This is a genomic window from Lysobacter luteus (assembly GCF_907164845.1).
Classification (GTDB): domain Bacteria; phylum Pseudomonadota; class Gammaproteobacteria; order Xanthomonadales; family Xanthomonadaceae; genus Novilysobacter; species Novilysobacter luteus.
This window is the reverse complement of sequence record NZ_OU015430.1, coordinates 1,121,866-2,028,096: the sequence shown is the minus strand read 5'-3', so window position 1 is coordinate 2,028,096 and position 906,231 is coordinate 1,121,866. Positions and strand designations below refer to the sequence as shown.

Below are 906,231 nucleotides of genomic sequence, written 5' to 3'. Positions count from 1 at the left end.
GTTGTAACCGCCACGCGTGCCGTTCGCCGCGCCGTGTGCCGCGCGCGCTGGACGGCGTGCGGCGCTGTGGGTCCCGCGTGTGCCGCCTGTGGTGCGACGTGTGCCGCACCACCCGCCGCGCGCGCAGGTGCAAGCGCGACCCTCGGCGGTGGAATGGCGGCGCGTGCGGCTCTGCGTTCGGTGCATGCCACTCCAGCCGCGACGCGTGCCGCTGGAACCGCCACGTGCGGCACCCAAAGCACCGACGGTGGCACTTGGGGCGCCGCGGGCGGCTCTTGAAGTGGCAGTGATGGCGCTTTATTCGCCACTCGCCGCGCCGTAACCCACACGGCCGGCGCCGACGTGCGGGCAGCAAAAAGGCCGCCCGGGGGCGGCCTTGCAGGGTGCGACGGGCATGGGCCTGCCGGTGGGGTGGCTCACGCCGGCTCGGGCACGTCCTCGGTGCTGCGCGTGCTGCGGGCAAAGCGGGTGCCCAGCTCCTTGCGCAGGCCCTCCAGTCCCTGGTTGCGGCCGGACACCTTCAGCAGCGCGTAGCCGTCCAGCGCGCAACGCATCACGTCGCTGCCCAGCGCGACCTCGGTGTCGTTGGCACGCTCGGCCAGCCGCTGCAGGCGCAGAACCAACGGGCGCAACCGGTCCAGCGCCGCCAGGTCGGCCTGCGCCTCGGCCAGCTTCAGGCTCGGCGGCACCACCTGCGGGTTCTGCGCCAGCACCGACAGCGTCTGCCGGCAGAAGGCCTCGGACTTGTCGCCCATGCGCGCCAGCTTGCGGCGCTGTTCGGTGGACATCGCCACCAGCCCGGACAACTGCGCCTCAAGGTCGGTCAGCGCTTGCAGGGACGCCGCCAGCTGCGCGTCGTCGAGAGTGAAGTCAATGATGTTCTGGGACACGGCAAGATCCTTATGCGTTCCATGTGTCGCCCCGGGACCGGCACGCCGCGCGTGCCTGCAAATCCGTGGGGCCGCTCCGGCGTGCGGCGGACGCCGCTGCGGGGGAGCGGGGCGAGTCTGCTGGGGTAGGGCGCGGGTGTCTGTAGGAAATTGCCGCGTAGGGAGGGCAGAGAAGGGCTCTTTGATGGTCGTGAGAACATTGCGCCGCTCACCTGCACATCCATCCATCGCGGACGACGTCGCCATATCTTGCGTGCCGGGATGTCGTGGCGCCTTCAGGTGGCAACGGCTGCTTTCGACCCAAAGCGGACCTCTCATCCCCAAACGCCATATGTGTGCACTCAGCGGGTTACAGAGATAAGAGGCCTACTCCAAGCCAGCCGAGACGAACACGAATAGTGCGAATCCCCCAACGAAGGACATGGCGGCGGCCTTCGAATCCGCGCCATGCTCATGGGCTTCCCCGAGGAGGTCTTCAATGGCGGCCAGCGACAAGAGCCCCCCAATGACCGCGAGCGCACCGAATTTCCATAGATCGTTCGCGTCCCTGAGCACCAGGTGCGCGAACGTAGCGGCCAGCAGTACCGGGATCGCGAACGACGCCATCATCAGCAATCGCTTGCCGCGTGGTACGTCATTCGCACGGAACGAGGCCGCGGCCGCGTAGCCTTCTGGCACGTCGGCCAGCACTTGGCCGGCTGCCAGCTTCAACGCGAGCGCGGTGGCGACAGCACCGCCGGAGCCGATCATAAGGCCATCGCTAAGTAGGTCGATCGCGACCGCCGCGTAGATCAGCCACATGCGCTTTCCGCCCCGTTTTGCCCCCGCCAGTCGCTGTGCGCCGGCTTCTATCGCCAGATACAGCACGCCGCCCATTACGAAAGCAGCGCCTATCACCCAACCTGACAGGACCGCGCTGGCTTTCGGCAGGAGTTCAGTGGCGACAATCGCCAGCATGATTCCGACGGCGGCATGTAATGCCGCGCTCAGGACGCGAGCTGAGGGTTTCCATACCTCCGCGAGTACGCCGCCTGCAAAGTTTCCGGCGGCGGGGAGCAGCGCCAACCCTAGGATCGGAAGAAGTCCATCCATCACGGCCACCGCATGCCTCTTGCGCGACAGAGGCAGAGAAGACTAGCCAGTCGGCGGTACAGCCAACGTGAGAATGACTAGAACTCTCCGGACGCGTCTACGGGCATCGATCCATCGCCGATCAGGTACGCCAATGCCCGACGACCATCACCAGTGCTCCAAGGAGAATCAAACCGCCACCGATCAGATCGATGCGGTTGAGTCGGCCGTCGTCGACGAGCACCAGCCAAACAAGTGCCGTCGCGAGGTAGATGCCGCCGTATGCGGCGTAAATCCTGCCGGAAGCCACCGGGTGCAACGTCAGTAGCCAGGCGAATGCCGCGAGGCTGATCGCCGCTGGAACGAGGAGCCAGGCGGTGCGGCCAGAGCAAGACCAGCCAACAGCCGACGATCTCCGCGAGTGCGGCGATGACGAAGAGGGCCGCGACCTTGAGTACGGGAATCATCTCCCGCCGCTCACGCGCAGTTCTGACCACGCGTTGCGTAGCACCCGCCACGACGACCGCAGGAACATCAGCAACAGCGCCCCGGCGATCACTAGATCGGGCCAGCCGGCCTCGAACAGCCACACGCCAGCCGCAGCAAGCAGGACCGCAAAGCCCTCGTACACGTCGTTTCGCGAGCACTCCCATGCCGAGGCCAGGTTCACATCGCCATGGCGGTACGGGGTCAGCAGCCACAGGCAGATGCCGTTGAAAGCCAGGTTGAGCAGGGCGGCGATGCCAATGGCTTCGAAGATCGGCACTTCCGGGTGCGCTAGACGCCAGCCGATCTGCACGGCGACGGCGACCGCGGCGCCGAAGATGAGCAGCCCCTTGATCAGCGCCACTTTGGCCTTGGCACGCATGCTGGCGCCGATTACGGCGAGGCTCAGCAGGTAGGTGAGCGCATCGCCAAGGTTGTCGAGGCTGCCGGACAGCAGCGACGAGGATCCACTGTAGATCGCCGCCGCCAACATCATCACGAACGTGGCGAGATTGATCGCCAGCACGATCATCAGCACGCGCCGCTGTCGCGCCTCCAGCGCACGGATGTCGACGGTGCCGCCGCAGCATGAATCACCCATTGGCCAGTTCTCCAGCGTTCTTCGGATCGGACCCAGTGTCGCGATGCAGCCAGCGATAGAGCGCGGGCAGCACTAGTAACGTGAGTAGCGTCGAGGACACGATCCCGCCGATCACCACGGTGGCCAGCGGCCGCTGTACCTCCGAACCGGTGCCGACGTTGAAAGCCATTGGAAGGAAGCCCAGCGACGCCACCAGTGCGGTCATGAGGACGGGGCGGAGGCGGCCCAGCGCGCCGTCGACGATGGCGTTTTCCAGCGGGTCGCCCTGTTCGCGCAGTTTGCGGATGAAGGCGATCATGACCAGACCGTTGAGCACGGCCACGCCCGACAGCGCGATGAAGCCCACGCCCGCGGTGATCGACAACGGTATCCCGCGCAGCGCCAGTGCGACCACGCCGCCGGTCAGCGCCAGCGGCACACCGCTGAATACGATCGCTGCATCCTTGGCCGAGCCGAAGGCCATGAACAGCAGGCCGAAGATGAGGACCAGCGTGAACGGCACCACCACGGCAAGCCGCCGGCTGGCCGAGATCAGTTGCTCGAACGTGCCGCCGTAGTCGATCCAGTAGCCCTCCGGGATGTCGACCTGCTGCTCGACGCGTTGCTGCAGCTCGGCAACGAAGCTTCCCAAGTCGCGATCGCGGACATTCGCGGTGACCACCACCCGCCGCTTTCCATTCTCGCGGTTGATCTGGTTTGGTCCGAGGATCTTCTCGATCGTCGCAACCTCGCGCAGCGGAATGGTCTGCGGGGCATCGTTCGACCAGGAGGGATCAAGGCTGGAGCGGTCGGCGTTGACGTTGCCCGCCAAGGGGATGGGCAAGTCATGGAGCGCCGCGGGATCGGTACGCATCTGCTCCGGCAACCGCACCACGATCTCGAAACGGCGGTCGCCCTCGAACAACTGGCTGGCGACCTGCCCGCCGACTGCCGTCGCCACGGTCTGCTGCACCACGCTCGGGTTCAGGCCGAAGCGGGCCAGCGCTTCGCGGTCGGGCACCACCGTCAGCAGTGGCAACCCCGTCGCCTGCTCGGTCTTGACGTCCGCTGCGCCCTCGACTTCCCGCGCCGCCGACTCGATTTGCTCGGCGACCTCGACCAGCGTGTCCAGATCATCGCCGAATACCTTGACCGCCACGTCCGCGCGCACCCCCGATATCAGCTCGTTGAAGCGCATCTCGATGGGCTGGGTGAACTCGTAGTTGTTGCCGGGGAGCATCGAAACAGCCTCTTGGATCTCGGCGATCAGCACCTCCTTGGGCTTTCGCGGGCCCGGCCACTCGTCGCGTGGCTTCATCATCAGCATGGTGTCGGCGACATTTGGGGGCATCGGGTCGGTGGCGACCTCGGCGGTGCCGATCTTGCTGAAGACGAGCTCGACTTCTGGGATCTGCATTACCCGTTCCTCCACGGCGGTCTGCATCTTCACTGACTGTTCGATGCCGGTGCCGGGGATGCGGATCGCGTGCATCGCGATATCGCCCTCGTCCAGGCTGGGAATGAACTCGCTTCCCAAGCGCGTCGCGAGCAGCCCCGACAGGACGACCAGCACGAAGGCTCCGCCGAGCACCCAGGTGCGGCGCCGCAGCGACCACGCGAGCAACGGCGCGTAGCGTCGCCTGGCCCACTGCATGACCCGGTTCTCCTTCTCCTCGACGCGGCCGCTCAGGAACACCGCGATCGAGGCGGGGACGAAGGTCAGCGACAGGATCATCGCGCCAGTCAATGCCAGCACGACGGTGATCGCCATCGGGTGGAACATCTTCCCCTCGATCCCGGTCAGCGCGAAGATCGGCAGGTATACCGCGGCGATGATGAACAGGCCGAAGAGGCTGGGCCGGATCACTTCGACCGTGGCGTCGGCAGTCAGGTCCGTGCGCTCTTCTTCGGTGAGGGTGCGGCCCAGCCGATGCTGCATTTCGCCGAAGCGGCGAAGGCAGTTCTCGATGATGATGACGGCGCCATCGACGATCAGGCCGAAATCCAGCGCACCCAGACTCATCAGGTTGCCCGAGACGCCGCCGCGGACCATGCCCGTGATAGTGAACAGCATCGCCAGCGGAATGACCGCTGCGGTGATGAGCGCGGCGCGGAAGTTCCCGAGCAGCAGGAACAGCACCACGATCACCAACAGTGCGCCCTCGATCAGGTTCTTCGAGATGGTCTCCATCGTGCGCTCGACCAGTTCGGTGCGGTCGTACACGGCTGTCGCTTCGACGCCTTCCGGCAGGCTTGCATTGGCGTCCTCCAGCTTGGCCGCCGCGGCTTGCGCAACTTCGCGGCTATTGGCGCCCACCAGCATCGCCACGGTGCCCAGTACGACCTCCTCGCCGTTCTGGGTCGCCGCGCCGGTGCGCAGCTCCGGACCTTCGCCCACTTGGGCCACGTCTCCGACCCGGATCGGCAATCCGTCGCGCCGGTCGAGCACGATGTTCCGGATCTCCTCGATTCCGCCGACCTGGCCGGGCACGCGCACCAGGTATTGCTGGCCGTTGCGCTCAATGTAGCCGGCACCCATGTTCTGGTTGTTGGCAGCCACCGCGTCGACGACGTCCTGCAAGGTGAAGCCGAGCGCAACCAACTTGGAAGGATCTGGCGTGATGTGGATCTGCCGTTCGAAGCCGCCCAGCGTGTTCACCTCGGTCACTCCGGGCGTGTTGCGCATCTGCGGCCGGATCACCCATTCCTGCAGGGTACGCAGGTCGGTGGCCGACCATGCCGTGCCGTCCTGTTTTCGCGCGCCGGGTGCCGCGTCGACCGTATACATGAAGATCTCGCCCAGGCCCGTCGAGATCGGGCCCATCTGCGGCTCCAGTCCTTCCGGAATCTGCGAGCGGATCTGCTGCAGGCGCTCGGCCACCTGCTGCCTGGCGAAGTACAGGTCGGTACCGTCCTCGAACACGACCGTGACCTGCGACAACCCATAGCGCGACAGCGAGCGGGTGTAGTCGAGCCGGGGCAGGCCCGCCAGCGCTGTCTCGATCGGATAGGTGACCCGCTGTTCCGACTCCAGTGGCGAGTAACCCGGTGCCTCGGTGTTGATCTGCACCTGGACGTTGGTGATGTCGGGCGTGGCGTCGATCGGGAGCCTCGTGAAGCTCCAGATGCCCACGCCGATCAGTCCCAGCGTCAGCACCAGCATCATCCAGCGGTGCCGGATTGAGAAGCGGACGATCCTTTCCAGCACGCCGGCCTCGCGGACAGCGGCGTCAGTGGTCATGCGACGCACCCTCCTTGCCGATGTCCGCCTTGATCAGGTAGCTCTCCTCGACCACGACTTCGTCGCCCTTGCTTAGTCCCGAAAGGACCTGCACCTGGCTGGCATCGCGCGCGCCCAACTCGACCGGCTGTGCGCGGTAGGTTTCGCCCTCACGCACGAACACGACGTCTTCGCCGTCCATGGTCTGCAGCGCCGACAGCGGCACCAGCAGTTCGACGGGCTGCTGCGCGACCGTGATCCGTGCCTTGACCGCCGTGCCCGGACGCCACTGCCCGTCGGCGTTGTCGATGGTGGCGCGGGCGACGGTGCTCTGGCTGGCCGTTGCCATGCCCGGGAGGACCCGTTCGAGCGTGGTGTGCATTGTCTTGCCGTCGCTCATCCGGGTGACCGCCACCGGCACGCCCGGCTGGATGTGTTGGGCGTCGGCGCCGAAGATGTGCAGGTCGACCCAGAGTTGCGACAGGTCGGCGATCTCGAACAGCGGCGTGCCTTCGCCGGCCGGGCCGCCTACCGAGGCGTTGCGCGCGGTGACGACCCCGGAGATGGGGGCGGCCACGCCGTAGGTGCTCAGGCTCAGGTTGCTCTCGATCGTCGCCAGCGTCTGGCCGGCGCGCACGTGATCGCCGACGTTGGCGCGGAGCGAACGGACCGGGCCGGGGAAGCGGGCGGTGACCTGGGCGACACGGCCTTCGACAGGAGTCAGCAGACCTTGCACCTCGTGTTCGTCGGCAATCACGCCGGGGCCGGCGGGCTGCGTCTCGATGCCGGACTTCTCCGCGATACCCGTGGGGATCACGGTGCTGGCGACCTCGCTCGCTTCCTCGTCGCCGTGCTCCTCGGCTTCCGCACCGTGGCCGGCGCCTTCATCCGCATGCGATCCAGCCGCAGGCTGGGTCGACTCTCCCCCGCAAGCCGCCAGGCTCAAGGCCAGCGCCAGCACGGTGATCAGGTGGGTGGACCTCATGGGGTGGCTCCTGGTTCTTCTTGCAGGGGCTTGCCGGCGACGAATGCCTGTCCGGTCAGCCGCTGGATCTCGATTAGGGCGCGTTGGGCTTCCAAAGCCGACTCCAGCTGCTGCCGCCGGGCGGCCGTGCCTTCCGCTTGCAAGCTGGCCCACTCCAGATGGCTGGCGGCACCCGCGCGGTAGGCTGTGGCTGCCGCGGCTTCGGCCTTGATCAGGCGCGGGAGTACGTCATCACCCAGCCGCTGCGCCTCCAGACGGGCGACTCGGAAGCGGCCATGCGCTTCGGCGAGCGTGGAGTAGAGCGATAGCCCTTTGGCCTCGCGTTCGATCTCCAGCGCGGCCAACTCCGCGCGCGCGACGCGGATGCCGGGCTGCGCACGCGCGTCTGCCCCCAATGGGATGGCGATGCTGCCGACGAGGCCGAAGTCATCGCCGTCTGCCATCCGCCGAACGCCGACCTGCCAGTCCAGGTCCGGAGTAGCCTCGCTGCGGGCGAGCTGCAGTCGAGCTTCTCGAATGCGCGCTTCGCCGACGAACTGCGCGAGTTCGGGGGTGCGCTGCAGCCAGTTGGCGAGTACCGCAAAATCTGCGATCTCCGGCAGTGCCAGCGGATCGCCCCCGGCAATTTCGAACGTCGGCTCCCGTTCACCCCAGAGTGCCGCAAGGTGCTGGCGCGCAGCGGCTCCCCGCTGCTCCGCACGGGCGAGATCCAGTTCGGCGCGGGCGAGCGCAGCTTGTGCCGTCAGCACGACCGATTCGGGCGACGCACCGGCTACGTGGCGTCGAAGTGCCGCCGCGACAGTGCTCTCGCGCTGCTCGATGCCCAGCCGTGCAATCGCACCTAGCCGCTGCGCCGCGACGACTGCCAGGTAGCGGCGGCCCACCTCGGCCAGGAGATCCAGCCGCTGGGCCTCCCGCCCCATGGCCAGCGCGTCGATGCGACTCTGCGCAAGCGTGCGGCGGGCATCGAGCTTGCCGCCACGCTCCAGCACGGAGGCGAGGCTCAGCGTGATCTCCGCCCCATCGAGGCCGCTGGCTGCACCGGTGCCGAGCACGTTCTCGACCTCGGCTCCAGCGACCAGCGCCGGGCGCAGGGACTCGCGGTCGAGCTCGGCTGCCAGCACCTCGTGGCGGGCACCGAACAGGCGCAGGTCGGGGTGGGTTTCGGCGACGCGCTGAAAGGCGTCATCCAAGGTCAGGGGGGCGGCGGCGTGCGTGGGAAAAGCCACTGCACACACGACGACGAACGCAGCCAATGCCGCTGATCGCAAACGCATGAGGGGTGCTCCGATTGGTCGAAATGACAGGTGTCGGCGTTACGCCGACGGGGCAGTCACACGAAGATCGGAGGCTTGAACCGGCTCGGCAGGTGCGCTGGGGGTGGCACTGGAGCCTTGGCAATCGCCAACCGGATGGGCGCCGAAATGGAGGCAATCGGTTCAAACACCGGCAAAAGGGCTGCGGCTGCACCGCAGCAGTGCGCAAAGTGCAGTAGCACGTGCAGCGTCTTTGCTCCGCCTTGGTCCTGCTCACCGGACGCGGCCAGCTCCGCGTCCAGTTCGTCGGCGTGCAAGTCGTGACCATGCGCGCCGGAGGGGTCGTGCGCGAGCTCGTGCATCTCGCCGACGGCTGCCATCACCGGTTGCAGCACTAGCCCCAACGCAAACAGCCCCAGCACGAGAACGCGCAAGAGTGGCAGACATCGACAGAGGCGCAAGCGAACCATGGCCAAGCAGGGTACCTGTGGGGCCTCGGGTTACACAATTCCACCGCGGCTCGGCTCAGGGCTCTTGTCACAGCTGTCCGCTTCTGGCCGGAAGCGGTCACTCGTTCTGGAGCGCCTCTCCTAGGTGCACCCGTGTCTCCTCATCCGTGCAGTACACATAACAACCCTTCATCCCCCGGGTCATCAACGTCCGGTAAGTGTTTCGGATGATCCGGTCCACGCGCTCCAGCGTGCCGTCCGGGTCGGCTTTCATCATCGTCTTGTAGCCGCGAATCGAGCGGTCCATCTTCGAACGGCCGGCCGGGTCGGTCCGTAGTTCGCCGTCACGGGCGATGAGGTCCGGGCCGATGATCACGCCGACGTAGTCCAGTTCCAGCCCCTGGCAGGTGTGGATGCAGCCGACCTCTTCGATGGAGTTGGGCGCGACGATCCACAGGCTGCCGTCGGTGCCGAGGTTCCACTGGCGCCGGTAGCCGTGTTCGGGGATGACGATGTCGTAGGCATCCGGGTTGCGCTTGCTCTTCCAGTCCCAGCAGTAGCCGGCGACCACGCGCGACTTGTTGTTGGTCTTGTTCTTCTCGGCGATCAGCCGGTGCAGTTCGGTGGGGCTGTCGACCACGCGGAAGTCGAAGTCGTCCGGGTCCAGCCGGGTGTTGGCGGTCTCGCGAATGCCCAGCGTGTGGTCCAGCCAGGCCAGATACCCGTCCGAGCCGTTGCAGCGGAACTGCGATGACAGCTCGATCTCGGTGACATCCGCGCCCAGCGCGTTGGCCCAGTGGCGCAGCTCGCCGGTGTGGCCGATGTCGCTGAGGGTCACCATCTGGTCGTCGTCGGTGAACAGCACGGTGCACTTCGCACTGTTGATCAGCTCCTTGACCTGGTTCTCGCCAAGGTTGCCGTACAGGCCGGAGAAGCGGTTGAGGCGGTGCGCCTCGTCCACCACCAGCACGTCGAAGCTGTTGGCCGGCGTATCGACAAACGCGCCGGAGCCGCCGAACAGGCTGGAAATCTCCACCCGCTTGAAGCTGCCGCCCAAGCGCTGCTTGTAGACCTCGCGCGGGGCGGCATTCTTGGAGACGTACTTGGTCAGCAAGCCGTGCCGGCTGAGTTCGACCAGCAGGTTGATCGCCACCACCGACTTGCCGGTGCCGGGACCGCCGCGGACGATCAGCACCTGCTTGCGCTCGGCGCTGGCACCCCGGGCCAGCGCGAGGGCGGTCTCATAGACGACCTTCTGGTCATCGACGAGCACGAACTCGCGGTTGCCCTTGAGCATCTTCACCAGGCTGTCGGCCAGCATCTTGGACGGCTTGATGCGGCCGTTCTCGATCTTGTAGAGCTGGTCGCCGTCGTCGCCCTTGCACAGGTGCTGGCGGATGAAGGCGCGCAGCCGCTCGCGCTCGGCTTCGCCCCGGAGGAACAGCGGGGCCTTGTCCAGGTACGGCTGGTAATGCGCGTGGTTGATGCCGCCGTCGTCGACGTGGTTGTGCAGGTACGCGCACGGGCGAAGCGCCACGCCGTCTTTGTAGACGGCCTCGTTGAACCCTTCGAGCAGCGCGGCGTACGACCACGCCTGGTAGGACGGGTGTGCGCCCTCGCGCTCGTGCGCGCCACCTCGGCGGGCGATGACAATGCCGTCCTTGTCGGTGCGGGTGGATGTCGACCACTGCTTGAGCTCGACGATGATCACGTGCGGCGTGCCGTCGCCGTTGCGACCCGACAACAGGAAGTCGATGCGCTTGGAGGTCTGCGGGATGCCGAACTCCACGCCCACGCCCGTGTCGGTGGGGATGGTGTCGTCGTCCAGCACCGTGGCCATGGCCTGCAGCGATTCTCGCCAGGCGCGGACTTCGGCCTCGGGCGCATAGCGGCCGGTCTTGTGCAGGTACTGCTTGGCGATGTCGTACTCGATGCCGCGGTTGCCGACGTCCTCTACGAACCTGGACTTGCTTGCCTGGTAGACGATCAACGGCGGCTCCCCCCGGACGCGTGGACTACAGCTTGGTGTACTTGTCGATGCGGCCGCGCGCGCGGTCCGCCGGGTACTTCTCCGCGTTGAGGCGCACCTTGCGCTGGGCGGCCTGCACGGGGTCGATGTCCAGCTTGTCGGCCAGCTGCAGCAGGTACAGCAGCACGTCGGCGATTTCCTCGCCCACGGCGGTGCGTTTGGCGTCGTCCAGCGTGCGGCTCTGCTCGTCCGTCAGCCACTGGAAGTGCTCCAGCAGCTCGGCCGCTTCCACCGACAATGCGGTCGCGAGGTTCTTGGGCGTGTGGAACTGCTCCCAGTCGCGCTCGCGGGCGAACTCCCGAAGGGTCTTCCGAAGGGCCTGGAGGGCGTCGCTCATGCGGTGGTGTGGTCTGGCGGCAGGCCGGGCCATCCTAAACCAGCCCGCTCGCGGACGCGGCACGATGCGGTCGTGGACGCGCTTGCTGCGGGTTCGGCGCAAGCACCGACAGCGTCTCCCGGCAGATCCCTCTGACTTGTCACTCGTGCGTGCCAGATGGGCCAGCTGTATCAAGCGCTGCGCAGCCGAGGGAGGGCACTGTGCAGCCAGTGCCGTGACTTTCACCGGTTAGTACCTACGCTGGACACCCTACTCATCGAGGACACCTCAATGGGCGACCAGCACGAACGAGACCCCAGCATCCCCGCCACGCCGGAACGCACCGGCAACCGTCAGGACCCGGTCCCCGGCGCACCGCCGGCCGAGCCCGCACAGAAGGCGGGCATGGACCGCGAGGTCGGCGATCTGGAAGACCCGAACGCGGTAGAGGATGACGGCGCGCTGCCGGGCCGGATGGGCGGTGGGCTGGCAGGCGGCTGATCGACCCGGCTGCTGACACCGACCCTCAGAGCACTACGAGGTCTGCCGCGTCTCGCAGCTCGATCACCGTCCGCTCAAAGGCCTTGTTGTCCTCGCCCGCGGTAAACGACGCGACGTGGAAGCGCTGCGCGGTTCCGGTCACGCGGATGCGCTTGCCCTGCAGGGTCCTGGTGTAGTCGGCGCCCAGGCGTGCGGCCAGCGCCTGGTGGGCGGCTTCCGACACATGCACGCTCAGTGCCTTGCCGTTCTCGTGGTCGGCCTCCGAGTGCAGCCGCGGCGCGGTCGCGTACAGCTCGACCGAGGCGACGGGCATTTCGAACGTGGCGGTCACGCCCTTGGGTCCCGCCGCCTGCGCCTGCGGCACCGCCTGCGCGGGGCTCAAGGCCGGGCCGGCGTCGGGCGCCGGGCGCGTGCAGGCCGCCGTGATCGCTTCGATCTGGCAGTACGGGTTGCGGTCGCGCTCGCCGGGGGCGCTGCTCGCGCAAAGGCGCTGCGCTTCGTTTCGCACGTCCGGCGGGTTCATCTGCAGGTACTGCTCGCAGTCGACGCGGGCCGGGTCGATCGGTGCGCCGGGCTGGTAGCCGTCGGGTATCGACAGCGCACCGTCCGCTTCGATGGTCGGCTGGGGCTGCGGTGGAGCCTCGGCGGCTGCGCAGCTTGCAAGCAGCAGGGTGGGCAACGCCAGGGCAAGCAGGTGGCGGGTCATGTCGTTCGTCCGGCAGGAGGGCACCCGGTCCCCGGGGTGGGCGCGGCTCCCCGCCGCGCGCGCCGAGTATGCGGGAGTCGTTAGCAGCCCGTCCCTGCGGCGCGGTCACTTGGCGCCGCGGACCTCCCGCGCGCCGAGTCCGTCCCGACCGTGCGGCGCATCCAGGTCGAACACCGGTCCGATCGACACGATCCCGTGCGGGTTGATGGTCGGGTGGCTGCGGAAGTAATGGTGGCGGATGTGGTCCATGTGCACCGTGTCGGCCACGCCGGGCATCTGGTAAATGTCGCGCAACAGGCCGGTGAGGTTGGGGTAGTCGGCGATGCGCTTGCGGTCGCACTTGAAGTGGGTGGTGTACACCGCATCGAACCGGAGCAGGGTGGTCCACAGGCGCAGGTCGGCCTCGGTGAGGGTGTTGCCGATCAGGTAGCGGTGTTCGCCCAGCCGCCGCTCAAGGGATTCAAGGGTGTCGAACAGGGCGGTGACGGCGTCGTCGTAGGCGTCCTGCGTGGTGGCGAAGCCGGCCTTGTACACGCCGTTGTTGACGTTGTCGTAGACGGTGGCGTTGATGGCGTCGATCTCGTCGCGCAAGTCGTCGGGGCAGTAGTTGCCCGGCCGTGCGCCCACGCCGTCGAAGGCGCGGTTGAACATGCGGATGATGTCGGCGGACTCGTTGCTGACGATGGTTTCGCGCTGGGTGTCCCACAAGGTGGGCACGGTGACGCGGCCGCTGTAGCGCGGGTCGGCCTTGAGGTAGAGCTTGTACAGCCTGTCGAACCCATGGAGGCGGTCGCCGGTGGCGCCGTCGAAGTCGCTGCGCAGCTCCCAGCCGTGCTCCAGCATCAGCGGGTGCACCACGGAAACGTCGATGTGCTCCTCCAGCCCCTTCCAGGCGCGCATCACCAGGGTGCGGTGTGCCCAGGGGCAGGCGTAGGACACATACAGGTGGTAGCGGCCGGGTTCGGCCTTGAAGCCGTCGCGGCCGTCGGGGCCCGCGCTGCCGTCGGCGGTCACCCAGTTGCGGAACTGCGCGGCGGAGCGCTCGAACCGCCCGCCGGTGCTGTCGGTGTCGTACCACTTGTCCTGCCAGTTGCCGTCTACCAGTAAGCCCATGCGCGGTGCCTGCTTGTATTCCCGGGATCCGGCCACGTTAGCCGTCGGACGAGGCTGAACGCTTCACGCCCTCGTCGCCTTGCCTGCACGGTGCCTGCGCTCGCCGCTGGCTAGCGTGTGCTGACCCCCTGCAAGCCCCCCATACCGGAGCCCCGATGCCGCACGCGTACGATTTCGATACCGCCTTTGCCCCGCGTCCCGCCGCACGCAAGGCGCCCTCACCGTCCGGCACGCTCGACTCCCGCTTCCGTGACTTCATCGCTTCCGACGACTTCCCCTGCGTCGGCTCCAAGCTGGCGCTGGCGCGCGGTGGCCTGCACACGCGCGAGTTCGCCCCGCTGGGGGACGTATCCAACGACGGCCCGCTGCTGGATGCGCTGGCCGGCTTTGTCGCAATGCTGGACGAGCGCGACGCGGATGACCGTTCGGTCGACTCGCTGGTGGCGCTGTTCCGCGGCCCTCGCTCAATGGACGAAGCGGCGTTCGAGCGCCAGCTGTGGAACCAGTTGCAGCGCCTGCACGAGCTGGACCTGGCCCGTGGCAACACGTGGGCGGCCGACGTGGAGCGCGACCCGGACAGCCCGCGCTTCAGCATGAGCCTGGCGGGGCATCCGTTCTTCGTCATCGGGCTGCACCCGGGCGCGTCGCGCATCGCGCGGCGGTTCGAGGCGCCGGTGCTGGTGTTCAACTCGCACCGCCAGTTCAACCGGCTGCGCGAGGACGGCCGCTTTGCCAAGATGCAGCAGGCCACGCGTGCACGGGATGTTGCCTTGCAGGGATCCATCAACCCCAACCTGTCGGACTACGGCCAGGCCAGCGAGGCGCGCCAGTACAGCGGCCGCGCGGTCGACGCCGGCTGGCGTTGCCCGTTCCGCGCCACGGGCCCGGAGGGCGCCGCATGAGCGGGCAGGTGATGCGCATCCCGCCGTGCTCGGCCAAGGCGGTGGAGCTGGCGCCGGGCGACGAGCTGGTGGTGATCGACCCGGAAGGTGAGCAGGTCAGCGACCTGGTGGCCTTCAACCGCGAGGACATGGCCGAGTACCTGTCGTCGGGGCGGTCCATCGACTACGCGTCGCGGTTGTTCCTGACCACCGGCGACGTGCTGTATTCCAACCGCAGCCGGCCGATGTTCACCCTGCTGGAGGACACCTGCGGCCGGCACGACTTCACCCTGACGCCGTGCTCGAAGGAGATGTTCGAGAAGCTCTACGGCGAGGAGCAGGGCCGCCCGGGCTGCGAGGGCAACCTGGCGATGGCGCTGGCGCCGTGGGGCATCACCCGCGACCGGGTGCCGATCGCGTTCAACATCTTCATGCACGTGGCGGTGGACGGCGACAGCGGTGAGATCCGCGTGCTGCCGCCGCTGAGCAAGCCCGGCGCGCACCTGCGCCTGCGGGCGGAAATGCCGCTGGTGGTGGCGATGACGTCCTGCTCGGCCGGGCAGTCCAACAACTTCCGATACAAGCCGATCGACTACCGGGTGGAGCGCGCCGGCGACGGGGTCTAGCCGGGCGCGGCGTTGCCGCGCGCCCTATCGCTGCGCCAGGGCCGGCCGCGGATCGGCCGGTTGCCCCTGCCCGGCGACGTGCCCCGGGGCGGGGCGCAGCGACTGGATCAGGTCGGCGATCGCCTCCACGTCGGCCGGCTTGGCGAAGTGGTGGCTGAAGCCGGCTTCGAGCGCGCGCCGGAGGTCCCGCGGCTGGTTCCATCCAGTCACGGCCGCCAGTACCGGCGGCGTGCCATCGCTGTCGGCCAACAGCCGACGGGCCACTTCGTAGCCGTCCATGCCAGGCATCCCGATGTCCAGCAACACCAGTTGTGGATGGAACGCGCGGGCCTCGACCAGTGCCTGCCGGCCATCGTGGGCGATGCGGGGGCGCAGCCCGAGCGACTCGACCAGCAGCCCCAGCGAGGCGGCGGCGTCCAGGTTGTCGTCCACCACCAGCACCCGCAGGTCGCCGCGCGCGTCCGCGGAGGCGCCGGTGCGCCGGGTGGGCGGCACGGCCTGCACCGGCTGGTCGCGTGCCAGTGGCAGGGTGACGGTGAACCGGGCACCGGTGCCCGGACCGTCGCTGTGGGCGTCCACGGTGCCGCCGTGCAATTCCACCAGGCTGCGGACCAGAGCCAGGCCGATCCCGAGTCCCTCGCGCGCGCCGTCGTAGCCCTGTTCGCCCTGGGTGAACAGCTCGAACACCCGCGGCAGGACGTCCTCGGTGATGCCCTGGCCGTCGTCGCTCACGGTGACGATGACCGCGTCGCCCCGCGCGCGTGCCGCCACCTCGACGTGGCCCCCGTTGCATCCGTACTTGGCGGCGTTGTTGAGCAGGTTGCCGAAGACCTGGGCAATGCGCACCGCATCGGCCTCGACGGGCAACGGGTGGTCCGGCAGGTCCAGTACCAGCCGGCAGCGGCCGGCCTCGATCTGCGGGCGGGCCAGCTCCGCCGCCGCCGCGAGCGCCTCACACAGGTCGATTGTCCCGGTGTGCAGGGTGATCATCCCGCGCGACAGTCGGGAGGCCTCCAGCAGGTCGTCCACCAGCCGCACCATATGGTGTACCTGGCGCGACATCATCTCCCGCAACTGGGTGCGCCGGGCCGGGTCGGAGTCGTCCATCGCCAGCAGGTGCAGGGCGTTGTTGATCGGTGCCAGCGGGTTGCGCAGTTCATGGGCCAGCATCGCCAGGAACTCGTCCTTGCGCTGCATGGCCTCGACCTCCGCCGCGCGGGCGCGTTCGGTCACTGCCAGGTGGCCACGGATCTCGTACTGGCGTCCACGTGCCCGCAGGGCGCTGCGCACCGCGCTCAACAGGGCGGCCGCACGCAGCGGGCGCTCCAGCAGGGTGACGTTGTGCAGCATGGCCACCGCGTCGCCCACCACGGTGGAATCGGGCGCGCCGCCGGTGAACATCAGTACCGGCAGGTCGGACCAGTTGGGCTGGTTCTCCACCGCCTGGGCCAGCTGGCCGAGCGCGCCCGGCGGGGTCATGGTCTCCTCGCACACCAGCACCGCCGCGCAGCCGCGCGACAGCTCGGCGATCAAGGCCGGCGCCGACGCGCAGGTGTGTGACTGGATGTTGTGGCGGTGGAGCAGGTCCCGGGTCAGTGCGTTGTCGCGCGCAGTGGCCAGCAGCAGCAGAACGCGCTGCTCGGTCCCCTCGCTGCCAGTGGTGCTCACGGCCGCTCCTGGCCGGTTCGTCTGTTACCGGGCCGGCCGGCTCCCACCGGGTGGGGCACCCCGGTGAGGACCCCGGCGAAGTCGCGCAGCGGCTCGCCGACGCGCACACCCTTGGCGGTCAAGGTGAGCTCGCGGATGGTGCGCTCGTGCGCGCCGGTGCGTTTCTTGAGAACCGACAACGCCTGGCGCACCTGGCCCTCGGCCTCGAAGTAACGCAGCAGGATGACGGTGTCGGCGAGGTAGCTGACATCGATATCGCTGCTCATCCGGCCGATCAGGCCCTTCTGGGCGTTGATCAGCAACGTCACCACGCCCATCTTCGCCAGGTAGGCGAGCAGCTCGTGCAGCTGGATGAGCACGAACTTCTCGCCGGACATGGCATTGAAGTAACCACTGAGGCTGTCGATCATCACCAGCCGCGCGCCGTGATTCTCTACCTCGTTGCGGATGCGCTGGATGAACTCGCCGGGGGAGATCTCGCCGGGGTCGACCGACTCGACCGATACCCGTCCCTCGTCGACCTGCTGCTGCAGGGGGAACCCCATACCGTGTGAACGGGTCATCAGGGTGCGCACGCTCTCGTCGAACAGGAACAGCGCGGAGCGCTCGCCGCGCTCGGCCGCGGCCATGACGAAATGGGTGGCGAGCGAGGACTTGCCAACGCCAGCCGCGCCCATCAGCAACACGCTGGTGCCGCGGTCCAGCCCGCCACCCAGCAGCGCATCGAGCTCGGCCAGGTTGGAGGTGATCTGCTCGACCTTGCCGGCGCGCTGGATGTGCGAGGCGACCAGCCGCGGGAACAGTTCCACCCCACCGGTCCGGATCTCGTAGTCGTGGTAGCCGCCAATGAAGGGGCGGCCACGCAGCTTGCCGATGCGCAGCCGGCGCCGGTCGCCACCGTAGTCGGGGCGCATCTGGCTCAGCATCACCGCGCCATGGACGATGGTGTGGACCGGTGCGCCCTGCTCGACCCCGTTGGCATCGTCCAGCAACAGCACGGTGGTATGGCGCCCGGCAAAGTACTGCTTGAGCGCCAGCACCTGGCGACGGAAGCGCAGCATGGTGCCGGCCATCAGGCGGATCTCGGCCAGCGAATCGAACACCACGCGGGTGGGCTGCAGGCGCTCTACTTCCTGCAGCATGCGGCCGGTGGTTTCGCCCAACTCCACCTCGGAGGGGTGGAACATCGTGTACTGCGATTCCGGGTCGAGCTGGTCGCCCATCGGCAGCAGCTCGTGGATGTGGATCCCGTCCAGCGACCAGCCGTGCGAGGCGGCCGTCTCGAGCAGCTCGTCGCGGGTCTCCGACAGCGTGACGTAGAGGACGGTCTCGCCCGCCTGCACGCCGGCCAGCAGGAACTGCAGGCCCATCGTGGTCTTGCCCGAGCCCGGTTCGCCCTCGAGCAGGTACAGGCGGTTGGGGGTGAACCCGCCGCCGAGGATGTGGTCGAGGCCCTTGATACCCGTGCTGACGGAAGGGGCGGCTTGCGGGGGTTGGCTCATTGCGGCGTGGATGGGGTGGACGGGCAGGTTGCTCGACGTTAACGGGGGCGCCGTCCGGGCACGGTGAAGGGTGCGGGCTCCCGGCCTTGCAGTGCAAAGATGCCGCGACGCCGTGGTTGCTATCCTGCCGGACCCCCACGATGCCTGTGTAATGGCCGCCGCCAACCTTCCTCCCGCCTCGACCATCTCTTTGCGCCGGCTGGCCCTGCTGCTGGCGGGGCTGGCGATGTTCGGCCCGTTCTCGATCGACACGATCTTCCCGGCGTTCCCCCAGCTGGGTGGGCAGCTGGGCGCCGACAAGCTGGCGCTGCAGCAGACCATCAGCGTGTACCTGATCGCCTACGCAGTGACGAGCGTGGTGCATGGGCCACTGTCGGACGCGTTCGGGCGGCGCCGCGTCATCATCGCCGGGCTGGCCGTGTTCACCCTGGCGTCGGTGGGCTGCGCGCTGTCGACCGATCTCACCACGCTGCTGGTGTTCCGCGCGCTGCAGGGACTGTCGGCCGGCGTCGGCCTGATCGTCGGACGCGCGGTCATCCGCGACGTACTCGATGGCGACGACGCGCAGCGGCTGATGAGCCAGGTGTCGATGATCTTCGGCATCGCACCGGCCATCGCGCCGATCATCGGCGGCTGGATCCTGGGGTGGAGCCGCTGGCCGGCGATCTTCTGGTTCCTGGTGGGTTTTTCGGTGCTGCTGCTGCTGGCGACCTGGCGGCTGCTGCCCGAGACGCACCCGCCGGAGGCGCGGCTTGAACTGCGCCCGCGGCGACTGGTGCGCGACTACGTCTCGATCCTGCTCAACACCCGGTTCCAGCGGCTGGCCGCGGCGGCGGCGTTCAACTTCGGCGCGCTGTTCCTGTACATCGCCTCGGCGCCCGCGTTCGTGCTCGACCTGCTGCGGATGGACGAGAGACAGTTCGGCTGGTTCTTCGTCCCGACCATCGGCGGCATGGTGCTCGGCGCCTGGGTCTCCGGACGCGCGGCGGGCCGGATCAGCGGCGCGCGGCTGGTCGGCATCGGCTTTGCGGTGTCGGCGGTGGCGGCGGTGTTCAACGTCGCCTACAACCTGTCGACCGACGTGCTGCAACTGCCCTGGGCGGTCGTGCCGATGACGCTCAATGCGTTCGGCATCGCGCTGGTGTTCCCGATACTGACCCTCGCGGTGCTGGACATGTACCCACGCCAGCGCGGCTCGGCGTCGTCGTTGCAGGCGTTCACCGCGCTGGTCAGCAATGCGTTGATCGCCGGTGTGGTGTCGCCGTGGCTCAGTGGCAACGGCCTGTGGCTGGCCGTGGCGGCCGGCCTGTTCACGGCGGCGGGCTGGGCCTTCTGGCGGTGGGAAGCGGTGGTGTCGGCCAACGGCAATGGACGTGGCCGCAGCGCGACGCCGCGGGTGCCTGATTCGCTCTAGTCAGCTGGCGATGCGGTGGTCGACCGGCGGGTCGGTGATCGGCGAGGTGGCCGCGATTCCGCATGCCAGGGCTTCGACGAAGCCCGCGCAGGCGCGGGTGTCACGGACGATACCGCCGCGGCCATCGCGCCCGCCGTCCTGCGGCGACGCGGCAATCCCCTGCAACAGCTCGGCGCCGGCGCCAACCAGGCCGATCGGCACGCCGTGCAGGTAGGCGCGGGCGGCGAACGCAATCGCCGCACCGTCGTCGCGCAATAGATGGAGGTCGCCGTCGGGCACCACCACGGCGTCGTAATCCAGCGGCGAGCACGCGTTGAAGGTGCGGTCCGGCATCAGGGTCGAACCGCGCGGGGTCTCGATCGCGCCGAGGGTCGGCGCGACCAGTTCGACGTGGGCACCGCGGCGGCGCATGCCCGTCAGCAACGCCTCGACCTGGCCGGCATCGACGCCAGGTGCGACGGCCATGGCCAGCGTCCGGCCGCGAAGGTCCGTCGCGCCGGGCGCCGCGGGGAGGGCCTGCGGCTGCGTGGTAACGGGGGGAGGTGAGGCGAGTTCAAGCGGTGTCGACATAGGGTGTGGGGGGCCGGGGGGCTGCGGTATTGGTACACGGCACCGCGTAATCCGGGCGTGACATTTTGCTGAAGCCGGTGTCGATCACGGCGGGATGACGGCGGGCGCGGCCTCATCGTGGGCCTGCGACCACCGGAGGCCCGCATGCACGAGGACTGGCACCGCAACGCCGTCATCTACCAGATCGACCCGTCGCTCTTCCGCGATTCCAACGGCGACGGGCGCGGCGACCTGCGGGGCGTCGCCGATCGGCTCGACCACCTGCGCGCGCTGGGTGCGAACTGCATCTGGCTGCTGCCCTTCTACAAGTCGCCGTTCCGCGACGCGGGCTACGACGTCAGCGACCACCTGTCGGTCGATCCGCGGTTCGGTGACATCGCCGATTTCATCCACCTGATGGAGCGCGCCGAAGAGCTGCAGTTGCGCGTGCTCATCGAACTGGTGGTCCAGCACACCTCGGTCGACCACCCGTGGTTCCAGCACGCGCGCAGCCACCGCGATTCGCCATACCGCGACTGGTTCCTGTGGTCGGACGAACCGGTCGAAGTGGAGGGGGTGGAGCCGATCTTCCCCGGCATCGAGGACAGCATCTGGACCTGGGACGAGCAGGCCGGGCAGTACTACCGCCACGTGTTCTATTCGCACCAGCCCGACCTCAACGTCGCCAACCCGGCGGTGCGCGCCGAGATCGCGCGGATCATGGCGTACTGGCTGCGGTTGGGGATCGCCGGGTTCCGGGTCGACGCCGTGCCGCACATGGTTGAGGTGGCGCGCGCCGCCGACCCGCGCAAGGACGGGCTGTGGATCCTCGACGACATGCGCGACGTGATCGCGCGCCGCAACCCCGACGCGGTGCTGATGGGCGAGACCGACGTGCCGGTGTCGAAGTACGACGAGTATTTCGGCAACGGCCAGCGGCTCAACCTGCTGCTGGACTTCTGGGTCAACAACCATCTGTTCCTGGCGCTGGCGCGGGGGGAGGGCGAGCCGCTGGCCCGCGCGTTGACCGAGCGCAAGCCGCCGCCGCCGCACAGCCGCTTCGGCGTGTGGTTGCGCAACCACGACGAGCTCGACCTGGAGCAGTTGTCGCCGCAGGAGCGCGAGGAGGTCATGGCCGCGTTTGCGCCAGACGAGGACATGCGCATCTACGGCCGCGGCATCCGTCGCCGGCTGGCGCCGATGCTCGGCGGCGACGATGCGCGGATCGCCATGGCGCATGCGCTGATGCTGTCGCTGCCGGGCGTGCCGATCCTGCGCTACGGCGAGGAGATCGGGATGGGTGATGACCTGTCACTGCCCGAACGCCGCTCGGTGCGCACCCCGATGCAGTGGAGCGACACCCGCAACGGTGGGTTCTCCAGCGCGGACGCCGGCGAATTGGTCGCCCCGCCGATCAGTGAAGGCGCATTCGGCTACCCGGCGCGCAACGTCGAGGCGGAAATGCCGCAACCGGACTCCCTGCTGGGGCGCACGATCGCGATGGTCGGCTGCCGGCTGGGCATCCGCGAGATGGGGTGCCCGTACCGGCTGGCGCGGTTCGAATGCCGGCCGGTGTTCGGTGTGCGCTACGACGACGAGGAGGGCGGCTCGGTGGTGGTCGCCCTGATCAACCTGGGTGGCGAGCCGGTGGAGTTCGCCCTGCGCGAGGACGACCTGCTGGAGCTGGTCGACGTGCTGCGCGACCGCGACTACCCGACGCCGGAAGGCAAACCGCCACGGATCGCGCTCGGCCCGTACGGCTACCGCTGGATGCGCCGCAAGCAACGCGAGTAGCGCGGGACGCGCCGCGCCCGGTTACCCCAGTCCGGGCAGCACCTTGTCGCCGAACACGTCGACGAAGCGCTCCTGCTGGCGGTTGACGTTGTGCAGGTAGAGCCCGTCGAACCCCATGGCGAGGTCCTCCTCCAGCCAGGCGCGATGCCGCACGGGGTCGGCGGAGATGCGCACCGCCGCACGCATCGCCGCCTCGTCCACATCACGGGCGGCGGCCTCGAACTCGGCCGGCGTGCGCAGCTCCTGGTTCTGGTCGCCTTCGAGCACGTTGGCGCGCCACTGCTCCATCGCGCCGGCCATCGCCTCCCCGTCGGAGGTGGCGAACGAGAGTTTCACCTGCAGGTGCAGCGGCTTGCCTGCGCCACCGCCTTCGCGGAATGCATCGACCACCGCCTGCATGCGTGACCGCTCCGTCGATACCGTGATCAGGCCGTCGGCCCAGGCGCCGGCCCAACGCGCGGTCTCCGGCGTCAGCGCGGCGGCGAACAGCGGCGGAGGAGAGGCAGGCAGGCTGTAGAGCCGCGCGTGTTCGACCGGCAGCGCACCGTGCCGGGTGACCGTCTCGCCCGACCAGAGCGCGCGGATGATTCCGACCGCCTCGTGCAGCCGCCGGTTGCGCTCGTCCTTGTCCGGCCAGGGCTCGCCGGTGATCGTCTCGTTGAGCGCTTCGCCACTGCCGACGGCCAGCCAGAACCGTCCCGGGTGCATGCACGCCAGCGTGGCCGCGGCCTGAGCGATCACCGCAGGGTGATAGCGGCCGGTCGGGCAGTTGACCACGCCGGTCTCCAGCCCGGTCGCCTGCATCGCGCTGCCCAGCCACGTCCACGCATGGCCGCTGTGGCCCTGGGCGCGGGTCCACGGGTGGAAATGGTCGGAGCACATCGCCGCGCCAAAACCGGCCTGCTTTGCGCGGATGACGAGGTCGAGCAGGGCGTCGGGTGGGAACTGCTCATGCGAGGCGTGGTAACCGATGCGGGGCATGGCGAACGATGACGGGTCGACGGGAGGGCATTGGGTAACACCGTCGCAATGACCCGTGCGTGATGCGCGCTGGCACCACGGGAAAGGCCGGCAAATTGCCGGCGGGCACCAAGAGAAAGGCCGGCAATCTGCCGGCCTTTCGATGCTGTCGCGTTGCGAACCCGCAGGGTCAGCCGCGCTCAGCCTCGCCGGCTGGCTTGGCTTCGGTCTTCGCCTTGTCCGCGTCGGTGTCGGTGTCGGCGTTGGCGTCGGCCTTCGGCTTGGCAGCGGCATCAGCGTCGGCAGCCGCGTCCGCCTTCGGCTTGGTGTTGGCATCAGCGGCCGGCGCGGCCGCCGGCTTCGCTGGCGATGCGTCGGCGCTGGCCTGCCAGCCGCAGGTCTGGCCTTCGTTCTGCTGCTTCAGCCAATCCTGCAACGGTGCGAAGTACTCCAGCACGGCGCTGGCGTCCATCTTGCCGCCGCCGGTGAGCTCCTCCAGCGTGGACTGCCACGGCTGGCTGGCGCCCTTGTCGAGCATCGCCTGCAGCTTGGCGCCGGCGGCCTTGTTGCCGTAGAAGCTGCACTCGTGCAGCGGCCCGGTGTAACCGGCGGCGTCGCACAGCGACTTGTAGAACTGGAACTGCAGCACGTGGGCCAGGAAGTAGCGCGTGTACGGGGTGTTGCCCGGCACGTGGTACTTGGCACCCGCATCGAAGAACTCCTCGCCGCGCGCTTCGACCGGGGCGACGCCCTGGTACTTGGCCTTCAGGTCCCACCACGCCGCGTTGTACTGGTCCGGGGCGATCGAGCCGTCGAACACGCCCCAGCGCCAGCGGTCGATCATCAGGCCGAACGGCAGGAACGACACCTTGGCCAGCGCCATGCGCATCTGCGCGTTGATCAGTGCCTGCTCGCTCTGCTGCTGGGCGTCCACCAGGCCGATCGACTCCAGGTACTTCGGCGTCATGGCCAGCACGATGGTGTCGCCGATCGCCTCGTGGAAGCCGTCATGCGCGCCGGCCTGGAACAGCGGCGGCTGCTTGTTGTAGGCCAGGTCGTAATACAGGTGGCCGAGCTCGTGGTAGATGGTGGTGAAGTCTTCCTCGTTGGGCTTGATGCACATCTTGGTGCGCACGTCGCCTTCCATGTTCATGTCCCACGCGCTGGCGTGGCAGACCACGTCGCGGTCGCGCGGCTTGATGAACTGGGTGTTCTCCCAGTAGCTCTCGGGCAGCTTCTGCAGGCCAAGCGAGGTGTAGAAGTCCTCGGCGCGCTTGGTCATCTGGCGGGCGGCGGCTTCCTGCGCCTCGTGCTCGATGTTGGCCAGGCTCGACGGGCTGCGGTCGCCGGTGTGCTGGGCCAGCTTCTGCGCATGGATCTGCTGGTAGCGGGACTCCAGCGCACTGGTGATGTCGAGCTTGCCGGCGTTCTCGTACGGGACGACGATGTCCCAGAGGTTGCCCCAGTCCTGCTGCCACATGTTGCCCAGCAGGTGCGCGGGCAGCATGCCACCGGCTACCTGCGCCTTGTCCTCGCCGTACTCGGCGGCCAGACGGGTGCGGGTGTAGCAGTGCAGGTCCTCGTACAGCGGCTTGACCTGGGTCCACAGGCGGTCGGTCTCGGCGGCGATCTCGACCGGGCTCATGTCGTAGCCCGAGCGCCACATCTCGCCGGCGTCGGCGAAGCCCATCTCGTCGGCGCCGAGGTTCACCAGCTCCACGAAGCGGGTGTAGTCGTCGCGCATCGGCTTGGAGATGGTGTGCCAGCCGCGCCAGGCTTCCAGCTGCTCGTCATAGTCGCGGCTGTTGCGCAGCACGTCTTCCAGTGCGCCCAGCTGGCGGCAATTGCGCGCCTCGCCTTCGCCTGTGCAGTATTCGCCGGCGCCGTACATGCCTTCCATGTCGGCGGCGATGCGGGTCAGCTCGGCCAGCTTGGCCGGGTCGGTCGGCGCGGGCATCGAGGTGCCCAGCTTGAGCAGCTGGATCGACCGCGCGGTCTGCGGCGACATTTCCTGGCCCTCGAACCGCTTGGCCTGCTCGATCCAGCTGTTGAGCTGCGACAGGTAGCGCTCGTTGGCCGCGGCGGCCAGCAGCTTGCTGTCATCGATGATGTAGGTGGACGACAGCCACTGCGCCGCGGTCATCTGCGGGTACATCGCCTTGAGCTCGGCGTTGACCCGGGCGATGAACTGGTCGGCGGTCTCGTCCTCCGGCGCGGTGGCGGCGGCGGGCGTGGCGCCGCGGTCGGTGCCCGGGGTGGGCGCCCGGTCGCAGGCGGCGAGGCCGACGACGGCCGCGGTGATGCTGAGCGCAAGCAAGGCGCGAACGGGTTTCATCGGGTCTCTCCCTCATGGCGGGCGCGTGTCGCGCCGAACCTCCGAAGGCTAGAGGGCGCCCGGTGAAGGCGCAAGCGAGGGCCGGAAGGGCACACCCGGCCTGCGCGACGCGGGTCAGGCGACCGCGGTTTCCATCGGCGGGGCAGGCAGCAGCGCGCAACGCCGCTGGGCGTCGGCCAGGCCCCGGGCCGCGAGCCAGACCCAGGCGGTGCCGGCGTCGTGCTCGAAATAGGCCTTGGCCGACCCGAGCCGGAACGTATAGCCCCACGCGTCCATGTCGGCGAGCACGCGTTCGCGGCCGACGGCCGGCAGTTCGTCGCCGAGCAGCGCCTGCAGCACGCAGACCGCGTCCTCCTCCTCGATCGAGTCGGTGGCGTCGGTGTGCACCGCGGTGCGGCGCTCCGGCGGCAGCACGATGAGGTGGCAGGCCTCGTGGAGCATCGAGTGCACCGGCGTGTCGTCGCGGGCGTACACATCGGTAGCGATGATGCCGGCCTCGCATTCGCCCCAGTAGCTGCCCGGGATCGGCGCGCCATCGGCCACCCGGACCAGCGCCAGGCCATAGCGGGCCAGCAACGCGGTCGGGGCGGCGAAGCCGATGTCGGCGAGGGTGAGCATCGAGCGACCGGGGCGCGTGCCGCGCCCCGGCGATTTCAGCCGTTGGCGACGGCGCGGGTGTCGCCCGCCTCGGGCAGGGCGACGGAGATATCCAGCACCTTGTTGTCGCCATCGCCCATCAGGTCGACCTTGACCGCCTCGGCATCGACGCTGACGTACTTGCGGATGACCTCGAGCAGCTCGCGCTGCAGCATCGGCAGGTAGTCGGGGCCGCCACGCGTCGCGCGCTCGTGCGCGACGATGATCCGCAGGCGGTCCTTGGCGACGGACGCGGTCTGCTTCTTGGCCAGCAGGAAGTCGAACATGCCCATGACCTAACCTCCGAACATCTTGCTGAAGAAGCCCTTCTTCTCGGGAAGGACAAACCGCATCGGGCGGGTGTCGCCGAGCAGGCGGGCAACGGCGTCGTCGTACGCCTGTGCGGCGTCGGAGTCGGCATCGAGGATCACCGGCTCGCCCTTGTTGGAGGCGTGCAGGACGTCACTGGACTCGGGGATCACGCCGATCGTCTTGAGGCCGAGGATTTCCTCGACGTCGCCGACGCTGAGCATCTCGCCCGATTCCACGCGCTTGGGGCTGTAGCGGGTCAGCAGCAGGTGCTCCTTCACGCGCTCGCCGTTCTCGGCGCGGCGGGTCTTGCTCGCCAGCAGGCCGAGGATGCGGTCGGAGTCGCGCACCGAGGAGACTTCCGGGTTGACCACCACGACGGCCTGGTCGGCGAAGTACATCGCCAGGAAGGCGCCCTTCTCGATGCCGGCCGGGGAGTCGGCCACGATGTAGTCGAAACCGTCGGCGGCCAGGTCCTCCAGGACCTTCTGCACGCCTTCCTTGGTCAGCGCGTCCTTGTCGCGCGTCTGCGACGCGGCAAGGACGTAGAGGTTCTCGAACCGCTTGTCCTTGATGAGCGACTGCTTGAGCGTGGACTCGCCGTTGACCACGTTGACGAAGTCGTACACCACGCGTCGCTCGCAACCCATGATCAGGTCGAGGTTGCGCAGGCCGACGTCGAAGTCGATGACGGCCACCTTGTGGCCACGGCGCGCGAGGCCACAGGCAAGGGAGGCACTGGTCGTGGTCTTGCCGACGCCGCCCTTGCCCGACGTGACTACGATGATTTCGGCCAAGTTCTGATCCTCCGGTGATTGGGGTGTTGCATATGGGGGTGTGACGGATCCCGCGTGACAGGATGCCCGTTTTGCCGCGTCAGGTGGCGTCCAGCGCGGCGATGTGCAGTTGGCCGTCCTCCAGCCAGACCTGCACCGCCTTGCCGCGCAGGTCCTTCGGGATTTCCTCGAGCACCTTGTAGTGGCCGGCGATGGCGACCAGCTCGGCATGGAACTCGCGGCAGAAGATGCGCGCCTGCTCGTTGCCCTGCGCGCCGGCAAGCGCGCGGCCGCGGAGCGGACCGTAGATGTGGACCGAACCGTCGGCGATGACTTCGGCGCCGGCGCCGACCGCGGTCAGGATGGTGAGGTCGCGGTTGTCGGCGTACAGCTGCTGGCCCGACCGCACGAGCGCGGCGTGGACCAGCCCGGGGCTGGCGCCGGTGGCGGCCACCTGGGCCGGTGGACGCGGCGCTTCGCGCGGCGGTGCGGAGGCGGTGCGCGGGACTGCGGCCCCGGCGGCGGGCGCGGGCTCCGGCGCGTCGCCGGCACGCTCGTACTGCGCGCGGAACTTGGCCAGCAACGGAAGCTCCAGCGCCTCGGCCAGGCGCTCGGTGTCGCTCGACCCGTATGCCAGCGCCACCGGCAGCACGCCGGCCTTGCGCAGGCCGTCGAGCAGGGCCCGCGCGGTGGCGACATCCGGGGTCTGGGAGAGGCCGCCAAAATCCACCACCACGGCGGCCCGGCGGAACAGGTTGGGCGCGCGCCGCACGCGGTCCGCCATCTCCGCCGCCAGGCGGTCGATGTCGAGGGTGCGGATGCGGAGGTTGGCGATGCCGACCTGGCCGATCTTCAGCTCGCCGGCCGGTTCGTAGTCCATCCCGACCGCGCTCATGGACCGCCGGTTCCGGTCGAGCGGGGGGCCGGCGGCGCCTCGAGGACGCTGCGCGTGGTGATCCAGGGCACGTCGGGGAGGTTGCCGCCGTAGGTGTCGCGCACCCAGGGATAGCTGCAGAGCTCCTTCATCAGCATCGCCGCGCGCATGCCGTTGCGTACCAGCACGCGCTGGCCGACCTCGCGGAAACCGAAGCTGCCGTGGAACAGCAGCACCGGGTCGGTCACGCCCTCCAGGAACACCTCGCAGGTCACGAGCGGGTAGCGCAGCTCGGCGTGGCTCTGCACGTCGGCATAGAACGCACGGCCGACACCGCCGCCGCGGCGGCGGCTGGCGACGACCACGCGGTCGATGTAGAAAAAACGGGGATACCGCTCGCGGAACCACTGGAAATTGCGGCTGTCATGGTCCGCATCGCTGCCGACGCCGATCAGGAACCCGGCCAGCGTCCCGTCGCGCTCGGCGACGCGGAAGTATTCGGCGGTCTCGTAGAAATGGCGCAACCGGGCCGAATCCAGGGGCAGGATCGCGGGGCCGGCGGCATTGTTCAGGGCAAGGACGGAATCCAGCTCGTGCTCACGCACGTCGCGGACGACGATCGACATTCCGGGCTCCAAGAGGTTCTGCGTGCACCGCGCGGCGGTCGCGCAGCGTCGCGATTATCGCACGGGGGGCGGGCGCGAGCGACTGCCGGGCCCGCGCGAGCAGGATGCGCGGACCCGCATTCAGGCATGACTTTCGGGGGCACCGGTGGGCGGGGAATGCCGATAGCATGCGGACATGCTGAGCCGCCTGAACCATAGCCGACTGCTGCGTTTCGCCGGTCTCTTCACGTGGGGCATGGTCGGCATGTGGCTGGTCCAGCTGTGGCTGGACCCGGGTGGGCTGGTGCTCGCCGCCGAGGGGCACGGGTCTTTCGACCTGCTGGTGGCGCGCTGGGTCGCGCTGTACCTGACGTTCGGCGGGGCCTACTGGTGGATCACCCGCGACCTGGGAAGCCAACGGCCGACGTTGCTGTCCCACGTCCTGCTGCTGGTGCTCACCCTGTGCGCGATCGGCGTGAGCTACCTGTCGAGCACCGGCCTGGGCAGCATCCTCCTGATGGTCGTCGCCGGGCTGCTGCCCTGGTTGCTGTCGCTGCGGGTGGGCATTGCCTGGTTGATTGGCGGCAACCTGGTGATCGCGCCGGTGTTCGTCACCATCGGCATGCCGCTGCTGATCGCGGTGGCCCAGTCGCTGGCCTACGTGGGGTTCTCGAGCCTGGTGTTCGTCACCGCGCTGGTGGCCAAGCAGCAGGCCCAGGCCCGCGAGGAGCAGCGCCGGCTCAATGCCGAACTGCGCGCGACGCGGTTGCTGCTGGCCGAGAGCGCACGCATCAACGAGCGCACGCGCATCTCCCGTGAGCTGCACGACCTGCTCGGCCACCACCTGACCGCGCTGAGCCTCAACCTGGAAGTCGCGGGGCACCTCGTTGACGGCCGCGCGCGCGACCACGTCGGCCAGGCCCACACGCTGGCCAAGCTGCTGCTCACCGATGTGCGCGAGGCGGTCAGCCAGTTACGCGAGGACGGCGCCATCGACCTGGCCGCGGCGTTGCAGCCGCTGGCCGAGAACGTGCCCGGCCTCGACATCCACATGGACATCGAGGCGCCGCTCACGCTCGACGACCCCGAGCGCGCCCACGTGCTGCTGCGCTGCACGCAGGAAATCATCACCAACGCGGTGCGCCACGCCGGCGCCCGCAACCTCTGGATCCGCGCACGCCGCGAGCAGTGCCGGATCGACATGACCGCGCGCGACGACGGGCGCGGCGCGGACGAACTCACCGCCGGCAACGGCCTGCGCGGCATGCGCGAGCGCCTGCAGCAGTACGGTGGCGAGCTGACGATCGAAACCCGGGCGCAGGCAGGCTTCCGCCTTCACCTGACGCTACCGGCCACGGCGGCCTCCGCCGCCAGCGAAGGAGTGGTTGCATGATCCGCGTACTGCTTGTCGATGATCAGACCCTGGTGCGCCAGGGCGTGCGTTCGCTGCTGTCGCTGGCCGACGGCATCGAAGTGGTGGCCGAGGCGGGCGATGGCCGGCAGGCGGTCGAAGTGATCCCCCAGGTGCGGCCCGACGTCGTCCTGATGGACATGCGGATGCCGGTGATGTCCGGACTGGAGGCGCTGCAGGCCCTGGCCCGCACCAACCAGCTGCCGCCCACGATCATCCTGACCACGTTCGACGACGACCAGCTGGTGCTGGCCGGGCTCAAGGCCGGCGCCAAGGGCTACCTGCTCAAGGACGTGTCGCTCGAGCAGCTGGTGGGGGCGATCCAGACCGTCGCCGCCGGCGGGTCGCTGGTCCAGCCGGCCATGACCCAGCGGCTGCTGTCGGGACTGGAGCACATGCGCAACGATTTCGTCAGCCTGGACCGCCCGGACCCGTTGACCGAGCGCGAGACCGAGATCCTGCGGCTGATGGCCGGCGGCTTTTCCAACAAGGAAATCGCCAACTCGCTCGGAGTGGCGGAGGGGACCATCAAGAACCACGTCTCCAACATCCTCTCCAAGCTGGGCGTACGCGACCGCACCCGGGCCGTGCTGAAGGCCTTCGAACTCCAGCTGGTCTGAGACGGGCCTTGACCGGAGAAGTCGCCCCCGGGCGGCTTTGCGGCTCCGGCCTTTTGTGATCGCGGGAGGCTGCGCTGGCCATATCTTCCTTGCTAGGATGATGGGTCTGCGCCCCGTCCCGTCCCGGGTCCGGCCCTGGAGAACCTGAATGACCCGTCTGATCGAGATCCTGATTTCACTGGCCATCGTGGCCGTGCTTTTCGTCGCTGTCGGCTTCCTGCTGCCGTCGAGCCGCCACATCGAGAACTCGGTTGAGACCAACCGCAAGCTCACGGTCGTATACGACACGATCAGCAGCTTCCGTCGTTTCGACGACTGGAACACGCTGGCGCTGCGCGACCCGGGCATGGACAAGAAGCTGATCGGGCCGGAAGAGGGCGTCGGTGCGCGCCTGGAGTTCGATTCGGACGTGAAGGAAGTGGGCGAGGGCAGCTGGGAGATCATCGAGGCCGTCCCGAACAAGAGCGTCACCTTCCGGATCAATGACGACAAGGTCGGCAAGAACAAGGTCACCAAGTTCATCCTGGAGCCGACCGGCCGCAACAACCGCAACGTCAAGATCACCCAGACCTACGACGTCGACTACGGCATGAACCTGCTCGGCCGCTACGCCGGCATGTACGTGGGCAGCAACTTCGGTGGCGACATGAAGGTCAGCCTGTCGCGCCTGAGCAACATGCTCGCCGCGGTGCCGAACTTCGACTACGCCGAGCTGAGCAAGGACGACCCGACCATGGCGCCGCAGATGGGCGAGCGCCCGGCGCAGACGCTGCTGGTGGTGGGTGCGGCGGTAGAGCGCAACAACGACGTCGTGCAGCGCACCATGCGCAACAACATGCAGTGGATCACCAAGGTGATGGACGCCAACGGCCTTGAGCCGGCCGGCCCGGTCCGCATCATCACCAACGAGTTCGGTTCCGAGAACTACGCGTTCGAAGTCGCCCAGCCGGTCCGCCTTGCGGGCAGTGGCAATGGCAATGACGACGCTGCCGAGACCGATGACGCGGCCGATGCCGAGGGCGCGGAAGAGGGCGCGGAAGAGGGCGACAACGCCCCGGCGGTGACCGGCAAGTCGATCCTCGCCTCGGCTACCGAGTACCCGTCCAACGGTCCGCTGAAGATCGAAGTACAGGGTCCGGTCGAAGTGGTCGAAGTCCCCGCCGGCCCGGTCGCGATGGTCCCCTTCAAGGGCCACATGGCCAACCTCTCGAACGTGCGCGATGCGCTGCGTGGCTGGGCGATGACCCGCGGCCACCAGACCGTCGAGCGCCCATACGAGGCGTGGGTGGACGGCATCAACAGCGGCTTCACCGAGAACGGCGAGTTCGTCGTCTACTGGGCGGTCAAGTAAACCTCCCTGCTACACGGTGATACCCGACGCGCCGCGGATTTCCGCGGCGCGTTTCGTTTTGGGGGCTGGTATCGTGCGGCCAATCCCGACGAGGCCCCAGGCATGACACCGAAACCGACCGGCGCACGCGCGTCCAGCCCCCGTTCGCTGCGGGTCCTTCCGGCGTCTGGCGCGGTCATGGCGGCCATCGCGGTGGCGCTGTCGGCCTATGTCGCGCACGTGGTTGACCCCGCCGCGCAGGCGCGGCTGCAGCCGGCCGCGCTGTTCGCGTTCGGCCACGGCATCGCGCTGGCCGCGCTCGGGCCCCTGGCGGTCCGGTGGTCGGCGCGGCTGGCGTTGATGGGGCTGCTGCTTGGCACCCTGTTGTTCTCGGGCAGCCTGGTCGCGGCCCACCTGTTCGACGCGCCGACGGTGTTCGCGCCGCTCGGCGGTGGCCTCATGATCTTCGCGTGGCTGGGCTGGGCGGCCGACCGGCTGGGCCACTGACGATGCGGCACGCCCGCGGGTTCGACACCGATGCCGCCCACGCGCATTTGACCCGCCGCGACCGCAAGCTCGCCCGCTGGATGCGCGAGCTGGGGCCGATCGCGCCGGATCCACGCTGGCGCAAGACGTTCGATCCGGTCGACGCGCTGGCACGGGCGATCCTGTTCCAGCAGCTCAGCGGCAAGGCCGCATCGACCATCGTGGGGCGCGTGGAGGCGGCGATCGGCAGCGAGCGCCTGCACTACGACACGCTCGGCCGGTGCGATGACGCGACCCTGCGCGGCTGCGGCGTGTCGGGCAACAAGTTGCTGGCGCTGCGGGACCTGTCCGCTCGCGAGGAGCGCGGCGAGATCCCGTCGCTGCGGCGGATGGCGACGATGGACAACGACGCGATCATCGACGCGCTGGTGCCGGTTCGCGGCATCGGCCGCTGGACGGTGGAGATGATGCTGATGTTCCGGCTGGGGCGGCCGGACGTGCTGCCGGTCGACGACCTGGGCATCCGCAAGGGCGCGCAGATGGTCGACCGCCTGGAGGCGATGCCGACGCCGAAACAGCTTGCCGAACGCGGCGAGCGATGGGGGCCGTACCGCAGCTATGCCAGCTTCTATCTGTGGCGGATCGCCGACAGTGCGGCGGGGGCCAAGGCGCCGACCAAGCGCTCGCAGGAGTGAGGCGGGGCCTCAGTCGGCCATTGCGTCGACCGGCGCCCAGTGCCAGTGCCAGGGTTCGTAGACGATGCCGTGCGGATTGTCGCGCGGGTAGCTCATCGTGAAGCCATAGCCGCTGGCATTGTTGGTCAGCCAGGCGAATGCGGGGGTTGATTCGAAGGTCTCCTCGGCCGGTGGCTCCCCCGGGGTGCCGACGTCGAGCGCGAAGCCGGAGTGGTGCTCGCTGTACCCGGGCGCGGCGTTCACCGCGAGGATGTCAGCGATCCCGAGCCCGCGCGCGCGCTTTCGCTCGAATATCCCCAGCTGGTAATCGTGGCTGCGATAGCCGGAGATCGCCTCCAGCACCACACCGTCGCGACCGGCCGCCGCCTGCAGGTGGCGCCAGGCGCGTGCAGCGTCGGTGTGCAGCCACAGTGGTCGGCGGAACCGGTCGAACCCCGCCAGCGCCAGCCATTCCGGTTCGGCGACAAGCGCCAGGCCGGTACGCTCACCGTAGCTGTCGTCCAGTCCAAGCGCTTCGAGCCGTTCGTGGAGGCGGTCCAGCGGCAGTTCGCCGACGCGCTCGATGCCCGGCCGGCGGTGGCCGGGGTGCCACTCGAGTGCGTCCAGCGCTGCGTCGATCCCCGGTTCGCGCGCCAGCCGCGGGACCAGTGGCAGCAACCCCTCGGGCAGGTCGGCCGCGAGGTAGCGGCCGTCGCGCTTGCGCCGCAGCACGTGGCGGGCGCGTGCCAGGGCACGGGCATCGTGGTTGCTGCGGGCGCGCAAGAGCCCGTGCGGCCAGAGCTCGATCTCGGCGGTGTTGACCAGGATGTCGGGTTGGCCACGCATGGGCGCAGGTTAGCGCCCGGGCTTCGGGGCGGCCAGTTCGCGCAGGCGGTCCAGCAGCGCCTGCGGACGCACCGGTTCCAGCAGCAGGTCGTACCCCAGCCGCGTCGGCAGCCACAGTGCGCGCCTTCCTCCAACCGTCGCGACCAGCGCCTTGTTGCCGTTCCGCAGGCGGAACCAGCCGCTCTTGAAGCCCGGCAGACCGGTGCCGTTGGTCTTGAGCGCGGGCCGCAGCTCGGTACGTTCGTCCAGGTCCGCCACCCGGGCCTGGTCGATGCGCAGGTCGCCCAGCGCGATGCGGCGCCGGTAGAAGGAAGTCGTGACTTCGAGCGCGCTCGCGTCGAGTGCGATGCGGTGGCGTCGCAGGCCCCAGTCCAGCGCGACCGCAAGGGCGACGCAGAACGCTGCGGCGCCCGGCAATGCCCACGCTGGCGTGCGGTCCACCGCTCCCGGGTCGGCGATGCCGAGGGTCGGCAGGATCACCAGCGACAGCAGCGGCAGCCCGAGCACCAGCGCGGCCAGCATCACGCGCGACTGGGTCGATACGGGGCGCAGCTGGATGGCGGGGTCGGTCGCGGGGCCCGCCGTCATTCGGTCGCGTCCGTTGACAGGATCCACTCGGCGACATCGTCGATCAGTCCGGCGTCGACGTGTCCCGGCTGGTCGTATTCGGCCAGCGTGCCCGCGCCCTGGCCGGCGATACCCAGATGGTTGAGCGCGGGGTAGTGCTTGAACGACGTGTCCGGTCGGTCGGCCAGCGCGCGGCGCCACCGCTGCCAGTCGGCATCGATGACCTGGAAGTCGCGGCCGCCCTGCAGCAGCAGGATCGGGATGTCGATGGCCAGGGCGTCGGCGACGGGGTCGATGGCATCGAGGCCGCGCCAGTACGCGACCGGCAGGCCCAACGGCGTGTCCCTGGCGTCCATCGGCGCGCCGCTGCGGATGCGCGCGATCGAGGCGTCCAGGCTGTCGAGGAATTGCTGTTCGGCGGGGACGATCTCCCCGTCGGCGGCAAACAGGTAGCGGTTCTGCTCGGGCAGCAGGTCCAGCAGCGGCCGCGCGGGGGCGGCGAGCATGACCAGCCCGGCGACGTCGCCCGATGCTTCGGCGATGCGCGGTGCCAGCATTCCGCCCTGGCTGTGGCCCAGTACGAACACCCGGTCGCGGTCGACGCCGTCGACCTCGCGGAGGGCGGCTACCGCGGCGACCGCATCGTCGGTGGTTTCGTCGTCGACGTCGTAGTCACCGCCGGCGAAATCCTGTGGACGTGCCTGGGTGCGCTTGTCATAGCGCAGCACCGCGATGCCGCGCGCGGCCAATGCGCGGGCAATGTCCAGGAACGGCCGGTTGGCACCGACCGTCTCGTTGCGGTCCTGCGGACCCGAGCCGTGCACCAGCACCACCCCCGGCACCGGCGTGCTCGCGTGCTTGGGCATCGCCAGGGTGCCGCTGAGCGCGCGGCCGGCGTCGCCGACGCTGAACCCGCGCTCCTCGAACGGGGCGTCCGGCGCTGGTGCCTCGGCTGGCGCGGGCGGGGCGGGCTTGATCATCAGCCCGGCGACGCGCCCGTCGCCATCGACCACCACCTGCGCAACCAGTTCGGCCTTCTGGTGGTGCAAGGGCACGAGGACGATCCGCATGTCCTCCTGCGCGACCACGCGCGGGGTCCCGCGCCCGGTGGCAGCGCCGGCCTGGCGCGGGAGCGACTCCCAGATTGCCCGCAGCTGCGCGGCCGGGACGGCCTCGGCCATCTGCGCGGTGAAGCCCGCCTCGACCGCCTCGTACTCGCCGGCATCGAGTCGGTCGAGCAGGGTGATTGCAATGGCGACGGGATCCACCTGCGCGGCGGCAGGGGCGGGAGGGGCGGCCTGCACGGGAGCGACCATCGCGGTCGATGCCAGCAACACCGAGCCCAACGCGGCGTGGAGCAGTCGACGGGGCATCTCAGAGCTCCTTCTTGAGCACCAGGCGGACGTGGTCGAACGGCGTCAGTTGCGCGGTCGAGACCAGTTCCCAGCCGAGCCTGCCGAGCCGGTCGAGCTCCTCGCGGATCCGCTCCGACATCGGCGGGCCCATCATGTTCGGGGTCAGTTCCACCACTTCGTAGGTCCATTGCTTGTTCATGGCGTGTCTTCCGGGTCTTCGTGACGGGGGGTGTGCGGCAATCGGCCGGCCTTGCGCAGCGCATCGCGCAGGACGTACTCGATCTGGGCATTGAGGCTGCGCAGCTCGTCGTCGGCCCAGCGCTGCGCCGCGGCGAGCACGTCGGCATTGATGCGCAGCGCGTAGCCCTTCTTTTCGGACATCTAGTACAGGCTGCCCGCGTTGACCACCGGCTGGGTGCCGCGGTCGGCGCACAGCACCACCAGCAGGTTGCTGACCATCGCCGCCTTGCGCTCTTCGTCGAGCCGCACGACGTCGTTCTTCTGCAGTTCCTCCAGCGCCATCTCGACCATGCCGACCGCACCGGCGACGATCCGCGTGCGCGCGGCGATGACCGCGTTGGCCTGCTGGCGCTGCAGCATCGCGTGGGCGATCTCGGGGGCGTAGGCCAGGTGGCTGATGCGCGCCTCGAGCACGTCGACGCCGGCCGTGTTCAGGCGCTCGTCCAGCTGCTGCTTCAGGTGCAAGGAGATCTCGTTGGGGTGGCTGCGCAGCGAGACCTGGCCGTCCTCGTGCTGGTCGTAGGGGTAGCTGGTGGCCATGCTGCGCAGCGCGGCCTCGGACTGGATGTGGACGAAGCTTTCGTAGTCGTCGACGTTGAAGACCGCCTCGGCGGAGTCGACCACCTTCCAGACGATCACCGCGGCGATCTCGATCGGGCTGCCCTCCAGCTCGTTGACCTTGAGCTTGCCGCTTTCGAAGTTGCGCACCCGCAACGAGACCTTGCGCTTGGTGAAGAACGGGTTGTTCCAGCGCAGGCCGTTGTCGTGGACCGTGCCGATGTACTTGCCGAACAGGCTGAGCACGGCGGACTGGTTGGGTTCGACCATGTACAGGCCGACCAGGCAGAAGATCGACAGCGCGCCGATGACGATGCCACCGATGATCGATGCGGGGTGCTGGCCACCCACGCCGGTGATGAGCAACCCGGCGGCCACAAGCATCGCGACGATCAGGCCCAGCAGCATCGGGATGCCGGGCAGGGAGCGGACGGGGTTCTCTTTCATGGCGCGGACTCTCGATGAGGTTGAGAGCAGTTGATATCAAATTGATATCACGCGCAAGTGCCGGTCAGGGGTCGATCCGGTAGAGCGGGGCGGGGATGAACTCGCCGGTGGCGTACAGGCTGCGCCCGTCCGGGGACCAGCCCAGCGCCTCGGCCTGTGGCAGCCAGGGCAGCTCGCTGGTACGCGGCGTGCCGGCGACGGCGTCGGCCCAGTTGCCGTTGGCGGGGCGCGGATACAGCAGCAGGTAGCGGTAGGTCATCACCGCCAGTGTGTTGCGGTCCGGCGATACCGCGGCGGCGGTGACCTGGCCGTCGAGCCGTGCGCGGCGGGGCGAGGCCGCCGCGCGCTCGGCGTCGGGCGTGGGGACGCCGGCGAGCGTGCCGATCCGCTGCGCGGTGAGCAGTTCCTTCGCGGGCGGGCGGAGCGGCAGCGAGAACAGTTCGGGCGGCTCGCGCTTCTTGGAGACCAGCAGCACCTCGCCGCGGACGGGGTCGACCGCCACCGCCTCGCAATCGCGCGGGCCGTCGGGCCAGCGGAACGCGATTGACCACGCCGGCTGCACGCGCGCGTTGCGCAGCACGGTCGGTTCCTCCACCACGTGCAGTTGCAGGGTGCGGCGCAGCCCGCCGTTGTCGCCGACATCGGCGATCAGCAGGTAGCGGGTGCCGTCGAGCTCGAATCCGGCGATGTCTTCCCAGTCGGTCTTGGTCACGCCTTCGACGCCGAACGTCGCCAGCCGGCTGCCGCGGGTGTCGACCGCGAACAGTCGTGGCGGGTTGTCGCCGTCGTCGTGCAGCCACAGTACGTCGTCGTGCAGGTGCGAGGCCGTAAGGCCGCTGACCTCGTTGAGTTGCATGTCGAGCATCACGCCCGTGAGTTCCCCGCCCGGAGCCTCGCGCGCCTGGCCCGTTGGCGCGGCCGCGCGATTGCCGTCGTCGCCGGCACCGCACCCGGCCAGGGCGATGGCGAACAGGACGGCGGCGAGGGCGCCCGCGCGAGGCGGCCAATAGGGACGGGAAGGCATCGGCGAAGGATCGCACGGTGCCGCGCACGGCCGGAAGCCGGCGGGTGCCTGTGCGCGCCACCGTTAGACTTGCGGCCAGCGCGCCGCAGCCGGCGCATCCTGTCCCGCCATCGCTACTGGAATCCGCATGGTCACACTCGGCACGCCCCTGTCCCCCCACGCGTTCCGCGTCCTGCTGCTCGGCTCGGGGGAACTGGGCAAGGAGGTCGCGATCGAGCTGCAGCGGTTCGGCGTTGAGGTGGTCGCCGCCGACCGCTACGCCGACGCGCCCGCCATGCAGGTCGCGCACCGCAGCCACGTGCTGGACATGCTCGATGGTGCCGCGGTGCGCGCGCTGGTCGATGCGGAGCGTCCGGACCTGATCGTCCCGGAGATCGAGGCGATCCATACCGCGACCCTGGTCGAACTGGAGCGCGAGTTCGCCGAAGTCGGCCGCGGCACGCGGGTCATCCCGACCGCGCGCGCCGCGCGGCTGACGATGGACCGCGAAGGCATCCGCCGGCTCGCGGCGGAGACGCTCGGGCTGCCCACCTCGCCGTACGACTTCGTCGACACGGCGGAGGACTACCGCGCGGCCATCGAGCGGATCGGGCTGCCGTGCGTGGTCAAACCAGTCATGTCGTCGTCGGGGAAGGGCCAGTCGCTGGTGCGGACCGCGGCGGATATCGACACGGCCTGGGCGTACGCGCAATCGGGTGGCCGGGCTGGCGCCGGCCGGGTCATCGTCGAGGGGTTCGTCGACTTCGACTACGAGATCACCCTGCTGACGGTGCGTCACGCCGGCGGCACCACCTTCTGCGAGCCGATTGGCCACACCCAGCGGGACGGCGACTACCGCGAGAGCTGGCAGCCGCAGCCGATGTCACCGCTCGCGCTGGAGCGCGCACAGGCGATCGCCCGCGCGGTGGCCGATGACCTGGGCGGTTGGGGCGTGTTCGGGATGGAGTTTTTTGTCCGTGGCGACGAAGTCTGGTTCAGCGAGGTGTCGCCACGTCCACATGACACCGGGCTGGTCACACTGGCCGGGCAGGACCTGAGCGAGTTCGCGCTGCACGCGCGGGCGATCCTGGGCCTGCCGATTCCGGTGATCCGCTCGCGCGGGCCGTCGGCATCGTGTGCGGTGCTGGCCGAAGGGCACGGGGTACCGGTGTTTTCCGGCGTCGACAGGGCGCTGGTGGAGCCCGACACCCAGCTGCGCCTGTTCGGCAAGCCGCGGGTCGAGGGCCAGCGCCGGGTCGCGGTGACCCTCGCGGTCGGCGACGATGTCACCGACGCGCGCGCGAAGGCCTGTCGGGCCGCCGCTGCGTTGCGTATCGAGTTGCGCTGAGCGCGCGACGCCACTCTGGAGTGCTGATGAACGACAAGAACGGTTACGCGGTCTTCTTTTTCCCGCAGGCGCTGGAAGCGCTGGGCGATGCGATCAAGCCTTACCTGCAGGAGGGGAAGGCGGGGGCGCACGTGGTGTGCCGCGAGATCGACACGGGCGGTGCGCTGGTCGAGATGACCCTGGACGGCCGCACGACGAAGGGCGAGGCGATCTCGCTGGAGCTGATGGTGCCGACCAACATGGTGCGGATGGTGGTTTCGGCGCGCAGCGACGAGGCGTTCGGGTTCGGGCCGCGGATCGCGGTGGAGACGGTGCAGTCGTTGGCGGGAGAGCCGGGGAACGGGGCGCAGGGGGAGGTGGAGCCTTCGGGGGATGCTTCTTCGGCTGGTGGTGCTGGGGGCAAGGGTGAAGGTGTGGTTGAAGGCGATTCTGGCGAAGCGAGCGCTGGCAAGAAGCCGTAGCGGGGAGATTTGGGGGGCGGGTACGCGGGGTCATCGCAAGTCGCTCCCCGATACTCGCTTGGTTGCGGTGACCCCGCGTACCCGCAGTGGGACGGCGCCGGCGCTTGCGGTGAGAGCAAAAACGGGGCGCGGTCTGCGGAATTGCACGGCGCCTGGCGCGTGGGCCGGACACCAAGCGAGTATCGGGGAGCGACTGGCCGGCCTACCCGCCAGGCGCCCTCCGCGTAGGCTCCACCCGTCTTCCCGGTCGCGTCAGGGCTGGAGGTCCAGCCAGACCAGGTGATGGTCGCTGGCGTCGATGATCGTGGCAGCGGGCGTGTCGCCGGCGGGCCAGAACACGCCGCCGTCGACCACCTTGAGGTTGTCTGATGGCAACACGTAGTCGAGGCGCAGGGTGCCGGACCTGGGGCCGAAGTCGCCGGTGTGGGCGGCGACGTCACCCCTGCGGTCGAAGCCGCGCTGCGCGGCGCGCTCGACGGCGCCCTGGCTGTGCGGGACGAATGCGGCATCGACGCGTGGGTGGTGCAGCAGTTGGGCGATTGCGCCCGGGACGCCGTCGCCGTCGAACGGGTCGGCGTTGTAGTCGCCGGCAATCACGAAGCGGGCGTCGCCGGGCAGGCCGCCGCAGCGCCCCTGGTCGTCGCACAACCACGGTGCCGGGCGCGGGGTGATGTACTCGGCCCACAGCCGGATCTCGTCGTGGTTGCGCAGGCCGTTGCGGTTCTCGGGACCGTCGAAGACGGGCGGGGTGGGATGGGCGGCCAACAGGTGGATGACGCCGGCGGGAGTGCGGACCGGCACGTCCCAGTGCGACTTCGACGACAGCCGCAGTTGAGCCCATACCGATGGCGGGTACCAGGTGTCCCCCGTCGCCGGGTCGCGCGGCTGCCGTGCATCGGGTAGCGCGCTCCAGCGGAAGTGCTGGAAGGTGCGGACCTGCGTGGCGTCGATGGGATGGCGCGACAGGACCAGCATGCCGTACTGGCCGGGATGCAGCCCGTAGCCCCACGCGTCGTTGCCGCGGGCGCGGTGCTCGCCGCCGACGTTGCCATCGCCGTCGAGATCCAAACCGCTCGGTACGCCGGTGTTGACCGGGGCGAGGTAGCGGTACGGGTAGTGGAGGGGATCGCCTCCACCGGGCTGGGCCACGTCGAGGTAGTCACGCTGGAACAGGTCGGCCGCGACGCCGCCGGCATCGTGGTCGAACTCGTTGAGCAGCACGATGTCCGGCCGCACCCGCTGCAGCACCGCCGCGATCTTGCGCGCGTCGGCGTCGCCGGCACGCAGGCGCTCAACCAGGCCGCCGGCAGCTTCGTCGTACAGCGAGGTGTTGTAGGTGGCGACCCGCAGTGGCGGGCGTGCGGCATTGGTCATGTGGTCCGGGTTTCCGTGGATCGCGACCCGGACGCAGCCGGCAAGCGCGACCGCCGCGAGCAGGCAGGCCAGTGCCCGCCATGGGCGCAAGGAATCGGGGGAGGTTTGCGCCATGCGGCCGGGGTGGTGCGTCATGCCGGGATTCCGTCGTCGAGGTCGCGCCATTGTCGGCCGTCGAATGTTTCAAGGGGATGGAACCGGCGCTTGTATTCCATCTTGCGGTGCCCGCCGATCCAGTAGCCCAGGTACAGGTGCTGCCGGCCTTCCCGACGGGCCCATTCCAGCTGCTGCAGGATCGCGAGCGTGCCCAGTCCGCGGGCCGCCATGTCGGGCTCGTAGAACGTGTAGACCGCCGACATCGCGTCGTCGGTGAGGTCGGTCACCGCGACCGCCAGCAACCGATGCGTGGCGCGTTCGCGCAATTCGAGGAAGCGACCCTCGCTCCAGCGTCCGATCAGGAACTGCTCGAACTCGCGCGCGCCGTGACCATCCATGCCGCCGCCCGGGTGGCGTGCGGCCAGGTAGCGCCGGTACAGCGAGAGTTGTTCGTCGGTGCGCTCGGCGGGTAGCACCCGGGTGTCGACATCGGCATTGCGCGCCAGACAGCGGCGCTGGCTGCGGTCGGGCCGGAACCGCTCCACCGGAATGCGCACCGCAACGCAGGCGCGGCACCCGTGGCAATGCGGGCGGTAGACGATGTCGCCGGAGCGCCGGAAGCCCCAGCCCAGTGCGAGCGGGTACCAGTGGGGCAGGCGCGGGTCGCGCGGGTCCAGCACCAGGTCGCGTGCCAGCCGGTCGGGCCAGTAACCGCATGGGTGCTCGCCGGTGTGGAACAGGCGGAGGTCGTCGGCGTCCTGGCGGGGGTCGGTGCCCATGGCGCGAGCATAGCGCCGCGTGGCTCGTCGCTGTCCACCCGCTGAACACACCGCGGCCCGCGTCAACTCGCACCCGCCCGGGGCGTTCCATGTCGCAACGACGCCCACCGCGTCGGCTTGGAGATCGTCGATGAACCGTTACACCTACCTGACTGCCGCCATCGCGGCCACCCTGGTGATGGGCGCCGCCATCGCCGCGCCGCAGGCCGACACCGTGCAGGCTGCCGATGCCGGCAAGCGCGGCCACCGCATGCTCCAGCTCGATGCAAACGGCGATGGTGCGATCGATCGCGCCGAGGCCGCCAAGATGCCGCGCCTGGCCGAACGCTTCGACACACTGGACCGCAACGGCGATGGTCGCCTCGAGGCCGGCGAGCACCCCCGCAAGCAGCATCGCCGCGCCGGGCACGGCGGTGGGCGCCGTGGCGGAATGGAGCACGGCGGCATGCAGCACGTGCTCAAGCTGGACACCGATGCCGACGGTCGCATCAGCAAGCTCGAGGTGGCTGATAGCCAGCGTTTCGCCGAGCGCTTCGACGGCATCGATACCAACCGCGACGGCTATCTCGTTCGCAGTGAGCTGATGGCTTCGGCCGAACGCATGCGTACCGAACGGGCAGCCATGCACCGTGCGCGCATGGACCAGCGCTTCAACGAAGCCGACAGTGATGGCGACGGCAAGCTCAGCCGGGCCGAGGTCGAGTCGAAGATGCCGCGCATGGCCGCGCATTTCGCCTTCATGGACGAGGACCGGGACGGCTTCCTGGTGCGTGCCGACCTGGCGCATCCGCGGCGCCGCTGAGAGCCGCTTGTCTGAAGCCACGACCCGCGCAGCACACGCTGCGCGGGTTTTTTCGTTTCAGTCGTCGCGCCGGGGCAGCCCGCAGCCGCGCGTGCGCGCCCACCAGGTGTTGATCGAGGCGGACAGGACCGCGGGCAGGGCGCTCCAGAAGAGCACCTCCACCCAGTCCACCGCACCGTCGCGCAGCCACTGCACGGCGGCCAGTATCAGCGCCACGATGACCAGAACCCGGCCGCAGCGACGGAACCAGTAAACGAGCAGCATCCGGCTCACAGGCGCCCCGACGAGACCAGCCCGACCAGCAGTCCACCCAGGCCGAACACCAGGCCGGTGACGGCGCCGATCCGGCAGGTCCACCGTTCGCGCCGCCGGCGGCGTGCCGCACCCAGCGGGTCCTGCATCGCCTCCAGCGCGTGCCGGCGGGCAAGTATGCGTGGCTGGACCACCATTGCCTGGTGGAAGACGACACCCATGAACACCGCGGTCGCGGCGACCGGCAGCAGCCAGCCGTCGTCGAGCCATGCGATCAACAGCAGCGACACGACGAAGGCCACCGAGGCCAGGCCCGAGATCACCGCGCTGCGGATCAGCGCGACGCGCTCGGCCTCATCGATCGAGCGCTTGAGCTGCGCGCGCAGCCCCAGGTAAATGCCTGCAAAGCCCGCGACCAGTGCCAGGCCGATGCTGCCGGCCGAACCCAACAGGATCTTGCCCAGGGTCTTGGCGCCGCCGGTCGCGACCGCGCTGCCCAACACCGCGGCGGTGGCCGCCGGCGGGCTCGCCACGGCCAGCGCGCCGGCCACCGTGGCGGTGAAGCCGAGTGAAGGCGCGGTGCTGCGTGCGAACTCGCCGAAGCGCGCCAGCAGGTCCGTACGCACGCTCTGGCGCGCACGCGACAACCGCTTGCGCACCGCGGCGTCGCTGAGCCCCAGCAACGACGCGACCTGCTGGGAACTCTGACCCTCGCGGTAATACAGCAGCAGGACCTCGCGGCTGTCGTCGGGCAGCGCCGAGATCAGCTCGGCGGCGACCGCCTCGCGTTCCTGGCCGGCGAGCTGGCCGAGCGGGTCGGGTTGCGGGTCGGCCGCCGCCTGGATCACCTCGTCGGCATCGGCGACCTCGCTTGGCAAGCGCTTGCGCGCGCGCAGGTGGTCGCGCGCCAGGTTGCGGGTGATCTGCCGCAGCCACGGCATGAAACTGGCCGGGTTCTGCAGCCGGCGCAGGTTCTGCCAGGCGCTGAGGAACGCTTCCTGTGCGATGTCCTCGCTGGCGGGCACGTCGCGCACGATCGCCAGTGCGATCGCGGTGATCGAGTTCTGGCAGGCTGCGACGATCCGGCCGTAGGCTTCGCGGTCGCCTTCGGCCGCAGCGACCAGGCATGCCTGGATCATCGGGTCGGGCAGCGCCCGGCCATCGGTGTCCGGAACGGCGTTCAACGTCGCCTCCGGCCGGCAGCGGCGGGGTTGGGAGTCGGCACGGTCATGGCCCGATGGTAAGCGCGGGCCGAGCGGAAGGTCGATGTGGTGTCCATGCCGGTCCAGACGACGCCGGCCGGAGGATGTGACAGGCGGCCGTCAGAACCCCACGCCGCGGCTGCGCACGTGGCGGACCACGTCGACCACCTGCCACGCACCATCTACGCGGGCGACCTCCAGGGTCTTGTAGCTGGCCCACATGCGGTGGTGGTAGGCGCTGTACTCGATCGTGCCGCGGTCGGCCGCGGACGGCCGGAACGCGCCGACGCGGGCGATCATCGCCTCGCTGCCCGAGCCGCGGTGGTAGCTGCCGCGCGCCTCGTCGGCTTCCTCGACACAGGCCGACGCCTGCACCAGCGTCAGCCCGTCGCGCTGCAGCGACTGGATCAATCGGATCGACGCATCCACGTTGTCGACCCCGAGGCAGGCGACCGGCGTGTCGACCTCGCCGAGTTCGCTTTCGAACACGGCCTGGGCCACCGGCAGCAGCGTCGCTGCGACCGAGCCATCGAACGGCGGGTTGGCCAGTTCCTGCACCGGCGCGGCACCCGGGGTGGGCAGGTCCATGCCGCGCATCATCGCCACGCCGGCGATGGCCACGGCGACCACGATCAGCCCGACCTTGAACCGGAACATCCGCTTCTGCGCCGTGCTCCTGCCCTCGGGTTCCTGCTGTGAGCGGAAGTGGAACGTGCTGGGCAGGTAGCTGCCTTCGTTGCGGGTGCTGTCGATCAGGCCCGCGTCGCGCAGCAGCTCACGGGCCTGCACCTGCTGGTCGGAGCGCACCACCCAGACCGCCGGAACCGGGGCCGAGCGGTCGCTGTAGCTGAAGGCGCCGCGCCGGTTGCCGCGGTAGGAGCGGCCGTCGGTGATGCGCACCTCGATGCCGGCCTCGCGCAGCAGGTCGGCCACGCCTTCGACGTTCTCGAGCCGCTGGCTGCTGAAGACCTTGCGCATGCCTATCCCCGTGCCGGGACGTGGCCCGCGGCGGCCGCGTCCTTGACCACGCGGATCAACCCTTCCTGGGACGTGCTGGCGACGAGGTGCCCCTCGCGGTCGTAGATCTGGCCACGCGCGAGCCCGCGCGAACCCTGCGCGCTGGGGCTGTCCATCGAGTACAGCAGCCATTCGTCGGCGCGGAACGGGCGGTGGAACCACATCGCGTGGTCGAGCGAAGCCATCTGCACGTTCGGCTGGTAGTAGCTGATGCCGTGCGGAAAGGTGGCGGTACCGAGCAGGTGGAAATCCGACGCGTAGGCGAGCAGCGCCTGGTGGAGCTCGGGAGCGTCTCCGACCCGCTCGCTGAGGCGGAACCAGAACTGCTGGTACGGCGGTCGCTTGGGCGGCTTGAGCTCGTCGCGCGGGTACACGTGACGGAATTCGAACGGTCCCTTCTTCGACAGCCAGCGCTGGATCTTGTCGGGCAGCGTCGCCATCACGTCGGCGGGTACCGCGTGGCCGGGCTCGATGTCCTCGGGCTGCGGCACCTCGGGCATCGACAGCTGGTGTTCGGCGCCGTCCTCGTCCTTCTGGAACGAGGCGGCGAGGAAGAAGATCGGGCCGCCGTGCTGGATCGCGGTGACCCGGCGCACCGAGAAACTGCCGCCGTCACGCGTCCGGTCGACCTGGTAGACGACCGGCGCGGCAATGTCGCCGGCCTTGAGGAAGTAGGCGTGCAGCGAGTGCGCGGTGCGCGCCTCGGCCAGCGTCGCCTGCGCGGCCGACAGCGCCTGTCCCAGCACCTGGCCCCCGAAAACGTACTTGGTACCGATGTCGCGGCTCTGGCCGCGGAACAGATTGACCTCGAGGCGCTCGAGCGAAAGCAGGTCGATCAACTCGGTAACGGGGGAGGTCATGCGCGGTCGCCGGGTGCAGGGGCCGCGATTATACCGGCCGTCAAGGCGTGGCCGGCCTCCCGGAGCGGCCCAGCAGCGCCGCGGTCCAACTACAGCGGGATGCGCTGGAGGTCGACCGCGGCCAGCACCTTCGACCACGGAAACAGCGGGCCCGGGTCGCGTTTGCGCGGCACCTGCCGCGCCGGATCGTCGGTGGCCGCGACCGTCGCGGTGTCGAGGTCCTCGTGGCCGGCCACCCGGCGCAATCCGGGCAGGTCGGCCTGCAACTGGCGCAGCAGGGCAACCAGTGCGTCGATCTGCACCTCGGGGTACGCCTCGTCCATCGCCTGGTGTCGCGAGTCGAGCCAGTGGGGGTAGCGGCCGGTGTTGACCAGCTCGATGCCGACCGAACGCGGGTTGTGGCCGCGGACGTGGTGGGCCATGCGGTCGACCGCCACCCAGCGGTGCACGCTGCCGTCGCGGTCGATATAGAAATGGCCGCAGTTGCCGGTGCCGCTGTCGGGGTAGAGCACGCGCTCGCCGTACCCGCGGGCGGTCGCCAGGTCGGGCAACTCGGTGCAATGGATCACCGCCAGTTCGACCTGCAGCGGGTCGCGCGGCTCCAGCCGGTCCTCGTAGGGCAGCGGATCGACGTGGATCTTCAGGCGGTCCGGGGCGGTCGACATGGCGCGGATGCTAGCATCGCGCGCATTCACGGCCGCGGCCGCCGCGCGCGCCTGCCGCGACCGGCCCGGCGCGTCCGGGCCACGCCCGCCCACACCTTTTCCCGAGCGCGACCCCCCATGCGCGGACACTGCATCCTTTCCCACGGTTTCGAGAGCGGCCCCGACGCGACCAAGGTCACCGCCCTGGCCGAGACCGCCGAGCGGCTCGGTTGGACCTGCGAACGCCCCGACTACACCGACCTGGACGCCATGCAGGACGCCGGCGACCTCGGTGACGTGGCCGGGCGGGTCCGCCGGTTGCATGGTCTGGCCAGCGCCGCGGCCGCGCGCGGTCCGCTGGTCCTGGCCGGCTCCAGCCTGGGCGCATGGATCTCGGGACACGTGTCGTTGCAGGTGCAGGTGGCAGGCCTGTTCCTCATGGCGCCGCCGGTGCGCATGGACGCCGCACACCCGCTGGATGCGGCGGCGGTGCCCACCTCGATCATCCACGGCTGGGACGACGACCTGTGCCGGCCCGACGACGTGCTCGCCTGGGCGGCCAGCCGCCGCGCGCGGCTGCTGATGGTCGACGACGGCCATCGCCTGTCCCGGCACGTGCAGGCCAGCGCCGACGCGTTCGGCCAACTGCTGGCGGCGCTCTGACATGAAATTCTTCGCAAGTTGCGGCAAGGGCCTGGAATACCTGCTCGCAGACGAGCTGCTCGCGCTGGGATGCAAACGCGCCACCGCCGCCATTGCCGGCGTCAATGTCGAAGGCGAGCTGGTGGACGCCCAGAAGGCGGTGCTCTGGTCACGCCTGGCCAGCCGCGTGCTGTGGCCGATCGCCGAGTTCGACTGCCCCGACGAGCACGCGCTGTATGCGGGCGTCGCTGCGCTGCCGTGGCCGGAGCACCTCGCCGACGGCGACACCATCGCGGTCGATGCGCACGTATCCGGCGACGGACTGACCCATGCCCGCTACGCCGCCCAGCGGGTCAAGGATGCGGTCGTTGACGTCATGCGCGACGCCACCGGCGCGCGCCCCGATGTCGACGTCGAACACCCGGACCTGCGCCTGAACCTGGTCGTCCGCAAGGGCCGCGCGATCGTCTCGATCGATCTCGGTGGCGGCCCGCTGCACCGCCGTGGCTGGCGCCAGCAACAGGGTGAGGCACCACTGAAGGAGAACCTCGCCGCCGCGGTGCTGCTGCGCGGGCGCTGGCCGCAGGTTTACGCGGACGGCGGTGCGCTGCTGGACCCGATGTGCGGCAGCGGCACGCTGCTGATCGAGGGTGCGTTGATGGCCGCCGACGTGGCGCCGGGGCTGTTGCGCCACGGCGGTTTCCCGCCAACCCGCTGGAAGGGATTCGACGAGGCGGCGTGGGCACGACTGCGCAGCGAAGCGCTGGCGCGCGAGGAGGCCGGCCGTTCGGCGCTGCGTCCAGCGTTCTTCGGCCGCGACAGTGATCCGCACGCCACCCGCGCGGCGCGCGACAACGAGGTCATGGCCGGGCTCGCCGGCCTGATCGACCTGCGCGTGGCCGGGGTCGATTCGCTTGCTCCGGATACCTTCGCCGACGGGGTGCCCGAACGCGGGCTGGCGGTCTGCAATCCGCCGTACGACATCCGGCTCGCTGCCGACCCCGCGCTGTATCGCGCGCTGGGCGACGGCCTTCGAAACGCGGTCCCCGGCTGGCGTGCGAGCCTGCTGTGTGGCGACGCCGAGCTGGCCCACGCCACCGGCCTGCGCGCCCAGAAGAAGTACCAGCTGTTCAACGGCGCGATCGAGTGCACGTTGATCGTGGTCGACCCGGTCGCACCCGCACGCCGCGAGGCGCCCGCCGGGGCGCAGGCACCGCTGGGCGAAGGCGCGCAGATGGTCGCCAACCGCCTGCGCCGGAACCTGCGCCGGCTCAAACCGTGGCGGCAGCGCGAGGACGTCGCCTGCTTCCGCGCCTACGACGCCGACCTGCCCGAGTACGCCGCGGCGATCGACGTCTACACCACGGACGAAGCCACCCCGCGCACCTTCCTGCACGTGCAGGAGTACGCCGCGCCGGCGGAAATCCCGGAGCCCGTGCAGCGCCGCCGTCTCAACGAATTGATGGCTGCCGCGCGGGAAGTCTTCCAGGTCCCGCGCGAGCATGTCGCACTGAAGACACGGACGCGCGGCAAAGGTGGGAGCAAGTACGGCCGGTTCGACCAGCGTGGCGAGTTCATCGTCGTGCGCGAGGGTGACGCACGGCTGCGGGTCAACCTGTTCGACTACCTGGACACCGGCCTGTTCCTCGACCACCGGCCGCTGCGCCTGCGCATTGCGGCAGAGGCCGAGGACACCCGCTTCCTCAACCTGTTCGGCTACACCGGCGCCGCCACCGTGCAGGCAGCGGTCGGCCGCGCCCGAGCCACCACTACCGTCGACCTCTCGGCGACCTACCTGCAGTGGTGCGCCGACAACCTCGCCGAAAACGGCATTGGTGGTGCCCGCCACAAGCTGGTACAGGCCGACGCAGTGTCCTGGCTCGAGGCCGACCGCGGTGAGTACGACCTGGTGTTCTGCGACCCCCCGACGTTCTCCAACTCCAAGCGCGCCGGCGACTTCGACGTGCAGGCCGAGCACGTGCGCCTGCTGAGGGCCGCGGTGGACCGGCTGTCGACCGACGGGGTGCTGTATTTCTCCAACAATTTCCGGCGGTTCAAGCTCGACGAAGCCGCCGTGGCCGAGTTCGCCCGGTTCGAGGAGATCAGCGCTGCCACCATCCCGCCCGATTTCGCCCGCCACGCCCGCATCCACCGGTGTTGGCGGCTGGCCAGGCGCTGAGGGCGGTTCAGGGGCGGTAGCGACTGGCGGCGGTTCCATCGTTCACACGGTGGAACACAGGCTTGCGCCCTTGCCGCTGGCGTTGCGCGAGACCCGCCACCATCCTGTGGGCAAGACCCTGCAGGAGCCGACCATGGCTACTTCGACCGACCGCTACGCCCGCGTGGACCGCACCGTCCACGGCACGCCCGCGTCCGACGGCGCCGGTGTGCGCCTGACCCGGGTGATCGGCACGCCGCAACTGCCGGACCTCGATCCGTTCCTGATGCTCGACGAGTTCGGCACCGACCGGCCGGAGGATTATCTCGCCGGCTTCCCCGACCATCCGCACCGTGGCTTCGAGACGGTGACCTACATGCTCGACGGCCGCATGCGGCACAAGGACAACCACGGCAACGAGGGCGTGCTGGTGCCTGGCAGCGTGCAATGGATGACGGCTGGCCGCGGGCTGGTCCATTCGGAGATGCCCGAGCAGGAGTCCGGCCGGATGCGTGGCTTCCAGCTGTGGGTCAACCTGCCGGCGCGCGACAAGATGGTCGAACCGCGTTACCAGGAGTTCGCACCGGAGCGGATCCCGCAGTTGCAGCCGTCGGCAGGTGTCACGGTGAAGGTCGTGGCCGGCGGGATCGGCGACGTGCGCGGACCGATCGTGCAGCCGGCGACCGAGCCGGTCTACCTGGACATTTCGCTGGCGGCCGGCACGGCCTGGGAATACGCCGTCCCCGACGGACACAATGCGTTCGCCTACGTGTTCGAGGGCGCGGTGTCGATCGGCGCGGGCGAGGACGCGCGCCTGCTGGAGGCGCCGCAACTGGCGGTGCTGGGAGGCGGTCCGCTCGTGCGTCTGCAGGCGCAGGCAACCGACAGCCGGGTGCTGCTGGTAGCGGGCCGGCCACTGCGCGAGCCGGTCGCGCGGCACGGTCCGTTCGTGATGAACACCCGGCAGGAACTGATGCAGGCGTTCGTGGATTACCAGGAGGGCCGGTTCTGACACCGGCCCCGTCAGCCTGCGGTCGTGCCGGTTACTGGCCGGCCGCGACTTGGCGGTCGGCGCCGAAACGCAGCCCGGAAGCCATGTCGAACGCCTGCTGCAGCGGCGCGCCCGGGGCGGCCTGCAACCAGACATGGGCGACCCGGCCGTCGTCGAGCTTCAGCAGCGTTTCGCGTGCCTCGATGTTCGGCTTGGTGGCCAGTTCGGCGCGGTACCAGTGGACTTCGCGGCCGTCGATCGCGCCGGCTTCCTGCCGGTTGGCGCGCTTGGGATCGAACGTCGCCTCGCGGCTGATGTAGAGGCCGAAGGCTTCGCTCCCATCCGCACGCAATGCGCGGCAGAAGTCGGCATCGCCGGTGGCCCGGTGCTCCCAGACCAGATCGGAGCCGGCAGGCAGTTGAGGACAGCCCGCCACGTCCTGCGCGTGCGCCGCACTGGCGGCCAGCAACAACAATGGCAGGCAAAGAGCCGTCTTGTTCATCGAATTCCCCCTGTACGCAGCCGTACACATGGCTGCGGCTCCGACCATAAAGCAGATCGGGGGCGTTGACAAACAGGTCCGAATGCGCTCCGGATGAATAGGGCAAAGTGGCTTAGCGGTCCGGATCGACCTGCACGGTCGCCGCGGGCGCCTCGCCGAACGCGAGTGAAAGCAGCTGCAGCCGCCAGCCGGCGACCACCGTCGACGCCGCCTCGGGTGTATTGAGCGTGACCGCGGCGGCGCTGCCGCCATCGGGGGTGTGCTCGAACGCCACGTCCGCATCGCCGGCACGGATGCATTGGACACCCGGCGGGCAGCGCGAATCGGCCGTCACCCCTACGTAGCGCAAGGTCGACCGGTCCGGCAGCACCACGCGCTCGCCGACCTGCATGACGATGGGTTGACCGGTCGGCGCGACGGAGGCGCCGCCGCTGGCGCAGGCCGGGAGTGTGGAGGCCATCAGGCAGGCCAGGAGCAGGTTGCGGGACATGGCGGCACCGTCGTCGGAAGGTCCGCCGACGCTAGCGCGAGGGCTGTGAATGCCATGACGGCGTCACCGCGGCAGCGGCGCCACCAGCAGGGTGACATCACCGTCGTCGTCGAAGTGCACGGTCATCCGGCGCCCGTATTCGGCCTCGGTCATCGACGCCACGTCGCATCCGCACAGGGCCGCGGCGATCGCCGGGGCGGTGTTGCTGTGGCCGACCACCAGCACCGTGCCGGAGTGGTGGGTGCGCCGGAGCGTCGCCGCGAGTGCGTCGGTCGGTTGCTTGGCGTCATAGGTGGTCACCGCCAGACCGTGCGCCGCTGCGGTGGGGGCGGCGGTCGAGCGGGTGCGCTGGAACGCGGTCGAGTACACCGCGACGACGTCGGTGCCGGCCAGGCTGTCGGCCAGTGCCCGCGCGCGTGCCTCGCCCTCGGCGGTCAGCGGCGGGTCCTCGGCATCGCCGGCGGCCTTTTCGGCGTGGCGGACCACCACGAAGGTGACCGCTGATCCGGCGTCCACGACGCGGGCGTTACTGGCGCAGCCGGCCAGGATCGCGAGCGTCGACAGGAGCAGGGCGAAGCGGAATCCGGTGTGCATGGGCGGTCCGTAGGTGCTTGCGTGCGATGAACCCTGCACGCATCCGGCGCGCGCGTCCAGCGCCGGAAGTCGCGCCCGCCGCGTCGCGTTAGCCCTTGCCGAGCACCGTCAACAGCCCGCGCGCCGCATTGAGCCGCTCCGGCGCACCGGGCAGGTCCAGCGTCAGGCGCAATCTGTCCGGACCGTCCATCCGGTAGAGGCGGGGCTGGCCCTGGATCAGGCGGATGATCGCCATCGGGTCGACGTTGGGCTTCTCGACGAACTGGATCCGCCCGCCGCTCTCGCCGATGTCGAGCTTGCGGATGCCCAGGGCCGTGGCCTGCAGCTTGAGGTCGGCGATCGCGAACAGGTATTTCGCCGGGTCGGGCAGCAGGCCGAAGCGGTCGATCATCTCGACCTGAAGTTCGCGCAGCTCGTCGGCGTCGCGCGCGCCCGCGATGCGCTTGTACAGCGTCAGGCGGGTGTGGACGTCGGGCAGGTAGTCCTCGGGGATCAGCGCCGGGACGTGCAACTCGACCTCGGCGCCGCGCGCTTCGGTGGCGTCCACGTCGGGCAGTTCGCCGCGCTTGATCGACCGGACCGCGCGCTCCAGCAACTCGGTGTAGAGGCTGAAGCCGACCTCGGCCATCTGCCCGCTCTGGTCCTCGCCCAGCAGCTCGCCGGCGCCGCGGATCTCCAGGTCGTGGGTGGCCAGGGTGAAGCCGGCGCCCAGTTCATCCATCGCCGCGATGGCATCGAGCCGTTTCTTCGCGTCGGCGGTGATCGAGCGGTGGTCGGGTACCACCAGGTAGGCGTAGGCGCGGTGGTGGCTGCGGCCCACGCGACCGCGCAACTGGTGCAGCTGCGCCAGTCCGAACCGGTCGGCGCGGTTGATGATGATGGTGTTGGCGTTGGGGATATCGATGCCCGACTCGATGATGGTGGTCGACAGCAGCACGTTGAAGCGCTGCTTGTGGAAGTCGAGCATCACCCGCTCCAGCTCGCGCTCGGGCATCTGGCCGTGGGCGACGCCGATGCGCGCCTCGGGCACCAGTTCCTGCAGTTCGCGGTGCATGCGGCCGATGCTCTCGACATCGTTGTGCAGGAAGTACACCTGGCCGCCGCGGGCGAGCTCGCGCTGGAACGCTTCGCGCAGCTGGCTGTCATCCCACGGCACGACGAAGGTCTGCACCGCCAGCCGGTGCGCGGGCGGGGTGGCGATGATGCTCAGGTCGCGCAGGCCGGCCATCGCCATGTTGAGCGTGCGTGGGATCGGCGTAGCGGTCAGGGTCAGCAGGTGGACATTGGCGCGCAAGGCCTTCAGCGCTTCCTTCTGGCGGACGCCGAAGCGCTGCTCCTCGTCGACGATCACGAGGCCGAGGTTCTTGAAACGCACGTCCTTCTGCAGCAGTCGGTGGGTGCCGACGATGACGTCGAGCGTGCCTTCGGCGGCCTTCTCCAGTTCGGCCTTGATCTCCTTGGCCGTCTTGAAGCGCGACAGCACCTCCACCTTGAGCGGCCAGTCGGCGAAGCGGTCGCGGAAATTGCGGTAGTGCTGCTCGGCCAGCAGCGTGGTCGGGACCAGCACGGCGACCTGCTTGCCGGCGATCGCGGTCGCGAACGCCGCACGCACCGCGACTTCGGTCTTGCCGAAGCCGACATCGCCGCACACCACCCGGTCCATCGGCTGGCTCGACTGCAGGTCGCGCAGCACGGCCTCGATCGCAGCGTGCTGGTCGGGGGTCTCCTCGAACGGGAACGCCGCCGCGAACGGCTCGTACATCGCGCGGTCGACCTCGATCGCCAGGCCGGCCCGGGCCTGGCGCTTGGCCTGGATCTCCAGCAGTTCTGCGGCGACGTCGCGGACCTTCTCCTGTGCCTTCTTCTTGGCGCGGGTCCACTGCTCGCCGCCGAGGCTGTGCAGCGGCGCCGTCTCCGGCGAGGCGCCGGAGTAGCGGTTGATCAGGTGCAACTGGCCGACCGGCACGTACAGCCGATCGCCCTTGGCGTACTCGATCTCGACGTACTCGTTCTTCTCGCCGCCGGCTTCGAGCGTGACCAGGCCGCGGTAGCGGCCGACGCCATGGTCCTCATGGACGATCGGCGCTCCTTCGGTCAGTTCGCCGAGGTCGCGGATGATCGCTTCGGGTTCGCGCCCGGCGCGCTTGCGGCGACGTGGCTGGCCCGCACGTTCGGGGAACAGCTGGCGCTCGGTGAGCACGGTGAGCTGCGGGACGTCGAGGGCGAAGCCGTCCTCCAGCGGTGCCACCGCGATGGACAGCATCTCCTTGGGCGCGCCGGAGCCTCCCAGTGCGCCCTCGAGGAAGGTACGGAAGTCCGGCAGCACCACGGGCTGGAGACCGGCGGACGCCAGGATCTCGAGCAGCGCCTCGCGGCGGCCAGGCGAGTCGGCCGCCACCAGTACCCGGCCGGGGTAGCTGCGCAGGAAGGACTTGAGTGCGTCGGCCGGGGCGTGGTCGCGCGCGACCAGCGGCAGCGACGGCGCGGGCTGGCTGCCCAGCGGCTCGGCGCGCTCGCGCTGCGGATGGCCCTCGCCGCAGACCTCGATCCGGGCCGCCTGGTTGAGCCGCTCGCGCAGCGCATCGGGCGACAGGTACAGCGCCTCCGGAGGCAGCAGCGGGCGCTCGACGTCGTGGCGGCGCTGCTCGTAGCGCTCGCCGGTGTGTTTCCAGAACTGCTCGGCCGCCTCCAGCGCGCCGTCGCCGATCACCGGCAAGGCGCTCGCATCGAAGTAATCGAACAGCAGGCTGGTGGGCTCGCGGCCCCGTTCGTCGTCGAAGAAAAGCGGCAGGTAGTACTCGATGCCGGCCGGGGCGATGCCCGCCTTGAGGTCCTGGTAGAGCGCGCTGCGGCGGGTGTCGAGGTCGAACCGGTCGCGCAGCGCATCCAGCGCACGCTTCAGCGAGGCCTCGTCGAGCGGGACCTCGCGGCCGGGCAGCAGGTGCACCGCCTCGATCCTGTCGAGCGAGCGCTGGCTCTCGGGGTCGAAGCCGCGGATGGTGTCGATCTCATCGTCCAGCAGTTCGACGCGGAACGGCTGGTCTGCGCCCATCGGGTAGACATCGAGCAGGCCACCGCGCACGGCGAAGTCGCCCGGGTCCAGCACCTGTGGGACGTGGCGGTAACCCGCCGATTCGAGCCGCCGCTTCTCGGCGTCGAGGTCCAGCCGTTCACCGACCCGGACGTCGAAACTGCCGCCGACGATGTGGCGCACCGGCGCCAGCCGCTGCAGCAGCGTCTGCACCGGCACGACCACGATGCCGCGCTTGAGGGTCGGTAGCCGGTGCAGCGCGGCCAGGCGCTGGCTGACGATTTCGGGGTGCGGGCTGAAGTGATCGTAGGGCAGCGTTTCCCAGTCCGGGAAATGCACTATCGGCAACCCACCGTCGGCCGGTGCGCCAGCCAGCAGCGAGTGCAGGTCCGACTCGAGCTGCTGGGCGGCATGGTTGTCGCGCGCGACGACCAGCAGCGGGCCGTCGTGGGCGGTGGCCGCTTCGACGAGGTGGTGGGCGAGCGCCGATGGCGAAGCCGGCGCACGCCACCAGGCGCGCTGCTGGCCGGCCCTGGGCAGCGGCGGGGACGGAAGTCGGGGGGGGCGGGGGGCTTGCATGAGGCCGCGATTTTAGCCGATGCCGGACCGCGGCCCGACCGGCGCGGGCACACCTGCCATCAGCGGTGTTGCGCCACCGCTACGCAGCCGACGGTTTGAGCTGCAGGACCAACCGGATCAACGCGTTCTCGTGCGACTCACGCTCGAACCCGAGCGACTCGGCCAGCGCCAGCATCGGGTGGTTGTGCTCGAAGACGTCGCCGTAGATCCGCTCCAGCTTCTTGCCCTTGGCCCACTTCACCAGCCGGGTCATCAGGTAGCGACCCAGGCCCATGTCGGCGATGTAGTGGCTGACCAGGATGGCGAACTCGCCAGCGCGGCCGTCGGGGTCGACCACGATCCGCGCCACCGCGCCCACCAGCGCCTCGCCCGGCGGCAACGGCTCGGCCGCGACCAGGGCGAACTCGTTCTTGGGGTTGATCCGGGTGAAGCGCTCGGCCGTCTCGGCCGGCAACTCGCGCATCGAACTGAGGAAGCGCTGTCGCACTTCCTCGGGTTGCAACAGGGCAAAACCTGCCCGCAACGGTCCGGCATCCTCGGGGCGGATCGGTCGGATCAGCACCTCGCGGCCGTTGGGCAGGCGTTGACGTTCGTGCCAAGGGGGGAGGCGTTCGCGCGTGGCCATGGGGCGATATTGGCATAGGCCCCCGTTGGCCCTTCTTCATTCCGTGCTCACGGCGAGGTAACGCGTTGCGGGATTCCAACCCACCCGGCCCACACGGAACCCGGTGCTAGACTCGCGCCGCCTTCAATCACGGAACGAGTCATGGCCGGCAACTCCACACGCGCGATCTATTACGCGCTTGGTGCCAACTTCGCGATCGCCGTGGCCAAGGGGGTGGCGGCGTTCTTCACCGGCTCGAGCGCGATGCTCGCCGAGACCGTCCACTCGCTGGCGGACTGCGGCAACCAGGGCCTGCTGCTGCTGGGCCTCAAGCAGGCCAAGGCGCCGCCCTCCCCGGAGTACCCGCTGGGGTACGGCAAGGCCATCTACTTCTGGTCGTTCCTGGTCGCGGTGATGCTCTTCACCGTGGGCGGCATGTTTTCGCTTTACGAGGGCATCCACAAGCTGCAGGCCGAGCATGTCGAGCCGGGCAGCAGCCTGTGGTGGGCGGTCGCTGTACTGAGCTTCGGCATCATCGTCGAAGGGATCTCGATGCGGACCTGCATCCAGGAGGTCAACAAGTCCCGCGGCGAGCGCAGCATGTGGCGCTGGTTCCGCGAGAGCCGGCAGGCCGAGCTGGTGGTGATCTTCGGCGAGGACCTGGCGGCGCTGCTGGGCCTGACGTTCGCCCTGGTCGCGGTGGTGGTGACCATGATCACCGGCGACCCGACCTGGGACGCGATCGGCACCATCGGCATCGGCGCGCTGCTGATCGTGGTGGCGGTGTTCGTCGCCATCGAGGTCAAGGCGATGCTGATCGGCCAGAGCGTCGACCCCGAACGGCAGGCCCAGATCAAGCAATTCCTCGACGGGCGCCCGGAGATCGCCGAGGTGTTCAACCTGATCACCCTCCAACTGGGCAACGAGGCGATGGTGTCGGTGAAAGCCAGGATGCGCGAGACCCGTGACATGGAGGCCGCGGTAGCCGAGATCAACGTCGTCGAGAAAGCGATGAAGCAGGCGTTCCCGGAAGTGCGCTGGAGTTTCTTCGAACCCGACGTGGTGCGCTGACCCGGCCGAAGCGCCCGTATAGGCGGCGCGTCAGGCTGCCGTGCCTCAGGCGGACGCGTTCAGGCCGGCCGCTTCAACCATTCGGTCCGCGACGCGGCGCCGGCCTCGCCGATCGCGCGCTGCAGCAATGGCAGCGCCGACTGCAGGGTCTGGTCCAGCTGCCACGGCGGATTGACCAGTAGCATGCCGCTGCCGTTCATGCGCAGGGGCGAGTCGTCGGGGTGGACCATCAGCTCGGCCAGCAGCACGCCTTTGGCCGGCAGCGTGGTCGCACGCCGGAAGAACGGCAGCAGCGAGCGGCGCCGCTTGATCGGATACCACACCACGTACGTGCCCTGCGGCCACCGGACCAGTGCGTCGCGCAGGGCACCGATGATCGTGTCGAATTCCTCCAGTTGCGCCTCGTACGGCGGGTCGATCAGGACCAGGCCGCGGGCGAACCGTGTCGTGCCGATGCGCGGCGGCAGCAGTGCCTTCATCGCCGCGTAGCCGTCGCGGGTGTGCGCGGCCACGCGCGGGTTGGCAGCGAAATTGGCCTCCAGCTGCGTGGCCTCCTCGGGCATCAGTTCGCACGCGGCGATGCGGTCCTGCTCCCGCAACGCGTGCCCGAGCAGCCAGGGTGAGCCCGGATAGCTGGCATTGCCGTGTTCGGCCCGGCAGGCACGCACCGCGGACAGGTAGCGGGCAATGGCCGGGTGCTTGGGCGCCTCCGCCATCAGCCGCCCGATGCCGCCCTCGGCCTCGCCGGTGCGCTGCGCAGAGGCACTGTCCAGTGCGTACAGGCCGCGGCCGGCATGGGTGTCCAGTGCGAACAGTGGCGTCGGCTTGGCGGTCAGCGCATCGCACAGCGCCAGCAGCGTGACGTGCTTGAGGACGTCGGCATGGTTGCCGGCATGGAAGGCGTGGCGGTAATTCATCGGCGCAAGGGTAGCCTGCGCGAGGCTTGTGCAGTGCGCCTGGGGGTGGGACGCTCGCTCCGCGGCCCTGGAACGGCCGCGCGGCGGTGCGGATCGCGTTGGAAACCGGGTGTCACCCGGGACACGACGCGCCCGGGTGCCGTCCAGCCACAGGGGGAAACGATGCCGCCGTCCATGACACCACTCACCGTTGCCGGCCGGGGACAGGACCACCCGGCCGCGCGCGCGCCCGAGGTCCGGCTGGCGGTCGGCTCGGTCATCGCCATCCATCGCGAGGCGATCGCGCGGTTGCGGCTGCAGGTGATGCGTGAGTGGCCGTGCCTGTTCGCGGGCGGACCAGACGAAGCTGCTGCCTTGCTCCACCCGTGCGTGGCCTCGTGGCGCAGCGTCGCGGTGCTGGCTTTTGATGGTGACGCGCTGGTCGGGGCCTCGACCGGATTGCCGCTGGCAGATGAGCACGAGTCGGTGCGGGCACCGTTCGAGGCGGCCGGCATGGACCCGGGGCGGATCTTCCTGTGCCGGGAGTCGATGCTCGCCGCGCCTTGGCGAGGCCGGGGCATCGGGCACCGGTTCTTCGACGAGCGCGAATCGCACGCGCGGGGCCTTTCCGGGTTCGACTACACCGCACTGCTGGCAGTCGACCGGCCCGACACCCACCCGCGGCGGCCACCGTTCGGTCGCGACAGCGTCGGGTTCTGGCGCAAGCGCGGCTACGCCCCGCATGAGTCGATCCGCGTCAGCATGCCGTGGCCCGAACCCGATGAGGGCGCGGTGATGCACACGCTGACCGCCTGGTTGCGGCCGCTCGAACGGACGCGCTGACTCCGGAACAGTCTCCGGTCGGCGCCGCATGCCGGCACGCGGCTATGCTCGGCACCGGACTCCCGCGCAACTCCGGACCCCGCATGCCCCGCATCCTCCTGGTCGAAGACGAGCCGGCGATCGCCGACACCGTGCTGTACGCGTTGCGCGCGGACGGTCTGGAGGCGGTCCACTGCCTGACCGGCGGCGAGGCGCTGCGGCTCGCCCGCGCGGAGCCGTTCGACCTGGCGGTGCTCGACGTGGGCCTGCCGGACATCGGCGGATTCGCGCTATGCCGCGAGTTGCGTCGCGACGGCACGCTGCCGGTGATCTTCCTGACCGCGCAGGGCGCCGAGGCCGACCGCATCCTCGGCCTCGAGATCGGGGCCGACGACTACGTCACCAAGCCGTTCTCGCCGCGCGAGCTGGCCACCCGCGTACGGGTGGTGCTGCGACGCGCCGGTAATGGCGCCGAAGCCGGCACGGGAACCTCCTGCGCGGGGTTCGAACATGATGCAGACGGGCGTCGCATCCGTTACCACGGCCGCCTGCTCGAGCTGACCCGCTATGAATACGGGGTGCTGGCCGCACTGCTGCGCCGCCCCGGCGCAGTGTTGTCGCGTGCGCAGCTCATGGACCGGGTCTGGGGCGATGCGCCCGACAGCGGTGACCGCACGGTCGACACCCACGTCAAGACGGTCCGGGCCAAGCTCCATGCCATTGCGCCCGATGCGGACCCGATCCGCACGCACCGCGGGCTGGGCTACTCGATCGATCCCGACGGCGGTGCCACTTGAAGATCGGCCTGCGCATATTCCTGGGCTATTTCCTGATCGTGGCCCTGGCCGCGCTGCTGCTGGCCCGGGTGTTCGTCGAGGAGGTCAAGCCGGGGGTGCGGCAGGCAATGGAGGACACCCTGGTCGACACCGCCAACCTGCTGGCCGAGCTGGCGACCGACGACTTCCTGGCAGGACGCATCGACGACGGCAGCTTCGCCCGTCGCGTGCGCGCGCTGGCCGGGCGCGACTTCGGCGCGGATATCTGGGGCTTCGACAAGCGAGGCAGCAGCTACCGCGTCTACGTCACCGACGCACGCGGCATCGTCGTGTTCGACAGCACCGGCGAGGCGCTGGGCGCAGACTACTCACGCTGGAACGATGTCTACCTGACCCTGCGCGGCGAGTACGGGGCGCGCTCGACCGCGGCAACACCCGAGGACCCGGACTCCACCGTCATGCATGTCGCCGCGCCGATCCGCAACGGGCAGGGCGCGATTGCCGGCGTGCTGACGGTGGCCAAGCCCAACCGCGCACTGCAGCCGTTCATCGATCGCAGCGAGGGCGTGATCCTTCGATGGGGCGCGGTGCTCATGGGTACCGCGTTGCTGGTCGGGCTGTTCGCGGCCTGGTGGCTGGCACGCCAGCTGGGTGGATTGCGCCGCTACGCGCACGCGGTAACCGCCGGTGAGCGGGCCAGCCCACCCCGGGCGGCCGGTGAGTTCGGCGAGCTCGGCGATGCGCTGGAAACGATGCGCGCGCGGTTGGAAGGCAAGCAGTACGTGGAGCAGTACGTCCACGCACTGACCCACGAGATGAAGGGACCGCTGGCCGCCATTCGTGGCAGCGCCGAACTGCTCGAAACCCCCTTGCCCGAGTCCGACCGGGCGCGGTTCGCCGGCAGCATCCTGGCCCAGAGTGAGCGGCTTGCGCAGATGATCGACAAGCTGCTCGCCCTTGCCGCGGTCGAGCACCGCCAGCGCATCGAACGTCCCGAAACCGTCGACCTGGTCGAGCTGGCCGGCGAGGTGGTGGAATCAAGTGCACCGCGGCTGGCACGGCGACGGGTGGAGCTCCGCCTGGATGCCGATGCGACGGCGCACGTATCCGGCGACCGGTTCCTGTTGCGGCAGGCGCTGGCCAACCTGGTCGACAACGCGCTGGATTTCGCGCCCGACCGCAGCGTGGTCGAACTCGTCGTACACCGCCGCGGGTCGGACGTGGGGGTCGAGGTGTGCGACGAAGGGCCGGGCGTACCCGACTATGCATTGCCCCGCGTGTTCGAGCGCTTCTACTCGTTGCCGCGGCCGATGGGGGGCAGCCGCAGCAGCGGGCTGGGCCTGTGCTTCGTGGCCGAGGTCGCCGCGCTGCATGGGGGTGCGTCAACGCTGGCGAACCGCGACGGCGGCGGCGCGGTTGCGCGCCTCGTGCTGCCGGCGGTGTAGCGCACCACTTCGCACCCGCTTCACCCGGGCGCCTTCGTCCCCGCACGCGCTGTCCCGATCCTGCCGGCATTGCCATGACGGAGGGTGGGAGATGCGACTTTGGATGAAGATGATCGTGGTGTTCGGGATGACGCTTGCGATCCTGGTGCCGCTGGCGATGGTCCGCGGCGTCGTGCACGAGCGGCAGCAGTACCGCCAGCAGGTGGTCCGCGATGTCGCTGCCAGCCACGGCGGCGCGCAGTCCTTCGCCGGGCCCGTTCTGGTGGTGCCATACCGGCAGGTGGTCCAAGTGGAGGAGGCCGACGCGCAGGACGTGGTGCGTACCGCGACGCGGGTGCGCGAGGACGCTTGGACGTTCTTCCCGACGACGCTGGCGGTCGACGGGGACCTCAAGCCGGACGTGCGGCGTCGCAACCTGCACCAGGTACGCGTGTACGAGTGGACCGGCAGCGCGAGGGCGCAGTTCGAGGTCGACATCCCGGCGGACCCGGGCCCGGCCGCGGCGCGCCATGTCGGCGAGCCCTACCTGAGTTACGCGATTGGCGATGTCCGCGGACTGGTCGGGGCGCCGGTGCTGCAGGTGGACGGACGCCGGCGCACGCTCGCTCCCGGGCAGGGCTACCGCGCGGGCGAGGGCGTCCACGTACGCCTGGACGCGCTCGCTCCCGGCCGTACGCATCGCCTGGAGACAAGCTTGGACTTCGTGCTTGCCGGCACCGAGCGGCTATCGTTGTTGCCGGTTGCCGACGAGAACACGATCACCCTGGCGTCCACGTGGTCGCACCCGAGCTTCATGGGCAGCTCGCCACGCCGCCGCGACATCGACGCCAGCGGCTTCCGGGCCGAGTGGAGCATTCCCGGCCTGGCCAGCAACGCCCGCGAGTACCTGCTGGATCCGGGCGACCATGACGGCGCTGCCTCGTCCGCGGCGATGCGCGATGCGGTGGGCATCGCGCTGGTGGACCCGGTCGATGCCTACGCCAAGACCGACCGCGCGACCAAGTACGGCGTGCTGTTCGTGCTGCTCACCTTTGTCGGGTTCTTCATCTTCGAGCTGGTCAAGCAGTTGCCGATCCACCCGATCCAGTACGGGCTGGTCGGTCTGGCGCTGGCGATCTTCTTCCTGCTGTTGTTGAGCCTTGGGGAGCACTTCGCATTCGGCTGGTCGTACCTGGCCGCCGCGGTGGCGTGCATCGGGCTGATCACCTTCTACCTGAGCGCGGTGTTGCGCAGCGTGGTGCGGGCGCTGGGATTCGCGGCGATGCTGTCGACGCTGTACGCCAGCCTGTACGGGTTGCTGGTGTCGGAGGACAACGCGCTGGTGCTCGGGGCCGGATTGCTGTTCGTGATCCTGGCGGCGCTGATGGCGGTGACCCGCAAGGTCGACTGGTACCAGCTGGGTGGAACGGTGCGGACGGCGCGCGCGTCCTGAAGCGGCTAGGCGATGGCTGGCACCGTCGGTGCCAGCCACAGCGACACCCCCGCCAGCGCGGTTCCGATCGCGCCGGCGGCCAGCACGTCGCTCGGATAGTGCAGCCCGAGGACGACCCGCGACGCCGCTACGCTCACCGTGAAGGGCGCCAGCAACCAGGCCAGGACCGGGTAGTGGGCCGCCGCGACGAGGCTGAAGGCCACCGCATGCAGCGTGTGGCCGGACGGGAAACTGAACTCGTCCAGCGGCGCGACCCAGGCCCGGATCCGACGGTCGGAGGCGAATGGCCGCGGTCGCCGGGTCCAGCGCTTGAGCAACTTGTAGAGCGCCAGCGCGATCGCGCCGGTCAAGGCCAGGTGGGCGGACGCGGCCAACCCGCGCCAGCCATCGAAGACGACCATCGCGGCCATCAGCACGTACCAGAACGCCCCGTCGCCGAGCCAACTGACCAGCGAGAAGTACGCCCGCGACGGATGCCGCGCGCAGATGCGGTTGGCGCGCAGGCACCAGCTCGATTCACCCAGCGCCAGCCGCTGGTGCCATGGACTGCGGTTCATCGTCGCGCCTCCTCGGCGAGGGCCTGCAACATCGCGTCGAAATCGGCCGCCAACCGACCCGGGTGCAGCGCGGCGGTGGCCGGTCGGACGGCGCAGGCGACCGCGCCGCGTGCCGCGTCATCGGTGGCCAGATGCAGGCTGGCGTCGATGAACGCCGCTTCGTCGCCCACCGGCACCACCGCGGTGGGGGCGGCGTCGCGCAGGTGCTCGCGCGCGGCCCCGTAGTCGTAGGCGACGATGGGCAGGCCACTGGCCATCGCTTCCAGTGTCACGTTGCCGAAGGTCTCGCTCAGGCTGGGGAACAGGAACAGGTCGGCGCTGGCGAAATGCCGGGCCAGCGCGTCGTCGCGTTGCACGCCACGGAACACGAAGTCGGGATTCGCGTCCGCCAGTGCGGCACGTGCCGGGCCGTCACCCACCCAGACAAAGCGCGCATCGGGGCGTTCCGACTGGAGGCGGCGGAAGGCACGCACGGCCAGATCGAGGTTTTTCTCCGCGGCGATCCGCCCGACATGGATCACCACAAGTCCGGGCCCGGCAATGCCCCACTCGCGGCGCAGGCCGTCGTCGCGATGGGCCGGGTTGAAGCGCGCGATATCGATGCCTCGCGGCAACCGGCGCACCTGGGCGAAACCGCGCGCGCCGAGTTCGTCGGCCAGTTCGCGCGTCGGCACCAGCGTGGCCTGCGTGCGGTTGTGGAACCGCCGCATCCAGGCGAGGGCGGCCGGTGCGAGCCAGCGCGCGCCGTAGTCGCGCATGTAGTGGTCGAACCGGGTGTGGAATCCGCTGGCGACGGGGATGCCAAGTCGGCGCGCGGCCGTCACCGCCGACCAGCCGAGCGGGCCTTCGGTGGCGACATAGACCGCATCGGGACGACGAGAGCGCCAACGGGCAAGCAGCCGCCGTCGGGCGGGCAGTCCGAACTGCAGGCCGGGGTAGCGTGGCAGCCCGGCGCCCCGCACCAGCATCGCGTCCGTACCGCCCGGGCGCTCATCGCGATGGTGCGGGCGGACCACGTCGACCTCGTGGCCGCGCCCGCGCAGGCCGGCCTCGAACGCCTGCACGGTCAAAGCCACACCGTTCACTTCGGGCGGGTAGGTCTCGGTGACGATCGCGTAGCGCATGCGCGTTCTCCGGTTCCGCGGAGGATGCGCGGGCCGGATGAAACCACCAAGGCAGCCGGATGACCGTCGGGTGACAGGTTGGGTGCGGCGGGGTCAGTCCGCCGCGACGCGCAGGCGCACGCCGAGTGCGGCCATGTCGGCCGGCTCGCCGTCGAGGTCGGCATTGAGCAGCGGCCGCGCCGCCAGCCAGCGCCGGTCCAACGTCAACGTCAACCGCTCGCCTTCGGCACGTGCTTCCAGCCGCGGGATCGGGTCGGCCTCGTGTGCGCGGTGCATCAGTACGGCCAGCCGCAGCAGCGCGGACAGGTGGCGGACGGACGGCAGCAGGCGGTCGGGCAGGGCGTCGAACGCGGACTTGGGGACCTTGCGGCGGTGGGTGCGCACCAGCGCGGCGAGGAACTGCTGCTGCTGGCGCGAGAAACCGGAAATGTCGGTGTGCTCGACCACGTAGGCGCCGTGCACCTGGTACTGGCTGTGGGCGATGGTGAGGCCGAGCTCGTGCAGGCGCGCGGCCCGCGACAGCATCAGGCGGTCATCGACGCTGAGTTGCCAACCCTCGGCAACGTCGTCGAACAACCGCAGTGCGGTGGCTTCCACGCGCGCGGCCTGGGCCTTGTCGATGCCGTAGCGCAGCATCAACGCGGCAACCGACGCGTCGCGCGGGTCATCCGCGCCGCCGCGGCCGAGCATGTCGTACAGCACGCCCTCGCGCATCGCCGCCTTGCTGACCATCATCCGCTGCAGGCCCAGCGCATCGAACGCCGCCTCGAGGATCAGCAGGCCGCCCGCGATCACCGGCCGGCGGTCGGCCGACAGGCCGGGGAGATCGATCGCATCGATGCGCCCGGCCGCCAGCAGGCGATCGCGCACCTGCGGCAATGCATCGGCGATCACCGCGCCCTTGGTGAGCTTCATCGCCGCGCAGACTTCGCCGATGGCCTTGTTGGTACCGGAAGAGCCGATCGCATCGTCCCAGCCCAGCGCCCGGTAGGCGGCGGCGAACTGCTGGAACTCGGCGGTCACCTCGGTCAGCGCCTCCTGCCAACGGCGCGGTGTGAGTTTGCCGTCGCCGAAGTACCGGCGCGTGGTGGCCACGCAGCCCAGCTGCAGGCTTTCGCGCTCGATGGCCTCGAACCCGCTGCCGATGATGCACTCGGTCGAGCCACCGCCGATGTCGATCACCAGGCGCAACTCGTCGGGCCGGGACGGCTGCGCGTGCGCCACGCCCAGGTAGACCAGGCGCGCCTCCTCACGGCCGGATACCACTTCGATGGCGTGTCCAAGCGCGCTTTCGGCGGGCATCAGGAACGACTGCGGCGAGGACAGCCGCCGCACCGTGTTGGTGGCGATCGCTCGGATCTGCTGTGGCGGGATGTCGCGGATGCGCTGGCCGAAGCGCGACAGGCATTCGAACGCGCGTGTGCGGACTTCGGCCGACAACCCGCCGCGACCGTCCAGTCCTTCGGCCAGGCGCACCTGCTCACGCAACCGGTCGACCACGCGCAACTGGCCGAGCAGGTACTGGGCCACCACCATGTGGAAGCTGTTGGAACCCAGGTCCACCGCGGCCAGCAGGTCGCCGTCGCGCAGCGACAGCGCCGAGGTCGGGAAGTCGTCGCCGGGCAATGGCGTACCGGTCATGCGCACAGTTTCGCCAGCAGGCACGCCTGCGCCGAGTGGGGCTCGGCGCCCTCTGCGCGCGCTGCCGGCAGGTACTGCCCGTCGGGCTGCAACAGCCAGGCGTTGAGGTTGTCGCCCAGGTAATTGTCGAGCGCTTCCTCGCGGATGCGCGCGGCCACCGCCGGGTCGAGGATCGGGAAGCAGGTCTCGACCCGCCTCAACAGGTTGCGCTCGAGCCAGTCGGCACTGGCGCAGAACAGTTCAGGCTCGCCGTCGTTGCCGAACCAGTAGACCCGGCTGTGCTCGAGGAAGCGGCCCACGATCGAACGCACGCGGATGTTCTCGCTCACGCCCGGCACGCCTGCCCGCAGGGTGCAGGCCCCACGCACGATGAGGTCGATCTGCACCCCGGCCTGCGACGCGCGGTAGAGCGCGCGGATCACGCGCTCTTCGTTGAGGGCGTTCATCTTGGCGACGATGCGCGCCGGACGGCCGTCCAGCGCGTGCGCGATCTCGCGCTCGATCCGCCGCAGCACGCCGCCATGCAGTGTGAACGGCGACTGCAGCAGGCACTTGAGCTGCAACTGCGGTGCCAGCCCGGAGAGCTGCTGGAAGATCAGGTGGACGTCGTTGCCGATGTCGGGGTGTGCGGTGATCAGCCCGAGGTCGGTGTACTGGCGGGCGGTGCCGGCGTGGTAGTTGCCGGTGCCCAGGTGCACGTAGCGGCGCAGCACCCGGCCTTCACGGCGGACGATCAGCAACATCTTGGCGTGGGTCTTGTAGCCGACCACGCCGTACACCACCTGCACCCCGGCCTCCTGCAGGCGGTCGGCGAAGCCCAGGTTGGCCTCCTCGTCGAAGCGCGCGCGCAGCTCCACCACCACCGTCACGTCCTTGCCCTTGCGCGCGGCCTGGACCAGCGCGTCGACGATCTGAGAGTCCTTGCCGGAGCGGTACAGGGTCTGCTTGATCGCGAGCACGCTCGGGTCGTCGGCGGCCTGGCGCAGCAGTTCGAGCACGGGGGTGAACGCGTCGAACGGGTGGTGGAGCAGTACGTCGCCGCGCGACACGGTCTCGAACATCGTGTCCATGCCGGCCAGCGGGCGGGGCTGGAACGGCGGGAACTTCAGGTCGGCGCGCTGGACCAGGTCGTACACCTGCACCGCGCGGTTGAGGTTGACAGGGCCGTTGATCCGGTAGACCGCGTTCTCGGTGAGGTCGAAGTTCTCGAGCAGGGTCCGGACGATCGGCTCGGGACAGTGGTCGGCGATCTCCAGCCGTACGGCGCGCAGGTAACCGCGCCCCACCAGCTCGTCACGCAGGGCGAGGGCGATGTTGTCGACCTCCTCCTCGTCCACCAGCAGCTCGGAATTGCGGGTGACCCGGAACTGGTACGCGCCCTTGACCTGCATGCCCGGGAACAGTTCATCGACGAAGGCCGACAGCACCGCCGACAGGAACACGAAGTCGGTCGGCCCCCCGCTGACCTCCTCGGGAACCTGGATGATGCGCGGCAAGGAGCGCGGCGCGCGCACGATGGCGAGGTTGCCGTCGCGACCGAAGGCATCACGACCGCTGACCACCACCACGATGTTGAGCGACTTGTTGAGGATCTTCGGGAACGGGTGCGCAGGGTCGAGGCCCAAGGGCGACAGCACCGGCATGATCTCATCGCGGAAGTAGCCGCGCAGCCATTCGGCCTGGCGCGGGTTCCAGTTGTCGCGCGCCAGCACCCGCACGCCCGCCTGGTTGAGCGCGGGCCTCAGCACCTTGTTCCAGCACTCGTACTGGGCGTCGACCAGCTCGGCGGCGCGGTCGTGGATGCGCGCGAGCACCGCCGACGGTGCCAGGCCGTCCGGCCCTGCCACCAGGCCCAGGTCCTGCGCGTGGCGCAGGGTGCCGGCGCGGATCTCGAAGAACTCGTCGAGGTTGGTGCAACTGATGCAGAGGTAGCGCAGCCGCTCGAGCAGCGGGACCTGCGGATCCTGCGCCTGGGCGAGCACGCGGAAGTTGAAGTCCAGCTGCGACAGCTCGCGGTTGGAGTACAGCGACGGGTCGCGCAGCGGGTCGGCGGCCGGTGCGTCGGTATACAGGCCAGCATCGAGCGGTGCGTGCCCGGTGGGGTCGAGTTCCCTGGAACGGTTCATCGTCCTGCTTCCCTCATGCGCGCGCTGCGGCCGGGTCGGCGCCGGGCGGGCTGGATGCCCCCGGTTCGTCCCGCCGACGCACGCGGTCGCGGCTGAAGTGACAGGCAAAGATACTGCCCCGGCCCACTTCGCTGGTGATTTCCAGCCGGGCCCGGTGCAACTGCAGCACGTGCTTGACGATCGCCAGCCCCAGGCCGGTCCCTCCGGACTCCCGCGAGCGGCTGGTGGAAACCCGGTAGAAGCGCTCGGTGATGCGGGGCAGGTGCGCGGCGGGGATGCCGTAGCCGGTGTCGCTCACTTCCAGCACCACGCCCTTCGGGTTGGCGGGGCCGTCGGCGCGGAACCGCACCGTGACCTCGCCACCGGCCGGTGTGTACCGGATCGCGTTTGCCACCAGGTTGGAGAACGCGCTGTGGAGCTCCTTGCCCGAGCCGACAAGGTCGACTCCTGCGCTGTCCTCGATCGTGATGCCGTGCTGGCCCTGGCTGAGCGCGAGCGCCTCGCGACGCAGCGTGCTCAACATCGGCGCCATCGCCACGGGTTCCTCCGCCGGCAGTCCGTCCTGGGACTCCAGCCGCGACAGGGTCAACAGGTCCTCGACCAGCTGTGCCATGCGCTGCGACTGGCGTTGCATCTCGGCCAGCATCGGCGTGAGCTCGGGGTACTGGCCATCGTCGATGAGGTCGAGGTAGCCGTGCACCACGGTCAGCGGGGTGCGCAACTCGTGGGACACGTTCGCGACGAAGTCGCGCCGCATCTGCTCCAGCCGCAGCAGGCGGCTGACGTCGCGCGCGACCAGGAGCCAGAGGTTTTCCGAGTACGGGATCAACCGCATGCTCAGGGTGACCGCAGGGTCCAGCGGGGACGGTGTCTCCAGCGGCTCCGCATTGCGCCCGCCAGCGAGCCAGTGGGCGAGTGGCAGCGGCTGCAGGCGCTGTACCAGCGGAACGCCGAGGTCCCCCGGGTAGCGCAGTCCCAGTAGCGGCCCGGACGCCTGGTTGAACCACTGGACCCGCTGGCTGTTGCGGTCGACCACGACGACCGCATCGGGCAGGGCGGCCGCCACGGCGCGGTAGGCACGCAGCATTTCCACCAGCCGCCGCTTGCGTCCGCGCATCTCGGCCTGGCTGCGGTGGAGCAGGCGGTCCAGCTCGTTCCACACGCCTTCGCCCGAAGGTGGCGGCAACCGGCGCCGGGCGGTCAGGCGTTGCAGCACGCGCCGCAGGCGCCAGTAGTGCCAGCCCAGCACGCCGAGCGCGGCCAGCGTGGCCACCGGCCACGGGTGCCCGACCGCCAGGCCCAGCAGCGCGGCGGCCGCCATGCACAGGGCCAGCAGGCCGAGGGTGCGAAGCCAGGCGGAGCGGGCATGGGGTGGCATGGCGGCAGTATCGGGGATCGAGGTCAGGCCGAGGCCGAGAACCGGTAGCCGGCGCCGCGCACGGTCTGGATCATGCCGTCCAGCAGGTGCGGCTCCAGTGTCTTGCGCAGGCGCCGGATGTGTACGTCGACCGTGCGTTCCTCGACGTACACGCTGCCGCCCCACACATGGTCCAGCAGTTGCGCGCGTGAGTAGACGCGCTCGGGGTGGGTCATGAAGAAGTGCAGCAGGCGGTACTCGGTCGGTCCGATCTGCACCGGCTCGTCGCCGCTGGCGCCGCGGGCGAACACCCGGTGTGCGGCGCCGTCGATGCGCAGTGCGCCCGACGCGATGCTGCCGTCCTCGTCGTCCTCGCGCGAGCGCCGCAGCACGGCGCGGATGCGCGCCAGCAGCTCGCGCGCGGAGAACGGCTTGACGACGTAGTCGTCAACGCCCGCCTCGAGCCCACCGACACGGTCGTTCTCCTCCCCGCGCGCGGTCAGCATGATGATCGGCACCTCGCGGGTGAGCGGTTCCTTGCGCCAGCGCCGGGCCAGTTCCAGGCCACTGGTGCCGGGCAGCATCCAGTCCAGCAGGATCAGGTCCGGCACGCGGTCGGCGATCGCCGCCTGGGCCTCGCGGGAATCGCCGGCGTGGACCGGCTCGTATTCGCCCTTGCGCAGGGCGAACGCCACCATGTCGCGGATCGCGGGTTCGTCTTCGACAATCAGGATGCGTTTGTGCACGGGTCACCGGGAGTGGTACGGAGCCATCTCGGAGCGGAGCGCGGCCGGGGTCCGAGGCCGCCCCAGTACACTACCGTTTTATGACACGGCGGTGACAGGCGCCGCGCAACCGTCACATGCGCGCAGCCCGACTCAGCGGCGGTCCAGCACCTTGTCGTGGATGCCCTGGCGGTGCAGCTCGAGCACCATCGGGGTGATCTGGGCGATCCGCGCCTCGATCCGCTGGCGGGCGTAATAGTCCACCTCCGGGCGTTTCTTCAGGGTGTTGAGCTGGACCAGTGCCTGCTCGGCGCGACCACTGAGCAGCGTCGCCTCGGCGTAGGCCTCGCCGGCGCGGATCGGTTCGCCGGCGATCTCGCTGGCACGGGCAAATGTCCGCTGGAACTCGGGGTCATCGGCCGAGCGCGCCATCAGCGGGCGCAACACCGCCTGGGCGCGTTTGCCGGCGTCGACCGTATTGCGCTCCGACAGCACCCGCGCGTACGTCAGCACGATGGCGCGGTTGCCCGGCGCACGCTGCAACAGTTCGGCAAAGCGGGCGTCGGCCGCTTTGCGGTCGCCACTGCGTGACTCGGCCTCTGCCAGGCCAAGCGCGACCCACAGATCGCCCGGCCGGCGCGCGAGCAACGGTGTCAGCCCGGCGACCGCTGCCCCGGGCTCGTTGGCGCGCAGCTGCGCGATGGCCAGGCCGTACTGCTGCGCTTCGGTCAGCGGACCGGTGGCGGCCATCTGCTGGTATTCGCGCACCGCGGCTGGTGGGGTGTCCGCGCTCAAGACGCGCAGGCGCTCGCGGGCCAGCTCGAACTGGCCGGTGCCGCCCGACTGCAGCGCATCGCCACCGATCACCAGGCCGCCGGGCAGCAGCGGGTTGTCGCTCGTACGCGGGCCGACGCTGAACCCGCCCGGCGACCTCGCCAGCTGCTCGGCGCGGGACTTGGCCTCGCTGATGCGCGTGGTGGTGACCGGGTGGGTCATCAGGTAGTCGGGGGTGTCGTAGGCGCCGGCGGCGTTGGCGCGCGAACGCGTCAGCATGGTGCCGAAGAAGTCCGCCATCGCATCGGTGTCGTAATGGCTGCGTGCGAGCGTCTGGATGCCGAGCCGATCGGCTTCGTGCTCGTTGGAGCGGGTGTAGTTGATCTGCCGCTGCTGGGCCAGGCCCATCGCCGAGACGATCGCGGCCTGCGCGGCGTCGTCGCTGGAGTTGCCGCCGGCGGACTGCGCCAGCACCACGGCGCCCAGCATCGCCAACAGGATCGGGACCTGGTCGCGCTGGGCGCGCTCGACCCCCCGCAGCACGTGCTCCTGGGTGACGTGGGCGATCTCGTGCGACATCACCGCCGCGACCTCGTCCTCGCGTTCGGCCGCCAGCACCAGGCCCGCGTTGACGCCGATGTAGCCGCCGAGGGTGGCAAAGGCGTTGATCTGGCGGTCGCCCATCATGAAAAAGGTGAAGGGCTGTCGCGGCAGGTCGCTGTTGGCGGCCAGGCGGGCACCGAGGCTGTCGAGCCAGCCGTCCACCAGCGGGTCTTCGAGCAGGTAGTCGTAGTGGCGCAGCTGCGCCAGCATCATCGCGCCGTACTGCTCCTGCTGGTGGGGCGTGAGCAGTTGCCCCGCCGACGAGCCGATGTCGGGCAGCGAGGACTCCTGGGCCGGTGCGCCCAGGCTGGCCAGGGCGAAGGTGACGGCGGCGGTGAGCGGGAGGATGCGACGCAACGGAATCTCCAGGGCGGGCGCCGGGTTCCCGCAGGATGCAGGGCGGCCGGGCCGCAGGCGTGAACATGCAGTTAATCGCGAGGGCGGCCGACGACCGTGGAAAAACCGGGCGGTCGACCCCACTTCAGTGCGAGCATTCGACCACAGCCCTTCCCACGAGTTCACAGGAGAGTCCCTTGAGCACGCCTTCGCCCTCCCCCCAGGTCACCATGTACACCACTGCGGTCTGCCCCTACTGCGTGGCGGCCAAGAACTTCCTCAAGAGCAAGGGGCGGGAGTGGACCGAGGTGCGGGTCGACCTGGACCCGGCCGAGCGCGAGAAGATGATGGCGCTGACCCGCCGGACCAGCGTGCCGCAGATCTTCGTCGGCGACACCCACGTCGGTGGTTACGACGACATGATCGCGCTGCACCGCGAAGGCAAGCTGGAGCCGCTGTTCGAGGGCGAAGCGTGAGCACCGGCCCGGCGGACCCGGCCGAGGCCGATCGCGTCGCCGAGTTCACCGCGTTCCGCAAGCGCATGAACGAGCGCATCCTGGCCGAGCCCAACCAGGTGGTGCGGCGGTTCTTCGCGCTCGATACCCAGACCTACCAGCCCGGCGCGCTCGACCTGAAGACCAAGGAGCTGCTCGGCCTGGTGGCGTCGCTGGTGCTGCGCTGCGACGACTGCATCAGCTACCACGTTGCCCAGTGCCGCGAGGCGGGAGTGAAGCGGGACGAGATGTTCGAAGCGTTCTCGGTCGGGCTGGTGGTGGGCGGATCGATCGTGATCCCGCACATGCGCCGCGCAGTCGACTTCCTCGATCGCCTCGAGCAGGGCGAAGCAGGTGCGCCTGGGGCCCATGAACACGGCTGAGCAGGCGGCAGACTGCGGGAGCGTCCCGCTTTTGGCATAATTCCGCGGTTCACACACGGCGCCGTACGGCCCGTCGCGGCGCCCCCCAGACGGAAAATCCCCCAAATGACGCAGACCATCACGGTCATCCGCGGCGACGGTATCGGCCCGGAAATCATGGACGCCACCCTGCACGTGCTCGACGCGATGCAGCTCGGCCTGCAGTACGAGTTCGCCGACGCCGGCCTGGTCGCGCTGGAGAAGTCCGGCGAGCTGTTGCCGGCGGCCACCATGGACTCGATCCGAAAGAACCGCGTGGCGCTCAAGAGCCCGCTGACCACGCCGGTCGGCGGCGGCTTCTCGTCGATCAACGTCGAGCTGCGCAAGCGCTTTGACCTGTACGCCAACGTGCGCCCGGCGACGTCGTTCCCGAACACCAAGTCGCGCTTCCCGTCCGGGGTCGACCTGATCACCGTGCGCGAGAACACCGAGGGTGCCTACAGCGCCGAAGGGCAGGCGGTGTCCGAGGACGGCGAAACCGCCACCTCGATCACCCGCACCACCCGCCGCGGCTCGGAGCGGATCGTCCGCTACGCGTTCGAGCTGGCCAGGAAGACCGGCCGCAAGAAGGTCACCGTCGTCCACAAGGCCAACATCCTCAAGTCGACTTCGGGGCTGTTCCTGAAAACCGCCCGTGAAGTGGCGGCCGAGTACCCCGAGATCAACTGCGAGGAAATGATCGTCGACAACTGCTGCATGCAGCTGGTCATGCGGCCCGAGCAGTTCGACGTGATCGTCACCACCAACCTGTTCGGCGACATCATTTCCGACCTGTGCGCCGGCCTGATCGGTGGCCTCGGCCTCACCCCGGGCGCCAACATCGGCACCGACGCGGCGATCTTCGAGGCCGTCCACGGCACCGCGCCGGACATCGCAGGGCAGGGCAAGGCCAATCCGTGCGCGCTGCTGCTGGGCGCCGCGCAGATGCTCGACCACCTCGGCATGGCCGACAAGGCCACCCGCCTGCGCCAGGCCATCGTGGCCACGCTGGAGGCCAAGGACAGCCTGACCGGCGACCTCGGCGGTTCAAGCGACACGATGTCGTTCGCCCGCGCGATCGCCAGCCGGGTCTGACCTCCGCCAGGTCGGTACCAGACGGGGCGCCTTCGGGCGCCCCGTCTGCTTTGGGGGCAGCGCGTCGGGGCGGGGCGAGGCATTGCCGCGAATGTCGCGACAGCGTTCCATCCATCGCGCTCGACAGCCGTCGGGGCAGCCGCCACACTCGCGCTCGTTTCCCTGCATCCGGATAGAGCGATGGATCACGCCGCTTCGCCGCCGCCGGCGCCACCGAGCGCGCTCGCGTTGACCCCCTTGCTGGTGTTCCTTGCGCTGTTCTTCGGCGCCGGGCTGTATTTCACTGCGCAGGGCGAGGCGATGGGGTTCTACCAGTTGCGCGCGCCGGTGGCGATCCTGCCCGCGCTCGCGCTCGGGGCATGGCTGGTCCGGCGCCGCGGGATCCGGCCGGTCGACACCTTGCTGGAAGGAATGGGCCATCCCAACGTGATGTTGATGGTGCTGGTGTTCCTGCTGGCCGGCGCCTTCGCAAACGTGTCACGGGCCATCGGCGCGGTCGATGCAGTGGTGGCGCTCGGGCTCGGCGCGATGCCGCCGGCGCTGATTCTGCCGGGGCTGTTCCTGGTGGCCGGCTTCGTGTCGCTGTCGATCGGCACATCAATGGGCACCATCGCGGCGGTCGTCCCGATCGCCACCGGGCTGGCCGACGCCGCCGGCCTGGACCGCGCACTGGTGCTGGGGGCGGTGGTCGGCGGCGCGATGTTTGGCGACAACCTGTCGATCATCTCGGACACGACCATCGCCGCCACCCGTAGCCAGGGCGCGCGGATGTCGGACAAGTTCCGCGAGAATTTCAGGATCGCGCTGCCCGCGGCGATCGCCACCGTCGCGCTGCTGGCCTGGTTCGGGGATGCGGCGCCGGTGGAGGCGCCAGGCGCCGCGTCGCCGTGGCTGGTGCTGCCCTACCTGGCGGTGCTGGCGCTCGCCCTGCTCGGGTTGGACGTGGTCCTCGTGCTGGCGATCGGGCTGGTACTGACCGGTGTGTTCGGCTACCTGATGGCCGGCGGCTACGACCTGGTCAGCTACGCCAACGACATCTACGACGGCTTCGAGAGCATGGTCGAGATCACGCTGCTGTCCCTGTTGATCGGCGGCCTGGCGGCGCTGATCAAGGCCGGGGGCGGGCTGGAGTGGCTGGCCGGCGTGATCGCGCGTTTCGCCCGCGGCCACACCGGTCGCCGGTCCGGCGAACTGAGCATCGCCGCGCTTGCCGCCGGCAGCGATGCGCTGACGGCCAACAACACGGTGGCCATCCTCGTCAGCGGCAGCCTCGCGCGCGACATCGCCACCCGGCACGGCATCGCGCCGCGTCGCGCCGCGAGCGTGCTCGACATCTACTCGTGCGTCGTCCAGGGCGTGCTGCCCTACGGCGCCCAGATCCTGCTGGCCGGTTCGCTGGCCGGGCTGTCGCCCCTGATGATCGCCGGCAAGGTCTGGTACTGCTGGCTGCTGGCGCTCGTGGCGATTGGTTTCATGCTGTGGCCGGGCAGGCCCCGCCACGTGTCCCGTTGACGGCAGGTCGGAACATGAAAAGGGCGCCCGGGAGGCGCCCTTTTCATTACATCCAGGTGGTGCGTGCGGTCAGTCGCGCAGCTTGGCCAGCAGCCGCAGGAACTCGATGTACAGCCACACCAGCGTGACCATCAGCCCGAACGCGCCGTACCACTCCATGTACTTCGGCGCGCCCTGTTCGGCGCCGGTCTCGATGAAGTCGAAGTCCAGCACCAGGTTGAGCGCGGCGATCACCACCACGAACAGGCTGAATCCGATACCGACCATCCCCGACTCGTGGATCATGGGGATCTGGATGCCGAAAAGGCCCAGCACGATGCTGGCCATGTAGACCAGGAAGATGCCGCCGGTGGCGGCGGCGACGCCCAGCTTGAAGTTCTCGGTCGCCTTGATCAGGCCCGTGCGGTAAACGAACAGCAGCGCGAACAGCGTGCCGAAGGTCAGCAGCACCGCCTGCATGACGATGCCTTCGTACATGTGGTTGAACATCGCCGAGATGGCACCGAGGAAGAAGCCCTCGACCAGCGCGTACAGCGGGGCGGTCACCGGCGACCATTCCTTCTTGAAGACCGTCACCAGCGCGAGCACCAGGCCGCCGATCATGCCGCCCCACAGGTAGGGGCCGGCGCCGACGATGCCGGCGGGGGTCGACACCTGGTACCAGGTGAAGGTGGCGGTCAGCACCGCCATCAGCAGCAGCATCCCGGTCTTGTTGACCGTGCCGGCGAGCGTCATCACGTTGTCGCCGCCGCGCACGATCGCGCCGCTGCCGAGGTCGAGGAAGGTGGAGTCCTTGAGAGCCGGGTTACCGCTGCGGATCATGTGTTGTCCCCTGTGTGTCTGGTTCGAGCCCGGTGCGGGCACTGCCCCGAGGATACAACGCGGGTTGCCTGCTGGATCATTGACAGTCTCGCCCCCGCCGCCCAAAATGACCGGCCTTTCGCGGCGCTGGCGCGCAACGGAAGCCCGGATCGGGGCATAGCGCAGTCTGGTAGCGCATCTGGTTTGGGACCAGAGGGTCGGGGGTTCGAATCCCTCTGCCCCGACCACTCGGGGCGCCGGCTAAGATGTGTGCAGGCGCCTGTAGCTCAACCGGATAGAGCACCGGCCTTCTAAGCCGGTGGTTGCAGGTTCGAGTCCTGCCGGGCGCGCCAGACTGCGATGCAAGTGTTGGGTTCTGTGGTGGATGTAGCTCAGTTGGTTAGAGCACCGGATTGTGATTCCGGGGGTCGCGGGTTCGAATCCCGTCTTCCACCCCACTCGCGGTTCACGCGGGTGTTGGCTTCAGGCAGGTCCTTCCTGCTACAATTTCAGCGCTAACGGGCCGTTAGCTCAGTTGGTAGAGCAGTTGACTCTTAATCAATAGGTCCAAGGTTCGAATCCTTGACGGCCCACCAAGACGGAAGCACCTGGTTCGCGCCAGGTGCTTTTTTCTTGCCCGCGGTGCGGGCGGCCGTGGCGTGCCCTTCGCGGACGCCCGTAGAATCGCCGCCACCGGCCCTGCCGGCGGGCGGCATCGCGAAAGTGGCGGAATTGGTAGACGCCCTGGATTTAGGTTCCAGTGCCGCAAGGCGTGGGGGTTCGAGTCCCCCCTTTCGCACCATCCCGGGCAACGGCCTGCGCGACCGGTGGCCCGCATGAGTGGTCGCGCGTGCTTGTCTTCCGTCGCAACGACCTTGTCCCAAGCCGGAGCAGGCGATCGGCAACTGGAAGCGGCGCCCGGAATCAGCCAAACTACGTCGTTCCGCCCATGGCCGGCCCAGTGTCCGCCCGGGCGACCGGTTCAACAAACAGCTTGCCGCGACGACCGTCGCGGTCGCAGGAGTGGATATGCCAGCCGTAGAAAAGTCCGCGTCGGTCGAGTCGCTCGGTAACCTCGAGCGCCGCATGACCTTCAGCCTCCCGGCAGACCGCCTGGAGAGCACCGTCGGTGGTCGCCTGCGCGAAATCGCACGCGGCGCCAAGATCAAGGGCTTCCGCCCCGGCAAGGTGCCCGCCAAGGTCATCGAGCAGCGTTTCGGCCAGCAGGTTCGCGCCGAGGTGCTGGACGGCCTGCTGCGCGAAAGCTTCGGCAACGCGGTGCGCGAGCAGTCGCTGCAGATCGCCGGCAACCCGCGGATCGAGCCCGCCGAAGGCGAAGAGCTGGCCTACGTCGCCACCTTCGAGGTCGTGCCGGACTTCGGCGACATCGACGTCGCCAAGCTCAACGTCGTGCGCCACACCTCCGAGGTGAAGGACGCCGACATCGACGCAATGATCGAGAACCTCCGCCTGCAGCGCCGCACCTGGAACCCGGTCGAGCGCGCCGCACAGGAAGGCGACGCGGTTGAGCTGGAGACCTTCTCCACCGTCGACGGCGAGCGCCTCCCGCCGGAAGGCGCCGAGCGCGGCGCCACCGTGGTCGGTTCGGCCGCGATGTTCCCGGCGATCGAAGCCGCCCTGGTCGGGATGAAGGCGGGCGAGGAGAAGACGGTCGAGGTCGAGTTCCCCGCGAGTTGGCGCGTACCGCAGTTCGCCGGCCGCAAGGTGGACGTGACCGTCAAGGCGACCAAGGTCTCCGAGCCGGTCCTGCCGGAAGTGGACGAGGGTTTCATCAAGAGCTTCGGCATCAAGAGCGGCGATGCGGAACAGTTCCGCAAGGACATCCGCAGCAACCTCGAGCGCGAGCTCAAGGGCGCGCTGATGACCCGCCTGCGCCGCGAGGTCGGCGAGCAGCTGATCGCCGAGTACGCCTCGGTCGAGATGCCGCCGCGCCTGGTCGAGAACGAGGCCCGCGACATGGCCCGCCAGGCCGCCGAGCAGGCGCGTCGCCAGGGCCGCAAGGTGGAGCTGCCCGACAACGCCCACGAGTCGTTCATGGATGCCGCGCGCAAGCGCGTGCTGGTCGGCCTGCTCGTGGGTGAGGTCGCGCGCCGCAACGAACTCAAGCTCGATCCCAAGCGCGTGTCCGAGACCCTCAACCTGATCGCCTCGACCTACGAGGAGCCGCAGCAGGTCATCGAGCTCTACCGCCAGGACCAGCAGCTGATGCAGGGTCTTCAGGGCCGGGTGATGGAAGAGCAGGTGATCGACTGGATCGCCGAGCGCGCCCAGCACACCGAGCAGCCGATGTCCTTCTCCGAGGCCATCCGCCAGTAGTTGGATGAACCGCCGCGCCCCGCGGGGCGCGGTTGACCCCGGCGGGGCTTGCATCGCCGCGCGGCCAGCCCCAGATTGACTAGCCGCACACACGTAACCGAAGGTCCCGCATCCGGATGGACACCCGAACCCAAGCCCTGAACCTGGTGCCGATGGTGGTCGAGCAGACCAGCCGCGGCGAGCGCGCGTATGACATCTACTCGCGCCTGCTGAAGGAGCGGGTGATCTTCCTGGTGGGTGGGGTCGACGACCACGTGGCCAACGTGATCGTCGCGCAGATGCTCTTCCTCGAGGCCGAAAACCCCGAGAAGGACATCAGCCTCTACATCAACTCCCCCGGCGGCGTGGTCACGGCCGGCATGGCGATCTACGACACCATGCAGTACATCAAGCCGGACGTGAGCACGATCTGCGTCGGCCAGGCCGCCTCGATGGGCGCGCTGCTGCTGGCGGCAGGTGCCAAGGGCAAGCGTTACGCGCTGCCGAACTCGCGCGTGATGATCCACCAGCCGCTCGGCGGCTTCCAGGGCCAGGCCAGCGACATCGAGATCCACGCCCGCGAGATCCTCGCGCTCAAGCAGAAGCTGAACGAGGTACTCTCCCACCACACCGGGCAGCCGCTGGAGACGATCGCGCGCGACACCGAGCGCGACAACTTCAAGAGCGCCGAGGCCGCCCGCGAGTACGGCCTGGTCGACCAGGTGCTCGAACGCCGCCCCGACGAGTCCATCCAGGCCGGTTGACGGCTATTTGCTCGACCCGAACACAATCGCACAAGTTATTGATTCCGTGACGCTTTCAGCGGTTCCGGCAGGCCCCCGGGGCTTGCCGGGATGCTGTGCTATTCTCGGGCCGCATCATCCGGTACCCGTGCGCGCAGGCCTTGCGCGACCGGCTCCGCACATGGAACTTCAGGCAAGCGCATGACCGACGATCGACAGGGCCGCAGTACCGGCGACAGCAACAAGATTCTGTACTGCTCGTTCTGCGGCAAGAGCCAGCACGAGGTGCGCAAGCTGATTGCGGGCCCCAGCGTGTTCATCTGTGACGAATGCGTCGAGCTGTGCAACGACATCATCCGCGAGGAACTCGAGGAGAAGGCGCAGTCGGCGCGCAGCCACCTGCCCAAGCCCAAGGAGATCCTCGAGGTCCTCGACCAGTACGTGATTGGCCAGGCGCGCGCCAAGCGCACGCTCGCGGTCGCCGTGTACAACCATTACAAGCGCATCGAGAGCCGCCAGAAGAACGACGACGTCGAGCTGGCCAAGTCAAACATCCTGCTGGTCGGCCCGACCGGTTCGGGCAAGACGCTGCTGGCCGAAACGCTGGCGCGCATGCTCAACGTGCCGTTCACGATGGCCGACGCGACGACGCTGACCGAAGCCGGCTATGTCGGCGAGGACGTCGAGAACATCATCCAGAAGCTGCTGCAGAAGTGCGACTACGACGTCGACAAGGCGCAGCAGGGCATCGTCTACATCGACGAGATCGACAAGATCTCGCGCAAGTCCGACAACCCGTCGATCACCCGCGACGTGTCGGGCGAGGGCGTCCAGCAGGCGCTGCTGAAGCTGATCGAGGGCACCGTCGCCAGCGTGCCGCCGCAGGGCGGTCGCAAGCATCCGCAGCAGGAGTTCCTGCAGGTCGACACGCGCAACATCCTGTTCATCGTGGGCGGCGCCTTCGCCGGTCTGGACAAGATCATCCAGCAGCGCAGCACCGAGGCCGGTGGCATCGGCTTTGGCGCCAAGGTCAAGAGCAGCGAGCGCAAGACCGAGGTCGGCAAGATCCTGGCCGAGGTCGAGCCCGAGGACCTGATCAAGTTCGGCCTGATTCCCGAGTTCGTCGGCCGCCTGCCGGTCGTCGCGACACTCGAGGAACTCGACGAGGAGGCCCTGATCACCATCCTGACCGAGCCGCGCAACGCGATCACCAAGCAGTTCCGCAAGCTGTTCGAGATGGAAGGCGTTGAGCTGGAGTTCCGTCCCGACGCCCTTGCGGCGATCGCCCGCAAGGCCCTCAAGCGCAAGACCGGCGCGCGTGGCCTGCGCACCATCGTGGAGTCGGTGCTGCTCGACACGATGTACGAGCTACCGTCGCAGGAGAACGTGAGCAAGGTGGTGGTCGACGAGTCGGTGATCGACCACAAGACCGATCCCTACCTGATCTACCAGACGCCGCCGGCGGCTCCGCAGAAGGCCGCTTCGGGCGACTGAACCGGGCCGCACCCGCCGTTGACCCGATCAGCCGTTTGCGCATCGCAAGCGGCTGATTTCATTTGGGTTTCCCGAACCGCCCGGATCGGCTCCCTGACGCCGCTTGCATCCCTCCGCGCGGGCCCCCATAACCGTTGCCAAGGCCCCGGCGATGCCGGCGCTTTCCCGTTTACTGCGCCGGACGCCCGTCCGGCGGCCTGACAGCCCGGAGCCCTCCATGACCGAATCCACCCGGACCGAATCCTCCCGCACGACCGGGCACGAACCTCTCGAGCTGCCGGTGTTGCCGCTGCGCGACGTCGTGGTGTTCCCGCACATGGTGATCCCGTTGTTCGTCGGGCGCGACAAGTCGATCCGCGCCCTCGACCTGGCGATGGAAGCCGACAAGCAGATCCTGCTGGTGGCGCAGAAGTCGGCCGAGACCGACGACCCGGTCGCCGGCGATCTCTACGAGGTGGGCACGCTGGCCCATGTCCTGCAACTGCTAAAGCTGCCCGACGGCACCATCAAGGTGCTGGTGGAAGGCGTGGCGCGCGCGCGTGTCGAAGACGTGGTTGAACACGAAGGCACGCTGTCCGGCAGCGCCCGCGTGATCGAGCCCGTGGCCGACCGCGAGGAGCGTGAACTCGACGCCATCGCACGCTCGCTGATGGGCCTGTTCGAGCAGTACGTGAAGACCAATCGCAAGCTCCCGCCGGAGCTGATGCAGACCCTTTCGGGCATCGACGAGCCGGGGCGCCTGGCAGACACCATCGCTGCCCACCTCGGGGTGCGTATCGGCGACAAGCAGAAGTTGCTCGAGACCCATGACGTCGGCGCCCGACTGGAGCAGCTGGTCGGCCTGGTCGACGGCGAGATCGACGTGCAGCAGCTCGAGAAGCGCATCCGCGGCCGGGTCAAGTCGCAGATGGAGAAGAGCCAGCGCGAGTACTACCTCAACGAGCAGATGAAGGCGATCCAGAAGGAGCTGGGCGAGATCGACGACGCGCCGAACGACATCGAGGAGCTGACCAGAAAGATCGCCGCGGCCGGCATGCCCAGGCCGGTCGAGGCCAAGGCGCGCAACGAGCTCAACAAGCTCAAGCAGATGTCGCCGATGTCGGCCGAGGCCGCGGTGGTGCGCAACTACCTGGACTGGCTGCTCGGCGTGCCGTGGAAGAAGCGCAGCAAGGTCCGCAAGGACCTGCGTGCCGCGCAGGAAGTGCTCGACGCCGACCACTTCGGCCTTGAGAAGGTGAAGGAGCGCATCCTCGAATACCTGGCCGTGCAGACCCGGGTCAAGACGATGAAGGCCCCGATCCTGTGCCTGGTCGGCCCTCCGGGCGTGGGCAAGACTTCGCTGGGCCAATCGATCGCCAAGGCGACCAACCGCAAGTTCATCCGGATGTCGCTCGGCGGCGTGCGTGACGAGGCCGAGATCCGTGGCCACCGCCGCACCTACGTCGGCTCGATGCCGGGGCGGATCGTGCAGAACCTCAACAAGGTCGGCACGAAGAACCCCCTGTTCGTGCTCGACGAGATCGACAAGATGTCGATGGACTTCCGCGGCGACCCGTCGTCCGCGCTGCTCGAGGTCCTGGATCCCGAGCAGAACCACAGCTTCAACGACCACTACCTGGAGGTCGACCTCGACCTGAGCGAGGTGATGTTCGTGGCCACCTCCAACTCGCTCAACATCCCCGGTCCGCTCCTGGACCGCATGGAGGTGATCCGCATCCCGGGTTACACCGAGGAGGAGAAGCTCAACATCGCCATGCGTTACCTGCTGCCAAAGCAGATCAAGGCCAACGGGCTCAAGCCGGACGAGGTCAAGATCAGCGAGGCGGCGGTACGCGACATCGTGCGCTACTACACGCGCGAGTCCGGCGTGCGCAACCTCGAGCGCGAGATCTCCAAGATCGCGCGCAAGGTGGTCAAGGAGATCGCACTGGCCGGGCCGCAGAAGAAGGCGAAGACGGTCAACGTCACCCCCAAGAACCTCGACAAGTACCTGGGCGTGCGCCGGTTCGACTTCGGCCGTGCCGAAGAGCAGAACGAGATCGGCCTGGTGACCGGACTGGCGTGGACGGAGGTCGGCGGCGACCTGCTGCAGATCGAATCGACGATGGTGCCGGGCAAGGGCCAGCTGTTGCTGACCGGCCAGCTGGGCGACGTCATGAAGGAGTCGGCGTCGGCGGCGCTGTCGGTGGTTCGGGCGCGGACCGAGCGCTTGGGCATCGACCTTGAGTTCCTGCAGAAGCAGGACATCCACGTCCACGTGCCCGAGGGCGCCACGCCGAAGGACGGCCCGAGCGCCGGCATCGCGATGGCGACTGCGCTGGTGTCGATGCTCACCGGCAACCCGGTGCGCGCGGAGGTGGCGATGACCGGCGAAATCACCCTGCGCGGGCGCGTGCTTCCGATCGGCGGCCTGAAGGAGAAGCTGCTGGCGGCGCTGCGTGGCGGCATCACCACGGTGATCATTCCCGAGGAGAACGAGAAGGACCTGGTCGACCTGCCGAAGAGCGTGACCCAGGGGTTGAAGATCGTCCCGGCCAAGTGGATCGACGAAGTCCTCGACGTGGCGCTGGAACGCCCTGTGACGCCCTCGCAGCCCTCGGGCGAGGGTGCGGTACCGGTCAGGGGCAAGGGCGAGCGGGTCGAGCAGGCCGGCGTCAAGCATTGATTGGCGGCAATTGCCAAAAATGCGTCCGATCCGCTGAAACCCGCGTCATTGCTAGCTTTCCGGCTTGCACCCCCTAAATGCCACTGGTATAACGCAGGCAACCGCATCGCAGCCGGGGGGGTTGGCTGGCGATGCGGCAAAGTCGGTCGGAGGTCCGCCGTGCGCGGGGGGCACTTCGATTCTCAGCACACCGCGGTCCGTATCCGCACAGGGAGTCCACACGAATGAACAAGGGTGATTTTGTTGCCGCCGTCGCCGACGCTGCAGAGCTGTCGAAGACCGATGCCGCCAATGCCGTCGACGCGATGGTCAGTGTCATCACCAAGGCGCTGAAGAAGGGCGACACGGTGACGCTGGTCGGCTTCGGCACCTTCCAGGTCCGCAAGCGTGCCGCCCGCCAGGGTCGCAACCCGAAGACCGGTGAGACGATCAAGATCAAGGCTTCCAAGAATCCTGCGTTCAAGGCTGGCAAAGCTCTTAAGGACGCTGTAAACTAAGCAGCTCACCCGCCGCCGCAATGCATCGCGGCGGTCCTGTGATCCAGGGTGCTTAGCTCAGTGGTAGAGCGTCTCCTTTACACGGAGAGGGTCGGGGGTTCGAAACCCTCAGCACCCACCAGCACCGGGTAATGCTTCAAAGTGCGGAGTGGTAGTTCAGTTGGTTAGAATGCTGGCCTGTCACGCCGGAGGTCGCGGGTTCGAGTCCCGTCCACTCCGCCAGTAACACCAGAAGCGCCGGATGATTCCGGCGCTTCTGCTTTTTATGAGAGCCGCGCTTTTGTGCGGCCGGTTGCAGCCGGTTCGGCAACCAGTGTTTTGCGACGTGGAGCGGTAGTTCAGTTGGTTAGAATGCTGGCCTGTCACGCCGGAGGTCGCGGGTTCGAGTCCCGTCCGCTCCGCCATTGTCGAGTTGTAGAAGGCGCCGGAAACGGCGCCTTTTTTTTTGGCCCGCCAGCCGACAGGGCAACCGCGCTAGACTGTGCGGCTTCCGACTTGCCCACTACGTCCCCATGCTGCAGAAACTCCGCGACAAGACCTCCGGCTGGATCGCCACGGTGATCCTCGGGCTGCTGATCATCCCGTTCGCCTTCTTCGGGCTCGAGCAGTACATGGTCCAGCGCAGCAACACCACGGTCGCCACCATCCAGGCGCCGCCGACGTGGTGGGCCGACGCGCCGTCCTTCTGGCCGGTGTCGGTGTTCTGGCGCCACGAGGAGATCAGCGTCGACGAATTCCGCCAGCGCTTCGAGCAGGTGCGGCAGCAACAGCGGGCCGAGCTGGGCGACGCCTTTGACGCGCGTGACTTCGAGAGCGCCGAAACAAAGCGCATGGTGCTGGAGACGTTGATCGACCAGCGCGTCCAGGCGATGGCGGCCGAACAGGCGGGCGTGGTGGTCAGCGATGCGATGGTACGCGACGCCATCCAGGCGATCCCGGCGTTCCAGGTCGATGGCCGCTTCGACCCATCCCGTTACCAGCTCGCGCTCGCCTCGCAGGTGCCGGCGCAGACGCCGGCGCAGTTTGACCAGCTTGTGCGCGAAGGTCTGCAGCAGAGCCTGGTCACGACCGCGATCGCCAACAGCAATTTCGTGACCGACGCTGAACTGGATCGCCTGATCCGCCTGATGGGCGAGCGGCGTGACGTGAGCCTTCTGGTCGCCCCGCCGGCCGCGGCTGACACCACCGACGTGTCCGATGCGGACGTGCAGGCGTGGTATGACGCCCACCTGGCCGACTACCGGGCACCGGAGCGGGTGGCAATCGAATACATCGAGCTCGACATGGCGGCGCTGCCGGCGCCGGCTGCGGCCGATGAAGTGGCACTGCGGGCGCGCTACCAGCAGGAGCAGGACAAGTTCGCTTCGCAGGAGCAGCGCCACGCCTCGCACATCCTGATCGAGGTGGCGGCCGACGCCGATGCCGAAGCCCAACAGGCCGCGGCGGCGGAAGCGGCCGAGGTCGCGGGCCTCGCGGCGGCCGAAGGCGCGGATTTCACTGCGCTGGCGGCCCGTTACAGCGACGACGCGGGCTCCAGTGCCGCTGGTGGCGACCTGGGCTGGATCAGCCGCGACATGATGCCGGGCCCCTTTGCCGAAGCGCTGTTCGCGCTGGAGCCGGGCTCGGTGAGCAAACCCGTCAAGACCGATTTCGGCTGGCACGTGATCAAGTTGCACGAGGTCAAGGCCGGTGCGCGTGAGTCCTTCGAAGAAGTGCGCGAGACGCTGGCGGCCGAGCAGGCCGAGGCCGACCGCGAACAGGCCTTCAACGACATCTCGTCGCAGGTCGTCGATGCCGTGCTTGCCAACCCGGGTGCGCTGGCACCGGCCGCGGAGATCGCGGGCGTGCAGGTGCAGAAGCTTGGTCCGTTCGCTCGCACGACGACCGAGGGCGTGGCGGCACACGCGGCAGTCCGCAACGCGGCATTCTCCGAAGTACTGGTGGAGGACGGCACGGTCAGCGACCCGATCGAGGTCGGCCCCGGCCGCAATGTCTGGATCCGCGTAACCGACCACCTGCCCGAAAGCGCCCGGCCGCTGGCGGAAGTGCGTGAGCAGGTGATCGCGGCCATCCGTGCCGACCGCTCGAGGCAGGCCGCCGAACAGCGCGCCGGTGCCCTGCTGGCCAAGCTGCATGCGGGTACCACGCTGGCAGCGCTGGCCGAGGCCGAGTCGCTGCCGGCGCCGCAGTCGGTCCCGGGCGTGCCACGTGGCGCCCCACTGGTCGACGCGTCGGTGTCGCAGGCGATCTTCGCCACGCGGGTGGACGGGACGGAAAAGCCGGCGCACGGGATGCAGGTGCTCGATGACGGCACCATCGTGCTTTTCGCGGTGGAGAAGGTCACCCCCGGCGACATCGCCGAAGTGCCGGCGGCGCAGCGGGAGATGCTGGCCCAGCAGGTCGCGCAGTTTGCCGGGGCGAACGACGTCCAGGCGCTGGTGTCGGCGTTGCGTGCCGGGATGGAGATCGAGGTGGTCGAAGAAAACCTCTGATCCGCGACTCAGAACAAAAAAAGCCCGGCTTCGCGCCGGGCTTTTTCGTGGAGCAGCGGGCCGCTCAGTCCTCGTCGCCGATGCCGGTCATGCCGAGGATGTTGTACCCCGAATCGACGTAGGTGACTTCGCCGGTGATGCCCGCGGCCAGGTCCGAACACAGGAACGCGGCGGTGTTGCCGACGTCCTCGATGGTGACGCTGCGGCGCAGCGGCGCGTACTGTTCGAAATGGCCGAGCATCTTGCGGAAGTTCGCGATACCGGCGGCCGACAGGGTCTTGATTGGGCCGGCGGAAATCGCGTTGACGCGGGTGCCCTCCGGGCCGAGGTTCAGCGCGAGGTAGCGCACCGTCGCCTCGAGGCTGGCCTTGGCCACGCCCATCACGTTGTAGTTCTGCAGCGCGCGCTCGGCGCCCAGGTAGCTCAGGGTCAGGATCGCGCCGTTGCGGTGGGCCATCAGCGGGCGTGCGGCCTTCGCCATCGCGGCGAGCGAGAACGCCGAGATCTCGTGGGCGGTGTTCCAGTTCTCCCGGGTAAGGCCGTCGAGAAACTCGCCCTCGATCGCCTCGCGCGGCGCGTAGGCGATCGCGTGGACCAGGATGTCGAACCCGTCCCAGCGTTGGCCGAGCTGCTCGAAGCAGGCGGTGATCTGGTCGTCGCTGGACACGTCGAGGGGCAGCACGATATCGCTGCCAAGCGCGGTGGCGGCCTTCTCGACACGCGGGCGCAGCTTGTCATTGAGGTAGGTGAATGCCAGCTCGGCACCCTGGCGGTGCATGGCCTCGGCGATGCCGCTGGCGATCGAGCGGTCGCTGGCGATGCCGGTGATGAGTGCGCGCTTGCCTTGCAGGAAACCCATGATTGCTCCTCGATGCTCGTGGCGGCCGGGCAGGGCCGGCAATCCGCTAGTTTAACCACCCGCTGCGGGCACGATGTGCCCGGTGGCACGCGCGGCGGCGTTCAGTCGTCGCCGGCGGCGCGGCCCGCCTGGACCTGGGTTGGGGATCCATTGACCGTGGATTCGGCCCCCTCCGCCCGGGCGATCGCCGGCTGCGTTTCCGCGTCCGGCGCTTCGTCGACCACGAGCGCGGCGTAGGCCGGGGTCGGAACGAGCAGGTGCACCGCGCCCCCGTCGTGACGGATCCGCCCGGCAACGAACGCCGGGTTGAGCCGGCGCAGTCGCCGCGGGTCACGACCGTTGGCGTCCGCCCAGACGTCGACGCGGGTCACGTCGGCGGCCACCGGGACGGCCTCCAGCCGTGGCACCGGACGATCCAGCGCCTGCATCCACTGCTCCTGGTCCTCGGCCTCTTCGAGCAGGCAGGCCAGCGCCTGCAGCTTCCGCACGTAGGCGTGGGTGATGCCCGCCACGCCGGGCAGCGCTTCGGGCTTGGCATCGCGCGCGACCTGGCCCGACTTCCGCAGCGCGCCGAGGATGCGGTACTCGCCGGCGTTGTATGCCATGGCTGCCAGGCGCCAGTCACCGGCGAACATGCCGTGCAGGGTCTTGAGGTAGCGGACCGCCGCGCGGGTCGAGTCCACCGGGGACAGCCGGCCGTCGTAGCCACCGCGGATCGGTACTTTGTGGTTGCGTGCGGTGAGCTTGATCATCTGCCACATGCCGGCCGGCCCGAGGGGGCTGCGGGCGTCGGGCTTGTAGCCGCTTTCAACGAACGGAATGAGCGCGTACTCGCTTGGCAGGCTGGCCTTCTCCAGCGCGTCCAGGACATAGCCGAACAGCGCCAGCGTGCCCTCGTCCGGCTGGGCGAGGCGGCCGGGTGCGGCGGCGAAGTGGGTGCGCCAGCGCTCGCTCACGCCAGCCGGGCAGGCCGGTGCCGACAGGCCGTCGCGGAACTGCCGGTAGATGTCATGGCCGGTGCGTGCCTCGGCTGCCGCCACCGGTCCGGCGATCGCGCCGGGGCCTGCGGCCGCGCTGGCCGCTGGCGTTGCCAGCATCCCCATCGACGCGCTGCACACCACCGCCAACGCGAACCTCCGCGTCCGGCCCCTCATGCGGCGAATCCGTCCTTCCAGCGCCGCAGGCCGGCGAACACCGCGGTCGCATCGGCCAGCGGCTGGCCAACGTGGCGCTCTACTGCAGCCACTACGGCCGGCTCGCCGCAACGCAGGAACGGATTGCACGCGCGCTCATCGGCGATCGTGCTGGGCAGGGTCGGGCGTGCCTGGTCGCGCATGGCCTGGGCCTTTTCGGTTCGGCGTCGGAGCGCCTGGTTGTCGGGGTCGACCACGCGCGCGAAGGCGGCGTTGGACAACGTGTACTCGTGGCCGCAACACACCCGCGTGGAAGCGGGCAGGGCGGCCAGGCGCGATAGTGAATCGTGCATCTGCGCCGCGCTACCCTCGAAAAGCCGCCCGCAACCAAGGCTGAACAGGGTGTCCCCGCAGAACAGCAAGCGCTCCGCCGGGCCGTCGTGGAAGAACGCGACATGGCTGGTGGTGTGACCCGGGACGGCGATCACGTCGAAATGGAGGCCTGCGGCGCGTACCGAGTCGCCATCAGCGACGCGTTGTGTCGCCACTTCGATCCGCTCGTCATCCGGGGCGAGCACGGCGATCGACGGCCAGCGCGCCCGGAGGCGCGCGGCGCCGCCGATGTGATCGTGGTGGTGGTGGGTGAGCAGGACGGCGTCGACGGCAAAGCCGCCCGCGTCAGCGGCGTGCAACACCGGTGCGGCATCGCCGGGGTCGACCACCAGTACGCCCGTGGCGCTTCTTACCAGCCAGATGTAGTTGTCGGACAGCGCGGGGAGTGCGTGCAGCTGCATCGGCGGCTCCTTGGGGGATGCGCCCGGTCTGGCGCAGAATGACCCGTCGCCATCCGGTGGCGAGGCTTCGCGACCATGCCCCTGACCGTGCCCGATCGTCAAACCGGGATCCACGCCGAGCCGCTCGACTGGTTCGGCGGGGTCGCGGGCCTGCGCCTGCTCGACGACGAAGCGCGTGCGGTGCAGCGCGTGATTGCCGCCTGCCCGGCGCTTCCGCGGCTTTGGCTGGGGGTGGGGGCCGCGTCGACCCCCCAGGTCGGCAACCGCGGACTGGCGTTGCGCCGTGGCGCGCAGTGGGATGGATCGATCCGCTGCGGCCTGCCGTTGCCGCTGGCCAGCGAGGCGTTTGGTGCGGTGTTGTTGCAGCACGTGCTCGACGATGCCGGCGCGCCCGATGTGCTGCTGGGTGAGTGCGCACGCATCCTCGCCCCCGGCGGAACGCTATGGCTTGCCGCGCTCAACCCGTGGACCCCGTATCGCCTGCGCTGGGCGCGCAGTGGCCTGCGTGCGCGCGACCCGGGTTACTGGCAGTCGGCGTTGCGGCGCTGCGGATTCCCCGGCGGCGCGGTGAGCCTGCAATGGATCGGGTCGCACTGGCGCGAGGGTTCCGGCGGCGCCGGCGTCGGCGCCACCGATCGGCTGCGGGCGAGCTTCGCGCTCACGGTCAACAAGCGCGAGCGTGCCGTCATCCCGCCGGCGCGCCTGCAGCATTTGCGTTGGCAGGCCGGTCGCATTGCCGCCGCGGCGGACGCGCACTGCGAGGCGGCTGCACCGATAATGCGCGCATGACGAATGCGAAGAAGCAGGTTGAGATCCACACCGATGGCGCGTGCCTGGGCAACCCGGGTCCCGGCGGATGGGCCGCGCTGCTGCGATGTGCGGGGCGCGAGCGCGAGCTGGTCGGCGGCGAGGTCGACACCACCAACAACCGGATGGAGCTGATGGCGGCCATTGCCGCACTCGAGGCGTTGACCGCGCCGTGCGAGGTCGTGCTGCACACCGATTCCCAGTACGTGCGGCAGGGCATCACCCTGTGGATGGCCAACTGGCTGCGGCGCGGGTGGAAGACCTCCGGCGGCGACGCGGTGAAGAACCGGGACCTGTGGGAGCGGCTGCATGCCGCCGCGCAGCCCCACGTGGTCGACTGGCGCTGGGTCAAGGGCCACTCGGGCAACCCCGACAACGAGCGCGTCGACGTGCTGGCCCGCGACGAGGCCATCAAGCTGCGCACCGCGGCGGCCGTGCATGCCCGCTGAGGGTCGGCGACCCCGGCCGGCTCGCTTACACTGACGCCCATGCGCCAGGTCATCCTCGATACCGAAACCACCGGACTGAGCTGGGAGCGCGGCAACCGCGTCGTCGAGATCGGTTGCGTGGAGTTCATCGAACGCCGGCCGACCGGGCGGACCTTCCACCGCTACCTCAATCCGGATCGCGAGTTCGAGCAGGGCGCGCAGGAAGTCACCGGGTTGACGCTGGAGTTCCTCGCCGACAAGCCGCGCTTTGCCGAGATCGTCGACGAGTTCCTCGAGTTCATCGATGGCGCCGAACTGGTGATCCACAACGCGGCATTCGACGTCGGCTTCCTCGACAACGAGTTGCGGATGGCCGGCGCCTCCTACGGCTGCCTGGGCGACCGTTGCCGGGTCGAGGACTCGCTGCTGCTCGCGCGCCAGCGGTTCCCCGGGCAGCGCAACTCGCTCGACGCGCTGTGCCGACGGCTCGGTGTCGACAACGCGCATCGCCAGTTGCATGGCGCGCTGCTCGATGCCCAACTGCTGGCCGAGGTGTACATCGGCCTGACCTCGGGCCAGGAAGAGATCGGCTTCGATGCGGCGGCGCCAGCGGTCGAGGCGGTTGCTGTACCGCGCTTCACCGCCGATACGTCCCGGCCGCGGCCGCGCATTGCGGTGGCGGCGGGCGAGCTGGCCGCGCATGAGGCCCGCCTGGCGACGCTGCGCAAGAAGGCCGGGCAGGCACTGTGGGACCGGTTCTCCGAACCGGTGGCGGCCGAGCCGCAGGAACCCGCACTGGCCGGCTGACCGGTTTGGCGCCGGTCAGTGCCGACGCACCAGCACGACGGTCACGTTGTCCGAACCCCCGCCATCGAGCGCGGCTGCGACCAGCCGGTCCACGCATTCCTGCGCGCTGCAGTCGTCCTGCTCCAGTACCTGCGCGATGCTGCGGTCGTCGACTTCCTCCGTCAGGCCGTCGCTGCACAGCAGCAACTGCATGCCGGGGCGAAGCTCGCCGGTCATGGTTTCGACATTGAGGTTGCGCGGGTCGGTGACCCCGAGCGCCTGGGTGACGACGTTGCGGTGCGGGTGGCTGCGGGCCTGCTCGTGGGTGATCGCACCATTGGCGATCAGCTCCTGCACGTAGCTGTGGTCCTGCGACAGTTGCGCCAGCTGGCCGTCGCGCCAGAGGTAGATGCGGCTGTCGCCGACCCAGGCGACCTCGAACCGGTTGCCGCTGATGCGTGCGGCGACCACGGTGGTGCCCATCGGCAGCGCGTCGTGGCGACGGCGCGAGGTGCGCATGATCTCTTCATCGGCGATCCGGATCGCCTGCGCCAGCGGGGTGCCGTCGCGCACCTCGCGGACGATGGATTCGCGGGCGATCGCACTGGCCACCTCGCCGTACTCGTGGCCCCCCATGCCGTCGGCCACCAGCCACAGGCCCAGCTCGCTGTCGCCGTAGTAACTGTCCTCGTTGAGCTGGCGGCGCAGGCCGACGTGCGTCAGGTGTCCGAATTCGATCATGTGTCGGTCATGCCTGTCGCGGTCGGCTCTTCAGATGGTTAACGGAATCATCGGGGCGGTCCGGCCTTGAGGCAAGGCGCACAAAAAAAGGGCTGCCGAGGCAGCCCTTGCGATCTGGCGGAGAGGGGGGGATTCGAACCCCCGGTACGCTATAAACGTACGCCTGATTTCGAATCAGGTACATTCAACCACTCTGCCACCTCTCCGGTTGCAGTCGAGCCGGAAATGATACGGGCGACCGCGCAACTCGGCAAGGTCCCCGGTGGCGCGGCCCCGGCGCGCGATAGACTGGGCGCTCCCTTTGGCAGAACGGCGGCGTCATGTCCGAAATCCTGGTCCCGGTGTCCTTTGGTGAACTGCTCGACAAGATCGCGATCCTGCAGATCAAGTCCGAGCGCATGAACGATCCCGCCAAGCTGGCCAACGTCCGCAACGAGCTCTCCGCGCTCGAGAAGACCTGGATGGCGCATCCGGCCGCCGGCACCGACATCGTCCGCCTGCGTGCGGAACTGAAGACGGTCAACGAGCGGCTGTGGGAGATCGAGGACGACATCCGCCTCAAGGAAAAGGCGCAGGCCTTCGACGAGGGCTTCGTCAAGCTCGCCCGCAGCGTCTACTTCGAGAACGACGAACGCGCGCGCATCAAGCGCGAGATCAACACCGCGCTGGGTTCGGCCTATGTCGAAGAGAAGTCCTACGAGGACTACAAGGGCGGCAGCGCCTCCTGAGTTCCGTTGGCGGTTCAGGCGGGGTGGTCGGCGCGATAGCGCTCGAACGCCGCGATCGCATCGTCCACGGTCACCAGCTCCATAACGCCGTCGTGCTCGATCTTGGTGCCCCATTTGAGCTCCGCCGCCGGCTTGCCCAGGTAGCGCCGTGCCGCTGCGTCGTAGCGGTCGACGCAGTAGCGACGGTCCGAGTACGGGCCGCTCCGCGCGGGGTTGCTGGCCGCATGCAACCCCAGCACTTTGCTGCCCATCGCATTGGCGATGTGCATCGGGCCGGAATCCGGGGTCATCACCAGGTCGGCGCGTTCCAGCAGCGCCGGCAGTTGCTTGAGCGTGTCCTTGCCGACCAGGTCCAGTACCGGTGCGGCCATCGCCGCGATGATCGCGTCGGCGGTATCGCGTTCCAGCTGGCTGCGGCCGCCACACAGCACCACCCGCCACCCGCGTGAGGCGGCGTGGTCGGCCACGGCGGCGTAGCGGTCGGCCAGCCAGTTGCGACGCACGTGGCTGGAGCAGGGGGAAATCATGAGCACCGGAACGCCGTCGGCAGGCCACTGGGCGGCGGCCCACTCACGCGCCTCCACCGGCACCGGCAGGTCCCAGCGCACCTGCTGCTGGCGAAGTCCCAGCGGCTCACAGAAGCTGCCGATCGCGTCCAGCACGTGGATGCCCGGCCGGTCCGGGATCCGGCGGTTCACGAACAGCCCGTGGCCATCCTTCGCGCGCGCGCGGTCGTAGCCGACCCGCACACGTGCCGGGATGAAAGCCGACAACAGGTTGGCCCGCGCGGCGACCTGCATCTGCAGCAGCACATCCGCGCGGCCGCCGCGCGCGCGCAACTGCCGGCGCAGCGCGCGCATGCCAGCCAGCCCCGACTTCTTGTCGTACTCGACGAACGCCACGCCTTCGAGTCCTTCCAGCAGGCGGTGCTCGCCCTTGCCAATCACCCATGTCAGCGCGACCTCTGGCCACGCCGCTCGAAGCGTCCGCACCAGGGGCACCACGTGGGTCACGTCGCCCAGCGCCGAAAGCCGCAGCAGGCAGATGGAAGCAGGTGCGGGCGGGATGTGAATTGGTATGCTCCGGGAGATGACGGGGTATGACGCCGCTGAAGGACTGACGCCGTTCCGGGACGACAGCGGGTTCGGCGCGATTCTGTTCGACCTCACAAGGGTGCGGCAAGTCGAGCCGGAGTGGTTCACGCCGGCCTGGTGGGAAGACCGGGCGCGTCCGGTCGAGAGCGGCGGGCGCGGCGGTGCGTGGTTCATCGACGCCGACTTCGGGCCTGCGGTACTGCGGCGCTACCTGCGCGGCGGCCTGGTCGCCCATATCAGCCGCGACCGCTACCTGTGGCGCGGCGCGGCGCGGACCCGCAGTTTTGCCGAGTTCCGCCTGACCCGGGCGGCGGCCGAGAAGGGCGTGCCGGTGCCGCGGCCGATCGCCGCCTATTACCGTCGCGAAGGTGCGCACTACCGGGCCGCGATCCTGATCGAGCGGCTGCCCAACGTGCGCACGCTGGCCGACCGCTCCGCGGTGGCCGGAGACGGGGCGCCGTGGGAAGAGGCGGGCCGGCTGGTGGCGCGTGCGCACCGGGCCGGGCTCGACCACGCCGACCTCAACGCGCATAACCTGATGTTCGATCCGACCGGCAAGGGCTGGGTGATCGATCTGGACCGGAGCCGGCTGCACATCCCGGCCACCGGCTGGCGCGAGCGCAACCTCGCCCGGCTGAAGCGCTCGTTGCTGAAGGTGCGCGGCGAGCGTCCGGCCGATGCCGTGGAGCGCGACTTCGCGCGCCTGCGCGGCGCCTACGACAGCACCTGGGCAAAGGGGTACTGAGATGGCCTGGTCGCTGCGCCTGCACGGGGTCGGCAACGCATCGGCGGTCGAACTGGGCTCGGCGATGGCCACGATCGAACGCGATGGTCGCCCATGGTTGACCATCGATTGCGGCGGCGAGGGCCTGACCGCCTGCATGGACGAGTACGGCGAGGCTCCGCGGGCGCTGTTCATCACCCACACCCACCTCGACCACGTCGCCGGGTTCGAGCGGCTGTTCGTCGAGAGCTATTTCAACGAGGCGCGGCGCGGCCGGGTGCGCGTGTACGTGCCGGCGCGGCTGGTACACCTGCTGCACCAGCGCGTGGGCGACTACCCCAACCCGCTGGCCGAGGGCGGCGCGAACTTCTGGGATGCGTTCCAGGTGATCCCGGTGGGCGATGCGTTCTGGCACGACGGCGTGCGGCTGGAGGTGTTCCCGACGAGGCACCACTGGCCCGACACCGCCTTCGGCCTGCGCCTGCACGGCAGCCTGGTCTGGACCGGCGACACCCGCCCGATCCCCGAGGTACTGGCGCGGTTCGCCGACGCCGGTGAACTGGTTGCCCACGACTGTGCGCTGCACGGGAACCCGTCGCACAGCGGGATCGAGGATCTGGAACGCGAGTACCCGCGCGCGCTGCTCGAGCGCTGCCTGCTGTACCACTACGCCAGCGCGGCGGAGGGCGAGGTACTGGCGGCGCGCGGCTACCGGGTCGGCCGGCCGGGGGAGCGGGTCGCGCTGCGCGACACGACGGCGATGCGGGCGGGGTAGGCGCTCTCGGCACGTCCGGCGTCGCGAATGGCGATGGCCCCGCCGGCTGACCTCGGCACCCGCGTCAGTCGATACCGTTGCTGCCTTCCGGCCCTGGCGGAGTTTTCGACCTAGCGTCGCGAGGGGCCGACGGGGCCACCATGGATGGTTGCGGTGAAGCTGCTGCGTCCGTGCAAACCTGAAACTGCGTGAACTGGCGGAGAGAGGGGGATTCGAACCCCCGAAGCGCGGTTTAGACGCTTACACACTTTCCAGGCGTGCTCCTTCAACCACTCGGACACCTCTCCGCACCTGGGCCACGCAGCCCCGAATGCGGCATCCGGCCGCCAACAGGGCCGCAAATTCTAGCTGTCGCGGGGGCTGTGGACAAGGGCGACGTGCCAGGCCGCAGGTGCCGCGCGATGGCCGTGGCACAATGCCGGGACCGGCTGCGCGGCGCGTCCGCGCCCGCAATCCCGCCCCCCGCCGCTCAACCAGGGATCCCGATGTCCTATCTCGTCCTCGCCCGCAAGTGGCGCCCCCGGCGCTTCTCCGAACTGGTCGGGCAGGAGCACGTGGTGCGCGCGCTGAGCAACGCGCTCGATACCGGCCGCGTCCACCATGCGTTCCTGTTCACCGGCACCCGCGGCGTCGGCAAGACCACCATCGCGCGCATCTTCGCCAAGTCGCTCAACTGCGAGCGTGGCACCTCGGCCGAACCCTGCGGCGAGTGCAATTCCTGCAAGGACATCGACGCCGGCCGCTTCCTCGACCTGCTCGAGATCGACGCGGCCTCCAACACCGGTGTCGACGACGTCCGCGAGGTGATCGACAACGCCCAGTACATGCCGTCGCGCGGGCGAATGAAGGTCTACCTCATCGACGAGGTCCACATGCTGTCCAAGCCGGCGTTCAACGCGCTGCTTAAGACGCTCGAGGAGCCGCCGGGGCACGTCAAGTTCCTGCTCGCCACCACCGATCCGCAGAAGCTGCCGGTGACCGTGCTGTCGCGTTGCCTGCAGTTCAACCTCAAGCGGCTCGACGAGGACCAGATCGGTGGCCAGATCACCCGCATCCTCGAGGCCGAAGGCATCGCGGTTGAGCCCGGGGCGGTGCGCCAGCTCAGCCGCGCCGCCGACGGGAGCCTGCGCGACGGCCTGTCGCTGCTCGACCAGGCCATTGCCTACACCGGCGGCCAGCTGACCGACGCGGCGGTGGCCACCATGCTCGGAACGGTGGACCGTACCCGCGTGGGCGCGCTTCTCAATGCACTCGCCGGCGGCGACGGCGAGGCCCTGATGGCCGAGGTGGCCGCGCTCGCCGAGTTCTCGCCCGACTGGTCCGGCGTGCTGGAGGCATTGACCGAGACGCTGCACCGGCTGCAGGTGCGCCAGCTGGTGCCGGCGGCGGCGATGGAGGCCGACGGCGTCGCATTGGATGCGCTGGCCGATGCGGTCCGGCCCGAACTGGTCCAGCTCTGGTACCAGATGGCGCTGCATGGCCGCCGCGACCTGCCGCTGGCACCGAGCCCGCGCGCCGGATTCGAGATGACCGTGCTGCGCATGCTGGCCTTCCGGCCATCGGGCGGGGAGGGCGTCCGCGCCGGTATCCCGTCTGCCCGGGTGCCGTCATCCGCGGCCACTACGCCAGACGCTGCATCGCCGACGGTCGCCACGACGCGTGCAGCGGTCGAAATGCCTGCACCGCGCAACGAACCGCCTGCCCCCGAGGTCATCCACGAGCGGGAAGCGGCGCCGGTTGCCGAAGCTTCCGACGAACCGCCGCCCGTCGCCGCACGTGCCGTCGACGAGGACCGCGCCGCCGACGGCATCGTCGACGAGGACGGCTGGATCGACTGGGTCGGCGGCAGCACGCTGCGCGGGCCGGCCCGGGTGCTGGCCGAACACGCGGGGTTTATCGGCAGCGAGGCCGGCGTGCTGCGCCTTAGCCTGTCCGCCGACGACGAGATGCTCAAGCTGCCGGTGCTGGTGGACGAGATCGCCGACGCACTCGCGCCGGTGTTCGGCAGCCGCCCGCAATTGCGCTTCGAAACCGCCGACAGCCCGGCCCAATCCCTCCGCCAGCGTACCGAGCGCGCGCGCGATGAACGCCAGGCAGCCGCCGAGGAAGCGTTCATGGGCGACCCCGAGGTCCAGCGCCTGATCAACGAGCACGGCGCGCGCCTGGTGCCGGATTCCATCCGCCCCTACGACGCCGCCTGACACCGCCCCATCCTTCAACAAGACGAGTACACGAACATGCGCGGAAACATCGCCCAACTCATGCAGCAAGCGCAGAAGATGCAGGAAAACATGCAGCGCGCGCAGGAAGAACTGGCCAGCATCGAGGTGACCGGCAACGCCGGCGGCGGCATGGTCAGCGTCACCCTGACCGGCCGCATGGAGTGCCGCAAGGTGCGCATCGACCCCAGCGTCATCACCGATGCGGAAATGACCGAGGACCTGGTTGCCGCCGCCATCAACGACGCCGTCAACAAGGTCAACGCGGCCTCCCAGGAAAAGATGGGCGCGGCCACCGCGGGCATGCAGCTGCCGCCCGGCATGAAGATGCCGTTCTGATCCTGCCGCCTCCGCATCGATGACGTCCCCCTTGCTCGAACAGCTGGTCGAGGCCTTCCGGGTCCTGCCCGGGGTTGGCCAGAAGTCGGCCCAGCGCATGGCCTACCACGTGCTCGAACGCGAGCGCGCCGGGGGTCGGCGGCTTGCCGATGCGCTCGCCGCGGCGGTCGAGAAGATCGGCCACTGCGTGCGCTGCCGCGACTTCAGCGAGGAGGAGGTCTGCGCCACCTGCGCCAGCGCTTCGCGCGACGTGCACCAGCTGTGCGTGGTCGAGACGCCGGCCGACCGGCTCGCGATCGAGCAGGCAACCGGCTATCGCGGCCTGTACTACGTGCTGCAGGGGCGGCTGAGCCCGCTGGACGGCATCGGCCCCGGTGAGCTTGGGCTGGACCGGCTCGGCGCGCGCCTGGCCGAGGGCGAGGTATCGGAGATGATCATCGCGACCAACCCCACGGTCGAAGGCGAGGCCACCGCCCACTACCTTGGCCAGCTGGCGCGCCAGCACGGCGTCCGCCCCAGCCGCCTGGCCCATGGCGTCCCGCTGGGCGGCGAGCTGGAGTACGTCGACCGCGGGACGCTGTCGCACGCGTTCGGCACCCGCAGCGAGATGACCTGAAACGACCCCGGAGCACACCCATGACCGACGACACCATCTTCGGCAAGATCATCCGGCGCGAGATCCCGGCCGACATCGTCCATGAGGACGAGCACCTGATCGCCTTTCGCGACATCGCGCCGCAGGCACCGGTGCACGTGCTGTTCGTGCCCAAGACGCCGGTCGCCACGCTCAACGACCTGCAATCGTCCCAGGCGGACATCATCGGGCGGCTCGCGCTGGCGGCTGCCAAGTACGCCAGGCAGCAGGGCTTCGCCGAGGATGGCTACCGGATCGTGATGAACTGCAACGAGCACGGCGGCCAGACCGTGTTCCAGATCCACATGCACCTGCTCGCCGGTGCCCCGCTGGGCAGGTTCGGCACGCCGCAGCGCGTCGCCGACGCCGGCTGACCGCTTTCGCGCCCGGTTAAGCCTCGCCGGGTTCTCCTGCTTGCCGCCCCCATTCCCCTCATACAGACTGCCGGCATGACCTTCCGCTTCGCGACACTCATCCTCGTGCTGGCCCTGTCGGCCTGCGGCTTCCACCTGCGTGGCGCAATGGCGCTGCCGTACAACCTCGATCCGGTGAAGGTGGTCTCGACCGACCGCTACAGCCCGCTCGCCCTGACCCTGGCCGAGGCGCTGACGCGTGCCGGTGCCACGCCGGCAACCGCCGACACGGAAAACCCGGCGGTCCTGGAACTGCTGGCCGAGCGCTGGGGCGATACCCCGGTCAGCGTCGACGAGCGCGGTCGCGCGCAGGAGTTCAGCCTGCGCTACGCAGTAGTGTTCGAGCTGCGCAATGGTGACGGCACGCTGCTGGTGCCGCGGCAGAACATCGAACTCTCGCGCGACTACATTTCGGTGCCGGAGGCCTCCATCGGCACCGAGGGCGAGCGCGACATCCTCGTGCGCGAAATGCGCCGGGAGATGGCCGCCTCGGTGTTGCGTCGTATCGACGCGGCCGCCTCCGAGGGCGGTGTGGTCGGCGCCGACAAGGTGTTCATCGAGTTGACCGAAGCGGCCGAGGCCGCGATGGAAGCCGCCAACGCGATGCCGTTGCCCGACGTGGAAACGGAGCCGGCGGCCGACGCCGCCGACGACAAGGCGCCCGCCCAGCCGGCGCCCGAGCCCGACCCCGCGAACTGAGATGGAGCTGAAGCCGGAACAGCTGGCCGCCCAGCTCGAAGCCGGCCCGCTGTTGCCGGCGTACCTGATCGCCGGCACCGAGGTCCTCCGCGTGCTGGAAGGCGCCGATGCGGTGCGTGCGGCCGCCCGCGCCCAGGGCATCGACGAGCGCGAAGTGCTCGAGTTCGATGGCCGGCAGAGCGAGGACGACTGGAACGCCCTGCACGCGAGCCTGGCCGCGCCGAGCCTGTTTGCGAGCCGCCGCCTGATCGAGGTGCGCATCCCCTCCGGCAAGCCGGCCAAGCCGGGCGCGCAGATGATCGTCGACTATTGCCAGGCGCCGCCGCCGGACGTGGTGCTGCTGGTCACGACGGGCGACTGGTCGAGGAAGCATTCCGGCAAGTGGAGCGACGCCATCGGCCGCATCGGCAAGGTCGCGGTGGGCTGGCCCGTCAAGCCGCACGAGCTGCCCGACTGGATCGGTCAGCGCCTGCGTTCGCGTGGCCTGCAGGCCGACCGCGACGCGATCCAGCGGCTGGCCGAGCGGGTGGACGGCAACCTGCTGGCTGCCGCACAGGAAGTCGACAAATTGGCCCTGCTGGCCGACGGCGGGCGCCTGGACGTGGCCCGGATGGACGCCCTGGTGGCTGATGCGGCGCGCTTCGACGTGTTCCGCGTGCTCGACGCGGCCATGAACGGCCAGGCCGCACAGGTGGCGCGCATGCTGGCGCGCCTGCGGTCCGAAGGCGAAGCCGTGCCGGCACTGCTCGGCATGGTGGTGATGGAACTGCAACGCACCGCGGCGCTGGCGCGGATCAAGGCGGCCGGCGGCAACCTGTCGACCGAGTTCAAGGCGCAGCGCATCTGGGACTCCAAGCAGCCGATGTACCAGCGCGCGCTGCAGCGCCACCCTGCGCCGCGCTGGGATGCGTTCGTGTCGCAGGCGGGGCGGGTCGACCGCATCGCCAAGGGACGTGGTGTCCGGGGCGAGGACCCGGCCGACGCATGGCTGGCGCTGGAGCGGCTGCTGCTGGCCGTGGCCGAACCCCGTGCGACCCGGATGCTCGCGCGTGCCTGAGGTCGCCGTCCCGGCGCCTGCGTTGACCGTGTTCTACGGCGGCACCTTCGACCCGGTCCATTGCGGCCATCTCGGCGTGGCCCGGCATGCGCGCGACCGGCTGGACGCGACGATCCGGCTGATGCCCGCCGCCGACCCGCCGCACCGGGCGCCTCCGGGCGCCGATGCGGTCCACCGGGCGCGGATGCTCGACCTCGCGGTTGCGGGTGAGCCGCGGCTCACGGTGGACCGGCGCGAGCTGCAGCGGGCGACGCCCTCGTACAGCATCGACACGCTGCACGAGGTCCGCCGCGAACTGGGACCCAAAGCCCCGGTCGCGCTACTGGTCGGCGCCGACAGCCTGCTGGGCCTGTCGGGCTGGAAAGACTGGCAGGCCCTGTTCGGCCTCGCCCATTTCATCGTCGCCGAGCGTCGTGGCGTCGATATCGGCCGTTCGGTGCTGCCCGGACCGCTTGCGGAATTCCTCGCCGATCGCTGGACGGACGCCGTCGCAGCCTTGCACCAGGTGCCGGCGGGTCGGGTGCTGCGACTGCGCCAGCCGCTCCAGGACGGCTCGGCCACCGAGATCCGGGCGCGGGTCGCCGCCGGGCAATCGCTGGACGGGCTGGTGCCCCCGGCGGTGGCCGCCTACATCGCCCGTCACCACCTGTATGCAGCCGGGAACGCATCCTCGGCACGGTTATAATCCGCCTCCACCCGTTCCCAGAGTCCGCACTTGACCACACCCGCCCAAGTCATCAAGACCCGCCTGCCGAGCCCCCCACCCGCCGTCGAGGACCTGCTGCAGGCCGTACGCGAAGCGGTGGCGGAGCTGAAGGCCAAGGACACGGTCGAGATCGACGTGCGAGGCAAGAGCAGCGTCACCGACTTCATGGTGGTCGCCTCCGGCACGTCGTCGCGCCACGTCAAGTCGATCGCCGACGAGGTGGTCAAGTTCGCCAAGCGCCTGGACGTGATGCCGCTGGGCGTGGAAGGCGAGCGCGAGGCCGAGTGGGTGCTGGTGGACCTGGGCGACGTCGTCGTCCACGTGATGTTGCCGCGGGTGCGCGAGTTCTATGCGCTCGAGCGCCTGTGGACGGTCGGCGACGAGCCGCCGGAAGGCATCGACGAGTACGGCGACGACCACAGCGACGAGCAGGCTGACGACGGCTACCTGCGCGACAACTGATTCGCGCGGAGCGTCATCGCCTGCATTGACGGCGCCTTCGGGCGCCGTCCTGCGTTTGGGCGTGCACCGGTCGCACCGTAGGATGCCCGGATGAAAGCGAAACTGATTGCGGTGGGCGAGCGCGCGCCACGCTGGGTGGCCGAGGGTTTCGAGGAGTACCGCAAGCGGTTGTCGCACTGGTTGCCGCTGGAGCTCGTCGAAGTCGAACCCGGCATCCGTGGCAAGAACCGCGACGTCGCCCGGGCGACCGCGGACGAGGGCGCGCGGGTGCTCGCCGCGTTGCCGAAGTCGCCGCTGGTGGTCACGCTCGATGGTCGAGGACGGCCGTGGAGCTCCGAGCAACTGGCGCAGCGGCTCGAGCACTGGCGCGGGCAGGGCCGGGACCTGGCGTTGCTGATCGGCGGGCCGGAAGGCCACGCCGACGACGTGCTGGCGCGGGCGGACGAATCCTGGTCGCTGGGCCCGCTGACGCTGCCGCACATGCTGGTCAGGCTGGTCGCCGCCGAGCAGCTGTACCGGGCGGCAGCCATGCTCGCCAACCATCCGTACCACCGCGCCTGACCTGGGAAGGGCGCCGCGAATTCGCGGCGCCCGGGCCCTCACCGCAGCGAGAACGTGATTGGCACGCGCCCGATCGCCTGCACCGGGCGGCCGTCGCGCACCGCCGGCTGGAACCGCCAGTGGGCGAGCACGTGCCGCAGCGCCGCGCGATCCAACTCCCGTTCGCCACTGCTGCCGACGATGCTCACCTCCAGCGGCGTGCCGTCGACGTCGACGAGGACCTCAAGCAGCACGGTGCCCTCGATACCCGCACGCAATGCACGGCGCGGGTAGGGCGGCGGCGGCGCGGCGGCGTAGCGAAGTGCTGCACCGGACATCACCGCGACAGAGGTTGCACTGGCCGGGACGGCCGGCGTTGCATCGGGCGTCGCGGGGAGGGCCGGCAGATCGCCCGTCACCGCGTCCACCACCGGCTGCGGGGACGGAACCTGGGTGACGTGCCGCGGAGTCGGCGTCGCCGCGGGCTGCGGCGTGACCCGCGGCTGTTCGACCGGTACCAGGATCGGTTCGATCCGCGGCTCGGGCACGGCCGGCAACCAGTCGACCTCGGTGCGGGTCACGTCCGGCCCCGGGGCGACGATACGCAGCGGCACCATCAACAGCATCAGCAGTACGACATTGATCGAGATCGCGCCCGCACCGGCCGCGATCCGGTTCCCGTCCAGCCCCGACAAATGGCCGCCGTGTCCACGCGAAAGGCCTGCATGCACCATGGTCCACCTCCTCTGTCTGCCGTTGTAGGTTGCAAACGTGCGGGCGCGGCGGGCGGGGTTACGGATCGTCGGGACGACCCGGGGTTACAGCTTCATGCACGCCGCGCCCACGTCTTGAACCTCCTCCGTACGCTTGCGTACAGCAAGAGACTGCCGAGGAACGGCCCGGCCCCGGCGACGGACGGCAGCGCGCGTTGTGCAAGCGCCCCGTGAGCAGGATCAAGTAAAAGCCCGCGGTTTCCCGCGGGCCTGCATGGATGAGGCGCTGTCTGCCGGACGGTCAGTCGTCGGCGGCGCCGGGGTGGGTCTCCGGTTCGCGGTCGAGTCCGCCGCGGTCGGGATTCTCCCGTTTCCGCGGGTGTGGCTGGCGGGCATCCTCCCGGTCACGCGGGTTGGGGTCGGCGTAACCCGCATTGCCTTCCGGCTCGGGCGACGCGGCGGGCGGGGTGGTCTTGTCGGGGCCGGCCATGATCAACGCCCCAGCTCGAACACGACGTCCAGGTTGACCGACAGGGTGCTTTCACCCGGTGCGATCGGTGTCCCGGCCTCGGCCTTGTCCATGCGCGCCATCGCCATCATCGGGACGGGCGGTCCAAAGCCGCCGTTGCCTTCGCTGATGCTGACGATGCGACGGACCTCCATGCCCAGCGTCTGCGCATACATCTGCGCGCGGGCACGTGCCTTCTCGATCGCGGCGCGGCGGGCCTCGTCGTAGGCGCCTTCCTTGTCGTCGACCTCGAAGCTGGGGCCGTTGATCTGGTTGGCGCCCACCGCGACCAGCGCATCCATGATCCCGCCCAGCTCACCGATCTTGCGGACCGTGATGTCGACGGTGTTGCGTGCCTCGTAACCGGTGATGGTCGGCGGCTGGTTGTCGGCATAGCGGTACTGCGGGTGCAGGTTGACCCCGCTGGTGCGGATGTCGCGCTCGGCGATGCCGGCCTTGCGGATCGCGTCGACCACGCGGGTCATCTGTGCGGCGTTGGCGCGCATCGCCGCGTTGGCGTCGGCAGCCTGGGTGACCACGCCGGTCGACAGGTGGGCGATGTCGGGCACGCGGGTGGTCTCGGCCTGGGCCGATACCGACAGCAGGGTCCCGTCGGTGCTGACGGCGGCAGGCAGGGTCTGGGCATGGGTCGGCATGGCGGCGGCTCCGAGTGCGAGGGCGGTGGCCAGGGCCAGCGCGCGCAGGCCGAGCGAAGGGATGGAGCGGGTCGTCGTTTGACGCATGGAAGCTTCCTTTGTGATCGCCGTGAGGGTCTGGCGAGGGGGGTGAACGAACCGTGAGTCCGGACGGGGTCGAGCGGCCCGGTTTCGGCTGGCGCTCAGTCAGTGCGGGTTATGCTTTCGACCGCCTGAACACGTGCACCCGGCGATACATGGGGGGTTGTCGCCGCTTCGCCTGCGCTGTTCCCCTCCTTCCCTGCGCGTCCAGCAACTGGTTTGCCGGCTACGCCTACCGGACCTCGCCCATCCCGATGCTCTACCTCGCTTCCAAATCGCCGCGACGCCGCGAACTGCTGGGCCGACTCGGCGTGGCGTTCGGGCTGATCGACCTGGACATTCCCGAGCAGCGCCGGGCCGGCGAACCCGCCGTCGATTACGTCGTGCGCGTCGCGGGCGAGAAGGCCCGGGCGGGGCTGGCCGAGGTGGTCGCCGACCCCGATGCGCTGGTGCTCGGTTCCGACACCGAAGTGATCCTCGACGACGAGGTCTTCGGCAAGCCGGCCGATGCCGACGATGCGCGCGCGATGCTGCGCCGGCTCGCTGGCCGGACCCACCAGGTGGTCTCGGCGGTATCGCTGCTGTCGCATTCGGGCGGGTCCCATGCCCTCGCGGTCTCGCACGTGACCTTTGCCGAACTCGACGATGCGGTGATCGATGCCTACGTCGCCGCTGGCGACGCGTTCGGCAAGGCCGGGGCCTACGCCATCCAGGGCGTGGCCGAAACCTTCGTCACCCGGCTGGACGGCAGCCATTCGGCCGTCATGGGCCTGCCGATGCGCGAGACCGCCGTCCTGCTGGCCGAAGCCGGCCTCGGACCGCTGGCGGTGCCGGCATGACCGAGGAGATCCTGGTCAACGTCACCCCGCGCGAAACCCGCGTCGCGGTGGTCGAGAACGGCATGCTGCAGGAGCTACACATCGAGCGTGGCTGGCGCCGCGGCGTGGTCGGCAACATCTACAAGGGCCGGGTGCAGCGGGTCATGCCCGGGATGCAGGCGGCGTTCGTCGACGTCGGCCTGGACCGCGCGGCATTCCTGCATGCGGCCGACATCGCGCGCCCGCCGCCGGTGGGCAACGCCGAGGGCGAGGAGGCGCCGCTGCCACCCACGCCGACGCCGCCGATCGCCGAGCTGCTGCGGGACGGGCAGGAGATCATCGTCCAGGTGGTCAAGGACCCGATCGGCAGCAAGGGCGCCCGCCTGACCACCCAGATCAGCATCCCTTCGCGTTACCTCGTGCTGCTGCCGCGGACGCGGGTGGTGGGCGTCTCGGCACGGATCGAGGACGAGGTCGAGCGCGCTCGGCTGAAGACCTTCGTCGCCGGCCTCGCCGCGGCGGACGAGCCGCACGGCTACATCGTCCGCACCAACGCCGAGTCCCAGCCCGAGGAAGCGCTGGCCGAGGACATCGCCTACCTGAGCCGTGCGTGGAAGCTCATCTCCGAGCGCTCCGGCAGCGCACATGTCGGCCAGTGCGTGTACGAGGACCTGACCCTGCCGCTGCGCGCGGTGCGCGACCTGATGCGGCGCGACGTCGAGAAGGTGCGGGTCGACTCGCGCGAGACCTGCGACCGGCTGCGGGTGTTCGCCGCGCAGTTCATGCCGGGACTTGCCGAGAAGATCGAGCATTACGCCGGCGCGCGCCCGATCTTCGACCTGTACGGCGTCGAGGACGAGATCGGCCGCGCGCTGGAGAAGCAGGTGCCGCTGAAGTCCGGCGGTTACCTGGTGATCGACCAGACCGAGGCGATGACCACGATCGATATCAACACCGGCTCCTTCCTGGGCCAGCGCAACCTCGAGGAAACCGTCTACCGGACCAACCTGGAGGCCGCGCAGTCGGTCGCGCGCCAGCTGCGGCTGCGCAACCTGGGCGGCATCATCATCATCGACTTCATCGACATGACCGATGCCGAGCACAAGCGGCAGGTACTGCGGCAGCTGGAGAAATCACTCGCCCGCGACCACGCCAAGACTACGGTCTACGACTTCTCGCCGCTGGGCCTGGTCGAGATGACCCGCAAGCGCACCACCGAGAGCCTGGAGCACCAGCTCAGTGAGCCGTGCCACGAGTGCGGCGGGCGCGGGATGCTCAAGACCCCCGAGACCGTGACCTACGAGATCTTCCGGGAGATCGTCCGGCAGGTGCGCCAGTTCGACGCCGCCCGCCTGCTGGTGATGGCCTCGCCGAAAGTCGTCGCGCGGATCACCGAGGAGGAGTCCGCGGCCGTGGCCGAGCTGGAGGAGTTCCTCGGCAAGTCGATCCGGTTCCAGGCCGACGACCAGTACGCGCAGGAGCAGTTCGATGTCGTACTGCTCTGAGCTGGACTGACCGATGACCTCGTTGCGCCGCCACCTGCGCATGGCCCGCCGTGGCCTGGGCTACACCGTCGCGATCGCGCTGGTGCTGGTGGCGCTGGTGCTCGGCGTGGCCAGCCAGGTGCTGCCGCTGGCCGAGCGCAACCCCGACCGCATCGCGCAGTGGCTGAGCCAGCGTGCCGGGCGGCCCCTGGCGTTCGACCGGGTCGAGACCGAGTGGACCCGCCGCGGCCCGCTGCTGCGCCTGGACAACCTGCGGGTTGGCGAGGGCGGGCAGGCGTTCACCGTCGGCGACGCCGAGATGCTGGTGTCGATCTACGCCGGTCTGCTGCCGGGCACACCGCTGTCCGAGCTGCGGGTCCGCGGCCTCGACCTCACCCTTGAGCGCACCCCGGACGGTCGATGGCACGCGCGTGGCCTTCCCGGCCAGCAGCAGTCGGGGGCCGACCCGTTCGACGCGCTGGAGCGGCTTGGCGAGTTGCAGGTGATCGACGCCCGCCTCGCGGTGGTTGCGCCGGCGCTGGGCATCGATACGCACCTGCCGCAGGTCGACCTGCGCCTGCGCGTGGACGGCCAGCGGTTGCGCGCCGGCGTACGCGCGTGGCCGGCCCGGGGCGGCTATGACAGCCAGCCGGTGGAAGGCGTGCTGGAGCTCGACCGTTCCAGCGGCGACGGCCGGGTCTATGCGGGTGCGCGACGGGTCGACCTGTCGCACTGGGCGCCGTTGCTGGACCTGATGGGCGTCGCGGCGGAGGCAGGCAACGGCCGCGCCGAGGCCTGGGCGCGGCTGGACGGCCTGCGCGTGGCGGAGGTGACCGCCCAGGGGGAGCTCGCCGCGGTTGTGCTGCGCGGCACGCCGCTCGGCCCCGGCGCACCCGCGCCCCGCATGCGCCTGCAGAAGGTGGACGCGTTGGCGCGGTGGCAACAGGTCGACGGCGGCTGGCGGGTCGACGCGCCCCGCCTGCAGCTCACGACCGACGACGGCGCCAGCCGGCTCGACGGCCTGCGGCTGGCCGGTGGCACGCAGTACGGCCTGAGCGCGGAACAGCTCGACATCGCCCCGTTGGCGGCGGTTGCCTCGCTCAGCGACCGCGTACCGGCCGGCCTGCGCCGCTGGATCCTGCAGGCGCGCCCGCAGGCGTCGCTGCGCGACGTCGCGGTTGCCGGCGAGCGTGGCGGCCCATTGCACGCGGTCGCGCGGATCAACGGATTCGGGTTCGCGCCGGTCGGCGACCGTCCCGGCATGCGGGGACTCGCCGGGCGGTTCGAGGGCGATGCCGACGGGTTCCGGTTCGTGCTCGACCCGGCATCGTCCTGGGTGTTCGACTGGCCGAGTGGCTTCGGCCGGGCCCATGCGGCAACGCTGGACGGCACGCTCACCGGCTGGCGCGACGGCGACGGCTGGCGGGTCGGCACCGACGCGCTGCGCATCGCCGGCGACGACTTCGGCGCGACCGCGCGCGGCAGCCTGTGGTGGCAGGGTGATGGCAGCCGCCCGTGGCTCGACCTGGCCGCGACCGTCGACGAGACCGCACTGCCGGTGGCCAAGCGCTTCTGGATCCGCCACCTGATGTCGGCCAACCTCGTCGACTGGCTCGACACCGCGCTGGTGGCCGGCACTGTGCAGGACGGCAAGGCGCTGGTGGCCGGCGACCTGGACGACTGGCCGTTCGAGGACAACGACGGCCGCTTCGAGGCCACCGCGCACATCGCCGACGCGACCGTGCGTTTCCAGCCGGACTGGCCGGCCGCCGAGCAGGTCGACCTGGACGCGGCGTTCATCGCCGACGGCTTCTCGCTCGAAGGCAACGGCGCGCTGGGCGGCATTGCGATCGGTGAGCTCGCCGCCGGCATCGACCACTACGACGGCGGGCGCCTGGCGGTCGACGCGCAGGGCCGGGCCGATGCGGTCGAACTGGTCCGCCTGCTGCGGGCCAGTCCGTTGCGCGAGCTGCACCCGGAGACGTTCGACAGCGTGCGTGCCAGCGGCCCGGCGGCGGTCGACTTCCACCTGCGGTTGCCGCTGGAGCGCGACGCGACACTGGCGATCAACGGCGACGTCGAACTCGCCAACGCGCGCCTGTCCGATCCGCGCTGGGACCTGTCGTTTGACCGGGTCAACGGCCGCGCCGAATTCACCCGCGCCGGTTTCCATGCCGAGAACCTGCAGGTGCGTCATGCGGGGCGCCCGGGCGTGCTGCGGCTACGCGCCGGCGACGGACACGTAAAGGCGCGTGGCAACCTGTTCGAGGCCGCGGTCGAGGCGGAGTTCGGCATCGACGAGCTGTTGGACCGTGCCGAGCCGCTGGCCTGGCTGGAGCCACACGTCGATGGCCGCTCGCGCTGGAACCTCGAAGTCGCCGTGCCCAAGGGCTCGACGGGCGACACCGCGCGCCTGCAACTGCGGTCCGACCTGGCCGGCACCACGCTCGCGTTGCCCGCCCCCCTGAGCAAGCCGTCCGCCGCGACACTGGCGACGACGGTCGAGATCCCCCTGCCGCTGGACGCGGGTGAGGTCCGTGTCAGCCTCGGGCAGCGGTTGGGCGTCCGCGCGCGCACCGTCGGCGACCGCACCGGCATCCGCATCGCCCTCGGCGGCAATCGCGTGGACCAGCCGCCGCCGGCGTCGGGACTGGTGGCCACCGGCCGTGCCGATACCCTGGATGCGATCGAATGGCTCGGACTGGTGCGGGGCGGCAGTGCGGGCCCCTCGTCGGGCCGGCCGGGCGATGGCAGCCTGCCGCTGCAACGCATCGACGTCACCGCCGCGCGCCTGCAACTGCTCGGCGGGGTGTTTCCCGACACGCGCCTGCTGGTGGTACCGGCCCCGGACGGGGCGATCGCGGCGCGGGCGGAAGGTGCGTCGCTTCAGGGCGAGTTGCTGCTGCCGGCGGGCGACGAAGCCGTCGCCGGAAAGTTCAGCCGGGTCCACTGGCGCAGCGCGCGGGCGGGGACGGGCGCTGCCACCGGCACCGGGGCCAGTGCGGACAGGCCTGCGGCGCGCGCCGCGGTGGCCACGACCGCCTCGCCGGCGCAAAACGGCAGTGCCGCGTCGGGCATCAACCCGGCCGACATCCCGCCGTTGCTGATCGAGGTCGACGACCTGCGCCTGGCCGATGCCCATCTCGGCAAGGCCAGCCTGCGGACCCGGCCGACCGGTGCGGGCATGCGCGTCGACCAGTTGCAGGCGCGCAACGGCAAGCAGCTGATCGAACTCAGCGGCAGCTGGCTGGGCCACGGCGGCAGCGAGCGGACCCACCTCACCGCGAAGGTCGACAGCGAGGACTTCGGGCGCCTGCTGACCGGCCTGGGCCACGGCGGACGGCTGGCCGGTGGCCACGGACAGGTACGGCTCGACGCGGGCTGGACCGGCAGCCCGGCCGAGTTCGACGTCGGCGTGCTGGACGGCGACCTGACCCTCGCCGCACGCGATGGCCGGCTGCTCGAGGTCGAGCCGGGCGCGGGCCGGGTGCTCGGCCTGCTGAGCATCGCCGAGCTGCCGCGTCGGCTGTCGCTGGATTTCCGCGATTTCTTCTCGAAAGGGTTCGCGTTCAACCACGTCGAGGGCCGCATCAGCTTCGACCGGGGCCGCGCGAGCAGCGACAACCTGCAGATCGACGGCCCGGCGGCGGAGATCAACATCCGTGGCGCGGCCAACCTGCGGGAAGAGACCTTCAACCAGACGATCGAGGTGCTGCCCAAGACCGGCAACCTGCTGACGGCGGTGGGCGCGATCGCTGGCGGTCCGGTCGGCGCGGCGATCGGCGCGGCCGCCAACGCGGTGCTGCAGAAGCCGCTTGGGCAGATCGGTGCCAAGACCTACAAGGTCACCGGCCCGTGGGAGGAACCCAAGGTGGAGGTGATCAGCCGCGAACAGGGGCGCCTGTCGGCCGCCAAGGCGGCTCCCGCCGGTTGAAGCCCCGGGCCGCGCCCGCATATCGTCGGGATACGCACCCACGCGATGCCACGCGGACTCCCCATGACGTTACCGCTGCAACTGGCCGAATCCCGGCTCCTGCTGCCTTCCGGCCTCGACGCCGGCGGCCTCGAACGCACCTTCGGCACCCTGCTCGGGCCGGGCATCGACTTCGGCGACCTGTATTTCCAGCACGCCCGGCGCGAGAGCTGGATGGTCGAGGACGGCATCGTCAAGGACGGCGCCCACTCGATCGAGCAGGGCGTCGGCGTACGCGCCATCAGCGGCGAGAAGACCGGTTTCGCCTATTCGGACGAGATCAATGCGGCCGCGCTCATCGAAGCGTCCAAGTCGGCCCGCGCGATCGCCCGTGACGGCTCGACCGTCACGACCCGTTCGCTGGTGCGCGGCAACGCGCTCGACCTCTATCCCAGCGATGACCCGATCGACTCGCTGCCCAACGAAGCCAAGGTCGAGGCGTTGCGCACGCTGGACCGCCTGCTGCGCGCGGCCGATCCGCGGGTCAAGCAGGTGATGGTCAGCCTGGCGGGCGGGGTCGATACCGTGCTCGTGGCGCGCAGCGACGGCGTGCTTGCCGCCGACGTGCGGCCGCTTGTGCGGCTCAACGTGCAGGTGATCGTCGAGCAGAACGGCCGCCGCGAGAGCGGTTACACCGGCGGCGGCGGGCGCTACAGCTACACCGAGCTGCTCGCCGACGGCAAACCCGAGGCCTGGGCGCGCGAGGCGTTGCGGCAGGCACTGGTCAACCTCGAAGCGGTCGACGCGCCGGCCGGCGTGATGCCGGTGGTGCTCGGCAGCGGCTGGCCCGGCGTGTTGCTGCACGAGGCGGTCGGCCACGGGCTGGAGGGCGACTTCAACCGCAAGGGCACGTCCACCTACGCCGGCCGCATGGGCCAGCGCGTGGCATCGCCGGGCGTGACCATCGTCGATGACGGCACCCTCCCGGGCCGCCGTGGCTCGCTCAACATCGACGACGAAGGCGAGCCGACCCAGTGCACGCCGCTGATCGAGGACGGCGTGCTCACGGGTTACATGCAGGACTCGCTCAACGCCCGCCTGATGGGCATGAAGCCGACCGGCAACGGTCGCCGCGAGTCGTTCGCGCACCTCGTGATGCCGCGCATGACCAACACCTACATGCTCGCCGGCCAGCACGATCCGGAGGAGATGATCCGCTCGGTCAAGAAGGGCCTGTACGCGGTCAACTTTGGTGGCGGCCAGGTCGACATCACGAGCGGCAAGTACGTGTTCTCGGCGACCGAGGCCTACCTGATCGAGGATGGCAAGGTGACCGCGCCGGTCAAGGGCGCGACCCTGATCGGCAACGGCCCGGAAACCATGCAGAAGGTGCGCATGATCGGCCACGACCTCGCGCTGGACGAGGGCGTCGGCGTCTGCGGCAAGGACGGCCAGAGCGTGCCGGTCGGCGTGGGCCAGCCCTCGCTGCTGATCGACGGCCTGACGGTGGGCGGCACCCAGGCGTGACGCCCTTGGCGTGCGCCCGCCAGGCCTGCCCGTCGACCGGACTAGTCGTCGGTATCCGGCACGTCCTCGTCGGGCATGTCATCCGACGTCGTGCCGGCGGTGGCGCCGGCCAGGATCAGCTCGCGCAGGTGGCGGAACAGTTCGCGGAACGCACGCGGCGGCTTGTTGCGCTTGCGCTCTTCCAGCGTGTTGCGCACCAGCTGGCGCAGGGCCTGCCGGTCCGCATCGGGGTACTGGCCGATCAGTTCGGCCAGCGCGGCGTCGCCCTCGGCCAGCAGGCGGTCGCGCCAGGCTTCGACCCGGTGCATGGCCGCCACCTCGCGCCGGGCGGCGTCGCCCTTTTCATCCAGCGCGTCGCGGATCGCGTCCAGTACCTCGTCATCCTCGCGGCGCATCTGCTTGGCCAGGAACGCCAGCTGCCGCTTGTGCGCGATGTGCGAGGTGATGCGGCGGGACTCGCGGATGTGCGGCAGCAGCGACTCCGGCACCGGCAGCTTCGCCAGCTGCGCATCGGTCAACGCAACCAGCTGCTGGCCCAGGTTCAGTATTTCCAGCGCATCGCGCCGCTGCTGGCTGCGGCTGTCGCCCAGGAACTCACCGGTTTCTTCGTCTCTGCCGCGCATCGTCGTGTCCGTTTATGGGCATCGCGCGCAACCGCGGCGCATGCCGTGCAAGAACTGAAAGGATAAGTCATTGAACGACATCGCCCCCGCCACCGCGCCCTTCCACGCCGACAGCGAGGCGCGCCTGGACGCGCTCGCAGTCCTCTCCCAGCGTCTGCTGGAGGCCGCCCGCGCCGCCGGCGCCGACCAGGCCGAGGTGTCGTGCTCGGAGGATGCCGGCCTCAACGTCAACGTCCGCATGGGCGAGGTCGAGACCGTCGAGTCCACCCGTGACCGCGGCATCGCCGTCACCGTGTACTTCGGCGGGCGCAAGGGCAGCGCCTCCACGGCCGACCTGCGCGAGGAAAGCCTGGCCGCAACAGTCGACCAGGCCTGCGCGATCGCCCGCCATACCGAACACGACCCTGCGGCCGGGCTGGCCGACGCGGGGTTGATGGCCACCGACCTGCGCGAGTTCGACAGCTGGCACCCATGGGCGGTCGAGGCCGACCAGGCGATCGACCTCGCGCTGGCCTGCGAACAGGCCGGGCGCGACTTCGACCCGCGGCTGGAGAACTCCGACGGCGCCTCGGTCGGCAGTGGCAGCAGCCTGTCGGTGTACGCCAACTCGCATGGCTTCGTCGGCCGCGAGCGCAGCACCCAACATAGCCTGGGGTGCGCGCTGATCGCCGGTCGCGGCGCCGACATGCAGCGCGACGGCTGGTACACCATCGCGCTGTCGGCCGACGAGCTGGAATCAGCCGCGACCGTGGGCCGAAAGGCGGCCGAACGCGCGGTGTCGCGCCTGTCGCCGCGCCAGGTGCCGACCGGCGAGTACCCGGTGCTGTTCTCGGCCGAGGTCGCACGATCGCTGATCGGCCACCTGCTGGGCGCGGTGTCCGGCGGCGCGCTGTACCGCCGCGCGAGCTTCCTGGTCGACTCGGTGGGGCAGGCGCTGTTCCCCGAGTGGTTCGCGATCGACGAGCGGCCCTTCCTGCCGCGCGGTTTCCGCTCGGCCTCGTTCGATGCCGAGGGCGTGGCCACGCGCGATTCCTCGCTGGTCGCGGGGGGCGTGCTGCAGCGCTACATCCTGGGCAGCTATTCCGCGCGCCGCCTCGGCCTGCAGACCACCGCCAATGCCGGCGGCGTGCACAACCTGCAGGTGGCGGCCAACGCCGGCGACCTGGACGCGATGCTGGCCGGCATGGGGCGCGGCCTGTTGGTGACCGAGCTGATGGGACAGGGCGTCAACACCATCACCGGCGACTATTCGCGCGGCGCGGCCGGGTTCTGGATCGAGGATGGCAAGCCGCAGTACGCGGTCGACGGCATCACCATCGCCGGCAACCTGCGTGCCATGTACCAGGCGATCGAGGCGGTCGGCAGCGACGTCGATCCGCGCTCGCACGTGCGCACCGGCTCGATCCTGGTCGGACGGATGACGGTCGCCGGCGAAGGCTGACCGTGACCGACGGCGGTTGACCGCTCACCCCTGCGGCGCGACAGTCGGGGTCCGGTCCTCCAGGGAGACAAGGCACGTGAACACCAGCGAGAACGACCCGTACGAAAGCGACCCGCGCGGCACGCCGCCGCCGTTCGACCCGCCTCCTGCCGATGAGTCCGTGGCGGCCAGCGGCATCTCGGCCGAGGAGCGCCAGTGGGCGATGTTCGCCCACCTGTCCGCGCTGGTCGGCGGCCTGCTGACCTCCGCCGCCGGCGGCTGGGGCACCTTTATTGGCCCGCTGGTCATCTGGCTGGTCAAGAAGGACACCATGCCGTTCGTCAACGACCAGGGTAAGGAAGCGCTCAACTTCAACATCACCGTCGCGATCATCTGCCTCGCGCTGGTGCTGCTGTCGATCGTCACGCTCGGCATCGGCCTGATCATCGCGATCCCGGCCTGGGTGATCGTCGGCATCGCGTGGCTGGTATTGACCATCCTCGCGGCGGTCAAGGCCAACGAAGGCGTTGCCTATCGCTATCCGCTGACGCTGCGGCTGATCAAGTAGACCTCGCAACCGTGGGTCGGCCGTCGAGGCGGCCGGCCCACGCACGCATCACCGATCCCGTTCCACCGCCAGCCGGCCGAGCGCACGCAGCCCGTCGGCACGGTCGCCGAAGGGCGCGAGCGCGGCGTCCATCGCCCGGGACAGCTCATCCAAGCGCTGGCGCGAAGCCGTCATCCCCAGCAGGGCGGGGAAGGTCGCCTTGTCCTGTGCCGCGTCCTTGCCGGCGGTCTTGCCGAGCGTGGCGCTGTCGCCCTCGACATCGAGGATGTCGTCGCGGACCTGGAAGGCCAGCCCCAGCGCGTCGGCGTAGCGGTCCAGCGCGTCGAGCGCATCGTCATCGGCATCGCCGCACAGCGCGCCCATGCGGACCGCTGCACGGATCAGCGCCCCGGTCTTGAGCGCGTGCAGTTGTTCCAGGTCGCCAACCGTCATCGCGTGGCCGTTGCCGGTGGCGTGCAGGTCGAGTGCCTGCCCCCCGCACATGCCGGCCGCGCCCGCCGCGCTGGCGAGCGTGCGCAGCAACTCCACCCGGATGGGGGGCGAGCCGGGTGCATCGGCGAGCACGGCGAAGGCCAGCGACTGCAGCGCATCGCCAGCCAGGATCGCGGTGGCCTCGTCGAAGGTGACGTGCACGGTCGGCTGGCCCCGCCGCAGGTCGTCGTCGTCCATCGCCGGCAGGTCGTCGTGCACCAGCGAATAGGCATGGATCAGCTCGATCGCGACCGCCGGTGCGTCCAGCAGCGCAGGGTCGGCGTTGAACAGCGCACCGCTGGCGTGGACCAGCAGGGGGCGCATGCGCTTGCCGCCCAACAGCACGGCGTGCCGCATCGCCGCGTGCAGGCGTTGCGGGGCACGATTGTCGGCGGGGAGGGCGCGGTCGAGGGCGGCGTCGGTGCGTACGCGCCACGCGGCCAGTTGCGGCTCAGGCATCGGCCGACGCGGGCGGGTCGAACGGTTGCCCGCTGGCCGGATCCTGCGGATCGCTCAGCAGGCGCACGCGCAGTTCGGCCTGCTCAAGCGCGGTCTGGCAGCGGCGGTACAGCCCGACCCCGCGTTCGTAGGCGGCGAGCGACTCTTCCAGGCTCATCTCGCCGTGCTCCATCTTCTCGACCAGTTGCTCGAGCGCGTCGAGCGAGGTCTCGAAATCGGCGACGGGCGAGGCTTCGGGTTCGGCTTTGCGTGGCATGCGGCAAGTGTGGAGGGCGACCGGGGGCGGGTCAACGCGGCCCAAGGGCAACGCGCACAACCGGATGCGGACGTGGATGGCCGGGTTCTACGCCGGGTGCCACGCAAGCGCGACATTGCGCTCCTGCAACCATGCCTGCATCCGCGCCGACAGCACGCGGTCTCCTGCCGCCAGCAGTTCGCCATTGGGGGTCGACAGCAGCGGCATCCGGGGCCGTTCCCATGGCGGCACGCCGCGATCCTGCAGGACGTGCTTGAGCAGATGTGAGTGCGCGCGGCCGGGCAAGGTGATGCGTTCGCCGCCGCGGCGGACGTGGACGATGACGGGTGGATCGAAGGCGGCCCGCTCCGCGCCAGCCGACGGCGCAAGCGGGCACAGCTGCAACGTCCCGCCGCCGTGCAGGGGTAGCGGCGCAAGGCCGTCCCAACGTGCCTGCCAGTCCGGCGGCAGGCCGGGCTGCAGTCGGGCGGCATGCAGCAGGTCGCGCCATGCGTGGACCGCGGCGCCCGCCCATGCGTAGCGGGGCGTGGCATCGCTGCGGGCGGGCAGCAGTTCGGATTCGATCCGCGCGACGCCGCCGGCGGGCAGCGGCGGCAGGCCGAGGCCGGCGATCCAGCGGCGGAGTACGCGCGCGCGCCTTTCGGGTGGGAGGCGCACCAGCGCGGCACGTGACAGCAGTGCCGGTTGTCCCGGCAGCCCGCACGCCTGTAGTGCGTCGGTGTCACCCGCGTCCAGCAGGACGGCTGCCTCCCCACACAGGTCGGCCGAGCGGGCCATCGCCGCCGCGGCGTGGGGCCAGCGTGACGCCAGCAGCGGCATCACCCGGTGGCGCAGGAAGTTGCGGTCGAACGCCTCGTCGGTGTTGGAGGGATCCTCGATCCAGTCCAGCCCGTGCGCAGTCGCGTAGGACAGCAGGGATGCGCGTGGCAGCTGCAGCAGCGGGCGCCAGAGATGGCCGCGCCCGAAGTCGCGCCACGCCGGCATCGCCGCCAGGCCATCGGGGCCCGAGGCCCGCAATGCACGCAGCAGGAAGGTTTCGGCCTGGTCGTCGCGATGATGGGCCAAGGCCAGGACTTCGCCCGCGACCAGCCCTTCGGCAAAGGCGGCCCGCCGCGCCCGCCGCGCCGCGCCCTCGATGCCGAGTCCGTCCTCGCGCGACACCGTCACGCGGGAGACCGTCAGCGGTACGCCGAGCGCCGCGCAGGCGGCCTCGCACCGGCCGACCCATGCATCGGCGTGCGCGTGCAGGCCGTGGTGGACATGCCACGCGCGCAGCCCGCGGACACGCACCTCCGGCTCCGATGCGAGCCGATGCAGCAGGACCGTCGAATCGAGCCCACCGCTCAATGCGACGCAGACCTGCGCGTCGGGAAGAGCGGGAAGGGGCAGGGCGGTGCCCATGGCGGCGCGCCCGGGGTGTCTGGCCCGCCTACGGGCGCCAGTTGCGGCGGCGGCCGGCCGGCGCGTCGTCGGGATCGCGATCGGCCGCGTCGTCGCGGTGGTTCGCCACCGGCGGCGCCAGCATGCAGCTGGCGGCCACCAAAAGGCAGGCCGCCGACAACCCGGCAAAGCCCATCGCAACCAGCACGTTGACCGACAGCGCGAACCAGATGCCGACCCCGAACAGCAGGCCGACGATCGCCCAGTACTTCGCAGCGCGGCGGCCGAACATCATGCCGCCTCGTACGCGCCGTAGCCGCGCAGGCGCTCGTAACGGCGCTGCAGCAGGTCGGCGGTGGAAAGGGCCTCGAGCGTGTCGAGCTCGTTCATCAGCACGGTCTTCAGTCGGGTCGCGATCTGCCGCGGATTGCGGTGGGCGCCGCCGGTCGGCTCGCGCACGACCTTGTCGACCAGCCCCAGGCCGTGCAGGCGCGTGGCGGTCAGGCCGAGCTGCTCGGCCGCGTCCTTGGCCTTGCCGGCGTCCTTCCAGAGGATCGAGGCGCAGCCTTCGGGTGAGATCACCGAGTACGTGCTGTATTGCAGCATCACCGTGCAGTCGCCGACGCCGATCGCCAGCGCGCCGCCGGAGCCACCCTCGCCGATGACGGTGCAGATGATCGGCACCTTCAGCTCGGCCATCTCCAGCAGGTTGCGCGCGATCGCCTCGGACTGGCCGCGCTCCTCCGCGCCGATACCGGGGTAGGCGCCGGGGGTATCGATGAAGGTCAGGATCGGCAGGTCGAAGCGCTCGGCAAGCTTCATGAGGCGCAGCGCCTTGCGGTAGCCCTCCGGGCGCGGCATGCCGAAGTTGCGGCGGATCTTGCTCTTGGTGTCGCGGCCCTTCTCGTGGCCGATGATCACCACGCTGCGGCCGTCGATACGGCCCAGCCCGCCGACGATGGCGGCATCGTCGCTGTAGGCGCGGTCGCCGGCCAGTTCCTGGAACTCGTCGCACATCACCCGGATGTAGTCGTTGGTGTGCGGCCGGGCCGGGTGGCGCGCCAGCTGCGACACCTGCCAGGGCGAGAGGTCGCGGAAGATCTGCGCGGTCCGCTTGCGCAGCTTGTCCCGCAGCGCGTGGACTTCGGCATCGGCGTCCACCGCCGAGCCGTGGCTGGCGTGGCGCAACTCCTGGATCTTGGCTTCCAGGTCGGCGATGGGCTGTTCGAAGTCGAGGTAGTTCGGGTTCATGCGGTGCTTGTCTCGGGCAGGCGGGCTGCCGGTCAATCGGGACAGTCTAGCCGACCGCCCCGGGCCGTACCGAGCCGTCCGGCCGGCGCGCGGTGCCGTCCGCCACACGCCGCCGCGACCGCCGCCGGTGCATGCTCGTGGCTTCGCACTTGGAGGATCGACCTTGCCCCGCCTGTTCCAGCCCCTGACCCAGCGCGACATCACCTTCCGCAACCGCATCGCCGTCTCGCCGATGTGCCAGTACTCGGCCCGTGACGGGCTGCCCGACGACTGGCACCTGGTCCATCTGGGCAGCCGCGCGGTCGGGGGCGCCGCGACGGTCATCGCCGAGGCCACGGCGGTGTCGCCGGAAGGCCGCATCTCGCCGGCCGACACGGGACTGTGGAACGAGTCTCAAACCAGCGCCTGGACGCGCATCAACCGCTTCATCGCCGAGCAGGGCGCAGTACCGGCGGTGCAACTGGCGCATGCCGGACGCAAGGCCAGCACCGATGCGCCATGGCGCGGCGGCGGCATGGTCGGGCCCGAACTCGGCGGCTGGACGCCAGTGGCGCCCTCGGCGGTCGCCTTCGATGAACGCTCCGCGGTGCCCGAGGCGCTGGACGCGGCCGGGATCGAACAGGTCATCGAGGACTTCGCGGCCGCCACCCGCCGCGCGCTCGACGCCGGCTTCCAGATGCTCGAGATCCACGCCGCCCACGGCTACCTGTTGCACGAGTTCCTGTCGCCGTTGTCCAACCTCCGCACCGACCGCTACGGCGGTGGCTTCGACCAGCGCATCCGGCTGCTGCTGGAGGTCGTCGATGCGGTCCGGTCGGACTGGCCCGAGCGGCTGCCCCTGTGGCTGCGCATCTCCGCCACCGACTGGGTCGAGGGCGGCTGGGACATCGAGCAGAGCATCGCCTTGGCCGATCGCGTGCGCGAGCGCGGCGTCGACCTCATCGACGTGTCCAGTGGTGGCAGCGTGCCGAACGCGAAGATCCCGCTGCAGCCCGGCTACCAGGTGCCGTTCGCTTGCCGGATCCGGCGTGAGGCGGGCATCGCCACCGGCGCGGTGGGCCTGCTGACCGAGCCGGCCCAGGTCGAGCGGATCGTTGCGGACCAGGAGGCCGACATGGTGCTGCTGGCGCGCGAGTTGCTGCGCGACCCGTACTTCCCGCGGCGCGCGGCGCAAGCCCTCGGGGCCGACATCACGCCGCCGCCGCAGTACGGGCGCGCCTGGTAGGCCTCAGCGACGCGCCGGGCCGTCCGGTTGCATCGACGCCGGACAGCCGCCGCCGGTGGCGATCGGGTGGACCGTCTCGAGCAGGGTGACCAGGGTCTTGCCGGGCTCCTCCCACGGGACCATGTGCGCGGACCGCTCGAACCAGACCCCGGCCTTGCACGGGGCTTCGACCGCATCGATCCAAGCCGCGGTCGGCGCCGACGGGGTGGTGTAGTCGTGCCGTCCCATCAGCATCACCACCGGGATCGGGAACGTATCCACGCCGCTGAAATCCACCGCGAGGAACTCCGGCAGCACGCGCCACAGGGTGAAACCGTTGCCGTCGTCGATCGCGCGGACATCAGCGGCGCTGTAGTCCGGCGACAGCCAGGGGCCGCGGTGGTAATACGGCGACTCCGCGCGGTAGGCGGTCATCCCGCCGTAATGCTGCGGCCACTTGCGCGCGACGATGATGCGCTCGCGCGTGATCGGCTGGTCGCCGGGGTACGGGGCGATCGCCTCCATCTCCGAGACCGCCTCGGCGTTGCCCTCCTCGCGTGCGCGACGCAGCCCATAGTCGAAACTCAACTGCTCGTTGAGGCGGGTGTTGATGACCTGGCCGATGCCGACATAGGCGTGGAACAGGTCGGGGCGCCGCAGCGCGGCCCGGGTCGCGACGATGGTGCCCCAGCTGTGCCCGACCAGCACGAGCCTGTCCTTGCCCAGCCGCTCGCGGACGTGGTCGGCGATCTCGATCGCGTCATCGACATAGCTATCGATACGGATGGTGTCGGCGAGCGCTTCGGGGTCGTTCTCGCGGTAGGTCTTGCCGGCGCCGCGCTGGTCGTAGTGCACGACCGTGAAGTACTCCTCCAGCGGGCGCTGGAACTGCCATGCGGTCGGCATCGCAGGCGAGGCCGGTCCGCCGTGGACGAAAAGCAGCACGGGATTGTCGCGGTCGTGCCCGCGGATGTTGATCCACTGGTCGATGCCGCCGATGCGCGTCTTGTAGGTTTCCTGCACGCCGCCAGGGGTGTCGATGCGGGTGAGGTCCTGCACCACCTGGCGCATCTTTCCGCACAGCTCGCCGCAGTCGGGCGAGTAAGCGGACGTGGCCGGCGGCGGCGCCGCAAGGGCGTTGGACAAGCACAGGCTCAGGGCGGCCATCGCCACGGTCGGAAAACAGGCTTTGCGCATGGGGCCTCCTTGGGCCATCCGCGTCACGGCGCCGCGGTTCGAGCCCACGATAACCAGCGAAGGGGGCACCACGCGGGTGCCGGAAGGCAGTGCAACCTTCCGGGTCGCCGATGCATCGGCATGGCGTCAGGCCGGGCCGGCAGTGGCCCGGTCGGAAGGGTGGTTGACTCCGTCCTCGCAGCTCACCCCGGCGATCTTCAGCGGATTGATCCCATCCAGGCAGCCGACGTTGTAGCCGTACTGCTCCGGGTTGGAGCGGCGCTGGTGGTGGGTGTAGATGCCGCATGTCCCGCAGAAGTAATGGCGGGCGGTGTGCGTGTTGAACTGGTACAGGCGCAAGCGATCCGCGCCGCGGACCACGTGCAGCCCTGCCAAGGGTACGGAGGCCACGACCGCGCCCTTGCGCCGGCAGATCGAGCAATCGCACCGGCGCGGATCGACGATCCCGTCGGGCAGGTCCAGCGCCAGTTCCACCTCGCCGCAGTGGCAGGTGGCCCGGTGTCGCGCCAACACCGCCACGCCGTCGACCTCAAGAATGCCCCGCTCACGATGTCCCATCCGTCGACTCCTGCTGGTGTGGGTTGCCGAATATACGACCAGCCTGTCGCGCTCGGTGGCTCTCGGTGGCGAATGCGCTTCTGCATCGCACGGGAGAACGCAACGCTTGCGTGGTGAGGCTCAGGTCACTGCCGACGCCTGGTCGTGCCGGCCGCGGCGGAAGCGCCGCGCGAACCAGTCGCCGACGTCATGCAGCACCGTGTAGGCGGCTGGCACCACGATCAGGCTGAGCAGGGTGGAAGTGATCAGCCCGCCGATCACCGCCCAGGCCATCGGGGCGCGGAAGCTGGAGTCGCCCGACAGGCCGAGCGCCAGCGGCATCATGCCCGCGCCCATCGCCAGCGTGGTCATGATCACCGGCCGCGCGCGCTTGCGGCAGGCGTCCACCAGCGCGTCGTGCTGCGACAGGCCGTGTTCGTCCTCGGCCATCACCGCGTAATCGACCAGCAGGATCGAATTCTTGGTCGCCACGCCGATCAGCATCAGCAGGCCGATCAGCGCCGGCAGCGACAGCATGTTCTGGGTGATCAGCAGCGCGCCGAACGCGCCGCCGGCCGACAGCGGCACCGCGGTCAGGATGGTCAGCGGCTGCACCGGATGGTTGAACAGCAACAGCAACACCATGTAGATGCAGACGATGCCGGCGGCCATCGCCAGCGCGAAGCCGGTGAACAGCTCGACGAACACTTCGGCATCGCCGGTGTTGAGGAAGTCCACGCCGGCCGGCAGGTTCTGCACGCTGGGCAGTTGCTGCACCTCCTGCATCACCTCGCCGAGTGGACGGCCACTGAGCTCGGCGGTCAGGGTGACGTTGCGCTGGCGCTTGTAACGCGAGATCACCGACGGCCCGCTGCCCGACTCGATGGTCGCCACGGCCGACAGCGGCACCGGGCCCTGGTTGCCGCGCACCTGCAACTGGCCGATCAGCGCCGGGTCGCGCAGGTCCTCGCGGGCAAAGCCGACCCGGATCGGCACTTGCCGGTCGGGCAGGTTGAGCTTGGCCATGCGCTGGGTGTAGTCGCCGGCGGTTGCCACGCGCGCGGCCTCGGCGATTGCCGACGTCGCCACGCCCAGGTCGGCCGCGCGTGCCGGCTGCGGCACGATCCGGATTTCCGGTCGCAGCAGCGAGGCCGAGGAGGAAATGCTGCCGAGCCCTTCCAGCTGGCGCAGGTCGCGCTCGACCGCTGCCGCAGCCGCATGCAGCGCCTCGGGGTCGTCGCCGGCCAGCACCAGTTGCATCAGGCCGCCGGGCTCGGCGCTGACGAAGCTCACGCGCGTGCCGGGCAGGTCGGCCAGGCGCTGGCGGACTTCCTGTTCGAGTTCCTGCTGGGTGCGGTCGCGGTCATCGGCCGGGCCCCAGTCGACCACGAGCGTGGCCGCGCGCGGACTGCCACTGCCGGTCTTGGATGGGTCGCCCAGGTCCAGCGCGGCGCCGACCATGGTGAACACGCTGTGCAATTCCGGCATCGATGCCAGCTCCGCGCGCGCCTGCTCGGCCACGGCGATGGTCTCCTCCAGTGGCGTGCCTGGCGGCAGTTCCACGCTGAGGTTGCTGCGGCCCTGGTCGGCGATCGGGATGAAGGTGGTCGGGATCAGCGGCACCATCGCCAGCGACAGCACGAACAGGCCGAACGCGATCCACAGCGTGCGGCCGCGGTGGCGCAGCGCGGCATCGACCCAGCCCAGGTAGCGCTTCATGAGCCGTGATTCGCCGGGGTCGTCGGCATGCGGCTTGAGCAGGTAGGCCGCCATCATCGGCGTCAGCAGGCGCGCGACCAGCAGCGAGAACATCACCGCCGTCGCCGCGGTCCAGCCGAACTCGCGGAAGAACTTGCCGGCGATGCCGGGCATGAAGGCCACCGGCACGAACACCGCCGCCAGCGTGGCGGAGGTGGCGATGACCGCGGTGCCGATCTCGTCGGCGGCCTCGCGGGCGGCTTCGCGCGGCGTCTTGCCCATGCCCAGGTGGCGGACGATGTTCTCGATCTCCACGATCGCGTCGTCCACCAGGATGCCGACCACCACCGACAGCGCCAGCAGCGTGATCATGTTGAGCGAGAAACCCAGCAGGTGGATCACCGCGAACGTCGGGATGATCGACAGGGGCAGGGCCACCGCGCTGACCCAGGTGGCACGCCAGTCGCGCAGGAACAGCCACACCACCACCAGCGCCAGCAGTGCGCCTTCCCACAGCATCGTCATCGACGAGTCGTAGGAGCGCTCGGTCTCGTCGACCATGTTGCTGACCAGCTGGAACTCCACCCCGGGGTTGCGCTCGACCAGTCCGGCCAGGGTCGCCTTGACCTCCTCGGCCACGTCCAGCTCGTCGGCCCCTCGGCTGCGGGAGACCGAGAAGGCCACCACGGGTTCCCCGTCCAGCAGCGCGGCCTGGGTCGGGTCGGCGGCCGCGTCGGTGATCGTCGCGATCGATGACAGCCGCACCGCGCGGCCGTCTGCCAGGCTGATGGTGTAGTTGCGCAGGTCCTGCACGTCCTCGACCGTGCCGACCGTGCGGATCGTCTGTTGTTCGCCGCCGATCTCCGTCCGGCCGCCGGGCCGCTCCACCTGGATCAGCGCCAGTTGCTGCGACACCTCGGCCGCGGTGGCGCCGAAGGCGAGCAGCTTCTGGGGGTCCAGGTCGACCCGGATCTGCCGCTCGATGCCGCCAATGCGTTGCACCTGGGCGACGCCGTCCACGCCATACAGGGCGCGGGCGACCTCCCGGTCGACGAACCACGACAGCTGGTCGGGCGCCATCGCCGGCGCCGACACGGCGTAGGTCAGCAGCGCGCCGCCGATCTCGACCTTGCTGACCAGCGGCTCCTGGATGTCCTGCGGCAGGTCGGTGCGCACGCGCGTCACCGCATCCTTGGTCTCGTCGAGCGCCTCGTCGATGTCCACCTCGAGCTCGAACTCGATCATCGTGGTGCTGACGCCCTCGGTGACCGTCGACACCACCCGCTTGATGTCGGGAATGGTGGCGACCGAGTCCTCGACCCGGCGGGTGACTTCGGTCTCCAGCTGCGACGGCGACGCGCCGGGCTGCAGCACGGTCACCGTGGTCATCGGGAACGCGATGTCGGGGAAGCGCGCCACCGGCAGCTGCATGAAGCCCCAGATGCCGGCCACGCACAGCACGAAGAACACCATCACCGCCGGCAGCGGGCGGCCGATGGCCCAGGACGAGAGGGTGCCGCCGCCGCTCATGGGGTGCTGGCCGTGTCGCCGTCCGCGGTGTCAGCGGCCGCCGGCGCTGGCGCTGGTTTCTCTTCGACCACCCGCACCGGGTCGCCGTCGGCGAGGAAGCCGGCGCCGCGTGTCACCACCTGCGCGCCCGGCTCCAGCCCGCCGCGCACCTCGACGAAGCCGTGGTCGGTCGCGCCGCGCTCGATCCGTGCCATGCGCGCGACGCCGTCCTCGACCACGAACACCGACGGGAAGCCATCGCGCAGAACCACCGCGCTGACCGGCACCACCGGCACCGTCGCCAGCCCCGTGCTGATCCGACCTTCCAGGTAGGTGCCCGGCTGCAGGCCGGCCGGCTCGGGCAGGTCCGCAAACACGGTGCCGGTGCGACTGGCCGCGTCGACGCCGGGCGATACCGCACGCACCGTGCCGACCACCGCGCCGCCATCGCGGTCGCGCAGTTCGACCCGGTCACCGGGGTTGACGTCGCCCAGGTCCTCGGCGGGAAGCTCGGCGCGCCATTCCAGCTCGCCATCCTTGATCAGCCGCAGCAACTCGCTGCCCGCCGCGACCACCTGGCCGGGCTGCACCAGCCGGGCGGAGATGATGCCGTCGGCGGGGGCGCGCAACGTCGCGAAATCGCGCCGCAGTTGTGAGGCGTCGCGCGCCGCGCGCGCGGTGCCGACACGAGCCTCGGCCTGGGTGCGCGCCGCCCGCAATTCGTCCAGCGCCGACGCGCTGATGTATTGCCCGCTGGCCAGTTGCTCGCCGCGCGCCAGGTTGGACCGCGCCAACGACGCCCCGGCCTCGGCCTCGCGCAGCGCCGCCTGCGCCTGCGCCAGGTCGGACTCCAGCGTGCGGGCGTCCAGCGTCAGCAGCACGTCGCCGCGGTCGACCTCCTCGCCTTCGTCGACGTTGACCGAGGTGACCCGCAGTCCGCTCAGTTCGACGCCCAGCTGCATCTCCTCGACCGGCGTGACCGGCCCCGACGCGGTGACGCCGCTGGCCAGCTCGCGTCGCACCACCGGCGCGGTGGTGACCGCCATGCCGGCGGTGGCGTTGGCGCCCGCGTCCTCCGCGTTGTCATCGCCTCCACAGCCGGCCAGCGCCAGGCAGAGGGAGGCCAGGGGCAGCCACATGCGAAACGACACGGACATCGGGAACTCCGGCGGCAGGGACGCGGCAGTGTACTCAGGGGTTCATTAATTCGCTTTCACCCCGACGACTGCTCCGCGGTGACCCTTTGCGAACTCAGCCGGGCAGGCCGTCGCGCTCCACCCGCACGTCCCCCGGCGGGATCGCCTGCTCCAGCCTGGCCAGCGTGGCGGATGTCTGGGCGCGGGAGTCGAGCGGGAACTTGCCGTCGTCGATGTCCCAGAAAAGAGTGTCGAACGCAGCCTGGGCCGAAGTGATTTCCGGGTGCACGGGCGGCACCCCTGGAGCGTTCTCGTGGGCGTGGCCGGGTGAAGAGACGACGACGGCGAAAAGCAGTGCACACAACGCCTGCCCGAGGCGGGGGCGCATCGGCGGGAACAGGCTTGCGGCGGCGGTGCGGGCGTCGATGGCCGGTTTAACGGCCGACCCGCCGGAACCCTTAACCATTCATAGCAGCTGCGGGTTCAACTGCCAGGTCGCGTAGTTGAGAAACCCCGCAAACGTCACCCAGGCCCAGTAGGGCAGCATCAGCGCACCGGCAAGCGGCCTGATGCGCCAGAACGCGATCACCGTCGCGCCGATCAGCAGCCACAACACCACCAGTTCGGCCAGCGCCGCGCCGCCCATGCGCCAGCTGAAGAACAGCCAGCTCCAGAGCGCGTTGGCGACCAGTTGCACCAGGTAGAGCGTCAGTGCCGTGCGTGCGGCGGCAAAGCTGCCGGCCCGGCGCCACACCAGCCATGCCGCGATGCCCATCAGCACATACAGCACCGTCCAGACCGGCCCGAACACGTCGCCGGGAGGCGCCCAGTCGGGGCGGACCAGTTGCTGGTAGAAGGAGCCGGCCCGGGTGGACGCGATGCTGCCGACGCCGGCCGCGACGAAGGTCACCAGCATCCAGACGGCGAAGCCCTTCAGGGCGTGGGACTTGTCGGTACGTGCCATGGGGGCGTTGTCCTCGCGAGTGGAAGGACAGGGTGTCGCGACCGCACGTAACGGGGTGTCATGGCCGTGGCGCGGGTCGCCCTTCGAGTCCGCGCCGGAGCGCGCCCAGCGTGGCCGGGTCGGTCACTGCCCGCACCCGGTCGATCGCCAGTGCCTCGGCGAGGTAGCGCGCGTTGGCGCCACCGACCCAGACCGGTACCCCTGGCGCCAATGCCGCCTCGAGCGCACGCAACCCTTCCAGTGCAGGGCGCGCCTGGCCGGGATCGACCGAGCTGATCGCCACCGCAGCCGCCCCGAGCCGGTTGGCCACGCGCGCCAGTTCTTCCGGTGGCAAGCCGGTGCCCAGGTACAACACCGGCATGCCCGCCTCATAACCGTGCAGCGCCGCGCCCAGCAGGCCCAGTTCGTGCGGCTCGCCCGGCAGGGTGGCGAACAGCACCCGCGGCTTGTTCTCGCGCGGGTGCTGGTTGAGGATCGACAGCAGACGCGCGCGCAACAGGCTGCTGACCAGACGCTCCTGGGCGATGGCCAGGCGGCCGTCGGCCCAGCGCACGCCCACCTCGCGTAGCAGTGGCGCGACGACCCGCGCCACCAGTACCGAGATTGGCAGGGTGGTGATCGCCACCGACAGGTCGCGATCGAACGTGTCCACCCGGTAGTCGGCGATCGCATCGAGCATGCGTGCGGGCAGCGACTCCAGGTCGCCGTAGCCCGTTTGTCGGCGCTCCTCGAGCAGGGCTTCGAGCGCATGGTCGTCCAGCGCGGCGAGGTCGCGGATCGGGTGGCCGCGGTCGGTCAGCCGGTGCAGGTGGCCCAGCCGTTCGACCATGGCGGCGTCGTAAAGCCGCCGTCCCTGCGCGTCGCGATGCGGGACCACGGCGGCGTGGCGCCGCTCCCACGCGCGAAGGGTCGCTGGCGTGAGCCCACTGAGTTCGGCGGCAGCCTTGACGGGGAACATGGTCGGCACTGTACAACAAACGTACATGCGAAAGTTGTACATCCAGATAACACGCCCCGGGCGAGACTGGCGCCGTTCCCACCAACCCGGTCCGCTCCCATGAACACCCGCAACCGCTCCATCGCTCCTTTCACCGTCCGCCTGCTGGCCACCGCGCTGGCCCTCGGACTCGCCGCGCCGGTCGCCCTGGCCGGCCACCACGAAGGCGACGCCGCCAAGCCGTCGCAGGCCAAGGCCGACATCGTCGACACGGCCGTTGCCGCCGGCCAGTTCAATACGCTCGCCGCGGCCCTGACCGCCGCCGGCCTGGTCGACACGCTCAAGGGCAAGGGCCCGTTCACCGTGTTCGCCCCGACCGACGAGGCGTTCGCCGCGCTGCCGGCCGGCACCGTCGAGGACCTGCTCAAGCCCGAGAACAAGGACAAGCTGGTCGCGATCCTGACCTACCACGTGGTGCCGGGCCGCTACCCCGCCAGTCGCGTTGGTGGGCTCGACGAGGCCACCACCGTCAACGGCGATACGGTCGACATCGTCGCCGCCAACGGTGCGGTGATGATCGACGGCGCCAACGTGGTGATGGCCGACGTCACCGCCACTAACGGCGTGATCCACGTGATCGACACGGTCCTCATGCCGGGCAGCTGACGCCCGACCCCCGCGCGCGGACCGGCCGACCCTCCGATACCCATCACGGCCGGTCCTCGCCGCGCAGCCCGCCGCGCTCCTCGGCGGGCTGCGCACCTTTCATTCGCCCCTTACCGCCTTTCAACGCACCCACAACCACACTCGCGGAGACATTCCATGAAAACCCTCAACATCGTGACGCTCGTGCTCGTCATCGTCGGCGGCATCAACTGGGGCCTGGTCGGCATCGCCCAGTTCGACCTGGTGGCCGCGATCTTCGGCGGCCAGGACGCCATGCTGGCGCGCCTGGTCTACGTGCTCGTGGGCCTGTCGGCGCTGTGGCAGATCCTGCCGCTGGTCAGCCCCGGCATGGCCGGCGAACCGCGCCCGGCACCGCGCCGGTAATCCCGGCCGGTACCCGAGCAACCCGAGGATCCGATGACCCCGGCCATCGTCTGGTTCCGCAACGACCTGCGCCTGCGCGACCACCCGGCGCTGCAGGCCGCGTTGAAAGCGGGGCTGGCACCGCTCCCGGTGTACATCCACGCCCCGCACGAGGAGGGCGACTGGGCACCGGGCGCAGCGTCGAACGCGTGGCGCCACCGCGCGCTGGTCGCGCTCGATGCCGACCTGCGCCGACGCGGGTCCCGCCTGCACGTGTTCGCCGGCGACAGCCTCGCGACGTTGCAGGCGGTGGCTGCCGCGACGGGTGCGACAGCGGTCTTCTGGCACCGCCGCCACGAGCCGGCGGTCGAGGAGCGCGACAGCCGCATCCGTCGCACGTTGCACCGCCAGGGCCTCCGTGCGGAGGCCCACAACGGCCACCTGCTGTTCGAGCCGTGGCAGCTGGCGACGCGGAATGGCGATCCGTTCCGTGTGTTCACGCCGTTCTGGAAGGCGGCACTGGCGGCGTGGAACCCGCCGCGCGTGCAGCCCGCGCCTACCGCGTTGCCGACATTCGGCGCCGTGCCCGGCGAGGTGCCGTTGGATGCGCTCGGCTTGCCGCCACGCCGGGGCTGGGACGCCCGCTTCTGGGACCCGCGGTTCCTGGATCGCTGGACGCCGGGGGAGCAGGGCGCTGTCGCGGCGCTCGGGCGTTTCACGCAGGAACGCGTCCACGGTTACGACAAGGGGCGGGACGTGCCCGCGCGTTCGCTGACCTCACGGTTGTCGCCGCACCTGCATTTCGGCGAGATCGCCCCGTGGCGGGTCATTGACGCACTGGTCGGCAACACCGCGCCGGAGCAGCGCGCCGCCTACGTGCGTGAACTGGGCTGGCGCGAGTTCGCCCACCACGTGTTGCACCACTTTCCGCATACCACCGACACCAACTTCAACCGGCGCTTCGACGACTTCGAATGGGCCGAGCCCGCACCGGCGACACTGGATGCGTGGCAGCAGGGCCGCACGGGTGTGCCGATCGTGGATGCGGGCATGCGAGAACTCTGGGCCACCGGCTGGATGCACAACCGCGTGCGCATGGTGGTCGCCAGCTACCTCACCAAGCACCTGCGCATCCACTGGCGGGACGGCGCGCGCTGGTTCTGGGACACCCTGGTCGATGCCGACCTGGCCAACAACACGCTCGGCTGGCAGTGGGTCGCCGGCACGGGTGTCGACGCCGCGCCGTACTTCCGCGTGTTCAACCCGGTGCTGCAGGCGCGCCGCTTCGACCCTGACGGCACGTATATCGCGCACTGGGTTCCCGAGTTGCGCGGGCTCCCCGCCGCGGCCCGCCACGCTCCGTGGGAGGCCGGCGCCGCCGACGAGGCGGCCAGGTCAGGCTATCCGCGACGCCCGCTGGTGGGCATGGCCGAGGGCCGGCGAGACGCGCTCGCCGCGCTGTCGCGGATGAAGGCCTGACGTGCCGCTTCGGCGCCCGCGGTTACTCCGCCGCCTCGGGTGCCGACAGGCTGTTGCTGTACATCCCCGACCGGTCGAAGCAGCAGGCCCGGCGCTGGCCGCCGGCGAGCTTGTCGCAGGCGACCTCGATGCGCCGCACGCGGGTCTCCTCGCGCTTGCCTGACGTGATCCAGTGGATCCAGTCGCGTCGCGCCACCGGGGTGATGTCATCCCATACCGCCTCGGCATCCGGCGCGGCGGAGAGCGCCTTGCGCAGGTCGGCAGGCACTTCGGGCTCGGGCTCGGTCTCGGCCGGGCGGATCTCCAGCGTGACCTGGTCACCGGGCTGGGCGCCGGCCTCGTCGCGCAATGCCCTGGGTACCTTGAGCCAGTGACTGCCCTGGCCATCGGGCTCCAGCGTGGCGGCGAACGCCTGTCCGTTGAGGGTGCCCTCCACGCTGGTCATCGAGCGCGTGGGCAGCTTGCCGCTGGCGGCCTTGGGCAGCACCAGGAACGACCACGTGCCGCCCTTCTCGGGCTTGGCCGGGCGTAGCAGCGTGGCCTTGAAACGGATGTTCGAAGGGGGCTTCGTCATGGCGTCCTTGGCTCGTGTCCGTTGTGGCGACAGCCTAGCGCGCCGGTCCCGTCGCGCAAGCGCGATCGAGCCGCCTTCCGGCGTGCGTTCCCGGGCACTGCAGAAGCGCAGGCCGATTTAACAAGTTCTTCACGTGTATGATCCCGGCGCCCCGGCATGTCGCCGCGGCCTTTTGTGAAAAGGAAACACAGCAGTGAAGAAGAATCTGATCGTGGCCGTCGGCCTGGTCCTGGCCGGTCTTTCGGCCCCGGTGTTTGCGCAGGGCAATGGCTTCATCCGTGGCGAAGTGGGCCGTAGCGACGTGGACTTCAGCGTCGACGGCGGCAGCGCCAGCGACGACGACACCAGCTGGGGCGTCCGCGGTGGCTACTGGTTCAACCCCAACTTCGCGGTCGAGGGTTTCTACACCCACGCCTACAAGACCTCGTTCAACGACGGCTTCGACAACTACACGCTGCGTCTGCACGGCGCGGGCGTGGGCGTGGTCGGCAAGAAGAACTTCGGCGGCGCCCATCAGGGCTTCTTCGTCGGCGGTCGCGTCGGCATCTCGCGCGGCGTTGCCACGTTCGACGTCGACGGCGACGTCGAGGAAGCCGAGGCGAGCTCCGCCAAGCCGTACTTCGGCGTCAATGCCGGTTACGACTTCAGTGAGCGCTTCGGCCTGAGCCTGAACTACGACCGCCTGCAGGCGGACGGCGACGGGCTGGAAGTGGACGTCGACCTGCTGACGCTGGGTGCCGAACTCCGCTTCTGAGCGGGTCGCAACCCGGCAGCACCAAAAAGGGCCGCCCCGATGGGTGGCCCTTTTTCTTTGGGCTGCTGGTGGCGCGTTGGGCGCTTCAGAACAGCGCTTCGCCCGGGATCTTCGCGGCCTGCCTGATCCAGTCCTTCATCTGCTTCCCGTCCAACCCCTCGTCCTCGGTGATGTGCACGTAGCGCACGTGTTCGTGCTTGGACTTCTCCGGCGGCTCGGGCTTGAGGGCGCTGCCGCGGTGGAAGGTGACCTTGATGTACTTCGTGAAGCAGTGGTAGCTGAGGAACCAGCCCTTGCCCTCCACACCGTAGAAGGGCGAGTTCCAGCGCACCGCCTTGCGCACCTTCGGCACGGTGCGCTCGATCAGCGCGTCGAGTTCGCGGCCGATGTCATGCTTCCAGCCGGGCATCGCGTCGATGTATGCCTGCACCGGCTCGTCGCCGTCACCCTTGGGGATCTGCGGGTTACCGCCGGACAGCAGTTTGGGCTTGTCGTCGGATGGCTTCGTCATCGCGGGGGTCCTCGGTCGACTTGGCGTCATGGTCCGCGGCGGGTGTTAGCGCGGCATGCAGGCGGGCGTCTCTCCGGGTGGCGTCATTGGCAATACCCCTGGACGTCTGACATCGCCGACGCCGAGCTGCCTCGCTGCCCGATCACGCTGAAGGTGCCGTCGGTCTCCAGCACCACCGCCTCGATGTCTTCAAGCGCCGTGCTGCCATGGGCGCGGACGGCGGCGCGCACTTCGCTTTCGGACACGCGCTCGGCGCGCAGCGCGTCGTGCCGCAACTGCCCCCTCAGCGACAGCAGCCGCGGCTCCGCCTTCACCCACCGCTGGAACACCCCGTAGCGGACCGACAACCGGGTGATGACCCATTGCAGCCCCACCAGCAGTGCGAACGCGACCACGCCCTGGGCCAGGCTGGTGTCCTTGGACAGCAACGCGGTGGCCAGGGTGGAGCCGAACGCCACCGTCACCACCAGGTCGAACGCGTTCCACTTGGACAGCGTGCGCTTGCCCGCCAGGCGCAACAGGGCCACCAGCGCCAGGTAGGCGAGGGTACCCACCACGACCGTGCGCACCAGCACCGTGCCGCTGTCGAAGAACATCGTGCCGTCCATACGCTCGCCATCTCCGGATAAGGGGTGTTGCCGCACCCTAGTCCAGCACGCCGCCCGGGGGCCAGCGACACCGTGGTGCGGAAGGCGCGAGCGGCCGGATTGCCCGAACCTTCAGCGACCTATCGCCCCCACCAGCCAGTGGCCAAGCCAAGCGAGCACAAGCAACCACACGACAACGATCACCCCAGCCGCCCATTTGCTGGTGGGGCGGTCCGCCGCGCGCCCGGCTTGCTGGCGCGCGGACGCCAACACGTCGTCCGGCAACAACCGGATGACCAGCGCCAGCCCCAGCGGGACGAGCACGATGTCATCGAGATAGCCGAGGACGGGAATGAAGTCCGGGATGAGGTCAATGGGACTCAGCGCATACGCGGCAACCAGCAGCGCCAACACGCGCGCCACTATCGGCGTTCGCGGGTCCCGCGCGGCGTAATACGCGACCAGCGTGAACTGCTTCAGTTCCCTGGCGCGCGCCTTAAGTGATCGGAGGAATTGCATGCTTACCCCAGCAGCCCGCGCGAACGCGTCACATGCAGGCGGGTGCCGAGATCGGCTTGTCGCAGGTCAGGAATACAACTGGCACGAGCGGCCGGACGAAGCAAGGTTGGGCGTTAGAAGGCTGACGTCCGCTGGACAATTGCTTTGCTGCCGTCTATGCCGACCCTAAAGGAATATTGCTGTGACGGTTCGACTCGCACCGGTGTTTCAACGAACTGCTCCAGCCCAAAATTTGGGTTGGACTTCACGCCGAGTAAGTATTCACCTGGTGCAAGAAAAAGCTCTAGTCGCTCCCCTGGACGAAAGCCAGCGATTTCCTCGCCATCAAGGAACAAGTGAATCGTTACGCCCACTCCAAACAACCCCGAGTCCCGTACGAAGGTAAGCCGGGAAGCTGTGGCGTGCTGCGGAGCCAAATAGCTGCTGCTAAAGACTCGCTCGCGCGGAACATCATTGGCCGAAGTCGGCGGGACCGCACGTGTTGCGCAGCCTACAGTCAGAAGAAGAACTGCGAACACGGTGAAAGATAGAGAAGGAGTCATAGGTTTCCTGAGATTTAGGAATAGTTGCTCTGTGCGGCCTGACCCCAGAGGCGAGTCGGCCCGAGTTCCAACTATTGGATTGAATTAGCTGCTTATCGGGCGTGACAAGTTGGTTCCTTCTGAAGCATATTGTTAGGGCGCAACCGGTCGGACACGAAACGTAACCGACATTGCGCCACCAACACCGAACCCGAGAAACTTTCCGTCCGCGTTGAAGCTGGCTGCCAGCTCAATTTCTGTGATCTCGTAACTGTCTCGGGTCGCTTCAACTAGCTCTTCGAGAACACCTGATATCCTTGCGCGTGCGCTCGCAATTCCCTTTTCGAGTTTGGATGCCGGCACAACACTGTCCGGTGGCTTGAGTAAGGTGCGCTCCGGAACGACCAGGCCGCTCGACACTCGCTTATGGCCCGGAGGGACAACCACGACCTTTGCGCGACTCATGCTCGCGGTCTTTCGGGGTGCCGACCTGCGGGGCGTTCCCTTAGAGGTGGCACTCTTTGCAGTAGCCTTCTTCGCCGCTGATTTGTCGACGCTTATTTTCAAACCCATTGAACTCCCCTCCGGGCCTAATACCTAGCCTCGCCCGTTGCGAAAGAGAACCGTGATCCCGAAAGTCCTATCTCAGAGAGGCTGTACATGACAAATCTCAGTGTTAATCCATAACGCTGCAAACCGTCGCGTTACCCCCAAGGCCGCCCAAGCGCCAGCTTCACCGCTTTGACCCCCGGTACCGCCTTCAACGTTCCCACCAGCTCCGCATCCACCCGCACCGAGCTGCTGCCATTCAAATCCAGCATTCCCGCGGCCCCCGCTTTGATCAGGTCAACGCGGATAGGCGTCTTGCCGGGACGGTGCTTTGCCAGCAGCGCATCCACCCGGTTCCACGTCCCCGGCACGCGCAGGTCCAGCCTTAGCGACAACCGCTTGGCGTGGGTCGCGCAGATCTGCTCGTAATCCCAGCAGCGCGCGGCCTTGAGGGCGAAGCCGCCGCTGAACGCGTCCTCGCGTAGGCCGCCCTGGATCACGAGCAGGCGGTCGCGGGTCAGCAGGGTGGCGTAGTCGCTGTAGGTTTCGGAGAAGAAGGCGACCTCCAACCGGCCGCGGCCGTCCTCGATCTGCACGAACATCTGGCTGTCGCCCTTCTTGCGCAGGCCGACGACCTGGCCGGCGACCACGGTTTCCAGCTCGGGGCGCCAGCCGCTGCGGGCGGACTCGGGGCGGTTCTCCCAGATCTTCTCGAGGTCGCCGAGGTCATGGCCGGTGAGGGCGTGCAGTTCGTCTCGATAGGGGTCGAACGGGTGGCCGCTGAGGTAGTGGCCCAGCGTCTCGCGCTCGCCGTTCAGCAGGTGGCCGAGCGGGTATTCGTCGGTCTCGGGCAGGTCGAGCTTCAGTGCCGGGACCGCGGTGTCGCCGCCGCCGAACAGTGACACCTGGCCGGCGGCGCGTTCGCGGGCGAGCTGGTCGGTCGCCTTGAGTACCTCGGGCAGCTGCAGCATCAGGCTGGCGCGGTTCTTCCCGAGCTTGTCGAGCGCACCTGCCATGATCAGCGCCTCGACGGTGCGGCGGTTGAGCTTGTTGCCGTCGACGCGCTTGCAGAAGTCGAGCAGGTCGTTGAACGGGCCCGCACGGCGCGCATCGACGATCGACTCGCACGCGCCGCGGCCGACGCCCTTCACCGCGCCGATGCCGTAGCGGATCACGCCGGGCGCCACGGCCTCGAACATGTAGGCCGACGCGTCGACGTCCGGCGGCAGCACCTCCAATCCCATCACCCGGCATTCGTCGAGGAAGCCGGTGACCTTGTCGGTGTTGTCCATGTCCGACGACAGCACCGCGGCCATGAACTCGGCCGGGTAGTGCACCTTCAGCCAGGCGGTCTGGTAGGCGACCAGCGCGTAGGCGGCCGAGTGCGACTTGTTGAAGCCGTACTCGGCGAACTTCTCCATCAGGTCGAAGATCGGGCTGGCGATGCGCGCCGGGATGCCGCGCTCCTCGCAGCCGGCCTCGAACTTGGCCCGCTCCTTGGCCATCTCCTCGGCTTTCTTCTTGCCCATCGCGCGGCGCAGCAGGTCGGCGCCGCCGAGCGAGTAGCCGGCCATCACCTGGGCGATCTGCATCACCTGTTCCTGGTACACGATGACGCCGTAGGTCGGCGACAGCACCGGTTCCAGCGATTCATGCGGATAGGTGACGGCCTCGCGGCCGTGCTTGCGGTCGACCCAGTCCTTGTCCATCCCCGAGCCGAGCGGGCCGGGGCGGAACAAGGCGGCCAGCGCGATGATGTCCTCGAAGGTGTCGGGCTGGGCACGCTTGAGCAGCTCGCGCATGCCGCGCGATTCGAACTGGAACACCGCGACGGTGTCGCCGCGTGCGAACAGCTCGTAGCTGGCGCGGTCGTCCAGCGGCAGCGCCGTGATGTCGAGCGGTGCTTCGCCGGCGGCGGCGCGCCGGACGTTGATGGCCTTCACCGCCCAGTCGATGATCGTCAGCGTGCGCAGGCCGAGGAAGTCGAACTTCACCAGGCCGACGGCTTCGACGTCGTCCTTGTCGAACTGGGTGACCGGGCTCTTGCCGCGGCCTTCTCCGTCGTGTTCGGCGAACAGCGGGCAGAAGTCGTGCAGCGGGCTGGGCGCGATGACCACGCCGCCGGCGTGCTTGCCGGCGTTGCGGGTGAGGTCCTCGAGCGAGCGGGCGAGGTCGAGCAGGTCGCGGACCTCGTCCTCGCGCTGGTAGCGCTCGATCAGGTCGGTCGAGGCCAGCATCGGGTTCTTGTGCGAGGCCTCCGATTCACCGAGCGCATCGTCGAGACTGATGCCCAGCGTGTTGGGGATCAGCTTGGCGATGCCGTCGACGAAGCCGTACGGGTGGCCGAGCACGCGGCCGGCGTCGCGCACCACGGCCTTCGCGGCCATGGTGCCGTAGGTGATGATCTGGCTGACCCGGTCGCGGCCGTACTTGCGGGCGACGTAGTCGATGACCTCGTCGCGCCGGTCCATGCAGAAGTCGATGTCGAAGTCGGGCATCGACACGCGTTCGGGGTTGAGGAAGCGCTCGAACAGCAGGTCGTACGGCAGCGGGTCCAGGTCGGTGATGCCCAGCGCCCACGCCACCAGCGAGCCGGCACCGGAACCACGGCCCGGCCCGACCGGGATGCCCTGTTCCTTGCCCCAGTTGATGAAGTCCGCAACGATCAGGAAGTAACCGGGGAACCCCATCTTGATGATGACGTCGAGCTCGGTTTCCAGGCGCTCCTCGTAGTCCTGGCGCGTCCGTCCCTCGGCCAGCGGCGCCTTCTCCAGCCGCTGGGCCAGCCCCTCGCGCGACTGGCTGCGCAGCCAGGACTCGATGGTGTGGTCGTCGGGCACCGGGAAGGCGGGCAGGTAATAGGTGCCCAGCTGCATCTCGACATTGCAGCGGGTGGCCAGTGCGACCGCGTTGTCGATCGCGTCGGGCACGTCGGCGAACAGCCGCGCCATTTCCTCGGACGAGCGCAGGTACTGCTCGGGGCTGTACTCCTTCGGCCGCTTCGGGTCGTCGAGCACGCGGCCGGTGGAGATGCACACGCGCGCCTCGTGCGCCTCGAAGCCGTCGGCATGCAGGAAGCGCGCGTCGTTGCTGGCGACCACCGGCAGGCCGCGCTTGCCCGACAGGTGCAGGGCGAGGTCGTTGAAGACCTGCTCACCCTCGCGGCCGGTGCGGGTCAGCTCAAGGTGCAGGCGGTCGCCGAACTCGCCCTGCCAGTCGGCGATCCAGGCTTCGGCCAGTTCCGGGCGGTGGCCCATGGCCAGCCGCCCCGCCAGGCTCTGTCGGCCGGCGAGGGCGAACAGGCCGGCATTGTCCTCGCGCAGCCATTCCGGGCGCATCGCCACGCCGTCCATGCGGTGGCCTTCCATCCACATGCGGCTGAGCAGGCGCGAGAGCGTGAGGTAGCCCTCGTGGTCCCGGCACAGCAGGGTCAGCCGCGACGGCGTCTCGTTGCCGTCGGCCAGCCCGATGTCGGCGCCCAGGATCGGCTTGATACCGGCACCCTCGGCCTTGCGGTAGAACTTGACCGCGGCGAACAGGTTGTTGAGGTCGGTCAGCGCGACGGCCGGCTGCTCGAGCTCCACGCAGCGCTTGACCAGCTCGCCGACCCGGATGGTGGAGTCGGCAAGGGAGAATTCGCTGTGGAGGTGAAGGTGTACGAAGGGCGATGCGGACATGCTGCCGTGGCGTACCGGCTAGGGCGACGGCCAGATTAGCAGGGCCGCGCGGGCGGGTCAGGGTTGACACCGCCCGTCCATGCCGGGGGGCTTGTAGGAGCGACGTAAGTCGCGACCGGGGAGCGGTGGTGGCCACGCCGGCTGGCGATCGCGACTTACGTCGCTCCTACAGGGGCCGGGTCAGGAGCGCGATGCTCAGCTCACGCGGAACCTGGCGCTGGGGTTGGCGGTGAGGTAGCTGCTGCGGCCGACGCGGTCGCAATGGGCGATCCATTCCAGTTCGGCGCGGCGGGCGTCCAGCCAGTGCTCGCGGGTGAAGCCGAAGTGGGTGCGGGCTTCGCCGCGCAGGGTGGCTTCGACGTGGCGCAGGCGGCAGTAGTCGAGGTAGTCGCGGACCTCGTCGGCGATGCTGGCCCAGGCCGCGTCCACCAGGATCGCGTCGTCCAGCCGACCGACCACCGGCAGCGCGTTGGGGATCAGCGCCATCGGGCCACGCAGGTAGTCGATTACCAGCGTGCCGACGGAGGCAACGGCCGCGTCGACGTCCCACTCGGGGTCGGCGCGCATGCGATCGATGGCGGCGGCGCGGCGCATGCGCTGGTGGATGCACGCGGGCGCGAAGCCCTGGGCCGGGTCGTCGATAAGCTCGCGGGCGGCGCTGGCGAGCTGGTCGCGGTCCAGCGGGGCGCGTTGCAGGTCGATCCGGGCAATCAGCTCGTTGAAGTGACGCAGCACGCCGGGGTCGAGCGCGTGGTGGCCGATGCGGTGGCGGCGACGGGCGCTGTCGCTGCGCCGGGAAAGCGCCTGCGGCAGGGGGGCGGGTTGGGCGAGGACGGCGTTCATGGCGGGAGTCTCGTGCGTGCCATCCGTGGCGGGGGAGGGGTATTGCCGGGACAGCGTTGCCCTGCGCCGCGGCGGGGGCCGCGACGGGTTTACGGGTGGAACCCTGCCCGGGTCAGACGACGCGGAAGCGCGGTTGCAGGTCGCCCGAGTGCGCGTAGTGGCTGGCGTTGACCCGGGCCTGGTGCTGCAGCAGCGCCAGTTCGGCGATGCGGTCGCGGACCCAGGCCGCACGTTGGCGGTCGCCGCTGCCGTCGGGGTGCTCGTCGTTGCGGTAGGCGCAGAAGTCGCGGTACTCCTCGGCTTCCGCGGCGAACGCGGGCCAGGCCAGTTCGATCAGCAACACGTCGTCGAGCAGGCCGAGCAGCGGCTGGTGGTCCTCGATCAGGTCGTCGTCCCGGTCGATGTAGGCCAGCAGCTTGAGCAGGCGCGCGCGGGTGGCGGGCTGCGGATCCCAGTCGAAGTCGTCGAGCATGTCGCGCAGCTCGTCGATCCGGCGCAGGCGGCGGTCCAGCACGTCGTGGGCCCGGGTCGGCGGCAGCGACAGGAGCCAGTCGGTCAGGTGTTGCAGCCGGTCGGGGTCGACACGCGGAGCGTCGGGATGGATCTCGTGCAGAAGGGCGTCGAAGCGGGCGATCGCATCGCTGTGCAACGACAGGTGGGGATGGGCCCGGGTGGGTTCCGGTGCCTCGTCGTGCCTGAAGTACGGCAGAGGGTCGGCAGTCGGTGTCGGGACTGACGTGCGCATGGCACACCTCGCTGTACCGGCCTCGGAGGACGGGCGGCGCGCCGGCCGGTGGGGGCGCGCGTCCGGGTGTTCTCAGGTGTTCGATGCACCCTGATCGTGCTCCGTTGCACCAGTGTTGTCGCTGTTTCGTAAGTGGGGGTGACGAACGGTATGCAACCCTGCAGGCCGCGCTGGCATTGGCTTTCGGCGTGTCCCGCGTACACCTCCGCGAACGCGCACTGAACACCGGACGGCCTCACGTCAGTGAATGCGGAACAGTGCCGACGGGGCAGGCAGATAGGCGCTGTCACGAACCCGGGCGCGGTGCGCGGTCAGCGCCGCTTCCGCCTGCCGCGCCTCGCGCCAGTCGCTACGGTCGAATGCGAACGCATGCGCGTCGCAACCACGCAGCGCGGCCTCGATGCGACGCAGCCGTCGGTAGTCGGCGTAGGCGGCCACCTCGTCGGACAACCGCGGCCAGGCGCTGTCGACCACGATGGCGTCGTCCAGGCGCCCGACCCGCGGAATCGCGTCGGGGATCAGGTCGTCGTTTCCGCGCACGTAGTCGATCACCGCGGCGCCGACCAGCAGGGCGTCGTTGGCGGCCTGCCAGTTCCGGTCGGCGATCATCGTGTCGACCACGGCCGCGCGCCGCATCCGCACGCCGATTGCCGCGGCGGCCAGGGTGGTGCTGCATCCGCACAATTCACGCGCGGCGGTGGCCAACTGGTCACAATCGATCGGGCCCTGTTCACGCCCGAGCCGCTCCAGCAGGACGTTGAAGCGGTCAAGCGCATAGGGACCCGGGTTGAAGCCTCCGATGCTGTGGCGTCGGGCCAGGCCGGGTTGCCGTGGCGCGCGGGCAGTGGTGGGCAGGACGGCTGGCAGGACGCTGGTGTGGGCAAGCATGGCGTTCATGGGACTCTCCGGACGGGCACCGGTGTGGTGCGGGGCCAGCGTCGCCCCGGGGCGGCGTTGCAGTCATGAGGTCGGTGCGAGCCTTTGAACACCTTTGTCGCAGGGATGGCGATGCAAACATGAGGTTTCTGCGATGGAACCGAGCGGGCTCCGGGGGGAGCGCCAGGCCGGCGGCGAGCGCTACCGTTTCGACGGGGTGCTGGTCGACGCGGTCGCGCACACCCTGAGCCGCGACGGGGCGTCGCTTCCGGTCGAGCCAAAGGCATTCGCGGTGCTGCTGGCATTGCTCCGCCACCGAGGCGAGCTGGTCCCCCGTGACGAACTGCTCGACCACGTCTGGGGCCACCGTCACGTCACTCCCGGGGTGCTGACCCGGGCCATCGCACAACTGCGGGCCGCGCTCGGCGATAACGCGCACGAGCCGCGTTACATCCAGACGGTCCACGCGCTGGGCTACCGGTTTGTGGGTGCGCTGGAGGCGGATGCAAAGGAAGAACCGGCGGAGACGGGTAGCGGCGCGTCGACGCGGTTGGACGAGCCGGCCAGCACGCCGCCGCCCCTCCCGGGTTCACCGATCGACCCGCCGATCGAAGCACCGCCCGTCCATGCAGCGCTCGCCAATGCGCCGCTCGTGGCCGGTCCTCCCGTCGCGCCCGCCGTGCGGCGCTGGCGCGTGCGCCACACCTGGATGGCGGCCGCCGCGGTGCTGGCGATCGCGTTGGCGACGAGCCTGTGGTGGAACCGGAACGCGGGGCCGGCACTGCCCGGCGACGCATCGGTGGCGGTGCTGCCCTTCGCCAGCCTCAGCGGTAACGACGAGGACCGCTATTTCGCCCAAGGCCTCGCGGTCGAGATGCACGACGCCTTGGCCGGGGTTCCCGGCGTAAAGGTGGCCGCCATCGACAGCGCCGATGCCGCCCGCCGTCGCCACCCGAGCCTGCAGGCGCTGGGGCGGTCAATTGGCGTAGCCACGGTGCTCGATGCCAGTGTGCGGCGCGACGGCGAGCGCGTGCGTATCAATGCCCGCCTGGTCGATACCCGCAGCGGTTTCACGCTGTGGAGCGACAGCTTCGACCGCGAGCCCGACGACGTCTTTGCGGTGCAGGGCGAGATTGCCGGCGAGGTGACGCGGGCGTTGCTCGGCGTGCTGCCGCGCGACGGCGAGGGCCTGCGCGAGCGGCTGGCGCCGACGCGGGAGCTGGGCGCGTATGAGGCCTACCTGCACGGCCAGCAGCGCCTGCGCGAGGCCCAGGACGACGCGGCGTTGCAGGACGCGCTGGGGTATTTCCGGCGCGCGCTGATGATCGACCGCGGGTTCTCGCGGGCCCGGGCCGGCGTGTGCCGGGTCGAGATCAAGCGGTTCGAGGCGACCCGCGACACCCCGGCATTCGAGCGCGCCCGCAGCGCCTGCGAGGCGGCGTCGAAGATGGCGCCGGGCCTGCGCGAGGTGAGCCTCGCGCTCGGCGAGATGCACCGCGTGCGCGGCGACAACGCACTGGCGATCGAGCACTACACCCGCGCGCTCGACGACCTGTCGCTTCGGCCGGCCGCCTGGGTCGGGCTGGCCGCCACCCACTCGGCGCAGGGCGAGGACGCCATGGCACGCGCTTACTACGCCCGCGCGCTGGAGATGCGGCCCGGCGATGCGGGCATCCACCGCGAGCTGGGCGTCCACCAGTATTCGACCGGTGACATCGACGGCGCGATCGCCTCGTTCACCAACGCCACTGGCCTGCTGCCCGATGACGCCACCCTGTGGGCATCGCTGGGTGGCCTGTACCTGGCCCGCGGCGATGCCGATCGCGCGGCCGAGGGATTCAACCGCTCACTCGCCATCGCCCCCAGCTACGGTGCGCTGAGCAACCTGGGCACGCTGCGCTACGGACAGGGGCTCTACGGCGAAGCGGCCATGCTGTACCAGCGGGCAGCGCGACTGGACCCGAGTGACTTCCGGATCTGGGGGAACATCGGCGATGCACTGGTTGCCGGCGACGCCCCTGACCGCGCCGCAGCGGCCGCCAAGGCCTACGCGCGCGCCGCGGGGATGGCGGCGGAGTACCTGGCGGTCAAGCCCGGCGACGCCCAGGCCGCCGCGCTGCTGGGCTGGTATCGGGCCAACCTGGGTCAGCGCGATCCGGCGCTGGCCGATGTCGCCCATGCCGAGGCGCTGGGCACCGAACAGGCCGAGGTGGCGTTGATCAACGCACAGACGCTGGCGTTGGTGGGCGACGTGGACGGCGCGCGCGGGCGGATGCAACTGGCGCGGGAGGCCGGCATTCCCGACGAACGCATCGAGTCGGCGCCGGTACTGCGGGCGCTGGGCACCGGAAAGGACGTTTCTCTGGACGACGGGCGCGGGGGCGCGTTGTAAACCGAAGGCCTGCCCGTCGCAGGCCAACGCAGGAGAGCGATATGCGTGTGCTGCCCGTGTTTGCCGTCGCCGCCTTGGTCGTGTTGCCGGGTTGCGAACTGATCCAGGAAACGCTGTCGGATACCGATGGCGTCAGTTGCGCCCATTCCGAGGGTGCCCGCGCGGTCTATATCGACATCGTGTCCTACGAGGCGGGACCCAAGGGCGACTGCACGGTGGATCCCGGCACGCGGATCACGTGGCGCGGGCCGCCCGGCGAGATGCGTTCGTTCGAGATCGCGTTCACCAGCGGCGCGAGCCCGGGCGGGCGGGGCACGCCGCGGGACTATCCGTCGCACGACACTGGAGGACGGCAGCGGGCCTCACTGGTCGCCAACGGCACGCCCGGCACCACGTATCCCTACGAGATCCGGGTCGACGGCCAGGCCATCGACCCGGCGATCATCATCCGCTGAGCAGGGCGGGTTCGCCGAACGCCTCGACCGCGACCGGAACTCCGGCCGCTTCGCCCAGCGCCGCGCGTACCGGCGCGAAGCTGCGCCGGTGGTGCGGGCAGGGGCCGTGCGTGGCCAGCGCAGCCAGGTGGGCCGGGGTCGAGTAGCCCTTGTGCTCGGCGAACCCGTACTGCGGGAACTGCTGGTGCAGGGCAACCATCGCCCGGTCCCGCGTCACCTTGGCGAGGATGGACGCGGCCATGATCGCGCGGTCGCGGGCGTCGCCGCCGATCCACGCCTCGGCCGGACACGGCAGGCCCCGGGGCAGGGCGTTGCCGTCGATGCGCGCCAGCTCGGCCGCGTGGCGCACGCCCTCCACCGCGAGGCGCATGCCGAGCATGGTGGCCTGATAGATGTTGATCCGGTCGATCTCCTCGACCTCCACCCGCACCACGTGCCAGGCGACCGCCTTGTCGATGATGCGGGCGTACAGCGCCTCTCGGCGATTGGCGCACAGCTGCTTGGAGTCGGCCAGCCCATTGACCGGCGTGCGGCCCGGGCCCAGCACGACCGCGGCAACCACCACCGGCCCGGCCAGTGGGCCGCGGCCGGCCTCGTCGACGCCGGCGATGCGCCGGGCGCCATGGGCGACCGCCAGCTCCAGGCCGAGCTGGTCAGCCGTGCCCATGCGCCGCTTCATCCGTTTCAGGCTGCGTCGCCGGTGCATCGGGCCCGGTTTCGAGCAGCTGGATGACCGCGTTCGCCGCCTGCACCGAGGCGTTCTGGCGCAGGGCCTGGTGCAGTGCGAGGAAGCGCGGCACCAGCCGGGCGACGGCGACCGGGTCGCGGAGCCAGCGCAGCACGGCCTCGGCGAGCCGGTCGGGCGTGCAGTCGTGCTGCATCAGTTCGGGCACCAGGGGCTCACCGGCGAGCACGTTGGGCAGCGCGTAGTGGTCGACCTTCAACATCCCCAGGCCCTTGACCATCCGGTAGGTCAGGCCGGCTACGCGGTACCCCACCACCATCGGCCGCTTGGCCAGCATGGCCTCCAGCGTGGCGGTACCCGAGGCGAGCAGGATCACGTCGCTGGCGATCATCAGCGTGCGCGCGTTTCCGTCGATTACGCGCAACGCCGGTTGCAGCGTGGCGGCGTCGGGGTGGTTGGCCAGCACGCGCTCGAACGCGTCGCGCGCGTGGCGGTTGGCCATCGGCGCCACCACCTGCAACGCCGGCTCGGCCGCCAGCACGCGCGCGGCGGCCGCGAGGAAGTCGCCGGCCAGCCGCTCGATCTCGCCGACCCGCGAACCCGGCAGCACCGCCAGCAGCGGGCGCGCGGGATCGAGGCGGAGTTCTTCGCGGGCAGCCGCACGGTCGGGCTCGAGCGGCATCGCATCCGCCAGCGGGTGGCCCACGAAACGCGCGTCGACGCCATGGCGCTGGTAGATCGGTGGCTCCATCGGGAACAGGCACAGCACCCGGTCCGCGCTGAGGCCGATCTTTTCCGCACGCTTCTCCCGCCAGGCCCAGACCGACGGGCTGACGTAGTGGACCGTGCGTGGCAGGCCGTTGGTGCCGCGGCGCTGCTTCAACCAGCGCTCGACGCCGAGGTTGAAGTCCGGTGCGTCGATGCCGATGAACACGTCGGGTTGCCAGTCCAGCAGGCGCTGGCGCAACTCGCGGCGCAGCAGCAGCAGGCGGGGCAGGTGCCGCAGGACTTCCGACAGGCCCATCACGGCCAGTTCGGAGGCGTCGAACCAGGTCTCGGTACCGGCGGCCCGCATCGCGTCGCCGCCAATGCCGACGAAGTGCGCGTTCGGCCAGCGGCGTCGCAGCTGCTCGACCAGCCCGGCGCCCAGCAGGTCGCCGGAGGCTTCGCCCGCGACCAGCGCGATGCGCATCGGGCGGGTCCGGACGGGTTCGTCGGGGAAGTCCACGGCGTCAGCGCAACAGCGGGCGCTCGCCAGCGTCGATGAAATCGAGCAGGGCGCGGATGTCCGGGCTTTCGCCCGCCATGTCGGCCAGCTTCACCCGGGCCTCGTCGAGCGAGCCACCCGCGACGTAGAGCGCGCGGTAGGCGCGCTTGATGGCGCTGATGCGGTCGGCGTCGAACCCGCGGCGCTTGAGGCCTTCGCTGTTGATCCCGCGCGGCCGGCCGTAGCCTTCCTGCGCGACCATTACGAACGGCGGCACGTCGCCGTTGACGAACGCGCCCATGCCGATGAAGGCGTGCGCGCCGATGCGGCAGAACTGGTGGATGCCGACGAAGCCGCTGAGGATCACGTGGTCCCCGATCTCGACGTGGCCGGCCAGCGTGGCGTTGTTGGAGAACACGCAATGGTTGCCGACAACGCAGTCATGGGCGACGTGGGTGTAGGCCAACAACCAGTTGTCGTCGCCGATGCGGGTGCAGCCACCGCCGGCACCGGTACCACGGTTGATCGTGACGAACTCGCGGATGGTGTTGCGGTCGCCGATGGCCAGTTCGACCCGCTCGCCGCCGTACTTCTTGTCCTGCGGGTCGCCGCCGAGCGCGGCGTGGCCGAGGATGCGGTTGTCGCGTCCGATGCGGGTCGGGCCGTGGATGCTGCAGTGCGGCCCCACCACCGTGCCGTCGCCGATCTCCACTTCGGTGCCGATGTAGCTGAAGGCACCCACGCGCACGCCGGTTCCCAGCCGGGCACCCGGCTCGACGACGGCGCTCGGATGGACGACGGCCTGGCTCATGCTTCGTTGACGACCTCGGCGCAGAGGATGTCGGCGCAGGCGACCTGTTCGCCGTCCACGCGCGCGATGCCCTGGTAGAGCGCCATGTTGCGGATGGTGCGCTTGAGGATCACCTCCAGCTCGAGCTTGTCGCCCGGCACCACCATCTTGCTGAACTTCGCGCCGTCCACCTTGACCAGGTAGAACAGCTTGCCGTCGCTTTCGCCGCCGGTGGACAGCTGGGTCAGCAGGCCGCCTGCCTGTGCCAGCGCCTCGATCACCAGCACGCCGGGCATCACCGGACGGCCCGGGAAGTGGCCGTTGAAGAAGTTCTCGTTCGCGGTGACGTTCTTGTAGGCCAACACGCGCTTGTTGGGTTCGAGCTCGACGACGCGGTCGACCAGCAGGAACGGGTAGCGGTGCGGCAGCAGCGCGTGGATGGTGGGGACGTCGATCGGCAGTTTCACTAGGTCGGTTTTCCTTGCTTGCGGGCCCGTCGGGACGGGCCGCCTTCCATTTCAGTCACCGCGCCCGCGCCACTGGCGGACGAGGCTGTCGAGCTGCTTGAAGCGCGCTGCGTTCTTGCGCCAGCTGCGATTGTCCATCAGGCCGGTCCCGGAAGAGTACTCGCCCGGTTCGCGGATCGAGCTGCTGACCAGGCTCATCGCGGTGATGACCACGCGGTCGCAGACCTCCAGGTGTCCGAGGATGCCGGCACCGCCGCCGATCAGGCAGTAGCGTCCGATGCGCGCGCTGCCGGCGACCGCGGTGCAGCCCGCCATCGCCGTGTGTGCGCCGATGCGGACGTTGTGGCCGATCTGGATCTGGTTGTCGAGGCGCACGTCCTCTTCGAGCACGGTGTCCTCGATCGCACCGCGGTCGATGCAGGTGTTGGCCCCGATCTCGCAGTCGTCGCCGATCACCACGCCGCCGTGCTGCGGCACCTTGAGCCAGCGCCCCGCGTCCATCGCCAGGCCGAAGCCGTCGGCGCCGAGCACCGCGCCGGGATGGATCCGCACGCGCTGGCCCAGCTGCACGCGGGTAACCAGGGTGACGCGGGCGATCAGTTCGCTGCCGGCACCAACCACGCAGTCATCGCCGATGACGCAACCCGGACCCAGGACCGCCCCGGCCTCGATCCGGCTGCGCGCGCCGATGCTGACGAAGGCGCCGACATGGGCATCGGCGGCCACGGTCGCGGTCGGGTCGATGTCGGCCGATGGGTGGATGCCCGCCGGGCGCACCGGTACCGGTTCGAACAACGCGGAGATCTTCGCGAAGGCCGCGTACGGATCGGCGGCGACCAGCGCGGTTCCGGTGTATCCGTCCGCGTCCGCCTCGCGCATGACCACGGCACCGGCGGCGGTCGATGCCAGCTGGCTGCGGTAGCGCGGATTGGCGAGGAAGGCGAGTTGCCCGGCGCCGGCGCCGGCGAGCGTGCCGACGCCTTCCAGCTGCACTCCACCGTCACCGCGCAGCCCGAGCGAGAAGCGTTGGGCCAGCTCGGTGGCGGTGAAGGTGGCGGCAGCGCGGGTCACGACGGCGTCCGGCGCCGTCAGAACGTGCCGCCGAAGGTGAACTGCAGGCGCTCCAGGTCGTCTCCCTCTTCCTTGCGGAAGGGGTAGGCATAGCTGATCGAGATCGGGCCCATCGGCGAGCGCCACATCAGCGCCACGCCGGTGGATGCACGCAGTTCACCGGCATCCCAGGTGTCGAAGTCGCGGTAGACGTTGCCGACGTCGACGAACGCCGACACGCGCGCCGCGGTGCTGTCGATCAGGGTCGGGAAGAACATCTCCAGCGAGCCGGTGGTCTTGAACGCGCCGCCGATCGGCTGCAGGTAGTTGCTGCCCGCAGCGGCCTCCTTCGGACCCAGCGTGTTGTCGGTGAAACCGCGCACCGAGCGCACGCCGCCGGCGTAGAAGTTTTCGAAGAACGGCAGGCCGTCGGCGGTGATCGTCTCGACGAAGTCCGGCGAATCGGTCAGGCACGGCTCGGTCGGGTCCGGGCCTGGCACGAACACCGGCGGGGTATCCGGATCGCCGTCGGTATCGACCACGCTGCCGCCGGTGAAGCAGACGTTGCGTACGAACTCGTCGCCGTAGCTGTCGCCGTAGCCCAGGTCGGTGCGCGTGTTGAGTACCAGGTGGCGCGACAGCGGCCAGAACTTGGAGAAGCTGTAGTTGAGCTTGTAGTACTCGACCGTCGAGCCCGGCAGGGTCGCCTCGAGCCAGACGCGCTGGTTGGTGCCGCGGGTCGGGGTGAGCGCGCTGTTGAGCGTGTTACGGCCCCAGCCGATCTCGCCGCGCCAGGCGTGGAACGTGCGCTGGCCGATGGCGTCGATGTAGTCCACCAGCGAGTCCGGCGTGCGGCCGCGGAAGGCGAAGATCTGGTTGCTGTCGATGCCCAGCAGCGCGGTGATGCTGTCGGTCTCGGTGATCGGCACGCCCAGTACCACCTGGCCAACGCCGCTGGTGGACGAGTACTGCGCGGTGTTGAAGTCGGAGTTGTCGAACTCGCTCCAGCGCAGGTTGTAGCCCAGCGAGACGCCGTTGTCGGTGAAGTAGGGGTTGAGGAACGAGAAGTCATAGCGCTGCAGGTACGCATTGCGCTGCGCCTGCACCGCGATGCGGTTGCCGCTGCCCAGGAAGTTGTTCTGCGACAGCTGGATCTGGGTGCTCAGGCCGGTCAGCGCGGAATAGCCCAGGCCGAACACGAAGCTGCCCGCGGCGACCTCGTTGACGGTGTAGACCACGTCCACCTGGTCGTGCGTGCCCGCCACCGGCTGGGTCTCGACGTCGACCGTGTCGAAATAGCCCAAGCCCTGCAGGCGGATCTTGGAGCGGTCGATCGCGGCCTGCGAGTACCAGCTGCCCTCGAACTGGCGCATCTCGCGGCGCAGCACCTCGTCGGCGGTGCGGCTGTTGCCCTTGAACACCACCCGGCGCACGTTGACGCGCGGGCCCGGCACCACCTGCATGTTGATGCCGACGGTCTTGTCCTCGCGGTTCACGTCGGGGATCGGGTTGACCTGTGCGAACGCGTAGCCGACGTTGCCGAGGGTGGCGGTGATCGCATCGGAGCTGATCTCGAGCAGGCGGCGCGAGAAAATCTGGTCGGGCTTGACCAGCACCATGTTCTCGATCTCCTCCTTCGGCAGGACCGTATCGCCGGTCACCGTCACGCTGGACACCTTGTACTGGTCACCTTCGGTCACGCCGGCGGTGATGAACATGTCCTGCTTGTCGGGGCTGATCGAGACCTGGGTGGAGTCGATGGCGAAGTCGACGTAGCCGCGATCGAGGTAGAAGTTGTTGAGCTTTTCCAGGTCGCCGGAGAGCTTCTCGCGCGAGTACTGGTCGTCGCGGCGGTACCAGCTCATCCAGTTGTGCTCGCCCGACTCCCAGGTGTCCAGGATCTCCTCGTCCTCGAACAGCTCGTTGCCGACCAGGTTGATGTGCTGGATGCGGGCGGCCTTGCCTTCCTTGACGGCGATTGCGACGTCCACGCGGTTGCGCGGCAGCGTCGTCACCGTGGGGGTGATCGCGACGTTGTACTTGCCGCGGTTGTTGTACTGGCGGGTCAGCTCCTGGGTCACGCGGTCCAGGCTCAGCCGGTCGAAGGTGTTGCCCTCCGTCAGGCCGATGTCGGCCAGGCCCTTCATCAGGTCCTCGGTCTTGATGTCCTTGTTGCCGCTCAGGGTCAGCTTGTTGATCGCCGGCCGCTCGGTCACGGTGACCACCAGGATGTTGCCCTGGTGCCCGATCCGCACGTCCTCGAAGAAACCGGTCTTGTAGAGCGCGCGGATCGCGTCGCCGACCTGGCCCTGGTCGACCGTGTCACCCCGCTCGATCGGCAGGTAGGTGAAGACGGTGCCGGCGGAAATGCGCTGCAGGCCGTCGACCCGGATGTCGCTCACCGTGAACGGGGCAACCGGGGCGGCCGTGGCCGTCTGTGCCAGCACAGGCAATGCCGGGGCGGTCGAGAGCGCCGAGGCGAGGGCGAGGGCAAGCAGGCGGCGATTGGTGGGTCGCGTCATCATCACGTCCGGTTGGGTTCTGCGGCGCCCGCGTGGTGCAGGTGCCGGGCAGAGGCGGGGCGGGTGGGTCTCAGGCGGGTGGGGCCCGGGTAAAAGGCACGTTCGACGGGCATGGCGTCAGCGCATCAGGTTGTTGACGATGTCGTTGTAGAACGCCAGGCCCATCAGCCCGACGATCAGCACCAGGCCCACGTACTGCCCGACAGCCATCGTCCGCTCGCTGACCGGGCTGCCCTTGACCAGCTCGATAAGGTAATACAGCAGGTGACCGCCGTCCAAGATCGGGATCGGCAGCAGGTTGAGGATGCCCAGGCTGAGCGACAGCATCGCCAGCAGCGACAGGTACCAGGCCGGGCCCTGGTCGGCGTAGGCATTGGCCGCCCGGGCGATCGTTATCGGGCCGGCGACGGTGTTCTCGACCTCGACCCGGCCGGTGAAGGCACGGCCGATCATGGAGACCAGTTCCCCGGCCTGGTGCACGGTTTCACGCAGGGCGGCCGGGATGGCGGCGACCGGCCCGTGGCGCAGCTCGGCGTCCATCTCGGGCATGTCGGGCCGCACCGAACTCACGCCGAGCGCCCAGTACGGTTCGCCGCCGTCCTCGGGGGTGATGCGGGTGGGCGTCAGCTCCAGTGCCAGCCGGTCGCCGTCGCGCTCGACCTCGACCATCGCCGGGCCGTCGCGATCGCCAAGTTGCTGGACCATCGGGCCGATGTCGTTCCACGACTGCACCGGCTGGCCGTCGATCGCGGTGATCCGGTCGCCTTCGGCCAGCACGCCCCATGCCGCGGTATCGGGGGCCACCCGGCCGATCACCGGCGGGACCAGCATGTGGCGCGGCGTCAGTCCGATCTCGGCGATCGCGCGGCGCTCGTCGAACCGGGCCGGCAGCGCGGACAGCGCCAGCATGCGCCGGGCGGGGGTGTCATTGGCGGTCAGGACCCGCAGCTCGACGTCGGCCCGGTCCAGCGCGGCGGGTAGGAGCGCAAGTTGCAGATCGCTCCAGGTGGGGGTCTCGCGCTGGCCCACGGCCAGCACGCGGTCGCCACGCTGAAGGCCGGCTTCGGCCGCGATGCCGTTGGCGTCACCCACCACCGGGGCATAGTCCGGACGGCCGATCACGAACATCGCCCACAGCAGCGCAATGCAGAGCAGCAGGTTGGCGATGGGGCCGGCGGCGACGATCGCGATCCGCTTCCACACCGACTTGCGGTTGAAGGCCTGGTCGAGCTGACCGTCGGGGACGTCGCCCTCGCGCTCGTCCAGCATCTTGACGTAACCACCCAGCGGGATCGCCGCGACCACGTACTCGGTGCCGTCGCGTCCCCGGCGTGACCACAGCGGTCGACCGAAGCCGACCGAGAACCGCAGTACCCGGACCCCGCAGCGCCGTGCCACCCAGTAGTGGCCGAACTCGTGGAAAGTCACCAGCACGCCGAGGCTGACGATCAGCCACCAGATCGATCCAAGCAACTCAGACATGCCGTGGGTCCTGGTGGGAGGAGAGGAGGGTCATGCGCTCGACCTGTCGTCGACCGCACGGCTGGCGTGGCGCCGCGCGGCGGCGTCGGCGTCGTGCAGGGCGTCGAGTGAGACCGCGGGAATGGCCGGAAGTGCCGCGAGGGTGTCCTCGACGATCGCAGGGATCGACAGGAAACCCACCCGGCGCTGAAGAAACGCTGAAACAGCAACTTCGTTGGCGGCGTTGAGGACCGCCGGCGCGGTGCCGCCGGCGGCCAGCGCGTCGAAGGCCAGCCTCAGGCACGGGAAGGCGTCCAGGTCCGGCGGTTCGAATTCCAACCGCCCGCCCTCGGCCAGCAGGTCCAGCCCGCTGACGCCCGAGGCGATGCGCTGCGGCCAAGCGAACCCGACCGCCAGCGCGGTGCGCATGTCCGGCAGGCCAAGCTGGGCCAGGGTCGAGCCGTCGACGAATTCCACCAGCGAGTGGACCAGGCTCTGCGGATGCACGAGGACCTGGATCCGGTCGCCGTCGACGTCGAACAGGTGGTGGGCCTCGATCACCTCGAGCCCCTTGTTCATGAGGGTGGCCGAGTCGACCGAAATCTTCGGGCCCATCGACCACTTCGGATGTGCCACGGCCTGCTCGACCGTCACGTCCCGCAGCGATGCCCGGCTGCGGCCGCGGAACGGCCCGCCCGAGGCGGTCAGGATGATCCGCGCCAGACCGTCGCGCGCGGGCGCATCGGGCAGGCACTGGAAGATCGCGTTGTGCTCGCTGTCGATCGGGACGATCGTTGCGCCGCCTTCGCGCGCGGCCGCCATCAGGAGTTCGCCGGCAAGCACCAGCGATTCCTTGTTGGCCAGCAGCAGGCGCTTGCCGGCGCGGGCCGCGGCCAGCGTCGACGGCAGGCCGGCGGCCCCGACGATGGCGGCGACCACGGTGTCGCAGGCGTCGCCGCCGACCAGTTCGACCAGCGCGGCATCGCCCGCGTGGGCAATGGTGGAAAGCCCGGCGCCCCGCAGCCGGTCGCGAAGGCGGCCAAGCATGGCCTCGTCGGCGATCACTGCGTGCTCGGGGCGGTGCTGGCGGCACAACTCCACGAGGGCGTCGACCTGGCGGCCGGCGGCGAGCACGGTGGCCCGCAACGCGGTGGGATGGCGCGCGATCACGTCCAGCGCCGAGGCGCCGATCGACCCCGTGGCGCCGAGGACGGCAACCCGTTTCATGCTCAGAAGCCCAGCAGCGCCTTGCCCAGCGCGAAGGCGGGCAACGCCGCGAGGACACCGTCGAGACGGTCGAGGATCCCGCCGTGGCCGGGGATCAGGTGTCCTGAGTCCTTAACACCGGCGTGGCGCTTGAGCAGGCTCTCGAACAGGTCGCCGACCACCGAGAACAGGCCCGCGGCCAGCGACACCAGCGCGACCGCCGGCAACTGGGCGACGCCGGCGCCGGCGATCAGGCTGAAGCCGATACCGGCCGCTACGGCGGCGAGCATGCCGCCGGCCAGGCCTTCGACGGTCTTGTTCGGGCTGATGCGCGGTGCCAGCTTGCGGCCCTTGAACAACTTGCCGCCGAACTTGCGGCCGGTGAAGTAGGCCCCCGTGTCGGCCGCCCAGACCACCGCAAGGGCGGTCAGCAGCCAGCGGTGGCCATTGGGCTCGCCGGCGTGGATCCACGCCAGTGCACACCAGGCCGGGATGATGCTGAGCGCACCGGCGGCCAGCTTGAACACGCGTGCGTAGGTCTCATGGTCGCTGGCGAACGTGTAGCGACCCAGCCAGGCGAGCGCCAGCAACCACCAGATCACGCCGACCACGGTCATCAGCTGGAACAGCACGAAGCTGAAGCCGGTTGTCGATCGCGAAGCCCACACCAGCGCCACCATCACCGCCAGGTGGGCGACCAGCAGCACGGTGCGGGCGAGGGTGTCCTCGATCTCGGCCAGGTCGAACCACTCCCACAGGCCCAGCAGGAACACCACCGCGACCAGCATCATCATCCAGTCGGTCGGCAGCAGCAGGATCGCGAGGATCGCGAGCGGGGCCATCACCAGTGCGGCGAGGGTACGGGTGCGGGTCATTCGGGAGTCTCGTCGGGAGCGGCCAACTGCGCGCCGGTCAGGCCGAAGCGGCGTTCGCGGCCGCTGTAGTCGTCGATCGCGCGTTGCAGTGTCGCCGCATCCAGCTCGGGCCACAACAGATCGGTGAACCACAGTTCGGTATAGGCCAGTTGCCACAGCAGGAAATTGCTGATCCGCTTCTCGCCACCGGTGCGGATGAACAGGTCGGGCGCGGGGAGGTCGGACAGCGTGATGCGCCCGCCCAGAACCTGCTCGTCGATCTCCTCCGGCCGCAGCTTGCCGTCGGCCACGTCCTGGGCGAGCAGGCGGGCGGCGCGGGCGATGTCCCAGCGCCCGCCGTAGCTGGCGGCGATCACCAGGTGCAGCTTCGCGTTGCCGGCTGTCTGCGCCTCGGCAGCGTCCATGCGGGCGACGATCGCGTCGCTGAAGCGCTCGCGTTCGCCGATGAAACGGACGCGCACGCCGCGGCGGTCGAGCTCGTCGACCTCGCGCTCGAGCGCGCCCATGAACAGCTTCATCAGCGCGCCGACCTCATCCTCCGGCCGCCCCCAGTTCTCGCTGGAAAACGCGAACAGGGTCAGGACCTCGATGCCCTTGGCCAGGCAGAAGTCGACGCAGACGTTGACCGCGCGGGCCCCGGCGCGGTGGCCGATCACACGCGGCCGACGCCGGCGCTGCGCCCACCGCCCGTTGCCATCCATGATGACGGCCAGGTGGCGCGGGATTCGCGCGGCGGAACCGGTTTCGGAAGACATGGCCTGGGCGGGCGAAAGTGTCGCCGCTGCCATCAGACGGCCATCAACTCCTGCTCCTTGGCCTTGACCACCTCGTCGACGTTCTTGATGCCGTCGTCGGTCAGCTTCTGGATTTCCGTCTCGCTGCGGGCGGCGTCGTCCTCGGAGATGAGCTTCTCCTTGAGCAGCTCCTTGACCTGGTGGTTCGCGTCGCGGCGGATGTTGCGGATCGCGACCTTGGCGTTCTCGCCTTCGCCGTGCACGTGTTTGGACAGCTCCTTGCGGCGCTCCTCGGTCAGGGCGGGCAGGTTGATCCGGATCACGGTGCCGGCGGTATTCGGGGTCAGGCCGAGGTCGGAGTTGATGATCGCCTTCTCCACCGCGGAGACCATCTGCTTCTCCCACGGGGTGATGGTGAGCGAGCGGGCGTCGGTGACGGCCACGCTGGCGACCTGGGTCAGCGGCATGTCCGACCCGTAGTAGTTGACCTTCAGGTGGTCGACCAGTGCGGTCGAAGCGCGGCCGGTGCGGACCTTGGTCAGGTCGTGGCGCAGCGACTCGACGCTCTTGTTCATGCGGGTCTGGGCGTCTTTCTTGATCTCGTCGAGCATTGCCGGCTCCGGTCTCGTGCGGTAATCGCGGGGAGTATAGCGGAGCCCCGCGCCGGACCCGTGCTAATGGCCGTGCGGCGCGCGGTCGTGGCGATCGTGCTCGCAGGCGGTGCCGTGCTCGATCTGCAGGGTCGGATGGTTGATGCCGAAGCGCTGGTCGAGCGCCAGGTTGACCCGATCGATGAAGGCATCGTGGTCGCGAGCGTCCGGGCGGACCAGGTGCGCGGTCATCGCGATCTCGCCGGCCCCCAGCGACCAGATATGCAGGTGGTGGACCGCCCTGACCCCGGGCTGCCCGGCCAGGAAACCGCGCACCGCCTCCTGGTCGATCGAGCGCGGCACGGCGTCCATGGCGGCGTTGAAGCTCTCGCGCAGCAAGCCGAACGCGCTGGCCGCGACCACCAGCCCGATCAGCAGTGCGATCATCGGATCCAGCCAGGCCCAACCCAACCACAGCATGCCGGTGCCCGCGAGTACCGCGGCAAGTGAGACCCCGGCGTCGGCCATCAGGTGGAGGAACGCGCCGCGACGATTGAGGTCGTGGTCATGTCCGTCGCGCACGAACCAGGCCGATCCCAGGTTGACCGCGATGCCAAGCAACGCCACCAGGATCACCGGCCACGCCGGGATTTCGGGCGGTGCGTTGAAGCGCCGGATCGCTTCCCATGCAAGGGCGCCCGAGAAGGCGACCAGCAACACCGCGTTGGCGAGGGGGGAGAGCAGGGTGGCGCGGCGCCAGCCGTAGGTGTGGCGATCGGTCGGCATCCGGCGGGCCAGCACCGCGGCGCCCCAGGCCAACCCGAGGCCCAGCACGTCGCCGAGGTTGTGCAGCGCGTCCGACAGCAATGCCAGCGAGTTGGTGGCAAAGCCGTACCCCGCTTCGATGACGGTGAACGCCAGGTTGATGAGGGTCACCGCGGCGAATGCGCGGGTGCCCTGATGGTGGTCGTGGGCGTGCATGGACGAGATGCTGTCACGCCGTGCGCGCGGACACTATTCCGTCGCCCGCAGGGATGCGGTTGCCCCAGCGCGCACTCTGCTCAGCTGCGTCCCTGCACCAGCGTGCCGATCTGCTCGCCGCGCAGGATGCGCAGCAGTTCGCCGGGCTGGCTCATGTCGAAGATGCGCAGCGGCAGGTCGCTGTCGCGGGCCAGGGCGAACGCGGCGGTGTCCATCACCTGCAGGTTGCGGGCGAGGACCTCGTCGTAGCTCAGCTGGTCGAAGCGCACGGCGTCGGGGTGCTTGTTCGGATCCTTGTCGTAGACGCCGTCGACCTTGGTCGCCTTGAGCAGCAGGTCGGCCCCGATCTCGATCGCGCGCAGTGCCGCGCCCGAATCTGTGGTGAAGAACGGGTTGCCGGTGCCGGCGGCGAAAATCACCAGCCGGCCCTTCTCCAGGTGGCGGATGGCGCGGCGCCGGATGTAGTCCTCGCACACGTCGTTGATCTTGATGGCGCTCATCACGCGCGCCTTGCCGCCGAGCTTCTCGAGCGCGTCCTGCATGGCCAGTGCGTTGATCACGGTGGCCAGCATGCCCATGTGGTCGCCGGTCACCCGGTCCATGCCACCGGCCGCAAGGCCGGCGCCGCGGAAGATGTTGCCGCCACCCACCACCAGGGCGATCTCCGCGCCGGCCGCCTGGGCCTCGATCACCTCGTTGGCGAGGCGGTTGATGACCTTGGGGTCGATGCCGTAGTCCTCGCTCCCCATCAGCGCCTCGCCGGACAGTTTCAGGAGAATGCGGCGATAGGCGAGCTGGGGCATGGGATCGTCTCGGAAGGGGGCGCGGGAATTGTAACGGCAGCGCCCCGCCCGGCAGCTGCAGACAACATCCCGATGCGTTTCACAAGTGCCACACATTACTAAATAGGCGCCGGCCACAGCTTTGCCAGTATGGCAAGTGGCTTTGTTCCGGCAAAAACGTGACGTAGGTCACATTTCTACATAAATGTTTCCTTAGCGCCTTGTTACGTCCCCGTGACCAAAGTCATAGTCGGCCGGCCCGAAAGGGTTTCCTTCCGACTGCGTTAGGGGAGTCACCAGTGTCAAAACCCACCTTCAACCGCGCTTTGCGTCGTAGTGCACTGACCGTCGCACTCGGTGTCTGTTTTGCTTCCGGGGTCGCGCATGCCCAGTCCAATGCCGCGGGCTCGATTTTCGGTTCCACCGGCGAGCCCGGAACCGTTGTCGTCATCCAGAACGTCGACACCGGCCTGACCCGCCAGATCACGGCGGACGCCAACGGCCGCTACAGTGCGACCGCGCTTCCCACCGGTGAGTACACCGTCTCCCTGCAGCGCGACGGCCAAGTGCTGGCCACCAAGGAAGACGTCCAGGTCACCCTGGGTGGTGGCCGCGAGGTGTCGTTCTCCGCAGGCGGTGCCGCGGACGGCTCGGCGACCGACCTTGACCGTATCGTCGTGACCGGCACGGCAGCGTCGTTCATCGACGTCTCCTCGACCGATACGCGCACCACGTTCACCGCACAGCAGCTCGAGAAGCTGCCGGTCGGTCGCAGCATCGAGTCGGTGGCGCTGCTCGCGCCGGGCGTTGTCCAGGCGGACTCCCGCTACCCGGGTACGGCGTCCTTCGGCGGCTCGGCCGCGTCCGAGAACGCGTTCTACATCAACGGTTACGCGGTCACCAACCCGCTCACCAACCTCGGCTCCACCAGCCTGCCGTTTGACGGCATCAGCCAGATGCAGGTCATCACCGGCGGCTACGGCGCCGAGTTCGGCCGTGCGACCGGCGGAGTGGTCAACATCGTGACCGAGCGCGGCGGCAACGAGTGGAAGTTCGGCGGCCTGATGACCTACCGGCCCGCCAGCCTGCGTGCCGACTACGAGAACATCCTCTATCCCGACAATGGGACTCCCAACGACGGCCTGATCTACCAGAAGCGTGAGGAGATCGAAGTCAACTCGTGGAGCTACGGCATGTACGCCAGTGGCCCGTTGATCAAGGACCGCCTGTTCATGTATGTCGGCGGCGAGATGGAGGAGCAGGACCAGTCCAGCGTGCTCGCCCGGCCGGGTGGTGCCACCAACGGCTATCGCGACTCCCACTACGAGATTCCGCGCTGGCTGGCCAAGATCGACTGGAACATCACCGACAACCACATCGTCGAGCTGACCGCCGTCTCCGACATCACCAAGCAGACGGTGGATTACTTCCCGTACACCTACACCCCGGGCACCGACGAGACCATCCGTGGCTACGAGAAGACCGGTGGCTACTTCTACGAGGACGGCGGCGAGCTGTACGTCGGCAAGTACACCGGTTACCTGACCGATTCGCTGACCCTGACGGCCATGTACGGCACGCAGAAACAGGATCACATCGCGGTTCCGTTCGGCTATGACCCCAGCGTCGTCTACGTGAGCGATTCGCGGTCGGTGGCCGATCCGGTCCAGCGCGGCACCTATGCGCAGCTCGCGTTCCCGGATGCCTTCGACGAGACCGAGGGCTTCCGCGTAGATCTGGAGTGGCAGGTCGGCAGCCATTCGCTGCGCGTCGGCTATGACCGCCAGGACTCGACCTCGCGCGCTGGCGAAGTGACCTCCGGCCCGGCCGGCTACCGCTGGATCTACAGCTCCTGCGGACCGGGTGCCGCCGGCGAGCCGATCCAGGGTGGCGGCGGCGCCGTGTGCCCGGGTGGCAGCGGCGACTACGTGTCGCAGTACCGGTACGCGAACGGTGGCACCTTCTCGGTCGACCAGTCGGCGTACTACCTGGAAGACCGCTGGCAGGTCACCGACAACTGGCTGCTGACGCTGGGCCTGCGCAACGAGGCGTTCGAGAACTTCAACGCCGACGGCGAGGTGTATGCCGAGCAGAAGGACCAGTGGGCGCCGCGCCTGGGCGCGAGCTGGGACGTCTTCGGGGACGCTTCGCTCAAGCTGTTTGCCAATGCCGGTCGCTACCACCTGGCCATGCCCAACAACGTGGCGCTGCGCGGCGCGGCAGGTTCGCTCTACACCAACGAGTACTTCGCCTTCACCGGCATCGACCCGGTCACCGGTGCGCCGATCGGCCTGACTCCGCTGGGTGATGGTCCGTACTCGTCGAACCGCGAGTATGGCCAGGCGCCGCACCCGGATTCGGTGACCGCCAAGGGCCTGGACTCGCACTACCAGGACGAGTTCGTGCTGGGCTTCGAGAAGCGCCTGACCGACCAGATCAACGTGGGTGCGCGTTACGTGCATCGCGATCTGAAGGCCGCCATCGATGACATGTGCGACTACCGTCCGGCCTACAACTGGGCGATCGCCCGCGGCATGTCCGAGGAAATGGCCGACCAGCTGGGCAACGAGCTGGCGTCCTGCCGCCTGTTCAACCCGGGCGAGGACAACACGTTCATGCTCGATGACGGCAGCGGCAACCTCGTCGAGGTGGCCCTCACCGCCGAAGAGCTGGGCTTCCCGAAGCTGAAGCGCATGTACCAGGGCATCGACTTCTTCGTCGAGCGTCCGTTCGACGGCACCTGGTACGGCCGCATCGACTACACCCTGTCGCGCAACTACGGCAACGCCGAAGGCCAGCTGAAGTCCGACGTCGGCCAGGGCGACGTGTCCCAGACGATGGACTGGGATCACCCGGAGCTGATGGAGTACGCCAACGGCTACCTGCCCAACGACCGGCGCCACTACATCAAGGGCTATGGCTTCTACCAGCTGACCCCGGAATGGCGTTTCTCGGCCACCGCGACCTTCCAGTCCGGCCGTCCGAAGAACTGCACCGGTTACTACCCGAACAACTCGCCGGAAGACGAGGAGTTCATCGAGTTCTACTCCTACGGTGGTCCGTACTACCACTTCTGCAACGGCGAGCCGGTGCCGCGTGGCACCAGCGGCCGGTTGCCGTGGACCAACAAGCTCGACCTCGGCGTCGCGTATGCCCCGAACTGGGCGGACAACGCGCTGGAGTTCTCGCTTGACGTGTTCAACGTGTTCGACGAGCAGGAAGCGCAGAGCATCGTCGAGTACGGCGAGCTGGGTGGCCCCGGCGTGCCGTACGCACACAGCAATCGGGTCCTGAGCTACTCGACCCCGCGCAGCGTGCGGTTTGCCCTGCGGTACGACTTCTAAGCGACAAAAATCCCGGCGCGGTCGTTTGCCGCGCCGGGTGTCTCTCTCTCATTCGGGCCGCCGCAAGGCGGCCCTGTTCTTTGTGCAGGACGCAAAAAAAAAGGCCGCGGGGGTTGCCCGCGGCCTCTTGATGCATGACGGGTGGCTTACGCCAGGCCGGCCTGCTTCATCACTTCCGACGCGAAGTCGTCGGTCTGCTTCTCGATGCCTTCGCCGACGGCGAGGCGGACGAAGCTGATGACCTCGGCGCCGCCGGCCTTCAGGGCCTGCTCAACGCTCTGGTTGGTGTCCAGCACGTACGGCTGGCCGGTCAGGCAGATCTCGTTGACCGTCTTGGCGACCTTGCCCGACACCATCTTCTCCAGGATCTCGGCCGGCTTGCCGGTGTCCTTGACCTGGGCGAGGGCGATTTCCTTCTCCTTCGCGACGAAATCGGTGGGGACGTGTGCCGGCGAGATGTACGGCGGGTTCATCGCCGCCACGTGCATCGCGATGCCGCGGGCCAGCTCGTCGCTCGCGCCCTTCAGCTCGACCAGCACGCCGATGCGGCCGCCGTGGACGTAGGCCGCCACGGTGTTGCTGCTGTCGATGCGGGCCATGCGGCGGACCTGCACGTTCTCGCCGACCTTGGCGATCAGGGCCGAGCGGGCCTCCTCGACGGTGTCGCCGGACGACAGCTTGGTGGACTTCAGTGCGTCGATGTCGGCGGCGCCCAGGGCGGCGTCGGCAGCGGCTTCGGTGAAGGCCAGGAAGTTGGTGTCCTTGGCGACGAAGTCGGTCTCGGAGTTGATCTCGACCAGCACGGCCTTGCCGTCGGCCTGCGCGGAGACGATGCGACCCTCGGCGGTGACGCGGCTGGCCTTCTTGTCAGCCTTGGCCAGGCCCTGCTTGCGCAGCCACTCGGCCGACGCTTCGACGTCGCCGTTGTTCTCGGTGAGCGCCTTCTTGCACTCCATCATGCCGGCGCCGGTGCGCTCGCGCAGTTCCTTGACCAGGGAAGCGGTGATCTCTGCCATGGGGGTTACCTCTGAATTCGGGGGTGTGTAGGAGCGGCTTCAGCCGCGACGGGATGCGAGCTGCCGTCCGTTACGGATCGCGGCTGAAGCCGCTCCTACAGGAAAGTGCGGCCGCGCAGCATGGCGCGGCCGCATGACATCGCGCTTACTCGGCGGCCGGTGCTTCAGCCGACTCACCCTCGGCGGGCTTGTCCTCGGCCTTGGCGGCTTCCTTCTTCGGGGCGGCCTTCTTGGCCGGGGCGCGGCGCGGCTTGTCGCCGGCTTCGCCTTCGGCGTTGAAGTCTTCCTCGCGGACGCTGGCCGCCTGCGGCGCGGCGGCCTTGCCTTCCAGCACGGCGTCGGCGGCGGCACGGGCGTACAGCTGGACGGCCCGGATGGCGTCGTCGTTACCCGGGATCGCGTAGTCGACCAGGGCCGGGTCGTAGTTGGTGTCGACCACCGCCACGACCGGGATCCCGAGCTTGCGGGCTTCCTTGATCGCGATGTCTTCGTGGCCGATGTCGATCACGAACAGCGCGTCGGGCAGGCGGTTCATCTCCTTGATGCCGCCCAGCGAGGCTTCCTTCTTGTCGCGCTCGCGACGCAGGCCCAGCACTTCGTGCTTGACCAGCTTCTCGAAGGTGCCGTCGGTCTCGGCCGCTTCCAGCTCCTTCAGGCGCGACACCGACTTCTTGACCGTGGCGAAGTTGGTCAGGGTGCCGCCGAGCCAACGCTGGTTCATGTACGGCATGCCGCAACGCTCGGCCTCTTCCTTGATCGCCTCGCGCGCGCTGCGCTTGGTGCCCAGGAACAGGATCATGCCGCGCTTCTGGGCGATGCCCGAGATGAAGTTCATCGCGTCGTTGAACAGCGGAACGGTCTTCTCGAGGTTGATGATGTGGATCTTGCCGCGGGCGCCGAAGATGTACGGGCCCATCTTCGGGTTCCAGTAACGGGTCTGGTGGCCGAAGTGGACGCCGGCTTCCAGCATCTGGCGCATGGTGATCTGGGGCATTGCTTGACACTCCGATATGGGAATCCGGCCGCCGGAAAGGTTGGGGCGGCTGCCCGGGCATGGGCCAGGGCAAAGGATTCCGGGGTTGAGCTTCCCCGCTGCTTCCGTGGCCGAATTCCAGATGGCGCTTGATGGGCTGACGCCCACGACTCCAACGGAACACCCCGGCACGGGGTTTCTACAGCGGGTGTGGATTCGCCGGTGACGCCCGGCGTGGGCGGAACGGAAGCACAAGGCTTGCGCAGCCGATCAAGGATACGCGCGCCCGCGTCGGGGCGCAAGAAGATGTCCGCTGACAACGCGATTGCGTGCCGTGGAACGGATATTGCCTTGAAGCGGCTGTCCAGGTTGGCGCGTCAAAAGGTCAGCGTCGCGATTCGAAAATTCTGGTCCGGTCCCGCTAACTGGGCTTCGCCAGGAACGTGAGCAGGCCTGGACCGACCATCTGTCATGGGACGCTGGCCCACCAGCACGTTGAAGGGCGTGTTCTTTGAACAGTCGGCATGTATCGCAGGAGTGGAGGCGTGGTCGGAGTAGCTTGCTGTACTGGCATTGCAACCCGTGACAATCGTGATGCCCACCTTGATCGAAGCGCCAATGGCGGCGCACGGGGTGGTCAGTGCCATGCCGAGCACGGCCAAGGCCGTCGCAACTCTGAAAATACGCATCAACTGCTCCGATGGCCCACTGATCAGGGTGGGAGGGATCAGTTGATCTGTCGGCCGGCCCAAGCAAAAATTGAGCCGCCGATAGCCGCGGGACCGCGTTTCTGTGGCGTTCGTTACAAATTGGTCCGGACCGTTGCTCGATTTCGCTGGCTTTTAGCGTGGCTGCGGCGCAGTGGTCGCACGGATCAGTACGTCAGGATGACCTTGACGGTATCGCTGTAGCGGCCAGCCTGGGTAAGGGGCTGGTCGTTGACCCGACCATGGACGGTCAGAGACTGTCGGCTGCCTTCGCTGATGCCAACGACGGTGTTGACGTCGAGGTCGTCGCCCCACGGGGTGGCACCATCGGGCTGGGTAAGTTGGTAGCTGAGGCAGGCCCCGTCGGTGTTGCACATGCGCCGAACGCCGGCGCTCGGGTACAGCCCTTCATCCAGCCCCACCTGCCAGGCGGTTCGGTTGGTGCAGGTGAGTCCAATGGTTGAACTACTGGCGAGATTGCCGGTACTCGTGCCCGACAACGGCATTCCGCCAGGCGTGAAGTTCATGTTGCTCGCGGTGACGACCGAGCAACTGCCTAGGACCGCGGCAGTCGCCTTGAATGGGAATGCGTCGGGCACGCCCGGCGCGCCACCACTCTGGCAGTCCACCGGGTCGCCAGATCCGAAAAGCGTGTCGTTGTAGCGATACATCAGGGTTGTATCGCCTGCCTGGAACTCGTTCGTATAAGTGCCTGCTGCTGCGCCGAGTCGCGAGGGAATGCGGCCATAAACCGTAACGTTGCCTGTAGCGGAACCAGTTCTCCGCAACCCCAGAAACCCCGATGCGGACAGAGGAACTTCAATCGCCACCCTCTTGTAGGTTCCTGGCGTGTTGCCCCAATCGTTCGAAGGCGCGCCCGGATCCTTTGAAACATTGAAATACAGCTTGTCCACCCCGTCATTCATGCTCCGTTGGGCCACTGTGCTTCCAGGAGACCTGCCTTCTCCGATGGCGAAGCACATTTGCAAGACCGCCGTGTCCGCGGCTGACGGGAAGGTGTCGGTCTCGCATTTATAAGTGATCGACGCCGTAGTCGTACTCGCATTGCCGAATGCCAGATTGGACATATCGGCCGTACACGTGGTCCCGGCCCGGGCCTCCAAGATACCGAACAGATATCCCGAGATTGCCAGCGAAACTACGACTAGGGTACGCAGCCAATTCATGGCAAAGCCTCCGGTATGCAGGTCAACGGACCGATTCGGGGAATCGGTTCCGGCGAGATGGGGTATTCGAAGCTGACCCGACAGACGCCTTCGGGCGTTGTGACCTGAAGGACGTTGTCGTCACCGAGCAGGTCCAGGTAGACCTCGCCGTCATACCCGACGAACGCGGCCGACGCTGGATTGTCGATGAGCGCGGCACTGCTCCCGACGGCGAGAGGGACGCCTCCAGCATCATGCAGGACCACGACCGCCGCACGCACGGGCTGTATCTCGAACTGGACTTCGGTGCCGGCCCGGTCACTTGGCACCGCGAACATTTCCACCTTGCCGAGCCTCATGTCTGCCGGGAGATCCATCGGATCGATTGCCAGCCGGTTCCGCTGCCAGGCGTTCAGTGGGGTCACGAGTAGCAGGCCGTTGTCGTTGCTGCTGCCGACCAACCGGTTCTCCAGTTTTACCGGAACGCCGGGAATGTCGCCGGTCGAGACGACCGCGAACGCATCGTTGACGCGGCGCGATGCAAATACATCGCCACTCATCAACACGAGCCCGCCGTTGGCGCCCGCGTACCCGTACCAGCTTTCGCCGCCGCCCGCGACGCCACCGCTGACTTGACCGTAATCCCCCAGCCAACCGGCTTCGGCCAGCCCCTGGTAGGCATCGGGATCCAGGTGGCTGGCCTGGAGTCGCCAGCTCAGCCCGCCATCCGTGGGAACCGATTGGCTGGCGTCGACATTTATGCTGTCGCGTCCGGCATTGCGCTGCAACGAGGTGTTGAGCATGCGACGTTCACCCAGGCTGACCGAGATCCCCAGATACAGGCTGCGATCCTCGCTGTCGTCCAGATTCTGGTTGACGCTCAGATTGAGCGCCGAGTTCCCGCCGAAACTCCGGTTCCAGTACGTGCTCGCGTACCGGCTCGCCTCGGCCCCGGGATATTGAAGTCGAAGATAGCTCGCGCCGATGTTGCCGACGGAAGGCGCGTTCCAGCCAACCAATGCACGTTCACTGATCCTTGCGGGCGCCTGCCCGTATCCGGAGGCGATGTCCCGGTAGTCACCGTGGGTGCGCTGGGTACTCAACGACAGGTTGAAACGGGGACTGTTCCAGCTGTAGGCGAGGGCGGTCTGCGAGCCAGTGTGTTGATCCCAGCGACTATCGGTGTACGACGCGCTGACCACGCCGAGTTGACCCATGGACCACACGGCTCCGGCCCCGACGTTGGCAAGGCCGTCGCCACCCTCGCCATGCGCCTCCACCGTCAGGTCGTCGCTGACGCCGTAGCGCCATTCGCCACTGCCAACGAGCGCGTCGCCATAGGAGAACGAGCGCAAGCCGTAGTCTTCGCGGACCAGGCCAGCGGTGACCGACCAGTCGGACAGTCCCCGGGCCAGGAGGCTCTGGGTTGCGTAGAACGGGAAATCAAGGGTCCGGACGGCGCCAAACGCGTCGGTGATGACCACCTGCGCGTTACCCGAGCCGTTGATGCCCGGTTGGGAGATCAGCTGAAAGGGGCCGACCGGAATTTCGCCGGAATACTGGCGGACTCCGTTGACGTAGAGCTCGAGTTGCGAGGGGACGGCCGCTTCGCCCAGGAACGCGGGCAGGGGCGTGGTCACGCGATAGGGCTGCAGCCCGAAGTCGCGACCGATACGAATGCCGCCGACCCGCACGGCACGGGTCCAGCTGAGATTGCCGGTTGTGACATCGCCGACGCGCAGGCTCAACATGGATTGCGGGAAGGCCAGGTCCCAGCTCGAATCCAGACGCACGCTGTCTCCGCTCCAGTCCGTCTCCGAAGTGCGAAACGCCCTCGTCACTGCGGTGGTACTGAAGACGCCGAGCTTGCCTCCAAACGCCCGCAGCTCCGCAAAAGCGGTGGCGTTGCTGGAGAGGTCACCGTGATTGACGTAGAGATCGTAGTTGAGCAGCAATCCGGGCGAATTGGTTGCCGGGACTACCTCGGTTCGATCGACTCCCACGATGGTGGTCTGCAGGTCAAGCTGCGACAGCGGCGCGGAGATCGACACCCGCTGCATCGAGGCGTCGTAGTGCACCTCCACGCCGCGCAGCTGATCCAGCGCGATCAGCTCTCCGGGCCCAGCATCGGCTACCTGGAAGTCAAGCCGGGAGAGCGTATCGGGGCTCGCGTACAGACGCCCGTTGCGTGAAACGAACGGCAACAAAAGGCCGGTCGCCTGCTGGTTCAGCTCGACGTCCAGGTACAGCGTGATGTCCGCCTGGCCGGGCGGGTCGGGTTCAAGCAGCGGTACCGCAGTGGTGACGGCAAGCACATTCGCGGGCAGCCAGAGGGCAGCCAACAGCAGCGGCTTAACCCGACGCAGGGTGGAGCTTGAGCGTCTGCTCGACAGCTTCGCCATTGATCCGTGCCTTGAAACTGCCGCCGGAGTAATCCCTGCCGGCTGATGGAAGCGACCAACGCATCGTCTGGCCGGGCAAGACATAGCCAACCAGCCCACTCATGAGTTCGTGGCGCGCGCCACTCCGGTCAACGTACGAGAGGTCGGCGATCTGGGCGTGCTGGAGCCCACGGTTGGTCACCACCAGCATCACCTGCTCGCCCGTACTTTCCAGGCGAGGCGCGAGGTCGTAGCCGATGGGCGCTTCGGTTACGGGCAGTACGAACACCGGAATCGAATATCGCAGCAGGAAGTTCAGCCCCGTCTGGTCGGAGGATTCCGCGCGCGGAACCTCGTCGACAATGATTCGATAGCTGGCTTCGGCACCCGTTGGCGGCGGGCCGGTGCGGATGACGCGTACCAGTTGCTGCGCACCACCTGCCAACTCGGTCAGCGGCGGACTTATGGCGAGATCGCTGGTTGGCTCGAGGATGTCCTCGCCGTTCTTCTGGGTCCAGCGAAACAAACGCACTTGCGCGCGTGTCGGGGTGTCGGCCGCAGTGTTGGTAAGCCACACGGCTTCACCGCGCTCGCTCGCAGCGAGTTCCACCAGCGTAGGTGCGACCTGGAGACTCGCGGCAAACGCAGGGATGCAGAAGCACGCCAGCGCCGCCAGTGTGATCCGGGCCCACGCCGTGGGAGGTCTCCGGCTCATCGCGTGGGAGAAGTCAGTCGCCATTTCAGTAGGTGATGGTTGCTGTGATGGTGTCACTGTAGCTGCCGGCGCCCGGGTCATCGATCGTGAGCCTTCCGAGCACCGGTATCGACTGCTCGGTGCCCCCGAACGAAGCGTTGTAGATGCACCCGCCACTCGCGTCGCCCCATTGCACGCCGCCTGCGGAGCTGCATGGTCGAGCACTGCTGTTTCCGCTGTAGAGCTGGTAGGCAATGGTGTCTCCCGAGCTCGCCTTCATCCGTCGATCAGAGATGCCACTGCCGTGCAGGCCATCGTCGAGGCTGATCTTGTAGGCGACCGGGACATTGCAGCGGACCTTCAAGTAGCCGGATGCCTCGAGTTGCTGCCCGGGTACGACGGCGCGGTTGCCAAACGCAATATCCTTGGTGCCGGTGAAGCTGCAACTTGCGGCTACATCGAGGTAGACATCGAAATCGGTCACGAGCGATTCCGCCCGTGCCTGGGGAGCCATCAAAGCGAAGCCAAGAAGCGCCGCGCAAACTACCGGCGTACTCAACTTCATGTCAGCAATGGTCCCGGGCTACCGGGACAAAGCGGCATGGGCGGCTTGACGCACGCCCATGCGCTCCCGGCCGTTACAGACATGAGGACGGCTCGATGCCATTTGGTTCAGAACGTCACGGTGGCGGTGACGGTGTCGGTGTAGTCACCGGCAACCTGGTCGCCGTCCAGCGTCGCGCGGGCATAAACGACATGCTTGGTTGCAGCGCCCTTGAACCCGGTGCCGGTCGCTTCCTTGTCATCCGCGGCGGTATTGCCCCAGACAGTGGAACGGCCGGCTTCCTGGTACAGCTGGTAGGGGATGGCGGCCGTGCCGCTCAGCATGCGCCGTGCTGACGTATCAGCGGCGCCACCGCCGTTGAGGCTCACCTGGTACGGGGTGTTCTTGGTGCACTTGACGCTGACGGAGCCCGTTGCATCGACCGAACCGGCCGAAGCGAGCTGCTCGCCAAACGCAACGTTTTCCGTGGCGGTGATATCGCAAGACTTCTTGATCTTCATGGTGACATCGAAGGTGGAGGTCTTGGTCTCGGCGTAGGCAGGCGCCATGGCGCCGCCGGCAATCAGGGCGGTGAGGACAGCGGTCTGGACAAGATTCATCGGTGAAGCTCCGGCGCATTGGGCGCAGTTCGGGAAAGGTCGCCAAGGACATACGCAAGCCGCGTGCCAACTTTTTGGTGTCAGAATGTTGGCTGGGCGTCAAGGCTGAAGTGTGACGTCGGCCATAAGAGACCATTTGCGTCATTTCCGGTCAAGGAGCGACGTCAAGGAGGCTGAATATCTGATTCAGTCCCATTTATTCTGTGACTGCAGGCGGCCTGGGGCGGGGCGGCGGCAGCTACTGATGATGGCCGGTCGGACAGTCTTGGGCCCAAATCGGGGATAATGGGCGGATGGCAATTACCCTCAAAACCCCCGAAGACATCGAAAAAATGCGCGTCGCGGGCCGTCTGGCCGCCGAGGTGCTACAGGTCGTCGCCCCGCACGTGAAGCCGGGCGTGACCACCCAAGAGCTCGACCGCATCTGTCACGACCACATCGTCAACGTCCAGGGGGCGACCCCGGCCAACGTGGGCTACAAGGGCTTCCCCAAGACCGTATGCACGTCGGTCAACAACGTCATCTGCCATGGCATCCCCAACGAGGCCAAGGTCTTGAAGGACGGCGATATCGTCAACATCGACGTCACCGTCATCAAGGACGGCTGGCACGGCGATACCAGCCGCATGTACATGGTCGGTACGCCGTCGGTGATGGCCAGGCGGCTGGTCGAGGTGACCCGTGAGGCGATGTTCCGCGGCATCCGCGCGGTGAAGCCGGGCGCCACGCTCGGTGACGTCGGCGCCGCGATCCAGGCCTACGCCGAGGCCGAGCGCTTCAGCGTGGTCCGCGAGTACTGCGGCCATGGCATCGGCAAGGTCTACCACGACGAACCGCAGGTGCTGCATTACGGCCGGCCCGGTCAGGGCGTGGTGCTGAAGCCGGGCATGACCTTCACCATCGAGCCGATGATCAACGAGGGCGCCCGCCACACCCGCGTCCTGCCGGACGGCTGGACGGTGGTGACCAAGGACCGCAAGTTGTCGGCGCAGTGGGAGCACACGGTCGCGGTGACCGACGACGGCGTCGAGATCCTCACCCGCCTGCCGGGTGACGACAACGACCTATGACCGGCGTCGTCCCGGCCGACCGCGGTACGGCGGGACCTGCCCAGCACCCGGGACAGGAGGACGCCGCCTGGGCCGCCCGGGCGCGTGAGGAGCTGGCGCAGGCCGACGCCGGCTTCGCCGCCCGCTTCGATGCCGATTCCGACATCGACCGCCTGCTGGCCGAACGCGCCGCGGCAGTCGATGCGCTGGTGCAGGCGGCCTGGCAGCGCTGCATCCCGGCGGAGGCCGAACTGGCGCTGTTCGCCGTGGGCGGATACGGGCGGGGTGAGCTCTACCCCCAATCCGACGTCGACCTGCTGGTGATGGCGGCGCCGGCCGCGTCGCAGGCGCATGCCGACGACCTGGCGCGGCTGTTCGCGGTCCTGTGGGACTCGGGGCTGCCGGTCGGCCACGCCGTACGCTCGCTCGGGCAATGCACCGAGGCGGCGGTGGACGACATCACCGTCCTGACCGCGCTGCTGGAGGCCCGCCCGCTGGCGGCCAACGAACACGAGCGGCGTGAGCTGCAGGCCGCGGTGTCGCCGCGCGTGGTCTGGCCGCCGCAGGCGTTCTTCGAGGCCAAGCGCGACGAACTGGTGGAGCGCCACGCCCGCTATGGCGATACCGCCGACAACCTCGAGCCGAACCTCAAGGAAGGCCCCGGTGGCCTTCGGGACGTGCAGACGCTGCACTGGATCGCCCTGCGCGTGATCGGCACGGCCGACATGGAGTCGCTGGTCGCATTCGGACAAATGGGTGCCGACGAGGTCGCGACCATCGAGCGGGAGCGACGCGCGCTGGCCCGGTTGCGCTATGGCCTGCACCTGGTCGCCGGCAAGCGCGAGGAGCGGTTGCGCTTCGATTACCAGAAACTGCTGGCCGCGCGACTGGGGTTCGAAGACTCCGGCGGCACGCTCGCAGTCGAGCAGATGATGCAGGGCTTCTACCGCAGCGCATCGCTGGTGCTGCGCATCGGCGAACGGTTGCTGCAGCGGTTCGAGGAGCAATTGCAGGGCGAGGCCGAACCCGAACCATTGGATGGGCTGTTCGAGCTGCGCCGCGGCTACCTGGCCGCGCGCGACGCCGACTGGCCACACGCGCCGTCCGAAGTGCTGGCGCTGTTCGAGACCTGGGCCTGTCGCGGGGAGACCCGTGGCCTGCATTCGCACACCGCCCGTGCACTGGCCGAGGCTCTGCCGGACTTTCCCGACTTCGCCAATGCCGACGACGAACTGCGCCGGCAGTTCCTCGGCCTGCTGCGCGGCGACCAGCCGGTCCGCAGCCTGACCCGGATGGCGCGCCTGGGCGTGCTGGGGCGCTGGATACCCGCGTTCCAGAAGGTCTCGGGCCGGATGCAGTTCGACCTTTTCCACGTCTACACGGTCGACCAGCACACGCTGGCCGTGCTGGGTTACATGCAGGCGTTCGCATCGGGCGAGCGCGACCCGCGCTTCGCGCTGGTGCACGAGGCCTGGCCACGCCTGCGCAAGCCCGAGCTGTTGTTGCTCGCCGGGCTGTTCCACGACATCGCCAAGGGGCGCGGCGGCGACCATTCCGAACTGGGTGCCGACGATGCCCGCGCGTTCTGCCTGGCCATGGGCCTGGGCGAGTCCGACGCGGCGTTGGTTGAATGGCTCGTGCGCAAGCACCTGCTGATGTCGATGACCGCGCAGAAACAGGACATCGCCGATCCCGACGTGATCCACCGCTTCGCCACCGCGGTGGCCGACCGCGAGCGGCTGGACCATCTCTACCTGCTGACCTGCGCCGACATCGCCGGCACCTCCCCCAAGCTGTGGAATGCGTGGAAGGACCGGCTGCTGGCCGACCTCTACAGCGCGACCAGGCTCGCATTGCGGCGTGGCCTGGAACATCCGCTTGCAGCCGAGGAGCGCAGCGCCGAGACGCGTGAGGCCGTCCGCGCGTTGCTGGTCGGGCAGGGCATGGCGGCCAGCGGGGTGGATGCGCTGTTTGCCCGGATGCCGGCCGTCGGGTTCCAGCGCGGTCGCGCTGACCAGCTGGCGTGGCAGGGCGAGGCATTGCGCGACGCCGCGCCGGGATCGACCGTGGTGCGGGTGCGCCAGGTGCCCGCCCATGCCGGTGCGCTCGAGGTGTTCGTGCATTCTCCCGACGCCGATGGTCTGTTCGCGGCGATCGTCGCCACGCTCGACCGGGCCGGGCTGGCGATCCAGCAGGCACGCGTGCTGGACGGGCCGGGCGACACCATCTTCGACACGTTCGAAGTGATCCCCGCCGACACGCGGCACGCCCCCGCCGCCGGTGATGTCGAAACGCGCCTTGCACGCGCGCTGGTGGGACCGTTGGAAGACATCCGCCCGGCCCGCCGCACCCTGCCGCGCCACCTGCGTCATTTCCGCATCGCTCCGCGCATCGCCTTCGACGAGGCCGACAACGGCCGCACCACCCTGAGCCTGGTCTGCACCGACCGCCCCGGGTTGCTGGCCGACGTCGCCCAGACACTGCGCAACCAGGGCATGCGCGTGCACGACGCACGCATCGCGACCTTCGGCGAGCGCGCCGAGGACGTGTTCCAGATCACCGCCACCACCAGCGACGGCCGCGACCGGCCGCTCGACCCCGCACGCCAGCAGGCGCTCAGCGACGCGTTGCTCGCCTGCCTCGAAGGAGATGCACCATGAGTCCCCCACGGAAGAGCGCCAAGACCCCCGCGAAAAAGGCGACCAGGAAGACCCCGGCACGCAAGGCGACCGCGCCCATGTCGCCGGCCGACGAGCTCCAGGTGGTGATCAACAGCGCCTTCGAGCGCCGCACGATGTTGACGCCCGAAGAGATGGAAGGATCGACCCGGCCGACGGTGGAGCGCGTCATCGAGGGCATCGAGAACGGCGAGTTCCGCGTCGCCGAGCCCGATGGCAACGGCGGCTGGACCGTCAACGAGTGGCTCAAGAAGGCGGTGCTGCTGTACTTCCGCACCCAGGACATGGAAGTGGTGGAATCCTACCCGGCGCCGTTCTGGGACAAGATCCCGGCCCGCTTCGCCGAGTTCGACGAACCCGCGTTCCGCCAGCTCGGCGCGCGCGTGGTGCCCGGCGCGATCGTCCGCCGCGGCGCCCACATCGGCAAGGACGTGGTGCTGATGCCGAGCTTCGTCAACATCGGCGCCCACGTCGGCGAGGGCACGATGGTCGACACCTGGGCCACGGTCGGCTCGTGCGCGCAGGTGGGCAAGCACTGCCACCTGTCCGGCGGTGCCGGCATCGGCGGCGTGCTCGAGCCGCTGCAGGCCACCCCGACGATCATCGAGGACCACTGCTTCATCGGCGCCCGGTCGGAGGTGGTCGAAGGCTTTGTCGTCGGACACCACAGCGTGATCGGCATGGGCGTGTTCCTCGGCCAGAGCACGCGCGTCTACAACCGCGCCACCGGCGAGGTCACCTACGGATCGGTGCCGCCGTACAGCGTGGTGGTGTCGGGCCAGCTGCCGGCCAAGGACGGTTCGCACTCGCTGTACTGCGCGGTGATCGTCAAGCAGGTCGATGCGAAGACCCGGTCCAAGACCAGCATCAACGACCTGTTGCGCGGCCTGGCCGACTGACATGGCCACCACGCTCTACGGATTGAAGAACTGCGACACCTGCCGCAAGGCCCGCAAGTGGCTGGACCGGTTCGGTGTCGAGCACCGCTTCGTGGATTACCGGGACGAGCCCCGCACGCCCGAAGAGCTGGTCGGATGGAAGGAGGCCCTGGGCGGCTGGGACGCCATGACCAACAAGTCCTCGACCACCTGGCGGCAATTGCCGGATCACCGCAAGGCGCCAGGCAGCGACGCGGAGTGGAAGCTGCTGCTGCGCGAGTACCCGCAACTGGCCCGCCGGCCGGTGGTCGTCACCGACGATGGTGCGGTGACCCAGGGCTTCAGCGACAACGCGTTCAAGAAGCGCTTCGGGGTTGGTTGAACCCGGGCGTCCGGCCGTCGCTCCGGCCGGTGACAGGTAATCTCCCCGCATGTCCGACGTTCTCGATCTCACCCGCGACCTCATCGCCCGCCCGTCGGTGACCCCCGACGACGCCGGCTGCCAGGCGCTCATCGCCGGGCGCCTCGGTGCCGCCGGCTTCCACTGCGAGCACCTGCGCTTTGGTGCGGTCGAAAACCTCTGGGCCACGCACGGCAGCCGTGTCGACGATGCGCCGACGCTGGTCCTGCTCGGCCACACCGACGTGGTGCCGACGGGTCCGCGCGAGGCATGGTCGAGCGATCCGTTCGTGCCGGAGATCCGCGACGGCGTGCTGTACGGCCGCGGCGCCGCCGACATGAAGGGCAGCGTGGCCGCGTTCGTGGTGGCTGCCGAGCGCTTCGTCGCCGCCCGCCCCGGGCATGCCGGCCGACTCGCGCTGCTGCTGACCTCCGACGAGGAGGGCGATGCAATCGACGGTGTGCGGCGGGTGGCCGACGTGTTCCGCCAACGCGGCGAGCGCATCGACTGGTGCATCACCGGCGAACCGTCCTCGACCGCGAAGCTCGGTGACCTGTTGCGGGTCGGCCGCCGCGGCAGCCTGACCGGGACGTTGACCGTGCACGGGGTGCAGGGCCACGTCGCCTATCCGGACCAGGCACGCAACCCGATCCACCTTGCGCTGCCGGCGCTTGCCGAGCTGGCGGCGCGGCGCTGGGACGATGGGTTCGAAACCTTCCCGCCGACCAGCCTGCAGATCAGCAACATCACCGCCGGCACCGGCGCCAGCAACGTGATTCCCGGCGAGCTGCAGGTGCTGTTCAACCTGCGCTACAACCCGCACTGGGACGCCGCCCGGCTGGAGGCCGAGTGCGAGGCGGTGCTGACACGGCACGACCTCGCGTTCGACCTGCACTGGCACCGCAGCGGCGAGCCATTCCACACCCCCGAAGGTGTGTTGCGGGAAGCCGCGCGGGACGTGCTGGCAGCATTCGCCGGGGCGCCGCCGGCCGAGAGCACCGGTGGCGGCACGTCCGACGCGCGCTTTATCGCGCCGTTGGGTGCGCAGTGCATCGAAGTCGGGCCGGTCAACGCGAGCATCCACCAGGTCGACGAACACGTGCGCGTCGCCGACCTGGAAGCCTTGCCGGACCTCTACCTCGCGCTTATCGAGCGGTTGCTGCCGGCCTGATTGTCCTCGGGCGGGTCCTGGGGAGCGACTGCCGGCAGCGGCACCGTGGTCCAGGCGATCGACGCGTCGCCGCCGCCGATGGGTACGCCGACCTCGTCGCGCGCGGCAACCACGACTTCAAGTCCCGTCGGCAGCCCGTGCGAGCGATCGAACGCATGGAAATGCTCCGCGTCCAGCGGAAGGTCGAACGTGAACACCGCGCCGTCCGCGCCGAGGCCCACGACCGAAATGCCGCGCCAGGGTTCGTCGCGCGCGTGCCAACGCGACTGCGCCAGCGGTTGCCCGTTGACCCGCAGGGATGTCAGGTCGACCGTGCCCGGCAGCATCAGTCCGCCGGTCGTCGCCCCGCGCGCTGACCGCAAGCGCACCTGCAGGCGCTGGCGGTCGCCGACCACGTCGCGCTGCTCGATCACGACCGCGGGCATGGCCAGCGCAGGCCCCCGGGGGCCCGGCACGCCGCGGCTTCCCCAGGGGTTCATCGGCTCGCGTTCGCGGGCGAAGCCCGCAGCGTCCAGGAACGCGCGCGGCAAGAGTGCGCCCGATTGCGCGAACAGCCGTGAACCGTCCGGTCCCGCCACCAGCACGAGGTTGGCCGGCCGCGGCACGTCGGCGTCAAATGCCGGCTGCGACACGGCGAGCAGCACGCACACGCCCGCACCGAGCCACCCCGCGGCGCTGGCGAGCGCGGCGCCACGCGGCAGGGCGAGCACTGCCGGCAACAGCGGCAACAACATGATCCCAACGACCGCAGGCACGGCGACCAGCCCTTCATGGCCGATGGCGTCGTAGGCGCCTTCGGCATAAGGCATCCACAGCAGCGCCGCGGGCAGCGCGGCCAAGCCGGCCCACAACAGCGGTCGCCGCGGCGCAAGGTGGCTCGCGATCACGCCGGCCAGGACGGGCACCAGCCCCACGTGCGCGCCGCCCGGCATCCACAGCACCGCCGCGGCAGCCACCAGCACCAGCGGGCTGAGCGCCCCCCACGCCAACGCCGCCACGCCCCATGTGCGCTGCACAAGCCAGCCCAGCGGCACCAGGATCCCGATGGCGAGCAGCATCATGCCGGCAACCATGGCGCCGCCCTGCGCGGTCCAGGTCGCCGGCACCGTGCCGAGCGCCTGCAGCAGCATGTGGCCCAGCACGCCCGCGACACCGAGTACCGCGATGCCGACGACCGCCAGCACCGCGGCCACGGGCAATGCCGCCGCGCGGACCGCGCCGGCGCGGACCAGCCGCGCGCCCAGGACCAGCCAGCCGAGCACCGCGATCGCCAGAAGCACCGGGTTCCACGATGCGGGCCAACCCGCCATCAGGCTGCCGGGAAGGCTGAAGAACACCGCGTCCGCATCGTCGGGCGCCGGTGGCTCGGCGGCGGAGAACGCGCGCGACAGTGACAGCGCATGCTCGCCGTGGTGCTGCAGCGAGCCGCGGTCGAGGTGGGCGATGTCGTCGAGCGGGGTGTGGTATCGCGCCGGGGCCCGCGCCCACGCGAAATTTGCACCCGCGAGCCCGTCGCGCTTGTACACGGTGAAGTCGGTGTCGTTGGGCAGGGTGCGGTAGATCTCGTACTCCAGCGACGAACCGGCCGGCGCCGACAGCGATGCGCGCAGCAGGCGCGCCAGCGCCGCGTTGCCGGCCTGCGTCTCGATCAGCAGGCTCGCGCCGGTGGTGCCGCGGGCCTCCAGGTTGACCACCCGCGCAATCCGGGCGAATTCCGGTTCCCGCGCGAATGCCTCCGCGCCGATGAGCCCAAGCTCCTCGCCATCGTTCAGCAGCAGCCAGACGTCGCGCGCTGGCGCAGGCCCCGCCAGCAGCGCACGGGCGGTTTCGATGATCGCGGCCACGCCAGCGCCATCGTCGGAAGCGCCCGGCCCGGCGGCGACCGAATCGTAATGCGCCGATAACAGCACCGCGTCGTCGGCCGAGACGCCCGGTACGCGGGCCACGATGTTGTCGACCGTCGCGCAGGTGAACCCGCCGCAAGCGAAGCGCCGCTGCACTTGTGGCTCCAGCCCGATCGCCCGCAACTCGGCGACGATGGCATCGCGCACGGCGGCATTGGCCGGGCTGGCGGTGGGGTGGGGGCGCTGGTCGCCAAGGACGCGCTCGAGCACCCCCATGGCGCGGGCGGACGAGAACGCATCCGCGGCGGCATCCGCGCCGACCGGCGACGGCGCGCGGTTCTGAGCGACGCCCAGCCATGCCGCGAGTACGAACGCCAGCACCAGGACGGCGGCGACCACGGGGCTGCCACTTGCCCCCAGGCCGGGATTGATTGAACGTGTCGGCATCGTCTTCCCCTGGCGGACCCGTTCCGGATCATACGGCCCGGTTGGCCGCTTCCCCCGCCGACCGGCGTTGACCGGGTTCAAAGGGGGGCGTATCCCTGCGCATCCATCGATCGGCCCGACACCATGCCGCTGTCCATCCACAACCCCGGCAATAACAACGCCAGCCTCCCGCAGGCCGGCGATTAGCGCGTAGCACCACGCTCATCGTTCTCCCAGGCCTGCACTGCTAAGTGCGGGCTTTTTTGTTGCCGCACGAAACAGCCGGTCGCCCACGACCTCCAACCATCGCAAAGGAAACTGCATATGTGTTCGATCCTCGGCATCTTCGGCCTCACTCCTGGCGACGACCTGCCCCGACTTCGCCGCGACGCGCTTGCGCTGTCGCGGCGACAGCGCCACCGCGGCCCCGATTGGAGCGGCGTCCACGCCGACCCGGGCGCCATCCTTGTCCACGAACGGCTGGCGATCGTCGATCCGGCCGGCGGTGCGCAGCCGATCGTGTCTGGCGATGGCAGGCATGTGCTCGCCGTCAATGGCGAGATCTACAACCACCGCGAACTGCAGGACGGGTTGTCCGCACCCCATGACTTCCAGACCGGCTCGGACTGCGAGGTCATCAATGCCCTGTACGCGCAGGACGACGACATCGGCGGCTGGCTGGGGCGGTTGAACGGCATCTTCGCCTTCGCCCTTTGGGACCGCGAGCGGGAGCGCCATCTGGTAGCGCGAGACCCGATCGGCGTGTGCCCGCTGTATTGGGGTCACGACGACCAGGGCCGGATGTGGGTGGCCTCGGAGATGAAGGCATTGGTTGGGGTCTGCAACGACGTCGCCCAATTCCCGCCCGGCCACTGGTACGACAGCGCCACCGGCCAGCTGCAGCGTTACTACCAGCGGCCCTGGCGGGACCACGATGCGACTCGAGGCGTGGCAGTCTCGCCGGTTGAGCTGCGCGAGGCGTTCGAGCGCGCGGTGCATCGCCAGATGATGAGCGACGTGCCTTACGGCGTGCTGCTGTCGGGCGGGCTGGACTCGTCGCTGGTCGCTGCCTGCGCGGCCCGCTTCGCCCGCCGGCGGATCGAGGAGGACGACCGTGCGGAGGCCTGGTGGCCGCGGCTGCACTCGTTCGCGATCGGCCTGCCGGGATCGCCCGACCTCGCCGCCGCCGAAGTGGCGGCCGAGGCACTCGGCACGGTCCACCACGGCTTCACCTACACGCTTGAGGAGGGCCTGGACGCGCTGCCGGAGGTCATCCGGCACGTCGAGACGTTCGACGTCACCACCATCCGTGCATCCACGCCGATGTACCTGCTCGCGCGGCGGATCAAGGCGATGGGCGTCAAGATGGTGCTGTCGGGGGAGGGCAGCGACGAGATCTTCGGCGGCTACCTGTACTTCCACAAGGCGCCGGGCGCGCGCGAGTTCCACGACGAGCTGGTGCGCAAGCTCGATGCGCTGCACGCCTACGATTGCCTGCGCGCCAACAAGTCGATGATGGCCTGGGGGGTCGAGGCGCGCGTGCCGTTCCTGGACATCGAGTTCCTCGACGTGGCGATGCGCATGGACGCGACCGCCAAGATGGTCGGCGTGCGGCCCGACGGCAGCGTGCGCATCGAAAAGGCGGTCCTGCGCGAGGCGTTCGAGGGTTACCTGCCCGACGCCATCCTGTGGCGCCAGAAGGAGCAGTTCAGCGATGGCGTCGGCTATGGCTGGATCGACGGACTCAAGGCCCATGCCGAAGCCCATGTCAGCGACCGCGAGTTCGTCGCCGCCGCCAGCCGCTTCCCGATCAACCCTCCGCAGAGCCGGGAGGCGTACTTCTACCGGCGGATCTTCGAGCAGCTGTTCCCCGGCGCGGCCTGTGCCGGGACGGTACCGGGCGGCAAGTCGATTGCGTGCTCGTCGCCGGCGGCGATCGCCTGGGATGCGGCGTTCGCCGAGGCCGCCGACCCGTCCGGACGCGCGGTGGCGGGCGTGCACCAGGCGGCGCTGGCCTAGGCCAGTTGGCTCAACCGCGTCGCTGCAGGCGGTAGGCGACGGTCTCGAGTGCTGTCAGCCCCTGCTCGATGAAGGCCGGCTGCTGGTCCAGGATGGCGCGGCGTTCCAGCACGTCCACCTGCCAGTCGTCGGCGAACAGGGCCCGCACTTCATCTTCCGGCACGGAGAAGGGCGGGGCCTGCATCTCGTCCGGCGGGTACTCCAGGGTGACCAGCAGGCCCTTGCAGCCGGTCGGCAGGCGTGCGTAAAGCTCGCGGGCGTATCGCGCGCGCATGTCCGGCGGCAGCGCGATGAGGGCGGCGCGGTCGTACACCGCGTCGCAGCCGGCGAGGGTTTCGTCGTCCTGCGCGAACACATCGCCGTGGATCATCTCGACCGGACCCGCGCGGTACACGCGCCCGGCGGGCGTGTCGTGGACCTCCGGCTCAAGCGCGTGCGCGGCGAAAAACTGCTCGACTGCCAGTTGCGACAGTTCCACCCCGAGCACGCGGTGGCCGCGGCCGGCCAGCCACGCCATGTCGAGCGACTTTCCCGCCAGCGGTACCAGCACGCGCGCACCGCTGGCGACGCCGAGACCGTCCCAGTGCGCGGCCAGCAACGGCGTGGGCTGGTCCTGGTGGAACCCGGTCCGGCCGTCCTTCCAGCGCTCGAGCCAGTAGTCGGGTTCCATCAGCTCACCCGGCCAGCGAGCGGTTGTCGATCACGAAGCGGTACTTCACGTCGCTGCGTTGCATGCGCTCGTAGGCCTCGTCGATCTGTTGCACCGGGATCATCTCGATCTCCGACACGATCCCGTGCGCCGCGCAGAAGTCGAGCATTTCCTGGGTCTCGGCGATGCCGCCGATCAGCGAGCCGGCGATCGACCGGCGACCGAACACCAGCTGGCCGACCGACGGGCTCGGATGCGGATGCTCCGGCACGCCGACCAGGCACAGCGTGCCGTCGCGCTTGAGCAACGCGGTTAACGCGTCGAGATCGTGGCTGGCCGCAACGGTGTCCAGGATGAAGTCGAAGGTGCCGGCATGCGCGCGGACTTCGCCGGCGTTGCGCGAGTTGACCACCTCGTGCGCGCCGAGGTCGTGGGCGTCCTGGCGCTTGCTTTCGGACGTGGTGAAGGCCACCACCTGCGCGCCCATCGCCCGCGCGAGCTTGATGCCCATGTGGCCGAGCCCGCCGATGCCGACGATGCCGACCTTCATCCCCGGCCCGACCTTCCAGTGGCGAAGCGGCGACCAGGTGGTGATGCCGGCGCACAGCAGCGGGGCGACGGCGGCCAGCTGGTCCTCGGGGTGGGTGACACGCAGCACGAAGCGCTCGCTGACGACGATCCGCTGTGAATAGCCGCCCAGCGTATGCCCCGGCGGGTCTTGGGTCCGGCCGTTGTAGGTGCCGATGAAGCCCTTCTCGCAGTACTGCTCCAGTCCATCGCCACAGGCGCTGCAGGACTGGCAACTGTCGACCATGCAGCCGACGCCGACGGTGTCGCCCACCTTGAAGCCGGTGACCGCGCTGCCGACCGCCGTGACCTGGCCGACGATCTCGTGGCCCGGCACGCAGGGATAGCGCGTGCCGCCCCATTCGGAGCGGACGGTGTGCAGGTCGGAATGGCAGACACCGCAGTAGGCGATGTCGATCTGTACATCGCCTGGCCCGGGCGTGCGGCGCTCGATGTCGATCGGTTGCAACGGCTGGTCGGCGGCGTGCGCGCCGTAGGCCCTGGTGGTCATGTCCGCGCTCCGGAAAGGGAAACGTCGATTCTGTCACCCCGGTCCTTCGGCTTCCGTCAACGCGGAACGGCGGCGGTCACTCGACCGCCAGGCCCTCGACCTTCTGCCATCCCCTGGGCAACAGCCCCCCGCGCGTCGCGCGAGCGCCGATGTAGCCGTCCAGGTCCTTCCACGACAGGGTCATCGTGCGGGCGCCGGAACGCACCTGCAGGCTGCCACCCTCGGGCACCACCGCGACCGCGACCACGCGCTCGGTGCCGAGCTTGGCCTTGGGGATGTCGATGAGCTTGTTGCCCTTGCCCTTGTCGAGTTCCGGCAACTCGGCCACCGGGAACGCCAGCAGGTGGCCGGCGCTGGTGGCGACCACGACGCGGTCGATCGCGACATCGGTCACCGGCGCGGGCTGCACGACCTTCGCGTTCGGCGTCAGCGACAGCATCGCCTTGCCGGCCTTGTTTCGGCTCGTGAGGTTCTCGAACCGGGTGACGAAGCCGTAGCCGTGGCTGGAGGCCAGGACGAAGCGGGTGTCGTTGTCGCCGCTGGCCACCGCCTGGAACGAGGCGCCAGGGGCCGGCGAGAAACGGCCGGTCAGCGGCTCGCCATTGCCGCGGGCCGACGGCAGGCTGTGGACGATGGTCGAGTAGCTGCGGCCGGTGGAATCGAGGAACGCCACCTGCTGGTTGCTGCGAGCACGCGCTGCCGCCAGCAGCTCGTCGCCCTCGCGGTAGTTGAGCGCGGCGGCGTCGATGTCGAAGCCCTTGGCCGCGCGCACCCAGCCCTTTTCGCTGACCACCACCGTCATCGGCTCGCTCGGGGCCAGGTCGGTTTCCGACAGGGCCTGGGCGGCGCCGCGGGCGACCAGCGGGGAGCGGCGCGCATCGCCGAATTTCTTCGCATCGGCCAGCAGCTCGTCCTTGATCAGCTTGCGCAGCTTGGCCTTGCTGCCGAGGGTCGCGATCAGCTTTTCGCGCTCGGTCGCCAGCTCGTCCTGCTCGCCGCGGATCTTCATTTCCTCCAGGCGCGCAAGCTGGCGCAGACGGGTCTCGAGGATGTAGTCGGTCTGCTCCTCGCTGAGTGCGAAACGCTCCATCAGCACCGGACGCGGCTCGTCCTCGGAACGGATGATCCGGATCACCTCGTCCAGGTTGAGGAAGGCGACCAGCAGGCCTTCCAGCAGGTGCAGGCGGCGCTCGACCTTCTCCAGCCGATGGGTCAGGCGACGGGTCACGGTGTCGGCGCGGAACTGCAGCCACTCGGTCAGGAAGGCCTTGAGGTTCTTGACCTGCGGGCGTCCGTCCAGGCCGATCACGTTGAAATTGACCCGGAAGCTGCGCTCCAGGTCCGTGGTCGCGAACAGGTGGCCCATCAGGGTGTCGATGTCGACCCGGTTGCTGCGCGGCACCAGCACGATGCGCGTCGGGTTGGCGTGGTCGGACTCGTCGCGGATGTCCTCCAGCCACGGCAGCTTCTTGGCCCGCATCTGGGTGGCGATCTGCTCGATCACTTTGCTGGGCGAGACCTGGTGGGGCAGGGCGGTCACCACGATGTTGGCGCCGTCCTTGTCGTACACCGCGCGGGCGCGAACGCTGCCGTGGCCGGTCTCGTACATCGACACCAGGTCGGCGCGCGGGGTGATGATCTCCGCCTCGGTCGGGTAGTCCGGCCCGAGCACGTGCTCGCACAGGTCGCGCGTGGTCGCGTCGGGGTCTTCCAGCAGGCGCACGCAGGCGCTGACCACCTCGTTGAGGTTGTGCGGCGGCACATCGGTCGCCATGCCGACGGCGATGCCGGTGGTGCCGTTGAGCATCAGGTGCGGCAGGCGCGCCGGCATCCACGAGGGCTCCTCGAGGGTGCCGTCGAAGTTCGGATCCCAGTCGACCGTGCCGTGGGCGAGCTCGCCCAGCAGGACCTCGGCGATCGGGGTCAGCTTGGATTCGGTGTAGCGCATCGCCGCGAACGACTTGGGGTCGTCGCTGGAGCCGAAGTTGCCCTGGCCCTCGATCAGCGGGTAGCGGTACGAGAACGGCTGGGCCATCAGCACCATCGCCTCGTAGCAGGCGCTGTCGCCATGCGGGTGGAACTTGCCGATCACGTCGCCGACGGTGCGGGCGGACTTCTTGGGCTTGCTGGCGGCGTTGAGGCCCAGCTCGCTCATCGAATAGATGATCCGGCGCTGGACCGGCTTCAGCCCGTCGCCCAGGAACGGCAGGGCGCGGTCCAGCACCACGTACATCGAGTAGTCGAGGTAGGCGCGCTCGGCGTACTCGCGCAGCGGGATCTGTTCGAAACCGTGGAAGGTCGGACGTACGGATTCAGTCATTCGGGCTGTGGTGTCCTGGGCGGCCGGGAATCAGCGGTGGAGCTCGCCGGCGGCCTCGGGCTGGTAGGCGATCGACAGCACCTTCAGGCGCACGGTGCGGCCACCCGGGACGGGCCACTCGATGGTGTCGTCGATCCGCAGGCCCAGCAGGGCGCTGCCGACGGGCGCCAGGATCGAGACCCGGTCCGCCTGGCCATTGACGTCGCGCGGATAGACCAGCGTCAGCTCGCGTTCCTGGCCCTCGTCGCTGCCGTCCAGTACGCGGAAACGCGCGGTGGAGTTCATGGTGATCACGTCGGACGGCATCTGGGCCGGCTCGAGGATCTGCGCACGGGCCAGTTCGGCCTCGAGCGCCGAGGTGTCCAGGTCGGCGGTGCCGGGTGCTTCGAGCAGCGCCTCGAGGCGCTCGCAGTCAAGGCGCGAAAGGAGAATGGAAGGGGCAGTCATGCGTGGGCTCCAAAGCGATGCGGGCGACGCAATATGCGCCGCCCGCGGCCGCTTGAGTCTACTCCAGAGCGTGCCCTTCGCCCATCCGCCGACCGCCGGGGGCGAACCGCCAGCCGGCGGCCGCCGTGGCCCGCACGCGACGACTGGAAGGGTGAAGGAAGTGTTGACATCCCCGCCGTCGCCACTCATCATGCGCGGCCCGCACAGCACCAACGTGCGGTTTGCCCAGGTGGCGGAATTGGTAGACGCACTAGCTTCAGGTGCTAGCGGGGGCAACTCCGTGGAGGTTCGAGTCCTCTCCTGGGCACCAAACACCGTCCGGTGACTACCGCGCCGGACACACGAAGAACCCCGCTCCGGCGGGGTTTTTTGTTGCCCGCAATGCACGTTCGCGCGGCACGGGGCGTTGACAGGCGGGGTGTACCATCGCGCCGATGAACAAGCCCCCCAGCAAGCGCGGCGCAGGCGCCCGCAAGTCATCCGGCAAGGCCGGCTCCCCCGATACCTCCGCCCCCGGCAAGCGTGGCGGCCCGCCCGGCGCCGGTCGCGGCAAACCCGGTGGCAAGCCGGCCGGCAAGAAGCCCGGCTGGCTCCCCGAGCCGCCGCCGCGCGGCACCCGCAAGCCACCGCTGGCCCCGCTGCACGGCGAACCCGTGCGCGGCAAGGATGGTCGCCCGGCGGATCCGTATGCCGACCGCGAGGCCGCCCGCTACGAGCAGCCCATCGCCAGCCGCGAGATGATCCTGCAACTGCTGTCGGCCGCCGACGGCCCGATGGAGGCCGAGGCACTGTCCGAGCGGCTGGGGCTGTCCGAGCCCGAGCGCTTCGATGCACTGTCGGCCCGCCTGCGCGCGATGGTCCGCGACGGCCAGCTGCTGCAGAACCGGCGCGGCGGTTTCGTCCCCGCCCAGCAGGTCGACCTGGTACCCGGCAGCGTCATCGCCAACCCGGACGGCTTCGGCTTCCTGCGGCCCGACGGTGTCGGCGGCGACGACCTGTTCCTGCCGCCGTACGAGATGCGCAAGGTCATGCACGGCGACCGCGTGCTGGCCAGCGTCACCGGTGTCGACCGTCGTGGCCGACGCGAAGGCGCGATCGTCGAGGTGCTCGAACGCCGGCTGAGCCGCCTGATCGGCCGTTACATCCTCGAGGACGGCGTCAGCTACGTGGAACCCGACGACCGCCGGATCCAGCGCAACGTGCTGATCCCGCCCGAGAGCCGCGGCGACGCCCAGGCCGGCCAGCTGGTGGTGTGCGAGTTGACCCGCGCTCCCGACGCCCGCCGCCCGCCGATGGGCCGCATCCTGACCGTCCTGGGCGAGCGCCTCACCGCCTCGCTGGCGGTGCAGGCGGCCATCCATGGCCACGACATCCCGCATGAGTTCCCGCAGCAGGTGCTCGACCAGGCTGCAGCGGTGCCGCTGGAGGTCCCCGAAGCGGAGGCCAGCGAGCGGGTCGACATCCGCGACCTGCCGCTGGTCACCATCGACGGCGAGGACGCCAAGGACTTCGACGACGCCGTCTGGTGCGAGCCCAACCGCGAGGGCTTCCGCTTGGTGGTCGCGATTGCCGACGTTTCCCATTACGTGCGTCCCGGCGAGCCACTGGACGACGAGGCGCAGAAGCGCGCGACCTCGGTGTACTTCCCCGGGTTCGTGGTTCCGATGCTGCCGGAGACGCTGTCCAACGGCATCTGCTCGCTCAAGCCCAAGGTGGACCGCTTGTGCTTTGTCTGCGACATGCAGATCGACCGCAAGGGCGAGGTAACCGCCTCGAAGTTCTACGAGGCGGTGATGCACTCGCACGCGCGCCTGACCTACACGCAGGTCTGGAACGCGGTCGGCGACGACGCCAGCGACGAGGACCGCGAGGACGCGCTGGGCCGGATCGGCGACCTGCTGCCGCAGGTGCAGCGCCTGCACCAGCTGTACCAGGTGCTGGCCAAGGCGCGCGCCAAGCGCGGCGCCATCGAGTTCGAGTCAAGCGAGGTCCGCTTCGTGCTCGGCGCCAAGGGCGAGGTCACCCAGGCCGGGATGATCGTGCGCAACGACGCGCACAAGCTGATCGAGGAATGCATGATCGCCGCCAACGTGGAGGCGGCGAAGTTCCTGATCGACGCCGAGGTGCCGGCGCCCTACCGCATCCACGACCGGCCGCCGGAGCAGAAATACGCCGACCTGCTGGAGTTCCTGAAGGAGTTCAAGCTGCGCATGCCGCCGTGGGCCAAGGTGCAGCCGCGCGACTTCACCAACCTGCTCAAGAGCATCCGCGAGCGGGCCGACTCGACCCTGATCGAATCGGTGTTGCTGCGCAGCCAGAGCCTGGCGGTCTACCAGCCCGAGAACGTCGGCCACTTCGGCCTGGCGCTGGAGGCCTACGCGCACTTCACTTCGCCGATCCGCCGTTACCCCGACCTGCTGGTGCACCGCGCGATCAAGCACGCGCTGAGCGGCAAGCGGCCGGAGAAGTTCAAGTACTCCCCGAGCGACATGGCCCAGCTTGCGCTGCAGTGCTCCGAGCGTGGCCGCCGCGCCGAGGAGGCCGAGCGCGAGGTCGACGAGCGCTACCGCGCCGCGTGGATGGAGCAGCACGTCGGTGGCGAGTTCGACGGCGTCATCAGTGGCGTCACCAGCTTCGGGTTGTTCATCGAGCTGGACCAGTCGAAGGTCAACGGGCTGGTCCACGTGACCCAGCTGCCGCACGACTTCTACCACTTCGACCCGATCCGCAAGACCCTTACCGGCGAGCGCCATGGCCGCGAATTCCGCCTGGGCGACCGGGTCAGCATCATCGTGATGAAGGCCAGCGTGGAGGAGCGGAAGATCGACTTCCGGCTGGTCGAGGAGCGCGGGGTCAAGCCGTTGCCCGAGCGCGGCCAGCCGGCCAAGCGGGTCAAGCAGAAGTACTAGGGGCCCGGTCGGGGAGCGGCGGTCGACGCCGCTCCCCTACAATGGCCGCCCCCCACGCGCCCAACTCCCCATGAGCCAGAAGCAATGGATCGCCGGCATCAATGCCGTCGCCGCCGCCGTCGAGCACGATGCCGACAACGTGCGCGAAGTGCTGATCGAGGCCGGCGCGAAAAACCCGCGACTGGTCGAAATCGAGTCGTCGGCACGACGGGTCGGGATCGACGTGCGCCGGGTCAACACCCAGGCAATCGACGGTGTGGTCGGCAACCTGCGCCACCAGGGCGTGGTGGCTCGTTACGCGGCAGCCCGGACCTGGAACGAGAACGAGCTCAAGGAACTGGTCGAGGCGGCGGAAGGTCGTGCGCTGCTGCTGTTGCTTGACGGCGTGCAGGACCCGCACAACCTCGGCGCCTGCCTGCGCAGCGCCGCCGCGGCCGGCGTGACCGCGGTGGTGATCCCCAAGGACAAGTCGGTGCAGGTCAACGCGACCGTGCGCAAGACGTCGGCCGGTGCCGCCGACAGCATCCCGGTGGTGCCGGTGACCAACCTGGCCCGGACAATGCGCGACCTGCAGCAGCTGGGGGTCTGGCTGTACGGCCTGGCCGGCGAGGCGGACGCGTCGCTGTACGCGCTCGACCTGCGCGGCAACGTCGGCCTTGTGCTTGGCGGCGAGGGCGATGGCCTGCGCCGGCTGACCCGCGAGAACTGCGACCAGCTGGTGCGCATCCCGATGCCGGGTACCGGGGTGGAAAGCCTCAACGTCTCGGTTGCCGCCGGCGTGACCCTGTTCGAAGCGGTGCGCCAGCGCCATTCCTGACCGAGGCACCGGCTTCACGCCCCGGGGGCGAAGATCCCGCGGCCGTGCTCCCGCGGCCATGCCGTGGTCCCGCCCATGAATGCCTTCGAACTTTCGGCTCCGCTGCCGGATTTCCTTGTCCGCGGCACGGTCATCTACTTTGCGGTCGTCATCGCTATCCGGCTGCTACCCAAGCGCGAGATCGGCGACCACTCACCGTCGGACATGCTTGCGCTGGTGATGATGGGTGCGCTGGTGGCCGACGGCATGTCGGTCGGGTCCGAGGAACCCATCGACTTCCTGCTGCTGGCGGTCGTGGTGCTCGCTTGGGACTGGGTCGTCAACGTGCTCGAGTTCCGCTTTCCCTTCATCAGGCGCCTGACTGCGGAGAAGCCGGTGGTGATCGTGCGCAACGGCCGGATGCTGCCGCGGGCGATGCGGCACGAACTCATCACCGAGGACGAGGTGCTCGCGTGCATCCGCAAGAACGGGCTGGAGAGGGTCGATGAGGTGGCGCTGGCGACGGTCGAGAAGACCGGCGAGATAAGCGTGGTGGCGATGGACCGCTGAAGTGGGCGCGGCTTGCGTAGCCGGTCAGCCGACGGCCGCGACGCCGCGTGGCCAGTTGTTGACGATCCGGCAGAACAGTTCGGCGGTGCGCTCGGTGTCGTACACGGCCGAGTGGGCCTCGTTCGGGTCCCAGTGGAACCCCGCCGCCTGTACGGCGCGGGCCAGCACGGTCTGCCCGTAGGCCACGCCCGCCAGCGTCACCGTGTCGAACACGCTGAAGGGATGGAACGGATTGCGCTTGTGGCCCACGCGCGCCACCGCGGCGTTGAGGAAGTTCAGGTCGAAGTGGGCGTTGTGCCCGACCAGGATCGCGCGCTGGCAACCGTGCCGCTTGCACGCCTCGCGCACCGGCGCGAACACGTGGTCGAGCGCGGGGCGCTCCTCCTTGGCGAGCCGGAACGGGTGGTCGAGCCGGATGCCGGTGATTTCCAGCGACTTGGGATCGATGTCCAGGCCGGGGGCCGGCACCACGTGCGCGTTGGTGGTCTTGCCGGGCACCAGCAGGCCGTCGTCGTCCAGCTCCAGTGGCAGCACCGCGATCTCGAGCAACGCGTGCCGGTTCCAGTCGAAGCCGCCGGTCTCCACGTCGACCACCACGGGCAGGTAGCCGCGGAAGCGGGTGGCCAGCGGGGATACGGCGGCGGCCGCGGGAGGCGAACCCGCGGGGGTGGTGGGGGTGGGGGAGCTCATCGCCGAAAGCCTAGCAGACCCGCGCGCCGGCCCTGCTACGCGTTCGGGTCGTCGTCCGGCGCCATGCGGATGCCGAGGATCACCCCCGCCTCGTGGAACTGCCGCAGCATCCGTTCGCCGTCGTCGAGGAACGTCTGGTCCGGCGCCACGTCGGCCTCTCCGGCGAGTGCGCGCAGCTGGCTCCGGCCATCCAGGTTCGGCTGCTGGTCGAGCCGTTGCAGCAGCCGGAACGCCAGCGGGCTCAGTTGCTGGAAGCCCACCTTGCCCTGCGCATCGCGCTGCAGGAGCAGGCAGGTCGCGGCGTCGGGCGGGTGGTCGGGCAGGTATCCGGGCCCGATGCGGTGCACCGGCCAGGCATAGGCGAGCGGCCACGCCAGCGGTGACACCAGCGGCGCGCCGTCGAGCAGATCGCCATCGGGATCGAAGGGGACGTCGTCGGCGCGGGATTCGCTGATCTGCAGGGCGAGTTCGACCCACTCGTAGTGGGCCAGTTCGACCAGCCACGGCGGGTCGCCGCGGCCGGCCCCGGCCCGGTGCTCGAGGTAGCGCAGGAATTCGCGCGCCAGCTCCGGGAACAGCGGGGTGCGCGAGGGATGTTCCCGGTAGAAGTCGCGTACGAGCCCAGTCCAGCGCTCCGGCTCGGGATCCGACCAGATGCGCCGGATGACCGGAAAGTTGCCGGCGAGCATCGATTCGATGTTGTTGAAGAACAGTTCGCGGTAGACCTTCAGGCGGTGCGGCTCGATGCCTTCGGGCGGGGGCGCATGGGTGGGGTCGCGGATGTAGTCGGCGAGTGCGCGCTGCGGATCGGTAGCGAGGCGGTCCACAGTGCCACTTCCGGCCGGGTCGCGATCAGGCGGCATGGCGTTGCCGCTGCGCGCGTGACAACTGCGCGCGCACGGTGTCGAGTTCGCCGAGCAGCTCGTCCAGCGGCGGCAGGTTGAAATCGCGCTCGAGCAGGGTCGGCCGCGGACCGAACACCCGGTACGCCTCGCCCAGCAACGCCCAGACCGGGTCGCTCACCGCGGCACCGTGGGTGTCGATCTTCAGGTCCGGTGCCTCGTCATGGTGCCCGGCGACGTGGAGGTAGGCGATGCGTTGGCCGGGCAGCGCACGTATGAACTCCCCCGCGTCGTAGCCGTGGTTGGTCGCGTTGACCACCACGTTGTTGATGTCGAGCAGCAGATCGCAGTCGGCCCGGTCCAGCACATCGAGGATGAAATCGATCTCCGGCATGCCACGCGGTGCCAGGGTCGCGTAGTAGGAGATGTTCTCGACCGCGATGCGACGCCCCAGCACGTCCTGCACCTGGCGGATGCGTGTCGCCACGTGGGCAATCGCCACGTCGGTGAACGGCAGTGGCATCAGGTCGTACAGCTGGCCCTGCATGTCGCTGCAGGCACTCAGGTGTTCGCTGTAGATCGGGCTGCGGAGCCGGTCGAGGAAGCGCCGTAGCTTGCCCAGGAAGGTCTCGTCGAGCGGACCCGGTCCACCGAGAGACAGCGACAAGCCGTGGCAGACGATCGGGTGGCGCGTGGCCAGCTCCTCGAAGCCGTCGCCAAGCGCGCCGCCGACTCCGATCCAGTTCTCCGGGGCGGCCTCGAGGAAGTCGAAGCTGCCGCCCGGCGCCGCCCGGAGCGGACCCAGCAGGGCCCGCCGCAGGCCGAGGCCGACGGCGTCGGCGGCGAGCCGTGCCGGACCGGTCATCCCGGGTATGCGTACGTGCCGCGGCTCACATGCCGCCGCACTTGCCCTCGCCGCACTTGCCTTCCATCCCGGCCTTTCCGCCCGTGTCGGCCGCCTGGGCCTTCGGATGGTGGGCGTCCATCTCGGCGGCGCTGATGAAGCCGTCGCCATCGGGGTCGTGCTCGCCAAAGCGGCTGCCGTCGCCGTCATGCGCGGCGGCGAACTCGGCCGGGGAGATGCGCGCGTCCTTGTCGGTGTCCATGCGCTCCATGCCACAGCGGCCTTCGTGCGGGTCCTTCTCGCTCGCGGCGGCGCCGTCGCTGGCGCCGAGCATGTAGCCCTGGGCCAGCGGCGTGGCGGCGAACGCGGCGCCGGCCAGGAGCAGGGTGCCGGCGATGCCGGCGGCGGCGAGTACGGGCTTGTTCGGCTTGCTGGACATCGGCTGTCTCCGTGGTGGCGGCCGGGGCCGCGGTGGAGGCCGATGCTAGCGCGGTTGCCGGTGCCGGTCGTTAACGGGCGCTACGGGGCGACGGTATTGCTGCCGTCGCGCTTCTCCCGCGGCGGCAGGTCGTCGTTGCCGCGCACGAGGAACCAGACGTTTTCGGCGATGTTGGTCGCGTGGTCGCCGATGCGCTCGATGTTCTTGGCCATGAACAGCAGGTGCGTGCAGCCGGTGATGCTGCGCGGGTCCTCGGCCATGTAGGTCAGCAGCTCGCGGAACAGCGCGGTGTAGGCGGTGTCGAGCTCGGCGTCGCGGGCGCGGATGGCCTGGGCGGCCTCGACGTCGTTGTCGCGGTAGGCCACCAGCACGTCGCGCAGCTGCTCGACGGCCAGCCGGCCGATCACCTGCAGGCCGCCCACCTGCGGCAGGGGTGGGGCGAGGTTGAGCGCGGTCGAGCGTTTGGCGACGTTGGCCGCGTAGTCGCCGATGCGCTCGATGTCTGAGGCGATCCGGATCGCCGCGAGGATCTCGCGCAGATCGCGGGCCATCGGCCCGCGCAACGCCAGCTTCATGACGTCCTGGCTGATCTCCTGTTCCAGCGCATCGATCGCCTCGTCGTTGGCGATGATGCGCGCGGCGGCCTTGTCGTCGCGGCGTGCGACCACGTCCAGCGCGGCCTCCAGCTGCGCGGCGGCCATCTCGCCCATGCGCAGGGTCTCGTCGAGCAGGCGGCGCTGCTCGTCGTCGTAGCTCTTGACGATGTGGTCGTGGGGCTGGGTGGTCATGGGGTTCTCCTTAGCCGAACCGGCCGGTGATGTAGTCCTCGGTCTGCTGCTTGTCCGGCGCCGAGAAGATCCGGTCGGTCGGGCCATGTTCGACCAGGTCGCCCAGGTACATGAAGGCGGTGAAGTCGGACACGCGCGCGGCCTGCTGCATGTTGTGGGTGACGATGGCGATGGTGTATTCGTTCTTGAGTTCGGCCACCAGCTGCTCGATGCGGCTGGTGGAGATCGGGTCCAGCGCCGAGGTCGGCTCGTCCAGCAGCAGCACGTCGGGGCGCAGCGCGACCGCGCGGGCGATGCACAGGCGCTGCTGCTGGCCACCCGACAGTCCCAGCGCACTCTGGCCCAGCTTGTCCTTCACCTCGTCCCACAGCGCGCCCTGGCGCAGCGCCAGCTCGACCCGGTCGGCCATCTCCGCCTTGCCCAGCTTCTCGTGGTGGCGGATGCCGTAGGCGACGTTCTCGAAGATCGTCATCGGGAACGGCACCGGCTTCTGGAACACCATGCCGACCTTGCTGCGCAGCCGGTTCATCGGGTACTTCGGGTCGAGGATGTTCTCCCCGTCCAACAGCACCTCGCCGCTGGCACGCAGCTTGGGGTACAGCGCGTAGATCCGGTTGAACACGCGCAGCAGGGTCGACTTGCCGCAACCGGACGGACCGATCAGCGCGGTGACCTGCTTTTCGGGGATCTCCAGGTTGATGCCCTTGAGTGCGTGGAACCGGTCGTAGTGGAAGTCGAGCCCACGCGCGGCGAGCTTGACCGGCGCCCGGGTGTCGATGGGGGAGGCGATGAGGTCGTTCATGGCGGGTGCCTGGAAGGTTGAGGGGTGCGGGGCCGCAGCCGGGCGGCGGGACGGGGCGGGCTCAGTCATGGCTCACCCGCTTGCGCGCGACGATGGCGCGTGCGACCAGGCTGATCAGCAGCACGAAGCCGGTCAGTACCAGCGCGCCGGCCCAGGCGATGTCCTGCCAGGACGTGTACGGGCTGCCGGCGAACTGGTACATCACCACCGGGACGCTTGCCATCGGGCCGGTCACGTCGGCGCTCCAGTACTGGTTGCCGAATGCGGTGAACAGCAGCGGCGCGGTCTCGCCGGAAATGCGGGCCAGTGCCAGCAGGATGCCGGTGACGATGCCGGGCATGGCCGAGCGGTACATGACCTGGACGATGACCTTCCATTGCGGCACGCCAAGCGACAGTGCCGCCTCGCGCATCTGCGAGGGCACCAGCCGCAGCATCTCGTCGGTGGTGCGCAGCACCACGGGCAGCACGATGAAGGCCAGCGACACCGCGCCGGCGACCGCCGAGAAGTTGCCGCCGGCCTGCATCACCAGCAGCGTGTAGACGAACAGGCCCAGCACGATCGACGGCGCCGACAGCAGGATGTCGTTGACGAAGCGCACGACGGTGCCGATGCGGCTGACGGCGCCGTACTCGGCCAGCCATGTGCCGGCGGCGATGCCCAGCGGCGTGCCGATGCCGATCGCCATCAGGCACATCACCGCGCTGCCGAAGAAGGCATTCCGCAGGCCGCCTTCGGCCATCGGCGGCGGCGTGTCCTGGGTGAACAGCGCCGCGTCGATTCCGCCGAGGCCCTTGGCGACCAGCGTCCACAGGATCCAGCCCAGGAACAGCAGGCCAAGGACGGCCGCCAGGCAGGCGAGCACCAGCGACACCGCGTTGGTGATGCGGCGCCGGCGGTACAGCGCGTTGGCGGTGCGCTGGCGGCGCGCGTCGGCGACGGCGGCGGGCGAGGTCATCGGTTGCCCTCCTTGCGCGACAGGTGGCCCAGCATCAGCCGGGCGATCGCCAGCACGATGAACGTCACGATGAAGAGCACGAAGCCCAGCAGCAGCAGCGCCGAACGGTAGGTCTCCGTCGCTTCGCCAAAGTCGTTGGCGATCAGTGCGGCGATGGTGGTGCCCGGCTCGAGCAGCGATGCGGTGAAGCGGGTCGAATTGCCGATCACGAACGCGACCGCCATGGTCTCGCCCAGCGCACGGCCGAGGCCGAGGAAGATGCCGCCGATCACCGCCGAGCGGGTGTAGGGCAGCACGATGTCCCAGCTCACTTCCCATCGGGTGGAGCCCAGCGCATAGGCCGACTCCTTGAGCCGGGTCGGCACCGTCAGGAACACCTCGCGCATCACCGACGAGATGAAGGGCACCACCATGATCGCCAGCACGATGCCGGCCGTGAGCATGCCGATGCCGATCGGTGGGCCCTGGAACAGCGGGCCGATTACCGGCAGCGTGCCCAGGTGCTCGTTGGCCCACGGCGTGACGTACCTGGTCATCACCGGCACCAGCACGAACAGGCCCCACATGCCGTAGATGATCGAAGGAATGCCCGCGAGCAGCTCGATCGCGGTGCCGACCGGGCCACGCAGCCAGCGCGGTGCAACCTCGGTCAGGAAGAAGGCGATGCCGAAGCTCACCGGGATTGCGATGACCATCGCGATGATCGCGGTGACCACGGTGCCGTAGATCGGCACCAGCGCGCCGTACCGGTTCTCGACCGGGTTCCAGTCGGCGCTGAAGAAGAAGTCGAGGCCCGAAGCCTCCAGCGCCTGGCGGCCACCCCAGAGCATCGACAGCGCCGCGCCGGTGAGCGCCAGCAGCACGAACACCACGGTGGCGACCAGCACGTACCGGAACATCCGGTCATTGCGGGCGTCCTTGTGGTCGCGCGAGGCGGGGAGGGCGATGGCATTCATGCGGATATCGGATTCCTTGGCCGGCAATACGCCCCCGGTGCACGTGGCATCCGGGGGCGGTCCGACGAGACGCGGTTACTGCGCGGTGGCGCCCTTGAACTCGGCGGCCCAGTACTGCTCGATCTGGCCGACCAGCTCCGGCGGCAGCGGCACGTAGTCGAGCGACGCAGCCTGCTGCTGGCCGTTTTCCAGCGCCCACTCGAAGAACGCACGCGCATCGGCGCTGCGCTTGGCGTCCTTGGGCTGCTCGTACATCAGGATGAAGTTGGTGGCGGTGATCGGCCACGCCTGCTCGCCCGGCGCGTTGGTGATGACCAGGTTGAAGTCCTGCACGCTGGTCCAGTCGGCGGTCGCGGCGGCGGCGGCGAATGCCTCGGCGCTTGGCGCGACGAAGTTGCCGGCCGCGTTCTGCAGCATCGCGTAGGCCATCTTGTTCTGCAGCGCGTAAGCCAGCTCGACATAGCCGATCGAGCCGTCGATCTGCTGCACGTAGGAGGCCACGCCCTCGTTGCCCTTGCCGCCCACGCCGTCGGGCCACTGCACCGACTTGCCTTCGCCGACCGCGTCCGCCCACGCCGGGCTGACCTTGGTCAGGTAGTTGGTGAAGTTGAAGGTGGTGCCCGAGCCGTCCGAACGCTGCACCAGGTTGATCTTGCCGGCGGGCAGCTCGACACCCGGGTTGACCGCGGCGATGGCCGGGTCGTTCCAGGTCTTGACCTTGCCCAGGTAGATGTCGGCCAGCAGCGGGCCGGTAAGCTTCAGCTCGCCGGCTTCGATGCCCTTGACGTTGACCACCGGCACCACGCCGCCGATGACCGACGGGAACTGCAGCAGGCCGGCCTCGGCCAGCTCCTCGCTCGACAGCGGCGCGTCGGACGAACCGAAGTCGACGGTGCCGGCCTTGATCTGGGCGATGCCGCCGCCCGAACCGATCGACTGGTAGTTGACCTTGTGGCCGGTGGCGGCGTTGTAGTCGGCGGACCACTTGGAGATCAGCGGGAAGATGAAGGTCGCGCCGGCACCGGTGATCTGCGCGGAGACCTGGTCGCCCGCCTCGGTGCTGGCCCCCGGGGCGGAACCGCCGGCATCGGCGGCGGGCGTGGAATCGTTGCCACCGCAAGCGGCGACGGCGAACGCGAGGGCAACGGACAGGGCGGCGGTGCGGAGGTTGAAGCCGGCCGGCGTGGTGTTCATTCGGAACTCCGTGACGAGGAATGCCGGCACCTGCCGGCGGGTGCGACCATGAAATGATGTTTCTGTTACGCCGATATGACAGTTCGCCCGGTTTTGTTACAGCCGGTGCGGGCCGTGTTCACCCGGCCGGTACCGGACGCGCAAACAAAAAGGGCGCGACCTTGGTCGCGCCCTGCCCAGGGGAGGGAGATTGAGAGAGAGACTGGAAGCTCCCGCTACCAGAAGAACTGGAGCCGTGTCTCGATGATGTCCGGGTCGTCGCTGAGGCCCTGGCGCTCGCTGTCGACCTGCACGTAGTTGAGCGCGAACTTGAAGTTCTTGCGCCAGTACCAGTTCACGCCCGCGGTCATCGCGTCCATCCGGCCGCCTTCAACGGTGCCGTCGTCCAGGTCGATGGTGTCGTAGCGCAGGCCCACCTGCCACATGCCGCGGGCCGGATCGGCCGGCTTGGCGGTGCCGGGGGTGCCGGACTTGTAGCCCCACGACTCGCCGGTCAGGTTGTAGACGGCGCTGAGGTAGCCGCCGGTGGCGGTGTAGTCAGCGTTGTCGTGCCTGCTGACGGAGGCATGCATGTACTCGCCCTGCAGTTTCAACGGGCCATGCGCCCAGAAACTCTCGACGCCGGTGGTGGCCACGCGGTCGGTGTCGAGCAGTGTGCCGGTATCGACCAGCCTCACGCCGGCCAGGTCGGCCTGCGGGCGGGTACGCAGCCGCAGGGTATCGGCGTCAGTGTCCTGGTCGACGTACGACAGGCCCAGGTGCAGGATGCTGGCGTCGTCGTGGATGGGGGCGAATGTCCCGCGCAGGCCGTAGCCCGCGCCGTGCGCACCGCCGCTGGTCAATTCGCGGCCGAAGCTGCTTGCAGTGATGCTCCAGTCGTCGGCCGAGTAGCCATAGGCGGCACCGAGCCGGCGCGACACGGCGAAGGTGTTGGTGGTCATCGCCTTGGAGATGAAGTCGTTGTTCTTGGTCGACGACAGCTCCTCCAGGCTGTTGGGCTGCTTGAACTGGCCGACCGTCAGGCCGTGGCCACCACCGAAGTCGTAGCCGACGTTGACGTCCAGCCACTTGTCGCCCTTGGCGTCGTAGCCCACCACCCAGTCCACGTTGCCGGGCCCCTTGCCCTTGAGTACCAGCTCGGCGCGGCGCAGTTCGTGGTCATGGTCGTTGCCATCGCCGGCATCGCCGTCGAGGTCGGCAAGGTCACTGTCGTACCAGCTGCTGTCGGCCTGGACCAGGCCTTCGAAACTGATTTCGGAACCACCGATGGTGTCGATCGGGACACCGGCATGGGCGAGTGGCGCGATGCTGGCCAGCATGAGCGCGGCCGCAAGACGGTTTGGTGTGATTTTCATGACGGTCTGGTGTCACAGCGGGGAAGTGGGCGCAGGTTAGGCGCCAAATCTTGCAGGAATGTGACATTCCTCCGCCGGCTCGTCGCGTTGCGCGGTGGCTCAGCTTGCCGGCGTGGTCGCCGGTACCGGCTCGCCCCGGGTCTTGTCCGGGTATCGGCAGATGTCGCGGATGGCGCAGTGCGGGCAGTCCGGCACGCGCGCCTTGCAGACGTAGCGGCCGTGCAGGATCAGCCAGTGGTGCGCGTCGTGCAGGTACTCGTCGGGGATCACCCGCACCAGCAGGTCCTCGACCTCCCGCACGTTGCGGCCCGGCGCGAGGCCGGTGCGGTTGGCGACGCGGAAGATGTGGGTGTCGACTGCCATCGTCGGCTCGCCGAACGCCGTGTTGAGCACCACGTTGGCGGTCTTGCGTCCGACGCCGGGCAGTGCCTCGAGCGAAGCGCGGTCGCGTGGCACTTCGCCCTCGTGGCGCTCGAGCAACTGTTCCGCCATCGCCACCACGTTGGTGGCCTTGGTATTGAACAGGCCGATCGTGGCGATGTAGGGCTTGAGCCGGTCGACGCCGAGCGCGGCGATCTGCGCCGGTGTGTTGGCGACCGGGAACAGCTTGCGGGTGGCCTTGTTGACGCCGACGTCGGTCGCCTGCGCCGACAAGGTCACCGCGACCAGCAGCTCGTAGGGCGAGGAGAACTCCAGCTCGGTGGTCGGGCTGGGGTTGAGCTGCTTCAGGCGGGCGAACATTTCCGTGATGGCGGCGCGGGTCAGCCTTGAACGGGCGGCGCGCTTCCTGATGGCGCGGCGGGGTCGGGACGTGGGCATGCGTGCTCAGGAGGTGCGCGTGCCAGCCGCCCTGGCGCGCGCGCGGGCGAGTGCGGCGGCGGCGGCGGCCGGCAGGGCCGGGCGGGCGGGTTCGGTGGCCGACGTATCGGGTGCGGCCGGGCGGGGGCGCGCTGCGCGCCGGGCATGGCGCTCCGCGGCCAGGCGTTGCAGCCGCGCCTCGCGCGCGCGGAAACGCTCGCGTGCCGCCAACGCGACCCGTCGCTCATCCCGCGCGCGGATCACCGACGCCTGGCAGCCGGGTTTGCAATCCGGGCACGGCTCGCAATCGAGCAGCCCGGCCTCGATCGCGTGGTCGACATCCTCGACCGCCAGTGCAGCCGCGACACGGTGCACGCCGGCACCGTCGCGCGACGTGCAGCCGCAGCGGCAGCCGTTGATGCCGTCCACCTCAGCGCCCGGCGAAAGCCGGCTTGCGACGTTCCAGGAACGCGCCGGTGCCTTCGCGCATGTCATCGGTCGAGAACATGAGCCCGAACTGCGCGGTCTCGTACTCCAGGCCCTCCTCGATCGCGCACTCGCCGCCGACGTTGACGCAGTCCAGCACGCCGCGCAGTGCCAGCGGCGCGGACTCGGCCAGCTGGTTGGCCAGCTTCATGGTTTCGGTTTCCAGATCGGCGGCCGGTACCACCCGGTTGACGATGCCCAGCTCGCGCGCCCGCGCCGCGTCCACCGGGGTGCCGACCAGGCACAGCTCCAGGGTGGCGGCCCGGCCGGCCAGGCGCAGCAGGCGCTGGGTGCCACCAAAACCGGGGATCAGCCCCAGGTTGACCTCGGGCTGGCCCAACTTGGCGCTGTCGGCGGCGATCCGCAGGTGGCATCCCATCGCAAGCTCCAGCCCGCCACCGAGCGCGAAACCGTTGATCATCGCGACCACCGGCTTGGGCATCTTCTCGATGCGGCGCATCAGCCGCTGCCCGCGCAGCGAGAAATCGCGGCCCTGGACCGGCGTGAGCGTGTTCATCTCGCTGATGTCCGCACCCGCGACGAAGGCCCGCGACCCCGACCCGGTCAGCACCACGCAACGCACGGCGTCATCGGCCGCGGCGGCGTCGAACGCCTGGTGGAGTGCATCGAGGGTGGCCGCGTTCAGCGCGTTCAGCTTGTCCGGGCGATCGACGGTGATGACGCGGACGGCGCCGCGGTCGGCAATGGCCACCGGTGTGGCGGCATGGGTGTCGGACATGCGGGAGCTCCCTCGGGGACTGGGCGGATTCTTGCTGGAACATGAAGGCGCGACGCATCGTGGAACTCGCGCGGCGCCGGGTTGTCTGAGCTGGACGTCAGTGGCAGTTAAGCCCCTGCGTCGCTATCCTAGCGCGTCCATCCGGGGCCGTTCGACCGGCTGGACCAACCCAATACGGGGCGGTGCCGCCGCTCGCGTCATCACCGGAGGTTCCACCGAATGAAGTTGCGTTTGATTGCGGTCGCCGTTGCGGCCCTGACCCTCACCGCGGGCCACGCCGTAGCGCAGGACACGTCGTCCGAGAAGGGCAAGCTGAGCTACGCGCTCGGTTATGACCTCGGCCGCAATGCCGGCGAAAGCGGCGAAGCGCTCGACGTGAACACCATCATCAAGGGCCTGCAGGACGGTTACGCCAAGAAGGACCCGTCCGTGCCCGTCGACCAGCTGCGCGTCGCGGTCGAGAACATGCAGAAGCGCCAGCAGGCCAAGGCCAAGGCGGCATGGGACAAGGCTTCGGCCGAGAACAAGACCCGCAGCGACGCGTTCATCGCGCAGAACAAGGCCAAGGCCGGCGTGAAGTCGCTGCCCAGCGGCGTGCAGTACCGCGTGATCGAGAACGGCAGCGGCGCCAAGCCGACCCAGGCCAGCACCGTCCAGCTCGAGGTCGCCGGTCCGTTCCCGTGGGGCCAGCGTGGCGAGAACGCCCAGGCCCGCGCCATGCCGCCGCTGAAGGTGAGCGAGGTCGAGATGCCCGCGATGCGCGAGGCGCTGCTGCAGATGCAGGCCGGCTCCAAGTGGGAGATCACCCTGGCTCCCGAGCAGGCCTATGGCGCCGACCCGCGCACCGGCGTCCCGCCGAACATGGCCGTGCAGTTCGAGGTCAAGCTGGTCAGCATCAAGTGACGTGACACCGCCGCCGGGCCTGCCCGGCGGCGTCCGCGGTACCCTTGCGCCGGCCTCTAGGCCGGCGCATCCGTTTCAGCGCCACGCATTTCCCGCGCCACGCAGTCGAGTCCCCGATGACGACCTTCCTGCCTGCCATGCTCACTCCCTGCACCGGCGTCTGCTGCCTCGACGCGCAGGGCCTGTGCGAGGGTTGCCACCGCACCGGCGACGAGATCGCGCGCTGGTCGCAGATGGGCGACGACGAGCGCTCGCGGATCATGGACGAGGTGCTGCCGGCCCGCGAGGCCACCCGCACGTGAACCCGGGCGGCATCGCCGACGCGCCGGGCGAGGTCACCCGCCTGCGGTCGGTGCTGCGGCCGTTGGACGATCCGGCCATCGGCGACGGCTGGAACCGGGAGGAGATCGGCGACCTGCTGCATCCGGCGGTCGAACTGGCCGACGCAGCCGTGCTGGTCGGCCTGGTCGCGCGCAGCGAAGGCACCGGCGTGGTGTTGACCCTGCGCACGGCCGACCTGCGCCACCACGGCGGGCAGGTCAGCTTTCCCGGAGGCCGGGTCGAACCCGACGACACGGACGCGGTCGCCGCGGCGCTTCGCGAGACCCGCGAGGAGATCGGCGTGCCGCCGGGTCGGATCCAGCCGGTCGGCCTGCTCGATCCGCTGTTGACGATCACCGGTTTCCGGGTGCTGCCGGTGGTCGCCGTGATCGACCCGGGCTACGTTGCCCGTCCGGACCCGCGCGAAGTGGCCGAGGTATTCGAGGTCCCGTTGGCGTTCCTGCTGGACCCGGCCAACCTCGAGCGCCGGGAGCTGGAGTACAAGGGCCGCATGCGGCACGTGCTCGAGTTCCGCTATCCCTCGCAACGCATCTGGGGCGCCACCGCCTCGATCCTGTGGAACCTGCGGCAACGACTGGAGGACGCACGATGAACGATTCCACCGCCCCTCGCTGGCAGGGTTTGGTCAACGTCGAACAACTGGCGTCGGCGCTCGGACGCGACGACCTCGTCGTGCTTGATGCACGCGTCTCGTTGGCCGACCGCAGCGCCGGCGAGGCGTGGTACCGGGACGGCCACATCCCCGGCGCGCGGTTTGCCGACCTCGACCGGGACCTTTCCGACCACGACCGCAAGGGCGGTCGACACCCGTGGCCCGGGGCGGACGCCTTCACCGCGCGCCTGGGGCACTGGGGCATCACGCCGTCGCACCAGGTCGTCGTCTACGACGCCGGTGACGGAGCGCTCGCGGCGGCGCGCGCGTGGTTCCTGCTGCGGGCGCTCGGGCATCGCGACGTGGCGGTGCTGGATGGCGGCTGGAAAGCATGGACCGCGCAAGGCGGCCCGGTCGACACCGGCATGCCTGCCGTTGCGCCGGCCGATTACACCGCGCGGTTCGACCGCTCGCGCCTGCTCGACGCCGAGGGCGTGCAGCAGCACCTGTCGGATGGCGGAATGCTGATCGATGCGCGTGCGTCGGAACGTTTCCGTGGCGAGGCCGAGCCGCTCGATCGTGTCGCCGGGCATGTCCCGGGTGCGGTCAATCGTCCGTACGCCGAGAACCTGGAGGACGGGCGGTTCAAGCCGGCCGGGGTACTGGCGCGGGAGTTCAGCGAGCTGCTGGATGGCCGGCCCGCGAACGAGGTGGCGGTGATGTGCGGTTCGGGCGTCACCGCCTGCCACCACCTGCTCGCGATGGAGCACGCCGGCCTGCCGGGAGCGAAGCTGTACACCGGCTCGTGGAGCGGCTGGCTCGAGGACCCCAACCGGCCGGTCGCGCGCTGAGGCCTATTTCCCCAGCTTCGCGACCAGCGCCTTCAACGCGGCCTGGGTGCCCTCGGCGTACCAGGCCTCGACAAAGCGGTCCAGCTCGATGTGCTCGGGTTCCAGCGCCTCGATCATGTCGGCCCGGGCAATGCGGCGGGTGTGCGACATCGCCTCGCGCGGCAGCGCCAGCAGGTGCTGCAACCACGCGATGGCGCGCGCGGTGACTTCCTCCGGCGGCGCGAGCTCGTCGACCAGCCCGATCCGCAAGGCGCGCTCGGCTTCGACCAGTTCCCCGGCCACCAGCAGGCGCTCGGCGCGCGCGGTGCCCACCACACGGCGCATCAGTCGCTGGATGCCCTCGGGGGCGACCAGCCCGACCTGGGTCTCGTTGAGGCCGATGCGGAAATCGCCGGCGGCCATCACCCGGTAATCGCAGCACAGTGCCAGCACGCAGCCGCCGGCCGGCGAATGGCCGGTGATCGCCGCGGCCACCGGCACCGGACAGGTCGCGATCGCGCGCGCGGCGGCGAAGAACGCCTGCCACGCGGCGGTCAGCGCGGCGCGGTCTTCGCCCAGTCCGACCAGGTACGGCACGTCCAGGCCCGCCGAGAACACCTTGGGCCCGCCGGACAGCACGATGCCTCGGGCCTCACCAATCACCGCCGCGTCGATCGCGGCGCGCAGGTCGCGGCACAGCGCCGGGTCGAGCGCATTGACCGGTGAGCGTGCCAGCCTCAGCTCGACGATCGCGCCGTGGGTGACGACCTCGACGCGACTCAAGGGGTCACCCCGTCCGGCCAGCGGTAGCGCACCGTATAGGTCAGGCGGGTCTCGCCACCGGCCGGGACCGCCACGGTGAACTCGGCATGGCGCGCGTCGCGGCGCTCGGCCGGCACGCTGCTGGACACCACTTCCCAGTCGCTCCAGCGCGGCAGCGGTTCGATCACGCTGATGGTGGCGTCGGTGTCCTTGGCGTTGGCCAGGGTAAGCGCGAACGACTCGGTGATCGTGCGGCCACCACGGTCGACGTTGAAGCCGGTGTTCTCGCGCCGGGCCGTGAGGTCGAACGCGGTGCCGACCTCGAACCGCAGCTCCGCGCCCGCGGGCGTGTGGCCCAGCGTGGACTCGCCCAGGAAATCGCTCCCCTGGAAGATGCGTGCCCGCCCGGCAGGCAGAGGCTGGCCCAGGTTGGCTTCCTTCGTGTTCTGGATCGACACCGCCGACTTGACCGGCAGGTCGCCGGTTTCACCGCGGAAGCCCGGGTCGATGAGCGGACGCGGCGGTTCCCAGTCCGGTCCGCCGGCATCGACCACGTAGGCGCGCTTGCACGCGACCGCGTCGACGCGGGCGAACAGCGGCACGCGCTCGGTCGAGCCGGCCCGCACCGCAGTGGTGCCCGGCACGTCGTAGGCGTGGTACTCGCCCGACGCGCGCCGGACCGCTATCTGCGGCGCCGGTGCGGCCGCCACGGCGTCCTCGGCATAGCCGCGGGCCATGTAGCGGCGCTCGGGCTGGACCCGGTTGGGCTCGCCTGCCACCAGCGTCAGGCTGGCGTCGGAGAAGGTCACGCCGGCACGGTTGGCCACCATCGCGGCGCCGTCGAGCGACAGCTGGCAGTTGTCGCCTGCGGCGATCGTGGCGAGGTACTCGGCCCGCCAGGCCAGGCCGCCCATCGGGTAGCTCAGCACGAAGTCGGCGTCGCCGCCGCCGCTGGCCCGAACGGTCCACTGCAGTTCGGCGCGCTGCGGCAGCAACCGGGTGCCGTCGACCACGCTGAAGCTGTTGTACTCGCGGATGACCTTGATGCGTCCGTCGCCCAGCGCAAGGGTCAGGCCATCGCCCGCGGCGACCAGCACGCCGGTGTCGGTCTGCTTGGCGCCGCCGGCGGTGTGCTCGACCGTGATGCGCTGGCCGAGCACCTGCGAGGTGACGTCGGCGCTGCCGGACAGCGGTGCGATGTAGCGTTGTGATTCGATACCGACGGCGGCCGACTGCGCGCGCAGCACGGCCGCTTCGGCGTCGATCGCCGGCGGCACGCCGGTGGCGGACACCGTGTTGAGGCCTTCCTTCAGCGAGTAGTGCAGTGGCCGCTCGACCAGCGCGTAGCCGGGCATCCCGGGTTGCGCCCGGTCGACGCCGGCCAGTGCCGCGTAGTCGCCGCTGTAGATCGTCAGCCGGGTGGTGCCGGCGGACTCGTCTTCGCTGCCGCGCGGCGGTTCGACCGGCGTTGCCGCGGGAACCTCCGGGCTGCCGGCGGGGGCGGGCGCGTCGGATGAGCAGGCGGCCAGCGCGCAGGCGACGGCAAGCAACGACAGCGAACGATGCATCGTGGACTCCGGTTTTCGGCGTGCCGGTATCATAGGCCGATGAACAGGATCGGTGCTCCGCTGGCATTCGCCAGCCTGCTGTTGGCCTCCGTTGCCTTGCCGGCCTGCGCACGCGAGTGCGCGCCGGTGGTGAGCGAGGGTTGGGTGCGCATGCCGCCGGTGGCGATGCCGATGCTGGCCGGGTTCGGCCGCATCACCAACACCTGCGATACCCCGGTGACCATTGTCGGGGCGCGCAGCGATGCGTTCGGCGAGGTGACGGTGCATGAGACGCGCATCATCGAGGGTGTCAGCCGGATGCGCCCGGTACCCACGCTGCGGGTTGATGCGAAAGGCGAGGCGGTGCTGCAGCCGGGTGGATTGCACCTGATGCTGATGCAGCCGAAGGCCACGTTGGCCCCGGGTGACCGGATACGGGTCGAGTTCGAGCTGGAAGGCGGCGGCGTGCTTGCCGGCGACTTCGAGGTGCGCGGCCCGGGCGGCTGAGGCCCAGGCCGTCCATCACCCGCCGCAGGCCTCGCGTACGGCGTCAGGCAGGGCGGCGGCCGAACCGCTGTCGCGGTCGATCCACACCATCACCACGTGGCCGTCGCAGAACAGCACGCCGCGATCGTTCGCGTCGACGATCCGGTGGCCGATCGTCAGGCTGGTGTTGCCCAGGCGTTCCACCGAGAGCTCGATCTCCACCTGCGCCGGCCACGCGATCGGGCGGCGGTAGTTGAGTTGCGCGGCCGCCACCACCGGTGCGACGTGGTCGTCCATGCCCATGCCCGGCACGGTCAGCATCCACTGCAGCCGGGCTTCCTCCAGGTAGCTGAGGTACTTGGAGTTGTTGACGTGGTTGAACGCGTCAAGGTCGCGCCAGCGGACCGCCATCGGGACCGTGATGAGGCCGGCCGACGTGGCGGCGCGGGGCGCCTTCGGTGACACAGGCTGGGAGCTGGTCGCGGTCGCATCGGCCTTGACCGTTCCGGCCGCCTCGACCAACGGCGACGTCGCCTCGGCCTTCGGGGTGACCGGCTTCTTGCGAGACGTCGTCTTGCGGCGCGTGGTCTTCCTGGCGGCCTTCTTCGCGGCGGGCTTGTCGGGGGTGTCGTCGCTCATCGGGCGGACTTCTTCCTGGTGGTCTTGCGAGCGGGCTTTGCCGGTGCCGTGTCGGCAACGGCCGGTTCGGCCGGGCGGTTGCGCTCCAGCAGCGGCGCGAGGAAACGGCCGGTGTAGGAGTGCTCAAGCGACGCCACGTGCTCGGGCGTGCCGGTGGCGAGGATGGTACCCCCACGATGGCCACCCTCGGGTCCCAGGTCGACGATCCAGTCGGCGGTCTTGATCACGTCCAGGTTGTGCTCGATCACCACCACGGTGTTGCCGTCGTCGCGCAGGCGGTGCAGGACGCTGAGCAGGTGCTCGATGTCGTGGAAGTGCAGGCCGGTGGTCGGCTCGTCGAGGATATACAGGGTGCGGCCGGTGTCACGCCGCGACAGCTCCTTCGACAGCTTGACGCGCTGGGCCTCGCCGCCCGACAGCGTGGTCGCCGACTGGCCCAGCTTGATGTAGCTCAGGCCGACGTCGACCAGGGTCTCCAGCTTGCGCGAGATCGACGGAATGTTCTCGAACAGCTCCAGCGCATCCTCGACGGTCATCTCGAGCACGTCGTTGATGTTGTAGCCCTTGTAGAGGATCTCCAGCGTCTCGCGGTTGTAGCGTTTGCCGCCGCAGACATCGCACGGCACGTATACGTCCGGCAGGAAGTGCATCTCGACCTTGATCAGGCCGTCGCCCTGGCAGGCCTCGCAGCGGCCACCACGCACGTTGAAACTGAATCGCCCGGCCGCGTAGCCACGCGCACGCGATTCCGGCACCTGCGCGAACAGCTCGCGCAGCGGGGTGAACAGGCCGGTGTAGGTGGCCGGGTTGGAACGCGGCGTGCGGCCGATCGGCGACTGGTCGATGTCGACGACCTTGTCGAACAGGTCGACGTTCTCCACCGACCGGAACGGTGCGATCGGGCGCGAGGCGCCGTTGAGCTCATTGGCGGTGATCGGGTAGAGCGTGTCGTTGATCAGGGTCGACTTGCCCGAACCGGACACGCCCGTGATGCAGGTGAACAGGCCGGCGGGGATGTCGAGGTCGACCGATTTGAGGTTGTGGCCGCTGGCGCCGCGCAGGTGCAGGGTCATATCCGGCTTGGGAGAGTGGCGCCTGGCCGGGACCTCGATGCGGCGCGCGCCGCTGAGGTACTGGCCGGTGAGAGAGCGCGGCGCGGCGAGCACGTCCTCGTAGCTGCCCTGCGCGATGACCTCGCCGCCATGCACGCCCGCGCCGGGACCGATGTCGACGATATGGTCGGCCAGCCGGATCGCGTCCTCGTCGTGCTCGACCACGATGACCGTGTTGCCCAAGTCACGCAGCCGCGTAAGGGTGCCGAGCAGGCGCTCGTTGTCGCGCTGGTGCAGGCCGATCGACGGCTCGTCGAGCACGTACATCACGCCGACCAGGCCGGCGCCGATCTGGCTCGCAAGCCGGATGCGCTGGGCCTCGCCGCCCGACAGCGAATCGGCCTTGCGCTCCAGCGTCAGGTAATCCAGGCCAACGTCGACCAGGAACCGCAGGCGGTCGCCGATCTCCTTGACGATCTTGACCGCCACCTCGCCACGCCAGCCCGGCAGTTCCAGGCTCTTGAAGAAGGTCAGTGCCTCGTCGATCGGCAGCACGACGATGTCGGTCATCGGCCGGTCGGCGACGAACACGTTGCGGGCCGCGCGGTTGAGCCGGGCGCCGCCGCATTCGGTGCAGGGGCGCTCGCTGATGTACTTGGACAACTCCTCGCGCACCGCAGAGGACTCGGTCTCGCGGTAACGGCGCTCCAGGTTCGGCACGATGCCCTCGAACCGGTGCTTGCGCTGGTGGCGGGTGCCACCGTCGCTGAGGTAGGAGAACGCGATCACCTGGTCGCCGCTGCCGAACAGCACCGCCTGGCGCACGTCGTCGGGCAACTGCTGCCACGGCGTGTCGACGTCGAAGCGGTAGTGCTTGGCCAGCGACTGGATCAGCTGGAAGTAGTAAGCGTTGCGCCGGTCCCAGCCGCGCACCGCGCCAGCCGACAGGCCCAGCTCGGGGTGGACCACCACGCGCGCGGGGTCGAAGAACTGCGCCACGCCCAGGCCGTCGCAGGTGGGGCAGGCACCGGCCGGCGCGTTGAAGGAGAACAGCCGCGGCTCAAGTTCCGGCAGCGCGTACTCGCAGACCGGGCAGCTGTATTTGGACGAGAACAGCAGCGGGGCCTGGGAGGCGTCATCGAGGGACACCACCTGGGCCATGCCGTCGCCGAGCTTGAGCGCGGTCTCGAACGACTCGGCCAGTCGCTGCTTCATGTCCTCGCGCGGGCGGAAGCGGTCGATCACCGCCTCGATCGTGTGCTTCTGGCGCAACGCCAGTGGCGGCACGGCGTCGATCTCGTGCAGCTCGCCATCGACCCGCACGCGTACGAAGCCCTGTGCGCGCAACTGCTCGAACACCTGCGCGTGCTCGCCCTTGCGGTCGCGGATCACCGGCGCCAGCAGCATCCAGCGCTGCTCGGAGGTCTCCGGGCTGGCCCCCAGCGCGACGACCTGGTCGACCATCTGGCTGACGGTCTGTGCTTCCAGCGGATAGCCGTGGTCGGGGCAGCGCGGGGTGCCTACGCGGGCGTACAGCAGGCGCAGGTAGTCGTAGATCTCGGTGATCGTGCCGACGGTGGAGCGCGGGTTGTGCGAGGTGGACTTCTGCTCGATCGAGATCGCCGGGCTCAGGCCTTCGATGTGGTCGACGTCGGGCTTCTCCATCACCGACAGGAACTGGCGCGCGTACGCCGACAGCGACTCGACGTAGCGGCGCTGGCCTTCGGCGTAGATGGTGTCGAACGCCAGCGAGGACTTGCCGGAGCCGGACAGGCCCGTGATCACGATCAGCTTGTCGCGCGGCAGGTCGAGATCGATGTTCTTGAGGTTGTGCGTCCGCGCACCGCGGATGCGGATGAATTCCATCGCCATCGAGGAGCCTGCAGGGGGAGGGTGGCCGTCGTCGGGCGACGGACAACAGATGAGCCTATCGGCAGGGATAAATGGGGGCAAATCCGGAAAACGGAACCGGCGCCCAGCCCGGGAATCACGAAAAGCGGCCCGCACGAGGCGGGCCGCGGGGTACGGGCAGGCGGGCAATTCTACGGCGACAGGCTGAACCGGGTTGGACCGGTTCCGGTGCCGCCGGCGGTGTCGATCAGCGCCGGGCTGATGCCGTTGAGGATCAATTGCACCTTGAGTGCTTCGGCACGCCGGCGGGCGAGGTTCTCGTCGCCGTCACCGCCGCCGGTGAGTAGCAGCCGGGTATCGCCGGCCGAGGCCTTGATCGCATCGGCGATCCGGCCAATGGCGTCGAGGCTGCCGGGGGCAATGCGCGCACTGCCGGGCTCGAAGGCGATCGTCACGGTATTGAGCGCGTCCACCAGCGCTGGACCGTCCGCGCCCGCCGGCAGCTGCGCCAATGCGGCAGGGGTGCTGCCGCCGTCAGTCGTGCCTTGCAACAGCCCGGTGTAGACGTGGTCGGGGAACAGGTCTTCCGCCAGCGCTAGCAGGCGCGCGCGTTCCTCGCGCGGGACCTGGCCGGAAAGCTCGATCGTGTCGCCGTCGAAGGTCACCGCCGCGCCCGGCGTCGTGAAGGCTTCGGCGAAGGCGGACAGCCCGTCCAGCCAGCCCGGCGGACGGACGGTGGCGTCGACATCGACCTGGCCTGTGGCGGCATCGCCGAAGGCGGCCGCCAGCGCATCGACGACCCGTTGCCGCGAGGCCTCGCTGTCGACGGCGCCGTCATAGCGGACGCGGCCGCCATTGTTGGCCAGTGACAGGCGGGCATCCGAACGGGCCTCGGGGGTGGCCTCGTCGGTGGTGGACCCGGGCGTGGCCGGCCCGGTGGCGGTGGATGGCGTTTCGCCGCTGCAGCCGGCGACGGTCAGGAGCAATCCCGTAACCGCCGCGATGCCCCAGGCTGCGGCCTGCCGGGTTGCTCGGCGTGGCAGCGTACATGGCGGATCGGAAACCGATCGCCGAAGCGGATCCGTGGAAGTGTCTGGCATGCGCACCTCTGCAAGAGGCGGCGGGCGATACCCGCCGCAAGGTTCATAAAGGGGCCCCGCGGACGGGGCCCCCGCATCGGTAATCAACGACCCTGGCTCAGCGCCCGCGTCCCGGACGCGTGCTCGCGGAGCTGTCGTAATCCACCGAGACCGGGTCGGCGCATTCGTCCGTCCCGTTGTTGCACAACGTGTAGGTCATCGTGCCGGTGCCGATCACCCGGAAGGTGTCGGTGGCCGACCCGCGGTTGCGCACGGTCTTGAGGATCGAGCCGTTGCGGTAGATGTCGATGAACCGCTTGCCCGACTCCCACGTCAGGTCGACGCGGTTGCGGCGGCCCTGCGGCGTGAGTTCCGCTGAGACCGCGTACGGCCACTGGTTGTCGACGAAGCTCGGGAACAGCGACACGTCGGCAGCGGCGCTGAAGCCCTTGATCGTGACGTACCAGGTGCCGCCCTGGGGGGTTGGGAAGAAGCAGGTCTCGTCGTTGCCGAAGCGGAACGGGCGGCAGTCGAACTGGCTGTCGGTCGGGTCCTGTCCGTAGCGGACGTACATGTCCGCATCCCCGGTGCCGCCGAACATCGCAAACAGCAGGTTCTGCGAACCGTTGGGGACGGTCAGCTCATAGCGGATGCTCTCGTCGGCGCCCACTTCGATGCCGGTCACGGTGACGCCGTTCTCCAGCTCGATGGCCGGCGGCGGCGGCGGCGGCGGCGGCGGTGCATCGGGCAGCGGTTCCAGCCCGGCGGCCACCGCAACGGCATGGCGTGCGTCGATCACACCCGAACCGCAGGGTTTGGCGTAGCTGCAGCCCTCCGGGAACCCGCCCGAAGCGTAGGCGGTGTTGACCAGGATCTCCTCGATCTCGGCCGGGGTCTTGACCCCACCCGCGTCCACCGCGGCCGCCTGCATCAGCGCGACCACGCCGGCCACGTGCGGCGCGGACATGGAGGTGCCCGCGTACCACGCATAGCCCTCGCCCTCCTGTCCCTGCAGGCCGAGGTTGAGGGTGGAGAGGATGTTGTCCTCCGCCGGCGCCACGCCCGAGCCACCCGGCGCGGCCACGTCGATCCTGTCGCCGAAGTTGGAGAAGCCGGCCAGGCTGCCGGTGGGGCCGACGGCCGACACCGCGATCACGTTGTCGCAGTTGGCCGGGGAGAAGTCGTCGACGTTGGACGAGGAGTTGCCCGCGGCGATCACCACCGTGGTGCCGCGACCCACCGCGGCATCGAACGCGGCCTGCTCGGCCACCGAGCAAGCGCCGCTTCCGCCCAGGCTGAGGTTGATCACCTCGGCCGGCGTCGCGTTGGCCGGCACGCCCGGCACGTCGCCACCCGATGCCCAGGTGACCGCGTCGATGATGTCGGACGTGTAGCCGCCGCACTTGCCGAGCACGCGCCCGGCCTGGACCTTCGCGCCGTGGGCCACGCCGGCCACGCCACCGCCGTTGTCGGTCACCGCCGCGACGGTGCCGGCCACGTGGGTGCCGTGCCAGCTGCTGTCCTCGGGAATGCCGAAGATGTTGCATTCGCCGCCATGCCAGTCGCCCGGATCGTTCGGGTCCGCGTCGCGGCCATCGCCATCGACGCTGACCTCGGTGTCGATGATGAAGTCGTAGCCCGGCAGGACGTTGGCGTCGAGGTCGCTATGCGGGGTGATGCCGGTGTCCAGGATGGCCACCACGATCCCCTCGCCGGTGCTCAGGTCCCACGCAGGCTCGGCGTTGATGCCGCCCGGGCCGTCCTGGTAGTGCCACTGGCTCGCGTACCCGGGGTCGTTGGGCACCAGCAGCGGCTGGTACAGCCGGTCGACCTCGACCGCGAGTACGTTGGGATCGTTCTGCAACGCGACCATCAGCCGCTTGGTGGCGGCGCGGTCGAGCTTGCGGTCGGTGCGGATCAGCGAGGCGCCGGTCGCCAGCGTGCGCAGCGGCTCGATGCCCACGCCGGTCTCGCGCGCCGCGTTGGCCAGGATGTTGTTGGCGGAAGCGGCCGACAGCGATCGCGCACCCTTGCGGTAGCTGATGATGAAGCGGTCGTTCGGCGCCTGGCTGGCGGCGTTCTGCGCCGCCGGCGATACACCGCCGCGAAGGACGAAGGAATCGAGCTTGCCGCCCGAATAGGCGACCGGGGCGATGACGATTGCGGTGGCGATCGCCAGCGCACTCCATTTCATGGAACCTGTTTTGCGGGTCATGGACTTATCCTTTCTTGCACACGGACTTCCTGAAATCCCGGCGTTCCCCCCGAGGCCGGGCATGGGTCGGCCGCCGGACGCTGTCCGGACGGTGCGACACGGGGACGCCGCGCGCGGCAAGGCGGGCGCGCGGCGAATGGATGCTTGTGCGGGAGTGGGGCGTCGCCCGGAGCCACGGCGTCGGTGGCGGAATCGTCGGGACCTGGATGCCTGCTCGTTCCATGAGTCTCCTGCCGGACCGGTCCCGTGGCCGACAGTGGCGCAACGGGGGACCGGCCACGCGTAGTGGCGAGCAACCCCCCTGTTGCTCTTGAACAGAACCTAAACGTACTCGCCGATGGGTGCAACCGTTACGGCGCCGTTCATCCGATTGGCGCGGCAGCAGGGGCCAGGACAGGGAGGGTCGACCTGCTGCCTCCGGCGCGGGCCCGGTGCGGTGCGTTGCCCCATGTCACTGAAAGGCCTACAATTCCGCTTCTGTCTGCCCTCGACGGCAGTCAGCGACCAAAATAACTACAGAGGAATCTGGTCATGTACGCAGTTGTTGTCACCGGCGGTAAGCAATACCGCGTGATGCAGGGCGAGACCCTGCGCGTCGAACTGCTCGAAGCCGAAGCCGGCAGCGAGATCAAGCTCGACAACATCCTGATGCTGGGCGACGGCGAGGGCGTGAAGCTCGGCGATGCGCTCAAGGGCGCCAGCGTCACCGCCAAGGTGGTCGGCCACGGCCGTGCGGACAAGATCCGCATCGTCAAGTTCCGCCGCCGCAAGCACCACCGCAAGCAGATGGGTCACCGTCAGCACTACACCGAAATCGAGATCACCGGCATCGCCGGTGGCGACAAGAAGTAAGGAGAAGCAGTCATGGCACACAAAAAGGGCGTAGGTTCCTCGCGCAACGGCCGCGACTCCAACCCGAAGTACCTCGGCGTCAAGATGTACGGTGGCCAGGCCATCGAGGCCGGCAACATCATCGTCCGTCAGCGCGGCACCCAGTTCCACCCGGGTTCGGGCGTCGGCCTGGGCCGCGACCACACGCTGTTCGCGCTGGTCGATGGCAAGGTCGAGTTCACGACCAAGGGTCCGAAGCGCCGCCGCACCGTCAACGTCGTCGCCGGGTAACCGCGACGCCTCACGGTCACGAGGGCCCCGCTTCGGCGGGGCTTTTCGTTTCCGCTCCCGCTGCATCCCCTGCACGCCCGATCGATACCATCACCCCATGAAACTCGTAGACGAAGCCGAAATCCAGGTCGGCGCAGGCAACGGCGGCAACGGCTGCGTCGGTTTCCGGCGCGAGAAGTTCATCCCGCTCGGCGGGCCCGACGGCGGCGATGGCGGTGATGGCGGCAGCGTGTGGCTGGTGGCCGACGAGAACCTCAACACCCTGGTCGACTTCCGCCACCAGCGCCAGTTCCGCGCCCAGCGCGGGCAGAACGGCATGGGCCGGCAGATGTACGGCAAGGCCGGCGAGGACCTGGTCATCACCGTCCCGGTCGGCACCGTGGTCACCAACGTTGGTACCGACGAGGTGATTGGCGACATGACCGCGCATGGCGACCGCCTGCTGGTGGCCAAGGGTGGCAAGGGCGGCCTCGGCAACATGCACTTCAAGAGCTCGACCAACCGCACTCCGCGCAAGGCCCTGCCGGGCCTGCCGGGCGAGGAGCGCGAGCTGCGGCTGGAGCTGAAGCTGCTGGCCGACGTCGGCCTGCTGGGCTTTCCCAATGCCGGCAAGAGCACCCTGATCCGCGCGGTCTCGGCGGCGACGCCGAAGGTCGCCGACTACCCGTTCACGACGCTTTATCCCAACCTGGGGGTGGTCAGCGTCGAGCAGTACCGCAGCTTCGTGATTGCCGACATCCCCGGCCTGATCGAAGGCGCTGCCGACGGCGCCGGCCTGGGGGCTCAGTTTCTGCGCCACCTTCAGCGCACCCGCCTGCTGCTTCACCTGGTCGACATCAATCCGATGGCCGGGGGCGTGGAAGGCGTGACGCCGGCCGAGCAGGTCCGCGCGATCGAGCGCGAGCTGGAGAAGCATGATCCGGAGTTGCTGGCCAAGCCGCGCTGGCTGGTGCTCAACAAGGCCGACCTGTTGCCCGAGGACGAGCGCCAGGCGTTTGCCCAGGCGATCGTCGACGAGCTGGGCTGGAAGGACCGCTGGTATCTGGTTTCGGCGATCGGCCGCGAGGGCACCTGGCCGATCATGCTCGACGTGATGGCGTTCTTCGACCGCCAGCGCGACGACGCCGCGATGGAGGCCCACGCCCGAGGCGACGCGGAGTAGGGTGCGGTCCCAAATAGGTGCGGTACGAAGGGCGCCCGCCGGGCGCCCGGTCGTGCAGGAACGTCCCGGGCACCGGTGAGCGCCCACGAAAAAGCCCGGCCGAAGCCGGGCTCTTTCATTGCACCACCGCGCCCTGGATCAGGCGGCGGCCTTGACGGCCTTGATGCGGGCGGTCAGGCGGCTCTTGTGGCGGGCGGCCTTGTTCTTGTGGATCAGGCCGCGCGAGCTGAAGCGGTCGAGGATCGGCTGGGCGACCTTGAAGGCGTTCTCGGCGCCGGCGGCGTCGTTCTCGCCCAGGGCCTTGAGCACCTTCTTCACGGCGGTGCGCAGCATCGAACGCTGGCTGGCGTTACGGGCATTGCGCACGACAGCCTGCTTGGCGCGCTTCTTGGCGGACTTGATGTTTGCCACGGCGTATTCCTGAAATATGTAGGTTGGAGCTGGAAAGATTTATGCTGGCGGACTTGGCTCGGTGCCCGCCCGGCGACGAATAGACAGGAAATTATGGGGGATTCAATGGCTTGCGTCAACAACCGGCCCCGCGGGAATTCAGCGTGACCCAAGCCCCCTCCAAGGCCCGCCAGGCGGGCATGCTGCGCTCGACCGTGGTGTTCAGCGCGATGACCTTCCTGTCGCGCATCGCCGGCTACCTGCGCGACTGGCTGCAGGCCTCGCTGTTCGGCGCCGGGCCGGCAGTCAGCGCTTTCGTCGTCGCCTATCGCATCCCCAACTACCTGCGGCGCATCTTCGCCGAGGGCTCGTTCTCCTCGGCGTTCGTACCCCTGCTGTCGGAACTCAAGCAGAAGGGGGACGACAAGGCGCTGCAGGACTTCCTCGACCACGTGGCGGGCGCGCTGCTAGCGATCGTGGTGGTCGTCAGCGGGCTGGGCATCCTGCTCGCGCCATGGGTGGCCCGGCTGTTCCTGGCCTTCGCGCCGGCCGGGACGGAGACGGTGCCGCTGGCCGCGGAGATGCTGCGGATCACCTTCCCGTACCTGACTTTCGTGTCGATGACCGCGCTGGCCGGCGCGGTGCTCAACAGCTTCCGGCAGTTCGGCCTGCCCGCGCTGACACCGGTGCTGCACAACCTCACGCTGATCGCCGCGATGCTGCTGCTTGCCGGTGCGCTCGATGTGCCCGAGAAGGCGCTGGCCTGGGGCGTACTCGCCGCCGGCGTGCTGCAGATGCTGGTGCTGTGGCCGGCGATGGGGCGGCTCGGGCTGCGCCCGAAATTCCGCTTCAACCTGCGCCATCCGGGCGTGCGGCGGGTGATGACACTGATGCTGCCGACCATCTTCTCCTCGTCGGTCTCGCAGGTGAACCTGCTGGTCGGCACCGTGTTCGCCTCGCTGCTGGTGCCGGCAGCGCAGTCCTGGCTGTACTACTCGGACCGGCTGGTGGAGCTGCCGCTGGGGTTGTTCGGCGTCGCGATCGGCACCGTGATCCTGCCCCAGCTTTCGCGCCTGCATGCCGATGCGGACACCGGCGGTTATTCCCGCTCGCTCGACTGGGGGTTGCGGATGGTGCTGCTGATCGGGCTGCCGGCCGCGCTGGGCCTGTGCCTGCTGGCCGAGCCGCTGACCGCCTCGCTGTTTCGCTACGGCCAGTTCACCGACCAGGACACGCGGATGGTGGGTTACGCGCTGGTGGCGATGAGTGTGGGGATTCCGGCGTTCATGCTCAGCAAGGTGCTGCTGCCGGCGTTCTACGCCCGCCAGGACACGCGGACCCCAATGCGCGCCGCGGTGATCACGGTGGTCGCCAACGTCGTGCTGACCGTCGCGCTGGTGACGCCGCTGTACTTCAACGATGTGCCGTACGCGCACGCTGGTATCGCCGGAGCGACCGCGTTGGCCGGCATCCTCAACGCCGCGCTGCTGTGGCGGTACCTGCGGCGCGACGGCATCTACCGGGCAGAGCGCGGCTGGTTGCGCTGGCTGCTGCGGATCGCGGCGGGACTGGTGGCGATGGCGGCAGTGGTGGTCGTGCTGCGCCAGTGGGTCGGTGACTGGACCGCCATGGCCGGGCTGATGCGCTGGGCGTGGCTGCTGGCGGTGGTGGCCGCCGGCGCGGCGGCCTACGGGATCGTGCTGGTCGTGCTGGGGCTGCGGCCACGCCATCTCCGGCATTGAGCGAGTTCGCGCCGGGGCCCGGCCAACCCGGCCAAACCCGCGTGCCGGCTATACTTCCGGCGATGAGCAGGCTGTTCCGAGACGTCGACGGCGGGCCCCGGTGCCCGCACGGCAGTGTGGTCTGCATCGGCGCCTTCGACGGCCTCCACCTGGGGCATCGGGCACTGGTGCGCCACGCTGTGGCGCGTGCACGCGCGCTGGACGTCCCCGCGGTCGCGCTGACGTTCGAACCACTCCCCCGTGAATTCTTCGCCGGTGGTCACCCGCCGCCGCGGCTCCTGTCGGCGCGCGCCAAGGTCGAGGGGCTGCTGGCGCTGGGCGCCGACCAGGTCGGCCTGCTGCGGTTCGATGCGCGGATGGCGTCGATGACGGCTGCGGATTTCGTCCGCACCGTGCTGGTCGACCACCTCGCCGTGCGCGAGGTCTGGGTCGGTCCCGGTTTCCGGTTCGGCAAGGGGCGGGCAGGGGATCTGGCGCTGCTGCGCTCGATCGGCAGTGGCCTGGCCGATAGCGGCGAGGGCTTTACCGCCCACGAGATCGAACCGGTGGTGCTTGATGGTGAGCGTGTATCCAGCACCCGCATCCGTGCCGCCCTGCGGGCCGGCGACTTCGCCGGTGCCGCGCGCATGCTCGGGCGGCCGTTTGCGATCGGTGGCCGCGTCGCCCGTGGCGCGCAGCTGGGCCGCTCGCTGGGTTACCCGACCGCCAACCTGCGTTTCAACGGCAAGGCGCCCCCACTGTCGGGCATCCATGCCACCCGCGTGCATGGATTGGGCGACACCCCGTGCGACGCCGTCTCCAGCCTCGGCACCCGGCCGACGGTCGACGGGGTGGAGCCGCTGCTTGAGACCCACCTGTTCGATTTCGATGCCGACCTGTACGGTCGCCGGATCGAAGTGGAATTCGTCGCCCATCTGCGCGACGAGGAAAAGTTCGATGACCTGCCGGCCCTGGTCGAGCAGATGGACCGCGACGCCGCCCGTGCCCGCGACATCCTTTCGCAATCCCCCACTCCGCAAGACCCCACAAGAGCCCCCGCGTGAGCGAGAAGAACAGCGACAACCCCTACAAGTCGACCCTGCACCTGCCGGCGACCGACTTCCCCATGCGCGGCGACCTGCCCAAGCGCGAGCCGGTGACGCTGGCGCGCTGGGAGGAGGAAGGCCTGTACGCGCAGATCCGCGGCAAGGTGAAGGATCGCGAGCGCAGTTTCGTCCTGCACGATGGCCCGCCGTATGCCAACGGCGCGATCCACATCGGCCACGCGGTCAACAAGGTGCTCAAGGACATCGTGGTCAAGTCGCGGCTGCTGGCCGGCTATGACGCGCCGTACGTGCCGGGCTGGGATTGCCACGGCCTGCCGATCGAGATCGCGATCGAGAAGAAGTACGGCAAGGTCGGCACCAAGCTCGACGCCGCCCAGTTCCGCCAGAAGTGCCGCGAGTACGCCACCGAGCAGATCGACCTGCAGCGCCGCGATTTCAAGCGCCTTGGCGTGCTGGGCGACTGGGACAACCCGTACCGCTCGATGGACTTCCGTTTCGAGGCGGACATGCTGCGCGCGCTGGCCAGGATCGTTGGCCGCGGACACCTGGTGCGCGGCGCCAAGCCGGTGCACTGGTGCTTCGACTGCGGCTCGGCGCTGGCCGAAGCCGAGATCGAGTACGCCGACAAGGTGTCGCCGGCGGTGGACGTGGCCTACCCGGTGAAGTCCACGCGCGACTTTGCCAGCGCGTTCGAGACGGTTGCGGGAGAGGGCGTGGAGATCGCGGTGCCGATCTGGACAACCACCCCGTGGACGCTGCCCGCCAGCGTCGCGATCAGCGTCGGCGCCGGGCTCGATTACGTGCTGGTCGAAGGCCCGGCGACGGCCGCCGGCGGGCGCCGCTGGCTGGTGCTGGCCGAGGCGCTGGCCGCGAAGTCGCTGGCGCGCTACGGCGTCGAGGACGTGGTCGTGCATGGCCGCGCGAAGGGTGTCGAACTCGAAAACCTCGTCGCCCGCCACCCGTTCTACCAGGACCGCGACATCCCGCTGCTGCTCGGTGAGCATGTGTCCGACGAGGACGGTACCGGCGCTGTGCACACTGCGCCCGGCCACGGCCAGGAGGACTTCGCGGTTGCCCGCAAGTACGGCCTCGTCGAGCGCTACACCGCCGCCCAGCTCAACCCGGTGGATGCCCGTGGCGTGTACCTCGCCGGCACGCCGGCGCTCGATGGCGCCGAGGTGGCCGGCCTGCACATCTGGAAGGCAAACGACGTGATCGTGCAGGCGCTGCGCGCCGACGGCACGCTGCTGGCGCTGGCGCAGCTCAACCACAGCTACCCGCACTGCTGGCGGCACAAGACCCCGGTGGCGTTCCGCGCCACCCCGCAGTGGTTCATCTCGATGGAGAAGGCCGACCTGCGCAACGATGCGCTCAAGGCCATCGGTGACGTGCAGTGGTTCCCCGACTGGGGCGAGGCGCGCATCGCCGGGATGGTCGAGGGACGGCCGGACTGGTGCATCAGCCGCCAGCGCACCTGGGGCGTGCCGATCGCCCTGTTCGTCCACAAGGTGACCCATGAACCGCACCCGCGCTCGGTGGAGCTGATGGGCGAGGTCGCAAGCCTGGTCGAGGCCGGCGGCATCGACGCCTGGTACGCGCTGGACCCGGCCCCGCTGCTGGGCGGCGAGGCGGCGGACTACGAAAAGGTCACCGACATCCTCGATGTCTGGTTCGACTCCGGCGTTACCCACGAGTGCGTGCTGGCGCAGCGCCCGGAAGATGGCCTGCGCAAGCCCGCCGACCTGTACCTGGAAGGCTCCGACCAGCACCGCGGCTGGTTCCAATCCTCGCTGCTGACCGGCGTCGCGATGGATGGCGTGGCTCCCTACCGTCAGGTGCTGACCCACGGGTTCACCGTCGATGCCGACGGCCGCAAGATGTCGAAGTCGCTCGGCAACGTCATCGCCCCGCAGAAGGTGGTCGATGCGATGGGCGCCGACGTGCTGCGACTGTGGATCGCCTCGGCCGACTACCGCAACGAGATGACCGTCTCCGACGAGATCCTCAAGCGCAGCGCCGACAACTACCGTCGCATCCGCAACACCGCGCGCTTCCTGCTGGGCAACCTGCATGGCTTCGACCCGGCCGTGCACCTGCTGCCCCTCGACGGCACGGGCGACGAGGCGATGGTCGCGCTGGACCACTGGATCGTGCACCGCGCCCACGGCTTGCAGGAGCGGATCACCGCCGCGTACGAGCGCTACGACTTCAGCGAGGTGGTGCAGATCCTCGCCAACTTCTGCAGCGTCGACCTGGGCTCGCTCTACCTGGATGTCACCAAGGACCGCCTGTACACGATGCAGGGCGACTCGCCCGGCCGGCGCTCCGCGCAGAGCGCGATGTACCGCATCGCCGAGGCGTTCGTGCGGTGGATCGCGCCGATCCTGAGCTTCACTGCCGAGGAGATGTGGGGCCACCTGCCGGCGGAAGACGGGCAGGGCACGCGGGAGGGCAACGTGTTGTTCACCACGTGGTACGACGGCTTGGCGCCGCTGCCGGATGCCGCCGACCTCACCGCGGAGGATTTCCGGCGCCTGCTCGCGCTGCGCGAACAGGTCAGTAAGGTGCTCGAGCCGATGCGTGCCGCCGGAACCATCGGCGCCGCACTCGAGGCGGAGATCGCGCTGCGCTGCGGCGTTTCCGACCAGAACTGGCTCGCGCCGATCGCCGAGGAGCTGCGGTTCCTGTTCATCAGTGGCGATGTCAGCGTGGTCGCCGACGAGGGCGCGCAGGACGTCCGGGTGGAGGCCAGTCGCACGGCCAAGCCCAAGTGCGGAAGATGCTGGCAGCACCGGGCCGACGTCGGCAGCGTTGCCGCGCACCCGACGATCTGCGGGCGCTGCGTCGACAATGTCGACGGTGAGGGTGAAACCAGGAGGTGGTTCTGATGAAGACCACCGCCCCCAAGCCCAACGCAATGGCGTGGCTGGCCGTCTCGGCCGTCGTCATCCTGCTCGACCAGCTGACCAAGTACTGGGTGCTCACCAGCCTGCCCGAGTACATCCCGATCCCGGTCATCGAGGGCTTCTGGAACTGGTACCGCACCTACAACACCGGCGCGGCCTTCAGCTTCCTCAGCGACGCCGGCGGCTGGCAGAAGTACTTCTTCGTGGTGCTGGCGGCCGCCATCTGCGGCTTGCTGGGCTACTGGCTGTCGCGCACGCCGCGCGGCGACTGGAAGACCGCGCTGCCGTACGCGCTGGTGATCGGCGGCGCCATCGGCAACGTCGTCGACCGGCTTATCCACGGCCACGTAGTGGACTTCATCCAGTGGTACGCCGGCGACTACTTCTGGCCGGCGTTCAACGTGGCCGACGCCGCCATCGTCGGCGGCGCCATCGGCATCGCCGCGTTCGGCCTGTTCAGCGGCCAGCGCAAGCCCGATGCGGCTCGGGAGTAAAATCGCCGGATGGACCTGATCCTCGCCAATCCCCGCGGCTTCTGCGCCGGCGTCGACCGTGCGATCGAGATCGTCAACCGTGCGCTGGAAACCCTCGGCGCACCAATCTACGTGCGCCACGAGGTGGTCCACAACAAGTTCGTGGTCGACGACCTCAAGCAGCGCGGCGCGATCTTCGTCGAGGAGCTCGACGAGGTGCCCGACGGCAACACCGTGATCTTCAGCGCCCACGGCGTGTCCCGCGCCGTGCGCGCCGAGGCCGACCGCCGCGGCCTGAAGGTGTTCGACGCGACCTGTCCGCTGGTGACCAAGGTCCACCTGGAGGTCGCGCGCCAGTGCCGCGCCGGCCGCGACATGGTCCTGATCGGCCACGAGGGCCACCCGGAGGTGGAGGGCACGATGGGCCAGTGGCAGCGCGAGGCGGGCACCGGCCAGATCTACCTGGTCGAGGACCTGGACGACGTCGCCACGCTGCAGGTCGAGCAGCCGGACAACGTTTCATTCACCACCCAGACCACGCTGTCGGTTGACGATACCCGCGGCATCATCGATGCCCTCAAGGCGCGCTTCCCTGCGATCCAGGGGCCGAAGAACGACGACATCTGCTACGCCACCCAGAACCGCCAGGACGCCGTGCGCGAGCTCAGCGCCCGCTGCGACCTCGTGCTCGTGGTCGGCTCGGTCAACAGCTCCAACTCCAACCGCCTGCGCGAACTGGCCGAGCGCCAGGGCGTGGAGGCCCACCTGATCGACGGCGCCGACGAGATCGATCCCGCCTGGGTGGCCGGACGCACCCGCATTGGTATCACCGCCGGCGCCTCGGCTCCCGAAGTGCTGGTCCAGGACGTGCTCGCCCGGCTGCGTGAACTCGGCGCCGGCTCGGTCTCCAACCTCGACGGAAAGCCCGAGAACATGGTGTTCGCGCTGCCCAAGGAACTGCGGATCCAGCTCGTCGCCGATTGACCCGCCTCCACGCGCCACCTAGAATCCCGCCTCTTGGCCGGAGTAGCTCAGTTGGTAGAGCACGTCATTCGTAATGATGGGGTCGTAGGTTCGATTCCTATCTCCGGCACCAAGCTTCAAGACCCGCTCCGGCGGGTCTTTTTTTTGGTGCGTCCGGCACATGGCACCTGAATCCCGCCGGCTGCGTTTACAGTGCTGGGATCAGCAGCCTGCACAGGGGACCGCATGCCGTCCATCGAGAACGCACGTATCGCCATCGTCGGCCTGGGGTACGTGGGGCTGCCGCTGGCCGTGGAGTTCGGCAAGCAGTTCGACACCGTGGGCTTCGATATCAACGAGGCCCGCATCCAGGAGCTGCGTGCGGGGCATGACGGCACGCTGGAGGTCACGCCCGCCGAACTGGCCGAAGCCGGTCGACTGGGCTTCACCAGCGAGTTGCGGGACCTTTCGGACTGCAACGTCTACATCGTCACGGTGCCCACGCCGATCGATACCGCCAAGCGGCCGGACCTGACGCCGCTCGTCCGGGCGAGCGAGGCGCTGGGGCAGGTCCTGTCCGCCGGGGACGTGGTGATCTACGAATCGACGGTCTACCCGGGGTGCACCGAGGAGGTCTGCGTGCCAATCCTGGAACGCGCCTCGGGCCTGAAGTTCAACGAAGACTTCTTCGCGGGCTACAGCCCGGAGCGCATCAATCCGGGTGACAGGGAACACCGCGTCACCAGCATCCTCAAGGTGACGTCCGGGTCCACGCCGGAGGTGGCCGAGTTCGTCGACCGCTTGTACGGCAGCATCATCACCGCGGGCACCCACAGGGCCAGCAGCATCAAGGTCGCCGAGGCCGCCAAGGTGATCGAGAACACCCAACGCGACCTCAACATCGCGCTGGTGAACGATCTGGCGATGCTGTTCAACAAGCTGGGGATCGACACGCTCGAAGTGCTTGAGGCGGCCGGGACCAAGTGGAACTTCCTGCCGTTCCGGCCAGGCCTGGTCGGCGGCCATTGCATCGGTGTCGACCCGTATTACCTGACCCACAAGGCACAGGAGATCGGCCACCACCCGGACGTGATCCTCGCCGGGCGCCGCACCAACGACGGCATGGGGGCCTACGTGGCCGGCGAGGTGATCCGGCTGATGGTGCGCAAGGGCATCAATCCGGTGGACGCCCGGGTGCTGGTGCTCGGCCTGGCGTTCAAGGAGAACTGCCCGGACCTGCGTAACACCCGGGTCGTCGATATCGTCGCCGCGCTGCACGGATACAGCGTAAGGGTCGACGTGTGCGACCCGTGGGTCGACGAGGTCCAGGCACAACACGAGTACGGACTGGCCCTGGTTGCGCCTGGGCAGGGCATGTACGACGCCGTGATCGTCGCGGTGGGGCACGACAAGTTCCGCCAGCTCGGGGCCGAAGGCATCCGTGCCTATGGCAAGCCGGTGTCCATCCTGTACGACGTCAAGTACCTGCTGCCGCGCGAAGCGGTAGACGGGCGGCTGTAGAGGACGGATATGACGGGCCGGTACGAGCAGGCGAAGACGGAAATACGCGCAGCGCCCAGGACCTGGCTGGTGACGGGGTGCGCGGGGTTCATCGGCTCCAACCTGCTCGAGGCACTGCTGCGGCTGGACCAGCGGGTCATCGGCCTGGACAACTTCGCCACGGGGTTCCGACACAACCTGGACGAAGTGCAGGGGACGGTCACGCCGGGGCAGTGGGCCCGGTTCGAGTTCATCGAAGGCGACATCTGCGACCTCGACACCTGCCGGCGTGCCTGTTCGACGGTCGACCACGTGTTGCACCAGGCGGCCTTGGGCTCGGTGCCCCGGTCGCTCGAGAATCCCATCGCCACCAATCGCGCGAACATCGATGGCTTCCTCAACATGCTGGTGGCCGCGCGCGACGCGCAGGTGCGCAGCTTCACCTACGCCGCCAGCAGTTCGACCTACGGCGATCACCCGGCGCTTCCGAAGGTCGAGGACCGGATCGGCAAGCCGCTGTCCCCGTACGCGGTGACCAAGTACGTCAACGAGCTGTACGCGGACGTGTTCGCGCGGTGTTACGGCTTCCCGACCATCGGATTGCGCTACTTCAACGTGTTCGGCAAGCGGCAGAACCCCGGTGGCGCCTACGCGGCGGTCATCCCCAAGTGGACGGCGGCGATGATCCGCGGCGAGGAGGTCTGCATCAACGGCGATGGCCAGACCAGCCGCGATTTCACCTTCGTCGAGAACGCGATCCAGGCGAACCTGCTTGCTGCGACGGCACCGGAGGCAGCGCGGCCCCGCGTCTACAACATGGCCGTAGGCGACCGGAACACGCTTGAGCAGCTGTTCGAGGCGATCCGTGGCGCGCTCGCGGGGTGCGGAGTGGCCTACGGGCGCGAGCCTGTGTACCGCGAGTTCCGGCCGGGCGACGTGCGGCACTCACTGGCCGACGTGAGCGCCGCGCGCGAACTGCTCGGCTACTGTCCGACCCACGACCTGGCCGCCGGGCTGGGGGCCGCAATGCCCTGGTACGTGCGCAACCTATCCTGACCGTCTCGCTCCGCGCGACGCCCTGCCGGTACATTGGCACCTGGTCCCCTCGCGCACGCCCCAATGTCCATCGCCGCCAAGCCACCCCGATCCGCCGCCAAGGCCAAGGTCGCCTACGTCTGCAACGAGTGCGGCGCCGACCACAACAAGTGGCAGGGCCAGTGCGCCGAGTGTGGCGAGTGGAACACGCTCAGTGAGTTCGTGATCGAGTCCGCCGCGGCGCAGAAGGCCGGCGCTGCGGGCGCCTCGCGACGCAGCGGCTGGGCCGGCAAGGTCGACCCGCCGAAGGTCACCGCGTTGAAGGATGTCGCCCACACCGAGCACGCCCGCGTGTCCACTGGAATCGGCGAGCTCGACCGGGTGCTCGGGGGCGGGCTGGTCAGTGGCGCCGTCGTGCTGGTCGGCGGCGATCCCGGCATCGGCAAGTCGACGCTGCTGTTGCAGGCGGTCGCCCGGATGGCGGGCACGCTGCCGGCGCTCTATGTGACCGGCGAGGAGTCGCTGTCGCAGGTGGCCGGGCGCGCGCAGCGGCTCGACCTGCCCTTGGATGGCATCAGCGCGCTGGCCGAGACCGGCGTGGAGCGCATCCTGGAGCAGGCGGTGGCGACCCGGCCGGGCCTGATCGTGGCCGACTCGGTGCAGACGCTGTGGACCGAATCACTGACGGCGGCTCCCGGTTCGGTCAGCCAGGTCCGCGAGAGCGCCGCGCGGCTGGTGCGCTACGCCAAGGAGACCGGCACCGCGGTGTTCCTGGTTGGCCACGTCACCAAGGAGGGCGGCATCGCCGGCCCGCGCGTGCTCGAGCACATGGTCGACGCGGTGCTGTACTTCGAAGGCGAGTCGGGCAGCCGCTTCCGGGTGCTGCGCGCATTCAAGAACCGCTTCGGTGCGGTCAACGAGCTGGGTGTGTTCGCGATGGGCGACAAGGGCCTGCGCGAGGTGCCCAACCCGTCGGCGATCTTCCTGTCGGGCAGCGCGAGCCCACAACCGGGCAGCTGCGTGATGGTCACGCGCGAAGGCACCCGGCCGCTGCTCGTCGAGGTGCAGGCGCTGGTGGACGCCTCGCCACTGAGCAACCCGCGCCGGGTCGCAGTCGGCATGGAAGGTAACCGGCTGGCGATGCTGCTGGCGGTACTGCATCGGCACGGCGGGGTGGGGGTGGGCGACCAGGACGTATTCGTCAACGTGGTCGGCGGCATCCGCGTGCAGGAGACCGCAGCCGACCTGCCGGTGCTGCTGGCGGTGTTGTCGAGCTTGCGTGACAGGCCGCTGGCCGAGCGCACGATCGCGTTCGGCGAAGTCGGCCTGTCCGGCGAAATACGCCCGGTGCCCAACGGCGAGGACCGCCTGAAGGAAGCGGCGACCCATGGTTTCAAGCGGGCGATCATCCCCAAGGCCAACGCGCCGAAGTCCCGCCGCATTGGCGAGATGGAGGTCGTTGCAGTGGAGCGGCTGTCCGATGCGCTGGAGGCGGCGGAGTAGCGGCTGGACCGAGTCACCCGTGCACCCCGCCACGGGCCGCCCCGCCGTAGGAGCGAAGTAAGTCGCGATGCCACTGGCCTGGCCCTTCGATGGACAGGTCGCGACTTACGTCGCTCCTACGTTCAAGCCACGCGGTCGCGCGGCTACACCCCGTAGCCCAGCACCAGCTCCAGCACGAACTTGCTGCCGAAGAACGCCAGCACCAGCAGCGCCATTGCCGCCAGGGTCCAGCGCGCCGCGACGCGACCGCGCCAGCCGTAGCGCCAGCGCCCGACCAGCAGGCATCCGAACACCAGCCACGACAGCACGCTGAGCACGGTCTTGTGGACGAGGTGCTGGGCGAACATGTCGGCGACGAACAACGCGCCGGTCAGCAAGGTGGCACTGAGCAGGATGAAGCCGGCGGCGATCGTCCGGAACAGCAGCGTCTCCAATGCCACCAGCGGGGGCAGGGCGCGCAGCCAGCCATGGAACTCGCGGCGGCGCAGCGCGCGCTCCTGCAGCCACAGCATCAACGCAAGCAGCGCGGCCACCGCGAGCGTCGCGTAGGCCAGCAGCGCCAGCCAGGCGTGCAGTTGCAGGCGCCAGTCCAGCGGCTCGGGCGGCACGTGGCCGTAGAGCTCGCAGGCCACCAGCGCCGCGGCCGCCAGCGGGAACACCACCACCCCCAGCGCGGCCATCCGCCCGCCGGCGCCGACCAGCGTGGTCAGCATCGCCATGCCCAGGCCGACCAGTGACAGCGCAGCAAAGAAATGCAGGTCGGCGCCGCCGATGGCGCGCCAGGCCAGCACGTGGGCGGCGCCGTGGAGCACCATCGCCACCAGTGCCGGCAACAGCCACGCGCGACCATGGCCATCCTCGCGCCGGACGTTGACCACCAGCAGCATGCTGGCGGCGAGGTAAAGCACGGCGGCGATGAGAACGATTGTCATCGCCCAAGTGTAGCCGGGCCGGTCGCCGATGACGCCGGTACGGCCCGTATAATTCGCGGTCCCCAACGTTCCGCGGCGTCCCTGTCCATGTTCGAATCCCTGACCCAGCGCCTGTCCGGCACCATCGAGCGGCTGCGCGGCCGCGGCCGGCTGACCGAGGAGAACATCCGCGAGTCGCTGCGCGAGGTCCGCATCGCGCTGCTGGAAGCCGACGTCGCGCTGCCGGTGGTGCAGGCGCTGATCGAGCGGATCAAGGTCCGTGCGGTCGGCCAGGAGGTGCTGAAGTCGCTGACCCCGGGTCAGGCACTGATCAAGGTCGTGCGCGACGAGATGACCACGGTCATGGGGTCGCAGGCCAACGACCTGAATCTCAACGTGCCGGCTCCGGCGGTCATCCTGATGGCCGGCCTGCAGGGCGCGGGCAAGACCACCACGGTCGGCAAGCTGGCCAAGCACCTCAAGGACAAGCGCAAGAAGAAGGTCATGGTGGTGTCGGCCGACGTCTACCGGCCGGCGGCGATCGCCCAGCTGGAGACGCTGGCCCAGCAGGTGGACGTGCTGTTCTTCCCGTCCACGGCCGACCAGAAGCCCGAGGCCATCGTCCGCGCCGCGATCGACGATGCGCGCAAGTCCTTCGTCGACGTGCTGATCGTCGATACCGCCGGCCGCCTCGCGATCGACGAGGCGATGATGGCGGAGATCAAGGCGCTGCACGCCGCGGTCAACCCGGCCGAGACCCTGTTCGTGGTCGACTCGATGACCGGCCAGGACGCGGCCAACACCGCCAAGGCGTTCGGGGAGGCGCTGCCGCTGACCGGTGTGGTCCTGACCAAGACCGACGGTGACGCCCGCGGCGGCGCGGCGCTGTCGGTGCGCTACGTGACTGGCAAGCCGATCAAGTTCATCGGCGTCAGCGAGAAGCCCGACGGCCTGGACGTGTTCCACCCCGACCGAGTCGCCAGCCGCATCCTCGACATGGGCGACGTGCTGAGCCTGGTCGAGCAGGTCGAGCAGCAGGTCGACAAGGACAAGGCGACCAGGCTGGCCGAGAAGGTCGCCAAGGGCAAGAAGTTCGACCTCAACGACATGAAGGACCAGCTCGAGCAGATGCAGAACATGGGCGGCATCAGCGGCCTGATGGACAAGCTGCCGGGCATGGGCCAGATCCCCGAGTCGGTGAAGGCGCAGGTGACCGGCAAGGAAGTCCCGCGCCTGGTGGCCATCATCAACTCGATGACCAAGAAGGAGCGCCGTAACCCGGCGTTGCTGAACGGATCCCGCCGCAAGCGGATCGCCGCCGGCGCCGGCGTTACACCGGCCGACGTAAACAAGCTGATGAAGCAGTACCAGCAGATGGAGAAAATGATGGGCAAGCTGGGCCGCGGCGGCATGAAGGGCATGATGCGCGGCATGCGCGGGATGATGGGCGGTCGCGGCGGCATGCCGTTCTAGGGCCGTACGGCGGCGCTTCCATCGAGGGCGGAACACCCTTTATACTTGCCGGCTTACCCCGTCATCCCGGCGGCTGGGCAACACAGGAAAGCAACCCCATGGTCAAGATCCGACTGACCCGCGGCGGCGCCAAGAAGCGTCCCTTCTACCACATCATCGTCACCGACAGCCGCAGCGCCCGCGACGGCCGCAACATCGAGCGCGTTGGTTTCTACAACCCGATTGCCACTGGTGGCGAGAAGCGCGTCGAGCTCGACCTCGAGCGCGTGAAGCACTGGCTGGGCAACGGCGCGCAGCTGACCGACAAGGTCGCCGTGCTGTACAAGGAAGCGGCCAAGACCGCTACCGCGGCCTGATCTGCCGGGCCGCCCACGCGGCGGCCCGCTTCCGGCAATGAACGATCAAGGGCGTCGCATCCTCCTCGGCAGGGTGGCCGGCGCGCTTGGCTTGCGTGGCGAGGTCAAGCTCGAGTCCTGGACCGAGCCCCGCCTGGAGATTTTCCGTTACCAGCCCTGGACCCTGCGCGACGCGCAGGGCCGCGAGCGGCTGGTCGAGGGCGTACGCGGGCACGAGCAAGGCAAGCACTTGGTGGCGCGCTTCCCCGACGTCGATGACCGCACTGCGGCCGAGGCCCTGCGGGGACTGGAGATCCACGTCCCGCGTGACGCGCTGCCCCCGCCCAAGCCGGGCGAGTTCTACTGGGTCGACCTGGAAGGGCTGCGCGTGGTCAACCTCGAAGGGGTCGACCTGGGGAACGTCTCCCACCTGTTCTCCACCGGTGCCAACGACGTGCTGGTCGCGCGCGACTCCGAGCGTGAGCGCATGATCCCGTTCGTGAGGCCGCAGTACGTGACCGACATCGACCTGGCAACGCGCACGATCACCGTCGACTGGGACCCGGACTTCTAGTTCGCGCCGCATGCGCATCGACGTCATCAGCCTGTTCCCCGACTTCATCGCCCAGTGTGCGGCGTTCGGGGTGACCGGGCGCGCGGTCGAGCGGGGGCTCCTGTCGCTGCATGCCTGGAACCCGCGTGACCACGCCGAGGGCAACTACCGCCGGGTGGACGACCGTCCGTTCGGCGGTGGCCCTGGCATGGTGATGTTGATCGATCCGTTGCGTGCCAGCCTGGCCGCGGCCCGTGCCGACGACCCGGCGCCGGCGCGGGTCATCTACTTGAGCCCGCAGGGCGCGCCGCTGACCCAAGCCAAGGCCCGCGAACTGGCCGGCCAGGAACGGCTCGTGCTGCTGTGCGGGCGCTACGAAGGAATCGATGAGCGTTTCATCGAGGCCGAGGTGGACGAGGAGCTGTCGATCGGCGACTACGTGCTGTCCGGCGGCGAGCTGGCCGCGGCGGTGGTGGTCGACGCCGTGGCGCGGCTGCAGGACGGCGCGCTCAACGATGCCGAGTCGGCGGTGCAGGACAGCTTCGAGGACGGCCTGCTGGACTGCCCGCACTACACCCGCCCGGTCGAGCACGCACTGGGCACGGTGCCGGCGGTGCTGATGTCGGGCAACCATGCCGAGATCGCCCGCTGGCGCCGGCAGCAGTCGCTGGTGCGGACGCTGCAGCGGCGGCCGGACCTGCTGGACGAGGCGGCGCTGTCGAAGGCCGACCGCAAGCTGCTGGACGCATGGCGGACCCGGCAAGCGGGCAAGGGTAGCTAACCCCTAGCCACACAAGGAAATTTGCCGCTATAATGCGCGGCTTAGCTGCATCCACGCCATGACGCGGGTCCACGTGCACTCGCGCAACAACTAATCCAACAGGCCGTCACCATGAACAAGCCCTCGCTCAACACGCTGCTGCAGGAATTCGAGACCGGACAGGTGCAGCGCCAGCTGCCCGCGTTCAGCCCCGGCGACACCGTCGTCGTCAACGTCAAGGTCAAGGAAGGCAACCGCGAGCGCGTCCAGGCCTACGAGGGCGTGGTCATCGCGACCAAGAACGCCGGCCTCAACTCCGCCTTCACCGTCCGCAAGATCTCGCACGGTTTCGGCGTCGAGCGCGTGTTCCAGACCCACAGCTCCACCATCGATTCGGTCGAAGTGAAGCGCCGTGGCAAGGTCCGCGCCGGCAAGCTGTACTACCTGCGTGGCCTGGAAGGCAAGAAGGCGCGCATCAAGGAAGACCTGGCCGCCTACGCCAAGGCGAAGGCCGAGGCCGCCGCAGCCGCGGAGTAATCCGCGTCGCGCGATGCGCAGCAACGGCCGCCTCCGGGCGGCCGTTTGCGTTTGGGGTGTTGGGGCGTGGGGCCAGCGGCCAGTGCATTGTCCCGGTTCATTCCGCTCCCACCCGGCTTTTCTACAATCGTTCAATGACATCGACCCCTTCGATCGAAGCCCCCGGCACGGTGCGCCTGGACCTGTGGCTTTGGGCGGCGCGGTTCTTCAAGACGCGCAGCCTGGCGCGCGACGCGATCGAGCACGGCAAGGTCGAGGTCGGTGGGCAGCGCCCGAAAGCGTCGCGTGCCGTGCGCGTCGGGGATGCCCTGCGGATCGGCCGCGGCGATGAGCTGTTCCACGTCACGGTGCTCGGGTTGAGCGATACCCGCGGGCCGGCGAAGGTGGCCCAGTCGCTCTACGAGGAGTCGGCCGAATCGCGCAGCGAGCGCGAACGCCTGCGTGCCTTGCGGGCAGCCGAGCGTGCGGGGTACCGCCCGCCGGAGACGCGGCCGGACAAACGCGCGCGGCGGCTCATCCGCGCCCTGGGCGATATCGACGCCCTGTAAGCGCTGCTTCGCCGACGACCCAACGCTAGAACGCCTTTGTCGCGTCCAGCCCGACCATCCAGTGCCGCCCTGGCGCCGGCTCAAAGTACCGCCCGCCGCCGGCGTTGACGATGACCGAGCCGACCACGTCGCGGTCGAACAGGTTGTTGACCCGGGCGAACCCGCGCCATTCCAGCCCCGCCGTGCGGAACCGCCGCTCGGCCGCCAGGTCGAAGCTGGCGTAGGCCGGCGCCGCTTCGCTGTTGGCGTCGTCGGCGAACACCCGGTCGACGAAGCGGCCCTGCAACATCACGTCGGTGTGCTCCACCGGGCGCCAGCGCAGTTCCGCCCAGGCCGTGTTGCGCGCCAGTCCGGGGATATGCCGGCCGGCTTCGATCACCACGTCGTCCTGGTTGCACGGTGGGCTGCCGCACACGACGAAGTCGTCGCGGTAGCGCGCATCCAGGAAGGTGTAGGCGGCGGCGAGGTGCCAACGCGGCGCAAGCGCGCCGTCGACCGCGAACTCCGCGCCGCGCCGGCGTGTCGTCCCCGCATTGTCGTAGACGCTGCGCCCACCCTCGTTGGCGGCGACCACCAGTTCGTCGGTGGTCCGGCTGTGGAACAGCGCGGCCGAGTATGCCCAGCCCCCATGGCGCGCCCGCACGCCGATTTCCTGGTTGCGGCTGCGCGCCGGCGCCAGCGTGTCGTTGAGTCCGCCCTGGCCGTCACTGCGGTACGCCAGCTCCGAGAAGGTCGGCGTCTCGAACCCGGCGCCCGCGTTGGCGTACAGGCTGAGCCACGGCGTTGCCCGGAAGAGCACGCCGGCCACTGGCGAGGTGCGCGCGTACTCCAGCGCACCGCTGTCATCGGGGTTGATGGCGGTGACGAAGCGGTCGTCCGACTCGAACTCGACCTCGCTGCGGCGCACGCCCACGTGCAGGCGCCAGCGCTCGGCCGGCGCCCATTCGGCCTGCAGGTACACGTCGTTGGCGGTCACCCGGTTGCGCTCGTCGCGGCGCAGCGCGCCGACAACGCCGACGTCGTTGCCGGTGAAGTTTTCGAAACCCAGCCGGTGCTCGTCCGACACTTCGTAGTCGAACCCGGCGGTCAGCGCGAACGGCCCACCGGCCAGCTCGGTGGACCAACGCCAGCGGCCGTCGATGCCGTGGTAGTCGCGGTCCAGGTCGATCGCGCCGCCGTTGTGCAGGGGGTTGTCGCGCTGCACCGCCACCGGCACGGACAGCATCTGCGTGGTGGCGCGGTTGCCGGCCCAGGCGGTGACTGCGATCTCGTGGCCGGCCGACAGCGTGTGTTCCACGCGGGCGCCGAACTGGTCCTGCCGGACCGTCTTGCGGGTATCGAACGTGAGCGCGCCGTCGCTCGCCGCGCGGCGGTTGTCCCGCACCTGCGCCGCGGTCAGCCCTTGCGGATCGTCGGCGGTGAGGTCGAGTCCGTTGAACAACAGGGTGTATCGCCCGCCGTCCCCGAATGTGCCGCGCAGCAGCGCCTGCCCACTGGTGCGGTGCGAGCCGCTGTGGTCGCGGTAGCCGTCGCTGTCGATGTCGATCAGGTCGAGCAGCAGATCGCCCTGCGTGCCGGACCGCCCATCTTCCGCGCCCCACGGGGTGTGGAACGAAAGCGACGATTTGCGCAGCCCGTTGGCACCGGCGACGAAACCGGCACCCAGCGTCGGTACCGGTGGTGCGTCGGCGGTGAACAGTTCGATGACCCCGCCGGATGCATTGCCGTACAGCGCCGAGAACGGACCGCGCAGGACCTCGATCCGGCCGGCGGACTCCAGCGGGAAGTGCGAGACCTGGCCCTGGCCGTCCGGCATCGTCGCCGGGATGCCGTCGGTGTACAGCCGCACCCCGCGCACGCCGAAGGCCGCGCGTGCGCCGTAGCCGCGGATCGAGACCTGCAGGTCCTGCGCCTGGTTCTGCCGGTCGCGCGCGACCACACCTGGAACCCGCTGCAGCGATTCCGACAGGTCGATCCTGGGCTGTGCGCGGTCGATCTCGTCCGCATCGACCAGGTCGATCGCGGCCGGCACCAGCAGAGCGTCGTCGGGCGAGCGCGTGGCCGTGACCACCACCGAGTCCAGCTCGGTCGCGTCAACCCGCGACTGCGCGGCGGCGGGACCCGGCAGGAAAGCGACGGCGGGGACGAGGGCGAACAGGTAGGCGCGCATGGTCTTCCTTGTGTGCTGTGTGGGGGCACCATAGGCAACGCGCGTCACCCGGCGGGTGAAAGTGCGCGAACCGCGGCGCGACACGATCCGACTACGCGTCCCCGCGTGTCACCCCAGCGACTTGAGCCGGTACAGCGCCTCCAGCGCCTGCCGCGGAGTGAGTTCGTCGGGGTCGAGCGCCGCCAGTGCTTCCAGCGCCGCGGACGATGGTGCGAACAACCCGATCTGCTGCGGCTGGTCGAGCGCGGCGGCCGCCATCGATGGCCTGGGCGCGTCGCGGCTCTGCTGCTCCAGCTCGGCGAGCCGGCCGCGCGCCTGGCTTACCACCGCGCGCGGCAGTCCGGCCAGCGCGGCCACCTGCAGTCCGAAGCTGCGGTCGGCCGGCCCGTCCTTGACCGCGTGCATGAAGACGAGCGCGTCGCCGTGCTCGACCGCGTCGAGGTGGACGTTGGCGATGCCCGACCCCGGCTCGGCAAGCGTCGTCAGTTCAAAATAGTGCGTCGCAAACAGGGTGTAGGCACGGTTTGCCTGGGCCAGGTGCCGAGCACATGCTTCGGCCAGCGCGAGGCCGTCGTAGGTCGAGGTGCCGCGGCCGATCTCGTCCATCAGCACCAGCGACTGCTCGGTCGCATGGTGGAGGATGTAGCTGGTCTCGCTCATCTCGACCATGAAGGTCGACTGCCCGCGGGCAAGGTCGTCGCCGGCGCCAATGCGGGTCAGGATGCGGTCGACCGGGCCGATCACCGCGCGGCTTGCCGGCACGAAGCTGCCGATGTGGGCAAGCAGCACGATCAGCGCGTTCTGGCGCATGTAGGTGCTCTTGCCACCCATGTTCGGGCCGGTGATCACCAGCATCCGGCGGTCTTCGTGCAGGACCAGGTCGTTGGGCTCGAACGGCTCGTCGCGCACCGCCTCGACCACCGGGTGGCGCCCGCGCTCGATATGGATGCCCGGGTCTTCGGCCAGCTCGGGGCGGCTCCAGTCGAGCTGCTCCGCGCGCTCGGCCAGGCAGGCCAGCACGTCCAGCTCGGCGAGCGCGGCGGCGCAATGCTTGAGCGGCTCCAGCCGTCCAGCCAGCGCATCGAGCAGTTGCTCGTACAGCAGCCGCTCGCGCGCAAGCGCCCGTTCGCGCGCCGACAGCACCTTGTCCTCGAACGCCTTGAGTTCCTCGGTGATGTAGCGCTCGGCGTTGGTCAGCGTCTGGCGGCGTGTGTAGTGCGTCGGTGCCTTGGCTGCGTGCGCCTTGCCGACTTCCAGGTAATAGCCGTGGACCCGGTTGTAGCCGACCTTGAGGGTCGGGATGCCACTGGCTTCGCGCTCGCGCGCTTCCAGATCGACCAGGAACTGGTCGGCGTGGGTCGACAGCCTGCGCAACTCATCGAGTTCGGGGTCGTGGCCGTCGGCGAACACGCCGCCGTCGCGCGCGAGCACCGGCGGCTGGTCGACGATCGCGCACTTCAACAGGTGGGCGTGCTCATCGTGCTCGCCGAGTTCCCCGGCAAGCGTGGCCAGCCGCGGGGAGTCCAGCGGCCCCAGCAGGGCACGGACGCCGGGGAGCAGGCCGAGGCCGTCGCGCAGTGTCGACAGGTCACGGGGCCGCGCGCTGCGCAGGGCGATGCGCGACAGGATCCGCTCCAGATCCCCCAAGGCGCGGAAGAGTTCGCGCAAGCCGTCGCCGGCGCGCGAGTCGATCAGTGTCTGCACCGCCTGGTGGCGGCGGCGCAGCACGTCCCGGTCGCGCAGCGGCCGGTGCAGCCAGCGCCGCAGCAGGCGCCCGCCCATCGGTGTCACGGTCGAGTCGAGCACGCCGAGCAGGGTGTGGCGGTTGTCGCCGTCGACGCGCGTGTCGAGCTCGAGATGGCGGCGGGTGGCCGCGTTCATCGCTATCGCGCCGTCGCCGGATTCGAGCGCGATCGAGGTCAGGTGCGGGAGGCGTTGCTTCTGGGTTTCCTCGACGTAGCCGAGCAGGGCCGCCGCGGCGGCGATGGCCAGCGGCCGGTCGTCGATGCCGAAGCCGCCCAGGTCGTGCAGGCCGAAGAACCGCAGCAACTGGCGGCGGCCACTGTCGGCGTCGAACAGCCAGGGCGCGCGCCGACGCACGCCGCTACGGCCGGCGACGAAGGCCGGCCAGCCGTCCTCGTCGGCGCACAGGGTCTCGGCCGGTTCCAACCGCGCCAGCTCGGCCTCGAGCGCGTCCTCGCTGGCAACCTCGTTGACCAGGAAACGTCCGCCGGCCAGGTCCGCCCAGGCGATGCCGTAGCCGTGCTTCGACCGCGCGACCGCCAGCAGCAGGGTGTCGCGCCGCTCACTCAGAAGTGCTTCGTCGGTCACCGTGCCCGGCGTGACGATCCTCACCACCTTGCGTTCGACCAGGCCCTTGCTCGCCGCTGGGTCGCCGATCTGCTCGCATATGGCCACCGACTCGCCCATCGCCACCAGCCGGGCCAGGTAGCCCTCGGCCGAGTGGTGCGGCACGCCCGCCATCGGGATCGGCTGCCCGGCCGAACTGCCCCGCTGGGTCAGGGTGATGTCCAGCAGCCGGGCCGCCTTGCGGGCGTCATCGAAGAACAGCTCGTAGAAATCGCCCATCCGGAAGAACAGCAGCACGTCCGGATGCTCCGCCTTGGCGGCGAAGAACTGCTTCATCAGCGGCGTGTGTTCGGCGGGGCGCGAGGCGGTCGCGGCGTCGGTATTGGGCACTGGGTTCTGCGGTCTGGTCGGGAGGCTGCCGGCCGGAACCGGCAGGGCGGCCAGTATGCCAGCCGGGTGCGCGCGACCGGCGCGGCGGTATAGTGCGCGCATGAGCAAAGACGCCTCCGACACCGACCTGCACGCACTCGCGGAACAGGTCGGCGCCGCCGCCCGCCGCCACCACCACCGCCTGGTCACGGCCGAGAGTTGCACGGGTGGGTGGATCGCCAAGACGCTGACCGATGTTGCCGGTGCCTCGGAGTGGTTCGAGTCCGGCATGGCCGCCTACAGCTACGAGGCCAAGCAGGCACTGCTTGGCGTGCAGCCGTTGACGCTGGAGACCTACGGCGCGGTCAGCCGCGAGACCGTCATCGAAATGGTGTCCGGCGCGCTGGTGCATTCCGGCGCCAGCCTGGCCGTGGCCGTGACCGGTATCGCCGGGCCGGACGGCGGCACTGAGGACAAGCCGGTCGGCACGGTCTGGATCGCGTGGAAGCGCCGCGGCGGCTACCCGACCGCCGTGGTGTTCCATTTCGATGGCGACCGTGAGGCGGTGCGCCGCCAGACCGTGGCCGCCGCTTTGCACGGGCTGCTCGAGCTCGCCGGCTGACCCGACCCGTTGGGGGTTGCGTCGGGGGAAACGTCGTTAGTAGTATTGCTACTAATGAACACCCTGACCGAAACCCAGCACGCCATCCTGGCCCTCATCGCCGAGCGCATTGCGGTCGACGGGATGCCGCCGTCGCAGACCGAGATCGCGCGCGGGATGGGATTCTCCAGCGTTCGCGCCGCCCAGTACCACCTCGAGGCGCTCGAGCAGGCCGGTGCGATCCGGCGCGTGCCAGGCAAGGCGCGCGGGATCCGGTTGCTGCAGCCGCCGGTTGCCGACGGGGGCGAGCAGGACTCGCCGGTGCCCACGGCAGACGACGCATTGCGCCTGCCGGTGCTCGGCAGGGTGGCGGCGGGGTCGCCGATCGGAGCCGATGCCGGGGTCGACGACTACGTGCTGCTCGACCGCAACCTGTTCTTCCCTTCGCCGGACTACCTGCTCAAGGTCAAGGGCGACTCGATGCGCGACGAAGGCATCTTCGACGGCGACCTAATCGGTGTGCACCGCACGCCCGAGGCCCGCTCGGGCCAGATCGTGGTGGCGCGGATCGACGACGAGATCACCGTCAAGCTGCTGAAGATCGGCAAGGACCGGATCCGCCTGATGCCGCGCAACCCCGACTACGAGCCGATCGAGGTGCTGCCCGACCAGGACTTCGCGATCGAAGGGCTCTACTGCGGCCTGGTCCGCCGGGGGCGGTGACGGTGCTGTCCGGGGTCCTGTCGGGGTGTTTCCCGACCCGCGAGGCCGACAGGTGCCGATCGTCCGCCTCATGCCCACGCACTAGATTCAATAGCGCCGGTGCAGTCGCAGTCCATGCGACCGGCGCCGCCTAACCTGCACACATCACCTGACGCCACCAAGGAATCCCACGATGGACGAGAACAAGAAGCGCGCACTGGCTGCCGCACTGGGCCAGATCGAGAAGCAGTTCGGCAAGGGCTCGGTCATGCGCATGGGCGACCGCGTGGTGGAGGCGGCCGAGGTCATCGGTACCGGCTCGCTGATGCTCGACATCGCGCTGGGCATCGGCGGCCTGCCGAAGGGCCGCGTGGTGGAGATCTACGGGCCGGAGTCCTCCGGCAAGACCACCCTGACCCTGCAGGCGATCGCGCAGTGCCAGAAGGCCGGCGGCACCGCGGCCTTCATCGACGCCGAGCACGCGCTCGACCCGATCTACGCCGCCAAGCTGGGTGTCAACGTCGACGACCTGCTGCTGAGCCAGCCCGACACCGGCGAACAGGCGCTGGAGATCGCCGACATGCTGGTGCGTTCGGCCGCGGTCGACATCGTGGTGATCGACTCGGTGGCGGCGCTGACGCCCCGCGCCGAGATCGAGGGCGAGATGGGCGACCAGCTGCCGGGCCTGCAGGCGCGACTGATGAGCCAGGCGTTGCGCAAGCTCACCGGCAATATCAAGCGCTCCAACACGCTGGTGGTGTTCATCAACCAGCTGCGCCACAAGATCGGCCAGATGATGCCGGGCCAGAGCCCGGAGACCACCACCGGTGGCAATGCACTGAAGTTCTACGCCTCCGTGCGCCTGGACATCCGCCGCATCGGTGCGATCAAGAAGGGCGACGAGATCATCGGCAACCAGACCAAGATCAAGGTCGTCAAGAACAAGATGGCGCCGCCGTTCAAGCAGGTCATCACCGAGATCCTGTACGGCCAGGGCATCTCCCGCGAGGGCGAGCTGATCGACATGGGCGTGGAGGCCAAGCTGGTGCAGAAGGCGGGCGCCTGGTACAGCATGGGCGAGGAGCGGATCGGCCAGGGCAAGGAGAACGCCCGGCAGTACCTCAAGGAGAACCCCGCGGTCGCCCAGCGGCTCGAGGCGGAACTGCGCGAGAAGTTCGTGCCCGCCGAGGCCCGCCCGGGTGAGGACGACGACCGCGATGAAGCCGATGCCTGAGTTCCGCTGACACCCGATGGCCGACGACCGTCCCGACGATGAGGGCCGCGACGGCGGCCTGTTCGGCAACGACCCGGTGGCGACGCCGGGTCGTCGCCGCAAGCGGCAACCGGCCAGCACCACCCAGCGGGCGCTCGGCCTGCTGGTGCGGCGCGAACATTCGCGCAAGGAGCTGACCCGCAAGCTGGTGACCCGCGGCCTGGACGCCGACGAGGTCAAGGCGGCGGTCGAGAAGCTGGCCGACGCGGGCTGGCAGGACGACACCCGTTTTGCCGAGGGCCTGGTCCGCAACCGGGCCAACAGCGGATACGGCCCGATCCACATCCGCGCCGAACTCGGCACCCATGGCCTCGACAGCGACGCGATCGCCGCGGCGATGGACAGCTTTGAAGGCGACTGGCTCGACAGCGCCCGCGACCTGGTGCGCCGCCGGTACGGCGACGGGGCCCCGGATGACTTGGCCCTCCGTCGCAAGGCCGCGGACCTGCTGATGCGCCGCGGATTTCCCGGCGACATCGTCCGATCCGCCACCCGTTTCGATCCCGACGACTGACCCCGGGCCGGGCCCCTCCAGCCGCCCGTCCGGCCGCCTCGCGGCATGCCCCACGCCGGGCCCCGCCGGCTCGGCATCGCAGCCTTCCCCCTGTTACGCTAAACGGCTCCCACGGTTGCCCGCGCAGCCCGTCGGCCCGGCTGCGGGTTGCCGACGTCGCGACAACCTGCCCAGCCCTTCCGATTCCGCGTGCCAGGCATGAAGACCACCAACGACATCCGTCGCGACTTCCTCGATTTCTTCCGCGAGCGCGGCCATACCATCGTGCCGTCCGCGCCGCTGGTGCCAGCCAACGATCCGACGTTGTTGTTCACCAACTCGGGCATGGTCCAGTTCAAGAACGTCTTCCTGGGCAGCGAGAAGCCCGGTTACGTGCGCGCGGCCGATGTCCAGCGCTGCCTGCGCGCCGGCGGCAAGCACAACGACCTCGACCAGGTCGGCTACACCGCGCGCCACCACACCTTCTTCGAGATGCTGGGCAATTGGTCGTTCGGCGACTACTTCAAGGAAGACGCGATCCGCTGGGCGTGGCAACTGCTGACCGAAGTCTGGAAGTTGCCGGCCGACCGCCTGACCGTCACCGTCTACCAGACCGACGACGAGGCCTATGCCATCTGGCGCGACCAGATTGGGGTGCCGGAGGCGCGCATCATCCGCATCGGCGACAACAAGGGTGCGCCGTTCGCCTCGGACAACTTCTGGCAGATGGCCGACACCGGTCCGTGTGGCCCGTGCACCGAGATCTTCTATGACCACGGCGAGCACCACTTCGGCGGCCCGCCCGGCTCGCCCGACGAGGACGGCGACCGCTTCATCGAGATCTGGAACCTGGTGTTCATGCAGTTCGACCGCCAGCCCGACGGCAGCCTCGCGCCGCTGCCGGCGCCGTGCGTCGACACCGGCATGGGCCTGGAGCGCCTGGCTGCGATCCTGCAGGGCAAGCACGGCAACTACGAGATCGACATCTTCCAGCACCTGATCGGGGCCGCCGCCGGCCTGACAGGCACCGACGACCTGGACAACAAATCGCTGCGGGTGATCGCCGACCACATCCGCGCCTGCAGCTTCCTCATCGTCGACGGCGTGCTGCCGTCCAACGAAGGCCGGGGTTACGTGCTGCGCCGGATCATCCGCCGGGCCCTACGCCATGGCTGGATGCTCGGCCAGAAGGGGCCGTTCTTCCATCGCATGCTCGGTCCGCTGATCGAGGCGATGGGTGATGCGTATCCCGAGCTGGCGGCCAACCGCGCCCTGATCGACCGCGCGCTGCTGGCCGAGGAGGAGCGTTTCGCCGAGACGCTCGACTCGGGCATGCGGATCTTCGACGAGGTCGTGGCGCGCTCGCAGGATGGCGTGATCCCCGGTGCCGACGCGTTCCGCCTGTATGACACCTACGGCTTCCCGGTGGACCTGACGGCGGACATCGCGCGCGAGCGCGGCCTGTCGATCGACATGGACGGCTTCGAAAAAGCGATGGCGCAGCAGCGTGAGACCGCCCGCGCCGCTGGCAAGTTCGGCGGCGGCACCACGCTGCCGGCCGAACTGGTCGCGCAGCTCCAGCCGACCGGGTTCATGGGCTACGACACGCTCACAGCGGGTGGCCTGGAAGTGGTTGCACTGCTCAAGGAAGGACGCCCGGTCGAAGCGATCGAAGCGGGCGACGAGGCGCTGGTCATCCTCGACCGCACCCCGTTCTACGCCGAGAGCGGCGGCCAGGTCGGCGACGCCGGGGAGCTGGACGGCGAAGGCATGCGGTTCGCCGTCGCCGATACGCTCAAGCTTGCCGGGCAGTTCCACGGCCATGTCGGGCGCCTTGCGACGGGCACCCTCAAGCGAGGCGACCACGTGCTGGGGTCGGTCGATGGCGCGCGCCGTGGCGCGATCGTGCTGAACCACTCGGCGACCCACCTGCTGCATGCTGCGCTGCGTTCGGTGCTGGGCGAGCACGTGGTCCAGAAGGGGTCGCTGGTGGCGCCCGAGCGCCTGCGCTTCGACTTCGCCCACTTCCAGCCCGTCAGCGCCGATGAACTTGCCGAGATCGAGCGCCGCGTCAATGCCGAAATCCGGGCCAACCACGAGGCCGAGATCCACCACATGGGCATGCAGGACGCGCTCGACTTCGGTGCGATGGCGCTGTTCGGCGAGAAGTATGGCGACGAGGTCCGCGTGTTGCGGATGGGCGGCGCCTCGACCGAGCTGTGTGGCGGCACGCACGTCGGTCGCACCGGTGACATCGGCCTGTTCAAGATCGTGTCCGAAGGCGGCGTCTCCGCCGGCGTGCGCCGGATCGAGGCGCTGAGCGGGCAGGGTGCACTCGACCACGTTGCGCGCGAGGAGGAGCGTCTGGCCGAGGCCGCGCGCCTGCTGGGCGGCAACCCGTCGGACCTGGGCGACAAGCTGCGCGTCCTGCTTGATCGCCAGAAGAAGCTCGAGCGCGAACTCGAAGCGCTCAAGGCCAAGGCGGCCTCGGGAGCGACTTCCGACCTGTCGGCCTCGGCGGTCGACGTCGGCGGTTTCAAGGTGCTGGCTGCCCGCGTCGAGGGGCTCGATGCCAAGGCCTTGCGCGACGCCCTCGACCGGCTCAAGCAGCAGCTCGGCGACGCCGTCGTGCTGCTGGCCGGCGCGAACGATGGCAAGGCCGCACTGGTCGCCGGCGTGAGTGGTTCCGCGTTGGGCCGGGTAAAGGCGGGCGAGCTGCTGGGCCACGTTGCCCGCCAGGTCAACGGCAAGGGTGGTGGCCGGCCCGACATGGCCCAGGGCGGTGGAGAAGACGGCCCGGCACTGGTCGCCGCGCTCTCGGCTGTGCCAAGTTGGGTGGCAAGCCAGGTGGGGTGAGGGCAGCGATCGCCCGCGCTTGTGGGGGTACCCGCGCACCCGGATAATCGATGTTTATCCAGCAGTTGGAACAGTCCCCGTATCATCGGGGCAACCGTCGACGCATGGAGCGTCGGCACAAGGAGAATTGGCAATGCTTATCCTGACGCGCCGCGTCGGTGAGACCCTGATGATCGGCGACTCGGTGACCGTCACCGTCCTCGGCGTCAAGGGCAACCAAGTACGTATCGGCATCACCGCCCCCAAAGACGTGGCGGTGCATCGCGAAGAGATCTACCAGCGCATCCAGCGGGGCGACGCCCCCGTCGATGGCGAAGAAAAAGACTCGGCCGACTGAAAAACGTTTGCCGTGTCCGGGGTGAGCCGTTATGCTCTCCGCCCGCACGCCGCATCGCGGACATGCTTTATCGCGGAGAGTTGCCCGAGTGGCTGAAGGGGCTCCCCTGCTAAGGGAGTATAGGGTTTATAGCTCTATCGAGGGTTCGAATCCCTCACTCTCCGCCAGTTCCATCGGCCGCCGAACAGGCGGCTTCGTGTTTCAGGAACTTCCTTCGTGGAGCCGGAACACACACCGGAAAATCGTTGACGGATCGCAGCACCCCCGTCATAATTTTCCGACTACGCGCCCGTAGCTCAGCTGGATAGAGCACCAGGCTACGAACTTGGGGGTCGGAGGTTCGAATCCTTCCGGGCGCGCCATACAAATGCGAAGGGTCAACGGGTCACTGCCCGTTGGCCCTTTTGCTTTGTGGGCGACGACGCAGGTGCGTCGCCGCCGGCGTTTCATTGTCGTTACATCGGCTGATTCGGCGCTTCCCGCCGACCTGATCGCCCGCGATCCCCCGTTGTCTGGAGCAGGCCGCCTGCGTGCGCGCCTTGCCGCATCCGGCGGCGCGACCACCAGGGGAACCCTCATGCACACGTGGACCGGCACGTTCGAGCACAACCAGGCCACTCCGCGGGTGCGTCCGTGAACATCCTGTCGGTCAGCCGGAAGAACCGGCTGGTGGTGATGCTGTGGCTGCTCGAGCTGGTGGTTATCGTTGCCGCGGTCACCGTGGCGGCGTGGCTGCGGTTCTTCGATGACCCCGAAGGCCTCGCGACCTTCAGCAGGGGCGCGCCGGCGCGACGCGTGCTGGTCGCGGCCATGGTCACGGTGGCGATGACCGCGTTCGGGTTGTACCAGGTGCACGTGCGGCACAGCCGGCAGGATTTCCTGCTCAGGCTGTTGCTGTCGTTCTCGCTCGGCGGCATCGGGTTGCTGGTGCTGTACTACCTGGTTCCGGTGACGTACATCGGGCGCGGTGTGCTGCTGCTGTCGCTGGTGCTGGCGTTCTGCGGCGTGGTTGCGACCCGCGCGGTCTGGCGGCAGGTGCACAACGCCGAAGCGATGAAGCGGCGCATCCTGGTGCTCGGGGCCGGCAACAACGCCAACCTGGTCAACCGACGGCTGAGGCGCCGGTCAGACCGCCGCTCGATGGTGGTGATCGGTTTCGTCCCGATACCCGGGCAAGCGGTCGAGGTGCCCGCGGACATGCTGGTGCCGATGGGTGACAGCCTGGTCGACCTGGCCCTGCGCCTCAACGTGTTCGAGATCGTGGTCGCGCCCGACGAGCGCCGCGGCGGCTTGCCGATGGACCAGATGCTGGCCTGCGCGCAGCGCGGCATCGCGATGACCGACCTGTCGACCTTCTTCGAGCGCGAGGCGGGCGTGGTCACCCTCAACATCGCCGATCCGTCCTGGCTTGTGTTCTCGCGCGGGTTCGAGACGTCGATGACACGACGCATGGGCAAGCGCTTCTTCGACCTCGCCGCCGCCGGCACGCTGCTGCTGCTGGCGTGGCCGGCGATGCTGCTGGTGGCGTTGTGCGTCCGGCTGGAATCCCCGGGGCCGGTGCTCTACCGGCAGGTGCGGGTGGGCGAGGGCGGCCGGAATTTCGAGCTGGTGAAGTTCCGCAGCATGCGGGTCGATGCGGAGGCCAACGGCGTCGCCCAGTGGGCCAGCAGCAATGACGACCGGGCGACACGGGTCGGGCGCTTCATCCGGACGGTGCGGCTGGACGAACTGCCGCAGTTGTTCAATGTGCTGAGCGGGGAGATGAGTTTCGTCGGACCCCGGCCGGAGCGCCCGCAGTTTGTCGAGCAGCTCAGCGAGGAGATCCGCTACTACGCGGTCCGCCATTGCGTGAAGCCGGGACTGACCGGCTGGGCACAGCTGCGCTACCCCTACGGTGCATCCGTGCGCGACGCCGAGGAGAAACTGAAGTTCGACCTGTTCTACGTGAAGAACCACGGCGCGGTGTTCGACCTGCTGATCCTGCTGCAGACCGTCGAGGTGGTGCTGTTCCGGCGGGGCGCTCGTTGAGTCCCGCGAACCGGACCCTACCGGGATCGCAGGGCGTGCGCGGCACGCCGGAGCGCGAAGGGCAGCAGTCCGAGTGCCTCGCGGCGCAGCACCGGGTCGCGGCTGGAACGCCAGGCCTGCGACGTCAGTGCCCACGCGTCGGCCCAGCGCGACTGCAGCAGCATGCCGCGTGCGATCCGCAGGTTGACCGCCGCCAGCGCACGCCGCCGGCCGGTCTCGTCGACCTGTCCGCGTGCGCGCTCGAGTGCGGCGGTCATCACCCCCAGGTAATCGTCGTAGGTGTGCGCCAGCGCCGAGAGGCCGTCGTCATGGCCGCGCATCGCGCGCACCATGACCTGGTCGACCACGCCGATGCGCCAGCGGCTGGCAATGCGCAGGTGGTATTCGATGTCCTCGGCGGTGCGCAGCGATTCGTCGAAGCCGCCGACGTCCTCGAACACCTCCCGCCGCATCACCACAGACGCCGGCACCAACGCCGGGTTGTGCAGGATCCAGCGCAGCACCCAGCCGTCCTCGGGGATCACGTCGCGCCGGCGGAACACGTCGATCGCGCGACCCTGTCGGTCGACCCGTGCAACGTCGCACAGGACCATGCCGGCCTCGGGGTGGGTCTCGAGCCAGGCGAGCTGCAGCGCGGTTTTCTCCGGGAGCCACTCATCGTCGCTGTCGAGCAAGGCGATGTACCGGCCCGTGGCGAGCCTCATGCCGTGGTTGCGCGCCGCCGACACGCCGGCGTTGGGCTGCCACACATGGCGCACCCGGTCGCCGAAGCGCGCCTGCAGCGCGGCACCGGTATCGTCGGTGGAGCCGTCGTCCACCACCAGGATCTCGTCGACGGCGCGTGTCTGCGCCAGCACCGAGTCGATCGCCCGGCATACCAGCTCGCGGCGGTTGAACGTCGGTATGACCACCGAAACCAGGGGTGACTCACTCATGCTCGCCGACCTCGCCAGGACATTGCTCCACGCCAGCGGCGCGCTGGGGCTGTACCACCGGTGGCGCAATGCGCGCACCCTGACCGTGGTGGGTTTCCACCGGGTGCTCGATCCGGCCGACCCCAGGTGGGCGTCGTGCGATCCCGACTACACCCTGCCGACGACGCTGCTCGCGCAATCGCTGGCGTTCTTCCGGCGCCACTACAACGTGGTGTCGCTGGCGCAGGTGGTGGACGCCAGTCGTGGCGTCGCCGCGCTGCCCCCGCGTGCGCTGCTGGTGACGTTCGACGATGGCTGGGCGGACAACGCCGAGTTCGCGCTGCCGGCCCTGCGGGAGGCTGGCGTGCCGGCAGCGATGTTCGTGGTGGCCGACGCGGTCGGTCGCCACCAGCCGTTCTTCCAGGAGCAACTCGTCTCGGCGTGGCGACGCGGCACCGTCACTGTCGCGGAACTCGCCCGGATGCTCGACGCGCACGGCGGCGGCGAGGGTGACCCGCCCGCGCGGGAGGAAAGCCTGCCGGCACTGCGTGCGGTGATCGCGCGAATGGAAGATCTGGAACCGGCCGCGCGTGCTTGCCTGCTGGCACCCCTTGCCGGGCGGCTCGACGACGGTCGCCGCCACATGGTGGACGTGGAAGAGTTGGAGCGCCTGCAGCAGGGTGGCGTCGCGCTGGGGTTGCATGGAAAGACCCACATCGCGCTGACCCGCGCGCCGGACCTGGAGGCCGAGCTGTCCGGCGCGCGTGACGCGCTGGCCGGTCATCTCGCGGCCGCGCGACCGCCGGCGCCAGCAATGTCGTTCCCCCACGGTGCACACGACGAGGCGGTGGTCGCGCGCGTGCGCGAAGCCGGCTACGCGCTCGCGTTCACCAGCGTGCCGGTGCTCAACCCCGCCCGCCCGACCGTCGGCTGGCTGCTGGGTCGCACCGGGTTCGAGGGAGGGACGGTAGTCGACGCCCGTGGCCGGTTCCGCCCCGAGCGGCTCGCGCTGTACCTGTTTCGCCGTCCCCACCAGCGCCTGGCCTGACGGTCGCGCGGGCGCGGGCCGGCTCATTCGTCTTCGTCGGCGGACGTCAGGAACAGCGCCGGGTCGCTCCCACCCGGGTCGGGCCAGCTCCAGCGCCCGAACACCGGCCGCCGGCTGCGCTCCACGAATCCACGCGAGCGCCAGCCCGCCAGGTGCGACTCGGGCGCGGCCAGTTCCACCGACACCGCCGCATGCCCGGCGGCACGTGCGGCGCGGATCAACGCATCGATGTAATGGCGCCCGACGCCTTCGGCAGCGTCGCGGGTCCAGAAGTCGCGTACATGCAGCATGCCGTCCGCGACCTGGGTCGCGAACCAGCCCGACAGCGTTCCATCAGGCGCGTCGAGCAGAAGGTGGCGGGTGCGCTGGAGCGGACACTGGTCGAACCGCCAGCGCACATGGTCGGCGTCGCGCACCGCGAGCAGTCCGTGGCCATGCGGCGCATCGCGCCAGAGTGCGTCCATGCGTGGATCGGCCTGGTCAACCCAGTGCGCCTGCAACCTTGGACCCCCCAGGCTACGCAACAGGTCCACCGCATGGGTCAGCAGGTCGACCACCGCGCCGGCGGGATAGGCCAGCCACGCCGGCATCTGACGGCGGAAATAGCCCGCGTGCCGCAGCGCCCGCGCGTGGCGCACGATCGTTGCCAGGTGGCGGTAGCCGATCCGCTTGAACACCGGTGCCGCGCGCGGGTTCGGGAAACCGTACAACAGGTCCAGTTCGCGCCTGCCGGCCTCGGCGAGTCCTTCCTGCAGGATCAGGGCCGGCCCTAGCGAGCGGTGTTCGGGCGTGACCGCCAGGTCCACCAGTACGCCGGCGCGTATTCCACGGCCACGCCACGACATCCGCCGACGGCCGGCCGAACAGGCCCCGACCAGGTCACCGGTCGGCTCATGCCGGAGCAGCCACAGCAGCGGCGCCCCGTTGCCGGGTCGAAGGTAGAACCAGTCGTACTTGGCGCGCATGGCAGCGGCGTCGCCCAGGTTGTCACGCCAGATCGCCAGTACCGTGTCGCGGTGGCGCAGCACGTCGCCCGCCTGCGCCGTGTACAGCGGCGCCTGCACGGCCACGTTCATGCCGGCACCGGGATGTCCGCCACCGCCATTGCCGCTGTCGCTTCGCCGACCAGTACCGGCGCGCGATGCAGGTAGCGGGTGGTGCGGCGCTTGTTGCGCAGGTCCTCGTAGATGGCGGCGGCCTGTGGTGCGGTAACGCCGAGCGCCTCGGCCAGGTCGGCGGCGGGGCGCCCGTTGTCGAGCGCCCACAGCGCAAGGTCCATCGGCCGGTAGGGCAGGCCGTAGTAGAACTCGTCCTGGCCCTGGCTGAGGCTGTAGGTGTCGGTGGTCGGCTGCGCCGCGCAGACCCGCTCGGGCAGCCCCAAGTGCCGCGCCATCGCGTAGACCTGGGTCTTGTACAGGTGAGCGATCGGCTTGACGTCGGCCGAGCCGTCGCCGTTCTTGACGAAGAAACCCTGGTCGTACTCGACCCGGTTGGGCGTGCCGACCACTGCGTAGTTGAGCCGGTCCGCATGGAAATATTCGAGCGTCTTGCGGATGCGCTGCTTGAAGTTGGTGGCCGCGACGATCGTGAGGTACTCCTGCAGGCCCAGGTCGCGCTCGTGGCGGTGGCCGTCGGGGGACTCGGCGATGAGCCGGAAGCGGTTGATCCGCCCTTCGGTACCGCCATCGATGACGATCTTCATCTTCCAGCCGTCGGCATACTCGGGCAGTGCCCGGCGCACGGCTTCGTCGCGAGCCCGGTAGCAGCCGATCGCGGCCAGCGTGGGCGCGATGTCGATCGTTTCGGTGCGCACGCCCAGGTGGGTCGCCAGCAGCCGTGCCCGCTCGGCGCTGTCGTCGTCGGAGTCGCGCTCGGGCAGGATCAGCGTGAACACCCGGTCGGGGCCGAGTGCGCGTACCGCCAGCGCGGCGCTCACGGAACTATCGATGCCGCCCGAGATCGCGACCACCAGGCCGCGGCGGTGCAGCTCGCGTGCGGTGATGTCGCGCAGCCGCGCGGCGATGCGGTCGGCCTCGGCCTCCAGGTCGATGTCCAGCACGGTCCAGTCCAGTCGGCTCATGGGGTTGCCTGTTGCTCGGTGAGTGAGGCGCGGCGGACCTTGCCCGACGCGGTTCGGGGGAGTGCGGTGACGAACTCGACGTGGCGCGGCACCTTGTACGGGGCCAGGCGCGCGCGGCAATGCGCCTTGACCCGCTCCACCCCGCGCTCGGGCAGCGTTGCGGTGACCACGTAGGCCTTGATGACCTGGCCGAGCAACGCGTCGTCCACGCCAACGACCGCCGCCTCGATCACGCCGTCGATTTCGGCGATCGCCTGTTCGATGTCGCCAGGGTGAACGCGGTGCGCGCCTGTCTTGATCATGTCGCTGCGGCGCCCGGCCAGGAACAGGAAGCCGTCGGCATCGAGGTAGCCGATGTCGCCGGTGCGGAGCCAGCCGTCGCGCAACACCGCAGCGGTCGCGTCCGGGTTGTTCCAGTAGCCCTGCATGACGTTGGGGCCGCTCACCTGCACCTCGCCATCCTGTCCGACGCCGGCCCCGGTGCCGTCCTCGCGGACGATGCGCACGCGCACGCCGTCGATCGGCACGCCGACCGAACCGGCCTTGCGGTCCAGCTGGGCGGGCGGTAACCAGGTGAGCCGCGAGGTCGCCTCGGTCTGGCCGTACATCACGAACAGATCGACCCCGGGCAGCGCAGCGCGCAGGCGGTTGGTGAGCGCGACCGGCATCGCACCGCCGGCCTGGGTCAGGTAACGCAGCGACGACAGGTCGTGGTCGTGCAGCGCACCCTTGTCCAGCAGCAGAGCGAAGGTGGACGGAACCCCCGAAAACCCGGTAACGCGCTCGCGGGCGATCGCGGCGGTGATCAGCGGCGGGAAGACCAGGTTGGGCGCCAGCACGACCCGCGCGCCGCTGGCCAAGTGGGTATGCAGTACCGACGCGCCGTACGCGTAATAGAACGGCAGCACGCTGAGCACGCTGTCGCCGGGGCCGAGTTGCAGGTAGGCGATGACGGACATTGCATTCGCCAGCAGGTTGCCGTGGCTGAGCATCACGCCCTTGGGCGCGCCCGTGGTGCCGGAGGTGTACAGGATCAGCGCGAGGACGTCGGGCGCAGGAGCTGCGACCGGCATATCGGAGAAGTCGGGTGCATCCGTGTCGATCGGACCGTCCGGATCCAGCGCAATCGCGAACGGCCGGTCCTCCAACTCGCACAGTGCCTGCGCCGTGTCGGCGTCGTCGCGTTCGTGCACCACGATCCGCGCGCCGCAGTGGGCGATCCACGGACCCAGGTCGCGCGCACGCGCCTGCACGTTGAGCGCCACCACCACGCCGCCCGCCAGCCAGGTGCCGTACCACGCCACCACAGCTTCGGTCCGGTTGGGCAGCACGATCGCCACGCGGTCGCCCGCGACCAGCCCGCGGACACGCAGCAGGGCGGCGAACGCCTGCGCCTGTGCCCAGAGCGCGGCATAACGGGTTCGCCGCTCGCCATCGACGATCGCCTCGCGGTCGGGCGTAGCCGCCGCGTGTTCCGCCACATGCGCGCCGAGCCAGTCCACGTCGCGGTCAGCCGGCGAGCTTGCGTGTGACGAAGCGGTTGACCGAGTCGATCGTGTCGAAGTTGGCCGGGACCATTTCGTCAGGCGACACCGCGATCTGGTAGCTCTCCTCAAGGAAAAGGATCAGCTCGTGGATACCGGTCGAATCGACGATGCCGCCGCGGATCAGCGAGTCCGCGTCGCCCAGTGCATCCTCGTCTTCGGAGAACAGGAAGTTCTGGAGTACGAACTGCTTGATCCTGCGTTGCTGTTCCATTTCGCGTCTTCCCCTGGCCGGTTGCCGGGCGTGCAGATGGCCGCACCGGTGATTGCTGTCGTGGTTAACGTCCGCGCCCGATGCCACCGGCCAGCGGCCGCTTGCCACGCGCCTCGCCGTTTACATCGCATGGTCCACGTCCTTGCGAACAACGCCATGCAACGACTGTCGATGCTTCCCCTGCTGCTGATCGCACTGGCCGGTTGCGGCCACGACGCACCCGCGGCGGCGGTTCCTCCACGGTTCGTCGCCGATCCCGTACCGGAGCCCTACCGGTCCGAGCAGGCGGACTTTGCCGTCACCACGCTGGTGACCGGGCTGGTGCATCCGTGGGGGCTGGCGTTCCTGCCCGATGGCGGGATGCTGGTGACCGAGCGACCCGGCCGCCTGCGGCTCATCGACAAGGGCGGCCAGATCTCGGGGCCTCTGGAGGGGGTGCCGCGGGTCTTCGTCGAAGGCCAGGGCGGACTGCTCGACGTGGCGCTGTCGCCGGACTTCCGCAACGACCGCCTGGTGTACCTGTCGTTTGCCGAGCCGAACCTGCGCGGCAACCTCGCGGGCACCGCGGTGGCACGCGGGCGGCTGGAGGAAGGCGCGCTGCGGGATGTGGAAGTGGTCTACCGGCAGGAGCCGAAGCTTTCGGCCGGTACCCACCTGGGGTCGCGGCTGGTGTTCGACGATGACGGCCACCTGTTTGTCACGCAGGGCGAACACCGCGTCGCGGCCTCCGCCGCGCAGGCGCTCGACAAGCTGCAGGGCAAGCTGGTGCGCATCCTGCCCGACGGCGGCATCCCGCCGGACAACCCGTTCGTGGGCAACGACGATGCCCGCGCGGAAATCTGGTCGTTCGGCCACCGCAACATGCAGGGTGCCGCACTGCATCCGCAGAGCCGGCAACTGTGGACCAGCGAGCACGGCCCGATGGGTGGCGACGAACTCAACATCCCGCAGGCCTCGCGCAACTACGGGTGGCCGCTGGTCACCCACGGCCGCGACTACGACGGCAAGCCGGTGCCCGGCTCGGTCGGTGAGGCCGCGCCGGGCATGGAGCCGCCGCACCACGTCTGGGCGGAGTCGCCCGGGCTGAGCGGAATGGCGTTCTACACCGGTGGCCGGTTCCCCGGGTGGGAGGGCGACCTGTTCATGGGCTCGCTGGCCCGCAGCGCACTGATCCGACTGGAGCTGGACGGCGACGCGGTGGTCGGCGAGGAGCGCCTGCTGGTGGACCGCGGACAGCGCATCCGCGATGTCCGAGAGGGGCCTGACGGCGCGCTTTACCTGCTGGTCGACGATGCAGTCGATGGCCAGTTGCTGCGGCTGGCACCGGTGGACGGGGTGGCCCCATCGGCGGCCGCCGCCGTCGCTAAGCCGCCGGCTCGGCAATGAGGTCGATGCTGGTGATGCACAGCTGCTCCGCCGGCACGTGGGCAAATCGCGGGTGCACGCGCACTTCCGCCAGTTCGCGCAGGCGCTGCGGGCGCGTCGTGGACGTGTCCAGCGTGATCCGGAACCCGCACTCGAGCGCCAGGTCGACGAACTCGTGCGCGCGCATCCGGTTCTGGTACAGGAAGGCGTTGTTCCAGAACCGCCAGGCGCGGTCGGAGTACTTCAGGTAGTTCAGCTGGCTGATGCGGCGGTCCACGTAGGCGTAGTGGTCGCCACAGTTGACCGAATGGAACATCAGGCCGCGAGCGCCCAGGATCCGGCGTGACTCGCGGTACATCGCGCGGATGACGTCGGGCGGCACGTGCTCGAGCACGCTGTTGGAGAACACCACGTCGACCTCGCCGTCGGCGAGCCCCGAACGGGTGGCGTCGGCGGGCGCGCAGTAACGGACGACCCCGCCGGTCGCTTCCTCCAGCCCGGCACCGGCATCGATCGCCGCGCGCAGGTCGACGTGCCGGGCGCGCACCTCCTCGCCATCGACGCCGGCGGCGGTCGCGATCGTGTCGATGAAGCCGCCCAGCTCGTGGACGCAGCGCCGGAGCAGTTCAGGCCGCAGGTGGCGGGTCAGGTCGAAGGTGGTGACCCGCGCGGCACCGGCGAGGTGGCACGCGAGCGGAAAGGTGGGATACCAGCCGGTGCCGATTTCGACCATGCGTGTACCGGCCAGCGGCATGCCCGCCGCGCGCAGGTGTCCGACCATGATGGTCCAGTCCTCGATCTTGGTCGCGAGCTCGCGGCTGAAGTCGGTCAGCCCGCCGAACCGGCACTGCAGCCGGTAGTGCAGTCCGGCGCCGGCCGGGTGCAGGCCCAGCACCTTCTGTACGAGTCCCTTGGTGCGCCAGTGCATCGAAGCGGCGCCGCGGTCAGGCGGCGTACCGCTGGCGACCGGCGGCCGCGCGGGCCTGGTCGTGCAGCAGCATCGTCGACAGCACGCCGACGAACGCCTGGTTGTCGGCAAAGCCGGTGGCGCGCCCGGCGCGGCATTTGTCGAACAGGCGTCCCACCGCGGCCGCGTCGAAGTAGCCCGCGGCACGCACGCGGTCGCCACCCATGAGGTCGGCGACGTAGTCGAGCGGTTCGCCGTCGTGGAAGAAGCTCTGGCAATCCGGCGCACGGTAGGGCTGCTTGGTGCGTTGGAGGATGCCGTCGGGCAGCAGGCCGGCGAGCGCGCGGCGGAGCAGGTACTTCTCGTTGAGTCCGCGGATCTTCCAGCTGGGTGGGAGCCGGTTGGCGAACTCCACCAGCCGGTGGTCCAGGTAGGGGAAACGCGCCTCGATCGAGTTGGCCATCGCGGCGCGGTCGCCCTGCGACGAGAGCAGGTAACCCGACAGCAGCGACTTGGCCTCGACATACTGGTCGCGCGCCAACGGGCTCCACGCCATCGTGCCCGCAGGCAGCGTGCGCTCGAAGTCCGCCAGCGGATCCCACCCGGCGATGGCGGCGCGCAACTCCGGCGCGAGCATCGCCAGTGCGCGGCCCGACGTGGCCCAACGTGGCGCGTGCGCGAACACCGGGCGCTCCAGGTGTTCCATGCCCTGGCCGAAGAACGACTGCGCGAAGGCGGGATTGCGCACCGGGGAGTTGGGCAGATAGCCGTACAGCCGCTGCAACAGCAGGGGCCGAAGCCGCGACCCGGGCTGGCGTGCCCAGAAACGCCGCACCTTGGCCTCCTTGAACAGGTCGTAGCCGCCAAACACCTCGTCGGCGCCTTCTCCGGTGAGTACGACCTTGAACCCGTGTTCGCGCACGCATCCGGCCAGCAGCATCATCGGCACGGGCGCGGTCCGCAGCACGGGCACCTCGGCATGGCGCACCAGTTGCGGGAATGCCTCGCCGATCTGCCGGCGGCTGCAGCGCAGGGTGGTGTGGTCGGTACCGAGGTGGGCGACCATGGCCTGCTGGTGCGCGCTCTCGTCAAACTCCGGGTCGTCGAACGCAACCGAGAACGTGCGGACCGGGGTGTCGGTGAAGCCGCGCACCAGCGCGACGATCCCCGACGAGTCCAGCCCGCCACTGAGGTAGGCGCCGACCGGCACGTCCGCTCGCAACTGCAGGCGCACCGCGTCCACCAGCAACGCGCGCAGCTCGGCGGTCGCCGATTCGATATCACCGTGGTAGCGCGCAGGGGTGGTGTCGGCGGCGTCGGGGAACGTCCAGTCCCAGTAGCGGGTCAGGGTTTCGCTGCCGTCGTGTTCGATCGCGAGAAGGCACCCGGGCGGCAGGCTCTGGATCCCGCGGTGGATCGTGCCCGGCTCCGGCGTCGACCAGTAGGTCAGCGCCTGCGCCAGCGCCAGTGGGTCGATCGCCGCGCACTCGGGCAGTACCGCCAGCAGCGCCTTGGTCTCGGACGCGAACCACAGACGCCCCTTGGCGCGGGCATGGAACAGCGGCCGGATGCCGGCACGGTCGCGTGCCAGCACGAGGCGACGCCGCGTCCGATCCCACAGCGCGATCGCGAACTGGCCGTTGAGGTGCTCGACGAACCGGTCGCCGTAGCGCTCGTACAGGTGGACGATCACCTCGGTGTCGGAGCGGGTCCGGAACGTGTGGCCGGCGGCCTCCAGCGAGGCACGCAGCTCGACGTGGTTGAAGATCTCGCCGTTGAACACGGTCCACACCGTGCCGGCGGGGTTGGACATCGGCTGGTCGCCGGTCTCCAGGTCGATGATCGAGAGCCGCGCATGCGCAAGACCCACGCCAGGGTCGCAATGGAACCCGAAGGCGTCCGGGCCGCGGTGGGCAAGGGTGTCGATCATGCGACCGAGCACGGGCCGCGCCAGCGCCGGCACCACGTCGGCACCGGTGAAGCCTGCTATTCCGCACACGTGATGGGCCCCGTCGATGCGCCGCGATCCGCGGCTTCCCCATCGGTTGACGCGCGAAGGCGCTGGACGCGGCCACGGACGGGGTCGCGGCCGCTCCCGGACGGGCGCCGCGTTGGTGGCAGAGGACTTCCTGCCAACAGACCACCCTCCCGGCACTTTGCACAAGGACAGCGAGTGATCATCGATTTTGCCCGGCCCACGACCCCGGCCGAGATGGACGTGGACCTGTGCATCGTGGGTGCGGGCCCCGCCGGGATCACGCTTGCGCGTTCGTTCGCGGGTAGCGCGATGACCGTCTGCCTGCTCGAGAGCGGCGGCCTGGACGGCGAACCCGATAGCCAGGCCCTGTGCCGCGGCGTGTCGACGGGGTTGGCGCTGGACCCGGCGGCTTGCCGGGTACGGACGTTCGGCGGCGCCGGCAATGCTTGGGGCGGTGGCTGCATCCCCCTCGATCCTGCCGACCTGACGCAGCGCGACTGGGTACCGCACAGTGGCTGGCCGTTGTCGTTCGATGCGCTGGCGCCGTACTACGAGCGTGCCCTGGACCATTGCGGCATCGGGCAGCACCGATTGGCACCGGGTACGTTCGCGACGCCGCCGGCGCGTACGCCACCGGGGTTCGATCCGGATCTGCTGGTCAACCGGACCTTCATCCTCAGCCCGGTGTTCTTCGGCGAGGTCGGCCGCGAGGCGCTCGGCCAGGCACCCAACATCACCGTGCTGCTGCACGCCAACGCGCTCGAACTGGAGACGGACGACACCGCGCGCACGGTCCGTGCCGCCAGGATCGGCACGCTGGATGGACGCCGCGGCCGGGTCCACGCGCGGACCTGGGTGCTGGCCTGCGGCGGTATCGAGAACGCGCGCCTGCTGTTGCTGTCCGACGCGGTGGCGCCACGAGGCCTCGGCAACGACCGCGACCTGGTCGGCCGGTACTTCATGGACCATCCCAGCGGATCGCTGGGCCGCATCGACGGCGGTGTCCCGGACCCGTTGTGCCGGCCCTACGACCGAAGCGGCGGCCAGGGCGCGACACCCGCCTTCCCGGAGTTGGGTGTATCGCCGGTCGCGGCGCGCCGGCACCGGATGCTGGCCGCACGGGTCCGGCCGCTTGCGGTCGAGGCAGAGGTGCCGCCCGGCTTGCATGCCCTGCGCCGTCTGCGTGCCGCGCTGCATGAGCCCTCGTGCGACGAGGCGCTGGAGGGCCAGATGAAGGCGCTTGCGACGGAATCCGGCGACATGCCGGCATCTCCCGGCATTGGCGGGCTTGCGCTCGGGGTGGCGGCGGGACTCGGCGACGTCGCGCGCGCGGTAGGGCGCCGACTCGCGGGGAAGCGCGTCGTCCCGACGGGGCACGTCGACGTCGTGGGGTTCTTCGAGCAGGCGCCCAACCGCGACAGCCGCATCACCCTGGATGACCGGGTCGATGCACTGGGGCAGCGCTGCGTCCGGGTCGACTGGCAGGTGACCCCGCTCGACTGGCACACCTGGCGCACGACCGCCACGCTGGCCGGCAACGCGCTTGCGCGAGCATGCGGGGGCCGGTTCCAGCGGGTGGACTGGCTGGAGCCCGATAGCAATGCGACGCCCCGGTTGCACGGCACCTCGCACCACATGGGCACCACCCGGATGTCGGACGACCCGTCGACCGGCGTGGTCGACACCGATGGCAAGGTGCACGGCGTCGACAACCTCTACGTTGCCGGCAGCTCGGTATTCCCAGCGGGCGGCTGGGCGTTCCCGACCTTTACGATCGTGGCGATGAGCCTGCGGCTGGCCGAACACCTGCAGCGCCGTCCGGACGCGCTGGCTCGCGCCGGTGCGGGGCACGCCGCGGCGACGATGCCAACGCCCGCTCACAGGCCTGCAGCGTCTCCCGTGCCACCTGATCCCATCCCCGCGAGAACCGCCGTGCCAGCGCCGGGTGGTCCCAGCAGCGCTCCAGCGCAGTGACCAGCCCGGCCGACAGGGCCGCACAGTCACGCACCGGCACCAGCACGCCGCAGTCGTCGTCGACCACCTCGGGGATGCCACCGACGTCGGTCGCCACCACCGGCGTGCCGCATGCGAGGGCCTCGACCAGCACGTTGGGGTGGCCTTCCGAGTAGCTCGGCAGCGTGAGTACGTCGGCGGCGGCCATCCAGGCCGCGACCGCGGTGGGCGGCTGGGCACCAACGCACTGCACCGGCAGCGCGGGCTCGGCCGAACAGGCCGCGTCCAGCTCGCCGCGCAGCGGGCCTTCGCCCACCAGCACCACCTGCAGTCGCGGGCGTTTAGGGGCAAGTGCACGGGTGGATTGGACCAGCTCGCGCAATCCCTTTTCAGCCACCAGCCGCCCGACGTAGACCACCAGCTCGGTGTCGTCGGCCACGCCCAGCGCGGCGCGGGTCGCGGCGCGCGGCGCCGGCTTGAACAGCGACGCGTCGCACCCGTTGGCAATCGCGTCGACCCGGGCCGGGTCGGCGCCGTAATCGCTCACGGCAAGGCGCCCCAGGTCGCGACTGACCACCAGCAACCGGTCGGCCCCGCCGACCACGGTGCGGGTCAGTCGACGGCTGACCGGGTCACGCACGCGAATGTCGGAACCGCGTGCCCCGGCGACCAGCGGCAGGCCCGCGCGGCGCGCGGAAAGCAGCGCGCCGTACGCATCCGGGTACAACCAGTACGCAAGCACGAGGTCAGGCGCAAAGCCGGCAACGACATCGTCCAGCACGCGACCACTCTGCCATCCGTTCAATGGCCGCGAGACAAGCGGCAGGGCGTTGTAGGGGAGGTAGCGCACGTCGCAACCGTCGACGTCGCCGCGTGCCCGTGGCGCGCGGAAGAGGTAGCTGCGCGGACGCGGCCATGCCGGATACACGGCAGTCGGACAGGCGACCTGCACCGTCGCCATGCGCGAGAGTTCACGGACCGTCTGCAGGATCGGGCGGCCGCGGTTGGGTTCGCCGGCAATCGGGAACTGTGATGTGACGATCAGGATGCGCACGGAAAGAAGGACCGGTCCGGAGGTGGCGTGGCGGCGGATGGGTGCGGTGCGGGCGACGCCGACGGGTGGCGCACGGCCGAAGACCGCGCGGCTGGGTGAGCTTGACGCGCTGCGCGGACTGGCGGCGCTGGCGGTTGTCGCCTTCCACTACACCACGTCCTACGCGCAGCAGGTCGGCCACCTGCAGCCGCTCGGGTTCGGGTTCACGCCCGGCAACTATGGCGTGCACCTGTTCTTCCTGATCAGCGGCTACGTGATCTTCATGACGCTGGAACACACCCGCGACGGGATGGATTTCGTCGTATCGCGGTTCTCGCGGCTATATCCGGCGTACTGGTTCTGCATCGCCGTCACGGCGGCGGTGGTCGCGGCGATCGGGCTGCCGGCCCAGCAGCTCGCGCCGGCCGAGCTGGCGCTGAACCTGACGATGGTCCAGCAGTTCCTCGGTGGGGAGCACCTGGACGGGTCCTACTGGACACTGCAGGTCGAGTTGTTCTTCTACGCGCAGATGCTGCTGTGGTTCATGCTCGGGCAACTGCGGCACATTCACTGGATCATCGCTGCGTGGCTGGTGCTCGCGGTGGCGCATGGCCTGGTGAGCGCCGACGGCCAGCACTTCTCGTACACCGTGCGGGAGCTGCTGATCCTGCGCCACATCCCGTTCTTCGCCCTGGGAATCGTGTTCTACCGCCTGCAGCAGCAGCGTTCCGGACGCGATCTGGACATCGCGATGATCGGCTTGTGCCTGGTCGCGATCGGGATCGCGAACGGGCCGGTTCTCCTGCTGGTGGCGCTGGTGTGCACGACGGTGTTCGCGCTGTTCGTCGCCGGTCGGCTGCGGTTCCTGTGCATCGGCCCGTTCGCCTGGCTCGGCGCGATCTCCTACCCCCTGTACCTGCTGCACCAGGCGATCGGCTTCGCGTTGATCCATCGGCTCGAGCAGCGTGGCGTACCGTCACTGGCAGCCGTGGGGCTGGCCGTGGTGGTCGCGCTTTCGCTGGCGACCGCGGTCAACCGCTGGGTCGAGCGTCCCGCGATGGAGGCGATCCGTCGGACCTGGCGCAGGCAACGCGAGCGGCTTGCGACCGCGTGACCGCGTGACCGCGCCGGCCCGTGTCAGTCCGCTCGGGGCGTCGCGGCGATGGCGCTGTTTTCGGCATCGGCCACTGTGCCTGGGCCGAACGTGCGGTCCAGCCCGGAGCGCACGCCGACCCGCGGTTGCCAGCCCAGCCGCTGCCGCGCCGCCGAGCCGTCAACGTTGGCCAGCGGCCGCAATGACCGCACCCGGTAGCGGGTCAGTGGTACCTCGCGGCGCAGCACGCGACCCAGCAGTTCGACCCCGGCGGCCAGGCCCATGAAGACGAAACCCGGCACCCGGACCGTCGGCTGCTCCTTGCCGAACCGCTGCCTGCAACGCGCAAGGTAGTCGGACTGCGTCACCGACGCCGGGTCCACCACGTTGATGACGGCCCCGGTCGCGTCCGGCGCCTCGCCGGCCAGCAACAGCGCGTCGACCACGTCATCGACGTACACCAGCGGCAGGGTGCAGGCGCCGTCGCCAACCGCTATCCAGCGCCCGGCCAGCGCGACCACGCCGTTGGGTGTTACCCGCTCGGCACCCGGGCCGAAGATCTGGCCGGGACGGAGCACCACCGCCGGCAGCCCGTCGCGCATTGCCTCGACCACCATCTGCTCAGCCTGCAGCTTGGTCCGCGTGTAGGCGCCCCGTAGCGCCGGCAACGGCTCGTGGCGGTAGGACTCGTCGACCTTTTCGTCGGCACTACGGCTGGCGTGGTCCAGCACGCCCATGGAGCTGACGTGGACCAGCCGCCGCGTGCCGTGGCGGCCGCAGGCGTCGATCACGTTGCGTGTCCCCCAGACGGTTCCGGCTTCGAAGTCGCGCGGGCTGCCGCGCATCGCCGCACCGACGTGGTAGACCGTCGTCACGCCTGCCACGGCGTGGTCGACGATACGCGGATCGCCCAGGTCGCCGACGACGACCTGCACCCCGGGGTCCTCGACGAACGCCGGTACCTTGCGCCTTACCAGCACCCGCACCCGCTGGTGGCGCGCACGCAGTGCCGCCACGAGCGCGCGGCCGAGGAAGCCGCCGGCGCCGGTCACCAGCGCGTCGACGGGTTCCAGCCGGCGCAGGCGCCCCTCGAGTTCACGCGCCCGCAGGCGGTCCGGTGCAACGCAGGCGGGTTCGAGCAGTCGCGCGATCCGCAGGGCGTCCGCGCCGCCGAACGGCGGTTCGGCATGGTCGAGCACCGCAAGCGCGAACTGCTCCACCCCGCGCTGGATGCCGGGTGAAGGCCGCAGCCGGCCAGTCGCGAACCGCAGCACGTTCCACGGAATCCGCACCAGGTCGGCGGATGCATGCAGCATCGCGTTGGCGACGATGCCGATGAACTTCGGTCCGGGGAACACGCGATGGACGCGGCAGGTCTGCAGGAAACGGTCGACCTCGACGCCGCCGTTGGTGCCGCGGATACACAGGCGGTTCTCCAATGGCCGGGCCGTCCACGACAGCGACAGGCGGCCTACACCGGTGCGCCCACGGGTGCGTGCCTGCCAGTGGTCGAACCCGAGGTTCGGGTCGTTACCGCTGGCGTGGTAGTCGACCTGCAGCGGCTCCAGCGGTCCGAGGAAGGCCTCGAGCGTATACAGACCGTGCACGCCGAGGTCGCGGAACGGGTAGGAGCCCTGGCTGACCATCCCCGGCAGAGGGCCGCCTGCGTAGGCGGGGTAGTCGGAGCTGCGCAGGATGTCGACCGAGACCACCTCGCCAACGCGTCCCGCGCCGACGATGTCGAGTGCCTGCTGCAGGACCGGGTCGAACAGGTCGGAATGGTTGACGCCCAGCAGCACACCCTTGCGGCGCGCGCTGTCGATCATGGTTTCGCAGTCGGCAACCGAATCGGCCATCGGCTTCTCGACCAGCACGTGGCAACCCATCGCGATCGCCTCCAGTGCCAGCGCCGCGTGCGACGCCGGCGGGGTCAGCACATGCACGACCTGCGGGGGCTCGGGCAGGTCGGCAAGCCGTGCGGCCGCAACGCCGCCGTAACGGTCTGCCAGCAGCCGGGCGGCGCCGAGGTCGGTGTCGCAGATGCCGACGATGTCGATGAAGTCCAGCCGGGACAGCGCCGCGAGGTGGTGGCCGGCGACGTAGCCGGCGCCGATGATCGCCACCCGGAGCCGGCGCGTGGTTGCTAGTGACATGGAGCCGTCCCCGAATCAGGCAGTGGCGTGCGGCGGGCGAGGGCCTGGCGCACGGTGTCGAGCACGGCGTCGACCCGCCGGTCCCAGGTCTGGTCGGCCACCGCGGCCATGCGGGCGGCGGCCGCGGCCGGCGAGTCGTCACGCAACGCGCGCTCCAGCCCGGCCAGGAAGTCCTCCCGCCCGTCGGCGATGTGCACCCAGCGCGCGAACTTCTCGATCTCGGCGTTACGCACGCTGACGACGGGCCTGCCGGTGGCCAGGTACTCGCGCAGCTTCAGCGGGTTGGCGTTGGCGACCTGGCGGTTCAACCGGTACGGGATGATGCAGGCGTCGAATGCCCGCGCCCAGTCCGGCAGCGCCGCGTACGGCACCGCGCCGGTCAGGTGGACGTTGGGCAGCGCACGCAGGGCGCCGACGTCGGTGGCGGCATGCCCGACCAGCAGGAAGCTCCAGTGCGGCCGGGAGCGCGCCAGCCACTCGATCAACTCGAAGTCGATCCATTCGTGCAGCGATCCGAAGTAGCCGATGACGGGGCCGCGGAGGTTCCGTGCGCCGTCGGCGACTGGTGTGGCCGGGTCATTGGCGCGCCCGAACAGCGACACGTCGACGCCGTGCGGCGAGAACACGGTGGCGGCGTTGAGCCTGCGCTTGTCGTCCAGCAGCGCCGGCGGCGCGACGAACAGCACGTCCGCGCGCCGGCTCAGGTCGAGATCGCAACGCGCGATGAGCGGCGCGTCGACCCCGGGATGGGCGGCGTAGTCGTCGATGCAGTAGTAGACGCAGAGCGATTCGCCCAGCCGTTGGGCCAGGAAACCGGGGTGCGGGACGACGAACCACGAGATGCAGTCGCCGATCCCGACGCGGCGCATCGCCCGTCGTACGGCCCATCGACCGAACACGCGATTGAAGCGGTCCACGCCCGGCAGCCGGCGGAACGGCAGTTGTGGAACCGTGCAGTGCCAAGGCCCCTGGGGGGTGCGTACCGGCGCGCGGAACGCCGCGGCGAGCTTGCGCAGCGCGCGACGGACATCGTGCCCGGACGCGCCGGGCGCCCGCATGCCGGGCGAGTCCACGTACAACAGCGGCATCCGCGTCGCCAGCCGCTCGGCGATGTGGTGGCTGCTGGTGCGGTTGGTGGCGTTCCAGTCGTTGCCGAAGTAGACGATGCCCAGCCCGTGCAGGCCCGCCGCGGGTGCGTCAGGCACCATCGTGGTCCGTCCACCATCCGACCAGCCACGACGTGGCACCGGCGTGGATCCAGTCCTTGTGCAGGCCCGGCACGCGCTCGAGTACGTCGCCCAGCCGGCCGACGGCGGGCGCGAAGAAGGTGACCAGGCCGTTGCGACCGAGCATCTGCATGCGTTCGATGGTCGCGGCCGGGTCGCGCAGGTAATAGAGCACCTCGCAGGCGGTCACCAGGTCGAACCGGTGGCGTTCGTCGCCCCACGGCTGGCTGAAGATGTCGGCCACGGCGAACCGTGCCTGGGTCACCCGTGCATGCGCGCGCTCTATCGCGTGGGCGCTGACGTCGACGCCGTAGACCTGGTCGCAGGCCCGTGCGAGGTAGCCGGTCTGGTGGCCTTCGCCGCAGCCCAGTTCCAGTACCGAGGCGGGACGGCCAAACGCCTGCCCGATGATGCGGTTGGTGGCCTCGAAGCGGGTGCGCTCCATCGCGGACGCCATGTTCCACGGGTCCGGCATGCGATAGGCGAGGTCGAGCCGGGCGTGGTTGTCGCTGCCTCCGACCCCGCGCAGCGCGTATTTCATCCACAGGCGCCGCTGTGCCTTGCCCAGGAGCTGCGTGGTTGCTGCAAGCATTGCCTTCCCCATCAAGAGTCGTTCCAGCAGTCCGGTGCCGGAGCCGGGTGCAGCGGCTTGCCCCCGATCGTCTTTGTTTCGTCCACCCGCAACGGCTGGGGTGGGGTGCTGTACCAGTCGGCCACCTTTCCGCAGCGGAATTCGATCCACGACGGCCCGTAGTGCCACCGGGAACCGTCGATGCCCGTCGGTGCACCCTGCAGCGCGCGCACGTCGGACGACGTCATGCCCAGCTCAAGCCGGGGACGCTCCAGCTCGGCGTGGTATAGCCACAACAGCGCCACCGTCACCACTGCCACCACCAGCGAATAACGCGCGCGGTCGGACGGCCCGGCCACGCGCGACGCGGCGTCGGCCGGTTGATGCGCTGGCACCGCAGGTGCGGTGGCGGCTTCGCGCCGGGAGCCGGGCAGGCGCCCGTGCAGGCGGTGGAAATCCGACGCCTGCGCGTAGGAGCGATTCAACCGCTGCAGCCGCACCAGGCCGTCGTCACCCCCGATGCGGTCGGGATGCAGGCTTCCGACCCGGCGCCGGTAGGCCAGACGGAACTGGGCGATGTCGCAGTCGGCATCGACGCCCAGCTCGGCGTACAGCGCGTTGAAGTCGGTGTCTGCCGCCATTTCGTCCTCGTTGGTGGATCCAACTGCAGCGCCGCAACCTGCCGGCCTCGATTCGCCCCGCCTTGCGTTACAGCAGAAGAGATCTGCCAAGCCCGGTATCAGGGCCGCAGGGGAACGATCACAGGAGCGGCCACCCCGATGACCACCCCGGAGCTAACGGCAACCGTGCCGGCGACCGGCTACGGCCGTCGCCAGTTGCTGGCGCGGCTGTGCCATGGAACCCAGCTGGTGTCGCCATTCGCCCGGCTGCGGACGTTGCTGCGCAACGACCTGCGCATCCTTGCCTACCACCGGGTGCTGGAGTCCGCCGAGCCGGACGGGTTCGATTTCGACGTGGACCTGATCAGCGCGTCGGCCGAGCGCTTCCGCGCGCAGATGGCTTTCCTGCGCCGCCATTTCCACCCGATGCGGTTCGACGAAGTGCTGGCGCGGATCGACAGCGGCCGTGCCCTGCCGCCGCGCGCGGTGCTGGTGAGTTTTGACGACGGCTACGACGACAACCATCGGGTCGCCTTCCCGATCCTGCAGGACCTGGGCATGTCGGCGATGTTCTTCGTATCCACCGGCCATGTCGAAACGGGCCTGCCATTTGCCTATGACTGGCTGGTGCACATGATCTGCGGGACCGGTGCCTCGGTATTCAGCGCTCCGGAACTGGGCATGCGTGCGTCGTTGCCCCCGGAGATGGAGGGGCGCCGCGCGGTCGCGCGGCAGGTGCTTGCGCGACTGAAGTCGCTTGACGACGCGGCCCAGGCGGCGCTGGTGGAGCGGCTCGAGACCGAGTGGAACCTGCCCCGCGCCAACGGCCACGCCGACTGCCGCGCCATGAGCTGGGACCAGCTGCGCGAGATGCACCGCGCCGGCATGGAGGTCGGTTCGCACGGCGTTACCCACCGGATGCTGGCAAAGCTGTCCCCGCGTGACCTGGAGCAGGAACTGCGCGGCTCCAAGCAGGCGCTGGACCGCGAGCTGGGCGCCAGCACGTGCGTGCTCGCCTATCCGGTCGGGGGCAGCGACGCGTTCAACGACCGGGTGGCACGCGCGGCGCGCGAGGCCGGCTACCGGATGGCATGCAGCTACATCTCGGGCACCAACCCGTCGGTGCACGAGTCGCGCTATGCGCTGCAACGGCTGCCGGTCGAACGCGAAATGGACAACGCCTGGTTCGAGTCGATGGTCTCGCTGCCGGAAGTGTTCAGTTTCCGATCGCATCAGCGCGTGTATTAGGGCCCGACGATGTTCCTGCTCATCCTGGCCTATCTGGTGCTGGTGCTGATCCGTCCACAGGACTATCCGGCATCGCTGGACTCGCCCGGACTGGCCTGGCAGCCGATCGTGCTGGTGCTGGCGGCGCTGGCCTGGCTGATGTCGCCGCGCAAGTCCTTCGCCGCCCCGCAGTACCTGCTGCTGCCGCTCTTCCTGTTGGTGCTGATGCTGTCGAAGGTGGTCAACGGCTGGACGGGCGGGGCGCTCGTGCAGCTGACCAAGTTCGCACCGGTGGTCCTTGCGTTCGTGCTGCTGGCCAACGCGGTCGATACCCGCGAGAGGGTGCGCGCGGTGATGGCGGTGTTCGCCGTGTGCGCCGGGGTGCTTGCGTTGCACGGCATCGAGCAGTCGATTACGGGCGTGGGCTGGACCGGCGTGACGCTGTCGCAACAGACCCGCATCCAGTACGTGGGGATCTTCAACGACCCCAACGACCTGGGCATGCTGTTCGTGACCTGCCTGCCGATGAGCCTGTACCTGAGCAGCCGCGGCGGCCTGATGGGCCTGCGCCGGCTGTTCTGGCTGCTGGTGGCCGGCGTGCTGCTGTACGGGATCTACCTGACCGACTCGCGCGGGACGATGCTTGCGCTGGTGGTGCTGCTGGGCGTGTGGGTATGGCAGCGGCGCGGCGTGGTCACCGCGGGTGCGCTCGGCGCCGGCGCGCTGGCGGTGCTGATCGCACTGCCGTCGCGCATGCAGGAGCTCGACGTGGCCGAAGCATCCGCGCAGGGCCGGGTGGAGTCCTGGTACGAAGGCATGCACATGTTCATCTCGCGGCCGCTGCTCGGCATCGGTGCCGACGGCTATTCGGACCTCTACAACCTCACCGCGCACAACTCGTTCGTGCTGGTCCTCGCCGAGACCGGGATCATCGGTTTCACGATCTGGCTGGCCTTCATCGGCTACTGCTTCCGGATGGTGCTGGCGGTGCTGCGGCAACAGGACGACGGGGTCGACGACGGGCTGCACGGCGCCGCCGTCGGACCCCAGGGGCAGCTGTTCGCCGGCGTGGTCGAGCCCGACGACGGCGCTGCGTTGCAGTGGCATGAGGACCGGGCGATCGCGATGACGCTGCTGCTGTCGCTGTCGGGGTTCTTCGCGGCGGCATTCTTCCTCAGCCGCAGCTACGTCGTGGTGCTGTACCTGCTGGCCGCCCTGGTGGTCGGCCACTACTGCGGCATGCAGGCGCGGTACCCGGCGCTGCCGCGGTTCCGGCTCGAGCACGACCTGCTGCGCTGGGCGCTGTGGTCGGTGTCCGGCGTCGTCGGCCTGTACCTGGTCGTCAAGGTGTTGCTGGGGATGGTATGAGCACGCGTTCGGCCACCTTGCGCAATACCGCGTTCTCCTCGATCGGCATGTACACCGAGTACCTGCTCGGCATGGTCACGTCGGTGGTCATCGCCCGGCACTTGGGGCCGGATGGATTCGGCGTATACGGGCTGCTGATCTGGCTGGTGGCAATGGGCGTGGCGACGGCCAACTCCGGTACCGCCAGTTCGGCGATCAAGTTCGTGGCCGAGCTGCGCGGGGCGGGGCAGGAGCAGGCCATTCCGTCGTTGCTGGCGTACCTGCGGCGCGCGCAACGGCTGTTCCTCGCGGCGGTACTGGTGGTCGGGACGGTCGTTTTCCTGTTGGCCGGCGATCACCTGGCCGGGGACATGGACCGTGCGCTGCTGCTGGGCTTCCTGCTGGTGGCGACCAGCCTGCGTGCGGCCTACATGTTCAATGTCGGCGTGGCCAAGGGGTTCGAGGACTTCCGCGGCACGGCGGTCGTCTCGCTGGTGTCGACGCCGCTGAACCTGTTGATGGTGGTGCTGGCCTGGCAGCTCGGGGCGCCGGTCGAGGGGCTGCTGCTGGTGTTCGTGGTGTCGGGGGTGGTGTTCCATGCGATGTCGCACTGGATGGTGGCGCGCCATGCGCCGGCCCGCGGCGATACTGGGTGGCCGCCGCCGCTCGCGCCGGCGATGCGCGCGCGCATCCGGCGCCACATGTGGCTGACGGCGATGATTGTCAGCGTGGGTTTCCTCGCCGCGAGCGAGGTCGAGGTGCTGTTCCTCAACCTCGATGGCGATCCCGAGGGCGCCGGGCGGTTCAAGGTGGCCTACCAGCTGGCGGTCGGCGCCGCGGCGCTGGTGCCCGGAGTGTTCGGAGCCCTGCTGCTGCCAATGATGGCCAACGCGCTGGGGCAGGGGCGCGAGGTCGCGGGCCGGCGCTTCGTCGCCAGCACCGGCTACCTGGTGCTGCTGGCGGCTCCGCTGGTGGCGTTCGGCGTAGTGTTCGGCGCGGCCGCGGTCCATGCGCTGTACGGTGATGCCTACCGCGAGGCGGCGCCGGTGTTCGCTGCGTGCCTGTTGGGCGTCTCTATTACCGCGGTGACCGGTGGGGGTTCGAGCCTGTTGATCAGTGCCGACCGGCAACAGAGTGTGCTTGCCGTGGTTGCCGGCTGCGGCGCCCTCAAGCTCGCGCTCGGTGCGCTGCTGGTGTTCTGGCTCGGCCTTGCTGGCGCGGCCATCGCCTATGTCGCGGTGGCGATTGCCAGCGCGACGGCAATGATGGCGCTGGCGATCCGGGTCAGCGGCGTGGTGCCGGACTGGGGCCGGCTGCTGCGCGCGGTCGCCGCGGCAGGGCTGGCGGCGGTGATCGTGCTGCCCTTGCGGGGACAACTGCTGCCGCTGGCCGAAGTCGCGGTCGGCGCCGCGGCCCTCGCCCTGGTCTATGCACCGCTGACCCTGCTGCTTGGCTGCTGGAGCAGGGCCGACATCGAATACCTGCAACAACTCCACCATCGGTTCACCGCCGGCCGGCCGTGGCTTGGCGCGCGGCTGCTGGAGTGGGCCTGCCAGCGCGCACCCCTCGGAGGCGGGCGATGAACCTCTACGAGCCGCTGTTCCGGCATCTGCTGTTTCCGGCCTACGAGTCCGGCCTGCGGCGCCGGCGCACGCTCGCCTACCTGCGCGAGTACGAAGCCAGCCAGTGGCTGTCGGCCGACGCGCTGGCGGCTTTGCAGTGGCACCGGCTCCAGCGCCTGGTCGAACACTGCTGGAACGAGGTGCCGTATTACCGCGAGCGCTGGCGCCAGGCGGGTCTGGCCGGTGCGGGCGATATCCGCGGGCCGGACGATTACGCCCGACTACCGGTCCTGACCAAGCAGGATGTCCGCGACAACCTCGAGCGGCTGGTGGCGCCTGCGTACCGTGGCCGGCTGCTGTACAAGGCGACCGGCGGTTCGACCGGCGAGCCGATGCGCTTCGGCTACACGCGTGAAAGCTACGAGCGCCGCATGGCGGGGATGCACCGCGGTTACGGCTGGAGCGGCGCGCGCCTGGGTCAACGGACGCTGTATCTGTGGGGGGCGTCGTTGAGTGCCAGCGGGCTGCCACGCATCAAGGACGAGCTCTACCACGCCGCGTTCAACCGCAAGGTGCTCAACGCCTTCCTGATGACCGAGGCGGCGATGCCGCGCTACGTGGACGCGATCGCGAAGTACCGCCCGCAGGTGGTCGTGTCGTACGTGGCACCGCTGGTCAACCTGGCCCGCTGGATGATCGCCCACGGGCGCACCGTCCCGCCGCCCGAGCGCATCCTGACGGCGGCGGAGGCCCTGTTGGCGCCGGACCGGGCCACCATCGAGCAGGCCTTCGGCTGTCCGGTCCACAACACCTACGGCTGCCGGGAAGTGATGCTCATCGCCGCCGAATGCACCCATCGCGACGGACTGCACATCAGTGCCGACCACCTGAAGGTCGAGTTCGGTGCGCCGCTGGATCCGGAACGTCCCGACGGACCGGCCGAGCTGCTCGTCACCGACCTGCACAACTACGGCATGCCGCTGCTGCGCTACGCCAATGGCGACCTCGGCACGCCAATGGCCGGCACCTGCGCATGCGGGCGCGGGCTACCGCGGCTGGCCAGCGTGGATGGCCGCAAGCTCGACACGTTGCGCACGCCCGATGGCCGGGTGGTGCCCGGCGAGTTCGTCGTCTATGCGCTGCTGGGCGTGGAGGGCATCCGACGGTACCAGGTGGTGCAGCGCCAGCTGGACACGCTCGAGGTGGTGCTGGTGCGCGGCGAGGGCTTTGGCGACGACACGGTTGCCGCGGTACGACGCGAGCTGGCCCGGGCGATGGGGACGGACGTGGCCTGCAACTTCAGCTACGTCGATTCGATCCCGCTCACCGCCAGTGGAAAACTGCGCGTGACCGTGTCGGAGCTGTCGTGAAGGCGCGCTCCGTTCGTCCCGCCAGCGTGGTCCATGTGGTCGAGAACCTCGAGCGTGGCGGGCTGGAGCGCGTGGTGATCGAACTGGTGCGCGCCCAACGCGCGCTGGGCATGCGCTGCCGGGTGGTTTGTCTGTTCGGCCGTGGTGCACTTGCCGACGAGCTGGCAGCCGACGGCGTCGACGTAAGCGCGTGCGGCAAGCGGCGCGGGCCCGACATGCGTGCGCTGCGGCGCCTGCGCGCGCAGCTCAGGCACGAACCGGGTGCCGTCCTCCATACCCACAACGCGGTGGCCCACTACTACGCGGTGCTGGCGGCGATCGGGCTGCCGCTGCGGCAGGTGGTGAACACCCGCCACGCGATGCCGACGACCGGCGGCAGTGGCCGGCGCGAATGGCTGTACCGCCAGGCGATGCGGCTGACCGATGTCTGCGTGGCGGTCTGCGAAGCCGCGCGGCGCCAGCTGCAGGCGCACGGCGTCAGGCCGCGCAAGGAGCTGGTGGCCATCCCCAATGGCATCCGGCTGGAGCGCTACCGCCCGGCATCGGACGCCTCGCGCCGCCAACTGGTCGAGGTGCTCGGGCTGCCGCGCGGAACCGTGCTGGTCGGCAGCGTGGGGCGTCTCAACCGGGTAAAGGACCAGGCATCGCTCATCCGCGCGTTCGGACGTGTCCACCAGGCAATGCCGGCGACCGCGCTGCTGCTGATCGGCGACGGACCCGAGCGCGAGGCGCTGGCCGAGGTTGCCCACGGCGAGGGTGTCTATCCCGCGGTGCACTTCATGGGCGACCGCGGCGACGTCGACGTACTGCTGCAGGGGCTGGACCTGTTCGTGATGTCGTCGGTGTCGGAGGGCTATTCGATCGCATTGCTGGAGGCCAGCGCGGCCGGCCTGCCCATCGTGGCGACTGATGTCGGTGGCAACGGCGAGATCGTGCGCAACGCGATCAGTGGACGACTGGTTCCGGCCTCCGATCCGGTTGCGCTGGCCGAGGCGATGCTGTCGATCCTCGACGACCGCGAGCTGGCCGGCCGCATGGGCAGCGCGGGGCGTGCCTGGGTGCTGGAGTGCGGCTCCTTCCGCAGCATGGCCGAGCGCTACGCGGCGGTGTACGCCGGCATGGTGTTCGCATGAACGCCACCGCCGTGGCCACCATGACGCCGCGCCCGCGGCGGCTCCACCTGCTGCGCTGGCTGCCGGGCGCCTGGGTCACCACCGCCGGGCCGGGCGGGCGCAAGGCGCTCTACCTGAGCTTCGACGACGGACCGCATCCGGAGCACACGCTGCCCTTGCTTGACCTGCTCACGCGCCACGGTGTCCATGCGACGTTCTTCCTGGTCGGCAACCAGGTCGAGCGGCACCCGCTGCTTGTCGAGCACATCGTCGCGGCCGGCCATACCCTGGGCAACCATTCCTACGACCATCCACGGTTCGAGCGGCTGTCGCTGCACCAGCAACTCGATCAGATCGATCGCACCGACGCGCTGCTCGAACGTTTCGATGGCCGCGTGCGGCATCCGTTCCGGCCTCCGCGCGGCGTGCTGCCATTGCCACTGCTGGCCCATTTCGTCCGCCACCGGCGCCCGATCGCGTACTGGTCCTACGACAGCCTCGACTACGGCCACCATCCGGCGCCGTGGTTGATCGAGGTCGCACGGCGGCATCCGCCACGGGGGCGCGACATCATCCTCATGCACGACGACAGCACGACGTCCCGGCAGATGCTGGCGACGCTGATACCCGAATGGATGGCCGAAGGATTCACCTTCGCGGCGATGGACGGCCATGGCTGAGCAGGTGGGGCGGGGGGCAGGCCGATGAGCGTGGCGGGTTGGCTGGCGCTGGTGGGACTGGTGCTCGTGCTGCTGGCGGGCATGCTGGTCTGGCAGCTACTGCGTGCGCGCAACATGCAGGTCTGGATCCTGGCCTACCTGCGGCGGCGGCCTCCGACGGTGACGGGGCGGCCGGTCCACGTCATGTTCTGCTTCGTCGACCACTTCGAGCCGATGTGGCACGGCGCCGATGCGGACGTGCAGCGTGCGCGGGTCGACCGCTGGTGCAGCGAGTACCGGGCGCTGGCCGCCCGCCACCGGGACGCCGACGGCCGGCCGCCGCAGCACACCTTCTTCTACCCGGAGGAGGAGTACGTGCCCGCGCACCTGGAAAAGCTGGCGTCGCTGTGTGCCGACGGGTTCGGCGAGATCGAGGTGCACCTGCACCACGACAACGACACCGAGGCCAACTTCCGCGAATGCATCACCCGCTTCAACCAGATACTGCACGAGCGTCATGGTGCGCTGCCGCGCGATCCCGGGACGGGACAGCTGCGCTTCGGCTTCATCCACGGCAACTGGAGCCTGGACAACTCGCGCTGCGACGGGCGCTGGTGCGGCATCAACAACGAGCTGGTGCTGCTGCGCGAGCTGGGGTGCTACGCCGACTTCACCCTGCCGTCGGCGCCGAGCGAAACCCAGACGAGCACGATCAACTCGATCTACTACGCCACCGACGACCCCGGGCGCCCGAAGTCGCACGACCGTGGGACGCCGGTGAAGGTGGGTGGCCGGCCCGAGGGCGACCTGATGCTGGTGCAAGGCCCGCTCGGGCTCAACTGGCGCGAGCGGCGGGCTGGGGTCGTGCCCCGCATCGAGAATGCAGACGTGCGTGCCAGTTGCCCGCCGACGCCGGCGCGCGTCGATGCGTGGGTGCGCACCGGCATCCACGTCGAGGGTCGGCCGGACTGGGTGTTCGTGAAGGTGCACACCCACGGCACCCAGGAGCACGACATGGACACCCTGCTTGGCGCACCGGTCGACGCGATGCACGACCACCTCGAGCGCCGCTACAACGACGGCAAGGACTACGTCCTGCACTACGTCACCGCGCGCGAGCTCTACAACATCGTCAAGGCGGCCGAGGCCGGGCTCGACGGCGACCCCGGGCAGTACCGCGACCGCGGCCTGCCGCCCCCGCGGTCGTCCTGGGCCGGGGGACGGGCGCAATGAACGGGCAGGGGACCACCACGGTCAGCGTGGTGATGCCTGTGTACAACGCCGCCACCACGCTCGCCCAGGCCATGCAGTCGGTGTTGGGACAGACCCACCGAGCGGTAGAGCTGGTGGTGGTCGACGACGGTTCGCGCGACGGCTCGGCGGCGGTGATCGACGCCTTCGCGGCGGCCGACCCGCGCGTGGTGACGGTGCGGCTTGCGGGTAATTCCGGCGTCGCCGCCGCGCGCAACGCCGGCATCGATGCCGCCACGGGCGACTGCATGGCCTTCCTCGACAGCGACGACTGGTGGCACCCGCGCAAGCTGGCCGTGCAATTGGCCTGGATGCGCGCCGGCGGCATGCCGATCAGCTACACCGCTTACCAGCGTGTCGATGAAGCGGGGGCGGAACTGTCGGTGGTCCAACCGCCGGCGACGGTGAACTATCGCGACATGCTCAGCAGCAACCGCATCGGCAACCTGACCGGAATGTATGACCGCCGCGTGGGCGACGGCCGGTTCCAGCGGGTGGGACACGAGGATTACGCGTTCTGGCTGGCGATGGTCCGGCGGGCCGGCGTGGCGGGCTGCGCACCGGATCCGGAGCCGCTGGCGTACTACCGCGTCAGGCGCGGCTCGCTGTCGGCCGACAAGCTGCGCGCCGCGCGCTGGCAATGGCACATCTACCGCGAAGTGGAATCACTCGGCTGGGCGGATGCGTGCCGCTGCTTCGTCCACTACGGCGTTAACGCGCTGGCCAAGCGCTGCTGACGGGTCAGTCCTCGCTCAACGCGACCACGTAACCGGTGTCGCTGCCGCTGACGTCCAGGCGCCAGCCACGGCGGAACTCCTGTGCGTCGACGCTGCTCCAGTCGTGCACCGCGAGCGTGGCGTTGGCCGGTTCCAGCACGCGCACGCGGAGGTTGCCGGCGACGGCCTGGTTGCCCTCGATGCGCGGCCGCTCGGGAACGTTGAGCTGGAACACCGCGCGCGTGCCCGGGTCCAGGTCGAAGCGGTCGCGCACCGTGAGGGTACGGTCGGCGAAGTCGAACCGGCGCTGCCAGCCACGCAGGGCGGGGTTGCCGGCATAGGCGGCAGTCAGGTCGGCGCTGGCCGAGAACGACCCATCCGGCCCCGGGGTCACCTCCAGGGTCGAACGGGTGGGCGTGCACTGGTGCACCACCACGTCCCCCGCCGGCGCATTGCACTGGCGCGCACTCGCATCGGCGCGCTCGAACCGCACCACGTTGTGGACCGTGGTGCCCTGCTGGATGCCGCTGTGGCTCCAGATGTTCTCGGTCACCGCCAGCCAGTCACCCGCGAACAGGGTGAACCCGCCCTGGTCCTGGTGGGCGTGGCTCTCCTCGTAGGGGCCGGCGACGATCGCCACCCACATGGCATCCTTTTCCCAGCCGGTGCGTGCGAACAGGTGCCCCGTCCCCTTGGCATGGTGGAGCAGCGACGCGGGTGGCTCGCCTTTCCCGCCGGCGGGCAGCAGGCCGTGTCGAAGGTTGAACCCCGACGACATCTCGGGCACCGAGATGTTCCCGAGCCACCAGGCGGCGGCGCTGCGGGCCTGCGGGTCGTCGGTCAGGGCACGGGCTTCCAGCACGACGCGCCGGTGGTAGTCGAACAGTTCGGGCACCGAGTTACGTGATTGGTCGCCGATCGGTGCAAAGTGGTCGCGGGTCGGCACCGTCGCGTGGATCCAGTAGTCGATGCTGTCGCGCGCATGGCTGCTGGCGCCGGCGAGGTCCTGACCGGTGGCATCCCGCCACAGCCGGTACCAGGGGAACAACCGCATGTGCGCGGCACCGTATCCGGTGCCCTCGCGGCTGCCGCCGCCATCGAGCTGGGCGAAGTATTGCTGCAGCGGCGGCACGCGGTCCTCGCGCAGCTCCTTCATCCAGTCGGCGTTGCCGCTGGCGAGCGCCCAGTACAGCGTCGCCTCCAGGAAGCTGTAGTAGTAGTTGTTGCCCGGGTTGTCGGTGGCCCAGCCGGTCCACGGCTGCGGCCGCATGCCCCAGTGCGCGCGCATGTGGTGCCACACGTTCCACACCGCCTGCTCGGCGTACGCCGACCAGCGCTGACGCTGCGCGGCCGTCACCATCGTGTTGCAGGTGTCGAGGGTGAGTGCGAGGTCGGAGATCATCGGGCCGACCTGCAGGTAGGAGTCGCCGGCGACTTCCGGGCGGTCGCCGCGCGCGATCGCGGCCTCGGCGTCGGCGACCTGCTTCTCCACCATCGATACCGCCAGCTCGCAGTAGCGGTCCTTGCCCGACAGCCGGTGCATCAGGGCGGCGTCGGCCGCGGCGAACGCGTAGCCGGGATTGCCGCGCACCGCGCTGTCGACGAATGCGGTGAAGCGGCGGTACTCGCCGGAGTTTCGATCGACGTAGTCAAGGTCGAGCGGAATGCCGCTGGCCATCGTGCCGGCTGCCGCGGGCGCCGGGGCCGGTACTGCATCGGGCGCCGGAGCGGCATCGGACGGGGCGGGCACGGCTTCGGCCTTGGGGACGGAGACGGGCGTCCCGGTTTCCGGGAAGCCACAGGCCGCGGCCAGCGAGACCAGGTACAGCACCGCGGCGGTGCGGCCGCGCCAGGCCAGCGCGCTGCGGCGAGGGGCGTGGCCCGGTCGGTGGCTTGCTCGATGGGACGCCATGGCAGTGCTCCTCAGCGGCGGTAGGTGATGCTCAGGTAGACCAGGCCCTGTTCCGCGTCGTCGCCCGGCACGTTGCTGAGCCGCTCGTGGCGCGCCCATTCGATGCGCCCGCTCAGGTGGCGGGACCAGTCGTGCTGGAGGTGGACGCCATAACGGCGGGTCTCGTGCTCCACCGTCAATTGCAGGTAATCGATCCGGTCGACGCTGGCGAACGCGCCGATGGTGGTACGCGGGCGCAATTGCCAGCCGATGGCGGCGGCGACGCCGTGGCCCTCCTGGTCGAACTCGTCGGCATCGACGTAGTCGAGCCGGTCCACGTAGGGCTCCACGCTGAAGCCCAGCCGCGTGCCGGTGAATGTGTAGCCCAGGGCGATGCGCCGCTCGCGGTACGGCGAAGCGTTGACCACCGCATCGCCGACCAGCAGCGGTCCCGGCGTGGTGGTCGCGTCCTCGCCGATGGCGACCAGCGCTTCGGTCGCGGCATCCGAGAACTGCTGCGACGCCGACAGCGACAGGCGATGCCGCTCACCCGGGGTCCAGTCCGCATTGGCCCGCAGCAGCGGCTCCGAGCGACTACCGGGGCCGTCACGGTAGGACAGCCGCGAATAGCCGCCATCGAACCCGAGCTCGAAGTTCGCCAGCGTCCGTGCATAGCGCGCGAACAGGTCGTAGCGCGTGTAGTCGCGCGCAATGACGTCGTCGTCGAAGTCCACCCGCTGGCCCTGCACGTTCAGTGAGAGCTGGCTGGTCGGCCCCAGTTCCTTGATGGTACGCACGGCCATGCCCAGCCGCTGCGAGTTGAACTCGTCGGTGATCTCGGCGTCGCTGTCGGTGTAGCGCAGTTCCGCACGCCCGCGCAGGCTCGAGCCAAGGTCGAAATGCAGGTTGGGCCCGAGCGACAGCACGTTGACCTGCTGGCGGTTGCCCGGTGCATTGACCGCCAGGGTGTCGACGGGCTGCACCGAGAGGTTGTCCTCGACGGTGAAGCTCAGCCGTTCGGGCAGCGCGAACCAGTTCAGGCGGCCCTGCGCGGTGCCGTCGAGGGTGTCGTCGTAGGCGTCGCCGAGGTAGTCGCGGTATTCCGCCCGTCCAGCCAGGCTGGCCTGGATGACCGCGGTGTCGTGGGTCAGGGCGAAATCCAGCCCGGCCCGGAGGATGTCCTCCTCGACCGGGTCGACCGGGGTCATCGCGACGTTGTCGTTGCGCTCCACGCCCAGGTCGGCCGAGTAATCCAGCCGGAGGGCCGCGGCCGTCCCCGGCAGCGTCGCCAGCGCGGCCGCGAGTGCGTGAACCGTGCCAAGCCTGTAACGGTTGCGTGCGCCGGATCGGCTCATGGGCTGTTGTTGAGCACAACGCCGGCAAGCTTTTCCGACGGGAAGCTCGCCATGGCCTTCTCGACCGCGGCGGTGCTCACCCGGCCGTACCCGGCGACCAGCACCACGAAGTCGGCCAGCTCGGACAGGATCCGGGCATCGGGCGAGCCCTGCACGGGCGGGCCGTCGAGGATCACGTAGCGGTCGTTGTACAGGCCGCGCAGGGAATCGGTCATCGCGCGCATCCGGAAGGAACTGAAGGCCTCGCCGGTGATCTCGCGGACGCGTCCGCCCGGGATCAGTCCCAGGCGCGGCACGCCGGTGGGGTAGACCACGTCGCCGACATCGAGCGACGGGTCGTCCAGGTAATCCATCAACCCGCCGCCGGTGGCCTCGACCTCGAGGGCGGTGTGTTGGGAAGGGTGCCGCGCGTTGCAGTCGATCAGCAGCGCCTTCTTGGATTCATCGAAGGCGAACGCGGCCGCGAGGTTGCGCGCCACGAAACTGCCGCCACAACCGGGGGCGACGGAGGCCACCAGCGTGACGAAACTGCGCTCGCCGCCCAGTTCCACCAGCCGCGTACGCAGTTCGCGGAAGGCGTCGGCTTGCACGCGCACCCAATCGTGCCGGTGGATGAGGCGGCGTTCTTCCAGCTTGCGCACCGGAAGCGGCTCCGGCTCGGCGTAGCGGCTGATCGCGTGGCCAGCCGGTACCGTGCCGAGCACGCCGGCCGAATCGGCGGTTACCGGCGCCAGGGGCGCGCGCTGTCGGGTCTGCTTGTTCATGGTTTTTGCTGTCATGCGTAGAGCTGCTTGTAGCCGTAGACCAGGCCATAGGCGACCACGACCGTCGCCACGATGGCGAAGCTCAGCGCCACGCGCGCCACGTCCTGGCGGCGCTCGGCGGGCGTGTGGTAGGTCGGGATAACCGCCAGCAGCGGCGCACCGATCCGGCGCGACAGGTGCGATGCCGAGCGGATGCGCGGGTCGAAGCGTGCGCGCAGGAACACCACGCCCAGCGGCAGCAGGATCGCCAGCATCAGGCCGCCGATCGCGAAGTGCATGAAGCGCAGGCCCGTGGGGCGCAGCGGCATGGTGGCCGGGTCCTGCACCCGCAGCGTGAGGCCACGTTCTTCCTGGTCGAGCTGCATCGACACGCGTGCGTTCTCGCGCCGGCGCAACAAGTCCTGGTAGAGGTCGCGGTTGACCTCGTAGTCGCGCGTCAGCTCGGCCAGTGCGCCCTCGGCGTTGACGATGCTGCGGCGGCGGCCCAGCTCCTCGCCGAGCATCGACTGCGAAACCCCCAGCCGGGCGTTGGTGGCGGCCATTTCACGCAGGGCCTCGTCGCGCTGCTGGCGCAGCTGCTGGTAGTGCGGGTTGAGCTGTGCGCTCTCGAATGGCGTGCCGCCCTGGGCTGCGGTGTCTGGGCGCGCGGCATCTTCCTGCATGGCGCGCTTGATGTCGGCGATCTGGTGCCGCAGGCGGACCACGTCCGGGTACTGCTCCGTGTAGTTGAGCAGCAGCAGGTCGACCTGGCTCTGCAGCTCCACCAACTGCGCGCCGTACAGGTTGGCACGCGTCTGCACCGCGGTGACGGCCGACTCGCGCGAGAGCTGCGAGGCCAGCGCGGCGGCGCGCGACCGGTGCTCCTGCAGCTCCATGCGGTTCTGGCTGACCTGGGTGCGCAGGGCCGAAACCCGGTTGTTGACCTCGGCGGTGCTGTCGGGCTGGGCGTCGGCATTACGCGACCGGTACGCCTGCAGGTTCTCCTCGGCTTCGATCAGCTTGCGGTGGTAGGCCTGCACCTGGCTGTCGATGAACTCGTAGGCCTCGCGGCTCTCGCGCTCCTTCGTCTCCAGGCTCTCGGCGATGAACAGCTCGGCCAGCCGCTCGGTTACCCGGAAGGTGCGCTCGGCGTCGGAGTCGCTGTAGACGATATGCACCAGGTCCTCGCGCGGGCTGGTGACCCGGGTGTTCTCCTGGATGCGCTCCATCCTCCGGTCGCGTTCGATCGGGGAGGGGTTGTCGGCCAGCCAGCCACCGGTGGCGAGGATGTCCTCCAGCACCTTGCGGCTGAAGATCACCTGGCGCGCCATGCCGGCGCGGTCGGTCACGCCGGTGGCGACCGCGCGTCCTTCCAGCAGCGGCTGGATGATGTCGCTCTCGCGCGCGAGGATCGTGGTCGAGGCGACGTAGTTGCGCGGCAACAGGAACAACCCGACGAGCAACGCCAGCAGGGCGACCGCTCCGAAGGTGGCCGCGATCGGCAGGGCGTGGCGCCGGCATTCGGCAAGCAGCACCGGCACCAGCTCGTCCGGCGGCAGGGCGTCCGATACCGCGACGGCCGTGCGTCGCGCCGGAAGGGCGATGGCGTTCATCAGAAGGTGCGCTCCGGAACCGTGATCACGTCACCCGGAGCGACCGGATAGTTTGTGGCGAGGTCGCCCCGTTCCAGGATCAGGTCGAGCCGCACGCCATGGGCTTGCGCGCCGTTGCTGGTCTTGCGGTGCAGGTTGGACCGCCCGGGCGCGGCGAACTCGGTGATGCCGCCGGCCTCCAGTACTGCGTCGAGCACGGTCATGCCCTGGCGGTACGGGATCGACACCGGTTGCTGGACGGCGCCGGTGACCCGCACCCGCGACAGGTACTCATGGCTGCGCAGGTCGGTCAGGATCACCGCCACCTGCGGGTCGCGCACATAGGCCGCCAGCTTGTCTTGGAGGTCGGCGGCCACGTCCTGCGGGGTCAGCCCAGCGGCGGCGACGTCGCCGACCAGCGGTACCGAGATCATGCCGTCGGGACGCACTGGCACGGTGATGCCCAACTCCGGGTTGCGCCACACCGACACCTGGACGATGTCGTCGACGCCGATGAGATAGGCGTCCACTGCGTTGGCGGATTGGGCCGGCGGCGCATCGGCAAGCGAGCCGCCGCCGCTCGCGCACGCGGCAAGCAGGGAGCACAACAGGAGGGACAGGAAGGAGGCGGCAGCTCGCAGGTTCATCGTGGCGTTTCCCCGGATTCGCAGACTTCAACGACTGATCCGAGCCAACCCGGCCACGAGTCCGGATGCGGACGGGTTGCGACCTGCTTGGTCCTGCGATGGTCGGGTTTGGCGTTGTACCGGTCATCGGGCGGGCCTGGAGGCAGCATGCATATCCTGGTGACGGGTGGAGCCGGCTACATCGGGGGGCACACCTGCGTGCAGCTGGTCGAGCGCGGCCACAAGGTCGTCGTCGCCGACAGCTTCGTCAACAGTTCGCCGGCCGTGCTGCCGCGGTTGCGCCGGCTTACCGGCGCGCCACTGGTGGCGCACCGGGTGGACCTGCGCGATGCCGATGCACTGTCGGCGCTGTTCGCAAAGCACCGGTTCGACGCGGTCATCCACTTCGCAGCGCTGAAGGCGGTCGGCGAGTCGTGCAGCCGTCCGCTGGAGTACTTCGACAACAACATCTGCGGCACGATCACCCTGCTGCGGGCGATGCAGGACGCCGGCGTGCAGCGGCTGGTGTTCAGCTCGTCCGCCACCGTGTACGGCAACCCGCGGCACGTGCCCGTGCGGGAGGATGCGGACCTGCAGGTCACCAATCCGTATGGCCGTACCAAGCTGGTGGTGGAGCAGTTGCTGGCCGATGTCTGCCAGTCCGGCAGCGGCCTGCAGGTGTGCAACCTGCGCTACTTCAACCCGGTCGGCGCGCACGCGTCGGGGCTCATCGGCGAGGACCCGGGTGGCATGCCCAACAACCTGATGCCCTTCGTTTGCCAGGTGGCGGTCGGTCGGCGCAAGCGCCTGCAGGTGTTCGGTGGTGACTACCCGACCGTGGATGGCACCGGCGTACGCGACTACATCCATGTCGTCGACCTGGCGCGGGCCCACGTCGACGCGATCGAGTACCTGCAGCGCGGCGATGCTGGCGCGACGGTCAACCTCGGCACCGGCCGCGGGGTGAGCGTGCTGGAACTGGTGCGCGCGTTCGAGCGCGCGTCGGGCCGGCAGGTCCCGTACGAGATCGTCGATCGCCGGCCCGGGGATGTCGCCGAGGTCTACGCCGATCCTGGCCTGGCCCGGCGGCTGCTGGGTTGGGAAAGCCGGCTGGGCATTGACGACATGTGCCGGGATGCCTGGCGCTGGCAGTCGATGAATCCACACGGCTATGCGCCGGCGCCGCGCGCGAATCCGTCCGACTGTGCACCGGTCGGGATCCCCGCGCCGAGCGCTGCCAAGGCAGCCGGGCGCACGTCCGTGGAGGGGCCGGTCCGCGTTCCCAGCGTCACGCCCTGAATCCCGCCATCAAAAACTGGTTGATCGGCGTACCGATGTGCATTAACGTGCTAACGCGTTAATACATTGGAGCGCGGGATGAAGCGTCGTTCGGACGGGGTTGGAGAGGTGCAGGAAGACGTGCTGGACACGCTGGCGTCGGTGATCGACTGCTTGCGCGGGCCCACGGAGGTCCGCGCGTTCCTCGAGGACCTGTGCACGCCGGCCGAACTCGAGTCGATGACTGACCGGTGGCGGGTCGTGCCGCTGCTGGCGCAGGGCATCCCGTACCGCGAGATCCACGAGCGCACCCATGTCAGCGTCACCACGATCGGCCGCGTCGCGCGGACGCTTGAGCGCGGCGCCGGCGGTTACGGCCAGGCACTCAAGCGCAGCCGCACGGTCGCGGCCAAGTAACGCACCACCCCCTTTTCGAACCAGGAATACCGGGATGACCCCTGTGCCCCCCGCGCGCGATCGCCTGCGCATCGCGATCCAGAAATCCGGCCGGCTGGCCGACCCCGCCCGCGCCTTGCTCGCTTCCTGCGGGTTGAGCTGGCGTGAGAGCCGCGACCGCCTGTTCTGCTACGGCGAGACGCTGCCGGTCGACCTGTTGCTGGTGCGCGACGACGACATCCCCGGCCTGATCGCCGATGGTGTCTGCGACCTGGGCGTGGTCGGCCGCAACGTGCTGGCCGAACAGGGCGCCGACCGGGCTGCGAACGACCGCCCCGCCGCGTTCCGCGAGTGGCGGTCGCTGGGCTTTGGCAGTTGCCGGCTGGCGCTGGCGGTGCCGGAGGGATGGGCCTGGCAGGGACCGGCGCAGCTGGCCGGCATGCGGATTGCCACGAGCTATCCGGCATTGCTATCGCGCTGGCTGGCCGAGCAGGGCGTGGCCGCCGAGGTGGTGTTGCTGTCGGGCTCGGTGGAGATCGCGCCGCGGCTGGGCCAGGCCGATGCGGTCTGCGACATCGTCTCCAGTGGCGCCACCCTGGCGGCCAACCAGCTCAAGCCGGTCGCGACGATGTTCGAGAGCGAGGCGGTGCTGGCGGGGCCCGTGGCCGAGCTCGACGCGGTGCGTGGCGAGCTGGCGGCACTGCTGTTGCGCCGCCTCGACGGGGTGCTGCGCATGCGGCACAGTAAGCTGCTGCTGTTCCAGGCACCGCGCGCGGTGCTGCCGTCGCTGTTGCCGCTGCTGCCCGATGCGGAGGCGCCGACGGTGATGCAGGTCGACGGCGCGGACGAGCTCGCGCTGCAGGCGCTGTGCCACGGCGCGGTCACCTGGCAGCGGCTGGAGGAACTCAAGCGGGCGGGTGCGCGTGGGCTGATGGTGCTGCCGGTCGAAGGGATGCTGGCATGAGCCGGATCGTGGACTGGAACGCGCTCGACGCGCAGGGACGGGACGAACTCCTGCAACGCCCGGCGCAGAAGACCGGCACCGATGTCGCCACGACCGTCGCAGCGCTGCTGGACCAGATCCGCACGGACGGCGATGAAGCGCTGCGGCAGATCGGCGCACGTCTCGATGGCGTAGCGCTCGACCACTTCGAGGTGTCCGGCGCCGAGTTCGAGGCCGCGGCTGCCGCACTCACACCGGCCCTGAAGGCCGCGATCATCGAGGCCGCGACCCGGATCGAGCGCTTCCACCGCGTCGGCGCGGGCGAAACACCGGCGGTGGAGACGGCGCCGGGAGTGGTCTGCCAACGCATCAAGCGGCCGATCGCCCGGGTCGGTCTGTACGTGCCGGCCGGCTCGGCGCCCTTGCCATCCACGGCGCTCATGCTCGCCGTTCCCGCCGGGCTGGCGGGCTGCCGCGAGGTGGTGCTGTGCACGCCGCCGCGTCGGGACGGCACGGCGGACCCGGCGGTCCTGTTCGCCGCCGCGCACTGCGGCGTGCGGCGGGTATTCAAGCTGGGCGGTGCGCAGGCCATCGCCGCCATGGCGTTCGGCCGCGGCGGCATGCCCGCCTGCGACAAGCTGTTCGGCCCGGGCAATGCCTACGTGACCGAGGCCAAGCGGCAGGTCGCACTGATGACTGGCGGCGCGGCGATCGACATGCCTGCCGGTCCGTCGGAGGTGCTGGTGATTGCCGATGGCGGCGCCAACCCGGCGTTCGTCGCGGCCGACCTGCTGTCTCAGGCCGAACACGGGCCGGACTCGCAGGTGCTGCTGCTCACCGACGACGACGGCCTGCTGGCGAGCGTGGAGACAGCGATCCAGCAGCAGCTCGCCGACCTGCCGCGGGCCAACATTGCCCGGCAAGCCCTCGCGAGCTCGCGGCTGGTACGGGTAGCGTCGATCGAACAGGCATTCGAGGTCAGTAACGCCTACGCGCCCGAGCACCTGATCCTGGCCTTGCGCGAGCCGCGTGGCTGGCTGCCGCGGGTGGCCGCGGCCGGTTCGGTCTTCCTCGGCGACTGGGCGCCCGAAGCACTGGGCGACTACTGCAGCGGCACCAACCACGTGCTGCCGACCGGTGGCGCCGCGCGCTGGTGCAGCGGGCTGTCGGTTGCGAGCTTCCAGACATCGATCACCGTGCAGGAGGTGTCCCCGCAAGGGCTACGCGCGATCGGGGGCTGCGCGATCGAGCTGGCAAGCGCCGAAGGGCTGGATGCGCACCGGCTGGCGGTCGTCCGGCGGCTGGAGGCCCTGGCGTGAACCCTTCACCGACGACACTCCTACGTCCGGACCTGCGTGGCTTTGCCGGCTATCGTTCGGCGCGCAGCAGCATGGCTGGCGGCGACACGTGGCTCAACGCCAACGAATCGGCGTGGCCCAACCCGGCCGATGACGACGCGCGGGTGCGTCGCTATCCCGATCCGCAACCCTCGGCGTTGCGCGCGCTCATGGCGACCCGCTACGGCTGCCGCCCCGAGCAGGTGCTGGTCGGCCGCGGCAGCGACGAGGGCATCGACCTGCTGGTCCGCGCGTTCTGCCGGCCCGGTGGGGATGCCGTGGTGGTCACCCCGCCCACCTTCGGCATGTACGAGGTCTGCGCCCGCCTGCACGGCGCTCGGGTTGTCGCCGTGCCGCTGGTGGACGGTGAGCGTGGCTTCGCCTGCGATTTCGATGAGGTCGGCAACGCGGCACTGGCTGCAGGTGCCCGACTGGTGTTCCTGTGCTCACCCGGCAATCCGGTCGGCAGCCGTCTGTCGCTCGCCGCGATCGAGTCGCTCGCCCTGCGGCTGAGGGGCCGGGCCCTGGTCGTGGTGGACGAGGCCTACATCGAGTACTCGGAGGGCGCCTCGGCGGTGTCGCTGATCGGTCGGCAACGCAACGTCGTTGTGCTGCGGACGCTCTCGAAGGCACATGCCCTGGCCGGTGCCCGGATCGGCTGCGTGGTCGCCGATGCGGAGCTGGTGGAGGTGCTGCAGCGCTGCCAGTCGCCGTATCCGGTGCCGGCACCCTGCGCGGAACTCGCCTGCCGGGCGCTCGATGACGCGGCCTGGTCGGACACGCTCGGCCACATAGCAATGACGGTCGCCGAGCGGACCCGGATGGGGCGCGCGATCTCGACCCTGCCACAGGTCCGGCGCGTCTATCCGTCATCGGCGAACTTCCTGCTGGTGCGCTTCGCCGATGCCGCCGCCGTGCTGGAGCGACTACTGGGCGCCGGGATCGTCGTGCGTGACATGCGCGGCTACCCGGGCCTCGGTGACGCCCTGCGGATCACGATCGGCACCCCGGACCAGAACGATCGCGTGATCGCCCAGCTTGCCGCGCTGGAGGCCGTCGCATGACCACCGCAGGCCCGATTCTCTTCATTGATCGCGACGGCACACTGATCGAGGAGCCGGAGGACTTCCAGATCGACCGCTACGAGAAGCTGCGCTTCGTCGCCGGCGTGATCCCGGCGCTCCTGCGCCTGCGGGACGCGGGGTACGCATTCGTCATGGTCACCAACCAGGATGGCCTCGGCACCGAGGCGTTCCCGCAGGCCGACTTCGATGGCCCGCATGCGCTGATGATGCAGGTGCTGGAAAGCCAGGGCATCGTCTTTCGCGACGTGCTGATCGATCGCAGCCTGCCGGCCGACAACGCGCCCACCCGCAAGCCGGGCATCGGCCTTGCGATGCCCTACCTGCGCGACCGTGGCATCGACTGGGCGCGCTCGGCGATGGTCGGCGACCGCGAAAGCGACAACGCGTTCGCGCGCAATATGGGTGTGCGTCCGTTCCAGTTGCGCACCGGACAGTTTGGCGGCGAGTGGGACTGGGCCGGTATCGCCCACGAGCTGGTCGATGCGCCGCGTCGCGCACGGGTCGAGCGCAGCACGCGCGAGACCACCATCCAGGTCACGGTCGACCTCGACCGGGCGGCGGACCCCGAGGTCTCGACGGGACTGGGGTTCTTCGACCACATGGTCGAGCAGCTCGGCAAGCACGGCGGTTTCGCGCTGGCGCTGCGCTGCACCGGCGACCTGCACGTGGACGAGCACCACACCGTCGAGGACAGCGCACTTGCGCTGGGCCAGGCCCTGCGCGAGGCGCTGGGGGACAAACGCGGGATCGGACGCTACGGCTTCACGCTGCCGATGGACGAGTCGCTGGCGACGGCGGCGCTGGACTTCTCCGGGCGTCCGTACTTCGTGTTCGAAGGCGAGTTCCGGCGCGAGCGGGTGGGCGACCTGCCGGTGGAACTGGTCCCGCACTTCTTCCGGTCACTGTGCGAGGGCGCCGGGATCAACCTGCACCTGCAGGTGCGTGGCGACAACGATCACCACCAGGTCGAGGCCTGCTTCAAGGCCGTCGCTCGCACGTTGCGCCAGGCCATCCGCCGCGAGGGCCACGAGCTGCCCAGCACGAAGGGGTTGCTGTGAACGACGTCGTCCTGATCGATGCCGGCGGCGCCAACCTGGGCTCGGTGCGCTACGCGTTCGAGCGCCTGGGTGCTCGCGTCTCCACCAGTGCCGACCCGGCGGTGATACGCGCCGCGTCGCGCGTCGTGCTGCCCGGTGTCGGTGCCGCGGCGGGGGGCATGGCACGCCTGCGCGAGCTGGGTCTCGTCGAAGTAGTCCGAGGACTCAGCCAGCCGTTGCTGGGCATCTGCCTCGGGATGCAACTGCTGTACGGCTCCTCCGAAGAAGGCGATGTCGAATGCCTCGGGTTGCTCCCGGGACGCGTGTCACGGCTCGTGCCGGTCGATGGCACGGACGGACGGCCGGCGGTGAGGGTGCCGCACATGGGCTGGAACAGCCTGCGACCTATCGGCCACAGCGCATTGCTGGACGGTATCGACGACGGCGCACAGGCGTACTTCGTGCACAGCTACGCCGCACCGATGGGGCCGGCGACACTGGCCACGGCCACCCACGGCGCGGATTTTCCCGCGGTGGTCGGCGACGGGCGGCGGTTCGGTGCGCAGTTCCATCCCGAGCGTTCGGCCACGGTGGGCGAGCGGCTGTTGCGAAACTTCCTTTCGGAGGCCATCGCATGAGTGCCGATGGCCGCGCACCGGGCGACGGTGCATTCGACCTGCTGCCCGCCATCGACGTGCGCGACGGCCGGACGGTACGGCTGCGCCAGGGCGACTACGCCCGCGAAACGCGTTACGACGATGCGCCGCTGGCGCTGGCCGCACGCTATGCGGATGCGGGCGCACGCTGGCTGCACCTGGTCGACCTGGACGCCGCGCGTGCCGGCGGATACACGCTTGCCACGCTGTTGGCGCGGATCGTTGGCGACACCCGGTTGCAGGTGCAGACGGGCGGGGGCGTGCGTTGCGAGGGAGATGTCGCCGCGCTGCTCGACGCCGGTGCGTCGCGCGTGGTCGTCGGCTCGCTTGCGGTGCGCGAGCCCGAACGCGTCGCCGGCTGGTTGCACCGGTTCGGGCCGGAGCGGATCACGATCGCCCTCGACGTACGGCAGGACCGGGCAGGGCGCTGGCAACTGCCGACCGCCGGCTGGACCGAGACCAGCGACTCGGCGCTTGCGCCGCTGCTGCGGCGTTACGCCGATGCCGGCCTGCGCCACCTGCTGTGCACCGACATTGCACGTGACGGGATGCTGGCGGGCCCCAACCTGGAGCTGTACGCCCAGCTACGGCAGGTCGCGCCGCAGGTCCGGCTGCAGGCATCCGGCGGCATCCGCGACGTCGCCGATATCGCCGCAGCGCGGGCGGCCGGTTGCGCCGCGGCGGTGCTGGGACGGGCACTGCTTGAAGGGTGGTTCACGCTGGACGAGGCGCTGGACGAGGCGCGGGCTGGCCTCGCGGCCGAGGCATCCACGGCGCAGGTGCCATGCTGAGCCGCCGCATCATTCCCTGCCTGGACGTGCGCGATGGCCGGGTCGTCAAGGGCGTTCGCTTCCGCGACCACGTCGATATGGGCGACATCATCGACCTGGCCTTGCGCTACCGCGACCAGGGCGCGGACGAGCTGGTGTTCTACGACATCACGGCCAGTCCGCAGGACCGCTGCGTGGACCGCGACTGGGTGGAGCGGGTGGCGCGGGTGCTGGACATCCCGTTCTGCGTGGCCGGAGGCATCCGCAGCGTCGCCGATGCCCGCACGGTGCTCCACGCCGGCGCCGACAAGGTGTCCATCAACACGCCCGCTTTGCAGCGGCCCGCGCTCGTGAGCGAACTGGCGGATGCGTTTGGCGTCCAGTGCGTGGTGGTTGGCATCGACAGCCTGCGCGACGCCGACGGGCAATGGCGGGTGCGCCGATTCACCGGCGACCCTGCGCGCACCGAGGCTCTGTCGCGCCGCACGCTCGACTGGATCATCGAAGTCCAGCAGCTGGGCGCGGGTGAAGTGGTGCTCAACTGCATGGGCCACGACGGGGTACGCGCCGGTTTCGATATCGAGCAGCTACAGGCGGCCAGGCGGGTATGCGGCGTGCCGCTGATCGCCTCGGGTGGCGCCGGGGAGGCAGCGCACTTCGAAGCGGTGTTCACCCGCGCCGACGTCGACGGCGCGCTGGCCGCCAGTGTTTTCCACTCTGGGGCGGTGCCGATCCCCCAGCTCAAGCAGACCCTGCGCGCGCGGGGCGTGGAGGTGCGCGATGCCTGACATCCCCTTCGATCGGGCCGGCTTGGCCTGGGACAAGCAGGGCGGCCTGCTGCCGGCCATCGTCCAGCACGCCGATACCCTGCAGGTGCTGATGCTGGGTTACATGGACAGGGCCGCACTCGCGGCAACGCTGGACACGGGTCGCGTCACGTTCTTCAGCCGCAGCCGCGGCCGCCTCTGGGTGAAGGGCGAGCGCTCCGGCCATCACCTGTTGCTTGAAGGGGTCGAGGCCGACTGCGATGCCGACACGCTGCTGGTGCAGGCCCGCCCGATGGGCCCGACCTGCCACCTGGACCGCCGCAGTTGCTTCCCGGCGGCGCCTTCGGATTTCCTCGCCGAACTGGACGCCGTGATCGACGACCGACACCGCACGCGGCCGGCCGACAGCTACACCACCCGGCTGTTCGGCGATGGTGTGCGGCGCATCGCGCAGAAGGTGGGCGAGGAGGGCGTCGAGACCGCCCTCGCGGCTGTCGCCCAGGACGACAGCGCGCTGCTGGGGGAGGCGGCCGACCTGCTGTTCCACCTGCAGGTCCTGCTGCGAGCACGCGAGTTGTCGCTGGCGGGCGCGGTCGGCGTGCTGCGGGACCGGCACGGGGACGCGCCGCCCCGTTGACCGGGGGGACGTACACGTTGCCTCCACCATCGTCGGATGAAGGTTTGGCCTCCCCCCCACGTTCGAGAGGTTGAGGCCATGGCCCGCGACATCCTGGCAACGCTGAAAAACGAGCACGACGCCCTCCGCGGGCTGTTCGCCGACCTGAAGGCCACCACCGACCGCGGGGTCAAGACCCGCACCGACCTGCTCGAGCGGATCGAGGCCGCATTGATCCCGCACGCCAAGTGGGAGGAGCAGGTGTTCTACCCGGCATTCAAGGAGCGCGCCGACCGTGATGGCCTGCAGACCCATGCCGAGGCATTGGCCGAGCACCACGCCGTCGAGCAGACCATCATCCCCGAGGTCCACGCGGCAGATCCGGGTACGCCCGAGTTCGCCGGTCGCACCAAGGTCTTTGGCGAACTGATCGACCACCACGCCAAGGAAGAGGAAAAGACCATGTTCAAGATGGCGCGCCAGCTCTTCACGGCTGAAGAGCGCGCCCAGCTCGATGAGGAATACGAGGCATGGAAGCAGTCCGATACGGCTGCGACCCTGGTGGCTGCCGAGAAGGCCAAGGCCGGCATCAAGGGCGTGGTGAAGGCCGTGAGGCACTGAACCATTTGCGCGATGGCGCTGGCGGGCGCCGGGTGGGTCAGTCCGCGAGCGCCACCGCCACCGCGGCGGGACGGTTCATCCACGCGAAGTGATCCGCGCGCGTGCCCAGTGCCTGGGCGTCGAGCTCAAGAGGGCTGACCGACGTACCGGGCATTTTCGTCAGCAGGAACCGAAGCGAAGACGCCGGTGCCAGCCAATCGTCGTCCATCACGAGCGCGCGCACCTCGTGTGTCATGGCGGCAAGCCCGGCTTCGAGATCCACGTCCAGCCCGGCAGCTGCATAGCGTCCCCCCAGCGCTGTGCGCGCCCAGTCGGCAATGACGCCCCGGGCCTCGTTGCCGCCAAAACCGATCCGCCGGCCGGGCAGGGCGCCGTAGCGTCGGGCAAGCCACGGCAGCAAGCGGTACGCGAGAGGCAGGCCGTAGCGCAGCGGCCGTGGAAACGCGCGCCACCACGGGGCGCCGCTGGCAACCAGCCACAGCGCCTGGGCCGATCCAGGCGACATTGCCAGCCGGCAGGCGGCCAGCTGGCCGCCGAGGCTGTGGCCGCCAATCGCGCGGCGGATACCGGGGTCCGGGAGCGCCTCCGCCATCGCGGCTTCGCTGGCAGCCAGGTCGAGTGCGAGCAGTTCGCGGTAGCCCCAGTCGGTGCCCCGGCCGGCACGCAGGCTGCTGCTGCCGTGGCCGCGCCACTCGTGGAGGAAGGTGGCCACGCCCCGGTGGGCCAGCGCCTCGGCCAACGGCAGGTAATGCCTTGCCGCGACCCCAAGCGCGGGGAGCCACAGCGCGGCGGCGCGTGGTCGCTGCGGGATCCTGGCGACCAGAACCGCGTCGTGGCCGTCGGCGCTGGAGAGGGGGAGTTCCAGTGCCTGCATCACGCCACCGGGGTACGGTCGGCGGCACCGAAGTGGTCGAGCACCACGACATGCCCCAACCCGGGCCGGTATCCGGAAAGCAGGGCACGGTGCACGTAGTCGGACGCCTTGTCGCAGGCGGCGCGCAGGTCGTCGCCCAGCGCCAGCCGCGCCGCCACCGCGGACGCGAGGGTGCAGCCGGTTCCATGCGCTTCGCCCGGCAGGCGGCGGTGGCGGATTTCGTGGATGGCGCCGCCCCCGGCCAGCAGGTCGACGATATCGCCGTTGCCCGGCAAGTGACCGCCCTTCAGCAGGACCGCCCGTGCGCCAAGGGCCAGCAGTGCGTGGCAGGCTTCGCGCATGGCGTCGAGGTCGGCGATCGGCCGCTCCAGCAGCAACTCGGCCTCGGGCAGGTTGGGGGTGATCAGCGTGGCCATCGGGAGCAGCCGCTCGCGCAGGGCGGACAGCGCGTCGGGTTCCAGCAGGCGCGCTCCGGACGTCGCGACCATCACCGGGTCGAGTACGACCGCGGCCGGTGCATGGGCTTCAAGCGCATCGGCGACGGCGTGGCTGACCTCGGCGCTGGCCAGCATGCCCAGCTTGACCGCCGTGATGCGGAAGTCGGCGAAGCAGGTGTCGATCTGGGCGCGGAGGAAGCCCGCGTCGGGCACGTGGACCGCGGTCACGCCGCGCGTGTGCTGGGCGGTCAGCGCGGCGATCGCACTGAGCCCGTGCACGCCGTGCGCGGCGAAGGTCTTGAGGTCGGCCTGGATGCCGGCACCGCCGCCGGAGTCGGAACCGGCAATGGTGAGGGCGGAAGGCGGGCGGGGATCGGAACTGTGCATCCGCGCATTGTCGCCGAACGTATCGGCCGCGTGCCGCTCCTACAAAGGTTCCGTGTCGCGAAGCATGGTGAACTGGCGGTAGAGGAAGTACCCCAGCCCAGTGCCGCCGGTAAGCGCCGCGGGCACGTAGAGCGCGGCGTAGCCGATGCCGCCATACAGCACGGCTCCCACGACGCCGCCCAGGAAGAAGAAACTGATCACCAGAGAGCACAGCGCGAGCCGCCGCCGCGCCAGTGGCAGCCCGCGCAGCGAGTGGCCGAGCATGATGCCCAGGTCGGTGAACATCCCACTGACATGCGAGGTGCGCACCAGCGCGCCGCTGTACGTGGTGGCCATCGCGTTCTGCAGGCCGCAGGCGGTGGCCGCGAGGATCGGCCCGGCCAGGTGTTGCTGGCGGAACAGCGGCACGGCCGCCAGCAGCATCAGCGACTCGATCGTCAGCACCACACCGTAGCGGCGCCCGAGCCGCAGCGTGCTGTCCTGCACGATCAGCCCGCTGAGCATCGAGCCGGCCACGAACGCGAGCAGCATCGCCCCCAGCCCCAACGCCATGCCGGCATCGCCGCCGACCAGCGCGGCCGCCAGCAGCGAGGTATTGCCGGTCAGGTGGGTGACCGCCTGCTGCTGGAAGCCGAGGAAGCCGACCACGTTGACGATGCCGGCCACGCTGGCAAGCGCGGCGGCACCGACCCAGACCCACGTGGCCAGCCGCTCGGCCATCGCCTACAGCACTTCCGAGGCGTAGTCGGCCAGGCGCGAGCGCTCGCCGCGGCGCAGGGTCACGTGGGCGCTGTGCGGCCAATCTTTGAAGCGGTCGACCGCGTAGGTCAGGCCGGAAGTCGTCTCGGTCAGGTACGGCGTGTCGATCTGCTCGACGTTGCCCAGGCAGATGATCTTCGTGCCCGGACCGGCACGCGTGATCAGCGTCTTCATCTGTTTCGGGGTGAGGTTCTGCGCCTCGTCGAGGATCAGCCAGCGGCTCAGGAACGTGCGCCCGCGCATGAAGTTGAGCGAGCGGATCTTGATGCGCGACGCCAGCAGGTCGTTGGTCGCCGCGCGGCCCCAGCTGCCGCCGTCCTGGTTGTGCGTCAGGACCTCGAGGTTGTCGGTCAGCGCGCCCATCCACGGCGTCATCTTCTCTTCCTCGGTGCCGGGCAGGAAGCCGATGTCCTCGCCGACGCTGACCGTGGCGCGGGTCATGATGATCTCGCGGTAGCGCTGCTGGTCCATCGTCTGCGCCAGGCCGGCGGCCAGCGCCAGCAGGGTCTTGCCGGTGCCGGCAGTGCCGAGGAGGGTGACGAAGTCGATCTCGGGGTCCATCAGTGCATTGAGCGCGAAGTTCTGCTCGCGGTTTCGCGCGGTGATGCCCCACACCGAGTGCTGGTTGTGGCGGTAGTCATCGACGATCTGCAGCGTCACCTTGTCCTCGGTGACGCGCGTCACCTTGAGCTCGGCCTCCTCCTCACCGGGCAGGTAGAGGAACTGGTTGGGGTACCAGCTTCCGTCGGTCGTTTCATCGCCGTCGACCCGCGAGATCTCGTAGTAGGTGCGGCCCCGGTCGGTCCAGGACTTCAGATCCTTGCCGTGGCGCTTCCAGAAGTCCTCCGGCAGCGCGGTGGCGCCGGTGTAGAGCAGGCTGAAGTCGTCGAGCGCGCGGTCGTTCTCGTAATCCTCCGACACGATGCCGGCGATCGCGGCCTTGATGCGCAGGTTGATGTCCTTGGAGACGAACACCACCGGCAGGTCCGGCTCGGCCTCCTTCAGCGCCAGGATCGCGCCGAGGATCGCGTTGTCGGGAACCACCGCGCCGAAACGCCGGCCGGCGTCGAAGTTGTCGGTCTGGAAGCGCAGGCAGCCGGCGCTCTGCGCGCCACGCAACTGCAGGCCCTGCGGACGGAGCAGCGGAATGCCCTCGATCACCCGGGCAGTGCCGGCCGCCTCCACCAGTTCGTTGAGGAACCGGCTGACCTGGCGCGCGTTGCGACTGGCCTCGGAAGTGCCCTTCTTGCCGTTGTCGAGTTCTTCGATGACCTGCATCGGCAGGTAGACATCGTGTTCCTCGAACTTGAACAACGCGGTCGGGTCGTGCATCAGCACGTTGGTGTCGAGCACGTAGATCCGCTTGCCTCTGGTCATCGCGAGCTCCGGTCGGGAAGGGGACAGCTGGGTAACGCTGGGGCACGGCAAAGCACCGCCACGGACCCGCAGGGCGGGGTGGCGGAGCGGCATGGAACGGGCGGGGTCACTGCGTGGCGACAGCCTTGAGTTCGTCGAGCACGGCCTGCGCGTGGCCGGGCACCTTGACCGGCTGCCAGACGCGGGCGATGCGCCCGGCGGGGTCGACCAGGTACGTGCTGCGCACGATGCCCATCACCTTGCGGCCGTACATGTTCTTTTCGCGGATCACGCCGAAGGCGTTGCACAGCGCCTCGTCGGCATCGCTGACGAGCTCGAAGGCGAAACCCTGCTTGTCGCGGAAGTTGCGGTGCGATTTCACCGAGTCCCGCGAGACGCCCAGCACGCTGGCGCCGACGGCCTCGAACTCGGGAAGGAGTGCGTTGAAATCCTGGCCCTCGGTGGTGCAGCCGGGCGTACTGTCCTTCGGGTAGAAGTACAACACCAGCCACCGGCCGGCGTAGTCGGCGAGGGTGACGCTGCGCTCGTCGGAGAGCGTCAGGGGAAGCTTGCCTGGGACCTTGTCGCCGGTTTCAAGCATTGCAGACTCCTCAGAACTTCATCGGATCCATGATGGCGTCGAGGTTGAGGTGATCGCAGAACTCGAGGAAATCGTCGCGCAGCGCGGCGATGTGCATGCTCGCCGGTACGCCGATGGTGACCTGGGCGGAGAACATGTCCGCGCCGGTCTGCATGGCGCGGTAGCGTGAGCAGTGCAGGCTCTCGATCGTGATCCCCTCGCGGTCGAAGAAGTCGGCCAGCTGGAACAGGATGCCGGGCTTGTCGGCCGCCACCACCTCGACGATGTAGGGCAGCAGGTTGGACTGCACCTGCTTGGCGCCGGTGCGGTACCAGATCAGCTTCAGGCCTTCCTCGCGCTCCAGCCGCGTCAGCATCGCCTCGAGCTTGGCGATCGCGTCCCACGAACCCACCGCCAGCGCGGTCACCGAAACATCCCGTCCAACCGTGGAAAGCCGTGCGTCGACCAGGTTGCAGCCGCTGTCGGCAATACGCCGCGACACCGACAACAGGGGCGATTCCGGATGCGTCGTATAGGCGTTGATCAGGAGGTGGTTTTCGTTCGGCGACGGCCGGGTGCTGGAATCGGTCAAGGCGGCGCCTGCAAGGAGGGACTGGCTGGAAGCCCGTGGGACGGGGCTTCCGGAAGACTGGACCGCGGGTCGCGAACAGCCCGTGAGCGGTCCTTGAGCTGCGGCCAGCATACTTGCCGGTGCTTTCAGGCCGCAAGTAACATCGGAGCCTCCGCGGTGTCGCTTGCCGCATCCCCCCGAATTGCTCGCGCACCCCGCGTCCAAAGGCACCGACTTGCGAATTTCAGGAAGCATCACCGCCCTGGCGACCCCCTTCGATGCCGACGGCGAGCTCGACCTCGACGCTTGGCGCCGGCTGCTCGACGCGCAGATCGATGGCGGCACCCAGGCGGTGGTGGTGGCCGGGTCCACCGGTGAGGCGGCCGCGCTGTTCGACGCCGAGTTCGACACCCTGCTGCGTTCGGCCGTCGAGTATGTCGCAGGCCGCGTGCCGGTGATCGCCGGCACCGGGCTGTCCAACACCGGCAAGACGATCGAGCAGGGGCGCCGCGCCGCCGCGCTGGGTGCCGACGCCGCGCTCGTGGTCACGCCACCCTACGTGCGCCCCACCCAGGCGGGCCTGGTGGCGCATTACCGTGCGGTCGCCGACGACGGCGCGCTGCCGGTGATCCTCTACAACGTGCCCGGACGCACCGGGTGCGACATGCTCCCCGACACCGTGGCCGAGCTGGCCGGTCACCCGCGCATCATCGGCATCAAGGAGGCGCGCAACGACGTCGCCCGGATGGAAGAACTCCTCGGTTTGCGCGACGAGGCCTTCGTGGTGCTGAGCGGCGACGATCCGACCGCCTGCCGGGCGATGCTGTCGGGCGCCGATGGCGTGGTGTCGGTGGCGTCCAACGTGTTGCCGCGTTCGTTCCGTCGCCTGTGCGAGCTTGCGCGTACCCGGAAGCGCGACGCCGCCGAGGGCTGGAACGACCGCATGCTCGAGATCAACGATTTCCTCGGGGTCGAGCCGAACCCGATCCCGGTCAAGGCGTTGCTGCAGTTGCAGGGGATCGGCCACGGCCTGCGCCTGCCGCTCCAGCCGCTGTCGGCCACCCATCGCGATACCGCAACGCGCATCGCCTTGGCCGTGCGCGAACTAGAAACCGCCTGCGACGCCGTCGCGGACTGACCGGAGAGTCCCCCATGCAATCGAACTCGAACCAACCGCGCCTTCTCGTGGGCAGCCTGCTGCTTGCCACCCTGGTCGCCACCTCGGGCTGCAGCTGGTTCAGCCGCAGTGACGACCTTTACGCCGCCGCCCCGGAAAACCGCCCGCTGGAAGTCCCGCCGGACCTGGACCTGCCCAATACCGGGGCAACGACCGCGCCGGCCGGCCCGGTCACCGCGTCCGGCACCGTCGCCGCGGCGGGCAATGCCGCACCCGTAGCCGGCGCTGCTGCCGGCTTCACGGCGAACGGCACGCGCGAGGAAGTGTTCGCGCAGGTCGATGCCGCGCTGGCCTCGATCGAAGGCCTGACCGTCGCCAGCCGTGCCCAGCTGCTTGGCGTGTTCGACGTCAACTACCAGGGCAGCAACCTGCTGGTCCGCGTCAGTGAAGCCGAATCCGGTGCCCAGGTGTCGGTGGTGGATCCGCGCGGCACGCCGGCGACCGGCGCGGTGCCGGGACAACTGCTTGCCCGGTTGCAGGCGGCACTGGCAGGCAACTGAGCCACGACGGCCGCAGCCTCCAACTCCGAACGACAGAACGGGCGCCTCGGCGCCCGTTCTCTTTGATGCGTCCCTTGCGGCAGGCCGGCGTGGGCGGCTCAGCGCTCCAGCAATTCGAGCTTGCCGGGCTTGCCTTCCCACTCCTTGGCGTCGGGCAGGCCGTCCTTGCGGGCGGTGATCACCGGCCAGTCCTTGGCAAGGTCGGCGTTGATCTGCACGAACACTTCCTGGCCCGCCGGCACGTCATCCTCGGGGTAGATCGCGTTGATCGGGCACTCCGGCTCGCAGAGGGTGCAGTCGATGCACTCGTCCGGATCGATCACCAGGAAGTTGGGACCCTCGTGGAAACAGTCGACCGGGCACACCTCGACACAGTCGGTGTACTTGCACTTGATGCAGTTCTCGGTGACGACGAAGGGCATGGTCGGGGGATTCCGGGGGATCGGCGTGGATCGGAAGGGGATTGTAGCCATTCGCTCCATGGCCACCAAAAGAAGAAAGCCCGCACATCGCTGTGCGGGCTTCCGGTGTTTGGCGCTCCCTACGAGATTCGAACTCGTGTTTTAGCCTTGAGAGGGCCACGTCCTAGGCCTCTAGACGAAGGGAGCAAATCCGCGCCGGACTCTCAACGTTGCGCGGCCTGCTAGTATAGAGGGCTATGTTTCGCCCGGCAACGGGTATCCTTGAAAAAATTCCAACGCGGCGACGCCCGCTCGATGCCTGACCAGAACCCATTGCCCAATCCCACGCTGCGGATCATTCCGCGTGACCAGCACAACGTCTCGCGCAAGGACATCAGCCCGAACGCGCTGCGCGTGCTCTACCGCCTGCGCGACGCCGGATTCGGCGGCTACCTGGTCGGCGGTGCGGTCCGGGACCTGCTGGTCGGCGGCCACCCCAAGGATTTCGACGTCGCCACCGACGCGACCCCCGAGGAAGTCCGGGCACTGTTCCGCAACTGCCGCCTGATCGGCCGCCGGTTCCGCCTGGCCCACGTGGTGTTCGGCCGCGAGATCATCGAGGTCGCGACCTTCCGCGCCAACGTCGATGACGGCAGTGGTGACCGCGAGACCCACGAAGGCGGGCGCCTGCTGCGCGACAACGTCTACGGGACGATCGAGGACGACGCCGTCCGCCGCGACTTCACCGCCAACGCGCTGTACTACGCGATCGAGGATTTTTCCGTCCGTGACTACACCGGCGGCTTCGAGGACGTGCAGAACCGCCTGATGCGCCTGATCGGCGATCCGGAAACCCGCTACCGCGAGGACCCGGTGCGGATGCTGCGCGCGGTCAGGCTGTCGGCCAAGCTCGGCTTCGAGATCGAGGCGGCGACGGCGGCCCCCATCCCGGTGCTCGCGCCGCTGCTGGCCGAATCCGCGCCGGCGCGGCTGTTCGAGGAATGCCTGAAGCTGTTCCTGTCCGGGCACGCGGTCCAGAGCTTCCTCGGGCTGGAGCGCCACGGCCTGCTGCCGGCACTGCTGCCGGAAACCGCGCAGGCGCTCAAGTCCAATCGCAGCGGTGCCTTGCGCAGGATGCTGCTGGAAGGCCTGGCGGGGACCGACCGGCGTGTGGCCAACGATGAACCGGTTTCGCCCGCGTTCCTGTTCGCGCTGCTGCTGTGGCCAGCGTACTGCCGTGCCCTGATGGCGCTGCAGTCGCAGGGCGTGCATGCGGTGGAGGCCCAGCGCCGTGCCGCCGACCGGGTCACGGTGCACCAGCTGGGCATGATCGCGCTGCCGCGCCGGTTCTCGGTGCCGATGCAGGAGATCTGGTTGCTGCAGTCGCGGTTCTCGCTGCGCCAGCGCAAGCGTGTCATGCGCATGCTGTCGCATCCGCGTTTCCGCGCGGCCTTCGACTTCCTCGGCCTGCGGCTGGTGGCGTCGAACGAGCACGCCGAGGACGTCGAGTTCTGGCGCGAGGCGCAGCAGCACCCCGACCACATCGAGGCGATGCAGAGTCGGGCGCGCGATGCCGAGTCCGATGACGACGACGGCGGGGAGGGCGGTGACCGCCCCCGCAAGCGTCGCCGTCGCCGCCGCACGCTGGTGGCGTCCGGCGAATGAGCTCGCCCGTGGTCGCGTACGTCGGCCTCGGCAGCAACCTCGGAGACAGCATCGGCCTGCTGGTCGGCGCGATCCGGGCGCTCGGCGGCTTGCCGGGGACGTCGGTGGCCGCGTGTTCGGGGTTCTACCGCACGCCGGCCTGGGGCATCACCGACCAGCCAGATTTCATCAACGCGGTGGCCGAGCTGCACACCGCGCTCGCACCGCACGCACTGCTGACCGGGATGCTCGGGATCGAGCGCCACGCGGGGCGTGAACGTGGTGCCGCTGCCGATCGCTGGGGGCCGCGGACCCTCGATCTCGACCTGCTGCTCTACGGTGATGCAACGATCGACGACCCGGGCCTGGACGTGCCGCATCCGCACCTGCATGAACGTGCATTCGCGCTGGTGCCACTGGCCGAGATCGCGCCGGATGCCGCCATTCCCGGGCGCGGGCCGGTGCGCGATGCCCTCGCCGCGATGGCGGCCGGGGACATCGAGGCGCTAACGTATGTCGCTCCGCCGCCTTCCGCGGCGCGCTGACGAGCCACCCCATGTACAGCTCGACTGAACGACCCGAGCGGCGCGCCGCGCCATGGACCGTGCCGAAGCTGCGCGACGCCAAGCGCGACGGGCGCAAGCTGGTGATGCTGACCGGTTATGACGCCGGCTTCGCGCGGGCTGCCGACGCGGCCGGCATCGACCTGCTGCTGATCGGCGACTCGCTCGGCATGGTGGTCCAGGGCCACGACAGCACGTTGCCGGTGACCATGGACCACATCGAGTACCACACCGCGTGCGTGGCCCGCGGGCTGTCGCAGGCACTGCCCGTGGCGGACATGCCGTTCCAGTCGGATGGGTCGTGCGCGCTCGCGCTGGACGCGGCGACGCGGTTCCTGCGCGCCGGGGCGGGGATGGTCAAGATCGAGGGCGCCGGCCACAAGCTGGAGGTGATCCGTCACCTGGTGGAGCGCGAGATCCCGGTCTGCGCACACCTCGGCCTGACCCCGCAGTCGGTGTTGCGCCTGGGCGGCTACAAGGTGCAGGGCCGCGACGATGCGGCCGCCCGTCGCCTCCGTGAGGATGCCGCCGCGGTTGCCGAAGCGGGCGCGGAACTGCTGGTGCTCGAGTGCGTGCCGACCGCGGTCGCCGAGTCGATCACGGCCGCGCTCGAGATCCCGACCATCGGCATTGGCGCCGGACCGCACTGCGACGGGCAGGTGCTGGTGCTGCACGACATGCTCGGGCTTTCCAGCGGCCATCGCCGGCCGAAGTTCGTCAAGGATTTCCTGGCCGAAGGCGGTTCAGTGGAAGGGGCGATGCGCGCCTACGCCGACGCGGTCCGCGACGGCCGGTTCCCGGACGACGCACATTCGTATGCCTGAAGACCGGAGCGATCCATGTTGGAGTCGGTGACCGACCTGGCGGTGCTGCGCGAGCAGGTCGCCGGCTGGAAGCGCGAGGGTCTGCGCGTTGGCTTCGTGCCCACGATGGGCAACCTCCATGCCGGCCACCACTCACTGGTGCGGCTTGCGCGCGAGCACGCGGACCGGGTCGTGGCCAGCGTTTTCGTCAATCCGACCCAGTTCGGGCCGAATGAGGATTTCGCCCGGTATCCGCGCACGCCCGACGCCGACCGCGACGGGCTCGCGGCCGCGGGGGCCGACCTGATGTGGCTGCCGTCGGTCGACACGATGTACCCGTACGGTGCCGCAGCGGCGGTGGAAGTGCGGGTGCCGGTGGTGACCGCGGTACTGGAAGGGGCGCACCGGCCCGGACATTTCGACGGGGTGGCGACGGTGGTGTCGCGTTTGTTCCACCAGGTGCAGCCCGACGTCGCCGTGTTCGGCCGCAAGGATTATCAGCAGCTTGCGGTCATCCGCCGGATGGTGCGCGACCTCGCGTTCCCGGTGGCGGTGCTGGCCGCGCCGACCCTCCGCGAGGCCGATGGACTGGCGATGAGTTCGCGCAATCAGTTCCTGTCGGCGCAGGAGCGTCCCGTAGCGGCGGGCATCCATCAGGTGCTGCAGGGCGTGCGCGCGGCGATCCAGTCCGGGCGGTCGCGCGGGGAGGTCGAGGAAGAGGCCCGCCGCCGGCTGCAGGCCTCCGGGTTCCAGGTGGATTACGTGGCGGTCCGCACGCCGGACCTGCTCGAGCCCGACGATGGCGTGGGTGGAGCACGGGTGGCGCTTGTGGCGGCCCGGCTGGGTACGACGCGGCTGATCGACAACCTCGAATTCGACGCCTGAACGCCGAAATCGCTGCATCCGGCATTCCACTCGCGTTTTGTTGCGTCGCGCCATGCGCTGGTAAACTTGCTCCCTGATCGCCCGCCGCCCGCGGACGGAGTTCCGGACATGCAACTGAACCTGCTGAAGGCCAAGATCCACCGCGCCACCGTCACCCACGCCGAGCTGCATTACGAAGGCTCGTGCGCCATCGACGGGCGCCTGCTCGACATTTCGGGCATCCGCGAATACGAGCAGGTGCACATCTACAACATCAACAGCGGCCACCGCTTCGTCACCTACGCCATCCGTGGCGAGGAAGGCAGCGGCATCATCTCCGTCAACGGCGCCGCGGCCCACTGCGCGCAGCCGGGCGACCTGGTCATCATCTGCGCCTACGCGGAGTTCGACGAGGTCGAGGCGGCCAGGTACAAGCCGACCCTGGTGTATGTCGACGGCGACAACAAGTTGACCCACACCAACCACTCGATACCGGCCCAGGCGGCCTGATCGGGGAGGCGTCAGGATGACGGCCTCCGCCCCGATCCAGCAGCTGCGCGCGCACGCCGCGCGCCTGTCTGCCACCCCCATCGATGCGCTGTGCGCCTCCGACCCGGCCCGCGCATCGGCGCTGGCGTTGCGGGTCGGTCCGCTATACGCCAACTTCGCCCGTCAGCGCTACGACGCCGCGGCATTGGCGGCGCTGTTCGCACTCGCCGACCAGGCCGACCTGCCGGGCCGGTTGCGGGCGTTGTTCGACGGCGAAATCGTCAACCGCACCGAAGACCGGCCGGCGCTGCACACCGCGTTGCGCGGCAAGCTGTCCAGCGGCCAGCGGGCCGCCGACGCGTCCGCTCTCGCGGCCGACGCCCGACTGCGGATGCGGCAGCTGGTCGACCGGATCCAGGCCGGCGGCGTCACCGACGTGGTCAGCGTCGGCATCGGCGGTTCGGACCTTGGCCCGCGGCTGGTGGTCGACGCACTTGCCACGCCCGGGGCCCCGGTGCGCGTCCACTTTCTTTCCAACGTTGACCCGGCAGCCGCACGGTCGGTGACGCAGGCGCTCGATCCGTCGCGCACCGCGGTCCTGCTGGTGTCCAAGAGCTTCGGTACCCAGGAAACCCTCCTCAACGGGCGGATCCTGCGCGAGTGGCTGGGCGACGACAGCCGCCTGTACGCCATCACGGCAAACCCTGCGCGCGCCGAAGCGGCGTTCGCGATCGGCCCCGACCGGATCCTGCCGATGTGGGACTGGGTCGGCGGACGTTATTCGATGTGGTCCGCAGTGGGCTTTCCGATCGCACTGGCGATCGGGATGGATGCGTTCGAGGCGTTGCTGGAGGGCGCGGCGGAGATGGACGCGCACGTGCTCCAGGCACCGCCGCGAGAAAACCTGGCCGCGTGGCATGCGCTGACCGCGGTGTGGAACCGCAATGCGCTCGGGCTTTCCACCCATGCCGTGCTGCCCTATGCCGAGCGCCTGCGGCTGCTGCCCAACTACCTGCAGCAGCTGGTCATGGAAAGCCTCGGCAAGTCGGTCCGCGTCGACGGGTCGGCGATCGACCTGTCGACCGTGCCGGTGTGGTGGGGCGGGGTGGGGACCGATACCCAGCACAGCTTCTTCCAGGCCCTGCACCAGGGCACCCAGCCGGTGTCGATGGACATGATCGGCGTGGTCCACCGCGATGCGGCGCACCCGGACAATGCCACCGCCCTGCTGGCCAACTTCCTGGCCCAGTCCGAGGCGCTTGCGAACGGCCAGGACAGCAGTGACCCCCACCGGGCCTACCCGGGCAACCGCCCGGGCACGGTGATGCTGCTCGATCGTCTGGATGCCCGGTCACTCGGCGCTCTGGTCGCGATGTACGAGCACAGCGTGTACCTGCAGGGCGTGCTGTGGGGTATCAATCCGTTCGACCAGTTCGGTGTCGAGCTGGGCAAGCAGGTGGCCGACCGGTTGATGCCCGCCCTGCGCGGCGAGGGCGAGGCGGACGACCCGGTCACGCGCGAGCTGGTCGCACAGTTGCGCCGCTGAGCAGGCGCGTTGCTCTACGCGGGGCGGTGCCGCGCGAGCGCCCATTCGACGTGTTCGCGCACCAGTCCGTCGTCGCAATCCCGACGCGACTCCAGCGCCGCAACCACTTCCGGCGTGGTCGGCGCGTTGCCCAGGGCGACGGCGATGTTGCGCAGCCAGCGCTGGTGGCCGCTGCGCCGGAGGGCCGACCCCTCGGTCCGTTGCAGGAACTCCTCCTCCGTCCAGGCGAACAACTCGGCCAGGCTGGCTTCGTCGAGGTTGTTGCGGGCGCGGAAATCGGGCTCGTCGGAGCGCTTGGCGAACTTGTTCCACGGGCACACGAGCTGGCAGTCGTCACAGCCGAAGATCCGGTTGCCGATCGGCTCGCGCAGCTCGAGCGGTATCGCGCCCTCGTGCTCGATCGTCAGGTACGAGATGCATCGCCGTGCATCCAGCCGGTAGGGCGCGGTGATCGCGCCGGTCGGGCAGACGTCGATGCAACGCGTGCATGTGCCGCAGTGCGGGGTGGCGGGCGTGTCGACCGGCAGCGGCAGGTCGACGTAGATCTCGCCGAGGAAGAACCACGACCCGCCGTTGCGGTCGATCAGGCACGTGTGCTTGCCGATCCAGCCCAGTCCTGCGTTGCGCGCCAGTGCACGCTCGAGCACGGGTGCGGAGTCGACGAACACGCGGTGGCCGAATGGACCCACCACCTCGGCGATGCGCTCGGCCAGGCGTTGCAGGCGCTGGCGCATCAGCTTGTGGTAATCACGGCCGAGCGCGTAGCGCGCGACGTAGGCACGCTCGCCGTCGGCCAGCGTCTCCCAGGCCTCCTGATCGTCGCGGCGGCCGTAGTCCAGCCCGACCGAGATCACCCGTAGCGTGCCGGGGATGAGCTCGGCGGGGCGCGAGCGCTTGTCGCCGTGCCGCGCCATCCAGTCCATCGAGCCGTACAACCCCTGCGCGAGCCAGTCGCGCAGGTGCCCTTCGTCCTCGTCGAGCACGATGTCGCTGATGCCACATCGCTGGAACCCGGCCTCGCGCGCGAGATCCCGGATCCGCTGCGCCAGCTGCGCGGGGTCGGCGCCGGTGGAGTTGTCGGGCAAGGTCGGAAGGGGAATGGTCACGGCGGGGGCAAGTATAGAATCGCGGCCATGACTGGCGCCCCGCACGAGCTGGAAGACCTGCGCGAAGACGACCTCGCGCGCTGGCTGCGGCCGCGCGCGCGCGACAGCCACAAGGGCGACCACGGCCGCGTGCTCTGCATCGGCGGCGACAGCGGTCACGGCGGCGCGATCATGCTGGCGGCCGAGGCGGCGCTGAGGTGCGGAGCCGGGCTGGTCGACGTCGCTACCCACGTGTTGCACGTGCCCGCGCTGCTGGCGCGACGGCCCGAAGTCATGGCCCAGGCGGTCGACGACGGCCGTGTGCCTGCCGCGCTGCTTGCGTCCGCTGATGTGATCCTGTGCGGCCCCGGGCTGGGGCAGGGCGACTGGGGCGCGGCGATGTTCGCCCAGGTGCTGGACGACGCCCGGCCCGACACACGGCTCGTGCTGGACGCGGATGCGCTGAACCTGCTTGCACGCCGACCCCGGGCGTTGCCGGCGGACAGCATACTGACGCCGCATCCCGGCGAAGCCGCTCGGCTGCTGGGCATTGAAGCCAGCGAGGTCCAGCGCGATCGCGCCGGCGCACTGCAGGGACTGTGCGCGCGCTACGCGGCCGTGGTCGTGCTCAAGGGCGCCGGCACGCTGGTCGGTGCAACCGGGCGCGGTGCGAGACGAATCAGCGCGGGCAACCCCGGAATGGCGGTCGGCGGAATGGGCGACGTGCTTGCTGGCACCATCGCCGGGTTGTGCGCGCAGGGGCTCGAGGCGGCCGACGCGGCGGCGTGTGGCGCGTTGCTCCACGCCTGCGCGGGGGACGCCGCGGCGGGCGAGGGTGGTGAGCGCGGGTTGCTGCCCGCCGACCTCATGCCCTGGTTACGGCGCTTGGCCAATCCGCAGGCGACCGCATGAAGTCCTTCTGGCTCGCCGACAGCGCGCACACCGACCGGCTCGGCGAGATGCTCGCCCGTTCGCGGCCGCCGCTTGCCGTCGTCCACCTCAAGGGCGACCTCGGGGCGGGCAAGTCCACCCTTGCGCGCGCGTTGCTGCGGGCGCTCGGCGTGCGCGGACCCATCCGCAGTCCCACTTACACATTGGTAGAGCGATACCCACTGGCCGACGGTCGGGAGGCGTGGCACCTGGACCTGTACCGCATCGGCGACCCCGGCGAACTCGAGTTCCTCGGGTTGGACCCCGACGAGGCCGCACTCTGGCTCATCGAGTGGCCCGAGCGCGGGGCAGGCAGCCTGCCGCCGGCGGACCTGGTCGTTGAAATGGCGGTCGAGGGGGGCGGTCGCCGCGTGGTGCTTTCCCCGGCGAGCCCGGTCGGGACCGGGTGGCTGGAGCAATTGGCCCGGGGGAACGCAGGGCTCGGGGCGGCATTTGCGGCCGACTCCTGAACGCGCCTGCAAGAAGGTACGGCAGGTGCCGGATTAATAAGGGAAAAAGTGCTTGCAATCCTGTGGATCCGGTGCTTGACTACCGGCCATGCGAGTGAAGGGCGCCACGTTCCAGAAATTCCTGCTCGGGCTTGCGCTGCTGTCAGCGTTGGCCTGGAACCTCGCGCATTCCAGCGAAATCAGCGACCTACACCTCGCTGCGGGTGCCACCGGGACCCGTGCCGAGATCGCGCTCGACCATCCCGCCGAGTTCAGCATCATCCGTCTGTCCGCTCCCGACCGGCTGGTCATCGACCTCCCGGGGTCGTCGCTGGCCAAGGGCCTGTCGATGCCGACCGGCGCAGGCGTGGTGAAATCGGTCCGTACCGGCCAGCCCGTGCCGGGTACCGCACGCATCGTGTTCGACCTCGCCCAGCCGATCACCGCGCTCAAGCCGCGGATCGAGCCCGGCGCCAACGGGTCGCGGCTGGTTGTGGAGTGGCCGGGCGACGGCGCGCCTGCAGTAGCCACCAAGGCGGCTGCCCTTCCGACCGTCGATGCCGCTTCGTCGGCGGCGGTGTCCGTGCCGGTCGCCAGCACGCCCACCGTCGACCAGTCCGCCGCTTCGGCGGCCGCGACCTCGCGCCTGATCTCCGAGCTCACCCGCAGTGAAGCCGCCGCGTCGTCGCGGGCGCCGACACCGGCAGGCCCGGCTGCTGCGCCTGCAAGTGACCCGATCGCCGCCGTCATCGCTGCGCACGCCGCCAGGGTGCCGACCACTGTTGCCACCGGCGTTCCCACGCGGGTGGCCACCGGCAAGCCGGCCACCCCGGTGTCGCCGCCCGCGGCCGATGCACCGATCAAGACGCTGCAGGGCGTCATGCAAGGGCGTGGCATGCGTCCGCTGGTCATCGCCATCGATCCCGGCCACGGTGGCCAGGACCCGGGTGCGCTCGGCCAGGGCGGCACGCGCGAGAAGGACGTCGTGCTTGCGATCAGCAAGGAACTCGCACGCCAGATCAACGCCACGCCGGGCTTGCGGGCCTACCTCACCCGCGATACCGATGTGTTCATCCCGTTGAACCGGCGCGCGGTGCTGGCGCGCCAGGCCAAGGCCGACATGTTCATCTCGATCCATGCTGACGCCGCGGAGAACCGCAGTGCCGACGGATCGTCGGTCTACGTCCTGTCGCTCAAGGGCGCGTCCTCGCAGCGTGCGCGCTGGCTGGCCAACAAGGAAAACGCGTCCGACCTGGTCGGCGGCGTACGGCTGGAACAGACCAGCAACACCCTGGCATCGGTGCTGCTCGACCTGACCCAGAGCGGCCACATGAAGGCCTCCGAGGAAGCTGCCGGTGAGATCCTCGACGGGCTGATGCGGGTCGGCAACATCCACAAGACCCACATCGAGCGCGCCAACTTCGCCGTGCTGCGCACCTCCGACATGCCGGCGATGCTGGTCGAGACCGCCTTCATCTCCAACCCCGAAGAAGAGCGTCGGCTCAAGGATCCCGGGTTCCAGCGCAAGGTCGCCAGCGCGGTGCTCGACGGGGTCAATGCATTCTTCACCCGGCAACCGCCACCGGGCACGATGTACGCCGCGCGCGCGGCCGCGCAGCAGGGCATGGGCGGCGCCGCCGGCGGCAGTCCGTAAGCGTCCGGAATACCCGTTGGTCCGGCCGCTGACACGCCTCCGGCGCGAGGCCTGACTTCGCTATGATGGTGGACCGCGCGCGCGCTTCGTTGCCCCGTCCTCCGTGCCGATCCGACCGCTTCCCGACACCCTGATCAACCAGATCGCCGCTGGCGAAGTCGTGGAACGCCCGGCGTCGGTGGTCAAGGAGCTGGTCGAGAACGCACTCGATGCCGGCGCACGCCGGGTCGACATCGACCTGGAGGAGGGCGGCGTCCGGCTGATCCGCATCCGCGACGATGGCGACGGCCTCCCGGCCGACGAGTTGCCGCTCGCGATCTCCCGCCACGCGACCAGCAAGATCGCCTCGCTCGACGACCTCGAGGGCGTGGCGACGCTCGGCTTCCGCGGCGAGGCGTTGCCCTCGATCGCGTCGGTCAGCCGCTTCTCGCTTTCATCGCGCCAGCGCGAGGCCGACCATGGCGCCGCGCTCGAGGTCGAAGGCGGACGCGTCGGTGCGGTGGTGCCCAAGGCGCATCCGCACGGCACCACGGTCGAGGTGCGCGACCTGTTCTTCAACGTGCCGGCGCGGCGCAAGTTCCTCCGCGCCGAGCGCACCGAGCTGGGCCACATCGAGGAATGGCTGCGACAGCTGGCGCTGGCACGGCCGGACGTGGAGCTCCGGGTATCCCACAACGGCAAGCCGTCACGACGCTGGAAAGGCGAGGGCGACCTGCTCTCCGACCTTCGCCTGCACGAGGCGCTGGGTGAGGAGTTCGTCCGCAACGCGTTGCATGTCGACCGCGAAGGCGCCGGACTGCGCCTGCACGGCTGGATCGCACAGCCCGCCTACAACCGGGCTAGCGCCGATCAGCAGTACCTGTATTGCAATGGCCGGTCGATCCGCGACCGCAGCATCGCCCACGCGGTCAGGCAGGCGTATGCGGACGTACTGTTCCACGGCCGGCAGCCGGCCTACGTGCTGTTCCTCGAACTGGATCCGCGCCGGGTCGACGTCAACGTGCACCCGGCCAAGCACGAGGTACGCTTCCGCGACTCGCGGCTGATCCACGACTTCGTGTACCGGACGCTGCAGGCGGCCCTGGCCGAGACGCGCGCCGGCACGGTTCCGCAGGCATCGCACGGCGAGGCGAACCCCGCGCAGCCGACCGGCGACCATTACCGCTGGGACGCACCGCAGGCACCCCTCGGGCTCCAGGTGGCCGAGGCCCGCGCCGGCTATGCGTCGCTGTACGGCTCTGCGCTCCCCGAATTTGCAGGCGGCGGATATGCAGGCGACGCGGCGCTGGCCGAGCGTCGTACGCTGCCGGCGGGCACGGAGCCGACCCTGCCTCCGCTGGGCTACGCGCTCGCGCAGTTGCATGGCATCTACATCCTCGCCGAGAGCGCAGAAGGGCTGGTGGTGGTCGACATGCACGCCGCGCACGAGCGGATCGGCTACGAGAAGCTCAAGGCCGCGCACGACGGCGAGGGCCTGCGCAGCCAGCCGCTGCTGGTGCCGGCGACGCTCGCGGTATCCGAACGCGAGGCCGACGTCGCCGAGCGCGAGGCGGCCACGCTCGAGTCGCTCGGGTTCGAAGTGACCCGCGCCGGCCCGCAGTCGCTGACGCTGCGCAGCGTTCCGGCGCTGCTCGCCCACGGAGATGTCGAAGCACTCTTGCGCGACGTCCTGGCCGACCTGCGCGAATACGGCGAGTCGCGCCGCATTGCCAGCGCCCGCGACGAGCTTCTGTCGACCATGGCCTGCCACGGTGCCGTCCGCGCCAATCGCCGGTTGACCCTTCCCGAGATGAACGCCCTGTTGCGCGAGATGGAAGCGACCGAGCGCTCCGGCCAGTGCAACCACGGCCGCCCGACCTGGGCGCGCTTCACCCTTCCCGAAATCGACCGCTGGTTCCTGCGAGGCCGCTGATGACGCCAATCCACGGGGCGCGCACGCGCCTGACCTTGCTGCTGGCCGGCGCGCTGGCCTGCACCGTGCTCGCAGCCTGCGGCGACGACCCTTCATCCGACACAGACGAGGCCCCCATGTCCGCCGACGCGATCGCGTTCAACACCGAACTCCAGGCCTGGCGCGACCAGCGCCGAGACGCGTTGTTGGCGCCCGATGGCTGGGCCAGCCTGATCGGGCTGCACTGGATCGAGCGGGGGCCTCACTACGTGGGCAGCGATGCCGACAACGGCATCCAGCTGGGCATGGGACCCGAGCACCTGGGGATGGTCGACCTGCGCGCCGACGGCATCCGCTTCGTGCCCGAGGACGGCTTGGCACTGACCGTCGACGGCGAGCCGCTGACCGGTGCGACCACGCTGCGTACTGACGAGGACGCCGGCGGACCCAGCGTCCTCGGATTCGACGAGGGCAAGGGGCAGGCGACCGTGATCCGCCGCGCCGGCCGCCACGCCTTGCGCGTGCGCCACGCCGACGCACCCACGCGCATCGGCTTCAGCGGCCTGGATTACTGGCCGGCCGAACGCGACTGGCGCATCGAGGCCACCTTCGTCCCGCATCCGGCGGGCCAGACCATCGAGGTCGCCAACATCATCGGCAGCACCGATCCGATGCCCAATCCCGGTGCGGTCGAGTTCGAGCGCGACGGCGCTACCTACCGGATCGAAGCGCTGGACGAGGGCGGTGACGAACTGTTCCTCGTGTTCGGCGACCGAACCAACGGGCATGGCAGCTACGGTGCGGGTCGGTTCCTGTACGTGCCCAGGCCCGACGCCCAGGGACGCCTGGTGGTGGATTTCAACCGCGCCTACAACCCGCCATGTGCTTTCACCATGTTCGCCACCTGTCCGCTGCCGCCGCTGGAGAACCGCCTGGACCTGGCCGTTACCGCGGGCGAAAAGGCCTACGGGCGCAAGGAGTAGCCGATGTCGCTGTTCAAGCTCGCACTGGTGGTCCTGCTGCTGGTATCCCATTCCGCGTCGGCGGCGACCGGGCGCGCGGCGGACCAGACGCCAACGTCGGAGGCGGAATCGGCTGCGCTATCGACGCCGGCCCATGTCCCGCCGGTTCCGCTGATGTGGAGAGTCTCCGACGGGGACAATGCCATCTACTTGCTTGGTTCGTTCCACTTGCTCAAGCAGGACGACTACCCGGTGTCGGCCGATATCGACCAGGCGTTTGCCGCGGCGTCGCGGGTGGTGTTCGAGGTCGCGCCGGAGCAACTGGACGCGCCGGATACCGGCGAGATGTTCCTCGCGGCGGCGGGCTATGACGACGGCCGCACGCTCCCGGACGTGCTGTCGCCCAAGCTGTACGAGAAGCTGCGCCGGCTGCTGGCGCGGCAGGGATCGGCGATAGCCCAGGTTGACGGTTACGAGCCGTGGTTCGTGAACCTGTCGCTGCTGCTCGGACTCGCCCAGTCGCTGGAGTTCCGCCCCGATCAGGGACTGGACCGCTACCTGATCGAGCGGGCCAAGGCCGCGGGCAAGCCGACCGGCGGGCTGGAGACGCTGAAGGACCAGCTCGACGCGCTCGACGCCACCCCGCTGCAGGAACAGACGGTCGGCCTGCGCGAGTTCCTCGACCGACCCCAGGAGATGCCGGGGCTGCTCGCCGAGTTGCACCAGGCCTGGCGCGACGGCGACGTGGAGGAGCTCGATGGCCTCACGCGGGTCGACATGCGCGAGAAGACCCCCGAGACCTACCGGCTGCTCAACGTGGAGCGCAACGACCGCTGGATTCCCGCCCTGCGGGCCATGCTCGATGGCGACGACGAGGACGTGATGGTCGTGGTGGGTGCGTTGCACCTGCTCGGCGACGACGGCGTGGTCGAGAAGCTGCAGGCTGCCGGCTACCAGGTGGAGCGCGTCTGCTCGGCGTGCGAAGTGGGCAGCGAGGTGGAGACCGACGCGTTGTAACGCCGGGTGCTAGGCCGCCGTCATCACGATGCAGTCGACCGGGCAGGCGGGCACGCACAGCTCGCACCCCGTGCATAGCGGTTCGACCACGGTATGCATGTGCTTGGCGCCGCCGATGATGGCGTCGACCGGGCAGACCTGGATGCACTTGGTGCAGCCGATGCAGTCGTCCTCGACCACCAGCGCGACCCGCGTCGGCTTGTACTCGCCGCGGCTGCGGTCGTAAGGGCGAGGAAGGTGGCCCAGCAGTCGGGCCAGCGCGTGGGCGCCGTGATCGCCACCGGGCGGGCAACGGTCGGTCCCGGCCTCGCCGGCGGCCATGGCTTCGGCGTAGGGCCGGCACCCGGCGTAGCCGCACTGGCCGCACTGGGTCTGCGGGAGCAGGCGGTCCAGGCGTTCGACAAGGGCCTGCATGACGTCGGTCCTTGAGGCCCGCCGCGCTCAGCGGACCGGCATGCCGGCCTGCGCGGCCGGGTCGGCGTCGAGCAGGGCCAGTACACCGGCGTCGAAGCCGGCCGACAGGATCATCCCCTCGCTCAGGCCGAAGCGCATCTTGCGCGGCGCCAGGTTGGCGATGAACACGACGTTGCGCCCCACCAGCTTTTCCGGTTCCGGATACGAGGCACGGATGCCGGAGAAGATCTGCCGCTGGCCGAGTTCGCCGGCGTCGAGCTGGAAGCGCAGCAACTTGTCCGAGCCCTCGACGAACTCGCACTCGAGCACCTTGCCGATGCGCAGGTCGAGCTTCGCGAAATCGTCAATGCCGATCGTCGGGGCCGCGTCGCCCTCGCTCTGGGCGGCAACCGGGGTCTGCGCGGCACCCCCGGTCGGCGCCGGGCGGCTGGACGCGGATTGCGCAACGCCCTGCGAGGCGTTGTCCGGACGCTGCTCTGCGTGCTGCGGCTTCATGGATTCCTTGCTGGCTTCGGTCATGGCTTCGATGAGTTTCGGGTCGATGCGGGTGAACAACGGGGTGTAGGCGGCGATGCGGTGCGCGGTCAGCGGCGCGGCGATGGCGCTCCAGTCGTCGACCGGCGCGGCGAGGAAGGCTTCGGCCTGTGCGGTCACGCGCGGCAGCACCGGCTTGAGCGCCGTGTTGAGCACGCGGAACAGATTCAGCCCCTGGGTGCAGACCGCCTGCAGCTCCGCGTCGGCGCCCTCCTGCTTGGCGATCACCCACGGCTTGTGTTCGTCGATGTAGCGGTTGGCCTCGTCGGCCAGCGCCATCGTCAGCCGCAGGGCGGTGGCAGCCTCGTTGCGGGCATAGGCCTCGGCGATCGGGCGCAGCTGCTCGACGAAGCGCGCGTACATCGCCGGGTCCGGCAATGCGGCCGCGAGCTGGCCGTCGAAACGCTTGCTGATGAAGCCGGCGCAGCGGCTGGCCAGGTTGACGAACTTCCCGACCAGGTCCGAGTTCACCCGCGCGATGAAGTCGCCGAGGTTGAGGTCGAGGTCGTCGACCCCTCCGGTGGTCTTGGTGGCGAAGTAGTAGCGCAACGCCTCCGGGTCCAGGCCGGCGTCAAGGTAGCTGCGCGCCATCACGAAGGTGCCGCGCGACTTCGACATCTTGGCGCCGTCGACGGTCAGGTAGCCGTTGACGTGCAGGCGTGTCGGCGCACGGAAACCCGCGCCGTGCAGTACCGCCGGCCAGAACAGGCCATGGAAGTTGACGATGTCCTTGCCGATGAAGTGGTGCAGCTCGGTCTGGCTGTCGCGGGTGAGGTAGCTGAAGAAATCCAGTCCCTCGCGTTCGCACAGCGCCTGGAAGCTGGACAGGTAGCCGATCGGGGCGTCGATCCACACGTACAGGTATTTGCCAGGGTGGCCGGGGATCTCGAAACCGAAGTAGGGCGCGTCGCGCGAGATGTCCCAGGCGCGCAGGCCGCCCTCGGCGTCGAGCCATTCGCGCAGCTTGGCTTTCACGCCGGGCGCGGCGACGTCGCCGGCCAGCCACTCGCGCAGGAAAGCGTCGAAATCGCCGACTTCGAAGAAGAAATGTTCGGACTCGCGCAGCTCCGGCGTCGCGCCGCTTATGACCGAGCGCGGCTGCTTGAGCTCGGTCGGCGCATACGTCGCGCCGCAGTGCTCGCAGTTGTCGCCGTACTGGTCCGGCGTACCGCAGTTGGGGCAGGTCCCCTTGACGAAGCGGTCGGGCAGGAACATGCCCTTCGCCGGGTCATAGAGCTGGGCGACCGAGCGGCGCTTGATATGGCCGTTGTTGTCGAGCTTCGCGTAGATCGCTTCCGTCAGTGCCCGGTTGCGCGGCGAGTTGGTCGAGTCGTAGTGGTCGAAGGCGACGCCGAAGTCGGCGAAGTCCCGCTCGTGGCTCGCCTGGATGACCGCGATGTACGCCTCCGGCGTCATCCCGGCCTTCTCGGCGGCGAGCATGATCGGGGTGCCATGGGTGTCGTCGGCGCAGACGAAGTACGCCGCGTGGCCCGACAGCCGCTGCGCGCGGGCGAAGATGTCGCCCTGGATGTAGCCGACCAGGTGGCCCAGGTGCAGCGGGCCGTTGGCGTAGGGCAGGGCGCAGGTGACGACGAGCTCGCGGGACATGGCGTGGGGGCGGCGGAGGAAGCCGTCGATTATCGCATGCGTCCACGGGCCATCCAGCGGCCAATGGAAGACGAGCCAAACAGGAACGGCCCGCCAGGGGCGGGCCGTCCGGGGTCACGCGAGAGCGGGACGCGCGGTTACTTGCGCACCCAGGTCTGGGTCTTGCCCAGCAGGGAGAAGCCCATGAAACCGCGGACTTCGAGCTTGGCGCCGCCTTCGACCGGGCGCATCTTCACCGAGTAGACCTTGCCGCTGGCGGGGTCGAGGATCTTGCCGCCTTCCCAGCTGTCGCCGTCCTGGCTGACGCCCCACAGGATGACCATGCCTTCGATCGGCTGGTCCTTGCGTTCGCCGGTGCACTTCTTGCAGACCGGGTTCTCGCCCTGCTCGGATTGCAGGACCTCGACCACGCGGCCGGCAAGGCTGCCGTTGCGGGTCTCGTAGATTTCCACGGTCGACTTGGGCTGGTTGGTCTTGTCGTCGATGGTGGTCCAGGTGCCGACAGGGGACTCCTGCGCGAACACGGAGAACGACAGCGCCAGCAGCGGCAACGCGAGCAGGGTGGACAGTTTGCGCATTGGGATCCCTCCAGAGGATTCGTGGGCGTTCGGCGTGCCGTTGATGGGCGGGCCGATCGCGCTCTTTATACCGCATCCGTACGGTGGCGCACCCGCCCGCGGCCCGGGCCGGTTCAGCGTCATGAAGCGGACCCTGCCTGCCGGCCCCGGCACCTCCTGACCCAGGTCAGGCCGGCGCCACGGGTGTCCTGCGACAATGACGCCAACCCAAGGAGGCCCCACGTGACCGACCCGCTGCAGACCCGAATCGAATCACTCCCGATCCCCGGCACCGCCATCGCCGTGCGCGACGTGGCAGGACGCGTACGCGTCGCCCGGGCCGACGGCGCCGCTGCGGTGTCCATCGAGCTGGGAGTGCCGGTGGCTGGCTTGGAGGGCGACCTGCGGGACGCGGTGGCGGCATTGGTGTCCGCGGAGGGATTGTCGCTGTCGCGGCTGGAGCTGACCCAGCGGATCACTGCCCACGCGGTCCAGCCCAGGCTCTCGCCGTTGCCGCGGGTGCGCAACATCATCGCGGTCGGGTCGGGCAAGGGCGGGGTCGGCAAGTCGACCACGGCCGTCAACCTCGCGCTGGCGCTCGCCGCCGACGGCGCGCGCGTCGGCGTGCTCGACGCGGACGTCTACGGCCCCAGCGTGCCCATGATGCTCGGCCTCAACGGGCGTCCCGACAGCCCGGACGGCAAGTCGATCGAACCCATGCGCGCCCACGGCGTGGAGGCGATGTCGATCGGCCTGTTGGTCGACCAGGACACGCCGATGATCTGGCGCGGGCCGATGGCCACCGGTGCGCTGACCCAGTTGCTCAACGATACCCGCTGGGGCGAGCTGGACTACCTGGTGGTCGACCTGCCGCCGGGTACCGGCGACATCCAGCTGACGCTGGCCCAGAAGATCCCGGTGGCGGGCGCGATCATCGTCACCACCCCGCAGGACGTCGCCACGCTGGATGCCCGGAAGGCGCTGAAGATGTTCGAGAAGGTCGAGGTGCCGGTGCTCGGGTTGCTGGAGAACATGGCGGTGCATGTCTGCAGCAATTGCGGGCATGCCGAGCACGTATTCGGCGAGGGTGGCGGACAACGCATGTCCGCGCAGTACGGCGTGCCATTGCTGGGCAGCCTGCCGCTGGAACTGTCGATCCGGGAGCACGGCGATGCCGGGACACCGGTCGTGGTGGGGCAGCCGGGTTCGCCGGCGGCGAAGGCCTATCGAACCGCGGCGCGGCAGGTGGCGGCGCACCTGGCCATGCGGCCACGGGTGACGCCGTCGATCTCGGCGTCGCTGCTCTAGCCGCCGCAAAAAGAAGAAGGGCGACGCAAGCGCCGCCCTTCATCCTTGTAGCCGTTACCCGATCAGAACTTGTACTGCACCTGCACGAAGCCGGTGCGGCCGTACCAGTCGTACTGGGTGGCGAACGCCGGAACGTTGCCGTAACGGGTATCCACGCCCGAGGAGATGCGCGGCGGATCCTTGTCCAGCAGGTTGCGGATACCGACGAGCACGCTCCAGTTCGGCTGCTCGTAGCGCACGGAAGCCGTGTGGTAGAACGCCTGCTCGGCCCAGATGTCACGCCACGAGTCCGGACGACCCTGGTAGGTGTAGTTCGGGGTCAGGTCGCGGTTCTTGGTCGCACCGATGTACTCGGTCCGCCAGTTGTAGGACCAGTCGCCACGCTTGAGCTGCGCGTCCAGGTTGCCCACCAGCTTCGGACGGCCGATGTAGCCGGCGAAGTTGGACGAGCTGAAGCCGCTTTCCTCGGCGGTGTCGAACAGCTGGCTGACGTCTTCCATGGTGTACGTCAACTGGGTCTCGAGGGCGAGCTCGCCGAACGAGAAATCGTTGTCGTAGTTCATGATCAGGTCGTAACCACGGACCTGCTGCCGGTTGATGTTGATGTACTGGTTGCGGACCGTCTCGATCTTGAATGCATCGGTCGGGTGGCTGCCGGGGTTGCGGTCGAACAGCTCGCAGAAGTTGTTCGGGAACACCGGTGCGCCGTAGCAGCCGCCCAGGATCGACGCGCTGCTGAGCTGGCCGATCTGGTCGAACACCTCGTAGTCGAAGTAATCGAACGCGACGCTGAGGTTGGTGAACGACGGCGTGAGCACGATGCCGGCGGTGAACGCGGTCGAGGACTCCGGGTTCAGCACGCCTGCACCGCCGCCGGAGACGACCAGTGCCGAAGACGCGGCACCGTTGAAGTCCGCAGGAATGCCTTCAGCCGCGCAGTTGGTGCGGATGTTCTCGTTGTTGCTCTCGCCCCACTGGATGCAGGGGTCGATGGACAACTGCGAGGCGAAGCCGGTCTGGTTGCCCAGGAACAGCTCGTACAGGCCCGGGGCGCGGAACGAGGTGCCCTTGGTGGCGCGCAGGCGGACGGCCGAGTTGATCTGCCAGTTCGCACCGAGCTTCCAGACGTTGTCGCTGCCGTCGAGCGAGTCGTACTCGAACACGCGAGCCGAGCCGTTGAGCGACAGCGATTCGAAGCCGGGCTTGCCGCTGATCAGCGGAAGTTCGATTTCGGCAAACGCCTCGCGGACGTTGTCGTCGCCCTTGGTGACCTGGGCAGAGGTGGAGCCCCAAAGGTCGCCGTTGCGCGACAGGTCGCTGGGCTGGTCGTCGATGCTGTAGTTGCGGTACTCGACGCCGAACGCACCGGCCACCGCGCCGGCCGGCAGGTCGAACAGCTCGCCGGTCACGATACCGTTGACGACGGACTGGTCGTACACGGTGCTGCCGGTGTGCCACTCGCCGACCTGCGCCACCAGCTCGTTCATCCGCTCGCCGCTCAGGAAGCCAGGCGAGTAGTAATCAAGCACCGGGGCGGTGTCGTCGAACTGCACGTCGCCCGAGCGGGATGCCACGATGCCCAGGTTGCTGTAGGTACCTTCAGACCGGGTGTAGCTGGCGTTGACTTCCCAGGCCCACGTGTCGGTCGACTGGAACAGGCCGTCGAAGCGCGTGCGGCCGTAGAAGTAGTCGACGTCCACGTTGGTGGCCGACACGAACGGCATGATCGGCTGCGCCAGGCCGGACGGCACCGGGCTCACGTAATCAGGCGAGTTGGCGTAGGTGTACGCGTCGGTGCCGTAGATCGGCGGGGTCGTCGCGCCGCCCACCAGCGGGAAGAACTGGCGGTAGCCGAAGTTCTCGGTGGTGCGGTTGTTGTACAGCCACTGGGTCTGCCAGTTGAAGGCGTCGAAGCCGAAATCGGTCGCCGCGTAGACGCTCTTGCGCTCCTGGCGGTCAACGATGTGCTGGTTGCCGTAGAAGTCGAAGTTGAGGACGTCCTCGTAGTACGCCTGGTCGGAGTTGGCGTAGTTGGGGTTGTTGCGCGGACGGTAGCCGGGGATCAGGCCGACCGTGGAGCCATCGGGCGACGGGATGTAGCGGTAGCCATAGCCAGCGTCGATGACAGTGTTCGCGTACAGGTTGTTGCAGCCGCCCAGCGCGGTGTCACCGATGACCGAGCGGTCCTCGCGGTCGATCCGCGGGCCGCCCTCGTGGGCGTACGCGAGATCCTGCGGGCAGCTGAAGAAGTCGCGGTCGCCGACCTTGAGGGCTTCCTGCAGGTACCACTCACCAGCCAGCACGATGCTGCCGTTGTCGAAGTCCCAGCCGGTCGCGCCGGAGACGGTGTACACCTCGCCGCCGCCGTCGAACGGGGTGCGGGTGCTGAAGGTGATTTCCGGACGATCCACGCTCTTGCGGGTGATCATGTTGACCACGCCGGCCACCGCGTCGGAGCCGTAGATCGACGAGGCGCCGTCCTTCACGATCTCGACGCGCTGCAGGATCGACGACGGGATCACGTTGAGGTCGAACGCACCGACCTGGCCGCGGGTACCGGCCGGGCCGGGGCGCTGGCCGTCGAGCAGGACCAGGGTGCGGTTTGCACCCAGGCCACGCAGCGAGAGGGTCTGCACGCCGGTGCCGCCTTCGACGACGAAGCCGCCGAACTGGTTGTTGATCTGGGTCGAACCTGCCGCGACGCTCGACTTCTGCAGGAACTCGCCCGGGTTGACCAGGCCCAGCGCGACGTTGGTGTCGGCCGTGATCACCTGGATCGGCGAGGTGGACTCGTACTCGAAGCGGCGCAGCAGCGAGCCGGTGACGGTGATGCGATCGAGTTCGACCGCGTCATCCGCCGGTGCCTGGGTGGCGACCTGCTCCTGTTCCTGCGCCTCGGGTGCGGTTTCAGCCGCGTCCTGGGCGAAGGCGGTGGTCGTATAGAGGCAGGCCAGGACGGCTGCGACGAGTGGCCCGCGCTTCAGACGCTGATTGCTTGGTGCATGACGCGACATATCTCTCCCCTTTGAAAGGAACCACAAATTGACGTTGTTGCTCGTGGTGTTTGCGACCCGCGGGCCGCCCACCTGTTGGCCCCCTCCGTGGGGTGACCCGTTCCCGTTACAGCCCGCCCGGCCCACATTCGGTGGCCAGGTAGTTCTCGATCAGCCCCAGCATCCGGGTGTGGTGCGCCGGGTACCAGGGCATCGAATGCGGCATGTCGGCGATCAGCTCGAAACGTGCAGGCACGTGCTTGCGGACGCCGTCGTAGAAGCCCTTCGCATGGAATGCCGGCGTCCGCACGTCGCGGTCGCCGACCATCAGCAGCACCGGGATGTCCGCCGACGCGGTGTTGCGCATCGGGTCCATGCCGGTGACGGTCTGGCCCTGGAGGATTCGCTGGAGGCGGTTGGAGCTCCACGTGGTGCCGAGACGCGCCAGGTCGGTCACCGGAGCACCGGAGATGGCGCACTGGTACGGGCCGTCCTTGCGGACCACCGCCGCGGCGGCAGCGAACCCGCCGTAGGAATAGCCGAAGATGGCCATGCGGTCGGGATCGGCGATGCCCTGGGCCACCAGCCATGCGGCGCCGTCGTCCTTGTCGTCCTGCATCGACTCGCCCCATTGGCTGTCGCCGGCGACCCACAGATCACGACCCAGGCCGGACGAACCCCGGTACTGCGGACGCAGCACCGCGTAGCCGCGCGAGGTCAGGAACGGCACCCAGCCGGACTGGTCCCAGCCGCCGTGGTCGCGCGCCCAGGGGCCGCCATGCGGATGGATGATCGCGGGCAGGGGGGCATCGCCGGTCTTCCAGCCCACCGGCAGGTCGAGGATGGCCGGGATCTCCCGCCCGTCACGCGCCTTGTAGGTCACCCACTTCTGCTCGCCGATCTGGCCCGGCTCGATCCACGGACGCTCGCTGCCGATGGCGACCACCTGCTTGCGGTCCACCAGCACGTGGTGGGACGGGGCATGGCGATGGCTGCTCGCGGTGAACAGCACCCGCGACAGGTCGTCGTTGTAGCCCCGGATCGCGATGCCCTGGCCCGGGAAGGCCTGGCGCAGGCCGTCGTGGACCGCCTTCATGGTCGGGTCGATGAAGACCTGCTGGGGCTCCACGCCGTCCACCACGAAGCCCAGCACGCGGTTGAAGTTGCTCGGCTGCATGCCGGTGATCAGGCCGGTGATGGAGAACTCGGGATGCGCGGCCAGCGGCTCGTCGTCGAACGTGCGCGTGGACGGGTCGTAGACACGGGCCTCCACGCGATCGGAGAACAGGTCGGTCAGGACGTAGAAATCGCCGGAGGCCTCGTCGATGCCGACGACGTCCACCGTGTGGCGCGCGGTCAGCTTGGTGGTGAGTTCCTTGTGCTCCACGAACTCACCGGTGTCGGCGTTGCGGATCAGGATCCGCTGCTCGTACTCGTTGGACGCGATCGGCTCGATCTGAGACCGGGTCAACAAGTCGCCGGTGCGCGGGTGGAACAGGCCGGGGCTGGTCAGCCCGGTCCCGCGGAACAGCAGCTCGGTGTCGCCAGTGCGCAGGTTGTAGCGGTAGTAGTTGGCCGAGAACGTCATCTCGTTCATCTGCGAAACGATGACGTTCTCGGGGTCCAGCGGCAGCGAGTGCACCAGCGACGACGTGCCGGCGATCTCGAGGCAGCGCTGGGTGCGCTCGCTGATGCCCAGCCGGCGGGTGTTGTTGGCAAACGCCTCGCTGAAGTCCTCGTGGGTCGTGTCGGTCAGGTAGGCCTTGGTTACGAAGGTCTTGGTCGCGCCCGACACGCTGCCCTCGCCACAGCCGCCCAGCTCGCCGGTCCATTCCTGCCGCCCCAGCACCAGCACCCGGTCCGCCTTGAGGGCGCTGGCGGCGATGAACTTCATCCGGTCACCGGACGGTGTGACGACCGGGCCGGCGTCCATGTTGTCCAGGTTCCAGGTGGCCAGCGCGGTTTCCTGGAACTCGCTGCCGGGCGAGGCGACGATGGCGACCAGGTTCTTGCCATCGGCACTCATCGACGGCGACTGGATGGCAGGCACCCGCGCGAAATCGTCGATGGCGATCGGCTCGCGGGCCTGGACGCCGGTGGCGAACAGGGCGATGCAGCAGCTGTAGAGGACGTTGCGGACGGTCGTCTCGGTCATGGTTCTTCCCTTGGAATTGACAGGAAGAACCGGCGCGCCTGGCTCCGTTTTCCCCTGTAACGGGAACTTAACAGAAGATGACCGGTGTGTGACAAGGGTCTCCCCTGTTCAGCGAACGGATAGACAAAGGGCGCCGCGGCCCGGTTGGCCTAGAATCCGCGTTTCCGCCTCAAACCAGGGATCGCATGAGCATCAAGTCCGACCGTTGGATCCGCCGCATGGCCGAGCAGCACGCGATGATCGAGCCGTACGAGCCGGGCCAGGTGAAGTTCGCCGACAAGGGCGGGGCGGAGCGGATCGTCAGCTACGGCACCTCGAGCTACGGCTACGACGTGCGGTGCTCGCGCGAGTTCAAGGTGTTCACCAACATCAACTCGACCATCGTCGATCCCAAGCACTTCGATCCCAAGAGCTTTGTCGACATCGAGGCGGACGAGTGCATCATCCCGCCCAATTCGTTCGCGCTGGCGCGCACGGTCGAGTACTTCCGCATTCCGCGCGACACCCTGGTGGTGTGCCTGGGCAAGAGCACCTACGCGCGCTGCGGGATCATCGTCAACGTGACGCCGCTGGAGCCCGAGTGGGAAGGCCACGTCACGCTGGAGTTCAGTAACACCACGCCGCTGCCGGCGCGCATCTACGCGAACGAGGGCGTTGCGCAGATGCTGTTCTTCCAGGCGGCGGCCGACGACGTCTGCGAGACCTCGTACAAGGACCGCGGTGGCAAGTACCAGGGCCAGCGCGGCGTGACCCTGCCGCGCACCTGAGGCTCAGCCGGGACCGGCGCTGGCCAGCGCGGCCTGCAGCCGGTCCACCTGGCGGATCAGTTCTTCAGCCGTATGACGCTTGGCGCTGGCGGTGCCCCAGACAGGGCGCGGCCAGGCGATGTCGTGCTCGAAGCGCGCGATCACGTGGATGTGCAACTGGGGGACCAGGTTCCCCAGCGCGGCAACGTTGAGTTTGTGCGGTCGGAACTCGGCCTTGAGGGCCCGACTGGCCAGGCTGATTTCCCGGCTGAGGACGGCCTGCTGGGCGACGTCGAGGTCGATCCACTCCGTCGCATCCTCTACCCGCGGCACCAGGATCAGCCAGGGATGGTTGGCGTCGTCCATCAGCCGCAGTTCGCTGAGTTCCAGTGCGGCGACCGGGTGGGTGTCCTCGGCCAGTTGCGGATGCAGGTGCCAGCCGGGCGCGGGTGGGTGACGTCGGCTCATGCGGCCTCCGGGGTGCGGGTGGTCAGCGCAGGGCGTCGACCAGGAAATCGGTGGTGCGCTGCCAGGCGAGTGCAGCGCTGGCGGGTTCGAAGTCGTCACGCGGGTCGCAATTGAAACCGTGCCCCGCGGGGTAGACGTGGATCGTCGCGCCCGGATGGTGCTCACGATGCAGCGCGACGTGTTCGGGCGAGATGATCGGGTCGCGCTCACCGAAGTGGAACAGCATCGGCGCGCGCAGGGGCTCGTCGAGGAACGGTACGCTGCGGCCGCCGTAGTAGCTGACCGCCGGCAGGCCCAGCCGAGTGTTGCCGAGCAGGGCGAGCGTGCCACCCCAGCAGAACCCCACGGCGGCCGTGCGCAGCCCCTCGGCCTGGACGGTGCGCGCGGCGGCGGCGACCAGGTCAACTGCGCGGTCGAAGCCCAGCTCCGCCGTTAGCGCGCGTCCGCGTGCCACCCCGGCAGCGTCGTAGTCGAGCTCCACGTCGCGGCTGACCGGGTCGAACAGCGCCGGTGCCACGGCCACGAAGCCGGCCGCGGCAAAGCGCCCGGCCACGCTGCGGATATGCGCGTTCAGGCCGAAGATTTCATGGATGACGATCACCGCGCCCCGCGACGGTCCGGTGGGATCGCAGCGCCAGCCGCCAATGGGGCCGTGCGTGGTTTCGATGTCGACGCGGTGGTCCATGGCGATTCCGTTCAGTTGGCAGGCGGCCTGCAGCCCGGAACAGTCTAGCGCGGGGGCTATAATCCGCGGCCCGCCTGCGCCGATCGCGTCCTGCCCCCGTGGCCGGGCGCGGCGCCGCATGCCGGTTCCGCTTCGCACCCACCGGTAACCCATGTCCGTTCCCCACGCCCCTACCAAGAACCCCAAAGTCGGCTTCGTCAGCCTTGGTTGCCCCAAGGCGCTCGTCGACTCCGAGCGCATCCTGACCCAGCTGCGGGTCGAGGGTTACGACCTGGTGCCGACGTACGACGATGCCGACGTGGTGGTGGTCAACACCTGCGGCTTCATCGACTCGGCGGTCGCCGAATCGCTCGACGCGATCGGCGAGGCGATGGCCGAGAATGGCAAGGTCATCGTCACCGGGTGCCTGGGCAAGCGGGAGGAGGTCATCCGCGAGGCGCATCCGGGCGTGCTGTCGATCAGCGGGCCGCAGGACTACGACAGCGTGCTGGGCGCGGTGCACAAAGCCCTGCCGCCGCGCCACGATCCGTTCATCAGCCTGGTCCCGGACACCGGCATCAAGCTGACGCCCAAGCACTACGCCTACCTGAAGATTTCCGAAGGCTGCAACCACCGCTGCAGCTTCTGCATCATCCCGTCGATGCGCGGCGACCTTGTCTCGCGCCCGGTCGACCAGGTCCTGCGCGAGGCCGAAAAGCTCGCGATGGGTGGGGTGAAGGAGCTGCTGGTGATCTCGCAGGACACGTCCGCCTATGGCGTCGACGTCCGCTATGCCGAGCGCGAGTGGCGCGGCCGGGCGTACCAGACACGGATGAAGGCGTTGTGCGAAGGGCTCGGCGAGCTCGGCCTGTGGACGCGCCTGCACTACGTGTATCCGTACCCGCACGTCGACGAGATCATCCCGCTGATGGCCGAGGGACGGATCCTTCCGTACCTGGACATTCCGTTCCAGCACGCCAGTCCGCGGGTACTGAAGCTGATGAAGCGCCCGGGCGCGGTCGACAAGACCCTGGAGCGGATCCGCCGGTGGCGCGATGTGTGCCCGGAGCTGACCATCCGCTCGACCTTCATCGTCGGCTTCCCGGGCGAGACCGACGCGGAGTTCGAGGAGCTGCTGGACTTCCTCGACGAGGCCCAGCTGGACCGGGTGGGCGCGTTCGCCTACTCGCCGGTGGAGGGTGCGAAGGCCAACGCGTTGCCCGACCCCGTGCCAGAGGCGCTCAAGCAGGAGCGCCTGGCGCGCTTCATGGAGCGGCAGGCGGGGATTTCCGAGGCCAAGCTCGAGGCCAAGGTCGGCAGCATCCAGCGCTGCATCGTCGACGCGGTCGACGGTGAGCTGGCGATCGCGCGTTCCATGGCCGATGCACCCGAGATCGACGGCCTGGTGCAGATCCAGAACGGCTACTTCGCCGGCCTCAAGCCGGGCGACTTCTGCGATGTCGAGATCATGGGCAGCGACGAGCACGACCTGTTCGGCGAGGTCGTGTTCGGGGACTGAGTGGCTGCGCAACCCTGATCGCCGCCGGAGGTTGTAGGAGCGGCTTCAGCCGCGATCTGCACGCGTTGCGCGACCGAATGGCCGATCGCGGCTAAAGCCGCTCCTACAGGTAGTCGACGGCGACGATCGCGAACCTACGCATACCGCCGGGCAGTTCCGCCTCGAACCCGTCGTCCAGCCGCTTCTTCAGCATCGCCCGCGCAAGCGGCGAGTCGATGCTGATCCAGCCGAGCCTGGCATCGGTCTCGTCGGGGCCGACGATCCGGTAGCGCCGGCATTCGCCGCTGACTTCATCCTCGACCTCGACGGTGGCGCCGAAGAACACCGCCGACGGGTCCGACGGCGACTCGTCGACCACGCGCAGCGCGGGCACCCGCTTGCTCAGGTAACGCACGCGCCGGTCGATCTCGCCCAGCTGCTTCTTGCGGTAGGTGTACTCGGCATTCTCCGAACGGTCGCCCTCGGCTGCCGCGGCCGCAAGCGCCTTGACCACCTCGGGGCGTTTGACCCGCCACAGCTCGTCCAGCTCCGCCTTCAGGCGCTCGTGCCCGGCGCGGGTGATCAGCGCGGTGCTTTTTTCTGCGGGGGGACGCCAGCGGCCCATGGTTGTTCCTGTGTGCGGGAGCATGTTGCGAACGGGGCTTATGCCCCAGCCGCCGGCCGTGTTCAAGCCGCACGTGCTTGCGCCGCACGCGCCTGATCGCCGAACCTTGCGTGCTGTCGACACGGACGCCGCCCATGCTGATCCTGCCCCTGCATCGCCCGATCACCCGCGCCAGCTTCCCTGTGGTCACGGCGCTGCTGATCATCGTCAACGTGCTGGTGTTCTTCGGCTGGCAGGCCGGCGACGAGGCGGCGGTGGACCGTGCGCGGACCCATTACGTCGACAGCGGGCTGGCACGGTTTGAACTGCCCGCCTACGAGCGGCACCTGCTGGCGACCAACCAGATAGATGCGCTCGACGAACTCCGGCAGCTGCCAGCCGGCGCGCGCGCCGATTACATATCCCAGGTCACCCTGACCGACGTTGCCTACCTGGACGCGCTGCATGCCGGCGCACTGTTCGACGGCGCGGCCGCGCTGGAAGCCTGGCGGCCCCTGCGTGCGGCCTATGACGCCGAACTGGAGAACGTCTTCACCCTCAGGCACATGCTGCGCAGTTCCGAGGTCGACCCTTGGCGGATGCTGGCGGCGGCGTTCCTGCATGGCGGGGTGATGCACCTGGTCGGCAACATGGTGTTCCTGCTGGCGCTGGGGGTGCTGGTGGAGGGCGCTCTGGGACCGTGGCGCCACTTGGGGCTGTACCTGCTCGGGGCGGTCGGCTCGAGCGCGGTGTCGTTGCTGTGGCGCTGGGGCGAGGCCGGGGGCGGGCTCGGCGCGTCCGGTGCGGTGGCGGCGCTGATGGGGGCCTTCTGTGTGGTCTGGGGCCGCCAGCCGGTGCGGTTCTTCTACTGGTTCGGGGTGGTGTTCGACTACGTGCGTGCACCCGCGATCCTGCTGCTGCCGGCGTGGCTCGGCTGGGAAGCATGGAACCTGATGTCCAACGCCGACAGCAACGTCGGCTTCGACGCGCACATCGGCGGGCTGGTCAGCGGCGCGCTGCTGGGCGGGCTGCTGGTGGGCCTGGGGCAGGTGCGCGAATCCTTCATTGCCGACGACGGTGGGCGCCAGGTCGACGATCGGTGGGAGCGTGCCCAAGCCTGCCTGGGACGCCTGCAGCTGGCCGAGGCCGACGCGCTGCTAAGCGAGCTGGCCGACGAACAACCGCAACGATTCGACATCAGGCTGATGCGCTACCGGGTGGCACGAAATGCCGGCCGCCACGCGACGATCGCCGAACGAGCCCGCGAACTGCTGCAGGCTGACGCACCGGACAGCGACGGAATCCACGCGCAACAGGGCGCGCTGGCCGACCTGGACGGTACCGACGATGCGTTGCCGCTGACCGAGCGCCTCGGGCTGGCGCGGCGCTGGCTGGCGGCGGGTGCGCTGGATGCAGTGGAGGCGGCGCTGGCACCACTCACTGGCGAAGCGGAAGGCGAGGAGGCCGACGCGCTGGTGGCCCAATTGTGGTTCCAGCTCGCACTCGCGCATCGCGAGTGCCATCAGGACGATGCGCATGCACGTACGTTGCGTCGACTGGCCGAGCGCTACCCGGCGCAGCCGCAGGCGGCGAAGGCCCGGTTCCTGCTCGGCGAACTCGAAGGCGCCGGCGCGGCGACGGCGCCGGCCGGCTAGCCCAACTGCGGCGCCGGACCGGGCGTCGTCTCAGGCGGTTTCGGGCACCTGCAACGCCTTCATCGCCGCCGCGATCTTCGACTGCAGCCCGGGGTCCTCGCAACGCTCCAAAGACTGCTGCAGCAGTGCACGGGCGTCATCGTCACGTCCGGAGCGCTCGACCAGCAGCAACGCGGCGTCCAGCCCCCAGCGCGATGCGTCGGGATGGCGCGGGTGCGCGCGCAGCATTGCAGCCAGCGTGTCGGCTGCCAGCTGTCCCTGGCCCGCCAGCCGGGCACGCTCGGCCAGTGCCTGGGCGTGTTCGACCTGGGCCGGCACGAAATCGGGGTTGGCATCCAGCGTCGTGCGCAGCAGGCCGAGGGCGCGCCGTTCCTCGCGCTCGAGCATCAGCAGGTTGAGGTACTCGCCCGCATGGCCGGTCAGCGCCGCGGCATCGCCGGACTGCCGCAGCAGGCGGTGGTAGAGCTCGTGAACCTCCAGGCTGACCGCCCGGCTGCGCGTCTCCGCCCGCAGCAGCTCCAGTGCGGCATCCGGGTGGCCATCGCGAACGTGCGCCTCGGCCTCGCCGAGCAGGTCCGCGTCGGGCGCGTGACGGCCGGGCAGGCCATCGCGCGCTGCCGGCTCGTAGCCCAGCGCCTCGTGGTACTGGTAGATGAGATAGCCCATGAGATGGAACGCGGCAAACAGGCCCCAGAACGACACCGCGGTGACAGCCAGGTCGGCGATGACCGGCGGCATCCAGCGAGCCAGCCAGACACTCGCCGTCAGCGCACTGGCCTGGATCACGAACAGCAGCCCGAACACCGCCAGGTATGGCCAGCCGATCCGTCCGACCAGGGCCAATGGCGTCGAGGGGTTGAGCGCGTGCGACAGGCTGCCGTCCATCGCCAGCGACATCACGCAACCCGGCTGCATGAAGGCGACCAGCGCCAGCACCGCCAACCCGATGATCGGGCCGCCGACCAGCAACGCGGCCAGGACCACCACGATGAAGACCAGTTGCATTGCGATCAGCCGTGCCACCACGCCGTCGCCGGTGCCCAGCACCACCTCCGGCGCTTCCAGCCGGCCGTCGGCGGTCGCGCGCAACACCTCGAAGGCGTACTTGTAGGCGCCGATCCACACCAGCAGGGCGACCACCCAACCCACCACCGGGATCATGCCGAGCAGGCTGGCCAGCGTGAGCGCGACCAGGCTCGCCAGCGCCGCACCGCGGAAGGGGTAGAGGGTGATGGCGCGGAGGCGCTGCCAGAACGGCTCCGGCGTGTCGCGGTGGATGGATGACATTGGATTCGCTCCCTGAACAAGGCGTTCATTCTGCGGGGGCGAAACGCCGCTTCACAATCCCCGGCCCGTCGCCAGGGACGGGCCGGGGTCGAGATCGATGCGGCAAACCACGCCGGACGGCCACCCGGGCCGCCCGGCGGAGGCGCGATCAGTTGGCCGGCTGGCGGTCCAAGCCGTAATCCAGGTTGCCCTCCGCCGGCGTGCCATCCAGCGACAGCTGGGTGATGCGGTCGTTGGAATCGATCGCGAACAGGCGGTCATCCTCGGACTTGCTGTTGGGGTCGAGCCGGATCTGGCCGTTGTCCGCCTCGACCGTCCAGGTGCCGTCCATCTGTGCCGGTGCGCCGGCTTCGTCCTGGTAGGTCTCGGTGATCGCGTAGGTGCCGTCAGGGTTCAGCACAAGGGTGGTGTCGATGCCGGGGCAACTGGCGCACGGAAGCGTGCCGCTGAACCGGCCGGCGAACGCCCGCATGTCGAAATCGCCCGCGCCGGACGCGGTGGCGTCGCCGGTCGGGATGATATCCGCAGCGGGTGGGGCCGCGGCGGCGGCGGCAGGCGCCGCGTCGACCGGCTCGGCCGGTTCCTGTTTGCAGGCGGCGACAGCCAGGACGGTGAGGCAGGCGAGGGCGAGCAATCGATGGGTCATGCGGGGACTCCTGTCGGTGAGGGGCGGGGGAAGGGTGAGGCTACCGTCATGTGCAACGGGGAGGGGCCGCGCTCAACGGCCCTTGCCGAAGATGCCGCCGAGCAGGCCCCGGAGAACCTGTCGGCCGATCTGGCTGCCGATGGTGCGGGCGGTCTGCTTGGCCATGGTCTCGACCATGCCCTGGCGCCGCTTGGTGCCGAACACCGCGTTGCGGACGGCCTGGCCCAGGCCGCCTTCGTCGGCATCGCTTTCCGCACCCTTGGCGGCTGGCGCATCGGCTTGGCCGGCGGCGACCTCGATCTTCCGGGCGAGCATCTCCTCGGCCGATTCGCGGTCGACCGTGGTGTCGTACTTGGCGCCGACCGGGCTGCCCGCGCGGACCGCGGCACGTTCGGCATCGGTGATCGCGCCCATTCGACAGCGCGGCGCGGCGATCAGGGTCTGCTCCACCGGCATCGGGACGCCCTTGGCCTGCAGGGTCGAGACCAGCGCCTCGCCAGTGCCGAGGCGGGCGATGGCGTCGGCGACGTCCAGCCCCGGGTTGGGGACGAAGGTTTCCGCCGCAGTGCGCACCGCCTTCTGGTCGCGCGGGGTAAAGGCGCGCAGCGCATGCTGCACGCGGTTGCCCAGCTGGCCGAGCATCTCATCGGGCACGTCGTCGGGGAACTGCGAGCAGAAGTACACGCCCACGCCCTTGGAGCGGATGATCCGGACCACCTGCTCGACCCGCTGCTGCAGTGCCTTGGGGGCGTCCTCGAACAGCAGGTGCGCTTCGTCGAACACGAACACCAGCTTCGGCTTGTCCAGGTCGCCCACCTCCGGCAACTGCTCGAACAGCTCCGACAGCAGCCACAGCAGGAACGACGAGTACAGCCGGGGCTTCAGCACCAGACTGTCGGCGGCTAGGATGTTGATGACGCCGCGCCCGTCGGTGGTGGTGCGCATCAGGTCGGCCAGCTCCAGCGCCGGCTCGCCGAAGAACATGTCGCCGCCGTCGGATTCCAGCCGCAGCAGCGCGCGCTGGATCGCACCGATCGACGGGGTGCTGACCAGGCCGTAGTCGGTCGAGACGCTCTTGCGCTCCTCCGCGACGAGGTTGAGCAGGGCGCGCAGGTCGTCCAGGTCCAGCAGCAGCAGGCCGCGGTCGTCGGCCAGGCGGAACACGATGTCGAGCACCCCCGACTGGGTGTCGTTGAGCTCCAGCATGCGCGACAGCAGGGTCGGGCCGATCTCGCTGACCGTCGCGCGCACCGGGTGGCCCAGCTTGCCGAACAGGTCCCAGAACACCACCGGGCTGCCCTCGTTGACGTAGCCGGCGATGCCGATTTCCTCGATCCGGGCCTTCAACTTGTCGTTGAGGGTGCCCGGCATGGCCAGCCCGGCGACGTCGCCCTTCACGTCCGCCATGAACACCGGCACGCCGATGCGCGAGAAACCTTCGGCAAGCGTCATCAGGGTGACGGTCTTGCCGGTGCCGGTCGCACCGGCGACCAGACCGTGGCGGTTGGCCAGGTTCGGCTGGAGGAATACCTGGCCGCCCGTATCGGGGAGTGCTTCGGGCGTGGTGACGGCCTTGCCGACGAGGATCGGCGGGGGGATGTTCGCCATGTCCGGTTCCTTGGGGTGGTCGGCCGATTCTAGGACCTAATCACCGCGGCGATTGACGGGGCCCCGCACGGTTACGTCGGCGCCGTCGCGCGATTGCCGTTACGCGACGGACAGGGCTAACCTGCAGGGCGTCGTCCCCCTGCAGTGCCATGCCCATGCCCGTCCGGTTGTTCCGACGCTCCGCGTCGCTGTTGCTCGTGTTGCTCGCCGCCGTATCGATGGACGCCAGCGCGCAATCGCGTCGTGACCGGGCCGCGACCGAGGCCCTGGAGCAGAGGATGCAGGCGGCCGAGGGACGCTACCGCGAGGCGATGGTCGCCATCGGCAACCACGACCCCGAAGGTCCCGCCCACGCCGACGCCGCGCTGGAGGACATGGAGGACGTGGTCGCGGCCTGCGTTGCGCAGCGGGGATGCTCGGTCACGACGATGCTGACGACCTACGAGCGCCTGCTCAAGCTCAACGCCGACGTCGAGGCCGGTGGTGGCCTGGAGAACGACGACGGGCCGGACACGGACTCCCACCACGCCGCGGCGGTCGCGCGTGACGTGCCCGAGGCGGCGCGCGCGGCGGCGTTGCTCGGTGGCGACGAGCACGACTTCGACCGGATGGTCCAGTTCAACCCGGCGGTGCAGGAAGGCATCCGCCGCTGGTTGACCGACATGCGCGACGACTTCCTCACCAGCCACCAGAACTACCAGTACCTGCGCCGCCAGATGTGGCCGCAGTACGAGCGCGCGGGGCTGCCGGAGGCGCTGCTGTTCGGGATCCTGGCCAAGGAGTCCAACGGCCGCGTCCACTCGACCTCGCGTGCCGGCGCGTCGGGGCCGATGCAGTTCATGTACGCCACCGGCCGGCGCTTCGGCCTGGGCGAGGACAGTACCGGTTTCGACACCCGCTACGACCCGTACGCAGCCTCGGCGGCCAGCGTGGCTTACCTCAACGAGCGGATGGGCGAGCTCAACCGCAACATCGAACTGGCGCTGGCGGCGTACAACGGTGGCGAGGGCCGCGCCCGCCGCGTGCACCGTGCCAATCCCGGCAAGAGCTTCTGGCACGCCGACGTGTACCACGAGTTCCCGCCGGAGACCCGCGACTACGTGCCGATGGTGATCGCCGCGGCGTGGCTGTTCCTGCACCCTCGCGAATACGGCCTTACGCTGCCCGAGTTCGATGTGCGACCGGCGAAGCTGCAACTGCAGCAGCCGGCGTCGATCTACCAGTTGACGATCTGCCTGGGCAACCGCGGCGTGCGCGACGGTTACATGCGGGCGCTGCGCAACCTCAACCCGCGCTACCGAGCGGACGACATGCTGCCGGCGGGCGCCGTGCTGGACGCGACGACCGAGATCGCCAGCCTGTACCGGCGGCACTGCCTGAACGGGTCGCGCGCGCAGCTGGCACGCGAGCTGGTGGCCAGCGACCCGGCCCGCGCGATCGTCCGGGGCGGTCCCGCTTCGGCGATGCCGGTGTCGGCCGTGGCAACCGTGCCCACCGAACCCGCGGCGCCGGCCACCTACCGCGTGCAGGGCGGCGAGACCCTCAGCTCCATCGCCCGCAAGTTCGAATGCCGGCCGGCCGAACTCGCCCATGCCAACGGCGTCAGGGGGCCGCGCTACACCATCCGCCCCGGCCAGGAGCTGGTGCTGCAGGGATGCAGCGGCGGCAACTGACGGTCAGATCCGGGTGGCCAGCCGCTGGCCGAGCTTGACCGCCGACTCGGCGCACAGGCCCGGTGCGAGCTCGGCGACCCCGGGCGGCAGCAGCACGATCACGGTGGAGCCGTAGTTGAACCGCGCCATTTCCTCGAACCGCTCCAGCGTGATGTCCTCGCCGCGGTAATCGCGGACGGTCACCCGGCTGCCGTAGGCCGGAATCTCCTCGCCGGACCACACCGTCTCGACGCCCGACACCAGCAAGGCACCGACCATCACCACCGCCATCGGGCCGAAGTCGGTATCGAAGTGGCAGACCAGCCGCTCGTTGCGCGCGAACAGGCGCGGCACGTGGCGCACCGCCGCCGGTCCGACGCTGAACAGCCGGCCGGGCACGTGCGCGGTCTCGCGCAGGGTGCCCGTCCAGGGCATGTGTACCCGGTGGTAATCCTTCGGCGACAGGTAGACGGTGGCGAACAGGCCTTCCTCGAACGGACGGGCGGCATCGGCATCGCCGAGGAGCTCGGCGGCGGTGAAAGACTGCCCCTTGGCCTGGAAGATCCGGCCGGCCTCGATCGCCCCGCACTGGCTGATGCGGCCGTCGGCCGGCATGGCCAGCGCGCGCGGGTCGGGATCGACCACGCGTACGCCCGGCCGGAGCGCGCGGGTGAAGAACGCATTGAAGGTGGGGTAGGCGGCCGGATCCGACTGTGACGCCTCCGACAGGTCGACCCCGAACCGGCGGGTCACGTTGTCGATCAGCCAGCGCCGCACGCGCGGGTGGTCCGAGTAGGCCAGCCGGCGCGCCAGCGAGGAGAGCAGGCGGTGAGGCAGCGCGTAGGTGAGTTTGGTGCTCAGGCTCATCGGGGGTTCCTGCGCGGCACCGGGTCAGGGCGCGGCGGCTTCGGTCAGCGCGGCGAGGTCGGCGGCGATGAGGTTGGGGTCGAACGGCGGCTGCACCAGGCCCGACATCCGGCCCTGCGGGTCGAGCAGCGCCATCGATGCGCTGTGGTCGACCGAGTACTGGTCGTCCGGCTCTCCGTCGGCCGGCGGCACCTTGGCGAACACCATGCTCAGCGAGGCGGCGAACTTCTCCAGCGCCGGCACATCGGCGGTGGCAGCCAGGGTGTCCTTGTGGAAGGCGTGGGCGTACTCGCCGATCCGACCGGGGCTGTCGCGCTCGGGATCGACCGAAACGAACAGCACGCGCGGGCGGATCGCTTCCGGGATCGACTCCCACTGCTTCTGCGCCTGCGACATCTGCGCCAGCGTCATCGGGCAGACGTCCGGGCAGTGGGTGAAACCCAGGAACACCAGCGTCCAGTGGCCGTGCAGCTCGCCCGGCACCAGCTGGGTGCCGTCGGACTGGCGCAGGCTGAACTCGGGCAACTCGCGCGCCGGCTGGAACAGCCGCACCGCCTGGGTCTGCGGCCAGCCCGGCACCGGCTGCGCGCCGAAGTACTTCTGCGATGCCAGCAGGCCGAGCCCGGCGGCGACCGCGGCGATCAGGATGACGAGGGTGGTGCGGTTGAACATGGCGGGCCTGCAGTCGACGCCCGGGCGCAGTACGCGTGCGGGCAATGCCGCCCATGATACCGAGCGCCGACCGCTATAATCGGCGGCCCTCCGCCTCCCTGGTGCGCACCAGCCTGACCGCCGGATGCGCCGACCCCGACCGCCATGGCCACTCAGCGCGCCGATTTTGCCGACACCACCTTCGAGCAGGTCTCGATCATCGACCTGATCCGATTCGGCGGCAGCCGTTTCGCCGAGGCCGGGCTTACCTTCGGCCACAGCTACGACAACGCGCTGGACGAAGCCACCCAGCTGGTGCTGCACGCGCTGTCGATGCCGCACGACCTTAGCCCGGTGTATGGCGCCTCGCGCGTCAGCCGTGAGGAGAAGACGCGCGTGCTGGCGCTGTTCGAGCGTCGTATCAACGAGCGCATCCCGGCGGCCTACCTGACCGGCGAGGCGTGGTTTGCCGGGCTGAGCTTCAAGTCCGACCCGCGCGCGCTGGTGCCGCGCTCGCCGATCGCCGAGCTGATCGAGAACGGGTTCGAGCCGTGGCTCGGCGGGCGCGAGGTATCACGCGCACTGGACCTGTGCACCGGGTCGGGTTGCATCGCGATCGCCACCGGCCACCACCACCCGGACTGGGAGGTGGTCGGCATCGACATCAGCGACGACGCACTGGCACTGGCGGCGGAGAACAAGGCGCGGCTGCACGCCAGCAACGTGTCGTTCCGCAAGTCGGACCTGTTCGACGGGTTGCAGGGCGAGGTGTTCGACCTGATCGTCACCAATCCCCCCTACGTCACCCATGACGAGACCGACGCGCTGCCCGCCGAGTACGCCCACGAGCCCGAGCTGGGCCTGCGCGCCGGCGACGACGGACTCGACCTGGCGCTGCGGATCATGCGCGACGCGCCGGCGCACCTGTCCGACGATGGCCTCCTGATCTGCGAGGTCGGCGAGGCCGAACACGCACTGGTCGCGCTGCTGCCGGAGCTGCCCTTGGCCTGGGTGGAGTTCAAGGTCGGCCAGATGGGCATCTTCGTGGTGGAGCGCGCCGACCTGGTCGAGCACCATGCGAGGATTGCCGAACTCGCCGCCAGCCGCGGCTGAGATCGCTCCGCAACGCCCTGCATCCCTAACGTCGGGAACCCTCCGTGGCCGGCAACACCTTCGGAAAACTGTTCGCGGTCACCACCTTTGGCGAAAGCCACGGGCCGGCGATCGGCTGCGTGGTCGACGGTTGCCCGCCGGGCTTGCCGCTGGCCGCCGAAGACTTCCGCCACGACCTGGAGCGCCGGGCCACCGGTCGCACCCGCCACACCTCGGCACGGCGCGAGGCTGACGAGGTGGAGATCCTGTCGGGTGTCTACGAGGGGCTGACCACCGGCACGCCGATCGCACTGCTGGTTCGCAACACCGACGCGCGCAGCCGGGACTACGATCGCATCGCCGCACAGTTCCGGCCCGGACATGCCGATTACACCTACTGGCAGAAGTACGGCATCCGCGACCCGCGGGGTGGCGGCCGGGCCTCTGCGCGCGAGACGACGATGCGGGTGGCCGCCGGCACCATCGCCAGGAAGTGGTTGGCCCAGCGCCATGGCGTGGCCGTGCGCGGCTGGCTGTCCCAGCTGGGCGACGTCGTGCCGGCGGGGTTCGACGAGGGTGTCGTCGAAGGTAACCCGTTCTTCTGGCCCCACGCGCCGCAGGTGCAGGAGCTGGAGGCGTACATGGACGCGTTGCGCAAGTCCGGCGACTCGGTCGGTGCACGCGTGGACGTGGTCGCCACCGGCCTGCCGCCGGGGTGGGGTGAGCCGGTGTACGGCAAGCTCGACGGCGAGCTCGCGGGGGCCTTGATGTCCATCAACGCGGTCAAGGGCGTCGAGATCGGCGACGGATTCGCCTCGGTGGCGCAGCGCGGCAGTGCACACCGCGATCCGATCGCGCCCGAGGGCTTTGCCTCCAACCACGCCGGCGGCGTTCTGGGCGGCATAAGCACCGGGCAGCCGCTGCGCTGCTCGGTCGCATTCAAGCCCACTTCCAGCCTGCGCCTGCCTGTCGACAGCGTCGACACCGATGGCCGGCCGGTCGAAGTGGTCACCACCGGCCGCCACGACCCCTGCGTCGGCATCCGCGCCGTGCCGATCTGCGAGGCCATGGTCGCGCTGGTGCTGATGGACCAGGCCCTGCGCCATCGCGCCCAGTGCGGTGACGTCGGCGATGTCGATCCGCGCATCCCGGCCCGAAAACCCTGATCCTGTGCAGCGGGCGTACGTCGCCCTTGCGCGGTTGCACCCGGCTGCCACGGTCGCGGATAAATCGCGGCGGCGTCGCCAGCCACCCCCTCGACCAGCCAGGAATAGAAATGAGAAGGACCGTGAACGTAGCCGTCGTCGGAGCCACCGGGGCCGTCGGCGAGACCATGCTGAAGATCCTCGCCGAGCGCGACTTCCCGATCGACCGACTGCACCTGCTGGCGAGCGAGCGTTCGGCCGGCGAAAAAGCCGAGTTCGGCGCCCGCAGGATTGTCGTCGAGGACCTGGCCACGTTCGATCCGGCCGGGATCGACATCGCGCTGTTCTCCGCCGGCGGAAGCGTCTCGAGGGAGTACGCGCCGAAGTTCGCGGCGGCCGGGGCGGTGGTGATCGACAACTCCTCGGCATTCCGGCAGGACGACGACGTGCCGCTGGTGGTCGCCGAGGTCAACCCGGATGCGGCGCGCGACCGTCCGCGCGGGATCATCGCCAATCCCAACTGCTCGACCATGCAGATGCTGGTGGCGCTGGCGCCGATCCATCGCGCGGTCGGCATCGAGCGCATCAACGTGGCGACCTACCAGTCGGTCTCCGGCACCGGGCGGCGCGCGTTGGAGGAGCTGGGTCGGCAGACCGCCGGCATGCTGAATTTCCAGGAGGCCCGTCCGGAGGTCTATCCGGTGCAGATCGCGTTCAACGTGATTCCGCATGGCGGCGACTTCTGCGACAACGGCTACACCACCGAGGAGATGAAGCTGGTCTGGGAGACGCGCAAGATCCTCGGCGACGACAGCATCGCGGTGAACGCCACCGTGGTGCGGGTGCCGGTGTTCTACGGCCACTCCGAGGCGGTCCACCTGGAAACGCGCGAGAAGCTGTCCGCCGCGGACGCCCGCGCCTTGCTGGCGGCCGCGCCCGGACTCGAGGTCGTCGACACGCCCGAGCCTGGCGGCTACCCCACGCCCGTCACCCACGCGTCGGGCAACGACCCGGTCTACGTCGGGCGGATCCGCGAGGACATCTCCCACCCGCGCGGGCTGGCGCTGTGGGTGGTGGCCGACAACATCCGCAAGGGCGCCGCCCTCAATGCCGTGCAACTGGCCGAACTGGTGCTCGCGGAACGCTGATGAATGTGTCGCAAGACATTGAAAAAGCGACGGGATCGCATTGCCGGGGCGCGCGCTGGTCGCTAGAGTCGCGCCAGGGGATGCAGCAGGAGCACCGGTGAACCGATTCGCGCAAACCGCCTTGGCACTGGCGCTGGCTCTGGCCAGCAGCTCGGCGGCCGCATTGGGGCTGGGCCAACTGGAACTGAAGTCGAAGCTCGGCGAGCCGCTGGTGGCCGAGATCCAGATCATTTCCAACGACCCGGGTGAGCTCGAGCGCCTGCGCGCCGGGCTCGCCTCGCCCGAGACCTTCGCCCGCATTGGCCTGCAGCCGCCCCAGGGCGTGGTGGCGAACCTTCAGTTTGTTTCTGCGCTCGACGCGCGCGGCCGGCCGGTCATCCGTGTCACCAGCAGCGAGCCCATCCAGCAGCCGTTGTTGACCTTCCTGGTCGAGGTGGACTGGGGGCAGGGCAGGCTGGTCCGCGAGTACTCGGCCCTGCTGGATACGCCGCGGACCGTGTCGGCGCCGCTGCAACCGCCGATCGAGGCGCCCGAAGTGGCGCCATCCAACACGATCGTGCGCGAACCGTCGCCTGCGCCGGAGCCGCTGCCGGACGAGGGAATGGCGGCCGAGCCGGGCGCCGCTCCGGCCGACGCGACGCCGATCCCGGTGGAAGCCCCGGATCCTTCCGCGATCCAGCCGACCGCGCCCAGCCCGGCGCCAGTAGCCGCGGCCCCGGTCGCCACACCGGTGGCACCGGCAGCGCGACCGACCCGCTACGGCGAGGTGCGCAGTGGCGAAACGCTGTCGCAGATCGCGCGCGACCTCGACCTGGGCGTGAACCTCGACCAGGCCATGATCGCGCTGCTCAACGCCAATCCGGACGCCTTCATCAACGGCAACGTCAACCTGCTCAAGCAGGGGGTGGTGCTGCGTGTTCCCGAGGCCGACGAGGTGCGTGCCACGTCGATGGCCCAGGCCATGGCCCAGGTCCGCGAGCAGACCCGTGCCTGGCGTGCCGCGCGCGCGCCGACCCCGCAGCCGGTGGTGGCCGACACCGCTGCCGGCGACGCCGCGCCCGCTGCGGAGGGCGTGGCGAACGCCGCCAGTCCGACCACAACCGCCGATGCACGGCTTGAAATTGTCCCGCCCGGCGCAAGTGACGCGTCGCAGGCGGGGACCCAGTCCGGCACCAGTGCCGGCGGCGAGGGCGACACGATGAGACAGGAACTGCAACAGACGCGCGAGACCCTGGCCGCGCGCGACGCCGAACTGACCGAGCTGCAAAGCCGCGTCGCCGAACTCGAGAAGCTGCAGTCCGACCAGCAGAAGCTGCTGGAGATGAAGGACAACGAGTTGAATGCCGTGCAGCAGCGCCTGGCCCAAGTCGGCGACGCCGAGCAGGCCGCGCGCGCATCGGGCCTGCCGTGGGTGCTGGGCGGGGCGGCGTTGCTGGTGCTCGCCCTGCTGGCGGGCTGGTGGATGCGGCGCCGTCCGGTCCGGACGCCGTCCTTCCGGCCGGTGGCGCCTGAACCTTCGCCGCTTGCGGCAGCTTTCGCCGAGCGGGCTTCGTCGCCGCAGCCGGTGGATGTGCCGACGGAAGCACCTGCGGTGGCCACTCCGCCGCCCCCGGCCCCTGCGGTCGCCGTCGCACCGTCGCCATTGCGCGAACCGCGCACCGTTTCGTCGCAGGATCCGTTGCCGTCGTCCGGCGTGCCGACGTGGCACGCCGCGTCATCGGCCAAGGGTCCGGGCGTGGCGCCCATATCCCCGGTAGACGGTGCCGTGGCCGATGACAACGTCGAGCCCGTGAATTCCGAGGCACCCGGACAGGAGCGGCTGGAACTGGCGCGCGCCTACCTTGACCTTGGCGACCGCGACAGCGCCCGGCAGTTGCTCGACGAGGTGGTAATCCACGGTGACCTGGCCGCGCGTCAGCAGGCCGCGCGGATGCTGCGCGAGTTCGACTGACGACGTGCCTGCCGAACCAGTACCGTCCAGGCCCCGACCGTCCGGGGCATCGCCGGCGCGGCGCCGTTTCGCGCTGGGCGTGGAATACGACGGCAGCGAATTCTCCGGCTGGCAGCGGCTCAACAAACCCGGTGAGCCCGAACGCCGCGGCGAACCCACGGTGCAGGCGGCGCTGGAGCAGGCGTTATCGTTCGTGGCCGGCGAGGGCGTCGAAGTCGTGTGCGCTGGCCGTACCGACGCCGGCGTGCATGCCTCGGCCCAGGTCGTGCATTTCGACGGCCCGGCCCAACGCGACGTGCGTGGCTGGGTGCTCGGCACGACCAGCCGGTTGCCGCCGTCGGTCTGCGTGCGCTGGTGCGTGCCGGTGGCCGATGACTTCCATGCACGGTTCTCCGCACGCGCCCGTCGCTACCGCTATTCGATCCTCAACCGCGCGGTCCGCCCCGCGTTGCAACGGCAATACCTGAGCTGGGAGCGTCGACCGCTTGATGCAGCGGCCATGCACCGCTCCGCCCAGGCACTGGTCGGCGAGCATGACTTCTCCGCGTTCCGCACCGTCCATTGCCAGGCGCCGCACGCCCGGCGCGACCTGCAGTTCATCGCGGTAGAGCGCCAGGGCGACGTGGTGACGGTGGAGGTGCAGGCCAATGCGTTCCTGCACCACATGGTCCGCAACATCGTCGGCAGCCTGCTGCCGGTGGGGCGCGGCGAGCAGCCCGAAGAATGGCTCGGCGACCTGCTCGCCGGGCGCGACCGTACCGTTGCCGGACCGACCGCACCGTCGGCCGGTCTGGTGTTCCTCGGGCCGCGCTACCCTGCACAATGGGGTCTCCCCGCCGAGGTCGAGCTGTGAACCGTATCCTGTTCCGTACCCGCATCAAGTTCTGCGGCTTCACCCGCCCGGGTGACGTCCGCCTGGCCTGCGAGCTGGGTGCCGATGCGATCGGATTCGTGTTCGCGCGCAACAGTCCGCGTCGCATCGAACCCGAGGAAGCGCGCGCCATGCGCCAGGCGCTCGCTCCCCTGGTCGATGCGGTCGCGCTGTTCATGGACAACCCGGTCGATGAAGTGCGCGAAGTCGTCCGCCAGATCCGCCCGAGCCTGCTGCAGTTCCATGGCGACGAGGACGACGCTTTCTGCCGTGGATTCGGCGTGCCGTACCTGAAGGCGATCCCGATGGGCGGCGAGCTCGCCCAGCAGCATCCCGCCGCGTTGCACACGCGCTATCCGGGCGCGGCCGGGTTCCTGTTCGACAGCCATTCCGCCGGGGGCGCGGGCGGCAGTGGCAAGACGTTCGACTGGGGAAGGATCCCGGCGGGCGTGCAGAAGCCCTACGTGCTCGCAGGCGGGCTGACCGCCGACAACGTCTTCGACGCGATCATCGCCACGCTCCCCTGGGCGGTCGACGTATCCACCAGCATCGAGAGCGCACCCGGCCTCAAGGATGGCGACAAGATGCGCCGGTTCGTCGAGGAAGTGCGCCGCGCCGACTGCCACGTACTCGACTGATCCTCCCCTGAAGGCCCGAGCGCGGCGCGATCGCCTGCGTTGCGGCGCCGTCCATCGGCCGCAAGGCCAGGAATTGCCCGACATGTCGCCCGACCCGATCGATTTCCACGCCTATCCCGACGCTGCCGGCCACTTCGGCCGGTTCGGCGGTCGCTTCGTCGCCGAGACCCTGATGGGGCCGCTGCAGGAACTGGCAGACGCCTACGATGCCGCCCGCGTGGACCCCGCCTTCGTCGGAGCATTCGAGCGCGACCTGGCGCACTACGTGGGCCGTCCCAGCCCGATCTACCACGCGCGTCGGCTCAGCGATGAAACCGGCGGCGCGCAGATCCTGCTCAAGCGCGAGGACCTGAACCACACGGGCGCGCACAAGATCAACAACACCATCGGCCAGGCACTGCTCGCCAGCCGCATGGGCAAGCCACGAATCATCGCCGAGACCGGCGCCGGCCAGCACGGCGTGGCATCGGCCACCGTGGCCGCAAGGCTGGGGCTCGAATGCGTGGTCTACATGGGCGCGACCGACATCGAGCGGCAGAAGGTCAACGTCCACCGCATGAAGCTGCTGGGGGCCACCGTGGTGCCGGTCAGCAGCGGTTCGGCGACGCTCAAGGACGCGCTGAACGAGGCGATGCGCGACTGGGTGACCAACGTCGCCGACACCTTCTACATCATCGGCACCGTCGCCGGCCCGGACCCGTACCCGCGCATGGTGCGTGACTTCAACGCCGTGGTCGGCCGCGAGGCGCGCGCGCAGATGCTCGCCGAGTACGGGCGCCTGCCCGACGCAGTCACCGCGTGCGTGGGTGGCGGCAGCAATGCCATCGGCATCTTCCACGCCTTCCTCAACGATGCCGGCGTGCGCATCGTCGGCGCCGAGGCGGCCGGCGAGGGCGTGGGCAGCGGACGCCACGCCGCGTCGCTGTCGGCCGGTCGTCCCGGTGTGCTGCACGGCAACCGCACCTACGTACTGTGCGACGACGACGGCCAGATCATCGAGACCCACTCGGTGTCGGCCGGGCTCGACTACCCCGGCGTCGGTCCCGAACATGCCTTCCTGAAGGACACGGGGCGCGCCGAGTATGTCGGCGTGACGGACGACGAGGCCCTCGCGGCCTTCCACCGGTTGACCCGGACCGAGGGCATCCTGCCGGCGCTGGAGTCCAGCCACGCCATCGCCCAGGCAATCAAGCTCGCCCGCGGCATGCCGCGCGACGCGCTGGTGCTGTGCAACCTCTCCGGTCGTGGCGACAAGGATGTCCACACCATCGCCGCCCGCGACGGGCTGGTGTTTTGACTTCAGTCCCCGCAAGGCAATCGGCATGACACGCATCGAATCCCGTTTCGCCGCACTCCGCGCGGCCGGCCGCAAGGCACTGGTTCCGTTCATGACCGCGGGCGATCCGTCGGCCACCGCCACCGTCCCGGTCATGCATGCGCTGGTGGAAGCCGGCGCTGACGTGATCGAGCTCGGCGTGCCGTTCTCCGACCCGATGGCGGACGGCCCGACGATCCAGCGTAGTTCCGAGCGCGCGCTGTCGCGCGGCGTCGGCATGGGCCAGGTGCTCGGGTACGTAAGCGAGTTCCGCAAGCAGGACCGGGAGACGCCGGTGGTCCTGATGGGTTACCTCAACCCGGTCGAGATCCGTGGACCGGAAGCGTTCGCGAGCGCCGCGTCGGAAGCCGGGGTCGACGGCGCGCTGCTGGTCGACCTGCCGCCGGAGGAGGCCGCCGAATTCCGCGCCGCGTTCGCTGCGCACGGTGTCGCGCTGATCCTGCTGGCCGCGCCGACCAGCTCCGACGCACGCATGGCCTCGCTGTGCGACCAGGCGTCGGGCTACCTGTACTACGTGAGCTATGCGGGCGTGACCGGCGCCGACCACCTCGATGCCGGTCACGCCGGCGGCCGCCTTGCAGTGTTGCGCGAGCGCTCGCCGGTACCGGTGGTCGCAGGGTTCGGCATCAAGGATGCCGCGAGCGCGGTCGACATGGCCGCGTCGGCCGACGGCGTAGTGGTGGGCAGCGCACTCGTGCAGGCGATGGCCGATGCCAGCGATGACCGCGACGCCGCCGCCCGCGCAGTTGCTTTCCTGTCCCCCCTGAGGGCAGCGCTGGACGCCGCGGCCTTGCCCGGCAAGCCCCTGCGCTAAACTGATCCGCTCGACCGCCGCGACCGCGGTCACCCGCATGGCCTGAACGGAAGAACACCCAACGCATGTCCTGGCTCAAGAAACTCATGCCGTCCGGCATCCGCACCGACAACGCGAGCGCCAAGCGCCGCAGCGTCCCGGAAGGCCTGTGGGAAAAATGCGACCGCTGCGGCGCGGTGCTCTACCGCCCCGAGCTCGAGGAGAACCTCGAGGTCTGCCCCAAGTGCAGCCACCATCGGCCGATCCGCGCCCGCGCACGCCTTGCGGCGCTGCTGGACCCGGGCAGCACCAGCGAGATCGGCGCCGCGCTGGGGCCGACCGACGTGCTCCGTTTCAAGGACCAGAAGAAGTATTCGGACCGCATCAAGGCTGCCCAGAAGTCCACCGGCGAGCGCGACGCGCTGATCGCCATGCAGGGCACGCTGAAGCAGCGCCCGTTGGTCGCATGCTCGTTCGACTTCGCGTACATGGGCGGGTCGATGGGCTCGGTCGTGGGTGAGCGCTTCGCCCGCGCCGCCGAGACTGCCCTCGAGCTGGGCTGCCCGATGGTGTGCTTCACCGCGACCGGTGGTGCACGCATGCAGGAGAGCCTGTTCTCGCTCATGCAGATGGCCAAGACGTCGGCCGCGCTGGGCCGCCTGCGCGCCGCCGGCCTGCCGTACATCGCGGTGCTGACCCACCCGACCACCGGTGGCGTGTCGGCGTCGCTGGCGATGCTGGGCGACATCAACATCGCCGAGCCCGAGGCGCTGATCGGCTTTGCCGGCCCGCGCGTGATCGAGCAGACCGTCCGCGAGACCCTGCCCGAAGGCTTCCAGCGCAGCGAGTTCCTGCTCGAGCACGGCGCGATCGACCAGATCTGCGACCGGCGCGAAATGCGCGACCGCCTGTCGCAGCTGCTCGCGTTGATGATGAAACAGCCGCAACCGGAAGACGACGCCGAGATCGCCGGCTGACACCAGGGAACACCGATGACACGCAAGTATTTTGGAACCGACGGCATCCGCGGCCGGGTCGGCGAAGGTCCGATCTCCGCCGATTTCGTGCTGCGCCTGGGCAATGCCTACGGCCATGCGCTGTCGCGCAACGCCTGGCGCAAGCCGGTGGTAATCATCGGCAAGGACACCCGGATCTCGAACTACATGTTCGAGGCCGCGCTCGAGGCCGGGCTGGTCGCGGCCGGCGTGGACGTGCAGCTGATGGGACCGATGCCGACGCCGGCGGTGGCCCACCTCACGCACTCGCTGCGGGCCGATGGTGGCATCGTCATCTCCGCCTCGCACAACCCGCATTTCGACAACGGCATCAAGTTCTTCTCGGCCGAAGGCGAGAAGCTCGACGACGCCACCGAGCTGGCGATCGAGGCCGCGCTGGAAGAGCCCTTCCGGACCGTGCCGTCCGAGCAGCTCGGCAAGGCGGTGCGCACCCGCGACGCGATTGGCCGTTATGTCGAGGCGTGCAAGAACTCGGTGCCCAAGGGCTTCGACCTCGGCGGCCTGAAGATCGCAATGGATTGCGCCAACGGCGCGACCTACCAGATCGGACCGCTGGTGCTGCGCGAGCTCGGCGCCCAGGTCGACGCGATCGGGGTGGATCCCAATGGCCTCAACATCAACGACAAGGTGGGCTCAACCCAACCGGAGACGCTGGCGGCGCGGGTGCGGGAAACCGGCGCCGATCTGGGCATCGCGTTCGATGGCGACGGCGACCGGGTGATGTTCGTCGACCGCAGTGGTGCGGTCTGCGATGGCGACGACCTGCTGTACGTGCTTGCGCGCGACTGGCAGGCGAGCGGCCGGTTGCAGGGCCCCGTCGTCGGTACGCTGATGACCAATTTCGGGCTGGAGCAGGCGTTCGCGCAGGCCGGTATCGGCTTCATCCGTGCCAAGGTCGGCGACCGCCATGTCCACCAGCAGCTGGTCGCCAACGGCGGCACGCTGGGCGGCGAGGCATCAGGCCACCTGCTGTGCCTGGACCGGGCCAGCACCGGCGACGGCATCGTCAGCGCATTGCAGGTGCTCGAGGTGCTCTCGCGCCGGGGTATCGGGCTGCGCGAGGCGCTGGCCGGGCTGGTCAAGGTGCCGCAGCGCACCGTGAACGTGCGGTTCGCCAATGGCGCGAGGCCGGCCGAAGCCGACTCCGTTCGCGCCGTACTGGCCGAAGTGCAGGCCGCGGTGCAGGGCAGGGGCCGCGCCTTCCTGCGCCCGTCGGGCACCGAGCCGGTGGTCCGGGTGACGGTCGAGGCAGACGACGGCGATCTTGTCCAAGCCCAGCTCGACCGGCTCGCCGACGCGGTGCGTGCCGCGGCCGGCTGACGACTGCAGCGTGCCGTACAGCTTCCCCGACCGATAATTCCCGTCCCTCTCAGTGGTAGTCCCCGCATGACCCCGTCCCGCATCCCGACCTTGGATATCCGCCGTTTCGAAGGCGATCGCGACGCCTTCGTCGCCGAACTGGGCGCGGCCTACCGAGAATGGGGCTTCGCCGGCATCCGCGGGCATGGGATTCCCGCCGGGCAGATCGACACCGCCTACGACGTGTTCCAGCGCTTCTTCGCGCTTCCCGACGAGGTCAAGCGCAAGTACCACGTGCCGGGCGGCGGCGGCGCCCGCGGCTACACCCCCTTCGGCGTGGAGACCGCCAAGGGCGCGACGCATTTCGACCTCAAGGAGTTCTGGCACGTCGGTCGCGAGATCCCGCGCGACTCGCGCTACGCCGACGTCATGCCGCCGAACCTGTGGCCGGAGGAGATCCCGGAGTTCCGCGAGGTCGCCTACGGGTTGTACACCGCGCTCGACCAGCTGGGTTCGCGGGTGCTGTCGGCGCTGGCGCTGCACATCGGCCTGCCGGCGGACTTCTTTACCGACAAGACCGACTGCGGCAACTCGATCCTGCGGCCGATCCACTACCCGCCGATCACCGCGCCTGAGATACCGAACGAACGCGCGGGCGCGCACGAGGACATCAACCTCATCACCCTGCTGGTGGGGGCCAGCGCAGAAGGGCTGGAAGTGCGCTCGCACGCGGGGGAATGGGTCCCGTTTACCGCGGACGCTGACACCATCGTGGTCAATATCGGCGACATGCTGCAGCGCCTGACCAACCACGTGTATCCCTCGACCACGCATCGGGTGGTCAACCCCCAGGGCGAGAAGGCGCGCCAGCCACGGTATTCAACGCCGTTCTTCCTGCATCCCAACCCCGACTTCGTGATCGACGTGCTGCCCTCGTGCGTCACCGCCGACAATCCGAGTCGCTACCCGGAGCCGATCACGGCGCAGGGTTACCTCGACGAGCGGCTGCGCGAGATCAAGCTGAAGTAGGCGCGCCTTTAACCGATCACCCCGGCCTCGACCAGCGCGGCGCGCCAGGCGGCGAGCTTGGCATCGGTGCGCTGCGACGCGTTGGCCGGACTGGTGGAGGGCAGCCGCCGCAACGTGAGATCGGCCACCGGTACTGCCGGCATCACGAACCTGCGAAAGCCCGCTTCGGCTTTTGCACCGTTGAACAGCAGCGTGTGGATGCCGGGCCGCTCGGCGAGGAAGCCGTCGAAATCGTTCGGCTTCGCGGTGTCGTCGCGGATGGCCGAATCCAGGCTGCCGTCCCGCTCGCAGCTTGCCAGCACGTCCCAGACCGCGATCCCGGCCTCGACCACGCGGCGGCAGCGCGCGGCATAGGGCAGGTCCGGTGCCATGCCCAGCAGTGTCGTCATGAAAGGCCAGAAGCGGTTCTGCGGGTGCGCGTAGTAGCGGCCCGCCTGTAACGAACGCACGCCCGGCATGCTGCCCAGGATCAGGACCCGCGCACCGGGTCCGACGATCGGCGGAAAACTGCACACCACCGGCCCCTGCGAGGGCCCTTCAGGCACGACCGCCCGGCCCGTTTGCAGGACGTCTGCGCTAGAATCGCGGCTTTCATCGTCTGGGTGCGTCATGGCTCGTCGCAGGATCGTCGCGGGAAACTGGAAGTTGCACGGGGACCGTCGGTTCGCCGGTGAGCTGCTCGATGCTGTCGCGGCCGTGGAAGCGCCGGGCGGCGTGGAGCGCATCATCCTGCCGCCGATGCCGTACCTGGGTGAACTCGTCCACGCATACGGCGCGCGTGGGATGGCGTTCGGTGCGCAGGATGTCAGCGCCAACGAGAAGGGCGCGTACACCGGTGAGGTCTCCGCGGCGATGCTGGTCGACGTCGGCGCCCGCTACGGACTGGTCGGTCATTCCGAGCGCCGCCAGTACCACGGCGAGACCAGCGAGATGGTGGCCGCCAAGTTCATTGCGGCCAAGGCGGCCGGGCTGACGCCGATCTTCTGCGTCGGCGAGACCCTCAGCCAGCGCGAGGACGACCAGACCTGGTGGCGGCTGGAGAAGCAGCTCGCACCGCTGCTGGCGCACGGCGTCGAAGTTTTCGACGGCGCCATCGTCGCCTACGAGCCGGTCTGGGCGATCGGCACCGGCAAGACCGCCAGCCCCGCGCAGGCGCAGGAAGTCCACGCCTTCATCCGTAGCGAAATCGCTGCGTACGATGCTAGAATCGCTGGCTCGCTGCCGATCCTGTACGGCGGCAGCGTGAAGGCCGACAACGCCGCGGAGCTGTTCGCACAGCCCGATGTTGATGGCGGCCTGGTTGGCGGCGCCTCGCTGGTGGCCGCCGACTTCAACGCCATCGCAGCCGCGGCGGCGCCCTGACCGGTTACGGGTTTCCCGTCACCGACCTATCCAAGAGTTTTTCGCGATGCTGTTGTTCCTCAACGTCATCTATGTGCTGGTCGCGATCGCCATGGTCGCGCTGATCCTGATGCAGCGCGGCGCGGGTGCGCAGGCTGGCTCGGGTTTCGGTGGCGGCGCCTCGGCGACCGTCTTCGGCGCGCGTGGCGCATCGAGCTTCCTGACCAAGGCCACCAAGTGGCTTGCCATCGTGTTCTTCGCCATCAGCCTGTTCATGGCCTGGCACGCGACCGATCGCAGCCAGGTCGGGGGGCAGGGGACCGATCTCGGCGTGATGTCGCAGGTGCCGGTGGCGCCGGCCGCTCCGCAGGGCGATGCCGCGGTTCCGACCGCACCGGCCGCGCAGGTCGCGCCGGCGGCGAGCGCGGAGGTCCCGGCCGCTCCTGCGGCTGATACCGCATCGCAAACGCCGGAATCGGCACCGTCCGATCCTGCTGGCGAGTAACGCGACGCGATACAATGTGTTTTAGACGCCCGGCAAGGAAGTCGGGGGTCCGGTCATGATGACCGTAACCGGCAGCTCAGCGATGGGCTGCCCGATCAGGAAGATGGCTGGATCATGTGCCCAGGTGGCGGAATTGGTAGACGCACTACCTTGAGGTGGTAGCGGCTTAGGTCGTGGGGGTTCGAGTCCCCCCTTGGGCACCACTCCAGCATTCACAAAAAGAACGGCATCCCCTGCCGACCGCGGCACGATCGATGCCGCCGAGCCAAGGCCGCGGCAACGCGGCGTAGCCGAGAGAACACAAGTGCTGGCCGAATACCTGCCGACCCTGCTGTTCCTGATCGTCGCCAGCGTCATCGGCGTCGCCCTGCTCGTGGTGGGCAACACCCTCGGGCCCAAGCGCCCCTCCCTGGAAAAGCTGTCGCCCTACGAATGCGGGTTCGAGGCGTTCGAGAGCGCGCGCATGCAGTTCGACGTGCGCTACTACCTCATCGCCATCCAGTTCATCATCTTCGACCTGGAAATCATCTTCATCGTGCCGTGGGCGACCGTGTTCCGTGATCTCGGGATGGTCGGCCTGATCGAGATGGGCATCTTCGCGAGCATGTTGCTGCTCGGATTCATCTACGTGTGGAAGAAGGGAGCGCTGGAATGGGAGTGAGCGAGACCCGGACTCTGGGCGATCGCGTCTCGGGCCTGATGCACAACCCGGTCCCGGAAGGGCGGCTCGACGACATCCTGCGTCCCGATGGCGACAACCCGCTGCTGCAGCAGGGCTTCGTCACCACCAACCTGGACACCCTGTGGAACTGGGCGCGGACCGGCTCGATGTGGCCGATGACGTTCGGCCTGGCGTGCTGTGCGGTCGAGATGATGCACGCGGGCGCTTCGCGCCTGGACCTGGATCGCTACGGCGTGGTCTTCCGCCCGTCGCCGCGCCAGTCCGATGTGATGATCGTCGCCGGTACCCTCGTCAACAAGATGGCCCCGGCGCTGCGCAAGGTCTACGACCAGATGCCCGATCCGAAGTGGGTGATCTCGATGGGCAGCTGCGCCAATGGCGGCGGCTATTACCACTATTCGTATTCCGTGGTGCGTGGCGTTGATCGGATCGTGCCGGTGGACGTGTACGTGCCCGGGTGCCCGCCGACGGCCGAAGCGCTGGTGTACGGCATCCTGCAGCTGCAGAAGAAGATCCGCCGCGGCACCAACTTCGGCGAGAACCGGCAGGGCATGCGCGGATGAGCAGCGAAGCCATGAATCCGACGGAGTTTGCGGACCGCCTGCGCGCGCGTTTCCCGGACGGCGTGGTCAGCGTCGTCCAGCCTCGGGGTGAGGTCACCCTGGACGTCGAACCCGCCGACTGGTTCGCCACGGCCACTGCGCTGCGCGACGAATCGGGCTTCGACACCCTGGTCGATGTCAGTGGCGTCGACTACCTCGGTTACGGCGCCGACGAGTGGGATACCGACGTGTCATCCGAAGGTTTCTCGCGTGGCGTCGAGGGCAAGGGGCCCGGGCGTTTCGTCTGGGGCGAGTCGCCCAATGGCGCCGCCGCGGTACCCGAGCGCCGCTTTGCCGCCGTCGCACACCTGCTGTCGGTCGAGCACAACCTGCGCGTGCGTCTTCGCACGTTCGCTGCCGACGACGACCTGCCGGTGGTGTCCTCGCTCACATCGATCTGGCCGGGTGCCGACTGGTTCGAGCGCGAGGCGTTCGACCTCTACGGCATCGTGTTCGAGGGCCATCCGGACCTGCGTCGCATCCTCACCGACTACGGTTTCGTCGGCCACCCGTTCCGCAAGGATTTCCCGCTGATCGGCAATGTCGAGGTGCGTTACGACGCCGAGAAGCAGCGCGTGATCTACGAGCCGGTTTCGATCGAGCCGCGCGTGCTCGTGCCGCGCGTGATCCGTGACGACGCGCGCTACGAAACCTCCGCGCGGGAGTCCGCACAGCGACGCGAGGTGAAGCCATGAGCACGCCAGTGAATGGCGCCGCGGCGCAGGTGCCGCCGCCGGCCAGCGAGATGCCGCTGGTGAACACCTCCGGCCTGCGTAGCGCCGAGATCCGCAACTACAGCCTGAACTTCGGCCCGCAACACCCGGCCGCGCACGGCGTGCTGCGACTGATCCTGGAGATGGACGGCGAGGTCGTGCAGCGTGCCGATCCGCACATCGGGCTGCTCCACCGGGGCACCGAGAAGCTGGCCGAGTCCAAGCCATTCAACCAGTCGATCGGTTATATGGACCGGCTCGACTACGTGTCGATGATGTGCAACGAGCACGCCTACGTGCGCGCGATCGAGACCCTGATGGGGATCGAGGCGCCCGAGCGTGCGCAGTACATCCGCACGATGTTCGACGAGATCACCCGGATCCTGAACCACCTGATGTGGGTGGGCTCCAACGGCCTCGACCTCGGCGCGATGGCGGTGTTCCTGTACGCCTTCCGCGAGCGCGAGGAACTGATGGACTGCTACGAGGCGGTCTCTGGCGCGCGTATGCACGCGACCTACTATCGTCCCGGCGGCGTCTACCGCGACCTGCCCGACCGCATGTCGAAGTACCGCGAGTCGCCGTGGCGCAAGGGCAAGGATCTCAAGCGCTTCAACGCCTGGCGCGAGGGTTCGCTGCTCGATTACCTCGATGCGTTCTGCGACGACTTCCCCAACCGGGTCGACGAGTACGAAACGCTGCTCACCGACAACCGCATCTGGAAGCAGCGCACCGTTGGCGTTGGCGTGATCAGTCCCGAGACCGCCAAGGCGTGGGGCATGTCCGGCCCGATGATCCGCGGCTCCGGCGTCGCCTGGGACCTGCGCAAGATGCAGCCGTACGCGAAGTACGCCGAGGTCGACTTCGACATTCCGGTCGGCACCAACGGCGACTGCTACGACCGCTACCTGGTGCGCGTGGCCGAAATGCGCGAATCGACCCGCATCATCAAGCAGTGCGTGAAGTGGCTGAAGGCCAACCCCGGCCCGGTGATGGTCGACAACTACAAGGTCGCGCCTCCCTCCCGCGAGGAGATGAAGGACGACATGGAAGCGTTGATCCACCACTTCAAGCTGTTCACCGAGGGCTACTGCGTCCCGGCCGGCGAGACCTACTGCGCGGTCGAGGCGCCAAAGGGCGAGTTCGGCTGCTACCTGATCTCGGACGGCGCCAACAAGCCGTTCCGGGTCAAGCTGCGCGCGCCCGGGTTCGCCCACCTGTCGTCGATGGACACGGTGGTCAAGGGACACATGCTGGCGGACGTGGTGGCGATGATCGGCACCTATGACGTCGTATTCGGCGAGATCGACCGCTGATCCCGCGGGACGACGGGCGATCGGCTGAGGACCTATTGAAGAAATGAAAGCGACCGGAAATTTCGAGGCTTGCCAGCACGTCGACCCGATGGTGGCGCTGTCGGACAAGACCCGCGCGCACATCGACCACTGGCTGACCAAGTTCCCGCCGGACCGCAAGCGTTCGGCGGTGCTGCAGGGGCTGCACGCCGCGCAGGAGCAGAACGGCGGCTGGCTGAGCGACGAGATCATCGCCGCGGTCGCCAAGTACCTGTCGATCCCGCCGGTGTGGGCGTACGAGGTCGCCAGCTTCTACTCGATGTTCGAGACCGAGCAGGTCGGCCGCAACAACGTTGCGTTCTGCACCAACATCAGCTGCTGGCTCAACGGTGGCGAGGCCCTGGTCGCGCACGCCGAGAAGAAGCTCGGCTGCCGGCTCGGCGAGTCCACTGCCGACGGACGCGTGTACCTCAAGCGCGAGGAAGAGTGCGTCGCCGCATGCTGCGGCGCGCCGGTCGTCGTCATCAACGGCCATTACCACGAGAAGCTCGACACCGCGAAGGTGGACGAGCTGCTGGACGGGCTGGAGTAGGGCATGGGGCACCACGATTACAGCAAGGGCTACGGCCCGGTCGGCCCGGCGCCGCAGGAGCACAACGTCGTCTACACGACGTTGCACTTCGACAAGCCGTGGTCGTATGACAACTACCTCAAGACCGGCGGCTACAGCGCGCTGCGGAAGATCATCGAAGAGAAGATGGACCGCGCGGCGATCATCGAGATGATCAAGCAGTCCGGCCTGCGCGGGCGTGGTGGTGCGGGCTTCCCGACCGGCCTGAAGTGGAGCTTCATGCCCAAGCACGACGGCGAGAAGTACATCCTGTGCAACTCGGACGAGTCCGAGCCGGGCACCGCCAAGGACCGCGACATCCTGCGCTACAACCCGCACGCCGTCCTCGAGGGCCTGGCGATCGCGTGCTATGCCACCAATACGAAGGTGGCCTACAACTACCTGCGCGGCGAGTTCCACCACGAGCCGTTCGAGCACCTGGAAGAGGCGACCCGCGAGGCCTACGCCAACGGCTGGCTGGGCAAGGACATCCTCGGCAGCGGCGTGGACATCGACATCCACAACGCGCTGGGTGCCGGGGCCTACATCTGTGGCGAGGAAACCGCGCTGATGGAGTCGCTGGAGGGCAAGAAGGGCCAGCCGCGTTTCAAGCCGCCGTTCCCGGCCAATTTCGGCCTGTACGGCAAGCCGACCACGATCAACAACACCGAGACCTACGCGTCCGTGCCGGCGATCATCCGCAACGGCGCCGAGTGGTTCCTCAACCTGGGCAAGCCCAACAACGGTGGCGCGAAGGTGTTTTCCGTGTCGGGCCACGTCGCCCGCCCCGGCAACTACGAGATACGCCTGGGCACGCCGTTCGCCGACCTGCTGGAGATGGCCGGCGGTATGCGCGAAGGCCGCCGGATCAAGGGCGTGATTCCCGGTGGCTCGTCGATGCCGGTGCTGCCGGGCGAGACCATGATGGGTCTTACGATGGACTATGACGCGCTGCAGAAGGCCGGCTCCGGCCTCGGCTCGGGCGCGGTCATCGTGATGGACGACACTACCTGCATGGTCCGCGCCTGCCAGCGCATTGCGCGGTTCTACTTCAAGGAAAGCTGCGGGCAGTGCACCCCGTGCCGCGAAGGCACCGGCTGGATGTACCGCATGGTGAGCCGCATCGCCAACATGGAAGCAACCCTGGACGACCTGGAGATGCTGCGCACCGCGGCCGGCCAGATCGAGGGCCACACCATCTGTGCGTTCGGCGAAGCCGCCGCCTGGCCGATGCAGGGCTTCCTGCGCCATTTCCGCCCCGAGTTCGAGTACGCGATCGTGAACAAGCGGTTCCTTGTCGATGACCAGGCCGCCGGCATCGTGGAGAAGGCCGCATGAGCGCGCAGCCGGAAAACCCCAACGTGCCTGCCGACCACGTCACCATCCACATCGATGGCGTCGAGATGTACGCGCCCAAGGGCTCGATGGTCATCCAGGCCGCCGACAAGGCCGGTATCCCGATCCCGCGGTTCTGCTACCACGACAAGCTGAGCATCGCGGCCAACTGCCGCATGTGCCTGGTCGAGGTCGAGAAGATGCCAAAGCCGGCGCCGGCTTGCGCCACGCCGGTCATGGACGGCATGAAGATCTCCACGCGCAGCGACAAGGCGCTGGGTTCGCAGCGCAACGTGATGGAGTTCCTGCTGATCAACCATCCGCTCGACTGCCCGGTCTGCGACCAGGGCGGCGAGTGCGAGCTGCAGGACCTGTCGCTGGGTTACGGCCGGTCGGTCAGCCGCTTCGTCGAGCGCAAGCGTTCGGTGCCGGACGAGGACATCGGTCCGCTGGTGGCGACCGAAATGACCCGCTGCATCCACTGCACCCGGTGCGTGCGTTTCACGGCCGAAGTCGCCGGCACTTACGAGCTCGGTGGCATGTACCGCGGCGAGAACCTGCAGATCGGCACGTATGACGGCAAGCCGCTGACCACCGAGCTGTCGGGCAACGTCATCGACGTGTGCCCGGTCGGTGCACTCACCAACAAGCCGTTCCAGTTCAAGGCGCGCGCGTGGGAGCTGCTGGCCCGCGAGTCGCTGGGCTACCACGATGCGCTGGGCAGCAACCTGTTCCTGCACGTGCGCCGGGGCCAGGTCCTGCGCACGGTTCCACGCGACAACGACGCGGTCAACGAGTGCTGGCTGTCGGACCGCGACCGTTACTCCCACCAGGGCCTGTACGCCGACGACCGTGCCACCGCGCCGATGGTCAAGGATGGCGGCGAGTGGCGTGAGGCATCTTGGGATGAAGCGCTCGCGCGCGCGGCGAAGATCCTCCGCGAGAACGGCGCCGACCGGCTCGGGATGCTGGTCCATCCGGCGACCTCTAACGAGGAGGGCGTATTGCTTGCCCGCCTCGCCGACGCGCTGGGCACGGGCAACATCGACCACCGCATTTCGCAGCACGACCTGTCCGACGCCGCCATCGCCGAAAACTTCGCGATGCCGGTCGCCGAAATCGAGAAGGCCGACCTGGTCGTGCTCGTCGGCGGCAACCTGCGCCACGAGCTGCCGCTGGTGAATGCCCGCGTGCGCAAGGCGTGGATGAACGGCGCCAAGGTGCACGTGGTCAATCCGGTCGATTTCGACCAGACCTTCGACCTCGCCGGCAAGCAGATCGTGGCGCCGTCCGCGATCGCCGGTGCGCTGGACGATGCCGCGCTGCGTGAGGCCGCGACGGCTGCGACGCGGGCGGTGGTCATCGTCGGCGCACTGGCCGAAAACGGTGTGCATGCCGCCACCATCCGCGCGGCGGCGGCCGACTTCGCGCGGGCCACGGGGGCGGCACTGTGCCGCATTCCGCAGGGTGCGAACGCGGTTGGCCTGGCGGACCACGGCGTGCTGCCAACCGGTCTCGACGCCGGTGGGATGCTTGCCGAGCCGCGCACCGCTTACGTGATCTACGGCATCGAGCCGGGCCTGGACTTCGCGGATACCGGCGGCGCAATGAAGGCGTTGGGCGGTGCCCAGGTCGTCGCGTTCAGCGCGTTCGCCTGCCAGTCCACCCGCGCCGTGGCCGACGTGATCCTGCCGATCGGCCTGCTGCCGGAGGTGGATGCGACCCTGACCAACCTCGACGGGCGCGAGCAGGTCGTGGTGGCGGGTGGCAAGCTCCCGGGCGAGGCGCGCGCCGGCTGGCGCGTGCTGCGTGCACTCGGCGGCCTGCTCCAGGCCGACGGCTTCGAGTTCACCGACCTGGTCGGCCTCCGTGCCAGCGTTGCCAAGCGCGATGTCACCGTCGCCGCCGGCCGCGCAGTGCAACCGGCGGGCGAGGGCATCGAACTGGCCTCTAGCATGGGCATCTACCGCAGCGACGCGGTCGTCCGTCGGGCGGCAGCGCTGCAGGCGCATCCGCTGAACCAGGCGCCGCGCGCGATGGTCAATCCCGCCGATCTCGACGGGCTGGGGCTTGCCGACGGCGCCACCGGGAAGTTCACCACCGCGCAGGGAACGGCGACGCTGCCGGTCTCGGCGAGCGACAAGGTCGCGCGCGGGACGGTGTGGGTCGAGAGCGGCCATGGCGCAACCGCGCCGCTTGCCGCCGGACGCGTGCAGGCGGGGAGGGCTTGAGCATGGTGTCGGGCATGATCGACGCGATCCACGACGGTTTCCTGTCCTTCGGCATGCTGGGCGAGGGCGCCTGGATCGTGCTGAAGATCCTGCTCATCGTGATGCCGGTGATCATCGCCGTCGCGTTCTACGTGCTGTGGGAGCGCAAGCTGATCGGCTGGATGCACTCCCGCCACGGGCCGATGTACGTCGGCATGGGCATCCTGCAGACCTTCGCGGATGTCTTCAAACTGCTGTTCAAGGAAGTCATCCAGCCCTCGAGCGCATCGCCGTTCCTGTACCGGCTTGCGCCGCTGATCGTGCTGGTGCCCTCGTTCGCGGCGTGGGCGGTGGTGCCGTTCGACGCCCAGCTGGTGCTGTCGAATGCCAATGCCGGGTTGCTGTACCTCTTGGCGATGACCTCGCTGGGCGTGTACGGGATCATCCTGGCCGGCTGGGCATCCAACTCGAAGTACGCCTTCCTCGGTGCGATGCGTGCCGCCGCGCAGATGGTGTCGTACGAAATCGCGATGGGCTTCGCCCTGGTCGGCGTGATGGTCGCGGCCGGCAGCCTCAACCTGAGCGAGATCGTGATGGCCCAGGCCGGCAATGGCGGCCTGTTCGAGTGGTTCTGGCTGCCGCTGCTGCCGCTGTTCGTCGTGTACTTCGTGTCCGGCGTCGCCGAGACCAACCGCGCGCCGTTCGACGTGGTCGAGGGCGAGTCGGAGATCGTCGCCGGCCACATGGTCGAGTACTCGGGCGCATCGTTCGCGCTGTTCTTCCTGGCCGAATACGCCAACATGATCCTGATCAGCTTCCTGGTCGCGATCTTCTTCCTGGGCGGCTGGCTCAGCCCGTTCCAGGGCTGGGGCATCCCGCTGCTGTCGGTCGACGGCTGGTGGTGGCTGTTCGCCAAGGTGGTGTTCTTCGCGAGCGCGTACGTCTGGTTCCGTGCGACGTTCCCGCGTTATCGCTACGACCAGATCATGCGGCTGGGCTGGAAGGTGTTCATCCCGCTGTCGATCGCCTGGATCGTCGTCGCCGCGTTGATGGCGTACTACGGCGTGTTCCTGCCGGGACAATGAGACTGAGATGAGCAACCGCGCGCCAAACCGAATCGTTTCGTACTTCAAGAGCCTGCTGCTCATCGAGCTGCTGCAGGGCATGGGTTTGACCCTCAAGTACCTGTTCAAGCCCAAGTACACGCTGATGTACCCGATGGAGAAGACGCCGCAGTCGCCGCGCTTCCGCGGCATCCATGCGCTGCGCCGCTATCCCAACGGCGAGGAGCGCTGCATCGCCTGCAAGCTGTGCGAGGCGGTGTGCCCGGCCCTGGCGATCACCATCGACTCGGAGAAGCGCGAGGACGGCAGCCGCCGCACCACGCGTTACGACATCGACCTGTTCAAGTGCATCTTCTGCGGCTTCTGCGAGGAGTCGTGCCCGGTGGATTCGATCGTCGAGACGCACATCCACGAATACCACTTCGACCAGCGCGGACAGAACATCGTCACCAAGCCGCAGTTGCTGGCGATCGGGGACCGGCTCGAGGCCGAGATCTCCGAACGCCGCGCCGCCGACGCGCCCTTCCGCTGAGTGCCCGCCATGGACCTCGCTTTCATCGCATTCCTCCTGTTCGCCCTGACGGCGGTTGCCGCGGCCATTGGCGTGATCAGCGTCCGCAACCCGGTCCACGCCGCGCTGTCGCTGGTGCTGACCTTCTTCTCCGTCGCCTGCGTGTGGCTGATCGCCGGGGCCGAGTTCCTCGGCGTGGCGCTCGTGCTGGTGTACGTCGGCGCGGTGATGGTGCTGTTGCTGTTCGTCGTGATGATGCTCGACATCGACGTCGCGCCGTTGCGCGAGGGCTTCGTGCGCTACCTGCCGGTCGGCCTGCTGGTCGCGGTGGTGATGCTCGTCGAGATGCTGGTGCTGATCGGGGTCAAGGTCCAGTTGGGCACGCCGCTGGCCGACGACCCGACGGCAGGCATCTCCAACACAAAGTGGCTGGCCGAGGCGCTGTTCACCCGCTTCCTGCTGCCGTTCGAGACCGCCGCGGTGATCCTGACCGTCGCCGTCATCGCCGCTGTGATGCTGACCCTGCGCCGTCGCGAGGGCGCCAAGCACCAGAACCCGGGTGACCAGGCGCGGGTGCGCGCCGGTGACCGCCTGCGCATGGTCAAGGTGGATGCCGTCCGCCCGCCGCCGCCGCAGCCGCCGCGTTCGCTCGATGGATCCGCGTCCGACGTGGAGGTGAAGCCGTGACCCTGTTTGACCTGACCCCGGGCCACTTCCTCATGCTCGGCGCCGCGCTGTTCTGCATCAGCGTTGCCGGCATCTTCATCAACCGCAAGAACGTCATCGTCCTGCTGATGTGCCTGGAGCTGTTGCTGCTCGCAGTCAACATCAACTTCGTGACGTTCTCGCGGCAGTTCGGCGACCCGGCCGGCCAGGTGTTCGTGTTCTTCATCCTGACCGTCGCCGCCGCCGAGGCTGCCATTGGCCTGGCGATCCTCGTCACGCTGTTCCGCAACCGGCGCACGATCAACGTCGCCGAAATCGACACGATGAAGGGCTGAGCCGGATGGAGTACGCCATTTCCAAGTCGGTGCTGCTGGCGATCGTGCTGGCGCCGCTGCTGGGTTCGATCCTCGCCGGCCTGTTCGGCCGCCGGATCGGTCGCGCGGGTTCGCACAGCGTCACGATCCTCGGCGTCGCCGCCAGTTGTGCGATGTCCGCCTACGTGCTGTGGCAGCTCGTGGGGCAGGGCGCGGCGCCGTTCAACGAGAACGTCTACACCTGGTTCCAGGTCGGTGGCGTCGAGGCGCACGTCGGCTTCATGGTCGACAAGCTCACCGCGATGATGATGGTGGTGGTGACCTTCGTGTCGCTGCTGGTGCACATCTACACCATCGGCTACATGCACGAAGATGACGGCTACCAGCGCTTCTTCAGCTACATCTCACTGTTCACCTTCTCGATGCTCATGCTGGTGATGAGCAACAACTTCCTGCAGCTGTTCTTCGGCTGGGAAGCGGTCGGCCTGGTGTCCTACCTGCTCATCGGCTTCTGGTACAAGAAGCCGACCGCAGTGTTCGCCAACCTCAAGGCGTTCCTGGTCAACCGCGTGGGCGATTTCGGCTTCCTGCTCGGTATCGCCGGCGTGCTGCTGATGTTCGGCTCCCTGGACTACGCCACCGTGTTCGCCAACGCACCGGCGATCGAGGGCATGACCATGTCGATCATCGCCGGTCAGGAATGGTCGGTCGCGACGGTCATCTGCATCTGTCTGTTCATCGGCGCGATGGGCAAGTCCGCGCAGGTGCCGCTGCACGTCTGGCTGCCCGACTCGATGGAAGGCCCGACCCCGATTTCCGCGCTGATCCACGCCGCGACGATGGTGACCGCCGGCATCTTCATGGTCGCGCGCATGTCGCCGCTGTTCGAGCTCAGCCAGACGGCGCTCAACTTCATCCTGTTCATTGGTGCCACCACGGCGTTCTGGACCGGCCTGATCGGCATTGTGCAGAACGACATCAAGCGCGTGGTCGCGTATTCGACGTTGTCGCAGCTGGGCTACATGACCGTCGCACTGGGCGTGTCGGCCTACAGCGCGGGCGTGTACCACCTGATGACGCACGCGTTCTTCAAGGCGCTGCTGTTCCTCGGTGCCGGCTCGGTCATCATCGCGATGCACCACGAGCAGGACATGCGCCGGATGGGCGGGCTGAAGAAGTACATGCCGATCACGTACTGGACGATGCTGCTGGGCACGCTCGCGCTGGTGGCCACGCCGTTGTTCAGCGGCTACTACTCCAAGGATGTGATCATCGAGGCCACACACCTGGCCGCCGCCAGCGACCGTGCCGGCTGGATCGGGCACTACGCCTACTGGGCGGTGCTGCTGGGTGCGTTCGTGACGGCGTTCTACAGCTTCCGCCTGCTGTTCATGACCTTCCACGGCAAGGAGCGCTTCCGCGACGCGCACGCCGACGGTCACGCCGCCCATGACGACGGCCACGGTCACCATGGTGTGCACGAACCGCACGAGTCGCCGTGGGTGGTCACCGTTCCCCTGGTGCTGCTGGCGATCCCGTCGGTGCTGATCGGCTTCTTCACCGCCGGCCCGATGCTGTTCGGGACTGACTGGAGTGGCCACGTCGAGCAACTGCCATTCTTCCTCGGCGCGATCGAGGTCAATCCCGTACGTGACGTGATGGCCACGCTGAAGGCCGAGCTCTGGCACGGCCCCGTCGAACTGGCGCTGCACGCGGTCAAGGCGCCGTCGTTCTGGCTGACGGTCGCCGGCTTCGTGCTCGCGCTGGTCATGTACTGGTGGAAGCCCGAGCTGGCCCCCCGCGCGCGCAACACGTTCGCCTGGCCGGTCCGCGTGCTGGAGAACAAGTACGGCTTCGACGCGCTGTGGATCGACGGTTTCGCCGGCGGCAGCCTGCGGCTCGGCAAGGCCTCGCGTGCGGTCGACACCCACGTGATCGACGGCATCGCGGTCAACGGTAGTGCGCAGGCTGTTGGCCTGGTCGCGCGGCTGGCCCGGCAGGTGCAGTCGGGTTTCCTCTACCACTACGCGTTCGCGATGATCCTCGGCCTGATCGTGCTGATGGCCGTGCTCATCTCGACTTTGAACTGACAAGGACCGCGACGTGACCCCTGTGCCTGCTACAAGCACGCTGCCCTTGCTGAGCCTGCTGATCTGGCTGCCGATCATCGGTGGCTTCCTTACCCTCGCGTTCGGCAACGGCCGCGCCAACCCCGCGCGGTGGTTCGCCACCGGCGTGGCGGCGCTGACCCTGTTGCTGACGGTGCCGCTGTTCACCGGGCTGGACCTGGCCACCCCTGCGATGCAGTTCGTGGAGAACCACGCCTGGATCCCGGCCTTCGACATCCGCTACCACCTGGGCGCTGACGGCATTTCGGTCGCGTTGATCGGACTCACCACGCTGACCTCGCTGCTGGTGCTGATCGGGGCCTGGAACGTCGACAAGCGGGTCAGCCAGTACTACGCGGCCTTCCTGATCCTCGAGGGCCTGATGGTCGGCGTCTTCGCCTCGCTGGACGCGATGCTGTTCTACGTGTTCTTCGAGTGCATGCTGATCCCGATGTTCATCATCATCGGCGTCTGGGGCGGCCCGCGCCGGGTGTACGCATCGATCAAGTTCTTCCTGTACACCTTCCTCGGCTCGTTGTTCATGCTGGTCGCGTTGATCTACCTCTTCATGAAGGGTGGCAGCTGGCAACTGGCCGACATGTACGCACTCCCGCTCACCGCCACTGAGCAGATGTGGATCTTCTTCGGGTTCCTGATCGCGTTCGCCGTGAAGGTACCGATGTTCCCGGTCCACACCTGGCTGCCCGACGCACACGTCGAGGCGCCCACCGCCGGTTCGGTCGTCCTGGCCGCGATCATGCTGAAGATCGGTGGCTACGGGTTCCTGCGCTTCATCCTGCCGATCGTTCCCGACGCCGGTGCCGAGTGGGCCTGGCTGGTGGTGGCCGCGAGCCTGGTGGCCATCGTCTACGTGGGCCTGGTCGCGCTGGCACAGGACGACATGAAGAAGCTGGTTGCGTATTCGTCCGTGTCGCACATGGGGTTCGTGACGCTGGGTGTGTTCATCGCGTTCGCGCTGGTGCGCGACCACGGCAACCTCGACGGCGCGCGGCTCGGCCTGCAGGGCGCGATGGTCCAGATGATCAGCCACGGCTTCATCTCGGGCGCGATGTTTACCTGCATCGGGGTGCTGTACGACCGCATGCATACGCGCCGGATCTCCGACTACGGCGGCGTCGCCACGCCGATGCGCTGGTTTGCGCTGTTCTACGTGCTGTTCGCGATGGCCAACTCCGGCCTGCCGGGCACGTCCGGCTTCGTCGGCGAGTTCATGGTGATCATGGCGAGCTTCCAGCAGCATCCGCTGGTTGCCTTCTTCGCGGCGCTGACGTTGATCATCGGCGCCGGTTACACGCTGTGGCTGGTCAAGCGCGTGTTGTGGGGCCCAGTGGCAAACGACAACGTCGCCAGCCTCAAGGACATCGACGGCCGCGAGTGGACCGTGCTCGGTGTGTTCGCCATCGGCACGCTGCTGGTGGGCGTGTGGCCCAAGCCGTTGACCGACCTGATGGAACCGTCGATCGCCAACCTCGCGATGCAGATCGCGGCCTCCAAGCTGTAAACCCGGACCCGGTTCGGCGCACCACGCCGACCCTTCAGAGATTTGCCCATGATTGCAGTACGTTCCGCTGCCGAGTTGATGCCACTGCTGCCCGAGCTGGTGCTGGTCTGTGGCGCCTTCGCGCTGCTGATGCTCGACCTGTTCCTGCCCGCGGGCCGACGGGTGGTCACGCACCTGTCGTCGATCGCGCTGCTGGTGGTGGTGGTCGCGCTGATTGCCAGCGGTGTCGGCGGACACGGCGACGTACTGGGCGGCATGTTCGTGCGCGATACCGCGGCCGACGTGCTGAAGATCTCCATCGCCGGTATCGGTGCGCTGGCGATGGTCTACCTCTGGCCGTACCTGCGCGAGCGTGGGCTGTACCAGGGCGAGGTGTCGGTGCTCATGCTGTTCGCCACGCTCGGCATGATGCTGCTGGTGTCAGCCGGCTCGCTGGTGATGGTTTACGTCGGCCTGGAGATGCTCGCGCTGTGCTCCTACGCGCTGGTCGCGCTGGACCGCGACAGCCCGTTGGCCTCCGAGGCGGGCATCAAGTACTTCGTGCTGGGCGCGCTGGCATCCGGCCTGCTGCTGTACGGCCTGTCGCTGGTCTACGGTTCGACGGGCACGCTGGACCTCACCGAGATTTCGGCCGCGGCCCAGGCTTCCGGCGCTTCGACCATGCTGGTGACCGGCGTTGCGTTCATGGTGGCCGGCATCGCGTTCAAATTCGGTGCCGCGCCGTTCCACATGTGGTTGCCCGACGTCTACCACGGCGCACCGACCCCGATTACGCTGTTCATCGGTTCGGCGCCGAAGCTGGCGACCTTCGGCATGACCTACCGACTGCTTGAAGTCGGCCTGGGTCCGCTGGACGACCACTGGCGCCTGATGCTGGCCGGGCTGGCCGTGCTTTCGCTCGCCTTCGGCAACCTCGGCGCGCTGGTGCAGACCAACTTCAAGCGCATGCTGGCGTACTCGACTATCTCCCACGTCGGCTTCCTGTTCCTGGGCTTTGCCGGGGGCGGGGTGGATGGCTTCGCCGCCGCGATGTTCTATGCGATCAGCTACGCCATCATGGCAGCGGCCGCGTTCGGCGCGATCGTGGTGATGTCCAGCCGCGGTTTCGAAGCCGATCGGATCGACGACTACAAGGGCCTCAACGCGCGCAGCCCGTGGCTGGCGGGCATGATCCTGATCACGATGGTGTCGCTGGCCGGCGTCCCGCCGTTCCTCGGCTTCTGGGCCAAGCTTGCGGTACTGCAGGCGGCGATCGAGGGCGACATGCTGTGGCTGGCGATCGTCGGCATCGTGTTCGCGGTGGTGGGCGCGTACTACTACCTGTACGTGGTCAAGGCCATGTACTTCGACGAGCCCCAAGGCACGATGCCGGCACCCAGCGGCAACCGGCCGATGCGCATCGTGTTCGGGGTCAATGCGGTGGCGCTGCTTGCACTGGGCCTGGCGTGGAGCCCGATCATGGCGTGGTGCCAGCGCGCCTTCGCCGGCTGAGGCGAAGGAAGTGCAGGCCGCAGGGAAATAATCCCTGTTAAGGCTTGCGGAGTTTCAAGTCCGTCGCTATCATGGACGGCCTGATGCGGGGTGGAGCAGTCTGGCAGCTCGTCGGGCTCATAACCCGAAGGTCGCAGGTTCAAATCCTGCCCCCGCTACCAGCTTCGGCTGATCAAGGAAGCCTCTTCGCGAGGCTTTCTTTTTTAGCCAACGGCTCGGGCTTGGCGACGCGTTCTGCTCACGCGTCGCACCGACATCCAGCGGTATGGACAAGGGGCCCTCGGGCCCTTTGTTGTTTCCGGCCCCCGGGCCGTGCTTCCGCCCCTCGGACCCGTCGTCGCTTCAGCGCGCAGTCCGCAGGACCTCCGCCAGTCGCAACCGCAGGAGTACCAGCGCGTGACGGACAAAGCGACCGAGATCTCCCGCCTGCTGGCCCCGACCGTCGAGTCGCTCGGGCTCGAGCTGCTGGGCATCGAGTACCTGCCCGCACCGGGCGGGGCGCTGGTGCGCCTGTACATCGACGTTCCCGCCGGCGAGGCGGGTGATGACGGGGAGCCGCGTGCGGTCGGCATCGAGGACTGCGAGGCGGTCAGCCGCGAGGTGTCGGCCCAGCTCGACGTCGAGGACCCGATCAGCGGAAACTACACCCTCGAGGTCTCTTCGCCCGGTCTGGACCGGCCGCTGTTCACGCGGGCCCATTTCGAGCGCTTCGCGGGGCAGACCGCCAAGGTCACGCTCAAGCTGCCGCAGGACGGACGCCGTCGCCTGACCGGCTCGATCGCCCGCATCGAGGGCGACCAGATCACTTTCCTGGTCGATGGCGCGGAGTTCACCACCGCCGTCGACAACATCGACAAGGCGCGTCTGGTCCCGGACTGGGCCGCGCTGGGGCTGGCCCCCACCAAGCCCGGTGGCAAGCGCCGCCAGGACACCACCCAATCCGACAAACCAACCAACAAGCCGGCGGCCGACAAGCCGACCCCGGCGGAGTGACGAGATGAGCAAGGAACTGTTGCTGGTCGTGGACGCAGTCGCCAACGAGAAGGGCGTCCCGCGCGAGGTGATCTTCGAGGCGATCGAGGCCGCGCTGGCGTCCGCCGCCAAGAAGCGCTACCACGACGAGGATGTGCTCGTGCGCGTCGCCATCGACCAGAAGGACGGCAGCTACGAGACCTTCCGCCGGATGGAGGTCGTGGCCGACGACGTGGTGATGGAATCGCCTGACCGCCAGGTGCGCCTGATGGACGCCGTCGACGAGGTCGAGGGCGTCGAGGTCGGCGACTTCATCGAAGAGCAGATCGAGAACCCGGACTTCGGGCGCATCGCCGCGCAGGCCGCCAAGCAGGTCATCGTGCAGCGTGTGCGCGAGGCCGAGCGTGCCCAGGTCGTCGACCAGTGGAAGGACCGCGTCGGCGAGCTGGTCACCGGCATCGTCAAGCGCGTGGAGCGCGGCAACATCTACGTCGACCTGGGCGGCAACGCCGAGGCGATCATCCCGAAGGACAAGGGCATCCCGCGCGACGTGCTGCGCGCCGGCGACCGCGTCCGCGGCTTCCTGTTCGACGTGCGCACCGAGCCCCGCGGGCCGCAGCTGTTCATCAGCCGCGCCGCGCCGGAATTCATGATGGAACTGTTCAAGCTCGAGGTGCCGGAAGTCGGCCAGGGGCTGGTTTCGATCAAGGCCTGCGCCCGCGACCCCGGTGACCGCGCCAAGATCGCGGTGCTGGCCCACGACAACCGTACCGATCCGATCGGCGCCTGCATCGGCATGCGCGGTTCGCGCGTGCAGGCGGTGACCAACGAGCTCAACGGCGAGCGCGTCGACATCGTGCTGTGGTCGGACAACCCCGCGCAGTTCGTGATCAACGCGATGGCGCCGGCCGAGGTGCAGTCGATCATCGTCGACGAAGAGAAGCACTCGATGGACCTCGCGGTCGCCGAGGACCGTCTCGCCCAGGCGATCGGCAAGGGCGGCCAGAACGTGCGCCTGGCCAGCCGCCTGTCGGGCTGGCAGCTCAACGTGATGACGCAGGACCAGGTCACCGCGAAGTCGGAGGCCGAGCAGGCCGCCGCCCGCGAGCTGTTCCAGGCCAAGCTGGAGGTCGACGAGGAGATCGCCGGCATCCTGGTGTCCGAGGGCTTCAGCACGGTAGAGGAAATCGCCTACGTGCCGGTCGGCGAGTTGCTGGCGGTCGAGGGCTTTGACGAGGACATCGTCGAAGAGCTGCGCGCCCGCGCCCGCGACGCGCTGCTCAACGAGGCGCTGGCGGCCGAGGAGGAGCTCGACGAGCACCAGCCGGCCGAGGACCTGCTTACGCTGGAAGGCATGGACGACGAGCTTGCCTTCGCGCTGGCGGCACGCGGGGTGGTCACCCGCGACGACCTGGCCGACCTCGCCACCGACGAGTTGACAGACATCGAGGGCGTCGACGAGGCCCGGGCCGCCGCGCTGATCATGGAAGCGCGCAAGCACTGGTTCGAGTAAGGACGCACGCGATGCCGACGATTTCGCCATGAACACGGGACTGCACCCATGAGGTAGCAGGGCTAGAATTGAACGATCACGCGCGGGGCAGGTCCCCGCGCCACAGGACACGGAAACCGAATGTCGCAGCAAACCACCATCCGCAAGCTGGCCACGCTGGTTAATACGCCGGTCGAGAAATTGCTGGAGCAGCTGGCCGAGGCCGGCATGCCCTTCAGCGATCCCGACCAGGCCGTCTCCAGCACCGAGAAGGTCAAGCTGCTCGGCTTCCTGCGTCGCACCCACGGCAAGGCCGACAAGTCGGCCGTCGAGGACGCAGCCCCCAAGAAGATCACCCTGAGCCGCAGCCGGAAGCAGGAGCTGACGGTCGGTGGCGGCAAGAGCCGCGCGACGGTCGATGTCCTGGTGCGCAAGAAGGTGACCGTTGTCCGTCCTGATGCCGACCAGCCCGCGCCGACCGACGAGCGGGCGGAGATCCTGCGCAAGCTGGAGGAATCCAAACAGCGCAACCTCGCCGAGCAGCAGGCGCTGGCCGAGGCCGACCGCCGCCGCGCGGAAGAAGCCGAGGCCGCGAAGCGGGCTGCCGAAGAGGCCGAGCGCCTCAAGGCCGAGGTGGCCGCGGCCGCCGAGGCTGGGACCGTCGCCGAGGAAGAGGGCGCCGCCAAGCCGGCCGCCACTCATGGCCACGGCCACCCGAAGCCGGCCCCGGCCCGTACCGACGACCGCACGGCGCGCCACAAGACCCGCGGTTCGCATGTAATGACCGCCGGCGTGGAGGACGACGACCGTACCAAGCGCTTCGCCGGCCAGATGCACCTGAGCGCCTCCGACCGTGCGCGCCGCACCAGCAGCACCCGTGGCCGCGCCAAGCCGCGCCGCCACGCCGACCAGGCACGCTCGGGCACCGGCTTCACCCGGCCGACCGCGCCGATCGTGCGCGACGTCGCCATCGGCGAGACCATCACCGTGGCCGACCTGGCGCAGAAGATGGCGCTCAAGGGCGGTGAGGTGGTCAAGGCCCTGTTCAAGATGGGCGTGATGGCCACCATCACCCAGAGCATCGACCATGACACCGCCGCGCTGGTGACCGAGGAGCTCGGCCACAACGTGGTGCGAGCCGATGCGTCCGACGTAGAGAACGAGCTGCTTGCCCACGTCGAGAGCGTCGAGGGCGACAAGGTCGCGCGTCCGCCGGTCGTTACCATCATGGGCCACGTCGACCACGGCAAGACCTCGCTGCTGGATTACATCCGCCGCACCAAGGTTGCCACGGGCGAGGCCGGTGGGATCACCCAGCACATCGGTGCGTACCACGTCGAAACCGGCAAGGGCGTCATCAGCTTCCTCGACACCCCGGGCCACGCGGCGTTCTCGTCGATGCGTGCCCGCGGCGCGAAGCTCACCGACATCGTGGTGCTGGTGGTCGCAGCCGATGACGGTGTCAAGCCGCAGACCATCGAGGCGGTGCAACACGCCAAGGCCGCCGGCGTGCCGCTGATCATCGCGGTCAACAAGATCGACAAGTCCGACGCCGACCCGCAGAAGGTCAAGAACGAATTGCTCGAGCACGAAGTCGTGGCCGAGGAGTTCGGTGGCGACACCCAGTTCGTCGAGCTGTCGGCCAAGACCGGCCAGAACGTCGACGGGCTGCTGGATGCCATCTCGCTGCAGGCCGAGGTCCTCGAGCTGCAGGCCGTGTCCGAGGGCCGCGCGAGCGGCGTGGTGATCGAATCAGCACTCGACAAGGGCCGCGGCCCGGTCGCGACCGTGCTGGTCCAGCAGGGCGAGCTCAAGAAGGGCGACTACCTCGTGTGCGGCGTGCAGTTTGGCCGCGTGCGTGCACTGTTCGACGAGACCGGTTCGCAGGTCGAGTCGGCCGGTCCGTCCATCCCGGTGCAGGTCCTGGGCCTGTCGGGCGTGCCCGACGCCGGCGACGATTTCGTCGTGGTCGAGGACGAGCGCCTGGCCAAGGACGTCGCCCAGCAGCGTGACGCCAAGCGCCGCGAGTCGCGCCTGGTTGCGCAGGGCGGCAACCGGATGGAGGACATCATGGCGCAGCTGGGCACCGGCGAAGGCCAGCTCAGCCTGCCGCTGATCATCAAGGCCGACGTGCAGGGTTCGGTGCAGGCGCTGAAGGAAGCGCTCACCGCGCTGTCGACCGAGGCGATCCGGATCAACGTCATCGGCTCGGGCGTGGGCGGCATCACCGAGTCCGACGCGCAGCTGGCGTCGACCTCCAAGGCCACCATCATCGGCTTCAACGTCCGTGCCGACGCGTCCGCGCGCAAGGTCATCGAGACCAACGGCGTCGACCTGCGCTACTTCTCGATCATCTATGACGTGATCGACCAGGTGAAGCAGGTGGCATCGGGCATCCTGGGCGTGGAAATCCGCGAGGACATCATCGGCACCGCCGAGGTCCGCGACGTGTTCCGCAGCTCCAAGTTCGGCGCGGTCGCCGGCTGCATGGTGGTCGAGGGCGTGGTCAAGCGGAACAAGCCGATCCGCGTCCTGCGCGACAACACCGTCATCTTCGAGGGCGAGCTGGAATCGCTGCGCCGCTTCAAGGAGAACGTCGACGAGGTCCGGGTCAACACCGAGTGTGGCATCGGCGTGAAGCAGTACAACGACGTCAAGCCGGGCGACCAGATCGAGTGCTTCGAGCGCGTCGAGGTCCAGCGCACGCTGTAATCGACATGCCCAAGACCTTCCATCGCACCGACCGCGTTTCCGCCCAGCTCCGCCGCGAGCTGGGCGCCCTCGTGCACGACGCCGTGCGCGAGCATGGCCTGCCCTCGATCAGCGTGTCCGATGTCGAGGTCACCCGTGACCTGGCCCACGCCAAGGTGTTCGTGGTGGCGCTGCAACCCGAACGCGCGGCCGAGGCGATGAAGGGCCTCAAGGGACTCGTGAAGCCCCTGCGTTACGAGCTTGGCAAGGCGGTCAAGCTCCGCCATGTGCCGGAGCTGCATTTCCACTACGACGATTCGTTCGATCGTGGCGAGCGCATCGAGAACCTGTTGCGCGAGAACCCGCCGGCGGACGTCGACGACGCCGAGTGAGCAGGCGTCCACGCACGGTCTTCCGCCCGCTGGATGGACTGCTGCTGCTCGACAAGCGCGCGGGCGTGAGTTCCAACCAGGCCCTGCAGCGGGTCCGCCACCTGTTCCGGGCCGCGAAGGGCGGCCATACCGGCAGCCTGGATCCGCTGGCCACCGGGTTGTTGCCGATCTGCTTCGGCGAGGCGACAAAGATTGCGGGGCTACTGCTCGGCGCGCGCAAGGCCTATCGGACCACCGCGGTGCTCGGCGTTACCACCGACACCGACGACGCCGACGGCCAGCCGCTGCGCGAACGGGAGGTGCCGACAGTCGACGACGCGGCGATCGAAGCCGCGCTGGCACCGCTGCGGGGTGCGATCGTGCAGCGCGCCCCGATTTATTCGGCCCTCAAGCAGGGCGGCGAGCCGCTATACGCCAAGGCGCGCCGGGGCGAGGCGATCGAAGCGCCGGAGCGCGAGGTGATGGTGCACGCGCTGGACCTGCTGGAGCGCCAGGGGCCGCGGCTCACGCTGGAGGTGGAGTGCGGCTCGGGCACCTACGTCCGAAGCCTTGTCCGCGACCTCGGCGAGTCGCTGGGGTGCGGCGCGCACGTGGAGGTACTGCGACGGCTCTGGGTCGACCCGTTCCGGGCCCCGCGGATGTACACCCTGGAGCAACTCCAAGGGATTGTCGAAACCGGTGGCGAGCCCGCACTGGATGACTGCCTGCTGCCAATCGAGGCCGGGCTGGCCGAGTTCCCGTCGGTCCAGCTGGACGCCCCGCAGGCCGTCCGGTTCGGGCGCGGCAACCCGGCGCAACCCGAGGCCGGGCCCGCCGGCCCGATCGAGCTGGTCGCGGTATATGAACGCGAAGGCCGCGTGCTCGGCCTCGGGCAACTGGACGCGGCCGGGATGGTGCATCCCCGGCGCCTGTTCACTTGGGCGACTCAGCTGCCCGGGAGCTGACGAACGGGTTGTTTCCAGCTTGTGACCCCGGTCGCGGCCAGCTACAATTCGCAGGCTTTTTCAAGCAAACCTGCAACATTCTTCCAGCAAGCGGCGGACCGGGCGGTGCGTCGGCGTCGGCATTTCCGGCGGCGACAGCGTTCTGCAGGTCGCGCATCACGAGGCAATACCAGATGTCCATCGACACCAGCAAGATCATTGAAGACAACAAGCGCGGCGACAACGACACCGGCTCCCCGGAAGTCCAGGTCGCCCTGCTCACCGCCCGCATCGAGCAGCTCCAGGGTCACTTCAAGGAGCACAAGCAGGACCACCACAGCCGTCGTGGCCTGCTGATGATGGTGAACCGCCGTCGCAGCCTGCTCGACTACCTGCACCGCAAGGATGCCGGGCGCTACAAGGCGCTGATCACCAAGCTCGGTCTGCGCCGCTGATCGAAGTACCCTCCGCGGCGCAGTGATGCGCCGCGGTTGTTTTCGGGGTCGGACGACGGATCGGTCGGACGTCCCCGGGGTCGCGAGCCGGCGACCGACCGGGCAGGGCATGGGCACTGCGCGGATCGCACAGAACCGATAGGAACCCAACGTGGCAAAAATTACCAAGACCTTCCAGTACGGCAAGCACCAGGTCACCCTGGAAACCGGCGAGATCGCCCGCCAGGCCGGCGGCGCCGTTATCGTCAAGGTTGAAGACACCGTGCTGCTGGTCAGCGCCGTCGCCAACAAGACCGCGCGCGAGGGCCAGGACTTCTTCCCCCTGACCGTCGACTACCAGGAGAAGTTCTACGCCGGCGGCCGCATCCCGGGTGGCTTCTTCAAGCGCGAGGGCCGCGCGACCGAGAAGGAGACGCTGATCTCGCGCCTGATCGATCGCCCGATCCGTCCGCTGTTCCCGGAAGGCTTCCGCAACGAAGTCCAGATCATCGCCACCGTGATGTCGATGAACCCGGAAATCGACGGCGACATCCCGGCGCTGCTGGGCGCGTCCGCCGCGCTCGCGCTTTCGGGCGCGCCGTTCGATGGCCCGATCGGCGCCGCGAAGGTCGGTTACAAGGACGGCCAGTACCTGCTCAACCCGAGCAAGAGCGAGCTTGAGGATTCCAAGCTCGAGCTGGTCGTCGCCGGTACCCAGGCCGCCGTCCTGATGGTCGAGTCCGAAGCCGACGTGCTGTCGGAAGACGTGATGCTCGGCGCGGTGATGTTCGGCCACAAGGAAATGCAGGTCGCGATCAACGCGATCAACGAGCTGGTCGCCGAAGCCGGCAAGCCGAAGTGGGACTGGGCGGCGCCCGCCCGCAGCGACGCCATCGTCGGCGCGCTCAAGGGTGCCATCGGCGACCGCCTGTCGGCCGCCTTCCAGATCCGCAACAAGGCCGAGCGTCGCGACGCCATCTCCGCGCTCAAGAAGGAAGTGCTGGCATCGCTGGCCGACCAGATCGAGTCCAACGAGTGGAACCCCGCCGAAGTCTCCAAGGAGTTCGGCGAGCTCGAGTACGAGACCATGCGTGGCGCCGTGCTCAGCACCAAGATCCGCATCGACGGCCGCAACCTCGACACCGTGCGCCCGATCGCCTCGAAGGTCAGCATCCTGCCGCGCGTGCACGGCTCGGCGCTGTTCACCCGCGGCGAGACCCAGGCGATCGTCGCCGTCACCCTTGGTACCGCGCGCGACGGCCAGATCATCGATGCCGTGTCGGGCGAGTACAAGGAGCACTTCCTGTTCCACTACAACTTCCCGCCCTATTCGGTCGGTGAAGCCGGCCGCATGATGGGTCCGAAGCGTCGCGAGATCGGCCACGGCCGCCTTGCCAAGCGCGGCGTGCTGGCCGTGATGCCGACGATGGAGGAGTTCCCGTACACCATCCGCGTCGTCTCGGAGATCACCGAGTCGAACGGTTCGTCGTCGATGGCCTCGGTCTGCGGCAGCTCGCTGGCGCTGATGGATGCCGGCGTGCCGATCAAGGCGCCGGTTGCCGGCATCGCGATGGGCCTGGTGAAGGAAGGCGACGATTTCGTCGTGCTGTCCGACATCCTGGGCGACGAGGACCACCTCGGCGACATGGACTTCAAGGTGGCCGGCACGAGCGAGGGCATCTCCGCCCTGCAGATGGACATCAAGATCCAGGGCATCACCGAGGAGATCATGAAAACCGCGCTGGCCCAGGCCAAGGCCGGTCGCCTGCACATCCTCGGCGAGATGGCCAACGCGCTGACCAACCCGCGTGACGAGCTGTCCGAGTTCGCGCCGCGCCTGATCACGATCAAGATCCACCCCGACAAGATCCGCGAAGTGATCGGCAAGGGCGGTTCGGTGATCCAGGCGATCACCAAGGAAACCGGCACCCAGATCGACATCCAGGACGACGGCACGATCACGATCGCCTCGGTCAACGCGATCGCCGGCCAGGCCGCCAAGGACCGCATCGAGCAGATCACCTCCGACGTCGAGCCGGGCCGCATCTACGAAGGCAAGGTCGCCAAGATCATGGACTTCGGTGCGTTCGTCACGATCTCCCCCGGGAAGGACGGCCTGGTGCACGTCTCGCAGATCTCCAACGATCGCGTCGAGAAGGTCAGCGACGTGCTCAAGGAAGGCGACGTGGTCAAGGTCAAGGTGCTGGAAGTCGACAAGCAGGGCCGTATCCGCCTGTCGATGAAGGCCATCGAGGAAGGCGAGGGCACCCCGGCCAGCTGAGCCGACGCCTTCTGCAGGACACACGGAAAAGCGGGCCTCGGCCCGCTTTTTCGTTTCCGGATGGCGCCGTCAGAGCAGGCGTCGCAGCAGGCGTGACTTGAAGCGCGTGTAGGGCGGGTAGGCGAAGCGAAGCGTGTCCAGCAGCGTGCCCTTGGAGAACACCGGCCGCAGCTGGCTGAAGGTATCGAACGAGTGGCGGCCGTGATAGCGGCCGATACCGCTGCCGCCGACGCCGCCAAATGGCAGCTCCGGCACCGCCAGGTGGGCGGCGCAGACATTGACGCCGATCGCCCCGGCGCGCACGCCGTTTTCAACCGCGTTGCGCACGTCATTGCGGCCGGTGAACACGTACGCCGCCAGTGGGGGCTCGCCCTGGCTGGCATGCCGGATCGCCGCGGCCACGTCGGGCACCCGGATCACCGGCAGGATCGGCCCGAAGATTTCCTCCTGCATCAGCACCCAGTCCGCCGGGGGATCGAGCACGACGGTGGGGGCGATGTAGCGCCGGTCCCGGTCATGCTGCCCGCCGATCGCCGGGTCGACGCCGTCGAGTGCCGCGGCCAGCCGGTCGAAATGGCGCGCGTCGACGATCCGCCCGTAATCCGGACTGGCAGCCGGGTCCGGCCCGAAGAATTCGAACAAGGCCTGGCGCAGGTGCCGTACCAGCTCGTCGGCGAGCGGTTCGACCACCAGCACGTGGTCCGGCGCCACGCAGGTCTGGCCGGCGTTGAGGAACTTGCCGTGGACGATGCGGCGGGCGATCGCGGTCAGGTCGCCATCGCTGACGATGGCGGGGGACTTGCCGCCCAGTTCCAGCGTCACCGGCGTCAGGTGGCGCGCGGCTGCGCTGGCGACGATCCGTGCGACGCGGGCGCCGCCGGTAAAGAAGACGTGGTCGAAGCGCTGCTCGAGCAGTGCCGAGGCGACCGCGGCGTCGCCCTCGACCACCGTGACCGCGTCGGGGTCGAGATATGCCGGGATCGCGGCGGCCAGTGCCCGCGACGTGGCCGGTGCCATCTCGCTGGGCTTGAGCAACACGCAATTGCCCGCAGCGAGCGCACCGCACAGCGGCGCCAGCAGTAACTGCAGCGGGTAGTTCCACGGCGCAATGACCAGCACCACCCCGAGCGGTTGCGGCTCGTTGCGTGCACGGGCCGGCTGCAATGCCAGTGGCACCGCCACCCGCGAGCCGCGACTCCAGCGGCGCAGGTGCCGCAGTGCGTGGTCGACCTCGCCGAGGGTGAACCCGATTTCGGTGACGAAGCTTTCCAGCGCCGGCTTGCCGAGATCCTCGTGCAGTGCCGCGGTGAACTCGGCTTCCCGTTCGACCAGCATCCGTCGCAACGCCTGCAGTTGCTGCCGGCGCCAGTGCAGCGGTCGAGTGCGGCCGCTGAGGAAGGTGTTCCGCAGCCGGTCGATCCGGTCGTTTGGTGGACGCGCACTCACGGGCGCGGCTGCCGGCCGGTGAAGTGGTCCATCGAGGAATAGACCTGGAACACCCGCCCGGCCAGCCAGTCCCAGGCCGGTTGCGGCAGCAGTCCGCGCAGCGCGCCGCTCAGCGCCACGGTCCACGGCAGCATCAGCCGCGGCTTGCCGCGCTTCATCGCCCGCCATGCCCGGTCGACCACGTCGGTCGGTTCCAGCAGCGGCGTCAGCAGCGGTGGGCGGGCGCCGTCGAACATGCCGGTCTTGATGTAGCTCGGGATCAGGGTTGTCACCCTGACGTGGCGGTGACCGGCGCGTACCAGCTCCAGCCTTACCGAATCGCTCCAGCCGATGACTGCCCACTTGGACGAGGTGTACACACTCATCATCGGCACCGACAGCATCCCCGAGGCCGATGCTACGTTGAGCAGCCGGGCCGGGCGCTTGGTGGCGATCATCGCCGGCAGGAATTCGCGGGCGACGTGCATCAACGCCAGCGTGTTGATGCGGATCACGAACTCGGTGTCGCGGACCGGATCGTGCTCCCAGAAGTGCTTGCTGCGGACCACCCCGGCGTTGTTGATGACGATGTCCGGGTCGCCGACTTCGGCGCGCACGCGGGCCGCGGCCGTAGCGATGTCGGCCAGCGAGGCGAGGTCGACGACGTGGGCGTGGACCTTCCCGCCGAGGCGGACCAGCTCGTCGCGGGTGGCCGCCAGGGTTTCGCCGTCGATGTCCCAGAGCACCACCGCGGCGGCGCCCTCGGCCACGGCGCGTTCGGCGTAGAGCCGGCCCATGCCCATGGCCGCCCCGGTGACCAGGACGATCCTGCCTTCGACTGTCTGCATGCGGTTCTCCCCTCGATGCGCCCGATTATGCATCGGCGCCGCACGGCCATGCGCCTGCGTATTGAGGCCTGCGTCAATGAAAGTCGCGGGAGCGGGCATCCAGGTCGCCCAGCAGCGAAGTCAGGTTCTCCAGTCGCCGGGCGACCAGGTGTTGCACGCCGTCACGGCTCTCCAGCCGACCGTCGACCGCGAGCAGGCGGGATTCCAGCAGCTCGCGCCGTTGCCGTTCGACGAGCGTGCGCCAAACCACGACGTTGGTCATACCGTCCTCGTCTTCCAGCGTCATGAAGACCACCCCGCTGGCGGTCTGCGGGCGCTGGCGAAGGGTCACCAACCCGGCGACGCGCACGTTGCGGCCGTGCGGCATGCGGGCCACTTCGCCCGAGCGGCGGCAGCGCCGGGCCGACAACGCCTTGCGGATCATTGATACCGGATGCTGCCCGAGGGTGGTGCCGACCATCGCGTAGTCGGCGCGCATGTCCTCGTCGGCGCTCGGCAGCGGCAGCACGATCCGGTCGTCGTCCGCCTTCGCCGGCGCCTGGGCGAACAGCGGCAATTGCGGTTCGACTCCGGTGATCGCCCAGCGGGCGCGGTGGCGATGGCCGGCCAGGCCGCGCAGGGCACCGGCGTCGGCGAGCAGGGATTGGATGCGGCGGTCGAGGCTGGCGCGGGCGCAAAGATCAGCGACATCAACGAAGGCCCGTTGCCGGCGAGCGGCCTCGATGCGTTGCGCGGCTTCGGGTTGGAAGCCGCGGATCATTCGCAAACCCAGACGGATCGCCGGTTGCCGTGCAGCAGGCGGTGGCGACGTCGGCGAGTCCTCTTCCAGGCTGCAGTCCCAGCCGCTGAAGCGCACGTCGACCGGCAGCGTGCGGATGTCGTGGCGGCGCGCGTCCTGCAGGATCTGGTCGGGCGAGTAGAAGCCCATCGGCCAGGAATTGATCAGCGCGCAGGCGAATGCCGCCGGCTCATGGCATTTCAGCCAGCTGCTGGCATAGGCGATCAGGGCGAAGCTGGCGGCATGCGACTCGGGGAAGCCGTAGTCACCGAAGCCCTTGATCTGTTCGAAGAGGCGCTGGGCGTATTCGAGCGTGTACCCGTTGCGCAGCATGCCGTTGGTCAGTTTCTCGCGATGCGGTTCCAGCCCGCCGCGGCGTTTCCAGGCCGCCATCGACCGGCGCAGCTGGTCGGCCTCGCCGCCGGAATAGTCGGCCGCGACGATCGCCAGTTGCATCACCTGTTCCTGGAACAGCGGCACGCCGAGGGTGCGCTCGAGCACGGCCTTGAGCTTCTCGGACGGGTAGTCGACCGGAGCCTGGCCGGTGCGGCGCAGCAGGTAGGGATTGACCATGTCGCCCTGGATCGGGCCGGGGCGGACGATCGCGACCTGGATGACCAGGTCGTAGAAGGTCTTCGGGCGCAGCCGCGGCAGCATCGCCATCTGCGCGCGCGACTCGATCTGGAACACGCCGATGGTGTCGGCACGGCTGATCATGTCGTAGGTGCGCCTGTCCTTCTTGGGGATGTCGCCCAGCTGCATGTCGCGCCGGCCCGATGCGCGCAGCAGGTCGAGGGTCTTGCGCACCGCGGTCAGCATGCCCAGCGCGAGGCAGTCGACCTTCATCAGGCCGATCTCGTCGAGGTCGTCCTTGTCCCACTGGATCACGGTGCGGTCGTCCATCGCCGCGTTTTCCACCGGCACCAGGGTGTGCAGCGGGTGCTCGGAGATCACGAAGCCACCGGGGTGCTGGGACAGGTGGCGCGGCATGCCGATCAGCTCGCCGGTCAACGCGACCACCTGTCGCAGCAGCGGCGAGTCGGGGTCGAAGCCGCGTTCGCGCAGGTGCTCGGCGATCGGCGCATTGCCGCCCCAGCGGTCCATCGTCGAGGCCAGCTCGGCGACCATGTCGGTGGGCAGGCCGAGTGCCCGGCCGACGTCGCGCACCGCGCCGCGGCCCCGGTACTGCGTCGCCACCGCGGTCAGCGCGGCGCGCTCGCGGCCGTAGCGGTTGAACACGTACTGCAGGACCTCCTCGCGGCGCTCGTGCTCGAAGTCGATGTCGATGTCCGGCGGCTCGTCACGCTCCTCGGAGATGAAACGCTCGAACAGCATGTTCATGCGTGCCGGGTCGATCTCGGTCACGCCCAGCGTGTAGCAGATCACCGAGTTGGCGGCCGAGCCGCGACCCTGGCAGAGGATGTGCTGCGAACGGGCGAAGCGGACGATGTCGTGCACGGTCAGGAAGTACGACTCGTAGCGCTTTCTGGCGACGAGCGCGAGTTCCTTCTCGATCAGTCCGCGGGCCTTGTCGTCCACGCCTTCGGGCCAGCGCCAGCGCGCGCCTTCCTCGACCAGGTGGCGCAGCCAGCTGCCGGCGTCGTGGCCGGGCGGGACCAGCTCGTGCGGGTACTGGTACTGCAGGTCCCGGCGCATGTCGAAACGGCAGCGACCGGCGATCCGCACGGTTTCGGCCAGCAGGTCGGCGCCGTAGATGGCCGCGAGCGCGCGTCGGCCGCGCAGGTGGCGCTCGCCGTTGGGGAACAACCGGTGGCCGGCCTCGGCGACGGTGACGTGGTGGCGGATCGCGGTCATCGTGTCCTGCAGCGCGCGGCGCCCGCGGACGTGCATGTGGACGTCGCCGGCCGCCACCAATGGCAGGTCGAGGCGGTCACCGGCATTGCGCAGCTGCGCCAGCCGGGCGTCGTCGTCGGGGCCACGATGCAGCTCCACCGCCAGCCACGTGCGGTCCGGGAAGGTGTCGCGGGTCCAGCCCGCGTGTCCCTCGTCGGGGGTCGCGCCCGGGACCCACAACGCCAGCAGGCCGTCGGTGGCCGCGAAGTCCTCGCGCAGCAACCGGTAATGGCCTTTCGATGCCCGGCGGCGCGCGCGGGTGATCAACTGGCACAGCGCGGTATATCCGGCCTTGTCCTCGACCAGCAGGACCAGTTTGGGACCGTCCTCGACCTGCACTTCGCTCCCGACGATCAGCCTGACCCCCGACCGCTTCGATGCCTCCAGCGCACGCACGATGCCGGCCAGCGAGCATTCGTCGGTGATCGCCAGCGCGGTGTAGCCCTGCTGCTTCGCGCGCTCGAACAGCTCCGGCGCGACCGAGGCACCGCGCTGGAAACTGAAGGCCGACAGGCAGTGCAGTTCGGCGTAGTCGGGCAGGTGACCCATGACCGTGCTCAACCGAACCAGCCGTGCAGCATGAAACCGTCGGCGCGACCGTCGGCGGCGGGATCGCCGGCCGCGCGGAACGCCCAGGCGTGCTGGCCCAGGCTGGTCTCGACCAGGTAGTAGTCGCGGCGCACGTCCGCCTCCCACCAGCCTGATTCGATCCGTTCGGGGCCGGCCAGGATGCGGACGTGGTGGTCGCGCAGCGGCGTCGGGTGCGGCAGCAACCAGCCGGGGCGCGGCAGCGGTGGTGCGGTGGTGTTGCGGGCGGGTTCGCTTTGCCAGGCCCGTTCCGGCCGGTGGTCGGCGCGCAGCGCCAGGCCATGCACCGCGTCGTCGCCCAGCCGGGCGCGCAGGCGTTCGCGCAGTTGCTCCCACGGCACTGCCTGCTGCGGGCGGGCATCGAACAGGTCGCGCCCGGCGGGGACGAAGGGGGGCAGCTCGCGCGCGAGCAACTGCACGCCGCGCACCGGCGCCGGCACCCGGGCCTGCTCCAGCCGGCCGCGGGCGAGCTCGAACAGCATCGCTGGATTGCGCTCGGGCGCGAGCAGGCCGATGGTGATTTCGCTGTCGGCGATGCGCTCGTGCTCCAGCACGACGATGAAGCGCTGCACGCCGCCGTCGCGACCGGCCAGGTAGGCGGCCAGGTCGGCGGTCAACCGGCGCAATGGGAACAGCAGCGCCTGGCTGGATTCGACGTCGTAGTTCAGTTCGATCCGCGATTCGAATGCGTCCGGCGGCTCGTAGCACTGCAACGGGGCCGGCAGGGTGCCGGTCAGCCGGTCCAGGTGCGCGAGCGCATCGGGCCCGACCCGCTTGCCGAGTGCCGCCCGCGGCAGGGCGAACACCTGCCGCAGCTTGCGCAGGCCCATCCGGCGCAGCGACGTGGCGGTGCCGGGTGCGAGCCCGCTGCGTTCCACCGGCAGCTGCCCGAGCGCGTTGTGCAGCGGTGCCTCGTCGGTGACCGCCAGGCCGTCATGGACGTTGGCCAATGCGCGTGCGGCATGCGGGTGCGGCGCGAGGGTGATGCGGTGGCGGAAGCCGAGTGCGTCGAGGTCGGCCCGCAGTTGCGCCTCGAACCGAGGCCACGGCCCGAACAGTTTGAAACTCGCCTCGACCTCCAGCAGCAGGGCCGACGGCATGGTGCGGCAGACCAGCGAGCTGTAGCGGTAGGCCCAGGCGGCGAGGAAGTCGTGCCAGCGGTCGACCTCCGCGGGGTCGTGCTCGATGGTGGCGAAATGGCCGCACAGCGCCTGGGCCGCGCCGAGCGACTGGCCGGCGCGCAGGCCGGCGGCCCGGGCTGCGGGGTTGACCGCGTGCAGTACGCGTCGCTGCGCCGGCCCGGTGACCAGCACCAGCGGGGCGTCGGGGTCGGGGTGGCGGCGCATGACGCCGTCGAGCGCCAGTTGCGGCAGGAGGATGCAGGCCCAAAGCATGGTTTTTCAGAACGGAATCGCCCGCGTCGGCGGGTTGCCACCGCGGCACTTGAGCACGCGCAACTGCGCAGGCTGGGCGTCGATCGCGATCCGGAGTGCGGCGGGGGACGGGTTGGCGGCCGCTTTCAACGGCCGCATCGCGAAGCCGAGGCATTGGCCTGTTTCGGCCGCCACCTGCAACCGGCGCAGGGTGCGGTCGTCGGCGCTGCGGGGCCAGCACAGCACGGCCGAGCAGGCGGCCGAACGCAGGCATTGCTCGGTCGCCCACAGGGCGTTGCGCGGGTCGGTACGGACCACCTGCAGGCGCTTGAGATCGATGCCGGCACGGGCCCAGCCCTGGGCGAACGGCAGGTAGGGCGGGTCGACCAGCGCGACCATGCCATCGGCCTGGGACAGCCGGGCCAGGGTCGGCCACAACAGGCGCAGCTCGCCGATGCCGTCGGCAGGCAGCAGCAGTTCGGTCAGTGCGTGCTCGGGCCAGCCGCCGTCGGGCAGAGCGTCGTCGAGCAGGGGGTGGCCGGTGGGCTGCCGGGAAGGCGCGCGGGGAGCCGGCTGGCCACGCCAGACCCGGCGCGACTCCAGCAGGCTGTCGAGGGCGACGACCGCGCCCATCAGGATGGCCTCACGAGACCGGCGAACAGGCCTTCGATGGCGAAGTCGGTGATGCGCGCATCGATCTCGATCGGCGCGTGGGCGGGATTGCGCGGCAGCAGGCGCAGGTGGTCGCGGCCGCTGTCGAGCCGTTTGACCGTCAACTCACCCTCCACGCGCGCCACCACGGTCTGGCCGCTGCGCGCCTGTGGCGTGCGGTGCACGCCGATCAGGTCGCCCGGCAGGATGCCGTCGAGCAGCATCGAGTCGCCTTCGACCTCCAGCAGGTAGTCGGGACGCAGGCGGAACAGCGAGCGGTCGAGGGCGATTTCGCGGCGGACTTCCGGGTCGGAACCGATCGGCGTGCCCGCGGCGACCCGGCCGAGCAGGGGGACCTGCAACAGGTCGGGCCACGGGTTGGCGAGTGCAGCGCTGCCGGGATACCCCGTCGCGGGATGCGCGGCCGGGTGGCGGCTGCCGCGCCCACGTCCCGTGCCGGGTGCGGTGAGCCGGATCCCGCGCGCCCGTCCGGCCGACAGCTCGATCAGCCCGGCCTGCGCCAAGGCCTCGAGGTGGTAGCGCGCCGAGCGGTTCTGGCGGAACCCGAACGCCCGCGCGATCTCCATCTGCGACGGCGGATAGCCGTGCCGGGCAATGTGCTCACGGAGGAACTCGAGCAGGCGGCGCTGGGTGTCGGTCAGGTGCATGGTACTAATTCTAGTAACAAATGAAGGTGCGAAAAGTGGGGCCCGGCAAGTCAGTGGGTTACGTCGGCAAGCTCACGTGGGATCGATGTCCGTTAAGCATCCACACCCCCGTCTCACCCGTTCGGACAGCCCGCGGAACGCGGTTGTAGGAGCGACGTAAGTCGCGACCTGTACATCGCCTGGAACCACCGAGTTCCTGGAGATCCGCTGGGCAAGGTGGCCGGGGCGATCCAGACCCTGGGCTGGAGCCGGCTCACGCCATCTCGAACAGGTCCGACTGCGCCCGCACGTCGTCCTGGTCGACGAACCCGCCCAGCCCGACGCCCACCAGCCGGTAGCGCGTCGCCGGCGGCAGGTCGATGCGCGCGCGCAGGTCGCAGGCGGTGTCGGCCAGCACGTCCAGCGTGTCCGGCCGCCGGGAGGGGGTCAGACTGCGGGTCAGGATGCGGAAGTCGGCGGTCTTGAGCTTGAGCACCACCGTCCGGGCCAGCCGCGGATGGGTCTGCTGGCGCTCGCGCTGGTAGCCGGCCCAGGTCTTGCCGGCGAGGCGGCGGATGTGCGGCTCCAGCTCGTCCAGGCGCAGGTCGTGCTCGAAGGTGTCCTCCGAGGAGATCTGCACGGTGGGGCGCTCGGGCCGGACCGGGTTGTCGTCGATCCCCAGCGACAGCTCGTGCAGGCGCCGCCCCCAGCGCCCGAACCGCTGCTCCAGCACGGCGACCGGTACGTCGCGCAGGTCGCCGACCGTGGTAATACCCAGTTCGGCCAGCTTGCCCTGCATGACCTTGCCGACCCCCGGGAGGCGGCCGACCGCCAGCGGTGTCAGGAACGCCTCCACCCGGTGCGGCTTGACCACGCACAGGCCGTCGGGCTTGTTCCAGTCCGAGGCGATCTTTGCGATGAACTTGTTCGGGGCGACGCCGGCCGACGCCGTCAGTGCGGTCTCCTCGAAGATGGCCGCGCGGATCGCCTCGGCGGTGGCCGTGGCCGACGGCAGCCCCGATGCGAGCCCGGTGACATCGAGGTAGGCCTCGTCCAGCGACAGCGGTTCGACCAGCGGCGTGTGCCGGGCGAAGATCTCGCGCACCTGCCGCGAAACCGCCTTGTAGCGCGTGAAGTCGGGCGGCACGAACACCGCCTGCGGGCACAGCCGCTCGGCGCGGATGGCCGGCATGGCCGATCGCACGCCGAACCGGCGCGCCTCGTAGCTGGCCGCGCAGACCACCGAGCGCGCGCCGCGCCATGCCACCACCACGGGACGGCCGCGCAATGCAGGGTCATCGCGCTGCTCGACCGACGCGTAGAACGCGTCCATGTCGACGTGGAGAATCCTGCGCGGCGGGGCCATGGCGCCATTGTCGCGCGCCGGGGGCGCGTGCGCTCCTACACATTTCACCCGTGGTTTGGCAGTCTGGCGGCTACGCCTTCATGGAGCGCCGCATGCAGCGTCGCCACTTCTCGATGTTCCGCGAGTTCCACCTGGCGGACTGGTTCACCCTCGCCAATGCCTTCTGCGGCACCGGCGCGATCTTCGCGGCGATGCGGTTCCTGCAGGAGGGCGGGGTGCGCGACCTGATGATCGGGATGGCGCTGATCCCGCTGGCCTTCATCTTCGATGCGGTCGACGGCCGGGTCGCGCGCTGGCGCAAGTCGGCCTCCACCCTCGGCCGCGAGCTGGACTCGCTGGCCGACGTGATCTCCTTCGGTGTCGCGCCGGCCGCGCTGGCCTATGCCTGCGGCCTGCAGGGCGGGTGGGACTGGGTGGTGCTGAGCTACTTCGTCGGCTGCGGCGTGAGCCGGCTGGCCCGTTACAACGTCACTGCCGAGCAGCTGTCGGGCGACGAGGGCAAGGTGAAGTATTTCGAGGGCACGCCGATCCCGACCAGCCTGGTGCTGGTGGTGGTGCTGTGGATCGCCGCGGCGCAGGGCGCGATCGGTACGGACCTGTGGCTGGGCATGGTCAAGCTGGGGCCGTGGCAGTTCCACCCGCTGGTGCTGATGTTCGCGATCTCCGGCTCGCTGATGGTCAGCAAGACGGTCCGCATTCCCAAGCCCTGAAACACCGCCCGATGCCGACGGCCTGACACACCTGCGTTGCTATGATCGCGGCCAACGCGGAGGACGCCATGGCCAATCAGGGTTTCGGGAACGCCGGTTTCGGCAGCGACCATTTCGGCAGCGATGATTTCGCGGCACTGTCGCGCCAGTACTGGAGCCGCTGGGGCGAGCTGCTGCGGGCGGCGGGGGGTGCCACGCCACAGGCGGCGACGGGATTCGGTACGGACAATCCGCTGGGCGCTGCCTGGGGCATGCCGGGTGCGGCATCCATGCCCGGCTGGAACGAGGCGGCTGCCTGGTGGTCGCAACTTGCCGGTGGCGCCAGCCCGACGGCCGACGAGGCGATGCGGCGGTTCGGCACGCAGGCGCAGGGCTGGTTCGCACAGATGCAGCAATTGGCGGCGCGCTTCGGTGGGCAGGACGCCAGTGCGCGCGATATCGCCGCGGCGTGGCAGCGGATGGTCGCCGGCCAGGGCGGCAACCCGTTCGCCGATGCGCTGCGCGGCATGCAGGGGCCGGGCCAGCAGGGGTTCGAGCAGTGGTACGCGCAGGTTTCGCCGTGGCTGGAGCAGCTTGCCGGCGAAGGTCGCTCTTGGCTCGGGCTGCCCGCATTCGGCTTCACCCGCGAGCACCAGCAACGCTGGCAGCAACTGGCACGGGCGCAGCTCGACTACCAGCAGCAGGCGCGTTCCTACCACGAGCTGATGGCCGAGGCGGGGCAGGAGGCGTTCCGCCGTTTCGAGGACAAGCTGGTCGAGCGCAGTGCGCCTGGCAAGCAACTCGGGTCCGTCCGTGCGCTGTTCGACCTGTGGATCGACGCCGCGGAGGAGGCCTACGCCGACGTCGCGCTGTCGCCGCGGTTCCGCGATGCCTATGGCGCGATGACCGATGCGCAGATGCGACTGCGCGCCGCGGTCCAGCGCGAGGTCGAACAACTCACCGATGCCCTTGGAATCCCGACCCGCACCGAGATCGATGCGGCGCATCGCAAGGTGGCGCAGCTTGAGCGCGAACTTCGGCGCATGCGCGAGCGGGCCGATTCGCCGGCCGCTCCGTCTGCCGCGCGAGCCTCGAGGAATCCGACCACCCGGTCCGACAGCAAGCCAGACGCCAAGGCGGCCCCGGTGAAGAAGGGCGGTAATCCAAAGGCCGCCGCATCGAAGCCCAAGACCTCGAAAGCCCCCGCATCGAAAACCGCAAAAACCGCCAAGACCGTCACCTCCACGGCCGCCCGGCGCGGCAAGGCACGCTGACCATGGACCGTTCCGATTCCCCCGTCATCGGTCCGCTGGACATCACCCCCGAAGCCCTGGCGCAGGAGGCGATGCGCCTCCAGGCCAAGCTTGGTGCAGGCCTGCAGACGCTGCGACAGGTGGGCGACACCAATTACGGCGCAACCCCGAAGGAAGAGGTCTGGCGCGATGGCAAGGTCGTGCTGTACCGCTTCCGCGGCGACGCGATCGAAGGCGGCCGCGCGCCGACCGCCAAGGTCCCTCTGCTGATCGCCTACGCTTTGGTCAACCGGCCGTACATGGTCGACCTGCAGGCCGACAAATCGATCGTGCGTGGCCTGCTCGAGCGCGGCGAGGACGTCTACGTGCTGGACTGGGGTTACCCCGACCGGTCCGACCGCTTCCTCGACCTGGAGGACTACATCCAGCGTTTCCTCGGTGGTGCGGTCGACCACCTGCGCGAGCGCCACCGCGTCGATGCGATCAACCTGCTCGGCATCTGCCAGGGCGGCGCGTTCTCGCTGTGCTACAGCGCGCTCAACGCGCGCAAGGTGCGCAACCTGGTGACGATGGTGACGCCGGTGGACTTCCACACCGACGACAACATGCTGGCCAACTGGGTGCGCGGGACCGACATCGACCTGATGGTCGACACGCTGGGCAACATCCCCGCCGACGTCATGAACTTCACCTACCTCACGCTCAAGCCCTGGCGGCTGTTCGTGCAGAAGTACGTGGGACTGGTGGACATCCTCGACGACCCCCGCGCGCTGGAGGACTTCCTGCGCATGGAGACGTGGATCTTCGACTCGCCCGACCAGGCCGGCGAGGCGTTCCGCCAGTTCGCCAGGCAGTTCTACCAGGCGAACGGTTTCGTCAACGGTGGTATCGAGATCGGCGGACGCCCCGTCGACCTGGCCCGCGTCGACATGCCGGTGCTCAATGTCTTCGCCGAGGCGGACCACCTGGTGCCGCCCTCGTCGTCGAAGGCGCTGGGCGGGCTGGTTGGCGGCAGCGACTACAGCGAACTGTCGTTCCGTGGCGGTCACATCGGCATCTACGTCTCCAGCCGTGCGCAACGCGAGGTGCCGCAGGCGATCCACGACTGGCTGGCGGTGCGTTCGCGCTGACCGGCGTCCGCCTTACGCAGCCATCACGACAACGCACTAGACTCGAGGCAACTCCGTCGTCCCGTCGAGCCCATGGAACACACCCACCGCCCCTTCGTCCGCTCCCGCAACGACCGCATGCTCGCGGGCGTCATGGGAGGCATCGCACGCCGGTTCGGCTGGAACTCGACCCTTCTGCGGGTCGTCTTCGTGATCGTGTCGATCGCCTCGGCCGCGTTCCCCGGCATCCTGGTCTACCTGATCATGTGGCTGCTGATGCCGGAAGAAGGCGAGGTCGCCTGACCCACCCGATGGCACGCCGGCGCGATTCGGCGTGGACCGCGCTGCTGCGACTGGCGGGCGCGGCATGGACGCTTCCCAACACCGTCGCCGGGCTGCTGCTCGGTTCGCTTGGTATTCCCTTCGGCGCGCACGCGCACTGGCGGCGCGACGACCTCGCACTGGTGTTCCATGACTGGCCGTGGGGCCCCGGCGGCGCCATCACGCTTGGCAACGTCATCGTGCATACCGGTGCCGACCTCGATGGCACCTGCCGCACCTACGCCCACCGCGCCGGCTGGTGCGAAGAGCCCGCCGTCCGCCTGGCCGACCACGAGCGCGCGCACGTCTTCCAGTACATGGTGCTTGGCCCGCTGTTCCTGCCGGTGTACCTGGCGTTCGGTGGCGTCAGTGCGCGCAACCGCTTCGAGCGCGCCGCCGACCGCTACGCATTGACCGGCCAGGGGTGGTGGCCGTGGCCTGCGCCGCCGCTGCGGCGGCCGGCATAGTGCGACCGGCTTCACGCTACCGGTCGGCTGTCCCATAATGCGGACCGGTCATGCGCGGGGAGGCGCACGGCCGGGCGCCGCACCGGCGCATCGCACTCAAGGGGAGGGGACATGCTCAAGTACGTGTTGCTCGCGGTGTTCGCGGGTCTGGGTTGGTTCGTGTTCGTCGATGGCAGCAAGCTCGACGAAGCGGATGTACGCGCCTATTACCTGGCCCAGCGCGACGCCACCCTGGCGCTGGATGCCGACACCCTCTGCGCGATGCTCTCGAAGGATGCGTCCGGCAGGATGACCACCTACGTGGGACCGCGTGAGCAGATCCAGCTGGTCTCGCGCGATTCCGCATGCCGCGACACGCAGGAAATGTTCCAGAAGATGAAGCCGCTGATGGAGCTGCTCGGCAACGAGGTTCCCTTCGGCTACACCTACGAGATCAACGCCATCAACCTGTCCGACGACCGGAAGTCGGCAAGGGTCGAGGTCCGCAGCGTGCTCGACATCCTCGGCATGCGCTTCGTGTCGCGCACGGTGGAGACGCTGGTTCGCGACCGTCGGGTAGTACTGGTCGAGCATGTGGAAGGCCGCGCCTGGGTCAGCGAAAGCCCGGGGATGTAAGCCCCCTGCACTGTCTGCCGCCGCGCCGGCAAACAAAAAGGCCTGCAACTGCAGGCCTTTTGTCTGGTGCCGAAGGTGGGACTCGAACCCACACGCTTTTAAGGGCGGCGGATTTTGAGTCCGCTGCGTCTACCGATTCCGCCACTTCGGCCGGGCGCGAAGTATAGCCGACAACTTTCGGGGCGCGGGGCCAAATGCGTCTGCGCTTTTCGCCGCTCGGCCGTCAGTGGGCCTCGTCGGTGGGCAGCGCCTTGTCGGCGCGGGTGAACCACTCGCCGTCCTGCGGGATGAACATCGAGCAGCCTTCCATGGCGGCCTTGTAGATGTGCACCGACACCGCGACCTCGTCGCCGCTGGTGTTGCGGATGGCGTGGTACTCGTGAGGCGGGATCAGGCTGCCGGCGCTGCCGGGCCCGGCCACCATGCCGCCGGCGGCACGGAAGCGGAAACGCTCGTCGTCGCGCTCGAGCAACTCGTACTGGGTGATCTCCAGTTCGCCGTCCCAGACACCCTCCACGCACCATAGGCCGCAGTGGTCGTGCACCGGCGTGCCCTGGCCCGGGCCCCACGTCATCGCTACGACGCTGTAGCCGTGCTCGGGGCTGCGGTAGATCTCGCGCCGCGCATAGTGGTCCTCGATCGGTTCGAATACGCACGGCGGCAGGCTGACGTCGCGGTCGCGGATCATCCGGCACAGGGTGTTGCGCAGCGCCGAGGTGATGGCGTGCTGGTCGCCGGCGGTGACGGCCGCGTCGAGCGCATGGACCAGCTTGTCGTGGCCGGGGAACGGGATGTCGGGCAGGGCTTGGGCGTTCATGCGTCCGATTCTACCCGGGCGCTAGAGGGTGTCGAGGAACCCACGCACGGCCGGGGCGAACCGGTCGAAATCGACCAGGAAGGCGTCGTGGCCCTGCGGCGACGGCAACGGCAGGAAGCTCGCATCGGCGCCGCCGGCCCGCAGCCCTTCGGCGATCTCGCGCTGCTGTTGCAGCGGGAACAGGATGTCGGTCTCAGCGCCGATGGCCAGCGCCTTCTCGATCCGGATCGCCGCCAGCCCGGCGCGGGTATCGGTCTCGGCGTCTCCGCAGCGCCCGGCGCAGTGGTCACCGAGGTCGAACCAGTCCATCGAGCGGCTGAGGTAGAGGTAGCAGTTGGGGTCGAAGCGGCGGACAAAGCGCCGGGCATGAGCCTCCAGGTAGCTCTCCACTTCGAACTCCAGTCCGAATGGCTCGTCGTCGGCGCGGTCGGAGTCCAGCCGGACGCGGCCGAACCGGCCGTCCCACTCGAGCGCCGAGCGGTAGGTGATGACGCCGAGCTTGCGCGCCATGCGCATCCCCGACTCGGGGTAGCTGGCGTCGTCGTAGCAGCCGTTGTTCCAGTTCGGGTCCAGCCGGATCGCCTCGCGCTGCAGCGAACGGATCGCGATCGAAAACGGCAGGGCCTTGGCGGCGCCGGAAATGTTGATGTGCGTGCGGGCGATGCCCGGGTGGCGGGCCAGCATCGCCAGCGACACCATCCCGCCCATCGAGTTGCCGACCAGGCAGGCCAACTGGTCGACGCCCAGCGTCCGCACCAGGTGGGCGGCCGCCTCGGCGCCGTCCTCGATCGACAGCTCGGGGAAGTCCAGGCGGTAGGGCTCGCCGGTGTCGGGATTGGCGGAGGCGGGGCCGGAGGACCCCTTGCAGCTCCCCAGCGCGTTGCTGCAGATGACGAACCAGCGGTCGGTGTCGATCGCCTTGCCGGGGCCGACCATGGCCTCCCACCAGCCCGGCTCGGGGTTGGCGTCGTTGGAGGCGGCGTGGGCGTCGGGCGAGAGCCCGGTGACGATCAGCAGGGCGTTGTCACGTGCGGGCGAGAGCGTGCCCCAGGTTTCGTAGGCGATCCGTGCGCGGTGGATCTCGCCGCCCCGTCGCATCGGGAACGGCGAGGGCAGGTCGATGAAGCGGGTACCGGGCGGGATGAATTCGGTCATGCGCCTATTCGACCACACGGTCGATCATCAACGCTGCCGAAACCTCCGCGCCGTTTTCCACCACTACGGGTGCCGATTCGAAGTCGCCCGCCCGCGGGGTGGCGTCGCCACTGGCGGACACGCGTGCAAGCAGTTCGACCTGTGGCAGGTCGGAGAGGCGGGCAGTCGGCATCAGGCTGTCTGCGTCGGTGAGGGTGACCGTCAGCGGGAAGCCGGTGGGTTGCAGCTTCTCCACCGCGACCGGCATCGGCGGGCCGCCGGGGCGTCGCGCGATCACGAACACGCTGGCGCCGTCGGGGTAGCGCATCGCCAGGGCCGGGTCGAGCGAGACGCTCGCGGTGATGTTGACGGGGGATGCCGCCGTTTCAGGGGTGGGCGGCAACGGCGCCATCCCGGCATCGGCGCGGGCCAGGTCGATCTGCTCTCGCAGGCTGGCTGCGGTGGTTGCGTCAACCTGGGCCAGCAGCGGCTCCCAGATCGCCACGGCCTCGGCGGCCGCACCGGCCTGGCGACGGGCGATGCCGAGGAACCAGCGGGCGCGCTGGTGCTGGGGCTCGATCTCAAGCGCGTGGCGTAGCATCGCCACCGCGGTTTCGTCGAACAGGCGGGACGGGTCGGCCTTGGCGCGGGCCTCGGCGGCCTCGGCCAGCAGGGCGGGTTCGTCCGGGGCGAGCAGCACCGCGCGGGCGTAGGCGTCACGCGACTCGGCGAATCGGCCTTCGGCCGCGTGAGCGCGCGCCAGCAAGCGCCATCCTTCGATCTGGTTGGGATCGCGTTCCAGTTCGGCGGTCAGTTGCACGATCGCCTCCGACAGTGATTCCGGCGCGCGTCGCTGGCTGGCGTCGAGCGCGCGCGGCGTGCCGACCAAGGCATACAGCAAGCCCGTGGTGACCAGCAGGCCGGCCAGCATGCCGGCACCGGCCAGCGGCCGGTCGCGCCAAACCGGGCGCAACACCAGCGCCAGGACCAGCAGGGCCAGCACCAGGCTGGCGATCACGAACACACTCATCACCACTCCTGGTCCTGGTCGCGCGCCTCGTCCGGAGCAGCGGCCGCACGCGGGTCCGCACGGCGGCGCACGATGCCCACCACCACCAGCCCGCCCGCCAGCAGCAGCACGGCGGGACCGAACCACAGCAGCCAGGTGGTCGGTTCGACACGCGGGCGGTACAGCACGAATTCGCCGTAGCGTGCGACCAGGTACTGCTTGATCTCGGCGTCGGTCATGTCCTTGCGCATCAGCACCAGCACCTCGTTTCGCAGGTCCTGGGCGATGGCGGCATTGGAATCGGCCAGCGACTGGTTCTGGCACTTCACGCAGCGCAGTTCTTCCGTCAGCGCGTGGAAGCGCTCGGCTTCGGCGCGGCTGGTGAACTCCGGCGGGGCGACGGTGGTCGCGGCCTGCGCGAGCGCGGCGGTCGGCAGCGCCCACGCCAGCGTGAGCAACACCAGCGTCAGCAGGGCGCGCACGCGGAGCATCAGCCGTCCACCTCGTGGAGCAGCGGGATCAGCTCGTCGCGGATGGTCTCGTCGCTGACCGGGCCCACGTGCTTCCAGCGGATCACGCCGGCCGCGTCGACCAGGAAGGTCTCCGGTGCGCCGTAGATGCCCCAGTCGATCGCCTTGTCGCCGGTGTAGTCGGTCAGCACCAGCCAGTACGGGTTGCCGAACTGCTCGAGCCAGCGCAGCGCGTCGGCGTGCTCGTCCTTGAGGTTGTAGCCGATCACACGGATTCGCTTGGTCTCGGCGAACCGGGTCAACACCGGGTGCTCGACCCGGCACTCCGGGCACCAGCTGCCCCAGACGTTGAGCAGGTAGGGCTCGCCAAGAAGCTCAGTGGACGACACCAGGCGGCCGGCCTCGTGCAGCACCGGCAACTCGAAGGCGGGCGCAGGCTTGCCGATCAACGGCGAGGGCAGTGCCTCGCGGTTGCCCTGGCGGCTGAGGATCACGCCGGCCAGCAGCAGCGCGGCCAGCAGGCCGAACACGACCAGTGGCAGCCAGCGGGCCTTGGATGTGTTGGTGGTCATTGCACGCTCCCTGCGGTGTTGGCGGTACCGGGGCGGGCGTCGACCCGGCGGAAACGGCGGTCGGCCGCGGTGACCAGCCCGCCCAGCGTCATCAGCAACGCGCCGACCCAGATCCAGCGCACGAACGGCTTGATGTGTACGCGGATGGCCCACGCATCGCCGCCGAGCGGTTCGCCCAGCGCGACGTACAGGTCGCGGGTCACGCTGCGCTCGATGGCGGCTTCGGTCATGACCTGGCCGCCGCTGACATAGGCGCGCTTTTCAGGATGCATGGTCGCCAACGGGGCGCCGTCGCGGAAGACCTGGACGGTGCCCAGGTCGGCCTCGTAGTTGGGGCCGACGCGATGCTCGACGCCCTCGAACCGGAACGCATGTCCGCCCAGCTCGACGGTCTGGCCCGGCTTCACCGCAAGCTCCTTCTGCAGGCTCAGGCCTTCCACCAGCAACGCGCCGGCCAGGAACACCGCGACGCCGAGGTGGGCCAGGGTCATCCCCCACATCTCGGCGGTCATCCGCCCGCTGGCCGACAGCCGCGACCACGCGAAGCGCAGCGTGCCCAGCCCGACCCACACGGCGCCGGTGACGCCCGCCGCCACCTTCCATGCACCCTGCGGCGCGAAGAAGAACGCGGCGACGCCGGCCGCCAGCGCGAGCCCGGCCCACGGCGCAAGCATCGCCAGTGGCCGCGATACCTGCTCGCGCTGCCAGCGCGTCACCGGGCCAAACGGCAGCAGCAGCACCAGTGGCGCCATCAGCAGGGTGAACAGCAGCGCGAAGTAGGGCGGACCCACCGAGATCTTGCCCAGCTCCAGCGCGTCGGCCAGCAGCGGGTACAGCGTGCCGAGTAGCACCATCGCGCAAGCGGTCGACAACAGCAGGTTGTTCCCCAGCAGCAGGGTCTCGCGCGAGCTGGCGGCGAAGTACTGGCGCGGGTCGGCCTTCCCATCGCTGTCGCCGGGCGCGCGCAGCGCGTAGAGCACCAGCGAACCGCCTATGACGATGCCGAGGAAGATCAGGATGAACAGCCCGCGGGTCGGGTCGGCCGCGAAGGCATGCACGCTGGTCAGCACGCCCGAGCGCACCAGGAACGTGCCCAGCAGCGACAGCGAGAACGTGGCGATGGCCAGCAGCAGGGTCCAGCCCCGGAAGGCGCCACGCTTCTCGGTGACCGCCTGCGAATGCAGCAGCGCCGCGCCGGCGAGCCACGGCATGAAGCTGGCGTTCTCGACCGGATCCCAGAACCACCAGCCGCCCCAGCCCAGCTCGTAGTACGCCCACCAGCTGCCCAGCGCGATGCCGGCGGTCAGGAACGCCCAGGCGACGTTGGTCCACGGCCGGGTCCAGCGTAGCCAGCGCGCGTCGACGTGGCCGTCCAGCAGTGCGGCGATCGCAAACGCGAAGGGGACGGCAAAGCCGACGTAGCCGAAGTACAGCATCGGCGGGTGGATGATCATCCCCGGGTCCTGCAGCAGCGGGTTGAGGTCGCGTCCCTCCGCGGCGGCCGGCAACAACCGGTCGAACGGGTTGCTGGTGAAGATCAGGAAGGCCAGGAAGCCAACACTGACGATGCCCATCACGCCAAGCACCCGCGCGATCACCTGGGCCGGCAGCGCCCGCGAGAAACGCGCCACCACCGCCGTCCACAACGCCAGCACCAACGCCCACAGCAGCAGCGAGCCCTCGTGTGAGCCCCAGACCGCGGTGTATCGGTAGACCATCGGCAGCAGCGAGTTGGAGTTCTCGGCCACGTAACGCACCGAGAAGTCCTGGCTGACGAACGCTTCGGTGAGAATGCCGAACGCCAGGGCCACCAGCACCAGCTGCGCATAGGCGGCCGGCCGCGCGGTGGCCATCCACGCGCCGATCCCGCGCTGGGCGCCGACCAGTGGTAGCGCGGCCTGCAGCATCGCCACCAGCAGTGCGAGGACCAGTGCGACCTGGCCGAATTCGGGCAGCATCAGTTGGCCGATCCGGCGGTGCCCGCGGCCGGCGCGTCGACGTCGTGCTTCTGGTGCGCCTGGCCCATCTTGTCGGCGACTTCCTTGGGCATGTAGGTCTCGTCGTGCTTGGCCAGCACTTCCTCGGCGACGAAGCGGTCGCCGTCCATGCGGCCGGTCGCGACCACGGCCTGGTTCTCGCGGAACAGGTCGGGGAGAATCCCGGTGTAGGTGACCGGCATCAGGGCGTCACCATCGCTGACGTCGAAGTGGGACTCCAGCGTGCCATCGACACGCCGCAGCGAGCCTTCGGCCACCATGCCGCCGAGGCGGAACCGGGCCTGGCCCGAGCGTACGTCGGCGCCGGCCTCGCCGCTGATCACCTCGTTGGGCGTGTACAGGTAGGCGACGTTGCGCTGCAGCGCCATTGCGACCAGGGTTGCGGCGATCGCGGCGGCCACCACGAGCGCGAGCACCCAGAGCAGGCGGCGGCGTCGGACAGGATTCATCGGGTCAACTCGTCGGTAACGGAGGGGGTGTGCGGCGCGGACGTCCGCGCGGCGGCCTGGCGTTGCGCCCGGCGGCGCGCCGCGCGGAGCTCGCGGCGGACCTGCAGCAGCGGCGATACCAGGTCCCACGCCAGCACCACGGCAAACACGGCGTAGGCGGCGACCACGTAGCCCAGGTAGCTCATCGCGAGCCCCCGGCCAGTGTCGCCACCCAGGCCTTGCCGGCTTCGCGGCGCAGGTTGTCGGCCCGCGAGCGGGCGAGCAGGGCGCCGACGAACCAGAGCTTGGTGCCAATCAGCATCCAGACCAGCGGCTGGATCATCGACGGGTCCATCGTCGACTCGCCGAATATGCGGATGGTCTGGCCCTGGTGCAGCGAGTTCCACCAGATCACCGAGTAGCGGATCACCGGCAGCAGGACGACACCGACGATCGCCAGCAACCCGGCGGCACGCGCGGCCGCGCGGCGGTCGTCGATGGCGTTGTACAGGCCGATCACGCCCAGGTAGAGGAACAGCAGGATCAGCTCGGTGGTCAGGCGCGGGTCCCAGTCCCACCAGGTGCCCCACATCGGCTTGCCCCAGATCGAACCGGTCACCAGCGTGATGAGGGTGAAACCCGCCCCTATCGGCGCGCAGGCCATGGCCAGGATCTCGCACAGCTTGATGCGCCAGACCAGCGCGATGGCCGCGTACAGCGCCATCAGACCGAACACCAGCATGCTCATCCAGGCGCTGGGCACGTGGATGTAGAGGATCCGGAAGCTGTCGCCCTGCTGGTAGTCGGCCGGCACCAGGAACAGCGCCCCGTAGGCGCCCCAGAGCATCACCAGCAGGCCCAGCCCGTAACCCCACGGCGCCCAGCGGGCGGCGAAGCGGTCGAAGTAGGGAGGCGAACCGAGTTTGTGGAACCAGCGGATCAGAGGATTCATCTGTTTTCAGTTCAGGGCGATGCGGATCGCGGCGGCGGCGGCCAGCGGCGCCAGCACCAGCGAAACCACCAGTCCGGCCCCCAGCAGCAGCAGCGCGCCGACCGGGTCCATTCCCTGGGCCGAAGCGGCCACGCTGCCAGCCCCGAACACCAGTACGGGGACGTACAAGGGCAGCGCAAGCAAGGCCAGAAGTATACCGGAGCGCCTCATCCCGACGGTCAGCGCGGCAACCACCGCACCCAGCAGGCTCAGCAGCGGCGTGCCCAGCGCGAGCGAGGCCATCAGCACCGGCAACTGGCCGCGCGGCAGGTGCATCAGCTCGGCCAGGAACGGGGTGGCCAGCAGCAACGGCAGGGCGGTCGTCGCCCAGTGCATGAACGTACGCACACCGACCAGCCATGCCAGCGGCACCGGCGCCAGCATCCACTGCTCCAGCGAACCGTCCTCGGCATCGCCGCGGAACAGAGTGTCCAGCGCCAGCAGGCCCGACAGCAGCACCGCGACCCAGAGCACGGCCGGGGCCACGTTGGCCAGCACCTTCGCCTCGCCACCCAGCGCGAGCGCGAACAGCACGATCACCAGCAGCGCGAACAGGGCCGGCTGCAGCGCATCGCCACGGCGGCGCCACAGCAGGCGCAGGTCCCGGCGCATCAGCGCCGAGGCGGTCCCGGGCAGGCCGGGCAGGGGGCTGGTCGCCTTCATGCGGCGCGCTCGGCGACGGGTCGGGTCATCGCCAGCAGCCGGGTGCGGACGGGCGGGGCGGCATAGGCACCATGGGTGGTCACCAGTGCCGCGCCGCCGGCGCGCAGGTGCGCCTGCACCATCCGGTTGACCAGTTCGATGCCTTCCAGGTCGAGGTTGGCGTAGGGCTCGTCCAGCAGCCACAACGGTGCCGGGGACAGCCACAGGCGGGCCAGTGACAGGCGCTTCTTCTGCCCGGCCGACAGTTGCCGCGCGAGCGCGTCCTCGTAGCCGGCCAGCCCGACAATCCCGAGCGCATGTTCCGGCAACTGGCCGCGGCGGCGCCCCTGCAGGCCGCACAGGAATTCGAGGTTCTCCAGCACGCTGAGGTCGGCCTTCAGCCCGGGCAGGTGGCCGAGGTAGGCGATCGCCCGCGCGCGCCGCGCCGGCCCTGCGGCACCGCCGTCGATGTCGATCTCGCCGGCATCGGCGCGCAGCAGCCCGGCCAGTACGCGCAGCAAGGTGGTCTTGCCGGCGCCGTTGTCGCCCTGCACCAGCAGTGCCTCGCCGGCATCGACGCTGAAGTCGAGCGGGCCGAACACGGGGTCGTCGTTGCGGGCGAAGCGCAGGCCGCGGGCCTCCAGCAGCGGCTGCGCGGGCGGGTCGGTCAGGGGCATGGGTTACGGCGCACGGTCGACGGCCGGCGGGCCGGCAGACCGGCGATTCTACCGCGCACGCCCACGCCGCACCGACCCGGTGTCACCCGGCGCATTGGGTCTCGGGGACCGTCTCGCCGGGCCAGTCGGTGTAGGGCGATTCGGATGCTGACGGGGAGGCCGGGTCGGGCCGCTGAATCAGCATCCGCAGGCGCACCGGTTCCCCGCGCGTCCAGCACAGCACGCCGGCCTGGCCGAACTCGCGGGCCAGGTGATCGGCCGCGTGGTCGTCGACGTCGGCCAGCAGCCAGCCCGGCTCGTGCCAGTGGCCGTCCGGACCCTGCGCCCAGGCCCGCAGCCGGGCAACGCCGTCGGCATCGAGTTGCGACACCAGCAATGCGTCGGCGGACTCGTTGATGGTGTCGGAGTGCGGTTCGGAGGCCGGGTTCCAGGCCGTGACGAACACGTAGCGCGAAGCGGGCCAGTAGGCCTCGAGGTCAGTGGCCGGCTCGCCGACGCGCAGCCGCACGGTGTCGCCGTCCAGGGTGACGCCGTAGTCGGCCGCGGCGTAGGCGGCCGCCAGCTCGGACGCGTTGACGACCCGGTAGATGCGCATGAACGGGAGTTTCGACCGCGCCCGGAGTGGTTGCAAGCGCGCCCACGGCCGCACACGCGCGGATTTCGTAGACTCCGGGTTCCCCCCGATGCACAAGACACGATGACGCCCGACCTGCGTACCAAACTGCCCCGCGTGGGCACCACGATCTTCGCCGTGATGTCGCAGCTGGCCGCCGAGCACGGTGCGGTCAACCTCGGCCAGGGGTTCCCCGATTTCGACGTTCCATCGCGACTGGTGGATGCGCTGGCGCGTGCGATGCGCGACGGGCACAACCAGTACGCGCCAATGACCGGCCTGCCGGTGCTGCGCGAGGCGATCGCCGACAAGACCGCGCGCTGTTACGGCTACCGTCCGGACCCGGCGGCGGAGATCACGGTCACCTCCGGCGCAAGCGAGGCGATCTTCGACGCCATCCACGCGGTGGTCCGTCCGGGCGACGAAGTCATCGTGCTCGACCCCTGCTACGACTGCTACGAGCCGGCGATCGACCTCGCCGGCGGTGTCGCCGTCCACGTGCCGCTGGACCCGCAGACCTTCGCGCCCGACTGGGAGCTCATCCGCCGGGCGGTGAGCCCGAAGACGCGGATGCTGATGACCAACACCCCGCACAACCCGTCGGGGGCGATGTTCGATGCCGGCGACATCCAGCAACTGGCCGACCTGCTGCGTGGCACCGACATCGTGCTGCTGTCGGATGAGGTCTACGAACACATCGTGTACGACGGCCGCCGGCACGAATCGGTGCTGCGCTACCCGGAACTGCGCGAGCGGGCGTTCGTCATCTCGAGCTTTGGCAAGACCTACCACTGCACCGGCTGGAAGGTGGGTTACTGCGTGGCGCCGCCTTCGCTGAGCGCCGAGTTCCGCAAGGTCCACCAGTACAACACCTTCTGCACGTTTACCCCGGCGCAGGCCGCGTTCGCGGAGATGATCGCCGACGAGCCGGAGCATTACGAAACGCTGGGCGCCTTCTACCAGCCCAAGCGCGACCGCTTCCGCGAACAGCTGCTGACCACCCGGCTGAAGCCGTTGCCGGTCCCGGGCGGTTACTTCCAGCTGGTCGACTATTCGGAGGTCAGCGACCTCGACGACGCTGCGTTCTGCCGCTGGCTGACGGTCGAGCACGGCGTGGTCGCGATCCCGCTTTCGCCCTTCTACGGCTCTCCGCCGGTGGGGCAGCGCCTGGCGCGGCTGTGCTTTGCAAAGAACGAGGCCACGCTGGATGCCGCGATCGAGCGGCTGGGGAGGCTGTGATGCCGATGACCAACCTGCGCATCTCGCTGGTCCAGGGCGCCACGGTGTGGCACGACCCGGCCGCCAACCGCGAGTACTACGGCGGCCTGCTGGCGCCGCTGCATGACACCACCGACCTGGTGCTGCTGCCGGAGACCTTCACCAGCGGCTTCTCCAACGAGGCGCTGGACACCGCCGAGACGATGGAAGGCCAGACTCTCGCGTGGATGCGTACGCAGGCGGCGAAGCTGGGCGCCGCCATCGCCGGCAGCGTGCATATCCGCGACGGCGACGGCGTGTACAACCGCCTGCTGTTCGTCACTCCCGATGGCGGTGTGTCGCACTATGACAAGCGCCACCTGTTCCGTTACGCCCACGAACACGAGCGCTACGCGGCCGGCCGTGACCGGCTGGTCGTGGAATGGAAGGGTTGGCGGATCTGTCCGCTGGTCTGCTACGACCTGCGGTTCCCGGTTTTCTCGCGCAACCGCTACGACGTCGAGCGGCCCGAGGCGCTGGACTACGACCTGGCGCTGTACGTCGCCAACTGGCCGGCGGCGCGCGACCACGCCTGGAAGACCCTGCTGCGCGCCCGAGCGATCGAGAACCTGTGCTATGTCGCCGGCCTGAACCGGGTGGGCGAGGACGGCAATGGGATCCGCTACAACGGTGACAGCGCGGTGATCGATTTCCTGGGCCATCCCGTCACCGAGTGTGCCGACATGGAAGTGGTCACCACCAGCACGTTGCTGGGTTCGGAGCTGGCGCGGCACCGGCAGAAGTTCCCGGCGATGCTGGACGGCGACCGGTTCGAGCTGGGCTGAGGCAGGCGCAGCTTCACGCCGCGTCGCCGGGGTGCGCGGTATCCCGGAAGTCCCGGTGCCGGAACGACGGCCGCAGGTCCGCCCATGCCCTTCAATCGCGTCTACATCGACAACGAACCCACCCGCGCCGAAGTCGACGCGATGCCCGGCCCGCTCGTGATCGAGTTCGGCACCGCCTGGTGCGGGCATTGCCAGGCCGCCGAACCGGCCCTGCGGGCGGCATTGGCCCGGCACCCCGCAGTGGACCACCTCAGGATCGAGGACGGCGCCGGCCGCGCGCTGGGGCGCTCGTTCAAGGTGAAGCTGTGGCCGACCTTCGTCTTCCTGGCCAAGGGCGGCGAGGTCGCGCGGCTGGTACGCCCGACCGAGCAGGAGCCGATCGACGACGCGCTGGCGCTGCTGGCGCCGGAGGACAACCCATGAACACCCACGGTGCACACGTCCGCCCGCACCACGTGGTCCTCGCCGCGTGCGTGCTGGTGCTTCCCTTGGTGTACGGCTGCCAACGCGACACCGACCGTCCGCCGATGCTCACCGAGGGCGCCGAAACGCCGTCCGCCACGGCCGACTCCGGCGCGCTGGTGACCCAGCGGACGATGACGTCCGACAGCCTGCAGGTCATGTCGGTGGGTGGCCCCGCGCCGTTCGTCGCCGACAGCGACCGGCGCGCGGTGTACATGCTCGAGGGCGACACCGACGGTAGCGGATGCTCCGATGACTGCCTGCGGCAGTGGGCGCCGGTGTATGCCCCCACCGGCGAGCCGGACCTGGGCGAGGGCCTCGCACCGGCCCTGCTCGACGTGGTGACCCGCGCCGATGGCACCCGCCAGATGAGCTACGGCGGCCACCCGCTGTACCACTACGGCGGCGATACCGCCCGTGGCGACGTGACCGGACACGATGTGCGCGACACCTGGGGACACTGGCGCCTGCTCACGCCGCAAGGCCAGCCGGTCGGCGAACCGGTGGGTGCGCTGCGCTCCGATGGTGCCGAACCACCGGTGTCTACGCCCGCGCCCGACGGCGACGGCTGATCCCGGGCGACCCTGGCCGATCGTTCAGACCAGGCCGGTCGCGTAGAACACGCCGATGATCACCATCACGGCGAGCGTCTTGATGATGGTGATGGCAAAGATGTCCTTGTAGGCCTGGCGATGGGTCAGGCCGGTCACCGCCAGCAGGGTGATGACCGCGCCGTTGTGGGGCAGGGTGTCCATGCCGCCCGATGCCATCGCCGCGACCCGGTGCAGCACTTCCATCGGGATGCCGGCCGCGTTGGCGTTCGCGATGAAGGTGTCGGCCATCGCCGCCAGCGCGATGCTCATGCCGCCTGACGCCGATCCGGTGATGCCGGCCAGCGCGGTGACGGTGACCGCCTCGTTGACCAGCGGGTTCGGGATCGCGCCCAGCGCGTTGGCGACCACCAGGAAGCCCGGCAGCGCCGCGATCACGGCACCGAACCCGTACTCGGACGCGGTGTTCATCGCCGCCAGCAACGCCCCGCCGATGGCGGTCTTCGTGCCTTCGGCAAAGGTGGTCATCACCGGCTTCCAGGCGAACGCGAGCACGGTCAGGATGCCGACCAGCAGTGCGCCCTCGACGGCCCAGATCGCGGTGACCGACGACACCTGCTGCACCACCGGTGCGGCGTTGCCGATCACCGCCGGGTCGAACGCGTGAGTGTCACCGTAGTAGCGGGGGATCCAGTCGGTGAACAGTTTGTTGCTCACGCCCACCAGCACCAGAGGCAGGATCGCGATGGCGGGGTGGGCCAGCTTTCCGCCTGCAAACGCGGCGGGTTCGTTGACCAGCGTCGATGCCTCGCCGTAGCCCTCGCCATTGCGGGCCGCGACCCGCCGGCGCCAGTCGAGGTAGGCCAGTCCGACGGCCAGGATGAAGATGCCGCCGATCGTGCCCAGCCACGGCGCTGCCCAGGTGTTGGTGCCGAAGAACGTGGTCGGGATGATGTTCTGGATCTGCGGCGTGCCGGGCAGCGCGTCCATCGTGAAAGTGAACGCTCCCAGCGCGATCGTGCCGGGGATCAGCCGCTTGGGAATGTCGCTCTGGCGGAACAGCTCGGCGGCGAACGGGTAGACCGCGAACACCACCACGAACAGCGACACGCCGCCGTAGGTCAGCAGGGCGCAGACGATGACGATCGACAGGATCGCGCGGCTGGCGCCGAACAGGCGGATCGTCGCGGCGACGATGGACTTGGAGAACCCCGACAGCTCGATCACCTTGCCGAAGATCGCGCCGAGCAGGAACACCGGGAAATAGTTCTTCAGGAACCCGACCATCTTGTCCATGAACAGGCCGGTGAACATCGGCGCGACCAGCGACGGGTCGGTCAGCAGGACCGCGCCCAGGGCGGCCACCGGGGCGAACAGGATGACGCTGTAGCCGCGGTACGCGACCAGCATCAGGAAGGCCAGCGCCGCCAGCACGATCAGGAATTCCATGGGACCCCTTGCCCACCTCAGTGGGGTCGAAGTCTCGGCGTGCGCGCCGGCCGCGGGCATTGTCCGAAGGTACAGCTGCGACCGCCGTCGCCGTGCCCCTAGTCTTGCCTGCAATGGCGGATCGTCCGCCGGTTTTCATACGTTCCCGGGGAGAGCTAGAGATGGGTCGCAATCGCTTGAGTCGCACCACCCTTGCCGTCGCCGTTGCCGGCGCACTGCTCGCACCGGCCGCATGGGCGCAGGACACCACCGTCCAGGCCCCGCCGGAAACGGCCACCCGGTCGGACGCGACCACGCTGGGCGCGGTGACGGTAACGGCGCGCAAGCGCGAGGAAACCATCCAGGACGTGCCCGTCGCGGTCACCGCGTTCACCGCCGAAGCGCTGGACCGTCTCGCGGTCGAGGACCTCGGCGGCCTCGATGCGCACGTGCCCAACCTCACCATCTACGCCGCGCGAGGGTCCAGCAGCACCATCACCGCTTACATCCGCGGCGTCGGCCAGTCCGACCCGCTGTGGGGCGTGGACCCGGGCGTGGGCATCTACATGGACGATGTCTACATCGCGCGTCCGCAGGGCGCCCTGCTGGACGTGTTCGACGTTCAGCGGGTGGAGGTACTGCGCGGTCCGCAGGGCACGCTGTACGGCAAGAACACCATCGGCGGTGCGATCAAGTACATCTCCAAGGGCCTGCCGCGCGAGATGGAGGGCTTTGCCGAAGTGACCGTGGGCAACCACGACCAGCTCGACGTCAAGGCGGCGGTCGGTGGGCCGCTGGCCGGCAACGACGCGCTGCGGGCGAGGATCGCGGTGGCAAGCCTCAACCGCGACGGCTTCGGCGAGAACGTCTACAACGACCAGCCGGTCAGCGACAAGGAAATCCTGGCGATGCGCGCCCAGCTCGGCGCCTACGTCAGCGACGACCTCGACATCCAGTTCGCGTTCGACTGGATGGACGACCAGTCCGGGGTGCGTGGCGCGAAGATGCTGGCGCCCAACCGCTTCGTCCCGGGCTTCGACCCGATGGACAGTCGCTACGACATCCGCAGCGGCATGCCCAACGTCAATGACACCACCATCGGTGGTGCATCGGCCACGGTGAACTGGCGCGCGAGCGACGACTGGGCGTTCAAGTACGTGCTCGCCAAGCGCGAGTCCGACACCGAGACCAACATCGACTTCGACACCCTGCCGGCGCGCATCGCCGACGTGAAGGCGTTCTACTCCGACGAGCAGGTCAGCCACGAGCTGCAGGCGAACTACGACGCCGGTGGCCGGGCGCGCGGCGTGATGGGCATCTACGCCTTCGACGGCGAGGCCGGCGGCCAGGTGCTCAACAACTTCTTCGACCTGCTGTTCGGCGACACCCAGGGCACGGTCTACACGGAGAGCGTGGCGCTGTACGCCGATTGGACGTTCGACCTGAGCAACCAGCTGTCGCTCAACGTCGGCGCGCGCTACACCGACGAGGACAAGAACGCGGTGGTGTTCAACCGCGGCTACACCGACGCGACCTACACGGTGCCGACCGCGGTGGTGGCCGACTTCGACAAGACCATCAACTTCAAGAACACCTCGCCCAAGGTCGCGCTCGACTACCAGGTGACGCCGGACATCATGGTCTACGGCACCGCATCGCGCGGCTTCAAGTCGGGCGGCTACAACATCCGCGCCCAGGCCACCGCGGTGCCGCGCTCTGCCGAGCCATTCGACGACGAGGTGGTCGACAGCTTCGAGGTCGGCAGCAAGATGGCCTTCCTCGACCAGACGCTGTTCCTCAACCTGTCGGCGTTCCACAACAAGTACGAGGACATCCAGCTGTCGGTGTTCACCGCCTACGACAGCAACGGCGACGGCACCGAGGATGCGTTCTTCGGCGACTTCACCAACGCCGGCTCCGGCACCGTCAACGGCCTCGAGGTGGAGTACCAGTGGCTGCCGAGCCGCAGCTGGCTGCTGTCGGGCAACCTGGCCTGGCTGGACGCGAAGTACGACGAGTTCCTGTACGCCGGTGCCAACATCGCCGACGAGCAGGAGTTCACCAACGCTCCCGAGTTCTCCGGTGCGATCAACCTGGAGCACCGCGCCGACCTCGCCGGTGGCGGCAGCCTGTCGAGCCGGCTCGGCTACAGCTACCAGACCGAGGTCGTGGCCACCACCGAGATCATCCGGACCGGGGCGCTGCCCATCACCGAGGATGCGTACGGGCTGGTCAACGCCGGCGTGACCTGGAAGGACGGCGGCGCGTGGACGGTGTCCCTGCAGGGCACCAACCTGGCCGACAAGGAGTACCGGACCACCGGCTACAACCTCAATACCGCGCTGGGTGTCATGACCGGTTTCTACGGGCCGCCGCGTCAGTATTCGCTGAGCGTGCGCTACGACTTTTGACCGGTGACCCCCGGTCGCGGCGGCGGTGGGCTTCGGCCCACCGCCGTCGTTCTATCCGGGGCCCGCGGGCTATCCTCGCCCCATGCTGAACCTCTCCGTCGTCGCGCTCGCGAGCCTTGCCTGGCTCGCGCTGATGTTTGGCGCGGCGCTGTTTGCCGAACGCCGGCCGGCGCTGTGGGCCCGGCACTGGCGGCACATCTACGCGCTGTCGCTGGCGGTGCACTGCACCTCGTGGACGTTCTACGGCACGGTCACCCAGGCCGCGCGCTACGGCTGGCCACTGCCGCCCACCTTCCTCGGCGCGATCCTGCTCTACGCGCTCGCGGTCGGCTTCATGGTCCGGCTGGTCAAGCTCGCTCGGGAGACCAATGCCACCTCGATCGCCGACCTGATCGCCACGCGCCTGGGCAAGGACGCGTGGCTGGCGGCGACCGTGACCCTGGTCGCCGCGCTCGGGCTGATCCCCTACATCGCGCTGCAGTTGAAGGCCGTGGCGATGAGCTTCGCGATGCTGACCAGCCGCGACGGCAGCGGCGGGGTGGCGCCGGCGTGGCAGGACAGTGCGCTCTACGTGGCGTTGGCGATGGCGGTGTTCGCGATGCTGTTCGGTACCCGCCGGGCGAGCGCGGCCGAGCATAACCGTGGGCTGGTGCTGGCGATGGCGGCCGAATCGGTGTTCAAGCTCGCGGCCATGCTGGCGATCGGCGCGTTCGTCTGGTTCGGCCTGGACGCCCTGCCCGAGGTGAGGGTACCGGCGGCCGGCGCCGCGGCGTCGACCGGCGGGTTCGTGCCGCTGGTGCTGCTGGGCGCGCTGGCGATGTTCATCCTGCCGCACCAGTTCCATGTCGGGGTGGTCGAGTGCCGCGACGAGCGTGACGTGCGTACCGCGCGCTGGCAGTTCCCGCTCTACCTGGTGCTCATCGCGTTGCCGGTGCTGCCGCTGGCCACCGCGGGCACGGCGTTGCTGGGCGATTCGGTGCCGTCGGACCTGTACGTGCTCGCGCTGCCGCTGTCGCAGGGGCAGCACGGGCTTGCGCTTTTCGCGTTCCTCGGCGGCCTGAGTGCCGCGACCGGCATGGTGGTGGTCAGCACGCTGACGCTGAGCCTGATGATCGGTAACCACTGGTTCGCGCCGGGCCTGCTGAGGGGGGCGTGGTCGCGCAACGACGGCAGCGACCTGCGCGGCAGCGTGCTGATGCTGCGGCGGGTGGGCATCGTCGTGATCATGCTGATGGCCTGGGCGTACAGCCGGCTGGTGGCGGGCAGCGAGGCGCTGGCCGACGTCGGCGCGGTGTCGTTCTCGGCGCTGGCCACGCTCGCGCCGGCGCTCGGTTTTGCCGTGTGGCGGCCGCAGACGCCGCCGCGTGCGGCCGTGGTGGGCGTGGTGGTCGGCTTTGCCGCCTGGGCGTGGGTCCTGCTGCTGCCGACGATGTCCGGGTTGCAGGGCGGGGAGGGTGCGTGGGTGCGGTCCGGGCCGTTCGGCCTTGCATGGCTGTCACCCGACGGCCTGTTCGGCCTCACCGGTTGGAGCCGCCTGGGCCGCGCGGTCGGTGCAAGTTTGTTCCTTGGCACGCTGGCGACGGTGCTGACCGCGATCTGGCGGCGCGATACGCCGCAACGCGCCCGGCGCGGACTGGATGGCAAGGCGCTGCGCGACGCCGGCCTCCGGTTCCTGCCGCGTGAGCGGCTGGCCGCGTTGCTGGATGGGGTGCCTGATTCGGGCGCCGCGCCGGCACGGGTGGAGGCCGAGGTGGAACGCGAGCTGGCCGCGGTCCTGGGCTCGGCGTCGGCGCGCGTGCTGCTCGATGCCGCCCGGCGCGAAGCGGGCGACCTCGACACCGTCGCCGCGATCGTCGGCGAGGCCTCGGCCGACCTGCGATTCAACCAGCGCGTGCTCGAGGCGGCGCTGCAGAACATGAGCCAGGGCATCAGCGTGGTCGACGCCGAGCTGCGGCTGGTGGCCTGGAACCGCCGGTACGCGGAGCTCTTCGCTTACCCGCCGGAGCTGCTGCAGGTTGGCCGGCCAATCGCCGACCTGTCGCGCTGGGCGCTGCAGCAACTGCCGCCGCGGGGTGACCTGGAGCGCGCGCTGGAGCGGCGCCTGGCGTTCATGCGTGCCGGCACCCCGCACCTGACCGAGCGGGTGATGCCGGACGGCAGCATCGTCGAGATCCGTGGTAATCCGATGCCGGGCGGCGGCTTCGTCGCGACCTTCACCGATGTCACCGCGTTCCGTCGCGCCCAGGCCGGGCTGCTGCAGGCCAACGAGACGCTGGAGCAACGGGTGGTCGCGCGCACCGCCGACCTGGAAGTCGCCAAGCGCCAGGCCGAGCGCGCCAACGACGCCAAGAGCCGGTTCCTCGCGGCGATCGGGCATGACCTGATGCAGCCACTGCACGCCGCGCAGCTGTTCACAGACGCGTTGGCCGCCCAGCTCTCGGCGTCGGCACAGCGCGAGGTGCTGGCGCAGATCGGCGGCGCGCTGGATTCGACCGGCGACCTGCTGACCGGCCTGCTCGACATGTCGCGGCTGGAGGCCGGCGGGCTGGTGCCCCAGCCACGCGATTTCCCGCTGGCCGAGGTGCTGGAGCCGCTGGCGTCGGAGTTCGGCGCGATTGCCGCGGCGCGTGGGCTGCGCTTCCGGTTCGCCGCCACCTCGGCGTGGGTGCACAGCGACCCGCAACTGCTGCGTCGTGTGCTGCAGAACTTCCTCGCCAACGCGGTGCGTTACACCGCCCGCGGCGGCGTGTTGCTGGGTGCGCGGCGCGATGGCGACAGCGTGCGCATCGAGGTGCACGACACCGGTCCGGGCATCGAGCCCGCACTGCAATTGGCGATGTTCGACGAGTTCCGCCGCGGCGACGATGCGCCGGGGCAGGGGCTTGGCCTGGGCCTGTCGATCGCCGACCGCATCGCACAGTTGCTGCACGCGCCGCTGTCGGTCCGCAGCGAGCCGGGCCGCGGCGCGTGCTTCGGGGTCACTGTCACCATGCTCCAGGCACCGCCGATGCCAGCCGCGGCCGCGGCCACGCGCGGTGTTGCCGGCTTGCGGGTGCTGGTGGTCGACAACGACCCCGATGCGCTGGCAGCGCTCTCGCGCGTACTGGCCGGGTGGGGCTGCGACGTCGCCGCCGCCGAAGGACGCGCCGGCGCCGCGGCGCGGCTGGCGGAGGCACCTGCCACGCTCTGGCTGTTCGACTACCACCTCGACGACGGTGATACCGGCATCGCCCTCGCAGCCGACCTCGCCGCCCGGCACGGCGCACAACCCACCCTGATCCTCAGCGCCGACGGCGGTCACGCCGTTCGTCACGCCGTACTCGAAGCCGGCCACGCACTGCTGGCCAAGCCACTGAAACCGCTGGCCCTGAAATCGGTGCTCGACCGCCTGCTCGCCGGGCGCGGCGTGCAGCCCGCACCGGCGGTGACCGGAACGTAGCCGCCGCAGCATCACCCCTGTAGGAGCGGCTTCAGCCGCGACCCACTGACACTTGGCTCCGATCCGCGATCAACGCAAACCCCCCATCGGGCGAACGGGCCAACCGCTCATCCGCAGATCCGATGCCGCTCCAGATCCAATCGCGACTTACGTCGCTCCTACATCCCTGCGGGCGGGGTGGCGGAGACATCCATCTGCCGCGCCGGATCGCTCAGCTCCAACTCGCGCAGCACCACGCCGGCTTGGGTGCGGTTGCGCACGCCCAGTCGCTCGAAGATGGCCGAGAGGTGGGCCTTGACCGTGCGTTCCTGCACGTCCAGCCGGTCGGCGATCTGCTTGTTCAACAGGCCCTGGGCGACCAGCGTCAGCACACGGAACTGCTGCGGTGACAGGCTCGCCAACCGTGCGGCCAGGTCGGCGTCGCCGCTGTCGCTGCGGGTACGCGACACCGCGGCGCGCAGGGCGGGCGGGAGCCATTGCTCGCAGGCCAGCACCGCACGGATCGCATCGCGGAGCTCGTCCAGGCCCGAGCTCTTGGGCAGGTAGCCGGCGGCGCCGTGGTCGAGCGCGCGGCGGACCACGCGCGGATCGTCGTTGGCCGACACCACCACCACCGCGACGCCCGGGTGCTGCGCGCGGATCGCGGCAAGCCCGGCCAGCCCATGGTTACCCGGCATGTGCAGGTCGAGCAGCACCAGGTCGATGTCGGTCCCCGACTCGAGGATCCCGAGCACCTCGTCGAGCGAGCCCGCCTCGCGGACCTGCAGCTCGTCCACCGCATCGACCGCCGCACCGCGCAGCGCGGCGCGGAAGAGCGGGTGGTCGTCGGCGATGAGCAGGCTCGGCATGGCGTCGGTGTCGTGCGGCGGCGATGCGCCGGCGGATCGGTCGCGCCAGCCTAGCAAGCGGTGCCGGCACGCGAGTGGTACGAAGGTACGATGGCGGCGCGACCGGCGCTTGTTAACGTCACCGCATGAACATGCCCAGACTCGTCCTGGCGGTCGCCGCCACCGCCGTCCTCGCCGGTTGCGCGAGTGCCCCGATGTCCAGCCGGTCGACCGCCATGGCCACGCAGTTCGATTCCGTCCGCGTCACCGAGCACCGCGGCAGCGACGACCTGCTGACCGCCGGCCTGGGGCTGTCCGGCCTCCGCGCGATGACGCCGCCGGCCTTTGCCGACCCTGCTGCACCGACGCCCGCCGAGCTCCGCCGGCGCGCGGTCTGGGCCAACTGGCGCGGCATCGCCGACCTTGCGCCCGGCGGCGGCTATGGCGAGGTGTACGGCAGCCTCGCCGTGGTGCCCGGGCAGGAATTCCACGCGTTCGCGCGGGTGCCGGGTGCACACCAGCCACACCGGATAGCGGTGCAGGTCCCGGACGCCTTCGACCAGGCCGCGCGCTGCATCGTGGTCGCGCCGGCGTCGGGGTCGCGCGGGGTGCTCGGCGCGATCGCGGTCGCGGCGCCGTGGGCGCTGCCGAAGGGCTGCGCCGTCGCCTACACCGACAAGGGTGCGGGCACCGACTATTTCGACCTCGATGCGGGCCTTGGCGTACGCGCGGATGGCACGGTCGGTGCACCGGCCGACGGCCTGGCCTTCGTGCCGGACCCGGCGTCGGGCCGTGGAGTCGCGGTCAAGCACGCCCACTCGCGCGACAACCCGGAGGCCGACTGGGGCGTGCACGTGAAACAGGCCGCCGAGTTCGCCCTGCAGGCGCTCGATCGTGCGTTCCCGCAGGCCGCGCCGTTCGCGTTCGACAACACCACAGTCATCGCGGTGGGCATCTCCAATGGCGGCGGCGCGGTGCTGCGGGCCGCCGAGGCCGACGGCGATGACTGGCTCGATGCGGTCGTCGCCGGCGCCCCCAACATCACCGTGGCCGGCGCGCGCCCGCTGTACGACTACACAACCGAGGCGGCGCTGCTGATGCCGTGTGCATTGCCGGTGCTGGGCATCCCGCCGATGCCGACCGCCGCCGCGCAGTGCGCCGCGCTGGCCGATGCCGGCCTGGTAAGCGGCGACACGCTCGAGGCGCGGCAACGCTCGGCCTACGACACCCTTCGCGCGAGCGGGTGGACCGACGCCGCGCTGCGCGCCGGCTCGATCAGCGTCGGGTTCGACCTGTGGCGCGCGGTCGCGGTGACGTATGCCTCCGCCTACGGCCGCTTTGGTGTCGCTGAGCATCCGTGCGGCCACACGTTCTCGGCGCTGACCGCCGAGGGCGCACCGCGCCCGGCCACCGGTGCCGAGCGCGCTGCCTGGTTTGCCGACGGCAGCGGGATCCCGCCCGGGGCGGGCGTCGGCATCGTGGCCCCGACGGGGGACCCGGATGCGCCATTGAAGGAACTCCAGTGCCTGCGCGGGATGTGGGACGGGCAGGGAGCCGACGCCGGCCGCGTTCGCACCGGCATCGAGGCACTAACCGCGCGGACACCGCGTGCGGGCCTGCCGGTGATCGTGGTGCACGGCCTGGACGACGGCCTGATCCCGACGGCCTTTACCAGTGCTCGGTACGTCGCCGCCGCCCAGGCCGCCGGCGCCGACGTGCGCCACTGGCAGGTGCGGAACGTCCAGCATTTCGATGCCTTCCTCGGCCTGCCGGCCTATGGCGCGCACTACCTGCCGTTGCTGCCGTACATCTACGAGGCGCTGGACCGCACCTGGGCGCATCTGCACGACGGCGCGCCGATGCCGGCGGACGCGGTGATCGCGACTACGCCGCGCGGCGCTGGCAACGCGCTCAAGGCGAGCGACCTGGCGATGCCCGAGTAGCGGGAACTGGCCCCTGTAGGAGCGGCTTCAGCCGCGATGCGAAGATCGACACGGGGATGAAACTACCGATCGCGGCTGAAGCCGCTCCTACAGACAAAAAAGGCGCCCCGCAGGGCGCCTTTTTCGTGGTTACAACCGGACCGCGCGGATCACGCCCCGCGCGGACCGCGGCCGCCACCCGGGCGCCCGCCGCCGCGCGGCCCACCGGGGCGCGGGCCAGCTGCACCGGGCTTGCCACCGGGCTTGCCGCCACCCGGTCGACCCGCACCGGGACGACCGCCAGGCTTGCCGGCCGGCCGCGCGCTGCGCGGCTTGTCGCCGTACGGGTTGAAACCACCCGGGTTGGCGTGGTCGGACGGGAACACCGGTGCGTTGCCCGGATGGCCATAGGGCTTGGGGCTGCGCTGGGACTGTCCTTGGCCGCCAGCACCGGCCGCGCCACGGCCCTGGAAGCCGCCGCCGCCCGGACGTCCCGCACCGCCGCCGCCCGGACGCCCGCCGGCACCCGGCCGCCCGGCCTTGTTGCCGTAAGGCTTCTTGGGGCCGCGGCCGTCGGCGTTGCGGTGGCCGCTCGGGCCGGTCTCCACGCCGTCGGGCACGTACCAGGTGCGGAACGCGGCGGGGTTGCCTTCAGGCAGGGCGCGCGCCCCCTTGTCCTTGCGCTGCTTGAACGGGCGCTGCGACTGCTTGGCCGCCGCCTCGCCGCTGACCGTCAGGCCACCGTGGCGCTTCGGGCCGCCGCGGCCACGGCCACGATCCTCGCGGACGTTGTCGAACCGGCGCAGTTCGCGACCTTCGTCGGCCGTCGTGACATGACCGCTGACATAGGCCGGGCCATGGCTGCGGCCCGACAGGTTGATCGTCGACTTGGCCGCCTTGCGCTGGCCGATCACCGGCTGCAGCGTCAGCGCGGACGGCGCACCGTCCTCCAGCCCGAGATCCTTGCGCAGCTTCTCGACGCGCTCGCCGGCCAGCTCCTGCGACTGCCCGCGCAACAGCTCGCGCGGCAGGGCGACCTCGCCGTAGCGGATGCGCTTCAGGCGGCTGACCTGGCAGCCCTGCGACTCCCACAGGCGACGTACTTCGCGGTTGCGGCCTTCCTTGACGACCACGCGGAACCAGTCGTGCGAATCGGTGCCGCCGATGCGCTCGATGTCGTCGAACTTCGCCGGGCCGTCGTCCAGTGCGACGCCGCGCTTGAGGCGGTCGGGGATGTTGTCGGGAACGCGATCCTGGCCTTCCGGCGCGCGCACGCGGCAGACGTATTCGCGCTCGACCTCGAAGGACGGGTGCATCAACGCGTTGGCGAGCTCGCCATCCGTGGTCAGCAGCAGCAGGCCGGTGGTGTTGATGTCGAGGCGGCCAATCGCGATCCAGCGCGCGCCCTTGAGCGCGGGCAGGGCTTCGAAGATGGTCGGCCGGCCTTCGGGGTCCTCGCGGGTGGTCACTTCGCCTTCCGGCTTGTTGTACATCAGCACGCGCGAGGGTTCGACCAGCGCGCTGGCGACGAACTGGCGTCCATCGAGCTCGACCTTGTCGCCGCTGCCGATGGACATGCCCACCTGGGCGACTTCGCCATTGACCTTGACTAGGCCGTCGGCGATGCGCTGCTCGAGCGCGCGGCGCGAGCCGAGCCCGGCCTGCGCGAGCACCTTGTGCAGCCGCTCTTCGAGTCGGGGGGCGGCGCTGGCGTCTCCGCTGCGCTTCAGGGACAGCTTGTTGCGGGTTTCTTCACTCATTTCTCTTGCTCCGACGAGGCCGGTACGGCGTCGTCATCCTGGGTTTGCGGTTCCGGCGCGACCGTCGGGGCGCGCTCGGAATCGGGTTCGGGTGCGGAATCGTCCGCTTCGGCCGCGCGGTCTTCCGGCGCGGCATCGGGGGTGGTGTGTTCGTCGGCCGGCGGGGGAGCGTCGTCCCCGTGGCCGATACCGCCGGCTGCGATCGGCTGGCCGTCGGCGGGTTCGCCCTTGGCCGGGCCAGTGTCCTTCTGGCCGTCGAACTGGAACTGCGGTTCGAGCTCGCCGATCTCCTTGAGCTCGGACAGCGGCGGCAGCTCGTCCAGCCGCTTCAGCCCGAAGTAGTCGAGGAAGCCCTTGGTGGTGCCGAACAGTGCGGGCTTGCCCGGCAAGTCGCGGTGGCCGACCACGCGGATCCACTCGCGCTCTTCCAGCGACTTGATGATGTTGCTGCTGACCGCCACGCCGCGGACCTGCTCGATCTCGCCACGGGTGATCGGCTGGCGGTAGGCGATCAGTGCGAGCGTCTCCAGCGTGGCCCGGGTGTAACGGGTCTGGCGTTCGGTCCACAGCCGCGCCACCCACGGGTGGACGTCGGACTTGACCTGGTACCGGAACCCCGATGCCAGTTCGACCAGTTCCACGCCGCGCTCGGCGCACGCCGCCTGCAGCGCCTCGATCGCCTGGGCGACGCTGCCGGCGGGCGCCGGCTGGTCTTCCGGAAACAGCGCATTGAGCTGCGCCAGCGTCAGCGGCTGGCTGGCCGCGAGCAGGGCGGCTTCGACGATTCGGGTGATCAGGCTTTGATCCATGTCTGTCTGTCGTTGTCTTCAGGCGTCGTCGTTGGCGGCTTCGTCGAACTCACTGCTGAGCTGGATCTCGGTCGGGTCGGTACCCAGCGCCAGCGATTTCACGTAGATCGGCGCCAGTGGGGCTTCCTGCACGATGTCGACCAATTGCTCCTTGGCCAGCGTCAGCAGGCCGAGGAAGGTCACCACCACGCCGAGCCGGCCCTCGCGCGCCTCGAACAGGCTCTCGAAGCGGTGGAACGCCCCGTCCTCCAGCCGCGTGAGCAGCTCCCCCATGCGCTGGCGGACGCTGAGGGCGTCGCGCTTGATCGCATGCTGGGTGTAGAGCTCGGCGCGCTTGAACACGTCATGCAGCGCCAGCAGCATCTCCCGCAGGTCGACTTCCGGCGGCAGCCGCACCGAAGCCCGGTCGGGCACGAACGCCTGCGCCGGGGCGGTGTCGCGGTCCTGCCGGGGCAGGGCATCGATGTCCTCGGCCGCCTTCTTGAAGCGCTCGTACTCCTGCAGCCGGCGGACCAGTTCGGCGCGCGGGTCGGCCTCGTCGCCTTCTTCGGTGGCCGCACGCGGCAGCAGCATGCGCGACTTGATCTCGGCCAGGATCGCGGCCATGACCAGGTATTCGGCGGCCAGCTCGAAGCGCATCTCGTGCATCGCCTGGATGTAATCGACGTACTGGCGGGTGATCTCCGCCACGGGGATGTCGAGGATCTCCAGGTTCTGCCGGCGGATCAGGTACAGCAGCAGGTCGAGCGGGCCTTCGAACGCGTCGAGGATGACCTCGAGCGCATCCGGCGGGATGTACAGGTCCTGCGGAATCTGCAGCACCGGTTGGCCGTGCACCATCGCCAGCGGCATTTCCTGCTGGCGGGCGCCCGTCGCCGCCGGGGCCGGGACGGGGTCGGGAGTGGCCGGGTTTTGTTCGTTCGCGCCGGGCGCGGGGTCGTTGGTCATGCGAGGCCGGCCCCCTCCGGGCCGTGGCACTGCGTTTGCCGTGGTGGGACCCGTCGGCCGAGCGGCGCTCGTCGGGTCCGCATTGTTGAAGCTGTCGTTGGGCAGTCGGTTGCCCGGTCTGGCAAATCGGCTGATCAGGCAGTAATGCCTGCCACCGGCCACACGCGCCAGTGGGGGACATGGCGGCAGGTGTCGGGGGCGTCTGGCAATGCGATGCGGTCGGCAGTGCCGTGTGGGCCACGGAGGCCGCGATGCCTGTGCGGGTCGCGACGGGTCTCTGCCTGAACCTTCGAATGAAACTAGGGTACGGGCTGCTTAAACCGCTGTCCAGCATGCCGCTGGCTACAATTCATCGGCCCGTCCGGGCTCGCAGACATCAGGGGTAGTGCATGTGGTACGTGATCGAGGGGTATGACGGTGAAGACGTGCTGGCAAAGCGCCAGGCGGCGCGGCCGGAGCATCTGGCGCGCTTGACCGCCCTGCGTGACCACGGCCGGCTGCTGCTGGCGGGGCCTTGCCCGGCGATCGACGCCGCCGACCCGGGGCCGGCGGGGTTCAGCGGCAGCCTCGTGGTGGCCGAGTTCGAGTCGCTGGAAGCCGCCCGCGCCTGGGCCGACGCCGACCCCTACGTTGCCGCCGGGGTGTACGTGCGGACCGATGTGCGTCCGTTCCGGCGGGTACTGCCGTGAGCGCTCCGGTGGGCCAGGCGACCACCGGACCGCTGCCGCGCGAGCAGCGCGTCGCGGCGATCCGCGCCGCGATCGAAGCGGCGCTGGGGCCGGTGTCGCTGGACGTGGTGGACGACAGCGCCCGCCACGCCGGCCATGCGGGTGCACGCGACGGCCGCGGGCATTTCAATGTCGACGTGGTCAGCGCGGCGTTTGACGGCCTGGGCCCGATCGCGCGGCACCGGGCGGTGTACGCCGCCGTGGGCGGCCTGATGGAAACCGACATCCACGCCCTCGCGATCCGGGCGCGGACCCCGGCCGAGGCGTCCGCGTAACGCCCGGCCCAACGGCCGGCGGGGCTGTCGAACGCTCGCTATACTCGCGGAAGCCCGTGCTCCGGCGTGCCCATGGTGCCTATTGGCATCAATGGCTTGGGGCATGTTCCACATCCTTTTCCGCACCAATAGACGCACCGCCACAGGGTGCGCCAGAGGCTTCCGCGACGCATGCGTCTGTCCACGATCAAGCTCTCCGGCTTCAAATCCTTCGTCGACCCCACCACGCTGCACCTGCCGACCAACATGACCGGCGTGGTCGGGCCGAACGGTTGTGGCAAGTCCAATATCATCGACGCGGTGCGCTGGGTGATGGGCGAGAGCTCGGCCAGCCGCCTGCGCGGCGACTCGCTGACCGACGTGATCTTTGCCGGCTCCTCGGCCCGCAAGCCGGTCTCGCAGGCGATGGTCGAGCTGGTGTTCGACAACTCCGACCACACGATCACCGGCGAGTACGCGTCGTTCAACGAGATCTCGGTCAAGCGGATCGTCAGCCGCGACGGCGCCAGCCAGTACTACCTCAACGGCGGCAAGTGCCGACGTCGCGACATCACCGACCTGTTCCTCGGTACCGGCCTGGGACCGCGCAGCTACTCGATCATCGAGCAGGGCATGATCAGCCAGATCATCGAGGCCCGGCCCGAGGACCTGCGGGTGTATCTGGAGGAGGCCGCGGGCATCTCCAAGTACAAGGAGCGCCGCAAGGAGACCGAGACACGCATCCGCCACACGCGCGAAAACCTCGATAGACTCAATGACTTGCGCGATGAAGTTGGCAAACAACTTGAACACCTGAAGCGACAGGCGCGCCAGGCCGAGCAGTACCAGGCCATCCAGGCCGAGCGCCGCGTCAAGGACGCCGAGTGGAAAGCCCTCGAGCACCGGGCGCTCGACCGCAAGCTGCAGGCCCAGCGCGAGAAACTCGCGCAGCAGGAGACCCGACTGCAGCAGCTGATCGCCGAACAGCGCGAGGCCGAGCGCGAGATCGAGACCGGCCGCGTGCGCCGCGAGGAGGCCGCCGAGGCGCTCAACCGCGCACAGGCGGAAAGCTATGAAGTCGGTGGCGCGCTCGCCCGCATCGAGCAGCAGATCCAGCACCAGCGCGAGATGTCGAGCCGCCTGCAGAAGGCGCGCGACGAGGCGCAGACCCAGCTGGCCGAGATCGCCGCGCACATCGGCAGCGACCAGTCGCGCCTGGACGTGCTGCGGGCCGCGATCGAGCAGGACGAGCCGCGCCGGGAGCAGCTCCAGGCCGAGGACGAAGCCCGCCAGGACGCCCTGCGCGAGGCCGAGACCGCGCTGTCGGGGTGGCAGCAGCGCTGGGACGAGCACAGCCGCGCCCAGTCCGAGGCCGCCCGGGCCGCCGACGTCGAGCGCACCCGCATCGAGCATCTCGACCGCCAGGCCCTCGACGCGGACCGTCGCCGCGAGGCGCTGTCGGCCGAGCGCACCGGGCTGGACCTGACCGCGTTGGCGGAGGCCTTTGAAGGCCTCACCGAGCAGCACGAAACCCAGAAGCTGTCGCTCGACAGCCTCACCGAGACCCTCGAAAGCCGGAAGGCCAGCGTGGGTGAGCTGCAGGAGCAGCAGCGTGGCGCGCAGTCCGAGCTGGCCGATGTCCGCAAGCAGGCGCAGGCCGCACGTGGCCGGTTGTCTTCGCTGGAGACCCTCCAGCACGCCGCGCTTGGCCAGGAGCAGGGCGCAGCGCTTGACTGGTTGAAGGCGCGCGGGCTGGACTCGGCCACGCGCGTCGGCGAGACCCTGACGGTGGAGCCGGGCTGGGAAAACGCCGTGGAGGCTGCGCTCGGCCAATTGATCGAAGGCGTGTTGGTGGACGCCCCGGAAGCGCTGGTCGACGCGCTCGGCGAACTCGGCGAAGGACGCATCGCGCTGGTCTCGGGCGAGCGTGACGACGCGGCCTATCCGCCGACCTCCCTCGCGGCGAAGGTGCAGGGTCCGGCCGCCGTCCGCCGCCTGCTGGCACGCCTGCACGCGGCCGAGGATCTGGCCGGTGCACGCGCGCTGCAGTCGACCCTCGGCGAGGGCGACTCCGTCATCACGCGCAGTGGCGAGCGCCTGGGCGCCGGCTGGGTCCGGGTGCTGCGTTCGGGCGCGGCCAAGCAGGGCGCCCTGCTGCGCGAGCGCGAGATCCAGTCGCTGCGCGGCGACATTGAAACCCTTCAGGCGCGCGAGCAGGAGCTGGAATCATCCCTGACCCAGCTGCGCGACCGCCTGCTCGCCGCCGAGCAGCAGCGCGAGGACGCCCAGCGCACGCTCTACATGGCGCACCGCAGCGTCTCCGAGCTGGCCGGCCAGTTGCAGAGCCAGCAGGGTCGGCTGGACTCCGCCCGCGGCCGGATCGAGAAGATCGACGCCGAACTGGCGCAACTGTCGGAATCGCTCGAAGCCGCCCGCGAACAGGGCCGCGAGGCCCGCAGCCGGCAGGAAGAAGCCGTCATCCGGATGTCCGAGCTTGAGGACACCCGCCAGGCGCTCGATGCCGAGCGCCGCCGGTTGACCGAGGCGCGCGACCAGGCCCGGTCCATGGCGCGCGAGTCGCGTGACACCGCCCACGCCCTGGCGCTCACGCTCGAATCGCAGCGCGCCCAGGTCGCTTCCCTGGCGCAGGCGCTCGACCGGATGGGCGGCCAGCGTGGCCAGCTCGATTCGCGCCTGGGCGACCTGGCCGCGCAGCTGGCCGACGGCGATGCCCCGGTGCTGGAGCTCGAGGAGCAGCGCCAGGTGGCGCTGGAGCAGCGCGTCCAGTCCGAACAGAAACTCACCGCCGCGCGCACCGCGCTCGACGGCATCGACAACGACCTGCGCCGTTTCGAGCAGACCCGCCAGCAGCGCGACGAGCAGGCCCTGCAGCAGCGCGAGGCGATCGGCCAGCGCCGCCTGGACCAGCAGGCGCTGGTGCTCAAGGCCGAAACCCTCAGCCAGGCACTGACCGAAGCCGGTTTCGTGCTCGAGGACGTGGCCAACACCCTGACCGACGAAATGGACGCCGAGTCCTGGGGCCGGGCCGTCGCCGAGTTCGACGCCAAGTTGCGCCGGCTGGAGCCGGTCAACCTTGCCGCCATCGCCGAACATGCCGAGGCGGCGCAGCGCAAGGAGTACCTGGACGCGCAGGACGTCGACCTGACCAGCGCGCTGGACACGCTGGAAGAGGCGATCCGCAAGATCGACCGCGAGACCCGCGGCCGCTTCAAGGACACCTTCGACCGGGTCAACTCGGGCGTGCAGCAGCTGTATCCGCGCCTGTTCGGCGGCGGCCACGCCTACCTGGAGCTGACCGGCGAGGACCTGCTCGACACCGGCGTCGCGATCATGGCGCGCCCGCCGGGCAAGCGCGTGTCCAACATCTCGCTGCTGTCGGGTGGCGAGAAGGCGATGACCGCAGTCGCGCTGGTGTTTGCGATCTTCCAACTGAACCCGGCGCCGTTCTGCCTGCTCGACGAGGTCGACGCGCCGCTCGACGAAGCCAACGTCGGCCGCCTGGCGGCGATGGTCAGCGAGATGAGCGAGCAGGTACAGTTCCTGTTCGTGACCCACAACAAAGCGACCATGGAAGTGGCGCAACAGTTGTCGGGCGTGACCATGCGCGAGCCGGGTGTCAGCCGCCTGGTGTCGGTCGACCTCGCCGAGGCGACCCGACTGGCCGGCGCGGCATGACCGGCGCAACGACTGAAGGAGTAGCCACGTGTCCGATGTGACCCTGCTGCGGATCGGCATCCTGATTGCAGGCCTGATCCTGATCGCCGCCATCGTGTTCTTCGGCCGCCCGCGAAAGCCGGGGCAGGGGCGGCGGGTGCCGCGCGAGGCCCGCGGTGAGGGCGGCCGGGTGGAGCCGACACTGGGCGAGCAGCTCGAGGGCGAGCTCGGCGCGGACGAGCGCCAGCCGGTCGACGCCACTACCCAGGCGGAGCTGGAACTGTTTGACCGCACGCTGGAGAACCCGGGCCCGGCGGCCGAACTCGGGCGTCGCGTCAGCGACGAGTTCGACAAGATCGTCACCATCTACCTGGCCGCGCGTGCCGGCGAGAAGCTGCACGGCCCCGACATCGTCGTCGCGGCCGAGAAGGCCGGCCTGGTCTATGGCCACATGGGCGTGTTCCACCGCCTGGTCGAACACCACCCCGAGCGCGGGCCGGTGTTCAGCGTTGCCAACATCATGAAGCCCGGCAGCTTCGACATGGCCGACATCCAGGCGCTCGAAACGCCGGCGATCGCCTTCTTCCTGACGTTGCCGGCGCCGCTTCCGGCACTGGATGCGTGGGAGAAGATGCTGCCGACCGCCGAGCGCATGGCCGAGCTGCTCAACGGCCTGGTGCTGGATGAACAGCGCAACTCGCTCGGCCGCCAGCGCATCGGCCAGATCCGCGAGGAGCTGCGCGCGTATGACCGCCAGCGCGAGGCCCCGCCGCTGACCAAGCCGTCGCGGTGGTGACGCCGGTGGGTCGCGACTGACGCCGCTCCCGCGTCCGGGCCCACCCTCTGCCAGCGTCGGACCCCACAAGCCGAGCGATCCGTGACCTCCAACCCCGCCGCCCGCATCACCGAGCTGCGCCGCCAGCTCGAAGACGCCAACTACCGCTACCACGTCCTCGACGACCCCACGATCCCGGATGTCGAGTACGACCGCCTGCTGCGCGAGCTCGACGCGCTCGAGGACGCCCATCCGGAGCTGCGTTCGCCGGATTCGCCGACCCAGCGCGTCGGCGCCACGCCGTCGGGCGCGTTCGCGCCGGTCCGCCACGCCATCCCGATGCTGTCGCTGGCCAATGCCTTCAGCGACGACGAGGTCGCCGACTTCGTCCGCCGGATCGAGCAGAAGCTGGGCGACGAGGCACTGGTGTTCTCGGCCGAGCCCAAGCTCGATGGCCTCGCCATCAGCCTGCGCTACGACGGCGGCCGCTTCGTCCGCGGCGCGACCCGCGGCGACGGCGCGACCGGCGAGGACGTGACTGCCAACCTGCGCACCGTGCGGGCGATTCCGCTGCAGTTGCGCGGAGACGGTTGGCCGCAGGTGCTCGAGGTCCGTGGCGAGGTCTACATGCCGCTGGTCGCGTTCCGCGCCTACAACGAGCAGGCGCTGGCCAATGGCGGCAAGGTGCTGGCGAACCCGCGCAACGGCGCGGCCGGCTCGTTGCGCCAGCTCGACCCGCGCGCCACCGCGCAACGCCCGCTCGCGTTCTACGCCTACGCGGTCGGCGCGGTGGAGGGTGGCACGTTGCCGGAGACCCACTCCGCGACCCTCCACCAGCTGCGCGAGTGGGGCCTGCCGGTCAGTGGCGAGAGCGTGGTCGTGCAGGGCCTCGACGGGCTGCTCGACTACTACCGGCGCATCGGTGCGCGGCGCGACACGCTCGCGTTCGACATCGACGGCGTCGTTTACAAACTTGACGACTATGCGTCCCAGGCCGAGATGGGGTTCGTCTCGCGCGCACCGCGCTGGGCGATCGCGCACAAGTTCCCGGCGCAGGAGCAGACCACCGTCGTCGAATCGATCGAGGTCAACGTCGGTCGCACCGGCGCCGTGACGCCGTGGGTCTTGATGCAGCCGGTCCACGTGGGCGGCGTCACGGTCACCCGCGCGACGCTCCACAACGCCGACCAGGTCGCACGCCTCGACGTACGCGTGGGCGACACGGTGGTCGTGCGCCGCGCTGGCGACGTCATTCCCGAGGTCGTGCGCGTACTGCCCGACCAGCGTCGGCCGGGCGCGCCCGAATGGGCCATGCCCGAAGCGTGCCCTGTCTGCGGCTCCGAGATCGTGCGCGAGGAGGGCGCGGTGGTGTGGCGATGCTCGGGCGAGCTGACCTGCGCGTCGCAGCGCAAGGAGGCCATCGGCCATTTCGCCTCGCGCCGGGCCATGGACATCGAGGGCTTGGGCGAGCGTTTCATCGCCGCCCTGTCGGACCTGGACTACGTGCAGTCAGTCGCCGACCTCTACCGGCTCACCCTCGACGACCTGCTGGAGATGAAGCAGCGTGCCGACGAGCGCGATGGCACCACTCCCGAGACGGTCAAGGCCGGCAAGGTCGCCACCCGCTGGGCGGAGAACCTGATCGAGGCGATCGACCGCAGCCGCCAGACCACGCTTGAGCGGTTCCTGTTCGCGCTGGGCATCCAGCACATCGGGGAGAGCACTGCCAAGGCCCTGTCCGCGTGGTTCGGCGACCTCGAACTGATCCGCCGGCTGCCGTGGCCCTTGTTCAAGCGCGTACCCGACATCGGTGGCGAGGTCGCACGCTCGATCGGCCACTTCCTTGACCAGCCCGGCAACCAGCAGGTCATCGACGACCTGTTGGCACGCGGCGTCACCATCACCGATGCCCATCCGCCGTCACCCAAGCTGCGCGAAACGCTCGGCCTGGCGACGCTGCTGGTGGACCTGGAGATCCCGAAGATCACCCCGCTGCGGGCGGAACAGCTCGCATCCGCGTTCCCCGACGCCGCACGGCTGCTCGGCGCACCCGAGCACAACCTGGTCACCGCAGGACTGCCCAACGACACCGCGGCGACGTTCGTGGCGTGGCGCGGGTTGCCAGCCAACGCACGGCTGCTGGCGGCCACGGGCGACGCAGTCGCGCGGCTCGACAATTTGTTGCCGGAAACCGCGGACGTGGTGGCCGGCCCCCTCGACGGGCAGACCGTCGTGCTCACCGGCACGCTGTCGGCCATGACCCGCGACGAGGCCAAGGACCGGCTGGAGGCGCTCGGGGCCAAGGCCGCCGGAAGCGTGTCGAAGAAGACCAGTTTCGTGGTGGCCGGCGAGGCGGCCGGGTCCAAACTCGCCAAGGCCGAGCAACTCGGCGTAGACGTGTGGGACGAGGCGCGGCTGCTGTCGTTCCTCGCCGAGCACGAGTGAGTGCGCGCCGCCCGCACGCCGGGTCCGATCTGGAAGGCGCGCGTGCCAGCTGACTGGGGCCCTTCCGCCAGCTTCGACGCGCTGCGCCTCCGAGCCGCGCTGAACGCCCGCATCCGCGACTTCTTCGCGGCACGCGGCGTGGTTGAGGTCGATACACCCGTGCTCTCGGCCGCCGGCAATACCGAGCCGAACATCGCGCCGTTTTCGCTGGACTTCAACGGCCGCACCGACGGCGGCCCGCGCACCCGCTGGCTGCGTACCTCCCCGGAATACCCGCTCAAGCGCCTGCTGGCCGCCGGGTTCGGCGACTGCTACGAGCTCGGCCGGGTGTTCCGCGATGGCGAAGCCGGTGGGCGCCACAATCCCGAATTCACGATGCTGGAGTGGTACCGGGTCGGTTGGGATCATCGGCGCCTGGTGATCGAGACGGCCGAGCTGGTCAACGCCGCGCTGGCACTGGTCGACCGCCGCGCGGTACTGGTCGAAACGACCTACCGGGACCTCTACCGCGACCGCCTGGGCATCGATCCGATGACGGCCGCGGACGATGAGTTGCGTGCAGCCCTTGGCGAGGTCCAGGTCGACCCCACCGGGCTGACCCGCGACGACTGGCTCGACCTGCTCATGACGCACCGGCTGCAGCCCGGGTTTGCCGACGACGCGATGATCGCTATCCACGACTGGCCCGCCAGCCAGTGCGCCCTGGCCAGGCTGCGGCGGGGCGATGACGGCATCGCCGTGGCCGAGCGGTTCGAGCTCTACCTCGGCGCGCTGGAGGTGGCCAACGGCTACCACGAGCTGGCCGATGCTGTGGAGCAGGGCCAGCGGTTCGAGCGCGATGCAGTGGTGCGCACGCGACGCGGCGATGTCGTGCCTCCGGTCGACGGGCGGTTGCTCGATGCCCTGCGGAGCGGCCTGCCGGACTGCGCCGGCGTCGCGCTGGGTGTCGACCGGTTGATGATGGCGATGCTGGGCACCGGCCGTATCGCCGACGTGGTGGCATTCGACTTCTTCCGCGCGTGAGGCGGCCGCCGTGCCCCGCTAGAATCGGCCCATGACCGACGCCGCCTTCGATTTCGACCGCTACGACCGCATTCGCCCGATCCGCTGGACCGGCGATGCGCTGGAACTGCTGGACCAGCGCAAGCTGCCCTTCGAGGTTGAGTACGTGCGCTGCGACAGCAGCGGATCGGTTGCCGAGGCCATCCGCGCGCTGACCGTGCGCGGTGCACCCGCCATCGGCATCGCCGCCGCGTGGGGCCTCGTGCTCGCCGCCGCCGATGTCCAGGCTGGCGATGGCGCGGAAGCGGCAGCGAAGTTGCAGCCCGCGATCGACCACCTCAATGCCGCGCGACCCACCGCGGTCAACCTCGCCTGGGCGCTCGCCCGCATGCGCCGGGTGCTGGCGGCGGCCGGCCCCGACTGGCGCGACGCGCTTGAAGCCGAGGCCCGCGCGATCGCCGACGAGGACCTGGCCGCCAACCGCCGCATGGGCGCACTCGGCGCGGCGCTGATCGAGCCCGGCAGCAACGTTCTGACCCACTGCAATACCGGTTCACTGGCCACGGCGGGCTTCGGCACCGCGCTCGGGGTGATCCGTGCCGGCGTCGCCCAGGGGCGTATCAACGAGGTGTTCGCCGGCGAGACCCGCCCGTGGTTGCAGGGCGCACGGCTCACGGTGTGGGAACTGCAGCAGGACGGCATCGCGCCGACGCTGATTGCCGACGCCGCGGCATCGCACCTGATGAAGTCAGGGCGGGTGCAATGGGTCGTGGTCGGTGCCGACCGCATCTGCGCCAACGGTGACGTCGCCAACAAGATCGGCACCTACCAGCTCGCGATCGCGGCGCGCCACCACGGCGTCAGATTCATGGTGGCCGCGCCTTCGTCCACCGTGGACATGGACACTCCCTCGGGCGATCTCATCCACATCGAGGAGCGCGACCCGGGCGAGCTGTTCGGCGTCGGCACGGTGCGCACCGCCGCGGCCGACATCGGCGCCTGGAACCCGGTGTTCGACGTGACTCCGCACACGCTGATCGACGCCATCGTGACCGAGCGCGGCGTAATCGAGAACCCCGACGAAGCCGCCATGCGCGAGGCATTCGCGAGCTGACGCGGCGACGTTTCGCGCGCGCGTCCGCGGAGTGACCGGAAAAACGCGCTAAGTCATTGTTTGGGCGTGGAAAACGCGGTGCCGGGAACCCCCGTTCCGTGCTATCATTTCACGTCTTTTTCATCTGCCCTGAATTGGGCCGCCAACGCAGCCGCCACGCGCTGCGCGGGCCGGTTCCGGGGGCAGCTTCGACCTTGCACAAGACGGAAACCCGATGGCCGAAACCGCCAAGGAAATCATCCCGGTAAACCTCGAAGACGAGATGCGCCGCAGCTACCTCGATTACGCCATGAGCGTGATCGTCGGCCGCGCGCTCCCGGACGTTCGTGACGGGCTCAAGCCGGTCCACCGCCGCGTGCTGTACGCGATGAACGAGCTCGGCGCGCACGCCAACAAGCCGTACTACAAGTCGGCGCGCATCGTCGGTGACGTGATCGGTAAGTACCACCCGCATGGCGACCAGTCGGTGTACGACACCCTGGTGCGCATGGCGCAGCCGTTCTCGCTGCGCTACCTGCTGGTGGACGGGCAGGGCAACTTCGGCTCGGTCGACGGCGACTCCGCGGCGGCGATGCGTTACACCGAGGCGCGCATGTCGCGCATCACCCACGAGCTGATGGCGGACATCGACAAGGAAACCGTCGACTTCCAGCCCAACTACGACGAGAAGGAGCTCGAGCCGTCGGTCATGCCGACGCGCGTGCCGAACCTGCTGGTCAACGGCTCGGCCGGCATCGCGGTCGGCATGGCGACCAACATTCCGCCGCACAACCTGTCGGAAGTGGTCGACGCCACCATCGCCCTGATCAACGATCCGGAGCTCGGCATCGACGGCCTGATGGAGTACATCCCGGGCCCCGACTTCCCGACCGCCGGCATCATCAACGGCACCTCCGGCATCGTCAGCGCCTACCACACCGGCCGCGGCCGCGTGCGCATGCGCGCCCGGGCGGACGTCGAAGTGGCCGACAACGGCCGCGAGTCGATCATCGTCACCGAGATCCCCTACCAGGTGAACAAGGCGCGGCTGATCGAGAAGATCGCCGAGCTGGTGAAGGAAAAGAAGATCGAGGGCATCAGCGAGCTGCGCGACGAGTCCGACAAGGACGGCATGCGCATCTACGTCGAGGTCAAGCGCGGCGAGTCGGCCGAGGTCGTGCTCAACAACCTCTACCAGCAGACCCAGATGGAGTCGGTGTTCGGCATCAACATGGTCGCGCTGGTGGACGGCCGGCCGCAGTTGCTGAACCTCAAGCAGGTGCTGCAGGCGTTCGTGCGCCACCGCCGCGAGGTGGTGACCCGCCGGACGATCTTCGAGCTGCGCAAGGCCCGCCAGCGTGCGCACATCCTCGAGGGCCTGACGGTCGCGCTCGCCAACATCGACGAGATGATCGAGCTGATCAAGACGTCCGCCAACCCCAACGAGGCGCGCGAGCGCATGCTTGCCAAGAGCTGGGAGCCGGGTCTGGTGGGCGCGCTGCTGGGCGCGGCCGGAGCGGAAGCCTCGCGGCCTGATGACCTGCCGCGCGGCGTCGGCCTCATCGACGGGCGCTACCAGCTCACCGAGAACCAGGCGCAGCAGATACTGGAGATGCGCCTGCACCGCCTGACCGGGTTGGAGCAGGAAAAGCTCACCGAGGAATACAAGCTGCTGCTCGACACGATCCGCGGCCTGATCGAGATCCTCGAGGATCCGAACGTGCTGCTGGACGTGATCCGCACCGAGCTGGAGAACGTCAAGGCCGAGTTCGGCGACGCGCGCCGCAGCGAGATCCGCGAGAGCGAGGAAGACCTCGACATCCTCGACCTGATCGCGCCGGAGGACGTCGTCGTGACCCTGTCGCACTCGGGTTACGCCAAGCGCCAGCCGGCCAGCAGCTACCGCGCGCAGAAGCGGGGCGGCCGCGGGCGCAACGCGGCGGCGACCAAGGACGAGGACTTCATTGACCGCCTGTGGCTGGTCAACACGCACGACACGCTGCTGACCTTCACCAGTGCCGGTCGCGTGTTCTGGCTGCCGGTGCACCAGTTGCCGGACGCCGGCCCGAACGCCCGTGGCCGGCCGATTATCAACTGGATCCCGCTGGAGGAAGGCGAGCAGGTGCAGGCCGTGCTGCCGGTGCGCGAGTACCGCGAGGACTGCTTCGTGTTCTTCGCCACCCGCAACGGCACCGTCAAGAAGACCCCGCTTCCGGAGTACGCCTACCGCCTGCAGCGCGGCAAGATCGCGATCAACCTCGACGAGGGCGATGCGCTGGTCAACGTCGAGCTGTCGGACGGCACCCGCGACATCATGCTGTTTGCCAGCAACGGTAAGGCGGTGCGCTTTGCCGGCGAACAGGTCCGGCCGATGGGCCGTACCGCTCGCGGCGTGCGCGGCATGAAGCTGGCCGACGGCGAGCACGTGGTCAGCCTGGTCGTGCTGGATGGCGACGGTGACATCCTCACCGCCAGCGAGCGTGGCTACGGCAAGCGCACGCCGGAAGCCGAGTACCCGCGCAAGGGGCGTGGCACCCAGGGCGTGCTGGCGATCAAGACCAGCGAGCGCAACGGCAAGCTGGTGGGCGCGATCCAGCTCACCGAGCACCATGACGTGCTGCTGATCTCCGATGGCGGCACGCTGGTGCGCACGCCGGCGTCGGCGATCTCCCAGGTCAGCCGCAATACCCAGGGCGTGACCCTGATGCGCCTGGCCAAGGACGAGCGGTTGCAGGCGATCGAACGCCTGGATGCATCGCTGGACGAGGACGCGGATGGCGACGACGTGGTGGTGTCGCAGGATGCGCCGGTGACCCTGCCGGATGCGCCCACCGCCTGACCGCAACCCGTGAAATGAAGAACGCCGCCTCATGGGCGGCGTTTCTTTTTGCGGCGGACTGTCCGGTCAGCCGATCTGTTCGAGCATGTGCTCGGCCGACGACACGCGGTATTCGCCCGGCGCCTCGACGCACAGGTGGCGGACGACGCCGTCCTCGGCGTACAGCGCGAACCGCTTGGCGCGGGTTCCCATGCCGTAGGAGCTGGCGTCCAGCTCCAGGCCCAGGGCCCGGGTGAACTCGGCGTTGCCGTCGGCCAGCATCATCATCCCGTCGGGAACGTCCTGGCTCTTGCCCCAGGCCTGCATCACGAACGGATCGTTGACCGACAGGCATGCGACCTCGATGCCCTTGTCACGGAAGCGCTGGAAGTGCTCGACGAAGCTGGGGAGGTGCTTTTCCGAGCAGGTCGGGGTGAACGCGCCCGGCACGGCGAAGATCACCACGTTGCTGTGGTCGAACAGCGCACTGGTATCTACCGTCTCGACACCGCCGCGGATGCGCTGCAGGGGGACTTCGGGAAGGTGGTCGCCAACCTTGATGGTCATGGGGTTCTCCTGAGGGGAAAGCGAAGTGTAGGCGCGATCAGATGATGCCGGTGGCAGTGCGCGATGCATCGCACCTTGCGTCGCGCCCGTCCATGCATACCCTGTGTCGACAGGGCATGTGCCTGACTGGCGCCCCGTGTGCGCCTGCCCACCACCGGAGCAACAGATGCAGTTCAAGGACTACTACGACATCCTCGGGCTGGAGCCCAGCGCGGGCGAGGCCGAGATCAAGACCGCCTATCGCCGGCTGGCGCGCAAGTTCCACCCCGACGTCAGCAAGGAGTCCGACGCCGAGGAGCGCTTCAAGGCCATCAACGAGGCCTACGAGGCGCTGCGCGACCCGCAGAAACGCGCTGCCTACGACCAGCTGCGTGCCCGCGGCTATCGTCCCGGCGACGACGTCCAGCCGCCTCCGGGTGGTTTTGGCGGCGCGCCCGGGGGTGTCGACTTCGAGGAGATCTTCGCCGGGGGTGGGGCCGGCGGAGGCTTCAGTGATTTCTTCGAGAGCCTGTTCGGCCGCGGGCGGGGTGGGCCCGGTGGGCCGCAGCCGGGCTTCGGTGGTGGCGCGCGGCCCCGCGCCGACACCCGCGCCAAGCTCGCGGTGCCGCTGGAAGCGGTGCATTCCGGCGACAGCGTGCGGATCGGCATCAACGGCCGGACCCTGGATGTGCGCGTCCCGAAGGGCATCCGCGAAGGGCAGGCGATCCGGCTGGGCGGGCAGGGTGGCAATGGTGGCGACCTGCTACTGGAGGTCGAGTACGCCGCGCACCCGCAGTTCGAGGTGGACGGCCGCAACATCATCCACGTGTTGCCGGTGGCACCGTGGGAGGCCGCGCTGGGTGCGACGATCAGCGTGCCGACGCTGGGCGGGGCGGTCGAACTGAAGATTCCCCCGCGTTCCGAGGCCGGGCGGAAGCTGCGCCTGCGAGGTCGCGGACTGCCGGGCAAACCCGCCGACGGCGACCAGATCGTCGAACTCGAGGTGCTGGCACCGACGCCGGGCAGCGACGAGCAGACGGCCGCCTACGAGACCCTGCGCGACGCTTTCGGCAGCGACTGGCGCCGCGCCTGAGGATCAGCCGGGCAGCAGCTGGCCGATGACTTCGGCCAGCTCGTCCTCGTTGAAGGGCTTGGTGATGTAGGCCTTCGCGCCCTGGCGCATGCCCCAGACCCGGTCGGTGTCCTGGTCCTTGGTGGTCACCAGCACCACCGGGATATGTCGCGTGGTCTCCTCGCGGCAGATCGACCGGGTGGCCTGGAAGCCGTTGAGGTTGGGCATCACCACGTCCATCAGGACCAGGTCCGGCAGCTCGCGCTTGGCGGCTTCGACGCCGGCGGCGCCATCCTCGGCCGTCACGGCCTCATGTCCCAGCTTCTCGACGATGCGGCGAATGCCCATCAGCTGCGACGGCGAGTCGTCGACGATCAGAATGCGCGCCATGTTGTTTCCCCGGTTGAACGGGGCGATTGTAGCGAGGCGCGGCGATGCCGCAAACGGCCGCGCCCCCAACGGCCTACATGCGCACCACCGTCCGGCCGAGCGAGCCGCCGCCCAACATGGTTGAAAAGACGCCCGGCAGTTCCTCCAGCGTGGCCTCGCGCGTGCAGATCCGGTCCAGGTGGCGCGGCTTCCAGTCGCTTGCCAGGTGCGCCCAGACCGCTTCGCGGATGTCACGCGCGGTACCCGCCGAGGCCACGCCGAGCAGCGAAACGCCACGGATGATGAAGGGCATCACGGTCGCATCCAGCGCCGGCGACGCGGCCAGGCCCGCACTGGCGACGTTGCCGTAGGGTGCGGTCTGCGCCAGCAGGCTCGACAGCATCGGCCCGCCGACGTTGTCCAGCCCGCCGCCGAACCGGGCCGACTCCATCGGCCGGCCGGTGGCGAGGGCGTCGCGGCCGAGCACTTCGGTGGCGCCGATCGACTTCAGATAGTCGTGCTGGGTCGCCTTGCCGCTGACCGCATGCACTTCGAAGCCGGCGCGGCTGAAGATGTCGACCGCGAGCGAGCCCACGCCGCCGCTGGCGCCGGTCACCGCGAGCGGACCCATCTCGGGTACCTGGCGGTTGTCGCGCATGCGGTACAGGGCGAGCGCCGCGGTGAAGCCCGCAGTGCCGATCACCATGCTCTCGCGCAGGTCGAGCCCGACCGGTAGCGGTATCGCCCAGCGTGCCTCCAGCCGGGCGTACTCGGCATAGCCACCATCGCGTGTCTCGCTCAGCCCGCAACCCGTGACGACGACCGGATCACCCTCGCGGAAGGCCGGGTCGGTCGAGGCCACCACGTGGCCGGCCACGTCGATGCCACCGACCAGCGGGAAACGCCGCAGGATCTTGCCCTCACCCGTGCCCGCCAGCGCGTCCTTGAAGTTGACCGACGACCAGGCGGTCTTGATCACGACCTCGCCCGGCGACAGGTCATCGAGCGAAACCTGCTCGATGCCGCTGCGATAGCCGTCAGGCCGGCTGGAGTCGTTGTGGATCCGGAAGGCGTTGAAGCGGGCGGGGGTGGACATGCGGCGCGGCACCGTTGCGGGGACGCTCCATTGTGCGACAAACCCGTCGCGCGGGCCTGCCGCGGACAGGTTGCGAGTCAGCGCAGGGCGCTGCGCCGCTTCTCGTCCAGCCACTTGTCGGCGCGGGCCGGCCGATACGCATTCATCCAGTCGAGCATCGCCGACAGGTCACGGCCGTGCCAGAGATCGCGGCGCTGGTCGGGATGCAGGAAGCGCTCGTCGACCATGCGGTCCATCATCGCCACGAGCGGCTCGAAGAAGCCGTCCACGTCGAGGAAGGCGCACGGCTTGTCGCCGATGCCGAGCTGGCGCCAGGTGAGCATCTCGAACATCTCGTCGAGCGTCCCGAAGCCGCCGGGCAGCGCGACGAAGCCGTCGGACAGGTCGAACATGCGCGCCTTGCGCTGGTGCATGTTGGCGACCACCTCGAGCCGGGTCAGCCCGGTGTGGGCCACTTCCCAGCCCATGAGCTGCTCGGGGATCACGCCGATGACCTCGCCGCCGGCGGCAAGCGCCGCGTCGGCCACGACGCCCATCAGCCCGACGTTACCGCCGCCGTAGACGACGGCCACGCCATCGGCCGCAAGGCGCGTGCCAAGTGCCGCGGCGTGCTCGGCGTAGACCGGGCGGGCGCCGTTGTTGGAACCGCAGTAGACGCAGATCGAACGCATGGGCGACTCAGGGAACGAAGCTGAGGAAGAGGTAGGCGGCGAACATCACGATGTGCACCAGGCCAAGCAGGATGTTGGTGCGTCCTGTGCGCAGCGATAGCGACGCGACGAACAGGGTCACCACCAGCAGCAGGGTGGACTTGTCGTCCAGGCCGAGCGCGAGCGGCCACCCCATCACCAGCGACAGGACCGCCACGGTCGGCACCGTGAGCCCGATGCTGGCTATGGCGGATCCGATGGCAAGGTTGAGGCTGGTCTGCAGGCGGTTGTGGATCGCCGCGCGCACCGCCGCCACGCCCTCGGGCAGCAGGACGATGCCGGCGATGAGGATGCCGAGCGTCGCCGCGGGCGCTCCCACGACGTCCAGCAGGTATTCAATCGACGGCGAGATGCCTTTCGCGCTCAGTACCACGGCCACCAGCGCCACCAGCAGCATGCCCAGGCTCGCCAGGGCCTCGCGGCTGGTGGGCGGCTCGGCGTGCTCGCGCGGGTTGTCCTCGCTCTCTTCGTCGTGCGGAAGGAAGTAGTCGCGGTGGCGAACCGTCTGGATGAAGGTGTAGCCGCCAAACAGCACGAGCGTCACCACCGCGATGAAGATCAGCTGGCTGGAGGTGAAGGCCGGTCCGGTCCGGCTGGTGGTGTAGTTGGGCAACACCAGGGTGAACATCACGATGACCGTCAGCGTCGCCAGGCCCGCCGTCACGCCCTTCACCCCGAAACCCTGTTCGTGGTGGCGGCGCCCGCCTGCCAGCAGGCTGAGGCCGATGATGCCGTTGAGGATGATCATGACCGCGGCGAATACGGTGTCGCGGGCGAGGGCGCTGGTAGCCTCGCCGCCGGAGAGCATCATCGAGACGATCAGCGCGACCTCGATGACCGTCACCGCCAGCGCGAGGACCAGCGTGCCGAACGGTTCGCCTACCCGGTGGGCGATGACCTCGGCGTGGTGGACGGACGCGATGACGCTGCCACCCAGGCCGATGACAAGCAGCGGCACGAGGCCGGGCGTCGCTGGCATCAGCCAGGACAGGACGAGCACGAGCACGCTCGCGAGCGGCATCGCCACTGTCCAGGCCGGGTTGTGATCTATTGCGCGTGTTGTCATCCAGGCTTCCGGTGCGCGCGTCGAGACACGACGCACCGGAGCGGCCGCAAACAACGCTGGTTTCAGGCGATCAGTTCGCCTTGTGGATGGCGCGCTTGCTGACGGCCATCGCTGCATCGTGGATCGCCTCCGACAGGGTCGGGTGGGCGTGGCAGATGCGGGCGAGGTCGTCCGACGAGCCATTGAACTCCATGGTCAGCACGCCTTCGTGGACCAGCTCGGACACGCCGACGCCCACCAGGTGCATGCCCAGCACGCGATCGGTTTCCTCGTGTGCGATCACCTTGACGAAGCCGGCCGGCTCGCCCATCGCCACCGCACGGCCGATCGCCGCGAACGGGAAGCTGCCGGTCTTGTACGGGGTACCTTCGTCCTTGAGCTGCTGCTCGGTCTTGCCGACCCAGGCGATCTCCGGCTCGGTGTAGACGACCCACGGGATGGTGTCGAGGTTGACGTGGCCCGGCAGGCCGGCGATCAGTTCGGCGACCGCGATGCCTTCCTCGAAGCCCTTGTGCGCCAGCATCGGGCCGCGCACGCAGTCACCCACCGCCCAGACGCCATCAACGCCGGTGTGGCAATGCTCGTCGACCTCGATGCGGCCGCGGTCGTCCAGCTTGACCCCGGTGCCCTCGGCCAGCAGGCCCTTGCTGGCGGCCTTGCGGCCTACCGCGACCAGCAGCTTGTCGACCACGATCGACTGCTCGCCCTTGTCGTCGGTGTAGGTCAGGTGCACTTCCTTCGACTTGCCCTTGCCTTTGACCTCGGCCTTGGAGACCTTGGCGCCGAGCTTGATTTCCAGGCCCTGCTTCTTGAACTCGCGCGCCGCGGTCTTGGCGACCTCGGCATCGGCCGCGGCGAGGAAGTCGGGCATCGCCTCGAGGATCGTCACCTCGGCGCCCAGCCGCTTCCACACGCTGCCCAGCTCCAGGCCGATCACGCCGGCGCCGATCACGCCCAGGCGCTTGGGCACCTCGGTGAAGTCCAGCGCGCCGACGTTGTCGACGATGGTGTCGCCGTCGAACTTCGCGAACGGCAGCTCGATCGAATCCGAACCGGCGGCGATGACGACGTTGGTGCCCTTGAGCTCGACTTCGCTGCCGTCGTGCTGCTTGACCTTGACCACGTTGCCCTTGTGCAGGGTGCCGAAGCCGTAAAACGCGCTGACCTTGTTCGCCTTGAACAGCATCGCGATGCCGCCGGTGAACTGCTTGACGATCTTGTCCTTGCGGCCAACCATCTGGCCGACGTCCATCTTGGCGTCCTTGAAGCTGATGCCGTGGTCGCCGAACAGGTGGCCCATGTTCCAGAACTGGCGCGAGGAGTCGAGCAGCGCCTTGGACGGGATGCAGCCCACGCGCAGGCAGGTGCCGCCGAGGGCCGGCTTGCCGTCCTTGCCGAGTGCGGCATCGATGCACGCGGTTTTCAGGCCCAGCTGCGCGGCGCGGATCGCCGCGTGGTAGCCGGCCGGGCCGGCACCGATCACGACGACGTCGAAGTTCTGCTGTTCGCTCATTTCAATGATCCTTGTGGCTCGTTGCGAAAAGCCCCGCGCGTGGCGGGGCTTGCGCGGGCAATTACATGCCCAGCAGCATGCGGTGCGGGTTTTCGAGCTGGTTCTTGATGTCGACCAAGAACAGCACAGCGTCCTTGCCGTCGATGATGCGGTGGTCGTAGCTGAGCGCGATGTACATCATCGGCGCGGCGATCACCTGGCCGTTCTCGACGATCGCGCGCTCCTTGATGGCATGCATGCCCAGGATGGCCGACTGCGGCGGGTTGATGATCGGGGTCGAGAACAGCGAGCCGAAGGTGCCACCGTTGGTGATCGTGAAGGTGCCGCCCTGCAGGTCCTCCAGCTTCAGGCCACCTTCGCGCGCGGCCTTGGCGTAGCCGTCGATGGCCTGCTCGACCTCGGCGAAGCCCATCGACTCGGCGTTGCGCAGGACCGGCGTGACCAGGCCCTTGTCGGTCGAGACGGCGATGGAGATGTCGGAATAGCCGTGGTAGACGATGTCGTTGCCGTCGACCGAGGCATTGACCAGCGGGTAGCGCTGCAGCGCGTTTGCGGCCGCCTTGACGAAGAAGCTCATGAAGCCGAGCTTGATGCCGTAGGCGTTCTTGAACGCCTCGCCCTGCGCCTTGCGCATGTCCATGACGGCCTTCATGTTGACCTCGTTGGAGGAGGTCAGCATCGCGGTCGAATTCTTGGACAGCATCAGGCGCTCGGCGATGCGGGCGCGCATCCGGGTCATCGGCACGCGCTCCTCGGCGCGGTTGCCGCTGGCCTTGCCCACGCCGGCATTCTTGGCGTAGTTCAGCAGGTCCTCCTTGGTGACCGCGCCGCGACGGCCGGTGCCTTCGACCTGCGACGGATCGATGCCTTCCTTCGCGGCGGTGAAGCGCGCTCCCGGAGGCAGGTCGTTGCCGGCGGCCGACTTCGACGCCGGCTTGGCGGCTTCGGCCTTGGCCTGGACCGGCTTGGCTTCGGCGGTGGCGGCCTCGTCGTTCTTCCGATCGGCCTTGGCGTCGGACTTCGCCTTGGAGTCGTCCTGCTTCGCGGCGGCGGCGCCCGCCTCGACGATGGCCAGCACCTGGTCGCTGGTCACGGTGGCGCCGGAGTCGAACTTGATCTCCTTGAGCACGCCGTCGACCGGCGAGGGCACCTCGAGCACGACCTTGTCGGTTTCGAGGTCGACCAGGTTCTCGTCCCGGCTGACCGCGTCGCCGGGCTTCTTGTGCCACGTGGCGATGGTGGCGTCGGAAACGGATTCGGGCAGGACCGGAACTTTGATCTCGGTGCTCATGGGGCTGACATCCTGGATGGCGTGTTAAGGGGAAGGCGAAGGGCGTTGTGGCCGGTCACTCGGGGCAGTTCTCGCCCTGGACCGGGTTGACCAGCGCGTCGGCGACCAGCTTGGTCTGTTCGGCGACGTGGTCGGCGAAGTGGCCGGCGGCCGGGGACGGCGAACGCAGCCGGCCGGCGTAGTGCAGCGACTGCTTCGGGCCGAGGCAGGCGGTCAGGTGGTGGCGGATCTGGTACCACGCCCCCTGGTTCTGCGGCTCTTCCTGGCACCAGACCACGTCGGCGGCCTTGCCGAAGCCGCCGAGCTCGGCCGCCAGTTCCTCGCGCGGGAACGGGTAGAGCTGCTCCACGCGCAGGACGGCGACGTCATCGGCACCGCGCTTTTCCATGTCCTCGAGCAGGTCGTAATAGACCTTGCCCGAACACAGCACCACGCGCTTGACCTTCTTGGCGTCGGCGCGGGCATCGGGAATCAGCTTCTGGAAGCTGCCGGTGGCGAGCTCGTCCATGCTGGACACCGCCAGCTTGTGGCGCAGCAGCGACTTGGGCGTCATCACCACCAGCGGCTTGCGGGTGGGCATGCGCATCTGCCGGCGGATCATGTGGTACGCCTGCGCCGGGGTGGTGGGCACGCAGACCATCATGTTGTCGAGCGCACACAGCTGCAGGAAGCGCTCGAGGCGCGCCGAACTGTGTTCCGGACCCTGGCCCTCGTAACCGTGCGGGAGGAACAGCGCCAGCCCGCACAGGCGGCCCCACTTGGCTTCGCCGGAGGACAGGAACTGGTCGATCACCACCTGTGCGCCGTTGGCGAAGTCGCCGAACTGGGCTTCCCAGATGTCGAGCGTCATCGGATCGGCGGTCGAATAGCCGTACTCGAACGCCATCACCGCCTCCTCGCTGAGCAGCGAGTCGATGATCGTCAGGTCGGTCGGGTTCTTGACCAGCTGGCGCAGCGGCAGGTGGTAATCGTCGGTTGCCTGGTCGTGCAGGATCGCGTGGCGGTGGAAGAAGGTGCCGCGGCCGCTGTCCTGGCCCACCAGGCGCAACTTGTAGCCTTCGCTGAGCAGCGTGGCGTACGCCAGGTTCTCGGCGAAGCCCCAGTCACCGGCCTGCTCGCCGGTGGCCATGCGGCGGCGGTCCTCGTAGATCTTGGCGACGCGGGCGTGCAGCTTGACCTCGTCGGGGATCGCATTGATCGCAGTCGCCAGGCCGTCCAGCGCCGCTCGGTCGAAGGTGGTGTCGACGGGGTCCGACAGCTTGCCGGTCAGGTACTTCGACCAGTCGATGGTGAACTCGTCATCGCGGCTGTCAGCCAGCTCGGTGGTGACGACGCCCTCGTCGAGCTTGTCGCGGTATGCGTCGGCCAGTGCCTTGACATCGTCGTCGCCCAGCGTGCCCTCGGCGACCAGGCGCTGCGCGTAGAGGTCGCGCGGCGTCTTGTGCTTGCGGATGACCTGGTACATCAGCGGTTGGGTCGCGGCCGGCTCGTCGGCCTCGTTGTGGCCGTGGCGGCGATAGCAGACCAGGTCGATGACCACGTCCTTGCCGAACTCGTTGCGGAAGTCCAGCGCCAGCTCGGCGCAGAAGACCACGGCCTCCGGATCGTCACCGTTCACGTGCAGCACGGGCGCGCCGACCATCTTGGCGACATCGGTGCAGTACAGCGTGGAACGGGCGTCCTGGCGCTCGCTGGTGGTGAAGCCGACCTGGTTGTTGATGACGATGTGTACGGTGCCGCCCACCGAGAAGCCGCGTGCCTGCGACATCTGCAGCAGCTCCATCACCACGCCCTGTCCGGCGAACGCGGCGTCGCCGTGCATCAGGATCGGCAGCACCTGGCCGCGCCCCTTCTCGCCGCGCCGTGTCTGGCGCGAACGCACCGAACCGGCGACCACCGGGTCGACGATCTCGAGGTGGGAGGGATTGAAGGCGAGGGCCAGGTGGACCGGGCCGCCGTCGGTGGCGATGTCGGCCGAGAAGCCCATGTGGTACTTCACGTCGCCGGTGTGGGCGACGTCGTGGTGGACGTGCTCGAACTTGCCCTCGAACTCGTCGAACAGCTGCCGCGGCGGCTTGCCGAGGGTGTTGACCAGCACGTTGAGGCGGCCGCGGTGGGCCATGCCGATGACCACGTCCTGGATGCCCTGCCGGCCGGCGCGCTGGATGGTGGTATCCATCAGCGGGATCAGTGCGTCGCCGCCTTCCAGCGAGAAACGCTTCTGGCCAACGTACTTGGTGCCGAGGTAGCGCTCCAGGCCTTCCGCCGCGGTCAGGCGCTCGAGGATGCGCTTCTTCTGATCCGCGCTGCGGCCGTAGTTGCCGCCGGCCTTTTCCAGGCGCTCGTAGATCCAGCGACGCTGGCCGGCGTCGGTGATGTGCATGAACTCCGCGCCGATCGAGCCGGTGTAGGTCGCCTTCAGCCGCGCCAGCAGGTCGCCCAGCTTCATGCGCTCATGGCCGGCAACGCCGCCAGTGCTGAACTCCGCACCCAGGTCGCCGCCGGACAGGCCGTGGAAGCCGAGGTCCAGGTCGGGCGCATCGGGCGCCTCGAGCAGGCCGAGCGGATCCAGGTTGGCACCCAGGTGACCGCGCGAACGGTAGGCGGTGATCAGCTTGCCGACCGCGCGTTCGCGGGCGTCGCCACCGCCGGTTCCCGCCGTCGCCTGTCCGCGCCTTGCGGCGCCGGCGATGGAATGGATCACCGCCGAATGGGGGACGTCACCGGACTCGCGACCCTTGAAGGTGTCGAAATATGCCTGCCATTTCGGACCCACGCTCTCGGGCGCGACCAGATACTGCTCATACAGGTCTTCGATGTAGGCCGCGTTCGCGCCGAGCTGCGAAGACTGGGAGAACTGCTTCAGGAGACTGTCCACAATGGCAACGGAATACTCGAGTGGGGAAGGCGGAATCGCCTGATTGCGTCGCTGGACCGCTGTTCAGGCGCTCAAGATCCGGAATTATAGCCCGCGGGCCAGCGTTTCCGGGTGGTAAAACCGGCCGGAACGGAGTGTTTCCGGAAACGTGCGCTCCGCGGTTCGGTCGGGTTCATCGACGCGCCGTAAGGGGCACGTTGAAATACTCAGATCTGCAAGGCGCGCAGTTCGGTGCAGGGTCGTGCCCGCTCCCAGACCGGGTCGAACGCATTGCGCAGCTGGCGGGCGCGGCCCCCGGCATCGAGGCGGGTCTCGCCTTCGAAGCGATGGCCCAGCGGGCGGAAATAGAACCCGCCGCGGTCATTGACCACGTAGGCGGACGGGTAGACCCGGTCGGTGGGTTCCTCGATCGCGCGGAACGCGAAGGCGGTGGGCAGGCGCTGGCCGAGGTTTACCAGCGGCGCGAGCTTGCGTCGCGGCTCGCCGGGGTCCTGCAACAGGATGCGGATCTCGGCTCCGCTCGTGGCCAGACGCCTCATCGCGGCCACCACCTCGGGAACGTCGAACAGGCCGGGGTCGAGGTCGCGACTGTAGAGGTCCAACTGGCGCCGAGCACCGGCGATCACGCCAAGCGCTGCCGCGACCGCCGCCTCGCGTGACCCGACCGGGTTGTCGGCGTCGACAAGGGTCCGCATCGACTGGTGCTCGATCCCGGCTTCGACGAACCGCTCGTCCACCGGCAGGAAGCCGTGCCGGGCGTAAAACCCCAGCGCGGTTACCTGGGCGTGCAGCGACAGCTCGCGCCAGCCCCGCTGTCGGGCCTGGTCGACCAGGGCCGACAGCAGTGCGTCGCCGACGCCGCGGCCGCGCCAGTCCGACAGCACGGCCATCCGGCCGATGGTGTGGTTCGGAGTCAGCCGGCCGGTGCCGACCGGGTTTCCGTCGGCGTCCACCGCGACGACGTGGTGGCAGAGCGGGTCCAGCTCGTCCCACTCCAGCGCCAGCGGCACGCCCTGTTCCTGCACGAACACGGTCTCGCGCACGTGGCGCAGCGCCGGCAGACCCGCTTCGTAGTCAACCGCCCGGACGGTGAAGGCAGGGGCGGTCATTGCGCGTCGTCGCCCAGGTCGAGCTGGTAGTGGCCTTCCTGCATCAACTCGATCACCCGGTCGCGGCCTGCTTCGGACAGGCTCGCATAGAGCCGCCCGTCCAACACCGCGTTGTCGGCTATGCGGGCGGCGTCGCGTGCCGGCAGCGGGTGCTCTACACCGTTGACGTAGAGTCGCGCGCCTCGCCGTGCCTTGCGCCAAGCCATGCGCGAGAACGGATGCCTGCGCAGGCTTGCGCCGTGCTGTAGGTCCCATTCGACCTCGATCCGCGACCGCGGGTCGTCGCCGGGCGCGACCTGTCCGCCGCTGCGGTAGACGGTGATGAAGCGTCCGAACCAGTCGCCAAGGCGGTCCGGGTCATTCATCCGCAGCAGGTTGAGTGCCTCGACCACGCGCTCCATTGCGGCAGCGTCGATCTCGCCCGGGCTCTTCGCCGGCGCAAGGTCGGCATCCCTGTAACGCAGCGCGTCGTCGGCCTCCGCCGCCAGCGTGTCGACGAAGTCACCGAGCAGCTCGGCGGCGGAGGGGGCGCGCATGCCCAGCGAGAACGTCAGGCAGGCGTCGACTGCTACGCCGTGGTGGGGCACGCCCGGGGGCAGGTACAACATGTCGCCGGGACCGAGCACCCACTCGTGCGTGGGCGAGAAGCGCTGCAGCAGGCGCAGGTCGACGTCGGGGCGGAAGTCCAGCGGCGGGGCCGGCTTGCCCAGCGCCACGCTGGCGTCGATCTGCCAGCGGCGCTGGCCCTGCGCCTGCAGCAGGAATACGTCGTACTGGTCCACATGGGCGCCGACCGAGCCGCCCGGCGCGGCGAAGGACACCATCACGTCGTCGATGCGCCAGCGCGGCAGGAACCCGAAGTGCTCGACCAGCGCGGCGATGTCGGCATCCCATTTGTCCACGTCCTGGACCAGCAGGGTCCAGTCGTGGTCGGGCATGTCCGGGAACATCTCTTCGGGGAACGGACCGTGGCGCAGCATCCAGCGGTCATCCGCGGCATCGTGCGCGACGATCCGCGACAACGCGACCTCCTCGCAGGCGAGGCCGGCCAGGTCCTCGGGCTGGATCGGCGACTCGAACCCGGGGAACGCATTGCGGATCAGCAGCGGCCGCTTCTGCCAGTAGTCACGCAGGAACTCCTCCGGCGGCATGCCCAGCGGGGGAAGGGCGGAGCCGTCGACCTCGAACGCCGGGCCGGCCGTGGGACGCGCCTTCGACGGCGCCCGTCGCGCGCGCGCGGCCATCTCAGGCCTCCCGGGCGAGCTGTTCGGCGCGGCCGGTGTAGCTGGCCGGGGTCATGTCGAGCAGGCGCTGCTTTGCGTCGCCGGGCAGGTCGAGGCCGCCGATGAACTCGCGCATCGAGGCCTCGTTGATGCCGTGGCCGCGGGTCAGTGCCTTGAGCTGTTCGTAGGGGTTGGGAAGGCCGTGGCGGCGCATGACCGTCTGCACGGCCTCGGCCAGCACTTCCCACGATGCGTCGAGGTCGGCCGCCAGGCGCTCGGGGTTGGTCGACAGCTTGCCCAGTCCGCGCATCAGCGCGTCGAAGCCGATCAGCGCATGGCCGAACGCAGTGCCCAGCGCCCGCAGCACGGTGGAATCGGTGAGGTCGCGCTGCCAGCGGCTGACCGGCAGCTTGGCGGCGAAATGCTCGAACAGCGCGTTTGCGATGCCGAAGTTGCCCTCGGCGTTCTCGAAGTCGATCGGGTTGACCTTGTGCGGCATCGTCGAGCTGCCGACTTCGCCCGCCTTCACGGCCTGCTTGAAGTACCCCAGCGAGATATAGCCCCAGATGTCACGGCACAGGTCGATGCAGACGGTGTCGATCCGGCGCTGTGCATCGCAGACCTCGGCGATGCCGTCGTGCGGCTCGATCTGGGTCGTGTACGGCTGCCAGTCCAGGCCCAGCGACCGGACGAAGCGTTCGGCGAACGCATGCCAGTCCAGGTCGGGGTAGGCCGCGAGATGGGCGTTGTAATTGCCGACCGCGCCGTTGATCTTGCCCGGCATCGGCGCGGCGGCCAGCGTCTCGCGCTGGCGGCGCAGGCGGGCGACCACGTTCGCCAGCTCCTTGCCGACGGTGGTGGGCGAGGCGGTCTGGCCGTGCGTGCGCGAGAGCATCGGCAGGGCGGCATGCTCGTGTGCCATCGCGCGCAGCGTGTCGATCAGCGCGTCCAGCTTCGGCAGCATCACCGACTCCCGCGCCTCCGCCAGCATCAGCGAATACGACAGGTTGTTGATGTCCTCGGACGTGCAGGCAAAGTGCACGAACTCCAGCGCCGGGCCTAGCTCGCCGGACAGCTCGCCTGCGTCGTCCTTGAGACGCTCCTTGATCAGGTACTCCACCGCCTTGACGTCGTGGTTGGTGGTGCGCTCGATCTCCTTGACCCGCGCCGCGTCCGCCACCGACAACCCGTCGGCCAGCGCGCGCAGGCGTGCGACGGCCGCATCCGAGAAGGGTTTGAGTTCGATGATCGCGGGTTCGGCCGCGAGCGCCAACAGCCACTCGATCTCGACCCGGACCCGCGCCCGGATCAGCCCGTACTCCGAGAAGACCGGGCGCAGTGCATCGACCTTTCCGGCATAGCGGCCGTCGAGCGGGGAAAGGGCGAGCAGCTGGGTTTCGACGTTGGCGGGCATGGGGGAGGCGGCACGTGTGGACAGTCGCGCATTCTAGCGCGGGGCGGCGACAGCAGCCCCGCGGCTGCTGCGCCTTTACATCCCGCGCGTATGCTCGGGACGACCCGAGGAGGACGACGATGGCAAGCCAGGATTACCGCATCGAGCACGACAGCATGGGCGAGTTGCAGGTGCCCGCCGAAGCGTTGTGGGGAGCGCAGACGCAGCGCGCGGTGGAAAACTTCCCGATCTCCGGCCAGCCGATGCCGCGTGGCTTCATCCGTGCGCTGGGACTGGTCAAGGCCGCGGCCGCCGAGGTCAACGGTGGGCTAGGGCTGCTCCCCGCGAACCGCGCGAAGGCCATCGGCAAGGCCGCGCGCGCGGTGGCGGCCGGCGACCATGACAGCCAGTTCCCGGTCGACGTTTTCCAGACCGGGTCGGGCACCTCCAGCAACATGAATGCCAACGAGGTCATCGCGACGCTCGCCTCGCGCGGCGTGCGGGGCAGGGCCGTGCACCCCAATGACGACGTCAACCTGGGCCAGAGCTCCAACGACGTGATCCCCACCGCGCTGCGCGTCGCCGCCCAGCTGGCCGTTACCGAAGACCTCCTGCCGGCGGTCCGCCACCTGCGCCGGACCATCGACCGCCGCGGTCGCGCGCTCGGCAAGGTCGCCAAGACCGGGCGCACCCACCTGATGGATGCCATGCCGTTGACCTTCGGCCAGGAGCTGGGCACCTGGTCGGCGCAGCTGGCTTCCGGACAGGCGCGCATCGAAGACGCGTTGAAGAGGCTGCGGCGCCTGCCGATCGGCGGGACCGCAATCGGAACCGGCATCAACGCCGACCCGCGATTCGGCACCGCGATGGCCCGGGCCTTGTCCCGGCTGGCCGGTACGCGCTTCGAGTCGGCCGACAACAAGTTCGAGGGCCTTGCCTCCCAGGACGACGCGGTCGAGCTGTCGGGCCAGCTCAACGCGCTGGCGGTGGCGCTGATGAAGATCGCCAACGATCTGCGCTGGATGAACTCGGGGCCGCTTGCAGGGCTGGGGGAGGTCGAACTGCCGGCGCTGCAGCCGGGCAGCTCGATCATGCCGGGCAAGGTCAACCCGGTGGTACCGGAAGCCGCGTGCATGGTCTGCGCGCAGGTGATCGGCCACCACGCCGCGATCACCGTGGCGGGGCAGAGCGGCAATTTCCAGCTCAACGTGATGCTGCCGCTGATCGCGGCCAACCTGCTCGACTCGATCCGCCTGTTGGCAAACGTCATGCGGCTGCTGGCTGACACCACCATCGACGGGCTGGTGGTGCGCCGCGACAAGGTCGCCGAGGCGCTGGACCGCAACCCGATCCTGGTGACCGCGCTGAACCCGGTGATCGGCTACGAGAAGGCGGCCGCAATCGCAAAACAGGCCTACCGCGAGGGCAGGCCCGTGCTTGAGGTGGCGGTGGAGGCGACGGGAATGTCGGCGAAGGAACTGCGCCGCCTGCTTGACCCCGCCGCGCTGACCCGCGGCGGGATCCAGGGCTGACCCCGGGTTACTGCGAAGCGGCTTCGGCGGCTGCAGCCGCGTCGAGCTCGGCCTCTTCGTCGTCCGCAACGGGAGCTCGCCCGGCGACCGCCGACTGGACGGCCTCGCGGATGCTGCCCCGGATGTCCTCACGGACACCGGCGTGTTGCAGCTTGTCGTTGCTTCCGTTGCGGCAGTCCTCGACGTCGCTCGCCTCCATCGTCGCGTAGGGGCGGAACTCCGGCAGCGAGGCGGCCAATTGGTCCTGCGTGCGCAGCATCGCCGGCAGCGAGTCACACAACTTCATCGCCTCGGCCTCGATCAGCGCCGCCTCGGCGTCGATCCGCTGCTCGAAGTCCTTGCCGCCGCCGGTGAAGACGTTCTTCAGCGCCTCGCCTGCCGCCTGCATGCCCAGGTCGGCACCCTTGACGCCGATCGTCATGCCGGCCTCGATCATGTCCACCACGTGGCCGCGGTAGTCCAGCAGGAGCGCCCGCTGTTCGTCGGTCACGGCTACCGTACGGCCATCGATCAGCAGGTCGCCGGCGGGGCTGATCTCGGCCTTGGGCAGCGGATTGCCGTCGGCGTCGCGCGGCGACTTGCGGGTGACGTTGGTGCCGCCGACATGGATGTCCATGTCGCCGCCGACGCCGATGTTGCCGGTGGCCATTTCCTCGCGGGCCTCCCGCAGGGCGTTCTCGACGGTCCGGCCGAGGGCGGTGCGGGGGGCGTCCGTGCCCTGCTGCTGGGCCTGCGCGGCCTGCGATGCGGTTGGTTCGTCGGCGCTGCAGGCGGCCATGAACGGTGCAATGGCCAGGCAGGTGAAGAGCGCGATGCGTGGAGTGGTGTTCATGGCATTCCCTTGGTGCATGAGGAGGTGGTGGGCCGGGCTCAGCCTTCGTCGCGCCAGCGGCGCAACCGGATCGCCGCGAAGATCATTGCCGCGCCGGCGATGGCGCCGATCCACAGGTCGGGCATCGACAGGCTTGCGATCTGGTGGGTGAACGACATGTCGCCCACCAGGTTCTCCAGCCCGCTGTTGGTCACCGACTCGGAGAAGTCGTCGCGGTAGACCTGGTCGATGGCCGGCACGGTGCCGAGCAGCGCGCGGCCCACGATGTTGGTCCAGAACCACGAGGCGTCCAGGTTGAACAGGTCCATCAGCTTGAACCAGCTGACCAGCACCCCGGCGACCACCGGCACCATCACCGCCCAGAGGAACGGCGCGCTGCGGGCCCACACCGAGCAAAGCAGCAGCCAGCCGACGGTCGGCAGTGCCCACAGGGCGTACACCGGGATCCAGGCCAGGTGCCCGGCGATGATGCCCATCGGGCTGGCGGGGCCCCAGATCAGCGTCCACGCGTTGCCGCCGTGCATCACGACCACCGCGCTGATCATCACCATGAAGGCGAACATGGTGAGGATGGCCACGCCCACGGCGATGGCCGGGGCGACCAGCACGGCGCTTGCGACCTTCGACAGCACCGTCTCGGTGTCCGACAGCGGTAGCGACTTCCAGAACAGCACGCTGCGGTCCTTGCGCTCGTCATACAGCGCGCCAAGGCTGTAGAAGAAGACCACGAAGGCCAGGACGATGAAGGGCCAGGACGATCCCAGCACCAGGCTGAGGTTGATGCCGTTGGCGAACTCCGCCATGTTCTGCGGGCTCATCTGCTGCGTGAGCTGGCCCAGGTCGAGCCCGCTGACGTTGATGCCGTCCAGTTCGAGATGGCCGGCGTCGGCGGCGCGCCGCGCTGCGACCAGGCCGACGATGATCGCCATCAGGGTCAGCACGAGCGAGATGCCGCCGGCAATCACCGGGGCCCAGAAGAAGCCGCCCTTGTGCTCCCAGAACTCGCGCTTGAGCAGCAGCTTGAACTTGTGGGTCGGGTGGGTCGTCGCGGCCGCGCGCGGTGCGGCGGGCAGGGTGTTGTCGAGGGCGTTCATGCGTATGTCCCCTTCATGGTGGCGACAAACAGATCGGCCAGGCCGGGCGTTCGGGTTTCACCCAGGCCGGACAGCTGGTCGCGCGGGATGTTGTCGAACAGCATCACGGTCTTGCCGAAGGGCAGGGTGCGCTCGTCGACCGGCTTGAGAGCGCGGGCGGCGTCGGCACTGTCGGCGTTGACCATCACCTCGGTGAAGCGCTCGCCGAGGGTGTCCATCTCGGTGTCGAGCACGATCTTGCCGTCGCGGATGAACATCACGTCGGTGAGGATGTGCTCGACCTCCTCCACCTGGTGGGTGGTGATGAGGATGGTCTTGTCCTCGTCGAAGTAGTCCTCCAGCAGGCGCTGGTAGAACTGCTTGCGGTAGAGGATGTCCAGCCCGAGCGTGGGTTCGTCGAGCACCAACAGGCGCGCGTCGATGGCCATCACCAGGGCCAGGTGCAGCTGCACGATCATGCCCTTGGACAGCTCGCGGACCTTCATCTGCGGCTTGAGCTGGGTGCCTTTGAGGAAGCGCTCGCAGCGGGCGCGGTCGAAGCGGGGGTGGACCCCGGCGACGAACTCGATCGCCTCGGAGACACGGATCCAGCGCGGCAGCACGGCGACGTCGGCGATGAAGCACACGTCGCGCATCAGCTCGTCGCGTTCGGTGCGCGGGTCGCGGCCGATCACGCTCATCTGGCCCTCGAACGGGATCAACCCGAGCATCGCCTTGAGGGCGGTGGTCTTGCCGGCGCCGTTGGGCCCGATCAGACCGATGATCCGGCCGGCCGGGATCTCGAACGAGGTGCCGTCCAGCGCGACCTTGTTCTTGTAGACCTTGCGCAGCTGGCTGGCGCGCACCACGGTGTCGGTTGCGGTGGTGGTCACGGCGTTCATCGGGCACCTCCCTGGGCCGGTGCGGCCTTGAGCAGCTCCTCGGTACTGAGTCCCAGGCGCAGGATGCGTTCCAGCACCAGCGGCCACTCCTCGGTGAGGAAGCGTTCGCGTTCGTTGACGAGCAGTTTCCTTGCGGCCTCTTCGGTCACGTACATGCCCAGACCCCTGCGTTTTTCGACGAGAGCCTCGTCCGCCAACTCCTGGTAGGCGCGCGAGACGGTGATTGGATTGAGCTGGTAGTCAGCAGCGACCTGCCGCACAGAGGGCAGGGCGTCGCCGGGCTTGAGCACGCCGTCGAGCATCATCGCGACGACACGCTCCTTCAGCTGGCGGTAGATGGGAGCGCCGTCGCTCCACTGGATAGCGGTCATGGGATCAACCCCGCGGGACAAATGAGAAGTACGGCATGACAAGCGTCTGCCGGCGGTTGCGCTTCGTCCCTGTGGAGCGCGTGGTGGAATCGGAATCAAGGCTTTCAGCCGCGGCGGCTTCGAAGGCCGTCGCCAGCGCGCCGGCCGCATTCAGCTCGGCGGAGATCGGATTGGCCGCCAGGCTGCCGGCGGCCGAGGCCGGCCCGGTCGGGACGGCGGCGACGAGACCCATCACCAGCAAGGCACCGCTGGCCGTCAGGGCAAACAAGGTGTTGTGGAGCTTGCGGTTCATGGCGACCTTCCTGATCGTTGGTAGACCGGTGTTGTAGGTGACTATAACACCAGATTACGGCAGGTCAAGCACCCGCACCCCAACTGAAGACATAGACGCGCCAGTGACGGGACGGCGGTTCATGTGCGCGCATTGCCGCCGCCGGCCTTGCTCGCGACAATGGCGCCCTTGCGCCCGCCTGGGCGATCCCCCGACAGGAGCAGTACCGGATGAATGTTTTCGCGCGCGGCCTGGCCGCGATGTTGACCGCCGTCATCGTGGTCGCCGGCGCGGCCGCCCCCACGGTCGCCAGCGCCCAGGCAGCGTCCGCGCTCGACACCGAGCGTGCGCGTGTCAGCTACATGGTCGGTCACGACGTGGCCCGTTCGATCGAGGCCGCGGGGCCGGACATCGACCTTGCCGCCTTCGAGAGCGCGATCCGCAACGCCTTCGCAGGTGGCGAGCCTTTGATCGCCGAGAGCGAAGTGCCGGCCGTGGGCGAGGCCCTGATGATGCGCATCGCCTCGCGTGCCGGTCGCGCACCGGCTAATGCCAAGGTGCCCGACGTGGATCGCAGGAAGGTGGGCCACCTGGTCGGCGCCGACGTCGGCCGCTCGCTGGTGCCGATCAAGGATGAGCTTGAGTTGCCCGTGCTGCTGCAGGGTGTCCGCGCCACGTTCGCCGGTACCGGCCTGCTGATGGACGAGGCCGCGATGAGCGCCACCCGCGCCGCATTCGGCGAGCGGGTGCGTGGCCAGATGCTGGAGCGTGCGCGTGCCGAGGGTGAAACCAACCGCGCCAAGGGCGCGGAGTTCCTTGCCGCCAACAAGCAGAACAAGGGTGTCTTCACCACGCCGTCGGGGCTGCAGTACTCGGTGCTGCGGCAGGGCTCCGGCCCGCGTCCCACGGCCAACAGCCGGGTGCGCGTGAACTACGAGGGTCGGCTGCTGGACGGCACCGTCTTCGACAGTTCCTACGCGCGCGGCGAAGCGACCGAGTTCGGGCTGGGCCAGGTCATCGCCGGCTGGACCGAAGGCGTGGCCATGATGCCCGTCGGTGCCAAGTACCGGTTCTGGATCCCCGGCGACCTGGCCTACGGGGCCAAGGGCGGCGGCGACGGCAAGATCGGCCCGAATGCGACCCTCGTGTTCGATGTCGAACTGCAGGCCATCGTCCAGTAACACCCGTTCCCGACCATCATGCGACGCGTCGACGAGCCGTTCATGATCGTCTCCGCAAAGTGACGGGCTGCGCCGCCGAGGCGGCGCGCCCCTTTCCAAGGAGTTCCCCGAATGACCCAGTTCCCCCGCGCCACTGCCGTGCTGGCCCTCGCCGTCGTCATGTCCCTCGGGCTGTCGGCCTGCAACCAGGGCGATGCCGACAAAGCCGCGGAGCCGGCCGGTGAAGAAGCCGCGGCGACCGACGGTGCCGTCAAGATCGACGGCCTGCCCACCGAGAAGGAGCAGGTCAGCTACATGATCGGCCGCGACGTGGCCCGTTCGCTGGAAGAGGTCAAGGACGAGCTGGACACGAAAGTACTGCTCGACGCGCTGGAATCGGGCCTGGCCGGCAAGGACTCGCTGATGACCGAGGAGCAGGTCAACCAGGTGCGCGAGGCGTTCGCGCAGCGGATCCAGGCCGAGCGCATCGCCGAGATGATGGCCGCCGCCAAGAAGAACAAGGAAGCCGGCGACGCGTTCTTGGCCGCCAACAAGGACAAGGACGGGGTGGAGACCACCGAATCCGGCCTGCAGTACCAGGTCATCACCCAGGGTGACGGCCCGCGGCCGACCGCCGACGACATGGTCCGCGTGCACTACAAGGGCACGCTGCTGGACGGCGAGACCTTCGACAGCTCCTACGAACGCAACGAGCCGGCTGTGTTTGCACTGCGGCAGGTGGTCCCGGGCTGGCAGGAGGGCATCGCGCTGATGCCGGTCGGCAGCAAGTACAGGTTCTGGATCCCGAGCGAGCTGGGTTATGGCGAGCAGGGCACGCCGGGTGGCCCGATCGGCCCGAACCAGGTGCTGGTGTTCGAGGTCGAGCTGCAGGACATCGTCAAGCAGCCGACCGAATAACCACCAAGCCCGGCCGGCACAGACCTGCCGGGCACTCCAGACGGGGCAATCAATGAGCAGTGACACCGAGCAGCGCCTCGTCGACCTTGAAATGCGGGTGGCCTTCCAGGAACACGCGCTCGGTGAGCTGAGCGATGCCCTGGCGGCCGCGCGCGACGAGGAAGCCCGCAACACGCTGTTGCTGCGGCGCGCGCTGGAGGAGCTCAGGCAACTGCGCACCTCCCTTGCGGCGGGGCCGCAGATGGCCGATCCGGCGCTCGAGCCACCCCCTCCCCATTATTGAGAGCCGGCAGCTCCACGGCGGCGACAGCATCAAATGACCGATTCCCTACGCAACCAGTTGCTCGGACTGGGCTTCAAGCCCGCGCCCGAGCCCCGCAAGAACGATTCGAACCGGCGCGGCGGCAAGCCGAACGAACGCCGGGACGGCGGCAAGCCGGGCTCGTCGGCCAAGCGCGCCGATCCGCCGCGCACAGGCGCCGGCAAGGGACCTGCTGGACACAAGCGTCGTGGCCCCGGTCCGGCCCGCTCGCGCGAGGAGATCGACCTTGCCAAGGCCTACGCGATCCGCGCCCAGCGCGAGAAGGACGAACGCATCGCCGCCGAGAAGGCCAGGCAGGAAGAAGCCCGCCTGCGGCGGGAAGCGCGTGCACGCCTGGCGGAACTGGTAAAGGACAAGTCGCTCAATGCCGCCGAAGCCGACATCGCCCGGCATTTCCCGTACGGCGGGAAGATCAAGCGCATCCATGTGACGGCAGACCAGCTCAAGGCACTCAACGCGGGCGAACTGGGCGTGCTGCAGATGGACGGCCGCTACCTGCTGGTGACCGCGGAACTGCTGGCGCAGGCGGCGGAGGTCTTCCCGCCTGCGATCGCGCTCAGGGTCGACCCGGATGCACCGGCCGCGGAGGACCCCTACGCGGATCCGAAGTACCAGGTACCCGACGACCTGGTCTGGTAGTCCCTGGACCGGCGCGGGCCTAGTCCGGGTCGTAGTCGAGGTTGGATGCCAGCCAGCGCTCCGCCTGCGCGAGTGACACGCCCTTGCGCCGCGCGTAGTCGGCCGCCTGTTCCTTGGACACCCGGCCGACCACGAAGTACTGGCTGCGCGGGTGGCTGAAGTAGTATCCCGACACCGCCGCGGCAGGGGTCATCGCGAAGTGGTCGGTAAGGCGGATGCCGACCTTCGCTTCGGCATCGAGCAGGCGGAAGATCGTCGCCTTCTCGCTGTGCTCCGGGCATGCGGGGTAGCCGGGAGCCGGGCGGATCCCGCGGTACTTTTCTTCGATCAGCGCCTCGGTGTCGAGTGTTTCGTCGGTCGCGTAACCCCAGAACTCCGTTCGCACGCGCTGGTGGATCCGTTCGGCCATGGTTTCGGCGAGCCGGTCGGCCAGCGCCTTGAGCAGGATCGCGTTGTAGTCGTCGTGGTCGGCCTCGAACCGCCGGACGTGCTCCTCGATCCCGATGCCGGCGGTGACCGCAAAGGCGCCGATCCAGTCTTGGCGACTGCTGTCGGCCGGGGCGATGAAGTCGGCCAGGCAGAAGTCCGGGCGCTCGGGTGGCTTGTCCGCCTGCTGGCGCAGGAAGTGCAGAGTTACCGGACAGCCGTCGACCTGGGCAACGACATCGTCTCCGTGGCTGTTGGCCGGCCACAGGCCGAACACCGCCCGTGCCGTGAGCCATTTGTCCTCGACGATGCGTTGCAGCATCGCCTTGGCATCGCGGAACAGCTCGCTCGCCTGCGGACCCACCACTTCGTCGGTGAGGATCGCCGGGTAGCGGCCGTGCAGCTCCCAGGCCTGGAAGAACGGGGTCCAGTCGATCAGGTCGACCAGCTCCGCCAGCGGGTAGTCGTCGAACACATGCAGCCCGGGCTTTGCCGGGGTCGGCGGCTCGTAGTCGTCCCAGCCACCCTCGAACCGCTGGCCACGGGCGTGCGCCAGCGACGCCAGGCGCTTGCCGCCATCGCGGTTGCGGTGGCGCTCGCGGATCTCGGCGTAGTCGGAAGCATTGGCCGCGACGAACGCGTCGCGCAGCTCGATGCTGATCAGCGACTGCGCCACGCCGACCGCGCGCGAGGCGTCCTTCACCCAGATGGTGGCGGACTTGTAGTGCGGGTCGATCTTCAGCGCGGTGTGCGCGCGCGAAGTCGTGGCGCCACCGATCAGCAGCGGCAGGGTGAAGCCCTGGCGCTGCATCTCGCGGGCGACGTGGCTCATCTCCTCCAGCGACGGCGTAATCAGGCCCGACAGGCCGATCAGGTCGGCGTTCTCCGCCTTGGCGGTGTCGAGGATCTTCTGCGCCGGTACCATCACCCCGAGGTCGATCACCTCGAAGTTGTTGCAGGCCAGCACCACGCCGACGATGTTCTTGCCGATGTCGTGGACATCGCCCTTGACCGTTGCCATCACGATCTTGCCGTTGGATTTGCCGGTGTCGCCGGTGCGCAGCTTTTCGGCCTCGATGTAGGGCAGCAGGTGGGCGACGGCCTTCTTCATGACGCGCGCCGACTTGACGACCTGCGGCAGGAACATCTTGCCGGCGCCGAACAGGTCGCCGACCACGTTCATGCCGTCCATCAGCGGGCCTTCGATCACGTCCAGCGGGCGCGACGCCCCGGCGCGGGCCTCCTCGGTGTCCTCGATGATGTACTGGTCGATCCCATGGACCAGCGAGTGGCTGATGCGAGCGCGTACCGGCTGCTGGCGCCAGGCCAGGTCCTCGACCTTCTTCTCGCCCTTCCTGCCGCGGTAGCGCTCGGCCAGCGCCAGCAGGGTCTCGGTCGCCTCGGGATTGCGGTTGAGCACCACGTCCTCGACCGCCTCGCGCAGTTCGGCGTCGAGGTCGTCGTAGAGGGGCAGGGCACCGGCATTGACGATGCCCATGTCCATGCCGGCGCGGATCGCGTGGTACAGGAACACCGTGTGGATCGCCTGGCGCACGGTCTCGTTGCCGCGGAACGAGAAGCTGACGTTGGACACGCCGCCGGACACGTGGCTCTGCGGGAACCGCCGCCGGATCTCCCGGGTCGCTTCGATGAAGGCCACGCCGTAGTCGTTGTGCTCGTCGATGCCGGTGGCGATCGCGAACACGTTGGGGTCGAAGATGATGTCCTCGGGCGGGAACCCGACCTGCGTGGTCAGCAGCTTGTACGCGCGCGTGCAGATCTCGACCTTGCGCTCGGCGGTGTCCGCCTGGCCTTCCTCGTCGAACGCCATGACCACCACCGCCGCACCATAGCGGCGGACCAGGCGTGCCTGGCGCAGGAATTCCGCCTCGCCCTCCTTCATCGAGATCGAGTTGACGATGCCCTTGCCCTGCAGGCACTTCAGCCCAGCCTCGATCACGCTCCACTTGGAGCTGTCCACCATCACCGGCACGCGCGCGATGTCGGGCTCGGCGGCGATCAGGTTGAGGTAGTCGACCATCGCCTTCTCGGAGTCGAGCAGGCCCTCGTCCATGTTGACGTCAAGCACCTGCGCGCCGTTCTCGACCTGTTGCCGCGCGACGGCGACCGCCTCATCGAACCGGCCGTCCTTGATCAGCTTGCGGAACTGCGCGCTGCCGGTGACGTTGGTGCGTTCGCCGACGTTGATGAAATTGCTTTCGGGCGTGATCTGCAGCGGCTCGAGGCCGCTGAGGCGGGTCTGGCGGGCGAGCACGGTGGTCATGCGACGGCTTCCTCCAGTTGCGGCGGTGCCCGCGGAGGCAACCCGGCGACGGCGTCGGCTATCGCGGCGATGTGAGCCGGCGTGGTCCCGCAACACCCCCCGACGAGGTTGAGCAGCCCGGCTTCGGCAAACTCGCGCAGCACCGTGGCCATGTCTTCGGGGGTCTCGTCGTAGCCGCCGAAGGCGTTCGGCAGGCCGGCATTGGGGTGGGTACTGACATGGGTGTCGGCGACGCGCGAGAGCACATCGACGTGTGCGCGCAGGTCCTTCGCGCCGAGTGCGCAGTTCAGGCCGATCGCGACCGGCCGTGCGTGGCGGAGCGAGTACCAGAAGGCCTCGGCGGTCTGGCCCGAGAGCGTACGTCCGGACGCGTCGGTGATGGTCCCCGACACCATCACCGGAAGTCGGGCGCCGCGCGCGTCGAAGACCTCGGCGATGGCGAACAACGCGGCCTTGGCGTTGAGGGTGTCGAACACGGTCTCGACCATCAGGATGTCGGCGCCCCCGTCGATCAGGCCATCGGCGGCTTCGCGGTAGGCCTCGCGGAGCTGGTCGAAGTCGATCGCGCGGAAGCCGGGCCGGTTGACGTCGGGGCTGAGCGAGGCGGTGCGGCTGGTCGGCCCGAGCACGCCGATGACGAAGCGGGGCTTGTCGGGCGTCTCGGCTTGAGCGGCATCGCAGGCCTCGCGTGCCAGCCGCGCGCCGGTCTCGTTGAGTTCGCGTGCCAGATGCTGCAGGCCGTAATCGGCCAGCGAGATGGTGGTCGAGTTGAACGTGTTGGTCTCGACCAGGTCGGCACCGGCGGCCAGGTAGCCGGCGTGGATCGCGCGGATGATGTCCGGTCGCGTCAGGCTGAGCAGGTCGTTGTTGCCACGCTGGTCGTGCGCGCAGCCGCAGCCGGGGCCGTGCGCATGGCCCTCGGGTGCATGCGCGGGGTCGAATCCTTCTGCGAAACGCTTGCCGCGGTAATCGGCTTCGGCCAGCTCGTGCTGCTGGATCATCGTGCCCATCGCGCCATCGATTACGAGGATGCGCTCGGCCAGGGCCTGAAGCAGGGCCTCGGCCCGCCGCGGGGCCAGCCAGGGCAGGGTGTCCACGGGGCCGGCGCTCACTGGGCGGCCCTCGCCGCGGTCTTGCGGGCGATGAGCGCGATGACCTCGAAGTGCGGCGGACGCCGCTCGCGGGTAACGGTCTCGCAACTGAGGATCTCGAACCCGCCGCGGGTGGCGAACTTCTGCAGTTGCTTCTCGCTGAAGCCCAGGTTGACGTGCCCGTACGACTCGACCACCGAGCGGTGCTCGTGGCGGGCCAGGCTGGTGAGCAGCAGCCGTCCACCCGGGCGCAGCACCCGCGCGGCTTCGGCCACCGCGCGGGCGGGCTCGCCGGCATAGGTCAGTGCGTGCATCAGCACCACCAGGTCGAAGTGGCCGTCCTCGAACGGCAGCGCGTGCATGTCGCCCTCGCGCACCTCGACGTTCTTGAGCTTGCGCAGCCGCTCGGAGGCGGCGAGCACGACCTTGGTGCTCGAATCAAGGCAGACGTAGCGGTGCGAGTGGGGCGCGAGCAGTTCGGCCAGCACGCCGTCGCCCGAAGCGATGTCGAGCACGTCGCCGGGCTCGAGCAGCGGCAGCGCCGAGCGCGCCATGGCCTCCCAGGTGCGGCCGGGGGAGTAGTGGCGCTCCATGTCGCCGGCGACCGAATCGGCCCAGTTCTGGTCGGCCGCGCGCATCGCCAGGACGCCGGGCACGCGCTCGGCGTCCTGACGCAGCAACGGGTCGTCGCTACCCTCGCGCAGGGTCTTCCAGAGTGAGTGCTGGGGGCCGTCGAGGGCGGCTTCGTCGAACCGGTAATACGCCGACACCCCTGAGCGGCGGTCCCTGACCAGCCCGGCGTCCTTGAGCCGCGCCAGGTGGGTGGATACACGCGGCTGCGCCAGCCGGGTGATGGCCGAGAGTTCGGCGACGGTCAGCTCCTCCCGCTCCAGCAGGGCCAGCAGCCGGACGCGGGTCGCGTCGGCGAACACCTTGAGGCGTGACGACCAGCCTTCGAGATCCATGCAAGCCTCCGGTGCGTTCATGCACCTATCGCGATACAGCGATAAGTCTGTCCGTCCGGCCCACCACGGTCAAGCGCGGCGGGTTCGGTAAACCGGTGCGCAGGGATACAATTGCCCGGCTGCAGCGACGACTTGCAGACCAACTTCCGCGATAACCGAGGTGCCGACGTGGATTTTCGCTTCACCGAAGAGCAGTTGATGATTCAGGACGTGGCGCGCCGCATCGCGCAGGAGAAGATCGCCCCGAGCGCCGAGCACCACGACCGGACCGGTGAGTTCCCGCTGGAGAACATCCGCACCCTCGGCGAGAACGGCCTGATGGGCATCGAGGTCCCGACCGAGTACGGCGGTGCCGGCATGGACCCGATCTCCTACGTGCTGGCGATGGTGGAGATCGCCGCCGCCGACGCCGCGCACTCCACCATCGTGTCGGTCAACAACTCGCTGTTCTGCAACGGCATCCTGAAGTTCGGTACCGAGGAGCAGAAGCAGCTCTACGTGCGGGCAATTGCCGAGGGCAAGGAAATCGGCGCGTTCGCGCTGACCGAGCCGCAGTCCGGTTCCGACGCCACAGCGATGCGCTGCAAGGCCGTGAAGCAGGACGACGGCAGCTTCGTGGTCAATGGCAAGAAGAGCTGGATCACCTCCGGCCCGGTGGCCAAGTACATCGTGCTGTTCGCGATGACCGACGCCGACAAGGGCGCGCGCGGCATCACCGCCTTCCTGATCGACACCACGCGTGACGGGTTCGGCCGCGGCAAGACCGAGCCCAAGCTCGGCATCCGCGCCTCTGCCACCTGCGAAATCGAGTTCAACGACTACGTGGTCAAGGCCGACGAGGTGCTCGGCCAGGAAGGCGAGGGCTTCAAGATCGCGATGAGCGTGCTCGACGCCGGCCGCATCGGCATCGCCAGCCAGGCCATCGGCATCGCACGCGCCGCTTACGAGGCCACGCTGGAATACGTGAAGGAGCGCAAGGCCTTCGGCCAGCCGATCGGCGCGTTCCAGATGACCCAGGCCAAGATCGCCGACATGAAGTGCAAGCTCGACGCCTCGCTGCTGCTTACGCTGCGCGCGGCGTGGCAGAAGGGGCAGTTCGAGAACGGCGGCGCGCGCTTCAGCAACGAGGCCGCGATCGCCAAGCTGACCGCCTCGGAAGCGGCGATGTGGATCACCCACCAGGCGCTGCAGATCCACGGCGGGATGGGCTATTCCAAGGAAATGCCGATCGAGCGCTACTTCCGCGACGCCAAGATCACCGAGATCTACGAGGGCACCAGCGAGATCCAGCGCCTGGTCATCGCCCGTAACGAGACCGGGCTGCGCTGAGATGCCCATCCCCGGTTGCCGCTTTGCCGCCGCCTGCCATGTGCAGCGCGGCTGCGATCGCCGCGATATCCCGATCGTCGCCCGCGGCGCGGGGGCCCATTCCGGGTGCCCGCGCGTGGCAGGCGTGACCCTGCCTATCCACTGAACCCTGTCGTGGCCTGCGTGAAAGCGTGGGCCTCTCTTTTGGACGATCCGTTCACATGAGCACCAAACCCAAAGCCCCCGCACGCGCAGCCAAGCCGGTTGCGAGCAAATCCCCCGCCCGCAGGAAGGCACCGGCAGCGTCCGGCGCGAGCACGACCCGGAGCGACGCGGTGTCGCTCAAGCCCATCATCGACGTGATCCGCAAGCGGCTGCCCAAGGCGCGGCACGCGGAGGGCGAGGCGTTCTCGCAGGCGTTCTACAAGCGCATGGGTGAGGACGAGCTGCCCAAGCACACGCCCGAAGGATGGGCCGCGCTGGCGAGCGACTTCCTCGACTTCGCCCGTACCCGCAAGCCGGGCACCGCGCGGGCGCGCCTGTTCAACCCGAGCCGCGCCACCCATGGTTGGGAGTCGCCGCACACGGTGCTGCAGATCGTCAACGACGACATGCCGTTCCTGGTCGACTCGGTGACCATGGCGCTGACCGAGCAGGACATCGGTGTGCATGTGCTGGGCCACCCGGTGGTGGCGATCAAGCGCGACAAGGCCGGCAAGCTTTTGTCGGTGGGCGAGGGCGAGCCCGAGTCGCTGATGCACCTGGAGATCGACCGCCTCGACGCGGAGACCATGTCGAAGGTGCAGAAGGCGGTGGAGGCGGTACTGGCCGACGTGCGGGCGATCGTGCGCGACTGGTCGGAGATGCGGGGGCGCATGCTGGAGGTGTCCGAGCACATCGCCGAGCGCCGCCTGCCGGTGACCGAGGCCGGCCGCCGCGAGGCGCAGGAGTTCCTGCGCTGGGCCGCGGATAACCACTTCACTTTCCTGGGCTACCGCCAGTACGAGGTCGTCAAGAAGGGAGGCGAGGAGGTGCTGTCGGCGGTCGAAGGGTCCGGCCTGGGCCTGCTCAGCGGCACCGACGAGCGCAAGCCGCGGCCGTTGTCTTCGCTGGCCGCGCACTACATGCCGCAATCGGGCGCGGTCGACGCGCTGATCCTGACCAAGACCAACGCGCGCGCCACCGTGCACCGCCCGGGCTACATGGACTACATCGGCGTGCTCACGTTCGACAAGGACGGCAAGCCGGTGCGCGAGGACCGCTTCCTCGGCCTGTACACCTCCAGCGCCTACAGCCGCCGCCCGTGGGACATCCCGCTGGTGCGCGAGCGCCACAACTACGTGATGGAGAAGTCCGGCCTGCCGGCCGACAGCCACAGCGGCAAGGCCCTGCGCCACATCCTGGAGACGCTGCCGCGCGACGAGCTGTTCCAGTCCACCGGAGACGAGCTGCTGCGCACCAGTACCGGCATCCTCGGCCTGCAGGAGCGTGTGCGCAGCAAGCTGTTCCTGCGCCGTGACCGCTACGGCCGGTTCTTCTCGGGGCTGGTCTACATCCCGCGCGACCGCTTCAACACGGACGTGCGCCTGCGCATCGAGGCGATGCTCAAGCGCGTGTTGCACGGCGAGCATGTCGACACCACCGTGGTCCTGGGCGAGTCGCCGCTCGCGCAGCTGCACCTGCTGGTGCGGCCGAAGTCGGGCGAGGCGATCCAGGTCGACAACGCCGCGATCGAGGCCGAGCTGGCCGAGATCGTGCGCAACTGGCGCGACGACCTGCGCGAGTTGCTGGTCGAGCGCCACGGCGAGCAGCAGGGCCTGGCGCTGGCCAACGGCTTCGGCCGCGCGTTGCCGGCCGGTTACATCGAGGACGTCACCGTCGCGATTGCGGCCGACGACGTCGAGCACCTGGCCGCCCTGACCGGCCCGGAAGACCTCCGGCTGAGCCTGTCGCGCGTGCGCCCCGGCGCCGGCGGCCTGCGCTTCAAGTTCTACCGGCAGAACGAGGACATCGCGCTGTCGGATGCGTTGCCGATGATGGAGAACATGGGCCTCCGGGTGGTCTCCGAGCATCCGTACCGGCTCTACGCCCACAGCAACCTGATGTACATCCAGGACTTCGAGGTCGAGACCAGCAACCCCGACGCCGACATCGCCGATGTCGACGAGGACTTCGAGAACGCCTTCGCCCGGATCTGGCACGGCGACGCCGAGAACGACGGCTTCAACCGGCTGATCCTCGGTGCCGGCCTGTCGTGGCGCCAGGTCGCCATGCTGCGGGCCTACAGCAAATACCTGCAGCAGGTGGGCGTGCCGTTCTCGCAGAGCTATGTCGAGGAAACCTTCAACCGCTATCCGGTGCTCGCGCGCCTGATGGTCGAGCTGTTCGAGGCGCGCTTCGACCCGACCACCGGCCGCGAGGGCAAGGCCGAGGTGAAGGCCGGCATGGAGCGCCTGCGCAGCCAGTTTGCGCGGCTGGTTGCCGGCGACGAGGTGCTGATGGGCGCACTGGAGCCGGTGATCGCCTCGCGCACCGGCAAGCGTGACGTGCAGATCGCGGCCACCCGCAACACCCTGATGAGCCTGCTCGACCGCGTGTCCAGCCTCGACGAGGACCGCATCCTGCGCAGCTTCATCGGCGTGATCGAAGCGACCCTGCGCACCAGCTACTACCAGCAAGGTGACGACGGTACGCACAAGGGCTACGTCAGCTACAAGTTCGACTCGGCCGAGGTGCCGGACCTGCCCAAGCCGCGTCCGTACCGCGAGATCTACGTCTACGGCCCGCGCGTGGAGGGCATCCACCTGCGTTTCGGCCCGGTCGCCCGTGGCGGCCTGCGCTGGTCGGACCGCCGCGAAGACTTCCGTACCGAGGTGCTGGGCCTGGTGAAGGCGCAGATGGTGAAGAACACCGTGATCGTGCCGGTCGGCTCGAAGGGCGGCTTCATCAGCAAGAAGCCGCCGGCCAGCGGTGACCGCGACGCGATCCAGGCCGAGGGCGTGGCGTGCTACCAGATGTTCATCAACGGCCTGCTGGACATCACCGACAACCTGGTGGACGGCAAGGTCGTCCATCCGGCCAACGTGGTCCGGCACGACCAGGACGACCCGTACCTGGTGGTGGCGGCCGACAAGGGCACGGCGAAGTTCTCCGACATCGCCAACGCGATTGCCCGCGAGCATGGTTACTGGCTCGACGACGCGTTCGCGTCGGGTGGCTCGGTCGGCTATGACCACAAGGGCATGGGCATCACCGCCAAGGGGGCGTGGGAGTCGGTCAAGCGCCACTTCCGTGCGCTTGGCCACGACACCCAGAAGCAGGACTTCACCGCGGTCGGCATCGGCGACATGTCCGGCGACGTGTTCGGCAACGGCATGTTGCTGAGCAAACACATCCGCCTGGTGGCCGCGTTCGACCACCGCCACATCTTCCTCGACCCCAACCCCGAAGCCGCACGCTCGTACAAGGAGCGCCTGCGGCTGTTCAAGCTGCCGCGCTCGAGCTGGGAGGACTACGACGCCTCGCTGATCAGCCAGGGTGGCGGCGTTTTCCCGCGCAGCGCCAAGTCGATCCGGATCAGCCCGCAGGTGCGCGAGGTGCTCGGTATCGACGACTCGGTCTCGGCGATGAGCCCGGCCGAACTCATGAGCGCGATCCTGAAGTCGCCGGTGGACCTGGTCTGGAATGGCGGCATCGGCACCTACGTCAAGGGCAGCACCGAAACCCACGCCGAGGTTGGTGACCGCGCCAACAACGCGCTGCGGGTAGACGGCCGCGACCTGCGCTGTCGGGTGGTGGGTGAGGGCGGCAACCTGGGCTTCACCCAGCTGGGCCGCATCGAGGCCGCCCACAATGGCGTGTTGCTGAATGCCGACTTCATCGACAACTCCGCCGGCGTGGACACCTCAGACCACGAGGTGAACATCAAGATCCTGCTCAACTCGCAGGTGCAGGCGGGCAAGCTGAAGCTGGCCGAGCGCAACAAGCTGCTGGCGGCGATGACCGACGAAGTCGAGCAGCTGGTGCTGATCGACAACTACCGCCAGAACCAGGCGATCAGCCTGATGGAGCGGATGTCGGTGCCGCGGCTGGGCTCCAAGCAGCATTTCATCCGCACGCTGGAGTCGCAGGGGCTGCTGGACCGCCAGATCGAGTACCTGCCGTCGGACGCCGAGATCGCCGAGCGCAAGGCGCGCGGGCAGGGCTTGACGCGGCCGGAGCTGGCGGTGCTGCTGTCCTACAGCAAGTTGGTGCTGTTCCAGCAGCTGGTCGACTCCGACGTGCCCGAGGATCCGTACCTGTCCAAGGAACTGGTGCGTTACTTCCCCGGTCCGCTGCAGGCCAAGTACGCGAAGGCGATGGAGAACCACCGCCTGAAGCGCGAGATCATCGCCACCGCGGTGACCAACTCGATGGTCAACCGCATGGGGGCCACTTTCACCCTGCGCATGCAGGAAGACACCGGCCGCAGCGCCGGCGAAGTGGCCGAGGCGTACACGATCGCGCGCGAGGCGATCGACGCACGCGGCCTGTGGGCGCAGATCGACGCCCTCGACGGCAAGGTGGCCGAGGCGGTGCAGATCGACGCGCTGCAGACGATCTGGCAGCTGATGCGCTCGATGTCGCGCTGGCTGCTGTCGCGTCCGGGTGCGATGCCGGAGATCACGGCCGCGATGGCGCGTTACGGCGATGGCCTGAAGGCGGTGCGCGAATCTCTGCCGCAGACCATGTCGGAGGTGCGGCGCGAGGTCTTTGCCGCAAGTCTGGAGGACTGGAAGTCCAAGGGCGTACCCGGCGCCCTCGCAGAGCAGCTCGCTGCCTTGCCGCTGCTGGAGTTCGGCTGCGACATCGTCGAGATCGCCCACGCCCGAAAGCTGTCGCCGGTGGACGTGGCCCGCGCCTACTTCGGGCTGGGTGCCGCACTGCAGCTGCCGTGGCTGTACGAGCAGATCGAGTCGCTGCCGGTCGACGGGCGCTGGCAGGCGCTGGCGCGTGGCGCCCTGCGCGACGAGCTGGGTGCCCAGCAGCGGGCGCTGGTCGGGCAGATCCTCGCCGGCGGCGGAAAGAAGTCGGCTGACGACCGGGTCGACGCCTGGCTGAAGCGCGACGACGCCACGCTGCGGTTCACCCAGGCGATGCTGGCCGAACTGCAGAACCAGAAGACGCTCGACTACCCGACGGTATCGGTGGTGGTGCGCCGGCTGGCGCAGGTGGCCAGCGCCGGCGCCTGACGTCCAAGCGGTCCACGGGCGCGGCGGCGATCATTCGCCGCCGCGCTTTTTTTTCGCCCGTCGCGCGGCCGCGTTATCCTGCTGCGACCGACACCGGAGCCGCCGATGACCGCGACGCCCCGCATCGCCTTCCTGGCAAGTACCGCCGACGACGCCCAGGCCGCCTGCGCCAAGCTGGTCGACCGGCACGGCGACGTGCCGCCCGAGGATGCCGAGGTACTGGTTGCCCTGGGTGGCGACGGCTTCATGCTGCAGACGCTGCACCGCCACGGCGGCCTCGGCAAGCCGGTGTATGGCATGAAGCTGGGGACCGTCGGGTTCCTGATGAACCACTTGGCGCTTGACGGCCTGCTCGAGCGAATCCATGCCGCCGAGCCCGCGGTCCTGCGCCCCTTGGAGATGCTGGCGGAAACCGAATCCGGTGCCAGCGTCGGCTCGCTCGCCTACAACGAGGTCTCGTTGCTGCGGCAGACGCGCCAGGCGGCGCACCTGTCGATCGCGCTCAACGGCCAGATCCGGTTGGACGAGCTGATCTGCGACGGCGTCCTGGTCGCTTCGCCCGCCGGCAGTACGGCGTACAACTTCTCTGCCCACGGGCCGATCCTGCCCCTGGGGGCCAACGTGATGGCACTGACCCCGATCGCTGCGTTCCGGCCCCGGCGCTGGCGCGGCGCCGTGCTGAAGGCCGACACCGAGGTCCGGTTCCGCGTGCTTGATCCGTACAAGCGGCCGGTCAGCGCAACCGCCGATTCGCACGAGGTTCGCGACGTGGTGGAAGTGACCATCCGCGAGTCGCACGACCGCACGGTGACGCTGCTGTTCGACCCCGAGCACAACCTCGAGGACCGGATCCTGGCGGAGCAGTTCACTAGCGGATAGCGGTCGGATGGAGCTTTCGCGGGTTTGCGACTGAAGAGCGCGTGGATGCGCGCGAGCGGCCTCCGGGCAGGCCGATCAGTCGCTCCCCGATACTCGCTTGGTGATCGGCCTGCCCGAAGGCCGCCTCCGACGTCCCCGCGATCTTGTAGGAGCGGCTTCAGCCGCGATCTGGATAGTTGGATGCTGCCGCCAATCCACGATCGCGGCTGAAGCCGCTCCTACAACCACCCCGAATGTTGAAGGCGCGGGGCGGGTAGCCCGCAAACCAAGCGAGTATCGGGGAGCGACTTTGCGGGCTACCCGGCCCGGGCCCCCGCGCACCCCATCCCCACCAACCCCCAAAACGCACCACACGCACACCGTTCTCATCCCACGAGACCGCGATCCTGCAGAATGGCTCCATGCCCGACGCACAAGCCGATCCGCTGATTGTCGCGATCTCTTCGCGCACCCTGTTCGACCTCGAGGACAGCCACACGCTGTTCGAGCGTGAGGGCCTCGATGCCTACGCCGCGTTCCAGCGCAGCCACGAGGACGACCTGCTTGAACCGGGCGTGGCCTTCCCGCTGGTGCGCAAACTGCTGGGCCTCAACGACGGGTCACCGCCTGATGCGCCGCGGGTCGAGGTGATCCTGATCTCGCGCAACTCGGCCGACACCGGGCTGCGCATCTTCAATTCCATCGCCCACCACGGCCTCTCGATCCGGCGTGCCGCGTTCAGTAATGGCGCTCCGCCTTTTCCTTACATCCGCCCGTTCGGTGCCGACCTGTTCCTGTCGACCCATGCAGAGGACGTGCGCAGCGCGCTGGCAGCGGGGGTCGCGGCGGCCACGCTGTTGCCGGCCAAGGCGCCGCAGCATCGGCATGACCAGTTGCGGATCGCGTTCGATGGTGACGCCGTCATTTTCGACGACGAGGGCGAGCGGGTATCGCGCGAGGGTGGGCTGGAGGCCTTTGCCGAGCACGAGCGCACGCGCGCAGGTGAGCCACTTTCCGGTGGGCCGTTCCGCGGGTTCCTGGACGCACTGCACCGGCTGCAGGCGGCATTCCCGATCGGCGAGGCGTCGCCGATCCGTACCGCGCTGGTCACTGCACGGTCGGTGCCTGCACACGAGCGGGTGATCCGGACGCTGCGCGAATGGGGCATCCGGCTGGACGAGGCGCTGTTCCTCGGTGGCCGGCCGAAAGGCCCGTTCCTGGACGCGTTCGGGGCCGACATCTTCTTCGACGACTCCGAGCACAACATCGAGTCGGCCCGTGGGCTGGTGACCGCCGGCCACGTCCCGCACGGCATCGCCAATCCGGTCCTGCCGGTGGGCAAGCCGACCGGCTGACGCCGGGGTGATCAGTCGACCGCGCTGATCGGCAGCCGGATGTCGGTGAGCTTCCACTGCAGGCCGTCGCGCGTCAGCACGAACGTGACCGGCTCGCCGTTACGGTCCTCGACGGTGGCGGTAAAGCGCGACGGGGAATCGAATCCGTAATCGGGTTCGCGCAACGGATCACCCGGCGACGCGTGCTCATAGGTGTTGCCGGTGACGCCACCGCCACTGGCGCGGTGCCACACCGCGCGCCCCTGCAGCAGCGCCCCGATCCCGGCTGGCGTGACCATGGTGTCGACCGCGCCACCCGCCAGTCCACTGGCGATACGCACCGCGACGACGCCGAACAGGCTCGCCTGGGCGTCGGGGCCGGCACGACGGACCACGTAGTCGTCGACCTGCGCCTTGAGGTTGGCACGCAACACCGGGAAGTCCACGTGGCGCGCCAGCGCGCCGGTGTCCTGGGCCTGCACGGCGTCGCGGATGCCGTTGTAGGCCAGGAACGGGCCGGCAACGACGTAGGCGAGCAGCAACGCGAGGGCGAGGACGGGGAGGGCGAGCCACTTCTTCATTCAGAACTCCAGGTCCAGCGACGCACACAGGTAGTCGACAAACGGGGCGAGCGTTTCGAGGTCGCTCCGCAGCGTTGCCAACAGGCGGGGACCGGTCATCGCGTCGTCGCCCAGCGGACGCAACGCGGCGAAGTTCTTGCGCCGCAGGTCGTCGGCAAACTCGAAATCGGACGGGAACCCCGCCGGCATGCGTACGAGCATCTCGCTGTCGTCGTGGCGGAACCGCCGGCGCAGACGGGTGCCGTGGGCCGCGGCTTTCCAGCCGGCCGGATTGTCCACGATGAAATGCCGGACCCGGCGCACGGTAGGCGTCTCCGGGTGCCACAGGCCGGCGCCGACGAAACATTCGCCCGGCTGCAGGTGGATGTAGAACGATGGCGCGGCGACCTGCCGGCGCCGCTCGTGGAAAACCCGCGCGCCCTGCCAGCCTTTGTACGGCGATTTGTCGTTGGCGAAGCGCGTGTCGCGCTGGATGCGGAACATCGACCCGCCCACTGTCCGCGGGTCGGACCGGTAGTGTGGGCTGATGCCGGCAATGATGGGTTGCAGGTCGGTCAGCAACTGCTGGAACGGTGCCCGGACATGGGCCTCGAAGTCGGTCTTGTGCGCGTGGAACCAAGTCCGGTTGTTGTTGCGCGCCAGCGCCCGCAGGAACCGGAACGACCTGTCGCTGAAGTACGTGGACATGGCGCCTATCCTAGCCGTGCATGCCTGACGTTGAACTGTCGTGGATCAAGCCAGGCTGCGCTCGATGTCGCCGCGCCACGCCTCGATCTCGCCCAGCAGGGCCAGGCTTGCGGGATTGCCGGCGTGGAGGGTCCGGAGTTCGGCCAGCTCGGCGTCGAACCGCGCAAAACCGTACTCGGCGCCGGCAGCGTCATCGCGCAGGCGCCTGCGGCGGTAGTCGTTCCACCGCGCACGCTCGGTGGGGGACAGGGTCTCCGGCCAGTTGCGGGCGCGGTACCGGAACAGCAGTTCGTGCAGGCGGGCGTCGCGGAACCCAAAGTTCGCCCCGCCCAGCGCTTCGGGCGCGGTCGCGCGTACCTGCGGGAGCAGGCGCTTGTCGGCGCCGTCGATGAAGCCGTCGTACAGGCTCCCGTCCGGATCGCCGGGGGTGTGTTCGCGATTGCGCGCGAACACCTGGCGGACCTTTTCGGCCAGGTCCGGGCCGGCGTCGCGGATCGTTGCGGCGCGGCTTTCGGCCAACGCCGCGTCGATGCCCAGCCTGGCGAAATCAGCCGGGCGCAGGTGGTTCCAGGCCGACAAAGCCGGGCTCCGGTTGAGGTGGATCTCCTTCAGGCCAATGCGCTCGACGCCCTCGGGCAGGTCTGTGCTGCGCACGTACAGCCGTGCGGCGATTGCTTCGGCATCCAACGCCAGCAACGGGCCGGGGTCCTGGCCCAGGTCGAACGCGACCACCCGATTGTCGATGTGCGGGTGGCGGGCAATCGGCACCATCGGCGCCGCGCACAGACGACTGGCCGGGAACCGCTGCGAGATGTGCAGCACCGGGGTCATCGCCACGGTGTCGAGCAGGCTCGCGGCGAACCGCTTGTCGCGCAGGCGCAGCGCGTAGTCCCATAGCCGCGGCTGGGCAGCCTTGAGCTTGCGCGCCAGGCCGATCAGGGCGCGCACATCCGACAGCGCCTCGTGGGCATCACCCTCGCGGACGCAGTTGGCCTCCGCCAGGTGCTCGAGCCGGAACGACGTCGCGCCGTCCTCGCGTGTGGGCCAGGCCAGACCTTCGGGGCGCAGGGCGTGCGCGAAGCGGAGCACATCCAGCAGGTCCCAGCGCGAGTTGCCGCCGCGCCATTCGCGCTCGTAGACGTCGAAGAAGTTGCGGAACAGCCCGTGCCGCACGAACTCGTCGTCGAACCGCAGCGAGTTGTAGCCGAGGCTGCAGGTCTCCGGCCGCGACATCTCCTCGCAGATCAGCGCGAACGCATGGGCCTCGGCCATGCCCTCGCTCAGGGCGTGTTGCGGCGTGATGCCGGTGATCAGGGTCGCGGTGGGCGAAGGCAGCAGGTCGTCGGCCGGGCGCACGAAGATGCTGATCGGCTCTTCGACCTGGTTGAGGTCGGTGTCGGTGCGGATTGCCGCGAACTGGGCGACCCGGCTGCCGCGCGGGTCGGCGCCGAAGGTCTCGAGGTCGTAGAACAGGAAGCTGGCGGGCATGGGCGGGTTCGGTTGGGCTACGGCAGGGCGTGCGCGGGCGTGCCCGGCATCATGCGGGCCGGTCGTCCCCGGGCAACGACGCCAGGCGCGCGCGCACGGCTGCGTCCACCGAATCCCAGTCCAGCGTATCCAGGCGCTGGTGGCCGCGGGTCAGCTCCACCAGCAGCTCGCGCTGGATGTTGCCGCGCTCCAGCGCCACCGCGTACGGAATGTGCCGGAACGTGACCATCGCGTAGCGGGGCACGAAGCGGTCGGGATGGCGCTCGGCCAGCAAACGTTCGAGTGCGCGCTGGATCAGGTAATCATCGTCGTCGACCCGGTCGCGCATCTCCAGGTAGTTCTCCAGCGCCATGTGCTGGATCGCGCGGGCGTTGGGCAGGCGCTCGGCCTGGAATGCGGCGAATGCGGTGGCGCGGTCAGCGGTCCGGTCCAGGTGTTCGGCCAGCGCGACGCAGTCCTCGAACGCGCAGTTCATGCCCTGGCCGTGGAACGGCACCATGGCATGCGCGGCGTCGCCGACCAGCACGGCGCGCCCGTCCAGGTGCCAACGATCCAGGTACAGCGTGCCGAGCACGCCCGTCGGGTTGCCGTCGAAGTCCTGCTCCAGCCGCGGGATCAGCGCCGAAGCGTCGGGGAACTCGCGGTCGAACAGCGCACGCGCGTCGGCGCCGGTGCGGATGGTGTCGAAGCCCGGCACGCCGGCCTCGGGGTCGGCCGCGTTGGGCAGGAACAGGGTGACGGTGAACGTCTGCTCGTCATTGGGCAGCGCGATGCACATGTAGCGGCCGCGGGGCCAGATGTGCAGTGCGTTGGGCTCGATCAGGAAGTCGCCGCCGGGCGATGGCGGAATCTCGAGTTCCTTGTAGGAGTGGTCGAGGAAGTCGCTGCGCTCGCGCAGGTCGGTCTCCGCCGCCATGGCCTGGCGCAGCGAGGAACCGGCACCGTCGGCACCAATCAGGGTGCGGAACGGGATCGCGCGCGACTGGCCGTCCCGGCCACCGTAATGGGCGATCCGGTTGTCGAAGTCGACGGACTGCAGGCCGAGGTCGAAGTGGAGCCTGGCGCCGGCGCGCTCGGCGATGTCGAGCAGGATCCGGTTGAGTTCGCCGCGGTGGACCGACCAGATCACTTCGCTGTCGTCGCGACCGTAGCGCTGCAGGTCGGTGCGGCCGTCGGCGAAGTGCACCATGCGTCCCCGCATCATCACCGCCTGCGCCATCACCGCTTCGTCGGCCCCGGCCTGGCGCAGCGCATTGCGGCCGCGCTCGGCGAGCGCGAGATTGATCGACCGGCCGCGCTCGAGGTCGCGCTTGCGCGGGTCGTCGCGCTTCTCGTAGACCTCGACGTCCCAGCCGCGGCGGGCGAGCAGGGTGGCGAGCACGGCACCGGCCAGGCCGGCGCCGATGATGGTGAGGTGCCTGTCGTTCGGTGGGTTCAACGGAGCGGACCTCTTCCCGGATCGGTGGTCATGGGGCTAGCGCCCGGCATCGCGCCAGGCTTCGACGGCATGGGCGAAGCGGAACACGTCCTCGAAGGTGTTGTACAGCGGTGCCGGCGAGATGCGGATCACGTCCGGCTCGCGCCAGTCGCCCAGCACGCCGTGCGCGGCGAGGTGGCCGAACAGTGCGCGGCCCTGCTCACGCCCGCCGCGCACGCGGATCGACAACTGGCAGCCGCGCTGTGCCGGGTCGCGCGGGGTCACCACCTCGAGGGTGTCGGCCAGGCGTTCGTCGATCAACTGCTGCAAATAGCCGGTCAGCCGCAGCGATTTCTGGCGCAGGGCAGGCATGCCAACCGCGTCGAACTGGTCAAGCGAGGCGCGCAGCGGCGCAAGGCCCAGGATCGGCGGGTTGCTCAGCTGCCAGCCATCGGCGCCCTCGGACGGGACGAAGTCGGGGCCCATGCGGAAACGACTGGCCGGCTCGTGGCCCCACCAGCCGGCGAACCGCTGCACGCCACTGTGCGCATGGCGCTCGTGGACGAAACAGCCGGCGACCGCCCCCGGCCCACTGTTGAGGTACTTGTAGTGGCACCAGACCGCGAAGTCGGCGCCGTCGTCATGCAACGACAACTCGATGTTGCCGGCCGCGTGGGCGAGGTCCAGGCCGCAGCGCGCGCCCTGGGCATGCGCGAGCCGGGTGACCTCGCGCAGGTCGAACGACTGGCCGGTGCGGTACTGGACGCCCGGCCACAGCACCAGCGCGAGCCGGTGGCCGTGCGTTTCGATGGCGGCTGTGATCGCCTCCATCGAGAACAGGCCACCGGGCAGGTCGGGCTCCAGTTCGATCAGGTCGGTGTCCGGGTCGAAACCGTGGAAGGCGATCTGCGAAGCCACCGCGTACCGGTCCGACGGGAACGCACCGGCCTCGATCAGGATCGCCGGCCGCTCGGCGGTCGGGCGGTAGAAGCTGACCATCATCAGGTGCAGGTTGGCGGTCAGCGAATTCATCGCGACCACTTCCAGCGGCTTCGCCCCGACCAGCCGGGCGAGTGGCTCGCGCATCAGCCCGTGGTAGCTCAGCCACTGCGAGTGCCCGCGGAAATGACCCTCCACCGCCTCCATCGACCACTTGTCCAGCACGTCTTCGACCTGGGCGCGGGTGCCGCGCGGCTGCAGCCCGAGCGAGTTGCCGACGAAATAGGCCTGGTCGGCGTCATCGTGCCGGGGCACGTGGAACTCGGCGCGGCGCGTGGGCAACGGGTCGGTCGCATCGAGCGAGCGGGCGTGGTCGAGCGAGTACGGATTGGTCACTTCGGATGGGGTCCTTTGTGGGGCAGGGTGTCAGGCGAAGCGGGACGTCGGCAGGCCAAGCCACTCCAGCGCGGTGCCGTGGAACAGCCGCGCTTGCTGGCCGGCATTCAGTTCCAGCGCATCGATGCCGGCGCCGGGCGCCTGCTCGCCCAGCGGGAACGGGTAGTCGGTGCCCAGCATCACCCGGTCCACGCCGCAGGTGTCGAGCAGGTAGCGCAGCGCGGCACGGTCGGCCACCCAGGAATCGAAGTAGAGCCGCTGCAGGTACTCGCGCGGGTTGCGCGGATTGTCGGTGGCGACCAGGTCCGGGCGCATGTTGAAGCCGTGCTCGATGCGGCCGATGGTGTACGGGAACGAGCCGCCGCCATGGGCCAGGCAGATCTTGAGCTTCGGCAGCCGCTCCAATACCCCGCCGAAGACCAGCGAGCAGGCCGCGCGCGATTGCTCGGCCGGCATCCCGACCAGCCACGGCAGCCAGTACTTGGGCATGGTGTCGGTGCCCATCATGTCCCACGGGTGGACCAGGATGGCCGCGCCGAGTTCGCTGGCGGCCTCGAAAAACCCGAACAGCTCCGGCGCGTCGAGGTTCCAGTTGCCACCGTCGGCCAGGCCGACGTGGCTGCCAATCTGCACGCCCTGCAGGCCCAGCTGGTCCATGCAGCGCTCCAGCTCCTGGGTCGCCAGCCGCGGTGACTGCAGCGGCACGGTGCCGATGCCGGCGTAATGCCGCGGGTGGTCGCGGCAGGTCTGCGCCATGTGGTCGTTGAGCGCCTGGTGCAGCTCCAGCGCGTGGTGCGGCCGAGCCCAGTAGCAGAACATCACCGGCACCGTACTCAGTACCTGGACCTGCACGCCGTAGCGGGCGTAGTCGTCGATGCGCTCCTGCGGGTCCCAGGTCTTGGACCAGATCTCGCGGAAGAACTTGCCGTCCTTGTAGATGCGGTGCCGGCCATCCTCGGTGTGGTGGATCACCGGGAAGCGGTTCTCGCCGTACTTGCGCGCCAGGTCGGGCCAGTCGCGTGGCAGGTAATGGGCGTGGGTATCGATCTTGAGCATCGTCACATCATGCCGGAGCGTCGGGTGGGCGGGCGAGCAGGGCGCTAGGTGATGTCGGCCTGCGAGTCGGCGTCCAGCTCGTAGCGCGACGGCCGTGGGTTCAGGGTGCCGCAGTGGGCGCAGGTGCGCAGGGCCTCGTCGCGGTAGAAGTTCTCGAACACCCGGAAGAAGTCCTGCTCGATGTCGACCAGGTGGAAGGTTTCCTCGTAGAGCTTGTGGTTGCAGTTGATGCAGAACCACATCAGCGCATCGTCCTCGTGCGCCAGGCGTTTGCGCTCGATCACGAGCCCGACCGACCCGGGCATCCGCTGCGGGCTGTGCGGCACCCGCGGCGGGAGGTAGAACATCTCGCCGGCGCGGATGCGCACGTCGCGCGGTTTGCCGTCCTCCTGGATGCGCAGGACCATCTCGCCTTCCAGCTGGTGGAAGAACTCCGGGCCTTCCTCCCAGTGGTAATCGGTCCGGGCGTTGGGGCCACCGACGATCATCACGATGTAGTCGTCGTCGACGATGCACTTGTTGCCGACCGGCGGCTTGAGCAGGTCACGGTGTTCCTCGATCCAGGCCTGCAGGTCAATCGGGGTGGGCAGCGGCATGGCGGTTCTCCGTCAGGCGGGCAGGGCGGCGACGCACTTGAGCTCGATGGCGATCGGCGTCGGCAGCGCGTCGATGCCCAGGGTGGTGCGGCACGGGGCGGCGTCGATGTCGGGGAAATACTGCGCCCACACCGCGTTGTAGCCGGCGAAGTCGCCCGCCATGTCGGTGAGGTAGACGGTGACGTCCACCAGGTCCTCCCAGCGCGCGCCGCTGGCCTCGAGCACTGCGCGCACGTTCGCGAACACGGCGTGGGCCTGGGCACCTATGTCGTGGGCGACCAGCCGGCCCTCGGCGTCATGCACGTTGCCGGCGATGGCGTTGGTGGCGGGGTCACGCGGGCCGATGCCGGACAGGAACAGCAGGTTGCCGACCCGCCGCGCGTGCGGATACGCGCCGACCGGCCGTGGCGCCGCGCTGGCGCGGATGCCGCCGGACATGTCAGCGGTCCTCCTTGTCCACGCGGATCCGGGCGAGGGCGTCGGCGTACTTCCCGGGCAACCGCTCGGACGCGTTAACGTCGATGCCCAGGTCGTGGACCCGGCCGTCGCGCAGGGTGTAGACCCAGCCGTGCACGGCCAGCGACTGCCCGCGCGTCCAGGCATCGCGCACGACGGTGGTGTGGCAGACGTTGACCACCTGCTCGAGCACGTTGAGCTCGCACAGGCGGTCGTGCCGCAGCTCGTCGTCGTTGAAGTTGCACAGCGCGTCGCTGTGCTGCTCGGCAACGTCGGCGACATGCCGGATCCAGTTGTCCGACAGCCCAAGGCGGCGCCCGTGCAGCGCTGCGTGCACGCCACCACAGCCGTAGTGGCCCACCACCAGGATGTGCTTGACCTTCAGCACGTCGACCGCGAACTGGATCACCGACAGGCAGTTGAGGTCGGTGTGCACGACGACGTTGGCGATGTTGCGGTGGACGAACACCTCACCGGGTGCGCGGTCGATGATCTGGTTGGCCGGCACGCGTGAATCGCTGCAGCCGATCCAGAGGTACTCGGGTGCCTGCTGGCGCGACAGCCGTTCGAAGAAGCCGGGATCCTCGGCGCTGACCCGGTCGGCCCATTCGCGGTTATGGCGAAGAAGTTCGGAAAGTGAAGGCATCGTGTCTCAGTCCAGTCGTAGGCCGACGTTCTTGGCGTCGGTGAAGAATCGCATCGCTTCGGCGCCGCCTTCGCGGCCCAGCCCCGATGTGCCGGTGCCGCCGAACGGCGTGCGCAGGTCGCGCTGCAGCCAGGTGTTGATCCAGACCATGCCGGCGCGCAGGTCGCGGGCCAGCCGGTGGGCGCGGTTGAGGTCGCGGGTCCAGACCGAGGCGGCCAGCCCGTAGTCGCCGGCATTGGCGAGCGCGAGCGCCTCGTCGTCATCGTCGAACGGCTGCAGCGTCACGACCGGCCCGAAGATCTCCTCGCGGTTGCTGGCACAGTCCGGCCCGAGCCCCTCGATGACGGTGGGAGCGACAAACCAGCCCGGCCGGTCGACCACGGTGCCGCCGCACAGCACGCGTCCGCCCTCGTCGCGTGCGCGCGCGATCGCGGAGACCACCTTGTCGAAATGCGCCTGCGAGACCAGTGGGCCGAGCTGCGTGTCCTCGTCGATCGGGTCGCCGATGCGCAGGGCGGTCGCGCGTTCGACCAGCGCCTCGCGGAACTCGACCTGGATGCGGCGTTCCACCAGCATCCGCGAGCCGCACAGGCAAATCTGCCCGGAGTTCTGGAATGCCGACCGCACGAGGGTGTCCAGATGATCGCGCCAGTCGCTGTCCGCGAATACCAGGGTCGGGTTCTTGCCGCCCAGCTCGAGCGAGACCTTCTTCAGCAGCGGCGCCGCCAGACCGGCGATGCGGCGTCCCACTGCGGTACTGCCGGTGAACGACACCGCCTTGACCGCAGGATGCAGTACCAGCGGTTCGCCGACCTCGGGCCCGAGGCCGTGGACGATGTTGAGCACGCCCGGCGGGAAGCCAATCCCGGCCGCGAGCTCCGCCAGCATCGTCGCCGTCACCGGGGTGATCTCCGACGGCTTGGCCACCACGGTGTTGCCGGCCGCAAGCGCCGGCGCGATCTTCCAGGTCAACAGGTAGAGCGGCAGGTTCCAGGGCGAGATGGTCGCCACCACGCCCAATGGCGGGCGCAGGGTGTAGTTGAGGCCGGCCTCCCCGTGGTGGGACTCGCTGGCGAACTGGGTCGCGGCATGTGCGAAAAAGCGCAGGTTGCTGATGGCACGCGGGATCTCGACTTCGCGCGCAAGCTTGATGGGCTTGCCGCCATCCCGCGATTCGGCCTGGGCGAACGCCTCCAGCCGCGACTCCAGCGCATCGGCCAGTTTTTCGAGCCAACGGGCGCGGGCGCTGTTTGGCAGGGCGGACCATGTCGGGAAAGCCGCACGTGCTGCCTCCACAGCCGCATCGACATCGGTGGCGTCGCCCTGGGCGACCTCGGCGAACGGCCGGGCGCTGGCCGGATCGAAAACCGGTTGCGAGCGGCCATTGGCCGTCTCGCGTGCTTTGCCGTCGATCCAGTGGGTCAGGCGCATCCGGGAAGCTTAGCGCGCACCCCGGCATCCGTCTTTTGCATGCGCTACCGCACGGACTTAAACCATCCGCCGCCCCGGCTCATCCGAGTGACTATGCTGACCGCCGTGATCGACCTCCCGAGCCAGAACGATGCGAAGCCCCGGACCATTGCCGGGCAGCGCGCCGATGATGCTGGCGCGGCCGATGACGACCGGCTGCTCGTCGCGGCTGCTGCGAAAGGCGGGGTCGCGGAGTTCGAGACGCTGTACCGGCGCCATGCCGGTCGCGTGCATGGCGTCATCGTGCGACTGGTCGGTGGCCGTGGCGCACGCGCCGACGACCTGACCCAGGAAGCGTTCGTGCGCGCGTGGCAGGCGTTGCCGGAGTTCCGGTACGAGGCGGCGTTCTCGACGTGGCTCCACCGGTTGGCGGTCAACACCGCGCTGATGGAGTTGCGCAGGCGCCGCTCGCGCCCGCAGGACGATGGCGACGATGACGCCTTCGAGCTGCTGGGTGCGACCGACTCGGCCGGCCACACTACCGCGCTGTCGATGGACTTGGAGCGCGCCGTGGCGAGCCTGCCCCCGCGAGCCAGGGCGGTGCTGGTGCTGTACGACGTGGAAGGCTGGAAACACGAAGAGATCGCGACCGAGCTGGGCATGGCGGTCGGCAGTTCCAAGGCACAGTTGCACCGCGCGCGCAGCCTGTTGCGCGAGCGGCTGGGAGCACATGCATGAACGATGACAACAACAACCTGCGCGACGACGCGACGGGCGACCCGCTGCGCTGGCAGTTGCGGGCGCTGCGCCGCGACCAGGCGCCCGACCGCGATCTGTGGCCCGGCATCGAAGCCGCATTGGTGCGCCCGCTGGCCGCGCCCCGTCGCAACCCTTCCGTCCTTCCGGTGGCACTGGCGGCAAGCCTGCTCGCGATGGTCGGGGTTGCCGGCTGGTGGCAGGCCGGCGAGCCGGTCTCCGTCCAGGTCGCCCGTCCGGACGACGCGGTGCCGGCCACGCTGGTCGAGCGCGAAGTTGCCGGCATGACGCGGCAGTACGACGCCGCGCTCATGGAACTCGGCACCGCCCGGGTCGCGCCAGACGGCGACCACGCCTACAGCGCCGCCCTGGACGAGCTGGACCGCAGCGCCGGTCTCATCCTCGACGCGCTTGCCCACGACCCCGACTCGCGACTGCTCCTGCAGCAGCTGCGCCGCACCTATACCCAGCGGCTTGCGCTCGCGCAGCGCGCCGCCCTCAGTTGACCGGAGCCCCGCCATGAATACTGTCCGCCGCCGAATCCTCGCCCCGTCCATCGCCTTCGCCCTGCTGGTGGCAGCAACCGCTGCCTGGGCTGATACGCCGATCGACGAGACCCGTGCGCTCGACCCCAACGGCCGGATCGAGATCGACAACCTCAAGGGCCGTATCGACGTCGAGGCCTGGGACCGAGCCGAGGTGCGGATTACCGGTTCGCTCGGCGAGGGCGTCGAGAAGCTCGAGATCGACGGCGACAACCGCAGCCTCAGCGTGCGGGTGAAATACCCGCGGCGCGGCGGGCTCGGTTTCCTGTCGGGCGACAACACCGGCCCGACCCGGCTGCACGTGATGGTGCCGCTGCGCGCCGACCTGGAGATCGACTCGGTGGCGGCGGACATCGACGTGGTGGGCGTCGCCCCGGCCGAGGTGTCCATCGACAGCGTCAGCGGCAACGTGGTGCTGGTCGGCGCGCCGCGCGAGTTGTCGGTCGAAACCGTCAGCGGCGACCTGCGGGTGACGTCCAACAGCCGTGATGTGGACATCGCCAGCGTCAGCGGCGACATCCGGCTGGGCGGACGGCTCGACGGCAAGGTGGACCTGGAGACGGTCTCCGGCGACGCCGTGATCGAGGTGCACGAGTCGCTGGTGCGATCGGTGTCGGCGACCTCGGTGTCGGGCGACCTCGAGTTGCGCGCGGCCCTCGCCGCCGGCGGTGAGATCTCGATGGAAAGCGTCAGCGGCGATGTCGACCTGCGCCTGCCGGCCAACCTGTCGGCGGAAGTACGCGGCGAAAGTTTCAGCGGCGACCTGGTCGCCCCGGACGCGCGTATCGAGCGGCCGCGCCACGGCCCCGGTGCCAGTTTCCGCCACCGCTACGGCAGTGGCGACGGCGAGATCTCGGTCGAGACCTTCTCCGGCGACGCCCGCCTGCGGCTGGACTGACCGCCGGCGCCTGCCGGCGCGCGCGGGCTAGAGCGAGCGTGTGCGGCCGCCGTCCACCGGAAGGTTGACGCCGGTGATATAGGCCGCGGCCGGGGAGCACAGGAAGGCGACCGCGTTGGCGGTCTCCTCCGGCCGGGCAAAGCGGCCCAGCGGGATGTCGGCGACCATCGAAGCAAAGACGTCCTCGCGGCTGCGTCCGGTGCGCTCCGCGCTGGTGGTGATGATCTGCTCGATTCGCGGCGTCTCGGTCGAGCCCGGCAGCACGTTGTTGACGGTGATGCCGCGCGGCGCCAGCTCGGTGGCCAGTGTCTTGGCCCAGCTGGCGACCGCCCAGCGGGTGGTGTTGGACACGCCCAGCCCGCGGATCGGTTCCTTCACCGAGGTCGAGATGACGTTGACGATGCGGCCGTAGCCGTCGCGCTCCATGCCCGGAACCACCGCCTCGGCGAGCACGTGGTTGGCCAGCAGGTGCTGGCGGTAGGCGGCCTCGAACGCGGCCGGGTCGGTGCCGCGGATGGTGCCCGGGGCGGGGCCACCGCTGTTGTTGACCAGGATGTGGACGGGCTTGCCGGCCACCAGGGCTTCGACCCGGGCACGCAATTCCTCGGTATGACTGGCGTCGGCCGCAATCCACCCGTGTGCCTGGGCGCGCTGGCGGGGGAGTGCGGCGACGACGTCGCGCAGGACCTCCTCGCGCCGTGCCAGGACGGTGACATCGGCACCCAGGCCGGCGAGTGCCTTCGCGGTGGCCAGTCCGATGCCCTGGCTGGCGCCGCAGACCAGCGCGTGCCGGCCGGTGAGGTTCAGGTCCATCGTCGGTCTCCTCGGTTCCCGGAAGCGCCGGGTCGGGTCAGTGGCGGACGGGCAGCTTGCGCAGCATCCGCGCGGGCAATTCCTCGTCGCTGCCGGCCGGGGGCTCGAGCTCCGACAGGGTGAATCCACGGGCGGCCGCGTCGTCCTCGTCCATGCCGTCGAAGGCGCTGAACTCGGCGTCCATCAGCGCGGCGCGCGCGCTGTCCTCGCTGTCGTAGGACAGGGTGGCGCCATCGCTGTCGAACACCTCGGCGGTGCCGGCCTCGCGTACCCGCAGGCGGGCCCAGACCACGGTCCGGCCGATCGTTGCCAACCACCATTCCTCGCGGGTCGCCCGCGGCATCTCGTCAGTCATGCGGCCACCAGTGAAAGCAGGTAGAGGGTCCCGGCCCCGACCAGGCCGATGATGATCGTGGAGAGGGCGATCCGCGCCGGCGTGGCGAGGCCGTCCAGGTTGCGGTCCCCGGCCGATCGATAGCCACCGCGCAGCAACCAGGCCCATGCCGACGGCCGCGCGAACGCGTTGGCGCCCAGCTCGGCCAGCAGCGTCGGGTGGCGGTCGCGCACATGGACCAGCATCAACGGCCAGAAGATCACGAACGCGGTGGCCCCGGCGATGGCCAGGGCGAGGAAGAGCAGGGCGAAGAACAGGATCACCGTCGCCGCCTGTCAGTAGTCGGCCGTGCCGGGCGCACGCGGGTAGGGGATCGCGTCGCGGATGTTCGACAGGCCGCAGACATAGACAACCAGCCGCTCGAAGCCCAGCCCGAAGCCCGAGTGCGGAACCGAGCCGTAACGGCGGAAGTCGCGATACCACTGGTAGTGGCCGGGGTCGAGGCCGAACTGCGCCATGCGCGCGTCGAGCACGTCCAGGCGCTCCTCGCGCTGCGAGCCGCCGATGATCTCGCCGATGCCCGGGGCCAGCACGTCCATCGCCGCGACCGTCCTGCCGTCGTCGTTGAGGCGCATGTAGAAGGCCTTGATGTGCTCGGGGTAGTTGCTGACCACCACCGGGCGACCCACGTGCTGCTCGGTCAACCAGCGCTCGTGCTCGGTCTGCAGGTCCAGGCCCCACTCTACCGGGAAGTCGAACTTCTGGCCGGAGGCCTGCAGCAGCTTGATCGCATCGGTGTAGTCGATCTGCTCGAACGGTGCGTTGATGAACGCCTCCAGCCGGGCGACCGCATCCTTCTGCACGCGCTCGGCGATGAACGCCATGTCGTCGGCGCGCTCGTCCAGCACCGCGCGGAACAGGTACTTGAGGAAGTCCTCGGCGACGCGCGCGTTCTCCTTCAGGTCGGCGAAGGCGATCTCCGGCTCCACCATCCAGAACTCGGCCAGGTGGCGGGTGGTGTTGGAATTCTCGGCGCGGAAGGTCGGGCCGAAGGTGTACACCTTGCTCAGCGCAAGGCAGTAGGCCTCGACGTTGAGCTGGCCGGACACGGTCAGGAAGGTCTCCTTGCCGAAGAAGTCACGGCTGAAGTCGACCTCGCCGCTGGCGTTGCGGGGCAGGTTGGCCAGGTCCAGGGTCGAGACCCGGAACATCTGTCCGGCACCCTCCGCGTCGGAGGTGGTCACGATCGGCGTGCTGATCCAGAAGTAGCCGTTCTCGTGGAAGAACCGGTGCACCGCCTTGGAGAGGCAGTCGCGGATGCGGGTGACCGCGCCGAACAGGTTGGTCCGCGGGCGCAGGTGGGCGACTTCGCGCAGGAACTCCAGCGAATGCGCCTTGGGCTGGATCGGGTAGGTCTCGGGGTCGTCGACCCAGCCGACCACCTCCACGCGGCTGGCCTGAATCTCGAAACCCTGGCCCTTGCCCTGCGAAGCGACCAGCTCGCCCGTGGCGATCACCGAGCAGCCGGCCGTGAGGTGCTTCACCTCCGACTCGTAGTTCGACAGCGTGGCCGGCGCGACCACCTGGATGGGTGCGAAGCAGGAGCCGTCGCTGACGTTGACGAAGCTCAGGCCGGCCTTGGAATCGCGCCGGGTGCGCACCCAGCCGCGGACGGTGACTTCGCCGCCTACCGGCAGCCGGCCTTCAAGGGCGTGTTGCACACTTGTCGTGGTCATGCAGTTTCTCGTTCCAGGGGGTCGCCGCCAGCCGGGCTTGAAACGCCGCGGCGCGGGCCGATATCAAGCGACGAAGTCTACCGGAGCGGTTCATCCCACGCCGCCGTTACCGCCGCCGCACCGCTATAATCGGCCCGGCCACACGCAGTTGCAGCACTACGGAGTATTCATGTCCATCAGCCTGACGCCCGCCGCCCTTGCCCGCGTGCAGCGCTACCTCGCCGAAACCCCCGACGCGATCGGCCTGAGGTTCGGCGTGAGCAAGACCGGTTGTTCCGGTTGGCAGCACACCGCCGACCTGGCCAGGGAAGAGCGGGCCGGCGACACCGTGTTCGAGCAGAACGGCGTGCGCATCTACGTCGATCCGATCAGTCTGGCGCAGGTCGACGGCACCCAGATCGATCTGGTCAAGCAGCGCCTGGGCGAGCAGTTCCTGTTCCGCAACCCCAACGCCAGTGCCGAATGCGGCTGCGGCGAAAGCTTCACGACCGACGCCGACGTCGCCTGAGCGGTTTGTAGAGGCGCTCGATCCGCGCGTCCCGCCACTGGTTGCGCGCCCCATAAGCTGCCATAATGCCCGGCTTCCTCCGGGTTTCCGGGGGGACCTTGCCCCACCTGCACGCGAATCCCGCCGGCAGGGGGGCTGTCCGGCCTAGGGGCCGATATCCACAAGGAAAACACCATGCGTCATTACGAAGTCGTGTTCCTGGTCCACCCGGACCAGAGCGAGCAGGTGCCGGCCATGATCGAGCGCTACAAGGGCTTGATCGAGGGCGGCGAGGGCAAGATCCACCGTCTCGAGGACTGGGGCCGCCGCCAGCTGGCGTACCCGATCGAGAACCTGGTCAAGGCCCACTACGTGCTGCTCAACATCGAGTGCAGCCAGGCCGTGCTGAACGAGCTGGTCGACGGTTTCCGCTTCAACGACGCGGTGCTGCGCCACCTGGTCATGAAGCGCGACGCCGCCGACACCGAGCAGTCGCTGATCATGAAGTTCAAGGACGAGAAGGGCGACAAGCCCGAGCGCGGCGAGCGTCGCCGCCGTGACGACGACAGCAACGAAGGCGAGGGCGGCAAGTCCGACGCCGGTTCGGAAGAGAAGTCCGACGACGCCAAGTCCGACGATTCCAACGAAGCCGCCTGATCACGCCCCCCAGGAGCACGCACATGTCCAAGTTCTTCCGCCGCCGCAAGTTCTGCAAGTTCACCGCCGAGGGTGTCAAGGAGATCGACTACAAGGATCTCAACACCCTGCGCCAGTACCTCACCGAGACCGGCAAGATCGTGCCGTCGCGCGTGACCGGTACCAAGTCGAAGTACCAGCGCCAGCTGGCAACGGCCGTCAAGCGCGCCCGTTTCCTCGCGCTGATCCCGTACACCGACAACCACAACGCCTGATCGACCTCCCGGTCATTCGGACAGCACTGTTGCGGGGCCACGCGCCTCGCTAACGAATACGGAGCACCACCATGCAACTGATCCTCCTGCAGAACGTGCAGAACCTCGGCAAGCTCGGCGACAAGGTCGACGTCAAGCCGGGTTACGGCCGCAACTTCCTGGTCCCGCAGGGCAAGGCCACGCCGGCGACCGAGGCCAACCTGGCCGAGTTCGAGACGCGCCGCGCCGAGTACGAAGCCAAGGCCAAGGCCATGCACGACGACGCCGAGGCCCGCCAGGCCAAGCTCGCCGACGTGTCGGTGACGATCCGTGCGAATGCCGCCGCGGAAGGCAAGCTCTACGGTTCGGTCTCGACCCGCGACATCGCCGAGGCGCTGACCAAGGCCGGCTACCCGGTCGAGAAGTCCGAAGTGATCATGGGTGAGGGCGCCATCCGCCGCACCGGCGAGTACGATGTCGTGATCCACCTGCACGCCGACATCGAAGCCACCGTCAAGGTGGTGGTCGAGGGCGAAGTGGCCTGATCGCCACCGCAAACGGATCCATCCGGGGGGCGCCGAAAGGCGCCCTTCGTTTTTTGGGCGCCGCGGCGCGTCGCATATCCTGCGACAGCACCGTGGGACAAGTGCCTCGGCCGACTGTCCACCCGATATCCACAGACTTATCCGTACCCGGCCGTCGCGTTCGGCCCTAGGATGCGCGCTCGGCCCGCGCTCCGGTCTGCGACGGCCTTTCCAGGAACGACAGCATCGACATGAGCGCACGACCCGGCTTCCGCGGCGAATTCCGCGACTCCCGCTTCGAGACCCGGGCCGAGCAACGCGTCGACCAGCTCCGCATCCCGCCGCAATCGGTCGAGGCCGAGCAGGCGGTGCTGGGCGGGTTGATGCTCGCGCCGGAAGCCTACGACACCGTCGCCGACAGCCTGGCCGAGCGCGACTTCTACCGCCGCGACCACCAGCTGATCTTCCGCGCGATCCGCGAGCTGGCGGAAAAGAACAAGCCCTTCGATGCGGTCACCCTCGGCGAGTGGTTCGAATCGATCGGCGAGGCCGAGCAGGTCGCCGGCGGCGCCTACCTGATCGAGTTGGCCAGCACCACGCCGTCGGCCGCCAACATCAAGGCGTATGCCGAGATCGTCCGCGACAAGGCGATCCTGCGGCAGCTGATCGAGGTCGGCACCAATATCGTCAATGACGGCTTCCAGCCCGATGGGCGGGAGAGCAGCGAGATCCTGTCGACCGCCGAGCAGCAGGTGTTTGCCATCGCCGAGGCCGGCGCCAAGGGGCGCACCGACTTCACCGCGATCAACACCGCGTTGTCGGAAGCCTTCGACGTACTGCAGACGCGTTACGCCAACGGCGGCAGCGTCACCGGCCTTCCGACCGGCTACACCGAGTTCGACGAGATGACGGCCGGCCTGCAGCCCACCGACCTGCTGATCCTCGCGGCGCGCCCGGCGATGGGCAAGACCACGCTGGCGCTGAACATCGCCGAGTACGCCGCGATCAAGAGCAAGAAGGCGGTCGCGGTGTTCTCGATGGAAATGTCGGCCAGCCAGCTCGCGCTGCGCCTGATCTCCTCCAACGGCCGCGTCAACGCCCAGCGCCTGCGCAGCGGCCAGCTGGAGGACGAGGACTGGAGCCGCGTGACCAGTGCGATCCGGATGCTCAAGGAAGCCAAGATCTTCATCGACGACACCCCCGGCCTGTCGCCGGACGCGCTGCGGGCCAAGGCCCGCCGGCTCAAGCGCGAGCATGACCTCGGCCTGGTGGTGATCGACTACCTGCAGCTGATGGCGGTGCCAGGCAATAACGAGAACCGCGCGACCGAGATCTCCGAGATCTCGCGCTCGCTCAAGCACCTGGCCAAGGAACTCAACGTGCCGGTGATCGCGCTGTCGCAGCTCAACCGCTCGCTGGAAACGCGCGCCGACAAGCGCCCGGTGATGGCGGACCTGCGCGAGTCCGGCGCAATCGAGCAGGACGCCGACGTGATCGTCTTCATCTACCGCGACGACTACTACAACAAGGAAAACTCGCCCGACAAGGGCCTGGCCGAAGTCATCATCGGCAAGCAACGTAACGGCCCGACCGGCTCGATCAAGCTGAAGTTCTTCGGCGAATACACGCGTTTCGACAATCTGTCGCACGATTCGGTCGGCAGTTTCGAGTAACCCCACCGCACCCGGCAACCGCATGGCCCGACCCACCACCGCCGTCATCGATACCGGCGCGTTGCGCCACAACCTGGCCCAGGTCCGCGGCCGGGCCCCCGGCAGCCGCGTGATGGCGGTGGTCAAGGCCGACGGCTACGGACACGGCCTGGAGCGCGTCGCCCGTTCGCTTGCCGGAGCCGACGCGTTCGGCGTGGCCGCGCTGTCGGACGCCGAGCGGTTGCGCGCAGCGGGCGTGTCGCAGCCGATCCTGCTGCTGTCGGGCTTCGACGAGCCGTCCGACATCGGCCGGATGCGTGCCCTGCACGTCGACTCGGCGATCCACCACGCCAGCCAGATCGAGATGCTCGAGCAGGCCGATCCGGGCGAGCTGATCGGCTGCTGGCTCAAGATCGATACCGGCATGCACCGCTTGGGCTTCGCGCCCGAGCACGCGCGCGAGGCCCACGCGCGGTTGTCTGCGATACCGGGCGTGGTCGGCGAGATTCGCCTGCTGAACCATTTCGCCAGTTCCGACGAGTTCGACGACAGTCCGTCGCATGGTCGCCAGACCCGCGAGCAGATGCGCATCTTCCACGACACCGTGGCGGGGCTGCCGGGCGAGCGCTCGCTGGCCAACTCGGCGGCGGTGCTCGGCTGGCCCGACGCCCACGCCGACTGGGTCCGTGCCGGCGGCGCACTGTACGGGATGTCGGTGGTGGAAGGGCGGACCGGAGCGGACTTCGGCCTGCAGCCGGCGATGACCTTCGCCACCCGGCTCATCGCGATCAACCACATCCGCAAGGGTGAGCGGGTCGGTTACTCGGCCACCTGGGAGTGTCCAGAGGACATGCCGATCGGGGTTGCGGCCATCGGTTACGGCGATGGCTATCCCCGCGCGGCACCGTCGGGGACGCCGATGCTCGTCAACGGGCGGCGCGCACCGCTGGTCGGCCGCGTCTCGATGGACCTGGTCACCATCGACCTGCGTGGCGTGCCCGAGGCGCGCGTGGGTGACCCGGTGACCCTGTGGGGCCCCGAGCTGCCGGTCGAGACGATCGCGCTGGCTGCGGGGACGATCGGCTACGAGCTGACGTGCTCGATCACGCGGCGCGTGCGGTTCGTGGAACGCTGAGCAGGCAATCCGGCTGCTTCCTGAACAGGCGGCTCCACCCGTCACCCGTCTCATACGCGGGCGTGTTTAGCTTTGTCCCGGTTAACGGCCACAGCCAAAAGGGACACTTATGAAGACTCCGATCCGATATTCGCTCGCCGCCGCGGTGATGACCGCCATGCTTGCCGGTTGCGCGACCTCCGGTGGCGGCTACTACGGCCAGCAGGACCCCTATGGCCAGGGGCCGGACCCGGCCAACGACCGCACCAAGCGCGGCGCCATCATCGGCGCGGCGGTCGGCGCGGTTGCCGGCCTGCTCAGTGGCGATGACGCCACCGAGCGCCGCCAGCGCGCGCTCGTCGGTGCCGGCGTCGGTGGCCTGGCCGGTGGTGCCATCGGCAACTACCAAGACCGCCAGGAGCGCGCCCTGCGCGAGCGCATGGCTGGTACGGGTGTAGACGTGGTGCGTCAGGGTGACAACATCACGCTGAACATGCCCGACAACATCACGTTCGGGTTCGACAGCTCGGCGCTGCAGTCGCAGTTCTACCCGGTGCTGGACGACGTGGCCGCCACGCTGCGCGAGTACAACCAGACTATTGTCGAGGTCGCCGGCCACACCGACAGCAAGGGCACCGACGCGTACAACCAGGAACTGTCGGTCCGTCGTGCCGATTCGGTGGGCAATTACCTGATGTCCAAGGGCCTGATGCGCGACCGGTTCATCATCACCGGCGCCGGCGAGAGCCGCCCGATCGCGAGCAACGACACCGAGGCCGGGCGCGCGCAGAATCGCCGCGTCGAGATCACCCTGGTGCCGATCCGCTCCTGATCGGTCGCAGGCTGCACATGACGGACGGGCTCCACGGAGCCCGTCTTTTTTTTGGCCCGTACCGGGCGGGTGGATCCGCGTTAACCACCGCCCTTGGCCGATCGCTTCAACAGACGATCGCACAGGTTCAGCAACATCAGTACCAGCAGGGTGAGAAGGGTGGCTGCGGCGGCAAGGACGTAATAGTGGAACCCCGCGGCGAGGCCGACCACGGCCACCATCAGCAACGACGCGGCCGTGGTGATGCCCGCGATGGTGTCGCCGCCGCGACGAGCGAAGATCGTGCCCGCGCCGATGAACGCGACACCGGCGATCACCGCTTCGACCATCCTGAGCGGGTCGATCCGCAACTGTCCCGACGTGTTGGCGAACAGTCCGTCATCGGCCAGCGCCAGCCGCCCGATGCCCACCAGCAACGCCGCGGCGCCCGCCACGAGCATATGGGTACGAAAGCCGGCGGGGCGATCCTTGAGCTCGCGCTCGAGCCCCACCAGCCCACCAAGCACCATGCCGATGGCGGTTGCCCACACGGCCTCGAGTTGCGTTGTCCATTCCATGTCGCGCAGTGTCGGCGGTCGCGCGTTTAGGAAGCGTCACCGTATACACGTCGTGAAAGGATGCTCACGCGCGATAGGCTAGTTTTGTACAAATTTCACACCTGTATCACTTGATTGCTCAGGGGGAGCTCAAGAGTGACGTCAAGCACCAAGCGCACCGCGCGATCCGCCAGCCCGAGCGGCACCATATCCACCGAACCCAAGGCAATGCCGTCGCGCGATGCCGCAGCCCAGCAGTTGCTGGAAGCCCTGTGCGCGATGCGCGATGGCGATTTCAGCGTCCAGCTGCCGGTCCACTGGGACGGCATCGAAGGCAAGCTCGCCGATTGCTTCAATGCGATCGTCACCAGCAACCGTCACCTGGCCAACGAACTTAACCGTGTGGGGCAGGTGGTCGGGCGCGAGGGCCAGACCCGCAAGCGCCTCAGCGTCACCAACCACGGCGGTGCCTGGCTCGGCATGCAGCAGTCGGTCAATGGCCTCATCGACGACCTGGTGCGCCCGATCGAGACGATGACCGAGGCCACCGCCGGCGTCGCCAAGGGTGACCTGACCCGCACCGTGCCGTTGGAAACCGACGGCCGTCCGCTGCAGGGCGAGTTCCTGCGGTCGGCGACGATCGTCAACCGCATGATCGAGCAGATGGGCGAATTCTCGGCCGAGGTGACCCGCGTCGCGCTCGAGGTCGGCACGGCGGGCCGCCTCGGTGGCCAGGCCAAGGTCAAGGGTGTGTCGGGCGTCTGGAAGGAACTGACCGATTCGGTCAACCAGATGGCGTCCAACCTCACCACGCAGGTGCGCAATATTTCGGAGGTGACCATCGCGGTGGCCGACGGCGACCTTTCGCGCAAGATCACGGCCGACGTACGCGGCGAGATGGCCCAGCTCAAGGAGGCCATCAACACGATGGTGGACCAGCTGCGAAGCTTCGCCTCCGAGGTGACCCGCGTGGCACGCGAGGTGGGCACCGAGGGCAAGCTCGGCGGCCAGGCGGTCGTGCCCGGCGTGGCGGGTACCTGGAAGGACCTCACCGACTCGGTGAACGCGATGGCGTCCAACCTGACCAGCCAGGTGCGCAACATCGCCGAGGTGACCACCGCGGTGGCCAAGGGCGACCTGTCCCGCAAGATCGCGGTGGATGCCCAGGGTGAGATCCTCGCGCTCAAGAACACCATCAACACGATGGTCGACCAGCTCAACGGATTCGCCGCCGAGGTGACGCGCGTGGCGCGCGAGGTCGGCACCGAAGGCAAGCTCGGCGGGCAGGCGCAGGTGCCCGACGTCGCGGGTACGTGGAAGGACCTGACCGACCACGTGAACTCGATGGCGTCCAACCTGACCAGCCAGGTGCGCAACATCGCCGAGGTGACCACCGCGGTGGCCAAGGGCGACCTGTCGCGCAAGATCACGGTGGACGTGCGTGGCGAGCTGCTCGAGCTCAAGAACACCCTCAACACGATGGTCGACCAGCTCAACAGCTTCGCGGCCGAGGTGACCCGCGTGGCGCGCGAGGTGGGCACCGAGGGCAAGCTGGGCGGACAGGCAACGGTGCCCGGCGTCGACGGAACCTGGGCCGACCTCACCGATTCGGTGAACGCGATGGCGTCCAACCTGACCAGCCAGGTACGCAACATCGCCGAGGTGACCACGGCGGTGGCGAGGGGCGACCTCTCGCGCAAGATCGGCGTGACCGCGCAGGGCGAGATCCTGCAGCTCAAGGACACCATCAACACGATGGTGGACCAGCTCAACAGCTTCGCCGCGGAGGTGACGCGCGTGGCGCGCGAAGTCGGCACCGAAGGCAAGCTCGGCGGCCAGGCGACCGTGCCCGGCGTGGCGGGTACCTGGGCCGACCTGACCGACAACGTCAACGCGATGGCGTCCAACCTGACCAGCCAGGTGCGCAACATCGCCGAGGTCACCACCGCGGTGGCGAAGGGCGACCTGTCGCGCAAGATCGGCGTCGACGTGAAGGGCGAGATGCTCGAGCTGAAGGACACCATCAACACGATGGTTGACCAGCTCAACAGCTTCGCGGCGGAGGTGACCCGCGTGGCGCGCGAGGTGGGCACCGAGGGCAAGCTCGGCGGGCAGGCGGCGGTGCCCGGCGTGGCCGGTACGTGGAAGGACCTGACCGACAACGTCAACTCGATGGCGTCCAACCTGACCAGCCAGGTGCGCAACATCGCCGAGGTCGCAACCGCGGTGGCCAAGGGCGACCTGTCGCGGAAGATCGGCGTCGACGCGCAGGGCGAGATCCTCCAGCTCAAGGACACCCTCAACACGATGGTGGACCAGCTCAACAGCTTCGCGGCCGAGGTGACCCGCGTGGCGCGCGAGGTGGGCACCGAGGGCAAGCTTGGTGGACAGGCGATCGTGCCCGGCGTGGCCGGTACCTGGGCCGACCTGACCGACAACGTCAACTCGATGGCGACCAACCTGACCACCCAGGTGCGCGGCATCGCCCAGGTGGTGACCGCGGTCGCGACCGGTGACCTGAGCAAGAAGCTGACGGTGGAGGCCAAGGGCGAGATCGCCGAGCTGGCCGACACGATCAACTCGATGACGGACACCCTGGCGATCTTCGCGGACCAGGTGACCACGGTGGCGCGCGAGGTCGGCGTGGAAGGCCGCCTCGGCGGGCAGGCCAAGGTGCCCGGCACCGCCGGCATCTGGGAGAACCTCACCGGCAACGTGAACCAGCTGGCGGCCAACCTGACCACCCAGGTACGCGCGATCGCCGAGGTCGCCACCGCGGTGACCCAGGGCGACCTGACGCGCGAGATCCAGGTGGACGTACGCGGCGAGCTGGCCGACCTCAAGGACAACATCAACGTCATGATCGGCACGCTGCGTGCGACCACCGAGAGCGGGCGCGAGCAGGACTGGCTGAAGACCAACATGGCGACCTTCAGCAGCATGATGCAGGGCCAGCGGGACCTCGCCACGCTCGGCGACATGCTGCTGTCCGAACTCGCGCCGCTCGTCGATGCGCACCAGGGCTTGATGTACGTGGTCGACGGTGACGAGCCGGGCGCCACCCCGTACCTGCGCCAGCTGGCGTCCTACGCCAGTGCGGGGTCGGCCGATGGTCGGCCGAGCCTGGAGTTCGGCGAAGGCCTGATCGGGCAGTGCGCCGCGAAGGCGCGGATGATCATGGTCGAGAACGTCGACCCGAGCTCGGTGCAGATCCGCTCGGGCCTGTTGGAACTGGTGCCGCGCAATGTGATCGTGCTGCCGGTGCTGTTCGAGGACCAGATCAAGGCGGTCATCGAGCTGGCCTCGCTGTCGGAGTTCACCGTCTCCCAGCGTGCGTTCCTGGACCAGCTCTCGCGCAGCATCGGCATCGTGCTCAACACCATCGAGTCGACGATGCGCACCGAGCGTCTGCTCGCGCAGTCCCAGCAGCTGGCCGGCGAGCTGCAGACGCAGCAACGCGAACTGCAGCAGACCAACGAGGACATCGCGCTCAAGGCGGCCTTGCTGGCCGAGCAGAAGAACGAGGTGGAGCGCAAGAACCAGCAGATCGAACAGGCCCGCCGCGCGCTCGAGGAGAAAGCGGCGGAACTGGCACTGACCTCGCGCTACAAGTCCGAGTTCCTGGCCAACATGTCGCACGAGTTGCGCACGCCGCTCAACTCGATCCTGATCCTTGGCCAGCAACTGTCGGAGAACGTCGACCAGAACCTGACGCCCCGCCAGGTGGAGTTCGCCAGCACGATCCACGGCGCCGGCACCGACCTGCTGCACCTGATCAGCGACATCCTCGACCTGTCCAAGATCGAGTCCGGCACGGTCACGGTCGACAACGAGGAGATCAGTTTCCGCCACCTGCGCGAGAACATGGAGCGCTCGTTCCGCCACGAGGCCGAGCGGCGCCAGCTGGAGTTCTCGGTCGACTTCTCGCCCGAGCTGGGTCGCGCACTCGACACCGACCCCAAGCGCCTGCAACAGATCCTCAAGAACCTGCTGTCGAACGCGTTCAAGTTCACCGCGCAGGGACGTGTCAGCCTCACCGCACGACCGGCGCAGGGTGGGTGGACGCAGGGCCATGCCGTCCTGGATGCGGCACCGACGGTGATCGCTTTCGAGGTTACCGACACCGGTATCGGGATTTCGCCGGACAAGCAGCGGATCGTGTTCGAGGCCTTCCAGCAGGCCGATGCGGGCACGTCGCGCCAGTACGGGGGCACTGGCCTCGGCCTGGCGATCAGCCGCGAGATCGCCGGCCTGCTGGGAGGCGAGTTGCGCTTGCACAGCACGGTGGGCGAGGGCAGCACTTTCACCCTGTATCTTCCGCTGTCCTACGCCGGTGCCGACAGTGCCCACGAGGCGCGTGCAGCGCGCGCGCACGAGCGTGCCGCACTGGTTGCCCCCGTCAGCGATGAAACCACGCAGGCGCCGCAGCAGCGACTCGAAGACGACCGCGACGTGCTGGTAGAGGGCGAGCCGACGCTGCTGCTGGTCGAGGACGATGTCCGCTACGCCGCCGTGCTGCGCGACATGGCGCGCTCCAAGGGCTTTCGGGTCCTTGTCGCGCACCGCGGCAGCGAAGCGCTGCGGCTGGTGCGGGACTACCGCCCGAGCGCGATCTCGCTCGATATCTTCCTGCCCGACATGCTCGGCTGGACGGTGCTGGCACGGCTGAAGCAGGACTCCGAGACCCGTCACATCCCGGTACAGATCGTCACCGTGGAGGAGGAGCGCCACCAGAGCATCGAGCGTGGTGCGTTCTCCTACCTGGCCAAGCCGGCCACCACCGAGACCATCGACGCCGCGTTGCAGCGGATCAAGGACTACACACTGCCGCGGGTCAAGCGCCTGCTGGTGGTGGAGGACGACGCCGCCGAGCGGATGAGCATCCAGGAGCTGATCCGTCACGACGACGTCTCCATCGACACCGTCGGCAGCGGCCAGGAAGCGCTGGACGCGCTCAAGCGCGACGGTTACGACTGCGTCGTGCTGGACTTGCGCCTGCCTGACATGACCGGTTTCGAGCTGCTGGACCTGCTGCAGGCGGAGCCGACGCTGCGCGACGTGCCGGTGGTGGTGTTCACCGGCAAGGACCTGAGCATCGACGAGGACCGCCGGCTGAAGAAGGCGGCCAAGAGCGTCGTCATCAAGGGGGTGGAGTCACCCGAACGCCTGCTCGACGAAACCGCGCTGTTCCTGCACCGGGTCATTGCCGACCTGCCGCCGGCCAAGCAGCGGATGGTGCAGAGCCTGCACGAGTCCGACGACGCGCTGCGCGACAAGCGCGTGCTGGTGGTGGACGACGACGTGCGCAACATCTTCGCGCTGTCGAGCGTGCTCGAACGGCACGGCATGGACGTCGTCACCGCCGGCACTGGCCAGGAGGCCATCCAGAAGGTGGCCGAGGACGATGAGATCGCGCTGGTGCTGATGGACATCATGATGCCGGGCATGGATGGCTACGAAACCATGCGTGCGATCCGCGAAGACCCCCGTTCGCGGGCCTTGCCGATCGTCGCGCTGACGGCCAAGGCGATGAAGGGCGACCGCGAGAAGTGCCTGGAGGCCGGTGCCTCCGACTACCTCGCCAAGCCCGTCGTCACCGACCAGTTGCTCGGAGTGCTGCGCCTGTGGCTGCATCGCTGACCTCCGTGCCGGGCCAGCAGAGCCCCGACGAGCCGGTGAAGATCCTGCTGGTCGACGACCAGCCGGGGCGGCTGTTGACCTACCGCGCGATCCTGGAGCCGCTGGGCGAAGAGCTGGTGGAAGCCAGCTCCGGCGTCGAGGCCCTGAAACGACTGATGGAGGACGAGTTCGCGCTCATCCTGCTCGACGTCAACATGCCCGACATGGACGGTTTCGAGACCGCCAGCCTGATCCACCAGCACCCGCGGTTCGAGAAGACACCGATCATCTTCGTTACCGCGGTCAACGTCACCGACATGGACCGCCTGCGCGGCTACAAGCTGGGCGCGGTCGATTACGTCATGGTGCCGGTGATCCCCGAGATCCTGCGCAGCAAGGTGGTGGTGCTGGCCGAGCTGCATCGGAAGCGGATGGAGCTGCAGGCGGCCAACGCCAAGCTCGCGGCGGCCAACCGCGCGTTGCAGGCCGAGCAGGAACGCGAGCTGGAGGTGCTGAACGAGTCGCTGCGCAACGCCAACGCGGCGCTGGGTGCGCAGAACGTGGAGCTACATGGCGAGGTCGCCGAGCGCACCCGTGTCGAGCAGTTGCTGCGCGAGGCCGACCGTCGCAAGGACGAGTTCCTGGCGACGCTCGCGCACGAGTTGCGCAACCCGCTCGCGCCGCTGCAGAACGCGCTCAGCATCCGTCGACTGTCCGACGCCCCGGGCGATCCCGCACTTCAACAGGTGATGGAGCGGCAACTGGGCCTGCTTGTCCGCCTGATCGACGACCTGCTCGATATCGCGCGCATCAGCCAGGCCAAACTGACCTTGCGCAAGCACGCGACATCGCTGCAGGAGATCATCGATTCGGCAATCGAGATCGCCCGTCCGTCCATCGAACACGGGCGCCACCAGTTGGTGCTGACCGTACCCGAAACGCCGGTTCCGCTGGTCGCCGACCAGGCGCGCATGTCCCAGGTGTTCGCCAACCTGCTCAACAACGCGGCCAAATATTCCGACGCCAATGGCCGCATCGAACTGGTAGCCCGGGCCGACCGGCCTGGTGGCCGGGTCGAGGTGCAGGTGCGCGACAGCGGCATCGGGCTCGCGCGCGAGCAGATGGACCGCATCTTCGAGATGTTCTCCCAGGTAGAAACCGCGGTGGACCGCGCCCACGGCGGGCTCGGCATTGGCCTGACCCTGGTCCGCCGGCTGGTCGAGATGCACGGGGGCGAGGTGTCTGCGGCGAGCGACGGGCTGGGCGCCGGCGCCTGCTTCACCGTCTCGCTGCCGATGCACCAACCCGAGCCCCAAGCCGAAGCCCCGGCGGCACCGGCATCGACCACGGAAGAAATGCACAAGCGCGTGCTGGTGGTCGATGACAACCGCGATGCCGCCGACACGCTGGCGATGATGATCGAGATGCTGGGGCACCAGGTGCGGCGGCTCTACGACCCCCATGCGGTAGTCGCCGAGATGGAATCGTTCCAACCCGACCTGGTGTTCCTTGATGTCGGTATGCCCGGGCTGAGTGGGTATGAGCTTGCGCCGCGCCTGCGGGCGATGCCGGGGTTCGAGGACCTGGAGATCGTGGCGGTGACCGGCTGGGGACAGCCGGAGGATCGCCGTCGGACCCGGGAGGCCGGCTTCGACGAACACCTGGTCAAGCCACCTTCGCTCGATGCCATCCGGCAGTTGTGCACGCAACCGGTGCGCGACACGACGCGCAGGGAGCAGGTCGATGGATGAGCGCAAACCGCATGCGGAGTCCGTCGTGCAGGAAGCCCCAGACCCGACGCCGCAGTTCCTCGGTCGGCTCGCCCACGATCTACGCGGCCCACTGTCGCCGCTGCAGACCGCGGCCTACCTGCTCAAGCGCGATGACCTGGACGAGGATCGCCGCGTCGAGTTGCTGGACATCATCGACCGTCAGACCCGGCGGCTGAGCAGCATGGTGCAGGAGGTATCCGACTGGGTCCGCGCGCGTGAGGCCCGGCTGGTCACCTACCGCGAGGTGGTCACCGTGCCGATGCTGCTGGACCTGGCGGCGGCCAACCTCGGCGCGGGAGTCGCACTGGAGGCGGTGCCGCAGCTGGACGAAGCCTGCGTCGAGGTGGACGTGCAGCGCATCCTGCAGTTGCTCGAGGCACTCGTGGAGTTCCTCGGCTCCCGCGCGCCGCAAGTGCGGGTCGAGGCCAACGCAGACCGCGGACGCGTGCGACTGCTGGTTGCAGCGCCCGGTAGCGGCTGGCAGGACCAGGACGAGCGCGACACCCTGTTCCAACAACCCCAGGCCGCGCCCTTCGACGAAGGGCTCGGAATGCGCTTGCTGGTTGCGCGTTCAATCGCGGAAGCGCATGGGGGGGAGCTCGCGGGCGTCGATGCGCCCGATGGCTCGGCCGCCGTGCGGCTCTATCTGCCGCTGGCCGACTGCGCCGCCCTGGAAAGCGTCTAGCAGTCGCGGCCGTTCGCAGTCAGTCCGGGGTCTTGGCCGGAATAAACGGTGACACCGGGTCGCTTGCGGGGAAGGTTTCCTCCAGCGCTTCGTCCTGGTTCTCGTTCTCGTGCCGCTTACGCTCTTCGGCGTCCTGCGGCTCGGCGGATGTCGTGTTTTCAGTGCGCGGCAAATTGGCGTTCATTGTGCGATCCCTCGGGCCCGGCGCCCTTTCGGTCACGATACGACCTGCCTGCTAAGGAGGCGTGAGCAACGCGTGGGCCGGGCTTTACGGTGCCGCCAGGCGTCGCGCATAGGCTGGTCCCAGGTGCGATGCGCCTTCCCCCCACCGGCATCGCCGGACAGAACCCGCAGGAGTACGCAATGGCTACCAGCAAGCACGACCAGGCCCAGTTGCACGAGTTGCTTTACCAGGCGTTGGAAACCGAGATCGGCGGCGCGCAGATCTACGAGATGGCGATCGAGTGCGCGGTCAACGACGACCTCCGCAAGGAATGGCAGGAGTACCTCGAAGAAACCCGCACGCACCGCAAGGTGCTGCTCAATGTCTTCAGCGAGCTCGGACTGGATCCGGAAGTGCGCACCCCGGGCCGCGAGGTCGTCGCCCACCTGGGGCAGTCCTACGTCGCGGCGATGCAGATGGCGATGAAGGCCGGCGACCCGGTGGCGGCCGAGCTGGTCGCGGGTGAGTGCGTGGTGCTGGCGGAGACCAAGGATCACCTCAACTGGGAGCTCATCGGGCACGTGTCCAAGAAGGCCACGGGCAAGGAAGGCTCGGTGCTGAAGCAGGCTTTCGAGGCTGTCGAACAGCAGGAGGACCACCACCTCTACCACACCACCGGCTGGACGCGGGAGCTGTGGATGGGTGCCCTTGGGTTGCCGGCCGTGCTCCCGCCGCCGGAGGAGGTCAAGAACGTCGAGACCAAGATCGGCGCGTCGCGGGCCGAACAGGCACGAGGCGAAATGCTCAAGCGCAGCCATTGACCGCCGAGGGCGCGAGCACGGCTCGCGCCCTTTCTTCCAGGCATGGCGCGAGCGGCTCCCGCCCTTTTCTTCCGGCCGGGCGTGGTTACGCCGCGACGCGTTTTTCGTGCATCCGGCGCCATGCCGCAGCGGCCGCGGGCTGGGCTTCGTTCCAGTCCAGCGGGCTGCAGCCCCGCGTGCGGTAGTAAGCCTCCGCCAGGTCCTCGCCGTGGTGCTCAAACAGCTCCACCTGCCCATGCAGGAACGCGTTGATGCCCAGTTTCAGTGCGGGCTCGTAGTCCTCGTACGACAGTCCTGGCCGGCAAAAAGGCGCGTTGGGGTAATGCGCGCGCCAGTAGTCGAGCTCGCCGTCAAAATCGACGTAGCTGGGCGTGGACGGTGATGCGGTTTCAGTCGACATGGAATTCCCTCCCTGAACTGCCCCCCTGCCTTCGCCATTCTCGGCCCAATCCGAGGCGAACTGCAAACCACGTCTCTGAATCTTTCATCGGGCGCGGTCAGGCGCGTGCATACCGGGCGGTGCGTACGTCGATCTTCATCGAATCCTTCATCAGGGCCAGCGCGCGCTCGGTGCGTTGCGGACTGATCGAGGCGACGCAGTCTCGGGGGACATGGACGGCGAATTCCCTCATGTGGGCGTCGGTGGCCGTGGTCAGCACGCAGCCGTCGGCGGCGACGCCGGTAATCACCAGGCGCTTGGCTCCGAGCTTGGCAAGCAGGATCGCCAGCGGCGTGTCGAAGAATCCCGAATGCTTGGGCTTGAGCACGAAGTAGTCGTCCGGTTCCGGCGGCAGGCATCGCGCCAGCTCCGCCCCCAGGCTGCCGTCGTGCTGGCAGATGGCGACCAGCGCGCTGAAGTCGACCTGCCAGTGCATGAAGTTGTCGTTGACGTACACCACGGGCACGCCTTCGCGCTTCAGTCGCTGCTTCAGCGTGGCGATCCGTGGGGCCGCCTCGGCGGCCTGGGGACGCATTGCCTTGCCCCCCTCGAAGTCGAGGGGGTTGATCATGTCCACGATCAGCAGGGCGGTGCCGCCGGTCTCCGCTTTGCGGCGTCTGGATGCCGTCGCCATGGGTCAGGGAGTCAGCACGACCTTGCGGCAGTCGTCCTGCTTCTCCTCGAACATTTCGTACCCCTGCGCCGCGTCGGCGAGCTTCATGCGGTGGGAGATGATGATCTCGGGCGCGAGCCGACCGTCCTCGATGAAACCCAGCAGTTCCGGCATGAACCGTTGCACGTGGGTCTGTCCCATCCGGAAGGTCAGCCCCTTGTCGAACGCGTCGCCGAACAGGAAGCCGTGGATGAAACCGGCATAGACGCCGGCGACGCTGACGATGCCGCCGCGCCGGGTGGCTGCGATGCACTGGCGGAGCGCCTTGCCGCTGCTGCCTTCGAGCTTGACAGCGGTCAGGACGGTCTCGGTCGTGCTGCCCTTGGCCTCGAACCCGACCGCCTCGATGCAGGCGTCGACGCCGCGGTAGCCCGTCTGTTCAACGATCAGCCCCGCCGGGTCGTCGCACTCGTCGAAGTTGATCGGTATGACACCGTAGGCCTTTGCGGCGAAGTCCAACCGGTAGGGATGGTGGTCGACCATGAAGATCCGCTCGGCGCCCAGCATCCGGCAACACGCCGCCGCCATCAGCCCGACCGGCCCGGCGCCGAAGATCGCCACGGTCGAACCTTCGCCGACCTCTGCATTGATCACCGCCTGGTAGCCGGTCGGCAGGATGTCGGACAGGAACAGCACCTGCTCGTCGCCCAGGCTGCCGGGCACGACCAGCGGCCCGACGTTTGCCTTGGGTACCCGCACGAACTCGGCCTGGCCGCCGGGGACGCCGCCATACAGGTGGCTGTACCCGAACAGCGCCGCCGGTGGGGTGAGCTCCTTGCGGTTGAGGATCGCGCCGCGACCGTCGTTGGTGGTCTCGCAGCAGGCGAACTGCTGCAGCTGGCAGAAGAAGCATTCCCCGCAGGAGATGGTGAAGGGAATCACGACGCGGTCGCCTTTGCGGCACCGGGTCACGGCGGGACCGGCCTCTTCGACCACGCCCATGAATTCATGGCCGAGGATATCGCCGTCGTGCACCATCGGGATCTTGCCGCGGTACAGGTGCAGGTCCGAGCCGCATATCGCGGTGGCGGTAACGCGCAACAGGATGTCGTCGGGTTCCAGGATGACGGGGTCGGGGACGGATTCGACACGCACGTCTCTTGCACCGTGGTAGGTCAGTGCCTGCATGGTAGGACTCCGGGGGGAGGGCGCTTCTGGATACCAAGCCGGGCGTAATCCGCGGGTGAGCCGGATGTGTACGCGTCGCATTTCACGCCGCGCTTTCCGCAAGATCGGGCGATCGGTTCGCCGCCCGGCGACGTCGCCCTGCGACCCGCGCTCAGGAGGCACCGAGCCGACAAACAGAAGAGCCCGCCTTGAGGGCGGGCTCTTCTGCTGTTGATGGTGGAGGTGGCGGGAATCGAACCCGCGTCCGAAGGCACTCCATCCCCGGCACTACATGCTTAGCTCGCCGTTGGATCTCGTCCCCTGACAGCACGGCGCGCAAAGCGCATCAGGGGACCAGCCTGCTATAGGTTAACCGGGTGCTGGCAGGCGGCCACTCCCGGCGATTCCGTGATGATGACCCTACGTCGCGAGCACGGACACAAGCGATTTCGGGGCTTAGGCCTTAAGCGGCCAGTGCGTAGTTGTCGTCGTTGGCAACTAGAGTTTTGCAGCTGGATTTACGAGGAAAGCTACCCCCTCGGCATGCGCCAAGCGATTTCGCGACCCCCGTCGAAGCCAGTGCACCCCCGGGGAACTACAAGTTCGCTGACCTGGCCAGTATAGGGCTGCCGGCGGCGTCCTCAAGGCCTGCGCAACACCACGCTACCGGCGGTTCAGCCGGGCCCGCGCCCTTGTATGCTTGAGGCGCCATGGACGACCACGCCGCCGACCCCGATAAGCCAAGCCTGCGCGAGCGCCTGCGGCCCCTGCGCGGCCACCTGTGGGCGCTGGTGGTGCTGCTGGCGTCGCTGGCGTCCGTGCTGGCGTTGTGGCAACTGGCCTACGACCGCGAGCTGCGCGCGGCAGACGCGCGTTTCGTTTCCAACACCCAGGAAGCGACCGAGCTGCTCAAACAGCGCATCATCAACTACGAGCTGGTGGCCGGCGGCGGCGCTGCGCTGTTCGCGTCGGTCGACCGTCCCACTCCGACGCAGTGGTACGGATTCGCCGACGGCATGGGGATCGGTTCGCGCTTTCCCGGCATGGTCGGGCTCGGCTTTGCCGGGTATGTCAGCGGCAACCGGTTGCAGGACCTCCAGAACGAGTGGCGCGAAACCGGCTGGGGCGTGCTGCGCGTCCGTCCCGAGGGTGAGCGCGACCACTACGGGCCGATCCTCTACCTGGAGCCCAGGAGCGCGGAGAATGTCCAGGCGATCGGCTTCGACATGTACTCCGAGCCGGCTCGGAAGGCGGCGATGGAAGCGGCACTGGAGAGCGGCAAGGCATCGCTGTCGGGGCCGGTGCACCTGATCCAGGACGGTGCCACTTCGCGCACCGGCCTGTTGCTGTACCTGCCGGTGTATCGGGACGGGGCGCGTCCGGAGTCCGTCGCTGAACGCCAGTCGGCAATGCTGGGCTGGGTGTATGTCCCGCTCCGGGTCGACGAGTTTGTCCGCGAGGCACTGGGCGAAAACCCGATGCGGTTCCGCATCACCGACGTCACGCACGGCCGGAGCCTGCTCTACGTTTCTGTCAGTGACGAGGTGCAGCAGCCGCCAGCGTTCCACCATTCGGAAGAGGTCTCCCATTACGGCAGGCGCTGGCTGCTGGAGTTCGAGTCGCCGCCGCTGGAGCAGGCCGTGCCGCGACTCCAGAACCTGCAGGCGACGCTGGCGCTGGGACTGTTCGCGTCGCTGCTGATGTACGCGATCGCCTGGATGCTTGCACAGACCGAGTCGCGCGCCCACAGGATCGCGCTGGGATTGACGGAGAACTACCGGCGTAGCGAGGAGCGGTTCCGCACCGCGATGGAGTACTCGGCAATCGGCAAGGTGTTGCTGGACAGCCACGGGTGCATTGTCCAGGCCAACCCGGCGTTTGCACGGATCGTCGGGCGCCCGCCGGAGACGCTGGTTGGCGAGCGCTTCCACGGATTGTTCGAGGACGCCGGCGACGCTGCGCACGAGTTCGGCACCGGCGGGGACCGGCGCGACAGCGTTCGACGCGAAACCCGCCGGCTCCATCGCGATGGCGGTGAGCCGCGCCAAGCCCAACTCACCTACGCACCCGTCCCGGGCAGCGTTGGCCAGGACGTGGTCGGCCTGGTGCAGGCCGAGGATGTCACCGAGCGTCTCCAGGCCGAGGCGCGGGTACACGCGCTCAACCGCACACTGGAACACCGCGTCGCCATGCGGACCCGCGAACTGAGCCAGGCCAACCAGGAGCTGGAAGCTTTCGCCTACAGCGTGTCGCACGACCTGCGCGCCCCGTTGCGCGCGATCGACGGCTTCAGCAAGGTGTTGGCCGAACGCTATGCCGCCACCCTCGACGAGGCTGGCCAGGGCTACCTGGAGCGCGTCCGGAAGGCCGCCAACCGCATGGGCGAGCTCATCGACGCGCTGTTGAAGATGTCCCGCGTGACGCGCAGTGCACTGCGCCACGAGCGGGTCGACCTCGGTCGTATGGCTGCCGAACTGGTGGACGACCTGCGAGCCGGCGATCCCGACCACCCGGTCGAAGTGGAGATCCACGGAGACCTGGTTGCCGAAGGCGACGCGTCGCTGCTGCGCAACCTGCTGGAGAACCTGCTAGGCAACGCATGGAAATTCACCCGCGGCACGGCGGACCCGCGGATCGAGTTCGGCCGTAATGCGGTGGAGTTCTTCATCCGTGACAACGGGGCCGGCTTCGACCAGGAGTACGTGGACAAGTTGTTCCGGCCGTTCCAGCGGCTGCATGACCAGAGCGAGTTCGCCGGTCACGGCATCGGCCTTGCGTCGGTCAAGCGGATTGTCGAGCGCCACGGCGGCAGCATCCGCGCAGAGGGTCGGCCGGGGCAGGGCGCCACGTTCTACTTCACCCTGCCCGGCGAGGTGCGCGAGCAGGGCTGAGTGCCTTCGCGGCGGTTCGCGGGTGGCGGCTCAGGCGTCCTTGTTGTGCCGGCGCATCACGCGCTGTTTCTCGCGCGCCCAGTCACGGTCCTTGTTGGCCTGGCGCTTGTCGTGGTCCTGCTTGCCCTTGGCCAGCGCGAGCTCGATCTTGATCCGGTTGCCCTTCCAGTACATCGAGGTGGGCACCACGGTATAGCCGTCGCGCTGCACGCGGCCGATCAGGTTGTCGATCTCGCGGCGGTGCAGCAGCAACTTGCGCGTCCGGCGTTCGTCGGCCACCACGTGGGTGGAGGCCGAGATCAGCGGGGTCATCTGCGCCCCGAACAGGAAGATCTCGCCGTCGCGCACCACCGCGTAGCTTTCGCCGATGTTGGCGCGCCCGGCACGGATCGATTTGACCTCCCACCCCTGAAGGGCGAGCCCCGCCTCGAAGCGTTCTTCAAGGTGGTAGTCGTGGCGTGCGCGCTTGTTGAGCGCAATGGTGCCGCCGTTTCCCTTATCCTTGCCCGTCTTGTTCTTGCTCTTGGCCATCGCGCCATTGTCCCTGATTGCGGGGTCGATACGCGAGGCGCGACCCACTGAAAAGCAGCCATCCGTGCCCAGCATCCGCCGTACCGCCCTCGTCGAACACTCCGCCGCGCGCATGTTTGCGCTGGTCAACGACGTGGCGGCCTACCCGCGACGGTTCGACTGGTGCGACGGCGCTAAGGTGCTGGAGTCCTCCGAAGGACGCATGGTTGCGCGGCTGGACCTCGGCCTGGGTGCACTGAGGACGTGGTTCACCACCGAGAACACCATGTCCGAGCCGCACCACATCGACCTAAGACTGGTCGACGGGCCGTTCCGCCGCCTGGCCGGGCGGTGGGAGTTCCACGCGCTGGACGAGTCCGCGTGCAAGGTCACCCTGACACTGGACTTCGAACCCAAGGTGCGGCTGCTCGGGCCGGCGATGGCGCTCGGGTTCCAGAGCCTGGCCGACCGCATGGTCGACGACTTCATCCGGGTCGCGGACCGCGGCGGCGAATGAAGGTCGCCCTGGTCCGGGCATGGCCGCGGCGGTTCGACTGGATCGAAGTCGAACTTCCCGACGGCGCCCGGGTGGCGGATGCACTGCAGGCGGCCGGGTGGGCGGGCACGTCCGGGCCGGTGGAATGCGCCGTGTTCGGCGTGGTCGCCGATGCGACCACCATGCTGCACGACGGTGACCGGGTGGAGCTGCTGCGCCCGCTGCTGGTCGACCCCAAGGAAGCCCGCCGGCGCCGCGCCGGCCAACGGGCCGGCTAAGGAAGCGCCTGGCCTGCTCGTGCAGGCAGGCTTTCCAGGATTACTTCTTGTCCTTGGCCAGGTTCGGGCCGAACTGCTTGCGTGCCGAGTTGGCCAGGTCCGAATCCTGCTCCGGGAAGTACTCGCCTTCCCAGCGCGCCAGCTGGTCGTTTTCGAACCAGAGCGTCAATGTCTTGATCCGAGTGTGCGCAAGGCGGTCGGTGCGCTGGGTGGAGGTGTAGTCCCAACGGTCGTGGTGGAACGGGTCCTGGATCGACGGCGTGCCGAGCATCCCGATCACCTGCTGCTTGCTCATGCCGGCCTGCAACTGCTCGACCTGGGACGATTCCAGCAGGTTGCCCTGGAAGATCGGCTGGCGGTAGACGATGCCGCAGCCCGAAGCGATCAGGGCGACGGAAAGGGCGAGCAGGAGCGTACGCATCGGGTGCTTGGGCATCGGTTCGAGCGGGAGGCGGACAGAAGCCCGATGATACACTGATGCTGATGCATTGCCGGCGCAGTCTCCCGGCTGTCGCGTTCATCCGGTATTACGGACGTGTCCGCAGGTGGCGGATGCGCGCCCCGGTGGACGACGAGACCACCCCCAAGGAGCCTTCATGGAATCGCAGGACCTTCGCAAGGCTGGCCTCAAGGTGACGCATCCCCGGATGCGGATCCTGCAGCTGCTCGAGCAGGCCAAGCCCCGTCACATGACGGCCGAGGACATCTACCGCCTGTTGCTGGACCAGGGCGAGGACATCGGGCTTGCGACCGTCTATCGGGTGCTCACGCAGTTCGAGGCGGCCGGCCTCGTGCTCAAGCACAACTTCGAGTCGGGGCAGTCGGTGTACGAGCTCGACCGTGGCCAGCACCACGACCACATGGTCGACATCGAGACCGGCAAGATCATCGAGTTCGAAAGCTCCGAGATCGAGGAACTCCAGGCGAGGATCGCCGCCGAGCACGGCTACCAGATCGAGGAGCACTCGCTGGTGCTGTACGTACGCAAGAAGCGCTGACGCAACCGGATCCGGCGCTGCCAGCTTCGGCTCAGCCGACGTCGCTCAACAACCGTTTCGCCGCGGCTCGCGCCTCTCGGGTCAACTCCACGCCGCCGAGCATGCGGGCGAGCTCTTCCTGTCGCTGTTTCGCGTCCAGCAGGCCCACCTGGCTCTGGGTCACGCCCTCGCTGGCTGCCTTGCTGACCCGGTAGTGCGCGTGTCCCTGCGCGGCGACCTGCGGCAGGTGGGTCACGCACAGCACCTGGCGGCTGGCGCCAAGCGCGCGCAACTTCTGTCCGACGATCTCGGCGACACCACCGCCGATGCCGGAGTCGACCTCGTCGAAGACCATCGTCGGCACGGTGTCGAGCCCAAGCGCGGCCACTTCGATCGCGAGCGAGATGCGCGACAGCTCGCCGCCCGACGCGACCTTGCGAAGCGCGCGTGCCGGTTGCCCGGGATTGGCCGCGACGAGGAACTCGACCCGCTCGCCCCCCTGCGGATCGGGTCGGTCGACTTCGACCGGCTCAACGGCAATGTCGAAACGTCCGCCGCCCATTCCCAGTTCGCCGATGAGCGCCGTGGTGGCGGCGGCGAGTGCCTGGGCGGCCGTGCGTCGCCGGTCGCCGAGCACGTCGGCGGCACTGCGCCAGGCCGACCGGGCGGCGGCGATCTCGCCATCCAGCGCGTCCAGGCGCTGGCCGGCGCCGCGCAGCTGTTCCAGCTCCAGCGCGATGCGCTCGCGCTGGCCAAACAACTCCTCCGGCGTTACGCGGTGCTTGCGCGCCAGTTCGTGCAGCCGGCCGAGGCGCTGCTCGATGCGGTCGAACTGGGAAGGATCGAGGTCCAGATCGGAGCGGATGCGGTCCAGCAAGCTCAGGGCCTCGTCGATCTGGATCGCGGCGGCGTCGAGCATGCCGTCGACCTCGTCCAGGCGCGGTTCGTGTTCGGCCACCCGCTGCAGTTCACTTCGGGCACGGCCGAGTTCGCGCGCCACGGCACCGTCGTCATCGCCACCGAGCCGCCCGAACACACTGTCGCAGGCGGCGATCAGGTCGGCAGCGTGGGCCTGGCGACGGTGGTCGGCCTGCAGCTCGGCAATCGACCCGGGCTCAAGGGTTTCGCGCTCCAGCTCGGCATGCTGGTGCTCGAGCCATTCGATCCGGTCCGACACGTCGCCCTGCTGGTTAAGCCGTTCGCGCTCGCCGAGCAGGGTGCTCCAGTGCGTGGCGGCCGCGGCCACGGCGGCGCGTTCGGCGTCTGTCCTTCCAAAGGCATCCAGCAGCGCCAGCTGGCTGCCACGGGCCATCAGCGCCTGGTGCTCGTGCTGCCCGTGGATCTCGACCAGCAGCGCGGCCAGTTCGGCCAGCTGCCCGATCGTGACCGGGCGCCCGTTGATCCAGGCGCGTGAACCGCCGTCGGCCCGCACCACGCGGCGGAGCAGGCAGGCCGTGCCATCAGCGTCGTCCAGTTCGGCGGCCTGCAGCCAGTCGCGAGCGGCGGGCACGTCGTCGAGCGCGAACCCACCGACGACTTCGGCACGCTCGGCCCCGTGCCGGACCACGCCGCTGTCGGCGCGCAGGCCGGACAGCAGGCCCAGCGCGTCGACCAGCAACGACTTGCCCGCGCCGGTTTCACCCGAGATCACGGTCAGGCCCGGCCCGAAGGTGAGTTCGGCTTCCTCGACAACGGCGAAATGCTTGAGGCTGAGATGGGTAAGCATGTGGCGGCGAGTTTAAGGCGGCGTGGGGTTGGAGGGCAGGGGGCGGACGCGGATGCAAGCACGGTCCGGTCTCACCGGATGAGCTGCGGCTTGCGCGAGCACGGCCGCCGCCTTATACCCGGGCCATGAGCCGCCGTCGCGATGCCACCCGCCCCGATTCCAGCCCCGACACGCACGCGCCGGACCCGCACACGCTCGACCCGCGCGCCCGCCATCTGCTTCGCACGCTGATCGCGCGCTACATCCGCAGTGGCGAGCCGGTCGGCTCGCAGACCCTGGCCCGGCACGCAGGGCTGGACGTAAGTGCAGCGACGATTCGCAACATCCTGTCCGACCTCGAGGAGGTCGGTCTCCTGAGTGCGCCGCATACCTCCGCCGGCCGGGTGCCGACCGCCCAGGGGTACCGGCTGTTCGTCGACTCGCTGCTGCAGGTGCGGCCGCTGCCCGACAGCGAGCTGGCGCGGCTGCGCGGCGAGCTGCCGTCGGGCACCGGGACCCAGGCATTGCTGGGCAGCGCGTCGGAGCTGCTGTCGGCGATGACCCGCTTCGTCGGCGTTGTCAGCGTGCCCAAGCGCGAGCAGTTCGCGTTCCGGCGCGTGGAGTTCGTGCAGGTCGACAGCCAGCGCGTGCTCGCGATCGTGGTGTTCGCCGACAACGAGGTGCAGAACCGGATCATCCAGACCAGGACAAGCTACGCCCCGGGCGAGCTGGAGCGGGTTGCCAACTACCTCAACCACCATTTCGCCGGGCGCCCGGTAAGCGAGATACGCACCATCCTGCTGCACGAGTTGCGTTCGGCCCGCAGCGAGATGGAATCGCTGCTGGCCCGCTCGATAGAACTGGCCGAGCACGTGCTTGCGCCTGACAGCGACGACATGGTGCTGGCGGGGCAGACCCGGTTGATGGGCCTGCAGGACCTGTCCGACCTGGACCGCCTTCGTGAACTGTTCGAAGCCTTCGCCCGCAAGCGCGAGATCCTCCAGTTGCTCGAGCGGACCGTCCACGCGCCCGGCGTGCGGATCTTCATCGGCGAGGAGACCGGCCTGGCGCCGCTGGAGGGCATGTCGCTGGTGACCGCCCCCTACGCCGCCGGTGGCCAGGTGCTGGGCGTGCTGGGCGTCATCGGTCCGACCCGGATGGCCTACGAGCGTGTGATACCCGTGGTGGAGGCCGCGGCGGACGCCCTTGGGGGCGCCTTCGCGCGTGACGTGGGACGGCCGGGCGACGCTTGAATTGCCGCCCGCCGGCCCCATTGCTCGGCTCTGTCAAGGAAATCGCGCCGCCGCGCGCCAGAACAGGGCCACGCATGACCACCGAACCGATGAAGGAAGCCGCCGAGCAGGCCGCCGCCGATAACGAGATCTCCCCCCTTGCCGCCGAGCTGGAGGCGTTACAGGCCGAACTGGCCCAGGTGCGCGAGGACACCCTGCGCGACCGCGCCGACCTGGAGAACCAGCGCAAGCGGCTCGAGCGCGAACGCGACACCGCCCGCAAGTTCGCCAACGAGCGCCTGCTGGCCGACCTGCTACCGGTCATCGACAGCCTGGAAGCGGGCCTGGGCGCGGCCGGCGGCGACAACGGACCGCTGCGCGAGGGGATGGAGCTGACGCTCCGGCAATTGCTGAAGGTCGGCGCCGACAACGGCCTGGTCGAGGTGAATCCGGTCGGCCAGCCGTTCAACCCCGACCACCACCAGGCGATGAGCATGGTGGACAGCGACGAGCACGCCGCCGGGCACGTGGTGCAGGTCTACCAGAAGGGCTGGCTGCTGAACGAACGCCTGCTGCGCCCGGCGCTGGTCGTGGTGAGCCGGACCGACTGAGCGGCCGCGCCGCCACGGATGCTTGAACCCGTGGCAGGCGACCCCAGATAGCGGACATTGGCGGCTGCGGGCCGCCCCAGAACACAACGAGATTCGAGAGGGAGCAACACCATGGGCAAGATCATCGGTATCGACCTGGGCACGACCAATTCCTGCGTGGCGATCATGGACGGCGGCAAGGCCAGGGTCATCGAGAACGCCGAAGGCGACCGCACCACCCCGTCCATCGTCGCCTACACCAAGGACGGCGAGGTGCTGGTGGGTGCGTCGGCCAAGCGGCAGGCCGTCACCAACCCCAAGAACACCTTCTACGCGGTCAAGCGCCTGATCGGACGCAAGTTCACCGACGCCGAAGTCCAGAAGGACCTCGACCTGGTGCCGTACTCGATCATCCAGCACGAGAACGGCGACGCGTGGGTGGCGACCGCCGACGGCCGGAAGATGGCGCCGCAGCAGATCTCGGCCGAGGTGCTGGCCAAGATGAAGAAGACCGCCGAGGCCTACCTGGGCGAGACCGTCACCGAGGCGGTCATCACCGTGCCGGCGTACTTCAACGACAGCCAGCGCCAGGCCACCAAGGACGCCGGCAAGATCGCGGGCCTGGAGGTCAAGCGCATCATCAACGAGCCGACCGCGGCCGCGCTTGCCTATGGCATGGACAAGAAGGGCGGTGACCGCAAGGTGGCCGTGTACGACCTCGGCGGCGGCACCTTCGACGTCTCGATCATCGAAATCGCCTCGGTCGACGGCGAGATGCAGGTCGAGGTGCTGGCCACCAACGGTGACACCTTCCTGGGTGGCGAGGACTTCGACAAGCGCGTCATCGACTACCTGGTCGAGGAATTCCAGAAGGACCAGGGCATCAACCTGCGCCAGGACCCGCTGGCCCTGCAGCGCCTGAAGGACGCGGCCGAGCGCGCGAAGATCGAGCTGTCGACCGCGCAGCAGACCGAGGTCAACCTGCCGTACGTGACCGCCGACGCGACCGGCCCCAAGCACCTCAACATCAAGCTGACCCGGGCCAAGCTCGAGTCGCTGGTCGAGGACCTGGTCAAGAAGACGATCGAGCCGTGCCGGACCGCGCTCAATGACGCCGGCGTGCGCGCCAGCGACATCAACGAGGTGATCCTGGTCGGTGGCCAGACCCGCATGCCCAAGGTGCAGCAGGCGGTGACCGAGTTCTTTGGCAAGGAGCCGCGCAAGGACGTCAATCCCGACGAGGCGGTGGCGATCGGTGCGGCGATCCAGGGCGGCGTGCTCGCCGGCGACGTCAAGGACGTGCTGCTGCTCGACGTGACTCCGCTGAGCCTGGGCATCGAGACCCTGGGCGGCGTGTTCACCAAGATCATCGAGAAGAACACCACGGTGCCGACCAAGGCTTCGCAGACCTTCTCGACGGCCGAGGACAACCAGTCCGCGGTCACCGTGCACGTGCTGCAGGGCGAGCGCGAGCAGGCCCGTTACAACAAGTCGCTGGCCCGCTTCGACCTGTCCGGCATCGAGCCGGCGCCGCGCGGCATGCCGCAGGTCGAGGTGTCGTTCGACATCGACGCCAACGGCATCGTCCACGTGACCGCCAAGGACAAGAAGACCGGCAAGGAACAGAAGGTCGAGATCAAGGCCGGCTCCGGCCTGTCGGAGGAGGAGATCCAGAAGATGGTCGCCGACGCGGAGGCCAACCGTGAGGAGGACCAGAAGTTCCAGGAGCTGGTGCAGGCCCGCAACCAGGCCGACGGCCTGATCCACATGGCCCGCACCACCATCAAGGAGCAGGGCGAGAAGCTGCCGGGCGAGGCCATTGGTGCCACCGAGGCGGCCATCTCCGAGCTGGAGACCGCAATGAAGGGCGACGACAAGGGCCAGATCGAGGCCAAGTCGAAGGCACTGGAAACCGCGGCGCAGGCCCTGTTCGCCGCCGCACAGGCCCAGCAGCCGGGTGCCGAGGCGGGCGCGGCCGACGCTGGCCAGGCCGCCGACGACGTGGTGGACGCCGAGTTCACCGAGGTCAAGGACGAAGGCAAGCAGTAAGTCGCCGAAACCATCCACCCGGCCGTGCGCGGGCGGGTGGCGATCCGGGCAGGGGTTCGGGACCGCGGAGCGATTCCGGGCCCCTGTCGTTTGAAGCAGACCGAGTCCCGGCCGTTGGTGGTGGGGCGGGGAACCCGTGACACATGAGCAAGCGTGACTACTACGAAGTACTGGGCGTGGCCCGCGACGTCTCCGGCGATGAGCTGAAGAAGGCGTACCGCCGCTGCGCGATGAAGCACCACCCGGACCGCAATCCGGGTGACGCCGCCGCCGAGGCCGCATTCAAGGAGTGCAAGGAGGCGTACGAAGTGCTGTCCGACGCCAACCGGCGCCGGATGTACGACCAGCACGGGCACGCCGCGTTCGAGCACGGCATGGGCGGTGGAGGTGCCGGCGCCGGTTACGCCGACATGGGCGACATCTTCGGCGACATCTTCGGGAACATCTTCGGCGGTGGCGGCGCCGGTGGTCGTGGCCCGCGCCGTGGCGCGGACGTCGGCTACGTGATGGAGCTCTCCCTCGAGGAAGCCGTGCGCGGCATCGAGAAGGAGATCGAGATCCCGACGCTGGACGAGTGCGACACCTGCAGTGGCAGCGGGTCGGCCGACGGCAAGCTGGAGAGCTGCACCACCTGTGGTGGTCGCGGCCAGGTGCGCTTCCAGCGCGGAATCTTCTCGATGCAGCAGGGCTGCCCGCATTGCGGCGGCCGCGGCCAGACCATCAGCAACCCCTGCGGCGACTGCCACGGGCAGGGGCGCGTGGAGGAAACCAAGACCCTGTCGGTGAAGATCCCCGCCGGCGTGGACAACGGCGACCGCATCCGCCTGGCGGGCGAGGGCGAGGCCGGCCCGGCGGGCTCGCCGCCGGGGGACCTGTACGTGGACGTACGCGTGCGCGAGCACGACATTTTCAAGCGCGATGGCGACGACCTGCATTGCGACGTGCCGATCCGGCTGGGCCAGGCGGCCCTGGGAGACACCATCCGCGTCCCGACGCTGGGTGGCGAGGTCGAGCTTCGCGTGCCCGCCGAGACCCAGACCGGCAAGCTGTTCCGCCTGCGCGACAAGGGCGTGCAGTCGGTCCGAAGCCGCCGCCCGGGCGACCTGTACTGCCGCGTGGTGGTCGAGACCCCGGTCAACCTCACGGCCGAGCAGCGCGAACTGCTCGAGAAGTTCGACGCCACCTTCGCGGGCGAAGACGCCCGCAAGCATTCCCCGCGCTCGTCGACCTTCATCGACGGGGTCAAGGGCTTCTGGGACCGGATGACGTTCTGAGTCCCGTGCACGTGCGCGCGCCACCGCTTGTCGGGGCGCGAACGCGCGGCTAGCCTGCCTGGATGAATACGCCCGTTCGCGTCCTCGTTCATGGTGCCTCCGGCCGCATGGGCCAGTCCCTGTCGCGGCTCGCGCCCGAGCGGCGCGACCTGCAGGTCGTCGCCGCAGTGTCTGGAAGCCGGCCCTCGCAGCGCGTGGTCGACGGCGTCCCCCAGTTCGCGGCGTCGGAACTGCACGGCGTCCCCAATTTCGACGTAGCGGTCGATTTCAGCCTGCCCGCCGGCTTCGACGCCCTGCTCGCGCTGTGCGTGGAGCGCGGTGCTGCACTCGTCTCAGGCACCACAGGGCTGGCTCCGGAACAGCAGTCCGCGATCGATGCGGGTGCCGAGCGCATCGCCGTGCTGTCTGCAGCCAATTTCAGCCTCGGGGTGGTCGTGCTGGGTGAGCTGGTCCGGCGCGCGGCAGCGGCGCTGGAGGGATGGGACTGCGACATCGTCGAGTCCCACCACGTGCACAAGAAGGATGCCCCGTCGGGTACCGCGCTTGCTCTCGGGGCCTCGGCCGGGCAGGGCGGGGCCGAGCCGCGCTATGCGGCGCTGCGGGCCGGCGACATCATCGGCGAGCACACCGTCCAGTTCACCGGGATGGGCGAGCGGGTGGAACTGGTCCATCGCGCCACCAACCGCGACATTTTCGCCCGTGGCGCGCTGCTGGCGGCCGTTCGGCTGGCGGACCGCCCCCCGGGGCGCTACAGCCTGCGCGACATCCTGCTCGCGGACCAGAACGCCACTGCCGGATGAACGGTGTGCTGGCATGAATGCCATTACATCGCTAGAATTCCCGTTCGCCTGAACTCCATTTCGGACCGGTCCCGCACCGCGTTCGTGCTTTGCTGCAACCTGCTTTCGGGTTGCGCTGCGCCACGGAGTCAGCATCCCCTGGCAGCCAAGGCGATCCCCGTGACCCATCCCGCAATCCTTGCCCTCGAAGACGGCACCATCTTCGAGGGCATTTCCGTCGGCGCGCCCGGCCTTTCCGTCGGCGAGGTGGTGTTCAACACCGCCATGACCGGTTACCAGGAAATCCTGACCGACCCGTCCTACGCCCGGCAGCTGGTCACGCTGACCTATCCCCACGTCGGCAACACCGGCATCACCGAGCTCGACAACGAGGCCGATGCGGTCTGGGCTGCCGGCCTGATCGTGCGCAACGTCCCGCGAAGGCCCAGCAACTGGCGCAGCCAGGTATCGCTACCCGAATGGCTGGCCCGCCGCGGCGTGGTCGCGATTGCCGACATCGATACCCGCAAGCTCACCCGCCTGCTGCGCGACACCGGCGCGCAGAACGGCGCGCTGATGGCCGGCGACGACGTCGACGCGGACCGCGCGATCGAGGCGGCCCGCAAGTTTGCCGGGCTGAAGGGCATGGACCTGGCCAAGGAAGTCTGCACCCGCGAGAACCGCGACTGGCGCGAAGGCCAGCTCGACCTCGACAGCGGCACCTTCGCCGCCAACGAGGGCCGCTACCACGTGGTCGCCTACGACTTCGGGATCAAGCAGAACATCCTGCGGATGCTGGCCGAGCGGGGCTGCAACGTCACCCTGGTGCCGGCGCAGACCACCGCCGCCGAGGTGCTGGCCCTCAAGCCCGACGGCGTGTTCCTGTCCAACGGGCCTGGCGACCCGGCGCCCTGCGACTACGCGATCGAGGCGATCCGTGAGTTCATCGACCGCAAGGTCCCGACCTATGGCATTTGTCTGGGGCATCAGCTGCTCGGGTTGGCGGTCGGTGCCAAGACGCTGAAGATGAAGTTCGGCCACCACGGCGCCAACCACCCGGTGCAGGACCTCGATACCGGCCGGGTGATGATCACCAGCCAGAACCACGGCTTCGCGGTCGACGAGGCCACGCTGCCGGCCAACGTCCGCGTGACCCATCGCTCGCTGTTCGACGGCTCCAACCAGGGCATCGCCCTGACCGATGCGCCGGCCTTCAGCTTCCAGGGGCACCCGGAAGCCAGTCCCGGCCCGCACGACGTGGCACCGCTGTTCGACCGGTTCGTCGAATCCATGAACAACAACCAGCACGCAGAGGTGCGTTGACATGCCCAAGCGCACCGACATCAAGACCGTCCTGATCATCGGCGCCGGCCCGATCGTCATCGGCCAGGCCTGCGAGTTCGACTATTCCGGCGCACAGGCCTGCAAGGCCCTGCGCGACGAGGGGTACCGGGTGGTGCTGGTCAACAGCAATCCGGCCACGATCATGACCGACCCGGAGATGGCCGACGCCGTCTACATCGAGCCGATCAACTGGCAGACGGTCGAGAAGATCATCGCCAAGGAAAAGCCCGACGCGCTGCTGCCCACCATGGGTGGCCAGACCGCGCTCAACTGCGCGCTCGACCTGGCTGACCACGGCGTGCTGGAGAAGTACGGCGTCGAGCTGATCGGTGCGTCGCGCGATGCGATCCGGATGGCCGAGGACCGAGAGCTGTTCCGCGTCGCGATGGCCGAGATTGGTCTGGAGTGCCCGAAGGCGGCCGTCGCCAGGACCTTCGAGCAGGCGATCGAGATCCAGGCCACGGTCGGCTACCCGACCATCATCCGCCCCAGTTTCACCCTGGGTGGCAGCGGCGGTGGCATCGCCTACAACAAGGAAGAGTTCGAGGAGATCGTCAAGCGTGGCCTCGAGCTTTCGCCGACCAGCGAGGTGCTGGTGGAGGAGTCGGTGCTCGGGTGGAAGGAGTTCGAGATGGAGGTGGTCCGGGACACCGCGGACAACTGCATCATCGTCTGCTCGATCGAGAACTTCGACGCGATGGGCGTGCACACCGGCGACTCGATCACCGTCGCCCCCGCGCAGACCCTGACCGACAAGGAGTACCAGCGCCTGCGCGACGCAAGCATCGCGGTGCTGCGCAAGATCGGTGTCGACACCGGCGGCTCCAACGTCCAGTTCGGCATCAACGCGCAGACGGGCCGCGTGGTCGTGATCGAGATGAATCCGCGCGTGTCGCGATCCTCGGCATTGGCCTCGAAGGCCACCGGCTTCCCGATCGCCAAGATCGCCGCCAAGCTGGCGGTCGGCTACACCCTCGACGAGCTGCGCAACGAGATCACCGGCGGGGCGACCCCGGCCTCGTTCGAGCCGGCGATCGACTATGTCGTCACCAAGATTCCCCGTTTTGCGTTCGAGAAATTCCCGGCCGCCGACTCCCGCCTGACCACCCAGATGAAGTCGGTGGGCGAGGTGATGGCGATGGGTCGCACGTTCCAGGAGTCGCTGCAGAAAGCCCTGCGCGGCCTGGAGACCGGCAAGGTCGGTCTCGATCCCACCGGGCTCGACCTGTCCAGCGAGGAAGGGCTGGTCAACCTGCGCCGCGAGGTCAAGGAGCCCGGCCCCGAGCGGATCTTCTACATCGGCGACGCGTTCCGCGCGGGGATGAGCGTGGAGGACGTGCATGCGCTGTCGTTCGTGGACCCGTGGTTCCTCGACCAGATCGTGGAAATCATCGCCGCCGAGGCGCAGATCGCCGAAGGCGGCCTGGCCGCGCTCGACGCACGGCGGATGCGCGCCCTCAAGCGCATGGGCTTCTCCGACGCCCGCATCGCGCAGCTGACCGGCACCGACGAAACTGCCGTGCGGACCCTGCGCCACGCCTTCGGTGTGCGCCCGGTCTACAAGCGGGTGGACTCCTGCGCAGCCGAGTTCGCCACAACCACCGCCTACATGTACTCGACCTACGAGGACGAGTGCGAGGCCAACCCGTCCGACCGCGACAAGATCATCGTGCTCGGTGGCGGTCCGAACCGGATCGGGCAGGGCATCGAGTTCGACTACTGCTGCGTGCATGCCGCCTTGGCGCTGCGCGAGGACGGGTTCGAGACCATCATGGTCAACTGCAACCCCGAGACCGTGTCGACCGACTACGACACTTCCGACCGCCTGTACTTCGAGCCCTTGACGCTCGAGGACGTGCTCGAGATCTGCGAGCTGGAGAAGCCCAAGGGCGTGATCGTCCAGTACGGCGGCCAGACTCCGCTCAAGCTCGCCCAGGCGCTGGAGGCTGCGGGCGTGCCGATCATCGGTACCAGCCCCGACAGCATCGACCTGGCCGAGGACCGCGAGCGCTTCCAGAAACTCGTCGAAGACCTGGGCCTGAAGCAGCCGCCCAACCGCATCGCCCGCAAGGCCGAGGAAGCCGTGGCGCTGGCCCGCGAGGTCGGCTACCCGCTGGTCGTGCGTCCCAGCTACGTGCTGGGCGGACGCGCGATGGAAGTGGTGCATTCGGATGCCGACCTGGAGCGCTACATCCGCGAGGCGGTGCGTGTGTCGGAGAAGTCGCCGGTGCTGCTGGACCGCTTCCTCGACAACGCAGTCGAGGTGGATGTGGACGTCATCGCCGACCGGGAGGGTAACGTGCTGATCGGTGGCGTGATGGAGCACATCGAGGAGGCCGGCGTCCACTCCGGTGACTCGTCGTGCTCGCTGCCGCCGTATTCGCTCAAGCCAGCCACCCAGGCGCGCCTGCGCGAGCAGGTGACCGCGCTGGCCAAGGCGCTCGACGTCGTCGGCCTGATGAACACCCAGTTCGCCGTCACCGTGAGCGACCAGCCCGATGGTGAGGACACCATCTACCTGCTGGAAGTGAACCCGCGGGCCTCGCGCACCGTGCCGTTCGTGTCCAAGGCGACCGGGATGCCACTGGCGAAGATCGCGGCGCGCTGCATGGCGGGCAAGACGCTGGCCGAGCAGGGGGCCACCCGCGAAGTGGTACCCGAGTACTACTCCGTGAAGGAGGCGATCTTCCCGTTCGCCAAGTTCCAGGGCGTCGATCCGATCCTCGGGCCGGAGATGCGGTCCACCGGCGAGGTCATGGGCGTGGGCCGCAGCTTCGGTGCGGCGATGGCGCGCGCGCAGGAAGCCGGTGGCATCAAGGCCGTGCCCGACAGCGGCAAGGTGTTCGTGTCGGTGCGCGATCCGGACAAGCAGCGCGTGCTTCCCGTGGCGCGCGACCTCGTCAAGCGGGGCTACGAGCTGGTCGCCACCCACGGCACCGCCGCGTTCCTGCGTGGCGAGGGCCTGGAGTGCCAGGCGGTCAACAAGGTGGCCGAGGGCCGTCCGCACATCGTCGACCTCATCAAGAACGGCGAGATCGCCTACATCATCAACACCACCGAGGGCCGGCAGGCGATATCGGACTCGTTCTCGATCCGGCGCGAGGCGTTGCAGCAGCGCGTGACCTACTCGACGACCGTGGCCGGCGCGCGTGCGCTGGTGCAGTCGCTGGAGTTCCGCGGCACCGGACCGGTCTGGTCGCTGCAGGAACTGCACGCCGAGATCGACGGGGCCGCCTGACGGCCCGGTTGCCAATCGCGCAGCGCCGGGCACAATTCCGGCATTACCTCGTCCCACCCTACATTCGGCCGGCCTCGTGCCGGCAGCAGGACCCGCCATGCAAGCACCCATCACCACCAAGGGCGCACAGCGCCTCCGCGCCGAGCTCGAGGAGCTCAAGTCGGTCAAGCGTCCGGCCGTGATCAATGCCATCGCAGAGGCGCGCGCGCACGGCGACCTCAAGGAGAACGCGGAGTACCACGCCGCGCGGGAGCAGCAGGGCTTCATCGAGGGCCGGATCAAGCAACTGGAAGCCGAGCTGTCCCATGCCCAGGTGATCGATGTGTCCGCGCTCAATGCCGGCACGCGCGTGGTGTTCGGTGCGACGGTGGAGCTGGCCGATGCCGATACGGACGAGGAAAAGACCTACCAGATCGTTGGCGACCTGGAGGCGGACATCAAGCAGGGCCTGATCGCGATCTCGTCGCCGGTCGCCCGCGCGCTCATCGGCAAGCACGAGGGCGACAGTGTCAGCATCGACGCGCCCGGCGGCACCCGCGAGTACGACATCGTCGCCGTCCGCTACGAAGGCTGACTAGTGGCGTCGGCCACGCTGCTGCTGCCGCCTGCCGCGCGTTTTGGCGGGCAGCGGGTGTCGCCCGACACCGCGCGATGGCTGGGGCGGGCGGACCGCATCGCTGCCGCCCCGGGTAGCGGTGCCCCGGGTGACGGGCTGACGCGGTACTTCGAGGTCCTGCCGCGGGGATGGCCCGCGGCAGCGGTAACCCGTCAACGTGATGCCGCGGCCGACGCCAATGGCCTCTGGATGCGGGCGGACCCGGTGTTCGTCCAGCCCGATATCAACGGCGCACGGCTGATGTCGCACGGCGATGCACTCGCGCTTGACCGGTCCGACGCGGAGGCGCTGCTGCCCGCGCTGCGCCCGCTGTTCGGCGATGCCGGGTTCGTGCTGGACGCGCCGCACCCGGCGCGCTGGTACCTGCGCGTGCCCGACGGGGCCAAGCTGCCGGTCACCGTGTCGCCCGAACAGGCACTGGGCGAGGACCTGTTCGAGCATCTTCCCGCCGGCGCGGAAGGGCGACGCTGGCGCTCGCTGCTGAGCGAGGCGCAGATCGTGCTGCACAACCATCCGCACAACGCCCGCCGCGCTGCAGCCGGCCTGGCGCCGGTGAACTCGCTGTGGTTCTGGGGTGCGGGCCGGCTGCCCGATCAAATCAGGACGACGCTGGATGCGGTACTGAGCGTCGACGACACGCTGGTGGCGTTCGGACAGGCGGCCGGCGCGTCGGCATCTTCACTGCCGGCGGTGTGGTCGGCCGGAGACGGCGACCGACTGGTGGATCTGCGCGGCAGCCGGGACCTGCGCGAGCTCGACCGCGACTGGCTCGCGCCGGCGTTGTCCAGCCTTGCGGCCGGGCAGCTCCGCAGCGTGTCGCTCGAATTCCCGGACAGGGGCGGCCTGTACGTGGCCCGACGGCACCGCTGGCGCTTCTGGCGTCGACCACTCCTCTCGTTCATTACGGCGCCCGCCGACGGAAGCGCGGAGTGAGCCTGCCGGCACCTGTGCTGCGACGCCGCCCGGCCACCTCGACCGGCCAATGGCCCGAACAAGTGCCCGAACTGCTGCGGCGTATCTATTGCGCCCGCGGCGCCGCCGGCATCGACCAGGCCCGGCCCCGCCTGGCGACGCTGCTGCCACCCCATACGATGAAGGGCATCGACGCGGCCACCGCACTGCTGGCCGAAGCAATCGCGTCCGACCGGCACATCCTCGTGGTCGGCGACTTCGACTGCGACGGGGCCACCGCCTGCGCGGTCGCGGTGCGGGGCCTGCGGATGTTGGGCGCACGCCGCGTCTCGCACGCGGTGCCAGACCGGGCGGTGCACGGCTACGGCCTGTCCCCGGCCCTGGTCGAGGACCTGGCGGGGCTGCAACCCGACCTGCTGGTGACGGTCGACCACGGCATTGCCTGCCATGCGGGCATCGCCGCCGCGAAAGGGCGCGGCTGGACCGTGCTGGTCACCGACCACCACCTGCCGGGCCAGACCCTTCCACCGGCCGACGTCATCGTCGACCCGAACCAGCCCGGCTGCGAGTTCCCCAGCAAGGTCATGGCTGGCGTGGGCGTGGTGTTCTACGTGCTGCTCGCACTGCGCCAGCGGTTGCGGGCCGCCGGTGCGGTCGAGGGCAACGGCCCCGACCTCGGCCGCCTGCTCGACCTGGTCGCGGTCGGGACCGTCGCCGACCTCGTGCCGCTGGATGCCAACAACCGTGCACTGGTGGCGGCCGGCCTGCGCCAGTTGCGGATGGGGCAGGGATGCGCAGGACTCCAGGCGTTGATCGAGGTCGCCCGGCGCGACCCGGCCACGCTGTCGGCCAGCGACATCGGTTTCGCGGTCGGTCCCCGGCTCAACGCCGCGGGGCGGCTGGAGGACATGGCGGTCGGCATCGAGTGCCTGCTGAGCGACGACGCCACGCAGGCGCGGGCCATCGCCGCCACGCTCGATGCGATCAATGGCGAGCGCCGCGCGGTGCAGCAGCAGATGACCGAACAGGCCGAGGCGGCGCTTGCGACCCTCGCGCTGGGCGCCCTCGGCCCCGCAGGCAGCCTGCCGCTGGCGCTGTGCCTGCACGATCCGGACTGGCATCCCGGCGTGGTCGGGCTGGTTGCGTCGAAGATGAAGGACCGACTTCACCGCCCGGTCATCGCCTTCGCGCCGGCCGAACCCGGCGGCGCGGTGCTGCGTGGCTCGGCCCGCTCGGTGCCCGGCTTCCACATCCGCGATGCGCTGGCGATGGTCGATGCCCGCCATCCCGGCCTGATCGAGCGCTTCGGTGGCCACGCGATGGCCGCCGGCCTCAGCCTGCCGGCGGAACGCCTTCCCGCGTTCGAAGAGGCATTCCTCGCCTGCGCGACCGAACGCCTTACCGATGACCTGCTGCGCGCCGAGATCCTCAGCGACGGCGAGCTGTCCGGAGACGAGTTCCGCCGTGACATTGCCGAATCGCTTCGTGATGGCGGGCCGTGGGGACAGGGGTTCCCCGAGCCGCAGTTCGACGGGGAGTTCGACGTGCTGGGCTGGCGCGTGGTCGGCCAGCGACACCTCAAATTGGAACTCGGCTACGCCGGTCGGCGCTTGAACGCCATCCATTTCGGCGGCTGGGACGAATGCGAGCCGTCGCCGCGCGTGCGTTTGGCGTTCCGGCTGGAGCCGGACGACTACCGCGGCGGTGATGCCGTCCAGCTGGTGGTGATCCACCGCGAGCCTGCCTGAAGCCGGTCCGCACCGATGCGACGGACCCGCGATGCGGCAGGCCCTGCCTGCTAGAATTGCCGGTCATTTTCCGCAGCAACCACGGACACGGAACCGACATGCTTGAACTCAATCCCGTCCGCCAGCGCATCGCCGACCTGACCGGTCGGCTGGATGCGCTCAGGGGGTATCTTTGACTTCGACCTCAAGGTCGAACGTCTTGAAGAAGTAGAGCGGGAGCTGGAAAGCCCCGATGTGTGGAACGACGCAGAGCGCGCGCAGGCGCTCGGTCGCGAGCGCGCCTCGCTCGAGAAAGTGGTGCGTGGCATTACCGGCCTGACCGAGGGACTGTCCGGCGCCAGCGAACTGCTGGAACTGGCCGAGATGGAGGACGACGAGTCCACCGCGCAGTCCGTGGTCGACGATGTCGAGGGTTTCGCGAAGGAGGTCGACAAGCTCGAGTTCCAGCGCATGTTCTCCGGCCAGATGGACGGCGCGCCCGCGTTCGTCGATATCCAGGCCGGCGCCGGCGGCACCGAGGCGCAGGACTGGGCCGAGATGCTGCTGCGCATGTACCTGCGCTGGTGCGAGTCGCGCGGCTGGAAAGCCGAGCTCATGGAGGTCTCCGGCGGCGACGTCGCTGGCATCAAGTCGGCGACCTTCCGGGTCGAGGGCGACTTTGCCTACGGCTGGCTGAAGACCGAGACCGGCGTGCACCGGCTGGTGCGCAAGTCGCCGTTCGATTCAGACAACCGGCGCCATACCAGCTTCACGTCGGTGTTCGTCTCGCCCGAGGTGGACGACAAGATCGACATCGAGATCAACCCCGCCGACCTCAAGACCGACGTGTACCGCTCGTCCGGCGCGGGTGGCCAGCACGTCAACAAGACCGAGTCGGCGGTGCGCATCACGCACGTCCCGTCCGGCATCGTGGTGGCGTGCCAGACCGAACGCAGCCAGCACGCCAACCGCGATCGCGCGATGAAGATGCTGGCCGCCAAGCTGTACGAGCTGGAGATCCAGAAGCGCAACGCCGAGCGTGACGCGGTCGAGGCGACCAAGTCCGACATCGGCTGGGGCAGCCAGATCCGCAACTACGTGCTGGACCAGAGCCGGATCAAGGACCTGCGCACCGGTATCGAGCGGTCCGACACCCAGAAGGTGCTCGACGGCGACCTCGACGAGTTCGTCGAAGCCAGCCTCAAGTCCGGCCTGGAAGTCGGTGCCAAACGCGCCGACGCGACCTGACCGCCACGCCGTTGCGGGAGCGACGCAAGTCGCGACCCGACGACATCACGATGCCCCCCGATCGCGACTGACGTCGCTCCTGCGAACGTCCATCGCCCTGACTGACACCGCCATGACCGACAACACGCCGCCGACCGCCGCAGACGACCAAGCCCAGGACGAGAACCGCCTGATCGCCGAGCGTCGCACCAAACTCAAGGCGTTGCGCGGGCAGGGCGTGGCGTTCCCCAACGACTTCCGCCGCGGCGACTATGCCGGCGACCTGCAGGCCGAGTACGCCGACGCCGAGCGGTGGACCGCCGAGGCACTGGAAGGCGCGGACCGCCAGGTCGCCCTCGCCGGACGCATCCTGCTCAAGCGGGTGATGGGCAAGGCCAGCTTCGTGCAGGTCCAGGACGAGTCCGGCCGCATCCAGTTGTTCCTGCAGGCCAACGCACTGGGCGATACCTACACCGCGTTCAAGGGCTGGGACGTCGGCGACATCGTCGGTGCCACCGGCACCCTGACCCGGACCCGCACCGGCGAGCTGTCGGTGAAGGTCGACCAGCTGCGCCTGCTGACCAAGTCGTTGCGCCCGCTGCCGGACAAGTTCCACGGCCTGGCGGACGTGGAGCAGCGTTACCGCCAGCGGTACGTCGACCTCATCGTCTCGCCGGAGGCGCGCGAGGTGTTCGTCAAGCGCAGCCGTATCATCCGCGCGATGCGCGAGTGGCTGGACACGCGCCGCTTCCTCGAGGTCGAAACGCCGATGATGCATTACATCCCCGGCGGCGCGACGGCCAAGCCGTTCACCACCCACCACAACGCGCTGGACCTGCAGCTGTACCTGCGGGTCGCGCCGGAGCTGTACCTCAAGCGGCTGGTCGTCGGCGGGCTGGAGCGGGTCTACGAGATCAACCGCAACTTCCGGAACGAGGGCGTGTCCACCCGGCACAATCCCGAGTTCACGATGCTCGAGCTGTACGAGGCCTACGCCACCTACAACGAGGTGATGGACCTGACCGAGGGCATGATCCGCGACATCGCGGTGTCGGTGATCGGAAGCACCGCGGTCGAGTGGGACGGCCAGTCGATCGACCTGGGCCCGCCCTTCCGCCGCTGGTCGATGACCGACGCGGTCCTCGAGCACAACCCCGGGATCGCCCGTGACGACCTGCGTGACCTGGACAGGATGCGCGCCCACTGCGAGCGCCTGAAGATCCCGGTCAAGCCCGGCTACGGCTGGGGCAAGCTGCTGCTGGAGATCTTCGAGAAGACAGTAGAGGACAACCTGGTGCAGCCGACGTTCATCACCGACCACCCGGTCGAGGTGAGCCCTTTGGCCCGTGCCAGCGACCACGACCCGGAACTCACCGACCGGTTCGAGCTCTTCATCGGCGGCAAGGAGCTGGCCAACGGGTTCTCCGAGCTCAATGACCCTGAAGACCAGGCCGCGCGCTTCCAGGCCCAGGTTGACGCGAAGGAGGGCGGCGACGACGAGGCCATGCACTTCGACGCGGACTACATCCGTGCCCTGGAGGTCGGCCTGCCGCCGACCGGCGGCCTAGGCGTGGGCATCGACCGGCTGGTGATGATGCTGACGGGGTCTGCCTCGATCCGCGACGTGTTGCTCTTTCCGTACATGCGTCCCGAGCACGGCGCGGGCTGAGGGCGGTATCCTCGGGCCATTGCGGGGAGGTAGTCCGGTGGGAAGGTCCTGATGAACGTCGTAATCGTTGATGACCAGACGTCCGCCCGGACGATGCTCAGGCACATCATCGAGGACATCGCCCCGCAGCTGGCGGTGCATGACTTCGGCGAGCCCGATTGCGCGCTCGACTGGTGCGAGGCCAACCAGCCCGACCTGCTGCTGCTGGACTACCGCATGCCGGGGATGGACGGGCTCGAGTTCGCACGCCGCTTCAGGCGGGTGCCGGTCAGGCGCGACATCCCGATCATCCTGGTGACCGTGGTCGGCGATGAGCCGGTCCGGCAGGCTGCGCTGGATGCGGGCGTCATCGACTTCCTGGTCAAGCCGGTGCGGCCGCGGGAGCTGCGGGCGCGTTGCCGCAACCTGCTGCAACTGCGGCAGCAGTCCGAGAACGTCAAACAACGGGCCCTGTCCCTTGAACAGCGGCTGCTGGCGAGCATGCACGAGGTGGAGCAGCGTGAGCGCGAGACCCTGTCGCGCCTCGCGCTTGCGATCGAATACCGCGATTCGGGCACCAGCGCATCGCTGGAACGCATGGCGCGCGTGGCCGGCCTCATCGCCGAGCGGGTCGGTCTGTTCGAGGACGAGGTACGGCTGGTCGAGATGGCCGCGCCGCTGCACGACATCGGCAAGATCGCGATCCCGGACTCGGTGCTGCTCAAGGCCGGTCCGCTGGACGACGACGAGGCCCGGATCATGCGCAGCCACCCGCGCATCGGCCACAAGCTGCTGGGCGGGAGCCACAACCGCTTCGTGCAGACCGCTTCGGTGATCGCGCTGCGCCACCACGAGCGGTTCGACGGCAGTGGCTACCCCGACGGGTTGCGTGGCGAGGACATCCCGATCGAGGCGCGTATCGTTGCAGTCGCGGACGTGCTCGACGCGCTCATCTCTCCGCGACCGTACAAGCCGGCGTGGAGCCTGGCGGACGCGCTGGCGTACCTGCAGGAGCAGTCCGGGCGCCTGTTCGACCCGGTGTGCGTGTCCGCCCTGGTCCAGTCGCGCGAGCGGCTGGAGGAGATCTGCAGGCAGTTTCCCGGGACAACCCCCCGCACCGGCATGGAGTAGCCGACATGAAGCACCCGGTTTCGCGACCGTTGCCCCGCCTGCTGGCCCGCCTGATGGCCCGCTTCTCACAGCGGCCGGACAGCGAACACGGCCAGGCCACGGTACGGATCCTGGTGCTCACCGTGGTGCTGGTGTACCTGTTGCTGCGCGGCGCCGGCGGGTCGCTCGACCCGAGCGCGTACACCGCCGTGCTCACGATGGTCGAGATGGGCTTCGTGGTGGGCATGGTCCTGCTGGGCTGGATCGCCTTCCTGCCGGGGAAGTCCCACGTTCGCCGCGCCATCGGCATGGCCGCCGACTACGGGCTGATGGCCGCCGCCATGATCCGCATGGGCGAACCGCTGGCCTGGGTGTACGTGATCATCATGTGGGTCACGGTCGGCAACGGCCTGCGGTTCGGCAACCGCTACCTGGCCGCGGCGATTACCGCGGCGTGCGTCGCGTTTGGCAGCGTACTGGTCGGCAGTGGCTACTGGCAGGCCAACCTGAGCCTGGGCATCGGACTGTGGCTGGGACTGGTCGCCATTCCCCTGTACCTCTCCGGATTGCTCCGGGCCCTGACCGCCGCCACCGAGGAGGCGCGCCGCGCCAACGAGGCGAAGAGCCGCTTCCTCGCCAACATGAGCCACGAGTTCCGCACCCCGCTGAACGGCCTGGCGGGCATGTCCGAGGTGCTGGCGACCACCCGGCTGGATGACGAGCAACGCGAGTGCCTGGCGACCATCCAGGCATCCACCCGAAGCCTGCTGTCACTGGTCGAGGACGTGCTCGACATCGCCGCGATCGAGGCCGGCAAGGTCAAGCTGGCGCGCGTGGAGTTCTCGCCCCGCGAGCTGGTCGACGGCATCGGCCTGATCCTCCAGCCGCAGGCGCGTGCCAAGCATCTGCACTACCAGGCCACGGTATCGTCCGGGGTGCCCGAGCTGGTGCGCGGCGATGCCGGCTACCTGCGCCAGGTGCTGATCAACCTGGCCGGGAACGCGGTCAAATTCACCGAGAGCGGCTCTGTCCATCTTGAGGTCGAGCCCGGCCCGGTGACCAACGGGAGGGCGATGCTGCGCTTCACCGTCACCGACACCGGAATCGGCATCCCGATGGCCGTGCGCCAGCGCCTGTTCGAGGCGTTCGAGCAGGCCGATGCCGGCCTCTCGCGCCGTCACGGCGGCACCGGCCTGGGCACCACCATCGCAAAGGGCCTGACCGAGGCAATGGGCGGCAACATCGGGTTCGAGAGTACCGAGCACCGCGGCAGCCGCTTCTGGGTCGAGTTGCCTTTCGACGTCGTCGAGGCCCGCGAACAGGGCGCGGTGGCAGCGCCCCCCATGGCGGACGCCGGGCGGAGCGCTGCACCGGTCGATCCGGAGCCTTCTGCGCAGGCGGAAAACGTCATTGCGTTTGCCGACCCGTTCCTCCGCCATCGTCTCCGGGTTCGCAGCCTCGGCATCCTGGTGGCGGACGACCATGCAGCCAATCGCATGGTGCTGCAGCGGTTGCTGCAGAAGGCCGGCCACCGTGTGGTGTGCGTCGAGGGGGGCGAGGAGGTGCTCGCCGCGCTGGAAACGACTGACTACGACGCGGTCGTGGTCGACCTGCACATGCCGGGGTTGAGCGGGCTCGACATGCTCCGGCAACTGCGGGTGATGGAGGCGGGCGGCGCCACCCGAACGCCAGTGCTCGTGCTCAGCGCCGACGTGACCCCGCAGTCCATCCAGGCCTGCGAACAGGCCGGTGCTCGCGCCTTCCTGGCCAAGCCGGTCTCTGCGACACGACTCCTCGACACGCTGGCCGAGGTGGCTTCCGGCGTGCGCGTGGGCACGGCCGCCGGCGCGCCGGAACCGCGCGCGCCGCGTGCCTCGTCGGATGGCGTTTTCGATCCGGGGGTCCTGGACGAGTTCCAGTCCCTCGGCCTGGGCATCGAGTTCGAGCGCAAGTTCGTGACGCAGTGCCTGCGCGACGCCGAAGCCTGCCTGACGGCCTTCGCGCGCGCCTCCGAGGGCGCGGACTGGACCATCGCGCGCGAGCAGGCGCATGCCCTCAAGGGCGTAGCGGGCAATCTGGGCCTGGTCGGTGCCGCGACCGCGGCGGGCGACGCCATGGCGATGGCCGACTGGCAACTGTCGCGAGACTGGCGACAGCAACTGGGCCTGCTGGGTGAGCACTTGGCACAAGGGCGCCGCGCACTTGAGTCCCGCCAGCAGGCCCGCACGCCTCGCGACGGCGAGCGGTCCCCCTGATCTTCCCTGTCCGGGCCGGTGTCCGAGCGCTCAGTGGGCGCCGGATCGCCGACTCTGGGCGCGCACGATCCGGTCCATCATCCGCAACGACTTGTCCCCGAGCGCGAGCGCGGCGTCGACCCACACCTCGGTGATCGCCATCAGCTCCTCGTGGCTCACCGGCTGCGCGATGGCACGCGCGGCATTCAACGCCAGATGCGCGTTGGGTGCGCGTTGTTGTTGGCGGATCAGGTCACGCACGGCCGCTTCGCCGCCACCCCTGGGCACAAGCACATCCACGACGCCAAGCCGGTAGAGCTCGTCGCTGCTGCGGATGTTGCCGTCGAGTATGAGCTTCTCGGCCAGTTGCGGCGGGACGCGTTTGCACAGGAACGAATAGGCGCCCATGCCCGGGAACAGCCCGAACAGCACCTCGGGCAGCCCCATATCGACGCCTTCCTCGGCGACGATCGTGTGGCAGGCCAGCGCCAGTTCCATGCCGCCGCCCAGGGCGTCGCCCTGCACCAGCGCGATGGTGCGTACATCGCCGCCAAGGCCGCCGTGCAGGTGGTGGACGCCGTCGATGCAGCGGCGCGCGTAGTCGAGCAGCAAGTCGCTCCGCTTGTCCCGGATGAGCGCGGCGAACAACGCCAGGTCGCCTCCCAGGTTGAAGGCCGGCGCGTCGGACGCAACCACGACGTGCCTGAGGCGCCCGGGTTGGCGTGCGCCGGGGGGCAGTGTGACCGCCGACAGGTAACCCCACATCTCGTCCATGAGCTCGGTGCGGAAGCAGGGCCGCACGCCACTCCCGGCGTCGGCGTGCATGTACAGCCAATGGGTATCGCCATGCAGGTCGGATTCGACCCGCAATGTGGAACGTGCGCCTCCGCGCGGGAGTTTCTCCGTCATGCTCATGTTGCGTCCTCGGCTGGTCGCCCGCATGCGAGGTGGGCTGCGGGGCGAGGTGATGGAGCCCACGGAAATCGATGCTACACCTGCATCGCGAAAACCATTGCCCCGCGTATGGAAATGGGAAAGGCCCCTCGAGAGGGGCCTTCCGGGGCGTTCGCGGGTGGGGCGGAGGCCCCGGCGGTCAGCCTGGCGTGGCTTCGTCGCGCAGCTCGCGACGCAGGATCTTGCCAACGTTGGTCTTGGGCAGCTCCGAGCGGAACTCGACGAAGTGGGGCCGCTTGTAGCCGGTCAGGTTGGCCCGCGCGTGCTGGAGGACCTGCTCGGCGGTGAGCGACTGGTCCTTCTTAACGATCACCACCTTGACCGCTTCGCCCGACTTCTCGTCAGGCACGCCCACCGCGGCCACCTCGAGCACCTCGGGCATCATCGCGATGACATCCTCGATCTCGTTCGGGTACACGTTGAAGCCCGACACCAGGATCATGTCCTTCTTGCGGTCGACGATGTAGAAGAAGCCCTGCTCGTCCATCCTTGCCATGTCGCCGGTGTGCAGCCAGCCGTCGGCATCGATCGCCTCGGCGGTCTCACCTGGACGCTGCCAGTAGCCCTTCATCACCTGCGGGCCCTTGATGCACAGCTCGCCCACCTCGCCGACCGGCAACAGGTTGCCGTCCTCGTCCTTGATGCAGGCGTCGGTCGAGGGAATCGGCAGGCCGATCGAACCGTTGTACTCGGCCAGGTCCATCGGGTTGATGCAGGCGGCCGGCGAGGTCTCCGTCAGGCCGTACGCCTCTACCAGCGTGCAGCCGGTCGCCTTCTTCCAGCGCTCGGCCACCGAACGTTGCACGGCCATGCCGCCACCCAGGGTCAGGTGCAGCGAGGAGAAGTCCACCTCATCGAAACCGGGGGTGTTCAACAGTCCGTTGAACAGCGTGTTGACGCCGGTGATGGCGGTGAACTTGACGCCCTTGAGCTCCTTCACGAAGCCCGGCATGTCGCGCGGGTTGGTGATCATGTGGTTGAGGCCACCGAACTTCATGAAGACCAGGCCGTTCGCCGTCAACGCGAAGATGTGGTACAGCGGCAGCGCGGTGATGATCACCTCGTGGCCCGGACGCACATTGGTGCCCACCCAGGCAGCGGCCTGCTGCATGTTGGCGACCAGGTTGCGATGGGTCAGCATCGCGCCCTTGGCCACGCCGGTGGTGCCACCGGTGTACTGCAGGAAGGCGATGTCGTCGCTGGTGACTTCCACCTTCGGCAGCGCGTGCCGGCTGCCGGCCTCGAGCGTGTCGCGGAAGCGCACCGCGCCGGGGATGGAATACGGCGGCACCATCTTCTTGATGTGCTTGAGCACGAAGTTGACGACCGCGCCCTTCGGGAAGCCCAGCATGTCGCCGAGCCCGGTGGTGATCACCTTCTTGACCGGCGTGTCGGCAAGCACCTGCTGCACGGTATGGGCGAAGTTGTCGAGCACGAGGATCACGCTGGTGCCGGAGTCGACCAGCTGGTGCTTGAGTTCGCGCGGGGTGTACATCGGGTTGGTGTTGACCACCGTCATGCCGGCACGCAGCACGCCGAAGGTGGCGATCGGATACTGCAGGCAGTTGGGCATCATGATCGCGACGCGATCGCCCTTCTTGAGGCCGAGCTCACCCAGCAGGTAGGCGGCGAAGCGGGCGCTGAGCTCGTCGATCTCGCCGTAGGTCAGGGTCTTGCCGAGGCTGGAGAACGCCGGACGGTCGCGGAAGTTGTCGATCGCACTTTCCAGTACCGCGACGACGGAGGCGAACTCGTCGACGTCGATCTGAGCAGGGACACCCGCCGGATACTGTTCAAGCCATGGACGTTCCGCGGTCATTGCATTCCCCCTGCTGTCTTTATTCTTGTTCCGGCTTGCAGGCGCACCGTCGATGCGTGCAAGTATGGTCCGGTCGATTGGAGCATAGCCCCCATGGGCTGGCAAGAACTTGGCGGGGCGTGGCGGAGGCGCCGCGGCGCGCGAAAGGAAGGGGATTGATGGCGAACAAACCACGGGCATGGCGGGTGCTGCTGACGGGGCTGCTGCTGGCCGGATGCGCAGGCGAACCCGGCGAAGCGGAACTGCGCGACGCGGTGGGCGGGTTGCGGACGGCGATCGAGCAACGCGACGCGTCGGCGGTGGAAGGCGCGCTGGCCGAGGACTTCATCGGCCCCGACGGGCTCGACCGTGACGGCGCTCGCCGCATGGCCGCGGTGATGTTCCTGCGGCATCGCGAAACCGGGGTCCGGCCCGGACCACTGGATGTCGCGATGAGCGACGGGTACGCCACCGTCGACTTCACCGCCGTGGTGACTGGCGGGGCGGGCCGCGCCTTGCCGGATGCGGCCAGCATCTACAACGTGAGCACGGCCTGGCGGGTCGAGGAAGGGGACTGGCGGCTGGTCAGCGCGGAGTGGACTCCCGGCCCCTGAGCAGTCACATCGGCTGGCGCGCGCCTGGGCGCGGTCCGGGAAACGGAAAACCGAAAACGGAAACAGGCGGCCTGGGCCGCCCGTTCCGGTGCCACATTCTGGCAATGCCGATCAGGCGGCTTTCTTCGCCGCCAGCTGGCGCAGCACGTAGTGCAGGATCCCGCCGTGGCGGAAGTACTCCACTTCCTTGGGCGTCAGCAGCATCACGTGGACCTCGAAGCGCTTTTCAGTGCCGTCGGCCTTGCGGGCCACGACCGTCGCACGCTTGGCCGCGCCGTCCTGCAGGCCGACCACGTCGATCGTCTCCGAGCCGTCCAGCCCGTGGGTCTGCGCATTCTCGCCGGCCAGGAACTGCAGCGGCAGCACGCCCATGCCCACCAGGTTGGAGCGATGGATGCGCTCGAAGCTCTCGGCCACGACCGCTTTGACGCCGAGCAGGTTGGTGCCCTTGGCCGCCCAGTCGCGCGACGAGCCGGTGCCGTATTCCTTGCCGGCGAACACCACCAGCGGGGTACCTTCGGCCTTGTACTTCATCGCCGCGTCGTAGATCGACATGCGCTCGCCGGCGCCGCCGTCCTTCGCGAAGTACAGCGTGTTGCCGCCTTCCTCGCCACCCATCATCAGGTTCTTGATGCGGATGTTGGCGAACGTGCCGCGGACCATCACGTCATCGTTGCCGCGACGGCTGCCGTAGCTGTTGAAATCGGCCGGCTGCACGCCACGCGACTGCAGGAAGCGGCCCGCCGGCGAATCCTTCTTGATGTTTCCGGCCGGGGAGATGTGGTCGGTGGTGATCGAGTCGCCGAACAGGCCCATCACGCGCGCACCGCGTACGTCCTCGATCGCACCGACCTCCATCGTCATGCCGTCGAAGTACGGCGGGTTCTTGATGTAGGTGGACGCCTCGTCCCACTCGAACGACTCGCCTTCCGGCGACTCGATCTGGTTCCAGCGGCTGTCGCCCTTGAACACGTCGGCGTAGTTCTGCGCGAACAGTTCGGGGCCAACGGTCGCGGCGATGGTGTCGCCGATCTCCTTGTTGGTCGGCCAGATGTCGCGCAGGTATACGTCGTTGCCGTCGCGGTCCTTGCCCAGCGGCTCGGTGGTCAGGTCGATGTCGACCGTGCCGGCGATGGCGTAGGCCACCACCAGCGGCGGCGAGGCGAGGTAGTTCATCTTCACTTCCGAGTGCACGCGGCCCTCGAAGTTGCGGTTGCCCGACAGCACCGAGGCGACCGCGAGATCATTCTCGGCAATGCCCTTGGACACCGCCTCGGGCAGCGGGCCGGAGTTGCCGATGCACGTGGTGCAGCCGTAGCCGACCACGTAGAAGCCGAGGGTCTCAAGGTCGGCCAGTACGCCGGCCTTCTGCAGGTAGTCGGTGACCACGCGCGAACCCGGGCCGAGCGATGGCTTGACCCACGGGGCCGACGTCAGGCCCTTGGCGGCGGCCTTGCGGGCCAGCAGGCCGGCGCCCAGCATCACCGCCGGGTTGGAGGTGTTGGTGCAGGACGTGATCGCGGCGATCACCACCGAGCCGTCGCGCAACTCGACATCCTGGTCCTTGATGTTGATGCGGGAGCAGACCGGCTTGGCCGCCAGGCGCTCGGCCTGCGGCTGGCCACCGCCTTCCTTCTCGAACCGCTGGATCTGGCGGTCGGTCGGCTCGGCGCGGTGGGCGACCAGCGGGCCCACGTTCTCGCGGAAGTTGGACTTCATGTCCGACAGGAGCACGCGGTCCTGCGGACGCTTGGGGCCGGCAAGCGAGGGCTTGACGTCGCCCATGTCCAGTTCGAGCGTGGCGGAGTAGGTCGCTTCCGGCGCGCCCGGTTCATGCCACATGCCCTGGGCCTTGGCGTAGGCCTCCACCAGCGCGATTTGCTCTTCGCTGCGGCCGGACAGGCGCAGGTAGCGCACCGCCTCCGAATCGACCGGGAAGATGCCGCAGGTTGCGCCGTACTCGGGCGCCATGTTGGCGATCGTCGCGCGGTCGGCCAGCGGCAGGTGCTGGAGGCCGTCACCGAAGAACTCCACGAACTTGCCGACCACGCCGTACTTGCGCAGCATCTGGGTGACCGTCAGTACCAGGTCGGTGGCGGTGGCGCCCTCGGGCAGCTTGCCGCTCAGCTTGAAGCCGACTACCTGCGGGATCAGCATCGACGACGGCTGGCCCAACATCGCGGCCTCGGCCTCGATGCCGCCCACGCCCCAGCCAAGCACGCCGATGCCGTTGATCATCGTGGTGTGGCTGTCAGTGCCGAACACGGTGTCCGGGAACGCCAGCAAAGTGCCGTCCACCTCGCGCTCCATCACCACGCGGGCGAGGTTTTCCAGGTTGACCTGGTGGACGATGCCGGTGTTGGGCGGCACCACCTTGAAGTTTTCCAGTGCCTTCTGGCCCCAGCGCAGGAAGCTGTAGCGCTCTGCGTTGCGCTCGAACTCGATCTTGCCGTTGAGGTCCAGCGCATCCGGACGGCCGAACACGTCGACCTGCACCGAGTGGTCGATCACCAGTTCGGACGGGATCAGCGGGTTGATCTGTCCGGCGTTGCCGCCCAGCCGGCTCACCGCGTCGCGCATCGCCGCCAGGTCGACCACGCAGGGCACGCCGGTGAAGTCCTGCAGCACCACGCGGGCCGGCATGAAGGCGATCTCGGTGTCGGGCTCGGCCTTCGCGTCCCACTGAGCGACCGCCTCGATGTGCTCCTTGCCGACCGTCATGCCGCCGTCCTCGTGGCGGAGCAGGTTCTCGAGCAGGATCTTCATCGAGTAGGGCAGCTTGCCCAGGTCGAAGCGCTTGCCCAAGGTCGGCAGGCTGAAATACGTGTAGGACTTGCCGTTGACGTCGAGTTGCGCGCGGGTGGCGAAGGAGTCGGCCATTTGGAGCTCCGTGGCTGGGGGCAGCGAGGGGAAGGACGCGGGAGGGCTGCGGGACACCGCGTTTGAACCCCGTAATTATGCCGGATTCAGTGTTTCCCTGCCGCAACGCAGCGTCCGCCGGCCGCTTCCTCGAGGCTCAGCGCAGTTGCGCTTCGACCGCCTCGAGCATGGCCTTGCGGCGCAGCAGGAAGTCCCACAGGCTGCCGCCCAGCTGGCGCCACAGCACCGCCGAACGCACCGCCGCAAGAAGCACGGCGCGGACCTCGGCGACCACCGAGGCCTGCCCCAGGTAGTGCGGGTTGCCCTGCACCAGCACGCGGGGGCGCAGGTGGCTCAGGGTGTCGGCGTACAGCGCGCCAAGCCCTGCGAGCACGTCGGGATGGGTGCTCCCGGACGCCTCGGCGGTGGCGGCCTGGGCGTTGATGCCCCGGACCACTTTGTCGGCAATCTCGTCGTCGCGCACGAACCGGCGCTCGAGTTGCATCACCGCCAGGGCAAGGCGGGGGAGCTGCTCGTCACGGGCGCGGTTGCCGAAGTAGTCGCGCAGCAGGGTCAGGCCCGGGCGCAGGTTGGCGCGGCTGCCATAGACGGCGGCCGGCGACTCGGCGTCGATCCGGAAGATCGAGTCGAGAGACGTCGCGAGCACGCTTTCGTTGGCCTGTCCGGTGTCGGCGATGCGCCGCACCTGTGCCAATGCCTGGACCAGCCCGGCCAGGGCGAGCACGCGGTCGGAAATCGGATCGGCGGAATCGGTCATGGCATCTGGCCCTTGAGGCGTTGTTCGAGTGGAGCGTCTGTGGCGGCGATCACGGCGCCGCCGAGGCATTCGTCGCCGTCGTAGAGCACCAGCGACTGGCCGGGTGTCACTGCACGTTGGGGCCGGTCGAAGCGGACTTCCAGCGTCCCGTCGTCGCCGACGGTGACCTCGCAGGGCTCGTCGGCCTGGCGGTACCGGGTCTGGGCGGTACAAGTGAAGCCCTCGCCCAAGACGCTTCCGGCGACCCAGTGGGCCACCTCCGTCCGCAGCCGCGTGGACTGGAGGTAGGGGCTGTCGCTGCCCTGGTCAACGTACAGCGTGTTGGTGGCGACGTCCTTGCCGACGACGTACCAAGGTGCGGCGGCAAATCCGCGAACCCCACCCAGGTGGAGCCCCTCGCGCTGCCCCAAGGTGAAATAGAACACGCCCGGATGCTCACCCACCTGCTGGCCGTCGGGCGTTCGCATCTCGCCCTGGCGCGCGGGCAGGTAGCGGCCGAGGAACTCGCGGAAATCGCGCTCTCCGATGAAGCAGATGCCGGTGGAGTCCTTCTTCTCCGCCGTCGGGAGCCCGGCCTCGCGGGCGATGCGTCGGACCTGCTCCTTTGGCAGCTCGCCGAGCGGAAATCGGGTGGCCGACAACTGTGCCTGTCCGAGCTGGTGCAGGAAGTAGCTCTGGTCCTTGCCGCGGTCGACCCCCCTCAGGAGCCGCCAGTGGCCGCGCTGGTGCGCCACGCGGGCGTAGTGCCCGGTTGCGATGGCCTCCGCGCCCAGTTCGCGGGCCGCGTCGAGGAAGTGCTTGAACTTGATCTCGCGGTTGCAGAGTACGTCCGGGTTGGGCGTACGGCCGGCGGCGTACTCGGCCAGGAAGTGTTCGAACACGCCGCTCCAGTACTCGCCGGAGAAGTCGCGGAAATGGATCGGGATGCCCAGGCGCCCGGCCACGGCGACCGCGTCGCGGCGGTCGTCCTCGGCGCGGCAGTCGCCGCTGCCGTCGTCGGCCCAGTTCTGCATGAACAGCCCGGCGACCGGTTCGCCGGCGTCGCGAAGCAGCAGTGCCGCGACCGACGAGTCGACACCACCCGACAGCCCGACGATGGTCCGCGCACCATTGCCGGTGCCGGTCCTTGCCGGCGTGCTCATGCCAGCTGCCGGGCGAGGTCGAGCGGGTAGCGGCGACCGCCGAGGTAATCGGCCACCGTGTCCCACACCAGCGGGCTGCGGTGGCGTGCCGAGGCATCCAGCAGGTCGGCCGGGCTCATCCACTGCGCCTGGATGATGCCGGTGTCCAGCGCCCGGTCGGGGTCATGGCTCACCGGCTCGGCCGAGAACGCGAAGCGCAGGTAGTGGCGCCCCGGCCGATCGACCTGGTCCGGAGACTTCCACTGGTAGGCGCCGATGAACGCCGTCAGCCGCACGTGCCAGCCGGTTTCCTCGAGCGTCTCGCGCAGGGCGGCGTCGTGCAGGCTCTCGTCGGGCTCCAGGTGGCCGGCGGGCTGGTTCAGGACCTGCCGGCCGCTGGCCATCTCCTCGACCATCAGCAACCGCCCGTCGCGCACGACTACGGTCGCCACGGTGACGTCGGGTTGCCAGAAGCGGCCTTCGCGATAGGTCACCTCAGAAGTCGTCCCCGCCGCCGGTGAGTTCGATTTCCATCTCGTCGGCGGCCTCGCTGGCGGCGGTCATCGCGTCGCGGATCTCCTCGTTGCTCGCATCGCCCGAGACCTTGACGACGAATACCGCGTACTCGCCCTGCTTGGTCCAGGCGCCGAGCTTGGTGTCGTTGCTGGCCTCGAGCAGGTGGTTGGCGACCAATGCCGGGAACGCGCCGTTCTCGGCGCGGTATGCCGGCGACCAGATTTCGCGGATCGTGTGGGCGCCGTACTCGTAGATGGGGGACCGGATGTACACGAGCTGGCTGCGGCCTTCGCCGGCCTCGAACACCATCATGTAGTCGCCGTCCTCGTCGATCTCGTAGCTCGTACCGAGCGCGTCGAGCTGGCTGGCGACGGCAGGGTCGGCTTCGGCAGCCGCGGCGCCGGCGGCGAGCGCGGTGGTGAGTAGCAGGATGACAGGCAGCATCTTCATTGGCGGATCCCCCGATTGAGGCGTTCATTCTGCCGATCCCACCGTGTCGCCGTCCATCGCTCCGGCGGCCGGGCGACCTATAATCCACCGATGCCAAGATCGCCCGAACACGACCACCACCACGGTGCCCTGGTCGAGACCAGCAAGCCCGAAGTCGCGCGCCCGCCGTTGTATTCCGTGCTGCTGCTCAACGACGACTACACCCCGATGGATTTCGTCGTCGAGGTGCTGATGCGGTTTTTCCCGATGACCGCCGAGAAGGCCACCCAGATCATGCTCCACGTGCACACGCGGGGCAGGGGCGTATGCGGGGTTTTCACGCGGGAAGTGGCCGAATCGAAGGTGGCACAGGTCAACGAGTTCTCGCGACTGAACCAGCATCCCTTGTTGTGCACGATGGAAAAAGCGTGACCGGGAGGCCTGCAGGCACCGCATCGTTCGTTGGATAAATGGAAGCGGAACCGGCCGCATCGTGACCCTTCCACCGCGCTGGGGTGACATGGAAAAGCATGCGGGCACCCCCATCTAGGACCGCAACAGCTTTCAGAGGCTTTCCAATGTTCAGCAAGGACCTGGAGTTCAGCATCGGCCAGTGCTACAAGCGCGCCCGCGAGGAGCGCCATGAGTACATGACCGTCGAGCATCTGCTGCTCGCGCTGCTCGACAACCCCTCGGCCGAGACCGTGCTCAAGGCCTGCAGCGCCGATTTCCCTCGCCTGCGTGGCGACCTCGAGCAGGCCATCGCCACGTCGGTATCGGTGCTGCCCGATGACATCGACCGCGACACCCAGCCGACCCTGGGCTTCCAGCGCGTGCTGCAGCGCGCGGTCTACCACGTGCAATCCTCCGGCAAGAAGGAGGTCACCGGCGCCAACGTGCTGGTGGCGATCTTCGGCGAAAAGGACTCCCACGCCGTCTATTACCTCAACCAGCAGGACATCGCCCGGTTGGACGTGGTGAATTTCCTGTCCCACGGCATCGCCAAGCAGGGCGAGGGCGAGGCGCACCCGGCCGAGTCCGACGCGCCGGCGGTGGATGGCGAGGAGGGCAAGGCCGACGCGCTGGAGGAGTTCGCGGTCAACCTGAACCAGCTGGCACGCGACGGGAAGATCGACCCGTTGGTCGGTCGCGCCGAAGAGGTCGAGCGGACCATCCAGGTGCTCTGCCGCCGCCGCAAGAACAACCCGCTCTACGTTGGCGAGGCCGGCGTGGGCAAGACCGCGATCGCCGAGGGCCTGGCCAAGCGCATCGTCGATGGCGAGGTGCCCGAGGTCCTGGAGGACGCGACCATCTACGCGCTCGACCTGGGCGCGCTGGTGGCCGGGACCAAGTACCGCGGCGACTTCGAGAAACGCCTCAAGGCGGTGCTCGCCCAGATGAAGAAGATCGAGGGCGCGGTGCTGTTCATCGACGAGATCCACACCATCATCGGCGCCGGCTCGGCGTCGGGTGGGACGATGGATGCCAGCAACCTGATCAAGCCCGCGCTGTCGTCCGGCGATCTGCGCTGCATCGGTTCGACCACGTTCCAGGAATACCGCGGCATCTTCGAGAAGGACCGGGCGCTGGCGCGGCGCTTCCAGAAGATCGACATCATCGAGCCGACCGTGGGCGAAGCGTTCGAGATCCTGCAGGGCCTGCGGCCCAAGTACGAGGCCCACCATGGCGTCACCTATGCCGACGACGCCTTGCAGGCGGCGGTGGACCTGTCGGTCAAGCACATCGGCGACCGGTTGCTGCCGGACAAGGCCATCGACGTGATCGACGAGGCCGGCGCGCGCCAGCGGCTGCTGCCGATGGACGTGCGCAAGGCCAACATCGACGTCGAGGAGATCGAGACGATCGTTGCCAAGATGGCGCGGATCCCGGCCAAGCAGGTTTCGGCGACCGACAAGGACGTGCTCCGCAACCTCGAGCGCAACCTCAAGATGGTGATCTTCGGGCAGGACCCGGCGATCGAGTCCCTGGCGTCGGCGATCAAGCTGTCCCGCTCGGGCCTGGGCAACCCCGACAAGCCGATCGGCAACTTCCTGTTTGCCGGTCCGACCGGTGTCGGCAAGACCGAGGTGACCCGCCAGCTCGCGCTGCAACTTGGCATCGAGCTGGTGCGATTCGACATGTCCGAATACATGGAGCCGCACTCGGTCAGCCGCCTCATCGGCGCGCCTCCGGGCTACGTTGGCTTCGACCAGGGCGGCCTGCTGACCGAGAAGATCGTCAAGACGCCGCATTGCGTGCTCTTGCTTGACGAGGTCGAGAAGGCCCACCCGGACATCTTCAACATCCTGCTGCAGGTGATGGACCGCGGCACCCTGACCGACACCAATGGGCGGGAGGCCAACTTCCGTAACGTGATCCTGGTGATGACCACCAACGCCGGCGCGGCCCAGGCGTCGCGCCGCTCGATCGGCTTCACCAAGCAGGACCACAGCACCGATGCGATGGAAGTGATCCGCAAGGGCTTCGCCCCCGAGTTCCGCAACCGACTGGACGCGGTGGTGCAGTTCCAGGCGCTCGGCTTCGAGCACATCCTGCGGGTGGTCGACAAGTTCCTGATCGAGCTCGAGGCCCAGTTGCACGAGAAGGACGTCGCCATGAGCGCCACGACGGAGGCGCGCGATTGGCTGGCCCAGCACGGCTTCGACCCGATGATGGGTGCGCGGCCGATGGCGCGGGTGATCCAGGACCGGATCAAGCGACCGCTGGCCGACGAGCTGCTGTTTGGCAAACTGGTCGGCGGTGGTCGCGTGACCATCGACGTCAAGGACGGCGAGCTGGTGGTCGACGCGCAGGCCGAACCCGAGCGGCTGCTGCCGGCCACCGTGTAGGCATGCACAAGCCGGGAACGAAGAAAGGCGGCCAATGGCCGCCTTTTCTTTCAGTAACTTACCGCGATTACTTCATGCGGTAGGTGATGCGTCCCTTGGTCAGATCGTACGGGGTCATTTCCACCTTGACCTTGTCGCCGGTGAGGATGCGGATGTAGTTCTTGCGCATCCTCCCCGAGATGTGGGCAATGATTTCGTGCCCGTTTTCGAGGCGCACACGGAACATGGTGTTCGGAAGTGTTTCCGCCACCGTGCCCTCGAATTCGATCACGTCGTCTTTTGCCATGTGTTTCCTGGTTGCTGCGGTCAGGCGGCGCGAAACGCGGCCGCGAAGCCGGGCATTCTGCCACGATGTGGCCGATCAGGCAAAAGCCGGGAACACAGGCATTCAGGCCAACGCCCGGGCGGGCAGCACGCCGAACCGGGTCCGCCAATCGAAAGACTCCTGCGTCGCGACCAGCGGTGCGATCGCCTGCAGGAACCGCTCACGTGGCCACGACTCCGCCCCCAGGGTGAGCAGGTGCGGATTCTCGACCTGGGCGTCGAGCAGCGGCCACTCCCACTCGGCCAGCCGGCGGCACAGGCCTGCCAACGCCACCTTGGATCCGCCGGACGCGGCGCTGAACATGCTCTCGCCAAAGAACATGCGCCCGATGGCCACCCCGTACAGCCCACCGACGAGCCTGTCGCCTTCACGCACCTCCACCGAGTGCGCGTGGCCAAGCTGGTGCAGCCGCAGGTAGGCCGCGCGCATCGCCGGCGTGATCCACGTGCCGGGTTGGCCGTCCCGGGGGATCGAGGCGCAGGCATCGATGACCCGTTCAAAGTCGGTGTCCGCTTGGACGGTCCAGCCCGACCGGCGCAACGTGCGCCGCATCCGGGTCGACAGGCGGACACCCTCGGTTCGGAACACGGTCCGGGGGTCGGGCGACCACCACAGCAGCGGCTGGCCGTCGGAATACCAGGGAAACACCCCGTGCGCGTAGGCGTTTAGCAGCCGCGTCACTGTCAGGTCACCGCCCATCGCCAGCAGCCCGTCGGGTTTGCGCAGCGCAGTACGCGGGTCCGGGAATGGCCCGTCCGGATCCGCGGGCAGCTCAGGCAGGCGGATCGGCATCGCTGCGCGCCCGGGTGGATGGGGTGGACTTGAACGGCGAACGCGACGCGAGGGTCTGCGAGTAGCGGCGAACCGCCTCGGCTTCGTCCGTGCACCAGGTGCGCAGGGCCTCCCGGAAGGCGGGGTGCGCGATCCAGTGGCGGCTGCGGACCGTGCGCGGCAGGAACCCCCGCGCCAGCTTGTGCTCGCCCTGCGCGCCGGGCTCGAATCGCGACAGCCCGTTGCGCAGGCAGTACTCGATGCCCTGGTAGTAGCAGGTCTCGAAGTGCAGGCCGGGGATCGTCTCGGTGGCGCCCCAGTAACGCCCGTACAGCGTGTCGCGACCGCGCAGGCAAAGCGCCCCGGCCACTGCCGCGCCGTTGGCCCGCTCGGCGATCACCAGTACCAGCGACCGGGGCATGGTCTCGGCCAGGTGGTCCAGGAATGCCAGCGTCAGCGCCGGGTGGTTGCCGTATTCGGCGAAGGTCTGCCGGTAGAAACGATGCATCGTCGCCAGGTCGGCCGGCGTCGCGTCACTACCGTCGACTACCCGGTACCCGATCCCGGCGCGGGCGACCTTCGCACGCTCCTGCCGGATGTTCTTGCGGTGCCGGTGGTCGAACGCGTCCAGGTAATCGGCGAAGTCACGCCAGCCCGCGTCGTTGTGCCACTGGTATTGCACGTCGACCCGGGGAAGCCAGTCTTCACCGAAGCCGCTGTCTTCGGCTGCCGTGTGGAAATTGACGTGCGCCGACGAAAGCCCCGCATCTGACGCCGTCGCAACCATGGCTGCCAGCAGTGCTTGGCGTTCGCCGCCGGTAGCGGCAAGCAGGCGCGGGCCGGTCACGGGCGAGTAGGGCACCGCGCACAGCTGCTTGGGGAAGTACTCCAGGCCGTGTTGCGCATACGCATGGGCCCAGGCGTGGTCGAACACGAATTCGCCGTGCGAGTTGTGCTTGAGGTAGCCCGGCGCGGCGGCCACCAGGGCGCCATCGCGCCACAGGGTCAGGTGGCGTGGCGTCCAGCCCCATTCGGGCCGCAGGCAGCCATGCGTCTCCAGCCCTGACAGGAAGGCGTGCGCGACGAACGGATTGGTGCCGTCGTGCAGTCCATCCCACGCCGTGGCAGCGATGGTGTCCAGTTGGTCGATCAGTCGGACGTCGGACATGCCTTCATCTTCGCCCGAAGCGCGCGGGGAGCAATCCGCGCGGCAGGGCGGTCACTCGCCCTGGTCGAGGAACTTCTCCGCGTCCAGCGCTGCCATGCAACCAAAGCCGGCCGAGGTGATGGCCTGGCGGTAGACCTGGTCGGCGACGTCGCCTGCGGCGAACACGCCCTCGACCGACGTCTGGGTCGCGTTGCCGGCAAGCCCGGAGGTGATCTGCAGGTAGCCGTTCTTCATCTCCAGCTGGCCCTCGAACAGCGATGTGTTCGGGGTATGGCCGATCGCGACGAAGAAGCCGTTGACCGGGATCTCCCGGGTGGCGTTGTCCCTGGTCGAGCGCAGCCGCATGCCGGTGACGCCGCTGTCGTCGCCGAGGACCTCGTCGACGGTGTGGTCCCAGACCAGCTCGATCTTGCCGGCCTGCGCCTTGGCGAACAGCTTGTCCTGCAGGATCTTCTCGGCGCGCAGGCTGTCGCGGCGGTGCACCAGGTAAACCTTGCGGGCGATGTTGGACAGGTACAGGGCCTCTTCGACCGCGGTGTTGCCGCCGCCGATCACCGCCACGTCCTGCTCCTTGTAGAAGAAGCCGTCGCAGGTCGCGCAGGCCGACACGCCCTTGCCCATGTACTTCTGCTCGGACTCGATCCCCAGGTACTTGGCGCTGGCGCCGGTGGCGATGACCAGCGCGTCACAGGTGTACTCGCCGTTGTCGCCGGTCAGCCGGAACGGGCGCCTGGACAGGTCGGCGCTGTGGATGTGGTCGAACACGACCTCGGTGTCGAACCGCTCGGCGTGGGCCTGCATCCGCGCCATCAGGTCGGGCCCCATCAGGCCATGGGCGTCGCCCGGCCAGTTGTCGACCTCGGTGGTGGTCATCAGCTGGCCGCCCATCTGCAGGCCGGTGATCACCAGCGGCTTGAGGTTGGCGCGGGCGGCGTAGACCGCCGAAGTCCAGCCGGCGGGGCCGGAGCCGAGGATGATCAGGCGGGCGTGCTTGCTTGGGGTCATGGGTATAATCGCGGCGATAGCGGGACGCGCCTTGGGGCGCGAAAACAAGGCCGCGGTGCACTGGCACTACCAGTGGCGACCGCGGCCGGCTCGAGCCATAGCTTGGCGGCGGCGTCCCGGCAAAACAAGGCAGCTTCCACGGACGCAGTGTTTCAGCGCCGTGGCATCGACGACGGACCGGGAACCCACACAACCTGGCCAGACGCCGCTCCGACGCGGCGTTTTTTTCTGGCATAGCGGAGAGCAGCGCAATGCGTATCGGTGTACCGAAGGAAACCAAGACCCTCGAAGGGCGCGTCGCGCTCGTACCGGCCGCCGCCGGCGACCTGGTCAAGCGTGGCCACGAGGTCTGGCTGGAGAAGGACGCCGGCATCAAGAGCGGCTTCAGCGATGACGAGTACGTCCGCCTGGGCGTGAACATCGCCGCCGACGCCGCTGAGCTCTACGGCAAGTCCGAGATGATCGTGAAGGTGAAGGAGCCGATCGCCGGCGACCTGCAGCACCTGCGCAAGGACCACCTGCTTTTCTGCTACCTGCACCTGGCGGCCGAGCCGGAGCTGACCCGCCGGCTGCTCGACATCGGCCTGACCGCCGTCGCCTTCGAGACCGTCGAGCTGCCCAACGGCGACCTGCCGCTGCTGGCCCCGATGTCGATCATCGCCGGCAAGATCGCCACCCAGGTCGGCACAACGCTGCTGCACCAGCCGCAGGGCGGCAAGGGCAAGCTGCTCGGCGGCCTGCCGTCGACCGAGCGCGGCAAGGTGGTGGTGTTCGGCGCCGGCAAGGCGGGTGGCGCCGCGGCGGCACTGGCCGCGGCCGGTGGCGCCAACGTCACGGTGTTCGAGATGCGGACCGATCGCATGGACGAGATGATGGCGCTGGGCCCCAACGTCACCGCGCTCTACCCGTACCACGACGTCGTGGCCCGCGAGGTCGCCTCGGCCGACCTGGTGGTCGGTGCCGTGCTGGTGACCGGTGCCAAGGCGCCGCGCGTGCTGACCCGCGAAATGCTGAAGGGCATGCAGGATGGCAGCGTGGTGGTGGACATCTCGATCGACCAGGGTGGTTGCTTCGAGACCTCGCGCCCGACCACCTGGAAGGAGCCGACCTACGTGGAGGAGGGCGTGACCCACTTCTGCGTGACCAACATGCCCGGCTCGGTGCCGCAGACCAGCTCGCAGGCCATCTGCGCGGCGATCCTGCCGTGGGTCAACCGGCTCGCGGCCGGTGGCGCCTGGCGTGACGACCCCGCGCTGGCGCGCGGCATCAACGTTGAAGGCGGCAAGTTGGTCCATCCGGCGCTGATGGACATGAAGCTGTAGAACGGTTGCGACCCGCCCCGCCTGGGACGGCGCCGGCGGGTCCGCTGTCGCGTTGGTCGTTTAATACGTATATTCAATGACTAACGTTATCTAGCTAAGGCAGAGCATTACGGTGGCGCAAGCCTCGACCGCAACCCGCAGGAAAAAGACCCCCGACCAGACCCGCGCCGAGCCCTCGACGCGCCGTCAGCGGCTGACCCGCGACATCGCGCTGATCCTCATCGCGCCGTTGCTGCTGTACCTGCTGGTGTGCCTGGTCACCTTTTCCCCGACCGACCCGAGCTGGTCGCAGTCCGGGAGCGTCACGGCGCCGCTGCACAACCGCGGCGGGCAGGTTGGCGCATGGCTGGCCGACATCCTGCTGTATCTGACCGGCTACGTGGCGTTCCTGCTGCCGGTGGTGCTGGGCCTGATTGCGTGGATCGCGCTGTTCCGGGCCGACGCCGACGTCGACGAGGATGCCGAGTTCGGGCCGGCCCTGCGGCTGGTGGGCATCGTCGGGTTCCTGGTGTCGGCCACCGGACTGCTGCAACTGCGGATCGGACCGGTGCTCGATTTCTCGGCGGGAGCGGGCGGCATCCTGGGCCAGCTGGTCGGGCGCTCGCTGTACAGCGGCTTCGGTCCGGTCGGCGGCAATCTGTTCCTGCTGGCGTTGCTGCTGGTGTCGGTGACGCTGGCCACCGGCATTTCCTGGTTCACCGTGATGGACCGGATCGGCCAGTGGGTGCTTGCCCTTGGCCCGGTGCTGTCGCGGCTGTTCCGGCGCGGCAGCCGCCAGGCGACCGAATGGCAGCAGACCCGCGCGATGCGCGAGGAGCGCGAGGAGGTCCGCAAGGTCGACACCGAGCTGCGGGCGAAGCGGGCGCCGGTCAAGATCGAGCCGCCGGCACCTGCAACGGTCGAGAAGAGCGACCGGGCCAAGCGCGAGCAGCAGATCCCGCTGTTCCACGTTGGTGACGGCACCGGCATCCCGCCGCTGGCGCTCCTCGACGACCCCAAACCGCAGCCCAAGGGCTACAGCCCCGAGACGCTGGAAACGCTGTCGCGCCAGATCGAGTTCAAGCTCAAGGACTTCCGCATCGACGCCAACGTGGTCGGTGCCTACCCCGGGCCGGTGATCACCCGTTTCGAGATCGAGCCGGCACCAGGCATCAAGGTCAGCCAGATCAGCTCGCTCGACAAGGATATCGCCCGCGGCCTGTCGGTGAAGTCGGTGCGCGTGGTCGACGTGATCCCCGGCAAGTCGGTCATCGGCCTGGAAACGCCGAACACCCAGCGCGAAATGATCTACCTGTCCGAACTCCTGCGGTCCAAGGAGTACGACAAGTCCCACAGCCCGCTGACGCTGGCGCTGGGCAAGGACATTTCCGGCCGCCCGACGGTAGCCGACCTGGCGCGCATGCCGCACCTGCTTGTGGCCGGCACCACCGGCTCGGGCAAGTCCGTGGCCGTCAACGCGATGGTCCTGAGCCTGCTCTACAAGGCCTCTGCGAAGGACCTGCGGATGCTGATGATCGACCCCAAGATGCTCGAGCTGAGCGTCTACGAGGGCATCCCGCACCTGCTTGCGCCGGTCGTGACCGACATGAAGGAGGCCGCCAACGGCCTGCGCTGGTGCGTGGCCGAGATGGAGCGCCGCTACAAGCTGATGTCGACCGTCGGCGTGCGCAACCTTGCCGGGTTCAACAAGAAGGTGCGCGACGCGATCGAGGCCGGCCAGCCGATGCTGGACCCGCTGTTCAAGCCCAACCCCGACATCGACGAGGCGCCGCCGCAGCTGGAGCCGCTGCCGCACATCGTCATCTTCATCGACGAATTCGCCGACATGATGATGATCGTCGGCAAGAAGGTGGAGGAGCTGATCGCGCGGCTGGCGCAGAAGGCGCGCGCGGCCGGCATCCACCTGATCCTCGCGACCCAGCGTCCCTCGGTCGACGTCATCACCGGCCTGATCAAGGCCAACATCCCGACCCGCATCGCGTTCCAGGTGTCGAGCAAGATCGATTCGCGGACCATCCTCGACCAGTCCGGCGCCGAGGCGCTGCTGGGCAACGGCGACATGCTGTACCTGCCGCCGGGCACGGCGATGCCCGAGCGCGTGCATGGCGCGTTCGTGTCGGACGAGGAAGTGCACCGGGTGGTCGAGCACCTCAAGCAGGTCGGCGGCAAGCCCGATTACATCGAGGGCGTGCTTGAGGACGTACAGACCATGGGCGACGGTGTGGTCGTCGGTGCCACCGGCCTGCCCGAGAGCGCCAGTGCCGGCGATGAGTCGGACCCGCTGTACGACGAGGCGGTGCGCGTGGTGACCGAGACCCGTCGCGCGTCGATCTCCGGCGTGCAGCGCCGGCTCAAGATCGGCTACAACCGGGCCGCCCGGCTGGTAGAGGCAATGGAGGCTGCCGGAGTCGTGTCGCCGGCCGAACACAACGGCGACCGCAGCGTGCTGGCCCCGCCGCCGCCACGCGACTAGGGGGCGACGGGCGCAGGTGAACGGACGTCTCCGGCATCGAACACCCGTTCAGCTTCGTCCCCACACACTGCGACCACGCTGATCGGAGACCGATTGAATGAAGCAGATGACCCGCTGGACCACCGGCCTGCTGTTGTGCGCCGTCACTGCCGGCAGTGCCTTTGCCGGTGCCCGCGACGACCTCGACACCTTCACCAAGGGCCTGAAGGGCCTGGATGGGCAGTTCGTGCAGCAGGTGTATACCTCGCAGGGCAAGCTCAAGGAGACCTCCAGCGGTGAAGTGCAACTGTCGGTCCCGCGCCTGTTCCGCTGGGAGTACACCAAGCCGTATCCGCAGTTGATCGTCGCGGACGGCAAGAAGGTGTGGATCTACGACCCGGATCTCGCCCAGGTGACCGTGCGCGAGCAGGGGATCGAAGAGCAGAGCAGCCCGCTTGCGGCGCTGTTCGAGCCTGCGCGGCTGGACGCCATGTTCCAGGTGGAGGAGAGCGGCGAAGCCAACGGCGTGTCCTGGCTCAAGCTGACCCCGCGGGACGGCCAGGAAGCCAGTTTCCGCAGCGCCCGGTTGGGCTTCGATGAAGCCGCCCTGGTGAAGATGGAGGTGGTGGACGCAATCGGCCAGCGCACGGAAATCCGGTTTACCGGTTGGCAGCGCAATCCCCGCTTTGCAGCGGATACCTTCAAGTACACCCCGGCCAAGGGCGTGGACGTGATCGGCGGCGGCTGAACAGCACGCGCGTGGCGTGGGAAACGGCGAGGGCTTCCTCGCCGTTTTCGTTTGCGGCGCGGCATCTCCAGTCGTGTGCGGGGTCATGAACATGATCCGTTCATTTTCAATGACTTGGGATCACGGCCCCTCGACGGTGCCGCGTCCACAGTGCGGTCCATGCGCCACGTCCCGGCGCCGCAGGAACCCGCAATGCACCGTCACCTTCTTCGCAAATCCGTCCTCGTCGCCATGATGGCGTCCGCTGGCGTGCTGACCTCGGTCGCCATCGCCCAGAAGCCTGCAACCGGCCCGAACTGGGTGCACGCGCAGGCGCGGGATACCGCCCCCGATTCGCGCATCGAGGGCGACCAGTCGATGGATGCCGCCGTGGCGGCAGCGGTGATCGGCGCAGTTGCGACGGAGTTTGGTGAGCGCAAGGTCGAGGTGCGTCTGGACGAGGTCGCGGTCATGCCCGCCAGCATCCGCGACCGCACCGTTACCGGTGAAGGCCGGCTCCGCATCGGCGGCGACGACGAATGGGTCGCGTTCCAGTTCGATGTTCTCTACGACACCGAGACGGCCACAGCCGGCGTGCCGGCCCTGCGTCTGGGCGACCCGGACCCGGCGTCGGACCCGGTCCCGCTCGATTCCCAGCTGGCTGCCGAACTGGACGCGCATGTCAATGCCGCGCTCGACGCGGAGTTCTCAAGCCAGGCGGTGGAGCTGGTGACCACCCGCGTGACTGCCGCGAGCGCCGGCGGCCGCTTCCTCCAGGTGGAAGCGATGGGTACGGCCGAATTCGCGGGGGAGGGCACCACCCCGGCGCAGGTCCGGGCACTGTATGACCGCAGCTCCGGTGACTGGGTGCGGCTGGATTACGAACTCGGGACCACGTCCAACTGGGCGGATGAGGCCGAGCCCGCGGTCGCAGCCCGCTGATCCCGCAACCGGGATCTGGCAGCCACGTGGGCTGATCATTCCGCGCATCCCGATGCCTTCGCCTTCGGGCGCGCCTTCGCTATCGTGTCGGTTCTCCTCCGGATGACCGACCCCGTGGCGCGTCGCAACACCCCCACCCCCGGTTCCGACCTGCTCGGCAGCGACCCCGCCAGCGACGCACTGCGTCCGCTGGCCGAGCGCATGCGCCCGCAGACGCTCGACGAGATGGTTGGCCAGCGGCGTTTGCTCGCCCCCGGCTCCGCCCTGCGGCGGGCGGTGGAAGCCGGCCGGGTGCACTCGATGATCCTGTGGGGGCCGCCGGGCTGCGGCAAGACCACCCTGGCGCTGTTGCTGGCCAAGTACGCCGACGCGGAATTCCGCGCCATCTCCGCGGTTCTGTCGGGGTTGCCGGACGTGCGCGTGGTGCTGGCCGAAGCCGCCGAGCGCTTCGCCAATGGCCGCCGGACGGTGCTGTTCGTCGACGAGGTGCACCGGTTCAACAAGGCCCAGCAGGATGCGTTCCTCCCGCACATCGAACGCGGGACGATCCTGTTCGTCGGCGCCACCACCGAGAACCCGTCGTTCGAGCTCAACTCCGCGCTGCTCTCGCGTTGCCGGGTGCACGTGATGGAGGCGGTGTCGGCGGACGACATCGCCGAGGCGTTGCGGCGGGCACTGGCCGATGAGGAGCGGGGCCTCGGCGGGCAGGGGCTCGACGTGTCCGGAGAGGCGCTGTTGCAGATCGCCGGTGCCGCCGACGGCGACGTCCGGCGTGGACTGACGTTGCTGGAGATCGCCGCCGAGCTGGCGCTGGGCGAGTCGGGCACCGTCACCGAAGCCACCCTCACGCAGGTGCTGGCCGACCGCACGCGTCGCTTCGACAAGGGCGGCGAGCAGTTCTACGACCAGATATCGGCACTGCACAAGTCGGTGCGCAGTTCCAACCCCGACGCGGCGTTGTACTGGCTCGCGCGCATGCTCGACGGTGGCTGCGATCCGGTCTACCTCGCCCGGCGGCTGACCCGGATGGCCACCGAGGACATCGGCCTGGCCGACCCGCGCGCACAGACGATGGCGATCGAAGCGTGGGACACCTACGAACGACTCGGCAGCCCCGAGGGCGAACTCGCCCTCGCGCAACTGGCGATCTACCTGGCCACCACGGCCAAGTCCAACGCCGCCTACGTCGCCTACAAGGCAGCGCGGCGCGACGTGGTCGAGCACGGCACCCAGGAGGTGCCGCTGCACCTGCGCAATGCGCCTACCAAGCTGATGAAACAGCTCGGCTACGCCAAGGGTTACCAGTACGACCACGAGGCCGAAGGCGGCATCGCGCTGGACCAGACCGGTTTTCCCGACGCGATGGGCGAGCGGACCTACTACCGGCCGGTCAACCGCGGGCTGGAGATCAAGCTGGGTGAAAAACTCGCTCGCCTGCGTGAAGCCCGCGAGAAGGCGCGCGGCGGGGCGTAGCGGCATCGCCAAGCGGTAGCTGGGCTGATACCTAGACAATCGTTGATAAATAGTCTTCAAGTCATTGATTTTTAAGACACCCGAAACACGCCTTAAACCGGAACGCCAATTAGCGTGTCGATTTGGAAACGTCGGCATGAACGGCCCCCGCCAGTCCTGCAGGCCTCACGGCTGCGGCCTGCCAACCAGCATCCGTAACGGGTGACGAGACACGTCAGGTTGCAGGATTGAATCGTTCCGGCACGCCACGACGCGTGCGCGACGCGTCCACATCCCCCTGACCCCGGCGGAAGCACCTGATCGCCAGCACTACCAACGCCTGGCCGCTGTTCTGCCGGCGCTGGCATCGCTCATGCGTATCCAACTGTGCGCCGCTGCGGAGGCACCCCCCTGCATCCGGCCGGCGCCTTTCGAAGGAGAACGACATGCGCATTCGTAAAACACTGGTGGCGTCAGCAGTCTTCCTGGCGCTTGGTTTCACCTCACCCGCCTGGGCCCAGTCAGCTGACGAAGCCGGTAATGGCGACCTCGACCAGGACATCGACGACAGCTACAACGACGAGAGCACCACGCTCGACCTCGCGCTGGACCTCGACGCCTCGCAGACCGACGATCACAGCGGCGACGACCGCAACAACGACGGCGAAGCCAACGCCGACGGCCTGGGCAACGCAGCGGCCAACAACCACAGCAACGCGACCGCAAACTGGGAAAGCTCGTTCAACACCAACATCGCGATCGCATCGACCGAGCTCAACGGGTCGGTCAGCGGCGTAGGCGTGGGCAACATCGGCAATGTCGCGGCCAACGCGGGCGATGCCGACGGTGGTGACGGCGGCGGTGGCGGCTGGGGCTTTGGCGGTGGCGGCGATGGTGGCGACGGTGATGGCGGCGATGGCGCCGACAGCGGCGATTCGATCGCGGCCAGCGTCCGGTTGGGCGGCGCGTCAGCCGACAGCGGCGACACGGACGCCGATGCGGATGCCGATTCCGACAGCGACGCCGCGTCCGGTTCGATCGCTGCGGCGATCGCGGCGGCCCTGGAGGACAACAACGGCGACGCTGATGCCGACGCCGATGCGACTTCCGACTCGGCTTCGGACTCGGGTGATGCCGATTCCTCGGCCACGGCAAGCGCCGATTCGGGCGACGCCGACGCCAGCGACTCCGGCTCGAGCGGCAACGCGGTGGCCACGACCGGCCGCGGCGGTGACGGCGGCGCAGGGAGGGGCGGCGACGGCAACGGCGGCAACGGCAACGGTGGCGACGGCGGCCGTGGCGGCGATGGCGGCTCGATCGCCAACGACGCCGGCAGCTTCGACATGTCCAACCACATGAACGGCTCGGCCAATGCGGCGGCCGGCATCATGGTGGTGGCGCAGAACAGTGGCGCGGCCTCGCTGATCCAGCAGGCGGTCACCGTGCAGGCCAACCTGACCGTCGGTCAGTAACGGCCCCAACGCCCGCGTCCCGTGATCCGGGGCGCGGGACCCACAGCTGCCAGCGGGCAGCCCGGCAGGCGGCAGCGGCGACGCTGCCGCCCTCGTGCATCGGCGCCCGCCCAGGAGTAAGCACATGCGCCCCAATCCTTTCCTGCGTCCCGGCCGGGGACTGGTGACCCTGGTCGCCGCCTCGTGCCTTGCGATGCCCGCACTGGCTACCCCCGGCGACCCTGGCGCGCCAGCGGCTGCATCTGCCCCCACCACGGTCGAGGGCCTTGGCATCGCGCTCGACGCCGGCGGCCTGGACGGCCTGCGCGGTGGCGACGGGGTGCAGCTCGACCTGGTCGAGAACACCGCGCGCACCAATGGCGAGGTCACCGACAACCACGCAGAGAACATCATCAGCGGCAACAACACGCTCTCCGGGGATGCCTTCTCCAATGCGAGCGGCATCAACACGGCGATCCAGAACAGTGGCTCCAACGTGCTGATCCAGAACGCGACCGTGGTCAACGTGCAGTTTGCGGACCCCGGCCTGTGAAGCGGCTTGCGGTACTCGCGGCTCCCGTGCTCCTGGCCATGGCCCTGCCGGGGCCGGCGGGGGCGTCGTCGCTGGGCGTGCGCACCCCGCATGGAGGCGCCTACACGCTCAAGGTCACCAGCCTCAAGGAAGCACGCTACGCGACGACGGTGCCGCAGCAGTACGACTTCAGTTGCGGCTCGGCGGCGACCGCAACCCTGCTGACCTACCAGTACGGCCACGCGGTGAGCGAGCAGGACGTGTTCGTGCAGATGTACCGCGATGGCGACCGCCGCAAGATCCGCGCGGAAGGGTTCTCGCTGCTGGACATGCGGCGTTATCTGGAGTCGCTGGGGTTTGCCGCCGACGGCTTCGAATTGCCGCTCGACGAACTGGAAGAAGAAGGCCTGCCCGCGATCGTGTTGCTCAACGACCGCGGCTACCGGCACTTCGTGGTGGTCAAGGGCGTGCGCGACGGCCGCGTGCTGCTGGGCGACCCGGCCCGCGGCACCCGGGCGATGTCGCGCGAGCGCTTCGAGGCGCTATGGGACAACGGCGTGTTGTTCGTGATCCACAACCGGCGCGAGCTGGCCGGATTCAACCAGCCCGTCGACTGGCGCACCGCGCCGCCAGCACCACTGCAGTCCGGCATCGGCCGGCGGGGTCTCGGCGACATCGTCATTCCCAAGTTCGGACCGGGAGACAGCTGATGGACGCATGCAGGCGCGCAGTCGCACTGCTGGCATTGGCCTTGGCCTGCGGAGGCGCAGGAGCGGGCGAGGGGAGCGGGGCCCTTGGGCCGGAGTGGGTGGCGGTAAGCGCGGAGCGCCTGGACCACATGCGGGGCGGCTTCCAGCTGCCATCCGGGCTTGTGCTGTCGTTCGGCATCGAGCGGCTGGTGTACGTGAACGGCACGCTGGTCGCACAAGCCAGCGTCCAGATCCCGGACGTCAGCGCGATGACCCCGGAGCAGGCGCAGGACCTTGCAGAAATGAAACAGGGGATGCTCGTCCAGATCGGGGGCGGCAACACGTTCGCTCCATCAGGCGCGGTAGACGGCGTGGTGATCCAGAACACCCTGGACGGGCAGGACATCCTCACGTTGACCACGCTCGACGTCGGCGTCGGGACGCTGGGGATGTTCCAGCACCTCAACGCAAACGCGGCGCTGCAGGACGCCCTGAACCGGGCGCCCGGCTCGCCCTGAGACCCCCGAAGCAAGGACAGGCCAACCGATGGACAACCACAAGGGGTGCACCACCATTGCCATGGTGGTGATCGCCAACTGCCTGTCGCTGGCGATTGCCGGCGAGGTACGGGCGCAGAGCGCGGGGTCGGACACGCGGCTGGACACGCTGCAGCAACAGGTCAACGCCCAGAGCGCGCGGCTGGACCAGTTGCGCGACCAACTGGCCGCGCAGGAACGCAACGTGTCCGAGCTGCAACGGGCACTCGACCTGGAGCGGCTGGCCAGCACCCGGGCGCGCGGCACAGGGGATGGAGCGGGGCAGGGTGTCGCCGCGAGCGATCCCGCCGCGTCCGCCACGGCGATGCTGGCCGCGGCCGTGGCTGCACAGGCGGCACCGGGTACACAGGACGACGCAACAGGCGAGGGCGTCGCCGTCGATCGCGCCGTGGCGCAGGGCGACCGGCCGCCCCCGCAACCTGTCGGCCGTGCGCCGGAGCAGGACCTGCGCCCGCCCGAGGTCGCCCAGATCTTCGACCAGCCGGGCGTGCTGACCCCGTCGGGTACGTTCGTGCTCGAGCCGTCGCTGCAGTTCGGCTACTCGTCCAGCAACCGCGTCGCACTGGTCGGCTACACCATCATCCCGGCCATCCTGATCGGCCTCATCGATGTCCGCCAAGTCAAGACCAGCACCGGCACCGCGGCGCTCACCGGGCGGATGGGCATCGGCAACCGCTTTGAGCTGGAAGCCAAGGTGCCGTACGTCTACAGCAGCAGCGACACCGTCAGCCGCGAGATCTTTACCGGCACGGCGGTCGAGAATGTCTTCACCTCCAGCGGCAAGGGCCTGGGCGACATCGAGGCCACCGCACGCATGCAACTCAACCGCGGTGGGCCCGACAAGGCGTTCTACGTCGGCTGGCTGCGCTACAAGAGCCGCACCGGACGGGATCCGTTCGAAGTGGTGACCGACTGCGTCACGCGCTGCGTCGCCAATGCCACCGGCACCGGGTTGCCGTTGGAGCTGCCGACCGGCAGCGGCTTCTCATCGCTGCAGCCGGGCGTGACCTGGCTGTTCCCGTCGGACCCCGTGGTGTTCTTCGGGAGCCTGAGCTACCTGCACAACTTCAAGCGCGACGGGGTCTCGCGCACCGTGCTGACCGGCGCGCCGCCGGAGTTCCCGCAGACCGCCACCGAGCCGATCGGCGAGGTCGAGGCGGGCGACATCTGGGGGTTCAACTTCGGAATGGGGCTGGCGCTCAACGAGAAGGCCTCGATCAGCATCGGCTACGACGCCAGCTTCATCGGCAAGACACAACAGAACGGTGCGGACGCCCCCGGCGCGGTGCGTATCACCCTTGGCACGTTGCTGCTCGGCGCTTCCTACCGGTTCAGCGACCGCCACACCCTCAACGTCGCGCTCGGCGTCGGCGTCACCCGCGACACGCCCGACATGACCTTGACCGCGCGGGTGCCGATTTCACTCTGAGGACTTTCGGGCAGCGCTACGGCGTGGGGGCGTATCCGCCGAAGCTGCCCGCCGCCCCCGGGAACACGACAGGGCTCTCCGCGCCATTGGTGCCGACCGCCGACACCCCGAAGAAGTAGTTGTCGATGACCACGTTCTCCAGGGTGTAGGTGTCCACGTTGCCGACGTAGCGGCTGTGGGTCCATTGCGGCTCGGTGGTGAGGCGCCAGTGGATGCGGTAGCCGGCCAGCCCTGGCGCCTGCGTCGCCGGTGGTCGGGTCCAGCGCAGCGTCGTGTCGGCGGTCACCGCGCCCTCGATGCCGACATCGGCCGGCGGCGGCGGTGCCCACGCCATCCCGGCAAGGCTGACGGCATTCAGGGCCGTCAGCTTGGCCGCATAGGCGAAGTCGACCCCGTCGAGGGTGTCGCCGTAGGTCACGCCGTCCTCGGTACGCAGGTCCTGGTGCTGGCGGTCGTAGTGCTCGTTGGTCTCCATCACGCGCACCGCCGGAGCGCCGACGTCGTTGAACGGCCGATGGTGGCCGCCGCGACCGAAGCGGTCGAGCCGGTAGACCATCATCACCTCGAGGTTGGGGACGTACCGGTCGGCCATGCGGTCGATGTACCGGGCGAGGTTGCGCGAAGGCGAATCGACTTCGCCGCCGGTGAACCGCCGGGCGCGGGCTTCCTCGGGCGTCTCGGTGACGCGGGTGCCTTCGGAGAACACCCGGGCGGTGGTGTTGTCGACCACGCCATTGATGCCGGCGATGTTGCCGATCATGTCGTTGTTGAGGACCGCCTCGATGCGCCAGCCCTTGGCCTTGGCGTGGTCGGCCAGGATCCTGCCGCCGAACAGGCCCTGTTCCTCGCCGGCCAGCGCGGCGTAGACGATCGTGCCGTTGAACCGATGCGTGGAAAGCACGCGTGCCGCCTCGAGCGTGCCGGCGATGCCGGACGCGTTGTCATTGGCGCCGGGCGAGTCGGAGGTGGAGTCCATGACGTCGGACACCCGCGAATCGATGTCTCCACTCATGATGACGACGCGGTCGGGGTCGGCCGAGCCACGCTGGATGGCGATCACGCTGACGACCTCGACCGGATCGGGGATGCGTGTTTCGCCGGACACGGTGTCGCTGACGGTGACGACCTCCAGGCAGCCACCGCAGTCTTTCGAGATGCGCTCGAACTCGGCTTTGATCCAGCGCCGCGCGGCCCCGATGCCGCGTGTGTCGGATGCGGTTTCCGACAGGGTGTGGCGGGTGCCGAAGCCGACCAGCGTGCGGATGTCGGCCTCGATGCGGGCCGGGGAGGGCGCAACCGCGATGTCGTGCAGCGCCGCGACGTCCGCGGGTGGCGTCGCCGCGCGGGCGGCAGCGAAAGACATGGCGAGGCAGCAAGCTGCCGCGATGGACGAGAGTCTCATGGCCATTCCAGTGGTATCCGGACCCCGAGCGTAGTGTCCTCAAGGCCACCGCGTAAACGTTGGCGATCCGCCCGAAGTCGATTTCCCGAGTGCCACGCGCGGCATTCACCGATGCCGGCGGGTCGGCCGATCGGCGAGGCTGTCGAGCCTCCACGGCAAAGGAATGCCATGAATCCCGTCGCACTCATTGCGTTGCCGCTGCTGTTGTTGGGGACGCCGGTCTTCGCGCAGTCCGTCCACAAGTGTGTCGACGACCGCGGAGGCGTCACGTACCAGTCGGGCGACTGCACTGACGGGCGGAGCGTCCGCTCATGGAACGCCGGTTCGCCTGCGGTACCGGATCTGGAAGCGCGCAAGGCCAGGGAACGCGCCAATTCCGCGTATCTGCGCAAACTTGCCAAGCGCCATCGTGGTGGCTCCGGGGGTGCCGGCGCCATCAGCGGACACCGCGATGCACGCAAATGCGAGGCAGCCAGGAACCGGCGATCCAGGGCAGAGGCAAGCACCAAGCGACTGACGCTCGCGCAACTTGAGAAGCTTGGTGATGACGTCTACGAGGCTTGCAAGTAGGTGTCCTGCTTCAAGCGAAGCCCGGGGGCGCCGGCAGCTATGATGCGCGTGGGCCGTGGCCCGTCGAGTGACAGGGATGATTGGGGATCGGTATGAGCATGCAGCTTTGGCTGGTCGTGACGCTGTTTCCGCTGGTTGGCGGCGCACTCCTGATCTACGCGGGGCACAAGCGGCCCGCGTGGCGGGCGCCGATCCGGTGGGCCGCGACCGGCATCATCATGTACGCGCTGTTCGTTGAGGTAGCCCGGTTGTTGGCCTGACGGGGGGCGACAGCTCGGACACGTCGCAGCGTGATCGCAGGTTGGACTCAGGCATCTGGGACTCCGGCATCTGTACTGCTTACATAATATGCATTATGCGAAATCGTAGAACAGGCGGTGCTGGATGCCGCGCCTCCTCTGATGACTGACTCCTTTGATTCGCCACGGGAAACGCGCGATCTCGCCCGTTTTTGCGTCAAGAGTCGCCTCGTTCTCGCGTAGACACCGGATTACACCCCCGAATTTTGCAGCCGCGACAAGAACACGCCGCTTAACCGTAGACATGATGCCTCCATACGGCGGTACTTTTCGATCGCGGATCGGCGGATAACACTGAGCGCCGCGCTCCGACACAAACGCCGATCGCAGAAGTTCCGACCATCTGAAGCTTGAGGCGACCTGTAATGCCCCGTAACCGGGTCCAACGTTTAAGGGGCAATTCTCGGTAGCCAGGTGGGCATCGCGCCGACCACGTCGGAACCTTGGGCGTTCGGCGCCGCTGGACGTGGCCCCAATGCCTCCCGCAGGCTGCGCGGAATTTTGTTGCACCTGTTCTAGCGCTAACAACGCATTCCCAGTCGAACGCCATCTGCCATGCGAGGTCCACCTTTTCCCGAAACGCTTCTGGGTTCTTTCGCTTGAGCTTCTGATTCGGCCCGAGGCTTGGCAGCAGCTCTTCACACTGTGCGTTGACGTCGGGTTTGTCATATCCCTCGTCGCTTGAGCAGCTAGATTCTGCGCCCTGCGGGTGGCCGCCGATTGCCGTTCGTCAGTGACACTTCTGTCACGGGCCGAATCGGCATCCTCGAGGAGTCCTTTGCCTGCTTGGCACAGCGATGCGGGCGGCCCGTGTACGTCATCCGTGGGCCCGCAAGATGATGGCAACGGATCGAAAACGGCTCTTCCTACCCCGATAAATCGATCTAATCCCTGCCCTGCCGATGTCCGCTCTCGGCCACAAGCGGTCCATTACCGCACTCGCGTTCGCCGGGCCGCTCTGGGTGTAGGCACGCTCTTTGTTTGGTCTCCAGCGTGCCCCAGAAGATCGAGCGTGGGGCAGCAGTCGCCTGCAGTGGCCTGGCTGCATTCGGAGATCAGCTCAAGAAGTTCGCCTTCGAGCTGTCGCAGTTCGGCTAGCCGCAAACGGACATCAGCAAGCTTGCGCTCGGTCAGTTGTCGGGTCTGCTCGCACGCGAGCCGGCCCTTGACCTCCAGCAGACCAGCAATTTCTTGGAGCGTGAAGCCCATCGCCTGCGCCCGACGGATGAACTGAAGCCGGGTCACCTCCGCTTGCCCGTACCGACGCACCCCGCCCGCCGGTCGCACCGGCTCAGGCAGCAAGCCCCGGCGCTGGTAGTAGCGGACGGTTTCCACATGCACATCTGCGCAGGCCGCCAGCCGGCTGATCGTGAATGAATTGGCCGTCACAGCTTGACTCCGTACTTAGGTACGGAGACTAGTATGCACCCATGAGTACAAACCCCACTAAGACGTCACTCCCCGCCATTGTTGGCGCGACCCTCGCGGCCGTCGGCGCGTCGGTCTGTTGTGTTGTGCCACTGGCGCTGGTGCTGATGGGCATCAGCGGGGCGTGGATTGCGAACCTGACCGCCCTGGATGCCTGGCGGCCATGGTTCAGTGCGGCCACGTTGCTATGCCTGGCGCTGGCGTTTTGGAATCTATACGGCCCGCCTTCACGCTGCCGCACCGACGGCGAATGCGTCGATCCGCGCGTGCTGCTACGCCGTCGGCGCTGGCTGTGGATCGCCGCGACCTTCATCGCGTTGTTGCTGCTGTTCCCCTACTACGTGACCTGGTTTCTCTAGGAGTAAGCAATGCGCAAGATATTGTTGATTGGCATGACGGCAACCCTGTGGCTGGGCTTGGCGACTGCGGCAACGCCGAAAAAAGTGGTGCTGGACGTCGAGAACATGACCTGCCCGGCTTGCAGCATCACGATTGAAAAGGCGCTCGACAAAGTGCCCGGCGTGACCGGCAAGCACGTCGACACACAGGCGGCAACCGTCACCGTGACCTTCGACCCGGAGCGCGTGACAGTCCCGGCCGTCGCGCGTGCGATCAGCGATGCCGGCTTCCCGGCCAAGGCGAGAGCGAACGGTGGCTGAGTTGACGCTGCAGAGCATCCTGACGTGCCCCGAATGCGGGCACCGGGCCGTTGAAACCATGCCGACGACAGCGTGTCAGTTCTTCTACGAGTGTTCGAACTGCGGCGCCATGCTGCGCCCGAAGAAAGGCGACTGCTGCGTGTTCTGCTCATACGGCACGGTGCCGTGCCCTCCGATCCAGCAGCAGAAGCCGTGTTGCGGGTAGCGCGCGGCTGATCGCTTTGGGTCGGAAGCTGCCGTTCCCTACCCCCGATAAACATCCCTAACCGCCCTGCTGCGGGGCGGTCGCTTTCACCGCAGAGCCGGCATTAGGCAGAACGCGCTCGGGAGAAGCGGTCGTCTTCAGACAAGGGGCCAGTTGAGCAAGCCAGACGCGCGCCTCGTCGAGATCGAGGTTGGAGCTCGCGTAAGTCTCACGCAGCAGCTTGGGCGAAAGCAGTTCATCCCATTTCTGTCTCGCCAAGTTGCCGGCGTTAGCCAGTAATTCATCGGTTGTTGGGGCGACGGCCCCACCCCTTTCTAGAGCATCCCGAGCGACTGGAGCAGCCGCGTCGAGATTTCCTGAAGCTGCTTCTCATCAACGACGCCATTACCCAGGAACAGGTCGCCAATGAGACGGCTTGGAGCCAGACCAAGACCACGCCCCACGCGTTCACATTTCAGCTGGTCTGGGGCGGGGCCGGGATGCTCGCGCGGGCCTTGGTCAACGCACACGAGCAGCCCAGCACTGCGTCGCCAGCTTCGACCTCAACTTACCACGTGTGACCCTGCTGCCCCCGCTCAACGCGCACTTGGCATAGCCGACTTGCAACAGGTGCGATAGGGCGTTCGGCGGTTTGCCGCCCAACGCTTCCTGGCTGCTGACCAGCAGCCGCCTACTCTAGCGACTGCACCCGTACGGCTCGGTCTACCGGGAGCCGATAACGGTCTCCGTGATCGGAGCTGCACGCCAAGACTCATCCCGCGTTGGGCTCCGCGTAGGGCGGCTCTGCGTGAACGTACACAGCGGTGACCTAAGTTACTGATTCCCCTAGTTAAAATGGAGCCAAGCGTCAGGAGGTCAATGGGACCATTTTCATGCGGGGCGCGCTGTACCCCGCCGCCGATGCTAAGTACCTGTCGCTTGCACGCCACTCACCTGGGCTTTACGGCCATCGGTATACTTGCGGCATGCCTGCCCGCTCCATGCTGTTGCAGCTGTTCTTGATTTTCGCCTTGTTGGTCGACGGCATGGGCGTGGCAGTGGCGTCAATGCACGCGAACCACTCCACGGCGGGCATTTCGGACACCCCGGCAGATTCTGCCTCGCAGTCGGCTGCAGAGTCCAAGAAGCCCTGCCATGGCCAGCCCACCGAAGGCTCGGCTCCCCTCGAGGGGCATGCTCATGGCGGAGGCTCTCCTGGAGGGGAAGAACAGCAGTCGCCTGACGACTGCTGCCAGACGGGTGAATGCCGCTGTGCTTGCATGCATCACTGCCAAGCCGCGGTGGTCGCGGTCGTTTTAAATGCCACGGTGCCCGAGCACACCGATAGCGTCCGGCCGATGTACTCGGCCCATGCGTCTCCTGCACTGCCTCACCTGATCCGACCTCCGATCGGCTAAGCGTCCTGCTGCGCCTTACTGGCGCGTTTCCGCCTGCCCATCTCCATGGCAGGCGAGGCATCCGCTCGCAATTCGCGCGAGCCCTCTGACGCTTTACGGAGCTTCCATGTCATCCGATTCTTTCGACCGGGTCGCCGGTGGGCTGCTTGCGCCGTCGCGCCGCCGCTTCGTGCAGGGCTTGGCCGCTGGCGGTGCCGTCGCCGCCTTGGGGTTCTGGCCCCGCTACAGCTGGGCGGTCAATGCCCAAGGCGTGCCCAACATCCTGTCGGGCACCGAGTTCGACCTGACCATCGGTGAGACGCCGATGAACTTCACCGGCGCAACGCGGACCGCGATCACGGTCAACGGTTCCGTTCCTGCGCCGCTGCTGCGCTGGCGCGAAGGCACCACGGTGAACCTGCGGGTCAGGAACGCGCTACCGCCCAACTCGATCCACGGCCATTCAACCTCGATCCATTGGCACGGAATTCTGCTGCCGGCCAACATGGACGGTGTGCCGGGGCTGAGCTTCGACGGCATCGATCGTGGCGAGACCTACCACTATCGCTTCAACGTCGTGCAGGGCGGCACCTACTGGTACCACAGCCACACTGCGTTCCAGGAGCAGGCCGGTCTGTATGGGCCGCTTGTGATCGAGCCCCTCGAGCCGGAGCCTTTCGCCTACGACCGCGACTACGTGGTCATGCTGACCGACTGGACTGATCTTGATCCGACCTACTTGTTCGCCCGGCTCAAGAAGATGTCCGATTTCGACAACTACGCCAAACAGACCGTTGGCGACTTCTTCGAAGACGTCCAGCAGCATGGGCTCACGGCCACACTCCAGAACCGGAAGATGTGGGGCGAGATGAGGATGACGCCGACCGACCTGTCGGACGTTAACGGCAACACCTACACCTACCTGATGAATGGAACCACTTCCCTAGGCAACTGGACCGGCCTGTTCCGGTCCGGCGAGAAGGTCCGCTTGCGCTTTATCAACGGATCGTCGATGACCCATTTCGACGTGCGTATCCCCGGGCTGAAGATGACGGTGGTTGCGGCCGATGGACAGTACGTGCATCCCGTCAGCGTCGACGAGTTCCGCATTGCCACCGCCGAGACCTTCGACGTGATCGTCGAACCCAGCGGGCAGGATGCCTTCACCATCTTTGCGCAGGATCTGGGCCGCACCGGCTATGTCAGTGGCACCTTGGCGGTGCGCGAAGGCCTGCGCGCGCCGGTGCCGTCGGTGGACCCCAAGCCGATCCTGACCATGGATGACATGGGGCACGGAATGATGGGCGGCATGGACCACGGAGCCACGGGCCACGACATGGCCGCGATGTCGTCAGCCGGCGCGATGGCCGGGACGCAGCACGCCGGCATGGACCACAGCCAGCACGGCACGTCGTCAATGAAGCCTGGCCCGATGGCGACGATGGACCACGGCGCAGCCGGCATGCAGCAGCACCCCGCCAGCGAGGAGGGTAATCCGCTGGTCGACATGCAGACCATGAACCCCGCGCCGAAGCTCGATGACCCCGGCATCGGCCTGCGTGACAACGGACGTCGGGTGCTGACCTACGCCGACCTGCGCAGCACTTTCCGCGACCCGGACGGCCGCGAGCCCGGTCGCACCGTCGAGTTGCACCTCACCGGCCACATGGAGCGTTTTGCGTGGTCGTTTGACGGCATGAAGTTCTCCGACGCCGAGCCGCTCCGGCTCAATTACGGCGAGCGCATGCGCATCGTCCTGGTCAACGACACGATGATGACCCATCCGATCCACCTGCACGGTATGTGGAGCGACCTGGAGGACGCCGACGGCAACTTCCAAGTGCGCAAGCACACCATCGACATGCCGCCGGGTACCAAGCGCAGCTACCGCGTGCGTGCCGACGCGCTCGGCCGCTGGGCCTACCACTGCCATCTGCTCTACCACATGGAAGCCGGCATGTTCCGGGAAGTTCAGGTGAAGGAGTGAATGCCATGAACCTGTCCACTCACGACCCACGCACTGCCCTCATGGCAGCGGCAGTTCTGCTGTCACTGGGCGCCGCGCCCGCCTGGGGCCAGGAAGTCGATCATTCCATGCACCACCCGGTCGAGCCCGCCGCGCCAGTGCAGGAGACGCCGGCGCCGCAGGATCCGCATGCCAGCCACCACATGCCGCCGCCTGCCAAGCCCGCGCAGCAGGAACCGTCGGTCGATCACTCGGTGCATGCGCCTGCCGAGTTGGCCTCTGCAACGGATGAACCGGCCGATCCCCATGCAGGACATCACATGCCAACGGCTGCTCCGCCGGCCGAACCGGTGGATCACGCCGCCATGGGCCACGGCACCGTTGTGGATGAGGACCTGCCCGCAACCGCGGCACCGCGCGACCCGATTCCGCCGGTCACACCCGGTGACCGCGCTGCTGCGTTCCCGGACGTCGGTGGCCACGCCGTCCACGACACGGCGATTCATTCGTACTGGCTGCTCGACCGGCTGGAGACCTGGGATGCCGACGACGAAGGCACAGGCGTGGGCTGGGAGGCGCTCGCCTGGATAGGCACCGACCTGAATCGCCTGTGGCTGCGCAGCGAAGGCGAGCGCGTGGGCGGCACCAATGAGTCCGCCGATGTCGAGGTCCTGTACGGCCGCGCGATCGCACGCTGGTGGGACCTCGTCGCGGGCGTCCGCCACGACTTTGGCGAGGGGCCATCGCCGACCTTCGCTGCCGTCGGCGTCATGGGCGTGGCGCCGTACAAGTTCGAGGTCGATGCCACGGCCTACTTGGGCGAGTCGGGCCAGACCGGGCTCGGGCTGGAAGCCGAGTACGAGACGCTGTTCACCAACCGGCTGATCGGCCAATGGCTGGTCGGAGCCGAAGCATGGGGCCAGGACGATCCGGAGCGCGGCATCGGCAGCGGCCTGAGCACGCTGGAAGCGGGCTTCCGCCTGCGTTACGAGTTCCACCGCCAGTTTGCGCCCTATATCGGTGTGGTGTGGGAACGCGCTTACGGCGGCACTGCTGACTACCGGCGCGAACAGTCCGACGACATAGAGGACACGCGCATTGTTGCCGGCATCCGCATCTGGTTCTAGGGGAGACCACCACCATGGCATTCGTAAAACGCAAAACTCTGATCGTGCTGGTCGGACTGTCGTTCATCGCCGTGCTGGCGATGGCGGGCTTCGTCTGGTCGGGGCTGTACAACATCGGCGCCGACGACCCGCACACGGGACCGGTCTACTCGGCACTCGAAACGCTGCGCGAACGCTCGATCAAGGTCCGGGCCAAGGAGCTGCAGGTGCCAAACCTGGAGGATCCGGCGCGGATCGTCCAGGGCTCGGGCAACTATGCCGCCATGTGCGCCGGCTGCCATCTGGCACCGGGGGTGCCGGATACCGAGTTGAGCCGGGGTTTGTACCCCGCCCCGCCGAACCTGACCCGGCACATGGTCGACGCCGCCGAAGCGTTCTGGGTCATCAAGCACGGCATCAAGGCATCGGGCATGCCGGCTTGGGGCGAGAGCATGGCCGACGAGTACATCTGGAACATGGCCGCGTTCCTCCAGGTGCTGCCGACGCTCGACGAAGCCGGGTACCAGGCCATAGTCGACAGCAGCGGCGGGCATTCGCACGGCGGCGGGGAGACCCAGCCACATCCTCATGGGGAAGGCGCCGCGGCGAACCATCATGACGATCCAGCGGCAGGCGCCGCAGCGGCTGATGGTTCCGGGGGCCATGTGCATCCACCAGGCACGCCGCCCCATGATGACGCGGCGGCCAAACCGCAGACCGGCATGGATGACCACCACGGCGATGGCGGCCAGGCGCCGCACGCACATCCGCCGGGCACGGCTGCCGATCACCACGAGCCCGAGGCGCAACCGCGGATGGTCGAGCACCGCCATGCCGACGGAACCGTCGAATCACACCCTGCACCGCAAACGAATCCGGCCGACGACGGCCACGACCACGAACACTGATCACGGAGCTATGAACATGAAATCTGTCGCAACCTTTCTGGTCCTGATCCTCGCCGCGGGCGGAATCAGCACCGTGTCCGCCCAGACCGCGCCCGATGCGGCTTCGCACGCGCACCACCCGGCAGCGGCGGACCAGCCGCAGATCGACGTGCCTGCCCAAGCCGGAGCGGCCGTGGCGGTCGCCGAACGGTTCAGCGATGCCCTGGCCAGCGGCGACCTGAAAACAGTGGAAGAGCTGCTCGCCCGGGACGTACTGATCCTGGAATCGGGCGGGGCCGAACGCAGCCGCGACGAGTACCTCGGCCACCACGCCATCAGTGACGCAAAGTTCCTGGAGGGAACCCACCGCCAGTTGCTGCGGCGCCGTGCACGCACTGCCGGCGACCTCGTCTGGATCGGCAGCGAGAGCGAACTACACGCCAAGAAGGACGGCAAACCCCTGGTGCTGCTCAGCGCCGAGACCATGGTGCTCCGGCAGACACCGGAGGGCTGGCGGATCGCCCACATCCATTGGTCGTCACGGACCAAGCGTTGAAAGCCGGAGGACCCATGAAAACGCGTCTATTTCTGCGTAATGCGGGGTTGGCGATTGCCTTCGCGACCCTGGGCGCCTGTGCCCAAGCGCCATCGGCGGCGCCATCGGCAGCTCCACCAGCGATCGAAGCGGCAGCCCAGCGGGCACCCGCTTCCGTGAACAACGCCATGGGCTTGCCGCTGATGATCGTGCACAAGAGCCCAAGTTGTGGCTGCTGCGGTTCATGGGTGGAGCACGTGCGGCAGGCCGGGTTCGCAGTCGAGGTGCGCGAAGCCGACAACCTGCAGCCCGTCAAAGAACGGTTGGGCGTTCCCTATGGCAAGGGCTCATGCCATACCGCGGAGATCGCCGGCTACATGATCGAAGGCCATGTGCCGGCCACAGACATCAAGCGGTTGCTGGAGGAGAAGCCGGACGCAATTGGCCTGGTGCTTCCCGGCATGCCGATGGGCTCCCCGGGAATGGAGATGCCCGACGGGCGCCAGGAGCCCTACACGGTTGAGATCGTCAATCGCGATGGTACGACCGAACCGTTCGCACAGCACTGACAGATCCGCGCAATAGGGGGCGGTGATGCGGGCACGCCGATTTTATGCCCGCTTGGAAGAAGGAGCATCACATGACTCACCATTCCGCTGCTGATCGGCCTCAGGCGATGAACGATTGCATTGACAACTGTGTCCAGTGCCATGCGATCTGCTTGGAGACCATCAACTACTGCCTAACCAAAGGAGGCGCACACGCGGCACCAGAACACATCAGCCTGATGGCCACCTGCGCCGACATTTGCGCGACCAGCGCCGACGCGATGTTGCGCGGCTCCAGCGTGCACAACGTCATCTGCGGCGCCTGTGCCGAGATCTGCCGCCAGTGCGCGGCGGACTGCGAGTCCATGGGTGACGACGCGCAGATGAAGCGCTGCGCCGACATCTGTCGACGGTGTGCCGAAAGCTGCGCTGCCATGGCGGCCGCTGCCTGACCCACCGCGGAGGGTCGGCCCGCAAGGGCGGGCCCTTCGCAAGGGTTGAGACCTGGCTCCGGGTTCAAGCCAAGCCATCGTTTTCGGCATGGCGCGCTCGCGACCGACCACACTCTTCCGTTGAACGAGGTCCTGCATGAACGCATCGACGCACTCCCATGGCCATGAGCAGCCGAACGCTGGCGATCACGGCGGTGCCGCAGAGCCGAAGCCGACGAACTTGGCCGTCGATCCTGTGTGCGGGATGCAGGTGGACCCGCAAACGACGCCGCACCACGCAACACACAACGGGTCGCAGTTCCACTTCTGTTCCGGCCGATGCCGCGAGAAGTTCACCGCTGATCCCGAACGCTACCTCACGCCGCAACAGGCTCCTCCGGTCGACGCGACCGCCACCTACACCTGCCCGATGCACCCGGAGATCAGGCAGCAAGGTCCCGGGAACTGCCCGATCTGCGGCATGGCGCTCGAGCCTGAAATGCCCAGCCTGGAGGACGAAGACAACCCCGAGCTCCGCGACTTCTCGCGACGCTTCTGGTGGACGTTGCCACTGACGCTGGCGACGCTGGTCCTGGCGATGTTTGGCCGCTACCTGCCGCGGCTGGACCTGTTCGGCCAGGAGGTCCTGCCGCTGCCCATGGGCACCCAGACGTGGGTCGAACTGGTCCTGAGCACTCCGGTCGTACTGTGGGCCGGATGGCCATTCTTCGTCCGTTGCGTCCAGTCCATCCGCAACCGCAGCCCGAACATGTTCACGCTCATCGGGATCGGCGTGGCGGCGGCATTCGGCTACAGCGTGGTGGCGACGGTCGCACCAGACCTGTTTCCCGCCTCGTTCCGGGAGCATGGACGCGTCGGCGTGTACTTCGAGGCCGCAGCCGTGATCGTGTCGCTGACGTTGCTCGGGCAGATCCTCGAGTTGCGCGCACGCTCCAAGACTTCCGCCGCAATCAAGGGGTTGCTCGGCCTTGCGCCGAAGGAGGCCCGACGACTCAACGACGATGGCTCCGAAGAGGACATCCCGCTGACCCACGTCCACGTCGGCGACCGCCTGCGCGTCCGCCCAGGCGAGAAGGTGCCGGTCGATGGCGAGGTGATCGAAGGACGCTCCAGCGTCGACGAATCGATGTTGACGGGCGAGCCGATCCCGGTCGAGAAGACGGTAGGCGCCAGCGTCATCGGTGCCACCCAGAACGGCACCGGCGCGCTGGTCATCCGTGCCGGCAAGGTCGGGTCGGATACGGTGCTGTCGCAGATCGTGCAACTGGTCGCGCAGGCGCAACGCTCGCGCGCGCCGATGCAACGCATGGCCGACAAGGTCGCCTTCTGGTTTGTCCTGGCCGTGCTGGCCGCGGCGGTGCTCACGTTCTTCGTCTGGGGCCTGTTTGGCCCGGCACCGGCGTGGACATTCGCAGTGCTCAACGCGGTCTCGGTGCTGATCATCGCCTGCCCGTGCGCTCTTGGGCTTGCGACACCGATGTCGATCATGGTCGCCACCGGGCGGGCGGCGCAGGCAGGCGTGCTGTTCCGCGATGCCGAAGCAATCGAGCAGATGCGCCAGATCGACACGTTGATCGTGGACAAGACCGGCACCCTGACCGAAGGCCGGCCTACCTTCAAGGAGGTGGTGGCTTTCGAGGGCTACCGGGACGAGCAAGTGCTGCAGCTCGCCGCGAGCCTCGACCAGGGCAGCGAGCATCCGCTGGCGGATGCGATTGTCGCCGAAGCGCGGCGTCGGGACCTGCGCCTCGATAACGTCGAGGGATTCGACTCCGTCACCGGCATGGGCGTGCGTGGCAGGGTCGCCGGCCAGGATCTCGTGCTGGGCAATACCGCGCTGATGCAGGAGATCGGTGCCGATGTCGAGCGCCACGTCGACGTCGCCGAACGGCTCCGTGGCGAGGGCGCGAGCGCCATGTTCCTGGCGGCGGACGGGCGGCTTGCCGGTGTCATTGCCGTGGCGGACCCCATCAAGCCGTCCACCGCTGCAGCGATCCGAGAACTGCAGGCGGCCGGCGTGCGAATCATCATGGCTACTGGCGATGGGCTCACCACCGCCCGCGCGGTGGCCGCGGAACTCGGCCTTGACGAGGTGCATGGAGAAGTGCGGCCGCAGGACAAGGCCGACCTCGTGCAGCGCCTCAAGAGCGAAGGACACCGGGTGGCGATGGCCGGAGACGGCATCAACGATGCGCCGGCGCTGGCCGCGGCCGACGTCGGTATTGCGATGGGCACCGGTACGGACGTCGCGATGTCCAGTGCCCAGGTGACCCTGGTCAAGGGCGATCTGCGAGGAATCATGCGCGCGCGGATGATCTCGGAATCGACCGTGTCCAACATGAAGCAGAACCTGACCTTCGCGTTTCTGTACAACGCGCTTGGCGTGCCGATCGCCGCTGGCGTGTTGTACCCGGTGTTCGGGCTGCTGCTGAGCCCGATGATCGCGGCGCTGGCGATGAGCCTGAGCTCGGTCTCGGTGGTCGGCAATGCGCTGCGGCTCTCCCGCTCGCCACTCCGGGGCGCCAGCGACTCCAACCCTCCCCGCGAAACAACACCCGCCACCTAGTACGACCACGTAGAAAGGAGAAACCGCCATGCCGAAGTACGCCAGGTTCGCGCTCATGATCGCCACCTCGACGGTGGTCATGTTCGGGTTGATGTACCTCAATACCTACCAACTCGATCACGTCTCTTTCAGCGAAACCCGCGTGTACATGGCTTTTGTCATGGGCGCCACCATGGGCGTGATCATGCTGCTCTTCATGCTGGGCATGTACCAGAACAGGAAGCTCAACACGGGAATCCTGCTCGGTTGCGCGTTGGTGTTTGCCGGGGCGTTGTGGCTGATGCGCAGTCAGGCAACCGTCCAGGACGTGTCGTATATGCGAGCGATGATTCCGCATCACTCCATTGCGATCATGACGAGCGAACGGGCCAACATTTCCGACCCACGGGTGCGTGAACTGGCCGATGAGATCATTGCCGCCCAACGCCGAGAGATCCGGGAGATGGAGGCGCTGATCGCGGATCTGGAACAGCGCAGCACCGAGTGAGTACGCCGGTTCGGCTCGATCAGTGTCAAGTACTGGCATGAATTCCAAGTATTTGCCGACGCTTTGGGCTAAATGACGGAGTAACATCCTGATCATGCATTTTCGCAGCCGCCACCGCTTACGGATCGCCCTCGCGGTCCTGCTGTGCCTCCTGTTCCAACAGGTGGCAATGGCGGCTTACGCGTGCACTCTTCCAACCACGCCTTTGTCTTTTTATGGCTCCGATGGTGGCGGCGCTGGCAATGAGCCTGAGTTCGGTATCGGTGGTGGCCAATGCACTTAGTCCTGCCAAGTCGCCGCCGGACCCGCCCTTGGGCTTGGCCAAGGATTGACTTTGATCAATTGCGTCTGTCCCGGTAAGAGGTAAGCTCACGTCATGGTCCGCATCCGCCATCGGAATTGGTTCCGGCGCACCGTCCTCCTCGCGATGGCGGCGCTGCTCTGGTCCCAGCTTGTGCTCGCGGGCCATGGCGACTGCCTGGATCTCCCAGGCACGCCGGCGGCGTTTGTCGCTGCTGCCACCGACACCCGGCACGACCATGGCCACGGCTGCGAGGCGGAGCTCCCCTCGGCGAGTAAGGCACTGTGCGACGCGCACTGCACCGAGGGTGACCTCTCGGCGGACAGTGGGCGCATCCCTTCGATTCCGCCGCTGCTGGCCGAAGCATGGCTCTCCTGGCTTGCGATCGCCGCGATTGCGGATGCTTCACCAAGTGTCACGGCCACATGGGTGGATTCACCGCCCAGGCCCGCCTGGCACCGACCTACCGCCCATCCAGCGGCGCTTCTGCTCATCTGATGCCCGGACGCTGACTGCTCCGCACGTCTGTGCGGCGCAGTCCTGTGCGTTCGCGCCGTGGCTGCGTCACGGCATGTGTTCCTGCCCTCGTCCGAGCGACTTCCGTCGCGTCGGCCAAAGGACACTGATATGGCATCCCTGTTCGACCGACTGCAGGCCAGGCGCCTGCGACCCCGCCCTCTGTTCCGCCGTCGACCACCACTCTGGCACCTGCCTGCCTGCGTGCTCGCCGGCGCCTTGTGGATGCTGGCGCTGCCCGTTACCGCAACCGAACCCGTCCCAGGGCACAGCCTCGAGTCGATCCGCGCCTGGGTCCTCGAACACAACCCCGAGCTGCGGGCACTGGACTTCGAGGCCCAGGCCGCCGAAGCACGGATTCTGCCGGCGGGCGCCCTGCCCGACCCGATGGCTTCCGTTGGATTCCGCGGCCTGGATCCGGACAAGCCCTGGCGCAGCGCCGGTGCCGACCGCGAAGTCGACTACGCGCTGCGCCAGCGCTTCCCGCTCTGGGGCAAGCGCGGCTTGGCGCGGACCGCGGCCACCCAGGACGCGGTCGCGGTCGGGCTAGACCGCATCACCACGGCGCGCGACCTGCTGTCCGATGCCGAGGCGGCCTACGCACGCTACTGGCATGCCGATCAGGCCGTGGCCGTGCTCGATCGCCGCATCGCCCTGCTCCGCCAAGTCGAAGAGATGGCCGGCGTGCGCTACGCCCTGGGCCGCGCGGCGCAGCAGGATGCCATCCGCGCCCAGGTCGAGCAGACCAGCCTGCAGCGCGAGCGGATCGAACGCCTCGCGGCCAAGCAGGAGGCGGCCGCCACCTTGAACGCGGTGCTGGGGCGCCGGTCCGATTCACCGCTGGCGACCCCCGATGAGGCGCCGCGCCTAGTCGTTCAAAGTGCCTCCCTGGCCGAAGCATTGGATGGCGCCGACGCGCACCCCGCGGTCCGCTCACAGCAGGCCCGCGCCGAAGCCGCGCGCACGAACGTGGTGTTGGAGCGTCGCAACCGGTTCCCGGACATCACCGTGGGCGTGGGTGCGATGCAGCTCGGCAACGGCATCGAAAGCACCGAGCTGATGCTGGAGGTCGAGATCCCGTTCCAGCAGCGTGCACGCCGCGAGCGCGAGCGCGAATCGCGCCTGCTCGAAGACGCGGCGCTGGCGCGCATGGACGCCACGCTGCGGGCCGTGGAGGAACGCGGCGCCTCCGCCTGGGCGCGGTGGACGAGCGCACGCGAACGCCGGCAACTGATCGAGAACACGCTGCTGCCGCAGGCCGACGCCACCTGGCAGTCCGCGCTGGCCAGCTACCAGGTCGGCGAAGTCGACTTCGGGACGCTGCTGGAAGCACTCAATCAATGGCAGGGCGCCGACCTCGCACGGGTCGATGCACTGCGTGACGAACTGTTGGGCGCCGCCGCCGTGCGCGCCATCGAAGGAGATATCCGATGACCCGTGTCCAGACCCTGTCGCTCGCCATCGCCATCGGCGTCGCACTCGCCGCTCTCACCGTCGGATGGGTGGCCGGCCGCGCCACGAACGATTCCACGACCGCAACCACGTCCGCCGAGGCGCCGGCCGCGGAACGCAAGGTGCTCTATTACCGCAATCCCATGGGCCTTCCGGACACCTCGCCAGTGCCCAAGAAGGACTCGATGGGTATGGACTACGTCCCGGTCTATGCCGACGATGCACCGCCGGCGGCACCGGGCACGGTGGTGCTGCCGCCGGACAAGGTGCAGGCGCTGGGCGTGCGCACCGAAGCGGTCAAGCGGGGGGCCCTGGCCGCCACCGTGCGCACCAGCGGCACGGTCGAGGTCGACGAGACCCGGCAGTACGCGATCGCGCCCCGCTTCGAAGGCTGGGTGGAGCGCCTGTACGCGAACCAAACGGGCATGCGCGTCCGCGCCGGGCAGCCGCTGCTGTCCGTCTACAGCCCGCAGCTGGCGACGGCGCAGCAGGAATACCGGCTCGCCGACGAGACCGCCCGCAGGCTGACCGGGTCCGATCCCGCGAGCGCGGCGTCGATGGTCCGCCTGCGCGATGCCGCCCGCACCCGCCTGCGCAACTGGGAAATCAGCGATTCGCAGCTGGGCAAGACCGGACTGGTCCTCACGGCGCCCGCGGACGCGGTCGTGATCGAGAAGCCGGTGGTCCAGGGCGCACGCTTCGAGCCCGGCGAAACCATCCTGCTGCTGGCCGACCTGTCGACGGTGTGGGTGATCGCCAAGGTGCCGGCGGCGCAGGCCGCGGACATCAGGGTCGGCCAGCCGGCCCGCTTTGAAACCGTGGCCCTGCCGGGCCAGGTGGCCGAGGGCGAAGTCACCTTCGTGCAGCCCGTCATCGATGCGATGACACGCACCGTGGACGTACGCATCGCGCTGCCCAATCCCGATGGCGACCTGCGGCCGGGACTCTACGGGACGGTGCTGCTCGAGGAGCCCGGGGCCGGCCCGGTCCTGAACGTGCCGCGCTCGGCGGTGCTCGACAGTGGCACACGCCAGGTGGTGCTGGTCGAGACCGGTCCCGGTCGCTTCGCACCGCGGGACGTCACGCTGGGGCGGCGCGGCGGCGATCGCATGGAGATTCTGGATGGGGTCACCGAAGGCGAGCAGGTCGTGGTCTCCGCCAACTTCCTGATCGACGCCGAAAGCAATCTGCAGTCCGCACTTCAGGGACTTGAAGGTCACGCAGGACATGGGGCGCCCTCGGGCACCAGCGAGGATCCGCAGCCCGAGTCCGGCGGTGGCGAAGCCGCTGATCCGCACGCGGGTCATTCGATGCCGGCCACCCCTGAGGAGGCTCCGCCCTCCGCCACCGGCCACGAGGGGCACTGACATGCTTGCCCGCCTCATCGAATGGTCGGTCCGCAACGTCTTCCTGGTCCTGGTGATGACACTGGCGATCGTCGCCGGCGGCATCTACGCACTGATGAACACGCCACTGGACGCACAGCCGGATCTGTCGGACGTGCAGGTGATCGTGTTCACCGAATACCCGGGACAGGCGCCCCAGGTGGTCGAGGACCAGGTCACCTACCCGCTGACCAGCGCTCTGCTCTCGGTTCCGAAATCGAAGGACGTCCGCGGTTTCTCGTTCTTCGGCGCCTCCTTCATCTACGTCATCTTCGAAGAAGGCACCGACCTGTACTGGGCGCGCTCACGCGTGCTGGAAAACCTCAACGTCGCGTCGAAGAACCTGCCGGCTGGCGTGGCACCGGCGCTGGGACCCGATGCCTCGGGCGTGGGCTGGGTCTACCAGTACGTCCTGAAAAGCGACCGCCACTCGCTGGACGAGTTGCGTGCCATGCAGGACTGGTACCTGCGCTACCAGCTCACCACCGCGCCCGGCGTGGCCGAGGTCGCCAGCGTCGGCGGCTTCGTGCGCCAGTACTCGATCACGGTGGATCCGGTCCGCCTGCGCGAGTTCGACATCCCGATCTCGCGGGTGTCCGAGGTGGTCGCCGCTAGCAACCGCGACGTTGGCGGCCGCGTGATCGAAATGGCCGAGACCGAATACATGGTGCGCGGCCGCGGCTACCTGCGCGGCATCGAGGACATCGAGAGCCTCGTGCTGCGCGCCGAAGGGGGCGCACCGGTGCTGATTGGCGACGTCGCCAGGGTCGAACTGGTGCCCGACGAGCGTCGCGGCATCGCCGACCTGGACGGCGAAGGCGATGTCGTGGCCGGGATCGTCATTGCGCGCTTCGGCGAGAACGCTCTGGCCGTGATCGGCGGGGTGAAGGACAAGATCGCGGAACTTGCACGCGGCCTGCCCGAGGGCGTCAGCGTCCAGACGGTCTACGACCGGTCCGACCTCATCGTGCGTGCGATCAAGACGCTGCGCACGACATTGCTCGAGGAGAGCCTCATCGTCGCGCTGGTCTGCCTGCTGTTCCTGTTCCATGCGCGCAGCGCACTGGTCGCGATCGTCATGCTGCCGGTCGGCGTGCTGGTCGCAGTGATCGCGATGCGTGCGCTCGGCATGAACTCCAACATCATGAGCCTGGGCGGCATCGCGATCTCGATCGGCGTAATGGTGGACGCGGCGATCGTGATGATCGAGAACGCACACAAGCACATCGAGCGCTCCGACGGCTCCCGCAGCCGAGCCCAGCTGATCATTGATGCCTGCCGCGAGGTCGGGCCGGCGTTGTTCTTCAGCCTGATGATCATCACCGTCTCGTTCCTTCCGGTGTTCGCCCTGGAGGCGCAGGAAGGCCGCCTGTTCAAGCCGCTGGCCTTCACCAAGACCTTCGCCATGGCCGGTGGTGCGCTGCTTTCAGTGACCTTGGTGCCGGTGCTCATGCTCCTGTTCGTGCGCGGCAAGATCATGCCCGAGCAGAAGAACCCGGTGAACCGGTTCCTGGTCGCGGCCTATCGGCCCGTGATCGACGTCGTGCTGCGGCACCGCATGGCCACGATCGCGATCGCGCTCGTTGCCCTGTTCGCCAGCTTGTGGCCGGCGTCACGCCTGGGCAGCGAGTTCATGCCCACGCTCAACGAGGGCACCCTCCTGTACATGCCCGCATCGCTCCCCGGCATGTCGGTGACGAAGGCCTCCGAACTGCTGCAGCAGCAGGACCGGATCATCAAGGGCTTCCCGGAGGTGGAGTCGGTGTTCGGCAAGGCGGGCCGTGCCCTGACGGCCACCGATCCCGCACCGCTGGAGATGTTCGAAACCGTCATCAACCTCAAGCCCGAGGACGAATGGCGCGACGGCATGACCACCGACAAGCTCATCGCCGAAATGGACGCGGCGCTGAAGTTCCCGGGCGTCGCCAACTCCTGGACGATGCCGATCAAGGCACGTACGGACATGCTGGCCACCGGCATCCGCACGCCCGTGGGCATCAAGCTCTTCGGCAACGACCTGGAGCAGCTGGACGCCCTCGCCACCGAGATCGAAGCGGTGGTGCGCGAAGTGCCGGGGACGACCAGCGCGTTCGCCGAACGTCTGACCGGCGCCTATTATCTCGACATCACGCCGGACCTGCCCAGCCTGGCGCAGTACGGCGTGACCCTGGGCGAGGTGCAGGACGTGGTCGCGGCCGCCTTGGGCGGCGAGATCGTGACCACCATCCTGCAGGGCCGCGAGCGCTTCAGTGCGATCGTGCGCTATCCGCGCGAGTTGCGAGACGACCCGCACCGGATCGGCAACCAGGTCCTGGTGCCCGTGCCCGGCGGCGCGCAGGTGCCCCTCGGCGAGTTGGCGCGAATCGAGGTCACGAAAGGGGCACCGAGCATCCGCACCGAAAACGCGATGCTGGCGGCCTACATCTACGTCGATACGCGTCAGAGCGATCTCGGCCGTTACGTGAAGGCCGCGCAGGATGCCGTCGCCGAGCAGGTGCAGTTCCCGCCCGGCTACTACGTGACCTGGAGCGGTCAGTACGAGTACATGCAGCGCGCCGCCGAGAAAATGCGCGTCGTCGTCCCGGTAACCCTGGCGCTGATCTTCCTGCTGCTGTACCTCAACTTCCGCCGCGTCACCGAGTCGCTGATCGTGATGCTGTCGGTGCCGTTCGCGCTGGTCGGCGGCGTGTGGCTGATGTGGATGCTCGACTACAACGTCAGCGTCGCGGTGATCGTGGGCTTCATCGCACTGGCCGGCGTTGCCGCGGAAACCGGCGTGGTCATGCTGATCTACCTCGACCACGCGCTCGAAGCGCGGGCCGTGCGGCGCCAGGCCGAAGGCCGCTCGCTGGATGCACGCGACCTCCGCGAGGCGATCGTCGAAGGTGCGGTCGACCGCGTGCGCCCCAAGATGATGACCGTGGTCGCGATCATGGCCGGCCTGCTGCCGATCATGTGGAGCAGCGGCACCGGCTCGGAGGTCATGCGCCGCATCGCCGCGCCGATGGTGGGCGGCATGGTCTCGTCCACGATGCTGACCCTGGTGGTGATTCCGGCGCTGTATTCGCTGATCAAGCAGCGGCAGTTGGCCAGGAAGCGGCCAATATCCGCTGCGCTGCCGGCGGACATGTCGTGATTCGGCCGACCTTCAGCGCGCCGGCCGCCTGGTTACGGATGGAGGTGTGTCAGTCGAGCTTGACCTGTGTGCGGGACACAGGTCTAGCCTGATCAGCATCTATCAGGGAGCGCGCCAATGACGGGCAAAGGCGAATCAGCGCCGCCGCTGATGACAGTACGCCAGCTGGCACAGCAGGGCGGCGTCACGGTGCATGTGGTGCGCAACTATCTGCGGCGGGGCCTGCTACAGGCGGCCACCCATACCGAGGGCGGCTACCAGCTGTTCTCAGCCTCGGAGCTCCAGCGCCTGCACTTCATTCGTACGGCGCAGCAGCTGGGCTTCACGCTGGCCGAAATCGAGGAAATCATCCGCCACAGCCTGCAGCGGCATAGTCCCTGCCCGCTTGTGCGGGACATCATCCGGCGCAGGCTCGACGACACCCGCCAACAACTGGACAGGCTGCTGGCCATGCACGAACGGATGGAGCGTGCCATCCACGCTTGGGCCGCGCTGCCGGACTCCATTCCGACGGGCGATCTATAGTAGAACTGAGTATGTACGCCCGTGGAAGCTGCTCAGCCTCTTCTGCGGAATCGCTTTGCTCTTGATCGGTGCACAGTACTCCGGATTGCCAGACTGGGACCTGCCCGTTAGTTTCATAATGGCGGGAGTCACCTATTTCACCGCACCATGCAGCCTTCGCGCCATCTTGGAACGGCGATGGAAGCAGTTCCCAGAGGCTCTGTTCTGGACTTGGTTCTCCGTGGATGGCACGTACACTATCTACTGGCATTTTGTTGATCCTGCCGCATTGATATTTCGCCCCGCGAACGCGATGGCCTCTCTAGCCCTGTACGGATCTTGCGCACTCGTATGGCTGCATCGCGGCACCTTGAGTCAGTTAGTCGAGCACGCCGCGTTGCTACGCCGTAGGGGTCGACAGTAGATCTGGTAGCGCCCTATCTCGCAGACGGCGGGCGGTCTGCCAAGGGTGATAAGGTAGCCATCAGCGCGTCGATCATATCCAACCGGGCAAGCCGCAGCAGAGTAAGAGCGAGTTTTATGATCTTGATCCAGGCGCGTTTTGGCTGCTCTCCAGCCCGACGCCCAAACCCGCAGGACGGGGCAACGCAACACACAGCATTAGACAAGCACAGAGGCAAGCTTTTTGTGTTGCGTCACTCGCCGACCCGCTAAGCAACACATAGCAGAAAACCTACTAAGCAACGCAATTTCGGACAGAACATCCTGCTGACGAACGCACTCCAGATTTTTAGCTACGCAACAACCTCTACAAGTACCAAGATTGCGAAATTGTAGAACTGGCGGTGCTGGATGCCACGCCTCCTCTGAGCTGGATACGACGAGGCCGCCAGACCCCTAATGGCTGGCGGTCTCCGCGTGCCTTCCATCGTCTCCATCCGAACTCTCGAGGCTCTGTGCAAACTCCGGGAAGGTCTCTTCCAGCGGCGCCTCATCCGGCAGGACGTAGAACACTCCACCCCGCTGGAACGTCGGGCTGACCACATCCTCGTAAAAGTCGGGCGAAACGTTGATGCAGCCGTGACTGATGCGGTTGTCGTCGGGCGTCGGTGATGCGAGGCGTTCCGGGCGACGCTCGGACGGCACACCCGTTGCGGTCGGATGGATGGAAACGGCGGAATCGTAGTCCACCCAGAGCACGCGTCCGGCGTCGAGCGACGGACCGAAGCCGCCTACGAAACGACCAGCCGGCGTAGTGCGATCCCGGCCCGGGATCTCGCGTAGCGCCAAGCCGGCGATGCCCGGGGCCGCATGGTCGCCAACCGCCGAACCGAAGAGCCCGGGGGCCGCACCGCGAAGCCGGCCGTCTCCGCCAAACACCAGGATCTGCGCGGCGGCCTTGTCGATGACGGCGAACGGATACCCCTGGCTGTCATTCGATGCGACCACCCATCCCGCGAGCTCGATGACGGTGGCGGACACGTCCTGGCCTTGCGGAAGTTGATCGACGGCGGCGACGGGTCGCGCGGGTGCATCTTCCGCGCTGGCCGCGCCAAAACTGGCGAATGCCAACGCGAGGGCCAATGCACCATTGACGGCGCGCGTCGCGGGATGAGTGCGTGTACGGATGGGACGTCCTCCGTTGAACTGGAACTGCGAAAAGATGCCAAGGACCTGGGAGGCGGTTGACCTGCAAGGGCAACCGACTCCGGTTCAGGCCGTCAGGCGCAAAACGTTTGGTGCGCTATCAACCGCGCGGAACGCGACGCGGCCCGGTCTCGAGCTGCTGGACGCGGCTCTCGATCTGGTCCAGACGCTGGTTGGCGCGCTGTGCGGACTGGTTGGCGGACTCGGCGCTCTGCGCGGCGCTCTGCACCCGCGTGTCGAGCTGGTCGAGGCGCGAGTTGATACCCGCGAACTCGTCGTCGTAGGTGGCACAGGCGCCAAGGCCCAGGGTGGCGATGATCGCCACGGTGAGCGTACGGGCGATCGCGAGGTTCGGTTTGGTCATGGGCATTTCAAATCCTCCTTCGTCATAGGTCTCCGGAATATAGCCGCCTTATGGACGGGCCCGTAAACCGCTTTCAGCTGACGTTGGAGTACGTGGATGATCTGTGAAAGTCGCCACGAAACCGGCGTGCATGTGGACGCTTTTGCCGGTCCGCGCAAGCCACCGCACTGTCCGGCCGAAGCCGCCAACAGCCCCCGATGCGGCGACCACCCATTCGTCACGCGCCCCGCGACTAATGACACGGGACCCGATTTCGGAGGTGGTGATGCGAGGGAAGAACCCGCTGCTGCATGGCGTATGGCTGTTGGCGCTGACCTCTCCCCCCGCCTTGGGGATCGACCCGGCGACCCTCGCCAACAATGGGAAGGCGCGGGAACCCGGACCAGGGCGAGAGCGCGGGCCGTACCCTCCCCCGCCTTAACCGGCCCGCCAGAACCGCGACCTGGCGTCCGCGCCTCAGTTGGAGAACTTCAGCATCGCCGTCGTTCCGCGATCGCCGCGGGATTGCAACTCCAGCCGCCACCCGAAGTGTTCGCACAGGCGCGCGATCAATTCCAGGCCAATGCCGGGTTCACCCGTGTCCCCCACCCCGCCGTCGTTGCGCGCCAGGAGACCGTAGACGGCGCTGATCTGCTCGGGACTCATCCCGTGGCCCGGGTCCCGGATGACGACGGTGGCGTCCTCGTGCAGCTCGATATCGATGCAGCCGCTGTCGCTGTGTTCGATCGCATTGCGCAGCAGGTTGCCGATGGCTGCGCGGGCGATCGCCGCCGGGGCCTGGACATCGCAGCGTGCCGGTGGTGCCAGGCGCAGTTGCAGGGATTTGCCTGCGGTCAGGTGCTGGTGGTCCTCGACGATCCGCGGCAGCAAGGCGTCCAGTGCCAGCGGTTCGCTGCTGCTGACCAGCCGCGCAGGATCCTTCGCCAGCGCCAGTAAGAGCACCATCAACTGTTCCATTTCCCGCGCACTGCGCTGGATCCGATGAAGCTGGTGCGCGGCGACCTGCGGTTCCCGCAGCCCCAGCTCTGCCGCCCCGTTGATCACAGCGACCGGCGTGCGCAATTCGTGGCTGGCGGTATTGATGAAGTCGCGCTCGCGCTCCACGAACCGGGCGTTGCGCCCGAGGTAGTCGTTGAACGCATCGGCGATCACCACCAGCTCCGTACCCGCACCTGGCTCCACCTTGATGCGGCCGGGCTGGTCGCCGGGGTCCATCGTGCCGATGTCGCGGGCCAGCCGGCTCAGCGGATGCAGTAGCCGGCCCACCCCGAACACCGCGGCCACACCGATGGCCAGCAACAGGGCGAACGACGCCAGGACGGTCAGCAGCTCGTAGCCGGTCTCTTCGGATTCGAAAGCCTCGATATCCATGGCCAGGGTGTAGCGGATGCCATCGATGTCGCGCACCAGCACCACGTGGTTGGTGCGGCCGATCAGCACGTCGTCGTGCAACCCGGCGCCAAGCCCGCGCAACGGGGGCGGCAGCTGGGCATCATCCGTCCCGCCATAAAGTGACAGCCCATCGGTACCGTCCCACTGGTAGCCGGGTATTTCGCGGCTGCGCTGTATGAAGTGATCAAGTTCTGCCGTCAGCAGGGATTTCCACGCGGCGCGCTCGACGTACTCGACAACCACGGTGCCCTGCGCAATCACCGCCACCGTCAGGGCCGTGGCAAAAGCCAGCAACCACAGGACAATGCGATAGCGGAGGCTGCGCGGCGGGCGGAGCATCACGGCCCTGCCGGGGTGGCGACGCGCGCAAGGCGGTAGCCGGTGCGCGGGACGGTCTGGATCAGCTTGACCGGGAACGGGCCATCCACCTCCCGGCGCAACTCGTAGACATGGGAGCGCAACATGTCGCCGTCCGGCGGTTCGTCGCCCCACAGGGTGCGCTCCAGCTGTTCGCGCGTCACCACCGCCGGGCTGGCCCGCATCAGTGCTTCCAGCAACTTCCGGCCGGCGGGAAACAGGTGAATGGCCTGCCCTGCGCGGGTCGCCTCCAGCGTGTCCAGGTCCAGGCGCAGGTCCTCGACCTCAAGGACACGGCGTCGAGCGCGGCCCTCGACCCGGGTCAGCAGCGCTTCCAGTCGAACCTCAAGCTCGGGGAGATCGAACGGCTTGGTGAGGTAGTCGTCCGCTCCTGCCCGGAACCCGGCGAGCTTGTCGGGCAATTCGTCGCGCGCGGTCAGCATCACCACCGGGATATCGCTGTGCCCCTCTTCGCGCAGTTTGCGCAGCACCTGGGGTCCGTCCATGCGCGGCAGCATCCAGTCGAGCACCACCGCATCGTAGGGCTGGGTAAGCGCCAGGTGGAGCCCGGTGATGCCGTCCGGTGCCGCGTCCAGCACATGGCCACGCGATTCGAAGTACGCGAACAGGTTGGCGACCAGGTCGCGGTTGTCTTCGATGACAAGCAGGCGCATGGCGATTCCGGGATCGGGTGTCGGGCGGCCACCACAGTGTGCGGCAACGTGTCGGAAATCCGTTAGTTGCCGGTTGGCTGCGGTCAAGCGGGTTGCCGACAGCCTTCCGACAAGGCGGACACGGAATCCCGACAGGGAGGCGACCGGCCTCCGACACCACCGGGGCGAGCATCCGTCCGGAGTCCACGGGTCCATGCACAAATGGCAGAGAGCATTGCATCGGCGCTCCCCCGGCGCTTCGCCACCCCGCCTTGGCGGGCTGTGGTTGCGTGGCGCCCCCTGGTGACCGTTGAAGCCCTGGTGATCCTGGCCAGCGGGTACTTCGTGCTCACCGCCAACCAGCCCTTCTGGCAGGCAGCGCTCGCGCATGCGGGCGACAACCGGGTGTCGGCCGTCGCCGTCTTCGTCGCGCTGATTGGGCTGCACGGGCTGCTGCTGGGTGCGCTGGTGGTCAATCGATGGGCACGCCCGACACTGGCCCTGCTGCTGGTCACCACCGCGTTCGCGACGTATTACATGCAGGCATATGGCGCCTATCTGGACGCCGACATGCTGCGCAACGTACTGCATACCGACCCCGCGGAAGCACGCGAACTCCTGACCCCGGGTCTGTTCCCGCACGTGCTGTTATATGCCGTATTGCCGGGTGTCGTGCTGTATCGGGTGCGGGTGCTGCGTCGCAGGCCGCTGCAGGCGGTACTGGTGCGGGGCGCGTTTCTCCTGGGCATGTGGGTGCTGGTCATGGCGGCCGGCGCGGTCTCGTTCAAGGAGGTCTCGTCCCTCCTCCGGAACCGGCACGAAGTCCGTTACCTGATCACGCCGGCCAACTACCTCTATGGCCTGGGGCGGCTCGCATTCTCGCAGCCACCCACGTCGAACAGGCCATTGCTGCCGATCGCCGTGGACGCGCGCGCGACCCGGCCGGCGACGGCGGGCAAACCTCGCCTGCTGGTCCTTGTCGTGGGCGAAACCGTGCGGGCGCAGAACTGGGGCCTCAATGGCTACCGCCGCCAGACCACGCCACGGCTTGCGGGCCTGGACATCATCAACTTCCGTGACATGCAGGCGTGCGGGAGCAGCACCGAGGCCTCGCTGCCTTGCATGTTCTCGCCATGGGGGCGGGCAAAGTACGACGAGGCGCGGATCCGTTCGCACCAGTCCTTGCTCCACGTGCTGCAAAGGCTCGGCGTGGAGGTGCTGTGGCGTGACAACCAGAGCGGCTGCAAAGGCGTCTGCGCCGGGTTGGCGTTCGAATCCACCGCTGCGGCCGGCGATCCCGTGCTGTGCGACCGGTTGCGCTGCCTCGACGAGGTCCTGCTCAAGGGCCTGCCCCCACGGGCCGAGAGCCGGGCACGGGACCGGGTGATCGTCCTGCACATGCTCGGAAACCATGGCCCGAGCTATTTCGACCGGTATCCCCCGGAGTTCGAGACGTTCGTGCCTACCTGCCGATCCGCCGAGCTGGGTCGTTGCTCGCGCGACCAGATCGTGAACGCCTACGACAACGCCGTGCTCTACACCGATCACGTCCTTGCGGGAGCGATCGAACGGCTCGACGCCGCGGAGGGTTACGACTCCGCGCTGATCTATCTCTCCGACCACGGGGAATCGCTGGGCGAGAAGGGGCTGTACCTGCACGGCATGCCGTACGCCATTGCGCCCCGGGAGCAATTGCGCGTCCCGATGCTGATGTGGTTCAAGCCCCGGCTCGCCGCCGCGATGGACCTTGACCTCCCCTGCCTGCAACGTCGCGCGGGGATGCCGGCGAGCCACGACAACCTGTTTTCAACCGTGCTGGGGCTGTTCGACATACGGACCGCCGCGATCACGCCTGGGCGGGACCTGCTGGCCGCCTGCCGCGGACCTGGGGATGGAGACGGCACGCCGGGTGTCCTGGCCGCACCGTGACATCAGTGTTGGGCGACGGGCAGAGCGGTCACCCCGGTGCCTGGTCCCGACAACTCTCCGACATCTCGCCCACGCAGATCCGACCCGCTCAAGCCAAGCATGGCGGCGTTGTCCACGCGTAGGCACGGGTCCACCGATGTTGTCGAGAGTGTTTTCGCCGGCAAAGCCGTTGCTCTGGTTCTTCGCCGCCGGTCTGGCGCTGCTGAGTGCATCGCGAATCGGGCTCGCGCTATGGAAGTTCGACCAGGTCGCACAGGTGGGCGGCTGGGCCGAAGTGCTGCTGCAAGGTGTGCGCGTCGACATCGCCACGCTGTGCATGCTGTTCGCCGCGCCGACCGTCGCCGTACTTGCGTGGCCTTCAAGCCGACGGGTACACCTTGCCGTATCCGCATGGTTGGCCCTTTGCATGGCATTGCTGCTGCAACTGGAGCTGGCCACCCCCGGCTTCATGGGCGAGTACGGCCTACGGCCGAACCGGCTGTTCCTGGAGTACCTGGTCTATCCGCGCGAGGTCGCCTCCACCCTGTGGCAAAGCCGGCCGGCCCAGGTGCTGCTTGCACCGGTGGTGCTGGCGGGGACGCTCGGGCTGGGTTGGGTGCGCGCACGCACGGCGTTCGTACCAACGCCCGCGGCGGCGCCGGCCTGGTTGCGCGCGTCGGTCGCGGTCCTGGCAGTGCTTGTGTGTGCAATGGGTGCACGCTCCACCCTGGGGCACCGCCCCCTCAACCCCGCGTTGGTGGCCTTCAGCGCCAACCCGGTGGTCAACCAGTTGCCGTTGAACTCGTTCTATTCGCTGGCCCACGCAACGCGCCAGTGGCTGCAGCAGGACGACACCGCGATGAAGCTTTATGGCGGCTTGCCCGACAGCGAGGTCATCGCCGCCGTGCGTGCCGACACCGGACTGCCGGCCAGCCATTTCACCGACGACACCCTCCCAACGCTGGCCGCCCGCGTGCCCAGCCACCCTGGCAAACCGAAGAACCTCGTCATCATCCTGGAGGAAAGCCTGGGCGCGCAGTTCATCGGCCATCTGGGCGGGCTGCCGCTTTCCCCTAACCTGGACCGCCTGAGCACGGATGCCTGGACGTTCACCCGCATGTACGCCACCGGGACCCGCAGCGTCCGCGGCATCGAGGCGGTGGTTGCCGGGTTCCCGCCGTCACCGGCCCAGGCCGTGGTCAAGCAGCCCGAGGCGCAGCACGGCTTCTACACGCTCGCGCAGACGTTGCGTGAGCACGGCTACGACACCACGTTCTACTACGGGGGCGAGGGACACTTCGACAACATGCGCGGGTTCTTCTTCGGCAATGGCTTTGGCCGTGTGGTCGAGCAGAAGGACTTTCGCGCGCCAGTGTTCACCGGTTCCTGGGGCGTCAGCGACGAAGATCTGTTCACCCGCGCCGACCAGGAGTTCCGGCGGCTGCATGCAGCTGGCACGCCGTTCTTCGGCCTGGTGTTCTCCTCCAGTAACCACGACCCGTTCGAGTTCCCTGATGGTCGCATCGAACTTTTCGAGCAGCCCAGGCAGACCCGGAACAACGCCGCAAAGTACGCCGACCATGCCGTGGGTGGGTTTTTCGAGCGCGCGATGGCGTCCGAGTACTGGGAGGACACGGTGTTCCTGGTGGTCGCCGATCACGACTCCCGCGTGTTCGGGCGTGATCTCGTGCCCGTCGACAACTTCCACGTGCCTGCACTGATCCTGGGTGGCGGGATAACCCCACGCCGGGACGAGCGGATCGCGAGCCAGGTGGACCTGGGGCCCACCCTGCTGTCGCTCATCGGCGTCGGCGATGCCACGCCCATGGCCGGCCGCGACCTCAGCGACCCGGGCATGCGTCGACCGGGCCGTGCGCTGATGCAGTACCACGGTAACTTCGCGTGGATGCAAGGCGACGACGTGGTGGTGCTCCAGCCCCAGAAGCCACCCGTGCAGTTTCGCTACGAAGCGGACTCCGGACGTCTGCTCCCGGCGCAGCTGGACCGTGACCTCGCCAGGACCGCACACGCGCACGCGCTGTGGGGGTCGATGGCCTACGAACGGCAGTGGTATCGCCTGCCCTCCCCCGACGGAGCCCAGGAATGAAGAACGCTGTCGCGTCGATGCGGCTGCGCGTGCGTCGTGATTGTGCCCACCGGAACGCGCATGATCGGGTGCAGTCTTCAACCCAGCCAAGTCGCGAGAGCCTACCGCCATGCCACACCTCCACCCGGAACGTCATATGGCTTCGCGCATCGGCTGGTTGCGCGCCGCGGTGCTCGGCGCCAACGACGGAGTCATCTCGACAGCGAGCCTGATGGTCGGCGTCGCCGCGGCGGGCGCTTCGCCGGCGGCGGTACTGACCGCCGGTGTCGCCGGGTTGGCAGCCGGCGCGATGTCGATGGCGGCGGGTGAATACGTCTCGGTGCAGTCCCAGGCCGACACTGAACGTGCAGACATCCTGCGGGAAACGCGCGAACTGGAAACACAACCGGAGGTCGAATCCGCCGAACTGGTAGCGATCTACCGCAAGCGCGGGCTTGAGCATGACCTGGCCACCCAGGTCGCCGCCCAGTTGATGGCGCACGACCCACTCGGCGCGCACGTGCGCGATGAGCTGGGCATCACCGAAACCCTCCGCGCGCGCCCCGTTCAGGCGGCCCTCGCCTCGGCTGCCGCGTTTGCCCTCGGGGCCGCACTGCCCATTGCGACATCACTCGCCGCCAGCGCGGACACTGTGGCGTGGATCATGTCGACGACCGTGGCTGCCTTGTTGGGGTTGGGTGCGCTGGCAGCCTATGCCGGCGGGGCCCCGAAGCTCAGGGGGGCGGTCCGTGTCGCGTTCTGGGGTGCGCTGGCGATGGCCCTGACTGCGGGAGTGGGACGCCTGTTCGGCGCAGCCGTTTGACCTTCCCGCCGTGGGAACCCGTAACCTGCTCCTTTCGTGCGGCCGTGCAACTCCGGCCCTGTCCGGATTCCGATGTCTCCACGCAAGCCCACCAGCCCCTGGTCCCCCCATCTCCACCGTGATGCCAGCGCGGTAGACGGCAGCCGCCGACGGTTCGTGACCGGCCTGGCCGCGGCCGGCATCGCCGGGGGCGCCGGATTGTGGCGACTGCCAGCGTTCGCCGCCGAAGCCGCGGCCACCGGCCCCGTGGAACTGCGTGGCACCGATTTCGACCTGTCGATCGGGCGTGCACCGGTCAACTTCACCGGCCGCACGCGCCCAGCGACCACCGTCAACGGTTCCCTGCCCGGGCCGCTGCTGCGCTGGCGCGAGGGCGACACGGTCACTTTGCGGGTCGCCAACCGGCTGCGCGACGAGCCGGCCTCGATCCACTGGCACGGCATCCTGTTGCCGGCGAACATGGACGGCGTGCCCGGCCTGAGCTTCGACGGCATCCACCCGGGCGAGACCTGGACCTACCGCTTCACGCTGCAGCAGTCGGGGACCTACTGGTACCACAGCCACTCGATGTACCAGGAGCAGGCCGGCCTGTACGGCGCCATCGTGGTGGACCCGCTGCGACCGCCGCCGTTCCATTACGACTGCGAGCACGTGGTGTTGCTGTCGGACTGGACGGACATGGACCCGGCCGCGCTGTTCGCGCGCATGAAGAAGATGTCCGAACACGACAACTTCTACCGGCGCACGGCGGGCGACTTCCTCGACGACGTCGGTCGCAACGGCCTGGAGGCCACGCTGGCCGACCGCGGAATGTGGGGGCGGATGCGGATGACCCCGACCGACATCTCCGACATCAACGCCCACACCTACACCTACCTGCTCAACGGCACCGCGCCCGCGGGCAACTGGACCGGGCTGTTCCGCCCGGGCGAGAAGGTGCTGCTGCGCTTCATCAACGCATCGGCGATGACCTACTTCGACATCCGCATCCCCGGACTGAAGATGACGGTGGTCGCCGCCGACGGCCAGTACGTGCACCCGGTCAGCGTCGACGAGTTCCGCATCGCCGTGGCCGAGACGTTCGACGTGCTGGTCGAGCCGACTGGCGCAGATGCGTTCGCCATCTTCGCGCAGGACATGGGCCGCACCGGCTATGCGCGCGGCACCCTCGCCGTCCGCCACGGGCTGGCCCCCGACGTCCCGCCGCTGGACCCGCGGCCGCTGTTGACGATGGACGACATGGGCCACGGCGGGATGGCGCATGCCGGCATGGACCACGGCCAGGCGGCGCAGATGAAGGGCATGGAAGGTGGCTGCGGCGCCCACATGGGGCATGCGATGCCGGCCATGGACCACGCCGCCGGTGGCATGCAGCAGCACCCGGCCAGCGAGGCCGGCAACCCGCTGGTCGACATGCAGACGATGTCGCCCGTCCCGCGCCTGGACGACCCCGGCATCGGCCTGCGCGACAACGGCCGCAAGGTGCTGGCGTACTCGGACCTGCGCAGCACGTTCGAAGACCCCGATGGGCGCGAGCCATCACGCACCGTCGAACTGCACCTGACCGGCCACATGGAGAAGTTCGCCTGGTCATTCGATGGTTTGAAGTTCGACGACGCCGAGCCGCTGCGGCTGAACTACGGCGAGCGCATGCGCATCGTGCTGGTCAACGACACGATGATGACCCACCCCATCCACCTGCACGGCATGTGGAGCGACCTGGAGGGCGAGGATGGCGGGTTCATGGTCCGCAAGCACACCGTCGACATGCCCCCGGGGACGAAACGCAGCTACCGGGTGCGCGCCGACGCCCTCGGCCGCTGGGCGTACCACTGCCACCTGCTGTACCACATGGAAGCCGGGATGATGCGCGAAGTGCGGGTGGTCGAATGACGCGCGCTGGCCTTCGCTTCCTGTCGTTGGTTGTCGCCGTGCTGGCAGGGGTTGCGTGCGCACCGTTGCTGGCGCAGGAGCATGAGCACCCACAGGAAGTAGCGCCGCCCCAGGAACCCGAGCCGGTTGTCGACCACTCGCAGATGGACCACTCGCAGATGGACCATTCGCAGCACACCACCGGAGAACCGCCGGCGGCCGCCCGGGCCACGGCCGCCTCCGCGCAACCGCGCACCCCGATCCCGGTGCTGACCGACGCCGACCGCGCGGCCGCGTTTCCCGAATTGCACCACCGGATGAGCCACGGCTCCGGCATCCACGGGTTCCTGCTCGTCGACCGGCTCGAAGCGTGGGACGGCGACGACGGCAACGGACAAGGCTGGGAGCTGCAGGGCTGGCTGGGAGGCGACATCAACCGGGTCTGGTTGCGCAGCGAGGGCGAGCGCGAAGCCGGTCGTACCCACGCCGCCGATGTCGAAGTGCTGTACGGACGCGCGGTCTCGGCCTGGTGGGACGTGGTCGCCGGCGTCCGCCAGCAGACCCGACCGGGTGACGCGCAGACCTGGGCCGCCATCGGCGTTCAGGGCCTGGCGCCCTACATGTTCGAGACCCAGGCGACGGCCTACCTGGGCGAGTCGGGCCAGGTCGAGGCGGTCGTCGAGGTCGAGTACGAGCTGCTGCTGACCAACCGGCTGATCCTGCAGCCCGTGGTGGAAGCAAGCTTCTTCGCGAAAGACGACGCTACGCGGGGCGTAGGCTCCGGGCTGGCGACGACCGAGGCCGGGCTGCGCCTGCGCTACGAGTTCACCCGCAGGTTCGCGCCCTACATCGGCCTGGTGCACGAACGTGCCCACGGCGGTACGGCCGATCTGCGCCACGGCGCCGGCGATCGCACGCGGGACACCCGCTGGGTCGTCGGCCTGCGCACCTGGTTCTAGCCGGCGCGCCGGCCAACCTGCAAGAATCCCGATCGAGACACAGACGAGAACGCCCGTGATGAAGCCCCTGCCTGCCCTTCTCTCCGCCGTCGCGCTCGCGGCCGCCCTGCCGGCCTGCGCCGGCAACAACCCGGCGCCAGCCAGCGCCGCGCAGGCGGACGTCCATGTTGCCGCTTCACCGGTTGCCGAGACCCTCCCGCGCCTGCTGGTGCACAAGAGTCCGAGCTGCGGCTGCTGCGTGCACTGGGTTGAGCACATGCGCGAGGCCGGCTTCCCGGTCGAGGTGCGCGATGTCGACGACGTGCATGCGGTGAAGGAGCGCGTCGGCGTGCCCACCGGCAAGGCGTCGTGCCATACAGCAGAGATCGCCGGCTACTTCATCGAGGGCCACGTGCCCGCCACGGACGTCAAGCGCCTGCTGGCCGAGTCGCCCGAGGCACGTGGGCTGACGGTGCCGGGCATGCCGGCCGGTTCGCCCGGCATGGAGATGCCGGACGGCCGCATCCAACCGTACGCGGTTGAGCTCGTGGCCACCGACGGCAGCAGCACCGAGTTTTCCCGCCACGGTGACTGACCCGTTGGGATTGCGGTCAGGCAACCGCGTCGCACTGCGCGACAATGGCGGCCTGACCTCCCGGGACCCACCATGTCGATCCGATCCAAAGCCAAGCGCGATGCCAGGCGCAAGCACCAGCGCGTGCCGCAGGGCATAGTGATGCCGCCCCGTCCCGGAGTGGAGGCACACGCCGACCTGCGCGATGCGCACGGCGAACTGCTGGGCGGCATTGCCCGACGCGAAGGCGAATGGGTGCTGGGGCTGGACGGCCGCATCGTCGGCGGCTCGGAAAGCCCGGCGACCCTGCTCGCGATGCTCCGGCGCGCGGCGGCGATCCAGGAAGAAGCCGGCCACACGGTGCGGCTCAAGTGCTCCGACGCCCTGCGTGACGCCGCCCACGAGGAAGCACGCACACAGGGACTGAGCTTCGAGGCCTTTGAACAGCACTTGGACCGCCGCCTGCGGGGCGTCCCAGCCGACGACGACGCGCCACCGGCCGTCGCGCACTGACCCTCAGGCGGCGGCTTCCTCGTCTTCCTCGATGAGGCGGCGACGCGCCAGGCTCGACAGCGCCGCCGACGTGGCGGCCTTGGCCTTTGATTCCTGCTCGATGCCATCGCTGCAGCGGCGCATGTCCGGGCACTGGTGCTGCATGTAGTCGGCGTCGAAGTTCAAGCGGTTGACCAGGAAATCCACGAACGCGCGCACCTTCGGTGACTGCATCCGCCCGCCCGGGAACACCGCGTTGAACTCCATGTCGGGCCCGGTCCAGCCGGCAAGCACCCGCTGCACCACGCCTTGCTCGACGTAGCGCTTCACGGTGAGGTCGCTGGCCAGCATCACCCCTTCGCCACACAGCAGCGCGCCCTTGAGTGCGCCGGGGTCGTTGGCCACCAGCACCGGGTCGACCCGGTACTCGACGGTCCGCTGGCCGTCGTTGAGCGGCCACGCATAGCCGCCGTTGCGGCGGAACTTCTGGAACGTCAGTGCCCTGTGTTGCTGCAGGTCGTCCGGGTGCGCCGGTTCTCCGTGCCGCTCCAGGTAGGCGGTGGACGCGTACACCTGGCTGCGGAACACCGCCAAGCGCCTGGCGACCAGGTTGGAATCGGGCAGGTTGCCGAGCCGCAACGCCACGTCGGTCTCGGTGTCGATCAGGTCGAGCGACTCGTTGGCCAGCACCATCTCGACCCGCACCTCCGGGTGCAGCGCATGGAACTCGCCGAGCAACGGCGCGATCCATGTGATGCCGACCGAGTACGGCGCGGTGAAGCGCAGCCAGCCACGCGGGCCGCCCTGCAACTGGCCGACCGCATTCTCCGCCTCGTCCAGTTCGTGGGCGATGCGCTTGCAGTGGTCGAAGTAGATGTTGCCTGCCTCGGTCAGGCCCAGCTTGCGAGTGGTGCGGTGCAGGAGCTGCGCGCCGAGGCGTGCCTCCAGGTCCTGCACCTTGCGGCTGACCGTGGTCTTGGGGAGGCGCAGTGCACGTGCTGCGCCGATGAAGCTGCCGTGCTCGACCACTTTCACGAAGATCAGGGTGTCGTTGAGATCGCGGGCCATCGTGAGCTCCTTCGCGCGAGCGTGTATTGGCCCGCAAGGGGGACAATTATTCCCCGATCTGCCGGCTAATCAAGGGCCGGCGAGGCGCCTAGGCTGCACTCCTGTCCCCAGCCCGCAGCCGGATCCGCCGATGTTCCTCACGCCCCGCCAAGCCCAGCTCGCCTTCGTGCCGGTGTTGTCGCTGGTCATGTCCGGCGTGATCAGCCTTGTGATGACGGCCTTGCACGCCAATGGCAGCAAGGCGTTCGTCGCCGCTTGGCTGTCGGGCTGGCTGCTCGCGTTCATCGTTGCGCTTCCGGTCGCACTGGTGGTGGTGCCGATGGTGCGGAACGTGCTCTCGCGCCTGACCCGACCGGTCGACATCCCGTCAGCGGGAGTAAAAATCCCTGTGACGGGACAATAAACCGCGGAGCCGGGTCGCAACCGCTTATCCCATTTCAAGCAAGGAATCGCTCATGTCCTCCCCCACCCGCTCGCCCGCCCATTCCGCCGTCCGATCCCTTCGCCCGGGCTTCCTGCCCGAGCTTTCCCTCGCCGTTGCCGCGCTGCTGGTGGTGGGCCTGTCCGGCTGCGGCAGCCAGGCCGCGCCCGGCAGCGCGATGCCGGCACCGCCGGTCAGCGTCGCCCGCGTGCTCGAACAACCCGTGCAGCAGTGGGACGAGTACACCGGCCGCATCGAAGCGGTTACCTCGGTCGAGCTGCGCCCGCGCGTCAGCGGCTATGTCGACCGCATCGCGTTCGAGGAGGGCGAGGAAGTCCGCAAGGGCGACCTGCTCTTCGTGATCGACCCGCGCCCCTACCAGGCCACGCTGGCACAGGCCGAAGCCAACCTGGAGCGCGCGCGCAGCGAGGCGCGGCTGGCACGCGCGCAGCACGAGCGCGCCCAGTCGCTGGTGGAGGCGCAGGCGATCTCGAGGGAGGAAGCCGAATCGCGCCGCGCCACTGCCGCACAGGGCGACGCCGCCGTCCGCGCGGCCGAGGCCGCCGTCGCGACTGCGCGGCTGGACCTGCAATTCACCCGGGTCACGTCGCCGATCGACGGCCGCGCCGGGCGTGCGCTCGTCACCGTCGGCAACCTCGCCCAGTCCGATGCGACCGTACTCACCACGGTGGTCTCGCTCGACCCCGTCCACGTCCATTTCGAAGGCGACGAGCAGACGTTCCTCGGCTACCGCGAGCTCGTGCGCAGCGGCGACCGCGCCGACTCCAGCAACCCGGTGCGGGTCGGCCTGGCCGGCGAGGAAGGCTATCCGCACGAGGGCGTCGTCGATTTCGTCGACAACCGGGTCGACCCGGCCACCGGCACCATCGAGCTGCGAGCGGTCCTGCCCAATCCGGACCGTGTCTTCACCCCGGGGTTGTTCGCCCGCGTCCAGCTGCTCGGACGGGAGCACGACAAGGCGTTGCTGGTCGACGACAAGGCGGTGCTGACGGACCAGGACCGCACCTACGTCTACGTGCTCGGCAAGGACAACGCCGCAGTGCGCAAGGACGTGGAATTGGGCGGCAAGGCCGGCGGGCTGCGCGTGGTCACCGCGGGCCTGGAGGCCGGCGACCGGGTGATCGTGCACGGCGTGCAGAAGGTGTTCCACCCGGGCATGCAGGTAGCGCCGCGGATGATCGCCATGGGTGCCCCACCCGCCAGCGACGCCGCCGGTCCGGCGGGGGCGAAGTAGCGGCCATGGACTTCTCACGGTTCTTCATCGACCGCCCGATCTTCGCGGCGGTGCTCTCCATCGTGATCTTCGCCGCCGGCCTGATCTCGATCCCGTTGCTGCCGATCGGCGAGTACCCGGAGGTGGTTCCGCCGTCGGTGGTGGTCCGCACGGTGTATCCCGGTGCGAACCCGAAGGTGATCGCGGAGACCGTCGCGACCCCACTGGAGGAAGCGATCAACGGCGTCGAGGACATGATGTACACCAAGTCCGTGGCGGGCTCGGACGGCGTGCTGCAGATGACGGTCACGTTCCGGCCCGGTACCGATGCCGACGAGGCCGCGGTGCGGGTGCAGAACCGCGTGAGCCAGGCGCTGTCGCGGCTGCCCGAGGACGTCCGGCGCCAGGGCGTCACCACCCAGAAGCAGTCGCCGACCTTCCTGATGGTGGTGCACCTGACATCACCGCAGGGCAAGTACGACACGCTGTACCTGCGCAACTACGCGCGCCTGCACGTCAAGGACCGGCTGTCGCGCATCACCGGCGTCGGCGACGCGCAGGTGTTCGGCGGCGGCGACTACGCGATGCGCGCCTGGCTCGACCCGGACCGCATCGCCTCGCGCGGTCTGACCGCCGGTGACGTGGTGCGGGCAATGCGCGAGCAGAACGTGCAGGTGTCGGCCGGCCAGCTCGGCGCGGAGCCGATGCCCGACAGCGACTTCCTCACGCTGATCAATGCGCGCGGCCGCCTGCGCACGCCGGCGGAGTTCGGCGACATCGTCCTCAAGCGCGGCGACGACGGCGAAACCGTCCGCCTGTCGGACGTTGCGCGGCTCGAACTCGGCGCGGGCGACTACACCCTGCGCTCCCAGCTGGACGGCAAGGACGCGGTGGGCATCGGCATTTTCCAGGCGCCGGGTGCCAATGCACTCGAGATACGCGACTCGGTGATCGCGACGATGGACGAGTTGTCCACGCGCTTCCCGGACGGCGTCGGGTACGAAGCCGTCTACGACACCACCATCTTCGTGCGCGACTCGATAAAGGCCGTGGTGACCACCCTGCTCGAGGCGGTGGTGCTGGTGGTGCTGGTGGTGATCCTGTTCCTGCAGACCTGGCGTGCGTCGATCATTCCGTTGATCGCGGTGCCGGTGTCGGTGGTCGGCACCTTCGCCGCGCTCCACCTGCTGGGCTTCTCGATCAACACCCTGAGCCTCTTCGGGTTGGTGCTGGCCATCGGCATCGTGGTCGACGACGCGATCGTCGTGGTCGAGAACGTGGAGCGCAACATCGAGGAAGGCCTGACCCCGCTCGCCGCCGCCCACCAGGCCATGCGCGAGGTCTCGGGGCCGATCATCGCCATCGCGCTGGTGCTGTGCGCGGTGTTCATACCGATGGCCTTCCTGTCGGGCGTCACCGGCGAGTTCTACAAGCAGTTCGCGGTGACCATCGCCATCTCGACCGTTATCTCGGCGATCAACTCGCTCACGCTGTCTCCCGCGTTGGCCGCCCGCCTGCTGAAGCCGCACGGCGCGCCCAAGGATCCGCCCTCGCGGCTGATCGAGCGGATGTTCGGCTGGCTGTTCCGTCCTTTCAACCGCTTCTTCAACACGAGCTCGGAGCGTTACCAGAAGGTGGTCTCGCGCAGCCTTGGCCGGCGCGGCGCGGTGTTCGTGGTGTACGCGGTGCTGCTGGTCGCCACGGGCGTGATGTTCAACGCGGTCCCGGCCGGCTTCATCCCCACCCAGGACAAGCTGTACCTGATCGCCGGGGTGAAGCTGCCCGAAGGGGCGTCGCTTGCGCGCACGGACGCCATGTTGGCCCGGGTGGCTGACATCGCGATGGAGACCGACGGCGTCGCCCACGCGATCGCCTTCCCCGGCCTCAACGCGCTGCAGTTCACCAACACGCCCAACACCGGCGTGGTGTTCCTGCCGCTCAAGCCATTTGACCAGCGCGACCTCAGCGCGGCCGGGATCAACGCCGAGATCAACCGGAAGATCGGCGGGCTGCAGGAAGGGTTCGCGTTCTCGATGATGCCGCCGCCGATCCTCGGGCTGGGCAACGGCAACGGCTACCAGATGTTCATCGAGGACCACGGCAACCTGGGCTACGGCGCCCTGCAGCAGGCGGTCAACGCCATGCAGGGCACGGTGGCCCAGACACCGGGCATGGGATTCCCGATCACCAGCTACCAGGCCAACGTCCCGCAGCTGGACGCCGAGGTGGACCGCGTCAAGGCCAAGGCGCAGGGCGTGCCGCTGATCGAGCTATTCGACACCCTGCAGACCTACCTCGGCTCGTCGTACGTCAACGACTTCAACGAGTTCGGGCGGACCTGGCAGGTGATCGCGCAGGCCGACGCGCCGTTCCGCGACAGCATCGAGGACATCGGCAAGCTGCGCACCCGCAACGTCGATGGCGAGATGGTGCCGATCGGCTCGATGGTGACCATGCACCGCACGTTCGGCCCCGACCCGGTGCTGCGCTACAACGGCTACCCCGCCGCCGACCTGGCCGGTGAAGCCGACCCGCGGGTGATGTCCTCCGCCCAGGCGATGGCCCGACTGCAGGCGATGGCCGACGAGGTACTGCCGGCCGGCATGGCGATCGAGTGGACCGACCTGAGCTACCAACAGGCGACCCAGGGCAACGCCGCGCTGGTGGTCTTCCCGCTGGCGATCCTGCTGGCGTTCCTGGTGCTCGCGGCGCTGTACGAAAGCTGGACCCTGCCGCTGGCGGTCATCCTGATCGTGCCGATGTGCATGCTTTCTGCGCTGACCGCGGTGTGGCTGACCGGTGGCGACAACAACGTCTTCGTGCAGGTCGGGCTGGTGGTGCTGATGGGCCTGGCATGCAAGAACGCGATCCTGATCGTGGAGTTCGCCCGCGAACTGGAAATCCAGGGCAGGGGCATCGTCGAGGCCGCGCTGGAGGCGTGCCGGTTGCGCCTGCGCCCCATCGTCATGACATCGATCGCGTTCATCGCCGGCACCGTGCCGCTGGTGCTCGCGTCCGGCGCGGGCGCGGAGGTCCGCTCCGCAACCGGCATCACCGTCTTCGCCGGCATGCTCGGCGTCACCGTCTTCGGTCTGTTCCTGACGCCCGTGTTCTACGTCGCCCTGCGCAAGCTGGTGTCGCGGCGTGCCGGGCGCCAAGCGCAGGCGGAACTCCAGGAGATCACCCATGCTTGAGTTGAACCCTGTCGCTGCGCGCCGGGTGCTTGTGGCATCCGTACTCACCGTCGCGCTGGCCGCGTGCATGGTCGGACCCGACCATGTGCGGCCATCGACACCGGTGGCCGCCCGGTTCGTCCATGAGCCCGCGGAACCGCTCACGCTGGCGCCGCAACCGCTGCCAGATGCGGACTTCTGGAACACCTTCGACGACCCGTCGCTGACCCATCTGGTCGACGAGGCACTGCTGGCCAACCACGACCTCCGCATCGCACTCACCCGCTTCGATCGTGCCAACGCGTTGTTGCGTGGTGCCGGCTTCGACCGCTTCCCGACGGTCACCGCCGGCGCCGAAGGTGCTGACGCGCGCGCCAGTGCGGACCAGGCCCCCGGGCTTGCACGCGGGGAACGCGATGGCGAGCGTTACTCCGCCGGTATCGAGATGGCCTGGGAGCTCGACCTGTTCGGCCGCGTCCGACGTGGGGTCGAATCGCAACGCGCCGAGGCCGCCGCCAGCGCCGCCGATCTGGCCGCATTGCAGGTTGCGATCGTCGCCGAGGTCGGGCGCAGCTACATCGAACTGCGCGGGCTGCAGGAGCGCCTGCGGGTCGCCCGCGGCAACGCTTCAAACCAGCGCGAGACGTTGCGCATCGTGCAGGCACGCCTGGATGCAGGCAGCGCGACGGGTTTCGATCGCGCACGTGCCAGCGCGCAACTCGAGGCGACGCTGGCGCGCGTTCCGGCACTGGAAGCCGAGGCCGCGGTGCTGATCCACCGGCTCGCGGTGCTGGCCGGGAAGACCCCGGGTGCATTGGCCGTCGACCTCGCCCGGCCAGCCGGCCTGCCCGCTCTGCCCACGCCGATCGATCCCGGCACGCCCGGCGAGCTGCTTCGCCGTCGCCCGGACATCGCCGCGGCCGAGCAGCGCCTGCACGCGGCGACCGCGCGGATCGGCGTCGCCACCGCCGACCTCTTTCCGCGCTTCACCCTCGGCGGACTCATCGGCAGCCAGGCGATCGACGCGGGCGACCTGTTCGAACGCGACAGCGAAACCCGGCTGGTCGCACTCGGGATCGACTGGTCGTTCCTCGACGTCGGCCGGGTGCGCGCGCGCATCGCGGCCGCCAATGCCGACGCCGCCGGCGAGCTGGCGCGCTACCAGAAGACCGTCGCACTGGCGCTGGAGGAATCCGAGAACGCGCTGGTCCGCTACCGCAATACGCGAATCGAGGACAGCCATCTGCAACAGGCCGCCGAGGACAGCACGCGCGCGGCGGGACTCGCCCGCCTGCGCTACGACGCCGGTGCCACCGGCTTGCTGGAAGTGCTGGACGCCGAACGGACCCGCCTGCAGGCGCAGGATGCCTTGGCCGACGTGCGCACCCGCGCGGCCATCGCCGCGATCGCGGTCTACAAGGCGATGGCGGGAGGTTGGCCCTCGCGGATTCCGGTGCGGGAGGATGTTGCCTCGACCCGGTGAGCCGGCGTGCCAGGGAAGGCCCCCGACGGAGCATGTGAAAGCCGTCGTGCAACACTCGTTCAAGCTGCCGGCACCAAGCAAGAAGGGCCGCCTTTCGGCGACCCTTCTGCTTGTATAAAGTGGCGTCCCCACGGGGATTCGAACCCCGGTCGCAACCGTGAAAGGGTTGTGTCCTAGGCCTCTAGACGATGGGGACGCAGTGGTTTTTCGCACCGTTGGTCGACTGCTTTCACTCAGTCGGGTAACGAAGAACCATTTGAAATGGTGGAGCCAGGCGGGATCGAACCGCCGACCTCCTGCATGCCATGCAGGCGCTCTCCCAGCTGAGCTATGGCCCCACGGGGCTGGAAAGTCGACAAGCTTAAGGACGCTTCCCGAAGTCGTCAAGCAATCTTTTTGATCCCGGTGCGGATTTTTCCAGCCGGTGCCAGAGTGGCCAATCCGTGGCCGCGCTCGGACAGGTACTGGAGCCATTTGCCGAGGAAAGTGTTCATCCGCAGGCGATGCCCGACGAGCTCGGCCGGCGGCGGATACATGCCGATGACGTCCTGCCACCGGCGGCCGATGTAGCAATGGGTGGCCTCCACCTGGTGGGCATCGTGGTACTGCCGCAGGTATGCCGACGGATCCGGCTGGCCGGTCACCGGGTCGTGCATGGCATAGGTCAGTCGCAGCTCGGTGGTGTAGCGGTGCTGTTCCAGCACCTCGACCCGCAGGTCCAGTCCGTCGCCGACACTGGAGACGAAACACCCCGGCTCCAGCCCGGCCGGCGCGAACATCGTCGCGAGCCGACCGTGGTTCTCGTTGTACAGGGCCATCAGCCAGCCGAGGCGGCTCAGGGTGGGGATCCGCACGGGGCGGCGGGCCAGCGAGTTCATGGCCCGATGCTACACGGCGCCTGCCCTGCCCGGCAGCGTTGACGGGCCGGGTGGCCGGACGTAGGTTCAGGGTTTGCCCGGCCGCATTTCCGGGCGCCGTCTCAGAACATCTCCCGCCGGATGCCGAGGGTCGACAGCACCTTGCTGGAAATCTCCTCGATCGACGTGTGGGTGGTGCTGAGGGTCGGAATGCGTTCGGCGCGGAACAGCGCCTCGGCCTGCGCAACCTCCCGCCTGCATGTCTCGAGCTGTGCGTAGCGCGAGTTTGGCCGGCGCTCCTGGCGGATCTGCTGCAGGCGGACCGGGTCGATCGTCAGGCCGAACAGCTTCTGCCGGTACGCCCGCAGGCGCGGCGGCAAGCGGTCGTGCTCCAGGTCCTCCTCGGTCAACGGGTAGTTGGCCGCGCGGATGCCATAGTGCAGCGCCAGGTACACGCAGGTGGGCGTCTTGCCAGCGCGCGACACCGCCACGAGGATCACGTCGGCGTCCTCGTAGTCGATCGCCTGTCCGTCGTCATGGGTCAGCGCGTAGTTCATCGCATTGATGCGGTGGTGATACGCCTCGAAGTCGACGATCGCGTGGGCGCGCCCGACATGCCGCTGGCGGCTCTCCTGCAGCTCGCGCTCCAAAGGCTCGATGAACGGGGCGAACACGTCGAGCATCAGCGCCCCGCTGTCGGCCAGGGTCTCGCCGACCTGGCTGTCCATGCAGGAGTTGATGACGATCGGGCGGACCTCGTGCGTCTCGCCCGCCGCGCGGATGCGGTTTGCGGCCTCGCGCGCGCGCTCGATGCTGTCGACGAAGGAAATGCGCTCGCTGACGAACTTGGTGTCGGTGAACTGGGTAAGCAACCCATGGCCGATCGTCTCGGCGGTGATGCCGGTTCCGTCGGATACGTAGAAGACCGGCCGTACCACTGCCATCGGATTACCTCGCCAATATCGTCGATCTACAGGAAAACCCCGCCGGATCAACCTTGTATGGGTCCGGCGCAGGAGCGATCATATCCGCTTGGCCGCGCCGGTCGGCGTGTCGGACCCCTCGGAGACCCCGCTTGAACGAGAACATCCTCTGGCTGCACGCGTTGCGCCTCAACGACCTGGCCCGTGTCGGCGGCAAGAATTCCTCGCTCGGCGAGATGATCGGCAACCTGGCCAATCTCGGTGTTTCCGTGCCGGGCGGTTATGCCACGACGGCGGAGGCGTTCAAGGACTTCATTGCCCACAACGACCTGCACCAGCGGATCTTCGACCGCCTGGCCTCGCTCGACGTCGAGGATGTCGGCGCGCTGACGCGTGCCGGTGGCGAGATCCGCGGCTGGGTGATCGACGCCCCGCTGCAGCCGGCGCTCGACAAGGACATCCGCGACGCCTACCGACAGCTGTGCGCGGAAAACGGCGGCGGCGACGTGGCCGTGGCCGTGCGCTCCTCGGCGACCGCCGAGGACCTGCCCGATGCGTCGTTCGCGGGCCAGCAGGAAACCTTCCTCAACGTGACCGGCGAGGACGACGTCGTCCTGAAGGTCAAGGAAGTCTTCGCCAGCCTCTACAACGACCGCGCGATCGCCTACCGCGTGCACCACGGCTTCAAGCACGAGGACGTGTTCCTGTCCGCCGGCGTGCAACTGATGGTGCGCTCGGATGTCGGTGCCTCGGGCGTGCTGTTCACCCTGGATACCGAGTCGGGTTTCCGCGACGTTGTGTTCATTACCTCCAGCTACGGGCTGGGCGAGATGGTCGTGCAGGGCGCGGTCAATCCCGACGAGTTCTATGTCTACAAGCCCACCCTGGCCCAGGGCAGGCCGGCGATCCTGCGCCGCTCGATAGGCGCCAAGCAGCTGCGGATGGTCTACTCCGACCAGCCCGGCGAGCGCGTGCGCACCGAGGACACGCCGGCCGAACTGTGCAACGCCTTCTCGATCTCCGACGAGGACGTGCACGAGCTGGCCCGGCAGGCACTCACCATCGAGAAGCACTACCAGCGTCCGATGGACATCGAGTGGGCCAAGGACGGCGTCAGCGGCAAGCTCTTCATCGTCCAGGCGCGCCCCGAGACGGTTAAGTCACGCGCCAAGGCGACCCAGATCGAGCGTTACCAGCTCGGCGAGCGTGGCCCGGTGGTCTGCGAGGGCCGCGCGATCGGCCAGAAGATCGGCAGCGGCGTCGCCCGGGTGGTGCGCTCGCTTGACGACATGGCGCGCGTGCAGCCCGGCGACGTGCTCGTCGCCGACATGACCGACCCGGACTGGGAGCCGGTGATGAAGCGCTCGGCCGCCATCGTCACCAACCGTGGTGGTCGCACCTGCCATGCCGCGATCATCGCGCGCGAGCTGGGCGTACCGGCCGTGGTCGGCACCGGCAACGCGCTGGATGCGATCCAGGACGGCCAGATGGTCACCATCAGCTGCGCCGAAGGCGACACCGGTTTCATCTACGACGGCGCCCTGCCCTTCGAGCGCCACACCGCCGACCTGGAGCACATGCCTCCGGCACCGCTCAAGGTGATGATGAACGTTGCCAACCCGGAGCGTGCGTTCGACTTCGCGATGCTGCCCAACGCCGGCGTCGGCCTGGCGCGGCTGGAGATGATCATCGCCAGCCACATCGGCGTGCACCCCAAGGCCCTGCTGGAGTACGACCAGCAGGACGCGGCGACGAAGAAGAAGATCGACGAGCGCATCGCCGGCTACGGCAACCCGGTGGATTTCTACGTCGACCGTCTTGCCGAAGGCATCGCGACCATCACCGCCTCGGTCGCGCCGAACCCGGTGATCGTGCGCCTGAGCGACTTCAAGTCCAACGAGTACGCCAACCTCATCGGCGGCAGCCGCTACGAGCCGCACGAGGAGAACCCGATGATCGGCTTCCGCGGCGCCAGCCGCTACGTCGATCCAAGCTTCGCCGAGGCGTTCGCACTGGAGTGCCGCGCGGTGCTCAAGGTCCGCCAGGAGATGGGCCTGACCAATTGCTGGGTGATGATCCCGTTCGTGCGCACCCTGGACGAAGGCCGCCGGGTGGTCGAGGTGCTGCGCGAGAACGGTCTCGAGCAGGGCAAGGACGGGCTGAAGATCATCATGATGTGCGAGGTCCCGTCCAACGCGCTGCTGGCCGAGGAGTTCCTGGAGATCTTCGACGGCTTCTCGATCGGCTCCAACGACCTGACCCAGCTGACCCTCGGCCTGGACCGCGATTCCAGCATCGTCGCCCACCTCTTCGACGAGCGCGACCCGGCGGTCAAGAAGCTCTTGGCGATGGCGATCCGGACCGCCCGCGAGAAGGGCAAGTACGTCGGCATCTGCGGCCAGGGCCCCAGCGACCACCCCGACCTCGCCGAGTGGCTGATGGACCAGGGCATCGAGTCGGTGTCGCTCAATCCCGACACCGTGGTGGACACCTGGCTGCGGCTGGCCAAGGCGAAGGCCGGTTGAGCATGACGGGCCGATAACGCCCGCAGCGGCACCATCGCGGCAAACACGAAGCCCCGCCCATGCGGGGCTTCGTACTTCCGGAACCCGATGGAGGCCACATGCCCGACCGCAGCCTGAGCTGGATCGACTACGCCCGCGCGGGCGAATGGAGCGAGGCGCTGATCGGCCTCGGCATCCGGTTCGCGCTCGCGCTGATGCTGTTCCTGGTCGGCCGCTACATCGTCGCGTGGCTGGTCAAGCTCATTGACCGCGCCCTCGCCCGCACCGAGCTGGACGCGACCGCCCTGCAGTTCCTGTGCAAGGTCTCGACGGTGGTGCTGACCATCGTGCTGGTGCTGGCCGCGTTGCAGGTGGTCGGCGTGCCGATGACATCGATGATCGCAGTGCTCGGTGCAGCCGGCCTGGCGATCGGCTTGGCGCTGAAGGACTCGCTGTCCAACATCGCCTCGGGCGTGATGCTGGTCGCGCTCAAGCCGTTCCGCGTCGGCGACGTGGTGAACATCAACGGCGAAGGTGGCACCGTCGAGTCGATCAGCATCTTCCAGACCCGCCTGCGCGGCGCCGACAACCAGACCATCGTGTTGCCCAACAGCCTGGTGACGTCGGATTCGATCATCAACTCGACACCCGACGTGCGCCGCCGGGTCGAGCTGGTGATCGGCATCGGCTATGACGACGACATCGACCAGGCCCGCGCGATCATCATGGACATCATCAACGCCGACAACCGCGTGCTGGCCGAACCGGCCGCCGACGTGGTGGTCTACGAGCTGGCCGAAAACAGCGTCAACCTCGGCGTCCGCTGCCACACCGCCAACGGCGACTGGTTCGCGGTGAAGGTGCACCTCAACGAGAGCATCAAGAAGGCCTTCGACGCGGCCGGGATCAGCTTCCCGTATCCGCAGCGCGACGTGCACGTGTACCGCCATGGCGCCGACACCGCCACGGCCATGGGCGATGGCGGCGCGGAGTCCCCGCGAAGCTGAGTCCCGCAGGACGGCCGGCGGTCAGAGTTCCGCCGGCTCCATCCCGCCGAGCCGGCCCATGAAGAAGCGGTAATGCCTCAGCTCGGCGATCGAGTCGTGCACGTCGCTGAGTGCGGTGTGCCTGGCCTCCTTGCCGACCCCGGCCAGCACCTCCGGCGCCCAGCGCCGGGCCAGTTCCTTGAGGGTGCTGACGTCGAGGTTGCGGTAATGGAAGTACTGCTCCAGCCGCGGCATCTCCCGGTGCAGGAAGCGGCGGTCTTGGCAGATCGAGTTGCCGCAGATCGGCGAGGCCTTGGCCGGCACCCACTGCGCCAGGAACGCCAGCGTCCGCTGCTCGGCTTCGGCCATCGACACGCCCTCTTCCAGCACCCGTGCCCACAGGCCGGACTTCCGGTGCTGGTTGCGGTTCCAGTCGTCCATCGCCTCCAGCCGCTGCAGCGGATGGCGGATGGCCAGCTCCGGGCCTTCGGCGAGCACTTCGAGGTTGGCGTCGGTCACGACGGTGGCGATCTCGAGGATCGAATCGTTGTCGGTATCGAGCCCGGTCATTTCCAGATCGATCCAGATCAGCCGCTGCTCGTTGCCTGTCCTTGTGCCCATCGCTCGCCGTCTCCCACGTGAAGCGGCATGATATCCCACGCCCTCCCGCCACAGCCGCGCCGCCGCACCCGTGATTCCGACCGACTCCCAGTACGCCGTCCTGACCGCGATGCTCGCGCCCGCCTTCTTCCTGACGGCGACCGGCTCGCTGCTGATCTCGGCGAGCAACCGCCTGGCGCGGGTGGTCGACCGGCTGCGCCAGCTGATGAAGGAAATGGAGCAGGCCACCGACGAGGCCGAACTGCAGTGGCTGGACCACCGCGTGACCCGCCAGCGCCGCCGCAGCGGGCTGATCCTGCGCGCGAACCAGATGCTCTACCTGTCGCTGAGCTTCTTCGTCGCCACCAGCCTGATGGTGGTGCTGGATGCGTTCCTGCCGTCGCCGGCCGGTCTGCTGCCGACGGCGTTCGCGATACTCGGGGTGCTGGGGCTGTTCGCATCCAGCCTGCTGCTGTCGCGCGAATCGACGATTGCGCTGGCGATCCTCAACGAGGAGATGGACCGCTCGCACACCCGCGCGCGGGTGCGCCGCACGTCCTGAGGCCGGTCAAAGCGGCGGCTTGCCGCGCTTGCGGCGGAAATAGTTGCCGAGCATCCGCCCCGCCTCGTCACCAAGCACACCGCCGCGCACCTCGACCCGGTGGTTGTGGCGCGGATCGGCCAGCAGGTCGAACACGCTGCCGGCGGCGCCGGTCTTCGGGTCGAACGCGCCAAACACCACCCGCGCGACGCGGGCGTGGACCATCGCCATCGCGCACATCGCGCACGGCTCCAGGGTGATGTAGAGCGTGGCGCCGAGCAGGCGATGGTTGCCGACATGGCGGCCGGCCTGGCGCATCGCGACGACTTCGGCGTGCGCGGTGGGATCGTGCTCGGTGATGTTGCGGTTCCAGCCTTCGCCGAGCACCTCGCCGTCGACCGACACCAGCACCGCGCCGACCGGGATCTCGTCGTCCTCCTGCTCGGCCTGGCGCGCCAGTTCCAGGGCGTGGCGCATCCAGTGCTCATCAATGGCGGTCGGTGGAATCGGCGGGTCCACAGGCATCACGGCGGTGGCGGGCCGGCAGGATAGCAACCCCGCGCTTACAATCGCCGTATGCCCGACAAGCCTGCCCCGCCCGCCGCACGCCACGCGTCCACCGTCGAAGAGTTCCGCGCCAACCTGGCGGCGATCCGCGGTCGCATCGGGGCGGCCTGCCAGCGCGCCGGCCGTGATCCCGCCACGGTGCGCCTGCTGCCGGTCAGCAAGACCGTCGACGAGGCCCGTATGCGGCTGGCATGGGAGGCGGGCTGCCGCGAATTCGGCGAGAACAAGGTGCAGGAAGCCGCGCACAAGGCCGAGGCGATGGCGGACCTGCCGGGCGTGCGGTGGTCGGTGATCGGCCACCTGCAGACCAACAAGGCGAAGCTGGTGGCCCGTTTTGCCGACGAGTTCCAGGCGCTCGACAGCGTGCGCGTGGCCGAGGCGCTGGACCGGCGGCTGCAGGCGGAAGGTCGCTCGCTGGACGTGCTGGTGCAGGTCAACAGTTCGGGCGAGGAAAGCAAGTTCGGGCTGGCACCGGCGGACGTGCCGGCGTTCGTGCGCGGGCTGCCGGCGTTCCGGTCGCTACGGGTGCGCGGGCTGATGACGCTTGCGTTGTTCTCGGCCGACGCCGACCGGGTGCGTCCATGCTTCGTCCGCATGCGCGACCTGCGCGAGCGCCTGCGCCAGGAGGCCCCGGCCGGGCTGTCGTTCGATGAGCTGTCGATGGGGATGTCTGGCGATTTCGAGCTGGCGATCGAGGAAGGCGCGACCGTGGTGCGCGTCGGCCAGGCGATCTTCGGCGCCCGCGCCCTGCCCGACAGCCACTACTGGCCCAGCGCCGGATAAGACGAGGGCCACGTTTCCGTGGCCCTGCGCGGTGTCCGGTTGGCGCGCGCAGGCACCTTTACTCCCACTCGATCGTCGCGGGCGGCTTCCCGCTGATGTCATAAACGACACGAGAAACTCCTCGCAACTCGTTGATAATCCGGTTTGAAACTTTGCCGAGGAACTCGTACGGCAGGTGCGCCCAGTGCGCGGTCATGAAGTCGATGGTTTCCACCGCGCGCAGCGCGATCACCCACTCGTAGGCGCGTGCATCGCCGACCACGCCGACCGATTTGACCGGCAGGAACACCGCGAATGCCTGGCTGGTCCTGTCGTACAGACCGGCCTTGCGCAACTCGTCGATGAAGATGTGGTCGGCCCTGCCGAGCAGCTCGGCGTACTCGCGCCGGACCTCGCCCAGGATTCGCACGCCCAGCCCCGGGCCCGGGAACGGATGGCGGTAGACCATCGTCTCCGGCAGGCCGAGCTCGACGCCCAGCCGGCGCACCTCGTCCTTGAACAGCTCGCGCAGCGGCTCGACCAGGCCGAGCTTCATGTGCTCGGGCAGGCCGCCGACGTTGTGGTGGCTCTTGATGACATGGGCCTTACCGGTCTTGCTGCCGGCCGACTCGATCACGTCCGGGTAGATCGTGCCCTGCGCGAGCCACCGGGCGTTCTTCAGCTTGCCCGACTCTTCCTCGAAGATCTCGACGAACAGGTTGCCGATGATCTTGCGCTTGGCCTCGGGGTCGCTGACGCCCTCGAGCGCCTTGAAGTAGCGGTCGGCGGCATCGACGCGGATCACCTTGACGCCCATGTGCTCGGCGAACATCGCCATCACCTGGTCGCCTTCCTGCCAGCGCAGCAGGCCGGTGTCGACGAACACGCAGGTCAGCTGCTCGCCGATCGCCTTGTGCAGCAGTGCCGCCACGACTGACGAATCGACGCCGCCAGACAGGCCGAGGATCACCTCGTCATCGCCGACCTGCTCGCGTACGCGGGCGATCTGGTCGTCGATGATGTGGGCGGCGGTCCACAGCGTCTGGCAACCGCAGATCTCGGTGACGAAGCGGCGCAGCAGGGTCTGGCCCTGAAGCGTGTGGGTGACCTCGGGGTGGAACTGCACGCCGTACCAGCGCTTGTCCTCGTCGGCCATCGCGGCGACCGGGATCCGGTCGGTCTTCGCGGTCACGATGAAACCAGGCGGCGCGGTGGCGACGTGGTCGCCGTGGCTCATCCAGACATTCAGGCGTGGCTCGCCGCCGTGGTCCGACAGTCCGCCGAGCAGCGCATCGTGAGCTACGAGGTCCACTTCGGCATGGCCGAACTCGCGCGCGTCGGCGGCTTCGGTGCTGCCGCCCAGTTGCGCGGCCAGCGTCTGCATCCCATAGCAGATGCCGAGGATCGGCAGGCCGGCGTCGAACACCTCCTGCGGCGCCCGCGGCGCACCCGCCACGGTGGTCGACTCCGGGCCGCCCGAGAGGATGATGCCCTTCGCGCCGTAACGGGCGATCTCCGCCGGGTCGTGGTCCCACGCCCAGATCTCGCAGTAGACGCCGATCTCGCGGATGCGGCGGGCGATCAGCTGCGTGTACTGCGCGCCGAAGTCGAGGATCAGGATCTTGTCGGAATGGATGTCGGTCATGGGTCAGCCGGCGCGGTAGTTCGGCGGTTCCTTGGTGATCTGCACGTCGTGCACGTGGCTCTCGCGCGTGCCGGCGTTGGTGACCCGGACAAACTGCGGCTGCTTGCGCATCTCGTCGATGGTTGCGCAACCGACGTAGCCCATCGTGGCGCGCAGTCCGCCGGTCAGTTGGTGGACCACGCCACGCAACGGGCCGCGGTACGGGACGCGGCCTTCGATGCCTTCCGGTACGAGCTTGTCGGCGTCGCTGGCGTCCTGGAAATAGCGGTCCTTGGAACCCTTCTCCATCGCCGCCAGGCTGCCCATGCCGCGGTAGTTCTTGTAGCTGCGGCCCTGGAACAGCTCGGTCTCGCCGGGCGACTCCTCGGTGCCGGCAAACAGGCCGCCGACCATCACCGTCGACGCACCGGCGGCCAGCGCCTTGCCGATGTCACCCGAGTAGCGGATTCCGCCGTCGGCGACCAGCGGGATACGGTCCTGCAGCGCCTCGGCGACCATGTCGATGGCGGTGATCTGGGGCACGCCCACGCCGGCAACGATGCGGGTGGTGCAGATCGAGCCTGGGCCGACGCCCACCTTCACCGCATCCGCGCCGTGGTCCATCAGGGCCAGTGCGGCATCGCCGGTGACGATGTTGCCGCCGATGACCTGCAGTTGCGGGAAGTTCTTCTTGACCCAGCGGACGCGCTCGAGCACGCCCTGCGAATGGCCGTGCGCGGTGTCAACCACCACCACGTCGACGCCGGCCGCGGCCAGCGCCTCGACCCGGGATTCGGTGTCGCCGCCGACGCCGACCGCGGCGCCGACCAGCAGGCGCTCGCTGCTGTCGTAGGCGGCGTTGGGGTTGTCGGACTTCTTCTGGATGTCCTTCACCGTGATCAGGCCGCGCAGTTCGAACGCGTCGTTGACCACCAGCACCTTCTCGATGCGGTGCTTGTGCAGCAGGCCGAGCACCTCGTCGTCGGCCGCGCCCTCCTTGACCGTGATCAGGCGTTCCTTGCGGGTCATGATGTTGCGGACGGGATCTTCCGGGCGCGTCTCGAAACGCATGTCGCGGCTGGTGACGATACCGACCAGCTGCCCGCCATCGACCACCGGCACGCCGGAGATATTGCGCTCGCGGGTCAGCTTGAGCACGTCGGCGATGCTCGTGTCGGGTCCGACGGTGAACGGCGACTTGATGACGCCGGCCTCGAACGTCTTGACCTGCGCCACCTGCGCGGCCTGCTGGGCCAGCGTCATGTTCTTGTGCAGGATGCTCAGGCCGCCAAGCTGCGCCATGGTGATGGCGAGGCGGGCTTCGCTCACGGTGTCCATGGCCGCCGACAGGATCGGCAGGCGGATGGTGAGGTCACGGGTGACGCGGGTGGAGAGCGAGACGTCCTTCGGAAGGACGGTCGAATGCGCGGGGACGAGCGATACGTCGTCGAAAGTCAGCGCTTCAGCCTGGATGCGCAACATGGGCGGGCCCGGGGAGGATGAAGCGCGTCATTCTACCGCGTTCGGAGCCCCCGCATGCGCGTGCCGGCCACCCGGAACCCAGCCAGTCAGGCGCCGGAGGCCTTGTCGGCCGCCTCCGCCGCTTCCAGCGTGTTCTGCATCAGGGTCGCGACCGTCATCGGCCCCACCCCACCCGGCACCGGGGTGATCCAGCTGGCCCGGCGCGAGGCCGCCTCGAACCCGACGTCACCGACCAGGCGGCCGTCGTCGAGCCGGTTGATGCCCACGTCGATCACCACCGCGCCGGGCTTGACCCACTCACCGGGGATCAGTTGCGGGCGCCCGACGGCGACCACGAGGATATCGGCGCCCCGCACGGCGGCCTCCAGCACGTCCGGCGGCGTGAACTTGTGGCAGGACGTGGTGGTGCAGCCGGCGATCAGCAACTCCAGGGCCATTGGCCGGCCGACGTGGTTGGAAACGCCCACCACGGTCGCGCTGGCGCCGCGCACCGGGCGATCGGTGTAGGCCAGCAGCGTCGTGATGCCGCGCGGCGTGCACGGACGCAGGCCGAACTGGCGCAGCGCCAGGTGGCCCACGTTCTCCGGGTGGAAGCCGTCGACATCCTTCGCAGGGCTGATCCGGTGGATGAGGGCCGTGGCGTCGCGACGGTCGGGCAAGGGCAGCTGGACCAGGATGCCGTGCACGTCGGGATCGGCGTTGAGCCGATCGATGAGTGCGAGGAGTTCGTCGTCGCCGGTGTCGGCGGGGAGGTCGAAGTCGATCGCGCGGATGCCGACCTTCTCGGCGGCACGGCGCTTGTTGCGTACGTACACCGACGAAGCCGGATCGCTGCCGACCAGCACAACCGCCAAGCCCGGCGGTTTGCGCCCGTCGGCGACGCGGGCGGCTACCCGTGCCTTGAGATTGTCGAGCAGGTCCTCGGCGATGCCCTTGCCATCCAGGATGCGGGCGGTGGCGGGCATGTCGGTCATGGAGGAGCGGGCCTGCGGTCAATGCGGCCTGCCATTATCGCTGATCGACCGGTGGAGATGTCCCGGCCGGGCAGCGAGGTACGCCGGAGCCGACGACGCACTGCACACAACACTGCACGGGGGCGGCCTGCCCCGGCCCGGGAAGCGCCTGCGCCGGTGCCGCCACCGGCCGCAGCGACGGGTCCAGCTTCAACAGCGCGGCCCAGTCCTGGCGGTTGAAGCTGCAGCCGGCCTCGTTTGCCGGCGAGCATGCCGGGGTCCCGCGCGGCAGCCCCCAGATGCGGCCGTCGCGGTTGAGCGGAAGGATCCGCGTCGTCACGCTGTGCAGCACGTTGCCGCCCACGAGTTGGAGCCGGCCGCCACCGGCGGCGACCACGATCTCGCAATGCATCGGCAGGGACGCCGTCGGATTGCCGGCGAGCCAGGATCGCAGGCCGGCATGCCCCATCGGCGATGCGCCGCGGACGTAGCACAGCATGTCGCCGGCCGTGGGGGAGGCGTTATCGGGGTCGACCAGCCGGTACGGTCCGGTGCCCGATTCCGTGTACGCATTGCGCACGTAGTCGACGTGGCGCGGAGACGGCTGGAACCCCGGCACGCCCGCGCGCACCATCACGAACGAAATGAACGCCGCCGACCACGGCTGGTCGATGACGAAGGCGCGGCAGTCCGGCGCCGGATAGGCCAGTGATCCCGCCCGCGCGCAGGTGCCCGCACCCGGGAAGGCATTCATTTCCCACAGCAGGCCGCTGCCACGCCAGTACTCGGCGACGCGTTTCCAGGCCGGGGTCGCACCATCCGCGAGCACACCGGCCTCGGCTTCCGTCATCGACATGCTCGCAAGGTGTCCCTGCGCGTTGATGAAAGGCTCGTACCAGAGCAGGCTCTCCTGGCAGGCCATTGTCGCGATGCGCTCGCCGAGGGTGTCGGCAGGGACGGGAGCAGCGCCCGTGCAGTTCGCGGACGCCCTGTCCGCGGGCACCAGCGACAGTGCCAAGCACGCCGCGGCCAGCCAGGCCCATCGCCATCCCGTTGTCGCCATCGATCACTCTCCGCCGTGCGTCTATCCCCGCATGGTCCGGGCGTCGCGTGAGCGGGAGGTGCAGCCGCACCTGTGCGCTGCGGTCAGCCCGCGCAGAACTGCTGGTAGTCGATGTACCCGGGGAACGGTACGCCTGGTGCACAGACGGTGCAGCCGGGATCGGCCTGCAGGCGGGTCTCGTGGAAGCGCATCGACAGCGCGTCGAACTGCAGCAGCCGCCCGGCCAGCGGCTCGCCGATGCCGAGGATGAGCTTCACGACCTCGGTTGCCTGCAGCATTCCGATGACCCCCGGGAGCACGCCCAGCACGCCGGCTTCGCTGCAGTTCGGTGCGGCCTCCGGCGGCGGGGGTTCGGGGAACAGGCAGCGATAGCACGGCGCCTGGCCGCGGTGGCGCCCCGCATCGAAAACGCTGACCTGGCCATTGAAACGATGAACCGCCCCGTACACCAATGGCTTGCCAAGCTTCACGCAGGCGTCGTTGAGCAGGTAACGCACCGGGAAATTGTCCGCGCCGTCGAGCACCACGTCCGCATCCGCGATCAGCCTTTCGACGTTCTCGGCGGTGATGCGCTCGCGCATGCCGATGACGCGGATGGTCGGATTGAGCGCTTCCAGCGACATGCGGGCCGACTCGACCTTGGGCACGCCGATCCGCGCGTCGGTGTGCAGGATCTGCCGCTGCAGGTTGCTGCGGTCGACCACGTCGTCGTCTGCCAGGCGCAGCGTGCCGACGCCGGCCGCGGCGAGGTAGTAGGCGGCCGGGGAACCCAGTCCGCCGGCGCCCACCACGGCGACCGTCGCCTGTTGCAGCCGTCGCTGACCGGCCTCGCCGACCTCGGGCAGGCGGAGGTGCCGCGAGTAGCGGTCGTTGAAGTCCAGGTCACCGTGGGCGACCACCAGTGGCAGGTCGTCGAGCCGCCACTGGCGCGTGCCACCTTCGACCGACGCGACGCGGCAATAGCCGGCCTGCGCCAGAGCCTCGGCCGCCTGGAGGGATCGCCCGCCCACCTCGCAGATGAGAACGATCTCGCGATCGGCGTCGGGCAACACCGCCCCGGGGGAGGCTTCCAGCTCGCCACGCGCCACGCCCAGCGCCCCTTCGGCCATGCCGAGTGCGCGTTCGTCCGGCTCGCGGACATCGATGAGCACGGCACCCCCGAGCTGGCGGCGACGGGCCTCGGCTGGGGTGATGGTGTCGACCGCCATGTGCTAACCGACTCCTACTTGCCCCGCTTGACGTGCCGGATCAGGCGGCGCTTCTTTGCGACCTGCTTGTCGGTCAGCACGTTCTTCTTGCCCTCGTACGGGTTGCTGCCTTCCTTGAAGATGAAGCGCACGGGCGTGCCGACCAGCTTGAAGCGCTTGCGGAAGAAGTTCTCGAGGTAGCGCTTGTAGGTTTCGCTCAGGGTGCGCAGGCGGTTGCCGTGGATCGCGAACGTCGGCGGGTTGCTGCCCACCGGATGCGCGAACCGCAGCTTGGCGACATGGCCACGCACCACCGGCGGTGGGTTGGCCTCGTAGGCGATCTCCACCGCGCGGGTGATCTCGCTGGTGCTGAATTCGCGCGTGGCCGACTCATGGGCCCGGTGGATGGCGTTGAACAGCTCGCGCAAGCCCGAACCGTGCTTGGCGCTGATGCGCACCGCCTCGGCCCAGTCCACGAAGGAAAGCTTGCGGGCCAGCAGCGCTTCGGCCTGCTGGCGCTGGTAGTCGCTCTGCCCGTCCCACTTGTTCACCGCGACCACGAGCGCGCGGCCGGCGTCGAGCGCGTAGCCCAGCACACTGGCATCCTGGTCGGTGACGCCCTCGCCCGCGTCGAGCATCACCACCGCGACCTGGCACTGCTCGATCGCCTGCAGGGTCTTGATGATGGAGAACTTCTCGACGGCCTCGTCGACACGCGACTTGCGGCGCAGGCCGGCAGTGTCGATCAGGCGATACAGGCGCCCGTCGCGCTCCATGTCGATGGCGACCGAGTCGCGGGTCGTGCCGGGCACGTCGGACGCGATCATCCGTTCCTCGCCGAGCAGGCGGTTCACCAGCGTGGACTTGCCCACGTTGGGGCGGCCGATGAAGGCGACCCGGATGCGCGACGGATCGGTGTCGAGCTCGCTGGTCGCGCCCTCCTCCGGCAGCCGGGCGACGATCTCGTCGATGAGGTCGTCGATGCCCTGTCGGTGCGCCGAAGAGGTCGCGACGACGTCGCGGATGCCGTAACGGGCAAACTCGTTGATCGCCGCCTCGGTGTCGATGCCGTCGGTCTTGTTGACAACCAGCACGGTTGGCCGCGCGGTCTTGCGCAACCAGGCCAGGATCTCGTCGTCCATCGCCGAGGCGCCCTCGCGCCCGTCCACGATGAACAGCACCAGGTCGGCCTCGGTCGCCGCCGCCCGCGCCTGGCGGGTGGTGGCGCCGACCAGGCCTTCGTCCTCGCCGGCGATGCCCCCGGTATCCACCAGTGCGAAGTGGCGCTGTCCCTCGGGCCGGCACACGCCGTAGTGGCGGTCGCGCGTCACCCCCGGCTGGTCGTGGACCAGCGCGTCGCGGGTACGCGTGAGCGCATTGAACAGGGTGGATTTGCCGACGTTGGGTCGACCAACGAGCGCGACGAGCGGAAGCATGGATTCAGCCGGTTGGGGGCGTAATGCGGAAGGCGATGCGGCAAACATACCGCGTCGACACGTGGAGTCGCCGGTCCCCGGAAACAGGGACGGCGGCCGGACGGACGGTGTCGTCCATTATCGGCCGCCGTCCCGGGTTTTCGCCAATCGGTTACTGGGCGACGCGGAAGGCGCTCAGTTCGCCGTCGACGTCCTGCACGACGAGGATGTCGCCATCCACCACCGGCACGCCGCGCAGGGCATCGCCGCCGGCGCGGGCACGGGCGACGAATGCGCCGGTCCCGAGGTCCATCCAGTGCAGGTAGCCGTCGTAGTCGCCGACGACCGCGTAGCCACCGTGGATCGCGGGTGCCGTCAGGTTGCGACGGGCCAGGGCCGCCTGGGTCCAGAGCGCGGTGCCGCCGCGCTTGTCCAATCCATGGACGCTGCCGTCGGCGGAGCTGACGACGACCACGCTGTCGGCGGCGGCGACCCGGCCGGGGCCACCCTGGTCGCTAAGCCACATCGGCTGGCCGGACGGGGCATCGATAGCCATCGTGCGGCCGTCGTAACTGGTCGCCAGCAGCGTGGTGTCGTCCAGGACCGGGGTACCGTCGACGTCGGCCATGCGGTCGAGCTCGGTGCGCCCCTCCTGCTGGCCCACCGCCTGCTCCCACAGCGGACGCCCGTCCGCGGCGGCCAGCGCGGCCACGCTGCCATCGTCGCTGCCAACGAAAACATAGCCCGGGCCGAGCACCGGTGCGTCGTTGCCACGGACCGACAGCGATGGCACGTCGCGGTTCCAGAACCAACGGCGTTCGCCGGTGGCCGCGTCAAACGCGGTCAGCCGACCGTCGTTGGAGCGGACGAACACCATCCCCAGCCCCACCGCGGGCTCTGCGATGATCTCGTTGCCGACCTTTGCCCGCCAGCGCTCCTCACCGGTGGCCGCGTCGAGGGCGATCACGTCGCCGTCGAGGCTGCCGACCGCGACCAGGCCCTCACCAACACCGGGACCGCCACTCAGGCGCAATTCGCTTTCGTAATGCCAGACGCGCTTGCCGGACTGCAGCTCGAACGCGTGCACGCCGCCTCCGACCGCAGCCGCGTAGACCCGACCGTCGGCGATGGCCGGATGCTGCCGCGCGCCCAGCGCGCCCTCGCCCTTGCCCGCGTCCACCGACCACAGCTCGCTGACGGATGCGGTTGGGGTGAATTCGGTCAGTGCGGCCGGCTTGGTGTTGTCCTTGTCCTTGCCGTCGAACCATCCCTTGACGGTGCTGCAGCCGGACACGGCGAGCACGCAGAGCGCCAGCGCGGAAACGCGCAGCACGGCCGCCGGCGCGCATGCGCCGGAAAGCGGAATCGATACTTGCTTCATCAGGACTTCGCCTCGGGGGTGGTGGGCGTACCGCCGACTTCCATCAGCTTGAGCTCGAGCAACTGGCGCTGCGGCGCGGCGACGTCGAGTGCCGCCAATGCCTGCGCGTAGTCCTCGCGCGCCTGTTCGGTTCGGCCCAGCGCCTGCTGCGCGTCGCCACGGACCTCCAGCGCGGACGGCGTGCTTGCATCGGCAAGCGATGCCAGCGCCGCATCGGCCTGGTCGGTCGCGATCAGCAACCGGGCCAGCCGCTGGTTGACGACGTCGGCCACGGCCGGGTTGCCCGGTTTGATCGCGCGTAGCGTCACGATGGCCTTGTCGATCTCACCGGCGTCGACCTGGGCGGCCGCCAGCTCCAGCGCGGAGAGGTTGGCGAACACGCCATCTTCCAGCGCCGCGACCTTGGCGGCGGCCTGCTCATCATTGGCTTCGATTGCGCTGACCGCAGCGTGATAGCTGTCGGCCGCGGCGAGGTCCTGCTGCAGGTCGTGCTGCTGCCACCACTTCCAGCCGCCAATGGCCGCCAGGCCCAGGACGATGCCGCCAATCAGGCCGGCGCCGTTGGTACGCAGCCACTCAAGGACGCGTTCGCTTTGTTCGTGTTCGTCGAGCAGGTCGTCTATTGCCATGCGGTAGCTGCTATCCCGCCCCGGCCGTGGGCCGGAGTCGATTGATTACGGACGAGCCCGCAGGGCGGGCCGGTGGGTCGGACCCGTCGGGTCAGTCGACGACCGGCGCGAGGGAACCGTCAGAGGATAGCGTAAAGCGGGCCACGTTCGCGCGGCTGAATGGCGCCAGGTCGACAGGCTCGCCTGCGCTGAGCACCTTCACCGCAGAGGTGTTGCCGAGGACGATGCGACCGACATCGCCCTTGTCGTAGGTGCGGCGATCGCCGGCATCCAGCAGACCCTTCTCCAGCGAGCTGCCGTCGGGCGCAAACACCTGCACCCAGCTTTCCCCCTCGAACGCGAGCGACAGTGCCGGCGCCGACTGGCGCTGGGCCGGCGCGCCGCGCATGGTGCCCATCGAGGCGATCAACGGCGTGCGCTGGGGGGGTGCAGCCGGCTCGGGCGGGGAGGCCTCGGACAGTGACGCCGGCACGTCCAGCGACTCGACCTGCGGGTCGTTGGAAAGGTGCGGATGGGTCGCCAGCCACACCGGCACGGCAATGACCGCGGTGATCGCGATGTACACCGCACGCCGGGTGCCCTGCTCCAGCAGGTGGCGGTACCGGGGGATGTGGCTGTGGCTGACCAGCTCGGGCGGTGCGACCGGGCCAACCTGGGCCTGGACGAGGTCGGCCTCCAGGTCGATGCGCATCAGGCGTGCATAGCTGCGCAGCTGGCCGCGGACGAACACCGGGGCGCCGATGACGGCCCAATCGTCGGATTCAAGTGCATCGATGACCCGCACGGGCATTTTCAGCCGGGCGGAAACCTGCTCGCGGGACATGCCCGCCTGCTCCCGTGCCTGCCGAAGGCGGGCACCACAGCTGTCGCCGCTTTCTGGCGTCGTCTGGTTCGACTGCATCATCGTTTCCCGTCATCCCCTGTTCCGGAGCCCGACGTCGCCGGGAACTCCGCCCGCAGCCGTTGAACGTATCGGTCGGCGGCCTCCTTGTCGCCGAGTTTCTGTTCGATTTGTGACGCAAGCAACAACGCGGCCGGATCCGCCGGTGCCGCCGCCAACCGACGCTGCGAGAACGCGCGCGCCTGGAAGGCCCGGCCGGCGCTGAACTCGTGGCGTGCCATCGCACCCAATGCCACCGGGTTCTCAGGATCGGACTGCAACGCGGACTCCAACAGCTCGACCCCCGCTTCGGTCTGCCCGGCATCGATCGCGCAGGCGCCGGCGTTGGCCATCGCAGTGGTCCGGCGCGGATAATTGGGGTCGGCCAACGCCCGCTGGAACCACTCGAGCGATTCGACCGGGCGGCCATTCGCGCACAGCCAGGTGCCGTAATTGTTGAACATGGCGCCCTGGTGTGGCGCCAGCTCCACGGCGCGGCGGTAATGATCCCCCGCGCTGGCGACCTCGCCCCGCCGGTCGGCGACGACCGCCCGTACGGTGTGTGCCGCCGCCGAGCCCGGGTCCTGCTTCAGCGCCTCGTCGGCAAACGCGCCCGCCTCGTCGATCCGACCGGCAGCAAACGCGGCCTGGGCCTGTTGCAACGCCTTGCGGGCACCGTCCTGGCGATTATCGGTGCGGATGTCCAGTTCCGGTGCCGTGCGATGGAAGTCGCCCCGCCCGAGGTCGGGCTTTACGAAGGTGAGGCGGTTGCAGCCTGAGGCAGCCAGCAGCATCAATACGCACAACCCCCACTCCACACGCCGTGCAGTGCCGCGCTCAAGCGGCCGCATCGTCGATCCCCCGCTCCGCGAGTGTCTTGCGGAACTCCGCCTGGCGACGGGTCCTGTCCATCACCTGGCCCTTGAGCTGCCCGCAGGCGGCATCGATGTCGTCACCGCGGGTCCGGCGGACGGTCGTCAGCACGCGCGCATCCTGCAGCAACTTCTGGAACGCGCGGATGTCGTCCTCCGGCGACCGCTCGAACTGCGTGCCGGGGAACGGGTTGAACGGAATCAGGTTGACCTTCGCGGCGTCCTTCATCTGGACCGCGTTGTCGAACTGCCGCATCAGCCGAGCGAGCTCGCGCGCATGCTGGGGCTGGTCGTTGACGCCCTTCATCAGGGTGTACTCGAAGGTGATCGAGGAGCGCGGCTTACGCTTGACGTAGCGCTGGCAGGCCGCCATCAGCTCGGCGATCGGGTATTTCTTGTTGAGCGGGATCAACTCGGTCCGCAGCGCATCGTTGGGCGCATGCAGCGACACCGCCAGCGAGACATCGCTGGCCTGGCCGAGCTGGTCGATCTGCGGGACCAGGCCGGAGGTCGACAGGGTCACCCGCTTGTTGGCAAGGCCGTAACCCAGGTCGTCGCGCATGATGCTCATCGCGCGCACGACGTTATCGAAATTCATGAGCGGCTCGCCCATGCCCATCATCACCACGTTGGTCAGCTTGCGCTGCTGGTGCGGCAGGTTGCCGAGCTGGCGGGCGGCAATCCAGACCTGGCCGATGACCTCGGCGGTGGTCAAATTGCGGTTGAAGCCCTGGGTGGCGGTGGAGCAGAAGGTGCAGTTGAGCGCGCAGCCCACCTGGCTGGACACGCACAGCGTGCCGCGGCCCTTGTCGGGGATGTAGACCGCCTCGATGGCGTTCTTCGGGTCCATGCCGATCAGCCACTTGATGGTGCCGTCGGTGGAAGGCTTCTCCAGCAGGACCATCGGCGCGCGGACTTCGGCGTGCTCGTGCAGCTTGGCGCGCAGCGCCTTGCCGAGGTCCGTCATCTGGTCGAAATCGGTGACGTAGCGATGGTGGATCCACTTCATCACCTGGTGCGCGCGGTAGCGCTTCTCGCCCAGGACGTTTTCGAAGAAGTCCTCGAGCGAGACGCGGTCGAGGTCGAAGATGTTGGTCTTCGACCCCGCCGCGGCATTGCCGGCCTTGTCTCCCGCAGGCGCTGCCGTGCCCCGCGTGGCCGCTTCGGGCGATGCGGTGGCGAGGACGATGTCGATGGCGTTGTCGCGGGTGGTCATGGCCTGGTGTTACGTGTTGATCAGCGAGCGTAGACGTCCGTCGCCGGGAAGAAGTACGCGATCTCGTTCGCGGCGTTCTCCAGGCTGTCCGAACCGTGCACGGCGTTGGCGTCGATGCTGTCGGCAAAGTCCGCGCGGATGGTGCCGGCGGCGGCGTCCTTCGGGTTGGTGGCACCCATCAGGTCGCGGTTCTTCAGCACCGCACCCTCGCCCTCCAGCACCTGGATCATCACCGGGCCGGAAATCATGAACTCGACCAGCGCACCGAAGAACGGACGCTCGCGGTGGACGGCGTAGAACCCTTCGGCCTCCGCCTTGGACAGGTGCTTCATCTTCGAGGCGACGACCTTCAGGCCGGCCTTCTCGAAGCGGGTGTAGATCTCGCCGATGACGTTCTTGGCGACGGCATCGGGCTTGATGATGGACAGGGTGCGCTCCAGCGCCATGGGGATGTCTCCGGTTGGCGGGTCGCGGCCGTCATAAGGTATCGGTACGCGCCCGAGGATAACAGAAAAACCCGCGTCAGGACGCGGGTTTAGCCGATATGGCTGCGGTAATGCTACCGGATTGGCGGTCGGGATTGCACGGATTTTCGCTTATCCGCCGGTCCCGGCAATTGACGGTTCACTTGCATCGGCCTAGCATCAAACAAGCGTTTGATTCATGACGAGCCCGCGACCCCGAGATGGCCACCACCACCCACTTCTCCACCAAGGACCGGATCCTCGGCGCCGCCGAGGAACTGTTCGCCCAGTTCGGGTTTGCCGGCACCTCGCTCCGCCAGGTCACCAGCCGCGCCGATGTCAACATCGCGGCGGTCAACTACCACTTCGGCAGCAAGGAAAACCTCGTCAACGAGGTGTTCCGCCGTCGCATGGACGACATGAGCCGGCAGCGGATCGACGCGCTGAAAGCCGCCATCACGCAGCATCCCGGCGAGCTGGAGCCGATCCTCGCGGCTTTTGTCGAGCCCGCCCTGGCGCTTGCGCAGGACCGCCACGGCGGCGGTGCGTTCGTGCGGGTTGTCGCCCGCGCTTACGCCGAGAAGAACGACACCCTGCGCAAGTTCCTGTCCGACCACTACGGGCATGTCCTGCGCGAGTTTGCCAAGGCGATTGCGGGCTGTGTCCCCGGCCTGAGCAAGGAAGAGCTGTACTGGCGGCTGGATTTCCTGGCCGGCGCGCTGACCTACGCGATGGCCGATTTCGGCCTCATCAAGCGGCCGGCCGGCGTCGGCGAGAAAGCCCACCGCGAACGCTGCGCGCGCGAGTTGATCCGGTTCGCGGCCGCCGGATTCAAGAGCTGAACCCCGTATTTCCATGGAGTTACAAGACATGTCTGACAAATTGCTTGTACGTCGCGCAGCGGTGCTTGGCGCGGGCGTCATGGGCGCGCAGATCGCCGCCCACCTGACCAATGCCGGGGTCGACACCGTGCTGTTCGACCTCCCGGCCAAGGAAGGTGATCCCAACGGCATCGCCAACAAGGCGATTGCGGGCCTGGCAAAGCTGAGCCCCGCGCCGCTGGCGGACAAGGCGCTCGCCCGGCGCATCACCGCGGCCAACTACGACACCGGCCTGGCGTTGCTGGAGGATTGCGACCTGGTGATCGAGGCGATCGCCGAGCGGATGGACTGGAAGCAGGACCTGTACCGCAAGATCGCCCCGCACGTGCCGGCCCACGCGGTGCTGGCCAGCAACACCTCCGGCCTGGGCATCAACAAGCTTGCCGAGGTACTGCCCGAGGAGATGCGCCACCGGTTCTGCGGCGTGCACTTCTTCAACCCGCCGCGCTACATGCACCTGGCCGAGCTGATCCCGGCGCGCAGCACAGACGCAGCCGTGCTGCGGGGGCTGGAGGCATTCCTGACCACGACGCTCGGCAAGGGCGTTGTGATCGCCAAGGACACACCGAACTTCATCGGAAACCGCATCGGCGTGTTCTCGATGCTGGCGGCGATGCACCACACCACGCAGTTCAAGCTCGGCTTCGACACCGTTGACGCGCTGACCGGCCCGGCGATCGGCCGGCCGAAGTCGGCAACCTATAGGACCGCCGACGTGGTCGGGCTGGACACCATGGTCCACGTCATCAAGACCATGGCCGACACCCTGCCGGAAGACCCGTGGCACAAGTATTTCAAGGCGCCCAAGTGGCTGTCTGGCCTGGTCGAGAAGGGCGCGCTCGGTGCGAAGACCGGTGCCGGCTTCTACACCAAGAAGGGCAAGGACATCCTGGTGTTGGATGTGCAGGCGCAGGACTACCGCGCGTCCGACAACAGCTTGGACCCCGAAGTCGCCGCGCTGCTGAAGGAGCGTGACCCGGCCGCGAAGTTCGCGGCCCTGCGGGCCAGCGCGCACCCGCAGGCGAAGTTCCTGTGGAGCTGCTTTCGCGACACCTTCCATTACAGCGCCTACCACCTCAAGGACATCGCCGAGACCGCGCGCGACGTCGACTTCGCGATGCGCTGGGGCTACGGCTGGTCCGTTGGTCCGTTCGAGAGCTGGCAGGCCGCGGGCTGGAAGCAGGTTGCCGAGTGGATCGCCGAGGACATCGTCGCCGGCGACGCGATGAGCAGCGCCTCCCTGCCCGATTGGGTGTTCGACGGCCGCGACGCGGTGCACACCAGCGACGGGAGCTACAGCCCCGGCCGCGACACCATGGTGCCGCGCTCGTCCAACCCGGTGTATGAGCGCCAGCGCTTCCCCGACGCGTTGCTCGGCGAGAAGGCGTCCCAGGGCCGCACCGTGTTCGAGAACGAAGGCGTGCGGATGTGGATCGACCAGGGTGCCGACGGTGCGTCCGACGACATCGCGGTGGTCAGCTTCAAGACCAAGATGCACACGGTCAACGACCACGTCCTCAATGGCTTGCAGGAAGCGGTGCGGATCGCCGAACGCGACTTCCGGGGGCTCGTGATCTGGCAGCCGAAGGAGCCGTTCTCGGCAGGGGCGGACCTGGCCGGCGCGCTGGGGCTGCTGCAGGCGGGCGACGTGGCGGGCTTCGACGCGATGGTCGCCAACTTCCAGCGCACCAGCCAGGCGATCAAGTACTCGCTGGTGCCGGTGGTGGCGGCGGTGCGCGGCCTGGCGCTCGGCGGCGGCTGCGAGTTCCAGATGCACTCGGCCCGCACCGTGCTGGGGCTGGAAAGCTACATCGGCCTGGTCGAGGCGGGCGTCGGCCTGCTGCCGGCCGGTGGCGGCCTGAAGGAGCTGGCCGTGCGTGCGTCCGACGCGGCGGGCCCCGACGGTGACGTGTTTGCCGGGCTCAAGACCGTGTTCGAAACCGTGGCGATGGCCAAGGTCGCGACCTCGGCGATGGAAGCCAAGTCGCTCCAGCTCGCGCGCAAGGACGACGTCGTCGTCTTCAATGCGTTCGAACTGCTGCACGTGGCCAAGGCGCAGGCCCGTGCGCTGGCCGAATCGGGATACCGCCCGCCCCTGCCCGCCCGCGCGATCCGGGTTGCCGGCGATGTCGGCATCGCGACGTTCAAGATGATGCTGGTGAACATGCTCGAGGGCCGCTTCATCTCCGCCCACGACTACGAGATCGCCACCCGGATCGCGACCGTGCTGTGCGGCGGCGAAGTCGACCGGCATTCGGTGGTTGATGAAGCCTGGCTGCTGCGACTGGAGCGCGAACATTTCGTGGCGCTGGCGCAGATGCCCAAGACCCAGGAACGCATCGCCCACATGCTCAAGACCGGCAAGCCGCTGCGCAACTGAGCGACGACGAGGACATACAGATGACCAAGCAAACCGCAAACAGGCAAGTCCAGGACGCCTACATCGTCGCCGCCACCCGTACACCGGTCGCCAAGGCACGTGGCGCGTTCCGCAACACCCGCCCCGACGACATGCTCGCCCACGTACTCAAGGCGGTGGTCGCGCAGGCGCCGGGGATCGACACCAGTCGCATCGAGGACGCCATCATCGGCTGCGCGATGCCTGAGGGCGAGCAGGGTATGAACGTCGCGCGCATCGGCGTCCTGCTCGCCGGGCTGCCCAACACCATCGCCGCGCAGACCATCAACCGGTTCTGCTCCTCGGGGCTGCAGGCGGTCGCGCTGGCGGCGGACCAGATCCGCCTGGGACAGGCCGACCTGGTACTGGCCGGCGGCACCGAGTCGATGACGATGGTTCCGATGATGGGCAACAAGGTCGCCCTGGCGCCCAGCGTGTTCGAGAAGGAAGAGAACGTGGCGATCGCCTACGGCATGGGCATCACCGCCGAGAAGGTCGCCGAGGAGTGGAAGATCAGCCGCGAGGACCAGGACGCGTTCGCGCTCGAGTCGCATCTGAAGGCACTGCGTGCAATCGAGGCCGGTGAGTTCCGCGACGAGATCTCGCCGCTGGAGGTGGTGTCCCACCTGCCCGACCTCGACGGCAACACGATCCGACTGCGCAGGACCCTGGTCGATACCGACGAGGGCCCGCGTGCCGGCTCGACGATCGAGGGGCTGGCGAAGCTGCGGCCGGTCTTCCGCAATGGCCAGTTCGGCGGCACCGTCACCGCCGGCAACAGCTCGCAGATGTCGGACGGCGCCGGCGCCGTGCTGGTGGCGTCCGAGCAGGCGATCAAGGACTACGGCCTCACTCCGCTCGCGCGCTTCGTCAGCTTCTCGGTGGCCGGCGTGCGCCCGGAAGTGATGGGCATCGGCCCGATCGCGGCGATTCCCAAGGCACTGCGTCAGGCCGGCCTCACCAAGGACCAGCTCGACTGGATCGAGCTCAACGAAGCATTCGCTGCGCAGGCCTTGGCCGTGATCCGTGACAGCGAGCTCGACCCCGCCAAGGTCAATCCGCTGGGCGGCGCGATCGCGCTCGGACACCCCCTCGGTGCCACCGGCGCAGTGCGTACGGCGACCATCGTGCATGGCATGCGCCGCCGCCAGCAGAAGTACGGGATGGTGACGATGTGCATCGGCACCGGCATGGGCGCCGCCGGCATCTTCGAGGCGCTCTGATCCCGGGCCGGTTCGGGAAAGCGGGCCACCCACCGTGCCCGCTTTCCGGCAAGTAACAGCCGGGGATTCGTGGCGGGTCAGTCCTCCCCGGCCGCCGCCCTGCCCCGGGATTCACGCCAGTCGCGCCATGCATCGAGCGACTGCGCCCACCAGTAGCTGAGCTGCGCGGCCGCCAGTCCGACGGGCTTTGCGGCCGTGACCAGCCCGAAGTCGGCAAGCCCGCGCCAGCGGGTATCACCTTCCGCGATTGCCGACGCCAGCAGTTCGCCGGCAAAGGTGGTGGGCGCCACGCCGTGGCCACCAAAGGCCTGTGCCAGCCACAAGCCCGGCTCGACCTGGCCGATCTGGGGCATCTGGTGGCGCGCGTAGCTCATCAGTCCGGACCAGGCCTGCTCGATGCGCACGTCGCCCAACTGCGGGAAGACACGGAGCATGTCCCGTCGCAGCAGGCGCTCGACCTCGTGCGGCGGCCGGTCCCGTACCGAGATGCGCCCGCCCCACAGCAGCCGTGAATCGGGCAACGGGCGGTAATAGTCGAATGCAAAGCGGGTGTCGTAGACCGCCGCCGGGGTCGACATCACCTCCTGCATACGCGGGCCAAGCGGCTCGGTGGCCATGACGTAGGTAGCGATCGGCATGACACCCGCATCGACCTCGCGGCGCAATCCGGCCAGGTAACCGCCGCACGCGAGAACAACCTCGTCGGAAAGTACTTCGCCGTCCGCGGTGCCGATCCGCCAGCCGGGCCCCACCCGCTCGAGCGAAACGGCCGGTGTGTGCTCGTGGATCGCGACGCCGCCAGCGCTCGCCACAGCGGCAAGCCCGGTGATGTACTTGAGCGGATTGAAGTGGAATGCCCGAGGCTCGAACAACGCGTCCCCGTATCGCGTGGTGTGCAACCGGTCGCGAAGTTCGCGGCGGTCGACCCACTCCCAGTCGACGCCGTAGACATCGGCAAGCATGCGCTGGCGGGCAAGCAGCACCGCCGGGTCGTCGAACCAGTTGGCCCACAGCACCCCGGCCTGCGTGTCATCGCACGTGATCCCGTACCGCCGGATCCGGTTGCGGATCGTCTCCACGGCCTCCACGGTGCCGGCGTACAGCTCGCGCGCACGCTGTTTGCCCGATGACTGGAGCAAACGCTCTTCGCCGAGGGAAAACCCGCCGAAGACAAACCCGCCATTGCGCCCTGACGCGCCGTGGCCCACCGCGTGGGCTTCGAGCAGGACCACATCCTGCATACCGCGCTCGACCAGTCCCAGGGCGGTGTTCAAACCCGCGAATCCGCCGCCGATGACGCAGACGCGTGCCTGCCTGCGACCACCCAGTTCCGCGTAGTGCCCGGCGCGAGCCAGCGTGGCCTGGTAGTAGGAGCTCGTCACACCACCAGTCAGCCGCCGGTGGCGCCGGTTGTCAACCACGCCCTACTCGAGCTCGGTGACACCCATCTCGCGCAGCGCGTCCTGCATCAACCCCTGCGCCGCGTCGCTGAGCTTTTCGTGATCGAGCGCGTAGCGGATGGTGGCCTCGATCAGGCCCAGGTGCGTACCGCAGTCGAATCGCGTGCCCTGGAACCGATAGGCATTAACCGGCTGCTCCTGCAGGAGCGCGGCGATTGCATCGGTGAGCTGGATCTCACCGCCGGCGCCGCGGCCGGTGGCTTCCAGCAGGTCGAAAATGCGCGGGTTCAACACGTAGCGCCCCACCACCGCCAAGGTGCTCGGCGCGTCGGCGGGATCGGGCTTCTCGACGATTGCGCGGATGCGACCCTGCCGGTTGGCGAAGTCGTCGGTGGCGACGATGCCGTAGCTGGCGGTCTTCTCGCGCGGAACGTCCTGCACCGCAATGACGCTGGCGCCGGTTGCCTCGGCAGCGTCGGCCATCTGCGCGAGGGCGCCGGCGCCGCGGTTCCAGATCAGGTCGTCAGGCAGGATCACCGCGAACGGTTCGTCCCCGACGACCGGCTTGGCACACAGCACCGCGTGCCCGAGCCCGAGTGCTTCCGTCTGGGTCACGAACACTGCGCGAACGCTGGCAGGAAGTACGTTACGGATCAACTCCAGCTGCTCGTGCTTGCCGGCGGCCTCGAGCTTCTGCTCGAGCTCGTAGGCCTTGTCGAAGTAGTCCGCGACCGCGTGCTTGTAGCGGTTGGTGACGAAGATGAGCGTGTCGCACCCCGCCTCGATGGCCTCGTCGACGGCGTACTGGATCAGCGGCCGGTCGATGATCGGCAGCATTTCCTTGGGAACGGTCTTGGTGGCGGGGAGAAAGCGGGTACCGAGGCCGGCCACTGGGAACACGGCCTTGCGAATGCGTACGGACATCAATACTTCCTGGCGGTGCGGGATGGAAATGCGACGACGGTGGCGCGGTCGACCGGCACGGTGGCGCGGTGCGAAATCGGCTGGAACTCGGGCACCAGCTCGCGCAGCACCGCCGACAGCGTCTCGCAGTCGTAGCGGTTGGACGCCTCGCGCAGCTGCTGCAATCCGGCATGCACGACATCGGCCCGGATCGCGCGTGGTTCAGCCTGCAGGATCTTCGGGTGCGCCGTCGCCCGGTAGCGCTCGTCGGCGTGGAACAGGGTCTCGTGCAGCTTCTCGCCGGGTCGCAGGCCGGTGTAGGCGATCGCGATGTCGCGGCCGGGCTGTTTGCCGGCGAGCCGGATCATCTGCTCGGCCAGCACGCGGATCGGGACCGCCTCGCCCATGTCCAGCGTATAGATGGCCTCGTGGCTGCCGATCGCCGACGCCTGCAGGATGAGCTGGCAGGCTTCCGGGATGGTCATGAAGTAGCGCGTGACCTCCGGATCGGTGACCGTGACCGGCCCGCCGCTGCGGATCTGCTCGCGGAACAGCGGGACCACGCTGCCGGCCGAATCGAGCACGTTGCCAAAGCGCACCGTGACGAAGCGCGTGCCCCGCTGGTCGGCGAGCGACTGGCAGCCCATCTCGGCCAGCCGCTTGGTGGCACCGAGGACGTTGCCGGGGTCGACGGCCTTGTCGGTGGAAATCAGCACGAACGTCCCGACGCCGGCGGCGCGGCAGGCGCGCGCGACGGTTTCGGTGGCAAGCACGTTGTTGCGCACCGCCTCGCGGACCTGGGTTTCCAGCAGCGGCACTTGCTTATAGGCGGCGGCATGGAACACGGCCTCGGGCTGTGCCAGCCCCAACGCGTGGTGGATCACCGCGGGGTCCCCGCAGTCACCCAGGACCGACACGTACTCGAGGTCCGGGAAGTCCCGCCGCAGCGTCGCTTCAGTGGTGATCAGGGACAGCTCGTCAAGCTCGACCAGGGTGATCCGTCGAGCGCCGTGGCGCGCGCACTGCCGGCACAATTCCGAACCGATCGAGCCGCCCGCCCCGGTCACCAGCACCGAACGCGCGCCCAACCAGGCACGGATGGCTTTCCAGTCCGGAAGGACCGGTTGGCGGCCCAGCAGGTCCTCGATGGCGACTTCCTTGAGCTGGCCCGGCAGCGAGCGCCCCTCGAGGACGTCGCGCAGTCGCGGAACCATCCGGAACGGCAGCCCGGAGCGCTCGCAGGCCACCACCACGCGCTGCATCGCATCGGCATCGGCCGATGGCATGGCGATCACCAGCAGGCCCGCGGCGGTTTCGCGCGCGATCTCGGCCACGTCCTCGACACGGCCGAGCACCGGCACGCCCTGGACTTTCGTGCCACGCAACTGCGAGGCGTCGTCCAAGAAGCCGACCGGCTGGTAACTGCCGAATCTCCTCAGGTCACGTACCAGTGCTTCACCGGAATGGCCCGCTCCGAGAATCAGGATGCGCACCGACGCCTGGTCGCCACGGTCGACGCGGCTGTCCTTCCAGGCGCGGTACAGCAGGCGCGGTGCACCCAGCAGGCCCATCAGCACCAGCGGATACAACACCAGTACGGTGCGCGAAACCAGGTCCAGCCGGTTGTACAGGAACAGCCCGAGCACGATCGCAAAAAGCCCGAGCGCGCATGCCTTGAAGATGTTCCACAGGTCGGGGACGCTCGCGAACCGCCAGAGCCCGCGGTAGAGGCCGACCTGCCAGAACACGAGTCCCTGTGCGACCAGCACCAGCGCGACCTCGGTCGACCAGAGCGGCATGTCCGGCGGGTCGGGCATGACGCTGAAACGCAGGCGATGCAGCCCCTCCCAGACCAGCCACACCATCGCCAGGTCGTGCACCACCACGGCCACCCGCGGTAACGCGCTCGACCAGCGATCGCCCCACTTGCTCATGCGTTGCCCTTGTTGTTGTTCGATGCCATTCCTGGCTCAAGCCGCTGGACGGCCCACCATGCAAACGCGGCCGCCAAGTACCACGCCGTGCCGACAGCCACCGCCACGTCCGCGCCGCGACTGGCGAGCACGGACGCCATCGCCAGTCCGAGCGCCGTCCATGCGACATAAATCGATGTGACGATTGTGTGACCAACCTGTCTCGCGCCAACCTGATAGGCGTGCTGCGTGTGCGCCGTCCACCAGCGCTCCCCGCGAAGCACACGGCGCAAGAGCGTGAGGCCCGCGTCGACCAGGAAGGCCGACAGGGGCAGCAACAGCAGCAGGCCGACCGGACCGCGTTGGGCCAAGGCCACCGCACCGATCGCCGCGACGGCGAAACCGAGTGCACCACTGCCCACGTCGCCCATGAAGATCCGCGCACGGGGGAAATTGAACGGCAGGAACCCGATGCATGCCGCGACCAGCGCCAGTGCGAGCCATGCCCATACGCCGCCCGCCACCCAAGCCAGCGCGATCCCGACGACCATCGCCTGCGACGCAGCGATCCCGTTGATGCCGTCCATGAAGTTCCAGATGTTGGTCAGCACCAGCACCGCGAGCACGGCCACCACGGACAGCCACGGCAGGCCGAATGTCAGCTGCATCGCCGCGCCGAACACCAGTCCGGCGAGCGCATGGACCAGCAACCGGAGCCACGGCGAAAGTGGCCGGTGGTCGTCGACCAGCCCGGCCACGGCGACCATCGTGATCCCGACGACGAACGCCGCCAGCAGCACGCGATGCTGGGGCTGACGAAATGCGAGCGCGCAGGCGGCGACCAGCAGGGCCAGCACCAGTGCGATGCCACCGCCCCGCGGCGTCGCCACCGAATGGCTGCGGCGCTCGCCGGGGTGGTCGAGCAGGTCGCGGCCGATGGCATACCGGCACGCCGCCCACGTGGCCATCGCCGCAATGGCGGCATGCAGGATCAACCAGCCCGTCATCCGGTCAGACCACCGCGTAGTTGAGGAGCGGCTTGACCGTCCCCCACTCCTTGCAGCTCGGGCATTGCCAATGGTGGCTGCGCGCACCGAAGCCGCAGCGGGTGCAGCGGTAGCTTGGATTGCGCACCAGCAGCTGGTCGGTGATGTGCTTGAGGTCGACCAGCGTCGCGGCCGGGTCCGCGCCGTCAGCAAGGCTGAGATCGATCAATGCCGCCTCGCCGCGGACCGAGGGGCGGTCCTTGAGCTGTTCGGCCAGGTAGGAGCGCGCGGCAGACACGCCTTCGCCAGTCTCGACCATGCGGGTCAGGGCGAGCACCGGGGCGATGCCGCGATAGTGCTCGCACATCTCGGCCAGGAACGCGCGGGCCCCCGGGATGTCCCCTACCCGGTCGTAACTGGCCAGCAGCGACGGCATCACTTCCGGCAGGTAATCCGGGTCGTGGCGCGCGACCCGCTCGAACGCTCGGATAGCGGCCTGGTGGTTGCCCGCATCCACCTCGATGCGTCCCTCCAGCATCCCCGCGCGCACGGAGTTGGCGTCGGCCTGGTAGGCACGGGCGACCGCGGCGCGCGCAGCGGCGTCGTCGCCCGCGGCGCGGTGGCGATCGGCCAGCTCGCACTCGAACTGCGCGATCAGCTTGCCCATCGGCTCGTCGGTGGCGGCTTCGTAGCGTTGCGCGTTCTCGATCGCCTTGTCCCAGTCGCGCTCGGACTGGTAGATGTTGATGAGGTGGCGCAGTGCCAGTGGCGCGCGCATATCGAGATTGACCAGATCGCTGAAGACTGTTTCGGCACGATCCAGCAGGCCCGAGCGCATGTAGTCCTCGCCCAGGGCAAGCAGTGCCTGGACCTTCTGCTGGTCGCTCAGGCCGGGGCGCTGGACCAGCGCCTGGTGCAGCCGGATCGCCCGGTCCACTTCGCCGCGGCGCCGGAACAGATGTCCCAGCGCGACCTGCGTCTCGAAGGTGTCCTTGTCGAGCTCGGCGATGTGCAGGAACAGCTCGATCGCCTTGTCGGGCTGCTCGTTCAAGAGATAGTTGAGGCCACGGAAATACGTGGTCGACAGCCGGCTGACCTGGGTGTCGCTGTGGCGCTCGCCACCTCGACGGCCGATCACCCAGCCACTGACGGCCGCCAGTGGCAACAACAGGAAGAACCAGAACCACTCGCTGATGAATGCCATGTCAGATCCCGGCACCTGGTGCCGTGGTCCCGGCGGCGGCGTCACGCTCGGCACGCGCGAGGCGGCGGCGCAGGGGCATCACGATGCTGGCGCTGATGGCCAGTCCGCCGAGGATGACACCCAGCAGCAACGCGACGATCAGTGCGACGCCGAGGTTGGTCGGCAGGTGCGTGAATCCCAGGTCGATCGAGACCAGCTGCCGGTTGAGCGCGCCTATCACCGCGCCCACTGCCAGGCAGGCAATCGCGATCAGCAAGCGGATAAGACGCATGGCGGAACTCCGGACAACTCCCTGTACGGGGGATAGCTTAGCCGACGTGCCGTCGGCGGCGATATCGAAATCGCCCCGGTCAGTCGTTCTCGTCCAGCGGAACGGCGTTGCTCACGCGCTCGCGCAGCTCCTTGCCGGGCTTGAAATGCGGCACGTGCTTGCCCGCCAGTGCGACCGATTCACCGGTCTTGGGATTGCGCCCCAGGCGGGGCGGACGGTAGTGCAGCGAGAAGCTGCCGAAACCGCGGATCTCGATGCGTTCACCGTTGGCCAGTGCGCCGCCCATCATCTCAAGCAGCGCCTTGACCGAAAGATCCACGTCCTCGGCCTTCAGGTGGGCCTGGCGCTGGGAAAGGATTTCGATCAGTTCGGACTTGGTCATGGGTGGAAAGGCACTCGACTGGAACGACTTCGGGCGGTGCGCCCACAACGCGGGTGTAGCGGATTACCACAAAGGAACGGCCCGGCCGGAGCCGGGCCGTTCCCTGTTACAGCGATGCGGCATGCATCACGCAGCGGGACCGATTACTCGGACTTGCTGTTGAGCTGCTCGCGCAGCAGGGCACCCAGCTTGGTGGTGCCACTGGCCGCCTCGGCCGAAGCGGCGGAGCGGTTGTAGTCGGCCACGGCCTCCTGCATTTCCGCCTCGTCCTTCGCCTTGATCGACAGCTGCATCGTGCGGCCCTTGCGGTCCATGCCGATGAAGCGGGCCTCGACGTCGTCACCGACCTTCAGGAACTTGGTGGCATCGTCCACGCGCTCCTTGGCGATGTCGCGGGCGGCAACGTAGCCCTCGATACCGTCGGCCAGCTCGATCGTGGCGCCCTTGGCGTCGACTTCCTTGACCTTGCCGTTGACGATCGAGCCCTTCGCGTTCGACGCCATGTACTGGCCGAACGGATCCTGCTCGAGCTGCTTGACGCCCAGCGAGATGCGCTCGCGCTCCGGATCGACCGCCAGCACGACGGCCTCGAGGGTGTCGCCCTTCTTGAAGTTGCGGACGATGTCCTCGCCGGTGGTGTTCCAGCTGATGTCGGACAGGTGGACCAGGCCGTCGATGCCACCGTCCAGGCCGATGAAGATGCCGAAGTCGGTGATCGACTTGATCTGGCCCTCGACCTTGTCGCCCTTCTTGTGCAGCACGGCGAAGGTCTCCCACGGATTGCTGGTGACCTGCTTCATGCCGAGCGAGATGCGCCGACGCTCCTCGTCCACGTCCAGCACCATGACCTGGACCTCGTCACCGACCTGCACGATCTTGGACGGGTTGACGTTCTTGTTGGTCCAGTCCATCTCGGAGACGTGCACCAGGCCCTCGACGCCCGGCTCGATCTCGACGAACGCACCGTAATCGGTGACGTTGGAGACCTTGCCGAACACGCGGGTGTCGGCCGGGTAGCGGCGCGCGATGTTGTCCCACGGATCCTCGCCCAGCTGCTTGAGGCCCAGGCTGACGCGGTTGCGCTCGCGGTCGTACTTGAGCACGCGGACGTCGAGCTCCTGGCCGACTTCCACCACCTCGGACGGATGGCGCACGCGCTTCCAGGCCATGTCGGTGATGTGCAGCAGGCCGTCGATGCCGCCCAAGTCCACGAACGCGCCGTAGTCGGTGAGGTTCTTGACCACGCCCTTCAGCACCGCGCCCTCGACCAGCTTCTCGAGCAGCTGCTCGCGCTCTTCCGAATGCTCGCTCTCGACCACCGCACGGCGGGAGACGACGATGTTGTTGCGCTTGCGGTCCAGCTTGATGAGCTTGAACTCGAGCTCCTTGCCCTCGAGGTAGGTCGAGTCGCGCACCGGGCGCACGTCGACCAGCGAACCGGGCAGGAAGCCGCGGACGTCCTTGATGTCGACGGTGAAACCACCCTTGACCTTGCCGCTGATGCGGCCGGTGATGGTCTCGTTCTTCTCGAGCGCTTCCTCGAGCTCGTCCCACACCATGGCGCGCTTGGCCTTCTCGCGCGACAGGACGGTCTCGCCGAAGCCGTTCTCGATGGCGTCGAGCGCGACCTTTACCTGGTCGCCCACGCCGACGTCGATCTCGCCGTCGTCGTTACGGAACTGTTCGATCGGCACGATGCCTTCGGACTTCAGGCCGGCGTTGATCACCACCACGTCGCCACGGACCTCGACGACGGTACCGGTGACGATGGCACCCGGCTTCAGCTTGGCCAGGAACGCCTGGCTCTGTTCGAACAGTTCGGCAAATGATTCGGTCATTGGAAAATGTTTCCGGTTGAACACACGGGCCGCACCGGTTGGCACTCGCTCCCCGGTGGGGCAGCGCAGGCAACACGTGGTCGACCCACCCGTTGATGTGGTGCGATGGAACTGCACCATGTGTCGGTTGGTTGATCCGCCGTGCTGCACCATTGCAGCGCGGCGGGACTGTTCTGCCGCGATCGGTCAGGCCCCCGACCCGACATCGCGTTCCGGCATCAATGCCAGCACGCGCTCGACCACCTCGTCGATGCCAAGACCGGTGGTATCGATGCGGACGGCGTCATCGGCCGGTCGCAAGGGAGCCACCGCGCGACTGGCATCGCGGGCGTCGCGGGCCAGAATCTCCCGCAGCAGACCAGCCAATGTAACGGAAACCCCCTTGTCATTCAACTGCTTATAGCGCCTTTCGGCCCGCTCCTCGGCGCTCGCCGTCAGGAACACCTTCCAGCCCGCGTCGGGGAAGATGACCGTGCCCATGTCGCGCCCGTCGGCCACCAGTCCGGGCGGTCGGCGGAACACCCGCTGGCGCTCCTTCAGGGCGGCCCGAACCTCGGGGATCGCGGCGATGGCCGAGGCGGCGGCGCCGGCGGTCTCGGTGCGCAGCTCGTCGGTCGCGTCCTGGCCGTTCACCAGGACCCGCAGCTCCTCGCCCTCGTCACGGAAGCCGATCTCGGTATCGAAGGTGCAGCGCACCAGCGCGGCCGGGTCGGCCAGGTCGATGTCACCCCACCCGGCGGCCACGCCGATCGCACGGTAGAGCGCGCCGGAGTCGAGGTAATGCCAGCCCAGGCGGCGGGCCACGAGGCGGCTGATGGTGCCCTTGCCGGAACCGGAAGGGCCGTCGATGGTCAGAACGGGGGTGTCGTTGGTCGTCATGCGGGCATTATGCGGTCTTGGCGCCGCCGCCCCGCTGGCCGCGGCTGGCGACGGGGGGAACAATCCCGAAGCGGCGGGTCGCAACCACTTGATCCGACAGGCAAAGACCCGCTATCATCGCGGGCTTGCTTAATTTCCCCGTTGCCGAGGTCTGTCATGAAGGTCCTGTCCTCCCTGAAGTCGGCGAAGAACCGTCACCGCGACTGCAAAGTCGTCCGCCGTCGTGGCAAGGTCTTCGTGATTTGCAAGTCGAACCCGCGTTTCAAGGCCCGCCAGCGCTGAGACGCGAACGGTGCCGGTTCCGCCGGCATCCGTCGATCGGTTCGATCGGCGTGTTCGACCAGAAAGCCGCCTCCGGGCGGCTTTTTTGTGGTGTGCAGCGTGGCCACCCGCCCCGGGTTCCGTGACAGTGGTTTGCTGTCCGGCACGGCATAGCCGCATACAATCGGCCCGCATGTGAACAGCCATGTGATCCGAACCATCACCCGATTACGACAGGGGACTCCAATGAAGACCAGCATCGCCGCACTTCCGCTGATCGCCCTGCTGGCGGTTGCCGGCACCGCTTCCGCCGAGACCCTGCTCATCGAGCGCGTGCAGCACGAACCCGCGGCGAGCCTGCCGCTGCGTGGCCAGAGCATGGCCCAGGTCGAGGCCCGCTTCGGCGCCCCGGCCGAACGCATGGATCCGCGCGGCGGGCAGAAGAGCCAGTGGCCGACGATCAACCGCTGGGCCTACCCGGAGTTCACCGTGTACTTCGAGAAGAACCGCGTGATCGACGTCGTCGCCAACAAGGCGACCACGGCCGAAATCGGCCCCAAGCCGCCCATCCTCTGACCAAGACGCCCGCATGACCGGATCTGCACCACGCTTTCCCGCCGAGTGGGAGCGCCAGTCGGCGATCCTGATCGCTTGGCCGCATGCCGAGACCGACTGGGCCGAGCGGCTGGGCGAGGTCGAGGAGACGTACATCGCCCTGGTCGTGGCGATCACCCGGTTCCAGCCGGTGCTGGTGTGCGTCGCCAATGACGACGTCGAGGCGTATGCGCGCGCGCGGCTCGCCTCGGCGCGGGTCGACATGGAACGGGTCCGGTTCATCGGGATCGATTACGACGACACCTGGCTGCGCGACTCGGGTCCGATCACGCTCCGCGACGGCGACGGGTTCCGCCTGCTCGATTTCCGCTTCACCGGCTGGGGCGGGAAGTTCGAGGCCACTCGCGACGACGAGCTGGTCGAAGGCCTGGTCGAGCGGGACACCTTCCGCGCCGACCGCCACGACAGCATCGACTTCGCCCTCGAAGGCGGCGCCATCGAAACCGATGGTGCCGGCACCCTGCTGACCACCTGGAAGTGCCTGCACGAACGCCACCCGCAGGCGTCCCGCGGCGAGCTCGACCGCCGGCTGTCGGGCTGGTTGCACCAGGACCGCGTGCTCTGGCTGGACCACGGCTACCTCGAGGGCGATGACACCGACGCCCATATCGACACCCTGGCCCGTTTCGCCGCTCCTGACGCGATCGTCTACCAGGGCTGCAACGACCCCGCCGACTCCCACTACGCCGAGCTCCGGGCGATGGCGGCCGAGCTGGCCGCGTTGCGCACGCGCGATGGCCAGCCCTACCGGTTGTTCGAACTGCCGTGGCCGGAGCCGGTGCTCGATGCAGGCAGGCGCCTGGCCGCAAGTTACGCCAACTTCCTCATCGTCAACGGAGCGGTGCTGATGCCGGCCTATGACGATCCGGCCGACAGCGTCGCGGCCGGCGTGCTGCAGCAGGCTTTTCCCGATCGCGAGATCGTGCAGGTGCCCTGCCGCCCGCTGATCTGGCAGAACGGCAGCCTGCACTGCATCACCATGCAGTTGCCCGAAGGCCTCGTCGCCAGTTGACCTTCCGGCCACGGCAGCCATGCGACCGTGGCCGTCGAGCCGCCCGACCCCGGCGGCCCAACCCGGACCCCCGCAATGAAGAAGCAGACCCTGCCCGTCGCCCTGATCCAGGAACGCAACCACGGTGATGCGGAAGCCAACCTGTCGGTGATCGAGCAACGCGTGGCCGAAGCCGCGCGCCGCGGCGCACGCCTGGTGCTGCTGCAGGAGCTGCACAACGGCGCGTACTTCTGCCAGCACGAGGATGTCTGCGAGTTCGACCTGGCCGAGCCGATTCCTGGCCCCAGCACCGAGCGTCTCGGCCGGCTCGCCCGCGAGCACGGCGTCGTGCTGGTCAGCTCGCTGTTCGAACGCCGCGCGGCCGGGCTGTACCACAACACTGCGGTGGTCTTCGAAACCGACGGCAGCGTCGCCGGCAAGTACCGCAAGATGCATATCCCGGACGATCCGGGCTTTTACGAGAAGTTCTACTTCACCCCGGGGGACATCGGTTTCGAGCCGATCGATACCTCGGTGGGGCGCCTGGGCGTGCTGGTCTGCTGGGACCAGTGGTATCCCGAAGGCGCGCGACTGATGGCGCTGGCCGGCGCGGAACTGCTGCTCTACCCGACCGCGATCGGCTGGGATCCCGACGACGACCAGGCCGAGAAGACCCGCCAGCGGGATGCGTGGATCCTCAGCCACCGCGGGCATGCGGTCGCCAATGGCTTGCCGGTGCTGTCCTGCAACCGCGTCGGGCACGAACCGTCGCCGATGAACGCTTCGGGGATCGACTTCTGGGGCAGCAGCCACGTGCTGGGACCGCAGGGCGAGTTCCTTGCCGAAGCGGGTGGCGACCCGGAAATCCTGATGGCCGAGGTCGACCTGCAGCGCAGCGAGCACGTGCGGCGTATCTGGCCGTTCCTGCGCGACCGCCGGATCGACGCCTACGGTGACCTGCTCAAGCGCTATCGGGACTGATCAGGAGCGCCGACGAACGGCAGGTAATAATCGAACGGGCGTGCTATTTTCCGCCCATGCCTGCACTGTCCGCCACCTCGAAGGGTGCCGCCACCCGCGACGCGATCCTCGACCACGCCTATGCGATCGCGTGTTCGGCGGGGCTTGAAGGCCTTTCGATCGGGGCCTTGGCCCATGCGGTCGGCATGTCGAAAAGCGGTGTGTTCGCGCACTTCGGTTCGCGCGAGGACTTGCAGCTGGCAGTGCTGGAAACCGCAGCGCAGCGCTTCGTCTCGCACGTGTTCCAGCCAGCCGTGCGTCGGCCGCGTGGTCTTGCACGGCTTCGCGCGGTCATCGAACAGTGGTTCGACTGGGTGCGTCACGAGGACGACGGCGGCTGCCTGTTCCTCGCGGCCGTCAGCGAGTACGACGACCGCCCGGGGCCGCAGCGCGACCTGCTGCTGCGGCAGGACCGGCAATGGCGCCAGGCGCTCGCCAAAGCGGTTTCCCTTGCAATCGAGGAAGGCGAGCTGCGTCCCGATATCGACGTCGAACAGCTGGTCTTCGAGATCTACGCACTGCCACTGCTGGTCCATCACGACGCCGGGTTGTACGGCTACGAGGCGGCACGTTCCCGCGGGATCCGTGCGTTCGAGCGGTTGATCGAGGCAGCTGCCCTCCCCTGACAGCCACAGAGACGTCCCCTAAAACAGGCCACCCCCATGATTAGCACGAACGTTCGCACTTATCTCAAGTGGAAAGCGCTTCGCCTCGGCTTCCGCGCGGGTGGAGTCCTGAGCCCAACCGCCACGGTCGAGCGTGCCGCCACTTTGTTCAGCACGCCCTATCCCGGTTCACGCGAGCGCGCGCTGTCCGCGGCGACCGGCGACGCGCGGCAGGATGTCGTGCGTGCCGGCGGTGCCTCGATCACCCGCTACCTCTGGGGTGACCCGGCCACCCAGCCTTACTTGTTGTTCTCGCACGGGTGGTCCAGCCACGGTGCACGGGTGCTCCCATGGGTCCCTGCGCTGCGTACCGCCGGCTTTGCCGTTGTCGGGTTCGACCAGGCCGCGCACGGGCGGAGCGACGGCGAAACGAGCAACCTCGAAGAGTTCACCGACCGGCTGCTCGAGGTGGGCCGCGTGACCGGGCCGGCGGCAGCGGTCATTGGCCACTCGCTCGGTGGCGCCGCGGCCGGCCTGGCGCTCGCCCGCGGGCTGCAGGCTGATCGCGCGGTGCTGCTGGCACCGGCCGCGGACCCGGTCGATGCGGGCCGGCGGTTCGCACGGCAGGTCGGCCTGGCGGAGCACCTGCGTCGCGGAATGTTCGAATTGTTCCAGGCGCGCCTGCCGATCCACTTCGAGGATCTGATGGCCGAGCGCAACGCACCGGCGATCAACCGCCCCGCCCTGATCGTGCATGACCTCGAGGACCGCGAGGTCCCGTGGTGCGAAGGCGAGCGCTGGGCGCGACACTGGCGCGGTGCCCGCCTGCTCGATACTCGTGGACTCGGCCACCACCGCATCCTTGGCGATCCCATGGTGCTTGACGCGATCCTGAGGTTCCTCGGTGGCGACGCCGTCGGCGACCGTCTGGTGTCGTCCCCCAACCTGCCCTACGGCGTTGCATGAACCGCTGCGCGGTCGGGTTTGCTGGGGCCTGATGCAGGCCCTAAGCTGGGCGGTTCGCGCACGCCCGTGCGTCAACGAGCCGAATGCCCCATGCCGCTGATCGACCCGACGACCCTGCCTTCCCGCCCTGCGCCGCGCATCGACATGGCGGGTCACGGCCGTGGCTGAGGGCATGCCGCCGGGCGTGCCGGAGGGACAACCCCATGCCATCGTCGAGCGCGACGGCGTGCGCTACACCCTGCTGGGCACCGCGCACGTCTCGCAGGCGAGCGTGGATGCCGTCCGAAGCGCGATCGCGGACGGCGGCTACGACGCCGTGGCGGTCGAGCTGGATGAACCGCGACTGCAGGCGCTCACGGAACCGGACGCACTGGCGAAGCTCGACCTCATCCAGGTGATCCGCACGGGGCGCACGGCGATGTTCGCCGCCAACCTGGCCCTGTCGGCCTACCAGCGCCGGCTCGCCGAGCAGCTCGGGATCGAACCCGGTGCCGAACTGAAGCTGGCGGCCCTGCAGGCCCGCGAACAGGGGCTGCCGGTGCACCTGATCGACCGTGAGGTCGGCTTGACCTTCAAGCGTGCGTCGGCCCGGCTGGGCTTCTGGGGCCGCGCCAAGCTCGGTGGTGGTCTGCTCGGGTCGCTGCTGGTCAGCGAGGACGTTGGCCACGACGAGATCGAGAAGCTCAAGCAGGGCGACATGCTGGAAGCGAGCTTCAACGAGTTCGCCAGCGAGAGCCCGGAAATCTACGAAACCGTGATCGCCGAGCGCGACCGGTACATGGCCGCCCGCCTGCGGGAAGTCGGCGAAACATCCGGCCCTGAGATACGCGAGGTGCTGGCCGTGGTCGGCGCAGGCCACCTCCAGGGAATGGCGCGCCACCTGCGCGAGGAACAGCGCCCGGCGGCCGGCATCCGCGAATCGCTCGAGGCGCTGCCGGAAAAGAGCGGCGTGCCCTGGTTCACGCTCGCACTGGCGACCTTCGTCATCGGCGGGTTTGCCTGGGGCTTCTGGCAGGGCGGCATCGACGTCGGGTCGGACCTGTTGCTGCAGTGGGTGCTGGCGACCGGCGTGCTCGGCGCGATCGGCTGCGCCATCGCCGGCGGCCACCCGTTGAGCATCATCGTCGCGTTCCTCGCCTCCCCCATCACCCCGCTCCACCCCGCCCTCGCTTCCGGCACCTTGAGCGCCCTGACCGAAGCGTGGCTGCGCAAGCCGACCTACGCCGACTTCATGGCGCTGCGTGGCGACGTACAGACGGTGCGCGGCTGGTGGCGCAACCGGGTGGCCCGGGTGCTGCTCAACTTCTTCCTGACCAGCCTGGGCACGGCGATCGGTGTGTGGACGGGCGGGCTCAGGATGCTCGGCACGCTGGTCTGACCGGCGGTATCGGGCTCGTCACCCTTCAGACGGGCTCGACGCGTCCGCGCCGGGCCCGTCCAAGGCGAAAGCCGCGCCCCGTCGTCAGGCCAGCTCGGCCCTGGAGCCCGCCGGGACCACGCCTCGGGCGCGACGTACCGTCCGCACCGTGGAGTTGCGAAGGTCGTCGAGGATCGCGTAGATCGTCGGCAGGAACAGCAGGCTCACTACCGTCGAGAAGGCCAAGCCGCCGGCCACCGCACGTGCCATCGGGTAGTAGGTGATCCCGCCCAGCACCTCGGTCGTGCTCAGGGCGATCGGCACCATCGCCAGGATCGCCGTGCCCATCGTCATCATGATCGGCCGCAGGCGTTCGCGGCTGCCTTCCACCAGCGCGTCGGTGCGCGACTTGCCCATCCGCCGCAGGTTGTTGATGTGCTCGATCATCACGATGCCGTTGTTCACCACCACGCCCATCAACACCAGGATGCCGATGAAGGCCATGACCGAGAACGCGGTGCCGGTGAGCCAGAACAGCCAGAACACGCCGAACACCGAGAACAGCACGCAGCTCATGATCGCTGACGGGAACAGCAGCGACTCGAACACCGCGGCCATCACCACGTAGATCATCACCAGCGCGATGATCAGGTTGAAGAACATCTGCGACTGGGCGTCGGAATCGCGCTGGAATGCACTGCCGTCAAAGCTGTAGCCATAGCCGGCGGGGAACGCGATGCCCTCCATCGTGCGTTCCATCACCTTGCGCGCTTCGGGGACCGTGGTCTCGCCGGCGAGGCCTGCCTGGATGGTCAGGGTGGTCTGGCGGTTGTCGCGGCGGATCTCGGTGGCGCCCGGGATCACGGCGACGTCGACCATCGCCATCAGCGGCACGGTTCGCCCATCGGGCGCGCGCACCGTGAAGCCGGCGATGTCTTCGACTCCGAAGCTCTCGGCATCTTCGAAACGCACCCACACCGGCACCTCGTTCTCGCCCTGGCGGAAGTCGCGCAGCTGCGCGCCGCGCAGCGCCAGCGCCACGAACTGCGACACGTCCTGTGCGCTGAAGCCGAACGCGGCCGCGCGGTCGCGGTCGACCCGCACGGTCAGCTCGCTGTTCTGGTCGCCACTGTCGACCCGCACGTCGCGCAAGGCCCCGGTATTACTGGCCAGGATCGGCACGATGTCGCGGGCCAGCTCGGCCAGCACCGACGTCGAGTCGCCGACAAGCTGCACCTGCACGCTGCCGCCCTCATCGCCACCGCCGCGCTCGCCGATGCCGATCTTGGCGCGGGCGGACTTGGGCAGCTCCTTGCCGATCGTCTCGACCAGGGCCTTCGAATCCTTGACCGATTCGTCGAACGTCACCTCGGTGCCCGCCCAGCCCTGCTCGCTGTACCACGAGTAGATCTGGGTGATGTGGAAGCGCTCGCGGTTGTCGTCGAGGAACGACTCGACCCGGCGCACTTCGTCGGAGATCTGCTCCTTCGTGTAGCTGCCGTTCCACTGGTAGAAGATGTTGGCCTCGCCGCTCTGCTCTCCGCCGCCGAACATGTCGAACTTGGTCTGCGTCATGGGCACGATGCTGACCGCGATGATCATGATGATGCCGAACACACTCCAGCCGCGGTGCTCAAGGGTCCAGCGCAGGAACCGGGCGTAACGCGTCTGCAATCGGTGGATCACGCCGCGCTCGTTGCGCACGGCCGGCGGCGTCTTCATCCGCGCCGACAGCATCGGGATCAGGCTTACCGCCACCAGCCAGGACGCCAGCAGCGACACCGAGATGGTGATCGCGATCTGCGACATGAAGATGCTGATGTCGTTGGTCTCGCCGAACAGGTTCGGCACGAAGACGATGCAGTGGCAAAGCGTTCCGGCCGAAAGCGCGATGGCGACGTTGCGGGTGCCGATGATAGAGGCGCGCATCGGTTGGCCCGGCAGCTTCTCACGCTCCTGGTAGATGCTCTCCACCACCACCACCGCGTTGTCGACCAACATGCCAACCGCCAGCAGCAGTCCCATCAGCGACAGCACGTTGAGGGTGACGCCGGCGAAGTACATGAAGCCCAGCGTCATCACGAAGCAGATCGGGATCGCCAGCGTCACCATGAGGGTCGACGGCCAGTGGCGCAGGAAGAAGAACAGCACCGCGATCGACAGCACCAGACCCACGCCACCAGCCTCGGCCAGTTCGAGCAGCGAGCTGGTCACGTCCTCGCCGAGGTTCTGGATCACCTTGACCTGGATACCGCTCAGGTCGGGGTGCTGGCGGATGCGCTCGATCTCGGCCAGTGCCGCCTTCGACACGTCCACCAGGTTGGCGTTGCGTTCCTTGAAGATCTCCAGACCGACCGCCGGCTGCCCATCCAGGCGACGGCCGTAGTCCATGCGTTGTGGCTTGAGCCGGATATTGGCGATGTCGCGCAGCCGAAGGCCACGATCGTTGATCACCAGGTCGCGTAGCTGATCCAGGTCGGTTAGCTCACCCACGGGCTGCACACGCAGCCGCTTCGAGCCGGCCTCGATCTGGCCAGCCGACAGCGAGAAGTTCACTGCACGCAGACGCGTGTTGAGCTCGTTGAGGTTGAGGCCGTGCGCGCCCAGGCGCTCCGGGTCGATCGCGATCTCGACCTCGTTGGGCGGTGCACCGGCGATGTCGACCTTGGCCACGCCGGCCACGCGCTCAAGCGGACGCTGGAACTCGCGTTCGATCAGCTCGTAGGCGCCGGTGAGGTCCTGCGTGCCCGCCAGGCGCACCTGCAGGATGGCTTCGTCGTCGGTCGAGAAGTTGCCGACGAAATAGCGCTGCAGGTCCTCCGGCAGCTCGTCGCGGATCGCGTCCAGCCGTTCGCGGGCCTCGGACGCCGCGATCTGCACGTCGGTGTCCCAGTCCGAATAGAACACGCCGACGAACGCGCCATCGGCGTTGGCACGGCCTTCCATCCGCTCCAGGCCGCTCATCGTCGAGAGCGCCTCCTCGGCCGGCCGCAGCACGGTGCGCTCGACCTCCTCGGGCGTCGACCCCGGGTACGGCAACTGCACGAACACCGCCGGAAACGACAGCGACGGCAGCGCCTCCAGGGGCAGGCGCACCGCCGCGATCAGGCCGATGACGAACATCGACACGAACAGCATGATCGTGGTGACCGGCCGTTTCAGGCTCAGCTCGGCGATGCTCATGCCGGCTGCTCCGCCTCGTCACCCGACAGCCGGCCGGACAGCCGTGCCGCACGCCGGCCACGCTCGCGGAAATGCTCGTCCGAGCGGCGGTCCAGCCGGTCGTACACCACCGGGATGACCACCAGCGTCAACAACGTCGACACCAGCAGGCCACCGATCACGGTGATCGCCATGGGCGAGCGCACCTCGGAGCCTTCGCCGAACGCGAGCGCCAGCGGCAGGAAGCCGAACAGCGTGCACAGCGTCGTCATGATGATCGGGCGCAGGCGTGAGCGAGCGCCCTCCACCAGCGCGTCGCGCTTGGCCGCGCCCGCTTCGCGCAGCTGGTTGACCTTGTCGATCAGGATGATCGCGTTCTTGGTGACCAGGCCGACCAGCAGGATCAGGCCGATGAACACCACGATCGACACCGTCGAGCCGGTCAGCAGCAGCGCCAGCACCGCGCCGACCATCGCGAGCGGAATGGTGAACAGGATCACGAACGGATGCAGCAGCGATTCGAACTGCGAGGCCATCACCAGATAGACCAGGAAGATCGCCAGGCCGAACGCAAACAGCAGCGAGTTCAGCGACTGCTCCAGCTCCTCGCCCTGGCCGCCGATGTTCATCCGCACGCCCGGACCGAGCGGGTTCTTCTCCACGATCGACCGCACCTCCTGCACCGCGCTGCCCAGGTCGATGTCGCGCAGGTTGGCGGACACGATCGCGACGCGGACCTGGTCGGCGCGGTGGATCTCGCTCGGACCGGTGGTCGCGACCACGTCGGCCACCGACGACAGCCGCACCGGCGCGCTGCCCGACGGGTTGACGATCAGGTTGCCGATGTCCTGTACCGAAGCGCGGTCGGTCTGCTGTGCACGCACCAGCACGTCGATCTTGCGATCGCGGAAGCTGTAGCGCGTGGCCACCTCGCCGCGCACCTTGGCGACCACCGCGTCGGCGATCTGCCGCGTGGTCAGCCCCAACGATGCCGCGCGCTCCTGGTCGAAGTGGATCTGGATCTCGGGGAACCCCTGCTCCACGGTCGAGCTGACGTCGGCGTAGTGCGGGTTGGCTCGCAGCAGCTCGGCCATGCGTCGACCGGCCTGCTCGATCTCGGCCAGGTCGTTGCCCTGTAGCTCGATTTCCAGCGGTGGTGAGAAGCTGAAGAGCTCCGGCCGGCTGAAGTCGACCTGCGTGCCCGGATGGGCCTGCATGGTCTCGCGCAGGCGCTCGGTGGTGGCCGCCTCCACTTCTTCGCTGCCGCCGTCGGCCATCACGATGCTGAGCTTGCCGATGTTCTCGCCGCTCTCGGTCGGACTGGCGTCCAGCCGGGTGCCGCTTCCGCTAACGCCGTACATCGCGTGGAGACCCGGCTCGTCCGCGTGCTTGCGCTGCAGCTCGCGCACCAGCGCGTCGGTCTCCGCCAGCGGGGTGCCCGGCGGCAGCTTGACGGTCATCTCGAAACGGTCCTGCGCCAGTTGCGGGATCAGGTCCGCCCCCAGCAAGGGCACCATCAGCAGGGTCAGCACGAAAGCCGCGGCGGCCGACCCCATCACCAGCACCGGCCGCGCCAAGGCGGCCGGCAACAGCTTCAGATACCCACGCTCGGCGCGGCCGTACGGCGCCATCGCGATGTCGCTCGCCTTGCGCATGACCGGGCCGACCACCGCCACCAGTACGCGCCAGGCGCGCACCACCAGCCAGGCCAGGCCGAAGAACCCACCACGCGCCCCCGCGCCGACGCCCCGCTCGGCCAGTGCGAGCGGCTTCTGCAGCTTCGAGGTCGGGCGCCACTGCGGGTGCGGCGGCTCTTCGGGGAACGCCATCGGCGGCCGCCCCTTGAGTGCGCTCAGCATCGGGATCAGCGTCATCGACACCACCAGCGAGATGCCGATGGCCAATGCCACGGTCAGCGCCTGGTCGCGGAACAGCTCGCCGGCGACACCCTCGACGAACACCAGCGGCAAAAACACCGCGATCGTGGTCAGCGTCGATGCAACGACCGCCATGCTGACCTCGCGGGTGCCTTCGATCGCTGCCTCGAGGATGCCGAGCCCCCGTTCCCTCGCCTTGGCGATGGACTCCAGCACGACGATCGAGTCGTCCACCACAAGTCCGGTCGCCAGCGCCAGGCCACCGAGCGACATGACGTTGAGGCTCAGGTCCAGCTGGCCCATGAAGAAGAACGTGGTGATGATCGAGACCGGCAGCGACAGGCTGATCACGAACGTGCTCCAGCCGTCGCGCAGGAACAGGAAGATGATCAGGATCGCCAGCACGCCGCCCACCATCGCGTCGAACTTCACGTCCGAGATGGCGTGCCGGATGAAGGTGGACTGGTCCTCGATGACGGTCAGCTCGATGTCCGGCGGGACCTGCTCGCGGATCCGCTCCAGGCGCTCGTGCAGGGCATCAGCGGTGGCAACGGTGTTGGCGTCGCCCTCCTTGTAGATCGCCAGTTCGACCGCTTCGCGCCCGTCCAGCCGGATGATCGCCTCGCGCTCCTTGTGACCCTGGCTGACCGTCGCCACGTCACGGAGCCGCACCGGCATGCCGCCGGCCACGGTCGAGCCGGCGCCCGAAGACGCACTCTGCACCGACGCAGCCGCCGCCATCGCATCGGCCGAACCGGTCGCCGCGGCCACGCGCGCCATCTGCAATGCCGCGTCCTGCGCGGCGCTGTCGCCACCGCTGCTGGTGGACACCAGCATGTTGCCGATCTCCTCCACGCTGGCGAACTGGTTGACCGTGCGGACCAGGTAGCGCTGCGAGCCCTCTTCCAGACGGCCGCCCGAGATGTTGATGTTCTCCTGCTGCAGGCGCTGGATGACGCGGTCGATGGGAAGGTTGAGCTGGGCCAGCTTCTGCTGGTCAATCAGCACCTGGACTTCGTCCTCCAGGCCACCGCCGACCTTGACCGCGGCGACGCCTTCGACGGGCTCGAGCTTCTTCTTCAGGTCGTCGTCGGCGTAACGGCGCAGCGCGGTCAGCTGTGACACCGCGTCCTCATCACCCTGCGCAGACAGCGCCAGTCGCACGACCGGTTCGGTCGACGGATTGAAACGCAACAGCACCGGAGGCTTGGCCTCGAGCGGCAGTTGCAATGCCTCCATCTTGTCGCGGACCTCCAAGCTGGCCTGGTCCATGTCGGTGCCCCAGGCGAACTCGAGCACCACGTCGCTCTGGCCGGTACGCGATACCGACTTCAGTTTGCGCAGTCCCTTGACCACGCCAACGGCCTCTTCGACCGGCTCGGAGATCAGCGTCTCGATCTCGGCGGGGGCGGCACCGGTGTACTCGGTGCGCACGGTCAGGGTGGGATAGCTCAGGTCCGGCAGCAGGTTGACCTTGAGGTTGCCCAGCGCGATCAGGCCGAACAGCAGGAAGGTGATCGTCACCATCGCCACGGTGACCCGGCGGCGGGTGGAGAACTCCACCAGGCTGAAGCTGCGCGAGGCGTGCGAGTCCTGGGACTCGTCCGGCCGCGGGGAAGGACGATTGATATCGCTCACGTGCGGATCCCGGGGTTACTGGTTGTTTGCGACGGGGGCGACGGCGCCGCCTTCGGACGCAGCGACCGCCTTGTCCCCGGGCTGCCCGATCACCGTGACGGCGCTGCCGTCGCGCAGGGCAGCCTTGCCGGCAACGACGACCTGCTCGCCGACCGCGAGGCCCTCGCGCACCTCGGCCCACTGGCCGTCCATGTAGCCCAGCGTCACCGGTACCCGCGCGGCCTTGCCATCGCGGACCGCGAATACCGCGGCATTGGTGCCGGCATCCAGCAGCGCCGCGCGCGGCACCACTGTCGCGTTGGCACGCTTGTCGTAATCGATGCCGATGCGACCGAACATGCCGGGCTGCAGCAGTCCGCCGCTGTCGAACTCGGCGATCACGCGGAAGGTGCCGCTGCCGGAGTCCACCACCGGCGAGATGCGGTCGATGGTGCCGGTGAAGGTCTTGCCGGGCAGCGCGTCGACCCGCAGGTCGACTGGAAGGCCGGCCTGCATCGTCGCCAGCTCGCGCTCGGGCACGTTGAGCACAGCCTCCAGGGTGGAGGTGTCGACGATACGGACGATGGGGGTGTTGATCTGCACGAAGTTGCCGGGCTTGGGCGTTACCGAGGCGACCACGCCGCTGATCGGCGCCTTCACCGCCGCGTAGGACAGCTCCAGGTTGGCAAGGCGGTTCGCCGCGCGCGCGTTTTCCAGGTCGTAGCGGATCTGGTCGTAGTCCGACGCGGCGATCAGCTGTTCCTTCGCCAGCGTCTGCGCGCGGGCGAACTGGTTCTGCAACTTGTTCATCTGCGCGGCCGTCTGCGCCGCCTGCAATTCGGCGCGTGATGCGTCCAGGCGAACCAGCGTCTGGCCGGCCCGCACCACGTCGCCCTCTTCGACCAGCACGCTCAATGCCACGCCCGACGTCTTGGCGACCACCTGCGCCTCGGCGGGCGCCTCCAACGGCGCGGTGCCGGAATAGCTGGCAGCAACCGGGCGCGTCTCGACCGCTGCGACTTCAACGGTCACCGCTTCGGGACCCTTCTTGCCGTCCTCGCCGGGGGCGGCGCCATCCGGCGAACCGCCCTTGCAGGCCGCCACCGAAAGCACGCAAGCCAGAGCGAGGACAACGGCGCGGACGTGGCCGCGGGACAAGGTGTGGTGGCGCATCGAAAGACCCCAGATGGAAGGTGGCGGACGTGGTCATGCCGGGCGTATGCCGGTGTTGTATGTAGGTATATCACCCACTCCTGAAAACACCATGCGCCAGAGGTCATGGTGAGCGACGACACCGCCCGGTCGCATCGTCCCCGAGGGGCAGGCTTCGTTGATCCGAGGTCGCGGGCTATACTCGGCGGATTGCGCGCAGGGGATGCGGATACGCTCCGCCGCGCAGCCGACTTCGATACCTTTGCCAGCTACCAGAGATTGCACGACATGATGCGACCGCTGACGATCGCCGCCTTGGCGCTTACCACTGCCTTCGCCACTCCGGTGCTGGCGCAGGACACCCCGGCCCCGGCCGCCGCACAGTCGGCCGACCCGACCGCCGGCGACCTCGAGAATGGCCGCATGTTGGCGTACACCTGCCAAGGCTGCCACGGCGTCGAGGGCTACAAGAACGCCTACCCGAACTATCACGTGCCCCGGATCGGTGGCCAGTCCTCCGTCTACCTGGTCAACGCGCTGACCGCGTACCAGCAGGGTTCGCGCGTGCATCCCACGATGCAGGCCCAGGCCGAGAGCTTCTCGGACCAGGACATCGCCGACATCGCCGCCTTCCTCTCCAGCCTGAGCCAGTGAGCAGACCGCCAATGACGATTCGCAACCTCGCCATCGCCCCTGCCCTCGCCGCTGCGCTGCTGCTCGCTGCCTGTTCCGGCTCGGGTGACCACGCCGAAGCCGAAGCCGGCGCCCCGCGTTCGTCCTCGGCCGGGCTGCCGGAAGGCAACATCGCCGCCGGCGAGCAACTCGCCAACACCAAGGGCGCGGCCACCGGCCAGTCCTGCATCGACTGCCACGGCGCCGATGGCAATGCGCCGATCGATCCGAGCTACCCGAAACTGGGTGGCCAGTACGCCGATTACCTCGGCCATGCCTTGTCGGGCTACCGCAACGGCACGCGTGACCATGCGCTGATGTCGGCGCAAGCCAAGTCGTTGACCGACCAGCAGATCGCCGACCTCTCAGCGTACTTCGCGTCGCGGAATGGCGACCTGGTTGACCTGACGCGGATGAACGACTGACCGGCGCCACCGGCACCGGTCACGAGAAAGCCCGCCATCGTGCGGGCTTTTTTTTGGTGGTTTGCAGGGCAGCCGCGTAGCGGAGTTGCCTCAGCCCCCGGCGGGCGACCGGCTGCCGTTGTCTTCCTGCAGCTCTGGCTTGAACGGAACGTCCGGCGGCGGACGTGCGGTCGCGGGCTGCTCGTTGAGGTTGGGGTCCTGGATCCCGCAACCGCCACCCACCACCAGCAGGACGGTCTGGCAGACGATGTGCTTGTTGGTTCCCGGTATCGGGATCCGGATCGTGCTGACGCTCTTGCGGACCCACTCCGCCAGCAAGGTTTCGTTGGGGCGCCAATACGGGTCGAACGTAGTCGGCTCGTAGTCGTTGGGCGCGCGTCGCAGCCAGGTGCCTGCGCGGTCGAGGTCGGCGATTTCTTCGGTGATGGTGCCTGGCGGTTGGCCGGGCGCCGCGGACCCCGGCGTCTCGGCCAGGCGGACGCTGCCGTCGCTGTTGTAAAGCCCAGGCGGTTGACCGAGTTGCGCGCCGGGTTGTTCGGTATCGGCCATGCCCCAATCGTCCGCGCGTTCCGGCGTCGGCCAGCCACCGGGTGCCGGCGCCTTTTCCGGCCCGGCCAACGTCGAAGGTGCCGGCGCGGGTCGCGCATCGCTGCCGGACTCGCGCTCAGGTGCCGCCGCCGCGGGCGGGCGGGCGGGCGCGTCGGCGCCAGCTTCCGGCCGCGACTGCACCGGGGAAGCTGAAGTGGCCGGCAGTTCCCGCGGCTGCACCGCAATAGCGCGCTCGCGCACGGGCGGAACGTCGGCCTGCACGCGAGGCGCTTCGGGAGCCTGCGGACGAATCACCGGCACCACGGGTTGAGGCGCAGGCGTTGGCGTTGGCGCAGGCACGTCACGGATCGCGACCTCCGGCGCCGGTGCCGACAACACCGGCTGCTCGATGGACGGCGTCGGCAGGCGTTGCGCGCTGGGCCGCGGCACGCGCGGAATGTCGACGACCTCCAGTTGCGGCATCGTGGCTTCAAGTTCGGGGATGGCGATGGCGGGCGCCGGAATCGGCGGTGACGGTGGGGGCAGAACGAATGCCTCGCTCGTATCCGGCACCGGTTCGCTTACCGTCAGCTCCTGTGGGGCGGGTGCCGGCTCGGCCAGCGCGACCTCCCGTTCAACCACCTCCGGCGCGGGCATCTCCAATGCCGGTTGCGACATGTCCACCGGGCGCAGGTCCACCACGGGCATGTCCGGCGCGACCTCGGGTTCCGCCGGGGCCGCGGCCGGCTCCGGGGCGATCGGCGTCGGCACGGCCGGCGCGGGCGACGGTTGCGCCGATGCAGCCGCCCCGTCCGGACGCGGTTCGGTCGGCAGCTCCGGCCCACCACCGACCTCTTCCGGCGTACCGGCGCCGACGTACTCGATCTGCACGACGAGCTCCTCGCCCTTTGGGGGCGCGGTGGCCTCGGACGTCAGGTCCAGGTACATCAACCACAACAACAGACCTGCGAGCACCAGGTGCCAGACCGCCGAAATACCGCCGGCGAGCCAGCGCACGCCGCGGTCTTCGGGTTCGGGGGGTTGCCACTGTTGACGCCAGAGCGCGCTGAACGCCTGCCAGCGGGTCAGTTCACCGGCCGGTCGGGGCGGCCCCGCCAAGGGGCGCTGCGCGAGCAGGTCCACCAGCGCCTGCGGCGGCGCGCCGGTCACCCGGCCGGGCCGTGCGTGCATGGCGTCGAACCATTGCTGCCACCCGGGCGGGAACTCGCCCGGAGGCCGGCGCCGGTGTGGCGCCAGCACCAGCAGGCGCCGCTGCAGCGCTTGGATCAGTGCGTCGGCTGAGATCATCAACGACGCGGGGCCGGGGTCAGGCCGCGCCGGTGCGGCTGATGTATGGGGCCGCGCCGGTGTCGTGGTCGGTCGCGTCACGCACGGCGGTCACTCCCGGAACCTTCTCCAGCAGGGTTTTCTCGATACCGTTCTTGAGGGTCATGTCGGCCATGCCGCACCCGTGGCATCCGCCACCGAAGCGCAGGACCACGACACCGTCGGCGGTCACTTCCTGCACCGAGACGCTGCCGCGGTGGGTTGCCAGCTGCGGGTTCACCACGTTCTCGATCACGTAGAGCACGCGCTCGACCAGCGACGCGGACGCGTCCGGGGCGACACCCTTGATCTTCGGCGCGCGGATCTGCAACTGGCCCGCGGTACCCAGGGTCTCGTAGTCGATCTCGGCACCGTCCAGGTAGCTCGTGCTCGCCGCCTCCAACCACAACGTGAAGCCGTCGCAGTCCACCGCCCACTCGTCGCCCTGCAGGTCGCCCGGCTCGGCGAACTCCAGGCGTACGTCCGCGCGCGGGGTACCGGCGTTGACGGCCGACAGCCGCACCCCCAGGCCGGGCAGCGCTTCGCGCTCGATGAGCTTGCGGAAATGGGTCTGGGCGGATTCGGAAATATGGATCATGCGGCTATTCTAGCGATCTGCGCGCGGGAGCACCGCGCCTGCCTGTCGTCCGACCGCCGTCGCTGCGTTTCGTTCAGCCGACCCCGCCCGAGGAACTGCCATGAACGACCTGATCCCACTCGCCCGCGCCCACTGCATCCCCCGCCGTGGCAGCGAGCACAAGCTCACCCAGGCACGCATCCGCGAACTGCTGCCGGACATTCCAGGCTGGGAGTTGGCCGAGGACGGGCACGCGCTGGTGAAGACCTTCCGGTTCGACGATTACTACCGGACGATGGCGTTCGTGAACGCCCTGGCCTTCGTTGCCCACCGCGAGGACCACCACCCTGACCTCAGCGTCCACTACGACCGGTGCGTGGTGCGGTACTCGACCCACGACGTCGGCGGTCTGAGCGAGAACGACTTCATCTGCGCGGCCAAGGCCGAGTCACTGACGGAGTAACGACATGCGCCCGATCACTTGCCACACCCGCAATCCCGCCCGACCCGTCCTGATCGGCGCCCTTTCGCTGGCGCTGCTCGTCGGCTGTGGCGAGGGCGGCCCGCCTGACACCAGCATGATGGTCGCGCCGACCCAGCCCGTCGCCCTCGACACCCCGCCCCCGGCCTACCCGCCGGAGCTGGCGTGCTTCGACCGCGGCGGAACGGTCGGGCTCCTCATGCAGATCGGCGTCGATGGCGCTCCGGCCGATATCCGTGTCGAGACCAGCAGCGGCCATCCGCAACTGGACCAGTCAGCGACCGAGGCGGTGGAATCCTGGAAGTTCCGGCCCGCCACCCGCAACGGCAACCCGGTCGCCACCGACCTCCGCGTGCCGGTGACCTTCAGCCCACCCGACGTGCGGCCTGACATGTGCTTCCAGTACGACGAGCAGCGCTGAGCGATCGACCGGACGGCTCAGGCCAGCCGGTCGAGCACGTCCATCAGCTCCGGCGCCAGCGGCGCGTTGAGCAGGTATGGCGCCTTACCGCCGTCGAGCGAGAACTCGAGCGTGGACGCGTGCAGGAACAGCCGCTTGAGCCCCGCCTGCTCGCGCAGTCGCTTGTTCACCGCGGGGTCGCCGTACTTGTCGTCGCCGGCGACGGCATGGCCGATGTGGCGGGCGTGCACGCGGATCTGGTGGGTGCGTCCGGTCTCGATGCGCACTTCGCTGTAGGAATGGCCGCCGCGCCGCTCCAGCACCCTGAAATGACTGAGTGACGCCTTGCCGGCCGGATTGACCTGGACGTGGCGCTCGCCACCCTGGCGCAGGCCGGCGTGCAGCGGGGCGTCGACGCTCATCACGCCGTCCGGCATGCGGCCGGTGAGCAGCGCCAGGTAACGCTTGGCGATGCCGCCCTCCTCCCGCATGAGCGACTGGATCTCGGTCAGCGCCGAACGCTTCTTGGCGATGATCAGCAATCCCGACGTGTCCCGGTCCAGGCGATGGACCAGCTCCAGCGTCTGGTTGGGGCGCAGGGCGCGCATTGTCTCGATCGCCCCGAAACTGATCCCGCTGCCGCCGTGGCTGGCGACGCCCGACGGCTTGTTGAGCGCCAGCAGCCGCGCGTCCTCGTAGACGATCGCCGCATCCAGCGCATCCATGAAGCCCCTTGGCGGCGCCGGCTTGTCTCCGGGCTCGGCGAGACGCAGCGGAGGAATACGCACCTCGTCCCCTCCTTCCAGCTTGCGCTCGGCCTTGGCGCGGCCACCGTTCACGCGCACCTGCCCGGAACGGACAAGCTTGTATATCAACGACCTCGGCGCGCCCTTGAGCAGGCCGAGCAGGAAGTTGTCGAGCCGTTGACCGGCACGATCATCGGGCACCCGTACGGTACGGGCACCGGGCCGGTCGTCACTGCCGGCAGGGTTGGCTGAATGGGGCATCCGCTCAGGGTTATCTGATACACTCGCGACGCGAGATAAGGTTTTGATTTCGCAGGGAGTTCCCCGTCCACCTGGTCAAGACCGGAGCGGAAACGGAGGACAGGGCCAAAAGCCCGACCTGCGGCTCCGTTCCGCGCCTGACCGCTGCCCCTTGCTTGTTCTCCAGCATGGGCAGCCATGTTAGCAGCGACGGCCCGGCGGAACCGGCCCTCGTCCGGCGGGTCAAACCGCCTGCGATGAACACGCCCCGCGCGACGCCAAGGCACCAGCCGACAGCGTCGCCGGCCCAGAACGACAGGAAAGAAGTACACAAGCGCTCCCGCGGCATGCCGTGGTGTTGCAGCGCTGGAAATTGTCAGGTCGCGCCGGCGCGCGCACGGGTCGCTCCCATGGCCCCTGCAGCAGTCGCGAGGGCGCAACCCGGTGTCCAGAAGCGAAACGCCATGGCGTTCCGCGCGGTAGAGCGCGCGAGGACGCAACAATGAAGCGCATGCTGATCAACGCGACGCAGGCAGAAGAACTGCGCGTAGCGATTGTCGACGGACAGAACCTGTACGACATCGACATCGAGCAACCGTCGAAGGAACAGAAGAAGTCCAACATCTACAAAGGCAAGATCACGCGACTCGAGCCCTCGCTCGAGGCCGCGTTCGTCGAATACGGCGCCGCCCGCCACGGCTTCCTTCCGCTCAAGGAAATCTCCCGCGACTACTACCAGGCCGGGGTCGACCCCAACAAGGCCGGCCTGAAGGAACTCCTGCGCGAAGGCCAGGAAGTGGTCGTACAGGTCGACAAGGAAGAGCGCGGCAACAAGGGCGCGGCCCTTACCACGTTCATCTCGCTGGCTGGCCGCTACATGGTGCTCATGCCCAACTCCCCGACTGCCGGTGGCGTGTCGCGGCGGATCGAGGGCGATGACCGCGCCGAGCTGAAGAAGGCGATGGACTCGCTGAATATCCCCGACGACATGGGCGTGATCATCCGCACGGCCGGCGTTGGCCGCGATGCCGAGGAACTCCAGTGGGACCTGGACTACCTGTTGCAGGTCTGGAAGTCGGTGGCCGAGGCGGCACTCAGCAAGCCGGCGCCGTTCCTGATCTACCAGGAGTCCCGCCTGATTATCCGCGCCCTGCGCGACTACATGCGTCCCGACGTCGGCGAGATCCTGGTCGACACCGAGGAGATGTACGCCGAGGCACGCGAGTTCGTCGAGCAGGTGATGCCGCACAACCTGCGCAAGCTCAAGCACTACACCGACGACGTCCCGCTGTTCAACCGATTCCAGATCGAATCGCAGATCGAGAACGCCTACGAGCGTGAAGTGCGCCTGCCCTCCGGGGGCGCCCTGGTAATCGACCAGACCGAAGCGCTCACCGCCGTCGACGTCAACTCCGCGCGCGCCACCAAGGGCAGCGACATCGAGGAGACCGCGTTCCACACCAATCTGGAGGCGGCCGAGGAGGTCGCTCGCCAGATGCGCCTGCGCGACCTGGGCGGGCTGGTGGTGATCGATTTCATCGACATGTCGTCCAACAAACACCAGCGCGAGGTCGAGAACCGCCTGCAGCACGCGCTGCGGCAGGACCGCGCGCGCGTGCAGGTCGGCCGGATCTCGCGTTTCGGCCTGCTGGAGATGAGCCGCCAGCGGCTGCGTCCAAGCCTGGGCGAATCGAGCCAGATCGTTTGCCCGCGCTGCGAGGGGCATGGCCGCATGCGTGGCGTCGAGTCGCTGTCGCTGTCCATCCTGCGCGTGGCCGAAGAGCACGCCATGAAGGACAACACCGGGCAGGTCCTGGTGCAGGCGCCGACCGAGATCGCGACCTACCTGCTCAATGAGAAGCGCCGCGCCCTCAGCGAGATCGAGAAGCGCCACGACGCCCCGATCGTGATCGTCGCCGACGAGCAACTGCACACCCCGCATTACGAAGTGACGCGCATCCGTGAGAACGAGATGGGCGAGGAAACGAGTCGGCCGAGCTACCACCGCGGCACGCCGCGCAAGCTGCCGACCCACGCGCTGACCAAGGCCCACCTCAACATCCCGGCCGCGCCGGCGGTGACCAACGTCAAGCCGGCCCAGCCGGCACCGCTGCGCGAGCCGCGCGAACCGGCCGCCGCCGTGGCCGCCCCGGTCGCCGCGGTCGTTGCACCGACCCACTCCATCGGGGTGGTCGAGCGGATCATGCGCTTCTTCCGTGGCCAGCCGGCTGGCGCGGAATCGTCGTCGAAGTCGAAATCCTCCGACCGGTCCCGGTCCCAGGATGGACGCGGCCGCGGCGACCGCACCGAGCGCGGCGACCGTAATGGCCAGCGCCGTGGCAAGGCGGGCCGTGATGGCCGCCGTGACGAAGCCTCGCGCGACAGCCAGCAGCGCCAGCCGCGCAATGGCGCTTCGCAGGAGCAGACCGCCAGCCGTGGCGCCAAGCAGGGTCGCCAGAAGCAACCGCGCGGCCAGGCCGACGAAAAGGCCCGCGGCAATGCTCCGGGCGCGGACGCCGCGGCCGAAGCACCGGCGACGCCCAAGCCCCCGCGCCAGCCGCGTGGCGAGAAGCAGCGCAAGGACGCCGAGGCCGTCGATCCGGCAATCGTGGCCGGCGCTACCGCTGCGGCCACCGTCGCCGCCGCGGCGTCGGAGCAGGACGACGTGAAGCAGAACCGCGCGGAAACCCCGGCAGCAGCCGACGTGGAATCCGCGGCCGCAGCGCCGGCCTCGCAGGATGCCTCGGCGTCCGCGGACCAGGGCGAAGCCGGTGCGGAAGGCAGCCGTCGCCGCCGTGGACGCCGTGGCGGTCGCCGTCGCCGCCGTGGTGGCAGCGAGAACGCCGCCACCGAGAACGCGTCCCCGACCGACGTGCTGGATGAAATCGACGCCGACGGCACCGATGCCGGCGACGCCGCAGCAGTCGCCAACCGTTCGCAGCCGGAGTTCGACTTCGACGACGACGCGTCGCCCGCCGAACCCGCCGCGCCGCGCCCCGCCAAGGCACGCAATCGCACGGCGAGCCCCGCCAACGTCGCGGCGACCGAGGTGGCACCGGCCGCGGCCGATGCTGGACAGGAGCCTGTCGCGCCGGTGGAAACCGCAGCGCCGGAACCCGAGTCCAACACCCCGGCGCCGGTTGCCCGGACCATTGCAGCGGAGACGGTGGACGCGGTCGAGCCGCCCTCGCCTGCCGTCGTGGCGGCCCAGGCGGCCAGCGGCCACGAGCCGGCCGGACCCGTCGACACCAGTGCAACCGGCGACGGTGGCAAGGTCGAGCCGACGGTGATCCAGGAAGCCGTGGTCGAGGAAACCGTGGTCAACGACAACATCGTCCCCGCCCCGGTAGCGGTCGACGAAACCGCCGTGGTCGACACGCAGGTATCCGAACCGGCCGCTGCCGTGATCGATCCCGCTACGCAGGTCAGCCAAAGCGGCGATGTCGAGCGTGGCGGCACCGCCGGCCAGGCCAACGGCAACGGCTCGGGAGCGCAGGTGCAGCCGCGCACCGCCGGGTTGTTCGACGACGAGTCGGCGCCGACCGCGCCGCAGGCGGCAGCGGATGGCCAGCGCGACGAAGACGGTGAGCAGGCACGCCAGCGCGACGCCTGAGTCCCATGGCAAGACGCAAAACGGGCCGCTTCGTGCGGCCCGTTTTCGTTTTGCGGATCCCGCCGGGACGAGTTGGATCTAGAGGCTGAGCGCGGGCTCCATCAATCCGTACTGCCCAAGCAACCGCGCCAGCGCCACGGTGTCGGTCACGCCGAGCTTCTGGAACAGACGCGTCTTGTGCGTGTTGACGGTTTTTGCGCTGAGGCTCAGGCGACGCGCGATGTCCTCCTGCCTGAGCCCCTGCACCAGCAGAAGCGAGACCTCGAGTTCGCGCGGGGACAGCAACTCGAACGGCGACGCGATGCCGTGGTCCAGCCCGGCGAGCGCCAGGTACTGCGCAACACCGCTGGCCAGGTAGCGCCGGCCGCGCGCGACATCGCGTACCGCGCGGACGAGCTCGACGGCGTCACCGCCCTTGCCGACGTATCCGGACGCGCCGGCCTCCAGCAGCCGCTTGGGCATCGGCCCGTCCTCGAGCACCGAAACGATGATCACCCTTGCGCCGGAGTTGCCCTTGACCACGCGCTCTGTAACCTCGAGCCCGCTCACGCCGGGCAGGTGCAGATCACACAGCACGATGTCAGGCTTTAACGCACGGATCAATGGGAGCGCGGCTTCGCCGGTCTCGGCGTCGCCCACCACCTCGATGTCGGTCTCACCCGACAGGATCATGCGCATGCCCGCACGGACCAGCGCATGGTCATCGACTAGAAAAACCCTGATCGTCATACCTCTTCCATGTAGTTGCCTCTCCTGCGGCGCAGGCTACCCACGCGCCGGAGGCCACGCAACCAACGGCACGCGCCCGCCGACGCCGTGATCGGGCACACTGCGCGATCATCCGGGAGCCCTCTCCATGACACCCAGCCTCCGTTCCGCACCGTTTTTCATCGCCGCGTCGCTGCTTGTGGCCTGCGCGCATCCCGCGCCGCAGCCTCCCGCCGCCAACGCCACGGTGGCCGCGCCCGTTCCGGCCAGCGCCGCCGCGCGGGACTGGCTCGAGGACGTCGACGCGATCGCCGCGGCCGCGGACAACGCCGGCCGGCGGGCGGAAATCGCGCAGCGGCTGGCCCTGCTGGACGTCGAGGTACGCACGGTGGCGTTCCAGAGCGACCACGGCCCGGGCGAAAACCTGCTGGCCGACATCGCAGGCAACGCGGACGCTCCACTGCTGTTGCTGGGCGCACATTCCGATCGCGTCGGCATGGGCACTGGCGCCACCGACAATGCGTCCGGCAGCGCCGTGGTGCTGGAACTCGCCGAGCGCTTCCAGGCCGAACCGCTCCAGCACCACCGGGTGGCGGTCGCGTTCTGGGACCAGGAGGAACTCGGGTTGCTGGGCGCCGACGCCTTCGTGCAGTCAGGCGGTCAGCAGCCGGCGCAGTACGTCAACTTCGACGTGTTCGGCTGGGGCGATACCGTCTGGATGATGGCGCCCGACCCCACCCACGCGCTCGTGGCTTCAACGCAGGCGACCGCCGCCGACGCGGGCCTCAAGTTGTCGGCCGGCACCCAGTACCCGCCGACCGACCACCGCGCGTTCCTGGACGCCCAGTGGCCGGCCGTGTCGTACTCGCTGGTGGGTGGCGACGAGATCGACGGCATCCTCGGCGCCTATGCCGGAAAACCGCCCGCGACCATGCCGAAGGTGATGCAGGTGCTGCACAGCGAACACGACACGATGTCGCAGATCGACCCGAATGCGGCGGTGCGCGGGATCGATGCCATCGAGTCCGCCCTGCGCCAGTGGGATGCCGCCGCCGGTGGTGTGGGCACAGCGGCGGGCAGCCACTGATGGCGATGCGCAACCCGTTGCAGGACCAGCTGCTGAAAGCCGGCCTGGTCAAGAAGAGCAAGGCCGCGCAGATCGTGCGGGAACAGACACGCCAGCGACATGGGAAGTCGGCTCCCCCCACCGAAACACCGGAAGTGGATGCGCGCCGGCTGCAGGCCGAGCGCGCCGAACGCGACCGTGCCCTCGCTGCCGAACGCAACGCCCGGGCACGGGTGGAAGAAGCCCGGGCGCAGGCCCGCCAGATCGTGGAAACCAACAGGCTCAATCGCGATGGCGAAATCGCCTACGCGTTCACCGACGAAGGCGTGATCAAGCGCCTGCTGGTCGATGCCTCGCAACGCGGCCAGTTGGCAAAGGGGGCACTGGTCATCGTGCGCCACGGCGAGGGCTACGAGCTGGTCCCGCGTGCCGCCGCCGACAAGGTCCTTGAGCGCGCCGCGGAGCTGGTCGTGCTCGACCACGCGAAGAACCCGCCGCCTGGGAACGAATGCGACGATGACGACTACTACAGCCGGTTCGAGGTCCCCGACGACCTGGTCTGGTAGCGCGGCCAGCGCGGAGCGGGCCATGGCGGAGAGAGTGGGATTCGAACCCACGGTGGGCGTAAACCCACGGCAGTTTTCAAGACTGCTGCCTTAAACCACTCGGCCATCTCTCCGTAAGGTCGGACCCTGGTACGGCGGGCGACATTCTCGCATGCGACGGGGGGCGCGGCTCAACGCATGAAGGCTTTCTGCTCGGCCTCGCTGCATGGTTTGCCGTTGATGTCGGCGCAACCCAGCCGGGCCGACTCGACCAGCCCCGGCACCTTCTCGGCCAGGTAATCGATGAACACCCGGACCGCCGGCAGCAACCCGCGGCGCGAGGCGAAGACCGCGTGGAAGATGCCCTGCGGCAGCCGCCATTCGGGCAGCACGACCTGCAGCTCACCCTTGCGGACGGCCTCGGCACACACCGTCTCGGGCAGCATCGTGATGCCCACGCCCTGCCGGGCCAGCGCCATCAGCATCGGGAAATCGAAACCGGCCACCCGCGGCTTGAGGTCGATCCGCTTGATCTCGCCGTCGGGGCCGTGCAGCTCCCAGCGCTGGCGGGACTCGTCCTCGCTCATCGACATGGTGATGTGTTCGGACAGCTCTTCCGGGTGCGTGGGGCGGCCCATCTTGCGCAGGTAGTCAGGGCTGGCCACCAGCAACTCCTGGATCTGGCCGAAGCTGCGCATCACCAGGCTGCCATCGTCGTCGAGCCGGGTGCGTACGCGCAGAGCGACGTCGATGCCTTCGTTGATAACGTCGACCCGCCGGTTGCTCACCTGCAGTTGCACGCGCACCTGCGGATACCGGGCGAGGAACTCGGGCAGCAACCTCGGCATCTGCTCCTGCGCGGTGCCGACCGGCACGCTGACCCGGATCAGCCCGCGCGGCTCGGCACTGAGACGGTCGACCACCTCGCGCGCAGCCTGCGCCTCGGCCAGCATCGTCTGCGCGTGGCGGTAGACGCTCTGGCCGACATCGGTGACCGCGAAACGGCGCGTGGAGCGCTGCAGCAGGCGGACGCCGAGTTCGTTCTCGAGCTGGGTGATGCGGCGGCTGAGCCGCGACTTTGGGATGCCCAGTGCGCGTTCCGCCGCAGCGAAACCCGAATGGTCGACCACCATCGCGAAGTAGTAGAGATCGTTGAGGTCGTGCACGGTTATCCCATACGCAGAACGTTGCGTGACATTAGATGCGGTTTATCCCGAAACTGCAACAACCTACTCTGGTTTCTGTCGGGCCACGAGCCCATTCGGACCGAGGAAACCATGAAGCTCCTGCATATCGATTCCAGCATCCTGGGCGACAACTCCACCAGCCGCACCCTCAGCGCCGCCATGGTGAAGCGCTGGCAGGACGCGACCCCGGGACTGGAGGTCAGCTACCGCGACCTGGCCGAGGCCCGCCTGCCCCACCTGAGCGGTGGCTCGCTGGCCGGCGCGGACGCGCAGGAGGCGGAGTTGGCCGCCGCCATGATGGAGGAATTCCTCGCGGCCGACGTCGTGGTGGTCGGGCTGCCGATGTACAACTTCAACATCCCGAGCCAGCTCAAGGCGTGGATCGACCGGATCTCCGTGGCCGGCAAGACCTTCAAGTACACGGAGGCCGGACCGGTCGGACTGGCAGGAGGCAAGACCGTCTTTGTCGCCGGGGCCTACGGCGGGTTCCATTCGGGTGATGCGCCGACCAACTTCATCGAGCCGTACCTGCGCTACGTGTTCGGCTTCTGGGGGATCACCGACGTGGAGTTCATCACCGCCGAAGGCCTGGCGGTCTCGCCCGAGCAACGCGAAGCCTCGATCAAGTCCGCGCGCGAGCGCATCGAGGGCCCGTGCGAGGCGCTGGCCGCCTGAGCTACGGCGACGCGCGGTGCGCCTCGTCTTGACCCGGAAAACAACAAGGGCCCATGCAGGGCCCTTGTTCTTGCAGCCTTGGTGCCGCGTGGCGGCTCAGCCGATCCGTTCAAGTCCACCCATGTATGGCTTGAGCACGTCGGGGATCGCGATGGAGCCGTCCGCATCCTGGTAGTTCTCCATCACCGCGATCAATGCGCGCCCGATGGCCACGCCCGAACCATTGAGCGTGTGCACCAGCTCCGGCTTGCCGGTAGCGGGGTTGCGCCAGCGCGCCTGCATGCGGCGGGCCTGGAACGCCTCGCAGTTGGAAACCGACGAGATCTCACGGTAGGTCTCCTGGCTCGGCAGCCAGACCTCCAGGTCGTAGGTCTTGGTGGCCGAGAACCCCATGTCGCCACTGCACAGCAGCATGCGGCGGTACGGCAGGCCGAGCCGCTCGAGCACCACCTCGGCGCAGCGGGTCATCCGCTCGTGCTCGTCGTATGACTCCCCGGGGCGGCTGACGCAGACCAGCTCCACCTTCTCGAACTGGTGCTGGCGGATCATGCCGCGGGTATCGCGCCCGTGGCTGCCGGCTTCGGCGCGGAAGCACATCGAGTCGGCGGTCATGCGCATCGGCAGCGCGGCATCCTCGACGATCTCCTCGCGGACGATGTTGGTCAGCGGCACCTCGGCGGTCGGGATGAGGTAGCGGCGGTTGTTGGCCGAGGCCGCGTCGCCGATCTCGGTGGCGAACAGGTCGTCCTCGAACTTCGGCAACTGGCCGGTGCCGCGCATGCTGTCGGCATTCACGAGCAGCGGCACGTTGGTCTCCTCGTAGCCATGCTCGCCGGTGTGCAGGTCGAGCATGAACTGCGCGAGGGCGCGGTGCAGCCGCGCCAGCGGCCCGCGCAGCACGGTGAAGCGCGCGCCGCTGAGTCTTGCGGCGGTGTCGCCATCGAGCCAGCCGTTGGGGGCGCCGAGCTCCACGTGGTCGCGGACCTGGAAGTCGAACGTCCGCGGCGTGCCCCAGCGGTGCTGTTCGACGTTGCCGGACTCGTCCGTGCCCGCCGGTACCGAGGCATGCGGCAGGTTCGGGATGCCCAGCGCGATGGCTTCGAGCTCGGCCTGGATCGCCTGCAGCCGGGCCTCGCTGGCTTTCAGCTCGTCGCCCAGCCCGGCCACCTCCGCCAGCAGCGGAGCGACCTCTTCACCCTTCGCCTTCGCCTGGCCGATCGCCTTGGACCGGCTGTTGCGCTGCGCCTGCAGCTCCTGCGTCCGGACCTGGATCTGCTTTCGCTCGGCCTCCAGCGCCTGCAGCGCCGCCGGATCCAGTGCGTAGCCACGGGTGGCACGGAGCCGTTCGGCGAGTTCGTCGGGTTGCTGGCGCAACAGGTTGGGGTCAAGCATGGGACCGCATCCGGGTGGTCGGGTGCGCGATTATCGCGTGGATTGACGTGGATGGGTGCCGTTGGCGCACCATTGAACACAGACATGCACAATGTCGACGACTGCCGCCGAGCCGCGCCCATGCCCGAATCCCCGACCAAGCCGTCGCGTTCCCGTTTCGACCTCGCCTCGTGGCGCCCTTCGCCGCGCGCCCTGTGGCTGGTGTTGGGCGCCTTCGTCATCGGCCTGGTGCTGTTTGCGCTGGTCTGGTCGGGCGACCGCGACGGCGACGATTTCTTCCGCGCCAACGGCACGCCGCCCACGGCCGCGCCGTCCGCCTACGAACCGTTGCCGGTGCCCCTGCCCGCGGGCAGTCGCGACGCAAGCGGGATGGATGCCGAGCGACAGCCGGCGGACGAGGACGAAGTGGCGCAGCAGGACGAGCCCCGGCTGGTCGAAGCGCCGGCGCCGGTCGCGGTCGAACCGCCGCCGCCCCCCCCACCCAGCCCGTTGACCCAGCCCCGGCCGATCCCCGGCGCCACCCCTGCCCCGCGGTATCCCGTGCGCGCACTGCGCCGTGGCGAAAGCGGAACGGTGATGGTCAGGGCGGAGATCGGGCCCGATGGCGTGCCGACCTCGGTGTCGGTCAGCCAGGGCAGCGGCTCGCGCCTGCTCGACCGCACCGCGGTGGACGCGGTGAAACGCTGGCGGTTCGAACCGGCGACCCTTGACGGCCGGCCGACCGTCGGCACGGTGGTAGTACCGATCGCGTTCGAACCCTCACGCTGAGGAGCCACGCGCGCCGGTCAGCCGGCGCGCAGTCCGAATCCGGCCTGGGTAGCCAGCGACACGAACCCCGGGAACGAGGTGGCGACGTTGGCGACATCGCGGATGCGCACCTCGCCCTCGGCGCGCTGGGCGGCGACGGCAAAGCTCATAGCCACCCGGTGGTCTCCGTGGGCGTCCACCTCGCCACCGCGCAGGCGCCCCCCTTGGATGACGACGCCGTCCGCGCGCTCGTCCGCCCGGATGCCAAGTGCTCGCAATCCAGCGGCCATGGTGCCGATCCGATCGGACTCCTTGACCCGCAACTCGGCCGCGCCGCGTACCACCGTGCGGCCTGAGGCGCATGCGGCGGCGACGAACAGCGCCGGGAACTCGTCGATCATGTCCGGCACCAGCGCTTCGGGCACTTCGATGCCCGTCAGTGGCGCGTGGCGCACCCGCAGATCCGCGACCGGCTCCCCGCCCTGCTCGCGACTGTCGGTCTCTTCGATATCGGCGCCCATCAACCGCAGCGCCTGCAACAGCCCGGTACGCCTCGGGCTGACCCCGACCGACCGCAGCACCAGGTCAGACCCCGGGATGATGCTGGCGGCGACCACGAAGAACGCAGCGGACGAGAAATCAGCCGGCACTTCCACCCGCGTCGCAACCAGGCGATGTCCACCCGGCACGCTCGCAAACCCGGGCTTGAAGTCGATCGGATAACCGAACGCGGCCAGCATCCGTTCGGTGTAATCCCGGGTCGGATGCGGCTCGCGCACGGTGGTCGTGCCACGTGCGCCCAGGCCGGCGAGCAGCACGGCCGACTTCACCTGTGCGCTCGCCACCGGCAGGTCGTAGGCGATGCCGGACAGCGATTGGCCGCCGTGGATCCGAAGCGGCGGCACCCCACCCGGCCCTGTATCGATGCGAGCCCCCATCGCCGCCAGCGGTTCTGTCACGCGCCGCATCGGCCGTTGCGACAGCGACGCATCCCCCACCAGCACGCTGTCGAACGCCTGTCCTGCGAGCAGGCCGGCCAGCAACCGCATGCCGGTGCCGGCATTGCCGCAATCCAGCTCGGCGTCGCTGCCGCGCAGTCCATCCAGCCCGACCCCGTGGATGCGCCGCACCTGCGGCGCCGGAGACTCGATGCGCACGCCCAGCTGGCCGAGCACGCGGGCCGTGGCGCACGTGTCCTCCCCTTCCAGGAAACCGTGGACTTCCGTGACCCCGTCGGCCAGCGCCCCGAGCATCAGTGCACGGTGCGACACCGACTTGTCCCCTGGCACCACGAGCGAACCGTGTAACGGACCGCCAAGCGCGGCGATCCAGTCCTGCCGCGTCGTCATCCGTGCCGCTGCCGGAACTCGTCCATGAACCCCACCAAGGCGCGCACGCCCGCCTCGGGCATGGCGTTGTAGATCGAGGCACGCATGCCGCCCAGTGCCCGGTGGCCCTTCAGCGAGATCAACCCGGCCTCCTTCGCCTCGGCGAGGAACGCCTTGTCCAGTCCATCGTCGTGGAGGAAGAACGGCACGTTCATCCGCGAGCGCACGGCCGGCGCGACCTCGTTGCGATAGAAACCGCCGGATCCGTCGATCGCCGCGTACAGGGCATCGGCCTTGCGCTGGTTGCGGCGGGCGAACTCCTCGACGCCGCCTTCGGCCAGCATCCACTTGAAAACAAGCCCGGCCAGGTACCAGTTGAAGGTCGGCGGGGTGTTGAGCATCGAGCCGCTCTGCGCGTGCCGGGCGTATTCGAAGATGGGCGCGCGCGGCTGGCCGCTACGCTCCAGCGGCTCCCGGCGCACGATCACCACGCTCACACCGACCGGCCCGAGGTTCTTCTGCGCGCCGGCGTAGATCATCGCGTAGCGCGACACGTCGACGGGTTCGGAGGCGATGCTCGAGCTGAAATCGGCGATCAGCGGGACGTCGCCCACGTCGGGTGTGTCGCGGAACTCCACCCCGTGGATGGTCTCGTTGGCGGTGACGTGCACGTACGCAGCGTCGTCGGACAGCCGCCAATCGGCCCGCGCGGGAATGTCCCGGAAACCGCCCGCCTCACCGTCGGCGGCGACGTTGGCGGACACATAAGGGTGCGCCTGCTTGATCGCGGTCTTGCCCCAGTGGCCCGTCACCACGTAGTCCGCGGCTTGCCCGGGGGCGGCGAAGTTGAGCGGGATCAGCGCCTGCTGGGTGGTCGCGCCGCCGGACAGGAACAGCACCGCGTAGTCGTCGGGTACGGACAGCAGCGTGCGCAGGTCGGCCTCGGCCTCGGATGCGACCTGCATGAACTCCGGTCCACGATGGCTCAGCTCGACGATCGAGGCACCGGCGCCGTGCCAGTCAAGGAGCTCGGCACCCGCCTGTTCCAGCACGGTTTCGGGCAGGGTCGCAGGGCCGGCACTGAAGTTGTAGGCGCGCGTCATCGCAGGAGCTCCATTGGGAAGGTCGGGACGGGAAGGCGGGGCGCGCTCAGCGCGCGCCGAACATCAACAGCAGCGTCAGTGCCGCGGCCAGCAGCACCGCGGCCAGCAACAGCCACGGCATGCGTCGTATCGAGGACGCGACCGGCGAAGGCGCGTCGTCTACCGTCTCCGTATCGTGCCCGTCCTCCGGGACGGCCGTGGCGTCCGCGATGCCCGGTGACAGCGGCGCCTCGATCACGAACCGGTGGCTGCCCACCACCAGTTGGTCGCCGGCTTGCAACAACCCCTCGCGCACCGCGTGGCCGTTGACCACCACGTTGGCGCCGCCCAGGTCACGCAGCACGATGCCGTCCTGGTGTGGCTCTAGCCGCGCATGGCGCTCGGCGATCGCAGGGCCGTCGATGCGGATGTCGCATTCGACATCGCGACCGATCTCGCGCGCGTGGTCGAGGCTGAAACAGCGTCCATGGGAAGGCCCGCCAACCCCGCGCAGCACCGCGCGCCGGTCGCTCTCGCGCACGTTCGGGATGCCCTTCGGCATCGGCCCCGGCGAGGTGCCCAGCAGGACCAGTTCGGCCCCTTCCAGGTGGATGGCATCGCCGGCGCGCAGCATTGCCATGCGCCGTACCGGCCGGCCGTTGACGTGCACCGCGCCGTCGGGCGCACGGGACTGCAGCCAGACCCCGCGGCGGTCGATGCAGAACTGCACCAGCGCGTCTTCGCGGTGCTCGACTCGGTCCAGGGCACCATCGTCGGCGCGGCCGAACGCGTGGACGCCATGGCCCAGGGCCAGGTCGTTGCGGTCGTGGTCGGGAAATCGCAGGCTGAGGGCATTCACGCCGCTAAAATCTAGCACGCTCCCCACACGTCGCCCATGGGCTGTGAACCCCTCGCGGCGCGCCGCACAATGGCACTCCACAGGAGGTTCCATGGCAAGCATCGACATCCAACATCCCCACACACTGGCCCCGCCGCGCGCGCGCCAGGCCGTCCAGGAAATCGCCGACAAGCTGGCCGACCGGTTCGGCGCCGAGTGCCGCTGGGACGGGGACATCCTCGACTTCACCCGAAGCGGCATCGATGGCCGCATCGCCCTGCTGCCGGGACAGGTGCATGTCACGGCGCAACTGGGGTTCCTGCTGGGCGCGATGAAGGGCCCGATCGAAGCGGAGATCCGCCGCGTACTGGACGAGCGGTTCTGAGGCGTTCCGGCCCGCACAGGGGCCGGCAGCCCGCGGGGTGCCAAACCGTGCCGCGCCTCACCCGGCGTGCGCAGACGCGGACGTATATTGCGCGGGTCTTTCGTTGCCCCCCAGGTGGATCGCAGGAATGCTGACAGTTCCATTCTTAGTAACTGCATTGGTGATCGCACTTGTCCTCGGCGCCGGCCTCAGTGCCTGGTTGTGGCGGGTGCAATGCCGGAAATGGGTGATGGAGGCCGGGCTGCGCACCCTGGCGGTGATGCGTTGGCGGGAGTTCTCGCGCTTCGTCATCGAGGCGCTGCAGGCGCAGGGGTTCGAGGCAAGCCGGCTGGAGCCGTCCGCCGACCGCGGCCAGAAGGCCGACCTGCTGCTCAACCGCGATGGCCAGACCTGGTTACTGACGTGCAAGCAGGGCGTCGACTACCGGGTCGGGCGTCCAATGGTCGAGGAGCTTGCCTCGGCGGTGCGGGCCAGCGGCGCGAGTGGCGGCATCCTCACCACGCTCGGCCGGATCGAGCCCGATGCCCGCCGCCACGCGGGGGCGATCGAGCTGCTGGACGGGCCGATGCTGTGGACGCTGATCGACCCCCTCCTGCCACCAAGCGTGCACACCGACCTCGTGGCGAGGGCGCACCGCCGCACGTTGCGGGCGATCGGGCTCGGCTGGGTCGCGGCACTGGCTGCCGGCGTCGCGCTGGCAATGCTGCTTGGCGGGTTGCGGAGCGCTGGCGGCGACCCGAAGCCGGCCCCGGTACCGCCGATGGTGGCCCCACCCGCTTCGCAAATGCCGTTGACCGGTCGTGGGGTTGAGCCGGCGGCGCCCGTGATCGCTGCACCGTCCACGGACACGCCGGCCGGCGCCACGGAACCGGCATCCGACGCGGAGCAGCGCGAACAGATCGAACGCGACATCGCCGCCCTGCCCGGCGTCGTCGATGCCGGCTGGGCCACCCGGTCGACCCTTGTGGTGCACCTGATGCCCGATGCCACCGATGACCAGATCGACGGCGTCTGCGAGGTGCTGGAGCGCAGCGAGTCGCTCGGCGCTTCCCGCGTGCAGTTGCAGCCCGCCCCCTCGAGCGGGCAACCGGTGCGGTTCATGCAGTGCCGGGTGTATTGACCGGCCCGAAAGGCTTGCCGGCGTCCGCGGCGCCCAGTAAACTGCGCGGCCCAGCAATACCGGGCGGTTAGCTCAGCGGTAGAGCATTGCCTTCACACGGCAAGGGTCGCAGGTTCGATCCCTGCACCGCCCACCAGTAGTATGGAGCCGGCCACGCGCCGGCTTTTTTTATGCCCGCGGCGACCGTCGACAAGGAGTTCGCATGCCCGCTGCCCGCCTGTATCACAACCCCCGCTGCTCCAAGTCCCGCGGCGCACTCGAGCTGCTGCGCGAACGCGGCATCGAGCCCGAGATCCGCGCCTACCTGGACACCTCGCCGGGCGAGGACGAGCTACGCCAGCTGGTCGCGATGCTGGACGTTTCGCCCCGTGCCCTGTTGCGCACCGGCGAGGCCGAGTACCGCGAACTCGGGCTGGACGACGCGTCGATCGCGGATGACCGGATCATCGCGGCCATGGCGGCTCACCCGCGGCTGATCGAGCGCCCGATCTTCGTCAACGGTGGGCGTGCGGTGATCGGTCGCCCTCCCGAGCGCGTGCTCGATCTGCTCGACTGAGACCGGTCAGAACGACTTGCTCTGGCGCATCTTGCGCGCGCGGTCGGGCGCACCGAACGAATCGCTGCGTGCGCTCGCCCAGAACGCCTTGAACACCGCGTGCTCGGGCAGGCCCGTCAACAGGGCCCCGGGTTCGAGGAACCGGTACAGCGCCGCCAGCGACCGGACCTCGGTCGGCGTAACCCGACGCATGATGTGCTCGGGCCCGAGTTCACGCGGATGCTCCAGCCCGGCCGCGCACACCAGGTCGCGCAATGCGCGCACGGTGTTGTGGTGGAAGTTATAGACGCGGCTGGACTTGTCCCCCACATCCAGGCCGCGCCAGCGTCGCGGATCCTGGGTCGCCACGCCGGTGGGGCAATGGTCGGTGTGGCACGCCTGGGCCTGGATGCAGCCGACCGCGAACATGAAACCCCGGCCCGCATTGCACCAGTCCGCGCCCATCGCCAGCGTGCGCGCGATGTCGAACGCGCTGGTGACCTTGCCGGCCGCCGCCATCCGAAGGTCGTCGCGCAACTCGAGCCCAACCAGGGTGTTGTGCACGAGCATCAGTGCCTCGTGCATGGGCAGGCCGACGTGGTCGATGAATTCCGCCGGCGCGGCGCCGGTGCCGCCCTCCGCGCCGTCGACCACGATGAAGTCCGGCAGGATGCCGGTTTCCTTCATCGCCTTGGCGATGCCGAACCATTCCCACGGATGCCCGATCGCCAGCTTGAAGCCGGTCGGCTTGCCGCCGGACAGTTCGCGAAGGCGGGCGACAAACTCGAGTAGGCCGATAGGGGTCGAGAAGGCGCTGTGCTGCGCCGGTGACACACACTCGACACCGGGCGGCACCCCACGCGTCAACGCGATTTCAGGGCTGACCTTGGGCGCGGGCAGCACGCCGCCGTGGCCGGGCTTGGCGCCCTGCGACAGTTTGACCTCGATCATCTTCACCTGCGGGTCGGTGGCGTTCTCGACGAACCGCTCGACGCTGAAACCGCCATCGTTGTCCCGGCAACCGAAGTAGCCCGAGCCGATTTCCCAGACCAGGTCGCCCCCGTGTTCGCGGTGATACGGCGAGATCGAGCCTTCGCCGGTGTCGTGATAGAAGCCGCCGGCCTTGGCGCCCTTGTTGAGGGCGCGGATGGCATTGGCCGACAGCGACCCGAAGCTCATCGCCGAGATGTTGAACACGCTCGCCGAGTACGGCTGTGCGCTCTTCTCCCCAACCAGCACGCGGAAATCCGGGTCGACATGCTCGCTCGGCACCATCGAGTGGTTGATCCACTCGTAGTCGGGGCCATAGACGTCCTGCAACGTGCCGAACGGGCGGGTATCGATAACCGACTTGGAGCGCTGGTAGACAAGTGCACGCTGCAGGCGCGAGAACGGCACCTCGGCGGTATCTGCCTGGATGAAGTACTGCCGCATCTCGGGGCCGATCGACTCCAGTCCGTAGCGGAAGTGTGCGAGCAGCGGGTAGTTGCGACGCAGCGTGCTGCGCTGTTGCAGCAGGTCCCAGGTCCCCAGTGCCGTCAGCGCGCCGGCGGCCAACAGGACCCACGTCCAGTCGCGGTCGAAGGCAAAGGTCATCACCGCCGACAGCAGGGTCAGTGCGATGGCGGCGGCGTAGAGGGCATAGCGCGACATGCAGGCTCCCATCAGTCGAAGCGCAAGGATAACCGGCGCGCCGGGCGACCGATGCCTTGCCGGCTAGCGGGTCCGGGGCTCCGCCGGCGCAGCCGGAACCGGACGCGTCACCTTCAACGCGCGCAGCAGGCCTTGGCTGGCGCGACCGTCGGGGGGACGGCCGAGACGCTGCTGCTCAAGCACGATCGCGGCGCGTGTGTTGCCGCCGACGATGCCGTCGATCTCGCCGATGTCGTGGCCACGATCCAGCAGCAATTGCTGCAGTTCGCGACGCTGGAGCCGCGACAGCCCCGGGTCGTCGGTGGGCCAGTCGCGAACGAGACCCGGGCGGCCGCGCAGTCGCTCCGACAGCAACGCGATCGCAAACGCATAGCTCTCGGCGGCGTTGTACGAGTAGATCGCGTCGAAGTTGCGGAACACCAGGAACGCGGGTCCGTCGCGGCCGGCAGGCATCACCAGCGCCGAGCGCCGGCCATCGGGCGCTATGGGACTGCCGTCCACCCGTGTGATGCCCTGCCCTACCCAATGCGACAGCGGCTGCCGCCGGGTACGTCCGTGGGCACCGCTGAAGCGGGCGGGCACAGCGACCTCGTAGCCCCACGGCTCACCAGTGCGCCATCCGGCCCGCTTGAGGTAATTGGCGGTCGAGGCAAGCGCGTCGGGGATGCTGTCCACCAGGTCCCGGCGACCGTCACCATCGAAATCAACTGCCAGCCGACGGTATGTCGACGGAATGAACTGGGTATGGCCGAAGGCGCCGGCCCACGACCCGACCAGCTTGTCGGCGGTGACATCACCATCGCGGATGATCCGCAGCGTGGCCAGCAACTCGCCCCGGAAGAAATCCTGCCGCCGTCCCATGCACGACAGCGTCGTCAGCGACTGAAGCAGCGGGCGCTTGCCGAATGTATCGCCGAAGTCGCTTTCAACTCCCCACACCGCAACCACGGTCGCCGGGTCGACGCCGTACGCCGCTTCCACCCTGGACAGCACATCCGCATGGCGTTGCAGCATCTGCCGACCGCCGGCGACACGCTCCTCGTCGACCAGGCCGGCGAGGTAGTCCCAGATCGGCGTCTTGAACTCGGGCTGCGAATCCAGCAGCCGCAGCACCGAGGTGTCCGGCACCACCGTGCGCACGTGCCGGTCGAACAGCGCGCTGCCGATGCCTTCGCGCGCCGCCCGCGCCTGCAGGCTGTCCACGCAGCGGCGGTAGGCGGCTTGGTCGTATGCGGGCGGAGGCGGCGTCGACGCCTGCGGCGCCGCGGACATGGCGAGGACGAGCAGGTTCGAAAACATGGACGAACCATATCGACCCCCGTCGTGATGGGACCGTGGTCAGCGCGGCAGTGTCACGTGACTGCGCGCACGAGCAGGTACCCGCCGACGCTGAGCCACAGGAAGAGCACACCGGCCAGCAACAGTGGCCGCGGGCCGAGCGCACGCAGCTTGGCAATGCGCGTCTCCACGCCCAGTGCCGCCATGGCGGTCGCGAGCAACAGCGTGTCCAACGTCAGCAGCGCCGCCCTCCACGGCCCGGGCAGCTGGATGACCGAGTTGAGGGCCACCACCGCCAGGAACCCCAATGCGAACCACGGGATCACCATGGCCCGCTCACCGCCCTCACGTGCCTCCTGCCAGCCGAGCACCAGCAACACGGGTACCAGCAGCAACACCCGGGTCAGCTTGACGATGACCGCGGCGTCGGCGGTCTCGGGGCTGACCGCGCTGCCGACCGCCACCACCTGCGCCACTTCATGCACGGTCGCTCCGGCATACAGCCCGAACGCAGCGGGATCGAGCCCGAGATGCGGGTACAGCATCGGGTACAGGAAGATGTTGAAGGTGCCGAATAACACAACCGTGGCGACCGCGATCGCCACCTTGCTGGGATCGGCGCGCAGCACGCGCTCGACGGCCAGCACCGCCGCCGCGCCACAGATAGCGCTGCCGGCGGCCGTCAGCATCGCCGTGTGCCGGTCCAGGCCAAACCAACGGCGCCCGGCCCAAGTGCCCAGCATGAGCGTGGACACGACCACCACCACGTCGACCAGCAGCCCGGCGGCGCCGATCGCCGCGATGTCCTGGAAACTCAGCCTGAGCCCGTACAGGACGACGCCCGCCCGCAACAGCTGCCGCTGCGACACGTGAAGACCTGGCGCCAGCCGTGCGGGCAGGTGCGCGCCCAGCAGATTGCCCACCAGCAGTCCCAGCACGATCGCGCAGGTGAGCGCGCTCAACTGCCAGCGCGCGAGCCACGGCAACTCCGCGAGCCACAGGCCGAGCAAGCCCAGCCCGACCGCGAGCGCGAGACCGGGAAGCAGGCGGAAGGTGGGACGGAGGATGCCTGGCAACGTGCCGGAGGGTGTGGTCATGGGTTGGACGGGCGGGACGTCATCGGGGACGCAATCGTGGCCCACCCTCGATATTCAGTACAGTTGATACTTCTTACCCGCCCCATCAGTCCGATTGATGAACAGCGTCAGCCCCCGGCAACTGGAAGTGTTCGTCGCCATTGCCGCCGGCGGCACCGTGCGTGGCGCGGCCGAGCAACTCCACCTGACCCAGCCGGCGGCCAGCATGGCCCTGGGCGAGCTGGAGCGGCTGCTGGGATACCGGGTGTTCGACCGTATCCAGCAGCGCCTGCACCTCAACGCGCATGGCCGCCGCCTGTTGCCGCGCGCCCGCGACATCCTCGAGCGGCTGCGCGAGTTCGGCCTGGGCGACGCCGGCGAGGACCTGTCCGGTGAACTGCGGCTGGGCGCCAGCAACACCATCGGCAACTACCTGGTCGGCGACCTGCTGGGCGGGTTCGTGGCCGCGCATCCACGCGTCAGCATCCGGCTGCACGTCGACAACAGCGCATCGATCCTCGCCGGGATGCTCGACTACAGCCTGGACCTGGGGTGCATCGAGGGGCCGGCGGCGCATCCGCAACTGGAACTCCTTCCGTGGCGAAGCGACACCTTGTGCGTGTGTGCACCGCCGAACCACCGGCTGGCCGGGCGCAAACGCCTGCGGCCGGACGACTTCGCAGGCGCACGCTGGATCCTGCGCGAGGCCGGCTCGGCCACGCGCAGCCAGGCCGAACGCGTCCTCGCGGCGCTCCCCGCCGGCGAGACCGTGCTCGAGCTCGACCAGAGCGAGGCGATCAAGCAGGCGGTGATCGCCGGCCTCGGCCTGGCACTGCTGCCGGCGATCGCGGTGGAGGAAGCGCGGCTCTCCGGGCGCATCGCCGTCTTGCCGACGCCGTTCCTGCCGCTGCAGCGCGAGCTGAGCCTGGTGCTTCACCGCCAGCGCCATCGCGGCGCGCTGCTGGGGGCGTTCCTCGCCAGCGTGGGCGCGGGGTAGCAGCGTGGTGCCCGGACCGGGAATCGAACCCGGATAGCCTTGCGGCTGACGGATTTTAAGTCCGTTGCGTCTACCAGTTCCGCCATCCGGGCCGATGGTCGCACAAAGAAAAAACCGCGCCGGAGCGCGGTTCGAAGATGGAGGCCGAGGTCGGAATTGAACCGGCGTACGCGGATTTGCAGTCCGCTGCATAACCACTCTGCCACCCGGCCGGATGACGCGCACCGCAAGCATACCGCTTGTGGTGCCGGCTGCACGGGGCAGCCTCTGGAAAAAACAAAACCCCGCGAACGGGGTTTGTTTCGAAAGCCCCTCCAGCGAACCGGAGGGCGAAATCTGGAGCGGGAAACGAGACTCGAACTCGCGACCCCGACCTTGGCAAGGTCGTGCTCTACCAACTGAGCTATTCCCGCTGAGGAGCCGCCATTTTAGGCATGACGGCAGAACTGTCAACTGTTTTTCACATCGTCCTTCAGCGAAGGCCAGGCTGCATGCAGGTATGCGAAACCCGACCACAGCGTCAGCAGCGCGGCCGCGGCCAGCAGCCACTCGCCGATCGCGAACACGGGCAACTGCAGCACCGGATCGCGGTACAGCAGGAACACCAGCGCGACCATCTGGACCACCGTCTTGACCTTGCCGATCGTGGCGACCTTGACCTTCGCCCGCTGGCCGAGCTCGGCCATCCACTCGCGCAGGGCCGACACCGCGATCTCGCGCCCGATGATCACCGCCGCCCACAACGCCATCCACACGGTGTGGTGGTGCTGCACGGTGATCACCAGTGCGGTGGCGACCATCAGCTTGTCCGCCACCGGATCCAGGAACGCGCCGAACGCCGAGTACTGGTCGTAGCGACGGGCGATCCAGCCGTCGAGCCAGTCCGTCAGCGAGGCGAACGCGAAGATCGCCGCGGCGGCGAAATTCGTCCACCGGTAATCCAGGTAATAGACCAGCACCAACACCGGGATCAGCACGATCCGCAGCAACGTGAGCATGGTCGGCACCGTCAACTTCATTCTTCACTCCGTGTCGCACCGGCCCCGGGGGCATTGCCAGCGCTTTCGAGTCCGTGCAGGGTCGCATAGATGCGTTCGGCCAGGGCAGCGTTCACGCCTTCCACGCGGGAGATCTCCTCGGCGCCGGCGGCCTTGAGCCCGCCGAGTCCGCCGAAGTGGCGCAACAGGTTGGCGCGGCGGCGCGGGCCGATGCCGGGGATGTCCTCCAACCGGCTGGTGTTGCGCGCCTTCTGGCGCCGACCGCGATGGCCGGTGATGGCGAACCGGTGCGCCTCGTCGCGGACCTGCTGCACCAGTTGCAATGCGGGCGAGCCGGCACCCGGGCGGACGCACCGCCCATCGGGCAGCAGCAGTTCCTCGTCGCCGGGGCGGCGGGCCGGCCCCTTGGCGACGCCGACCAGCGCCACGCCTTCGATGCCCAGCTCGTCCAGCACCGCCCTCGCCTGCGCGACCTGGCCGGCACCGCCGTCGATCAGCAGGATATCGGGCAGCACCGCGGCCGCCTTGTCCACCCGCTTGCGCCGGGTCGCGGCCGCCGGGTCATCCACGTCGACCGTGTCGGATGCCACCGCGCGACGGAACCGCCGGCTGATGGCCTGGTGCATCGCCGCGTAGTCGTCACCCGGCTCGATGCCGGCGATGTTGTAGCGGCGGTACTGGCCGCGGACCGGGCCTTCCGCGTCGAACACCACGCACGATGCGACGGTGGCCTCGCCCATGGTGTGGCTGATGTCGAAGCATTCGATCCGTTGTGGCAGCGCGGCCATGCCCAGCAGCTCGCGCAGGTCCTCGGCGCGTGCGAGCTGGGCGGCGTGGCTGGTGCGCTCGCTGGCCAGCGTGATCTGCGCGTTGCGGCGGGCCATGTCGAGGTAGCCGGCGCGGTCACCACGCACGCGGTGGCGGATCTCGACCTTGCGCTCGCCGGACGCCGACAGCGCCTGCTGGATCAGTTCGCGGTCCGGGATGTCGCGGTCGATGACGATCTCGCCGGGCGGAAGCTGCTCGCCGTAGTACTGCGAGACGAACGCCGCCAGCACCTCTTCGGCGTTCTCGCTGCCATTGGTCCTGGGGAAGAACGAGCGCGTGCCCAGGTTGCGGCCGTCGCGGAAGGCCAGCAGCACGACGCACGCCGCGGCGCCCTGCATCGACACGGCGAGGACGTCCAGGTCGGCCGCGCGGCCATCGACGTACTGGCGCGCCTGCAGCGTGCGGATCGACGACACCAGGTCACGCAGGCGGGCGGCCTCCTCGAAATCCAGGCGCTGGGCGGCGCCTTCCATCGCGCGGCCCAGCTCGTCGGTCAGCTCGTCGCTGCGCCCCTCGAGCAGCAGGGTGGCGCGGCGGACGCTCTCGGCATACTCGCGCGCCGACACCAGTCCCACGCAGGGCGCGCTGCAGCGGCCGATCTGGTGCTGCAGGCACGGCCGGGACCGGTTGCGGAACACGCTGTCCTCGCAACTGCGCAGCTTGAACAGCTTGTGCATCAGGTTGAGCGTGTCGCGGACCGCGCCGACGCTCGCATACGGACCGAAGTACCGGCCGGGTATCGAGCGCGGCCCGCGATGGACGGCGATTCGCGGCCAGGCCTCGTTGGTGAGCAGGACGTAGGGATAGCTCTTGTCGTCGCGCAGTAACACGTTGTAACGCGGCTTCAGCGACTTGATCAGCTCGTTCTCGAGGATCAGCGCCTCGGCTTCGGTGCGGGTGACCGTCACCTCCATCCGCACGGTCTGCGACAGCATCGCCATGATCCGCGCCGACTTCGGGGTCGCATTGAAGTAGCTGGAGACGCGGTTCTTCAGCGCGCTCGCCTTGCCGACGTACAGGACCTTGTCGTCGGCGCCGACCATCCGGTACACGCCGGGCGCGGTACTGAGGCCGCGCGAGAACGCCTTTCCGTCGAATGGCGCCGTCACGGTCACGTGCACCCCGCGGACAGGTGGCGGCGGTTCGGCGCGGGTGCGACAGCGTGGCGGGCAGGCATCGGCTCCATGGATGGGGTCGATTATCGCCCGTGCAATCGGCGCGCGTGTGGCGCCGTCCGGCCGTATTCATCCGCGGGCCGGGTGGCGTGCACCGGCGGTCGCTGCAATGATCGACGCATGCTACCTCCGGTCGCCGTATCGCCCCGCGCCGTCGCCCTCGCCCGCCGAAAACGCGTGGCGGTCGCGATGCTCGCGGCTGCGGCAGTGCTGTTCGTGGCGGCCACCTGGATGGAGGTGCGCCATCCGCACTGGGCGTTCGGCCTGCTGGTGGCGATGGCGGAGGCGGCGATGATCGGCGGGCTGGCCGACTGGTTCGCGGTGGTCGCGCTGTTCCGCCACCCGCTCGGCCAGCGCTGGATCCCGCACACGGCGATCATCCCGAACCGCAAGGATGCCCTCGGCCGGGCGCTGGCCGACTTCATCTGCAACCATTTCCTCGAGCCCGGCGAGGTGATGCGCAAGCTCGACGAGTTCGATCCCGCCTCGCGGCTGGCCGTCGCGCTGTCACGACCGGAAAACGCCGCACGCGTCGGCCGGCTGGTGGTCGACCTGTCACCGCACCTGCTCGCTTTGCTCGACAGCGAGCGGCTCCATGCCTTCCTCGAGCGGCTGACGCGCGAGCAACTGCGGCGGATGGACGTCGCCGCCCTGGCAGGCCAGGTGCTGGAGGTCATGACCCACCAGCGCCGGCACCAGGCCCTGTTGGACAGCGTATTGCGGGACATTGCCGGGGTGCTGACCGACCCCGGGACGCAGGAGACCGTGGCCGCGCGCATCGCGCCCCAGCTTTGGTCCGTCCTCAGGCTGACCGGGCTGGACGAGCCGGTTGCCCGGCGGTTGGCCGAACGCGTGGTGGCAGGCGTCGGCGACCTCGTCGACGAGATGGCATCCGAGCCCGACCACGAGCTGCGCCTGCGGTTCGACCACTACGCCGCCGACTTCGTCGCGCGACTGCGCAGCGACCCGGCGCTGCAGCGCAAGGTCGGCGAGATGCGCGACCGCCTGCTCGACGACCCGGCCCTGCCCCGCTACGTGCGCGGGCTGTGGGACGACGTGCTGGCGTGGTTGCGGCAGGACCTGCTGCGCGAGGACTCCGAGATCGCGGCCCGCGCCGGGCGGGTCGCGATGGTGCTGGGGGAGCGACTGTCGGCCGATACCTCCATGCGCGACTGGCTCAACGGCTGGCTGCGCGCCACGGTGGAGCCGATGGTCGACCGCTACCGCGGCAGCATCCGCGACTTCATCGTCGAGCGTGTCGGCCGCTGGGACACCCGCGAGCTGGTCGACGAACTCGAGCTGAGCGTCGGCAGCGACCTGCAGTACATCCGCTACAACGGCACCGCGATCGGGGCGCTGATCGGCGGCGTGCTGTTCGGGATCGTCCAGCTGATCGCCTGGCTGGGTCGCTGATCAGCCCGGCTGCGAGGCCATGAGCGCTTCGGCGCGGGCGAGGTCGTCGGGCGTGTCGACGCCGGGTGGAAACGGCGCGGGCGTGAGCGCCACCGCGATCCGGCACCCGGCCTCGAGCGCACGCAACTGTTCCAGCGATTCCACCTGCTCCAGCCGTCCCGGCGGCATTGCAGCAAAGCGTTGCAGGAACCCGGCGGTGTACCCGTAGATGCCGATGTGCCTCAGCCAGGCGTGGCCGGCGGGCAGTCGGCTGCGGTCCGCGGCGAAGGCATCGCGCGGCCAGGGCACCGGCGCACGGCTGAAATAGAGCGCATCGCCGCTGGCGGCCCGCACGAGCTTGACCGCGTTGGGGTCGAGCAAGGTGTCGACGTCCTCGACCGGCGCCGCCAGGGTGGCCATCTCGGCACCGCTGGAGCGCAACAACGCCGCGACCGCGCGGATCCCTTCGGCCGGCGCGAAAGGCTCGTCACCCTGCAGGTTGACCACGGCGGTACCAGTGTCCCAGCCGGCGATACGTGCACACTCGGCCAGCCGGTCGGTACCCGATGCATGCGCCGGCGAGGTCATCGCGACCTGCACGCCGCTGCCCTGGAGCGCCTCCGCGATGCGCGGGTCATCGGCGGCAACCCAGACCTCGCGCGCGCCGGCGGCCAGCGCACGGCGGGCGACATGCAGCACCAGTGGCTCGCCGGCAAGCAGACGCAGCGGCTTGCCGGGCAGCCGCGTGGCGTCGTGGCGGGCGGGGATGGCGACTACGAAGTCAATCGGACTCATGGCCGCGATTCTGGTCGAGCGCCTGCAACCGGTCCAGCAGCGACACCCAGAACCCTTCGGGCAGCTCGGCCTGCACCGGCACGCTGTGGAAGGCGTCGGTGGCGAACTCCGCGCACTTCACCGCGTCCTTCTCGGTCATCAGCACTGGCAGCGGACTGCCGAACTCGAAATCCGCGGCGCGGTAACGGTGATGGTCCGCGAACGCGTGCGGCACCACCGCGATCCCGAGCCCACGAAGCATCGTGAAGAAGCGGTCGGGGTTGCCGATCCCGGCCACGGCATGCACCCGGTGGCCGGCGAAGCTGTCCAGTGGCCGCGGCCGGCCCCCGCGCACCGGCACTGCGCGGTCGGCGAGCAAGCGCATGGGCCATTCGCCGAAGCCGGCCTCGCCGCCGTTGATCACGCGGAAGTCGCATTGGCTGCCGCGCTCGGGCAATTCGCGCAGGGGACCGGCCGGGAGCAGCTGGCCGTTGCCATAGCGGCGGCGGCCGTCGACCACCTCGATCTCGATGTCGCGCTGCAGTCGGTAATGCTGCAGGCCGTCGTCGCAGATGACGATGTCGCAACCCGCTTCGGCCAGCGCCTTGGCCGCGGCGGCACGATCGCGGTCGGCGCGCAGGCGTGCACCGGTGCGGCGGGCGATCAGGACCGGTTCGTCGCCTCCGATCGAGGGCGCCGTGTCGGCGTCCACCCACACGGCATCAGCGACGTCGGTGCGGCCGTAACCGCGGCTGGCCACGCCGGGGTTCCAGCCCTCGCTGCGCAGGCGCTCGACCAGTGCGATCGTCAGCGGCGTCTTGCCGGCGCCGCCCGCAGTGATGTTTCCGACCACGATGACCGGGACGCCCGGGTGGCTGCGTCCAAACCAGCCCTTGCGGTACAGCCAGCGGCGGGCGCTGGTGACGACCGCATACACCGAGGCCAGCAGGCGGGCGCCCAGCGGCACCGGGGCCTCGCCATACCAGTAGGCGGGCTGGTGTTCGCGCCGGTTCGAGGGACCGGTCGGACCGGGGTTCATTGGACCTCGCGGAACTGCATGCGGTGCAGGTGGGCGTACAGCCCGCCCCGCTCCAGCAGCTCGGTATGGGTGCCGCGCTCGACGATGCGGCCTTCATCGAGCACCAGCACCTGGTCGGCGTGCTCGATGGTCGACAGCCGGTGCGCGATGACCAGCGTGGTGCGGTCCGGCATCAGCCGCTCGAGCGCATCCTGGACCAGCCGCTCGGACTCGGTATCGAGCGCGGCGGTGGCCTCGTCGAGGATCAGGATCGGTGCGTCCTTGAGCATCGCCCGTGCGATCGCAAGACGCTGCCGCTGGCCGCCGGACAGCCGGCCGCCCTTGCTGCCGATGCCGGTCTCGACGCCATCGGGCAGGCGTTCGACGAACTCCATCGCATTGGCACCCCGGATCGCGCGCTCCAGCCCGTCTGGCGACGCCTGTTCCAGCTCGCCGTAGGCCACGTTGGCCGCCACGGTGCCGTCGAACAGCATCACCTGCTGCCCGACCAGCGCGATCTGCCGGCGCAGGTCGGCCAGCCGGTACTCGCGCAGCGGATGGCCATCGAGCAGGATCTGGCCCGATTCGATCTCGTAGAAGCGCGGGATCAGCTTGATCAGCGTTGACTTGCCGCTGCCCGAGCGGCCGACGATGGCGGTGACCGTGCCAGGCCGCGCGGAGAAGCTGATGTCCGTCAGTGCCTGGGTGGCCTGGCCGGCATAGCGGGCACTGACGTCGCGGAACTCGATCTCGCCGCGGGCGCGGTCGAGGGGCCGGGTGCCTTCGTCCTGCTCGTCACCGGCGTCCATCACGTCGAACAGGCGGTCGGCCGATGCCACGCCACGCTGCAACATGCCTTGCACGTTGGTGAGCTGTTTGAGCGACGGGATGATCGCCATCATCGAGATCATCAGGGTGACGAAGCCGCCGGCACTGAGCCGTCCGGCCATCGCCTCGCGACCGGCGAAGAACAGGAGCAAAGCGAGTCCGATGGACCCCATCAGCTGGACCATCGCCGAGGAGATGCTGCGGGTCGACTCGACCTTCAGGGTCAACTTGAGGTGGTGGTTGGCCTGGGCCGCATAGCGTTCCAGCTCGACCGCCTGCGCGCCGTACACCTTGACCTCCTGCTGGTTGCCGAGGGCCTGGTCGGCCGACTGCATCAGCGCCGCGCCGCTTTCCTGGATCTTGTGGCTGATGCGGCGATAGCGCTTGCCCACCTTGTCCATGATCCACGCCAGCGGCGGCGCCATGATCAGGATCGCGATGGTGACCTGCCAGCTGGTCCACAGCATCACGCCCAGCATCGCGATCACCTGCAGGGTCTGCTGCAGCATGACCTTCATCGCGTCGATCGCGGCTTGGGCGACCTGGTCGCTGTCCGACCCCAGCCGCACCAGCATCGACGGCACCGGCTCGGCGTCGAAGCGCAGCCCCGGCAGCCGCAGGTACTTGCCCAGCACCTGGACGCGCAGGTCGCGCGCTATGCCACGGCCGGACTTGGCCATGTGGATGTCGGTGATGTAGCCGGCCACGCCGCGCAGCAGGAACAAGGCGACGATCGCCATCGGCAGGACGAGGCTGAATTCGCTGTTGCGATCGATGAAGGTCTCGTCGACCACGGGCTCCATCAGCTTGGTGAACGCTGCGGCCGAGGCGGCCTCGAACAGCATGCCGATGCCCGCAATGACCAGCAGCGGACGGTACGGGCGGGCGAAACGGAGCAGCCGCCGATAGACCTGCCACGGGGTGGCGGCTTCGTTCACGGAACGGCTCCGCTGCCCTCGCCTGCCGGCGCGGTGGCGCTCATGACACGGTTGAATCCGAGCTGGCCCAGCGCGTCGTATACCGTCACCACGGCCTGGTACGGCGTGCGCGCGTCGGCACGCAGCATCACCGGGCGGTCGCGGTCGTTGCCGGCCACCTCGGCAATGGTCGCCTTCAGCGCGCCGCTGTCGGTGCGCAGGACCTCGCGGTCATCGACGAAGTAGCGCCCCTCGGCATTGACCAGTACCACCAGTGGCTGGGTGGCCTCGGTCTGTTCGCCGGTCGCCTTCGGCAACTCGAGCTTGATCACCGAGCGCGCGTCGAACGTGGTGGTGACGACGAAGAAGATGATCAGCACCAGGATGACGTCGATCATCGGGACCAGGTTGATCTCCGGCTCGTCGTCGGCGCGGTGGTCGCGGATACGCATCGCTCAGCTCGCGCTCACCGGCGGGTTGATGCCGTGGCCGCCCGCCGCGACTTCGGCCGACGCGGCCGCTGGCTGGAGGGTGTCGAGCAGGCGGATCGCCTCGTGCTCCATGTCGACGATGTACTCGGCGATGCGGCCGCGGAACCAGCGGTGCGCCATCAGCGCGGGAATGGCGACGATCATGCCGGTGGCGGTGCAGACGAGCGCCTTGCCGATGCCGCCGGCGAGCTCGTTGACGTCGCCCATGCCGCTTTCACCGATCACCAGGAACATCTGGATCATGCCGACCACGGTGCCGAACAGCCCCAGCAGCGGACCCGCGGCGGCGATGGTGCCGAGTGTGTTGAGGTAGCGCTCCATCCGGTGGACCAGGTGCCGGCCGACGTCCTCGATGCGTTCGCGGATCTGGTCGCGGGGGCGGTGGCGGACGTCGAGCGCGGCAGCCAGCAGTGCGCCCAGTGGCGACGTCGCGCGCAGCGAGTCGATATGCGCCGGGTCGAGCGTGCCACCCGCGGCCCAGGTCCGGACTTCCTGCCCCAGGTTGGGCGGCGCGACGGCGATGCGTCGGAGCGTCCAGGCCCGCTCGAGGATGATCGCCAACGCGAGCACGGTCAGTGCCAGGAGGGGAATCATCGGCCAACCGCCGGCCTTGACCAGTTCCAGCACGCACAACCTCCGGCCCGTGGCCGATCTATTCCGGCCGGTAGGATAGCCCAGCCGGCGCGGCTGCCGGGGCCTGCGCCGCCCGGCGCGCGGCATCCCACAGCCGCGGATGTGCGGCGCGTCGCGTTTCGACCCGTGGACCGCCCGGTACCAGCCGGACCGACAGCGCGCCGCCCTCGGCGGTCGTCAGCACGCTTGCGCCCGCGTCCTCCCAGCGGGACACCACGTCCGCCCGCGGGTGGCCGAAGCGGTTGCCGTGCCCGTTGGAGACGAACGCGTGGCGCGCGCCCGTGGCTGCGACGAACATCGGGTCGGAAGCGCTGCCGCTGCCGTGGTGCGCAACGAGCACCACCTCGGCGCGAATGGCGTCCGCGCGATCTTCGTCGGCCCGCCGCACCAGACCGCGCTCGATCACTTTGCCGATGTCGCCGGTCAGCAGCGCGCTGCCGTGCGGCGTGGAGACCCGCAGAACGCAGCTCGCCTCGTTTCCCAGGTACGGGAAATGCGGTGTCGGATGGAGGTATCTGAACGCCACGCCGTCCCACTCCCACCCGGTCCCGGCGACACACGGCTGCGTGCCCTCCACAGGTGCGCCGTCCGGCGCTTCCGCGAGACCGACGGGGATCGCCGCGACCACGGCGCCGAACCCGCCCGCATGGTCGCTGTCCCCGTGGCTGGCCACCGCGCGATCCAGCCGGCGCACGCCGGCCGCACGGAGCGCCGGCAACACCACGCGCGCGCCGGCATCGTAGCCGGGCGTGGCCGGGCCCATGTCGTACAGCAGCGCGTGGCCGGCGGTTCGGACGAGGATCGACATCCCCTGCCCGACGTCGAGCACCTGGAGCTCGGCCTCGCCGTGCGACGGCAGGTTGCGGTCCGGCCAGAGCAGCGGTAACCAGAGCATCAGTGCCAGCGGGCGTCCCGGCAGGCCACGGGGCAACAGCAGCCAGAACGCCCCCAGCATCGCCAGCGGCAACGCGAACCAGCGGGGTTCCGGCAACCACCACAGCGCCAATCCACTGTCCGAGAAGCGTTCGAACAGCGGCCAGCTGAGTTCGAAGCACCAGGCCGCGAGCCGCCACGCCCAGTCGCCCCAACCGGGTTGCAACGCGTCCAGCAACGTACCGAGCAGCGACAGCGGGACCACCACCAGGCTCCACCAGGGCACCGCCACCAGGTTGGCCGGCGGGCCGGCCAGCGACGCCTCGCCGAACAGCGCCACGCCCAGCGGGAGCAGTCCCACCGTGGCAACCCCCTGGGCCGACACCAGGTCGCGTACCGGGCGTCGCCCGGTATCGGGCAGGCACCACAGCAACCAGGCCACGCCGAAAAAGCTGAGCCAGAACCCTGCCCCGAGGATCGCCAGCGGGTCGAACAACAGGATGGCGATCGCGGCAAGGGCCAGCGCCTCGAACATGGATGTGGACCGACGGCTGGCGCGGACGCCGGCGACCACCGCGACCATCAGGACGGTGCGTACCGTGGGCAACGCAAAGCCGGAGACCGCCGCGTACCCCAGCGCACCCGCCAAGCCGGCCACCGCCATCGCGACCGGTCGAGGCCACCGCCGACCCAGTGCAGGCAGCAGCCACCAGACGGCCGACGCGAGCAGCGCCGCGAAGCCGGCGACCAGGCCCACGTGGAACCCGGAAATCGCGATCAGGTGGGTCAGTCCGTTGGCCCGGAGGACCAGCCAGTCGTCGTCGGACAAGCCGCGCGTGTCACCGAGCGCGAGCGCCCGCACGAACCGCGAGGCCGCAGACGGCACGGCGCCGGCGATGCGACCCGACATGCGCTCGCGCCAGGCATCCACGCCGCGTGCCGGTCCGACCAGCACGGCGCCGTACGGTTCGCGCACGTGGCCGCGGGCCGTAAGCCGATCGGCGAGTGCGTGCTTCTCGCTGTCGAACCGTCCCGGATTCCGCAGGCCGCGGGGCGCCCTCAAACGGACGGAGAACTCCCAGCGCTGGCCGGCATGCAGGCGGTCGCGACCGGTCGGGGTGCCGTCGAAGTCGTCGTACCAGGCCAGCTGCAGCAGTCGTCCCTGGAGCTCCGTCGGATGATCCGCCCCGCCGTCGACCCGGAACGAGAACGTCGTCCGCCGGTCCTGGTGCTCGGGCAACTGCACGACTCGCCCGGCGACCCGAACCTCGCGCTGTTCCCAGTCGGGTGGCAGCTGCACCGACAGCGCGTATGCCGCATGCAACCCGGCGAGCCCGAGTCCCACCAGTGCCGCGCCCAGCCATCGCACTCGACGCAGGCGCCACCAGGCAGCAAGTCCCAGCGACAACAGCACCACGAGCGTCCACGCAGGAGGCAATGCCGGCAGCCTCAGGCAACCAGCGACTCCGCAGAGCAACCCGATCGCCACCGCGATCCCGAACGGAGGTACGGCCGCTGTCGTGGGCCAGGTCTGGGCAATGCTTGTGGGTGCGGCGGGGTCACGCGGCATCCTTGCCGCTTCGTCCATGGTTTACATCCCTGTCTAGACTTCTTCCGGGGCCAGCTCGCGCAGCTTGCCCTCGTGCAGTTCGAGCACGCGGTCGAGCCGGCGTGCGAGCCGGCGGTCGTGGGTGACCAGCACCAGGCTGGTGTGCTGCTCGCGGTTCAACTCGAGCATCAAGTCAAACACCGTTGCAGCGGTCTTCTCGTCGAGGTTGCCGGTCGGCTCGTCGCCGAGTACGCAGGCCGGCTGGTTGACGAGGGCCCGCGCCACGGCCGCGCGCTGGCGCTCGCCACCCGAAAGCTCACCTGGCTTGTGGCCAAGGCGATGCCCGAGCCCGACGGACTCCAGCAGCCCGCGTGCGCGCGACTCCGCCTCGGCGACGCCGGTGCCGTTAAGCAGGACCGGCAGCATGACGTTCTCGATTGCGGTGAACTCGGGCAGCAGGTGGTGGAACTGGTAGACGAACCCCAGCGCCTTGTTGCGCAGCGCGCCACGGGCGGTGTCGGACAGGGCGCTCATCTTCTTACCCGCCACGAACACCTCGCCCGAGGTTGGCGTATCCAGTCCGCCGAGCAGGTGCAGCAACGTGCTCTTGCCGGCGCCCGATGCGCCGAGGATCGCGACCGTCTCGCCCTTGTGGACGTCGAGGTGGAGCCCGTCGAACACCGGCGTGCGCATCTTCCCCTCGGCGTACACCATACCCAGGCTGTCGCAGCTCAGTACCGTTTCCCGCCCATCCATCGGCTTACTCATAGCGCAGGGCCTCCGCCGGCGGGGTCCGTGCCGCGCGCCAGGCCGGGTAGATCGTCGCGACGAGCGCCATCGCCAGTGCCACCGCGGCGATCGCGACCACGTCGCTGCCCTTCAGTTCGGTCGGCAAGCCGGTGATGTAATAGACGTCCTCGGGCAACAGGGTCATGCCGAAGACCTTCTCGATCGCGAACAGGATCGATTCGAGGTTGAGCGTCAGCAGGATGCCGCCGACCACCCCCAGGACCGTACCGATCACGCCGATCAGGCTGCCTTGGACGACGAACACCGTCATCACCCCGCGCGGACTCAGGCCGAGCGTGCGCAGGATGGCGATGTCGGCCTGCTTGTCGGTAACCAGCATCACCTGCGATGACACCAGGTTGAAGGCGCCCATCGCGATGATCAGCGACAGCAGGATCGCCATCATCGTCTTCTCCATCCGCAGCGCCCGGAACATGTTGGCGTTGTCGGTGGTCCAGTCGCTGACCTGGTACGGCCCGTCCAGCTCGATGGCCAGGTCGCGGGCAACGTTCCAGGCCAGGTTCATGTCATGGAGTTTCAGGCGTACGCCGGTGACGCCCTCACCCATGCGGAGCACCCGCTGCAGATCCTCCATGTGGACGAAAGCCATGCTCCGGTCGTACTCGTTGTAGCCGACCTCGAACACGCCGCTGACGATGAAGCGCTTGAACTGCGGCAATGCGCCGATCGGCGAGCCGCGTGCATCGGCGAGCATCATCACCACGTCGTCGCCGATGCCCACGCCCAGCCACGCCGCGAGCTCTCGCCCGACGATGATGTTGAAGCCGCCGGGTTCGAGCGACTCCAGTTCGCCCTGCACCATCTTGTCGCCCAGCACGGAGACAGTCCGCTCATCGGCAGGAATGACGCCGCGCACGAACGCGGGCTGCTGCCGCGCGCCATTGAGCAGCGCCTCCTTCTCCACGTACGGTGCCGCCCCGGCGACGCGCTCGTCGGCCAGCGCCAGGTCGACCGCGCGCTGCCAGTCGGTAATCGGTTCGCCGTAGGCACTGACGGTGGCGTGGGCGGCCATCTGCAGCATGCGGTCACGGATCTCGCGCTGGAAGCCGGTCATCACCGCCAGAGTGGTGATCAGCGCCGCCACGCCCAGCGCGATGCCGAGGATGGAAGCAAGCGAGATGAAGGAGATAAAGCCATTGCGGCGCTTGGCGCGCAGGTAGCGCAGGCCGATGGCGACTGGGATGGGTTTGAACATAGCCCGGTATGGTGCCACCTAACACGCCACGCGCGGAGAGGTTTCGACCGGCATGGCCATCCGGAGTTCACGACGCCGGTCTGCGGGCAACGTGTCAGGCCACCAGACCAGGCGTTCGACGGCGCCTGTCGGGCTGGACCAGCGGGCAAAGGCCAGTGCGCCGCGCCACGCGATCCGCAGGCCATCCACCGGCACGCCGTCGATCATCGGCTCTCCATTGCCGTCGATGACCAGCGTCCGGGCCGGCCGCTTCGCCTCGCGCCACGCCAGCAATGACCCATACGTGGCAGCGGCCGCCGCAACCGGGCCTGCGAAGACGATGTCGAGGTCGGATGCGCCCAGTGACAGCGCGGCCAGCAGCCCGAGCGGGACGAGGCCCACGACCAGCCAGCGCGAGGGCTTCCACCGGAAGGTGGCGCCCACGTCATTCGGCGGGAGGTAGCGCCCGGATTCGGTGGACCAGTGCGGCAAGCTCGGCATCGGCGGGGGTGTCGTGACCCATGAACCAGTGCCAGAGCTTATCGTCCTCGCAATCCAGCAGCCGTAGGAAAACCCCGCGGCTGGCCGGCGGATCCTTCCACCACAGGCGGTCCAGGTAACGCCCGAACAACTGGTCCAGCTCGCGCATGCCACGGCGGGACTTCCAGCGGAGCCGTCGCAGCTCCGCCTTGTCCTCGTCGGTCATCGGGTGCTGCACGCTACTGCGCCGGTCAGGTCCGGCGCGCGAGCATCAACTTCTTGATCTCGCCAATCGCCTTGGCCGGGTTCAGGCCCTTCGGGCAGGTGCGCGCGCAGTTCATGATGGTGTGGCAACGGTACAGCTTGAACGGATCCTCGAGATCGTCCAGCCGCGCACCGGTGTCCTCGTCACGGCTGTCGACGATCCAGCGGTAGGCCTGCAGCAGGATGGCGGGACCGAGGTAGCGGTCGCCGTTCCACCAGTAGCTCGGGCACGAGGTCGAGCAGCACGCGCAGAGGATGCACTCGTACAGGCCGTCGAGCTTCTTGCGGTCCTCGGGGGACTGCAGGCGCTCCCGGTCGGACGGCGTCGCGCTCTGCGTGCGCAGCCACGGCTTGATCGAGGCGTACTGCGCGTAGAAATGGGTCAGGTCCGGGACGAGGTCCTTCACCACCTCCATGTGTGGCAGCGGGTAGATCGGCACTTCGGCCTTGCCGCAGTCATCGATCGCCTTCGTGCAGGCCAACGTGTTGGTGCCGTCGATGTTCATCGCGCAAGAACCGCAGATGCCCTCCCGGCAGGACCGGCGGAAGGTCAGCGTCGGATCGATCTCGTTCTTGATCTTGATCAGCGCGTCCAGGACCATCGGACCGCAGGCCGCCATGTCCACCTCGTAGGTGTCCACGCGAGGGTTCATGCCGTCGTCCGGGTTCCAGCGGTAGACCTTGAAGGTGCGCGGGTTCTTCGCACCGTCGGCCGGCCAGTGACGGCCCTGCTGGATCTGCGAGTTCTTCGGGAGAGCGAATTCGGCCATTTCGGTTTTCCTGCTGCCGGATCAGTACACGCGCTTCTTGGGCGGGATGACGTCGACGTCGCCGCTCAGCGTGTGCATGTGGACCGGGCGGTAATCGATCTTCGTCCCGCCGTCTTCGCCGACCCAGCACAGGGTGTGCTTGAGCCAGTTGACGTCGTCGCGCTCCGGGTAGTCCTCGCGGGCGTGGGCGCCGCGCGATTCGGTACGGTTGGCGGCGGACACGATCGTGCCCAGCGCCTGTCCGAGCAGGTTGGACAACTCGTAGGTCTCCACCAGGTCGGAGTTCCAGATCAGCGAGCGGTCGGAAACCTTGACGTCGGCGAACGACGCGTGGATCTCGCGGATCTTCGCCACGCCCTCGCCGAGCGTCTCGCCGGTGCGGAACACCGCCGCGTCGGCCTGCATGGTGCGCTGCATCTTGTCGCGGATGACCGCGGTCGGTGTCCCACCGTTGGCGTTGCGAAGCCGGTCGAGCCGTGACAGCGCTTCGTCGCAGGCGTCCCCGGCAAGCGTCGGGTGTGCGCCGTCCGGCGTGATCGTCTCGGCGCAGCGGTTGGCCACCGCGCGGCCGAACACGACCAGGTCGAGCAGCGAGTTCGAGCCGAGGCGGTTGGCGCCGTGCACTGAGACGCAAGCGGCCTCGCCAATCGCGTAGAGGCCGGGCACCACCGCGTCGGGGTTGCCGTCCCGCAACTGCACCACTTCACCGTGGTAATTGGTCGGGATGCCGCCCATGTTGTAGTGGACGGTCGGAATCACCGGGATCGGCTGCTTCTCGACGTCGACGTTGGCGAAGATGCGGGCCGACTCGGCGATGCCGGGCAGCTTCTCGTGGATGACCTCGGGACCCAGGTGGGTCAGGTCGAGCAGGATGTGGTCCTTGTGCTCGCCGACGCCGCGGCCCTCGCGGATCTCCATGGTCATCGAACGGCTGACCATGTCGCGCGGCGCGAGGTCCTTGACGCTCGGCGCGTAGCGCTCCATGAACCGCTCGCCGTTGGCGTTGCGCAGGATGCCGCCTTCGCCGCGCACGCCCTCGGTGATCAGGCAGCCGGCGCCGTAGATGCCGGTCGGGTGGAACTGCACGAACTCCATGTCCTGCAGTGCCAGGCCGGCGCGCAGCACCATGCCGCCGCCATCGCCGGTGCAGGTGTGGGCCGAGGTCGCGCTGAAGTACGCGCGTCCGTAGCCGCCGGTCGCCAGCACCGTGCCCTGGGCACGGAACAGGTGCAGCGTGCCGGTCTCGAGCTCGAGCGCAAGCACGCCGCGGCAGGCGCCGTCAGCGTCCATGATCAGGTCGAGTGCGAAGTACTCGACGAAGAACTGCGCGTCATGCGCCAGCGACTGCTGGTACAGGGTGTGCAGGATCGCGTGGCCGGTACGGTCGGCGGCCGCGCAGGTGCGCTGTGCCGGCGGACCTTCGCCGAACTTGGTGGTCATGCCACCGAACGGACGCTGGTAGATGCGGCCATCCTCGGTGCGCGAGAACGGCACGCCCTGGTGCTCGAGCTCGATGATCGCGGGGATGGCTTCGCGGCACATGTACTCGATCGCGTCCTGGTCGCCCAGCCAGTCCGAACCCTTGACGGTATCGAAGAAGTGGTAGCGCCAATCGTCCTCGCCCATGTTGCCGAGCGCCGCGGCCACGCCGCCCTGTGCGGCGACCGTATGCGACCGGGTCGGGAACACCTTCGTGATGCAGGCGGTCTTGAGGCCCTTCTGGGCCAGCCCGAACGTGGCCCGCAGCCCGGCGCCACCGGCACCGACCACGATCATGTCGAACTTGTGTTCCTGGATCTTGTATGCAGCAGGCATTGCGGATCAGCCCCCGAGCGCGATGCGGATGACGGCGAGCACGCTGGCAATGGCCGCGAGTACGCAGACGAAAATGACCGAGAGCTGCGACGTCGCCGCCAGCCACGGGGTGTGGACGTAGTCCTCGATGATCACCTGCAGGCCCAGCTTCGCGTGCCAGAAGGACGCGACCAGGAAGGCCACCAGCAGCGTCGCGTTCCACGGCCGTGCGACGGTGGCGCGGACGGTGGCGAAGTCGTCGCCGACCAGCGACAGCACCAGCCATGCGACATAGATCGTCAGGAAGACCAGCGCGATCGCGGTAATGCGCTGGATCGCGAAATGGTGCGTACCGTCCTTCGCCGAGCCCAGGCCCCGGGCGCGCTTGAGCGGGTGGCGCAGGTTCGGCGTGTGGCGGCCGGGATTCTGGATGCTCATGCGTTCCCCCACTGGGTCATGGCCAGCAGCCAGATGATCGCGGTGAGCACGAGGCTGCCGAAGATCGAGATCCAGCTGTTGCGCACGAAGCTGCTGATCTCGTACGCGTAGCCGGCGTCCTGTGCGAGGTGGCGGATGCCGTTGATCAGGTGGTAAGCGAGTGACCAGCTCCAGCCGAACATCACCAGGAAGCCGAGCGGCGAACGCACGCACTCGGCGAAGTCCGCCCACTGCACCGGACCCGCGGCCAGCGCGACCAGGCCCCAGGCGACCAGCAGGCTGCCCAGCACCAGCACGATGCCGGTGCCGCGGTGCAGGATCGAGGTGACCATCTGCACCTGCCAGCTGTAGACCTGCAGGTGCGGAGAGAGTGGCCGCGCCCGGGGGCGGTCGCTGACGCGTTGCTGGTTGGCCATGCGATGGCTGTCTCGGCTGGGCGGCTGTGCCGCGTGGCGGAAGTGGATCGGGAGACGCTTGCGGGTGACGATCAGAAATCGATGCAGCGACCGTTCTTTTCCCAGTCGCCGTAGCGGGTGGGCTCGGGGCCGTCGCGACCACCGTACTCCGTCGCGACCTCGTCCGGCTTGTTGTCCACTGCCTGAGAAGGCACGTCGGAGTCCGTCGGCAAAGCGGGTTCTGGAGTGGTTTGGCCTATCATCACAGCGCCCAAGCTTAAATCCCGACCCCATGCATGACAAGCTTCAGCCATTGCCTGGCGCGCTTTTTGCTATGCCGGACCTGCACGTGGTGGAGCTGGCCGGACGCGACGCGACAACCTTCGCGCAGGCCCAGTTCATCAACGATCTCAACGGCTTGCAGCCCGGCCACTGGCAGTGGAGCGGCTGGCTGACACCGAAGGGGCGCACGGTCGCGCTCTTTGCCGTGGCGAGCTGGTCGGATGACCGGATCTGGCTGTTGCTGCCCGACCTCGATCCGAGCGGGCTGGCCGAAGCGCTTCGCCGGTTCGTGTTCCGCAGCAAGGTGGCCGTGACCGTGCGCGACGACCTGGTTGTCGGCGGAGCCTTCGCGAAGCCGGAGCGGGCGGAACGGAACAGGTTTGTCGAGCACGACGGCGTGGCCGAGTTCGACCTCGGCACACCCGAGATGCCGCGCCTGCTGCGCGTGGGCTGCCCGGCACCCGCAGTGGACGATGCCGCCTTGCAACGTTGGCGGATGTTCGACCTCGAGCACGGCCTTCCCCGGTTGGGACCGGACCAGTCCGGCCAGTGGACACCGCAACAACTCTCGCTGGAACGGATTCGCGGTTTCAGCGTCAAGAAGGGCTGCTATCCGGGGCAGGAGATCGTCGCCCGCACGCACTTCCTCGGGAAGGCCAAGCGGGGGCTCGCACTGCTTGAATCAGACCGCGCCATCGCACCGGGCGCAGAAGTCACTGGCGATGCACGGGCGGTCGGCACCGTGGTGGCCAGTGCGGGACAGGACGGCCGCCACCTGTCACTGGCGGTGATGCCGCTGGACCGCGAGGCGACGCCGCTGTCGGTTGGAGACAGTCCGGTGGGCGAACGCCCGCTGCGCGAGGGCCTGGCCCGCTGATCGCTTCGGGCCGGCTTAACCGCCCTCACCCGCCGCGAGCCGGTCGGCGGCATCGACGATGTCCTGTTCACCCGGGATCACCAGGAACGCGGCCCCGGCCAGCGGCGTGTAGGTATCGGTACCCACCACGCGCTGTAACGGGCGCGCGGCGAACCCGCCTTCGGCGATCGCGGTGATCACACCCTCGCCGACGCCGGCGCTGTGCCGCCCTTCGTCGACCACGATGATCCGCTTCGCATTGCGTGCCTGCTGGACGATGTAGGCGTCGTTGAGCGGCACCAGCCAGCGCAGGTCGACCACTTTCGCCTTCCAGCCATGGCGCTGCTCGATCGTGCGCGCCGCGCGGAGACTCATCGGCACGCCGTTGCCGTAGGTGAGGATCACCAGGTCATCCCCGTCTCCGTCCGCGGGCAGGTACGCCCTACCCTCGCCCAGCGTCATCGCCTCGCCCGGTGCCGGGTACGTGGTCAACCAGCCGCCGTCGCCCGGTTCGTGCAGGTCCTTGGTCATGTACAGCGCGATCGGTTCCAGGAACACACTGACCCGACCGTCGACCTTGGACAGCGCGGTGAGCGTACGCAGCATGGTGACCGCGTCGTCGCCGCGCGACGGGCAGCCGACCACCAGGCCGGGGATGTCGCGCAGTGCGGTGATCGAATTGTCGTTGTGGAAGTGGCCGCCGAAGCCGCGCTGGTAACCCAGTCCGGCGATACGCACGACCATCGGGTTGCGGTACTGGTCGTTGCTGAAGAACTGAAGGCTCGCCGCCTCACCGCGGATCTGGTCGCAGGCGTTGTGGAAGTACGCGAGGTACTGGATCTCGGGGATCGGTAGCAGGCCAACATTGGCGAACCCCTGCGCCATGCCGAGGATCATCGTCTCGTCGAGCAGCGTGTTGAACACCCGCCGCGGGCCGAACGCCTTCTGCAGGCCCTTCGTGACGGTGTAGACGCCACCCTTCTGCGCCACGTCCTCGCCGAACAGCAACGCCTCGGGGTACTTGGCAAAGGTGTCGTGCAGCGCGTTGTTGATCTGGATCGCCAGGTGCCTGGGAGGCTGGTGCTCGGGGAGTTTCTCTTCGCTGCCGAACACCTGGAGGCGCCGCCCGGCAAAGTCAGCGCGCTCGGCCTCGGCACGGACGGCCGCCGGCGTATACGGCGCAAGCGGTGCGATCACCTCGTCGAGCCGGTCCAGCTTGGGCGTGCGGTCGGCGGCTTCAGCGGCGGCGAAGCAGCGCTTGCGGGTGGCTTCGTACAGCGCGAGCACCTCGTCCTTTGACATCAAGCCCGACTCGAGGGCGATCGACGCCGAACGCAGCAGCGGATCGCTGGCCTCGACGGCGCACAACTCCTCGATGGAGCGCCACTCGATCTCGAAGTCTGTCCCGGCGTGGCCCATGATCCGGGTCGTGCGCAGGTGCAGGAAGGTGGGGCGGCGGGTGCGGCGGCAGTGTTCGACCGCGCGCTGGACGTCGCCATAGCCGTTCGCCAGGTCCAACCCGTCGGCGTAGAAGTAATCCAGGTCCGGGCGCTGCGAGAAGTTGCGCGCGATCCAGCCGTTAGGAGTCTTCACCGAAATGCCGATGCCGTTGTCCTCGCAGACGAACAGCACCGGCGCGGGCAGCTTCTGGTATGCCGTCCACGCCGCGGCATTGAAGGCGGTCTGGGCGGTCGCATGGTTGCTCGAGGCGTCACCGAAGGAGCAGATCGCGATGCTGTCGTCGGGAATCGGCAGCGCATGGCCGATCCGACGCCCGGCCTCGATCGCGATCGCCGTGCCAAGGGCCTTCGGCAGGTGGGACGCGATGGTCGAAGTCTGCGGCAACACCCACAACGGCTTGCTGCCCCAGACCTTGTGCCGGCCACCACTGGCCGGGTCGTCCTTGCTGGCAGCGAACGACAGCGCAGAATCCATCGCCGGATCCATTCCGGGCAGCTTGCGGAACCGCTCGGCCATGAACCCGCCGCTGCGGTAATGCAGGAACGCCGGATCGGTGTGCCGGGTGGCGCGCGCGACCATCGCGTTGCCCTCGTGCCCGGACGAGCCGATCGTGTAGAAGACCTTGTTCTCCACACGCAGCACGCGCGCCATCAGGTCCAGGTGGCGGCTGACCAGCTGCGACTCGAACATCTCGCGGAAGCCCTGCGCATCCAGCGCACTGCCCTCGAGGATCGCCTCGCACGCGGCGGGCGCCGCGTCGACGCGACCGTCCCACCCGCGCACGAACTCACTGAAGTTGACGTCGCAGATCTCGGCGCGGTTGAGGCCACGCATGCGGGCGGGAATGGGCTGGGCGATGTTTGACATGGATGCGTGCTGTAGGAGCGGCTTCAGCCGCGAAGTGAATCGAACGCAGGGCGACGCCCCACGCGATGCAACGAGGCCGTGCTAAAGCGACCCGCGCCGGGCGCGCCACTCTTCACGGCTCTGTCCCCAGATATCCACCGGCGAATCCTGGTGCGGCGGTGGCAACCGGCCGGGACCGCGGTTGACCGAGCCGAGGCGGGCAGCGAGCGCCTGCGAGGCCGTGTTCGCGGGCGCGATCGAGTGGATCACCTCGGTCCAGCCGAGATGGTCGAACGACCAGTCGATCGCGGCTATCGCCGCTTCGCGCGCGTAACCCTTGCCCCACGCCGAGCGCAGGAACGACCAGCCCACCTCGGTCCCGGGCCAACCCTCCGGCTGCCACGGTCCGGCCCGGCCGATCCAGCGACCGCTGGCCTTGTCGACCACCGAGAACATCGCGAACCCCTGCATCGCCCAGGCGCCCGGCATCTGCAGGAACCTCCGCCACGCCGCCTCGCGCGGCATGTGGCCGCCGATGTGCCGCGCGGCCTCCTCGTCGGCCAGCAGCTCGGCCACGCCCTCGAAGTCCTCGAGGACCGGAGGACGCAGGATCAGGCGTTCGGTTTCAAGGGTGGGGCCAAGCGGGTTCGCAGCCATCACGGTGCTCCGTGGGTATCGGGCAGGATCAGAACGCGTTGATGCCGGTCAGCTCGCGGCCGACCACCAGCTGGTGCACCGTCTCGGTGCCCTCGTAGGTGATCACCGACTCGAGGTTGAGCGCGTGGCGGATCGCGGCGTGCTCGGTGGTGATGCCGGCACCGCCCAGCAGGTCGCGGCAGTCGCGGGCGATGTCGATCGCCATCCGGCAGTTGTTCCACTTGGCGAGCGAGACCTGCGTCGGCGCCATCTTGCCGGCATCCTTCAGGCGGCCCAGCTGCAGCGACAGCAGCTGCGCGGACGTGATCCGGCGCGCCATGTCGGCCAGCCGCAGCTGGGCGGCCTGGTTGGCGGCAAGCGGACGGTCGAACAGGATCCGCTCCTTGCTGTAGTTGAGCGCCTCGTCCAGGCACGCGATGGCCGCGCCGATCGGGCCCCACGTGATCCCGTAGCGCGCCTGGGTGAGGCAGCCGAGCGGACCCTTGAGGCCCTTCACGTTCGGCAGGCGGTTGGCCTCGGGCACGCGCACGTTGTCGAAGAAGAGCGACGAGGTGACCGAGGCGCGCAGCGACATCTTGTGCTTGATCTCCTGCGCAGCGAAGCCGGTTATGCCCTTCTCGACGACAAACCCCTGGATGCCGTCGTCGGTCTGCGCCCAGACGATCGCGATGTCGGCCAGGTTGCCGTTGGTGATCCACATCTTGGCGCCGTTGAGCACCCAGTCGTCGCCGTCCTTCCTGGCATGGGTCTTCATGTTGGCCGGGTCGGAGCCGCCGTGCGGCTCGGTAAGGCCGAAACAGCCGATCACCTTGCCGGCGGCCATGTCGGGCAGCCAGCGCATGCGCTGCTCGTCGGTGCCGTAAGCGAAAATCGGGTACATGCACAGCGAGGACTGCACGCTGACGAAGCTGCGGATGCCGCTGTCGCCGCGCTCGAGCTCCTGGCAGATCAGGCCGTAGCTGACCGAGTTGAGCCCCCCGCCGCCGTACTGCTCCGGCAGGGTCGAGCCGAGCAGGCCGAGTTCGGCGATCTCGGCGACCAGCTCCTTCGGGAACCGGCCCTGGTCGAATGCGTCGCCAATGATCGGCAGCACGCGCTCATCAGTGAACCGCGCCACCGTGTCCTGCACCGCCTGCTCCTCTTCGCTGAGCAGGGAACGGACGTCGTACAGGTCGTAGGGGTGCAGGGCCATGGTGCGCTCGGAGTCGGGAAAGCGGCCATTGTACGGGCCGCCCCGCGGCGAAGGCACGCGCCGGCGTGGTGCCGGCCCCAAACGAAGCGGGGCCGGATTGCTCCGGCCCCGCGGGGTACTGCACGGCAGGCCTGGATCAGCCCTTCGTGGTGGCGCTCGCAGCGGCAGCGGTCTGCACGACCACCTCGCCGTCGATGACCGGCAGGCGCTCGCCCGGCTCGTCGTCCATGCGCACGGTCTGCTCCTGGCCGTCGTAGCGGTAGGTCACGTCGTAACCGACCACCTGGTCCTCGGTACCGAGCGAAATGCGGTCCGCCGGCTTGCTGTTGCTGCGCATGGTGCCGGTGGTGCCGTCGGCGTTGCGATAGGTCACGTCGTAGCCGACCACGGTCGAGGACTCGGAGGTGTCGGTCACGGTGCGGCAGTTGGTCTCGACGCGCTCCACAACCCGGCCGCCCACATGGTTGCGGTCCACCCGGTTGCCGACGTAGCCGCCGGCCACGGCGCCAGCCGCGGTCGCGACCTTCTTGCCGTTGCCGCCGCCCACCTGGTTGCCGATCAGGCCACCGATCACCGCACCGGCGACGGTGCCGCCGACGTTACCATCGCGCTCGGGCAGCCGCTCCTGCACCACCACGTCCTCGCAGACTTGGCGCGGCGTGGAGGTGGTGCTGGTCGAACGGACCGGGTCGCTGCTGACCACGGTCGCGAATAGCTCGCGCTTCTCGGTCACCGGCTCGACTTCGACGACATCGGCGTATTCGATGCCCTGGATGCTGCCGTCGGTGGCGAAGTCGCCTTCGGCGCCGACGAACGCCGGGGCGTCCGGGTTGGCAAGCGCGGTGTCGGGCGCATCGCCCTGGAAGCTCTGGTAGGCCGCGACGGCGACGCCACCGACAAGCAGCGAAGCCAGGGCAACTGCGATCAGATTCTTGTTCATTGAGAGCCTCCTGCAAGGGTCGTTCGTGGACCCGTCGGTGTGGTGGGCGCATTGCACCACCGCACACCTGAACGGGTTGCCAATTCTTTAACAATTTCCTGTTCGCGCCATAAACAAATGCGCGTGCTAGCGTGATCGACGTTGCAATTACGTCGTTCCACATGGGAATCCCGCCATGCGCACCCTGCTGCTCGCCCCGCTGATGCGTTTCCTCGGCAAGTTGAGTTATCCGCGTCTGTTCATGGTGGCCGCGGCGCTGTTCGTCCTCGACATGCTGGTGCCGGACATGGTGCCGTTCGTCGACGAGCTGCTGCTCGGGCTCGGCACGCTGCTGCTGGCCAACTGGAAGAAGCGCAAGGAGCCGGGTTCGGCGAAAGCCGAGCGAGACGTGATCGACGGCGACGCGCGCCGGCGCTGAGTCGCGTTACTGCCTGCGGCACGCGGCGCCCATGCTGGTCGACACCCACTGCCACCTCGACACCCCCGGGTTCGATCCGGATCGCGCGCAGGTAGTCGCCCGCGCCCGGGCCGCTGGCGTGCTCCGCCAGGTGGTTCCGGCGATCGACGCTGCCGGCTGGCCGAAGCTCAGGAAGATCTGCGCGGACGATGCCGGGCTCCATCCGGCGTACGGCCTGCACCCGATGTTCCTGGCATCCCATCGCGAGGTCCACCTCTCCGAGCTGCGTCGTTGGCTTGAGCGGGAGCGCCCGGTGGCCGTCGGCGAATGCGGGCTGGACCATTTTGTCGAGGGACTCGACCACGACACGCAGTTGCAGTACTTCGACGCGCAACTGAGGCTGGCGCGTGATTTCGACCTCCCGGTGATCGTCCATGCACGGCGCGCGGTGGATGCCGTGTTGGCGGCGATCCGCCGGATTGGTGGGCTCCGGGGCGTGGTGCACAGCTTCTCGGGCAGCCGCCAGCAGGCCGAGCAGCTCGCCGACAACGGGTTCCTGCTCGGGCTCGGCGGGCCGGTCACCTACGAACGCGCGCGTCGGCTACGCAGCCTGGCGGCGGAGGTGCCGATCGAATGGCTGCTGCTGGAAACCGACGCGCCCGACCAGCCCGACGCGATGCACCGGGGCCAACGCAACGAGCCTTCCCGTCTGACCACCGTGCTCCAAACGATCGCCGCGTTGCGCGGGGTCGCACCGGAGATCGTGGCGTCAGCCACCACCGCAAACGCCGAACGGCTGTTCCGCCTGCCCGAAGCTCCAAAGCCCTGAGGCAACCCACAGGCGCGGCCCGGTCAGGCCGCCCTAGTCCTTCAGTAGCATCTGCAGCGCACGCCCTACCATTGCGAACGCGAAGGCGCCGGTGATGTGCGTGGCTGCGCCCAGTCCGCTACCGCAGTCGAGCTTGAGGGCCGCATCGCCATCGACGGCCGGACGGATGCCACACACGGTGCCGTCGGCCTGCGGATAGCGCACGTTTTCGAGCGAGTACACCGCGGGCACACCGAAGTAGCGCTTTGGGCTCTTGGGGAAATTGAACTCGCTGCGCAGCTTCTTGCGGATTAGTGCCAGCATCGCGTCGTGCTCGGTACGCGACAGGTCGCGTACGCGCACCATGGTCGGGTCGATACGGCCACCGGCCGAACCGCACACCACCAAGGGAAGCTTGCGGCGTCGGCACCAGGCGATCAGCTCTACCTTGCTGCGGAAGCTGTCGCAGGCGTCGAGCACCAGATCGAACCCGTCGTCGAGCAGCGCTTCGATGTTGGACGACACCAGGAAGACCGGCACGGCCACCACCTGCACGATCGGATTGATCGCGCGGCAGCGTTCGGCCATCGCCTCGACCTTGGCACGGCCGAACTGCCCCGTGTGCGCCGGCAACTGCCGGTTGCTGTTGGACACGCAGATGTCGTCGGCGTCGATCAGCGTCAGGTGCCCCACTCCGCTGCGCACGAGCGCTTCGACCACCCACGACCCCACGCCTCCCATGCCGACCACGGCCACGCGGCTGCCGGCCAGGCGCGCGAGGGTACCGGCGCCATAGAGGCGGTCGATACCGGAAAAGCGTTCCCGCAGTGCGGGGTCGAGCTCGGGTGCATCCATCGCGACATTGTAATGGGACGTCCCACCGGGACACGGCGCGTCGCGCCGCGACCTGCGTGCTATATATCCGTGCGCATTCAACCCCACGGAGCCCCGCCATGAGTGAACCACGGACCACCCGCCCCGACACCCACGGCAATGGCGCCAAGTACATCGCCCTGCTGCTGCTCGGCCTGGTGATCGGCGCGGTATGCACGGTCATGGCGATGCGCGCCATCCAGGCGCGGTCCGATCCGTTCCCCGGCGCGGTGATGCACGTGCAGGGCTGGCACCTGGGCAAGTTGCGGGACGCGGTGGAGCAGAACCGCTGCGCCACGACCGACAGCCTGCCGCACCTGCAGGCGCTGCGGGTGATGGCGAACGATATCGACCCGGCATTCCCCGACCTGCGCGACGACGAGCGGTTCACCAAGGCCTCCAGCCAGTTGCGCGGTGCGCTGGACACCGCGATGGCGTCGCCGCCGGGCGACTGCGTCGCCCTTGGCGAGACCGCTGGCGCGATCGGACAGGCCTGCAAGGCGTGCCACCAGGACTTCCGCGGCTGACGTAGCGGCACGCGATCGCCCGTCCGGAGGCTGAACGACTCCCGACGGGTTGATCACGTATTCACGACGGCGCGCCTAGCGTTGGCGCGTGGCGACACGCCACCGCCCCTCCATGCAGGAGATCCAAATGAATACGAAGAGTCTTCGTCTGCTCGGCGTGGCCGCGTCCGCCTCCCTGGCGCTTGCCGGTTGCGCCACCCCGGGCTACAGCAACTCCGGCTACGGCACCTCGTCGCCGGGCTATGGCACCACCGCCTCGTGCTACGACTGCGGCACCGTCACCCGGATCGAACAGGTCGGTGGCGGCAGCAACGTGCCCAATGCCACCGGTGCCGTCCTCGGCGGCCTGGTGGGCGCCGCCGCCGGGCGCGAGCTCGCCGATGACGAAAGCAAGGGTCGCCAGAACACCGCGACCGTTGCGGGCGCAGTGGCCGGCGCGGTCGCCGGCAACGCCATCCAGAACCGCGTCCAGGGTGACCGCTACAACGTGTATGTGCGCATGGATGACGGCCGTACCACCACCGTGACCCAGGACGACCTGGGCGGCATCCGCGTCGGCACCTACGTGCGCGTCTACAACGGACGGGCCTGGGTCCGCTGATCCACCTCGCACACCAGCGACCACCGAGCCCGGCGTAATGCCGGGCTCTTCGTATGCGTGGCATTGCCGGCTAGGCTGCGCACGAACCGCCCAAGGAAACCCGATGGACATGCAGACCCTGTACTACGTGATTGCCGCCGTGCTGATCCTGGTCGGCGTGGCCGGCACCGTGCTGCCCGCCCTGCCCGGCCTTCCGCTGGTATTCGGCGGCATGCTGCTGGCGGCCTGGGCCGGCGGTTTCGAACAGGTGGGTGTCGGGATGCTGGTGCTGCTGGGAGCGCTGACGCTGCTGTCCCTCGGGATCGACTTCCTGGCTACCGCGATGGGCGCCAAGCGGGTCGGCGCCAGCCGGCTGGCGGTGGTCGGCGCGGTCATAGGCACCTTCGCGGGGTTGTTCTTCGGTCCGATCGGCCTGATCGCCGGCCCCTTCGTCGGCGCGTTGGCGGGCGAGCTCATCCACGGGCGGGAGGTGGGCAAGGCGACCCGAGTCGGCGTAGGGACCTGGCTTGGGATCCTGGTCGGGACCGTGTTGAAGATCGGGCTGGCGTTCGCGATGCTCGGGCTGTTCGCGTTCGCCTGGTTCGTCTAAACGGGATGCGCCGGGACGGCCGACCGCGATTTCACGTCGCGCTGTTCACCTTCAGCCCAGAGTACGCCGTCTGAACGGGGGAAGCCCATGCCACGCTGGAGCCGCAAGCGCATGACCGCAATTATCGTGTTCACGGTCCTTGCGACCGCACTGCTGGTGGTACTGGCACTCAACTTCGCCACCCCCGAGAAGGAACTCGAACGCAAGATCGAGCATCACTACGCGATCTCCGACCCCCAGTTCCGCCGCGAGATGTCGGTGATGATGGGGCCGTCGGTGATGCCCGGGAACCGGATCACCGCGCTCGACAACGGCGTGGAGATCTTCCCCGCGATGCTCGAGGCGATCCGCGGCGCGCAGGTGTCGATCACTTTCGAGACCTACATCTACTGGTCCGGGGAGATCGGCGAGGAGTTCACCGCGGCGCTGGCCGAGCGCGCCCGCGCCGGCATCCCGGTCCACGTCACGATCGACTGGGTCGGCAGTATCAAGATGGATCAATCGCTGCTGGACCAGATGGAAGACGCCGGGGTCGAGGTCGAGCGTTACCGTCCGCTCCACTGGTACAACCTGAGTCGCATGAACAATCGCACCCACCGCAAGCTGCTGGTGGTGGACGGGCGGATCGGGTTCACCGGCGGCGTGGGCATAGCCGACCTGTGGACCGGCAAGGCGCAGGACCCCGAGCACTGGCGCGACATGCACTTCCGGATCGAAGGCCCGGCGGTGGCGCAGATCCAGGCCGCCTTCAACGACAACTGGATCAAGACCACCGGCGAGGTGCTCAACGGACCGAAGTACTTCCCGCCGCTGCAACCGGCGGGTGATGCCGACGCGCACCTGTTCATCGCTTCCCCGGCCGGCGGCAGCGAGAGCATGCACCTGATGTACCTGATGTCGATCGCCGCGGCCGAGCATTCCATCGACCTGGCCGCGTCGTACTTCGTGCCCGACGAGCTGATCATGGGTGCGTTGTTGGCCGCGCTGGAACGCGGGGTCCGCATCCGGATCCTGCTGCCGGGCGAGTACATCGATTCCAGCGCAGTCCGGGTGGCCTCCAAGGCCAGCTGGGGACCGCTGCTGCGCGCGGGGGCGGAGGTCTACGAATACCAGCCGACGATGCTGCACACCAAGCTGCTGATCATCGACCAGGAACTGGTCTCGGTCGGTTCGACCAACTTCGACATCCGCTCCTTCCGGTTGAACGACGAGGCCAGCCTCAACGTCTACGACCACGCATTCGCCGAGGAAATGACGCGCACGTTCGAGCAGGACCTCAAGCCGACCAAGCGCTATACGCTGGAGATGTGGCAGCAGCGCCCGTGGAAGGAGAAGCTCGCCGAGCGCGTGCTGCTGCCGATCAAGTCGCAACTGTAGGAGACCTGATGGGACCGTTGAAGATCGTAGCGGCGCTGGTGCTCTCCCTGGTGATGGCGGCGCTGCCGTTCGCCGCGGCCGCCGCACCGCCTGCGCCGGCCACCCCGGGCACGGTCGACGACGTGGTGGCCACGGTCGAGACATCCACCGAACTCGCGGCCAGCCAGTCGCTGGCACGGCGCCTGCAGCGCATCGATGGACTGGAAGGCGTGACCGTCACCGTCCGCGACGGCGTGGCCCGGCTCGATGGCCAGGTCATCGACGTCGAGGACCGCGTGCTGGCCGCACAGATCGCCAGCCAGCAGCCCGGTGTCGAGGCCGTCGAGAACCAGGTCGAACTGAGTACACGTCTTTCGGACCGCTTCGATGCCGCGGTGCGCCAGGTGACGGGCAAGCTGGTACGCCTGCTCGCGGCAACGCCACTGCTGGCGGTCGCGCTGGCCATCGTCGGCCTGGCCTGGTGGGTGGGCCGCTGGCTCGGTCGGCGTGCACGGGTGAACCGGCTCGGCGAGGACAACCCCTACCTGGACGGACTGGTGCGACGGCTGGTGCAGTGGATCGTGCTGCTCATCGGCGTACTGATCGCGCTCGACCTGCTGGGCGCGACCGCACTGGTCGGTGCCGTGCTGGGCTCGGCCGGCGTACTCGGGCTGGTGCTGGGCTTCGCGTTCAAGGACATCGCCGAGAACTACGTCGCCGGCGTGCTGCTGAGCCTGCGCCGGCCGTTCGCACCGGGCGAGCACCTGCGGATCGAAGGCTTCGAGGGCAAGGTAGCGGCGCTGACCTCGCGCGCGACCATCATGGTCACCATGGAGGGCAACCACCTCAGCCTGCCCAATGCGCTGGTGTTCAAGTCGGTGGTGCTCAACTTCACCCGCAACCCGAACCGCCGCTTCGATTTCGTGATCCCGATCGACACCGGCGAGTCGGTTGGCGACGCGGGCGAGCTCGGGCTGGCGCGCGTCGCCGCCATTCCGGGCGTGCTGGCGGACCCCGGGCCTTCGTGGCAGGTCCGCGGATACGAGGGTGTCGGCATCGACCTTCAGTTCTTCGGCTGGGTCGACCAGCGCAGCACCGACCTGGGCCGCGCGCGCAGCGAGGCGATTCGCCAGGTCAAATCGGCACTGGCCGAAGCGGGCATCGAAGGGCCGCGCTCGGTCCAGTTCGTCCACCAGTTGCCGGACACCGGCGCCGCACCGCGCGTGCCCTCCTCCGTCGAGAACGACCCGGCCGACTGCGACACTTCGGTCAACCGGGACATCGACGCCCAGCTTGCCGCCGAGCAGCGGGCGCTGTCCGGCGATAACCTCATCTGAAACCCCTCCGCGGAACCCTGGAATGAGCCCTGCGACCGACCGCCGCATCCCCCGCGCGCCTTTGCCCTGCAGCCGCCGTCCAGCGGTGGCGATCCTTGCAGCCGCATTGGCGCTCGCCGTGCCGCTGGCTGCCGCGCAGGACGGCACCACCGCGTTGCCCACGGCCGAAGCCTGCAGCCGGATCGAGATCGATGTCGAACGTCTGGCCTGCTACGACGCCGTCCACCGGCGGGCCAGCGACAGCCCGGCGACCGCCGATGCGGCGGCGATCCGCGCCAAGGAGACCAAGGCGACGATCGCCAAGTACGAGCGCCTGGAATCGGACGCCTTCCCCGAGCCCGACGACGAGCGGCGCGTCCCAAGCGACCTCTACAGCGCCGAGCCGGTGCTGGCGTCGCTCGAGGCGCGCATCGCCAACGCCGGCAAGGGCAGCCTGCTCGACAGCCGCTGGGAACTGGCGCGCGACTCCAAGCTGGGCATCTTCAACTTCCGCGCCTACAAGCCGGTGTACCTGCTTCCGGCGGTGTGGACGGACAACCCGAACGAACTGCCCACCAGTTCGACCCCGGACGCACCGCCGGTCTCCCAGTCGCTCAAGGACACCGAGGCGAAGTTCCAGCTGAGCTTCAAGACCAAGGCGGTAGAGAACCTGTTCGGCGACAACGGCGACATCTGGATGGGCTACACCCAGAGTTCGCGGTGGCAGGTCTACAACGGCGGCGAGGCGTCACGGCCCTTCCGCGAGTCCAACTACGAGCCCGAGGTGCTGCTGGTGTTCCGCACCGGCTACAGCATCGGCGGCTGGCGCGGGCGGATGGCCGCGATCGGCATCAACCACCAGTCCAACGGCCGGGCCGACCCGCTGTCGCGCAGCTGGAACCGGGTGATAGTCAACATCGGGCTGGACCGCGACGACTGGGCGCTGACGCTGCGCCCGTGGTGGCGTTTGTCGGACAGTGACGAGGACGAGAACCCGGGCATCGAGAACTACATCGGCCGCGGCGACGCCACCCTCGTCCACGTGCGTAACGGCCACGAGTTCGCACTGACCGCACGCCACTCGTTGCGCGGCGGCGACGACTCGCGCGGCGCGGTGCAGTTCGACTGGGGCTTCCCGCTGACACGCACCCTACGCGGCCACGTGCAGGTGTTCGACGGCTACGGAGAGAGCCTGATCGACTACGACCACCGTGCCACCCACATCGGGCTGGGCGTGTCGCTGCTGGAGTGGTTCTGACGCGGCAGGCGTCTCAATAGGTGTGACGTCGCTGCGCTAGGCTGCAGCCGTCTACCCGAAGGAGGAACCACGCCATGCAGGCACGACGCATCCTATCGCTCGACGGCGGCGGCATCCGCGGGCTGGTCAGCTGCATCTGGCTGGGCGGGGTCGAGGACGTGCTGGCCCAGGCCGGCAAGCCCGGGCTGCTGAAGAACTTCGACCTCGTTTCCGGCAGCTCGACCGGCGCGATCATCGCCTGCGGGCTCGGCGTGGGCCTTTCGCCCGACGCCATGGGCGAGCTCTACAAGGCGCGCCGCCACGAAATCTTCCCCGGCATGACCGGCCGGCTCTGGTCGCGCGCGACCCGGCTGTTTACCGCCGGCCCGTCGGCACCCCGGTACGACGGCAAGGGCTTGGAAAAGGTGCTGCGCGAGGTGTTCGGCAACACCACCTTCGGCCAGCTACCGGTGCCCACCGTCATCACCGCCTACGACACGCTGGCGCGCAAGCCGGTGGTTTTCAAGAGCTTCCATCCCGAGCACCGTGACCTGCCCGTGTGGGAGATCTGCCGCGCCTCGACCGCGGCGCCGACCTACTTCCCGGCGCACGGCATGACCATCGGCGGCCGCGCGTCGTCACTGATCGACGGCGGTATCGTCGCCAACAACCCGACCGCCTGCGCGATCGCCGAGGCGCTGCGGCACGACCGCCAGATCAGCCACTGCGGCAACCTCGTGGTGCTGTCGATCGGTACCGGCGAGCGCAACCGCCCGATCCCGCTGCAGTCCGCGCGCGAATGGGGCGCGCTGGAGTGGGCGGTGCCGATCATTGACGTGCTGTTCGACGGCAACGCCGACTCGGTTGATTACATCGCCCGGCAACTCGTGGGAGACGCCTACTGCCGGATGCAGGCCGAGCTGCTGGTCGGCCTGGACGACCTCGACGACACCAGCGCCACCAACATCGCCGCCCTGGAGACGCTGGCAACCGGCTACCTGGAGCAGGAGGCCACGCGCGGGAAGCTCAAGGCGCTGGTGGCGCGGCTGTAGGAACTCTCGCAGGAGCGACGCGCGACCCGCCCAACTCCGGGGCGATGTACAGATCGCGACTTACATCGCTCCTACCGCGAAGTGACGGGGTTGCACCTCAGGCCACCACCACCGGGATCTTTCCGATGCGGGCCTGCCACTCGCGCGGGCCGCTTTCATGCACCGATGCACCGGTGCTGTCGACCGCGACCGTCACTGGCATGTCCTGCACGGTGAACTCGTAGATGGCCTCCATGCCGAGGTCCTCGAACGCCACCACGCGCGCGGCCTTGATCGCCTTCGACACCAGGTACGCCGCGCCGCCAACCGCCATCAGGTAGGCCGACTGGTGCTCGCGGATCGCCTCGCGCGCGACCGGGCCGCGCTCGGCCTTGCCGACCATGCCCAGCAGGCCGGTCTGCGCCAGCACCTGGCCGGTGAACTTGTCCATGCGCGTCGCCGTGGTCGGGCCGGCCGGGCCGACGACCTCGTCACGGACCGGGTCGACCGGACCGACGTAATAGATGAAGCGCCCGCGCAGGTCGACCGGCAGTGGCTCCCCCGCGTCCAGCATCCCGACGATGCGCTTGTGCGCGGCGTCGCGACCGGTCAGCAGCTTGCCGTTGAGCAGCAGTACCTCGCCCGGCTTCCAGCTGGCAACGTCCTCGCGGGTCACCGCGTCCAGGTCCACCCGGCGCGCGTTCTGCGGGCTGTAGGTCAGCTCGGGCCAGTCCGCCAGCGAGGGCGGATCCAGCATCACCGGGCCACTGCCGTCGAGGGTGAAGTGCGCATGGCGCGTCGCCGCGCAGTTGGGGATGAGCGCCACCGGCAGGTTGGCCGCGTGGGTCGGGTAATCCTTGACCTTGATGTCGAGCACCGTGGTCAAGCCTCCCAGGCCCTGCGCACCGATGCCGAGCGCATTGACCTTGTCGTACAGCTCCAGCCGCAGCTCCTCGGCGCGGTTGGACGGCCCCCGCGCCTGCAGCTCGGTGATGTCGATCGGCTCCATGAGCGATTCCTTCGCCAGCAGCATCGCCTTCTCGGCGGTGCCGCCGATGCCGATGCCGAGCATGCCCGGCGGGCACCAGCCGGCGCCCATGGTCGGCACGGTCTTGAGCACCCAGTCGACGATCGAGTCGGACGGGTTGAGCATCGCGAACTTCGACTTGGCCTCCGAGCCACCGCCCTTCGCCGCGACGATCACATCAACCGTGTTGCCCGGCACCACCTTGACGTTGACCACGCCCGGCGTGTTGTCCTTCGTGTTGACGCGCTTGCCGGCCGGGTCGGCCAGGACCGACGCGCGCAGCTTGTTGTCGGGATGCGCGTAGGCGCGGCGCACACCCTCGTGGACCATGTCCTCGACGCTCATGGTCGCGTCGTCCCAGCGCACGTCCATCCCGATCTCGAGGAACACGGTGACGATGCCGGTGTCCTGGCAGATCGGCCGGTGCCCTTCGGCGCACATCCTGGAGTTGATCAGGATCTGCGCGATCGCGTCCTTCGCCGCCGGCGACTCCTCGCGCTCGTAAGCGGCGGCAAGGCTCTTGATGTAGTCCACCGGGTGGTAGTAGCTGATGTACTGCAGCGCATCGGCCACCGACTGGATCAGGTCGGCCTGGCGGATCGAGACCGGCTGGCGGGTGGACGGGAACGCGGCGGGACGGGCGGAAAGGTTCACGGCGGGCACTGGATGGCGGAAAACCCGCCCATTCTACCGGCGCCCCCCGGTCCGGGCATTGGAAGCCGTCATGCGCCGGAGGCCATCCGCTGGCAGCTGCCCGCGCAGCGGCGGCACATGTCGGCATGGCACGGTCAATGCCGCGCGCTTTCGTGTCCGGAGGTCGCCTGCTTGTGGCGCTCGACCTCCGACGCCGCGTCGCCCGCGCGGGCACCGACGATCATTTCGGTCAGCCACTTCACGAGCACGGCGTTGTAGTCGCTCTGGAAACTTTTCTCGGTCAGCGCGTGGTCGGCGCCGGTCAGCCTGCGTGCGGTCAGCGAACGGGGTTGCTGGAAGGCCGCGACGAAATTCTCGATGACCTGGTGCGGGATGACCTCGTCGTTGCCGGCCTCCACCACCAGCACGTCGCCGCGGAACCCGGCCGCAGCCGCCAGCGCCCGGTTGTCGCGCCAGTGGATGCGGCTGCGACGGTAGGCGTCCAGGTCGTTCTGCTCGTGCAATTTGCGCTTGGGCAGCTCCCAGCCCTCATCGGGGTACAACGCCGGGGACCGCAGCGCCAGCCAGCGCACGTCGCGGTGGGTCGTCAGGATCGACGCGAGGTAACCGCCGTAGCTGATGCCGACCACCGCGATCGCGCCCGGGTCCACGTTGGGTTCGGCCGCCAGCCAGTCGTAGGCCGCGCACAGGTCGGCCAGGTTCTCTTCGCGGTTGACCGTCTCCCATTGGCCTGCATTGCGCTCGTGGCCACGCAGGTCGAAGGTGAGGCACACCGCACCAAGGCCGGCAACCTCGCGCGCACGGCTGAGGTCGTGCTCCTGCTTGCCACCCCAGCCGTGGACAAACAGCACGCCCGGGAACTGCGTGGTGGGCGACAGCACGGTGCCCTCCAGCTTTTGGCGCGCGACCGGAATCTCGACGGTGTCCAAGCGGATGCTCATGCGGCGTGGCGCTCCGTGACCAGGCTGTACTTGCAGAGCATGCCGGCCTGCCCGTCATCACCGCGGTAATGCACGGTGGCACCCGTCGGCGGCGGCTGGTCGGCGTAACGCTCGCAGCATTGGACGCGCACCCGGTGCAACGCCGGATCACGGTTGAATGCATCCAGCGCGGCGATCTCGGCCGGACTGGCGCCGCCAATGCGCCACGACTGCTCGAGCACCCCGCACTGGTCCCCACCAGTGCGGTCAGTGCCGGAGGCGACGTCGTAGTTCCGCCGCGAAGCGAAAAATCCCGGATAGGCGCGGCTCACGGCGGCGTCGTAGCGCATCGCGTACTCGACCGCGAGCCGCTGGGCGGATGTCAGGTCGAGCTGGAGCAGTGCATCGAAGCCACCCCGTACCACGTCCAGGTCGGAACCGCCGTACACCTCGTTGCCACGGTGGTCGACGGTGTTCTGCTGGGTGCCGTGGTAGGCGATCTGCCAATTGCCGACGGTGACGCAGCCGATGCTGTAGGTCACTGGCGCGTCGAGGTTCAACTCAACCACGACGCCATGGCGGTGCACATCTCCCGGGTCCAGGGCGGCGATCGCGGCATCCAGTTCCGCAGTGTCAGCCGCGGTGCTCTGCCCGCTACCACCAATCCCGTTTGCCAGCTTCAACCGCACCGGGCCGCGGCCCAGTAGCCGCCGGCCGGCCTCGCGCACGTCGGCCGGCGTGAATGCAGAGAATCCAGGCAACACCGCATCACCCATGTGTTGCCACAGGGCGTGCGACCAGCCCTCCGGCACGCGTGCGTCAGGGCCGATGGCGGGATGGCTGATCGTCTTGGTTGTAAGAAACGGGTGCGGCACGACGCCACCGAACAGGTCGTGCTCGCCGTGGATACCCAGCGCTTCGGCCTCGGCAGCGCACAGGGTGTCGGCCGGGATGAAATAGCACGGACCCCCGGGCAACGGAGCGGTCGGGTCGTAGTCGCCACGAAACTCGTGGCCCAGCACTGCGGCCAGCCGTTGGGCAAGATCATGCCGGGTCGATGCCGTGTGGTCGCGCGCGCCGGCGCGACCCGCCGCGGGCAACAGGTAGACCGCGGTCTTTGCGCTCATCACCGAGCTCATAAGGAAACGCCCCGGCAACCAGCCGGGGCGTAGTGCTCCTGGGAGAAGAACATCGGGTTACTGCTGGTTGCGGTCCTGGCCCGGGCTCTGCTTGCCCTGCTGCTGGCCCTGCTGACCCTGCTGGTTGCCATCCTGGGCCTGGTTGGTGGTGCGCTGGCCCTGGTTTTGGCCCTGCGCCTGCTGGCCCTGGTTCTGGCCCTGGGTGCGATTCTGGTTCTGGCTCTGGTTGTCCTGGTTCTGACGGTCTTTCACGGTGTATCTCCTTTGGGGGGAGGGAGTTGCCGGCACGCCGGCGGGGTTGCAGGGCCAGATAAGCATCGGTGCGGTTACGCACTGGTGAGCTACACGACAGGAAATCATTGGCGTTCATGCGTTCATCAAGTTGACTGGGCAGAATCGATCCATGCCGTCTTCACCCGCTTCCACGCATTCCCCCACCGGACCGCAGGCAAAGCCGAGCCTGCGCGACCGCTTCAACGCGCTGCGCAACCTGCCGCCGTTCCTGCGCCAGATCTGGGCCACCAGCCCTGCCCTCACCATCGCCACGCTCGGGCTGCGGGTGGTGCGCGCGTTCCTGCCGATCGCCACGCTCTACATCGGCAAGCTGATCATCGACGAGGCGGTGCGGCTGGTCGGCGTCGGGGTCGATTTCGACACGCTGGAGGCGGCATGGCGCGCGGGCGTGCTCGACACCTTGCTGTGGCTGCTGGCGCTGGAGTTCGCCCTGGCGATCGTGTCGGACCTGCTGGGCCGGCTGGTGAGCTACGGCGACTCGCTGCTGTCGGAGCTGTTCACCAACGCGACCAGCATCCGGCTGATGCAGCATGCGGCGACGCTCGACCTTGAGGACTTCGAGGACCCGGACCTGCAGGACAAGCTGGACCGCGCGCGCCGGCAGACGATGGGCCGGATGAACCTGATGAGCCAGCTTTTCGGCCAAGTGCAGGATGCGATCACGGTGGTCAGCTTCGCGATCGGCCTGCTGGTCTACGCCCCTTGGCTGATCCTGCTGCTGGCGATCGCGCTGATCCCGGCCTTCGTCGGCGAGTCGCACTTCAACGCGCTGGGGTATTCGCTCAACTTTGCCTGGACACCCGAACGGCGCCAGCTGGAGTACGTGCGGCAGATGGGTGCCAGCGTCGAGACGGCCAAGGAGGTGAAGATCTTCAACCTCCACAAGTACCTGATCGAACGCTACCGGGTACTGGCCGACGGGTTCTTCCGCGCCAACCGTGCGCTGGCGCGGCGACGCGCGTTCTGGGGCACGCTGCTGGCGGCGCTCGGCACGCTGGGCTACTACATCGCGTACGCGTACATCGCCTGGCGCACGGTCAGCGGCGACTTCACGATCGGTGACCTGACCTTCCTGGCGTCGAGCTTCCGGCGCCTGCGCCAGTTACTGGAAGGACTGCTGGTCGGGTTCTCGCAGGTCGCCGGGCAGGCGCTCTACCTGGAGGACCTGTTCTCGTTCTTCGAGATCGAACCGGAGATCGTCTCCCCCGCGGACGCGCTGCCCGTACCAAAGCCGATCCGCCAGGGCTTCGTGTTCGAGAACGTCGGCTTCCGCTATCCCGACGCCGAGAAGTGGGCATTGCGCGGACTCGACTTCGAGCTGCGCGCGGGCGAGGTGCTGGCGCTCGTGGGCGAGAACGGCGCCGGCAAGACCACGCTGGTCAAGCTGCTGGCCCGCCTCTACGACCCTGACGAGGGCCGCATCCTGCTGGATGGCCGGGACCTGCGCGACTACGACCTCGACGACCTGCGCGCCAACATCGGCGTGATTTTCCAGGACTTCGTGCGCTACCACCTGACCGCCGGCGAGAACATCGGCGTCGGCCAGATCGATGCCATGGACAACGAGGTGCGCATCCGCGAGGCCGCACGCCGGGCCATGGCGGACGGCGTGATCGAAAGCTTGCCGATGGGTTATGACCAGCTGATCGGCCGCCGCTTCAAGACCGGCGTGGACCTGTCGGGCGGCCAGTGGCAGAAGATCGCGATCGCCCGCGCGTACATGCGCGACGCCCAGGTGATGATCCTTGATGAGCCGACCGCGGCCCTGGATGCGCGCAGCGAGTTCGAGGTGTTCCAGCGCTTCAAGGAGCTCTCCGACCAGCGCACCGCGGTGCTCATCAGCCACCGGTTCAGCAGCGTACGGATGGCCGACCGCATCCTGGTGCTGGCGGACGGCCGCCTGGAGGCCAGCGGCACCCACGCCGAGCTGATGGCCGCCGGCGGGCGCTATGCCGAGTTGTTCGAGCTGCAGGCGGCCGGGTACCGCTGAGCCTGCGGCCGTGGTGCGGCCGGCAAACGCATCATTGCCGCCGCGCTAACGATGCCGGGTCTAGCGTTGGAACTCCCCGTCAGCGGAGTTCCCCCCGATGAACCGAGGCAACCCGAGCGGCCCGCGCCGCGACCAGGATTTCGACCCGCGCCAGCGGCAATACCGCGACATGCCATCGGCGACCAACCGCCGCTGGGGTGCGCCGTCGGGCCAGAACGACTCGTTCGGTTACGAAGGCCAGGGCGGTTGGGGCGACTTCACCCACCAGTTCCCCAACGCCGACTTCAACCAGGGCGGCTACGGCGAGGACCAGGGCCGGCACGCGCAGAGCGGGCACGGACGCGGCGGGTCGGAGTATGCCAACACCAGCCGGCATTCGCGTGGCGTGAGCCACAGCGGGCGAGGCCCGCGCAACTACACCCGCCCCGACGCGAGCATCGTCGACGAGCTGATCGACCGCATGACCGAGCATGAGGCCCTGGATGCGACCGAGATCCTGCTGATCGTCGAGGATGGCGTGGTGACACTGACCGGCGAGGTGCCGGAGCGCCGCATGAAGCACCTGGCCGAGGACATCGCCGACGAGGTGCGCGGTGTGCGCGAGATCGAGAACCGCATCCGGGTCGACAACGGTTCGTCGTCGTTCGGGCCGCCCGGAGAAGGCGTGCGCAGCGGCGAGAACCAGGTCGGCAGCGCGTTTTCGAGTTCCGGCCGGATCAGTGATCCGTTGTCGGACGATGCGGTTCGGGTTGGGCGCGCGGGCACCGAATCGGAAGCGCCCGAACGACACGTCGCCAACACGCAGGCGGGTGACAAGGCGCGGAAGAAGTAGGTCCTGCCCTCAGCGCAGCAACAGCACCGGGATCTGGCAGTTGCGCAACATCTCGGTGGTGGTGCTGCCGACGATCAGGCGCCGGATGCGCGAGTGGCCGTAGGCCCCCATCACCAGCAGGTCCACGGCCTCGTCGCGCACGTAGGCGGCGATGGCGTCCTCGGGTTCGCCCGCGATCGCGCGGGCGGTCACGTCGAAACCGGCATCGGCCAATGTCCCGCGGGCCCAGTCCAGCCCGGCCGCGCTGGCGCCGGGGTCGCCCTTCCCCACCGTCACCACATGGACCTGCAGTCCACGAAACAGCGGGCTGGCAGTCACCATCTCAACGGCCTTGCGCGTGGTGGCGCTGCCGTCGAAGGCGATCAGCGCGCGCTTGACCGGCCGAAACTCGCGCGAAGCGACCAGCAGCGGCCGATGCACCGAGCGAACGATGCGCTCCACCTCGCTGCCCAGGTGGCCACGGGCAAAGTCGGCATGCTCGCCGCGCTTTCCGACCACGAACAGGCGCACGTCGTTTTCCAACTCCAGCAGGGTGTCGGACACCCCGCCGTGTCGCATCCGGACCACTGCATCGGCGCCGGCGCTGGCGGCGAACTGCTGGGCCTGCTGCAGCAGCAGGCGGCCACGCTCCCGTGACAACTTCGAACGCTCCTCGTCGAGCGCGCTGAGCTGCAACAACAGGGTCTCCTGCTCGCCCAGCGCCAAGTTGCCGCTGAGATCGACGGGCGCGGTCTGCTCCGTCGGGTCGATGACGTGGACAATCTCAAGCGGCGCGCCCAGCCGCGTCGCGGCCCAGGCAGCGTGTCGACAAATGCTCTCGGTGTAGGCGGAAGCGTCGATCGCCGCCAGAACGCGGCCGCCGGCGTGGATGTGCGGGGAACTGCCGGGAACTGCGCTCATCACGGACTCCTCAGTGGTTGCCGGCATCGCCCATGAGGCGTTCGGCACCGGGCTTGTCGTGCACGCCCAGTCGGCTGACCAGCGTCGCGCTGGCCTCGTTGAGACCAACGATCTCCACCTGCGCGCCTTCGCGGCGGAACTTCATGACCACCTTGTCGAGCGCACCTACCGCAGTCAAATCCCAGAAGTGCGCGCCGCTGACGTCGATCAGAACACGATCGACGGCTTCCCTGAAGTCGAAGCGGTTGATGAAATCCTGGCCGGAGGCGAAGAACACCTGCCCCGTCACGGTGTAGTGGCGTGCCCGTCCCGCGTCGGCCGACACCGAAGCGACATGCAGCACCTGCCCCACCTTGCGCGCGAAAAACAGCGCCGACAGCAGCACCCCGGTCAGCACGCCCTTGGCGAGGTCATGCGTCAGTACCGTCACCACGACGGTGCCAATCATCACGATGCTGGACGTGGGCGGGTGCTTGCGCAGGTCGCGGATGGACGACCAGCTGAAGGTGCCGATCGAGACCATGATCATCACCGCCACCAGCGCCGCCATCGGGATGCGCGCCACCCACGGCCCGGCAAACACCACCAGCACCAGCAGGAACACGCCGGCCACCAGCGTCGAGAGCCGGCCGCGCCCGCCGGACTTCACGTTGATCACCGACTGGCCGATCATCGCGCAGCCGGCCATGCCACCCAGCAGGCCCGACGCGATGTTGGCGATGCCCTGCCCCCGCGCTTCGCGGTTCTTGTCGCTGGGGGTGTCGGTCAGGTCGTCGACGATCTGCGCGGTCAGCATCGATTCCAGCAAGCCCACCACCGCCAGCGTGCCGGACACGGGCAGCACGATCAGCAGCGTTTCCAGCGTCAGCGGCACCTGGGGCAGCAGTAACATAGGCAGCGCGTCGGGCAGCTCGCCCATGTCGCCGACCGTCGGCACGCGGATGCCGGTGGTGAGCGCCAGCACGGTCAGCACCACGATCGCGACCAGCGGCGACGGCACCGCACGGGTGATGCGCGGGAACAGGTAGATGATCGCCAGCCCGCCGGCCACCATGGGGTACACCATCCACGGCACGCCGATCAGTTGCGGAAGCTGCGCCATGAAGATCAGGATCGCCAGCGCGTTGACGAAGCCGGTGATCACAGAGCGCGATACGAACCGCATCAGCGCCGGCAGCTTCAGCAGACCCGCGATGATCTGCAGCACTCCGGTGAACAGAGTCGCCACGAGCAGGTACTGCAGGCCGTGGTCGGCGACCAGGTCGACCATGACCAGCGCCATCGCCCCCGTCGCCGCGGAAATCATTGCCGGGCGGCCGCCGGTGAAGGCGATGACGACCGCGATGCAGAACGAGGCATACAGGCCGACCTTCGGGTCCACCCCGGCAATGATGGAGAACGCGATGGCCTCCGGTATCAGCGCCAAGGCCACCACCAGGCCGGACAGCACGTCGCCGCGTACGTTGCCGAGCCAGTCCTGGCGCAGCTGTGGGGCATCAATCAAAGAGCACTCCTGCGTCCGGGCTGTGGACGGCATAGGGCGGGCGCGACTGCGGCGCGGGGGGCGCAATTGTAGCGTCGCGCGTGCGCGGGCCGCGGCTGCTCGCCGGGTTCGGCTACCGGACGCGCGTGCCAAGCCCTTGTAGGAGCGGCGTGAGCCGCGATCTGAAATCGACCCGCCCACGCTACAGCCGATCGCGGCTCACGCCGCTCCTACAGGGGAGGCGCAACGCCGCTCAGAACAATGAGGCCTGCGGGGGCTCTGGCGCCGAGTAATCCAGTTCGCCATCGACGATGCGGGCGGCGGAGGTATACGGGTGCGGCTCGCTGCGACCAGGTGCGGTGAGGTGCATCACCTGCCAGCCGTCGGCCTTGAAGCGGTCGGCGATCAACCCGCGGTGGCACTGCCACCACAACGCTTCGGCGCACATGATCGCCACCCGCTCGCGTGCGGCCAGTTCCGCCAGTCGGCCGCAGGCGGCCTGCCACGGCGGGGTTTCCATGTAGTCGGCATAGCCGCGGAAACTCGCGTTGCGCCATGCGGTATTGCGGGTGTCGGGGTCGGCCTTGCGCCGCCCGCCCAGGTCGGGCATTGGCAGGTAGCGGAAACCGGCCTCCGGCAGTGTCCGCGCCATCGTCTCGCCGGAGAACTGCGGGTTGCGGCGGGAACCGGCGAAACGGCGCACGTCGACCAGCACCTGGATGCCCGCGTCGGACAGCATCGCCGTGAACACCGTCCACTCCCGGGTGGAGTGGCCGATCGTCCACAGCGTGCCAGTGCCGGCGGCGACATCGTCCATGGGCGGCATCGTGCCGCTGCAGACGTGAAGTGCACGCCGAAGCACTGCGGTGAAGTGGCGTTGACGCGCGGCGGGCTAGGCTCCGTGGGCCCCCGTGGAGACTGAAATGAGCCAACCCGTCAACGATGGAAACGCCCGCCACGCCGCCACCGGGACCGCCCCCGGGACCGCCGCCGGCACCGGTGCGGACGATGCCCGCGACACGCAGGGATTGCAGGACGGACCGCAGGCCCGGGAAGCGGGCGAGTACGTGCCGGAGGGCGGGCTCGCGCGGACGGCCAAGATCCTGCGGTTCCTGCTCAAGTACCGGAACGCGGGCGTTTTCAGCGGGCTGGACCTCGACGCGGCCACGGCCGAGCACGGCATCCCGCCCCAGACGGAAGGGCGCCCCGAGCAGTTTGTCAGCGACCTGGAGGCGCTTGGCCCCACGTTCGTCAAGATCGGCCAAGCGTTGTCGACGCGGCCCGACATGGTGCCGCCCGAGTACCTGGCAGCCCTCGAGCGGATGCAGGACGACGTCGCGCCCGTGGAGTTCCCGGTCATCCGCCAGGCGGTCGAGGACGCACTCGGTGTGCGACTGAACAAGGCCTACGCAACCTTCGACGAGACCCCGTTGGGCTGCGCCTCGCTGGCACAGGTGCATCGGGCGACCCTGCGGGACGGCCGCGAGGTCGCGGTGAAGGTGCAACGGCCGCATGCGGTCGAACAGATCCGCGCCGACCTCGACGCGCTGGCGTCGATCGCCGACCGGGTCGACCACTCCACCCGCCTCGGCCGCCGCATGCGCTTCGGCGACTGGGTCCACGAGTTCCGCAAGACCCTGCTGGCCGAACTCGATTACCGCACCGAGGCGGAAAACCTGGACCGCTTCGCCCGCCATTTCGAACCCTACCCCGAGCTGACGGTCCCGGCGCCGGTGTGGGACCTGACCCGCACCCGCGTGCTGACCATGGACCTGGTCACCGGCACCAAGGTCACCGACATCAGTGGCATGCGCCGCGCCGAGGAACCGCTGGAGAACCTGGCCGAGGCACTGATGCGCGGCTACCTAGACCAGACGTTCGTGTACGGCGAGATCCACGCCGATCCGCATCCGGGCAACCTGCTGGTCACGCCCGACGGCCGCCTGGCGATCTTCGACCTGGGGATGGTGGCGCACGTGCCCCCGCGCCAGCGCGACCACCTGCTCAAGCTGCTGTTCGCCGCGGTCGACGGGCGCGGTGAGGAGGTCGCCGGCGAAGCCATCTCGATGGGCACCCGGCTGGAGGACTTCGACGAAGAGCGCTACATGCGCGAGATCGGCCAGCTGGTCTCGCGTTACGCCGCGCACCAGTCCGGCGGCGGCGCGGCGCAGATGCATACGCTGTCGGAGGGGCGGCTGGTGCTGGACCTCACACGTATCGCCACCGCCTGCGGCCTGCGCACGCCGCCCGAACTCAGCCTGCTGGGCAAGACGCTGCTGAGCCTCGAGTCGGTCTGCCACGCGCTCGACCCCGAGATGGACGTCAAGCGCATCGTCGAGGACCACCTGGACCATGTCATGCGCGAGCGGCTGCGCAAGTCGCTTTCGCCGGCCAACCTCGCCGGGGAAATGATCGAACTGCACGGACTGCTGCGCGACGCGCCGCGAAAGTTGTCCGACGTGCTCTCCCTGCTCGCCGACAACCGCATGCAGGTGCGCATCAGCGGATTCGAGGACTCGCAGATCCTGGAGGCGTTGCAGAAGATCGCCAACCGGGTCGCGGCCGGCGTCGTGACTGCAGCGCTCATCCTTGCCTCGGCGTTGATGATGAAGGTTGACGCCGGGCCACAGCTGTTCGGCTATCCGGCGATCGCGCTCGTGCTGTTCCTGATCGGCGCCGCACTGGGCATCACGATCGTGTTCAGCGCGCTTTTCAGCGACCGGCGCGCGAAACCCCACGAGGAGCGCGCGCCGCGCTGACCGACCATGCACCGGACCCCGACCTCCCGCCGCTGGCCCGCCGCCATCCGCAACCAGCTGGAACACTGGGTGATCGACGCCGATGACCACCTGGACGTCGCGTGGCGCCGGCTCGATGCCCGGCTGGGACGCGGCCAACCCCGCCACCTCGCCGCCTACCGCGGCTACGCCGACGAACGCGGCGCCGAGCTGTTCGGCCGCGTACTCGCCGAGAAGCCGCTGGGCGGACCGGAGGACGACGACACCTGGTGGGACAACCTGCTCAACACCTACCGCCGTTTCGAGAGCGACGAGGTCCCGGGTGTGGGCCTGCGGGCGCACTTCCGCGGCGCATCGGTGGATGCGGTCAGCGACCACGAGGGCTACTACACCGCGGCGCTCCCACTCGAGCCCTCCTCCGGCGCGGCCCCCGCCACCGACGCGCTTTGGGAGAACGCGACGGTAACCCTCGCCGACGGCACCCTGGCCACCGCACAGCCGGTAATGCAGGTCCGTGCCGACGCCGGCTTCGGGATCATCTCCGACATCGACGACACCGTGCTGCAGAGCTCCATCACCGACTGGAAGACCGCGGCGCAACTGACGTTCCTGCACAACGCCCGCACCCGCAAACCGCTGGAAGGCGTAGCTCAGCTGTACCAGGCCCTGCAGGAAGGCGCCGATCGCAGCGGCCGGCACCCGGTGTTCTACGTGTCGTCCTCGCCGTGGAACCTGTACGACCTGCTCGAGGACTTCATGGACCTCAACGCGATCCCCTGCGGGCCGATCTTCCTGCGTGACCTGGGCACCGACACCGGCAAGTTCATCAAGACCGAAGGCCACGGCCACAAGCTCGAGCGCGCCCGCACCCTGATCCAGCGCTTCCCGACCCTGCGCTGGGTGCTACTGGGCGACTCCGGCCAGGCCGACGCCGAGCTGTACGCAGAAGCCGCGCGCGAGTTCGGCGACCGCATCGCGGCCATCTACATCCGCGATGTCGACCCGGGCGCCGAGTCCCCGCTCGACCTAAAGGTGGACAGCTTCATCGAGAAGGTCGCCGGTACTTCCGTACCGATGCTGCGCAGTCGCGACAGCCTGGCCATTGCCGACCATGCAGCCGGGCTCGGCCTGATCGACCGCGCGCGCATCCCCGCGATCACCGCCGAGGTGCAGCGTGACCGCGCCCGACCGACCCCGGGCGAGGCGGCGACGGACGAGGCGGCGACGCAGGTCAAGGAGCAGGTGGAAGCCTCGGTCGACGCAGCGACGGGTGCCGGCAAGCCCGGCGGGTGACGCTCGGCTAAAATGGCGGGCTCCCACGCCTTGCCCCTCCCAGAATGTCCTCTGCCTTCGGCACCGAAACCGTGCTCGACGTCCGTCACTGGACGGACGACTACTTCAGCTTCACCACCACCCGCGACGACGGCTTCCGGTTCGACAACGGCCAGTTCGTCATGATCGGGCTGCCGGTGGAGCAGGCCGATGGAAGCACGCGCCCGCTCTTGCGCGCGTACTCCATCGCCAGCGCCAACTGGGAGGAGCAGCTGGAGTTCTTCAGCATCAAGGTGCCCGATGGCCCGCTCACCTCCCGCCTGCAGCACATCAAGCCGGGCGACCCGGTACTGGTCGGCCGCAAGCCCACCGGCACCCTGCTGATCCACGACCTCCACCCGGGCCGCAATCTGTACCTGCTGGGCACGGGCACCGGCTTCGCGCCGTGGCTGTCGGTCATCAAGGACCCGGAAACCTACGAGCGCTTCGAGCGTGTGATCCTGTGCCAGGGCGTGCGCCACGCCCGCGACCTTGCCTATCGCGACTATGTAGAGAAGGAACTGCCGCACCACGAGTTCCTCGGCGAGGTGATCGGCGACAAGCTGCGCTACTTCCCCGCCGTCACCCGCGAGGCTTTCACTTACGAGGGCCGCGACCATCGTGGCCGCATGACCGACATGATGGCGACCGGCCAGATGATGCAGCACCTCGGCATCGAGGCACTGGACCCGGAACACGACCGCGCGATGATCTGCGGCAGCCCGCAGATGCTGGCCGACTTCCGCGCGTTGCTCGACGGCCGCGGCTTCAGCGCGGCGCCCCGGATTGGCACACCGGGGCAATACGTGTTCGAGCGGGCCTTCGTCGAGAAGTAGGCACGCGCCGCGCCGTCAGCTACTCCAGCGGCCGCTGCGCCGCATCACACCCCACTGGTGTTTGCGGCGGGTGAACCACTGCCACATGCCGCGGATGCGCCACAGCGTATTGAACTGGCGGTAGCCAAGGTTTTCCAGCACGGCGACGGCGAACAGCGACAGCATGTCGCGCTTGCGGCCGTAGACCTTGAATGACAGCGTCTCCAGCAGCAGCCCGTTGACCGACAGCAGGATGCCCATGCCGATGGCGACCATCAGGAACACCATCAGCGCCGCCGGCGACACCACCCCGGTGACGAAACCGCCGATCATGAAACCGTAACCGGCCAGTTCGACCAGCGGACCGAACCACTCGAACAACGCCATGAACGGCCACGCCAGGTAACCGGCGGCACCACCGCGGCCGCCCAGCACCAGCCCGACGTGCATCGACAGGCTTTCGGCCAGCCCGCGCTGCCAGCGGCTGCGTTGGCGGCCGAGCGTGCCGTAGTCCTCCGGCGCCTCGGTCCAGCAGATCGGATCGGGCAGGTAGCGGATACGGTACGGGATGCGGCGCTCACGGTGATAGCGGTGCAGGCGGACGACCAGCTCCATGTCCTCGCCAACCGTATCGGTGCGGTAGCCGCCGGCATCGACCACGCGCTGGCGGTCGAACAAACCGAATGCACCGGAGATGATCAGCACGGCGTTGAGCGGCGACCAGCCCAGTCGGCCGAACAGGAACGCGCGAAGGTACTCGACGATCTGGAAGCGCGCGATCAGCGTGTCCGGCAAGCCGGCGCGCAGCAGGAACCCGCCCACCACCTCGGAGCCGTTGGCGATGCGCACCGTGCCGCCGGCGGCGACCGTGCGCTCGTCCTCAAGGAACGGCTGCACGACCCGCAACAGGCTGTCACGTTGCAGGATCGAATCGGCATCCACCGCGCAGAACAGCCGGTGCCGTGCGGCGTTGATGCCAGCGTTGAGGGCATCGGCCTTGCCTCCGTTCTCCTTGTCGATCACTCGCAGGTTGGGATGGCGACGCGACCGGTAGACCCCGCGCACGGGTTTGTGCGCGACGGTGCGGCGCAACGGCTGCGGGTACGGGACCAGTTCGAACGTCTCGATCAGCACATCCAGCGTGCGGTCGCGCGAGCCGTCGTTGATCACCACCAGTTCGAAATCGGGGTATTGCAACTGCAGCATCGATCGCACCGAGGTGCAGATCGTCGCCTCCTCGTTGTAGCCCGGCACCAGCAACGAGATCGCCGGCTCGATGCCAAGGTACGGCGCTTCGTCGCCAAGGTCGGCGCGCAGCGCCATGTAGCGGCGCAGGCTGATCATCGAGGTCAGGTTGAGCAGCAGGTAGCCGCCGTTGAGGGCGATGAAATAGCCAATGAAGCCCAGTTGCAGCCACCAGAGCACCGCGTTGCTCATGCCGGACGCTCCGCCAGCGCGCGCACCAGCGCGTCGCGGCCGTATCGGTCGTCCAGCGCGCGCGCGAGCGACTCCAGCGACTGACGCGAGGTGCCGGGCAGCGCGACCAGCGCATCGGCGGCCTCCTGCCGGACCCACCAGCTGGGATCGGCCAGCAGCGGTTGCAGCAACCCGGCATCGTCCGACGAGAAGTGGCGGCGCATCGCCCGCAGCGCGGCCAGCCGCAGGTCAGGGTGCGGGTCGCTGAGCAAGGCCTGCAGGAGCGACCGGTCACGCGGGTCGCCCAGTTCGCCAAGCACCCGGGTTGCGGACGTTCGCTGGACGATCGGGCGCTCGTCACCCAGGTTATCGCGGGCCCACGGCGCCACGCGCGCGGGTTCGGCCCAATCGATGATCGCGAACAGCCGCGATGTCGCATCGGCGGCCTGCGGCAGCAGCGGCAACAGCGCCTGGGTGACCGCCTCGCGGCCGGCACGCCGGCAGACGGTGGCCAGGCGCAGGATGGCCCAGTCGCGGCGGGTCGCCGCGATCGGCAGGATCCGCTGCATCGCGCGTGCGGGGGCGGCGGCGACCAGCGCTTCGGCGGCGGCGAGCGACAGGAACGGGTTGGCGTGCTCCACCAGCGCCACGATCGTGTCCCAATGGGCCTCATCGGCGAGGGAGCGCAACGTCGCCAGGCCGACCAGTTGCCGACGCACGCCACGACCGCGTACCAGCTCGATGGCACAACGGTCGATCCCCAGTTGCACGGCAAACTGGTTGAGCCGGTTACGGGCGTCGCCGCGCAGTTGCCGCTGGGTGCGGTTCCACAGCATCAGGAACCAGAGTTCCTGGCTCCCGGTCGGCGCCGCCGGCACTTCGCCCGGCTGCCCGGAAAGGCTGGCGAGGGCCAATATGGGCCGCCACGTTGCGGTGAAGGCTTTACGTTCCCGCTGCCGCCGCACGGCGAGCTGTGACAGCACCAGCACCTGGACCATGATCAGCACGGTCACGAGCGCCAGGCCGCAGGCCAGGTAAAACGCGGCCCGCAGCACCGGATCCGCCGGGAGGTCGTACCAGGCCGACATCAGCGCGTCCCGCCGCGGCGGGACTCCCGGTCCCGGCCGCGCGCGGCATCAGAACGCATGGCGTACCCCAAGCATCCACCAGCGGCGGTCGTACAAGTCCGACTGTGCGACATGCCCGCCCCCCCATTCCAGCGCCCAGGCCGGCGTCCACCAGTGGCGTCCGCGCAGGCCGATCGAGTCGATCTCGGTTGCAACGACGTCTCCGGGCAGCAGTGCATCTTCCTCGCCGGTGTCGAGCCGCAATCCCACCCAGCTGTCGTCGCCGTAATACCGGTCCAGGGCGAGCGCATGGCCGGGCAGCGAGCTTCCGTCGACGCGGGTCAAGTTGAAGGTGTAGCCAAAACGCCAGTTGCCGCGGTACACCTCGGTGCCGACCGCGAGGCGGTCGACGGTAGTGTCGCGGTAGCGGGTCCGCCGCAGGCCCGCCGAACCGACCAGGGTCGCCTCGCCTACTCGGGCCATCGGTCGTTCGACCCGCACATCGGCGAACCATTCGGGCTGGAAATGCGGATGCGGGAACGCGCCCACCTCGCCCTGCACGCTCCAGCCGTCGCCCACGCTGAGCGCACCGCGCAGTTCGGCGCCGCCGTCGACCTGGCCGAAGCGTGCTTCGCGCACCAGCGAGGCACCGACGCTCCAGTTGCCCGGCTGGTTCCGCGCGTAGTCGAGCCGCTGGGCGTTCCACGCCTGCAGGCCGTTGTCGGGTGATTCGCCGCGATGCGAGATAGTGATCGACTCGCGCGGGGTCGACGCCTGCATCTCCGTTTGCGCCTGCGCGTGTGCCATCGGCGCAGCCAGCGCCAGCAGAACCCGCAACGCACCCGTGGTACGGCTGGCTCGTGCGGCACAGGTGCTCAAGCTGGCCTCCGCAACAACCGGCGGATCCGCGCCAGCACTTCTTCGGGTTGGAAAGGCTTGGTCACGTAGTCATCGGCGCCCAGTTCGAGCGCGCGAACGATGTCTGCCTCGCGCGCCTTGGCCGACAACATCAGCACCGGCACGGACTGCCAGCCCGGGGTAGCGCGGAGCCGTTCGACGAGCTCTATTCCGTCGTGGTACGGCAGCATGATGTCCATCAACACAATTTCCGGCACTTCGCCGGCCAACCACTCCAGTGCCACCCGGCCATCCGCCGCGTGGTCGACCTGGTAACCGTTGCGCTCCAGCAGGAACCGCAGGATGAAGGCGATGTCCTCCTCGTCCTCCACCATCAGTAAGCGCCGGGTCTGTTCCGTCATGCCGTTCCTCCGTTCCTGCCTTGCGGCCACTCCGTGAGGTACCTGCTCACCAGCATGGCCAGTTCCGCGGCACGGTGGCGTGACTTCACCAGATGCCGCAGCACGATGTCATTGTCGTGCGTCGGGGTATCGCGCGCCGAGAAGATGATCACGTAGGTCGGCGGCCGCGCGTTGGACAGTTCGGCCAACAGGTCCGATCCGTCGCCATCGGGCAGCCCCAGGTCGAGGATCACCAGGCTGTAATGGCGCCGCGTGAGTTGCGCGCGCGCTTCGGCCAGCGAGGCCGCCGGGTACAGGTGCAGACGGTCGCCCTGCAACAATTTTGCCAGCAACGCGCGCAGGTCGGGATCGTCCTCGACATGCAGCACGCTGGGGACCTGGCGATCGCGCCCCAGCACACTGCGAACCGCTTCGACCACGCGCTCGGGCTGCATCGGCTTGCGCAACCAGTCGACCACGCCCAGCGCACCGCCTTCGATATCGGCGGCATCGCCGCTGGCCGTCAGGCTGGCCACCACCACCGGAAGGTGGCGGAAGCCCTTGCGGTCGCGGAGGACGCGCAGGAAACCGAGCCCGCCCTCGCCTTCACCGCCGACGGCAAGCACCAGCGCGTCGATATGTTGCTCTTCCAGCACCCGCCAGGCGAGCGCCGCACTGTCGGCTACCACGCAGTCGTAGCCGTGCTGGCGCAGTTGGGCGACCAGACCCTGCGCGCAGTCTTCCCGACGCTCGAACACCAGCACCCGGGCGTTCGCGCCGGATTCGGTCGCCGCGTCGATGTCACCGGCCGGATCATCGTGCTCGCCATCCGCAGCGATGACCGGGAGCCGGACGTGGAACCGGGTGCCCGTGCCGTCGGCGGTGATGAAGCCGATCTGGCCGCCGAACCGCTCGACAAGCGAGCGGGTGATCGCCAGCCCGAGTCCGGTGCCACCCCGGCGGCGGGCGTCGGAAGAATCGGCCTGGGCGAACCGCTCGAACACGCGTTGGCGGAATGATTCGGGGATGCCGGCGCCGTCGTCGGACACCGAGACCTCAACGCTGTCCCCTTGTCGCTGCACGCCCACACGCACTTCGCCACCGGCCGGTGAGTGTTTGATGGCATTGGACAGCAGGTTGTCCATCACCTGCGCAAACCGGTCCGGGTCCGTCTGCACCGTCGCGTCATCGCCATCCATGCGCCGTACGGTGATCCCGTACTCGCGTGCATAAGGCCCGATCTGCTCGAGCGCCAGGTCCACCAGCGGGCCGAGCTGCATCTGTCCGAGTTGCAACTCGATCCGTCCTGCATCCAGCTTCTCGATGTCGAGGATGTCGTTGATCAGGCGGACCAGTCGCTCGCCGTTGCGCAGGGCGATATCCAGCAGCGGCCGCGCTTCACCGGGGATCGCACCCGCGGTTCCGTCGCTCAACATCGACAGCGCGCCACGTATCGCAGTCAGCGGGGTCCGCAACTCATGGCTGACGGTCGAAATGAACTCCGTCTTCATCTGGGCGATCTGGTGCCGAACCGACACATCGACCGCGACAGTCACTACCTGTTGCCTACGACCGTCCGCGGTCTCCAGCAGCCGCTTGATCAACTGGAACCAGCGGATCACCCCATCGGGCCCGGTCACCGGAACCTCGCCACGTCGCAGCTCCTTGCGCGACGCCAACATCGCCTCGTCTCCGTCGAGCAGCGGTGCAAGCGCCTCGTGTATGCCGAGTTCGGTCGGCGAGCGACCTTCGATCTCGGCCGGCGACCTGCCCACGAAATCGGCGAAGGCGATATTGCACAAATCGATCCGGCCGATGCTGTCGCAGACGAAGATCAGGTTCTCGTCACTGTCGACAACTTGGCGCAGGAAGGCCTGCTGTTTCGCCAACCGGGCCTCCCCGGCCTCGGCCCGTTGCGCCGCCTCGTGCCTGGCACGCAGGTTGCGGTTGATCAGCAGTAATGTACCGAGCGAAACCAGCAGGATGACCAGCGCCCCGCCCCAGGCCAACAGGCGTCCGCGCTCGACCTGGTGGCGCACGGCCGCCGACTCTTCGCGCAGGTGGCGGCGCTCTTCGGCTTCCAGCCGGCCCAGCATGTCGCGCAGTCGATCCATCGCCCGCTTGCCGACCCCCGCCCTGTCGCGGAAGGGTCCCGCGCGATCGCGGTTGGCGACGTTGAGGGCGGCCGAGCCGATTCGCGCACCGATGTGGCGGTCCAGCTGGGCCAGCCATGGGCTCCAGGCCGGTGAACGCGCAAGCAGGATCTCGCCCAACCTTGCCCGCTGGCGAAGCAGTTTCTCGCGGCCGGTGTCGTAGGGCGCCAGGTATTCGGGCTCGCCGGTCAGCACGTAACCTCGCATGCCGGTCTCGATGTCCTGGAGGGAGGACAGGACGCCTTGGCCCACCGTGATGAGCTCGAAGTGATCGATGATCTCGTCGTTGGTTTCAAGCAGGGCGTCCTGGGTGCGCTTGCCCTGCCACGCGATTGTCGCGATCAGCAGCAGCACCAGCACGAACCCCAGGTTGTGCAACGTCGTCGTGGAAAGGCGCTTCATGCGTCCGCGGCTCCGGCGTCAGGCCTGCAAGACTACCCGGTGCACCGCCACGTGGCGGTGATGGATGCGCATCGGGGACCTGCCCGTGCTTGTACTCCTCTGTCAACGGGTTCCCCGACCGCACCGGCATCGCCACAATCGGCGGCTCGCTTCACCGTTCCCCAGCAGGCAGAACCGCAATGCCCGAATCCGCACCGAAAGCCGCCTCCGCCCTCGCGGAGAAGATCGCCCGCACCATCGCCGCGGAGATCGGCGCCAGGCCCGAGCAGGCCCGCGCCGCGATCGGCCTGCTCGACGAGGGCGCGACGGTGCCGTTCATCGCGCGCTACCGCAAGGAAGTCACCGGCGGCTTGGATGACACCCAGTTGCGCGACCTGGAGTCCCGCCTGACCTACCTGCGCGAGCTGGAAGACCGCCGCGCTGCAGTGCTGGCGAGCGTCGACGAACAGGGCAAGCTGACCGACGAGCTGCGCGCCGACATCGAGGCCGCCGACAGCAAGGCGAGGCTGGAAGACCTGTACCTGCCGTACAAGGTCAAGCGCCGGACCAAGGCGCAGATCGCGCGCGAGGCCGGGCTCGAGCCGCTGGCCGATGGACTGCTGGCCGATCCCTCCCTGACGCCGGAAGAGTTCGCCGCCGGTTTCGTCGACTCCGACAACGGCGTGGCCGATGCCAAGGCGGCGCTGGAGGGCGCCCGCGCGATCCTGATGGAGCGCTGGGGCGAGGACGCTGCGCTGGTCGGCAAGCTGCGCGAATGGCTGCAGGACGTCGGCCGCATCCACGCCCGCGTCGTCGATGGCAAGGAGATCGAGGGCGCCAAGTACCGCGACTACTTCGACCACGCCGAACCGCTGGCGAAGATCCCGTCGCACCGCCTGCTGGCGCTGTTCCGGGCGCGCCGCGAGGACATCGTGGTACTCGACCTGGAGCCCGGCGTCGACGCAGAGGCCGGCCATGCGCAGGCGATGGGCCGCGTTGCCCACCATGCCGGCATTCGCGATGCCGGCCGCCCCGCCGACGCCTGGTTGCTCAACGCCTGCCGGCTGGCGTGGAAGGCCAAGTTGCACCTGCACCTGCTGCTGGACCTGTTCGGCCAGGCCCGCGAGAAGGCCGAAGCCGAGGCGATCGCGGTGTTCGGCGACAACCTCAAGGATTTGCTGCTGGCCGCGCCGGCGGGACCGAAGGCGGTACTCGGGCTCGACCCGGGCCTGCGCACCGGGGTCAAGGTCGCGGTGGTCGACAGGACCGGCAAGCTGGTCGCCACCGACACGATCTTCCCGCACCAGCCGCGCAACCAGTGGGACGGCTCCCTGCACGTGTTGCGCAAGCTGTGCGCGCAACACGCGGTCGAGCTGATCGCGATCGGCAACGGCACCGCCAGCCGCGAGACCGACAAACTTGCCGGCGACCTGATCAAGCTCGCCCCCGAATTGAAGATGCAGAAGATCGTGGTCAGCGAGGCCGGCGCGTCGGTGTACTCGGCGTCGGAGTTCGCGGCGAAGGAGTTCCCGGATCTCGACGTGTCGCTGCGCGGCGCGGTGTCGATCGCGCGGCGCCTGCAGGACCCGTTGGCCGAGCTGGTCAAGATCGAGCCCAAGGCGATCGGCGTCGGCCAGTACCAGCACGATGTCGACGGTCACCGGCTGGCGCGCGCGCTCGACGCCCGGGTCGAGGACTGCGTCAACGCGGTCGGGGTCGACGTCAACACCGCGTCCGCCGCCCTGCTGGCCCGGGTCTCCGGGCTGTCGTCGACGGTGGCCGGCAACATCGTGGTCTACCGCGACGCCAACGGCGCATTCACCAGCCGCAAACAACTGCTGAAGGTGCCGCGGCTGGGCGACAAGGCGTTCGAACAGTGCGCCGGCTTCCTGCGTATCGCCAACGGCGAGCAGCCGCTGGATGCCTCATCCGTTCATCCGGAGGCGTACCCGGTGGTCGAGCGCATCGTGAGCGACTGCGGCCGCGAGGTGCGCCAGTTGATCGGCGACGCCGGCTTCCTGCGCGGCATTCGCCCGGAGCAGTACACCGACGACAAGTTCGGCGTGCCGACGATCCGCGACATCCTCAAGGAACTTGAAAAGCCCGGCCGCGACCCGCGCCCCGAGTTCAAGGCCGCGCGCTTCGCCGATGGCGTCGAGGAACTGAAGGACCTGCAGGTCGGGATGATCCTCGAAGGCGTGGTCAGCAACGTCGCCGCGTTTGGCGCGTTCGTCGACATCGGCGTGCACCAGGATGGCCTGGTCCACATCTCGGCGCTGGCCGACCGTTACGTCAAGGACCCCCGCGAGGTGGTCAAGGCCGGTGACGTGGTCAAGGTGAAAGTGCTCGAGGTGGACATCCCGCGCAAGCGGATCGCCCTGACCTGCCGGCTGGACGACAGCGCACCCGCGCCGCGCGGCGACCGGGCGGACCGCGGAACCCCGCCGCCACGCGGCTCGCATGATGGTGGCCGTGGCAATGCGCGCCGCCCCGATGCCCGCGCCATGTCGGCGCCTCCGGCCAACAACGCGCTGGCGGCGGCCTTCGCCAAGGCGAAGGGCAACACCTGACGACAACGACGCGCGCCGCGCCCGGATGAACGGACGCGGCGCGCGACAGGTCAGCGGGTCATCAGTGCGTGGCGGGCTGCGAGACCTGCTGCACCACTTCACCGGTGGTGCGGTCATGCCCGGCTAGGGCGATGTCGGCCTGCGACACGATGCCGCACACGGCGCCGGCGTCATCCACCACCACTACCCGGCGGATCTGGTTCTGCTCCATCGCCTGCGCGCAGTCGGCCAGCGAGGCGTTCTGCTGGATCGTCGTCACCGGCGAACTCATGCAGTCGGAGGCGCACGCGGACGCGGTGTCGCGGCCCTCGGCAACCATCCGCACCGCGATGTCGCGGTCGGTCACCACGCCCACCGGTCGGCCCGATTCGCGGCTGTCGACGACCGGGATCTCGCCGCAATCGTTCTCCACCATCATCCGCGCGACCTCGCGCAACGGAGTGTCACCGGTGCAGCAGGCGGGGTTGGCGGTCATCACGCTATTCAGGCTCGTGTTCATGGAAACTCCAACGTTCGGGGGAGACCCGTACCCTGCCCCGCTGGCGGTTGCCGAGGCGTGAACCGCGGGCCGCGACTTGGCCGCATCTGGCGGGTTTCCCTGTCGCGACCGCCCGCCCGCGCGCCCATGGCTTTCGTCATGGTGGCCGAAAACGCCGTTGCGGTAGGCTTCGGGTTCCCTTCGACCAGGTTCCTGCCCGATGAAGCATCCCCTCGCCCTGGCGCTCGCCATCGCCCTGACCACCAGCGTCGCCGCGTGCGCCCAGTCCGACGCCAACCCACAAGCCGACACCGCCGCCGTGACCGCAGACGCCAGCAATCCGTTCTTCACCGAAAGCCAGCTGCCGCTGCATTACCCGCGGTTCGACCAGATCAAGGACAGCCACTTCGGTCCGGCGTTCGACCGCGGCATGGCCGAGCACCTGAAGGAAGTCGAGGCGATCGCCAACAACCCGGAACCGGCGACGTTCGAGAACACGATCCTCCCGCTCGAGGAGTCCGGCGACATCCTGTCGCGCACCGCTTCGGTGTTCTTCAGCCTGGTTGGCGCCGACACCAATGACGCGCGCAAGGCGCTGCAGGCCGAGTACGCGCCGAAGCTGTCGGCCCACAGCGACGCCGTCTCGCTGAATCCGAAGCTGTTCGAGCGCATCGAGGCGCTGTACGAGAAGCGCAACGAGCTGGGCCTCGACGCCCAGGGCGTCCGCCTGGTCGAGCGCTACCACACCGATTTCGTCCGCGCCGGTGCCAAGCTGTCCGACGCCGACAAGACCCGCCTGAAGGAGATCAACGGCGAGCTGGCCAAGCTGGGCACGACCTTCAGCCAGAACGTGCTGGCCGAGGTGAACGACTCGGCGATCGTGGTCGACAGCGTCGAGCAGCTGGCAGGCCTGTCCGACCAGGCCATCACCGCCGCCGCAGAGGCCGCCAAGGCCCGTGGACTGGATGGCAAGTACGTCATCGCGCTGCAGAACACCACCGGCCAGCCCCCCAACACCTACCTCGAAGACCGCGCCCTGCGCGAGCGCCTGCACAAGGCGTCCGTCGCCCGTGGCAGCCGCGCCAACAAGTGGGACAACACCGGCATCGTCTCGGACGTGGTGAAGCTGCGCATCGAGAAGGCCAAGATGCTCGGCTACCCGACCTACGCCGCCTACGTGCTGGCCGATGAAACCGCACAGACCCCCGAGGCGGTCAACGCGATGCTCGCCCAGCTCGCCCCGGCCGCGGTCGCCAACGCCAAGCGCGAGGCCGCCAAGCTCCAGGCGATGATCGACAAGGAGCAGGCCGCCAAGGGCGAGCCGAGCTTCAAGCTCGAGCCGTGGGACTGGGCCTACTACGCCGAAAAGGTCCGCCAGGCCGAGTACGACTTCGACGAGAACCAGCTCAAGCCGTACTTCGAGATGAAGAACGTGCTGGAGAACGGCGTGTTCTACGCCGCCAACCAGCTCTACGGCCTCAGCTTCAAGCAGCGCACCGACCTGCCCGTCTACCACGAGGACGTCACCGTCTACGACGTGTTCGACAAGGACGGCAGCCAGCAGGCGATCTTCATCTTCGATCCGTACCAGCGCGAGTCCAAGCGCGGCGGCGCCTGGATGAACTCCTATGTCGACCAGTCCGCACTGACCGGCAACCTGCCGGTGGTGGCCAACCACCTCAACATCCCGGAGCCGGCGGAAGGCAAGCCGACGCTGATGACCTGGGACGAGGTGACCACCATGTTCCACGAGTTCGGCCACGCGCTGCACGGCCTGTTCTCGGACGTGAAGTACCCGTACTTCTCGGGCACCAGCGTGCCGCGTGACTTCGTGGAGTTCCCGTCGCAGGTCAACGAGATGTGGGCCGACTGGCCGAGCGTGCTGGCCAACTACGCCAAGCACCACGAGACCGGCGAGCCGATGCCGCAGGCCCTGCTCGACAAGGTCCTGGCCAGCGCCCAGTTCAACCAGGGCTTCGCCACCACCGAGTACCTCGGCGCGGCGATGCTTGACCAGAGCTGGCACCAGCTGTCGCTGGACCAGGTGCCGGACGCGGCGGGCGTGATGGCTTTCGAGGCCAAGGCGCTGGCCGCCAATGGCACCGACTTCGCACCCGTACCGCCGCGCTACAAGACCCCGTACTTCAGCCACATCATGGGTGGCTACGCGGCCGGTTACTACGCCTACATCTGGTCGGAGGTGCTGGACGCCAACACCGTGGCGTGGATCAAGGACAACGGCGGCCTGACCCGCGAGAACGGCGACCACTTCCGCGCGGCGCTGCTGTCGCAGGGTGGCAGCAAGGACGCGCTGCAGCTGTTCCGCGACTTCACCGGCCACGAGCCGCGCATCGAGCCGTTGCTCGAGCGCCGCGGGCTGAATGCCCCGGCGGCCGACGACGCGGCGGTGCCGGACGCGCCGAAGGCCCCGGCGCCGGAAGCGCCCAAGCCGAGCAACTGATCGGCCTGGCGTGAACCAAAACCGCCCGGAGCGATCCGGGCGGTTTTTTCATGGGCGCGCACGACGCAGACATGGGCCCTCGGCCGGAGCCGGGTTCAGTCCGCCGCGAAGGCGATGGTCGTCATCAGGGCGTTTTCGGCCTGGCGGGAGTCCAGGCGGGTGTGTTGCACCACGATCGGCACGTCCGACTCGATCACGCTCGCATACGGCACGTCCGGCGGGATCGTTTCGGGGTCGCGGAGCTCGTTGAAGCGCAGGTGTCGGGTGCGGCGGGGTTCGACTGTCAGCTTGTACGGACCTGCCGGGTCGCGGCCCTCGAAATAGACCGAGATCCGGACGCTGGCCACACGGTCGCTCGCGTTGAGGATGCAGCAGGTCTCGTGGCTGGACATCTGCGGTTCGGGGCCGTTGCTCCAGCCGGGGATGTAGCCCTCGGCGATCGCCCAGCGCTGACGGCCGATGGCGCCGGAACCGGGTGTGTCGCTCATGGGGTCGTTCCCTCCGTCGGCGCCCCCGCGGTGCGGTCGGTGGCGGGCGCCGCCGAGAACAGGTCGCGGAACCGCGGCGCCACGTTCGGCAGCAGCACGTCCGAGGGGATCTCGACCGACCGCGTACCGTCCGAGTACGGGCCCGCCTGGTAAGGCGCAAAGACGAACCTCAGCCCCGTGACGCGACCGGCGTCGTCCACCAGCGGTTCGAACTCCGAGAAGTTTTCGGCCTTTGGCGCCGTGCCGGCCTCGATCATGCGGCTGGTGTTCCGGACCAGGTCGCTGCGCTCGGCCGGTGACATGGCATCGGCATCCGCCCGCTGGGACAGCGCCGTGTGGAGCTGCTCGCGGGCGTGCTCGGAGATGGCCTTCCACCCCGCGTCCGTCGGTACCAGCTCCTGCGCGGTCAGGCGCTGCTGCGCCTGCGGCAACCACACGAAACGCTCCATGAGGGGCATGCCGTGGGCGCCGCCGGTGTACATGCTGCCATCGGCGGCGTAGGCGGCCAGTTCGGGGGTGTCGACCAGCTCGGTGAATGTCAGCGACAGGTCGTACAGCGTGGCGCCCTCGCTGCCTTCGCCGGCGGGCTCACCCTGCTTGCGGGCCTCGACCGCCTCCATCAGATCGGCGCGTGCGGTTTCTGCGTAGGCCTTCAGTTCCGCCGCCAGGCGCGGATACTTGGTGGCCGACTGCGGGTAGGTGATCCCGATGATGTAGTCGGCAGTCGCCTCCGAAACATCCTCCAGCTCCACCGGTTCGACCGGTGCCGGTGTGGCTCCGTCCTGCCCGTCGGCGGGTACGGCGCTGCGCTCGCTGCCGGCGTTCGTGCCCGCGGCATCCGGCCCGGCGGCACGATCGCAGGCCACACCCGCAACCAGCACCATCGCGATGCATGCGCTCTTCAGATTCCACTGCTTCATCGGTCGGCCCCTGCTCATTGGGCGCGACCTTATCGCCGCCGGCGTGATGCCCGGATGCAGGCGGAAGGCTTACCAGTCGGTGCGCTGTGGCAACAGTCCGCGCAGTTCCGCGTCGGTCAGGTTGCGCCATTGGCCGACCTTGAGCCGGCCGAGCTTGACGTTGCCGATGCGCACCCGCACCAGCTGCTTGACCCGGTAACGGAAGTGGGCGGCCATCAGGCGGATCTGGCGGTTGAGCCCCTGCACCAGCACGATCCGGAACCCGAAGCGGCCCAGCTTGCCGGTCTTGCACGGCAGGGTGGTCTGTCCGTGCACCGGCACGCCCTTGGCCATCGCGCGCAGGAACTCGGGGGTGACCTCGTTGTTGACCGCGACCAGGTATTCCTTCTCGAGCTTGTTCTCGGCGCGCAGGATCTCGTTGACGATGTCGCCGTTGCTGGTCAGCAGGATCAGCCCCTCGGAATCCTTGTCGAGCCGCCCGATCGGGAAGATCCGTCGCTCGTGGCCGACGAAGTCGACGATGTTGTCCTTGACCCCGGATTCGGTGGTGCAGACCACACCGACCGGCTTGTTGAGCGCGATGTAGACGTGCTGCTTCTGACCCTTGGCGACGGTGCGGGTCCGCAACGGCTGGCCGTCGACCCGCACCTCGTCACCCTCGCCCACCTCCGAACCCACCCGGCCCCGGATGCCGTTGATGGTCACCCGGCCTTCGGCAATCAGGCGGTCGGCCTCGCGACGGGAGCAGAAGCCGGTTTCGCTGATGTGTTTGTTGAGGCGCATGCTGGGCCGGGTACTCGAGGGGCGCACAGGCTGGCACAAGCCCCGCCGGTTGGCGAGTACGGCCCCCGGGTGGGGGCCGCAGCTCAACCGAGCAGGTCGCCGTATTCGGGATGGCGGTCAACCCAGCCGGCAGCGTAGGAGCACGCCGGGCGGACGTGGAGGTCCTGCACCCGTGCATGCTCGAACGCAGCCCGCGTCAGCGCCCCGGCAATACCCCGGCCGCCGACCGGCTCGGGCACGTGGGTGTGGGTGATGACCATGCAGCTGCCCTCCATCCGGTACTCGAGGGCGGCCTCCACGCCGTCCACGTCGGCGGCGAAGCGGGAACGGTCTGGCTGGTGGCGTATCTCGAACTCGGTCATGACGTCTCCGGATGGCGTGGGCATGGCATCGACAATGGCCGGTCAGCGGTTGTCGCGTTTGCCCTGGTTGTGCCGGTCCTGTGTGCTGATGCTGCCCTGTATGCCCTGCAACCGGGCCTCGGCTGCATGCAGCTCTTCGGCGTGCTGGGCGGCGGAAGCGGACTGGTAGCCTTCAGGTGCATGGACTGGTGCGTGGTCGTCCAGCGCCTGCCACGGCTGCGTCGTGCGCGCCTGGCGCTGCTTGGCCTCGAGTAGTTCCCGGGTGTTGGCCAGTGCCTGCTCGGGCGTGATCGACGCACCCTTGCGACCGCGCGCGGTCGCGGCCCCGCTCTTGCGGGCGGCGGTCTTCCGGGGAGCGGCGCTCGCGGTTGCCGTCTTCTTCGATGACGTGTTCTTCGTTGCGCCCTTCCTTGCTGCAACCTTCTTCGGCGCGGTTTTTCCCGCTGCAACCTTCTTCGCCGGGGACTTCCTGGTGGAGGTGTTCCTGGGCGCAGTCTTCTTCGTCGCGACGTTTTTGGTCGCGGCCTTCTTTGTTGCCGCCTTCTTTGTTGCGGCCGCCTTCTTCGCGGCCTTCTTCGTTGCTGCCGTCTTCGCCGGGGACTTCCTGGCAGCGACCTTGCGGGCAGGCGCCTTGCTGGCCGTGGTCTTCCTGGCCGTGGTCTTCCTGGTCGCGGTCTTCTTCGCGGCAGTCTTCTTTACCGCCTTCTTTGCATTCGTCTTCTTCGCGGCCGTCTTGCTGGTGGTCGACTTCTTGCTGGCGGCCTTTTTCGCCGCGGTCGTGCTTGCGGTGGTGCCGGCCGTCTTCTTCGACGCCTTCTTCGCGGTCTTCTTCGCGGTCTTCTTGCTGGCCTTGCGGACTGGGGTCGTTGCCATGCGCTCCTCCATCGGACGGGTCGACTGGCGCGGGGTCGCAGGCGTCCGCGCCTCCCACCGCGACGGTGGGTCCTGTCTCACTATCACGCCCCACATGCAATCGGGGTGAGGGATCGCCGCACCCGCGGTCAGCCGAACGAGGGGTTGACCAGTCGCTCCAGGAACACGCCGCCGATGCGCGGTTCCATCAGCAGCATGAAAAGCACGCCGTAGATGGCACCCGACAAGTGGGCGTTGTGGTTGGTGTTGTCCCCGCCCTGCCGGTCCATCCAGATCGAGTAGCCGACGAAGAACACGCCGTACAGGATTGCCGGCACGGGCAGGAAGAACACGAAGATCAGCGACCACGGCTGGACCAGGATGAAGGCGAACAGCACCGCCGACACCGCGCCCGATGCCCCGAGGCTGCGGTACCGCGCATCGTGGCGGTGGCGCAGGTAGGTGGGCAGGATCGCGATCACGATCGCCGACAGGTAGAACAGCACGAAGCCGACCGGGCCGATCATCGCGCTGATGACCTGCTCGGCGAACCGGCCGAAGAAGAACAGCGTGATCATGTTGAACAGCAGGTGCTGCCAGTCGGCGTGGATGAAGCCATGGGTCAGCAGGCGATCGTACTGGCGCTGCCGGTCGATCGCCGGCGGCCACAGGATCAGCCGGTCCAGCAACCTGGGGTTCTTGAAGGCGAGCCAGGTGACCAGGACGGTCACGCCGATGAGTATCAGGGTCAGCATGCGGTGGATTCCTCGGTCGCGGCGCCTGGCCGTCCGGTGGTTGCTCGCAACTCGCCCCCCGGTTGAGGCCGTTGCATGAAGGCGCCAAGACTACCGGACGCCCGGCGGCGGCGCCGGTGCCCGGGGCGCGCAGTGCACGGGCGTTACCATCGACGCATTTCCCACGAGAGTTGCCCATGATCCGCTGCACGCATCCCGCCCCGCTCGCTGCCGCGCTGGCAGCCCTGCTTGCCGTTGCCACGCCCGCCCCGGCCCAGGACGCGCCGCTGACGACCGTGTCCGAGCGCAGCGGCTTCATCGAGACCGGCCGCTACGACGAAGTCCTCGCGTTGTGCGACGCCTTTGCCAGCCGCTATGCCGACGCGGTGCGCTGCGAGACCTTCGGCACCACGCCCGAGGGCCGCCCGATGAAGGTGCTGGTCGCTACCCGCAGCGGTGCGTTCACCCCGGAGGCGGCGCGCGAACAGGGCATCCCGGCCACCCTGATGCAAGGCGGGATCCACGCCGGCGAGATCGACGGCAAGGATGCCGGTTTCCTCGCGCTGCGCGAGCTGCTGGAGGGCACCGCGCCCGACGTGCCCGCCGATGCGTTGCGCCGCCAGGTGTTCCTGTTCGTGCCGGTGTTCAACGTCGACGGGCATGAGCGCTTCGGCGCGTGGAACCGCCCCAACCAGCGCGGTCCGAAGGAGATGGGCTGGCGCACCACCGCGCAGAACTACAACCTCAACCGCGGCTACGTGAAGGCCGACGCGCCGGAAATGCAGGCGATGCTCGCCCTGATCAACCGTTGGGACCCGCTGGCCTACGTGGACCTGCACGTCACCAACGGCGCCAAGTTCGAACATGACATCTCCATCCAGGTCGAACCGGTCAACAGCGGCGACAAGGCCTTGCGAGCGGCGGGCACCACGCTGCGCGACAACACCATCGACTACCTCGCCGGCCACGGCTCGCTGCCGCTGCCGTTCTATCCCTCGTTCGTGCAATACGACAACCCGGCCTCGGGCTTCGAGGACGGCGTGGCGACACCGCGCTTCTCGCACGGCTACATGCAGTTGCGTAACCGCCTCGGCATGCTGGTGGAGACGCACTCGTGGAAGGACTACCCGCACCGGGTGAAGTCGACCCGCGACGCCATCATGGCCGTGCTGGGGCAGGTGGCCGAGCACGGCGACGAGTGGCTCGCCCTCGCCCACGCCGCCGATGCGCGGGCAAGCAAGCTGGGTGGAGCGCCCGTAGCGCTGGCCTACCAGGCCACCGACGAATGCCGGCAGATCGACTTCCGCGGCTACGCCTACACGCGCACCCCGTCGGAGGTGTCGGGCGCGACCATGACCCGTTACGACGAGACCACCCCCGAGACCTGGACCGTGCCGCTGTGCGACCGGATCGAGCCGTCGCTGGTGGTGGAGGCGCCCGGCGCCGGTTACCTGGTGCCTGCCGCGCACGCATCCTGGGTGGCCGAGCGGCTGGACCGTCATGCCATCGAGTACCGCCGGCTGGAGCAGCCGATGTCTGGCGTGAAGGTCGAGGCGTTTCGCGCCGACTCGCGCGAATTCGCGGCGCAGTCGGTCGAGGGCCACCAGCGGCTGGAGCTGCAAGGTCGTTGGCGCGGCGAGACCGCCGACCTGGCTGCCGGTGCGCTTTTCGTGCCGATCGCGCAGCCGAAGGCGCAGTTGGCGATGGCGATCCTGGAGCCGCAGGCACCCGATTCGCTGGCCGCCTGGGGGGAGTTCAACAATGCATTCGAGCGCAAGGAGTACATGGAGGACTACGTCGCTGAAGAAGTCGCCCGCGAGATGCTGGCCGCCGACCCTCAGCTGAAGGCCGCCTTCGAAAAGCGCCTGCGCGAAGACGCGGCGTTTGCCGCGAGCCCGCGCGAGCGCCTGGACTTCTTCTACCGGCGCCATACGTCGTGGGACGCGCGCTTCAACCTGTATCCGGTCCTGCGCACCGAGCGGAAACCGCGCTGAACTTTTGCCGACGCGTCCCCACGACGCGTCGGCCCTCCAGAAGCTGTTGGACACAGGCCGCCCGGGAACGCGGGCGCGCCTGTTCATGTCCATTGACAAAAAAAGAATGATCGTTCATTCTTGCCAGCTTCCGGGGCGGCCTGACCGCCCCGTTCCCTTTGGTTTCCTCCACGAGCCCCACATGACCCCGACCCACCGCCTGACCGGTCGCACCCTGCTCCTGCCCCTGGCCCTGACGATCGCCCTCGCGGCGTGCAGTGGCGACCCGGCTCCCGCGCAACCACCGGCCGCACAGGTCACCGTGGTGACGCTGGCCGCTTCCCCGGTCACCCTGACCCGCGAACTTCCGGGCCGCACCGCCCCGTTCCTGGTCGCGGAAGTCAGGCCCCAGGTCAGTGGCATCGTCGAGCGCCAGCTCTTCAAGGAAGGCGGCCTGGTCAACGCCGGGCAACCGCTCTACCAGCTCGAGAACGCCGCCTACCAGGCCGACGCCAGCAGCGCCCAGGCCGCGCTGGCGCGTGCCGAGGCGAGCCTGAAGTCCGCCCAACTCACTGCTGCCCGCTCAGCCGAACTGGTGAAGATCGATGCGGTCAGCCGCCAGGACAACGAGAACGCGGTGGCCGCACTCCGCCAGGCCGAGGCGGACGTCGGCGTCGCCCGCGCAGCGCTGCAGGGACGTCGCGTGACCCTCGACTACGCACGGATCAACGCGCCCATCAGTGGTCGCATCGGCAAGTCCTCGGTCACCCGCGGCGCACTGGTGACCGCCAACCAGGCGACACCGCTGGCGACCATCCAGCAGACCGACCCCATGTACGTCGACCTGACCCAGTCCAGCAGCGAGCTGCTGGCCCTGCGCAGGAACCTGGCCGCGGGCACCGCCCAGCAGGCAGACCTGCCGGTGAAGATCCTGCTGGAAGACGGCAGCGAGTACGCCTATGACGGGCGGCTCGCCTTCTCCGAGGTCACGGTCGACCCGTCGACCGGCAGCTACCTGCTCCGCGTGCAGGTCCCCAATCCCGACCACCTGCTGTTGCCGGGCATGTACGTGCGCGCCGTGGTGGGCGCGGCGGTGCGCCAGGAAGGGCTGCTGGTCCCGCAGAAGGGCATCACCCGCGACGCCAAGGGCAACGCGACCGCAATGGTGGTGGGCGAAGACGGCGCGGTGGAGCCACGCGCGGTCACCGTCAGCCGCACCGTGGGTGACCAGTGGCTGGTCGAAGGCGGCCTGGTCGCGGGCGACCGGGTGATCGTCGAGGGGCTGCAGAAGATCCAGCCGGGCATGCCCGTGCAGGCCACCGAAGCCGGTGCGACGGACGCTTCCGCGGCAGATTCCGACCCGGCCGAAGCACCTGCCGCGCCCGACGCTGCCGATGCAGGCACCGACGCCGACGCGTCGAAGTAATAACGGACCCCCGACATGGCACGCTTCTTCATCGACCGACCGATCTTCGCGTGGGTCATCGCGATCATCATCATGCTCGCCGGCGCACTGGCGATCTTCACCCTGCCGATCTCGATGTACCCGACCATCGCGCCGCCCACGGTCGCGGTCAACGCGGTGTATCCCGGCGCTTCCGCCAAGGCGGTGCAGGACTCGGTGACGCAGATCATCGAGCAGAACATGAAGGGCCTGGACGGCCTGCTGTACTTCTCCTCGACCAGTGAAGGCAACGGGCGCGCCGCGATCACCCTGACCTTCGAGAACGGCACCGACCCCGACACCGCGCAGGTGCAGGTCCAGAACAAACTGCAGTCGGCCATGCCGCTGCTCCCGCAGGAAGTGCAGCGCCAGGGCGTCAACGTCAGCAAGTCGGCCAGCGGCTTCCTGCAGGTCATCGGCTTCGTGTCCGAGGACGGCAGCATGGCCAAGGACGACATCTCCGACTATGTCGGCGCGAACCTGGTGGACCCGCTGAGCCGCGTTCCCGGCGTCGGCAACCTGCAGGTATTCGGTGCCAAGTACGCGATGCGGATCTGGCTGGACCCAAACAAACTCGACACCTACCGCCTCACACCGGGCGACATCACCGCGGCGATCCAGGCCCAGAACGCGCAGGTCGCGGTCGGCGCGCTGGGCGCGGCGCCATCCATCGAAGGCCAGCAGATCAACGCCTCGATCACCGCGCAGTCGCGGTTGCAGACGCCGGAGCAGTTCCGCGACATCGTCGTGCGGGCCAACCCGGACGGCTCGGTGCTCAAGCTGGGCGACGTCGCCCGGGTGGAGATGGGCGCGGAGAACTACGAGTTCATCACCCGCTACAACGGCCAGCCGGCCACCGGCATCGCAGTCTCGTTGGCGACCGGCGCCAACGCGCTGGACACCGCCGCGGGCGTCAAGGCGACGCTGGATGAAATGTCGCCGTTCTTCCCGCCCGGCCTCAAGGCCGTGCTGCCGTTCGACACCACGCCGTTCGTGCAGGTCTCGATCAAGGGCGTGATCGTGACCCTGCTCGAGGCGATCGTGCTGGTGTTCCTGGTGATGTACCTGTTCCTGCAGAACTTCCGCGCGACCCTGATCCCGACGATCGCGGTGCCGGTGGTGCTGCTGGGCACGTTCGGCGTGCTCGCCGCGCTGGGCTTCTCGATCAACATGCTGACGATGTTCGCGATGGTGCTGGCGATCGGCCTGCTGGTCGACGACGCCATCGTTGTGGTCGAGAACGTCGAACGCATCATGAGCGAGGAAGGCCTGTCGCCACTGGAGGCCACCCGCAAGTCGATGGACCAGATCACCGGCGCCCTGGTCGGCATCGGCCTGGTGCTGTCGGCGGTGTTCGTGCCGATGGCGTTCATGACCGGCTCGACCGGCGTGATCTACCGGCAGTTCTCGGCGACGATCGTTTCGGCGATGGCGCTGTCGGTGCTCGTTGCGATCGTACTGACACCGGCGCTGTGCGCGACCATGCTCAAGCCGCTGAAGAAGGGCGAGCACCACGACAGTGGCAAGGGCCGGCTGGCGCGGTTCTTCCACTGGTTCAACCAGAAGTTCGACGACGGCAGCAGCAAGTACCGTCGTGGCGTGCGCGGCATGATCAGCCGGCCCAAGCGGTCGATGGCCATCTTCGGCGCGCTGGTGGTGGTGATGGGCGTGATGTTCTTCCGCCTGCCCAGCTCGTTCCTGCCCGACGAGGACCAGGGCGTGTTGTTCGCCCAGGTGCTGGCGCCGGTGGGCGCCACCCAGGAGCGCACGATGGAGTCGATCAAGAAGGTCGAGGACTACTTCCTGGAACAGGAACAGGACCTCGTCGAATCGGTGTTCAGCGTGCAGGGCTTCAGCTTCGGCGGCTCCGGCCAGAACAACGGCATGGCGTTCGTCAAGCTGCACGACTGGAGCGCGCGCGAGTCCGAGGAGCAAAGCGTCGGCGCGCTCGCCGGTCGCGCGATGGCCGGGCTGAGCCAGATCAAGGACGCGCTGGCGTTTGCGTTCGCGCCGCCGGCAATGCCGGAGCTGGGCACCGCGGCCGGCTTCACCTTCTACCTCACCGACAATGCCGGCCTCGGCCACGAGGCGCTGCTGGGCGCGCGCAACCAGTTCCTCGGCGCCGCGGCGCAGAACCCGATGCTGGCCAACGTGCGCCCGAACGGGCAGGAGGACACGCCGCAGTTCCAGCTCGACATCGACACCGAAAAGGCCAGCTCACTGGGACTGTCGATCGCGGCGATCAACTCGACCCTGACGGCGGCCTGGGGCGGCCAGTACATCGACGACTTCATCGACCGCGGCCGGGTCAAGCGGGTGATGCTGCAGGCCGACGCGCCGTTCCGCATGGTGCCGGAGGACTTCAACCTGTGGTCGGTGCGCAACAACCAGGGCCAGATGGTGCCGTTCACCGCGTTCGCCAGTTCGCACTGGGAGTACGGTCCGGTCCGGCTGGAGCGCTACAACGGCGTGCCGGCGATGCAGATCCAGGGTGAAAGCGCCGGCGGCGTGAGCTCCGGCGACGCGATGCTGGAGGTCGAGCGGATGGTGTCGGAGCTGCCAACCGGAATCGGCATCGAGTGGACCGGCTTGTCCTACCAGGAGCGCCAGGCCGGCGCACAGACGCCGCTGCTGTACACCCTGTCTCTGCTGATCGTGTTCCTCTGCCTGGCCGCGCTGTACGAGAGCTGGACGATCCCGACCGCGGTACTGATGGTGGCGCCGCTGGGCATCCTTGGCGCAGTGCTGGCCAACAGCCTGCGCGGCATGGAACGCGACGTGTACTTCCAGGTGGCGATGCTGACCACGGTCGGTCTTACCAGCAAGAACGCGATCATGATCATCGCCTTCGCCAAGGACTACATGGCCGAGGGCATGGAGCTGGTGCAGGCGACCATGCAGGCCGTGCGCGACCGCCTGCGGCCGATCCTGATGACGTCGCTGGCATTCGGCATGGGCGTGCTGCCACTGGCGATCGCGTCTGGCGCCGGCTCCGGTGCGCAGCGCGCGATCGGCACCGGCGTGCTCGGCGGCATGATCGCCGGTGCCCTGCTCGGCCTGTTCTTCATTCCACTGTTCTTCGTGGTCGTGCAGCGCCTGTTCGGCAGGCGCGAAGCGACCGCACCGGCGCTCGACGCGCCGGCGGGAGGTAAGACCCATGACTAAGACACTGATGACCCCGCTCGCACTGGCTGCAGTGCTGTTCGTGGCCGGTTGCGCCACCCTGCAGCCGCCCGTGCCCGAGGCGTCCCCGTCGATCCCGGTCGAGTGGCCGCTGCCGTCGACCACCCCGTCGAGCACGCCGACGCCCGACGACGGCGCACCGCTGGTGGCCGACATCGGCTGGCGCGACTTCTTCGCCGACCCGCGTTTGGACCAGCTGGTCGCGCAGGCGCTGGAGAACAACCGCGACCTGCGGGTGGCGATGCTCAACGTCGAGCGGGCCCGCGCCCAGTACCGCATCCGCCGTGCCGATCGGATGCCGTCGCTCGGCGGCGAGGTCAGCATGACCCGGGCCGGCGGCGACAACGTCGACATCAGCGAAAGCTACTCCGCCAGTGCGGGTATCGCGGGCTTCGAGCTGGACCTGTTCGGCCGTGTCCACAACCTGGGCCAGGCCGCACTGCAGCAGTACTTCGCGACCGAAGAGGCGCGGCGGAGCGCGCAGCTTGCGCTGATCGCCCAGGTGGCCAACACGTGGCTCGCACTGGCCGCGGATACCGAGTTGCTGGCGATCGCCCGGGACTCGCTGGCAAGCCACGAGGCCTCGTTCGAGCTGACCGGCCAGCGCCACGCGCTCGGCGCGGTGTCCGGACTCGACCTCAACCAGGCCCGTACCCTGGTGGAAGCGGCCCGCTCGGACGTTGCACGGTTCGAGGGCCAGGTGGCACAGGACCGCAACGCACTCGCGTTGCTGGTAGGCGGCCAGGTCGAGCCGTCGCTGTTGCCGGACGCGTTCGTCCCCGAGGTCAGCGGCATCACCGCCCTGCCCGCCGGGCTGCCGTCGGAGGTGCTGTTGCGCCGGCCCGACGTGCTGGCCGCGGAGCACCAGTTGCGGGCGGCAACGGCCAACATCGGCGCGGCGCGCGCGGCCTTCTTCCCGTCGATCACCCTGACCGGCAGCATCGGCAGCACCAGCGACCAGCTGTCGGGCCTGTTCGACGGCGGTTCGGGCATGTGGAGCTTCATCCCGCGGGTCAACATCCCGATCTTCCAAGGCGGAAGGCTGGCGGCGGCGCTGGGCGTCGCCAAGGCGGACCGCGACATCGCCCTGGCCGAGTACGAGAAGGCCATCCAGTCCGGATTCCGCGAGGTGGCGGACGCGCTGGCCCTGTCGGCCACGCTGGCACGGCAGCGCGAGGCGCAGGCAGCCCTGGCCGAGGCGGCCGGCCGCGCCCACGAGCTGTCGCAGGCACGCTACGACGCCGGACTGGACAGCTACCTGGTGTTGCTGGACGCTCAACGCACCCTCTACGCCGCCCGCCAGTCCCTCGTAGCGACGCAGCTGGCCGAACAGGCCAACCGCGTGACGCTCTACAAGGTCCTCGGCGGCGGCTGGTCCGAGACCGGGACATGACCGCCAAAGCCGACTCGAACAAGGCACAGGAGCGCGCCGAACTGCAACGTGGCCGCATCCTCGATGCCGCGCAGAAGTGCTTCATCGAGCACGGCTTCCACGCCGCCAGCATGGCCAGCATCGCCGATACCGCGGGCATGAGCGCGGGGCTGATCTACCGCTACTTCGAGAACAAGAGCGCGATCATCCTCGCCATCGTCGACCGCCAGTTGCAGCTGTTGCGCGAGGACATCCGGCTCAGCCGACGAATCGACCTCGCCGCCGAGATGACCAGCAACTACGGGCGCGCGTGCTCGGCCGATGCCAAGGGGATGAACGCCGCGCTGCTGCTGGAGATCTCTGCCGAAGCCACCCGCGACCCGCAGATCGCGGCGGCGCTGGACCGTTACGACGTCACCCTGCGCGCGGCCCTGGTGGACTGGCTGACCCGCGATCCCGAGGCCGGCGGTCATGGCCTACCCGCTGCCGTCTCGCCGGACCGCGCGCTGTTGCTGCAATGCCTGTTCGAGGGCCTCAAGTTGCGCGAGACCCGCGAGCCCCAGCTGGACCGGCAGCTGCTCGAGCGCGCCCTGCACTACATCGTGCCGCTGCTGGTAAAGGCCTGACGGAACAGGGCTTCAGCCCTAGCCTCGTCCAACACACCGGTGGCCGCGTCCTGTCCACCGACGGTTTCCGCGTTGTGCGCATTACGGGGAGGGAGCTGCCGGAGGTCACCATGCACACGCCAGAACGTCGCAACTCGGAGTCTGTCGATCCAGAGCGGATGCGCGAACGGCTCAATCCCCCGCAACAATCCCTGCTGCGCCTGCTCGAGTATTTCGGGTGGGAACTGCGCTTCGTCCGGGAGCCGCCGTCCCAGCCGCCGGTACCGGTGATCTTCGCCGGTGACGCATCCTGGGCCGTGATCAGCCCCGACGGCAAACTCGACGAAGGCCCCCACCTGCGCGTGCGCCATCCGGGGTTCGAGCGGCGTGCCGGGTCAGCGGTGGAACGTGGCTCCGGCAGCAGCCATCGGCCCGGGCCAACGTAGTCCTAACCCTCCAGTTCCGACCACCGTGCGTACGCCTTGTCCAGCTCGCCCTGGAGTTGCGCGAGTTCGCGGTTGTGCGCGGTGATCGCGGCGCTGTCGCGCTGGAAGAAGCCGGGGTCGTTCATCTCGGCGGTCTTGGCCGCCAGGCGCGTCTCGAGCGACTCGATCGTCGCCGGCAGCTGTTCGAGTTCGCGCTGTTCCTTGAAACTGCGCTTGCGGGCTGGCGTCGCTGCGGGTGGAGGCGCCGGCGTCGCGCCGGTCGCGCCCGGGTCGGCAGCCAGCCGGGTGGGCCGCCCGCTGTCCGGCGTCGCCGGTGGGCGCCGCTGGCGCAGCCAGTCGCTGTAGCCACCGACGTACTCGCCGACGCGACCCTCGCCTTCCATCACCAGGGTCGAGGTGACGACGTTGTCCAGGAAGTCGCGGTCATGGCTGACCAGCAACAAGGTGCCGGGGTAGTCCCCGAGCAGCTCTTCCAGCAGCTCCAGGGTCTCGACATCGAGGTCGTTGGTCGGTTCGTCCATCACCAGCAGGTTGGACGGCTGGGCGAACAGCTTGGCCAGCAGCAGCCGGTTGCGCTCGCCGCCCGACAGCCGGGTGATCGGCGCACGCGCGCGCTCGGGGGTGAACAGGAAGTCCTGCAGGTACCCGATCACGTGCTTCTGTTTGCCGCCGACCTCGACGAACTCGCGGCCCTCGGCGACGTTTTCGATCGCGTTCCAGTCCTCGCGCAGGGTTGCGCGGTACTGGTCGAAGTACGCCACCTGCAGGTTGCTGCCCAGCTTGACCTCGCCGGTGGTCGGCTGGAGGCCGCCCAGGAGGGTCTTGAGCAGCGTCGTCTTGCCGCTGCCGTTGGGCCCGATCAAACCGATGCGGTCGCCGCGGAAGACGGTGGTGGAGATGTCATCGAGCAGCACCCGGCCGCCGTAATCGAACGAAACATGCTTGGCCTCGATGACCTTCTTGCCGGAGTTCTCCGACTGGGCGAATTCCATCTTCACGTTGCCGGTGCGCTCGCGCCGCTGCGCCCGCTCGTCGCGCATCGCCTTGAGCCGCCGCACCCGGCCTTCGTCGCGGGTGCGGCGCGCCTTGATGCCCTGCCGGATCCAGACTTCCTCCTGCGCCAGCAATTTGTCGAAGCGCGCGTTCTCCTGCGCCTCGGCGTTCAGGCGCTCCTCGCGGCGACGCTCGTAGTTGGCCCAGTCGCCCGGCCAGCTGGTCAGCTGGCCGCGGTCGATCTCGACGATGCGGGTGGCCAGTGCGCGCAGGAAGCGGCGGTCATGGGTGACGAAGACCAGGGCGCCGGGCCACGACTTGAGGAAGCCCTCGAGCCAGTCGATCGACTCGATGTCCAGGTGGTTGGTCGGTTCGTCCAGCAGCAGCAGGTCCGGCGCCGATACCAGCGCGCGGGCCAGCAGCACGCGGCGCTTCATGCCGCCGGAGAGCCCGGAGAACTGCGCGTCGCCGTCAAGCCCGAGCTTGTCGAGCGTCTCGACCACGCGCTGGTCGGCGCTCCAGCCCTGCGCGGCGTCGATCTTGGCCTGCACGGCGGACATCGCGTCCGCGTCGAATTCCTCGGCGTGGCTGAGGTGGTGGAACTCGGCCAGCCACTTGCCCAGCTCGCCCATGCCGTCGGCGACGACGTCGAACACGTCACCCGCCGCACCGGCGGGCACCTCCTGTTCGAGGCGGGCGACGCGCGCCCCGCCCTCGCGCCGGATCTCGCCGTCGTCGGGGAGGATGTCCCCGGACAGGAGCTTGAGCAGGGTGGACTTGCCGGCGCCGTTGCGGCCGATGAGCGCGACGCGCTCACCGGGTTCGACCGCGAAATCGACGTTCTCGAGCAGGAGCGGGCCGCCGACGCTGTAGTCGACGCTGTTCAGGGTAATCAGGGGCATCCGGCCATTCTACGTGGCCGGACCCCGTACACGGACGTCAGTAGCGCGAGCGGGTGTCGACCTCGACCCAGATGCGCTCGGCGACCCAGTCGTTGCCGTAGGGCCGTGCCTGGATGCGGATCACGTCGCCCGGCTCCAGCGCCTCCGGGCGGATGCGCTGGCCGCGGTGCTCGACCAAGGTGCGGTTGTCGTAGCGGACCCGCTCGGCCCGGCCGCTGTAGCCACCCCGGGTGATCTCGATGACCTGCGCGCGCGCGTCCACCCAGCGCACCGAACCGCTGAGGTCGCCACCGTAGTAACCGCCGCCGTGGCTGTCGCGGACGTTGTGGACGACCTCGATGTTGCGCGCCCACAGCTCGCTGCCGGAACGCTGCGCTTCGACGCTGATGCGGTCGCCGCGCTCCAGCCCGGCGGGGTCGTGCAGCTGGCCCTGGTAGACCAGCCGGGTGTTGCGGTCGTAGCGCAGCGCAACCTGCGACACCCGGGCGCCATAGCCTTGGTCGGCGGTCAGCACGATCCGGCCGTAGCGCGGGTCGACGTCCTGGACGGTGCCGAGGATCCGCTCGCTGCCGTAGCCGTAACTGCCGCCCTGGCCATATCCGCCACCTTGGCCGTAGCCGCCACCGGGGGTGCCGTAACCGGTCATGCAACCCGCAAGGAGCATGGCCGCGGCGGAGAGTGACAGCCAGCGGAAGGCAGTGCGCCAACGCCGTGGAGAATCGGTCTGGATGGTCATGAGTTGGCTCCTGATCGCAGGGTTCCGAGCATCGTTGCGAGGAGGTGAACCGGGGGTTATCGGGGCGGGCGTGTGTTCAGGTGGGCGACCGTGTCGGTACCAGCAGGTACCAGCATCTGTAGGAGCGGCTTCAGCCGCGATCGAATGCTCCACAGCATTACGGACCACGATCGCGGCTGAAGCCGCTCCTACACACACAACCGGAGGTCACGAACTGCACGACAGCATCGAGCAGCCGGCTTTCGTGCGCGCCCAGTCCGGCCGGCGCGCGGCATAGGCTTCGCGCCCGGGCTGGTCGTCGTACGGCCGTCGCATCACGTCCAGCAGCTCCATCACCGCCTCGGGCTCGCCGGCCGTGGCGCGATCGATCGCCTGCTGGGCAAGGTAGTTCCGCAACACGTAACGCGGGTTGGCGAGCCGCATCCGCTCGCGGCGCTCGGCGGCCGACAGCGGGTCCTCGCGCAGGCGACCGGCGTAGCGCGCCAGCCATTCCTCGAACGCGGCGGCCGATGCGGCCCGCTTGTCGGGGTCGTAGAACGCCGATCCAAAGGCGTCGGTGAACGCGGCCGGTTGGCCGCCGGGATCCGCGTCGGGCGCGAAGTCGAGCAGTGCACGGAACACCAGGGTCATGTCGGCCTCGGCCAGGCGCATGAGGTCCTGCAACGCCTGCATCAGGTCGGTGTCGTCCTCGCGGCACTCCGCCAGCCCGAGCTTGCGCGCGGTGTTGTCGCGGTCGGCCGCGGTGTAGGCGTCGATGTAGCGCTGCAGCCCGGCCTGCAGCGGCTCCACGCCGTCGAACAGCGGCGACAGCGCGGCCGCGAGTCGGCCGAGGTTCCAGTACGCGACCGCCGGCTGTTGGCCGAAGCGATAGCGCCGGTGCTGGCGGTCGGTGGTGTTGGGGGTCCAGTCCGGGTCGTAGTTGTCGATCCAGCCGTAGGGGCCGTAATCGATCGTCAACCCGAGGATGGACATGTTGTCGGTGTTCATCACTCCGTGGACAAAGCCCACGCGCATCCAGTGGCCGACCATCACCGCCGTGCGCTCGCAGACCTCGCCGAACCACGCGGCCCGCAGCGCCTCGCGGTCGCCGTGGAGGTGCGGGAAGTCGCGGGGGATGCAGAAGTCGGCCAGCCGGCGCAGCAGGGCCAGGTCGCCACGCGCGGACGGCAGTTCGAAATTGCCGAAGCGCAGGAACGACGGCGCGACCCGGCACACGATCGCGCCAGGCTCCGGGGCCGGGTGCCCGTCGTAGAACATGTCGCGCACCACCGCCTCGCCGGTACCGACCAGGCTCAGCGCGCGCGTCGTCGGCACGCCGAGGTGGTGCATCGCCTCGCTGCAGAGGAACTCGCGCACCGAGGAGCGCAGCACCGCACGGCCGTCGGCGGTACGCGAGTACGGGGTCGGGCCGGCCCCTTTCAATTGAAGCTCCCAGCGCTCGCCCGTGGGAGTCACCGCCTCGCCCAGCGTGATCGCGCGGCCGTCTCCGAGCTGGCCCGCCCAGTGCCCGAACTGGTGGCCGCCGTAGTTGGCCGCGTAGGGCTGCATGCCCGGCAGCAGCTCGTTGCCGCCGAAGACCCGGGCAAAACGCGCGGATGCCACGTCGTCGGGCGTAATGCCCAACGCCTTCGCTATCTCGCCGGAGTGCGCGAGCAGTCGCGGCGCGGCCACCGGGGTTGGTTCCACCGCCGACCAGGCCTGCGCCACCTCGCGCACCCCGGGCCCGGCGCGCGGGTCGCCGGGCAGTTCGCGGATGAAGGCGTTGTCGAAGTCGAGGTCCAGCATCCGGCCATCGTAGGCCGCCAGAGGTCAACGCATTGGCGAGGCGCGTTCCGGTGTCGCCGGGGCGCGTCCACGCGTCGCACCACTCTGCCCCGCTAGACTATGCGCCCCCCGACCGGCCCCGCCGGCGCCAACGAGAGTAGCGATGAGCGCCGAAACGCCCGCCTCCCCCGAGACACCGTCGATCAAATTCACCGACCTGGCCCTGCCCGAAGCCCTGCTGAAGGCACTGTCCGACGTCGGCTACGAGTCGCCCTCCCCGATCCAGGCCGCGACCATCCCGCCGCTGCTGGCCGGTCGCGACGTCCTGGGCCAGGCCCAGACCGGCACCGGCAAGACCGCGGCGTTCGCGCTGCCGGCGCTGGCCAACATCGACCCGGCGCAGAAGACGCCCCAGGTGCTTGTGCTCGCACCGACGCGCGAACTGGCCATCCAGGTGGCCGAGGCGTTCCAGAAGTACGCCCATCACCTGCCCGGCTTCCACGTGCTGCCGATCTACGGTGGCCAGAGCTACTACCCCCAGTTGCAGGCGCTCAAGCGCGGCGTCCAGGTGGTGGTCGGCACCCCCGGCCGGGTGATCGACCACCTGGAGCGCGGCTCGCTGGACCTGTCCGAGCTGCGCTGCCTGGTGCTGGATGAGGCCGACGAGATGCTGCGGATGGGCTTCATCGACGACGTCGAGGCGGTGCTCAAGAAGACGCCGGAGACGCGCCAGGTCGCCCTGTTCTCGGCCACCATGCCGTCGCAGATCAAGCGCATCGCCCAGACCTACCTGAAGGATCCGGTCGAGGTCGCCATCAAGAACAAGACCAGCACCGCGGCGAATATCCGCCAGCGCTACTGGTCCGTCAGCGGCGTGCACAAGCTGGACGCACTGACGCGCATCCTGGAGGCGGAGCCATTCGACGCGATGATCGTGTTCGCGCGGACCAAGCTGGGCACCGAGGAGCTGGCCGACAAGCTGGCCGCGCGCGGCATTGCCGCCGCCGCGATCAATGGCGACGTGCAGCAGCAGCAGCGCGAGAAGACCATCCAGAACCTCAAGGACGGCCGGATCGACGTACTCGTGGCGACGGACGTCGCCGCGCGCGGCCTGGACGTGGAGCGCATCAGCCACGTCCTCAATTACGACATCCCGTACGACACCGAGAGCTACGTCCACCGCATCGGCCGGACCGGACGCGCGGGCCGCAAGGGTGAGGCGATCCTGTTCGTCACCCCGCGCGAGCGCGGCATGCTGCGCGCGATCGAGCGGGCCACCCGCCAGCCGATCGAGCCGATGGAGCTGCCGACGATCGAGACGGTCAACGAGCAGCGCGTGTCCAAGTTCCTCGGCCGCATCGGCGACGCGTTGCAGGGCGAGGACCTGTCACTGTTCCGCGACCTGGTCGAGCGCTACGAGCGCGAACAGAACGTGCCCGCGGTCGAGATCGCCGCCGCCCTCGCCAAGCTGGTACAGGGCGAGAACCCGCTGCTCCTCACCCCCCCGCCCCGCCCGGCCTTCCGTGAGCGCGAACCGGGCCCACGCGAGACCGGCCATCGCGGCCAGCCGCCGCGCCCGCCGCGGCAGCAGCGCCCCGAGCGCGATGCTCCACGTGATGTACGCCCGTCCGCGCCGCCGCGCAGCTTCGACGAGCGCAACGCGCCGCCGCGCCATGCCGAGCGCCAGTACACGCCACCGACGCCCCGCAATGCCGGCGAGTCGATGTTCGAGGACGACCGGCCCGCGTCGGCGCCGCCCCAGCGCACCGCGCGCGGTACGGACGACGTCGGGATGGAGACCTTCCGGATCGAAGTCGGCCATCGCCACGGCGTGCAGCCGGGCAACATCGTCGGCGCCATCGCCAACGAGGCCGACCTCGAAAGCCGCTACATCGGCCGCATCGACATCCGCGACGACTACAGCCTGGTCGACCTGCCGGAAGGCATGCCGCGCGAGCTGATGGAGCACCTCAAGCGGGTGTACGTGGCCGGGCAGGCGCTCAAGATCCAGCGTGCCGGCGCGGGCGACACGGAAGGCGGTCGCGCCCCCCGCCCGGCGGGACGACCCGGCGGTCCCCGACCCGGTGGCCCGCGCGGCCCCGGCGGACACGGGGCGGGCCCGCGCAAGCCCTTCAAGCCGCGCCCGCGCTGACCGCGCTCAGCGCCCTGCGGGTTTCGAAGCTCCGCGGCCGCCCGTCCAGCGGGTCGGCAAACGCCAGCCCGCTTGCGAGCAATTGCAGCGGGCGCGCGAAGTCATCCGGGGCCTGCGGGCACAGCGACGGGTAGTAGCGGTCACCCTCGATCGGCGCGCCCAGCGCCGCCATGTGCACCCGCAGCTGGTGCTTGCGGCCGGTCACCGGTTCCAGCGCGTAGCGCCACAACGGTCCTGCGCGATCGAGCACGTCGATGCGGCTCTCGCTGTTGTGCTCGCCGTCGACTTCGTGCATGCGGAAGAACGGCTCGCCACGTTCGACCCGGCTGCGTCGGACATGCGGAAAGGCGAGTTCGGGCAACGGTGGTGCAATCGCCTCGTAACGTTTGACGATCCGGCGCTCGCGGAACAGCGCCTGGTAGGCATCCCGCGTGGCCGGGTTGGCCGAGAACAGCACCAGCCCTGCCGTCCCCCGGTCGATCCGGTGCAGCGGCACTAGCCCGGGGTTGCCCAGGTGCTTGACCATGCGCGCCAGCAGCGTCTGCTCGACATACCCACCCGCCGGCACCACCGGCAGGAAGTGCGGCTTGTCGACCACCACCAGGTGCTCGTTAACGTGCAGGACCGCCGCCTCGAACGGGATCACCGGCTCCTGCTCCACCTCGCGGAAGTAGCGCACCTCGGCACCGACCACGTACGGCGAGTCGGCCGCCAGTGGCTGGCCCCGCACATCCTGCACGCGCCCGCGGCGGAAACGCGACTGCCATTGCTCGCGGCCGACCTGCGGGAAGCGCGAGCACAGCCCGTCCAGCAGCGTGGTCCACCGGCCGGGCGGCAACTGCAGGCGGCTGGGCGGCGGCGTGGCTGAAGTGCGGGTGAGCGGGGACGGCATGGGCGGCAAAGTACCGCACCAGGCGCCGGCGGGCGTGCTAGCCTCGCCGCTCGAAGGGGAGTAGCTCCCGATCGCCACGGCCGTCAATACGAGCACCCGCTCCGGTCCGGCGGCACCTTCCAGGGTGTGAGCAAGACCTTCGCGAACCCACGCCGGCAACCGCCGGCGTGTTTGCCCTTTCGCGAAGGAAAAAACCATGGAAGCACTGGCGAACCCGGAAATCTGGATCGCACTCGCGACGCTGACGGCGCTCGAACTCGTCCTCGGCATCGACAACATCATCTTCATCTCGATCCTCGCAGGCAGGCTGCCCGAAGCGCAGCGTGACCGCGCCCGCAAGCTCGGCATCCTCGGCGCCGCGGTCACACGCCTGGGCCTGCTGTTCATGATTGCGTGGATCATCGGGCTGACCGCGCCGCTGTTCTCGCTGTTCGGCCAGGCGTTCTCGTGGCGCGACCTGATCCTGATCGGTGGCGGCCTGTTCCTCATCGGCAAGGCGACCCACGAGATCCACCAGAAACTCGAAGGCGCCTCCGAGCAGGTCGCCCCCGGTGCGGCCACCAGCTTCATGGCGGTCATCGCCCAGATCATGGTGCTGGATATCGTGTTTTCGTTGGACTCGATCATCACCGCGGTCGGCATGGTCGACGAGCGCTGGGTGATGGTCACCGCCATCGTCGCCTCGATCGTCTTCATGCTCGCCTTCGCCCGGCCCATCAGCGAGTTCGTCGAGCGGCACCCCACGGTCAAGGTGCTGGCGCTGAGCTTCCTGATCATGATCGGGTTGGTGCTGATCGCCGACGGGTTCGGCCTGCATATCCCGAAGGGTTACGTGTACGCGGCGATGGCGTTCTCGGTGTTCGTGGAGATGATCAACCTGTGGATCCGCCGCCGCGAGCGGCAGGGCCCGCCGGTGAAGCTGCACGAGAAGTACGTCGAGGGCGCCGGGGCACCTCCGGGAGCCGATGCGGGGCGTTGACCCCGTCGCAGCACACTGCGTTTACGTAACCGCCCGCAAGCTCCGATGGATCCCCCACGGAGCATTGCGATGGCGTCGAATGACCAGAACGGGGGCGGCAGCGCCCCCAAGGGCCAGGCCGGTGAGCTGCACCAGCAGGCCGGCGACGGGCACCCGGTACTGACCACCAACCAGGGCGTGCCGGTTGCCGACAACCAGAACTCGCTACGCGCGCATGACCGCGGCCCGACGCTGCTCGAGGACTTCATCTCCCGCGAGAAGCTGACCCACTTCGACCACGAGCGCATCCCCGAGCGCGTGGTCCACGCCCGCGGTACCGGCGCGCATGGCTATTTCGAGCTGACCGAATCGCTTGCCCAATACACCACCGCCCGGCTTTTCACCGAGGTCGGCGAGCGCACCCCGGTGTTCTGCCGGCTGTCGACGGTGGTCGGCAACAAGGGTTCGATGGACACGCCGCGCGATGCACGCGGGTTCGCCACCAAGTTCTACACCAAGGACGGCAACTACGACCTGGTCGGCAACAACATGCCGGTGTTCTTCATCCAGGACGCGATCAAGTTCCCAGACCTGGTGCACGCGGTGAAGCCCGAGCCCGACCGCGGCTTCCCGCAGGCGAGCGGCGCCCATGACACGTTCTGGGACTTCATCTCGCTTATGCCCGAATCGATGCACATGATCATGTGGCTGATGAGCGACCGCGCGATCCCGCGCTCGCTGGCCATGATGGAAGGCTTCGGGATCCACAGCTTCCGCTTCCTCGATGCGGAAGGACGCGCCACGTTCGTCAAGTTCCACTGGAAGCCGCGGCTGGGCATGCAGTCGCTGGTGTGGGACGAAGCGGTGAAGATCGCCGGCGCCGACAACGACTTCAACCGTCGCGACCTGCATGACCGGATCAAGTCGGGCAAGGCACTGCCCACCTGGGACCTGGCGGTGCAACTGTTCACCGAGGAAGACGCGGCGCAGTTTCCGTTCGACCACCTCGATGCCACCAAGATCATCCCGGAGGAGCTGGTGCCGCTGAAGGTGGTGGGCCACATGGTGCTCGACCGCTGGGTGGACAACTTCTTCGCGGAGACCGAGCAGGTCGCGTTCTGCCCGGCCAACGTCGTACCGGGGATCGACTTCAGCGAGGACCCGCTGCTGCAGGGGCGGATCTTCTCCTATCTCGATACCCAGCTGATACGGCTCGGTGGGCCCAACTTTCAGCAGATCCCGGTCAATGCGCCCAAGTGCCCGTTCGCCAACCACCAGCAGGACGGCTTCATGCAGATGGGCCGGCCCAAGGGTCGGGTGATGTACGAGCCGGCATCGCTGGACGAGGACCCGAAGACCGCGCGGGCGACCGCGGGCGGGTTCCGCAGCGCCACCGTCCCCGCCAGCGGGCAGCGCACGCGCCTGCGGCCAGAGTCGTTCGCCGACCACTACAGCCAGGCGCGGCAGTTCTACCGCAGCCAACAGCCGCTGGAGCAGGCGCACCTGGCGGCCGCGCTGGTGTTCGAGCTGTCCAAAGTGGAGACCGTGCGCATCCGCGAAGCCATGGTGGGCCACCTTCGCCACATCGACGAGGACCTGGCCGCACGCGTCGCTGCGGGACTCGGGCTGCAGGGCATGCCCGAGCCACCCGACGCCGCACGGCCGGTGCAGGACCTGCCGCTGTCACCAGCGTTGAGCCTGATCGGCAATTCCGTGCCGACGCTCGAAGGCCGCTCCGTCGGGATCCTGTTCGACGAAGGTTCCGATGCCGCGGCTATCAAATCCCTCCGTGACGCCGCGATGGCGGCCGGTGCCATGGTCAAGCTGGTCGCACCTAAAGTCGGTGGCGCGACGCTGTCGGACGGCAAGCACCAGCCCGCGGATGGTCAGCTGGCCGGGACACCGTCGGTGGTATTCGATGCGGTCGCCGTGCTGCTCTCCGCCGACGCGGCGCACAAGTTGCGCAGCGAGGCGGCGGCCGTGCAGTTCGCCAAGGACGCGTTCGGGCACCTGAAGGCCATCGCGCACGACGCCGGTGGCAAGGCATTGCTGGACGAGGCTGGCGTGATGCCCGATGCCGGCGTGGTGATGGCCACCGACACCGCTGCCTTCATCGAGCAGGCCAAGACCCGGCAGTGGGACCGCGAGGTGAAGGTCAGGACGCTGCCGTAATCCGCCGGCGGCCGGTCGGGGGGATCAGTCAACGACCGGGGCGGGACGACCCACCGGCTAGAATGATCCCCTTTTCCGGATGGCCACCCGAATGGCGACCAAATCCACCGTGGTCAAGGCCGAGTTGCAGGTCAGCGACATGGACCGGCACTACTACGCCACCCACAACCTCACCCTCGCCCAGCACCCTTCGGAGACCGACGAGCGGCTGATGGTGCGGCTGCTGGCGTTCGCCCTGCATGCGGACGACCGGCTCGAGTTCGGCCGCGGCCTCAGCGACGAGGACGAGCCGGCACTGTGGAAGCGCGACTACACCGGGGAGATCGAGCTGTGGATCGACCTGGGCAATCCGGACGAAACCCGCATCAAGAAGGCCTGCGCGCGTGCCCGGCAGGTCGTGGTGGTGAACTACGGCGGGCGTGCCTCCGACCTCTGGTGGGACCGCATCGCCAATTCACTGACACGGCTGAAGAACCTCACCGTGATCGACATCCCGGGCGACGTCGTGGACGCGATGGCCGCGATCGGCGAACGCGGGATGCGGCTCAACGCGCTGGTCCAGGATGGCGAGCTGCAACTGATGGGCGAACGCGGCAACGTGTCGCTGCGCCCGGACGTGCGGATGGCTGCCACCGGCTGAGCCGGTCCGCGAGGTGGCCGTGACCGAACACTCCGACGTCATCGTCATCGGCGCCGGCGCCGCCGGGCTGATGTGCGCACTCACTGCCGGCCAGCGTGGTCGCCGCGTGCTCGTGGTCGAGCACGCCAACAAGGTCGGCAAGAAGATCCTGATGTCCGGCGGCGGGCGCTGCAATTTCACCAACACCGGCACCACGCCCGACAACTACCTGTCGGCGAACCCGCACTTCTGCAAGTCGGCGCTGGCGCGCTACACGCCGTGGGACTTCATCGCGATGGTGGAGCGCCACGGCATCGCGTACCACGAGAAGGAACTCGGGCAGCTGTTCTGCGATGTCTCGTCCAAGCTCATCGTCAAGATGCTCCTGGACGAATGCGCCGCCGCGGGTGTGCGCATCGAGACCCACTGCAGTGTCGAACGCGTCGTGCACGGCGACGACGGCGGCTACCGCCTGCACACCACCCGCGGCACGTTCACTGCCCCGGCCCTGGTGGTCGCCAGCGGCGGCCTGTCGATACCCAGCATGGGCGCCAGCGGTTTCGGCTACGAGCTGGCGCGGCAGTTCGGCCACGCGGTGCTGCCGACCCGCGCCGGACTGGTGCCGTTGACCCTCAGCGGCAAGCACCAGGAGCGGCTGGCCGACCTGAGCGGCGTCGCCTTCCCGGTCACCGCACGCTGCAACGGCCAAGCCTTCAGCAACTTCATGCTGGTCACGCACCGCGGCGTCAGTGGGCCGTCCATCCTGCAGATCTCGTCGTACTGGCAACCCGGTGACGACCTCCGGCTGGACCTGCTGCCTGGCGTCGACGCGCTGGACCGGCTGCAGGCACTGCAGCGCGAACGGCCCGCGGCCGAGTTGCGCACCGTGCTCGGCGAGCTGCTGCCCAAGCGCTTCGCCCAGCGGTTCGGTGAGGTCTGGCTGGCACACCTGCAGCCGAACCGGCCGATGCGCCAGTTCACCCTGCCGCAGCTGCGCGACGTCGCGTCGCTGCTCGGCGACTGGCCCCTGGTGGCGAGCGGCACCGAGGGCTATCGCACCGCCGAGGTCACCCTGGGGGGCGTGGACACCGACGGTGTTTCATCGAGCACGATGCAGTCGCGCCACGTGCCTGGCCTGTACTTCATCGGCGAAGTGCTGGACGTGACCGGCTGGCTGGGCGGCTACAACTTCCAGTGGGCCTGGGCATCGGGCCACGCGGCCGGGATGGCGGTCTAGCCCGTCGTCACGACAGGATCCGCTCGATCTCCTCCAACGGCGTGTTGGTCAGCGTCTTGGGGATCTCGGCACGCAGGCGATCCTGGACCTCCTTGTGCAACAACGGCCGCATCTCGCCGAGGGTCTTCTCGTCGGCCACCAGGACCAGGTCGCGGTACTGCTGCTTGAGCGCGCCGTCGTTGAGCCGAAGCGCAAGCTGCTTGGCGAACGTCGCCTTGTCGATGCGGAAGCCGTCGGAGCCGTCGGGCATCGAACCGGCCGGGCCGTCGTCGTTCATGTTCATCAGCTCCAGCAGGTCGTACTGGTGCAAAGAGAGCCGCTGCCCGTCCCCGCGGTTGCGGAACACACGGGCGCCTTCGCCGTCGGCGACGATGACCAGGGCTTCGTTGGGAATCTGCATGGGTGGCCTCCTTTTTCCCCACGCTAGTGCCGGCGCCGTTACGCATGCGTGTAACCACGCAACACCGTGATGCCCGGCCGCATAGGGGTTCCGTTAACCTCACGCTATCATCGTCCGGAACCCTTCCATGTCCCGTTGCCTTCCCCGCCTGCGCCGATCCCTGCTGATTGCGGCCGCCGCGCTGTCACTGGTGCTCTGCGCGTGCGCGCCTGAAGCGCCACCGGCGGGCGGGCGCGTCGCCGAGCTGCAACGCGTCGACGTCGTCACGGGTGACGGCGCCCTCGCAACGCCGGGAGACCAGGTCACCGTGCACTACACCGGCTGGCTCTACGACGAGGACGCACCGGAGCAGCGGGGCGACAAGTTCGACAGCTCGCTCGACCGTAGCGAGCCGTTCACGTTCCTGCTCGGCGCTGGGCGGGTGATCCGCGGCTGGGACGACGGTGTCGCCGGGATGCGCGTGGGCGGCCGCCGCGTACTGATGATCCCGCCGGAGTACGGCTACGGGCGCAAGGGCGCCGGTGGCGTGATCCCACCCGGCGCGTCTCTGGTGTTCGAGGTCGAGCTGCTCGACGTCGAGGCACGCTGACGGCCTCGGCTGTTGTAGGAGCGGCTTCAGCCGCGACCGGATAGTTACGCCATGCTCCAATCCGGTCGCGGCTGAAGCCGCTCCTACGCCGTCAGAACGGCCGGGGCCAGCCAAGCATTGGCGCCAGCAGCCAGTACAGGCCGAACAGCACGACGCCCCACATCACCAGCTTGAGCGCGAACCCGGCCACCTTGATGGCCAGCCACACGCCCAGCACGACCAGGGCGATGCCGAGCCAGCTCACGCGTCATCCCCGTTGGAGGCGGCGTCATCGTCCACCGGTTCCAACCGCAGGTGATGGAAGTCGAAGCTGAAGTCGGTCAGCGGTGAAATCGCCTCCATCCGCGCGGCGCGCACGTCGCCATCGGGGCCGAGGTCGAACGTCAGGAACGCGTCGGCGTTGAGCCAGCGCTCGTCCCAGCGCACCACGAACGTGTCGTGCTGCCAGTGCGACAGGGTGCCGACCAGCGCCGGGCTGCGGGTGAACCGGATCCGCAGTGCGTCGCCGTTGCGTGCCACCACGACGTCGCCGTACCAGGGGTCCCGGTAGGTCGCCGCGTAGCCGTCCAAGGCCAGCGATGGCGACGAATCGGCAACGCGCGCAGCCTGGTGCTTGCGCCAGTCCTCGTCGGCCTCCTCCTGCGCATTGCCACGTGCGGCCAGGTAGGCGGCGGTCCAATCGGTCGGCGCCTCGCCCAGCATCGCGTCCAGTGCACGCATCGTCACCGCGTTGAACGCGCCGCCGACCTCCGCACTGGTGAGCACGATGACCCCCAGCTCATGCCCGGGCACCAGCGTGATGCGCGAGTAGAAGCCCGGCCAGCCGCCGGTGTGCCAGACCAGCCGCTCGCCACGGTAGTCGGAGACATTCCAGCCCTGGGCGTAGCCGCGGAAGTTCGGTGCGGCCGCTGCAAGCTCTGGCACCGTGGATGGCTTGCCCAGCGGAATCGGCGTGAGCACGTTCCACATGTCGCGCTGCTGCGCCTCGTCGAAGAGCCGGCGCACATGCGCGCCCTCGCCTTCCACCACGCCCTGGTCGAGCTGCAGGCGCACCCAGCGGGTCAGGTCGTGCGCGCTCGAGTACAGCCCGCCCGCGCCCGACACGTTGCCCCACGCCATGCGCGGCGCGGCGACCAGCTTGGTGAAGTCGGCCTTGGAGTAACCGGTGGCGACGTTGTCACCGGGACGCAGGTGGTCGCTGTTGAAGCGGGTTTCGTCCATGCCGAGCGGGTCGAGGATTCGCTCGCGCAAGAACGCTTCGAAACGCTGTCCACTGGCGGCCTCGACCACCAGCTGGGCGACGCCGAAAAGGATGTTGTCGTAGGCGTACTGCTCGCGGAAACCGCCTTCGATCGGCACCTCGGCCAGTCGCCGGGCGACCTCCTCGGTGGTGTAGTCGGTGCCGGGCCAGTACAGCAGGTCGCCAGCGCCAAGCGCGAGCCCGCTGCGGTGGGCGAGCAGATCGCGGATGCGCATCTCGCGGGTGATGTACGGGTCGGACATGCGGAACCACGGCAGGTGGTCGATCACCCGGTCGTCCATCGCCAGCCGACCGTCACCGGCCAGGATCTGCAGTGCGGTGGCGGTGAATGCCTTGGTGTTCGAGGCGATCGCGAACATCGTGTGCGCATCCACCGGCTCGCGGCTAGCAAGGTCCTTCACGCCATAGCCGCGCTCGAGCACCACCTCGCCATCCTTGACGATGGCTACCGCGATGCCGGGCACGTCGAACTGCGTGCGGACGTTCTCGACGTAGGCATCGAAACCCTGCAACGGGTCGGCCACCGGGGCATCCGCGCGGACTTCGGCCGTCGGCAGGGTCTGCGCGGCCGCGACGCCGGCAAGCGAGAGGGACAGCAGCAGCGCGGCCAGGGTCGTCGGCAGGCGGATGGCGTTGGGCATTGGATGGCTCCCTAGGCGAAGCGCCGACATTACCGCAGCCCGTCCGTCGTACGCGCGTGCGATCCTTTGCCGCTGCCCGCCCGCACTGCCCCGCACCTCCGACACCATGCCCGAAACCCCTTCCCTGCTCCCCGGCATCGCCATCATCGGCGGCGGACCGGCCGGCCTCATGGCCGCCGAGGTCGCGCGCGCCGCCGGCGTCGAGGTCGACCTGTTCGAGGGAAAGGGCTCGGTCGGGCGCAAGTTCCTGATCGCCGGCAAGGGCGGGCTCAACCTCACCCATGCCGAACCGCGCCCTGTGTTCGACCAGCGCTACCGCGAGCGGAGCGCGGACGTGGCCGGCTGGCTGGACGACTTCGACGGCGATGCCCTGCGCGAATGGGCACGCGGCCTCGGGGTCGACACGTACGTGGGCAGCTCCGACCGGGTGTTCCCGATGGACCGCAAGGCGGCGCCCCTGCTGCGAGGCTGGGTGCGCCGCCTGCGCGAACAGGGCGTGCGGTTCCATGTGCACCATCGCTGGATCGGCTGGGAACCCGGCGAAGCAAGGGGCTCGTCGACGCCGGTGCCGCTGCGTTTCGACACGCCGGACGGTCTGGTCCAATTCAAGGCGCCGGCCACCGTCCTCGCGCTGGGCGGCGCCAGCTGGCCGCAGCTCGGCTCCGACGGGGCCTGGGCGCCGTTGCTTTCACGCCGCGACGTCGACGTCGCACCGCTGCAGCCCTCCAACTGCGGCTTCGACATCGACTGGAGCGAACATTTCGCCAGCCGTCATGCCGGCGCACCGGTGAAACCCGTGGTGGCGCACTGGTCGGACGGCACTGGTTGGCACGCGCTGCAGGGCGAATGCGTGGCCACCGCAACCGGCATCGAGGGCAGCCTGGTCTACGCGCTGTCGGCACCGCTGCGCGAGGCGATCGAGCGTGACGGGCAGACGACGCTGTGGCTGGATATCGCACCGGGCCGTGACCTCGCGCGGTTGCAACGCGACCTGGCCCGGCCCCGCGGTGGCCGCAGCGCGAGTGAGCACCTGCGTCGGCAGACCGGCCTCACCGGGGTAAAGGCCGCGCTGCTGCACGAGGTGCTGGGTCGCGGCGGGCTGGACGATCCGGCGCGCGTCGCCGGGACGATCAAGCGGCTGCCGCTGGTGCTACGGCGCCCGCGCCCGGTCGCGGAGGCGATCAGCAGCGCCGGCGGCGTCCGACTGGAAGCGATGGACGATGCCCTGATGTTGCGCGCCCTGCCTGGCGTGTTCGCCGCCGGCGAGATGCTGGACTGGGAGGCCCCGACCGGTGGATACCTGCTGACCGCGTGCTTTGCCAGTGGCCGGCGCGCGGGGCTTGGGGCGGTGGAATGGCTACGAGGGTACGGGGCGGACTGAACGCGCGACACCCCCCAACGGTAGGAGCGGCTTCAGCGGCGGTCCTGAAACCGGTACGCGCGCCAAGCATTCGATCGCGGCTGAAGCCGCTCCTACAGGACGCCTGGGTCAGCTGCCGGATGGCCCCGCCAGGTCGTCGAGGATCGGGCAGTCGGGACGATCGTCGCCGTGGCAGCGGTGCGCCAGCTCCAGCAGCGTGCGCTGCATCGCCTGCATTTCCTCGATCCGATGCCCCAGGTCGTCGGCGTGCGCCTGGGCCATGCGCTTGACCTCGGCGCTGGCGCGCTCGCGGTCATCCCACAGCCCCAGCAATACCTCGATCTGCTTCACCGAGAAGCCGAGCGTCCGGCTGCGCTTGATGAAGCGCAATCGGTGCAGGTCCTTGTCGGAGTAGATGCGGTAGCCGGCAAAAGTGCGGCTCGCCGGCGGGATCAGGCCGATCGCCTCGTAATGGCGGATCATCTTGGCGCTGACGCCGCTCAGTCGCGCGGCATCGCCGATGTTGTGCAGGCCATCGGCCAGTGCCTCGGCCAGTTCCGGTCGCGCGGGGTTGGCCATCAGTTCTCCTCCGATGCGCGGGGCGTCCAGCGGCGCAGCAGCAGGGTGTTGGCCACCACGCTGACGCTCGACAGCGCCATCGCCGCACCCGCCACCACCGGGTTGAGCAGCCCGGCCGCGGCCAGCGGCAGGCCGACGACGTTGTAGACGAACGCCCAGAACAGGTTCTGCCGGATCTTGCCACTGGTGCGGCGGGAGATGGCGATCGCGTCGGCCACCAGGCGCGGGTCCGGCCGCATCAGGGTGATCCCAGCCGCATGCATGGCGACGTCGCTGCCACTGCCCATCGCAATGCCGATATCGGCGGCCGACAGCGCGGGGGCATCGTTGATGCCGTCACCGACCATCGCCACCCGGCCGTGCGCTTTGAGCGCCTGTACCGCGTCGACCTTGTCGGCAGGAAGCACCTCGGCGCGCACGTCATCGATGCCGAGCGCGTCGGCCACCGCCTGCGCCGCGCCCCGGTTGTCGCCGGAGATCATCGCGGTGCGGATGCCGAGGCGGTGCAGGGTCGCGATGGCTGCCTTGGCCTCCGCCCGCGGGGCGTCGCGGAAGGCCAGCAAACCCAGCACCTGCACGCTGTCGCCGGTCCGCTCGGCCAGCCACGACACGCTGTGGCCACGGGCGGCCAAGGCGTCGCTCTCGGCCCGCAGCGCGGGTGCGGATGCAAGGGCGCCCTCCTGCTCCATCCAGCGCGTGCTACCGAGCAACAACTGGGTGCCCTCGACGTCGCCCACCACGCCGCGCCCCGCCACCGCGCGGGTGTCGCTCGACGACGGCAACGCCATGCCGGTGGCCGCCTCGCGGACCGCGGCGGCCAGCGGATGCTCGCTGCCGGCCTGCAGCGCCGCGGCCAACCTCAAAAGCGCCGCGTCGTCGCCGTCGACCGCGACGTACCGGGCCAGCGTCGGACGCCCCTCCGTCAGGGTCCCGGTCTTGTCGAACGCGACCACGTCGACCGCCCGAGCGGTCTCCAGCACCTCGGCGTCCTTGATCAGGATGCCGGCGCGCGCGGCCACGCCGGTGCCGGCCATGATCGCGGTCGGCGTGGCCAGACCCAGCGCGCAGGGGCAGGCAATCACCAGCACCGCTACCGCGTGCAGGATGGCGTCGTTCCAGTCACCGCCGATGAAGCCCCAGCCCAGCAGCGTCAGCAGCGCGATTGCGACCACCACCGGCACGAAGACCGCGCTCACCCGGTCGACCAGCCGCTGGATCGGCGCCTTCTTCGCCTGCGCGTCCTCGACCAGCCGGATGATCCGCGCAAGCGCCGTCTCGGCACCGACCGCGGTGGTGCGCAGCAGCAGCCGGCCCTCGGCGTTGAGCGCACCGCCGGTGACGGCATCCCCCGGCTCCTTGGCCACAGGCAACGACTCGCCGGTGATCAGTGATTCGTCGGCGTGGCTGCGGCCTTCCACCACCACCGCGTCTACCGGGAACCGCTCGCCGGGGCGCACGGCGACCTGGTCGCCCACCACCACTTCAGCCAGGGGCAGCTCCCGCTCGATGCCGTCGCGCACGACGCGGGCGGTGGCGGGGCGCAGTGCCTGCAATGCGCGGATCGCCTCGGTGGTCTGGCGCTTGGCCCGCGCCTCCAGCCATTTGCCCAGCAGCACCAGGGTGATGACAACAGCCGACGCCTCGAAGTACAGGTGTCCACTACCCGACAGCAAATGGAAGAGGCTCAGGCCGTACCCCGCGCTGGTGCCCAGGGCGACCAGCAGGTCCATGTTTCCGGTGCCGGCCTTCAGCGCCGACCAGCCACCGCGATAGAAGCGCGCGCCCAGCCAGAACTGCACGGGGGTGGCCAGTGCGAACTGCACCCAGCCGGGGAGCATCCAGTCCACGCCGAACGGCATGAGCAGCATCGGCAGCAGCAGCGGCGCCGACAGCGCGATCGCGATGAGCAGATGGCGAAGCTCGCGCGACTTCCGCGCGGTCGGCGACGCAACCGCACCGCCGGCAGCCGGGGCCCCGGTGTCCGAGGCGATGGGGGTAGCGGCATCAGCGGGCACCGTGGCGCGATAGCCCGCGCCGGTAACGGCGGCGACCAGGTCCGACTCGAGCCGGTCGCGACCGGTTGCGCGGACACTGGCCCGCTCGGTCGCGAGGTTGACGCTCGCTTCCCGAACCCCGGGCACCGCCGCCAGCGCTTTCTCCACGCGGCCGGCGCACGACGCACAGGTCATTCCCTCGATATCGAGCCGTACTTCGCGCTCGGGTGCGGCGGTCGGGGCGTTCATGGCGGACTCCTGGAAGGCTCAGGCCATGATGCTCCACCTTCCCATCATTGGAGGGTCAACCCGTGGCCATCGCCTCGTCGCCGTCGCCGTCGATCAGCGGCTCCAGCGCCGGGTCCAGCGCCACCCGGCCGTCGAACACGAAACAGCGGCCGTCGTAGCCGAACCCGCCGACCTGCTCGAAGTAGCCGAGGATCCCACCGTCAAGCTGCAACAGGTTGTCCATGCCATCGGCCTGCAGGTGCAGCGCGGCCTTTTCGCAGCGGATGCCACCGGTGCAGAAGCTGACCACGGTGGCGTCGGCCAGTTCGTCACGATGCGGGACCAGCGCCGCCGGCAGCTCGGTGAAGTTGTCGATCGGCAGGGTGAGCGCGCCCACAAAGCTGCCGTGGCCCACCTCCTCGCGGTTGCGGGTATCGAGCAGGACCAGCCGTCGTCCGTTGTCGTCGCAGCCCTGCCCGATCCAGCGCGCAAGGTCCGCCGGCGCCACGGTCGGCGCGCGTCCCTGCAGCGGCGAGGCATCGGCGCGGCGGAAGCTGATCAGCTCGGGCTTGACCTTGACCTTGAGCCGCTGGAACGGCTGGGCCCGACTGTAACTCTCCTTCACCACGAGGCCGGCAAACCGGGGCTCGGCCCGCAGCCAGTCCACCCAGGTGCGGACCGCTTCGCCAGCGCCGGCCAGGAACAGGTTGATGCCCTCCCCCGCCACCAGCACGGTGCCCAGCAGGCCCGCCGCGACGGCGCGCGCACGGGCTTCTTCGGCCAGCGCCTGCGGGTTGTCGACAGCGGTGAAATGGTAGGCGGCAACGTTGAGGATCATCGGCGGATTTTACCGGCGTGCGCCGCGGAAGGCCGCCTTCTCGCCGTGTGTATGCGACCGGCGCTAGCGTGGGTGCATACCCGTCACGCATACCGGAGGCCACGCCGCATGAAAGTCCTGCTCAACACCGACAACCACGTCCAGGGTGACGAAGCGCTCGCGCAGCACGTCGAACAGGTCGTCACCGACGCCCTCCAGCGCTTCGGGGACCAGGTGTCGCGGGTCGAGGTCCACTTGGCGGACACCAACGGTGGCAAGTCGGGCGACAACGACAAGCACTGCACGATGGAAGCGCGGCTGGAAGGCCGGCCACCGGCGACGGTAACCGCCGAGGCCCCCACCATGCGCGGCGCGATCGGCGGCGCGAGCAGGAAGCTGCAGCGGCTTCTGGAAAGCTCGCTGGGCAAACTCGCCGGCTATTGATCCGGCTGCGGACCGGGTCAGGTGCCGCCGCCCGGATCCTTCGGCAGCGGTACGCCCGGATTGCGCTCGCGCCACACGGCAAGCGCCTTTGCGTATCGCTCCAGCGCCTCGTCGTGCACGTCATAAATGCAACGGACGCAGCCCTCGCCGCAGCAATCGTTGGGGTCGGGCTCTTCCGGGCGACGGGGTGGCGGGTCGTGGCTTTGCGCGGCCTCCGGCGACGTGCCCTCCGGGAACGATGCGATCATCGCGGCAGCTGGGAACGGGCCCACGCGACGATCTGCCCGCTGCCCATCGCACCGGACTGGCGCCCCAGCTCCCGACCCCGGTGAAGCAGCACCATCGTCGGAATGCTGCGGATGCCAAAACGCGCACCCAGGCCGGGCTCGGCCTCGGTGTCGACCTTCGCCAGACGGATACCGGGCTCCAACGCCGCGGCGGCCGCCTCGAATTGCGGCGCCATTGTCCTGCACGGCCCGCACCAGGGCGCCCAGAAGTCCACCAGCACCGGCACCCCGCCGCGCACCGCATGACGGTCGAAGTCGGTGGCGGTGAGCGCGAGCGGCGCCCCGGTGAACAACACGCCGTGGCAACGACCGCAGGTCGGGGACTGCCCGAGACGCTCGGGGGGCACGCGGTTCATCGCTGCGCACTGGGGACATGGAACCAGCAAGGGATCGCTGCTCATCGGAATCTCCATGGGAATGCCGCCAGCGTGCCAGACATCGCCATCGTCAGTCCCTCGCAGGGTGGGCTACCCGGCACAACACGGGCCGCCACCGGCTACCGGCGACGGCCCGCACGCCCACATGGTGAAACGGGATCAGTTGGTCTCGACGTCGTCATCGACCTCGGTGCCGTCCGGAGCCAGCAGGTACCACTCGCCCCAGTCGTCGGTCACGTCATGTCCGCTGGCGACCTGGGCAGCCGTGTCGCGCGTGTAGTAGTACAGCGGATGGCCGTTGTAGGTCAGCTGGGTCGTGCCGTCGGCGCGCTCGACGGTACCGAGTAGCCCGGCCTTCAGGTCGCCATCCACCCCGGGCGTTGTGTCACCCGCGATGACCGGTGGCCACAGTTCCAGGCACGGACCGGTGCAGGTGCTGCCATCGGTGTCGCCCTCGAGGAAATAGATCGCGCGGCCGTCGTCGTCGGTCAGGTACGGTCCCGGCGCGCCGGTGGTGCTGACCATCAACGTGGTCGGGGCGACGATGGCGCCGGCGTCAGCCATGGTGCCAGGGTCGCTGTTGGGGTCCATGTCGCCGCCCAGGGCGGTCGAGTCATCGGGCATGGTGTCGGCCGGCATGGTGTCGTCCATCGTGTCCGGCATGGTTGTGTCGGGCGTGGTGGCGCCCAAGGTGTCATCGGTTTCGACGTTGTTGTCGCAGCCTGCCAGCCCGATGGCCAGCAGCGCGGCGGCAAGGGTGGACATCTGGTAGTTGCGCATGGGATGTCTCCGTGGGGGGCGGATGCCCGTTGTGCCCCTATCCATAAAGCGCGCCGGGTAAATAACAGGTCAGGTGGATGTACGCGGATCGTGATCTGGAAAGCGCGATAACTGCCCCGGGCCTTCGCAGGCCCGATCTGGCGGGCCTTCCATCGGATTCAGTGACTGCACCCCCAGCTGAACCCCGACCTCAGGAATCCCGCGGCTGGGCGACCGGCAGCCGCCAACCGTGGCGGATCGCCATGTAACGCAGGCCGAAACACAGTGCGGCGCCGACGGCTACCGCCGGCATTGCCGGCCAACCGAGCCAGTGCCCGGCCACGACGGTGGCGGCCCCGGCCATCGCGGCGACGGCGTACAGCTCGGCCTGGAAGATCACCGGCGTGCGCGCTACCAGCACATCGCGCGCGATGCCGCCACCAATGCCGGTGAGCATCCCGAGCAACGTGGCCGCAATGGGCCCCAGCCCGAAGTCGATCGCCTTGAGCGCGCCGCTGACCGCGAACAGCGCCAGCCCCATCGCGTCGAATACCTGCACCGGGTTGCGCAGCCGCTCGATGTCGGCGAACCAGCGGAACGTAAGCAGCCCCGCCAGGCACGCCACCACCAGGTAGCTCCAGTTGACCAGCGCCACGGGCGGGGTGGCGCCGATCAGCAGATCGCGCATGATGCCGCCGCTGGTGGCGGCCGCGAACGACAGCACAAGCACGCCGAACAGGTCGAGCCGGTTGCGCACGCCCACGGTCGCCCCGGAGATGGCGAAGACGAAGGTGCCCAGCAGGTCGAGGGCGATCAGCAGGGTGTCCAAGCGGCACGCCCGTGTGTGGAAGGCCCCACAGGATGCGATCGCGGCCCGGGCGCGGCAACTCCCGGGCCGCGATCGGTGCCGCGACGCGCGGCTACATCATCGCCAGCTCGTTGTTGGTCAGGGTGCGGTTGTACTGGTCGCGCAGACGCACCTTGCGCTCCAGGTCGGAGACGATGTGGCCGCTGAAGTCGACCCCGGTGAGCTCCTCGGCCATGTTGATCCCGCCCGGCGTGTCGACGTTGATCTCCATCATCTTGTCGCCAACGATGTCCAGCCCGGCCAGGTACATGCCGTCGCGCATCAGCTTGGGCGCGACGATCTCGGCAAGGCGCAGTGCGTCCTCGTCGGGCACTGCCATGTCGATCTTGCCGCCGGCGGTGATGTTGCTGCGCGCGTCGCCGCTGTCGTTGTAGCGACGGAAGCAGGCGTACTTGCCATCCACGCACAACGGCCGGCCATTGAGCGTCAGCAGGCGCAGGTCGCCGTCCACCGCCTTGGGCAGGTACTCCTGCACGATCGCATAGCCATCGCGGGTCACCGCCTCGATCATCTGGTTGAGGTTGGCGCCGCTGTCGGGGGTCACCACGAACACACTCTGCCCCCCCGACCCCTGCAGTGGCTTGATCACGCCGTAGCCGTCGTGGGACTGGATGAACGACTTGATCTCGTCGGCATCCAGGGTGATGCAGGTGACCGGCCTGACCTCCTCGGGGAAATGCTGGAAGTAGGTCTTGTTGGACGCGTCGGTCAGGTGGGTGGGGTCGTTGAGCACGATGACGTGCTTGAGCGCGGCCAGCTGGGCGAACAGCAGGCCGCTGTTGGGCGCCCACGGCCGCTCGACGACCTCCTCGGCCGGATCGCTGCGCAGCATCAGCACGTCCAGGTCCTCAACCGAGATCCGGTGGATCTCGGCGTCGGGGCCCTGCAGGTCAGCCAGCAGCGCGTCGTCGTCGGCATAGTGCGATTCGCGCGGCACGTGCGCACGGGCACGCACGGTGCCGTTGGCGTCGTAGATGAAATCGCCCAGTCCGATCAGGGCGACCTGATGCCCGCGGTTCACCGCGGTGCGCGCGAGGCGGATGGTGGTGTAGTTGTTCTTCTCGGTCGCAACGTCGTTGACGACGAAGCCGAGCTTGATCGGCGCGGAGGTGGCGGATGCGGCGTTCATGCGGTTTCCTTCGGTGCGGGCACACGTGCCACGTTGTGGGGTTCGCTGTGGAACAGGTGCTCCACCGGCGTGCGGCGGCAGCGTTCAAGCCGCACGGCGGCGTCGGCGGCGGTGCTGTAGCGCGGCAACAGGTCGGGCTCCACGACCCAGCCCTCCTCGATCAGCTGGTCGAGCACGACCCGGTGCGAGAGAGCGAACTTGCCGGTGAAAAGCGTCTCGAAGTCGCCCCCGTCGGCCAGGTACTCGACCAGGTCGCGCAGGCCGCTGAGGTACACCGCGTCCTTGGTGAGCCCGCCACCGCGCCGCGCCCGCACGGCCACGTCGAACGCATCCTCGGTCGGCAGCCCGTGGGTGTTGTGCAACAGGTCGAAGATGGCCGGTACGTCCTCGCCGTGGATGGCCATGTCGGTGGCGACCACCCGCGCGGCCAGTACGCGCAGGCGCTCGCCCGGCAGGTAGCCGGCCAGGTATTCGCCCAGCACGCCCAGGCCTTCCTGCAGCGGATCGTAGTGTGCGAGGCCCACGCGCAGCTGCTGCAACGCCTGGCGGCTCCCGTTGTGGCGGGTCACCAGGTGGGTACCGATCTCATGCTGGATCAGCGGCTGCACGCGCGCGCGCGGCAGGCGGATGTCGCCATCGATGAAGAACTTGCCGTGCGAGACCATCATCAACGAGTTCAGGTCGGCATCGACAACGACCTCCGCGAAGAAGTCCGGCGACTGTTCGCGGTACCACGCCAACTCGTCCTCGACCGCGGCGAGCACCTCGTCGATCCCGGCCTCGGCCTCCAGCGGGACACTCGGTCCGACGGTGTCGAGGATCCGCCGTGCCAGCTCCAGCAGCCGTGGCTCGACGCCGCCGAACAGGTCCAGGCTGGCGTTGATGAAGCCATCGGTATCGCGCAGCCGTACCAGCTCGATCTGCCGGTCGAGTTCGCGCTGCTTCTCCGATAGCAGGCCCGAGAGCAATGGCGACTCCACCTCCTCCACCGGCAGCGCCAGCAAGCGTTCGCGAACGGCGTGCAGGTCGAGGTCGGGGTCGATGTACTGGAACGGCGGCACCCGCGTGCGACCACTCGCCTCGAACTCCGCCCACAACGCATCGTTGTGGATCGGCGACAGCGCCAGCAACCAGTCGACCTCGCCGTCCATGCTGGCCAGGTGCGCGTCCACCTGGGCCGCCACCGGCGGCAGCGGGCGGGCGGTGCATTCGTCCGGCCGTGCGCTCACCGGCATGCGAGGAACTCGCCGCGGACGGCGTCCACCGCGTCCTGCAACCCCGCGCGGAACTGCTCCACCACGGCGATGTCGGCCTGCGCGGTCCACTCGTCCATGTAGATCTTCTTGTACTCCAGCGAGATCGCGCAGACGCGTTCGCCGTAGGTGGAGTACAGCCACTCCGGGAAATGGCCTCCGCCCTCGTAGCGGACGTTCTCGCGCACATCGGGTCGGCGACCCCCGACCTCGTGCCCGCGCAAGACTTCGGCGAAGCGGTCCGCCACCCGGCCCCAGCGGCGCGGGTCAAGGGTGGTGACGCCCAGGTCGATGTCGGGATTGCGATGCGGCTCGGCCGGCTCGGCGTCCGCGCCGTCGCGACGATGGTTGTAGCTGTGGATGTCCAGCAACAGCACGCAGCCCCAGCGCTCGATCATCTCGTCCATGAGCGAACCGACCATCGCGTAGAAGCGATCGTGGATGGCCAGGGACCGTTCCAGCTCGGCGTCCGGCAGCGGCCCCTTCCACACCTGCAAGCCCCAGGTGTCGGCGGGGTTGGTGGAAATGGCCTTGGCGCGCGGACGGTTGAGGTCGACCTCGAAGCGCGAGGTGCGCACCGTCAGGCGGACGTCGCCGACGACCGCGAGCATGCCGGTCAGCGGGTCCTCGTCGCGGCGGCGCTCTTCCTCGCTGAAGGCCAGGTACGGCAGCAGCGAGTCACGCATGGCGTGGCCATCGTGGATGGCCGTGGCCACCACGGGGCCGTCACCCAGCACCAGGTCCCAGTCGTCGGAAGGTTGTTCGAGGACGAGTTGTTCGTCGCGGGAGAAGAACTGCGGCGAGGATTCTTGGAGGCTCTGCATGGCGACGATGCTCCCATCGCCCGCATGGAGAGTCCGTGATTGGACTGCGGCGGGTCCGGAGGCGCCGAGCCGGGTCAGTCGCCACCGAGCAGGTCGAGCGGATCGCCCTTGGGCGCTTCCTGGCGGGCTTCGGGCAGCTTCTCGATGCGCCGCGCCTTGTAGCGGGCCACCGCTTCGCGCGCCAATTGTGTGCGCAGCTCGTCGGACACAAGGAACTCCGGGCCGAACACCTGCGTCATCAACGTACCGATGGCCTGCGCCGTAGCGAGTTGGTCGGCATCGGGCGGCTGCTCGGTCGCAAGCAACCGTTGCAGCGTGCGACGCGCCACTTCCAGCCCGCTCGCGATGGTGATCTCGTGCGCGGCCGCATCGGTCGGGTCACGCCGCAACACCTGCTCGGCCGCCGCGAGCGCATCGACGTGGCGGCCCTGGGACTCCCGGATGCGGGCCATCTCGAGCCACGGTTCCTTGCTTGCACGGTCGAGGGTGGCCGCGGTGCCCAGCGCAACGACCGCCGCATCGGCCTGGCCGGCCTCCAGGTGCGCACGGGCGATCGCCATCGACGCGCCAAAATCCGGGGCATCCTGGTCAGGGTTCAAAGTGGCGCAGCCGGCTACCGCCACGGCGAGCGAAGCAGCGAGCAACGCGCGACGCGCGCCTCCGGGTCCGACGATTGCGGTCAGGGTCATCAAACGGCTCCTTGCGCTGCGAGCGCGAAACGTAGACGGCGCAAGGTGCACGCGAAATAAACGGCGTACCCCCAGGCACCGGACCCCCAGTCAGGTGAACGGGGATTGTCGCGCAGATCAGCCACGCGCGCCGGATGCGCGGGGTTGCGGCGCGGCGGCGGGTTTCCTAGGCTGGGCGGGTTACATGCCATCCGCGCCGTGGGTTGACCGGCGTATTCCACCCCCCTTTTGTTACCAGTGAGGTTTCCCATGGAGATCGCCGATGGGCGCGTCGCCGCCATCCATTACACCCTGACCAACGACGCCGGCGAGGTCATCGACAAGTCCGCCGCCGACGCGCCGCTGAGCTACCTGCAGGGCGCGGGCAACATCATCCCGGGCCTGGAGCAGGCGCTTGCCGGGCGCAAGACCGGCGACAGCCTGACCGCCGACATCGCTCCCGAGCAGGGCTACGGCCCGCGCCACGACGGCCTGATCCAGGTCGTGCCGCGCAGCGCGTTCGAGGGTGTCGATTCGGTGCAGCCGGGCATGCAGTTCGAAGCGCGCACGGCCCAGGGCCCGCTGATGGTCACCGTGACCAAGGTCGACACCGAAGAGGTGACGGTCGACGGCAACCACCCGCTGGCCGGCCAGAACCTGCATTTCGACGTCCAGGTCGCCGACGTGCGCGAGGCGTCGGAAGCCGAGTTGAACCAGGGGCACGTCGACGCCGCCTGATCCGGGCGACGTTGCGATGCACTGGAAAGCCCGCGGCGACGCGGGCTTTTTGCTGCGTGGTGGTCAGACCACCTGTGCCATCACCGAGATGTAGTGGCAGACGCTGCCGGCCACCACGAACAGGTGCCACACCGCGTGCGAATAGCGCAGCGACGGCCGGTGGTAGAAGAATGTTCCCAGCGTGTAGCAGGCGCCACCGGCCAGCAGCCAGCCGAGTGTCCAGCCATCGAGCGCGTCCAGCAGCGGCTTGATCGCCACCAGCACCAGCCAGCCCATCGCGATGTACAGCAGGGTCGACAGCAGCCGGAACCGGCCGGTGTAGAACAGCTTGAACACCACGCCGGCGATCGCCAGCGCCCAGATCCCCGCGAACAGCCCCCAGCCCCAGGGCCCGCGCAGGCCGATCAGGGTGAACGGCGTGTAGGTGCCTGCTATCAGCAGGTAGATCGCGCAGTGGTCCAGCACCTTCAGCCGCGCCTTGGCGATCGGGTCCGACACCGAGTGGTACAGCGTCGACGCCAGGTAGAGCAGCAGCAGGCAGACGCCGAAGACGATCGCTCCGGCCAGCTGCCAGCCGTCGCCGAACACCGCCGCGAGCGTGATGAGCACCGCGCCGCCGGCCAGCGCCGCGACCGCCCCGAGGCCATGCGTCAGTGCATTGGCGAGTTCCTCGCCGACATCGTTCACGGTCACGGCTCCTTCGGTACGGGGGCGCATGGTGCAATCCTAACCCTGCCCGGGCGGCGAGGCGCCAGTCGCAGCGGACGGCGTGATGTTCATCGCAGGTTGCTCCCGCGCGCGGGTGCGTGTCCTAGACTGCGGTGACTGTCGTCGGCCCTTGCCGCGACGCCCGCCGAGAGGATCCGATGCGCGCCCGAATGCTCCCGCTCCTGCTGTTCTGCGTGGCGCTGTGCGCGTGCAATCAGACGCCGCCGGTCGAGGAACCGGTGATCATCGAGGCCACCAGTGGTGACGGCGAGACCAACTACGGCGCGGTCTCGGTCGACGAGCCGCCGGTCCCCGAGCCCCCTGCGGACCTGGCGACCACCACCGACTGGCCCGAGGCGATGCTGGAATCGGGCGAGGCGAGGATCAGCTGCGAAGTCGACTACGAAACTTCGGGTGACGGCGCGACCCTGTCCGACCTGGGTTTCGAGCCGATGTCGGAGACGATGGCGCCCTGCCAGGAGACTGGCGTCCTGCGGCTGAGCTACTCGGGCAAGGTCGCGACCGATTTCGTCACGCTGGTGGAGCGCGTCGGGGTGATGGCCGATCGGATGGGTCTTCGCAACCGCATCCTGGACATCGATTCGAGCGGCGGCCAGGTGGAAGCCGCGATCCGGGCCGGCGACCTTATCGCCGAGGCCGGCTGGACCATCTGGGTGCGCGAGGATGCGGTCTGCCACAGCTCGTGCGTGCTGGTGCTGGCCGGCGGCGACAACCGCCTGATCTCCGGCAAGGTCGGCGTGCACCGGATCATCCGCCTGCAGTCGGGCGCGACGTCGCGCGCGGAGCTCAGCCAGGAACTGCAGGAGGTCCACGCCAACATCGAGCAGTACCTGGCCCGCAACGGCGGCGCGGTGGCCCTCGCGGACATGATGATGACGGTGCCCAACCGCAGCCTTCGCCTGCTCACGACCCACGAGCTGGAGGAGTTCGGCATCGTCGGCATCAATGCTGCGCAGGACGACCTCGACCGCATCCGCCTCGCGCGCAAGTGCGGTGAGGACTTCGTGCGTCGCCGCGACAACTTCTTCCGCAGTTTCGACCGCAAGTGCGCGCGCCAGGACGAGAACCTGGACGCGATGAACACCTGCGGGCTGGAGCTGCGCGAGCGGTTCGGCTTCCCGGACGGCAAGTGCCGGTTGGACAGTCCATTCTCGGAGTTCGACCAGGCCATCCACGCCTCGACCTCGCAAGCCTCCGACGCCGACGCGGACAGCACGCCCGCCGGTTGAGCGGGCGTGCGGAGCCTGGCTACTCGTCCGCGGCAGTCGTCCCGGCTGCCTCGCCGGCTACGGGCTTGCCGTCAGCTCCCACCAGGTGCCATTGGCCGTACTTGTCGCGGACGTTCATGCCGTTGGTACGACCCGCACCCACGTCGCCCGCGTACCGGTAGAGCGGGTGGCCGTCGTAGGTGACCTGGACGGACCCGTCGCCGCGGTTGATGGTCCCCAGCATCGTCGCGTCGACTCCGTCGCCGGCGCTCGGCGCCACTTCGGCGGCGAGGGCCGGTGGCCAGGCTTCGATGCAGTGGTCGACGCAGCCGCTGCCGTCGGCATCGCCTTCCAGGAAGTACAGCGCGCTCCCGGCTCCGTTCACCAAGTACGGACTCGACGCCCCGGCGGTCGCGGCGGAGACCGTGTTGGCGTCGGGGCGGTCGACGCCGCTCTGCGTCGCCACCTGGCCGGTGCCTTCTACAGTCCCGCCGGCGGTGCTGTCCGGCCCGGTGCCGGGCGGCGTCGCGGGTCCACGCTCGTCGCCGGGGATGTCGTCAGCGGCGGCCTGCTGGACATCGTCGGCATCGACGTGGTCGGCCGCGTCCTGCGCGCACCCGGCGAGCATCGAAAGCACAAGCGCGATTCCCGCCACGCTGGCACGGCCGGCACGGAAACGGGTGTTCGGCGATGGGGTCGGTTTCACCGCTGCTCCTTTGGCCTTGAGGCCTTTGTCATGGATCAGACGATCAATAGGCGCTGCGGCGTTAAGCGAGGGTTCCCGGTTCGTGCAGTGGACGTGATGCCGCGTTTGACAGCGGGGTAACACCGGCCGGCGTAGTTTCGCGCTTGTCAGGAACGCGAAGCAAAGGGCTGAGGTCCGGCGCGAGCGTCCTGGCACGGAAGGCTCAGACGGCGCTCGTTCCTTGTCCGCCTCTGGGCCTTCTTCATGTCGGAACTTTCCACGTCCACGCTCTCACCCGGCGTCGACGCGGCTCCGGCAACTATCGACCCACCCTTACCAGGAGTCGCGACATGACCCGATTGATCAAGAAGAGCGCTGTACTGGCCGTTGCCCTGGCGTCGACGTTCGCGCTGGCGGCGTGCGACGTCGACCAGACGCAGGAAGGCGAGCTGCCGGACGTGGACGTGGAAGTCCAGGACCCGGGCCAGGTGCCCAAGTACGACGTCGACGCCCCGGACGTGGATGTCGGCACCAAGGACGTCACCGTGCCGGTGCCGGACGTCGACGTGGAGCCGGCGGACGAGGACGAGAACGACGACCCGAATACCTGATCCGGGCATTCGACGAAAAGGGGCAGCCTCGGCTGCCCTTTTTCTTGCGCGTCGCTCGCTGCCAGTACCCGGAAGCGGGGCCGGTTTTTTCAGCCGACCTGCACCGTGCCGCGCCCGGCCCGCTTGGCTTCGTACATCTGGACATCGGCGCGATCCAGCAACTGCGTCGCGGTCTCACCCCGGCGGTACTCGCACACACCGGCCGAGAACGACAACGATCCGGCATCCATGAAAGGCAGGTGCCCGACGCGCTCGAGCATCCTCCACACCGTTGCCTCGGCCTGGGGCCCCGCGGTATCGGGCATCAGCAGCAGGAACTCCTCGCCGCCCCAGCGGGCGAGCACGTCGTGTCCGCGCAGCCCACCCACCGCGGTCATCGCGAACGACCGCAGCACCGCGTCGCCCGCCGCATGACCGTGGGCATCGTTGATGCGTTTGAAGTGGTCCAGGTCGATCAGCGCGATGCTGAAGCGGTGTTCGTGGCGTGCCGAGCGCGCCAGCTCACGATCGAGCAGCTCCTGCATGTGGCGCCGGTTGGGCAGCCCGGTCAGCTCGTCGCGGGTCGCCAGCCGCTGCACTTCCGCCAACGCCTCGGTCAGGGCCCGACGCTCCGACCGCAGCTTGCGTCGCAGCGATGACAGCCGCACCGCCACCAGCGACGTGGCCGGCAGCAGCACCACCAGCATGCCCAGGTTGACCAGGTCGACGTGCATCCCCGGCGCGTCGAGCGACCAGTCCCCGCCGGGCGACGGCCCATGCCGCAGCGCGATCGAGAACGACAGCGAGACGATGGCGAATACGGTCAGCCAGAGGATCCGTCGCCAACCCAGTGAGAATGTGCCGAAAATCAGCACGAGCAACAGCGGGAACAAGGCCGCGGTGCGCACCGGCCCACCCAGCACGTAGCCCCAGCAGGCTGCGGTCACGCCCAGCACGATCTGCGGTGCAGTGAGCGCGGCATCGTGGAAGCGTGCGCTCCAGCCGCTGCGCAGCGCCACGTACAGCACGGCCAGCATGGTCCCGACGAACGTCGCCCACGGCAGCATCGATGCGTCCGGCGCCACCCACCCCATGCCCATCGCGAGACCGAAGACGGTCCCGCAACCGATGTAGACGGCCACCGTGATCAACCATTGGGTGGTCCGGATCCGGAGCCGTGGGTCGCCTCCCAGCACCCGGTCGCACAGCACCCGGTCGCACAGCACCCTGTCGCACAGCTTCCGGGCACGCTGCCGCCCGGGCCCCGCGATTCGGGCGCCCGGCGGTTCGGCAACACGGTTCTGTGAGTCCAAGGGACGCTCGCGGGAGTGGTCGTCCCTGTTAACGGCAGCCCTGGCGCGCACTTGAGGGGTAATTGTTGGCGATCGGACGGGCGGTGGAATCGGGGTCCCGGCGGCTTCACGCGGGCGCGCCGGACGCGTTGCTAGCGTCTTCGTGTCCGATTCAGGAGCGCTGCGCCATGACTCGTCGCCACTTTTCCCGGGAAACCCCGTTCCGGCTGCTGCTGGCCGTCCTGCTCACGTTGCTGCTGGCCGCCTGTGCCACCGGGCCGCGCGTCAGTACCGACGCCGACCCGACCGTGGACTTCTCCGCCTATCGCACGTACGCATTCTACGAGCCGATCGCGATGGAGCAGTCGGGCTACACCAGTTATCTCTCCGACCGCATCAAGCAGTCTGTCCGCCGCGAGATGGACGCACGCGGCTACCGCTTCGATCCGGCCGACCCCGACCTGCGGGTCAACTTCCAGGGCTATATCCGGGAAGAGCGCGACGTTTACAACGTGCCACGCAGCGACGTGCAGTACTTTTACAGCTATCGCGCCCGCAGCTATTTCGCCGTGCCCGTCTGGTATGACGAAACGCGCGTGCGCCAGTACACCGTCGGCACGCTCACGGTCGACCTGGTCGACGCCGAGCGCAACCACCTGGTCTGGACCGGCGACGCGATCGGCCGGGTGACCCAGCGCACCGCCCAGGAACGTGCCGCGTCGGCGGATCAGGCGGTCGCCGCGATCTTTGCCCGGTATCCGTTCGTGGCCGGTTCGGGCGCGGTGCTGCCGTAAGTCCTAGCCGTCTGCGCCGAGCAGCACCACGGCCGCGAGCAACACGAAACCCAGCACCGCGGCCAACGCGTGGACGATCACCAGCCACGCGGGCAGCAGCAGGTTGTTCCACTTGTAGCGCAGGCTCAGCACCGCGCCGCCGCCCGCCGCGACCAGGAACAGCAGCAGCGCCAGCTGGGCCATCGCGGGGACACCTTCGGCCAGTGCCGCGTAGGCCAGCAACGTGAGTCCGGCCGCGGCCAGCAGGCCGTGGAACATCGCCAGCCACGCGGGTGGATTGTGCTTGCCGGCAAACCGGATGCCCGCCATGGTCACGCCGCCCAGGGCGGCAACCAGGAACAACAGGACGGAAACCTGCAGCATCGACGCGACGTCCATAACGAAGTCCTCCGGAGGAACACTCCCCCGGCGGCGGATCCCCCGGGGTGCCCGGGGACGTTAGGTTGGCGCCGGTGAGCGCGACGTGTTCATCGCGCGTTCGGACTCGTCAACGCAGCTGGCTGTCCTTGCTGCCCCGCCGGTTGTAACCGGAGGCCCCCAGCTCCTCGCGGTCGTGCGCTTCCTGGCAAGCCAAGCACAGCCGCACCCCGGCAACGGCCTTACGCCTCGCCTCGGGGATAGTGGCGTCGCACTCCTCGCAGTGGGTCAGTCCGGGACCCTCGCGCAGTTGGCTGCGGGCCCGCTTGATCGCGTCCTTGACGGTCGCATCGATCTGGTCCTGTACCGCGCCGTCGCCTGCCCAGCCGGTCGCCATGGCATTCCTCCGTGTTTTCACGTGCATTGGGAGGATATCCCGGACGGCGTGAACACCGGCCCCGTTATCCTTGTCGGCCCCTTGCGCCCGGCGATACCCGATGACCGAACGACTGCCCCCGTGGATCCAGGAATGGCTGACCGTGGTCGTGCCGCTGGGACAGGTGTTGCTGATCCTGCTGGCCGCTTGGCTGCTGCGGGCGGTGACACGGCGCGTGGTCGACCGTCTCTGCACGCGACGCGGTTTCCCGCCCGAACTGGCCATCGCCGGTCGACGTGTCATCGGCTTCCTCATCTATGCAGCCGCGCTGCTGCTCGTGCTGGAGCGCCTGGGTGTCTCCGGTACCGTGCTGTGGACGGCGTTCACCGGGTTCGCGGCGGTTGGCGCGGTGGCGTTCTTCGCGGCGTGGAGCGTGCTGTCCAACATCTTCTGCACGGTACTCATCCTGACCACCCGGCCGTTCCGACTGTATGACCACATCGAGATCCTCGAGAACGGCGAAAAGCCCGGGCTGAAAGGTCGCGTCATCGACGTGAACCTGGTTTACACGACCCTGCAGGAGCATCGCGAGGACGGCTCCGACACCGTGCTGCGGGTGCCCAACAACCTCTTCTTCCAGCGCACTGTGCGTCGCTGGCGAACCGCACCGGCGCCGCCACAGACGTCGGCCGGCGAGCCCCACAGCGAGTTCGCGGGCTGACACACTCCCGTACGCGCCGCCATCGCCATCACATTTCCACGCGGCGTTTCGTCCCGCCCGCCCGGATTCAGCACCTCGCCGTCGCGTGCGCGTTAGTCTTTGCGCCGCAATCGGTGCCCCGCCCTCCTTTCGAACGAGACAACCCAGATGATCCGACCCGCCACTCTGCTCCTTGCCGCTATCGTCCTCGCCTCGGGCCCGGTGATGGCCTCCAGCTTTGGCGGTACCTCGGCCGGCGCATCCTCGGCGGGGTCGTCGGGCAGCTCGGGAAGCACCTCGGGCGACGACAAGGTGGTGCTGCAGGCACGCGACGACGCCGCGAGCTTTGTCGCCAGTGACGGGCGCATCCGCGGCGCGCAGCTGGAAGCGGCGCTGATGAGCCTGCGCGAGCGCCACGCCGACGCCCGCCTGGCCAGCGACATGGAGCTGGCACGGGCGATCCTGGCGTTCTGATCCGCACCTCAATGCGCTGGGCGCGCGCACTTGCGCTGGTGCCCTTGCTGGCTGCGGCCGGACTGGTCCATGCCGGTTCGGCCGCCCGCCCTGAAACCGGTCCCGCGGCTGGGTTTGAGCCCCGCATCGACCCGTCACTGAGCGCTGCAGAAGTCGCCGCTACACGCGACCTGCTTGCCGCTGCGACACGGCCCCTGCCCGATCGTTGGCTCGCCTCACTTGGAAAGGTAGAGGTGTACTGGAAGGACCTGCCCGAAGACGTTCACGGGCGGGCGACCGCCTCACGGATGCTGCTGGACCGGTCCCTGCTCGACGGCTGGATGGCACGCCCATCGGGCGCCGGCAGCAGCCACCCCGCCACGCGCGCCGCACTGGCCGCGGTGATCCACGAACTGGCCCACTTCCACGACCGCAGTTCGACTGGCGGGCTCTCGCGTGACCCGCGCCTGCTCGACCTCGCCGGCTGGCAGGTGAGTCCCGCCCGGCTCGGCCTGCGGCATCCGGACAATGCGTTCACCGACCGCAGCCCGGACCGCTACGAACTCCAAAGCCCGGTCGAGTACGTCGCGGTCAATCTCGAGCACTTCGTGCTGGACCCGCAGTACGGTTGCCGCCGCCCCGCCCTGCACCGGTATTTGGTGGCCCACTTCGGGGGCGGCCCGATGCCGGCAATGTGCCCGCCGGGCCTGGTGTTCCTGCAACCGGGGCGTGGCCAAGCCGACAGCACGCTGCAGCTGGACCCGCAGCGCGTGTACGCGGTCGATTACCTCCTGGCCGAAGGCAACGACCGCCTGATGAGCCGGTGGGGCCACAGCATGCTGCGGCTGGTGGTGTGCGCGCCCGGCCGAGCGCCTGGCCCGGATTGCCGCCTCGACCTCGACCACCACATGGTGCTGTCGTTCCGCGCCTTCGTCGACGACGTGCAGATCTCGAGCTGGCGCGGGCTTACCGGCTCCTACCCCTCGCGTCTGTTCATCCTGCCGCTGGCGCAGGTGGTCGACGAGTACACACGGATCGAGCTCCGCGGGTTGCAGTCCATCCCGCTGGACCTGGGCCCGGCGGAGATCACCGGCCTGGTCGAGCGTGCCGCGCAGCTGCACTGGAGCTACGACGGCGACTACTTCTTCGTCAGCAACAACTGCGCGGTCGAGACCTTCAAGCTGCTGCACGACGGCGTACCGCGGCTGGCAGGCGAACCGCTCGCGAGCATCACGCCGACCGCGCTGCTCCGCCGGCTGGTCGCGTCGGGCATCGCCGACACCACGGTGCTTGATGACCCGGCCGCAGCGCGCCGGAACGGCTACTACTTCGAGGCGGCCGACACCCGCTACCAGGCGATGTTCGAGGTCGCCCGCGGCGTGCTCGGGTTGCCGCAGTCGCGCGTGCAGGACTGGCTGGACTTGTCGCCCGAAGAACGGTCACCGTGGATCGCGAAGACGGACATGCGTGCCGCGGCGGCACTGTTGCTGCTTGAGAACGCCGCGCTGCGCCGGCACGAATTGCTTGCGCGCGACGAACTCAAGCGGCTGCTGTCCCGCAGCGGTGGTCGATGGGACGATAAGGCGGCACGCAGTCGCGACGCGCTCCGGCAAGTCTTGGACCTGGAAGGCCTGTTGAGCCGGCCGGCGCAGGTGCTGGCCCGGGCCGGGGTCGGTTCCGGCTACGGCCTGCCCCAGGCCCGCGAGCGCGAGGTCCTCGCGCGGCTCGGGCCCGGTCTGGCGACCTCGTGGCGGGAACGCAGCGAACAACTGCGCGCGGAGGCACGGAGCTGGCTGTCGCCCAGACGTCGTGCCGCCATCGCGGGCGCAGAGGCGAACATCGAGGAACTCGGCGACCGGCTGGGGCGGCTCCATCGCGAAGGCGATGGCTTCAGGTTCGACCGGTCGTAAAACGCACTAGCCGTTCGGCGTCTCGGACGGCGAGGACTGCGTCTGGGAGGGGTTGGCGGCCTCCTTGGCGGCCTGCTTCTTGGCCTGCTTTTCGTCCTGCTTCTTCTTCTTGGCGATCTCGCGCTGGCGCTTCTCGAACGAGTAATTGGGTTTTGCCATGGGCTCTTTATCTCGGTGGGGAGGCCCCCAGTCTAGACCGTGTGGGCCGGTTACCGGGTCCGGGGCCTAAAGCGCTTCCGAAACCACCGGGCTGGCGGGCGGGTTTCCGGCCGGGTTTCCGGCCGCCTTTCGGCGGCGCGCACGCTTGTTGCGGTACATCGCCGCATCAGCCGCCGCCAGCAGCGACGAGGCATCCGACCGCCCGTCATGCAGCACCCAGCCGACACTGCCACGGATGCGCAACTCCACTCCGTCGATGCTGCGCGGATGGCCCAGCGCGGCCACGACGCCCTGCGCGATCGCCGGCATGTCGGTGCTGCCGTGGCGCAGCGACTCCAGCAGCACCACGAACTCGTCGCCACCGAGCCGCGCGATGAGGTCACCGGCGCGCAGCCGGCCGCTGAGGGCCGCCGCGGTCTCGCGCAGCACCGCATCGCCCATGGCGTGGCCGTGGGTATCGTTGACGGCCTTGAAGTCGTCCAGGTCGAGGAACAGCAGCGCGAACTGTTCGGGCCGGTCGTGTCGGCGGCAGGCCGCGTCCAGCCGCTGAAGGAATTGCGTCCGGTTGGGCAGCCCTGTCAGCGCGTCGTACAGCGCGGCGTCCTGGTACTCGCGTGCCTGTGCGCGGGTCGCTTCCAGCGAGCTCTCCAGCCGGGCCAGCAGCCGCGCGTTGTCCTCCAGCGCGACCTGCCGGCCCAGTGCGCCGCCCAGCGCGTTGCCGATCAGCGCGACGGCCTGCGCATCGATGCCGTCGAACGCGCATGGCACGCTGGAGCACACCTCCAGCACGCCCAGCACCTGGTCGCCGAACCGCAGCGGCGTGGCAATCAACGATTCCAGCGAACACTGCGCGCGTGCCGGTCCCTCCATGCGCGGGTCGGTCAGGGCGAAATCGCTGTGCAACGCCTGGTGCGAAGCCAGGCATGCGCGCGCCAGGGTCTGGCCGTCGCCGAACGCGGCCCGGTCCACCCGGCGCATCTGGCCGCGCGCCGACGCGACCCGGAGCGCTCCGTCGCCTTCGGCCATCAACACAACGGCACCGGTGGCGCGGGTCAGTTCCATCACGGTCGCCGTGGCCTCGCCGAGGAACGACCGCGTGTCGCCCGGGTGCTCGGCGATGCGCACCAGGGCGTCGACCACGCTCCGCAGGCGGAGATACTCGCTCCGGCCATGCGCCTGGCTGCTCCACGAGACCATCCGCGGCTGGGGTTGCTGCCCGGGGGTTGCGACCATCGAAAACCGACCTGCCACTGCTTCCATCAAACCCCGATGGTCGGGCCGCGACGGTAAAGCGCCGGTGATTTGGCCGATGGAAAAGAGTGACGCGTGACACGACTCGGGGATCGAGTGCGCTGCCGGCAGGAAATCTCGATAGATGCACCCGCCGGACAGGCCGGTTTCGCCGCGGCCGGTCGCAGGCCGCTAGCCGCTGCAGCCCCCGCAGCAGATCGACGGCAGCTGGTGGATGTCGCCCGGCGCCAGCACCAGTCCGGCCCCGGACAGGACCCCTGCGAGTTCGCCGGCGTCGAGTGCCGCGGCCACGCGCAGGGTGCCGTCGGGGTCGATGTCGACCAGCGCGGCCGGGTCGATGTCGAAGATCGCGCCTTCGATTGCAGCCAGCGCAGTCTGGACGTTGCGGGCCGTCACATGGAATTCCATGGTCACCTCCTGACGAGCGGGCCTGCCGGCCCTGTGTGAATGCTCGCGCACGCAGCGCGGGACGGCCCTGACCCGGGTCAAGCGCGCCCGCATCGGGCCCTGCTGGCCCGCGCCCCCTACACTGGCGGACCACCCGCCCGCGACCACGCCATGCCCGACGCCGATTTGCCCGCCCCGACCCGCCTCGACAAGCGCGTCGCCGACCTGACCCGTTGCTCGCGCGCCGACGCCCAGCAGTACATCGCCGGCGGCTGGGTGTCGGTGGACGGCCGGGTGGTCGAGGATGCGCAGACGCCGGTCACCAACGAGGTGGTCGAGCTGGCCCCTGGCGCCCGGCTGGAAACGGCCGAGCCGGCCACGATGCTGCTGCACAAGCCGGCAGGCATGGAAACCGCCGCGACCCCGGCGCTGGTGACGCCGGCCACGCGCGCGGACGCGGACACATCGGGGCTGCGCACGCTGCAGCGGCACTTCCAGCACCTCACCCCGTTGATGCCGCTCGACGCCGAGGCCAGCGGGCTGCTGGTGCTGAGCCAGGACGGCCGCGTACGCCGGCGCCTGACCGAGGACTACTCCTCGATCGAACAGGAGTTCATCGTCGAAGTCGAAGGCGAACTGTCGCCGTGGGGGTTGCCACGCCTCGCGCACGGGCTGTCGTACGAGGGCCGGCGGCTGCCGCCCTGCAAGGTCAGCTGGCAGAACGAGATCCGCCTGCGGTTCGCGATCAAGGACGTGCGGCCGGGCCAGCTGCGGCACATGTGCAGCGAGGTCGGGCTCGGCGTCGTCGCGATCCGGCGCATCCGCATCGGCCGCGTCGCCATGGGCAAGATGCCGGTCGGCGAGTGGCGCCACCTGCCGGCCGGCGAGCGCTTCTAGCCGGCCTCAGTCGTCCTCGGCGGCGGCTTCGCGCCCCTGCTGGCGGATCAGTGCTTCCTCGCGCGCGTCGTTGATCGCCTCGCGCACGCTGTCCAGGTCGACCCGGCGCTCGTCATGCACGAACGTGCCGGTCAACACGCTGTCGGGCCGCAGGTCGCCGGTTTCGAACAGCGCCCACATCTCCTCGCCGTACCACGTGTCGAACAGCTCGGGGGCGAAGCGGCCCAGGTACGCGGTGAGGTTGTTGACGTCGCGCAGCAACATCGTGCGCGCCGCATTGTTGCCGGCGGCGCTCACCACCTGCGGGAAGTCGATCACCACCGGGCCTTCGGGACCGACCAGCACGTTGTACGGCGACAGGTCGCCGTGGATCAGTCCGCTGCACAACATCCGTACCACCTGCCGGACAAGCACGGCGTGGAAGTCGCGCGCCTGCTCCGCGGGCAGCTCCACCTCGCCCAGCCGCGGGGCCGCGAACCCCTCGGCGTCCGTCACCAGCTCCATCACCAGCACGCCGTTGAAGTAGCCGTGCGGCTCGGGCACGCGCACGCCGGCGTCGCGCAGCTGATACAGGGCGTCGACCTCGGCGTTCTTCCAGGCGGCCTCCTGCTGCTTGCGGCCGTAGCGGGTGGCCTTGCCGATCGCACGGGCCTCGCGGCTGCCGCGCACCTTGCGGCCCTCCTGGTACTGCACGCGCTGCTGGAAGCTGCGCTGCGCCATGTCCTTGTAGACCTTCGCGCACCGCACCTCGTTGCCGCTGCGCACCACGTAGACGGCGGCCTCCTTGCCACTCTTGAGCGGGCGCAATACCTCGTCGATCACGCCGTCGTCGATCAGCGCCTGCAGGCCGTTGGGGGTCTTCATGGAGTCCTTGCGTGGGGACCGGGGCACAGGCCGCCGGCTCGGGCCGCGTATCTTCGCAGGCCCGGCGCCGCCGCGCTCAGTCCACGCCGTGCCGCAGGCGCTCCCAGATGGCGGGGGTCGAAGCCGAACGCGGCTCGACCACGGCCAATGCGGGCAGCGCGCACGACGGATCCAGCCTCCCCTGCCGCGACAGCAGGGCCAGGCTGCCGGCCAGCCGCCCGAAGCGCAACGAGCGCCCCAGCGCGCTCATCGCGGCCGCGTCTTCCAGCGCCTGCTCGTCCAGCGCCTGGATGATCCGGCCCGACAGTTCCCACTTGCGCGCCAGCCGGCACGCGGTCGGCGCCGCCCGTTGGTCCAGCAGGCCCGCCGCGAGCGACGCGTTGGCCACCAGGCCGCGCTGGCGGGCGTACTGGTCGCGCACCACACGGGTGACGATGGTCGCGCCCAGCCCGTGCAACAGCCCCAGCAACTGCGCGGCGAATGCGTCGTCGCGCTCGACCAGCTTGGCGTGGTCGGCCGCGGCGGCCGCCGACAGCAGCGTGTGTTCCCAGGTGACCGGCGCGAAGCGGGCGAAGACACCGCCGCCGGCGCCCATCACCGGCTGCACCAGCACCGCCGCGATGATCTGGCGGATGCCGTCGGTGCCGACCAGCGCAACCGCCCGCTCGATGCTCTCGACCGGCTTGGACTGGACCCGGTACAGGGCGCTGTTGGCGTAACGCAGCAGGTTGCCGGCCAGCGCCGGGTCGCGCGCGATGATCGCCGCGATGGCCTTGCCCGACGCGTCGGGGTCGTTGACCTTGCGCATCAGTTGCGGCAGCAGGTTCGGCCGGCGGGGGGTGTAGTGCGGGCGGGCCTCGATGTGCTCCAGCACCTCGACCGTCCCTGCCACCACCTCGGCGTGGCCGGGGCGCATAACCACCGGCTTGCCACCCAGCGCCACCGCGTGGAACCGCCCCAGCAGGTCGCGCGCGAGCACTGCGGGGTCGGCCGCATCGACCGGAACGGCAGGGTCGGCCGCGTCCTCCACCGGCTCGGAATCGTCACCGTGAACGGGCGAAGCGGCCGTCGTCGCCCGGAGCACCGCCGGCGCGCGACGCAGGTGCCACCAGCCCGCCGCCACCGCAAGCAGCGCCAGCACGATGCCCGCGACCACGCCCATCTCCGATCCGCCCATGCCGCCCATCGCTTCCCCTTCGGCCGTCCTGTCCATCGATCCCCGGCCATGCAGGCACGTGGGCACGCCCCGATAACGGCCGCCGCGCTAGAACCTGAAGCGCCGCAGGAGACCTGCGCCCTCTCCCCCCAAACAAGCGAGGCACCCATGCCCACACCACAGGAACTCGAAGCCCGCCTCTGGAAAGCGCTCGACAAGGACCGCACCGTCATGCTCGGCGTCCACGAGGCCGATGGCCACATCCATCCCATGACGGCGCTGGTGGAGAACGAGCGCTCGCCGATCTGGTTCTTCACCTCGCGCGACACCGAACTCGCCCAGCAACTGGCGACGCCCCGCCCGGGCTTTGCCACCTTCGCCTCGAAGGACCACGAGCTGTTCGCGGTGATCAACGGCAACCTGCGCATCGACAACGACCGCGCGGTCATTGACCGCCTGTGGAACCCGTTCATCGCTGCATGGTTCGAAGGTGGCAAGGACGACCCGAAGGTCACTCTGCTGCGCTTCGATGCCGGCCCCGCGCAGCTCTGGGAAAACGAGAACAGCCTGCTGGCCGGGGTCAAGATGCTGCTGGGCGCCGACCCGAAAAAGGACTACCAGGACAAGGTGGCGGACGTCGACCTGCGCTGACGCCGGCGGGAACGAGCTCCACCGATCCGGCGGCACCTGACCCAGGTCAGGTGGCCGCCCCGGGGTGCCGCGTAGCATCCGGCCCAAAGACGGAGGCACGCATGCACGGCGAGTACAAGGTTCCCGGCGGCAAGCTGGTGGTGGTCGATCTCGACATCGACGCGGGCCGGTTGGCCAACGTCCAGGTCAGCGGCGACTTCTTCCTGCATCCCGATGCGGTGCTGGCGACCATCAACGCGGCACTGGAGGGGCTGCCGGCCGACGCGACCGAAGGCCGGCTGGCCACCGTCGTGCGGGACGCGCTGGCGCCGGGATCGACCTTGTACGGCATCACGCCGGAGGGAGTGGCGGTGGCCGTGCGCCGCGCACTCGAGGCGTGGCTGCCGGAGGCCGGGGCATGAGTGGCAGCAACTGGCGCGACCACGACTGGCAGCTGATCCACGCGCCGGCGCAACCTCCTGCCCTGCACATGGCACTGGACGACGTGCTGATGGACGAGGTCGGTCGCGGCCACCGCCCGCCCACCCTGCGCATCTGGGAATGGGCCGGCCCGGCGGTGGTGATCGGGCGCTTCCAGTCGCTGCGCAATGAGGTCGATGCCGACGCCGCCGAACGCCACGGCATCGAGGTGGTGCGGCGCATCAGTGGCGGCGGCGCGATGTTCATCGAGCCGGGCAACACCATCACCTACTCGATCGTCGCGCCAGACTCGCTGGTCGACGGCATGGGGTTCGAGCAGGCCTACGCATACATGGACGAGTGGGTGCTGGCCGCGCTGGCCGGCCTGGGCATAGACGCGTGGTACCAGCCGCTCAACGACATCACCTCCGCCGCCGGCAAGATCGCCGGGGCGGCACAGGCGCGGCGCGGCCGGACGGTCCTTCACCACGTGACGATGGCCTATGACATCGACGCGTCGAAGATGCTCGACGTGCTGCGCATCGGCCGCGAGAAGCTGTCCGACAAGGGCACCGCCAGTGCCGCCAAGCGCGTCGACCCGTTGCGCAGCCAGACCGGCCTGCCGCGCGAGGCGGTCATCGAAAAGATGCTCGAAACCTTCCGCGAGTGCCACGGCGGCACGGTCGACACGCTGAAGCCCGATGAGCTTCAGCGGGCCGAGGCGCTGGCCACGACCAAGTTCATGAGCCGGGAGTGGACGACGGTGGTTCCCTGAGCCCCTCGGGCTCGATCACCTCGCCGTCCTCCTTCGTAAAGGGCTCCGTCAGCGGCGGCAGGACCTGAAGCACCACTTCGGACGGCCGGCACAGCCGCGTGCCCAGTGGCGTTTCCACGAACGGCCGGTTGACCAGGATCGGCACCGCCATCATCGCGTCGATGAGTTGGTCGTCCGACAGATCCGGGTTGTCCAGGCCGAGCTCGGCGTACGGCGTGCCCTTCTTGCGCAACGCATCGCGGACCGAGAGCCCGGCCGCCGCGATCAGCCCGACCAGCCGTTCGCGCGACGGCGGGTCGCGCAGGTACTCGACCACCGTCGGCTCGATGCCGGCGTGGCGGATCAGCGCCAGCGTGTTGCGCGAGGTGCCGCAGTCGGGGTTGTGATGGATCGTCACCTTCATGGCCGGTCCTCAGCTGCAGGTCGATGTGGTGCCGCAACAGGCCTGACGCGCCGGTTGCACGGCAGGGGCCTCCACGGCGGTTGAAGGCGGTGCCGCTGCCGCACCCGAAGCGCTCGCCAGCGTCGCCGCCGCCAGGTCCCCCTTGCGCTCGCTGTAGCGGCTGGACAGGTAGTCGCTGTTGCCGCGCACCAGCAGGGTGAACTTGACCAGCTCCTCCATCACGTCCACCACGCGGTCGTAGTACGGCGACGGCTTCATCCGGCCGTTGTCGTCGAACTCCTGCCACGCCTTCGGCACCGACGACTGGTTGGGGATGGTGACCATGCGCATCCAGCGGCCCAGCTGGCGCAACGCATTGACCACGTTGAACGATTGCGACCCGCCGCAGACCTGCATCACCGCCAGCGTGCGGCCCTGGGTCGGGCGGACACCGGCCTGCTCCAGCGGCAGCCAGTCGATCTGGTTCTTGAACACCGCCGTCAACGTACCGTGGCGTTCCGGGCTGACCCACACCTGCCCCTCCGACCACTCCGACCACTCGCGCAGCTGCCGCACCTGTGGATGGTCGTCGAGGACGCTGTCCAGCAACGGCAGGCCGTGCGGGTGGAACACGCGGGTTTCGGCGCCGAACAGGCGCAGCAGTCGCTCGGCCTCCAGCGCGAGCTTGCGGCTGTAGGACTGCGGCCGCAGTGAGCCATACAGGATCAGGATGCGCGGCGGGTGGCCGGCCGCGTCCAGGCCCAGCTTTTCGCGGGCGGGTATGTCCACCGCCGCCGCAGCCAGGTTGCCGAGGTCCGAGATCGTCGTCATGGCGTTGCCTTGTTCGATTGTTCGAGTATTCTAGAAACATGGAATTGAACAATGCAACCACCGCCCTCGCCGCGCTCGGGCAACCCACGCGGCTTTCCGTGTTCCGCCTGCTGGTCGAAGCCGGTCCCGATGGGCACACCCCCGGCGAGATCGCCGAGGCGCTGGCACTGCCGAACGCGACGCTGTCGTTCCACCTCAAGGAGTTGGCCGCTGCCGGGCTGATCCAGGGCGAGGCCGAAGGTCGACACATCCACTACCGCGCCGACTTCGCGACGATGGCTGCGCTGGTCGAATTCCTGACGCGCAACTGCTGCGGCGGCGACCGCAACCGCTGCCTTCCGCCGGGAGAGGCCTGAGCCATGCTGCTGGCACTGCTGATCTTCATCGCCACCATCGTGCTGGTGGTCTGGCAACCGCGCGGCCTCGGCGTCGGCTGGAGCGCAACCCTGGGCGCCGCGCTCGCGCTGCTGACCGGCGTGGTCGGGCTGGCCGACATCCCGGTGGTCTGGGGCTTCGTCTGGAACGCCACCTTCACCTTCATCGCGGTCATCTTCATCAGCCTGCTGCTCGACGAGGCCGGCTTTTTCGAGTGGGCGGCGCTGCACGTGGCGCGCTGGGGCAAGGGCCGCGGGCGCCGGCTGTTCGTGCTGCTGGTGCTGCTGGGCGCGGCGGTGTCGGCCCTGTTCGCCAATGATGGCGCGGCGCTGATCCTCACCCCGATCGTGATCGCGATGCTGCTGGCGCTGCGCTTCAGCCCGGCCGCCACCCTCGCCTTCGTGATGGCGGCCGGCTTCATCGCAGACACCGCAAGCTTGCCGCTGGTGGTGTCCAACCTGGTCAACATCGTGTCGGCGGACTACTTCGGCATCGGATTCGCCGAGTACGCATCGGTGATGGTGCCGGTCAACCTGGTCTCGGTGGCCGCCACGCTGGGCATGCTGATGTGGTTCTTCCGCCGCGACATCCCGGCCGACTACGACATCGCCCTGCTCAGGCACCCGGACAGCGCGATCGTGGACCGCACCACGTTCATCGCCGGCTGGGGCGTGCTGGCGCTGCTGTTGGTGGGGTTCTTCGTGCTGGAGCGCATCGGCGTCCCGATCAGCGTGGTGGCCGGCGCCGGCGCGCTGGTGCTGCTGGCCGTGGCCGCGCATGGCCACCGCGTATCCACCCGCAAGGTGCTGCGCGAAGCGCCATGGCACGTGGTGGTGTTCTCGCTGGGCATGTACCTGGTGGTCTACGGCCTGCGCAACGCCGGCCTGACCGACCACCTGGCGCAGTTGCTGGACGTCTTCGCCGCGCACGGCGTATGGGGCGCGACGCTCGGCACCGGCTTGCTGACCGCGTTCCTGTCTTCGGTGATGAACAACATGCCGACGGTGCTGGTCGGCGCGCTGTCCATCGACGCCAGCCAGGCCGAGGGCGCCGTGCGCGAGGCGATGGTCTACGCCAACGTCATCGGCAGCGACCTGGGCCCGAAGTTCACCCCGATCGGCAGCCTGGCCACCCTGTTGTGGCTGCACGTACTGGCCCGCAAGAACATCCGGGTGACCTGGGGCTACTACTTCAAGGTCGGCGTGGTACTGACGCTGCCGGTGCTGCTGGTGACCCTGGCGGCGCTGGCGCTGCGACTGACGTTGGCCTGACCGCGCCGCACCCCCTATCGTCGGCGCGATGACCCCCGCAGCAACCACCGGCGCGCTCGAGATCTTCCGTGTGTTCCTGGGCCTGGGCAGCACCTCGTTCGGTGGTCCCGTGGCGCATCTGGGCTACCTGCGGGAGGCGTTCGTCACGCGCCGCGGCTGGCTCGACGAGCCGCAGTTCGCGCAGCTGTTGGCGATCTGCCAGTTCCTGCCGGGGCCGGCCAGCAGCCAGCTCGGGTTCGGGATCGGCCTGCTTCGTGGCGGCTGGGCCGGCGCGCTCGCCGCATTCGCCGGGTTCACCCTGCCGTCGGCGCTGCTGATGTTGGCCTTCGCCGTGGTGGCACCGCACGTGGCCGGCGGACCCGGCGCCGCCGTGCTGCATGGCCTGAAACTGGTCGCGGTGGCCGTGGTGGCGCACGGCCTGATCGGCATGTGGCGCGCACTGATGCCCGACGGGTCGCGCACGCTGCTGGCGCTGGCCGCTGCCGCGCTGCTCACGATCACCGGCAATGCCTGGTTCCAGCTCCCGGCCATCGCAGGCGGTGGCGTCGCCGGCCTGTGGCTGTGCCGCGGCCTCGCGCCATCCCAGCCCGTGGCGCTGCCCGTACCGCACGGCCGCGGGGCCGCGCTGGCGTGTCTGGCGCTGTTCGCCGCCGCACTCCTGGCAGCCATCGCGCTCGCCGTGCCTGGCACCGGTCCGACGAGCAGCCCGACCACGGCCGATCTCGCGTCCGCGTTCTACCGCGCCGGGGCGCTCGTGTTCGGTGGTGGCCACGTGGTCTTGCCGCTGTTGCAGCAGAGCGTGGTCGAACCCGGCTGGGTCAGCGAAGACGTGTTCCTGGCCGGCTACGGTGCCGCCCAGGCGGTCCCCGGCCCTATGTTCACCCTGTCGGCATTCCTGGGGGCCGAGGCATGGCCCGGCACGCCGATTGCCGGCGCGGCGGTTGCGCTGGCGGCGGTGTTCCTGCCGGGCTTCCTGCTGCTGCTCGCGGTCCTGCCGGCGTGGTCGCGGCTGGTGGCACATCCTCGGGCCACGCGCGTGGTCGCCGGCATCAACGCGGTGGTGGTCGGGCTGCTACTGGCGGCGCTGTACGACCCCGTGCTCACACAGGGCGTGCGCAGCATGGCCGACGCGCTGATCGCCGCGGTCGGTCTGGTCTTGCTAGCGGTGTTTGGCCGCTCCGCGTTGTGGGTGGTGGCCTGGTGCGTCGGTGCGACCGTCGTCCTGTCGCTGGTGGGCATCGGCTGAAGGACGTGGCGCGCTGGCTCGCCCCTACGCGGCGATGCCCCACTGGAACACCAGCCCGCACACCGCGCCCAATGCGGCCCCTGCCACCACCTCGCGGAGCGCGTGGCGGCGCAGCACCAGCCGCGACCACGCCACCACCACCGTGGCGACCAGCAGCGTCGCAAAGGCGGCCGCGTGCGGCCACGCGATGCACGCCGCGAACATCGCAAACGCGACATGCAGGGAGGCCTTGAGCCACCCGCGCAACAGGTGGCCGGCCAGCACGATCAAGCCGGACAGGCCGATCGCGGCGACGATGCCGCGGTGCGACCCCAGCACGGCGAGGATCGCCGCAATGCCCAACAACAGCCACGAGGCAAAGCGATTGAGCTGGGCGCGCTCGTGCCGCTCCGACGCATCGATATGCGTCCAGCGACCTGACCGCGTCTGCCAGGCGCTGTACCCCATCACCACCACCGCCGCGGCCAGTGTCAGGCCCAACGCCTGCCAGCGCAGGCGCGCGCCGCCCTCGGCCGCACCCGTCGCCACGACGGCGGCACCGACCATGACCACCGCCGGGTGGAAGATGATCGAGGCCAGGCGGGCCAGCCGTTGCGTACTCAACGGCGCAGGCGCGCGCCGAGCCGGCCCGCCAACCACGCCATCGGCAGGTAGGCGACGACCAGGTCGAGCACGATGAACCATGCCGGCGCCGGGATCATGAAGCTGGCCGCGATGCCCCCCAGCAGGAACACCACGCCGACCGCATAGGCGCACCGAACCTTGTGGCTTGCCGCCAGCAGCCAGGCGACGAGCGCCCCGGCAAAGGTGCCGACCGCGTGCGCGAGGAACGGCGTCGCGAAGTGGCGAGGCTCGAACAGGTGCAACGACGCGGCCAGGCTTTCGGCGCTCGTCACGTCCACGCCCGTCGGCGGCGGCACCAGAGACGGCCCGACGGAGACGATCGCCATGTTGACGAGGCTGCCGACCACGACGCCGGCGATCACGGCAAGCACGTTGCGCAACAGTCTTGGCACGGTGGTTCCCCTGGTGGCGTCGTCGATGACCGGACGAACATACGACGACGACCGGCGCCGGACCAGCGTTACCGGCCCGGGGCGGTTGGCTGCGTCTCAGCGCGTGCCTGCCACCACCTCGACCAACGACTCGGTACCGTCCAGCCGGCGCACCTTGAGCCGCAGCAGGTCGCCGGGGCCCAGGCTGTCCATCAGCGCCGAAAGCTTCTTCGCCTTCGCCCCCGCCACCGGCGTGCCGTTGGCCGACAGCAGCAGGTCACCGACGCGGAGCCCCGCCTTCTGTGCGGGCGAACCCTCGGCGATCCGGGCGATGGACGCGGCCTCGATGGTCGGGTTGAGCATGAACCCGCTGGTATCGAGCTCGACTGCAAAACCGAAACTGGCCTTGCCCGCCAGCGCGGGGCCGGGCAAGCCCAGCGCGAGGAGAACGGTCAACAACAACGTGCGTAGCGACATGGGATCCTTCCTTGTGTGGTTGACGCCCCCGCCGCGGCGCGACGGGGACCCGGAGTCGACCACGGCCCGCCGGCCGAGTTCCCTGCCACGCCCTCCTCAGCCGGCCTTGTTGCCGTCATCCCACACCATCGGCTCCCACAGCTCGACCTTGTTGCCATCCGGGTCCATGACCCAGGCGAACTTGCCGTTCTCGTGCGACTGCGTGCCATCGATCGCCTCGATGCCGGCGGCCTGCAGCTGTGCCAGCAAGGCGTCGAGATCGTCGACGCGGAAGGCCGACTCGCTCGGCGCGAACCAGGTGCTGTCGGCCGCGGCCAGCCGGGCAACCACCTGCAGGGTAGGCAAATCTCAGGCTGGCTGTCGGCCCCTGTGGTACGCCACCAGCGCATTGGCATGGCCATGCCCGATCCCGTGCTCGGCCTTGAGGTAGGCCACCTGCTCCATGTGCTTCCGGTCCCCCACGCCGTCGAGCACCGCGAACCAGTGCGACACCGGCTTGCCATAGCGCTGCTCGATGGACGGGAAGTAGGAAGCGGGTCCCTTCGGTTTTGCGTCAACGGCCATGTCGCTCTCCTGCAGTCGATGAGGTGTGGCCGGCACGCCCATGCGCTCGCCGGCCTTGTACAGGTGCGACGACCGGCGTCCCCAGGAATCGACAGACGACGACCGGCATGCACGGCGAGCATCCGCCCGCCGTGCATGCCATTGCCACTACATGATGCAGCCGGGGTAGAACTTCGACCGCCGCGAGGTCTCGCCCCAGCCCGGGTCGCCGCAGCCCCACATCCGCACGCCGATCACGTTGCCGGCGTCGTCGTAATAGACCACCGAACTCGACGGAATTGCACTGCTCCCCGCGCTGCTGGTCATCGCCACCGTGCCCAGGGCCAGGCAGCACGCCAGGGCGAACCACCGGGTGAATCGCGTCCGCTGTTTCATCGACCGTCTCCTTGGTTGGGCCGCCCGGCGACGAATGGCCGACGCGGACAGCACCTTGCGATCCCCCTGCGCGGCCGAGCGTCCGGTGCGTTCTATTACCGGTGGGTGGACACAGTGTTACGGCCCCGTTGGGACGCGACGCGCATCACGGATTACCGCCGTCCTGCTTCATGGATGTTGACCAGCCGTCCGAACAGATCCGCACGTGGAAGCACGTCAACCCGTCGGCGGCGCCGCCCCCACCACATGCTCCACAAACGCCGCCATTGCCTCGCGGAAGGCGTCGGTGTCGGTGGCGTCCTGGTGCCCGCGGCCGGGCACGACCAGCAGCCGCTTGCGGTCTTCGGCCAGCGGGGCGATGTCGAACAGCTCGCGGGTGAAGCGTGCGGGGGTGATGTCGTCATCGGCGCCGACGACGAACAGCGCCGGTTCGTCCAGCGCGGCGACGGCGCGGCTGTTACCCATGCGGGCCAGGCCTTCGTCGGGCAGCACGCGCCACACCAGCGCGCGCACCCACCAGCGCTGCTGGGAGCGCAGGTGGGCGGTCCAGTCCTCGGTGGTGGTTACCGAGCTTTCGAGGATGACGCCGTCGACCGGTCGTTCGGCGGCGACGTGCCCGGCCATGAAGCTGCCGAGCGAATGGCCGTGCAGCAGCAATGGCATCCCGGCAAACGCGGGGTCGGCGCGCACCTGCGCGTGCACCAGGCCGGCATCGGCCATCAGCGTTTCGACGGTCGGCGTGCCACTGCTGCCGCCGTAGCCGCGGTGGTCGACCAGCACGACGTTGACCGGAAGGTCGCGGTACACCGCGAGCGTACGCGGAGCGAACCGCGCGACGGTGTAACCGTTGCCCCCGAAGTACAGCACGGTGGCCACCGCGTCCTCGCGGACGAACCGCAGGGATTGCAGGCGGTTTCCATCCGGCGTGGTGATGGCGGCCGGTTCGATGCGGTAGCCGGGGAACTCCGCATGCAGCACCGACAGGTCGACCGGCGGCGCGCTCCGCGCGATCACGATGTTGGATTCGTTGATCCGGTACGTGCAGCCGGCCACCACGACGGCGGCCAGCACAGCGCAGGCAATGCGGGTGATGCGTTTCATCGGCGTCCCTGTGAATCGTCGCAACCAGGCGTGCGCCCGATTCTGGCACGCGCCGGAATCAGTGTTCGGGGTGCGGCGGTGGACCCTCGGGTTCGCGCAGGGGCGGCGGAGCAGTCGGGTCGACCGGGCGGTCCGGGATGGGGTCCACGGGGCGGTCAGGCATCGGATCGACCGGGCGGCTGGGGATGGGATCGGTCGGCTGGTCGGGGATCGGGTCACGGGCGGGATGCGGTGCCTGGCCGGGGACGTCGCGGGGGTCGTGGACCGGGGGGACGGACGGGGTCATCGGGGGCCTCCAGGTAGGTGCGCTGTGGTGGCGCGGTACGTCTGGATGGTGGCGTCGTGGGGGTTGGTGTGTGGTGAACCGGGGATCTGCGAAGGGCATCGTTCCCACCGGGCGTTGGGGCAGCGGTGTAGGAGCGATGTAGGAGCGACGTGAGTCGCGATGGGTTGGGTTACGGGGTTACGGGTTCTCGGTTTCGCGTGATCGGTGGTGTGCGTTGAGCGTGGCGCTTTTTTTGTCAGTGGGTCGCGACTTACGTCGCTCCTACGGGGGCGGGCGGTAAAAAAAGCCCCCGGGGGTGCCGGGGGCTTTTGGGGGGCGTTGCGGGTTACCAGATGCGGACGCGGTCTTCCGGGGCGATGTACAGGGGGTCCGCCTCGGTGACGTTGAAGGCTTCGTACCACGCGTCGATGTTGCGCAGGGGGGCGAAGGCGCGGATGTGGCCAGGCGAGTGCGTGCCGTTGACCAGCTGCTGGCGCAGGGCGTCGTCGCGCCACAGGGTGCGCCAGACCTGCGCCCAGCCCATGAACAGGCGCTGCTCGCCGCTGAAGCCGTCGATCACCGGCGCCGGCTTGCCGTCGAGCGAGCGGCGGTAGGCCTCCAGCGCGATGGTCAGGCCGCCCAGGTCGCCGATGTTCTCGCCCATCGCGACCTTGCCGTTGATGTGCATGTCGGGCAGCTGCGGGAACTCGTAGGCCTCGTACTGGGCGCCCAGCTTGGCCGCCTCGGCCTCGAACTGGGTGGCGTCCTCCGCGGTCCACCAGTCGCGCAGCAGGCCGCTGCCGTCGGACTTGCGGCCCTGGTCGTCGAAGCCGTGGATGATCTCGTGGCCGATCACGCCGCCGATGGCGCCGTAGTTCACCGCCGGGTCGGCGTCGGGGTCGAAGAACGGCGGCTGCAGGATCGCGGCCGGGAACACGATCTCGTTCTTGACCGAGCTGTAGTACGCGTTGACGGTCTGCGGGGTCATGCCCCACTCGGCCTCGTCCACCGGCTTGCCGATGCGGACGCGGTCGTAGTCCCACTCGAACGCGGAGGCGCGCTGGATGTTGCCGAACACGTCGCCGTTGGCGATCTGCAGCGCGGTGTAGTCGCGCCAGGTGTCCGGGTGGCCGATCTTCAGGCCGAAGTTGGCCAGCTTCTTCGCCGCCTCGGCCTTGGTGGCCGGGCTCATCCACTCCAGCTGCTCCAGCCGCGCGCCCATCGCTGCCTTCACGTTGGCGACCAGGTCGTCCATCTTCGCTTTCGCGTCAGCGGGGAAGTACAGCTGGACGTAGTCACGGCCGATCGCCTCGCCCATCGCGGACTCGGCATAGCCCACGGCGCGCTTCCAGCGCGGGCGCTGCTCCGGCGTGCCGGACAGGAGCTTGCTGCGGAAGTCGAACTCGGCATCGACGAACGCCTTCGACAGGTACGGCGAGGCGTTGTCGGTGGTGTGGAACGCCTGCCACGCCTTGAGGGTGTCCAGGTCGGTCTCGGCGAACACCTGGGCGATCTGCGGGAAGGCGCTGCCCTGGCGGATCACCGCGCGCTCGGCGTAGTCGACCCCGGCGGCCTTGAAGAACGTCGCCCACGGGAAGCCCGGCGCGGTGTGCTCGATGTGGGCGAGTTCGACCGGGTTGTAGGTCTTGTCGCGGTCGCGGCTTTCGGCACGGGTCCAGTGCGCGTTGGCGATCTTCGTCTCCATCGCCATGATCCGCTCGGCGTTGGCCTGCGGCGCGTCCCAGCCGGCCAGTTCGAGCATCTGCGCGACGTACTGCACGTAACGTTCGCGCTGCGGGGCGAACTTTTCGTCCAGGTACATCTGGCGGTCGCCCAGGCCCAGGCCGGACTGGCTCAGGTAGAGCGCGTAGGTGTCAGGGTTCTTCTGGTCATCGGACACGTAGGCGCCGAAGAACGTGCCGCCGAAGCTCTCGTTGCGACGGCCCATCAGCGCGGCGATCGCATCCTTGTCGGCGGCGGCGCGGATCGCGTCCAGGTGCGGCTGCAGCGGCGCGGCGCCGAGCTTCTCGATCGTCCCCTCGTCCATGAAGCCGTGGTACAGCGCGGCGATCTTGGCAGCGTCGCCGCCGGTGGCCGGGTCACCCAGCGCGTAGCCTTCCAGCAGCTTGCGCACGCGGGCCTCGGACAGGTCGCGCAGGACCAGGAACGAGCCGTAGCTGGAGCGGTCCGACGGGATCTCCGTCGTGCTCGCCCAGGTACCGCTCACGTAGTCGAAGAAGTCCGCGCCGGGGTCGACGCTGGTGTCCATGCCGGCGGTGTCGATGCCCCAGGTGCCGAAACGGTTGGCCGGGATGGCGTCGGTGCTGCCGCCACCGGCGTCGTGGGCGCCGTCGAACAGCGCGATCGTGTGGCAGGCATCGTCGACGCAGGTGTCGTGGGCGGCGGCCGGCGCGGACGCCAGGCCAAGGGCGACGACGGTCGCCAGGCTGAGCAGGGTCTTGTTCAAGGTGGATCCCCCGGGGAACGGTGTTGGTGGTTCGACCGTCCGTTTTACCCTGCTTCGGGTCCGGGGCGCAGTGTCCTAAGTTGGCCTTTGGGCAGGCATCGCCGGACGGTTCAGCTGTCCGGCGTTGTCCGGCCGCGCTTTGCGGCCCATGCCGCGCTCAGCGGCCAAGCCGCCCGAGGATGTCGTCCAGCGGGTTGCCGTCGCCATCGGCGTCCAGCAGGCCGGCGAGCGCGCCGAGGCCGCCGGCGGTCCCCGCCGCGCCTCCGCTGCCGCCCATCAGCCCGCCGAGCAACCCACCCAGGCCACCGCCCTGCTGCGCCCCGGCGGCGCCCGCGTTCTGGCGGGCCATGTAGCCCGCGGCGAGCATGGCCAGCATCGGCAGCATCTTCTTGAGCAACGAGGAATCCAGGCCGGTGCGGGCCGAGGCATCCTGCGCGACGGCGCGGCTGACGTCCTTGGAGCCGAAGATCTCGCCCAGGACGTTGTTGCCATGCCCCACCGGGGTCGGCTGCGGCGAGAGCACCTCCTCGAGCAGGCTGCCTCCACCGAGCTGGCCGAGCAGGCCGGCCAGTCCCGCGCCGCCACTGCCGCCCTGCGCCTGCTTGCGAAATCCCCCCATGATGGCCGGCAGCAGCGCGGACGCTCCGGTTGCGGCCTGCTGCTCGCTGATCCCCAGTTCGCGTGCCATCGAGGACAGGCCGCCGGTCTGGGCAATGATGTCGTTGATCTGCATGGTGGTGTCCGTGCCGTTGAGGGAGTCCGGACCTTAGCGCACCGCCCCGGCCGCCCGCGTGTGCAGGCGACCGGCGGTACGCGTTTGCGGGCGTACGATGGCAGGCCGGCCCTGCACCGCAGGCGCCTGCCGCTGCCCCCTGCCATCCACCTGCCGGAGCGATCCCATGAAGACCCTGATGCCCGCGCTGCTCGGCGCCGCCTGCGCCGTCGCCCTCGCCTTCCCCGCCCAGGCCGAACTCAAGGCCGGCGACGCCGCCCCGGAGTTCACCGCCGACGCCTATCTGGCGGGAGAAGGGTTCACGTTCGAACTCGCCGAGGCGCTGGAGCAAGGCCCGGTGGTCGTTTACTTCTTCCCCGCGGCCAACACGCCCGGCTGCAACCTGGAGGCGTCGCTGTTCTCGCGGGCGATCGAGGACTTCGCGGCGCACGGGGCCAGCGTGATCGGGGTGACAGCAGGCAACGTCGACCAGCTGGCGGCGTTCTCCAACGACACCAGCACGTGTGCCGGCAAGTTCCCGGTCGCGGCCGACCCGGGCGCGCGGATCGCCGGCGAGTACGAAGCCGTGCTCGACAGCAAGCCCGAATGGGCCAGCCGCACGTCCTATGCGATCGCGCCCGACGGCACGATCGTCGCGGCCTACACCGACATGAACCCCAGCCGCCATGTGCGGGAGATGCTGGCGGCGGTGGAAAAGCTGGACGACTAGGCGCGCTCCGTCGGGCGCACTGCCTAGCCCCGGAACGTCTGCAGGTGGACGCTGGTCTCGCTGCCGCTGATGCCGGGGATGCCGCGGATGCGCTCCAGCACCTTGGACAGCTCGGCCAGGTCGGCCACGCGCAGTTCGGCGACCAGGTCCCATCGACCGTTGGTGTCGTGCAGCTCGGCCACGCCGGGCTCGCCCAGCAGCGCACGGATCACCGAATGCTGGTTGCCCTTGACCGCGAGGCTGGTCCACGCGCGGATCTCGTCGGGCGCGGCATCGGGGCGCAGGCGCACGGTGTAGCCGGTGATCACCCCGTCGCGCTCAAGCCGCGCCATCCGGTTGGTGATGGTCCCGCGCGAGACGCCGAGGGACTGCGCCAGGCTGGCGACGGGTGCGCGGGCATCGTGGCGCAGCGCGGCGATCAGGCGGTGGTCGAGGTCGTCCATCTGCTCAATCCGTCAATGCAGGCTGCCACTCTGCCAGCTTTTTGGCGTATCCGCCGCAAAGTTGCCGTTTCGCGTTGACGCCGGGGCCCGGACAATGGATGCATCCCGGCGCCGAACGGCGTCGATGCATCGACAAGGAGCCCGACATGACCACCCTGCTGACCACCCACGACGTTGCCAGGATCGTTGCCACCCACGGCCTGCCGCAGATGTTCTCGCGCCTGGTGGACTACCTCGAGGCCGACTTCGCCCGCTGGAACGACTTCGACAAGACCGCGCGCACCGCCGCCCACTCCGACGTCGGCGTGATCGAGCTGATGCCGGTTGCCGACGACAGGGAGTACAGCTTCAAGTTCGTAAACGGCCACCCCAGCAACTACCGACACGGCCTGTCGACGGTGATGGCGTTCGGCGCGCTGGCCGACGTGGAAACCGGCATGCCGACCGTGCTCAGCGAGCTGACCATGACCACCGCCATCCGCACCGCGGCGACCTCGATCATGGCCGCGAAGAAGCTGGCCCGTAAGGGCGCCAAGGTCATGGCGCTGATCGGCAATGGCGCCCAGAGCGAGTTCCAGGCGCTGGCCTTCCACCACATGCTGGGCATCGAGGAAGTGCGCCTGTACGACGTCGACCCGGCCGCCACCGACAAGCTGGCCGCCAACCTCGCCGAGGCCGCGCCGAAGCTGCGCGTGGTGCGCGCCGCCGACACCCGCGAAGCCGTGCGCGGTGCCGACATCGTCACCACCGTCACCGCAGACAAGAAGAACGCCACCATCCTCAGCGCCGACATGATCGAGCCGGGCATGCACATCAATGCCGTGGGCGGCGACTGCCCGGGCAAGACCGAGCTTGACCCGGCCATTCTGACGGCGGCCAACACGAAGACTTACGTCGAGTTCGAGCCGCAGAGCCGGATCGAGGGCGAGCTGCAGCACATGAGCGCGGACTTCAAGGCGACCGAGTTCTGGCGCGTGATCGCCGGCGAGGCCGAGGGCCGCACCACCGCCGACGAAGTGACCCTGTTCGACTCGGTCGGCTTCGCGCTCGAGGACTACTCGGCGCTGCGGCTGGTGCGTGACCTGGCCCATGAGCTGAAGCTGGGCAGCAAGACCGACATAGTGCCGGTGATGGCCGACCCGAAGGACCTGTTCGGCCACCTGATGGGGACGAAGGCGCGCCAGAAGGCGGCGTAACGCTGCCGACATCGCGATGCGTGGCGCCCGCCTTGGGGGACTGCGGCGGGCGCTTTCGTTTTGGGGAACGGATCGCGGCTGAAGCCGCTCCTACAGGGGGCCGGGGTGTGTTGCGACGGGCGGCGGGACGGCGACCGGCTATGCCGTCGCCAGCAGTTCGGCATCCTTTTCCGCGGCGCGCTGGAACGCCGGACGCGCGGTGGTGCGTGCGATGTACGCCTCGATCAGCGGCGTCTTCGGGACCAGCCCGAACTGGGTGGTCCAGCGCAGCGCGGTGCCCCACAGCACGTCGGCGGCGCTGAAGCGCTCACCCAGCACCCACGGGCCCTTGGCGAGCTGCGCTTCGAGCGCGGCCAGCATCGAGTCGAAATCACGGTACGGCGACATCATCGGTTCGGCCGGCTCGTGCTTCTGCGAGCGGTCGACCACGGCCGGCTCGAAGCACGACGCGTAATAGACCATCCAGCGCAGGTACGTGCCGCGCGCCGGGTCGCCGATCGGCGGCGCGAGGCCCGCCTCGGGGAAGCGGTCGGCCAGGTGCAGGTAGACCGCGACCTGCTCGGTGACCACGGTGTCGCCGTCAACCAGCGTGGGCAGCTTGCCGAGCGGGTTGAGCGCGAGGAACTCGGGGCGACGCTGTTCGCCGGCCTGCAGGTCCACCAGCTCGATCCGGTGGTCGACCCCGAGTTCCTCGAGCATCACGCGCACGCCGGCCGAGCGCGAATGCGGGTGGTGGTAGAGCGTGAGTGTTGGCTTGCTGGACATGGGGATGCTCCTTGCGTGGGTGGAGGGGGACTGCGCAGGACGGAGGCTACCGGCCTTTGCGGTCATCTACTGCCCTCGATAACCTCGGCGTTTTCACGACCGGGCCACTCCGTGATTTCCACGTCCGCCCGACTGCTCCGCCTTGCCGCGCTGCTGCAGGCCCGTCGCCAATGGTCCGGCCCGGAGCTGGCCGAGCGCCTGGAGGTGGACGCGCGTACGTTGCGCCGCGACGTCGACCGCCTGCGCACCCTCGGCTACCCGGTGCAGGCATCGTCCGGCCGCGGCGGCGGCTACGCACTGGGTGCCGGTGCCAATCTGCCGCCGCTGATGTTCGACGACACCGAGGCGGTCACGCTCGCGGTGGCGCTGCGTGCGGCCACCGCCACCGTCGCCGGCATCGAAACCCCGGCGCGCGAGCTGCTCGCCAAGCTCGACCAGTGGCTGCCGGCGCGGCTGCGTCGGCGCGCGACCGCGCTGCACGACGTCACCCTGTCGCTGGACGTTGCCCAGCCATTGGCCGATGCCGGCGTGCTGGCCGCGATCGCTGCCGCCTGCCGCGATTCCCGCCGCGTGCGGTTCCGTTACCGCAGGCACGACGGCTGCGAGGGCGACCGCCACGTGGAGCCCGCGCGCCTGATCAGCTACGGGCGGCGCTGGTACCTGCTGGGCTGGGACACCGACCGCAGCGACTGGCGGACGTATCGCGCCGACCGCATCGAGGCGCTGGTCGATACGGGCGCCACGTTCGTGCCGCGCCAGGGTCTGGATTTCATCGAGCACATCCGGCGGGCGGTCGCCTGGTCGCCGTTCGAGCACCGCGTGACCGTGCGGCTGCTGGGGCGTGCCGACGAGCTCGCGGACGCAGTGCCCGCGTGGTGCGGCGTGCTGGTCGCCGAGAGCGACCGCAGCGCCCTGCTCCACGTGGGGGCCAGCACGCCGGATGCATTGCTGGCGACGCTGGCCATGCTCGGCCGGCCGTTCGAGGTGACCGAAGGCCACGACGAACTCGCGGCCATGCGGAAAGCGCACGCGCAGCTGGCCACCTCGCTCGGCGGAGCGGACACGCTTGGGCACGTCCGGCAAGCACGGACGAGCTGACGCGCAGCCGCATCCCGACGGGCGCATCATGGCCACGCCATGTTCGTGCTGATCCTTGCCTACCTCGGCGGCGTGCTGACCATCATCAGCCCCTGCATCCTGCCGGTGCTGCCGTTCGTGTTCGCCCGGGCCGACCGGCCGTTCGCCCGCGAGGGCCTGCCGCTGCTCGCCGGCATGGGCCTGACATTCGCGCTTGTGGCGACACTGGCCGCCGTCGGTGGCCAATGGGCGATCCAGCTCAACCAAGGCGGACGCTGGCTGGCCATGGCGGTGCTGGCATTGATGGGGTTGGCGTTGCTGTGGCCGCGCCTGGCCGATGTGCTGGCGCGGCCCTTTGTCGCGCTTGGTGGGCGGTGGTCGCGGCACGCGGACGGCGGGTCGCCCTGGTCGGCGTCCGGGCTCGGGGTGGCCACCGGACTGCTGTGGGCGCCCTGCGCGGGACCGATCCTCGGCCTGGTGCTGACGACCGCCGCGCTGCAGGGTGCCAGCGTCACCACCACCGTGCTGCTGCTCGCCTTCTCCGCCGGCGCGGCGACGTCGCTCGCGCTGGCGCTGATGCTCGGCGGCCGGTTCCTCGCGTCGATGAAGCGTGCCCTCGGAATTGGTGAATGGCTGCGCCGTGCGCTCGGCGTACTGGTGCTGGCGGGCGTGGCGGCCATCGCGCTCGGTCTCGACACGGGCCTGCTGACCCGGCTGTCGCTGGCCAGCACCGCGCGCATCGAGCAACGGCTGGTCGACGTGTTCGCCGATGATCCGGCGCCGCCCTCGCCGGTGCCGCAGCTCGGCGTGCCGTTGCCGGTGGAAGGCTGGATGCCCCCGCTCGATGGCGCCACCGGCTGGTTCAACAGCCCGCCGCTGACCCGTGCGGGGCTGCGCGGCCGGGTGGTGCTGGTCGACTTCTGGACGTACTCCTGCATCAACTGCCTGCGCGCCCTGCCCTATGTGAGCGACTGGGCTGCCAAGTACCGCGACCACGGGCTGGTGGTGCTGGGCGTGCACACGCCGGAGTTCGCGTTCGAGAAGACCCCTGGCAACGTTGCACGCGCGATCGAGTCGCTCGGCATCGGGCATCCGGTCGCGCTCGACAACGACTACGCGATCTGGCGCGCCTTCGACAACCGCTACTGGCCCGCGCACTACTTCGTGGATGCGCAGGGCCGCATCCGCTACCACCACTTTGGCGAAGGCGGATACGAGCGCAGCGAGGACGTGATCCGCCGGTTGCTGGCCGACGCCGGCGCGACCGGCCTGCCCGGCGGCTATGTCAGCGGCGACGGTCGTGACGCGGGCGCGCCGGCGTCGACCGATTACACGCGCACGCCGGAGACCTACCTGGGCCACGCGCGCGCCGAGCGCTTCGCCGGTGGCGAGCTTGTCCGCGGCGTGGCGACGGACTACTACGCTCCGGCGGCGCTGGCGCTGCACCAGTGGGCGTTGCAGGGACGCTGGACGGTGACGGCCGAGCACGCCCGGCTGGAGCGTCCGGGCGGCAGCGTCGTGATGCGGTTCCGCGGCCGTGACCTGCACCTGGTGATGGCACCCATCGCAGGCGACCGGCCGGTCCGGTTCCGGGTCACGCTCGATGGCGCCGCTCCCGGCGCCGACGCCGGCAGCGACGTCGATGCGCAGGGCCAGGGCACCTTGGACGCGGACCGGCTGTACCAGCTCATCCGCCTGCGCGACGGCAGTGACGAGCGCCGGTTCGAGATCACCTTCCCGGAAGGCGGTGCGCGGATCTACGCGTTCACGTCGGGCTGAGGGCCGGCCGTGCGCGCACGCGCTGCACGCCGTGACGCGCGACCGCCCAGCGTGATCACCGCCACGCCGGCGAGGATGACCACCATGCCCAGCATGTCCCACGGGCCGACGACTTCGCCGGCCAGCAACACGCCAAACAGCACCGCCACCGGCGGGTTCACGTAGGCATAGCTGGTCGCCACTGCCGGGCGCGCGTGCTTGAGCACGTAGAGGTACGCGCTGAACGCGAGGATCGAGCCGAACAAAGCGAGGTACACCAGCGCGAGCGTCGATTTCATGGTCGGCGACGCCGGCAGCGCCTCGCCGGTGCCGAACCCGACCAGCAGCAGCGCGACCGAGGCGCACAGCATCTGAGCGGCGGTGTTCATCGGCCCGGCCGGCATGTCCTGGCGCTTGCTCCAGACCGAGCCGAAGGCCCATGCCGCCGCCGCGGTCAGCAAAGCGATCGCGCCGATGCGCTCGCCCGACAGCCCGCTGCCGAGGTTGAGGACGATGACGCCGGCAAACCCGACCAGCAGCCCGACCGTCTCGCGGCGCGACGGCCAGTGGCCGTACAGCCCGCCGAAGGCGGCGGCGAACAGCGGCATGCTCGACACCGCGACCGCGGCGATGCCCGAGCTGACGCGTTCCTCGGCAAAACACACCAGGCCGTTGCCCATCCCGAGCAGCAGCAGGCCGGTGAAGGCGGCATTGCGCCATTGCAGCCGCGTCGGTGCCGCGTGGCCGCGCCAGCGCAGGAACCCGTACAGCAGCACACCGGCCGCCAGGAAGCGCACGCCGGCCAGCAGGAACGGCGGGTAGCTCTCAAGCGCGAAGCGGATACCGAGGTAGGTCGACCCCCACACCACGTAGAGCGTGAGCAGTGCCAGCGGAATCAGTACGCGCGGCTCCAGGTGGCCGGAAGCACCGGACGCCACCGCGGCCGCCGGCGTGGGGGAAATGCCATCGGACATGGGGGATGCCGCTCGGGGGACGGCGCCCATTATCAGGCCGCGCGGCTCCGCGCAGCAGTGCCGAAGGTAGCCCGCTGTATCCCACCGGCCCGCCGTTCAGCGGGCCATGCACGCCCGGTACCGCGCGTCGACGCGGGTGGCGAACCAGCCGGTGGTGAGCTCGCGCGTGATCTTCGGGCTGTCCAGCGTGATCCCGGGGATCATCTCCCGCGGCAGCGCCCTGCCCGCTCGCGCCTCGGCCAATGCGAACACCTGGCGGAACAGGGCCGACTCGTTGAAGTCGAGCCGGTCGCCGCGGCCGAGCGCCGCGCGTATCGACTGGTCATCCATCCCCAGCTCTCCGCCCAGGGCGCGCACCGCTCGCTCGGTCTCGCCCGGTCGATCAAGCGGCGCTCCCGGCGCGAGCAGGTCGCCATCCAGCGCCAGGGTGCGACCCGTCGCCACCGCCACCGCGTTCTGGAACGCCGCGTTGCGGCTGGCATACCACCCGGCGTTGAAGTCGGCAAAACGGTGCACCTTGCGGGTGTACGGCGTGGCGTACCCGAGCAGGTGCGCGATACCGAAATACAGCCCACCGCGGCGGCTGAAGACCTCGTCGCGGATGCTGCCGTCGTACCGGTAGGGGTAGTCGTCGGCGTGCTGCTCGGCGAACGGGATGGACACCTGCATCGGTCCGCCGGTCTGCACCGGGTTGTAGCCGTCGAACAGCCGCTCGCCCAGGGGCACGCGGCCGGTCAGGTCCTCGTAGAGCTGGCTGAGCTCGCGCTCGGTGCGCACGGTGCGCAGCCGCTCCTCGTAGCTGCGGCCATCGGTGGAACGCAGCTTCAGCGCCGCGGTGACCATGAAGCCGGGCACGTGCAGCGCCGCCGCGCGCCGCTCGATTTCCCCGCGCGCGACCGCCGGGAGGTTGGCCACCGGCGGGTCGGCCTTGTAGCCCGACTCCTGCTCGATCACCGCAAGCGTCGCGCAGACGTTCTCTTCGATCGGGTCGATGCCCTGCGCCGCGAATGCGGCCTGGATATCGGCCGCCCAGCCGGCGCGGTCGTCGATCCGGGCCGGCATCCGCCGGACGATGTCGGCACGTACCGCTTCAGGCGCCGGGCCCGGTGGCGTCGGCGCGGTGGCGCAACCGGCGAGCACCAGCAACGCGAACATGGCGGCGAGCAGTGCTCTGGAATGTCGGTTCATGGCGGGCTCGATGCGGTGACAGAAACGAAGGCGGGCCGAACTATGCCACCGCTGCTCAGAACACCGAGAGGCCGGTCAGCTGGGTGAAGCGGTGCAAGGCGTACTTGCCCAGCGCCGAGTTGCCCTTCTCGTCCAGGCCCGGGTACCAGACACACAGGCTCATGACGTGCGGCACGACCGCGACGATGCCGCCACCCACCCCGCTCTTGGCCGGCAGCCCGACGTAATAGGCGAAGTCGCCGGCGGCGTCGTAGGTGCCGGCGGTCATCATCAGCGAGTTGATCCGGGTCGACATCTGCGCGCTGACGACCTGCTGCCCCGACACCCCGCAGTACCCGCCACAGGCCAGGAACTGCATGCTGCGGGCCAGGTCCACGCAGTTCATCGACAGCGAGCACTGCAGGAAATAGAAGTCCAGCACGTCGTCGACGGCGTTGTGGATGTTGCCGTAGCTGCGGATGAAGTTGGCCGTGGCGATGTTGCGGTAGCCGCTCTCGCGCTCGGACTTGGCGACGACGTCGTCAGCGCCGATGTCGACGCGGCCGGCGCGGGCCCGGACGAAGTCGACCAACGCCTGCTCGGGCCGCTCGTGCGCCGACAGCAGCACGTCGGCCACCACCAGCGCGCCGGCATTCATGAAGGGATTGCGCGGGATGCCTTTCTCGTACTCCAGCTGGATCAGCGAGTTGAACGGGTCGCCGGAGGGCTCGCGGTCCACCCGCTCCCAGAGGTCGTCGCCGAGTGCATCGAGCGCCATCGTCACGGTGTGCACCTTGGAGATGCTCTGGATCGAGAATGCTTCGCGCGCGTCACCCACTTCATGCACGTCGCCGTCGCGGGTCACCAGCGCCATGCCGAAGCGGTCCAGCGGCACGTTGGCCAGCGCGTCGATGTAGTCCGCCGGCTTGCCCTCGCCGAAACGCTCACGGACCTCGTCGTTGATGGTGCCGAGGATGTCCGGCAGGTCGAGCCCGCTGATGTCGAACTGGTTCTGGATGGGCTCGCGCGCGGCGCCAGGGGTGGCTGGGGGCATGCTCGGCTCCGGTTTGGATGGCGCCCTACCTTACCGGCGCCGCCGTGGTCGCGGCGGCACGGCGGTGGGCTCAACGCCAGTTGGCGACGAGTTCGCCGCGGGCGCACGCGATCCAGCGCGGGTCGTCGGCGTCGATCCGCATCCCGCCGGTGAACACCGAGAACGCCGGCAGTACCGTCTGCCCCGCGTCGAGCCGGAACGCCGGGTAGCGTCCGGGCAGCCCGGGCAGGCCCACCACCGGATGCAGGTGGCCGCACAGTACGTGGGCGTCACCTGCAAACTGGGCAGCGAGCGGCAGGTGGCGGAACCGGAACGGACCGTCGCGCACGTCGGCCGGCAACAACTCCACACCGAGCGCGTCCGCATTCATCGCGCGGTCGTGGTTGCCGGCGACCACCGCGACGGTCACCCGGGAGTGCCGCTCAAGTAACGACCGCCATGCGCGTTCGACGTCGGCGTGGCGTGCGCCGTGCAGGAAGTCGCCCAGCACCCACAGCTCGGCGGCGCCGGTGTCGGCAAGCAACGCGTCCAGCCGGGAGAGGTCGAGCACGGTGCCGCCGCTGGGCACCGCGATGCCGGCCGCGCGCAGGATGTTGCCCTTGCCCAGGTGCAGGTCGGCGACCAGCAGCCGCCGGCGCGCGGGCCAGAACAGGGCGCGGTCGGCCAGTACGCGGACCGGTTCGCCGCCGAGGAGCAACTCAAGCGCCGCGGCCATGCCGTTGCTCCAGTTGCGCCGCGGCACGCGCCACCCGGGTGCGCCAGTCCTCGGTGCTGAGCTGGCCACGGATCGCCTCGGCCCACAGCGGGAACGCCAGCGGCGTCAGGCTGGGGGGCCGGTGCAGGGCGAGCACCCGCCGGCCGCAGCGCTCGAGCACCTCGCGCAGGCGCTGGACCTCGAGCTGCGCCTCCAGCACCTCGCGCTCGGCCTGGGCCAACAGCAAGTGACCGGGGTCGTGTTGGCGCAGCACGTCGAACAGCAGGCTGCTGGAGGCCTGAAGCTGCCGCAGCGAGCGCGGTGCCCGGCCGGGTAGCGACGGCGGCAGCAGCCCGGCCACGCGCGCGATCTCGCGGAACTGCCGGCGCGCAAGCTCGGCCAGGTTGAGGCTGTCGCGCAAATCGTCCATCAGCCCCTCGGGCGACAGCAACCGTTGCATCAGCGGCGGATCCAGCCAGGCCAACGCCTGGGCCGTGAGTACGAGGCCGTAATCGTTCACCGCCCACCCGAAGGTGTTGGGCGCTTCGCGGCCCCAGCGCAGGGCCAGCAGGGCGGCCAGCCCTTCGTGCACCGCACGGCCGGCGAACGGAAACACGAAGGTGTGCCAGCCCTGGCGCGTCTTGACCGCCTCCACCAGCAGCGTGGCCGGCGTGGGCAGTTCGCTCAGGCGCTCCTGCAGGTCGAGCAACGGCGACAGCGCGCGCATCTCGGGGCGGGTCACGGGCGCGGCCAGGATCGCCTCGACCTCGGCGCCCAACTCGCTCGACAGCGGCATGCGCCCGCCCTGCCAGCGCGGCACGCGGCCGTCGGCACGCTTGGCGATGCGCACGTATGCGGTCATGTCGCGCAACTGCACCAGCTCGAGCGTGCGACCGGCGAACTGGAACCGGTCGCGCGGCCGCAACCGTCCGATGAAGGCCTCCTCGACGGCGCCCAGGTAGCCGCCTTTCATGTAGCGCACCTGCACGCTGCCGTCGCTGGTGATGGTGCCGATCGACAGGCGGTGGCGGAACGCGACGCGGCGGTCGTGCACGCGGAAGCGGCCGTCGTCGTCGCGAACCACGCGGCGGTAGTCGGGGTAGCTCTCCAGCGCGCTGCCGCCGCGCACGATGAAGTCCAGCACCGCCGACCACGCGGCATCGGGCAACCCTGCAAATGCATGGGTGCCGCGGACCTCGGCCAACAGGTCGTCGGGGTCGAAGCCCCCGCCGAGTGCGAGGGTGACGCAGTGCTGCGCCAGCACGTCCAGCGACAGCCGTGGCGGCGGCCGCGATTCGATGCGCCCGTGCGCCAGCGCCTCGCGGGCGGCGGCGTACTCGGCCAGTTCCAGCGCGTGGGTCGGCACGCAGACCACGTGCCCCGCCTCACCCGGCCGGTGCCGGGCGCGACCGCCGCGCTGCAGCAGGCGGGCCATGCCCTTGGGGCTGCCGACCTGCAACACCTGGTCGACCGCCGGGAAATCCACGCCCAGGTCCAGGCTCGAGGTGGCGACCACGCAGCGCACGCTGCCGTCGCGCAAACCGGTCTCGGCCGCGGCCCGCAACGATGCGTCGAGCGAGCCGTGGTGCAGCGCCAGCGTGGCCGGATCGTCCAGCCAGACCGACTGCAATGCGCGATGCCAAAGTTCGGCCTGCGAGCGAGTGTTGGTGAACAACAGGCTGGAGCGCGCCCGCTGCAGCACCGCGGCGACGCGCTGCAGCTGCGACAGGCCCAGGTGCCCGGCCCATGGGAACCGCTCGCCCTCCTCCGGCAGCAGGGTCTCCAGGGTCATCCGCCGGCGCCGTGGCGCGGCGACGATGGCGGCATCCGGCGCATGCGGCAGCAGCACGTCGCGCGCCTCGGCCAGGTTGCCGAGCGTGGCCGACAGGCCCCACAGCGGCGCTGCCGGCACCAGCGCACGCAACCGGGCCAGGCACAGCTGCAGCAGCACGCCGCGCTTGTTGCCGAGCAGCTCGTGCCACTCGTCCACCACCACGCCACGCACACCGGCAAGCAACTGCGGCGCGTCCGGGTAGGACAGCATCAGCGCGAATGACTCGGGCGTGGTCACCAGCACGTCCGACAGTCCCTTGCGGGCGAGCCTTCGATCGCGCGCACTGGCGTCGCCGGTCCGCATCGCCACCGTCCACGGCACCCCCAGCGCGGCGATGGGCTCCTGCATCGCCCGCACGGTGTCGGTCGCGAGCGCGCGCAGCGGGGTGATCCACAGCAGTCGCAACCGCGGGCCCTGGGCCACGCCGCGTTTCCGGGTGGCGGCGGCGTCACCGAGTTTCAGCGCCTGCAGCAACGGGCCGCCGAGTGCCGCGAGCGTCTTGCCGCTGCCGGTCGGCGTGACCAGCAGCCCGGGCTCACCGGCCAAGTAGCGGCGCCAGGCCTCGCGCTGGAACGGCGCCGGCCGCCACCCGCGGGTGTCGAACCAGTCCAGCAGCGGCGCGTCAGCGGTCCGTCTGCGCGATCGCGGAGCCGGCGCGCCCGATGCGTCCGCTGCGTCCGAACCGGAGGCGCTCACCGCGCCAGCGCCCGCAGTGCGTCGACGCGGTCGGCCTCGGAGGCGGGCTTGTCGGTTCGCCAACGCAGGATCCGCGGGAAGCGCACCGCCACTCCCGACTTGTGCCGCTTCGAGGCATTCACGCCCTCGAAGCCGAGTTCGAACACATGCTCGGGCGCCACCGAGCGAACCGGCCCGAACCGCTCCACCGTGTTCGCGCGGATCCAGCGGTCGAGCTGCAGGATCTCCTTGTCGTCCAGCCCGGAGTACGCCTTGGCGACGGGCACCAGCACGTCGCCGTCCCACAGGGCGAAGGTGTAGTCGGTGTACAGCGTGCTGCGTCGCCCGGAGCCCGACTGCGCGTACACCAGCACCGCGTCGACCGTCAGCGGGTCGACCTTCCACTTCCACCAGTCACCGCGCTTGCGGCCGTGCCGGTACGGCGAGTGGCGGCGCTTGAGCATCAGGCCCTCGACGCCCCGGCCGCGGGCCTCCTCGCGCAGCGTGGCCGCCTGCGACCAGTCCGGCACCCGCACCTCGGGCGATAGCCGCAGGAGCGGATGCGCGGTGGCGTGCAGCAACGTGGCAAGCCGCTGGCGGCGGTCGACCAGGGGCACCTCGCGCAGGTCCTCGCCATTCAACTCGAGCAGGTCGTACGCCAGCACGCGTGCCGGCGCGCTCGCCAGGATCTTCGGCCCCGGCTTGAGCCGCTGGATGCGGGTCTGCAGGGCCGAGAACGGCATCGGTGCCTCGTCTTCGCCCTGCCAGGCCAGCAGCTCGCCGTCGATCACCGCGTCGTGCGGCAGTTCGGCCGCGGCGGCCTCGATCTCGGGGAAGCGGCCATCCATGCGCTCCTCCCCGCGTGACCACAGCGCGATGTCGGCGCCGCGACGGATCAGCTGGAGCCGGATGCCGTCCCATTTCCACTCGAGCAGCCAGTCGTCCACCCCGCCCAGCGCGTGCGGCTCCCCTTCCAGCGGCGACGCGAGGAAGAACGGATACGGCAACTCCGCGTCACCGGGCTGCGCATCGGGCGACAGCAGCGACCGCATGAACGCCTCGGACGGCGTCCACCGCCCCAGCATCCTTTGCGCAATGAGGGCCACGTCCAGCCCCGACAGCTCAGCCAGCGCCTTCTGCACCAGTCCGGCCGATACGCCCACCCGCAGCGCACCGGTCAGCAGCTTGTTGAAGGCCAACCGCTCGCGGAAGCACAGGCCGCGCCACGCCGACACCACCACCGCACGCCGCGCCTCCGGATCGGCATTGGCCACCGGCACCAGCCGTTGCTCGATCCACTCCGCCAGGCCGGCATCCTCGACCGGGACGGCCGGGTCGTCCAGCAACAGCGCCAGCGTCTCGGCAAGATCACCGACGGCGTGGTGGCTGGCTTCGACCAGCCAGTCGGGGTTGCCGGTCTCCTCGGCAATCCAGGCGCGCAGTTCGCCGGTCGATGCGATGCGTGCGCGGGCGCCGCCGACCTTGCCACCCGCTAGCAGCCACAGCGCCCAGGCGGCATCGCGCGGCGGCGCGTCGCGGAAGTAGTCGACCAGCGCGGCACGCTTGTCTCCGGTGCCGGTGCTGCGGTCCAGGCGCTCGTAAAGGGCGGCGAAGCGACGCATCAGTCGTCCTCGCCGTAATCGGTGCGGAATACGCCGGCATCCAAGCCGGAATCGCGCAGCACCCGCACCAGTGCGTCGGTATCACCGTGGGTGGCGATGACGCGCCGGGCGCCGGTCTCGTGGACGGTGCGCAGCAGCGCCGGCCAGTCGGCGTGGTCGGACACCACGAAGCCGCGGTCGAGGTTGCGCCGGCGGCGGTTGCCGCGGATGCGCATCCAGCCCGACGCGAAGCCCTGCTGTGCGCGTCGGAAGCGGCGGACCCACGCGCTGCCCGCGGCCGACGGCGGTGCGATGACCAGTTCGCCTGCGAAATCGGCGCCGCGGGCCTCGTCGGCGACCTTGCGGGTGTCCAGCATCGGGATGCCGGCATCGCGATACACCTGCACCCCGACGTCGATCGCGCCGTGCAGCCAGGCCGGCCGGTCGGTGTGGTGCATCAGCTCGGCGAGCACGCGCTGCGCCTTGCCCAGCGCGTAGCAGTACAGGATCGCCGCTTCGCCGTTGGCTTCGCACTCCTCGCGCCAAGCCACGATGTCGCGCGCAACGTCGGCCATGGGCGGCCAGCGGTAGACCGGGAGGCCGAACGTGGCCTCGGTGACGAACACGTCGCACGGCACCACCTCGAACGGCAGGCAGGTCGGGTCCGGGTCGCGCTTGAAATCGCCCGACAGCACCCAGGTTTCGCCGTCCACCTCGATGCGTACCTGGGTCGAGCCCAGCACATGGCCCGCGGGATGGAACGACACCGTGGCCGCGCCCACCTGGAACCGCTCGCCATGCGCGTGCACGCGGTAGTCCTGCGCGCCGAGCCGCCACTCCAGGATCGGCAGGCCGGCGTCGACCACGTGGTAGCAGCCCATGCCGCCACGCGCGTGGTCACCGTGCCCGTGGGTGATCACCGCCCGCGGCACGGGGCGCCAGGGATCGATGTGGAAATCGCCGGCCGGGCAGTACAGGCCCTGCGGCGTCACCACCACCACGTCGGTTGCCGTGCCCAGAAGTCCACCCGTCGCAAGCCATGCCTGCGACGACTAGAGCAGCGGCGCCGTTAGTGGCGCGTCTAGCGGGCGCCGCGGTCCAGCACGAAGTCGATCGCCGCCCGCACCGCCGCCACCTGTGCGTCGTTGCACTGCTGGGGCGTCGCGCGCGGGCTGTCGGGGTAGACCTCGGTCGTGGTGACGTACGGGGCGTTGGTGACGCCGGCGCACAGGCCCAGCGACTTGACCGGGTAATTGATGACGCCCGGCGCGACCATCGGCGAGCCGATGAGCTCGCCGCGCGCATCGGCCGGGGCGATATGGGTCACCTTTCCGACCGCCTCGATGATGGCGCGCTGGAACTCGGGCTGCGGGTTCTCGCTGTCGCCCACCAGGTAGAAGCCGTCGGGGATCTCGCCGGGCTCGTTGGGCTTGCCGTCGCGGGCCGCCAGCGCCGGGCGGAACTCGGACTCGTCGGTGTCGGTGGTTTCGTGCAGGTCGATATGCAGCAGCACGTCGCCGACCGGCTCCATCAGTGCCATCAGCGCGCGCGCCTCGGCTGCCGGGCTGTCGGCGACGAACGAGCGGTTGGGGTCGACCGCCTGCATGTTCCAGCGGTGGATCCGCTCGTATCCCCATGGGCTGACGCACGGGGCGACGATCAGGTTCACCCGGCCGGCGTAATCACCGGCGTCGCGCTCCAGAAACTGCAGCGCGCCGTGGACGCCACTGGTTTCGTAACCGTGGACGCCGCCGGTGACCAGCACCGTCGGCAGCCGGTCGTCCCACTCGCGGCTCTTGAGCGCTATCAGCGGGTAATGGTCGGCGCCGTAGTGCAGCTCGCCGTACTGGCGGACGTTGAACCGGTCGCGCAGGCGCTCCACCACGGCCAGCACGTCGTCGCGGTAGCTGCGCTTGACCTGCTGGCCGGTGCGCCAGGCGTCGCGCTCTGCGTCGCCCCAGGGCGTGCCGGGGGTGCCGATCGGATAGAAGGCGGGGATGTCGCTCATGGGTGGGGGTCCCGGTTGGATGCAGGGGCCGATGATGGCGCCCATGCGGGGATCCGCCAACCACGGCGCGCCGGGTTTACGGCGATGGCGAACGATCCCGGGCGTCGTCCAGCCTGCCTCCATCCAGCAGCCGCACCTCGCGCTGGGGGAACGGTACCGCGATGCCGTGCGCGCGGAAGGCCCGCCAGATGGCCAGGTTGATCTCCGAGCGCACGTTGTTGACACCCTGTTCCGGGGAGACCACCCAGACCCGCAGCTCGAGCTCGAAGCCGTTCTCGCCGAACGCCATGAGCCGCGCGGCCGGTGCCGGGTCCGCGAGCACCCGCTGGCGCCCGTCGGCGGCCTGCTCCATCAGCGCCATCGCCTGCTCGGGGTCGTCGCCGTAGCTGATACGCACCGGCAGCTTCAGCCGCACGCTCTCGCCGCCGTAGCTCCAGTTGACCACCGGGTTGATGATCAGGTTCTCGTTGGGCATCAGCGTGTCGACGCCGTCGCGGTCGCGGATCACCACGTAGCGCGCGCGCAACTCCTGCACCCAGCCGTAGCGGCTGCCGGACTGGTCCTCCACCGTCACCACGTCGCCGGGCTTGATCGAGCGGTCGGCCAGCAGGATGAAGCCGGAGATGAAGTTGCTGACGATGCGCTGCAGGCCCAGGCCGATGCCAAGCCCGAGGGTGCCGCCGATGACCGCCAGCGCGGACAGGTCAAGCCCGACCACCTGCAGCGCGACCACCACGCCCAGCGCCATCAACGCCAGTTTGATCACCTTGCTGATGCCGACCCGCGCACTCGGCGACAGGTGTGGGGAGTCCATCACCCTCCGCTCCGACATCCTCGACAGCCACGCGGCGAGCACCAGCACGAGCAGTGCGACCGCCAGCGCACGAATCGCCAGCAACGCCGATACCCGGGTGTCGCCGACCATGATCGCCGCGCTGTCCAGCGCGCGGACCACCAGCGGCAGCAGGCCCAGCAGGTACAGCGCCAGTCCAACCCAGACCACCGCCACGATCAGGTTCTCCGATGCGCGCAGCAGCGGCCCCGGCTTCAGCGCGTTGGACAGCAGGAACACGACCAGCCGCACCAGCCCCAGCGCAACCACCAGCCCCAGCGCCACCCGCAGAACCCCGGAGGGCAGGCCGAGCGCGCTAAACCCCGCCCACGCCACCAGCAGCAGCGCCGACGCCACTGCGGGAAACACCAGCGCGCAGCCGAACGAGATGCCGACCCGGCGCAGCTGCGAGTGCGGTTGTTCCGCCAGCTGGCCGCGCTGCCACGCACGGTACCGCCGCCCGACCAGCCACGCCGCGGCCACACAGGCCAGCAACGCCAGTGCCTGCCAGCCCAGCGATGCGGGGTCCAGCCCTGCCAGCCAGCCGGGCTTCGGGCGGATCAGTCCGGCGCCCATCGATCAGTTCCGTGCGGCACGGTCGGCCATGCGATTGCCCCGGGTCAGTTGCGGCCACGCTAGGCGTAGCGCGGTCCAGATCGGGTGAACCGCCGGACTGCGACCCGCACCGGCCGCGGGATCCGCCTCCCCGCAGGGGTCGTCCGGTCCACGGAAACACCGTGCGATAGTGCCGCCTTTTCATAGGGAGCAAGGCCATGCGGAAGACCCTCACCAAGCTCTGCCTGTCGCTCGGGCTGGCCCTTGCCGGCAGCGCGCAGGCTGCAGTCGACCTGTCCACCCTCGACGACGGCATGGCCGGCCCGCGGACGAAGGTGCTGGTACTGGGCAGCGTGCACCTGTCGGAGCTGCAGGAGGGCTTCGACCCCGCGACACTCGACCCGTTGCTGGACCGACTGGCGGCGTACAAGCCCGACATCATCACCATCGAGTCGATTCCCGGCGAAAGCTGCGACCTGATGGCGCGCCACCCCGCTGTCTACGACCCCGAAGGCATCGCACCGTATTGCAGGGTCCCCGACGCGGCACGCGCGGCCACCGGCTTGGACGTGCCTGCCGCGATTGCCGAGGTGAAGCGCACCCTGTCCGATTGGCCGGCCGAGCCACGCGACGACCAGCGCCGCCACCTCGCCGCACTGTTCCTCGCCGCCGGTGACAACGCCTCTGCGCTGACCCAGTGGCTGCAACTGCCTGAAACCGCACGCCATGCGGGGGACGGCCTGGACGAGGCGCTGGTCGCGCAACTGGAACGCGCCATGGGGCAGGACAGTGAGAGTTACCGGATCGCCGCGCGCCTGGCCGCCCGGCTCGGCCTGCAGCGCGTGTACCCGGCGGACGATCACACCGGCGACAGCTACGACATCCCCGGCAACGATATCCAGGCCTATGCCACCGCCATCCGGCAGGCCTGGGATGCCGACGCCGCACTGCAGGAACCGCTGCATCGCCGCAAGCAGGCGTTCATCGAGCGCGCCGACATGCTGGGGCTGTACCGCTACATCAACAGCCCGGACCACCTCGTCGACCAGATCAACAGCGATCTAGGCGCGGCCATGCGCCACGTCTCCCCGCAGCAGTACGGCCGGATGTACGTCGGCGGCTGGGAAACCCGAAACCTGCGGATGGTCGCCAACATCCGCGCGACGTTCATCACCCGTCCCGGCGCGCGCGTGCTGTCGATCGTCGGCGCCACCCACAAGCCGTGGTTCGACAGCCTGCTGGGGCAGATGCAGGGCGTGGAGATCGTTGACGCACAGGACGTGCTCTGGCCTGCTGCGGACTGAGCAACAGCGGACGCCGCGCCAACGAAGCTTTCACGCCGCATACGGGGGGCCGGGCCAATCATGTGGCCCACATTCGAAGAAGGAGGTTGCATCCGTGAACACCCGGCTTTCCCTGCTCGCCGCCGCCTGCGTCCTCGCCCTGGCGGCCTGTGGCAACGACACCACCCCCGCCGATAACGCGACCCCGGCCGCGACCCCGTCGGACACCGCACCTGCCGACACCACGCCAACCGACACAGCCGCCGGCACCCCGGCCACCACGCCGACAACGCCCGGAAGCGACGCCGGCACGTCGGCGACGCCGGCGGCGACCCCGGCCGGCAGCGACAAGCCGGCGGCAACGGTCGACAACTGCAGCACCGTCATCGAAGGCAACGACGCCATGCAGTTCAACGTCGGCTCGATCACCGTGCCGTCCTCGTGCAGCGAGTTCACCATCACCCTCAACCACACGGGCCAGATGCCGGTGGTGGCAATGGGTCACAACGTCGTGGTCAGCAAGGCGTCCGACCGCGAGGCGATCGCCGCCGCCGGCATGGGCGCGGGCGTGGATGGCGACTACGTGCCGGCTGACGACGCACGCGTGATCGCCCATACCGAACTGGTCGGCGGCGGCGGCACCACGTCCGTCACCTTCCCGGTCAGTGCGATCCAGGGCAGCGGCCCGTACGAGTTCTTCTGCAGCTTCCCGGGCCACTGGGCGGTGATGCGCGGCTCGATCCAGGTCGGATAAGGCCTGCCGCGCAACGTCCCGCCCCGGCGACAGGCCGCGGGCGGGATCTCGCACGCATGCCGGGCACGCGCCCGGCATTGCCCGAAATGACCTACGGAGCACCCCCATGCGCTCTTCCAGCATCCAACTCACCACGATTGCGTTGGGCGTCCTGCTGGCCGCCGGCTGCACCGCCCCCGACGATGACGCCGGCACCGCGGCCGCGCCGGATGTCGCGGAACCGGCCTCCGCCCCGGCGCCCAGTGGCACGACACCCGAACCGGCGCCGGCAGACACGGCCCCCGCCGCATCCGTACCGGCGCGCTTCCAGGGCGATTACGCCGCCGACGCTACCGCCTGCACGTCGCCAGGCCATGAGAGCGAACTGAGCATCGAGGCTTCGCGCATCGCCTTCCACGAGAGCAGCGGCGGCATCACCGCGGTCGACACCCGCGGCAATGACCTCGAGATCACCGCGCAGGTGACCGGCGAAGGCGAGACCCGCGACGTCACCTACAGCTTCAGCCTGTCCGAGGATGACCAGACCCTGACCGACACGGTCAACGGCATGGCGCGCCAGCGCTGCGACTGAACGCCCGGCGCCGCGCCCGTCGAAGCGGGGGCGCGGAACCTCAGCCGCAGTGGCCGCAGCAGGTGCTGCCGCCGCTGATGTGCACGTCCTGGTCCAGCGGGGTGGCCGCCCAGCCCAGGGTGGACAGCACGTGCTGGACCTGCGCGCCGGTGGCGACGGTCAGCACTTCCAGGCGGCCGCGGGCGGCGTCGAGCGCGATCCGGGCGTCCGGGTCGAGGGGGCGCAGCGCGGTAGCGAGCACGCCGGCGTCGGGATTGATGGCGGACACTTGGAACTGCATGTGTTTTCTCCGGTACACCGGTGGATCCGGTGCATGCATGGTGCTGGCGACCGCCGGGCACGCCCTTGACCCGGGTCAACCGCGGGGCAATCGGACGCCGCGATGGCGCAGTCAGGTTGCGCCTACCCCCGCCAGTTGGCGTGGCGCTCCCAGAACGCCACGCTGCGCGCGTAGGCTTCGCGGTCCAGCGGGACGCCGGAACCGCCCTCTTCCACCCCGAGCGCGTTGCGCATCATGGTGATCGGAGCCATCGGCGTTTCCACCGGTTCGGCGGTGTACATGCAACCCACCACGCCGAAGTCGGCATCGATCACGGTGCCTTCCTTCGCCAGCTGCGCGCGGTCGTACAGGATCACCACCAGGTAGTCGGCCACCGGCGGCTCCAGCCCTTCGAACCAGCGCACCAGTACCGGCAACTCGCCGGTACTGCGCGCCTCGTACGCCGAACGCAGCAGGTGCCGGTTGGCCTCGGTGATCGGCGCGGCCAGGCAGCGCGTCGATGTCCAGTTGCGATGGACGTGCAGCTTGCAGAAAGGCGCGTAGCCTTCGAGCACGTCGAGTGGCGGCACCTCGTTGAGATGCCGCTCGAACTGTTCGGGCGTGCAGTCCTGGATGGTGTTGCGCCGCTGCTCGCGGAACAGCCGTGAGCGGGCGAACTCGGTAAGCACGATCGACATGCGTGGTTCCCGTTGCGGAGGGCCGCCGATTATCGCCCGTGTGCGCGGGGCGGTCGGATCAACCCGCCAGCAGCGCGACGATCCGGTCCACGTCCGCCGGCTTGACCAGGTGGTGGTCGAATCCGGCGGCCTGCGAAGTAACGTGGTCGTGCGCTTGGCCGTAGCCGGTCAGCGCGATGAAACAGGCGCTCCCCGTGCCCGCGCGCCGACGCAGGTGGCCGACCAGCTCGTGGCCGGTCATGTCGGGCATGCCGATGTCGAGGATGAAGGCGTCCCAGTCGCTCCGCCGATCCGCCAGCACCAGTGCCTGCTGGCCATCGGTGGCCACGGTTACGTCATGCCCGAGGAGCTCCAGCACGGTCGCAAGGGTGTCCGCGGCGTCGCGGTTGTCGTCCACCACCATGATCGACTGCCGGCGCGTGGCGACGCGCGGCACAGGCGCGGCATCGTCGGGCAACCGTTCCACTGCCGCGCGCGGCAGCACGAACTCGAACGTACTCCCGCAACCCGGGCCCGGACTGACCGCCCCGACGGTGCCGCCGTGGCCGCGGACGATGCTGCGCACCAGCGCCAGGCCGATGCCGAGCCCGCCCTGCGAACGGTCGGGCGTGCGTGCGGCCTGGGTGAACAGGTCGAACGCGTGGTTCACCAGCGATGCGTCCATGCCCTGGCCGTTGTCGGCCACCTGCACCGCCACCGTATCCTCCGAGCCAACCACGGCCACGCGGATGCGACCGCCCGGCGAGGTGTACTTGGCGGCGTTGTTGAGCAGGTTCGACACCACCTGTACCAGCCGGTGACGGTCGCCGAGCACGATCGCCGGGCCACCTCCTGTCTCGACGGAGAGCCCGTGCCGCCGCGCCTGCAGCGCCGGGCCGGCCTGCTCTACCGCGGCATTGACCACGGCGCGCATGTCCACGGGCTCGCGGTCGAACACCACAAGCCCGCGGGTGACCCGCGAGACATCGAGCAGGTCATCGACCATCTCGGTCATGTGAGCGACCTGGCGCGAGATGATCCTCGCCGCCTCCTCCACCCGCGGCGCGTCATCGGGCACCAGCCGCAGCAGCTCCGCCGCGGTGCCGATCGGCGCCAGCGGATTGCGCAACTCGTGCGCGAGCATCGCCAGGAACTCGTCCTTGCGCCGGTCCGACTGTTCCAGCGTCTCGATCAGCTGGCGGCGCTCGGTCACGTCCAGCACGGTGCCGATCATCGACACCGGCCGCAGTGCGTCGCCCTCGCCTTCAAAGGCAACCTGCCCGCGGGTCATCGTCCAGACCACGCGCCCGTCGCGGTGCCGCAGGCGGAACTCCTCGGCCACCCGACCGTCGCTGCCGGGTGTAAACGCCGCCGCCAGTGCCGCGTCCACCCGCGGCCAGTCGTCGGGATGCACCCGTCGCCCGAGATCCTCGCGTGAGTAGTGACTGCGCTCGGGATTGGCACCCCAGATCTCCGCGGTGCGTCGGTCGAACCGGATCACGTCTTCGGCCAGGTTCCAGGTCCACGTGCCAAGTTGCGCCACCTCCAGCGCCAGCGCACCGCGCTGCTCCGATAGGCGCAAGTCGCGCTCCACCCGCTTGCGGTCAGTGATGTCGATCGATGCACCGATCAGGCCAACGAGTTTCCCGTCGTCGTCCAGCAGCGGTGCCTTGGTCGAGATCCAGGTTGCCGGGGTGCCGTCGGCGAGCTGGATTTCCTCCTCCACCTGTTCGGCGATACCCGTCTCCATGATCCGCCGGTCGTTGGCCATCACCTCCTCGGCCTGCGCCGGGTCGGCGAGCAGCTCGCGGTCGGTGCGGCCAATGAACCCTTCGGGCGGCACACCGAGCAGCGTGGACACCCCGCGGTTGCCCACCAGCAGGCGCCCCTGGAGGTCCTTGGCGTAGGCCACGCCGGGCACCGCCTCTGTGAAGGAGCGCAACAGCGCCAGGGCGTGGTCGCGCTCCTCCAGCGCCAACTGCACCCGTTCGGCCGATCGTGTCGCCGCCTCGTGCTCCTCGCGGCGATGGGTGACGTCGTGGAACAGCACCGCCATCCCCTGGTCGACGGGGAAGGCACGCACCTCGAACCAGACCTCGCGCCCGTCCTGGAAGACATGCGGGTAGTCCATCGACTCGGCGTGCCTGCGCGCCATCACCCGGCGGTACATCGCGCCAAGGGGAGCATCGAAGGTGCCGGGGTACAACGTCCATTGCACGCCGCCGATCAATGCTTCGCGGTCCATGCCCAGCAGGCGTTCGGTCTCGGTATTGACCTCGAGCAACCGGAAGTCGTGATCGAACAGGACGAACGCCTCTTCCATGTTCGCCAGCACCTGCCGGTGTCGTGCGTCGCGTTCGGCCAGACTGCGCTCGAGCTGGACCTGCCCGGTGATGTCGTTGCAGGCGCCGAACATGCCCGCCACCGCCCCGGTGTCGTCGCGCACCGGTGCGAAGAAGTAGGAGAACCAGGTCTCTTCGGGGAACCCCTTTCGCTCAAGCACCAGCCGCATGCGCGGCACCTGCACCGGCTCGCCTGCCGAGACCGACTCGACGATCGGCGCCAGCTCCGCACGGATCTCGGGCCAGACCTCGTCGAGGATGTCGCGGCCCAGCGCCCACGGGTGCTTGTCCGCGAGGATGGTCGCGTAATGGTCGTTGTAGAGGAAGGTCCTGCTGGGGCCCCAGACGATGTACATCGGCTGGTTGGACGCCAGCATCAGCGATACCAGCGTGCGCAATGCCGCCGGCCATGCGTCCACCGGGCCCAGCGGCGTGGGCGCCCAGTCGGTGGCGCGCAGGCGCTCACCCAGTTCACCCCCGCCGTCCAGGAAACGCAGCCCGGATTCGGTCATCGTTGGCGACTCTCCCGCAATGGCTTGAGCCGCCCGATCATACCGAAGGGCACTGGGCTAGAGGGTCGACGTCACGTCGCCGCCCTGCCCGCGCAGGAGCTCGGCCGCCTGCGCGCGCTGGTCCATCGAGTAGGCATGCACTACAACGGTGGTGTTGCCCTCGTCCATCGCATCGCGGGTGGCCTCGACCATGCGGTCGTGGTCCGGGCGCAAAGACACCAGTCCGCCGGCCCACAGGCCGGCCACGGCACTGAAGAACACGATTACCAGCGCCGCCGCCACCGGCGAGCTGACGATGAAGCGGATGCCCATGGCATGCAGCACCGCGAACAGCAGCAGACCGCCGACTACGCCGGCGATACCGAACCACAGGTGCGCACGCACGATCGTCCGCCAGATGCCCCGACTTTCCGGCTCCAGCTTGCGACCCGGGAGCGACCCCGTGCCCGGCGTGACCACCTGCACCTGCGCCGCCGCGAGCGACAGCGCCGAGGCGACCGCTTGGGCCGCACGGCGCGCGCTGGCCTCGTCGGGGAACACCGCGGCGACCTTGCTGTTGGACAGTTCGCCGGTGATGGGGGAGGTTTCCGACATGACCCGACTCCGATGGGGAATGCCGGAAGCCTCGCCTATGGCCGGTTGCGGGGTTGTGAGAGCGATCGGGCAGCCACGCGGAACAGTTGCGCCGACAGCAGCCAGGGCAGCACAAACAGCCCGATGAACAGTGCAAGCGCACCGTGCCCGGCAAACAGTGCATAGACGGCGATTGTTCCCTGCGCGAGCGCGGCCGTTGCCATCGCGACCGCCATGCCCCGTGGCCGGAACCACGCCAACACGGCACCGAGCAGCGCGACCAGTAGGACCCCGCCGAACAGCAGGTTGGCCGGGTTGTCCTCGTTGCCGATCATCCCGACCGCGAGGTTGACCCAGACCGTCACGAACGCGGTCACGATCGCCACCGCGACGGCCGCCCGGTAGGCGGTATTGCCGGAGATGCGCGTGGCAACCTCGTAACCGCCGCATGCTGCCGCCAGCAGGAGGCCCATGGTGATGAAATCCTCCGGGCCCCAGTCCACCTCGGTGGTGAACCGCATCGCCACGGCGGGCAGGGCCAGCAGCAAGGCCGCCCCGCCCCAGATCGCCATGCTCCAGCGGTTGCCCCGCACCGCGCCGTTGTCGCCGATACCCTGTGCCATTGCCGGTCTCCACGTTGGGTGTGATGCGGAGATTGCCCGCCCCGGATGAAGCTCCTAGGGCGCCCGTGTGAAGCGGGCGCGAAGCACGGCCCTACCGGGTCTGTTTCCCGCTCAGGGAGCCCACCGGGACTGACGGGCCGCGCACCGGTACCATGCGCTCCGCGGAAGCCGCCCGGCCCCGCCTCCCCATCCCGGAACCAGAACATGCGCAAGCTTCAACGCGCGGCCTTGCTTGCCGCCTGCCTCGCCGTGGCGCCCGCCGCCTCGGCCGGCGATTTCTTCCTCAACGGACAGCTTGGCCGCATCGAACTCGACAGCGGCATCGACGACGCCGACAGCGACCTGGTGCAGGCCAGCGTCGGCTACCGCTGGGGCATCGGCATGGCGCAGGTCGGCCTCGAGGGCGGCCTGGGCCGGATCGAGGAGCAGGATGCCGAGATCCGCAACCAGTACCCCGACGGCTACGTCGACCACGCGTACACCATGCAGTCGCGCTACGGCTTCGTCGGTGCCAACGCGCGCATCAAGCCGCCGCTGCTGCCGGTGTACTTCATCGGCCGCGCCGGCTACCTCGGGCTGGAGCGTGAGCTGGATGAAACCATCGTCGACTACCCGGTGGATACCGCTCCGGTGACCGACCGCCGGCAGTTCAAGGAGAACGACGGCGGTACGTACGTCGGCGTGGGCGTCGGCACCACCATCCTGCCGCTGCTGGACGTGGGGCTGATGGTCAACCAGTACCGCTACTCGCAGGTGCAGTACGACGCGGTGTCCGACGAGTACCGGCTGTCGCGCGACAAGCGCAACGCGCGCAGCGTGACCGTGACGGTGGAATACCGGTTCTGATTGCCCCAAGAACGGACACGAAAAAGCCGCCCCGATGGGCGGCTTTTTCGTTGTACAGGTCAGTGCGTCTTGCGGTCGCCGCGGTCGCCCTGGCCGGCCTTGGTTTCGTGCTTGGCCTCTTTGCGCACGTCCTGGCTCAGCGAGCGGCTGACATCGTCGCTCTCGCTGAACCGGCCCTCTTCGTCGCGCCGCACATAGCGCTTGTCGCCCTTGTTGGGTTCGATCAGTTCTCGCTTGCTGGAAGCCATGACGGTCTCCGTTGTCGGGTCCTACATGGATACCTCGACCGGCATGAAACCGGCGCGAATCCTGCCAGGGCGTACGCGTGCGCTTCATCATGAATGGGCTACACCGGCAGCTCCCCCCGCTGGAGCCCCCCATGACCCACCACGACCAACCCGCCACCGTCCCCGCCGTCGACCTGCAGCGCTACCTCGGCACCTGGTACGAGATCGCCCGCCTGCCGATGCGCCACGAACCACCGGACTACACCGACATCACCGCCACCTACTCGCTGCAGGACGACGGCAAGGTGCGGGTCGAGAACCGCGCGCGCGACGGCGACGGTGCCCCCCAGGAGTCGGTGGGCGAGGCAACCCCGGTGCCCGGCAGCAACAACAGCAAACTGGAAGTCAGCTTCCTGCCGGAAGGCCTGCGCTGGGTGCCGTTCACCAAGGGCGACTACTGGGTGCTGCGGATCGACCCCGACTACCGGATCGCCCTGGTCGGCAGCCCGGACCGCAAGTACCTCTGGCTGTTGGCACGCACCCCCCAGATCGACCCGTCCGAACGGATGGACTATCTCGCCACCGCACAGACGCTGGGCTACGAGCTGGACGAGCTGATCGATACGCCGCAGCGCGGGGCGCCAGCCTGACGGGGTCGGATACAACTGCCAAAGAGAAAGCGCGCCCTGAGGCGCGCTTTTTTTCACATCCGACCGACCCATGGGCCGGCGGGGTGCGTCTCAGAACCGGACTTCGGCGCCGAGCATCAACGTGTCGGCACGGTTGGCGTCGTAGTAGAACTCGCCGTCGTCCCAGTAGTAGTCGTTGAAGTAGACGTGGTTTGTGTACGTCAGGCTCAGGTTGAAGTTGCGCGTCAGGTCCGCGCCCAGGCCGACGCCCACGTAGCCGCCATCGACATCCATGTAGTAGTCGTCGTCAGCCGTCCAGTAACCGGCGCGGACAATGGCGAACACCGGGCTGTCGGGACCGAAGTTGAAGCGCGCGGTCGCACCGATGCTGACGTAGTCCACCTTGGCGTAGGTGTAGAGACTGTCCCGGGTTTCATCCAGCCGGCCGGCGGCCGCCTCGATTCCCACCAGCGTCACCGCGCCGGCCTGCCAGCGATAGCCCGCGTTGACCGCGAGCGCGGACTGGTCGACGTCGTCGAACACCCAGCCCTTGCCACCCTGCACGCCCAGGAAGAACCCGCCGCGGTCTTCGATCAGCCTGTCACGCGGTGGGGCCGCGTAGCCCTGCGCCTGCGCATCGGCCGGCTGCGGCTGCCAGGTGGCCTGGTCATCAGCCTGGGGAGCCGCGGGCGCCGCGGGATCGGTGACCCGCTTGGCCGGATCAGCCTCGGTGCCGGCCTGCGGCTGCCACACCTCGATCGGCGTGTCCTGGGCGTGTGCGGTGGATGCCAGCACGGCACCCGCGGTGACGGCGGCCATTGCCACCATCAGCCTGGTCTTCTTCATGTACTTCCCCTGTAGTGATCAATCGGACGCGTGACTACGCGCCGAGCCGGACTTCGCGCAAAGCGGCGAACCGACCGGCCGCATTATCCGTCAGCCACCCGAACGCGCGCGAGCGGCGCATACTCGCCTCGCCCGACTGCGCCGCAGCCGGCATACGCGTCAGGAGCAGCACATGAGCAAGGGTCTGGACAAGAAGAAGGAACAGAAGAAGAAACCGGCCAAGTCGATGAAGGAGAAGAAGGCAGAGAAGCGCGACAAGAAGACCACCAAGGCGTTCGCCCCGGTCTAGGACCCGCCGGCGCCCGCCCTTGTCTACCCGGGCTGGAACACCGGCCCCAGCATCCGGAACGTGCCGGCGTCCGCATCCATCTCCACCTGGCCGCCGTGCGGCACGATGAACTGCTCGCGTATGTGCCCGATCATGGCCCCGCGGTAGGCAGGGACGCCCAGCGGCCGGATGTGGTCGTCGAAGATCTGGTCCAGGGTGAGTGAACCGTACCCCTCGCCGGGGTCGCAGTCGGTGCAGTCGCCGAAGATGAAACCGGCGATCCGGTCCAGTGCCCCCATCAGCTTGAGGGTGGTGAGCATGCGGTCGACGCGGTACGGCGCCTCCTCCACGTCCTCCAGGAACAGGATCCGGCCGTCGAAGTCCGGCAGGTACGGCGAGCCGGCCAGGCCCACCAGCACCGACAGGTTGCCGCCGACCAGCTCGCCTCGCGCCTTGCCACCGGTGATGGTCAGCGTGCGGTTCTTGCGCGGCACCAGCTCGTCGCCGGCGTCGACCGGGTTCCGGTAGCGCATCAGCTCGCGTTCGAAGAACAGGCGCCGGAACTGGTCGACGTTGAAGGCATTCCAGCTCGCGGCGCCGATGGGCCCGTGGAACGTGACCAGCCCGGCGCGGGCGAGGATCGCGCAATGCAGCGCGGTGATGTCGGAGTACCCCAGCAGCACCTTCGGGTTGGCGCGGATGGCGTCGTAGTCCAGCAAGGGCAACAGCCGTGCCGCACCGGCCCCACCGCGCACGCAGACGATGCCGCGGACCTCGTCGTCGGCGAACATCGTGTTGAGGTCCCCCGCCCGCTCGGCGTCCGTACCGGCCAGGTGGCCACGCCGCGCCGCATAGTGCGCCCCCGTCTTGACCTTGAAACCCAGCGCCTGCAGCACCTCGGTCGCGAGCTGCAGGTTGAGCCGCTCGTCGGTGGCCGACGACGGACTGACCAGCGCGACCGTGTCGCCCGGGTTGAGCGGAACGGGCAGCAGCCGCCCGTTCCGCGGCGCCGCCGCGAGTGCGGCGCCTGCGTTGCCTACCAGTGGCAGGAGTCCCAATAGCGCCGCGCCCTGGATGAAGTCTCGCCTGTGCATGCCTTGCTCGCCGGTCGTGAACAGGGCCGAGGTTAACGCAACACAATGAGCGCTCGCCCCGCCATCGCCGACGACGCTCACGGGTTGCCGGTGGTCGGCGGAGGGGCGACCGGCTGCTACTCGACCGCCACGAAGGGTGGGTTCGTGCAGCGGCGACACCAGAAGTACAGTTCCGCATCATCGTCAAGGAGAATCGACCCGGTGCCGTACTGCCGGATGGTCCAGGTACCCGTCCTGCCATCCACCAGGGTGATGCGCCCACGAACCAGGCACGGTGACCATGGCAGCTCGTGCATGTATTGGCTCCGGCTCACCGGTTCGCTGTTCTCCAGTGCGCGCCTTGCCGCGTCCTCGTCCAGCAGGAAAGCCCGGCATGCGCCCGCATCCACATCGGGCGAGGCGGCGCCGTTCTCGGTGATGTTCAACTCTTCCGCGACCAGGACACGCTCCGCCTTCGCCCCCGTCGCTTGGCCACCCGGCGCCGACAGCACGCACGCCGAGACCAGCAAGCCGGTGACGGCCCAAAGCCCACTGCGCAGCATGCTCACCATGACGCGCTGGCCGCCTCCGTCGGAGTCTTGTAGGACACCTGGGGATGTCGATATACCTCTTTTGCAGCCACCTTCAGCGCGCGACGAAGCTCGCCGACGAGCCACCGCAGTGCAGCGTTCTGCTGGTCGGTCACCGCGACGTACAGAAACTCGTCGGCGCCACGAACCGTCCCGAAGTCGGGGTTGCGCGTGTACTCGCCAACCAGTTCGATACCGATACTGTCGCGGTTGGACGGGAAGCGGTCTGGGAATGCCTTTGCGTGCTCCATCCTGCTGCGCGTACGCAGCGACGTGCCCTGCAGACGCTTCAACTCGGCAGGCGCACAGGCGTGCCGCTCAAGACAGCGCGAGCGAAGCAGCCCGACGTGGTTGGCGCGCTTGTACAGCGACGCGGTCTGGTAAACCCGTCCGTCCTTTTCGATCAGGAAGTGGGCGCCGATCGCGCTGTCGCGGTAGCTGTTGAACGTGGACTGCGCGGTCGACCCCCCGGTCTGATGGACGACGATGCCGTTCACCATCGGCATGTCGCCGCGCTCCAGTGACGGGAACCGACGAGCTTCGACCCGCACGCTGCGAATCATCCCGTCCTTGTCGATACGAAACATGCATCCTCCTTGATGGCAAAAGCCGCGATCCTGCGGCGCGGCGAAGTCTGCCGCGCGCTCGGTGCGCTTGCAAACGGCGGGGTCGCGCACTGGTCGCGTCACCGTCTACTTCGACCCGGAAGCCCTACGGCCCGCACTGCCACCGCCCGACGAACTGCCGCCGGGCGCCGTCGGCGCGGTGATAGATGAGCGTGGCGGGACGCGCGGGCGACTCGCCGCCGCCAATGGCGGGGCCGGTCACCGCGATATCGACGGTCTTGCCGGCGCCGGTGAAGCGGGCGCCGTCGAGCATGGCGTCGAAGCCGCCCGGTGCAGCGACCGGTTCCACGTACGAGCCGACCTTCACCAACCCCCGCGCGGGATCCGCCGAGGCGACGTCGCCCATTGCCAGCAACAACGGTGCGTCGCCGGCAAGCGCGAAACTGCAGGCGAGCTCGCCGCCCAGCGCGGCCGCTTCGATGTCCGCCGCTCCGAGGGGTGCCAGGACAATCTGCGAGCCGTCGCCGCCGACGGTCGAGTCGCCAGCCGCCGCATCGGACGACGCAGTCGATGACGGTGCACTGTCTCGGTTAGTACCGGTGTCGCCGGCCGCGTCGGGCATCTCGGTCCCGGCGTCCGGGGCCTCGCCAGGGCGACCACCCTGCCCGGCGTCGCGGTCCGGCCCCGAGCAGGCCATCAACGCCAGCGAAATCGCCATCAAGAACAACACGCGGCGACGCAATCCGCGCGGGCAACGAGCTCCGAGGCGGGAACAGGTCACGATCAGCATTGGCAGCACCTGGAGGCGTGGGCTCGCAGGTTGTCACAGCCGGCTTGAGCTCCCGATGAGGAGCAGCCCAGCGAACTACTCGCCCAGTAGCCGCGCCACGTCCGCGTCCTTCTCGCGCCACAGGCCGTTCATCCACTGCTGGAAGCGCACACGGAACGCGCGGTCATTCTGGTAATCGCCGTGCAGCAGTTCCTGCGGGATGGCGCGCTGCCGCACGTGGACGTGGATCGCCGGCACGCGGTCGGCCAACAGGTCGATCATCGACGGACGGCCGCCGGGATAGGCGATGGTCACGTCGAGGATGGCGTGCAGGCCCTCCCCCATCGCATCCAGCACGAATGCCACCCCGCCCGACTTGGGCTTGAGCAGGTGCCGGTAAGGCGCTCCCTGGGCGGCATGCTTGGACGGGGTGAACCGGGTGCCCTCGACGAAGTTCATGATCGCCACCGGAATCTCGCGGAACTTCTCGCAGGCCCGGCGGGTGGCGGCGATATCGCGACCGGCCAGCTCGGGGCGGCGCGCGATCTGCTTGGGGGTGTGGCGACCCATGAACGGAAAGTCGAGCGCCCACCACGCCAGTCCCAGCAGGGGCACCCAGATCAGCTGCCGCTTGAGGAAGAACCGCATCAGCGGGATGCGCCGGTTGAACACCTTCTGCAACACCACGATGTCGACCCAGCTCTGGTGGTTGGCCAGCACCAGGTAGTGGCCGTCCGCCCGCAGCGCGACATCCTCCTGCAGGTGGATCGGCGTATGGAAGAAGCGGTCCCACAGCCAATTGTTCACGCCGATCCAGCTTTCAGCCACGCCGGTCAACAGCGGGTTGCTGGCCTTGCGCAGCCGCGCTGACGGCAGCAGCGCCTTGACCAGCGTCACCACCAGCAGCGGCACGACGTGCAGCACGGTGTTGGCGGCAAGCAGCAGGGAGACCAGGGTCACGCGCAATGGGGCCATGGGGATGCGGAAGGCTCTACGGGGTGGCCATTGTCCCGTAAACCGGCCGGCCGCATTTGTCCGATTCCGGGCGCCGTTCGTGGACAATTGCCTCATGCGAACCTTCGTACTCAGGGCGCGGGCCGCCCCCACCGACAGCGCCAGGCTGCTCGCGTCGGTCGGCCAGGAAGCCCACACCGAGATCCTTGCGCACACGCTGATGAACGCCATCTTCGTGGCCCAGTCGCACCGGCCGGACGTGGTGGTCTACCTCGTGCTTGAGAGCACGCAGGATTTCTCCCGCACCATCCGCTTCGACGCCAACGCCATGCACGACATCGGCGGCTTCAACGAACAGGCGTTGTTGGGCAAGGTCGCCAAGGCGCTGGACGCGTCCCGCGGGATGGGCAAGGAGGAGTCGCGGCCGGTGGAATCCGGCGTCGAGGTGCGCACCGTCAGCTTCGAGCGGCTGGTGCAACAGCTGGCCGCGGACCACCAGTTGTTCGTGATGGACCGCAAGGGCACGCCGATCGGGGAGCAGGTGTTCGACGGCAACCCCTGCTTCCTGCTGACCGACCACATCCCGATGCCGAAGAAGACCTTCCACAGCCTCGAGCGCCTCGGCGCCAGGAAGATCACGCTCGGCAGGACCATGCTGTTCGCCTCTCAGTGCGTGGTGTTGATCCACCACGCGCTCGATCAGGGTTAGGGTTGAGGGGCCACCACTGCCCGCCGGAACGCACCACGCATGTTCGCGATTGACCAGGTCCTCCTCCTCGCCGCCGTGCTGATCCTGCTGGGCGTGGTGTCCAGCAAGGCGTCCGCCCGGCTCGGGCTGCCGGTGCTGGTGCTGTTCCTGATCGTGGGCATGCTGGCCGGCGAGCGCGGCATCGGTGGCATTGTCTTCGACAACCCGGGGGCGGCGCATGCCCTGGGCACCCTGGCGCTGGCCGTGATCCTCTACGACGGCGGCCTGCAGACCCCGGTCGCGTCGATCCGGTCGGTGTGGAAGCCCGCCTCGGTGCTGGCGACGCTCGGCGTGCTGGTGACGGCGGTGGTCACCGGCCTGGCCGCGGCGAAGATCCTCGACTGGCCGCTGATGAACGGCCTGCTGATCGGCGCCATCGTCGGATCAACCGACGCAGCCGCGGTGTTCGCGCAGTTGCGCAACGCCAACATCCACATCCGCAAACGGCTGAAGGCGCTGCTGGAGGTGGAAAGCGCGTCCAACGACCCGATGGCGATCTTCCTGACCATCGGCCTCATCCAGGTCATCGCCAACGACGTGCCGCTGGGCCTGGCGCTGCTCAAGCTGTTCCTCATGCAGATGGGCATCGGCGCAGCCGTTGGGCTGGGCGTGGGCTGGGGCGCAGTGGGCCTGCTCAACCGCATCCGGCTGCAGGCATCGGGCATGTACCCGGTGCTGGTGACCGCCTGCGGCCTGCTCGCGTTCGGCCTGGCGGCCAACCTGGGCGGCAGCGGCTTCCTGGCGATCTTCATCGCCGGCACGGTGGTAGGCAACAGCCACTTCGCGTTCAAGCGCAGTGTCTTCCTGTTCCATGACGGCATGGCCTGGCTCGCCCAGATCACCATGTTCGTGGTGCTGGGCCTGCTGATCGACCCGATCGCGCTGCTGGACGTCTGGATCCAGGGGCTGCTGATCGCGCTGGTGCTGATGTTCGTCGCGCGCCCGCTGGCAGTGGTCCCGGTGATGCTGCTCTTCGGTTTCAGCAAGCGGGAAACCACCCTGGTGTCCTGGGTCGGCCTGCGCGGTTCGGTGCCCATCGTGCTGGCGATCTTCCCGTTGCTTTTCGAGCTCCCGGGTGCGCCGGTGATCTTCAACGTGGTGTTCTTCGTGGTGCTGATTTCCGCGATCCTGCAGGGCTCCACGCTGGCCACGGTCGCCCGCCGGCTCGGCCTGGCCGAGGCGCCGCCCGCCCAGCCCGCCGCAACGCTGGAGATCACCTCGCTGGGCAACGTCAACGCCGACATCGTCGAGTACACGCTGGGGCGGGACTCGCGCGCCGTTGGCCGGCGCCTGTCACGCATGGCGTTGCCCGAGGACACGGTCATCGCCATGATCACCCGCGGCGAAGAGGTGATGCCGCCGCGCGGCTCCACCGTCCTGCGCGCCAACGACCACCTGTTCGCAGTGTTGCGGCCGATAACCCGGCCGTTCGTCGACCGCACGTTCTCCCAGGCCGCCGACATCGGCGCCGCCGAGCCATTGCCGCGGGTCGAGCTGCGGCTCAAGGGTGGCACCACGGTGGAGGACATCCGCAACTCGTACGGCGTGCACCTGCCGGCCGCCGATGACGACACGCTGGAAAGCGTGATCCGCCAGAACCTGGAGACGGACCCTGCGATCGGCGCGAGCGTCATGCTCGACGGCACGCGGTTGCGCGTGTGCGGGATGCTGGGGACGCGGATCGCGACCGTCGGTATGTTGGCCGCCGAATCCGACCCCGACGAGGAACCCACGGAACGCTAGCCGCGCCACCGGCCGCGGGGACTGTCAGCCCGGTGCCTCCCCGTCCAGCACGCCGTGCCGCCGGTGCCACTCCTCCAGCGATTCCTCCGGGAACCCGTCGACGTGGACATCGTGCCGGCCATCTGGCACGTCGACCCACGCCGCCCTGGAGTCCAGCAGCATGTGGACACGCTCGCCCGGATGGGGCAACGGGCTGTCGATGGCCGATGCGTGCGGGTGCACCAGCTCCGGCCACTCGGGATCGAACAGCCATAACGCGCTGCCACACCCGGTGCAGAAGTGCCGCTGTCCGGAGCTGATCCGGCAACCGCCATTCCCGTCGGGGATGCGCGCGTGGTAGACGCCAAGGTGTCCGCGGCCCTCCACCTCGAGCGTGTCAGCGCGGGCACCCAGGTTGACCGCGCTGCCACCACCGCCCGCGGTCTTGCGGCAGATGGAGCAATAGCAGTGGAGGAACGGCACCGGCGCATACGCGTCGCAGCGGAAGCGCACCTTGCCGCAGTGGCAGGATCCCTCGAGTCGCATGGCCGTGGCCCCGGGCGGAGCTGCCGACGATAGCCGCGGCCGCGTGGACGCGACGTTGGCCGGGGCCGTTGTCGATCCGGGCGTCGCACGTCCGTCGATATGGTCAGGCCGGACATGCCGGCCGCACGCACATCCCGCCTGCCCAATGAGGACCTGCCCATGATTCCCAAGAACACGATCTGCCTGTGGTACGACGGCGACGCGCTGGAAGCCGCGACCTTCTATGCCGCGACCTTCCCCGACAGCCGCGTCGACGCCGTCCACCACGCCCCCGGGGACTATCCCGATGGCCAGCAGGGCGACGTGCTGGCGGTCGACTTCACGGTGATGGGCATCCCCTGCATGGGCCTCAACGGCGGCCCGGCGTTCAAGCACAGCGAGGCGTTCTCGTTCCAGGTGGCGACCGACGACCAGGAGGAAACCGACCGCTACTGGAATGCGATCGTCGGCAACGGCGGGCAGGAAAGCGAATGCGGCTGGTGCAAGGACAAGTGGGGGCTGTCGTGGCAGATCACCCCGCGCGCGCTCACCGACGCCTGGACCGACCCGGATCGTGCCGCGGCCAAGCGCGCGTTCGACGCGATGATGAAGATGCGCAAGATCGACGTCGCCGCCATCGAGGCGGCGCGTCGGGGCTGAGCGGAAGGCTTCAGCCGGCGGGCACCAGCCGGTGCGACGGGTCCTGGCAGACCACCAGCCCGCCCTCGGCGGTCGGCGCGCCGACTGCCTGCACCCGCATCCCCACGGCCAACGCCTCCACGTCGACCGGCCCGGCCTGGCAAAGGTTCCAACGCGCGGGCAGCTCGACCGGCACCGCGCCACGGCCGGCGACGTCCACCCGTACCACCGCGTTGCCGTCGTAGGCCCAGGGCTGGGTGTCGATGGAAGCGACGGTGCCCTCGATCGTCAGCGCACCGGCGTCCGGTGCGTCGGCGCCGGCCGGATCACCGGCCGGCGCCGTGGTGCAGCCCGCCAGTGCGAGTGCGCAGGCCATCGGGAAAAACAAGGAAGACATGTGGCGCATGGGCGGTCCTTGGTAGTGGGGGGTCGGTCAGTCGCCGAGTATGGTCGAGATCAGGCCGGTGGCCATCTGCACCAGCCAAGGGGTGTCGTCGCCCTCGAACGGCCGCGGGCTTACGTCACCCGCTCGCCGGCCGCAACGCGGACGGGCACCTGGTCGGCGGGGGCGGCCTCGATGATCACGCGCAGCCGGCCGGTCTCGCGCGACAGGCGCAGCCCGCGGTGTCGCACCAGGTAGTTCACCGCCACGGCGGCGGCGGCGATGCCGGACAGCGCTCCCACCGCCAGCGCCCAGCGCGCGCCAAAGCGGTCCACCACCCACCCCACCAGCGGCGCACCCAGGGGCGTGCCGCCCATGACCACCGCGATCCGCAGCGCCAGCACCCGGCCCCGCATCACCCGCTCGGTGGTGAGTTGCATCATCGAGGTACTGGCCGTCATGAAGGTCAGCGCGGCCAACCCGACGAAGAACAGCACCACCCCGAACAGCACCGGCCCTGGCATCGCCGCCGCCAGCGCCACGCTGACGCCGAACCCCGCCGCGGAGACAGCCATCAGCACCATCCCCGGCATCGGGCGACGGGCCGACAGCAGCGCACCGCTCATGGTGCCGGCCGCCATCGCCGAGGTCAGCAGGCCGTACTGGCTCGCGTCGCCGTCGAACACAGTGACCGACATGGTGGAAATGAAGATGGCGAAGTTGAACCCGAATGTGCCCATCAGCAGCAGCATCACCAGCACCGCGACCAGGTCCGGCCGTTGCCACACGTAGCGGAAGCCGGCCAGCAGGCTGCCACGCGTATGCGCCGGCAATGCCTCCGTATGCAGCTCGTGCAACCTCAGGAAGTACAGGGACACCAGCACCGCCGCGTAGGACCCCGCGTTGACCACGAACAGCCAGCCCTCGCCGATCGCCGCGATCAGCACGCCGGCCACCGCCGGGCCCAGCATGCGGGCAGCGTTGAACGACGCGGAGTTGAGCGCGACGGCGTTGGCCAGGTGCTCGTCGCTGACGAGGTCGGAGACGAATGCCTGTCGGGCCGGCGCGTCGAACGCGGTGACGCAGCCCAGCCCCAACGCGAAGCCGTACACGTGCCACAGTTGCACCACGCCGGCCAGCGTCAGCAGGCCCAGCCCCAGTGCCAGCAGCCCGGCAGCGGCCTGGGTGGCGAGCAGCAGCTTGCGGCGATCCCAGTGGTCGGCGGCGTATCCGGTCAGCGGCAACAACAGCAACGGCGGCCCGAACTGCAGCGCCATCACCGTGCCCACCGCCGTCGCGCTGTGGTCGGTCAGCACGGTCAGCACCAGCCAGTCTTGGCCAATGCGTTGCATCCAGGTGCCCACGTTGGAAACCAGCGCCCCGCCGGCCCAAAGCCGGTAGTTGTAGCTCCTGAGCGACTGGAACATCGTGCTCAAAGGGTTGTGTGCCTCGGCTTGCTCGGGACGCCGACAGTACCAAGCGGGTACGTGGACGATCCGTCAGGTGGGGCCAGCTTTCTGCGCCAGGGCCGCATACTGGCCGCCACGACGCCGCAGCCGCGGCCCGGCGCCCCGGTGCACCCCATGACCGACTCCGACAAGCCCCACTGCAGCGCCTGCGACGCTGTCTGCTGCCGCATGACGGTGGCACTGCAGCCGGGCGACCGCGTTGCCGAGCACCTCATCGACTACACCCCCGAGGGGCTGGAGGTCATGGCGCGCGACGAGTTCGGCTGGTGCGTGGCGGTCGACCCGGCCGGTGGCGGCTGCACGATCTACCACTCGCGACCGGAAGCGTGCCGCTTCTTCCGCATGGGCGGCGCGCACTGCATCGAGGCGCGCGCCGAGTACGCCGACCGCAACGCACGCGGGATCCCGCTACGGATGTACTGACCCCGCCGCACCGGACTTACTGCCCGGGCTGCTCGATCACTGCCTCGCGCCGTCCCCTGACGCGTTCGGTCAGCCCTTTGAGGAAGTTGCGCAGCAGCTGGTCGCCACAGGCGCGGAAGTTCTTGTGCCCCGGCTGGCGGAACAATGCGGACAGCTCTGGCTTTGACACGGGGAACCCGGCACCGGCGAACACCTGGTGCATGTCCACGTCCTTCAACTCGAAGGCGACCCGCAACTTCTTCAACACCACGTTGTTGCTGATCCGCTTTTCCACCGGACGCGCTGGCAACCGCTCGTCGCGGCCACGCAGGTGCACGACCAGGCCGTCCAGGAAGTGCGCCAGCACCGTGTCGCGGCAAGCCAGGTAGCCGGGGTCGTCCTCCTTGAGCAGGAAGGCGCGCACCTCATCGATATCGAGGGCGAAGTCCGGATCCGCCAAGTGCGCGATCTCGACAACCTTGCCGTCGGACAGGTCGAGCATGTAGCGGATGCTGCGCAGAACGTCGTTGTTGATCACGTGGTGCTACCCGTACTTCGCCTTGTGGCGGTCGAGCGTACCGGACACCCTTGCCAGTGCTCCCAGCACCTCGCGCGAGAAGCCGCCTTCGGGCAGGTGCCGCACGGCCGAGTGTGCGGCGCACACGATGCGCGTACCGGCCCAGCGGGCCGCCAGCGCCCGCGCCCAGGCGGCATACGCGTCGGCCGCGCCGGCGTCAGGCCTGAGTGCACGGGCCAACAGCGGATGCATGCGCAGCGAAGACTGCGGCAACAGCCCACGCAGGAACCCCGGCCCCGCCATCACGTTGAGCGTGTCATCCACGTGGACGATACCGGTGGCGCGGTGGCGGACGAGGACCGACGCCGTGTGCACGCGCTCATCCGGGCAGGTGAACTGCACGCCGTCCGGCACCGACAGGTCGAACAGATCCGCCAACGGATGGTCATCGCCCCACGTCTCCACCGGCGCCCCCACCCACGGCAACGCTGGCGCCCGCCGGCGATGGCGCGCGGTGCCGTACAACGCGGCCGACGGAAACAACCGTTGGGTCGACTCCACGTGCAACGTGTGGAACGGGTGGACATGCACCATCGCATCCACCCGCTCCCCGTTGCCGGTGAGCGCCATCACCGCTTCGCGTTGCGCGCCGTCAAGCGCGCAGCCATCCACCACCACGAAGCGGCCGCTGGCGCGCTGGACCAGCGACATCTGCGTACCGATGTCCAGCACGCCGCCCACGCGGTATACGCCACGGATGTTCCAGAAAGTGTCGACCAGCTTCTCCATCCGGCGAGGATAGCCGCCCACCGTGAAGGTGAATGGCATGCCCCCCCGCTGGTCACCCGGATAGGCGTAGTGTGGGCTGGCATTGCGGCGCCACGCCGTAACGGCACTCAGCGTCGACCCGGTCGTTCGCGTCCCTTCTGAGCCTCTTGGTCCCCGCCCGCGCGGGACTCCGGCTTCGGCCGACCGGATCCGGCAGTGCCGGATCTCCTGAAGGTGACCCATCCCATGGCACAGAACTCCGACAGCAACCGCGGCCCGCCGACCGGTTTGCCTACCGACCATCAGCCAGTGCGCGTACCGCGAGGCGAAACACGGGTCGTCGCGCCCTTTGGCTCGTCCTCCGACCGATCCCGGCGGAGCCCTCGCCTGGAAGACCTGCCGCCGGTGAAGCCCTTCAGGTCCACGCCCTGAGCGACCGGTAGCGGGCGCCGTGCCCGGGGTAGTACGTCCCGGGTTAGCCGGCCAGCGCGACGGCCAGGTACTTCGCCGTGGGACTTGCGCGGGACTTCGCTACGTCCGCGGGCCGGCCCTCGGCCACGATCCGCCCGCCCTGCTCGCCCGCACCGGGGCCCATGTCGATGACCCAGTCGGCCTGGGCCACCACGCGCATCTCGTGTTCGATCACCACCACCGTGTTGCCGGCTTCCACCAGCCGGTGCAACTGCTGCATCAGGCGGTCGACGTCGGCAGCGTGCAGGCCGGTGGTCGGCTCGTCCAGCACGTACAGGCTGCGGCCGCGCTGGCTGCGCTGCAGTTCGGTGGCCAGCTTGATGCGTTGCGCTTCGCCGCCCGACAGCTCGGTGGCGGGTTGACCCAGGCGCAGGTAACCCAGGCCGATCTCGCGCAGCAGCTGCAGCGGGCGCGCGATCGCGTCCTGCCCTTCGAAGAACGCCGCGGCCTGCTCCACCGTCATGCCCAGCACCTCGGCGATGTTGCGGTCGTTCCACCGCACCTGCAGCGTGGCCTCGTTGTAGCGCGCCCCGTGGCACACCGGGCACGGGGCGTGGACGCTGGGCATGAAGAGCAGCTCGACGCTGACCACGCCCTCGCCTTCGCAGGTGTCGCAGCGGCCCTTGGCGACGTTGAACGAGAACCGGCCGGCATCGAACCGGCGCCGGCGCGCATCCGGGGTGGCCGCGAACAGCTTGCGCACGTGGTCGAACAGGCCGGTATAGGTGGCCAGGTTGGAGCGCGGCGTGCGGCCGATCGGCTTCTGGTCGACCTGCACCAGCCGCTTCACGGCATCGACATCGCCGGACAGGTGCCCGTGCGTGCGCTCGATGGCGGTGGGCGCGTCGGGCGCGTCGTCGTCGCTGTCCTCGGGTTCGTGGCCCAGGTGCAGGCGGACCAGTTCGGCCAGCGCCTGCGCCACCAGGCTGGACTTGCCCGAGCCGGAGATGCCGGTGACGGCAGTCAGCACGCCCAGCGGGATGCGCGCGTCCAGCCCGTGCAGGTTGTGGCGGTGCAGCCCGCGCAGCTCCAGCCAGCCGGACGGCGTGCGCTGGAGGCTGGCCGGCGCCGGCGTGGTGCCGAACAGGTACTCGGCGGTGCGCGAATCCCCGACCTTGGCCAGCCCGGCCGGCGGTCCGCTGTAGAGCACCTCGCCGCCGCGCTCGCCCGCGTCCGGGCCGACATCGACCAGCCACTGCGCGCGACGCATCAGCTCCAGGTCGTGCTCGACCACGAACACCGAGTTGCCGGCGTCGCGCAGTTGTTCCAGTGCGTCATACAGCGCCTGGCTGTCGGCCGGGTGCAGGCCGGCGGACGGCTCGTCCAGCACGTAGACCACGCCGAACAGGTGCGATTGCAGTTGCGTGGCCAGCCGCAGCCGCTGCAGCTCGCCGGGCGACAGCGTCGGCGTACTGCGGTCCAGCGCCAGGTAGCCCAGTCCCAGTGCCTGCAACGTGCGCAACCGGGCGACGACACCCTCGGCCAGGCGCTGTGCGGCCAGCCGCTTCTCCTCCGACATCGCCGGGGTGCGCCGCACGTCCGGCGCGGCGGCGTGGGTAGCTTGTCCGGTCGCGGCGCGTTTGGTCCGGTCGCGGCGGGTCGCGGTGGCATTGGTGGTGTCGTCATTCGCGTGCGCCTGCAGCTCGCCGCGGGCGACGGGTTCAAGCAGCGCGACCACGCGGTCCAGCGGCATCCGCGACAGCTCGCCGATGTCGACGCCGGCAAACGTCACCGCCAACGCCTCGCGCTTGAGCCGCTTGCCGTCGCACTCCGGGCACAGCCGGCCTTCCATGAAGCGCGACACCCGCTTCTTCATCAGTGCGCTCTGGGTGTTGGCGAAGGTGTGCAGCACGTAGCGGCGCGCGCCGGTGTAGGTGCCCATGTAGCTGGGCTCGGTCTTGCGCTTGAGCGCGGCGCGCGTCTCGGCCGGGGTGAAGCCCGCGTACACCGGCACCGTCGGCGTCTCTTCGGTGAACAGGATCCAGTCGCGGTCCTTCTTCGGCAGGTCCTTCCAGGGCTTGTCCACGTCGTATCCGAGCGTGACCAGGATGTCGCGCAGGTTCTGCCCGTGCCACGCCGGCGGCCACGAGGCGATGGCCTTCTCGCGGATGGTCAGGGTCGGGTCGGGCACCATCAGCGCCTCGGTCACCTCGTACACGTGGCCCAACCCGTGGCAACGCGGGCATGCGCCCTGCGGCGTGTTGGGCGAGAAGTCCTCGGCGTACAGCATCGCCTGCCGGGCCGGGTAGACCCCCGCGCGGGAATACATCATCCGCACCAGGCTGGACAGCGTGGTCACGCTGCCGACGCTGGAGCGCGCATTGCTGGCGCCGCGCTGCTGCTGCAGGGCGATTGCCGGTGGCAGGCCCTCGATGGCATCGACGTCCGGGACGCCGGCCTGGTCGATCAGCCGCCGCGCGTACGGCGCCACCGACTCGAAATAGCGGCGCTGGGCTTCCGCGTAGATGGTGCCGAACGCCAGCGACGACTTGCCCGAGCCCGACACGCCGGAAAACACCACCAGCTGGTCGCGCGGCACGTCGAGGTCGACGTCCTTCAGGTTGTGCTCGCGGGCGCCGCGGACGCGGACGCAGCCGGTGTCGCGGGCAACCACGTGCGCCGGGCTGGCGGCGGAGCGGGCTCTGGCGCGCGGCATCCTTCAGTCGCGCAGCAGGCGCCGCGCTGCCTCCGCGGCCGACTTCAGCACACGGGCATACGCGGTGCGGGCGCGCGGGGCGTCGGCCGCCGCGCTCTCCAGTCCGTCCACGAGCGCCTGCATCAGCGCGGCGGCGTTGTACTGGTCGGCCAGTTCAGCCATCGAGCGCGACACCGCATCGCGCACGTGCCAGTCCACGTTGACGCCTTTTTCGGCGTCATTGGCGAGGTCGACGACCCGTAGCAGATGCGGGGTCACCAGACCGACGACAGTGGCTCTCATGGTTCGGACCTGCAATCGGGGGACGCGAAGGCTAACGCAGCCAGCGTCGGCAGGGGGCAAACCCGCATGCGCAGGGGTTCAGTCGCGCGGCTGGTGGCGGCCTTCAGCGAACTCCTCGACGATCTTCCTGCAGAACGCCGGCAGGTCGTCGGGCTTGCGGCTGGAGACGATGCCCTTGTCGATTACCACCTCCTCGTCCACCACCTCGGCGCCGGCGTTGCGCAGGTCGGTCCGCACGCTGGGCCAGGAGGTCATGCGGCGGCCGCGTACGGCGTCGGCCTCGATCATCACCCAGGGCCCGTGGCAGATCACGCCGATCGGCTTGCCGCTGCGGTAGAAGTCGCGCACGAACCCCACCGCCGCCTCGTCCATCCGCAGCGCGTCGGGATTGGCCACGCCGCCGGGCAGGATCAACGCGTCGAACTCCTCGACCTTCGCGTCCGCCACCCGGCCGTCGACCTTGAGCTTGTCGGCGGGCTTGTCGTGGTTCATGCCCTGGATCTCGCCGTCCTTGATCGACAGCAGGCGGGTGGTTGCACCGGCCTGCTCCACCGCTTTCCGGGGCTCGGTCAGCTCCACCTGCTCGACGCCATCGGTGGCGAGGATGGCAATGGTCTTGTTCTGAAGGGCACTGCTCATGGGTCCTCCTGCGAATCGGACGCGGCGACGTGCCGCAGCCCGCAGGATGCCCCCGGGTGGATGGGCGCGACGTGACCGCTCGCGGCCGCCTCGCCTGCCGTGCGCAGATCCCCGACCAGACCCCGGTAGGCGGCGTCCCGCGCCGCGGCGGGCTGCCGCAGCACCCAGGCCGGGTGCACGGTGGCCATCGCACGTACCCCGTTACCCACGGTGTGCCACACGCCGCGCTGACCGGTCAGGCTGAATCCCGCGCCGAACACCGCCGACGCCGCGGTGGCGCCGAGGCACACGATCAGCTCGGGGCGCACGGTGCCGATCTCGCGCTGCAGCCACTCGTGGCAGGCGCGGACGTGGCCGGCGTCCGGCCGCTGGTGCAGGCGGACCTTGCCGCGTTGCTGGAACCGGAAGTGCTTGACCGCATTCGTCATGTAGGCGGAGGAGCGGTCGATGCCGGCGTCAACCAGCGCGCGGTCCAGCAACGTGCCCGCGGGGCCGACGAACGGCCGGCCGGTCAGGTCCTCGGCATCGCCGGGCTGCTCGCCGATGATCATCAGCCGTGCGTCAGCCGGACCCTCGCCCCACACGGTCCGGGTCGCCGGCTCCCACAGCGGGCAGCGGCGGCAGTCGGCGGCCAGTGCCTGCGCCGCCGCGAGGCTGCCGTCGTCCGCGGGCCCCTCCTCGACGGGCCGCTGCGGGATGCGCCGACGAGGGGCCTGCGCCTCGCGCTCGGCCATGTCGCGCACCCGGGTGCCGGCGTCGCGCAGCAGCGACGGCAGCAGCGCGGCCTCGGGCAGGCCCTTCCAGTATTTCTGCGGCATCTCCTGCCGCATCATCGTCGGGTTGAGCCGGGCTGGATTGAAGATGTTGGCGTAGTAGGTCCGCCACAGGTCCTCCTGGGCGTCCTCGGCCGGCGCGTCGGCGCGCAGTCCGCCCGGCCCGAAGGCGAGCGCATCGCCATCCCAGCGCACGCTGCGGTACGGCGTGAGGATGGCCCAGCGCATGCCGGCAAACCGTTTGGCAAAGAAGGGAGCGATGCGGTCGACGATCCAGTGGTCCGGCTCGAACCACGCGAGGTAGGCATTGCCGCCGTCGCCACTCTCGCGGAACCGCACGAACGCCTTCATCTTGTGGCTGTCGCGCCGGACCGCGGCCGCCAGCGCGGTGGCCGCGACCACGTCCGGGTCGGTGGCGCGCTCCAGCAGGCGCCGCTCGCCGTGGGCCACGCGCCACAGCAGCCGGTACAGCAGCGCATGCCGTCCGGGATCGCGATGGCACACCACCGCCCCCGCCAGGTCCACCAGTGACGCGGGCACGTTGATGCGGCCCGCACCGGCGTCATCCGGCAGCGGCGAAGCCAGCGCCAGGCCCAACTGAGCGTCGCTGTCCCATTGCAGGTGTTCCGGCGGCACGCCGGCGGCGAGCGCCGCACGGGCGCGATCACGCCAGGCCTGCAGGCTCCAGCCGGGGTCGACGGTGGCCAGGTACATGCCGCGCCGTCAGCCGAACAGCCCGGCCTGCCGTGGCGGCGGCGCCAGCCTGGCGCGCAGGCGCACCGGGTCGTCCAACTGGCGGCGCGGGTGGTGGTCGAGCAGTTGCACGAACGGCAGTACCTTGGCCATCGGTGCTCGCAGCCGGGCCAGGTCGGCGACCCGCAGGCCGCCGGTGCGGCGCGACTGCACGATCCGGGCGACATTGCGTGTACCCAGCCCCGGCACCCGCAGCAGCATCTCGCGCGGGGCGTGGTTGATATCCACCGGGAACCGCTCCGGATGGCGCAGTGCCCACGCCAGCTTGGGGTCGATGTCCAGGTCCAGCATGCCGGCGCCCGCCGCGGTGGTGCCGTCCGCGGGGGCGATCTCGTCGACATCGAACCCGTAGAACCGCAGCAGCCAGTCGGCCTGGTACAGGCGGTGCTCGCGCGCCAGCGGCGGCGCCACCAGCGGCAACCGCGCGGAGGCATCCGGGATCGGACTGAACGCCGAGTAGTACACGCGCCGCAACTGGTAGTTGCCGTAGAGGTTGGCGCTGGACTGCAGCACGCTGCGGTCGTCCGCAGCGTCGGCGCCGATGATCATCTGCGTGCTCTGCCCGGCCGGCGCGAACCGCGGCGGCTTGGCCGAACCGCGCCGCACCGCCTTGCGCGCGGCCTTGCCGTCCTCGATCCGCCAGCGCACCTCGCCCATCGCACCGCGGATCTTCTGCAGGTTCTTTTCCGGCGCCAGCGCGTCCAGCCCGGCCTGGGTCGGCAGCTCGACGTTGATGCTGAGCCGGTCGGCGTAGCGCCCGGCCGCTGCCAGCAGCTCCGGCGCGGCGTCGGGGATGGTCTTGAGGTGGATGTAGCCCCCGAAGGCATGGTCCTCGCGCAGGCTGCGCGCCACTTCGACCAGCTGCTCCATGGTGTAGTCGCCGTTGCGGATGATGCCGCTGGAGAGGAACAGCCCCTCGATGTAGTTGCGCTTGTAGAAATCCAGCGTCAGCCGGACCACCTCGTCGGTGGTGAAGCGCGCGCGCCGCACGTTGCTGGACACGCGGTTGACGCAGTACACGCAGTCGAAGATGCAGAAGTTGGTCAGCAGGATCTTCAGCAGTGACACGCATCGCCCGTCCGGCGTGTACGAGTGGCAGATGCCCATGCCGCCGGTGCTGCCGATGCCGCCGGTCTTCGACGAGTCCCGCTTGGCCGCGCCGCTGGAGGCGCACGACGCGTCGTACTTGGCCGCGTCGGCCAGTACCGCGAGTTTTTCGGTGACGTTCATCGCGCGAGGGTCGCGGGCACCGGTCTCAGCAGGTGAGACACCGGGTGAACGGTTCAGGCGGAGCCGTTCCGGGCCACCGCCGGCTTGCGGCTATGGAAGGTGGAGCTCCGCAGTCATGTAATCCGCGGCCGTGCCAATCAGGCGGACGCGGTCGCCTTCGACCACGCAGCCGACCGTGCCGCCGCGCTGGGACAGTTGCCGCGCCGACAGCCGGTCGCGGCCCAACCGGTCCGCCCAGTACGGCGCCAGCTGGCAATGCGCCGAACCGGTCACCGGGTCCTCGTCGATGCCGAGCTTGGGATAGAAGCAGCGACTCACGAAGTCCCCGGCCCCGGCATCCCCCGGGCAGCCCGGCGCGGTGGCCACCACCCCGCGCAGGTCGAGCTGCTTGAGCCGGGCAAAGTCCGGTGCGAGCGCGCGGACCTCATCCGCCGACGCGTACACGGCAATGTAGTCAAACCCCGCGAGCACCGCCTCCGGCGCCCCCCCGAGCCCGGCCAACAGCGCCGCGGGCGGCTCGGTGACGGCCCGGGGCCGCGTGGCCGGGAAGTCCATGGCCAGGCCTGCTTCCGAGCGCGACACCGTCAGCTCTCCGCTGCGCGTCAGGAAGCGCAGCCGCGGCGCGTCGTACCCGAGGTGCGTATAGAGCACGTGCGCGCTGGCCAGGGTGGCGTGGCCGCACAGGTCCACCTCGTCCACCGGCGTGAACCAGCGCAGCTCGAACGCATCGCCGGCCGGGACGAAGAACGCAGTCTCCGAGAGGTTGTTCTCCTCGGCGATGGCTTGCAGCAGCGCATCGTCCGGCCATACCTGCAGCGGGCAGACGGCCGCGGGGTTGCCCTCGAACACACGCTCGGCGAAGGCATCGACCTGGAAGAGTTTGAGTTTCATGGTTCGGCACTTTATTTGGACCGAAGCAGCGTGCCCCGGTACTCGGCCTCGTCGATGGTCAGCCTGATGTCGCCGTAATCGTCTTCCACGATCACGACCTCGGTCGAACCCCCAACCGCCACGCTGAACTCGGAGCAGACGAACACCATGCCGTTCTCCAGCGGGATACGCCGGCCGGCCACGCACCCCGCGAACTCCCCAGCCACGCGTGTCTTCTCGACGATCGAGTAGCCCTCGTAGAACAGCTCGTGCAGGTCGGTGGCACCAGCCACCATCGGAACGGCCAGCAGTACGGTCAAAAGCATCGGTCGCATTGGATTCCCCTGCCCCCCCCGGCGGCGACCGAATTCTACAACTGGCGCGGGTCCCGGCATTGCCCGTAGTCTCCGCACTTCGCCGGCAGGAAGGCATGAGGCCTTCCCGACCTCCGGCGATCTCAGGGAGATGAGTAATGAGTACGTTCCGCCATTTGGCCGTTTTGGCCCTCGCCAGCGTCTGCGCCGCATGCGCCACCACCGGCAACACCAACAGCGCGGCGCCCGCCGCGCAGACCGCCGGCGACCAGGAAGTGCACGCCGAAGCGATCGTCGGCCAGCCGGCGCCCGGCAGCAAGTTCACCCAGCTCACCATCGGCATGGACACCCAGGCCGTGCAGCAGGTCATGGACCGCGTCCCCGACCGCCAGCACAGCTACGAATCCGGCAAGCGCTGGATCCCGTTCTACTTCGGCAATGACGCACGCCGCATGCAGGTGCTCTACAAGGGCGTGGGCTGCCTGGTCTTCGCCGACGGCAATGCCTGGGGCGCCGGCGGCGGCGAACTGATCCAGATCGAGCACGACGCCAGCGGCGCCTGCTACCAGCCGTAATGCACGGCCGCGGTGCGATAAGCCACGACCCGGATAGGCGAAACCGCATCGCGTCGAATGTGCCACGCGGCACTTCGCGTACAAAAAAGGCCTCGCAGTGCGGGGCCTTTTTTTGGCTTGCGGCACCGGCGTCAGTGGTCGCGCTGCTCCAGTGCCTGGCGTTGCTCCCGGGTCACCACCTCCGGCGCGCGCAACCATTGCCGGTCGATATCAAGAAACGGCGACCCGCGTTCGCTGCGCAGGCGTGCGCCGAGCACGCCGGCCAATATCCGCAACCCGCCCCACGCGAACGCCAGCGGCGTGGCGCGCACCGGCGCCGTGGCGGAACCGGTGTTGAGCACGCAGCGGCCGGCCGGGCCGAGGGCCGCATCCAGTTGCTGCGGCGTGCCGTCCAGACACGCCGTGACCAGCCCCAGGTAGGGAAGCCCGGTATTGCGCGAGGTGTTGCCCAGCGGCGTGCGGCAGCAGGCGGCGTACCAGCGCAGCGTGCCCTTGGGGCTGAGCGACATGCAGGCCACGTGCTCCAGGCCCGCCGTCAGCCGCACGGTTGCTGGCGCCGTGGGCACGACGTCGGTGCCGCCCGCCTCGTCCAGCACACCCGGCTGCCCGAGGAAGCGCGCATACGCCCGGCAATCCTTGCAGTAGCAGGTGGCGCGGGTATACGCGCGTCGGGGCTGCATCTCTCCGCGGACAGCGCCGCAGCGGCATTTCAATGGCAGGTCCATCCCCTCGCACCCCTCGGCCCGTTGGCGTCGGACAGCCTACTCCTCCGCGGCTCCCGGCTGGATCCACCGCTCGTTCTCGCGTAGCAACTTCCACATCCCGTCCTCGAATCCGGGCTCACCGCGCCGGGTGTGCCGCGCCAGCTCGACGCGCCCGGCGAAGAATGCCTCGAACCCGCCCGGCACCATGGTCATCACCACCCGCACCGGCCGGTCGTCCGCGCTGCCCTGCGAATGCACCACGCCGCGCGGGATGACCACGAACGCACCGGGCCCGTGGTCCACCGTCGCCCCCGCCATCGTCACCCGCAGCACGCCGTCGAGCACGTGGAAGCTCTCGTCCATGTGCTCGTGGCGATGCGGTGGCGCCAGGTAGCCGCCCTGCTCGGCCAGCTCGACCACGGCGAAGCGCCCGCCTGTCTGCTCACTGGTGGTCAGGAACCGCACGGTGCCGGCGTCGTAGGCCTGTGGTGCCGGCGGTGCGGGTGCGGGCTGCGCGGCCGGCTCGGCTTGGGCGGACTGCTGCGCCGTGCTGCCGGACGGACACAGGGTGAACGCCAGGCCCGCGACAAGGCCGACGAGGAGACGTTGCATGGCGTGACCCTCCGATGAGGCCGACGCGGCCTTCGGGAGCAAACGGTGGGAGGCGGTGAATGTGGACAGTCCCCACCCGCCAGCAGGAGAACGAGCAGCGCCGCCGAGGCTGTCTTCACCCGTAACATCACCGGCACGCGCGTGAACCGTTGTGGGGTTGCGCACGCTTTCCGCGGTGCAAGGGCACGACGGCCACCCGGTCCTGACCCGTTGCCAACCACAAGTACCACCAACCGCTCGAAAGGAGCCACCCATGCGCCAATGGATGTTCGCCGCCGCCCTTCCGCTCGCCCTCGCCTCGGCCACCGTGATCGCCGGTACACCGCTGCCTGATGCGCCGCACGTTGTCGTGCAGGGCGAAGGCGAGGTCAGCGTTGCGCCGGATGCCGCTGTCGTCACCATGGTGGTACGCCACCGCGCCGCCACTCCCGGCGAGGCCAAGCGCGTGGTGGACCGCGCCGTGAACGCGCTGCTGAAGGCGGCACCGGGCTTCGATGTCGCCGCCGACGACATCACCGCGTCGGACCTCGCACTGCGCGAGGAGATCGACTACGACGACAACGACCGGGCGCTTCCGCCGGCACACGTCGCCAGTCGCGAGGTGAAGGTCAGGATCGACGACCTCGACACCCTAAGCGCCTACATGGACGCGGCCTTGGCTGCCGGCTTCACCGGCATATCGGACGTGAGCTTCAAGTCCAGCCGGGAAGCCGACCTGCGCGAGGAAGCCCGCGCCCGCGCTGTCGCCCACGCCAAAGAGAGCGCCTCCGGACTGGCGACCGCATTCGGCGGCAACCTCGGGCCGGTGTACAGCATCAACAGCGTCAACTCCACGCAGGCACAGGGCTACGGCAACACGACGCTGGATCGCGTCCAGGTGACCGGCACGCGCATGGACAGTGGGCGCTACCTGCAACCGACTATCGACTTCACCGAGCGGGTTTCGGCGGTGTTCGAGATTTCGCGCTGAGCTGTTCGCCGCTTCGCAGGCAGTTGCACCTACATCTCTGGCGTCGACGCCTCGATCAACTTGATTGCTTCGTCCGCCTTCCGCGCCAGCGCGCGGCGCTCCGCTTCGGTGGGGACCGTCGGCGCCGCCCCGCTCGCACAGTGATCGATGTAGGTCCCAGACAGTGCATCGATGACTTCACGGCACTCGTCGCGGGTCGCCGCAACCGGCTTGGACGCGTCGGGTGTCGCAGCGATAGGCGCCGCCGTGATAGCCGGCGGCCGGGGAGTTGGCCTGGTGAGCTGCGACTGCAGCGAGGCGCGCATGTTGTTGAAGACGACCAGCACAACCGCAAGCAGCACCGCGCCCGCCAACAGTTTCAATCCCAGTGTCACCAGCGCGCCCTTCACCGCGCGCCCGGCCTCGCGGCGAACATGCCCCCCGACGCGGGCACCCACCGCGGACATCACCTGGTCCGACAGCCCGCTGCGCACCACCGTGCCGGCGAAACCCCGCAGAACGTCTTCCATCCGATCTGGCTGGGGCTCCGGCAGCGGGCCGAGCATCACTCGCAGCTCCTCACCATCGATCAGGCGCACGCGACCCAGTCGCGTAGCCGCCTGGCGCGCCGCAGTGGTGAACTCGCCGCTCGTCACGAGGATGGCGCTGGTTGCGTCCTCGTTGAGCATCAGGCCCAGCAGTTGGTGGACCTCGTTGTGCGGGACCTGCTTGGCGTTCCAATGCTTGCACTGGACGAGCACGTACTCGCCGGGCCGCCGCAGCCGTAGGTCGATGCCGCCGTCGAACCGGGTGTCCCCGCCACCGGTCCCGCAGTGGTCCACCTCATACCCCTGACCACGGAAGTACACCGCGAGCAGACTCTCGAACTGATCCCAACGCACGCGCGACAGCGCGTCGTCGCGACGGTTCCGAACATTCTTCAACCCGGACATTCCGCCCCCTCGGAACCCAGCCATGCGGGCAGAGTACTCCGCGGTTGCGCCGGCAACGAGGTCAGCGACCCCACCCCTGAACTCGCCGACCCCAGCCACGAGGCCAGCGGCCGCGCGGACGAGGTTCGGCACCTCAGCGATGAGGTCGACGACCCGGGACGCGGGGCCCGCGACCTCGTCTGCGAGGTTTGGAACCCCGCAGAACAGGGGTCAGAGTCGACTTTCTGACAGCGTGATTGGGCGAGCACCGATACGGTCGGCCCCGCGCCGCGCCCACCATGGCCGGACCTCCGCATCGCACCGACGCCATGCCACGCCTCCCCCGCATCGACCTGCCAGGCGTTCCCCAGCACGTGGTCCAACGCGGCAATGACCGCCGCCCGTGTTTCTTCCAGCCTATCGACCACGTGCGCTACCTGGACGAGCTGCGCGCCGCCGCCACCCGCGCCGGCTGCGCCATCCACGCGTACGTGCTGATGACCAACCACGTGCACCTGCTGGTGACACCGGGCGCCGGCGGCCAGGTCGGCGCGATGATGCAGGCACTGGGCCGCCGCTACGTGCGCTACGTCAACGACCGTTACGGCCGCACCGGCACCCTGTGGGAAGGCCGCTACAAGGCGTGCCCCGTGCAGAGCGACGCGCACCTGCTGCGCTGTTATCGCTACATCGAGCTCAACCCGGTCCGCGCCGCCGTGGCGGCCACACCCGGCGACCACCCGTGGTCCAGCTACGCGGCCAATGCCTTGGGGACACGTGATGTTCTAGTGACACCCCACCCGCAGTACCTGGCGCTTGGCGGCGACGAAGCCGCGCGCCTGTCGGCCTATCGCGCCTGGGTTGCCAAGGCGGTCACCCCAGAGGAGCTGGAGACCATCCGCAACCGGCTGCAGCGCCAGCAGGCGCTGGGTACGGATCGGTTTACAGCCATGATCGAGGAGCAACTGGGACGGTCCATCCGCCCCAGGCGTATCGGGCGGCCCCGCCGGCAAGCGGTACCCGCAGAGGCAGATTGAGAAAGTCGACTCTGACCCCTGTTCTATCGATCAGCTCGGCGTCGACGGCGCGGGCCTGCAGCGCATGCACGCAGTAGTCGGCCAGGCGGATGCCCATGCGGCCTGCGCGCGGTAGGAGCCGTATAAGACACGGACGCGTTCGGACATGTGGACCTCGGGAGTCGTGAGCGGGGGGCTACTGGTGCATCGACCCGGGACGACGGCTCGCCAACCCAGACAGGTAGAGACCGCTCGGACTTAGGCGTGGCTACAGCACTTCCAAGCTCGCAATCTTCACTACACCCCCGTTTTCACCAGATGTGAGGTCAGTTCTCAAGCCTCATCGCACGATTTCGAAGGGGGATGCGCACCTCGTTCTGATCGATCTCAAGCCAGCTCTCTTGAGCCGACCACTCCAACTTAGTCACCTTCTTCTCCAGCCCCCACCAAGTGCTCTCCGTAACCCGCACCTGGCCACCACCCAGAAACTCGAGATCGCTTGCACGCCACGTCAGGGTGATCGCGATCAGTCCTGCGGCGAGAAGAACGAGCATGACGGTGCCAATAAGTGTGTCGAAGAAGCTCGCGATCGCTCCTTTCTCGACCATCTGCGGATGCGGCTGAGGTGCTGCTTGTTCCCCGGGTGTGCTCACTACTTGATCCCCTGTTGAGTTGGAAAAGAACTTCTGAACTACTAATTTCTGAGGCTCTGCGCAGCTTGCCCTGTTTGCCGCTGAGCGCTTACAAGCGAACCTGAGCCCATTGTTGCCCGCTATTACGACGACTCGACCGGCGGCAAGCAATCCGCGAACTGCCTTTGGAGGTCCGGAAGCATAGGTGATTGAAGGCCATGCGCCATGCGAACCGCATTCGTAGCAAGGATCAGCATGCCGTTTGCATTGAGCAGCAGCGACCCAGCTTCATGCGCAGGGAACGCCACGAAGCTCTGAACAACCGGCCGAATCCCACCGTGTACATACGAGTGCATCGCCCGCCACGTCGCTTCCTTCAGGTGAAGGAGTGGTCGATAGATCTCCGCTGGATGATGGCGCTCGATAGCCGCCAACATAGCCAACACATCGGGGCCCTTTCGGGTTTCGGCATCAGAGTTGATCGCGCCATCTGTGGGCTTAAAGAAGCCCTCGATCCATGAGTCATCAGCGCCACGCAGCGTCCAGATGACCCTTAAAAGAGCCTCGTAGGTTGGCCGGACCAATGCTGTGGCCGATACGTCCAGTTCGCGCTGCACCAGTACCCACTGCGCGATCAAATGCTGCCTGACTATGTTCGCGAAACCCCGCACGGCCAGTTCGCGCAGACCTCGAGGCTCAGGCAGCTCATCCCACAGGACGTCTACCGCGCGATGCAGGGCATGCGTTCCAAACCTCACCCGCTCAAGTCGCTCTTGAGCACTCGCCACGTCGCTATTCAACTGCGACCTCCTTTGGGAATGAATCTTTCCAACCCCTGCCTCTTGCTCACCCACACAGAACGGCGGCGCCTTCCGCCCCTTCTGCAGCCGTGCGGCCTCCATCCACCAGGCCAGGTCGTCGGCGAAGCTCTCTTCTCGAGGAACGTTCCGGGCTCGTCGATGGGCTGCCCCTGCGCGTCCAGCGTCTTGCCGATGGGCCCGACGTTGACGGTGCTGGAGATCACCACCATTCCCATTTCCGACAGCGTGCCGTGCCAGGGGACGCTACCGCGCGCACCGGCCAGGCGCCCGGCCGAATAGCTCACGATGCCGGCGGGGCGCCAGAACCACTCCTCCAGGAAGTGGTCGGTGCGGTTCTTCAGGCCCGGCTGCATGCCCCAGTTGTACTCGCCGGTGACGAACACGAAGCCATCGGCACCGCGGATCTTGCCGGCCAGCGCCTCCATGGCCTCCGGCGCCTCGCCCGGCGAATACTCCTTGTACATGCGGTCCAGCATCGGGAGGTCCACCGCCTTGGCGTCGATCAGCTCGGCGACGACGCCGCCGGCCTGCAGTGCGCGCACGCAGTAGTCGGCCAGGCGGATGCCCATGCGGCCTGCGCGTAAGAGCCGTAGAAGACAAGGACGCGTTCGGACATGTGAACCTCGGCAATGGTGAGCGTGAGGGCTGCTGGCGCATCACTTCAGCAGGGCTGCTGGCAAACACAAGTGAGCCCCCTTTTCGCGCGGACAGACAGCGACGCCGGTCGAGGCAAGCTGAGGAGGTCGACTCTGACCCCTACTTGTGCCTGCGCTGACACTCTTTGGTGGGCCTATGCCGCTTGAAGGCTGACCCGTGCGGCTTGAAGCCTCAAGCATGAGCCCCGGAGCCTCAAGCGTGAGCCGTGGAGCCTGACTCCTGGGGCGTGGAGCGTCACGCCTGACGCTTTGAGGCTGCCGCGTGAAGCCCAGAGGCTGAAGCGACAGGGTTGAAGTCCCAAGTTTGAGTCCCCGAGACTCACAGGTGAGACATTTCCGCTCGTGCGTCCGGGTCCCAGCCTGATTGGAGAAGCGCAGAGGCTGACCCATGACGCTCGCGGCGTCGGCCGTGACTCTCGGAGCTTCTCACCTGCGGCTTGGGACCTCGGCAGCCTCTTCAACACTTAGTTCAACGCAACAGAGAAAGTCGACTCTGACCCCTGTTTTTCCTTGGGGCTTGGGACTTCGGCAGCGTCCTTCGCACGAAAATTCAACGAGGCGGGAAGAGTCGACTCCTTTTTCTTTGTAGCAACTAGAGCGCAGGAATCGCACCGATTGGACTACCGCCGAGGAGCATCCAAACACCGCGGAGCGCACGTGGATTCGCAATCAACCCAGTCAGCCAAACTGCTTCCCACCCATTTAAAGATCCATACATGAGATCCGCCCGATCCCGGAGGCTCGTCAAATGGGCCCTCAACTCGGGCACTGATGCTGGACTTGTTGTGAGTGAAAGATGCTTGAGGGGGCTTAGCAAAAGCAGCTCCCACTGCTTTGCCAACCAAACCTGCACCCCATTTGGAATCATAATGGAGCGCACGTGCGCCTCGACTCGGTCCCGATAGGCACCAAAACCACCGACGGTGACGACGTTAACGGTAGGACTGGCAAATGCCCCCTCGAAATTTGCCCTAACCAGCCTGCGTCGAAGAATCTTGTCAAAGTACGGGTGCAACGGCCGTACCCTTACGCCCCCGACCCAACACGCTGTTCGCCTACCGTTGCATTTACAAGCTGGAACTAGATTCGGGGAAAAGAAAGAGAACTCGGGGTGTGTATGCTTCTCTACGAAATGATCTACTTCGCCTCCGTTGCTAGGCTTTCCGCACATTGGGCAGACCTCTGGGCTCAGCCTGTTGCGAACCTCCTCAATAAATTCTAATCCCACAACTTCAGACGCATAGAGGCTTTTTAAGCGCTTCTTCTGCTCATCAGATGTCGCCATAGGTAGAAGCGAAACCGGACAGCCGCGAACCTTCAAATATTCCTTGTACGCAGCGGGCAACTTACCGCTCACGGAGTCGAAAATCGCTCTGTTAGCAACAGGGATCCTCTTGTTTCCCGCTATGGTCGTGATGACTGCAAGATCGTCGACTCTAAGTCGTCTGATATATCTCATGCGGGACCCGCCAGCTTGCTTAGTATGGCGACCCGAGCGCTAATCGACACATCTTCCAAATAGTTGTCGGCATTGCCCTGAGATCGAATTGCGTCTTCCACGTCCGCCAGCATCCGGGCAATCAACTCGTCCTCGAAAACGAAGAAGCTAACTGAGCCAATGTCTGCACCGAAAGTCTGCAGCCTGGGGCGAGCAGCACGGACAGCGCCTTCATGTCGAGATAGCACCAAGACGCAGTCCGTAGGCACCTCCCGGACGAGATATGCGGAATGGGTCGCCAAAACTGAAACCGACCCTGTAAGCCGAAGGACGGTGTTGAGAAGCGCTACCAACTGACTAATCAGCGCGGGGTGCAAATGCGTCTCGGGCTCGTCTATGAGAACTAGCGATCCATTCTCGGCGTGCGCACATACATTCAATATCAGCCACAGGAACTGCATATGGCCGCTACTCAGTCGATGGGCGCCACCCCCATGCACAATACGCCCCATCGCCAAGTCGTGTACGAATCTAAGTCGGCCTTGCTCGCTCTCTGACACATATAGATCTTCCAGCGCGCTGATTGCATATTCGCTGCCATCACGAATCTTGATTCTCAGCTGACCGTCGGCGAATGAACTTCTCAAGCCGTCGACGACGATTTGCAGGCGCGACCGCCGCGCGATGGACTCCTTCTCGTGGAGCAGGCGACTGATAAGCTCTGCGCTTCGATGAGCAAGGTCAGAATACATCCGAACCGGAAAGTACGGGATGGCGGGTTGCTCAGGCGAACTGACGTACTGACTTCCGTGGGTGCCAATCAGCAGCAGACGGGAAAATCGTGGGCGCCCAAAGGCTGGGTCCACAGCGTCTCCGTTGTAGCGCAACAAAGCGCGAGCTACACGCTTCAGACACTCAGTCTTGCCCAATCCGTTCTCACCCACCAAAACGTTGATCCGCCTGGGCACTGGACTATTGTGATTCCATCGAAATTGCATGGACGGCAAATACTGTGATGGAGCCAAATCGACGGCTTCGCTTGCCAAGTCGAGTTGCTCGCCCAGTCCCGAGAAGAGAGTCCTAAGGTTGTAGTAGGCGAAGTAAGACTCAGAATCGCGAAGCAAAACCTCCTGCATCGCAGGCACTCGGAGCGCCCGCCGCAACCACGCGGGCCGAGCACCCATATTGGCGAAAGGAGCGTCACGTAACGCGCGGAGCACAGTCCTGGCTTTAGCCGGCCCACACGTTTCTATGAGATCTCGATAGTTCTGAAGCTTGGGAAGCACGGTTACAAACTCTAGTGCTCTGACACTCGACTCACCACCTCTAATTAACTCCCGGAGAGCTTCGCTGAAACTCCGCTCAGGTTCGCCCAGCACAAGCGCCTTCAGCTTTTCGCTAAAACGAACCACGCCTGCTTCAACAAAATAGAATTCTACGAACGACCGCACGCCAAAGTCATTCCAGCGGTCGTCACTCGGAACAAGTACGAGTGCGTTAGTGAACTCGAAAACATTTGCCTCACTTTCGGCAATAAAAATCTTCATTCCTTGATCGTCCTCAGTAATAGCCGATATCAGATAGGCTACTCATGGCGCAATAACGCGGAACCAATCGCGCATGGCCTGACGGATGCGATCCATCTCCTCGTCGGATATCTCGGTCATATGGCAAATCGTATTCCTAAGATGACCGATGAGCCGGGCTTGCTGTACGAGTGCTTTATCTCGAATCAGCGATCCCACGCCGTCTTTCCAACAGTGGTCTGCGACTCGCAGCAGCTGCGCATACGTCATCAAGCGGGATCTATCGCGAGAACCGATAGCCATCCAGCTTTTAACCTCTTCGGTCTCCTCTAGACGTGCAACTTCGTCCTTCACGTCTGGCGGCAACTTGTCCCACCAATTCGCATTCGTGCCATCCTCGGACAGAACACCGACTAAGAAGTCGCGCAGGTAAGACTCGAATACAAAGAACAGCTTGTAGGCTTCCGCCGCGCGGTTGGCGCTTCGCACCTCCTGCGGCAAGATGGAGCTTAGATCTGTCGTTTCCGATATCAAAAGAGGCCGAGACGCGGCGACGTCATCGCTCTTTGCGATAGTTCGCTCAGCTGTCTGACCGAGCATCACGAACAGGGCAGCTGCTGCGTCGTGCCTCACTGGAATACCTTTCGCAAGGAGTTGAATATATTCAAATACGTCTCCTCGGTTCCATTGGCAGGGAGATGTATCTGCAAGTTATAGTGAAACTCGGTTCGGAGGCCGGCACCGGTCGCCCGTGGTCTGCGAATCTTGATTTCCGTCGTTTCTCCCTCTTCCTCCTCAAGATCGTCTCCCGCCTCGATGGATCCAGACGGCGATGAAACCTGCTGCGAACCCGATGTGTTGAAGTTCGCGTTTTTAGCTAGCGCGGAGAACGTGTATGCGATGCGCTTAGTCATCTCCTCATCGGTGCCGGCTACCTGTGAAATCAAGCCCCTAAGTTGCTCAGTACTTAGGCTGTTTGCGCCCTCATGTGCCGCAAACAAGGGTGCATACGCCTTTCGGATGGCATCCGCGATTGCGCCTCTGGCGGCTGCCGGGTTCTTTAGCAAACGATATTCTGGGGTAGGCCGTCCGGCGGCATCTATAAAACCCAGGGTTCGCATTAGCGGAATCAGTGGTCGGTCACCCGATGCCTTCAAGCCAAGTGTCTGCGCGAGAAAGGACTGGGTGAATGACTCAGGTACTTTTGCAGCAGCTATGCCCAGAAAAAGCTTTTCGACGTTCTTGTAGGACGGAAGATACGGAAGGGACGTCGCCATAACGAAAGTTCTCCTAGGTTAGATTCTACGTCCGGGCGCTGCGACTCGAGAAAATTGCAGAAATGAACTGAGCTTGTTGCAAGATGCCTTGTATGAACTCTTGACGCCCGACGCTACTCCAGCGCTGGGTTTAAGCCAACAAACCTAGCCTGACCCCGCTGAGGCTGCCATAGCTAAGCTCTGATGTCTCCTTTAGGTTCTGCAGCCGGAAAACGACAGAGCCCGCTTCCGCGGGCTCTGTCGACGCTTTGAATCATTGGCGCCTCGCGATGTATCGCGGCCAGCCGAATGCAACTTCATTCGTGGCAACGCATACGCAGGGTGAGCGGTCACATATTCCGTCGATACTCTCCACCCACGTCATACAACGCGTGGCTGATCTGCCCCAGGCTGTGGGTCTTCACCGCCTCCATCAGCGCGGCGAATACGTTCTGGCGGTCGCGGGCGGTTTTCTGGAGGTAGGCGAGGCCGGCGTCACGGTCGGAGGTCGCGGTCGCGACTGACGTCGCTCCTACGGGAGCCGGGGTCAGGGCGTTGCGCAGCTGCTGGTAGTTGCGGACGTTGTCGATCTGCTGGCCTTTCTCTTCCTCGGTCGAGCGGATCAGTTCGATCTCGGTGACGATGTCGCCGGCGTGCTCCTTCGGCAGGAAGGTGTTGACGCCGACCAGCGGCAGGCTACCGTCGTGCTTCTTGTGCTCGTAGTACAGGCTCTCTTCCTGGATCTTGCCGCGCTGGTACATGGTGTCCATGGCGCCGAGCACGCCGCCGCGCTCGCTGATGGCCTCGAACTCCTTGTAGACGGCTTCCTCGACGATGTCGGTGAGCTTGTCGACGATGAAGCTGCCCTGCCAGGGGTTCTCGCAGAAGTTCAGCCCCAGCTCCTTGTTGATGATCATCTGGATGGCCACGGCGCGGCGCACGGACTCTTCTGTCGGCGTGGTGATGGCTTCGTCGTAGGCGTTGGTGTGCAGGCTGTTGCAGTTGTCGAACAGGGCGTACAGGGCCTGCAGCGTGGTGCGGATGTCGTTGAACTGGATCTCCTGCGCGTGCAGGGAGCGGCCGCTGGTCTGGATGTGGTACTTCATCATCTGGCTGCGGGCACTGGCGCCGTAGCGCTCGCGCATAGCGCGGGCCCAGATGCGGCGGGCGACGCGGCCGATGACGGTGTACTCGGGGTCCATGCCGTTGCTGAAGAAGAACGACAGGTTGGGCGCGAAGTCGTCGATCTTCATGCCGCGCGCGAGGTAGTACTCGACGATGGTGAAGCCGTTGCTCAGGGTGAAGGCGAGCTGGCTGATCGGGTTCGCCCCGGCCTCGGCGATGTGGTAGCCGGAGATCGACACCGAGTAGAAGTTGCGCACGCCGTTGTCGACGAAGTACTGCTGGATGTCGCCCATCATCCGCAGGGCGAACTCGGTGCTGAAGATGCAGGTGTTCTGGGCCTGGTCTTCCTTGAGGATGTCGGCCTGCACGGTGCCGCGCACGGTTTTGAGCGTTTCGGCCTTGATGCGCGCGTAGGTGTCGGGGTCCAGCAGCTGGTCGCCGGTAACGCCCAGAAGGCCCAGGCCCAGGCCGTCGTGGCCCTGGGGCAGGCTGCCGCTGTATTGCGGGCGCTGGCGGCCTTCAAACAGCTTTTCGATCTTGTCGTGGGCGGCGTCCCAACGGGCCTGGTCGGCGCGCAGATACTTCTCCACCTGCTGGTCGATGGCGGTGTTCATGAACATCGCCAGGATCATCGGCGCGGGGCCGTTGATGGTCATCGACACCGAGGTAGTCGGCGCGCACAGGTCGAAGCCGGAGTACAGCTTCTTCATGTCGTCCAGCGTGGGGATGTTGACGCCCGAGTTGCCGATCTTGCCGTAGATGTCCGGGCGCGGCGCCGGGTCCTCGCCGTACAGGGTGACCGAGTCGAATGCGGTGGACAGGCGCGCGGCCGGCTGGCCGAGGCTGAGGTAGTGGAAGCGGCGGTTGGTGCGCTCCGGGGTGCCCTCGCCGGCGAACATGCGGATCGGGTCCTCGCCGGTGCGGCGGTACGGGTAGACGCCGCCGGTGTAGGGGTAGGCGCCGGGCAGGTTTTCCTTCTGCAGGAAGGTCAGCAGCTCGCCCCAGGACTTGTAGGTGGGCGCGGCGATCTTGGGGATCTGCTGGTGCGACAGGGACTCGCGGTAGTTCTCCACGCGGATGGTCTTGTCGCGGACCTGGTACTCGTTGACGTCGTCGGTGATGGACTTGAGGCGGGCCGGCCAGTCGCGCAGGAGCTTGAGGGCTTCGGAATCGAGGGATTGGACGGCGTCGTTGTAGCGCTGGCGGAGGGTGAGGAGGGTGCGGTCGGGGGCCGGAGCGGAATCCCTTTCCCTTGTAGGAGCGGCTTCAGCCGCGACCTGTACATCGTCCCCAACGTTCTGTGCGTTCGCGGCTGAAGCCGCTCCTACAGCGGACGGGGCGCGGGAGTCAGGCGACTTCGCCGGGCCTTGGAGGGCATCGGCCTGGTAGAGGTCGAGCTGCTTGGGCAGCTGCGGGTCCTCGAGGTCATGCAGGCTCTGCCAGTAGCTCTGCGCGCGGTCGGCGATTTCGGACTGGCTCTCGATGCGGTCGTTGATCGAGCGGCCCTGCTCGGCGATCTCGGCGAGGTAGCGGACGCGGTTGCCGGGGATCAGCACCGTCGCGCGCGGCTCCTTCAGCGAGGTGTCGATGTCGGGCCGGAAGTCGCAGCGGGAGCTCCCCGGAACGGAATCCCGCTTCGCCGTAGGAGCGACGTCAGTCGCGACCTGACCATTGTCCCGGGAGCTCTGCGAGGTCGCGACTGACGTCGCTCCTACATCGGCGCCATTAGCGGAGCCGCCGCCCACGCCGAGCTTCTCCCGCATCAACCGGCACAGGTTCGCGAACATCCAGCTGATGCCGGGGTCGTTGAACTGGCTGGCGATCGTCGGGTAGACCGGGACGTCCTCGTCCTTGGTCTGGAAGGCGACGCGGTTGCGCTTCCACTGCTTGCGGATGTCGCGCAGGGCATCCTCGGCGCCGCGCTTGTCGTACTTGTTGAGCACCACCAGTTCGGCGAAGTCGAGCATGTCGATCTTCTCCAGCTGGCTCGGGGCGCCGAAGTCGCTGGTCATGACGTACATCGGGAAGTCGACCAGGTCGACGATCTCCGAGTCGGACTGGCCAATACCCGCGGTCTCGACGATGACCAGGTCGTAGCCCAGCCCCTTGAGGAAGCCGATCGAGTCCTTCAGCACCGCGTTGGTGGCGGCGTGCTGGCGGCGGGTGGCCATCGAGCGCATGTAGACGCGGTTGCTGCGCAGCGAGTTCATGCGGATGCGGTCGCCCAGCAGCGCGCCACCGGTGCGGCGGCGGGTCGGGTCGACCGAGATCACCGCGATGCGCATCTCCGGGAAGTTCGCCAGGAAGCGGTTGAGCAGCTCGTCGGTCACGGACGACTTGCCGGCGCCGCCGGTGCCGGTGATGCCGATGACCGGGGTCTTGCCGCCGGCCAGTTGCCACTGCTTGCGCAGATGGGCCAACTGCTGCTCGTCGAAGTGGTCCTCCTCGATCGCGCTGAGCATGCGGCCGATGGCGATCTCGTCGGTGATCGACGGCTGGGTGTTGTCGGCCTCGCCCTCGATGCGGCCTTCGCCGGCGCGGCGGACGACGTCCTCGATCATCGCCACCAGCCCCATGTGCATGCCGTCGTTGGGGTGGTAGATGCGCTCGACGCCATAGGCCTGCAGTTCGCGGATCTCCTCGGGGGTGATGGTGCCGCCACCACCGGCGAAGATCTTGATGTGGCCGGCGCCGCGCTCCTTGAGCATGTCGACCATGTACTTGAGGTACTCGACGTGCCCGCCCTGGTAGGACGACAGCGCGATGCCGTCGGCGTCCTCCTGCAGGGCGGCGCGGACGACGTCCTCGACCGAGCGGTTGTGGCCCAGGTGGATGACTTCCGCGCCCTGCCCCTGGATCAGCCGCCGCATGATGTTGATGGCGGCGTCGTGGCCGTCGAACAGGCTGGCGGCGGTGACGAACCGCAGCGGCGTGCGGGCGGTGTCGGCGTCGGACTGGGGAAGCTGGCTGGCGGGGGTGCTCATGGCGCACTCGGCTACTGAAAACGGATCGGCCGATTGTAGCGCGGGGCCTTGGTGCGCCTTTTTCGTTCCACCAATGGAACGTCACGGCGCGGCCGCAGGTGCGGGATCGGTGCGTTGTCCTGATCCATGAGCCCGATGACCGCCCTCGCCCACCCCGACTCGCATGCGCCCGATGCGGTGCATGACGAAGACGGGGCCGCACGGCTGGCGCTGTACCGGCGCGCGGCACAGGGCGGCCATACCGGCGCACAGGTGGAATACGCGCGGATGCTGCTGTTCGGGCTCGGCGGCCCCGCGGCACCGCGCCTCGGGCTGGGCTGGCTGCTGCGCGCGGAAGGTGCCGGCAACACAATCGCCGGCTACTGGCTGGCCTGGCTGGCACTGGGCAGCGTGCTGCTGCCGCGCGATGGCCGCATCAACCAACGCATGCTGGCGGCGGTGCACCACGGCTACCCGCCGGCCCTGCGCGCTGCGGCGGTCCACCTGGGCCGCAAAGCCGACGCCGGCGACCAGGGCCTGTGCCTGCAATTGCTGGAGCGCGCCGCCGATGCCGGCGACGCGGTGTCCGCGCTGCTGCTGGTGGAGCGGCTGCAACGGGGCGAAGGCTGCGAGGCGCGGCCGATGGCCGCGGCGGGCTGGCGTGCACGGTTGATGAATCACGGCATCGACCCGTTACCGCCAATCGTCGCGCCACCGGTCGCGCCCCGGCCACCGCGCGGGCCGGGATCGCCGGCGACGCTCGCGTTCGAGGAAGCCCTGGTGCCGGCAAAGATTGCCTGGCTGTCGGAGACCGCGCGGGTCGGCGTCATCAGGGGGTTGCTGACGTCCGACGAATGCCGGCTGCTGGTGGCGCACGCGATGCTGTCCCAACGCGACGATGGCCGCGACGCCGGATGCGTCCCGGTCGATGCCGCGCAGGAGGACTTCGCCTTGCGGGTGCTGCAGCTGCGGCTGGCCCGCGCGGCCCGCTGCGAGCTGGCCCACGCCGAGCCGCTTCGGATCGGGCGGCGCGGCATCGGGGCCGACCAGCGCCCGTGCAGCGACCACTTGCCGCCGGACCGGCTCGCCGCCGACCACGCTGCGTCAGGCAACCGCCACCGCACCCTCACCGTCTGCCTCGCGCAGGCCAGCGACGGCGGCGGCATCGCTTTTCCGCAGGCGGGGCTGGAGGTGCAACCCACCACCGGCGCCGCGCTGGTTTTCGACGACCTGCACCCCGATGGCAGCCACAATGACGCCGCACTGCACGCCGGCCGGGCCGTAGCGGGCGGCGAGCAATGGCTCGCGACGGCGTGGCTCCGCGAAGGCCGCTACCGCCCGTTCTGAGACCGCTGTCGCATGCGGCCGACGGCCCCGGCATACGCAGCCGTACGCTCCGATTGCTTTAGACTACGGCCGCTGCAGACGGGCCACGCCCGTGGCTGCGCAGGCGAATCCCAAAAGATTCAACTACCTACCAAGAATAGTTGGCGCAAAGCGTTAACAACGCGTGCGCGCCACGCGGAGCACCCGATGATTTTTGAGACCCTGGACACCTTCGGCCATGAGCAGGTCGTGTTCTGCCACAACAAGGACGCGGGCCTGAAGGCCATCATCGCGATCCACAACACCGTGCTGGGTCCGGCCCTGGGCGGTACGCGCATGTGGCCGTACAAGACCGAGCAGGACGCTCTGAACGACGTGCTCCGCCTCAGCCGCGGCATGACCTACAAGAACGCGGTGGCCGGCCTGGACATCGGCGGCGGCAAGGCCGTGATCATCGGTGACCCGGCGACCGACAAGTCCGAGGCGCTGTTCCGCGCGTTCGGCCAGTTCGTGCAGTCGCTGGGCGGCCGCTACATCACCGCCGAGGACGTCGGCATCGACGTCAACGACATGGAGCTGGTCTACCGCGAGACCGAGTTCGTCACCGGCGTGCACCAGGTCCACGGCGGTTCGGGCGACCCGTCGCCGTTCACCGCCTACGGCGCGCTGCAGGGCCTGATGGCCTCGCTCAACAAGCGCTTCGGCGACGAGGAAGTCGGCAAGTACACCTACGCCGTGCAGGGCCTCGGCCACGTCGGCATGGAGTACGTGAAGCTGCTCAAGGAGCGCGGCGCGAAGATCTTCGTCACCGACATCAACAAGGGCCTGGTCGACAAGGCCGTGTCCGAGTACGGCGCCGAGGCCGTGGGCCTGGACGAGATCTACGACGTCGACGCCGACGTGTACTCGCCGTGCGCGCTGGGTGGCACCATCAACGAAGAAACCCTGCCCCGCCTGAAGGCCAAGGTCATCTGCGGTGCGGCCAACAACCAGCTGGCCAACAACGCCATCGGTGACGAAGTGGCCAAGCGCGGCATCCTGTACGCCCCGGACTACGCCGTGAACGCCGGCGGCGTGATGAACGTCGCACTGGAGATGACCGGCTACAACCGCGAGCGTGCGATGCGCCAGATGCGCACGATCTACCACAACCTGACCCGCATCTTCGAAATCGCCGAGCGCGACGGCATCCCGACCTACCGGGCCGCCGACCGCATGGCCGAGGAGCGCATCGAGGTGATGGGCAAGCTGAAGCTGCCGCTGGGCCGTTCGACCCCGCGCTTCCAGGGCCGCATCCGCGGCGGTGCGTAAGCACGGCTGAAGCGTTACCGACGACGGGGCCCAGTGCCCCGTCGTCGTTTCCGGAACACGTACCGCGTCCTGCACACGTCGTGTGGCGCGCACCGGCCGCCCGGATGGCGGCCCACTACCAGACCAGCAGGAGCCCCCATGCGCCCGTTTCCCCTTGGTGACGAACTCGACGCCTTGCGCGAGGCCGTTCGCCGCTTCGCCGAAGCCGAGATCGCCCCGCGCGCCGCCGCCATCGACGAGGCCAACGCCTTCCCGCAGGAGCTGTGGCCCAAGCTGGGCGAGATGGGCCTGCTCGGGCTGACGGTGCCCGGCGAGTACGGCGGCAGTGACATGGGCTACCTGGCCCACCTGGTCGCGATGGAGGAGATCTCGCGTGCGTCCGGCTCGGTCGGCCTGAGCTACGGCGCCCACTCCAACCTGTGCGTCAACAACCTCTACGCCAACGGCACCGAGGCGCAGCGCGCGAAGTACCTGCCCAGGCTCTGCAGCGGCGAGTGGAAGGGCGCGCTGGCGATGAGCGAGCCGGGCGCGGGTTCGGACGTGGTCGGCTCGATGTCCTGCCGGGCCGAGCTGCGCGGCGACGTGTGGGTCGCCAACGGCAACAAGATGTGGATCACCAACGGTCCCGAGGCCGACGTGCTGATCGTCTACATGCGCACCGCCGGCAAGGACGCGGGCAGCAAGTGCATGACCGCCTTCATCGTCGAGAAGGGCATGAAGGGGTTCAGCACCGCCCAGAAGCTCGACAAGCTCGGCATGCGCGGCTCGAACACCTGCGAGCTGGTGTTCGAGGACTGCGAGATCCCGGCCGACAACGTGCTCGGCGAGGTCAACGGCGGCGTCAAGGTACTGATGTCCGGGCTCAACACCGAGCGGCTGGTGCTGACCGGCGGCCCGATCGGCCTGATGCAGGCCGCGCTCGACATCACCCTGCCCTACGTGCGCGAGCGCCGGCAGTTCGACGCGGCGATTGGCACGTTCGGGATTATGCAGGCCAAGATCGCCGACATGTACACCGCGCTGCAGTCGTCGCGGGCGTTCGCCTACCAGGTGGCGCGCGACTACGACGCCGGACACAAGAGCCGCGTGGACGCCGCATCGTGCCTGCTGCACGCCTCGGAAGCCGCGGTGCAGGTGGCGCTGGAAGCGATCCAGAGCCTGGGCGGTAACGGTTACATCAACGAATACCCGACCGGCCGCATCCTGCGCGACGCCAAGCTCTACGCGATCGGCGCCGGCACCAACGAGATCCGCCGCATGCTCATCGGCCGCGAGCTTTTCGACGGCAAGAGCTGATTGGCTGCATGCTCCTGTAGGAGCGGCGTAAGCCGCGATCGGGAACGATCGGCCTGCGCCACGTCACGATCGCGACTCACGTCGCTCCTACAACGGACGCATAAAAAAAACGCCGCGGAGAATCGCGGCGTTTTTCGTTGCATCTTACGCCCGGCCTCAGAACCCGACGGTCCAGTTGGCGAAGGCGCCCGTGTAGCTGCGCCCCCCCACGTGGCGGGTATCGATGTCGAAGCCAAAGCGACCGGCATCCGGCAATGCAAGCCCGAGGCCAAGCCCGAACACGGTCGCGTCGTCCTCCAAACCACTGCCGGCAATCGGCGACCACACGTCGAGCCCGGTAAACCGCGCATCGATCGCGCTGCCCGACTGCGACAGCGTGTGCTGCCACTCCAGCCGGCCCTGCATCGACAGGCGCGCGGCGCCGAGCCACCAGCCCCGCTCGAACCGCGCACCGGCCAGCGCCTGGGTCGCGTCCAGCGTGGAACCGGCGGAACTCAGGCCGAAGCCGGCCGCGCCCTGCTCGCTGAAGCCATCGCGCTCCAGCCGGATCGCCTGGGTGCCCAGGTACGGGGTCAACGTCGCGCCGCCGAACTGGAACCGGTGGCCCGCCTGCACGCCCAACGTCGTGTAGCGGTTGTCGTAGTCGGTGCCTACGCCGTAGTGCCGCGACCCGAGCAGGATGTCGCGCTGCAGGCGGCGGTCGATGCTGCCCAGCGCCATCCGGCCGAGCACGTAGTTGCCGCCGTCCTCCCAGGCCGCATAGAACTGGCCTTCGATCTGGCGGTTGCGCTCGCGGTCGCCACGCAGCGTGTGCGCGCCCTGGCCGTCGCTCTGGCCGAACGCGGCACCGACCATCAGGTTCGGCCCGAACCAGCGGTCATGGCCGATCATCCAGCCGTTGCTGTCGAGCCGGGTGTGCGACCACATCGAACGCTCGCCATCGAGGCGCTGCGCCCAGCCACCGGCCACGCCCGTGCGCTCCAGCGTGTCCAGGCGCGACTCCAGCGCGTGCCGTCCGCCCTCGATCGCCATCATCGCGAACGCGGTGTCGGCCGCATGCAACTCGCCCGACAGGCTGGCCAGCGACTGCTCGGCCCCGGCAACGGTCGCGGTGCGCTGCAGTGCCGACGCACCCTCGATGAAGCCGCCCACCATCGGGTCGCCCGACAACCGCACGGCGCTGCCGTCAATCAGTCGGAAGGCGTTCTCCACCCGCAGCGCGCTGCCGACCGCCGCCGCGCTCAGGCCGAATGCCTGTGCCGTCGCATTGACGTCCAGCCGCTGGATCTCAAGCGACACCGCGTTGGCGGTGTAGGCCAGGTCGGCCTCGAGGAACACGCCCTCGCCCGCCAGCAGGTTGTCGAACTGGCCGGTAATGCCGCCGGCCGCGGTCAGGAAGGTCTCGCTCGACGAGTACACGTAGCCCTCGGTGACGCCGGCCACCAGCGCGTCGCCGTCGATCTGCGCGCTGCCGGCCACCTGCATTCGCGAGCCAACGTCGAACGCGAAGACGCCGCCAGCGCCCTGTCGGAAGTCGCCGCCCACGGTGTGGGTGAGCCCTTCCGAGTCGCCGCCGTACATGAAGACCACGCCGTCATTGGACAGGTTGCCCAGGACGCTGCTGCCCTCGAGCGCCAGCCCGCCATCGGCCCCGACCACCGCGTTGCCCGGCAGGTGCGAGAGCGCGCTGAGGATGCCGGACTCCACCCGGGTGTCGCCGGAATAGCTGTTGTTGCCGGTCAGCACCAGCTCGCCGCTGCCGCGCTTGGTGATACCGCCGGCGCCGCTGATGTCGTTGTCCCAGAACGAGGCGCCGCCGTTGAAGTTGGCGACTACCTGGCCCCAGTCCAGCCGCCCCGGACCCTGCACCGCTGCACCCACGTTGAGCAGGCCATGGCCGAAGATGTCGTCGACGCCGGCGGCACCGATGTCGGTGGCCGTGCCCAGCAGCGTCTGCCGGACGAGGTCGTTGTTGAAGTACGGGAACGCCTCCCACACCAGCGCCGCGGCACCGGAGACCAGCGGCCCCGAGAACGAGGTGCCCTGCCAGTTCCAGTAGCTGGGATCGTCGGGCGCGTCGTCGGTGCCGGTGGTCACCACGTTGCCGGGCGCGACCATGCAGTAGTCCTTGGCGACGCCGCAGGCATTGGAATAGATCGCCAGTTCGTCGGGCGCATCCGCGTTGACCGCCGCCACGGCGATCCAGCCGCGCTCCAGGTCGGCCGCGGGCGTCGAGCCGTTCGGGCCAAGCTGGCTCGGCAACGCAGCCATGCTGGACGGGTCATCGAAGCCCGAGTTGCCGGTGGAAAACACCACCAGGCCGTCGTGGTCGCGGATGAAGGGCCGGTATTCCTCGGCAATCGGCGCCGTCGCGTTGGGGTTGGTCCAGTAGAGGCCGCCCCACGAGTTGTTCATGATCCGCATGCCCTGCGCGACCAGGTCCTGGTGGACCTGCAGCAGCCCGAGCGCGCCATCGACCTCGTTGCCCTCGCCGGACCCGTCATCGACCGGCGGGGTGTCGGAGATGATGCGCGCCGAGAGGATCTCCGCGCCCGGCGCGATGCCGCCCGGCCATTCACCGAACGCCGTGCCGGCCATGACCTGCGCCACCGCCGTGCCGTGCCCGACCACGTCGTCGACCGACAGGTTGTTGCGGTTCGGATCGAGGTAGGTCTCGTTGTAGACCACGCGCGGCGAGAGCGCGGGATGGTTGCGGTTGACGCCACTGTCGATCACGCCGATGCGCACACCCTCACCGGTGAAACCGGCCGCGTGCGCCGCCTGCGTGTTGGTCACGGTCAGGTGCTTGGAGAACGCGGGGTTCGGGTCGTACACCACCGGGTCGGCCGGCGGCGCCGCCGGAGGCGGGTCAGGTCGCACGACCGTGTCGCTACCGCCGCCACCACCACAGCCCGCCAACACGACCAGGCCGATACTTCCCAAAGCCACGCGGCAGGCGTGGGCGAGTGCGTTGCGATGCAAATCCATTTTTCCCCCGGAGGTCGACAACGGCCACGCGCATCGAACGGACTGCACGCATGATCGGCCAGTCGTCCGAGTATCGGACGGGTTCGCGACACGCACAATCGCCGCCCCATTCAAACTGCTGAAGCGTTGTGCGGGTTTGCGGCACTGCAGCACGCCGCCGCATAATCGGCCGATGCGGCAGCGGCAACGGGTTGATCCAACGGCCGCGCCGCCGGTCCCATCCACTGGAGTCCCCCATGAGCGACGTCGTCATCGTCGGTGCCAAGCGCACCGCCATCGGTTCCTTCCTCGGCCAGTTCACCGGCGTGCCCACACCGCAACTCGGCGTTGCCGCCATCACTGGCGCGCTCGAGCAGGCCGGCATCGCGCCCGACCAGGTCCAGGAGGTCATCATGGGTTGCGTGCTGCCCGCCGGCCTCGGCCAGGCACCGGCGCGCCAGGCCGCGCTGGGTGCCGGCCTGCCCGACTCGGCCGCGTGCACCACCATCAACAAGGTCTGCGGCTCGGGTATGAAGGCCGTGATGCTGGGCCACGACATGATCAAGGCCGGTTCAGCCAGCGTGGTTGTCGCCGGCGGCATGGAGTCGATGACCAACGCCCCGCACCTGCTCAACAACTCGCGCACCGGCATCCGCTACGGCAGCACCGAGATGCTCGACCACATGGCACACGACGGCCTGACCAATCCGTATGACGGCAAGGCGATGGGCGTGTTCGGCGACACCACCTGCAACACCTACGGGTTCGATCGCGAGGCGCTGGACGCGTTCGCGGCCGAAAGCGTCAACCGCGCCAAGAAGGCGCAGGCCGACGGTGCGTTCAAGGACGAGATCGTTCCGGTGACCGTCAAGACGCGCAAGGGCGAAGTCGTCGTCGACACCGACGAGGAGCCGGGCAAGATCGATACCGGCAAGATCCCCGGCCTGCGCGCCGCGTTCGGCAAGGACGGCGTGTTGACCGCAGCGTCGTCGTCGAAGATCTCCGACGGCGCTGCCGCCACGGTGCTGATGTCGGCCGACGAAGCCGCATCGCGCGGGCTGAAGCCGCTGGCGCGGATCGTTGCGCACGCGGGCCACGCGCAGGCGCCGGAGTGGTTCACCACCGCGCCCGTCAAGGCGATTTCCAACGTGCTCGAAAAGGCCGGCTGGAAGATCGAGGACGTCGACCTGTTCGAGATCAACGAAGCCTTCGCGTGCGTGGCGATGGCGCCGATCAAGGACCTCGGCATTCCGCACGAAAAGATCAACGTGCACGGCGGCGCGGTGGCGCTCGGTCATCCGATCGGCGCAAGCGGCGCGCGTTTGATTGTCACGCTGCTCAATGCATTGCGCGCGCGTGGCGGTAAGCGTGGTGTCGCATCGCTCTGCATCGGTGGCGGCGAAGCCACCGCGATTGCCGTCGAGCTGCTCTGAACCGCCAGCAGGGCGCGAAGGGGGGGCTTTTATCACGCCCTGTTCATGTTGGATGACCGGCCGTCGGAAAGACCCCTGAACCAGTTAACGAGGCATTAACTTAAAAACACAACGTGCCGCTTGACAGGCGTCGCGGCGTTGTCATCATGTTATCGGCGCGCAATTGCGCGTTGCCCACATTTTTATACGACGAGGAACGAACCATGACTTTCAACAAGGCGCTGCTTGCCCTGGCTATGGGCTTTGCCCTGGTTGCCTGCTCGAACCAGCAGCAGGCTGAAGACTCCGCCGCCGAAGCCGCCGAGGCTGCTGGCGAGGCTTCCGAAGCCGCTGCCAACGCCGCTGCTGCTGGCGACGCCATGGCTGCCGACGCTGCCCAGGCTGCTGCCGACACCGCCGCCGCCGCTGCTGACGCCGCTGCGACCTCGGCCGACGCCGCTGCCGGTGCGACCGACATGACCGACGCCGACGACGCTGCCGACGCTGCCGAGAATGCAGCCGACGCCGCCGAGCAGGCCCAGGACGCGGCCGAAGAGGCTGCTGCCGGTGCCGATGCCGAGACCAACAACGACGGCCTCTAATTCTGGCCCGAGTTATTGATCCAAAAGACCGCCGGGTTTTCCCGGCGGTTTTTTTGTACCCGTCTGCCGGGGCCGGCCCGGCGCCTTCACATTCCTTTACACGGCCCGCCTCGATAGTGCCGCCGCCGGCAGGACCGGCGCTCTATCGAAGTCAACTGCCGACACACAGGAGTCAGCAAATGAACAACAAGCTTTTGACCCTCCTCGCCGCGGGTGCGTTCGCGCTTACCGCCTGCAACTCGCCGACCGCCAACCAGGAAGCCAACGAGGCGGCCGCCGAGGCCGAAGTCGCCGGTGACCAGGCGGCCGTTGCCGCCGAGTCCGCGGGTGATGCGGCTGCCGCCAGCGCCGAGGCTGCCGCTGCCGGTGCCGCTGCTGCTGCCGGTACGGTCGCCGCCGCCGCCGACGCCGCTGTCGACCCGCTGCAGGAAGCCTATGAAGAAGGCAAGGCCAACGCCGCCGGTGCGATCGGCGACGCTGCTGCCAACGTCTCCGCCGAGATGGAGCAGGAGCAGGTGGAAGCCGAGGCCGAGGCCAACGCCGAAGTGCAGGACTGACGTCCCGCGCTCTGCCTGACCAGGACGGGTCCGCTACGGCGGGCCCGTTTTTGTTTGGCGCACGCAGGCGCTCCGGTCGCCGGACCTACCGCCGCCGCGTCGCGGTTATCCTGTGCCGTCTCCATCGCCGCGCAGAACCGCATGCCCGTACTGAGCTCCGCCCTCGACCCCCGCTCGCAGGATTTCCGCGACAACGCCGCCTGGCATCGCGCACTGGTCGATGAGCTCGATGCCCGGCTTGCACGCGCGGCGGCCGGCGGCGGCGACAAGGCCCGCGACAAACACACTGCGCGCGGCAAGCTGCTGGCGCGCGACCGCATCACCGCCCTGCTCGACCCCGGCTCGCCGTTCCTCGAGATCGCGCCGCTGGCCGCCGAAGGGATGTACGCCGACGCCGCGCCGGCGGCAGGCATGGTCTGCGGCATCGGCCGGGTGATGGGCCAGGAGGTGGTAGTCGTGGCCAACGACGCTACGGTCAAGGGCGGCACCTACTTCCCGATGACGGTCAAGAAGCACCTGCGCGCGCAGGAAGTCGCGCGCGAGAACAACCTGCCGTGCATCTACCTGGTCGACTCCGGCGGCGCCTTCCTGCCGCTGCAGGACGAGGTCTTCCCCGACAAGGAGCACTTCGGCCGGATCTTTTACAACCAGGCCCGCATGAGCGCCGAGAACATCCCGCAGGTGGCCGTGGTGATGGGTTCGTGCACCGCCGGCGGTGCCTACGTGCCGGCCATGTGCGACGAGTCGGTGATCGTGAAGGAACAGGGCACGATCTTCCTCGGTGGGCCGCCACTGGTGAAGGCCGCCACCGGCGAGGTGGTCGATGCCGAGACGCTCGGCGGCGCCGACGTGCATACCAGCATCTCCGGTGTGGCCGACCACTTCGCCGAGGACGACCGCCATGCGCTGCAGATTGCGCGCGACATCGTCGGCACGTTCAACCGGAACAAGGTGCTGCCAGTCGCCACGCGCCCGGTACGCGACCCGCTGTTCGCCGCCGAGGAGCTCTACGGCATCGTGCCGAAGGATGCCCGCCGCCCGTTCGACATCCGCGAGGTGATCGCCCGCGTGGTCGACGGCAGCGAGTTCCAGGAGTTTAAGGCGCGCTACGGCAAGACCCTGGTGACCGGCTTCGCGCACCTGCACGGCTACCCGGTCGGCGTCATCGCCAACAACGGCATCCTGTTCGCCGAGAGCGCGCTCAAGGGCGCGCACTTCATCGAGCTGTGCAACCAGCGCGGCATCCCGCTGGTGTTCCTGCAGAACATCACCGGCTTCATGGTCGGCAAGAAGTACGAGCAGGCCGGCATCGCCAAGGACGGGGCCAAGATGGTGACCGCGGTGGCGTGCTCGCACGTACCGAAGTTCACGGTGGTGATCGGCGGCAGCTTCGGCGCCGGCAACTACGCGATGTGCGGCCGGGCCTATGGCGCGCGGTTCCTGTGGATGTGGCCGAACGCGCGCATCAGCGTGATGGGCGGCGAGCAGGCGGCCTCCGTGCTGGCCACGGTCAAGCGGGACGGTATCGAGGCCCGCGGCGGCGACTGGTCGATGGATGAGGAAGAGACCTTCAAGGCCCCCATCCGCCAACAGTACGAAGACCAGGGCAACCCCTACTACGCCACCGCGCGGCTGTGGGACGACGGCATCATCGACCCGGCCGACACGCGCCGCGTGCTCGGCCTGGGGTTGTCGGCCAGCCTCAACGCGCCCATCGAGGACCGGACCCGCTTTGGCGTGTTCCGCATGTAGTAGCTGCGGACGTGACGGTGCGCACCGATGAACGGGGAATTCCTGACCGCTTCCTGAAGGGGTGCCGGGTGACGTGAAGTGTCACATGATGACGCCGTGAAGCAGGTGCTAAGTTCGGAGGTCCCGCCCACCAAGCACGGACCCTGCCGATGGCCATCTGGAAAGACTCAACCCCCGCCAAGAACCCTGCCCCCACGCCGGCCGCGCCGGCCGAGAGCCCGAAGGCCGCCAGCTTCGAGCCGACGCCGATCCGCGACATCACCTCGCCGGCGCCTGCCCCGGCCACTCCTGCCGCGAGCCCGGCGCGCAACGAGGCGCCGTTGAAGGAATCCCTGATCGCCGCTGAACTGACCATCGAGGGCAAGATCGAAGGCACCGGCCACGTCCGCATCGCCGGCAAGTTCAACGGCGACGTCAACGTGCAGGGCAACCTGACCATCGAGCCCGGCGCGCGGCTGTCGGGCGGCGTGCGCGCCCACAAGGTCATCGTGGCCGGCGAGCTGGAAGGCAACATCGAATCCGCGCAGAAGGTCGAGCTGCTCGAGTCCGGCGCCCTCACCGGTGACGTCAAGGCCGGCGCGCTGACGGTCGCCACCGGCGCGCGGATGCGCGGCCAGGTCGACTTCGGCTGGGGCGACAAGGCCACCGGCGGCTCCAGCGGCAAGGGCGGCAACGGCAAGTCCGACAAGGCCGCTTCCGACAACGACGCATGAGCGCCCCGCGCCCCGGGACCGCGGGCGCGACGCGCACCTGCCCGCACTGCAAGACCACCATCCTCGAGAGCGCCAGCGTGTGTCCGCAATGCCGCGGGCACCTGCGCTTCGACGCGGAAGTGGCGGAGGCGGCGACGTTTTCGCCGCTGCAGGTCGAGGGCACCATCCCGGCGCCCGCCCAGGGCGCCTGCGAGTACTCGATGGTGCTGTCGATCCGCGACGGGCGCGGCCGGGAGGTCAACCGCCAGGTCGTCGGGGTCGGCGCGATCCACCCCGGCGAGGAGCGCACCTTCAGCCTGCGGGTGGAAGCCAGCGAGGTGAAAGGGTCGGCCGCGAAGCGCAGCCGCCATTGACCGGCGTGGCGCCGGAGGGCGCCGCGCCCGTGCAGCGACCGACGATCAGTTCGACTCGTGCGCCGGTGTCACCGCGACCGCCGACGCGGCCCGGCGGTTGAGCCAGAAACCGGCGGCCAGGGTCGCCAGGACCAGCAACTGCGTGCCCACGCCCTCCAGCGTCGGATACACACCCAGCAGGTCGACCCGCGGGAACGAGATCAGGCTCATCGGCAACCAGCCGGCTTCCTGCAGGGCGGCGATGCCCTTGCCGGCCAGCATCACCGCGAGAACCGCGATGAGCACCGAGCTGATGGCGAAGAACCGGGCGATCGGCAGCTTGCGCGAGTAGCGCAGCATCGCCCACGCCACGACACCCAGCACCACCACGGCGACGGCCGCGCCGGCCAGGATCGCGGACGGGTTGCCCTGCGTCCACAGCGCCGCATAGAACAGCACGGTCTCGAACACCTCGCGGTAAACGACCACGAACGAGAGCAGGAACAGGAACCACGCCGACCGCCGCGAGAGCGCGTGCGAGAGCTTGTCGCGGATGTAGCGCTGCCATGCGCCAGCCTGGCTCTTGCCGTGCATCCAGATGCCGACGAACAGCAGCACCACCGCTGCGAACAGCGCGGCGAAGCCTTCGGTCAGCTCGCGACTGGCACCACTGATGCTGACCAGGTAGGTCGCCGCGCCCCAGGTCAGGACGCCTGCCAGCAACGCGCCGACCCAGCCTGCATGCACGTACGGCATCACCTCGGTGCGGTTGGCCTTGCGCAGGAAAGCGATCATCGCGATCACCAGCAGCAGTGCTTCCAGCCCTTCGCGCAACAGGATGGTGAAAGCACCGATGAAGGAGGAGACCGCGGTGGCCTGGTCAGGCGACAGCGTGGCCTCGGCGTCGTCGAACAGGCCATTGACCACCCCGACCTGCGCCTGCACCTCCTCCACGTCCGCCGAGCTGGCGATGCGCGAGCGCAACTCGCCCATCGCGGTTTCGATGCGCGCCATCAATGCAGGGTCGCGCGATGCGAGAAGCGGTTCGACGGGCTCGAATCCGTCCAGGTAGGCCGACAGCATCAGGTCGCGTGCGCCGCCCCGGTCGCCGGCCGCGTAGGCTGCCAGGCCTTCGGCCAGGCGTTGGCGCGACAGGGTCAGGGAGCCTTCGGGCCGAGCTTCGACCGCCTCGGGCGTGCGCCGCAGGTAGGCCATCAGCGCCGCGGCCCGATCCTCGCCGACCTCTTCCGCAAGCGCGGCCGGGGTCAGTTGGGTAAGCGCGGCGAGGTCCGGCACGAGCAGGCGCAGGGAATCGTCGCCTTCCCACAAGCGGCGGCCCTCGTCCACCAGCGCTTCGGGGTAGGCGTACTGGCCGATGTGGAAGGAGAGCGCCCAGCGGTCGTCGACGGGCAGATGCGCGTAGCTGCCCATGCTGGTGCCTTCTAGTCCCTGCTCGATCACCTGGTACAGCGCGAAGATGCTGCGCTCGCGGGCGCGCTCGCGATCGGTGAACGCGATTGGTGCCGGATCCAGCGCGACCCCGGCGGGGCCGTCGCCCGCACCGGTGGTTCCGTGGCAACTGGCGCACTGCTGCTGGTACAGGCCCGACGCCGCCGCAAGGTCGGGCGTCGAGGACGGTGCGACGGGCATCGGGTACGCCTGCAGCAACTGTCCGGCCAGCCCGCGCGCCAGCCCGGCCACTGCGGACGGGTCGGCCTTGGCGTCGATCGCGGCTTGCAGCGCGGCGGCGCCGTCGATGAGTTCCGCCGTCTCGGAGGTCGCGGGCAACGCTGCCATGCGCTCGTTCACCGAGTCGGCGAACTCGACCATCTCGGCATACTCGCCCTCGCTCACGACTTCGCCGTCCTGCACCGCCACCGCGTAATCGACCGCGATGTAGTCGAGCAGGCGCCAGACGGTCTGCGCGCCGGTGGTGGCATTCGCCGACATCGCGAACATCAGCAGCAGGGAAGCAACCAGGCAACGAAGGGTCAGGGTCATGGAAACGGCGGGCCGGTGGTGATCCCGCCATCCTACGTTAAATGAGAATTGATCGCATTGACCCATGTCGGCCCCGGCGTGTCCCGGCGCGGCGCCCGGGCACGACGGCTATCATCCCCACTCCCGCCAAGGACGCATACAGATGAGCCACCCCCTGCTGCACCTGCGCGATGGACCGGTCGCACACCTGCGGCTGAACCGCCCGGACGTCCACAACGCGTTCGACGCGATGCTGATCGCCGCCCTGACCGGCGCGCTGGAGGCGGTCGGTTCCGACCCCACGGTCCGGGTGGTGATTATTGAAGGCGAAGGCGCGTCGTTCTCCGCCGGCGCCGACCTCAACTGGATGCGTGGCATGGCCAGCGCCAGCGAGGACGAGAACCGCGAGGACTCGCTCGCGCTGGCGCGGCTCATGCGCACCCTCAACGAGCTGCCCAAGCCGACCATCGCCCGCGTGCACGGCGCGGCGTTCGGTGGCGGCGTGGGCCTGGTGGCCTGCTGCGACATCGCCATCGGTGCGTTCGGAGCCAAGTTCGGCCTGACCGAGAGCAAGCTCGGCCTGCTTCCGGCGGTGATTTCGCCGTATGTCATCGAGGCGATCGGCGCACGCCAGGCGCGCCGCTGGTTTGCCAGCGCGGAAATTTTCGACGCCGCCCAGGCCCACCGGATGGGCCTGCTGCATGAAGCGGTCGATGCCGAAGACCTCGACGCGACCCTGCAACGCCAGGTCGAACTGCTGCTGAAGGCCGGCCCGGTCGCATCGGCGCAGGCCAAGGCGCTGGTGCGCCAGGTCTCGGCCCACACCGACGGGGCCCGGCACGATGCCGACAACGCGGCACTGATCGCGCGCCTGCGTGTGTCGAAGGAAGGCCAGGAAGGCCTGGGCGCCTTCCTCGACAAGCGCAGACCGGGCTGGTGCGAGTGAACCGCACGCCCTCCCCCCGTACGCAATCCGGCAACCCTCGCATGTTCAACAAGATCCTCATCGCCAACCGCGGCGAAATCGCGTGCCGCGTCATCCGCACCTGTCGTGCGCTGGGCATCCGCACCGTCGCGGTGTACTCGGAAGCCGACGCCGACGCCCAGCACGTGCGCCAGGCCGACGAGGCGTACTGCATTGGCGGCCCGCGGCCAGCCGACAGTTACCTGCGTGGTGACGCGATCATCGAGGTCGCACGCAAGGCCGGTGCGGAGGCCATCCACCCGGGCTACGGGTTCCTGTCGGAGAACGCCGACTTCGCCGACGCGTCCGAGTCGGCCGGCATCGTGTTCATCGGCCCGAAGGCCGCATCGATGCGCCGCATGGGCAGCAAGGCCGGCGCGAAGGAGCTGATGCAGACGGCCGGCGTGCCGGTGGTGCCGGGCTACACCGGCGAGAACCAGGACCCGGCCCACCTGCAGGCCGAGGCGGACCGCATCGGTTACCCGCTGATGATCAAGGCCGCGCACGGCGGCGGCGGCAAGGGCATGCGCATCGTGCGCGAGGCCGGCGAGTTCGCCGACAACCTGCAGTCGTGCCAGCGCGAAGCCGGCAATGCGTTCGGCCGCGACCGGGTGTTGCTGGAGCGCTACATCGAACAGCCGCGCCACATCGAGATCCAGGTGTTCGGCGACGCGCACGGCAATGTCATCCACCTCAACGAGCGTGAATGCTCGGCGCAGCGCCGCTACCAGAAGGTGCTGGAAGAGTCGCCGTCGCCGTTCCTCACGCCCGCGCTGCGGCAGGCGATGGGCGATGCCGCGGTGCTGGCCGCGCGTGCGATCGACTACGCCAATGCCGGCACCGTCGAGTTCATCGTCGACCCGGCGGGCAACTTCTACTTCATGGAGATCAACACCCGCCTGCAGGTCGAGCACCCGGTGACGGAGTGCGTGACCGGCCTGGACCTGGTGGCGTGGCAGTTGCAGGTCGCCGCTGGCGAGCCGTTGCCGCTCGCGCAGGACGACATCGCCCAGTCCGGCCACGCGATCGAAGTGCGGCTGTACGCCGAGGACCCCGAGGCGGGCTTCCTGCCGGGCTCGGGCACGCTGGAGCGCCTGCGCCTGCCGGCACCGTCGGCGCACGTGCGCATCGATTCGGGCGTGGTCGAGGGCGACACGGTCACCATCTTCTACGACCCGATGATCGCCAAGCTCATCGTCCACGATGCCGACCGCCCCCGTGCGCTCGCCCGCCTGCGCGAGGCGCTGTCGCAGTGCGCGATCAGCGGTCCGAAATCCAACATCGGTTTCCTCGAGCGGCTGGTGCGGCACCCGGCCGTGGTCAACGGCACGATCGATACCGGATATCTCGATCGCCACCTCGACGAGTTCATGCCCGCGCACGAGGTCAACCGCGACCTGCTGCTCGGCGCCACGGCCGCGCGGTTGCTGGCGCAGGAACAGGGCAGCCGCGACGGCGCGGCCGCGTCGAACGATCCCGGGTCGCCGTGGGCGGTCGCCGATGGCTGGCGGCTGGGCCATGCCGGCCAGCGTGCGCTGGCCTTCCTGCACGGCGAGGAGCGGCTGGAGCTTCACGCGCACGGCAGCGGCGGCGAGTACCAGGTGGAATACGACGGCGCGACGCACACGGTGGCTGGCGCCCGGTTCGACGGCGCGCTGCTGGGCCTGCGCCTCGACGGTCGCGCACGGCGGTTCCGGGTGTTCGACCACGGGCGCGAGCTGCTGGTGCACGATGGCGAGCGCCGCCTGCGGCTGCAGCCGGTGGCGATGTACCGGCATGAGGCCGGCACCGCGGGTGCAGGCGCCGACAACGTGGTCGCGCCGATGCCGGGTCGCGTGGTGGTGGTGAAGGCCAGCGCCGGCGACACGGTCGAAGCCGGCCAGGAGGTCATGGTGATCGAGGCGATGAAGATGGAGCTGAGCCTGAAGGCGCCCCGTGCGGGCACGGTGGCCGCGATCCACGCGCAGGCCGGCGACTTTGTCGAGGCCGATACCGTGCTGGTCGCCCTGGCCGAGGCTGGAGCGGACACGTGAGCACCGCCCTGCCCCGCCATGTGCGCATCGTCGAGGTCGGCCCGCGCGACGGGTTGCAGAACGAGAAGGCGATGGTCTCCACCGCCGACAAGATCGAACTGATCGACCGGCTCTCGGCCACCGGCCTGCAGAGCATCGAGGCGACCAGCTTCGTCAGCCCCAGGTGGGTGCCGCAGCTGGCCGATGCCACCGAGGTGTTCACCGGGATCACCCGTCGCCCGGGCGTCCATTACCCGGTGCTGGTGCCCAACGAGAAAGGATACGAGCGCGCACGCGAGGCCGGCGTCGAGGAGATTGCGGTATTCACCGCCGCCTCGGAGGCCTTCAACCAGCGCAACATCAATGCCTCGATCGACGAATCGCTGCAGCGGTTCGCGCCGGTGCTGGAGCGCGCACGCGGCGACGGGGTCCGGGTGCGTGGCTACGTCTCGACCGTGCTGGGCTGTCCCTACCAGGGGGAGGTGCCGCTGGCCGATGTCGTCCGCGTCGCACGTCAACTCCACGGAATGGGCTGCTACGAAATATCGCTGGGCGACACGATAGGCGTGGGCACGCCCGGCAAGGCGCGCGCGATGTTGCAGGCCGTGGCGGGCGAAGTGCCGCTCAATGCTTTGGCGGTGCACTTCCACGACACCTACGGACAGGCACTGGCCAACCTCCTCGCTTGCCTGGAGGTGGGCGTCTCGGTGGTCGACGCCTCCGTCGCCGGCACCGGCGGGTGCCCGTATGCCACCGGCGCCAGTGGCAACGTCGCCACCGAGGACGTCGTCTACATGCTGCACGGGCTCGGCATCGAGACCGGGGTGGACCTGGCACGGCTGGCGGACACGGGGCGCTGGTTGGCCGGGCGGCTCGGCCGCGAGACGGGCAGCCGGGTCGGACGGGCGCTCGCGGTGTCATGAGCCTCACGCCGCCAGCGACCGGGATGCCACCACACTCCGAAGGAGTGGACGTGGCGGCCACGCTGGCGGCGCTGGACGCAGGATGCAACGACCCCGCCCTGCCGGCGGAGACCCGTGCACTGCTGCAACAGGCACGCGACGCCGTGCTGGCGGCACGGGAAGAAGCCGCAGCGGCCCGGCTGCGCTACCACGCCCTGTTCGACGCCGTTCCCGACCCGGTCAGCATCCTCGACGCGGACGGAATCGTGCTCGATCTCAATCGCGCCGGGCTGGCGGCCTACCGGCGCGCACGCGAGGAGATCGTCGGCCGCCCGATCCACGTGCTCAACCCCGACCTGGCGCACGACCACCTGGGACCGGTCTGGGAGACGCTCAACCGCGGCGGCACCTACGTGATCGAAGTGTCCAACATGCGCGCCGATGGCAGCCGCTTCCCGGTCGAGGTGCATTCGGCCGGGTTCGAGCACGACGGCCGCAACTGCATCGTCGCCGTGGCCCGCGACCTCAGTGGCCGCCGTGACGCCGAGTTGCGCTACCGCGAGCTGATGGAAACCATCGACACCGGCATCCTGGTGCGAGACGCAGAAGGCCTGATCACCCATGCCAACGCCGCGGCAATGCGGTTGTTCGGCATCGCCCCGGGCCAGCGCGCCGACATCGCGATGGCACACGACCAGTGGTACGTGGTCGACGAGAGCGGACGCGAACTTCCGCGCGACGAGTGGCCCGCTGCCCGCGCCCTGCGTCATGGCCGGCCGGTGGGCAGCGTGCTGCTCGGCTACTACCATCGCCGACGCCGGACCTTGACCTGGTTCTCCGTCACGGCGGTGCCGCAGTTCGGACCGGGCAGTGATCGCGTGCAGCAGGTGCTATCGCTGTTCTCCGATGTCACCGCGCTAAAGCGCGACAGCACCCTGTTCGACCGGGCCCAGGCGATGGCCCACATCGGTGGCTGGGAATGGGATACCGGCCGCGACCGGCTCTACCTCACCACCGAATCGCGTCGGATCATCGGCCGCGACCCGGCGCCCCGCACCATCGACGACCTGCTCGACTGCCTGGTCGACACCGACCGCGCGCAGCTGCGACAGGCGCTCGACGTCGCGATGGATACCGGCCACACGCTCGACCTTGAACTGCAGGGCATGCGTCCCGACGGCGAGCCGTTCTGGGTGCGCGCTATCGGCGAGGCCGAGGCCGGCGGGCCGCTCAGCAAGCGGCTGACGGGGACGCTGCAGGACATTACCGACCGCAAGCGCGCCGAGGAGCACCTGCGGGTGCGCGCGCGCACCGATCCGCTCACCGGCCTGCTCAACCGCGACGCCGTCCGCAGCGAGATCGACGCGCGCCTGGCCAACCCGGCGTGCGAGCGCCTGGCCGTGCTGTACATCGATCTGGACCGTTTCAAGATCGTCAACGACGTACTGGGCCACGCCGCCGGCGACCGGCTGCTCGCTTCGGCTGCCCGCCGCATCCGGCGCGCGGTCGGTGGCGAGGGGCTGATCGCCCGCTTCGGCGGCGACGAATTCCTGGTGACCTGCGCGCTGGATGACGACCCGGACCGCGCGGCACGACTGGCGCGCGCGATCCTGGAGATCTTCGGCGACAGCTTCAGCCTCGACGGCGAAGAGTTCGCCATCACCGCGAGCATCGGCATCGCGCAGGCGCCGGCCGACGGAACCACGTCGCAACAGCTGATCCAGGATGCGGACGTGGCGATGTACGACAGCAAGCGCCGCGGTCGCAATGGCTGGCAGGCGTTCACGGCGGAGCTGGCCGAACAACAGCAGGAGCGACTGCAACTGGAGACCCAGTTGCGCCGGGCGGTCGGCAACGACGAGTTCCACCTCGTCTACCAGCCACAGGTCGAGCTGGCCACGGGTCGGCTGGTGGCGGTGGAGTCGCTGATCCGCTGGACCAATCCGGCGCTCGGGCAGATGCAGCCCAGCCGGTTCATCGACCACGCCGAGACCACCGGCGACATCGTCGGCATCGGCGGGTGGGTGCTCAAGCAGGCCTGCCGCCAGCTGCGCGACTGGCGCAGTGCGGGACTGGCGATCGAGCGCATCGCGGTCAATGTCTCGTACCGGCAGTTCCTCGGGGAGGACCTGGCCGGCAACGTGCGCGCGGCGCTGGAGGAAACCGGCCTGCCCGGCCACGCACTCGAGCTGGAATTCACCGAGCGGGTGCTGATCGAAGACGAGCCCGAAACACTGCGCACCTTCGCCGCCCTGCGCGAGCTTGGGGTGATGCTGACCATCGATGATTTCGGCGAGGGCTACAGCGCGCTCAACTACCTGCGCCGGCTGCCCATCCACGGCCTGAAGCTGAGCCAGTTGTTCGTCCAGGGCGTGCCGGACAACGCCTCCGACGTGGCCGTGTGCGAGGCGGTCACCGGCATCGCCCGCAGCCTGAAGCTTGGGCTGGTGGCGGAAGGCGTGGAAAGCCACGCGCAGCGCGAGTTCCTGCTGGGCCTGGGGGTCGCGATCGGCCAGGGTTTCCTGTTTGCCCCCGGGCTGGCCCCGGCGGAAGTGCAGGCGCGCTACCTGCCTTAGAATCGCCGTCTCATTCTGTTCCGCGAGACTCCCATGCAGCTTTCCGATACCCGCGCCATCGTCACCGGCGGTGTTTCCGGCCTTGGCCTGGCCGTCGCCCGCCACCTGGTCAAGCACGGCGGCAAGGTCGCCCTGTTCGACGTCAACGAGGACAAGGGTGGGGCAGCGGTCGCCGAACTGGGCGAGGCGAACGCACGGTTCTTCCGGACCGACGTGTCCGACGAGGCGGGCGTCGTTGCCAACGTCGCGGCGGCGAAGGATTTCCTCGGCGGCCTCAATGTCGCGGTCAACTGCGCCGGCATCCTCGGCGCTGGCCGCGTGCTCGGTCGCGAGGCACCGATGCCGCTGTCGCAGTTCCAGTCCACGGTGATGGTCAACCTGGTTGGCAGCTTCAACGTCGCCAAGGCCGCCGCCGACGTGATGCAGCACAACGAGGCCGGCACCGACGGCGAGCGCGGCGTGATCGTCAACACCGCTTCGGTCGCCGCCTACGAGGGCCAGATCGGCCAGGCCGCGTATTCGGCGTCCAAGGGCGGCGTGGTCGGCATGACCCTGCCGATGGCGCGCGAACTGGCGCGGTTCGGCATCCGGGTGATGACGATCGCCCCGGGCGTGTTCTGGACCCCAATGGTCGACGGCATGCCCGAGAGCGTGCAGCAGTCGCTGGCCGCCACCATCCCGTTCCCGTCGCGGCTGGGACAGCCGGAGGAGTTCGCCGACCTGGTCGCCTACATCCTCGGCAACACCTATCTCAACGGCGAAACGATCCGCCTCGACGGCGCGACCCGCCTGGCGCCGAAGTAAGGGCGCCCTGCCATCCCTGTAGGAGCGACGTGAGTCGCGAGCCGCCGAACGCCCTGGGCCGCGTACCGGTCGCGACTTACGTCGCTCCTACAAGACATCCCCTGCAACAGATGCTCCTCCCGGAGCCCGAACTCCCATCCGGAACCCGCATGAAAGCCTACGACGTCAAGAAAGGTAACGTGGTCGAACACAACAACACCGTGTACCAGGTGCGCGACATCGAGCGCAGCTCGCCGCAGGGGCGTGGCGGCAACGTCAAGTTCCGTTTCACCATGTATTCGGTGCCGGGCGGCAACAAGCTCGACCTCAGCCTCGGCGGCGACGACGAGCTCAAGGAAGTCGAGCTGAGCCGCCGGCAGGCGACGTTCTCCTACAAGGACGGCGACGCTTTCGTGTTCCTAGACGACGAGGACTACACCCCGTACACGCTTGACGCGGACGTGGTCGGCGACGACGCCGGTTACATCGTCGACGAGCTGTCGGGCTGCTACGTGCAGATCATCGACGACCAGCCGGTCGCACTGCAGTTGCCGCAGACCGTGGCGATCGAAGTCGTCGAGACCCCGCCGGAGCTCAAGGGCGGCACGGCCACCAAGCGCCCGAAGCCGGCCAAGCTGTCGACCGGCCTGGAGATCATGGTCCCCGAGTACATCGCCAACGGCGAGCGCGTGCTGGTCAACACCACCAGTGGCGAGTTCTCCGGCCGCGCGGACTGAGGCGGCTCAGGCGGTGCGCGCAAGCCACTTTCGCGCCATCCGCCGCAACGATTCATCCGCAGCCGGGTCTGCCTCGATCGCGGCGATGTCGCGCCAGGCCAGGTCGAGCGATTCGTGGCCGACAACAAACGCTTCGCTCCCCGTCGCCCGCACTACGTAGCGCGCGTCGTAATGCCAGTGGCCCGGCACGTCACCGCGTGACGGGATCCAGTGGCGGTCCAGGTCGAACAGGCCGCCCTCCACCACCAGGTCCGTCAGCCCCGACTCTTCTTCGGCCTCGCGTAGCGCGACGTCGGCCAGGTCGGTATCGCCATCGGCGTGGCCCCCCAGCTGCAGCCACCGGCCAAGCTTCCGGTGGTGGGTCAGTAACACCCGGCGTCCTTCGCGATCGACCAGCCAGCTCGACGCGGTGAAGTGGCCCTCGAGCCGCTCGCGCACGAACGCGTGCGTGTCGTTCGGACTCTCATCCAACAGGCCGGTGAACTGCGCCGCGACCTCGCTCTCGTCGGGCCAGGACCGCAGGTAGTCGGCCAGGGCCGAGCGGATGGGTACGTGGAGGTGGTTGTCGCTGTCACGCATACGTGCCGGTACGTTTGGAGGCGCCTTCGGCAAGCGCCCGGGTCGCTGATTATCCAGTGGTTCGCGCGCCCCGTGGACCGTGCCGAAGGTGGCTTGCCGCTCGTTTCTTGGCTGGGGTAAGGTGGCCCGCCACCTCGCCGCGCGTCCGCGCTGGCGGACCATCGACGCGGACGCCGCAGCGCGGCTGTCACCTGGGGATCCGGATGTTCAAGAATGTTCTAGCGACCAAGCCGATCGAGCCGGCAGGCCACGTCGACGCCGGTGAACCGTTCGAAGGCAGCTTGGAGGGCGAAGCCGACCTCAAGCGCACCCTCACCGGGACCCAGCTGATCCTGCTGGGCGTGGGCGCGGTGATCGGCGCGGGCATCTTCGTGCTGACCGGCCAGGCCGCCGCCGAGCACGCCGGCCCGGCGATCATGCTCAGCTTCGTCATCGCCGGCATCGCCTGTGCATTCGCGGGCCTGTGCTACGCCGAGTTCGCCGCGATGCTGCCGGTGTCGGGCAGTGCCTATTCGTATTCGTACGCCACCCTGGGCGAAGGCGTCGCCTGGTTCATCGGCTGGTGCCTGGTGCTGGAGTACCTGTTCGCTTCATCGACGGTCGCGGTGGGCTGGTCGGGTTACCTCAATGCCTTCCTTACCAACTTCGACCTAGCACTACCCGCGGCGCTGGCCAGCGCGCCGTTCGCGGTGGAGGGCGGTGACTTCGTCCGCACCGGCACGCTCATCAACCTCCCGGCGGTGCTGATCATCGCGTTCGTCACCGGCGTGGGCTACGTGGGCATCACCCAGTCGGCGTTCGTCAACGGCATCATCGTTGCGATCAAGGTGACCGTGATCCTGCTGTTCATCGCGTTCGGCGCGCAGTACGTCGATCCGGGCAACTGGGAACCCTTCATCCCCGCCAACGAGGGTCCCGGCCGCTTCGGCGTGGACGGCGTGATGCGCGCGGCGGCGATCGTGTTCTTCGCCTACATCGGCTTCGACGCGGTCTCCACCGCGGCGGGCGAGGCCAAGAACCCGCAGAAGGACATGCCGGTCGGCATCCTCGGCTCGCTGGTGGTCTGCACCCTGCTCTACATCGTGGTCTGCGCGGTACTGACCGGCATGATGGATTACCGCCTGCTGGGCACGCCCGAACCGGTGTCGACGGCGCTCAACAACTACCCGTCGCTGGGCTGGCTGCAGACGCTGGTGGAGATCGCGGCGATCGCCGGTCTGTCCTCGGTGATCCTGGTCATGCTGATGGCGCAGCCGCGCATCTTCTACAGCATGTCGCGCGACGGCCTGCTGCCCCGCCTGTTCGGCAAGGTCCACCCGAAGTTCCACACGCCGTACATCGGCACGGTCATCGTCGGCGTCATCGCGGCGGTGCTGGCGGGGTTCCTGCCCATCGGGCTGCTGGGCGAGATGGTGTCCATGGGCACCCTGCTGGCGTTCGCCACCGTCTGCGCCGGGGTGCTGATCCTGCGCCGGACCCGCCCCGACCTGCCCCGCCCGTTCAAGGTGCCGTTCGCGATCCTGATCTGCCCACTCGGGGTGGTGTCGTGCCTGTACCTGTTCTCGCAACCGTTTGCCGAACACTGGCGGCTGCTGCTGGGCTGGATCGCAATCGGACTGCTGATCTACGTCTTCTACGGATACCGCCACAGCAAGCTCCGGCGCCGGGCCTGATCCGATGACCGATCTGCAGGCGCGGGAGCCGTCGCTGTTCCAGTCCTTGGTGCCGTTGGTGTTGCTGGCCACCCTGTTGGGCACGGCGGTCTACCTGTTCGGCGACAACGCGTCCTACGGCGCCAACCAGGTGGCACTGATGCTGGCCGCGGGCGTGGCCGCGATCATCGGTATCCGCAACGGCCTGCGCTGGGACGACATCCTGGAAGGCATGGTCGGCGGCATCTCGCTTGCCGTCGGTCCGATCTTCATCCTGCTGGCGGTCGGCGCCCTGATCGGTACCTGGATCCTCAGCGGGACCGTGCCCACCCTGATCGTGTACGGGCTCGCCCTGCTCGACCCGTCGTTCTTCTACCCGGCCGCGTGCCTGATCTGCGCGGTCGTCGGCCTGGTCATCGGCAGTTCGTGGACGGTGGCGGGAACGCTCGGCGTGGCCCTGATCGGCGTCGCCCAGGGGCTGGACATGTCACCGGCGATCACGGCTGGCGCGGTGATCTCCGGCGGGTACTTCGGTGACAAGATCTCCCCGTTGTCGGACACCACCAACATCGCCCCGGCCGCGGCCGGCAGCGAGCTGTTCGCGCATATCCGCCACATGCTGTGGACCACCGTGCCGAGCATCGTCATCGCGCTGGTGCTCTTCACCCTGATCGGGCTGGGCCAATCGCGCGAAGTCGCGCCCGACCAGGTCTTCGGCGACCTGCCGACGCTGCTGGGCACGCAGTTCGATCTCGGCATCCACCTGCTGATACCGCTGCTCGTGGTCTTCGTGCTGGCCATCCGCGGCTTCCCCGCCTACCCGACGATCCTGGTTGGCGCGTTGCTGGGCGCGGTGTTCGCGGTGGTGTTCCAGCCCGACGTGGTGGTCGCGCTCGCCGGCAACGAGGCGCTGTCGCGCCCCATGGCACTGCTGGCCGGTGCATGGAAGGCTTTGTTCGACGGTTACGCTGCCAGCACGGGCAATGCCGCGGTGGACGACCTGCTCACCCGGGGCGGCATGACCAGCATGCTCAACACGATCTGGCTGATCATCTGCGCGATGGGATTCGGCGCGGTGATGGAGCGCGTCGGCCTGCTGGAGCGGATGATCCGCAGTGTGCTCAAGGCGGCGCGGTCGACCGGTTCGCTGATCATCGCCACCCTGGGCACCGCGATCGGCGCCAACATCGTGGCCGCCGACCAGTACATGTCGATCGTGCTGACCGGCCGGCTGTTCCAGCCCGAGTACGCCCGCCGCGGCCTGGCCCCGGTCAACCTGTCGCGCGCGCTCGAGGACGCCGGCACCATCACCTCGCCGCTGGTGCCCTGGAACACGTGCGGCGCCTACATGGCGGCCACCCTCGGGGTCGCCACGCTCGACTACCTGCCCTACGCGTTCTTCAACCTCGCCGGACCGCTGGTCGCCGCGATCTCCGCCTACGCGGGATTCAAGATCCTGCGCCTGAAGGCCGACCCCACCACGACCCCACAGGCCTGAGTCCGCACGGGCCGGCCTGACAACGGAGTTCAACCATGGAAAAGACCCCGATCCACGGCATGTGGTCGTCACGCCTGGCCTTCATCCTGGCCGCGACCGGTTCGGCGGTCGGCCTGGGCAACATCTGGCGCTTCCCCTATCTCGCCTCCGACAACGGCGGCGGCGCGTTCGTGCTGGTGTACCTGGGCTGCATCTTCTTCGTCGGCCTGCCGGTCCTGATCGCCGAGATCCTGATCGGCCGCCACGGGCGCCGGAGTCCCATCACCGCACTGGCACAGATCACCCGCGAAACCGGCGCCCCAAGGGCCTGGGCCGGTATCGGCTGGATCGGCATCGTGGCCGGCGTGCTGATCCTCAGCTTCTACAGCGTGGTCGGCGGCTGGACCCTGCGCTACGCCTGGCTGTACCTGTCGCAGCTGTTTGGCGGCCCGGCCATCCTCGACCCGGCCGCGTCGTTCGGCGCGATGCTGGCCGACCCGGCGGCGCTCGCGCTCTGGCATGCGCTGTTCATGGCGGTGACCGTGGGCGTGGTGGCGCTGGGCGTGGAGAAGGGCCTGGAGCGGGCGGTCCGGTTCCTGATGCCGGCGCTGTTCCTCACGCTGCTGTTGCTGGTTGGCTATGGCGCGACCACCGGCCACCTCGGGCAGGCGGCGTCCTTCCTGTTCCGGCCGGACTGGAGCAAGGTGGATTCAGGCGTGCTGGTGGCCGCGATGGGCCAGGCATTCTTTACGCTGAGCCTGGGCATGTGCGCGATGATGACCTACGGCGCATACCTGCCCGCCAAGGTCTCGATCCCGCGCACCGTCGCCATCGTGGCGGTGTGCGATACCACCGTCGCGCTGCTGGCCGGCCTGGCGATCTTCCCGATCGTGATCTCCTTCGGCATCAGTCCCGAAGGCGGCGGTCCGGGCCTGATCTTCACCTCGCTTCCGCTGGCCTTCGAGGCGATGCCCGGCGGCATCGTCTACGGGCTCGCCTTCTTCGCGCTGCTTTTCGTGGCGGCGTGGACCTCGTCGATCTCGCTGCTCGAGCCGGCGACCGCCTATATGGTCGAGCGCGGCCGCAGCCGCAGGTCGGCGGCGCTGATGATGGCCGGGCTGTGCTGGGCGCTCGGGCTGGTGACGGTTTTCTCGTTCAACATCTGGTCGCACGTGCGCATGCTCGACCGTGACCTGATGGGCCTGATCGAGCTGGTCGCCAACGACATCATGTTGCCGTTGGGTGGCCTGCTCATCGCGTTGTTCGCCGGCTGGGTGCTGAAGGACAGCATCCTGCGCGAGCAGCTCGCAGGCATGCCCGCCTGGGGATTCACGGTCTGGCGCTGGCTGCTGCGCGTGCTGTGCCCCCTTCTGGTGCTGGCGGTATTGCTGAACGCGCTGCTCTGACATCCTGCCCGGCGCGCCCAAGCGCGTCGGGCGGCAGGCACCGCGGACCGGGCGGGTTTCGATAAACTCGCGCCATGGACACCCTCCCCTACGATCGCCAGCGGTTGAAACACTGCGCGGGCGAGATCATCCGCAATGTCCGCGAGCTGGCGTCCGCCGGCTGGACACCGGCGACCAGCAGCAACTTCTCGATGCGCCTCGACGATCGCCACGCGGCGATCACGGTGTCCGGCCGCGACAAGGGCCGGCTGGTCGAGGACGACATCATGGTGGTGGACATGGACGGCGCGCCGGTCGCGACCGAACACCGTCCGTCCGCCGAGACCCTGCTGCACACCCAGCTCTACGCGCGCTTCGGCGAGGTCGGCTGCGTGCTTCACACCCACTCGCTCAACCAGACGGTCGCCTCGCGGCTGTATGCGGGCGCGGGCCATGTGCACCTGGAGGGGTACGAACTGCTCAAGGCGTTCACCGGCAATAGCACCCACGAGACCGCGGTCGCGCTGCCCGTGCTGCCCAACAGCCAGGACATGCAGACCCTGGCCGCCCAGGTCGACGCGCTGCTGGACCAGCAGGCCATGTGGGGCTACCTGATCGACGGCCACGGCCTGTACGCGTGGGGCCGCGACATGGCCGAGGCACGCCGGCACCTGGACGCGTTCGAATTCCTGCTGGCCTGCGAACTTGAACTGAGGAAGCTGCACCGATGAGCCGCCTGCGCATCTTTGCCGAGGACCAGCCCGCCACGCCGTTGCTGGCGACTGGCGACCACGAACGCATCGCCGCTGAGCTGGCTCCGATCGGGGTCGGTTTCGAGCAATGGGAAGCCGCGGCGCCGGTCGCGCCGGGTGACAGCCCCGAGACGATCCTCGCCGCCTACCGCGCCGACATCGACCGGCTGGTCGCCGAGCGCGGTTTCAAGAGCGTGGACGTCGTCAGCATCGCGCCTGACAACCCCAAGCGCGAAGAGATGCGGGCCAAGTTCCTGGACGAGCATTTCCACAAGGAAGACGAGGTCCGCTTCTTCGTCGCCGGTTCCGGCCTGTTCACCCTGCACGTGGGCGACCGGGTGTACGAACTGCTGTGCGAGGCGGGCGACCTGGTGTCGGTGCCCGACGCCACGACCCACTGGTTCGACATGGGCCCGGAGCCGAGCTTCGTCGCCATCCGCTTCTTCACCGAACCCGACGGCTGGGTCGGCCATTTCACCGGCAGCGACATCGCCACGCGCTTCCCGCGCCTGGAACCGGACGGCAACTGATGGCCCGGGCGATCCTGACCGATATCGAGGGCACCACCAGCGGCATTTCCTTCGTCAAGGACGTGCTGTTTCCGTATGCCCGCCGCGCGTTGCCGGGCTTTGTCCGCGCGCACGGATCCGAACCCGGCGTCCGCAAGTGGCTCGACGCGGTGGCCGCCGAGAACGGCGGGGTGTGCCGCGACGAGATGGTGGTCGAGGTGCTGCAGGGCTGGATCGACCAGGACCGCAAGCACACCGCGCTGAAGGCGTTGCAGGGCATGATCTGGGCGGCGGGCTACCGCGACGCCGACTTCACCGCGCACATCTACCCCGACGCGGCGGACGGGCTGGTCCGTTGGCACGCGGCAGGGCTGCCGCTCTACGTGTATTCGTCCGGCAGCGTGCCGGCGCAACGGCTGTTCTTCGGCCACAGCGACGCAGGCGACCTGACGCGGCTGTTCTCGGGGTGGTTCGACACCGAGGTCGGCGGCAAGCGCGAAGCCGACAGCTACCGCCGCATCGCCGAGGCCATCGAACTGCCCGCCAGCGAGATTCTGTTCCTGTCCGACGTCGTCGAGGAGCTCGATGCGGCGCGCGAAGCCGGGATGGACACCGTGCTGGTGGATCGCCGCGAGGACTACCCCGAGGCACGCACCGGTGAGGCCACGGGCGGCCATCTCCGGGTGGAAACGTTCGACCGGATCGACCCGCAGGCCTGATCCCGTCGGTCCTGTCCGCGGCCCGCTACGGCGTCGCGTGCTGCAACCGGTAGGTCGTCGACGCCCGCTGTTCACCCTGCCAGCGGTCGAACGCCCTGACCTCGACCCGGTGTTCGCCGGCGGGGAGGTCGGTCGGTAGTGCGCCACGCCACAGATGGGTACTCGGGATCGCTTCGGGTGAACGGTCGTAGCCGCGCAGCTCGGTAGCGGCGTCATCGCGTGCGTTCTCGGCCAGCAGCCGAGGGTCCGGGCGGTCGACCTTCCGCATCGGCCGCCACTCGCCACCGTCGACACGGAATTCCACGCGGGTGTCGTCCAGCCCCATGTACACGTTGGCGTACACCCCCCACGCCGGGTAGGCGCCCTGGCGCAGCACGCGAGGTGCATGCAGGCCGATCCCCGGAGTGTCGGCCGGGTCCGTGCCCGTGCCGCCCAGCCGCGCGGGGTGCCACGCCAGCCGGTAATCGCCGCCTGCGTCGACACGCAGGGTCGCATAGCCGTTGGGCGTGCCGTCGGCCATCGTCGCGGTGGGGAGACCGGCCGCGTCCTTGACGCCCGACCAGAATGCGCCACAGGCCGCACCCAGGTTGTACTCGTGAAGCGCGGTTGCGCCGTGCCAGCCGCTGGCGGCGTCGTGGTGCACGTGCCGCTGCACGTGGCCATGGCCACTGAGCAGGAGCACATGTGGAAATGCCCCCAGCAGTGCGAACAGGCGTTCGCGGTCGGCTTGGCGGAAGGTCTCGCGATCCGGTGCCGGGTCCGTGTCGAAGAACGGAATGTGCGCCGCGACGACCAGCAGCCGGTCTTTCGGCACCGTCGGCAGGTAGGCCTCCAGGAAAGCGAACTGCCCGTCGCGCAGGCCACCGACGTAGCCCGGTGCCGCGCCCGGCTGGTACACCACGTCGTCCACCACCACGAAGGTCGCACCCGGCTCCTCCCAGGCGAAGGTGTCGGGCCCGAAGTGGCGGCGGAAGGTCAGCAGCGATTGCTCATCGCCGGGCGCGTCGAAATCCAGGTCGTGGTTGCCTGCCGCGTGCAACCACGGCACGCCAAGCGACGCGGTCGCACGGTTGAGCGCGGGGTACAGGGCCAGGTCGTCGTTGACCACGTCACCCAGGGTCAGGCCGAGCTGCGCATTGTCATGCCCGCTGCCACGCACCGAGGCAACGATGTCACGCGCGTAGTAATCGACATCCACCAGCGAAGCGGTCTGCGGATCGGCAAACAGCACGACGTCAAGCGGCCCGGCGGTGCGTTCGACCGGCAGCAGCCCCAGGTCGAACCGGGTATCGCCCTGCGCGGCAATGCCGCCGTATTCGAGCGGTGGCGAGCCGTCGGGGAGGTAATGGATCCAGAAGGCCGGCAGCCCTCCAGCACCGGTGGGAAACGCGTAGGCACCCGGCTTGATCGCAAACACGGTGTCGCCCGGTCGGGCCGCGATTGCGTAGCGGCCATCCACGCCGGATCGCACCAGCACGCGTCCGTTCGACAGGCCGACGCCCGCGATGCCGGCTTCGTCCGGGTCCCGCTGGCCGTTGCGGTTGGCGTCGGCGTACACCTCGCCGGTGATCAACGCGTCCTGCGCGGCGCGCGCATCGGGCGACGCGGCCAGGGCGAGGAACAACGCGGTGGCTGGCAGGCGCATCGACACGGGATGCCTGGTACCGCCGCTACGCCGTGCGCGCGGCGGCGAGGACGATGCCGTCGCTCACCAGCTGCACCGCCGCGGCCACTTCGCCATCCAGCGCGCGGTCGCGTTGCAGGAACGGGATGCGCTCGCGGATGGCGGCATGCGCGGCGGCCACGGCGCTGCCCGGGCGGAACTCGTCCGACGCAGACAACTCCGCGCGCAGTGCCTCGACCTCCGCCAGGAACCCGCCGTGATGCGCCTGCTCGGTGCGCGGTTCACCGGAGATCTTTTCCGCCAGCGCGGCCGCATCGCCGCGCTTCGCCAGGGCGCGGGCGGCGTTGATCATGTCGCGCCGAAGGTCCAGCGCCTGCGCCGCCGTATACAGCTCGAGCCCGAGGACCTTGCCGAGATCGTCCGCCATGGAGAGCACGTGGCGCGCCTCGTTGGCGCCCATCGACACGTGGTCCTCGGCGTTGGCGCTGGTCGGGATCGAGTACACCGAAGCCGGGTGCGCACGGCTGGCCAGGTCGTTGACGATCGCCGCCGCCGTGTACTGCACGATCATGAAGCCCGACTCGGTCGCGTCCTCGTTGCCGATCAGGAAGCCCGGGAGGCCGTCGTTGGTGGCCGGGTCGACCAGCTTGTTGAGGCGGCGCTCGGAGATGCTTGCCAGCACCGGGATCGCCGCCTTGACGTAGCTCATCGCCAGCGCCAATGGCATGCCGTGGAAATGGCCGGCCGAGATCACCTGTTGCTCGACGTGCTCGCGGTCCGCATCGGGGAACACAATCGGGTTGTCGGTCAGCGCGTTGAGCTCGATCTCGAGCACGCGCGCGGCCTGCGCCACCGCGTCGCGCACCGCGCCATGCACCTGCGGGATGCAGCGCAGCGAGTAGCTGTCCTGCGGCTGGTGCTTCTTGCCGCCGCGGAACGGGCGGAAACGCGTGTAGAACTTCTCGCGGCCGTGGCGCTGGTTGAGCGGTACCCAGTCCCAGCCGATGTCGAAACGCAGCGCACGCGCTTCGTCGTCGTCCCACGCGTCCGGCGTCCACGGCCGGAACCGTGGCACCAGGTGGTACGGGATGTCGGCCAGGGTCGACCCCTCGAGCAGTCGGCGCAGGTGCGCGGCCACCTCGACCTGCCCGGGATGCGGACGCAGCGCGTGCACCTCCTCGGCGAAAGCGCCGAGCCGACCGGCGAAGGCATCGATGGTCATCGCCGCGGCCAGGTCGGCGGTGTCGAGCAGGTCCTCCAGCTTCGACAGCGCCAGCACGCCGCAGGCCAGCATCTGCGCGGTGCCGTTGTTGAGCGCCAGGCCTTCCTTGTAGGACAGCGTGACCGGTCGCAGGCCTGCACGCGCAAGCGCCTCGGCACCCGGCAGCCGGTCGCCGCGGTAGAAGGCCTCGCCGCCGCCCAGCAGCACGATCGCCAGATGGGAAAGCGGCGCAAGGTCACCCGACGCACCGACCGACCCCAGTTGCGGCACCACCGGCACGATGCCGGCATTGAGCATCGCCGCCAGCGCCTGCAGGGTTTCCACGCGAATGCCGGAATGCCCGCGCATCAGCGTATTGATGCGGATGCACAGCATCGCCCGCACCACCTCCGGCGCGAACGGCTCGCCGACGCAGACCGCGTGGGTGACGATCAGGTTGCGCTGGAGCTCCTCGTGCAGCGACTCGTGCGGGTTGACCGCATCCGCGCCCGCCCCGCTGCGCACGCGGTGCGCGCCCAGCAGGCGGTCGGCGTTGCTGCCGAAGCCGGTCGACACGCCGTAGATCGGCTCCTCGCGGCGGACCTGCTCGGCCAGGAACTCGGCCGCACGCGCGACAGCGGGCAGTTGTTCGGTGGCCAGCTCGACCTGCGCCCCGTGGGCGACGGCGACCAGCCCCGCGCGGGTGAGCGAGCGTCCGTCCAGCCGCACCGGCTTCATGCCCGCGCCTCCATGTCCGGCTGCGCCAGCTCGACCCGCAATGCCTGCGCCAGCTCGGCGCGCGCGACCTCGAACTGGTCCGCGCGTCGCAGGTCCTTGACCGTGACCGTGCCCTTGCCGATCTCGTCGGCGCCCAGCACCGTCACGAAGCGGATGCCGGCCTTGTCGGCGTACTTGAACTGCCGGGCCAGCTTGGAAGGCTCCATCACCACCTCGGTATTGAGCCCCGCGTCGCGCAACTCGCGCGCAAGCGACAGGCAATGCGGAAGCGACTCGGCGTCCATCTGCGTCACCAGCACCTGCACGCTGCTGTCGGCGGTCTTCACCAGGCCGGCCTCGCGCAGCTGCCAGAACAGTCGGGTCAGGCCGATCGAAATGCCGACGCCGGGGAGCTTCGACTTGGTGTAGTGGCTGGCCAGGTTCTCGTAGCGCCCACCCGAACAGATCGAGCCGATCTGCGGGTAGTCGTCGAGCGTCGTCTCGTAGACGGTGCCGGTGTAGTAGTCCAGGCCGCGGGCGATCGAGAAGTTGAGCGCGTAGTCCGACTCCGGCACGCCCAGCGCGCGCACCAGTTCAAGCACCTCGCGCAGCTCGGCCACACCTTCCTGCAGGGCCCCGTTGCTCGGGTCGAGCGCGTCCAGCCGGGCCAGCGCGTCGGCATGGGAGGTCGAGCGGATGCCGACGAACGCGAGGATCGCCGCGACCGACTCCGGCGACAGCCCGAAGCCGTCGCCGGTCAGCGTTTCGCGCACGTAGTCGGCGCCGCGCTTGTCGAGTTTGTCGACCTCGCGAAGCACGCGCGCCTGCAGGTCCGGGTCGACGACGCCCTGTGCTTCGAAGAACCCGCGCATCAACTTCCGGTTGTTGAGCTGGATGGTGAAGCGGCCGATCGCCAGCTCGGAAAACACCGCGTGGATGACCGCCGGGATCTCCGCGTCGAAGCGGGTGCTCAGTGAGTCCTTGCCGACCACGTCGATGTCGCACTGGTAGAACTCGCGGAACCGCCCGCGCTGCGCGCGCTCGCCGCGGTACACCCGCTGCATCTGGTAGCGGCGGAACGGGAACGCCAGGTCGTGCTCGTGCTCGGCGACGTAACGCGCCAGCGGCACGGTGAGGTCGAAGCGCAGTGCCAGTTCCGGCAGGCCGTCGCCCTCGCCCTGCGCGGCCTTGCCCAGCGCGCCGGTCGACTGGACGAAGTACACCTGGCGCTCGGTCTCGCCACCGGACTTGGTCAGCAACACCTCCGACAGCTCCATCACCGGCGTCTCGACGGGCAGGAACCCGAAGCGCTCGTAGTTGCGGCGGATGGTGTCGAGCATGCGCTGGAAGGCGATCTGGTCGCGTGGCAGCAGCTCCATCACCCCGGGCGGGGTGCGCGGCTTGATCGGCGCGTGGGACAAGGCGGGCTCCAGTGACGGCGGTGTCGCAAGGGAATCGCGACAGTTTAGCGGCCCGGCCGGCGCACCGGCGCCTGGCTGACGATTGTGCTTGCCTAGACCGGCGCCACTGTCTAAAATGCGCGGCTCTGCAGTCGGGGTGTAGCTCAGCCTGGTAGAGCGCTACGTTCGGGACGTAGAAGTCGCAGGTTCAAATCCTGTCTCCCCGACCAATCCGCAGAACGCAAGAAAGCCGGCCCAGCGCCGGCTTTTTTCGTTTCCGGGTTCCTCCCAGGCCACCCGCCCCTGCCCCTGTCCGTTGGAGAGCGACCACCGGCCGGCCAATCGCGCCCCCGGATTTCTTTTCTCTCCCGTCCTGTTTGTGACGCAACTCACGTATTGTGTGGCAACCGGTCGCGGTTAGCCGCGCCGGTTTACAGGGGGAAACACCAGATGATCCACGCGAGCCCGGCGCGGCTTTGCGTCGCCATGGCCTTGTGCCTGTGCGGCGTGTCGCCCGCAACGGCCAGGGGCGACGCCCTCGAGCAAGCGACGCAGGCGCGTGCGCGCGGCGAGTGGCTGGCGGCGCTTGCCATCTACGAGCGCCTGCAGGCCGATTCCCCCGACGATGCCGAGCTGTACCGCCTGCGCACCCTCACCTTGGCGGACGTGGGCAGCGCCAGCCGCGCGTGGGCGTTGCTGCAGGCGCGCCCGGGCCTCTTCACCGCCGACGAAGCGGCCCGGATGGAGGCCGACCACGTGGCGCGCCTGGCCGTTTGGGGCGGCGCCCGCCCGCTCGACGAACCGCGGCGGCTGGAGGACATGCGACGCGCCGAAGCCGCGGCGCTGGCCGTGCAGGCTGCCGACACCCCCCGCCACGCGTTCGACCGCCTGGTGATCCTCAACGGCCTGGAGCAGCACGCGCAGGCTGCCGACCTCTACCGCAGGTTGCGAGCGGAAGGGATCACGGTGCCGGCGTACGCGCTTGCCGCGGCCGGTGATTCGCTGCTGGCGGCCCGCCATCCCGAGGAAGCCGTCGAGGCGCTGGAAGGCGCAGCGGAAGCCCTCCACGACGACGTCGACACCCAGGTCGTGCTGGCCTACGCGTACCTGGAGTCCGGCCGGCACGCCGATGCAACCCGGCATCTCGCGCGGATCGTGCGCGCCGAGCCGGCGTGGCAGCGCGAACCCGGCGCGCGCACCGCGGACGCCAACTGGAACCGCTATTCGGCCGAGACCAACCTTGCGATGGTCCTTGCGTACTCCGGACACCCGGGCCGGGCCGAGGCGATGCTGGCGCCGATGGCCGCGATGGCGCCGGCAAGTTCCGACCTCAACGCCAAGCTGGGCGCCGTGGTCCTGCAACGTGGCCGCCCGGAAGAGGCGCTGCAGCGGTTCGACGTCGCCCATACGCAGGATCCGCGCAACCTGGACGCCCGGATCGGCCGCGTCGATGCGCTGGCCGAACTGGGCCGGATGCGCCGCGCACGCCGGGCCCACGACGCGTTGATGCAGGCCTGGCCGGACAACGTCCACGCGCGCCGGCTGCACGAACAGTGGCGCCACCGCACCGGCTGGCAGGTCGAGGCATCGCTCCACGGGGGCCGCGGCGACGCTGATGGTCCCGCGACCGCATCGCCGCTGGGCAGCCGCGACGGCGGGCACGCGCTTGCCGTCCGATCGCCGCTGCTGGGCGATCGCTGGCGGCTTGGCGCCTTCCGCTCGGAGCAGTGGGCCGAGTTCGCCGACGCCACGCCGCGCGTGCGCGACCTGCGCCACGGCATTGGCTTGCATTTCCGCCATGACCGTCTGGAATGGGAGGTCCAGGCCGCACGCAGCGACGATCGCCGCACCGGTCCACTTGCCAACGATGCGACCGCGTACCGGGCCGCCGCCGGCTGGCGCTTCAACGACCAGTGGCGTGCCCGCGCGGAAGCCGGCCACAACGACGCTGATGCATCGCTGCAGGCGCGGGCCGCCGGCATCCTCGCCGACACCGCCGCCCTTGGCCTGCAATGGACGCGCGACGAGCGTGCCGGCCTTGGCGGCGAATTCCGCCAATGGCGCTACGACGACGGCAACCGGCGCGAGTCGCTGTCGGTGGACGGCTACAACGCGGTGCTGGCGATGCCGCGGCTGCGGTTCGAGCTGCGCGGCCAGGTCCACGTTGGCCGCGGCAGCCGTGACGACGCGCCGTACTTCAACCCGACCCGCGACGCCGGCTGGACGCTCGGTGCCGACCTGCGCACCACCCACTGGCAGCGCTACGACCACGCCTTCTCGCAACAGTTCGGGGTCGCGCTGGGGCAGTCCTGGCAGGACGGTTTCAGCGCTCAGTGGGTGCCTTCGCTGGGCTATCGCCACGCCTGGTCGCTGGGGTACGGGCGCTCGCTCGACTACGGCGTCAACTGGTCGCGGCCGGTCTACGACGGCCAGCGCGAGCGCCACCTTTCCTTTGATGTCCAACTCCACTGGGGCCAATGACATGACGTCCCGCATGTCCCGCGTCCTCCTCGCCCCGGCACTCGCCCTGCTCTCGCTGCTCGGCGCTCCGCCGGCCGACGCCTCGCTGCTGGTGCTGAGCTACCACGACATACGCGACGACGTCGCGCGCCAGGGCGACGTGGATCCGCACGCGGTCAGCACCCAGAACTTCGCCGCCCACCTCGACTGGCTGCACGGCAACGGCTACACCGCGGTCGACCTGGACGATGTGGAGGCCGCCTCGCGCGGTGTGCGCCCACTGCCCGAGCGCGCAGTGCTGCTCACCTTCGACGACGGCCTGCGCAGCGTGTACACACACGCCTTCCCGCTGCTGCGCGCCTACCGCTTCCCGGCCGTGATCGCGCCGGTCACGGGGTGGGTGGACCTGCCGGCCGACAGTCACGTCGACTACGCGGGGCCCGCCTCGCATGACCGCGACGACTTCGTGACCTGGGCGCACCTGCGCGAGATGCAGGCCAGCGGGCTGGTGGAGGTCGCCTCGCACACCGACGCGATGCACTACGGCGCCTTGGCCAACCCGCAGGGCAACGTGATCCCGGCGGCGGTGACGCGCATCTACGACCCCGCCGCAGACGCCTACGAGACCGCGGCGCAATACCTTGCCCGCGTGCGCGCCGACCTCACCGCCAGCGCGGCCGCGATCGAGCGCGAGCTCGGCCAGCCGCCTCGCGCGATCGTCTGGCCCTACGCGGCCTACAGCCAGCGCACCAACGCGATTGCCGACGGGCTCGGCATGCGCTTCTCGTTCGACCTGGAAGGCACCCGGCAGGAGCGGCTCGCCGGCGCCGACCTGCACGGCCTCTCCCGGCTGCTGGTGACCGGCAACCCCGACGTGGTCGAACTGGTCGCGGAGCTGCGCGACGACGCCGACGCGGTGGAGCCGATGCGCGCCGTGCAGGTCGACCTGGACTACCTGTACGACCCCGACCCGGCGCAGGTCGAGCGCAACCTCGATGCGCTGGTCGAGCGCATGCACCGGATCAAGCCGAGCCATGTGTTCCTGCAGGCGTTCGCCGACCCGGACGGCGACGGCGCCGCCGACGCGCTGTACTTCCCCAACCGCCACCTGCCGGTGCGTGCCGACCTCTTCAGCCGCGTCGCCTGGCAGTTGTCCACGCGTGCCCGGGTGCGCGTGCACGCCTGGATGCCGGTGCTCGCATTCAGGCCGGCCGTTGCGCTCGCGCGAGCGCTGCCCGATCCGGAGCCGGGCGAGGTGTTCCGCCTCGACCCGACCGACCCGGAAGCGCGCGCGCTCATCACCGACCTCTACGAGGACCTGGCGATTGCCGCGCCCGTCGCAGGCCTGCATTTCCACGACGACGCACTGCTGCGCGAACGCGAGCTTCCATCGCTGTTCCCCGGCAACCCCGCCGCGCGCACCGCCTACCTGATCGAGTTCACCCACGAGCTGCACCGCGCCGCCGAGCGCTGGCGTCCCAGGCTGGCGACCTCGCGCAACCTGTTCGCGCGGCCGGTGCTGGAGCCCGCCAGCGAGGCGTGGTTCGCCCAGGGCCTGCCGGCCTTCCTGCAGGCCTACGACTACACCGTGGTGATGGCCATGCCGTGGATGGAGCACAGCGACGCCCCCGCCGCGTGGCTGGACCGCCTGGCCGACGCCGTCGCCGCCGTCCCCGGCGCGTTCGGGCGGACCGTGTTCCAGCTGCAGACAGTGGACTGGCGTGGCGGCGATGGCGCCGGCCGGATCCCCAACAGCGACCTGCCGGCGACCAGCCGCAGGCTGCAGGCCGCGGGCGTGCGGCACCTCGCCTACTACCCCGACGACTTCGTCGCCGACCACCCCGCGCTGGACGACGCGCGCGAGGCCATCTCCGCACGCCGTTTCCCGTACCCGGAGCTGTGACCATGGGCATCGACAAGCTGCTCGCCTTCGCCTTCTGGTACCCCGTACTGATGTCGTTCCTGTGGCTGGCCGGGGGCGTGTACTACTACCTGCGCCGCGAGCGCGGCAAGCCGCGACGCGACCAGCCACCGGCATTCGCCGACGCGCCACTGGTGTCGATCCTGGTGCCCTGCCACAACGAAGCCGACAACATCGAGGAGACGATCGCCGCGCTGCTGGCGCAGCGCTACCCGCGCTTCGAGATCGTCGCGATCAACGACGGCAGCCAGGACGACACCGGCGCCCTGCTCGATGCCCTGGCCGCGCGCCATCCGCAGGTCCGGGCGATCCACCTGGACCGCAACCTGGGCAAGGCCAATGCGCTGCGCATGGGCACCCTGGCCGCGCGCGCCGAGTACCTGGTGTGCATCGACGGCGACGCACTGCTCGACGAGTACGCCTGCCACTGGCTGGTCTGGCACCTGTGCAGCGGCCCGCGGGTCGGCGCGGTCACCGGCAACCCGCGCATCCGCAACCGCTCCACCCTGCTGGGCAAGCTCCAGGTTGGCGAGTTCTCCTCGATCATCGGGATGATCAAGCGCGCCCAGCGCGGCTATGGCCGGTTGTTCACGATCTCGGGCGTGGTATCGGCCTTCCGCAAGACCGCGCTGCACCACGTCGGCTACTGGGCCGACGACATGGTGACCGAGGACATCGACATCAGCTGGCGCCTGCAGATGGAGCACTGGGACATCCGCTACGAGCCCAATGCGCTGGCCTGGATCCTGATGCCCGAGACGCTGCGCGGCCTGTGGCGCCAGCGCCTGCGCTGGGCACGCGGCGGTGCCGAGGTGCTGCTGCGGCATGGGGCGGGGCTCTTCACCTGGCGCCGGCGACGGATGTGGGGCGTGCTTGCCGAGTACCTGCTCAGCGTGCTGTGGGCGATGACGATGCTGTGGATCATCGTCACGTGGGTGGTGGGCATGTTCACCCCGATGCCGCCGCACTGGGAGCTGGGGGGATTGATGCCGGGCTGGCACGGCGTGGTGCTGGCACTGGTCTGCCTGCTGCAATTCGCCGTCAGCCTGCTGATCGACCGCCGCTACGAGCCGCGGATCGGCCGCTACTACTACTGGATGATCTGGTACCCCGCCGCGTACTGGCTGCTGAGCCTGATGACGACGCTGGCGGCGGTTCCCCTGACCCTCTTCAAGCGTCGCGGGCAACTCGCGGTGTGGACCAGTCCCGACCGTGGCTACCGATAAGGCACTCACCATGAGCCGACAGACGACACCCGGGCCAGCCATCATCCACGCGCCAAGCGCGCAGGCGCCCGGCAGCCGCACGCTCTACGGCCTCGCGACGCTGGTGGTGTGGGCGGTGTATGCGTGGCTGTGGCTGCCGCTGGCGACCCTGCTGCTGTGGGTGCTCGGCGTGCGGCTGGGCTTCATGGAGCTGTACCTGGCACAGCAGAAGATCGACCCGATGCTGCTGGTCTGGCTGCCGGCGCTGTTGCTGGCCTGCGCTTGCGTGCTGATCGGCTGGGCCGAGTACAACCGCTGGCGGTTTGCGGGCCGCGACCGCCGCAACGGGCGCGGCGACGTGACCCGCGACGAGGTGGCCACGGCGATGCATGCGCCCCCCGAGCTGGCCGCGGCGTTGGCAGCGGCGGGCAGCGCGGTGCTGGTGATGGGGACGGACGGTCGCCCGCTGGCGATGCGCCCGGGGCCGGCCGACCGACCCGATGGGATGCGGGCCGGTGACACCGCACCGGGCGAACCGTTGGCGGTGGCCGACGCCGAAGCGCTGCCGGCCTGACCCGCTGATTCCTGTCCGCCGTGCTGTCGCAGCCGCCTACGCGGCCTGCGACTGCTTCGGCACGTCGGCGTGTCGCGCCTGGCCGTCGCCACGCACCACGTAGCGCTCGATGGTCAGCGACTCCAGCCCCATCGGGCCGTAGGCGTGCAGGCGGGTGGTCGAGATGCCGATCTCGGCGCCCAGCCCCAACTCCCCACCGTCGTTGAAGCGCGACGACGCGTTGACCACCACTGCCGAGCTGCGGATCTCGCGCACGAATCGATCGATCGCCGCCGGGTCGGTGCTGCAGATGACTTCGGTGTGGTCGGACGTGTGCCGCTGGATGTGGCCGATGGCCTCGTCGATCGAGTCGACAACCCGCACTGCAAGGATCGGCGCCAGGAACTCGGCGGCATAGTCGTCCTCGCTCGCGGGGGCGGCTGCGGGGAACAGCGCGCGGGTGCGGTCGCAGCCGCGGATCTCGGCGCCGCGCGCCTGCAGTTCCGACAGCGCCTCGGGCAGCCAGCCTTCCGCGATGTCGGCATGCACCAGCATCGTCTCAAGCGAGTTGCACACGCCGGGCCGCGACAGCTTGCCGTCGATTGCCAGCCGCAGCGCGAGCGCGGGGTCGGCCGCGCGGTCGACATAAAGGTGGCAGACGCCCTTGTAGTGCTTGATCACCGGCACCCGCGCGTTCTCGGCGACGAAGCGGATCAGGCGCTCGCCGCCCCTCGGAATCGCCAGGTCGACCAGGTCGGTCAGCTGGAGCAGCTCGAGCACGTGTTCGCGCGCGGTGTCCTCCACCAGCGCGACGGCCTCAGCCGGCAGGCCGTGGTCGGCCAGTGCGCGGTGCAGGCAGCGGGCGATGGCGATGTTGCTGTCGCGCGCCTCCGAACCGCCGCGCAGGAGCACCGCGTTTCCTGCGCGCAGGCACAGCGCCGCGGCATCGGCGGTCACGTTCGGGCGGGCCTCGTAGATCATCGCGATCAGGCCCAGCGGGATCCGCACCTTCTCGACCACCAGCCCATTGGGCCGGGTCTCGCGACGGGTGACCTGGCCGACGGGGTCGGGCAGCGCGGCCACTTCGCGGATCGCGGCGACGATGCCGTCGATCCGGCCGTCGTCGAGCTTCAACCGGTCGAGCATGGCGCCGGTGGTGCCGTTGTCGTGGACGCGCGCCATGTCGCTCTCGTTGGCCTTGAGGATGCCGGCGCGGCCGGCGTCGACCGCGTCGGCCATGGCCGACAGCAGCCCGGCGCGCCCGGCGTCGTCAAGACTGGCGATGGCAAGCGACGCGGCGCGCGCGCGCTCGGCGAGTGAGCGGACGTAGCCGCTGTGCTGGTGGGTCATCAGAGTGTCTCCGTGAACAGTTCGGGGGTGGCGGCGGCGGCGGCGGGCGTCAGCAGGACGAGGTCGTCGCGACGGATTACCGATTCGCCGTTGTGGAAGCCGAGCACCGATTCGATGTCGCGGCTGTGGCAGCCGGCGATGCGTTCCAGGTGGGCCGAGTCGTACTGGACCAGGCCGCGGGCCAGGCGCCGGTGACCGCGCGCGGGCAGCACGTCGACCATCGCGTCGCGGCAGAAGTCGCCCTCGACCGAGACGATGCCGCCGGGCAGCAGCGAGGCGCCCTGCCCCGACAACGCCTCGGCGGCGCCTTCGTCGACGCGGATCGCGCCGCCGCTCGGCGGGGTATGCCGGAGCCAAAGTTTGCGCGCGACCAGCCGGTCGCCGTGCGCGGGGATGAAGGTGCCGCGCAGGCGGTCCTCGCCAAGTGCGGCGATGGTGTCGGCGTCGTGGCCACAGAACAGCGCGGTGTCGATGCCGGCCGCCGCGGTCTTGGTGGCAGCCTCGAGCTTCGTGTACATGCCACCGGTACCGAGCGAACCCGCGCCGCCCTGCGCCATCAGCATGACCTCCGGCGTGATCTCCTCGATCCGGGGCACCGGGCGCGCGTCCGGATCCTGCACCGGGTGGCCGGTGTACAGGCCGGCGGTGTCGGTGGCGATCAGCAGCACGTCGGCTTCGACCAGGGTCGCGACCACCGCGGCCAGGTTGTCGTTGTCGCCGAGCTTGAGCTCGTCGATGGCGACGGTGTCGTTCTCGTTGACGATGGGCAGCGCGCCGATCCGCAGCAACTCGCGCAACGTCGCACGGGCGTTGAGGTAGCGACGGCGGTTGCGCAGGTCATCGTGGCTCAGGAGCACCTGCGCGACCGGCTGCTCCACCAGCCCCTGCCAGAGCGCCAGCATCGGGGTCTGCCCGACCGCGGCGAGCGCCTGCCGCTGCGCAAGCCCGACGCCGTTGCTCGCTATCACCCCGCGGCCGGCGGCCACCGCGCCGGAAGACACCAGCAGCACCTCGCGGCCCTGGTCGCGGAACCGCGCGATCAGGTTGGCCAGCGCGGCGGCATTGCGCTTGCCCAGCCCGCCCTTGCCGTCGGTGAGCAGGCTGCTGCCAACCTTGAGCACTGCGCGCTGCCAGCGCGGCATCGCCTGCTCGGGAAAAGTCGTGTGGGCGGTGGTGGCGGTCTTGGGTACGGCAGTCATCGCGAACGTGGTTCTCCTGTGGGTGCGGAACGCGCATGTGCGTGACATGGCGAGGGATCAGGAGAACAGCCGACCGGCAATGGGCGAAGTGGGTACGATCCTGGTGCCCGGCGATGCGGATGTGGATTGCCCCGGAGGTTGCGGACTGCAGGCACGAAGGCCATGGCGCCGCGGCGGCGTACGTGCGGATCGGAAGCGATCGGCGGGCCTGCAGGTCAGGCCCCGGCGACGTACATACGGGACAACGGCGTTACGTGCACCAACGCCGGAAGCTGTACTCGAAAGCGTGAAAGCCTAGCATTTTCAAGGCTCCCAGGCCAACCCGGGGTTCAGGCGAGGGTTGGTTGAAGGAGGTCGCGCGCGCTTCTTTCGCGCATGTCGGCGGACCCGGGAGCGCTGCTTTGATCCTCAGGCAAGCCCGTCCAGTCGACCGCGGAGGATCTCCAGCCGCAGGTCCCCCGCGGCCCCCGGAGACACGCGTGCCGCGAGGCTCGCAGCCGGGTCGCCGGCCGTCCACCGCGCCGGATCGGCGGCCTGCCGATAGGCGTCGCGGAATGGCAACCCGTCGCGCGCGAGGTCGACGGCAAGGTCGGTCGCGTACATCGACGGATCGAGCGCGGCGCGCATCGCGTCGGTGTTCCACTCCAGGTTGCGCAACAGGTCCGGAAGCAGCGACAGCGCGCCCAGCCCGCGTCCGAACGCGTGGAAGATCGCGCCCTTGGAGAACTGCAGGTCGCGGTGGTAACCCGACGGCAGCGACAGCAGGTGTTCGATCTCCGCCCTGCCCGCAGCGACGCTGGCATAGCTGGCGCGCATCAGCTCGATCACGTCGGGGTTGCGCTTGTTCGGCATGATCGAGCTGCCGGTGGTGTACTGGGCCGGCAACGCGACGAAGCCGAACTCGGCGCTGGTGAACAGGCTGAGGTCCCACGCCAGCCGGCGGAGGTCGAGCACGGCGCTGGCCAGGGCCTCGGTCGCGGCCAGCTCGAACTTGCCGCGCGACAGCTGTGCGTACGTCGCGGCCACCTGCATGCGCCCGAACCCGAGCGCGGCGGTGGTGTGGTCGCGGTCCAGCGGCAGGTTGACGCCATAGCCGGCCGCGCTGCCGAGCGGGTTGGCGTCCACCCACGCCAGGGTGTCGCGCGCGCGGGTCGCGTTGTCGATGAATCCTTCGGCCCACGCCGCCCACCACATGCCGAGCGACGAGGCCACGGCGCGCTGCAGGTGCGTGTAGCCGGGCAACGGCACGTCGCGCTCGGCCGCGGCGCGCTCAAGTGCGACACCGGCCACCTCGCGGCAGAGTGCGTGCAGCGTGGCCAACCGATCCTTCAGCCAGAGGCGCGTTGCGACCAGCACCTGGTCGTTTCGGCTGCGCCCGGTGTGGATGCGCCGCCCGGTGTCGCCAAGTCGCTCCACCAGGCGCGCCTCGATCGCCGAGTGGCCGTCCTCGTAACGCGCGTCGAGCACGAAGTCGCCGGCATCGAAATCGGCGGCCAATGCGCCCAGTTCACGCTGGATCGCCTCGAGTTCGTCCGCCGACAGGATGCCGATGCGCTGCAGGCCTTCGGCGTGCGCGGCGCTTGCCTGGATGTCGAACGCGAAGAACTCGCGGTCCAGGATGACGTCGTCACCGGCACAGAACTGCTGGATGCGCTCGTCGACGCGGACGCCGGGCTTTTGCCAGAGCAGGTCGGTCATGTTGGTCTCGGGTGGTGGTCGGGGAACGTGGGGGCGAAGGTGGGGATAACCCGGTGCCTCGCATGGTGGTTGGGCTGCGTGGTCGCGACTTACGTCGCTCCTACAGGGGGTCGTGCTTGTGTAGGAGCGACGTAAGTCGCGATGGAAGTCGGGCAACGGTGCACCCGATCGCGGCTGAAGCCGCTCCTACAGAGTGCTCGGAGGGTCAATGCGGGATGCCGGTGAGCTCGGGCAGGCCGAAGGCGAGGTTGAGGTTCTGCAGCGCCTGGGTCGCAGCGCCCTTGAGCAGGTTGTCCTCGGTGGCGACCACGACGAGCCGCCGTCCATCGTCCGACAGCGTGAAACCACCGATCTCGACGTGGTGGCGGCCGGCGATCGCGCTGACCCACGGCGCTTCGTCCTGCACCTGCACCAGCGGCTCGCCGGAATAGCGGCCCCGGTAGCGGGCAAGCACTTCCTCGCGCGTGAACGAACGCGCCAGGTGCAGGTTGGCGGTGATGGTGATCCCGCGGAAATGGGGTGCCACGTGCGGCATGAACTCCACCGGGTGGCCAAGTCGGCTGGACACCTCGCGCTCGTGCACGTGCCCGGTGAGTGCATACGGCATCAGGTTGTCGCGCAGCTTGGCGGGATCATTGCGGTCGGACGGGGTGGTGCCGGCGCCCGAATGCCCGGACACGCCGAAGCACTGCACCGGGCCTTCAACCGCATCCAGCATCGGAGTGACCGCCAGTTGCATCGCCGTGGCGTAACAGCCGGGGTTGCTGATCCGCCGCTGGCCGACGTAGCCGTCGCGCGCCAGCTCCGGCAGGCCGTAATACCAGCGCGGGTCGAAGCGGTAGTCGGCCGACAGGTCGATCAGCAGCGCATCCGAACCGGCGAGGTCGAATGCCTCCACGCAACGCGCCGCCTTGCCGTTGGGCAGCGCCAGCACCACGGCGTGCGCTCCCAGTCCGGGCAACTCGTCGTAACCGGGCGAGCTGTAATGCAGGTCGCCGGCGTAGCCGGGGTTGTGCGCGGCGACCGGCTGGCCGTCGAGCGCACGCGAGGATACGAAGGCCAGCTCGAACCCGGGATGGGCGGCGACCAGCCGGATGAGCTCGGCGCCCACATGGCCGCGCGCGCCAACGATGCCGATGGCAACCGGGGTGGTGGTCATTGCCCGACCTCCACCGCGTGGCGCGCCAGCAGATCGTCGAGGTTGCGACGCACGGCGGGCCACTCGCTGTCGATGATCGAATACGTGACGGTGTCGCGCAGGCTGCCGTCGGCATGGCGCTGGTGGTTGCGGATCACGCCGTCGCGCTTGGCGCCGAGGCGCTCGATCGCATTGCGCGAGGCGCGGTTGAACCAGCTGGTCTGGAAGCCCACCGCCACGCAGCCAAGGGTGTCGAAGGCATGTGCCAGCAAGAACCGCTTGACCTCGGTGTTGACGCCGGTGCGCTGCACCCGCCGTGCATACCAGGTGTATCCGATCTGCACCCTCGGGGTCGCCGGGTCGAGGTCGTACAGTCGCGTGGCGCCGGCCACTTCACCGTCCGCATCCCGCACGACGAACGCGAGCGCCCTGCCCTGCGCCTGCATCCGCAGGGCGGAATCGACGTACGCCTCGACCTGGTCCGGTGGCGGCACGCTGGTGTACCAGCAGCCCGCCAGTACCTCGTCGGTCGCCGCACGCAGGCCGTCAACGTGGGCCACCGCCAGCGGTTCAAGCCTGGCGTTTCGACCGGCGAGTACCGGTGCCTGGGTCCAGTCACTCATGCCTCAACCGCCGCGTCTCCGCGCAAAGGGCCCAGCAAAGTTGGCACGCGCTCGCGGCAGTGCGCCACGCAACCGGCCAGCTTCTCGAACTCGGTGATCCCGTACCAGAACACGTTCCATGCCTCCTGCCTGATATGTCCGTCCGACTCCGCGTAGTAGAACGCGTTGACCGGGTTGCCGTGCCGCGAGCGCCAGAACACCCGTGGGTTCTGCTCGCGCATTACCTGCCAGACCGCGCGGCCAAGACCCTCGCCCTGGGCGTCGTCGAGCACCGCGAACTTGTCCAGGTAGGTCTCGCCGCCGGCCTCGTCACCGCCATCGACCAGCACCACCGCGGCACGGTAGTTCTCGCTGACGTAGGCGCGGCGCAGCCGAGTGCGCTCGAAGTAGTCCGGCGCCAGCCGGCGCCCGAAGGCGGACTCGATCAACGTGCGCAGCCGGGGCAGGTCCAGCTCGTCCCATGACCCTGCCTGCAGCACACGCTCACCCTTGCGTACCAGCGTGCCCGAACCCTTGTGGGTGAAGAGCTCCTTGGCCAACTCGGCGGGCCGCGTGATCGACACCGAGGACGAAAGCGGCAACCGGTCCAGCAACTGCTTGATCTGCTCGATCTTGACCCGCATGCCGCCATGCACCCACGGCTGCGCCAGCAGGTCGGCGTACTCGGTCGACAGGTTGATCGAATCGATCACCTGGCACGCTTCGTCGAGCAGGCCACCGGTGCCGGTCAGGAACACGATCTTGTACGGCTGCAGCACCTGCACCAGCTCGTTGGCGGCGAAGTCGGCGTTGATGTTGAGGATCTGCCCGCCGGTGGTTTCGCCCAGGCTGGCGATGACCGGGATGGAACCGGCCTGCAGGCTGGCCTGGATCGGGGCAAGGTCGACCCGGCGGACTTCGCCGACCAGGCCGTAGGTGTCGTGATCCAGGTAATCGGCCTCGAACACGCCCGAGACGATCGACGTCGCGCGCGCCTCGTTGCGCTGCAGCGCCTCCACCAGCCGCAGGTTCTGCGCGTGGAACACCCGGCGCACGATGGCCAGCGCCTCCGGCGAGGTCACCCGCAGGCCCTCGACGGTGCGCTTCTCGATGCCCGCGGCCGCGAGTTCCGCGTCCAGTTGCGGGCCGGCACCGTGGATCACGATGGGCGTCAGGCCGACGTCCTGCAGGAACGCCAGCGACGAGGTCAGCGCGTCGAGGTCGTCGCGCAGTACCGCGCCGCCGACCTTGACGACCGCGAAGCGCGCCGCGTCGAGCTGCGAGAAGCGCTTGAGGTACTGGCTGATCTCCTTGGCGCTGGCCATGCTGGAAAGCAGCCGGACGATGGTCTGGCGCGTCTGGATGTCGTGGACGGTGGGCGGGATGGTCATGGGGGATTGCGTCGTATCTGCACTGGTAGGAGCGACGTGAGTCGCGAACGCGGATGGAGGTCGTGCTTTCAGGGGGTCGCGACTTACGTCGCTCCTACGTCAAGGCCGGCGCCAAGGATCCGGACCACCGAGTCGCCATAACGCTGCAACTGCTCCAGCGACACCCACTCGTCGGCCGTATGGGCCTGGGCGATGTCGCCGGGGCCATAGACCATCGCCGTCATGCCGGCCGCCGAGAACAGCGACGCCTCGGTCCAGAAGTCGACCGCGTTGCCGATCGGCAGGCCCAGCGCCTCCGCCAGGTCGCGCGCCTGCAGGCGGTGTTCCTCGGCGGCGGCGACGTCGCCGGCCGGCAGCGGCGGGCCGCGGAAGGTCTCTTCGTAGCGCGTCACCGGTCCCGGCTCGACCAGCGTGCCGAACCGGGCGTGCAGCGCATCGATGGACATCGACGGCAGCGGCCGGAACCCGAACCGGACCTCGGCCGCCGGCGCGATCATGTTGGCCTTGATCCCGCCTTCGACCCGGCCGATGTTGAAGCGCAGTCCGGTCAATCCGCCAAAGCGCTGGTGCGACTCGGCCTCGACCAGGTCCAGCGCACGGCTGCCCCAGCGCATCGCGTGGTGCAACGCGCTGGCGTGCATCGCGTCGGCGCCGGACGCGTGCCCGGCTTGCCCCCGGAAATGCATCAGCACCGAGCTGATGCCGCGGTGGGCCAGCACCGCCTCGCAGCGGGTCGGCTCGGCCACGATCGCTTCGCTGAAGCCATGGTGGGCCGACAGGAAGCCGGCGATGCAGCGGGCATCGTTGGCCTCCTCGTCGGTGCTGAAGAGGAAGGCGGCATCCCCGGTGCTGCGTGCCGCCGCAGCCAGCAACCCGGCCGCCGCCCCCTTGATGTCGCAGGCGCCAAGCCCGATCGCGCGGTCCGCGGTGACCCGCAACACATGCGGGTCACCGCTCCAGGCCGGCGACGACGGCACCGTGTCCAGGTGCACGTTGAACAGCCGGCGCGGGTTGCCGCGCACCGCCAGCATCGATACCGCGCCATCGCCGTGGTCGGTGACGTCGATCCGGAAGCCGGGCAGCTGCGCGCGCAGGTAGTCGAACATCCCGCCGGTGCCGATCCGACGCGGCGGGTTGCGGGTGTCGAAGGAAACCAGCGCTTCGAGGTGTTGGAGGATGTCGTGGAGCATGGCAATCCTGAAGATAAATCCGGGCACTTGTAGGAGCGACGTGAGTCGCGACCGTTACATCGTTGCGGCGTCCAGCGGGTCGCGACTCATGCCGCTCCTACAGCTCCGCCGGCGTTGTCGCGGTCCGGGCTACGACCGGTTGACCTCCGCCCACAGGGTGCTGCTCATCCCGAACAGCTTGATGAAGCCCTCGGCCTCGGCCACGCCCCAGTCGGCGGCCTGCGCGTAGGTCGCGCCCTTGGCATTGAGGATGTGCGGCGACTCGACCGCGACCGCGTTGACCACGCCGCCGTGCGTCTCAAGCACCACCTCGCCGTTGACGGTCGACTGGCTGGATGCGAGGAACGCCTCCAGGTCGGTTTTCAGGGGGTCGTGGAAGAAGCCCTCGTAGACCAGCTCCACCCACTTGCGCGCGACGTCCGGCTTGAAGCGGTTCTGCTGCTTGCTCAGCACCGCCTCTTCCAGCGCGCGGTGCGCGACCAGCAGCGCGGCCAGGCCCGGGGCCTCGAAGATGATCCGTCCCTTCAGGCCGATCGTGGTGTCGCCGGTGTACAGCCCACGGCCGACGCCGTACCGGGCGAACAACGCGTTGAGCTTCGCCAGCAACTCATGGCCGGCCACCTTCGCGCCATCCAGCGTCACCGCCTCACCGTTCTCGAAACCGATCCGCACCTGCAACGGCTGGGCGGGCCACTCGGCGCGCGGCTTGCACCAGCCCACGGCGCCCTCTCCGGGCGCCTGCCAGCGATCGATTTCGCCGCCGGACATGGTCAGCCCGAGCAGGTTCTCGTTGATCGTGTAGGCCTTCTGCTTGGCGCGCACGCCGAAGCCGCGCTCCTCCAGGTAGGCCTGCTCGTAGGCGCGTACCTCGGTGTGCTCCTTCTGGATCTCGCGGATGGGCGCCACGATCTCGTAGTCGCCCAGCGCCTTGACCGCCAGGTCGAAGCGGACCTGGTCGTTGCCCATGCCGGTGCAGCCGTGGGCAATCGCGCGGGTTCCAAGCTCGCCCGCGCGCTTCAACGCGGCCTCGACGATCAGATAGCGGTCCGACACCAGCAACGGGTACTGGCCCTGGTAGCCCTCGCCTGCCCACACGAACGGCTTGACGAAGCCCGACCAGATCGCCGGGCCGCCGTCGACGGTGACGTGGCTGGCCACACCCAGCTCGGCGGCGCGCTGCTCGATGAAGGCGCGTTCCTCGGCGTCGACGCCGCCGGTGTCGGCGAACACGGTATGCACGGCCCAGCCGCGCTCCTGCAGGTAGGGCACGCAGAAGCTGGTGTCGAGGCCGCCGGAAAAGGCGAGGACGATGTCTTTGCTCATGGTCTGGATTCTTGGAAGTGTGTATGTCGGGCGGAAGGGTCAGTGGCCGGCGAGCGTGGCCATGATGGCCTTCTGCACGTGCAGCCGGTTCCCGGCCTCGTTGATGGCGATGCAGCGCGGCGAGTCCATCACCGCGTCGGTGGCCTTGATGTTCCGCCGCAGTGGCAGGCAGTGGCTGAAGACGCCGTCGTTCGTCAGTGCCATCTTCCGCTCGTCGACGATGAAGTGCCGGTACTGGTCGCGGATGGGCTTCTCCGGCGCCCAGTTGCCGAAGTACGGCAACGCGCCCCAGCTCTTGGCGTACACCACGTCGGCGCCGGCGTAGGCGCTGTCGATGTCGTGGGTCACCGCCAGCGAGCCACCGCTCTCGGCGACGTTGGTGCGGGCCCAGTCCATGTAGCGCTCGTCGAGCACGTACTCCGGGGTCGGGCACAGCAGGGTCACGTCCATGCCCATGCGGGTGGCGATGGTCAGCGCGGAATTGGCGACCGCGGTGTTGAGCGGCTTGGGGTGGTAGGTCCAGGTCAGCACGAACTTCCTGCCGCGCAGGTCGCTGGTGCCGAAGTGCTCCTGCAGCGCCAGCACGTGGGCGAGCTCCTGGCAGGGGTGGGTGATCGTCTCCATGTTGATCACCGGCACCGGCGAGTACTTCGCGAACGCCTTGAGCACCCGGTCCTCGCGGTCGACCGACCAGTCGACGAACTTGGGGAACGCGCGCACGCCGATCAGGTCGGCGTAGCGGCCCAGGACCTGCGCCACCTCGGCGACGTGCTCCTCTGCGTCCCCGTCCATGACGGTCCCGAGGTCGAATTCGATCGGCCACGCGTCCTTGCCCGGCTGCAGCACCACCGCGTGCCCGCCCAGCTGGAATGCGCCAAGTTCGAAGCTGGTGCGGGTGCGCATCGAGGGGTTGAAGAACACCAGCGCGATCGCTCTGCCGCGCAACTGGTCGCCCAGCTTGTCGCGCTTGAACGCGGCCGCCTGCGCCAGCAGCGCGTCGAGGTCGGGGCGCGACCAGTCCTGGGTGTTGAGGAAGTGCCGGGGGGTCGGAGTCATCGCGGGGGGTCCGTCGGGAAAGAGGGGACGCCGGGCGGAAAAACAAAAAGCCCAGCGCGGAGGCTGGGCTTTCGTGTGTCACGCCACGATGACGTGCGTGCGAGCGGCTACCCGGCCTGGTGGAAAGGCAGGCGTCGGCGCGCGCGCGAGGTCATGCCCGCCGCCATCCAGGCGGAAGTCACGATGTCGGCGTCGGCGCGGAAGTGGGTCATCGGGCGCGAATGCTCTCACGCGGCCCGGCCGTCGGCAACCGGTACGTCGCGCGGTACGCCGCGCTGCGGCTGCAAAAGGCGGTTCACAGGCTGCGGGACCCGGACACGACGGGGGTGACCCCGATGCGGATGCGCAGGCGGTTGCCCGGATCGTCGGGCAGGCGCGACCGGTACTTCGCGCCCTTGTAGACGTAGTCGACGTCGTACGCGATCGGCCGGCGGAACTCGCGTTCGACCGGTACCGCGCGGCAATCCGGATCGGGCTGCTCGTCGCTCTGCCGGCCGAGCGCGTCCTTGACCGCTCCCACCACGCGCGACAGCCGCGACTGGTCGTTGTCGGGCGCGGGCGACTGGTCGCACTGCTCCTCCACGCCGGTGGTGGTGAGCGTCTGGTAGACCGGCGTCACCCGCAGCACCTGCGCGTAGGCGAACCGCACGTTCTCGCTCTGGATCACCGTTTCCTGGGACCACGCCGGCGCCGCCACCATCAAGGCGAGCAACAGCGGCAGGGTCAGGGGGAGACGCTTCATCGGACGGTGGGTCTCTGCAGCGGGCGAAGGCCGGTCAGCCGGGTTCATGAATTGTATTCGTCCGCCCCGCCGCACGCATGAACCCCTGCTGTCATCGGGCGCCCGGCGGCGGATGCCGGGACGCCGGTAGAATGTCGCAAACCCTCGCGCCGCCCCCATGAGCCTCCATCTCCACAACAGCCTGACCCGCCGGGCCGAACCGTTCGTGCCCGCCGACCCGTCCCGCCCGACGATGTACCTGTGCGGACCAACGGTCTACAACTACGTCCACATCGGCAACGCCCGGGGGCCGGTGGTGTTCGGCGTGCTCGCCGACCTGCTGCGGCGCCGCTACGGCACGCTCGCCTACGCCCGCAACATCACCGACGTGGACGACAAGATCAACGCCGCCGCCCAGCAGCAGGGCGTGCCGATCTCCGCGATCACCGGCCGGTTCGCCGCCGCCTACCGCGAGGACATGGCGGCGCTGGGCGTCGCGCCGCCGGACCTCGAGCCCGAAGCCACCGGTCACATCGTCGAGATCATCGCCATGATCGAGCGGCTGCTCGCTTCCGGCCATGCCTACGCGGCCGAGGGGCACGTGCTTTTCGCGGTCGCCAGCTTCGATGGCTACGGCAAGCTTTCGCGGCGCGACCCCGAGGACATGCTGGCCGGCGCGCGGGTGGAAGTGGCGCCCTACAAGCGCGACCCGGGCGATTTCGTGTTGTGGAAGCCGTCGACCGACGACCTGCCCGGCTGGGACTCGCCCTGGGGCCGCGGGCGTCCTGGCTGGCACATCGAGTGCTCGGCGATGGCCGCCGCCCATCTGGGCGAAACGATCGATATCCACGCCGGCGGCGTCGACCTGCAGTTCCCGCACCACGAGAACGAAATCGCACAGAGCGAGTGCGCCCATGGCGGCCGCCCGTTCGCGCGCTGGTGGCTGCACAACGGCATGCTCAACTTTGGCGGCGCCAAGATGAGCAAGTCGCTTGGCAACATCGAGAAAGTGCACGACCTGGTACGCGCGCACCCGCCAGAGGCGCTGCGCTACGCGCTCCTGTCGGCGCACTACCGCCAGCCACTGGACTGGTCGGACGCGCTGATCGAGCAAAGCGTGCGGACGCTCGACCGGCTCTACGGCACCCTGCGCGATGTCGACGCACTGCTGCCCGCCGGGATCGTCGCGACTGCGGCTATCCCACTCGCCGTCGAGGCCGCGCTGGACGACGACCTCAACACGCCGGCCGCGCTGGCCGAGTTGGCCGCGATAGCCACCACCGCCCGGACGCTACGCGGTGCGATCGCCAGTGGCGAGGTCAGCGGTGACGGCCCCGCCACTGCGCTGGCCACGCTGGCTTCCAGCTTGCGGGCCGGCGGCCGTGCACTCGGCTTGCTCCAGCAATCACCCGGCGCGTGGTTCAGCCGGGGCGCCGGCACCGGCGACGACGACCGCATCCAGGCGCTCGTCGACGAGCGCGCCGCCGCCAAGCAGGCCCGTGACTTCGCCCGCGCCGACGCGATCCGCCAGCAACTCGCCGATGAAGGCGTCCTGCTGGAGGACACCCCGGCCGGCGTCCGCTGGCGCCGCGCCTGACCCCTACCACCCGGACCCGATGTGACCACCTCCAGCCCCTTCCCCATCGAAACCACCGCAGCCGAAGCCCAGGCCGCGATACGCGACGAATTCGCCTTCTTCGGCGACTGGTCCGAGCGCTACCAGTACCTGATCGACCTGGGCCGCAAGCTCCCGGAGTTCCCCGAGGAGTGGAAGACGGAGGAGCACCGGCTGCACGGCTGCCAGTCGATGGTGTGGATCGTGCCGCAGGGCGACGCGGACCGCCTCGACTTCCACGCGATCAGCGATTCGGCCATTGTCTCGGGCCTGGTCTACCTCGCGCTGCGGGTGTACTCCGGCCGCAGCGCCGCCGAGATCGCCGCCACCGATGCCGACTACATCGCCGACATCGGCCTGGCGCGCCACCTGTCGCCGACCCGCAGCAACGGCCTGGCCGCCCTGCTCGGGTTCATCCGCGAACGGGCACAGGCCTCGCTGGCCAACCCGGCCGGCTGAGCGGTGGAGCCCGGCGCCGCGTCACCGTTGCGCAACCCCGGTTTCCTGGGGTTGCTCGGGTACCGGCTGCTGGCGCTGTTGGCCAACCAGATCCTGACGGTCACCGTCGGCTGGCAGGTCTACCAGCGCACGGGCGACGCGCTCTCGCTCGGCCTGATCGGACTCTCGGAAGTCATCCCGTACGTCGGCTTCGCGCTGTTTGCCGGCTATGCGGTGGACCACCTGCCACGACGCAAGGTCGGCATGTTCGCCTGCTTCGGGCTCGGCACCACCACCCTGCTGCTGGCCGGCATTGCCCACGGCATCCTCCCGGCCGGATTCGGCGGCCCCGGCGACGGCGGCGGCAACAACGCGATGATCTACGCCGCGGTCGCGCTCAACGGCGTGGTCCGGGCGTTCTTCACACCGGTGTACATGTCGTTGTTCGCGCGCGTGTTGCGGCGCGACCAGTACGCCCGCGGCGCTGGCGTGGGCAGCGCGGTAATGCAGTCGGGCCTGGTACTGGGGCCGGCGCTGGGCGGCCTGCTGATCGCGCTGGTCGGCGTGGCGGCGACCTACCTGGTCGCGACCGGGTTCGCGGCATTGGCGGCGGTGGCGGTGGTCCGCCTTCAGGTCAGCGAACCGCCGCTGCCGACCACGCGCGAGCCGGTGTTCGCGAGCATCGGCGAGGGGTTGCGCTTCGTGCGCCACAACCAGGTGGTCTTCGGCGCGCTGGCGCTGGACATGTTCTCGGTGCTGTTCGGCGGTGCGGTGGCGCTGCTGCCGGCGTTTGTCGAGGACGTGTTCCGGGCCGGGCCGGAGGCGCTCGGGGTGTTGCGGGCAGCGCCCGCCGCGGGCGCGGTCGGGATGGGCCTGTGGCTGTCGAGGTACCCGCCCCAGCGGCACGCCGGTTATCTGTTGCTCGGCTCGGTCGCGGCGTTTGGCGTGTGCATCATCGGCTTTGCGCTGTCACAGGTGCTGTGGGTCTCGATGGCGCTGCTGGCACTGTCGGGTGCGTTCGACAGCGTATCGATGGTGATCCGCTCGACCATCGTGCAACTGGCGACCCCGGACGAAATGCGCGGGCGCGTCGCGTCGATCAACGGCATCTTCATCGGCTCGTCCAACGAGCTCGGCGCGTTCGAGTCAGGCCTCGCCGCGAGGCTGCTCGGGTTGGTTCCCTCGGTGGTCTTCGGCGGTTCGATGACGCTGGTGGTGGTCGCCGCCACCGCGAAGCTGGCCCCGCGCCTGCGCCGACTCGACGTGCGCGACCTCGACTGAAACGGCTCCATGTCTGGAAGGACCGGGAACGAAAAAGCCCCGCACAGGCGGGGCTTTTCGATGAACCGGTGGGACGGCGGTATCAGTCGCCCATCTGCTTCTGCAGGTGCTCCCAGCGCTCCTGCGCATCAATGGTGCGCTCGGCGGTCAGGCGCGCCTCGAGGCGGTCCAGGCCGATCTCTTCGCCGGTATCGACGCAGAAGCCGTAATCACCCGAGTCGACACGCTTGAGCGTGCTGTCGATCTTGCTGATCAGCTTGCGGTAGCGGTCGCGGGTCCGCAGTTCCAGCGAGTTCTCGGTCTCGCGGGTGGCGCGCTCGGCCTCGTCGCCAACGTCACGAACCTCTTCCTTCAGGTTCTCGATCGTCTGCTTGGATTCCTCGACCAGGTCCGCACGCCACTTCATCAGCCGCTGGCGGAAGTACTCCAGCTGCAGCGGGCTCATGTATTCCTCGTCCGCACTCGGCCGATAACCATCGGGCACGATCACGCGACCATCTTTTTCTGTCTTGTAAGGCACGACTTTCACTTTACCTCGGGGTGCTGGCGGCTGCGGCTTGGCCGCGACCGCGACGGCGACCTTGCCGACCGGACGCCTGGCCGGAGCCGGAGCAGGCGGCGGAGTCGGCTTCGACGCAGCCGGCGCCTTGGCCGCCTTGGTGGGGGATTTCTTGGCAGGCGCCGACTTGGGCGCCAGGGCCGGGACGCTGGCGGGACTCGCGGGCTTCCTGGTCGCAGCAGCCTTGCCTGCGGCCGGAGTCTTCGCGACCTTTGCCGGCGCCTTGGCAACGGATTTGTTTGCCGCAGATTTCGCCGGCGCCTTCACGACGGCCGCCTTCTTCGCGGCCGGTGCCTTGCCGGACATCTGCTTGACGGGCGCCTTGGCCTTGGTCGCCTTCGACGGGGTCGCCTTCCTGGCGGGCACGGACTTGTTCGGTACCGGCTTCTTCGTTGCCACCTTGCTGGCGGCAGCGGCCTTCTTCACCGGGGCCTTCTTGACCGGCACCTTTTTGACCGGGGCCTTCTTCGGAGCAGCCTTCTTGGCGGCCGGCTTCTTGACAGCGGCCTTCTTCGCCGCCGGCGCCTTCTTGGCCACGGGCTTCTTCGCCGCCGGCTTCTTCGCCGCCTGGCTGGCCGGAGCGGCCTTCCTGGCGGGCGTCTTGCCGGTGGATTTGACGGCTTTCTTCGCGGATTTTTTCAGTGCCACGATCGGCTTGTCCTTTATCTTCCCTTGTGACGGGAAAGCGCGCTGTTATACCCTGCCCCGACACCCTCGGCAACCTCGCACCGGAAGCGCCGAGCGTCCCGCCAGGTGGTTTTCGCGACATTCCGTCCGCGTGCACCCGGGCACGACTCCCGTTGGGCCATCATGGGCCGCACGACCGCACCCCGGATCCGACTCCCCGGACGATGATCGACCGCCTGCTCATCACGCTGCTGCGCGGCTACAAGCGCTGGATCAGTCCGTTGCTCGGGCCGCGTTGCCGGTTCCACCCTACCTGCTCCGAGTACGCAATGCAGGCGGTCGCTCGATTCGGCGCGGTCAAGGGCAGTTGGCTTGCGCTGCGGCGCATCCTGCGCTGCCATCCGCTGCATCCCGGCGGCCATGACCCGGTGCCGCCACCCCGGTGACCTGCACCGCCCACCCCTTCCCACTGCAAGGACTCCAGATGACCGCCAACGCGACCCTCATCGTCAACGCCCGACTGGTCAATGAAGGCCGCGAGTACGACGGCGACCTGCGCATCGCCGACGGCCGCATCGCCGAGATCGGCACCGGCCTGCAGGCCCGCGCCGGCGAGACCGTCGTCGACGCAGCGGGCCGCCGCCTGCTGCCGGGCATGATCGACGACCAGGTGCACTTCCGCGAACCAGGCATGGAGTACAAAGCCGACATGGCGGTCGAGTCCGGCGCCGCGGTGGCCGGCGGCCTGACCAGCTTCATGGACATGCCCAACACCAGCCCGCCCACGCTCGACGCCGGGGCGCTGGAGGACAAGTACCGCCGCGCGGCCGGCCGGGTCCGCGGCAACTACGGCTTCTACATGGGCACCAGCACGACCAACCTGGAGCACATCCAGCGGCTCGACCCGCTGACCGCCCCGGGCGTCAAGGTGTTCATGGGCGCGTCGACCGGCAACATGCTGGTCGATGATCCCGAGGTGCTTGATGCAGTGTTCCGCGATGTGCCCACGCCAATCATCACGCACTGCGAAGACACCCCGATGATCGAGGCCGCCACCGCGCGCTACAAGGCGCAGTACGGCGACGACATCCCGGCCGCGTGCCACCCCGACATCCGCTCGCGCGAGGCCTGCATGAAGTCGACGCAGCTGGCGATCTCGCTGGCGCGCCGGCACGGCACCCGCCTGCACGTGCTGCACATCTCGACCGCCGACGAGCTGGCGTTGTTCGAAGCCGGCCCGCTGGTCCGCGCCGACGGCAGCCGCAAGCAGATCACCGCCGAAACCTGCATCCACTTCCTACGCTTCGACCGCAGCGACTATGCCGAGCTCGGCCACCTGATCAAGTGCAACCCGGCGATAAAGGACGCGTCCGATCGCGAGGCGCTGATACGCGCGGTGGCCGGTGACGTGATCGACGTGCTGGCGACCGACCACGCGCCGCACCTGCTGGAGGAAAAGCAGAACCCCTACACCCGGGCGCCGAGCGGCCTGCCGCTGGTCCAGTACGCGCTTAACGCCGCGCTGGAGCTGGTGCACGAAGGCCACCTGACCACGGCGCAGGTGGTGCAGAAGTTCGCCCACGCCCCCGCGCAGCTGTTCGACGTCAAGCAGCGCGGCTTCCTGCGCGAGGGCTACGCCGCCGACCTGGTGCTGATCGACGACACCCCGCTGACCGTGCGTCGCCAGGACGTGCTGTCCAAGTGCGGCTGGTCGCCGTTCGAGGGCCGCACGTTCCATTCGCGGATCGCTTCGACCTGGGTCAACGGCGCGCTGGCCTGGGACGGCACCCGACTGGTCGGCGCGCCGAACGGGCAGCGGCTGGAGTTCGACCGTTGAGGGCGGTGATCCTCGCGGCGGCGGCCGGCGTGCTTGCGGCCTGCGCGGGCTCAGTGACCACCGCGGCGAGCGCCGGGCCCGCACCGCAGGAGGCGCAGGTGGCGACACCGGCAACGCCGGTCGTGGACGACGCCCGGGTGGTGTTCCCGGCGTCCGTGCAGCAGGGTGCGCTGGTGATCGGCAAGGTCCCCGCGGCCAGCCGGGTCCGCCATGCCGGGCGCGACCTGCGCGTGACCGGCTACGGCAGCGTCGCCTTCGGCGTGGCGCGCGACCAGTCGGGGCCGGTGCACGTGGAGGTAACCAGCCGTGACGGACGGGCGCGCACCATTGAAATCGAGGTCACTCCACGCGACTGGCCGATCGAACGCGTCAACGGTGTTCCCGGCAAGACCGTGAAGCCACCACCGGCGATCGCCGCACGCATCGCACGCGAGCAGGCGGCGGTCAGCGCCGCGCGCACCCGCGACGATGCCCGCACCGGGTTCGCCCAGCATTTCGTCCGCCCGGTCGAGGGTCGCATCAGCGGCCGCTTCGGCAATCAGCGCATCTACAACGGCACCCCCGGCGCGGCCCACTCGGGCATGGACATCGCCGCGCCGAACGGCACCCCGGTGAAGGCGCCGGCCTCGGGCGTGGTCACCTTTGCCGATGACCTGTACCTCACGGGCGGGACGATCCTGCTCGACCATGGCCACGGGGTGAGCTCCAACTTCCTGCATCTGTCGCGCATGGACGTCCGCGTGGGCGACGTGGTTGAACAGGGCCAGGTCATCGGCGCCGTCGGTGCCACCGGGCGCGCTACAGGGCCGCACCTGCACTGGGGCATGAACTGGTTCGACGTGCGCGTCGATCCACTGCTGGTGCTCGAACGACAGTAGCGATCAGGTCTGGCCGGAAGTCGCGACGAACCGCGGGTGGCTGCCGGTGATACGCGGGTCGTGGCCGGTCACCCGGTCCCGGCCCGCGGTCTTGCTGGCGTACAGGGCCGAATCCGCACGCTCGATCAGGTGCTCGACCGATTCGCCTGCAGCGAGCTCGGCCACGCCCAGGCTCAGGCTCGCCTCGAAAAGCCGGTCATCGATCGACAGCGGGCGGCAGTTCACTGCCGAGCGCAGGTTCTCGGCGACACCGAGGGCCTCGTTGAGCCGGGTGTCGGGCAACATCACCACCATTTCGTCGCCACCCCAGCGCCCCATCAGGTCGTAGGTCCGCAGGCGGTTGCGGGTCCGCAACGCGATGAACTTCAGGAAGTTGTC

828 protein-coding genes, 26 tRNA genes, 2 other RNA genes and 6 pseudogenes (1 of these 862 only partly in view) are annotated in these 906,231 nt (G+C 68.9%); 415 read left to right on the top strand and 447 right to left on the bottom strand.

Annotated features, from left to right (window positions below):
* Positions 1-416: 416 nt before the first annotated feature.
* From KOD61_RS09505 to KOD61_RS09460, 10 genes and pseudogenes are all read right to left on the bottom strand, one after another.
* Positions 417-890 carry a hypothetical protein gene (locus KOD61_RS09505; RefSeq protein WP_215218453.1) on the bottom strand — a complete coding sequence of 158 codons (474 nt, stop codon included), beginning with the start codon at positions 888-890 and terminating at the stop codon, positions 417-419.
* A gap of 366 nt (positions 891-1,256) precedes the next feature.
* The gene (locus KOD61_RS09500; RefSeq protein ID WP_251370565.1) at positions 1,257-1,955 is read right to left on the bottom strand and encodes a ZIP family metal transporter; all 699 of its coding nucleotides are present in this window, start codon (positions 1,953-1,955) and stop codon (positions 1,257-1,259) included.
* A 148-nt stretch (positions 1,956-2,103) separates the two neighbouring features.
* Positions 2,104-2,428, bottom strand: a pseudogene (locus KOD61_RS09495) (YnfA family protein).
* Positions 2,425-3,048 (bottom strand): cation transporter, encoded by a 624-nt coding sequence (locus KOD61_RS09490; RefSeq protein WP_215218451.1) that lies wholly within the window; start codon positions 3,046-3,048, stop codon positions 2,425-2,427. The pseudogene KOD61_RS09495 and the gene KOD61_RS09490 overlap by 4 nt, the downstream one beginning before the upstream one ends.
* Entirely contained in the window at positions 3,041-6,235 is a 3,195-nt protein-coding gene (locus tag KOD61_RS09485; protein ID WP_215220361.1) for an efflux RND transporter permease subunit, read from the bottom strand. The genes KOD61_RS09490 and KOD61_RS09485 overlap by 8 nt, the downstream gene beginning before the upstream one ends.
* A 22-nt stretch (positions 6,236-6,257) precedes the next feature.
* Positions 6,258-7,232, bottom strand: coding sequence for an efflux RND transporter periplasmic adaptor subunit (locus tag KOD61_RS09480; RefSeq protein WP_215218450.1), 975 nt, complete (start codon positions 7,230-7,232; stop codon positions 6,258-6,260).
* The gene (locus KOD61_RS09475; protein WP_215218449.1) at positions 7,229-8,509 is read right to left on the bottom strand and encodes a TolC family protein; all 1,281 of its coding nucleotides are present in this window, start codon (positions 8,507-8,509) and stop codon (positions 7,229-7,231) included. Before KOD61_RS09475 ends, KOD61_RS09480 begins: the two co-directional genes overlap by 4 nt.
* A gap of 56 nt (positions 8,510-8,565) precedes the next feature.
* Positions 8,566-8,964: a hypothetical protein gene (locus KOD61_RS09470; protein WP_215218448.1), complete on the bottom strand. Its 399-nt coding sequence runs from the start codon at positions 8,962-8,964 to the stop codon at positions 8,566-8,568.
* A 91-nt stretch (positions 8,965-9,055) separates the two neighbouring features.
* Positions 9,056-10,927 carry a DUF2075 domain-containing protein gene (locus tag KOD61_RS09465; RefSeq protein ID WP_215218447.1) on the bottom strand — a complete coding sequence of 624 codons (1,872 nt, stop codon included), beginning with the start codon at positions 10,925-10,927 and terminating at the stop codon, positions 9,056-9,058.
* Between the two features lie 25 nt (positions 10,928-10,952).
* On the bottom strand, positions 10,953-11,303 hold the full coding sequence (locus KOD61_RS09460; RefSeq protein WP_215218446.1) for a nucleotide pyrophosphohydrolase: 351 nt from the start codon (positions 11,301-11,303) through the stop codon (positions 10,953-10,955).
* 270 nt (positions 11,304-11,573) lie between these two features.
* Here KOD61_RS09460 and KOD61_RS09455 point away from each other — a divergent pair, with 270 nt between their 5' ends.
* Entirely contained in the window at positions 11,574-11,783 is a 210-nt protein-coding gene (locus KOD61_RS09455) for a hypothetical protein (RefSeq protein WP_215218445.1), read from the top strand.
* A gap of 25 nt (positions 11,784-11,808) precedes the next feature.
* Here KOD61_RS09455 and KOD61_RS09450 read toward each other — a convergent pair whose 3' ends face one another.
* Together KOD61_RS09450 and KOD61_RS09445 are read right to left on the bottom strand one after the other, a co-directional pair.
* Positions 11,809-12,489 carry a hypothetical protein gene (locus KOD61_RS09450; protein WP_215218444.1) on the bottom strand — a complete coding sequence of 227 codons (681 nt, stop codon included), beginning with the start codon at positions 12,487-12,489 and terminating at the stop codon, positions 11,809-11,811.
* A gap of 105 nt (positions 12,490-12,594) precedes the next feature.
* Positions 12,595-13,602 (bottom strand): glutathione S-transferase family protein, encoded by a 1,008-nt coding sequence (locus KOD61_RS09445; protein WP_215218443.1) that lies wholly within the window; start codon positions 13,600-13,602, stop codon positions 12,595-12,597.
* A 155-nt stretch (positions 13,603-13,757) separates the two neighbouring features.
* Between KOD61_RS09445 and gntA the strand changes: the two genes are divergently transcribed.
* Both gntA and KOD61_RS09435 read left to right on the top strand, forming a co-directional pair.
* The gene (gene gntA / locus KOD61_RS09440; protein WP_215218442.1) at positions 13,758-14,504 is read left to right on the top strand and encodes a guanitoxin biosynthesis heme-dependent pre-guanitoxin N-hydroxylase GntA; all 747 of its coding nucleotides are present in this window, start codon (positions 13,758-13,760) and stop codon (positions 14,502-14,504) included.
* On the top strand, positions 14,501-15,109 hold the full coding sequence (locus tag KOD61_RS09435) for a DUF1989 domain-containing protein (protein ID WP_215218441.1): 609 nt from the start codon (positions 14,501-14,503) through the stop codon (positions 15,107-15,109). Before gntA ends, KOD61_RS09435 begins: the two co-directional genes overlap by 4 nt.
* Positions 15,110-15,133: 24 nt before the next feature.
* Here KOD61_RS09435 and KOD61_RS09430 read toward each other — a convergent pair whose 3' ends face one another.
* Positions 15,134-16,777: an ATP-binding protein gene (locus KOD61_RS09430; protein ID WP_215218440.1), complete on the bottom strand. Its 1,644-nt coding sequence runs from the start codon at positions 16,775-16,777 to the stop codon at positions 15,134-15,136.
* Positions 16,774-18,279 carry an ATPase domain-containing protein gene (locus KOD61_RS09425; protein WP_215218439.1) on the bottom strand — a complete coding sequence of 502 codons (1,506 nt, stop codon included), beginning with the start codon at positions 18,277-18,279 and terminating at the stop codon, positions 16,774-16,776. Before KOD61_RS09425 ends, KOD61_RS09430 begins: the two co-directional genes overlap by 4 nt.
* 151 nt (positions 18,280-18,430) lie before the next feature.
* Here KOD61_RS09425 and KOD61_RS09420 point away from each other — a divergent pair, with 151 nt between their 5' ends.
* Complete coding sequence (locus KOD61_RS09420) at positions 18,431-19,693, top strand: multidrug effflux MFS transporter (protein ID WP_215218438.1); 1,263 nt, start codon at positions 18,431-18,433, stop codon at positions 19,691-19,693.
* Here KOD61_RS09420 and KOD61_RS09415 read toward each other — a convergent pair whose 3' ends face one another.
* A complete protein-coding gene (locus tag KOD61_RS09415) occupies positions 19,694-20,158 on the bottom strand; it encodes a DJ-1/PfpI family protein (RefSeq protein ID WP_215218437.1) in 465 nt (154 codons plus the stop codon).
* 249 nt (positions 20,159-20,407) lie between these two features.
* On the opposite strand from KOD61_RS09415, the gene KOD61_RS09410 reads away from it, so the two are divergent.
* Complete coding sequence (locus tag KOD61_RS09410; RefSeq protein ID WP_215218436.1) at positions 20,408-22,036, top strand: alpha-amylase family protein; 1,629 nt, start codon at positions 20,408-20,410, stop codon at positions 22,034-22,036.
* Between the two features lie 21 nt (positions 22,037-22,057).
* On the opposite strand, the gene KOD61_RS09405 is transcribed toward KOD61_RS09410, so the two are convergent.
* From KOD61_RS09405 to KOD61_RS09375, 7 genes are all read right to left on the bottom strand, one after another.
* On the bottom strand, positions 22,058-23,017 hold the full coding sequence (locus tag KOD61_RS09405; protein WP_215218435.1) for a TIGR03885 family FMN-dependent LLM class oxidoreductase: 960 nt from the start codon (positions 23,015-23,017) through the stop codon (positions 22,058-22,060).
* A 169-nt stretch (positions 23,018-23,186) separates the two neighbouring features.
* On the bottom strand, positions 23,187-25,331 hold the full coding sequence (locus tag KOD61_RS09400; RefSeq protein WP_215218434.1) for a M2 family metallopeptidase: 2,145 nt from the start codon (positions 25,329-25,331) through the stop codon (positions 23,187-23,189).
* A gap of 114 nt (positions 25,332-25,445) precedes the next feature.
* Positions 25,446-25,949: a hypothetical protein gene (locus KOD61_RS09395; protein WP_215218433.1), complete on the bottom strand. Its 504-nt coding sequence runs from the start codon at positions 25,947-25,949 to the stop codon at positions 25,446-25,448.
* Positions 25,950-25,984: 35 nt separating this feature from the next.
* The gene (gene minE, locus KOD61_RS09390) at positions 25,985-26,260 is read right to left on the bottom strand and encodes a cell division topological specificity factor MinE (protein WP_215218432.1); all 276 of its coding nucleotides are present in this window, start codon (positions 26,258-26,260) and stop codon (positions 25,985-25,987) included.
* A 3-nt stretch (positions 26,261-26,263) separates the two neighbouring features.
* Positions 26,264-27,073, bottom strand: a complete 810-nt coding sequence (minD, locus tag KOD61_RS09385; protein WP_215218431.1) for a septum site-determining protein MinD — start codon at positions 27,071-27,073, stop codon at positions 26,264-26,266.
* A 79-nt stretch (positions 27,074-27,152) separates the two neighbouring features.
* On the bottom strand, positions 27,153-27,947 hold the full coding sequence (gene minC / locus KOD61_RS09380; RefSeq protein ID WP_215218430.1) for a septum site-determining protein MinC: 795 nt from the start codon (positions 27,945-27,947) through the stop codon (positions 27,153-27,155).
* A complete protein-coding gene (locus KOD61_RS09375; RefSeq protein WP_215218429.1) occupies positions 27,944-28,552 on the bottom strand; it encodes a GNAT family N-acetyltransferase in 609 nt (202 codons plus the stop codon). The genes minC and KOD61_RS09375 overlap by 4 nt, the downstream gene beginning before the upstream one ends.
* A 175-nt stretch (positions 28,553-28,727) precedes the next feature.
* On the opposite strand from KOD61_RS09375, the gene KOD61_RS09370 reads away from it, so the two are divergent.
* From KOD61_RS09370 to KOD61_RS09350, 5 genes are all read left to right on the top strand, one after another.
* The gene (locus KOD61_RS09370) at positions 28,728-29,924 is read left to right on the top strand and encodes a sensor histidine kinase (RefSeq protein WP_215218428.1); all 1,197 of its coding nucleotides are present in this window, start codon (positions 28,728-28,730) and stop codon (positions 29,922-29,924) included.
* On the top strand, positions 29,921-30,562 hold the full coding sequence (locus tag KOD61_RS09365) for a response regulator (RefSeq protein WP_215218427.1): 642 nt from the start codon (positions 29,921-29,923) through the stop codon (positions 30,560-30,562). The genes KOD61_RS09370 and KOD61_RS09365 overlap by 4 nt, the downstream gene beginning before the upstream one ends.
* Positions 30,563-30,710: 148 nt before the next feature.
* Entirely contained in the window at positions 30,711-31,913 is a 1,203-nt protein-coding gene (locus tag KOD61_RS09360; RefSeq protein WP_215218426.1) for a polyketide cyclase, read from the top strand.
* A gap of 102 nt (positions 31,914-32,015) precedes the next feature.
* Positions 32,016-32,399 (top strand): DUF423 domain-containing protein, encoded by a 384-nt coding sequence (locus tag KOD61_RS09355; RefSeq protein WP_215218425.1) that lies wholly within the window; start codon positions 32,016-32,018, stop codon positions 32,397-32,399.
* 2 nt (positions 32,400-32,401) lie between these two features.
* A complete protein-coding gene (locus KOD61_RS09350) occupies positions 32,402-33,073 on the top strand; it encodes a DNA-3-methyladenine glycosylase family protein (protein ID WP_215218424.1) in 672 nt (223 codons plus the stop codon).
* A 9-nt stretch (positions 33,074-33,082) separates the two neighbouring features.
* Here KOD61_RS09350 and KOD61_RS09345 read toward each other — a convergent pair whose 3' ends face one another.
* The 7 genes from KOD61_RS09345 to KOD61_RS09315 form a co-directional block, all read right to left on the bottom strand.
* Positions 33,083-33,898, bottom strand: a complete 816-nt coding sequence (locus tag KOD61_RS09345; RefSeq protein WP_215218423.1) for a M15 family metallopeptidase — start codon at positions 33,896-33,898, stop codon at positions 33,083-33,085.
* 9 nt (positions 33,899-33,907) lie between these two features.
* On the bottom strand, positions 33,908-34,486 hold the full coding sequence (locus KOD61_RS09340; RefSeq protein WP_215218422.1) for a PH domain-containing protein: 579 nt from the start codon (positions 34,484-34,486) through the stop codon (positions 33,908-33,910).
* Positions 34,483-35,838, bottom strand: coding sequence for an alpha/beta hydrolase (locus KOD61_RS09335; RefSeq protein WP_251370564.1), 1,356 nt, complete (start codon positions 35,836-35,838; stop codon positions 34,483-34,485). The genes KOD61_RS09340 and KOD61_RS09335 overlap by 4 nt, the downstream gene beginning before the upstream one ends.
* Before the next feature lies 1 nt (position 35,839).
* Complete coding sequence (locus tag KOD61_RS09330; RefSeq protein ID WP_215218421.1) at positions 35,840-36,019, bottom strand: DUF4177 domain-containing protein; 180 nt, start codon at positions 36,017-36,019, stop codon at positions 35,840-35,842.
* On the bottom strand, positions 36,016-36,201 hold the full coding sequence (locus KOD61_RS09325; RefSeq protein WP_215218420.1) for an Arc family DNA binding domain-containing protein: 186 nt from the start codon (positions 36,199-36,201) through the stop codon (positions 36,016-36,018). The genes KOD61_RS09330 and KOD61_RS09325 overlap by 4 nt, the downstream gene beginning before the upstream one ends.
* Positions 36,202-37,065, bottom strand: coding sequence for an SPFH domain-containing protein (locus KOD61_RS09320; protein WP_215218419.1), 864 nt, complete (start codon positions 37,063-37,065; stop codon positions 36,202-36,204).
* Positions 37,066-37,129: 64 nt separating this feature from the next.
* A complete protein-coding gene (locus tag KOD61_RS09315) occupies positions 37,130-38,089 on the bottom strand; it encodes an SdiA-regulated/phytase-like domain-containing protein (RefSeq protein WP_215218418.1) in 960 nt (319 codons plus the stop codon).
* 127 nt (positions 38,090-38,216) lie between these two features.
* Between KOD61_RS09315 and purT the strand changes: the two genes are divergently transcribed.
* Positions 38,217-39,416, top strand: coding sequence for a formate-dependent phosphoribosylglycinamide formyltransferase (gene purT, locus KOD61_RS09310; protein ID WP_215218417.1), 1,200 nt, complete (start codon positions 38,217-38,219; stop codon positions 39,414-39,416).
* Between the two features lie 26 nt (positions 39,417-39,442).
* Positions 39,443-39,877 (top strand): hypothetical protein, encoded by a 435-nt coding sequence (locus KOD61_RS09305; RefSeq protein WP_215218416.1) that lies wholly within the window; start codon positions 39,443-39,445, stop codon positions 39,875-39,877.
* Between the two features lie 252 nt (positions 39,878-40,129).
* Here KOD61_RS09305 and KOD61_RS09300 read toward each other — a convergent pair whose 3' ends face one another.
* Both KOD61_RS09300 and KOD61_RS09295 read right to left on the bottom strand, forming a co-directional pair.
* Complete coding sequence (locus KOD61_RS09300) at positions 40,130-41,365, bottom strand: endonuclease/exonuclease/phosphatase family protein (protein ID WP_407074589.1); 1,236 nt, start codon at positions 41,363-41,365, stop codon at positions 40,130-40,132.
* Between the two features lie 17 nt (positions 41,366-41,382).
* Entirely contained in the window at positions 41,383-42,126 is a 744-nt protein-coding gene (locus KOD61_RS09295) for an arginyltransferase (RefSeq protein ID WP_215218415.1), read from the bottom strand.
* A gap of 130 nt (positions 42,127-42,256) precedes the next feature.
* On the opposite strand from KOD61_RS09295, the gene KOD61_RS09290 reads away from it, so the two are divergent.
* Entirely contained in the window at positions 42,257-42,928 is a 672-nt protein-coding gene (locus KOD61_RS09290; RefSeq protein ID WP_215218414.1) for an EF-hand domain-containing protein, read from the top strand.
* 57 nt (positions 42,929-42,985) lie between these two features.
* On the opposite strand, the gene KOD61_RS09285 is transcribed toward KOD61_RS09290, so the two are convergent.
* From KOD61_RS09285 to KOD61_RS09265, 5 genes are all read right to left on the bottom strand, one after another.
* Complete coding sequence (locus KOD61_RS09285; protein WP_215218413.1) at positions 42,986-43,192, bottom strand: hypothetical protein; 207 nt, start codon at positions 43,190-43,192, stop codon at positions 42,986-42,988.
* 5 nt (positions 43,193-43,197) lie between these two features.
* Entirely contained in the window at positions 43,198-44,319 is a 1,122-nt protein-coding gene (locus KOD61_RS09280) for an RNA polymerase sigma factor (RefSeq protein ID WP_215220358.1), read from the bottom strand.
* Positions 44,320-44,502: 183 nt separating this feature from the next.
* The gene (locus tag KOD61_RS09275) at positions 44,503-45,360 is read right to left on the bottom strand and encodes a hypothetical protein (RefSeq protein ID WP_215218412.1); all 858 of its coding nucleotides are present in this window, start codon (positions 45,358-45,360) and stop codon (positions 44,503-44,505) included.
* A 2-nt stretch (positions 45,361-45,362) separates the two neighbouring features.
* Positions 45,363-46,259 carry an acyl-CoA thioesterase II gene (gene tesB / locus KOD61_RS09270; protein ID WP_215218411.1) on the bottom strand — a complete coding sequence of 299 codons (897 nt, stop codon included), beginning with the start codon at positions 46,257-46,259 and terminating at the stop codon, positions 45,363-45,365.
* Between the two features lie 89 nt (positions 46,260-46,348).
* Positions 46,349-46,924: an N-acetylmuramoyl-L-alanine amidase gene (locus KOD61_RS09265; RefSeq protein WP_215218410.1), complete on the bottom strand. Its 576-nt coding sequence runs from the start codon at positions 46,922-46,924 to the stop codon at positions 46,349-46,351.
* Positions 46,925-47,041: 117 nt separating this feature from the next.
* On the opposite strand from KOD61_RS09265, the gene KOD61_RS09260 reads away from it, so the two are divergent.
* The 3 genes from KOD61_RS09260 to KOD61_RS09250 all read left to right on the top strand — a co-directional run bounded on the left by KOD61_RS09260 (position 47,042) and on the right by KOD61_RS09250 (position 50,715).
* Complete coding sequence (locus KOD61_RS09260; RefSeq protein ID WP_215218409.1) at positions 47,042-47,566, top strand: alpha/beta family hydrolase; 525 nt, start codon at positions 47,042-47,044, stop codon at positions 47,564-47,566.
* 1 nt (position 47,567) lies between these two features.
* Entirely contained in the window at positions 47,568-49,724 is a 2,157-nt protein-coding gene (rlmKL, locus tag KOD61_RS09255; RefSeq protein WP_215218408.1) for a bifunctional 23S rRNA (guanine(2069)-N(7))-methyltransferase RlmK/23S rRNA (guanine(2445)-N(2))-methyltransferase RlmL, read from the top strand.
* A 133-nt stretch (positions 49,725-49,857) separates the two neighbouring features.
* Entirely contained in the window at positions 49,858-50,715 is an 858-nt protein-coding gene (locus KOD61_RS09250; protein WP_215220357.1) for a pirin family protein, read from the top strand.
* A gap of 31 nt (positions 50,716-50,746) precedes the next feature.
* Here the strand turns inward: KOD61_RS09250 and KOD61_RS09245 are convergent, their stop codons facing one another.
* The 5 genes from KOD61_RS09245 to KOD61_RS09225 form a co-directional block, all read right to left on the bottom strand.
* Positions 50,747-51,196, bottom strand: a complete 450-nt coding sequence (locus tag KOD61_RS09245) for a hypothetical protein (protein ID WP_215218407.1) — start codon at positions 51,194-51,196, stop codon at positions 50,747-50,749.
* Between the two features lie 112 nt (positions 51,197-51,308).
* Positions 51,309-51,686 carry a hypothetical protein gene (locus KOD61_RS09240; RefSeq protein WP_215218406.1) on the bottom strand — a complete coding sequence of 126 codons (378 nt, stop codon included), beginning with the start codon at positions 51,684-51,686 and terminating at the stop codon, positions 51,309-51,311.
* A gap of 63 nt (positions 51,687-51,749) precedes the next feature.
* A complete protein-coding gene (locus KOD61_RS09235; RefSeq protein ID WP_215218405.1) occupies positions 51,750-52,280 on the bottom strand; it encodes a phosphoglycerate mutase family protein in 531 nt (176 codons plus the stop codon).
* A gap of 88 nt (positions 52,281-52,368) precedes the next feature.
* A complete protein-coding gene (gene mfd / locus KOD61_RS09230) occupies positions 52,369-55,890 on the bottom strand; it encodes a transcription-repair coupling factor (RefSeq protein ID WP_215218404.1) in 3,522 nt (1,173 codons plus the stop codon).
* 79 nt (positions 55,891-55,969) lie between these two features.
* On the bottom strand, positions 55,970-56,515 hold the full coding sequence (locus KOD61_RS09225; RefSeq protein ID WP_215218403.1) for a GNAT family N-acetyltransferase: 546 nt from the start codon (positions 56,513-56,515) through the stop codon (positions 55,970-55,972).
* A gap of 141 nt (positions 56,516-56,656) precedes the next feature.
* On the opposite strand from KOD61_RS09225, the gene KOD61_RS09220 reads away from it, so the two are divergent.
* Positions 56,657-57,565, top strand: a complete 909-nt coding sequence (locus KOD61_RS09220) for a cation diffusion facilitator family transporter (protein WP_215218402.1) — start codon at positions 56,657-56,659, stop codon at positions 57,563-57,565.
* 59 nt (positions 57,566-57,624) lie between these two features.
* Here KOD61_RS09220 and KOD61_RS09215 read toward each other — a convergent pair whose 3' ends face one another.
* Positions 57,625-58,482, bottom strand: coding sequence for a 23S rRNA (adenine(2030)-N(6))-methyltransferase RlmJ (locus KOD61_RS09215; protein ID WP_215218401.1), 858 nt, complete (start codon positions 58,480-58,482; stop codon positions 57,625-57,627).
* A 174-nt stretch (positions 58,483-58,656) separates the two neighbouring features.
* On the opposite strand from KOD61_RS09215, the gene KOD61_RS09210 reads away from it, so the two are divergent.
* From KOD61_RS09210 to creD, 4 genes are all read left to right on the top strand, one after another.
* The gene (locus tag KOD61_RS09210) at positions 58,657-59,304 is read left to right on the top strand and encodes a GNAT family N-acetyltransferase (RefSeq protein ID WP_215218400.1); all 648 of its coding nucleotides are present in this window, start codon (positions 58,657-58,659) and stop codon (positions 59,302-59,304) included.
* Between the two features lie 83 nt (positions 59,305-59,387).
* The gene (creB, locus tag KOD61_RS09205; RefSeq protein WP_215218399.1) at positions 59,388-60,080 is read left to right on the top strand and encodes a two-component system response regulator CreB; all 693 of its coding nucleotides are present in this window, start codon (positions 59,388-59,390) and stop codon (positions 60,078-60,080) included.
* Entirely contained in the window at positions 60,077-61,504 is a 1,428-nt protein-coding gene (creC, locus tag KOD61_RS09200; RefSeq protein ID WP_215218398.1) for a two-component system sensor histidine kinase CreC, read from the top strand. The genes creB and creC overlap by 4 nt, the downstream gene beginning before the upstream one ends.
* A 91-nt stretch (positions 61,505-61,595) precedes the next feature.
* Positions 61,596-62,936 carry a cell envelope integrity protein CreD gene (creD, locus tag KOD61_RS09195; RefSeq protein ID WP_215218397.1) on the top strand — a complete coding sequence of 447 codons (1,341 nt, stop codon included), beginning with the start codon at positions 61,596-61,598 and terminating at the stop codon, positions 62,934-62,936.
* A gap of 5 nt (positions 62,937-62,941) precedes the next feature.
* Here the strand turns inward: creD and KOD61_RS09190 are convergent, their stop codons facing one another.
* The 7 genes from KOD61_RS09190 to KOD61_RS09160 all read right to left on the bottom strand — a co-directional run bounded on the left by KOD61_RS09190 (position 62,942) and on the right by KOD61_RS09160 (position 72,206).
* The gene (locus KOD61_RS09190) at positions 62,942-63,493 is read right to left on the bottom strand and encodes a phosphatase PAP2 family protein (protein WP_215218396.1); all 552 of its coding nucleotides are present in this window, start codon (positions 63,491-63,493) and stop codon (positions 62,942-62,944) included.
* Positions 63,490-64,617 carry a glycosyltransferase family 4 protein gene (locus KOD61_RS09185; protein WP_215218395.1) on the bottom strand — a complete coding sequence of 376 codons (1,128 nt, stop codon included), beginning with the start codon at positions 64,615-64,617 and terminating at the stop codon, positions 63,490-63,492. The genes KOD61_RS09190 and KOD61_RS09185 overlap by 4 nt, the downstream gene beginning before the upstream one ends.
* A 93-nt stretch (positions 64,618-64,710) precedes the next feature.
* On the bottom strand, positions 64,711-66,258 hold the full coding sequence (gene ppx, locus KOD61_RS09180) for an exopolyphosphatase (RefSeq protein ID WP_215218394.1): 1,548 nt from the start codon (positions 66,256-66,258) through the stop codon (positions 64,711-64,713).
* Positions 66,255-68,384 carry a polyphosphate kinase 1 gene (gene ppk1, locus KOD61_RS09175; RefSeq protein ID WP_215218393.1) on the bottom strand — a complete coding sequence of 710 codons (2,130 nt, stop codon included), beginning with the start codon at positions 68,382-68,384 and terminating at the stop codon, positions 66,255-66,257. Before ppk1 ends, ppx begins: the two co-directional genes overlap by 4 nt.
* A 13-nt stretch (positions 68,385-68,397) precedes the next feature.
* The gene (phoR, locus tag KOD61_RS09170; RefSeq protein WP_215218392.1) at positions 68,398-69,762 is read right to left on the bottom strand and encodes a phosphate regulon sensor histidine kinase PhoR; all 1,365 of its coding nucleotides are present in this window, start codon (positions 69,760-69,762) and stop codon (positions 68,398-68,400) included.
* Between the two features lie 23 nt (positions 69,763-69,785).
* Positions 69,786-70,487, bottom strand: coding sequence for a phosphate regulon transcriptional regulator PhoB (gene phoB, locus KOD61_RS09165; protein ID WP_215218391.1), 702 nt, complete (start codon positions 70,485-70,487; stop codon positions 69,786-69,788).
* Between the two features lie 132 nt (positions 70,488-70,619).
* Positions 70,620-72,206 carry a M48 family metalloprotease gene (locus KOD61_RS09160; protein ID WP_407074588.1) on the bottom strand — a complete coding sequence of 529 codons (1,587 nt, stop codon included), beginning with the start codon at positions 72,204-72,206 and terminating at the stop codon, positions 70,620-70,622.
* Positions 72,207-72,409: 203 nt separating this feature from the next.
* Here KOD61_RS09160 and grxC point away from each other — a divergent pair, with 203 nt between their 5' ends.
* The 4 genes from grxC (at position 72,410) to KOD61_RS09140 (ending at position 75,681) form a co-directional block, all read left to right on the top strand.
* Positions 72,410-72,655 (top strand): glutaredoxin 3, encoded by a 246-nt coding sequence (grxC, locus tag KOD61_RS09155; protein ID WP_215220355.1) that lies wholly within the window; start codon positions 72,410-72,412, stop codon positions 72,653-72,655.
* Between the two features lie 65 nt (positions 72,656-72,720).
* A complete protein-coding gene (locus KOD61_RS09150; RefSeq protein WP_215220354.1) occupies positions 72,721-73,056 on the top strand; it encodes a carboxymuconolactone decarboxylase family protein in 336 nt (111 codons plus the stop codon).
* A gap of 105 nt (positions 73,057-73,161) precedes the next feature.
* Positions 73,162-74,169 (top strand): isocitrate dehydrogenase, encoded by a 1,008-nt coding sequence (locus KOD61_RS09145; protein ID WP_215218390.1) that lies wholly within the window; start codon positions 73,162-73,164, stop codon positions 74,167-74,169.
* A 180-nt stretch (positions 74,170-74,349) separates the two neighbouring features.
* A complete protein-coding gene (locus KOD61_RS09140; RefSeq protein ID WP_215218389.1) occupies positions 74,350-75,681 on the top strand; it encodes a Na+/H+ antiporter NhaC family protein in 1,332 nt (443 codons plus the stop codon).
* Between the two features lie 69 nt (positions 75,682-75,750).
* Here the strand turns inward: KOD61_RS09140 and KOD61_RS09135 are convergent, their stop codons facing one another.
* Positions 75,751-76,503 carry a Bax inhibitor-1/YccA family protein gene (locus KOD61_RS09135; protein WP_215218388.1) on the bottom strand — a complete coding sequence of 251 codons (753 nt, stop codon included), beginning with the start codon at positions 76,501-76,503 and terminating at the stop codon, positions 75,751-75,753.
* A gap of 150 nt (positions 76,504-76,653) precedes the next feature.
* Here KOD61_RS09135 and KOD61_RS09130 point away from each other — a divergent pair.
* From KOD61_RS09130 to KOD61_RS09065, 14 genes are all read left to right on the top strand, one after another.
* Positions 76,654-76,730, top strand: a tRNA-Pro gene (locus tag KOD61_RS09130).
* A gap of 28 nt (positions 76,731-76,758) precedes the next feature.
* Positions 76,759-76,835: transfer RNA gene (locus tag KOD61_RS09125), tRNA-Arg, on the top strand.
* A gap of 28 nt (positions 76,836-76,863) precedes the next feature.
* Positions 76,864-76,940: transfer RNA gene (locus KOD61_RS09120), tRNA-His, on the top strand.
* A gap of 62 nt (positions 76,941-77,002) precedes the next feature.
* Positions 77,003-77,078, top strand: a tRNA-Lys gene (locus KOD61_RS09115).
* Between the two features lie 121 nt (positions 77,079-77,199).
* A tRNA-Leu gene (locus tag KOD61_RS09110) sits at positions 77,200-77,284 on the top strand.
* Between the two features lie 227 nt (positions 77,285-77,511).
* Positions 77,512-78,819, top strand: coding sequence for a trigger factor (gene tig, locus KOD61_RS09105; protein WP_215218387.1), 1,308 nt, complete (start codon positions 77,512-77,514; stop codon positions 78,817-78,819).
* Positions 78,820-78,935: 116 nt separating this feature from the next.
* A complete protein-coding gene (gene clpP, locus KOD61_RS09100) occupies positions 78,936-79,562 on the top strand; it encodes an ATP-dependent Clp endopeptidase proteolytic subunit ClpP (RefSeq protein WP_215218386.1) in 627 nt (208 codons plus the stop codon).
* Positions 79,563-79,742: 180 nt separating this feature from the next.
* Positions 79,743-81,035 carry an ATP-dependent Clp protease ATP-binding subunit ClpX gene (clpX, locus tag KOD61_RS09095; protein WP_215218385.1) on the top strand — a complete coding sequence of 431 codons (1,293 nt, stop codon included), beginning with the start codon at positions 79,743-79,745 and terminating at the stop codon, positions 81,033-81,035.
* A 217-nt stretch (positions 81,036-81,252) separates the two neighbouring features.
* On the top strand, positions 81,253-83,700 hold the full coding sequence (gene lon, locus KOD61_RS09090) for an endopeptidase La (protein ID WP_215218384.1): 2,448 nt from the start codon (positions 81,253-81,255) through the stop codon (positions 83,698-83,700).
* Between the two features lie 224 nt (positions 83,701-83,924).
* On the top strand, positions 83,925-84,197 hold the full coding sequence (locus KOD61_RS09085; protein WP_215218383.1) for an HU family DNA-binding protein: 273 nt from the start codon (positions 83,925-83,927) through the stop codon (positions 84,195-84,197).
* Positions 84,198-84,243: 46 nt separating this feature from the next.
* Positions 84,244-84,318: transfer RNA gene (locus tag KOD61_RS09080), tRNA-Val, on the top strand.
* Positions 84,319-84,342: 24 nt separating this feature from the next.
* A tRNA-Asp gene (locus KOD61_RS09075) sits at positions 84,343-84,419 on the top strand.
* A gap of 105 nt (positions 84,420-84,524) precedes the next feature.
* Positions 84,525-84,601, top strand: a tRNA-Asp gene (locus KOD61_RS09070).
* A 108-nt stretch (positions 84,602-84,709) separates the two neighbouring features.
* Complete coding sequence (locus KOD61_RS09065) at positions 84,710-86,689, top strand: SurA N-terminal domain-containing protein (protein WP_215218382.1); 1,980 nt, start codon at positions 84,710-84,712, stop codon at positions 86,687-86,689.
* 64 nt (positions 86,690-86,753) lie between these two features.
* Here KOD61_RS09065 and KOD61_RS09060 read toward each other — a convergent pair whose 3' ends face one another.
* The 3 genes from KOD61_RS09060 to gloB all read right to left on the bottom strand — a co-directional run bounded on the left by KOD61_RS09060 (position 86,754) and on the right by gloB (position 89,475).
* A complete protein-coding gene (locus KOD61_RS09060) occupies positions 86,754-87,548 on the bottom strand; it encodes an enoyl-ACP reductase FabI (protein WP_215218381.1) in 795 nt (264 codons plus the stop codon).
* A gap of 101 nt (positions 87,549-87,649) precedes the next feature.
* The gene (locus tag KOD61_RS09055; RefSeq protein ID WP_215218380.1) at positions 87,650-88,702 is read right to left on the bottom strand and encodes a lytic transglycosylase domain-containing protein; all 1,053 of its coding nucleotides are present in this window, start codon (positions 88,700-88,702) and stop codon (positions 87,650-87,652) included.
* Positions 88,699-89,475 carry a hydroxyacylglutathione hydrolase gene (gloB, locus tag KOD61_RS09050; protein WP_215218379.1) on the bottom strand — a complete coding sequence of 259 codons (777 nt, stop codon included), beginning with the start codon at positions 89,473-89,475 and terminating at the stop codon, positions 88,699-88,701. Before gloB ends, KOD61_RS09055 begins: the two co-directional genes overlap by 4 nt.
* A gap of 75 nt (positions 89,476-89,550) precedes the next feature.
* Here gloB and KOD61_RS09045 point away from each other — a divergent pair, with 75 nt between their 5' ends.
* From KOD61_RS09045 to dnaQ, 3 genes are read left to right on the top strand one after another with little or no spacing between them, the layout of a single operon-like run.
* Positions 89,551-90,264: a methyltransferase domain-containing protein gene (locus KOD61_RS09045; RefSeq protein WP_215218378.1), complete on the top strand. Its 714-nt coding sequence runs from the start codon at positions 89,551-89,553 to the stop codon at positions 90,262-90,264.
* Positions 90,261-90,731, top strand: coding sequence for a ribonuclease HI (gene rnhA / locus KOD61_RS09040; RefSeq protein ID WP_215218377.1), 471 nt, complete (start codon positions 90,261-90,263; stop codon positions 90,729-90,731). Before KOD61_RS09045 ends, rnhA begins: the two co-directional genes overlap by 4 nt.
* 39 nt (positions 90,732-90,770) lie before the next feature.
* Positions 90,771-91,517 carry a DNA polymerase III subunit epsilon gene (gene dnaQ, locus KOD61_RS09035; RefSeq protein ID WP_215218376.1) on the top strand — a complete coding sequence of 249 codons (747 nt, stop codon included), beginning with the start codon at positions 90,771-90,773 and terminating at the stop codon, positions 91,515-91,517.
* Between the two features lie 15 nt (positions 91,518-91,532).
* Here dnaQ and KOD61_RS09030 read toward each other — a convergent pair whose 3' ends face one another.
* Both KOD61_RS09030 and KOD61_RS09025 read right to left on the bottom strand, forming a co-directional pair.
* Positions 91,533-92,237, bottom strand: coding sequence for a Stp1/IreP family PP2C-type Ser/Thr phosphatase (locus KOD61_RS09030; RefSeq protein WP_215218375.1), 705 nt, complete (start codon positions 92,235-92,237; stop codon positions 91,533-91,535).
* Between the two features lie 115 nt (positions 92,238-92,352).
* A tRNA-Ser gene (locus KOD61_RS09025) sits at positions 92,353-92,443 on the bottom strand.
* Between the two features lie 114 nt (positions 92,444-92,557).
* On the opposite strand from KOD61_RS09025, the gene KOD61_RS09020 reads away from it, so the two are divergent.
* Complete coding sequence (locus KOD61_RS09020) at positions 92,558-92,965, top strand: DUF6165 family protein (RefSeq protein WP_215218374.1); 408 nt, start codon at positions 92,558-92,560, stop codon at positions 92,963-92,965.
* Between the two features lie 14 nt (positions 92,966-92,979).
* Here the strand turns inward: KOD61_RS09020 and KOD61_RS09015 are convergent, their stop codons facing one another.
* Positions 92,980-94,032: a glycosyltransferase family 9 protein gene (locus KOD61_RS09015; protein ID WP_215220353.1), complete on the bottom strand. Its 1,053-nt coding sequence runs from the start codon at positions 94,030-94,032 to the stop codon at positions 92,980-92,982.
* A gap of 22 nt (positions 94,033-94,054) precedes the next feature.
* Between KOD61_RS09015 and KOD61_RS09010 the strand changes: the two genes are divergently transcribed.
* Entirely contained in the window at positions 94,055-94,804 is a 750-nt protein-coding gene (locus tag KOD61_RS09010) for a 3-deoxy-D-manno-octulosonic acid kinase (protein WP_215218373.1), read from the top strand.
* A gap of 1 nt (position 94,805) precedes the next feature.
* Entirely contained in the window at positions 94,806-95,558 is a 753-nt protein-coding gene (locus KOD61_RS09005; RefSeq protein ID WP_215218372.1) for an MBL fold metallo-hydrolase, read from the top strand.
* A 36-nt stretch (positions 95,559-95,594) separates the two neighbouring features.
* On the opposite strand, the gene ffs is transcribed toward KOD61_RS09005, so the two are convergent.
* Positions 95,595-95,691, bottom strand: an RNA gene (gene ffs / locus KOD61_RS09000) — signal recognition particle sRNA small type.
* A 61-nt stretch (positions 95,692-95,752) separates the two neighbouring features.
* A tRNA-Ser gene (locus KOD61_RS08995) sits at positions 95,753-95,845 on the bottom strand.
* Positions 95,846-96,043: 198 nt separating this feature from the next.
* Here KOD61_RS08995 and dnaX point away from each other — a divergent pair.
* The 9 genes from dnaX to rlmH all read left to right on the top strand — a co-directional run bounded on the left by dnaX (position 96,044) and on the right by rlmH (position 102,648).
* The gene (dnaX, locus tag KOD61_RS08990) at positions 96,044-97,759 is read left to right on the top strand and encodes a DNA polymerase III subunit gamma/tau (protein ID WP_215218371.1); all 1,716 of its coding nucleotides are present in this window, start codon (positions 96,044-96,046) and stop codon (positions 97,757-97,759) included.
* A 36-nt stretch (positions 97,760-97,795) separates the two neighbouring features.
* Positions 97,796-98,116 carry a YbaB/EbfC family nucleoid-associated protein gene (locus tag KOD61_RS08985; protein WP_215218370.1) on the top strand — a complete coding sequence of 107 codons (321 nt, stop codon included), beginning with the start codon at positions 97,796-97,798 and terminating at the stop codon, positions 98,114-98,116.
* Positions 98,117-98,135: 19 nt separating this feature from the next.
* Positions 98,136-98,732, top strand: coding sequence for a recombination mediator RecR (recR, locus tag KOD61_RS08980; protein WP_215218369.1), 597 nt, complete (start codon positions 98,136-98,138; stop codon positions 98,730-98,732).
* A 20-nt stretch (positions 98,733-98,752) separates the two neighbouring features.
* Positions 98,753-99,124: a histidine triad nucleotide-binding protein gene (locus KOD61_RS08975; RefSeq protein WP_215218368.1), complete on the top strand. Its 372-nt coding sequence runs from the start codon at positions 98,753-98,755 to the stop codon at positions 99,122-99,124.
* A 75-nt stretch (positions 99,125-99,199) separates the two neighbouring features.
* Positions 99,200-99,862, top strand: coding sequence for an LPS-assembly lipoprotein LptE (locus KOD61_RS08970; RefSeq protein ID WP_215218367.1), 663 nt, complete (start codon positions 99,200-99,202; stop codon positions 99,860-99,862).
* Position 99,863: 1 nt separating this feature from the next.
* Positions 99,864-100,919, top strand: coding sequence for a DNA polymerase III subunit delta (gene holA / locus KOD61_RS08965; RefSeq protein ID WP_215218366.1), 1,056 nt, complete (start codon positions 99,864-99,866; stop codon positions 100,917-100,919).
* Positions 100,912-101,604: a nicotinate-nucleotide adenylyltransferase gene (nadD, locus tag KOD61_RS08960; RefSeq protein WP_215218365.1), complete on the top strand. Its 693-nt coding sequence runs from the start codon at positions 100,912-100,914 to the stop codon at positions 101,602-101,604. The genes holA and nadD overlap by 8 nt, the downstream gene beginning before the upstream one ends.
* A 30-nt stretch (positions 101,605-101,634) precedes the next feature.
* Positions 101,635-102,087 (top strand): ribosome silencing factor, encoded by a 453-nt coding sequence (gene rsfS, locus KOD61_RS08955; protein WP_215218364.1) that lies wholly within the window; start codon positions 101,635-101,637, stop codon positions 102,085-102,087.
* Between the two features lie 90 nt (positions 102,088-102,177).
* Positions 102,178-102,648: a 23S rRNA (pseudouridine(1915)-N(3))-methyltransferase RlmH gene (gene rlmH / locus KOD61_RS08950; protein ID WP_215218363.1), complete on the top strand. Its 471-nt coding sequence runs from the start codon at positions 102,178-102,180 to the stop codon at positions 102,646-102,648.
* Positions 102,649-102,686: 38 nt separating this feature from the next.
* Here the strand turns inward: rlmH and KOD61_RS08945 are convergent, their stop codons facing one another.
* From KOD61_RS08945 to KOD61_RS08935, 3 genes are all read right to left on the bottom strand, one after another.
* A complete protein-coding gene (locus KOD61_RS08945) occupies positions 102,687-103,361 on the bottom strand; it encodes an energy transducer TonB (protein ID WP_215218362.1) in 675 nt (224 codons plus the stop codon).
* Between the two features lie 280 nt (positions 103,362-103,641).
* Entirely contained in the window at positions 103,642-103,830 is a 189-nt protein-coding gene (locus tag KOD61_RS08940; protein ID WP_215218361.1) for a hypothetical protein, read from the bottom strand.
* Between the two features lie 2 nt (positions 103,831-103,832).
* Complete coding sequence (locus KOD61_RS08935) at positions 103,833-104,591, bottom strand: SIMPL domain-containing protein (protein WP_215218360.1); 759 nt, start codon at positions 104,589-104,591, stop codon at positions 103,833-103,835.
* Between the two features lie 248 nt (positions 104,592-104,839).
* Between KOD61_RS08935 and KOD61_RS08930 the strand changes: the two genes are divergently transcribed.
* From KOD61_RS08930 to tldD, 4 genes are all read left to right on the top strand, one after another.
* Complete coding sequence (locus tag KOD61_RS08930) at positions 104,840-105,424, top strand: Maf family protein (RefSeq protein ID WP_311195415.1); 585 nt, start codon at positions 104,840-104,842, stop codon at positions 105,422-105,424.
* Positions 105,421-106,908 carry a ribonuclease G gene (rng, locus tag KOD61_RS08925; protein WP_215218359.1) on the top strand — a complete coding sequence of 496 codons (1,488 nt, stop codon included), beginning with the start codon at positions 105,421-105,423 and terminating at the stop codon, positions 106,906-106,908. The genes KOD61_RS08930 and rng overlap by 4 nt, the downstream gene beginning before the upstream one ends.
* A 13-nt stretch (positions 106,909-106,921) precedes the next feature.
* Complete coding sequence (locus KOD61_RS08920) at positions 106,922-110,821, top strand: YhdP family protein (protein WP_215218358.1); 3,900 nt, start codon at positions 106,922-106,924, stop codon at positions 110,819-110,821.
* 63 nt (positions 110,822-110,884) lie between these two features.
* A complete protein-coding gene (tldD, locus tag KOD61_RS08915) occupies positions 110,885-112,327 on the top strand; it encodes a metalloprotease TldD (protein ID WP_215218357.1) in 1,443 nt (480 codons plus the stop codon).
* A gap of 41 nt (positions 112,328-112,368) precedes the next feature.
* Here the strand turns inward: tldD and yjgA are convergent, their stop codons facing one another.
* Positions 112,369-112,950: a ribosome biogenesis factor YjgA gene (gene yjgA / locus KOD61_RS08910; protein ID WP_215218356.1), complete on the bottom strand. Its 582-nt coding sequence runs from the start codon at positions 112,948-112,950 to the stop codon at positions 112,369-112,371.
* A 70-nt stretch (positions 112,951-113,020) separates the two neighbouring features.
* On the opposite strand from yjgA, the gene pmbA reads away from it, so the two are divergent.
* Together pmbA and KOD61_RS08900 are read left to right on the top strand one after the other, a co-directional pair.
* Positions 113,021-114,391: a metalloprotease PmbA gene (gene pmbA / locus KOD61_RS08905; protein ID WP_407074538.1), complete on the top strand. Its 1,371-nt coding sequence runs from the start codon at positions 113,021-113,023 to the stop codon at positions 114,389-114,391.
* Between the two features lie 202 nt (positions 114,392-114,593).
* Positions 114,594-114,938: a DUF4870 domain-containing protein gene (locus tag KOD61_RS08900; protein WP_215220350.1), complete on the top strand. Its 345-nt coding sequence runs from the start codon at positions 114,594-114,596 to the stop codon at positions 114,936-114,938.
* Between the two features lie 48 nt (positions 114,939-114,986).
* On the opposite strand, the gene KOD61_RS08895 is transcribed toward KOD61_RS08900, so the two are convergent.
* The 5 genes from KOD61_RS08895 to KOD61_RS08875 all read right to left on the bottom strand — a co-directional run bounded on the left by KOD61_RS08895 (position 114,987) and on the right by KOD61_RS08875 (position 118,755).
* On the bottom strand, positions 114,987-115,868 hold the full coding sequence (locus tag KOD61_RS08895; RefSeq protein WP_215218355.1) for a polyprenyl synthetase family protein: 882 nt from the start codon (positions 115,866-115,868) through the stop codon (positions 114,987-114,989).
* Positions 115,861-116,124: an exodeoxyribonuclease VII small subunit gene (locus KOD61_RS08890; protein ID WP_215218354.1), complete on the bottom strand. Its 264-nt coding sequence runs from the start codon at positions 116,122-116,124 to the stop codon at positions 115,861-115,863. Before KOD61_RS08890 ends, KOD61_RS08895 begins: the two co-directional genes overlap by 8 nt.
* 87 nt (positions 116,125-116,211) lie before the next feature.
* A complete protein-coding gene (tilS, locus tag KOD61_RS08885; protein WP_215218353.1) occupies positions 116,212-117,525 on the bottom strand; it encodes a tRNA lysidine(34) synthetase TilS in 1,314 nt (437 codons plus the stop codon).
* A gap of 28 nt (positions 117,526-117,553) precedes the next feature.
* Positions 117,554-117,799, bottom strand: a complete 246-nt coding sequence (locus KOD61_RS08880) for a hypothetical protein (RefSeq protein ID WP_215218352.1) — start codon at positions 117,797-117,799, stop codon at positions 117,554-117,556.
* Positions 117,796-118,755: an acetyl-CoA carboxylase carboxyltransferase subunit alpha gene (locus KOD61_RS08875; RefSeq protein WP_215218351.1), complete on the bottom strand. Its 960-nt coding sequence runs from the start codon at positions 118,753-118,755 to the stop codon at positions 117,796-117,798. The genes KOD61_RS08880 and KOD61_RS08875 overlap by 4 nt, the downstream gene beginning before the upstream one ends.
* Before the next feature lie 163 nt (positions 118,756-118,918).
* Between KOD61_RS08875 and KOD61_RS08870 the strand changes: the two genes are divergently transcribed.
* Positions 118,919-119,980 carry an NADH:flavin oxidoreductase/NADH oxidase gene (locus tag KOD61_RS08870; RefSeq protein ID WP_251370560.1) on the top strand — a complete coding sequence of 354 codons (1,062 nt, stop codon included), beginning with the start codon at positions 118,919-118,921 and terminating at the stop codon, positions 119,978-119,980.
* A 3-nt stretch (positions 119,981-119,983) separates the two neighbouring features.
* Here KOD61_RS08870 and KOD61_RS08865 read toward each other — a convergent pair whose 3' ends face one another.
* The 7 genes from KOD61_RS08865 to KOD61_RS08835 form a co-directional block, all read right to left on the bottom strand.
* Positions 119,984-121,156, bottom strand: a complete 1,173-nt coding sequence (locus KOD61_RS08865) for an alpha/beta hydrolase (protein WP_251370559.1) — start codon at positions 121,154-121,156, stop codon at positions 119,984-119,986.
* A 126-nt stretch (positions 121,157-121,282) separates the two neighbouring features.
* Complete coding sequence (locus KOD61_RS08860) at positions 121,283-121,714, bottom strand: GFA family protein (RefSeq protein WP_215218349.1); 432 nt, start codon at positions 121,712-121,714, stop codon at positions 121,283-121,285.
* A gap of 120 nt (positions 121,715-121,834) precedes the next feature.
* Entirely contained in the window at positions 121,835-124,921 is a 3,087-nt protein-coding gene (locus tag KOD61_RS08855; RefSeq protein ID WP_215218348.1) for an efflux RND transporter permease subunit, read from the bottom strand.
* Positions 124,918-126,057, bottom strand: a complete 1,140-nt coding sequence (locus KOD61_RS08850) for an efflux RND transporter periplasmic adaptor subunit (protein WP_215218347.1) — start codon at positions 126,055-126,057, stop codon at positions 124,918-124,920. Before KOD61_RS08850 ends, KOD61_RS08855 begins: the two co-directional genes overlap by 4 nt.
* Positions 126,058-126,151: 94 nt before the next feature.
* Entirely contained in the window at positions 126,152-126,502 is a 351-nt protein-coding gene (locus KOD61_RS08845) for a hypothetical protein (protein ID WP_215218346.1), read from the bottom strand.
* Positions 126,503-127,000, bottom strand: a complete 498-nt coding sequence (locus KOD61_RS08840) for a TspO/MBR family protein (RefSeq protein WP_215218345.1) — start codon at positions 126,998-127,000, stop codon at positions 126,503-126,505.
* A gap of 58 nt (positions 127,001-127,058) precedes the next feature.
* The gene (locus tag KOD61_RS08835; protein WP_215218344.1) at positions 127,059-127,958 is read right to left on the bottom strand and encodes a MerR family transcriptional regulator; all 900 of its coding nucleotides are present in this window, start codon (positions 127,956-127,958) and stop codon (positions 127,059-127,061) included.
* A gap of 99 nt (positions 127,959-128,057) precedes the next feature.
* On the opposite strand from KOD61_RS08835, the gene KOD61_RS08830 reads away from it, so the two are divergent.
* The 3 genes from KOD61_RS08830 (at position 128,058) to KOD61_RS08820 (ending at position 130,445) form a co-directional block, all read left to right on the top strand.
* Positions 128,058-128,603 (top strand): fasciclin domain-containing protein, encoded by a 546-nt coding sequence (locus tag KOD61_RS08830; protein WP_215218343.1) that lies wholly within the window; start codon positions 128,058-128,060, stop codon positions 128,601-128,603.
* A 156-nt stretch (positions 128,604-128,759) separates the two neighbouring features.
* A complete protein-coding gene (locus KOD61_RS08825) occupies positions 128,760-128,987 on the top strand; it encodes a DUF378 domain-containing protein (RefSeq protein WP_215218342.1) in 228 nt (75 codons plus the stop codon).
* A 33-nt stretch (positions 128,988-129,020) separates the two neighbouring features.
* Positions 129,021-130,445 (top strand): cryptochrome/photolyase family protein, encoded by a 1,425-nt coding sequence (locus tag KOD61_RS08820; protein ID WP_215218341.1) that lies wholly within the window; start codon positions 129,021-129,023, stop codon positions 130,443-130,445.
* 22 nt (positions 130,446-130,467) lie between these two features.
* Here the strand turns inward: KOD61_RS08820 and KOD61_RS08815 are convergent, their stop codons facing one another.
* Positions 130,468-131,019, bottom strand: a complete 552-nt coding sequence (locus KOD61_RS08815; RefSeq protein ID WP_215218340.1) for a YdeI/OmpD-associated family protein — start codon at positions 131,017-131,019, stop codon at positions 130,468-130,470.
* 193 nt (positions 131,020-131,212) lie between these two features.
* On the opposite strand from KOD61_RS08815, the gene KOD61_RS08810 reads away from it, so the two are divergent.
* Positions 131,213-131,773: an outer membrane beta-barrel protein gene (locus KOD61_RS08810; protein WP_215218339.1), complete on the top strand. Its 561-nt coding sequence runs from the start codon at positions 131,213-131,215 to the stop codon at positions 131,771-131,773.
* Positions 131,774-131,858: 85 nt separating this feature from the next.
* On the opposite strand, the gene KOD61_RS08805 is transcribed toward KOD61_RS08810, so the two are convergent.
* The 7 genes from KOD61_RS08805 to KOD61_RS08775 all read right to left on the bottom strand — a co-directional run bounded on the left by KOD61_RS08805 (position 131,859) and on the right by KOD61_RS08775 (position 140,622).
* Positions 131,859-132,284: a DUF1801 domain-containing protein gene (locus KOD61_RS08805; RefSeq protein WP_215218338.1), complete on the bottom strand. Its 426-nt coding sequence runs from the start codon at positions 132,282-132,284 to the stop codon at positions 131,859-131,861.
* 83 nt (positions 132,285-132,367) lie between these two features.
* Positions 132,368-132,892 (bottom strand): DUF421 domain-containing protein, encoded by a 525-nt coding sequence (locus KOD61_RS08800; RefSeq protein WP_215218337.1) that lies wholly within the window; start codon positions 132,890-132,892, stop codon positions 132,368-132,370.
* A 111-nt stretch (positions 132,893-133,003) separates the two neighbouring features.
* Complete coding sequence (locus KOD61_RS08795; RefSeq protein ID WP_215218336.1) at positions 133,004-133,390, bottom strand: YkvA family protein; 387 nt, start codon at positions 133,388-133,390, stop codon at positions 133,004-133,006.
* A gap of 1,225 nt (positions 133,391-134,615) precedes the next feature.
* Positions 134,616-138,137, bottom strand: a complete 3,522-nt coding sequence (gene dnaE / locus KOD61_RS08790) for a DNA polymerase III subunit alpha (protein ID WP_215218335.1) — start codon at positions 138,135-138,137, stop codon at positions 134,616-134,618.
* A 195-nt stretch (positions 138,138-138,332) separates the two neighbouring features.
* Positions 138,333-138,980, bottom strand: coding sequence for a YkvA family protein (locus KOD61_RS08785; protein WP_215218334.1), 648 nt, complete (start codon positions 138,978-138,980; stop codon positions 138,333-138,335).
* Between the two features lie 112 nt (positions 138,981-139,092).
* Positions 139,093-139,725: a hypothetical protein gene (locus tag KOD61_RS08780; protein WP_215218333.1), complete on the bottom strand. Its 633-nt coding sequence runs from the start codon at positions 139,723-139,725 to the stop codon at positions 139,093-139,095.
* A 240-nt stretch (positions 139,726-139,965) separates the two neighbouring features.
* Entirely contained in the window at positions 139,966-140,622 is a 657-nt protein-coding gene (locus KOD61_RS08775) for a YkvA family protein (protein ID WP_215218332.1), read from the bottom strand.
* Positions 140,623-140,755: 133 nt separating this feature from the next.
* Between KOD61_RS08775 and KOD61_RS08770 the strand changes: the two genes are divergently transcribed.
* Together KOD61_RS08770 and KOD61_RS08765 are read left to right on the top strand one after the other, a co-directional pair.
* Positions 140,756-142,993 carry a winged helix-turn-helix domain-containing protein gene (locus tag KOD61_RS08770; RefSeq protein ID WP_215218331.1) on the top strand — a complete coding sequence of 746 codons (2,238 nt, stop codon included), beginning with the start codon at positions 140,756-140,758 and terminating at the stop codon, positions 142,991-142,993.
* A gap of 41 nt (positions 142,994-143,034) precedes the next feature.
* Positions 143,035-143,448 (top strand): hypothetical protein, encoded by a 414-nt coding sequence (locus KOD61_RS08765; RefSeq protein ID WP_215218330.1) that lies wholly within the window; start codon positions 143,035-143,037, stop codon positions 143,446-143,448.
* Here the strand turns inward: KOD61_RS08765 and rnhB are convergent.
* The 13 genes from rnhB to pyrH all read right to left on the bottom strand — a co-directional run bounded on the left by rnhB (position 143,438) and on the right by pyrH (position 156,819).
* Positions 143,438-144,115 (bottom strand): ribonuclease HII, encoded by a 678-nt coding sequence (rnhB, locus tag KOD61_RS08760; RefSeq protein ID WP_251370558.1) that lies wholly within the window; start codon positions 144,113-144,115, stop codon positions 143,438-143,440. The genes KOD61_RS08765 and rnhB overlap by 11 nt on opposite strands.
* Positions 144,102-145,325, bottom strand: coding sequence for a lipid-A-disaccharide synthase (gene lpxB, locus KOD61_RS08755; protein WP_215218328.1), 1,224 nt, complete (start codon positions 145,323-145,325; stop codon positions 144,102-144,104). The genes rnhB and lpxB overlap by 14 nt, the downstream gene beginning before the upstream one ends.
* Positions 145,326-145,365: 40 nt before the next feature.
* A complete protein-coding gene (gene lpxA / locus KOD61_RS08750; RefSeq protein WP_215218327.1) occupies positions 145,366-146,151 on the bottom strand; it encodes an acyl-ACP--UDP-N-acetylglucosamine O-acyltransferase in 786 nt (261 codons plus the stop codon).
* Positions 146,148-146,597 carry a 3-hydroxyacyl-ACP dehydratase FabZ gene (fabZ, locus tag KOD61_RS08745; protein ID WP_215218326.1) on the bottom strand — a complete coding sequence of 150 codons (450 nt, stop codon included), beginning with the start codon at positions 146,595-146,597 and terminating at the stop codon, positions 146,148-146,150. Before fabZ ends, lpxA begins: the two co-directional genes overlap by 4 nt.
* A 51-nt stretch (positions 146,598-146,648) precedes the next feature.
* The gene (gene lpxD / locus KOD61_RS08740) at positions 146,649-147,668 is read right to left on the bottom strand and encodes a UDP-3-O-(3-hydroxymyristoyl)glucosamine N-acyltransferase (protein WP_215218325.1); all 1,020 of its coding nucleotides are present in this window, start codon (positions 147,666-147,668) and stop codon (positions 146,649-146,651) included.
* A gap of 17 nt (positions 147,669-147,685) precedes the next feature.
* Complete coding sequence (gene bamA, locus KOD61_RS08735) at positions 147,686-150,169, bottom strand: outer membrane protein assembly factor BamA (protein ID WP_215218324.1); 2,484 nt, start codon at positions 150,167-150,169, stop codon at positions 147,686-147,688.
* A 117-nt stretch (positions 150,170-150,286) separates the two neighbouring features.
* Positions 150,287-151,651, bottom strand: coding sequence for an RIP metalloprotease RseP (rseP, locus tag KOD61_RS08730; protein ID WP_215218323.1), 1,365 nt, complete (start codon positions 151,649-151,651; stop codon positions 150,287-150,289).
* A 30-nt stretch (positions 151,652-151,681) separates the two neighbouring features.
* Positions 151,682-152,857, bottom strand: a complete 1,176-nt coding sequence (locus KOD61_RS08725; protein ID WP_215218322.1) for a 1-deoxy-D-xylulose-5-phosphate reductoisomerase — start codon at positions 152,855-152,857, stop codon at positions 151,682-151,684.
* Between the two features lie 2 nt (positions 152,858-152,859).
* On the bottom strand, positions 152,860-153,711 hold the full coding sequence (locus KOD61_RS08720; RefSeq protein ID WP_215218321.1) for a phosphatidate cytidylyltransferase: 852 nt from the start codon (positions 153,709-153,711) through the stop codon (positions 152,860-152,862).
* Positions 153,708-154,466: a polyprenyl diphosphate synthase gene (gene uppS / locus KOD61_RS08715; protein ID WP_251370557.1), complete on the bottom strand. Its 759-nt coding sequence runs from the start codon at positions 154,464-154,466 to the stop codon at positions 153,708-153,710. The genes KOD61_RS08720 and uppS overlap by 4 nt, the downstream gene beginning before the upstream one ends.
* A 32-nt stretch (positions 154,467-154,498) precedes the next feature.
* A complete protein-coding gene (gene frr / locus KOD61_RS08710) occupies positions 154,499-155,056 on the bottom strand; it encodes a ribosome recycling factor (protein ID WP_215218319.1) in 558 nt (185 codons plus the stop codon).
* 63 nt (positions 155,057-155,119) lie between these two features.
* Positions 155,120-156,016 (bottom strand): cation diffusion facilitator family transporter, encoded by an 897-nt coding sequence (locus KOD61_RS08705; RefSeq protein ID WP_215218318.1) that lies wholly within the window; start codon positions 156,014-156,016, stop codon positions 155,120-155,122.
* A gap of 80 nt (positions 156,017-156,096) precedes the next feature.
* Positions 156,097-156,819 (bottom strand): UMP kinase, encoded by a 723-nt coding sequence (gene pyrH, locus KOD61_RS08700; RefSeq protein ID WP_215218317.1) that lies wholly within the window; start codon positions 156,817-156,819, stop codon positions 156,097-156,099.
* 278 nt (positions 156,820-157,097) lie between these two features.
* Here pyrH and KOD61_RS08695 point away from each other — a divergent pair, with 278 nt between their 5' ends.
* Entirely contained in the window at positions 157,098-160,142 is a 3,045-nt protein-coding gene (locus tag KOD61_RS08695) for a TonB-dependent receptor (RefSeq protein ID WP_215218316.1), read from the top strand.
* A gap of 146 nt (positions 160,143-160,288) precedes the next feature.
* Here the strand turns inward: KOD61_RS08695 and tsf are convergent, their stop codons facing one another.
* From tsf to KOD61_RS08660, 8 genes are all read right to left on the bottom strand, one after another.
* The gene (gene tsf, locus KOD61_RS08690; protein WP_215218315.1) at positions 160,289-161,158 is read right to left on the bottom strand and encodes a translation elongation factor Ts; all 870 of its coding nucleotides are present in this window, start codon (positions 161,156-161,158) and stop codon (positions 160,289-160,291) included.
* Between the two features lie 145 nt (positions 161,159-161,303).
* Positions 161,304-162,152: a 30S ribosomal protein S2 gene (rpsB, locus tag KOD61_RS08685; protein WP_215218314.1), complete on the bottom strand. Its 849-nt coding sequence runs from the start codon at positions 162,150-162,152 to the stop codon at positions 161,304-161,306.
* Positions 162,153-162,508: 356 nt separating this feature from the next.
* Positions 162,509-162,820: a hypothetical protein gene (locus KOD61_RS08680; RefSeq protein WP_215218313.1), complete on the bottom strand. Its 312-nt coding sequence runs from the start codon at positions 162,818-162,820 to the stop codon at positions 162,509-162,511.
* A gap of 185 nt (positions 162,821-163,005) precedes the next feature.
* Positions 163,006-163,926, bottom strand: coding sequence for a Csu type fimbrial protein (locus tag KOD61_RS08675; RefSeq protein ID WP_251370709.1), 921 nt, complete (start codon positions 163,924-163,926; stop codon positions 163,006-163,008).
* A gap of 95 nt (positions 163,927-164,021) precedes the next feature.
* Complete coding sequence (locus tag KOD61_RS08670; protein WP_251370556.1) at positions 164,022-166,406, bottom strand: fimbria/pilus outer membrane usher protein; 2,385 nt, start codon at positions 166,404-166,406, stop codon at positions 164,022-164,024.
* The gene (locus KOD61_RS13010) at positions 166,357-167,124 is read right to left on the bottom strand and encodes a fimbrial biogenesis chaperone (RefSeq protein ID WP_251370555.1); all 768 of its coding nucleotides are present in this window, start codon (positions 167,122-167,124) and stop codon (positions 166,357-166,359) included. Before KOD61_RS13010 ends, KOD61_RS08670 begins: the two co-directional genes overlap by 50 nt.
* A gap of 1 nt (position 167,125) precedes the next feature.
* Positions 167,126-167,563, bottom strand: coding sequence for a Csu type fimbrial protein (locus tag KOD61_RS08665; protein ID WP_215218311.1), 438 nt, complete (start codon positions 167,561-167,563; stop codon positions 167,126-167,128).
* A 188-nt stretch (positions 167,564-167,751) separates the two neighbouring features.
* A complete protein-coding gene (locus KOD61_RS08660) occupies positions 167,752-168,243 on the bottom strand; it encodes a Csu type fimbrial protein (protein WP_215218310.1) in 492 nt (163 codons plus the stop codon).
* Positions 168,244-168,536: 293 nt separating this feature from the next.
* Here KOD61_RS08660 and map point away from each other — a divergent pair, with 293 nt between their 5' ends.
* From map to dapE, 5 genes are read left to right on the top strand one after another with little or no spacing between them, the layout of a single operon-like run.
* A complete protein-coding gene (map, locus tag KOD61_RS08655) occupies positions 168,537-169,313 on the top strand; it encodes a type I methionyl aminopeptidase (protein ID WP_215218309.1) in 777 nt (258 codons plus the stop codon).
* A complete protein-coding gene (gene glnD / locus KOD61_RS08650; RefSeq protein ID WP_215218308.1) occupies positions 169,310-171,952 on the top strand; it encodes a [protein-PII] uridylyltransferase in 2,643 nt (880 codons plus the stop codon). The genes map and glnD overlap by 4 nt, the downstream gene beginning before the upstream one ends.
* Positions 171,949-172,869 carry a 2,3,4,5-tetrahydropyridine-2,6-dicarboxylate N-succinyltransferase gene (gene dapD, locus KOD61_RS08645; RefSeq protein WP_215218307.1) on the top strand — a complete coding sequence of 307 codons (921 nt, stop codon included), beginning with the start codon at positions 171,949-171,951 and terminating at the stop codon, positions 172,867-172,869. Before glnD ends, dapD begins: the two co-directional genes overlap by 4 nt.
* 1 nt (position 172,870) lies before the next feature.
* The gene (locus tag KOD61_RS08640; protein WP_215218306.1) at positions 172,871-173,230 is read left to right on the top strand and encodes a Spx/MgsR family RNA polymerase-binding regulatory protein; all 360 of its coding nucleotides are present in this window, start codon (positions 172,871-172,873) and stop codon (positions 173,228-173,230) included.
* A gap of 49 nt (positions 173,231-173,279) precedes the next feature.
* The gene (gene dapE / locus KOD61_RS08635; RefSeq protein ID WP_215218305.1) at positions 173,280-174,419 is read left to right on the top strand and encodes a succinyl-diaminopimelate desuccinylase; all 1,140 of its coding nucleotides are present in this window, start codon (positions 173,280-173,282) and stop codon (positions 174,417-174,419) included.
* Here the strand turns inward: dapE and KOD61_RS08630 are convergent.
* Positions 174,383-176,710, bottom strand: a complete 2,328-nt coding sequence (locus KOD61_RS08630) for a M28 family peptidase (protein ID WP_215218304.1) — start codon at positions 176,708-176,710, stop codon at positions 174,383-174,385. The genes dapE and KOD61_RS08630 overlap by 37 nt on opposite strands.
* 303 nt (positions 176,711-177,013) lie before the next feature.
* Here KOD61_RS08630 and asnB (KOD61_RS08625) point away from each other — a divergent pair, with 303 nt between their 5' ends.
* Entirely contained in the window at positions 177,014-178,708 is a 1,695-nt protein-coding gene (asnB, locus tag KOD61_RS08625; RefSeq protein WP_215218303.1) for an asparagine synthase B, read from the top strand.
* Between the two features lie 10 nt (positions 178,709-178,718).
* Here asnB (KOD61_RS08625) and KOD61_RS08620 read toward each other — a convergent pair whose 3' ends face one another.
* The 4 genes from KOD61_RS08620 to rnk form a co-directional block, all read right to left on the bottom strand.
* Complete coding sequence (locus KOD61_RS08620; protein ID WP_215218302.1) at positions 178,719-179,378, bottom strand: thiopurine S-methyltransferase; 660 nt, start codon at positions 179,376-179,378, stop codon at positions 178,719-178,721.
* Positions 179,379-179,382: 4 nt separating this feature from the next.
* Positions 179,383-180,435 (bottom strand): NAD(P)-dependent alcohol dehydrogenase, encoded by a 1,053-nt coding sequence (locus KOD61_RS08615; protein WP_215218301.1) that lies wholly within the window; start codon positions 180,433-180,435, stop codon positions 179,383-179,385.
* Positions 180,436-180,511: 76 nt separating this feature from the next.
* Positions 180,512-182,755: a DNA topoisomerase IV subunit A gene (gene parC / locus KOD61_RS08610; RefSeq protein WP_215218300.1), complete on the bottom strand. Its 2,244-nt coding sequence runs from the start codon at positions 182,753-182,755 to the stop codon at positions 180,512-180,514.
* 30 nt (positions 182,756-182,785) lie between these two features.
* Positions 182,786-183,202: a nucleoside diphosphate kinase regulator gene (rnk, locus tag KOD61_RS08605; RefSeq protein ID WP_215218299.1), complete on the bottom strand. Its 417-nt coding sequence runs from the start codon at positions 183,200-183,202 to the stop codon at positions 182,786-182,788.
* Positions 183,203-183,425: 223 nt separating this feature from the next.
* Between rnk and KOD61_RS08600 the strand changes: the two genes are divergently transcribed.
* From KOD61_RS08600 to KOD61_RS08585, 4 genes are all read left to right on the top strand, one after another.
* Positions 183,426-183,512: transfer RNA gene (locus KOD61_RS08600), tRNA-Leu, on the top strand.
* Between the two features lie 124 nt (positions 183,513-183,636).
* Entirely contained in the window at positions 183,637-186,111 is a 2,475-nt protein-coding gene (gene rnr / locus KOD61_RS08595) for a ribonuclease R (protein ID WP_215218298.1), read from the top strand.
* A gap of 70 nt (positions 186,112-186,181) precedes the next feature.
* On the top strand, positions 186,182-186,928 hold the full coding sequence (gene rlmB, locus KOD61_RS08590; RefSeq protein ID WP_215218297.1) for a 23S rRNA (guanosine(2251)-2'-O)-methyltransferase RlmB: 747 nt from the start codon (positions 186,182-186,184) through the stop codon (positions 186,926-186,928).
* Between the two features lie 75 nt (positions 186,929-187,003).
* Positions 187,004-187,477 (top strand): DUF421 domain-containing protein, encoded by a 474-nt coding sequence (locus KOD61_RS08585; protein WP_215218296.1) that lies wholly within the window; start codon positions 187,004-187,006, stop codon positions 187,475-187,477.
* A 24-nt stretch (positions 187,478-187,501) separates the two neighbouring features.
* Here KOD61_RS08585 and rnt read toward each other — a convergent pair whose 3' ends face one another.
* The 13 genes from rnt to KOD61_RS08520 form a co-directional block, all read right to left on the bottom strand.
* Complete coding sequence (gene rnt / locus KOD61_RS08580; protein WP_215218295.1) at positions 187,502-188,167, bottom strand: ribonuclease T; 666 nt, start codon at positions 188,165-188,167, stop codon at positions 187,502-187,504.
* Between the two features lie 35 nt (positions 188,168-188,202).
* Positions 188,203-188,994 (bottom strand): HvfC family RiPP maturation protein, encoded by a 792-nt coding sequence (locus tag KOD61_RS08575; RefSeq protein ID WP_215218294.1) that lies wholly within the window; start codon positions 188,992-188,994, stop codon positions 188,203-188,205.
* A 25-nt stretch (positions 188,995-189,019) separates the two neighbouring features.
* The gene (locus KOD61_RS08570) at positions 189,020-189,874 is read right to left on the bottom strand and encodes an HvfB family MNIO-type RiPP peptide maturase (protein WP_215218293.1); all 855 of its coding nucleotides are present in this window, start codon (positions 189,872-189,874) and stop codon (positions 189,020-189,022) included.
* A 25-nt stretch (positions 189,875-189,899) separates the two neighbouring features.
* Complete coding sequence (locus KOD61_RS08565; RefSeq protein WP_215218292.1) at positions 189,900-190,292, bottom strand: HvfA family oxazolone/thioamide-modified RiPP metallophore; 393 nt, start codon at positions 190,290-190,292, stop codon at positions 189,900-189,902.
* An 80-nt stretch (positions 190,293-190,372) separates the two neighbouring features.
* A complete protein-coding gene (phoU, locus tag KOD61_RS08560) occupies positions 190,373-191,080 on the bottom strand; it encodes a phosphate signaling complex protein PhoU (protein WP_215218291.1) in 708 nt (235 codons plus the stop codon).
* 10 nt (positions 191,081-191,090) lie between these two features.
* Positions 191,091-191,882, bottom strand: a complete 792-nt coding sequence (gene pstB, locus KOD61_RS08555; RefSeq protein WP_215218290.1) for a phosphate ABC transporter ATP-binding protein PstB — start codon at positions 191,880-191,882, stop codon at positions 191,091-191,093.
* Between the two features lie 61 nt (positions 191,883-191,943).
* Positions 191,944-192,840: a phosphate ABC transporter permease PstA gene (gene pstA, locus KOD61_RS08550; RefSeq protein WP_215218289.1), complete on the bottom strand. Its 897-nt coding sequence runs from the start codon at positions 192,838-192,840 to the stop codon at positions 191,944-191,946.
* Positions 192,837-193,796 (bottom strand): phosphate ABC transporter permease subunit PstC, encoded by a 960-nt coding sequence (pstC, locus tag KOD61_RS08545; RefSeq protein ID WP_215218288.1) that lies wholly within the window; start codon positions 193,794-193,796, stop codon positions 192,837-192,839. The genes pstA and pstC overlap by 4 nt, the downstream gene beginning before the upstream one ends.
* Positions 193,797-193,871: 75 nt before the next feature.
* Positions 193,872-194,990: a phosphate ABC transporter substrate-binding protein PstS gene (gene pstS / locus KOD61_RS08540; RefSeq protein WP_215218287.1), complete on the bottom strand. Its 1,119-nt coding sequence runs from the start codon at positions 194,988-194,990 to the stop codon at positions 193,872-193,874.
* 215 nt (positions 194,991-195,205) lie between these two features.
* Complete coding sequence (locus tag KOD61_RS08535) at positions 195,206-196,345, bottom strand: OprO/OprP family phosphate-selective porin (protein ID WP_215218286.1); 1,140 nt, start codon at positions 196,343-196,345, stop codon at positions 195,206-195,208.
* 99 nt (positions 196,346-196,444) lie between these two features.
* A complete protein-coding gene (gene nth / locus KOD61_RS08530; RefSeq protein WP_215218285.1) occupies positions 196,445-197,164 on the bottom strand; it encodes an endonuclease III in 720 nt (239 codons plus the stop codon).
* Between the two features lie 6 nt (positions 197,165-197,170).
* The gene (locus KOD61_RS13090) at positions 197,171-197,572 is read right to left on the bottom strand and encodes a hypothetical protein (RefSeq protein WP_311195414.1); all 402 of its coding nucleotides are present in this window, start codon (positions 197,570-197,572) and stop codon (positions 197,171-197,173) included.
* Between the two features lies 1 nt (position 197,573).
* Positions 197,574-198,368, bottom strand: coding sequence for an enoyl-CoA hydratase/isomerase family protein (locus tag KOD61_RS08520; RefSeq protein ID WP_215218284.1), 795 nt, complete (start codon positions 198,366-198,368; stop codon positions 197,574-197,576).
* Positions 198,369-198,587: 219 nt separating this feature from the next.
* Between KOD61_RS08520 and KOD61_RS08515 the strand changes: the two genes are divergently transcribed.
* The 3 genes and pseudogenes from KOD61_RS08515 to KOD61_RS08505 all read left to right on the top strand — a co-directional run bounded on the left by KOD61_RS08515 (position 198,588) and on the right by KOD61_RS08505 (position 201,056).
* Positions 198,588-199,271 carry an FKBP-type peptidyl-prolyl cis-trans isomerase N-terminal domain-containing protein gene (locus KOD61_RS08515; protein WP_215218283.1) on the top strand — a complete coding sequence of 228 codons (684 nt, stop codon included), beginning with the start codon at positions 198,588-198,590 and terminating at the stop codon, positions 199,269-199,271.
* A 116-nt stretch (positions 199,272-199,387) separates the two neighbouring features.
* Positions 199,388-200,205 (top strand): annotated as a pseudogene (locus KOD61_RS08510) (CoA pyrophosphatase).
* On the top strand, positions 200,202-201,056 hold the full coding sequence (locus KOD61_RS08505) for a sulfurtransferase (RefSeq protein ID WP_215218282.1): 855 nt from the start codon (positions 200,202-200,204) through the stop codon (positions 201,054-201,056). The pseudogene KOD61_RS08510 and the gene KOD61_RS08505 overlap by 4 nt, the downstream one beginning before the upstream one ends.
* Positions 201,057-201,059: 3 nt before the next feature.
* Here KOD61_RS08505 and KOD61_RS08500 read toward each other — a convergent pair whose 3' ends face one another.
* Positions 201,060-201,818, bottom strand: coding sequence for an enoyl-CoA hydratase/isomerase family protein (locus KOD61_RS08500; RefSeq protein ID WP_215218281.1), 759 nt, complete (start codon positions 201,816-201,818; stop codon positions 201,060-201,062).
* Positions 201,815-203,365 carry a DUF4139 domain-containing protein gene (locus KOD61_RS08495; protein ID WP_215218280.1) on the bottom strand — a complete coding sequence of 517 codons (1,551 nt, stop codon included), beginning with the start codon at positions 203,363-203,365 and terminating at the stop codon, positions 201,815-201,817. Before KOD61_RS08495 ends, KOD61_RS08500 begins: the two co-directional genes overlap by 4 nt.
* Before the next feature lie 39 nt (positions 203,366-203,404).
* On the opposite strand from KOD61_RS08495, the gene KOD61_RS08490 reads away from it, so the two are divergent.
* The gene (locus KOD61_RS08490; protein ID WP_215218279.1) at positions 203,405-203,851 is read left to right on the top strand and encodes a copper chaperone PCu(A)C; all 447 of its coding nucleotides are present in this window, start codon (positions 203,405-203,407) and stop codon (positions 203,849-203,851) included.
* A gap of 15 nt (positions 203,852-203,866) precedes the next feature.
* Here KOD61_RS08490 and KOD61_RS08485 read toward each other — a convergent pair whose 3' ends face one another.
* The 4 genes from KOD61_RS08485 to KOD61_RS08470 form a co-directional block, all read right to left on the bottom strand.
* Positions 203,867-204,469 carry an acyl-CoA thioesterase gene (locus tag KOD61_RS08485; protein WP_456307126.1) on the bottom strand — a complete coding sequence of 201 codons (603 nt, stop codon included), beginning with the start codon at positions 204,467-204,469 and terminating at the stop codon, positions 203,867-203,869.
* Entirely contained in the window at positions 204,466-207,393 is a 2,928-nt protein-coding gene (gene uvrA, locus KOD61_RS08480) for an excinuclease ABC subunit UvrA (RefSeq protein WP_215218278.1), read from the bottom strand. The genes KOD61_RS08485 and uvrA overlap by 4 nt, the downstream gene beginning before the upstream one ends.
* Before the next feature lie 170 nt (positions 207,394-207,563).
* Positions 207,564-208,358, bottom strand: a complete 795-nt coding sequence (locus tag KOD61_RS08475; protein WP_215218277.1) for an OmpA family protein — start codon at positions 208,356-208,358, stop codon at positions 207,564-207,566.
* Positions 208,359-208,569: 211 nt separating this feature from the next.
* Positions 208,570-210,666 carry a S8 family peptidase gene (locus KOD61_RS08470; RefSeq protein ID WP_215218276.1) on the bottom strand — a complete coding sequence of 699 codons (2,097 nt, stop codon included), beginning with the start codon at positions 210,664-210,666 and terminating at the stop codon, positions 208,570-208,572.
* A gap of 531 nt (positions 210,667-211,197) precedes the next feature.
* On the opposite strand from KOD61_RS08470, the gene rplU reads away from it, so the two are divergent.
* The 3 genes from rplU to cgtA all read left to right on the top strand — a co-directional run bounded on the left by rplU (position 211,198) and on the right by cgtA (position 212,950).
* On the top strand, positions 211,198-211,518 hold the full coding sequence (rplU, locus tag KOD61_RS08465; RefSeq protein ID WP_215218275.1) for a 50S ribosomal protein L21: 321 nt from the start codon (positions 211,198-211,200) through the stop codon (positions 211,516-211,518).
* A gap of 12 nt (positions 211,519-211,530) precedes the next feature.
* Positions 211,531-211,788: a 50S ribosomal protein L27 gene (rpmA, locus tag KOD61_RS08460; RefSeq protein ID WP_215218274.1), complete on the top strand. Its 258-nt coding sequence runs from the start codon at positions 211,531-211,533 to the stop codon at positions 211,786-211,788.
* Between the two features lie 97 nt (positions 211,789-211,885).
* Positions 211,886-212,950 (top strand): Obg family GTPase CgtA, encoded by a 1,065-nt coding sequence (cgtA, locus tag KOD61_RS08455; protein ID WP_215218273.1) that lies wholly within the window; start codon positions 211,886-211,888, stop codon positions 212,948-212,950.
* A 138-nt stretch (positions 212,951-213,088) separates the two neighbouring features.
* Here the strand turns inward: cgtA and rpsT are convergent, their stop codons facing one another.
* Positions 213,089-213,361, bottom strand: coding sequence for a 30S ribosomal protein S20 (gene rpsT / locus KOD61_RS08450; protein WP_215218272.1), 273 nt, complete (start codon positions 213,359-213,361; stop codon positions 213,089-213,091).
* A 143-nt stretch (positions 213,362-213,504) separates the two neighbouring features.
* On the opposite strand from rpsT, the gene murJ reads away from it, so the two are divergent.
* From murJ to radA, 9 genes are all read left to right on the top strand, one after another.
* Complete coding sequence (gene murJ / locus KOD61_RS08445; RefSeq protein WP_251370554.1) at positions 213,505-215,082, top strand: murein biosynthesis integral membrane protein MurJ; 1,578 nt, start codon at positions 213,505-213,507, stop codon at positions 215,080-215,082.
* Between the two features lie 62 nt (positions 215,083-215,144).
* Entirely contained in the window at positions 215,145-216,125 is a 981-nt protein-coding gene (locus KOD61_RS08440) for a bifunctional riboflavin kinase/FAD synthetase (RefSeq protein WP_215218271.1), read from the top strand.
* A 62-nt stretch (positions 216,126-216,187) separates the two neighbouring features.
* Positions 216,188-219,016 (top strand): isoleucine--tRNA ligase, encoded by a 2,829-nt coding sequence (gene ileS, locus KOD61_RS08435; protein ID WP_215220344.1) that lies wholly within the window; start codon positions 216,188-216,190, stop codon positions 219,014-219,016.
* On the top strand, positions 219,016-219,528 hold the full coding sequence (gene lspA, locus KOD61_RS08430) for a signal peptidase II (RefSeq protein ID WP_215218270.1): 513 nt from the start codon (positions 219,016-219,018) through the stop codon (positions 219,526-219,528). The genes ileS and lspA overlap by 1 nt, the downstream gene beginning before the upstream one ends.
* A gap of 9 nt (positions 219,529-219,537) precedes the next feature.
* Complete coding sequence (gene ispH, locus KOD61_RS08425) at positions 219,538-220,491, top strand: 4-hydroxy-3-methylbut-2-enyl diphosphate reductase (protein WP_215218269.1); 954 nt, start codon at positions 219,538-219,540, stop codon at positions 220,489-220,491.
* Positions 220,492-220,527: 36 nt separating this feature from the next.
* Positions 220,528-220,603: transfer RNA gene (locus tag KOD61_RS08420), tRNA-Thr, on the top strand.
* 113 nt (positions 220,604-220,716) lie between these two features.
* Positions 220,717-221,991, top strand: coding sequence for a Vi polysaccharide biosynthesis UDP-N-acetylglucosamine C-6 dehydrogenase TviB (gene tviB / locus KOD61_RS08415; RefSeq protein ID WP_215218268.1), 1,275 nt, complete (start codon positions 220,717-220,719; stop codon positions 221,989-221,991).
* A 9-nt stretch (positions 221,992-222,000) separates the two neighbouring features.
* The gene (locus KOD61_RS08410) at positions 222,001-223,026 is read left to right on the top strand and encodes an SDR family oxidoreductase (RefSeq protein ID WP_215218267.1); all 1,026 of its coding nucleotides are present in this window, start codon (positions 222,001-222,003) and stop codon (positions 223,024-223,026) included.
* 63 nt (positions 223,027-223,089) lie between these two features.
* Positions 223,090-224,508, top strand: coding sequence for a DNA repair protein RadA (gene radA / locus KOD61_RS08405; RefSeq protein ID WP_215218266.1), 1,419 nt, complete (start codon positions 223,090-223,092; stop codon positions 224,506-224,508).
* 143 nt (positions 224,509-224,651) lie between these two features.
* On the opposite strand, the gene KOD61_RS08400 is transcribed toward radA, so the two are convergent.
* On the bottom strand, positions 224,652-225,440 hold the full coding sequence (locus KOD61_RS08400) for a cytochrome C assembly family protein (RefSeq protein WP_215218265.1): 789 nt from the start codon (positions 225,438-225,440) through the stop codon (positions 224,652-224,654).
* A gap of 87 nt (positions 225,441-225,527) precedes the next feature.
* On the opposite strand from KOD61_RS08400, the gene ffh reads away from it, so the two are divergent.
* The 6 genes from ffh to KOD61_RS08370 all read left to right on the top strand — a co-directional run bounded on the left by ffh (position 225,528) and on the right by KOD61_RS08370 (position 229,625).
* Entirely contained in the window at positions 225,528-226,892 is a 1,365-nt protein-coding gene (ffh, locus tag KOD61_RS08395) for a signal recognition particle protein (RefSeq protein WP_215218264.1), read from the top strand.
* A gap of 98 nt (positions 226,893-226,990) precedes the next feature.
* A complete protein-coding gene (gene rpsP, locus KOD61_RS08390; protein ID WP_215218263.1) occupies positions 226,991-227,248 on the top strand; it encodes a 30S ribosomal protein S16 in 258 nt (85 codons plus the stop codon).
* A 37-nt stretch (positions 227,249-227,285) separates the two neighbouring features.
* A complete protein-coding gene (gene rimM / locus KOD61_RS08385; protein WP_215218262.1) occupies positions 227,286-227,801 on the top strand; it encodes a ribosome maturation factor RimM in 516 nt (171 codons plus the stop codon).
* Between the two features lie 10 nt (positions 227,802-227,811).
* Positions 227,812-228,561, top strand: a complete 750-nt coding sequence (gene trmD, locus KOD61_RS08380; protein WP_215218261.1) for a tRNA (guanosine(37)-N1)-methyltransferase TrmD — start codon at positions 227,812-227,814, stop codon at positions 228,559-228,561.
* Positions 228,562-228,672: 111 nt separating this feature from the next.
* Complete coding sequence (rplS, locus tag KOD61_RS08375) at positions 228,673-229,077, top strand: 50S ribosomal protein L19 (RefSeq protein WP_215218260.1); 405 nt, start codon at positions 228,673-228,675, stop codon at positions 229,075-229,077.
* Positions 229,078-229,211: 134 nt separating this feature from the next.
* Entirely contained in the window at positions 229,212-229,625 is a 414-nt protein-coding gene (locus tag KOD61_RS08370; protein WP_215218259.1) for an RNA-binding S4 domain-containing protein, read from the top strand.
* Positions 229,626-229,650: 25 nt separating this feature from the next.
* Here the strand turns inward: KOD61_RS08370 and KOD61_RS08365 are convergent, their stop codons facing one another.
* Both KOD61_RS08365 and mutS read right to left on the bottom strand, forming a co-directional pair.
* A complete protein-coding gene (locus tag KOD61_RS08365) occupies positions 229,651-231,795 on the bottom strand; it encodes a TonB-dependent receptor family protein (RefSeq protein ID WP_215218258.1) in 2,145 nt (714 codons plus the stop codon).
* Positions 231,796-231,903: 108 nt separating this feature from the next.
* On the bottom strand, positions 231,904-234,441 hold the full coding sequence (gene mutS / locus KOD61_RS08360) for a DNA mismatch repair protein MutS (RefSeq protein ID WP_251370707.1): 2,538 nt from the start codon (positions 234,439-234,441) through the stop codon (positions 231,904-231,906).
* Positions 234,442-234,595: 154 nt separating this feature from the next.
* Between mutS and KOD61_RS08355 the strand changes: the two genes are divergently transcribed.
* From KOD61_RS08355 to KOD61_RS08315, 9 genes are all read left to right on the top strand, one after another.
* Positions 234,596-235,096, top strand: a complete 501-nt coding sequence (locus KOD61_RS08355; RefSeq protein ID WP_215218256.1) for a CinA family protein — start codon at positions 234,596-234,598, stop codon at positions 235,094-235,096.
* Between the two features lie 54 nt (positions 235,097-235,150).
* The gene (gene lexA / locus KOD61_RS08350) at positions 235,151-235,798 is read left to right on the top strand and encodes a transcriptional repressor LexA (protein WP_215218255.1); all 648 of its coding nucleotides are present in this window, start codon (positions 235,151-235,153) and stop codon (positions 235,796-235,798) included.
* A 172-nt stretch (positions 235,799-235,970) separates the two neighbouring features.
* Entirely contained in the window at positions 235,971-237,011 is a 1,041-nt protein-coding gene (gene recA, locus KOD61_RS08345; protein ID WP_215218254.1) for a recombinase RecA, read from the top strand.
* A gap of 16 nt (positions 237,012-237,027) precedes the next feature.
* Positions 237,028-237,564 (top strand): recombination regulator RecX, encoded by a 537-nt coding sequence (gene recX / locus KOD61_RS08340; protein WP_215218253.1) that lies wholly within the window; start codon positions 237,028-237,030, stop codon positions 237,562-237,564.
* Between the two features lie 198 nt (positions 237,565-237,762).
* Positions 237,763-240,399 carry an alanine--tRNA ligase gene (gene alaS / locus KOD61_RS08335; protein WP_215218252.1) on the top strand — a complete coding sequence of 879 codons (2,637 nt, stop codon included), beginning with the start codon at positions 237,763-237,765 and terminating at the stop codon, positions 240,397-240,399.
* 133 nt (positions 240,400-240,532) lie between these two features.
* Positions 240,533-240,736, top strand: coding sequence for a carbon storage regulator CsrA (csrA, locus tag KOD61_RS08330; protein ID WP_215218251.1), 204 nt, complete (start codon positions 240,533-240,535; stop codon positions 240,734-240,736).
* A 74-nt stretch (positions 240,737-240,810) separates the two neighbouring features.
* Positions 240,811-240,903, top strand: a tRNA-Ser gene (locus KOD61_RS08325).
* Between the two features lie 118 nt (positions 240,904-241,021).
* A tRNA-Arg gene (locus tag KOD61_RS08320) sits at positions 241,022-241,098 on the top strand.
* Positions 241,099-241,369: 271 nt separating this feature from the next.
* Complete coding sequence (locus tag KOD61_RS08315) at positions 241,370-242,764, top strand: TIGR03013 family XrtA/PEP-CTERM system glycosyltransferase (RefSeq protein WP_251370553.1); 1,395 nt, start codon at positions 241,370-241,372, stop codon at positions 242,762-242,764.
* A 17-nt stretch (positions 242,765-242,781) separates the two neighbouring features.
* Here KOD61_RS08315 and KOD61_RS08310 read toward each other — a convergent pair whose 3' ends face one another.
* A complete protein-coding gene (locus KOD61_RS08310; RefSeq protein WP_215218250.1) occupies positions 242,782-243,699 on the bottom strand; it encodes a glycosyltransferase family 2 protein in 918 nt (305 codons plus the stop codon).
* Between KOD61_RS08310 and KOD61_RS08305 the strand changes: the two genes are divergently transcribed.
* Complete coding sequence (locus KOD61_RS08305; protein ID WP_215218249.1) at positions 243,668-244,726, top strand: polysaccharide deacetylase family protein; 1,059 nt, start codon at positions 243,668-243,670, stop codon at positions 244,724-244,726. The genes KOD61_RS08310 and KOD61_RS08305 overlap by 32 nt on opposite strands.
* A 23-nt stretch (positions 244,727-244,749) precedes the next feature.
* On the opposite strand, the gene KOD61_RS08300 is transcribed toward KOD61_RS08305, so the two are convergent.
* Genes KOD61_RS08300 through KOD61_RS08285 form a run of 4 tightly spaced genes read right to left on the bottom strand, consistent with a single transcriptional unit; the run spans position 244,750 to position 248,564 of the window.
* Entirely contained in the window at positions 244,750-245,802 is a 1,053-nt protein-coding gene (locus tag KOD61_RS08300) for a GNAT family N-acetyltransferase (RefSeq protein WP_215218248.1), read from the bottom strand.
* On the bottom strand, positions 245,799-246,806 hold the full coding sequence (gene nadE / locus KOD61_RS08295) for an NAD(+) synthase (RefSeq protein ID WP_215218247.1): 1,008 nt from the start codon (positions 246,804-246,806) through the stop codon (positions 245,799-245,801). The genes KOD61_RS08300 and nadE overlap by 4 nt, the downstream gene beginning before the upstream one ends.
* Positions 246,803-248,308: a class I adenylate-forming enzyme family protein gene (locus KOD61_RS08290; protein WP_215218246.1), complete on the bottom strand. Its 1,506-nt coding sequence runs from the start codon at positions 248,306-248,308 to the stop codon at positions 246,803-246,805. The genes nadE and KOD61_RS08290 overlap by 4 nt, the downstream gene beginning before the upstream one ends.
* 7 nt (positions 248,309-248,315) lie before the next feature.
* Positions 248,316-248,564: an acyl carrier protein gene (locus KOD61_RS08285; RefSeq protein ID WP_215218245.1), complete on the bottom strand. Its 249-nt coding sequence runs from the start codon at positions 248,562-248,564 to the stop codon at positions 248,316-248,318.
* A 156-nt stretch (positions 248,565-248,720) separates the two neighbouring features.
* On the opposite strand from KOD61_RS08285, the gene KOD61_RS08280 reads away from it, so the two are divergent.
* A complete protein-coding gene (locus KOD61_RS08280; protein WP_215218244.1) occupies positions 248,721-249,950 on the top strand; it encodes a PQQ-dependent sugar dehydrogenase in 1,230 nt (409 codons plus the stop codon).
* Here KOD61_RS08280 and KOD61_RS08275 read toward each other — a convergent pair.
* Both KOD61_RS08275 and asnB (KOD61_RS08270) read right to left on the bottom strand, forming a co-directional pair.
* Positions 249,928-250,857 carry a class I SAM-dependent methyltransferase gene (locus tag KOD61_RS08275; RefSeq protein WP_215218243.1) on the bottom strand — a complete coding sequence of 310 codons (930 nt, stop codon included), beginning with the start codon at positions 250,855-250,857 and terminating at the stop codon, positions 249,928-249,930. The two genes, KOD61_RS08280 and KOD61_RS08275, sit on opposite strands and share 23 nt — an antisense overlap.
* Positions 250,858-250,873: 16 nt before the next feature.
* Positions 250,874-252,835, bottom strand: coding sequence for an asparagine synthase (glutamine-hydrolyzing) (gene asnB, locus KOD61_RS08270; RefSeq protein WP_251370552.1), 1,962 nt, complete (start codon positions 252,833-252,835; stop codon positions 250,874-250,876).
* A 174-nt stretch (positions 252,836-253,009) separates the two neighbouring features.
* Between asnB (KOD61_RS08270) and KOD61_RS13005 the strand changes: the two genes are divergently transcribed.
* A complete protein-coding gene (locus KOD61_RS13005; protein ID WP_251370551.1) occupies positions 253,010-254,788 on the top strand; it encodes a GMC oxidoreductase in 1,779 nt (592 codons plus the stop codon).
* 46 nt (positions 254,789-254,834) lie between these two features.
* Here the strand turns inward: KOD61_RS13005 and KOD61_RS08265 are convergent.
* Positions 254,835-255,728, bottom strand: a pseudogene (locus tag KOD61_RS08265) (glycosyltransferase); the annotation flags it as partial.
* An 85-nt stretch (positions 255,729-255,813) separates the two neighbouring features.
* On the opposite strand from KOD61_RS08265, the gene KOD61_RS08260 reads away from it, so the two are divergent.
* On the top strand, positions 255,814-256,914 hold the full coding sequence (locus tag KOD61_RS08260) for an acyltransferase family protein (RefSeq protein ID WP_215218241.1): 1,101 nt from the start codon (positions 255,814-255,816) through the stop codon (positions 256,912-256,914).
* Between the two features lie 23 nt (positions 256,915-256,937).
* Here KOD61_RS08260 and KOD61_RS08255 read toward each other — a convergent pair whose 3' ends face one another.
* From KOD61_RS08255 to KOD61_RS08240, 4 genes are read right to left on the bottom strand one after another with little or no spacing between them, the layout of a single operon-like run.
* On the bottom strand, positions 256,938-259,046 hold the full coding sequence (locus tag KOD61_RS08255) for an NAD-dependent epimerase/dehydratase family protein (protein WP_215218240.1): 2,109 nt from the start codon (positions 259,044-259,046) through the stop codon (positions 256,938-256,940).
* A complete protein-coding gene (locus KOD61_RS08250) occupies positions 259,037-260,251 on the bottom strand; it encodes a glycosyltransferase (protein ID WP_215218239.1) in 1,215 nt (404 codons plus the stop codon). The genes KOD61_RS08255 and KOD61_RS08250 overlap by 10 nt, the downstream gene beginning before the upstream one ends.
* Positions 260,244-260,864, bottom strand: a complete 621-nt coding sequence (locus KOD61_RS08245; RefSeq protein WP_215218238.1) for a class I SAM-dependent methyltransferase — start codon at positions 260,862-260,864, stop codon at positions 260,244-260,246. Before KOD61_RS08245 ends, KOD61_RS08250 begins: the two co-directional genes overlap by 8 nt.
* A gap of 11 nt (positions 260,865-260,875) precedes the next feature.
* On the bottom strand, positions 260,876-261,484 hold the full coding sequence (locus KOD61_RS08240; protein WP_215218237.1) for a J domain-containing protein: 609 nt from the start codon (positions 261,482-261,484) through the stop codon (positions 260,876-260,878).
* A gap of 138 nt (positions 261,485-261,622) precedes the next feature.
* Here KOD61_RS08240 and KOD61_RS08235 point away from each other — a divergent pair, with 138 nt between their 5' ends.
* Genes KOD61_RS08235 through KOD61_RS08200 form a run of 8 tightly spaced genes read left to right on the top strand, consistent with a single transcriptional unit; the run spans position 261,623 to position 270,728 of the window.
* Entirely contained in the window at positions 261,623-262,711 is a 1,089-nt protein-coding gene (locus KOD61_RS08235) for a polysaccharide deacetylase family protein (protein ID WP_215218236.1), read from the top strand.
* Between the two features lie 9 nt (positions 262,712-262,720).
* A complete protein-coding gene (locus tag KOD61_RS08230) occupies positions 262,721-264,058 on the top strand; it encodes an O-antigen ligase family protein (protein ID WP_215218235.1) in 1,338 nt (445 codons plus the stop codon).
* On the top strand, positions 264,055-265,620 hold the full coding sequence (locus KOD61_RS08225) for an oligosaccharide flippase family protein (RefSeq protein WP_215218234.1): 1,566 nt from the start codon (positions 264,055-264,057) through the stop codon (positions 265,618-265,620). Before KOD61_RS08230 ends, KOD61_RS08225 begins: the two co-directional genes overlap by 4 nt.
* Positions 265,617-266,969, top strand: coding sequence for a phenylacetate--CoA ligase family protein (locus KOD61_RS08220; protein ID WP_215218233.1), 1,353 nt, complete (start codon positions 265,617-265,619; stop codon positions 266,967-266,969). The genes KOD61_RS08225 and KOD61_RS08220 overlap by 4 nt, the downstream gene beginning before the upstream one ends.
* Positions 266,966-268,102, top strand: a complete 1,137-nt coding sequence (locus KOD61_RS08215; protein WP_251370550.1) for a glycosyltransferase — start codon at positions 266,966-266,968, stop codon at positions 268,100-268,102. The genes KOD61_RS08220 and KOD61_RS08215 overlap by 4 nt, the downstream gene beginning before the upstream one ends.
* On the top strand, positions 268,099-268,761 hold the full coding sequence (locus tag KOD61_RS08210) for a polysaccharide deacetylase family protein (RefSeq protein ID WP_251370549.1): 663 nt from the start codon (positions 268,099-268,101) through the stop codon (positions 268,759-268,761). Before KOD61_RS08215 ends, KOD61_RS08210 begins: the two co-directional genes overlap by 4 nt.
* Before the next feature lie 24 nt (positions 268,762-268,785).
* Complete coding sequence (locus KOD61_RS08205; RefSeq protein ID WP_215218232.1) at positions 268,786-269,973, top strand: hypothetical protein; 1,188 nt, start codon at positions 268,786-268,788, stop codon at positions 269,971-269,973.
* On the top strand, positions 269,970-270,728 hold the full coding sequence (locus KOD61_RS08200; protein ID WP_215218231.1) for a glycosyltransferase family 2 protein: 759 nt from the start codon (positions 269,970-269,972) through the stop codon (positions 270,726-270,728). Before KOD61_RS08205 ends, KOD61_RS08200 begins: the two co-directional genes overlap by 4 nt.
* Positions 270,729-270,732: 4 nt before the next feature.
* On the opposite strand, the gene KOD61_RS08195 is transcribed toward KOD61_RS08200, so the two are convergent.
* The 5 genes from KOD61_RS08195 to KOD61_RS08175 are packed head-to-tail and all read right to left on the bottom strand — an operon-like array spanning position 270,733 to position 276,935.
* Positions 270,733-272,619: a hypothetical protein gene (locus KOD61_RS08195; protein WP_215218230.1), complete on the bottom strand. Its 1,887-nt coding sequence runs from the start codon at positions 272,617-272,619 to the stop codon at positions 270,733-270,735.
* An 11-nt stretch (positions 272,620-272,630) separates the two neighbouring features.
* Positions 272,631-273,953: a porin family protein gene (locus KOD61_RS08190; protein ID WP_215218229.1), complete on the bottom strand. Its 1,323-nt coding sequence runs from the start codon at positions 273,951-273,953 to the stop codon at positions 272,631-272,633.
* Positions 273,950-274,717 carry a CpsD/CapB family tyrosine-protein kinase gene (locus tag KOD61_RS08185; protein ID WP_215218228.1) on the bottom strand — a complete coding sequence of 256 codons (768 nt, stop codon included), beginning with the start codon at positions 274,715-274,717 and terminating at the stop codon, positions 273,950-273,952. Before KOD61_RS08185 ends, KOD61_RS08190 begins: the two co-directional genes overlap by 4 nt.
* An 11-nt stretch (positions 274,718-274,728) precedes the next feature.
* Positions 274,729-276,309, bottom strand: a complete 1,581-nt coding sequence (locus KOD61_RS08180; protein ID WP_215218227.1) for an XrtA system polysaccharide chain length determinant — start codon at positions 276,307-276,309, stop codon at positions 274,729-274,731.
* The gene (locus KOD61_RS08175; protein ID WP_215218226.1) at positions 276,309-276,935 is read right to left on the bottom strand and encodes an XrtA/PEP-CTERM system exopolysaccharide export protein; all 627 of its coding nucleotides are present in this window, start codon (positions 276,933-276,935) and stop codon (positions 276,309-276,311) included. The genes KOD61_RS08180 and KOD61_RS08175 overlap by 1 nt, the downstream gene beginning before the upstream one ends.
* A 147-nt stretch (positions 276,936-277,082) precedes the next feature.
* Here KOD61_RS08175 and galE point away from each other — a divergent pair, with 147 nt between their 5' ends.
* The 11 genes from galE (at position 277,083) to KOD61_RS08120 (ending at position 286,420) form a co-directional block, all read left to right on the top strand.
* A complete protein-coding gene (gene galE / locus KOD61_RS08170) occupies positions 277,083-278,213 on the top strand; it encodes a UDP-glucose 4-epimerase GalE (RefSeq protein ID WP_215218225.1) in 1,131 nt (376 codons plus the stop codon).
* 78 nt (positions 278,214-278,291) lie between these two features.
* The gene (locus KOD61_RS08165) at positions 278,292-278,609 is read left to right on the top strand and encodes a YerC/YecD family TrpR-related protein (protein ID WP_215218224.1); all 318 of its coding nucleotides are present in this window, start codon (positions 278,292-278,294) and stop codon (positions 278,607-278,609) included.
* A 34-nt stretch (positions 278,610-278,643) separates the two neighbouring features.
* Positions 278,644-279,552: an ATP phosphoribosyltransferase gene (gene hisG, locus KOD61_RS08160; protein ID WP_215218223.1), complete on the top strand. Its 909-nt coding sequence runs from the start codon at positions 278,644-278,646 to the stop codon at positions 279,550-279,552.
* On the top strand, positions 279,549-280,850 hold the full coding sequence (hisD, locus tag KOD61_RS08155; protein WP_215218222.1) for a histidinol dehydrogenase: 1,302 nt from the start codon (positions 279,549-279,551) through the stop codon (positions 280,848-280,850). The genes hisG and hisD overlap by 4 nt, the downstream gene beginning before the upstream one ends.
* A complete protein-coding gene (gene hisC / locus KOD61_RS08150) occupies positions 280,847-281,932 on the top strand; it encodes a histidinol-phosphate transaminase (RefSeq protein WP_215218221.1) in 1,086 nt (361 codons plus the stop codon). The genes hisD and hisC overlap by 4 nt, the downstream gene beginning before the upstream one ends.
* Positions 281,929-283,011: a bifunctional histidinol-phosphatase/imidazoleglycerol-phosphate dehydratase HisB gene (gene hisB, locus KOD61_RS08145; RefSeq protein ID WP_215218220.1), complete on the top strand. Its 1,083-nt coding sequence runs from the start codon at positions 281,929-281,931 to the stop codon at positions 283,009-283,011. Before hisC ends, hisB begins: the two co-directional genes overlap by 4 nt.
* The gene (gene hisH, locus KOD61_RS08140) at positions 283,008-283,628 is read left to right on the top strand and encodes an imidazole glycerol phosphate synthase subunit HisH (protein WP_215218219.1); all 621 of its coding nucleotides are present in this window, start codon (positions 283,008-283,010) and stop codon (positions 283,626-283,628) included. Before hisB ends, hisH begins: the two co-directional genes overlap by 4 nt.
* Positions 283,625-284,437, top strand: coding sequence for a 1-(5-phosphoribosyl)-5-[(5-phosphoribosylamino)methylideneamino]imidazole-4-carboxamide isomerase (gene hisA / locus KOD61_RS08135; protein ID WP_215218218.1), 813 nt, complete (start codon positions 283,625-283,627; stop codon positions 284,435-284,437). Before hisH ends, hisA begins: the two co-directional genes overlap by 4 nt.
* Positions 284,431-285,204, top strand: a complete 774-nt coding sequence (gene hisF / locus KOD61_RS08130; protein ID WP_215218217.1) for an imidazole glycerol phosphate synthase subunit HisF — start codon at positions 284,431-284,433, stop codon at positions 285,202-285,204. The genes hisA and hisF overlap by 7 nt, the downstream gene beginning before the upstream one ends.
* The gene (hisIE, locus tag KOD61_RS08125; RefSeq protein ID WP_215218216.1) at positions 285,197-285,820 is read left to right on the top strand and encodes a bifunctional phosphoribosyl-AMP cyclohydrolase/phosphoribosyl-ATP diphosphatase HisIE; all 624 of its coding nucleotides are present in this window, start codon (positions 285,197-285,199) and stop codon (positions 285,818-285,820) included. Before hisF ends, hisIE begins: the two co-directional genes overlap by 8 nt.
* Positions 285,821-285,898: 78 nt before the next feature.
* Entirely contained in the window at positions 285,899-286,420 is a 522-nt protein-coding gene (locus KOD61_RS08120; protein ID WP_215218215.1) for a hemerythrin domain-containing protein, read from the top strand.
* A 37-nt stretch (positions 286,421-286,457) separates the two neighbouring features.
* On the opposite strand, the gene KOD61_RS08115 is transcribed toward KOD61_RS08120, so the two are convergent.
* From KOD61_RS08115 to KOD61_RS08090, 6 genes are all read right to left on the bottom strand, one after another.
* The gene (locus KOD61_RS08115; protein ID WP_215218214.1) at positions 286,458-287,294 is read right to left on the bottom strand and encodes an alpha/beta hydrolase family protein; all 837 of its coding nucleotides are present in this window, start codon (positions 287,292-287,294) and stop codon (positions 286,458-286,460) included.
* The gene (gene thiD, locus KOD61_RS08110) at positions 287,294-288,118 is read right to left on the bottom strand and encodes a bifunctional hydroxymethylpyrimidine kinase/phosphomethylpyrimidine kinase (RefSeq protein ID WP_215218213.1); all 825 of its coding nucleotides are present in this window, start codon (positions 288,116-288,118) and stop codon (positions 287,294-287,296) included. Before thiD ends, KOD61_RS08115 begins: the two co-directional genes overlap by 1 nt.
* Before the next feature lie 39 nt (positions 288,119-288,157).
* Positions 288,158-288,838 (bottom strand): YoaK family protein, encoded by a 681-nt coding sequence (locus KOD61_RS08105; RefSeq protein ID WP_215218212.1) that lies wholly within the window; start codon positions 288,836-288,838, stop codon positions 288,158-288,160.
* Positions 288,839-288,841: 3 nt separating this feature from the next.
* Positions 288,842-290,254, bottom strand: a complete 1,413-nt coding sequence (locus tag KOD61_RS08100; protein WP_215218211.1) for a PhoH family protein — start codon at positions 290,252-290,254, stop codon at positions 288,842-288,844.
* Between the two features lie 106 nt (positions 290,255-290,360).
* Complete coding sequence (locus KOD61_RS08095; RefSeq protein WP_215218210.1) at positions 290,361-290,834, bottom strand: peroxiredoxin; 474 nt, start codon at positions 290,832-290,834, stop codon at positions 290,361-290,363.
* 10 nt (positions 290,835-290,844) lie between these two features.
* A complete protein-coding gene (locus KOD61_RS08090; protein ID WP_215220340.1) occupies positions 290,845-291,516 on the bottom strand; it encodes a glycine cleavage system protein R in 672 nt (223 codons plus the stop codon).
* Positions 291,517-291,619: 103 nt separating this feature from the next.
* On the opposite strand from KOD61_RS08090, the gene dapA reads away from it, so the two are divergent.
* Positions 291,620-292,522 carry a 4-hydroxy-tetrahydrodipicolinate synthase gene (dapA, locus tag KOD61_RS08085; protein WP_215218209.1) on the top strand — a complete coding sequence of 301 codons (903 nt, stop codon included), beginning with the start codon at positions 291,620-291,622 and terminating at the stop codon, positions 292,520-292,522.
* Positions 292,523-292,536: 14 nt separating this feature from the next.
* A complete protein-coding gene (locus KOD61_RS08080) occupies positions 292,537-293,061 on the top strand; it encodes a hypothetical protein (protein ID WP_215218208.1) in 525 nt (174 codons plus the stop codon).
* Positions 293,062-293,159: 98 nt separating this feature from the next.
* Here KOD61_RS08080 and fdxA read toward each other — a convergent pair whose 3' ends face one another.
* Positions 293,160-293,483, bottom strand: a complete 324-nt coding sequence (fdxA, locus tag KOD61_RS08075) for a ferredoxin FdxA (RefSeq protein WP_215218207.1) — start codon at positions 293,481-293,483, stop codon at positions 293,160-293,162.
* Positions 293,484-293,593: 110 nt separating this feature from the next.
* A tRNA-Glu gene (locus KOD61_RS08070) sits at positions 293,594-293,669 on the bottom strand.
* Positions 293,670-293,777: 108 nt separating this feature from the next.
* Here KOD61_RS08070 and pcnB point away from each other — a divergent pair.
* The 6 genes from pcnB to pgi all read left to right on the top strand — a co-directional run bounded on the left by pcnB (position 293,778) and on the right by pgi (position 299,371).
* A complete protein-coding gene (gene pcnB, locus KOD61_RS08065; RefSeq protein ID WP_215218206.1) occupies positions 293,778-295,127 on the top strand; it encodes a polynucleotide adenylyltransferase PcnB in 1,350 nt (449 codons plus the stop codon).
* Entirely contained in the window at positions 295,124-295,651 is a 528-nt protein-coding gene (gene folK / locus KOD61_RS08060; protein ID WP_215218205.1) for a 2-amino-4-hydroxy-6-hydroxymethyldihydropteridine diphosphokinase, read from the top strand. Before pcnB ends, folK begins: the two co-directional genes overlap by 4 nt.
* An 11-nt stretch (positions 295,652-295,662) precedes the next feature.
* Positions 295,663-296,493 carry a 3-methyl-2-oxobutanoate hydroxymethyltransferase gene (panB, locus tag KOD61_RS08055; protein WP_215218204.1) on the top strand — a complete coding sequence of 277 codons (831 nt, stop codon included), beginning with the start codon at positions 295,663-295,665 and terminating at the stop codon, positions 296,491-296,493.
* Between the two features lie 15 nt (positions 296,494-296,508).
* Complete coding sequence (gene panC / locus KOD61_RS08050; protein WP_215218203.1) at positions 296,509-297,357, top strand: pantoate--beta-alanine ligase; 849 nt, start codon at positions 296,509-296,511, stop codon at positions 297,355-297,357.
* A 108-nt stretch (positions 297,358-297,465) separates the two neighbouring features.
* A complete protein-coding gene (panD, locus tag KOD61_RS08045; protein ID WP_215218202.1) occupies positions 297,466-297,846 on the top strand; it encodes an aspartate 1-decarboxylase in 381 nt (126 codons plus the stop codon).
* A 16-nt stretch (positions 297,847-297,862) separates the two neighbouring features.
* The gene (pgi, locus tag KOD61_RS08040) at positions 297,863-299,371 is read left to right on the top strand and encodes a glucose-6-phosphate isomerase (protein WP_215218201.1); all 1,509 of its coding nucleotides are present in this window, start codon (positions 297,863-297,865) and stop codon (positions 299,369-299,371) included.
* Positions 299,372-299,385: 14 nt separating this feature from the next.
* Here pgi and queG read toward each other — a convergent pair whose 3' ends face one another.
* Positions 299,386-300,456, bottom strand: coding sequence for a tRNA epoxyqueuosine(34) reductase QueG (gene queG, locus KOD61_RS08035; RefSeq protein ID WP_215220339.1), 1,071 nt, complete (start codon positions 300,454-300,456; stop codon positions 299,386-299,388).
* Between the two features lie 93 nt (positions 300,457-300,549).
* Here queG and KOD61_RS08030 point away from each other — a divergent pair.
* The 6 genes and pseudogenes from KOD61_RS08030 to KOD61_RS08005 form a co-directional block, all read left to right on the top strand.
* A pseudogene (locus KOD61_RS08030) lies at positions 300,550-301,368 on the top strand (NAD(P)H-hydrate dehydratase); the annotation flags it as partial.
* The gene (gene tsaE, locus KOD61_RS08025; RefSeq protein WP_215218199.1) at positions 301,365-301,856 is read left to right on the top strand and encodes a tRNA (adenosine(37)-N6)-threonylcarbamoyltransferase complex ATPase subunit type 1 TsaE; all 492 of its coding nucleotides are present in this window, start codon (positions 301,365-301,367) and stop codon (positions 301,854-301,856) included. The pseudogene KOD61_RS08030 and the gene tsaE, both read left to right, overlap by 4 nt.
* Before the next feature lie 88 nt (positions 301,857-301,944).
* On the top strand, positions 301,945-303,489 hold the full coding sequence (locus KOD61_RS08020) for an N-acetylmuramoyl-L-alanine amidase (RefSeq protein ID WP_215218198.1): 1,545 nt from the start codon (positions 301,945-301,947) through the stop codon (positions 303,487-303,489).
* 103 nt (positions 303,490-303,592) lie between these two features.
* Positions 303,593-305,401 (top strand): DNA mismatch repair endonuclease MutL, encoded by a 1,809-nt coding sequence (mutL, locus tag KOD61_RS08015; RefSeq protein WP_215218197.1) that lies wholly within the window; start codon positions 303,593-303,595, stop codon positions 305,399-305,401.
* Complete coding sequence (locus KOD61_RS08010; protein WP_215218196.1) at positions 305,401-306,363, top strand: DUF1684 domain-containing protein; 963 nt, start codon at positions 305,401-305,403, stop codon at positions 306,361-306,363. The genes mutL and KOD61_RS08010 overlap by 1 nt, the downstream gene beginning before the upstream one ends.
* A 3-nt stretch (positions 306,364-306,366) precedes the next feature.
* Positions 306,367-307,359 (top strand): TraB/GumN family protein, encoded by a 993-nt coding sequence (locus KOD61_RS08005; RefSeq protein ID WP_215218195.1) that lies wholly within the window; start codon positions 306,367-306,369, stop codon positions 307,357-307,359.
* Between the two features lie 9 nt (positions 307,360-307,368).
* Here the strand turns inward: KOD61_RS08005 and rnfB are convergent, their stop codons facing one another.
* The 3 genes from rnfB to KOD61_RS07990 all read right to left on the bottom strand — a co-directional run bounded on the left by rnfB (position 307,369) and on the right by KOD61_RS07990 (position 310,493).
* Entirely contained in the window at positions 307,369-307,773 is a 405-nt protein-coding gene (gene rnfB, locus KOD61_RS08000; RefSeq protein ID WP_215218194.1) for an Rnf electron transport complex subunit RnfB, read from the bottom strand.
* Between the two features lie 27 nt (positions 307,774-307,800).
* Positions 307,801-309,915, bottom strand: coding sequence for a methionine--tRNA ligase (gene metG / locus KOD61_RS07995; RefSeq protein ID WP_215218193.1), 2,115 nt, complete (start codon positions 309,913-309,915; stop codon positions 307,801-307,803).
* Between the two features lie 137 nt (positions 309,916-310,052).
* The gene (locus tag KOD61_RS07990) at positions 310,053-310,493 is read right to left on the bottom strand and encodes a DUF2147 domain-containing protein (RefSeq protein ID WP_215218192.1); all 441 of its coding nucleotides are present in this window, start codon (positions 310,491-310,493) and stop codon (positions 310,053-310,055) included.
* Positions 310,494-310,928: 435 nt separating this feature from the next.
* Here KOD61_RS07990 and apbC point away from each other — a divergent pair, with 435 nt between their 5' ends.
* Positions 310,929-311,780 carry an iron-sulfur cluster carrier protein ApbC gene (gene apbC / locus KOD61_RS07985; RefSeq protein ID WP_251370706.1) on the top strand — a complete coding sequence of 284 codons (852 nt, stop codon included), beginning with the start codon at positions 310,929-310,931 and terminating at the stop codon, positions 311,778-311,780.
* A 62-nt stretch (positions 311,781-311,842) separates the two neighbouring features.
* Here apbC and KOD61_RS07980 read toward each other — a convergent pair whose 3' ends face one another.
* Positions 311,843-314,794 (bottom strand): TonB-dependent receptor plug domain-containing protein, encoded by a 2,952-nt coding sequence (locus tag KOD61_RS07980; RefSeq protein WP_215218191.1) that lies wholly within the window; start codon positions 314,792-314,794, stop codon positions 311,843-311,845.
* Positions 314,795-314,900: 106 nt separating this feature from the next.
* A complete protein-coding gene (locus tag KOD61_RS07975) occupies positions 314,901-316,928 on the bottom strand; it encodes an alpha/beta hydrolase family protein (RefSeq protein ID WP_215218190.1) in 2,028 nt (675 codons plus the stop codon).
* Between the two features lie 185 nt (positions 316,929-317,113).
* Here KOD61_RS07975 and dcd point away from each other — a divergent pair, with 185 nt between their 5' ends.
* Entirely contained in the window at positions 317,114-317,695 is a 582-nt protein-coding gene (gene dcd, locus KOD61_RS07970; RefSeq protein WP_215218189.1) for a dCTP deaminase, read from the top strand.
* A 3-nt stretch (positions 317,696-317,698) separates the two neighbouring features.
* Here dcd and KOD61_RS07965 read toward each other — a convergent pair whose 3' ends face one another.
* Positions 317,699-318,142, bottom strand: a complete 444-nt coding sequence (locus tag KOD61_RS07965) for an HIT domain-containing protein (protein WP_215218188.1) — start codon at positions 318,140-318,142, stop codon at positions 317,699-317,701.
* A gap of 22 nt (positions 318,143-318,164) precedes the next feature.
* A complete protein-coding gene (locus tag KOD61_RS07960) occupies positions 318,165-318,827 on the bottom strand; it encodes a dienelactone hydrolase family protein (RefSeq protein ID WP_215218187.1) in 663 nt (220 codons plus the stop codon).
* A gap of 151 nt (positions 318,828-318,978) precedes the next feature.
* Here KOD61_RS07960 and rimO point away from each other — a divergent pair, with 151 nt between their 5' ends.
* Positions 318,979-320,325: a 30S ribosomal protein S12 methylthiotransferase RimO gene (gene rimO, locus KOD61_RS07955; RefSeq protein ID WP_215218186.1), complete on the top strand. Its 1,347-nt coding sequence runs from the start codon at positions 318,979-318,981 to the stop codon at positions 320,323-320,325.
* Positions 320,326-320,428: 103 nt separating this feature from the next.
* Here rimO and greB read toward each other — a convergent pair whose 3' ends face one another.
* A complete protein-coding gene (gene greB / locus KOD61_RS07950; protein WP_215218185.1) occupies positions 320,429-320,929 on the bottom strand; it encodes a transcription elongation factor GreB in 501 nt (166 codons plus the stop codon).
* 134 nt (positions 320,930-321,063) lie between these two features.
* On the opposite strand from greB, the gene KOD61_RS07945 reads away from it, so the two are divergent.
* The gene (locus tag KOD61_RS07945; protein WP_215218184.1) at positions 321,064-322,563 is read left to right on the top strand and encodes a rhomboid family intramembrane serine protease; all 1,500 of its coding nucleotides are present in this window, start codon (positions 321,064-321,066) and stop codon (positions 322,561-322,563) included.
* Positions 322,564-322,593: 30 nt separating this feature from the next.
* On the opposite strand, the gene KOD61_RS07940 is transcribed toward KOD61_RS07945, so the two are convergent.
* The 3 genes from KOD61_RS07940 to KOD61_RS07930 form a co-directional block, all read right to left on the bottom strand.
* Positions 322,594-323,850, bottom strand: a complete 1,257-nt coding sequence (locus KOD61_RS07940) for a DUF4013 domain-containing protein (protein WP_215218183.1) — start codon at positions 323,848-323,850, stop codon at positions 322,594-322,596.
* A 148-nt stretch (positions 323,851-323,998) separates the two neighbouring features.
* The gene (locus KOD61_RS07935) at positions 323,999-324,496 is read right to left on the bottom strand and encodes a copper resistance protein NlpE (protein ID WP_215218182.1); all 498 of its coding nucleotides are present in this window, start codon (positions 324,494-324,496) and stop codon (positions 323,999-324,001) included.
* Between the two features lie 72 nt (positions 324,497-324,568).
* Positions 324,569-326,104, bottom strand: a complete 1,536-nt coding sequence (locus tag KOD61_RS07930) for a helicase HerA-like domain-containing protein (protein WP_215218181.1) — start codon at positions 326,102-326,104, stop codon at positions 324,569-324,571.
* Between the two features lie 149 nt (positions 326,105-326,253).
* Between KOD61_RS07930 and KOD61_RS07925 the strand changes: the two genes are divergently transcribed.
* Positions 326,254-327,777 carry a transglycosylase SLT domain-containing protein gene (locus KOD61_RS07925; protein ID WP_215218180.1) on the top strand — a complete coding sequence of 508 codons (1,524 nt, stop codon included), beginning with the start codon at positions 326,254-326,256 and terminating at the stop codon, positions 327,775-327,777.
* A 3-nt stretch (positions 327,778-327,780) separates the two neighbouring features.
* Here KOD61_RS07925 and asd read toward each other — a convergent pair whose 3' ends face one another.
* Both asd and KOD61_RS07915 read right to left on the bottom strand, forming a co-directional pair.
* Positions 327,781-328,623 (bottom strand): archaetidylserine decarboxylase, encoded by an 843-nt coding sequence (gene asd, locus KOD61_RS07920; protein ID WP_215218179.1) that lies wholly within the window; start codon positions 328,621-328,623, stop codon positions 327,781-327,783.
* Positions 328,624-328,647: 24 nt separating this feature from the next.
* Positions 328,648-329,295 (bottom strand): SCO family protein, encoded by a 648-nt coding sequence (locus tag KOD61_RS07915; protein ID WP_215218178.1) that lies wholly within the window; start codon positions 329,293-329,295, stop codon positions 328,648-328,650.
* 144 nt (positions 329,296-329,439) lie between these two features.
* Here KOD61_RS07915 and prmB point away from each other — a divergent pair, with 144 nt between their 5' ends.
* The 11 genes from prmB to KOD61_RS07860 all read left to right on the top strand — a co-directional run bounded on the left by prmB (position 329,440) and on the right by KOD61_RS07860 (position 341,592).
* On the top strand, positions 329,440-330,387 hold the full coding sequence (gene prmB / locus KOD61_RS07910) for a 50S ribosomal protein L3 N(5)-glutamine methyltransferase (RefSeq protein WP_215218177.1): 948 nt from the start codon (positions 329,440-329,442) through the stop codon (positions 330,385-330,387).
* 44 nt (positions 330,388-330,431) lie between these two features.
* Positions 330,432-331,532: a chorismate synthase gene (aroC, locus tag KOD61_RS07905; RefSeq protein ID WP_215218176.1), complete on the top strand. Its 1,101-nt coding sequence runs from the start codon at positions 330,432-330,434 to the stop codon at positions 331,530-331,532.
* 110 nt (positions 331,533-331,642) lie between these two features.
* On the top strand, positions 331,643-332,659 hold the full coding sequence (locus tag KOD61_RS07900) for an aspartate-semialdehyde dehydrogenase (RefSeq protein WP_215218175.1): 1,017 nt from the start codon (positions 331,643-331,645) through the stop codon (positions 332,657-332,659).
* Between the two features lie 97 nt (positions 332,660-332,756).
* Positions 332,757-334,610: a type IV pilus assembly protein FimV gene (locus KOD61_RS07895; RefSeq protein WP_251370548.1), complete on the top strand. Its 1,854-nt coding sequence runs from the start codon at positions 332,757-332,759 to the stop codon at positions 334,608-334,610.
* Between the two features lie 4 nt (positions 334,611-334,614).
* Complete coding sequence (gene truA, locus KOD61_RS07890; RefSeq protein WP_215218174.1) at positions 334,615-335,463, top strand: tRNA pseudouridine(38-40) synthase TruA; 849 nt, start codon at positions 334,615-334,617, stop codon at positions 335,461-335,463.
* The gene (locus KOD61_RS07885) at positions 335,460-336,119 is read left to right on the top strand and encodes a phosphoribosylanthranilate isomerase (RefSeq protein WP_215218173.1); all 660 of its coding nucleotides are present in this window, start codon (positions 335,460-335,462) and stop codon (positions 336,117-336,119) included. The genes truA and KOD61_RS07885 overlap by 4 nt, the downstream gene beginning before the upstream one ends.
* A gap of 82 nt (positions 336,120-336,201) precedes the next feature.
* Positions 336,202-337,416, top strand: a complete 1,215-nt coding sequence (trpB, locus tag KOD61_RS07880; protein ID WP_215218172.1) for a tryptophan synthase subunit beta — start codon at positions 336,202-336,204, stop codon at positions 337,414-337,416.
* A gap of 25 nt (positions 337,417-337,441) precedes the next feature.
* Positions 337,442-338,269 (top strand): tryptophan synthase subunit alpha, encoded by an 828-nt coding sequence (gene trpA / locus KOD61_RS07875; RefSeq protein ID WP_215218171.1) that lies wholly within the window; start codon positions 337,442-337,444, stop codon positions 338,267-338,269.
* 65 nt (positions 338,270-338,334) lie between these two features.
* Positions 338,335-339,225: an acetyl-CoA carboxylase, carboxyltransferase subunit beta gene (gene accD / locus KOD61_RS07870; protein WP_215218170.1), complete on the top strand. Its 891-nt coding sequence runs from the start codon at positions 338,335-338,337 to the stop codon at positions 339,223-339,225.
* 15 nt (positions 339,226-339,240) lie between these two features.
* A complete protein-coding gene (glmM, locus tag KOD61_RS07865) occupies positions 339,241-340,584 on the top strand; it encodes a phosphoglucosamine mutase (RefSeq protein ID WP_215218169.1) in 1,344 nt (447 codons plus the stop codon).
* A gap of 66 nt (positions 340,585-340,650) precedes the next feature.
* The gene (locus tag KOD61_RS07860) at positions 340,651-341,592 is read left to right on the top strand and encodes an isopenicillin N synthase family dioxygenase (protein WP_215218168.1); all 942 of its coding nucleotides are present in this window, start codon (positions 340,651-340,653) and stop codon (positions 341,590-341,592) included.
* Positions 341,593-341,600: 8 nt separating this feature from the next.
* Here KOD61_RS07860 and KOD61_RS07855 read toward each other — a convergent pair whose 3' ends face one another.
* Positions 341,601-342,203, bottom strand: coding sequence for a DNA-deoxyinosine glycosylase (locus KOD61_RS07855; protein ID WP_215218167.1), 603 nt, complete (start codon positions 342,201-342,203; stop codon positions 341,601-341,603).
* On the opposite strand from KOD61_RS07855, the gene tpiA reads away from it, so the two are divergent.
* The 26 genes and pseudogenes from tpiA (at position 342,202) to pnp (ending at position 367,746) form a co-directional block, all read left to right on the top strand.
* Positions 342,202-342,954, top strand: a complete 753-nt coding sequence (tpiA, locus tag KOD61_RS07850) for a triose-phosphate isomerase (protein WP_215218166.1) — start codon at positions 342,202-342,204, stop codon at positions 342,952-342,954. The two genes, KOD61_RS07855 and tpiA, sit on opposite strands and share 2 nt — an antisense overlap.
* 46 nt (positions 342,955-343,000) lie before the next feature.
* Positions 343,001-343,438, top strand: a complete 438-nt coding sequence (gene secG, locus KOD61_RS07845; RefSeq protein ID WP_215218165.1) for a preprotein translocase subunit SecG — start codon at positions 343,001-343,003, stop codon at positions 343,436-343,438.
* A gap of 118 nt (positions 343,439-343,556) precedes the next feature.
* Positions 343,557-343,641, top strand: a tRNA-Leu gene (locus tag KOD61_RS07840).
* Positions 343,642-343,742: 101 nt separating this feature from the next.
* Positions 343,743-344,099, top strand: a complete 357-nt coding sequence (locus KOD61_RS07835; protein ID WP_215218164.1) for an NADH-quinone oxidoreductase subunit A — start codon at positions 343,743-343,745, stop codon at positions 344,097-344,099.
* Positions 344,100-344,137: 38 nt separating this feature from the next.
* Positions 344,138-344,683, top strand: a complete 546-nt coding sequence (locus KOD61_RS07830; RefSeq protein WP_407074586.1) for a NuoB/complex I 20 kDa subunit family protein — start codon at positions 344,138-344,140, stop codon at positions 344,681-344,683.
* Positions 344,680-345,417, top strand: coding sequence for an NADH-quinone oxidoreductase subunit C (locus KOD61_RS07825; RefSeq protein ID WP_215218162.1), 738 nt, complete (start codon positions 344,680-344,682; stop codon positions 345,415-345,417). Before KOD61_RS07830 ends, KOD61_RS07825 begins: the two co-directional genes overlap by 4 nt.
* Before the next feature lie 50 nt (positions 345,418-345,467).
* On the top strand, positions 345,468-346,751 hold the full coding sequence (locus tag KOD61_RS07820; RefSeq protein WP_215220336.1) for an NADH-quinone oxidoreductase subunit D: 1,284 nt from the start codon (positions 345,468-345,470) through the stop codon (positions 346,749-346,751).
* A 43-nt stretch (positions 346,752-346,794) separates the two neighbouring features.
* Positions 346,795-347,322, top strand: coding sequence for an NADH-quinone oxidoreductase subunit NuoE (gene nuoE / locus KOD61_RS07815; protein WP_215218161.1), 528 nt, complete (start codon positions 346,795-346,797; stop codon positions 347,320-347,322).
* Between the two features lie 3 nt (positions 347,323-347,325).
* Positions 347,326-348,678: an NADH-quinone oxidoreductase subunit NuoF gene (nuoF, locus tag KOD61_RS07810; RefSeq protein ID WP_215218160.1), complete on the top strand. Its 1,353-nt coding sequence runs from the start codon at positions 347,326-347,328 to the stop codon at positions 348,676-348,678.
* Positions 348,675-350,906: an NADH-quinone oxidoreductase subunit NuoG gene (gene nuoG, locus KOD61_RS07805; protein ID WP_215218159.1), complete on the top strand. Its 2,232-nt coding sequence runs from the start codon at positions 348,675-348,677 to the stop codon at positions 350,904-350,906. The genes nuoF and nuoG overlap by 4 nt, the downstream gene beginning before the upstream one ends.
* A gap of 14 nt (positions 350,907-350,920) precedes the next feature.
* Complete coding sequence (gene nuoH, locus KOD61_RS07800; protein ID WP_407074585.1) at positions 350,921-351,970, top strand: NADH-quinone oxidoreductase subunit NuoH; 1,050 nt, start codon at positions 350,921-350,923, stop codon at positions 351,968-351,970.
* A 7-nt stretch (positions 351,971-351,977) separates the two neighbouring features.
* The gene (gene nuoI / locus KOD61_RS07795; protein ID WP_215218158.1) at positions 351,978-352,481 is read left to right on the top strand and encodes an NADH-quinone oxidoreductase subunit NuoI; all 504 of its coding nucleotides are present in this window, start codon (positions 351,978-351,980) and stop codon (positions 352,479-352,481) included.
* A gap of 9 nt (positions 352,482-352,490) precedes the next feature.
* Positions 352,491-353,147 carry an NADH-quinone oxidoreductase subunit J gene (locus tag KOD61_RS07790; RefSeq protein WP_215218157.1) on the top strand — a complete coding sequence of 219 codons (657 nt, stop codon included), beginning with the start codon at positions 352,491-352,493 and terminating at the stop codon, positions 353,145-353,147.
* Between the two features lie 32 nt (positions 353,148-353,179).
* On the top strand, positions 353,180-353,461 hold the full coding sequence (gene nuoK / locus KOD61_RS07785) for an NADH-quinone oxidoreductase subunit NuoK (RefSeq protein WP_215220334.1): 282 nt from the start codon (positions 353,180-353,182) through the stop codon (positions 353,459-353,461).
* Positions 353,462-353,466: 5 nt separating this feature from the next.
* Positions 353,467-355,530, top strand: coding sequence for an NADH-quinone oxidoreductase subunit L (gene nuoL, locus KOD61_RS07780; RefSeq protein ID WP_215218156.1), 2,064 nt, complete (start codon positions 353,467-353,469; stop codon positions 355,528-355,530).
* 22 nt (positions 355,531-355,552) lie between these two features.
* Complete coding sequence (locus tag KOD61_RS07775; RefSeq protein ID WP_456307130.1) at positions 355,553-357,070, top strand: NADH-quinone oxidoreductase subunit M; 1,518 nt, start codon at positions 355,553-355,555, stop codon at positions 357,068-357,070.
* A 48-nt stretch (positions 357,071-357,118) separates the two neighbouring features.
* The gene (gene nuoN, locus KOD61_RS07770) at positions 357,119-358,561 is read left to right on the top strand and encodes an NADH-quinone oxidoreductase subunit NuoN (protein WP_215218155.1); all 1,443 of its coding nucleotides are present in this window, start codon (positions 357,119-357,121) and stop codon (positions 358,559-358,561) included.
* Positions 358,562-358,645: 84 nt separating this feature from the next.
* Positions 358,646-358,722: transfer RNA gene (locus tag KOD61_RS07765), tRNA-Met, on the top strand.
* A 235-nt stretch (positions 358,723-358,957) separates the two neighbouring features.
* Positions 358,958-359,554 carry a ribosome maturation factor RimP gene (gene rimP, locus KOD61_RS07760; protein ID WP_215218154.1) on the top strand — a complete coding sequence of 199 codons (597 nt, stop codon included), beginning with the start codon at positions 358,958-358,960 and terminating at the stop codon, positions 359,552-359,554.
* A gap of 4 nt (positions 359,555-359,558) precedes the next feature.
* Positions 359,559-361,046 (top strand): transcription termination factor NusA, encoded by a 1,488-nt coding sequence (gene nusA, locus KOD61_RS07755; RefSeq protein ID WP_215218153.1) that lies wholly within the window; start codon positions 359,559-359,561, stop codon positions 361,044-361,046.
* Positions 361,047-361,166: 120 nt separating this feature from the next.
* Positions 361,167-361,670, top strand: a pseudogene (locus tag KOD61_RS13115) (translation initiation factor IF-2); the annotation flags it as partial.
* A gap of 75 nt (positions 361,671-361,745) precedes the next feature.
* A pseudogene (gene infB, locus KOD61_RS07750) lies at positions 361,746-363,737 on the top strand (translation initiation factor IF-2); the annotation flags it as partial.
* Positions 363,738-363,742: 5 nt separating this feature from the next.
* The gene (gene rbfA, locus KOD61_RS07745; protein WP_215218151.1) at positions 363,743-364,108 is read left to right on the top strand and encodes a 30S ribosome-binding factor RbfA; all 366 of its coding nucleotides are present in this window, start codon (positions 363,743-363,745) and stop codon (positions 364,106-364,108) included.
* Entirely contained in the window at positions 364,105-365,052 is a 948-nt protein-coding gene (gene truB, locus KOD61_RS07740; RefSeq protein ID WP_215218150.1) for a tRNA pseudouridine(55) synthase TruB, read from the top strand. The genes rbfA and truB overlap by 4 nt, the downstream gene beginning before the upstream one ends.
* A 173-nt stretch (positions 365,053-365,225) precedes the next feature.
* Positions 365,226-365,486, top strand: a complete 261-nt coding sequence (gene rpsO / locus KOD61_RS07735; protein ID WP_215218149.1) for a 30S ribosomal protein S15 — start codon at positions 365,226-365,228, stop codon at positions 365,484-365,486.
* A gap of 151 nt (positions 365,487-365,637) precedes the next feature.
* Entirely contained in the window at positions 365,638-367,746 is a 2,109-nt protein-coding gene (pnp, locus tag KOD61_RS07730; protein WP_215218148.1) for a polyribonucleotide nucleotidyltransferase, read from the top strand.
* A 69-nt stretch (positions 367,747-367,815) separates the two neighbouring features.
* Here the strand turns inward: pnp and KOD61_RS07725 are convergent, their stop codons facing one another.
* From KOD61_RS07725 to dinB, 7 genes are all read right to left on the bottom strand, one after another.
* Positions 367,816-369,192: an aldehyde dehydrogenase family protein gene (locus KOD61_RS07725; protein ID WP_215218147.1), complete on the bottom strand. Its 1,377-nt coding sequence runs from the start codon at positions 369,190-369,192 to the stop codon at positions 367,816-367,818.
* Positions 369,189-370,019, bottom strand: a complete 831-nt coding sequence (locus tag KOD61_RS07720; protein ID WP_215218146.1) for an SDR family NAD(P)-dependent oxidoreductase — start codon at positions 370,017-370,019, stop codon at positions 369,189-369,191. The genes KOD61_RS07725 and KOD61_RS07720 overlap by 4 nt, the downstream gene beginning before the upstream one ends.
* Before the next feature lie 73 nt (positions 370,020-370,092).
* Complete coding sequence (locus tag KOD61_RS07715; RefSeq protein WP_215218145.1) at positions 370,093-373,200, bottom strand: error-prone DNA polymerase; 3,108 nt, start codon at positions 373,198-373,200, stop codon at positions 370,093-370,095.
* 8 nt (positions 373,201-373,208) lie between these two features.
* Entirely contained in the window at positions 373,209-374,633 is a 1,425-nt protein-coding gene (locus KOD61_RS07710; RefSeq protein WP_215218144.1) for a Y-family DNA polymerase, read from the bottom strand.
* Positions 374,634-374,639: 6 nt separating this feature from the next.
* Positions 374,640-375,245: a translesion DNA synthesis-associated protein ImuA gene (gene imuA / locus KOD61_RS07705; protein WP_215218143.1), complete on the bottom strand. Its 606-nt coding sequence runs from the start codon at positions 375,243-375,245 to the stop codon at positions 374,640-374,642.
* Positions 375,245-375,931 carry a transcriptional repressor LexA gene (lexA, locus tag KOD61_RS07700; RefSeq protein WP_215218142.1) on the bottom strand — a complete coding sequence of 229 codons (687 nt, stop codon included), beginning with the start codon at positions 375,929-375,931 and terminating at the stop codon, positions 375,245-375,247. The genes imuA and lexA (KOD61_RS07700) overlap by 1 nt, the downstream gene beginning before the upstream one ends.
* Before the next feature lie 253 nt (positions 375,932-376,184).
* A complete protein-coding gene (gene dinB, locus KOD61_RS07695) occupies positions 376,185-377,276 on the bottom strand; it encodes a DNA polymerase IV (protein ID WP_215218141.1) in 1,092 nt (363 codons plus the stop codon).
* A gap of 80 nt (positions 377,277-377,356) precedes the next feature.
* Here dinB and KOD61_RS07690 point away from each other — a divergent pair, with 80 nt between their 5' ends.
* From KOD61_RS07690 to KOD61_RS07665, 6 genes are all read left to right on the top strand, one after another.
* Positions 377,357-377,986, top strand: coding sequence for a CDP-alcohol phosphatidyltransferase family protein (locus KOD61_RS07690; RefSeq protein ID WP_215220332.1), 630 nt, complete (start codon positions 377,357-377,359; stop codon positions 377,984-377,986).
* A 68-nt stretch (positions 377,987-378,054) separates the two neighbouring features.
* A complete protein-coding gene (phaE, locus tag KOD61_RS07685; protein WP_215218140.1) occupies positions 378,055-379,239 on the top strand; it encodes a class III poly(R)-hydroxyalkanoic acid synthase subunit PhaE in 1,185 nt (394 codons plus the stop codon).
* Positions 379,240-379,241: 2 nt separating this feature from the next.
* Positions 379,242-380,348, top strand: a complete 1,107-nt coding sequence (locus KOD61_RS07680; protein ID WP_215218139.1) for a class III poly(R)-hydroxyalkanoic acid synthase subunit PhaC — start codon at positions 379,242-379,244, stop codon at positions 380,346-380,348.
* Positions 380,349-380,420: 72 nt separating this feature from the next.
* Entirely contained in the window at positions 380,421-380,630 is a 210-nt protein-coding gene (locus tag KOD61_RS07675) for a PspC domain-containing protein (protein WP_215218138.1), read from the top strand.
* Positions 380,631-380,638: 8 nt separating this feature from the next.
* Entirely contained in the window at positions 380,639-381,115 is a 477-nt protein-coding gene (locus tag KOD61_RS07670) for a hypothetical protein (RefSeq protein WP_215218137.1), read from the top strand.
* A 111-nt stretch (positions 381,116-381,226) separates the two neighbouring features.
* The gene (locus KOD61_RS07665) at positions 381,227-381,730 is read left to right on the top strand and encodes a hypothetical protein (RefSeq protein ID WP_215218136.1); all 504 of its coding nucleotides are present in this window, start codon (positions 381,227-381,229) and stop codon (positions 381,728-381,730) included.
* A gap of 64 nt (positions 381,731-381,794) precedes the next feature.
* On the opposite strand, the gene KOD61_RS07660 is transcribed toward KOD61_RS07665, so the two are convergent.
* From KOD61_RS07660 to KOD61_RS07600, 13 genes are all read right to left on the bottom strand, one after another.
* Positions 381,795-381,881, bottom strand: a tRNA-Leu gene (locus KOD61_RS07660).
* Positions 381,882-381,953: 72 nt separating this feature from the next.
* Positions 381,954-382,547: a cysteine dioxygenase family protein gene (locus KOD61_RS07655; RefSeq protein WP_215218135.1), complete on the bottom strand. Its 594-nt coding sequence runs from the start codon at positions 382,545-382,547 to the stop codon at positions 381,954-381,956.
* Positions 382,548-382,568: 21 nt separating this feature from the next.
* Entirely contained in the window at positions 382,569-383,702 is a 1,134-nt protein-coding gene (gene metX / locus KOD61_RS07650) for a homoserine O-acetyltransferase MetX (protein WP_215218134.1), read from the bottom strand.
* A 4-nt stretch (positions 383,703-383,706) separates the two neighbouring features.
* A complete protein-coding gene (locus tag KOD61_RS07645; RefSeq protein ID WP_407074537.1) occupies positions 383,707-384,711 on the bottom strand; it encodes a tetratricopeptide repeat protein in 1,005 nt (334 codons plus the stop codon).
* On the bottom strand, positions 384,711-385,181 hold the full coding sequence (locus KOD61_RS07640) for a cytochrome c-type biogenesis protein (RefSeq protein WP_215218132.1): 471 nt from the start codon (positions 385,179-385,181) through the stop codon (positions 384,711-384,713). The genes KOD61_RS07645 and KOD61_RS07640 overlap by 1 nt, the downstream gene beginning before the upstream one ends.
* Positions 385,181-385,732: a DsbE family thiol:disulfide interchange protein gene (locus tag KOD61_RS07635; protein WP_215218131.1), complete on the bottom strand. Its 552-nt coding sequence runs from the start codon at positions 385,730-385,732 to the stop codon at positions 385,181-385,183. Before KOD61_RS07635 ends, KOD61_RS07640 begins: the two co-directional genes overlap by 1 nt.
* Positions 385,729-387,690: a heme lyase CcmF/NrfE family subunit gene (locus KOD61_RS07630; RefSeq protein WP_215218130.1), complete on the bottom strand. Its 1,962-nt coding sequence runs from the start codon at positions 387,688-387,690 to the stop codon at positions 385,729-385,731. Before KOD61_RS07630 ends, KOD61_RS07635 begins: the two co-directional genes overlap by 4 nt.
* Entirely contained in the window at positions 387,690-388,178 is a 489-nt protein-coding gene (gene ccmE, locus KOD61_RS07625; RefSeq protein WP_215218129.1) for a cytochrome c maturation protein CcmE, read from the bottom strand. The genes KOD61_RS07630 and ccmE overlap by 1 nt, the downstream gene beginning before the upstream one ends.
* On the bottom strand, positions 388,175-388,363 hold the full coding sequence (gene ccmD / locus KOD61_RS07620) for a heme exporter protein CcmD (protein ID WP_215218128.1): 189 nt from the start codon (positions 388,361-388,363) through the stop codon (positions 388,175-388,177). Before ccmD ends, ccmE begins: the two co-directional genes overlap by 4 nt.
* Positions 388,360-389,109, bottom strand: coding sequence for a heme ABC transporter permease CcmC (gene ccmC, locus KOD61_RS07615; protein WP_215218127.1), 750 nt, complete (start codon positions 389,107-389,109; stop codon positions 388,360-388,362). Before ccmC ends, ccmD begins: the two co-directional genes overlap by 4 nt.
* 6 nt (positions 389,110-389,115) lie before the next feature.
* Complete coding sequence (gene ccmB, locus KOD61_RS07610) at positions 389,116-389,811, bottom strand: heme exporter protein CcmB (RefSeq protein ID WP_215218126.1); 696 nt, start codon at positions 389,809-389,811, stop codon at positions 389,116-389,118.
* Positions 389,808-390,467, bottom strand: coding sequence for a heme ABC exporter ATP-binding protein CcmA (ccmA, locus tag KOD61_RS07605; RefSeq protein WP_215218125.1), 660 nt, complete (start codon positions 390,465-390,467; stop codon positions 389,808-389,810). Before ccmA ends, ccmB begins: the two co-directional genes overlap by 4 nt.
* Positions 390,468-390,549: 82 nt before the next feature.
* Positions 390,550-391,062, bottom strand: coding sequence for a DUF3293 domain-containing protein (locus KOD61_RS07600; protein ID WP_215218124.1), 513 nt, complete (start codon positions 391,060-391,062; stop codon positions 390,550-390,552).
* 102 nt (positions 391,063-391,164) lie between these two features.
* Between KOD61_RS07600 and KOD61_RS07595 the strand changes: the two genes are divergently transcribed.
* The 4 genes from KOD61_RS07595 to KOD61_RS07580 all read left to right on the top strand — a co-directional run bounded on the left by KOD61_RS07595 (position 391,165) and on the right by KOD61_RS07580 (position 394,156).
* On the top strand, positions 391,165-392,319 hold the full coding sequence (locus tag KOD61_RS07595) for a pyridoxal phosphate-dependent aminotransferase (protein ID WP_215218123.1): 1,155 nt from the start codon (positions 391,165-391,167) through the stop codon (positions 392,317-392,319).
* A 5-nt stretch (positions 392,320-392,324) separates the two neighbouring features.
* Complete coding sequence (locus KOD61_RS07590; RefSeq protein WP_215220331.1) at positions 392,325-393,122, top strand: amidohydrolase; 798 nt, start codon at positions 392,325-392,327, stop codon at positions 393,120-393,122.
* Between the two features lie 84 nt (positions 393,123-393,206).
* On the top strand, positions 393,207-393,545 hold the full coding sequence (locus KOD61_RS07585; protein ID WP_215218122.1) for a thioredoxin family protein: 339 nt from the start codon (positions 393,207-393,209) through the stop codon (positions 393,543-393,545).
* Complete coding sequence (locus KOD61_RS07580) at positions 393,542-394,156, top strand: hypothetical protein (protein ID WP_215218121.1); 615 nt, start codon at positions 393,542-393,544, stop codon at positions 394,154-394,156. Before KOD61_RS07585 ends, KOD61_RS07580 begins: the two co-directional genes overlap by 4 nt.
* A gap of 24 nt (positions 394,157-394,180) precedes the next feature.
* Here KOD61_RS07580 and KOD61_RS07575 read toward each other — a convergent pair whose 3' ends face one another.
* Positions 394,181-395,584 carry a GntP family permease gene (locus tag KOD61_RS07575; RefSeq protein WP_215218120.1) on the bottom strand — a complete coding sequence of 468 codons (1,404 nt, stop codon included), beginning with the start codon at positions 395,582-395,584 and terminating at the stop codon, positions 394,181-394,183.
* 161 nt (positions 395,585-395,745) lie between these two features.
* Here KOD61_RS07575 and KOD61_RS07570 point away from each other — a divergent pair, with 161 nt between their 5' ends.
* The gene (locus KOD61_RS07570) at positions 395,746-397,974 is read left to right on the top strand and encodes a TonB-dependent receptor (protein WP_215218119.1); all 2,229 of its coding nucleotides are present in this window, start codon (positions 395,746-395,748) and stop codon (positions 397,972-397,974) included.
* 82 nt (positions 397,975-398,056) lie between these two features.
* Entirely contained in the window at positions 398,057-401,413 is a 3,357-nt protein-coding gene (locus KOD61_RS07565; protein ID WP_215218118.1) for a hybrid sensor histidine kinase/response regulator, read from the top strand.
* Positions 401,414-401,571: 158 nt separating this feature from the next.
* On the opposite strand, the gene KOD61_RS07560 is transcribed toward KOD61_RS07565, so the two are convergent.
* A complete protein-coding gene (locus KOD61_RS07560) occupies positions 401,572-402,261 on the bottom strand; it encodes a response regulator transcription factor (protein WP_215218117.1) in 690 nt (229 codons plus the stop codon).
* A gap of 131 nt (positions 402,262-402,392) precedes the next feature.
* On the opposite strand from KOD61_RS07560, the gene KOD61_RS07555 reads away from it, so the two are divergent.
* Entirely contained in the window at positions 402,393-404,183 is a 1,791-nt protein-coding gene (locus tag KOD61_RS07555) for a D-(-)-3-hydroxybutyrate oligomer hydrolase (protein WP_251370547.1), read from the top strand.
* A 149-nt stretch (positions 404,184-404,332) separates the two neighbouring features.
* On the opposite strand, the gene KOD61_RS07550 is transcribed toward KOD61_RS07555, so the two are convergent.
* From KOD61_RS07550 to KOD61_RS07540, 3 genes are read right to left on the bottom strand one after another with little or no spacing between them, the layout of a single operon-like run.
* On the bottom strand, positions 404,333-405,922 hold the full coding sequence (locus KOD61_RS07550; protein WP_215218116.1) for a pseudouridine synthase: 1,590 nt from the start codon (positions 405,920-405,922) through the stop codon (positions 404,333-404,335).
* Entirely contained in the window at positions 405,919-406,731 is an 813-nt protein-coding gene (scpB, locus tag KOD61_RS07545) for an SMC-Scp complex subunit ScpB (protein WP_215218115.1), read from the bottom strand. Before scpB ends, KOD61_RS07550 begins: the two co-directional genes overlap by 4 nt.
* Before the next feature lie 18 nt (positions 406,732-406,749).
* Positions 406,750-407,679, bottom strand: a complete 930-nt coding sequence (locus tag KOD61_RS07540; protein WP_215218114.1) for a segregation and condensation protein A — start codon at positions 407,677-407,679, stop codon at positions 406,750-406,752.
* Between the two features lie 389 nt (positions 407,680-408,068).
* Between KOD61_RS07540 and KOD61_RS07535 the strand changes: the two genes are divergently transcribed.
* The 8 genes from KOD61_RS07535 (at position 408,069) to gyrA (ending at position 420,490) form a co-directional block, all read left to right on the top strand.
* Positions 408,069-408,368 (top strand): YciI family protein, encoded by a 300-nt coding sequence (locus KOD61_RS07535; protein ID WP_215218113.1) that lies wholly within the window; start codon positions 408,069-408,071, stop codon positions 408,366-408,368.
* Positions 408,369-408,400: 32 nt separating this feature from the next.
* The gene (locus tag KOD61_RS07530; protein WP_215220329.1) at positions 408,401-408,682 is read left to right on the top strand and encodes a BolA family protein; all 282 of its coding nucleotides are present in this window, start codon (positions 408,401-408,403) and stop codon (positions 408,680-408,682) included.
* A gap of 171 nt (positions 408,683-408,853) precedes the next feature.
* Positions 408,854-412,357, top strand: coding sequence for a chromosome segregation protein SMC (smc, locus tag KOD61_RS07525; protein ID WP_215218112.1), 3,504 nt, complete (start codon positions 408,854-408,856; stop codon positions 412,355-412,357).
* A gap of 28 nt (positions 412,358-412,385) precedes the next feature.
* The gene (gene zipA / locus KOD61_RS07520) at positions 412,386-413,132 is read left to right on the top strand and encodes a cell division protein ZipA (RefSeq protein WP_215218111.1); all 747 of its coding nucleotides are present in this window, start codon (positions 412,386-412,388) and stop codon (positions 413,130-413,132) included.
* Between the two features lie 81 nt (positions 413,133-413,213).
* On the top strand, positions 413,214-415,556 hold the full coding sequence (gene ligA / locus KOD61_RS07515) for an NAD-dependent DNA ligase LigA (RefSeq protein WP_215218110.1): 2,343 nt from the start codon (positions 413,214-413,216) through the stop codon (positions 415,554-415,556).
* Positions 415,557-415,598: 42 nt separating this feature from the next.
* Complete coding sequence (gene epmA, locus KOD61_RS07510; RefSeq protein WP_215218109.1) at positions 415,599-416,579, top strand: EF-P lysine aminoacylase EpmA; 981 nt, start codon at positions 415,599-415,601, stop codon at positions 416,577-416,579.
* 31 nt (positions 416,580-416,610) lie between these two features.
* On the top strand, positions 416,611-417,672 hold the full coding sequence (mtnA, locus tag KOD61_RS07505) for an S-methyl-5-thioribose-1-phosphate isomerase (RefSeq protein ID WP_215218108.1): 1,062 nt from the start codon (positions 416,611-416,613) through the stop codon (positions 417,670-417,672).
* A gap of 214 nt (positions 417,673-417,886) precedes the next feature.
* Positions 417,887-420,490 (top strand): DNA gyrase subunit A, encoded by a 2,604-nt coding sequence (gene gyrA, locus KOD61_RS07500; RefSeq protein ID WP_215218107.1) that lies wholly within the window; start codon positions 417,887-417,889, stop codon positions 420,488-420,490.
* 66 nt (positions 420,491-420,556) lie between these two features.
* Here gyrA and KOD61_RS07495 read toward each other — a convergent pair whose 3' ends face one another.
* Entirely contained in the window at positions 420,557-421,036 is a 480-nt protein-coding gene (locus KOD61_RS07495) for a peroxiredoxin (RefSeq protein ID WP_215218106.1), read from the bottom strand.
* A gap of 166 nt (positions 421,037-421,202) precedes the next feature.
* Between KOD61_RS07495 and KOD61_RS07490 the strand changes: the two genes are divergently transcribed.
* Positions 421,203-422,108, top strand: a complete 906-nt coding sequence (locus tag KOD61_RS07490; protein WP_215218105.1) for a DnaJ C-terminal domain-containing protein — start codon at positions 421,203-421,205, stop codon at positions 422,106-422,108.
* A gap of 3 nt (positions 422,109-422,111) precedes the next feature.
* Here the strand turns inward: KOD61_RS07490 and KOD61_RS07485 are convergent, their stop codons facing one another.
* From KOD61_RS07485 to purB, 10 genes are all read right to left on the bottom strand, one after another.
* Positions 422,112-422,477 (bottom strand): response regulator, encoded by a 366-nt coding sequence (locus tag KOD61_RS07485; protein ID WP_215218104.1) that lies wholly within the window; start codon positions 422,475-422,477, stop codon positions 422,112-422,114.
* 73 nt (positions 422,478-422,550) lie between these two features.
* A complete protein-coding gene (locus KOD61_RS07480; protein WP_215218103.1) occupies positions 422,551-423,552 on the bottom strand; it encodes a YhdH/YhfP family quinone oxidoreductase in 1,002 nt (333 codons plus the stop codon).
* Between the two features lie 77 nt (positions 423,553-423,629).
* Entirely contained in the window at positions 423,630-424,223 is a 594-nt protein-coding gene (locus tag KOD61_RS07475) for an LOG family protein (RefSeq protein ID WP_215218102.1), read from the bottom strand.
* Positions 424,224-424,230: 7 nt separating this feature from the next.
* Complete coding sequence (locus tag KOD61_RS07470; protein ID WP_251370546.1) at positions 424,231-425,328, bottom strand: calcium:proton antiporter; 1,098 nt, start codon at positions 425,326-425,328, stop codon at positions 424,231-424,233.
* Between the two features lie 70 nt (positions 425,329-425,398).
* On the bottom strand, positions 425,399-426,841 hold the full coding sequence (lpdA, locus tag KOD61_RS07465; protein ID WP_215218101.1) for a dihydrolipoyl dehydrogenase: 1,443 nt from the start codon (positions 426,839-426,841) through the stop codon (positions 425,399-425,401).
* Between the two features lie 61 nt (positions 426,842-426,902).
* Entirely contained in the window at positions 426,903-428,132 is a 1,230-nt protein-coding gene (gene sucB / locus KOD61_RS07460) for a dihydrolipoyllysine-residue succinyltransferase (RefSeq protein WP_215218100.1), read from the bottom strand.
* Between the two features lie 55 nt (positions 428,133-428,187).
* Positions 428,188-431,010 carry a 2-oxoglutarate dehydrogenase E1 component gene (locus KOD61_RS07455; RefSeq protein ID WP_215218099.1) on the bottom strand — a complete coding sequence of 941 codons (2,823 nt, stop codon included), beginning with the start codon at positions 431,008-431,010 and terminating at the stop codon, positions 428,188-428,190.
* A gap of 206 nt (positions 431,011-431,216) precedes the next feature.
* Positions 431,217-432,119 (bottom strand): GNAT family N-acetyltransferase, encoded by a 903-nt coding sequence (locus KOD61_RS07450; protein WP_215218098.1) that lies wholly within the window; start codon positions 432,117-432,119, stop codon positions 431,217-431,219.
* The gene (locus KOD61_RS07445; protein WP_215218097.1) at positions 432,116-433,363 is read right to left on the bottom strand and encodes a cupin domain-containing protein; all 1,248 of its coding nucleotides are present in this window, start codon (positions 433,361-433,363) and stop codon (positions 432,116-432,118) included. Before KOD61_RS07445 ends, KOD61_RS07450 begins: the two co-directional genes overlap by 4 nt.
* Before the next feature lies 1 nt (position 433,364).
* On the bottom strand, positions 433,365-434,756 hold the full coding sequence (purB, locus tag KOD61_RS07440) for an adenylosuccinate lyase (protein WP_215218096.1): 1,392 nt from the start codon (positions 434,754-434,756) through the stop codon (positions 433,365-433,367).
* A 119-nt stretch (positions 434,757-434,875) separates the two neighbouring features.
* On the opposite strand from purB, the gene KOD61_RS07435 reads away from it, so the two are divergent.
* Entirely contained in the window at positions 434,876-436,267 is a 1,392-nt protein-coding gene (locus KOD61_RS07435) for a class II fumarate hydratase (RefSeq protein WP_215218095.1), read from the top strand.
* Between the two features lie 7 nt (positions 436,268-436,274).
* Here KOD61_RS07435 and KOD61_RS07430 read toward each other — a convergent pair whose 3' ends face one another.
* Genes KOD61_RS07430 through KOD61_RS07410 form a run of 5 tightly spaced genes read right to left on the bottom strand, consistent with a single transcriptional unit; the run spans position 436,275 to position 439,737 of the window.
* The gene (locus KOD61_RS07430; protein WP_215218094.1) at positions 436,275-437,099 is read right to left on the bottom strand and encodes a YggN family protein; all 825 of its coding nucleotides are present in this window, start codon (positions 437,097-437,099) and stop codon (positions 436,275-436,277) included.
* Positions 437,100-437,137: 38 nt separating this feature from the next.
* Positions 437,138-438,193, bottom strand: coding sequence for a hypothetical protein (locus KOD61_RS07425; RefSeq protein ID WP_215218093.1), 1,056 nt, complete (start codon positions 438,191-438,193; stop codon positions 437,138-437,140).
* Entirely contained in the window at positions 438,190-439,074 is an 885-nt protein-coding gene (locus KOD61_RS07420) for an ABC transporter ATP-binding protein (protein ID WP_407074536.1), read from the bottom strand. Before KOD61_RS07420 ends, KOD61_RS07425 begins: the two co-directional genes overlap by 4 nt.
* Entirely contained in the window at positions 439,071-439,445 is a 375-nt protein-coding gene (locus tag KOD61_RS07415; protein ID WP_215218092.1) for a GntR family transcriptional regulator, read from the bottom strand. The genes KOD61_RS07420 and KOD61_RS07415 overlap by 4 nt, the downstream gene beginning before the upstream one ends.
* 4 nt (positions 439,446-439,449) lie before the next feature.
* Positions 439,450-439,737 carry a hypothetical protein gene (locus KOD61_RS07410; protein WP_215218091.1) on the bottom strand — a complete coding sequence of 96 codons (288 nt, stop codon included), beginning with the start codon at positions 439,735-439,737 and terminating at the stop codon, positions 439,450-439,452.
* Between the two features lie 209 nt (positions 439,738-439,946).
* Here KOD61_RS07410 and KOD61_RS07405 point away from each other — a divergent pair, with 209 nt between their 5' ends.
* The 4 genes from KOD61_RS07405 (at position 439,947) to KOD61_RS07390 (ending at position 442,755) form a co-directional block, all read left to right on the top strand.
* Entirely contained in the window at positions 439,947-440,897 is a 951-nt protein-coding gene (locus KOD61_RS07405; RefSeq protein WP_215218090.1) for an FKBP-type peptidyl-prolyl cis-trans isomerase, read from the top strand.
* Between the two features lie 111 nt (positions 440,898-441,008).
* Positions 441,009-441,794, top strand: a complete 786-nt coding sequence (locus KOD61_RS07400) for an FKBP-type peptidyl-prolyl cis-trans isomerase (protein ID WP_215218089.1) — start codon at positions 441,009-441,011, stop codon at positions 441,792-441,794.
* A gap of 52 nt (positions 441,795-441,846) precedes the next feature.
* Positions 441,847-442,077, top strand: a complete 231-nt coding sequence (locus tag KOD61_RS07395) for a SlyX family protein (protein ID WP_215218088.1) — start codon at positions 441,847-441,849, stop codon at positions 442,075-442,077.
* 33 nt (positions 442,078-442,110) lie between these two features.
* The gene (locus KOD61_RS07390; protein ID WP_215218087.1) at positions 442,111-442,755 is read left to right on the top strand and encodes a DUF2058 domain-containing protein; all 645 of its coding nucleotides are present in this window, start codon (positions 442,111-442,113) and stop codon (positions 442,753-442,755) included.
* Positions 442,756-442,774: 19 nt separating this feature from the next.
* Here KOD61_RS07390 and metH read toward each other — a convergent pair whose 3' ends face one another.
* From metH to KOD61_RS07375, 3 genes are read right to left on the bottom strand one after another with little or no spacing between them, the layout of a single operon-like run.
* Positions 442,775-445,465: a methionine synthase gene (metH, locus tag KOD61_RS07385; RefSeq protein ID WP_215218086.1), complete on the bottom strand. Its 2,691-nt coding sequence runs from the start codon at positions 445,463-445,465 to the stop codon at positions 442,775-442,777.
* Positions 445,462-446,577 carry a homocysteine S-methyltransferase family protein gene (locus KOD61_RS07380; protein ID WP_251370545.1) on the bottom strand — a complete coding sequence of 372 codons (1,116 nt, stop codon included), beginning with the start codon at positions 446,575-446,577 and terminating at the stop codon, positions 445,462-445,464. Before KOD61_RS07380 ends, metH begins: the two co-directional genes overlap by 4 nt.
* Positions 446,574-447,521, bottom strand: coding sequence for an ArsR/SmtB family transcription factor (locus KOD61_RS07375; protein WP_215218085.1), 948 nt, complete (start codon positions 447,519-447,521; stop codon positions 446,574-446,576). The genes KOD61_RS07380 and KOD61_RS07375 overlap by 4 nt, the downstream gene beginning before the upstream one ends.
* Positions 447,522-447,653: 132 nt before the next feature.
* Here KOD61_RS07375 and KOD61_RS07370 point away from each other — a divergent pair, with 132 nt between their 5' ends.
* The 4 genes from KOD61_RS07370 to KOD61_RS07355 all read left to right on the top strand — a co-directional run bounded on the left by KOD61_RS07370 (position 447,654) and on the right by KOD61_RS07355 (position 456,273).
* Positions 447,654-448,850: an acyl-CoA dehydrogenase family protein gene (locus KOD61_RS07370; protein WP_311195413.1), complete on the top strand. Its 1,197-nt coding sequence runs from the start codon at positions 447,654-447,656 to the stop codon at positions 448,848-448,850.
* Between the two features lie 200 nt (positions 448,851-449,050).
* Positions 449,051-454,060 carry an NAD-glutamate dehydrogenase gene (locus KOD61_RS07365; protein ID WP_215218083.1) on the top strand — a complete coding sequence of 1,670 codons (5,010 nt, stop codon included), beginning with the start codon at positions 449,051-449,053 and terminating at the stop codon, positions 454,058-454,060.
* Between the two features lie 105 nt (positions 454,061-454,165).
* Positions 454,166-454,939 (top strand): NAD kinase, encoded by a 774-nt coding sequence (locus KOD61_RS07360; RefSeq protein ID WP_215218082.1) that lies wholly within the window; start codon positions 454,166-454,168, stop codon positions 454,937-454,939.
* A 401-nt stretch (positions 454,940-455,340) separates the two neighbouring features.
* Positions 455,341-456,273, top strand: coding sequence for a 5'-nucleotidase (locus KOD61_RS07355; protein ID WP_215218081.1), 933 nt, complete (start codon positions 455,341-455,343; stop codon positions 456,271-456,273).
* An 11-nt stretch (positions 456,274-456,284) separates the two neighbouring features.
* Here KOD61_RS07355 and KOD61_RS07350 read toward each other — a convergent pair whose 3' ends face one another.
* The 10 genes from KOD61_RS07350 to KOD61_RS07305 are packed head-to-tail and all read right to left on the bottom strand — an operon-like array spanning position 456,285 to position 465,945.
* Positions 456,285-456,833, bottom strand: coding sequence for a DUF2939 domain-containing protein (locus KOD61_RS07350; protein ID WP_215218080.1), 549 nt, complete (start codon positions 456,831-456,833; stop codon positions 456,285-456,287).
* Positions 456,834-457,520, bottom strand: coding sequence for a DUF2461 domain-containing protein (locus tag KOD61_RS07345; protein WP_215218079.1), 687 nt, complete (start codon positions 457,518-457,520; stop codon positions 456,834-456,836).
* Positions 457,521-457,565: 45 nt separating this feature from the next.
* Positions 457,566-459,008, bottom strand: a complete 1,443-nt coding sequence (gene sbcB, locus KOD61_RS07340) for an exodeoxyribonuclease I (protein WP_215218078.1) — start codon at positions 459,006-459,008, stop codon at positions 457,566-457,568.
* A gap of 49 nt (positions 459,009-459,057) precedes the next feature.
* A complete protein-coding gene (locus KOD61_RS07335) occupies positions 459,058-460,446 on the bottom strand; it encodes an FAD-dependent oxidoreductase (protein ID WP_215218077.1) in 1,389 nt (462 codons plus the stop codon).
* Positions 460,447-460,482: 36 nt separating this feature from the next.
* Complete coding sequence (kynU, locus tag KOD61_RS07330; RefSeq protein WP_215218076.1) at positions 460,483-461,760, bottom strand: kynureninase; 1,278 nt, start codon at positions 461,758-461,760, stop codon at positions 460,483-460,485.
* 30 nt (positions 461,761-461,790) lie between these two features.
* Positions 461,791-462,816 carry an amidohydrolase family protein gene (locus tag KOD61_RS07325; protein ID WP_215218075.1) on the bottom strand — a complete coding sequence of 342 codons (1,026 nt, stop codon included), beginning with the start codon at positions 462,814-462,816 and terminating at the stop codon, positions 461,791-461,793.
* 44 nt (positions 462,817-462,860) lie between these two features.
* On the bottom strand, positions 462,861-463,412 hold the full coding sequence (locus KOD61_RS07320) for a 3-hydroxyanthranilate 3,4-dioxygenase (RefSeq protein WP_215218074.1): 552 nt from the start codon (positions 463,410-463,412) through the stop codon (positions 462,861-462,863).
* A 12-nt stretch (positions 463,413-463,424) separates the two neighbouring features.
* Entirely contained in the window at positions 463,425-463,850 is a 426-nt protein-coding gene (locus KOD61_RS07315; protein WP_215218073.1) for a RidA family protein, read from the bottom strand.
* Position 463,851: 1 nt separating this feature from the next.
* Positions 463,852-464,514 carry a carbonate dehydratase gene (can, locus tag KOD61_RS07310; RefSeq protein WP_215218072.1) on the bottom strand — a complete coding sequence of 221 codons (663 nt, stop codon included), beginning with the start codon at positions 464,512-464,514 and terminating at the stop codon, positions 463,852-463,854.
* Positions 464,515-464,520: 6 nt separating this feature from the next.
* Complete coding sequence (locus tag KOD61_RS07305; RefSeq protein WP_215218071.1) at positions 464,521-465,945, bottom strand: aldehyde dehydrogenase; 1,425 nt, start codon at positions 465,943-465,945, stop codon at positions 464,521-464,523.
* Between the two features lie 93 nt (positions 465,946-466,038).
* Between KOD61_RS07305 and KOD61_RS07300 the strand changes: the two genes are divergently transcribed.
* The 3 genes from KOD61_RS07300 to KOD61_RS07290 are packed head-to-tail and all read left to right on the top strand — an operon-like array spanning position 466,039 to position 468,123.
* Positions 466,039-466,662 carry an RNA polymerase sigma factor gene (locus tag KOD61_RS07300; protein ID WP_215220325.1) on the top strand — a complete coding sequence of 208 codons (624 nt, stop codon included), beginning with the start codon at positions 466,039-466,041 and terminating at the stop codon, positions 466,660-466,662.
* Positions 466,659-467,186 (top strand): hypothetical protein, encoded by a 528-nt coding sequence (locus KOD61_RS07295; protein WP_215218070.1) that lies wholly within the window; start codon positions 466,659-466,661, stop codon positions 467,184-467,186. The genes KOD61_RS07300 and KOD61_RS07295 overlap by 4 nt, the downstream gene beginning before the upstream one ends.
* 13 nt (positions 467,187-467,199) lie before the next feature.
* Positions 467,200-468,123 (top strand): DUF4097 family beta strand repeat-containing protein, encoded by a 924-nt coding sequence (locus tag KOD61_RS07290; protein ID WP_215218069.1) that lies wholly within the window; start codon positions 467,200-467,202, stop codon positions 468,121-468,123.
* A 27-nt stretch (positions 468,124-468,150) separates the two neighbouring features.
* Here KOD61_RS07290 and KOD61_RS07285 read toward each other — a convergent pair whose 3' ends face one another.
* From KOD61_RS07285 to asnS, 4 genes are read right to left on the bottom strand one after another with little or no spacing between them, the layout of a single operon-like run.
* Positions 468,151-468,936: an SDR family oxidoreductase gene (locus tag KOD61_RS07285; RefSeq protein ID WP_215218068.1), complete on the bottom strand. Its 786-nt coding sequence runs from the start codon at positions 468,934-468,936 to the stop codon at positions 468,151-468,153.
* Between the two features lie 37 nt (positions 468,937-468,973).
* Positions 468,974-469,291, bottom strand: coding sequence for a hypothetical protein (locus tag KOD61_RS07280; protein WP_215218067.1), 318 nt, complete (start codon positions 469,289-469,291; stop codon positions 468,974-468,976).
* Positions 469,288-469,593, bottom strand: coding sequence for a hypothetical protein (locus KOD61_RS07275; RefSeq protein ID WP_215218066.1), 306 nt, complete (start codon positions 469,591-469,593; stop codon positions 469,288-469,290). Before KOD61_RS07275 ends, KOD61_RS07280 begins: the two co-directional genes overlap by 4 nt.
* A 12-nt stretch (positions 469,594-469,605) precedes the next feature.
* Complete coding sequence (asnS, locus tag KOD61_RS07270) at positions 469,606-471,006, bottom strand: asparagine--tRNA ligase (RefSeq protein ID WP_215218065.1); 1,401 nt, start codon at positions 471,004-471,006, stop codon at positions 469,606-469,608.
* Between the two features lie 169 nt (positions 471,007-471,175).
* Here asnS and KOD61_RS07265 point away from each other — a divergent pair, with 169 nt between their 5' ends.
* The 7 genes from KOD61_RS07265 (at position 471,176) to KOD61_RS07235 (ending at position 476,505) form a co-directional block, all read left to right on the top strand.
* Positions 471,176-471,514 carry a HesB/IscA family protein gene (locus KOD61_RS07265; RefSeq protein WP_215218064.1) on the top strand — a complete coding sequence of 113 codons (339 nt, stop codon included), beginning with the start codon at positions 471,176-471,178 and terminating at the stop codon, positions 471,512-471,514.
* 174 nt (positions 471,515-471,688) lie between these two features.
* The gene (gene rpsF / locus KOD61_RS07260) at positions 471,689-472,150 is read left to right on the top strand and encodes a 30S ribosomal protein S6 (protein ID WP_215218063.1); all 462 of its coding nucleotides are present in this window, start codon (positions 471,689-471,691) and stop codon (positions 472,148-472,150) included.
* 23 nt (positions 472,151-472,173) lie between these two features.
* Positions 472,174-472,404 (top strand): 30S ribosomal protein S18, encoded by a 231-nt coding sequence (gene rpsR, locus KOD61_RS07255; protein WP_031372470.1) that lies wholly within the window; start codon positions 472,174-472,176, stop codon positions 472,402-472,404.
* 71 nt (positions 472,405-472,475) lie between these two features.
* A complete protein-coding gene (rplI, locus tag KOD61_RS07250) occupies positions 472,476-472,928 on the top strand; it encodes a 50S ribosomal protein L9 (protein WP_215218062.1) in 453 nt (150 codons plus the stop codon).
* 230 nt (positions 472,929-473,158) lie between these two features.
* Positions 473,159-474,580: a replicative DNA helicase gene (locus KOD61_RS07245; protein ID WP_215218061.1), complete on the top strand. Its 1,422-nt coding sequence runs from the start codon at positions 473,159-473,161 to the stop codon at positions 474,578-474,580.
* A 22-nt stretch (positions 474,581-474,602) separates the two neighbouring features.
* Positions 474,603-475,694 carry an alanine racemase gene (alr, locus tag KOD61_RS07240; RefSeq protein ID WP_215218060.1) on the top strand — a complete coding sequence of 364 codons (1,092 nt, stop codon included), beginning with the start codon at positions 474,603-474,605 and terminating at the stop codon, positions 475,692-475,694.
* Positions 475,695-475,803: 109 nt separating this feature from the next.
* Positions 475,804-476,505, top strand: a complete 702-nt coding sequence (locus tag KOD61_RS07235; protein ID WP_215218059.1) for an OmpA family protein — start codon at positions 475,804-475,806, stop codon at positions 476,503-476,505.
* Between the two features lie 80 nt (positions 476,506-476,585).
* Here the strand turns inward: KOD61_RS07235 and KOD61_RS07230 are convergent, their stop codons facing one another.
* The gene (locus KOD61_RS07230) at positions 476,586-477,062 is read right to left on the bottom strand and encodes an MgtC/SapB family protein (RefSeq protein ID WP_215218058.1); all 477 of its coding nucleotides are present in this window, start codon (positions 477,060-477,062) and stop codon (positions 476,586-476,588) included.
* Between the two features lie 207 nt (positions 477,063-477,269).
* Between KOD61_RS07230 and KOD61_RS07225 the strand changes: the two genes are divergently transcribed.
* The 3 genes from KOD61_RS07225 to KOD61_RS07215 are packed head-to-tail and all read left to right on the top strand — an operon-like array spanning position 477,270 to position 485,117.
* Positions 477,270-482,681, top strand: coding sequence for a HAMP domain-containing protein (locus tag KOD61_RS07225; protein WP_215218057.1), 5,412 nt, complete (start codon positions 477,270-477,272; stop codon positions 482,679-482,681).
* Positions 482,666-484,411 (top strand): response regulator, encoded by a 1,746-nt coding sequence (locus tag KOD61_RS07220; protein WP_215218056.1) that lies wholly within the window; start codon positions 482,666-482,668, stop codon positions 484,409-484,411. Before KOD61_RS07225 ends, KOD61_RS07220 begins: the two co-directional genes overlap by 16 nt.
* Positions 484,404-485,117 carry a sensor histidine kinase gene (locus KOD61_RS07215; protein WP_215218055.1) on the top strand — a complete coding sequence of 238 codons (714 nt, stop codon included), beginning with the start codon at positions 484,404-484,406 and terminating at the stop codon, positions 485,115-485,117. The genes KOD61_RS07220 and KOD61_RS07215 overlap by 8 nt, the downstream gene beginning before the upstream one ends.
* Before the next feature lie 19 nt (positions 485,118-485,136).
* On the opposite strand, the gene KOD61_RS07210 is transcribed toward KOD61_RS07215, so the two are convergent.
* Positions 485,137-485,301 (bottom strand): hypothetical protein, encoded by a 165-nt coding sequence (locus tag KOD61_RS07210; protein ID WP_215218054.1) that lies wholly within the window; start codon positions 485,299-485,301, stop codon positions 485,137-485,139.
* Between the two features lie 179 nt (positions 485,302-485,480).
* On the opposite strand from KOD61_RS07210, the gene KOD61_RS07205 reads away from it, so the two are divergent.
* Positions 485,481-486,101 carry a ferritin-like domain-containing protein gene (locus KOD61_RS07205; RefSeq protein WP_215218053.1) on the top strand — a complete coding sequence of 207 codons (621 nt, stop codon included), beginning with the start codon at positions 485,481-485,483 and terminating at the stop codon, positions 486,099-486,101.
* Positions 486,102-486,186: 85 nt separating this feature from the next.
* On the opposite strand, the gene KOD61_RS07200 is transcribed toward KOD61_RS07205, so the two are convergent.
* The 4 genes from KOD61_RS07200 to ssrA all read right to left on the bottom strand — a co-directional run bounded on the left by KOD61_RS07200 (position 486,187) and on the right by ssrA (position 488,909).
* On the bottom strand, positions 486,187-486,501 hold the full coding sequence (locus tag KOD61_RS07200; protein WP_215218052.1) for a hypothetical protein: 315 nt from the start codon (positions 486,499-486,501) through the stop codon (positions 486,187-486,189).
* A 97-nt stretch (positions 486,502-486,598) separates the two neighbouring features.
* Positions 486,599-487,111 (bottom strand): cysteine hydrolase family protein, encoded by a 513-nt coding sequence (locus tag KOD61_RS07195; protein ID WP_251370544.1) that lies wholly within the window; start codon positions 487,109-487,111, stop codon positions 486,599-486,601.
* 66 nt (positions 487,112-487,177) lie between these two features.
* A complete protein-coding gene (locus KOD61_RS07190; RefSeq protein ID WP_215218050.1) occupies positions 487,178-488,341 on the bottom strand; it encodes a zinc-dependent alcohol dehydrogenase in 1,164 nt (387 codons plus the stop codon).
* 214 nt (positions 488,342-488,555) lie between these two features.
* Positions 488,556-488,909, bottom strand: a transfer-messenger RNA (tmRNA) gene (gene ssrA / locus KOD61_RS07185).
* 121 nt (positions 488,910-489,030) lie between these two features.
* Here ssrA and KOD61_RS07180 point away from each other — a divergent pair.
* Positions 489,031-491,211, top strand: a complete 2,181-nt coding sequence (locus tag KOD61_RS07180) for a CHASE domain-containing protein (protein WP_215218049.1) — start codon at positions 489,031-489,033, stop codon at positions 491,209-491,211.
* A gap of 30 nt (positions 491,212-491,241) precedes the next feature.
* Here the strand turns inward: KOD61_RS07180 and smpB are convergent, their stop codons facing one another.
* On the bottom strand, positions 491,242-491,742 hold the full coding sequence (gene smpB / locus KOD61_RS07175) for an SsrA-binding protein SmpB (protein ID WP_215218048.1): 501 nt from the start codon (positions 491,740-491,742) through the stop codon (positions 491,242-491,244).
* Positions 491,743-491,806: 64 nt separating this feature from the next.
* On the opposite strand from smpB, the gene KOD61_RS07170 reads away from it, so the two are divergent.
* Positions 491,807-492,238: a type II toxin-antitoxin system RatA family toxin gene (locus tag KOD61_RS07170; RefSeq protein ID WP_215218047.1), complete on the top strand. Its 432-nt coding sequence runs from the start codon at positions 491,807-491,809 to the stop codon at positions 492,236-492,238.
* Positions 492,235-492,495: an RnfH family protein gene (locus tag KOD61_RS07165; protein WP_215218046.1), complete on the top strand. Its 261-nt coding sequence runs from the start codon at positions 492,235-492,237 to the stop codon at positions 492,493-492,495. Before KOD61_RS07170 ends, KOD61_RS07165 begins: the two co-directional genes overlap by 4 nt.
* 40 nt (positions 492,496-492,535) lie before the next feature.
* On the opposite strand, the gene KOD61_RS07160 is transcribed toward KOD61_RS07165, so the two are convergent.
* Positions 492,536-492,916, bottom strand: a complete 381-nt coding sequence (locus tag KOD61_RS07160; protein WP_215218045.1) for an outer membrane protein assembly factor BamE — start codon at positions 492,914-492,916, stop codon at positions 492,536-492,538.
* Between the two features lie 175 nt (positions 492,917-493,091).
* Between KOD61_RS07160 and fur the strand changes: the two genes are divergently transcribed.
* On the top strand, positions 493,092-493,493 hold the full coding sequence (fur, locus tag KOD61_RS07155) for a ferric iron uptake transcriptional regulator (RefSeq protein ID WP_215218044.1): 402 nt from the start codon (positions 493,092-493,094) through the stop codon (positions 493,491-493,493).
* Positions 493,494-493,524: 31 nt separating this feature from the next.
* On the opposite strand, the gene recN is transcribed toward fur, so the two are convergent.
* A complete protein-coding gene (gene recN / locus KOD61_RS07150) occupies positions 493,525-495,198 on the bottom strand; it encodes a DNA repair protein RecN (RefSeq protein ID WP_215218043.1) in 1,674 nt (557 codons plus the stop codon).
* A gap of 125 nt (positions 495,199-495,323) precedes the next feature.
* On the opposite strand from recN, the gene hrcA reads away from it, so the two are divergent.
* The 14 genes from hrcA to KOD61_RS07080 all read left to right on the top strand — a co-directional run bounded on the left by hrcA (position 495,324) and on the right by KOD61_RS07080 (position 515,178).
* The gene (gene hrcA, locus KOD61_RS07145) at positions 495,324-496,430 is read left to right on the top strand and encodes a heat-inducible transcriptional repressor HrcA (protein WP_215218042.1); all 1,107 of its coding nucleotides are present in this window, start codon (positions 495,324-495,326) and stop codon (positions 496,428-496,430) included.
* A gap of 74 nt (positions 496,431-496,504) precedes the next feature.
* Complete coding sequence (gene grpE / locus KOD61_RS07140; RefSeq protein WP_215218041.1) at positions 496,505-497,020, top strand: nucleotide exchange factor GrpE; 516 nt, start codon at positions 496,505-496,507, stop codon at positions 497,018-497,020.
* Between the two features lie 111 nt (positions 497,021-497,131).
* Positions 497,132-499,048, top strand: a complete 1,917-nt coding sequence (gene dnaK / locus KOD61_RS07135) for a molecular chaperone DnaK (RefSeq protein WP_215218040.1) — start codon at positions 497,132-497,134, stop codon at positions 499,046-499,048.
* A 143-nt stretch (positions 499,049-499,191) separates the two neighbouring features.
* Positions 499,192-500,322: a molecular chaperone DnaJ gene (dnaJ, locus tag KOD61_RS07130; RefSeq protein WP_215218039.1), complete on the top strand. Its 1,131-nt coding sequence runs from the start codon at positions 499,192-499,194 to the stop codon at positions 500,320-500,322.
* A 62-nt stretch (positions 500,323-500,384) separates the two neighbouring features.
* Positions 500,385-501,122: a 4-hydroxy-tetrahydrodipicolinate reductase gene (gene dapB, locus KOD61_RS07125; protein ID WP_215218038.1), complete on the top strand. Its 738-nt coding sequence runs from the start codon at positions 500,385-500,387 to the stop codon at positions 501,120-501,122.
* A gap of 159 nt (positions 501,123-501,281) precedes the next feature.
* Positions 501,282-502,424, top strand: a complete 1,143-nt coding sequence (carA, locus tag KOD61_RS07120) for a glutamine-hydrolyzing carbamoyl-phosphate synthase small subunit (protein ID WP_215218037.1) — start codon at positions 501,282-501,284, stop codon at positions 502,422-502,424.
* Position 502,425: 1 nt separating this feature from the next.
* Positions 502,426-505,683, top strand: coding sequence for a carbamoyl-phosphate synthase large subunit (carB, locus tag KOD61_RS07115; RefSeq protein WP_215218036.1), 3,258 nt, complete (start codon positions 502,426-502,428; stop codon positions 505,681-505,683).
* A 97-nt stretch (positions 505,684-505,780) separates the two neighbouring features.
* On the top strand, positions 505,781-506,257 hold the full coding sequence (gene greA / locus KOD61_RS07110) for a transcription elongation factor GreA (RefSeq protein ID WP_215218035.1): 477 nt from the start codon (positions 505,781-505,783) through the stop codon (positions 506,255-506,257).
* A 3-nt stretch (positions 506,258-506,260) separates the two neighbouring features.
* On the top strand, positions 506,261-507,232 hold the full coding sequence (locus KOD61_RS07105; RefSeq protein WP_215218034.1) for a phosphoglycerate mutase: 972 nt from the start codon (positions 506,261-506,263) through the stop codon (positions 507,230-507,232).
* Positions 507,229-508,959 carry a single-stranded-DNA-specific exonuclease RecJ gene (recJ, locus tag KOD61_RS07100; RefSeq protein WP_215218033.1) on the top strand — a complete coding sequence of 577 codons (1,731 nt, stop codon included), beginning with the start codon at positions 507,229-507,231 and terminating at the stop codon, positions 508,957-508,959. Before KOD61_RS07105 ends, recJ begins: the two co-directional genes overlap by 4 nt.
* 98 nt (positions 508,960-509,057) lie before the next feature.
* Positions 509,058-510,186, top strand: a protein-coding gene (gene prfB, locus KOD61_RS07095) for a peptide chain release factor 2 (RefSeq protein WP_215218032.1) whose coding sequence is annotated in 2 segments (ribosomal slippage) — positions 509,058-509,132 and positions 509,134-510,186 — 1,128 coding nt in all. Because the reading frame shifts where the segments join, the coding sequence is not laid out codon by codon here.
* Positions 510,187-510,298: 112 nt separating this feature from the next.
* Complete coding sequence (lysS, locus tag KOD61_RS07090) at positions 510,299-511,834, top strand: lysine--tRNA ligase (RefSeq protein ID WP_215218031.1); 1,536 nt, start codon at positions 510,299-510,301, stop codon at positions 511,832-511,834.
* Between the two features lie 51 nt (positions 511,835-511,885).
* Positions 511,886-512,944, top strand: a complete 1,059-nt coding sequence (locus KOD61_RS07085) for a response regulator (protein WP_215218030.1) — start codon at positions 511,886-511,888, stop codon at positions 512,942-512,944.
* 5 nt (positions 512,945-512,949) lie between these two features.
* The gene (locus KOD61_RS07080; RefSeq protein ID WP_215218029.1) at positions 512,950-515,178 is read left to right on the top strand and encodes an ATP-binding protein; all 2,229 of its coding nucleotides are present in this window, start codon (positions 512,950-512,952) and stop codon (positions 515,176-515,178) included.
* A 30-nt stretch (positions 515,179-515,208) separates the two neighbouring features.
* Here KOD61_RS07080 and KOD61_RS07075 read toward each other — a convergent pair whose 3' ends face one another.
* Positions 515,209-516,072: a crotonase/enoyl-CoA hydratase family protein gene (locus tag KOD61_RS07075; RefSeq protein WP_215218028.1), complete on the bottom strand. Its 864-nt coding sequence runs from the start codon at positions 516,070-516,072 to the stop codon at positions 515,209-515,211.
* A gap of 178 nt (positions 516,073-516,250) precedes the next feature.
* Positions 516,251-517,930 (bottom strand): long-chain fatty acid--CoA ligase, encoded by a 1,680-nt coding sequence (locus KOD61_RS07070; RefSeq protein ID WP_215218027.1) that lies wholly within the window; start codon positions 517,928-517,930, stop codon positions 516,251-516,253.
* A gap of 158 nt (positions 517,931-518,088) precedes the next feature.
* Here KOD61_RS07070 and KOD61_RS07065 point away from each other — a divergent pair, with 158 nt between their 5' ends.
* On the top strand, positions 518,089-518,523 hold the full coding sequence (locus KOD61_RS07065; protein WP_215218026.1) for a nuclear transport factor 2 family protein: 435 nt from the start codon (positions 518,089-518,091) through the stop codon (positions 518,521-518,523).
* Positions 518,524-518,634: 111 nt separating this feature from the next.
* Here the strand turns inward: KOD61_RS07065 and acnA are convergent, their stop codons facing one another.
* The 5 genes from acnA to KOD61_RS07040 all read right to left on the bottom strand — a co-directional run bounded on the left by acnA (position 518,635) and on the right by KOD61_RS07040 (position 524,247).
* Entirely contained in the window at positions 518,635-521,403 is a 2,769-nt protein-coding gene (acnA, locus tag KOD61_RS07060) for an aconitate hydratase AcnA (RefSeq protein WP_215218025.1), read from the bottom strand.
* Between the two features lie 136 nt (positions 521,404-521,539).
* Entirely contained in the window at positions 521,540-522,160 is a 621-nt protein-coding gene (gene hflD, locus KOD61_RS07055; RefSeq protein WP_215218024.1) for a high frequency lysogenization protein HflD, read from the bottom strand.
* Complete coding sequence (gene mnmA / locus KOD61_RS07050) at positions 522,157-523,302, bottom strand: tRNA 2-thiouridine(34) synthase MnmA (RefSeq protein ID WP_215218023.1); 1,146 nt, start codon at positions 523,300-523,302, stop codon at positions 522,157-522,159. The genes hflD and mnmA overlap by 4 nt, the downstream gene beginning before the upstream one ends.
* On the bottom strand, positions 523,299-523,775 hold the full coding sequence (locus KOD61_RS07045; RefSeq protein WP_215218022.1) for an NUDIX hydrolase: 477 nt from the start codon (positions 523,773-523,775) through the stop codon (positions 523,299-523,301). The genes mnmA and KOD61_RS07045 overlap by 4 nt, the downstream gene beginning before the upstream one ends.
* A 1-nt stretch (position 523,776) precedes the next feature.
* Positions 523,777-524,247 carry a hypothetical protein gene (locus tag KOD61_RS07040; protein ID WP_215218021.1) on the bottom strand — a complete coding sequence of 157 codons (471 nt, stop codon included), beginning with the start codon at positions 524,245-524,247 and terminating at the stop codon, positions 523,777-523,779.
* Positions 524,248-524,337: 90 nt separating this feature from the next.
* On the opposite strand from KOD61_RS07040, the gene clpS reads away from it, so the two are divergent.
* Together clpS and clpA are read left to right on the top strand one after the other, a co-directional pair.
* Positions 524,338-524,658: an ATP-dependent Clp protease adapter ClpS gene (clpS, locus tag KOD61_RS07035; protein WP_215218020.1), complete on the top strand. Its 321-nt coding sequence runs from the start codon at positions 524,338-524,340 to the stop codon at positions 524,656-524,658.
* 146 nt (positions 524,659-524,804) lie between these two features.
* Complete coding sequence (gene clpA / locus KOD61_RS07030) at positions 524,805-527,075, top strand: ATP-dependent Clp protease ATP-binding subunit ClpA (RefSeq protein ID WP_215218019.1); 2,271 nt, start codon at positions 524,805-524,807, stop codon at positions 527,073-527,075.
* Between the two features lie 67 nt (positions 527,076-527,142).
* On the opposite strand, the gene infA is transcribed toward clpA, so the two are convergent.
* From infA to trxB, 4 genes are all read right to left on the bottom strand, one after another.
* Entirely contained in the window at positions 527,143-527,361 is a 219-nt protein-coding gene (infA, locus tag KOD61_RS07025; protein WP_031372296.1) for a translation initiation factor IF-1, read from the bottom strand.
* 102 nt (positions 527,362-527,463) lie between these two features.
* The gene (gene aat, locus KOD61_RS07020) at positions 527,464-528,192 is read right to left on the bottom strand and encodes a leucyl/phenylalanyl-tRNA--protein transferase (RefSeq protein ID WP_215218018.1); all 729 of its coding nucleotides are present in this window, start codon (positions 528,190-528,192) and stop codon (positions 527,464-527,466) included.
* Positions 528,173-529,339 (bottom strand): GNAT family N-acetyltransferase, encoded by a 1,167-nt coding sequence (locus KOD61_RS07015; protein WP_215218017.1) that lies wholly within the window; start codon positions 529,337-529,339, stop codon positions 528,173-528,175. Before KOD61_RS07015 ends, aat begins: the two co-directional genes overlap by 20 nt.
* 51 nt (positions 529,340-529,390) lie before the next feature.
* On the bottom strand, positions 529,391-530,344 hold the full coding sequence (trxB, locus tag KOD61_RS07010) for a thioredoxin-disulfide reductase (protein ID WP_215218016.1): 954 nt from the start codon (positions 530,342-530,344) through the stop codon (positions 529,391-529,393).
* A 251-nt stretch (positions 530,345-530,595) separates the two neighbouring features.
* Here trxB and ald point away from each other — a divergent pair, with 251 nt between their 5' ends.
* The 10 genes from ald (at position 530,596) to KOD61_RS06960 (ending at position 541,897) form a co-directional block, all read left to right on the top strand.
* On the top strand, positions 530,596-531,666 hold the full coding sequence (ald, locus tag KOD61_RS07005) for an alanine dehydrogenase (RefSeq protein ID WP_215218015.1): 1,071 nt from the start codon (positions 530,596-530,598) through the stop codon (positions 531,664-531,666).
* Between the two features lie 112 nt (positions 531,667-531,778).
* Entirely contained in the window at positions 531,779-534,139 is a 2,361-nt protein-coding gene (locus KOD61_RS07000) for a DNA translocase FtsK (RefSeq protein WP_251370543.1), read from the top strand.
* A gap of 97 nt (positions 534,140-534,236) precedes the next feature.
* Positions 534,237-534,866, top strand: a complete 630-nt coding sequence (gene lolA / locus KOD61_RS06995) for an outer membrane lipoprotein chaperone LolA (RefSeq protein ID WP_215218014.1) — start codon at positions 534,237-534,239, stop codon at positions 534,864-534,866.
* Positions 534,867-535,058: 192 nt separating this feature from the next.
* Positions 535,059-535,787: a hypothetical protein gene (locus KOD61_RS06990; RefSeq protein ID WP_215218013.1), complete on the top strand. Its 729-nt coding sequence runs from the start codon at positions 535,059-535,061 to the stop codon at positions 535,785-535,787.
* A gap of 102 nt (positions 535,788-535,889) precedes the next feature.
* Positions 535,890-537,260, top strand: coding sequence for a replication-associated recombination protein A (locus KOD61_RS06985; RefSeq protein WP_215218012.1), 1,371 nt, complete (start codon positions 535,890-535,892; stop codon positions 537,258-537,260).
* Positions 537,261-537,685: 425 nt separating this feature from the next.
* Complete coding sequence (locus KOD61_RS06980) at positions 537,686-538,711, top strand: hypothetical protein (protein WP_215218011.1); 1,026 nt, start codon at positions 537,686-537,688, stop codon at positions 538,709-538,711.
* A gap of 124 nt (positions 538,712-538,835) precedes the next feature.
* On the top strand, positions 538,836-539,243 hold the full coding sequence (locus tag KOD61_RS06975; RefSeq protein WP_215218010.1) for a hypothetical protein: 408 nt from the start codon (positions 538,836-538,838) through the stop codon (positions 539,241-539,243).
* Between the two features lie 38 nt (positions 539,244-539,281).
* A complete protein-coding gene (locus KOD61_RS06970; protein WP_215218009.1) occupies positions 539,282-539,932 on the top strand; it encodes a C39 family peptidase in 651 nt (216 codons plus the stop codon).
* A gap of 98 nt (positions 539,933-540,030) precedes the next feature.
* The gene (locus KOD61_RS06965) at positions 540,031-540,429 is read left to right on the top strand and encodes a hypothetical protein (protein WP_215218008.1); all 399 of its coding nucleotides are present in this window, start codon (positions 540,031-540,033) and stop codon (positions 540,427-540,429) included.
* Between the two features lie 28 nt (positions 540,430-540,457).
* Positions 540,458-541,897: an autotransporter outer membrane beta-barrel domain-containing protein gene (locus KOD61_RS06960; RefSeq protein ID WP_215218007.1), complete on the top strand. Its 1,440-nt coding sequence runs from the start codon at positions 540,458-540,460 to the stop codon at positions 541,895-541,897.
* Positions 541,898-541,913: 16 nt separating this feature from the next.
* Here the strand turns inward: KOD61_RS06960 and KOD61_RS06955 are convergent, their stop codons facing one another.
* Positions 541,914-543,260 (bottom strand): M28 family metallopeptidase, encoded by a 1,347-nt coding sequence (locus KOD61_RS06955; RefSeq protein ID WP_251370542.1) that lies wholly within the window; start codon positions 543,258-543,260, stop codon positions 541,914-541,916.
* Positions 543,261-543,467: 207 nt separating this feature from the next.
* On the opposite strand from KOD61_RS06955, the gene KOD61_RS06950 reads away from it, so the two are divergent.
* Together KOD61_RS06950 and KOD61_RS06945 are read left to right on the top strand one after the other, a co-directional pair.
* A complete protein-coding gene (locus KOD61_RS06950) occupies positions 543,468-543,869 on the top strand; it encodes a DUF4124 domain-containing protein (RefSeq protein WP_215218005.1) in 402 nt (133 codons plus the stop codon).
* Positions 543,870-543,967: 98 nt separating this feature from the next.
* Positions 543,968-544,129 (top strand): hypothetical protein, encoded by a 162-nt coding sequence (locus KOD61_RS06945; RefSeq protein ID WP_215218004.1) that lies wholly within the window; start codon positions 543,968-543,970, stop codon positions 544,127-544,129.
* Positions 544,130-545,098: 969 nt separating this feature from the next.
* Here KOD61_RS06945 and KOD61_RS06940 read toward each other — a convergent pair.
* Positions 545,099-545,557, bottom strand: a complete 459-nt coding sequence (locus KOD61_RS06940; RefSeq protein ID WP_215218003.1) for a MerR family transcriptional regulator — start codon at positions 545,555-545,557, stop codon at positions 545,099-545,101.
* Positions 545,558-545,598: 41 nt separating this feature from the next.
* Between KOD61_RS06940 and KOD61_RS06935 the strand changes: the two genes are divergently transcribed.
* The 12 genes from KOD61_RS06935 (at position 545,599) to KOD61_RS06885 (ending at position 556,383) form a co-directional block, all read left to right on the top strand.
* Positions 545,599-545,955, top strand: coding sequence for a mercuric transporter MerT family protein (locus KOD61_RS06935; protein WP_215218002.1), 357 nt, complete (start codon positions 545,599-545,601; stop codon positions 545,953-545,955).
* Between the two features lie 9 nt (positions 545,956-545,964).
* Positions 545,965-546,255 carry a heavy-metal-associated domain-containing protein gene (locus KOD61_RS06930; RefSeq protein WP_251370541.1) on the top strand — a complete coding sequence of 97 codons (291 nt, stop codon included), beginning with the start codon at positions 545,965-545,967 and terminating at the stop codon, positions 546,253-546,255.
* Positions 546,215-546,460 carry a GDCCVxC domain-containing (seleno)protein gene (locus KOD61_RS13000; RefSeq protein WP_407074535.1) on the top strand — a complete coding sequence of 82 codons (246 nt, stop codon included), beginning with the start codon at positions 546,215-546,217 and terminating at the stop codon, positions 546,458-546,460. The genes KOD61_RS06930 and KOD61_RS13000 overlap by 41 nt, the downstream gene beginning before the upstream one ends.
* 872 nt (positions 546,461-547,332) lie before the next feature.
* Positions 547,333-547,857, top strand: a complete 525-nt coding sequence (locus KOD61_RS13110; protein WP_407074534.1) for a CopL family metal-binding regulatory protein — start codon at positions 547,333-547,335, stop codon at positions 547,855-547,857.
* A gap of 106 nt (positions 547,858-547,963) precedes the next feature.
* Positions 547,964-549,823 carry a copper resistance system multicopper oxidase gene (locus KOD61_RS06920; RefSeq protein WP_215218000.1) on the top strand — a complete coding sequence of 620 codons (1,860 nt, stop codon included), beginning with the start codon at positions 547,964-547,966 and terminating at the stop codon, positions 549,821-549,823.
* Positions 549,824-549,828: 5 nt separating this feature from the next.
* A complete protein-coding gene (locus tag KOD61_RS06915; RefSeq protein WP_215217999.1) occupies positions 549,829-550,929 on the top strand; it encodes a copper resistance protein B in 1,101 nt (366 codons plus the stop codon).
* Between the two features lie 44 nt (positions 550,930-550,973).
* Complete coding sequence (locus KOD61_RS06910) at positions 550,974-551,816, top strand: c-type cytochrome (protein ID WP_251370539.1); 843 nt, start codon at positions 550,974-550,976, stop codon at positions 551,814-551,816.
* 16 nt (positions 551,817-551,832) lie between these two features.
* Positions 551,833-552,351 carry a nuclear transport factor 2 family protein gene (locus tag KOD61_RS06905; RefSeq protein WP_233740733.1) on the top strand — a complete coding sequence of 173 codons (519 nt, stop codon included), beginning with the start codon at positions 551,833-551,835 and terminating at the stop codon, positions 552,349-552,351.
* 14 nt (positions 552,352-552,365) lie between these two features.
* Positions 552,366-552,899 (top strand): DUF411 domain-containing protein, encoded by a 534-nt coding sequence (locus tag KOD61_RS06900; protein WP_215217996.1) that lies wholly within the window; start codon positions 552,366-552,368, stop codon positions 552,897-552,899.
* A 71-nt stretch (positions 552,900-552,970) separates the two neighbouring features.
* Positions 552,971-553,330: a four-helix bundle copper-binding protein gene (locus tag KOD61_RS06895; RefSeq protein WP_215217995.1), complete on the top strand. Its 360-nt coding sequence runs from the start codon at positions 552,971-552,973 to the stop codon at positions 553,328-553,330.
* Between the two features lie 244 nt (positions 553,331-553,574).
* Positions 553,575-555,896, top strand: coding sequence for a heavy metal translocating P-type ATPase (locus KOD61_RS06890; RefSeq protein ID WP_251370701.1), 2,322 nt, complete (start codon positions 553,575-553,577; stop codon positions 555,894-555,896).
* A 28-nt stretch (positions 555,897-555,924) separates the two neighbouring features.
* A complete protein-coding gene (locus tag KOD61_RS06885; RefSeq protein ID WP_215217993.1) occupies positions 555,925-556,383 on the top strand; it encodes a DUF305 domain-containing protein in 459 nt (152 codons plus the stop codon).
* A gap of 118 nt (positions 556,384-556,501) precedes the next feature.
* Here the strand turns inward: KOD61_RS06885 and KOD61_RS06880 are convergent, their stop codons facing one another.
* Entirely contained in the window at positions 556,502-556,930 is a 429-nt protein-coding gene (locus KOD61_RS06880) for a hypothetical protein (protein ID WP_215217992.1), read from the bottom strand.
* A gap of 381 nt (positions 556,931-557,311) precedes the next feature.
* On the opposite strand from KOD61_RS06880, the gene KOD61_RS06875 reads away from it, so the two are divergent.
* From KOD61_RS06875 to KOD61_RS06860, 4 genes are all read left to right on the top strand, one after another.
* On the top strand, positions 557,312-558,634 hold the full coding sequence (locus KOD61_RS06875) for a TolC family protein (RefSeq protein WP_233740730.1): 1,323 nt from the start codon (positions 557,312-557,314) through the stop codon (positions 558,632-558,634).
* Positions 558,631-560,019 carry an efflux RND transporter periplasmic adaptor subunit gene (locus tag KOD61_RS06870; RefSeq protein ID WP_215217991.1) on the top strand — a complete coding sequence of 463 codons (1,389 nt, stop codon included), beginning with the start codon at positions 558,631-558,633 and terminating at the stop codon, positions 560,017-560,019. Before KOD61_RS06875 ends, KOD61_RS06870 begins: the two co-directional genes overlap by 4 nt.
* Before the next feature lies 1 nt (position 560,020).
* Complete coding sequence (locus KOD61_RS06865) at positions 560,021-563,173, top strand: efflux RND transporter permease subunit (protein ID WP_215217990.1); 3,153 nt, start codon at positions 560,021-560,023, stop codon at positions 563,171-563,173.
* A 117-nt stretch (positions 563,174-563,290) separates the two neighbouring features.
* Positions 563,291-563,698: a MerR family transcriptional regulator gene (locus KOD61_RS06860; protein ID WP_215217989.1), complete on the top strand. Its 408-nt coding sequence runs from the start codon at positions 563,291-563,293 to the stop codon at positions 563,696-563,698.
* An 837-nt stretch (positions 563,699-564,535) separates the two neighbouring features.
* On the opposite strand, the gene KOD61_RS06855 is transcribed toward KOD61_RS06860, so the two are convergent.
* The 4 genes from KOD61_RS06855 to KOD61_RS06840 form a co-directional block, all read right to left on the bottom strand.
* A complete protein-coding gene (locus KOD61_RS06855) occupies positions 564,536-565,222 on the bottom strand; it encodes a L,D-transpeptidase (RefSeq protein WP_251370538.1) in 687 nt (228 codons plus the stop codon).
* A 163-nt stretch (positions 565,223-565,385) separates the two neighbouring features.
* Positions 565,386-565,655, bottom strand: a complete 270-nt coding sequence (locus KOD61_RS06850; RefSeq protein ID WP_215217988.1) for a hypothetical protein — start codon at positions 565,653-565,655, stop codon at positions 565,386-565,388.
* Positions 565,656-566,105: 450 nt separating this feature from the next.
* Complete coding sequence (locus KOD61_RS06845) at positions 566,106-567,380, bottom strand: sensor histidine kinase (RefSeq protein WP_215217987.1); 1,275 nt, start codon at positions 567,378-567,380, stop codon at positions 566,106-566,108.
* Entirely contained in the window at positions 567,380-568,072 is a 693-nt protein-coding gene (locus KOD61_RS06840; protein WP_215217986.1) for a response regulator transcription factor, read from the bottom strand. Before KOD61_RS06840 ends, KOD61_RS06845 begins: the two co-directional genes overlap by 1 nt.
* Before the next feature lie 201 nt (positions 568,073-568,273).
* Here KOD61_RS06840 and KOD61_RS06835 point away from each other — a divergent pair, with 201 nt between their 5' ends.
* From KOD61_RS06835 to KOD61_RS06805, 7 genes are all read left to right on the top strand, one after another.
* Complete coding sequence (locus KOD61_RS06835; RefSeq protein WP_215217985.1) at positions 568,274-569,980, top strand: phosphoethanolamine transferase; 1,707 nt, start codon at positions 568,274-568,276, stop codon at positions 569,978-569,980.
* 136 nt (positions 569,981-570,116) lie between these two features.
* Complete coding sequence (locus KOD61_RS06830) at positions 570,117-572,066, top strand: LTA synthase family protein (protein WP_215217984.1); 1,950 nt, start codon at positions 570,117-570,119, stop codon at positions 572,064-572,066.
* 109 nt (positions 572,067-572,175) lie between these two features.
* Entirely contained in the window at positions 572,176-572,868 is a 693-nt protein-coding gene (locus tag KOD61_RS06825) for a VIT1/CCC1 transporter family protein (protein ID WP_215217983.1), read from the top strand.
* Between the two features lie 72 nt (positions 572,869-572,940).
* Positions 572,941-574,761 (top strand): copper resistance system multicopper oxidase, encoded by a 1,821-nt coding sequence (locus KOD61_RS06820; protein WP_215217982.1) that lies wholly within the window; start codon positions 572,941-572,943, stop codon positions 574,759-574,761.
* Positions 574,758-575,699, top strand: a complete 942-nt coding sequence (locus tag KOD61_RS06815) for a copper resistance protein B (RefSeq protein ID WP_215217981.1) — start codon at positions 574,758-574,760, stop codon at positions 575,697-575,699. Before KOD61_RS06820 ends, KOD61_RS06815 begins: the two co-directional genes overlap by 4 nt.
* Before the next feature lie 58 nt (positions 575,700-575,757).
* Entirely contained in the window at positions 575,758-576,273 is a 516-nt protein-coding gene (locus tag KOD61_RS06810; RefSeq protein ID WP_215217980.1) for a DUF411 domain-containing protein, read from the top strand.
* 72 nt (positions 576,274-576,345) lie between these two features.
* Complete coding sequence (locus KOD61_RS06805) at positions 576,346-576,765, top strand: hypothetical protein (protein ID WP_215217979.1); 420 nt, start codon at positions 576,346-576,348, stop codon at positions 576,763-576,765.
* Between the two features lie 3 nt (positions 576,766-576,768).
* On the opposite strand, the gene KOD61_RS06800 is transcribed toward KOD61_RS06805, so the two are convergent.
* Positions 576,769-577,812 carry a LysR family transcriptional regulator gene (locus KOD61_RS06800; protein WP_215217978.1) on the bottom strand — a complete coding sequence of 348 codons (1,044 nt, stop codon included), beginning with the start codon at positions 577,810-577,812 and terminating at the stop codon, positions 576,769-576,771.
* 130 nt (positions 577,813-577,942) lie between these two features.
* Between KOD61_RS06800 and KOD61_RS06795 the strand changes: the two genes are divergently transcribed.
* From KOD61_RS06795 to KOD61_RS06780, 4 genes are read left to right on the top strand one after another with little or no spacing between them, the layout of a single operon-like run.
* Positions 577,943-578,215, top strand: a complete 273-nt coding sequence (locus tag KOD61_RS06795) for a DUF2798 domain-containing protein (protein WP_215217977.1) — start codon at positions 577,943-577,945, stop codon at positions 578,213-578,215.
* 52 nt (positions 578,216-578,267) lie between these two features.
* Entirely contained in the window at positions 578,268-579,488 is a 1,221-nt protein-coding gene (locus KOD61_RS06790) for an efflux RND transporter periplasmic adaptor subunit (protein WP_215217976.1), read from the top strand.
* A 5-nt stretch (positions 579,489-579,493) separates the two neighbouring features.
* Positions 579,494-582,661 (top strand): efflux RND transporter permease subunit, encoded by a 3,168-nt coding sequence (locus tag KOD61_RS06785; RefSeq protein WP_215217975.1) that lies wholly within the window; start codon positions 579,494-579,496, stop codon positions 582,659-582,661.
* Positions 582,654-584,123, top strand: coding sequence for an efflux transporter outer membrane subunit (locus KOD61_RS06780; protein ID WP_215217974.1), 1,470 nt, complete (start codon positions 582,654-582,656; stop codon positions 584,121-584,123). Before KOD61_RS06785 ends, KOD61_RS06780 begins: the two co-directional genes overlap by 8 nt.
* Positions 584,124-584,243: 120 nt before the next feature.
* Here KOD61_RS06780 and KOD61_RS06775 read toward each other — a convergent pair.
* The 4 genes from KOD61_RS06775 to ppsR form a co-directional block, all read right to left on the bottom strand.
* Positions 584,244-584,319: transfer RNA gene (locus KOD61_RS06775), tRNA-Glu, on the bottom strand.
* A 66-nt stretch (positions 584,320-584,385) separates the two neighbouring features.
* Positions 584,386-584,461: transfer RNA gene (locus tag KOD61_RS06770), tRNA-Ala, on the bottom strand.
* Between the two features lie 45 nt (positions 584,462-584,506).
* On the bottom strand, positions 584,507-585,001 hold the full coding sequence (locus KOD61_RS06765) for a DUF1249 domain-containing protein (RefSeq protein ID WP_215217973.1): 495 nt from the start codon (positions 584,999-585,001) through the stop codon (positions 584,507-584,509).
* A gap of 101 nt (positions 585,002-585,102) precedes the next feature.
* On the bottom strand, positions 585,103-585,924 hold the full coding sequence (ppsR, locus tag KOD61_RS06760) for a posphoenolpyruvate synthetase regulatory kinase/phosphorylase PpsR (protein WP_215217972.1): 822 nt from the start codon (positions 585,922-585,924) through the stop codon (positions 585,103-585,105).
* Between the two features lie 131 nt (positions 585,925-586,055).
* Here ppsR and ppsA point away from each other — a divergent pair, with 131 nt between their 5' ends.
* Both ppsA and KOD61_RS06750 read left to right on the top strand, forming a co-directional pair.
* A complete protein-coding gene (gene ppsA, locus KOD61_RS06755) occupies positions 586,056-588,428 on the top strand; it encodes a phosphoenolpyruvate synthase (RefSeq protein ID WP_215217971.1) in 2,373 nt (790 codons plus the stop codon).
* 98 nt (positions 588,429-588,526) lie between these two features.
* Entirely contained in the window at positions 588,527-589,414 is an 888-nt protein-coding gene (locus KOD61_RS06750; RefSeq protein WP_215217970.1) for a mechanosensitive ion channel family protein, read from the top strand.
* A gap of 21 nt (positions 589,415-589,435) precedes the next feature.
* Here the strand turns inward: KOD61_RS06750 and orn are convergent, their stop codons facing one another.
* Complete coding sequence (gene orn, locus KOD61_RS06745; RefSeq protein ID WP_215217969.1) at positions 589,436-590,014, bottom strand: oligoribonuclease; 579 nt, start codon at positions 590,012-590,014, stop codon at positions 589,436-589,438.
* Between the two features lie 70 nt (positions 590,015-590,084).
* Here orn and KOD61_RS06740 point away from each other — a divergent pair, with 70 nt between their 5' ends.
* A complete protein-coding gene (locus KOD61_RS06740; protein WP_251370537.1) occupies positions 590,085-590,555 on the top strand; it encodes a DUF2721 domain-containing protein in 471 nt (156 codons plus the stop codon).
* Positions 590,556-590,561: 6 nt separating this feature from the next.
* On the opposite strand, the gene tadA is transcribed toward KOD61_RS06740, so the two are convergent.
* The gene (gene tadA, locus KOD61_RS06735) at positions 590,562-591,059 is read right to left on the bottom strand and encodes a tRNA adenosine(34) deaminase TadA (protein ID WP_215220319.1); all 498 of its coding nucleotides are present in this window, start codon (positions 591,057-591,059) and stop codon (positions 590,562-590,564) included.
* A gap of 51 nt (positions 591,060-591,110) precedes the next feature.
* Here tadA and KOD61_RS06730 point away from each other — a divergent pair, with 51 nt between their 5' ends.
* Complete coding sequence (locus KOD61_RS06730; RefSeq protein ID WP_215217968.1) at positions 591,111-591,884, top strand: YggS family pyridoxal phosphate-dependent enzyme; 774 nt, start codon at positions 591,111-591,113, stop codon at positions 591,882-591,884.
* 58 nt (positions 591,885-591,942) lie between these two features.
* On the opposite strand, the gene guaA is transcribed toward KOD61_RS06730, so the two are convergent.
* The 12 genes from guaA to ndk all read right to left on the bottom strand — a co-directional run bounded on the left by guaA (position 591,943) and on the right by ndk (position 605,011).
* Positions 591,943-593,508 carry a glutamine-hydrolyzing GMP synthase gene (gene guaA, locus KOD61_RS06725; RefSeq protein ID WP_215217967.1) on the bottom strand — a complete coding sequence of 522 codons (1,566 nt, stop codon included), beginning with the start codon at positions 593,506-593,508 and terminating at the stop codon, positions 591,943-591,945.
* A 3-nt stretch (positions 593,509-593,511) separates the two neighbouring features.
* Positions 593,512-594,969 carry an IMP dehydrogenase gene (guaB, locus tag KOD61_RS06720; RefSeq protein WP_215217966.1) on the bottom strand — a complete coding sequence of 486 codons (1,458 nt, stop codon included), beginning with the start codon at positions 594,967-594,969 and terminating at the stop codon, positions 593,512-593,514.
* An 86-nt stretch (positions 594,970-595,055) separates the two neighbouring features.
* Complete coding sequence (folD, locus tag KOD61_RS06715; protein WP_215217965.1) at positions 595,056-595,943, bottom strand: bifunctional methylenetetrahydrofolate dehydrogenase/methenyltetrahydrofolate cyclohydrolase FolD; 888 nt, start codon at positions 595,941-595,943, stop codon at positions 595,056-595,058.
* Positions 595,944-595,977: 34 nt separating this feature from the next.
* On the bottom strand, positions 595,978-596,985 hold the full coding sequence (locus tag KOD61_RS06710; protein WP_215217964.1) for a DUF2272 domain-containing protein: 1,008 nt from the start codon (positions 596,983-596,985) through the stop codon (positions 595,978-595,980).
* A gap of 83 nt (positions 596,986-597,068) precedes the next feature.
* Complete coding sequence (moeB, locus tag KOD61_RS06705) at positions 597,069-598,193, bottom strand: molybdopterin-synthase adenylyltransferase MoeB (protein ID WP_215217963.1); 1,125 nt, start codon at positions 598,191-598,193, stop codon at positions 597,069-597,071.
* A gap of 14 nt (positions 598,194-598,207) precedes the next feature.
* On the bottom strand, positions 598,208-599,608 hold the full coding sequence (gene der / locus KOD61_RS06700; RefSeq protein ID WP_215217962.1) for a ribosome biogenesis GTPase Der: 1,401 nt from the start codon (positions 599,606-599,608) through the stop codon (positions 598,208-598,210).
* A gap of 151 nt (positions 599,609-599,759) precedes the next feature.
* Positions 599,760-600,968, bottom strand: a complete 1,209-nt coding sequence (bamB, locus tag KOD61_RS06695; RefSeq protein WP_215217961.1) for an outer membrane protein assembly factor BamB — start codon at positions 600,966-600,968, stop codon at positions 599,760-599,762.
* Complete coding sequence (locus KOD61_RS06690) at positions 600,968-601,597, bottom strand: YfgM family protein (RefSeq protein ID WP_215217960.1); 630 nt, start codon at positions 601,595-601,597, stop codon at positions 600,968-600,970. The genes bamB and KOD61_RS06690 overlap by 1 nt, the downstream gene beginning before the upstream one ends.
* A 91-nt stretch (positions 601,598-601,688) precedes the next feature.
* Complete coding sequence (locus KOD61_RS06685) at positions 601,689-602,498, bottom strand: helix-turn-helix domain-containing protein (protein WP_215217959.1); 810 nt, start codon at positions 602,496-602,498, stop codon at positions 601,689-601,691.
* A complete protein-coding gene (gene pilW, locus KOD61_RS06680; RefSeq protein ID WP_215217958.1) occupies positions 602,498-603,271 on the bottom strand; it encodes a type IV pilus biogenesis/stability protein PilW in 774 nt (257 codons plus the stop codon). The genes KOD61_RS06685 and pilW overlap by 1 nt, the downstream gene beginning before the upstream one ends.
* A 43-nt stretch (positions 603,272-603,314) precedes the next feature.
* Complete coding sequence (rlmN, locus tag KOD61_RS06675; protein ID WP_215217957.1) at positions 603,315-604,565, bottom strand: 23S rRNA (adenine(2503)-C(2))-methyltransferase RlmN; 1,251 nt, start codon at positions 604,563-604,565, stop codon at positions 603,315-603,317.
* Positions 604,566-604,585: 20 nt separating this feature from the next.
* A complete protein-coding gene (gene ndk, locus KOD61_RS06670; RefSeq protein WP_215217956.1) occupies positions 604,586-605,011 on the bottom strand; it encodes a nucleoside-diphosphate kinase in 426 nt (141 codons plus the stop codon).
* 239 nt (positions 605,012-605,250) lie between these two features.
* Here ndk and KOD61_RS06665 point away from each other — a divergent pair, with 239 nt between their 5' ends.
* The 3 genes from KOD61_RS06665 to KOD61_RS06655 are packed head-to-tail and all read left to right on the top strand — an operon-like array spanning position 605,251 to position 609,531.
* Positions 605,251-605,871: a TetR/AcrR family transcriptional regulator gene (locus tag KOD61_RS06665; protein ID WP_215217955.1), complete on the top strand. Its 621-nt coding sequence runs from the start codon at positions 605,251-605,253 to the stop codon at positions 605,869-605,871.
* A 28-nt stretch (positions 605,872-605,899) separates the two neighbouring features.
* Positions 605,900-608,290, top strand: coding sequence for a 3-hydroxyacyl-CoA dehydrogenase/enoyl-CoA hydratase family protein (locus KOD61_RS06660; RefSeq protein ID WP_215217954.1), 2,391 nt, complete (start codon positions 605,900-605,902; stop codon positions 608,288-608,290).
* A 20-nt stretch (positions 608,291-608,310) separates the two neighbouring features.
* On the top strand, positions 608,311-609,531 hold the full coding sequence (locus KOD61_RS06655; protein WP_215217953.1) for an acetyl-CoA C-acyltransferase: 1,221 nt from the start codon (positions 608,311-608,313) through the stop codon (positions 609,529-609,531).
* Positions 609,532-609,608: 77 nt separating this feature from the next.
* Here the strand turns inward: KOD61_RS06655 and KOD61_RS06650 are convergent, their stop codons facing one another.
* The 9 genes from KOD61_RS06650 to cmk all read right to left on the bottom strand — a co-directional run bounded on the left by KOD61_RS06650 (position 609,609) and on the right by cmk (position 619,307).
* The gene (locus KOD61_RS06650) at positions 609,609-610,913 is read right to left on the bottom strand and encodes an NAD(P)/FAD-dependent oxidoreductase (protein ID WP_251370536.1); all 1,305 of its coding nucleotides are present in this window, start codon (positions 610,911-610,913) and stop codon (positions 609,609-609,611) included.
* Positions 610,914-610,955: 42 nt separating this feature from the next.
* Entirely contained in the window at positions 610,956-611,855 is a 900-nt protein-coding gene (gene galU, locus KOD61_RS06645; protein WP_215217952.1) for a UTP--glucose-1-phosphate uridylyltransferase GalU, read from the bottom strand.
* On the bottom strand, positions 611,855-613,768 hold the full coding sequence (locus tag KOD61_RS06640) for a polysaccharide biosynthesis protein (RefSeq protein ID WP_215217951.1): 1,914 nt from the start codon (positions 613,766-613,768) through the stop codon (positions 611,855-611,857). Before KOD61_RS06640 ends, galU begins: the two co-directional genes overlap by 1 nt.
* The gene (locus KOD61_RS06635; RefSeq protein ID WP_215217950.1) at positions 613,765-614,754 is read right to left on the bottom strand and encodes an MraY family glycosyltransferase; all 990 of its coding nucleotides are present in this window, start codon (positions 614,752-614,754) and stop codon (positions 613,765-613,767) included. Before KOD61_RS06635 ends, KOD61_RS06640 begins: the two co-directional genes overlap by 4 nt.
* A 4-nt stretch (positions 614,755-614,758) precedes the next feature.
* Positions 614,759-615,937, bottom strand: a complete 1,179-nt coding sequence (gene lapB / locus KOD61_RS06630; protein WP_215217949.1) for a lipopolysaccharide assembly protein LapB — start codon at positions 615,935-615,937, stop codon at positions 614,759-614,761.
* A 1-nt stretch (position 615,938) separates the two neighbouring features.
* On the bottom strand, positions 615,939-616,208 hold the full coding sequence (locus tag KOD61_RS06625; RefSeq protein WP_215217948.1) for a lipopolysaccharide assembly protein LapA domain-containing protein: 270 nt from the start codon (positions 616,206-616,208) through the stop codon (positions 615,939-615,941).
* Positions 616,209-616,287: 79 nt separating this feature from the next.
* Positions 616,288-616,590 (bottom strand): integration host factor subunit beta, encoded by a 303-nt coding sequence (locus KOD61_RS06620; protein WP_215217947.1) that lies wholly within the window; start codon positions 616,588-616,590, stop codon positions 616,288-616,290.
* Positions 616,591-616,733: 143 nt separating this feature from the next.
* Positions 616,734-618,428 (bottom strand): 30S ribosomal protein S1, encoded by a 1,695-nt coding sequence (rpsA, locus tag KOD61_RS06615; protein ID WP_215217946.1) that lies wholly within the window; start codon positions 618,426-618,428, stop codon positions 616,734-616,736.
* A 186-nt stretch (positions 618,429-618,614) separates the two neighbouring features.
* Positions 618,615-619,307, bottom strand: a complete 693-nt coding sequence (gene cmk, locus KOD61_RS06610) for a (d)CMP kinase (protein WP_215217945.1) — start codon at positions 619,305-619,307, stop codon at positions 618,615-618,617.
* Positions 619,308-619,463: 156 nt separating this feature from the next.
* On the opposite strand from cmk, the gene ykgO reads away from it, so the two are divergent.
* The 7 genes from ykgO to KOD61_RS06575 all read left to right on the top strand — a co-directional run bounded on the left by ykgO (position 619,464) and on the right by KOD61_RS06575 (position 625,143).
* Positions 619,464-619,589 (top strand): type B 50S ribosomal protein L36, encoded by a 126-nt coding sequence (ykgO, locus tag KOD61_RS06605; RefSeq protein WP_036206164.1) that lies wholly within the window; start codon positions 619,464-619,466, stop codon positions 619,587-619,589.
* A 225-nt stretch (positions 619,590-619,814) separates the two neighbouring features.
* Positions 619,815-620,144: a hypothetical protein gene (locus KOD61_RS06600; RefSeq protein WP_215217944.1), complete on the top strand. Its 330-nt coding sequence runs from the start codon at positions 619,815-619,817 to the stop codon at positions 620,142-620,144.
* 13 nt (positions 620,145-620,157) lie between these two features.
* The gene (locus tag KOD61_RS06595) at positions 620,158-621,195 is read left to right on the top strand and encodes an agmatine deiminase family protein (RefSeq protein WP_215217943.1); all 1,038 of its coding nucleotides are present in this window, start codon (positions 620,158-620,160) and stop codon (positions 621,193-621,195) included.
* 75 nt (positions 621,196-621,270) lie between these two features.
* On the top strand, positions 621,271-622,155 hold the full coding sequence (locus tag KOD61_RS06590) for a carbon-nitrogen hydrolase (protein WP_215217942.1): 885 nt from the start codon (positions 621,271-621,273) through the stop codon (positions 622,153-622,155).
* Between the two features lie 56 nt (positions 622,156-622,211).
* Positions 622,212-622,820: a TetR/AcrR family transcriptional regulator gene (locus KOD61_RS06585; RefSeq protein ID WP_215217941.1), complete on the top strand. Its 609-nt coding sequence runs from the start codon at positions 622,212-622,214 to the stop codon at positions 622,818-622,820.
* Positions 622,821-622,856: 36 nt separating this feature from the next.
* Complete coding sequence (locus KOD61_RS06580) at positions 622,857-623,765, top strand: alpha/beta hydrolase (protein ID WP_215217940.1); 909 nt, start codon at positions 622,857-622,859, stop codon at positions 623,763-623,765.
* Between the two features lie 172 nt (positions 623,766-623,937).
* Complete coding sequence (locus KOD61_RS06575; RefSeq protein WP_215220317.1) at positions 623,938-625,143, top strand: TraB/GumN family protein; 1,206 nt, start codon at positions 623,938-623,940, stop codon at positions 625,141-625,143.
* Between the two features lie 84 nt (positions 625,144-625,227).
* On the opposite strand, the gene KOD61_RS06570 is transcribed toward KOD61_RS06575, so the two are convergent.
* The 3 genes from KOD61_RS06570 to KOD61_RS06560 form a co-directional block, all read right to left on the bottom strand.
* The gene (locus tag KOD61_RS06570; RefSeq protein ID WP_215217939.1) at positions 625,228-628,305 is read right to left on the bottom strand and encodes an efflux RND transporter permease subunit; all 3,078 of its coding nucleotides are present in this window, start codon (positions 628,303-628,305) and stop codon (positions 625,228-625,230) included.
* The gene (locus KOD61_RS06565; RefSeq protein WP_251370700.1) at positions 628,302-631,727 is read right to left on the bottom strand and encodes an efflux RND transporter permease subunit; all 3,426 of its coding nucleotides are present in this window, start codon (positions 631,725-631,727) and stop codon (positions 628,302-628,304) included. The genes KOD61_RS06570 and KOD61_RS06565 overlap by 4 nt, the downstream gene beginning before the upstream one ends.
* Positions 631,728-631,814: 87 nt before the next feature.
* Complete coding sequence (locus KOD61_RS06560; RefSeq protein ID WP_215217938.1) at positions 631,815-632,951, bottom strand: efflux RND transporter periplasmic adaptor subunit; 1,137 nt, start codon at positions 632,949-632,951, stop codon at positions 631,815-631,817.
* 270 nt (positions 632,952-633,221) lie between these two features.
* Here KOD61_RS06560 and KOD61_RS06555 point away from each other — a divergent pair, with 270 nt between their 5' ends.
* Both KOD61_RS06555 and KOD61_RS06550 read left to right on the top strand, forming a co-directional pair.
* Entirely contained in the window at positions 633,222-633,584 is a 363-nt protein-coding gene (locus tag KOD61_RS06555; protein ID WP_215220315.1) for a c-type cytochrome, read from the top strand.
* Between the two features lie 11 nt (positions 633,585-633,595).
* The gene (locus KOD61_RS06550; RefSeq protein WP_215217937.1) at positions 633,596-634,027 is read left to right on the top strand and encodes a c-type cytochrome; all 432 of its coding nucleotides are present in this window, start codon (positions 633,596-633,598) and stop codon (positions 634,025-634,027) included.
* A gap of 90 nt (positions 634,028-634,117) precedes the next feature.
* Here the strand turns inward: KOD61_RS06550 and KOD61_RS06545 are convergent, their stop codons facing one another.
* Positions 634,118-635,863: a hypothetical protein gene (locus tag KOD61_RS06545; RefSeq protein WP_215217936.1), complete on the bottom strand. Its 1,746-nt coding sequence runs from the start codon at positions 635,861-635,863 to the stop codon at positions 634,118-634,120.
* 19 nt (positions 635,864-635,882) lie between these two features.
* Complete coding sequence (locus KOD61_RS06540; RefSeq protein ID WP_215217935.1) at positions 635,883-636,479, bottom strand: NfuA family Fe-S biogenesis protein; 597 nt, start codon at positions 636,477-636,479, stop codon at positions 635,883-635,885.
* Between the two features lie 100 nt (positions 636,480-636,579).
* On the opposite strand from KOD61_RS06540, the gene KOD61_RS06535 reads away from it, so the two are divergent.
* Entirely contained in the window at positions 636,580-636,921 is a 342-nt protein-coding gene (locus tag KOD61_RS06535) for a 4a-hydroxytetrahydrobiopterin dehydratase (protein WP_215217934.1), read from the top strand.
* 4 nt (positions 636,922-636,925) lie between these two features.
* Positions 636,926-637,360, top strand: a complete 435-nt coding sequence (locus KOD61_RS06530) for an energy transducer TonB (protein WP_215217933.1) — start codon at positions 636,926-636,928, stop codon at positions 637,358-637,360.
* Between the two features lie 17 nt (positions 637,361-637,377).
* On the opposite strand, the gene KOD61_RS06525 is transcribed toward KOD61_RS06530, so the two are convergent.
* Positions 637,378-638,346 carry an RluA family pseudouridine synthase gene (locus KOD61_RS06525; protein ID WP_215217932.1) on the bottom strand — a complete coding sequence of 323 codons (969 nt, stop codon included), beginning with the start codon at positions 638,344-638,346 and terminating at the stop codon, positions 637,378-637,380.
* A 481-nt stretch (positions 638,347-638,827) separates the two neighbouring features.
* Here KOD61_RS06525 and KOD61_RS06520 point away from each other — a divergent pair, with 481 nt between their 5' ends.
* On the top strand, positions 638,828-641,938 hold the full coding sequence (locus KOD61_RS06520; RefSeq protein WP_215217931.1) for an Rne/Rng family ribonuclease: 3,111 nt from the start codon (positions 638,828-638,830) through the stop codon (positions 641,936-641,938).
* A 78-nt stretch (positions 641,939-642,016) separates the two neighbouring features.
* Here KOD61_RS06520 and KOD61_RS06515 read toward each other — a convergent pair whose 3' ends face one another.
* Positions 642,017-642,667, bottom strand: a complete 651-nt coding sequence (locus KOD61_RS06515) for a response regulator (RefSeq protein WP_215217930.1) — start codon at positions 642,665-642,667, stop codon at positions 642,017-642,019.
* A gap of 127 nt (positions 642,668-642,794) precedes the next feature.
* Here KOD61_RS06515 and KOD61_RS06510 point away from each other — a divergent pair, with 127 nt between their 5' ends.
* Positions 642,795-643,733, top strand: coding sequence for a M28 family peptidase (locus KOD61_RS06510; protein WP_215217929.1), 939 nt, complete (start codon positions 642,795-642,797; stop codon positions 643,731-643,733).
* Between the two features lie 5 nt (positions 643,734-643,738).
* Entirely contained in the window at positions 643,739-644,278 is a 540-nt protein-coding gene (locus tag KOD61_RS06505; protein ID WP_215220314.1) for a DUF2058 domain-containing protein, read from the top strand.
* 23 nt (positions 644,279-644,301) lie between these two features.
* Here KOD61_RS06505 and KOD61_RS06500 read toward each other — a convergent pair.
* A tRNA-Ser gene (locus tag KOD61_RS06500) sits at positions 644,302-644,391 on the bottom strand.
* Between the two features lie 57 nt (positions 644,392-644,448).
* The gene (locus tag KOD61_RS06495) at positions 644,449-645,390 is read right to left on the bottom strand and encodes a LysR substrate-binding domain-containing protein (RefSeq protein WP_251370699.1); all 942 of its coding nucleotides are present in this window, start codon (positions 645,388-645,390) and stop codon (positions 644,449-644,451) included.
* A 144-nt stretch (positions 645,391-645,534) separates the two neighbouring features.
* Here KOD61_RS06495 and KOD61_RS06490 point away from each other — a divergent pair, with 144 nt between their 5' ends.
* Positions 645,535-646,119 carry an FMN-dependent NADH-azoreductase gene (locus tag KOD61_RS06490; RefSeq protein WP_215220213.1) on the top strand — a complete coding sequence of 195 codons (585 nt, stop codon included), beginning with the start codon at positions 645,535-645,537 and terminating at the stop codon, positions 646,117-646,119.
* A 96-nt stretch (positions 646,120-646,215) separates the two neighbouring features.
* On the opposite strand, the gene serS is transcribed toward KOD61_RS06490, so the two are convergent.
* Positions 646,216-647,511, bottom strand: a complete 1,296-nt coding sequence (gene serS / locus KOD61_RS06485) for a serine--tRNA ligase (protein ID WP_215220212.1) — start codon at positions 647,509-647,511, stop codon at positions 646,216-646,218.
* A 120-nt stretch (positions 647,512-647,631) separates the two neighbouring features.
* On the opposite strand from serS, the gene KOD61_RS06480 reads away from it, so the two are divergent.
* Positions 647,632-648,279, top strand: a complete 648-nt coding sequence (locus tag KOD61_RS06480) for an energy transducer TonB (RefSeq protein WP_215220211.1) — start codon at positions 647,632-647,634, stop codon at positions 648,277-648,279.
* Positions 648,280-648,296: 17 nt separating this feature from the next.
* Here KOD61_RS06480 and aroA read toward each other — a convergent pair whose 3' ends face one another.
* Genes aroA through KOD61_RS06465 form a run of 3 tightly spaced genes read right to left on the bottom strand, consistent with a single transcriptional unit; the run spans position 648,297 to position 651,527 of the window.
* Positions 648,297-649,607 carry a 3-phosphoshikimate 1-carboxyvinyltransferase gene (gene aroA, locus KOD61_RS06475; protein ID WP_215220210.1) on the bottom strand — a complete coding sequence of 437 codons (1,311 nt, stop codon included), beginning with the start codon at positions 649,605-649,607 and terminating at the stop codon, positions 648,297-648,299.
* The gene (gene serC / locus KOD61_RS06470) at positions 649,604-650,689 is read right to left on the bottom strand and encodes a 3-phosphoserine/phosphohydroxythreonine transaminase (protein WP_215220209.1); all 1,086 of its coding nucleotides are present in this window, start codon (positions 650,687-650,689) and stop codon (positions 649,604-649,606) included. Before serC ends, aroA begins: the two co-directional genes overlap by 4 nt.
* Positions 650,690-650,735: 46 nt before the next feature.
* Positions 650,736-651,527: an FHA domain-containing protein gene (locus KOD61_RS06465; RefSeq protein ID WP_215220208.1), complete on the bottom strand. Its 792-nt coding sequence runs from the start codon at positions 651,525-651,527 to the stop codon at positions 650,736-650,738.
* Positions 651,528-651,618: 91 nt separating this feature from the next.
* Here KOD61_RS06465 and KOD61_RS06460 point away from each other — a divergent pair, with 91 nt between their 5' ends.
* The 4 genes from KOD61_RS06460 (at position 651,619) to arsC (KOD61_RS06445) (ending at position 653,567) form a co-directional block, all read left to right on the top strand.
* Positions 651,619-651,891 carry a polyhydroxyalkanoic acid system family protein gene (locus tag KOD61_RS06460; RefSeq protein ID WP_215220207.1) on the top strand — a complete coding sequence of 91 codons (273 nt, stop codon included), beginning with the start codon at positions 651,619-651,621 and terminating at the stop codon, positions 651,889-651,891.
* A 160-nt stretch (positions 651,892-652,051) separates the two neighbouring features.
* Entirely contained in the window at positions 652,052-653,011 is a 960-nt protein-coding gene (locus KOD61_RS06455) for a restriction endonuclease (RefSeq protein WP_215220206.1), read from the top strand.
* Between the two features lie 61 nt (positions 653,012-653,072).
* A tRNA-Val gene (locus KOD61_RS06450) sits at positions 653,073-653,147 on the top strand.
* A 66-nt stretch (positions 653,148-653,213) separates the two neighbouring features.
* Positions 653,214-653,567: an arsenate reductase (glutaredoxin) gene (gene arsC, locus KOD61_RS06445; protein WP_215220205.1), complete on the top strand. Its 354-nt coding sequence runs from the start codon at positions 653,214-653,216 to the stop codon at positions 653,565-653,567.
* A 6-nt stretch (positions 653,568-653,573) separates the two neighbouring features.
* On the opposite strand, the gene KOD61_RS06440 is transcribed toward arsC (KOD61_RS06445), so the two are convergent.
* The 3 genes from KOD61_RS06440 to KOD61_RS06430 all read right to left on the bottom strand — a co-directional run bounded on the left by KOD61_RS06440 (position 653,574) and on the right by KOD61_RS06430 (position 657,574).
* A complete protein-coding gene (locus tag KOD61_RS06440; protein ID WP_215220204.1) occupies positions 653,574-655,199 on the bottom strand; it encodes an FMN-binding glutamate synthase family protein in 1,626 nt (541 codons plus the stop codon).
* Between the two features lie 63 nt (positions 655,200-655,262).
* Positions 655,263-656,498, bottom strand: coding sequence for a lytic murein transglycosylase (locus KOD61_RS06435; RefSeq protein ID WP_215220203.1), 1,236 nt, complete (start codon positions 656,496-656,498; stop codon positions 655,263-655,265).
* A 53-nt stretch (positions 656,499-656,551) separates the two neighbouring features.
* Positions 656,552-657,574, bottom strand: a complete 1,023-nt coding sequence (locus KOD61_RS06430) for a YeiH family protein (RefSeq protein WP_215220202.1) — start codon at positions 657,572-657,574, stop codon at positions 656,552-656,554.
* A 97-nt stretch (positions 657,575-657,671) separates the two neighbouring features.
* On the opposite strand from KOD61_RS06430, the gene KOD61_RS06425 reads away from it, so the two are divergent.
* Positions 657,672-658,550 (top strand): LysR substrate-binding domain-containing protein, encoded by an 879-nt coding sequence (locus KOD61_RS06425; RefSeq protein WP_215220201.1) that lies wholly within the window; start codon positions 657,672-657,674, stop codon positions 658,548-658,550.
* A 5-nt stretch (positions 658,551-658,555) separates the two neighbouring features.
* Here the strand turns inward: KOD61_RS06425 and KOD61_RS06420 are convergent.
* From KOD61_RS06420 to uvrC, 5 genes are all read right to left on the bottom strand, one after another.
* Positions 658,556-658,642, bottom strand: a tRNA-Leu gene (locus KOD61_RS06420).
* A 46-nt stretch (positions 658,643-658,688) separates the two neighbouring features.
* A tRNA-Cys gene (locus tag KOD61_RS06415) sits at positions 658,689-658,762 on the bottom strand.
* Between the two features lie 125 nt (positions 658,763-658,887).
* Positions 658,888-658,963, bottom strand: a tRNA-Gly gene (locus KOD61_RS06410).
* Between the two features lie 36 nt (positions 658,964-658,999).
* A complete protein-coding gene (gene pgsA / locus KOD61_RS06405; RefSeq protein WP_215220200.1) occupies positions 659,000-659,569 on the bottom strand; it encodes a CDP-diacylglycerol--glycerol-3-phosphate 3-phosphatidyltransferase in 570 nt (189 codons plus the stop codon).
* Positions 659,566-661,485 carry an excinuclease ABC subunit UvrC gene (gene uvrC / locus KOD61_RS06400; RefSeq protein WP_407074579.1) on the bottom strand — a complete coding sequence of 640 codons (1,920 nt, stop codon included), beginning with the start codon at positions 661,483-661,485 and terminating at the stop codon, positions 659,566-659,568. The genes pgsA and uvrC overlap by 4 nt, the downstream gene beginning before the upstream one ends.
* A 186-nt stretch (positions 661,486-661,671) precedes the next feature.
* Here uvrC and KOD61_RS06395 point away from each other — a divergent pair, with 186 nt between their 5' ends.
* Positions 661,672-662,964 carry a DUF445 domain-containing protein gene (locus KOD61_RS06395; RefSeq protein WP_215220198.1) on the top strand — a complete coding sequence of 431 codons (1,293 nt, stop codon included), beginning with the start codon at positions 661,672-661,674 and terminating at the stop codon, positions 662,962-662,964.
* On the opposite strand, the gene kdsB is transcribed toward KOD61_RS06395, so the two are convergent.
* The 15 genes from kdsB to KOD61_RS06320 form a co-directional block, all read right to left on the bottom strand.
* The gene (kdsB, locus tag KOD61_RS06390) at positions 662,965-663,747 is read right to left on the bottom strand and encodes a 3-deoxy-manno-octulosonate cytidylyltransferase (RefSeq protein WP_215220313.1); all 783 of its coding nucleotides are present in this window, start codon (positions 663,745-663,747) and stop codon (positions 662,965-662,967) included. It abuts the gene before it with no gap.
* Entirely contained in the window at positions 663,725-664,756 is a 1,032-nt protein-coding gene (gene lpxK / locus KOD61_RS06385; RefSeq protein WP_215220197.1) for a tetraacyldisaccharide 4'-kinase, read from the bottom strand. The genes kdsB and lpxK overlap by 23 nt, the downstream gene beginning before the upstream one ends.
* Positions 664,753-666,501 carry a lipid A export permease/ATP-binding protein MsbA gene (gene msbA, locus KOD61_RS06380; RefSeq protein WP_215220196.1) on the bottom strand — a complete coding sequence of 583 codons (1,749 nt, stop codon included), beginning with the start codon at positions 666,499-666,501 and terminating at the stop codon, positions 664,753-664,755. The genes lpxK and msbA overlap by 4 nt, the downstream gene beginning before the upstream one ends.
* Positions 666,498-666,932 carry an ExbD/TolR family protein gene (locus tag KOD61_RS06375; protein ID WP_215220195.1) on the bottom strand — a complete coding sequence of 145 codons (435 nt, stop codon included), beginning with the start codon at positions 666,930-666,932 and terminating at the stop codon, positions 666,498-666,500. Before KOD61_RS06375 ends, msbA begins: the two co-directional genes overlap by 4 nt.
* A 3-nt stretch (positions 666,933-666,935) precedes the next feature.
* Positions 666,936-667,598: a MotA/TolQ/ExbB proton channel family protein gene (locus KOD61_RS06370; RefSeq protein ID WP_215220194.1), complete on the bottom strand. Its 663-nt coding sequence runs from the start codon at positions 667,596-667,598 to the stop codon at positions 666,936-666,938.
* 25 nt (positions 667,599-667,623) lie between these two features.
* Complete coding sequence (locus tag KOD61_RS06365) at positions 667,624-670,047, bottom strand: DNA internalization-related competence protein ComEC/Rec2 (protein WP_215220193.1); 2,424 nt, start codon at positions 670,045-670,047, stop codon at positions 667,624-667,626.
* A 33-nt stretch (positions 670,048-670,080) separates the two neighbouring features.
* Complete coding sequence (lolD, locus tag KOD61_RS06360; protein ID WP_407074578.1) at positions 670,081-670,782, bottom strand: lipoprotein-releasing ABC transporter ATP-binding protein LolD; 702 nt, start codon at positions 670,780-670,782, stop codon at positions 670,081-670,083.
* Between the two features lie 4 nt (positions 670,783-670,786).
* Positions 670,787-672,031 carry a lipoprotein-releasing ABC transporter permease subunit gene (locus KOD61_RS06355; RefSeq protein WP_215220191.1) on the bottom strand — a complete coding sequence of 415 codons (1,245 nt, stop codon included), beginning with the start codon at positions 672,029-672,031 and terminating at the stop codon, positions 670,787-670,789.
* Between the two features lie 18 nt (positions 672,032-672,049).
* Positions 672,050-672,454, bottom strand: coding sequence for a hypothetical protein (locus KOD61_RS06350; RefSeq protein ID WP_215220190.1), 405 nt, complete (start codon positions 672,452-672,454; stop codon positions 672,050-672,052).
* A 1-nt stretch (position 672,455) separates the two neighbouring features.
* The gene (locus KOD61_RS06345) at positions 672,456-672,716 is read right to left on the bottom strand and encodes an FAD assembly factor SdhE (protein WP_215220189.1); all 261 of its coding nucleotides are present in this window, start codon (positions 672,714-672,716) and stop codon (positions 672,456-672,458) included.
* 25 nt (positions 672,717-672,741) lie between these two features.
* Positions 672,742-673,524 carry a succinate dehydrogenase iron-sulfur subunit gene (locus KOD61_RS06340; RefSeq protein WP_215220188.1) on the bottom strand — a complete coding sequence of 261 codons (783 nt, stop codon included), beginning with the start codon at positions 673,522-673,524 and terminating at the stop codon, positions 672,742-672,744.
* 21 nt (positions 673,525-673,545) lie between these two features.
* A complete protein-coding gene (gene sdhA, locus KOD61_RS06335; RefSeq protein ID WP_215220187.1) occupies positions 673,546-675,339 on the bottom strand; it encodes a succinate dehydrogenase flavoprotein subunit in 1,794 nt (597 codons plus the stop codon).
* Between the two features lie 6 nt (positions 675,340-675,345).
* A complete protein-coding gene (gene sdhD / locus KOD61_RS06330) occupies positions 675,346-675,756 on the bottom strand; it encodes a succinate dehydrogenase, hydrophobic membrane anchor protein (protein WP_215220186.1) in 411 nt (136 codons plus the stop codon).
* The gene (gene sdhC, locus KOD61_RS06325; RefSeq protein ID WP_215220185.1) at positions 675,753-676,172 is read right to left on the bottom strand and encodes a succinate dehydrogenase, cytochrome b556 subunit; all 420 of its coding nucleotides are present in this window, start codon (positions 676,170-676,172) and stop codon (positions 675,753-675,755) included. Before sdhC ends, sdhD begins: the two co-directional genes overlap by 4 nt.
* A gap of 71 nt (positions 676,173-676,243) precedes the next feature.
* Complete coding sequence (locus KOD61_RS06320; RefSeq protein ID WP_251370679.1) at positions 676,244-676,366, bottom strand: DUF1674 domain-containing protein; 123 nt, start codon at positions 676,364-676,366, stop codon at positions 676,244-676,246.
* Positions 676,367-676,443: 77 nt separating this feature from the next.
* Between KOD61_RS06320 and ygfZ the strand changes: the two genes are divergently transcribed.
* Complete coding sequence (ygfZ, locus tag KOD61_RS06315; protein WP_251370678.1) at positions 676,444-677,310, top strand: CAF17-like 4Fe-4S cluster assembly/insertion protein YgfZ; 867 nt, start codon at positions 676,444-676,446, stop codon at positions 677,308-677,310.
* 15 nt (positions 677,311-677,325) lie between these two features.
* On the opposite strand, the gene KOD61_RS06310 is transcribed toward ygfZ, so the two are convergent.
* The 4 genes from KOD61_RS06310 to KOD61_RS06295 all read right to left on the bottom strand — a co-directional run bounded on the left by KOD61_RS06310 (position 677,326) and on the right by KOD61_RS06295 (position 682,385).
* The gene (locus tag KOD61_RS06310; protein WP_215220184.1) at positions 677,326-679,617 is read right to left on the bottom strand and encodes a thiamine pyrophosphate-dependent enzyme; all 2,292 of its coding nucleotides are present in this window, start codon (positions 679,615-679,617) and stop codon (positions 677,326-677,328) included.
* An 81-nt stretch (positions 679,618-679,698) separates the two neighbouring features.
* Positions 679,699-680,253: a GNAT family N-acetyltransferase gene (locus KOD61_RS06305; RefSeq protein WP_215220183.1), complete on the bottom strand. Its 555-nt coding sequence runs from the start codon at positions 680,251-680,253 to the stop codon at positions 679,699-679,701.
* Positions 680,254-680,281: 28 nt separating this feature from the next.
* On the bottom strand, positions 680,282-681,445 hold the full coding sequence (locus tag KOD61_RS06300; protein WP_215220182.1) for an acyl-CoA dehydrogenase family protein: 1,164 nt from the start codon (positions 681,443-681,445) through the stop codon (positions 680,282-680,284).
* A gap of 136 nt (positions 681,446-681,581) precedes the next feature.
* The gene (locus KOD61_RS06295) at positions 681,582-682,385 is read right to left on the bottom strand and encodes a glycine zipper 2TM domain-containing protein (protein WP_215220181.1); all 804 of its coding nucleotides are present in this window, start codon (positions 682,383-682,385) and stop codon (positions 681,582-681,584) included.
* A gap of 175 nt (positions 682,386-682,560) precedes the next feature.
* Between KOD61_RS06295 and KOD61_RS06290 the strand changes: the two genes are divergently transcribed.
* A complete protein-coding gene (locus KOD61_RS06290; protein WP_215220180.1) occupies positions 682,561-682,803 on the top strand; it encodes a DUF6116 family protein in 243 nt (80 codons plus the stop codon).
* A gap of 31 nt (positions 682,804-682,834) precedes the next feature.
* On the top strand, positions 682,835-683,611 hold the full coding sequence (locus KOD61_RS06285) for a TatD family hydrolase (protein ID WP_215220179.1): 777 nt from the start codon (positions 682,835-682,837) through the stop codon (positions 683,609-683,611).
* A gap of 33 nt (positions 683,612-683,644) precedes the next feature.
* On the opposite strand, the gene KOD61_RS06280 is transcribed toward KOD61_RS06285, so the two are convergent.
* Complete coding sequence (locus tag KOD61_RS06280) at positions 683,645-684,445, bottom strand: tRNA threonylcarbamoyladenosine dehydratase (protein ID WP_215220178.1); 801 nt, start codon at positions 684,443-684,445, stop codon at positions 683,645-683,647.
* A 98-nt stretch (positions 684,446-684,543) separates the two neighbouring features.
* On the opposite strand from KOD61_RS06280, the gene KOD61_RS06275 reads away from it, so the two are divergent.
* From KOD61_RS06275 to KOD61_RS06245, 7 genes are all read left to right on the top strand, one after another.
* On the top strand, positions 684,544-684,990 hold the full coding sequence (locus KOD61_RS06275; RefSeq protein ID WP_215220177.1) for a cytochrome c: 447 nt from the start codon (positions 684,544-684,546) through the stop codon (positions 684,988-684,990).
* A 127-nt stretch (positions 684,991-685,117) separates the two neighbouring features.
* Complete coding sequence (locus KOD61_RS06270; RefSeq protein WP_215220176.1) at positions 685,118-685,591, top strand: glycine zipper 2TM domain-containing protein; 474 nt, start codon at positions 685,118-685,120, stop codon at positions 685,589-685,591.
* A 103-nt stretch (positions 685,592-685,694) separates the two neighbouring features.
* On the top strand, positions 685,695-686,180 hold the full coding sequence (locus KOD61_RS06265) for a DUF456 domain-containing protein (RefSeq protein WP_215220175.1): 486 nt from the start codon (positions 685,695-685,697) through the stop codon (positions 686,178-686,180).
* Positions 686,181-686,291: 111 nt separating this feature from the next.
* Positions 686,292-687,557: a phospholipase D-like domain-containing protein gene (locus KOD61_RS06260; protein WP_215220174.1), complete on the top strand. Its 1,266-nt coding sequence runs from the start codon at positions 686,292-686,294 to the stop codon at positions 687,555-687,557.
* 8 nt (positions 687,558-687,565) lie between these two features.
* A complete protein-coding gene (locus KOD61_RS06255; protein WP_215220173.1) occupies positions 687,566-688,873 on the top strand; it encodes a mechanosensitive ion channel domain-containing protein in 1,308 nt (435 codons plus the stop codon).
* A gap of 22 nt (positions 688,874-688,895) precedes the next feature.
* Complete coding sequence (locus tag KOD61_RS06250; RefSeq protein ID WP_215220172.1) at positions 688,896-690,110, top strand: phospholipase A; 1,215 nt, start codon at positions 688,896-688,898, stop codon at positions 690,108-690,110.
* Between the two features lie 74 nt (positions 690,111-690,184).
* Positions 690,185-691,141, top strand: a complete 957-nt coding sequence (locus KOD61_RS06245) for a patatin-like phospholipase family protein (protein ID WP_215220171.1) — start codon at positions 690,185-690,187, stop codon at positions 691,139-691,141.
* Between the two features lie 97 nt (positions 691,142-691,238).
* On the opposite strand, the gene KOD61_RS06240 is transcribed toward KOD61_RS06245, so the two are convergent.
* The 4 genes from KOD61_RS06240 to KOD61_RS06225 form a co-directional block, all read right to left on the bottom strand.
* On the bottom strand, positions 691,239-692,801 hold the full coding sequence (locus KOD61_RS06240) for a fumarate hydratase (RefSeq protein ID WP_215220170.1): 1,563 nt from the start codon (positions 692,799-692,801) through the stop codon (positions 691,239-691,241).
* A gap of 134 nt (positions 692,802-692,935) precedes the next feature.
* On the bottom strand, positions 692,936-693,742 hold the full coding sequence (locus KOD61_RS06235; RefSeq protein WP_215220169.1) for an alpha/beta hydrolase family protein: 807 nt from the start codon (positions 693,740-693,742) through the stop codon (positions 692,936-692,938).
* On the bottom strand, positions 693,739-694,848 hold the full coding sequence (locus tag KOD61_RS06230) for a DUF3182 family protein (RefSeq protein ID WP_215220168.1): 1,110 nt from the start codon (positions 694,846-694,848) through the stop codon (positions 693,739-693,741). Before KOD61_RS06230 ends, KOD61_RS06235 begins: the two co-directional genes overlap by 4 nt.
* Positions 694,849-694,917: 69 nt before the next feature.
* Positions 694,918-695,112 (bottom strand): hypothetical protein, encoded by a 195-nt coding sequence (locus KOD61_RS06225; protein WP_215220167.1) that lies wholly within the window; start codon positions 695,110-695,112, stop codon positions 694,918-694,920.
* 151 nt (positions 695,113-695,263) lie between these two features.
* On the opposite strand from KOD61_RS06225, the gene KOD61_RS06220 reads away from it, so the two are divergent.
* Both KOD61_RS06220 and KOD61_RS06215 read left to right on the top strand, forming a co-directional pair.
* Positions 695,264-697,144 (top strand): ABC transporter ATP-binding protein, encoded by a 1,881-nt coding sequence (locus KOD61_RS06220; RefSeq protein WP_215220166.1) that lies wholly within the window; start codon positions 695,264-695,266, stop codon positions 697,142-697,144.
* Between the two features lie 97 nt (positions 697,145-697,241).
* Positions 697,242-697,976, top strand: coding sequence for a BON domain-containing protein (locus tag KOD61_RS06215; protein ID WP_215220165.1), 735 nt, complete (start codon positions 697,242-697,244; stop codon positions 697,974-697,976).
* A 9-nt stretch (positions 697,977-697,985) separates the two neighbouring features.
* On the opposite strand, the gene KOD61_RS06210 is transcribed toward KOD61_RS06215, so the two are convergent.
* The 3 genes from KOD61_RS06210 to KOD61_RS06200 all read right to left on the bottom strand — a co-directional run bounded on the left by KOD61_RS06210 (position 697,986) and on the right by KOD61_RS06200 (position 701,176).
* Positions 697,986-698,876 carry a universal stress protein gene (locus tag KOD61_RS06210; protein WP_251370677.1) on the bottom strand — a complete coding sequence of 297 codons (891 nt, stop codon included), beginning with the start codon at positions 698,874-698,876 and terminating at the stop codon, positions 697,986-697,988.
* A gap of 10 nt (positions 698,877-698,886) precedes the next feature.
* Complete coding sequence (locus tag KOD61_RS06205; RefSeq protein WP_456307129.1) at positions 698,887-700,362, bottom strand: SulP family inorganic anion transporter; 1,476 nt, start codon at positions 700,360-700,362, stop codon at positions 698,887-698,889.
* Between the two features lie 250 nt (positions 700,363-700,612).
* Entirely contained in the window at positions 700,613-701,176 is a 564-nt protein-coding gene (locus KOD61_RS06200) for a DUF488 domain-containing protein (RefSeq protein ID WP_251370676.1), read from the bottom strand.
* A 211-nt stretch (positions 701,177-701,387) separates the two neighbouring features.
* Between KOD61_RS06200 and KOD61_RS06195 the strand changes: the two genes are divergently transcribed.
* From KOD61_RS06195 to KOD61_RS06185, 3 genes are read left to right on the top strand one after another with little or no spacing between them, the layout of a single operon-like run.
* Positions 701,388-703,118 (top strand): ABC1 kinase family protein, encoded by a 1,731-nt coding sequence (locus tag KOD61_RS06195; protein WP_407074584.1) that lies wholly within the window; start codon positions 701,388-701,390, stop codon positions 703,116-703,118.
* A gap of 6 nt (positions 703,119-703,124) precedes the next feature.
* Positions 703,125-704,390, top strand: coding sequence for an App1 family protein (locus tag KOD61_RS06190; RefSeq protein WP_215220161.1), 1,266 nt, complete (start codon positions 703,125-703,127; stop codon positions 704,388-704,390).
* Between the two features lie 44 nt (positions 704,391-704,434).
* Entirely contained in the window at positions 704,435-705,244 is an 810-nt protein-coding gene (locus tag KOD61_RS06185; protein ID WP_215220160.1) for a ferredoxin--NADP reductase, read from the top strand.
* A gap of 15 nt (positions 705,245-705,259) precedes the next feature.
* Here KOD61_RS06185 and KOD61_RS06180 read toward each other — a convergent pair whose 3' ends face one another.
* The 5 genes from KOD61_RS06180 to KOD61_RS06160 are packed head-to-tail and all read right to left on the bottom strand — an operon-like array spanning position 705,260 to position 711,499.
* Positions 705,260-706,660 (bottom strand): glycosyltransferase family 2 protein, encoded by a 1,401-nt coding sequence (locus KOD61_RS06180; protein WP_215220159.1) that lies wholly within the window; start codon positions 706,658-706,660, stop codon positions 705,260-705,262.
* The gene (locus tag KOD61_RS06175) at positions 706,657-707,727 is read right to left on the bottom strand and encodes a HEAT repeat domain-containing protein (protein WP_215220158.1); all 1,071 of its coding nucleotides are present in this window, start codon (positions 707,725-707,727) and stop codon (positions 706,657-706,659) included. The genes KOD61_RS06180 and KOD61_RS06175 overlap by 4 nt, the downstream gene beginning before the upstream one ends.
* A 48-nt stretch (positions 707,728-707,775) precedes the next feature.
* Positions 707,776-708,585 carry a YaiO family outer membrane beta-barrel protein gene (locus KOD61_RS06170; RefSeq protein ID WP_215220157.1) on the bottom strand — a complete coding sequence of 270 codons (810 nt, stop codon included), beginning with the start codon at positions 708,583-708,585 and terminating at the stop codon, positions 707,776-707,778.
* On the bottom strand, positions 708,582-708,965 hold the full coding sequence (locus KOD61_RS06165) for a response regulator transcription factor (protein WP_215220156.1): 384 nt from the start codon (positions 708,963-708,965) through the stop codon (positions 708,582-708,584). Before KOD61_RS06165 ends, KOD61_RS06170 begins: the two co-directional genes overlap by 4 nt.
* Entirely contained in the window at positions 708,962-711,499 is a 2,538-nt protein-coding gene (locus KOD61_RS06160; RefSeq protein WP_215220155.1) for an ATP-binding protein, read from the bottom strand. The genes KOD61_RS06165 and KOD61_RS06160 overlap by 4 nt, the downstream gene beginning before the upstream one ends.
* 179 nt (positions 711,500-711,678) lie before the next feature.
* Between KOD61_RS06160 and KOD61_RS06155 the strand changes: the two genes are divergently transcribed.
* Positions 711,679-714,048, top strand: coding sequence for a Tex family protein (locus KOD61_RS06155; RefSeq protein ID WP_215220154.1), 2,370 nt, complete (start codon positions 711,679-711,681; stop codon positions 714,046-714,048).
* Between the two features lie 61 nt (positions 714,049-714,109).
* On the opposite strand, the gene KOD61_RS06150 is transcribed toward KOD61_RS06155, so the two are convergent.
* Complete coding sequence (locus tag KOD61_RS06150) at positions 714,110-714,547, bottom strand: CBS domain-containing protein (protein WP_215220153.1); 438 nt, start codon at positions 714,545-714,547, stop codon at positions 714,110-714,112.
* 199 nt (positions 714,548-714,746) lie between these two features.
* Here KOD61_RS06150 and KOD61_RS06145 point away from each other — a divergent pair, with 199 nt between their 5' ends.
* Complete coding sequence (locus tag KOD61_RS06145; protein WP_215220152.1) at positions 714,747-716,987, top strand: M3 family metallopeptidase; 2,241 nt, start codon at positions 714,747-714,749, stop codon at positions 716,985-716,987.
* 95 nt (positions 716,988-717,082) lie between these two features.
* Here the strand turns inward: KOD61_RS06145 and KOD61_RS06140 are convergent, their stop codons facing one another.
* From KOD61_RS06140 to KOD61_RS06115, 6 genes are all read right to left on the bottom strand, one after another.
* Positions 717,083-717,475, bottom strand: coding sequence for a sensory rhodopsin transducer (locus KOD61_RS06140; protein WP_215220151.1), 393 nt, complete (start codon positions 717,473-717,475; stop codon positions 717,083-717,085).
* On the bottom strand, positions 717,472-718,395 hold the full coding sequence (locus tag KOD61_RS06135) for a DUF3298 and DUF4163 domain-containing protein (protein ID WP_215220150.1): 924 nt from the start codon (positions 718,393-718,395) through the stop codon (positions 717,472-717,474). The genes KOD61_RS06140 and KOD61_RS06135 overlap by 4 nt, the downstream gene beginning before the upstream one ends.
* 69 nt (positions 718,396-718,464) lie before the next feature.
* A complete protein-coding gene (locus KOD61_RS06130; protein ID WP_215220149.1) occupies positions 718,465-719,178 on the bottom strand; it encodes a pseudouridine synthase in 714 nt (237 codons plus the stop codon).
* Between the two features lie 83 nt (positions 719,179-719,261).
* On the bottom strand, positions 719,262-719,540 hold the full coding sequence (locus KOD61_RS06125; protein WP_215220148.1) for a GNAT family N-acetyltransferase: 279 nt from the start codon (positions 719,538-719,540) through the stop codon (positions 719,262-719,264).
* Between the two features lie 42 nt (positions 719,541-719,582).
* Complete coding sequence (locus KOD61_RS06120) at positions 719,583-720,413, bottom strand: histone H1-like repetitive region-containing protein (protein ID WP_215220147.1); 831 nt, start codon at positions 720,411-720,413, stop codon at positions 719,583-719,585.
* Positions 720,414-720,541: 128 nt separating this feature from the next.
* Positions 720,542-721,147: a rhomboid family intramembrane serine protease gene (locus tag KOD61_RS06115; RefSeq protein WP_215220146.1), complete on the bottom strand. Its 606-nt coding sequence runs from the start codon at positions 721,145-721,147 to the stop codon at positions 720,542-720,544.
* Between the two features lie 176 nt (positions 721,148-721,323).
* Between KOD61_RS06115 and KOD61_RS06110 the strand changes: the two genes are divergently transcribed.
* The 6 genes from KOD61_RS06110 (at position 721,324) to KOD61_RS06085 (ending at position 730,149) form a co-directional block, all read left to right on the top strand.
* On the top strand, positions 721,324-723,120 hold the full coding sequence (locus KOD61_RS06110) for a M14 family metallopeptidase (protein ID WP_215220145.1): 1,797 nt from the start codon (positions 721,324-721,326) through the stop codon (positions 723,118-723,120).
* Between the two features lie 181 nt (positions 723,121-723,301).
* Complete coding sequence (locus tag KOD61_RS06105) at positions 723,302-724,525, top strand: efflux RND transporter periplasmic adaptor subunit (RefSeq protein ID WP_215220144.1); 1,224 nt, start codon at positions 723,302-723,304, stop codon at positions 724,523-724,525.
* Positions 724,526-724,540: 15 nt separating this feature from the next.
* Positions 724,541-727,708: an efflux RND transporter permease subunit gene (locus KOD61_RS06100; protein ID WP_215220143.1), complete on the top strand. Its 3,168-nt coding sequence runs from the start codon at positions 724,541-724,543 to the stop codon at positions 727,706-727,708.
* Positions 727,701-729,119, top strand: a complete 1,419-nt coding sequence (locus tag KOD61_RS06095; RefSeq protein WP_215220142.1) for an efflux transporter outer membrane subunit — start codon at positions 727,701-727,703, stop codon at positions 729,117-729,119. The genes KOD61_RS06100 and KOD61_RS06095 overlap by 8 nt, the downstream gene beginning before the upstream one ends.
* On the top strand, positions 729,116-729,724 hold the full coding sequence (locus tag KOD61_RS06090) for a TetR/AcrR family transcriptional regulator (protein WP_215220141.1): 609 nt from the start codon (positions 729,116-729,118) through the stop codon (positions 729,722-729,724). The genes KOD61_RS06095 and KOD61_RS06090 overlap by 4 nt, the downstream gene beginning before the upstream one ends.
* Before the next feature lie 110 nt (positions 729,725-729,834).
* A complete protein-coding gene (locus tag KOD61_RS06085; protein WP_215220140.1) occupies positions 729,835-730,149 on the top strand; it encodes a hypothetical protein in 315 nt (104 codons plus the stop codon).
* A gap of 2 nt (positions 730,150-730,151) precedes the next feature.
* Here the strand turns inward: KOD61_RS06085 and KOD61_RS06080 are convergent, their stop codons facing one another.
* From KOD61_RS06080 to KOD61_RS06070, 3 genes are all read right to left on the bottom strand, one after another.
* Complete coding sequence (locus tag KOD61_RS06080) at positions 730,152-732,044, bottom strand: ATP-binding cassette domain-containing protein (RefSeq protein WP_215220139.1); 1,893 nt, start codon at positions 732,042-732,044, stop codon at positions 730,152-730,154.
* Positions 732,045-732,081: 37 nt separating this feature from the next.
* Positions 732,082-732,780, bottom strand: coding sequence for a DUF5666 domain-containing protein (locus KOD61_RS06075; protein WP_215220138.1), 699 nt, complete (start codon positions 732,778-732,780; stop codon positions 732,082-732,084).
* Between the two features lie 207 nt (positions 732,781-732,987).
* Entirely contained in the window at positions 732,988-734,565 is a 1,578-nt protein-coding gene (locus KOD61_RS06070) for a protein adenylyltransferase SelO (RefSeq protein WP_215220137.1), read from the bottom strand.
* 142 nt (positions 734,566-734,707) lie between these two features.
* Here KOD61_RS06070 and KOD61_RS06065 point away from each other — a divergent pair, with 142 nt between their 5' ends.
* Positions 734,708-736,696, top strand: coding sequence for a DEAD/DEAH box helicase (locus KOD61_RS06065; RefSeq protein ID WP_215220136.1), 1,989 nt, complete (start codon positions 734,708-734,710; stop codon positions 736,694-736,696).
* On the opposite strand, the gene KOD61_RS06060 is transcribed toward KOD61_RS06065, so the two are convergent.
* Positions 736,677-737,588: a pseudouridine synthase gene (locus tag KOD61_RS06060; RefSeq protein WP_215220135.1), complete on the bottom strand. Its 912-nt coding sequence runs from the start codon at positions 737,586-737,588 to the stop codon at positions 736,677-736,679. The two genes, KOD61_RS06065 and KOD61_RS06060, sit on opposite strands and share 20 nt — an antisense overlap.
* Before the next feature lie 196 nt (positions 737,589-737,784).
* Here KOD61_RS06060 and KOD61_RS06055 point away from each other — a divergent pair, with 196 nt between their 5' ends.
* The 4 genes from KOD61_RS06055 (at position 737,785) to KOD61_RS06040 (ending at position 742,574) form a co-directional block, all read left to right on the top strand.
* Entirely contained in the window at positions 737,785-738,567 is a 783-nt protein-coding gene (locus KOD61_RS06055; RefSeq protein WP_215220134.1) for a TerC family protein, read from the top strand.
* A 69-nt stretch (positions 738,568-738,636) separates the two neighbouring features.
* Positions 738,637-740,718, top strand: coding sequence for a catalase (locus KOD61_RS06050; protein WP_251370675.1), 2,082 nt, complete (start codon positions 738,637-738,639; stop codon positions 740,716-740,718).
* A gap of 91 nt (positions 740,719-740,809) precedes the next feature.
* On the top strand, positions 740,810-741,358 hold the full coding sequence (locus tag KOD61_RS06045) for a YaeQ family protein (RefSeq protein WP_215220132.1): 549 nt from the start codon (positions 740,810-740,812) through the stop codon (positions 741,356-741,358).
* 70 nt (positions 741,359-741,428) lie between these two features.
* Positions 741,429-742,574, top strand: coding sequence for a BaiN/RdsA family NAD(P)/FAD-dependent oxidoreductase (locus tag KOD61_RS06040; protein WP_215220309.1), 1,146 nt, complete (start codon positions 741,429-741,431; stop codon positions 742,572-742,574).
* A gap of 7 nt (positions 742,575-742,581) precedes the next feature.
* Here KOD61_RS06040 and KOD61_RS06035 read toward each other — a convergent pair whose 3' ends face one another.
* Positions 742,582-742,974, bottom strand: coding sequence for a host attachment family protein (locus KOD61_RS06035; RefSeq protein WP_215220131.1), 393 nt, complete (start codon positions 742,972-742,974; stop codon positions 742,582-742,584).
* A gap of 127 nt (positions 742,975-743,101) precedes the next feature.
* On the opposite strand from KOD61_RS06035, the gene KOD61_RS06030 reads away from it, so the two are divergent.
* Positions 743,102-743,563 carry an FKBP-type peptidyl-prolyl cis-trans isomerase gene (locus KOD61_RS06030; RefSeq protein ID WP_215220130.1) on the top strand — a complete coding sequence of 154 codons (462 nt, stop codon included), beginning with the start codon at positions 743,102-743,104 and terminating at the stop codon, positions 743,561-743,563.
* A 91-nt stretch (positions 743,564-743,654) separates the two neighbouring features.
* On the opposite strand, the gene KOD61_RS06025 is transcribed toward KOD61_RS06030, so the two are convergent.
* Together KOD61_RS06025 and KOD61_RS06020 are read right to left on the bottom strand one after the other, a co-directional pair.
* Positions 743,655-743,807, bottom strand: coding sequence for a hypothetical protein (locus tag KOD61_RS06025; protein ID WP_215220129.1), 153 nt, complete (start codon positions 743,805-743,807; stop codon positions 743,655-743,657).
* Entirely contained in the window at positions 743,804-745,465 is a 1,662-nt protein-coding gene (locus KOD61_RS06020; protein ID WP_215220128.1) for a serine hydrolase, read from the bottom strand. The genes KOD61_RS06025 and KOD61_RS06020 overlap by 4 nt, the downstream gene beginning before the upstream one ends.
* Positions 745,466-745,571: 106 nt before the next feature.
* On the opposite strand from KOD61_RS06020, the gene KOD61_RS06015 reads away from it, so the two are divergent.
* Positions 745,572-746,846, top strand: a complete 1,275-nt coding sequence (locus KOD61_RS06015; protein ID WP_215220127.1) for a TIGR03862 family flavoprotein — start codon at positions 745,572-745,574, stop codon at positions 746,844-746,846.
* A 108-nt stretch (positions 746,847-746,954) separates the two neighbouring features.
* On the opposite strand, the gene cueR is transcribed toward KOD61_RS06015, so the two are convergent.
* From cueR to KOD61_RS06000, 3 genes are read right to left on the bottom strand one after another with little or no spacing between them, the layout of a single operon-like run.
* Entirely contained in the window at positions 746,955-747,404 is a 450-nt protein-coding gene (gene cueR, locus KOD61_RS06010; protein WP_215220126.1) for a Cu(I)-responsive transcriptional regulator, read from the bottom strand.
* Positions 747,404-749,647 (bottom strand): heavy metal translocating P-type ATPase, encoded by a 2,244-nt coding sequence (locus KOD61_RS06005; RefSeq protein ID WP_215220125.1) that lies wholly within the window; start codon positions 749,645-749,647, stop codon positions 747,404-747,406. Before KOD61_RS06005 ends, cueR begins: the two co-directional genes overlap by 1 nt.
* Before the next feature lie 55 nt (positions 749,648-749,702).
* A complete protein-coding gene (locus KOD61_RS06000) occupies positions 749,703-750,464 on the bottom strand; it encodes a sulfurtransferase (RefSeq protein WP_215220124.1) in 762 nt (253 codons plus the stop codon).
* Positions 750,465-750,572: 108 nt separating this feature from the next.
* On the opposite strand from KOD61_RS06000, the gene KOD61_RS05995 reads away from it, so the two are divergent.
* Positions 750,573-750,887, top strand: a complete 315-nt coding sequence (locus KOD61_RS05995) for an HPF/RaiA family ribosome-associated protein (protein WP_215220123.1) — start codon at positions 750,573-750,575, stop codon at positions 750,885-750,887.
* A gap of 17 nt (positions 750,888-750,904) precedes the next feature.
* Here the strand turns inward: KOD61_RS05995 and KOD61_RS05990 are convergent, their stop codons facing one another.
* The 8 genes from KOD61_RS05990 to KOD61_RS05955 form a co-directional block, all read right to left on the bottom strand.
* A complete protein-coding gene (locus tag KOD61_RS05990; protein ID WP_215220122.1) occupies positions 750,905-751,135 on the bottom strand; it encodes an oxidoreductase-like domain-containing protein in 231 nt (76 codons plus the stop codon).
* Positions 751,132-751,575 carry a thioredoxin TrxC gene (gene trxC, locus KOD61_RS05985; protein ID WP_215220121.1) on the bottom strand — a complete coding sequence of 148 codons (444 nt, stop codon included), beginning with the start codon at positions 751,573-751,575 and terminating at the stop codon, positions 751,132-751,134. Before trxC ends, KOD61_RS05990 begins: the two co-directional genes overlap by 4 nt.
* A gap of 135 nt (positions 751,576-751,710) precedes the next feature.
* Positions 751,711-752,331 (bottom strand): COG4315 family predicted lipoprotein, encoded by a 621-nt coding sequence (locus tag KOD61_RS05980; RefSeq protein WP_215220120.1) that lies wholly within the window; start codon positions 752,329-752,331, stop codon positions 751,711-751,713.
* Positions 752,332-752,521: 190 nt separating this feature from the next.
* Positions 752,522-753,139 (bottom strand): trimeric intracellular cation channel family protein, encoded by a 618-nt coding sequence (locus KOD61_RS05975; RefSeq protein ID WP_215220119.1) that lies wholly within the window; start codon positions 753,137-753,139, stop codon positions 752,522-752,524.
* A 91-nt stretch (positions 753,140-753,230) separates the two neighbouring features.
* Positions 753,231-754,307, bottom strand: a complete 1,077-nt coding sequence (locus tag KOD61_RS05970; protein ID WP_215220118.1) for an ATP-grasp domain-containing protein — start codon at positions 754,305-754,307, stop codon at positions 753,231-753,233.
* Positions 754,304-755,542, bottom strand: coding sequence for a flavohemoglobin expression-modulating QEGLA motif protein (locus KOD61_RS05965; protein WP_215220117.1), 1,239 nt, complete (start codon positions 755,540-755,542; stop codon positions 754,304-754,306). The genes KOD61_RS05970 and KOD61_RS05965 overlap by 4 nt, the downstream gene beginning before the upstream one ends.
* The gene (locus KOD61_RS05960) at positions 755,533-756,384 is read right to left on the bottom strand and encodes an N-formylglutamate amidohydrolase (protein ID WP_215220116.1); all 852 of its coding nucleotides are present in this window, start codon (positions 756,382-756,384) and stop codon (positions 755,533-755,535) included. The genes KOD61_RS05965 and KOD61_RS05960 overlap by 10 nt, the downstream gene beginning before the upstream one ends.
* A 74-nt stretch (positions 756,385-756,458) precedes the next feature.
* On the bottom strand, positions 756,459-757,073 hold the full coding sequence (locus KOD61_RS05955; protein ID WP_215220115.1) for a tetratricopeptide repeat protein: 615 nt from the start codon (positions 757,071-757,073) through the stop codon (positions 756,459-756,461).
* A gap of 249 nt (positions 757,074-757,322) precedes the next feature.
* On the opposite strand from KOD61_RS05955, the gene KOD61_RS05950 reads away from it, so the two are divergent.
* Entirely contained in the window at positions 757,323-757,790 is a 468-nt protein-coding gene (locus KOD61_RS05950) for an FKBP-type peptidyl-prolyl cis-trans isomerase (RefSeq protein ID WP_215220114.1), read from the top strand.
* A gap of 63 nt (positions 757,791-757,853) precedes the next feature.
* Here the strand turns inward: KOD61_RS05950 and trhA are convergent, their stop codons facing one another.
* Positions 757,854-758,507, bottom strand: coding sequence for a PAQR family membrane homeostasis protein TrhA (gene trhA / locus KOD61_RS05945; RefSeq protein ID WP_215220113.1), 654 nt, complete (start codon positions 758,505-758,507; stop codon positions 757,854-757,856).
* Between the two features lie 161 nt (positions 758,508-758,668).
* Between trhA and KOD61_RS05940 the strand changes: the two genes are divergently transcribed.
* Positions 758,669-759,748, top strand: coding sequence for a COG3904 family protein (locus KOD61_RS05940; RefSeq protein WP_251370674.1), 1,080 nt, complete (start codon positions 758,669-758,671; stop codon positions 759,746-759,748).
* Between the two features lie 19 nt (positions 759,749-759,767).
* Here the strand turns inward: KOD61_RS05940 and KOD61_RS05935 are convergent, their stop codons facing one another.
* Positions 759,768-760,433, bottom strand: a complete 666-nt coding sequence (locus tag KOD61_RS05935; protein WP_215220111.1) for a COG4315 family predicted lipoprotein — start codon at positions 760,431-760,433, stop codon at positions 759,768-759,770.
* A 329-nt stretch (positions 760,434-760,762) separates the two neighbouring features.
* On the opposite strand from KOD61_RS05935, the gene KOD61_RS05930 reads away from it, so the two are divergent.
* Positions 760,763-761,023, top strand: a complete 261-nt coding sequence (locus KOD61_RS05930) for a hypothetical protein (protein WP_215220110.1) — start codon at positions 760,763-760,765, stop codon at positions 761,021-761,023.
* Positions 761,024-761,112: 89 nt separating this feature from the next.
* On the opposite strand, the gene KOD61_RS05925 is transcribed toward KOD61_RS05930, so the two are convergent.
* Complete coding sequence (locus KOD61_RS05925) at positions 761,113-762,144, bottom strand: GGDEF domain-containing protein (protein ID WP_251370696.1); 1,032 nt, start codon at positions 762,142-762,144, stop codon at positions 761,113-761,115.
* A gap of 338 nt (positions 762,145-762,482) precedes the next feature.
* Between KOD61_RS05925 and KOD61_RS05920 the strand changes: the two genes are divergently transcribed.
* The gene (locus KOD61_RS05920) at positions 762,483-763,088 is read left to right on the top strand and encodes a DUF4136 domain-containing protein (RefSeq protein WP_215220108.1); all 606 of its coding nucleotides are present in this window, start codon (positions 762,483-762,485) and stop codon (positions 763,086-763,088) included.
* 3 nt (positions 763,089-763,091) lie between these two features.
* On the opposite strand, the gene KOD61_RS05915 is transcribed toward KOD61_RS05920, so the two are convergent.
* Together KOD61_RS05915 and KOD61_RS05910 are read right to left on the bottom strand one after the other, a co-directional pair.
* Entirely contained in the window at positions 763,092-763,466 is a 375-nt protein-coding gene (locus KOD61_RS05915) for a hypothetical protein (RefSeq protein WP_215220107.1), read from the bottom strand.
* A 109-nt stretch (positions 763,467-763,575) separates the two neighbouring features.
* Positions 763,576-763,842, bottom strand: a complete 267-nt coding sequence (locus KOD61_RS05910) for a DksA/TraR family C4-type zinc finger protein (protein ID WP_215220106.1) — start codon at positions 763,840-763,842, stop codon at positions 763,576-763,578.
* Positions 763,843-763,942: 100 nt separating this feature from the next.
* Between KOD61_RS05910 and KOD61_RS05905 the strand changes: the two genes are divergently transcribed.
* From KOD61_RS05905 to KOD61_RS05895, 3 genes are all read left to right on the top strand, one after another.
* Positions 763,943-764,542, top strand: a complete 600-nt coding sequence (locus KOD61_RS05905; RefSeq protein ID WP_215220105.1) for a mechanosensitive ion channel family protein — start codon at positions 763,943-763,945, stop codon at positions 764,540-764,542.
* Positions 764,543-764,689: 147 nt separating this feature from the next.
* Positions 764,690-764,995, top strand: a complete 306-nt coding sequence (locus KOD61_RS05900; protein ID WP_215220104.1) for a DUF2388 domain-containing protein — start codon at positions 764,690-764,692, stop codon at positions 764,993-764,995.
* A gap of 11 nt (positions 764,996-765,006) precedes the next feature.
* Positions 765,007-766,884 carry a DUF7844 domain-containing protein gene (locus tag KOD61_RS05895; protein ID WP_215220103.1) on the top strand — a complete coding sequence of 626 codons (1,878 nt, stop codon included), beginning with the start codon at positions 765,007-765,009 and terminating at the stop codon, positions 766,882-766,884.
* Positions 766,885-766,890: 6 nt separating this feature from the next.
* Here KOD61_RS05895 and KOD61_RS05890 read toward each other — a convergent pair whose 3' ends face one another.
* The 3 genes from KOD61_RS05890 to KOD61_RS05880 form a co-directional block, all read right to left on the bottom strand.
* Positions 766,891-767,043, bottom strand: coding sequence for a hypothetical protein (locus KOD61_RS05890; protein WP_215220102.1), 153 nt, complete (start codon positions 767,041-767,043; stop codon positions 766,891-766,893).
* Positions 767,044-767,109: 66 nt separating this feature from the next.
* Positions 767,110-768,276 carry a sensor domain-containing diguanylate cyclase gene (locus KOD61_RS05885; RefSeq protein ID WP_215220101.1) on the bottom strand — a complete coding sequence of 389 codons (1,167 nt, stop codon included), beginning with the start codon at positions 768,274-768,276 and terminating at the stop codon, positions 767,110-767,112.
* A 189-nt stretch (positions 768,277-768,465) separates the two neighbouring features.
* A complete protein-coding gene (locus tag KOD61_RS05880; protein ID WP_215220100.1) occupies positions 768,466-768,702 on the bottom strand; it encodes a hypothetical protein in 237 nt (78 codons plus the stop codon).
* 165 nt (positions 768,703-768,867) lie between these two features.
* Between KOD61_RS05880 and KOD61_RS05875 the strand changes: the two genes are divergently transcribed.
* Positions 768,868-769,578, top strand: coding sequence for an rRNA pseudouridine synthase (locus KOD61_RS05875; protein WP_215220308.1), 711 nt, complete (start codon positions 768,868-768,870; stop codon positions 769,576-769,578).
* Positions 769,579-769,584: 6 nt separating this feature from the next.
* Here the strand turns inward: KOD61_RS05875 and KOD61_RS05870 are convergent, their stop codons facing one another.
* Positions 769,585-770,442 carry a PA4780 family RIO1-like protein kinase gene (locus KOD61_RS05870; protein WP_215220099.1) on the bottom strand — a complete coding sequence of 286 codons (858 nt, stop codon included), beginning with the start codon at positions 770,440-770,442 and terminating at the stop codon, positions 769,585-769,587.
* Between the two features lie 76 nt (positions 770,443-770,518).
* Positions 770,519-771,655: an HDOD domain-containing protein gene (locus tag KOD61_RS05865; RefSeq protein ID WP_215220098.1), complete on the bottom strand. Its 1,137-nt coding sequence runs from the start codon at positions 771,653-771,655 to the stop codon at positions 770,519-770,521.
* Positions 771,656-771,766: 111 nt separating this feature from the next.
* Between KOD61_RS05865 and KOD61_RS05860 the strand changes: the two genes are divergently transcribed.
* From KOD61_RS05860 to KOD61_RS05850, 3 genes are all read left to right on the top strand, one after another.
* Positions 771,767-772,249 carry a pyridoxamine 5'-phosphate oxidase family protein gene (locus KOD61_RS05860; protein ID WP_215220097.1) on the top strand — a complete coding sequence of 161 codons (483 nt, stop codon included), beginning with the start codon at positions 771,767-771,769 and terminating at the stop codon, positions 772,247-772,249.
* Positions 772,250-772,350: 101 nt separating this feature from the next.
* Positions 772,351-772,650, top strand: a complete 300-nt coding sequence (locus KOD61_RS05855; RefSeq protein ID WP_215220096.1) for a biotin--protein ligase — start codon at positions 772,351-772,353, stop codon at positions 772,648-772,650.
* Positions 772,647-773,423 (top strand): lipoate--protein ligase family protein, encoded by a 777-nt coding sequence (locus tag KOD61_RS05850; RefSeq protein ID WP_215220095.1) that lies wholly within the window; start codon positions 772,647-772,649, stop codon positions 773,421-773,423. The genes KOD61_RS05855 and KOD61_RS05850 overlap by 4 nt, the downstream gene beginning before the upstream one ends.
* Here the strand turns inward: KOD61_RS05850 and arsC (KOD61_RS05845) are convergent.
* Entirely contained in the window at positions 773,389-773,826 is a 438-nt protein-coding gene (gene arsC, locus KOD61_RS05845) for an arsenate reductase (glutaredoxin) (RefSeq protein WP_215220094.1), read from the bottom strand. The genes KOD61_RS05850 and arsC (KOD61_RS05845) overlap by 35 nt on opposite strands.
* A 9-nt stretch (positions 773,827-773,835) precedes the next feature.
* Positions 773,836-774,636 carry an arsenical resistance protein ArsH gene (gene arsH / locus KOD61_RS05840; RefSeq protein ID WP_215220093.1) on the bottom strand — a complete coding sequence of 267 codons (801 nt, stop codon included), beginning with the start codon at positions 774,634-774,636 and terminating at the stop codon, positions 773,836-773,838.
* A gap of 38 nt (positions 774,637-774,674) precedes the next feature.
* Here arsH and KOD61_RS05835 point away from each other — a divergent pair, with 38 nt between their 5' ends.
* From KOD61_RS05835 to chrA, 3 genes are read left to right on the top strand one after another with little or no spacing between them, the layout of a single operon-like run.
* Entirely contained in the window at positions 774,675-774,992 is a 318-nt protein-coding gene (locus KOD61_RS05835) for an ArsR/SmtB family transcription factor (protein ID WP_215220092.1), read from the top strand.
* Between the two features lie 3 nt (positions 774,993-774,995).
* The gene (locus tag KOD61_RS05830) at positions 774,996-776,282 is read left to right on the top strand and encodes an arsenic transporter (RefSeq protein ID WP_215220091.1); all 1,287 of its coding nucleotides are present in this window, start codon (positions 774,996-774,998) and stop codon (positions 776,280-776,282) included.
* Between the two features lie 28 nt (positions 776,283-776,310).
* A complete protein-coding gene (gene chrA / locus KOD61_RS05825; protein ID WP_215220090.1) occupies positions 776,311-777,528 on the top strand; it encodes a chromate efflux transporter in 1,218 nt (405 codons plus the stop codon).
* Between the two features lie 24 nt (positions 777,529-777,552).
* On the opposite strand, the gene KOD61_RS05820 is transcribed toward chrA, so the two are convergent.
* The 10 genes from KOD61_RS05820 to KOD61_RS05775 all read right to left on the bottom strand — a co-directional run bounded on the left by KOD61_RS05820 (position 777,553) and on the right by KOD61_RS05775 (position 784,505).
* Positions 777,553-778,131 (bottom strand): phosphatase PAP2 family protein, encoded by a 579-nt coding sequence (locus KOD61_RS05820; RefSeq protein ID WP_215220089.1) that lies wholly within the window; start codon positions 778,129-778,131, stop codon positions 777,553-777,555.
* The gene (locus tag KOD61_RS05815) at positions 778,128-778,544 is read right to left on the bottom strand and encodes a hypothetical protein (protein WP_215220088.1); all 417 of its coding nucleotides are present in this window, start codon (positions 778,542-778,544) and stop codon (positions 778,128-778,130) included. The genes KOD61_RS05820 and KOD61_RS05815 overlap by 4 nt, the downstream gene beginning before the upstream one ends.
* A gap of 96 nt (positions 778,545-778,640) precedes the next feature.
* Entirely contained in the window at positions 778,641-779,000 is a 360-nt protein-coding gene (locus KOD61_RS05810; protein WP_215220087.1) for a PDZ domain-containing protein, read from the bottom strand.
* Positions 779,001-779,096: 96 nt separating this feature from the next.
* The gene (locus KOD61_RS05805) at positions 779,097-779,345 is read right to left on the bottom strand and encodes a VOC family protein (protein WP_215220086.1); all 249 of its coding nucleotides are present in this window, start codon (positions 779,343-779,345) and stop codon (positions 779,097-779,099) included.
* 3 nt (positions 779,346-779,348) lie between these two features.
* Complete coding sequence (locus KOD61_RS05800) at positions 779,349-779,564, bottom strand: DUF4287 domain-containing protein (protein ID WP_215220085.1); 216 nt, start codon at positions 779,562-779,564, stop codon at positions 779,349-779,351.
* A gap of 147 nt (positions 779,565-779,711) precedes the next feature.
* A complete protein-coding gene (locus KOD61_RS05795) occupies positions 779,712-779,939 on the bottom strand; it encodes a DUF6289 family protein (RefSeq protein ID WP_215220084.1) in 228 nt (75 codons plus the stop codon).
* A 216-nt stretch (positions 779,940-780,155) separates the two neighbouring features.
* Positions 780,156-781,040, bottom strand: coding sequence for an alpha/beta hydrolase (locus tag KOD61_RS05790; protein WP_215220083.1), 885 nt, complete (start codon positions 781,038-781,040; stop codon positions 780,156-780,158).
* Positions 781,041-781,098: 58 nt separating this feature from the next.
* Positions 781,099-781,326: a hypothetical protein gene (locus KOD61_RS05785; RefSeq protein ID WP_215220082.1), complete on the bottom strand. Its 228-nt coding sequence runs from the start codon at positions 781,324-781,326 to the stop codon at positions 781,099-781,101.
* Positions 781,327-781,651: 325 nt separating this feature from the next.
* Positions 781,652-783,772 (bottom strand): M13 family metallopeptidase, encoded by a 2,121-nt coding sequence (locus tag KOD61_RS05780; protein WP_215220081.1) that lies wholly within the window; start codon positions 783,770-783,772, stop codon positions 781,652-781,654.
* Between the two features lie 157 nt (positions 783,773-783,929).
* The gene (locus KOD61_RS05775; protein ID WP_215220080.1) at positions 783,930-784,505 is read right to left on the bottom strand and encodes a DUF937 domain-containing protein; all 576 of its coding nucleotides are present in this window, start codon (positions 784,503-784,505) and stop codon (positions 783,930-783,932) included.
* Positions 784,506-784,671: 166 nt separating this feature from the next.
* Here KOD61_RS05775 and KOD61_RS05770 point away from each other — a divergent pair, with 166 nt between their 5' ends.
* Complete coding sequence (locus KOD61_RS05770) at positions 784,672-785,214, top strand: peroxiredoxin (protein WP_215220079.1); 543 nt, start codon at positions 784,672-784,674, stop codon at positions 785,212-785,214.
* Positions 785,215-785,237: 23 nt separating this feature from the next.
* Here the strand turns inward: KOD61_RS05770 and KOD61_RS05765 are convergent, their stop codons facing one another.
* Positions 785,238-785,657, bottom strand: coding sequence for an Lrp/AsnC family transcriptional regulator (locus tag KOD61_RS05765; protein ID WP_215220078.1), 420 nt, complete (start codon positions 785,655-785,657; stop codon positions 785,238-785,240).
* 146 nt (positions 785,658-785,803) lie between these two features.
* On the opposite strand from KOD61_RS05765, the gene KOD61_RS05760 reads away from it, so the two are divergent.
* Entirely contained in the window at positions 785,804-786,853 is a 1,050-nt protein-coding gene (locus KOD61_RS05760; RefSeq protein WP_215220077.1) for an ornithine cyclodeaminase, read from the top strand.
* Positions 786,854-786,991: 138 nt separating this feature from the next.
* On the opposite strand, the gene KOD61_RS05755 is transcribed toward KOD61_RS05760, so the two are convergent.
* Entirely contained in the window at positions 786,992-787,618 is a 627-nt protein-coding gene (locus tag KOD61_RS05755) for a glutathione S-transferase family protein (protein ID WP_215220076.1), read from the bottom strand.
* A gap of 111 nt (positions 787,619-787,729) precedes the next feature.
* On the opposite strand from KOD61_RS05755, the gene KOD61_RS05750 reads away from it, so the two are divergent.
* Together KOD61_RS05750 and KOD61_RS05745 are read left to right on the top strand one after the other, a co-directional pair.
* Positions 787,730-788,716 carry a helix-turn-helix transcriptional regulator gene (locus tag KOD61_RS05750; protein ID WP_215220075.1) on the top strand — a complete coding sequence of 329 codons (987 nt, stop codon included), beginning with the start codon at positions 787,730-787,732 and terminating at the stop codon, positions 788,714-788,716.
* A 39-nt stretch (positions 788,717-788,755) separates the two neighbouring features.
* Positions 788,756-790,474: a cytochrome c biogenesis protein DipZ gene (locus KOD61_RS05745; RefSeq protein WP_215220074.1), complete on the top strand. Its 1,719-nt coding sequence runs from the start codon at positions 788,756-788,758 to the stop codon at positions 790,472-790,474.
* On the opposite strand, the gene yedA is transcribed toward KOD61_RS05745, so the two are convergent.
* The 9 genes from yedA to KOD61_RS13085 form a co-directional block, all read right to left on the bottom strand.
* Positions 790,453-791,427 carry a drug/metabolite exporter YedA gene (gene yedA / locus KOD61_RS05740; protein ID WP_215220073.1) on the bottom strand — a complete coding sequence of 325 codons (975 nt, stop codon included), beginning with the start codon at positions 791,425-791,427 and terminating at the stop codon, positions 790,453-790,455. The genes KOD61_RS05745 and yedA overlap by 22 nt on opposite strands.
* Before the next feature lie 96 nt (positions 791,428-791,523).
* The gene (locus KOD61_RS05735; protein WP_215220072.1) at positions 791,524-792,615 is read right to left on the bottom strand and encodes a DUF1615 domain-containing protein; all 1,092 of its coding nucleotides are present in this window, start codon (positions 792,613-792,615) and stop codon (positions 791,524-791,526) included.
* Between the two features lie 55 nt (positions 792,616-792,670).
* Positions 792,671-793,648, bottom strand: coding sequence for a glutaminase (locus KOD61_RS05730; RefSeq protein ID WP_215220071.1), 978 nt, complete (start codon positions 793,646-793,648; stop codon positions 792,671-792,673).
* 70 nt (positions 793,649-793,718) lie between these two features.
* The gene (pdeM, locus tag KOD61_RS05725) at positions 793,719-794,363 is read right to left on the bottom strand and encodes a ligase-associated DNA damage response endonuclease PdeM (RefSeq protein ID WP_215220070.1); all 645 of its coding nucleotides are present in this window, start codon (positions 794,361-794,363) and stop codon (positions 793,719-793,721) included.
* Complete coding sequence (locus KOD61_RS05720) at positions 794,347-796,791, bottom strand: ligase-associated DNA damage response DEXH box helicase (RefSeq protein WP_215220307.1); 2,445 nt, start codon at positions 796,789-796,791, stop codon at positions 794,347-794,349. The genes pdeM and KOD61_RS05720 overlap by 17 nt, the downstream gene beginning before the upstream one ends.
* Positions 796,792-796,868: 77 nt before the next feature.
* Positions 796,869-798,473, bottom strand: a complete 1,605-nt coding sequence (locus KOD61_RS05715; RefSeq protein ID WP_215220069.1) for an ATP-dependent DNA ligase — start codon at positions 798,471-798,473, stop codon at positions 796,869-796,871.
* Positions 798,473-799,471 carry a ligase-associated DNA damage response exonuclease gene (locus KOD61_RS05710; protein WP_215220306.1) on the bottom strand — a complete coding sequence of 333 codons (999 nt, stop codon included), beginning with the start codon at positions 799,469-799,471 and terminating at the stop codon, positions 798,473-798,475. Before KOD61_RS05710 ends, KOD61_RS05715 begins: the two co-directional genes overlap by 1 nt.
* 62 nt (positions 799,472-799,533) lie before the next feature.
* On the bottom strand, positions 799,534-800,460 hold the full coding sequence (locus KOD61_RS05705) for a M14 family metallopeptidase (protein WP_215220068.1): 927 nt from the start codon (positions 800,458-800,460) through the stop codon (positions 799,534-799,536).
* Between the two features lie 76 nt (positions 800,461-800,536).
* Complete coding sequence (locus KOD61_RS13085; protein WP_215220067.1) at positions 800,537-801,868, bottom strand: mechanosensitive ion channel family protein; 1,332 nt, start codon at positions 801,866-801,868, stop codon at positions 800,537-800,539.
* A gap of 197 nt (positions 801,869-802,065) precedes the next feature.
* On the opposite strand from KOD61_RS13085, the gene KOD61_RS05695 reads away from it, so the two are divergent.
* The 3 genes from KOD61_RS05695 (at position 802,066) to KOD61_RS05685 (ending at position 804,455) form a co-directional block, all read left to right on the top strand.
* Complete coding sequence (locus KOD61_RS05695) at positions 802,066-803,151, top strand: DUF5694 domain-containing protein (protein ID WP_215220066.1); 1,086 nt, start codon at positions 802,066-802,068, stop codon at positions 803,149-803,151.
* Positions 803,152-803,245: 94 nt separating this feature from the next.
* Positions 803,246-803,884 (top strand): azurin, encoded by a 639-nt coding sequence (gene azu, locus KOD61_RS05690; RefSeq protein ID WP_215220065.1) that lies wholly within the window; start codon positions 803,246-803,248, stop codon positions 803,882-803,884.
* A gap of 106 nt (positions 803,885-803,990) precedes the next feature.
* Positions 803,991-804,455: a hypothetical protein gene (locus KOD61_RS05685; RefSeq protein WP_215220064.1), complete on the top strand. Its 465-nt coding sequence runs from the start codon at positions 803,991-803,993 to the stop codon at positions 804,453-804,455.
* A gap of 40 nt (positions 804,456-804,495) precedes the next feature.
* On the opposite strand, the gene KOD61_RS05680 is transcribed toward KOD61_RS05685, so the two are convergent.
* The 5 genes from KOD61_RS05680 to KOD61_RS05660 all read right to left on the bottom strand — a co-directional run bounded on the left by KOD61_RS05680 (position 804,496) and on the right by KOD61_RS05660 (position 809,441).
* On the bottom strand, positions 804,496-804,735 hold the full coding sequence (locus KOD61_RS05680) for a hypothetical protein (protein WP_215220063.1): 240 nt from the start codon (positions 804,733-804,735) through the stop codon (positions 804,496-804,498).
* Positions 804,736-804,857: 122 nt separating this feature from the next.
* Positions 804,858-805,412, bottom strand: coding sequence for a DUF3228 family protein (locus KOD61_RS05675; RefSeq protein ID WP_215220062.1), 555 nt, complete (start codon positions 805,410-805,412; stop codon positions 804,858-804,860).
* A gap of 58 nt (positions 805,413-805,470) precedes the next feature.
* Complete coding sequence (locus tag KOD61_RS05670; protein WP_215220061.1) at positions 805,471-808,245, bottom strand: hybrid sensor histidine kinase/response regulator; 2,775 nt, start codon at positions 808,243-808,245, stop codon at positions 805,471-805,473.
* Positions 808,246-808,302: 57 nt separating this feature from the next.
* Positions 808,303-808,839: a hypothetical protein gene (locus KOD61_RS05665; protein ID WP_215220060.1), complete on the bottom strand. Its 537-nt coding sequence runs from the start codon at positions 808,837-808,839 to the stop codon at positions 808,303-808,305.
* Between the two features lie 35 nt (positions 808,840-808,874).
* A complete protein-coding gene (locus KOD61_RS05660) occupies positions 808,875-809,441 on the bottom strand; it encodes a hypothetical protein (protein WP_215220059.1) in 567 nt (188 codons plus the stop codon).
* A 204-nt stretch (positions 809,442-809,645) separates the two neighbouring features.
* On the opposite strand from KOD61_RS05660, the gene KOD61_RS05655 reads away from it, so the two are divergent.
* The gene (locus KOD61_RS05655; protein ID WP_215220058.1) at positions 809,646-810,287 is read left to right on the top strand and encodes an outer membrane beta-barrel protein; all 642 of its coding nucleotides are present in this window, start codon (positions 809,646-809,648) and stop codon (positions 810,285-810,287) included.
* A gap of 59 nt (positions 810,288-810,346) precedes the next feature.
* On the opposite strand, the gene KOD61_RS05650 is transcribed toward KOD61_RS05655, so the two are convergent.
* Positions 810,347-810,535 carry a hypothetical protein gene (locus KOD61_RS05650; RefSeq protein WP_215220057.1) on the bottom strand — a complete coding sequence of 63 codons (189 nt, stop codon included), beginning with the start codon at positions 810,533-810,535 and terminating at the stop codon, positions 810,347-810,349.
* A 131-nt stretch (positions 810,536-810,666) separates the two neighbouring features.
* Here KOD61_RS05650 and KOD61_RS05645 point away from each other — a divergent pair, with 131 nt between their 5' ends.
* The gene (locus tag KOD61_RS05645; protein WP_215220056.1) at positions 810,667-811,164 is read left to right on the top strand and encodes a lipocalin family protein; all 498 of its coding nucleotides are present in this window, start codon (positions 810,667-810,669) and stop codon (positions 811,162-811,164) included.
* Positions 811,165-811,254: 90 nt separating this feature from the next.
* Here the strand turns inward: KOD61_RS05645 and KOD61_RS05640 are convergent, their stop codons facing one another.
* The 6 genes from KOD61_RS05640 to KOD61_RS05615 all read right to left on the bottom strand — a co-directional run bounded on the left by KOD61_RS05640 (position 811,255) and on the right by KOD61_RS05615 (position 816,230).
* A complete protein-coding gene (locus KOD61_RS05640) occupies positions 811,255-811,989 on the bottom strand; it encodes an outer membrane protein (RefSeq protein ID WP_215220055.1) in 735 nt (244 codons plus the stop codon).
* A gap of 312 nt (positions 811,990-812,301) precedes the next feature.
* Positions 812,302-813,351: a S66 peptidase family protein gene (locus KOD61_RS05635; protein ID WP_215220054.1), complete on the bottom strand. Its 1,050-nt coding sequence runs from the start codon at positions 813,349-813,351 to the stop codon at positions 812,302-812,304.
* A gap of 116 nt (positions 813,352-813,467) precedes the next feature.
* Positions 813,468-813,902, bottom strand: a complete 435-nt coding sequence (locus KOD61_RS05630; RefSeq protein ID WP_215220053.1) for a hypothetical protein — start codon at positions 813,900-813,902, stop codon at positions 813,468-813,470.
* Entirely contained in the window at positions 813,896-814,507 is a 612-nt protein-coding gene (locus tag KOD61_RS05625) for a peptidoglycan recognition protein family protein (protein ID WP_215220052.1), read from the bottom strand. The genes KOD61_RS05630 and KOD61_RS05625 overlap by 7 nt, the downstream gene beginning before the upstream one ends.
* A gap of 124 nt (positions 814,508-814,631) precedes the next feature.
* Entirely contained in the window at positions 814,632-815,276 is a 645-nt protein-coding gene (locus KOD61_RS05620) for a hypothetical protein (protein ID WP_215220051.1), read from the bottom strand.
* A gap of 75 nt (positions 815,277-815,351) precedes the next feature.
* On the bottom strand, positions 815,352-816,230 hold the full coding sequence (locus tag KOD61_RS05615) for an acyltransferase (RefSeq protein WP_215220050.1): 879 nt from the start codon (positions 816,228-816,230) through the stop codon (positions 815,352-815,354).
* Positions 816,231-816,324: 94 nt separating this feature from the next.
* On the opposite strand from KOD61_RS05615, the gene trmY reads away from it, so the two are divergent.
* Both trmY and KOD61_RS05605 read left to right on the top strand, forming a co-directional pair.
* The gene (gene trmY, locus KOD61_RS05610) at positions 816,325-816,918 is read left to right on the top strand and encodes a tRNA (pseudouridine(54)-N(1))-methyltransferase TrmY (protein ID WP_215220049.1); all 594 of its coding nucleotides are present in this window, start codon (positions 816,325-816,327) and stop codon (positions 816,916-816,918) included.
* A gap of 39 nt (positions 816,919-816,957) precedes the next feature.
* Positions 816,958-818,700 (top strand): potassium/proton antiporter, encoded by a 1,743-nt coding sequence (locus KOD61_RS05605; protein ID WP_215220048.1) that lies wholly within the window; start codon positions 816,958-816,960, stop codon positions 818,698-818,700.
* 24 nt (positions 818,701-818,724) lie between these two features.
* Here the strand turns inward: KOD61_RS05605 and KOD61_RS05600 are convergent, their stop codons facing one another.
* The gene (locus KOD61_RS05600) at positions 818,725-819,225 is read right to left on the bottom strand and encodes a GFA family protein (protein WP_215220047.1); all 501 of its coding nucleotides are present in this window, start codon (positions 819,223-819,225) and stop codon (positions 818,725-818,727) included.
* A 159-nt stretch (positions 819,226-819,384) separates the two neighbouring features.
* Here KOD61_RS05600 and KOD61_RS05595 point away from each other — a divergent pair, with 159 nt between their 5' ends.
* A complete protein-coding gene (locus KOD61_RS05595) occupies positions 819,385-819,864 on the top strand; it encodes a VOC family protein (RefSeq protein ID WP_215220046.1) in 480 nt (159 codons plus the stop codon).
* Between the two features lie 10 nt (positions 819,865-819,874).
* On the opposite strand, the gene KOD61_RS05590 is transcribed toward KOD61_RS05595, so the two are convergent.
* On the bottom strand, positions 819,875-820,240 hold the full coding sequence (locus KOD61_RS05590) for a hypothetical protein (protein WP_251370673.1): 366 nt from the start codon (positions 820,238-820,240) through the stop codon (positions 819,875-819,877).
* A 119-nt stretch (positions 820,241-820,359) separates the two neighbouring features.
* A complete protein-coding gene (locus KOD61_RS05585) occupies positions 820,360-821,652 on the bottom strand; it encodes an MFS transporter (RefSeq protein ID WP_251370694.1) in 1,293 nt (430 codons plus the stop codon).
* A gap of 156 nt (positions 821,653-821,808) precedes the next feature.
* Here KOD61_RS05585 and KOD61_RS05580 point away from each other — a divergent pair, with 156 nt between their 5' ends.
* On the top strand, positions 821,809-822,117 hold the full coding sequence (locus tag KOD61_RS05580) for a YkgJ family cysteine cluster protein (protein WP_215220044.1): 309 nt from the start codon (positions 821,809-821,811) through the stop codon (positions 822,115-822,117).
* 16 nt (positions 822,118-822,133) lie between these two features.
* Here KOD61_RS05580 and KOD61_RS05575 read toward each other — a convergent pair whose 3' ends face one another.
* The 9 genes from KOD61_RS05575 to KOD61_RS05535 all read right to left on the bottom strand — a co-directional run bounded on the left by KOD61_RS05575 (position 822,134) and on the right by KOD61_RS05535 (position 831,390).
* Positions 822,134-822,634: a YehS family protein gene (locus KOD61_RS05575; RefSeq protein WP_215220043.1), complete on the bottom strand. Its 501-nt coding sequence runs from the start codon at positions 822,632-822,634 to the stop codon at positions 822,134-822,136.
* 6 nt (positions 822,635-822,640) lie between these two features.
* On the bottom strand, positions 822,641-823,441 hold the full coding sequence (locus tag KOD61_RS05570; RefSeq protein WP_251370672.1) for a hypothetical protein: 801 nt from the start codon (positions 823,439-823,441) through the stop codon (positions 822,641-822,643).
* A gap of 415 nt (positions 823,442-823,856) precedes the next feature.
* Positions 823,857-826,508, bottom strand: a complete 2,652-nt coding sequence (locus KOD61_RS05565) for an excinuclease ABC subunit UvrA (protein ID WP_215220042.1) — start codon at positions 826,506-826,508, stop codon at positions 823,857-823,859.
* Between the two features lie 3 nt (positions 826,509-826,511).
* Positions 826,512-826,790 (bottom strand): hypothetical protein, encoded by a 279-nt coding sequence (locus tag KOD61_RS05560; protein WP_215220041.1) that lies wholly within the window; start codon positions 826,788-826,790, stop codon positions 826,512-826,514.
* A gap of 78 nt (positions 826,791-826,868) precedes the next feature.
* Entirely contained in the window at positions 826,869-827,429 is a 561-nt protein-coding gene (locus KOD61_RS05555; protein WP_215220040.1) for a type 1 glutamine amidotransferase domain-containing protein, read from the bottom strand.
* The gene (locus KOD61_RS05550) at positions 827,426-828,916 is read right to left on the bottom strand and encodes a UdgX family uracil-DNA binding protein (RefSeq protein WP_215220039.1); all 1,491 of its coding nucleotides are present in this window, start codon (positions 828,914-828,916) and stop codon (positions 827,426-827,428) included. Before KOD61_RS05550 ends, KOD61_RS05555 begins: the two co-directional genes overlap by 4 nt.
* Before the next feature lie 9 nt (positions 828,917-828,925).
* Positions 828,926-830,185 (bottom strand): putative DNA modification/repair radical SAM protein, encoded by a 1,260-nt coding sequence (locus KOD61_RS05545; protein ID WP_215220038.1) that lies wholly within the window; start codon positions 830,183-830,185, stop codon positions 828,926-828,928.
* Positions 830,186-830,275: 90 nt separating this feature from the next.
* Positions 830,276-831,076, bottom strand: coding sequence for a PhzF family phenazine biosynthesis protein (locus KOD61_RS05540; protein WP_215220037.1), 801 nt, complete (start codon positions 831,074-831,076; stop codon positions 830,276-830,278).
* A gap of 11 nt (positions 831,077-831,087) precedes the next feature.
* Positions 831,088-831,390, bottom strand: coding sequence for a hypothetical protein (locus KOD61_RS05535; protein ID WP_215220036.1), 303 nt, complete (start codon positions 831,388-831,390; stop codon positions 831,088-831,090).
* Between the two features lie 137 nt (positions 831,391-831,527).
* On the opposite strand from KOD61_RS05535, the gene KOD61_RS05530 reads away from it, so the two are divergent.
* Entirely contained in the window at positions 831,528-831,944 is a 417-nt protein-coding gene (locus KOD61_RS05530; RefSeq protein ID WP_215220035.1) for a hypothetical protein, read from the top strand.
* A gap of 131 nt (positions 831,945-832,075) precedes the next feature.
* On the opposite strand, the gene KOD61_RS05525 is transcribed toward KOD61_RS05530, so the two are convergent.
* Both KOD61_RS05525 and KOD61_RS05520 read right to left on the bottom strand, forming a co-directional pair.
* The gene (locus KOD61_RS05525) at positions 832,076-832,624 is read right to left on the bottom strand and encodes a DUF6151 family protein (protein WP_215220034.1); all 549 of its coding nucleotides are present in this window, start codon (positions 832,622-832,624) and stop codon (positions 832,076-832,078) included.
* 81 nt (positions 832,625-832,705) lie between these two features.
* The gene (locus KOD61_RS05520) at positions 832,706-833,260 is read right to left on the bottom strand and encodes a cupin domain-containing protein (RefSeq protein WP_215220033.1); all 555 of its coding nucleotides are present in this window, start codon (positions 833,258-833,260) and stop codon (positions 832,706-832,708) included.
* A 253-nt stretch (positions 833,261-833,513) separates the two neighbouring features.
* Between KOD61_RS05520 and KOD61_RS05515 the strand changes: the two genes are divergently transcribed.
* Positions 833,514-834,230 (top strand): SIMPL domain-containing protein, encoded by a 717-nt coding sequence (locus tag KOD61_RS05515; protein WP_215220032.1) that lies wholly within the window; start codon positions 833,514-833,516, stop codon positions 834,228-834,230.
* A gap of 29 nt (positions 834,231-834,259) precedes the next feature.
* Here the strand turns inward: KOD61_RS05515 and KOD61_RS05510 are convergent, their stop codons facing one another.
* Positions 834,260-835,162, bottom strand: coding sequence for a restriction endonuclease (locus tag KOD61_RS05510; RefSeq protein WP_215220031.1), 903 nt, complete (start codon positions 835,160-835,162; stop codon positions 834,260-834,262).
* 308 nt (positions 835,163-835,470) lie between these two features.
* Between KOD61_RS05510 and KOD61_RS05505 the strand changes: the two genes are divergently transcribed.
* Positions 835,471-836,178 (top strand): transposase, encoded by a 708-nt coding sequence (locus KOD61_RS05505; RefSeq protein ID WP_215220030.1) that lies wholly within the window; start codon positions 835,471-835,473, stop codon positions 836,176-836,178.
* 305 nt (positions 836,179-836,483) lie between these two features.
* Here KOD61_RS05505 and KOD61_RS05500 read toward each other — a convergent pair whose 3' ends face one another.
* From KOD61_RS05500 to KOD61_RS05470, 7 genes are all read right to left on the bottom strand, one after another.
* Positions 836,484-836,810, bottom strand: coding sequence for a hypothetical protein (locus KOD61_RS05500; RefSeq protein WP_215220029.1), 327 nt, complete (start codon positions 836,808-836,810; stop codon positions 836,484-836,486).
* Between the two features lie 122 nt (positions 836,811-836,932).
* A complete protein-coding gene (locus KOD61_RS05495; RefSeq protein WP_215220028.1) occupies positions 836,933-837,589 on the bottom strand; it encodes a DUF6988 family protein in 657 nt (218 codons plus the stop codon).
* A complete protein-coding gene (locus tag KOD61_RS05490; protein WP_215220027.1) occupies positions 837,586-838,179 on the bottom strand; it encodes an NADPH-dependent FMN reductase in 594 nt (197 codons plus the stop codon). Before KOD61_RS05490 ends, KOD61_RS05495 begins: the two co-directional genes overlap by 4 nt.
* 1,542 nt (positions 838,180-839,721) lie before the next feature.
* Positions 839,722-841,251, bottom strand: coding sequence for an ATP-dependent nuclease (locus KOD61_RS05485; protein WP_215220026.1), 1,530 nt, complete (start codon positions 841,249-841,251; stop codon positions 839,722-839,724).
* 42 nt (positions 841,252-841,293) lie between these two features.
* Positions 841,294-841,863, bottom strand: a complete 570-nt coding sequence (locus KOD61_RS05480) for a Swt1 family HEPN domain-containing protein (protein WP_215220025.1) — start codon at positions 841,861-841,863, stop codon at positions 841,294-841,296.
* On the bottom strand, positions 841,860-842,507 hold the full coding sequence (locus KOD61_RS05475; protein WP_215220024.1) for a DUF5343 domain-containing protein: 648 nt from the start codon (positions 842,505-842,507) through the stop codon (positions 841,860-841,862). The genes KOD61_RS05480 and KOD61_RS05475 overlap by 4 nt, the downstream gene beginning before the upstream one ends.
* Before the next feature lie 329 nt (positions 842,508-842,836).
* Complete coding sequence (locus KOD61_RS05470; RefSeq protein WP_215220023.1) at positions 842,837-846,595, bottom strand: methylmalonyl-CoA mutase family protein; 3,759 nt, start codon at positions 846,593-846,595, stop codon at positions 842,837-842,839.
* Positions 846,596-846,730: 135 nt separating this feature from the next.
* Between KOD61_RS05470 and KOD61_RS05465 the strand changes: the two genes are divergently transcribed.
* The 3 genes from KOD61_RS05465 (at position 846,731) to KOD61_RS05455 (ending at position 850,507) form a co-directional block, all read left to right on the top strand.
* Positions 846,731-847,921 (top strand): 2OG-Fe(II) oxygenase, encoded by a 1,191-nt coding sequence (locus KOD61_RS05465; RefSeq protein ID WP_215220022.1) that lies wholly within the window; start codon positions 846,731-846,733, stop codon positions 847,919-847,921.
* Between the two features lie 186 nt (positions 847,922-848,107).
* The gene (locus tag KOD61_RS05460; protein WP_215220021.1) at positions 848,108-849,211 is read left to right on the top strand and encodes a Glu/Leu/Phe/Val dehydrogenase dimerization domain-containing protein; all 1,104 of its coding nucleotides are present in this window, start codon (positions 848,108-848,110) and stop codon (positions 849,209-849,211) included.
* Positions 849,212-849,349: 138 nt separating this feature from the next.
* Entirely contained in the window at positions 849,350-850,507 is a 1,158-nt protein-coding gene (locus KOD61_RS05455; RefSeq protein ID WP_215220020.1) for an isovaleryl-CoA dehydrogenase, read from the top strand.
* Positions 850,508-850,663: 156 nt separating this feature from the next.
* Here the strand turns inward: KOD61_RS05455 and KOD61_RS05450 are convergent, their stop codons facing one another.
* Positions 850,664-853,495 (bottom strand): autotransporter serine protease, encoded by a 2,832-nt coding sequence (locus KOD61_RS05450; protein WP_215220019.1) that lies wholly within the window; start codon positions 853,493-853,495, stop codon positions 850,664-850,666.
* 236 nt (positions 853,496-853,731) lie between these two features.
* Here KOD61_RS05450 and KOD61_RS05445 point away from each other — a divergent pair, with 236 nt between their 5' ends.
* The 6 genes from KOD61_RS05445 to KOD61_RS05420 all read left to right on the top strand — a co-directional run bounded on the left by KOD61_RS05445 (position 853,732) and on the right by KOD61_RS05420 (position 858,863).
* Positions 853,732-854,907: a thiolase family protein gene (locus tag KOD61_RS05445; protein WP_215220018.1), complete on the top strand. Its 1,176-nt coding sequence runs from the start codon at positions 853,732-853,734 to the stop codon at positions 854,905-854,907.
* 203 nt (positions 854,908-855,110) lie between these two features.
* A complete protein-coding gene (locus KOD61_RS05440) occupies positions 855,111-855,488 on the top strand; it encodes a hypothetical protein (RefSeq protein WP_215220017.1) in 378 nt (125 codons plus the stop codon).
* Positions 855,489-855,667: 179 nt separating this feature from the next.
* A complete protein-coding gene (locus KOD61_RS05435; RefSeq protein ID WP_215220016.1) occupies positions 855,668-856,045 on the top strand; it encodes a hypothetical protein in 378 nt (125 codons plus the stop codon).
* A 141-nt stretch (positions 856,046-856,186) separates the two neighbouring features.
* Positions 856,187-857,797, top strand: coding sequence for a carboxyl transferase domain-containing protein (locus KOD61_RS05430; protein WP_215220015.1), 1,611 nt, complete (start codon positions 856,187-856,189; stop codon positions 857,795-857,797).
* Positions 857,798-857,946: 149 nt separating this feature from the next.
* Positions 857,947-858,510 (top strand): bactofilin family protein, encoded by a 564-nt coding sequence (locus KOD61_RS05425; protein ID WP_215220014.1) that lies wholly within the window; start codon positions 857,947-857,949, stop codon positions 858,508-858,510.
* Positions 858,507-858,863 (top strand): hypothetical protein, encoded by a 357-nt coding sequence (locus KOD61_RS05420; RefSeq protein ID WP_215220013.1) that lies wholly within the window; start codon positions 858,507-858,509, stop codon positions 858,861-858,863. The genes KOD61_RS05425 and KOD61_RS05420 overlap by 4 nt, the downstream gene beginning before the upstream one ends.
* Positions 858,864-858,908: 45 nt before the next feature.
* Here the strand turns inward: KOD61_RS05420 and KOD61_RS05415 are convergent, their stop codons facing one another.
* On the bottom strand, positions 858,909-860,843 hold the full coding sequence (locus KOD61_RS05415) for a cytochrome c/FTR1 family iron permease (protein WP_215220012.1): 1,935 nt from the start codon (positions 860,841-860,843) through the stop codon (positions 858,909-858,911).
* Positions 860,844-860,985: 142 nt separating this feature from the next.
* On the opposite strand from KOD61_RS05415, the gene KOD61_RS05410 reads away from it, so the two are divergent.
* The 6 genes from KOD61_RS05410 (at position 860,986) to yeiP (ending at position 868,796) form a co-directional block, all read left to right on the top strand.
* The gene (locus KOD61_RS05410; RefSeq protein WP_215220011.1) at positions 860,986-861,768 is read left to right on the top strand and encodes an enoyl-CoA hydratase-related protein; all 783 of its coding nucleotides are present in this window, start codon (positions 860,986-860,988) and stop codon (positions 861,766-861,768) included.
* Positions 861,769-861,809: 41 nt separating this feature from the next.
* The gene (locus KOD61_RS05405) at positions 861,810-863,819 is read left to right on the top strand and encodes an acetyl-CoA carboxylase biotin carboxylase subunit (RefSeq protein WP_215220010.1); all 2,010 of its coding nucleotides are present in this window, start codon (positions 861,810-861,812) and stop codon (positions 863,817-863,819) included.
* Between the two features lie 8 nt (positions 863,820-863,827).
* Positions 863,828-864,721, top strand: coding sequence for a hydroxymethylglutaryl-CoA lyase (locus KOD61_RS05400; RefSeq protein ID WP_215220303.1), 894 nt, complete (start codon positions 863,828-863,830; stop codon positions 864,719-864,721).
* 50 nt (positions 864,722-864,771) lie between these two features.
* Positions 864,772-867,276 (top strand): EAL domain-containing protein, encoded by a 2,505-nt coding sequence (locus KOD61_RS05395; protein ID WP_251370671.1) that lies wholly within the window; start codon positions 864,772-864,774, stop codon positions 867,274-867,276.
* A gap of 33 nt (positions 867,277-867,309) precedes the next feature.
* Entirely contained in the window at positions 867,310-868,080 is a 771-nt protein-coding gene (locus KOD61_RS05390) for an SDR family NAD(P)-dependent oxidoreductase (RefSeq protein WP_215220008.1), read from the top strand.
* Between the two features lie 149 nt (positions 868,081-868,229).
* Positions 868,230-868,796, top strand: a complete 567-nt coding sequence (gene yeiP, locus KOD61_RS05385; protein WP_215220007.1) for an elongation factor P-like protein YeiP — start codon at positions 868,230-868,232, stop codon at positions 868,794-868,796.
* A gap of 6 nt (positions 868,797-868,802) precedes the next feature.
* Here the strand turns inward: yeiP and KOD61_RS05380 are convergent, their stop codons facing one another.
* Complete coding sequence (locus tag KOD61_RS05380; protein WP_215220006.1) at positions 868,803-869,375, bottom strand: NUDIX hydrolase; 573 nt, start codon at positions 869,373-869,375, stop codon at positions 868,803-868,805.
* Positions 869,376-869,578: 203 nt separating this feature from the next.
* On the opposite strand from KOD61_RS05380, the gene KOD61_RS05375 reads away from it, so the two are divergent.
* From KOD61_RS05375 to mtnC, 6 genes are all read left to right on the top strand, one after another.
* Positions 869,579-871,048 carry an amino acid permease gene (locus KOD61_RS05375; protein ID WP_215220005.1) on the top strand — a complete coding sequence of 490 codons (1,470 nt, stop codon included), beginning with the start codon at positions 869,579-869,581 and terminating at the stop codon, positions 871,046-871,048.
* Positions 871,049-871,052: 4 nt separating this feature from the next.
* A complete protein-coding gene (nhaC, locus tag KOD61_RS05370) occupies positions 871,053-872,525 on the top strand; it encodes a Na+/H+ antiporter NhaC (RefSeq protein ID WP_215220004.1) in 1,473 nt (490 codons plus the stop codon).
* Between the two features lie 35 nt (positions 872,526-872,560).
* A complete protein-coding gene (locus KOD61_RS05365; RefSeq protein WP_215220003.1) occupies positions 872,561-873,910 on the top strand; it encodes a sodium-dependent transporter in 1,350 nt (449 codons plus the stop codon).
* 74 nt (positions 873,911-873,984) lie between these two features.
* Positions 873,985-874,620, top strand: a complete 636-nt coding sequence (locus KOD61_RS05360) for a methylthioribulose 1-phosphate dehydratase (protein ID WP_215220002.1) — start codon at positions 873,985-873,987, stop codon at positions 874,618-874,620.
* Positions 874,617-875,171 carry a 1,2-dihydroxy-3-keto-5-methylthiopentene dioxygenase gene (locus KOD61_RS05355; protein ID WP_215220001.1) on the top strand — a complete coding sequence of 185 codons (555 nt, stop codon included), beginning with the start codon at positions 874,617-874,619 and terminating at the stop codon, positions 875,169-875,171. Before KOD61_RS05360 ends, KOD61_RS05355 begins: the two co-directional genes overlap by 4 nt.
* Complete coding sequence (gene mtnC, locus KOD61_RS05350; RefSeq protein WP_215220000.1) at positions 875,171-875,869, top strand: acireductone synthase; 699 nt, start codon at positions 875,171-875,173, stop codon at positions 875,867-875,869. Before KOD61_RS05355 ends, mtnC begins: the two co-directional genes overlap by 1 nt.
* A 25-nt stretch (positions 875,870-875,894) precedes the next feature.
* On the opposite strand, the gene KOD61_RS05345 is transcribed toward mtnC, so the two are convergent.
* The 3 genes from KOD61_RS05345 to hisS are packed head-to-tail and all read right to left on the bottom strand — an operon-like array spanning position 875,895 to position 880,790.
* On the bottom strand, positions 875,895-877,514 hold the full coding sequence (locus KOD61_RS05345) for a calcineurin-like phosphoesterase C-terminal domain-containing protein (RefSeq protein ID WP_215219999.1): 1,620 nt from the start codon (positions 877,512-877,514) through the stop codon (positions 875,895-875,897).
* 25 nt (positions 877,515-877,539) lie between these two features.
* Positions 877,540-879,432 carry an HAL/PAL/TAL family ammonia-lyase gene (locus KOD61_RS05340; RefSeq protein WP_215219998.1) on the bottom strand — a complete coding sequence of 631 codons (1,893 nt, stop codon included), beginning with the start codon at positions 879,430-879,432 and terminating at the stop codon, positions 877,540-877,542.
* The gene (hisS, locus tag KOD61_RS05335) at positions 879,429-880,790 is read right to left on the bottom strand and encodes a histidine--tRNA ligase (RefSeq protein ID WP_215220302.1); all 1,362 of its coding nucleotides are present in this window, start codon (positions 880,788-880,790) and stop codon (positions 879,429-879,431) included. Before hisS ends, KOD61_RS05340 begins: the two co-directional genes overlap by 4 nt.
* 174 nt (positions 880,791-880,964) lie before the next feature.
* Here hisS and KOD61_RS05330 point away from each other — a divergent pair.
* From KOD61_RS05330 to pgaD, 5 genes are all read left to right on the top strand, one after another.
* A tRNA-Pro gene (locus tag KOD61_RS05330) sits at positions 880,965-881,041 on the top strand.
* A gap of 220 nt (positions 881,042-881,261) precedes the next feature.
* Positions 881,262-883,292, top strand: a complete 2,031-nt coding sequence (locus KOD61_RS05325) for a tetratricopeptide repeat protein (protein ID WP_215219997.1) — start codon at positions 881,262-881,264, stop codon at positions 883,290-883,292.
* Positions 883,293-883,305: 13 nt separating this feature from the next.
* Complete coding sequence (gene pgaB, locus KOD61_RS05320; protein ID WP_215219996.1) at positions 883,306-885,174, top strand: poly-beta-1,6-N-acetyl-D-glucosamine N-deacetylase PgaB; 1,869 nt, start codon at positions 883,306-883,308, stop codon at positions 885,172-885,174.
* 2 nt (positions 885,175-885,176) lie between these two features.
* Positions 885,177-886,418, top strand: coding sequence for a poly-beta-1,6-N-acetyl-D-glucosamine synthase (gene pgaC, locus KOD61_RS05315; RefSeq protein ID WP_215219995.1), 1,242 nt, complete (start codon positions 885,177-885,179; stop codon positions 886,416-886,418).
* Between the two features lie 10 nt (positions 886,419-886,428).
* On the top strand, positions 886,429-886,971 hold the full coding sequence (pgaD, locus tag KOD61_RS05310) for a poly-beta-1,6-N-acetyl-D-glucosamine biosynthesis protein PgaD (RefSeq protein WP_215219994.1): 543 nt from the start codon (positions 886,429-886,431) through the stop codon (positions 886,969-886,971).
* A gap of 36 nt (positions 886,972-887,007) precedes the next feature.
* Here pgaD and KOD61_RS05305 read toward each other — a convergent pair whose 3' ends face one another.
* The 10 genes from KOD61_RS05305 to KOD61_RS05260 form a co-directional block, all read right to left on the bottom strand.
* Complete coding sequence (locus tag KOD61_RS05305) at positions 887,008-888,300, bottom strand: glutamate-5-semialdehyde dehydrogenase (protein WP_215219993.1); 1,293 nt, start codon at positions 888,298-888,300, stop codon at positions 887,008-887,010.
* Positions 888,300-889,499 (bottom strand): glutamate 5-kinase, encoded by a 1,200-nt coding sequence (proB, locus tag KOD61_RS05300; RefSeq protein ID WP_215219992.1) that lies wholly within the window; start codon positions 889,497-889,499, stop codon positions 888,300-888,302. The genes KOD61_RS05305 and proB overlap by 1 nt, the downstream gene beginning before the upstream one ends.
* A 408-nt stretch (positions 889,500-889,907) precedes the next feature.
* Positions 889,908-891,197: an argininosuccinate lyase gene (gene argH / locus KOD61_RS05295; protein WP_215219991.1), complete on the bottom strand. Its 1,290-nt coding sequence runs from the start codon at positions 891,195-891,197 to the stop codon at positions 889,908-889,910.
* A 205-nt stretch (positions 891,198-891,402) separates the two neighbouring features.
* Positions 891,403-892,356, bottom strand: a complete 954-nt coding sequence (gene argC / locus KOD61_RS05290) for an N-acetyl-gamma-glutamyl-phosphate reductase (RefSeq protein ID WP_215219990.1) — start codon at positions 892,354-892,356, stop codon at positions 891,403-891,405.
* Positions 892,353-892,958 carry a GNAT family N-acetyltransferase gene (locus KOD61_RS05285; RefSeq protein WP_215219989.1) on the bottom strand — a complete coding sequence of 202 codons (606 nt, stop codon included), beginning with the start codon at positions 892,956-892,958 and terminating at the stop codon, positions 892,353-892,355. The genes argC and KOD61_RS05285 overlap by 4 nt, the downstream gene beginning before the upstream one ends.
* Positions 892,955-894,328, bottom strand: a complete 1,374-nt coding sequence (locus KOD61_RS05280; protein ID WP_215219988.1) for an acetylglutamate kinase — start codon at positions 894,326-894,328, stop codon at positions 892,955-892,957. Before KOD61_RS05280 ends, KOD61_RS05285 begins: the two co-directional genes overlap by 4 nt.
* Positions 894,329-894,411: 83 nt before the next feature.
* A complete protein-coding gene (locus tag KOD61_RS05275) occupies positions 894,412-895,518 on the bottom strand; it encodes an acetylornithine deacetylase (protein ID WP_215219987.1) in 1,107 nt (368 codons plus the stop codon).
* A gap of 129 nt (positions 895,519-895,647) precedes the next feature.
* A complete protein-coding gene (locus KOD61_RS05270; RefSeq protein WP_215219986.1) occupies positions 895,648-896,841 on the bottom strand; it encodes an argininosuccinate synthase in 1,194 nt (397 codons plus the stop codon).
* Between the two features lie 39 nt (positions 896,842-896,880).
* Complete coding sequence (locus KOD61_RS05265) at positions 896,881-897,897, bottom strand: N-acetylornithine carbamoyltransferase (RefSeq protein WP_215219985.1); 1,017 nt, start codon at positions 897,895-897,897, stop codon at positions 896,881-896,883.
* 295 nt (positions 897,898-898,192) lie between these two features.
* A complete protein-coding gene (locus KOD61_RS05260) occupies positions 898,193-898,639 on the bottom strand; it encodes a hypothetical protein (RefSeq protein ID WP_215219984.1) in 447 nt (148 codons plus the stop codon).
* A 157-nt stretch (positions 898,640-898,796) separates the two neighbouring features.
* On the opposite strand from KOD61_RS05260, the gene cysS reads away from it, so the two are divergent.
* From cysS to KOD61_RS05245, 3 genes are read left to right on the top strand one after another with little or no spacing between them, the layout of a single operon-like run.
* Positions 898,797-900,215 (top strand): cysteine--tRNA ligase, encoded by a 1,419-nt coding sequence (cysS, locus tag KOD61_RS05255; protein WP_215219983.1) that lies wholly within the window; start codon positions 898,797-898,799, stop codon positions 900,213-900,215.
* Positions 900,216-900,236: 21 nt separating this feature from the next.
* Positions 900,237-900,692 (top strand): SufE family protein, encoded by a 456-nt coding sequence (locus tag KOD61_RS05250; protein WP_215219982.1) that lies wholly within the window; start codon positions 900,237-900,239, stop codon positions 900,690-900,692.
* A gap of 27 nt (positions 900,693-900,719) precedes the next feature.
* A complete protein-coding gene (locus tag KOD61_RS05245; RefSeq protein WP_251370670.1) occupies positions 900,720-901,952 on the top strand; it encodes an MFS transporter in 1,233 nt (410 codons plus the stop codon).
* Positions 901,953-902,034: 82 nt separating this feature from the next.
* Here the strand turns inward: KOD61_RS05245 and dksA are convergent, their stop codons facing one another.
* Entirely contained in the window at positions 902,035-903,159 is a 1,125-nt protein-coding gene (gene dksA, locus KOD61_RS05240; RefSeq protein ID WP_215219980.1) for an RNA polymerase-binding protein DksA, read from the bottom strand.
* Positions 903,160-903,362: 203 nt separating this feature from the next.
* Between dksA and yidD the strand changes: the two genes are divergently transcribed.
* From yidD to KOD61_RS05225, 3 genes are all read left to right on the top strand, one after another.
* The gene (gene yidD / locus KOD61_RS05235; protein WP_215219979.1) at positions 903,363-903,584 is read left to right on the top strand and encodes a membrane protein insertion efficiency factor YidD; all 222 of its coding nucleotides are present in this window, start codon (positions 903,363-903,365) and stop codon (positions 903,582-903,584) included.
* Positions 903,585-903,622: 38 nt separating this feature from the next.
* Positions 903,623-904,975 (top strand): dihydroorotase, encoded by a 1,353-nt coding sequence (locus KOD61_RS05230; RefSeq protein WP_215219978.1) that lies wholly within the window; start codon positions 903,623-903,625, stop codon positions 904,973-904,975.
* A 98-nt stretch (positions 904,976-905,073) separates the two neighbouring features.
* Positions 905,074-905,853 (top strand): M23 family metallopeptidase, encoded by a 780-nt coding sequence (locus tag KOD61_RS05225; protein WP_251370669.1) that lies wholly within the window; start codon positions 905,074-905,076, stop codon positions 905,851-905,853.
* Between the two features lie 3 nt (positions 905,854-905,856).
* Here the strand turns inward: KOD61_RS05225 and KOD61_RS05220 are convergent, their stop codons facing one another.
* Positions 905,857-906,231, bottom strand: the 3' portion of a protein-coding gene (locus tag KOD61_RS05220) for a GGDEF domain-containing protein (RefSeq protein WP_215219976.1). It continues 1,335 nt past the right edge of the window; only the last 375 of its 1,710 coding nucleotides appear in the window; its start codon lies beyond the right edge, outside the window — the gene reads right to left on this strand; its stop codon occupies positions 905,857-905,859.

Bases quoted from the DNA above. Each gene is read 5' to 3' on its own strand.
- KOD61_RS09490 (WP_215218451.1), bottom strand. From the start codon at position 3,048: ATGGGTGATTCATGCTGCGGCGGCACCGTCGACATCCGTGCGCTGGAG.
- KOD61_RS09480 (WP_215218450.1), bottom strand. From the start codon at position 7,232: ATGAGGTCCACCCACCTGATCACCGTGCTGGCGCTGGCCTTGAGCCTG.
- KOD61_RS09475 (WP_215218449.1), bottom strand. From the start codon at position 8,509: ATGCGTTTGCGATCAGCGGCATTGGCTGCGTTCGTCGTCGTGTGTGCA.
- KOD61_RS09460 (WP_215218446.1), bottom strand. From the start codon at position 11,303: ATGAGCGACGCCCTCCAGGCCCTTCGGAAGACCCTTCGGGAGTTCGCC.
- KOD61_RS09455 (WP_215218445.1), top strand. From the start codon at position 11,574: ATGGGCGACCAGCACGAACGAGACCCCAGCATCCCCGCCACGCCGGAA.
- KOD61_RS09450 (WP_215218444.1), bottom strand. From the start codon at position 12,489: ATGACCCGCCACCTGCTTGCCCTGGCGTTGCCCACCCTGCTGCTTGCA.
- KOD61_RS09445 (WP_215218443.1), bottom strand. From the start codon at position 13,602: ATGGGCTTACTGGTAGACGGCAACTGGCAGGACAAGTGGTACGACACC.
- gntA (WP_215218442.1), top strand. From the start codon at position 13,758: ATGCCGCACGCGTACGATTTCGATACCGCCTTTGCCCCGCGTCCCGCC.
- KOD61_RS09435 (WP_215218441.1), top strand. From the start codon at position 14,501: ATGAGCGGGCAGGTGATGCGCATCCCGCCGTGCTCGGCCAAGGCGGTG.
- KOD61_RS09425 (WP_215218439.1), bottom strand. From the start codon at position 18,279: ATGAGCCAACCCCCGCAAGCCGCCCCTTCCGTCAGCACGGGTATCAAG.
- KOD61_RS09420 (WP_215218438.1), top strand. From the start codon at position 18,431: ATGGCCGCCGCCAACCTTCCTCCCGCCTCGACCATCTCTTTGCGCCGG.
- KOD61_RS09415 (WP_215218437.1), bottom strand. From the start codon at position 20,158: ATGGCCGTCGCACCTGGCGTCGATGCCGGCCAGGTCGAGGCGTTGCTG.
- KOD61_RS09410 (WP_215218436.1), top strand. From the start codon at position 20,408: ATGCACGAGGACTGGCACCGCAACGCCGTCATCTACCAGATCGACCCG.
- KOD61_RS09405 (WP_215218435.1), bottom strand. From the start codon at position 23,017: ATGCCCCGCATCGGTTACCACGCCTCGCATGAGCAGTTCCCACCCGAC.
- KOD61_RS09400 (WP_215218434.1), bottom strand. From the start codon at position 25,331: ATGAAACCCGTTCGCGCCTTGCTTGCGCTCAGCATCACCGCGGCCGTC.
- KOD61_RS09395 (WP_215218433.1), bottom strand. From the start codon at position 25,949: ATGCTCACCCTCGCCGACATCGGCTTCGCCGCCCCGACCGCGTTGCTG.
- minE (WP_215218432.1), bottom strand. From the start codon at position 26,260: ATGGGCATGTTCGACTTCCTGCTGGCCAAGAAGCAGACCGCGTCCGTC.
- minC (WP_215218430.1), bottom strand. From the start codon at position 27,947: ATGAGCGCGGTCGGGATGGACTACGAACCGGCCGGCGAGCTGAAGATC.
- KOD61_RS09375 (WP_215218429.1), bottom strand. From the start codon at position 28,552: ATGTCGATCGTCGTCCGCGACGTGCGTGAGCACGAGCTGGATTCCGTC.
- KOD61_RS09370 (WP_215218428.1), top strand. From the start codon at position 28,728: ATGCTGAGCCGCCTGAACCATAGCCGACTGCTGCGTTTCGCCGGTCTC.
- KOD61_RS09365 (WP_215218427.1), top strand. From the start codon at position 29,921: ATGATCCGCGTACTGCTTGTCGATGATCAGACCCTGGTGCGCCAGGGC.
- KOD61_RS09360 (WP_215218426.1), top strand. From the start codon at position 30,711: ATGACCCGTCTGATCGAGATCCTGATTTCACTGGCCATCGTGGCCGTG.
- KOD61_RS09355 (WP_215218425.1), top strand. From the start codon at position 32,016: ATGACACCGAAACCGACCGGCGCACGCGCGTCCAGCCCCCGTTCGCTG.
- KOD61_RS09350 (WP_215218424.1), top strand. From the start codon at position 32,402: ATGCGGCACGCCCGCGGGTTCGACACCGATGCCGCCCACGCGCATTTG.
- KOD61_RS09345 (WP_215218423.1), bottom strand. From the start codon at position 33,898: ATGCGTGGCCAACCCGACATCCTGGTCAACACCGCCGAGATCGAGCTC.
- KOD61_RS09340 (WP_215218422.1), bottom strand. From the start codon at position 34,486: ATGACGGCGGGCCCCGCGACCGACCCCGCCATCCAGCTGCGCCCCGTA.
- KOD61_RS09335 (WP_251370564.1), bottom strand. From the start codon at position 35,838: ATGCCCCGTCGACTGCTCCACGCCGCGTTGGGCTCGGTGTTGCTGGCA.
- KOD61_RS09330 (WP_215218421.1), bottom strand. From the start codon at position 36,019: ATGAACAAGCAATGGACCTACGAAGTGGTGGAACTGACCCCGAACATG.
- KOD61_RS09325 (WP_215218420.1), bottom strand. From the start codon at position 36,201: ATGTCCGAAAAGAAGGGCTACGCGCTGCGCATCAATGCCGACGTGCTC.
- KOD61_RS09320 (WP_215218419.1), bottom strand. From the start codon at position 37,065: ATGAAAGAGAACCCCGTCCGCTCCCTGCCCGGCATCCCGATGCTGCTG.
- KOD61_RS09315 (WP_215218418.1), bottom strand. From the start codon at position 38,089: ATGCCTTCCCGTCCCTATTGGCCGCCTCGCGCGGGCGCCCTCGCCGCC.
- purT (WP_215218417.1), top strand. From the start codon at position 38,217: ATGGTCACACTCGGCACGCCCCTGTCCCCCCACGCGTTCCGCGTCCTG.
- KOD61_RS09305 (WP_215218416.1), top strand. From the start codon at position 39,443: ATGAACGACAAGAACGGTTACGCGGTCTTCTTTTTCCCGCAGGCGCTG.
- KOD61_RS09300 (WP_407074589.1), bottom strand. From the start codon at position 41,365: ATGGCGCAAACCTCCCCCGATTCCTTGCGCCCATGGCGGGCACTGGCC.
- KOD61_RS09295 (WP_215218415.1), bottom strand. From the start codon at position 42,126: ATGGGCACCGACCCCCGCCAGGACGCCGACGACCTCCGCCTGTTCCAC.
- KOD61_RS09290 (WP_215218414.1), top strand. From the start codon at position 42,257: ATGAACCGTTACACCTACCTGACTGCCGCCATCGCGGCCACCCTGGTG.
- KOD61_RS09285 (WP_215218413.1), bottom strand. From the start codon at position 43,192: ATGCTGCTCGTTTACTGGTTCCGTCGCTGCGGCCGGGTTCTGGTCATC.
- KOD61_RS09280 (WP_215220358.1), bottom strand. From the start codon at position 44,319: ATGATCCAGGCATGCCTGGTCGCTGCGGCCGAAGGCGACCGCGAAGCC.
- KOD61_RS09275 (WP_215218412.1), bottom strand. From the start codon at position 45,360: ATGCGCAAGGTCTTCAGCAGCCAGCGGCTCGAGAACGTCGAAGGCGTG.
- tesB (WP_215218411.1), bottom strand. From the start codon at position 46,259: ATGACCTCCCCCGTTACCGAGTTGATCGACCTGCTTTCGCTCGAGCGC.
- KOD61_RS09265 (WP_215218410.1), bottom strand. From the start codon at position 46,924: ATGTCGACCGCCCCGGACCGCCTGAAGATCCACGTCGATCCGCTGCCC.
- KOD61_RS09260 (WP_215218409.1), top strand. From the start codon at position 47,042: ATGCGCGGACACTGCATCCTTTCCCACGGTTTCGAGAGCGGCCCCGAC.
- rlmKL (WP_215218408.1), top strand. From the start codon at position 47,568: ATGAAATTCTTCGCAAGTTGCGGCAAGGGCCTGGAATACCTGCTCGCA.
- KOD61_RS09250 (WP_215220357.1), top strand. From the start codon at position 49,858: ATGGCTACTTCGACCGACCGCTACGCCCGCGTGGACCGCACCGTCCAC.
- KOD61_RS09245 (WP_215218407.1), bottom strand. From the start codon at position 51,196: ATGAACAAGACGGCTCTTTGCCTGCCATTGTTGTTGCTGGCCGCCAGT.
- KOD61_RS09240 (WP_215218406.1), bottom strand. From the start codon at position 51,686: ATGTCCCGCAACCTGCTCCTGGCCTGCCTGATGGCCTCCACACTCCCG.
- KOD61_RS09235 (WP_215218405.1), bottom strand. From the start codon at position 52,280: ATGCACACCGGATTCCGCTTCGCCCTGCTCCTGTCGACGCTCGCGATC.
- mfd (WP_215218404.1), bottom strand. From the start codon at position 55,890: ATGCAAGCCCCCCGCCCCCCCCGACTTCCGTCCCCGCCGCTGCCCAGG.
- KOD61_RS09225 (WP_215218403.1), bottom strand. From the start codon at position 56,515: ATGGCCACGCGCGAACGCCTCCCCCCTTGGCACGAACGTCAACGCCTG.
- KOD61_RS09220 (WP_215218402.1), top strand. From the start codon at position 56,657: ATGGCCGGCAACTCCACACGCGCGATCTATTACGCGCTTGGTGCCAAC.
- KOD61_RS09215 (WP_215218401.1), bottom strand. From the start codon at position 58,482: ATGAATTACCGCCACGCCTTCCATGCCGGCAACCATGCCGACGTCCTC.
- KOD61_RS09210 (WP_215218400.1), top strand. From the start codon at position 58,657: ATGACACCACTCACCGTTGCCGGCCGGGGACAGGACCACCCGGCCGCG.
- creB (WP_215218399.1), top strand. From the start codon at position 59,388: ATGCCCCGCATCCTCCTGGTCGAAGACGAGCCGGCGATCGCCGACACC.
- creD (WP_215218397.1), top strand. From the start codon at position 61,596: ATGCGACTTTGGATGAAGATGATCGTGGTGTTCGGGATGACGCTTGCG.
- KOD61_RS09190 (WP_215218396.1), bottom strand. From the start codon at position 63,493: ATGAACCGCAGTCCATGGCACCAGCGGCTGGCGCTGGGTGAATCGAGC.
- KOD61_RS09185 (WP_215218395.1), bottom strand. From the start codon at position 64,617: ATGCGCTACGCGATCGTCACCGAGACCTACCCGCCCGAAGTGAACGGT.
- ppx (WP_215218394.1), bottom strand. From the start codon at position 66,258: ATGACCGGTACGCCATTGCCCGGCGACGACTTCCCGACCTCGGCGCTG.
- ppk1 (WP_215218393.1), bottom strand. From the start codon at position 68,384: ATGAACCGTTCCAGGGAACTCGACCCCACCGGGCACGCACCGCTCGAT.
- phoR (WP_215218392.1), bottom strand. From the start codon at position 69,762: ATGCCACCCCATGCCCGCTCCGCCTGGCTTCGCACCCTCGGCCTGCTG.
- grxC (WP_215220355.1), top strand. From the start codon at position 72,410: ATGTACACCACTGCGGTCTGCCCCTACTGCGTGGCGGCCAAGAACTTC.
- KOD61_RS09150 (WP_215220354.1), top strand. From the start codon at position 72,721: ATGAACGAGCGCATCCTGGCCGAGCCCAACCAGGTGGTGCGGCGGTTC.
- KOD61_RS09145 (WP_215218390.1), top strand. From the start codon at position 73,162: ATGACGCAGACCATCACGGTCATCCGCGGCGACGGTATCGGCCCGGAA.
- KOD61_RS09140 (WP_215218389.1), top strand. From the start codon at position 74,350: ATGGATCACGCCGCTTCGCCGCCGCCGGCGCCACCGAGCGCGCTCGCG.
- KOD61_RS09135 (WP_215218388.1), bottom strand. From the start codon at position 76,503: ATGATCCGCAGCGGTAACCCGGCTCTCAAGGACTCCACCTTCCTCGAC.
- tig (WP_215218387.1), top strand. From the start codon at position 77,512: ATGCCAGCCGTAGAAAAGTCCGCGTCGGTCGAGTCGCTCGGTAACCTC.
- clpP (WP_215218386.1), top strand. From the start codon at position 78,936: ATGGACACCCGAACCCAAGCCCTGAACCTGGTGCCGATGGTGGTCGAG.
- clpX (WP_215218385.1), top strand. From the start codon at position 79,743: ATGACCGACGATCGACAGGGCCGCAGTACCGGCGACAGCAACAAGATT.
- lon (WP_215218384.1), top strand. From the start codon at position 81,253: ATGACCGAATCCACCCGGACCGAATCCTCCCGCACGACCGGGCACGAA.
- KOD61_RS09085 (WP_215218383.1), top strand. From the start codon at position 83,925: ATGAACAAGGGTGATTTTGTTGCCGCCGTCGCCGACGCTGCAGAGCTG.
- KOD61_RS09065 (WP_215218382.1), top strand. From the start codon at position 84,710: ATGCTGCAGAAACTCCGCGACAAGACCTCCGGCTGGATCGCCACGGTG.
- KOD61_RS09060 (WP_215218381.1), bottom strand. From the start codon at position 87,548: ATGGGTTTCCTGCAAGGCAAGCGCGCACTCATCACCGGCATCGCCAGC.
- KOD61_RS09055 (WP_215218380.1), bottom strand. From the start codon at position 88,702: ATGAGGGGCCGGACGCGGAGGTTCGCGTTGGCGGTGGTGTGCAGCGCG.
- gloB (WP_215218379.1), bottom strand. From the start codon at position 89,475: ATGCAGCTGCACGCACTCCCCGCGCTGTCCGACAACTACATCTGGCTG.
- KOD61_RS09045 (WP_215218378.1), top strand. From the start codon at position 89,551: ATGCCCCTGACCGTGCCCGATCGTCAAACCGGGATCCACGCCGAGCCG.
- rnhA (WP_215218377.1), top strand. From the start codon at position 90,261: ATGACGAATGCGAAGAAGCAGGTTGAGATCCACACCGATGGCGCGTGC.
- dnaQ (WP_215218376.1), top strand. From the start codon at position 90,771: ATGCGCCAGGTCATCCTCGATACCGAAACCACCGGACTGAGCTGGGAG.
- KOD61_RS09030 (WP_215218375.1), bottom strand. From the start codon at position 92,237: ATGATCGAATTCGGACACCTGACGCACGTCGGCCTGCGCCGCCAGCTC.
- KOD61_RS09020 (WP_215218374.1), top strand. From the start codon at position 92,558: ATGTCCGAAATCCTGGTCCCGGTGTCCTTTGGTGAACTGCTCGACAAG.
- KOD61_RS09010 (WP_215218373.1), top strand. From the start codon at position 94,055: ATGACGGGGTATGACGCCGCTGAAGGACTGACGCCGTTCCGGGACGAC.
- KOD61_RS09005 (WP_215218372.1), top strand. From the start codon at position 94,806: ATGGCCTGGTCGCTGCGCCTGCACGGGGTCGGCAACGCATCGGCGGTC.
- dnaX (WP_215218371.1), top strand. From the start codon at position 96,044: ATGTCCTATCTCGTCCTCGCCCGCAAGTGGCGCCCCCGGCGCTTCTCC.
- KOD61_RS08985 (WP_215218370.1), top strand. From the start codon at position 97,796: ATGCGCGGAAACATCGCCCAACTCATGCAGCAAGCGCAGAAGATGCAG.
- recR (WP_215218369.1), top strand. From the start codon at position 98,136: ATGACGTCCCCCTTGCTCGAACAGCTGGTCGAGGCCTTCCGGGTCCTG.
- KOD61_RS08975 (WP_215218368.1), top strand. From the start codon at position 98,753: ATGACCGACGACACCATCTTCGGCAAGATCATCCGGCGCGAGATCCCG.
- KOD61_RS08970 (WP_215218367.1), top strand. From the start codon at position 99,200: ATGACCTTCCGCTTCGCGACACTCATCCTCGTGCTGGCCCTGTCGGCC.
- holA (WP_215218366.1), top strand. From the start codon at position 99,864: ATGGAGCTGAAGCCGGAACAGCTGGCCGCCCAGCTCGAAGCCGGCCCG.
- rlmH (WP_215218363.1), top strand. From the start codon at position 102,178: ATGAAAGCGAAACTGATTGCGGTGGGCGAGCGCGCGCCACGCTGGGTG.
- KOD61_RS08945 (WP_215218362.1), bottom strand. From the start codon at position 103,361: ATGGTGCATGCAGGCCTTTCGCGTGGACACGGCGGCCATTTGTCGGGG.
- KOD61_RS08940 (WP_215218361.1), bottom strand. From the start codon at position 103,830: ATGGCCGGCCCCGACAAGACCACCCCGCCCGCCGCGTCGCCCGAGCCG.
- KOD61_RS08935 (WP_215218360.1), bottom strand. From the start codon at position 104,591: ATGCGTCAAACGACGACCCGCTCCATCCCTTCGCTCGGCCTGCGCGCG.
- KOD61_RS08930 (WP_311195415.1), top strand. From the start codon at position 104,840: ATGCTCTACCTCGCTTCCAAATCGCCGCGACGCCGCGAACTGCTGGGC.
- rng (WP_215218359.1), top strand. From the start codon at position 105,421: ATGACCGAGGAGATCCTGGTCAACGTCACCCCGCGCGAAACCCGCGTC.
- KOD61_RS08920 (WP_215218358.1), top strand. From the start codon at position 106,922: ATGACCTCGTTGCGCCGCCACCTGCGCATGGCCCGCCGTGGCCTGGGC.
- tldD (WP_215218357.1), top strand. From the start codon at position 110,885: ATGACGTTACCGCTGCAACTGGCCGAATCCCGGCTCCTGCTGCCTTCC.
- yjgA (WP_215218356.1), bottom strand. From the start codon at position 112,950: ATGCGCGGCAGAGACGAAGAAACCGGTGAGTTCCTGGGCGACAGCCGC.
- KOD61_RS08900 (WP_215220350.1), top strand. From the start codon at position 114,594: ATGTTCGCCCACCTGTCCGCGCTGGTCGGCGGCCTGCTGACCTCCGCC.
- KOD61_RS08895 (WP_215218355.1), bottom strand. From the start codon at position 115,868: ATGCCTGAGCCGCAACTGGCCGCGTGGCGCGTACGCACCGACGCCGCC.
- KOD61_RS08890 (WP_215218354.1), bottom strand. From the start codon at position 116,124: ATGCCACGCAAAGCCGAACCCGAAGCCTCGCCCGTCGCCGATTTCGAG.
- tilS (WP_215218353.1), bottom strand. From the start codon at position 117,525: ATGGGCACCGCCCTGCCCCTTCCCGCTCTTCCCGACGCGCAGGTCTGC.
- KOD61_RS08880 (WP_215218352.1), bottom strand. From the start codon at position 117,799: ATGATGTTCGGCCGCCGCGCTGCGAAGTACTGGGCGATCGTCGGCCTG.
- KOD61_RS08875 (WP_215218351.1), bottom strand. From the start codon at position 118,755: ATGAACCCGAACTACCTCGACTTCGAACAGCCCATCGCCGACCTGGAA.
- KOD61_RS08865 (WP_251370559.1), bottom strand. From the start codon at position 121,156: ATGCGCAAAGCCTGTTTTCCGACCGTGGCGATGGCCGCCCTGAGCCTG.
- KOD61_RS08860 (WP_215218349.1), bottom strand. From the start codon at position 121,714: ATGGGACATCGTGAGCGGGGCATTCTTGAGGTCGACGGCGTGGCGGTG.
- KOD61_RS08855 (WP_215218348.1), bottom strand. From the start codon at position 124,921: ATGAGCGGCGGCGGCACCCTCTCGTCCTGGGCCATCGGCCGCCCGCTG.
- KOD61_RS08850 (WP_215218347.1), bottom strand. From the start codon at position 126,057: ATGTCCGTGTCGTTTCGCATGTGGCTGCCCCTGGCCTCCCTCTGCCTG.
- KOD61_RS08845 (WP_215218346.1), bottom strand. From the start codon at position 126,502: ATGGTTAAGGGTTCCGGCGGGTCGGCCGTTAAACCGGCCATCGACGCC.
- KOD61_RS08840 (WP_215218345.1), bottom strand. From the start codon at position 127,000: ATGGCACGTACCGACAAGTCCCACGCCCTGAAGGGCTTCGCCGTCTGG.
- KOD61_RS08835 (WP_215218344.1), bottom strand. From the start codon at position 127,958: ATGTTCCCCGTCAAGGCTGCCGCCGAACTCAGTGGGCTCACGCCAGCG.
- KOD61_RS08830 (WP_215218343.1), top strand. From the start codon at position 128,058: ATGAACACCCGCAACCGCTCCATCGCTCCTTTCACCGTCCGCCTGCTG.
- KOD61_RS08825 (WP_215218342.1), top strand. From the start codon at position 128,760: ATGAAAACCCTCAACATCGTGACGCTCGTGCTCGTCATCGTCGGCGGC.
- KOD61_RS08820 (WP_215218341.1), top strand. From the start codon at position 129,021: ATGACCCCGGCCATCGTCTGGTTCCGCAACGACCTGCGCCTGCGCGAC.
- KOD61_RS08815 (WP_215218340.1), bottom strand. From the start codon at position 131,019: ATGACGAAGCCCCCTTCGAACATCCGTTTCAAGGCCACGCTGCTACGC.
- KOD61_RS08805 (WP_215218338.1), bottom strand. From the start codon at position 132,284: ATGACGAAGCCATCCGACGACAAGCCCAAACTGCTGTCCGGCGGTAAC.
- KOD61_RS08800 (WP_215218337.1), bottom strand. From the start codon at position 132,892: ATGGACGGCACGATGTTCTTCGACAGCGGCACGGTGCTGGTGCGCACG.
- KOD61_RS08795 (WP_215218336.1), bottom strand. From the start codon at position 133,390: ATGCAATTCCTCCGATCACTTAAGGCGCGCGCCAGGGAACTGAAGCAG.
- dnaE (WP_215218335.1), bottom strand. From the start codon at position 138,137: ATGTCCGCATCGCCCTTCGTACACCTTCACCTCCACAGCGAATTCTCC.
- KOD61_RS08785 (WP_215218334.1), bottom strand. From the start codon at position 138,980: ATGAACGCCGTCCTCGCCCAACCCGCCCCCCTGCCGCAGGCGCTTTCC.
- KOD61_RS08780 (WP_215218333.1), bottom strand. From the start codon at position 139,725: ATGCGCACGTCAGTCCCGACACCGACTGCCGACCCTCTGCCGTACTTC.
- KOD61_RS08775 (WP_215218332.1), bottom strand. From the start codon at position 140,622: ATGAACGCCATGCTTGCCCACACCAGCGTCCTGCCAGCCGTCCTGCCC.
- KOD61_RS08770 (WP_215218331.1), top strand. From the start codon at position 140,756: ATGGAACCGAGCGGGCTCCGGGGGGAGCGCCAGGCCGGCGGCGAGCGC.
- KOD61_RS08765 (WP_215218330.1), top strand. From the start codon at position 143,035: ATGCGTGTGCTGCCCGTGTTTGCCGTCGCCGCCTTGGTCGTGTTGCCG.
- rnhB (WP_251370558.1), bottom strand. From the start codon at position 144,115: ATGGGCACGGCTGACCAGCTCGGCCTGGAGCTGGCGGTCGCCCATGGC.
- lpxB (WP_215218328.1), bottom strand. From the start codon at position 145,325: ATGCGCATCGCGCTGGTCGCGGGCGAAGCCTCCGGCGACCTGCTGGGC.
- lpxA (WP_215218327.1), bottom strand. From the start codon at position 146,151: ATGAGCCAGGCCGTCGTCCATCCGAGCGCCGTCGTCGAGCCGGGTGCC.
- bamA (WP_215218324.1), bottom strand. From the start codon at position 150,169: ATGACGCGACCCACCAATCGCCGCCTGCTTGCCCTCGCCCTCGCCTCG.
- rseP (WP_215218323.1), bottom strand. From the start codon at position 151,651: ATGTCTGAGTTGCTTGGATCGATCTGGTGGCTGATCGTCAGCCTCGGC.
- KOD61_RS08725 (WP_215218322.1), bottom strand. From the start codon at position 152,857: ATGAAACGGGTTGCCGTCCTCGGCGCCACGGGGTCGATCGGCGCCTCG.
- KOD61_RS08720 (WP_215218321.1), bottom strand. From the start codon at position 153,711: ATGACCCGCACCCGTACCCTCGCCGCACTGGTGATGGCCCCGCTCGCG.
- uppS (WP_251370557.1), bottom strand. From the start codon at position 154,466: ATGTCTTCCGAAACCGGTTCCGCCGCGCGAATCCCGCGCCACCTGGCC.
- frr (WP_215218319.1), bottom strand. From the start codon at position 155,056: ATGCTCGACGAGATCAAGAAAGACGCCCAGACCCGCATGAACAAGAGC.
- KOD61_RS08705 (WP_215218318.1), bottom strand. From the start codon at position 156,016: ATGCACGCCCACGACCACCATCAGGGCACCCGCGCATTCGCCGCGGTG.
- pyrH (WP_215218317.1), bottom strand. From the start codon at position 156,819: ATGCCCCAGCTCGCCTATCGCCGCATTCTCCTGAAACTGTCCGGCGAG.
- tsf (WP_215218315.1), bottom strand. From the start codon at position 161,158: ATGGCAGAGATCACCGCTTCCCTGGTCAAGGAACTGCGCGAGCGCACC.
- rpsB (WP_215218314.1), bottom strand. From the start codon at position 162,152: ATGCCCCAGATCACCATGCGCCAGATGCTGGAAGCCGGCGTCCACTTC.
- KOD61_RS08680 (WP_215218313.1), bottom strand. From the start codon at position 162,820: ATGCGTATTTTCAGAGTTGCGACGGCCTTGGCCGTGCTCGGCATGGCA.
- KOD61_RS08675 (WP_251370709.1), bottom strand. From the start codon at position 163,926: ATGTCCAATCTGGCATTCGGCAATGCGAGTACGACTACGGCGTCGATC.
- KOD61_RS08670 (WP_251370556.1), bottom strand. From the start codon at position 166,406: ATGGCGAAGCTGTCGAGCAGACGCTCAAGCTCCACCCTGCGTCGGGTT.
- KOD61_RS13010 (WP_251370555.1), bottom strand. From the start codon at position 167,124: ATGGCGACTGACTTCTCCCACGCGATGAGCCGGAGACCTCCCACGGCG.
- KOD61_RS08660 (WP_215218310.1), bottom strand. From the start codon at position 168,243: ATGAATCTTGTCCAGACCGCTGTCCTCACCGCCCTGATTGCCGGCGGC.
- map (WP_215218309.1), top strand. From the start codon at position 168,537: ATGGCAATTACCCTCAAAACCCCCGAAGACATCGAAAAAATGCGCGTC.
- glnD (WP_215218308.1), top strand. From the start codon at position 169,310: ATGACCGGCGTCGTCCCGGCCGACCGCGGTACGGCGGGACCTGCCCAG.
- dapD (WP_215218307.1), top strand. From the start codon at position 171,949: ATGAGTCCCCCACGGAAGAGCGCCAAGACCCCCGCGAAAAAGGCGACC.
- KOD61_RS08640 (WP_215218306.1), top strand. From the start codon at position 172,871: ATGGCCACCACGCTCTACGGATTGAAGAACTGCGACACCTGCCGCAAG.
- dapE (WP_215218305.1), top strand. From the start codon at position 173,280: ATGTCCGACGTTCTCGATCTCACCCGCGACCTCATCGCCCGCCCGTCG.
- KOD61_RS08630 (WP_215218304.1), bottom strand. From the start codon at position 176,710: ATGCCGACACGTTCAATCAATCCCGGCCTGGGGGCAAGTGGCAGCCCC.
- asnB (WP_215218303.1), top strand. From the start codon at position 177,014: ATGTGTTCGATCCTCGGCATCTTCGGCCTCACTCCTGGCGACGACCTG.
- KOD61_RS08620 (WP_215218302.1), bottom strand. From the start codon at position 179,378: ATGGAACCCGACTACTGGCTCGAGCGCTGGAAGGACGGCCGGACCGGG.
- KOD61_RS08615 (WP_215218301.1), bottom strand. From the start codon at position 180,435: ATGACCACCAGGGCCTACGGCGCGCACGCCGCCGACCAGCCGTTGCAA.
- parC (WP_215218300.1), bottom strand. From the start codon at position 182,755: ATGACTGAATCCGTACGTCCGACCTTCCACGGTTTCGAACAGATCCCG.
- rnk (WP_215218299.1), bottom strand. From the start codon at position 183,202: ATGACTGCCCCTTCCATTCTCCTTTCGCGCCTTGACTGCGAGCGCCTC.
- rnr (WP_215218298.1), top strand. From the start codon at position 183,637: ATGAACAAGCCCCCCAGCAAGCGCGGCGCAGGCGCCCGCAAGTCATCC.
- rlmB (WP_215218297.1), top strand. From the start codon at position 186,182: ATGAGCCAGAAGCAATGGATCGCCGGCATCAATGCCGTCGCCGCCGCC.
- KOD61_RS08585 (WP_215218296.1), top strand. From the start codon at position 187,004: ATGAATGCCTTCGAACTTTCGGCTCCGCTGCCGGATTTCCTTGTCCGC.
- rnt (WP_215218295.1), bottom strand. From the start codon at position 188,167: ATGAGCTCCCCCACCCCCACCACCCCCGCGGGTTCGCCTCCCGCGGCC.
- KOD61_RS08570 (WP_215218293.1), bottom strand. From the start codon at position 189,874: ATGACCGGTCCGGCACGGCTCGCCGCCGACGCCGTCGGCCTCGGCCTG.
- KOD61_RS08565 (WP_215218292.1), bottom strand. From the start codon at position 190,292: ATGTCCAGCAAGCCGAACAAGCCCGTACTCGCCGCCGCCGGCATCGCC.
- phoU (WP_215218291.1), bottom strand. From the start codon at position 191,080: ATGACCACCCAGCCCCACGACCACATCGTCAAGAGCTACGACGACGAG.
- pstB (WP_215218290.1), bottom strand. From the start codon at position 191,882: ATGAACGACCTCATCGCCTCCCCCATCGACACCCGGGCGCCGGTCAAG.
- pstA (WP_215218289.1), bottom strand. From the start codon at position 192,840: ATGACCTCGCCCGCCGCCGTCGCCGACGCGCGCCGCCAGCGCACCGCC.
- pstC (WP_215218288.1), bottom strand. From the start codon at position 193,796: ATGAATGCCATCGCCCTCCCCGCCTCGCGCGACCACAAGGACGCCCGC.
- pstS (WP_215218287.1), bottom strand. From the start codon at position 194,990: ATGAACACCACGCCGGCCGGCTTCAACCTCCGCACCGCCGCCCTGTCC.
- KOD61_RS08535 (WP_215218286.1), bottom strand. From the start codon at position 196,345: ATGAAAATCACACCAAACCGTCTTGCGGCCGCGCTCATGCTGGCCAGC.
- nth (WP_215218285.1), bottom strand. From the start codon at position 197,164: ATGCCCACGTCCCGACCCCGCCGCGCCATCAGGAAGCGCGCCGCCCGT.
- KOD61_RS08520 (WP_215218284.1), bottom strand. From the start codon at position 198,368: ATGTCCGACACCCATGCCGCCACACCGGTGGCCATTGCCGACCGCGGC.
- KOD61_RS08515 (WP_215218283.1), top strand. From the start codon at position 198,588: ATGAAGTTGCGTTTGATTGCGGTCGCCGTTGCGGCCCTGACCCTCACC.
- KOD61_RS08505 (WP_215218282.1), top strand. From the start codon at position 200,202: ATGAACGATTCCACCGCCCCTCGCTGGCAGGGTTTGGTCAACGTCGAA.
- KOD61_RS08495 (WP_215218280.1), bottom strand. From the start codon at position 203,365: ATGCATCGTTCGCTGTCGTTGCTTGCCGTCGCCTGCGCGCTGGCCGCC.
- KOD61_RS08490 (WP_215218279.1), top strand. From the start codon at position 203,405: ATGAACAGGATCGGTGCTCCGCTGGCATTCGCCAGCCTGCTGTTGGCC.
- KOD61_RS08485 (WP_456307126.1), bottom strand. From the start codon at position 204,469: ATGAGCGACGACACCCCCGACAAGCCCGCCGCGAAGAAGGCCGCCAGG.
- uvrA (WP_215218278.1), bottom strand. From the start codon at position 207,393: ATGGCGATGGAATTCATCCGCATCCGCGGTGCGCGGACGCACAACCTC.
- KOD61_RS08470 (WP_215218276.1), bottom strand. From the start codon at position 210,666: ATGACCCGCAAAACAGGTTCCATGAAATGGAGTGCGCTGGCGATCGCC.
- rplU (WP_215218275.1), top strand. From the start codon at position 211,198: ATGTACGCAGTTGTTGTCACCGGCGGTAAGCAATACCGCGTGATGCAG.
- rpmA (WP_215218274.1), top strand. From the start codon at position 211,531: ATGGCACACAAAAAGGGCGTAGGTTCCTCGCGCAACGGCCGCGACTCC.
- cgtA (WP_215218273.1), top strand. From the start codon at position 211,886: ATGAAACTCGTAGACGAAGCCGAAATCCAGGTCGGCGCAGGCAACGGC.
- KOD61_RS08440 (WP_215218271.1), top strand. From the start codon at position 215,145: ATGAGCAGGCTGTTCCGAGACGTCGACGGCGGGCCCCGGTGCCCGCAC.
- ileS (WP_215220344.1), top strand. From the start codon at position 216,188: ATGCGCGGCGACCTGCCCAAGCGCGAGCCGGTGACGCTGGCGCGCTGG.
- lspA (WP_215218270.1), top strand. From the start codon at position 219,016: ATGAAGACCACCGCCCCCAAGCCCAACGCAATGGCGTGGCTGGCCGTC.
- ispH (WP_215218269.1), top strand. From the start codon at position 219,538: ATGGACCTGATCCTCGCCAATCCCCGCGGCTTCTGCGCCGGCGTCGAC.
- tviB (WP_215218268.1), top strand. From the start codon at position 220,717: ATGCCGTCCATCGAGAACGCACGTATCGCCATCGTCGGCCTGGGGTAC.
- KOD61_RS08410 (WP_215218267.1), top strand. From the start codon at position 222,001: ATGACGGGCCGGTACGAGCAGGCGAAGACGGAAATACGCGCAGCGCCC.
- radA (WP_215218266.1), top strand. From the start codon at position 223,090: ATGTCCATCGCCGCCAAGCCACCCCGATCCGCCGCCAAGGCCAAGGTC.
- KOD61_RS08400 (WP_215218265.1), bottom strand. From the start codon at position 225,440: ATGACAATCGTTCTCATCGCCGCCGTGCTTTACCTCGCCGCCAGCATG.
- ffh (WP_215218264.1), top strand. From the start codon at position 225,528: ATGTTCGAATCCCTGACCCAGCGCCTGTCCGGCACCATCGAGCGGCTG.
- rpsP (WP_215218263.1), top strand. From the start codon at position 226,991: ATGGTCAAGATCCGACTGACCCGCGGCGGCGCCAAGAAGCGTCCCTTC.
- rimM (WP_215218262.1), top strand. From the start codon at position 227,286: ATGAACGATCAAGGGCGTCGCATCCTCCTCGGCAGGGTGGCCGGCGCG.
- trmD (WP_215218261.1), top strand. From the start codon at position 227,812: ATGCGCATCGACGTCATCAGCCTGTTCCCCGACTTCATCGCCCAGTGT.
- rplS (WP_215218260.1), top strand. From the start codon at position 228,673: ATGAACAAGCCCTCGCTCAACACGCTGCTGCAGGAATTCGAGACCGGA.
- KOD61_RS08370 (WP_215218259.1), top strand. From the start codon at position 229,212: ATGACATCGACCCCTTCGATCGAAGCCCCCGGCACGGTGCGCCTGGAC.
- KOD61_RS08365 (WP_215218258.1), bottom strand. From the start codon at position 231,795: ATGCGCGCCTACCTGTTCGCCCTCGTCCCCGCCGTCGCTTTCCTGCCG.
- mutS (WP_251370707.1), bottom strand. From the start codon at position 234,441: ATGAAGCAGTTCTTCGCCGCCAAGGCGGAGCATCCGGACGTGCTGCTG.
- KOD61_RS08355 (WP_215218256.1), top strand. From the start codon at position 234,596: ATGAGCAAAGACGCCTCCGACACCGACCTGCACGCACTCGCGGAACAG.
- lexA (WP_215218255.1), top strand. From the start codon at position 235,151: ATGAACACCCTGACCGAAACCCAGCACGCCATCCTGGCCCTCATCGCC.
- recA (WP_215218254.1), top strand. From the start codon at position 235,971: ATGGACGAGAACAAGAAGCGCGCACTGGCTGCCGCACTGGGCCAGATC.
- recX (WP_215218253.1), top strand. From the start codon at position 237,028: ATGGCCGACGACCGTCCCGACGATGAGGGCCGCGACGGCGGCCTGTTC.
- alaS (WP_215218252.1), top strand. From the start codon at position 237,763: ATGAAGACCACCAACGACATCCGTCGCGACTTCCTCGATTTCTTCCGC.
- csrA (WP_215218251.1), top strand. From the start codon at position 240,533: ATGCTTATCCTGACGCGCCGCGTCGGTGAGACCCTGATGATCGGCGAC.
- KOD61_RS08305 (WP_215218249.1), top strand. From the start codon at position 243,668: ATGACCACCGAAACCAGGGGTGACTCACTCATGCTCGCCGACCTCGCC.
- KOD61_RS08310 (WP_215218250.1), bottom strand. From the start codon at position 243,699: ATGAGTGAGTCACCCCTGGTTTCGGTGGTCATACCGACGTTCAACCGC.
- KOD61_RS08300 (WP_215218248.1), bottom strand. From the start codon at position 245,802: ATGAACGTGGCCGTGCAGGCGCCGCTGTACACGGCGCAGGCGGGCGAC.
- nadE (WP_215218247.1), bottom strand. From the start codon at position 246,806: ATGAGCCGACTGGACTGGACCGTGCTGGACATCGACCTGGAGGCCGAG.
- KOD61_RS08285 (WP_215218245.1), bottom strand. From the start codon at position 248,564: ATGGAACAGCAACGCAGGATCAAGCAGTTCGTACTCCAGAACTTCCTG.
- KOD61_RS08280 (WP_215218244.1), top strand. From the start codon at position 248,721: ATGCAACGACTGTCGATGCTTCCCCTGCTGCTGATCGCACTGGCCGGT.
- KOD61_RS08275 (WP_215218243.1), bottom strand. From the start codon at position 250,857: ATGCACTGGCGCACCAAGGGACTCGTACAGAAGGTGCTGGGCCTGCAC.
- KOD61_RS08260 (WP_215218241.1), top strand. From the start codon at position 255,814: ATGCGCACGGAAAGAAGGACCGGTCCGGAGGTGGCGTGGCGGCGGATG.
- KOD61_RS08255 (WP_215218240.1), bottom strand. From the start codon at position 259,046: ATGTCACTAGCAACCACGCGCCGGCTCCGGGTGGCGATCATCGGCGCC.
- KOD61_RS08245 (WP_215218238.1), bottom strand. From the start codon at position 260,864: ATGCTTGCAGCAACCACGCAGCTCCTGGGCAAGGCACAGCGGCGCCTG.
- KOD61_RS08240 (WP_215218237.1), bottom strand. From the start codon at position 261,484: ATGGCGGCAGACACCGACTTCAACGCGCTGTACGCCGAGCTGGGCGTC.
- KOD61_RS08235 (WP_215218236.1), top strand. From the start codon at position 261,623: ATGACCACCCCGGAGCTAACGGCAACCGTGCCGGCGACCGGCTACGGC.
- KOD61_RS08230 (WP_215218235.1), top strand. From the start codon at position 262,721: ATGTTCCTGCTCATCCTGGCCTATCTGGTGCTGGTGCTGATCCGTCCA.
- KOD61_RS08225 (WP_215218234.1), top strand. From the start codon at position 264,055: ATGAGCACGCGTTCGGCCACCTTGCGCAATACCGCGTTCTCCTCGATC.
- KOD61_RS08220 (WP_215218233.1), top strand. From the start codon at position 265,617: ATGAACCTCTACGAGCCGCTGTTCCGGCATCTGCTGTTTCCGGCCTAC.
- KOD61_RS08210 (WP_251370549.1), top strand. From the start codon at position 268,099: ATGAACGCCACCGCCGTGGCCACCATGACGCCGCGCCCGCGGCGGCTC.
- KOD61_RS08205 (WP_215218232.1), top strand. From the start codon at position 268,786: ATGAGCGTGGCGGGTTGGCTGGCGCTGGTGGGACTGGTGCTCGTGCTG.
- KOD61_RS08200 (WP_215218231.1), top strand. From the start codon at position 269,970: ATGAACGGGCAGGGGACCACCACGGTCAGCGTGGTGATGCCTGTGTAC.
- KOD61_RS08195 (WP_215218230.1), bottom strand. From the start codon at position 272,619: ATGGCGTCCCATCGAGCAAGCCACCGACCGGGCCACGCCCCTCGCCGC.
- KOD61_RS08190 (WP_215218229.1), bottom strand. From the start codon at position 273,953: ATGAGCCGATCCGGCGCACGCAACCGTTACAGGCTTGGCACGGTTCAC.
- KOD61_RS08185 (WP_215218228.1), bottom strand. From the start codon at position 274,717: ATGAACAAGCAGACCCGACAGCGCGCGCCCCTGGCGCCGGTAACCGCC.
- KOD61_RS08180 (WP_215218227.1), bottom strand. From the start codon at position 276,309: ATGAACGCCATCGCCCTTCCGGCGCGACGCACGGCCGTCGCGGTATCG.
- KOD61_RS08175 (WP_215218226.1), bottom strand. From the start codon at position 276,935: ATGAACCTGCGAGCTGCCGCCTCCTTCCTGTCCCTCCTGTTGTGCTCC.
- galE (WP_215218225.1), top strand. From the start codon at position 277,083: ATGCATATCCTGGTGACGGGTGGAGCCGGCTACATCGGGGGGCACACC.
- KOD61_RS08165 (WP_215218224.1), top strand. From the start codon at position 278,292: ATGAAGCGTCGTTCGGACGGGGTTGGAGAGGTGCAGGAAGACGTGCTG.
- hisG (WP_215218223.1), top strand. From the start codon at position 278,644: ATGACCCCTGTGCCCCCCGCGCGCGATCGCCTGCGCATCGCGATCCAG.
- hisD (WP_215218222.1), top strand. From the start codon at position 279,549: ATGAGCCGGATCGTGGACTGGAACGCGCTCGACGCGCAGGGACGGGAC.
- hisB (WP_215218220.1), top strand. From the start codon at position 281,929: ATGACCACCGCAGGCCCGATTCTCTTCATTGATCGCGACGGCACACTG.
- hisA (WP_215218218.1), top strand. From the start codon at position 283,625: ATGAGTGCCGATGGCCGCGCACCGGGCGACGGTGCATTCGACCTGCTG.
- hisF (WP_215218217.1), top strand. From the start codon at position 284,431: ATGCTGAGCCGCCGCATCATTCCCTGCCTGGACGTGCGCGATGGCCGG.
- hisIE (WP_215218216.1), top strand. From the start codon at position 285,197: ATGCCTGACATCCCCTTCGATCGGGCCGGCTTGGCCTGGGACAAGCAG.
- KOD61_RS08120 (WP_215218215.1), top strand. From the start codon at position 285,899: ATGGCCCGCGACATCCTGGCAACGCTGAAAAACGAGCACGACGCCCTC.
- KOD61_RS08115 (WP_215218214.1), bottom strand. From the start codon at position 287,294: ATGCAGGCACTGGAACTCCCCCTCTCCAGCGCCGACGGCCACGACGCG.
- thiD (WP_215218213.1), bottom strand. From the start codon at position 288,118: ATGCACAGTTCCGATCCCCGCCCGCCTTCCGCCCTCACCATTGCCGGT.
- KOD61_RS08105 (WP_215218212.1), bottom strand. From the start codon at position 288,838: ATGGCCGAGCGGCTGGCCACGTGGGTCTGGGTCGGTGCCGCCGCGCTT.
- KOD61_RS08100 (WP_215218211.1), bottom strand. From the start codon at position 290,254: ATGACCAGAGGCAAGCGGATCTACGTGCTCGACACCAACGTGCTGATG.
- KOD61_RS08095 (WP_215218210.1), bottom strand. From the start codon at position 290,834: ATGCTTGAAACCGGCGACAAGGTCCCAGGCAAGCTTCCCCTGACGCTC.
- KOD61_RS08090 (WP_215220340.1), bottom strand. From the start codon at position 291,516: ATGCTGGCCGCAGCTCAAGGACCGCTCACGGGCTGTTCGCGACCCGCG.
- KOD61_RS08080 (WP_215218208.1), top strand. From the start codon at position 292,537: ATGCAATCGAACTCGAACCAACCGCGCCTTCTCGTGGGCAGCCTGCTG.
- fdxA (WP_215218207.1), bottom strand. From the start codon at position 293,483: ATGCCCTTCGTCGTCACCGAGAACTGCATCAAGTGCAAGTACACCGAC.
- pcnB (WP_215218206.1), top strand. From the start codon at position 293,778: ATGCCTGACCAGAACCCATTGCCCAATCCCACGCTGCGGATCATTCCG.
- folK (WP_215218205.1), top strand. From the start codon at position 295,124: ATGAGCTCGCCCGTGGTCGCGTACGTCGGCCTCGGCAGCAACCTCGGA.
- panB (WP_215218204.1), top strand. From the start codon at position 295,663: ATGTACAGCTCGACTGAACGACCCGAGCGGCGCGCCGCGCCATGGACC.
- panC (WP_215218203.1), top strand. From the start codon at position 296,509: ATGTTGGAGTCGGTGACCGACCTGGCGGTGCTGCGCGAGCAGGTCGCC.
- panD (WP_215218202.1), top strand. From the start codon at position 297,466: ATGCAACTGAACCTGCTGAAGGCCAAGATCCACCGCGCCACCGTCACC.
- pgi (WP_215218201.1), top strand. From the start codon at position 297,863: ATGACGGCCTCCGCCCCGATCCAGCAGCTGCGCGCGCACGCCGCGCGC.
- tsaE (WP_215218199.1), top strand. From the start codon at position 301,365: ATGAAGTCCTTCTGGCTCGCCGACAGCGCGCACACCGACCGGCTCGGC.
- KOD61_RS08020 (WP_215218198.1), top strand. From the start codon at position 301,945: ATGCGAGTGAAGGGCGCCACGTTCCAGAAATTCCTGCTCGGGCTTGCG.
- KOD61_RS08010 (WP_215218196.1), top strand. From the start codon at position 305,401: ATGACGCCAATCCACGGGGCGCGCACGCGCCTGACCTTGCTGCTGGCC.
- KOD61_RS08005 (WP_215218195.1), top strand. From the start codon at position 306,367: ATGTCGCTGTTCAAGCTCGCACTGGTGGTCCTGCTGCTGGTATCCCAT.
- rnfB (WP_215218194.1), bottom strand. From the start codon at position 307,773: ATGCAGGCCCTTGTCGAACGCCTGGACCGCCTGCTCCCGCAGACCCAG.
- metG (WP_215218193.1), bottom strand. From the start codon at position 309,915: ATGTCCCGCGAGCTCGTCGTCACCTGCGCCCTGCCCTACGCCAACGGC.
- KOD61_RS07990 (WP_215218192.1), bottom strand. From the start codon at position 310,493: ATGCGCAAACTGTCCACCCTGCTCGCGTTGCCGCTGCTGGCGCTGTCG.
- KOD61_RS07980 (WP_215218191.1), bottom strand. From the start codon at position 314,794: ATGTCGCGTCATGCACCAAGCAATCAGCGTCTGAAGCGCGGGCCACTC.
- KOD61_RS07975 (WP_215218190.1), bottom strand. From the start codon at position 316,928: ATGACCGAGACGACCGTCCGCAACGTCCTCTACAGCTGCTGCATCGCC.
- dcd (WP_215218189.1), top strand. From the start codon at position 317,114: ATGAGCATCAAGTCCGACCGTTGGATCCGCCGCATGGCCGAGCAGCAC.
- KOD61_RS07965 (WP_215218188.1), bottom strand. From the start codon at position 318,142: ATGAGCCGACGTCACCCACCCGCGCCCGGCTGGCACCTGCATCCGCAA.
- KOD61_RS07960 (WP_215218187.1), bottom strand. From the start codon at position 318,827: ATGGACCACCGCGTCGACATCGAAACCACGCACGGCCCCATTGGCGGC.
- rimO (WP_215218186.1), top strand. From the start codon at position 318,979: ATGTCCGTTCCCCACGCCCCTACCAAGAACCCCAAAGTCGGCTTCGTC.
- greB (WP_215218185.1), bottom strand. From the start codon at position 320,929: ATGGGCCGCTGGCGTCCCCCCGCAGAAAAAAGCACCGCGCTGATCACC.
- KOD61_RS07945 (WP_215218184.1), top strand. From the start codon at position 321,064: ATGCTGATCCTGCCCCTGCATCGCCCGATCACCCGCGCCAGCTTCCCT.
- KOD61_RS07940 (WP_215218183.1), bottom strand. From the start codon at position 323,850: ATGTCATCCATCCACCGCGACACGCCGGAGCCGTTCTGGCAGCGCCTC.
- KOD61_RS07935 (WP_215218182.1), bottom strand. From the start codon at position 324,496: ATGACCCATCGATTGCTCGCCCTCGCCTGCCTCACCGTCCTGGCTGTC.
- KOD61_RS07930 (WP_215218181.1), bottom strand. From the start codon at position 326,104: ATGGCGAACATCCCCCCGCCGATCCTCGTCGGCAAGGCCGTCACCACG.
- KOD61_RS07925 (WP_215218180.1), top strand. From the start codon at position 326,254: ATGCCCATGCCCGTCCGGTTGTTCCGACGCTCCGCGTCGCTGTTGCTC.
- asd (WP_215218179.1), bottom strand. From the start codon at position 328,623: ATGAGCCTGAGCACCAAACTCACCTACGCGCTGCCTCACCGCCTGCTC.
- KOD61_RS07915 (WP_215218178.1), bottom strand. From the start codon at position 329,295: ATGTTCAACCGCACCACCCTCGTCATCCTGATCGCCGCGGTCGCCGCC.
- prmB (WP_215218177.1), top strand. From the start codon at position 329,440: ATGGCCACTCAGCGCGCCGATTTTGCCGACACCACCTTCGAGCAGGTC.
- KOD61_RS07900 (WP_215218175.1), top strand. From the start codon at position 331,643: ATGAGAAGGACCGTGAACGTAGCCGTCGTCGGAGCCACCGGGGCCGTC.
- trpB (WP_215218172.1), top strand. From the start codon at position 336,202: ATGTCGCCCGACCCGATCGATTTCCACGCCTATCCCGACGCTGCCGGC.
- trpA (WP_215218171.1), top strand. From the start codon at position 337,442: ATGACACGCATCGAATCCCGTTTCGCCGCACTCCGCGCGGCCGGCCGC.
- accD (WP_215218170.1), top strand. From the start codon at position 338,335: ATGTCCTGGCTCAAGAAACTCATGCCGTCCGGCATCCGCACCGACAAC.
- glmM (WP_215218169.1), top strand. From the start codon at position 339,241: ATGACACGCAAGTATTTTGGAACCGACGGCATCCGCGGCCGGGTCGGC.
- KOD61_RS07860 (WP_215218168.1), top strand. From the start codon at position 340,651: ATGACCCCGTCCCGCATCCCGACCTTGGATATCCGCCGTTTCGAAGGC.
- tpiA (WP_215218166.1), top strand. From the start codon at position 342,202: ATGGCTCGTCGCAGGATCGTCGCGGGAAACTGGAAGTTGCACGGGGAC.
- KOD61_RS07855 (WP_215218167.1), bottom strand. From the start codon at position 342,203: ATGACGCACCCAGACGATGAAAGCCGCGATTCTAGCGCAGACGTCCTG.
- secG (WP_215218165.1), top strand. From the start codon at position 343,001: ATGCTGTTGTTCCTCAACGTCATCTATGTGCTGGTCGCGATCGCCATG.
- KOD61_RS07830 (WP_407074586.1), top strand. From the start codon at position 344,138: ATGCACAACCCGGTCCCGGAAGGGCGGCTCGACGACATCCTGCGTCCC.
- KOD61_RS07825 (WP_215218162.1), top strand. From the start codon at position 344,680: ATGAGCAGCGAAGCCATGAATCCGACGGAGTTTGCGGACCGCCTGCGC.
- KOD61_RS07820 (WP_215220336.1), top strand. From the start codon at position 345,468: ATGCCGCTGGTGAACACCTCCGGCCTGCGTAGCGCCGAGATCCGCAAC.
- nuoE (WP_215218161.1), top strand. From the start codon at position 346,795: ATGAAAGCGACCGGAAATTTCGAGGCTTGCCAGCACGTCGACCCGATG.
- nuoF (WP_215218160.1), top strand. From the start codon at position 347,326: ATGGGGCACCACGATTACAGCAAGGGCTACGGCCCGGTCGGCCCGGCG.
- nuoG (WP_215218159.1), top strand. From the start codon at position 348,675: ATGAGCGCGCAGCCGGAAAACCCCAACGTGCCTGCCGACCACGTCACC.
- nuoH (WP_407074585.1), top strand. From the start codon at position 350,921: ATGATCGACGCGATCCACGACGGTTTCCTGTCCTTCGGCATGCTGGGC.
- nuoI (WP_215218158.1), top strand. From the start codon at position 351,978: ATGAGCAACCGCGCGCCAAACCGAATCGTTTCGTACTTCAAGAGCCTG.
- KOD61_RS07790 (WP_215218157.1), top strand. From the start codon at position 352,491: ATGGACCTCGCTTTCATCGCATTCCTCCTGTTCGCCCTGACGGCGGTT.
- nuoK (WP_215220334.1), top strand. From the start codon at position 353,180: ATGCTCGGCGCCGCGCTGTTCTGCATCAGCGTTGCCGGCATCTTCATC.
- nuoL (WP_215218156.1), top strand. From the start codon at position 353,467: ATGGAGTACGCCATTTCCAAGTCGGTGCTGCTGGCGATCGTGCTGGCG.
- nuoN (WP_215218155.1), top strand. From the start codon at position 357,119: ATGATTGCAGTACGTTCCGCTGCCGAGTTGATGCCACTGCTGCCCGAG.
- nusA (WP_215218153.1), top strand. From the start codon at position 359,559: ATGAGCAAGGAACTGTTGCTGGTCGTGGACGCAGTCGCCAACGAGAAG.
- rbfA (WP_215218151.1), top strand. From the start codon at position 363,743: ATGCCCAAGACCTTCCATCGCACCGACCGCGTTTCCGCCCAGCTCCGC.
- rpsO (WP_215218149.1), top strand. From the start codon at position 365,226: ATGTCCATCGACACCAGCAAGATCATTGAAGACAACAAGCGCGGCGAC.
- KOD61_RS07720 (WP_215218146.1), bottom strand. From the start codon at position 370,019: ATGCAGACAGTCGAAGGCAGGATCGTCCTGGTCACCGGGGCGGCCATG.
- KOD61_RS07715 (WP_215218145.1), bottom strand. From the start codon at position 373,200: ATGGGTCACCTGCCCGACTACGCCGAACTGCACTGCCTGTCGGCCTTC.
- KOD61_RS07710 (WP_215218144.1), bottom strand. From the start codon at position 374,633: ATGCTTTGGGCCTGCATCCTCCTGCCGCAACTGGCGCTCGACGGCGTC.
- imuA (WP_215218143.1), bottom strand. From the start codon at position 375,245: ATGGGCGCGGTCGTCGCCCTCGACAGCCTGCTGGAGTCGCGCCGGGTC.
- lexA (WP_215218142.1), bottom strand. From the start codon at position 375,931: ATGCACCTGACCGACACCCAGCGCCGCCTGCTCGAGTTCCTCCGTGAG.
- dinB (WP_215218141.1), bottom strand. From the start codon at position 377,276: ATGGCCCCGCCGCGCAGGATTCTCCACGTCGACATGGACGCGTTCTAC.
- KOD61_RS07690 (WP_215220332.1), top strand. From the start codon at position 377,357: ATGGAGCGCCGCATGCAGCGTCGCCACTTCTCGATGTTCCGCGAGTTC.
- phaE (WP_215218140.1), top strand. From the start codon at position 378,055: ATGGCCAATCAGGGTTTCGGGAACGCCGGTTTCGGCAGCGACCATTTC.
- KOD61_RS07680 (WP_215218139.1), top strand. From the start codon at position 379,242: ATGGACCGTTCCGATTCCCCCGTCATCGGTCCGCTGGACATCACCCCC.
- KOD61_RS07675 (WP_215218138.1), top strand. From the start codon at position 380,421: ATGGAACACACCCACCGCCCCTTCGTCCGCTCCCGCAACGACCGCATG.
- KOD61_RS07670 (WP_215218137.1), top strand. From the start codon at position 380,639: ATGGCACGCCGGCGCGATTCGGCGTGGACCGCGCTGCTGCGACTGGCG.
- KOD61_RS07665 (WP_215218136.1), top strand. From the start codon at position 381,227: ATGCTCAAGTACGTGTTGCTCGCGGTGTTCGCGGGTCTGGGTTGGTTC.
- KOD61_RS07655 (WP_215218135.1), bottom strand. From the start codon at position 382,547: ATGAACGCCCAAGCCCTGCCCGACATCCCGTTCCCCGGCCACGACAAG.
- metX (WP_215218134.1), bottom strand. From the start codon at position 383,702: ATGACCGAATTCATCCCGCCCGGTACCCGCTTCATCGACCTGCCCTCG.
- KOD61_RS07645 (WP_407074537.1), bottom strand. From the start codon at position 384,711: ATGAGTGTGTTCGTGATCGCCAGCCTGGTGCTGGCCCTGCTGGTCCTG.
- KOD61_RS07640 (WP_215218132.1), bottom strand. From the start codon at position 385,181: ATGCTCCGCGTGCGCGCCCTGCTGACGCTGGTGTTGCTCACGCTGGCG.
- KOD61_RS07635 (WP_215218131.1), bottom strand. From the start codon at position 385,732: ATGACCACCAACACATCCAAGGCCCGCTGGCTGCCACTGGTCGTGTTC.
- KOD61_RS07630 (WP_215218130.1), bottom strand. From the start codon at position 387,690: ATGCTGCCCGAATTCGGCCAGGTCGCACTGGTCCTCGCACTGCTGGTG.
- ccmE (WP_215218129.1), bottom strand. From the start codon at position 388,178: ATGAATCCTGTCCGACGCCGCCGCCTGCTCTGGGTGCTCGCGCTCGTG.
- ccmD (WP_215218128.1), bottom strand. From the start codon at position 388,363: ATGAGCTACCTGGGCTACGTGGTCGCCGCCTACGCCGTGTTTGCCGTG.
- ccmC (WP_215218127.1), bottom strand. From the start codon at position 389,109: ATGAATCCTCTGATCCGCTGGTTCCACAAACTCGGTTCGCCTCCCTAC.
- ccmB (WP_215218126.1), bottom strand. From the start codon at position 389,811: ATGAAGGCGACCAGCCCCCTGCCCGGCCTGCCCGGGACCGCCTCGGCG.
- ccmA (WP_215218125.1), bottom strand. From the start codon at position 390,467: ATGCCCCTGACCGACCCGCCCGCGCAGCCGCTGCTGGAGGCCCGCGGC.
- KOD61_RS07600 (WP_215218124.1), bottom strand. From the start codon at position 391,062: ATGCGCATCTACCGGGTCGTCAACGCGTCCGAGCTGGCGGCCGCCTAC.
- KOD61_RS07595 (WP_215218123.1), top strand. From the start codon at position 391,165: ATGACGCCCGACCTGCGTACCAAACTGCCCCGCGTGGGCACCACGATC.
- KOD61_RS07590 (WP_215220331.1), top strand. From the start codon at position 392,325: ATGACCAACCTGCGCATCTCGCTGGTCCAGGGCGCCACGGTGTGGCAC.
- KOD61_RS07585 (WP_215218122.1), top strand. From the start codon at position 393,207: ATGCCCTTCAATCGCGTCTACATCGACAACGAACCCACCCGCGCCGAA.
- KOD61_RS07580 (WP_215218121.1), top strand. From the start codon at position 393,542: ATGAACACCCACGGTGCACACGTCCGCCCGCACCACGTGGTCCTCGCC.
- KOD61_RS07575 (WP_215218120.1), bottom strand. From the start codon at position 395,584: ATGGAATTCCTGATCGTGCTGGCGGCGCTGGCCTTCCTGATGCTGGTC.
- KOD61_RS07570 (WP_215218119.1), top strand. From the start codon at position 395,746: ATGGGTCGCAATCGCTTGAGTCGCACCACCCTTGCCGTCGCCGTTGCC.
- KOD61_RS07565 (WP_215218118.1), top strand. From the start codon at position 398,057: ATGCTGAACCTCTCCGTCGTCGCGCTCGCGAGCCTTGCCTGGCTCGCG.
- KOD61_RS07560 (WP_215218117.1), bottom strand. From the start codon at position 402,261: ATGCCGAGCCTGCTCATCGCCGACGACCACCCGCTCTTCCGCGCCGCG.
- KOD61_RS07555 (WP_251370547.1), top strand. From the start codon at position 402,393: ATGCCCAGACTCGTCCTGGCGGTCGCCGCCACCGCCGTCCTCGCCGGT.
- KOD61_RS07550 (WP_215218116.1), bottom strand. From the start codon at position 405,922: ATGAGTGAAGAAACCCGCAACAAGCTGTCCCTGAAGCGCAGCGGAGAC.
- scpB (WP_215218115.1), bottom strand. From the start codon at position 406,731: ATGGATCAAAGCCTGATCACCCGAATCGTCGAAGCCGCCCTGCTCGCG.
- KOD61_RS07540 (WP_215218114.1), bottom strand. From the start codon at position 407,679: ATGACCAACGACCCCGCGCCCGGCGCGAACGAACAAAACCCGGCCACT.
- KOD61_RS07535 (WP_215218113.1), top strand. From the start codon at position 408,069: ATGTGGTACGTGATCGAGGGGTATGACGGTGAAGACGTGCTGGCAAAG.
- smc (WP_215218112.1), top strand. From the start codon at position 408,854: ATGCGTCTGTCCACGATCAAGCTCTCCGGCTTCAAATCCTTCGTCGAC.
- mtnA (WP_215218108.1), top strand. From the start codon at position 416,611: ATGACCGACGCCGCCTTCGATTTCGACCGCTACGACCGCATTCGCCCG.
- gyrA (WP_215218107.1), top strand. From the start codon at position 417,887: ATGGCCGAAACCGCCAAGGAAATCATCCCGGTAAACCTCGAAGACGAG.
- KOD61_RS07495 (WP_215218106.1), bottom strand. From the start codon at position 421,036: ATGACCATCAAGGTTGGCGACCACCTTCCCGAAGTCCCCCTGCAGCGC.
- KOD61_RS07490 (WP_215218105.1), top strand. From the start codon at position 421,203: ATGCAGTTCAAGGACTACTACGACATCCTCGGGCTGGAGCCCAGCGCG.
- KOD61_RS07485 (WP_215218104.1), bottom strand. From the start codon at position 422,477: ATGGCGCGCATTCTGATCGTCGACGACTCGCCGTCGCAGCTGATGGGC.
- KOD61_RS07480 (WP_215218103.1), bottom strand. From the start codon at position 423,552: ATGTCCACCCCCGCCCGCTTCAACGCCTTCCGGATCCACAACGACTCC.
- KOD61_RS07475 (WP_215218102.1), bottom strand. From the start codon at position 424,223: ATGCGTTCGATCTGCGTCTACTGCGGTTCCAACAACGGCGCCCGCCCG.
- KOD61_RS07470 (WP_251370546.1), bottom strand. From the start codon at position 425,328: ATGACAACACGCGCAATAGATCACAACCCGGCCTGGACAGTGGCGATG.
- lpdA (WP_215218101.1), bottom strand. From the start codon at position 426,841: ATGAGCGAACAGCAGAACTTCGACGTCGTCGTGATCGGTGCCGGCCCG.
- sucB (WP_215218100.1), bottom strand. From the start codon at position 428,132: ATGAGCACCGAGATCAAAGTTCCGGTCCTGCCCGAATCCGTTTCCGAC.
- KOD61_RS07450 (WP_215218098.1), bottom strand. From the start codon at position 432,119: ATGACCGCCCCTGCCTTCACCGTCCGGGCGGTTGACTACGAAGCGGGT.
- KOD61_RS07445 (WP_215218097.1), bottom strand. From the start codon at position 433,363: ATGGCCGCGCGCGCGCGACGGGCGCCGTCGAAGGCGCGTCCCACGGCC.
- purB (WP_215218096.1), bottom strand. From the start codon at position 434,756: ATGCCCGCCAACGTCGAAACCCAGCTGCTCGCCCTTTCCCCGCTCGAC.
- KOD61_RS07435 (WP_215218095.1), top strand. From the start codon at position 434,876: ATGGCAAGCCAGGATTACCGCATCGAGCACGACAGCATGGGCGAGTTG.
- KOD61_RS07430 (WP_215218094.1), bottom strand. From the start codon at position 437,099: ATGAACACCACTCCACGCATCGCGCTCTTCACCTGCCTGGCCATTGCA.
- KOD61_RS07425 (WP_215218093.1), bottom strand. From the start codon at position 438,193: ATGAACGCCCTCGACAACACCCTGCCCGCCGCACCGCGCGCGGCCGCG.
- KOD61_RS07420 (WP_407074536.1), bottom strand. From the start codon at position 439,074: ATGAACGCCGTGACCACCACCGCAACCGACACCGTGGTGCGCGCCAGC.
- KOD61_RS07415 (WP_215218092.1), bottom strand. From the start codon at position 439,445: ATGACCGCTATCCAGTGGAGCGACGGCGCTCCCATCTACCGCCAGCTG.
- KOD61_RS07410 (WP_215218091.1), bottom strand. From the start codon at position 439,737: ATGAACCGCAAGCTCCACAACACCTTGTTTGCCCTGACGGCCAGCGGT.
- KOD61_RS07405 (WP_215218090.1), top strand. From the start codon at position 439,947: ATGAATGTTTTCGCGCGCGGCCTGGCCGCGATGTTGACCGCCGTCATC.
- KOD61_RS07400 (WP_215218089.1), top strand. From the start codon at position 441,009: ATGACCCAGTTCCCCCGCGCCACTGCCGTGCTGGCCCTCGCCGTCGTC.
- KOD61_RS07395 (WP_215218088.1), top strand. From the start codon at position 441,847: ATGAGCAGTGACACCGAGCAGCGCCTCGTCGACCTTGAAATGCGGGTG.
- KOD61_RS07390 (WP_215218087.1), top strand. From the start codon at position 442,111: ATGACCGATTCCCTACGCAACCAGTTGCTCGGACTGGGCTTCAAGCCC.
- metH (WP_215218086.1), bottom strand. From the start codon at position 445,465: ATGACCACCGTGCTCGCCCGCCAGACCCGCCTCAGCGGCCTCGAGCCG.
- KOD61_RS07375 (WP_215218085.1), bottom strand. From the start codon at position 447,521: ATGGATCTCGAAGGCTGGTCGTCACGCCTCAAGGTGTTCGCCGACGCG.
- KOD61_RS07365 (WP_215218083.1), top strand. From the start codon at position 449,051: ATGAGCACCAAACCCAAAGCCCCCGCACGCGCAGCCAAGCCGGTTGCG.
- KOD61_RS07360 (WP_215218082.1), top strand. From the start codon at position 454,166: ATGACCGCGACGCCCCGCATCGCCTTCCTGGCAAGTACCGCCGACGAC.
- KOD61_RS07355 (WP_215218081.1), top strand. From the start codon at position 455,341: ATGCCCGACGCACAAGCCGATCCGCTGATTGTCGCGATCTCTTCGCGC.
- KOD61_RS07350 (WP_215218080.1), bottom strand. From the start codon at position 456,833: ATGAAGAAGTGGCTCGCCCTCCCCGTCCTCGCCCTCGCGTTGCTGCTC.
- KOD61_RS07345 (WP_215218079.1), bottom strand. From the start codon at position 457,520: ATGTCCACGTACTTCAGCGACAGGTCGTTCCGGTTCCTGCGGGCGCTG.
- sbcB (WP_215218078.1), bottom strand. From the start codon at position 459,008: ATGCCCGCCAGCTTCCTGTTCTACGACCTCGAGACCTTCGGCGCCGAC.
- KOD61_RS07325 (WP_215218075.1), bottom strand. From the start codon at position 462,816: ATGCTCAAGATCGATACCCACGCCCATTACCTGCCACGCGACTGGCCC.
- KOD61_RS07320 (WP_215218074.1), bottom strand. From the start codon at position 463,412: ATGCCGCTGCCCACCCCGATTGACCTGCAGGCCTGGATCGAGGAACAC.
- KOD61_RS07315 (WP_215218073.1), bottom strand. From the start codon at position 463,850: ATGTCCGGCGGCATCCGCGCCAGCGCGGCGCCACGGCCGGTCGGCGCG.
- can (WP_215218072.1), bottom strand. From the start codon at position 464,514: ATGCCTTCACTTTCCGAACTTCTTCGCCATAACCGCGAATGGGCCGAC.
- KOD61_RS07305 (WP_215218071.1), bottom strand. From the start codon at position 465,945: ATGCGCCTGACCCACTGGATCGACGGCAAAGCACGCGAGACGGCCAAT.
- KOD61_RS07300 (WP_215220325.1), top strand. From the start codon at position 466,039: ATGCTGACCGCCGTGATCGACCTCCCGAGCCAGAACGATGCGAAGCCC.
- KOD61_RS07295 (WP_215218070.1), top strand. From the start codon at position 466,659: ATGAACGATGACAACAACAACCTGCGCGACGACGCGACGGGCGACCCG.
- KOD61_RS07290 (WP_215218069.1), top strand. From the start codon at position 467,200: ATGAATACTGTCCGCCGCCGAATCCTCGCCCCGTCCATCGCCTTCGCC.
- KOD61_RS07285 (WP_215218068.1), bottom strand. From the start codon at position 468,936: ATGGACCTGAACCTCACCGGCCGGCACGCGCTGGTCTGCGGCGCCAGC.
- KOD61_RS07280 (WP_215218067.1), bottom strand. From the start codon at position 469,291: ATGACTGACGAGATGCCGCGGGCGACCCGCGAGGAATGGTGGTTGGCA.
- asnS (WP_215218065.1), bottom strand. From the start codon at position 471,006: ATGACCACGACAAGTGTGCAACACGCCCTTGAAGGCCGGCTGCCGGTA.
- KOD61_RS07265 (WP_215218064.1), top strand. From the start codon at position 471,176: ATGTCCATCAGCCTGACGCCCGCCGCCCTTGCCCGCGTGCAGCGCTAC.
- rpsF (WP_215218063.1), top strand. From the start codon at position 471,689: ATGCGTCATTACGAAGTCGTGTTCCTGGTCCACCCGGACCAGAGCGAG.
- rpsR (WP_031372470.1), top strand. From the start codon at position 472,174: ATGTCCAAGTTCTTCCGCCGCCGCAAGTTCTGCAAGTTCACCGCCGAG.
- rplI (WP_215218062.1), top strand. From the start codon at position 472,476: ATGCAACTGATCCTCCTGCAGAACGTGCAGAACCTCGGCAAGCTCGGC.
- KOD61_RS07245 (WP_215218061.1), top strand. From the start codon at position 473,159: ATGAGCGCACGACCCGGCTTCCGCGGCGAATTCCGCGACTCCCGCTTC.
- alr (WP_215218060.1), top strand. From the start codon at position 474,603: ATGGCCCGACCCACCACCGCCGTCATCGATACCGGCGCGTTGCGCCAC.
- KOD61_RS07235 (WP_215218059.1), top strand. From the start codon at position 475,804: ATGAAGACTCCGATCCGATATTCGCTCGCCGCCGCGGTGATGACCGCC.
- KOD61_RS07230 (WP_215218058.1), bottom strand. From the start codon at position 477,062: ATGGAATGGACAACGCAACTCGAGGCCGTGTGGGCAACCGCCATCGGC.
- KOD61_RS07225 (WP_215218057.1), top strand. From the start codon at position 477,270: ATGCCGTCGCGCGATGCCGCAGCCCAGCAGTTGCTGGAAGCCCTGTGC.
- KOD61_RS07215 (WP_215218055.1), top strand. From the start codon at position 484,404: ATGGATGAGCGCAAACCGCATGCGGAGTCCGTCGTGCAGGAAGCCCCA.
- KOD61_RS07210 (WP_215218054.1), bottom strand. From the start codon at position 485,301: ATGAACGCCAATTTGCCGCGCACTGAAAACACGACATCCGCCGAGCCG.
- KOD61_RS07205 (WP_215218053.1), top strand. From the start codon at position 485,481: ATGGCTACCAGCAAGCACGACCAGGCCCAGTTGCACGAGTTGCTTTAC.
- KOD61_RS07200 (WP_215218052.1), bottom strand. From the start codon at position 486,501: ATGTCGACTGAAACCGCATCACCGTCCACGCCCAGCTACGTCGATTTT.
- KOD61_RS07195 (WP_251370544.1), bottom strand. From the start codon at position 487,111: ATGATCAACCCCCTCGACTTCGAGGGGGGCAAGGCAATGCGTCCCCAG.
- KOD61_RS07190 (WP_215218050.1), bottom strand. From the start codon at position 488,341: ATGCAGGCACTGACCTACCACGGTGCAAGAGACGTGCGTGTCGAATCC.
- KOD61_RS07180 (WP_215218049.1), top strand. From the start codon at position 489,031: ATGGACGACCACGCCGCCGACCCCGATAAGCCAAGCCTGCGCGAGCGC.
- smpB (WP_215218048.1), bottom strand. From the start codon at position 491,742: ATGGCCAAGAGCAAGAACAAGACGGGCAAGGATAAGGGAAACGGCGGC.
- KOD61_RS07165 (WP_215218046.1), top strand. From the start codon at position 492,235: ATGAAGGTCGCCCTGGTCCGGGCATGGCCGCGGCGGTTCGACTGGATC.
- KOD61_RS07160 (WP_215218045.1), bottom strand. From the start codon at position 492,916: ATGCGTACGCTCCTGCTCGCCCTTTCCGTCGCCCTGATCGCTTCGGGC.
- fur (WP_215218044.1), top strand. From the start codon at position 493,092: ATGGAATCGCAGGACCTTCGCAAGGCTGGCCTCAAGGTGACGCATCCC.
- recN (WP_215218043.1), bottom strand. From the start codon at position 495,198: ATGCTTACCCATCTCAGCCTCAAGCATTTCGCCGTTGTCGAGGAAGCC.
- hrcA (WP_215218042.1), top strand. From the start codon at position 495,324: ATGAGCCGCCGTCGCGATGCCACCCGCCCCGATTCCAGCCCCGACACG.
- grpE (WP_215218041.1), top strand. From the start codon at position 496,505: ATGACCACCGAACCGATGAAGGAAGCCGCCGAGCAGGCCGCCGCCGAT.
- dnaK (WP_215218040.1), top strand. From the start codon at position 497,132: ATGGGCAAGATCATCGGTATCGACCTGGGCACGACCAATTCCTGCGTG.
- dnaJ (WP_215218039.1), top strand. From the start codon at position 499,192: ATGAGCAAGCGTGACTACTACGAAGTACTGGGCGTGGCCCGCGACGTC.
- dapB (WP_215218038.1), top strand. From the start codon at position 500,385: ATGAATACGCCCGTTCGCGTCCTCGTTCATGGTGCCTCCGGCCGCATG.
- carB (WP_215218036.1), top strand. From the start codon at position 502,426: ATGCCCAAGCGCACCGACATCAAGACCGTCCTGATCATCGGCGCCGGC.
- greA (WP_215218035.1), top strand. From the start codon at position 505,781: ATGCAAGCACCCATCACCACCAAGGGCGCACAGCGCCTCCGCGCCGAG.
- lysS (WP_215218031.1), top strand. From the start codon at position 510,299: ATGACCGACAACACGCCGCCGACCGCCGCAGACGACCAAGCCCAGGAC.
- KOD61_RS07085 (WP_215218030.1), top strand. From the start codon at position 511,886: ATGAACGTCGTAATCGTTGATGACCAGACGTCCGCCCGGACGATGCTC.
- KOD61_RS07080 (WP_215218029.1), top strand. From the start codon at position 512,950: ATGAAGCACCCGGTTTCGCGACCGTTGCCCCGCCTGCTGGCCCGCCTG.
- KOD61_RS07075 (WP_215218028.1), bottom strand. From the start codon at position 516,072: ATGAGCATGACGGAGAAACTCCCGCGCGGAGGCGCACGTTCCACATTG.
- KOD61_RS07070 (WP_215218027.1), bottom strand. From the start codon at position 517,930: ATGACCGCGGAACGTCCATGGCTTGAACAGTATCCGGCGGGTGTCCCT.
- KOD61_RS07065 (WP_215218026.1), top strand. From the start codon at position 518,089: ATGGCGAACAAACCACGGGCATGGCGGGTGCTGCTGACGGGGCTGCTG.
- acnA (WP_215218025.1), bottom strand. From the start codon at position 521,403: ATGGCCGACTCCTTCGCCACCCGCGCGCAACTCGACGTCAACGGCAAG.
- hflD (WP_215218024.1), bottom strand. From the start codon at position 522,160: ATGACCGATTCCGCCGATCCGATTTCCGACCGCGTGCTCGCCCTGGCC.
- mnmA (WP_215218023.1), bottom strand. From the start codon at position 523,302: ATGAGCACGCCGGCAAGGACCGGCACCGGCAATGGTGCGCGGACCATC.
- KOD61_RS07040 (WP_215218021.1), bottom strand. From the start codon at position 524,247: ATGAAGATGCTGCCTGTCATCCTGCTACTCACCACCGCGCTCGCCGCC.
- clpS (WP_215218020.1), top strand. From the start codon at position 524,338: ATGCCAAGATCGCCCGAACACGACCACCACCACGGTGCCCTGGTCGAG.
- clpA (WP_215218019.1), top strand. From the start codon at position 524,805: ATGTTCAGCAAGGACCTGGAGTTCAGCATCGGCCAGTGCTACAAGCGC.
- infA (WP_031372296.1), bottom strand. From the start codon at position 527,361: ATGGCAAAAGACGACGTGATCGAATTCGAGGGCACGGTGGCGGAAACA.
- aat (WP_215218018.1), bottom strand. From the start codon at position 528,192: ATGCCGATCCGCCTGCCTGAGCTGCCCGCGGATCCGGACGGGCCATTC.
- KOD61_RS07015 (WP_215218017.1), bottom strand. From the start codon at position 529,339: ATGTCCGACGTCCGACTGATCGACCAACTGGACACCATCGCTGCCACG.
- trxB (WP_215218016.1), bottom strand. From the start codon at position 530,344: ATGACCCCAAGCAAGCACGCCCGCCTGATCATCCTCGGCTCCGGCCCC.
- ald (WP_215218015.1), top strand. From the start codon at position 530,596: ATGCGTATCGGTGTACCGAAGGAAACCAAGACCCTCGAAGGGCGCGTC.
- lolA (WP_215218014.1), top strand. From the start codon at position 534,237: ATGAAGCAGATGACCCGCTGGACCACCGGCCTGCTGTTGTGCGCCGTC.
- KOD61_RS06990 (WP_215218013.1), top strand. From the start codon at position 535,059: ATGCACCGTCACCTTCTTCGCAAATCCGTCCTCGTCGCCATGATGGCG.
- KOD61_RS06985 (WP_215218012.1), top strand. From the start codon at position 535,890: ATGACCGACCCCGTGGCGCGTCGCAACACCCCCACCCCCGGTTCCGAC.
- KOD61_RS06980 (WP_215218011.1), top strand. From the start codon at position 537,686: ATGCGCATTCGTAAAACACTGGTGGCGTCAGCAGTCTTCCTGGCGCTT.
- KOD61_RS06975 (WP_215218010.1), top strand. From the start codon at position 538,836: ATGCGCCCCAATCCTTTCCTGCGTCCCGGCCGGGGACTGGTGACCCTG.
- KOD61_RS06970 (WP_215218009.1), top strand. From the start codon at position 539,282: ATGGCCCTGCCGGGGCCGGCGGGGGCGTCGTCGCTGGGCGTGCGCACC.
- KOD61_RS06960 (WP_215218007.1), top strand. From the start codon at position 540,458: ATGGACAACCACAAGGGGTGCACCACCATTGCCATGGTGGTGATCGCC.
- KOD61_RS06955 (WP_251370542.1), bottom strand. From the start codon at position 543,260: ATGTCTTTCGCTGCCGCCCGCGCGGCGACGCCACCCGCGGACGTCGCG.
- KOD61_RS06950 (WP_215218005.1), top strand. From the start codon at position 543,468: ATGAATCCCGTCGCACTCATTGCGTTGCCGCTGCTGTTGTTGGGGACG.
- KOD61_RS06945 (WP_215218004.1), top strand. From the start codon at position 543,968: ATGCAGCTTTGGCTGGTCGTGACGCTGTTTCCGCTGGTTGGCGGCGCA.
- KOD61_RS06935 (WP_215218002.1), top strand. From the start codon at position 545,599: ATGAGTACAAACCCCACTAAGACGTCACTCCCCGCCATTGTTGGCGCG.
- KOD61_RS06930 (WP_251370541.1), top strand. From the start codon at position 545,965: ATGCGCAAGATATTGTTGATTGGCATGACGGCAACCCTGTGGCTGGGC.
- KOD61_RS13000 (WP_407074535.1), top strand. From the start codon at position 546,215: ATGCCGGCTTCCCGGCCAAGGCGAGAGCGAACGGTGGCTGAGTTGACG.
- KOD61_RS13110 (WP_407074534.1), top strand. From the start codon at position 547,333: ATGCGGGGCGCGCTGTACCCCGCCGCCGATGCTAAGTACCTGTCGCTT.
- KOD61_RS06920 (WP_215218000.1), top strand. From the start codon at position 547,964: ATGTCATCCGATTCTTTCGACCGGGTCGCCGGTGGGCTGCTTGCGCCG.
- KOD61_RS06915 (WP_215217999.1), top strand. From the start codon at position 549,829: ATGAACCTGTCCACTCACGACCCACGCACTGCCCTCATGGCAGCGGCA.
- KOD61_RS06905 (WP_233740733.1), top strand. From the start codon at position 551,833: ATGAAATCTGTCGCAACCTTTCTGGTCCTGATCCTCGCCGCGGGCGGA.
- KOD61_RS06900 (WP_215217996.1), top strand. From the start codon at position 552,366: ATGAAAACGCGTCTATTTCTGCGTAATGCGGGGTTGGCGATTGCCTTC.
- KOD61_RS06895 (WP_215217995.1), top strand. From the start codon at position 552,971: ATGACTCACCATTCCGCTGCTGATCGGCCTCAGGCGATGAACGATTGC.
- KOD61_RS06890 (WP_251370701.1), top strand. From the start codon at position 553,575: ATGCAGGTGGACCCGCAAACGACGCCGCACCACGCAACACACAACGGG.
- KOD61_RS06885 (WP_215217993.1), top strand. From the start codon at position 555,925: ATGCCGAAGTACGCCAGGTTCGCGCTCATGATCGCCACCTCGACGGTG.
- KOD61_RS06875 (WP_233740730.1), top strand. From the start codon at position 557,312: ATGGCATCCCTGTTCGACCGACTGCAGGCCAGGCGCCTGCGACCCCGC.
- KOD61_RS06870 (WP_215217991.1), top strand. From the start codon at position 558,631: ATGACCCGTGTCCAGACCCTGTCGCTCGCCATCGCCATCGGCGTCGCA.
- KOD61_RS06865 (WP_215217990.1), top strand. From the start codon at position 560,021: ATGCTTGCCCGCCTCATCGAATGGTCGGTCCGCAACGTCTTCCTGGTC.
- KOD61_RS06860 (WP_215217989.1), top strand. From the start codon at position 563,291: ATGACGGGCAAAGGCGAATCAGCGCCGCCGCTGATGACAGTACGCCAG.
- KOD61_RS06850 (WP_215217988.1), bottom strand. From the start codon at position 565,655: ATGCCCATGACCAAACCGAACCTCGCGATCGCCCGTACGCTCACCGTG.
- KOD61_RS06845 (WP_215217987.1), bottom strand. From the start codon at position 567,380: ATGCTCCGCCCGCCGCGCAGCCTCCGCTATCGCATTGTCCTGTGGTTG.
- KOD61_RS06840 (WP_215217986.1), bottom strand. From the start codon at position 568,072: ATGCGCCTGCTTGTCATCGAAGACAACCGCGACCTGGTCGCCAACCTG.
- KOD61_RS06835 (WP_215217985.1), top strand. From the start codon at position 568,274: ATGGCAGAGAGCATTGCATCGGCGCTCCCCCGGCGCTTCGCCACCCCG.
- KOD61_RS06830 (WP_215217984.1), top strand. From the start codon at position 570,117: ATGTTGTCGAGAGTGTTTTCGCCGGCAAAGCCGTTGCTCTGGTTCTTC.
- KOD61_RS06825 (WP_215217983.1), top strand. From the start codon at position 572,176: ATGCCACACCTCCACCCGGAACGTCATATGGCTTCGCGCATCGGCTGG.
- KOD61_RS06820 (WP_215217982.1), top strand. From the start codon at position 572,941: ATGTCTCCACGCAAGCCCACCAGCCCCTGGTCCCCCCATCTCCACCGT.
- KOD61_RS06815 (WP_215217981.1), top strand. From the start codon at position 574,758: ATGACGCGCGCTGGCCTTCGCTTCCTGTCGTTGGTTGTCGCCGTGCTG.
- KOD61_RS06810 (WP_215217980.1), top strand. From the start codon at position 575,758: ATGAAGCCCCTGCCTGCCCTTCTCTCCGCCGTCGCGCTCGCGGCCGCC.
- KOD61_RS06805 (WP_215217979.1), top strand. From the start codon at position 576,346: ATGTCGATCCGATCCAAAGCCAAGCGCGATGCCAGGCGCAAGCACCAG.
- KOD61_RS06800 (WP_215217978.1), bottom strand. From the start codon at position 577,812: ATGGCCCGCGATCTCAACGACACCCTGATCTTCGTGAAAGTGGTCGAG.
- KOD61_RS06795 (WP_215217977.1), top strand. From the start codon at position 577,943: ATGTTCCTCACGCCCCGCCAAGCCCAGCTCGCCTTCGTGCCGGTGTTG.
- KOD61_RS06790 (WP_215217976.1), top strand. From the start codon at position 578,268: ATGTCCTCCCCCACCCGCTCGCCCGCCCATTCCGCCGTCCGATCCCTT.
- KOD61_RS06785 (WP_215217975.1), top strand. From the start codon at position 579,494: ATGGACTTCTCACGGTTCTTCATCGACCGCCCGATCTTCGCGGCGGTG.
- KOD61_RS06780 (WP_215217974.1), top strand. From the start codon at position 582,654: ATGCTTGAGTTGAACCCTGTCGCTGCGCGCCGGGTGCTTGTGGCATCC.
- KOD61_RS06765 (WP_215217973.1), bottom strand. From the start codon at position 585,001: ATGAACTCGCTGGCCCGCCGCCCCGTGCGGATCCCCACCCTGAGCCGC.
- ppsR (WP_215217972.1), bottom strand. From the start codon at position 585,924: ATGGCAGTGGTACGGCCGGTCTTCTACGTATCCGACGGAACCGGCATC.
- KOD61_RS06750 (WP_215217970.1), top strand. From the start codon at position 588,527: ATGCCCGACCGCAGCCTGAGCTGGATCGACTACGCCCGCGCGGGCGAA.
- orn (WP_215217969.1), bottom strand. From the start codon at position 590,014: ATGGGCACAAGGACAGGCAACGAGCAGCGGCTGATCTGGATCGATCTG.
- tadA (WP_215220319.1), bottom strand. From the start codon at position 591,059: ATGCCTGTGGACCCGCCGATTCCACCGACCGCCATTGATGAGCACTGG.
- KOD61_RS06730 (WP_215217968.1), top strand. From the start codon at position 591,111: ATGCCCGACAAGCCTGCCCCGCCCGCCGCACGCCACGCGTCCACCGTC.
- guaA (WP_215217967.1), bottom strand. From the start codon at position 593,508: ATGACCGACATCCATTCCGACAAGATCCTGATCCTCGACTTCGGCGCG.
- guaB (WP_215217966.1), bottom strand. From the start codon at position 594,969: ATGTTGCGCATCCAGGCTGAAGCGCTGACTTTCGACGACGTATCGCTC.
- folD (WP_215217965.1), bottom strand. From the start codon at position 595,943: ATGACCGACATGCCCGCCACCGCCCGCATCCTGGATGGCAAGGGCATC.
- KOD61_RS06710 (WP_215217964.1), bottom strand. From the start codon at position 596,985: ATGGCGACAACGGGATGGCGATGGGCCTGGCTGGCCGCGGCGTGCTTG.
- moeB (WP_215217963.1), bottom strand. From the start codon at position 598,193: ATGGCGGTCGACACCATCACCCCAGCCGAGGCCCGTCGCCGCCAGCTC.
- der (WP_215217962.1), bottom strand. From the start codon at position 599,608: ATGCTTCCGCTCGTCGCGCTCGTTGGTCGACCCAACGTCGGCAAATCC.
- bamB (WP_215217961.1), bottom strand. From the start codon at position 600,968: ATGAAGCAAGTATCGATTCCGCTTTCCGGCGCATGCGCGCCGGCGGCC.
- KOD61_RS06690 (WP_215217960.1), bottom strand. From the start codon at position 601,597: ATGGCAATAGACGACCTGCTCGACGAACACGAACAAAGCGAACGCGTC.
- KOD61_RS06685 (WP_215217959.1), bottom strand. From the start codon at position 602,498: ATGCAGTCGAACCAGACGACGCCAGAAAGCGGCGACAGCTGTGGTGCC.
- pilW (WP_215217958.1), bottom strand. From the start codon at position 603,271: ATGCTGCTGGCTGCCTCAGGCTGCAACCGCCTCACCTTCGTAAAGCCC.
- rlmN (WP_215217957.1), bottom strand. From the start codon at position 604,565: ATGACCACCCGCGACAACGCCATCGACATCGTCCTCGCCACCGCATCG.
- ndk (WP_215217956.1), bottom strand. From the start codon at position 605,011: ATGGCGCTGGAGCGCACCCTGTCCATCATCAAGCCCGATGCCGTCGCC.
- KOD61_RS06665 (WP_215217955.1), top strand. From the start codon at position 605,251: ATGGCCACCACCACCCACTTCTCCACCAAGGACCGGATCCTCGGCGCC.
- KOD61_RS06660 (WP_215217954.1), top strand. From the start codon at position 605,900: ATGTCTGACAAATTGCTTGTACGTCGCGCAGCGGTGCTTGGCGCGGGC.
- KOD61_RS06655 (WP_215217953.1), top strand. From the start codon at position 608,311: ATGACCAAGCAAACCGCAAACAGGCAAGTCCAGGACGCCTACATCGTC.
- galU (WP_215217952.1), bottom strand. From the start codon at position 611,855: ATGTCCGTACGCATTCGCAAGGCCGTGTTCCCAGTGGCCGGCCTCGGT.
- KOD61_RS06640 (WP_215217951.1), bottom strand. From the start codon at position 613,768: ATGAGCAAGTGGGGCGATCGCTGGTCGAGCGCGTTACCGCGGGTGGCC.
- KOD61_RS06635 (WP_215217950.1), bottom strand. From the start codon at position 614,754: ATGACGGGCTGGTTGATCCTGCATGCCGCCATTGCGGCGATGGCCACG.
- lapB (WP_215217949.1), bottom strand. From the start codon at position 615,937: ATGGCATTCATCAGCGAGTGGTTCTGGTTCTTCCTGTTGTTGCCACTG.
- KOD61_RS06625 (WP_215217948.1), bottom strand. From the start codon at position 616,208: ATGCGTCTTATCCGCTTGCTGATCGCGATTGCCTGCCTGGCAGTGGGC.
- KOD61_RS06620 (WP_215217947.1), bottom strand. From the start codon at position 616,590: ATGACCAAGTCCGAACTGATCGAAATCCTTTCCCAGCGCCAGGCCCAC.
- rpsA (WP_215217946.1), bottom strand. From the start codon at position 618,428: ATGACCGAATCATTTGCCGAACTGTTCGAACAGAGCCAGGCGTTCCTG.
- cmk (WP_215217945.1), bottom strand. From the start codon at position 619,307: ATGACGACCAACGACACCCCCGTTCTGACCATCGACGGCCCTTCCGGT.
- ykgO (WP_036206164.1), top strand. From the start codon at position 619,464: ATGAAGGTCCTGTCCTCCCTGAAGTCGGCGAAGAACCGTCACCGCGAC.
- KOD61_RS06600 (WP_215217944.1), top strand. From the start codon at position 619,815: ATGAAGACCAGCATCGCCGCACTTCCGCTGATCGCCCTGCTGGCGGTT.
- KOD61_RS06595 (WP_215217943.1), top strand. From the start codon at position 620,158: ATGACCGGATCTGCACCACGCTTTCCCGCCGAGTGGGAGCGCCAGTCG.
- KOD61_RS06590 (WP_215217942.1), top strand. From the start codon at position 621,271: ATGAAGAAGCAGACCCTGCCCGTCGCCCTGATCCAGGAACGCAACCAC.
- KOD61_RS06585 (WP_215217941.1), top strand. From the start codon at position 622,212: ATGCCTGCACTGTCCGCCACCTCGAAGGGTGCCGCCACCCGCGACGCG.
- KOD61_RS06580 (WP_215217940.1), top strand. From the start codon at position 622,857: ATGATTAGCACGAACGTTCGCACTTATCTCAAGTGGAAAGCGCTTCGC.
- KOD61_RS06575 (WP_215220317.1), top strand. From the start codon at position 623,938: ATGCCGCCGGGCGTGCCGGAGGGACAACCCCATGCCATCGTCGAGCGC.
- KOD61_RS06570 (WP_215217939.1), bottom strand. From the start codon at position 628,305: ATGAGCATCGCCGAGCTGAGCCTGAAACGGCCGGTCACCACGATCATG.
- KOD61_RS06560 (WP_215217938.1), bottom strand. From the start codon at position 632,951: ATGCGCCACCACACCTTGTCCCGCGGCCACGTCCGCGCCGTTGTCCTC.
- KOD61_RS06555 (WP_215220315.1), top strand. From the start codon at position 633,222: ATGCGACCGCTGACGATCGCCGCCTTGGCGCTTACCACTGCCTTCGCC.
- KOD61_RS06550 (WP_215217937.1), top strand. From the start codon at position 633,596: ATGACGATTCGCAACCTCGCCATCGCCCCTGCCCTCGCCGCTGCGCTG.
- KOD61_RS06545 (WP_215217936.1), bottom strand. From the start codon at position 635,863: ATGATCTCAGCCGACGCACTGATCCAAGCGCTGCAGCGGCGCCTGCTG.
- KOD61_RS06540 (WP_215217935.1), bottom strand. From the start codon at position 636,479: ATGATCCATATTTCCGAATCCGCCCAGACCCATTTCCGCAAGCTCATC.
- KOD61_RS06535 (WP_215217934.1), top strand. From the start codon at position 636,580: ATGAACGACCTGATCCCACTCGCCCGCGCCCACTGCATCCCCCGCCGT.
- KOD61_RS06530 (WP_215217933.1), top strand. From the start codon at position 636,926: ATGCGCCCGATCACTTGCCACACCCGCAATCCCGCCCGACCCGTCCTG.
- KOD61_RS06525 (WP_215217932.1), bottom strand. From the start codon at position 638,346: ATGCCCCATTCAGCCAACCCTGCCGGCAGTGACGACCGGCCCGGTGCC.
- KOD61_RS06520 (WP_215217931.1), top strand. From the start codon at position 638,828: ATGAAGCGCATGCTGATCAACGCGACGCAGGCAGAAGAACTGCGCGTA.
- KOD61_RS06515 (WP_215217930.1), bottom strand. From the start codon at position 642,667: ATGACGATCAGGGTTTTTCTAGTCGATGACCATGCGCTGGTCCGTGCG.
- KOD61_RS06510 (WP_215217929.1), top strand. From the start codon at position 642,795: ATGACACCCAGCCTCCGTTCCGCACCGTTTTTCATCGCCGCGTCGCTG.
- KOD61_RS06505 (WP_215220314.1), top strand. From the start codon at position 643,739: ATGCGCAACCCGTTGCAGGACCAGCTGCTGAAAGCCGGCCTGGTCAAG.
- KOD61_RS06495 (WP_251370699.1), bottom strand. From the start codon at position 645,390: ATGGTGGTCGACCATTCGGGTTTCGCTGCGGCGGAACGCGCACTGGGC.
- KOD61_RS06490 (WP_215220213.1), top strand. From the start codon at position 645,535: ATGAAGCTCCTGCATATCGATTCCAGCATCCTGGGCGACAACTCCACC.
- serS (WP_215220212.1), bottom strand. From the start codon at position 647,511: ATGCTTGACCCCAACCTGTTGCGCCAGCAACCCGACGAACTCGCCGAA.
- KOD61_RS06480 (WP_215220211.1), top strand. From the start codon at position 647,632: ATGCCCGAATCCCCGACCAAGCCGTCGCGTTCCCGTTTCGACCTCGCC.
- aroA (WP_215220210.1), bottom strand. From the start codon at position 649,607: ATGACGACGCGGCAGGACTGGATCGCCGCGCTTGGCGGTCCGTTACAC.
- serC (WP_215220209.1), bottom strand. From the start codon at position 650,689: ATGACGCGCGCCTACAACTTCAGTGCCGGCCCTGCGACCCTGCCCGAA.
- KOD61_RS06460 (WP_215220207.1), top strand. From the start codon at position 651,619: ATGGCAAGCATCGACATCCAACATCCCCACACACTGGCCCCGCCGCGC.
- arsC (WP_215220205.1), top strand. From the start codon at position 653,214: ATGCCCGCTGCCCGCCTGTATCACAACCCCCGCTGCTCCAAGTCCCGC.
- KOD61_RS06440 (WP_215220204.1), bottom strand. From the start codon at position 655,199: ATGTCGCGCTATGCCCTCTACGCCGCCGCCATCGCACTGACCCTGCTG.
- KOD61_RS06435 (WP_215220203.1), bottom strand. From the start codon at position 656,498: ATGTTTTCGAACCTGCTCGTCCTCGCCATGTCCGCGGCGCCGCAGGCG.
- KOD61_RS06430 (WP_215220202.1), bottom strand. From the start codon at position 657,574: ATGACCACACCCTCCGGCACGTTGCCAGGCATCCTCCGTCCCACCTTC.
- KOD61_RS06425 (WP_215220201.1), top strand. From the start codon at position 657,672: ATGAACAGCGTCAGCCCCCGGCAACTGGAAGTGTTCGTCGCCATTGCC.
- pgsA (WP_215220200.1), bottom strand. From the start codon at position 659,569: ATGAAGTTGACGGTGCCGACCATGCTCACGTTGCTGCGGATCGTGCTG.
- KOD61_RS06395 (WP_215220198.1), top strand. From the start codon at position 661,672: ATGCTACCTCCGGTCGCCGTATCGCCCCGCGCCGTCGCCCTCGCCCGC.
- lpxK (WP_215220197.1), bottom strand. From the start codon at position 664,756: ATGAACCCCGGTCCGACCGGTCCCTCGAACCGGCGCGAACACCAGCCC.
- KOD61_RS06375 (WP_215220195.1), bottom strand. From the start codon at position 666,932: ATGCGTATCCGCGACCACCGCGCCGACGACGAGCCGGAGATCAACCTG.
- KOD61_RS06365 (WP_215220193.1), bottom strand. From the start codon at position 670,047: ATGCCGCGTGACCCCGCCGCACCCACAAGCATTGCCCAGACCTGGCCC.
- lolD (WP_407074578.1), bottom strand. From the start codon at position 670,782: ATGGATGGGCGGGAAACGGTACTGAGCTGCGACAGCCTGGGTATGGTG.
- KOD61_RS06355 (WP_215220191.1), bottom strand. From the start codon at position 672,031: ATGTTCAAACCCATCCCAGTCGCCATCGGCCTGCGCTACCTGCGCGCC.
- KOD61_RS06345 (WP_215220189.1), bottom strand. From the start codon at position 672,716: ATGACCGACGAGGACAAGGCGGAGCTGCGACGGCTCCGCTGGAAGTCC.
- KOD61_RS06340 (WP_215220188.1), bottom strand. From the start codon at position 673,524: ATGGCCGAATTCGCTCTCCCGAAGAACTCGCAGATCCAGCAGGGCCGT.
- sdhA (WP_215220187.1), bottom strand. From the start codon at position 675,339: ATGCCTGCTGCATACAAGATCCAGGAACACAAGTTCGACATGATCGTG.
- sdhD (WP_215220186.1), bottom strand. From the start codon at position 675,756: ATGAGCATCCAGAATCCCGGCCGCCACACGCCGAACCTGCGCCACCCG.
- sdhC (WP_215220185.1), bottom strand. From the start codon at position 676,172: ATGGCCAACCAGCAACGCGTCAGCGACCGCCCCCGGGCGCGGCCACTC.
- ygfZ (WP_251370678.1), top strand. From the start codon at position 676,444: ATGCATGACAAGCTTCAGCCATTGCCTGGCGCGCTTTTTGCTATGCCG.
- KOD61_RS06310 (WP_215220184.1), bottom strand. From the start codon at position 679,617: ATGTCAAACATCGCCCAGCCCATTCCCGCCCGCATGCGTGGCCTCAAC.
- KOD61_RS06305 (WP_215220183.1), bottom strand. From the start codon at position 680,253: ATGGCTGCGAACCCGCTTGGCCCCACCCTTGAAACCGAACGCCTGATC.
- KOD61_RS06300 (WP_215220182.1), bottom strand. From the start codon at position 681,445: ATGGCCCTGCACCCCTACGACCTGTACGACGTCCGTTCCCTGCTCAGC.
- KOD61_RS06295 (WP_215220181.1), bottom strand. From the start codon at position 682,385: ATGAACAAGAATCTGATCGCAGTTGCCCTGGCTTCGCTGCTTGTCGGT.
- KOD61_RS06290 (WP_215220180.1), top strand. From the start codon at position 682,561: ATGCGCACCCTGCTGCTCGCCCCGCTGATGCGTTTCCTCGGCAAGTTG.
- KOD61_RS06285 (WP_215220179.1), top strand. From the start codon at position 682,835: ATGCTGGTCGACACCCACTGCCACCTCGACACCCCCGGGTTCGATCCG.
- KOD61_RS06280 (WP_215220178.1), bottom strand. From the start codon at position 684,445: ATGGATGCACCCGAGCTCGACCCCGCACTGCGGGAACGCTTTTCCGGT.
- KOD61_RS06275 (WP_215220177.1), top strand. From the start codon at position 684,544: ATGAGTGAACCACGGACCACCCGCCCCGACACCCACGGCAATGGCGCC.
- KOD61_RS06270 (WP_215220176.1), top strand. From the start codon at position 685,118: ATGAATACGAAGAGTCTTCGTCTGCTCGGCGTGGCCGCGTCCGCCTCC.
- KOD61_RS06265 (WP_215220175.1), top strand. From the start codon at position 685,695: ATGGACATGCAGACCCTGTACTACGTGATTGCCGCCGTGCTGATCCTG.
- KOD61_RS06260 (WP_215220174.1), top strand. From the start codon at position 686,292: ATGACCGCAATTATCGTGTTCACGGTCCTTGCGACCGCACTGCTGGTG.
- KOD61_RS06255 (WP_215220173.1), top strand. From the start codon at position 687,566: ATGGGACCGTTGAAGATCGTAGCGGCGCTGGTGCTCTCCCTGGTGATG.
- KOD61_RS06250 (WP_215220172.1), top strand. From the start codon at position 688,896: ATGAGCCCTGCGACCGACCGCCGCATCCCCCGCGCGCCTTTGCCCTGC.
- KOD61_RS06245 (WP_215220171.1), top strand. From the start codon at position 690,185: ATGCAGGCACGACGCATCCTATCGCTCGACGGCGGCGGCATCCGCGGG.
- KOD61_RS06235 (WP_215220169.1), bottom strand. From the start codon at position 693,742: ATGAGCATCCGCTTGGACACCGTCGAGATTCCGGTCGCGCGCCAAAAG.
- KOD61_RS06230 (WP_215220168.1), bottom strand. From the start codon at position 694,848: ATGAGCGCAAAGACCGCGGTCTACCTGTTGCCCGCGGCGGGTCGCGCC.
- KOD61_RS06220 (WP_215220166.1), top strand. From the start codon at position 695,264: ATGCCGTCTTCACCCGCTTCCACGCATTCCCCCACCGGACCGCAGGCA.
- KOD61_RS06215 (WP_215220165.1), top strand. From the start codon at position 697,242: ATGAACCGAGGCAACCCGAGCGGCCCGCGCCGCGACCAGGATTTCGAC.
- KOD61_RS06210 (WP_251370677.1), bottom strand. From the start codon at position 698,876: ATGAGCGCAGTTCCCGGCAGTTCCCCGCACATCCACGCCGGCGGCCGC.
- KOD61_RS06200 (WP_251370676.1), bottom strand. From the start codon at position 701,176: ATGGACGATGTCGCCGCCGGCACTGGCACGCTGTGGACGATCGGCCAC.
- KOD61_RS06190 (WP_215220161.1), top strand. From the start codon at position 703,125: ATGCACCGGACCCCGACCTCCCGCCGCTGGCCCGCCGCCATCCGCAAC.
- KOD61_RS06185 (WP_215220160.1), top strand. From the start codon at position 704,435: ATGTCCTCTGCCTTCGGCACCGAAACCGTGCTCGACGTCCGTCACTGG.
- KOD61_RS06180 (WP_215220159.1), bottom strand. From the start codon at position 706,660: ATGAGCAACGCGGTGCTCTGGTGGCTGCAACTGGGCTTCATTGGCTAT.
- KOD61_RS06175 (WP_215220158.1), bottom strand. From the start codon at position 707,727: ATGTCGGCCTGGTACGACCTCCCGGCGGATCCGGTGCTGCGGGCCGCG.
- KOD61_RS06165 (WP_215220156.1), bottom strand. From the start codon at position 708,965: ATGACGGAACAGACCCGGCGCTTACTGATGGTGGAGGACGAGGAGGAC.
- KOD61_RS06160 (WP_215220155.1), bottom strand. From the start codon at position 711,499: ATGAAGCGCCTTTCCACGACGACGTTGCACAACCTGGGGTTCGTGCTG.
- KOD61_RS06155 (WP_215220154.1), top strand. From the start codon at position 711,679: ATGCCCGAATCCGCACCGAAAGCCGCCTCCGCCCTCGCGGAGAAGATC.
- KOD61_RS06150 (WP_215220153.1), bottom strand. From the start codon at position 714,547: ATGAACACGAGCCTGAATAGCGTGATGACCGCCAACCCCGCCTGCTGC.
- KOD61_RS06145 (WP_215220152.1), top strand. From the start codon at position 714,747: ATGAAGCATCCCCTCGCCCTGGCGCTCGCCATCGCCCTGACCACCAGC.
- KOD61_RS06140 (WP_215220151.1), bottom strand. From the start codon at position 717,475: ATGAGCGACACACCCGGTTCCGGCGCCATCGGCCGTCAGCGCTGGGCG.
- KOD61_RS06135 (WP_215220150.1), bottom strand. From the start codon at position 718,395: ATGAAGCAGTGGAATCTGAAGAGCGCATGCATCGCGATGGTGCTGGTT.
- KOD61_RS06130 (WP_215220149.1), bottom strand. From the start codon at position 719,178: ATGCGCCTCAACAAACACATCAGCGAAACCGGCTTCTGCTCCCGTCGC.
- KOD61_RS06125 (WP_215220148.1), bottom strand. From the start codon at position 719,540: ATGACCGAGTTCGAGATACGCCACCAGCCAGACCGTTCCCGCTTCGCC.
- KOD61_RS06120 (WP_215220147.1), bottom strand. From the start codon at position 720,413: ATGGCAACGACCCCAGTCCGCAAGGCCAGCAAGAAGACCGCGAAGAAG.
- KOD61_RS06115 (WP_215220146.1), bottom strand. From the start codon at position 721,147: ATGCTGACCCTGATACTCATCGGCGTGACCGTCCTGGTCACCTGGCTC.
- KOD61_RS06110 (WP_215220145.1), top strand. From the start codon at position 721,324: ATGATCCGCTGCACGCATCCCGCCCCGCTCGCTGCCGCGCTGGCAGCC.
- KOD61_RS06105 (WP_215220144.1), top strand. From the start codon at position 723,302: ATGACCCCGACCCACCGCCTGACCGGTCGCACCCTGCTCCTGCCCCTG.
- KOD61_RS06100 (WP_215220143.1), top strand. From the start codon at position 724,541: ATGGCACGCTTCTTCATCGACCGACCGATCTTCGCGTGGGTCATCGCG.
- KOD61_RS06095 (WP_215220142.1), top strand. From the start codon at position 727,701: ATGACTAAGACACTGATGACCCCGCTCGCACTGGCTGCAGTGCTGTTC.
- KOD61_RS06090 (WP_215220141.1), top strand. From the start codon at position 729,116: ATGACCGCCAAAGCCGACTCGAACAAGGCACAGGAGCGCGCCGAACTG.
- KOD61_RS06085 (WP_215220140.1), top strand. From the start codon at position 729,835: ATGCACACGCCAGAACGTCGCAACTCGGAGTCTGTCGATCCAGAGCGG.
- KOD61_RS06080 (WP_215220139.1), bottom strand. From the start codon at position 732,044: ATGCCCCTGATTACCCTGAACAGCGTCGACTACAGCGTCGGCGGCCCG.
- KOD61_RS06075 (WP_215220138.1), bottom strand. From the start codon at position 732,780: ATGACCATCCAGACCGATTCTCCACGGCGTTGGCGCACTGCCTTCCGC.
- KOD61_RS06070 (WP_215220137.1), bottom strand. From the start codon at position 734,565: ATGCTGGACCTCGACTTCGACAACGCCTTCATCCGCGAACTGCCCGGC.
- KOD61_RS06065 (WP_215220136.1), top strand. From the start codon at position 734,708: ATGAGCGCCGAAACGCCCGCCTCCCCCGAGACACCGTCGATCAAATTC.
- KOD61_RS06060 (WP_215220135.1), bottom strand. From the start codon at position 737,588: ATGCCGTCCCCGCTCACCCGCACTTCAGCCACGCCGCCGCCCAGCCGC.
- KOD61_RS06055 (WP_215220134.1), top strand. From the start codon at position 737,785: ATGGAAGCACTGGCGAACCCGGAAATCTGGATCGCACTCGCGACGCTG.
- KOD61_RS06050 (WP_251370675.1), top strand. From the start codon at position 738,637: ATGGCGTCGAATGACCAGAACGGGGGCGGCAGCGCCCCCAAGGGCCAG.
- KOD61_RS06045 (WP_215220132.1), top strand. From the start codon at position 740,810: ATGGCGACCAAATCCACCGTGGTCAAGGCCGAGTTGCAGGTCAGCGAC.
- KOD61_RS06040 (WP_215220309.1), top strand. From the start codon at position 741,429: ATGTGCGCACTCACTGCCGGCCAGCGTGGTCGCCGCGTGCTCGTGGTC.
- KOD61_RS06035 (WP_215220131.1), bottom strand. From the start codon at position 742,974: ATGCAGATTCCCAACGAAGCCCTGGTCATCGTCGCCGACGGCGAAGGC.
- KOD61_RS06030 (WP_215220130.1), top strand. From the start codon at position 743,102: ATGTCCCGTTGCCTTCCCCGCCTGCGCCGATCCCTGCTGATTGCGGCC.
- KOD61_RS06020 (WP_215220128.1), bottom strand. From the start codon at position 745,465: ATGCCCAACGCCATCCGCCTGCCGACGACCCTGGCCGCGCTGCTGCTG.
- KOD61_RS06015 (WP_215220127.1), top strand. From the start codon at position 745,572: ATGCCCGAAACCCCTTCCCTGCTCCCCGGCATCGCCATCATCGGCGGC.
- cueR (WP_215220126.1), bottom strand. From the start codon at position 747,404: ATGGCCAACCCCGCGCGACCGGAACTGGCCGAGGCACTGGCCGATGGC.
- KOD61_RS06005 (WP_215220125.1), bottom strand. From the start codon at position 749,647: ATGAACGCCCCGACCGCCGCACCCGAGCGCGAAGTACGGCTCGATATC.
- KOD61_RS06000 (WP_215220124.1), bottom strand. From the start codon at position 750,464: ATGATCCTCAACGTTGCCGCCTACCATTTCACCGCTGTCGACAACCCG.
- KOD61_RS05995 (WP_215220123.1), top strand. From the start codon at position 750,573: ATGAAAGTCCTGCTCAACACCGACAACCACGTCCAGGGTGACGAAGCG.
- KOD61_RS05990 (WP_215220122.1), bottom strand. From the start codon at position 751,135: ATGATCGCATCGTTCCCGGAGGGCACGTCGCCGGAGGCCGCGCAAAGC.
- trxC (WP_215220121.1), bottom strand. From the start codon at position 751,575: ATGAGCAGCGATCCCTTGCTGGTTCCATGTCCCCAGTGCGCAGCGATG.
- KOD61_RS05980 (WP_215220120.1), bottom strand. From the start codon at position 752,331: ATGCGCAACTACCAGATGTCCACCCTTGCCGCCGCGCTGCTGGCCATC.
- KOD61_RS05970 (WP_215220118.1), bottom strand. From the start codon at position 754,307: ATGAACGCCGCATCCGCCACCTCCGCGCCGATCAAGCTCGGCTTCGTC.
- KOD61_RS05965 (WP_215220117.1), bottom strand. From the start codon at position 755,542: ATGCCGGTGAGCGCACGGCCGGACGAATGCACCGCCCGCCCGCTGCCG.
- KOD61_RS05960 (WP_215220116.1), bottom strand. From the start codon at position 756,384: ATGCAGAGCCTCCAAGAATCCTCGCCGCAGTTCTTCTCCCGCGACGAA.
- KOD61_RS05955 (WP_215220115.1), bottom strand. From the start codon at position 757,073: ATGACCCTGACCGCAATCGTCGGACCCGGAGGCGCGCGTCGCGCGTTG.
- KOD61_RS05950 (WP_215220114.1), top strand. From the start codon at position 757,323: ATGGAGATCGCCGATGGGCGCGTCGCCGCCATCCATTACACCCTGACC.
- trhA (WP_215220113.1), bottom strand. From the start codon at position 758,507: ATGCGCCCCCGTACCGAAGGAGCCGTGACCGTGAACGATGTCGGCGAG.
- KOD61_RS05940 (WP_251370674.1), top strand. From the start codon at position 758,669: ATGCTCCCGCTCCTGCTGTTCTGCGTGGCGCTGTGCGCGTGCAATCAG.
- KOD61_RS05930 (WP_215220110.1), top strand. From the start codon at position 760,763: ATGACCCGATTGATCAAGAAGAGCGCTGTACTGGCCGTTGCCCTGGCG.
- KOD61_RS05920 (WP_215220108.1), top strand. From the start codon at position 762,483: ATGACTCGTCGCCACTTTTCCCGGGAAACCCCGTTCCGGCTGCTGCTG.
- KOD61_RS05915 (WP_215220107.1), bottom strand. From the start codon at position 763,466: ATGGACGTCGCGTCGATGCTGCAGGTTTCCGTCCTGTTGTTCCTGGTT.
- KOD61_RS05910 (WP_215220106.1), bottom strand. From the start codon at position 763,842: ATGGCGACCGGCTGGGCAGGCGACGGCGCGGTACAGGACCAGATCGAT.
- KOD61_RS05905 (WP_215220105.1), top strand. From the start codon at position 763,943: ATGACCGAACGACTGCCCCCGTGGATCCAGGAATGGCTGACCGTGGTC.
- KOD61_RS05900 (WP_215220104.1), top strand. From the start codon at position 764,690: ATGATCCGACCCGCCACTCTGCTCCTTGCCGCTATCGTCCTCGCCTCG.
- KOD61_RS05895 (WP_215220103.1), top strand. From the start codon at position 765,007: ATGCGCTGGGCGCGCGCACTTGCGCTGGTGCCCTTGCTGGCTGCGGCC.
- KOD61_RS05890 (WP_215220102.1), bottom strand. From the start codon at position 767,043: ATGGCAAAACCCAATTACTCGTTCGAGAAGCGCCAGCGCGAGATCGCC.
- KOD61_RS05885 (WP_215220101.1), bottom strand. From the start codon at position 768,276: ATGGTCGCAACCCCCGGGCAGCAACCCCAGCCGCGGATGGTCTCGTGG.
- KOD61_RS05880 (WP_215220100.1), bottom strand. From the start codon at position 768,702: ATGGAATTCCATGTGACGGCCCGCAACGTCCAGACTGCGCTGGCTGCA.
- KOD61_RS05870 (WP_215220099.1), bottom strand. From the start codon at position 770,442: ATGAAGACCCCCAACGGCCTGCAGGCGCTGATCGACGACGGCGTGATC.
- KOD61_RS05865 (WP_215220098.1), bottom strand. From the start codon at position 771,655: ATGGACAGGACGGCCGAAGGGGAAGCGATGGGCGGCATGGGCGGATCG.
- KOD61_RS05860 (WP_215220097.1), top strand. From the start codon at position 771,767: ATGCCCACACCACAGGAACTCGAAGCCCGCCTCTGGAAAGCGCTCGAC.
- KOD61_RS05855 (WP_215220096.1), top strand. From the start codon at position 772,351: ATGCACGGCGAGTACAAGGTTCCCGGCGGCAAGCTGGTGGTGGTCGAT.
- KOD61_RS05850 (WP_215220095.1), top strand. From the start codon at position 772,647: ATGAGTGGCAGCAACTGGCGCGACCACGACTGGCAGCTGATCCACGCG.
- arsC (WP_215220094.1), bottom strand. From the start codon at position 773,826: ATGAAGGTGACGATCCATCACAACCCCGACTGCGGCACCTCGCGCAAC.
- arsH (WP_215220093.1), bottom strand. From the start codon at position 774,636: ATGACGACGATCTCGGACCTCGGCAACCTGGCTGCGGCGGCGGTGGAC.
- KOD61_RS05835 (WP_215220092.1), top strand. From the start codon at position 774,675: ATGGAATTGAACAATGCAACCACCGCCCTCGCCGCGCTCGGGCAACCC.
- KOD61_RS05830 (WP_215220091.1), top strand. From the start codon at position 774,996: ATGCTGCTGGCACTGCTGATCTTCATCGCCACCATCGTGCTGGTGGTC.
- chrA (WP_215220090.1), top strand. From the start codon at position 776,311: ATGACCCCCGCAGCAACCACCGGCGCGCTCGAGATCTTCCGTGTGTTC.
- KOD61_RS05810 (WP_215220087.1), bottom strand. From the start codon at position 779,000: ATGTCGCTACGCACGTTGTTGTTGACCGTTCTCCTCGCGCTGGGCTTG.
- KOD61_RS05800 (WP_215220085.1), bottom strand. From the start codon at position 779,564: ATGGCCGTTGACGCAAAACCGAAGGGACCCGCTTCCTACTTCCCGTCC.
- KOD61_RS05795 (WP_215220084.1), bottom strand. From the start codon at position 779,939: ATGAAACAGCGGACGCGATTCACCCGGTGGTTCGCCCTGGCGTGCTGC.
- KOD61_RS05790 (WP_215220083.1), bottom strand. From the start codon at position 781,040: ATGAAACGCATCACCCGCATTGCCTGCGCTGTGCTGGCCGCCGTCGTG.
- KOD61_RS05785 (WP_215220082.1), bottom strand. From the start codon at position 781,326: ATGACCCCGTCCGTCCCCCCGGTCCACGACCCCCGCGACGTCCCCGGC.
- KOD61_RS05775 (WP_215220080.1), bottom strand. From the start codon at position 784,505: ATGCAGATCAACGACATCATTGCCCAGACCGGCGGCCTGTCCTCGATG.
- KOD61_RS05770 (WP_215220079.1), top strand. From the start codon at position 784,672: ATGAAGACCCTGATGCCCGCGCTGCTCGGCGCCGCCTGCGCCGTCGCC.
- KOD61_RS05765 (WP_215220078.1), bottom strand. From the start codon at position 785,657: ATGGACGACCTCGACCACCGCCTGATCGCCGCGCTGCGCCACGATGCC.
- KOD61_RS05760 (WP_215220077.1), top strand. From the start codon at position 785,804: ATGACCACCCTGCTGACCACCCACGACGTTGCCAGGATCGTTGCCACC.
- KOD61_RS05755 (WP_215220076.1), bottom strand. From the start codon at position 787,618: ATGTCCAGCAAGCCAACACTCACGCTCTACCACCACCCGCATTCGCGC.
- KOD61_RS05745 (WP_215220074.1), top strand. From the start codon at position 788,756: ATGTTCGTGCTGATCCTTGCCTACCTCGGCGGCGTGCTGACCATCATC.
- yedA (WP_215220073.1), bottom strand. From the start codon at position 791,427: ATGTCCGATGGCATTTCCCCCACGCCGGCGGCCGCGGTGGCGTCCGGT.
- KOD61_RS05735 (WP_215220072.1), bottom strand. From the start codon at position 792,615: ATGAACCGACATTCCAGAGCACTGCTCGCCGCCATGTTCGCGTTGCTG.
- KOD61_RS05730 (WP_215220071.1), bottom strand. From the start codon at position 793,648: ATGCCCCCAGCCACCCCTGGCGCCGCGCGCGAGCCCATCCAGAACCAG.
- pdeM (WP_215220070.1), bottom strand. From the start codon at position 794,363: ATGGCCGCGGCGCTTGAGTTGCTCCTCGGCGGCGAACCGGTCCGCGTA.
- KOD61_RS05715 (WP_215220069.1), bottom strand. From the start codon at position 798,473: ATGCGTCGCTTCGCCGCCCTTTACGAGCGCCTGGACCGCAGCACCGGC.
- KOD61_RS05705 (WP_215220068.1), bottom strand. From the start codon at position 800,460: ATGAGCGACATCCCCGCCTTCTATCCGATCGGCACCCCCGGCACGCCC.
- KOD61_RS13085 (WP_215220067.1), bottom strand. From the start codon at position 801,868: ATGGGCGCCGGACTGATCCGCCCGAAGCCCGGCTGGCTGGCAGGGCTG.
- KOD61_RS05695 (WP_215220066.1), top strand. From the start codon at position 802,066: ATGCGGAAGACCCTCACCAAGCTCTGCCTGTCGCTCGGGCTGGCCCTT.
- KOD61_RS05685 (WP_215220064.1), top strand. From the start codon at position 803,991: ATGCGCTCTTCCAGCATCCAACTCACCACGATTGCGTTGGGCGTCCTG.
- KOD61_RS05680 (WP_215220063.1), bottom strand. From the start codon at position 804,735: ATGCAGTTCCAAGTGTCCGCCATCAATCCCGACGCCGGCGTGCTCGCT.
- KOD61_RS05675 (WP_215220062.1), bottom strand. From the start codon at position 805,412: ATGTCGATCGTGCTTACCGAGTTCGCCCGCTCACGGCTGTTCCGCGAG.
- KOD61_RS05670 (WP_215220061.1), bottom strand. From the start codon at position 808,245: ATGACCGAATCCGGGCTGCGTTTCCTGGACGGCGGGGGTGAACTGGGT.
- KOD61_RS05665 (WP_215220060.1), bottom strand. From the start codon at position 808,839: ATGTCGGAAACCTCCCCCATCACCGGCGAACTGTCCAACAGCAAGGTC.
- KOD61_RS05660 (WP_215220059.1), bottom strand. From the start codon at position 809,441: ATGGCACAGGGTATCGGCGACAACGGCGCGGTGCGGGGCAACCGCTGG.
- KOD61_RS05655 (WP_215220058.1), top strand. From the start codon at position 809,646: ATGCGCAAGCTTCAACGCGCGGCCTTGCTTGCCGCCTGCCTCGCCGTG.
- KOD61_RS05650 (WP_215220057.1), bottom strand. From the start codon at position 810,535: ATGGCTTCCAGCAAGCGAGAACTGATCGAACCCAACAAGGGCGACAAG.
- KOD61_RS05645 (WP_215220056.1), top strand. From the start codon at position 810,667: ATGACCCACCACGACCAACCCGCCACCGTCCCCGCCGTCGACCTGCAG.
- KOD61_RS05640 (WP_215220055.1), bottom strand. From the start codon at position 811,989: ATGAAGAAGACCAGGCTGATGGTGGCAATGGCCGCCGTCACCGCGGGT.
- KOD61_RS05635 (WP_215220054.1), bottom strand. From the start codon at position 813,351: ATGCACAGGCGAGACTTCATCCAGGGCGCGGCGCTATTGGGACTCCTG.
- KOD61_RS05630 (WP_215220053.1), bottom strand. From the start codon at position 813,902: ATGGTGAGCATGCTGCGCAGTGGGCTTTGGGCCGTCACCGGCTTGCTG.
- KOD61_RS05625 (WP_215220052.1), bottom strand. From the start codon at position 814,507: ATGTTTCGTATCGACAAGGACGGGATGATTCGCAGCGTGCGGGTCGAA.
- KOD61_RS05620 (WP_215220051.1), bottom strand. From the start codon at position 815,276: ATGCTGATCGTGACCTGTTCCCGCCTCGGAGCTCGTTGCCCGCGCGGA.
- KOD61_RS05615 (WP_215220050.1), bottom strand. From the start codon at position 816,230: ATGGCCCCATTGCGCGTGACCCTGGTCTCCCTGCTGCTTGCCGCCAAC.
- trmY (WP_215220049.1), top strand. From the start codon at position 816,325: ATGCGAACCTTCGTACTCAGGGCGCGGGCCGCCCCCACCGACAGCGCC.
- KOD61_RS05605 (WP_215220048.1), top strand. From the start codon at position 816,958: ATGTTCGCGATTGACCAGGTCCTCCTCCTCGCCGCCGTGCTGATCCTG.
- KOD61_RS05600 (WP_215220047.1), bottom strand. From the start codon at position 819,225: ATGCGACTCGAGGGATCCTGCCACTGCGGCAAGGTGCGCTTCCGCTGC.
- KOD61_RS05595 (WP_215220046.1), top strand. From the start codon at position 819,385: ATGATTCCCAAGAACACGATCTGCCTGTGGTACGACGGCGACGCGCTG.
- KOD61_RS05590 (WP_251370673.1), bottom strand. From the start codon at position 820,240: ATGTCTTCCTTGTTTTTCCCGATGGCCTGCGCACTCGCACTGGCGGGC.
- KOD61_RS05585 (WP_251370694.1), bottom strand. From the start codon at position 821,652: ATGTTCCAGTCGCTCAGGAGCTACAACTACCGGCTTTGGGCCGGCGGG.
- KOD61_RS05580 (WP_215220044.1), top strand. From the start codon at position 821,809: ATGACCGACTCCGACAAGCCCCACTGCAGCGCCTGCGACGCTGTCTGC.
- KOD61_RS05570 (WP_251370672.1), bottom strand. From the start codon at position 823,441: ATGCCATTCACCTTCACGGTGGGCGGCTATCCTCGCCGGATGGAGAAG.
- KOD61_RS05565 (WP_215220042.1), bottom strand. From the start codon at position 826,508: ATGCCGCGCGCCAGAGCCCGCTCCGCCGCCAGCCCGGCGCACGTGGTT.
- KOD61_RS05560 (WP_215220041.1), bottom strand. From the start codon at position 826,790: ATGAGAGCCACTGTCGTCGGTCTGGTGACCCCGCATCTGCTACGGGTC.
- KOD61_RS05555 (WP_215220040.1), bottom strand. From the start codon at position 827,429: ATGAGCAGTGCCCTTCAGAACAAGACCATTGCCATCCTCGCCACCGAT.
- KOD61_RS05550 (WP_215220039.1), bottom strand. From the start codon at position 828,916: ATGTACCTGGCCACCGTCGACCCCGGCTGGAGCCTGCAGGCCTGGCGT.
- KOD61_RS05545 (WP_215220038.1), bottom strand. From the start codon at position 830,185: ATGAACGTCACCGAAAAACTCGCGGTACTGGCCGACGCGGCCAAGTAC.
- KOD61_RS05540 (WP_215220037.1), bottom strand. From the start codon at position 831,076: ATGAAACTCAAACTCTTCCAGGTCGATGCCTTCGCCGAGCGTGTGTTC.
- KOD61_RS05535 (WP_215220036.1), bottom strand. From the start codon at position 831,390: ATGCGACCGATGCTTTTGACCGTACTGCTGGCCGTTCCGATGGTGGCT.
- KOD61_RS05530 (WP_215220035.1), top strand. From the start codon at position 831,528: ATGAGTACGTTCCGCCATTTGGCCGTTTTGGCCCTCGCCAGCGTCTGC.
- KOD61_RS05525 (WP_215220034.1), bottom strand. From the start codon at position 832,624: ATGCAGCCCCGACGCGCGTATACCCGCGCCACCTGCTACTGCAAGGAT.
- KOD61_RS05520 (WP_215220033.1), bottom strand. From the start codon at position 833,260: ATGCAACGTCTCCTCGTCGGCCTTGTCGCGGGCCTGGCGTTCACCCTG.
- KOD61_RS05515 (WP_215220032.1), top strand. From the start codon at position 833,514: ATGCGCCAATGGATGTTCGCCGCCGCCCTTCCGCTCGCCCTCGCCTCG.
- KOD61_RS05510 (WP_215220031.1), bottom strand. From the start codon at position 835,162: ATGTCCGGGTTGAAGAATGTTCGGAACCGTCGCGACGACGCGCTGTCG.
- KOD61_RS05505 (WP_215220030.1), top strand. From the start codon at position 835,471: ATGCCACGCCTCCCCCGCATCGACCTGCCAGGCGTTCCCCAGCACGTG.
- KOD61_RS05490 (WP_215220027.1), bottom strand. From the start codon at position 838,179: ATGGGCATCCGCCTGGCCGACTACTGCGTGCGCGCACTGCAGGCCGGC.
- KOD61_RS05485 (WP_215220026.1), bottom strand. From the start codon at position 841,251: ATGAAGATTTTTATTGCCGAAAGTGAGGCAAATGTTTTCGAGTTCACT.
- KOD61_RS05475 (WP_215220024.1), bottom strand. From the start codon at position 842,507: ATGGCGACGTCCCTTCCGTATCTTCCGTCCTACAAGAACGTCGAAAAG.
- KOD61_RS05470 (WP_215220023.1), bottom strand. From the start codon at position 846,595: ATGAGCACCCCCGCCAGCCAGCTTCCCCAGTCCGACGCCGACACCGCC.
- KOD61_RS05465 (WP_215220022.1), top strand. From the start codon at position 846,731: ATGACCGCCCTCGCCCACCCCGACTCGCATGCGCCCGATGCGGTGCAT.
- KOD61_RS05460 (WP_215220021.1), top strand. From the start codon at position 848,108: ATGATTTTTGAGACCCTGGACACCTTCGGCCATGAGCAGGTCGTGTTC.
- KOD61_RS05455 (WP_215220020.1), top strand. From the start codon at position 849,350: ATGCGCCCGTTTCCCCTTGGTGACGAACTCGACGCCTTGCGCGAGGCC.
- KOD61_RS05450 (WP_215220019.1), bottom strand. From the start codon at position 853,495: ATGGATTTGCATCGCAACGCACTCGCCCACGCCTGCCGCGTGGCTTTG.
- KOD61_RS05445 (WP_215220018.1), top strand. From the start codon at position 853,732: ATGAGCGACGTCGTCATCGTCGGTGCCAAGCGCACCGCCATCGGTTCC.
- KOD61_RS05440 (WP_215220017.1), top strand. From the start codon at position 855,111: ATGACTTTCAACAAGGCGCTGCTTGCCCTGGCTATGGGCTTTGCCCTG.
- KOD61_RS05435 (WP_215220016.1), top strand. From the start codon at position 855,668: ATGAACAACAAGCTTTTGACCCTCCTCGCCGCGGGTGCGTTCGCGCTT.
- KOD61_RS05430 (WP_215220015.1), top strand. From the start codon at position 856,187: ATGCCCGTACTGAGCTCCGCCCTCGACCCCCGCTCGCAGGATTTCCGC.
- KOD61_RS05425 (WP_215220014.1), top strand. From the start codon at position 857,947: ATGGCCATCTGGAAAGACTCAACCCCCGCCAAGAACCCTGCCCCCACG.
- KOD61_RS05420 (WP_215220013.1), top strand. From the start codon at position 858,507: ATGAGCGCCCCGCGCCCCGGGACCGCGGGCGCGACGCGCACCTGCCCG.
- KOD61_RS05415 (WP_215220012.1), bottom strand. From the start codon at position 860,843: ATGACCCTGACCCTTCGTTGCCTGGTTGCTTCCCTGCTGCTGATGTTC.
- KOD61_RS05410 (WP_215220011.1), top strand. From the start codon at position 860,986: ATGAGCCACCCCCTGCTGCACCTGCGCGATGGACCGGTCGCACACCTG.
- KOD61_RS05405 (WP_215220010.1), top strand. From the start codon at position 861,810: ATGTTCAACAAGATCCTCATCGCCAACCGCGGCGAAATCGCGTGCCGC.
- KOD61_RS05390 (WP_215220008.1), top strand. From the start codon at position 867,310: ATGCAGCTTTCCGATACCCGCGCCATCGTCACCGGCGGTGTTTCCGGC.
- yeiP (WP_215220007.1), top strand. From the start codon at position 868,230: ATGAAAGCCTACGACGTCAAGAAAGGTAACGTGGTCGAACACAACAAC.
- KOD61_RS05380 (WP_215220006.1), bottom strand. From the start codon at position 869,375: ATGCGTGACAGCGACAACCACCTCCACGTACCCATCCGCTCGGCCCTG.
- KOD61_RS05375 (WP_215220005.1), top strand. From the start codon at position 869,579: ATGTTCAAGAATGTTCTAGCGACCAAGCCGATCGAGCCGGCAGGCCAC.
- nhaC (WP_215220004.1), top strand. From the start codon at position 871,053: ATGACCGATCTGCAGGCGCGGGAGCCGTCGCTGTTCCAGTCCTTGGTG.
- KOD61_RS05365 (WP_215220003.1), top strand. From the start codon at position 872,561: ATGGAAAAGACCCCGATCCACGGCATGTGGTCGTCACGCCTGGCCTTC.
- KOD61_RS05360 (WP_215220002.1), top strand. From the start codon at position 873,985: ATGGACACCCTCCCCTACGATCGCCAGCGGTTGAAACACTGCGCGGGC.
- KOD61_RS05355 (WP_215220001.1), top strand. From the start codon at position 874,617: ATGAGCCGCCTGCGCATCTTTGCCGAGGACCAGCCCGCCACGCCGTTG.
- mtnC (WP_215220000.1), top strand. From the start codon at position 875,171: ATGGCCCGGGCGATCCTGACCGATATCGAGGGCACCACCAGCGGCATT.
- KOD61_RS05345 (WP_215219999.1), bottom strand. From the start codon at position 877,514: ATGCGCCTGCCAGCCACCGCGTTGTTCCTCGCCCTGGCCGCGTCGCCC.
- KOD61_RS05340 (WP_215219998.1), bottom strand. From the start codon at position 879,432: ATGAAGCCGGTGCGGCTGGACGGACGCTCGCTCACCCGCGCGGGGCTG.
- hisS (WP_215220302.1), bottom strand. From the start codon at position 880,790: ATGGAGCTGCTGCCACGCGACCAGATCGCCTTCCAGCGCATGCTCGAC.
- KOD61_RS05325 (WP_215219997.1), top strand. From the start codon at position 881,262: ATGATCCACGCGAGCCCGGCGCGGCTTTGCGTCGCCATGGCCTTGTGC.
- pgaB (WP_215219996.1), top strand. From the start codon at position 883,306: ATGTCCCGCGTCCTCCTCGCCCCGGCACTCGCCCTGCTCTCGCTGCTC.
- pgaC (WP_215219995.1), top strand. From the start codon at position 885,177: ATGGGCATCGACAAGCTGCTCGCCTTCGCCTTCTGGTACCCCGTACTG.
- pgaD (WP_215219994.1), top strand. From the start codon at position 886,429: ATGAGCCGACAGACGACACCCGGGCCAGCCATCATCCACGCGCCAAGC.
- KOD61_RS05305 (WP_215219993.1), bottom strand. From the start codon at position 888,300: ATGACCCACCAGCACAGCGGCTACGTCCGCTCACTCGCCGAGCGCGCG.
- proB (WP_215219992.1), bottom strand. From the start codon at position 889,499: ATGACTGCCGTACCCAAGACCGCCACCACCGCCCACACGACTTTTCCC.
- argH (WP_215219991.1), bottom strand. From the start codon at position 891,197: ATGACCGACCTGCTCTGGCAAAAGCCCGGCGTCCGCGTCGACGAGCGC.
- argC (WP_215219990.1), bottom strand. From the start codon at position 892,356: ATGACCACCACCCCGGTTGCCATCGGCATCGTTGGCGCGCGCGGCCAT.
- KOD61_RS05285 (WP_215219989.1), bottom strand. From the start codon at position 892,958: ATGAGTGACTGGACCCAGGCACCGGTACTCGCCGGTCGAAACGCCAGG.
- KOD61_RS05280 (WP_215219988.1), bottom strand. From the start codon at position 894,328: ATGACCATCCCGCCCACCGTCCACGACATCCAGACGCGCCAGACCATC.
- KOD61_RS05275 (WP_215219987.1), bottom strand. From the start codon at position 895,518: ATGCTCCACGACATCCTCCAACACCTCGAAGCGCTGGTTTCCTTCGAC.
- KOD61_RS05270 (WP_215219986.1), bottom strand. From the start codon at position 896,841: ATGAGCAAAGACATCGTCCTCGCCTTTTCCGGCGGCCTCGACACCAGC.
- KOD61_RS05265 (WP_215219985.1), bottom strand. From the start codon at position 897,897: ATGACTCCGACCCCCCGGCACTTCCTCAACACCCAGGACTGGTCGCGC.
- KOD61_RS05260 (WP_215219984.1), bottom strand. From the start codon at position 898,639: ATGAAGCGTCTCCCCCTGACCCTGCCGCTGTTGCTCGCCTTGATGGTG.
- cysS (WP_215219983.1), top strand. From the start codon at position 898,797: ATGAGCCTCCATCTCCACAACAGCCTGACCCGCCGGGCCGAACCGTTC.
- yidD (WP_215219979.1), top strand. From the start codon at position 903,363: ATGATCGACCGCCTGCTCATCACGCTGCTGCGCGGCTACAAGCGCTGG.
- KOD61_RS05230 (WP_215219978.1), top strand. From the start codon at position 903,623: ATGACCGCCAACGCGACCCTCATCGTCAACGCCCGACTGGTCAATGAA.